Origin of the sequence: Alteromonas australica (assembly GCF_000730385.1) — a bacterium.
Taxonomy (GTDB): Bacteria; Pseudomonadota; Gammaproteobacteria; order Enterobacterales; family Alteromonadaceae; genus Alteromonas; species Alteromonas australica.
Map to the genome: position 1 here is coordinate 2,822,526 of NZ_CP008849.1, position 922,746 is coordinate 3,745,271.

Genomic DNA, 922,746 nt, shown 5'->3' on the forward strand with positions numbered 1-922,746 from the left:
AAGCACATTAAAGGCGCCAACGAGGCGATTGCTCGCTATCGAGAAGCCTGCTGCCAACGGGCAGCTGAAATGCAGCTTGATGGTGTTATTTGTGGCCACATCCACCACCCAGAAAGCAGTATGGAAAAGGGAATTCACTACATTAACGATGGTGACTGGGTTGAAAATTGTAGTGCCCTTGGCGAAGACATGGAGGGGAACTTATCACTTATTTATTATTTAGAAGAAATGGAAAGCACAAATAACGTCACCCCTATCAAGGCAAAAGCCTCTACCTCGAAAGCAGCATAACTCATCTGAATAGAGGCACACCGAATGTAGTGTGCCTTCCCTTCAATGCGAAAAAGCAATGCCGAAATACCAATGTCAAATAAGTGACATCAAACTGTGTGAAAAACGTCACATTGCCCTGTTAAAGTTCGCCAAAAACCGAGAATGACTATGTTTACTGTTGATGAAGTACTAAATAAACACTACCCTCAGGTGGCAAATAATCCGTTATTATTCAAGTCGCTGTCTTTTGTATTGCGACATTTACTCCATGAGCGAGAAATTACGGAGTTTGGTGAAACCTACCCGCACTATGAAGATATTGATTTTGTAGAGCAAGTGCTTGAATACTTCAATATCAGTTATTCTACCCGCGACGTTGAAAAAGAGCGTATTCCTACCGAAGGACGGGTTGTCATTATCGCGAACCATCCCATAGGCTCGCTGGATGCATTGGCGCTGATTAAACTGGTTAGCGAAGTTAGGCACGATTTAAAAGTGGTGGCTAACCAAATGCTTATGGCCATCGAGCCCCTGCACGATATGTTGCTTCCCGTTAATAACATGCAAGGCGGCACGCCAAAACAACACTTATCTGCCATTCAATCTCACCTAAAATCAGAAGGTGCTGTACTGATTTTCCCTGCTGGGGAAGTTTCCCGCTTACGCCCACAAGGCGTAAGAGATACACGCTGGCACTCTGGTTTTCTGCGCATGGCACGACAAGCGAAGTCCCCTATCCTTCCCGTGTATATTGATGCCAAAAATAGTCCGCTATTTTATGGTGTGTCTATGGTGTACAAACCGCTGGCCACCGCATTGCTAGTAAAAGAAATGTTTAAACAGCGCAAAAAACACCTTCCTATGCGTATTGGTGAACTCATCCCGTTTGAGTCATATCAGCAAACCACTATTTCGCTTAAAGATCAGGTAAAACTATTTAAACGCCACTTGTATCGTATAGGCAGCAATAAAAAGGGCATATTTGACACCCAGGCCCCCGTCGCCACGCCAGAAGACAGAAAGGAACTTTCACGGGCGATAAAACAGTGTGAGCACCTTGGTCAAACAACCGATGGTAAGTCTATCTACTTGTACCAACACAAAAATTGTTCTCCCATCATGCGAGAGATTGGTCGCCTGCGTGAAATTGCCTTTCGCGCCGTGGGCGAAGGTACCAATAAACGTCGCGACATCGACACCTACGATAGCCACTATTATCATTTGGTTTTGTGGGATGAAGTAGACTTAGAAATTGTTGGCGCTTATCGATTTGGCGATGCTCAATTGCTTACCCAAGAAGATCACCCCACAGGCTTATACTCTGCCACCCTCTTTGACTACAAAGAGGGTAACGACGCTCTGTTTGAGCAAGGGCTAGAGCTAGGACGAAGCTTTGTGCAACCTCGCTATTGGGGTAAACGCAGTTTAGACTATCTGTGGTTTGGTATTGGCGCATTTCTCAATCAATACCCTAAATATCGCTACCTATTCGGGGCAGTGTCACTCAGTAATGCCTACCCGCAACCGGCGAAGGATCTTATTGTTCAGTTTTACTCCACTTACTTTCCAGCCAAGTTCGGTCATGCAGAATGCAAACGCCCTTACCAAATGTCTCAGGAAATCATCCATACCTTTACTGGCAATGACTACAAAGCTGAGTTTACGCAACTTAAGCACTTGCTCGCTAATATGGGGGTTAATGTTCCTACCTTATACAAACAATACAGTGAAGTATGCAAAGACGGAGGCGTGGCTTTCTTAGGCTTTAACGTTGACCCAGATTTCAATGACTGTATTGATGGTTTAGTGGTGGTAGATTTAGAGACCTTAACCACCAAAAAGCGTAAACGCTATTTGGGCGACGTAAACTTAAAACAATCGGCCTAACCGCGGAGACGGTAATGCTTGTTCATCAAAAGAGCGCCTATCTATGTGATAGGCGTTTTTTTATAGGTCAATATTCTATCTAATGGTGCCGGCCTACCCTCAAGCGGCCTCGGAAAATTAGCGCTGGCGGCGAATTTATACCGTTAAACTCAATAGCACATCAGTGTAGATGTCTTCTAAGGTGACTAAGTCCGATAAGTGAATATGTTCATTAATTTGGTGAATAGTGTCATTAGGCACGCCGACTTCTACCACTTGTGTTTGCTCGCTGGCAAAGAAGCGCCCGTCGGACGTGCCACCAGAGGTGCTTACCACAGGGTAACGCCCGGTGGCGTTACGAACCGCTCGCTCAACGAGGTTAATTAGACAAGCGCCGCCTTTGCTCTGCGTCGTGATATAAGGTTCACAAGGGCGAGACCAGGTTAACGTGGCATTAGCGTCTACACTTTTTACCAATTGTGTTAATAAATCGCTTAAGGTTTGTTCGTTATATTGCCACGAGTAGCGAACATTAAACTCAATGCGCGCTACACCAGGAACTAAATTATCAGTAAATTTACCGCTGTCGATATGCGTCACTTGTAGGCTGGTTCCCGGAAAGTCCGCACTGCCTTCATCAAAGGCGTAACGGGTTAAGGTATTTACCACTGTCGCGGCGATGTGAAGAGCGTTAACGCTGCTTTTCGGATAAGCCACGTGGCCTTGTTTGCCATGAATGGTAATCGCCCCAGACAACGAGCCTCTGCGTCCTACTTTAATGGTATCACCCGTATGCTGGGTGGCCGTTGGTTCGCCAACTAAACACATATCCAGGGTAACCTGCTGCTCTTTGAGATAGGATGCTATCCACTTAGAGCCGTACTCAGCCTCGCCTTCTTCGTCGCTAGTAATAAGCCACCAATAGCTAATTTCACCTTGGTTGAGATAAGCTATTGCTCTTTCGGTGGCCGCCAACATAGCAGAAAGCCCCGTCTTCATATCCGCTGCTCCTCGACCGTACAGCTTATTCTCACTGATAACGGGAGAAAAAGGTGGTGACTGCCATTTTGCTAGAGGACCGGGTGGCACAACATCAGTATGCCCTGAGAAAGCAAAGTGCAAAGGGCCGTGTCCCCAACGGGCAATAAGGTTTGTGACGCCGTTAACCTTATGCTTAGTGCATGAAAAACCAAGCTTTTGAAGGCGATAAATGAGGTAACTTTGGCAACCCGCGTCTTTGGGTGTTATCGACTCGCGCGCCATAAGAACTTCTGCAAAATGTATACTTCTGGCCTCTTTAGCATGATGCGGTGCGGCTTGATTCATAATAACATTCAGTATTCAGATGACTTTGCTATATTAGACAAAGGGAAGATGACAGCGACATAACAGAAATGAGACAAGCCAATGACAAGCTTTGTGTCATCAAGGAAGTCCTTTTTATCTTTAAGAAGCGTAGTACTATAAGACGTACTCGCAATGATGGAGCTAATCTGTGTTAAAAATATTTGTCCTTATACCCATTTTACTTTCGTTACTCTGGTTGGGTTACCTTAAAGCTAACCATTATTCGGTGTCACAGGGTAAACAGGGCTTTATGTATATTTTGGTTTTATCTGCGGTCATTGCATTGTTTTATACCCTTATGTTGTTTCTTACACACTAAAAAGCCAGCCTAAATAAAAAAGCCCTCAATTTATTGGATAGTCCAACTATTGAGGGCTTTTTATTTAGGCTGGCTTTAAATATATGCGCACGTCACGCAGTTAATACGGCCTGTTATAGCGACGGGGAGATGGTGACATCCGCGTCGGCACGAAGCCCTTCTACAAATTGCTGGTAAACACGCTGACCATGCATAGCAGAGAGGCGTTGCTTCAATGTACTCGCCACACTCTCTTCTAACGCAGGTGCAGGATTAACATGAGTAAGTTCCACAATGGCTACGTCGCCACTTACCAGTGACACATAATCGTATTGACTACCTTCACCCAATGCCAATGTGAACACTTTATCCACAATAGCGCGATTTACTGTGCTGCCGGAACGAGCAATACCTTCTGCCGCTTCCCAGTTCAGTGATTTTTCAGCTAACGCGTCATCAATAGACTCGCCTTTTTGTAGCTGATTAACTCGCTCTCTCGCCCACGCTTGAGCAGCTTCTTGTGCTTTTTGGTCTTGAAGCGAAGCTACGATGCCTTCACGTACTTCCTCAAGCGATTGAGTACGTTGAGGTTCATGTTCAACCACTCTAACCACTACCACAGTTTCATCGTCAATTTCGATGATGTCACTATTTACACCCTCTTCAATAAGCTCTGAAGAAAATGCCGCTTCCAGTACTGCTGGGTGGTCTAAAGCTGTAGGCGCCATATTGCGGCTAAACAGCGCCGTTTCTTGCACTGTTGCATCAACGGCATTGGCCACATCTTCAAGCGTATCTGGTACTTCAAATGCAATTTCAGCCATTAGATTTTGATCTTCAAAATAGGCTTCCGTTGCTTTATCAAGTAATAACGACTCGCGAATATCGCTTTTTACATCTTCAAATGCTGTGGTGGTTGAAGGCTTTATGTCGGTTAGCTTTATAATATGAAAACCGAATTCGCTTTCTACCACGTCTGATACCTCACCGACGTTCTCAATAGCAAACGCAGCTTCATCAAACGCCGGATCCATAGCATCTTGCGTGATATAGTCTAAGTCACCACCGGCTTCTGCCGAAAAGGTGTCCTCAGAAGAGGTTTCAGCTAAGGTAGCAAAATCAGCCCCCGCTTTAATCTCAGCAAGTAATGCTTCAGCTTTTGCCCGGGCCGCTTCAGTGTCGTCGCCAAATTCAATAAGAATGTGCGAAACACGACGCTCTTCTTCCGTTTGGTAACCCGCTAAATTATTCTCGTAATAGCTGCGAACTTCATCATCATCTACAGATACGCGAGATTTCAGATCGTCAATAGATAACATCACATAAGCTAATTTAACCTGCTCTTCAGTATCGAAAGCGGCAATATTTGCGTTGTAGTACGCATTAATATCATCTTCGGTAACCTCAACACCCTCAGAGAATGAGGCTGAATCAATAACAAGATAGTTAGCGTCACGAGTTTGGCCTTGCAGCGTATTGGCTAACTCAACTTCACCTTCCAACGCAAATGCAGAGTTAGTCAAAGCAGCAGCCAATTGATTTTGTGTCATTTGCGTACGCAAGTAATCACGGAAATCCGCTACTTGAAAGCCATTTTGACGCAAAATGGTTTGGAATCGTTGATTGTCGAATTGACCACCAAATTGGAATTCCGGCATTTGTGTGATGGTTTCTTTAATTTGCTCATCACTGACTCTAAGCCCTAATGCTACCGCTTCTTGCTGAATAAGCTTTTCGGCAATTAAACGGTCAAGAACATTGCGCTTAAAGTCACTTAGGTACTGCTCACTTGAAAATAACTGGGCAATACTTTCACCAAATTGAGACTCCATTTGCGCGCGTTGATTTTGGTACGCTCGCTCTAATTCTTGTGCGGAAATCTCTTCGCCATTCACCGTTGCGACTGCGGTAGAACCTGATGAAGTCAGGTAGCTGCCTACGCCAGCAAAGACGAAACTTAATACGATGAGCGCAATAATGGCCATCGCCCAAGGGCCTTGAGAACCTTCTCTGATTCTTTCTAGCATGATTGTTCTTCAACTCCGTTGCTTACTACACTTACCAAGTACACAACCCTAAACGAATTACGCAATTACCTTGGCAAAATAAGCGCTGATTATAACCTAATACGTGGGAAGATAAATGGCCTAACATGAACTAATAACAATTAGATGGGAACAAGACGCATGCTTGTTGAAAGGACACTTAGCTTGCCTATGTAGTAGGCAGTGATATGACACTACAAATAAAAAAGGCGATGGACTAGCCATCGCCTTTTCAATAATATTTTTGCTTAGTTACAAGCGTCTTTCAGTGCTTTACCAGCTTTGAAAGAAGGAACTTTCGCTGCTGAAATCTGAATAGTCTCACCAGTTTGTGGGTTACGGCCACTGCGAGCTGAACGTTCGCGAACTGAGAAAGTACCAAAACCTACTAGTGCTACCTGATCGCCTTCTTTTAGCGCTGCAGTAACTGAGTCAGTGAATGCATCAAGAGCGCGGCCAGCGGCTGCTTTAGAAATGTCTGCACCAGCAGCGATTTGGTCGATTAGTTGAGACTTGTTCACAATTATGATCCCCTTCGATTGTTATTATACTGTTTGTCCAAAACGATTTGATTGAACGTTATAGCAAGCTTGATCTTTAAGTTCAAGCAATCTGTCACAAATAGTTAACTTTTGTTGAATCGCTGCAATCCCTTTTGTGGCAAGGCTTCAAGCGAATACAAACTAAAGGTAACACAACTTCTGCGACTTGAAAGCCCTAATTTGAAAAAAAATGGCGATTTACAAAGGTTATGCACATTTTTTAAACAAATATTAAAGAAAAATGGCTACACCCCTTTAAAATAAAGCGTTGCAGCCGGTTTTTTTTATGACTTAGTGACAACTTCAAATTTGTCTACTGGTTCTTGAAGTGCGATATCTAACACTTCATCTATCCACTTAACAGGATGAATACTTAAGTCTTTTTTCACATTTTCTGGAATTTCTTCCAAATCACGTTCATTGTCTTTCGGTATCACCACCGTTTTGATGCCACCACGATGTGCTGCCAGCAGTTTTTCTTTCAACCCACCAATGGCTAAAACCTCTCCACGCAGCGTTATTTCACCTGTCATGGCCACTTCGCATTTCACCGGGTTACCGGTCAATGTTGAAACGAGGGCGGTACACATAGCAATACCTGCACTAGGGCCATCTTTCGGTGTTGCCCCTTCTGGTACGTGCACATGGATATCACGTTTCTCGTAAAAATCGTCGTTAATGCGAAGTTTTTCAGCACGGCTTCGCACGACTGTCATGGCCGCCTGAATAGACTCTTGCATGACATCCCCCAGTGATCCCGTAGAAGTCATCTTGCCTTTACCGGGTACCGCGGTGGTTTCTATTGTTAGTAAGTCACCACCTACCTGAGTCCAAGCTAGGCCAGTAACTTGTCCAATTTGGTTATCTTTGTCAGCCTTACCATAATCAAAACGTTGTACGCCTAAGTAATCTTTTAAGTTGTCTTGGTTAACCACCACTTTGTCTTTACTTTTCGTCAGCAGGATATCCTTCACTGCTTTACGACAAACCTTAGACACTTCACGTTCTAAGCTTCGTACGCCCGCTTCACGGGTGTAGTAGCGTATCATACCAATTACAGCAGAATCGGTGATTTCCAACTCTTTTGCTTTTAAGCCATTACGCTCCATTTGCTTACCAATTAAATGATTCTTGGCAATATTGAGTTTTTCGTCCTCTGTGTAACCCGACAATCGAATCACTTCCATTCTATCTAGCAATGGCCCAGGGATATTCATGCTGTTAGACGTGGCAACAAACATGACATCAGACAAGTCATAGTCAACTTCAAGATAATGATCGCTGAAGCTGTTGTTTTGCTCAGGGTCAAGGACTTCCAATAGCGCTGACGCAGGATCACCACGCATATCTGAAGACATTTTGTCGATTTCATCTAACAAAAACAGTGGATTTTTTACGCCAACTTTTGCCATTTTCTGAATGAGCTTGCCAGGCAAAGAACCAATATATGTTCTTCTGTGTCCACGGATTTCCGCTTCATCACGTACGCCACCTAACGCCATACGAACGTATTTACGCCCGGTCGCTTTAGCCACTGACTGGCCAAGAGACGTCTTACCTACCCCTGGCGGCCCCACTAAACAAAGGATAGGACCTTTTAATTTTTTGACACGCTGCTGGACGGCAAGGTATTCAAGTATGCGCTCTTTAACTTTTTCGAGTCCGTAATGGTCTTCATTAAGCACGACTTCCGCCCGTGACAAATCTTTCTTCACTGGCGAACGCTTATTCCACGGCACATTGGTAAGCCACTCTATGTAGCTACGAAGCACCGTGGCTTCCGCCGACATAGGCGACATCATTTTAAGCTTTTGCAGTTCAGATTTCGCTTTATCTTCTGCCTCTTTCGGCATTTTAGCGTCAGCAATTTTCTTCGAGAGGGCTTCAAATTCGTCAGGCGCGTCATCCAGTTCGCCTAATTCTTTTTGAATGGCTTTCATTTGCTCATTCAAATAGTATTCGCGCTGACTTTTTTCCATCTGCTTTTTAACGCGAGTACGAATTTTCTTCTCGACTTGCAATAAATCTATCTCGCCTTCCATCAAGGCCATAAGATATTCTAGGCGCTCATTCACCCCTTTCATCTCTAGTACTTTCTGTTTTTCAGTCAGTTTTAGAGGCATGTGAGCCGCCATTGTATCGGCAAGGCGTGCAGCATCATCGATACCGTTTAGCGAGGTCAGTACCTCTGGTGGTATCTTTTTATTAAGTTTCACATAGCCTTCGAATTGAGATACGGCTGAACGAATGAGGACTTCCTGTTCGCTTTCATCGATGGCTTCGTCTTCAATTTTAGACACGGTGGCCACGAAATAAGGTTCGGACTGTTCATAACTTTCTACCTGACCACGAACACTGCCTTCTACAAGTACCTTTACCGTGCCGTCAGGTAGTTTTAGCAACTGAAGAATGGTCGCTATGGTACCTACGTTGTAAATATCTTCTGATTCAGGTTCATCTACACTCGCGTCTTTTTGCGCAGCAAGAAAGATTTGCTTGTCATTGTCCATTGCCGCTTCTAAACAGCGGATTGATTTCTCACGCCCAACAAATAAGGGTATGACCATATGTGGATAAACGACCACGTCCCGCAAGGCAAGTACAGGAATTTCAATGCGATTCTCACGCTCAACTGTCATACGTGTTCTCTATTAGTTTGCAATGTCGATTTATATGGGGATGCAAAGTCAAAGTTCAATTAAAACTTATTAAAGTGCATGTAATCCCACCCTTTTACTTAACCATTATCGATTTTAGACCGCATGGCAACACTTAGTTAGTAAATCTGGCAGAAAGGATAGCTAAATTAAGACTGATAGCTTAAATATCCACCAAATGAGGTTGCTAGGGTTAATTTGATTTTGCCACCTCTTACTTTTTTAAAAGACGAAAAGGGAAGCGTGAGTGGCCTTGGCTTTCGCCAAGATTCGATTTTTTTGAATGTTGAATGGGTGTGAGGAAAACAAAGATAAGAGGGGCTAACAACAAAAAGGCCCTTAACGGGCCTTTTCTAAAATGGCTTACTCAGAAGCCGCTTTCTTTTCGTTACTGTCATAAATAAGAATGGGCTTAGACTCGCCGCGTATTACGGTTTCATCAATAACCACCTTACTGACATCGTCCATTGAAGGCAGCTCGTACATAGTGTCGAGTAGAACGGCTTCAACAATAGAGCGAAGGCCTCGTGCACCGGTTTTACGCTGCATGGCTTTTTTCGCAATAGCATGTAGTGCGTCGTCGCGAAACTCTAGCTCTACCTCTTCCATATCGAAAAGGGCTGCGTATTGCTTTGTAATCGCATTTTTAGGTTCACGAAGAATCTGAATTAACGCATCTTCGTTCAACTCTTCAAGACTGGTTACTACCGGTAAACGCCCAATAAACTCGGGAATCAAGCCGTATTTAACCAAGTCTTCAGGTTCAACCTGTTTAAACAACTGACTAATTTCTTGCTTATTGTCGGTAGACTTCACTGATGCGCCAAAGCCAATGCCTGCGCCAGTTTGTGCTCGTTGCTCGATAACTTTATCAAGCCCTGCAAATGCACCACCGCAAATAAATAAGATTTTAGAGGTATCTACCTGAAGGAATTCCTGTTGAGGATGCTTGCGTCCACCTTGTGGAGGCACAGAGGCAACCGTTCCTTCAATAAGCTTAAGCAATGCTTGCTGTACACCTTCACCAGACACATCACGGGTAATAGATGGGTTGTCTGACTTACGAGAAATTTTGTCAATTTCATCAATGTATACAATACCGCGTTGCGCTTTTTCCACTTCATAGTCACATTTTTGCAGTAACTTTTGAATAATGTTTTCTACGTCTTCACCCACGTAACCGGCTTCAGTTAGCGTGGTGGCGTCTGCCATAGTGAAAGGAACGTCTAATAGCCGTGCTAGGGTTTCTGCCAGTAATGTTTTACCACTGCCTGTAGGGCCAATAAGCAAGATATTACTTTTGCCTAATTCAACCCCATCGTGCACGTCACCGTTACGTAAACGCTTATAGTGGTTATACACTGCTACCGACAATACCTTTTTGGCATGTTCTTGGCCAATAACGTAATCATCAAGGTGTGAATGAATTTCACTTGGTTTCGGTAAAGCATCCTGCTTTTGCTTTGGCGCGATTTCCTTGATTTCTTCGCGAATGATATCGTTACATAACTCTACACACTCGTCGCATATAAATACCGACGGGCCTGCAATTAATTTTCTTACTTCGTGTTGGCTTTTGCCACAAAACGAGCAGTACAGTAACTTGTTGTCACCATCACCGCTTTGTTTATCACTCATTACTTTTGCCTCTGCCTTGCCTGAACCTAAAACCAAAGTGTGCTATGCACATGTTCAGGACTACTATAACTATACTACTTAGTTGCGGCTGCGTCAGATCGATTTGTTAAAACCTGATCGATAAGGCCATACTCTTTAGCCTCAGTCGCACTTAGGAAGTTATCCCTATCAGTATCACGTGCTACTGTGTCGTAGTCTTGCCCTGTATGCTGAGCCATCAAGCGATTTAACTTCTCTTTAATAGACAAGATTTCTTTCGCATGAATTTCAAAATCTGATGCCTGGCCTTGGAACCCACCTAATGGCTGGTGAATCATTACGCGAGAATTAGGCAGACAGAAACGCTTGCCCTTCGCGCCTGCTGAAAGGAGGAATGCTCCCATGCTTGCAGCTTGCCCCATACACACGGTACTCACATCAGGCTTGATGAAGTTCATGGTGTCATAAATGGCCATTCCCGCGGTGACTGAACCACCAGGAGAGTTAATATAAAGGAAAATATCTTTCTCTGGATTTTCCGCTTCTAGGAATAACATTTGAGCCACAATCAGGTTTGCCATGTGGTCTTCAACTTGCCCTACTAAGAAAATAACGTTTTCTTTTAGCAGGCGAGAATAAATATCGTAAGAACGTTCCCCTTTGGAAGTTTGCTCTACTACCATAGGGACAAGTGCATTCATTGGATCGAACGGGGTATTAGTCATAGCTACCTTGATTATCTAGCGTTAAAAACAAAAATGCTCGGAAGGCTCCGAGCATTTAAGCAGTTGCTGATGGGTTAAGTCAATCAGACAGTAAAAAATTACGCCTGTTTGTTCATAACCTCGTCAAAAGCTTTTGTTACTTCGGTAACATTTGCTTGCTCAAGAACCCACTCAATAGCTTGCTCTTCAAGTGCAACGTTTTGCATTTGCTGCATAAGCTCTTGGTTGTTGTTGTAGTATTCTACCACTTCTTGTGGGTCTTCGTACGCTGAAGCAGCAGTTTCGATCATCTCGTTAACTTTCGCTTCATCAGCTTTAAGCTCGTTTTGCTTGATCACTTCACCAAGGATAAGGCCGATTGAAACACGACGCTTAGCATTGTCAGTGAAGAGTTCAGCTGGAAGCTCAGGAAGGTTTTGACCACCGCCTTGTTGGCTGAAACGCTGCTTCGCTTGTTCACGCAGAGCGTTAACTTCTTGGTCGATAAGCGCTTGAGGAATATCAAATTCGTTTGCTTCAACAAGTTTAGCGATAACGTCTTCTTTAACCTGCGCTTTTAACGTTTGGTTAAGTTCACGTTCCATGTTCTTACGAACTTCAGCTTTAAGCGCGTCTACACCGCCTTCTTCAACACCGAAAAGCTTGGCAAATTCTTCGTCTACTTTAGGTAGAGATTGGCCTTCCACTTTTTTCACGGTTGCTTGGAATACCGCTTCTTTACCTTTTAGGTTTTCAGCGTGATAATCTTCAGGGAAAGTCACTTCGATAGTCACTTCTTCACCCGCTTTCGCGCCAACCAACGGCTTTTCGAAACCAGGAATCATGCGGCCTTGACCCAGTTCTAGTGCGAAATCTTCAGCTTTACCACCTTCGAATTCTTCACCGTCAACCGTGCCTACGAAATCGATGATAACTTTGTCATCTTTTTTCGCTTTACGCTTAACTTCTTTCCAGCTAGCGTGCTGCTTTTGCAGGGTTTCCATCATGTTATCTAGATCTTCGTCAGTAATGTCTACTACTGGCTTTTCAATCTCGATATCGCTTACACCTTTCACTTCTACTTCAGGGTAAACTTCAAATGAGGCGACAAATTCAAGATCTTGTCCGTCTTCATCTTTCGTTAATTCAAACTTTGGCATGCCAGCAGGTTGAATTTTTTCCTGAACGATAGCTTGGTAGAAGTTTTGCTGCATTACGTCGCCAGCAACTTCTTGGCGAACCGCTTGGCCGAAACGTTTTTTAATTACGCTTACTGGAACTTTTCCTGGACGGAAGCCATTGATGCGTTGTGTTTTCGCCAACTGTTGTAGGCGTGACTTAACCGCTGAATCAACAGCGTCAGCTGGAACGCTGATAGTAAGACGGCGTTCTAAACCCTGGGTCGTCTCGACAGAAACTTGCATTATGTTACCTCAACTATACGCCTCTATAGGCGCTTGGTTCACAATCCCCTCTCCCGCTATGCCATCAATTTTGTGGCGGATCACATCGGGGTAGAGGTCGTTTTTGGCGTTTGTATTCCCAAAATTCAGCGCAGTATATCACTGCACTTCACTAACCTGAGACAAACGCACCGGTTAAAAAAAGACGCGGTAGTATACAGCCGCACTAAACAAGAGTCGAGAGGGAAACACAAGTTTGTAACACCCAATTGACCGAATAACAGACGATCGGTGCAAAATTCGTTGAAAACAAGGAGAAAAAAGGAAATTGACGAAAGAAGAATGGTCGGTGAGACAGGATTTGAACCTGCGACCCCTTGTACCCAAAACAAGTGCGCTACCAAGCTGCGCCACTCACCGACGAGGATCTTTTAAAAAGAACTGCTTTTAAATTAAAGCATAAAATATGGTGCGGAAGGAGAGACTTGAACTCTCACGCCGTGAAGCACTGGAACCTAAATCCAGCGTGTCTACCAATTCCACCACTTCCGCAAAAAAGTGGGGTGGACGATGGGACTTGAACCCACGACAACCGGAATCACAATCCGGGGCTCTACCAACTGAGCTACGCCCACCATAGAGGTGCTTGCAATAAACAGTATGTGAATTGTAGACATACTATTTTGAAAATTCTACCACGCTGTCAGGACCTACCTGACCCGCATGGCGCGCCCGGCAGGATTCGAACCTGCGACCCACGGCTTAGAAGGCCGTTGCTCTATCCAGCTGAGCTACGGGCGCTCGGCGAATCTTCGCTTGCAAAAGTGGTCGGTGAGACAGGATTTGAACCTGCGACCCCTTGTACCCAAAACAAGTGCGCTACCAAGCTGCGCCACTCACCGACTATTGTAGCGGCGTTTGAAGCGTTTTGCCTCTGTGCCGTTACGGGGTGCGAATATTACTGACTTGCCCCCACCTCGTCAAACACTTTTTTAAATAAAAATTCCAACCGCTCACAAAGCAGGCATTATCGTGTTTTTTTAATCAATTTGATGGCTATTTATACATTATAAGGTGAATTAAGGCCTTTACCCCGCCCTTGTATGGGTAGAACTCTGTTGCATGTTTATTTGCGCAAAACGAAAAATAAAAAGAAAAAGCGAAAAAGTCTTTGAAGGAAGGTAACTATTTTATGCTTGCTACTGGTCTAAATAAGCCTATATGTGAAACAATAATGACCACTTGTTGATCACTATAGAAAGTATATCCCTTTTATGACCGCTCACCTAATTGATGGCAAGCTAATTGCCAAACAAGTTCGCCAACATGTTTCTTCATATGTAGACTCTTTAATTGAGGCTAAAAAAAGACAACCTGGCCTTGCCGTTGTTTTAGTAGGAAGTGATGCAGCTTCTCAAGTTTATGTGTCTAACAAACGAAAGGCGTGTGAAGAAGTGGGGTTTGTTTCTCGCTCTTTTGATTTGCCTGCAGACACGTCAGAAGAAAAGTTACTTTCTATCGTTGATGATTTAAATGCTGACAATGAAATAGACGGTATATTGGTACAACTGCCCTTACCAGCGGGTTTAAACGCTGAAAAAGTCTTAGAGCGCATTCACCCGCATAAAGATGTAGACGGATTCCACCCTTACAATATTGGCCGACTCGCGCAAAGAATTCCCGCACTACGCCCCTGTACCCCAAAGGGGATCATGACAATGATAGAGGCGACGAAGAGACCGGTAAAAGGTTTAGACGCCGTTATCATAGGTGCCTCAAATATTGTGGGCCGTCCTATGAGTTTAGAGCTACTACTGGCGGGTTGCACCGTGACTACCTGCCATAAATTCACGCAAGACTTAAAAGCGCATGTCAATCGTGCCGACCTTCTTGTGGTGGCGGTAGGAAAGCCTAACTTCATTCCTGGAGAGTGGATTAAGCCTGGCGCAATTGTTATTGATGTAGGTATCAACCGTATGGGCGATGGCTCGTTAGTGGGTGACGTTGAGTTTGAGAAAGCCAAGGAACGAGCGGGATGGATTACACCAGTGCCTGGGGGCGTAGGCCCAATGACAGTGGCAAGTCTCATTGAAAACACGCTAGAAGCGTACGTAAAGTTCCATTCTTAATATTTCATGGAAAATCAACATTACATCTCGGCGACATTGCAATGGGTGGATGATATCGTCATCCACCACAACTTTTGTCCCTTTGCTCGCTATGCCCGCTATCCTGGCGGAATACATTGTGAAGTGACAGCCGCCACAGCCGATGCAGGGAGTGTCCTTGCGACATTGTTTGATGAATGTAGACGCCTCGACAATGACGCCAATATTGCGACGACGCTCCTAATACTGACAAACGAAGATGCAAAAGACTTTAATCGTTACCTTGATATTCTTGCGATAGCAGAAAAAATGTTGAGTGATTGGGGATATGCAGGCATTTATCAACTCGCCAGCTTTCATCCAGACTACCAATTTGAAGGTGAAGACAGTGCGTCACCCTCTCACTTTACCAACCGTTCTCCGTATCCGCTGCTTCATTTAATCCGCGAATCAGACATTTCGAAATATATGCAAAATGAAGAGGATGCGGAAAAGATTTACACTCATAATATGGAAAAGGCGCAGACGCTAGGTTGCCCTTATTTCAGAGATAAGTTGAAAGCGCTCAAAACGAATTAAAAAAGCCTGTCCAAATAGACAGGCCAAAAGATGGGTCCAGGGAAACCAAATACAGCGACCCAAACATCCGTATTTGGCTCAAGTTTAAATTTCACTGCAAACTTGAAGTTTTATCATACCTGAACTATGTGATTAAAATATTACATAATGTGGGGTTGAGCCAATAAATAATTAACAAAATGTTTCAGTGATAACACTTTATTACCCATGAATAACAACAATATACCTATCACTCCCATAGGTTTTATCACCAGCCCTTTTAAGCAGAAGTTCGCGATCCCACGACAACCTAATTTGGCGAAGGCAAAAGGGCATATCACCCTCACTGAACAATTTAACGACATACGTGTATTTAAAGGGTTAGAAGGCTTTAGCCATGTGTGGGTACTGTTTCAGTTTCACAAGAATAGTGATAAAGGTTGGAAGCCCACGGTAAAGGCACCACGATTAGGTGGCAATGAGACATTAGGGGTATTTGCTAGCCGCAGTACACATAGACCTAATGGGATTGGGATGTCTGTTTTAAAACGCGGAGGCTACTACAAACACAACGGCCTCGTGCAGTTAGAGGTAGAAGGGCTAGACTTACTGGATGGCACCCCTATCTTAGATATCAAGCCTTACCTTCCCTATGCGGACATATGTGAAAGCGCCACAGACAAGCTAGATGATTATGCCCCTATTCCCAATCGCCAAGTTGTGATTAGCGAGCAAGCAAGGGCAAGCCTAACTAAAGCGAGCATGACCCACAGCGATTTAGAGACACTGATTGTTTCTGTGCTACAGCAAGATCCGCGACCAGCGTACAAACACAAACTCGATGACGATCCGAAGGAATACCGTGTCATGCTGTATGCGTACGATATTTACTTTTATGTTCAGCAGGGAACACTGGTTGTCACACAATTGAAAGCGGTTTAAATCAACACGGTTGTAGCACAATTGCTATTTGTTAATTAGAATACGCCAGATCTACCCATTTATTATTTTTTATAGGAAAACTGCACCGAATGCGCACTAGTCAATATTTGCTTGCCACGCAGAAAGAAACCCCCGCCGATGCTGAGGTTATCAGCCACCAGCTAATGTTGCGTGCGGGCATGATAAGAAAGCTAGCCTCTGGTCTATATACTTGGTTACCCAGTGGCCTTCGCGTATTAAACAAAATTTCAAATATCGTGCGTGAAGAAATGAATAAAGCCGGCGCGATTGAAGTGTTGATGCCCGTGGTTCAGCCCGCTGACCTTTGGCAAGAATCTGGACGTTGGGACGAATATGGCCCTGAACTTTTACGTGTCAAAGACCGCCATCAGCGAGACTTTGTATTAGGCCCCACTCATGAAGAAGTCATTACTTCTTTGGTGCGCAATGAAATTAGCAGCTACAAGCAACTGCCGTTAAACCTATATCAAATTCAAACGAAATTTCGTGACGAAGTTCGCCCTCGTTTTGGCATCATGCGTGGTCGTGAGTTCACCATGAAAGATGCGTACAGCTTCCACTTAGAAGACAGCTGTTTAGAAAAAACGTATCAAATCATGTTTGAGGCGTACTGCAATATTTTCACCCGTTTAGGCCTAGATTTTAGAGCGGTCATTGCAGATTCAGGCTCTATTGGCGGCAACCACTCTCACGAATTTCATGTTTTAGCTGACTCAGGTGAAGATGCCATTGCCTTTGCCAGTGACAGTAACTATGCCGCCAATGTGGAAATGGCAGAAGCCATAGCACCTGAGAAGCAACACGCCTCCGGTTTAGCTGAAGAAGTCGTCAGCGTAGACTCCGCAGACCTAGAAACCGCATTAGCGTCACTCAATGTTGACGCAGCACAAGCCGTAAAAGTGATTGTGGTCAAAGGCGAATCAGAAGAGGGCGAGGCAGAACGCTGGGTAGCGTTAGTGCTGTCAGCGCAGCATACGCTGAACGACATTAAAGCGGAAAAAGTTGCCGGTATACAGGTACCTTTGGTGGTTGCTAGTGAAGAAAAAGCAACCGCTGTACTTGGTGTACACCCTACGTTTGCCGACCCGAGCGCACTGACGCTTCCTACTGTGGTAGATTTGAGTGCAGCTGCCCTTGCAGATTTCGTGTGTGGTGGTAACAGCGAGAACACCATGCGTAAAAACGCGAACTGGGTGGGTGAGCTTGAAACAGCAGATTTGAGAAATGTAGTTTCCGGCGACGCCTCACCTGACGGAAATGGTACACTGGAAATTAAACGTGGTATCGAAGTCGGTCATATTTTCCAGTTAGGCAGCAAATACTCAGAAGCCATGAATTGCGGTGTGTTAAGCGAAACAGGCAAACACCAAACCCTAACCATGGGTTGCTATGGTATTGGCGTTTCACGTATTGTGGCTGCGGCAATCGAGCAAAATCATGATAAGTTTGGTATTAAGTGGCCCGATCCTATCGCTCCCTTTAAGCTGGCGCTTATTCCAATGAATATGCACAAATCTCATCGCATCAAGGAAGCGGCTGAAGGCTTATATAAAACCTTGTTAGACATGGGCATAGAAGTGCTATTCGACGATAGAAAAGAGCGCCCAGGCGTCATGTTCAACGACATGGAACTTATCGGTATTCCTCACACAATTGTGATTGGTGAAAGAAACTTAGACAATCAACAGGTGGAATATAAAAATCGCCATACAGGTGAAAAACAACTGATTGATTTGTCGGCTGCGAGAGAATTTGTCGCCACCTTGTAAGCGACAATAAACTCGGCAGAAGGAGGATGCATGCGAGTCACTTTTTACGGCGTTAGAGGGTCTATTCCGACCCCTGGCGCAGCGTACATCAAGTACGGTGGAAATACCGCATGCGTTCACGTTGAGCTTAACGACGGCACCGATATCATATTAGACTCAGGCACGGGCATTCGTCTGTTAGGCAATAAGTTAAAAAACAAAACCTCCCCTATCCACCTATTATTAAGTCATAATCATTGGGACCATATACAGGGTTTTCCATTTTTCTCTCCGATATACCAGGCTAACCGCGATATCTTTATTTACCCTGGCCAAACATCACTTGCACAGCATGATCATATTTTGCAGCAAATGGAAGGCTCATTCTTTCCCGTGTCTCCTTGTGATTTACACGCGAATATCCAATTTAAAACATTTCCTGAAAATCAAATGTCATGGCAAATTGGCAATGCGAAAATAAAGCGGTTAAGGATGAACCACCCCGGAAAAGGCAGTGCCTATTGTCTTGAAGAAGACGGCGTGAAACTGGCGTATATTACCGACAATGAGCTCTATCCTCCCTATCAAAAAGAAACAAACTTTTTAGGTTTTGTGGATTTTGCGAAAGATGCAGATATGATAATTCATGATGCACAATACTTAGCCTCTGACATGCCAGATAAATCAGGTTGGGGGCATTCAGTGGCTGAAGAAGCGGTAAAACTGGCGCTTGCATGCCAAGCGAAGCATCTCGCTTTATATAGTCATGATCCAGATCGCACCGATAAAGATATAGATATGATTGTCGAACACTGTGAGCAGTACATTACCGTCACAGAATCTGCATTAGCTGTTTTTGCTTCTGCGGAAGGGCAAACCCTCATTTTTTAACGATAAAATTACGTCCACCACCACGGAGAAATAAGGTGTCAGTGTTAAAGTCCTTACTATATATGGCTGTGTTTACTTCATGCAGTCAGCACGTACATGCTCAAGAAAAACAGCAGAGTGAAGATAGCGACGAAAATGATATTGAAGTTATCGATATTATTAAGCGCGATGTGACTACGGAAAGCGCTTTAGACAATCGCATGGAAGGCGATAAAGAAGCGCTGGATAACTCCTTCGCCATGACCCAACACAGGCAAAATTATATTCTTCCCATAACTTACATCACTAACCCCAATTCGGCCGGCAATAGTGAATTAACGGAAGAAAATATTGATAAAAAAGAAGCTAAATTCCAGGTCAGCACTAAGTTCCCGTTGTATCTAGAAGAAGCCGGTTTCGACGGAGTTTACTTTGGTTTTACCCTCACATCATTTTGGCAATTGTACAACAGTGAAGTATCAAAGCCGTTTCGCGAAACCAACTACGAACCAGAAGTGTTTTGGCAAGAAACCGCTGATTACTCTGTTTTCGGCTACAAGTTTAATACCTTCCAAGTAGGTTTTAATCATATGTCAAACGGCCAAAGTGGCTTGCAATCACGCAGTTGGAACCGCCTGTTTGCCTCAATCGTGTTTAGTGATAACGATGATATCTATTACCTCAAGACGTGGTACCGTATTCCGGAAGACGAAAAAGACGACATTAATGATCCTACCGGAGATGACAACCCAGATATTCAAGACTACTACGGCAGAATAGAGCTTGGGTATGGCCGTAAAATTGGCGCATTTAAAATGATGGCATTGCTAAGAAATAACTTAGACTTTGACGAAAACCGAGGCAGCATTCAACTCGACTTTACCTATCCTATCTCTGATAGATACGAGCTGCTACTGCAATACTTTAACGGCTACGGCGACTCGTTAATTGACTATAATCGCTCTCAAGAGCGTATTGGTGTTGGATTCCAACTACTGTTCTTATAACACGCGCCTTATAAATAGTGGCGCGCAACCTTAGCGAGCAATGACACCCGCCGCTTTGTAAAGCTGCAGGTGTACATCCACCAGCGCTGCGATATCTCGCTGATAGCCGCCACCAATAACGGCGGCTATGGGCACACCACAGCCATCGGCGAAATCAAATACCCGCTTATCACGGGTGAGAACACCTTCTGTCGTGACATTCAACAAGCCTAAATCGTCATTGACATGAATGTCCACGCCAGCGTCGTAAATGATTGCATCAGGTTGAAATTGACGTAGAACTAAAGTGAGCGCCTCATCAAGGGTCGTTAAATATTCATCGTCACCTGCCCCTTTGAGCAAACCAATATCGATATTTGATTGCTGTTTTCGGTGAGGGAAGTTTTTTTCACCGTGGATAGACAACGTAAAGATATCGTTATCATTCTCTGCCAACTTAGCCGTACCGTCCCCTTGATGTACATCTAAATCAAGAATAAGTACATTATCAATATGTGACGCCTTTTGCATTGTCTTCGCCGCAAGGTACAAGTCGTTAAACAGGCAAAAACCCGAGCCATAATCTGCAAATGCATGATGATAGCCTCCCGTCAGGTTGAGGGCTTTGCCTTGTTCAATGGCAAGTTGTGCCGTTAAACAGGTACCTGCCACAGCGGTGTAGGTACGTTTAATCAATTGCTCAGACCATGGAAAGCCAATTCGACGCATCGCTTTTACATCTAATGTACCGCTAGATAGCGCCTTCACGTAATCCTGAGAATAATACTGATACAAGTCACGTTCTGATAGGGGGAGTGGCTGCGTAAAGCCCGATTCACTCACCCCTCGCTTCACCAGTTCATCTCTTATCCCCACGTATTTTTCTATTGGGAATCTGTGTCTATGAGGTAATTCGAGTTGACTATAAATGGGGTGAAACACCAATGGGATCATGCAGGGCGCCTAATAAAACTGTCTAACACTGACGAAAAAAGGCGTACTTACTATTTTGTAATACGCCTTGTTAAGATAGTGTCAAAGCCGTCTTATCGGGTCAAACTATTCACGACTTTTTCTACGTTAAATGACATACTCTTCATAGAGCGGGAAATATCATCACCTTGCGCCAACTGATGATACTTTTCTGATGATGTCACTACATTATTAATAATACTTTCCACTTGCTGCAATACGGCTTCCTGCTCATCGGCCGCTTCGTTCAGCGCCACAACAACACTGGCAGTTTCTTGAATGTCTTTCACTACTTCATTTAGGGTATCTAGCGCGATAGCCGCTTCTGCCGCATTATTGTCAGACAAGGTTTTACCCGTCGACATCGCAGACACAGCGCCTTTTGCTTCCGACTCAAAACTACTCAGAATATCATTAATTTCTTTGGTCGATTGCTGCGTCTTGGCAGCCAGTGCGCGTACTTCATCTGCAACCACGGCAAAACCTCTACCATGCTCTCCAGCTCGTGCTGCTTCAATCGCTGCGTTTAACGCTAATAAGTTGGTTTGATCAGCAATTTCATTAATCACATTAACCACTTTTAAAATATTGGTACTGCGATTTTGCAATTCAGAGACTATATCACTTGATTCCGTTACCGTTTCAGCCAATTGTTTAAAGCCTAAATTGGCTTTTTCAAATGTGGCATAGCAACTTGCCACATTTTTTTCTGAATTGTTTGTCGCCACTGCCACTTGATCGGTAATTGCCACCAAATTCTGAACAATCTCTTTGAGTTTATCAGTACTGCTGTCTAGAGACCGCGATGCCGAACGCTGGCCGTTGGCGCCTTCCATAATAGAGGCACTAACCTGACTAAGCGTACCAAAGGCCCGCTCCATTTCTTGTTCCGCATCTTGCAACTGTCTAACCGACTCTTTCAGCTTTGTCTGAAGCGAGCGGGCTGAATCGGCTAGCACGCCAAGTTCGTGGTAACTCGAATAAGAGAGGTCGTAATCATATTGACTGGCCGCTAAATTTGAAATACACCCTGCGACTTGCTTGATTGGCTTAATAACATGTTTACGAAGACAATATATGACGTAAGCCACGCTCAATATAGACAGTGACAACGCGGCCACCATGATTATCCATAAGATGCTTCGCGTGTTGCTTTTAAGGTCAGAGATAGCCGTAGCCGATTCTGAAGCGATATTTTGTGAAATACTGGTCAGTAACTTAGCAGGCGCTCTATCGATCCCTCTCACGTAGCTGTCACCAACTTTAGGATCGAACCCGGATTGTACGTAAGCCTCGTAACCCTCCCGGTACTTCTGCGCCATCACCTGATGGGCGCTTTGAAATTCTCTGATGTCCGCTTTGGCTTCGTTACTAATTATGTCGTTTAGCAACATACTTTCGAACGCACGTGTAATCTCCTGTTCTTTTTGCTTAAATCGCGACCAGTATTTTTCACGGTCGTCTTGGTTGTGCCCGCGTAACAGCACATTTTTCCATTCTTGAACTTGGGTTTTAAATGCACTGTGAATATGATTGACATCTCTTTCCGATTGCACCAGCGTGTTTTCTAACTCATCAAAGGCGTTCAAAAGAGAAAACGCCTTCATGATAGATGCACTATTTAACAAAACTAAAATCATCAAACTGGCAAGAACGGGGGTCATTACCAATCGACTTATGCTGGTGAAATTGAACACGACTTAACCTTTAGTATAAGAAGTAAAAAGGACGCGGCCATTAGATGATCGTTTTGTGACAGAAGGGTGACACTAAAGGTATTATTAAAAATACGTTTATATATACTTTTATACTCTTGCTATGCACAGGTTATTATAGCAGTGAAATCAGATACGCCCCTAACTCGCTATCGGAGCTTGTTTTACCTCTTAAGGGGGTTGTAATGGACTATTGCCAAGTTAAGTTAAGGTAAGAAAGCGCTAAATCGTCGGCCGAGCTCACGGGACTAAGATCACTAAAATACCAATTCAAATGCCTCATTGACTTACTAACTTGACGAGCAACAAACAAAAAGTCCGCAATTATGCGGACTTAAATATGATTGAGTGCCTGTTAATGCCAGAGCATTCTTAAAGGCGCATTATTCCCACTCAATGGTAGCTGGCGGCTTACCTGAAATATCGTAAACCACACGGCTAATACCGTCGATTTCATTGATGATTCGGTTAGAGACCTTGCCTAAGAAATCGTAAGGTAGGTGCGCCCAATGTGCAGTCATAAAATCAATGGTCTCGACGGCACGTAAGCTTACCACCCAATCGTATTTACGCGCATCGCCCATCACCCCAACAGAACGTACCGGTAAAAATACCGTAAATGCTTGGCTGACTTTCTGGTACAGGTCTGCCGCGTAAAGCTCTTCGATGAAGATAGCGTCGGCACGGCGAAGCAAATCGCAGTACTCTTTCTTAATTTCACCAAGAACGCGCACGCCTAAACCTGGTCCTGGGAAAGGATGACGGTATAGCATGTCATAAGGCAGGCCTAACTCAAGACCAATTTTACGCACTTCGTCTTTAAAAAGCTCACGAAGCGGTTCAACGAGGCCAAGTTCCATATCATCTGGAAGGCCGCCTACATTGTGGTGAGACTTGATCACATGCGCTTTACCCGTCGCCGAGCCAGCCGATTCAATCACATCAGGATAAATTGTACCTTGTGCTAACCACTTCGCATTTTCAAGTTTACCGGCTTCTTCATCGAATACACGCACAAACTCGTTGCCAATTGCCTTACGTTTAAGCTCAGGGTCTTCAATGCCTTTAAGGCGGTCGAGGAAGCGTTGTTCAGCGTCAATACGAATAATGTTTAAACCAAAGTGGTCACCAAACATCTCCATAACCTGGTCGGCTTCATTTAAACGCAATAGTCCGTTATCAACAAACACACAGGTTAGCTTTTTGCCGATGGCGCGGTGAAGCAACATTGCTGTCACTGATGAATCTACGCCACCAGACAGGCCCAAAATAACTTCGTCGTCGCCCACTTTTTCTTTAATGCGCTCAATCGCGTCTTCAATAATCGCCCCGGCAGTCCAAAGCTTCTCGCACTTACACACATCCATAACAAAATGGGTAAGTAGTCGCATGCCCTGACGAGTATGAGTAACTTCTGGGTGAAATTGTACGCCGTAAAATTGCTTTTCTTCATTGTACATAGCCGCATGTGGACACGAGGCGGTTTGTGCGATGGTGTCAAAGCCTTCAGGAATAGCTGACACTTTATCGCCATGACTCATCCAAACGTCAAGCAGTGCGGCCCCTGTTTCACTAACGGCATCTTCTATCTGATCCAATAGTGGACTGGGTTTAATGACTTCCACTTGAGCGTAACCAAATTCACGCTTGTCAGAACCTAATACGGCACCACCAAGTTGTTGCGCCATGGTTTGCATGCCATAGCAAATACCGAATACCGGCACGCCAGCTTCAAACACATACTCTGGAGCCCGTGGAGAGCCCTCTTCCGTCACTGATTCAGGGCCACCAGATAAGATAATGCCTTGAGGATTAAATTCACGAATTTGAGCTTCGGTGACATCCCAAGCCCATAGTTCACAGTAAACGCCAATTTCGCGAACGCGACGTGCTATTAACTGCGTGTATTGCGAGCCAAAATCCAAAATAAGTATGCGTTGGTCGTGGATATTTGTGGTCATTTTTCATTTTACCCGTTAAATAAAAGAACAAAGGCTGGTGAATAACCAGCCTCGCAGTCGTCGGTCGCCTTAACCTAAGCGGTAATTTGGCGCTTCTTTAGTAATACTTACATCATGGACGTGGCTTTCGCCCATGCCAGCAGACGTTACGCGAACAAATTGTGCTTTGGTATTGAGTTCTTCAATAGTGGCGCAACCTGTTAGTCCCATAGCTGAACGTAAACCACCCATTTGCTGGTGAATGATATTCGCAATTGGCCCCTTATACGCTACGCGGCCCTCAATACCTTCTGGTACCAGTTTTTCTGCATTATTAGATTCTTGGAAGTAGCGGTCTGATGAACCATGGCTTTGATTCATTGCCCCTAGCGAGCCCATTCCACGATACGATTTGTAGTAACGGCCTTGGAAAAGTTCTACCTCACCTGGCGACTCTTCCGTACCCGCCAACATGCTACCCACCATGACACAGCTTGCGCCGGCGGCAAGGGCTTTAGCAATATCACCTGAGAAACGAATACCACCATCGGCGATGACAGGAATATCAGTGCCTTTTAATGCTTCTACGGCATCTGATACCGCTGTAATTTGCGGCACACCACAGCCTGTCACAATACGTGTGGTACAAATTGAACCTGGGCCAATGCCCACTTTAACCGCATCTACACCAGCGTCGGCCAGCGCCTTCGCGCCGTCGCCGGTGGCCACATTTCCAGCGATAATTTGAACGTCAGGATAGTCCGCACGCACTTTTTTCACACGGTCAATCACCCCTTGGGAATGGCCGTGAGACGTATCAATAAGCAGTACGTCCACGCCAGCTTCTACCAACAACGCAATGCGCTCATCAGTACCTGGCCCCACACTGACCGCCGCGCCTACGCGAAGACGGCCTAGCGAATCCTTACATGCATTTGGCTTGTTTTCTGCTTTTTGGAAATCTTTAACCGTGATGAGGCCCGTTAGTTTAAACGCGTCGTCAACCACAAGAATTTTTTCGATACGATGTTCATGCATGAGATCTAGCACCACATCTGAACTGGCACCTTCTTTAACAGTGACCAAGTCTTCTTTACCCGTCATCACGTTACTAATAGGCAGTTCTAAACGCTTTTCGAAACGTAAATCTCGACCGGTGACGATACCAATGAGATTATTATCCTCATCGGTTACCGGGAAACCTGAATAACCTTTTTGTTTTGAAAGGGCGAGAACCTCGCCAATCGTCGCATCTTTAGTAACGGTAACGGGGTCTGAAACCACACCACTTTCGTACTTTTTAACTTCATGAACGTGTTTGGCTTGTTCTTCTGGCTTCATATTTTTGTGAATGAAACCAATACCACCCTCTTGGGCAAGTGCAATCGCTAAGCGGGCTTCAGAAACCGTGTCCATGGCAGCAGACACCATTGGAATATTTAACGTTACACCACGGGTAAGTCGGGTTTGTAAGTTAGCTGTATGTGGAAGGACGGTCGAGTGGCCAGGAACGAGCAACACGTCGTCAAAGGTCAGGGCTTCTTGGATGATACGTAGCATGCAACAACACCTATTCAGTTGAGGGTTAATTGCGGCGCAATTGTAGTGTTTTTTAGTTTTCAGGTAAACTCTATTTGTATTAAACCCTGTGATTTTTTTTATGTTTACAAATTCGCCATCTACCTCTCGACAAATTTTAACAGTCACCAAGCTAAATCGCTTAGCCCGAACCGTGCTAGAAGGCGAAATTGGCCTTATTTGGCTATCTGCTGAAATTTCTAATTTTGTTTGTGCCGCGTCAGGCCATTGGTACTTTACTCTGAAAGACAATAAAGCGCAGGTGAAGGCTGCGATGTTTAAAGGTGCTAATCGCAATGTACGCATGCGCCCCAAAGAAGGGGATAAAATTCTGGTGCGCGCCTCGGTTGGGCTTTATGAAGCACGAGGCGACTACCAATTAGTGGTAGAACACATGGAAAGTGATGGTGAAGGCGCGTTAAAACAAGCCTTTGAAGCACTTAAAGCGCGCCTTAATACAGAAGGCTTGTTTGCCACGCACCGCAAACAGCCTTTGCCTGAGGCTATCAATCGTATTGGTGTAATCACCTCCGCCAGTGGGGCTGCCTTGCACGATATATTAAGTGTATTGAAACGCCGAAGCCCCCAGACAGAGGTTATTGTTTACCCCTCTATGGTGCAAGGTGAAAGCGCACCTAGCCAACTCATTAACGCGTTAACCGTGGCTAATCAGCGCAATGAAGTGGACGTGATATTACTATCTAGGGGAGGCGGCGCTTTAGAAGACTTATGGTGTTTCAATGATGAAACCTTGGCCCGTCACATTGCCCAATCAACCTTGCCCGTAGTCAGTGCGGTGGGGCACGAAATCGACTTTACTATCGCTGATTTTGTTGCCGATGTTAGGGCTCCCACCCCTTCTGCAGCCGCTGAAATACTAAGCCAGGATACGCGAGCGCTATATCATGCAGTCACGCAAAATAGGCAGCGTCTTGTTCGTGCCATGCAAACACAGATTCAGCGTGCACAACAAGGATTAACATTACGCCAGCAAAAATTGCTTTCCGTGCATCCACAACGCCGTATTCAACATCAATGGCAATCTTTAGATAGACTGCAACTGAGGTTAAAGCATGCTATGGCCAACACGTTGTCTCATGTAGCCAAGACATTGGATGACAAAACGCAGAAGCTAGCTAAGCAGTCGCCGCTGCTACGAATAGAGCGAGGGCAGAACAAGTTAAACCAGTTAGACAAAGCCCTGACCAGCGCCATACGAAACCAGTTAAAAGACAAACAGCAGTTGCTAGGTGCCAAGGCCGGCCTACTTCACTCGGTTAGCCCTCTTTCGACACTTTCAAGGGGCTACAGCATTACATTGCACAATAATTCCGCAATCACCCAAGTCGCGAATGTAAAAAAGGACGATGTTATCTATACGCGAGTGACTGACGGGGAAATAACCAGTAAAGTAGTGGCTATCTCACGTCATAAGTAAGGCGCTTATTTGTCATTTTCATTTTCATGGTACCGCCGACGTCACTTCTTCATTTTGTCGGCGGCATTTTCATTGTGGTATTGTCTTTCTTCACACGCCCACGCCGACAGTACCCCTTCATCTGATATTTCTGTTTCCGTTTTTTCTACTTACCCGAGTGATCAACTGGCGACGTCGTGTAACGACATCAGCCCGCTTGGCGCTTGTATAGAAGACGGCATTTCTCCTGACCTCTTCATTAATATTATTAAGGAGAAAGGTTGGTTTAAAGCAGTGATGGCTTTCAATGAACATTACGATTACGAGCTACTTATTGCGCACATGAATACGCTGAGTGATAAGGGCCGTGTGGTGCACTTTTTAGAAATGACGTTATTGTGGCGGGGGATGGAAATTAACTCCACAAGTGTCGACACAGAGAGCCATCAAGATCACGATGGAAAAAGTAGCGACAGCAAAGAAGATATAGCTACGCGCCTACTTTCACGTTGGTATGCTAAAAGCGATGAAAACCACCTATTTACCACTGACTTCTTATATTCAGCGCTAGAAGCCAGTGATTACACAAGGTCGTTGAAGGTACCGCAAAAGCTTGGTGATTTTACGCGCTTTGACACTCAGCTTTACCCTGACCCATTTAAAGGCGCGGTTACCCGCTACATACACCCCACATTTGAAGATGCGTTAATTGATGTCACTGTGTATCCCTTAATAGCGAAAGCAAGCGCCAACAGAGATACCTTATTGCAACAAGCCCTTCATGATGATTGGAAAAAGGCCAGCGAAGTGGCTCACGCACGCGGCTTAAACTTAAGTAAAGACAAACCGTTAACCACATTTACTGCAAATCCTCGGGCCACAGGATGGCGGTTAGCAATGAAAGCGGAATCTCAAACCAGTGATACGATTTACGCCACAACCTATGTATTCACTCAGCACGATAAGATAATCAAAATATCAACCACCTTCCCCACTGCGCTTTCCGACCCAATTGCAAGAACGCTGATGGAAACTATTGAAGTCCCCACTCCCTCGCCCTTGATGGAACAAGTTAGGCAGCTATTAAATTAAAAAACCAGCAATGTTTCGCGTAAACGTTGCTGGTTTTTCATTGTTTGAGTGGTCGCCTTAGGGCTTACTTTTTATTATGGTACGACATGAGGCGCTTGCGCTTTCTTTGCTGCGCTAACGTAAGTTGGTTTTTCTTGCCCTCAAAGGGGTTGTGTCCTTCCCTAAACTCAATCTTAATTGGCGTGCCCATAATTTCTAATGACTTACGGAAATAGTTCATTAAAAAACGTTTGTACGAACTCGGTAGGTCATCCACTTGGTTTCCGTGAATAACAATAACAGGTGGGTTGTAGCCCCCCGCGTGAGCATACTTCATCTTCACCCTACGCCCTCGCACCAGCGGCGGCTGATGATCGTCCTGCGCCATCTCCATAATTTGCGTAAGGATAGAAGTATTAATGCGTTTGGTGGCACTTGCGTAGGCTTCTTGTACAGATTCAAACAAATTACCCACGCCGGAGCCATGAAGCGCTGAAATAAAATGTAGGCGAGCGAAGTCGATAAATCCTAAACGGCGATCGAGTTCACGTTTAATGTCGTCTTTAACATCGGTACTCAAGCCGTCCCATTTATTCACCGCCACCACTAAAGAGCGACCAGAATTAAGGACAAATCCAAGCAAGCTAAGATCTTGATCCGTAATACCTTCACGGGCGTCTATGACTAACAACACCACATTTGACTCTTCAATGGCTTGCAAGGTCTTTACGATAGAGAACTTTTCTACTGCCTCATTAATTTTCTTACGCTTTCGCACCCCCGCCGTATCAATAAGGATATATTCACGTTCATCCCTTTCCATAGGAATATAAACACTATCACGGGTGGTACCAGGTAAGTCATAAACCACCACTCGCTCTTCACCCAAAATACGGTTTGTGAGGGTAGATTTACCTACATTTGGCTTGCCGACTATGGCTAATTTGATGGGCAATGATTGAAGTTTTTCGCGCTGTGCTTCTGCGCCTAAGTCTTCCTCTTTAGGTGCTTCTACCACTTGCATATCAGGAAAGCTAGCGTCTAAAGGGGATAACGCCTCTTGTAGCAATTGACTAACACCACGGCCGTGGGCCGCAGCGATTTGCTTCACGTTACCTAAACCTAAGGCGTAAAATTCTGCACTTTCACTGTCGCCGTCAATACCGTCAACTTTGTTGGCAACCACAAATACTTGTTTGTTAATGCGTCTTAGGTGATCGGCAATGCCTTTATCGGCTGGTAGCAAGCCTGCTCTGGCGTCAACCAAGAACATAACAACATCGGCCTCTTCAATGGCTAACAAAGACTGTTGCGCCATTTCTGCGTCAATACCTTCCTCGTCACCTGTGATACCGCCGGTATCAACAACAATAAATTGCCGCTGTTCATATTTAGCTTGGCCGTATTTTCTATCGCGAGTTAAGCCAGGGTAATCAGCAACCAGGGCGTCGCGAGTATTGGTCAATCGGTTAAACAGGGTAGACTTGCCCACATTAGGGCGGCCCACCAAAGCAACTACGGGTAACATGTATCAGATCCTACAGGTCGTGAAAGCACAAACCGCAAGTAAGCTAAGCCTACTTGCGGTCACTCTATGAGAAATATTATACCTGTTTAGCGTCGATGCGTCAGCATCAATCAGGCATGGTAGATTTTAAGGCGTGGTAACGGCTGCCACTTCTCCATTACGGGTAACAGTAATGACGACATCGTCTACAACAATAGGCGCTGCGTAAATAGCATCGCCTTCGTCATCACCACCCACATCTAAGCGAGCAACAAGGTTGCCAGTCTCTTTATCTAACCAGTGCAAAAAGCCCCAGTTATCACCCACAACAACGAAGTCTTTAACGGCAGATGCGGCAGTTACAGAGCGTTTCTTTAAGCCGCTTTGTGACCATAATTCTACGCCATTTCGTCTATCTAACGCGTAAATATTTGAATTATTGTCAACAACGAATAAATTATTTCCATCAAGGGTAATGTTTCGGTAAGACGCATATTCACGCTTCCAAATGACACGCCCTGAGCGCAGTTCCACCGCCGCTAAGGTGCCGTTGTAAGAGATAGTATAGATAGTGCCACCGAATAATACCGGCGTCGTATCTATATCAACAATACGCTCTAGTTCCGTCGCGCCCGATGGCGTGGCGATCACGGTTTCCCAAGCCAATACACCTGTTTCTAACAGGTTAACCTGAATTTTACCCGTCGCTGTACCTACAATAGCCCCGCCATTTGCCGCTACCGGCCCAGAGATACCACGCAATGTCAGCGGCGGAGTATCGCCTTCATGACGCCACTTCTGCTCGCCAGTTCGCGTATCTAAGCCAAACATCACGCCTGCGCCAGTGTTGACAACCAAAATACCTTCGTCAGCTGAAGGTGCAGCAAGCACTTCTCCTGGAATAGTGGTTTCCCAGCGGGTTTCACCGGTTTCGGCATCTAGGGCGATAACATCCCCATTTTCTGTCCCCAGAAAAACCATTCTATCTGCAACAGAAATACCGCCAATACGTGCACTTTGGCCGCTTCGCCATAGTCTGGAAATAGAATCCCAGATGCCTTCACCATTGAATATAGCGAAGTCTCGTGCCCAAAGTTGGTCGCCCGTCTCGGGATTCAACGCCACAACACTGCCGTGACGATCTGCGACATACAAACTTTCATAGGCATAAACGGGGCGAAGACGAGAGAAGTAGTGATCGACTCCATCACCAATATCTTTGTCCCATTTAACTTGCGGTGTAAATTGAGATTGAATAGGTTTAAGACGACGAATCTCTAGCTCTTCTTCATCCGCAAACCAATCAGACACTGTAGAACAGCCAGAAAGCATAACAGATGCGGCAAGTGCCATCCCCATTACACGAACAAGACGACCCTTACGGCCACAGGTGTTGTGAAACAAATTGCGTACCTCTTTATTTTTATTTACCAGCTTACTGGCCCGCTGCAACCGCTAGGTTATCTAGCTTCATCTGCAATAGCGGATTATTGGCATTTTTCTCAAGTGCACTTGAATATGCTAAGCGTGCATCATCGAATTTACTTTGCTGTTGATATACATCACCTTTAAGTTCAGAAACTTCAGCAGAAAATGCCTCATTAGTAACATTGCCTAGCGTAGACAACGCCGCGTCCAGCTGGTTCATTTCAATTTGAACCCGTGTTAAACGTAACCCGGCTAATGCTTTAATTTCATCATTTTCTGCAAAAGTGACAACCCGATTCAAATGAGAAGCAGCGGCATCTAAATCACCTGCATCAACGGCTTGTTTGGCGGCGAGTAAGCTTGCGATACTGGCATAACCTGAGTCTTCATTTTCTTTAATAAAGGTCTCTATCTTAGCGTCGCTACCTTCTGTGCCAAAAGTTTCTACGGCTGCTTGATACGCCACAGAGGCTGATTCACGAGATTCGATTTGCGCGTCAGTAAACGCACGCCATCCCCACAAACCACCCAGACCTAAACCGGCGCCAACTAAAATAGCAATGCCGTGGTCTTTCCAAAATCGTTTAATGGCTTCTACTTGTTGTTCTTCAGTTGCAAATTGTTCCATTTTATCCTCTTATTATTTTGCTAGAAGGTCAGCAAGGGTGGCCGATAAATCATCAAAGGCAACCGTTTGTTGTTCTTGACCATCGCGTAAAGGTTTTACGCCTACTTGCCGCGCTTGCATTTCTTGCGACCCCAGCAATAGGGCTATTTGTGCGCCGGTTTTATCGGCACGCTTTAATTGTTTTTTGAAGTTGCCGCCGCCACAATGCATCATGACGCGCACGTGAGGTAAGGTGTCTCGTAAATGCTCGGCAACCTGCACGGCATAACCCTGAGCTTCGTCGCCCATAGCGGTTACATAAACATCAGCAGCACTGGTTTCCTGTGCATCTTCGTTTAGCGTAGTGAGCAATAAAACTAAGCGCTCAATACCCATGGCAAAACCTACCGCCGGCGTAGCTTTACCGCCTAACTGTTCAACCAAGCCGTCGTATCGGCCTCCCGCACACACCGTACCTTGAGCACCCAAACTTTCCGTTACCCATTCAAACACAGTACGATTGTAATAGTCGAGACCACGAACAAGCCGAGGGTTAACTTCAAAGTGGATACCCGCTTGTGTCAAGCGTTCACATAGCACGTCAAAATGCGCTTTTGACGCTTCATCAAGGTGATCGAGTAGCGAGGGAGCATCGGCAATAGCAGCTTGTACATCAGGATTTTTGCTATCAAGAACCCGTAAAGGATTCGTTTCTAAGCGTCGAAGAGACTCTTCATCAAGCTTATCAGCGCGGGCTTTTAAGTATTCAATCAAAGTATCACGGTACGCTTGTCGTGCTTCGTTTGAGCCAAGTGAATTCACTTGCAGTGTCACGTGCTTCTCAATACCGAACGCTTTCCAAAGTCGAGCGCTTAAGAGGATAACCTCTAAGTCAATATCAGGGCCATCGATGCCGTAGGTTTCTACGCCAAACTGATGAAACTGACGATAACGCCCTTTCTGTGGACGTTCGTGGCGAAACATGGGCCCCATATACCACAAGCGTTGTTGCTGATTGTACAGCAAGCCATGCTCATTACCGGCTCTAACGCAGCTGGCGGTACCTTCTGGACGCAGCGTTAAGCTATCACCGTTTCTGTCCTCAAAGGTATACATTTCCTTTTCGACAATATCGGTCACCTCGCCAATAGAGCGCTTAAATAAATCCGTGCTCTCTACTATGGGAGTACGAATTTCTTGATAGCCATAGTTGGCTACCACCTGACGGAGTACAGATTCTAATTTCTGCCATGTACCGGACACTTCCGGCAGGCAATCATTCATTCCGCGAATTGCCTGAATAGTCTTAGCCACGTGAATTTCTCATACTGCAAAATGGTGAAAAGCCCCGCATTATAGGGGCTTTGGTAGTAAACAACAATGCTACGAGCTTAGTCTTTTACTGATACCTGAATTTTATGCTCATCGCTAAGGCGTAAGGCTTTAGCCCGTATTTTCGCTTCAAGCTTATCAACCAGATCATCGTTAGGTAAACGTTCTTTCACCCGTTTACCGTCTTCATACAAGCCGCTCATGTTGCGAGCGCCGGTTAAACCCAAATCAGACACTTCCGCTTCCCCTGGCCCATTTACCACGCAACCGATGATTGAGACGTCCATAGGCGTAAGAATGTCTTCTAAACGTTGCTCAAGCGCATTAACGGTACCAATTACATCAAACTCTTGGCGAGAACAGCTGGGGCACGCGATAAAATTAATGCCTCGGGAACGGATACGCAGTGACTTTAAAATATCGAAGCCGACTTTAATTTCTTCTACAGGGTCTGCTGCCAGTGAAATTCGTATGGTATCGCCAATACCTTCAGCGAGTAACATGCCTAGACCCACCGAACTTTTCACTGCCCCAGCACGCTGGCCGCCTGCTTCGGTAATGCCTAAATGTAAAGGTTGGTCGATTTTCTGAGCTAACAAGCGATAGGCGCCCACGGCCAAAAAGACATCCGAGGCCTTAACACTTACTTTAAACTGGTCGAAATTGAGCTTATCAAGAATGTCTACGTGTCGCATAGCTGACTCGACAAGTGCTTCGGGTGTAGGCTCGCCGTATTTTTCTTGCAAGTCTTTTTCCAGTGAGCCGCCATTTACACCAATACGAATGGGGATATTTTTGTCTTTTGCGCAATCGACAACCGATTTCACCCGTTCCATGTTGCCAATATTGCCTGGGTTAATACGTAAACAATCTACGCCATACTCTGCCACTTTTAACGCAATTCGATAATCAAAATGAATATCGGCGACCAGCGGAACACTCACTTGTTGTTTAATGTGTTTGAATGCTTCGGCGGCTTCCATAGTAGGCACGGATACGCGAACAATCTCGCCCCCTACCGCAACAATGCGATTAATTTGTTCAACGGTAGCGGCCACGTCTGTAGTACGAGTATTCGTCATTGACTGGACGGCAATGGGCGCTCCATCACCAATAGGAACATTACCTACGTTAATACGCGTCGATTTTCTGCGTTTAATAGGGCTTTCTGCAAACATCTAAATACCTATAAAGGAAGCGTAAAACGAGCGGTTGTACCATTTTGATATGATGAAATATCTACCGGCTCGTTGTTAATTGATATACGTACATTATCCGGTGCACCAAGCGTAACTTCAACAGGAGGTACGCCTTGAATTTCCATAACTCGCCCTTTTTGCTTTACCCCGTAGGCGATGGCTTCACCTGTTGCATCTTTTATGTTTACCCAGCAATCATCCTCAAAGGTAAACGCCATTTGTATGGGGGCCGACGTTGGCACTGGCGACGTGTTCTGCTGTAAGGCAACAGTGCCATCTGCTCGGTTTGATACTAATGCCGTCAGATTATTCGACTCATCGATATTTGCACCGCTCACGCCACCGTTGTCTGGACTTACATTAGCAGGGGTGGCTTGCTCGATAAGTTGTGAATGACTATCGTTAATTGCACCTTGTGAAGAGGCTTCTGGATTGATTGAATTATCGACACTATCCACGGCTTGCCGAGCATTATCTTGCCGAGCATTCCCAGTACCCGCTTCGTCTGAGCTAGGCTCGCCGAGACGACCATTTGAACTTGAAACTGGTGTATTGCCAGCGTCCTCTTTAATACGCTCAACAACCGTGCGTTCTGCGGTACTATCTACCGTGTTCTCCACCGTATTTCCCGCCGTACCTTCATCGCTTGGTTGCTGATACCACCAAGCCACTACTCCACCAATAATAAGCAGCAGAATAAAGTAGGTCACCATCATCCAACGGTCATCGTGTGTCTGTTTTGCGACACGTTTGGAGAAGCTCTGCAATTTAGCCGGAGGCTCGGCTGTGACATGACGTTGTTCAAATGCGTTGATCACCGCCGCAGAATCTAAACCTAATTGCTTTGCATAATTCCGCACATAGCCTTTGGTAAACGTGATAGACGCATTGTCATCAAGACGATCTTCTTCTAAATCATTAATTTGATGGGCTTTTAAAAATAGTTTATCAGCCACTTGTTGTTGTGAAAGTCCTAACGCTTCACGACGTTCCCTTAACATTTGTCCAGGGCTTGGCGTAGTATTATTCTCTGGTTGCGAACTATTTTCTTCTGTCGCTTTTTCTTCTGACACCATTCGACTTCCTATTTTTCCTGCAATTGAGTGGGGACTAACCAAAGTTTCATACCGGCAAAAATTGCGCCAGGATCTTCAAGGTTGTTCCAGGTTTGCAGCGTAGCCACTTTAATATTGTGCATGAGCGAAATACGATATAGGTTTTCGCCCTGTTTTACTATATGGAATTGAGGTGTTTCTTTAGATACTTCACTGTTTTTACTTGTGCTTTTCTCATTGGCACTACTTTCTTCCGCCGGGGGTGATCCTTCCGAAGGATTCGCTTTTAGGCTTCGCATAATTTGAGGCTTTGAAGTGTTTATCTGCTGTTGAACACGTTCAGCTAACGCACTTTGCGGAAACTGCTCAAGCAGACGATTCCCATAGGCTAATGCCTTGCTTTCGTCACCTTGGGCTTTGGCCACTTCGTAAGACATCCAGAGTACATTAGGGGTTGTACCTGCAACTCTCTGGTAGGTAGATAAGGTACGCTTGGCGTTATCCCATTGTCTGTCTGCCACATAGAGTTCAGACAACAGTAAAAGGCTCTTTGGTCGCCCCGGTTGATGCTTTACCGCATCTTCCAAGTAAGCAATCGCATCATCAAGATTACCTTGACTTTGTGCGCACAGCGCAAGATTCTCGTAAGTTTCGGCTGCATTAGCGTAGTGTTTGCTATCAATGGCCTTTAGGAAATAACGTTTAGCTTCTGCATAACGACCATTTTGGCATTGAAATGCACCGTAGCTATTCATGATATCGCCGCTATTTGGCGACAATGAAATTGCCGTTTTATAGGCGGTTTCTGCTCGCTCATTATCGCCCACCAACTGATAGTAGTAGGCTAAAGCGTAGTGAACATCACCAGAATGGGGATCAAATTCCAGCGCTTTATCTAGGTTCTTTTTGGCTTGGGTGTAATTGTTATTTTTTAAATAGGTAAGACCAAGGGACATTCGCGTTTTCGCGGCTTCTTCACGATTGAAGTCGTCACCAACTCTATTTGCATCTGTACTACTGACACACCCGCACAACAACACAATGCTAAGTGATATAACGACTAGCCAACCTTTGCCCATAGTCTTACCCTAATATCTTAATGATTATTGGGCCATTTTTACCGAAATTGCTTCGCCCTTCATCTGTTTTTTCAACATTCTTTTCGTTCTATCAACAACATCACCCACTAATTGACCGCACGCAGCATCAATATCATCCCCACGCGTTTTACGCACTACAGTGGTAAGCCCATAATCCATAAGCACTTTTGAGAATCTATCAATACGTGAATTACTCGAACACGTATACGGCGACCCTGGATATGGGTTAAACGGAATAAGATTGATTTTACACGGCGTATCTTTCAGCACTTGCGCCAATTGGTGAGCTTGATCGGTACTGTCGTTGATATGAGAAAGCATAACATACTCTACCGTCACCTTGCCTTGGTTCGCTCTAGATTTGGCTAAATAGCGGCGAACACCTGCCAAGAATGTTTCAATGTTGTACTTCTTGTTGATAGGGACAATTTCGTTACGCAATTCATCATTGGGTGCGTGCAGTGAAATAGCAAGCGCGACGTCAATTTGATCGCCTAGCATATCCAAAGCTGGCACCACACCAGAGGTACTTAACGTTACCCGGCGTTTAGACAAGCCAAACCCAAAGTCGTCTAGCATAATGTCCATAGCAGGCACGACATTTTTAAGGTTAAGTAACGGCTCCCCCATGCCCATCATGACCACGTTGGTGATGGGACGTTTACTGGTATCTTTTGATAACCCTAAGAACGTGGCCACCCGCCATACTTGACCAATAATTTCGCTGACGCTGAGATTTCGGTTAAAACCCTGCTGCGCCGTAGAGCAGAAAGTACACTCTAACGCACAACCAACCTGTGACGATACACACAAGGTGGCGCGATCGGTTTCGGGGATCCAAACCGATTCCACTTCCTGTCCACCTTCTAGCGTAAGAGCGAACTTAATAGTGCCATCGCTCGCTTCCTGAAAGTAGGCTATTTCGGGCGCCTTAATTTCGCAATGTTCAATAAGCATGGCGCGAAGGTTTTTATTGAGGTTACTCATTTCCTCGAAATCGCTGATACCCTGCTGGTAAATCCATTTCATTACCTGATCGGCACGAAACGGTTTCTCGCCCATTTCCTTAAAGAAATTGCGCAAGCCTTCGCGATTTAGATTTAATAAGTTCGTTTTTGCCATGAATAAGATGACCCTTTTACCTTCGAGGGAAGCCCCTCTCACTGCTGAAATTGGAGTTAAAACGAGCGTCTTGCCTAGGCGTTAGACACTGTTTAAAAATTGCGCGAATTTTAACACATCTGATTAGTCAGAAAAAGTCGATTTAGCGCAGACTGGTGTTAAGTTTGGCAATGCGAGCACTGCAACACAGCATGAAACATACTAAGACGCTAAAAACAAAAAACGAGGCGCTAAGGCCTCGTTTTTTCTACCTGCGTATTCTTAGCGAGTACGTGGGCAGATTTCTTCTTCAGAGAAGAAGTAAGCAATTTCGCGTGCTGCTGACTCAGGTGCGTCAGAACCGTGAACTGCGTTTTCGTCGATTGACGCAGCGTAGTCTGAACGAAGTGTACCTGCAGCGGCATCAGCTGGGTTAGTTGCGCCCATGATTTCGCGGTTAGCTAGAACAGCGTTTTCGCCTTCTAGTACTTGAACCATAACTGGACCAGACGTCATGAAGTCAACAAGTGCGCCGAAGAAAGGACGCTCTTTGTGTTCTGCATAGAAGCCTTCTGCTTGCTCTTTGCTCATGTGGATCATCTTAGATGCCACGATGCGAAGACCTGCAGATTCGAAACGGTTGTAAATTGCACCGATTACGTTTTTAGCTACCGCATCAGGCTTGATAATCGAAAAAGTACGCTCAAGAGCCATGTTCTCTCTCCAAACAAATAGTGTATGTATCTTTAAATTTTGGCCGCGAATTATAGGCAATTAATTACGGCTTTACTAGAGCCTTTGTAAAAAGAGCTATAATCCTTTGAATTGTGGTGTAAAACTGCCATGAAAGCATAGCGCGAAGGGCATGACAATTTGATGACAGTCCTAGGTTTGTCGGCTCCTACGTTAAATTGACTAGCCGCTTAGCCAACCCAATGAGCAGACAGATTAGGCGTTTGCTTTTGCCAGTTGCTGTATTTTACCCACAATAGCGCGCAAGCCATTCCCCCGCGTTGGGGTAATATGACGCTCCAGATCTAACGCTTCAAAATACCCATCGATATCAAACGCGAGTATATCTGCTGGGGTTTTATCGTTGTAGGCCGCGAGCACGAGTGCTAATAAACCTTGAACGATAACCGCGTCGCTATCTACGTCGAAGGTAATTTTGTTACCGTCATAGGACTCAATTAGCCACACGCTGCTTTGACAACCTTTCACTAGGCGCTCGGGGCTTTTCGCGTCTTCGGGTAAACCTGGAATAGATTTGCCTAAGTCAATGATGTACTGATATCGCTGTTCCCAATCGTCGAAGAACGCTAAATCATCAATAATCTCTTCACTACTTGGTAATTGCATTTCTATTTCCGCTTTTTAAATCTGTAATAAGGTTAAACGACAAGGCGATAAACGATGGCTAGTGTGATTAGAAGAAAAGCCCAGCTTCAAGCTGCGCTTCTTCACTCATCATATCTCGTGACCATGCAGGGTCGAACACTAGCTCAACATTGACGTTTTTCACATGAGGCACCATGGCAACACGATACTCCACGTCACCGACCAGAACCGGCCCCATGCCACAACCCGGCGCGGTAAGCGTCATATCAATATTGACGTCACCGGATGCTTGATCAATATCGACTTTGTAGATAAGCCCCAATGAAACCAGGTTAATTGGAATCTCGGGGTCAAAAATGGTCTCTAAGGCATCCCACACTTGCTGTTCGCTAATGTTACCATCTTCTGGCGCATCAAAGGTTAACGTCATCGCTTTGCGACCGATAGCGCCAGCGTCAGTACCGTCAATGCGGTACATATTGCCGCGCCAGGTTACCGTGTAGTTACCACCGAGCTCTTGGGTGATATTCACAAACTCGCCTTCAGGGATAACAGTTGGGTTACCCGCTGGCACCAAACGCGCTTTACAATCGCGCTCGGTGGTCACCATTTTTTGTTTCATAAACGACTTAGTACTCTTTAATTCTACAACTGAAGTGCTTTTGCGTGGCAATTAACCTACGTTAAAACTCTCGCCACACCCACATTCATCAACAACATTAGGGTTGTTGTACTTGATAATGCCGTTTACGCCTTCCATAACATAGTCAATTTCTGTGTTACGCAATAAATCGGTTGCATCTGCGGCAACCGCGACATTAACAAGGGGAGAAATTTCAATAATTTCATCATCTGCTTGGGCGCTGTCAGCGAAATCAAGCACGTAAGCATAGCCCGTACAGCCGCTTACTTTTGTTGATAAACGAATTAACTGACCAGGCTTGTCTTTAAGCTTACTTTCGAAATGCTTAACGGCACTGTCAGTTAGCGTAATGAGTTTTGTACTAGGTACAAACGTTTCAACACTCATAATGCCTCCTTAGGCCAACATCATTTTTGCTTTTTTAAGCGCAGCAAATAAGCTGTCTACTTCTTCAAGCGTATTGTAAATTGAAAACGACGCACGAGCGGTACCCGGTATGCCGAATCGCTTCATCAGTGGTTGCGCACAGTTATCACCTGTGCGAATAGCCACGCCTTGTCTATCTAAAATAAAGCCCACATCGGCTGGATGCGCACCTTCAAGCAAAAAGCTTAACACCCCAACCTTGTTTGGTGCTGTACCAATAATACGCATCCCTTCAAAGGCTTCAGCCTGCTCAGTGGCATAGGCCAGCAGCTTTTGCTCATGTTCGTGTAATGCGTTTACATCAAGGGCGCAAAACCAGTCAACTGCCGCCCCCATTCCGATAGCGCCGGCGATATTTGGGGTACCGGCTTCCAAGCGGTTAGGTAAAGGGCCCCACGTGGCTTCGTGATAGGTGACATCCTTGATCATCTCGCCACCAACCTGCCATACCGGCCAGGTTTCTAGGACCTCTTTTTTACCCCACAAGCAGCCAATGCCTGTTGGGCCGAAAAGCTTATGCCCTGAAAATGAGTAAAAGTCGCAGCCGATGTCTTGTACGTCTACGCCGCCATGGGCTATACCCTGCGCGCCATCTACCAAAACCCAGGCCCCAACTGCTTTGGCTTTTTGCGTTAGCAGTTTAATTGGGTTTACCGTTCCCAAGGCGTTTGACACGTGCGGGAAGGCGACCATTTTGGTGTTGCTTGAAAGCAGTCTGTCAAAGGCTTCTACGTCAAGCTCGCCAGTATCGAAAATAGGTACAATGTTGAGCGTAGCGCCAGCACGACGACAGGCCTGTTGCCACGTAACCAAGTTTGCATGGTGCTCAAGCTCGGTGACCATCACTTCATCACCTTCACCGAGAAGCTGAGCTAGACCATTGGCTACGATGTTAATGGCCTCAGTGGTGCCCGACGTCCAAATAACTTCTTCGCGGGCGTTGGCATTAATGAAACTCGCGACGCTGCTACGTGCATTTTCATATCGACGGGTGGCTTCATCAGACAAGTGATGAGCACCGCGATGCACGTTCGCGTTCGTGCCCGTATAAAAGTCTACCAACGCGTCTATCACCGCTTGCGGTTTTTGCGTGGTCGCTGCGTTATCTAGGTAGACTAGCGGTTTGCCGTCTACCGTCTTTGATAAAATAGGAAACTGGGCACGAAGTGCTGCAACGTCTAGGCTCATTTCACCTCCATTTGGGCGAAGCGTTCACTTAACAGTGGCGCAAGCCATTCACGGATTGCCCCATTTGGTACATCGTTTATCAGCTCTTGAATGAAGCCGAAGTTAAGCATAACAAGAGCTTTACTACGCGGAATGCCACGAGTCAGCATGTAGTACAAGGCTTCTTCTTCAATTTCAGCTACGGTTGCACCATGGGCACACTTTACGTCATCTGCGTAAATTTCAAGCTCAGGCTTGGTATTAATTACGCCGCGGCGTGACAATAACAAGTTGCGGTTGTTCAGTTCAGCCAGCGTTTTCTGTGCGTCGCGGTGAATATGAATACGACCGTTAAACACAGCGCGCGCTTTATCACCCACAATACCGCGCGCATTTTCCTCGGTAGTACCGTTAGGCATAGCGTGCTCAATGGTAGAGTGCAGGTCGAACAACTCGCCTTCTGCCAACAAATAAACGGCATTCATTTTCGCGTCAGCAAATTCGCCCGCATGGTGAATGTCTACGTCTAAGCGCGACAGTTCGCTACCATAACCCACCATGGTGCTATTGAGCGTGGTGCGGTTATGTAGCTTGAAGTGGCTACCGCCTAGTTGCTTTGCTTTGCCAGTAAACATAGCGAAACGATAGTGCTCTAGATGAGCATCATCCGCCAAATCGTATTCAGCAAACGCCGTGGTTAAGCTTTCAGTATCACCAAAGCCTTGCTCGATAACAGTGGCGCTTGCGCCTTCTGCTACTTTTACTACCACGCGCGTGTGGGCATCTACATTTTGCGACGCCATGTTCACAATGCGCACTGGTGTGTCGATTTTCACGCCTGCTTCAACATTGATAAAAATACCATGTTGGCATAGCGCATCGTTCACCAAACCAAACATATGACGGCTAGGCTTAACTTTGCCATACACGCTGCTAATCGCTTGTTGCGTAGCAGCATCATCACTGTTTAGTGACGTAATACTCATGCCAGCTGGCACATCAAGGGTATTAACCTGTGTAACCAGCACGCCATCGACAAAAATAAGATCGATAGCATTTAAATTATCAATAGCCGGTACTGGCAAATTGTCAGCTTGAACGGCTTGCTTTGCTTCACGCTTTTCAATTGGCGTAAGCGGCGTAAAGCGCCAGCTTTCGTTTCTGCGCGCTGGCCAGCCGTCGGCTTTTAGTTGTGCTAAGGCCTGTTGACGCACGGGCGATAGATAATCGTCGCGCTGTGCTGTATCAATGACCTGTTCTAGCCATTGACTCATGCCTCGGCCTCCTCATACGCCTTACCTAGGAAAGCGTAACCACTCTTTTCAACTTCTAGTGCCAGTGAGGCATCACCACTTTTCACAATTTTACCGTCGGCAAGAATGTGTACAAAGTCAGGCTTGATGTAGTCGAGAAGACGCTGGTAGTGGGTAACAACAATGAAGCTACGCTCACCGTCGCGCTGGCTGTTTACGCCATCGGCAACCACTTGTAGTGCATCAACGTCAAGGCCTGAGTCTGATTCGTCCAGAATACAAAGCTTTGGCTCAAGCAAAATCATTTGCATGATTTCGTTACGCTTTTTCTCACCGCCGGAAAAACCTTCGTTAACGCCACGCTTTAAGAAATCCAGTGGAAGTTGAACTTGCTTACACGCGTCTTTCGCTTTTTTAAGGAACTCAGCTGCCGTCAGTGGCGCTTCGCCGCGTTCTTCACGCATGGCATTAACCGACTCTTTCATAAATTCCATGTTGCTTACGCCAGGAATTTCAACTGGGTACTGAAACGCTAAAAACAGGCCTTCTCGAGCGCGCTCTTCAACGTCAAGCTCAAGTAAGTCTTTACCGTTAAGCCTGGCTTCACCTTCACTCACTTCGTAGCCATCACGGCCAGATAGTACGTAACCTAGTGTACTTTTACCGGCACCGTTGGGGCCCATGATCGCGTGTACTTCACCAGGTTTAACTTCAAGGTTAAGACCTTTAATGATGTTTTTCTCTTCCACGCTGGCATGTAAATTCTTGATACTAAGCATTGATTACCCCACTGAACCTTCAAGACTAATTTCGAGCAGTTTGCCGGCTTCTACGGCAAATTCCATTGGTAGCTCTTTGAATACTTCTTTACAGAAACCGTTAACAATCATAGAAACGGCTTTCTCTGTGTCTAAGCCACGTTGCTGACACAAAAATAATTGTTCGTCGCTCACCTTCGATGTTGTCGCTTCGTGCTCAACAATGGCTGAAGGATTGCGGCTTTCGATATACGGGAATGTGTGTGCACCACACTTGTCGCCAATCAGCAGCGAGTCGCACTCGGTAAAGTTACGTGCACCGTCTGCCCGCGGGCCCATTTGGACCAAACCGCGATAGGCATTGTTACTATTCCCCGCTGATATACCTTTTGAAATGATGGTCGACTTGGTGTTTTTACCCACGTGAATCATCTTAGTACCGGTATCTGCCTGCTGACGGCCACGTGTTAGGGCTACTGAGTAGAACTCACCCACACTATTGTCGCCTTTAAGTACACAGCTTGGGTACTTCCACGTTACCGCAGAGCCCGTTTCAACCTGCGTCCAAGAGATTTTAGCGTTCGTGTGTGCAACACCGCGCTTGGTCACGAAGTTGTAAATACCGCCTTTACCGTTTTCATCGCCCGGGTACCAGTTTTGTACCGTCGAGTATTTGATTTGCGCATCGTCCATCGCAACCAGTTCAACCACAGCGGCGTGCAGCTGGTTTTCATCGCGCTGAGGTGCGGTACAGCCTTCTAGGTAGCTCACGTAGCTGCCTTCATCGGCAACAATAAGCGTACGTTCGAACTGACCGGTGTTCATTTCGTTAATACGGAAATAGGTTGATAGCTCCATAGGGCAGCGGGTGCCTTTTGGAATATAAACGAATGAACCGTCAGTAAATACTGCACTGTTTAGTGCCGCAAAGTAGTTGTCCGTGCGAGGAACCACAGAACCGATATATTTTTTCACAAGGTCTGGATACTTCTGAACCGCTTCAGAAATCGGGCAGAAAATTACCCCTGCGTCTTCCAACTTTTCGCGGAATGTCGTCACAACGGAAACCGAGTCGAATACCGCATCTACAGCTACACCCGCCAGCATTTCTTGCTCATGAAGCGGAATACCAAGCTTTTCGTAGGTACGCAGTAACTCTGGGTCCACCTCGTCTAGCGACTGAGGCTTGTCTTTCATACTCTTTGGTGCCGAGTAGTAAGAAATGGACTGATAGTCGATTTTTGGATAATCCACATGCGCCCAGTCTGGCTCTTCCATTTCAAGCCATGCACGATACGACTTCAAGCGCCATTCAAGCATCCATTCAGGCTCGTTTTTCATTGCTGATATGCGGCGGATAACCGACTCGTCCAGGCCGCTTTCAAACGTTTCTGACTCGATTTCTGAATAGAAACCTGCATCGTACTTTCTTTCTAACGCCTGTTCGATCTGTTCACTCATGTTGGGATCTCACTTGTTTGCCTGCATTTGCTGCCACTAAATTCGTTACTTAACTGGTAAATAAATCACCCCACGGTCTTGATGATTTATGTCGTTTCTCTAGGTTTGCACCATTTAAACGCTGCGATTATCGCCATTAAATTCAGTGCAAACTGCCAGTTACATTGAGGGCAGCCTAAAAATTTGGTGCGGTAGTATATAATACCCGACTATTTCACTCAAATATTCAGCCGTTTATTTCTAGCCGCAATAGTTTAAATTTCACTTACATGTAAAACGCGCGAAAAGCAGCACCTTATGCGCTTACTGCTTGACGTAATCGCGTTGTCACATCTGTGACTTTCTGTACCACGTAGTCAATGTCCTGTTGGGTCGTAAAACGCCCCACACTAAAGCGAATACCAGCATGAGCTAACTCGTTGCTTCTGCCGATAGCTTTTAGTACATAAGACGGTTCCAAACTTGCCGATGTACATGCCGAGCCTGAGGATACAGCGATATCGTTCAACCCCATCATTAAGCTTTCGCCATCTACACCCGCAAAACTGACATTTAATATGCCGGGAACACGTTGTGTTTCATGACCGTTTAAAAAAACGTCATCTAACTGCTTTAATCCATTCCATAACGACTCTCGAAGAACTTTAATACGTTCTCCCTCTGCAGCCATATTCTGGTTTGCAAGGGCGATAGCTTCTCCCATTCCCACAATTTGATGGGTTGCAAGGGTGCCGGAACGCATACCACGCTCGTGGCCACCACCATGGATTTGTGCCACCAGATTTATCTTCGGGCGACGACGCACATAAAGCGCTCCCATGCCTTTGGGGCCGTATATCTTGTGCGCGGAAATAGACAGTAAGTCGATAGGCAGCGCTGATAAATCGATGGCGATTTTCCCCACGCTTTGCGCACCATCCACGTGAAACAAGATGCCCTTTTCGCGACAAAGCGCGCCAATAGCTTGAATATCTTGAATAACCCCAAGTTCGTTGTTCACATGCATAACCGACACTAGGATGGTGTCGTCACGCAGTGCACTTTCAAGCTCTGCGACACTTATCAAACCGTCTTTTTGCACGTTTAAGTAGGTTACTTCAAACCCTTGGCCTTCAAGGAATTCACAGGTATCTAACACCGCTTTATGTTCGGTGTTTACCGTAATAATATGTTTGCCTTTGTTTTCTTTCCCTTGACCATAACCTTGCGCGACACCTTTAATAGCAAGGTTATTTGATTCTGTGGCACCAGACGTAAAAACGATTTCTCGAGGGTCACAGTTAAGCGCATCACTTATCTGGTTTCTTGCCACGTCTACGGCCTCTTCAGCCATCCAGCCAAAGCGGTAGCTGCGAGATGCTGGATTACCAAAGTTGCCATCTAACGTTAGGCACTTTGCCATTGCATCAGCCACTAACGGGTCGACAGGTGTCGTCGCTGCATAGTCGAGATAAATGGGCGTTGATAAAGCCATGTGTCTCTTAATACCTATCTATAATTGAATACTAACTTCAATGTCGTTGGTAATATTGCGCAAAGAGGCGTTATTGTCTTGACGCCCTGCTACTTCTTGTACGTCGCGCTTCGCCATTAGCTCACCAAGAGTGATTGAATTTAAAAATACAGAAATACGATCGCTTAAGTCTTGCCATAAACTGTGTGTAAGACAACGATCGCCGCCTTGGCAATCTGCCTGCCCTTGGCAACGCGTTGCATCAATAGATTCATCTACCGCACGTATTACCTCACCTATCGCGATTTCACTTGCCTGACGGCCTAGCAAATAACCACCACCTGGGCCGCGAACACTGTCTACTAGCTGTTCTTTGCGCAAACGTGAAAAAAGCTGCTCAAGGTAAGATAAAGAAATTTCTTGTCGTTCTGATATATCGGCAAGAGGCACTGGACCGCGCTTAGAATGCAAAGCCACATCAAGCATCGCGGTAACTGCATAGCGCCCTTTAGAAGTAAGTTTCATTGAATTCTCCCGCCGTTTTTTGATGCAGGAATTTTCACATACCTGACTAAAATGGTCAAGTATAAGACCCAGTAAATTAGTCAAGTATTATTGATTAAGTTAATCGTTTTCGCTGAACAAGCTAAATAGCTGGGTCAAAAGAGGAATGTGCCCTTTCCCTTTCTTGTCTTTCTGTCAGGTCAAACCCACTGTCTGCAAAGTCTTCAGCACTAATATTGTGAAGGTTATCAGTACATACATCGCCGCCCAGAGACTGAATAACTTTACACATTTCCTCTACTTTGGTGTCCATTTGATGCATGTGTTCAAGCATTATACCCATGGCGTTTGCCACTGGATCTGGGTTGTCAGGGGCAACCGCGTAAGCGTCGAAGCCATATTTCTCAGCAATTTTATCTCGGTTTGGGTTCACCGTTGTATTTTCACTTTGCTGTTTTGAAATAATAATTCGACCTGGGATGCCCACTGCGGTCGCACCGTCTGGAATGTCTTTCACGACCACAGAGTTAGACCCTACTTTGGCGTTTTCGCCAATAATGATAGGCCCCAAAACTTTCGCTCCTGCGCCCACCACTGCGCCTTTCTTAAGCGTTGGGTGACGCTTACCTGCTTTCCAGCTGGTTCCGCCCAGGGTCACGCCATGGTAAAGCGTAACATCATCGCCAATTTCGGCGGTTTCACCAATGACCACGCCCATGCCATGGTCAATAAATACCCGCCTACCCATTGTTGCACCTGGGTGGATTTCTATGCCCGTCAACCAGCGGCTAAAGGTTGATAATGTGCGCGCCAACCATTTCCACTCGGCTTTCCACAATTTGTGGCTAATACGGTGTAGCCACACCGCGTGGAGGCCTGGATAATTGGTTAGCACTTCAAACGTATTTCGCGCCGCAGGGTCGCGATGAAAAACCCCTTGAATATCATCTTTAATACGGGCAAACATGTGACTTACTCTTGCGATTCTTTTAGCGCATCTTCATTCATCGGCGCATCTACCCCGTCACTTTGACTTGGGCCTGTTGATTTAACTGATTTATCAATTGACGCTAAAATTCCGCGCAATATATTTAACTCTTGCGATTCTGGACGTGCGCGGTTAAACAAACGACGAAGCTTCGTCATCACCACACCAGGGTGACTTCTACGAATAAAAGACGTACTTTCCAACGTGGTTTCTAAATGCGTATAGAAACGCTCTAAATCTTCGTTTAATGGGTACTCTTCTTCTACGCTTGGGTAAATTTCGCGATTGAGATAGGCCATGCGGATTTCGTAGCACAGGGTTTGAACCGCTGCGGCTAGATTAAGCGAACTATATTCAGGGTTTGCCGGAATGCACATGTGAAAGTGACACTGCTGCAACTCTTCATTAGTTAAGCCACTATTTTCTCGGCCAAATACCAATGCCACAGGATATTTTTCTACTTCTTGGACGAGCTTTTCTCCGCAGTCGCGGGGACCCAGCATAGGCCATGAATGCGTGCGAGAACGGGCTGACGTGCCAACCACCAATCCGCAATCTTTTACGGCTTCTTCTAACGTATCCACAATTTTAGCGTTCGCGAGTACATCCCCTGCCCCTGCGGCTAGAGCGCTGGCTTGGCCATCAGGTTCATTCACCGGATTGACCAAATAGAGGCTACTGAGTCCCATGGTTTTCATGGCACGGGCGGTTGAACCAATGTTCCCCGTGTGGGATGTATTAACTAAAATGATGCGAATATTTTCTAACATGGGGGATGATACCTAATTACCGTTCTGCGTTCGCCAATGTAGCCTTGCTCTACCCTAGCGTCTTTATGCAATCTTATTGCTAAGATTGGTCGCGAGTGTACCATAGCGGCGTGATAGATGGCTATTCACCCTCTTGTTCTGGGAATTCATTTGCATCGCGCATAGATTCTGGTAGACTCCGCCCGTTTTCGAAAATAACTAGCTATTTTTTGTACAGCTTGGTTATTTCATTGATCTTTTACAATTGGTGGTTTATCTATGCATCCTATGCTGAATATTGCAGTGCGCGCTGCGCGTGCGGCTGGAACAGTTATTGTTCGCGGTTTTGAGAAATATAACGAAGTAGCAACAGAGTCTAAAGGCTTAAATGATTTTGTTACCCAAGTTGATAAAGAAGCAGAGCAAGCAATTATTGCTAAAATTCAGCAGTCCTTCCCAAATCACTGTTTTTTAGGTGAAGAATTTGGCGAAGTACTTGGCACAGAAACAGAATATCAGTGGATTATCGATCCACTAGATGGCACCACTAACTTTGTAAAAGGCATTCCTCACTTTGCGGTTTCAATCGCACTTCTTCATAAAGGTCGTTTAGACCAAGCCGTGGTATTTGACCCCATTCGCAGCGAACTATTCACCGCTAGTCGCGGTCAAGGTGCGCAGTTAAACGGCTACCGTATTCGCGCCTCTAAGCCGCGGGATTTGTCTGAAACGATTATTGCTACTGGCCTTCCTTTTAAAAATAAAGCCGCCTTTGGTGAGTACGCATTAAGCCTTAATAAAATCTTCCACGATGTAGGTGATATTCGCCGCGCCGGCAGTGCAGCGTTAGATTTAGCCTACGTGGCAGCAGGCCGCCATGACGGTTATTGGGAGCGTGGAATTAAGACCTGGGACATCGCAGCAGGCGAGCTTATTGTTCGCGAAGCGGGCGGCCTAGTTACCGACTTTAAAGGGAATAACGATCCGCTTCACAAAGGCGAAATTGTTGCCGGTAGCGCTAAGGTAGTTCAAGGCTTGGTCAAACACTTAAAATAAGTCATATAGACTAGGTCATGTCGTCTCTGGCTTTTGCCTTTGATGGTTTGCCTCAGCCCAGCACCACAACTCGGGCTAAATGAAAAGCACATGAAGGGACGAATTAAACCCATTCGTCCCTTTTTTAGCGCCCTGTGATGAGAACTCCCTCCCTTACCAAACCCAATAAAAACGACGTTATCCGAGCGCTATATCAAGCCGATAAGCTTAAACGCTAAAGGTAACGTTATTAATGCGATGGCGATTTGGGCCACCTTACCCGTTAGCCAATGGGATGCCTTTGCTTTCTTACCTAAAAGTGCGCCTGCGACATCACTGTATTTGCACAACAACAATAGTGCAACGCATATTAATGCGCTCAAAATGGCACATACCAGCATGGCCTTGTGCGCGGGCATTGCCCAATTCGTGATACCATAGCCAACAGCGATTATCACGCTTTGATGAATAACATACAAAGGAAAGACGTACGCGTTTGCCTTTGTCACAGCGGGGTGTGGCGTAACAAAAAGCATATTTGCCAATGCTAAAATAGCAAATAAGCTAATGACTTTAGCCAAGTAATACGACCATAAAGCGGTGTCTTTTATTAGCAGGTTGTCAGGATAGTAACGCCCTATCCCAAACCCCACTTCGTACAACAGGGTAAGTACAATGGCAAATACAACAAGGGCACTACGCTTGTCATTTAACCACCCCCAAAATTGTGCACGGCTACCAAAAAGATAACCCCAGACTAAACACGCTAAACCATAAAGGTCGCGCTTATCATCGCTGTCCTCTATTTGAGAAGCAAAAAGTGACAAAGAAACCAGTAGTACCAACCATGCACTGTTGAAGTTGCCCCATCGGCCGCGTATCCATGCAAGAGGCCGGTTAAAAATAACCAACAGTAACGTGAACCGCCAAAGAGAACGCAGAAACCACAGGTGGTTCACATCTACGTGATGCCAAATACCTGAACTAAAGCCCTCAAAATAGTCGTTTGCACCAAAATAAAACTGTATGAAAAATTGGCCTAACGATGTATCGATTGCGCCTTTTTGGGTCATTTCAACAAACAGCTGTATTGGGACAATGCCATAAACCCCGATTAATAGCGGAAGTAATATCGCATTACTTCTACGGGTTATTAAAAAATACACGCCGTATTTCTGCTGCATAACATACAGCGAGGTTCCCGCCACAAACCACAGCAACCCCATTCTCCATGGTGAACTTAACAGCATGATGTGTTGCAGCCAAAACCAATGGGTTTCTTGCTTAAAATGAAAATGCCACTCAGGTACCCAAATCATGCCCAAATGAAAAAAGAACAAAACAATAACGGCGAATACCCTAAGATAATCAAGCGCCACAATTCGAGAATTTTCTGAGTGTGCAAGTGTATGGTATTTTGTATTCATCGGGTCCCTTAATAAGATGAAGCGCGTTTGCCATTGTTGGCCACATAAGTGTGTAGAATCTATCAAGCAAGTTATTGAAAGTACGTTATAAAGTGACAAGCGGTGGAATTAAGTGACAGAAGGACAAATGTTCACATGATAAATAAAGCCAGGTTTCAAGCGCACCAAGGCGCGATATCTCTTTGCCTACTTGGCCTTTACTTCATCGTTAATGGGTTTATCAATAGCACCACGGTGTTGATGGAGGCCATGCGCACGCCCCCGTTACCTTTTGCGCAATGGGAGCCTTTTGTATGGGAATATACCAGTGCTTTTAGCAGCTTTTGCGTGGTGATGGCACTGGCTAACGTCCTAAACCGATATCCTTGGCGATGGGATCGCCCCACTTTTAGCATTGTGCTATACAGCGTCATGGGGCTCTGTTTTGCTGCCACCCATATTGTGTTGATGATTGCCAGTAGAGCGGTCATTTACGCATTGACTGGCAGTCACTACCAGTTCGCGACGTCTACAGAACAATGGTTCTTTGAACTCATTTATGAGATGCGCAAAGACCTGTGGTCTTTTGTGTTTTTCGTTGTCATGATTTGGTGTTATCGCTTTGTGGTGGCGCAATGGCTGGGGGACGCTAGAAAAATTGGGCTAAAACCCGCGTCATCGAAAGTAGACAATGCTACACATTCCATCGACGAGGAAGGCGTACATTGTGACGTACTACTCATTAAAAAGAACGGACGTGAATTTCTCATTAATAAGCAAGATATCAATTGGATGGTGTCTTCGGGGAATTATGTCAACCTGCATATTGGTGACAATGTCTACCCTATGCGTACAACACTAACCTCATTTTTAGATGAAAATGCTTACCTTCCCTTTGCACGGGTCCACCGTTCTTTTGCCGTTAATATGAATGATATTGAAAGCATGAAAGTCGCCGATAGCGGGGACGGCGTCATTAGGTTAAAAAACGGCCACACGGTCAAGATGTCGAGAAGATATAAACTGACTCTCGATAAATAACCCCATGTCGCAAATAAAAAAAGCCGCAACTCAGTGCGGCTTTCTACTTCATCAGTGTTATTCGGCGCGACACACCATTGCCTATTTACGGCATAGGATCTAAATCTGCACCTTCTTTTTCCACCTGCGGAGGCATCAGGTCTTCTTTACTGATACCCAAAGCAAGTGCAACTGAACTTGCAATGTAGATTGATGAATAAGTACCTACCACAACACCAAACAATAGTGCCGTCGCGAACCCATGTATTAGCGCACCGCCTTTGTAAAACAGCGCAACAAGCACAAGTACTGTGGTCAATGACGTAATAATGGTACGGTTTAACGTTTGAGTAAGCGAAGTATTGATGATGTCTACCGGCTCACCTTTTCGGATTTTGCGGAAGTTTTCACGAATACGGTCACACACAACAATGGTATCGTTAAGTGAATAACCTATCACCGCAAGTACCGCCGCCAACACAGTTAAATCGAACTCTATTTGCAATACAGAGAACAAGCCTAAAGTAAGAATAACATCGTGAGTTAGTGCAGATACGGACCCCAACGCAAAACGCCATTCGAATCGCATTGCCACGTAAACTAAGATACATAGCAGCGCCACTAACATCGCAAGACCACCTTGCTCAGTGAGTTCTTCGCCTACATTCGGCCCTACAAACTCAATTCTTCGCATATCCACTGCTGTACCGTCAGCACGTAAGGCTTCAAGTACTTGTTCGCCAATGGTAACGGCTTTCACACCATCTCTAGGCGAAATGCGAATAAGCACGTCTTGGCTGCTACCAAAGTTCTGCACAATGGCATCACCAAAATTGGCCTCGTTCAACTTTCCGCGAATATCACTTAAGTTTGCGGCGTCTTCATAGCCCACTTCAATTAGGGTCCCGCCCGTGAAATCAAGCCCCCAATTAAGGCTGTTCACGCCTAGAGAGACGAATGAACCAATGATAAGAAGAGTAGATAGCACCATCGCAGGAAAGCGAAGGCGCATAAAGTTGACGCTGTCGGATAGTTTTAATAATTGCATGTTACGCTCCTTAAATTGCCAACTTCTCAAGACGTTTCCCACCCCATACCGCATTAACAATAACGCGAGTCACTAAAATGGCGGTAAACATAGAGGTAGCGATACCTATCATAAGCGTAATCGAAAAGCCTTTAATAGGGCCGGTGCCCACAGCGAAAAGGATTAAACCCGCAATAAAGGTAGTTATATTTGCATCAAGAATAGTTGAAAACGCACTGTCGTACCCTTGATGGATAGCTTGTTGTGGACTTCGTCCATCACGTAATTCTTCTCGAATTCGCTCGAATATAAGTACATTCGCGTCGACGGCCATACCTACTGTCAAAACAATGCCAGCCATACCCGGCAAGGTAAGGGTCGCACCAGGGATCATCGACATAATGCCCACAATCATGACTAGGTTTGTCATCAGTGCGATGTTCGCTACCACACCAAACGCTTTGTAGTAAATAAGCATAAAGACAAGCACAGCTGCAAGGCCGTAAACAATCGCTTGCATACCCAATTCGATATTTTCCTTACCTAGGCTTGGACCCACCGTGCGTTCTTCAACAATTTGGATGGGAGCAATCAGAGCACCAGCACGCAAAAGTAATGCTAAATCACGCGCTTCTTTGGGTGAATCAAGGCCGGTAATTTGAAACTTACTGCCCAATTGGGCACGAATGGTGGCCACAGAAATAACCTGTTCATGTTTTTCAAATACCAATTTACCTTCGTCGTTTCGTTCATCGGTAGATTTGTATTCAATAAAAACTGTCGCCATGGGCTTGCCAATATTGCCACGGGTTGAACGGGACATTTTATTGCCGCCTTCAGAATCTAGCGATATGTTTACATTGGGTAGGCCATATTCATCCACACCGCTGTTAGCGTCAATGATGTGGCTACCTGTAAGCATAATGCGCTTTTCAAGCAACTGGGGAATTCCTTGTTGGTCTTCAATAATTTGAGAACCCGGAGGGACTCGGCCATTTAGCGCATCACGTATATCGTTTTTCTGATCCACCATCCGAAACTCTAGCGTGGCCGTAGCATTTAGAATTTCTTTCGCCCGCGCGGTGTCTTGAATACCGGGCAACTGCACAACAATTCGTTCCGCACCTTGTTTTTGCACCAGCGGTTCTGCTACACCTAATTGGTTCACACGGTTGCGAATAATCGTAATATTTTGCTTTACCGCATTTTCACGAATTTCTTGAAGCTTGGCTTCAGAGAACACTGCGCGAAGCACAAGATCGTCAACTTGCGTATAGGTTAGGTCACGATTTTGATTTCGAAGAAAGAATTCGGCTTTATCTAACGCTTCTTCATCACGGAAGGTAATGTCAACGTGGTTATCTTTTTGTGTGACCCCACGGTAACGAATACCTTCTTCACGAAGAGACGTTCTAAATCCACTTTCCGCATCTTCTAATGATTTTGTAATCACCTCAGACATATCAACTTCCATTAGGAAGTGAACACCACCACGTAGGTCTAGGCCTAGCTTCATTGGAGTGCCGCCTAATTCCTCTAACCATTCTGGCGTATCTGGGGCAAGGTTCATTGCGACAAAATAGTCATCACCTAGCGCAGACTCGAGCGCTTCTCTTGCAACCAATTGTGAATCAGAATCTGGTACGCGAACGAGAATCTGCTCATCAGCAAATTCAATGCGTTTTACTGAAATGTTTTTTTCCGCTAGGGTCGATTTTACCTGTTCAACCATAGATTCGGTGACCGTAGCGTCGCGGCCAGCAGAAATCTGAACCGCGTGATCTTCACCGTAAATATTAGGAAGCGCATACAGCGCGCACAAGCCGATAACGACTATGGCACATAGTACCTTCCACAGAGAGTTTTTGTTTAGCACTGGATATTCCTTTCGTGCCAGCACCGGGAAGCTTCCCGGCCCCGGCGTATCTCAATTACAGCGACTTCATTGTGCCTTTTGGTAACAACGCCGTTACCGATGACTTTTGAACAACAATGTTGTTAGTGTCGTTAAGGGCAATTTCGATAAAGTCTTTTTCCTCAGACACTTTGGTAATCTTACCCACAAGACCACCTTGAGTAAGCACCTCATCGCCCTTACCCAGTGAAGACACTAGGCTTTTATGCTCTTTTACACGCTTAGCTTGCGGGCGGTATAGAAGAAAGTAAAAAATTAAACCGAATACTGCCAACATGATTAGCATTTCCATGCCACCACCTTGTTGACCACCTGCTGATTGCGCATACGCGTTTGAAATGAATAGGCTCATAAATTTCCCCAATAATTATCGTTGTTATAGTGCCGGAACCGGCAACCCTTTTTGTTCATAAAATTCTTGTACAAACTGTTCAAGCGTGCCTGCATCAATGGCATCGCGAAGACCTTGCATTACACGCTGATAGTAACGAAGATTATGGATGGTATTTAATCGCGCACCCAATATCTCGTTACACTTGTCCAAATGATGTAGATAGGAGCGAGAATAGTTTTTACAAGTGTAACAGTCGCATTTTTCGTCCAAAGGAGACGTATCATTACGATGTTTTGCGTTACGTATTTTCACTATCCCTTCGGTTACGAACAGATGACCATTTCGCGCGTTACGCGTTGGCATAACGCAGTCGAACATATCAATACCGCGTCTTACCGACTCCACTAAATCCTCAGGCTTACCTACCCCCATAAGATAGCGTGGCTTGTCTTCTGGAATTTGCGGAGCAGTATGATCAATAATGCGGATCATGTCTTCTTTGGGTTCACCCACCGACAAACCACCAATGGCATAACCGTCAAACCCAATCGCTTCTAAGCCAGCAAGTGAAACGTCGCGTAACCCTTCATACATACCACCTTGGATGATACCAAACAAAGCAGCAGGATTATCGCCGTGGGCTTCTTTTGAACGCTTAGCCCAACGCAATGACATTTCCATGGAAACCCGCGCTTCCTGCTCTGTAGCAGGGTAAGGCGTACATTCGTCAAAAATCATCACGATGTCCGAACCTAAATCCCGCTGAACTTCCATTGATTTCTCAGGCGTAAGTAGAATTTTTTCACCATTAATAGGTGAGCGGAAGGTCACGCCTTCTTCAGTGATTTTGCGCAAATCACCCAAACTAAATACTTGGAAGCCGCCAGAATCAGTAAGAATAGGCTTATCCCAATTCATGAAGTCGTGTAAATCGCCGTGTTGGCGAATAATTCCCGTGCCTGGGCGAAGCATTAAGTGAAACGTATTTCCCAGACAGATATGAGCACCACTGTCATCTAATTCTTCTGGGGTCATCCCCTTAACGGTACCGTAAGTACCAACAGGCATAAACGCGGGGGTTTCAACAACACCACGTTCAAATACCAAACGACCGCGTCTTGCGCGACCATCGGTTTTTAACAACTCAAATTGCATGTGAAAGCATTCCCATTCTGATACGCCTTTTGGCGTGGTATAAATTGCGCCCTTGGCGCTGGGTATAAATATAAATTGGCGGCGATTATACCAGTAATTCCACTGAGATCATGCCCCGTATCTATGTTTCTCGCGAAGTCAGCGAATACTGGCCATACTTAGCACTTCTTAATAAACATACTATCGCCGTAACTGAAGAACCGATATTCCTGCTCAATGGCTTCTTGATAAGCCGACATCACATGCTCTTTTCCTGCAAATGCACTGATTAACATCATCAACGTAGACTCTGGCAGATGGAAATTTGTGAACATAGCATCAACCACTTTGAAGTTGAATCCAGGGTAAATAAAAATATCCGTATCTGCGTAAAATGGTGCAATCAGCTCGTCACCAGCGGCTTTCGCCGCCGACTCTAACGAACGAACAGACGTGGTGCCAACCGCAATTACCCGGTGACCTGCGGCTTTAGTTTCACGCACAGCATCTACCACTGAATCTGGAACTTCCGCGTATTCTGCATGCATTTTGTGTTCTAAAATGTTGTCCACTCTCACTGGCTGGAAAGTGCCAGCTCCAACATGCAAGGTTACAAATGCGAGCTTTACCCCCTTACGCGTTAGGGCAGCCAAAATGTCGTCATCAAAGTGAAGGCCTGCAGTAGGCGCCGCAACTGCGCCAGGCTTATCGTTGTAAACGGTTTGGTAACGTTCTTTATCCGAGGTTTCATCTGGCCGGTCAATATAAGGAGGTAGCGGCATGTGACCATGAGCTTCCAATAATTGCAGCACTGTTTCTTCATGGTTGAAAGTAAGCACAAACAAAGCCTCTTCTCGACCTTTAACGGTCACATTGACTTTGTCTTCTAGCGTCAGCTTAGTTCCCGGCTTAGGCGCTTTACTCGCGCGAACATGCGCAAGGGCGGTATGTTCATCGATGATACGCTCTACCAAGACTTCAACTTGCCCACCGGTTTCCTTCTTGCCCAATAACCGAGCAGGGATAACTCGAGTGTTATTAAAAACAAGCAGGTCACCTTCGTCCACAAGATCTAACATGTCAGTGAACATACTGTGGCTCACCTTCCCTGTTTTGCCATCCAGTTGCAGCAACCGGCTGGCAGAACGATTTTCAGTGGGGTATTTGGCGATGAGTTTTTCGGGAAGTGTAAAGCTAAATTCAGATAATTTCATAGTTGATCATTTCGTTATTACGTCTCAATTTACACCTGAGTGTGATTGATTAAGTTGCGCTAAGTTTCGTTTAGATTATACTTACGTCTAAGTTTTTCGCGAAAACATCCCCCTACCAAAGCCTTAGAAATCCTACCACTTAAGCTTTAAGTATTTTTTTTAATACCTACTTATCGCTTAAAATACGCACAATCAAAAAATAACGCTAGCGAGCATATGCTTAAACGATTAACATTTGCTCCAGATAGTGATGATGTTCTCCCATAACATTCCTTATCGTTCGTACCCGGCATTTGTCGGGTACTTTTTTATCCGCCCTATTCTACTCTTTTGATGCGTCAAGATCAGTTAAGATTTCTTCTAATAAGTTAGCATCCACAGGCCGAGCTTTTAGTACGTACAAAATTTGTACGAGCAAATCTGCCCCCATAATTCCTTTATTCACTTTATTCCTTAGGTTATCCGCACTTTGTTGTACGCCAATGTCGGCTAAACGTGCACTTAACCCCTGATATTTGACGCCACGTACCGACATTTCAGACTTTACTAGCCGCGCTACCGCTTCTCGCCACGCATTTTTTGCACTCAAGAAACACCCCATTTGTGATATATAATTTACAAAAACACACTTTTTTACACATTAAAAGCGTATTCGTTATTGACGATTATGGCAGATAGTGGCTACACTGCAAGTCAAGATTATTGGCGAATGCGAAAATACTGGTTACAGTAGCGTTCGACATTATCGCTTCAATTTGAAAGGAGAACTGTATGAGTTGGGATCTTGAAAGTATCGAGGCTCTATTTAAGGACCACGATGACTTTGTGGTTACACGTGAAGAAAACTGTTTGCTTATTGCAAATCAAGATGGCATCGATGCATGGCTAGCCATCAGCGGTGAGCAGATTTTGGTTGAAAGTTTGTTATTTGCCGCAGATGAAGTGAAAGACAAACCTGCATTGGATCACGAAATTTTGTCTAGCCATATGGTTTTCCCATTAACCACGGTGGGAATTTCAACCATAGGGACTGAAGAATACTACACGGCCTTTGGCGCATTAAGCGCACAGTCGAAAGCAGAAAGTATTGTGATTGAAGTAGAGACTCTGTTTCAAAATGTTGCATCGTTTTTAGATGCTTATGAAACTCACCTTAAATAAAATTTTCTTCTAAGGAGAAGCGAATGTCAGTGTGGAAAAAATTAGTAACGGCTGTTAAGGGTGGTGCAACTGAGGCAGCGCAGACAGTAGTAGATAGTCAAGCTATTCGAATTTTGGAACAAGAAATTCGTGAAGCGAAAGAGGAACTGCGCAAATCCGATCACGCACGCACGCAAATTTTAGCGAAATGCAAATTGTCTCAACAGAAAGTGGACAGCTTTGACTCATCCATTGCCGAGTACGAAACTCACGCCAGAAAGGCCATAGACTCGGATCGACAACTAGCATTAGACTGTGCTCAGAAAGTCGCAGAACTGAAAGAAGAGCGTGAGCAAGAGCAAGCGTATTTAGACCAGTTCAAGCAGTCCGAAAGACAACTTGCACAGAACATTCAACAGGCTAAAGCTAACCTACGTCGCCTTGAGCAACAAGTGGATATGGTTAAGGCCACAGAAAGCGTTCAAAAGGCACAAGTGGCGGTATCCTCCCGTCATATGGGGGCCAATAGCAAAATGAAAACGGCCACTGAATCTTTGTCTCGTATTCAGGAAAAGCAAAAAATGCGTAATGCAGAATTGCAAGCTGCAGAAGAGCTTGCCAGCGATGAATCGAGTAGCGATTTAGAAAAACGTTTATCTGAAGCTGGTATTAAAGGCGGAAAAAATTCAGCAGACGATGAGCTAGCCCGCATCTTGGGTAATTAAGGCAGAACGGGAGCAATTAGCTCCCGTTTTTCTTAACGTACGGACACCGCCTTCGGGCAAACTGAATAAAAACAAAAAAGGTGATGTCATCTATGACCTCATGGATAAAAGTACGCAGAATTATGCTGCAGTATTTTGCCGAGTCACGGTGGTACACTATTTTAGGTGCCACTGTTTTTTATGGAATTTCCAGCTATTGGCTTCTATATGCAGCCGGTGAAAACGACCTTATTGCCCGTGCTGACTTTATATATTGGTTAGCCGTCACAGCGTCAACGGTAGGCTATGGCGATCTCTCGCCTGTCAGTAGCGCCGGCAAGCTCATTGTGGCGTTTTACGTAATTCCGTTAGGTTTGAGTATTTTCGCCATGGTCATTGGCCGAATTGCTGCCTGGGTGTCTGAACAGTGGAGAAAAGGATTGATGGGTATGACGAGTTTACAATCGAATCAACATATTCTTGTTATTGGGTGGAATGAACAGCGCACCATGTTGTTGTTAAATTTATTGCTTCAAGAACGAGAAGCCATGAGTGTAAAACCGGACATTGTGTTGTGCGTTAAAGCGGACATTACCAATCCCATGCCCGGTGTGATTGAATTTGTAAAAGTCGATTCATTCAACAAAGATGAAGACATGGATAGAGCATGCGTAGCAACCGCCCAAACCATACTTGTCGATAATCCTCAAGATGACGTGACGATGACAACGGCTTTGTATTGTGCCAAACGTAATCCTGATGCCCATCAAGTCGCCTATTTCAATGACGACAGTTTGGTTAGCCTATTACAAGAGCATTGCCCTAAAGTGGAGTGCACGCCCAGTGTGGCAGTAGAAATGCTCGCAAAGGCTGCCTTTGACCCAGGTTCCAGTATGCTTCACCACGATTTACTTAGCGTGGATGAAGGGCAAGCACAATTTTCAGTAAAAATACCGCCAGATAGCCCCAATATTTCAGTCGCGAAGCTTTTTATCAATTTGAAAAAGCACCACGATGCCATATTTATAGGGTATGCACCAAAGGGGCAAGTAAAGGAAATGGTGGTGAACCCTCCCCTAGAAACTAATTTGTCCCCTAGCGATACCCTGTTCTATATTGCTGAACGGCGTATTTCGGCAATAAACTGGTCATCACTGAATGCCGAGTAAACCCATGTTAGGAGCACAAAATGTTCAGTAAACTGTTTAAGAAAAAGACTGAAGATAAACCTAAAACGCCTGAAGTTATGGGGTTGTATTTAGGCGGTTCCTTTGAGCTGGACAACCTAAAAATGTCCTTATTAGAACCGTCACTGGTCATTGAAAAATCAGCGCGCTCCCAACTTATTCAAGCGGTGGGTGAAGCGCCTCTCGATACAGGTGGAACCCTGCTACGTTTTTATACCGATGATGATGGCTTTTTGCAGGTAGTATTAGACGGAGGCATGACTGAAAACCATATTACCGACGTCAAACTTTGGCATTTTTACGAAACTAAAACCGTTGGTTCTCAGTCACAATGGGACAACTGTTTAGCATCATTAATTAGCCAACCTACCTATGAAATTGAAGGTTACACTTTTACTCGTGTTTGGGAAGCCGTAGGTAACGACTCCCCGCCCGTTGCGGTAACAGAAACGACCTACGAAGAGGACGGAGACATCAGTAAAACCGATCAGTTTATGATGCTCTACGAACGTGAGATTGAAAATGATAGAGTGGAGTCACTACTTGTCGTAGGCGAAGAGAAACAGGTGGGAAACAACCTAGATCGCTGCCTTGTCATCTCAACTGGCTTTGATATTCAACCCGCTGATATTACGATTAACGGTTAATAATAAAGGAAACACCATGGAAACAATCATGAACTCATTAGCTGGCCTAGATAATTTTGCGCTTTACTTCGGCTTGTCTATTGTTTTTCTCTTCGTGTTTAAGTTGGTCTATGCACTAGTTACCCCCCATGATGAATGGAAATTAGTGAAAGAAGAGAAAAATGTAGCTGCTGCTATAGGCTTTGCCGGCGCTATAGTGGGTTTTGCTATAGCGTTGGGAAGTGCTGCCTCAAACTCGGTAGCCATAATCGACTTTATCATTTGGGCTGTGGTGGCGATTATCGCGCAATCTCTCGCCTTTGCTTTGTTGCGATTTACATTTATGCCCAAAATTGCACAACGCATTAATGAAAATGAAGTATCTGCAGGCGTGATGCTTGCTGGTATGTCCATAGCGGTAGGCCTTTTAAACGCGGCCTGCATGACGTACTAAGGAGGCAACAATGAAAACGGGTTCCTCTAACAAAACAGATACACCACTAAAAGCACGTAAACGCAGTACAATTAACGTAGCGAAAATGCGTAAAGCGTTCACCCTAAAGCCGTTGGCAGTGGGGGTAGCCGGAGTATTTCTAAGTGCTTGCGCGGATGAACGTCAAGATGCCACTATTTATACGTCCATTGATGACTGTAAGCAAGATTACCCAAACGCCATAGAAAAGTGTGAAGCTGCCTACCAAACTGCGGTAGAAGAAGCACAACGCACCAGCCCCCGATTTAATACAGAGTATGACTGTGAGTACGAATTTGGCCCTAACCAATGTCGTACAGTCAATACCAATAATGGCAGTTTCTTTATGCCATTCATGGCCGGTTTTATGGTGAGTCAACTTTTATCACCCAACCGTTATTACTCTCAACCTCTTTATACGTCTTACTCGTATAACTCCCCTTTTCGCTCACGATGGATATCAGCCGACGGTTATGTGTTTGATGGCGATATTCGTAAACGCAATTACAAAGTACGTTCAGAAACGTTTAAACCTAAACCCACCGTTAATCGCACCATGAAGCGTGGTGGCTTTGGCAGTAGCGTTAGGGCGAAGTCTTCTTGGGGCAGTAGCGCTCGAAAAGGCAGTTGGGGCGGATAACACATGTTCCGTATGCCATGCCAAGCAAGAAAAAACTGGCAGCAGTTGGCCAACGAGTTCGGGTTTCACTTTCATACCATGTACGGAGAGCCGTACTGGGATGAAAGTGCTTACTATCAGTTTACACTTGAACAAATTGAAAATGACTTAGAAGACCCCACCGCAGAACTTCATCAAATGTGCTTGGCCGCCGTTGATAAAGTGGTGAATGATGAAAAATGGCTCAAGCTGTTTTGCATTCCCCAAGCCCATTGGAGTCTTGTTAAAACGAGTTGGGAGAATCGCGACCCCAGTTTATATTCTCGTCTTGACCTTGTGTATAACGGCAAAGGCCCAGCAAAATTTCTGGAAAATAATGCGGACACGCCCACCAGCTTATATGAGTCTGGCTTTTGGCAGTGGTTGTGGTTAGAGCAGCAGGTCAATGCCGGCGTTTTGCCGAGAAATGCAGACCAGTTCAATAGTTTGCAAGAGAAGTTAGTCCATAGATTGGTCGAGATTGGACAGCACTATGGTATTAATCAAATGCACTTCGCTTGTTGTAAAGATACTGTTGAAGACAGGGGCACTGTTCAGTATCTACAAGATTGCGCGACAGAAGCTGGCATAAAAAACGACTTTGTCTTTATTGAAGATGTCGGTATCGCCGATACTGGGGTGTTCACCGACTTAACGGACGCCCCCATTACCGATTGCTTCAAACTTTACCCTTGGGAATTTATGCTTCGGGAGGACTTTGGAGAATATTTGGATGACGCACAGGTAAATTGGATTGAGCCGCCTTGGAAATCGATTCTATCGAATAAGGCATTACTCGTTTTGCTTTGGGAAATGTTTCCTCACCACCCAAATTTACTCCCTGCCTACTTCGCCCAAGATGCGCGTAACAAAGTCACCCAAGGTAAGTGGATAAAGAAACCTATTTTTTCCAGAGAAGGGGCGAATATTTCTAGTATTGAACGTGGCCATGAATCTAATTTAAGCCCAGGCCCGTATGGAGAAGAAGGATTTGTAGTTCAGGCTTTAGCGCCGTTACCTGTATTTGATGGCAACCATACATTAATTGGAAGCTGGTTGGTTGATGATATGCCTGCGGGTATTTCTGTACGAGAAGACAGCTCTGCAATAACGCAAGACCTCTCTCGCTACCTGCCCCATGTCATTATATAAACTGACGTTAAGCTAGCCTGATGCAGTGTACCGCGTTGTAGAAAAGGACATGTTATGAAGCCACTATCAGTTCAACTTCGGGTTTTGCTCACCTTAGGCGCCCTGCTTATCCTCATTGAAGTTATCAACGTTTTTACTGCTAACGCGCTTAATCAATTTGGGGTAATTCCTCGCTCACTTTCCCATTTACCGTATATTTTTAGCGCGCCTTTCCTGCATGGCTCACCCTCTCACCTTATGGCAAACCTTATTCCCCTCTTGCTTTTTATGTGGCTAACCATGCAGTGGGGTACTCGTACCTTTGTGATAACCACCTTAAGTGCATTAATGGTAGGTGGTTTAGGTGTGTGGCTATTTGGCAGGGGTGCTATACATATTGGTGCCAGTGGCATGGTATATGGCTATTTTGGGTTCTTGGTATTGGCCGGTTTTAAAAGCAAAAAAATCAAATACCTCGTAATATCTGTTCTGGTCGCAGCACTTTACGGTGGCATGCTGGTAGGCATTCTTCCAACCTCTAAATTTATTTCTTTTGAATATCACTTATTTGGATTTATTGGCGGATTAATTGCCGCGTGGTACTGGGCACGATGAAGAGATAACGTATAATTGGCGCTAACGAAGAGTAATTAATAGACCCTATGACGACAGTACAAAATCAGCCCAAAAATCAGGGATTTTTTGGCAACCTCGCTTTCAACATTATCATTCCCGTTGTACTTATGAGCTACGCCAGTTCAGAAGACTACTTAGGCCCTGCTTGGAGTATTGTGGCAGCCCTTAGTTTTCCTATTGGCTATGGTCTCTGGGACTTAAAACAATCGGGGAAAATCAATGGCTTCTCTATATTAGGTATAGTGAGTGTGCTTCTCACCGGCGGCTTTAGCCTGCTAAAGCTACCTGCTGAATATATTGCTATAAAAGAAGCGGCCATTCCTGGCTTAATAGGCATTGCGGTATTGGTCACTCAGTATTCCGACAAACCTTTAGTCAAAATGCTAATTTTAAATGATCAAATCATTAATTGGCCGCACTTAAATCAAGTACTGGATGCTCAAGGAAAACAGGCTGTATTTAAACGAAAAGTCGCGGTAAGTTCATATATTGTCGCCAGTTCATTTTTTCTATCCTCAGCCCTTAACTATATTCTCGCCAAGGTTATTTTAGTCAGTGAACCAGGCACAACTGCCTATACAGAAGAGCTAGGTAGGATGACAGCATTGAGCTACCCTGTCATCGTTATACCCAGTATGGTTTTACTGATTGCCGCACTTTGGTACCTTTTTGCACAAATCAAAAAGATTACCGGTGAAGAGCTAGATAACTTTATTAATCAGTAAACCGACCAACCTATGCGCTTACTTAAAGACGTAAGCGCAGCGACACCTAGCAGAGAGTTTCCAACCTTGTTTAATGCTGGCGAAAAGACGCAAATGGAAAATTGCTGGGGAACCACAGCAATTATTCCTCCACCGACCCCACTTTTCCCCGGTAAGCCCACTTCGAAGGCGAAACTACCTGCTTCATCGTACATACCGCTTGTCGCCAAAAGTGCATTAACTTGGCGATTTTGATCTGCGGTTAACACCTGTTCGTCAGCACACACAGAATAGCCTTTATTAGCTAAGAAATTGGTTGCCCTTGCTAAATCTTCACAACTCATTTCTATAGCGCAATTATGAAAATAACTGTGCAATACATCATCAACGTCATTTTCAAAATTGCCGTAGGCCTTCATCAAGTAAGCCATAGCCGCATTTCTAGCTCTATGCTCGAACTCGGAATCCGCTACAGTTTTGTTGGCTACCACTTCACCGTTGCAGGCCAGCCGGCGTACGAAATCCCGCATACCTATATGCGGTGATGCAAAACGCGACTCGTTCATGTCGCTAATCACCAGCGCCCCCGCATTGATGAAAGGGTTTCGGGGAATGCCATTCTCATACTCTAGTTGAACCAATGAATTAAACGGTAGACCGGAAGGCTCGCGCCCCACACGCTCCCACATGGTTTCACCGTAGTGATTGATAGCTAAAACAAGGTTAAACACTTTCGATATGCTTTGAATTGAAAATGGCGTGCTTGCATCACCTATGGAGGTGACCTCGCCGTTTACATCACAAATAGCCAAACCAAATTGGTGCGGACTGACAGAGGCAAGGGCAGGAATATAATCTGCCACCTTCCCCTGCCCCAGCAAGGGCCTTATTTCGTCATATATGGCCTCAAGCAATTGCGCTATATTTGGCTGTTCACTTACTGACAACGCCAATCTTCCTTGAAGTTACACGTGTCGCTTTTATCATCTGAAGGGGTCATTTCAATGTTAGTTTGAATTCCAGAAGACAACACTGGACGTTTATCGATGAAAGAAAATATCTTTTTAGCGATATCTGTATTATCTATCTGCCCCATAAATGCGTTGTAACCCGCGCCAAAAGCAAACACCTCTACATCTACACCTGTGTGACCGGTGGATGTCCAGCCTGTATTGGTTTTATCATCAAGGAAAGACTTAATGGCGGTATATCGCTCACTTTCCTCTTGCTTAGCAACGTCATCAAAGTGCTTTTTCTCTTCGTCAGTCAACGCAAACCCTAGTGTCTTTTCTATATAAGCACCCGGCAGTGATTCTCCTGCAATGTCTTTAGCCATAGTGGAAGCGGAAGCATCCAACTTGTGCAAGAAACTGGGTGTCCAACGATAGTCTCCTCTCGCGCCTATTGTTAACCCGCCCGTGCTATGGTCGGCAGTTAAAACCACCAACGTATCAGGGTTTTCGCTTACATAGGCTTTAAGATATTCAATCGTTAACGCGAGGTCGTGCATTTCAGCCATGGCAGACGCGATATCATTGGCGTGCCCTGCCCAATCAACTTGACTTGCCTCTACCAATAAGAAAAAGCCTTTATCATTTTCTAATTGTCGTATGGCTTGTTTAGTGAGGTATTCAAGGCGATTTTTACGGCTATCGTCTAACACCCAAGGAAGAGCAACCGGCGCAAATAAGCCAATGACATTGCTTCCAGTGGGTACGCTCGCCAAACGGTTATAGCTATCTGCATATGCATATCCAGCATCTATGAATTGCGCCAGAACATCTCTGTCTTCTCGTTCAAAATAGCGGGTACCGCCACCTAACATTACGTCGGCAACAAACTCACCGTTTACTCTTACATCATAGAAATCATCGGCAATCGCATTATAATTTTTACGGCTTTCATTGTGAGCAATGTAAGAGGCAGGTGTGGCGTGTACGATTTGAGAGGTTACCGCCAGCCCAGTACGCATACCTTTTTGCTTGGCGTAATGCATCACTGACTGCACCGGTTGCTTATCCACATCGACGCCAATAGCCCCGTTATACGATTTAATGCCTGTTGCCAACGCCGTTGCGGCAGCGGCGGAATCAGTCACATAACCTGATACCTGTGCAGGATAAGTAGACGCATTTCCTACCAATAAATCATCAAAAACCACCGTTTCAACAATTGCTGTTTTACTATCATCAACGTAGTTTCGATACGCCGTGGTGTATGCTGGCCCCATTCCGTCAGCCACCACCATAATGATATTCTTAGGCCCATTAAATTCATTTTTCGTAGTCGAAACCGTATCGGTATCTGTTGAACTACATGCAGCCAAGGCGACAAGGGTTGCCCCGGCAACAAATGCGGAACGAAGGTTTCGTTTGATCATGTATAACTTCCCTGAAGTATTAAAAATATCACCGTAACCGTAGAAAAGAAGAACGGTGTGAAAATTTAAAATTATAATATTTGCTCATGACACTATGATGTAATTTCGCTAGAAGACGAAACTGTGTGCCGAGCAGAGTTTATCGAGGCGGTTAGTGTAAAACAGTAGAGGGATTAGCTCAAAACTTTGAGCGCATTTAATCCCTCTTGAAGAAATGAAGGGGTATTAGGTGTTATGAGACGTTAGGTATTCTCTCAGTCGTTGCTGTGCTACATCAACTAGCATGTCTGGTTGAAACTTGGAAATAAATCGATTGCATCCAACTTTCTCCACCATAGCATCGTTGAAGCTTCCACTAAGTGACGTATTTAGCGCAATGAAAAGGTCAGACATTCTCGGGTCGCTTCTCACCTCTGCGGTAAGGCGATAGCCGTCCATTTCTGGCATTTCCGCATCGGTGAACATAAGCAGAATTTCATCACTCGGACGTTTACCTTCATCGGCCCACTCTTTTAAAAGCGCTAAGGCCTGGGCCCCATTTTTGCGCTCTATAATGGATATACCAAGTTGCTCCAAGGTATCCCTGATTTGCTTTCTCGCGGTACTGGAATCATCGACAATCAACACTCTTTTATCGTTAAAGTGATTCACAATTTGGTCGTCTAATACCTCTTCTGAAATAGACGTATCGTAGTCAATAATTTCTGCTAAGACCTTTTCTACATCAATAATTTCAACAATTTCGTCCTTTCCGGACACAGATACCTGCGTGATAGCGGTAAGGTAATTGGTTTTTCCCATTCCAGACGGCGGAGGTTGAATGGTTTCCCAAGAAGTATTAACGATACTCATGACTTTACCAATGATAAAGCCCTGAACACTGCGGTTGTACTCGGTAATGATGACATTGTGCGCGTCTTCTCCAATGCTTCCCCCACGAAGCTTAATAGCTTGACGCAAATCGATAATAGGGATGGCACTACCTCGGTAGTTCATCACACCCTTTAGATTTTGGTGTGAACCAGGCATATTGTTGAACGTCGGGATCCCGATGACTTCTTTAATTTTAAACACGTTCATCGCAAAGATATGGCGGGTGCCTAGCTGAAACATAAGCAGCTCCAACCGGTTTTCACCTACCAACTTTGTCCGTTGATCAACTGAAGAAAGCACACTATTGTTCATTGTCGCTCACTTATTACACCATTTTAAACTTATCGCACAAATGCTTTAAGGTACCTCGCATTTGCGGGTAAGCCTATTACCCTTTGTGCTAATAAACTGCATAAAGAATAGACAAAGCCGCATTTTTTACGAATATCCTTTTCTCTCTTTCACTCCCAAATGCGGTTTCAAGACGCCAATTCTCGCACCGACCGCATAGCAACATTCACCAAATAAATGACCGCAATGCAAATTATATATTTCTATTATCTCAATCGGTTCTCTAGGATGAAATGGAACTTAAGGAAACGCCCTACTGCGTGACCCTAATAACCTAAAGAATTTTAATTATAGTCGGGAGAAACGCTCATGTCGCAATATCAACAAGACATTGATAACTTCGCTACCTTAAAAGCTGCTTCAAAAGGCACGTGGGAAGGTATTAATCCAGAGTATGCTGCACGAATGAAGGTGCAAAATCGTTTTAAGACCGGCTTAGACATTGCCCGCTACACAGCTAGCATCATGCGTAAAGATATGGCTGAATACGATGCAGATTCCTCTCAATATACGCAATCACTAGGTTGCTGGCACGGCTTTGTTGGGCAGCAAAAAATGCTGTCGGTTAAAAAACATCAAGGCACAACAAGCAAAAGCTACCTTTACCTTTCAGGCTGGATGGTTGCGGCACTTCGCTCAGAATTTGGCCCTTTACCAGACCAATCTATGCATGAAAAAACATCGGTATCTGCACTCATCGAGGAACTCTACACCTTCCTTCGCCAAGCAGATGCGAGAGAATTGGGTGACCTTTTCCATAAGCTCGACGATGCTAAGGCTAACGGCGGCGACGTGACAGCGATACAAGCCGAAATAGACAACTACGAAACACACGTTGTACCTATTATTGCCGATATTGACGCGGGTTTCGGTAACGAAGAAGCCACCTATTTACTGGCTAAGCAAATGATTGAAGCTGGCGCGTGCTGTATTCAAATAGAAAACCAAGTATCCGACGCAAAACAATGTGGTCACCAAGACGGTAAAGTGACTGTCCCACATGAAGACTTCTTAGCGAAAATTAATGCGGTTCGTTATGCCTTCTTAGAATTGGGTGTAGACGACGGTGTCATTGTGGCGAGAACGGATTCACTCGGTGCTGGTCTCACACAAAAAATCCCAGTATCTACCTCTGAAGGCGATCTTGCTGCACAGTACAACGCATTCTTGCAAACAACACCCGTTGCAGGTGCAGAGGATTTGAGTGAAGGCGACCTTGTGATTAAACAGGGTGGGCAATTAGTTAAGCCTGAACGTTTACCTAACGGTTTATTCCGCTTTAAAGAAAATACCGGCTTTGACCGCGTTGTACTTGACTGCGTTACGTCACTTCAGCACGGTGCAGACTTACTTTGGATTGAAACTGAAAAACCTCATGTCGGTCAAATTGCTGAAATGGTTAACGCAATTCGTGAACAAGTACCAAATGCTAAACTCGTTTACAACAACTCGCCTTCTTTCAACTGGACACTTAACTTCCGCCAACAAGTATTTGATGCATGGGTAGAAGAAGGTAAAGATGTATCTAGCTACGACCGTGATAAGTTGATGTCAGCCGATTATGATAGCACCGAGTTGGCTGTAGAAGCAGATGAAAGAATTAAGAGCTTCCAAGCTGATGCGGCTCGCGAAGCGGGTATCTTCCACCACCTTATCACCCTTCCAACTTACCACACCGCAGCACTATCAACGGATAATCTTGCGAAAGGTTACTTTGGTGAAGAAGGTATGTTGGCCTATGTTCGAGGCGTTCAACGTCAAGAAATTCGCCAAGGCCTAGCCTGTGTTAAGCACCAAGCAATGGCAGGCTCTGATCTAGGTGATACTCACAAAGAGTACTTCTCTGGCGAAGCTGCATTGAAAGCGTCAGGTGAAGATAACACCATGAACCAATTCGACGTTTAACAAAAGGTATCCCAACCTTTGTCACGGGCACCCCAAGGTGCCCGTTTTTTCATTCACTTCATTTATCGCTGTAATACATCTCCATGCTTAAGCTCAGTTAATTAGCACCAATTCAAAAACAAACAAATAGCCATACATTACATATACTTAAAAAATTAGCCATAGGTAAACCTAAGACCAAATGGTTATCTGACAAGCAAGTAAAAAGCCCGTATAATAGCCTTGTCTAATTGGGCTTATTGAGAGCATTACAACAATGAATATAGCAAAGGTCGACCTCAACCTATTAGTGTACTTAGATGTTTTACTTCGTGAAGGAAGCGTTACACGGGCAGCAAACCAATTAAGTATCACTCAACCGGCAATGAGTAATGGCCTTAAACGGCTAAGAGATCTGTTTAAAGATCCTCTACTTGTTCGAACCAGTGATGGTATGACGCCCACTAAGCGCGCTTTAGAACTGCAACCTGTTATACGAGATGTGCTAAGTCGTTTAGAGAGTTCCATACAGCCAGAAACCGATTTCGACCCTCTTACCAGTGATCGTACGTTTCGTATCATGACCAGTGATTATGCGGAAAGTACATTGCTACTTGAGTTGGTTGGCCGATTAGCCAACCTAGCCCCCAACATTACCCTAGACTTAATTACACCTAGTGATGTGACATTCCACGATGTGGAGCAGGGAAAAGTGGATATGGCCATCAACCGATTCGATGAACTCCCCCTTTCTTTTCACCAAAAAGTTATCTGGTATGACACGTTCAGTTGCGTCATGAGTTCCGATCATCCATTAGTGGAAAGGTGTGATTTGGAAAGCTACCTGAGCGCACAGCATATTTGGGTGAGCAAAACTGGATTTGGTGTAGGCGTGGGTATTGACCCTAACGAAGTACAAAAACTCGGATGGGTAGATGCAGAATTGACGAAAATCGGTAAACAACGGGCCATTAGAGTGTTCACCCGTCACTATCACGCGGCATTACAAATTGCCAAAACCCAAAAGCTTATTGCCACCTTGCCGAGTAAAGCTGCAAAATTGTTTAAAGACGACCCTGATGTAGTGGTAAAGGAACCTCCGTTTGATATCCCTCCTATAGCACTGAAAATGGCATGGAGCGCGTTGTTGCACCATGATGCAGGGCATATTTGGTTACGACGTCTTATTAGTGACGTTGCATCTGAAATGAATGGCAACTAGTTCATTCATGAAATTTATGGCAGAAATAGGAACCATAAATTAAAAAACTGCCTCTATACTCTCTACACTGGTAGCACAAAATAAGTATAGGGGTAGTTATGCAAAATTATATTACTTACGGACGCTTGCAGGTTGCTGAACAGCTAGATGCCTTCATCAACCAGCACGCACTCCCAGACACTGGCGTTTCACCTACGTCTTTTTGGCAAGGTGCCGAAAACCTGTTCGCCACATTCATACCTCAAAACCGCGCCCTACTAGAAAAGCGTGAACAGCTACAACACAAAATTGATGAATACCACAAAGCGGGAAATCCAGTTTCAGGCCAAGCCTACACACAGTTTTTAAAAGACATTGGCTACCTCGTAGAACAACCCGCAGACGTCAATGCTGACACTACAAACGTTGACGCTGAAATAGCGACCATGGCCGGCCCACAGCTTGTGGTGCCTATCAATAATGCCCGTTATGCGCTTAACGCCGTGAATGCTCGTTGGGGCAGCCTTTACGATGCCCTCTACGGTACTGACGTTATTAGCGATGAAGGTGGTGCTGAAGCCACAAAGGGATATAACCCAGTTCGCGGCGCTAAAGTGGTAGTGAAAGCAAAAGCGTATCTAGATGAAATGCTTCCTTTAACTCAGGGGAGTCACGCAGATGTCACTGCTTATACCATTAAACAGGGCGAATTATCTATCCAGTTAGGCAACAGCGAGAAATCTGCGTTAGCCACACCCTCTCAATGGCTGGGCTACCAAGGTGACGCCAATGCTCCCAACGCTCTGCTGTTTACACACAATGGTCTAAGGTTTGAGATTCAACTAGATGCTACACATCCAATCGGTAAAACCGACCCTGCTAACGTAAAAGATGTGGCAATAGAGGCGGCGCTTACAACAATTATGGATTGTGAGGACTCTGTGGCTGCGGTAGATGCTGAAGATAAAACGCTGGTGTACAGTAACTGGCTAGGCTTAATGAAAGGCACCCTAAGCATTGATATCAACAAGGGCGGCAAGACACTTACTCGTGCCATGCACGAAGATAGAATTTACCACAGCGCCCAACAAGGCCAAGAAGTTTGTGTCAGTGGCCGCAGCCTTATGTTTGTGCGAAATGTCGGTCACTTAATGACCAATGATGCCATGCTATTTGATGGCGATGAAGTGCCTGAAGGGATCATGGATGGGCTAATCACATCGCTTATCGCCAAACACGATTTGCTCGGCAATAGTGCATTTAAAAATAGCCGTGAAGGCAGCATCTATATTGTAAAGCCTAAAATGCATGGTCCAGAAGAAGTGGCGTTTTCTGACGCATTGTTTGAAGCCATTGAACCTATTATCGACGTGCCTAAAAACACACTGAAAATGGGTATTATGGATGAAGAACGCCGCACCAGCGTTAACCTTCAAGCTTGTATTGCTGCGGCGAAGTCTCGCGTCGTATTTATTAACACAGGTTTCTTGGATAGAACAGGTGATGAAATCCACACTTCCATGTTAGCCGGCGCATTTGCTGATAAAGCATCTTTGAAAGCTATGCCATGGATTAAAGCCTATGAAACTGCAAACGTAGCGGTAGGGCTTAGATGTGGGTTATCAGGTAGGGCGCAAATAGGAAAAGGAATGTGGCCCATTCCAGATGAAATGGCCAACATGATGAAGGCTAAAATTGGCCACCCTAAATCAGGTGCGAATACAGCGTGGGTTCCTTCACCAACAGCCGCTACCTTGCATGCTTTACACTATCACGAAGTTGATGTATTCGGCATTCAGCAAGGATTAGATATAGCATTTGACGGCGTAAGCGACATCTTACAAATTCCATTACTAGACAGTACTGAGCACCTAACATCAGACGTTATTCAAAGGGAATTAGATAACAATGTACAAGGTATTCTAGGCTACGTTGTGCGTTGGGTACATCAAGGGGTGGGCTGCTCAAAAGTGCCTGATATCAACAACGTTGGCTTAATGGAAGACAGAGCCACATTGCGCATTTCGTCGCAGCATATCGCAAATTGGCTAGAGCACGGCATAGTGACCGCAGAGCAAGTAAAAGACTCACTACGCAAAATGGCAGTATTGGTGGATGAGCAAAACGCCAATGATTCTGAGTATATTCCTATGGCGCCAGACCTTGAAAGCTCTATTGGTTTCTTAGCGGCAAGCGACTTGATCTTTGAGGGTAAAACACAGCCAAGTGGCTACACTGAACCCCTACTGCATGCCCGTCGACGTGAGATGAAGGCAAAACTAGCCAATTAAAAAATACGCAACTGGCTAGCAACGAAAAAACCGCATTATATTAAAGCGGTTTTTTATTTCTGTTCTTCTTTTAGAAATACGTGTTTACCAAACAACAACTTCGCAAGGCCACGATAGCTTTTCATGATAAGGTGATAAGTGAGAATATGGGGCGGCATTTTTTTCATATGGCCTCTTACTTCCCCTATCAATTGCAACATGCCCACGTCCCCACCCTTCAACAATGCATGCTTTGGCAAAACCAAGTGTGAAAGCAACTTAATTTCTAGGCCACTCAACCCTTTTTCCATCTGTGTTAAGCGTGCTGCTAACTCGTCAGGAACGGCGACACCATACTGCCTATTAAGAAAATAAATTGCTAACATTTGCTCTCTTTCAAAGCCATAGTTAGTGGCAATCGACAATACATCATTAAAAAAAGGCTGACTATCACCTGATGTAGCAAGCAGGTATAAGTCGGTCATGTCTCTAAAAGCGCTGCTCATATCTTCGTTAAAAAAAAGATGGATAGCACTGTGGTAAAACTTGGCGACATCTTTAAGCACAGTCACCCCATTCACCTTCTCTTGATACTCATCCACAAAGCCATTTATATCAAAGTGTATTCCAGTGACTGGAGGAATAAGATTATGGTGAATATCTAAAACCGTGCCTCGAGAGTGGTGGGTCATGGGGGGGATTTCATGTGCCCATTTGCGATAATACTGCTCATCGTAATCTTCTAGTTCCGCGCTAACCCAACCAAACATAGTGAGAAATGACTCCACGCTAGCTAACTGTTTTTGAGGAACAAGAATATCGATATCTGAATAACTCCGCCCCATGGAAGCCGGACTATTTGAAACTGCATATCCCGCCCCTTTCAAAAACACCACAAATGCAGATTGTTCAGATAATGATGTGGTAAGCGACAACGCTTCTTTGGCCGTAATGTTATTTTGTTTTGCACTCATACGGTAAGCGTTAATAAAGTGCCTTAGCGCCAGTTTGGGAATAATTGCCGTCATGTGGTGCCGTACAAGTAGAGCATAAAATCGAGCAAGCATATTCTCTGCACGCAAAATGAAGACTAAATCATTCCACTGCTTCAAAGACATGTGGCGCAATGCATCGGGCGATTTAAAAAACGTGATAATAGACGCTTTGCTTAAGTCCCCCTTGCTACAAGCTTCTTTGTCATTGCAATTTACACTACTCACCCTCTACCACCTCAGACAAAAACCTATTGACCTCAGCCATGTCATTATAGTGAATTTCAAAACACTGACTTGTTTCTGCAATATTTATGAGGGATGACACCCCGTCTTTACCTAAAATGCCATAGTTAAAGGCATTTTGCGTTAACCCTTGGAAACATCCCGCTTTATCAATTTTGTAAACATCCAAAAATGTGTCTTGGTTGTACTTAGGGAAAATCACGCCTACCACCTGTGCAGGTGTTGTCGAATGCTCTATTGAGTGCGGGTCTGGGCGCAAGTGGATAACATCTCCCTTGTGGGTATTGACCGCCACTTTAGAGAAAAATGCATCTGGAAACCAACGTTTAGCCAGATCAATACTGTGATTTTTTAAACAGATAGGCCGGACGAAAGGGGTAACGGTTGAGGAGTTAGGCGAGATTAGCGCCATTTCATCTGATAGTAAGCGCCAACCATTTCTAGACAAATAGGCCGCTAAGGTGCTTTTGCCTGAACCTGAAAGCGCAGGGCAAACAATGGCTTTATCGCCCTTGGCGAGCACCGCTGCGTGAATGATGACATAAGAAAATTCTTGGGAGGAAACAACCCAATTGAGTCCCCACTCTATTAAAGCATGGCCCTGCTGCACTGAAAAAGGCTTAAAGGGTTCTATTCCCTCAAACAGAAAACGGGCCTGAGGCTTCACCAACGCACGCATTCCTGTGGTATTACTCAATGAAACTTTGTAATCAATAAAACCGTGATAATGAGCAGGCTCTATTAGTCTAGAGCCATACAATGCGCGTAAGAATTCTGCCACATTCGTAAACTCGGTAGAAACCTCGAATGTGTAGGGGGCACAGGATAAAATAAAGCGGTACGTCACGAGGTAGCGAAGCCAAGGGCGGTGAGTTTATGCCTAACGTCGTCGTTAGATGTCATTATCCAACGTTCGCCACTAGGCTTATTTTGCTCGATTAGCTTGCAATGCTCACAAGCCACTAATAGAGATTCTTCTGTTACTGTATTGTAGAAAAGCACACCACTTTCGTCAGAAAAACAGTGCAGCACAATATTTTCATAAACTTTAAGTTGCACGACTAACTGAAGAACGACGCAGGATCATCAATGAAGCTTGCAAATTTTGGTGCCCAATGGCCAGGGTTCGAATACGACCAAGAAACTAACTCCCTGGCAAATTCGGTCGCGCTTGAATAGTTCACACCATCCACAATAGGAAAATAGATACCATTTTTTCCGTGTTCACTGGCGTTGAGATACAATGCAATCAGTAATCTATTATAATTTGTTGGGCCGACATATTTGTTTCTTTCAGGCTTCATTACTTTATAAATAGACTCGTTAAACGTGTACCAACTACCGTATTGATTTGACTGAGGATAATAGTCGTACGAATATCCTTTGTACGCCTTAACGCCGAAAACATCGTTGAAATCGCTGTAGTTACAATGAGAAGGCAACCTATATTTCCAGTAATCGTAACCTTCTAGATTCCAAGATTGCACACTGCTTCCGCCAGAGCCGTTTCCCGATGCCGCAGCAGAGGTGTTTACGCCAACGTTACCGTGATTACCTGCCCACACTCCTTTTAACGGAAGTGAAACCAACACACTACCAGCCATAGCTTTTTTAACAAAGGTACGACGTTCCTTTACGCTATTGCTTTGCGTTGTTTCTTGTTTCTTGGCATCCATCACTGCTGTACTCTACCTATTTCAAATTAACTTCTTACTTCGGCACTCATAGGCGTAGAAGAAAAACCACCATTATGCGTTTAAGCAAATACAAGGCCACAAAAACAAATCATTGATAAACAACAACTAAGTTTTTTCCCAGATTTGATTTGTAAAGAAAATAGACAATCTTCTCAATCTATTTTCAATTCATTGATATAGTAATCGAGTTGCGCTTTACCCGTAAAGATGACTTTAGTTTAACGTGGGCGAATAACCTAGAATGAGGCATGTGCGAAAAATGGACGTATTGAATGATGCTATTGTGAGTTTACTCACATCTCGCTTAGGAAATGAAGCGGAGATTTCCGTGCCAGATTCACCCATCGAGGGGACAGAGGGGTTTGAGCAGCCTGTGGTTTGCACAGTAACGGTAAAAAGCAGACGCGCCATTCAAACGTTAATTCATTTAGCCAACGAAGTGGCTAGTCGCGTAACTCGCTTTACGCTATACCCCATAAGCACGGGGCAAAATTGGGGATATGGTAGTGCCACGCCTAATTTTTCCGATAAGCCAGTGGTGTTATTGTCGCTCATTGAACTCAACGAAATTACCTATTTCGACCCTAATACAGGCTTATGTTCCATTGAGCCCGGCGTTACTCAGCAGCAACTTTTTACCTACCTTGAAGAAAATAATTACCCGTTTATGGTACCCGTCACAGGCGCCGGTCCATCATGCAGCATTTTGGCCAATGCCCTTGAGCGAGGCTATGGCATAACCCCTATTGCCGATCATTTTTCCGCCATCACTCGTGTTGAAGGCGTTTTACCCAACGGTGACTATTATACCTCCTCACTGAGCGCGATGGATAAAAGCGACGCCCAATTAGTCGATAAAGCCTTCAAGTGGAAGCATGGCCCCTATCTTGATGGACTCTTTACGCAATCCGGCAATATGGTGGTCACTGAGGTTTCGCTTAGCCTAGCACGACGCCCGGCAGGATTTGATTCCTTTTATTTGCGGTTTTATGGCGACGCCAGTTTTGAACGCGCCTATGAAAGTATTCAACAACTCTATTGTTGTTTGCATGGTGTGGTGGGCGGTATTAACTTAATGGATAAATCAAGAGTCAGTGCCATGGTAGCTGACAATCCCCAAGGTAGAGATAAACATGCCGTTATGTCAGAGAGCCAGAAAAACGCCCTTAGCGACGCCCATGATATACCCGAATGGACAGTGGTAGGAACGCTCTACGGCAGCAAAGGAATAGTGGAGGCTGCTAAAAAAGAAGTAAAGCGCACCGTTAAAGGGCTAGCAGATAAGTGCTTCTTCTCAAATTCCTTATTGATAAAAAGTGTAAAGCACGTTTGCAGCCTGCTACCCTCACACTATTTGACGCCGGTCCGTAAGCAGCTTGATAGTTTAACTGCCGCCACTGAAATCATGCTGGGGAAACCCAACCAAATTGCGCTTCCGCTAGCGTACTGGCGCAACCCGAGTTATACCGCTGAGGCAGGTAAAACTTTACACCCCGCAAAAGATAAATGTGGATTGCTATGGTATGCCCCGCTCATACCTGCAAACAAAGACGCCATGACTTCATTTATTGACATGGTGCGTAGTACAACGGTGAAATACAATATTGAACCGTTAATTACCTTTACTCATATGTCGGCACATAATATAGACAGTACTGTACCCATAATATTCGACCTGACTAACGAGAAAGCCAAAGCTGACGCACACGCCTGTTTAGATGCCCTGTTTGCAGAAGGGGTTAAACGAGGGTTCGTACCTTACCGGTTAAACATCAAACAGCAAAGGCAGTTAGACAAAAATGCAGTATGCTGGCAAACCGCAGGAAAAATCGCAAAAGCGCTGGATCCTAATGCTGTGCTAAGCCCTACGCGATACAATCCTCTTTCGTAAGCGGCCTAGTGGCAGCCATATCGGCTTAGAAAATACACTAGTTGCCGACCCTATGTAGTAACGCATGTACATGCTTAACAGGGATTGCATAACTAATGCCTGTAGGAGTACTAATGGCCGACTCCTTACCGCCTGTAATAAACACCTTGTTAATCACGCCAATCACTTCACCTGTTTTAGGCAAATAAAGTGGGCTGCCAGAATTACCCGGGTAAGCTGTAGCATCGAGTTGATAAACTAAGTCGGCGTTTTCCAGCCGCGCCAGCATATCCACCGTTAACTGACTGGAATTCGCATTGGGCAACGCATCAGGAGTCACCGCAGCAATATAGCCTCGATGGGTGGCTGCATAGAGGCCAAGCACTGCGCCTATTGGGTAGCCTGTTATTGCAATTTCGTGCCCTGCAGGCAAGATAGCTTGCGAACTTAAGGTTGCGGCTGGTAAGGCTTCATTTATTCGCAATAACGCTAAATCGTGTTTAATATCAACCGCCTCAATAGTGGCCTTTAGCGCGTTAACCTGCTTTCCTTTCCCATGCACGGCCACGTAATATTCCACCACGCTAGGATCCAAAACCTCGTCGACCACATGATGATTGGTAATAACCCATTTGCCATCGCCAACGACGAACCCTGTGCCACGAATTTGGTTACCAGCTTGCTTAAGTGGGCTGTAAATACCAATAGCAACCACGGTGGATGAGACTGATTCTACCACTTTGGGAAAAGAAGCCTCTTCAGCTTCAGCAAAGGAAACATGCGCCAAGAGGCTAAGTAACATGAAAAAACGCGCAGAGAATGATTTAAACACTAAGGCACCTATTTACGTGAGGAAGTAATACTCAGCTCAGTATAACCGATTATTAATTAAATTAAGCCTTTGCTAATATTGGTCGAAATTAGAACAAACTCTGATAGACTGAATGAGTATGTGATGAAACCAGTTAGAGTTTAAATAGCGCTATGGATGGAAAAGCGAATAAACCCGTGTTGGAACGTTTGAGTCACTTAGTCGGCACTAAAAACAAATTAGGCAAAGCGATTAAGGGATACAGTAAATACAGAGAAGCCAATCAGATTGCCACGCATTTTTCTGAGTATCTGTTGCCTGTTATTGCTTCGTCTCGCGCCCTAAAAGCACAGAGTTATAGCATTAGGCATAGCGTGTATTGTGAAGAGCTAAAGCTTGAAGCCACCCGCCCTAATAGGCAAGAAAGCGATGAATTTGACGCCTATTCTATTCCTTGCTTAATACGCCACGTATCATCAGATACCATAGCAGGTACAGTGCGTATGGTTAGGCCCACATTGGAATCAGAATTATTGCCCATTGAAAAATATTGTATGCATGCCATTACCAATGACGCCTTATTACCTACAAATTTTGAACGCTCGTCTATTTGTGAAATATCTCGGTTAGCCATTCCCGCTCACTTTAGAAGAAGAAGTATGGATCACTTTTCTGGTGCCGAAGTGGGTAAACTGAACCCCAGTACCTTTTCACAAACAGAGTTGCGCTGCTTCCCCTTCATAGCCGTGGGTTTATATCTCACCGCCACCGCGTTGATCATTCAAGAAGGCATTGAACATGTTTACGTGATGGTTGAGCCAAGGCTTGCAAAAAATATGCGCCTCGTAGGGATTAAATTTAAACAAATAGGCCCAGTTATTGATTACCACGGCCAGCGGGCCGCGCACCATGTTGATCTTAAGGCGTTAAAATATGGCCTGTCTGGCGGTTTCGCTGTTATGCGTGATGATATTGTGGCAAAGTTAGCGCAAGAGTATTAGTGAAGCTGGCGGCGCTCACTACTAGCGCCAACAATCGGGAATAATGTGTAGTCGAGCATGGATATCATAAAAAGTATTGTTGTTGCTTTAACTTCACCCCTCACCCTCGCTTTATTGTTTCTCACCATTGGTTGGATACTTGCATTTACTCGAGCGCGTAAAACCTCTCGTTTTTTCCGTTTTTCTGCCTTTATTTGGCTGGCACTTTGCTCTCAGACTTTTTTTGCCGATCTCATGCTATACCCCTTGGAGCATACGTTCAGAACCTCTGGCCAAAACATCTCTATTGATAAGAATAGCCATGGCGATGTCGAACAAAACTCAGCTAGCCCAGACTACATTCATGTTCTGGCTTGCTACTACAACACCTCGGGTAATATGACCGAAGTTAGTCGCTGGTCTGAATGTTCACTACAGCGCAACATTGAGGCCTACAGGCTTTATACCGCGTCGGCAGGAAAAGCAAAAATCATCGTGACAGGGGGCAACTTTCTGCGTGAAAAAGAAGTTGAATACGCACTCAAAGCCGTCGATTTTTTTGTCTCTCTTGGCGTTCCGCAAGAAGATCTCATTGCGCTTCCTAATGGGAAAAACACCTATGAAGAAGTAAAAGCAGTGATAGGGTTTTATCAACAAGGGGATGTTTGGGTGGTCTCTTCAGCAACGCACCTAACCCGGTTATCTATTTTGTATGAACCGCTGGGAGAAAACATTTGGTATCAACCTGTCGATTTTCACAGTAATGGCAACTTAACGCCCAGTGTAACTTTGCCCTCTTTGAGTGCCCTCACGAGTTGCCAGCACGCGTTTTATGAGTACTTCGCACTGGCGAAGCTCTATTTAATTCCTCAATAGCACTATTGTTTAATATGAGAAAAATGCATTCTATTTCCATCATCGCAAAACGTGTAAGCCCTGAAAGCCGAGAGGAGGCTCAGCAGATAATTTCCTCGCTGACCTACAAAAGTGACACTTCCGTTTTTCTTACAGATGATTGGCAACTGAGTTGGCTGGCGAGTTTACCTACACTCCCTGACATAGTACTTTTCTATACTGTGGGTAAACATCATGGTGACCCCGCGCCTGTGGGATATACCTTGTTGGGTACACGAGCAATAAAGCCTTACTTGCCTTTTCAGGTATCACTTGTTAACCAAAGCGGCCACACAAAATCAGACCAAGTATGGGTAGAATTCAACGATATCATCTGCCCGGATACGATGAAGCACGGCTGTATAAAAGCGCTAATCGCACTTGTTTTCAAACGGTATCGAAATTTACAGCTAACCGTGTCTATGTGTCATAAAACAGCGCCCTGGGAACAGGTGTGCCAGCAAAATAACATAACATACTCAACGCTAGTGACTCTGGCGTATCGACATAAGCTGCCAGGGGCAAAACAAGACATAGAGACGCATTTATATAACGCGCTCTCGGCCAACTCTCGCCAGCAAATGAGAAGAACTCAGCGCGCAATTACTTCCACCTTCGGTCACATCACGCTCACTGAAGCAAAACATAGTGAACAGCGTGACTACTTTTCGGCACTATCCCCTTTGCATATTTTGAAATGGAGCGGCACAGACGAGGGCAGTGGCTTTCAAAACCCCTATTTTGTTGCCCATCATACTCATCTGATATCACAATCTCCTGATAGGGTTGCGCTTATAAAAGTCACCGCAGGGAGCACATTACTAGGCTATGCCTACTATTTAAAAGATGAACGTAATATCTATTTTTATTGCGCGGGGGTAAACGAAGAAATTGCGACGAATAAAGTAAAACCAGGGCATGTTTTGCATTTTCTTGCCATGGCGCATTTTGCTGCACAGGGCTATGAGGCTTACGATTTTATGGCAGGTGACTTTCGGTACAAAAAAAGCCTTAGCAACGAAGGGTATACCATGGCAACCCTTACCCTGGTTAATCCATCTTGGTTGAGTAGACTGATTGATAAAAGTTGGAGCGGCATTAAGAAAGCGCTGCATGCTGTCACTAGAAAAGCGACTACTCCCCCCTAAACTTTATGACTTTCGCAGGGTTACCCACAGCAATGGCATTGGCGGGGATAGCATCAACAACCACTGAGCCAGCGGCGATAACACTGCCATCACCTATGTCAGCCATGATTAATGCACCGTTCCCCACCCAACAGTTGCTACCAATATCAACTTTCGTTAAGTGTCCACCTTGGTCTTTAATAGGCACATCGTTACGCTCGAAATTATGCTGCCCTTTGCCACTCATTACATGTACTCCACTGCCCAACAGGGTGTTAGCACCAATGCGACAAGAGCCTATGTTGCCTTGCGGCCCCACGTATACACCTTGCTCAATGGTACAATCGGTTTGGGACAGCAGAGTATTAAACCCAACCAGTGCATTAGGCGCACAGTGCGTAAGCGTAAAGCGGTAAAATGCCGACCTTAAATAGCAACCGATTTTGCCAGGGATCAGGGACAATCCCTGGCTGAAACTTGCGAGTAATTCATCTTTATTCCCCCCCAAAGCTAGCAAGTAAAAGAGCGCCACAATAGGCAGCATAAGACAAGCAAATAGCGTAAAAAAAGCAGTTTTTATTATCTTTTTCATAGTGATGCTAATGTATCCTCTAACGGCTTTAGTTGCTGTTCCCAACTATAGGCCTCTCGAATGGCAGTATAGCCTTGCTGCGCTTTTTGATTCGCACCCGCGGGGTTATTAACTACGTCAATACACGATGCAATAAACTCTTCATCAGTGTTGGCCAAGTACATTGTCTGCTCAGAGGCGAATGAGATCCCTTCTGCGCCCATCGAGGTGGTGATAATAGGCAGGGCGCACGCCGATGCTTGAAGGACTTTATTTTGCACGCCTCTCGCAATTCTAAAAGGGGCGACAAATGCCGTGGCTTTGTGAAAATAGGGTAAAATATCATCTACAAACCCTGTAACCTGAATGCTCTTGTCTTTCGCCAATGCTTTTATTTTTTCTGACGGGTTCATCCCCGCGATAGTGAAGGTAGCTTGCGGCATGTGTGTTTTAATCGCGGGCCAACAATGTTCGACAAACCAGCAAACAGCATCAATATTCGGTTTGTAATCCATAACCCCAGTAAAAAGAAAATTCTCGGCACTGTTTCGTTCTTCGGTATTCGCAGGGTAAAAACGCTTAAAATCTAAACCGTTACCCAAAACTTTAACGTCTTTGTGGTGGCAAACCTTATTATGGAAGAGCGTGACCTCTTCGTTTGCAATTAAGAAGGTTTGGACAAACTGTTGATTTGTCTTTATCTCTAGCGCCTTAATTTTCGCGCTTTCTCGACGGTAAACCCAAGACATGGGGAACGAGGCCATGGAAGCGTATTGCGCCCATTTATCAGAATCCACATCCATAAAATCCATCAACAAATGAGGGCTACCTTCACGGTCTGCACCAGAAAACACGTAGTAACTTAAGCTAGAAGCGGAAAAGAGCACGACATCTTCTTGCCCCTTGAGCAAGTCATTCACTTTTGCCTGCAAGCCTTTGCTGTAGAAAGCCCCCACACTGAGTGCCTGTCCACGGGCAAGCGACCAAAGGTAGCGTCGCCACTTAGCTTTCAATGGGTAGGTATGAACGTCAATGCCCAGAGTCTTGCTCAATGCCTTAGCGTTGGCGATATCTTGTTCATTGTCTTGCAGTGCATGAACCGTAACGCCATAGCCTAATTGCACTAACCGCGCAATTTGATGGTATGTCCTTAGTTTCTCCCCCTTGTTAGGCGGATAGGGAACGCGCTGCGCCACCACACTCATTTTCAGCATTTCGCTTTCCATGTTGACGTAAATTGAGAGTCTTGCAGGATAGTACGTTGAAGATATTCGAAGGTCAAAGCAACGGCATGCACTTTTATACTATTCAATTAGACTTCTCCTTGGCATACTAGGTTCATCAACGCTAATTTATCATGCGCCTTTCTGATTCATGGACGAGCTAATAGTTGTTATAAAGTCATGACGCAAAATGTTTTTTCTATCCAAGCTTCGTCTTTCGAAGGTTTCTCACGTACCTATTTTAAATTGGGTACACCTTGCCCCCAAGGCAAGTGGCAAGTGACCGATAGGCTGGAGGCGCTCGGCAATAATCAGGTCATGACGAACAGTGTCATCACCGTCAATCAATTATGGCCTGATGGCTCAATTAAATGGCTAAGCGTAGAGGGGCTATGCGACGCGGAGGTCCTAAGCGACAACAGGCCTTGTGTTGCAGTATCAATTGCCAAAAGTCATCGCCCCCCCATCAATCACGCCTTGCCAGTAAAAGAGGAAAGCGAACACCTTCACATTCAGTTGAAAAACGGTGATTGGGTGAACGTGCATGGCCAGCAATTAATGGCACTAACGTATTCCAGCAAACTGCACACCCAGTTTTATTCCCTAACGGCCAATGAAACATTAGACACCCACGTTAGCAATGTAGTCACCGACTACGAACTGCTTGATAACCCATTAGGTTATCAAGCAGTTCGTATTCAGCAATGCGCCACTTTAAATGAAGGCACTCACATAGAACTTGACGTGAATGCCCAGTACACGCTGTTTTTGGACGACGGAACGGTAAAAGGGAGCATTTCAATAACCAACCCAGCCGCCGCTAGCCACCCTCACGGCCAGTGGGATTTAGGTGACCCGAATTCCATTGACATTTTTGAGCTAGGTTTGTGTATAAAAGACTTCAACCAAGCGTCTTTGCTCATTAACGAACACACCTACTCCCTCGATGCCTGTGACCAATTATCGGTTTTCCAAGCATCAAGTGGAAAGCCACGGTGGAATAGCCCCAACCACGTAAATAGAGACAACAAAGTTCCATTACCGTTTTGCGGCTACCGCGTGCACAAAGATGGCCATCTCGTGGACGAAGGGCGGCAGTGCGTGCCAAGGGTGAACATGCAAGCATCCCCACACCAAACCCGCAGCATGTTAACGGTGAAAGACTTTTGGCAGAACTTTCCTTCGTCGATTGTGGCAACCCCCACCTCAATAGACATGAGCTTACTGGGCTCACGTTTTGCCGACCCCATTGAATTACAGCCTGGCGAACAAAAAACCCGAGACATTAGCCTTTGTCACACTCCCGTCAGTGATGCTGAAACTAGGCTAAATAAAGAATGGGTTGCCGCCAGCAAAGCAATCAGCTTTTTGCCTGATACAACCAACGAGTTTCATGATTTAATTCAATACGGTATTAGAGGCGACACATCATTTTTCCATAAACGGGAAGTCATTGATGAATTTGGTTGGCGTCATTTTGGCGAGTTATACGCTGATCACGAAACCGCGCTAAACAGCGACAACGATATTTTCGTTTCACATTACAACAATCAATACGATCCTATCTTTGGCATGCTGTGTCAGTGGATTTTAACCGGAGAGCGCGCATGGTTTACCCTCGCCGATGCCTTGGCGAAACATGTTGCTGATATTGACGTTTATCATACTGACAAGGACAAACCTGAATACAATGGTGGCTTATTTTGGCACACCGACCATTACGTACAAGCCTGTACCGCCACCCATAGAACCTATTCCAAACGACAACCCAGCCATGTCTATGAAGACCACGCCGGCGGGGGAGGACCTGGCGGCCAACATGGTTACACCAGTGGTTTGGCGCTACATTACTTACTGACTGGCCGCCCCACCTCTAAGAAAGCGGCCCTTTCAATTACACATTGGCTAACACATTACTACGAAGGTGATGGCACAATGGTTGGCGCCCTTCTCGCCTTGAAAAACAGCGGTTCTGCCGGGCTAAAATGCGTAAAGACCAATACCTACCCCCTTGATCGAGGAACAGGAAACTACCTTCACGCGTTATTTGACCGATTTGAACTTTTGGGCACGCAGTCCGAAATAGATAGTGCCGCACACGTGATACGTCACACGGTCTCCCCCCAGGATGACATTACCTCTAGGCATCTCGAGGATGTGGAAAATACTTGGTTCTATACGGTATTTCTTCAAGCAGTGTGCCGATTTATACAGATTAAGACACAACTCAACACCTTGGATAGTGACTACGACTACGCGGTAAAATCTTTGCAACATTACGCCCGTTGGATGCTAGATAACGAGTATGCCTATCTAGACAAACCCGAGATCCTCGAGTTTCCCAATCAAACGTGGAGTGGTCAGGATTTGAGAAAGCTTTGCGTACTGCATTTTGCAGCAAGCTTGTTACGCGAGAGTGACGCTAAAAGAGTCATGGAAAAAATACATCTATTAAAAGATACGATTTTAGCGCGACTGAAAAACCACCACGAAACCTCCACCACTCGCGTTTTGTGTTTAATGATGCAAAATGCACACTACGAGGCCTATAAAATAGAACCCAAACAAGCACGTAAGGTAACCCGTGACGAGCCAAACGAATCTGCCATAACACATAGGCAGCCTTATAGCGTAGTGAAGTACTTTGCTCGACATTTGCGACACTTTTCATTTCAACGTGAGCGACAACAATTTGTAAAACGCTTTGTGCAAACACAAAAGTGGTTGGGCAAACCATGAGTATCATCACCTCGTTTATTATTCCTCACAAAGGCCGTGAGGAAATGCTGATTCGAACGCTAGAGAGCATCGCCAATCAAACGGCCCCAGCCAACAGCTATGAAGTCATTGTCGTTAGTCAAAATTCAGATTGTTCGCAAACACTAAACGAATTGACTAAATCGATGCCTTTGCGGGTTATATACAATGACGCGGCAAATACCATTTCACACTCAAGAAATTTAGGGGCCAGTGCGGCAAAAGGAGAGTATTTCGCGTTTCTTGATGCAGATGTTGAATTAGCCAATGAGTGGCTTGACGTTATGCTTTGCACCCTTCAAGAAAAGAGTGCGGCTTTAGTCAGTGCGATGCAAATAGATAGTAGGGATGCACCGCCACTGGAAACAATACGCACTGCGTTGACTAACGCCGAACTCGATACTGATGTTAGCTTTTTGCCTGGGCGCAATCTCTTTTTGCACCGAAGTACCTTTTTCAAAGCCGGTCAATTTCCAGAGCACCTTATGACCTGTGAAGATTATTATTTTACTGATAAAGTAAACAATATCGGAAGGCTGTATTACACCTCAAATACACACTATATCCACCTTGGCGAAGATAAAGCCTTTGTTCCAATGTGGAAAAAAGAAGTATGGCGTGGTCAGAGTAATATTGCTTCACTAAAAGGCAGAAAAATCCCTATGAGGGAATGGCCCAGTTTTATTGCGCCATTCGCGGTAACGGGAGGGCTACTATTAGCCTGCCTAGCCTTAGTATTCACGCAATATGAAGCGGCGACTTTTTTATTTATCTGTATGCTGCTGGTTATGCTGCTATACACGGCTCGACTGAAAAAATTGACCGGAAAAAAAGTATCCATTGTTCATTGCGCCCTTTTTTATCTACTTTACTTCCCGGCTAGAGCCATAGGGACCGTATTAGGAGTAAGCGGCTCGGTATACACCAGTTCGCATAAATAACTTATGAAAGTATTACAGTTTATTTGTTCAACAGGTTTCTACGGCGCTGAGCGTTGGGTATTAGCGCTTGCCAAGCACTTGCCTCGCCATGTTACCAGTGAGTTAGTGGTAACCTTAGAACCCGGCACCGAAGAACTCGAACTCGTTAAACAGTTTGGTGCAATTGGCCATACTCACGCTATTCCCATGAAAGGCAGATTTGACCTTTCTGCAGTAAATAAGTTAGCCGCATTGATAAAAGCGCAAGACATTGACGTGATTCACACCCATGGGTACAAGTCGGATATTCTGGGTGTCATGGCAGCTAAAAAAGCAGGTATTCCCTGTGTGGTCACCCCACATGGGTTTGAAAATGCCGCCGACTTAAAACTGCGCTTGTTTATATGGATAGGCTGCCAATCTATGCGATTTGCAGACAAAGTGGTACCGCTGTCAAAGCAACTCATGCGTGACGTAGAAAAGTATAACGTCAGCAAAGACAGATTGGCCTACATTCAAAACGGTGTAGACTTGTCGGAAGTTGAAGCCGTGAGATTAACAAAATCCGGCGTTAAGCCCCAGAAAAAAACCATCGGCTTTGTTGGCCAAATGATAAGCCGAAAAAACATAACCGCTATCTTGGACTGCTTTAATGATTTGTACCAAAAACGCCAAGACATTGAGCTAGTCCTCTTAGGCGACGGCGAAGAACGCCCCTCTCTAGAGGAATATAGCAAAACACTGGCAAGTAAGGACAGTATTCAATTTTTAGGTTTCAGAAACGATAGGCTTCAGCTATTACGTGACTTTGACCTTTTTGTAATGACATCAACGCTAGAAGGTATTCCACGCTGTTTAATGGAAGCGTGTGCGATGGAAATTCCAGTGTCTGCGTATGATATTGCAGGTATTGACCAACTCATTACACACCAAGAATCTGGCTTGCTAGCGCCGCTACATGATAAAGAACAACTGCAAAAAGACTGGGAAACCCTGTTAAACGATAGCGAATATGCTGCAACATTGGCCCACAATGCTAAAGCCTTTGTAGAAGCAAATTTCTCGGCAAAAAGGATGGCCGATGAATACATGGTGTTATTTGAAGAATTGGTAAAAGAGAAAGTAGATGCCTAAACAGGATGTTTTATTTGTTTTAACAATAGACACGGAAGAAGAATGGCATTGGGACAATGACGATTTTCCCGATCGTGACTTCTCCTTAGAAAATGTGGAAAAGCTTCCCGCTTTTCAGGCCTTTTGTGAAACGTTAGGCATACGCCCCACCTACTTTGTTGACTATGCAGTGGCAAGCAACAATATAGGCAGCACTATTCTTCGAGAGTTCGTAGAGGACCGAAAAGCTGAAATCGGCGCCCATTTACACCCTTGGTGTAACCCGCCCTATTTTGGAAAGACCACCGAAGCAGAGTCCCATGTCATTAACCTTCCTCACGAGCAGGTGGTTGCCAAACTAGACGCGCTAAACACCCTGCTGTGGGAAAAATTCAGTATTAAACCAGAGTCGTTTAGAAGCGGGCGTTGGGGAATCAATGCAAAGACTTTACGTTTATTGGCGTCTAGAGGCTACAAGATTGACTCAAGCGTTTACCCTTTTTACAAAAATGACTATTTTAGCTGTATAGGGGCACCAGAAAAGCCCTACTGGCCTTCTTTTGAAAATGCCCTTGCCCCAGGACAGCAAAGACAGATTCTAGAGCTGCCAGTAACGGCTGGCTTTAACGTAAAAAATTATAACCTTGGTGAGCGCGTTCACAACGCACTGTCTAAGCCGCCATTCAACTGGCTAAAAGTGATAGGTGTGCTGTGGCACAGTAAGTTATTGAGAAAACTTTATTTAAGCCCAGAGCTAACCAAAACAGAAGATATGATTGCCCTGGTTGACCAAAGCTTGGAAAAGCAACAACCCGTTATTCATATGTATTTACACAGTTCCAGTTTAATTGATGGCGTGACAGGCCTATTAGAGGTAGACAATGCATGCTCACGCATATGCGAACGAATGAAACGTGTTGTTAATCATTTAAATACCCAAGCAAATGTGCGTTTTTGTACCATTTCAGAAGCGCGTATTATTTTAGCGAATCAACCTTCCCACAACGGTGTTGTGAGCATTGAAAAGGTATCGTCATAATGCAATCTGATGCACAACTTTCAACGGCTTCACTGAATGACAAGGCTGATTGGGATGCATATAGTTTGACCCATGAATCAACGACTGCCTATCACAAGTATGCTTGGCTAGAAGCCGTGGAGCATGCCTATGGCCACAAACCCCTTGGCGTTATTGCTAGGCACCCTAAAACTCAGAAAGTCGTTGGGCTGTTCCCCGCTGTGTTCATGAAAACGCCGTTTTGGGGCAAACAAATATGTGCGCTGCCTTATTGCGATGTGGGATACGGTATTGCCGATAATGCCGAGGTATTACAAGACATGCAGCACTTCCTGCACACTAAAATGGCAAACGCGGGATGTAGAAAGTTAGAGATACGACAAGCCGAATCAACACCCCCCGGGCAAGACATTCAAGCAGGCCATAAAGTGAGAATGCTACTATCCCTGCCCGAGTCGAGTGACACCTTAATGGCGTCTTTCAAATCAAAGTTAAGAAGCCAAATTCGAAAAGCCGAGAAAAATGGCCTTACGGTTACCCTTGGCAAAACGCCTGAATTACTCAAACACTTTTATCGCGTGTACGCAGTTAACATGCGCGACCTAGGCTCTCCTGTACACGCCTTAGGGTGGTTCGAGAGTGTCCTTGCCGCGTACGACGAAAATTGCATAGTGAGTGTCGTTTACAAGGGCGACATGCCCGTAGGTGCAGGCTTGGTCATAATCAATGGAAATAAAGCTTCTATTCCATGGGCATCAACATTGCGTGAATTCAACAAATTAGCACCAAACATGCTACTTTATTGGTCGTTACTCGCCCATTGTGCCGACTCAGGTATTGATACCTTTGATTTTGGGCGCTCTTCCTTCGAAGAAGGGACTTACAAATTTAAAAAGCAGTGGGGGGCAGTGCCTCAACCGCTGAATTGGCAATCCCTAGGGGCTGACAATAAAAAACTCGGCTCAGATACGTCTCCCTCTACCAGTAAATTTCGACCTTTGATGGAGAGTATTTGGAGAAAGCTTCCTTTAGAATTTACGATAAAAGCGGGCGCGTATGTTCGGCCTTATATCAGTTTATAGGGATTAATAAAGATGTGTGGCATTGCCGGATTTAGCCTATTTAATCATCAAGAAGGTGGACAAGCTTCGTTAACCTCAATGCACGAAGCTATTCATCACAGAGGTCCAGACGCTAGTGGTACCTACCTAGATGAACACATTGGCTTATGTCATCGACGGTTAAGCATTCTTGATTTGTCCGAAGCCGGCAATCAACCTATGTTTTCTGCTGACGGCAATCTCGTTATTGTATTCAATGGAGAGATTTACAATTTCCTTGAACTACGTGCAGAATTGGAAGCTGAGGGCGTTCAGTTTAAAAGTCATACTGATACTGAAGTTATTTTAGCACTCTATGCGCGAGAAGGTACTCAGTGTTTAGGCAAGCTTAACGGTATGTTCGCCTTTGCCATTTGGGATAAAACCAAGCAAGAACTTTTTATTGCCCGAGATAGGCTGGGCAAAAAACCTCTCTACTACTTTTCGCACAATGGCCGATTTGCCTTTGGCTCTGAGATTAAAGCTATATTGGCATTAGAAAACATTCCAAGAGAAATTCGCTTAGATGCCGTTTACGACTTCTTTGCTTACCAATATGTGCCGGACCCGAAAAGCATATTTAAGCACATTCATAAATTGCCCCCAGCCCATTACCTATTGCTAAACAAAGATGGCTTCACCCTTACAGAATATTGGGACTTAAGCTTTAAGAACACATCAAGGGATAGCGAAGAAACCCACAAAGCACAGCTGAAAGGCTTACTCGAAAAAGTCACTAAGCAGAGAATGGTAAGTGATGTTCCCCTCGGTGCATTCCTAAGTGGCGGCGTAGATAGCTCGGGTGTTGTCGCTATAATGGCACAAGCAAGCGAAACGCCTGTGAAAACCTGCACCATCGGCTTTGACAATAAAGACTTTAACGAAGCTGACTTCGCCCGCGAAATTGCTGAAAAATACAAAACAGAACACCATGAGTATACTGTTCATCAGAACGTTGCCGACAGACTAGAGCATATCGTCAGCTTTTTTGATGAGCCGTTTGCTGACCCATCACTCGTGCCGACTTTCTTTGTTTCAGAATTGGCGAGAAAGGCTGTCACTGTCGCTCTTGCCGGTGACGGTGGTGACGAAATGTTCGCAGGATACGAAAAGTACTCGGTTGACGACATCGAGAACAAACTTAGAAACAAGTTCCCCGAAGCGGTCCGAAAATCGATATTTCCAAGTCTAGGCAAATTTGCAGGGAAAATACCAGGCACAGTTGGCAAAAAAGCGAAGTCATTACTTACAAGCTTGTCTCACGACCCAGCAATGGGCTTTTATATCACTAACAGTATGATGACGGACGACATGTGGCAAAGCTTGGTAAAAACCGAGGTGACTGAACAGCTTGGTGATTACCACCCCAGTCAATATACGTTAGATATGTACAACAAAGCCGATGGCCCCGACCATTTGAGCAAAATTCTCTACACCGATATCAAAACCTACATGACGGGCGATATCCTTGTGAAAGTGGATCGAATGAGTATGGCTAATTCATTAGAAGTAAGGGCGCCTATTCTCGACTACCAAGTTGCAGAGTTTGCCGCCACCCTACCCTCTTCACAAAAATATCGGAATGGCGAGAAGAAGTACTTACTGAAAGAAGTGTTTAAACCTTTTATTCCTGACTCATTGTTATATAGAAAGAAAATGGGGTTCAGTACACCATTAGATGAGTGGTTTAGGGGGGAGCTAAAAGAGCTATTTGAATCCATTCTATCTAATGCTAGCTATGGCGTTTACGACATATTTGACCGAGATAGTGTCAACCAAGTCTGGCAACAGCATCAAAACGGGACCCACCAACACGGGACAGTGCTTTGGAGCATGCTCATGTACCAAATGTGGTACAACCGCTATGTAAACGTTGATAAAGAAAGAGGTTTGCAATGAAAGTGCTTCATATCACCTATGACATGAGGATAGGCGGCACCGAGATGGTGATAAAGAACCTCATTGAGAGTAATACTGATGATAGTATTGATATGTCGATATTTTGTATTGAGTCTCCCCTTGGACCTTGGGGGGAAGAGCTTAAAAAAGCAGGGATCTCCATCAGTGTGAAAGCACGTCAACCGGGTTTTGATCTTCTACTTATCAAAGCGATACGCAAGCATATAAAAGACAATCACATCGACATCGTTCATTGTCACCAATACACGCCCTGGGTGTACGGTGCAATTGCAACAGCCTTTACCAGTACAAAGGTTGTTTTCACTGAACACGGGCGCTTTTATCCAGATTCGAGCAGTTGGAAGCGAAAATTCGTCAACCCTATTTTATGTAAGTTAACTTCTGTCATTACTGCCATATCTAAAGCAACTAAAGACGCCCTAGTTACTTACGAATATATTCCCTTCGATAGTGTAGACGTTGTGTACAATGGCATTGAACCTTTGCGCCCTAACCAAGAAGAACTGCCACAGCTAAAGACTCAACTTGAACTACCTCAAGATGCATTAGTTTTTGGCACCGTTGCCAGACTAGATCCTATAAAAAACCAGAAAATGCTGATTACTGCATTTGCCGAAGTTAGCGCGATACTACCAAACGCCTATTTGTTAATAGTCGGAGATGGTGAGCTAATGGGCGAGCTAAATTCATTAGTGGCACAATTAGGTATTGCTGAAAAAGTCCTCTTCGCAGGATACAAGTTAGATCCTTCCAACTATCTGGCGATTATGGACGTATTTTTACTCCCATCGCTAAGTGAAGGTACATCGATTACATTACTAGAGGCCATGTCTATCGGAAAGCCATGTATTGTTACCAATGCAGGAGGAAACCCAGAAATTGTAGCTCATTTAGAGACGGGATTGGTGGTGACTAATGATAATGAACAAGAATTAAAAGATGCGATGATTTCCATTAGTCAATCAAACGACTTGTACGTCAAACTCTCAAATAACGCAAAGCCCAGATTTGATGAACATTTCCATGCAACAAAAATGTTCGACAGTTATTCTAAAATTTACCGTAGAACCTTGGAGTCATAGTGAAATTAGCGAACACTTTTATCAAAATTTGTGAGATGAAAAATGGGCGATAATAAAAATATACCTATTTTTTTATTAATGGGATTCCCAAGGTCTGGCACTACATGGTTTTCAAATTTAATAAATTCTAGTGAAAGCGTAATATACAGACATGAACTTATAGGAAGAAACCATGGCATGATGGGAGACAGGGTTTTCTCTAAACTAAAATATGCAAATGGTTTGAGTTCCTCTGATTATGAAGTCGTAGAGAATGTGATTAAAAAAGCGCATGTAGAAACGGACAAACCCCCATTTTTTAAGAAGAAATACGGGTTGAGAAAGTTTCCCAAAATTCAGTATTTTTTCTGGTCGCTCGCTAAAGTCTTTCCCCGCGCTTCTGGCTTCTACAACCGCCTTTATCGACTAGGCAACAATCACGATTGGAAAGTTTTAATTAAAGAAACACGATCACTTACGGACATGCGGTCCATGATCCTCGGCTTAGATCCGAACGCACTATTGTTTCTAGTGAGAAAGCCTCAAGCTACCATTCTTTCTCATATTAAGGGAGTGAAAAAGAAAAAAATGAGCCCCTTGCCTGATAAGGTCAAGAATAGACTACGGATAGAAGCTTCAAATAGCGATTACTTTAAAACACACTTAAGTCATAAGAAACTTGATGCCGAGTTAAGAGATATAGAGTATTACGCGATTAACTGGGCGCTGTATCACGAAAAAGCATTAGCATTAAAAACAGAATTTTCTTCTGCTTCGATTTATTTCTACGACGAAATCATGGAAAATCCTCGAAAAGAAATAGAACACATTTTTTCAAATCTACATCTTGAGATATGTGATGAAGTAGAAACTTACATCGCACAGAGTTCCGGACAAAAGTCTAACTATTTAAAAGATGCGGGCGACCAATACTATAGTGTTTATAGAGATAGCTCGTTTAATAAAGATTCTTGGAAGGACGAACTCACACAGAAAGAAATAGACCTTATTGATTCTTACTGTAGCACGATGTATGAAAAACTGAGTGAGCTAAAAGCACAAAGCTAATAACGATGTCAGTTAACTTCACTTGTGCTTCAGGAAATTTACTTCCGGTAACGACATTAGACGCTGTAACTCAGGCACTATCTAAATGCTTTTTAGTATGTAAATTGAATGTTGTGCTTTACGCTAAACGCATGGATTTCGACTAAAAAGTCAGTCTTGGACAACTCTTCTGAGTTGTCAACCAAGTCAGCTCTGCCCCCATTTCTTGATGATATTAGCCTATTAACATGGTTATTCTTAATTACCACATCTTGTGTTGGTGTAAACCGGTATTCAATAGCTCTTCTGTACGAATGTTCCATAAAGATATAGTTGTTTTCTACCAAGGTATTGGGGCTGTCTTCCAAGACTATTCCAGTATCCCCAAAAGGGTCTTGATTGTCTGAATGATAAATGAAGTTATTCCTGATAATGCCACCAAAATTTGAGAATTTGATGTACTTATTTTCATCCCCTTTGACGCGTTTTCTCATTCCAAAACCAATCGCTCTATCTGAGTCAATGATGATATTGTTTTCAACAACATTATTCTCGGTATTGTTCCATAAATGTATAGCATGCTCGGAAATACGATTTCTGGGGCTCGCAATATGCTTAAATACGTTCCCTCGGATCACCCAGTTTCTGATTCCGTGTGCATCTATACCACCAATGTAATAGTGGGGGCCAATTCCAGCACTGTATTCAAAAAGGCAATTCTCAACGATTCCCGAATCAGACTGAATATTGGGTTTGTTTCTTTTGTCATAGCTGACTTTTAGTAATTGTTCATAGCTATCCCTTATGGTGCAATTACGAATAATTGGAAAGTCTGCATTACGCTCAGAACGAATTTGAATAATATGGTTACCCGCATTTTGCATCGTGATACCATCAATGACCACGCCTGAACTTTTTATGTCTATCAAGTTCTCAACAGTTTTAGACCTTCTCATTCCCTTACCATTAAAAATCACCGAATTTTTATCAGCGACTTCAGATAGCAAGATGATATTTGGCTTATTAAATACTATTGTTTTGGTTAAATCATACGTCCCAGGAGCAACATATATCGCCACATTACCATCGGTGCGCTCCAGTACGTTAAGCAGTTGCTCAGGCGAATTGACATACTCTTTGTCGTAATTTTCGGGAACCGCAATCTGTAGTTGATTAACGATGAGATGTTCATGGGGATTAACACGCTTTTCTGCAGGTTGGTATGTGGATATATCAACATTGGACACAACATTAGAATTGGGGGTAGTAACGCCAGAAATAACGGCTTTAATATCCGATCTAAAAAAAAATCCAATAATAGCTAGTGCACCCAATCCAGCAGCAATACCTAGTCCTTGAGCAATTCCGATCAAAAACTTTTTAATGAATAATTTAAAAAAAGCCATAGATATTCGCTCTTCCTTGGACAAAAACGTTACATGTGAACTCAGTTGACTAGTTCTAAGACAGATAATTCAGCCTAACGGAAAGAGGCCTTGCTCTTTCTTGCCGATAAATGAAATAAATAACCAGCCAGCAATATAATCGCTATGGGAAATGGCCATTTAAGCCAATAGGCGACAATTTCAAAATAGTATTTTTTAGTAATAAAGTGCGACACCCCATCCCAACGTTTAAATGAATTATCATATATTTTGTTCATTGTTATGACATCACTATGTGGATAACCCGCATTTGCATAGGCCTCGCCAGCGATATCCGGTGTAGATTGTAGCGCTACAGGACTGAAATTGAGCGAAACGCCAAAATCCGGATCAAATGTTAACTCTTCACCGTTTTCAAACGTTGCGGTTAAAATTACATGACCTGGAAATGTAAGTAGTTGATTGGGGATTCCTTGCCTGTCTAATAGCTGGGACATAATCATAGAAGCATCGCCACAAATCCCAATACCTCTATTAAGGCTTTTTTCATAATTTGCGAAATGGTATCTTTCGTATTCCGGAATCCCCGAGAATCTACCCATAAAATATAGAAAGTAATTCTCCCATATTGGGACAAGTTGATTAAACTTCTTAGTATCATATCTGCGCCAATGAATATGCGCTAAGCCACTACCGATAACTTTCGTAATTCGCTCAGCATATTCTTTGTCTGTTTCCCCTTCGACCCGTTCAATAGCAGTAAACGTTTCCTCTCGCGTTAGTGTAATATCATTTTCAAACCGCAATTCATCATCAAAAAATACGGAAGGTCTCACATCCTTGAAAAGACCGTAAATATTCACGCTGAATAACCCTAAACCTAAGGTCATTAATACCACAGCGATATATGTGTAGGGGTTAGTTTTCATTTTTTTACTACCGATGCCTTTTCTTGGTTAGCGGTGTATCTCACGACGTAGATATTATAAGCACAGGCGATAAACAATACACACCAATACAATATTTCAGCTCTCATCCGATTCATAAACGTCATCGCCACAACAAAGGCCAGAAGCGCACATTGAAGCGCTATCACCTTAAAGTAATTGTCTACGTCAACGCGTTCTTTTAATGCTCTCTTGGTAATATTAGAGGTTCGGTAACAGGCATATAACATCATGATCAATGCGAACAGGCCTACATAGCCAATTTCTGTTAACGTTTCAAACCACGTGGAATGAACCGATCTTTTCCGGCTTTCTCCAGTGTCTACACCTTCTGGTATATACATAGGGGCAAACACGTTAAACCCTTGAAAGCCGTTACCAAAAGGATAGTCTTTAGTCATTTCCCACGCGGACTGCCAAAAAATAAATCGTGTCGCACCCGATTCTTGATCAACATTTTCAGTTGATTGGGTGGTCATTGTGTAAATACGTTCGATAAAAGCTTTGTCAACAATTACAGCAGCGCCAGTTAGCCCTGCCAACGTAATGACTACAGCTGCCGCTTTCTGATACTTTCTTTGAAAACTAGAGAAGTACATGTGCCACATAAAGAGACCGCAGCTCAAAGCAACCGCCAAGAAAGCACCCCGACTGTTAATCAAGACGATCCCATTAGCAATAAACGCGCCCGCTATGGCTATTAGTAGGCGAATTTTGTTATTACTCGCTGTCCAAAAATAATATAGACACAGTACCACACTAGGCGCAATCGCAGCAGCTAAGCCATTAGCATCTGGTGAATCAACCGTACCAATACCTTCAACTCGGCCGGCACCGTTTCTTCCTTTTTGCATCGCCATAAAGCTAATGTACCAAGCTCCATATATATAGCCGTACATCATAATATTAAGGTCTTTATCAGACTCGCACATCTTGAATGCGATGCTAATAATTACCATTAGCTTAAAGTAAAAGACCAGTGCTTGATTATGCCCAATGGGGAGCACTGCGTAAAAAGACGCTATGCCATAGAGCAGCAGAAGCACGTACATCCATCTAAACTGTGGTATTTGAAATAGACGGTTTTGGTTAAATTTGCCAAAAGACTTGAGAAATAGTAGTCCCATGACCACAACCACGATAAATGAATAAGGCAAGTTTGGTACAGATGACCCCCACCATCTATTTTGAGGATTGTAAAAATAGACTGCCTGATAAACCGCAAATATGAACATCGGAGAAGCTAAAATTGCGTAAAATATTCCGCCAGCATAGCTTCCTAAAAACAGTAAAATATTAATCATTTAAGGTCTTATTTATTCAATCTATCCAAATTACTCAATCTACTGCCCATTCTCATAAAAGGTAACTCAATATATTTGTACGAAAGATGAGCAACATACAAGCTTACGAATCCACCAAATGTAATGACCACGAAATAGCGCTGCACAGAATCAGTCACACTAAAGTAGATAAGTAACAAAACGGCGCACCCGATGAGTAAGTTGTGGTAAAGGTAGAGGCTGTAAGAATATTCACCCATTTTATATAGCTGACTGGTTAATATTCTCGGTAGTTTTACCTCTGCGAAAAGAATAGATGCCACAACTGATAGCGCTATGAGTCCTAACATTACCCAAATGTTTGAGATAACGGGCAGGTCTGGAATCTCAACAAACCCATTACTCACTATTGAAGCAGACACAAACAAAAAAACAAATGTGATGGTTCCGATATATTGGTTTAAACGCAATTCATATTTTCTATAAATAAACCCGAGAAAAACACCACCACAAAAGGTGAAGCCCAGCATAAAGACTCTTTGATCTTTAAATATACCTAAATCCAGCTTGAAAACCATGTATAAGGCTACGCCCATTAAAATTGGTGAAAGTGATTTCAGCTTAGGGATTAACAAGATCATAATGGGAAACAACAGGTAGTATTGGAACTCAACAGGTAGACTCCAATAGGCATTGTTGAACAAACCCGGCTGACCAGAAATATTGAAACTCAATGTTAAATAAGTTAGGAAATCAGTTGGAGTTGGTACCTGTAAGAATTGCCGCTCTATCCAATTGCCAGTAGCTACTCCATAGAATTCTCTAAATGCAAATGAAAATACAAAATAAACCAACAATGACAAAGCAAATGCTGGCCAAATTCTGAAGAAGCGTTTGATGTAAAAAGGAAAAACATTTAACTTAGACGCCCTACTTGTATGGCTTAGATAAAGTGTGGTACCGCTAAGAGTAAAGAACAAAAGCACGCCAAACGTGCCTAAATCGAAGACCTTTAGCCATATCCAATTTACGGGTTCATCTTTTGATAAGTAGGTATCTTGAGTCGCCCTCAGACTATGCGAAATCACGACGAGTAATGCAGCTATTCCTCTCAACCAAGTCAGAGGTTTAAAATGATGTTTTTCACTGCTCATCACATTACGTCTCTACTTCACAATGATGCTGAGGTAGCTGTCGCTTCAAATGTTCAATCCATAACTTATTACCAGAGGTATTTAAGTGCAAACCATCACCAACATGATAAATGGTAGACAACTCATTCCCATCATTAAGGAAAATATCATATTGCTTCACTAGTGAAACGTTGTCATATTTGTCAATTTCTTCTGCTAGCATTAAATTAAACGCCGAAATATCTCCAGCTATACGTTTCAATTTGGCGGACAGGCTGTTCACAGGCAACAACTCACCTACGATAACGCGAGGGTGATCCGAAAGTGAGGCGAGTAATAGAGAAAACTCACTTAACGTAGAGGCTAAGGATTGACCTCTTATAAGATCATTTATGCCCACACCTATAAAGATACAATCAGTGTTACTTGTGCTTTTATAATCACTCAATCGCGCTCGGACGTTACCCACAGTGTCAGTGCCGATTCCAAAATTAATGGCATCTTTTGAGATTTCTGATACTGCTAAGCCTTGAATCAAGCTGTCACCGATAAATAGCACTGTTCTGTGAGAGTATTGACGATCTAAACGTTTATAAAAAACATGCGTAGACTGCACGAAATAGCTTTGTGGAGACGGCATTTTTTTGGCATCTAAATACAGGAAACTGACGAAGAGAATGCCGGCGATCAATATTCCAATAAGGATATTTTTCATTGTCTATCCCATCGTTCCTTGCGTTCTTTTTGCTGCTTCCTAGCTCGCCACATCGCTTGTCTCCAGCGGTACTGGATTTGAATCTCTCCAATAATTTTCTGATGCCATTTAAAATAAAACAACTGAAGTTTAGATAATTTTACAGGCTGGCCAATTTTTTTATAACCCAGTTTTTCTAGCAAGTCGCCCGCAACATTTTCAACGACATCAATCTCAAATTGAGACAATTTAAACTTCCACTTCTCGGACAGTGTTTTATCCGGTTTTTTAAATGTATGAACATTTTCTCGCTGAACGTTGTAATAGCTGGCTTGCTTGTCGTATTCAAGCATTTCCGGGGCAAGTGAACATTCCAAAAACTGACAAACTTGTTCAAGTGTAGGTTTAAAGTTTGTAACGATATCTTCATAGCGTATAAACAAAAAGTTTTCAGGCATTTCAGACATAAATTCAAGCTGTTGCTCGACTTCGCGCTTCCATCGCTGTGCACCATAATAGGCGTTTGTACCTAGCCCCCATTTGTTCTCCATATAGGAGTTTGTTACACCGCGCCCATCGCGAACAATAATAATGAACTTAGACGCTGGTAGAAAATTGCGCAATACATCAATATATTCAGTTAATTGAGGATCTTTTAGCCCCCAAATTGGGGCGGCTTTCACCAAATTCGCTAACTCTGAACCATTCTCAATGTAAACCTGTTTTTCTATTCCCTTGATAACCGCTTCAGTTGACGAAGAGTCCTCAAAGACCTTGGGCAAATCAAGTTCGTTTTGAATAAATACTTCAGGGTGTGCTGATAGAATTCTGGTTAACAATGTTGTCCCAGAACGCTGCGTTCCCATGATAAATAAAGGCGATAACATCTTAAAAACTCTCTAGTTACTTTAGATTATTCATTGAGAAAGATTGCAACAAGGATGGAGAATACTTCATACCTTTGATGAATGGTTTAATCTTTGCTTTTGCGACTTTCCACCAATTATCTCGCCATCTATCACTTATGTTATCACCAGAGGCCAATACATAGCCTAAGATTGGAGCTCCAATCACAATATAAGGTGCTGCTGCCTCTTGTTCAAAAAAATTGCGTATTTGCATATGCGGATATCGCGCCCATGGAATAAAGCCAATAGACTCCAGCGTAGGCTTTGTAGGGATATCCAATAGCTCATCACACAATACAGAAGTTGACCCACAAAGCTGACTCATTTCTTGGCATGGTATTGCTCTACGTACGTCGTGGTATAAAAGGTAGCCCCCGTCGATTACAGCGCCAGACTTATCATCAACTAAATTGAGTACCGTTGAAACAAAATTTCTCGATAACAAATCGTCAGAATCTAAAGCATACCAGTGGGTAACACCACTGTTTACCAATGCACTCATAGCAAAAGCAATTTTTAAATTCTTATCTTGAATCAACTTATTGTGATTGAAGTCAGGTGCGTTTCGGTCCGGTGGCAAAAAATCAACTTTGACGACCTTCAATTTAGGAAATAAATCCTCAATTTCCTGGGGAATTTCGTGACCAGCAACGGCTACCACGAAACTATCGTTGTCTTGAGCATAAACCGATCTAAGCGTTGAAATAAGCGAGTTAACGGTTACTTTCCAACACTTAGAGATAGCTTTTGATTTTAGAGGTATAACAATGCCAAGCTTCAATTTTTCCATGCGAAATAGTAAACCTCTAAACGTTTAAATATTTTATTAAAAAAATGAAATCTGTTGAAAAATGAAAGATACATCACAACCAGATACATAAAATAACACGCCATGAATATGGCTACACTAAATATCACATGCAACGAAAAATAACTTTCAATAAAAAACATAGTTAATGTAGCAAACGACACTGAAGCCAAAATAGGGCTGACCGAAAGGAAAATACATTTAAAATCAATATTTGCAACGCGACAAGAAAACCCAATCGCTAGACATAGCGTGAAGAGACTAATTATGCTTCGAGCTAGCACAAAATCACTGAGTACTGGTTCAAAAGACAAAATAAGAAAAGTGATGACAGTGAGAAAAAAGCTCATTGAATCAATAATAAATATCGGTTTAGAAACACCTTTAGAAATAATAATGTTGCTGAAAAAGATCATCATCGAAAAAGAAAAAACAAAGAGTGACATCACTTGCATAAGCTCACCGGTGACCTCCCACCCATCACCTAACACTAATTGGACGAGAGGAACTGAAAACAGAGCTATACCAAAAGAAAGAGGAATGATTATAAACGCCAGTGCAAAAAGCGTGACACAGAATTTATCAATAAACTCATCATTTTTTTTGTGACCAACTTTTGAAAAAGCACTGATCAGCGGCTCCATAGCTGGGTTGATGACCTCTTGACTGGCCATCATTGACAAGTTTCTTGCAACGTGAAAAAAGCCCAATGACTCGACAGGAAATAGTTTAGAGATCCAAATTGCGTCAATTTGTCCTTTTACCGCAGAGACCATACTCTTGAGCATGATCCATTTTGAAAACGTCCACTGCTTTGCGACATTAGTAAAATCGAATTTTGGTCTATAACTACAGAAATAATATGTGCCTAGCATCATTATCACATTTGATAGCAAGTCTGCGATTATGAGTGCCCAATAGCTTTGATAAAAATACGCAATGGAGATACAAACAACTGTAGACGATAACTTTTGAATAATTCCAATATAAAATATTGATTTATAATTAAAACTTTTCTTCTGCAAATGGATCCCTGGGTTATTCAGGGATTTAACAATGAGGTTAAATGAAACGACAATAAAGGCAAGACGAATGCTTGGGTCACCGTAAAAGTGGGCTAAAAATTCTGAACATGCCACCAGTACAATAAAAAGGCTCCCCTTAATTAGGAAATCCAAACTCCAACTTGAATTCAAATCAACGTCATCAACTTTGTCTAGTTGCAGTATGTATTGGAGAGCACCTGTTGACGCTATTTTCTCAAATATGAAAAGAACAATTGTCAGGATAGCAGCCACACCAAAGTCATAAGGGTCTAGCAGTCTAGCGAGAACAATCAAACTGAACACAGAGAGAAATCGCTTGATTAAATTGAGTGCCGTAATAATCCCTGAGCTTTTTGCTATATCGAAGAAAATCATTGCGACTTGTTCCAACTCGACTGTATTAATTTCACTAACTTTTTTACCATCAAACTAAATACGATCGAACCGTAGCCGAAATAGCTTTTTCTCGTTTGAGACAGTGTTTGGTTTGCGAGATTTACGTATTGCTGTGCGATAGATTCTAGACTCCACATCTGCCTAGCCTTTGTGGATTGACTCGTTAGCATTTCATTTGTGAGAGGGAAGACAAAATCAGACATGGTGTAACAATCAAAGCCAAACTGGCGTATGTATTCAACCGCGTAATGCTCATCATTAACAAATACAGGAACGTCATTAGCGAGGTAAACTTGCACTTTGGTCGGGGGTTTTGTTGAGTGATAAAAACGATCAGATTTAAAGTCTACTGCGAATGCCGAACGCTCAAAGGCTGCTCTTTGACTAGACTCACTCCACTGCTCAAAGCAATAGTTACCGATGAAGACCTTATCTTCCGTCACGTCAACGTCGTACACGTTATGACCTACTTCCCCCTCTGCAACAACGGAGTGCAACGACTTTTTCAAATGGTCTAGATCAGTTAAAAACACATGCGGAATTTGTGACAGGACTGGATATTTACTCAAATTGCGCAAAAGGTCAGGAATATAATCTACAACGCCAAGCCACATGTATCTGTTTTGTGGCTCTTTACGTTCTACGAGATATTTAACATAGTGATCTACATTTGAAACGTTCTCTGAGTCTATGAAGCGCTTTAGCAAGTCATTATGGACCGCAATCCTGTCAAAGAGTTTCAGTAACAAGGATGCGTCGTTAATGTGTTTCTCTGACTTAAAAAAATCAACAGGTATGTAGATTTTTCTGCTCTTCCAATTATTTACAAAAAAAGACAGTGGTGGCATCTCTTTGATTATAAAAACAAGACCATCAAAACTTTTTGGAATTTCTTTAAAAGCTCTGAAATAAATAACATTATATTCATCCTTAAGCGTATCGAAGATATCCTTGGAAACCCAAGAAAAGCTTGGCTTATCTGACTCTGGACCCACATATATGCTTTTCAAAACTTTACTCGTTATAAGGAAATAAGGTATGTGTCGTTGATTTTTTCTTTGTATTAGGGTGTCCCATATAAAATAAGGCCTTTACAAATACCTCAAATACAAAAGAGATAGTCAACCTAGATTTATACGTTTTTAAGAACTGAATTAATCCCAATAAAGCGCCCAACTTTCGGTAAAAAATTGTCTGTAGTGTGAAATCCCATAACCGTTCTCGTACCCTAAACATAGAAATATATTGTGCACCACCGGCAGATACACCTGAAAGATCATGCTCTAATATACCTCCCACGTAATAACGATCAAAATTTATCGATTTAAGCCTGTAAAAAAGTGTCGTATCAACACCATATATATTAAATCTATGGTCAAAAACATCCCCAAACTTGCACTTTAATCGCCTTATCGTGTCCTCTTTAATCAATAAACCACTCAATATAGAAACGACTGAAAGTTCACTCAACTCACCGTTAAAGTCGCCAGCAACCTTATTGACTTTGGGATATCTACGCTGGTTCAATGAAACAATGCTGGGCAGAAAGACTTCTCTGTCGCCTTTCATAAAATCGTTAACAGATAAGACATATTCTTGAGTGACAAAGGTATCATCATCGAAATATATATTCGCGCATTCTTCATTCAGCATTGAGTTGTATACAAAGCTTAGAGGACTATTTGAAAGATTTTCACAAACAACAAAATTTTTGAATGTCTGCGAATCGATGAAAGCAGCGACCTCATCTCTAATTGATGAAGGACCATTGTTCCAAATACATACAGTTATTTCAGTATCAAAAAACGAATCTATATTGTCTAATAAACTATTTACTGTCTTTGACTGGCATATTGCCTTGTTGTACAAAACAATGACTATGTTCAGCTTCATTTAACTAGTTTTTTCTGTGGTAGAACAGCTAAAAGTAGCTTATTCAACTTTGCAGTTAATCGAACGCTTAGTTTATCAGGCCGATAAACTGCATGGGTTTTCTTAACGAAGTACTTCTGCTCTATTCTAGGATCGCTGATACCCAAATTATTCACTATTACGTTTGCAGTGCTGAGGCAGAATGTTAAAGAAAGTTGATCTCTCCTCGCATTGCCTAAATATTCTTTCCACCAAAGCTCCATAGCTCTCTTGAGGTCGCAAGAATGATGTCTGCGAAAAATAACACTTGCTTCATACAACGCATTGCCTTGGAATCCATTCGCTTTGTATCTCGCCATTTGGGGAATAACCCGCCAAAAGTAGTCTAATCCGAGTTCGAGACACTCGGAAGCCTCAGAATAAACATCATCACGTTTATAATGTTTATAAAGTGCAATATCTTTTGATGCTAAAGCGTTATCTATTACGTCTTTAAGGGCTGAAACTACCTGGATATTTCCATCTACGTACACGCTGCACTCGTACTGCGGAAACAAAAGATGAGGATGCATTTTTATGTATCGGTTTAAATCTTTATGACTTAGGCTGGATTCAGGCAGCTTCATCAAATTCCAACCTGGTGGTACTTCACCACTAAAAGCATTGTCGACGATTAATATATAGTCGACATCGCTTTCAGCTATATCAAGAGGAAGTAACTTGTCATAAGCACCAGTTATAACTGAGTACACTACATACGGCTTCATTTTACCCTCGTTACATGTGACAACGTAGAACAAATGTCCGAATCAACATTTATTGGTTCACTGTTAATATTATATTGTTTTCGTGATAACTCGCTTGTTCATACAGGCAGGCACTCAAACGGCTACTTGTATAAGTTCACTAATTTCCAAGTGTTCCAATTATTCAATTGAATACGTTGTCTTTAGGCTATTCTTTGTCGCGGCCATTTCCAACGTATGCAAGGCACCAGAAAAGTTTGATTTGCTATCAACCCCAAGTATTACTAGCTTTCCAGACGATGGTACACCTAATAAGACTAGCCATGTTTGGTATAACTTAGCTTCTAATTTACTGGTGAAAAGTCTGTCATTAATCTCGTACCAACTAGCATAATTGACATTACTTCCTGTAGGAGAAGTAATAGTGCGCACCTGCAACTGTTTTCCTAGTAGAGATAAAGAGCTGATTTCACTATTCAATAATGACCATCTTTGTTGCGTATATGGCTTATGTAAATCGGTAACAAGCTCGTTATCAATGCCACTAAACCAGGCTTCGTAGAGCACTGCGGTACAAGCGCCCTCTACTTCGAACATAGCCTTAGTGGTTTTATCAGGATTATTGAAGCTCGGAGTCAAGTTTATATCGTGTTGAAAACACTGCTCGAGGCCAATCGTTTCTTGATCAAAATCATTGGGTTTTAGGTTGCCCAAAGCAGATTGAATAAAAGTGGACCACAACGAAAAACTCACAAGCAATAGACTAATCGACAAAACTTTTAATTGATGAATAGACCAATGACCCGCACTAGTCGTCATTTGAGCACTCTCATCAGTCCCTACTTTGTCTCGAATAAGCTCTCCAATACCAAGAAGGCAAACAATAACAAACGCAAAGAAAAACCATCCATAGATCAAATGGTCAGCGCCCGCCGCATGCTCCATATTGGTGTAATAAGCAATCAGGATAATTCCATAAATGCGCACAATATTAGCGGCAACAGGGAACAAAAACGACAACAAAACAAAAAATATTTGTCTCTTGCGAGATTGCAAATTCAAGTATGTGTACAAGACCCCAATCACAATACTAGCGATAAAAAAGCTTACACCTGAACACGCTTCAGCGACCAAAAAACGACCTTGTGGAATTTCTAAATACAGCCCGTTACGATAAAGCGGTATACCAGTTACTCGTAATAATGCGACAGCGCCATCTGCTGCAATTTCTTGCAAATAAGGGATAAGCTGTTCCCCCACCGGTATGCTAAACAACATAAATAACAATGGAAACACGATAACCCTGGCAGCCTTATGCCCGATGGCTAACCATATCAATGCAGGAAGAAGTACAAACGTTGCTGTGTGCATAAATAGTTGGATATCACCCGCCACGCCCACAATGTACAAAAAGCAGCTTGGGAAAATCACGATTAGAGGAAGCAATGAAATGTTTTTTTCAACAGCGATTAAGCGTGCGCGTCGAAGGTATATTAAGTAAAGCGAGGCTGGAATTATGAAGAAACCGTGATTAAAAATGTCATTCGTCCACCAGACCTGAGCAGCAGAGAATAATCCTTGATGGCAAAACAACAGCCAAAGTAACAATATAATTCCGACAGAGACGTATTGCTTTTTGTACTGCTTAATCACGCATTCCCTCACTTTTGTTCTTTGACAATGTCGTAAGTTCGACTAATTGTCTGCCACTTATAATCTTTAAGTAACTTGACTATCTTTGTTTCCATTCGAGACAGATTAATGTAATGACGAAACTTGGACAGAAGCGAAGCGCCTTCAATGCGTGGCTGATCAGGATCTATCTCCCAAGGGTGGAAATAAAAATTATAAGGGTGAGGCTCTTCATTCATAAAACGCTGAATGCGCTTTTTAGATAGGCGATAAGGGTAAAGCCTAAAATAACCACCTCCACCTATACCGGTATTGGCGTTATTTTTACGTAGCGTTGGAATTGGAATTTCAATAATTCCCTCTGGCCTATCGTACTTAAACCTAGGCCATTCGGGCACGCCATATAAGTCGTGTTCTATAGGGTATGTACTTGATGAGTAGATAAAACCTTGCTCTTTAAGTACGTCGTAAACCCAGGTGTTTGTGTCATTCACTGAAAAACTGGGGGCGCGATAGCCAATGACTTTCACGCCGCCAATATCTTCCAAGATGGCTTTACTTTCTGCAACGTCACTAAACAGCTGTTCACGGGTCATCGTAGTCGCACGCTGATGCGCCAAGCCATGGCTAGCTAACTCATGACCTTCGCTAATCAAACGCTTAATTACATCAGGGCATCGCTGCGCTACCCAACCTAACGTAAAAAAGGTGGCTTTCACATCGTTCTCAGCAAATAAATCGAGCAACCGGTGGGTATTGTCCCCCACCCTCAGGCTAATGCTGTCCCAATCCTTTCTATCAATAACCCCTTCGAATGCTGAAACCTGAAAATAATCTTCTACATCCACTGTCATCGCATTTAGGCGATTGTCTAATTTCATAGCTTTTATCGCCCTTTTCCAAAAAGCACAATTTCAACAGTACGAATTAAAATTAAAATATCTAACAACAAGCTTTGGTGCTTGACGTAATATAAGTCAAACTTCAGTTTTTCCATAGAGTCTTCTACGCTAGCACCGTAGGGATAATTTAGTTGCGCCCACCCAGCTAAACCCGGTTTAACATTGTGTCTTTGGTTGTAATACGGTACTTCGCGCACGAGCTGCTCAACAAACTGCGGACGTTCTGGACGAGGTCCAATAAAGGCCATCTCACCTTTAAATATATTTAATAGCTGAGGTAGTTCATCGATACGGTACTTTCGAATGAAATGGCCAATTCGCGTGACTCTATCATCATCCTTGCTCGCCCATTTAGCGCCATCTTTCTCAGCGTCGGGACGCATACTCCTGAACTTGATAATTTTAAACAGTTGCCCATTCAACCCTACGCGCTCTTGCTTGTAAAACACCGAGGTGCCTGTACGCCACCCATCATCTAAGTATATAAAGAGAGCCGTAAACAGCATGAATGGCCACACAAATAACAAAATCAAAAATGCCAAAACGACATTCAAGGTATAGTCTAATGCATCTCTCAGGTAGTTCTGACTTTGAAAACCATTTGAGTAAATAACCCAGCTTGGATACATTAAGTTTACGACTATTTGGCCTGTTTCCCGTTCCATAAAGTCAAGCAATTCAGTGACTTCTATACCTCTAAGACGACAGTCAAATAACACTTCAACGGGCAAGGTGCCGCGACGCTGATCGCAAGCAATAACAATTTCTTCAATGTCGTTTTCAAGAATAAACCGCAAAAAGCTTTCATCGACTTTGGCATGGATTATCTTTTCTTTGCGTATACCATCTTCACGGTTATCACCAGGAATGGGGATGAATCCCACAAGCTCGAAACCAATTCTGTCCACATCTCGACGCATACGCTTTTCAATAATAGACGCACGTTCTCCGGCTCCAAGCACAACAATTCTTACTTTGCCTAAACCCAGTAATCCCAAGCGATGTGTAAAGTATCTAAAGATCACAAGGGTGATAATAATCGACCCTACAGCAGCAGGTAAGAAGTATGAATCCATGACCAGTTTGTCAAAGAAAGCACGACTTAAAATCTCGACCAAAAAGTAGCTAAGACCAGCACTAACAAATATTCTTCTTATGATACCCCTGAAAGTTTCTCGTAATTTGGCTTCATATAGCCCTACAGATAATGAGCAAATAAGAATGCTAACGGTCAGCATAGCCACATTAATCATTAACTTTTCTACTGAAACCTGAGCCGAAAGCCCAACTTGCGTTAAAATAAAATGTGAAATGTAACCCATATAAGCGATGAGTAACGCTTCAGTGAAAACTAATATATTCGAGCGTTTACTTTGATTGCGCTTGTTTAATGCCACCCCTGGCCCCCTAAAAACTGCAGCATGAATTCCATCATAATCGGAATTATTCTAATAGACTAGAATTGATGTTGGCATTATAGTGCTATTTGCCGTAGGGTAAATCAAGAAACCTTTAACTAACCACTTGAGTATAGGCCTCTATTTTTATGTTCCGTTTTAAAAAACCGGTTCATCTATACATTAGTATAATCGTTATACTTTTATCAGGATGCAGTAACACCTCTACTTTGCCACAGGCAACCACTCGCCCTTCTATGACAACCAATGTGAATGAGTATCAGTACTTGATTGGTCCTGGTGATTCACTCACTATTTTTGTTTGGCGAAACCCTGAAATTTCAGGCCAATTTATTGTTCGCCCTGATGGTAAGGTGACCACATCATTAGTTGAAGATATTGATGTAGCAGGCAAAACCCCCACCGATCTTGCCCGTCAAATAGAAGAACAGCTTTCAACTTACATCAATAATCCCCGTGTCACCGTAAGTGTCAATAACTTTACCGGCCCTCTAAGCGAACAGGTCAGAGTGATAGGTGAAGCTACCAACCCGAGCGCAGTGAATTATACTGAACATATGACGTTACTCGATTTGATGATTGCAGTCGGTGGGCTTACCGAGTTCGCTGATGGTAACAATGCTAAATTAGTGCGCGTGGTAGATGGTAAACAAACGACATACGAAGTTAACATAGATGATTTAATACGCGACGGCGACATTGCAGAAAATGTGGATATGTTGCCTGGCGATATCGTGATTATTCCAGAAGCCTGGTTCTAATCTAACGTATTTATGGAAAAGAATTAAATAATGCAGGATTTACAGCAAACGCTTGTACAAATACTCGATTACGTTAAAGGTATTTGGATAAAGAAGCGTTACGTCATGTTATTTTCATGGCTCATTTGCCCTATTGGTTTTATTTACGTTGCCACTTTGCCCGACCAGTATGCGTCAAGAGCACAGGTATTTGTAGACACTCGCTCGGTATTGCAGCCCTTATTGAGAGGGTTAGCCATACAAACAAACCCTGACCAAGAAATTCAGATGATGGCTAAAACACTGCTGAGTAGAAGTAATGTTGAGATTATCGCCCGTGAAAGTGACTTAGACATTGCAGCGCAAACCGAGGCGCAGTTTGAGGGCATTGTAAGCGAATTGGTGAATAGTATTAGATTGAGTTCCACTGGGCGCGATAACATTTACAATATTTCGTATGAAAACAAAGATGCCATCGTGGCACAAAAGGTGGTTAAAGAAACGTTAGATTTGTTTGTTGAAGGTGCACTAGGCAACAACAGGCGCGATACCGATACCGCGGGAAAGTTTCTTGAAGAGCAAATCGCTGAATACGAATCTCGATTATCGGAAGCAGAACAAAGAGTTGCTGACTTTAAGCGCCAATATAATGATATTTTGCCGTTATCGGGAACCTACTACGCACAACTCCAACGGCTGCAGGGAGAGTTAGAAGACACACAGCTGCAAATAAAACAAACTAAGCAGCAGATAGACTCCTTAAAGTCACAAATGGCGCAGAAGAAATCCTCTGATAGTTTTGGGGTCACTAACGCTAATGAACCTGTGCTGCGTACGCGCTATGACGATAGAATCAGAGGCTTAGAAGAGCAGCTTGACACCCTAAAATTGCGCTTTACGGATAAACACCCGGATGTCATTGAAACCAAAGCGTTACTCGAAAGTTTAGAAGCAGCACGTACCAAAGAGATTGATGCATTTCTCAATGAAAGCGATGAAGATGGTACGCAACCATTGAACGATTTAAACAGAGAAATTAAGTTAGAAGTCAGCCGATACCAAAGTAATTTAGCGGCGTTAGAAGTGAAAGAAACTGACGTTAAAGCCAAGATTGCTCGCTTAGAATCCAAGGTGGACCTTATTCCGCAAATTGAGGCTGAAAATACCGCGCTGAATCGCGACTATGCAATTACTAAAGGTAAATATGAAGAGTTGCTATCGCGCAAAGAAGCAGCGGATCTTTCTCGACGCGCAGAAGTTTCCTCTGAAGAATTACAGTTTAGAATTATAGAGCCGCCTTTAGTGCCCAAGCGACCTTCTGGCCCAAATCGGTTAATACTTTATACTGCTGTATTAATTATTGGCTTTGGTTCTGGTATCGGTGTGGCATTCTTAGTCAGTCAGTTAAACCCGATTTTAATTAGGCCGAAACAACTACTCCAGATAGCCGACTACCCTATTTGGGGAACAGTGACGCATTTAGACCTAAGTGAAATAAAACGTAAAAACAGAAATCGCTTACTGATATTCTTATTGTCATCAGGCTCCATCGTCGCCATGTATGCGGTTCTAGCAGCAGCCGAAATACTGAACATCCACCTCTTAGGAGGTTTATTGTAATGAAAAATACCATTGAAAAAGCGCTTGAAAAACAAAAAGCGCAATCCAAATCTGATCCCAATGAAAATGCCGCTTTGGACACTCGCGAAAAAGTAGAAACACCTGATACTGCACCGCAACAGATGGACGACAATCACAAAGAGAGAAACATTAAGGCGAAACAGGCACCGTCCGAAGAGCCGCTTGCAACAAAGAAAACGCCAACTCGTGCTGCCAAGCCGTTTCATATCGACTTTGAGCGCCTTGCGGAAAATGGCCACGTCACATTAGGCGGCGAGCGGAAACAAATTAACGAAGAGTACCGAGAAATTAAACGAAAGCTGTTAGCGAATGCGTTTGGGCCACTCTCGAAAACGCTGAAAAACCCTAACATTATTATGGTTACCAGCAGTCGTCCTTCAGAAGGTAAAACCTTTACGGCCACAAACCTTGCATTAAGTATTGCGTCTGAGCAAGACAAAACCGTGCTATTGATTGATGCGGATGTACTAAAGCCAAATGTACTTCGTACGCTAGAACTCAAACCTAGAAAAGGGTTAATGGAATACCTGACGGGTGACGTAGAAGATATTTCCGATGTGCTATATCACACCAATGTCGATAAACTAAAGCTTATTCCTGCGGGTAAATCCCATCACCTGTCTACTGAAATGCTTGCCAGCTACAAGATGCATGAGACCGTAGATGAATTCGCCAACAGATACCCTGACCGTATTGTTATTTTTGATACCCCACCTTTGATTGGAATTAACGAAAGTGCCATTTTGGCTAACTTTGCTGGTCAAGCGGTTGTTGTTGTTGAAGAAGGTAAAGCAAAAATAGCCGACATTAAACTTGCGGTTGAACGACTGAACCCAGAAATGGCCATCGGCTTTGTAGTAAATAAATCTGTTCACAATGATACAGACCACAGCGGCTATTATGGCTACTATTATGCCGAGAGAAGTGAATAACACCGTTAAAGGTAATCGCATTAAATACAGTCAACTAGCGATTACCTTCGCAGGACTATTTTCTTCTACGACGGCCTTGGCACAATCCGACTTAAAAATAACAGCGCAGAGTGAAGCGGAAGTTATTTATCAAGATGTGCAAACGGAAACAGACGGTAACCTTTCGCTTACCACAGTAAGTATAGTCCCTAGCCTGATAGCCACTTATTCATCAAGAACGTTTTCTGGGAACTGGTCGAGCACCGTCACCCACCTAGAACGAGAAAATGATACCAGCGGCGAAGAAGACACCTATGCTGAGTATCGCTATACAGCCCAGTGGCAACCTTTTGATGAATATTTACTCCTGCAAGCTAATGGCGCACTCAATTATCAAAATACATCGTCAAGCAGTTATTTGTTGACTGATTTTGTCACGAATTCTGAAGGACTTTCGAAAACCCGCACGAACACGCTGTCGGGAACGCTACAGTTCATCAACGGCGATTGGATCACTGCGCTTGGCTCAGCTGCTTACTCTGTTGTAGAGTCTGAGGAATCAAGTACAAATTCAACCGGATTGGATAATGACAGTACTAGCCTGACGGGGACGCTTGCTAACGGTGACCGCGCCAGACGCTTGTTTTGGACGCTTACAGGAAGCTATCAGGACACCAGCCGAAGCACCGCGTCATCAGGTGACTTCTTTACCCGCGAAGGCGAGTTTACCGCTGATGCTATGTTATTTAGTGACTGGGCACTTCGTGTGACGGCCTTTCATGAAGCGAATCAAATCAATAGTACTGACAACACTGACAGCGCAACACGACAATTTAATAGCTATGGCGCTGGCATAACCTATCGACAATCTGCAGAGCGCTACATTGCCCTCACCGCCAACAGAAGTGATTCGGATACCGATGAGAATGAAACTTATGTAGGGCTTGATATCGCATGGGCCCTAAGTAGCCGAACCAGCGTGGCAGGCTCATACGATAGGCGCTTCTACGGAGAGTCCGCAGCCGCTCAAATTTCCTATAATACCAAGTATTTTCGTTCTTCTTTTTCCTACAATGAAGATGTCACCACAACGTCCAGACTACTGACCGACAGTGAAAGCTTAGGCGTATTCGTATGTGCAAGTGACGCTACGAGTATTTCTGATTGTTTTCAGCCCAGTAGCTTAGCTTACGATTTAGGTGCAGGAGAGCAGTTTGTAGAGCTAACATCCCAAAATTTAGAATTTGACGACAGTGTCATCATATATAAAAGTGCCAATACACAGATAGGTTATCAATTTTCACGGCTAACATTAGGCCTAACGTGGCGTTATACAGAAAGTGAATACCTAGAAGAGGACAGGCTAAGACGCAACTATTCGGCGGGCACTGACTTTTCTTATGATATTGGCAGCTATACCAGCCTAACGGGAAGCATCACCTACGCGAATATTGAAGAACGAGGCACAAGCACCACGGCAGGAGTGAGTGAGAATATAAACAGCACGCTTGGACTGAGTCGCACGTTTGGCGAGCACCTCACCACTTCATTGAACTTGAGCTATCTCACCACCTCTGGCAATTTAAGCCAGGTTAGCTTATATGGAAATGATTACACTGACAGGCGTATTACGTTTTCTGTCTCCTATGAGTATGAATAAAGTGCATTCTGTCACTCAATAATACTCATAGCTGCTTTGAGGTAGCAGCCGTTATGTCACTATTCTCCCTGCTCACCTTTATCTGGCGCTTTATCCGAATCCTTAAGGCGAACATAGGTTTGGTATTTCTTTTTCAATAACTTATCCATGTACTGGGTTAGTTTCACTTTGTGAAGAACCGCATCGTCTAGCGCATCAATAAGCTCCACTAGCATGCCTTTGTAATACTCACTGTCTCTCACACGGTGCCCTTTAGGTGTAACAAGAGGGACTTGCTCATCTTCAGGCATACCCTGCTCGTTCATCTCATCTGGCTCAAACATTTCTTCACGAACTTCGTCTATCACGGCCTCAACGATAGATGCTGAAATCTGAGTCTCTTCTTCAAGAAAGCTGTACAAAAACACCCTATCCATAAAGGTGTTAATTTTTCGAGGGATGCCTAAGGTAAACCCTTGTATCAGTGAAAATGCCGCTTCATCAATGGGCGCTTGTCCGCGCCAACCCGCTTGATTGAGGCGAAAATTAATGTAGGAAATGGTTTCTTCTAGCGTGAGCGGTTTCAGGTGGCACGAAGCAACAATACGCTGCCTAAACTGCTCCATGTTAGACGCCCGTAAAATAGGTTGAAGCTCTTTCTGCCCCAGTAAAAAACTTTGCAGCAACGGCTTTCCGCTTTCTTGAAAGTTAGACAGCATCCTTAATTCTTCAATCGTTTCAAGAGGAAGGTTTTGTGCTTCATCAACAATTAACAAGGCTCGGCTATTTTTAGCGTGCAAGTTTTGCAAATACACCTCAAGCGCTTGTAAAACTTCCGCTTTATTACGCCCTTCAGTGGCAAGACCAAATTTAGCCGCCACTATTTTCACTAACTCTTCTGGGGATAATTTGGGGGTGACGATTTGAACAGCATGAATTTCATCTTCAATATCCGCTAACAGGCTATTTGCGATAGTCGTTTTGCCCGTACCAATATCACCGGTAATCACAATAAAGCCTTCTTTTTGCGATAAGCCATACTGTAAATAGGCCAGCGCTCTTTGGTGCCATTTACTGGCAAAGAAAAAACTGGGATCAGGCGTTAACTGAAAAGGCTTGGCTGATAGTCCGTAAAAGCTTTCGTACATGAAAATTTCCGTATGTTGAAACGATGAAGGTGAACCCACTATTGAACGGTCAGTTGGCCTAGGACTTTCCTAAGCCACTCGTTACTAGGACAGCTTATTTTTAGTGATACGTTCAATAATGCCTGTGGTTGAAACGCCGTCTTCAAAGGTAAGCACTTTGACTTCACCACCGTTTTCAATGACTTCCTTTCCACCGGCGATGTCTTCAATTTTATAGTCGCCGCCCTTAACTAAGATGTCCGGCAAAAGCCTGGCGATAAGACGCTGCGGCGTATCTTCTTCGAAAGGTACAACCCAGTCTACCGCACTCAAACCTGCAAGCACGGCCATTCTTCTATTCACATTATTAACCGGGCGTCCAGGGCCTTTTAATTCGGTAACGGAACGATCAGTATTTACCGCAACGATGAGTCTATCGCCTAGTTGAGCGGCTTCTTCCAGATAACTCACGTGCCCAGAGTGCAAAATATCGAAGCAGCCGTTGGTCATCACAATGCGTTCACCTCGACTTTTAGACGCGCGCATTGCTATCGCTAACTGCTCTTCAGACATCACACCACCATCTAAATGAACAGATTGTTCACCCACAGCAAGCGCCAATTCTGTGTTGGTCACAGTAGATGTGCCTAATTTCCCTACCACGACACTGGCAGCTAAGTTTGCCAATACGCAAGCTGCTTGCATGGGTAAGCGGCTCGCTAGCGCTACCGCTAGGGTAGACACCACAGTATCACCCGCGCCAGTGACGTCGTACACTTCCTTCGCTTTAGCCGGTAAGTGAAATTCATCTTCGCCGGTTTCAAATAGCGTCATGCCATCTTCAGAACGGGTAAGCAGTAGGCCATCTAAAGATAACGAAGCTTTTAATGATTGGGCACTTGCCACTAGCGATTGTTCATTATCTTGCTCGCCGACAACTGCATACAATTCGGCCACATTTGGCGTAATTAAGGTTGCATTCGCATATTTTTCAAAGTCGCTACCTTTGGGATCGACAATGACTTTTTTACCTTTTTGTTTTGCTGCGCGAATCAGTGATTGAGGGTCACTTAAACACCCTTTCGCATAGTCGGAAAGAATAACGATATCCACATCGTCTAGGGCTTGATTAAAGGTAGTGAGCAACGCGGATTTATCAACATCAGCAAAACTCTTTTCAAAATCTAAGCGTAACAGTTGCTGATTTCTACTCATCACCCTAAGTTTAGTAATGGTATCGCGCTCTGGAACCTCGAAAAACTCGCAGTTTATATCAAAAGAACTGAGTTTCTCTTTAAGGATACGGGCGTTTTCATCGTGACCACACATGCCTAAAAGGGTAACTTTCGCCCCTAATGTGGCGACGTTAACCGCCACATTGGCGGCGCCGCCCGGCCGGTCTTCCGACCCACTAACATTAACCACAGGCACAGGAGCCTCTGGAGAAATGCGACCCGTACCGCCACTCCAATAGCGATCGAGCATTAGGTCACCCACAATTAGCACCTTGGCTTGACTAAAATCTGGTAAAATCATTAATCAGACAACTTTATCGATGTGTTTCAAATTGCCTGAGAGTATAACAGCCCAGAACGGGAATACCCATAACCTGCCAGGTACTTGGTATCTTTATATTGTAGAAAATAGATTAGGTCACCTGTACACGGGGATCACCACCAACCCACAGCGCAGAATTAAACAACATAACGGTTTATTAGCAGGCGGCGCAAAGGCCTTAAAAGGCAAAGCCCCCATTGTGTATAAAGTGCTTTTTGAGATTGGCTGCAGAACTCGTGCAGCCCAGTTAGAATATGAAGTTAAACAGCTGAGTGGCGCACAGAAGCGTAAAATAGTGACCACTAAGGTACTCCACGATAGTCACTGCGTATTGCAGCAATTTCATGGGTAGCCGTTGTGCATGGTTTTGCTAGCAACCTCGGCTAGCCCCCTAATACACCATTAATGATCATGGCCGTGCCAATACTTAAGGTAAATCCTAAAGCAGCCACCCCCACATTGTGTTGCTGGTCTACCTCCTGTCGAAAGTTCATGCCAAACAAAATAACTTTTTTGCTAAACAGCACCAGCAAGTGAAGCGCAATGGCTAAAGAAACACTGACAATCAACCAACCGGTTACATTACTCACATACGCAGAAGGGTAATAAATAAGCACGTCCTTCGCCGCAGAAACAATCATCGCGGTACCAAGAAGATTGCCCGAATGTTCTATCGCCAGCGCTAATTGCCCTTTTCTTAACGCTCCTTGGAAAGAATCATTTTGGTTGTCTTTAGCGTAGCGCACTTCAAGTATCCTCGTCATTACAAGCAACATAGTAAGGACTACAAGGAACCCTGTAACTATGGCAATGATGGCATTCATATCTGTGCCGTCTACCCAAACCATAATGTTGTGCAATACAATGGCACTTGCCACCAAGCTTGCTGCATCTACTAACGCAATACTGACACTTCTATCCGCAATCATGGCGTGGGTATCTACTCTATTTAGCACCAGCTTGTCATGAGCAAATCGGCCAATTTTCACAAGCAAAATACCCACGCCGCCAAACAGCAACATACCTTCAACCGCCTGCCAATAGCCCTGCCCTATGTGCCGCCCTACCACTGCACTTAGCACTATACAAAGGGATAGCCAGCCGCCGGCAATACTGATCCCAAACGCAAAATTGTCTTTTACCCCAAGCTCTTCGGCCACAGAATTATCACGCATAGCGCCTGACAGCCATTTCATCACCAATAAAAGGACGAGTGCTATTCCCACATCAATGGCAAGGTATCCCCACAAATCTCTATTCAAAGGTACGAGCTTTACTAGCGTGTCCAAAGCGGTATCTCCTTTTTCTGGTCACATCACGTTATGGCTGGAGGCCGGCTGCGAAGTATGCCAGACTAATTCAGCTTACTAACTGTAATTATTAATTATGTTAATACTAATATTATTGATGCCAATATTATGCCAATAGACAACACAAATAGCATGAACCAAACGCAACTTGTGGAAAAATACTGGGAATCGTTAATCACCCACACCCCGAACAAAAATCGAATTTTAGCGAATGAAGCCGACATTAAACGGGTATTTTCTCGCTCGCCATTTGTTGCCGACGTGTGCGCAAAACACCCCGAGTGGCTAGTGGAATTGTTAGACTTTGCCGCGCCATCAATGCCGCAAAGCTACTATCATCAAAAAGTCAGTGAGTACGTTAGCCAAGCGAAAACCGAAGATGAGTTGGCTAAGGCATTAAGGCGTTGCAGACAATTTCACATGGCAGCAATTACGTTTTCAGACGTGCTGAACAGGCAGAGTATTGATGCGTCTCTGCTGCAAGTATCGTCGTTAGCAAACGCCCTTATCGAGCAGGGGTATACGTGGTTGTATTCATCGCTATGCAGCAAGCATGGCACACCAGTTGGTTCTCATGGGCCTATGCCTATGTACATATTGGGCATGGGAAAGTTAGGCGGTCACGAGCTTAACTTTTCATCCGATATCGACCTCATTTTCACTTACCCAGAAAAAGGGGAAACGCAAGGCGGGAAGAAATCGTTAGAGCACCAACAGTTCTTCACCCGACTTGCCCAAAAATTGATTCAGGCACTCAACAAAGTGACCGTTGATGGTCAGGTATATCGCGTAGATATGCGTTTACGTCCGTTTGGCGAATCTGGGCCCCTAGTGTTGCATTTTGATGCCATGGAAGACTACTACCAAGAACAAGGTCGCCATTGGGAGCGCTTTGCTATGGTAAAGGCCAGGGTTATTAACAGTGATGACTCTTCTTATGAAGCGACACTACAGGCCATTTTGACCCCCTTTACCTTTCGCCGCTATCTCGATTTCACCACCCTTGATGCGCTGCGCAACATGAAAAAACTCATCGCCACAGAAATCAGACGCAGAAAGCTAAACAACAATATTAAACTGGGTGCCGGCGGTATTCGCGAAGTCGAGTTTTTTGCCCAAAGTTTTCAGTTGATTCATGGTGGAAGGGAACCTTCTCTACAAAGTAAGTCATTACTTACTACACTCAAGGCCCTTGAGGAGAATGAAATCGTAGAAAATGAGGTGGTTGAAGCATTAAAGCAAGACTACCTGTTTCTTCGCAAGGTAGAACATACTTTACAACAATACCGTGACCAACAAACCCAGACCCTGCCAGAAGATGAAGATCAAAGACAGGCCCTTATAGAGGTGATGGGCTTTCCAAACTACGCGCAGTTTTTAACCCATCTTGACGCAGTTATGGCGAGAATTCACGGGCACTTTAACGAGCTTATTGAAGAATCTCAAGATGCCCATGACCCACAAGACAGCTTATTTTCTGCCTGCTGCGACGCATGGCAATTACAGATGGTAGAGCATGAGTTTTGTCAAACCTTTGCCTCTTATTTACCACCTGAAGATGCGTCAAGGGTGCAGCACTTGCTCTTGGATTTTAACCAAAATCAACGTCGCTATTTGCTAGGGCAACGGGGCGAAGATACGTTAAACAAACTGATTCCCGAAATTTTATACGTGCTTATCACCCATAACGCACAAGGTGTGCCTTACATACTCAAACGCGTGTTAGGCGTAATTTCAGCAATAACAGGCCGTACCACCTACTTGGATTTATTATTAGAAAACCCAGATGTGCTAAAACAATTAGTGCGTTTATGTGAACGAAGTGAGTGGGTTGCCAATGAAATAAAACGCTTTCCTTTGCTATTAGATGAGTTATTGACGCCTTTGTATCTTGAGCAGCAAGATACCGACATTGTGACAAGCAAAAACGATTACATCAGTGAACTAAGACAGTCTTTGCTGAGAGTAGAACCTGATGATGTAGAAGCCATGATGGATACCTGGCGACAGTTTAAGCTTTGCCAGCAATTGCGAATTGCAGCAAGTGACATCAGTGGCTCACTGCCTATTGCCAATGTAAGTGACAAGCTTACCGTGTTGGCTGAAGTAGTTTTAGAACAAGTGGTGCACGCCGCATGGCATCAAATATCTGAACGTTTTGGCGTACCCAATCACTTAACCGCAGACAATTCTGGTTTTGCCGTTGTAGCCTATGGAAAGCTTGGCGGATACGAATTAGGTTATGGTTCAGATTTGGATTTAGTGTTTCTACATAACGCGCCAAGAGAAGCCACCACCACTGGTGCTAAATCTATAGAAGCCCAACAGTTTTATATAAAGCTGGCTCAACGCATCATGCACCTACTTAATACGAAAACCTTGTTCGGACAATTGTATGAAACCGACCTGCGCCTTCGTCCTTCTGGAAACGCTGGTTTGCTTTGTTGCCATCTGGACGGTTTCAAACGCTATCAACAAGAAGAAGCATGGACTTGGGAGCATCAGGCATTAGTTAGAGCCCGTGGTGTATGCGGCGATAAAACCTTATTAACCCAATTTGCTGACGTAAGAGCAGAAATTCTTGGTCAACCGCGGGACAAAGCGGCGTTAAGAGACGAAGTGTGTAAAATGCGTACAAAAATGCGTCAACATCTTCTAAATGAAAAAGCGCAAAAGGTAGATTTAAAACAATGTGTGGGAGGCATAACTGACATTGAGTTTATGACCCAATACTGGGTATTAGCCAATGCCAGTACAATACCCAGTATAACACGCTACACTGACAATCTCCGCATTCTCAATGAAGCCGCCCAACATGGGGTTATTGACGACAAGCAGGCGAAAATGCTTCAGGATGCTTACCTTGCGTTACGCGAGCAATATCACCACTTAACGCTAGCCGATACCAAATACGCAGATCAAACGGATCAACTCGCTAAGCTACGGGAGCAGGTTACTGGTTACTGGACTGGCATTTTTAGCGAAATATGCAAATAACCTAACCTTGAACGACTTGGCAGTTTTCAATTAAAAATGGGGTCTCCCTGGCGGAGACCACCAAAGAACGTTGTTCAGGGCAAATATAGGCGGTTACTGTACCAGAGAAGCTGCTGTCGATAGCACTCGCTATCTTTGCTAGCGAACCTGCTACCGTGTTATCCAGTTGAAATTGGTACTTTATGACAAAGTCCTGCTCTAAATTCCAAATAAGCTGCATTCCCTCAGCTTGTGCATAAGAGGATATGGCTTCTCTTAAGGTAACCCCTTCTTTAAAGGTTCTAAATTTATGTTCCCCCGTCCATTTTTCATCCACAGGCTTAGCCTCGCTAGACATGCGTGCTAATTTTGTGTCGAGCTGTGGATCAACGCCGGCAATATCCAACACGAAATCCCCTTGCTCCTCTTTAAGCGGGTCGGTAGAGGACATCCGATATTCACGGTAAAAGTCACTTAAACCCTCGGATACTGTTTTGTCTTTCGTTTCCCCTTCCGGTAAAGGTGCATTTTCTTTACGTTGTTGCACATAAATCATTACGCCAGCAACGATAACCAGCACCACAGCCAGTGCAATCTGACGCGCCCAAAACATTGAGCTTGAGTAACTTTTTTGAGCCATTGGTAAGAGGTAAGCCTAATAAAATAAAAGAGAAAAGATAAACTAAACTTATACCAGTATAAGTCAGTTCTCAATACGGCCTCACCATAATTCATCCTAATGTCGCAGTATCTCTTCTCTCTCTTTCTCGTTGTTAGGCATCAATCATATAAAGAAGGCGATTCAGGCGTAGGACGCGTTTTAAACCTTTTATGCATCCACAAATAACTTTCAGGCTGCTCTTTTACTGCGCTATCCACATGGGTATTTAGTTCAGTAAGCGCAGAAATGTCATCCATGTCGCCTAGGTGTTCTAGAGGGGGATATATTTTAATTTTATAACCCCGCTTGGTGTATTGGGATGTGATCATCATAGGCACACTATTTGAGCGACGGATAAACATTAACGTGGCCGTGGTGGTCGCCGTTTCTTTAACCCCACCAAAAGGTACAAAAATACTCTGCTTACGACCGTAGTCTTGATCTGGAAGGTATAAACACAGTTCTTTTTCATCAAGTGCTTCAAGTAAGGCTTTGGCGTTACGCTTGTGAATCATGTATTTATTAGAGCGGTTTCTGCCGTGATACTGTAAGTAATCCATTAAAGGGTTATTGTGTTTACGGTAAAAGGCAATACTCGGGTGAAAATAGCCAATCCCACGACAAGCGAATTCCAAATTCATATTATGCAGTGCCATACCGAACACGCCCTTGCCTCTCTCCAAAGCAGCTTCAACATGTTCATAGCCTTCAATCTCGATAGCGCGTCTGACTCGCCACGATGGCCACCACCATCCCATGGCGGTTTCAAATAACGCCATACCGGTGCGTTTGATATTTTCTTTTACCAATGCGTCTATTTCGTGGTCGGTTAATGATGGGTCCCAAAGTTCAATGTTACGGCGGGCAACCTTGGCGCGCTTTGGCACAATGAGGGCAATTAGTTTGCCTATTCTTGCCCCTATAAATTGAATCACAGGTAACGGGAGCCAGGTAATAATATAAAGAAGCAAAACGCCTATCCATACACCCCAGTATTTGGGGCCTAAATAGGAGATCTTAAATGAAGGTGCTTTTATTGCCGCCGCCAACGTGTTTATTCCTTACTGCTGATTTGCGCGACATTGTACCAGAGGGAATGAGAGTAGAAAGGTCTGATGAGAGGAGTAAGGTAATTTCTCTCTCACCGAAAAGGGCTATTCAGTTTTAATACACCAATTAAGCGACTTCCTACTAATACTCCTTGTCTATTTGCATGAGCCGTTTTTCAAAAACCTCAAAATGCGCTTTCGAGTCATAATCGAAATGGTACTGATTATGAAAACCAAATTGCAGTTTAACGTTGGCATCTTCTACGAAAAGCGTGTAACCGTCTAAATCTGTATAAGCGGTTATTCCATTCAACTGGTAGTGTTCATCATTCTTCGAACCATGTTGACGAATTTTATCAAACACCTGTAATAAAAATTTACTATCAAGTTCGTTCTTCATTGTTGGTCCATTATTCTGTGACTGTGATGATTATTACCTAAACGCGGCCCATTTGGATTACTCATTCTAGTGACTTTCACCCGTATATTTGCCTCACGCTTTGTCACTTTCTGCCAATTCCCCCCCCAGCATAGAGATTAAATTTTGTACACAAAAGGGCTTTTTTGTTAGTTAAACGTAAAAATATTCGTGAATAATAATTCTAAGCAATTGAAAAATAGCCATTATTTACAAAATTTGATCTTTTTGAAATCTAATGTACTATTAACCCACAACAACTGGTCAGATGAGCGGATGAGTTAATATGAGTATCAGAACTAGCTTAAAGAAAGTACTACCCCCAATTTCAGTCACAGAACAAGAAGCATTAGATGCTGGTGATGTCTGGATTGAATCTTCTATTTATCAGGGTAAGCCTGACATGCAGGCGCTTCGCGATATCCCGCAGGCAAAACTGAGTGCAGAAGAGCAGGCATTTATGGACGGCCCAGTGTCAGAATTACTGGGTATGATTGATGATTTCGAGTTAAACAACGGCGATCACATTCCTCAAGACGTTTTAGACTTCTTGGGTAAAAACCGTTTCTTCTCTATGATCATTCCAAAGAAATTTGGTGGACTAGAATTCAGCCCGTACGCGAACTCAACCATTGTTGCCACGATTGCAGCAAAGAGTGGCGCTATTGCGGTTACTGTAATGGTACCTAACTCGTTAGGCCCTGGTGAGCTTCTAATGCACTATGGCACAAATGAACAGCAAGATTACTGGCTTCCGCGCCTTGCCGATGGTCGTGACATTCCATGTTTCGCATTAACCAGCCCAGAAGCGGGTTCAGACGCTGGTGCTATTCCTGACGCCGCTATCGTGACGAAAGGCGAGTACAACGGTGAAGAAGTACTTGGTCTGCGAGTAAGTTGGGACAAGCGTTATATCACGCTAGCACCAATTGCTACGGTACTTGGTTTAGCATTTAAAGTATTCGATCCAGAGCAACTTCTTGGCGACAAATTAGAGCTGGGTATCACCTGTGCCCTATTACCTAAGTCTCACCCTGGTGTTGAGCTTGGTAACCGTCACGACCCCATGGGCGTACGTTTTTACAACGGTACAACCCGTGGTCAAGACGTGTTCATCCCAATGGACTTTATCATTGGCGGTCAAAAGAACATCGGTCGTGGTTGGCAGATGCTAGTAAGCTGTCTTGGTGCAGGTCGTGGTATTTCACTTCCAGCGATGGGCGTTGCAACGGCACAGTCTGCGTTTAAAGGTACAGTTGAGTATTCATTCGTTCGTGAACAATTCGGTGTGCCGATTGGTCGCTTCGAAGGTATTCAAGAGAAGATGGCAGACATTGCTGGTAAGACATTCTTACTTGAAGCTATGCGTGTTTTAACTACAGAAGGCTTAGGCTTAGGCGTTAAACCATCGGTTGTTACCGCTATTGCTAAGTATCACATGACCGAACTTGGCCGTGATGTAATGAACTCGGCGATGGATATTCAAGCAGGTAAAGCAATTCAACGTGGCCCGCAAAATACCCTTGCAGGCGGATATGCTGCACTTCCTATTGCCATTACGGTTGAAGGTGCAAACATCCTTACTCGTAACCTCATGATTTTCGGTCAAGGTGCAATGCGTTGTCACCCTTACTTGAAAGACATGGTTGACCTTATTCACAGCAACGAAAGTTCTGCTGATAAAGAATTCAACAAGGTACTACGTAAAACGGTTGGCTTTAGTGTTAAGAATGCATTCCGTAGTTTTGGTAAAGGTTACTTACCTTTCCTACGCGGTTCAGAGTCTGCATTGCCTGAAGTACGTAAGTACGAAAAGCGTGTAAACAGCATCTCAGCTAAATTAGCACCACTTGCTGACTTATCACTTGCCGTACTTGGCGGTGACCTTAAGAAGGCAGAGTTACTTTCAGCCCGTCTGGGTGATGTAATGAGTTACCTTTACGGTGCAATGGCAGCGATTCGTTTTTACGAGCAGCGCATTGAAGATCGTAAACTTGCACTACCGTATTTCGAATACGCCATGCAGTGGTCATTACAACAAGCGGATCAGGCAATTGTTAACTTCATCAACAATTTCCCGAACACGCCGACTCGCGGCCTAATGCGCTTACTGACCAACACCTACTCAAACAGTGTTGCAGGTATTAGTGATGAACTAGTTCGTGAATTGTCTATGGCATCTATGCAAGACAACAGTGTGAAAGCGCAACTTACTCACTTAGTTCGCGTTAGCCCAGGTGATGGTAACGACATTAACGAACAAGCGTTTAAAGCGAAGCACGCGGTAGCGCACCTACTTGGCAAAGTGCAAAAAGCGCTGCGCAAAGAGCCGGTTGTACCTTTCATCTCTTTTGAACATGCCCTTAATAAGCTTCAAGAGAAAGGTGTTGTGAACGCGCAAGAAGCAGCGCAACTTCACGATTACAACGAAAAACGTAAACTGGCCGTTCGCGTTGACGAGTATACGTTCGACATGGAATTGCTGCCAGCGTCGCAAACGTTAAAGGCTGTTGACGGCGGGCAAAACGCCGCGTAACACCACGTTATATCTAAAAAGCCCCAACTGAGTTTGGGGCTTTTTTTTGCGCTGTTTTTCGTCGTGAAATACATTATGAATAAGATTGCAACATTTCTATAACGACAAAGCCACTGAATATACCTTACAAAAATAGACTTTTTTCTTGTCGTTTTCTACGCTAAAGCTATCCCGCTTTTAAAAGCGTTTCTCAAACAAGGATTTGTGTAGTGAACATGTTATTCAGGCGATATCTCATGTTGCCAGTTTCGTTCTCCGTTTTCTCTCTGTTTTTCGCGTTATTTAGTACCAATAGCTACGGGGCTCATGAGGATAAAAAATACATTATTGGCTATATTAATCACCCTCGTGTAAACGCATTCTATAAGCCGCTTATTCAGCGTGCCTATGAAGATATTGGCATTACGCCAATCTTTGAAGAAGTCGGTGGTGAACGGGGTTTAAGGTTACTCAATCAGGGTATGACGGATGCCGATGTTATTCGCTACGATGTCGCATCGCAACAAGACAATAATATACTCATTGTCGAACCCGCGTTATCTCACGGCGCTTCCTATTTACTATGTATGCGCAAGGTAAAATGCGATAAAAGTATTATCGATGATCCAAACAGTGCCATTGCAGCCACCACACGATTTTTCGATAACATGAAAGCTAAGCCGTCAGAACTTGCCGCCAACATATTTGAGTTTGATGATTTTCACCACGTCATTTCTTTATTGCTCAATGGACGATTTAACTATGCCATCTTACCTAGCGATAATTCTGAACATGAAGAATTTAAGCGCGCAGGCATTGAATATGTTCCCCTTGTTGAGCATGCGCTTGTTCACGTGATTCATAAGAAACACGAGCATCTACTTGATAAGCTATCCCAGGCTATTGCTAAACAACTCAATGAAGCCAAACCTTAACGCGTTCGCCTTAGATATAAAAACGCCCGCTAAATGCGGGCGTAACAACTTAATGTACGATGTTTTCTAACCGTTAATCAAACATGTACTTCATCGACAATACCGTGGTGCGTCCGTTGAGTGGGCGAGCACGGATATAGCTTCCCACTTCAGCCGACCCTTCTTCAGACTCAGTAATAATGAACTCATCAGTTGCATTGTTCACGTTTAATGACACTGAAAATTGGTCGTTAACCCAATAAGTGGCAAATAGATTAACCAGGTTGTAACCGTCTTGCTTCAGGTCATTGTTATCTTGCACGTAATATTCAGTCGAACCTTGTAATGACGCACCGACAGACCAGGTGTCAGTCACGTATTCAGGTGTAATGGTCCAAATCCAATCAGCTTGACGACGAGGCGTATTGCCCTCCAGTGTCGCATTATTTACGTCCTTACTAATTTCAGCATCTGTCCAGGTGAGGTTACCTGACACAACGATATTATCTGTTGCAGTCCAACGCCCTTCAAACTCAAGACCCGTCGCTTCATATTCACGCATAAAGGTCAGTCCACTGGTGACTTCTGCCTGAGTATCTTCTGTTACCGTATCAAATAAGGTTGCGTTAACCATCAGGTCTTTGGTGCCGTATTTGAAACCGACTTCTAGTTGCTTAGTCGTATCGTAGCCAGAGGTCGTGTCAGTTAAGCTTCCATCTGTGTTTAGCGTGCCACTAATTTGTAGCAATCTATCTGCGATAGCACGGCCACCTTTTGAGTAGCGCGCAAAGAAGGTTTGGGTGTCGCTCAATAGGTATGAGCCTCCTACAGAGTATGACGTGTTACTGGCATCGTAGTTTACAATCTGTGAACTGGCACCAGCGCGATTTAAGTTAATAACACCGCCGTATATGAAGCCACTGTTTGTCGCCGAGGCATCTTCAATTTGTTCAATCACGCCATTACCATTAATATCGTAATCAGCGTTCCCACCACAACAAGAGGATATTAATTCACCTGACGCCTCTGTTGTATCGTAGCGTACAGATGCATCAATAAGAATGTTATCAGACAGTTCAAATCCCACGTTCATGTAGGGTGCTTTGGTCACATAGTTTAAATCCCATTCCCATGATAGAAAGCTCGGCGATAACAAGCCATTTGAAACCAGTTCTACGCCATCACCATTGGTAATAGTGAGTAACTGCGAGTTACTGCCATCAAGGGTTTGAATAAAGGTTTGCCAGCTTGACCAGCTTGTTGCAATGTCTTGATTTGAGTAGTAGTAACCTACAGTGACATCAAAGCCATTATCAAATTCTTTGCGTAAACTAAAGTCATTGATCATGTTACCTAAGTCGTTAATGCGGGTATCAAATTGCAAGTTCGTAAAGGCTTCACCTGTATAAACTTCCCCTGCATCTGGCCCGTTAGCCAAGGTGACTGTCGTTGTGTCACAATTCAACGCATTACCATCACCATCAAGTGCAGAGCTACACAGTGAGGCGGCGAAATCTGAGACATCACCCGGCCCTTCTGGAAAAGTGTCGGTGAAGGGGGCTATAAAGCCACCCGAAATATCAGAGATTCTAAACTTATTCAGTAGGTAAAGATTTTCAGCAACCTCTAAATCCACCTCAACGCCGAACGAGCTTACTTTCGATTCAATACCATCGCGGACATCACGGTTTTCTGCATTGCCATAGGCATCAAAGGTTGAGATGTTGGTGTTGTACGCTGAATTCAATGACTGAGAGCTTGCGTCATATCCTGGCACAGCGCCGTATTCACCATCGCCTTTAACCAATACAGGCGAAGGCAAATAAGTAGAAACTTTGTCGTCTAAGTTTTTGTAGTAGAAACGTATATGACCATTATCTAGCATCTTAGTGATGTTAAATTTAACTTGGCCACCTTGATCGCCATTGTAGCCTGTTTCCCGAGGGCCTTCCCCATTGCGGGCAAAACCTGCAATGTGATAGTACAAGTCATCGCTAATCTCGCCACCGTAGCGAAAATCTAATCGAAACTCATCGTAATCAACACCAAAAGACGTCCCAATGGCACCGCCACCTAGCTCGCCGGTATTACTGATCATATTAATAACACCACCAGGGGAGTTACTCGCGAAGGTAGATGCAGACCCCCCGCGTATGGCTTCCACATTGGCTACTGACCAGTCATAACGTAAGAAGTTATCCGCGTTGCCAAAATTTATATCGCCGTACTCCAACACAGGCAAGCCATCTTCGTGGATTTGAAGAAACTTAGAACCGCCAGTGGCGAGTGGAATACCACGGATAGTAATATTGGCGTTACCGCCACCGCCAGAAGATTCAGCACGAATTCCCGGCAGTGCGCGAAACACTTCTGCCGTAGAACGAGGTGCAAGTTTAATAATGTCACTTTCGTCAAAGGCACTTACTGAGACGCTAGCTTCTTGCATTGTGGCACCTCCAGGAGCGGCAGTGACCACAATTTGTTCAAATTTTTCTTTATTCTTTTGTTCGACGTCAGCGTTATCTTGAGCAATTACTGAACTAGAAAACGCTGCGCATACGGCAAGAGTAATCAAACTTTTAGTGTGTTGTGTTTTCATATTTTTCTCCGGCAGTGTGTGAGCCGTTGTGTTAATAAGCATGGCACAGATTTTTTTAACAACCAACTTAATCGATTAAGAAGACGATAAAGAAGATATAGTATGCGCCAGCAATTGTAAACACCCTGTGAAGAAAAAAATTTCAATGGTCGCTTTACATACTATTTTTTAACAATAAAAAACAAAAAGACACGGGTTAATTTATAGACTAATAGATACTTGTTTGGCTGAAGGTTTTAGCGAAAATAGGCGTGCTAAAAAATGCGTGCTATTGTTTAATTAATCAGCTAGTTAAATTTTCGTCACGTCTCTTCTTTTCTTGGAATGATTAAGCATTGTGAAAAGCCCTAGTTCATATAGTCCTCCGGTTTCATCTCCCACCATTAGCGTCCAAATGCACCGTGATTTAGTGGATATGTTGGTAGGAAACATATTTACTGGCCTAGCCATGACCTTAATTGCCTTCTCAGGGCTAGTATTTGGCTTTCAAAATGAAGAAGGACACGATGTAAAAGTTCTACTTTGGGGCGTGATGGTTTGCCTCTCTGTATGTCGCTTAACCCATGGTATCTATTGGCACATAAAGCTAAAAGGCAGCCATTACAACCCTAAGTCGGTAGAGGCACTATTTGCTATAGGTTTATACCTCACGGGGGCGGTGTGGGCGGCTTACTCCTTAATGCTTTTTAATACCATGACCACTATTGAGCTCGCCTCCACTATGGTGGTTTTAGCTGCCATGGCCGGTGGCGCTGCGTCAGTATTAGCCCCAAATAAGTGGATAGTGACTTACTATTGCACAGCCTTGTTGCTTCCCATGTCGCTATGTGCACTTCTCGACAATGAGCGAAGTATTATTGTATTAGGTATATTAGGTGTGGTTTTTTGGGTGGGAATACTCACTAATTCATTAGGCACCCATCGATTTATTGTTAATACCGTTCGGCTAAGAGAGCACAATAACGACTTAATGGAACAGCTCGTTTCCGATCGACAGGAAACAGCAAAAGTTAATGAAATGTTGAGAGAAACGAATGCTCAACTCGATGACGCAAATGCAAATTTAGAACAGCAGGTTGAGAAAAGAACACAAGACATATTTCGCCTATCGAACCGCGACCCTCTCACCGACTTACTGAATAGAAACGGTTTTTTAAAACACCTAAACGCCCTTTTAGATACATCAAAAGCGCTAGGAAATAACCTGGCCATACTATTTATAGACTTAGATGGCTTTAAGCAGGTGAATGACAGCTTAGGTCACAAAGTTGGGGATATTGTCTTGGCTGAAATTGCTACCCGGCTTACCAAATATTGCGAAAAAGATCACCTTGCCCGATGGGGAGGCGATGAATTTGTTGTGGTGGTTCCTTATGCCACTGTTGATACCGCAGTGGCCGTGGCGCATGCCATGCGTAGTGGCGTTACCCTGCCTATCATTGCATCGGACAATCAAGTCACTTTAGACGCCACCATTGGCATAGCCATTTACCCCCAACACGGCAAAGACGCGCTTTCGTTAATTCAGCAAGCTGACTTAACAATGTACGATCAAAAGCGAAGCCAACGAGGCACCGTTGGTGTCTTTAGCGAAGTTTTACACGAGCAAATTAGGCAAGAACAATATCTGTGCGAACACTTACGCCATGCTATTGCCAGAAGCGAAATGTCGGTTCACTATCAACCCATCATGTGTTCACAACAACAACGCATTAGCTCTGTAGAAGCCCTGTTGAGATGGGAACACCAAGGCGAGCAAATTTCTCCCACTGATTTCATTCCCTTAGCCGAACGTAGCGGTTTAATTATAGATATAGGAACCTGGGTGCTCAACCGTGCCTGTATAGATGCCTCTCAGTGGAATTTTGAAAACTCAATTGCGGTTTCGGTCAACGTCTCTATCAATCAACTTATCGATGATACATTTATTTCTATATTGCAACGCGCACTCGACACCTCGTCGCTCTCCCCTTCTCTCTTGCACCTGGAAATCACTGAAAGTGTATTCGCAAAAAACGAAAAGGCCGTGGCAACTCAGTTGGCTGCCATAAAAGCGTTGGGGGTAAAGATTTCAATAGATGATTTTGGGACAGGGTATTCTTCATTGAGTCGTCTCGCGTCTATGCCTTGCGACTTTGTAAAAATTGATCGTTCATTTGTGCAGAATACCAGTGAAGGTAGTGATACTATTATGCGCGCTACTATGCTCATTGCCCAAGAATTTGGCTGTAAGACAATAGCGGAAGGCATAGAAACCAACACCCAAATGCTACATATAAAAAGCTTAGGTGTTAACTATTTCCAAGGTTTTTACTACGCAAAGCCTATGCAATCGAGCGATCTTATAACTTGGTATAACGAAAACTACTAATCTCCATGGCTCAACTTTATTTTTATTACTCTGCGATGAACGCAGGCAAATCTACTTCGCTACTTCAATCAGCATATAATTACCGCGAACGGGGTATGCACTCACTTATCTATACTGCATCCTTAGACGACAGATATGGGATTGGAAAAGTTACATCACGCATTGGCTTACAAGCAGATGCTAAGCTTTACAGCAAAGACGTCGACTTGTACGCCGCTATCAGTGAAGATCATAACAAACAAAAGCTAGATTGCGTGTTCATTGACGAAGCGCAATTTCTCACTAAACAACAGGTTCGTCAGCTAGTGGACGTGGTAGACGAGCTTAGAATTCCAGTGTTGGCCTACGGTCTACGTACCGATTTCCTAGGTGAAACCTTTGAAGGTAGCCACTATTTACTGGCTTGGGCTGATAAACTTTTTGAATTGAAAACCGTGTGTCACTGCGGTAGAAAAGCGAATTTTGTGGTGCGCTTAGATGAAAATGGAAAGGCGGTGACGGCTGGCGACCAAGTGCAAATTGGCGGTAATGACCGTTACGAGTCTATGTGTAGGCGCCACTTTAAAGCCCTAGTATGGCAATAGCGGGGCAATAACGCGACTTGCCATGCACGGGTACCCACGCTCGCTTTGCATGAGGAAATCTTCTTCAATTAGAAGGTTTCTCCCCGTTTTATTTCAAACGGCAGTATTTCGTCTTTATCGCGACTTTCCAATAACGCAGTGGCGGCCATTTCACCTTTTTTGTCACTCGCTTGGCAAACAGTAGTCAGATTGGGGCGTGTCCGTTCCGCCTCTTCGATACCATCAAAGCCGGTGATTTTTAGTTCTTCTGGTACCTTTATGCCCAGGGAAAGTGCGCTTTGTAACAGCTCAAGCGCAATAATATCACTCATGCACAACACCGTATTAGGCCGTGGGCTGCTATGTAATACTTCTTTGGCAGCCTGTTTTGCAAAGCTTCTGTCACTCTCTGGGATATGCCATATCCAATCATTTTCAATGATCAGCCCTTTTTCTTCAATGGCGCGAATATAGCCGTCTAAACGACGGTGTGATATTGAGGATTCAACTTCGATAAGTGGGCTGTCATAGATTCGACACGTGCTTGGAGAATCGATAAGGCGTAACCCTAAAATAGCAACATGATCATCATTGGCAATGGCTTGAGAGGCAACCTCGTAGGCGGCTTTTTCATTATCAATATTGATAGACGGCAAGCCATCAATATTGAAATCTACCGTTATGGCAGGCTTAGTTTGCCTAACCACTTCTTCCGCTAATTTGGGGTTTCTTGGTGCGCCGTAACAGATAAACCCATCAACAAAGTCAACCACATCTAGAATAGACTCAGAATCTCCCGCATACAGGAGTAAATGCTTGCCTTGCTGTTGCAAGACCCGAGAAACCCCTTTAATGAAGGTACTGGCCACAGGGTCACTCACCGTATAGGCAATGCTGTCTGCCAGAATAAGGGCAACAATATTAGAGCGACCTTTGCGTAGAATTTGCGCGGCTTTATTCGGGCCCGTATAGCCTATTTTTTCACATTCAGCGAGGATAGCTTCTCGTCGTGCCGCGGAGAGCTGATCAGGGCGATTAAACGCATTTGAAATCGTGGCGGTGGACACACCTAACTGCAAGGCCACATCTTTAAGGGTAAGCTTATTTTTGTTCATTAGTTTGCTTCTTAAACAAGAGGGCTAAGGTCTCATCAATAAGGTGAGACAACACTGCAATACACGCGTGCATTCTGGATGTTGAATATTGGCAAGTCATACTGGCCACCTGCCCTCTTAAACGATTAACACGAACGCTAACATAACCGATTAACACTATGATGTAAAAGCGCGCGAGTTGTCACCAAGCGTTATCACTAACGGGTTCCAAAGATTTTATCTCCAGCGTCACCTAGCCCAGGTAAAATATAGCCTTTCTCATTTAACCGCTCATCAATGGCTGCGGTAAATATCTCAATATCAGGATGGGCATCAATGACCGCTTTTATCCCTTCTGGAGCGGCGACCAAAAATAAACCCAGTATTTTGGTACACCCTTTCTTTTTCAACAAATCAATGGTCGCGATAAGTGTGCCACCTGTGGCCAACATGGGGTCGACAATAAGCGCGGTACGTTCATCAATATTCTTCACAACCTTATCAAAATAGGCAACAGGTTGAAGCGTCTCTTCATCACGATAAAGCCCCACCACACTAATCTTCGCATTAGGAATTAACTCCAATACGCCTTCAAGCATACCTAGACCCGCACGTAAAATAGGGACGACGGTAATTTTCTTACCTTTAATTTGTTTTACTTCTACTTCGTCACCTGACCAGCTTTTTATCACAGCACGCTCCGTAGGCAGCGTTCGGGTGGCTTCGTAAGTAAGCAAATTACCCACTTCCGAGGCTAATTCGCGAAAGTCTTTGCTGCTAATTTTCGCGTTTCTCATCAAACCCAATTTGTGTGCAATAAGCGGGTGAGTAATTTCATGAACGGCCATAATGCTTTCCTTTAAACTGTTTCTCTTATTCTAACCCGTTCAAGGATAATGACAAAATCAAGCTGACGTATTTCCGTCAACACTCACCGTGCCACCATCAGGCAAGGTTACCTCAACCTTTAAACTTCCCCCTACCGCCGCTAAATAGGCAGCTGCCCGGTGAAGCGGTACGTCTTGAATACGTTTAGACTCAAGTTTGCTTACACCCGATGCGGTAACGCAAAGCGCCAGCGCCACGACCTCTTGCTTGACTCTGTGCTGCTTTCTGATCTCGCCTAATGTTAATTCTCTCATTTTATTGCCATCCAATTTTGGGCATAAAAAAAGCCCAGATGTTTGTTAACTTCTGGGCTCTTACAAAACGTTTTTACTCTCAATGCCCAGAAGCGAATACTAGCCCCTGAACACTTAGCTTCAAGGCGCTATGCGTAGGTAAAATTATAAAAATAATTGTTTAAAACGTTTTGCATGATGAATTCTCTGTGACTTAGCGCAGGCTCAGTCCTGCTACTCGTGTCTTTAACCATACCAGTATTTTAGGTAATGACAACTGTTTTCCCATTGTCACTTTTCAACCAGTCTCAGTTAGGCTTTCTTTATCTTTCGCCCAAATCTCATCATTCTGTTGGTTAATTTACGTGAAACTTACACACCTAGCCGCAACTTTGGCTTAAATTACCGTTCATAAGTGCACCGATAATCACGATTAAAAAAACATGAAGAATGCTCTAACTACTTTATCGCTTACAGCAATGGCTGTGACTACACTGATCTCAGGCTGTGCGAGTAAACCGCCTATGCCTGAAATAGGTGAAACCTTTTTTGAAACAAAAATAAACCCTGATGGTACAAAGCTGTTCGCATTTAGCATTAGTACACCAAAACCTGAAGGAAGAGGGGCTGGCGGTAGAAAAGGTGGAGGCGGTGGTGGCCGTGGCGAAGGTCGTGGCCCACGTCCAGATGGCGAAGAAGGGCAATCGCGCGGTGGGTCAAACAATCGTCAAGAGCAGCAAATGGATATGCTTTACAACGCTCTCGATGAAAAACTTGCTGAAACTCGCTATTGTCGTGATGGGTACATTGAAATTGACACCCACGAGACTGAAGATCGCGTACATATTCTTGGAGAATGCAACGATGCTGCAAACGAACTAGACAGGTTGGACTTTCCTAACCCTTGATGGGAAAAAAGGAAGTGCCTATTTTCGCATGTTTTAGTTTGCCTAAAAATTGGGTAACCTCACGACTTCCCTCTTGAGGTGCCCAGTCAGCAAAGCCTTTGTCTTCGTTGGCATCATAGGGCCCTTGCTTAACTTCCATAAATATCACTGGCGCATCACATACAGTGGCATGCCATGTTAAAGGCGGTATTTGTAACCCACAACATTCTCCTCCCGCTTGCAAGGTAACACGCTTTGTTAGGCATCCGTCATCATCGAAAAACAGAATATCGATACTCCCTTCCAGCACCATGAAAAACTCCCATTTATGGGCTTGCGTATGCCTATGCGGGCGGACGTAGGAGTCAGGCATCATTGCTATAAACAAGCGTTGAACCACGTCATCGTAATGCTCATGAACGTTATAATTTGCGCGTCTTCGGGGGCTTAACTCGGCGTCTCTTTTAAGGGATGAAAAAACATCGCTGTCGAACAGTTTCACGTCTGCCATTGTGCTTCCTGTGCTTGGTTTTCCTAAACCTTTACCATATAACGCATCCTACTTTTATAGCAATAGGTGTGTGGAAGCTGATGCAGTACCCTAGCAGCAAAAAAAAAGGCGTGCTGTAAAATGCACGCCTTCAATAAAGGTAGGTCACGGGTTAAGGCTTTAAAAATTAAGCTTCGTTAGCCCGTCAGATAAAAGTGATTTTACCTGCTGCCCTTCTTCAGTATCAAGGTAGGCTTTAGCCCCTTCAACAATCTGCATAATTTGCTGAGTGTCTAAGCCTAAGGCGTCAAACTGTTTTTTAAGCTCATTGACGGACTGAAGCTGTTCACTGTAACTCGCGGCTTTGTCTAGCAATCCGCCTAACGCGCCAGAAGAGGTTACCTGGCTAACATCGGGAACCTGCTCTACTAGTTCATCAAGGCCAGGTAAGGACTGTGCGAGTTGCGTGAGTTGCTCTGCAGACAGATTGTTTTGCGCATAATTGAAAATTGATGCTAATCCACCCTCTGCTTGTGTTTCTGTGATACCTACGCTATCACTTACTGCCGCCACCATCGCCTGAATGCTTGGACCGTTCTCGGTTTGTTCAGAAATACCGAAAAAGTCTTTTACCGAATCTAACCAACCCTCTGCATGACTTTGTGGGGTGACAGCCAAGGCTGCTGTTAAGATAAGCGGTGATAAATATTTCATTGGTAAACTCCATTAATCATTATTGTAAGTAGCGCGTTCCGCTCAACCCCTGTGGGTGGAGATTGCACAGAAGAATAAAGCCAATAGCCTACCGGTAGTGAAAATTACTGCAATTAGGCAAAGGGCTATATTTAATTAGGACTTCAACAATAAGGCATAAAAAAAGCGCCTAAGAGGCGCTTTTTACATCGTAGAATTTCACCGGCATTAGAATAGTACCGGTAGCGAGAGACATGCCATATCCCGGCCCTTCGTTATCAATGACCGACCCCGGTAAATAGAAGCGCTTATTTGCATCTAAACCATATAGCGCTGCGTCCATTACTTGCCACTTATTATCGTGCCAAACCTCTGTCCAAGCATGGCCATAAGCGGTGACCCCTACTTCATCTTCAATGATCACCGTGCCGAACACCACGCGCCCCGGTTTGCCCAGTGCTCGCATTAATGCCGTGGTTAATACCGCAAATTCTGTACAATCTCCGCTTTTTTCGCGCGCCACTGTAGAGGCAAAATTAAACCCATGAATGTAGGTAGTATCATCAATATATTCACTGACGTACTTTTCCGCCTCTTCGACGGAAAATGGACCTGTATATTGGGTGGCAAAAGCAGCGGTAAACTGAGTCGTGCTATCTTCATCCAAATCAATCACGAAACTGGCTGAAGTATACTGTTTAATCACTTCGCCCTGATACTCTGGGCGCAATACCATCGTCAGAGTAAGGGCATCTTTAGCAACGTGCTGCACTTCTATGCCCGACCACTGCGTTAACGTTTGCGCAATTTTTTGCGCAGAGTTAGACGACAAAGTGAGACTAATTCGCTCCCCCAATGCCCCTTCATGATCTTCGCTTAACGAAATTGCCACGTTCGCAAAGGAGGGGTCACTTTGCCCATAGGTGGCAGTGGCAAAGCATGACAGCAACACCAAAGGCAAAACGTGTTTTCTACACGAAATCATAGGCTGGGTACGCCTTGCGTATAAATAGATTTCATAAAGATATTGATAGGCCCCTGCGCCATGACGCCGTGCTTAAAGATACCGTTATCTTCTGCATAGAAATCCAAAACCATTGGGCCCATATCAATCTTCATGTTGGCATCTTCGTTACCCGTCACTTTGCTCAAGGTAATTGAAATAGCCGACACTGGGTCAGCATCCGGTGTCCACATTTTAAATTGGGCGCTTTCTGCGTCACTTTTTATTAAATCCGCGGTTTCTAAATAACTACCAAAATCTGATAATAACCAGCCATCATAGGCTAAGTCTGCAGATACCGCCTTGCCTTGAATCTGCCCTTCTACATGCCACTTATCGTCAGCCACTGAAATTTCAAACTCTGAGGATAAAACGCCATTATCAATAGTGTACGTACTGCCGTTAATAAGCGAACCATCAGGACGACTCCATGAAATATCCGCCGAATCAGTACGGGAAACGGTATTGGCATCTACCGGCACCAACAACGCGGTTTCGCTTTCTATCATGACGTCGCCATCGGCATCCTTAGTATACTTTTCTACAGCGAAGCCCATAGGAATATCATTGATACGCATTTCATACACAGACTCGAAGAAGGGCGCATCGGCGGGCTCGCTGTTAAAGGTGTTTACAAATGAAGAAAAGACGTCGAAAAAGATGTCGCGGTAACCCAGTTCGTTGTGCACACAAATTTCTAAGGTGTCGTTGGTTTGCGCAGAATAGGCCTTAATCATTCCAGCTACCTTTTCTTCTCCTTCGCCTAAGTGGTAGAGAGTATCTAACTGCAAGTAAGGCGTATTGCCTATAACACCGGTATCAATGGCGTAGTTGAATTGTGCCGAACGGGTTTTTCCGTTTAATTCTGCGGCACCATTTAAGCTTAAATCAACAATAGCATGCAGCGAGTTTGCCGGGCCATCGTACTCGTTAAACACGTAGCACTCTACAGGCGTAGGCGTGCCAATATCAATATGGTAGTACCATGTACCTTCGCTTTCGTCTACTAACGAAATCTCACCTTTCACTTTGCCTTTGGCTGCAACGGACGCAAGGGAAAAGTCACTTTCTTTGGTGACGTCAATGCTTCTCGACATCGCTGTTTTAAACCATTCTGGAAAGGTTTCAATAGGGATAAAATCTTTTGCGAGGACAGACGTAGAGCTGCATGTTAAGGCTAGGGCAATAGAGGTAAATACAGGCGAAAGCTTCATAGCATATCTTCCTTGATTATAGTTATTGTTAAATCACGCTCTTGGGCGCAGGTTGTATGAATTAGGTTACGCAATTAACAAATACTTTTCCATTAAATTACGTAACTGGGTGTAACATTCCGCATCTATTACGACTAAAGACTAATTCATACAGGCGATGAAGCACTGGCTCAATATCACATTGGGCTTAACGCTTTTTCATTCTCTTGCTTTGCGCTTCTCGTTTTTCGTTACGTTTTTCTTTCCTTGCCCGCTTGTCAGGCGTTAACGACCCCTCTTTAAAGCGTTGTTTTCGTTTCGCTTTATCTGCCTCTTTTCTTGCAGCCGCTTCCGCTATTTCTATTTTTTCCTGTTCCACCATAGCGGGGGTTTCCAAGGTAATACGGCCGAGCTTTCCAGATTGCAATTCATTAAGCAGAACTTCACAGATTTTATGTAAGTTTACTCGCCCGCCAGCCATAATAGCGCCGCGTTTTCGTGCCGCTGCCTCTAAAAAGGCAAGTTCAGTGTCCGGCAAATCGTCCAATTTGTAAGTGGACTTCATGACCTCTGGGTAGGCTTTGATCAAGTAGTCAGCAGCAAAAAAACCAACATCATCGTATTCCATTGCCGTGTTCTTCACAGCCCCCGAAGAGGCAAGCCGATAAATAGAATGAGGGTTTTCTAGTTTTGGCCAGAGTACACCTGGGGTATCAAACAGAATAATTCCGTCCCCTAAATTTATTCGTTGCTGGCTTTTTGTTACCGCAGGCTCGTTACCGGTTTTAGCAATAATACGGTCGGCCAATATATTAATTAACGTTGACTTCCCAACATTGGGAATCCCCGTGATCATGGCTTTAATTGATTTGTGTTGCACATCTTTGTGAGCAAACATTGTTTTAATCATGCCCATAATCTGTTTACTGCTACCGGGTTTATCACTGGAAGTAGTGATGGTTTTCACGCCACGCTCTGCTTCTAGGTGTGCTTGCCATTGAGCCGTCATCTCTGGATCAGCCAGGTCAAATTTATTGAGAATTTTAATGCACGGCTTATCGCCCCGAATTTTTGCAATTTCCGGGTTTTCACTGGAATAAGGAATGCGTGCATCCAGCACTTCAATTAAAATATCAACTTGACTAAGAGACTCTTTAATCTCTTTAAGGGCTTTGTGCATATGCCCCGGAAACCATTGTAACGCCACGTTATTCACCTTTTTATTGGCGGCAGCGAGATCACGTCATGACATTTCTCGCCGCATTAAAATTTGGATTAAGCCGCTTATTGAGACAATTGATAAGCGCATATATTCACTGCGCTAGCTAGGTTTAATGAATCTATTTTACCACTGCCGGCAATGGTAAATGCACTAGCGTTAACTTCCACTAAGGTGTCTCTGGGCACGCCCCGCGCCTCGTTGCCAAACAAGTAACATTGGAATTCACTAAAATCAGGGTCGGATATCGCCTTGCCCTGCATATCTAAATACGCAAAGTGAGAAAACCTTTCTGATAAACTCAACAAAGGCACATCAAGTTCAATGGGGACATGAAAGATAGCCCCCATACTTGCCCTAACAACTTTTGAATTGAAAGGGTCCACGCTATTTGGACTAAGCAACAAGTTAAAATTGCCAAACCACGCTAGGGATCGCAATATTGTTCCTAAATTTCCTGGGTCTTGCACTTCGTGTAAGTAAACATACCTCCCCCCTGTCACTTCAATCTCTTGTGGCTTGGCCGGCATGGGGACACAAGCAATAATACCTTGCGGAGATTGAGTATCACTCAGTTGTGACATTTGCTTTTGGGTTACTTCGACGAGTTCAAAAGAGGGATTTAGCGCCTGTGCCCAAGATAGGTATTCAGCCGTGACATAAAGGGTGATATCACCCATTGACGACAAATTGGCTTTCACCAATTCAAGAACAAGGTGCTCCCCTTCTACCAAATAGTGTTTAAACTGATTTCGGTACTTTTTTTGGTGCAGCTTTTTTACGTCATCTAATTTCATGGTTACCACTTACGCATTCAATTGGCGGAGCATTTTAGTTACACGCTAGTGTGTTAACTGACACGTGCTAAAAGCGCGACACTTTACACTATAGCGTGTTAACTGTAATCGCATTTTACTGAAATCTGGCGTAGAAGAAACATGAGATGAAAAGGAAAAAAGGCCAGCACGTAAGGCTGACCTAAAAAGAAAGATTAATGCTCTCTATTGCGAACAGGTTACGCTGCCCTACTGATAGTCAGAATAGTGATACTCACCATTTAAGGTATTATTGATATTCTCAACGAATCCTTTTGCCTTCTCAATATCCTCAAACAGGAAGTTATAGTCGTTGTGCTCTGCATCTTCTTCGTCGGTAACGAAAACATGCACACCACCTTCACTAAGGGATAAGTATAACCTGCCCCCTAAATCTATACTGCCATCGTCGTTTTTGCTAAACGCATAGGTGGCGTCCACCTCGTCAAAACGGCTGTCGGTATAGATATTTACTTCACCATCAGCAAACTCAACGAAGGCCATACCCCACGTTCCGTCTTCTTGCACATCGACAAGTGCGAGTGGCGTGCCGGCAATGCTATCGAAAGAGGCGGCAGATGTTTTATCTCTAAGTAGCGCTTCATAATCATCGGCATCAGATGAGGCAAAAAACACAATTGCAGGTGCTTCATTAAACAGGTTCACGACGAAGTTATCGTTTCGGTAAAGCAGGGTTTCAACCGAGGTAGGTTTCCCTGTCGCGCCTTCATCGAATAACACACTGTTATCGGCACCTACGGCATATTCACCCTCAGCACTCCCTTTAATCGAAGACGCTGTTGCATAGGTTCCGTCAGCATTGAGGATAATGGTGAAACTTACATCGTCATACTCGGTTACCTCATTTTGCGCAACGCCGTAAAGCTCGGAGCCTATAAACGCTCTAGGGTCTATTAAGTCCAAATACGCTTTTGGCGGAGACATCGGAAGGTATTGATTATCAGGCAGTGGAACAGGTACAGGTCGCGCGATTTGTTTTGATATTCTTCGATTATCGAAGGTTAAGTAATCGAATACTCCGTCGAATCCATCACTGCCACTCGAGGTGTAAAAATCGAATTTGTGGGTATTGGTTACGTGGTATGCGTTCCCTTCCAAAGCGAACAAATTCCAATGGCGTTCATTGTAAAGGTAGCAGCCTGCATCGGAACCGAAACACCCTGGCCAACTATAATCTTCAAACCGATTGCGGGTAATGCTAAGTCCACCGTTATCCGTTACCTTCCATTCCCCATACATAACGAGCATCTCATCGACCGAAATAGCGCCGTCACCATTGTCGTCGGCCGTTTCAATGCTGTAGGCCTTTCCATTTGGCCATAATTCCCACCAAAACTCATTGATTGTTTCACCGTCGAAAGCGTATGTGTAAACACCGGGCACATTTGCAATGTCAAATTTAATGTTGCTGTCAACTTCGCTACCAGCATCCACTTTAAACGAGTTTACGGCGCCATCAGCAGATGTTCCCGATACTGCATATAACGTCACCCCTTCACTATTGGTTAACTGTAAATAGCGCAGCTCTGCCCCATCATCAAACGTAATAACCAGCTCATTCACCCCATCATCCACGGTGGAAGGTTGTGTAATCCAAGTGAACCCGGCGCGTTCTAGCTGAGTTTCTCCACTGCCCTGAGGTGAAAAGCTAAATATATCAGCCCCCCTATTGTAAGCGGTGATCGCGTCATCAGGAGAAGGGAACAAGATCCCTGGAACTGGCAGGGATAAAATGGTTTCACTGTCATTGTTTAGCGCAACCTCAGATACATTATCTACCGATATTGCCGTTATCTGTTTAACCGGGTCATTATTATGAAGCTCGTCGCTTAACTCACCATTTGGGTAATGGGTGGTATATACCGAGAAAAATTCAAGGGAAAGAATGCCTTCTTTGTCTGAAAGCAAGCGATACTGCAATTCATGGTAAATATACTCAACGGGCACATAATACTGTATACCATCGAGGACGATATTCGTGTTTGATGAAACAGTATAGTCGCCCTCGTTAAAGCGCAGTATCAGTTTGCCGTCGTCGTTGGTAAGGGTAGCCTCAACGTCCGTGTCGAAGGCAGTGAAACGCGCACTATTGTCATCGATAATCTGTACAAAACTACCTGGGTGTGTAATGAGGGGATTATGATAATCAGAGACATAAAAACTTATCGGGTCACTATCGCTACTCACTTCAATAAGATCAGGGTCGGCGACAATTTCCTGGTAGGCGTCTTCATATTCTTGAGTATTTTCGACAACCTCAAGGTACGCTGCCGCGACGTCTGTGTTTTGCGCTAAAGCCAATGTGTCTTCAATGCCTTCCGGCAGTGCTAAACTGCTATTCGCTGGCGCTTTATCTATGGCCACTTTAATTGCCGTCGCTAACGCAAACATTTCCTCTTGAGACACTCTTAGGTTAAGTGCTGCCAACATTTCATCATCAACAACAGGCTCTCCTAGGTTTTCGCGCAAAATAAGTGCTGAATTTGCCGTCGTTACATTGGTAACATTGACATCAAAGAGTTCATCTTTGGTGAGTAAGCCATTGTCGTTTGAAGCCTGATTTAACGCATCGGCGGTACCCAAAATCGACATCAACCTAGCGTGTGACTGGTCATCCTTACCTTGCGCCACAACAGAAATCATTTGCGCCCCATCATCGTCATCTAGACTTAATGAAATTACGTAATCACCTTGCCCATCTGCAGAGCTGGTAACCTCTTCGTCGCCGATGAAAAAAGTCACGGTAGCATCGACAATCGGTGAGTCGGTAACTCGCCCTGCAATCTCCAAATTTATTTGCTTTTGCGTCACCTCGACATTAACCGATTCGCTGACTGTCACGCCTTCATCGTCGGTGACACTCACGGAAAACGTGAGTGTTTCGTCTTGATCAACCGACGGTGCATCAAAGCTCAACGTTGCCGTGTCTGCATCGACTAAAGTCACTTCTGTACCTTGAGTTTGTTGCCAGCTATACGAAACCACGTCCCCATCATCTGAAGCTACAGCCGTTAAGGTTACGGCCTGCTTTTCTTCCACCACCTTGGCAGCCACGGAAACGCTTGGCGAGGCATTCACATGGGTAACAGTCACATTCACACTGTCAGCGCTAGTGTCTGCGTCATCGTCCGTTACCGTGAGTTCAAAAGTCAGTGTTTCAGAAGGGTTAACATCCGGCGCTGTGAAGCTCACTGTTGATGTATCTGCGCCTGTTAATTCAACGGTAGCACCTGCTACCTGGACCCAACGGTAAGTGACAACGTCACCGTCTTCATCCGTTACTGAACTGACAAGTGTCACCTCTGTGAGTTCATCTATGGTGATATCATCGCCCGCATCTACCACGGGGGCTTGGTTGGCAATTTCTTCTACAGGCTCTTTTTTGTCGTCATCGTTACAGCCACACAAGGCCACAAGAAGTGACGCAGCAATGACACTTTTTTTATATTTTTTTGAGACCAACATTCTACTTCCTTTCCGGTTAAATCAATTCAACGCTGACGAAATACCCATCGAAATCTGCACAAATAATAATCGCAACCTACCTTGCATTTCCTTCCTCAATTCGCGCAATCGCCTATTTTTTCTACCGAAAAAATCTTTTTGTTTTTTTTTGGAATACGCCGTTTAATTTTCTTACTACGTTGTGAGTGGACACTTCTGCATAGTGACGCCTTACCGGAATTTACGTAGTAAAAAGGCAAGATGGCATGCAAGGAAACAACACGCTTTTCTACCGTTCGTTTGCAGAAAAATTTGAGCAACAATTGAATTTGGAGATATCACGAAGGCAAAACCCTAAAGTATTCATTGTTTCGGACATTCGGGTTCAGGAGTTAGCAAAGAGACTCAACATGGATGTTTCTAATTTAAGAAGGCAATGCCAAAAACATTACCAAAAGTCGCCAAAAGCACTTATTGATATTTATAGAATCAGGAAAGCAAGAAAACTATTATCAAAGGGAATACGGCCCTCGGTAATTGCAGCTCAACTTGGGTTCTATGAGCACAAAACATTCTCTACGGTATTTAAAAGGCACGTTGGCATTGCGCCTAGCGAATTTATTAAAAGCCACTGCGCTTTTGATATTTAACGCGTCGGAAGGTATCCGATAAAGACTAGTGCGGATTAACCACCGTAAAGCGCTCTTCTGACACCGCCCAATATCCGGTGTTCGAAATGATAAGAATTTTATAGGCGTTACCTTGGCCATTAAATTGCGCTGGGTCGAGTGTATAGTTGCCGTTGTTTTCCACTCTATCACTAACCATGTACCAGCGACGCTTAACCACCGTGGGGTAATGAGCACCATTTCCACTACCGATATTATGCGGACTATCATGCAGGACATAAATCGCGACGGTATCTCCCTTGAGTATGTTGCTATTCCACTCAATGCTGTTGGCCTTCCCCACTTGGTACACCTCAAAAGCAAGGGGCCGATGCACGGCATCAACCAGTAAATTTTGGTTCATGAGCTGCTTAAGCCCATTGTTTTCTGTCAGGCCGGATTCTATGCCGAAGAACCCATCGCTTAATGCCCAATAACCTTTATCTGATACCGCCATTACCTTAAAGCCCTGAATACCGTTTGCAGACATAACAAGGGGGTCTATCCATTCACTTCCGTCATTTTCAATATTTGCCGCAAATCGGTGCCAGTGCGTTTTTTGCACATCATCCCACAGAGAAAAAGCTTCTGCGTCGTAGTGATGTCGGTGATTGATATACAATGATATTTGATCGCCTGGCAGTACCTGAGGCAGCCACTTAATCTCGTAAAGTTCGCCCATTTTCAGCATTTCAGCTTTCCCCGGTGCAGTTATACCTGTCACCCGTCGATTACTGAAAATGATGTTTTCTCCTACAAGCGTCTTCACACTTATACTGTCAAACGCAGGAAATAGGAGGCTCTCAGGATTTAATGCACTTGCAAGCGGGCGAAGGAAGTCCTGTTCTTCGTTGCCTTGGTTAAGGGAATTTAAAACTTCGGCCGCTTTTTCAGTATGTTGGATTTCTGCATATGCCGCCAATAACGCCAGCTTTGCTGCTCTTTTAGGGTTGCGCAATTTTTCACCATACTCTACGGCCCACTTAGTCAGTCCAGCCCTTAATGCTGTATGGATAATCAATCCGGCATTTTCTTCTGCCACAGCAAATTGCGTTAACCGATCAACGTCGCTGCTTGACACCTCTTGCGCTAAACCAGTCTTACTCGCTAGCAGTAGTAATTCAGCATAAAATTGAGCGCTGTAAGTCAGCTCATTGGGGCGGTTAAACCATAACTGGTAGTAGGTAACAACTTCGTTAAATTTATTGGTAAAGTAGCTAGCAGCGAGATGCTTCACGCGAATTCGTTCACACCTTGCACTTTTCTTTTCGCCACACTGTTTTACCGCCAAAGAGATATAAGACGCACTCTGAGCATATTGTTTGGTATACATGTGATAATTAAACTGTTGTTCAAGAACCGTTAGTAGCTGCTCATCAAACAGGGGCTGCAGACTGCTGTAGATGGTTTGCTGACGAATGAGTAGCATTTCCAGCATGATTTCGTCTTCAACGTCGCTGGCAACATAAGATAACCCAGCATATATTTCTGCTAGCTCGGGGTTTAAAGGATTAAACGCAGCCTCTGCATTCAACAAGGCCGCTTGTAGGGTACTTCGTCCTTCTTCTTTTAACGCTAGCGCCGCTTCCGCTTGCGCTTTTAAGGTAAGAAGCCAGGCTTTTTTATAAGAGGAATAGGTTGACCGATCGATACTGCTTAATGACGTGAGAAGAAATTCAGGATCGGTGGCTAACCAGTGTGACCACCTGACTTTATTTAAGTAGAAAGTTTGGTCGTCGGTTAAATGGCCAGGAAACTCACGCTCAATACGAGATAACTCATCTAATAAGGGTACGGTGTCATCAAGCTTTTTAGCAATATTCAGCGCTAAAAACTGACCATTAAAATTCGTCGCGTCAGTAGCGCGGTTATACGCTTCCCCCCATAGTTTAGCTTCTTCATACTCGCCTCGCTGATAAGCGGCTTTTGCCTGAATGTAGAACCCCTCAGGGGTTTGTTTTGGCAACTGAGAGATTACCTCTTGCGCTTGTTTTAAATACCCCAAATTAAGCAGGCTATTTGACAAAGTAGATAAAATTGATGCTTTACTCATTTCATCCACTACCTTCGACCCGTGGACCAATTTCACCCCTTCTTTAATAAAGTCAGCTGCGCTTAATGCACTACCTTTCGCCGACGTGGGTGTATTTGCCTGAAACAGCTCGTGATAAAAACTGAGAATTTGTTCATTCTTGTTTGCTTCAAACAGCAGTTTATTATTTTGTAGCCACAGAATACTTATCCCTGTAAGCAATACCAATGGGAGCGCGAGGGTTAAAAAGGCGGTAGTAGGCGAACGTTGAAACCACTTTTTCATTAAGTAACGTCGGGAACTGTTAAACCAGCGAAGGGGTTTATTTTCACGGTACGCATCTAGGGCATCTTTAAACTGCTCAGCACTTTTAAAGCGCGCTTGTGGCGTCGCGGTTGTGGCTTTTTCGATAATGGCAGCCACTTCCTTGTCTTGGGTGTCTGGGAATAAAAACGCCATCACCTTACCCAGCGAAAATACATCATCGGTAACATTGGCTTTCTGCCCGTTTCGCAATTGCGGGCTAGAAAAATCTGAACTGGCGGCTTTAAGGTACTGACTATCCGCATCATTGAGTGAAGAGGCTATGCCAAAATCAAGCAACTTGGGGCGATGACTGTCATCCAGTACAATATTTGAAGGCTTAATATCCGCGTGAACTATACGGTTTTGATGTGCTTCGGTGAGTGCGCTACACAGTTGAATAAGACAAGAAATCCTCGCCGACTTAGTCAGGTTTTCCTGGCCAAATTCACTGAGTGGTTTACCCTGAATGTACTCCATAACTATGTACGGAACACCGTCGTCTCTAACGTCAATATTGAACACTTTTGCAATATTCGGGTGGTTAAGATTCGCCAGAAACTGAGCTTCTCGTAATATAAAGTGCTCGCCCGCAATATTCGCAATAGACGAAAAAACAAACTTGATCGCTACGTGCTGGGTAATCGTACCGTCATTGCGCTCACCGAGATAAACGGAAGACATCCCTCCCTGCCCCAGCTTTTCTACTAATCTGTAGGGGCCGAATTGCTGCCCTTCCAGAGATTTTTCAATGTGATCATCAGAAAAAAACTCGGCTTGCCCACTAATGATAGACGTGAACCCACCTTTTTCTTGTACGGTGTAATGCGCATCAATTAAAGCGAGGGTCTCTTCAAACAAGGGCGTACCTTCTGCGCAAAAACGAGACACATTTTCACGCATACGTTCTTCATCAAGCGTAATTAAATGGGTAAATAACGAAAGCGCATCTGAAAACTGCATAAAAGCCTTTGAGCAAGTTTAGAAAGTCAATTTATGCGTGAGCACACTGAACTTTGAGAAAGGCTTTCGCCGCAGAGAGTTCGCTGTAAACCGTGGAGTTACTCAGGCTCATCTGAGTTTGTATTTGCTCCACTTCTTGTCCAAGATAAAAGTGGAGCAAGGCTATGCGATAGCATCTTTCATTGGCTTTTTCTAATGCGGTAAGGGCATTGTCAAATTCAACAAATAAGAAGGATTCAGTGGCGAGTTCAGGCAAGAGCACTTCAGACTGCAAGTCTGCTGTACGTTTTTTTGCTAGGCGCTTTTTCAATTCATCTTGAATCATCCAACGAACAAAAAGAGCGATATGGGTATAAAATTGTTGCCGACTGTCGAAAATCTCGTCTGGCGCGGTCAATTCTATGATGATGTCGTGAAGAATAGAGGTGGTATTAGGCAGTTTATCGGCGATATCCTTCTTACGTTGAACCCGCTTTACGCCGCGAATTTGTTTTTTAACAATATGTTTAAGATGGTAATACACCATGCTGCGCAACTGATTTGCACTATCAAGATCGTTGCTAACTACCCATTGGTTTAGTACCTCTGTGAAGTTATCTTGACCCCGAATGACCGAACCTACTTCCATGTTGCTTTCCTTTCTACATCTATACTGCTACGACACCATTGAGCCAAGCTCACTACACAACATCTTTACATTAGACCAAAACTTAGCAGATTTAAACAATATTAACAGTAACTTAAAAATAGATTGAGCGATTCCCCCGTGTATAGCGTGTGGTCAGCGAGGTGGCACCGACTATCACAAATTCAAACTAAACAGCATTATTAATAAAAAGTTGCCCTTACCCGCACTAACTCTCACACTAGGGTAAACCCATTAACCACAAAAATGATGTGAGTACGTTATGTCTTTCAATATGACTATTGATAATGAAATTGCACTTATTACTTTTGACGATGGCAAAGTCAATGCTGTAGGTTTCGGCCTTATTGACGCGTTTAATCAGGCACTCGATAGTGCGGAAGCAGACGCGAAGGCCGTGGTTATCTATGGCGGCGAGGGGAAATTTTGCGGCGGCTTCGATCTTTCAGTCATGAAAGGCGAGGACAAAGGCCAGCAACAGGCGTTGGTCAGCGCTGGGGCGGCTCTCGTTAAGCGGCTATACGCCTTTCCCAAGCCTGTTATTATGGCCGCCGAAGGCCATAGCATCGCCCTTGGCGCCATTTTTCTCATGGCTGCAGACTTACGCATTGGAAAAGATGGCGACACTAAATACGGTTTAAATGAAACGGCAATAGGTATGGTGCTGCCTAGTTTCGGCATGGAATTAGCCAAAGCGCGTCTCGCCAGTACTTCGCTAACCGAAGCATTACTATTTTCGCGTATTTATCAAGGTGAAGAAGCCGTGAAAGCGGGGTATCTCGATGCGGCAGTACCGCAGGATAACGTGCTAAACACTGCCATGAGTTATGCGGCTCAGTTAAAAATGCTTCCTTCTAGTGCATTTGCAGAATCTAAACGCCAATTAAGAAAAGAAACCTTAGAAAAAATGGGGGTCTAGGTTATACCTTCCCCCGTTAGCTAGGTTGCTATAGAAAACGAAAACAGAGGGCAGTTTGACAAACCGCCCTCTGTTTTCCAGCGCTAGTGGACTGGACCAGACACATCCTCAATATCAGATTTAAGCTTATTTCTCAGCCCTAACTCAAAACTTAGCTCTGCCAAAACGAACAATGGGCCTATGGCAAGCCCCATAATATCGTCCACAAAAGCAGGTTTTTTCCCCTCATAGTGGTGGCCGATAAATTGTAAAATCCACCCACCCACAAAAATGCCAATAGAAATACTCAGCCAAAGTGATGTTGTCATCATGGCAATCGGTTGCGCCAAATACACCATGGCAGCCGTAATAAGCGCCATTACCGCCCCCAGTCTTAGGTCAAGTTTGAGGTAAAAGGCATTGCCAATGAACCACACCACGACCGCCGGGCTAACCAAAAACTCACCAACAAATGGAAATACCCCTTGAGTATAAGGTCGACTCAATAAACAAAACACAGAAAATACAATGAGCGGAATGCCTATGTAATGCGTATAAATGTTTCGTTGATCCCTATGGTATTTTGCGTATTCAGATAAATGTTGCTCTAAGGTTTTCATTGTATTCACCCGCTATTAACAAATTATCTGTGAGCATACCGTGACAGGCATACATGAACTGTCAGCTTAACGACAATTCATATTCTGTTCACCCAGGCCAGCTATACTCAGTCTTTTCAACGCTCCTATGTCAGTAAATAAGGATTTTTTATGCGAAAGCACCTCATTTTGATAGCCCCTATCTTTGCCTTCTTTCTCGTATTATCAGGTGGTTGCTCGTCTACCCGTTCTCAGCAAACGACGTTGAAAACAAGCACAATGTTGCAAGGGCAATACACGGTGGAAGACGTAAATAAACGGGGAATTATCGACTATAGCCAGTTAACACTACGAGTAAATGGAAATCAGGTTTCAGGGAGTTCAGGCTGTAATCACTTTACGGGCAGTATAGAAAGCCAGGGGGACGCACTGCATATTTCGCAACTTGCCGTTACCCGCAAGCTGTGCCCAGAAGCCCTTATGCACCAAGAGCAACAATATATATCTTCCTTAGAGACAGTAAATACACTGTCTATTGATACGCCTTATATCCTATTGAAAAACAGTAACAACGACAATGTTCAAGTTAAACTACTAAAGACATCCCATGCATCTTCCCTCCAACCAAAGCGCCAAGACGCAAGCGCTGGCGTTACTCACCTATTCCAGTGTGAAGATATTGGCATGATATCAATGATGTTTGTGGGGCCGGAAACCATCACACTCACCACAGCAACAACAAGCCAGACACTCCACCGAGAGAGAAGCGCCTCTGGGGCAAAGTATCGTCATGGCGACATGGTTTTTTGGAACAAAGGTCAACAAGGTATTTATAGAGAGCAAGACCACACCTATCAGTGCGTAAGTGTTTAAAAACGCCAGGCCACGAACCGGCTTTGTTTTTGCCCCTGCCCCATGTTTAGTGTCTTAATTTCAGCAGCATTATAATAGTTCAGGCTGGTATTAATGGCCTTTAAATGAGCTGACTTTGACACTAAACAGGTAAACCACCCCACTTGGCTTTTCACCACAACGCTTTCTTTTATCATTGTTTGAATGAAGGCGAGCTCTCCCCCATCACACCATAATTCATTAGACTGCCCTTCAAAATTCAGCGGTGGCTTAGATGATAGACGGAGCCGGCCTTTATTATTGGCGCGTTTATTTTTATGTCGTGACAGGTTCGCTACTTTTTTCACACTGCCTTTATTCGCATCAGACGCAGATTTATGAAACGGTGGATTGCACATAGTAAACGAAAAATAGTCATCTTCATGGATGATACCTGAAAAGATGCATGCTTTATTCGGCTGATGCCGCACACTAAACAACGAAGAAAGCGGGGGATTGCGTTGAATGATAGTTTGGCAGTTCTCAATGGATTTTTTATCGATATCACTGCCAACAAATTGCCAACCAAACAGCTGACTTCCCAAAATAGGGTAAATGGCATTTGCACCAACGCCAATATCTAAACCTTTCACCTCACTACCAGATGCTCTTGGGGCTTTATTGGCGGCATCGGCCTGAAGTAAATCTGCAATGCCATGTAAATAATCAGCTCTACCTGGCACCGGTGGACATAGGTATCCAGCGGGAATATCCCAGTAAGTCATATTGTAATAGTAGGCAAGCAACGCAGTATTTAGCGCCTTAACGGCTGTAGGATTAGCAAAATCGATACTAGGCTGGCCACTTTTGGCTGGGGTGATGAATGCTTTAAGCGCGGGATGACGCTTACAAAGCTTATCCATCGGATATCCATTTTTATGGGCATTGTTCGGATGCATAGTCGCTTTTCAATACAAAGAATAAGTACACGAATGTCGTGCTTTAAAGGGAAAACGTGTGGCTCACTTCCATCTAGCTATTAAGTGATGAAGCACGGTGAACAGGATATCATATTGATAAACCTTACTCAGCTTTAGAACATGGTAAATAGGGTATAAGAGCAATGTCGTTGAATGTATCTAGGCAGACAGTGATAAATAACAGCGTGGGGATAAGAAGATGTTTAGCGCATAAGAGAATTGGGCTAAGTATCAGGCCCGCTCAGGGCGAGCAGGCCATGAAACTGTATACAAGTAGTTACTAATGAACTACGTAGCCAACCAGGCTAAGGTTATTCAGACAGGTTACGAACAACCACGTCTTGTGCAGTGTATTCACGTGCAAAATCTGCAATTTGCTTGTTATTACAGATGATGTTTTCACCTTCAAGGTTGTACTGAGCTAGCGCTTGACGTGCGCCAACTTTAATTGCTGCTAAGCATGCTTTAGATGCTACGTTTTCATTTTTAGCAACAAGAGCCACTGTTTTTGCATTGCTAGAAACTTCGTTGTTTCTGTACATGTGTGCAAATGTTCTTAGGCTTTCACCGTTACAACGCACTGTTGCGCTAAATGTTTCTGCATCGAATCCATTTTTTCTGATGAAGCGTAGCGCTGGACCGAAACCTTCAGTCGCCGCAGTTAAACAGGCTTGAGTTTCAATATTCGCGTTAACAGGCTTAAGTACCACATCTTTGGCAAAAGACGATACGCTGATAACAGAGAAGGTAAGAGCAAGTGCAAGAGTAGACAGTTTCATTTTGTATTCCTATTTCGTAACTAAATTAGATTTTCATCAAAGTACGGATACATTATGACCAAAAATTACAGAAAATAAAGCATTTTCTGTAATTTTATTACGAAAAATAGGAATTATACGTAAAGATCACGTCAAAACTGAAAGTCATTTACAAAAAGTTATAATTTACCTCAAACTTGTTACAAAAATGGCATTTCAGTTACCTCAATCCTTAGTATCCTCTGGGCTTTCGTGGCAAAGCGCTGCGTTAAATTCGAGGGAGCATTCTGATGAAAAACGAAAATGAGAGGGGAAAAAACCGTAGAAAAGGGAAATAAGCAGAAATTTCTAGCCCGCCAAAGGCGGGCATTTTGTTATTTTATTACAGAACAGAAGGATTGAACAAAGCGTCACTGCGCACATGCATCCCTTACAAAATTAAATCATGCATCCAGTTTAATGAAGGAAGTTGCAGCTCTGGTTGATAAAATAGTCGGTTTAGTCTGCCCAAGAGGTTCACTGGCCGACTGGGATCATGGGACTTCACTCTATGCTGGCTTTCCGTTTGTAAGAACTCCCACGGTTGTAAATTCAGTTCATCAATATGAGCTTGGCTTACACCTAGCGACGACAATGTAGAAAGTATGCGCTCGGTCTTGCTTTGCGTTATCGGTAAAATGGCATGGCTATAAAGGTCATTTAGGGGCGCCCCCACCGCTTCAAGTGTATGATATATGGCTGTCCAAACAGCATCATGATCGAACGTCCAGCCCCGTGGCGCATAATAACCTTCAACTTCCCATTCTAATTCTGCATTGCTGGCTGCCACAGAGCTTTCCACCTGAGGTGAATAGGATAAGTCAGGTTGGGCACCAATATTATATGCGTCCACACTCATCGCCACGCAAATGATAAGGTCGCCACAGGCGACTGAATTTCTATACAACGCCTCGAAAGCCGCGCGTTTTACCCCCATCCATCCGTGCACGCGTGAAGGCTGTTCAACAAAATGCCTCACATCGTTAGGCAAATCTTCGCCATAATTTTCTATTAACAAAGGAAGTGGATTTTGATCTGGCGCTTCGTCAGGCATCCAAACTTCGTATTCTTGCCTGTTGTCAGCTTTACCACGGCTTTTAATTCCGTAAGACAAATTAACAGGACGACAAATACTTCTGTCTTCATCTACTTTATGAAAATATTCAGATCGCATGCGTTTAATAAAAGGCGCATCTAAGCCGGCAAGCGCCGCCGTGGGATAGCGGTATCCAATTTCAGAATGCTTCACCATGCTCAATCCAGGAACATGCTCTACCAACTTTGATTTTACCCCCTCTAAAACATTCACTTTCGGTAAAACAATACTTCGTTCTGGCTCTATGGTCAGTCTCTGTCCGTCATCGGTCACAAACTTTGGTGTTTTATGAAATTCATACTGCGGGAAACCAAGCTCAGCAACGGCGGCATTACGGTAATGAGATAAATCGCTGAATAACGCGGCGTGGTTTCTTATATGTTTAAAAAGCGGGCGGTGTTCGTTCATGCTACTTCTTCCAAAATACGGCTAAAGGTACGGCCAAAGGAACGGCGTTTGGGGCTCATTTATTTGTGCTTGGTTCCAATTAGAATAACGTTTGAAAAATGAAAATCTTGTCACCAAACTACCCCGTTTTACATTCACCGTCTAGACGTAAAAACTTAAACCAAATATCTTCACCTACCTTATCGTAGGCTTTCACTATCTCGGTAAAGTCTCTACGCAACTGCTCATCAATAAGGGGCGCAGGAAGGAGAGGATCAAAAACAAGTTGACGTAAGGCTCTGTCGCCCACTAAATAACTGGCCTTTGCTGCGTCGTTTAAAGGCAACTTCGGCAATTGCGACAAAGACGTTTCTAACGCGGCTGCGCTTTCCCTGTAAGATTGTTCCAGTTGCGAGGTATTCCACAGTCGTTTCGCCTGCCCCTCATGTTCATCATCGAGTTGTGACAAGGCAAACACTAAGGCTGTTTTTTCTAACCCTATGCTATGCAGTTGGCTCCTCACCGCACTGACACCATTGCGGATATTATTGGGGCGTATGTATAAATCAGCTGAAAGTTGCTGCATGCCTACCAAGCTCAGCGCCCGTTCGCGAGCGCGAAAGGCTTTTCTGTCACTTTTTTTCAGTTCACTGGTATTCACACACACCCAATCGCCCTGCCATGAGCAAAGTAAAGACTCGGCTTCGCGCCAGTGATTCACTTGCTGTGCAAATGCAACACCTTCTGCGCCCAATGTATAGCACCCGCGCTGGGCTTTATTTAGCAAATTTGAGGCGACTAACCTATTCAGCGTCACCCGGATGTTGTTCTGTGAAATACCAAAAAGTGCGCCTGTTCTCACCGCACTTTGTACATCCATTCTCACCCCGTCTCTTGAACTAAATAGCTTAAGCAGCAAATGGCGGGGAACAGGCTTAGCGCTTTGAGGGGCGTGCGAGGGTGATGATAGGAATGGCATTGCGTTCACTAGGAAATTATTAAATAAAGATGTTTAAACACTGTACCCCAAAAGCAGAGCTCAACAAATGCAGAATTCTACCCCACCACCAATATTACACAATTTGACAATAATTACATTTGAGAGTAATAGTTGATTTATCCTATTTCACTCGAGATCGCCCCATGAGCTATTCTGACCGCTTCGATACCCACATTGTTGAAAACCAGCCCACCCCACCCACACCTTATAACCTATGGTCAGAAGACCCTATGCTATTGCATTGGACACAATGCAATAGCATAGGGGAAATGCCAGAGGTGCTGCATCATTATGGCCAACTGGCTGGGCACAGCTTGATGGATGACGGTGAACACGCCAATAAACATAAACCTGAGTTACACCTTTTCGATAGGTATGGCCGGCGAAGAGATGAAGTACATTTTCACCCGAGTTACCACCGCCTTATGGATAGTGCCATGAGCAAGGGTGTACATAACTATTCTTGGCAGCACAAGAATAAGGGAAGTGCCCATATCGTGCGAGCCGCATTGCTCTTCATGCATTGCCAAGCAGACGCGGGTACTACCTGCCCCCTCACCATGACCCATGCCGCTGTACCTGCATTAAAGCAAGGAAAACATCTACCACCTTACTGGTTGGAAAAGTTAGTACATGGCCAATACGACCCTCGTGACATACCGGCGATGGATAAAGCGGGTGTCACCATAGGTATGGGAATGACAGAAAAACAAGGGGGGTCTGATGTGAGACGCAACACGACAAAAGCTATCCCAAATGACGATGGAAGCTATTCCATTATTGGCCATAAGTTTTTCTTTTCAGCTCCCATGTGCGATGCGCACCTTATTTTGGCTCAAACGGAAGGCGGTTTGAGTTGCTTTTTGTTACCACGAATTTTAGAAAATGGGCAACGCAATCATGTGCGTATTCAGCGATTAAAAGACAAACTGGGGGACTGGAGTAATGCCTCATCGGAAGTTGAATTTACCGGTGCGACTGGCTTTCTGATAGGTGAAGAGGGGCGTGGTGTGCCGGTGATTATCGACATGGTGTCGTTAACACGACTAGATTGTATGATTGGCTCCTCTGCGCTAATGCGCCAAGGTTTGGTCCAAGCTGTCCATCACGTGAGTGAGCGAGAAGCGTTTGGAAAGCGGCTTATTGAGCAGCCCCTTATGAAAAACGTGATTGCCGATTTAACTTTAGAGTGTGCTAGCCATGTTGCCTTAACCATGCGTGTAGCCAAAGCCGTAGATGCCGCCGAAAATGACAATACTGAAGCCGCGTTCGCCCGCATAGCCACTGCCATTGGCAAGTACTGGATATGTAAACGCACAGCCACCTTCATTAACGAAGCACAAGAATGTTTAGGTGGTATAGGTTATGTTGAAGAAAACATACTTCCCCGCTTATATCGTCAAGCGCCTCTTAATTCCATTTGGGAGGGCAGCGGCAATGTTCAGTGCCTAGACGTATTGCGCGCCATTGCGAAAGACCCTCAATCTAAACACGCGCTTTTTCAGGAATTAACGCATGCTCGCGGGAAAAACCGCCATTACGACAACTTTGTTGTAGAGCTAACACTAGCGTTCAACCAACATGAAGACATAGAGGTTAGAAGTCGTTTACTTACTGAAAAAACGGCGCTTGCCCTTCAAGCTGCTCAGTTGCTAAAACATGGTGAAGGTGTTTTAGCGGACGCCTTTTGCGAAAGCAGGCTATCGCATCAGCATGGAATGGCGTTTGGTACGTTACCTGCCCATGTTCCCTTTGATGACATCATCGCCACCGGCTTGGTTACGCCTCGCCAATAGAGATTCTTTTAAGGAGTGCCCATGTAAACACACTTTACATTTAACCCCGCGCATTCAATAAGGGCTTGGGGTAAACTAGGCTATTTGCCCCTTAAATGACCATAGGATTATAAATGAACGTTAAAGTGCTTTCCTTCATTGCCATTGCCAGCCTACCTTTGAGCGCGCCGGCGTCAGCAAATGATACGTTAAACCAACTGAAAGGCTTACTTGGCAACCAGACAACCGCTGAAGCCGCCACATCTACCGACAGTACCGTAGATTTAAGTCGCCTTGTTAGTCTTATTTCAGACAATCTTGACGTCTCAGAAACCCAATCTGAAGGCGGGATTGCGTCGGTAATGAATTACGTACAAGGAAATTTATCAAGCACGGATTACACCCAACTGGCTAGCAATATACCAGGCATAGATTCATTGTTAGATAATGTGCCTAGCTTAAGTGACACGTCCACAGCAAGTTCAAGCTCATCGTTGACCGGCTTACTCAATAAAGCCTCCGAATATAGCGACACGCTAAAATCAGTGAACGATCTTAAACAACAATTCGAAGCGTTAGGCTTATCTACCGACATGATCAGCAGCTTTGTAACCCAAATATCCAGCTACTTAAATTCGAATGCCAGCGAAGAAACCCAATCTTTATTTACGTCAGGCCTAGATAATTTACTAACAGCGCTTTAATCTAGAGTGAAGGGCTGCACACATTACATCTTAGTGCTGCAGCTCTCTTCACGCCCATCACTTGGCAACAACTCAACCTTCACAGATAGTACATTTATGTCTTTTAAAAATGCTCAGCTTGCGTTTAGTCGTCAACCTAAATGGTTTCGAATTACTTCTTACTTAGCAACCGCCTATCTGTGTTACGCCATTATTCTAGGCGCTGTCATACCTGCTGTGCTAAAAGCAAAACTGCCTAACGTGGCTGCAGACGTGTTAGGCAGACAGGTTGAACTTAACGACGTTAGTATTAATCCGTTTTTACTCAACGCCGAGCTTTCCCAATTCACAATCTTCGAACAAAATGGAAAAACGCCCTTTTTCACGGTAGAAAGTTTTGCCCTTGATGTTGCCTTTTTACGCTCGCTTATTACGCTGACGCCGACCCTAGAATCGATAGACATTAATGCCCCTTATGTTCACCTTGCACGGTTAGACAACCGCGCCGACAAAGCCAACACGCAGTTGAATATCAGCGATATTCTTACAACACTGGCGGCATCAAATGCTCAGAGCAACGAGGTCACAGACGAGGAAAGTGTGGGCGACATTCCCCATCTAAGGATTGCAAAATTTCAGTTGCAGCAGGGACATGCATTATTTACTGACCAAATCACGGGCGCAAAACTTGACTACCCACAGCTAGAATTAGTGCTTAATGATATCGATACACGTGCAACGATAGCCACTGAATCTCAAACGCAACAAGACAATCGATATGCCTTTGATATCACTACTGCGGAACAGGGTCATGTGTCGATGCGGGGTGATTTTCAACTTGCGCCGCTTGTCGCCACCACGCAAATATCCTTGTCGAATATTGCCTTAGCCCCCTTATGGCCGCTTTCCGACAATGCCATTTCAGCCAAACTGGATCAAGGTACCCTAAACCTTGACTTTATCGCCAAATTTGAAGCCCTCACAGACACCTTTGCGTTTCATTTAAACGAAGGTGAATTAAGCCTTAATGACATTGTTTTTTCTTACCAAGACGAAGCGCTGGTTAACCTTCCGGTTTTAAAGCTTGAAAATATGCGTATCAACAGCCTTATCCAACAGGTAGACATTGAACATATTGGCATTGAAGGGTTAACCGTAAAGGGCGTATATGACGATAAAGGGCTCAATTTACAGCGGCTATTTTCACCTCATTTAGCTCCCACCAACGATGATAGTGCACAGCAGAATAGCCCTTCTGCAGCTACCTCAGACTCTTCCGACGATACCGCCTCTGATTGGCGAGTAGAGTTATCAACCTTTTCTTTCATACAAGGGAGTCTTCAACTTCAAGAGCGTCAATTTAACGACAATACCTTTTGGCACCTTAGCCAATTATCATTAGAAACGGGGCCCGTTTCTTCAACACTCGCCAATCCTATCGATTACTCTTTTTACACCGCTGTTTCAGCAAGCAATAGCGCAGAAGGTGCTAGTAGTGAAAGAACAAAAGGCACCTTTAGTAGTGTAGGTAGTGTCGACGCCACCACGCAATCCGTGAAAGGATGTGCAGAACTCCATCATTTTGAGTTAGACCAATTCCAACAATACGCAGAAAGATATGCACGCATCACCATTGAAGATGGCGCATTTTCGTCCACGCTCGCTTTTAAGGCCAGCGCTGACGGCCAGATAGACCTTCACGCCAACGCTGATATTAGGTCACTGAATGTACTCGATAACACGCAATCTCCTTTATTGAAATGGCAGTCATTGTCATTATCTGACATTCACTATAGCGCCAAAGAAAACGGGTTAACCATTAACGATGTTATTTTCGACAGCCCCTACGCTCGCATGGTTATTGATGAAAATAAAGCCACGAATATCAGTGCATTGCTTGTTCCGCAAACCACGCATTCTGCAAATGAAAATGCGATAACTAAAGCGCAAGCGCCCACGACACAAAACAAGGACGCAATGGCCATAATGGTCAACCATGTAGGCATTAAGGAAGGTAGTGCTTACTTTGCTGACCATTCTTTAACGCCACGTTTTGCCTCAAAAATAGACAGGTTAAATGGTTACGTCGATAACTTAGATTCACGCAGTGATAGCGCAGCAAACGTCAATATAGAAGGTAAAATTGATGGCTATGCACCGGTGCAACTAAAAGGGCAGATTAACCCACTAAAAGAAGATATCTTTCTAGACCTTCTATTCTCTGTAGATGGCGCTGAGCTAACCTCTGTCAACCCCTACTCTGGCACCTATATGGGGCACTACATAGATAAAGGGCTCTTATCACTTGATGTAGAATACACCCTTAACCACAATCAACTCCAAGGGAATAACCATGTGGTGATTGACCAGCTCACGCTAGGGCAAAAATCCGATTCAGATCAAGCCCTAAGTCTCCCGTTAGGACTGGCCATCGCACTTCTAGAAGATAGCCAAGGCGTGATTGACTTAGGACTAGAAGTATCGGGAGATTTAGACAGTCCCACATTTGGCTTTGGCTCAATTATTCTCAACGCCCTTGGCAACTTGATCACTAAAGCGGTAACCGCTCCATTTAGCTTATTAGCTAATTTGGTGGGCAGCGACGAGGAACTCGACCACATTGCCTTTGCTCCGGGCAGTTCTAACATTAGCGAGCAAGGTGAAGACACCTTAGATACGCTTACTAAAGCACTAAAATCGCGGCCTCGATTGAGGGTGAATATCGAAGGTACTGTCGATGCGGTTAGCGACGCCACTGCGCTAGCAGAATCTATGGTTAAACAAGCTATATTAGCACGTACGAATCTGTCGACTCTGCCAGCGGATTTAACCGCCAGCTCGGTACCGCTTAGCGGCGAAATTACAGATGCACTCACTGCGCTATACAGCGAAACATTCAATAGTGACATTCAACAGGAACGTCAACATATCTTGTCTACATTACAACAAGAAAAAGCTCAAGAGGAGGGGAATGAAGCAGCCCTCCCTTATATACCTAGCGAGGAAAGCGTGCAACGAGTGTTGAATATCACCATGTATAACACACTAAGAAATAAAGTGACGATTACCGAGGCTGAACTTGCGAACCTTGCGGAGTCACGGGCAAAGGCGGTGAAAGGTTACTTGGTGAATACTGGCGGCCTGGAAACGACACGGGTGTTTTTACTGAACAGCCAACATCATTTGCAAAGCGAATACAGTGGCGTGGAATTAACGCTTGAGGCCAATTAAAATAAAGCGATAACGTTCAACAAACAGTTAAACAAGGGCGTTGCTTAGCAACGCCCTTACGAGGCTAAGCCTTCTTTAAATGTGGGGCGCAAGTGTCTGCGACTTTACTGGCATCAAATATTTCAATCCAGTAACCATCAGGATCTTTGATAAACGCGATGCCTTTCATGCTGCCATCATTCAACCCTTTTTGAAACGGCACACCCATTTCGCTAAAGCGTTCACATGCCGCTTCTGCGTCAGGTACATGAAAACCAATATGACCAAAGCCTTTTGGTTCGCTATTACCACTATGGTAATCAACGGTATCTGCACTATCACCCCAATTGTGAGTAAGCTCCAACATGGCTGGACGAGCGAAAGTTTGCTCGGTGCGCTTTTCAATGTTTGCACTAATATCGGAAAAGTCTTCACCTGCCGCTAGAAAGTATAAACTAAATTGCATTTCCTCAAAATCGAGGCGCTTTAGTAATGTCATGCCCATTACCCGGGTATAAAAATCGAGAGAACGCTTTGGTTCAGCAATACGCAGCATGGTTTGATTAAACACAAACCCTTTTGTAGCCTCATCTTTTTCTTCACACAAACCTTCGGCTTGGTCAAAATGCCGGCTCATTACATACTCCTTATTTTATCGCTAGTCACGTTATGGAAAATGAGTTTCGAAAGAAAACCCGTTGAATTACACTTTCCCCCATACGGAATTCGATGGCGAATCGGTCTTTTTCGGCGCCGTATTTTCTTTTTTACGCGCTGTCCCTTCGTTTTTACCTTGTGCTGTACGCTGTGATTTCGTGGCAGGAGAGTGAGATGCTACAACGCTTGATGTGCTTGCCCCTTTTCCACCGCTTCGATACTTTTTCACCATTCCCTGTAGCAAGTTACGAACAACTTGGTCACCAGCAGGTTTGTAGTTTCGATGGTCTGGCTTTCGAAATAAGGCCGAGAGTTCACTTTTGCTCATTCGAAATTGAGCCAAATTTAAAATGGCAATAATGTCTTCATCTTTATAACGCATTGCAATTCGAATTTTGCGTAACAAATCGTTGTTACTCAACCTTGCATTAGCGGCCAGCTCTCCGGGCTTCTGCCCTTCTTGCTTTCCTCTATTTTTAATAATTAAACCATCGAGAAATAGGGTAATAATTTTATCCCTGCAGGGTAAATATCCTTCTTCTTCCTCTTTTTTCATGATGGCATGGAGGTACGCCATGTCCATGTCATAATCAGCCAACTTAAAAATACTGATGGCGGCGGTGTCATTTATTGCAAGTGCGTATCGAAGACGACGTAACACATCGTTATGGAGCATTGGTGAAAGCCTTTATTAACTGGGGGTGCATACCGTAAGGGTAATCCGTCTATTTTACCGCAGATTGCGCTTTCTCGCTACGTACACGCCATCACGCGAGTAAAATCTTCGCAAAGTAGCTAAACCAATCTCCTTTTCCTCCCGTACGCAGCTATGAACCCACATGCCTACCGTCAGCCCCGCTAAGATAGATTTAAGGCGTATGACGCAGTGGAAGGCTGACTACATGGAAAAGGATTGCATTATGTCTATAGATACGGGACCAACCGTCACAATTAATGGTACGCCCTATGCGCTACCTACCGACCCTCGCACTACCTTGCTTGATTTTCTTCATCAAAACCTTGCTTTATTCGGCACCAAAAAAGGCTGCGATCATGGACAATGTGGCGCATGTACCGTATTAGTTGATGATGAAAGGATTAACGCTTGTTTGGTCTTTGCCTTTCAACTTACAGGCAAGTCGATAACCACCATTGAAGGTATAGCCAAGAATGATGAACTTCACCCGCTACAACGGGCGTTTGTAAACCGTGACGCATTTCAATGTGGCTATTGCACGTCGGGGCAAATTTGCTCATCAGTTGCGCTGCAAAAAGAGTTAGCCGACAACGCGCCGAGCGCCGTTACCTTTAGTGAAGACTATAGCCCGCGAGAAGACATTAGCGAACGCATGAGCGGTAATTTATGCCGGTGTGGTGCCTACCCCAATATTGTTGATGCGATAGAAGACGTTATCGCTTTGGAGCCACAATAATGCTGCCATTTACGTTAACTCATCTACACAACACATCAGAGCTAGACAGCAACTCTGGGGCAAAAAACTCTCGTTTTATCGCTGGGGGCACTAACCTTATCGATTTAATGAAATTACAGGTTGAAACGCCCTCTACGCTGGTGAACTTAAGTGACTGGCAAGACGAAACACGCATTGTTGAACATGACGAGCATTTCCGCATAGGCGCAATGGTCACCAATACTCAGCTGGCCAACTTTGCCAGCACCACCCCAGGCCTATCTTTACTGTCGCAAGCACTATTGAGTGGCGCCACCGTTCAGCTTAGAAACCGTGCGACCACAGCTGGAAACCTTTTGCAACGCACCCGTTGTTACTACTTTTACGATACGGCAAAACCGTGCAATAAGCGTGAACCAGGCACAGGTTGTACCGCCGTGAATAGTGAAAATAGAATACACGCTATTTTTGGCACCAGCGATAAGTGCATTGCCACCCACCCCTCAGACATGGCCGTCGCCATGATAGCGCTGGGCGCTAAGCTCGCACTTGTTGCTCCAAATGGCGAAAAAAGAACCCTTCCATTACGCCACTTCTACTGTACGCCGGGGAACACACCCCATATTGAAAATAACTTAAAAGAAGGCGAGCTGATCACCGCGGTTATTCTGCCCAAGCAAGCGGTTGGTTCTCAGTATTACCATAAGGTGCGTGATCGTTCATCGTATGCTTTCGCGTTAGTGTCAGTAGCCGCAGGCCTGGTGATGAAAGACAACAAAGTTAGCGCCCTCACATTAGGATTCGGCGGCGTTGGTACGGTGCCTTGGTATCCAGAAACAACGATTAATGCTTTGGTGGGGACGGAACTCACAGACGCCAATATTGAAAAAGCACTGGACGCTGAACTCGCGTCTGCGCAAGTTTACGGCAGTAACAACTTTAAGCCACCGCTTTTACGCAACACCTTACACAAAGTATTACGTGCCCTCGCCCAGCATCAACGCACCTACCCTCAGCACGAAGGAGCTCTATATGAAAACTAATCATTCCGCTAATTCTATAGGCGATCCTATCAATCGAGTTGATGGTGTATTAAAGGTAACAGGGCAAGCGCGTTACGCCGCTGAACACACTCACGCTATGCCACAAACGCCCCTTGTCGGCTTCTTAGTAGCTTCCACATCTGCGGTGGGTGAAATTACTCATTTAGACACCTCAAAAGCAGAAAAAGCTGAAGGCGTACAAGCTGTGTTAACCCACACAAACGCCGGCCCCCTAAAAGCGTTCAGTCAACCCGATGATGAAGGCCGATTCACCCAAAGCCGTGCGGTGCTTAAGGATTCCCATATTCGCCATTACGGCATGCCTGTGGCGCTAGTGCTTGCTCACACTTTAGAACAAGCGAGATATGCAGCAAGCCTGGTAGCATTCAATATTGATGCACAACCTGCTCAGTTGTTACTGGCGCCAGACCAAGCAACTGAGGTGCCTGAATCACTAGACGGTGGATTTGAGCCCGATGTGGAAAGTGGTGTTGCGCCAACACAAAGCGCGACAGATATTAATGTCGATATGCAATACACCACGCCATCACAAATTTCTGCAGCAATGGAACCTCACGCCACCATTGCCCACTTTGATGGAGATAAATTAACGGTTTACCCCAGCGTACAAATTGTTGCCTCAGCAGTACAAGCGCTGGCAACCACCCTAGAAATGGACGAAGACAACATTCATGTAAAAAGCCCCTTTATCGGCGGCGGCTTTGGTTCTAAATTAGGTTTACACTACGATGCGATACTAGCTTGCATCGGTGCGCGGTATCTTAAGCGCCCGGTGAAAGTAGCACTTAGCCGGCGCCATGTATTCTATAATACACCACACCGTGGTCATAGCTTTCAGCGCATGCAGTTAAGCTGCAATAATCAAGGATACCTCACTAGCATTGCCCATCACAGTGCAATGCCAAAAGCGAAAGGATATACCTTCGCAGAAGCCACTGGGGCGGGCGCAAGAGTTACCTACCATGCGAACTACATTAATAGCACTCACAGGGTAAAAAGCGCAGATACTCCGCTTATCGATTCTACCCGCTCACCGGGAGATGCCATTGGGTCATTAGCGTTCGAATCCGCCATCGACGAATTGGCGCACAAGGCTAACATTGACCCACTAACATTTCGCTTAAATAATATGCCAAAAGTGCACCCTGTCAATGGCAGTCGATTTACCAGTCACAAACTTGAAAGCTGCCTACAACGCGGAGCTGATATTTTCGGGTGGCAACAGAAGAGCAACGCCAAACCAGGGAAAGTCATAGGCCATGGCGTAGCGAGTGCCATGAGAATGAATGTGCTAGTTCAAAGCTCAGCCAATGTTGCTATTGATGAAAACGGTATGATTACCGTCACAACAGATATGACCGACATAGGCACGGGAACTTATACTATTTTGGCGCAAATAGCCGCAGACGCTTTTAACACCTCAGTAGACAATGTCACCGTCAATCTCGGCGATAGTCAGTCACCAGCCTCTTGCGGTTCTGGCGGCTCTTTCGGCGCGGCAAGTACCGGTTCCGCCGTACTTAAAGCCTGTGAGGCAGTCAAGTCTTCACTTTTATCCCTGTTGCCAGAAGATTATCGAGATGCCCAGTTATTGGTGACCGATAAGGGCCTTTGTGTAAGGCAATCGAATTCGGAAAAAATACAGGAAACTCCGCTTATTAGCCTTATTGATAGCACAAAGTTTCCTATCAGCGAACTTGGGGCTGTAAGTGATGAAGATACCAGCGATGATGAGCAATATTCTTGCGGTGCGCATTTTGTTGAAGTGGAGGTAGACACCCTCACCGCAGAAGTACGCTTAAAGCGACAGTACGGCATGTTCTCGGCAGGAAGAATACTGAATGAAAAAACCGCCAAATCCCAAATTAAAGGCGGCATGGTATGGGGCGCCGGTTACGCGCTTACTGAAGCCATTCATCATCATACCGATTCCGCCAGCTTTGTTAACCCTGACTTTGGCGAATACCACATTGCGGTAAATAGAGACATTGCTGAGGTCACAGTAGACTTTATCGACTCACCCGACTTTGAAGCATCACCGGTAGGCGCTAAGGGCATTGGAGAGCTGGGTATTACAGGAGCAGGTGCCGCTATTGCAAATGCTATTTTCGATGCCACTGGCGTGCGTGTACGAGACTTCCCAATAACGTTGGATAAAGTGCTTGAAGGGCTAAATAAGAAGGCGTCTTAACGACGCCTTTTTGGAATGGGGCGTGACATCACATAACTCGTGTGTCTAGTGTAGTGATTACACCACCTCAACCACATCTTCTTTAGGTAAGCGAGCTTTCGGCAAACCATAGTTCCAGTCTTGCTCTTGGTCTGGATAGCCCATGGCAACAGCCACTTCGCAAATATGACCGTCTAGCTCCTTGCTGAACAACTCACCAATGAGATCCGCGTCCACGCCTTCCATCGGCGTGGAAGCAATGCCTAATCGGGCAAGTGTATGCAATAAGTTACCTAATGCTAAGTACACTTGTGCTTTTGTCCAACTTCCATTGTTACCTTGTTCATCTGTGTTTGCTTCGGCAAATGCATAGGCCCCCATAAAAGAGTCACGCATTGACTCTGGCAAATGGCCAGAGGCAACCTCTGCATCAACACGCTTGACAAACTTGTCTTTGGTAAAGGCAGGGTCATAAGCAAGCAACACGGTGTGTGACGCTTCTTTCGCGTGCAATTGGTTAAACTGATGCTTATTAGCAAACGTATCGTGAAGGCGCTGTTTTGCTTCATCACTTTCTACGATGACAAACTTCCAAGGTTGAGAGTTTATTGATGACGCTGATAGGCGTAAGGCTTCAGTAATAATCGCCATATCTTCGGCTGAAATACGTTTGTTACTGTCGTACTTTTTTGCTGTGTAACGGGTATGTAAATCACTAATAATCTGATGAGACACAATGAACTCCTATTGATGAGTGTAACTGCGAAATGTGCGAAGAAGTGTAAAGCCAAGGTCGGTTATTGATAAGCCCCAAAGCCTTTGAATGAGTTTACATATTTTTTTGATAATAACGGCTTGAGTTAAAAGATTAGATACCCCACAACTATAAATCCAACATCTTAATGAGGAAAAATAAGAGGCAGGCTTACCCAATTCGCGCTATTCTTGTCCCCTACCTAAGCAAATATATGGGCAGCAATGACAGCGCCACAGTCGCTATCAATTCAACAAAACCTGACTATTCGCTTATTGCGGGTGCTCAGATATAACAAAGCTCGAATTGAACGAGCCATTACGCTCATGCCCAAAGCACATCAACCGCTGTTCAATGTGCTCCCTTTTTTATTGCATGTTAATCATCCTGACTTACCTGGTTACGTGGATGGGGACGCTATTCCCATGGGTATCAACAATTACACCTTTCGTGAAGATATAGCCTCTGCACTCATTACCTGCTTTCCTGAACAGCGTCACCTCTTTACCAACATTAAAGAAATTTGGCCACGACAGAGGTCTATTGAAGCGCTTATATTAATGGGAAGTATTGGCACAATTGCGCAAACAGAGCATTCAGATTTTGATTACTGGGTATGTGTGAATGGGCAAGATTTTTCTGAGGCGCAACTCGAGAAATTACAGCAAAAGCTAACCCTAATAGAACAATGGGCGGAGCATGAATACAAGGTTGAAGTGCATTTTTTCTTGTCGCAAATTGACCACGTACGGCAAAACAACTTTGGCATAGCCGACGGTGAAAGCGCCGGTTCAGCGCAAGCAATATTCTTAAAAGCGGAATTTTATAACACCAATATCGTGGTGGCGGGAAAAGCGCCTTTTTGGTGGCTTACCCCTGAAAAAGCCACCCACAAACAATATCAAGGCTTGTATAGCACCTTGGAAAAAGGGGGCTCGCCAGACATTAACTGGTTTATGGATTTAGGCCACATCGACCGGTTAGACGCAAGTGAGCTTTTTGGTGCCACTATCTGGCAGCTAAGTAAAGCCATGGATTCACCATTTAAGTCTTTGCTTAAGATAGCTAAATTAGAAGTTTACCTTGCGAATATTGAACTCGGTCAGCCCTTGTGTAACGTACTTAAAAAGCATGTTCATAGGGGGGCTGAAGCGCCAGGAAGTGTGGCCATCATCGACCCTTACGGGTTAATGTTCGATCAGCTCATTAGCCACTACAAAAGTCAGGGGCAGAAAGAAGACGTTTTGCTTTTACAGCAGTGCTTTTACCTAAAATGTGGTGCTAAGCTTAGCGAACCCTTACCGCAAGGACAAAAGCCCAACTTTAAACGCAAGATAATAACGGCCTACGCGAAAGCCTGGGGATGGACCCGTTCAGATCTTCATTATTTGGATAATCAACATAGTTGGAGTTTCCATCAAAAGCTACAGTTCAGCCGCCAGATTCACCGTTTTTTACTAAAGTGTTATCGCCGCATTTCTGCCCAACTGACGCCAGAGCAACAAGTAATGGACGTCAAAGACATGACAGTATTAGGCCGCAGACTTAGTACTTTTTACAGTAAAAAGGCCAACAAAATAGATTTCCTCAGACGCGCATTCGACGCCGAGTCCTATTGTGATCGTGTGACGGTTTCCCTAAAACAACGCAAAAATGGGGAACAAATTTGGCGAGTTTATGCCGGAGATCAGTTAAGCAAAAGTGGTATTGTGGATGAAGATCAGAAAATATCTCAAGCTGACAATGCAATTTCTTTAATCGCCTGGTGTGTATCTAGCCGTATTATTGATAGTCGCACTCAGGTGCTTTTAGATTACAACTCAGGTGAAATTAGCGAATTAGACCTCAATGATTTGCTGAAGCATTTGTGTAAGCATTTTCCCCCCGTCAAGGTATCGGCACTTACCCGCAATCAATTACTGGCACCAGAGCGCATTATTAGCTGCATGGTTATTGTCAATTTCCCCACACTTAGACAAAAGGCGAATGTTGAAGATATCTCTATGATCTATAGTACATCTTGGGGTGAAACTTTTGTGTGTCATGGTGAAGAAAGCCTCGATGCCTTATGGTTAGACATGCAAGATATAAACAACCCAGCGGCCTGCTTTGTGTATATCCCAAGAGGGAATCAACACTCGCGCATCCATGGAGAGTTCATCGAAAACCATGCTATGTCGTTTACTTTATTGCAGTAGTACACAGTTTTTCGCTCATTATTGCGCTATTTTTGTAGTAAAGGTGACCTTATGGTCTTTATTGCAGATTGCTGTCATCGTGAAATGGATATCTTTTAAGACAATTGAGGTTTGATGCAAAATCGGTTACGTGATTCGTTATTCGTGCTTTCTGTTACAGTCTTTGCCAATGCTAAGGCGGTAAGTGCGCTCCCTGCCCCTTCGGGTTCTCTCTCTGCTATCTCGGCAGAAAGCGCATTGTCTTTGTCTGACGTTCAGCAAGAGGACGTTGAAAATTGGTTAGCCTCTGCAGACGGCTATTACGATACTAAGCAATTCTCCCTGGCCATTTCAGCTTATCTACACGCAGCATCTATCCTTGCCCAATCGAGTAAAAAAACCGATCAACGTTTGCTTGGTACTACCTATACCAATGTTGCACAGTCTTATAAGCGCCTAAAAGAAAGAACAGAAACCGTCGTCTACTATCGAAAAGCACTGGCTATCTTCACTGCATTAAACGACAAGAAATATATGGCTCGCACCCTCAATACGTTAGCGGAGGCGGAGCGTTATATTAACGAACTTGAAAAAGCACTCCAATGCTCTATGTTGAGCTTGCGTATTCACAGCGAAATTGATGATCCTGAAGGGGAAGCGAAGGCGTTCATGGGCGCAGCCATCATATACCGGCACATAGGTCGCTATGATGCATCACTTGAACATGCGTACAAGGCGTATCAGTATTTCAAACGTGTTAACGCGCCAAACCGTATTGCGAAAGCAGCCAATGAAATGGGCCTGGTTTACACCAGACTGATGCAATTCGACAACGCTGAGCGCTTTTATCTCACCACCATAGGGTTGCCCAAAGATAAATTAGAACCCAGAACACTGGCCACAGCCTTACGAGAAATGGGCGTTTCAAAATGGCACAGTTCCGATTATTCAACGGCGTTGAATTTTGCCCAACGTGCTTATGATATTTACAAGGCTGAAAATGAAGTAGAAAAGCTGTCATTGACGACGCGCATTATTGCAGATATATACCGTGACAGTGGGCAGCCGAAACTCGCTAAAGCCCGTTATGAAGAATCACTTAACTATGCAGAAGCATCGGGCAATAAGTTAAATCAAACCAAGTCACTTGTGCATCTTGGTGAATTGTTGATAAACCAATCGGCAGCCTCGGCCGTGCCCTTACTGTTAAGAGCCCAACAATTAGCAGCAGAAATTAACGACACCGCCTACTTACTTTACAGCTATCGTGCACTTAGAAAAGCAGACAAAAAGCGAGGCAACATTGCTGGCTCGCTGGCGTATGCTGAAAAAGAAATTCAAATGCTCACGATCTTAAAAGATGAAGAAATCGCCAAGCAAATGGCGCTGTCTAACGCCTCTTTGTATTCCCGAACCCTTGAGATGGAACTTAACGATCTGCGAGAAGACGCGAAGCTATCACAGCTAGAATTAGACAAGAAAAGTGATGAAGTTGAAATTGCGAACCAGAGAAAAACCATTGCCGAGCTTGAATTAACCAAGAACAAATACGCAAGTTTAGCGCTGGCACTTATGCTTGCGGTGTGTTTATTGTTTAGTGCCTTTATTTTTCGCAGCTTTAGCGCTGCAAAGAAGCGCAATGCTGAGCTTGATAAACTGGCCACCCAAGACCCGTTGACCCGTTGCTATAATAGACGCTATTTATTCGATTACCTTAACGAAGACTTTGCCAATCCTCCCTTGGCTGAAAATTACAGCCTAATCATGGTGGATATTGACCACTTTAAGGCAATTAACGACACGTATGGCCATACCGCCGGTGACAAGGTACTGGAAGAGATTGCCGCTATTTTAACCCACACCGTTGATGACACGGGTATTGTTACGCGCTACGGCGGTGAAGAATTTTGTATTGTTTTACCCACATCAACCATTAACAGTGCAATTGATATTGCTCATACTATCAAAAACAAAGTAAGCACATACAAACATGACGACATAGAGGTGACGTGTAGTATTGGCGTTTCATCAATGGCGTTTACCGCTAACACGCCATCGGAACTTATTGAACAGGCTGATACTGCGCTATTTCATTCCAAGCACAAAGGTCGGAATTCTGTTACCAGTTGGAACGAAATAGCCCCATAAAGATTATTGCTGCGATTCTCGCTCAACCACATTCACGGCACGTTCAAACACGATGTTAGCCATGGCGGTTGCTTTCCCGCCAACCACATTAGCAAGCCCCCATGTCTCACCGCCTGTGGTATTGGTAAATTGCACCACTACGGTATCTATATCTGCATAGTATCTTGCTTTACTGTGATAGCCAGGTAACCAACCATCATGTTCTAAAGGATAGAGCCGTTCATAAAGCTGTTGCTCACTGGGAGATAGTAACGCCCCTTTGTTTAGCGCCCTTATGAACGTAGCGACATCGCCTGCGCTAGCAATCATAGACCCACCGGGTGCCACGAAGTTTAATGACTTGAGATCATCTTGGTAGCCATACCAATAACCACTCGCCACGGCGTCATTATCTACTTCAGATAAAGAATAGTAGGTATCGGAAAGTGAAAGCGGGGCAAGAATATGCTGTTGAATAAAACGGCTATGATGATACCCAAGCGCTCGATCCATAATTTCACCCAGCAGCAGGTAGTTGGTATTGGAATAGCGATAATCTTCACCTGGTGAGAACAACGGCGGCTTATTGGCAACCAAGGCAAAATAATCACTGGCCTGCGAGGCTGGCTCAAACCAATGATGCCCTTGTTGATTAACAAAATCTGGAATACCACTTGTGTGCTGCACCAACATGCTGAGAGTAATACTATCCGCATTGTTGATAATCTGACTTCGTTGAGGCAATAAGGTGGCTAATGTATCATCGAGAGAGAGGCTTTGATTATCCACTAATTTAACAATGCTTACTGCCATAAACATTTTGCTAATGCTGGCGATTTTGAACAAAGTATCAGCCTGTAAGGATGAGCCAGCCATTTTATTATTGACGCCTGCGCTATAAATACTTGGTGGCTTATCGCTTGTTTCAACGTACAGCAAGATGCCATCAATATCAGCGTTTATACCTTCTTCTAATGCTTTTTCTATGGTGTTAGGTTGAGGGGAAAGCCATAGCGGCAGAAGATCAAGAGGCGCTATTATCACCCCAATGGCAATACCAATTAGAGGCATGATCAGTGTGAGGTATTTTTTCCGCTTTTTTTTGTCCATATGCAGCATCTTGTGTTGTTTATTAAAGCACCTAAATTGACTTCACGTCTAACATACAAGCAAACATCACCACGTGCATGCGCTAATACGTAAGAAATTGTAAGCGCAAAGGATTGGTAAAAATGCGGGAACTGGGTATGCTAAATTTTATCGCGAATCGCTAAGGATCTCACAGTGTTCAAATGTTCTCCTAAATGTCTTACTTTTCTGCCTCTATTTGCTTTCAGTGTGGTTTTAACGGGGTGTCAAAATTCGACACCTTATTTCAAAACCGCTGGCGAACCAATCAAAGTGAAAGGCAGCCATTCCTCCAGAATGCTAACCGCTAATCAGCTTATAAACGCATTGGAACTAGAAGGCCATGTAGAAGGTGGTTATTTTAAGCAAACATTTAAGGCCGATCATCGCCCCATGTTATCCACCAGTCATGGTGACAGGGTGACGATGACATCTATCTATTATTTGCTTACAGGCGAATCTCCCATTGGCCATTTTCATATGAACCAGTCAGACATCATGCATTATTTTCATATGGGTGACCCCATTACCTATTATTTGATAAACGAGGACGGTAGCCTAGAAACCCATATTTTAGGGCCTGACCCAACTCAAGGTCACAAACTGCAAATGGTGGTAAAAGGGGGAACTTGGAAAGCATCGGTGATTCCACAAAAAGGGCTCTATGGATACGGGCTCATCGGTGAAGCGGTTGCGCCGGGGTTTGAATACACAGATATGCAGTTAGGGAAAAGAAGTGCCATGTTGTCAGCGTTTCCACAGCATGCCGACGTAATCAAAAAGCTCACCCGCTAATGACCAATAACTGTCCTTTGATACAGCTGTTTTCCTTTTCATTTCAGGTTAATTTTGGTGTCCCAATTAGGGGGAAAACATAAGGAATGTAAAATGAAACAACTGATGTTAAACGACATTGAACGAGTCTCGGGCGGATGTGCTGAACACTGCTGGGGAGACTTTAGTTTGGCTGGACTTGGCGCATCTTTGCTCGCCGGCGCTATTAGCGGCCTTAGAGGCGGCCCGGCGGCTATAGGCTTAGGCGCACTTTCCGGTGGCCTAGGTTACGCAGGTAGCACAATAGGTGACAAAATGTCTGAAAGAACGACGAATGTAGGTTCTTCCACGCCGTCTCTTTCTCATTAAAATAACGAAATAGGTTGAGGAGCTTTCGCTCCTTTCCTAAACAAAGGATTTTTTTCATGCCGAATATTAAAGCTGTTTTAAGTTATGTCATTTACGCGCTATCTATCATTTTCCTAAGCATTGCCTTTATTCGCGCTATTAAAGCGAACTGGGAAATGGGAGAGTTGGCTGAAATAAGCATGATCATCGCGGTAATATTGCTTGTGGGTTTTGTGTGCACGCAAATCGCCATTAAGTTAAAGGTATTTCGTAAAGAATAATTAGCCCAACCTAAAAAGCGATCCCTTTCACTGGGTCACTTCGTTTAAACACATTATTCATTACGACATTAGCGCTCGATGCAAATTAATCATCCAACATTCACGGTATTCAAACATGCCGCCTATACGATTCTTTTTTGTGTTGCGCTAGCTGGCTGTGCCAGCAACAAACCTGAAATTAATATAAGTGAGTCGCAGAACTTTGCCGCTCTCAATACGTTTTATGTAACGCCCCCATTAAATGCTATCAACGAAGTGATAGAAAATCAGGTGGCTAACGCCATTACCCGCACTCTGCAATCGAAAGGGTTAACGCCGTCATCAGAAGAGGACGCAGACATTATTGTTGGCTTTTTCCCTTCTACCGCATCAAAAGAAAATGGCACACGAGTAAATTTAGGGCTAGGCACGGGCATTTTTGGCCGCTCTGGTGGCTTATCTTTAGGCAGTATTTTTAGCCTACCCGTGGGCGAACAGGTCACCCAATATCAAAACTTACAAATTGATATGGTGCACAACAACGAATTTATATACAGCGCTGCAGGCAGTGCTGAATTAGAGTCTAAAGACAGCATCAGCGTGCAGCAAAAGCTTGAGCAACTGGTGGAGGCGCTACTTGCAACCTACCCGGCGAAGGGCTAAACCACCCCACCGTTTGCTCTTATGGTTTGACCGTTGACCCAAGCACCCTGCTCGCTGGCTAAAAATGCGACCACAGAGGCAATATCACTAGGCTGTCCTAAACGTTCCATTGGGCTCATATTGGCCAGTTTTGTCACCATTTCTTCAGACTTGTCCTGCAAGAACAATTCGGTTTCAGTTGGACCAGGTGCCACCGCGTTAACGGTAATTTGCTTACCCCGCATCTCTTTTGCGAGGATCCCAGTCATTACTTCCACTGCCGCTTTTGTAGCGGCATAAACAGCATAACGCTCCAGTTTTAGCCCTATTACACTGGATGACAGATTAATGACTCGCCCGCCTGAGGATAGGTGTACCGATGCTTCTCTTAGGGTATTGATCGTACCTTTTAAATTCACGTTTAGTTGAGCGTCGATGTCCTCATCTTTGGCATCACTTAAAGCGTTAAGTTTCATCACTCCTGCATTATTGATCAACACATCAATACTACCCAGAGATGCCTTTACATCAGCAAACATTCTATTTACCTGCTTTGCATTGCTAACATCTACCTGATAGGCCTGAGCTTGCCCCCCTGCAGCCTTTATTTCTTCCACAACTTTATCTGCGGCTCCAGCGCTATTGGCGTAATTCACCACCGTGTAAAATCCTTCTGATGCAAGACGCTTAGCTATTTCTGCCCCAATGCCACGAGACGCTCCCGTTACTAGTGCTACTTTCGTTTTTTGTGTCATTAAATGCTCCTTAAAAGGGTGATGAACATTGATACAGGCCACTCTATCATTTAGCATCGAGCTAACAATTACGTAAATATTGACTTCATTATTCAGGATTTAAGAATAATAATGGATAGAATAGAGGCTATGCGGGTGTATACTCGCGTATTTGAACGACGGAGCTTTAAACTAGCGTCCCTCGACTTGAATATTCCAGCGTCCACCGTAACTGAGGTGATTAAGGCGATGGAGAAACGTTTAGGCGTGGTGCTGTTAGAAAGAACAACTCGACGTGTTTCCCCCACCATTGATGGAGAAACCTTCTACCACAGATGTATAAGCATAATTAATGACGTGGAAGAAGCGGAGCACGGTTTTTCTACCTCCACTCCCCAAGGATTATTGCGGGTAGATACCCATGGCACGATTGCTAGGCATTTCCTACTACCCCAAATTCACACCTTCACTGAAAAGTACCCAGACATTAAGTTGTTCATAAGTGAAAGCGATGCGCTAAGGGATATTGTAAGCGAAGGTATAGATTGTGTGTTAAGGGTCGGTCGACTCGCCGACGAGCATTTGGTTGCCAAGCCTCTTTGCCAACTCGAAGAAGTGACCGTAGCTTCGCCCAGCTACCTAAAAAAAGCAGGTTTGCCTTGTTGTATTGACGATCTGCATACACACAAAATGATCGGATTCTATGCCTCAGATCAGAGTGCCCCTATGCCCTTAGAATTTTGTGAAGATAATGGCACTATAAGAGAGTTGAGCATACCCAGATCGATATCTGTAAATTCAGCAGAGTCGTTAGTTGCTCTAGCATTGCAAGGTATGGGCATTGTACAAGTGCCTCGTTATCATATCGAAGCCCATCTAAAGGAAGGAAGGTTAGTCACTCTTTTGACTCATGTCCCCCCATCCCCTTCCCCCCTTACATTGTTGTACCCACAAAACAGGAAATACAGCGCCCGTGTAAACGTATTTATTGAGTGGCTCGAAAGTATCATCTAGCCTGCTTTTATTGGCTGAATACAATAAATGTTATATTATAACATTTATTACTTAAGTGACTATCAGATAATTAGATGATTGCAGCCGTTCCCACGAACATTATTACTGGCTTTTTAGGCGTAGGTAAAACTTCAACCATTTTAGATTTACTGGCGCAAAAGCCAAAACACGAACGCTGGGCTATTTTAATTAATGAATTTGGTGAGGTAGGTATTGATGGCAGTCTGGTGCAAGGCTTTCTTAAAGAAGATCAGCAGGTATTTATAAAAGAAGTTCCAGGGGGATGTATGTGTTGTGCGGCAGGTCTACCCATGCAGATAGCGCTCAACCAATTATTGGCAAGAGCCAAACCCCATAGATTACTCATTGAACCCACAGGCCTGGGCCACCCTATTGAGGTACTAGAAACGTTAGATCAACCTCATTACCGTGATGTACTTCATATACAAAAGACTATTACGCTCATTGATGCCCGCAAGCTAAGTGATCCTCGCTACACGAATCACGCCACTTTCAATCAACAAATTGACATTGCCGATATTGTCGTTGGCAATAAACAAGACTTATATCAAGAAAGTGATCATCAGGCGCTTTTAGACTACCTTTCTACACGCAATCACGCACATTTGCCGGTCATTTTTACCGATAATGGCCGTTTAAATATCGATAGGCTTTCTGGAGCATCTGACCAACTCAATATGGTTAAGAATCGACGCAAACATGATCATTCACACGATGACGCTCATGGGTACCCTCAGCTAGCTGACAATGTAGCACTGCCTGAAAATGGTAGGTTGTCGGTTAAAAATCAGGGAGAAGGGTTCGAATCAATCGGCTGGCGTTTTTCCCCAGTAAATGTGTTTAGTCGTCAGGCGATAATTACTTGGATAAAATCAATCAGAGCAACACGACTGAAAGCAGTGGTTATCACTAGCGAGGGTATATTTGGCTATAACCTCGCCGATGACAAGCTTACCGAAAAAGAACTGAACGATACGTTAGAAAGCAGAATAGAACTAATTCATAACCAACTCGATGAGCAATGGGACCAACAGCTTCTTGATTGTTTGGATGATACCTTTTCTTAAGCACTAAAATTGTTTTCTAACTCCTGACCGGGAACGTGAAGCAAGCCTGAAACGTTCTCGGCGAAGCGTGTATTTTAGCGTAAATGGCTGTTGAAAAATGCAAGGGTACGCTGCCATGCTAATTCAGCATCTTTCGGGCTATAGCGGCTAGTTGAGTCGTTATGAAACCCATGCTGAGCCTGTGCATAAACATGGGCTGAGTATTCTGCACCATTGTCCTTCAAAACCTTTTCATATTCTGGCCACGTCGCGTTCACACGCTTGTCCTTTTCACCGAAGTGCAGCAAAAGAGGCCCTTTAACCCGAGCCTGCAACTCACCCTTTGCCGGTGTGCCATAAAAAGGCACTGCGGCGCTAATGACGTCTGGCAATGTGGCAGCAAGAAAATTACTGATGTATCCACCAAAACAAAATCCCACCACACCCAGTTTATTTGTGGTTTGATCATGAGAATGAAGCCAACGAGCAGCAGCTATAAAGTCATTTTCAATTTTTTGTTTGTCTAAGCTTCGCTGCATTGCTCGGCCATCATCATCATTACCTGGATAGCCGCCAAGTGGAAATAAAGCATCGGGGGCAAAGGCAATAAAACCTTGAGAAGCTAATCGGCGAGCAACATCTTTTATGTAAGGGTTCAAACCTCTATTTTCATGCACAACAAGTACGGCAGGCGCTTTTTGGTCTGCACTAAGGGAGCTGGGTATCACCAAATACCCTCCCCCTGTACCATGGCCTTCTGGCGACGCAAATTCTTCATAGGTCGCCTTAATAGCAGGGTCGTTAAACGACACCTGCTCGGCTTTAGCATAATCAGGGAGAAGGGCGTTTCCAATGACCCCAACAGACAATCCCGCAATGGAAAGCGACGCAATACGCGTTAAAAAGGTTCGCCTATCGATATCACCATGGGCGTATTCGTCGTACCAATCAAAGGCCTCTTGAGGAATGGGAATGCGAGACTCTGCTGCTTCATTTTTTGCTTTCGTCATAATCAACCTGCGTTTTATTTTGGGGTAGGGTTACATTCTCAACGATTGCCACAAGGGGCAACCCAACAAACGGCTATACCAGCAATTTAACACTACCTATAAAACGCGCAGATAATCAATTAAACAAGATGAAACGCCCCCTTTTTCTTAAGGGCGCGCACCTTAACGAGCCTATTTAAACGACTTTAATCGTTAAGTTCTACAACCAAATAGCGCACACTGCCATTTACTGGTTGGGGTAAAAAGAACAAACCTTCATAGGTAAAATACTGAATACCATTTATTTTCACCGGCTTTGCCTGGCTAGGTAAATCACTGTAAAACTGGCCTGAAACATACGTTGTGTGACGCCGAGGGGCGCTTACTTTTGGTTCATCCACCACAATGTAATTGTCACCGGATTTATAGTAATAAACCCCTTCGGCCACGTAATAAGTTTCACCATCGATCACTATTACGTCAGGTTTAGGAGGAAGGGTATGCACTCTTATCCCCAGTGGCGGGCGAACAACGTGAAAAGCCCCCTCCATTTTTCGATAATAAACCCCGTCATGATAACGGTAAGTGGCACCGTGAAAATGAATATCTCTCGCGTCACGCGGAACCTCGGCTGGCTTGTGGCCTACTTCATATTTGGGCCGGCTAATGACATTTGCCACCAATGCCCCTATACCAATACCCACGGCAACCGCAGCCACGCCGCCACCATGCCCACTAACTCTGACATGCCCACCCCGCGGAGAATGAGCACATCCAGCCATTAAGGTGACACACAGGGCCGATACCGATAATAATCGTAAATTCATAATAATTTCCTTGCCAAAAATTGAAAGCTCACATCGAAATAAAACAAATTAGACGATTGAATGTGATAGTGACTTTGAGTCATCCGCGAAGAAAAAATTCGTCAAGAATACGGAAAAGTAGGTATAAGTTTCGTAAATTTACTGAATAAAAACGAGAGAATAGCAGTGATTTGAATAAACGACTGAAAAACGCCCCACGTACTTCAGTACGGAGGCGTTCTTTTTTAGAATAACATTTTTACTGTTAAAGCAGTGAAGATAGCGAAAAGGCGGTGGTTTCTTCCGCGCTCACCATACGAATAACGGCATCAAAATCGGCAAAGTCTACTGCCAATTGTGCTGACGCCTCGCCATTTATCCAAACAAGCTCAAGTAGATTGTGCGTATAAGAAACACGAAATTCACCGTCAAAGGCTGATGAATCATTTCTTAGTTTTATCAACGTCATCAACCCTTGCACCACTGGCTTTTCAAAGGCTTCGTCTACATCGCTACTGGATAGGTAGGGACGATTAATATCTCGACCAACATTGGTTCTAGCGAGTAATGACATGTCATTTGCCGCAGCGAGCAATCCGCCATAATACACCTGAGGTATACCTGGGCTAAAGAACTGGATAGCTCTGGCTACTAGATATTCAAGATCGTTCTGCCCCAAGGCATCATAGTAGGTGCAATTAACTTGATACAAATCCACATTGTTAGCGGCTGCGCCGGTAGCCTTTCTCGACTCCCCTTGCGAATTAATGTGAATTTGCTCAACTAAATTGTTTATTTCGTCGTTGTTTAACAAACCCGGCTTATCGCCACTTGCCCCGACATCAACTATACCTATGCCATCGTGAGTATCTAGCACAGTGAAACAATTGCGTGGGGAAATGGATAACCAATGCGCTAGCGCACTCGCATCTTTAGTAAATAACGTATGCAGCACTAATGGTGGTAGCGCAAAGTCATAAACACTGTCGCAACGTGCGGCAATATCAATTTGTGTTTGGTAGTGACTATGTATTTCAACCAAACATTGCATTCCCATGCCTCTGGCACGAGTGCTAAGCGACTCGATAAATTCGAAGGTTTCTTCTAACATAAAGCAATTCGATCCGGCGCGCTTAATGGCATAACCCGCAGCATCTAAGCGGATTAAATCTACATTGCTTTGCGTGAACGAAGTAAGAATAGAAGAAAGATACGCTTTGCCTAAATCTGACTCTACGTCTATATCAATTTGGTTAGATGTAAACGTTGTCCAAAAGGGCACCATCTCTTTTCCGGCTACTTCATAGTCGCTGAAAAACGGAGTGGGGCGAGGTCTAAAAACTTGCGCGATCTGCGCCGCGGTTTCAGCGTCATCATCACTGGTAAAAACATCTTGTTTAGTCAGGAAAAGCGGCCAAAACTCTGACTCACGCCCATGAGCTAGCACGTCTTTAAACTGAGCGCTTTGTGCCGACATGTGATTGACGATGAGATCGGCCATAATATTTTTTGACTCGCCTATCGACTTAATGTGATTCCAATCGCCTAAACGCTCATCCACAATGGTGTGATCAATAGGGTCAAAACCAGCATCTTCGCCGTCGTAAGGATAGTAAAACGGCAGAATGTGAACACCCGTAAATAGGCCACTAAGCTTACCGTTAAGAAGGCCGTTAAGGCTTTCTATATTGCCATCACCTAACCTATCGGCATAGGTGATTAATTGAACGCCGTTGCGTATAGACATGAAAATTTCTCCAAAATACGGTAAACGTGGCGCCTTTAGGCTTTTAAGAAACGCCGTATCTTTACCTTTACCAACACAAACTTAATCGATTAAGTTTGCGGGAGTAAAATAGCAATCATCAGTTCAAATGTAAATAACTTGTTTTAACTCTTCCTTAGCTACCCTTTAAAATTTCATTGGTCACTGAAGAAAATTCATGAAAGAAAACGATCAGTCGATACACTCTTCATCATGCAAGTCTATAATGCTACAGAACTTTATTACTCAACACCCCACAAGGATGTTTTATGATATTAATTTTTGGCGTGGTCAATCAATATGGCGTACTTTCCCATTTCAGCGAAGGTATTAAGCACGACCTTGAGACAATGGGAGAAACCTGTTTAGTCCTTCCCGTTGATGATGGCGTAACCGCAGCTAAATTATTGAACCAAATATCGAAGAAAGACGTTAAGTTTAGTCTATGTATTAATGGGTCTGGCCTCGATACCGCATTAACGTTCGGAAAAGCCTATGCGCTTGCCGTCGACCACCCTCTTCTTATCTTGCCTCACCTCCAGCAATACAAAGGTTTCGAGCTTCTATGCGTTGCAAAAGAACATACCGCGTTCGCTCAGCTTCTTAATATTCCCGCACGCGACTTCTTTCATGCCGTCTCTAGGGCAGATATCGCCTCAGCCGAGTCATTAAATGAAGCAAAATCGGGGGAGATTTTATTTCCTGCAAGCCATATCAATAAAGATAACGCACAGAAAAAGCTACAGGAAATTGGCGTGTGGGACCAGTTGAAGCCAGTGGTTACCGCCGTGGGAAGCATCAATGAATTTTTAATGGCGATAGGGGTGTTACCCAATGGCAACCAGCCTGCAAGAGCACAGCTCAATGAAGCTATTTACAAAATAACCTGCGAAGCTGATTTATACATACGTGCACTCGCTCGAGAGAGAATTCTTGCATCTTACACCGAAAAAAATATCGTTTTAGATGTTTATGGTAGAAATGTAAAACAATACCAGCAAGCTTACCCATTCCACCGTTATCATGACGAAGTACCGTACAAAGACATGCTTGAAAAAATGGCTAACGCCAGCTTTGTGGTTCATAACTCACCAGGGTTCGAATTCGCGCTACACGAGCGAATGGTTTACCCGCTAGCTAAAGGCACGCCGATTTTGTTTGACGCCAATGTTAACCAACGTCAAATGCTGAAAGGTTTACCTGCGGTTTATCCAAGTAATAAGGTGCAAACTGACGTGCCTCTCGAGCACCGAAAGTCAACGGTGAACGAAATTGAGAAAAACCATACGTGGGCAGCAAGATTAGCAGCACTGCTTAATTAACGAGTGAGCAAGTGGTACTTGAATACTGAAAATAATCATTCAGGGGCACGAGCGCGCCCCTGCTTAGTCTTTTAGTTACGCAACCAATTCGGTAATTTTAGCCACAAAGGCTGAGATATCATCAGGGTTGCGACTGGTCACCAATTTTCCATCAGTCACCACTTCTTTGTCAGCCCATTTTGCACCAGCATTTATCAGGTCGGTTTTAATACTGGGAAAAGACGTCACTTCACAGCCATCAATGAGAGCCGATTCGGCAAGCAGCCAAGGGCCATGACAAATTGCCGCCACAGCTTTCACTTTAGATTCATCATGGGCCTGCTTAATAAAAGCCACCGCCTCATCGTTGGCACGAAGTAAGTCGGGGTTAATTTGGCCGCCAGGCAAAATTAAGGCATCGTAATCGCTGGGGCTCACATCGGTGACTTGCGCATCAACCTTCACGCTGTCTCCCCAGTTGTCTTCATCCCATGACTGAATGGTGTCTTTCTGGTCGATTGAGACTATGTCAATTTGCGCCCCTTTTTCCATTAACATGTCTTTAGGCTGGATGAGTTCAATTTGTTCAAATCCATCGGTGGCCAAAATAGCGATTTTCTTTCCAAAAAGGTTTTGATTGTCACTCATGTAAAAATACTCCTCTCATGGTTAGTGCAACGAGTACCTTGATATAAAGGCTGGCATCGTTTCAGTAACATTAACGAAGCAATTTTCACTCCTAAAGAAAAACTATCACAACCAACTGATTAAAATACAAAAAACCAGAAATACACCTAGAGAGTGATATACACTGAGTGAAGAAACGAGTCTGTAATGAAAGAATTACACCCTGCACACCGAAAAATTTGGCGTACTCGACAAGGCATAAATGAAAGCAGGGATAAAAACAGAAAACGCAGGGCGGCTAAATTTTAGCTTTTTCTGAGAAAAATTTAAACGGTCTTTACATTTGCTTAGTAGCGACATTTCCTTGCTTTCATTATCATTCCCTACCTCTTTTCAAGGTTCATATTGTATGCCACTCACTTCGCGCTTCATCGCCACTGAGGGCTACAGTAATTTTTGTAAACTAAGGACATAACACAATGGGAAACCTACGATGCCTTTGCGTATTTGTAGCATTGCTATTTTCTTGTACCGTCAACGCTCATCACGGAAGTAGCGGTCAATTTGATACCAACGCTACCGTAGAACTCAGCGGGAAAATCACGCGTATTAGGCTGGTTAACCCCCATGCCTATGTCTATTTTGACGCCGTAGATACCAACGGAACTGTCACCAATATGCGTTGTGAACTGCAATCAGGTTCTTTGCTTAAACGCAGAGGCTGGACAGCCGACCTATTCAAAACTGGCAGCGAAATTTCCATCAAAGGGTCGCCAGATAGAACCGACCCTACCACCTGCTATATGAAAGAAATTACGTTTGAAAATGGTATGACTGCCACGCGCAACAGTGAGTTTGACGACGACGGCCACATCAGTACAACCCTCGACATGCAAGAAGAAGCAATAAACGAGGATCATCATGACGACGATCACGCAGAATTCCACGACACCCATGAAGATGAAGAGAGTGAAAAAATACGTAGCTTAGTGCGCGAAGATGGTTCACCTAACTTTGCCGGCAATTGGGCTATGGTTCGAAAAGCGGGCGCACCTCCAGGCGCAGGGGGCGAAATGGCAGAACTCACCCAAGCTGGTAAGGCCGCCATTGCCGGCGCTAGCTCTGCGGATAACCCTCGCTTTCAATGTGAACCCACTAATATCATTATGGATTGGTGGTTCGATTTAATGGTGAATAAAATTGAGCAGTCGAGTAGCCAGATGACCTTAAGCTATGGCTTCATGAGCCTGAAGCGAACCATTTACCTCGATGGTACGCGAATGCCTAGTGACTATCAGCGCAACAGAGCCGGGTTTTCTACCGGAAAGTGGGAAGGCGATACCTTAGTGGTAACCACTACCGGTTTTGACGAGGGTTGGATTATGGCGCCGTTGGGGGGAAACCCAGGTGGCATGCCCCCTGGCGGTAAAGGCGAGCGGGGAGAAAAAGGTGAGCGCCCCCCTCGCCCTGATAATGCTGGCGGCCCCCCTCCAGGTACGAAAGGTGAACGCCCTAAAGGCAGACGTGGGCCTCCCTCACCCGCCAAAAACAGCACCGAAATGACCATTGTCGAGCGTTTCTCTTTAAACGCCGACGGAACGGTTTTGAAACGTGAATATACTATTACCGACCCTCTCTATCTTAAGTCGCCTATGACAGGATCGGACGAAGTTACGCTCACCCACGACAAGTTTACGGCTTACGAGTGTGAAGATCTTACGGCAGAGCGCGGTTCAGACAGTCTAGGCGGCATAGGTGTCACGCGAGCGACCTCACCCTCAATCAACATGAATAACCATGAAAATGCATTTCTTTACTGGCTAGAAGACTCCAGCGTGGGCATGGCGATATCGAGTACGCAATGGGGTTACCCCATTGTACTATCGCTGCATGCCATAGGAATGGCCACCATGGTAGGTGTAGCCTTGATGATATGCCTAAGAGCACTAGGTTTTGCGTCTTCTATTGCACTTTCTTCACTCGCCCCATACTGGCATGTGGCATTAATCGGTTTTGCTATCAATCTACTGTCGGGTACCGCCCTCTTCTTTGGAAATGCGTCTGAGCTATTTTACAACTGGGCATTTAGAAGCAAGATTCTCCTGGTAGCACTGGGAATAGCGCTAACGTGGCAATTGGTCAACAAAGCGATAATGCAGACACCTTCTGTTTCATCGTCGCACAAGCCCCTTGCCGTTGTAACGTTATTGAGTTGGGTTCTAGCCATTGTGGCAGGCCGTCTCATCGGCTATTTATCCTAAGGAGTTTTAGACAATGAACACATGCCTTTCGTGGATTATAGACGCACTGAATAATAGCCAACTGAACCATTTTGTGATGGACAATGCGGTGGTGTTCCCCACCCTAGAAATGCTGCACTTTCTCGGGCTAAGTTTACTTTTTGGGGCGCTACTCATCGTGGATTTGAGACTCGTCGGTATAGCTAAACAATTGCCGTTAGAAAAAGTAGAGGCGTTTCTTCGCTTTGCGCTTATTGGTTTTGCCATCAACCTTATTTCAGGTGCGTTGTTTGTGGCGGGCGATCCAGACCGGTACTTGGTTAATCTCGCATTTGGGCTAAAAATGCTAATGATTGTCTTTGCTGGCCTTAACACCCTTTATTTTTTACTGCGAGTTAAACCTAAATTGCACTTCAATTCCCATGGGCAACCCCCAAGTTCAGAAGCCCAAGTGGTGGCCTGGCTTTCGTTAGCGCTATGGTCAAGCGTGATTATTTTAGGCCGCTTTATCCCCTACGTAGAAACCCCATAGCGGGTAATACTGGCTATAAAGGCGTATTCCCTAATGCGCCTTTTAGCCACTCTGCCGCTTTCCCTAAGCGATGTTCAGTAGACCAAATTAAATCCACCCCTACCATCCACTCGGTAAAGGGGTAAGACGTTAAATGAAGTTCCACTAACTCTCCTTTAACTTTGCTATCACTCAGTACTTGCTTAGGTACTGTAGCCCACCCTAAACCACTACTTAGCATATGTATCAAATTAAGGTAGCTTTCCATTCGCCATTGTCGAGGTCCACTCAAATACTCACTGGTGGGAAGCACATTTTGTAACGGGCTATACACTAAATTTCTGTACTGGCTCAACTGCTCAAAGGTGACTTCCTCGAATTTAGCTAACGGATGATCTTTATGCACCACATTAGCAAATACAACATAGCCGAGCCGTTTGAAAATAATATGTGCAGGATAGTTTTCGCCGGCACACATAATGCCTAACCCCGCATTTTTTTGCTCAACGAGATTTTGTACGTAGGAAGATGAAGGGTGTAGTAAATTTAAGTCAACAAAAGGAAACTGGTGAGCAAATTCATTTAAATTTGACGCCAATAGCGCAAAAGGGATGGTGTCATCTATGGCTAATGTGACCTCATTTTCTAATTCAGCAGCCAATCCATAAGCGCGATTTTCCATAGATGCACATTGCTGCAAGATAGCTTCAGCATCCCGCAATAGGCTTTTACCGTTATGGGTTAGCACAGGGTATCGCCCAGTTCGGTCGAATAACGTCACCCCCAGGTCAGTTTCTAAATTTGCAACCGCAATACTCAGCGCAGATTGAGATTTTTTCAATTTTCGAGCCGCCGCAGAAAATGATCGCTCACTGGCTACTTCGTAAAACGCGTTTAACTGTTCTATAGAAAGTCTCAACTTTCTCTCCGACCTATTAATTTTTTCAATAGGTCCCATTTTGCATAATTGTACTAGCGGCGTAAATTATTCTTCAACTTGCGCTGCAAAACAGTGAAGTTAATTCGCTAGCCCTCTGTACTTCTCTGTAATGGAAAACCAAAAACCATGGACAGCACAATAAATAGAAAAAGTCGTGTTCACCCCGTAGATGAAAAATTAGCGCTTTGGCCAACCTTTGTTATGGGGCTACAGCATGTTTTAGTGATGTATTCAGCCTGTATTATTGTTCCACTCATTCTTGGCGCCGCACTGGATTTACCGAAAGATAAGCTATCACTTATTATCAACGCCGATTTGTTTGCAGCCGGACTTGCCACACTTGTCCAATGTTTCGGCAACCGTTTTTTTGGCATTCGCCTGCCTATTATGATGGGCGTTACTTTTACCGCCGTAGCCCCCATGATAGCCATTGGCGTTAATCCCGATTTAGGTATTACTGGTATTTTCGGGGCGATTATTGCCTCGGGTTTAATTGGAATTGCCTGCGCCCCACTTATGGGAAAATTACTTCGCTTTTTCCCGCCCGTGGTAACAGGTTCAGTGCTTTTGGTCATTGGTCTTAGCTTAATGAAAGTGGGCATAGAATGGGCAGCAGGCGGCGAACCAAGATTGCCAGATGGCAGCCCTAACCCTGATTTTGGTAAGCCCATATACCTTGCTATTAGCTTTTTTCAGCTTGCCCTTATTCTACTTATTAACCGCTATGCAAAAGGATTAATAGCCAACACGTCAATTCTCATTGCTATGATTTGCGGTTTTATTTGTGCAACCGCACTGGGTGACGTTTCACTAAAAGGGCTTGATGAAGCAGCGTGGTTTGGCATGATTAAACCTTTTAGTTTCGGCCTGCCTACCTTCGATACTTGGGCCATTGTGTCTATGAGCCTCGTCATGCTGGTGACCATGGTTGAATCCACCGGCATGTTTTTAGCGTTAGGCAAAATGGTAGATCAAGAGATTGACGAAAAGCGATTAGTTCGGGGTCTAAGATCAGACGGGCTTGGTACCTTACTCGGCGGCATATTCAATGCTTTTCCTTACACCTCGTTTTCTCAAAACATTGGCCTCGTTGCCATTAGCGGCGTAACGAGTAGATATGTGGCCGCCTCCGGGGCGTTCATTCTGATTTTACTTGGGTGCTTCCCTAAAATGGCGTTTATTATTGCGTCGCTTCCGCTCTATGCGTTGGGTGCTGCCGCCATGGTGATGTTCGGCACCGTGGCGTTAATGGGCGTTCAAATTCTATCTAACGTGAATTTTTCCCATCACCGTTCGAATATTCTTATTGTTTCTTCCAGTGTTGGCATTGGCCTCATCCCTACCATTGCGCCTCACTTTTTCCAGCACATGCCAGCTTGGAGCAAAATGATAACCGATAGCGGCATTATTCTTTGCGTCATCACTGCGGTGTTGTTGAACGCACTGCTTAACTCAAATTCACATCACTCCCCTCAGGCAACAAAATGAAAAAAAGTACAATTTATATAGCCGACTATATTCTCCCCATGGACGATGATAATACCTTAATTGAAAACGGAGGCATTCTAGTTGAAGACGGCATAATTAAGTCCATTGATGCCTCAGAAGAGTTAACCGTAACTTTTCCTCATGCAGAGGTTGTATACCTTGAGAATCAACTCCTAATGCCGGGTTTAATTAATACGCATTGCCACTCTGGCATGCTGCGAGGAACGGCGGAAGGCTTGCCTGTTTGGGATTGGTTACAACAGTATATTGACCCTATGCACCGTGTGCTATTGCCTGAAGACGCATCGTTATCTTCATGGTTATGCTATGCAGAAGCTTTATTGTCTGGCACCACTTGCATAGTGGATATGTGGCGATACATGCATGGCAGCGCCGAAGCTGCAGAGCAACTAGGCATTCGCGCGTGTTTAGTGCCGTATGTCGCCGAACACCCCGACCACAACTATTTTGAAACGTTAGATACCAATGAACAGTTAATCAATCAATGGCATGAAAAAGGTGATGGTCGCATTCAAGTTTGGGTGGGGTTAGAACATTTGTTTTACGCAGAGCCACACGCATTAACCCGAATAGCGGCAATGTGTAACGACTACAACGTAGGGTTTCACACTCACAGCAATGAAAGTCAATTTGACGTAGAACAAACGTTAGCGCGCTATCAGTGCCGCCCTTTACACGCGTTAGAGCGACAAGGTTTGCTAGAAGCTCCCAAGGTGTTACTTGCCCATTGCGTATGGGTGGATGAAAGTGAAATATCCCTTATGGCGCACCGAAACATCGGCGTTGCGCACAACCCTATCAGTAATATGAAGCTCGCGTCTGGCGCTGCCCCCGTGGTTGAGATGCTAAAAGCCGGTATTGCCGTAGGGTTAGGCACTGACGGTGAAAAAGAAAACAATAACCTAGATATGTTTGAAGAGATGAAAACTGCGTCGCTGTTGGCGAAGTTTGTCAAACTTGATGCCGCCACCTTGGATGCTTGGGATGTGTGCAAAATGGCCACTATTAATGGCGCAAAAGCCTTAGGGCTAGCGCAAACCACAGGCTCACTAGAAGTAGGTAAATCAGCAGATATGATCAGTATTAACCTGAACACCCCAAGAATGACGCCTCTCATTGCCTCAGGCCCCTTAATGAATATTCACCACAATTTGGTTCATGCCGTACAAGGGCAAGACGTGAACATGACCATGGTGGCGGGAAAGGTACTGGTTAAAAACGGAAAGCTGCTAGAACACGATATCCAAACCTTGATTGAGCAAGTCAATCTTGCCGCCCCCGCGCTCTTTGCTCGCAGAAATGCGTGGATGAAAACGTCAGGGGGAAGTAAAAACGCGCTGAATAAGTAGTGTTTATTAGCATGAAAAGGTGTTGGGTAGTGCAGCGTGACCTAACACCTTACTGCAACCCTTTGGCCTCAACCCATGCCCGCTGCCTAACCTCCATCATGCGCATTTCTTTTGAAAGCATGTTGCGGTTGGTTTGCATGAATATCCAAAGCTTGGTGGCTACCTGTGCGTTAAAACTCACTATGAGTAATACCCCCCAAAATACTTGGTCTGCACCTGGCGCGGTGAAAAACTGATAGCCACAGTAAAATAGCACTATGCTCAGTGCTATCGCTATAGCATAGCCTAGCTTCATCAAGCCAGAAAAGCGACTGTCAAACCCCAGTTTTAGGTAATCGGTTAAACCTTCACCTAGCATGCTGTCTAGCTCCTGCGACTGCTGTTTTAGGTAGCGCTTAATCTCATCGTCTGAATTAGTCGTCATGGCTTTACTCCGTATCTGAAATGCGTTTTTTTAATAAGGTGCGTGCGCGGTGTAATCGCGACTTAACCGTGCCTAGTGGTATTCCTGCCACTAGGCTTATCTCTTTAATATTTAAATCGTTAAGGTAAAACAGCTCTGCCACATCTCGTTCTTTCGCCGGTAGTGTAAATAAATGCCTTAAGGGTGAAAGGGGCTCGCTGAAGACCAGCTCTATGGTTTTTTCAGGGATATTTTCGTCTAGTAATACTTCATTGCGTGATGCTCTATACCAGTCGATTATTTCCCACCGCAGCGCTTTGTATAACCAGCTTTTAAACAGCGATACGTCGTTCAATCGCGTTACTCGTTTGGCAATTTTGGCCCATACATTTTGAACAAGATCGTCTGCCACCATACTGTCTTTAACCCGCATTAATGCGTATTTTCGCATGGCAACATGAAAATGCTGATAGAGTTTGCCAAGCGCAGCCCTATCGCCAAATTGAAGTTCTATCACCAGTAACTCTATGTCTGCATTTGTCATTAATTTACAACAGTCTCAAATACTTCTATTAGAAAGGTAACCAAAAGCAATAGGAGTGTTATGAACATTGAGCGCCCTCTTCTTTTTATATAATGACGGGTCAAATGCACTTCGGGTTCGGACTTTTTAATTGCTGCCCACCATTTCATACCTCCTCCTAAGCCATACAAGCACTTTTGCATATCAACGATTAATTTTTAGCCTTAATGAGAGAAATTTCCTTTTCTTAGCACTCACTCTTAGCAAGCAATAGAACAACGATGAAAGCAACCATTAAATAGGCTGTACCTACCATTAATAAGGAGATGTCATGGCTAATCCACATGATTACAATGCGCAAGTCAATCGTACTCTTAAAAGCCTCAGTACCAGAGTGAAAGCGGCAGATGTCGCGAAAAGCCGAGCCGACGCAGCGTTAGCTGCTTCCGGCGGTGAGTCTATCCATAACACCAATGGTGACGAGTTACTCATTTGCAAAGCAATGAATTTCACCAAAGGGTTATCACACCACGGCAACACAGGGTTAGTGGCTAATACTGATGACTACGCAGCCTTGGTGAAGGCTATTGACTCTGGCGACCCAGCAGATTTCAAAGCCATCAATGTGGGCGACCCGGGGCAATACAAATGGCGAGCTTGGGAAAGTGCTTCAGCCGGTTTAACTTTCGATTTACAAGGCCCAGACAGCCATGCTGTAACCATGTGCCCTCCTCCGGGGTTATCTAATAAAAAAGCGATTTTAACAGGCGAAATGGCCGAGGTTTACGCGCAAGCTTTATTGCGAGATGTACATTTCGCGGCCTTCTCTATGCCTAAAGAGAGCTTTTTATCTTTTGTTGGCGAGCATTCTCGGCATTACCGTTCGTTAAAAAGAGAGCAGCAAAACGCTGACAGCATTGTTTCTATGCTTAATCAATTTTCCTTTGAAAATCGAGCTGCTGCTGCGCCTTTCACATTAACAACCGCATTTAGGGGGATGACTCATGGGGATGTTGATGGCCCTTACCTTTCGCAGTTTTTGCTAAGTGGTGATACCGGTTTAAACCACAAAAACGACACTAGCCCAGAGCATGATGCTAGCGACGGTAAAATTCGCTACGGCGCACAAGTAATCGATCAGCGTGTTCGGCAAGCCAGCGAGGAAAATTATCTTACCGACTGGGACGAATGGCTTCATGTTCAAAATGGAGGAGACACCGGAAGCTTAGAGCATTACAAAGGAAACAATAGGCGATTTATCACTACCCCAAGAGACCTAGCCACCTTCGTGCATTACGACGCACTTTACCAAGCCTACTTGAATGCCTGTATTTTACTGTTGAATATCAAAGCGCCTTTGAGTGAAGGAATTCCTTATACCCAAAGTGACGAACAAGACAGACAGCAGGGCTTTGCCCTTTACGGTGGCCCACACATACTCACCTTAGTGACAGAGGTGGCAACCCGTGCACTTAAAGCCGTTCGATATCAAAAATTTAATGTACACCGGCGCTTACGCCCCGAAGCACTGGCTGCGCGTATTGAAAAAGCCGATATATTACCCGACGAAGTAAAGCCGCAATTTACGGCTATGCGGAGTGAAATAGACAACGCTGGGCTTGCAGAAAAATTACAGCACGCCTCAGGCAATTTGCTGTTACCTATGGCCTTTGCGGAAGGGTCACCCATGCACCCTTCTTATGGTGCTGGCCACGCTACCGTAGCGGGTGCATGTGTCACCATGCTAAAAGCGTTTTTCAATGGTGCAAACTATCTCCATGTTTCAAAAAACGGGGAAAGCATTAGCGTGGATGACCAAAGTTACCAAAGTGATTACGCTTTTGTGCCCTCCCCTGATGGAAAACGTTTAAGGGTTGTGGAAGTGAGTCGTTCGCTCACCTTAGAAGGCGAGCTCAACAAGCTGGCCGCTAACATTTCAATTGGACGCGATTGGGCAGGCGTGCATTACTACAGTGACTATCGCGAGTCACTATTAATGGGTGAGGAAATTGCGATGGGCATTTTACAGGAGCAAACACTCACCCATAATGCAAAAGAAAACCTGGTATTTAAATTTAATCAATTCACAGGCACAGAAGTGGAAATTAAGAACGGCGAAATTAAACCTACCTAGGGTGCTTTATTGTTAGTCCCTTAAATTTAGGGTTTGTATTGCTGTGTCTTTACTCGCGCGTTCAACCGTTTCGATAATCATTGATATCACGGCTTCCAGTTGCTCTGTTAGCTTCACATTCGCAGCCTGTGAAGTGATGGAGAGTGAAGGTCGTCGATTTCTAAAGACTCGGTCGAGCGCGCGGTAAAAGGCGCGCCTTCCATTTAAATTGGCAAAGCTACCCGCATTCCTTGCGCGATAGAAATCATAAACCAAGGTGATAGCGTCTTGGGATAGTACCTCATCATATTGCGGCCCGCTCAGGGTATACCCCAAACGAGCAACAATATCGCCAATCGTTGATTGGGTTAATGTGTTAACCACACTTTCAGGCCATTCTTTTACTAAATAACGATGGTGAATAATCTGTTTTAGGTGCTCATCGGTAAACGATGAGTAATCTGGTGCGTTAAGAATATTCTTATCCCAAACGTTCAAGTTATGAGCTCGACGGAACTGCCTCTCTTTTGCGTAAATGGGAAACCAGCGGGTAAACTGTGGCACATTTTTCACTACTTTCGTTTCTATTAGCGCCTCTCCAGAAGGGTCCAGTTTCAGCACTGTATAGCCAGGTTGGTAAGCCGCAAGTGACGGTACCTGCACATTTAATAAACCCTGGGGTTGTATGCGACTTATATCAAACAGATGCATATGCCCCCCGAAATGCAACTTAAGCCCTGTATTGGCAAGTATTGCAGTGGTTTTTGCTGTAGGTAAACGGGATAGCTGCATAGTGTTTTGCCCAAACACCCTCGCCATTGCGCTTGCTTGATCATCATAGAAATCGGCCATGGGAAAGTGGCTAAAACTCACTAAAAGTTTGTTTTCTCGCTTGGCACGCTGTACAAGATTCGCTATCCATTCAATAAGTTGGGGTTTATATTCTCGCAATGCGTTATAACCGGCATTGCTAGACCCCTTAAACTTTCCCATTCCACTGCCGCTTTCTGGAATATAAACATTGGCATCTATGGCTAATAGCCAAAGCCCTTCGGTGGGTTCCACCAGGTAACTCATATCAGGCATGGCGATGCAGTTGACATTATCATCGCACCATTGCCATGCCCGTTTAGCTAAATCGGCAGTACCAAAAGGCGTTTCATACAAAATGTCACTACTGTGAGGTTGAAACCCATGGGCGGCCAGCGCGTTGGCAATTTCTTTGTATCCCCACTCTTTGACGCCATCGCTACAATGAACAGCCTTGCCACTGATGCAGTCTTTGTGAAGTGGGCTAACAACACGAATCTCATTCCCTTCAGCCGCTAAAAAGTTGGCCTTTCCCCCAGGCCTAGTAAACGGACGAACAGGGTCGTGATTACCATTAATGGCAAAAAAGCGCATTCCGTATTTTTCGGTATATTCATTGAGAATGGCGTTTAAGGCCTCGATATTGGATGGTTGACCATCATCTGAGAAGTCACCTGGCAGGGCGACAAGTTGAATACCTTGTTCAGCAATATCCTCTAACGCGGTACGCAACACCACACTATTTTCATTAAATAACCGAGTAGAATGAAGCTGTGCTTGCATACTACGTAACAATACGGGTTGTTTCGTCGCGGGATCCTTAGGCAAGAGCGCACTAGGGATCCCTTTAGCCGCAGCCACTGGCGCATGCAAATGAATATCGGCGATAAAAGCAATTTGCTGTTTTTTTTCTAGCGCCTTGGCGTGCGCATTAGCCAAGGGCAATAAGCAGGCTCCCCAAAGCAGAAAGATAAATAAAAGACGGGGAAATACGGCGCTAACCACTGTGTACCGCTGGCGATTTTTCATTCTTTTCTCGTTTAATCCTTGCCTAATACAAAATTACAACATCACACAAAGAAGACACCGTTCACCGCGAAACGGGGACAAATAAAATAAATTTTTTCCTAAATAAATCAGCAGGTTTATGACACTTTTATTAAATTTATCATTACCGCAACTTTTCTCGTCCCCGTTTTAAATCTCACTCACTCTACCTTCAAAAATACTGCTTATAAGTGAGTTTATGCGTTTCGTGTCTTTTGTATTCGGGTGCTGTCTTATCTTAAGTGCTAAGGCGGCTTCTCTTAATGAATATCAGGTTATTGGATCCCACAATAGCTACAAAAAACCATTACCTGTTTCGCTTTTGGCGTTTTTAGATAAACGTGCCCCTGGTATGTGGACAAAGCTCAACTACAGCCACCCATCGCTTACCGAGCAACTTGATATGGGGTTGCGACAGCTTGAAATCGATGTGGTAAACGACCCCCAAGGCGGGCAATACCACGCTCCTGAAACAGAGTTACTGTTAAACGACACCTGGTTCAATGATCAGCAGCGAGAACACCTGGCACAACCCGGTTTTAAGGTTATGCATATCCCTCATTTGGATATGCAAACTCACTGCGTTCTCTTTAGCACCTGTTTGACGCGTCTTGTGACTTGGTCCAATGCGCACCCTAATCATTTCCCCATCACCATTTTAGTGAACGCGAAAGAAACCCAGCCTGACTTTATCTCTCGACCTTCACCAGCGCCCTTTTCAGCACAAGCCTATAAGCGCCTAGATGACGAAATAGCGCAGTTACTTAAACATAAACTGGTTACGCCCGACGAGATTCGCGGTGAATTTAACTCCCTCAAGCGGGCAGTGCTAACGCAAGGTTGGCCACAACTAGACAGCCTGCGCGGTAAGTTTTTATTTATCTTCGACGCCAACACCCACCAGCGCGCGCAATACGTGAAACACGCCCCCTCACTGAAAGGACGCAGCATGTTTATCTCGGTGCCTGAGGAGTGGGACGAAGCGGCTATTTTTATCCGCAACAACCCCCGCAACCAACTAGACGATATTCGGGCTTTGGTGGCGCAAGGTTTTTTAGTGCGCACCCGTGCAGATGCCAACCTAAGTGCCACCACTGACGACATGGCATTACAAAAGCAAGCGGCATTCGCCAGTGGTGCACAGTTTATTTCTACCGATTTTTACGCAGGCGCTTTGCTGTCAAGGCAAAGGGGTCATGTGGTCTCTTTTGAGTCACCCCCCTTCGTACGAAGTCATCCTTTTTTAAACAATAACGTCAATTAACACGCAATAAGGAACACACATGCAACACACATTCAAAAAAGCCCTGATCGCCGTTGCGGTCACCTCGTCATTCGCCTCGCTGCCACAGGTGTCTTTAGCACAAGAAGCTGATGACGACATGATTGAGCAAATTGTGGTCAGTGGCTTTAGAAGCTCTTTGATTAAAGCGAAAGATTTGAAAAAAGATGCGTTAGGATCTCAAGACTCCATTCTTGCAGAAGATATCGCTGACTTTCCTAGTCTCAACCTAGCCGAATCTATTCAGCGTATTCCTGGTGTCACCATTACTCGAGAAGCCGGTGAAGGTAGACAAATTTCACTACGAGGCCTAAACGCAGATTTTACCCAGGTACAACTTAACGGAATGGAAGCCTTAGGTACGTCGTCTTCAGCCATGGACAGTCGTGGCACCACTAACCGCTCTCGTTCTTTTGATTTTAATATATTTGCTTCTGAACTCTTTAATCAAATTGATGTTAAAAAGAGTTATTCCGCCGAAATGGATGAAGGCGGTATTGGTGGCACTGTGAAACTTTATACCGCAAAACCCTTCGACTACGATGGCATGAAAGCGGTGGTGAGCGCGCAAGCGGGTGACAACTCACTCACAGAAGACACCAGCCCTCGATTAGCCGCATTGGTATCAAATACGTGGGGCGACTTCGGCGCACTTTTCTCATTAGCTTATAGTAAACGAGACACCGCTGAGCAAGGCTATAACACCTATCGCTGGCGCCCAAGAGATGCGCAAGGCTCTGACATATCAGCCCTTTCAGCTGCCGACCAAGATGCTGTTAACAGTGGGGAATTACGATTCTCTCGCGGCAGCCGCTATTCCCAATTTAACAGCGAACAAACCCGTGTTGGGGCTACCGTGGCGTTGCAATATCGCCCAAGCGCCAATCTTTCGTTTGGCCTAGACGCCCTTTACGGCACGTTAGATAGTGATCGAGGTGAGTTTCACCTCCAAAGCCGAGGCTCAAGCTCTACAGCTTTAGGGTGTACGGGCGCCGATTACGAGGGTGCGCGTTATTACTGCTCTAGCCTAACCGACATTGAGTTTAACGCTAACAACGAAGTGATTTACTCGGCGTGGGAAAACACCGCGCTGCACTCGGAAAGCCGCGATCAAAGCGCCACTACCGATATCTCTCAGATGGTATTTAACGCCGATTGGACAGTCACAGAGGCGCTTTCTGTCTCTGGCCTACTCGGTTATATGAAGAGTGAGTACGAAAGTAATAGTGCCAAAGTGTATTTAGAGTCATTTGCTGACATGACAATAGACTACCGCGAAGACCGTTTTTACGGCACTAACAGCTACGTAAACGGCTTTGATCCTACCGATATTGACGAATACCGCTTCCACGAAATTGATTTAGCCGAAGACAAGGTGGATAACAGTTTCGCTATCGCGAAGCTCGATAGCGACTACTTACTTTCTGACACCAGCACCTTAAAGTTTGGGGTGTCTATTAAAGACTTCGAGCATAGTAATAACTCTGAACAGATTGGCAATGCGTTACGAAGCGAATGGCAAAGTGGCGAAATAAGCGACGTCATTAACCCTGAGTTAGTTTACGTTAATAATGTGCATGAAAAACAAAGCTGGTTAAGCACAGACGTCACCGGTGTTTTAACTACCTTTAATGTAGACAGAAACCTTTCGTACTCTGACCAACCCGACGAAGTCACAGAACAAACTACAGCCCTGTACATCACCTACGAAAAAGACTTCTTACTTGAAAACTCGGAAGTACGAACCAGTTTTGGTTTGCGCTATTTTGATACCGACATTGAGTCTAGCGGCTTAGTGAACGGCACTGAATATGTCACCGTAGAACGCCAGTACGACGACATACTGCCTACCTTCAACCTAGCCTGGTATGCAACAGAAAAACTGGTGTTGCGAGCTAGCGCGGGTAAAAACGTTACGCGCCCTACATTAGGCAGCCTGTCAGTGTCTGGTACTGTGAATACCGACCCGTTATTTGGTTCTAGCGGCTTAAACATTAATGCGGGTAATCCCGGCTTGCAACCGTTTGAAACCCTCAATATGGAAGTCAGTGCAGAGTATTATTTTGACGAAGTGGGATACGCGTCTGTAACCTATTTCCAAAAAGACATTGATAACTTTATTGCCACCACCATCGTGCCGGTTGCTTATGGTGATACCGGTTATCCTCTCGACCTTATCGAAGGTATGGTCGATGAAGATGGCAATCCACAAACCGCCAATACCCTGTATACGTTCTCCCAACCGCAAAATCTTGATGACAGCGACTTTTCTGGCTGGGAGCTCGCATTTCAGCGTGATTTCGATTTCTTACCTGCCCCGTTTAACAATATGGGCGCCATCGTAAACTACACCTACGCTGAAGGTGAATCCCTTCACAATGTGCTGGTTGATGGTGAAAGTACTGAAGTTTATCGCCCGTTTTATGGGCTGTCAGAAAACACGTACAACGCAACCCTATACTATGAAACAAGTCATTGGGGTATGCGTGTATCCTTGGCACACCGTGATGATTACCTTACTCAGGTAGAAACCTCTAGTTCTGATCAAGATGAAGCCGGTTTTCATGGCACAACGTATTGGGACTTTTCAGCCTTTTATGATGTCAGTGAGAAAATCAAACTCTCCTTTGAAGGGATTAACTTAAGTGATGAGCGTGAAGAACAGTACAGTGACTCTGACGACCGTTTATATAACACCACGGTAAGCGGCAGAACCTTCTACCTTGGGGTAACTTACGAGTTCTAAGGGATGAGTGAATCAGTGACCAACTACCCTTAGGTAGTTGGTCATAATCGATAAGACAATGAAAGCGTATAGTTTCTGCCACTTACCGTGGTGTTGTAGGGCCGATGATTTGAATTGGAATATTGAATTTCGCGCTCGTTGGTTAAGTTGGTCGCTTCTATACGCCATTCCCAGTGATCGTCCATTTGATAAGCGAAAACCGCGTCTAGATACAAACTTGGTTCAAAGCCCGTTTCGTCTTCATCAGTTAATGTGTTGCTATCTACCCGGGCAATATAACTATCACGATAGGTGGCAGACACCCTTAGACTCAATGCGTATCCTTCTAGATATCCCGTTACATTGGCAAGCCAAGGCGATAGATACGGTAGGGCTTTTCGCTCTAATGCTTCACCCGTGTTTTCGTTGTAGTAGCGCACGTCTCCTTGGGTGTAGCTGGCATTAATCACTAGGCCTAAATGATAAGGTGAAGCTAGCGGCAACATCTCTGCCACCGGCATTTCCCATTGCAAGGTGCCTTCAATACCGTAAATAAATGCCTCTTCTGCATTTTGCGGTGTCACTTTACCCCTAATCGTGTCAGGGTCAATATCAGCAATAATAAACTGCTCATACGCCGATAACGAATCTATATTTAACGCTGCGCGCTGACTCACCACAATATCATCGATTAATTTGGCAAACACATTGGTAGACACTCTATTGACACCCGCAAGGTATCGCTCAACACTTAAATCGATGTTGTAAGCCGTAAAGGGCGATAAATTCTCATTAGGTGAATACAGCATTTGCGTGAGAGGGTTATAAACCACCTGCGACGTTAAGGTATCTAACTGTGGATAACCTACTGACTGACTGACGCTTAACCTATACACACTTTCATGAAGACGCAAATTAGCAGCTACATGAGGCAGCCAAATAAAGTTATTCATCGTGTAGCTACGTTTGATGTCATCTTGAACCACCTGTACGTGAGTTTCATCAAGCTCACTTCGAATGCCGGCTAGGAAAGTCCAACGGTTTGACTGCCACTGATGTTGAACAAACGCCGACGTGCGTATTTCCTTCACGGTGTTGTCTTCTTGGCGGTCAATTTCAAAAGAGGAAGCGAGTGCTTGCGCTGATGTAGAAACATCAAACGCCTCAAATGCAGCGCGCGGGCGCAATGCGAGCCAAGACACTTTAGGGTGCGCTGAAAACCCATAGCTTGCGTTTAACGGTACCTCCACAGCAGTCGTTTTCCATTCTTCCTTCAGCATATCCTGAATGTCTAGGTAGTTGGTTTTACTTTCAAAGTGGACTCTGTCCATTCCCATCTGCCACACACTATGGCTGCTTGGTTGATATTCAAGCGTATACTTCCCATACACAAAATGAGAGCTTGACCCATACTGCTCAGCATCAAGCTCATTCATTTGCCAAAAACCTCCCTGAGTGAGGTCGTCGGCATAGCGAATATCAGCAAAATAGTAATCTTGAGTGTAATCTAATGTGACATCACTTTCGCCGCGCATGTAGGCGCGTATGCTGGTTGGCATGTCATAACTGGCCTGCTGAACACCAAAAACTCCCAGGCCACGCCATGTATTGGATAAGGCGTTTTCGGAATTAACCACCCATTGCTCAAACCGAGTAGCAACCTGCTGATATCGATTTTCGGTACCTACCCTCGCGTTTTCGAATTTGCCAAACACGACTTCGTTTTGCTCATTTACCTCTAGCGCTGTCACAAGGGTTTTATCTTCAATGATAGGGGTAGAATTAAACCCTCTCGGATAGAGATGATTTTCTTGCCGTGTGCTGGCTAATTTTCCATATATCCAATCGAGGGTAATGTGGCTTTGGGTATCTTTGTATTCCAGTGCTGCCCCCGCCCCCAACCTGCGCATATCACTGCGCCAAACTGAATAGCGGTTTCCTCGGGGGATCCAAAGTGTCTGCGCTTCCCAGGCTGCGGCTATGTCATCGTCTAGCAATGAAATATCCGCACCATCAGGGGGGATTTGTCGCCACCTAAAGGTATTCGCGCCCTGCTCTTGAGAGTTTCTAGCGCCGTAGGAAATGGAAAATAGTCCGCCCCAGTTTCCTTTCGTGGCAGACACCACCGCAGAAGAGCGCGATGACACCCCATTGGCGTACTGATTTGCTCCCACCTGTTGAGTGAAGGTGGCATGAACACCGGGCGTTGCAAACGGTCGCGCCGTACTCAACGCGGCCACCCCAGCCATTCCACCACTTGGAAGTGTGGGAGAATAGCTTTTTAATACTTGTATTTGATTGAATAAATCAGAGGTAAACAGGTTTAAATCGAAAGAACGATCTCTATCTCGTTGGGTTCGACTATCCATGGGGGAGTCATTATTAGCAAGTACGGGCATGCCGTTTAACGTAACAAGGGTAAAGTCTGGATTAAGCCCTCGCAGAATAATTTGTCGGCCCTCGCCAGCTTCACGGGTAATAGACATGCCCGAGATACGCTGCAAAGACTCTGCTAAATTCCTGTCAGGATAAGCAGCAATGTCTTGTGCGGCAATCACATCGGAAATTGCCTTGCTTTCTCGTTTGCCTTTTCGAGATAGGTTTAAGGACCCCCGAATACCCTTCACCCTAACCTCTTCTATCGCCGTTGCTTCAACAGCAGGTTTCGCCTTAATGACAATGCCCTGATCGTTGATAATATAGGTAAGCGGGGTGGCCTTTAAAAGGTAAGCTAAGGCTTCATGCAGCCCGTAATTACCGTTAAGTGAAACCGTATCAGAATGGCTGAGTAACTTGGGGTTGGCGACATAGGCGTAGGCAAAACGTTCGGCAACATGCTGTAAGGCTTTGTCTAAGGTTACCTCCTGAATATGAAGGTACTGCGGCACATTATCGTGATTAACGTTGGCAATGGCTTCGCTATTTGCCAATGAAAGGGCAAATAAACCCGCTCGCCACCCTAAATGCTTAAGTGCCATGTATGCACCTAATCAGTGAGAGTAAGCGTATAGCTAGTTTGGCGTTCTTGTAATTGCAATTCGTCTATGGAAGCCAGTAGCTTAAGTGCACGTTTCGGATTGTTCAGTGGAAAGCGACCTGATACCGCATAGTGTTCATCACCGGTATACGAAATGGGCTTTTTCAGGTATCGATTTAATGTTGCCACAATATCTTTAATCGGCTTACCTTCAGCTTCAAGCCATCCAGTGCGCCACGTGGGCAGTTGTCGGTTATTGACGTGGGTCTCTTGTATGACGCGCCCATTTTCAAGAACCACCCCATCCCCTTTGTACAAAGTTAATCGTTTATCTGCAGCCACGTTAACAGTACCGTCGTAAACCTGAATATCGGTTTTACTGCCTAAGCGCTCTACGTCAAATGCGGTGCCAACTACTGTAATAACCACATCCCCGGCCTCGACTTCAAATGGACGATGAGGGGCATGGGCAACATCAAAGTAAGCTTGGCCTTGTTGTAACCTTACCGCCCTTTTGTCTGCCGTGTGTGACACTACCAATGCAGTGTCTGCGCCTAAATAAACAATGGAGCCATCGTTGAGTACCGTAGAGCGTAGTTCACCTATTTGCGTGGTGACGTCTTCCTGTTGCCATTGATTAACGGGTACCTGATTAACTAGGCCATCGCCCGGTGATAATGATTCAGATGGCTGCCATACATTTGTGGTAATAAAGATTGCGGCCACCAGCAAGGACGCCGCACTGGCATAAAGCCAACTAGATAGGTGAGGAAAGCGACTTACATTAGCCTTGCATTGTAATGACGTGGGCGTTTGCGCTAAACGGCTGGCCGCTCGGTGCTCCGCGAGAAGCGCTTGCCCTTTGGCAACAATTTCAGGTTGCCCCATGATGCGAGATACCCGCTCAAACGCCCTTTTGTTTTGCTCAATTTCCAGCCATTCGGTGAACGCGCGGTGTTCCGCTTCACAAAGAGAGTCAAAGCGGTCAACCCAATCAGCGGCCTCTTCTAAAACAGATGCATTGGGGGAGGATTGATTAGTATAAGCGTTCATTAATGGCGTACGTCTCTTCGGCTACTTGGGTGTTAGTGGTCTTTCGACCAGCCCGCTTCTTCAAGCTTTACGGTGAGTTCTACCATAGCACGAGTAAGGTGTTTTTTTACCGCCTCTAGGCTTATATCAAGCTTCTCTGCAATTTCGTCCCGCGATAACCCGTCTATTCTCCGTAGTAAAAATACCTGTCTACGCAGCGGCGCCATCGCAGACAAAATGCGCTCTACTTCGTCTAATTTTTGCTGATTCAAATAAGCAACGTCAGGAGACTCATCCGCAGATTGCAGCTCAAGCGTTTGAATATCGTCGGCCTGAGGGATTGATTTACGCTGAAAATCATACAGCACCGACTTCGACACCGTAATCATGTAAGCAAGCGGTGAGTCCAGTTCAGATAAACATTTACTTTTACGGGTGCGTAACACCGTTTCTTGAAAAATGTCATCAACCTGAGCACTGTCAAAGGTTAAGCTTCGAATAAATGCCCGCAAGGATGTCCAAAGCACATTGGCCTCTGAACGTGATAGGCCGTGCCAATTTAAATCATCTGAAGGCTTCATTTTTATTATTGAATGCATTGGCGTAGAGTCTTTTCAGTGTACCTTTGCTATATGACAAATTCATTTCACTCAGAGGTTCCCCCCATCATCGGAATAAACATAGAGAGGGGCAACCGGTTTCATCTTTATTGACGCAAAAAGGCGTCAATGGGGGACAATAAACACTATGAAGGTTTTTTGACGCTTAAATGACATCCCGAACACCTTAGCTCACTTGTTCACATCAGTAGTAATCTTTCATACGCTAAACCTAGTATCTACATTAGATATTAGGAACAACCTTATTACCATGAAGCAAAAGCATATCAGTAAGGCGCAATCGGCCATGGAAATGTCGTTGCGCAGTTGGTGGTCAATCAGCAAACGTATTGTGACAAATGTGCAAAAGCACAATATCCCTCTTATATCAGCAGGCGTCGCATTTTATTGTTTGCTCGCTATCTTCCCATTATTGGGGGCAACCATTGCCCTATACGGACTAGTGGTGTCGGCTGATGAGTTACAAAAGCACATGGCACTGATAGTGGATGTGGTGCCTAGAGACAGCAGATACATCATTGAAGAACAGTTAACCAACCTGACGGAAAAAACAAATTCAGCGCTAGGCTGGAGCTTCTTACTCACATTATTATTGTCGTTGTGGAGCAGCAGCAAAGGCGCGAATGCCCTTATTAAAGCCTGCAATATCACCTATAACGAAACCAATGCGCGGGGCTTTTTTAAAGGGCTACTTGCCCGATTAACGGGAACCTTATGCGTCATAGCCACCGTTATTATTGCCCTTGCAACCATTACCATATTACCTGAATTAATCAGTTGGTTATCAAACAACACAGTAAGCACTAAACAAGCCGCATGGGTATCGTGGCCTACCATGTTGATATTTTTTAACTTAGGGTTATCGGCGTTGTATCGGTATGCCCCTCACCGTCGCTCAGCACAATGGCGATGGGTCACCCCAGGCTCTCTATTTGCCACAATATTATGGGTAATAGCCTCCTATGGGTTTTCAATTTACCTGAATGAATTTTCTTCCTACAATAAAACCTACGGCTCTGTTGGCGGTATCATCGTGCTGCTAATGTGGCTCTATTTAAGTGCCTATATCATACTGATTGGCGCTGAAGTCAATTCATCCATTGAATTACAAACTACCGCCGACAGTACAGTGGGGGAAGATAAGCCTATGGGGCATAGAAATGCCGTCGTTGCCGACAACACCCCAGCTGATTTACGCGATACTTAGCCACCTAAATCAGTTTTGCGCTTAGTGCTTTTAGTACGGCGCGGGTTCGGTCTCGGGTGTTTAGTTTTGATAAAATATTCGAAACATGGTTTTTCACTGTGCCCTCTGCTAAAAACACCGTTTCTGCAATTTCTTTGTTCGAATAGCCTCCTGCAATTAGCTTTAAAATGTCTAATTCGCGCCCACTTAATGGCTCGATATCGGGGTCGGCGAAGGTGCTTAGCTGGTCGTGACTCAGCTGATTTAAAAGAACGGGCTCGGCCAGCATTCCGCCGTTAAACACGATATTAATAGCACTCTCAAGCTTTTCGGCATCCACATCTTTTAGTAAGAAACCATTCGCCCCAGCGTGCATAGCTTGGGTAAAAAGGGCTGGATCATCAAACGTAGTTAAAATAATCACTTTTGTGTCGTTGCCTGCGTCTCGCAATTCACTGAGCGCTTCAATGCCACTTTTTAACGGCATTCGAATATCCATCAACACTACATCGATGGGCTGCGCCGCTATTTTTTGCAGTGCATCTTCACCGTTATCAGCTTGCCAACACACGTTTATATCCGCACATAACGTTAATAAGCTTGCTATACCTTGGCGCACCAAAATTTGATCATCGGCAATGGCGACATTAATCATAGTGTTGCTCCTTGTAGGGCAAGCTTACACTGACTTTCCATTGGTTCTCGTCCTTTTTAATTGTCACCTTCCCGCCCAATTCGGTGGCGCGCTCCTGCATGTTTTGCAACCCCGAACCTTGCCGAGGTTGAGTGCGCGCCTTATAAGGGTTAGTCACGTCAAGTAATATGGTATCGGGGAGCTTGGTGAGTGAAATAGCCAGGCGCTTCTCACTGCCGTAGCGCAATGCATTGCTCACCGCTTCTTGGCAAATTCGCAACAAGACCTCTGCATGGTGCACAGATAATAAAGGCGCAGCTAGCCGCTGATTAAAGGTAGCATTGACATGGGGTAAATGGGCAAACAAACTATCGATGGCGGCATTTAAATCTAATTGTGCCGATTGTTTGTTTTGCCTGACCACGGCACGGATATCATTAAGCAAATCTTTTGCAATCTGTTTTGTTTCATCTATCCCCCTTTGCTGAGGCTCAGGCACGGTTTTGCTTAAATATTCTAAATTAAGCAGTAGGCCGGTGAGTTGATGGCCACAAATATCATGTAAATCTCGACTTAATTTAAGGCGCTCGGCCTGCCGTGAGGTTTGCTCTAACAATGATCGCGTGGATACCAGTTCCGCATTCGCTTGCTCTAACGCCACCCTCGCATTGCTTTCACGTACTGCAATATGCGCCACCGACAGTGCAAAACACTGGAATGCCAAATTCAAGGTTATTGCAATTAGGGATGCGTTAACCCCCCGCTCCCACATTAAAAGAAAAGTCGCGAGGCACAGCCCATCAATCAGCACCAATACAGCGATAGATTGCCTCTGTGACAGAAAAAAAGGCAATTGACCTGCAAATACAACCAATAGAATTAATGCATCAGAGGTTCGAGAGGTCATGAAGACAAAAACAAACCCGATGAGTTGAAGCAAAATAAAACCGCTGGCCAACCATGTTCGTTGCTTAGCTTTAGTTAAAAAATTAATCGCCAAAAAGCCAGCGAGAAAAAAACCGAACCCCGCGAAATAAAACTCATTTGCCAATAAAAATGAAGCTCTTACTTGCGTAATCATGAGTACTGCAAACCAAGCGAGAACGCCAGCGATGAGTAACGTTATTTGCTTATCTTCCTTAGGCATAGTTTTTTTCTTTATTGAACGTAACGGCAGAATACAAGGCCCACTTTGCCTACTCAGGTGCCAAAAGTCATGTTTTTTGTCGCCATGACTTTTGGCACATGTCACGTTTATGTCTGCTGTATAAAGTTGCTATTAACTTAACAGGAGACAAAACATGAAAACTCACCTTACCGCACTCACCCTATTCACTATGATGACGCCTTTTTCAGAAGCAGCCGATGTGACAGTAAATTTTGCTGGAGTAAATACCCTCTCGGGTCAGCTTTACCTGGCGGTGTATGCATCGGAAGAAGACATGAAATCTCGCAAGGCCATTCAAAGTCAAATTATTACGGTCCACAACGCTGATCAAAAAGCGGTATTGGCTGATTTACCTAGCGGCCACTATGGTGTGATGGTGTTTCAAGATTTAGATGGCAACCGCGATTTAAACACGAACCTAATTGGCATTCCAACGGAACCCTACGGGTTTAGTACCAACCCTAGAGTGATGGGGCCTCCGTCCTTTTCCGACATTCAATTTGATGTCGCCACCACCCCCGTACACCTCACAATAAATATGGAATAACCAAGATGAACCGTCGAGACTTTGTTAAAGCACTTGGTGTTGCTGGTTGCAGTACCCTAGCCCCCTCTTTCAGCCTCCATGCGTTTGCTGAGCAGCGGCCTTCATTCAATGAAGCGTTCAACCAACAACTACAGCAACACCCTATATTGCGAGGCTGGGAAGGACTTACCCAAGATATTTCCCCTCGCCATTTCTCGTGGGAAGGTAAACTCCCCGAGGAACTTAGAGGAAAAAGCCTTTATAGGAATGGGCCTGCCCGCGTGGTGTTAGGTGGCGAACGCTACACACATTGGTTTGATGGCGACGGGTTCGTTCACCGCTATGCCTTCGACGCTAAAGGTGTTACCCATTCGGGAAAATTCGTTCGCACGCAAAAGTTTGTTGAAGAAACAAAAGCCAACCGCTTCTTATATAACGGGGCTGGATCTATCGTCCCGAATTCAAAATTGTCTAAAAACGCCGAAGCGGTAAACACAGCAAACATTGCACTGTTGCCGGTGAACAATGAACTATGGGCATTATGGGAGGCGGCGATGCCCTATAAGCTGAACCCGAATAGCCTAGTCACCGAGGGACAAGTATCGCTTGAATCGGCATTAGATGGCATGCCCTTTTCAGCTCACCCTCATGCCGATAGCACAGGTAACCTTTGGAATTTTGGCGACCTCTCGTTTTTTGGCCATGCAAAACTGATGATTTATCAGCTTACGCCCCAGGGAAAATTGTCGCGATACGCCATGGTAGATGCGCCCAAAAGCTATGTTCACGACTTCGCGGTCACCGACAATTATTTAGTGTTCTACTTCCCGCCCATCCAAAAAGGCAGAGGAGAGACATTAATTAGCAGCATGAATTGGCAGGGTCACCAGCAAGGCGAAATATTAGTGGTAGACAAAAACACCCTTACCCCGGTATTGCGAGTGCCTTTTGACGCTGGGTTCGTCTTCCATTTTGGCAATGCTTGGCAAGAAGGCAACACGCTTACCGTGAATGCCTGTTGGTATCACAACGCCGATATTATGCTTAATGACGTAAAAATGGTTAGTGACGGGACAATAGGTAAACACGATAGAAGCACAGCGGCGCAAATACGCATCAATTTAAGTAAAAAGACCGCGTACTTGGATAATAGCACTACGCCTATGGAATTTGTGCAATTCGATAACCGCTTTACCGGCAAGGCGACACAACTGCAATTTGGCGTTCACGCGTCTAAACATGTTACCCATGGCGAGTATAACAGTATCGCAAGTGTGAACACCCAAACAGGGCATATTGACAGTTATAGCTTTGGCAATAATGTTATTACCGAAGAACCCCTTTTTGTGCCTGTGAGCAGTAAGCCAAGTGAAGGCTACTTAGTCAATACAGGGTTAGATTTCGTGTCAGGCAATACTTACTGCTACGTATTCAATGCACAACATATTGCGGACGGCCCTGTTGCCCAAGTTAAGTTAGATAGCTACATGCCATTAGGTTTTCATGGTGCCATCATATGACAACGTAAAGACACTTTAATGTAGATGATTTTATTTGAATTTGATGTACAATCCCCAAAACACAAATGCAAATAGTTTTCATTTACAAAAATATTACGTTAGCAGGAGCTTCATGAAATATTCAACACTTGCCATAGCGGTAATCGGTGGTTTAGGCGCTTCGTTCTCAGCGGTAGCTGAAAAACAAACCGACGGAGAAAACGTCGAAAAAATTGAGGTTACAGGGCGCGCGCAGCAGTTCTACTTAGACAGTAATACTCGAGTAGGGACGAAAACTGATGCGGATATTATGGAAATTCCCCTGTCTGTTCAGGTGCTAACCCATCAGCTCATTGCAGACCAAGCCGCTCGTGATATCACAGATTTGTACCGCTCTATTGCAGGTGTTAGTGAGTTTAGTTACTCAGGGGTTACCTTTCGAGGTTTCAGAGACGACGCCAATGTGTTTTACGATGGCGTACGCGGCGACCCTTTCTCAGGATTTTCGGTCCCCCAATTATTTAATGTAGAGCGTGTTGAAGTACTGAAAGGCCCTGCGGCTGCCCTTTACGGTGGTGGCGAACCCGGCGGAATGATTAACTATGTGAGTCGTCAGCCGTCTTTCAATGAAGAAAAGAACATCACGGTTACGGGCGGAAACTTTTCGCTATTAGGTGCGTCTACTGAATTAACGGGTGCAGTAACAGACACCATGGCGTATCGTTTCGGCGCATTTTACGAAGCACAAGACAGTTTCCGCAACAATGCTGACTCAGAAAACATTGAATTTGCAGGTGGCGCATTATTTGCCCTTGGTGACAATACACAGCTGACCACCACCTATGATTATATTGTTCAAAACTTGGGTGGCAACCGCTTACGCGGGGTACCCGTGGATGACGATGGTAACTTCTTAGTTGACCCTAGCTACAACGCGAATGAAAAAGGCGATTACCAAGACTTAGAAGCCCTGGTTTTACAAGCCAATCTACAACACAACTTTAATGATAATTTTACCTTCAACGGCACATTGAGATATTTAGATAACGAACGCGATCAGGCATATCATGAGTCCCGTAGTTGGGTTGATGTGAACGGTGATGGGGTGGCCGACATTAATGATGAAACCATTCAGCGAGAATACCGCAAGCAATACCGCGCAAATGAAGAACTCAGTTTAACCCTCGATTTTGTGTACGACACCACCCTACTTGGCCTTGACCACCAGCTATTGTTTGGTGGAGATTGGCACAATGTAGAAACGCAATACGATTACTTGCGCGCCCGCTACGAAGCTGACGGTGTAGGTAATTTAAATATCTTTGATTTAAATTATGGTGAAACCGATCCTAGCACTTACAATCTTACCGATTTAGATCGTGACGGTTTAAAACGTGACAGAGCCAGTATTTACGTTCAAGATAAAATTGCATTTTCGCCTGAGTGGGCCCTAATGGTAGGGGCGCGATTCGATTACTTTGATGAACAAAGTATGGATACAGACACGGAATATAACGACAAGGATATTACGCCTCGAGCGGGATTAATTTATACCCCAACGCAAGAAACCACGGTTTACCTCAATTATTCTGAGAGCTTTAACCCTGTAGACTCCTCTGATTACGAAGACGCTGGGGTAACCCCGCTTGACCCAGAAACAGGCAACCAGGTGGAATTAGGCCTGAAACAGTCATGGTTAAATGGCAGCATTATGACCACTGTCGCCGTTTATCAAATTGAAAAAGAAAACCTTGTTATCAGTAACCCTGACTATATTGAAGGGGAAAATGACGATGTTGAGCCTGCATTAATTAATTTCGGTTTAGTCGAAAGCAGCGGGGCTGAATTCACTCTTGTGGGTGACGTGTCCGACAATATTAGTATTACTGCCAACTATGCCTACAACGACACCCTTGTAAAAGAAGGCAGTACCAGCAATACCTACGATGGAACCCGCTTCGCCAATGCGCCTCGTCATCAGGCAGGATTTTGGGCGCGGTATAACCTTGAATCTATCGACTCTTCTTTTGCCATGGGCGTAGACTATGTGAGTGAACAAATAAGCTTAGATGGGCAGCGAGTGAAACCCTATACCATTTTTGATGCTAGCTGGACCACGCAATGGAATGCCATGTTGTTAAGCATTAACGTGAAAAATCTGTTCGATAAAGAATACGCAGTGAGCGGTTTTAGTGAGCGCAATGGTCACTTCCCTGGAGAGCCACGAGAAGTTGTTGTGCAGGTAAGTTACGATTTCTAATTCCCCATGAGCAAACAACACTGGTACAAATGGCACAGCTGGGCGGGGTTTCCGCTAGCTGTGCTTTGTTGCTTCGTCATGCTATCTGGCACCCTCGCGGTGATGTCTCACGAACTCGATTGGTTAACTAACCCCGCCATTCGCACCCAGCCTCATCAAGCCGAACCGTTTAATTGGTCAGAATACTATCGCGAAGTACAAAGCGTCTCCCACGGCGATAAAATTTATCAGTTATCGGCACCTCTACATGAGGGATTCGCCGCCGAGGCCATCCTCTATGACGCAAAAAATCAGCGTTACCGCGTATACGTTGACCCCAATGACTACCAATATACCGGCAATGGGGCGTGGTTTAATTGGCAAACAACGTTAAGGCGAATACACCGCCATTTGATGATGCCATTAAACCTCGGCTTAACCATTGTCTCGGCATTAGCGTTTCCCTTACTGTTTAGCCTAGTCTCAGGCTTAATACTGCATCCACAATGGTGGCGAGGGCTTTGGCGCGCTCCCCGGCGCGCCAATAAACGGGTATTTTGGGGTGACATTCATCGCTTAACCGGCCTATGGACAAGTGGCTTATTGCTCATTATTAGTGTTACTGGAGTTTGGTATTTTGTGGAAAAATATGGCTTGGGTGCAAATTACCCGATAAATGGAAAGCCAAAAAGCGAGCTAGCCATGAAGACCCACGTTAGTGTTCAACCACAGGTGCTCGACACCGCGCTGGACACTGTTGCTCGTTTACGCCCCGCATTCCAAATAAAGTCGATTTACTTACCCATTAAAGCGGGGCAACCCATTAGGGTAGACGGCCAAGAAAACCAAATTCTAGTGCGAGATCGTGCAAACAACCTCATATTCGACCCCCTATCAGGGGCGCTACTTTCTCAACGTCATGCCGAGGATCTTTCAGCCCACGTAAGAATATCAGAAGCTGCCGACCCACTTCACTTTGGCACTTGGGGAGGTTACTGGAGTAAAACCCTCTACTTCATGTTTGGCTTACTCATGAGCAGTTTATCTATTACCGGCACTATTATTTATGCACACCGCACGTTTAAATGGCGAAAAGGGCAAACGCCACCACTGAGAAACGTCCTCTATCGTGGGGCAATGAACACGAAAGCTGGGGCGTTGATATCGTTGACGTTAATAACAATATGTTTAGTGCTTACCACCTTAGCCCTTTCTAACCGCTAGCTTAAAAGCCATAATTGTGCATGCTAATTTCCCGTGAAAATGCTTCTGCTACGTAACCTTTCTGCGCAGCAGTAAACACCTCTTGATAGGGCCTTCGATCAACGCGATAGTCGCCTTTCGCGCGGACCGTCAGCCCGTTATTAAAGGGGAGAGAAAGGGTTTTGCAGACCTGTGCGAATTGGTGATCTAGGTTCTCGTAGTTTAAAACTCTATCTACCATGATGTTACCCTTCTGATCGCAGTACTTAGGGTAATTCAAACACAAATTACCCCGTTTAAAATACTGATCTAACGTCATTTCAGGATAGCGACGACTTTTAACCATATAATAATGAGACAGGGTTTTATCCCACGGGTTTCTGTCGACACAAAACTTATAGTAACTATTCCAAATGTGCTTAGGCACACGATGACTTATCGTTAATGCAGATGCATGATTACGAAACTTTTTTCTTTTTACCCAATGCCACATAATCGTCGATTTCTCGCACAATGAAGATCTCGCCAGTTCAGGAAAGAGATTCCAATATCCTTTGTATCCGCGAGGCGTATGAGGTGAAACCGCAGGGTAAATAGGTGTCAGCACATCGTTTTCGTCGCAAAACTGCGATAAGAATACCTCTATGCTTGTGCCCGCCGTTTTTTTTGTTTTGATAAAGATAAATTTGTGCTTATGAGAAATAATCACTGTTTTCAGGTACTCTGTCATCAATAACCTTACGTACCCTAGTGACTGTTATTTAATGCGTAAGTTGATGGCTTTAGCGGTAATTTACAGTTGCTGTAGATATCCTGACGCTATTTAACGTTCACTGCCATTTTGCCCTTATCCACCCCATATTGGCTTGGTATGATTGCACTGTCATGCAGAAGAATAGTCGTTAGAAAGATTGGGGTTATTTTTTACTGTCTACTTTTTACTTATGGAGTTAACTGTGTCGTACACGCGTTTGGAAGAATTAGTCGCACACCTTTCTGAAGCCCCCAATACTATAGCGTTTGGTGATGTGATTTCCCTTATTGATAATACGTTTTTCTTTACCCCCACAGCATTTGAAAACGGTGTCATAAAGAACCAGGAAAACCAAAATAATGGTTCATGTAAGCTATTGGCATTAGGCCAATATCTTGACCTTTCAAATGAGCAAACTCTGGCGTTGTTTGGTAGCTTTTACCGAGACGATGTGCTCAACCACCCAGAAGGGGACGACCACGGAAACATTAGAAATTTCATGCAAACAGGGCATGCTGGTGTCACGTTCGAACAGTTCCCATTAGTATTAAAGGGTTAACCACCCACTTCATCATTTAATTATTTCGCCTTTCCATTTCTCCTTCGTTAAGTGCGTGTCCGCTCCAGCGAACACGCCTCAAACCGCCGCGTTCAATATTTAAACAAAAAGCTTGCACAAATGGATTACACATGTAATCTTAAATAAAGACTACACTTGTAATTCATTAAGATGCAGATTAAACACAATGACTCATTCAGTAGATAAACCCGATATTTCTAATGCCGAATTTGACGTGCTCGACGCCCTTTGGGAAGACAGCCCAGCCACATCGGCAGACGTGATTGCTAGGTTAAACAAACACAAAGATTGGCACGAAAAAACCGTAAAAACCTTACTGGGGCGGCTAGTAAAAAAAGGGGTGTTACGATTCGAAAAGCAGCAACGTCAGTACTTGTATTACCCTCTTATTGCGCGGGATGAGTATACAAAAAAAGAAGCAAACAGCTTCATTGGTCGCTTGTTCAAAGGGAAAGTAGCACCTTTAGTGGCAGGCTTTGCTAACCAAAATGCGTTATCTCAGCAAGATGTTGATGAACTTAAAGCACTTATCGAACAGTGGGAACAGAACAATGATTGATTGGATAATAGCGCAGCAAGGCGTACTGTCTATTGCCCTTGCCCTTCTCATCGCAAACGAGCGACTCGCCGCGGTGAAGCTTAACCCAATGTTCACCTATAGATTATGGGCGCTAGTGCCGCTTGTACTGATATTGAACAACTTACCTTCGGATGTGGTGGCTTTAGCCAGCAACACGATTAGCCGTTATGTGGTGGGGATGAACACAGAAGTCACCGTCCCACCTTCTACTGTGTATTTTTCTGTATGGGTATTGGGCGTTTGCAGCATCGTTTTGTACGTTGGCTTGCATCATTTCACTTTATGGCAATCCATAGATAAACAAGAGAAAGCATTCCCAAACACGCATTTTTCCCGTAAAGCGAATACCCCAATGCTATTTGGCTTTATAGCCCCCAAAATACTTTTGCCTTATTCATTCCACTCTACATTCACAGACTCACAGCAAGCCCTCGTTTTAGAACATGAAAATATGCATCTACGGCACCTAGATCACGTGTGGAATGCATTGGCATTGGTATTGGCCACCGTATTTTGGTTTAACCCCCTTGTGTGGATAGCGCTTAAGTCGTTTCGTTTAAACCAGGAATTGGCCTGCGACTTCAACGTGCTAAAACTAAAATCAGACAACGATAAACTCAATTATGCGAAAGCATTGGTTCAATGTGCAGAGCATAGTGCTACACCCTTAACGCTGTATCCTACTTTTGGAGAAAAAACGACAATGATTAAACGTATAAATGCAATTAAAACCCCTAGCAAGGGAAATAAAATGCTGGCCATGGCGATAACGTCCGTGGCAATACTAATGGCGGCGAATACGGCATTGGCCAACATGCCATCACAACCGGTAGAGTCAAACAAAGCGCAAATAAATAGTGCTGCTCCTATCAAACGTGTAGAACCTATTTACCCTAAAAAAGCCATTAAGGAGAACCTAGAAGGGTTTGTCGTGTTCAAATTCGACATTTCAGAGAAAGGAGCGGCCGACAAAATCGTGGTGGTAAAGTCCTCACCTAAAGGCGTGTTCGATAAAAATGCGTTAAAAGCGTTTAAGCAGTGGGAGTTCAAACCAGCCACAAAAGGGGGTAAGCCAATAAGACAAAAAGGGTTACTCGTTCAGCTTGATTTTAAGCTAGCCCCTGAGCCTATTACTACAAAAAACACCCTGCCTCCCATGTAGCGTCGAATACATCACAGGCATCAGAATACTAAAAGGAGCTTACGCTCCTTTTAGTGTTTTGTGATTGAGAGGCAGCACACCACTGTAACTGCTACATTTCCGCTTTTAGCACCTTCGCGACAGATAGCACTAATTCAGCAGAAGGGCGTACCTTGTAATCTGGATTAACATAGCTAAACAGCACTTGCCCTTTTGTATTGAGCATAAAAATAGCTGGGGCAGGCAAAACTTCACGGCCTGCTTCATCTTTTGCTAGTTTAATGCCGTAGGTTTGATATTTTTCAGACGTTGATTCATCCACATAAAACCCCACACCGAATTCACGAATGGTGGCTAGCTTTTCATCGGAAAGAAGCGTAACCAAAAACTCAGTTTCAAGCTTTTGTTCTTGAAGCCGTTCTGGTGTTTCGGGCGAAATAGCGAGAATTTGAAAGCCCAGGTTAACGAGTTCTTTTTCAATATCTTTTAACTGCGCCAGTTGGCGGCTGCAATAGGGACACCATCCCCCGCGATAAAAAAGCACAATAGTCGGCTTTTGTAAGGTTAAGGCTTGTAAGCTAACCGGCGTACCATCGGCCATTTTTAACGTCGTTTTAGGCGCAAACTGACCGTTCAGCAATGGAGTCACTGCGTTCGCAGATTCTGCAATCCCACCTCTTTCAAAAGCTAACGCCTGATTTGCACCCAATATAGCGCTAAGCACCACCACAGCTATAACAATAAAATTTCTCACATATGTCTCCCTATTTATTTTTTCGCGCGTATTGCGCTACCTACTACTAGACCGACAGGTAAAAAGAAAACTTTCAAGTCGCCAAGCTATGCTCGATAGAGCTAAAACTAAAGTTCATTGGTGAAAATACGCTAACGCACCTACGCTATAAAGAAGTGCTAAAGCAGACATGCTTTAGGTTGTCACCGTTTCTATGTAAGTGAGCTTCACATGCGAATAAAATCAATCATGGTTTTTATGCTAGCAGTGACGTTTGCCCACCACGATGCTGCAAAAGGAAATGCTCACCACCACTGGCAAACCTCACCACACCATCTATCAGCTTTAATTGGCACCACCTATACAAAAGAGTGCGGCAACGCCTTCACCCTTGGCCTTGATTACGAATACCGTTTAAACAACTTTTTAGGCGTAGGCGTAGTGGCCGAATATGCAGCTGATGACCTCGACGCCTACACCTATTTGCTCGTTGCAGACCTTCACGTAACCCACAACTTTATCATTCAAGTAGGCCCCGGCGTAGAATTTCACGGCAGCCACAAAATGGAAGTAGGAAGGCTAGGTATGCTGTATGAATTCGAGTGGGCTGGCTTTACGGTATCACCCCAACTGCATTACGATTACCACAGAAATCACAAAAGTGCAGTGGTGGCGGGCTTGGCGATAGGTATTTCATTTTAACGCCAAAGAGAAGAAATCAGAGGTAAATACCCTAAACCAAAAAAAATATTGGCGGAAAGCATCAGCCGAATGCCGCTTACCTGTTGTCTAAATTTTCTTTAAAGGTAAGCACCAATGTTTTGAATATTTCTTGATCCTCTACACTTACATTTTTTAGCATATCGGAAAACACGCGCTCTTCTATTTGAATAAACACGGCAAGGGCGCGCTCGCCACTTGTGGTAAGCGAAATAATTTGACTACGCTTATCGGTGTCACATTGCACTTTTCGTACTAAGTCGTTTTCCGACAACTCTTTGATTAAGCGATTTATTTGAGCTTTGTCTCTGCCTAAATATGCCGCCAATTTTTGCCCTGTACACCCTTCTAATTGATCAATAATTTTCAGCGTTTTGAGCTGCATAGGCGGCAACATTAACGATGTATTTTTGATTTCTAATAAAATCGCATTGCGTATTGTGTTAAGCAGGTTAAATAAGGCGTCGTTAAATTTCATTGGGGAAACCGTGGCATTAGTTGACATTGTCAACCCCTTTTCGCTTTTTTAATAGATGACGTGCGATACCGCTTTTCATAAACGCCAGATTTAGCGTTCGTTAATGGCGATTTCACACTTTATTTAGCCCCGAACTGTCCCAGGATACAATTCCATTTACGAACGTAAAAATATCGTAAAGCGCTGATAAATTTGTAGATTTACCAACCGAATTGTGCGCATTATATACACCGTGCTTTTTGATATATAAATACTCTACTGATTGTGCACGCCGGTGAACTGACTCGTTCACGTTAAAATTGTCCTTACAATAACTAAATGGAATTAGTTTATGAAAGCATTTAAATCTTGTTTAACTACTTGCCTCGTTTTTTTCTTTTTATCCCCTGTTTGTCGCGCTGACCTCATCGATTCTAAACTTGCCCTCGTCATTGATGTGTCAGCCAGTGTTAGTGATAGCGATTACCAATTTCAAATACAGGCTTTTGAAACCGCATTTAATCACCCCACAGTTTTAGCGAATATTGATGCCTTAAATGAAGGTATTTTGGTAGAGGTATTCTTTTTTTCATCAAGTGCGGTTAGCGCGGATATCGATATGCTTTTAACCTCTGCCGCAGATGCCGCCGTATTTAGTACAATGATAGGCGCGTTAACTCGCCCCTTCAGCGAAGGCACCTCTCCAGCTGATGGCATGATCTTGGCCAGTGATTGGTTGCTGGACAGTACCGTTTGGGAAAGCCCAAGTTTGTTGGCACTGGTAGTAGGCGATGGCTATGGGTCGTACCATAATGACGGTGCCGCACGTGATGCCGCTCAGGCGAACGGCGTCACCATTAATGGGCTGGCAGTGGATGACCCAGGGTACTTCATTGATGCTTGCTTACCCGGCGGCTACTATTTTGAAAATATTATTACTGCGGATGGCCAATGCTATCAAGCAAACAGCTACGCCGATTTTGAACAAGCCTTAACCCTTGCACTCATTGATGCCACAGAAACGCCCCGTTTAGTTGCGGCGCCACGCCCACTCGCGATTTTCGCATTTTCCTTTTTACTTTTCACATGCATACGCTCAGTCTTGTTTCGCTGCTTATCAGTAAAATACGCTTAGCGATGGGTAAAACGAAAACGTGGCGGCGCCATGCATTATTTCCTTTTCATTTTAAAATGATTAATAGCACATGGACGCCAATACATACTGGCGAGACAATAAATGTTTTTTTCGTTCACGTAGACCTAACGAATCCCCTGCTTTAAAAATAGCCATAAGCGCTTATTTGCGTGGGAATTTTGAGGGCGAAAGGCTGTATTAGCTGCTAAAATAGCCCGCAAAAAAGCAACCGAGAAGACCATGGCGCTTAAAGCAACTATTTTCAAAGCAGACATATCGATAACCGATATGGACCGCAATTACTATAACGATCATAACCTGACTATTGCTCGCCACCCGTCTGAAAACGATGAACGCATGATGCTGCGCATCATTGCCTTTATTGTTAACGCCCACGAGCACCTTCAGTTTACCAAAGGTTTGTCTGATGACGATGTACCAGATCTCTGGCAAAAAAACTTTAGTGACGAAATAGAGTTATGGATAGAATTAGGGCAACCTTCAGAGCAACGTATTAAAAAGGGCTGTAATCAAAGCCAGCATATGATGATTTATGCTTATGCCGACAACAGTTTTGAGGCATGGTGGAAAAAAGAGCAAAACAAATTGCACACAAGAAAAAACTTATCGGTATTCACCTTGCCTGAATCATTAGCCGGTACGCTCGCTAATGCGGTTCAGCGTTCTATGCAAATTCAGGTAACTATTCAAGATGGGCAAATGTGGTTGACTATTGAGGGTACTGAAGTGACTGAAAGCGTTGAAATCGCCATACAGAAGCACATGTAATGAAAAAGCTTTCTGCGGTTCAACGTAAACAACAAACCCTGATATTTGACATTGCCAATAGGTTAGAAGAGCAAGCCCGAGAAGAGATTCCAGGTATAGTTCAATGTTGGTTCGACGTACAATATCACCAGTTTCCAGGTTCGTTGCTGTTGCGTTTTCAGTTCGACAGTGAAGATGCCATGCGTTCAGCAGAGCCTGAATTGAAAGTGTGGCAAAAACGCCTGAGTGCAGCGCTGCTTAAAAAAGGCGTAGTGCTAAAAGACATGCGCAGACACTTAGTGTTTACTACTGAAGGGCCAGAGGGATAACCCCAATCGCCCTTTATTCAGAATAACACAAGTGCTGTTCTACTAGCCTTGCTTGTTAAGCATTACAACACTTGCGGTTGGTTGTGCCGCTAACACTGCAGAAGGGAGGGCGCGACAAGTGCAAAAAGACATCGTAAATTGGGGAATTATTTCAACTGCTCGCATAGCAAATACCTTTGCACAGGACGTAAGGCATTGCACTAATTCCAAGTTATACGCGGTAGCATCTAGAAATATTAAAGATGCTAAACATTTTGCCCACAACCACCAAATACCCCATGCGTATGGGAGTTATACGTCGATGCTAGAAGATCCCAACATTGACGCTGTCTACATTGCCACTCCCCATACCCTTCATTGCGAAAATGCAATACAAGCAATGGAGGCCGGCAAACATGTTTTATGTGAAAAACCTGCCACCACATCATTGCCTTTATTAGAGCACATGATTGCCGAAGCTCGCACTCAAGATCGCTTCTTTATGGAAGCCATGTGGACCTATTTTTTACCTGCCATTCTAAAATCTAAAGCATGGGTAGAATCGGGGGAAATTGGTGAACTATTGCATATAAAAGCCAGCTTTGGCTTCCCTGTTCACTATGAGCCAAAATCTAGGGAGTATGCAAAAGAGCTTGGGGGTGGATGCCTTTTAGACATGGGTATATACCCTATCGCCCTAGATGCGCTTTTCAATATTAGCGAGCCAACAACGGAGTTCGTTAGTCATCATTTAGCCCCCAATGGGGTGGAAGACGATGTAACTTGGATTTACCAACGGGGACAGGTTACATCAACGCTTCATACCAGTTTTAGAAGCCGGCTTAATAATGATGCCTGGCTCATTGGTAGTAAAGGCACCATTAGAATTCCTGATTTTTGGAGTGCAAAAGAATGCTTTCTTTACGACGGGAATTCGCTTGTTGAACACTTTGCTGACGCCCGTGAGGGTAGCGGCTTTGAATTTGAAATAAGTCACGCGAGTGACAAAATTCTTAAAGGTGAAAAAGAGTCTTCTATTGTAAGCCACATGATTTCGCGCCAACTCATAAAAAGGCTAAGTGATATTAGATTAAATATAGAAGCTAATAAAAGACAAACGAAAAATTAAGCGACGCTCCCTTGAAGCGTTAGTGGAAAACCTTCGAGCTTCCTCTAAGTAAGCGTGGGAATATCGGCAAAGTGACTAGTCTAATTTGGACTGCAAATAGATTACTCACAGCCTGCCAATATCACCGAATTTGCTGTTATTGTAAGCGGCGCTACACGCAGCAACGTGTTGATCCCCAAAATATTACTTCCCTTGGGGATCACCGCTACCTCCACAGGCCCTACCTCGCAATGATCACCAATGCGAATTGAACTGAGTTGGTACTGAGCCACCTTTAGTATTTTACCATTCGCCAGTCTGGCTGCAGAGGTTCTAATGGCAATACGTTTTTTTCTGTGGGTAAGCGCATCAAAGGTTTCTTGATTTAGGGTGAGCAAGCTTGACCCCGTATCGAGTAAGAATTTTGCTTTTACTCTCGATTCGAGGGTTGCCTCCAGATACAAGGTTCCCCCACCACTTTGCGCGAGGGGGATCTGTTGTTCAATGGCAAATGCGGCGTTAATGAAAACTAGCATCATGCTGATTAAGCTAAACCGAAGAATCTTCACTGCAGAGGCACCAAGCTATTAGAGTCTAAAAACACAGCAAATTGGACACCAAGGCGTTAATCCCTTGATTTCAATAGCGTCCCCACCTTTCCTCACTACGCAAAAGCACCAATAATGCGCAACAAAAATCAAAACGCACCAAATTCAGGCAAAAAAATAGAATCACCCCCTCTTTTTATCATCATTTGATAAGATAAAACCGAACATCCCAAAAAACTGATAGCTTATGACTATCATGAATCATCATTGTTTTAAAAATTATCATTAATACAATATGAAAAGGTACTAATTTGGTGCAAAAAGAGGATTCAGCATGAAATTACGCTATATTTTGGGCACACTACTGATAACTGCCACCCTGCCTCTAGCAGCGCAGGCTGAACAAGTTTCTCATCGAGAGATGGTTGATGTTCAACTGGTCGATTTTTCTGGTAAGCCACCTTTTAAACGTAGAACGGTAAGTGTTCCCGTGAGTGATGTTGCTCAACTGGAAACACTAGGCCAAGAAGCCATTGAATACGTTGAAGTTAAAGAAGTCGTGATGCGTGGCAAACCGCCGTACCGCAGAAAAGTCACTATGATGCCGGTATATGACGTCGCCCAGTTTGAAGTATTGGAAGCGCAAAATACTTCGCAAAAACGGGGGACGCGCCCTCCTTTCAAACGTTTTTAAGCCATCATTTATTACCAACATTGGCTGTTCACTATTGCATGAGTGAACGGCCTCTTAGTAAAAAAACGACCTCTTCCCCACCGCCTTAACTTCTGTTTACACTTTAACCAACATTTAAGCTAGACTGGAAACGTCGAATGTTGGCAATCCGGCCTTGGTAACTTGAATGAGCAGATTGCGAATAATTGAAAACCACACTTTTACTGGCTTATACACTTGCCCCTAATTAGGCAAAAGGAGTTTCACAATGAAAACTAAAGCAATGGCGTTAGCCCTATTATTATCTGTAGTGGGTTGTTCTGAGAGTAACGAAGACGCAAAAACAGACATGAAAAAAGAAATGGAAAAGGCTGGTGAAGCAACCGCTGAAACCTATGAAGGCGCAAAAGAAAAAACGGCAGACGCATGGGATGATACTAAAAATGCCACATCAGATGCTTATGAAGATGGTAAAGAAATGACCTCTGATGCCTATGAAGATGGCAAAGATATGGCCTCTGATGCCTATGAAGATGGCAAAGATATGGCCTCTGATGCCTATGACAAAACCGCGGAAAAAACCGGTGAATGGAAAGACGCAGCAGCCCAAAAAGCCCACGAAGCCTGTGTGGCAATGAAAGAAAAGATGGGCGGCGACGTCAGTGAGTGTGACGATTAAGCGTTGCGTGGTAGCGGCTGGTTAAGTCCCTGCAAAACTGCACAGTAAGCCCAAATGGGGTCAGAGTACTTTTTAATTTACTCTGACCCCATTATTTGTTTTGAAAATCTGTGATTTCTCCCTTACGCTATTCTGCAATTACGTGACGTAAAACGAGACTAAAAATGCAACCTCACGATCACTCACCACTTAACGATTTCATCGAATACCCTGAAGAACATATGCTTGCTCGAAGCACTGACTTTTTAAAAGCCATGCAGCGCCGTCATAGTATTCGTCATTTCAGTGATAAACCGGTAGATAAAGCCATTATTGAAAACTGTATTTTAACCGCAGGCACCGCACCTAGCGGCGCCAACCACCAGCCTTGGCATTTTTCTGCCATTCACTCTGCGAGTATAAAAAAGCAAATTCGCGAACAAGCGGAAGCCCACGAACGGGGGTTTTATGATGGGCGCGCTGGACAGCAGTGGTTAAACGACCTAAAACCTTTAGGCACTGATGCCAGCAAACCTTATCTCGAAACTGCCCCATGGCTAATAGCGGTATTCAGCCAAAAATTTGGGGAAACAGATACAGGAGAAAGAAGTCAAAACTACTATGTCCATGAATCTGTTGGCATTGCAGTGGGTATGCTTATCACCTCGTTGCACAACGCAGGCTTAGCAACCTTAACGCATACTCCGAAACCGATGAACTTTTTAACTGACGTTTGCCAACGCCCGAGTAATGAGAGAGCCTACATGCTAATTGTGGCCGGTTATCCTGCTAAAGATGCCACCCTTCCCACCCATGCTAAGCAAAAGAAATCACTCAGCGAAATAGCCAGTTTCCTCTAACAAACTAAAAATGGGGTCAGAGTACTTTTTGAACGCGCTATTACGGTTCAATTCATGGAGTTAAAGCTCGACCCTCAAAAGTGTTAAGCCGCCCCCTTTCCCATTCCTTTTTAAGGGTATGGGAAATGTACTCTGACCCCATTATTTCTTTACCCTTTGTTTGGCACAATTAAGTATTTTTCGCCTGTCTTTTTGGCATTGTAAAGGGCTACATTTTCAGGCTGCAGCGCTTCTTCAAGACTAAGTTCCTTGGTGTAAGAAGAGGCAAATGTGGTGTTTATTTCTGCAGCTACTTTTTGGTAAAGCTCACCCACCCGCTTTTTATCAAGCTTGCCCAAAAAGCGCATTAGCAGCCAACCTCCGATACCCCAGGTCATGCCATACGCACGATTTAAAATGGTGGGAGAAAAGTCTAAACCACCGTAAATATACACCTGTTTATTGCTATCAGAGCCGTACGTATTAAAACCCTTGGCATCTTTACTGCCAGATGCTTCCATCATCGTGAGAATATCGCTAACAAGCTCGCCACCGCCGATGGCGTCAAAAGCTAACGTTGCACCTGTTTTATCAATGGCTTGGTAAAGTTCAGCTTTAAAATTCTCACTGCTAGAATCAAGCACAATTTTGGCGCCAATTTCTTTAAGCATATCCACCTGCTTTTGGCTGCGCACAATGTTCACTAACTCCACACCCTCATCTAAGCAAATCTTATTCAGCATTTGGCCTAAGTTAGACGCTGCGGCGGTATGTACTAATGCTTTGTGACCTTCCATTCGCATGGTCTCTACCATACCAAGTGCTGTTAGTGGATTAACAAATGAAGACGCTGCTTGCTGAGCAGTAGTACCTTCCCTATGCGGCAAACAAACTTGCACGGGAACACATGCGTATTCGGTGTAAGCTGCTCCCGTAAGAATAGATACGGTTTTTCCCATCAACGCTTGCGCTTCTGAGCTGTCGCCAGCGGCAACTACGGTTCCAGCACCTTCATTGCCGATAGGTAACGTTTGATCAAGACGTGATTTAATACGAGCTAGCAATGGCTTATGAACTGGCGCAATAAGCGCACCCTTATCAGCGTTAAACGACGCCTTATCTAAACTAGCGGGGCCAAACATTGGCCACATATCAGAAGGATTAATCGGTGAGGCCTCCATACGAACAATAACTTCGTGGGGCTTAGGCTCTGGTACATCAACCTCTTTAAGAGATACTTGCAACTCGCCTTCTGAGGTAATAAGCGTAAAAAGTTGTTTTGATTTATTCATATCGGTGTTTCCCGCCCTAGTGATAAAACGCTAAATATATTCTTAAGCTAACACGACACCACTATCAGCAATATTTATATTGCGAATATATATGAGTTCCAATGATTTATAATTAAGGCGCTGAGTTAATGGGGTCAGAGTACTTTTCTCACGAGCGTACGCGGCATCTTTTTCTTCCAGCTCTTTCTCACTGTCTATTAGACCAGTTTTAGCGGGTACAGGGTTGTAGATAGTTTTTAAATTGCCCATCTTAGTAAAAAGAAAACTCAAAAAGTAACTCATAAAGGTATGGCTCGTAAACATCGACTAGGCCCCGCTGGCTTTGCACAGCATGTCATTCAACGAGGAAATAATCGCTCTATATGCTTTGCCGATGAAACCGACTACATTGCATACGCCCATTGGTTAAAGAAGTTTTCGCTGCAATTTGACGTAGCTATTCACGCATGGGTTTTAATGACTAATCATGTGCATTTACTTTGCACGCCTAACTCAGATAATCGTGGTGTCAGCGCGATGATGCAATCATTAGGGCGAATGTATGTAAGGTACTTCAACCATAAGTACAACCGCACCGGCACGTTATGGGAAGGGAGATTTAATTCTAGCTTGGTGAGCAGTGAAGAATATCTGCTTGCGGTTTACCGGTACATTGAACTTAACCCCGTGAGAGCCAATATGGTTTTATCACCAGCAGAATATAAATGGTCAAGCTATCGGATAAATGCATTGGGTATTAAATCAATGCTATGCAGCCCGCACCCTGTTTACTTATCATTGGGGAAAACTGACTTTCGGCGATTAAAAGCTTACCGAACTCTGTTCAAAAACGACGTACCGCAATCGGTCATAGATAAAATTCAAACCAGCTCACGAAAAGAGTTAGCTTTAGGAAGTAAAAAATTCAAACACCACATAGAACAGCTAACTGGCAGTACATTAAAAAATGAAACACTCGGCCGACCCGCTAGCAATAATAGAATAGCTAAAACTTAAATATTCAGGTGCTCAATAATGTACTCTGACCCCATTATTTTTATTCAAACATTGAGAGGAAAGCGTGTAACGATGACATCACCCCATTCACAATTGCTTCAAAATTTATTCGGTTTTACTGCTTTCCGACAAGGCCAACAAGAGGTTGTTGAAGGCCTACTCAACGCACGTTCTACACTAGCGATATTTCCCACTGGCTCTGGAAAGTCGTTGTGCTATCAATATGTTGCTACCCAGCTCCCCCACTTAACTTTGGTCATTTCACCTTTATTGGCCTTGATGAAAGACCAGCTTTCGTTTTTACACAGCAAAGGTATTGCAGCGGCCAGCATCGATTCAACTTTAACTGCTGAGCAAAATAAGCAAGTGATGAATGACGTGCGTTCTGGGCGCTGCAAAATTTTAATGGTGTCGGTAGAACGCTTTAAAAACGAGCGTTTTAGACAGTTTATAGAATCGGTTCAAGTGAGCATGTTAGTGGTAGACGAAGCACACTGCATTTCTGAATGGGGCCACAACTTTCGACCCGACTATTTAAAGCTACCGGCCTATCAAAAAGAACTGAACATTCCCTTAGTATTATTGCTAACGGCTACTGCCACGCAAAAAGTAAAGTTAGATATGGCCAGCCGTTTTAATATTGCTCAAGAAAATATTATCCAAACAGGGTTTTATAGACCTAACCTCAATTTAAATGTGTTACCTGTAGCAGGTATCAATAGAAACAAAGTATTGCTAGAAGAATTACAACGACAGCAAGGCGCGGGTATTGTGTATGTCACCCTTCAAAACACCGCGCAAGAAGTTGCGCAATACCTACAACAGAATGGGTACGCCGCACAAGCTTACCACGCAGGTCTACACAATGATGTTAGGCAAAGTATTCAGCAAGATTTTATGGAAAATAGGCTGCAAGTTGTTGTGGCTACCATCGCGTTTGGTATGGGCATAGACAAGTCTGACATTCGCTTTGTTATACATTACGATTTGCCAAAGTCTATCGAGAACTACAGCCAAGAAATCGGTCGAGGCGGGCGAGATGGAGGAACAGCCAACTGCACAGTGCTGGCAAACTTAGACGGTTTGGTGACCATTGAAAATTTTGTGTATGGCGACACACCCGATAAAAGCGCCATTCGGCGGGTGATAGATGATATTTCAGCGCAAGCGCCTGTGCACTTACAAGCTGCTAATATCAAATCTCCCCCTACCCCAACAAGTAGCAGCGTTTACCAGTGGGAAACGCAAATTAACAGCTTATCGAGTATAAGCAACATTCGGCAGTTACCCTTAAAAACTTTATTGGTACAGTTAGAGTTAGCCAACGTTATTCGCCCCCTGTACGCCTACTTTGCCGAATATAAATTCCGTTTCAATACGGAGCAAGTAGACATCCTTAATTTATTTTCTAAAGAACGAAGAGAATTCTTAGAAGCAGTTTTTACTCATTCAAATATGAAAAAAGTATGGGGAGTAGTAAATTTCGATAGCATCTACGCACAATATGGGGCGGAGCGCTCGAGAGTTGTGGCTGCACTAGAGTATTTACACGAGCATAATCATATTGAGCTAGCGTCTCGCTTAATTACCGATGTGTACAGTGTTGACTATTCACTACTTCAACAAAGTGAATTAGCCGACAAATTGGCGCGCTATTTTGCTGAAAATGAACAAAAAGAGGTTGAGCGAATTGCCGCGCTAGTTCAGTTTTTTGAACAAGATAGTTGTTTAAATTTCAACTTATCAGCCTATTTCGATGATAACCAAGCGCCACGTAAATGCGGCCATTGCAGCGTTTGCGAAGGCAAAGTCGCAAAACTTAGCTATTCAAGCCCCATACCAACACCAGAGAGAGAACAAGTATCTGCAGCAATGGCAGCACTAAGAGCACACCTAGAGGGAAAATTTAATGACCCAATCACGATATCCATCTATTGCCGATTTTTAACCGCCATGACCATGCCTCTCTTTACTCGATTGAAAGTGAAGCAAGTTAAGGGCTACGGAAGTTGTGAACACTGCCGTTATGCAGATGTGAAGCAACTAGTTAGCGAGCTAATCTAGAAATAATGGAGTCAGAGTACTTTTTAATTTACTCTGACCCCATTTTTTGCCCTCATTTTTGGCGTGCCATCAATTCCCTTCTAAGGCACTTAAGATGAGTTGTGCACTTTCTTCAGGTGCATCAAGCCATGGCAAGTGACTGGCATTTTTTATTACATGAACCGTGGCATTATTCATTTTCGATGCTAAATATTCAGCATTTTCTATCGTATCCCAAACATCTTTATCACCAACAATAAAGGTCACGTGATGGGGCAGGTTAAACAATGTATTTTGAATAAGAAACGCCTCATTGAACCCGCCAAACTCCACGCAGTTTTCAAGCAGTGAATTAAATGAGCGAGCACTTCCGGGAATAAGTTGAGCATTCACATCATTTTGCCAATAGATATCAGGTAATTGCTCTGGTTTATGCACCAGCATCATGCCGTGAAAATCCTTACTTCCCTTTATTGTCGGCTCGCCAATTAGCTTTAACAGTATTTTATTAACGGCCGGTAGGCCCATCATTACGACTTGGGGAGGGATGGTTTCGGTGCCGCCAGCAGGGTGCCCAATCAGCACCAGCTTTTTTACTCGTTGGGGGTAGATGCCTGCAAAATTCACACTGAATAATCCACCCATGGAATGCCCTACTATATGTGCACTATCTAATTTTAGAGCATCCATAAAAGAACGGATGAACGCAGCGCCGTGTTTAGTTAGGTCCACTTCACCATAGATAAAATTATCAGTTAATCCACTTCCAGGGCGATCCAAAACATATATGTGATAGGACTTAGCGAGTTCATCCATAATGGTATACCACTGAGATGCATAACCGCCTCCTCCGTGGATCAAAATTAGAGGTTCGCCCTCCCCCATTTCGTAATAGTGGACACGCTTAACAGGTCCTTGGGTATTTACAAAATGAGATTGAGGGTCAATGCCAATTTCTTCAAATAATGCATGGCTAGTTTGTATGTAGGCAGCGGTGCTGGTTTCAGTGAATTTTTTGTCTAATGTTAGCCCCCATACAATAAGAATGAGTATCGCTCCCAACACTAGCAAAAGTATTTTAATCCATAGTTTCATGTTAGCTCCTAGCAATTTAGATAAGCCATAAAAAGGCACAGCGTATTTTCAAGGAATTAATGTTCTCACTAATCTACCCTCATTAATGTACTCTCATTAAAGTACTCTGACCCCATTATTTATGGCCCGACATTTTAATACCAGTGAAGCAACTTCATTAGGAATGTTGTTCTTCAATACATTCGAAGGTAACTGTAAAACAAAGGTAAACCTAGCTAATGGTAGTGGGATTTTAAATATCAGCAAAGGCGATACAACACTTTGTATGCTGCTCTTTAGATCACTCAATTCAAGAGCCTTTTAAAGTACTCTGACCCCATTTCTCACTTTAATGAAGTAATATCTTGCCCCGAATGATAGTATCTTATTGTCTTATCGACATTAAGCGGTTGTTATTAAAAGGATAAAGGCTGTCAGGAATGAACATATTAATACTGGGAACATCCAATTCTATTTTGAAAAATGGTTATGTTAGTGGCTTGAAAAGAGCACTCCCTAATGCGTCATGGACCAGCTTATCTTCAGGTGCTTCACCAGGCATACAGTTTTCTAAATATGCCAAGATGGACTTCACTAGCTATGATTTAGTGGTGCTGGATTCTGTACCAAATGATGAACAATATGCATTACAAACGCCGGGTTACTCTTATAGCAATCAAAATAAGCGTATTCTGCTTGAAGTCGTTTCAACCATCTCCTCGCAAACCAAACTAATTGTTCTAGGAATTGCGATTCGCGATTTCTTTGCAAAGCCATCCGCTATTTATACTGACAGAGAAAACCTTGCCAATAACATGGGCGCTCAGTTTATCGATTTTTCATCGCTGCTTAAGGTTTATCAATATTTATATGACGACGTGTATTCGAATCACCCCGCACACCCTAAAGATGAAATATCAAATAAAATAGGTTATTACCTAGGTGTGGCTATTAGTCATCACTATGATCACATAACAAACGGAGCTGAGTGTGTAGATTACAGTAAGAACTTTGAGATAGTTTCAACCCATCTTAATGAAGGCGAAATAAGAAACTATAAAAATTCATTAACTGAAGCACAATATCTGGAGTGTGAAAAAGGCCACACTGTGTCGATATCCACACAAAAGAAGTTAATTGGCTTTTTTGTAAACGGGTTTCAAACAAATACGTTCATTCAACTTACGGCCGACAACGGTGCAGTTCTCACCGTTCCGTTACTCTATAAACGAATGGAAAAGGGTTTTCTCAACCTATTTGCTCCCTTAGCGACATTTCAAACAATTAAAACGTTAACGGTGGTTGATCAATATGAGGGGGTTCTTCAATTTAAGCCAAGAATGACAACAGGAAAAAGAGATATCCACACGCCAAAATTGCAATTAGGCAGCTTTATTCATTGGGACAGTGAAGACGAAAGCAACTTAACCGCATATAACAAAGTGAGTAACTCCAATCATTTAGTGCTAAGTGATACTGTAAAAAACAGCGTTACAGATGAAGTATTGAAGGCTATACAGGCTTCATACACACAAAGTTCCGGATTGACCAAAATACGATACTTTTTCAAATTACTCCGTTTTAAACACCGGTTTAAGGTCACTTCACTGAAATAATGGGGTCAGAGTACTTTTTAATTAACTCTGACCCCATTATTCTCAACTTGTCGGCATAGTAAATAGTTGAAATCTATTTTATAGTGAATCTCAGATTAAGCGTGGTTATTGGTTAAGGAAATAATGGACACCGCCAAAAAAGGACAGTTGATTGTTGTGGGCACAGGGATTAGTGTGGCAGGGCAAATGACATTAGCTGCAAAAAGCCACATCGAAAACGCTGACATCGTCTTCATGGGTATCATGAATAAAGTTGGCGAACATGCTGTCAAAAACCTCAATCCTAACAGTATTTCATTGGATGACCTCTACCAAGAGGGTAAATCACGTGCTGTCACTTATGACCAAATGGCCGACCGTATTGTGCAGGCTGTATCTGATGGACACAAAGTATGCGTGGCATTCTATGGCCACCCCGGCGTTTTCGTCACTCCTTCTCACGAGGCTATTCGCAGGGTAAGAGAGCTTGGTCTTAACGCTCAAATGCTGCCGGGCGTGTCAGCGGAAGATTGTTTAATTGCTGACTTAGGCATAGACCCATCGCGCTTTGGCTGTCAGTCTTATGAAGCCACGCAATTTTTGTTTCGCGATTACCGCATCGACCCTTATATGACGCAAATCATATGGCAAATAGGCTTAGCGGGAGAAGCATCGTTAAGCGTGCTAGATGCCACGCACAATCAGCCAGGACTTGTGATGTTGGCAGATATCCTGCGCGAGCATTACCCCGACAATCATGAGCTTATTATCTACGAAGCGGCAACCTTGCCTATCTGCGAGCCCAAAATTCAAAAGATTCTGCTTAGCGAGTTAACGCTCGCCAAACTTACATTGATTTCCACTCTGGTTGTTCCGTCGCTAGGCTTGCCAGAGTACCGACAGGACCGTTTAGCCAAGTTAGGTTTAACGGAACAACAAGTGATTAATTATAGAAACCCAAGCATAAACTAACAGGAAATAAAAATGGCAAAATCGATAGTAGACTTCTTAGTAGAATTAGACACAAACAGTAAATTGATGGAAGCGTATAAAAAAGATCCCGTAGGAATTGCTGCCGACTATGGCCTATCGGATGAAGAACTAAAACTGATTGAAAACAAAGATTGGGACGAAGTAGCAAAACGCTTTGACGATACAAGTAAAGCCATTCGTGTTGTTAACTATTAGTTGAAACACTGCAGTCAATGATGCGATGTATCTGCCGTAACATAAATGCCATCTTTTTTCTGGTGGCATTGCCCCTGCTCGCCTTTCAGGCGCTAGCAGATACCGCTTCCTATCCCCTCAGTTTACTAGACGGGCTAAGAGATCGAATTCGCGAAAACGACTCCTCGGTTGACGACACACTTTCAAAGTTAGAAGACTTCTTTGTCAACAACACCAACGACTTTGAACAGGCGCGCTATTTAAACCTAAAATCCTACCACCACATTCTAAAACAGAATTACCTGGCAGGTTACGAACTCCTTCTAGAGGCTCGTGAGTTTGCAAATGCCAGCAATAACATACTGGCTCTAGCCGAATCCTATCGATTAGAAGGATTAATTTTAGATTTCTCTGGCGAGCACGCGAATGCGTTAGAAGCATTAAACCGCTCTTTGGAACTATACAATAAAGTGCAAAGTTCGAGGGTATTGCTGGTATACAGTGGTATGGGGAATGTCTACATGTCGCTGAAAGACTATGAACAAATGTTGACGTTCGGACAGCAATACCTGTCTACCGCCCAACGTTTTCATAGCCGTCAAGATGAAGGTATTGCGTATTTTTTCCAGGGATACACACAAAAGAGGTTGGGAAACTACCAAGAAGCCAAAGTTAACTTATTACTTGCCGACAACCTGTTAAGCGAGGTTCAGTATCCCTTTATGGGCATTGTTTATAGTGCCATGGCAGACCTTCACATTGCTCAGGGCAATTTAAACGAGGCATTGAAAAAGCTAAATCAAGCAGCCGAAGTAGATCGTCAAGTTGGCTTTCGGTACAACGAAGGCACTTACCTACTTCAACTAGCCGAGATATATAGGCAGAGAGGTGAGAACGAACTCGCCATTGCGGAACTAGAAGCCGGGCTAAATAAAACGGCTATTCAAAACGACAAAGTCGTACTTTTAGACCTGCTAGAACAGTTGATTACTCTCTATGAAGCGGCAGATAATTATCGCATGGCACTCAACTATGCAAAGCAATATAGAGAAGTGTATACACAAAGTTTCAACGAACAACAGTCAAGACTGCTGGCATTGAATCGCGTACGTCTAGCGATATCCGAAAAAGAAGAAACGATAGAGTTGCTGGAAAAAGACAACCAGCTAAAAGAGCAGCGCAATCTCATTCAACAAAAGCAAAACACTTTCCAGCTGTATTTTATCGGATGCGTTATTTTGTCTTTGGTATTAGTTATTGGCCTTTTAATGCGCACCAGGCAACAGCGTAAAGCGCTGGATAATCTTACGCAAGATTTGCAAAAAGCCACCAAAGCTAAGTCTGACTTTCTTGCTCGTATGAGCCATGAAATACGTACGCCATTAAATGCTATTATCGGTCTTACCAAGCTTTCACAGCGTGCTGCAGAAAATCAAGAGCAGCAAACCAACCTTATACAAATAGAAGGGGCATCGCAAACGCTCCTCGCCATCATCAAAGATATTCTAGACTTTTCAAAAATCGAAGCCGGAAAGTTAGATATAGAGTCGACCCAATTTAATTTAGATGCCTTGGTGAATCAGACCATTCGTCTTCATTTAGCCCGCGCGGATGAAAAGCACATAGAGCTCATTCAACACATTGCCAGAGATGTGCCGCATAACTTAGTTGGCGACCCCCTGCGAATTCAACAAGTATTAAGTAATTTGCTAAGTAACGCGTTAAAGTTTACGGAAGATGGGCTAGTTTCCGTGAGCGTGAGATGTACAAAAGAAGAACAAAATATTCAGCTTGAATTTGAAGTCAAAGACACGGGAATAGGCTTGAGTAGTAAACAAAAAGCCAAACTGTTCAAGCCCTTTAACCAAGGTGACGAGTCTATCTCACGTCGCTTCGGTGGTACCGGCTTGGGGCTGGCAATTTGTAAGCAGCTCACCACTTTAATGGGTGGAGACATCTGGGTAGAAAGCCAACTAGGAAAAGGCGCAAGTTTTCATTTCACGGTTAATGTGAAGCAAGATCCTGCGCAGCAGATTGTCTCACCATCTATGCAACTGTCAGCGCTTAAGGTGCTGATTGCTGATGACATCAGTATGTCTCGCGAAGCTATTACCGAAGCCTTATCCATGGCGAATATTCACGCCGACAAAGCCACCGGCGGTAAAGAAGCGGTGACGAGAGTGCGTGAGGCCGTCACCAGTAACCACCCCTATGATGTTCTTATATTAGACTGGAATATGCCCGATATAGATGGTTTGGAAGTGGCTGCCATCATTAACCAGGAGTTTCCAAATAAACAGCCAAAGGTGATTATGCTTTATGCCTTTGAGTCGCCACATATGCGTGAACAAGCGAACCAACTAGGCATTCACACCTTTATTAAAAAGCCTTTTGGTAGCAGCGACTTAGTCAACAAGCTTCAAGAGCTCTGCCTTACGGTGAAGAGTAATGTAAAAGCAGCAGACACTATTCAGGTACCCGATCTCACTGGCATAAAAATTCTATTTGCCGAAGATAACGCACTGAATCAGAAGGTAGCACTGGGTTTGTTAACCGATACTCATGCTACCATTAGCGTTGTCAATAATGGGTTAGAGGCGTTAAAGGCGCTACGCGAAGATAGCACATTCGATGTGGTATTGATGGATATTCAGATGCCCATCATGGATGGTTTAACCGCAGCAAAACGCATTCGCGAAGAATTGAAACTCACTCTTCCAATTATTGCGATGACCGCCCACGCTATGCAGCAAGATATAGATAAGAGCCATGCGGCAGGAATGGATGGGCATATCAATAAGCCTGTGGACCCAAATCGATTTTTCGATGTGCTCGTTGAAGTGCTAAACGATCAAAAGTTACATTCAATACCCAGCAACGAAGCGCCATTAGGTTTAGCCTCTTCTGATGCGTTTGTGCCTAATTCCCTTAGCTTTATTGATAAAAAGCAAGCGATGCAGGCATTGCTAAATGATGAATCCCTGTATACAGAATTGACTAACGACTTTGTAGCACTCGGCCCCGAATTACATGCGCTTCGCACTGCCATTGACGAAAAAGATTTCTCGTCAATATTAAGGATTGCACATATTTACACTACAGCGCTTAAATACATCGGGGCTTATGGGTTAGCTGAGCTTGCGAGGTCAATAGAGTTAACCATCCAACAAAACGAACAAGACAAGGTTGAAGGCTTTTTCGTGCAGTTAAATCTATTACATAGCGAGCTCACTAAAATGAACGCAAAATTCGAGCAACAAAGATAGCACTAAACTCATCACCCCACACAAGCAACAAAGCCTAAAGCGTTAGCCTTCCATTAGAGATAAGCCCCCAAATAACCCCCGCAAAGCCACTGCCAATACCCAGCACTAAACATGCATAATTCAACACCTTCATAGAACCAGTGGTTTTCCTTTTTGCTTTACCACTTTCATTGAATTCTGCATTTTCGTGAAGAAAAGCCATGTTTCTTATCATCAACACGAATAAACCAAAAGCAAATATGGTGTAAGTCACCACCGGCGCCACCCAATCAAGAGTGAGTTCATATGCGGCGGTAATAACCAGCCCCCAAAGTAAAACCCAGGCTATAAGTTCGTTTCGATAGCGCTTCATAGTGCGTTTGCTGTCTTTGTTAGGCAAGTTTGACAGCGCCGTCTTCGACGACCACATGATTACCAATACGGCCATAAATGCACCGATGAGCGACCCGCCCAATATACTTAACGCTTTCAACCAGAAACTGCTTCCCGCTTTGCTTCCCGCCGATACCGACGTTAGGCTGCCTGATACCATAGCAGCGGCAACAGGCCCGCTTGGGGTGATTAACCCCAGCACCACAGCGCTAAAACCAATACTGGGGGCTGTACTGTAAATAGCACTACCTACGTGCTTTAGCATCTCACTTTTCAAAGCAACCCGCGCACGTGAGAGCTTTTTTCGTACGGAGGATTCAGTGAGGTTCAGCAATTGTGCCACCTGTTTGCTGGATTGCTCTTCACGGTAGTAAAGCAGTACTATTTCTCTACTCTCCTCAGAAAGCTGGTCGATAAATTGTGCAACTAGACGCTTGTGTTGTTCTTGACTAAGTTTTTCATATTGCACGTCGTTGGCAGTCGCCATTTGCGCTAACAGTAAAGTGGCTTCATCGGAATCTACGCGGGCGTTAACTCTGTTGTCTCTAAGGAAATTCAACGCCGCATATCGCGTGGTTTGCCTGAGCCAAGGCAAGAAACTTTCCGGCTTTTTCAATTGCTTCAAATTTTGCCATACACTTACGAACACTTGCTGAGCTATTTCTTCGCTATCATCCACATCTTTCACAATTGCTAGCGCAATGGTACTTACCAAATTCTGTGAACGACGAATAATACGCTCGTAGGCTTGCTGATCGCCCTGTTGAGCCAAGATAATGTCGGCACTCTCGGCGTGTGCTATCTGAGCATTCAACATCCCTATTTCTCCAAAAATGAGCGAATTTGATTCACTAACCATGTCGGTTGGTCGTACATAATGAAATGCCGCGCTTCTGTGTTCATAACCACTTTAGCATTCTTTACATCAACAAATTGTTGTTCATATAAATACTGTGCGTGCTGGTATTGAGCATCATCACTAAAGCCTCCCGATGCGCCCAACATGAGTATAGGGGTTTGGCTGTGTTTAAGAGGCTGCCTGAGATCTCTTGTCATGACTTCATACATGGCATTTCCAGCCGTTGGCGGGTGAGAGTCTTTTGCCATTTCGATGATGCGAGCTTGATCATCAGGCGCTGTGGCTTGAATAAAAATACCGCGTTTTGTTTGCTCTGCCAATTGGTCAGGCTTCATTGCACTAAACATAGCCTTAAATGCTTGGGCTTGCGGCTCAAGTTGGCTTACTTCAGTATCGTTACTACGCGTAAAAACAGGCCCAATAAATGGCAAGCCATCTATTGATACCACTTTCCCAATTATCTCTTCATGCTCTGCAGCAAGGGTTAACGCTATTAACCCTCCCATGCTATGCCCAACGACATGAGGCTTGCTTAGCTTGTTGACTGCAATATAATCGCGAAGCTCCTTTATTAACGTGTCGAAATTAAATTCCCCGTTTTGAGGCGTGCCCCCAAAGCCTTTTATCGCAACAATATGAACATCAAACTGCGAATTAAAATGTTCTGTAATCCCCTCGTAAACCGACGCGTTCGACATCAAACCAGGGATAAAGATAATCGCTTTTTTATTCGTATTACTTGCGTGCTGTTCAACAATAGCAGTGCCTAGATTTGTAATACGCTCATCACTGGGAGTGATCATAGTTTTGGCTTGTAACGCAGTTGGTATTACCACGCCTAAAATTAGCATAAACACAGCAAATTTCTGCCAAAACCCAGTGGACTGAACCAAAGTAGTTCTCTTTAGACCCTGTAATAGCCATTTGCTCACATGTAAGACCCGTTTCATATTCGTATTCCTCTCGTTTATAAAAATGGACAGCAAATCATTTGCTGGACATATAACTAAGAAACACGCCACGAGAAAAGTGTGACAACATTTTTGCTGGTAAGTAGTAAAAGGTATCCGTAATACATGGGGAGTGAATAAAAAATGGGGTCAGAGTACTTTATTCACTCCTTTGCATTTTTACGAAGCGCTTAACAGAGCCTAGGAAAATGAGGGCAGAGTTTATAGCTTTATAAAGTACTCTGACCCCATTATTTGTGGTTACTGGTTAAGAGTAAACTCGAGGGTAATCTTGGTATCAAGCAGTTGCGAAACAGGGCAGTTCTCTTTGGCTTCTTGCGCTATATTGTCAAACTCGTCTTCGCTAATGCCCTCAACGCTGGCGTCTAAGGTAAGTGCCGACTGACTAATTTCATAACCGTCGTCATTTTTATCTAAGCTTATTCTTGCTGTGGTGTTTAGTTCACCATCGTCGTAGCCCGCTTCTGACAATGCGAAGGACAATGCCATGGTAAAGCAGCTCGCATGTGCCGCGCCAATGAGCTCTTCAGGGTTAGTTCCTTTCCCTTCTTTAAATCGCGTATTAAATCCGTAAGGCTGATTAGCTAATGCGCCGGTTTCTGTAGAAATACTACCTTTTCCCTCTTTACCTAAAGGCTTATAGGTTGCGCTGCCTGATTTAACTATGCTCATCAATTATCTCCTTGCGTTTTTCGTCCAAACCCTAGATACGGTTTGTATATTAAAAACATATCGATGCAAGTGCTTTGCCGACCTTAAACCTTAGCTAAAGGCCTTATTTTATAAAGGCTACAGACATTTCCCCCTCCCCATTACCAGTATCTATATATAGGTGGTACGTGTAGCCTACATAGTCAATTGAAAATTTTACGCGCAATCACCCGAAAACCATTGAAAGCTATTTCAACTTAATCCGTTCTGTATGAGTAAGCCGTATTTTCTAATTAAACGTTACTCTTATAGGTTAATAATGAAATTTATTTTATCTGCATTGTTGTTAAGCGCCCTGCTTGTTGCGCCTGTGGCCAACGCTGACGAGGCTGTTTTAGCGGGTGGGTGCTTCTGGTGTATGGAATCAGACTTTGAAAAATTAGATGGCGTCACCCGTGTTATTTCGGGGTTCACTGGCGGTACTACGCCAAACCCTACTTACAATGGAGATCACAAAGGGCACTATGAAGCGGTAAAAATCACTTATGACGAAAGCAAAGTATCTTACCGACAAATACTCGATCACTATTGGGTGAACATAGACCCTTTCGACGCCCGCGGTCAATTTTGTGATAAAGGCCCAAGCTATTTAAGCGCAATATTTGTGGCCAACGACCAAGAACGAGCAATTGCCGAGGAAACCAAAAATGCCATACAGGCACAATTTCCTAAACAAACCGTGGTAACACCAATACTAAACGCATCCACTTTCTACCCGATTAAGGGTGATGAAATTGGCCACCAAGACTTCTACAAAAAAAGCCCCGTGCGCTACAAATTATACCGCTGGAACTGTGGGCGCGATAAACGCTTAGAAGAAATTTGGGGAGATAAAGCGACTGGCAAATCTTAGCCAGAAAAAATGGGGTCAGAGTACTTTTCGCCAAAGTGCGTCATGAAAAATGTACTCTGACCCCATTTTTTTAGCTTTTTATAGCCGTGATTTAACGGCGGTGATTAGCGCTTGTTTAACCACAGGTTTAACGATATGCCCTTGCATGCCAGCATCTATACAACGTTTTTTATCCGCTTCCATCGCATTGGCAGTCATGGCCAAAATAGGAATATTGTCCCACATTGCGTTTTCACGAATATGCTCGGTAGCCTCTATGCCCCCCATAATCGGCATCTGCATATCCATCAATATCAAATGAGGTTTAAATCCGCTGGACAAAAGCTCTAAGCACTCTTGCCCATTTTCAGCGAACTTAACAATGGCACCCGCCCCCTTCAACATAGAGCCTGCCACTTGCTGGTTAATTGGATTATCTTCAACCACTAGAATAAGGGTTTTAGCCAACAGCTTTTCATCGCCCTCTATTGACACACTCTCCATAAGGCTAGTAGAGGATGAGTTACAAGAAATTACCGTATCGTAGAGCGTAGACGGCGTAAATGGCTTATAAAGCAGATCATCAAATAGAACAAGAGAGTGATCATCAAACCCTTCTCTGTTATGAGAAACAATCACTAAGTGCGTTGCTTCTTTTTGCTCTCGTTGCCAAGACGCCAGCGCATCTTTGTTAATCACATCTAAAATAGCTTCATCAATTAAAATGACTCGGGGCAAACTTTTAGCTGTTTTGTGCGACGCTAATTCTTCAACACTCGTAGCCACGTATGAGGGCCACCCAAGCACTGAACATTGGCGCTTAATACCTGTTTCGACATTCACATTTTGGGTAAATATAATGGCTTGATAAGACACTACATCCTGCTCATTAGCGTCTTCTTCTTGCGCCTTAGAGGCTTTTTTCAGTACAACGTTAAAGTGGAATTTGCTGCCTTTGCCTTTTTGGCTAACCACACCAATTTTTCCATCCATCATTTCAACCAACTGTTTGGCTATACTGAGCCCCAGCCCAGTGCCACCAAACTTGCTATTGGTATCTCTACTCGCTTGCGTAAATGCACCAAATACTTGGCTAGCTTGCTCTTCAGTCATACCAATGCCGGTATCTTGAACCTCAAAGCCCAGCTGAACCGTCTCATCATTTTCCGCGAGTAAATCAACGCTTAAGTTTACTTCCCCTCGCGATGTAAACTTTATTGCATTGCTAATCAAGTTGCTGATAATTTGATTCAGCCTGACGGAGTCCCCCACTGCATGTTTAGGGCATTTAGGGTCGACATCAATCCACAACTCTATATGTTTACCGTATGCAGCACGGCTCATCATTTTTCCAACCTGATTGAGCAAACTGTCTAACCGAAACGGCGCCTCAACCATATCTAGCTTTCCGGCTTCTATCTTTGAAAAGTCGAGCACATCATCAATAATTCTACTTAGCAAAGAAAAACTCGTGATGGCTTGTTCAATGTTGTCGTTTATTTTTTTGTAATTACGCTCGCCTTGTGTAATTTGTAGTAAGCCGTAAACACCATTCATCGGTGTGCGGATTTCATGAGACATTCTTGCCAGAAAGTCGGCCTTGGCCTTCTCAGCATTTGTGGCTTTATTCTTTGCCTTTATTGCTAGCTCTTTTTCCAAGTTCAACTGCCTAAGCAGCCTAATTAACAAATACGCTAAGCCAATTAAAAACAACGCCGCCAACACAAACCCAAGCGTAATAAAGTGTTTCGTTCGTTGCATGTATGCCACGACATCAGTGGGCTTTTCCATCACTAGCCAGTAATAAGCGTCTTCAATATCCGTATCTTTTGTATTGCTGTTACTAATCGGAATGATTCCATCGGTATACTTGGATGAAAAATGCGCTTCTGGGGCTTGGTTTTCATTGCCATTAAAGCGACTTTCAAAGCCAGGAAACTGCATGCTAACTTGGTTCTCGGGCCTATCTAGCAACCAACCCCATGCAGTATCGTTAGGCGCTGCGAGAAAGAAGCCATCGGGGTTAATTAGCCAATGCGCATTTTGCTTTTGAAGGCTGTCTAAGCGGATAAACACCTGACGAAGGTCAAAGTTGAGCACAATTAAACCCGCGACTTCCCCATTCACACGATACTTGGCTACACTTCTAATCGTGGGGCGGTAAGGAAGTTCTACAACACCCCGCTCTTTGTTTAAATCTAAGGGCGAAATATAAAAGTCTTTTGGCGACTCCACCGCTTCAATAAAATAATACCGATCAGCTTTGTTTTGCAAGTCTTGCGTGTCTCGCCAAATAAGGGCATCAGAGGATTTTTCTGCGCGTAATTGTTCTTGCCCATCTAAGGTAATATAACGAATTTGCTGCAAATTAGGGTAAACATTAAAAAGCGCCGACCAATGAGATGTAAGATAGCTTTTCGCTTTCTCTTCAACTAGTGCGTCGGTTATTAGCGTGCTTTGGCTTTCTTGAATAGCAATTGAACGCGCATCCAAAACGACGTTGTTAATTTGGTTTTGGAAATCCTTACGCAACACATCGAATTGTTGGTCGATTGCGTCGTTACTGAACCGCTTAGTTTCAATCCATAAAATGTTGGCTAATACAGCCAAAATACAGATAAAAATGGCGCAGAAAACAGCAATAACAAGATCGGACTTTGATACTTTTTTGAACACTATGCATCCTTTCGGTTTAACGCAACGACCACACTACGTAGACCAAAGTATAATACCTAACTTACATCTTGCCGTGAATGTATATTTATTTTGTGCAAAAGAAACAAGGATTAGCGAATGTAAGGCAACAAAAAAGGGGTCAGAGTACTTTTTAAAGTAAATTAAAGTACTCTGACCCCATTATTTTTTACTTGGCGAGGTTTAAAGTTGGATAACGTTATCGCCGCTGTCTCTGTCGATCATTTTCACGAATGGATCAACGCCCACATATGCAGGCCTTTCTTCTACCGTAACGGTAATGGTGTTTTCCCCATTCGTTAGCTTGTGCTTTTGGTTGTAAAGCACTTTAGTGTCACCAGATACATCCTCAGGATCACCGCTAAACAGCGCAATATCAATGTACTCATCTACTTCGCGTTCTGTCTCGCGACCATCGCCTTCTGCTTCAAATTTTGCCGCTGAAACTGTCATGGTGACTTGAATTTTGCCCTCGTTGGTTTCGTCAGTTTCGGCGGATAGCATCTTCAGGTCGTACAGCGTAATGCGTTCAAACAAATCTGCAATAAACTGCTGCTCTTCTTCTGTGGCCTGTGTGTTTAGAGCAGCCTGAAGATCTAACGTAGTTGGATACGGAGCATCACTGAACTTGTAGTCTTCTAAGAAGTTTTTAAGCGCGGTGTTAACCCGCTCTTCACCTAAACGGTCGAGGATTGCCATCATGACAACAGAGCCTTTGCGATAGTGAATGTACTGCTGATTTTCACTTCGCATAAACGGCATTTCCTCAATCAGTTCACTGCCGCGACCACGCAGATACCGGTCGAGTTCGTATTTGAGGAAACGACGCATTTTCTCTTCACCAAAGCGTTCACGTAGCACCATAATGGCACTGTACTGAGACAGGCTTTCAACGATAATTGATTGGCCCTGTACATTTGCCGCGCCCACCTGATGCCCCCACCATTGGTGAGCAACTTCGTGCGCCGTAACATAGTACACGTAGTCGATATCCTCTGGGTCGCGCAGGTCCGCAATAAACCCTATTTCCTCAGAGTACGGCACAGTATTAGCAAAGCTCTGTGCAAATGAGCGATAGCCTGGAAACTCAATAATCCGCATCTGTCGGTGCTGATAAGGGCCAAACGCGTGAGTGAAATAATCAAGTGAATCTTTCACACTTTTTACCATCACATCCACGTTCCAGTTGTGTTCAGGGTGGTAATACACCTCGATATTCACGCCATTGTGAACGTCCTTTTTAACGTTGTGACGGGCTGAAAGGTAAGAAAAGAAATTTACGATGGGTGCATCCATTTTATAATGGAAATAGCGACGCCCATTGTCTTGCCATTCTTTTTGCAAATAGCCTGGGGCGATAGCTATTTGGTCGCTACTGGTAGACACGGTGGTTTCAAAGTCGATAAAGGTGACGCCCTTACCAAAGCCACTTTCGCGGTAACGAGAGGTATCTTCCAGTTTATTTGCACGAGGGCGCTGTGGTAAATCACGTTTACGTCGCTCGTGTCGGTCTGTTATCAGGTATTGTGCATTAAATCCGAAAGAAGGAAACAACGAGGCGTTATCAATGAAAGTCCCATTTTCAGCTACCTGAAGGTCGAAATTGCCGTCTTTAAAACCCTTGCTTTCACGCAGTACCGTTAACGTACCATTTCGCGTTTCACCTGGTTGTAATGGTTCATCGAACGACAACCAGGCCGCACGAAGGTTGTCGAACCGCTCGGTAATTTTCGCCCCCGTAACTTCCATATCCCATTGTGTGGTGAATCGCGGTACGGAAATTAAAGTGCGTGAAATCGGCGCATCGAATGGGTTGCTAACGGTAAAGTCAGCTGATGCCTCAATACGACGCGCGGTTGGATAAATGTCTACGCTCGCATTAATGCGAGTGACCACTGGAATGGCGTCATCCTCAAATTGTACGAATTGGCGTTCGTATTCATGTTGCACCTCGAAGGTTTCATCCTGTGTAAGGAAAGTATTCACTACCTTGGTGTTGTAATGAATATAGCCGCCCGTAAGTACAAATACGATAAGGCTAGCAGCCAGCAGTGTCTTTCCAGAGGTGCCCAACTGATAGCTCAATAGCTTGAATCGGTGTTTTAGCGAAACCTCTGGGCCACGCTGCCACATGGCATAGCCAATAGTGAAAAGCGCAAGCGATAGCGCGCTCCAATACAGCATGTACCAAGCGAACGGCCCTAGGAACCAGCCCCAGCCATTTAAGTCGGAATACAATACCTGGGGGGCGTCGCTGAAGCTCCACATATTGTGCTCAAGCCCAAGTTCAGCAAACACCAAGCTAATAATAAAATAAGCAACGAACAGTAACATGCCCACAAACTTATTCGGGCTTAATACCTGAATAAAAAATGCCAGCACAGCCAGTAAGGCCCAAGGAACCCAAGACACAAAATAGACGCCAATCAGATAAGTACCAAAATCAAAATTGAAATAACCTTGAGTGGCCTGGAAAATCACCGTAAAGATAATGCCAATGGCATACAATAAAGCGGTTACAGCCCACATCGCAAGTAGCTTAGACACCCAAAATACAAGGTTAAATGCTGGGGTCGCATCGACGATATCGCCCATACCTGAACCACGCTCGCGCCACACTATTTCACCGCTGTAGTAGGTGATAACAATAAGCATCATCAGCCCGTAGCTGTCACGAATGAACTCCACCATCTTGTAAGTTAACGGCCAATCAGGTGTACCGTAAATACCGCCTATGGGCACAAAGAAAACCGCAGTAAGGTTAAACAAAGTGAATATCATCAGTACAAGAAGGGCTGGGCTAAACATCACCTGGCGCATTTCAAAGCCAATACGCGCTAGCAACTTACCAAATTGACTGCCACTGTGTGCTTTTATGGTGAGGTTCAGCGTTGAAGGCGGGGGAACTTGAGAGGCTTTGGATGGCTTCTCGTTACGGGCTTTTTGCTGCCAATGCATGTGATAAATACTGCCGACTGTGGCCAATATCAGTGCGCCTATACCTAGCCAGATAAGACGATTATGTAACAACACTCCTTCCAGCGACACAACTGCGGTGTTCTTATCAAATACCGTCCAATATCGGGTTATCTCTGCATACGTGCGCAGACCAAATGGGTCAAGCAATGCGCCAATGGTACGGTATTCAGGCTCAGACGTTACCACTCCGCTAATAAGGTAAAAAATAAAAATACCCATGGCGACCAGATACGCCGCCATCATAGAACGCAGGCGCTGGGCAATGGCATAAAAAATCATACCTAGTGCCAGCATACTGGGCACGGAGAAGTAGAAAAAGGTTGTTAGATAGAAGCTTAAGTGTGTTGGTCCTATTCGCTCTTGATCTACCCACGGCATTAAAGAGCCCAATAATATAGCGATGGGAACCATGGCAAACACACTGATGCTTATCAAATAAGCGCCTATGAAACGGCCCAAATGGTAAGACAACGGCGTTATGGGGCGGGTATAGACCAGTTCCCCCATATTGCTTGAGTGATTTCGTGTGGCTGTGCCTGAAACAAAGTTCACCAAGAGGAATAACGCAAAAATCCCCATGATGAGCGTGGTTTGTGTAATAGCAAACGAGCCGTTATAAAGCACATTACCGCCACCACCAATACGCACATTGTCGGTGGTTGTGGCCATAAAGGGAAGTAAGAAAAACGCCAACATAGTGACGTAAAACGAAGGTTGGCGAAGGTAATAACGCCACTCAAAAGTTAGGCTATTTAGAAACATCTTTGGTCTCCTTACGCAGCAGTCGCAGCGCGGCTGTTATGCAGCGTAGAGAAATAGACGTCTTCAAGGTTAGCGGGCGCCTGTTCAAAGCCTTCAGGCGAAGTGTCTGCCATCACGTGTATAACGTGCTTACCGGCAATGAGGCGAGCAGAGATAATGTTAAGGTGCTGCTCAAGCTCTCGATACTCGTCTTGGCTAACCTGTTTGCGCCAGATACGCCCAGTCAGCTCATGGGTCAAACTGATGGGATTACCTTCCAGTAATATTTTACCCTGCCCTAACACCGCCATTTTCGGGCAAAGCTCTGACACGTCGTCAACAATATGGGTAGAAAGTATGATGACTTTCTCTTCACCCAGGCTAACCAGCAAATTATGGAACCGGTTTCGCTCTTCAGGGTCGAGTCCTGCCGTTGGTTCATCAACGATAATAAGATCAGGGTCGCCCAATAACGCCTGAGCAATACCAAAACGTTGACGCATACCTCCAGAATACCCGCTCACGGCTTTATCTCTGTGTTGCCATAAGTTTGTGTGAACCAATAGGCTTTCTACTGCGTCTTTGCGCTCCGAACTATTATTGATCCCTTTTAGCACCGCTAGGTGATCAAGTAACTTTTCAGCACTAATGCGCGGATAAACACCGAAATCCTGTGGCAAATAACCTAGGCGCTGCCGCAACCCGTTGGGATCTGCCAATACATCAATGTCATCAAACTGAATAGTGCCGGTATCGGGCGTTTGCAAAGTCGCAATAGTTCTCATCAATGACGATTTGCCGGCGCCGTTTGGGCCAAGTAGCCCAAACATTCCCTTGGGAATTGACAAGTTTATTCCGTTCAGGGCTTTAACCCCATTTGGATAGGTTTTGGTAAGGCCGCTTATATTGAGCATGATCATTCCATGGTTTTTTATTATTGAAATTCCAACCTACCCACTATTTTTTGTATTGTTAATATGAAAGTTGTAACAAAGTGCAAAATTTGTTCAACACTTTGCAAATGGAAGCAAGTCAAAAATCGCTAACGTAGACTTCAATACATTGAAAAATAAAGAAAATCACAAAACCAGCTATTTTAATGGAATTGAGCGCAAAAAAGGGGTCAGAGTACTTTTTGCAAAATCGTAATGTACTCTGACCCCATTTCTTTGTTTTTACTCAAGTAGGACCAGCAAAGACTCTTTCTCTTTAACAGAGATATTCTCTGACTGAATTTTAAGTTTGAGTACCTCTAGTGCTGCCTCTCTCGACAATTCAACATCCTGTGTCAGAAGAGCCTGCTCTCCCATACGCCCTTTAGTAGCAACGGTCACTTGTTCGGGGTATAAACTTCGTAACATCATATTTTTTTGTTTGGTACTGGCAATGGAAGAATAAAACGAATTCGCAAATAGCTTATCCTTTTCAGATAAAGTAGCGTGCACTTCTGCGTAACAGTGACTCTTCTCTCCTTGCTTATAATACTCCGTAGGGAACGGGTACAACATAATCGAATTTTCATCAAACGGCGATGTTTGTACGTCGTCTAAATACATCGTTTTAATGTTGGCAATTGCTTCATCTCTGCTCCAATGAAAAGGCGGAGATTCAAGTTTCTCGTAAATTTTCTCTAAATCATATTCTTGCTCGCAAGCACTATTTTCCCCTTGGTGCTCATGGACCAACCCTAAAGCATGTCCAAATTCATGTAGCACCCAATGCGTAAAAACGCCATCGCCGGAAGGCTTCGACTTTGAAAATCCACCAAGTATCATTGTTGGATTGTGCGCTGCAACTTTCCGTATACCTAGTTGACCTCGATAGGTTGAAAGAGAACTGCCACTAAACGAGATCCGTATATTTTCACCAGGGTATTCGCCCTTGCAATCCTGTGGTTTTCGTCGCGGCCCGAAATCAAACAAGTCCTCTTTGATTGCCTTTGACCATTGCTCTGCTGCCTTTTTAACTCGAACTCGATCGCCCTTGTCGCCATCCAAAAAGCAAACGGTCAAAGGTACATCAGACAACGCCCACTTTGCAGCCACATCTAACACGTATTTATAGTTATTTGCATCATCAACATCTTTCTCCCACAGCGCTTCCAGCGATTGGTAATTTGAAATACTCAATTGAAAAGGCTTTTCAATTATCAAATCTTCGTTAGTTTGGCTTAGGCAAATTGAAGATAAGCAAATAAATGAAAGATACGGTAACGCGTTCCACCTACTCATTGGTGGCTACACAAAGTAGTAGGATCCAACTCTTTCAATGCTTCGCAGGCCTTCCTAGCTTGGAGCTCAGCTAAGCGCTGGTGGTCTTCAGATTCGCCAGACGCATCGACGATGGCAACTTTCGTTGTTTGATAAGCAATCTGAGCATCGAGAAGCTTCTTTGCTACCTCATCTTTATCTTCCGGAACAAGCTTCGCCACCGCCGCTGTTGACAGTGTCTCTTTGGCTTCACCCAGTATTGCGGCCACTAACTTTGCTCCATCACTAGGTTTATTTGTTTGTATATTGGAAGCTTTCAATTTAATGGGAGAGTAGTGCGTTATTTTATTCTCTGCGTTTAAGTGATGCTGGCTAATAAAAGATAACAGCGACTCTTTTGACATCCCCACTGTCCGAATCCACCCAGACTCTTTGCCCTTTTTAAATTTTAAGGGAGCGTAGAATAAGCCTGGTTTTACCGTACCAAAATTAAACGCTGCAGACGCCAATACAACTGAATCTGGAGTCGAACCAGGGCCAACGAGTTCATAACTGTAAACCAATTCTGTTGAGTTTTTGTTGGTAAGTAGATTCTTAATATCAAGATACTGACTAACAAACTTAAATGCAGACGCATCTTTGGAGAACTCTAATTTACTCTCAAAAATAGAGTAAACCTCACTAACAAAGATCTCATTATCCTTCAGCCTTTGATGAACTTCGTTGTCACGCGTGTCTATATTGGCAAGAGTAACTTGTGACGAGGTATTGTCTAATTCATCAAGTAAACCGCTTTCCAACGCTTCGTCTTCAAAAACGCCAGTGATACTAGTAATACACTTAAAGTCACTATTCCATTTTGGATATTTATCCTCTTTGTCATAGGTGTATAAGTAAAATTCAGTAGTGCTTACCTTTTGTACTTTCTTCACTTTGGTCAGAGATTCAGTAACTTGATCGATAAACCAGTTAACCGCTACTGGAATGAGTGTGGCAGCAACAACGGCGCCTATTCCCTTATCCATAGCGCTATTATTGGAAGTAACCAAACACTGATTGCTAATATAAGTTCTCGTTTCTACAACGGTTAAATCTTGTCGTTTTCCCGTTGCACTGCATGAAATAATCGCAGTAGAGAACATTAAGGTGGCTAACAATTTATTATTAAAAGTAGTTTTCATCATCCTTTCCCATATATTGTTGTTTACTTATAAATTAAAAAACAAAAGGGGGACAGCACCGTTTAACATAATTGTACTCGGTCCCTAGTTTGATATATGTGCTTCGGACTACAGTAAGGCTTTTCACTTCTAGAAAGCCATACAGCTAGTATCCTATAGCCTCAGAACCATAAAAACCCAATCCATTCTAACTTGTGCGAGTAGTGCTCCAGTGCTGGTCATTGCATCATTTATATAGCCGCAATAATGCTCACATGAACTAACTTCAGCTTCACTTAATCTAAAACCATCGCACTTTAATCTCAAGCCTTGAAAGTATTGGTTTGTTTACCCGTCTCGATATTGGTTGTGAAAGAATGAAGCAGTTTCTCTCACCAACTTTTCAAAATAGTTTAAATTTCCAATGCTGGAGCGTAAAAAAGGGGTCAGAGTACTTTTTGCAAAATCGTAATGTACTCTGACCCCATTTCTTTTTAGAACTTCAGCCGAATGCTTAAGTGAGATGTATTTTTAGAAAGCTTGTGGTGAATAGTTAGGCTAGGGATAAAATAGTGACACAAAAATTTCCAACAACACGTATTATGACGCCAATTTTAATGTGTCGTGGGCTTTCCTCTTATGTCATTTAGCGCTTTAGGCCTATGTGCCGAACTTTTGAACACTGTTGCTGAAAAAGGCTATACCTCCGCTACCCCTATTCAAAAGGAAGCTATTCCAGCCATATTAAGCCAGCGAGATGTCATTGCGATTGCGCAAACAGGCACCGGAAAAACGGCCAGCTTTTCCTTACCTATTTTGCATTTATTGGCTTCCACGCAAAGACCGCAAGCTCACGGTATAAGGGCGCTAATTATTGTTCCAACTCGGGAGCTTGCAGCGCAGGTTGCCGATAACGTTGATAAATACAGTCAAAACGTGAATGTTCGCTCAACGGCCGTATTTGGTGGTGTACGTATCGAGCCCCAAAAGTTTGCGTTGGAAAAAGGTGTCGACATCCTCATTGCAACACCTGGGCGCTTGGTCGATTTATATGAGCAAGGTGCAATTAACTTCGAGAATCTCGAAATACTCGTGCTAGACGAAGCCGATCGCATGTTGGACTTGGGTTTCATCGACCATATTCATCACATACAAAGTCTGTTACCAGAAAAACGTCAGACGCTGCTATTTTCGGCTACTTTTTCAAAAGAAATAAAAGCACTCACCACCGCGATGCTACGCAACCCCATGACAATTGAATTAGCCACAGCGCAGGATCGCATCGACAACATCACACAAATTTTGCACCCGGTGGACAAGGAGCGAAAACACGAACTACTGATTCAACTGCTTGAAAACCATGATTGGTCTCAAATATTGGTATTCACACGTACCAAACGCGGTGCAGATACATTAAGAAATGATCTTGAAGCAATAGGGATTACTGCAGAATCTATTCACGCCAATAGAACGCAACATGCGCGTACATTGGCATTGAATGGCTTTAGAAGTGGCAGTATAAAAGTGTTGATTGGCACAGACTTAGCCGCCAGAGGCATCGACATTCAACAATTACCATGTGTGATTAATATCGACCTACCCTATGTACCCGAAGACTATATTCACAGAATAGGTCGTACAGGCCGCGCGTCTTCTAAGGGGTTAGCTATCTCACTATTTAGCGATGATGAAGCGAAACAATTGAGGGCTATAGAACGCTTTCTTGGTCGACAATTTAAGAAGACGTTTATTGCTGGCTTTACGCCAAAGCCGATGCCAAAGCCGCCCGTTGTTGAAAAGGAAGATGACTTATACGGAAATTTCGAAGCCGACGATAAAACAAAGCGCAAAGGCAAATCGAAAGGACGTAGAAAACGCCGCTAATAAGATACGCTTAAACAATGGGGTCAGAGTACTTTTTGAAATAGGCGAATGTACTCTGACCCCATTTATTTCATTTACACCGCGATTAAAACTAAGCTACTAGCATTCAGCTTTTAGAGCTCACCTGAATCTTGCGAAGCATACTCATTTTTCATAAGCCACGCGTATGCACTGGTAAAAGCAGTCTCTTGAAATTGCTTTAAGCCTGTCTCTGAAAAGGGTACAGCGATTGGGTTTCTGCGTAACGACTCTTTAATATCTGTTGGGCTCATAACAACAACGTTTAACCCTTCAATTAATTCAATAGCCGCCTCTAGTTTGAAACCAATGGCACTGCCCGCAAACTTACCTTTGCTTTGACGCTGGCGGATTATTACCGCATCAATTTTATAGTCGGCTACGAGTTTAGCAAAAGTACTTTGAAAGCTTTTTAGCCCTTTGGCACTGGTATCGGCTAGCGTTAATCGGCGTACACGGCAGTCGGGAAGGTGGAACATACCGTCAACAAGCGATAACAAACTCACAACGGCTTCGTTACCTTTTAAATCTACACCACAAACTTTCATATTCATTCCTATTTACATTTATCGTCCATTATAACCTGTTTCGCTGATGATACTTATTAATAGGTATTTTTCTTTACTTAGTCATTGGAAAAAATGGGGTCAGAGTACATTTTGAAAAAATGAAATGTACTCTGACCCCATTAATTTTTGCGGGGTATGCTAGAGTTTGTCCTACGATAAAATCGAAACCAAAGTTTGCGATTGCACACTCTACGCTTTATCGCACCGCGCTATGTGCAGCCTTACATCAAGCAATTTGCATGCGATAAAAGCAATTTAGCGCTTCGGGTGAATCGGGTTCACCTTTCTATCCTCTACCAATTCTTCTAATGCCACACCGGGGTCTTCTTCCCCTGCCACGGATGTATCATAGGGGCTAGCCGCTTCGGCTTGCTCATGTGAAACAGGGCTGATGTTTTTGGTGCGTATGTCACCGGGCTCGCCCCTACTTTTTTGATTCTTATCTTTTAAACCACGCATTAATTCCTCCAGATAGGGAACAAACTCCAAAGCGAGTGCTATCAATAATACGGTAACTAAATACCATGTGGGTAAAGGGTCCTCTTTCAGTTCTAACGCGAAGTCGGGAGACATATTGCCAACACCAAAAAGTGCTATGAAATGTTCCCAATGTCGCCCCACCACCAGTACTAAGGCAAGCAGCGGGATCATTTCTAAAAAACTATGAACATGCTGTTCGATTGGCCCAACATGGCGCTTGGTTACAGCATAGGATACATCCCACATTGCCGTAGCCTCATGCACAAAAAAAAGCAGAATACTGATAGCGATAATTAAGCTGTTGACTTCAAAAATCAGTACCATAAAAAGCGGAATGCCCACTTCGGCGAACATAAGTAAATGGATAAGGGATTCTTTTGCACCGCTAGTGCCGGAAATATTGCTTCGCTTATGACAATACCAGTCAACAATGCCCGCCAGAAACCAGATGGGTATGATGAAATACATCAGGATAATGAGTGTAGGGTCGTCCATAGAAACCAGCCTCTCCTCATAAACATGGCTTACATCACATAACGTGAGCGAAGGAATATGAGGTTATAAACGGGCAACTGACCAAAACAGATTAGCACTTCATTAAAACTTTTTAACCTTTGCGTAGTGAGATTGTAAGAAGCGGCGCTTTGAAGCAAAAATAGACTATGCGCCTAACTCGATAGTAGTTGGACTACCCTGCTTGATAAGTAAGCGCTGGTCTTAATGGTAGGTCCAAACAGGTTACGAACGGTAAGCAGGGTCGATTCTATCTAATTTACGCAACATTGCCTGCCAGATAAGATCAACACTTTGCGCCATATAGCGCGGGTTGGAAGCCTGTTGGGCAACATGCTCACAAATATGATCAGCGGGGATAAGTAGTTTCCCGCCTGTTTGCATCATTTCCACCTGAATTTCGCAGGCTTTATTGAGGTAATACATGCGATAGAAGGCCTCGGCAACAGTACGGCCAACGGTTAATAACCCGTGGTTGCGTAGAATCATGCTGTTTTTGTCGCCCATGGCGGCCACGATTGCTTCGCGTTCATCGCATTCCAAAGGAATGCCCTGATAGTCGTAATAGGCCACACGATTAAAGAACTCCATACTGGTTTGATTAAGCGGCAGTAGGCCTTCGGCCAGCCCCGATACCGCCATACCCGCCATAGTATGTGTGTGCATTACACAGTGGGCGTCGTGCCGGGCCATATGCAATGCGCTGTGAATAGTAAAGCCCGCTGGATTAACAGAAGCCGGGCTGTTATCGGCGTTTTCTCCCTGTACATCCACCATGACCAAGTTCGACGCACAAACTTCCTCTGGCAATAAACCGTAACTGTTGAGCAAAAAACGGTTTGCTTCATCGGGCATACGAGCGGAAATATGCGTAAAAATCATATCGCTCCAGCCTTCTAAATCCATCAGCCTATAAGCGGCAGCCAGGTCTTTTCGTAATTCTTGTTCAGCATCGATATCTGCCATCTAAGGGCCCCTAAACTTTGAGAAGTTGGTCAGTACACGCGTTTATGAGACCACATGCAATGACTGATGAAAATACGAAGAATGTTATGTAGAGCATTTAAACGAGACATATTTTTCAAACAAACGAATAAAAACAAGGTAAGTGCGGCTGAAAAAAGTACTCTGACCCCATTTTCAAATACTCTTTTAGTACTGCGTTAGTATTCGCTCAGAATTTAACAATAAATTGAATACGTAGCAGAAATTACACTGAAGACTTTAATTTAAAAGCTTATAGCGCTCTTGCTGTTAAAGAGCACTAGTGGCAATGAAAATTTTTAGAATAATAATGAATTTCCTCCTAGCTTTGGGGGTACCTGTTTTACTTACCGAAGGGAAAGCACATGCGTCGATGTTTTATAGTTGTTTTTTTAACCATGCTACTTGACAGTTTTACCCACGCTCAGGAGATAGAACGAGACTATTATGATAGTGGTCACCTCAAGTTCGAAGGCATATACGTAGAGAATGAAGACGATATTATAGCGAACTACAGAAGTTATTTTAAAACGGCTGATTTAGAAACTCGCTTGGTCACAGTTCCAGGTAAGCAAGGATTACAAAACTTCACAATTGTGGATTACGTTGCCCCAGGCTTATTGTCGACGAAACATACTATGGCAAACGGAAAGCTTGTAGGTGACTTCGTATTTAACGATTATTTTGAAAACGGCGAATTGCAGACACGAATAAAAGGTTCGTCAACGTTGCCACAATTGACTTACAAGGAATATTACAGCAACCGAAAAATTAAAGCTGAAAGTACAATAGAGTTCAATAACGAAGTAAAGCAGCTAGATTACATAATGCGTGACGCCAGTGACTTTACCGAAGAATACATTCAGCAAAACACATCAGGTACTTTAGTTAGCTATCACCCAAATGGGAATGTCGCCTATAAAGGCGCCGTTGTTGACGGTGAGGAAGACGGAGAAATTCTATACCTAACACCCAATAATGACATCATAAAAAAGTACACGATTAAGAATGGAGAAGAGTCAGGTCCAGGCGAGGTAAACACGTTTTACAGCAATGGCCAACTAAAAACGCACACAGAAACCTACAACGGCTTAAAAAGTGGCCTTTATGTTAGGTTTTACGAAGATAGTCAAATAGCAGAGCGAGGATATTACTCTCAGGAAGACTTCGATGGCAACGGTCTTGAAAGTTTTAAGAAGGGTATTTGGAGGAACTACGAATATCATTCAAATGGAAATTTGGCCGAAGAGGTTACTTACGTAAATCAACTCAAGTCTGGTAAATATCAAAAGCTTGATGAACACGGTCGAATTTTAGAAGCCGGTAAGTATTTAGCGGGTGAAATGCACGGAGTTTGGCAGCTATATGACGACCGCAAAGCGCATTTTCTTTTACGCGCGGCAATATCTCTTAAAGGTAGGCCCATCACACTGTATCAAGATTTGCACTGCAACAAGACTAAAGAGCAACCAGCCACACACAAAGCATTCTTAAAGACATTGCACACCATGTTTCCTTCAAATTATCGCCCTATAGTCGTCGCCCCATTATCGTCACCGACGCAGGGTATAAATCGCCTTGGTTCAGAGAAGTACTAGCACTAGGGTGGGATATTGTTGGGCGTATCCGCAAGCCACATTTTTACTCCCTTGATAGAGGAAATACGTGGCAATGTATTCGTCATCTTTACGGACAAGCAACCTGTCGACCGAAGCGTTTTGATAACAGCCAAATAGTAAGGAGTAACCGCTTTACCTGCACGCTAGTTCTGTTTAAACAGAAAACGAAAGGACGACATGCTTCAAATCCAGATGTTACACGCAAAGCCTCAAAGCGCTCAAAAGTGCATGCGCAAGGCGCGAAAGACCCGTGGCTATTAGCCACATTACTGACGTCCCACCGAAGCTTATCGAAACAAGTTGTAGCCATTTACAGGCAACGAATGCTAATTGAAGAGGGGTTTAGAGACATGAAAAGCACCAAGTTCGGGCTTGGCTATGAACAGAATAAAAGCGTGAAAAAGCAGCGTCTAACAATACTGATATTACTGACTACGTTAGCGTTACTTGTGGCTATACTACTGGGTATGGTGCTCGTCTCTTCAAACAAACATCGTCGATTCCAAGCCAATACCGAAAAAAGAAACGTCCTCTCATTCTACTACCTCGGTCTCAGAGCTATCTCTTGTCGAATACGGTTTACCATGCGACAGTGGGAAGCTGCACTTAAATGGTACAGCTCCATAGTAGACGCTGCCTGGGCCGCAGGCACATGGAATTAAATTCGTGGGGATCCCTCAGACTCTCACCCCATTATTTATTCGCTGCGCAGAGACTGCAAATTTAGCTTTTGTTTCGTATTTAACTGTCCCACTTATGGGACAAAATCCCAAAACCGCGAGTCCCACTATCGCAACAACGCGCTTATCCCTCATTAACAAATCTCATAACCAAATGAATATTAACAGTAATTCATTTGGCACGACCCTTGCCCTAATTTAGCAACATGATTTCTTTCAATGTTAACTAGAGCTCCCTATGGATATTGTTATCAATAAAAAGACAGGCATTAATCAAAAGCTGAAATGGGCACTACTGGGTATAGCGCTTTTATCAGTAACATTAACTTACGCATGGGCGTCGCTTTCCACTTCTAGCCACAGTGTGAATAGTGACCGACTTCTCACCGATAACGTAAGTCGCGGTAATTTCTTGATTACTGTCCGTGGCATGGGTGTTTTAGCCCCTAAAGATGTGCGTTGGTTAGCCACCAACGTGGCTGGCAAGGTAGAACGTATACTTGTTAAGCCCGGTGCATTAGTTAAAAAAGGCGATGTTATCATGGTGCTAAGCAACCCAGAGTTAGCTCAGCGGCTAGAAGAAACCCGTTGGGAGCTGGATGAACTGAAAGCACAAATGCAAGCCGAAAAAGTGTCGCTAGAGTCTGAATTATTAGACCAAGAGTCGGCGGTACTCAATGAAAAACTGAACTTCGAAAGCACAAAACTTACCTTCGAGGCACAACATAAGTTACTTAGCCAAGGTTTTAACGCCGTTTCGCAAATAGACCATGAAAACATCAAAATCCAAATGGCACAAAACAAACGCCGCTGGGAGCTTGAACAAGCCCGATTAGTCAAGCAAAAGGAAAGAGTAGCCGCACAATTAATGGCTAATGAAGCACGTGTTAAGCGTATAGAAAAAACGCTAAATAGAGTCAATGAACAGGTCAAAAACCTGACAGTTATTGCCAGTATTGATGCTCTAGTTCAAGAAATGCCAATCGAATTGGGGCAACAAGTGAATGCGGGAAGTAACCTTGCGCGCCTTGCCAAACGGGATGAGTTTATTGCAGAGATTCGCATTCCGGAAAATCAAATTCAAAACATCGTTATTGGTCAAAGTGTGGTTATCGATACGCGTACCAGTGAAATTGAAGGCGTGGTGCATCGCATTGACCCTTCTGTTGAAAATGGTGTGGTTCAAGTCGATATCGATTTGATAGGTCAAGCTCCAAAGGAAGCCCGTCCAGAGCTTACAGTTGAAGGCGTCATTGAAATTGCTCGTATGACTGAAGCACTATTTGTCAAACGCCCTATGTTTGCCAAAAGCCATGAAAAGGGATTCGTGTATGTCTTAGAGGTTGAAGGAAATACCGCAACTAAACAACAAGTAGAATTTGGTAAATCCTCGACCAGTCACATCGAAATCATCAGCGGTTTAAATGAAGGACAACAAATCATTGTGTCAGACGTGTCGTCTTACGAACAACATCAACAAATCAATATTAACTAAAATGGGGATGCAATTATGTCAGCAAACGAACTCGTAAACTTAACTAACATAACAAAGGTGTTCGCCACCGACGACATCGAAACACATGCGTTAAACGAAATTAACTTAAAGATTGACCAAGGTGAATACATCTCCATCACGGGGCCTTCAGGTTGCGGCAAATCAACGCTGCTATCGCTCTTGGGTCTGTTAGACGTGGCGTCAGCTGGTCAATATTCACTGGCTGGTCACAATGTTGAAACCCTCGACAAAGACGAGCGTGCCCGTATTCGGAATAAAGAAATCGGTTTTATATTTCAAGCATTTAATTTGATTAGCGACATGACAGTTGCTGAAAATGTAGAGTTACCGCTTACTTACCGCAAAGATCTCACAGCCAAAATGCGCAAAGATTGGGTCACTGATGCCCTTGCCCACGTCGATATGTCTCATCGAGCCAATCATTACCCTTCGCAATTATCTGGCGGTCAACAACAACGTGTTGCGGTTGCGCGTGCCATTTCAGGAAAGCCCTCCATTATTCTGGCTGACGAACCAACGGGTAATTTAGATTCGAAAAATGCGCAGGCTGTAATGACGTTGATTGACCAGTTACATAAAAATGGCACCACCGTCTGTATGGTAACCCACGATCCACACTCTGCCTCTCGCGCTCAACGCACTATAGAAGTATTCGATGGTCAGATTGTATCTGATCAAATGGTCAATGAGCCTGCAGCAATAATTGCTTAATCTGTGAAGAGGAATTAATTATGTCACTCTCACTCGATATAAAATATGCGGCCAGACTGCTGGCTAAAAAACCAAAGTTTACTGCGTTAATCATTAGTATTGTCGCAATTGGTTTGGGTTTAACCTTGTACGCTTACTCTCTGTTAAACAGTCTCCTATTTACCCCAATTACCTTTAACGATGGTAAAGCGGTGTATGCGGTGGAATCTATGTACGACCATACGCACTTATCCCGCCGTCCTGCGATGGCGTACGACCTGTTCAATTTACAACAAGATACGTCGATATTTTCTGAAATGGGATTTTATAATGAAGGTACCACGTTTGTAGGGGGCACTGATGCGGGGCTTCGTAAATACAACGCAAGCTACGTTAGCTATACCTTGTTTAGCTTTACTGGCGTCACTCCAATCATGGGACGGGGCATTGAAGAATCCGATCACTTTGAAGGGGCTGAGCAAGTAGTTGTATTGGGCTACGGAATTTGGCAAGGGTACTTCAACGGTGACCCCAATATTGTTGGCAAAATTGTGCCCATAGACGGCGCAGAACCTGCGCGTGTCGTGGGCGTCATGCCAGAGGGATTCGCTTTCCCCAGCATTGCCGAAATTTGGCAGCCTCTCCCGTACAACACCATTAAACCGACAGAACGTGGAATGTATTTTGTCAACGCCTTTGCTAAGCTGGCAGACGGCGTCACGTTGGAGCAAGCGCGGGCAGCGCTAGATGCAAGATCCTTAGAAATTAAAAAAGAAGTGGGTGAGCAGTACGCGTGGCTCATTCGTGATAATGACAAATACCTTTCTATCGAACCATTTAAAAAGGCGGCACTAACGCAGTATTACGGTATGTTTATGGCGCTACTTATTGTGGTATTCCTTATATTACTGCTAGCGTGCATCAACGTAGGTAACCTATTACTTACCAGTGTTAACGAACGAGTTAAAGAAGTGGCAATTCGCATTGCCTTAGGTGTGCCGCAAAAGCGTTTAGTATTGCAAATGCTTTGGGAAAGTATCTTCGTGTGCGTAACAGGCGGTATTCTGGCTATATTGTTAGCGGGCTGGGGACTTGATGTAACCAATGCTGTATTCCAAAATGCGTATGAAATTGACAATCTAAAACCCTATTGGTGGTACGCATCGCTAGATACTAAATCTCTTACTATTTTAGTTGTGGCGATCGTATCTATGATTGTGATTACCGGTTTCATCCCAGCATGGCGCTCATTAAATGGAGACTTTAACGCCGTACTTCGAGACGGTACCCGCGGAGCATTGGGGAAAGGTGCTGCTCGCGCCACAAAGGCACTGGTCATCTCAGAGATTTTACTCTCTTGTGTGGTGCTTATTATGGCGACCGTACTTCTAGTATCTAGCTATGGTGCGGGTGTAGCGGATTACGGTGTACAAACTGAAAATCGTCTCACTGCGCAAATTCAAATATCCCCATCAGACTACCCCATTCGTCAAGGCACAGAGTTCGAATATACCGACCGACTGGCTCGTTCACAGTTTTATTTTGACCTAGAAGAAGAGCTTCGAGCCCAGCCGAATGTGCTGGGTACAGTATTGATGACACAATTACCAGGGACAGGTGGAGGCACCAGTTTTTTTGAAATTGAAGGGCGGGAAAACCCTGTGATTAGCGAAAACCCTTACAGCAACAATGAAGGGGCAACTAAAAACGGCTGGTCAACGTTAGGCATGGAAATTATCGAAGGTCGAGATTTCGACTATCGAGATGCCGCCAAAGAAGCAAACAGTATGATTATTAATGAGTCCATTGCACGCGACTTCTTCCCAAATGAAAGCCCAATTGGTCAGCGCGTTCGTAGGCCCGACCGTCGAGATGCCGGCTGGGCTACCATTGTTGGCGTAGTGTCTGATACATATCACGGCACCTATATGGATTTCTCAAGTGCCTCTTACAATAGCTATCATCCTATTGATAACTGGGGGCCTTTTAGAATGCAAATTGCCATTCATTACTCCGGTACCGCAGCGCAAGCGCGTGAAACCTTAGCCAATGCAATTAACGCAGTGAACCCCAATGTGGGCCTGTATCACGTACAAAGTTACGACGCCTTAATTAAAAAGCCGCTACTACTTATTGAAGCTGTGAGTGAAATTTTCCTGCTATGTGGACTGGTAGCCGCGTTTCTAGCAGCATCTGGCATCTACGCAGTGGCAGCTAACAGTATACAACAACGTACTCAGGAAATTGGAGTGCGTCGCGCACTCGGTAGCACCGACCGCCGTATTGTTAAGCTATTCATGGGGCAAGCAAGCTGGCAACTGCTGATAGGTATATCCATTGGCATTGGCGTTGCCTTATGGCTGCTAAGCCTCATGTCACAAACCCTGATTTTCAGTAACACCAGCTACATTTTAGGTATGCTGGTTATGCCTACGTTAATTATTGCTATGGTACTCACTGCAACTTACCTCCCCACTAAAAAGGTGATTGAGATGGAGCCCAGTGACGCACTTCATCACAACTAGCATAATGGGCATTGAGCGTAAGTTCGATGCCCTGCCTTTTTTATGTCACTATAACGCCCTACTAACCCAAAAACCGAATTCAGACAATATTGCATGAACGGACACACGATACTGGTTGCCGATGACGATACCAGCGTTATCGCAGCACTCAAATTAATGTTACAAACCCACCAGTTTGATGTGGTAGCGGTCACCACCCCTCAGGCATTGTTAGCGCAAATTAACAAACAAGAGTTTGCCGCCGCCCTCATTGATTTGAATTACCAGAAGGATACTACGTCGGGTAAAGAAGGTTTGTCGCTGATTGAACAAATTAGAAAACTAGATGAGCATTTACCTATCATCGCCATGACTGGCTACAGTAGTATTGAGATTGCGGTAGAGGCGATGAAACTTGGCGCAGCGGATTTTATCCAAAAGCCTTGGTCTAACGAGCGCTTACTGCACACATTGCGCACCCAAATAAAACTAAATCACGTACGTCATGAAGGCGATAAACTAGCGCAAGAAAACGCATTACTTAAGCAACAAATGGATACTGAACGCACCGATATTATTGCGCAATCTCAAACCATGAAGGACCTCATCGCGCAACTCGATAAACTTGCAAAGAGTGATATGAGTATCCTTTTTACCGGCGAAAATGGTTCAGGCAAAAGTTTGTTGGCTGATTACGTGCACAAGCGTTCCTCGCGGGCAAGCAGTGTATTCATTGCAGTAAACATGGGCGCTATTTCTGAGACTTTATTTGAAAGTGAAATGTTTGGGCATGTTAAAGGAGCATTTACCGATGCCAGCTCTAATCGCATTGGTCGCTTTGAACTAGCGCAGTCGGGCACCATTTTTTTAGACGAAATTGCCAACATAGGGGCATCGCAACAGGCAAAGTTATTACGTGTATTAGAAGAACGTCAATTTGAACGTGTAGGTAGCAGTAAAACCCAAAGTATTGATGTTCGATTGATCTCCGCTACCAATGCGGATCTTGAAGCCTTAGTGGCATTGAAGACCTTTAGGCGAGATCTTCTCTATCGCCTCAATACCATTACCATTCACGTACCTGCATTACGCCAGCGCGTAGATGATATTTTGCCGTTAGCCAATCAGTACATTAAACATTTCGCCAAAAAATATCGCCTTCCAATCAAACAAATAAGCTCGCATGCTCAGCAAAAATTGCTTAACTATAGCTGGCCAGGAAATGTTCGTGAGTTAGGCCATGTTATTGAGAGGGCAATGTTTTTGAGTACGAACACGGTTGTTGATATAGATGATTTTGCTTTAAAATACGAACACACATCCGTCGCTGACGTACAACCCGAGTGGATGACCCAAAGCCTCGATGAACTAGAAAAGCAAATCATCCAACAGCGCTTAGAACAATTCGAGCACAACCCACAGAAAACTGCAGAATCGCTTGGGTTAAGTCGCAGCGCATATTATCGTAGGTTAGAGAAGTATCAACTGAACTAATCACCTCATGCTCAAAAATTTTCAGCACGCCAAAACAGCCTTTGAAGACAAACTTGTACGTATTGCTCTTAAAGGCTTTATGTTGCCAACAATAGCTGCTTTAGTCATGCTGTTTTACGCCGATGTATCTATTTACTTCAAATTATTGCTCTTAATACTCATATTTACGATTATCTTCATCACGCTATTGAGTATTCGCCAGACTGTGACTTTCCAGTTGCGCACTTCAACTAATTTAGTGGAAGCAATGACATCTGGCGACTATGGCATGCGCGCTAACAACAAAGACGTGAAAGGGGCATTGGCTGATTTTAACGAGCTACTAAATACCCTTGCATCTCGTTTATCTGAACAGAGTCTAATTACGCGAGAGAAACAAATTCTACTAAGTAAAATTACCGATCAAATCGATGTGGCAGTAGTAGCAGTTAACGATCAGCGCCATATCACCCTTATGAACCCAGCTGCCGAGCGACTTTTTAAACAACGCTTCGAAGATCGTCAAGGCTGGCCGATTACATCTCTTGGTTTGCAAAATCTTGTTGCGGCAACTCAGCAGGAAAATCTTAATAAAGTGAGTGAACTGGAAATTGGAGATAACAAGCGAAAAATGTACGTGAGAACCGATACTTTTTTTGAACTTGGCATTCCTCACTACCTTATATTCATCACCGACATCCAACATATTTTACGTGACGAAGAACGTATGGCGTGGCAGCGTTTATTACGTGTACTTAGCCACGAAATTAATAACTCTCTTACGCCAATTGCTTCAATTGCCGAAACTCTGCATCAGTTAGTAAAAACACAGGAAGACGACCCAGAAGTCGGTTCGCCACAGCTTTCAGAAAGTATGAAAGAAGGGTTGTCTGTTATTTCCGAACGCGCACATGCCCTAAATCTGTTTATTCAGGATTATCAGCAACTCACACGAGTTCCCCCTCCTACCAAAAGCGTTTTTAAGTTAACGCCCCTTGTACAGCAAATTTGCCAATTGTTTGATAGCTGTCACATCTCTATACCTGAACAAGATGTGTCACTATATGCCGACCGCGATCAGCTACAACAAGTACTTATCAACGTATTTAAAAATGCCAATGAGGCTAATATTTCTGCAGGGAATACCGCCTCCCCTATTCACGTAAATTGGGTAACCAGCGATACAACCCTCACGATTCATGTTACCGATAAAGGCCAAGGTATTCATAATACGGAAAATTTATTTGTGCCTTTTTACACGACTAAGCAACACGGCAGTGGCATAGGGTTGATATTGTGTCGCCAAATCATTCTCAATCACGGCGGTGAATTTACCCTTGCGAATGCACCCCAGGCTGGGGCTAGAGCATCCATTCAGTTGCCGTTGATCAGTTAAAAAGCAGCGTCTCACCATATTGATATTGCTGGCAACATTGGCGTCACTGGTTGCTGTTTTATTGGCTATGGTACTCGTTATTGATGGTTTGGTGCGCTGATTTCTCAGCTTCCATGCGCTCACGATTTGGTAGGTGATTTTGAATGACCTGTTCGTGACACGTATCATAGCTGGCCTTAGATTGGGCCCAACAAGCTTCTCCACCGTTATCTAAACAATACTCCAATTTGGTTACTGCAAGTTTATTACAACGGATGAACTCGTCAGCTGTAGCCGAAGCAAAAGCGACTTTACTGACAAGTAAACTAATCATGGTGAGTAACATAACTTTCAAATTTTTTGCTCCGAGCAATCAACTCGATAAAAGTGATTAGAAATTCCACACTATAATAAGGCCTTCTAGCAAACCTTCATTCCATTTAAGGTTTAATCTATAAAATCTGAGTATGAGTTGACTGCTTCTTGAGGGGAAAGTCTTTGCCAGAGCTGATTGTCATAGTCATCACGAATCGTAAAAGCTTCTCCGCACATCTCATACGACATTGCCATAACATCTCGGTGTTGACAAGCGTGATACAAAGTTTGGATATTAGGTTCACTCGTCACATTCTCGCATGAGTATTGATATTGTTGCTCAATTTCATCAATCTCTACTTCTAAACGCAAAATAGCTGGCCGCGCTAGCGCACGCATAGCTCTTCCCACCTCACTTTTGTCATGTTCGTAGCGTCGAAATTCTTTCACCGCATTATTGTAATTATCTATTTCTCTATTACGAGAAGCGTAGATTTCACCGCATCTTCTGATTGTGTTTGCTACGTCATAATCAATCTTTTCATTCCATTTTTGTTCGTGACGCTCCCTCGCTTTTTGTTCTATATCTTCGTCAATCGACGCCATGCTTGTAGTCGAAAATAACAAACTCGCTAGCGTGAAAAGTGTAAACATTGCATGTTTTATAAAAGTACTTTTTAGGTAAGCAACGTTACCCAATGTTGATATTTTTCTATGCACCATCTTTTCCTTTTTCTTTATTCTGTAATTTGCTAACTTCATCCGCTTTCGCTTTTGGGTACAATTTGTACTTTCGCGTTAGTAGACATTTCCATTTAAGGCAATGGAATGACGTATGAAACTGAATAAGCCACTGCTCAACAGTTTACTCACCCACTTTGAGTATTAGTATCATTTTCGTGCAAGTTCGTCACTTGTTAAGCGCGAATTCTGCGAAATTGCAGCCTTTATTGAACATATTGTTAACGCGATAGACGAAGGGCGCGTTTGATTTAAAAAAGCTTTAAAGCGTGACTAATTTAAACCCAGTTATTTGTTTATTCATGTGCAGCCCCGCGTTTCGCGGGCCTTTTTATTGGTAACCCCATTGATTCCTCGTTATATGACTTTTACTTCGTTAAAAAGCTAGTGTGCTGCGCGAACTTTCCCTATACTTTTTGTAAATCGTTTAAAAAAGGAACAGGGAATGTATCGATTTGGCATTGTAGGCGCAGGCATGATTGCGGACTTTCATGCTCAGGCCATTAACGCTATACCCAATGCAGAGCTAACAGGGATTTATTCACGTTCAATCGATAAAGCGAATGCGTTTGCACAAAAACACAACTGCACACCTTTCGACGATTATACCGCTTTTATCAACTCTCCCAATATTGATATTGTGACTATTTGTACTCCGTCAGGGTTCCACTTAGAGCCTATATCCGCCGCTGCAAAGGCAGGAAAACACATTATTTGCGAAAAGCCCCTTGAAGTGACTGCCGAACGAGTGGATGAAATGATAGCGGCATGCACAGAAAATAATGTGATGTTAGCGGGCATTTTCCCTCGGCGGTTTAATGTCTCATCGCAGCTACTTAAAAAGGCGTTACAGCAAGGTAGATTTGGCAAAATTGCCATGGCCGACGCCTATATTAAATGGTGGCGAACGCAAGAATACTATGAAAGCGGCGCATGGCGTGGCACTTGGAAACTGGATGGCGGTGGCGCATTAACTAACCAGTCAATCCATACCATCGATTTATTACTCTATGTGATGGGTGACGTAAAATCCGTTCGGGCTGAAACAAGGCTTGTGGCTCATAAGGGAATAGAAGTAGAAGATGTGGGTATTGCCATGCTGGAGTTTGAAAATGGCGCGCTGGGTGTCATTCAGGGTTCAACGGCGTGTTGGTCTAAAAGCGGACATCCAGCAGAAATACAAATCACCGGCTCTCAGGGATCGGTATTCATGAGCGATGATAAATTCCGAGTGTGGGAGTTTGCTAATGAAACTGCGCATGACGATGAAATTAGGCAACAATATGGCCTTAACGAAAACGAAGCTGGAGCAGGCGCAGCCGACCCTTCAGCCATTGATTTTGTTTGGCATCAGAGAAACTTTGAAGACGTTTTACATGCCCTTGAAAACCATACGCAGCCACTGGTCGACGGTTTCGAAGGGCGCCGCTCTATTGCCTTACTTAACGCAATTTATCGATCGGCGGCCAAAGGTGGGGAAAAAGAATTTGTTTAAACTGCCCACTAATTAAAGCCAGTTATGGGGTCAGAGTAAAACCCGCATGGTAGGCATACGAATCGGTACTGCTATAGAAATAAGAATGAGCCGTTGAGGGGGGAATGTGCAGCGTGAATGAGATCTGTGTCGCACAGTCTGCCTTTCATCTTTTTCAAATAAGATTAATTGACCGAATATTAGTAGGAGCGTACGCTGGTACGTTCACGTGTAATGGAATACAAAAAATGACATCAACCAAGATCTTCGCCTCTTTAACACTCTCACTTTGCTTTGCATCTTTACTGGGCTGCGCAGAACCCGAAAACTTACCCGCCTCCCCCTCCCCTGCTGAAGAATCAAAAGAAGCCAACCTTTTGAAAACCGGGCTAACTGAACGCATTCGAATTGAAGGGCAAGAGGTTGATTACCAATCTTTAGAGCAAAGACAAGCGCATTACGATGTGCCCGGTGTGTCTGTCGCGTTTATGAGAAACGGGCAATTAGCTTGGACCATGCAAAGCGGCGTTAAAGATTTAACCACTGGATTGGTTGTTGATGAAAACACGGTGTTTCAAGCAGGCAGTATTTCTAAACCCGCATTTGCCTCGGTATTAATGAAATACCGCCAAGATAACCCTATTGATTTAGATACCGACGTAAATAACTTGCTTACCAGCTGGCAATTGCCCGAACACGAATGGACTGGGCAAGAGGTTGTTTCATTACGCAGATTATTAAGCCACACGGCTGGCACCACCGTACACGGCTTCCCTGGTTACGCAGCTGGTGAGCCAGTACCTACTTTGCAGCAAGTGTTAGAAGGTGCATTTCCAGCCAATACCGACGCCGTTGTTGTTGATATTAAGCCCAGTACGCAAATGCGTTATTCAGGTGGCGGCACTACGCTTGCTCAACTTACCTTGCAGGACGTAGCTAACGAGCCCCTGCCAGTTATGTCACAACGGCTTTTATTTACACCTTTAGACATGACGCGCTCTGGCTTCGAACAGCCCATATCGAAAAACCTATCAAACAATATGGCTACGCCATACGACGGTGACGGTGCACCAGTAGAAGGTGGCGCGCATACTTACGCTACGCTTGCAGCAGCAGGCATGTGGAGCACGCCATCAGACATGTTGAAAATGGCAAGCGGCGTTCGTAGCGCGTATTTGGGGCAAAAAACAGATTGGATATCGCAAGCTACTGCACGAGAAATGTTAACCAACAATACGCCAACCAATGAAGCACCTAATGTTGGTATTGGCTTTTTTATCAACATGGATGAAGACGGTAAAACTCTGGGCTTTGGTCACGGCGGCGCAGATGCTGGATTTATGTCGCAGCTATACCTTGAGTTAGATACCGGCAATGGCTACGCCATCATGACTAATGGCAACAATGGCATGCAGTTAATAAGCGAGCTAGAAATACGTTTAAAAGAAGCGTTAGATGTAGGCTACTCGGAAGCTGAGGTTAAGAAGTTAGTACCCATAAGCCAAAAGGAACTAACTAAATATATTGGAACCTATGTGGTGACTACCCCTGTTAATGTTGATGTGGTGCTAGAAAAAACAAGCAATGGCTTTGTGCTTAACGCCTTACCCTACGTTGAAAATGAAGAATATTTTCATGAGGGAAGCGGGCGATTCTTTGCCAAGAATGGTAGTAGTGTTCGTTTTGAAGACGATGCTGAAGGCGTGCTGGCTAAGACGCTTGTTATGGATGGGAATATTCGGGGTGTTAGGGAATAGTCAGCGGTAAAGCTAAGCGTTTCCGAAGTGAGATGCCCTTTTACCGCATCGGTGTAAATAAGGTAATTCACTTTCGCCAGATTGCGGCGAATATTCCCGCGCAGTTATAGGAATTTTTGTTCTTTTCATCGCTGAAACTCTTTAATGAGGTCGAGTTTAAAGGTATTGAAATCCAGTTCGGGAAAGCTATAAATACGATTCGATAATGGCATTTTGATCGGGGACAGCTCGATATCTTTTTTAATGAAGCCTGGATCATATTCAAATGACCCAAGTCCCTTTTCAGTGTCAAAACTCACTGCACCAACAACATCGTGTTGGTATGTTATTGTAATGGCTTCCATTACCATTCTGGTGTTTCCTCATCTTTGTTACTGCGCTGGCCAGAGGCTCTCTGCCTTTTCTTTCCTTGCAGTTTGGCCAGCTGTAAGGGAGAAATTTCTTGTTTAGGAAGAAATAGATCAATCTGCTGCGTGAGGTCTAATGCCATTAATATAGCAATCATGATGTTGAGCTGAACTTTTCCCTTTTCTGCATTTAAAACCGTTTTGCGAGCAATGCCAGCAAGCTCCGCAACTTCAGATTGTGTTAAGTTTCGATTTAGTCGAGCTTGCTTCAATCTGTCGCCGATCTCTTCTGCTAATGCTGTAGCTGTCACACCTTTCACTATAAAGTGCACTTTTGGTTACGTTAAGTGCCTTTTAACCTATTAGAGTAACCATTTTAGGGCTTTATGTGATCTTTAGGACACATCATTCATAACAGATGAAAGCGATAATCGCAGGTGAGCATAAACATTTCTGCATAATGGGAAGCAAGCTTTTGTCCCATTCAATTACATCGAAATCGTTATAATTAAAATTCGCTGATGGCACAACTCGGAAGTTTAAAACCTACCCCCTAAAGGTCTACTCCTTTGCTTTTTGAGCCAGTGACTCTCTGGGGCTGAAACGTACGTATTTCGGACCTTCACCTTCGTGCTCAACTGACAATCGGAACAGTTAAAGTTATTTTGCTTCGTTTTTCTTTACTTTACTGATCTAACAGCTAGAATTCTCAGACTAAAAAACACAAGGAATTGTTGCAGTGCGTTTTACCTTATTGTTCTGCCTTGCTTTTTTCGCCTTTTGTGATGCGTTCGCTAGCCCTATATTCGATAAAATACCTGACGAAATTGATCTGAACGCAAAGTACATTTTCTACTCTCATGGCTACATTGTTGAAGGCGAGGATCCGACGCCTGTTCATCCGGGTTGGGGCATGTATGACTATCCGGCGATACTAGAAAAACTGACTGGTTTTGGTGCTGTGGTCATCTCCGAGCATCGAAAAGCAAAAAGTAGCCCCACCACACATGCTGAGAAATTGAAGAACCAAGTAAGCACGCTTTTAGAAATGGGAGTTCCTCAACGCAATATCACTTTGATAGGGTTTTCACGTGGTGGCTACATTACTGCTTTGGCGTCAAATGCCATTCAAAAAACTGATATTAATTACGTGCTCCTTGCTGCTTGCACTACGAGCATGAGTCGAGATGAAGATATTGTGTTAACTGGTCATGTATTGTCTATTCACGAAAGCTCAGACTCTGTCGGTTCTTGTGATGAAGTCATCAAGCGAAATCCAAAGGCAGTAAGTTCATTCAAGGAAATCGAGATTTTTACGGGGTTGGAGCACGGCGCTTTTTATCGCCCCACTGAGGCTTGGATATCGCCCATTAAGTCATGGCTTGAGACACATGTTTCATCTGTGCCATATAGTCCGCAAAGAAGCTCTATAATCCAGCTAGAGGAATCGGCTACCGGACGAATTTATCCGACATATGTGCAACTGCCGCGTTCTTATAGCACTTCGCCTAGCAAACACTACCCTGTTATCTACACGACCGATGCTCCATATAGCTTCCCCACACTTGTTGGAGCCACTCGAAATCCAATGTATTCGGGGGTTATGGAAGAGGCAATCATTGTCAGTGTTTCATATTCAACTGACTCAAGAGGCATTCAAAGCCGAGTAAGAGATTATACGCCCATAAAAGCTGATAGTTGGAAGATGGAAACAGGGAATGCGGATTCCCACATAGAATTCTTGAAGTCTGATATCTTTCCTTTCATTGAATCGAAATACAGAGCTGACGCGAACAGTCGCATATTTATAGGCCATTCATTGGGGGGACTATTCGGCGCGTACATTTTATTTAAATCCCCAGATATATTTTCTTCCTACATTCTAGCTAGCCCGTCAGTTTGGTTTAATGATAACTATTTGCTGAAATTAGCTCCGCAAAAAACACCTGCAAACACAAAAGTCTATTTATCTGTCGGTTTTCTAGAAACTCCTGAGTTTGGTGAGAGAGAAGATATGGTCCAAGGGAGTAACATGCTTGCAGAAAAAATTTCAAAGCAATCAGATGGTAACGTTCAAATGAAGTTTGTCGTTGTCGATGGTGCTTCGCATGCAACTGTTTTTCCGACCATTGCAATTCAAGGTTTAGACTGGATACTTGGAAAAGGTAAGCGACAATAAACGTCAGCTAATCCGACATTGCAGACATAAGGATTTTTCTTATGATAACCGGCTTAGTGCCAGTTCCAGACGCAGAGCATCTCAGGATTGACTGATCACATTGGGTGGTAAGCTGACGCTCGCTACTTTAGACATGAGCGCACATTTTGAGCGGATTGTGGCCGGTGATAGCGATGAAATTTGCTGTCTTACTGCTAGTAAAAATAGCTCAGGCGCAAATCAATGACTTTTTACTTTCCAATATTATTACCACTGCCAAAGCGTCAGTAAGTTTGAATATTGATAGGCGAAGTTGTACATTGAAATATCAAATCACCTCAAAAAGTTAGGGAAAGCATGAATCTACTAGGGAGTTTCTCATTTTGCTTACTGTTATTGTTTTATTGTTCAAGTTCGATACTAGCGCAAGAGCTTACTTTAAAAGAGCATGTGTTAAATTCAAAAATACTCAATGAAGAACAAAAAATAAGTGTGTACCTTCCTGAAGAGTATAAAAAAGATTCCAATCATAGATACCCTGTCCTATATGCTTTGGACGGCAAGTATTACAAAAAAACGGTTAGCGCGGTCATCGCACATTTTTATAGTGAATGGCTAATTCCTGAAACTATTGTTGTCACTATTGATAATGAAAACCGTATTAGAGACTATACTCCTAGCCCACACCCAACTGCTGATGTACCTAGCGGTAAAGCTGATGCTTTCTTAGATTACATGGAAAAGGAACTCATTCCCTTTGTGGACTCGAATTATCAGACTTCTGAATTTAGAATTTTGGAAGGTCACTCCTTGGGTGGTTTATTTTCGTTATATACTGTTCAAGCGCGTCCTGAGCTATTTACAGCACACTATGCTTTCAGCCCATCTCTTCACTGGGGAGATAATAAGACTGTTGAAAAAATAATTGAATACCTTGCATCACGTAAGTCTTTAGAGCAATTCATATATATGAACTTAGGAGATGAAATTGTTGAAAGTGAGTATGAACCAGAAAACACAATGGCATCTTCTTTTTTAAAGTTGCAAACTTTTTTCAAAGAAAATAGTGTTTCAGGATTAAGAGTTAAAAGTGAAGTTTTCGCCACCCTGCCTCATGTTGCAACAAATATGACCGGGTTGGTAAATGCGACCAACGAACTTTATAGAAACTGGGTTTTACCTTTCAAAGCAATGGAGAAAGGGCCTGAGGCAATTTCTGAACATTATGAAAAGCTATCAGCTGACCTTTATTACGAAATTAAACCACGCATGGGGCCAATCAATTTCGCTGCCGACTATGTGACAAATGGTATCCACTCTCCCCGGAAAGGTATGAAGCTATTAGAGTATAACGCTGAGTTATATCCAGATTCTGCATGGGTTAACTTTAATTTAGCCAAGGGTCACAAGCAACGTGAAGACTTGGTACTAGCAAAAAAATACGGAACAAAAGCTTTAAAGCTAATAGCCCAAGATGACGAAGAGTTGAAATCTTCAATTGTAAATTTTCTTGAGACGCTATAACTTTTAAATTGATATCTTTGCAGTTGAAAGCCCGACATTGATATCAGCCTGAGAGAACGCAAAGGGACATCAAGTAATGCTGGAAAGCTTAATTGATAAGCCTCAGCTCGATTTAGCTGCTTTTTAGTGTTTGTGGTTACGGCCATGATTGAAGACTTTTGGCACAAAGTTATGTCTAAGACAGTGAGTAATGACCGTCCGCTTTCCACCCTGAGCAGATCGACAACCCATACAAGCTGTATGTGCATAATTCAATCAAAACAGTCTGACTTCATAAATTTGCTAATGACGGCTATAGGTTGTTTGCTGCCACTTATCTAAACATCATCCAGTGTCTGCCAACGGCCGATTAAAGTCTGTCAGCCTCAGTTTCACAACTGCCAGTAAATGACCGCAATTTGTCTGAAGCAGACTTTGAAGACTCCATTGATGAAGGCCTGCTTTGCATTTAATAGGCGTTTAAACACTAGACCTTAAAAGACACAAAAAAGGCGAACCAACAGGTTCGCCTTTCTAATCAACTAAGCACTAACAGCAATGCTGCTAGAACACCAACCTATTCCTCAACATAACTCTCAATGCTAGGGCAAGAACAGATCAGGTTACGGTCACCATAAACATCATCAATGCGGTTAACCGTTGGCCAGAATTTATTTCTGTGTACTTCTGGTGCTGGGTACGCCGCTAACATGCGGTCGTAGCTACGGTTCCAGTCGCTGTCACAGATGTCAGCTAGCGTGTGTGGTGCGTTGTGTAGCGGGTTGTCTGTGGCATCCCACTCGCCGCTTTCTACTTTCGCAATTTCTTGGCGAATGCTAACCATGGCGTTAATGAAACGGTCTAGTTCGTACTTCGCTTCCGACTCTGTAGGCTCAATCATAAGCGTACCCGCTACTGGGAAGCTCATGGTTGGGGCGTGGAAGCCGTAGTCGTTAAGGCGTTTTGCAATATCTAGCTCGGTAACGCCGCTTGCTTCTTTAAGCGGGCGAAGATCAATAATACATTCGTGTGCTACGCGGCCATTGTTACCTTTATAAAGCACGGGGAAGTGCCCTTCTAGCTGCTTAGCTACATAGTTGGCATTTAGAATTGCTACTTCAGTGGCTTTGCGTAAACCAGCGCTGCCCATCATTTTAATGTACATGTAGCTAATAGGCAGAATAGACGCACTGCCCCATGGCGCGGCTGAAACGGCGCCGCAGTTTTTGCCAGCGGTTTCAATATTCACCACAGTATGGTTTGGTAGGAACGGTGCTAGGTGCGATTTAACACCAATGGGCCCCATACCTGGGCCACCACCACCGTGTGGAATACAGAAGGTTTTGTGTAAGTTAAGGTGCGATACATCCGAACCAATGAAGCCCGGTGATGTAATGCCCACCTGCGCGTTCATGTTCGCACCGTCCATGTACACCTGGCCGCCGTATTGGTGAACAATGTCACACATTTCACGTACGGTTTCTTCGTACACGCCGTGGGTAGACGGGTATGTGATCATGGCGCACGATAGGTTGTCGCCCACTTCTTCTGCTTTTTTGCGAAGGTCGTCAAGGTCTACGTTACCGTTAGCATCACAAGCCACTACTACCACTTTTAGGCTAACCATTTGTGCAGACGCAGGGTTGGTACCGTGGGCTGAGCTTGGAATTAGGCACACGTTTCTGTGCCCTTCGCCGCGGCTTTCATGGTAACGCTGAATAGCCAATAGGCCTGCGTATTCACCTTGTGCACCTGAGTTAGGCTGCATTGAAAGGTTGTCGTAGCCTGTTACGTTAATGAGCCACTCAGCCAACTCGGCAATCATTTTTTGATAGCCTTCGGCTTGGTTTAGTGGTGCAAACGGGTGAAGCTGGCCGAATTCAGCCCAAGTTACTGGGATCATCTCAGCCGTTGCGTTTAGCTTCATGGTGCACGAACCCAATGAAATCATTGAGTGGTTTAGTGCCAAGTCTTTGTTTTCAAGGCTTTTGATGTAACGAAGCATCTCTGTTTCAGAGTGATACTTGTTAAACACTTCATGGGTTAAAATGTCGCTGGTACGAACTAGCGTGTCAGGAATAGACTTAACGCCTTGTGTGGTTACGCTAGCGTCTAAGTCTTCAACCGTTAGGCCGTGCTCTTCACCTAGAAGCACATCGAATAGTGCAATAATGTCTTCACGGGTGGTGGTTTCATCTAACGACACACCTACCGCGCCTTCAAGGTCGGCACGTAAATTTAAGCCCTGTTCGTAAGCCTTGTTTAGTACCGCTTCTTTATTGTCAACCATAATGGTTAAGGTGTCGAAGTAGGTGCTATGTTTAAGTGCTAGCCCTTTTTGGGTTAATCCTGTCGCCAAAATGTCGGCAAAGCGGTGAATACGCTCGGCGATTGTTTTTAAGCCTTGTGGGCCGTGGTAAACGGCATAGAAGCTTGCCATGTTGGCAAGTAATACCTGCGCGGTACAAATGTTCGAGTTGGCTTTTTCACGGCGAATGTGTTGTTCACGGGTTTGTAGCGCCATGCGAAGTGCTGGGCGTCCGCGGGTGTCTTTACTTACCCCAATAATACGCCCTGGTAGTGAGCGCTTGTAGCTGTCGCGTGTAGCAAAGAATGCGGCGTGCGGGCCACCGTAGCCCATAGGTACACCAAAGCGCTGTGCACTACCAAGTGCAACGTCTGCACCTAGCTCGCCTGGCGACTTAAGCATTACCAAGCTCATAAGGTCAGCGGCTACTGCCACAATCCCTTTTTTCGCTTGTACCGCAGCAATGATGTCGCTGATGTCCTTTACTTCGCCTGTAGAAGTTGGGTATTGAAGTAGCGCACCAAAAATATCGTGCTCAGCTGCTTCTTCTGCTTCACCTTTAATGATTTCAAAACCGAACATTTCAGCGCGGGTTTCTACCACGTCTACGGTTTGTGGGTGAACATCATTGGCAATAAAGAACGCATTCGCTTTTTTGTTCTTAGATACACGCTTAGCAAGGCCCATAGCTTCTGCGGCCGCAGTACCTTCATCAAGCAACGATGCTGATGCTAGCTCTAGGCCAGTTAAGTCGATAGTTACCTGTTGGAAGTTAAGGATAGCTTCCAAACGACCTTGGGCAATTTCTGGCTGATAGGGCGTGTACGCGGTATACCAACCTGGGTTTTCTAGCACGTTGCGAAGAATAACGTTGGGTACGTGGGTATCGTAGTAACCCATACCAATGAAAGAACGGTTGATTTTGTTCTTTTGTGCAACAGCTTTAAGTTCATTTAATGCTTCAACTTCTGTCGCCCCTTCACCACATTTTAATGGCTCTGGTAGCGCAATACCTGCCGGTACGGTTTGCTCAATTAAATCGTCTAATGAGCTTGCACCAATGGCAGACAGCATTTCTTCAATTTCACCTTTTCCCGGGCCAATATGACGGCGGATAAAGGTATCTTTTTGCTCTAGTTGAGCCAATGTTGGGGAAGTATTCGACATAACGTTGTTAAGCACTCGTAATGGTTGCCGCAAGGGCGCGTTAAATCTTAAATTTAAAAAGGGGCGCTATACATAGGCCCCTTTTTCAAAATGTACTACATGAAAATGGCGTAACGAATTACTCTTCGTCTATGCTGTTTTCGTAGCCTTCTGCGTCAAGTAGGCCTTCTACTTCTGCCGCATCGTCAGCTTTAATTTTGAATAACCAGCCGTCACCATAGGGGTCAGAGTTAACCAGCTCTGGTGAGTCTTCTAGGTCTTCATTAACTTCAACAATTTCACCTGAAATAGGTGCATAAACGTCAGACGCCGCTTTTACCGATTCAGCAACACAAATATCGTCGCCAGTACTTACGGCATCGCCAACGTCTGGCAGCTCTACAAATACCATGTCGCCAAGTAGGCCTTGAGCGTGCTCAGAAATACCTACAGTGAAAACACCGTCACCATCTGGGCGTACCCATTCGTGCGTGGAGGCATAGCGTAAATCAGTTGGGATGTTGCTCATAATCGTTCCTGTTAATCTTTGTAAACTTAAGAAGTTATTTTATAAAACACTTTTTCCATTGCGAACAAAGGAGGGCTTAACCACTTTTACTGTAACCCACTTTTTGCGCATTTCCACTTCTACTGTTTCACCAACATCACGTGGTACTCGTGCCATGGCAATTGAGTGACCTAGTGTTGGCGAGAAAGTACCTGATGTGATAACGCCTTCGCCGCTTTCTGTTTTCACTTTAAGGCCATGACGAAGCACGCCTTTTTCAGTCATCACCAAGCCAACTAGCTTGTCGGTACCTGCTTCGCGCTGTGCTTCTAGTGCTTTACGCCCTACGAAATCGCGATCGGCCGGCTCCCAGGTAATTGTCCAGCCCATGTTGGCGGCTAGTGGCGATACGGTTTCATCCATATCTTGGCCGTATAAGTTCATGCCCGCTTCTAAACGCAGCGTGTCACGTGCACCTAATCCGCAAGGCTGTACTCCAGCATCTAATAAGCCTTGCCAGAAGCTTGCGGCTTGCTCAGTAGGCACCATAATTTCGTAGCCTGCTTCACCGGTATAACCTGTGGTAGCAATGAACAAGTCTTCCGCTTGTACGCCAAAGAATGGCTTCATGCCTGCTACCGCTTCTTTTTGCGCTGCGCTGAACAAGGTGGCTGCTTTTTCTTTTGCGTTAGGGCCTTGTACGGCAATCATGGCGAACTCAGGGCGTTCGGTAATGGTTACGTCAAACCCTTCGGCTTTGCTCATTAACCAGTTCATGTCTTTTTCGCGGGTTGCTGAATTAACCACTAGGCGGTAGTTGGATTCGTCGAAGTGGTAAACAATAAGGTCGTCTACTACACCGCCTTCTTCATTCAGCATGCCGCTGTACAGCGCTTTGCCTTTGTCTTTTAACTTCGCTACGTCGTTTGCAAGTAGATACTGAAGATAGGCTTTCGCTTGCGCGCCCTTTGCATCAACAATGGTCATGTGAGACACATCGAACATACCCGCGTCTTTGCGCACCGCGTGATGCTCTTCAATTTGTGAACCATAGTTAATGGGCATATCCCAGCCGAAGAAATCGACCATTTTCGCGCCAGCTTCTAGGTGCTTGGCGTGTAAGGCGGTAGTGTTAGACATTCCACTTACTCTTTTTGAATTGAAAGGTAGAAAACGAGATTGAGTATAGTGAGCTAGCGTTTATGCAACAAATTGGAAATTTTTATCAATACATTTGAAAAACAAATGTATTGGCACAGCTGGATTAGGTATGCAAATGTAAAAAGCCCCGTACTTAGATAGTAACGGGGCTGTCAGTATGAGTGAATAGACGCGTTTTTATTATCGCGGTATGGTTTCCATCAGCGCTTGCGCATCTTCGATTGGTGTTTCAGGGGTATATTGCACTGGAATATCAGATCGTTTTATCCAATCACGCTCCCAGTTTATCAGCGCTTCCTGTAGCGCAGCATCGTCAAACGGTGTTTGAGTTTCCTGTGCAATGCGGTACGCGGATAAGTACATTTTCCAGCGTGGTAGATAGTAGTCTTTGTACATACCCTGCCACGCTTTAGATGCATAATCTTTCAGCTTTGGCCCTCCCCATTGCGTTACTTGCAGCCGCGCATTATTTACGTAATAAGCAGACTCTTGCGCAGTCTCACCATAAGCTGCGGCGTCACTTAACCACGTGTGCAGGCTTTCTTGATGAAACCCTAGCAAGTTGTCTAATTTAGTGATGGCAACGTCAATTGAGGCCATAAGTTCGTCGCCACGTTCAAAGTCTTTTGATGAATACGCGTTAACCACCTCTTGCAGCATAAGGTCAACATGTGAAGATACTGCATGCTTCACAAAATCGACAATATCGTACTGATATAGGTACGCATTATCCATCAACGGTGCCAGCTCAATTAGCTGTGAAATACCATCGTCTAACGCCATTAAATTGCCCGGATGCCCATCAAAATTTACAATGTCGATTGTTGGGCGCTTAAACAGCAAGTACGCGCCAGCTGAGCCTTCCCACCAGCGGCTTTTCCAATAGCTAACAGAAAATACCCCGTTAATCAGCTCTTCCCATGCTGCGATAAGTTCAGGTGAAGTCTTTCCGTAGCGCGCTTTAGTATAATTTGCTAGCCACTCTTTCATATCGGGCTTGGCGTTCCAAGGCAAATCGAACAGAAATTCATAGGCCACAGAATTGTTATGGATCCCTTCGGGAAATACACCAAAACCGGTCAACGCGCCTTTTTTAATAGAGCTTGTCACCACGTCCAGCTGCTCAACATAGTCTGCAAAATCAGCGTATACAGGGTCAGAACCACCATAATTGTGAATGAAGCCAAATACCCACGGCTTGCCTTTAAAGCCTTCTGTTCGCTGCCACACGTGGTATCTATCATTGCCGATGTCGTGGATCATTGCTTTTTGATCAGGAACATCTTTTAAGAAAGCTTCAATAGACGCGAGGTCCCAGAACTCTTCGTCTGCACCAAACATCCATCCTTGCATTACCCATACAGCATCAGGTGCAACCTGCGCGATAGATTCATAGATGCGTTTTCCATAAGATGCTAGCTCAGCGTGTCGGTTCTCTTCAGAAACCGGCGGTAGCATTTCGTTAAATGCGTCAGATAGGTAATATTTTTGCTCACCGTAAATCTCGGTATAAAGCTCAATAAATCGCTTAGCTACCGTCTTAAAAAGCGGGTCAGCAGGGTCTAACCAATAGGTAGCATTTTCAAATCCAGTCCAGCGTGGCATTTCATAAACCTTGGCGTCGGGAAAACGCTCAACAAACGCTTTAGGTACATAGCCACTAAACGCAGGTACAACGGGCTGCATACCCAACGCTTTCATGCGCTTGAGGATTTGTTTTTGCAGTTGATGTTTTTTGTTTATCCAACTTTGCGGCAGAGGCCCCTCGTGCCCTTCGATATTCCCCATGCGTTGCCATGGCGTGAATGCTGGGCCAGAAAAGTAATCGGCTAGTTCTTTATCGGTAACGTCGAAATCCTTCCATAATGCTTGCCATACAAATTCTTGCCCTTCCATGGCTACAGGATTGTTTACTCCGTGAAGCGCCATCCAGTCTATTTCTTTCTCCCAACGCTCCCAGCCCCACCAAGGTGTTGTATAGCCGTAAGCACAAACATTCAGGTAAGTGCGTTGCTCAAATGGGGTTGTTGTTTTTGCACCATCAAAGTCTTCAAACACATCAGGGAACGCAACGCGCTTTCCTTCCCAACTTACTGACAAAGCGCCCTGTTCTCGCAAGTATTGATAAGCGCCATACGCTAGTGCGGTATGACTATTTGCCAGCACTTCTGCTTGTCCATCAATGACGTTTACTTCAAACCATTCTGGCTCATCATCAGCCACTTTAATTGTTGATATATTTTTTACTTGTCCTTGCGTAACTCGCTCTAACACAGCGCTTACCGCTGGTTCTGCTTGTTTAGGGGCAACGTCTGAAACGTCTTGCTGCTTGTCGCAGCCAACTAATACAGCAGATAAGCTTAGGCATAAGGCGCTTATCGAGAGTGACCACGTTTTTTTCATTACTTAATATCCTGATAAATCGTAGAAAAAATGCTGCGGTTACCCGCAGCACCTTTGACTTAAAATGAGTACACCGCACTCAAATAGTAGCTAGAACCTATAATACTTGTTGTCTGCCAAACCGGCTTTTCTTCCGTGAAATAGGCTTCTTCGTTGTTACCATTGAGATTTAGTGCACCAAAACGAAGATTAAGAGCTTCAGTAACGTTATAGCTCAATAGAATATCAACTTGATTTCTACCATCGACTACCCTTCCCTCGCGAGCAAAAAACGCATCGGTATTATCTTGGACGTAAGGGCTTCGATTATTTACAGCGACCCGTGCACTGAAGGTGTCGTTTTCCCAATATCCAATGAAATTCCACGTTTCTTCTGAAGAATTGGTTAGCACGAAGTCTTCACTGTCTTCTGCATCAATGAAGGTATAGTTTGCCGAGAAACCGAAACCATCGATAGGTAACAATGCGTCAAGGCTCTGGTTCCAACCTAGCTCATACCCTTTGATAGTCGTACCGCTATCATCGTTGTAGGTGCTGGTGATTTCATAGATGTTACCTTGCGTGTCCACGCAGTCTTCCGGCGTTCCACTTAGGGCAACATCACTGTAGCTATCAGGGCAAACAAACTCAGAAACCGACCCATTCTTAATTTCTTTCCAGAAAAGAGTAAGTGCTACGCTATCCCCTTCGCCGTAATACCATTCTATCCCTAAGTCGGCTTGATCAGCTGTCAACGCTTTCATGTTAGGCTGGCCAAGGTCTACGGTGTAGGTTCGCGTACCGAAAGAGTTGTTTACTGACGTTTCCGAGGCCGCTATTTGTGTGCGAGATGTCAATAGTGGACGAACTAATACTTTAGCGGCAGCAAATCGCGCTTGTACTTCATCTGTCAATTCAAGCACAAGGTTTACACTCGGTAAAAAATTGTTGTAATCGTAGTCGAATGCCGTTTCGCCAATCACTAAACTGATTTCAGAGTTAGTCGGGTCATCCTCTCCGGTCAAATAGGTATTAATCGTTCTATCGGTAGTTTCATAACGACCACCAATATTTCCTCTCAACGTCATTTCACCTACGTAACTTTCAAAATCAACTTTTCCGTAAACCGATAGAATATCTCGCTCTATCGAATATGAAGATTGAGCAGCGAATAAAGTGGGAACCGTTACCCCCTCAGCTACAAGCGCATCTCGGTAGGCCTGAATATCAGGTGCCACCCAGCCATGCTCTATAGACATTTGGTTGTCTAAGAAATCAGTGACCATATAGTTAAAGTCACTCATTAACGGAAGGTCGCTTGGGTCAGCTTCACCAATGGCAAACCTGTCAGTACGAAAAACTTCTCTGTTGAATTCTTCTTTACGGAATTTTCCTCCAAAAGCAAAACCAGTAAAGAAGTCGCCTTCAAGCGAGCGAATTGCATCAAATTGAAGCGCGCTTTCAGAAGAATCCATATATCGAGTTGCACCATTCGGGTACTCGTTTCTTGGCATATCAGCAGGGTATAAAGAAGGGTCGGTTAGATCCTCATCCACATTAAACACAACGTTATTGCGGTCTGATATATCCATGTTCGCAGACACTGTAGTCGCTAAGATTACCGCCTCTTCTGCGTGTACAGCCTCACCTTTTGTGTAGTGAGCGATACCGAATAAAGTCCAATTATCTGTCTCGTACTTCGTTTCAAGCGTAAATGCTTTACTCGTAGCTTGTTTGTCTTCAGCTTGTCGGTTATTTTCAAGTGTAAAGTCTTCAATACGTACTTGATTGTATACGCCATTTACTGGTTCGCCGAGTAGCGTGATATCGTCGCGATCGAACAAGAAAACCTGCTGGTTCAAATCTTGTACCGTGTCGTCATCGGCATAAATTGCCGTAAACGTTGTTTCGAAATTATCGCTAGGACGCCACTGTAATGCGCCGTTCATCAGATAGCGTTTGGTTTCGCGATCAATACGGCGGTAACGTGGACGGCGAGGGATATCATTGCCGTCATCGTCGCTAAACCATCTCCCCATCCAAAAGTTATCTACCCTATCGTCAAGTTCTTGATAACCTGCGTTCAAAAATAAACCTACTGTGTCATCAACAAATTGATCGATATAGGTAATATTACCTTTAGGAGTTACATCATCGGTTGGTGAAAATTCCGAATATTGTCCCTTAACGGAAGCAACCACTTTACGCTCACTGTAAGATAGAGGCTTCGTGGTGTCGATATTAATGGTACCTGACAAACCGCCAGTATCCATGTCCGCACTGGGAGATTTAATTACCGAGATACTTGAAGCAAGTTCAGACTGAATAATGTCGTAACGAAAGCCACCAGTAAAATCCGCACTTGCCATAGTTTGGCCATTCACCGTCGTTCTGGCATATTGCGAGCCTAAACCGCGAACACTGATTGTAGACCCCCTACCATTGATATTTGATATCTGTACTCCAGGGATTCGTTGGATTGCTTCTGCAATATTCTCGGTAGGAAACTTGCCGATATCTTCTGATGTAATAATGTCTGCAACTTTCGTTTCATCGCGCTTTAGTGCCGCAGCTTGGACCAAACTGGAACGATAAGTCACGTCAATGCGTTCAACTTCAGTGCTATTAGCATCTGGAGCAGCTTGAGCGAAAACTAGCGTGGGAGAGCTAAGAACTCCTACGATAGCACTGGCGAGTAACGTTTTCTTTGGGCGAGCGTTATTCATGATGTGGTTCCCATTTTCTTTGTAGTGGTTGTTGTTCAGCTCCAGGCAACCAGCTGATTAGTTAAATTTCTTATTATTTGCGGTGATTTTTTCATCACCTGCCATTGACGCTATCAACCAATGTCAACGTTGTCAACAAAAAATAAAAACTAAATATGGTTAAATTGAGTAAAAAGAAAGTTGAAACTACGGCAGGATAAAAACGCTAAACTGCGCTTTCAAGCGAATATCTACAAGCCGATTCTCTTATCACAACATCAAGAGAAAATCCTTTTGAATCAACAGCATGAATGTCATTAGATTTCATCATTTCGATAACCATTGCTGCAGCGGTTGCTGCAATATCAAAGTTGGGCTGGTCAATCGTGGTAAGGTGAGGCCACGTTTGCATGGCGAAAGGACTGTTTTCGAATCCGACAATCGAAATGTCTTCTGGAACTTTAAGATTATTAAGACGTGCCATGAATACAGCACCCGCGGCAATTTCATCATTACATGCAAAAATAGCGGTAGGTCGTTTGGACATGGCAAGCACTTGTTTGGCCATTTCCATACCAGATTCAAAGGTAAACTCCCCATCAATGATAAAATTCTTATCGAAGGGGAAATTTGCGATTTCGTGAGCCTTTTTAAAACCTTTTACTCGCCCTAAACTAGACTCATGCGAGGCATGAAAACCAAGAAAAGCAATATCTCTATGGCCTAACTCCAGCAAATATTGCGTTATCTTGAATCCCGCATCTATGTCGTCTATGTGTAAAACTGGGGCGAGTTTATCAGGCGGTTGCTCACCAGATAAGATCCTCACAACTTTCGCATCCCTACTGAGTAAAAACGTAACAAGCTCTTTATTTTCCGATAATGGCGGGGTGAGAATAATTCCGCCAATCTGATTTGAACCAATCATAGCCGCCAACTCATTTCCTACGTCATCAGAGTGAGAATCGGTGGGGTGAATGACTAATTCAAAGCCTTTTTTCCTGCATTCAGAAATAATTCCGTTTTGCATTTCAATCACATAATGGCTGTTGGGATTGTCATAAACAAACGCAAGAGAAAATGGTGCTTTACGCATAACCCTTGCTGTATGGTTTGGCTGGTAGTTCAATTGTTTTATTGACTCAAGCACTTTTTTCTTTACCGATTCACTTACATTTGGCTCTTGGTTAACCACTCGCGAAACCGTTTTAAACGATACTCCCGCTAGTTTCGCGACATCCTTAATAGTTGGTTTTTTCATGAAATTCTTTTTCGGTGAGAGGTATTGAGTGCTAGAAAGAATAAAGTGAACCCCACCTTTAAGCAAATTTCCTAGTCTTCGTAAACCAATGAGTAGCAAATAGAATTTCACTATTGTTCAAAAAACAGTATTGACAACGTTGACAACAATTAAAGAAAAGGGTTAATGTTAAAGAACTGATCATAAAAAAAGCAACAAACATGAAATCAAACACGACATCTGCACGACTTTTGTCTCTCGATGTATTTCGCGGGCTCACCATAATCGCAATGATTGTGGTAAACAGTCCGAATACTTACGGTGAACTCTCGCACGCACACTGGGTAGGCATTAACTTCGCCGATTTAGTGTTTCCTTTTTTCATTCTCATTGTGGGTGTAGCGATAAGCTTGGGGTTCAAGAATATTGATTCATCTTCACCACAATTGCCCAGTATTTTGAAAAAAGTGTGGCGAAGAGGCTTTACACTCATTGGACTTGGGCTCATTGTTAATTTGTTCTACACCCACTTCGAACAAATAAGATTACTGGGGGTGTTACAACGGATTGGTATTGTTTACCTTGTTTGCTGTTATTTGGCAATTTACTGCAAACCAAAGACCGTGGTTAAAGTGGGCATGAGTATTTTGCTTCTGTACTGGATATTTATCCTGCTGGTTCCCGCTCCAGGCCTCCCTAGCGGCCACCTTGCTCGTGGAGAGAATATTATAAATTGGTTCGATCAATTTGTACCAGGTATGTTATGGCGTGGCACTTGGGATCCTGAAGGACTGCTCAGTACTTTTCCTGCCATTGTTACCGGTATTATGGGTATGCTCATTGGCCAGATTATAGTTAAAGGCAAGAACGACTTACCTACCACGGTGATGAATTTATTTGTATTCGGCTTTGTTACTTTTTCTCTAGGATGTATTTGGAGCCTAGGTTTTCCTTTCATCAAACAGGCGTGGACCAGCTCATTTGTATTAGCCACCGGCGGCATGGCTGCCATGATATTGGCCTGTATGATGTGGTACACCGATGTCAAAGGTTTCAGAAGCGGCACTCAAATAGCCACCATCTTTGGGGCCAACGCGATCACCGCGTACATCCTGCACGTAATCATAGAAAAACTTCTTGATTGGGAGGTAGCTGGTGTATCTATACACAACAGCTATACCGTATTGATGACCAATATGGGAGCAAGTGATTTTATAAGTGCAACGCTGTGGGTCATTCTGTTTCTCTGCGTATGCTTTATCCCTGTATATGCCCTTTATCGCAAACAAATTTTCATAAAGATTTAAGGTGGAACCTGTGACTCGGAATTACTATGTCGGCATTGACGGCGGTGGCACTAAATGCAAAGCGCGACTTGAAAATGCACAAGGCGAATTGCTGGGCGAAGGATTGTCAGGTCCATGCAACCCTGCTCAATCAGCAGAAACCGCGTTCGCTTCAATAATTGAAGCTACGACACTGGCACTAGAGGCTGCCTCATTGCCAGCAACAAAAATGAGCGACCTTAATGTTTGTATGGGTCTTGCCGGTGTAAACGTTGCGCGTTATCGAGAAACTGCACAACGTTGGATCTTTCCATTTAAGCACACACATATAACGACCGATCTACACATTGCTTGTTTAGGTGCTCATGCAGGTCAAGATGGTGCAATTATAATAACCGGTACCGGTAGTTCAGCACTTGCAAGTGTAGGTGAGAATTTATCCAGCATCGGTGGCCACGGCTTCCCCTTAGGCGATAAAGCGGGGGGCGCATGGCTTGGCCTGCGGGCGTTGCAATACACCCTTGAAGCACTCGATGCATTGGTGCCTACATCTCGACTCGTCAAAGATATGTGCGAAGCTCTGGGTACAGACGAACCTCAAGCAATAGTCGGTAAATCGCTGCATTACAAGTCGAGTGATTTCGGTAAGTTTGCGCCAATTGTTGTGAAGTGTGCTAACGACAATGAACCCGTTTCTCTTAGTATTGTGAACGAAGGAAAGCAATACCTTACTGGTGTTATTTCTCAACTAGAGAAACTCGGCGCTAAACGCATTTCAATGATTGGTGGCATATCTTCGCAATGGGCTAAGTGGCTACCTGACAATATTCAACAACGTTTACAGCCCGCGAAGTGCTCACCTGAATTTGGTGCAATTTCATTAGTAAAACATCTGGTAAAGGAGAGTTGATATGGCTTATGTGACCAAAATGGCGTCTGAAGCTGCAGAAACGCCACAAGTACTGAAACGACAACTGGATAACAATAGCCATATTTATAACAAACTATCTGAAGAGATAGAAAAGCATGACCCAGAATTTGTGTATATTATTGGCCGCGGCACCTCAGATCATGCCGGCGTGTTTGGAAAATACCTGATTGAAACCGAAATGGGTCTGCCTGTTGCTTCTGCCGCGCCATCGGTAAACAGCGTTTTCGGTAAATCGCTTCGATTAAATAGAGCGCTGGTTTTTATCATTTCTCAATCTGGTAGAAGCCCAGATATACTCGCGCAAGCCAAAATGGCAAAAGAGAAAGGTGCGCTGTGTGTTGCGCTGGTAAATGATGAGTCATCACCAGTTAAAGATATCGTAGATATATTTATACCACTTTGTGCCGGGCCAGAAATTGCCGTTGCCGCAACTAAAAGCTATCTGGCGACCTTGTATGCACTTTTAAGCATTGTTGCAAACTTCACTAAACGTAGCGACCTTCACGAAGCTTTACTTGCCTTACCTACACAATTAGAGTCGGTAATAGCGTCCTCCTTTGTACTTACTGCAGAGCACCTAGCTCCGCTTGAACGATGCGTTGTACTAGGCCGCGCTTTTGGTTACGCCATATCCAGAGAAATAGCGCTTAAAATGAAGGAAGTCTGTGGAATACAGGCTGAGGCTTTCAGTAGTGCTGAATTCCTTCACGGGCCCATATCCCTTCTAAACCGCAAAACCGCGGTTATCGATGCCCATATTCCTGACGCATCAAGTAGCGTGCATAAGTCACAAATTGAAGAAGTGATCCGCAGAGGAGCCCAAGTTTTCCCTTTAATTGAGGTGCCATTGGATGTACATCCTCTCACATCGGCGCTCATCGTTATGCAACGCTTTTACTTAGATATTGAAAAAGCTGCGCGCGAGATGAATATGGATCCAGACAGCCCTATCGGGCTTAAAAAAGTGACGGAAACCCTCTAGCAATGAAATCTTACTTTGCCAAACACCTGTTTGACGGCTTTTCATTTCATTCAAACGTGCGTTTTGAAGTGAGTAACAACCGAGTGACCGCTTTCAGCTCGGACAGTGAAGATGATAGCAATGCTGAGGTCATCCATGAGCTAGTCATACCCGCCATGGTAGATGTTCAGGTAAACGGTGGAGGCGGCGTTCAGTTTAACGAAACGCCTACACTGTGTACGCTTCAGCAAATGGCAGAAGCCTTCTTAAAAGTGGGTACGGGCAGCTTAATGCCAACCATTATCACTGACGACATCGACGTTATGAATAAAGGCGCTGATGCTATAGCTTTAGGTCACAAATGGGATCCAGGTGCTATCCCGGGTGTCCACTTCGAAGGGCCTCATCTCAGCGTAACCAAGAAGGGCATGCATAGTTCAAAGCACATCCGTACACTTAGCGACAAAGAATTGGCCTTATTTACTCGAAATGATCTTGGTAAAGTCATTGTCACGCTAGCACCAGAAGCGGTCTCACCCTTAGATATTGAGACCCTAACCAATGCAGGCGTAATTGTGTCTATAGGCCACACGAACGCCACTTCCCAAGACTGCTTTGCCGCTTTTGACGCAGGGGCTACCGGTGCTACACATCTTTTCAATGCCATGTCACCGTTTACCAGCAGAGAACCTGGTGTGGTTGGGGCCTCACTTTATAGAGACGACGTCTACTGCGGGTTAATTGTTGACCATCATCACGTTCATCTTGTGTCAGCAAAGCTAGCGATAAAGCTTAAAGGTGATGAACGCTTGATGCTGGTAACAGATGCTATGGCACCGGCAGCGAGTGACGTCGACCACTTTGTGTATCAAGGCGTTAAAGTCATGCGTAAAAATGATGCATTACGTCTTAACGACGGTACCTTGGCGGGTTCACTTTTAACCATGGAAAAAGCCATACAGCATACGCATTTCGACCTAAGCGTTGACCTGCTCGCCACGCTTCGAATGGCAACGTCTACCCCCGCTGCGTTCATTAATTGCGAAGAGAATATTGGAACGCTGCGCACAGGTGCTATCGCTAATTTCTTAACGTTGAGTAAGGAGCTAAAAGTGACTCGCTGTTGGCGCAACGGCGAGCTTGTTTGTTGAGTAAGCACCCGAAATGAAAAGCCTGTTGTTTTATAAATAACAAGCAAGACGTACTTTGAAAAATTAAACATTATGTAAGCAAGACAATACAGCGAAATAAAAACATTATAAGAAGGAAACGTGATGCAAACTGCAGTTAAGCCCCCCCCGTCAACAATGCTCCCCATGGTGATAATAGGCACATTGTTTTTCGTTTTTGGTTTTATCACATGGTTGAATGGAGCACTCATCCCCTTCTTGCAAATTGTTTGCAATTTGAACGGAGCAGAGGCACTGCTAATCGCGTTTAGTTTTTATATCGCGTATGTTGTTATGGCGCTTCCTATGTCATTCGTGCTTAATAAGTTGGGCTATAAAAATGCCATGACTTTTGGGCTTTTATTGATTGCTGCAGGTTGCTGTTTATTTGTTCCTGCCGCTAAAACGCAAACATTCATATTGTTTATCACAGCTCAATTCGTTGTCGGTTCTGGGTTAACTATCTTACAAACTGCATCGAACCCGTATTTGGTAAAAATTGGGCCGTCAGAAAGTGCGGCCGCAAGAATATCAATTATGGGACTCCTGAATAAAGGGGCAGGTTGGCTCGCACCTATGGTGTTTATTGCTCTTGTGCTCGGAGACTTATCAGGTATCACCGAACAAAGTATTGCTGCCCTGCCAGAAGCTGAACGTAGTGCACAAATACAACAGTTAGCGCAAAGTCTTATCATGCCCTACTTAGGCATGGCCGCAGCGTTAGTATTGCTTGCAATAGCGCTAAGTTTTTCAGGCTTGCCTGAACTCGATCTGGATGTGGAGGATAAAAAACTCGCAGAACGCGAAAAAAGCAAAGGCTCGGTATTACAATTCCCTCAACTCGTATTAGGTGTGATTGCGCTTTTTTGTTATGTGGGTGTTGAGGTTATTGCAGGGGATACTATTGGCCTAGCGGGCTCACAATTAGGCGTGCCCGGAGCACTTGGTCTTACTTCCTATACCATGTTTTTTATGGTTGTCGGGTATAGCCTAGGTTTAGTACTAGTGCCGAGAGTCTGCACACAGCACCAATTACTCACTCTTTCTTCGGTTTTGGGTATTGCTCTGTCCATCGGTATACCTTTCACTAACGCTGAAAGTCATTTCTTTGCGAGTGTTTTATGGGGCTGGACTGGTATTACAACGCTACCAGACCCTATCACCTTTATCGCACTATTGGGTCTTGCTAACGCCATTGTTTGGCCTGCTGTTTGGCCTTTAGCATTAGAAGGGCTAGGTAAATTCACCGCGCGCGGTTCTGCACTTTTGATAATGGGCATAGCCGGAGGAGCAATTATTCCGTTACTCTTCGGGTTTGCGGCTGATCACTTTGGCGTTTTAAATGCTTACTGGACAACGATACCTTGCTATGCATTTATTCTTTTTTACGCTCTGAAGGGGTGGCGCCTAAGAGAATGGTGATTTAGGCGACGAGGTTGTGGGTTTACCATACGCTTAAGTGTTATTCTTTAAAGACGTGTTTAATACCGGTGATGTCGGACCCCATATTCAACAATGAAACAGCTTTCTTTAGATACCTTGCGCACCTTTGTTAGCGTTATTGAGCTTGGAGGCTACGCCAAAGCGGGCGACTTTTTAGGTCGCTCTCAACCCGCTATTAGCTTGCAAATTAAAAAGCTTGAGTCGCAATTAGACCGAAAGCTATTTACCAAAGTAGGTCAGCGCCATGTTCCTAGTGCCGACGGTAATTGGCTTTACCCAAAAGCCAAAGAATTGCTAGAGCTTAACGACAATATCTTTAAAAGCCTAACACCTGCCCCATTAAGTGGCCGCTTACGGTTAGGCATACCTAACGAATTTGCCTCTACCCTTTTGCCGGGCTTAATTGGGGAGTTTTCAAAACGTTACCCCGATGTATCACTTGAGGTCACGTCGGCGTTAAGCCGCGATCTACTTCACCCCAGTCAGCGCAATCATTTCGATTTAATATTGGCGCTGGTAAACCCCAGTGAAGATACGGAAGGGGAAGTGGTACTTGAAGATGAAGTGGTATGGGTAGGTGATGCTAGCCACACACTAGTGGGTAACAATATTCCCTTGGTACTGGCCCCTGATGGCTGTATGTACAGAAGCCGGGTTATTGAGCAATTAAAGCAGCAAACCTATGCGTGGAAAATTACTTACACGAACGCCGATTTAGGGGGCTTGGTGGCCGCTATTCAGCAAGGGCTGGGCATTACCGCCCTCGCCCGCTCTAGTTTGCCGCTAAACCTATCGCCCCTTAACCACCCCAAACTCCCTAAATTAGGCAGGGTGAATATCTGCCTATTTAACCAAGACACTCAACACCCGGTTATCAGTAAAACGCTGGCTGAGTTTTTTAAAGCGAGGCTTACCGAATAGCCACTAGGGCAACTCAGCCAGCCCATATATTATGCTTGCAGTGGCATAAGCTTGCCCAACGGGCTAGCTAAACTGTCTGGTGGAGACGTAAAGTAAACAGGCGCTTTGTCGGTCATGTACAGGCAATCTTCTAACCGCACGCCGAACTCACCCGGAATATATAACCCGGGTTCGTTAGAAAAACACATGCCTTTGTTAAGTGGCGTGGTTTCACCCCTTACGAAGTTCACGCTTTCGTGCCCTTCCATACCTATACCATGGCCGGTTCTGTGGCTTAACCCAGGTAAGGCATAATTTTTGTCATACCCTTTACTTGCGTAGTATTGGCGAACCGCGTCGTCAACACCACCGGCAGGTGCGCCCACTTTAGCGGCGGCAAAAGCAACATTTTGGCCCTCGCGTACGGTATTCCACACGTCTTCCACTTTTTGCGACGCTTTGCCAAATACCAAGGTGCGGCTTATATCACTTTGATACCCGTGTACACTGCATCCGCTATCAAGCAAAATAACAGAGCCTTCTTGAATAACTTGTTTCGCATTGGTGCCGTGGGGGTACGCACTGGCGTCATTAAATAACGCTAAACACCAGGTGCCACTGCCGCCTAATTTTCGTTGCGCCGCATTCATTAAGCCTTTTACATCAGCTTGGCTCATGCCTTCTTTAAGCTGGCTGAACACATACTCATAGGCGCGCAGCGTTACTTCATTTGCTTTATGCATTAGGGTTAATTCGGCGGCGGTTTTGTACATTCTACAGCCTAGGGTTACAGGCTCAGCGGGCACAATGTTCATATTGGGCAATGCGTTTGCGATCCCCGTAACCACAAAGTAGCGTACGCTACTTTCAAAACCAATGTTACCGCTTGTTATACCGCGAGATTTTAATATTGCCGATACTACCTCAAACGGGCTTTCGTGCTCTTGCCATACCCGCACATCGTCGCCCACCTTTAAGCTTTCTAGCACGCTGGGCTTTTCAAAAAACGGGGTTACCACGGCAATGTCGCCTTTTTGAGGAATCACTAACGCAGTTAAGCGTTCGCTGCGCCACCACTGTATTCCTGAAAAGTAGTCCATGGCTGCGCCGGGTTCAATTAACAGGGCAGCCATGTTGTACTGCTTCATAAGTTGCTGCGCCTTTTCGATACGCGCCTTTCGCTCTGCAACAGAAATAGGGTTTACCGAGCCTGTTATATTGCTTAAAGATTCAGTCACATTTTTACCTGAATCACTGCCAGCGGCCATGCCAGCCAATGGCGTCAACGCCAGACTTGCGCCGGTAAACTTCAAAAAATCACGTTTATTCATGGTTGTTCCCTGTCGTTTTTCATTTATCGTTTTTATAAGTGCTTAAGCCCACATCACCATAGTAGCGGCTACGCCAATAAGCAGAAGGCCAATAATCTCACGTTTCGACACTTTATCGTTTAACCAAAAATGTGCCAGCAGCAAGGTAAGCAATACCTCTATTTGACCGAGTGTTTTTACATAGGCTACATGCTGTAGCGCCATAGCGGTGAACCAACACACAGAGCCCAAACAACTGACGGTACTAATCACCAGAACGGTATGAACATTGGCTAGCATTTGTTTAAGTATGTTGGGTTTACGAATGAAAATGTAGAGGCTAAGGCCTGCGGCTTGAATGCTTACCACCCAAAGTAGCACCCAGGCTGCCGCCTGTTTAAGCGGCAAAGCTAATAAGTGCGAGGCTTCACGAACAAAGAGCGACGTAAGCGCAAAACACGCGCCGCTGGCCAAACCAATACACAAGGTTTTTGTGCTTAAGCTACGGGTTGCACCCTGTTGAACGCTTTTACCTGCACTTAATACAAATACCGCCACGCCCCCCAGTACAATCCCTAACCAGCCGATAACACTCAAATAGCTGCCAAAAAACAAAGTCCCTAAAATGCCCGCCACTAAGGCTTCACTTTTTGCCAAGCCTGCACCTATGGCAAAGTTACGCTGCTTAAAAAGCATGACCATAAACGATGTGGCGGCAATTTGGAGAAGCGCTGCAAGTATCACCACCAGTACGAAAGAAAGGGAAAACTGAGGCAGTTCTAGCCAGGCTGGCTGAACATTAGCGTGGCTGTCAAAAGATGGTTGAGATAAATAGGAAAGCAACAGCAGGTACGCTAATGCAATAGGGGGCGCAAATAAAAAGCGCGACAAGGTTACACCTAAGGTGTCTACCTTATCGCTAAGTTTACTTTGCAGGGCATTGCGTCCGGTTTGGAGAAAAACTGCACCTAAGGTAAATAGCACCCAACTCACTTAGCGTTCCTTCTCTATGTCTTCACTTGTAGGTTGCAAAGAGGGCTTACGTCGTTTCCCGCAAGCCCGTTAAAGCCCCATAGCATGCGCTACGAAGGCCTGCTTTACCGTAGTGAGTTTGTCGGTGGCGGCTAGCCCAACTCCACGAATAAGTTTCTTCACAGGGTCGTTACCGTCGAATAAAAACTTAAACCCGTCCATAGCCGCTATCATTTTCACCGCTTCGGTTTTGCGCGCTCGCTCGTAGGGGCGCAAATAACGATGTTGCGCAATGTCTTTTTGACGGTTTAATGATGCAGAGAGTGTGTCGGCTAAGGCCAATGCGTCTTGCATGCCTAAATTGGCGCCCTGCCCCGCCAGTGGATGAATGGTGTGTGCGGCGTCGCCCACTAACACCACCCCATCTTTCGCCCAGCTTCGCGCGTAACGCATGGTTAACGGAAAAGTATGGCGCGAGGTCTGTAAGCTAACGTTTCCCAAGGCAGCGTCGCTCGCCACAGTTAGGGCGTGACAGAAATCGTCATCGTTGCATTGTTGCAGCTTACTTGCAGCATCCGGTGTCTGCGACCAAACAATTGAACAAACATGCGGGTTAGCCATAGGCAAAAGTGCTAGCGGCCCTGTTGGCGTAAAGGCTTGGCGCGCAACATTATTGTGTGGATGCTCGGTTTGAATATTGGCCACAATGGCCGTGTGTTCGTAATCACGAAAGGTAATGGGAAAGTTGGCCTGCTTTCGCACAGAGGAGTTAGCGCCGTCTGCGCCTACTAACAACCTACAACTGATGGCGTCATTATTATCTAGCATAAGCATGCTTTGCGACGGCCCCACTAACATGCGTTCAATACTTTGAGTCACTATCGTCACGTTCGCTTGTTGCATTACGCTTTCTGCCAGACCGTTCACTAACGCGGCATTTTCCGCAATCACGCCTAAGCTGTCGTTACCCATGTCGTCGCAATTAAAATGTATATCACCAAAACTGTCTTTATCCCACACATGCATTGCCTTGTATGGGTTAACTCTGTCTTGTTGAACAAACTGCCAAACACCGAGTGAATCCAAAGCCTCAATATTGGCCTGATTAATGGCGCTTACTCTGGGGCTTGGTGTGTCTAACAACGGCACAACGAGAGGGTGTTTGTTTATCACAGCAATACTACATGGGGCATCTTTTAGTGCTGCGGCTAATGTTAAGCCAACTATTCCACCACCAATTATTGCTATATCAACATGTTGCATAAAAGCTCTCTCATTGTGTTATTTGTTTTTGCCAATAATAACGGCTTGCTCGCATTAGCTAGCGTGCTTGGTTTTTACTGAAGGCGCAAAACCTGTGGTTTGTTTTACAAAGCGGCGCTTTAAACTTGGTACAATATTTAACGTTAACAACGCGGCATTTCTTGCCAATACTAATGGGAAATAGGTATTTGAAAATGTGCGCACTAGGGTATCGGTAAGCGCTATGGTATTTTCACGATCCCGCTGGCGGTTTTGCCCATATTCACGTAATAGCGAATAGTCGCCTGGATCCTTGCACTGGGTTAGGTGCCCCACTAAGGTGACAATATCTCGTAGCGCCAGGTTAAACCCCTGCCCTGCAATAGGGTGTAGGGTTTGCGCGGCATTCCCCACCACCACGGTGCGGTGGGAATAAAGGCTGTCTGTCACGCGCAACGAAAGCGGGTAACTCACGCGATCGCTGATGGCATTAATGACACCTTGCCTGAATCCAAAGTCTTGTTGAAGCTGGGCCAAAAACTGCTTATCAGATAACGAAAGCAATGCCTTGGCTTTATCTGGGCTGACTGTCCATACCACTGAAAATCCATTCCCCTTGGCCGTTTCACCGTTAATACTGCTGTCGAAGGGTAAAAACGCTAACGGCCCGTTGGGGGTAAAACGTTCGTAAGCTTTGTTATTATGTGGCAGTTGGGTATGTACATTGGCCACCACGGCCACTTGGTTGTAAGGGGTTTGCGTTCGGCTAATTCCCACTTGTTCAATGAGTGAAGATTGCCCCCCGTCGGCCATTATCACCAGTTTGGCTTGCCAACACTCGCCAGAATCCAATGTCACCTGCGCATCATTGGCAGTTCGCTCAATGGCAAACACGCTAGCGGGTGCAATATGGGTAATGCCTTCACTGGTAGTGTGCTGTTCAACTAACGACGCTAATGCCGATAGCGACACCACTTGCCCAAATGCATCTAAATTGAAGTCGTTACAGTGCAGCTGAGTCATGCCCAGCCACCCTTTATCGCTAACTTCAATGTGCTCTATTTTACCGGGGTTTTGCTGAGCTAAGTCGTGCAGTGGCACGCCCATCGCGGTTAATTCATTGACGGTGCGCTTTGCCAGGGCAATAACTCGCTTATCTTCACGAGGATGAATACCGTCGGTTTGTGCGCTATCTTGGGCATCAACCAATACCACCGAGAAACCGGTAAGTTGGCTAAGCCCCTTGGCCAACACAGTACCTACAATACCGCCACCCACTATCACTATGTCAGTTTGATTCACCTGCTATGCGCCCTTCATTAATGCTTCTATGGCGTCCACCGTTTTGGGTACATCGGCAGTAAGTACATCAACACCGGTAGCGGTTACCACCACGTTGTCTTCAATTCTTACCCCAATACCTTTGTATTGTTCATCTACATCTAGGTGGCTGCCGATATAAATACCCGGTTCTATGGTCAATACCATGCCGGGTTTCAAGGGTCTGTCTTGGCCATCAATTTTGTAGTCGCCCACATCATGTACGTCTAACCCCAAGAAATGACCCACACCATGCATATAAAACTGTCGCCAGGTTTCTTGCTGAAGGTTTTCTGCAATAGTGCCGCCAAGCAATCCTAGCGACACCAAGCCTTCTGTTATTACCTCGGCACTTTGTTGCATGGCTTCGCCTAGGGTGCTGCCTGGCCCCAGCGTGGTTAGTACTGCTTCCTGTGCTTTTAGCACCCATTCATAAATGTCTCTTTGGGGTTTGCTAAATGTCCCGTTGGCAGGAAAAGTGCGCGTAATATCTGCAGCATAGCCTTGGTATTCACACCCCGCATCCACCAGTACCAGGTCGCCGTCTTTAATTTGCGCGCTGTTTTCGGTGTAATGCAAGATACATCCGTTTTCCCCACTTCCCACTATGGTGCTATAAGCTGGGGTGCGTGCACCTTGCATGGCAAAACTATGGTGCAGCTCCGCTTCTAGGTGATATTCATAGCAGCCAGGCTTTACAAATTGCATGGCACGTTTATGTGCCGCAGCAGATATTCGACCTGCCGTTTTCATCACTGCCACTTCGCATGCCGACTTAAATACACGCATTTCATGCAACATGGGCCGGGTGTCATGCATGCTATAAGGCGCGAGTGACGCTTTAGGCGCCTCACGCAATGCTTGTAATGCATCAAGCACAAGTGCATCGGCTTGTTTATTTTCGCCCAATGCAAAATAAAGGTTGTCGTGACCTAGCAATGTTTCAAGTAATGCTTCGTTTAATTCAGACAACTCAAACGCTTCATCTAAGCTAAATACCGATAACGCTGCCTCTGCACCTACCCGTCGCCCTTGCCATACTTCAGCGTCGGGATCTTTATCTTGCACCACCATCGCACGGTAGCTTTCGCCATAGCGTGGGTGATTTGATAGCAGAAGCCATGCCTCTGGTTCGTGAAATCCAGTGAGATACCAAAAGTCGCTATTTTGGCGAAACACATATTCGGTATCTCGACTGCGAGTTACCACTGATGCCGCGGGCACTAAGCACACGCTATTAGGTAAGCACTGAGCTAATAACCTATCTTGGCGAGCAATAAACTCTTGCGCACTAATCATATTATTGGCCTTATCACGCTACGTTAATGGTCTTGGGTTGGTATTTAATGTACGGATGGCTTTTCTTGTTGATCATCTAAAAGCGACTGTCCTAATTCGCTGTAGCACAAAATGGCCGATATTTTTACGTATTCCATGACTTCGAATAAGGCCTTTTCAGACTCTTCATCAGCGTCCATGGGTTCTTCCATACGCGAAATATCGGCAAAGTCTTCAAGTGCTTCTTTAACGTCTTCAGAACACTGCATTAAGTCTTGTTGGTGCAAACCAAACCCTAACATAAACCCTTGAACCCAATTAATTAACGCAGTACCTCGGTCGTTAATAGGCGTTTGATCGTCAGGTACCATTAATTGCAAAGCAAATTCTGGCTCTAGAAGCTGCTGGCATACCTGATTGAATAAGCTAGTCAGCAAATATTCTGTTGCGTCGTTAAACTTGTCGCCTTGGTTAATCGTTTCACTTAGCGCCGTTAACCAGTTGCGATCGGTCAGTGACATACCGCCACACAACATGCCCACGAGTATGCCGTGCACTTCAGCGCCATCCACAATAATACCGTGCTGTGACAATTTATTGCTTACGCTGTCATAATCGAGCTGTTTTTCCACAAATACTGTTCCTTTTTCGGTGATACTTCATACTAGCAAATTCATGCTTTAAAACCTACTTTTAGCAAATTGGTTAATGTGTATTCGAACGTGTAGTAAATAAAGGGTTTAGGGTGGTAAGGCTGATGTAATTGCTCTATGATCCCCGACACAGGATAAGGATTTCCCCACGTAACAGTACAATGATTGAGCTTCGTTCAATTGCGTGTATAATTGCTGACCATCTGGTCAAGAAACTTACCTTTCTTGCTTAGCAGTGATGAATAACTTCGCAAAGGTTTGAAAGGCGTCTTAGTGATCCACTTCACGAAGTACCGCGTTTGATATACCCTGTTGCGTTACACAACAACAATGTCTCCTGGGATGTACGCCAGTTCATTCATGTCCCTGGCCGATGCTTTAAAACTAGGAAGTTGAAACGATGGCTATTGTGCAAGCTCGGCGCGTATCGAGAAGCCTACGGCTATTGTGATTCTTCCGCCCTGAACTTTTCGGTTCACGGGCGAACGATGAACAGCGGCATTCTGGGAGACGCCCTCTTTCGACGGAAGAAGAAATGGCAATTATAAATTTTGGCTCTATTAATATCGATCATGTTTATCAGGTAGATCATTTTGTTCAACCTGGTGAAACCTTGGCTTCTACCCACTACCAACAGCTTCTAGGTGGTAAAGGCGCCAATCAATCTATTGCCCTTGCACAAGCTGGTGCTGATGTATGCCATGTTGGCAGCATTCACGAAAATGACGCGGCATTTAAACAAGCGCTAATTAAAAAAGGCGTTGATTGTCGTGGCGTTAAGTGTTCTGAAACCCCATCTGGCCATGCCATTATTCAAGTTACGCCAAGTGGCGAAAACGCGATAGTGTTGTTTGGCGGTGCTAATCAAACCATTACCGCAAAAACTGTCATGCAGGCGCTTGATGGCACTAAGCCGTCTGACTGGGTTTTAACACAAAATGAAACCAGCAGTATTGACCAAGTATTGCGTCAGGCAAAAGAAAAGCAGTTAAAAGTTGCCTTTAACCCTGCCCCTATGAGCGAATCAGTAAAATCGCTTCCACTTGAATGTATCGATTTACTTATTGTGAACGAAACGGAAGCGGCCGCCCTTACTGAAAAAGATTCACTCGATGATATTGTGGCGGTGTTTAAAGAGCAGTGGTCAGAGTGCGAAGTTATCATTACACTAGGCAAAGCCGGTGTCATGATGCTAAAAAATAACGACTGCATTAAAGTCGACGCATTTTTAGTAGACGCAGTTGATACCACGGCAGCGGGCGACACCTTTATCGGTTATTTCTTGTCGGCTTACAGCAATCACACTGACGCAAAGCGCGCGCTTATTCGTGGCTGCGCGGCATCAGCTATTGCCGTAACGAGAGAAGGCGCAGCTCAAAGTATTCCCACTCAAAAAGAAGTGGATCGTTTTTTAGCAAAACACAGCTAATTGCAGAACGCACAGAGTATTTTTAATGGCACATAAAATCATTTTAGACACGGATCCTGGCATTGATGATGCCATGGCTATCTTTTTCGCGTTTCAATCACCCGATATCGACGTACTGGGTTTAACTACGGTTTATGGTAACGTGCCTGTGACGATGGCAGCCCAAAACGCGCTAACCCTTTGTGAGTTTGCAGGTAAAGATATTCCTGTAACAAAAGGCGTTGGCATGCCTTGGGTAGGTCCAGAATCTACTTATGCGCACTTCGTACATGGTGATTACGGTTTCGGTCATATGAAACCTGAAGCCCCTAAGGGCGAGCTTGACCCTCGTAGTGCAGCACAGTTTATTGTAGATACCGCACGCAAGTACCCAGGCGAAGTCACTATCGTGGCTATTGGCCCTTTAGGTAATCTAGCGCTAGCACTTCGCTTAGAGCCTGACTTACCTAAATTAGTGAAAGGTGTAAGCATTATGGGTGGCGCAGCATTTGTTCGTGGTAATGTCACGCCGGTGGCTGAAGCCAACATTTGGAATGATGCCCACGCTGCAGAAATTGTGTTTGGTGCCGATTGGAACTTAACCATGTTTGGTTTAGACGTCACCAATGATGTGCCATTTAAGCCATCATTCGTTGACGTTCTTGCTGAGAAAAACCCTAAACTAGGTGGTTTTGTTCAGGAAAGCGCGCAGTTCTATATGGATTTCTATTCTCAGAACCGCGAAGATCGTGTGTGTTTCTTCCACGATGCCTTCCCTATCGCTCACTTACGTCACCCAGAGCTCTTTGAGTTAACTGAAGGTCACGTCCGTGTAGGTACAGGCCCTCTAGACCGCGGTCAAACCGTGGTTGCGCCTTTAGGTACTACGCCAAGTCCGCTGTGGACTGAAGCAAATACCATTAAGGTTGCCACCAAAGTTGACCACGCTAAGTTGGAACAATTGTTTGTTGATACTTACGCGTTGTAGTGCATGAAAAAAGGTGGCAATAGGCCACCTTTTTTATTCATTTAATTCCCATTGTCGAATGGCCTTTTATGCAGCGCTCTGAATTACGAAAGCAACTAAGGCTAGCGCGTCAGCAGCTAACACGCGCTCAGCAAGACAAGGCCGCAGAAGCTGTGCTTCAGCGCTTGTGTGACCTTCCACTATTATCCCACGCTACCTACGCAGCCTGTTATTTACCCAACGATGGGGAAGTTTCGCTTACCCCGTTTATTAAGCATTGTTGGCAGAGCAAAGCCACCTCTCACCCTATGCGATGCAACACCACCTTGCCTGTGCTTCATCCAGTGTGTAAGGGCCATCTGTTGTTTCTTGGCTATGATGCGCAAACTCACATGGTGAAAAACACCTTTGCCATTCCCGAGCCTGAACTGGCGTGCCAAAATATTGTTCCTATGCGACACCATAGCGTTATTTTTATGCCGCTGGTGGGCTTTGACAGTCAAGGTAACCGATTGGGCATGGGCGGCGGCTTTTACGATAGAACCCTTGCCTCGGTGCGCGAAGCACACACCCGTCCAGCCCTTGTCGGTATTGCCCACGACTGTCAACACGTTGATAGGTTACCTGTACAATCTTGGGATGTTCCCCTTGATGCAATTGTTACTCCTACGCAAACCATTACCTTCAATCAGAAATAAAACCTGCAATTGCTAAATTGAGCCATAGGTGAAAAGGTGGCTTTTTGTTAGACTCTAACAAAACCCACTGGAGAGTAACGATGGATCAAAACGCAAAAAAACTGGCCGTAGCTAAAGCCGCTATTGAATACGTTGAAAACGACAGCATTGTGGGCGTAGGTACAGGTTCTACCGTGAACTTTTTTATCGACGAGCTTGGTAAAATTAAGCATAAAATTGAAGGTGCCGTGTCTAGCTCTGAAGCATCTACTGAAAGGCTGAAGGCACTTGGCATTGAGGTATTTGAACTCAATGAAGTCAGCCAGCTTTCAGTATACATCGACGGTGCGGACGAAGTGACCGAGCACAAACATATGATTAAAGGCGGTGGCGCAGCGCTGACGCGCGAAAAAATAGTCGCCGGCGCAGCAACTACCTTTGTTTGCATTGTCGATGAGAGCAAACGGGTACCCGTGTTAGGCAAATTTCCACTACCGGTGGAAGTTATCCCGATGGCACGCTCATTTGTAGCCAGAGAGTTAGTTAAGCTGGGCGGAGACCCTGAGTACCGCCAAGGCGTGGTCACTGACAACGGGAATGTCATACTTGACGTGCACAACTTAGAAATACTGAATCCTCGTGAGTTAGAACAAGCCATTAATAACATTCCAGGCGTTGTTACAAACGGTATATTTGCCTTACGGGGCGCAGACATTGTACTTTCTGCCACCAACACTGGGGTAGATACCTTTAAGTAAAATTCTTCTTTTAAGTTAGCCCATTTTCTGTTAACTTCCGTTTAGACGTCTAGATGGCCTTTTGAGAGCGAAAGGTGGAGTGTGCATCGGTAGATGGAATGCCCACCTTTCGCTCTGTAAATACTAATTTTTTAAGAGATAGCGAATCCATGAGCAAAGTTTCACTAGAGAAGGATAAGATCCGAATATTGTTGTTAGAGGGAGTTCACAAAAGTGCGCTGGAAACCCTAGAGAATAACGGTTATACGAATATTGAGTATCTCAAAACCTCTCTGCCCGAAGACGAGCTAATTGAGAAAATTAAAGATGCTCACTTTGTTGGAATTCGATCTCGTACACAAATTACTGAAAAAGTGGTGGATGCAGCGAAGAAATTGGTTGCCGTTGGCTGCTTCTGTATTGGTACAAACCAAGTAGACCTAGAAGCCACGCAACGTCGTGGTATCCCTGTCTTTAACGCCCCTTTTTCTAACACGCGTTCTGTCGCCGAATTAGTGCTGGGGCAAATCATTCTGCTACTTCGCCAAGTGCCAAGCAAAAACGCGAAAGCACACCGTGGTGAGTGGGAAAAAACTGCCGACGGTTCATACGAAGCCCGTGGTAAAACCCTGGGGATTATTGGTTACGGTCATATCGGTACGCAGCTTAGCATTCTGGCAGAGCACCTTGGTATGCGCGTGCAGTTTTTTGATATTGAAGACAAACTAGTATTAGGTAACTCTACGCAAGTTAAGTCGCTAGAAAAGCTGTTAAACACCGCTGATGTTATTTCTTTGCATGTACCTGAAACCCCGCAGACACAGAATATGTTTGGCGCTAAAGAATTTGCACAAATGAAGAAAGGTAGCATATTCATTAATGCTTCTCGCGGAACAGTGGTAGACATAGACGCGCTGGCAGACGCGCTTGAAAGCGGCCAATTAAACGGCGCAGCCATTGACGTATTCCCTGTTGAGCCAAAATCGAATAAAGAAGAGTTTCAATCTCCTCTACGTAAATTCGATAACTGTATTCTTACTCCTCATGTGGGCGGAAGCACCCAAGAAGCGCAAGAAAACATTGGTATTGAAGTGGCCGGAAAACTGGCGAAGTACAGCGACAATGGCTCTACCCTGTCTGCGGTGAACTTCCCTGAGGTATCATTACCTGAGCATATCTCACGTTCTCGCTTGCTGCACATTCACAGAAACCAGCCAGGTATTCTTACTCAAATTAACCAAGCGTTTGCGGAAAAAGGCATTAACATTGAAGCCCAGTATCTACAAACGACTGCAGAAATTGGTTATGTGGTGGTTGATGTTCAACAAGACCGAGCTTACGACGCCTTAGCCCAGCTGCAGCAAATTGACGGCACAATTAAAACCCGCATTTTGCACTAAGCAAAAAGCCGACTAATTAGGCATAAAAAAACGCTGCAATGTGCAGCGTTTTTTTTTGCTTTTTGCCTGCGCTTAGGTGTTAGAACCTAGCTTTATCTCGCAGGGTTTAAAAGAAGTTATACACTAAGCTAACCGCTGTTTCAGTATCTAGCTTTTCTACATCGTCTTCTACGTCGGTGTTGTGATCAAGTTTGAACGACAAACGCATAGACAAGTTGCCACTAATGGTGGCGGTAAGTGCTGATTCAGCACGCGACTTGGTGTTTTCAGACCCTACTTCTGTACTTACCGTTTGGGTAAATTTAGCTGTGTCTGAAATTTTCCACGTATAAGCACTTGATGCACGAACAATGGCACTGCTTTGGTCTTCACCGTCTTGTGTTTCAGCCCATGAATAACCAGGACCAATTGAGTACTCAAGCGTGTGGCGCTGGTTTTCTAGCACCTTTTGGTTCCAACCCGCTGCGAGGGTTGCTTGGTAATCAAAGTTACTTAAACGGTCGTCTTCGTATGAAGCAAATCCGAACAAACGGTTATCAGGGTTTTCTAGCTTGTAATTGCCCTGTGCAGAACCGTAGAACTTTTGTGCTGATGTGTACTCTTCTTCTGTACCATCGTCATTATCTACCGTTTCTTCTTTATACAAACCTTCGATTGCGTAATCGTTGCTCCATTTCTCAAGCTCTTGGTGAGCAGTAATGCCTGCACTGATTGAGGTAGTCTTGGTGTTACCTGTTGTAGAGATAAAGCCGAGCTCGCCGTCCATTGTGAAAGGCTTTATTTCGTCTTGCGCAAAGGCTGCTGAAGAAGCTGATAAGGCGATAAGTGTTGCAAGAAGCTGTTTATTCATTGGCAATCCTAGTGGTTTACTATCCTTTACCGTAGCAGGCCAGTGAACTGTTACACACGGGCTGTACGGCGCAAATTTACTGCGGGCAATAGTACCTACCTCACATTCTCAGTCAATGAAGGTTAGCCTAAAAAATCGCCAAAAAACGCAATATTTACACTAAAAGATAAGATAAATCGGGCTGTTTTAAAAAAACTGGTATACCAACGCCACCGATGTCTCGGTGCTTAACGGGTCAATATCTTCTGCCGTGTCACTTTCGTGACTTAAAATAAACGACAATTTCATCGCAAGTGAGCCAAAGACATTGGCCGACAACGACGTTTCAGAGCGAGATTTGGTATTTTCAGCGCCCGCTTCTGTGCTTAAAAACTGACGAAGCTTGGCCCCTGAATTCCAATGATATTTATATTCGGCGGAGGCGCGAACAATCACCCCGTCGTTCACCGAGTCGGTGGTTTCTTCTTCAGGTTCAACAAATGCGTAGCCAGGCCCAATGCTGTACCTGAACTCACTTTCTTCGTCACGCCATAAGCGTTGCGACCAACCCGCCGCCAATGAGGCTCGTTGATCGTAGCCATTGAAGTCATCATCTTCATAGTCGCCGTACATGAAAAGGCGACGGCCGGGTATGTTGAGTTTGTAATCGAACTGAGCACTGCCATAAAGACGCTTTGCGGTCACTTCTCTTTCGCCTGAATCAACGGTACTTTCTTTGTACAGCATTTCGGCAAAATACAAGCTGCTCCAGTTTTCTGTTTCGTGATCGGCATTGACGCCCGCTTTAACGCTGGCAGCAGAAGTATTTCCCGTATTCACCAATACCCCAAGCTCTCCATCTAACGAAAAGCGGGGAATTTCATCATCGGTATCTGGCGTAAAATCGGCATGATATAGCGTTTGAATGAGGTCTCTATCGGTGGCCAAGGCACCAAAAGAAACACTCATCAGCGTGAAAAACAACCAGCCACGGGAAAACGTATTAAGCATAATTTAAATTAGGTTTAGTCTATTTAATTGGTTTTGTTTACTGAGCGGGGTCAATAAACACCTTATTATGCCCTTCCGTGGGAGGCGCTACATTCGCTGCACGCAGCTTTTAGCTAAGTTTGTACCTTATTGCTTAGTGTATCAACATTGCAACTTTTGTGGTTTCAATATCCGCAAAAGTGATCGCATTTGAAATAGCATCCATATCGGCACTTACACTATTGGCTATTTCTTTAGAGAAAAGTTCAATTTCACCGTAACATTCTTTATTGTGCTGCATGGCGGTAATGCGTGAGGCCAATGCTAAAATGCCGATGTCAGTGTCTGCATCCTGTTTGGTAGGGTCGTTTGCGTTCATTACAGGGTAGTAAAGCACAAGCGGCAACTTCCAATTTTCCAATATAGTACCGCTACATTCTGAAAAGGTAAATCCGAAGTGTCTGATTTGCCTTACATAGGGCAGTTCACAAACCTTATCATCTTGGTAAACCTTATAAAGATCTGAAGAATGTTTAGCTACAACTAATTCACTCAAGTTCTGCAAAATCCCCATGACAAAGAATCGTTCGCTGCCGCGAATGCCAAGGTGACGTGCAAGGCATTTAGCCACCATGCCGCAATATACAGCTTGATACCAATGCTTATCTAAATCGATATGAGGGGTATTGAAAGACTTGAATGCAGAGTTAGCGGTTTCTGCAACCACCAGATTGTACAACGCTTCGCCACCAATCACGCTTATGGCTTTAGAAATTGACTCTACCTGCGAGGGAAAACGGAACAAGGCACTGTTGGCAAGCCTTAACACTTTGGCAGTTAAGGATGGATCTACACTGATTAGCGCACCTAAATCCTCCGCGCTAGAACGCGGGTCGTCTAATACGGCTCTAATACGAATACAAACCTCAGGCAAAGCAAAGGATTTAGCTGCCAAGGCCACGTACTTATTTAACGTCATGAATAGACCTACTTAATTTCTAATAATCAACTACAGAGGCTACCGTGAGTACCCGGCTTATCTGCTATTAGGTTGAGCCTGTATCGTCGGATCCGTCGAACATACCTAGCTGCTCACCCACTCCACTGGCGTTTTGCTGCTCTTTGTCTTTACGTCGCGCCCGCGCGTAGGCCGCCGCTTTTCGTTTATGGCACGCAGAGATAATTTTCCTACGGGTACCATCGTCAATTTTTAGCCAATACAAGCGTTCTTCACGACTACGAAAACAGCCTTTACAAAATCCTCGGGGGCCTGATTCACACACACCAATGCACGGGCTAGGGATAGCAAAAAACTCGAGTTGTTGCCCTTGATTTGAATGATCCGTCATCGTTCATTAGTGCCGTAATGAATGTGCTTAGGGACAATTAAACCCCAGGTCACGTATTTGTGCCAGTAGACATTAGCCGCAGCTGTACTCTATATGGTGGATTTACCGGTAAATATCAACTCTGTATCTATACACGGGTATAAACCATCGGTGTGTCATGACCATTTCCCACGTAGGCGCTGGCGCATTGTAGATAGCAAAAACATAGGCCAAACAAAAAAAGGCCACTCAATTGAGTGGCCTAAAAATGCCCCTTAAGAGGGCAACGCTTGGGTAGACGGGAGAGTTAACCTTTGCGTTTTAGCAAGTAGTAGAAGACCGGTGTAAGAATTAAGCCAAAGAAGGTCACACCTATCATGCCGGAGAATACGGCAACCCCCATGGCTTGACGCATTTCCGCCCCCGCTCCGGTTGAGAGAACCATTGGCAATACCCCCATAATAAAGGCAATAGAGGTCATCAAAATAGGGCGTAAACGCAAGCGACTGGCTTCTTTAATCGCCGACAGAGCATCCATACCACTGTCTTGTAGCTCTTTGGCAAATTCCACAATAAGAATGGCGTTTTTGGTGGCAAGCCCAACCAATACAATCAGCCCTATTTGGGTAAAGATATTGTTATCGCCGCCATAAATTTGCACACCAATAAGGGCACTTAACAGAGTCATAGGTACAATAAGAATAATGGCCAATGGCAAGCGTAGGCTTTCATACTGCGCCGCTAACACCAAGAACACCAACAGCACCACCAATGGGAAAACAAAGGCTGAGGCATTACCCGCCAGTATTTGCTGGTAGGTTAGTTCGGTCCATTCGTAGGTCATACCCAGTGGTAGGGTTTCTGCCAAAATTTCTTCAATGGCCGCTTTGGCTTGGTCAGAGGAATAGCCCGCTGCTGGCGCGCCATTCACTTCCGCCGTCACATACCCGTTGTAGTGCATAACACGGTCTGGGCCGGCGCTGTGCTCAACATTTAAAAATGAGCCTAAGGGGATCATCTCGCCTTGTGAATTACGCACTTTAAATTGCGTAATATCGCCAATTTCCTGTCGATATTGCGCATCGGCCTGCACGTTCACCTGGTATGTTCTGCCAAATAAGTTGAAGTCGTTGACATACAACGAACCTAGGTACGCCTGCATAGTAGTAAACAAGGTGTCTATATTTACTCCTTGGCTTACCGCTTTTTCGCGGTCTACGTCTACATCAAGCTGAGGCACCGCCACGGTAAAGCTGGTGAACGACCCGGTTAAGGCTGGGTGTGCCCACGCTTTGCCAATCACTTCCTGAGTGACCCGCTCTAGTTCTTGAAAGCCAAGATTACCTCTGTCTTCAATTTGCAGTCTAAAGCCGCCAATAGTCCCTAGCCCCATCACTGGCGGAGGCGGAAATATAGCCACGTAAGCCCCTTTGATTGCGCCAAACTGCTGATTTAGCTTTGCTGCAATGGCCCCTGCTGATAACTCGGGTGACTGGCGTTCATTAAAGGGTTTAAGTGGCGTAAACAAAATACCTGAGCTTGGACTGTTAGTGAAACCGTTGATATTAAGCCCGGGAAACGCCACGGCGTCAGACACACCGGGGTGCGCCATGGCAATCCGTGACATTTCACGAATGACCTCTTCGGTTCTGTCTAAGCTTGCCGCATTGGGTAACTGTGCAAACGCCACCAAATATTGCTTGTCTTGCCCTGGCACATAACCGGTGGGCGTAGACGCAAATTGGTTATAGGTAAGCGCAATTAAACCTGCATACAACACCAATACAATACCGCTTTTACGAATTAACCCACCCACAGCGCCGGTGTATTTTTTTGAGCCTCGCTCGAATACGCGGTTAAACGGGGCAAACACGAAACGGCCAAACACTTTGTCCATGCCACGGGTTAACCAATCATTGGCTTTACCATGAGGCTTAAGCAATAGCGCAGACAGTGCCGGGCTAAGGGTTAACGAGTTAATCGCAGATATGACTGTGGATATAGTGATAGTAAGGGCAAACTGCTTATAGAATTGCCCGGTTAAGCCACTCATAAATGCAGTAGGAATAAATACCGCGGCAAGCACTAAAGTTGTGGCAATAATAGGGCCAGTCACCTCTTTCATGGCTTGCACGGTGGCATCAAAAGGAGACTTACCCTCTGCAATATTTCGCTCTACGTTTTCCACCACCACAATAGCGTCATCTACCACAATACCTATTGCCAACACCAAACCAAACAATGATAAAGCGTTAAGTGAAAAGCCCATAAGTTGCATGAACGCAAAGGTCCCCACTAATGAAATAGGCACTGCAACAAGGGGAATGATAGACGCACGCCAGGTTTGTAAGAACAGCACTACCACTAATACAACCAGCAATACGGCTTCCAGCAAGGTGTCGACTACGGCTTCAATAGAGCCTCGAACAAACACCGTGGGGTCGTAAACAATGTCGTACTCCAAACCATCGGGAAACATTGTCGACAGCTCAGCCATACGGGCGCGCACGTCATCAGAAATTTGAATAGCATTTGAACCCGGCGCTTGAAATATAGGTAAAGCCGCGGCCGGTTTATTATTTAACAGCGAGCGCAATGAATAGTTGTCTGCCCCTAACTCCACACGGGCCACGTCCTTAAGACGGGTTATTTCCCCATTTTCGCCGGTTTTGACAATAATATTTTCAAACTCGGTTTCATCTTTTAATCGCCCGCGAACGTTAATCAGTAACTGAAATTCGCTTTTACCCGTGGGTTGAGAGCCCAAGCTTCCTGCTGCCGCCTGCTGGTTTTGATCGGCAATAGCTGCGGCCACATCGCCAGGATTTAGTTGTAGCGCGGCAAGTTTATTCGGGTCTAGCCACACACGCATGCTGAACTCACCGGCGCCAAACATACGCACCTGCCCTACTCCGTTAATACGAGCCAGCTCGTCTTTTACAAACTGATCAGCATAGTTAGACAAATACAGCATGTCGTAACGGTTATCTGGCGAGGTTAAATGCACCACCATGGTTAAATCTGGTGATGATTTTTCGGTAACAACCCCTAAGCGCTGTACCTCTTCGGGCAAGCGGGGCGTGGCGCGGTTCACACGGTTTTGAACGAGCGTAGTGGCATCATCAGGATCGGTGCCGATAGCAAAGGTGATAGTAAGGGTCATGGTGCCATCGCTGGTTGCCTGCGACGACATATACAGCATATCTTCAACACCGTTAATTTCTTGCTCTAACGGCGTTGCAACAGTAGCTGCGATAACTTCTGGGTTGGCACCAGGGTAACTTGCCGTCACGACAACGGTGGGCGGTACCACTTCAGGGTATTCTGTAATAGGCAATTGCCACACCGCAATGGCCCCGCCGATGAAAATAAGCAACGACAGCACACCCGCAAATATCGGGCGGCTAATGAAGAATTGCGAAATGTTCATTACTTAAGACCTGCCGTAACCGTAGGCGCTGACACTGAACCACCAGCAAGCACATCATCAAACTGCGCCATGTTTTGTGTCAGCTCGGTGGCATTATCCACACGAGACTGCCAATTAGACAAATTAGCCAAAGCGTCTTCATCACCCATAGGCACTTCGTTTGCTGCCACCAACGCACCAGGGCGAACACGCTGCAAGCCGTCCACAACAATGCTGTCGTTAGCGTTTAAGCCACGTTTAATAATACGCATGCTACCCACTTTATCGCCTAATGTTACTGGGCGGTATTCCACTTTATTTTCTTCATTTACTACAAGGACAAACTTGTTGTTTAAATCTGTACCTATGGCTTTTTCTTTAATAAGAATGCCTTGCTCCTGGGTGTCGCCTGCCAGTTTAAGGTGGGCAAACAAACCGGGGATTAAACGACCCTCGTCATTGTTAAATACGGCGCGCACGCGAAGCGTGCCTGTACTGCTATTCACTTGATTGTCGATAAAATCAATTTGCCCCCAGTGATGATAGTCAGACTCATTTGCCAAACGCATAGCAACAGGCTGCTCACTAACGGCCGTTGACGCCTTATTAGTAGAAGATAGGTAGTTAAGATACGTTTGTTCATCTATGTCGAAGTACGCGTAAAGACGATCTGTTGACACGATACGCGTTAACTCGGTTTGCCCTGCCGTGACGAAGTTACCTTCGGTTATATTCGCGCGAGAAATACGCCCTGAAATTGGCGCTTCAACACGGGCAAAACCACGGTTTAAACGCGCTACGTCAAGCTCCGCTTGGGTTTGATTTAAACTGGCTAACGCCTGATTCTTTTCTGCTAAACGGGCATCTAGCACTTCTTCAGACACCGCTTGGGTTTTGCGAAGTTTGAAGGCGCGATTATAGTTCTGCTCAGCAAGTTGAACGCGGCTTTTCGCTTCTTCAAGTTGCGCAGTTAAACGAGAAACTTCAGCCTTAAACGTACGGTTATCAATAAGGAACAAGGTTTGACCTTGTTCAACATATTCACCTTCATCAAAAGCCACAAAATCGATATAGCCGGACACGCGAGGACGCAACGCAACAATATGTGGAGACTCTAAACGACCTGTAAAGTTATCCCATTCGGTTAACCGCTGAGATACCACTTTTGCCACATCAACAGGCACACCAGTATTTGCCTGCATGGTCTGAGCTGGCCCTTTTTCATCGCCGCCACATGCAGCGACCAGCAAAGTAAGGCTTACCATTGCCAATAAACGGGTAAAAGTTTTCATTGCAAGATACTCTTAAAAATTGAACTAAAGTTTGATGCCGTGCATTATGCACACCCTCAAACAATAAAAATAATTATCTTTTAATATGCAACACATCACATGATGTTATATATTAGGAAGCAGATTTATTGATGAAGTTATGAACAACTCACCGTTCGTGGTATCAATGCGTTACGTCCACGCCCCGTTTTGACCAAAGGAGACGAAGATGCGTCCACATGATTTAAATTTACTCATGATATTTGATGCCATCATGACAGAAGGTGCGATTACGCGCGCTGCCGATAGACTGTCGATGACACAGCCTGCTGTATCTAATGCCCTTTCGCGCATGCGTACAGCATGGAACGATGAGCTGTTTGTGAAGGACGGTCGCGGTATTCAACCCACCTCCTTTGCTAAAAACCTGTGGAGCCAAATTCAAGGTCCCTTAGGTGAGCTTGAAGTGGCCGTCAACCCTACCGACTTCAACCCTGCTACCGCTAAACGTACCTTTCGTATTGCCGCCACCGACAGTATCGTTTCTATTGTGTGGGGACCCCTTCGTAAAGTGATTGAAAACGAAGCACCGGGTATCAACATCCACGCTATTCCCAACTACGATATGGAAAGCCATAAAATTCTCAAAGATGCTGAAGCCGAGCTTACGTTTTCAAAATATCTTGAACCTGGCTCAGTCATTCGCGCAGAACACGTGCTCGACCCAAGCTGGGTGGTGGTAATGCGCCCCGATCACCCGCTGGCAAAATCGCAACTCACATTAGAAGACTTTGTGGCTGCCGATCACTTATTGGTGTCGGTTACCGGTGATGTGACTGGTCCTACCGATCAAGTGCTTGCAAACCTTGGTTTAAAGCGCCGCGTGGCCATGTCGGTTAATCAATTCTATAACGCCACACCACTACTGAGGGAAAGCGATCTCATTTGCGTGGCGCCTTCTCTTGTCTTGGAAAGAGAAATATTTTCCGGCGAATTAGCGGTGTTTGAAACGCCCATTGAAATCGTCAGCTCTCCCCTTTCTGTTATGTGGCATAAACGTCAAGATCAAGATGCAGGCTTGCAGTGGTTGCGTGGCTTAGTGGTGAAATTTATTCGGGAACGCGCTCAACGCCATGAAATGCTGCTTTCCCAGTGTTGCCGAAAAGCCTATTGCGCAGATACGGTTAAACGCTTTATGGACCAGCGTAATATGGACTGTAGCGAATTTTCGCCAGCCCACTTAAACGTGCCAAGTAACGATGAAATCAGCAAGGTAAAAGCATAGGTTCAGCTGCTGATTTCAACGTTATTATTAGCGCAGTATAGGGTTTCTACCAATTATACATAGTGCCATCTTCAAGTCGGTTCACAGGTAAGTAAGCTGGCTTATAGGGATACTTGGCCGCTAACGACTCATCAATATCTACACCATGTCCGGGCTTTTCACCCACCTTCATAACCCCCTCTTCGAAACGATAGTCATGGGGGAATACAGCGTCGGTTTCTTCGGTATGACGCATGTATTCTTGAATACCAAAATTAGGAACCCAGGTATCAAAATGTACCGCAGCTCCCATGGTAATTGGACTTAAGTCGGTAGCACCATGGAATCCAGTGCGAACATGGTAAAGCTCGGCTAAATGCGCAATTCTGCGCAAGTGTGAAATTCCGCCAGCGTGTACAATTGTAGTGCGAATGTAGTCGATTAATTGTTCACTAATAAGCTGTTGGCAGTCATGAATAGAGGAGAATACCTCCCCAACGGCAATTGGGGTAGTGGTATGTTGTCGGAATAACCTAAACCCTTCTTGCAGTTCAGCGGGAACGGCGTCTTCTAGCCAAAACAACTTGTAAGGTTCTAGAGACTTACCTAATTGAGCCGCCTCTAGTGGTGTGCAACGGTGATGGGCATCGTGTAACAAATGGTGATCGTACCCATAGGTATCACGCAATGTCTCAAATAATTTAGGGACACTGTTTAGGTACTTAGTGGTAGACCAAATATTTTCCGACGGTAAATTAGCGTCAGCGGGTTCATAAAACAGTTTATCCTTGGAAACACCATACGTGCTACTAAGGCCAGGAACACCTGTTTGCGCACGAATGGCTTTATAACCCATATCAATATACCTGCCCACTTCCTCGACGGTTTCTTCAATGGTGTTGCCATTTGCATGGCCATAGACCATTACCCCATCACGGCTGCGGCCGCCGAGTAATTGATACAATGGCATATTAGCGGCTTTCGCTTTGATGTCCCATAGTGCGACGTCAATTGCCGCGATGGCTGTCATTCCAACAGGCCCTCTGCGCCAGTACGCTCCTCTATAGAAGTACTGCCAAATATCCTCTATACGGCTAGCATCTTTGCCTAACAAACAAGGTATTAAATGATCTTCAAGGTAACTAACAACCGCGAGTTCACGACCATTTAACGTAGCATCACCAATTCCATAAATCCCTTCATCGGTAACAATTTTTAACGTCACAAAGTTACGACTGGGGCAAGTAACAATCACTTTTGCTTCAATTATTTTCATACGAGTACCTTTAAGCATTAACGTACACCAATCTAGGGGAGAGTAACTTGAAGTTACTAAGGGAAACCTTTAAATTGGTCTGGACTATTAACTCTAGAGTATAATCGGCTTGACCAATTTACAAGATCAATTTTCATCCGTTGACAATACAGGTGCTAAACGTCTGTATTTGCAAATTGCGGACAAACTCGCTCAACTTATCAGTGATGGAATAATAAAACCTGGCGAACGCTTGCCAGCAGAGCGTGAATTAGCCAGCCGCTATGATGTGAGCAGACAAACCGTACGCGAGGCATTAATTGCATTAGAAGTGTCAGGCATTGTCGCAATACGCCCTAGTTCTGGCATTTACGTATTAAAGAAATCAACCCTAAGCCCCGCCCTAATTACCGAAGATGCCCCTGGCCCTTTAGAAATTATGGAAGCGAGACGGCTACTAGAAGGGCAAGCGTGCGAAATGGCGGCTTCACGTATCAGCAACGAGGAACTACGTAAGCTTCAAGCTTATATCGAACAAATGTCGGTGTTAGTTGGTAAGCAAGATTTAACCGGGGCAGAACAGTTTGATGGTAGGTTTCACCGGTTAATTGCGCACGCAACACGAAACAGTGCTATTTACACTATGGTTGATTGGCTGTGGACCTTGCGAGATTCATCTGAAATTAGTCGTCTCTTTGCTGAAAAAATGCGAAGACATGGCGCCAACCCCAACATTGAAGCCCATCAGGCTATATACGAAAATTTATGTAGGCGCGACGGAGATGGAGCAAGGCAAGCAATGGAAAGCCATCTCAAACACGTAGAAGACATGTTTATAATTATGATTGGAGACGCTTAATTTGGACGGTCCAATTTGACATTGGTCTGCAATATTGATATTTCTGTGCGTCCAGATTTTGATAACGCAGAGCATTGTCATGAAAAAAAATTTTAAATGTATGGTGGCTTTATTGGCCGTTACATTGTCGTTGTGTTGGCAAACACCGTCTTTCGCCAACCAGCAACCCGTCGATTTGGTTTATCCTTTTGCCGATACGGCAAACAGTCGCTGGTTTTTCTTTGACTCTGCATCGTTACCTTTTGGTATGGTTAACTTAAACCCTGATACAGAAACGGGCGGCGCATGGGGAAGCGGTTATCGCTACAATTCCAGCGAAGTAAAAGGTTTTAGCCATGTTCACGCGTGGCAGCTTGCAGGCTTGTCAGTTATGCCCGTATCAACCAAGCTCCCCATTACACAATTAAAATCGGACTACTATTCTGCGTTCAATCACAATGATGAAATTGTAAAACCTGGGTTTCATCAGCTACAGTTATCCCGCTATAACATCGATGTAAAATTAACGGCCACAACACGGGTGGGATTTCATAGTTATCAATTCGCTAACAGCGAAAACCAGCAGGTTTTGTTTAATTTAGGTGGGCAACTGGGCCCTAGTCATCTTGGCCATGCTGAAGCGCATAAGGTTTCGCAGACGTCTATTAATGGCTATATAACGAATTTACCCACTTACCGTCGATCCCGTCCAACCAAAGTCTTTTTTCACGTTGAATTCAGCCGTCCTATTGAGGATATGGATAGTTGGCGCGGCGAGCACCATTTTGAAAAAGTAGATTTTATTAATGGCATAGACGCAGGCCTACTGGTCAATATATCACCGTCAAAACAACCGCTGCTAATGAAAGTAGGGATATCCTACGTGTCAGAAGAAAATGCAAAATCGAACATTGATATTGAACTCCCACACTGGGAATTCGATAAAGTGAAAGAAGACGCTTTTGCAATTTGGAATCAACAGCTGAGTAAAATTTCGGTGTCTGGTGGAACCCGCCAGCAGCAGCGCAGGTTCTACACTGATCTTTGGCACGCATTACAGGGGCGACGCATCATTTCTGATGCCAATGGTCAGTATATGGATCAAACTTCTAGTACCCCCAGAGTGAAACAGATACCGCTTTTAGACAGTGGAGAGCCCCTGTTTAATCACTACAATTCAGACTCTTTCTGGGGAGCTCAATGGACAATATCAACGTTGTGGCCACTTGCTTATCCAAAAATTGCTTCAGAAATGACAAATAGCTTACTCAACTATTACAAAGACGGCGGTATGATTGCACGTGGTCCATCAGGCGGAAATTACACCTATGTGATGACTGGCGCGTCTTCCACCCCTTTTATCGTGTCAAATTATATGAAAGGCATTCAAGACTTTGATGTTGAACTTGCCTATGAAGGACTCAAGAAGAACCACAGCACTGCTGGCATGATGGCAAAAGCGGGTTACGAGCATTACACCAATACTGGCGGCGGCATGCGCTTTTATGAGAATGATGGCTATGTTCCATTCCCACTTCCTACAGGCGAAAGTATGTATGGTAATCACAAACGTGGCCCAGGAATGACGCTGGAATACGCTTTCCAGGATCATGCTCTAGCACAATTAGCCGGTGCACTAGGCTATAACGACGACTATGATATGTACGCTAAGCGCTCAAAAAATTACCGTCACGTATTCGATGCAAGTAGCGGTTATATGAGACCAAGAAATCCAGATGGTTCGTGGCAAACCCCTTTCGATCCATTTCAATATGAAAATGGATTCGTTGAATCTAACCCAGCACAAGGTACGTGGAATGTGGCGCATGACATTGATGGCCTCGCGTCCTTAATGGGCGGAAAAACAACGCTGATTGAAAGGCTCGACAACGCCTTTAACGAGGCTGAAAAGCAAGGATTTACTGCAGGTAACGCACATGCAGATGAAGCGAAAGACGAGTATAGAAGAATTCCTATTAACTATGGTAATCAACCAAGTATGCAAACCGCATTCATTTTTAGCGCGGCTGGCGCACCTTGGAAGACCCAATATTGGTCGCGAAAAGTCGTCAATAAAGTCTACTCTGATTTGTCACCACAGCGTGGTTACAGTGGTGACGAAGACCAAGGACTAATGGGTAGCTTGGCCGTACTGATGAAAATTGGACTTTTCCAGCTTACCGGGGGGGTAGAAAAGGATCCTATTTATTATATTGGTAGCCCTCTTTTTGACACTATTACCATTACGTTGGATGACCACTATTACACCGGAAAAACCTTTACTATTCGAACGCGTAACAACAGTGCAGACAATGTATATGTCAGCGCCATAACACTGAACGGCAAGCCATTGACTCGCACCTATCTGCTCCACAGTGAAATAGTTAACGGTGGAACACTTGTTCTAGATATGTCTGACCGACCCAATAAGCAGCTTCATTAAATGTCGAAATCTTGTCTGTTATTCGATAATGACGGTACGTTGGTAGACAGTGAGTATCTTTGTAATTTAGGTATTGCCCACGCGTTTCTTGAACTCGACGTAACACTAGATGCAGATGACTTGGTAAAACACTATCGCGGTATGAAACTGTCTGAAATAATGGCATCTATTTCACGGCAGTATTCTGTAGAATTGCCTGACGATTTTATCTCGTCTTATCGTAAGCGTGTTGCGTCTTTGTTCGATAAGCACTTAACACCTATTGAAGGTGTCGTTTACGCACTTGACCACCTCCATCATCGAAAAGCCGTAGTATCTAATGGCCCACGGCAGAAAATTGAGCATGCCCTAAATGTTTGCCAACTTCGCGGTTACTTTAACGACAACATTTTTAGTGCCTACGACATAGGCTACTACAAACCCAATCCTCAGATATACCTTGATGTGGCCGCTATGATGAAGGTATCGCCTAATCAATGTGTGGTTATTGAAGACAGTAAAGTGGGCGCAGAGGCGGGCAGCCGCGCTGGGATTACTACCCTGTTTTATAATCGCTACAATGAAACGCTTTCATTACCCCACGTGACCAGCTTTAACGACATGAAACAATTGCCTAAAATGATTGCTAACGTAAGTTAGTATTCACTTACCATCATTCACACTGTTAAGCAAAAAAACCAGTCAGGAGAAACTGACTGGCTTTTAATAGATGATAAATGCCCGGGTTTTACTTCATAGTAGGCATCGTAAAGTGATTGATGTTTTGCTGACCTTTGGGCCAACGTGCCGTCACCGTTTTCATTTTAGTGTAAAAACGAACGCCATCTGGCCCGTGCATATTTAGTGGGCCAAAAATAGATCTTTTCCAACCACCAAAGCTATGGAACGCCATTGGCACTGGTATAGGCACATTAACGCCTACCATACCCACCTGCACTTTGTGATAGTAAGCGTGGGCTGCTTCACCATTTGCAGTGAAAATAGAGGTGCCATTACCATACTCATGACGGTTAACCAGTGCTAGCGCTTCTTCAAAACTACTCACTCGAACAACGCTGAGTACTGGCCCAAATATTTCTTCATTATAAATACGCATTTTAGGGGTCACGTTATCAAACAGTGTCGGCCCCACAAAATAGCCTTTTTCGCATCCAGACACGCGATAGTTTCGGCCATCAGCAACTAGTGTGGCCCCTTCTTCCACACCATCTGAGATATACTCTTGCACCTTAGCGGCGTGTTCCCGGCTGATTAGCGGCCCCATATGAGGTTCGTCACCTTCACCTAAACCCGGGCCTACTCGCATTTGCGCTATTTCTTGCTGCAATTTTGCAATTAATGCATCTGCGGCTTCGTCACCCACACACACAGCAACTGAAATTGCCATACAGCGCTCGCCGGCTGAACCATACGCCGCGCCCATCAGTGCACCGCTAACCAACTCAAGATCGGCATCGGGCATTACAACCAAGTGATTTTTTGCGCCACCTAATGCTTGTACTCGCTTACCGTGCTGATTTCCCACATTGTAAACATATTCAGCAATGGGGGTTGAGCCGACAAAGCTAATAGCATCAACATCTTCATTTGTAATTAGTACGTCGACCGATGTTTTGTCACCGTTGACGACATTGAATACGCCATCGGGTAAACCGGCCTCGGTAAGTAATTCGGCAATTCTTAATATAGTACTGGGGTCTTTTTCTGACGGCTTCATGACAAACGTATTTCCGCAGGCAATCGCTACAGGAAACATCCAAAGTGGTACCATCGCAGGAAAATTAAAAGGGGAAATGCCGGCACAAACACCTACAGGCTGCATTAGACTAAAACTGTCTACGCCTCGCCCCACATTCATCGACTGCTCACCTTTGAGTAAATGTGGAATGCCGCAGGCAAATTCCACCACCTCGATACCCCGCGTTAACTCACCTTGAGCATCAGAGAACACTTTGCCGTGCTCTTTGGTAATTAAGGTAGCAAGTTCATCTTTGTGCGTTTCTAACAACGCCTTAAACTTGAACATAACTCGGGCTCTGTTTAGCGGAGTTACTTCACTCCATGTCACAAACGCCTGCTTAGCGGCAGTAATGGCCGCTTGGGTTTCTTCAACTGTAGATAGGCTTACTTTTCTGATTACCTCACCTGTGGCCGGATCGTAAACTGAATTATCGCGATCACTTGTGCTGTCGACCCGCTCACCATTTATATAATTACCTAACGTTTGCATATCTCTACCTTTTAAACCTAGATCCTGAAGAATTAGTACGGTTGTTTAACTTGCTGCTGTGTATAGTTTTCATGCGCATCAGCAACAGCTTTTCTTTTAGACGTTTGGGGTATTGCGACATCCCACCAACTGCCATTGACGGTGCTGATATGTGGGTCTGTATTAATCGCGATTAACGTGCTGGTGGTATTACTCTTAGCTTTGGTTAACGCTGCTTCTAATTCACCTAATGAGTGAACATGTTCGGCATTCGCGCCCATTGAACGAGCATGTTGAGCGAAATCAATTTGCATCAACTCAGGCGCACCTTCACAATCGTCCAATAAATTGTTGAACGGTGCATTGCCCGTTCCTTGCTGCAATCGGTGGATACAACCAAAACCTCGGTTGTCTAACAAAATGACGATAATCTTTTGCTTAAGCATCACAGATGTTGCTAATTCGGCATTAAGCATCATGTATGAGCCATCACCAACCACCACTATGACGTCATTGTTTGGCTTGGCTAATTTAACGCCTAAACCGCCCGCTATTTCATACCCCATGCAAGAAAAACCATACTCTACGTGATAACTACCGGGTCCTTCTGCTCGCCATAGTTTGTGAAGTTCGCCGGGTAATCCACCTGCTGCACACACAATCGTATCGCCAGCATTTGAACCGCGCTTTACCGCCCCTAATACTTGCGCATCGGATGGTAAACCTTCGGTGTCTGAAGTCACATCTTCATAATGTTGCTGCCACTTTATATTGAGTACTTGGGCTTTTTCCAACCATGTTGTTGGCGCCGACCATTGCGCTAGCGCGCTATGCAGCTGTGTTAACGTTTGCGTCGCATCACCTACCAAAGACACCGCATCGTGTTTATTGGCATCGAAAGCCCCTATGTTTAATTGAAGTAACACTGTATTGTCGCGGTTCCAAAGGGTTCGAGATGACGTGGTGAAATCTTGTAGCCGAGTGCCTATCGCAATAATTAAATCTGCTTCAGCGGCAATTTTATTTGCAGCTTCACTTCCTGTCACACCTACCCCACCCAATGCACAAGGATGTTGCCAAGATAGGCAGCCTTTACCCGCTTGGGTTTCTGCAACCGGAATCTGATGAGTTTCAGCAAATTCTGATAGGGCTGCTGCTGCGCCAGAATACAGCACTCCACCACCGGCAATAATTAACGGCTTTTGCGATTTCTTTATCGCAGACACGGCTTGTTCAACTTCAAAAAGCTCAGCCAAAGGCTGACGAATTCTATGCACTCTTTTAGTGAACAATGAGACTGGGTAATCGAATGCCTCTGCCTGAACATCTTGCGGAAATGCCAAAGTAACGGGCCCACAATTCACCGGGTCGAGCAGTGTTTGCATGGCCACCGGTAAACTATTAATAAGCTGTTCGGGTCGATTAATACGATCGAAATAGCGACTTACCGGTTTAAAACAATCATTCACTGAAATATTCGGGTCACTGAAGTGCTCAATTTGTTGTAAAACAGGATCAGGTTTACGGTTCGCAAAGTTGTCGCCCGGCACAAATAACACCGGTAAGCGATTTGCGTGAGCAAGCCCAGCGGCGGTCACCATATTGGTTGCGCCGGGCCCAATTGATGACGTACACATCATCATTCTTCGACGGTTATTAGCTTTTGCATACGCAATTGCGGCATGCGCCATGCCTTGTTCGTTATGCGCTCGGTATGTTGGAAAAGTCGCTTTGTTGTCGTGTAGTGCTTCACCTAGGCCAGCCACGTTCCCATGACCAAAAATAGCAAAGGCTCCGGCAAATATAGGGAACTCTTCGTGATCAATTACAATGTACTGCTGTGTAAGAAATGCCAACATTGCTTGCGCAGCAGTGTATCTAATGGTCTTCATCTAAATATCCTTACGCGTGTTCCATGCTGAGACTAAAGTAAGATAGTTTTCAGCTACCACCTTCATCAGCACCTCGTCATCGATTTTTCCCGCCAACCAGTCTTTGCTGGGTGCGGAAAATATAGAGCGGCCTACTGCAAAGCCTTTACATAGCGGATATTTAGCACTATTAGAAAACCCTTCTATAAGTGCATCAATTGGCGCATCTAAACCTAAAAGAATAATGCCTCTACAATGTGGCGAACGCTTATTCACCAGGTCACTAATGCACTTCCATGCGGCAGGCGAAGGGGGAGGCAGCTTCCACCAATCGGGCCTTACATTGAGGTCGTAAATCATTTCCATTGCCCTTACGACAGACGTATCGTCAGCGGGAATATCACTAGGCGGAATTATTTCTAGTAGCAGTTCATGACCACTTTGACAACACGCGGCATAAAGCTCTTCAATCTGCTTAGATTGTGCTTCCCACATGGCAGCGTCGTCATCTGGATGCATAAACACTAAACATTTAACGATATGCTCCTGTGGCCAACTGACCAAGCGAGAGCCTATAGAACGCCCGCCTTCTAGCTCGATAGGACGGGAACCCGGCACTTCCACTGGACGCCCCACCCACCAGCGTTTTCCGGTAACAGCGTTCAATGCATCTTGACCGAAGGTATCATCTATCAAAACCCCCACTTGATTATTACCTTGTACGCCAGTCTGCTCTAACGCCTGTAAAATAAGCGCTTTTAGGGTTCTTATTTTTGACAAATCGGCACCCGCTTCATTTGCCATTTCGACAAATTGTTTACGATGGTCGAATGCTAAAATACACAAGTCTTGCCACTGCGAAGTTTGACGCGTGGTAACCCTATGTAAATAGTTAAGCTCTGGATGAATATCGGGGCGCTCAATGGAATGTTGATTGGCAATGTAATAGTCAAGCTCGTCAGCCGAAGGAATGGCGGGGGCACAACCATGGCGAGATACCACAAGTGCACCAGCGGCGTTGCCGTAGGCACATGCTTTTTTAAACCCTTCTTCACGCAACCATCCTCGCAAGAAACCAGACATGAAAGCGTCGCCCGCACCAAGCACATTAAGGACATCAACCCTCACCCCTGGTGCAAAAAAAGCATCATCAATGTGGGGGGGAATGGCGTCATCGAAAATAGAACATCCTTTCTCGCCGCGCTTTAGCACGATGGTGGCGTCAGTAAGTTGCCTCACGTTTTGAAGTGCTGCTAATGTATCTGTCACACCACCAGCAATATGTATTTCTTCTTCCGTACCAACAATTAAATCGCACAGTGGAATAATAGACTGTAAATGCTCAGAAACGCTGCTATTGGAGACAAATCTATTGTCGCCTTCACCTGGGCGGGTTAACCCCCAAAGCACCGGTCGGTAGTCAACATCCAAAATAACTTTAGTATTGTTTTTTCGTGCATATTCAATTGCTTTACGAGCAACAGCGTCAACATGGGGAGTTGAAAAATGTGTTCCGGTAATCAATAAAGCCTTTGCTGATGCAATATACTGCTCATCAAAATCACTGATATCTACTGCCATATCGGCGCAATCAGCACGATAAAATAGTAACGGAAATTCTTCCTTACTTTTTATTGATAAAATGGCCAACGCTGTGAGACGCTGTTTATCGGTAACAACGTGGCTTGTGTCTACGCCAACTCGGTCTAATTCTTCACGAATGAATTGCCCAAACTGCTCATCGCCTACACGGGTAAGCATAGAAGATTTCAATCCTAAGCGGGCTGCACCAAAGCAAATATTGCACGAAGAACCACCCAGAGATTTTGCAAACGTAGAGATATCTTGAAGGCGGTTACCGATTTGCTGTCCGTACAGATCCACAGACGCTCTACCTAGGCAGATCAGATCTAATGTTTTAGCATCTTGCATTGATACAGGTACTCTCAATTGATTGGATAATTAACTTTCTAAAAACAAAATAGAACAAATATTCCAATTTATCAACACTGGAATATTTATTCCTTACATGCTAAATTTAGAACACCTAGTATGAAATTATGATGACACCATCAAACCAATGGCAGAAGATCAGTTAACGTTAGAACACCGAATCGAACAGGAATTTGCTTCGTTGAGCAATCGGCTTCAGCAAGTTGCTCGGTTTATCTTAGATAATCCTAATAGTATTGCCTTTGGGACTGCGGCGAGTATCGCAGAAGCTGCGGGGGTACATGGTTCTACGCTAGTTCGATTCGCCCATGCGTTCGATTTCGAAGGTTTTAGCGACATGCAGCAGGTCTTCAAACATAAGCTCATTTCTTCCACTCCTACCTATGAATCTCGAGTGCAATCGGTATTAGATGCGCCAGAAACCCATGATGACCAGTGTGGGCTGAGTTGGCTTAAAAAAATTACAGCGGCAAACGAGGCTGCACAAAAAAGTGCGTTAGATAAGATTGACCCTGAAGCCTTAAACTTAGCCATAGTAGAACTACAAAAGGCAAGTATTATTCATGTACAAGGGGTAAGACGTGCGTTCCCAATTGCGAGTTACTTCAGCTATGTTCTTGGAAATTTAGGTTATCGAGCACACCTTCTCGACAGTGTGGGGCAAATGGACAGAGCCCAATGTGGATTAATGACAAAAGACGACGCGTTATTTGCTATTAGTTTCGCACCTTATGCCCCTGAAACAATCGAAACGGTCACTCAAGCCAAATCAAAAGGCGTAAAAATAATTGCCTTAACCGATAGTGTATTAAGCCCTATGGTAGAAATTGCTGATGTATGCATAAAAGTTAAAGAAGCGGAGATCCACTCATTTCGTTCGCTTAATAGCAGCTTTAATATTATTCAAGCATTAATGCTTGGTCTTATTCACCACCCATCTCAAACCTGATAGGAATTGGCATGTCTCATTTACATATACGCCCTAAAGAAGCAGGCGCAGACAAACGTATTATTAATATAACCCCTGAATCGGCGAACTGGCAGTTTGTTGGTTTTGAGGTGGTGATGCTTGAAGCTGATGATACCCTGGTGGTCAACACCCAAAATACTGAGCTTTGTGCAGTTATTATCTCTGGAGTCGCAGACGTTACGACACAAGAGCAATTGTTTAGTAATATCGGCCATAGAGCTTCAGCATTTGATGGTATAGCCCCTTACGCCGTTTATGCTCCGCCAAAACAGGAATTGACGATAAACGCGCTAACCTCATTAGAGGTAGCCCTTTGCCGTGCCCCCGCAAAGGGCCTTTACCCTGTAAAGCTTATTACGCCTCAAGATTGTGTTACGATGACAAGGGGAAGTGGCACTAATTTACGTCACATTCGCAATATAATGATGGACAATGTAGATGCAGAACGTTTACTGATCACTGAAGTCATTACCCCCAGTGGTCATTGGTCAAGCTATCCACCTCATAAACATGACACCGACGCAATACCACAAGAGAGTGCATTAGAAGAAACGTATTATCACAAGCTTAACCCTAAACAAGGCTTTGCTTTTCAACGGGTTTATACCGACGATAGAAGCATTGATGAAACCATTAGTGTAGAGCATAACAGCGTAGTTACCGTTCCTAAAGGGTATCACCCAGTCGGAACTCCGCATGGATACGAGCTGTATTATTTAAACGTAATGGCGGGTCCAAAAAGAGAATGGATCTTTCACAATGATCCCGATCACGCTTGGATTGTTAACCCGTAAACAAAGTGGTTGATTCTCGAATAACAAGGTCACAATGAAAGGTCTCATTGCTCTCGCTGATATTCACACTACTATTAGCGCCAGCATGCTTGTGCTTTAAACGGCCAATTAAAAACGTAGCTGCGCGATACCCAATGCTGGTTAGTGGGTGGCGCATAGTAGTAATATTAGGCCATACTTTTGTTACGATGGGCGTATCATCGATACTGGCTATTGAAAGCTGCTTAGGTACGCTAATCCCGCGACTTTGCGCTGTATACAATACACCAACGGCCATCTCGTCATTCGATGCAAATATTGCCGATGGTGGAGTGTTTCTGTTGAGTAACACGGAAGCGGCATCTACACCTGACTGATACGTGTAGTAGCCCTGGACAATAAGTGACTCATCCACTTTTAAGTTTGCGTCTGCAAACGCCATTCTATAGCCTTGCTCACAACGCTGACTGGTGTACTGGTCTGGATGGCCTAAAATAAAGCCTATATCGCGATGCTTTAAGTGCAACAGGTAACTTGTCATATCGTAGGCCGCTTTTACAGCGTCCATATCAACAAAATCCCCTCGCGTTTTGTCTTTAGCTCCTATTTGAACGTAACTGATATTTTTGCGATCTAACATATCCAATAACTCAGATTTATCGCTCAAGGGAGGAGCTAGAATAAGACCATCTGCCAAGGTATTATCAATAAATGATTCTATCTCTTCAACCAGTGTGGGGGAGCGATAGCTGCAGTCATATAAAAACACCCCCATTTGCTCTTCTCTACAGCCTTTCATAATTCCCTTCTGTAAGTTCATTATGTAGCCAGGACTGGGGTTATCTGCTAGCAACGCGATAAAAAACGAACGGTTCTTAGCTAAGGCCATTCCTAATGGATTACGTTTGAAGCCGAGATGATCAATAGCCTCCTGCACTTTTTGACGCGTTTCATCTTTAACGTTCGCTTCTTTATTAATAACGCGAGACACCGTTTTTTTTGAAACTCCAGCATGTAGAGCTACATCCTTTATAGTAACCGAACGCATAAGTTTTAAGTTATATTCCTATTTTAATTTCGAGCTATATCGCTAAAGCCTAAACATTAACGACAATGACGTTTCGATTGAGAGTTATTTACCCTTACGATTAAACGAAAATGAAAGTACCGCTGATAAGCATTGTTACCTTACTTCAATTTTACACAAGGCTAAAGTGTGCACCTCGACTATATTTCATTGTCCCCTCACGAAACACCGATGACCGTTTCACTTTACCCTTGCGCCAACCGTGTTTTACGTACCTATCTAACTGGCCACACCATATTGAATAACACAGCGTTTGTAAGACGCAAAGCAGAACCTACTGGCACCGCTTTATTATTGCACTATATTTGACACCGGTGTCAAATATCTTTATAACACACACATATCGTTAAATTTACTGTTTACTGACTTTCCTACTTTTTCAAAGTGAAAGCCAATGAACCAATAAATAAAAGTTTTGGAGACTCTATGGCCAGCACGTTAACTATGCACCCTGACCGCCTCTTTTCATCGAATAAGATCGAGCGAGATATCGCAAGAAATCTATACCAACACGTTGAAAAATTGCCAATAGTTAGTCCTCATGGACACACTGATCCTGCTTGGTTTGCTGAGAACAAAAACTTTTCAAACCCTACAGAATTACTCATTCACCCCGACCATTATGTGTTTAGAATGCTGTATAGCCAGGGGGTTGATTTAGACCAATTGGGCATTCCTAGAAAAGATGGCAGCCATGCCAACGCCGACCCCGAAAAAGCTTGGCAAATTTTCGCCGATCACTATCACCTATTTCAAGGCACGCCTTCACGGATATGGTTAGACTATGTATTTGTGAATACTTTCAATATTACCGAAAAACTAAACAGTAGCACAGCTTCGCACTACTATCAGGTCATTAACGATGCCCTTCAAACAGAAGCTTTCAAACCAAGAAGCTTATTCGATCGTTATAATATTGAAGTCATTGCCACAACAGAATGTGCGACTGATAACCTTAAACACCACCAGAAAATAAAAAACAGTGATTGGTCAGGCAAGGTTATTACCGCTTTTAGACCCGATGCAGTGGTAGATCCTGAGCATGAAAAATTCAATGCCAAATTAGTTCAACTCAGCGAATTAACTAATTTAGATTGTCAAGAGTATTCACAGTATTTGGATGCACTTCGCCAACGCCGTCTATTTTTCAAGGAGATGGGCGCTACATCAACGGATCATGGTCACCCAACTGCTGCAACAGCCAATCTAAGCGATGAACAAGCAAGCGTACTATTTCAAAAAGTACAAGACACCCCAACCGCTAGCGATGCCGAGCTTTTCCGCGCCCACATGTTAGTGAAAATGGCAGAGATGTCATTGGATGACGGACTCGTTATGCAGATACATCCTGGCTCTCATCGAAATCATAACCAGCAACTCTTTGCACACTATGGGAGAGATAAAGGGGCGGACATTCCAGCCAACACAGAGTATGTCAATGCGTTAAAACCACTTCTTAGCAAATTCGGTAACAACACTGATCTGAGTATCATTCTGTTTACTCTTGATGAAACAGTGTACAGCCGTGAGTTAGCACCATTAGCTGGCCACTACCCAAGTTTAAAGCTGGGCCCGGCATGGTGGTTCCATGATAGTCCAGAAGGTATGATGCGCTTTAGGCGCTCAGTAACCGAAACGGCGGGGTTTTATAACACGGTAGGCTTTAACGACGACACCCGTGCGTTTTTGTCTATTCCAGCAAGACATGATGTTGCGCGACGCATGGACTGCACCTATTTAGCTGAATTGGTTGCACGACACATGTTAGATGAATCAGAAGCCGTGACATTGGCCAAAGATTTAGCCTACAACCTAGCGAAGGAAGCATACAAACTGTGAGGGAAACAATGGCTACGAACAGACTTAACGACGCACTACTCACCACGCTAGATATAGCTAACTATCGTAGTAAAAATGCCCCGATTAGTATTGTGCATTTAGGTATTGGTGCCTTCCATCGCGCACACCAAGCCTGGTATACCGACAATGTAAACCTAACGAGCAAGAGCGCTCCATGGTATATCGCGGGGGTATCTTTGCGTAGCGCCAGTGTCCGCGAACAACTTGCCCCACAAGATGGGCTTTATCACGTTATTGAGTCGGACAAAAACGGAAAATCTGCAACGCTTATACAAGCAGTAAAGCAACTACTTGTCGCCCCAGAAAACCCTGAAGCTGTACTTACTTTAATGACGAAGCCTGACACTAAAATTGTCTCGTTAACCGTAACAGAGAAAGGATATTGCCACGACCCCGCGACCAATAAACTAGACTTCAGCAATCCAAGTATTGTGCATGATTTAGAAAACCTAGATAAGCCTAAATCGGCAATAGGCTTTATTGCATCAAGCTTGCAGAAAAGATTCACTTCTCATGGACAAGGGCTCACAGTGTTGTGCTGCGATAACTTACCGCAAAATGGGACAACGTTAAAAGGTTTGATTTGCGAATTTGCTGAACAACTGAATCCCAATTTAGTAGCATGGATAAAGCTTCATGTTTCGTTTCCAAATAGCATGGTAGATAGAATTGTACCTGCTACTACCCCCCAGGATATTGAAGACTTTCAGCAAGACGGTATCCAGGATTTGGGCCTAGTGAAATCAGAACGGTTTAGCCAATGGGTGATTGAAGATAACTTTGTGGCCGGTCGACCAGCGTGGGAAGACGTTGGTGTTACCCTTGTTGAAGATGTGGAACCTTTTGAAAACGCTAAGTTGAGATTACTTAACGGTGCTCATTCTGCTTTAGCATACATTGGCTTCCTTAGCGGCTATCAGTACGTGCATGAAGTCATGGCTGATGAGTATTTAACAAAGTACTTAAAGCATGTGATGCACAATGAGATCATGCCTACATTATCCGCCCCACCCGGCTTAGATTTAACGCAGTACATCAATGATCTATTGGAAAGATTTCGCAACCCCGTGCTACATCACAGTACGTATCAAATCGCGATGGATGGCTCACAAAAACTGCCTCAACGCCTTCTTAATACCGTTATTGATAGGATTGCAAGCCAGGAGTCAATTGAAGGCTTGAGCTTTGCAATAGCAAGTTGGCTGCGCTATACCATGGCATTTGATCAAAAAGGCGACACCATTGAAGTACAAGATCCTTTAGCCGACACGCTGCTAATTATTCGCCAACAACATTGGGATCATATTGATGAATTAATTCGCCAATATCTTGATGTCAGTAGCGTGTTCCCAGCAAGCCTATCGCAATCCGATATTTTCAGTCAGCGCGTCACGTATTGGTTAAGTTATATTTTGGCGAATGGCGTGCAAACCGCACTACAAAGCCTGCTACTGGAAGTACAAGATTACAGTATCAAACCGTTAGGAGCGCTATCATGATTAATGTTACCGTTTGGAACGAATGTCGGCATGAAAAAGAAGATGAAGACGTTCAAGAAGTATACCCAGAAACCATTGGTGGCTGTATCGTTGACGCGCTTAAACCCTTTGGTTTTAATTTAACGTTGTCCACGTTAGATGATCCTCATCAAGGTTGGCCTGATGAGCTGATCGAAAAAACTGACGTGGCCATTTGGTGGGGCCACCGGTATCACGATGAGCTCGATGACGCCATTATTGATAAACTACAAGCCCGTGTGCTCGCCGGAATGGGGTTAATTGTTTTGCACAGTGGTCACCACAGCAAGATATTCAAACGCTTAATGGGAACAAGTTGTAACTTGAGTTGGCGAGAAGCCGATGGCGGAGAACGTGAACGGGTTTGGTGTTTGAAGCCCTCTCACCCAATCGCCTTTAATATTCCACCTCAAGTGGAGCTACCGCAATCGGAAATGTACGGTGAGCCTTTTGATATTCCTGAGCCCGATGAATTGGTTTTCACCTCATGGTATCAAGGGGGTGAGATACTAAGAAGTGGCTGCACATTTCAACGTGGAAGAGGGCGTATATTCTTTTTCTCGCCAGGCCATGAAACGTTCCCCATTTACCGAAACCCAACCATTACTCAGATTTTAGCCAATGCGGTCGCTTGGGCACAGCAACCCCACGAAAGTGGCTGGACAATGCAAAATTGGGGGCGCCCAGTTCCGTTAGAAACAGGAGCCCCGAAGCAAACTTACTTCAAGAAGCCACGTAAATTAATGATTGCCGAAAAAACCGAAAAGAAAAATAGCCAGCGCTAACGCTGGCTTATACCTTATTAGGTTAATCAACAGTAACCATTGCACCTTGCTGGGATGCAGAAAGCTTGATTGCATCCCACAGCTTTGCCATCGCTAAACCTTGGCGCACATCTGAAGGGTTATCAATTTCACCCGTTATGGTTTGCTGGAAAACGTTCATTAGGTTATTCGCAGACTCCTGCTCCTTTCTAACCACTTTGCCATCACTGTCCTCTATTTCCATCCAGCGTCCCCAGGCGCAAACTCTCACCACGTAATCGGTAAAGTAACATTCAATGCGTGAAGTACAACGAATGCTGTTACCGCAGGCATGCAAATTGAACAAAGTCCCATTTTCAAGTTCACCGCTTACCGTGGTAACAATGTCTACCGGATAATCAAGATTGCGCATACTTGCCGTTACGTTGGTTAGCGGGCTATTGGCTAACATTGAGACGGTATTCATCATATGCGCGCCAGTGTCAAACATAAAGCCCCCTCCTGAAACAGCAGGAATTTGCTTCCAATGGCCAGCGTATGTGGTGGCCCAGTTTTCCCATATAGACGCTGTAATACTCACCAACTCTCCATATGTATTAGCCAAAATATCTTGTTTTAGCTGCTGTACTAGAGGCGAAAGCCCGCCTTGATAAGCAACCACTAAGGCCTTACCTGAAGACTCTTGTGCCGCGATGAGTCGATTCGCTTCATCTACGCTGGTTACCATTGGTTTTTCCAATAACACATCCAGACCAAGTGTAAGCGCCATCTCAGCTTGTTCAGCATGACTAGCATGGGGAGTGCAAATATAAACAGCATCTAGATTGTCACTCTGACTTTGTAACAAGGTCTCCCAACTTGAGAAGCACGCAGGCTGAGGTTGGCCTTGCTGATCGGCGATACTTTTGACCAACGTCATGGCATCTTCGTTTGGATCCATTACTGCATCTATTGACACATCAGAACGTGAAATCCACGTTTCAATGTACTGAGAGGCTTTTTTACCACAACCAATTACCGCTAACTTAAGCGCCATCTATTATCTCCTTGAATTTCTCATCACCAAGCTAGCCGTTATTGGCTAATGCGTTATAACCTTACCGGATTTAACGTGTTGGCTTTCGGTTAAATTTAACAAACTTTGTTATATTAAATTTTATCTTGACACCGGTGTCAATATTCGTGATATTAAAAATGTAAATTATATGTAATGCAGGCAAATAATATTGTTATGATTTTGACGAACAATGTAATTAAATTAGCACTCTTTATTCTCAGTTCAGGGGTTACGCGCGATGAAAGGTAGTTTTGCACATCGTGTCGCTATTATTGTTTTTAGTTGTTTTATGTGCGATTGCGCAATGGTTCAAGCTTCACAAAAAAGTCATCCCACCAAACCAACTCTCGTAATTGCCGAACATAGATCAGCCAGGCTAAACGCGCTCTATCAGTTAAAAGAGGGACTTGAAGCGCGCCTAGAAATCAACTTGAAAATTGTAGAATATCCAGCTCCAGCACAAGATTATTTCACCAAACTCGTTACTGAGCTACGAGCAGGAAACGCCCCAGACATTTTTTCTATCCCCCGCGATGTGCAACTAGACGATTTAGCCGCAGCTGGGTATTTAGCCGATTTAACGACGGCGATGCACAACTGGGATGGCTATTCACAATTACCCAAGCTGGTCAGTTCGCTGGCAAAAGGGAGTTTCGACAATCGCACCTATGCCGTGCCTTCCATTGTAGCGATTGAACAACTTTATTATCGTCATGATTTACTTGAGGCTGCCGGTATAGACACTACCCAACCGAAAAGCTGGCAAGAATTACTTCACCGCGCGCGTACGATTAAACAGGTAACCGGTCAATTCCCTCTATTGTTTCCAGCAGGTTTAACGTGGGGAATGGGTTCCTATACCGAAGGGCTACGCTACCTGTTGGCTGGCTTTTCAGATTACCGCTTGATAAACCAACAGGGGCAATACCAACTTAACGACAGCGCTGTCCTTGAGGCCTTTAGTTTCTATCAAACGCTGGTACAAGAAGAACTGCTTCCCGTGACTCCGCTGCTCAACCCAGAACCTTGGGTTATTCCCAAGTACGAAATGTTTCCCAAAGGGGAGCTTATGATCACAACCTGTGGTACTTGGTGCCGGGTTTTCGATTGGGGAGCCAGTAGTCGTAATCCTATTAAGAACGTGGAACAGGCAGTAGGCAATTGGAAAATACCCACAGCCGATGGCTCGCCACCTTTCGTGCTGGCATCTATGGTTTATGCTTGGGCCGTTAATGCAAAAAGCCGCCAGCTCGACATGGCAACAGAGCTAGCACTTGCGCTAGGGTCGGTTGATGTAGCGCTCACCTACGCGAGAAACTTAGGTAATGTTCCCGCCCGCATGGATGCACGAGAGCACGCAGATTTTCATCAGCTAGGTGCTTTAATGGAAGCACATGCTCAACTACCAGAGGCCCGCGCTTTGCGCTCCACCGTAGGAGCGAATGCAGTAATGGCTGGGGTAGCAAGGTCAACAGAAGCAGTTTTAATTGGTCGAGAAGATGCAAAAGGAGCGCAACAATTATTGAAAGCGTACGTGGCAAGTGTGTTGGGTGACAACGCGGTAAGTGAGGATTAGGTATGGCAATGAGTTTCGAATCAAAAAGGCAATTGGGCTATCGCATTATGATGGCTCCCGCGCTACTCCTAATGGGTGCATTTATTGTTTTTCCTGCTTTTTACGCGTTTTCGTTAAGCTTAACCAATGATGCACTTCTTGGCTTTGCAGCAAAAGAGTCATCGTTTGTGGGGCTTCGAAATTTCAGCCGCTTATTTAGCGACCCACTATTTTGGAACTCGCTCAAAGTTACACTTATCTTTGTAATAGGTTCTGCGGTTATTGGGCAATTTGTATTGGGCTTTGCGTCGGCCATCTGTCTTCAGCGCCCTGTAAAATACAAATCTATTTTTAATGCCATCATATGCCTACCTAATGCGGTGCCAGAAATGGTCGTAGGCTTTTTATGGATATCTATGTTTGCCAGTGGTGAATATGGCACGTTAAACCGTATCGTAACTTCTTTTGGCATTGAGCCGCAGCAGTGGCTTTATAGCTTTCCTTTGTTTTCAATTATTATCGTGAACACATGGCGAGGTATAGCCTTTTCGATGATCTTGTTAACCTCAGGTTTGGCATCTATTCCTAAAGATATTTACGAAGCGGCCAAAGTGGATGGCGCCTCAGACAGACAAATTTTCACCCGTATTACGTTACCGCTTATGATGCCGACCATATTTCTCTACATGTTTATCTCTACGGTAACCACTTTTGCAATATTCGGGCTTGTCTACACCCTCAGCCGAGGGGGACCTGCAAATAGCACCGAAATATTGGGTATCTATATTTACAATCAGTCATTCACTTCTTTTCAACTAGGCTATGGCGCAGCGGTAGCCGTGGTGAGTTTGGTGGTATCTATGATTCTAGGTGCAGTCTACGTGCGCGCATTGAAGGTAGAAGTATAGTATGAAAACTGGAGTGACTATTATGACTCACACACACAGCCTGCCAGAGAGTGCTTCAAATCGAAAAGCCTACATGACACTTATCATGATTTCGTTTTTCTGTTTAATTCCTTTCTTTTGGGTGTTACTTGCCGCTTTCGACCCGAATGCAACGCAATTTCTCGCGATCCCTAAGGACGTTACCGTCGCCCATTTTTGGAACCTGTTTGCTAATGAAAGTGGCCTGCGTTGGATTGTTAACTCGGTGCTGATTGTTGGGTTGGCCACGCTACTTACCTTAATATTCGCCGGCTTTGGTGGCTATGCGTTATCTCGAACAAAAGCCTGGTGGAAACGCCCTTTGCTATACGCCATTATTCTCGTTCGAATAGTGCCACCTCCGGCGCTCATCGTTCCTGTTTACAAGGTTATGCTAGCGTTAAATGACATGGTAAACAGCGTTATTATCTCGATTACCGATAACGTTGAACACCAGTTAGTATTGAGTCGAATTTTTTCTTTTGTTGATGGCTATCTAGGACTGATACTCATCCATACAGCCATGCAGCTGCCACTGGCTATTTGGATAATGAAAACATTTTTTGACGCTATCCCTAAAGATTACGAAGAAGCCGCTGCACTTGATGGTGCCAGCCAAATTCAGACGGTACGTCATGTACTTATCCCACTTGCACTCCCAGGATTCGCCGCCGCTGGCTTATTTGCATTTATTAATGCATGGGGAGATTTTCTGATGCCATTAATGTTTACGTCTTCTCCAGAACTGCAAACGTTACCACTGGGTATGTTTAGAGCCTTTCTGCGGGTTGATGCCATTGATTATGGCTTTCTTACCGCCCTTGCGGTTATTTACACACTCCCCGCTGTTATTGCATTTTCGTTTGCCAGAAAGTTTCTAACACAAACTTTTTCTGGCGGTGTAAAAGGATAGAAAGGTTACCAACATGTCACAAATTGAATTGATCAATATAAAAAAGCAATTTGAAAATACTGAAATTGTAAAAGGTGTGGATATTCACATTGAGAAAGGTGAATTCGCGGTCATTGTAGGCCCCAGCGGGTGTGGCAAGTCTACCCTACTGCGGATGATTGCTGGCCTTGAAGATATCTCTAGCGGAGAATTAAAAATTGGGGGACAGGTTGTTAACCATGTATCACCTGATAAACGCGGTATCGCCATGGTATTTCAATCTTATGCCCTATACCCACACATGACGGTAGCAGAAAATATTGGGTTTGCCCTTAGTCTTCAAAAAGTGGACAAGCAGGAAATTAAACAACGCGTGAAAGAAGCGGCAGAAATGCTAGAACTTACTGCGCTACTTAAACGCAAACCGGCTGAACTCTCTGGTGGTCAACGACAAAGGGTTGCCATCGGCCGTGCAATTGTAAAACGCCCGCAACTCATATTGTTTGATGAACCGTTATCTAACCTAGATGCCAAGCTTAGAGTTCAAATGCGCGCTGAACTTATGCGATTACATAGGGAATTCGGATCAACGGTGATTTACGTTACACATGACCAAGTAGAAGCCATGACTATGGCACAAAAAATCATTGTGTTGAATCAAGGAAAAGTAGCACAAGTCGGCAAACCTATGGCTCTGTACAAGCAGCCTGACAATCAATTTGTGGCACAATTTATCGGCATTCCTAAGATGAACTTGCTACCGGGGGCAATAAAAGATAATCGCTTCTTGGGAGAGTGTAATCAAGATGTCTCCTTAACCCAAACTTATCACAATGCCACTCTGGTGAATTTAGGTATTCGACCAGAGCATGTCAATATTGATCATCAGGGTAACGAATGGAACGTTATTCTAGTGGAACGTTTAGGCGTAGAAACATTCATCCATGTTAAAGCAAATAACGCGCAACAAGTGGTTGTGAGGCTAGAAGGAAATACCGACGTTGCAGAAGGTCAAAGGGTTGGATTGATAATAAATCCCGAAGTATGCTTTTTGTTTGACGAGAACGGCGAACGAATACACCCCAAGCTAGACGTTTTAAATGTTGTACAAAACTCAGCGTAAATGGTTCTACCTAGTAACACAATATCAGGCCTTAGTGCGACGCTAAGGCCACTTCATGTGAAGAGTTAACATAACGTTCAATTACCCAGACTTTTCAAACCGCCCCCTACTTTTAATGGCTTGCCCCCGGTATCATTAACCTTCAAAAAGTCGCCTCCCCGTACAAAAAATTAACAAAAAACAAGCCAAACAGGCGAATAAACACACACAAAAAGCCGAAATTTCAGACAAAAAAGAAAAAGCGGATTAAAAAACACACAAAAGTTAACAATGGAATAAAAAATAGTAAAAATTTTGATTACTTGTTGACACCGGTGTCATTGATCCTATAAATTCATGTTAGTTAATTGTTAATCAGGGGACGACCATGAATAAAAAAGTAAAAACCGCAATAGCTTTGGGTGTAATTACTGCCCTATCTACAACATATGCTATACCTGTCATCGCCCAAGAATCGGCTGATGACACGCTAGAAATAATTGAAGTAAAAGGATTTCGTGGCGCAGTAATAAAAGCCAAGGACTTAAAACGCGAATCATTAGTTGCACAAGATTCAATTGTTGCAGAAGACATCGCTGATTTTCCCGACTTAAACCTAGCTGATTCATTACAGCGTGTTCCCGGGATAGCAATTACCCGTGAAGGTGGAGAAGGACGACAAATATCACTTCGCGGAATGGGCCCTCAATTCACGCGGGTTGAAGTTAACGGTATGGAAGCCTTAGGTTCGTCTTCATCTCCTATGGACAGCCGGGGCGCAGTTACCCGCTCAAGGGCTTTTGACTTTAACATTTTCGCATCTGAATTATTTAACCAAATTGATGTTAAGAAATCGTATTCTGCCGAAATCGAAGAAGGCGGTATCGGTGGTACTGTTAATTTGAAAACGGCCAAGCCTTTTGATTTCAGCGGCCCTAAAGGGGTGGTTGGTGTACAAGGTGGCACAAATACTAATACTGACAATTTTGACAATCGCTTTGTAGGCATGGTGTCTAATACGTGGGATAAGTTTGGCGCTCTGGCCTCTATTGCTTATAGTACAAGGAAGTCTAGCGAGCACGGCTACAACACTTATAGATGGCGTAAAAAAAGCACTTCAGACTATAGTGATAGCATCGACTCAGGCACTGCTGCATTGCTTGAAAGCGGCGATTTATGGTTTTCTAGAGGTAACCGCTACTCTGTCTGGAATAACGAACAAGAACGCTTAGGTATTACTGCCTCTTTGCAGTACCGTCCATCAGATGACGTAGACTTAAGCCTAGACTTCATGCGAGGCGAACTGAACAATACCTTAGATGAGCACCATATATCTACTGGCGGCTCAAGTAGTACCGCATTAGGTCGCGTGGAAGAGCTTGAATATATTGATAATAACGGTGATAAAGAAGTGGTATTCGCCCGTTATTCTGATACCACTGTACGAACAGAGTCGCGTGAAGATTATAATGAGTCAATCTTTACTCAGGTTACGTTCAATGCAGATTGGGTCATTTCAGATGCATTATCGGTAGAAGCACAAATAGGCACAAGTTCCTCTGAATACAATCAACCTAAGGTTAATAAAGCTAACCTTATGCGCGAAGGAAGCGGCATCACCACAGATTTCACCCAAGACCGTTTTTATGGCGTAAATACCTATGATTTCGATCCTACATCGACTGACGGTTGGTTAGTTAAAGACTTGTACTTCCAAGAAGACTACATGAATACCGACTACGATAATGCCAAAGTTGATTTTAGGTACTTAGTTGGTGATTCTGGCACAATCAGTTTTGGCGCAAACTATAAAAAATTCACTAACTCCGGTGAACGCAGACGTGATTCAGGCTATGTGCAAAGCAAAGATACTCCACTTAATACTGGCGTAAATACTATTTCTTCTGATATCACTGAAGTCTATTCTGATCACCCAGATCAAAGTTGGTTACAACTAGACATGGATGCAGTTAAAGCGTTTTACGGCTTATCTGATCTCTCGTTAGGAGACGATACTGTTGTAGAGACCTATGCCTTCGAAGTGCAAGAAGAAACCCAAGCACTTTACGGCTTATATAGCTGGGATAGCATACTGGGTGATTCGACCTTTAGAGGAAGTATAGGCTTGCGCTACTACAACACAGAACTGACTTCTAGCGGTGTTTCTAATGGTGAAGACATTACCATGGTTCGCGACTACTCAGGCGTACTGCCTACCCTGAATGTGGTGTATGAGGTAAGCGAAGATGTACTGCTGCGCTTTAGTGCAAGTAAAAATCTAACTCGTCCCTCTTTAGGCGCGCTTTCGGTCTCAGCGAGTGTATCGCAAGCTACCTTGGCAGAAGGTGACATTGGTTCAGTATCAATAGGTAACCCTGATTTAGAACCGTATTCATCAGTCAACATTGATACCTCTATTGAATCTTATTTTGAAGGCGTTGGTTACCTTTCTGCTGCGGTATTCTTCAAAGATATTGAAGATTTTATAGTCACGGAAACAGCAGCTGAAACCAAAACCCTTGCAGAATTGTCGTTGCCTGAATCTTTGTTGCCAAACGGAGGCACTTCGGACACTCAATTTAATGTAACCACACCGCAGAATGCCGACGCATCCACTATTAAAGGTTTTGAGTTATCTTTCCAACGTGATTTCGATTTCTTGCCCGAACCTTTCCACAATATGGGGATGATTGCTAACTACACTTGGGCAGATGGCACAAGTAAGTACCGCAATGTACAAGGTAGCGGGGAAGATCAAGTTAAGGCATTCCAAGGGCTATCAAAAAGTAGCTACAACCTAACTGTCTATTATGAAACAGATACATGGGGCGCTCGCATTGCTGCAGCCTACCGTGACCGTTACATTAGTCGCGTTGAGTCTGGCCTTGGCGACGAAGACGAACGTGGATTCCATGAAACCACTTATGTCGATTTCTCGGCTTTCTATCAGCTCAGTGAAGCACTTAAGCTGAACATTGAAGGTATTAACTTAACCAATCAACAAGAAGTTCAGTATAGTGACTCCAGTGATCGTCAATACAACACCACGACGAGCGGAAGAACCTATATGGCAGGTGTAACTTATAAGTTTTAATCTGTTACTTATTGTCAAAGGCGCCTGAATTTTCTGGCGCCTTTTTTATTACTACATATATTGTAACGTTGACGTTTTTATTTTGGTCATAATTTTAGGAGCCTGTAATGCGCTACCCAGCATTGTACTCAGTGATTTTATCTTTCCCGCTTTTAGCGTCATGCAAAAGTACTGTTGACCAGCCCCAAAGTAATATCCCGCCGAGCTCCACTCAGCAGGCAACAACACCAGAGTGGCTAGCAGGTGATCACCATATCCATGGTAAATATAGTGCTAGATGGGATTGGAGTACCACCCCACCTACGCCTATTTTACGAGGAGATGCACAGTACGCCACCGCCATTTACGCGCAAATGGCAAAACATCACAATCTTAGTTGGATGGTTACCACAGATCATGGTGGCCCTGCTCATAGTAAGGTAAATTTACATCAAGCCTATCCAGAGCTTGTTGCATCGCGCGAGGCCACACCTGAAGTATTGCAGTTTTACGGAATGGAATTTGACACACCAGGAGCACGCCACTGTAGTTTAATCATTCCACATACTGCGAATGAAGCTGAACAACTTTTTCGTATAGAAAAAAACTTTAATCGACGTGAGGTTGAACCCAATTCCGTCCCCAGAGACACCAATGCCTTTATGTTAAAAGCGCTAAAGTCCATGCAAGCCGAGAAAGATAAACCGCTTTTAATTGTAAACCACCCTGCTCGTTTAGCAGACAAGCTCGCTAGCTTCAAAAAGGTCACCCCCGAGAAACTAAAAGGTTGGCAAGATGCCGCACCTGATGTAGTGATAGGGATGGAGGGTGCGCCAGGACACCAGGCCAACGCGCTGAACCCTAATGGCTCAATAAAGAAATCTGGAAAGCGTGGCGGCTACGATCATTTCCCTACTATGGGTGGCTTCGATCAGATGACCGCTATTGTAGGTGGTGTATGGGATCGTATGCTCAGTGAAGGTAGGCATTGGTGGATAACCGCAGCATCCGATAGCCATATGCATTACACAGAAGGGCGAACAGACTTTTGGCCGGGTGAATATTCAAAAACCTATGTTTTTGCTAACAAACAATACGCCGATATTATGCAAGCAATGCGCGACGGAAAAATATTTGTTACCACTGGCGATCTAATAGATTCATTGTCAGTTGAAGTGAAAAGTAACGCCAATCTGACTGCCAATATAGGAGAGACAATCGCCATTACGTCGGGTGGCGATGCCACAGTAAGAATACGATTTCATGACCCTGACAATCACAATTTTGGCCGTCAGAACCCAAAGGTCGAACGTGTGGATGTGATTATTGGAAACGTAACGAGTGGCGATGAACCTGATGTAGCGCCGGTGGTTCATCGTTTTACACCCGATAAGTGGAGGGTAGATGGACAATATGGGGTTATCGAAATATCACTTAACGATATTCAACAAGGGCATTACATTCGTGTTAGAGGCACCAACAATGCAGATGAACTTGAACCTGAAATAGACCCGCCAGGTGAAGATCCTTGGTCTGACTTATGGTTTTACAGTAACCCTGTATTTATTATTTTAAATTAGCCCTATCGGCCTGCCAACATACTCACTATCGTATGTTGGCAGAGCCACTTATTATTTTTGCATGGTCGACAACGAAGGGGGGAACTTACCCTTTCCCCAGTCAGATGGCTTAGATGCCATTTTTAATTTCAGCTCTCCTCCTTTTATTACATCTTCATGCGCTATCCAAGTGTTATTAAATGGCTTGCCGTTCAAGCTGGCAGAAACAATGTACCGATTCTTTTTACTAAGCTTATCGGCGACCACTTTAAAGGTGTTCCCCCCTTCAAGATGCAAGGTAGCCGACTTCACTTGTGGCGTGTTAATTAAATAATATGGCTGTCCCGCATTGGGAAATAGGCCAATCATGTGAAAGGCCAGCCAAGATGACATGGCGCCCGAGTCGTCGTTACCCGGCAAACCGTCTCGCGCGCTGGTGTAATGTTCTTGGATGATTTTATTAATTCTGTCAGAGCTTAAATGTGGCTTCCCTAACCAATGATAAAGCGTTGGTGTTAAAAACGAAGGTTCATTGGCTACATTGTAATAGTTGTGTTCAAAGAATGTGTTTAAGCGAGCTTCAAATGCACCGCTACCGCCACTCTTCTCTATCACTTGTGCAATATCATGAGGTACATAGAATGAGTATTCCCATGAACTAGCTTCGTAGAAAAAACCACACCACCAGCACACACAATTTGGCCAGTCTTGCGCAAGCGGCGTGTACTCAATGTTCTGCGCTATACCATCTTTGATAGTACAAGGAACTTCATCTACCCACTTTCCATCAGCATCTTTAGGCATAATGAAACCACGAGCGCCGTCGTGCTCGGTATCACGCCATAAGTTTTGCCAATTATTTGATTGATCAATAAACCGGTAATATTCCCCCATGCGATGCAAACCTTTTGCAACGGTGGCTAACGCAAAGTCGTTGTATGCGTATTCTAGGGTGCGATTTCCCGCGCGCACGTAATCGGTAGATACATAACCTAAATGGTTGTAATCCTCTAAGCCCCCTCGCCCTTCTTTCTCGCTATTTCCACCAGGAGAAACTGTGGCATTTTTTATCATCGCTTTAAGGGCTTGGTGGTAATTAACGCCGCTTAAATTTTTAGCGTAAGCATCTGCAATGACCACATCAGCGTTTGAACCGCCTTGAGTGCGACCATTTGTATTACCGCTGCGCCCTTCAGGTAAATAACCATCGTAGCGATAGATATTTAACATGCCATTGATAATATCAGCTTGGCGCTCTGGAGCAATTAAGGTGATGAGAGGTGAAGATGTACGAAAGGTATCCCAAATGGCGTAGAAGTCGTCATAGTAAGGTGTTGCCGTCCAAAGCGGGTTTTCACCGGAACGATCTACCGGCATCAACATCGTATGATATAACCCTGTATAGAACATGACGCGCTGTTCTCGGCTTGCTGATTTATCTAATTCGATTTGCGCAATTAACCGTTCCCACTTTTGTTCACTTTGCTCTCGTACCAGATTAAAGTTCCAATGCGGTATTTGACCTCGAAGATTCTCAGCTGCCTTGGCTTCGCTAATAAATGAAATGCCTATTTTCAGCTTAACTGTTTTACTTTTATGGTCGCTAAACCGGCAAACTACGCCCGTTTTATCACCCGAGTCATATTGACTCTTTATAGACGGATAAAGGGTGTCACCCTTGAACGTGCTAAAACTATCACAGGGTTGATTAACCTGGGCATGATAATACACCGTGTATGCATTACCATTATTCCAACCGCCGCGAATTCGACTATAGCCTCGAATTTCAGTTGGCGAAATGACTTCTACCTGAGAACCAACAAATTGCTGTGCTTCCCTTGCATCAGGAACGGCTTTTTCACCTAGAAAAAATCCACCGTCTATTTTAATCGCATTGTTGCGATTATCACGAAACGTGTATTGATGAAATGCGGCTCTATCGGCGGTGGCTAGCTCTGCTTTTATTCCCCACTTAACCAAATCAGTCGCATAGTAACCTACGCTGGTATGCTCATTGGCACGTAAACTCGTTTGCGCAACCGACTCGAAATCTCCTGAATACGGCATAATAGAAATATTACCGTACTTAGGTCCGCCACCTGTACCGCTGACGTGTATTTGACTAAAGCCAACGAGGGGTTTGGTTAAATCTGGGTCGTAACCACTATTACTGTGAGTGCCAATATCTGGCCCTGGCTTCACCATGCCAAATGGGTTACTGGGGCCAACGAACACGTTCCCCAAACCTTCTGAACCAATGAAGGGGTCGATATATTCATGGTAGTTGTCCTTAGCGAAACTCATCGAACAACAAAGCAATATTGAAAGAAATAAAGTAGATTTCAGCAAATTGAGCATTAATGTGACCTTTAAGCGCAAACTAATTGTGGAACTAGCCGCTATTAACGAAATTTTAACGAGTATTTTTTACCACGTCTTTGACACCGGTGTCAAACCTAGCATATAGTAGTTAACAGTCGACACGTTGGCCTCAGTAAATTTGTTAACGCTCGACTAGTCACTTTAATTGGACAAACCAATAAAACCTGAATTCCTATAGCTTTTGTAAACCCGAAAATGTTTACCACTCAACGATAAAGCCATAATAAATAGACTTATACTGGTGAAAAAAAATGTTATATGAAAGTAAACATTGCGTTTCTGTACGAGCAAATGATACCTTTTACAAATCGGCTTGACCAATAAAATAGCATTAACAACTATTTTCAGCCATGCTTTAGCAATAACGCCAACATCATCCTGTTGTGCTGTTATTTTAGACACGGTTTATAGGTAATAATATGACCCCTCAACACATAGACAATTTTTACTCGCGCGCGTTCTTACTCAACCACAGTGAAAAAATACTGGATTTTTACACGCCTCGGGTGATTGACCCTCAAGGAGGATATTTTCAAAATTATTTTGATGATGGAGAAATATTCGACCCTACATACAAACAGCTGGTGAGTAGTACACGAATTATTGTCAATTTTGCAAGGGCGAGCCAAGTCTTTAATAAACCCAATTATGCCGACATTGCACTGCACGGATTAGATTTTTTAGAGCAAGCGCATTGGCATGAAGAAACACAGTCGTATGCGTGGACCATTCGCAATCAACAAGCCGAAGACATGACCCAACAAGCTTATGGATACGCATTTGTTTTGTTAGCTTATGCCGCTATTCAAAAAGCGGGTCTTAAAGAAGTGACGTCAAACATTGATGCTGTTTTCCAATTACTTGAACGTCGCTTTTGGCAACAAGATTATGGTTTATACGCCGATGAGCTCAGTGTCGATGACCTATTAAGTGACTATCGCGGACAAAACGCGAATATGCATATCTGTGAAGCCATGATTTCGGCTTATGAAGCAACTAATGACGAAAAGTATCTCAATCGGGCTTATCTAATTGCTCAGAACATTACGCAGCGCCAAGCTGCGCTGTCTGATGGGCTGATATGGGAACATTACACAACGCACTTCGATATAGATTGGGAATACAATAAACACGACCCCAAAAACCTTTATCGACCTTGGGGATTTCAACCAGGCCACCAAACTGAGTGGAGTAAGTTACTGCTAGCCTTACACCAACATATAGAAGAGCCGAAACTACTTGAACGTGCCAAAACCCTATTTGAGCGAGCTTTCTCTTTATCTTGGGACCACCAATATGGAGGACTAGTCTACGGGTTCGATTCTGACGGTAAATGGTGTGACGATGATAAATATTTTTGGGTGCAAGCAGAAAGCTTTGCGGCTGCCGCTATCTTATTTAGTGAAACCGATAACCACGAATTTTTAAGTGCGTACCAACAACTATGGCAATACAGTTGGACGAACATGGTCGACCATAAGTATGGTGCGTGGTTTAGGGTTCTCACCCGTGAAAATATCGCCTATTCAAAAGAAAAAAGTAGTGCTGGCGCCAAGTGCGATTATCATACATTGGGTGCCTGTTTCGACGTACTCGCCCATATGCCACCTACCACAGAAGGGCTATAAATATGCATATTTCGACTTCTGGTACTGAACGCCAACCCTCCCCCGCGGCCTTTAATGCCCGATTTGCATTAATGGTAATGACATCACTCTTTTTCATATGGGGCTTTATTACTGCACTAAATGATATTTTGCTACCTTACTTAAAAAATGCATTTTCGTTAACGTATTTTCAGGCTGGATTGGTTCAATTTTGCTTCTTTGGCGCTTATTTCATTGTGTCACCATTCGCAGGCCGCTTCCTCGAAAAAATTGGTTATAAAAAAGGCATAGTGGTGGGCCTTTTAACTATTGCTAGCGGATGTGTTCTATTTTATCCCGCTGCCGAGATATCCATGTACCCACTCTTTCTATTTGCCTTATTTGTTCTGGCATCAGGGGTAACCATGCTACAGGTTTCTGCTAACCCTTATGTTGCTGTTCTCGGCCCAGAAAGCACAGCAGCGAGTCGACTCAACTTAGCGCAAGCTATTAATTCAGTTGGACATACTGCAGGCCCCATGTTTGGTGCATTGCTTATTTTGGCTGCAACCAGTGAGGCAGGTTCGGCAAAATCAGTACAAACACCCTACCTTATTATTGCAGGGGCGTTAGTGATAGTTGCGTTATTGTTTCTAAAAATGAAGCTCCCAAACATTAGTGAACATGTTGAAAAAGATCAGGCATCCCCCCCTTTCTCGTTGTTTGCGCACAAACATCTGTATTTAGGTGTATTGGCGATTTTCCTTTACGTAGGTGCAGAGGTGTCCATCGGCAGTTATTTGGTAAACCTATTTATGCAGCTCGGTATCGACAACATGAATGAAGTCACCGCAGGTAAGATGGTCTCGTATTATTGGGGCGCCGCCATGGTAGGACGGTTCATAGGAGCAGCCATCCTCAACTTCATCAAAGCGACAACCCTCTTGGCCATTAACGCTGTACTTGCTATTAGCATGATAGTTATCGCGGTAAATATGGAAGGAAGTCTTGCTATGTGGTCTATATTAGCAGTGGGCTTTTTCAATTCAATTATGTTTCCCACCATTTTCACATTGGCAATTCGGGGCCTAGGAGAATATACCGGGCGAGGTTCTGGTTATTTATGCCAAGGTATTGTCGGCGGTGCAATTTTGCCTTTGTTGCAAGGTTTTGCAGCAGATGCCATGGGGTTACAGATGAGCTTTTTAATTCCGGCTATTAGCTACCTATATATTGCTTGGTATGCAGTAAAAGGAAGCAAAATTAATTAGCTTAGGTCAATCCACATTACTCTTTAAATCTTAGTCAAAAACGCCGAAAGAGGATTCTAACCATGGTTACCCTTACATCTCGACGACATTTTATGAAAACCACCCTATCGGGTGTGATTGCTGCTTCGTTATTCTCGGGAACTCTGCAAGCGAAAATGCTTGAACGTTACTACGAACAATTTAGCACTTCGCGACAACCGAGCAACCGGGTTTCACCGAGTATAGGCAAGCGAATAAGCGTAAAAAAATACGGCGCTACGGGCAATGGTAAATCACTCGACACTAAGGCTATTCAATCTACTATCGACGCTATCAGCGAAAGTGGCGATATAGGCACGGTTTGGCTTCCTGCTGGAGTATATTTAAGCGGCACCCTTCACCTAGCGAGCAATGTTAACTTAGAAATTGACGAAAATGCCATATTGCTTGGCAGTACGAATATACGTGACTACGAAGATGCGAACGGCAAAGTTCACGCGTTAATAGAAGCTAATGACTGTCACAATATTGCGATTTTTGGAAAGGGCACTATTAATGGCCAGGGGCGTCAACTAGGGCTCAATATAAACCGCTTGCATCATGCAAAAGAGCGTATTGAAAGCGATTTTAATGAAAGAAGAAACCGTTCTCGCCATCGCCCCAGCGTGCTAGCGGTTCATCACTGCAATACTGTCAAAGTTTACGACATCACTATTGAGAATGGCGCATTTTGGGTTCAACATTATGCAGCTTGTCAAAACCTACATATCGACAATATCGTGGTACAAAGCGATACATTTTGGAATAATGACGGCATTGATATAAACGATTGTGAAAATGTTCGTATTACTGGCTGCTTTGTAAACGCTGCCGATGATGCTATTTGCCTAAAATCTACGACCAAAGGCGATATACATAATGACAACATATATATTGGCAAATGCGTGCTACGATCCAGTTCCAACGGAATTAAGTTCGGTACCGAAAGCCAGAACGGTTTTACCAATGTAGAAATAGAAAATATTACTGTATTCGATACGTACCGAAGTGCAATTGCATTGGAAACGGTGGACGGAGCAAAACTGGAAAACGTCACAATTAATAATATTAATGCCCAGAACGTAGGTTGTGCTATTTTCATTCGCTTAGGACAACGTAACCGGGATGTACCTACAAACACACCTCTTGGCAGCATTAAAAATATCAGCATCACCAATGTAAATGCGCATATTAGCTTTGGGCGCGCAGATATTAATTATGACTTGCGTGGTCCTGGTCTAAACACGTTCTTCAACCCTATCCCAGCCTCAATAACAGGCCTTCCCGATGCATTGGTGGAAAATGTTACACTTGAGCACATTTCTATTAGCTATCCGGGAAGAGCTAACAAGGGCTTGGCATATCGGCCATACGATCAATTATTTTTGGTTCCCCAAGAACGCGATGCCTATCCGGAATACACCATGTTTGGAGAACTACCAAGCTGGGGATTGTTTGTCAGGCATGTGAAGGGCATTACGCTTAACGATGTTTCATTAGCCGCACGAGAGCACGATTTTAGACCTGCTTTGGTATTTGATGATGTAAACGGCATTAATCTTTCAGACGTAACGTTACACGCTGTTAACGATACGCACTTAGTATTGCACAATACTAAAAATGTTAACGTCGATGCCTTGGTCGCGACAAACAACAACCAGAAGCTAGCACCTATTTCGCGTTCTGCATGGCATCAATCAAAAGACTAGCGCCTAAAATTAACGCCTAACTGCTTGACCATTTGGTTGAGCAATTCCTACCGCTTAGCTCCCTTTGAGGCTAACCACTGTAACCCCTCTTTTTCATCAGCACAAAAGAAGTAATCGATTTCCGCAGCTATATAAACCCGTTCAAACTGGCTGCGAACCAGCGCTGGAATATCAGCGTTTGTCACCACTAAAGCACAAGCTGACATACCATAGATTTTGCGAAGTTTAATTGAGTCTATTAGGGTAGCTTCTGCCGCTGGGGTTAAAATACCCGTACCTTGAACAAATCCTAAAAAGCCCCATTGTTGCCCTCTAAGGCTCAACGCAATCTCTTTAACATCGTCGTGATATTGCTTCAAAATCGCTTCGTTAACGACGCCTCGACCGTCTACTCGCAGCACGCTCCCGATCAGCTCAATATCATATTCGGCATGTTTGGTTTCTGCATGAGAGGTATTCTTGCCAAGCGTATGAATATTGTTCGGGACCATAATGTCTCATTTAAAACTAACCGCAAATGACCTGCTCTAATATTAGGCGCTACTTTTACATTGCGCCAAGTTAGTGCTATTAAAAACAAAGTCCATTAGTAGTAAATAGTCAAAAGCGACGCTAAACATAAAAAACCCGCCATTTGGCGGGTTTCTGCGTTAGCGACTAAGCTAACTTACTTCTTTTTCTTTGCCTTAGGGTTAGGCAAATCGGTAATACTACCTTCAAAGATTTCAGACGCTAAGCCGATAGACTCGTTAAGTGTTGGGTGAGCGTGAATAGTTAATGCAACATCTTCTGCATCAGCACCCATCTCAATAGCTAGGCCAATTTCACCGAGCATTTCGCCCGCGTTGGTACCTACCATTGCACCACCAATAACGCGGCCAGTTTCTTTTTCGAAGATCATCTTGGTCATACCGTTAGTTGCATCAGAGGCAATCGCACGGCCTGAAGCAGCCCAAGGGAAAGTTGCAGTTTCATAGCTTACGCCCTGCTCTTTCGCTTCTTTTTCCGTTAAACCCACCCAAGCGACTTCTGGCTCAGTATAGGCAACTGAAGGAATAGCACGTGGGTCGAAGTAGTGCTTCTGCCCAGCAATAACTTCTGCTGCAACATGGCCTTCATGCACCGCTTTGTGTGCAAGCATTGGCTGACCAACAAGGTCACCGATTGCAAAGATGTGGTCAACGTTAGTACGCATTTGCTTATCAACATTGATAAAGCCACGCTCGTCAACGTTTACGCCAGCAGTATCAGCACCAACTAGCTTGCCATTTGGCTTACGACCAACAGCAACCAATACTTTATCGTAACGAACGGGTTCAGCAGGCGCTTTTTTGCCTTCAAAGGTCACATACAAGCCATCATCTTTTGCTTCAACCGCAGTTACTTTGGTTTCTAGCATGATGTTAAACTTGTCTTTGTAGTCTTTCATGAATACTTTCATGATGTCTTTGTCAGCTGCTGGGATTAGCTGGTCTAAGAACTCTACTACATCAATTTTTGAGCCTAGTGCTTCGTACACTGTGCCCATTTCTAGACCGATGATACCACCGCCTAGTACTAGCATTTTCTCTGGAATGTCTTTCATTTCCAAAGCGCCAGTTGAATCAATTACACGGTCATCTTCAGGGATGAACGGAAGGCTTACTGGCTCAGAACCCGCAGCAATAATCGCTTTTTCAAAAGTAATCGTAGTAACGTCGTCACCATCTTTTACTTCTAGGGTATTAGCGCCTGTGAACTTGCCGTAACCTTTAACGTGTTTGGTTTTACGCATTTTTGACATGCCGCCAAGACCGTTAGTTAGTTGGCTAACAACGCTGTCTTTGTATTCGCGGATTTTGTCTAAGTCGATGGTAGGCTCGCCGAAAGTCACACCGTGGCTTGCAAGGTGCTTTGCTTCTTTCATTACTTTAGCAACGTGAAGAAGGGCTTTTGAAGGAATACAGCCTACATTTAGACAAACACCACCTAGGGTGTCACGAGAGTCTACGATAACTGTTTCAATACCTAAGTCAGCTGCACGGAAAGCTGCTGAATAACCGCCAGGGCCGCCGCCCAGTACCACCAATTGCGTTTTTATTTCGCTCATTGTGAACCTCAATCCTGTTCTTGTAGGGTCATGCTATTACTTTTGTGTAATAGCATAACCTAAATGCCGCCAAATGGGCTGATAAAATCGTCGAAAATGTTACTGATATTGTAAACTTTTTCGACCTTTTACTTAAAGTATGATTCTGCGTAAGTCAGTTAGGTTTGCAGCCACCTCGGTAGAGAATCTTGCACCTACCGCACCATCGATTACTCGGTGGTCGTAAGACAGGCTTAGCGGCACCATTAAGCGCGGCTCGAACTCTTTACCATTCCACTTAGGCTTCATCTCAGACTTAGACACACCTAATATGGCGACTTCTGGTGCATTTACAATAGGCGTAAACGCCGTACCGCCGATACCACCTAGGCTAGAGATAGTAAATGTACCGCCCTGCATGTCTGCAGCTTTAAGTTTACCTTCGCGGGCTTTCTTGGACGTTTCGATAAGCTCGCGAGAAAGTTCTTCAATACCTTTCTTATTCACATCGCGAATAACAGGAACAACAAGGCCTCCCGGTGTTTCTACCGCAATACCAATGTTGATGAACTTCTTAATGATTAAACTCTCGCCATCATCAGACAGTGAAGAGTTAAACACTTCGTACTTCTCTAGCGCTTTAGCGACTGCCTTCATAACGAAAACAAGTGGTGTGATCTTAAGACCAGACTTAATTTTCGCGTGGTAAGCATTTTGCTCTTTACGGAAGTCTTCAACGTCTGTGATATCGGCTTCGTCGAACTGGGTAACGTGGGGAATAGTCGCCCAGTTACGGTGTAAGAACGGACCAGAGATTTTCTGAATGCGCGAAAGTTTCTGCTCTTCAATTTCACCAAACTTGCTGTGATCAACAGGTTTAACCGGCACAATTTGAAGTACGTTGTCACCCGCAGGGGCATTACCTGACGCGGCAGCAGTTTTAGGCTTAGCCAGTTCCGCTTTCACATAGGCTTGAACGTCTTCTTTCAAAATACGGTTTTTAGGGCCTGAGCCTTTAACCTGAGTTAGGTCTACGCCGAACTCACGGGCAACACGTCGTACCGAAGGTGACGCGTGAGCTTTACCTGTACTTTTCGCTTCTGGCGCTGGAGGCACAGGAGAGCGACTCGCAGACGCCTCTTGCTTAGGCGCTTCTTTCTTAGGCGCTTCTTTCTTAGGCGCTTCAGCTGGCTTTTCCGCAGGTTTTTCAGACGCTGGTGCCGGTGCCTCACCGCCACTGGTTTCAAGCTTAACAACCAAAGTGCCTTGCTTAACCTTATCGCCTGCTTTAATAAAGACTTCTTTGATAGTACCCGCGTGAGTAGAAGGCACATCCATAGTGGCTTTATCGGTCTCTAGCGTAATAAGGCCGTCTTCTTTTTCAACGGTATCGCCTGGCGAAACCAACACATCGATAACATCAACTTCGCCGTCTTCACCAATATCAGGTACGGCAACTTCGATGGTTTCACTGCTTGAAGATGCACTTGCTTGAGGCGCACTTTCTTCTTTTGCAGGGGCTTCTTGTTGAGCTGGCGCTGCTTCGCTTTCGCTTGAACCGCCTTCACCCGCTATTTCTAGCTTAATGACCACCGTGCCTTCTTTGACTTTATCGCCATTACTGATAAGCACTTCTTTCACTGTACCCGCGTGAGTTGAAGGTACGTCCATGGTAGCTTTATCAGTTTCAAGGGTAATAAGACCATCTTCTTTTTCGATGGTATCGCCAACAGAAACCAACACGTCGATAACGTCAACTTCGTCATCTGAACCAATATCAGGTACAGCGACTTCAATCACTTCGCTGGAGCCAGAAGCAGCAGGCGCTGCGTCTGACTTGCTTTCTTCTTTAGGGGCTTCTTGAGCAGGAGCTTCTTGCTTCGGCGCTTCTTGCGCATCATCAGAAGCAGTGTCTTCTGATGCACTTTCACCGCCAGCGGCCTTCATCTCACCAATCACATCGCCTTCTTTAATCTTATCGCCGACAGCGACAGACAAGCTTACGATTTCACCTTCAAACGGTGCCGGGATGTCCATCGACGCTTTGTCACTTTCTACAGTAACAACGCCTTCGTCTGCCTCAATGGTGTCGCCTACGGCAACACATAGCTCGATAACTTCAACTTCGTCACCGCCTACATCGGGTACGATAATCTTTTGAATATCTGACATATGTAAAATACCTTCTTTGGCTACGCGTAAAGTGGGTTAAGTTTTTCAGCGTTAATATCAAAACGCTTAATCGCTTCTGCTACCACTTTCTTCTCAACGTCACCACGTTGAGCCAATTCGTAAAGTGATGCAACCACAATGTATGACGCATTAACTTCAAAGTGCGTACGCAAGTTTTCGCGGCTATCGCTTCGACCGAAACCATCTGTACCTAGGCAGCGGTATTCAGTATCGATAAACGCACGTACTTGATCTGAGTAGTTCTTCACATAGTCAGTGGCAGAAATTGCAGGGCCTGCATCTTTCGTAATAACCTGACCAATGTAAGGGACTTTTTGCTCAGCTTCTGGGTTAAGCATGTTGTAACGTGCTACGTCTTGACCTTCACGGGCTAGCTCGTTGAACGAGGTTACCGAGTACACGTCAGACGATACGTTGTAGTCTTCACACAGAATTTGTGCCGCTTTACGCACTTCGTTCAAGATAGTACCTGAACCCATTAGCTGAACGTTAAGCGTAGACTTGTCGTTTTCAACACGCTCTAGCTTATAGATACCTTTAATGATTTGCTCAGCAATATCGTCACCTTCTGGCATTGCCGGGTGCTGATAGTTCTCGTTCATCAGCGTTAGGTAGTAGAACACGTTCTCGTTGTTACCGTACATACGACGCAGACCGTCTTGAACGATAACCGCGACTTCGTAACCGTACGTTGGATCGTAAGTAATACAGTTAGGAATAAGGTTCGCCTGAACATGTGAGTGGCCGTCTTGGTGCTGTAGACCTTCACCGTTAAGTGTGGTTCTACCTGCAGTTGCACCTAGTAGGAAACCGCGTGCTTGGCTATCGCCTGCTGCCCATGCAAGGTCACCAACACGTTGGAAACCAAACATTGAGTAGTAAATATAGAACGGAATAGTGGTGGCGTTACAGGTTGAGTAAGACGTACCCGACGCCACCCATGATGCCATTGCACCTAATTCGTTAATACCTTCTTGCAGTACCTGACCTTTCTTGTCTTCACGGTAGTAAGCCACTTGGTCTGCATCTTGAGGCACGTATTTTTGGCCTTCGTTAGCATAAATACCTACCTGACGGAACAAGCCTTCCATACCGAAGGTACGGGCTTCATCAGGAATAATTGGCACAATGCGCTTACCAATTTTCTTGTCTTTCAATAGCGCGTTAAGTACACGTACGAAGGTCATGGTTGACGATACTTGACGGTCGCCTGAACCTTTCAAGATAGCATCGAAGGCGCTTAGCTCTGGAATTTCAAGCTGTTCTTCAGCCTGCTCGCGGCGAGAAGGCAGGTAACCACCGAGTGCTTCACGACGTGCACGAAGATATTTCATTTCTTCGCTGTCTTCGTCAAATTTGAAGTAAGGTAGTTCTTCAATCTTCTCATCGGCGATTGGAATGTTGAAACGGTCGCGGAACTGCTTGATAGAGTCAACGTCCATTTTCTTCACGTTGTGCGCCACGTTTTGCGCTTCACCCGATGCACCAAGGCCAAAACCTTTAACGGTTTTAGCAAGAATTACCGTTGGGCGACCTTTCGTATCAATGGCTTTTTGGTATGCCGCAAATACTTTAACTGGGTCGTGACCACCACGGTTTAGGCGCCAGATGTCATCGTCAGACATGTTGGCTACAAGTGCCGCGGTTTCAGGGTACTTGTTGAAGAAGTTTTCACGGGTGTACTTGCCGCCTTTGGCTTTACAGTTTTGGTATTCACCGTCTACGGTTTCACCCATAAGCTGGATTAGCTTGCCAGATTTATCGCGGGCAAGCAGTTCATCCCAGTAACTCCCCCAAATGACTTTCACGACTTCCCAGCCTGCGCCGCGGAACGTGCCTTCAAGTTCTTGGATAATTTTGCCGTTACCACGTACCGGGCCGTCAAGGCGCTGTAAGTTACAGTTGATAACAAACGTTAGGTTGTCTAGGCCTTCGCGAGACGCAAGACCAATTGCACCCAAGCTTTCTGGCTCATCACACTCACCGTCGCCCATGTAGCAGTATACGCGCTGACCTGAACAGTCTTTAATGCCACGGTTGGTTAGGTACTTAAGGAAGCGGGCTGTGTAGATAGCTTGAAGTGGCCCTAAGCCCATAGATACTGTTGGGAACTGCCAGTAATCTTTCATCAAGTGAGGGTGTGGGTATGAAGATAAACCTTCCCCTGCGCACTCTTGACGGAAGTTATTTAACTGCTCTTCAGTTAAGTTGCCTTCCATGTATGAACGGGCGTAAATACCTGGAGAAATATGGCCTTGAGCGAAAATAAAGTCGCCGCCTTGGTTTTCATTAGGCGCTTTGAAGAAATGGTTGAAACCTACATCGTAAAGCATAGCCGATGATGCGAAGCTACCAATGTGGCCACCAAGCTCTAGGTCTTTTTTCGATGCACGCAATACAATCATTAATGCGTTCCAACGAATTGCCGCACGGATGCGCGCTTCGATGGTCAAGTCGCCAGGCATGTTTGGCTCTTGCGCTGCAGGGATAGTATTGATGTAGGCAGTGGTTGCGTCATACGGTAGATGCGCTCCGCTGCGACGTGCTTTATCAATAAGTTTTTCGAGTAAATAATGGGCGCGTTCTACGCCTTCCTCTTCTAAAACCGACTCAAGCGCATCAATCCACTCTTTAGTTTCTTGAGGATCTACATCTTGGTGCATCATATCAGACATGGTGCCATCCTATTTTTTGCTTATATAGAAAATCCTCCCTTAGCATTGCCCCTAAACTTAAAAGCGCTAAAAGAAGGAAAACTAAATTACGTTGTACTCACAGTGACCCAATCTGGCTCACCTGCTTTTGCATTGGCACAGGTTTTCACCTGACCGGCCGCTGCGAATGAATAGCTATCCAAACCTTTATCATTTAACGGTGGCTGAATAACTAAATTTCTAATCGACGTAACGCACGCTGTACGCGAGTATCACGCTGATTAATGGTTAATAGCGTTTTTTCAATAAACGCCAAATGCGTATTACATGCCTGACGCGCAGATTCAGGGTCACGTGCTGCAATTGCTTCTACAATTTCGCGACGCTGCTTAGCAATGTCTTCCACCGCTTCAGGGTGCGCTGCCAGCATGTCAAAATTTCGTTCAATGTTGTCTACCAGCATACTTTGCATGGTACTCATTACGTGTAATAGCACCATATTGTGTGATGCTCGTGCCATAATGATATAAAACTGCCCTAAGGCTTCAGCCTGAGCCCGCTTACTTTCACTGGCTTTAGGCGTTGGCAGTTCATTAAGCGCTTGCTTTAGCGCTTCGTAATCTTCTGGCTGGCCACGTAGCGCCGCGTAGTATGCCGCCATACCTTCAAGGGCATGACGAAACTCAAGTAAATCGAATTGGGTTTCAGGGCGTTGGCTCACAAGGTCCATCAATGGGTCTTTCATCGCCGCGTTCAGGTTGCGGTTTACGAAGGTACCGCCACCTTGTTTACGCTCGACAAGCCCACGGGCCTGTAAATTGCCAATGGCTTCTCTTAATGAAGGACGAGACACGTCAAATTCTAGCGCTAACTCTCTTTCTGGTGGCAACTTTTGCCCTGCCAATAATGTACCGTCAAGTATCATAGACTCGAGTTGCTCGGTAATCACATCAGAGAGTTTTTTTCGCTGCTGACGCATGCGTTGTATCTATCCTTCTTATTGTACGCGCTGAATATTACTCTGATGAATGTAAAAAATAATCGGGGTTAATTTAAACATTCATCAAATTGGTAATACCATTTTACCTATACAGTTTAAGGCAGATCGATTTCGAGGTAAATACTCTCAAGCATAGCAAACCTAATGCAGTTTGCTTGGTGTTAAGCTTTATTGTTGAATTTGTTAAGAAAAGTTATCGAACTACAACTGGTCTGATGAGGTTAGCAACTGCGGAAAGTGTGCTAAAGCAACTGATCTACAAATGGTTTCTTTGCAGACCAGTGCTGACGTTTTCAGTAAATGTAAAAAATAGTGGTTATGCGAGGCTACCCACGAGTGTCAAAGAAGCGGTCACCACCAGCAAGAAAACAACATTACGTTTTGCTAATTTTACTAACACCTTGGGTTCAATTGCTGCATTTTCGCTCTGCTGTGCATATTCTTCCGGCGAAAGTGTTTCTGCTTTTGCGGAAATCTGAGTTAAAACATCGTAAGCGGGTACGTCGAATTTAATGGCGAACTTAATCCACTCGGGTAGTGCTCGCGAAAAGTGCCCCATCATTAACATACCAAAAGCGGTAATTCTTACTGGGATAAAATCTAACGCAAACATAAGCCGTCCAGCGCCATCTTTTAATGGATGATCAGCGTTACACAAGGCTTCGGTAGCACTTCGGCTTAAACAGTAAAATAACGCGCCAGGTGCGCCGAAACCAATGAACCACAGCATAACCGCCGCATAGTGCTGATAATTCAACCATGTAAGATGTTGGCCAAAACTTTTCCCCTCACCTTTTGCTGTGCCATCGCTCTGCGCTGTGCTAGCGCAGTGACCAAGCTGATCGGTATACATGCTACAGGCTTGCAAGTCGTTGCGCTCTGCGGCATTTAAAAAGCGCTTATAAATAGCGCGTAACGTAGGGCAGCCAATACAAACAAAAAGCACGATACTTTGTTCTATAAAGGTAAAGAAGGCTCCTAATACCCAATATTCAATTAACCCCAATACCACTGGCGGTAGAAGCAAAGCGGCATACAAAGAAATAGGCGCGGTATTGTCAGACAGCCACTGGGTTTTCTCTAGCCAAGCTCGATACTGAGCAGCATACCTTTCGATATGCCAATTCGCGTCTTTACTCACCACACGCTCTAGGCTCAATACTAATAGCAAAGTCATTAAAATCATGAGATTACGCGCTTCCTTTTTAAATAAATGAAAGTGTTAGGGCTCAACAGTAAAAAGGCTTTGTCGAAACCTTGGCCAATCGAATTCGTATCCTGGGTCGGTTTTTCGCCCTGGTGCAATATCATTATGACCCACAATACGCCCGATAGTGATCCGAGGATAGCGCAGAATGATAAATTTAGAGAGGTTCTCTAGCGCTAAGTACTGAGCGTCTGTGTAAGGCAAGGTATCAGTTCCCTCAAGTTCGATACCAATAGAATAATCGTTACAGCGCTGTCGCCCCTGAAATGATGAAATGCCCGCATGCCAAGCCCGCGCATCAAAAGGCACGAATTGCTCAATCACGCCTGTTCGGTAGATAACGCAGTGCGCCGACACACGGATGTGAGCAATCTCTTTAAAAAAGGGGTGAGCATGGGGGTTTAACTGACCGGTGAATAAATCTCGAATACCAGAAGTGGCGAACTCGCCAGGAGGAAGAGAAATATTATGAATGACCAATAAGCTCACATCATCGGCGTTGGGTCGCGCATCGTAGTGTGTGCTTTTAATTTGCGTGGCGTTGTCGTATAGCACCATTATGTTTGATTTTTCGTGCAATCGTCTACATTCTCTAAAGTGTGACATTGCCTTGCTTGCGAAATCAAGGAAAGCCAAGAACAAAACCAAAATAACAGAGTAGTTAATAACATGAACAACGAACACCAGGATACCCGTTCAGCGGGTAAGTGGATGGTAGCCCTTGCATGGATTTGCGGCCTTGGCCTTCTGGTCTTTGTTTTTTCGGATTTACTGGAAAAACAAGTTAACCCAAATACCGAACCAGCCTCTCAACGGATTGGCACTCAGACAGAAGTTCGCTTAAAGCAAAATAGGCAAGGACACTATGTTACTAGCGGCTACATCAATGGCGAAGAAGTTGTATTTTTAGTAGATACTGGGGCTACGGACGTCGCCGTGCCTGCGCACCTTGCGTCGAAATTACAATTGCAGGCGGGCCGAGAAGGACTGGCAAGCACGGCCAATGGCGTGGTACGGGTGGCCGAATCTCGAATTAACACCTTGCGTATTGGCGACATTGTTGTGCATAACGTTAAGGCCAATTTAAACCCAGGTATGCAAGACGACCATATTCTTTTAGGCATGAGTGTTTTAAAGCAATTAGAGTTTACTCAGCGCGGAGAATGGTTAATATTGCGTACCCTTTGAAAAATGACTGCGATGAAGATGACATCACCCGATATACAGGCAATTCGCGAACAGGTTTCGCAAGCGCTTATTGAAGATTTAGGCGGCGAGTTAAACGCCGCGAATGATATTACCGCTAACCTTATTGATGCTGACACTCAAGCCACCGCAACAATTATTACCAGAGAACCCTGTGTGGTGTGTGGCGTCGCGTGGGTAAACCAAGCTTTTGCCCTTGTCGACCCTAATGTGTCTGTCACTTGGCATGTGAATGACGGCGACAAGGTGGATGGCGATACAGTACTTGTTAGCTTATCTGGGTCGGCGCGCGCCATTTTAACGGCAGAGCGTACGGCGCTCAATTTTCTCCAAACCTTGTCAGGCACTGCGACCACCACCGCGTTTTATGCACACATACTCAGTGATAGCGAAACGAAGATCCTCGACACGCGAAAAACCCTGCCTGGACTACGTATGGCGCAAAAATACGCTGTGCGCTGCGGCGGCGGACAAAATCACCGAATAGGGCTTTTTGACGCATTTTTGATAAAAGAAAATCACATTTTTTCTTGCGGAGGTATTCGCCCTGCCATTCAACGTGCTAAGGCGATGATGCCAGGCGCGCCAGTTGAAGTTGAAGTGGAGTCAATAGACGAACTAAAACTGGCCTTAGAGGCTGGCGCTGACATTATTATGTTAGATAATTTCACTAACGAACAGATCCAAGAGTCAGTAGCGCTCACGAATAAGCGCAGTAAACTGGAAGTGTCTGGAAACATTACCGATGAACGACTTGCTTCGTTAAGTAAATTGGGTGTGGATTACATTTCTTCTGGCGCATTAACCAAACATGTTCAAGCCATAGATCTTTCGCTTCGAATTAATATAGATAGCGATAAATAATTCCATCCTAATTGAGGGAGTTCTCTCCCTCGCTCTTTACTTATCAGCGCCAGTTAACACACACGTATTGTTCGCCATAACTTTTGTAACTACAAGATTATTATACAAAAGATTAAATGCATCATAGGTGCTGGGCGCTAGCTGTGCGATAACCTGCGAAAGCAACACACCGGTATAATTTCCGATACTTGTCAGTTAGAAATTGAAATCTATACTGAGTATCAAGTACCGGGGTCGTCATTCACGTCTCGGGTATAAATGTTAATTTGAACACGACTTTACTATTGCGTGACACACAGCTCCCGGAGAACAAATATGAAAAACATGAATGCGTCAAATCAAAAAGGTTTCACTCTAATCGAACTTATGATTGTGGTTGCTATTATCGGTATTCTTGCCGCTATTGCTCTGCCTTCATATTTAAACTACACAGAGAAAGCCAGCTTCACTGAAGTGACTAACTCAACCGCAGCAGCGAAAACAGCGGTAGAGATTTGCGCACAAACCACCGGTGCCTTGGCCAACTGTGACGGCGGCTCAAACGGTGTTCCATCTGATATTGATAACTCGTCTGATACTAGCCTTGTTGGCCTAACTACCGCTAACGGCGTTATCACAGCGACCGCTTCTGGTGATTCAGGTATCGAAGATGATTCAGGTAACGCAGCAACTTACGTGCTAACGCCGACTTTGGCAAATGGCCGTGTAACTTGGGCTGCAGCATGTACCCCAGCCACACTATGTTAAGTTGTCGCGCTTAGTGTGTAGAAAGGCCCAGCAATGTCTGGGCTTTTTTGTCTTTCCACATTGCATTTTCACACAGCGCAATATTGATTTTCTTTTTGGCGGAGTAGGTATTTAATGGCGAAGGCAGCAACCACCTATACTTGGCAAGGCAAAGATCGCCGAGGTAACAGCAGAAAAGGCGAAATTTCTGCTATTAGCCTTGCCGAAGCTAAAAACCTTTTGCGACGCCAGGGCATTTCTGCCAATAAAGTGAAAAAGCTGGCTACACCGCTATTTGGCAGAGGCGCACAAAAGATAGTAGCTGCCGATATTTCTGTGATGTCGCGGCAAATTGCCACCATGTTAGGGGCCGGTGTTACCCTAATTCAATCATTAGACATGATAGCGCAAGGCCATGCTAAAGCGTCTATGCGTAAGCTGCTTCACGAAATATCTAACGAAGTTAAATCGGGAAACCCTTTGTCTGGCGCGTTACGTAAACACCCTGATTATTTCGATGATCTATACTGTGATTTGGTTTACACAGGGGAGCAATCGGGTGCCCTTGAAACCATTTACGACCGTATAGCCACTTATAAAGAAAAGGCCGAAGCCCTTAAATCAAAAATAAAAAAAGCCATGCTTTACCCCATCGCGGTGGTAGTGGTTGCATTTGTGGTAACCACCATTCTTTTAATATTTGTGGTGCCACAATTTGAAGATATTTTCAGTAGCTTTGGTGCAGAGTTGCCTGCCTTTACCCAATTCGTATTAGCCATTTCCCGTTTTGTGCAAGATTATGGATTCGTGATGGCCATTGCTGCGGTAGGCGCAGGCATGCTATTTGTGCGTGCCCATAAAAAAAGCCAATCCCTAAGAGACAATGTAGATAAGGCCATTCTCAAAGCCCCCGTAGTGGGCGAAATACTGAAAAAGGCCAGCATTGCGCGTTTTACCCGAACCTTGGCCACCACCTTTTCTGCTGGTGTTCCACTGATTGGCGCATTAGAGTCTGCCGCAGGCGCTTCAGGTAATGCGGTATTTCGCGATGCCATTTTATTTATGCGCAAAGAGGTAGCGGGCGGCATGCAGATGCATACTGCCATGCGCGCCACCAATGTATTCCCCGATATGGTGACGCAAATGGTGGCGATTGGCGAGGAGTCTGGCGCGGTAGATAGCATGCTTAGCAAAATAGCCACTATTTATGAGGCTGAAGTCGACGATATGGTTGATGGACTAACAAGTTTACTTGAGCCTATTATTATGGCGGTGCTGGGTGTCGTTATTGGGGGCTTAATTGTGGCCATGTACCTGCCTATATTTGAAATGGGTAATGTAGTGTGAACCATTAGGCTGTTACCCCGGTCAGATGAATTGAAAATTCGGTTGCGCTGCATTAGCTTTCTTTGCCATCATAATTAAAAATAAAGAGATTTGTATTCTATGGAAGCGCTTATTTCACTAAGCCAGCTTTATCCCCCTTTCTTTTATGGCCTTGTTTTTCTCGTCAGTTTGATGGTGGGAAGCTTTTTGAATGTGGTGATTCATCGCCTGCCTATCATGATGGAAAATAGCTGGAAGCACGAATATAGCGCTTATTTTACGAATGAAAACATCCCCCAAAACGACGCTTCTGGCCCCTTCAATTTAGTTAAGCCTGATAGCACCTGCCCTGCCTGCGGACATAAAATTCGCCCTTGGGAGAACATTCCCGTTATCAGTTATTTATGCTTGAAAGGAAAATGTGCATCGTGCAAAACCCCTATTTCGTTGCGCTATCCCTTTGTTGAGTTATTCACTGCCCTCACCTGTACATTCGCGGCTTTTTATTTCGGCCCTTCTCCTCAAGCGCTTTGGGCAATGGTATTGACTTACTTTTTGGTGGCCATGCTATTTATTGACCTAGATAAAATGCTGCTACCGGATCAGCTCACACTGCCCTTGCTATGGTTAGGGTTACTCTTGAGTACACACTCTGTCTTTGTTGATATGCAATCAGCCATTTGGGGCGCAGCCATTGGCTACGTGAGTTTGTGGTTAGTGTATTGGATGTTTAAAATTGCCACTGGAAAAGAAGGTATGGGCTATGGCGATTTTAAGCTACTGGCAGCGCTGGGCGCCTTTGTAGGCTGGCAAGGCTTACCTATCATTATTTTACTTTCTTCTTTAGTGGGCGCCATTGCCGGTGTGGCAATTATGATGTTCCAAAACAAAGGTAAGTCGGTGGCGATTCCATTTGGCCCTTACTTAGCCGTTGCAGGGTGGATAACTTTGCTGTTTAAATCACACATTACTCAAGCCTACTTAGATTGGATATTAGGTTGATGACAAAGCATGTAATCGGGTTAACTGGCGGTATTGGCAGCGGAAAATCAGCGGCTACAGAGGCCTTTAAATCATTGGGCATTAGTATCGTTGATGCTGATGAAGTAGCCCGCGATGTCGTCGCGGTGGGTAGCGAAGGCTTACGGCATATTGTTGCCCGCTTCGGCAGAGGTATATTGCTTGAAGATGGTCAATTAAACCGTCCAGCGTTAAGAGAAAGAGTGTTTAGTCATGAAGGTGACAAACACTGGCTAAACCAACTCTTACATCCGCTAATTCGCGCAAAAATGCTGGCTGATATCGGTGCCGCTCCCAGCGCTTATTGTATTTTGTCTGTGCCCTTGTTGATAGAAAACAACATGGAAAACCTGTGTGATAGAGTGATTGTGGTTGATTGCCCTGAATCGCTACAACTTAGCAGAGCTTTACAGCGTGATGGCAGTTCACGGGAAACCATTGAAAGTATTATGGCGTCTCAGGCCAGTCGCAGTGAGCGTCTTGAAAAGGCGGATGATGTAATTAATAACACCGGCTCATTGGATGAGTTGCACAAACAAGTCGCCTTATTGCATCAGCAGTATGTTAAACATTTTAACTTAAGTGCTTAATAAAGCATCACCGGCAACTTTTTTGCTCAAAAAGTGTCAAAATCCTCAATTGTATGCCTCACTGTACTTGGCTTAGCGCTATTCATGCATTAGGCTTTAATGCTAAGTAATTGTGTTCCAAGGATATCCATGAGCGAAGCTGTATTCGAATTTCCATTAAAGGAGAAAGTGCGAAACTACCTACGGGTAGAGCAGCTTCTTGGCCAACTAAAAAGTAGCGCTTCCTCCGAAAGCCCCCAACTTCAAACGGTGTTTTTTGAACAGCTGTTTGAACTACTCGATTTGATTGAGCGGCTTGATTTGCGGTCGGACATGAGCAAAGACTTAGATGCCCATGAAAAAAACCTGGTTTACTGGTCGCAACATCCTAAAATTGACAGTGCTGCGTTAGAGCAGGCTCTAAAAACCATTGTCACCTTAAAGCAAAAACTGAAAACCGAACGCCGCTTTGGTAGTGCGCTTAAAGAAGATAAGTTTCTCAATGCTATTCGACAACGGTTTGCTATTCCTGGCGGCGCCTGTAGCTTCGATTTACCCAATTTGTATTTTTGGCTGCAGCAACCGCTTGCTGAACGCCAAGCAGAAATTAATGGCTGGTTGCAAACCTTAAGCTTGTTAGACGATACCTTAGCCGTCAGTTTGTCATTTATTCGCGAGCGGGGGCAGTTTCAAACGGTGGTGGCGCAAGGCGGCTTTTATCAAGGCGTAGCAGAAGACAAAAACGAGTTAATTCGGATTCGTTGTAAAGTAGACGAAGGCTATTACCCCACCTTAAGCGGAAATAAATACCGCTATGCCTTACGCTTCTTACTGTTTTCTCCTAATGAAGGGCAAACCGCTTCAGTAGAAACAGACATATCGTTTAGACTCGCTGCCTGTTAAACTTCCCCCATTATTTAGCGTTAACTGGAGACCATGATGGAAGTCACTTGTCCAATATGTTCTAAATCGGTGCCATGGGGCCCACAAAGTGAGTATCGTCCTTTTTGCAGTAAAAAGTGCCAGCTTATCGACCTTGGCGAATGGGCCTCGGAAGAACGTACTATTCCCGCAAAACCTGCAGAAAATGAAACGCCTCAAGATATCGATGTGGAAGATATTGAAGCCATGCTTGCTGAGCAGTCAGAAGATTTTTTTAAGCATTAATTAGAGCTATGGCTAATGGAAAGATTCACGTGTACATGTATCACTCTTTCAAGATTGCTTAACGCGTTCTAAATAAAAATAGCAGACCACATAGAAGTGGCCTGCTGTTTCATTACCCGTTCTACTGTCGAATAAACCTCTGAAGATCACTCACTGATAGTGGCACGTCTCGTGCGTAAATACCCACCGGGCGCTGATTGAGGTCATAGAGCCTGAAACTGAGTGCTCTAAATTCGTTTATATACAAAGTCCCTATACCTGCCTCAGGATCTAACCAAACATCTAGATTTACCCCCTCAGTTAGATTCATAGGTACCGCCACTTGTGCATCTAAATTACCCGCGTCCACGTCTTCTCCCTCACTAACAGCGGGTAAGTCAGCTGCTCTAAATTGATCAGCAAGCAAGTAAGGCAATGCGGAATCCGAACCGTCATCAGGGTGCTGATCAATAAACCTTATCACCGCAGTTTGTCCTATAAGCTCACTGACATCCCATGTAACCCAATCCATGACAAACTTATCGTCAGCGGATTTTTCAGCATCTCTACCAGATTGGCTTCTCACAACTTCACCATTTACCACCAACACGACTGCTGTCGCATTAGCACTGTCGAAAGGATTCGACCCACCGCCAATGAGAAAATTAATATAGGGTTTGCTAATTTCAAATGAAGGGCTTTCAGCGGATCCCGTGGCGTTATAACCAATCCAGCCAAGGGAAGTGCCGTCTTCATCAAATCCATCTCCAAAACTGGAGAACACGCGTTCGCCAACATTGTTCGCAATATCGCCGCCCCACCAGCCTCCATCTAGCTTCAAAAAATCGCCGCTTACGTTCGTGAACTCATGTGCAGTAAGGGTGTTGTATTGCGCACAACAAAATTCGAAACCCGATACATTCTGTTCAGGTTCATTCTCGCGAGAGAAAAGCGGCTCGCCCGCTAGCGCAGGTGTGGGCGTGACGCTTGCGCCGCCGGTAGGTGGGGTATCACCGAAGTAAAAAGAGGCTTGATTGCTATTGGTATCCAGTTCAAGCCTCGCAACCTGTTCTCCTTCAACCTCGGTAGGAAAGTAGATACCAAATCTGCCAGTCGCGTTTTCACTGGTAACCGACAGCGATAGGCGATTTTTGTCGCCGCGCTTTTCCAGTGTAATAGCAGATGATGCCATCATAGTAATAGGCGACTCGCCAGAAACTGAACCCTGTTGGCTTTGAAAGGTAGTATCAATAGCGCTAGCGAATTCGGTTTTATACTTCTGCGGAATGTGCACAGCCAACTCTCCCGATGTTGTGGTATCGAGTTGGTGAATGGCCAGATCGCCACCAAAGGTCCCTACACCAGCATTAGTTCTGCCTATCTTATGTGGCACCCATCCAAACAATAACGTTGACTCTTCTGAAGCGGCTGTGCGTCCAGCATAATAAAATTTGCCATCAAGGGAAGTGAAGTTTGCCAGTTGCCAACCCTCGCCGTTTTGTCGAAGATACTTAATATCCCGTTCTCCGTCATTCTGATCGGAAAATAGCATGTATTGCGCGTCACCAAAATCTACCCAATCCGGCACTTCTAAATTAAGAGGAGCATCCATAACAAAGAGGGGTTCCTGAGGTAACCAGGTGGTAAGATTTTCCGAAACATAAAGCCCTATAGCCGCTTGACCGTTATAACGGGTAGTAATCAACATCCAATAATTATTGGTTTCTTTATTCCAAAATACTTTAGGATCTCGAAAATCAAAGTCGCTATAGCCGTTGCTTCCAGTAAACGTATCTTCAGGTATTTTGGTAAATTCAGTTAGCGTGCCGTCTGTGGCGGTCGCATGCATTACCGCTTCAACAGGGTTAAAGTCTGCATTATGACCGGTAAAGAAGATATGTGTCTGACCTTCTGCATCTTCTATGACGCTTCCGGAGCCGGTCCATTGGTCTTGTGTATTCGTATCACCGGTGGCTTCAAGAACTCTTTGTGGGAAGCTCCCCCTTTGCAGGTCACTGGTTTTGGTGAGATACCAGTCGTGGAACGCCGTATCAATTAAGTAATAAAGATAAAACTCGCCATCATGATAATAGGGGTTCGGATCTGCCATGACTAAAGGCAAAGGAATATCATGGCCATCAGGCACACTCACCACTTCAGCGTTATTGGGCGTCGCAGCCGGATGCTCTGCTAAGCGAATTTCATCAAGCATAATAAAGCCAAGTCCATTCTCTTGTCCCCCCTCGTGATAGTCGATAACTTCCAACACTGCGGTTTTTCCCTTTAATGCACTTACATCCCATGTGTGCCAATCTAGCTGTGACTCTTCTCCATTTCCCACGGCATGACGAACAACTTTGCCATTTACGCGCAATACCACCGCCGTAGCATTATCTGACGCAAAATCTTGAGTACCACCGCCCACCAAAAAGTTTAAAAAGTTGTGGCTAAGGGTAAAAGGGGGAGAACTTAGCGTTCCTGTCGCCTCGTCGCCAATCCAACCCAGCGACGTGCCATCTGCACTAAAACCGTCGCCACGACTTGTGAAAATTCGCTCACCTTGGTGATTGCTTATATCTGCAGCCCACCAGCCGCCGTCGAGCTTATCTAAATCACCTGTAGCTCTAAAGTCGTGGTTGGCATAGGTATTAAATTGTCCGCAACAAAACTCAAACCCAGCAATATGTTGTCCCTGGTCAGAAACACGAGTAAAAGCAGGTATGCCATCCGATTCTGGTTCAATTGACGCACTTGCTGTTATCTGCAAGTGACTAGTTTCGTCAGGCATTGCAGCAGCTTCGCCTGCATGCCGTATCTCGTCGACAAGTAAGTAAGGCAGAGCAGTATCTGAGTTATCTTCCGGATGGTTGTCTATGAAGCGAATTTTTGCTGTCATTCCAGCATAATTAGTGACGTCCCACGTTACCCACCGCATACTCATCGCCGTGTCATCTCCGCTGGCCTGCAATACGACTTCATCATCAACAACCAATACCAATGCTGTCGTATTTGGCTCTGTAAAGCCGTTGCTTCCCCCACCAATGAGAAAGTTGATATAACGTTCTGTTATTTCAAAAGCAGGGCTGTCCATCATACCAACAGCGCTAAACCCTACCCAACCTAAGCTTTCGTCTTCATTGTCAAAGCCATCCCCGAAGCTAGAAAACACGCGCTCTCCTACTACGCCCGCCACATCTGCGCCCCACCATCCACCATCAAGCTTGGCAAAATCTCCTGTGACGTCTTCAAAACCGTGCTCTGCGTAGGTGTTGTATTGGCCACAACAAAACTCGAACCCAGATAAAGTTTGATCACTATTTTCAGGGTTATTAAACAGAGGAAAGCCTGCACTTTCAGGATTTTCGGTCAGAGTAATATCTTCTTCTTGCTCTTCATCGACGGGCTCGCTGCCCTCTCCAATAACATCAGAAGGACTTTGCCCCTCTTGCAAAACAATCAATTCTGCTTCGATTTTATTTTTGTGTGTATCATCGTCTGAGCACGCCATAAGGGAGGCGCTCACCAATAAAAAGATGACCGAAAGCCGTCCCCGTAGAGGAGATGGATGTGAAGTGTTCATAGTTATCCTCCATAGCATCTAAATGCGCTATGTTGTAATTTTTTAATTGAGTATGCCGAAAAAACACGACCAGTTTTCGACACGCTTTACTGGGAAACCCAAATTAAACAACGTTGTCTTTTAATAAGATTAGAGTTATACAAACACAAATACAACATTTATTTTACATTTTTGATATGAAAGTAATTATCGCGTACTCGGGCGGGCTTATGGCAAAATTTGGTAAAAGTGTGTAGCTTTAGGCAATTAAATGAAGTACGTAAATTAGGAATCATATGGAATGGTTACAATAAAGGACGTGGCTGCGCACGCGGGTGTGGCGTTTAAAACTGTATCAAGGGTTGTGAACAATGACCCTACCGTCAAGCCTAAAAACAGAGAAAAGGTACTTAAAGCCATTGAGGAGCTTGGCTACCGCCCAAACCGAGCCGCCCAAATGACACGTCGCAAAAAGTCTGGCGTAATTGGATTTATCGCCGACGAACTATTGCGTGTACCTTATACTTTTGATCTTATTCGAGGCGCGCAGGATCTCGCTTGGAAACACAATAAAGAATTGATGGTGCTGAACGTAAACGTCAATAAATACAGTGTAGAAGGCGCAGTCAATCATCTTTTTGAGCATCGCGTTGAAGGCATAATTTATGCGGCTATGTATCATCGTGAAGTTTCTCTTCCCTTGCAATTTAAAGAAGTACCGACAGTGTTAGCAAACTGTTATGACAGCTATGGAAGGTATCCTTCTATTGTTCCCGACGAAAAAGAGGCGGCCAGAGAAATCACGGCAAGTCTTATAGGTAAAGGCTATAAGCGTATTGCATTCTTAAACCTGAATGAGAATATCATTGCTGCAAAACTGCGCAAAGAAGGCGTAGAACAAGCCTTTAGCAACGCCAATATAAACCTTGATAACCTCCTAGTAGAATCCGTTATTTTCGGAGAAGAGAATAATGAACGTTCTGTCACCCGCAGTAGGGTAGAAAATATTATTAAGAACTTTAAGCCCGATGCAATACTCTGTGGGCAAGATCCTATGGCTGTTGAGGTTTATTTTGTCGTTCAGGCGTTAGGATTAAAAGTAGGTAAAGATATCGGCGTCGGCAGTTTCGATGACTGGGATATCATTCCTACCCTATTGCAACCAGAGTTAACAACCATGGCACTCCCCCACTACGAAATGGGCCAATGGGCATTCAACTGCCTACTTGAGGAGCGCACCGAGCCGGTGAAAGAAACTGCACGGTTTACCCTTAATAGCCGCCAGTCGTTCTAGCTGCTACATCATTTTTCGGTTTGTTGTTTTCTAATATCCAAAACGAAAAGATAAGATTAGCCGTCACTACTGTACCAAGCAGTAAATAAGTGTCGGCAAATCCAAGATCATCGTAAAGTTCACCAATTACTGACGATAACAGTGTGGTAACAACTTGGGTGAATACATGAAACCCAATCAGGTAAATCGTTGCAGAGAGCCGAGTATCAAAGTTAACCGCAATGTATTTAAAAATCGCCACTAGCAAAATAGGCAATTCTAGGGCATGAAGTAATTTGACCAACGAAATAGAAACAGGGTCTGCAACAACGCCCGAAGCCAGCATACGAAGGGCCATGATTGCGCCGCTTAGCAATAGTCCATTCTTTGGCCCTATTTTGTTAACGATAAACGGAGCGATAAACATCATTCCAGCTTCGATAAACACCTGCAGTGAATTTAAGTATCCATAAAATCTATTGCCTTCTTCAGGGGTTGGAAAAAGCGAAGAAAAATAAATAGGAAACTGCTGATCATATATTTGATAGAGACAAGAAACCCCCATCACGTAGAGGCTTAAACGCCAAAATCGGCTCTGACTAAAGAGCGAAAGCACATCGCTCACTCCCACTTTTTTCTTTTTTGTGCGTGGCGTTTTCGTAGACGCTGGCAGCCAGAATAGGCAGAGAATGAAGCCGACTCCCGTGGCACTCGCTAAAACAAAGTTAAGCTTAGGATTAATGTTAAATGTTACACCAGCCACAAAAGTAGCACATGCCCAGCCCAGCGAGCCCCATAGCCTCGCCTTGCCAAATTCGACATCATGTTGACGACCCAGACGCTCTATATAAGCCTCAAGTGTGCCTACTGCAGCACCAAAGGTGAGCGCATTATATAGTGCGCCGACGATAGCGCCCACTATGAAGAAAGACGTTAACAGGGGTTGGTAAATCAGAATAAAGAAAGGGCCAACGCCAGCCATTAATAGTCCCAGCATAAATAATAGCTGTTTGCCCGTTCCCAACCGGTCCTGCAAAATACCGTAAACGGGCATTATTATAAGAGCCGCTAACGCATTGGTGGCGAATACTACACCTGTTTCTTTTCCGGTTAACGCCAGTGTTTGGTTTAACCATAGAGGAAACAACGAGTAACAAAACGACCAGGTCAGAAAGAACGAAAAAAATGTTATCGCTGATGACCAATACGCCGAATTTAGCTGACACTTCATAATAATACCCTAAGCCTAAATGACGCTATTTAGCCGACCATATAGATCCTAATCGCTCTACAGAAACCTGCTTAAGAGGTTGGCTATCGGTCTTGACGCTCATCGTATCGTACACTGATGCCGGAAATATTAACGATGTCATAACGGTGGTACCATCATCGATAAATAACTCGAGTGAAGACCTGTCAATCACAATCGAAACCGAGTATTGCGTATTAATCGTCGTTAAAGTGCCCTCTTGTACGCTGCTAAACTGCTCATTAAACCCAACCTTTCCTGACTGGCTGCGATCTAAGGAAACCACCGACCTTTTGTGATCAATTTCAATATCTACGAACTCTCCTTGATCATTTTCAAAACCCACTAACACAGGTGATGCCAGTTCAGCGTCAACCTTAAAAGAATAACGTAAAGCTGACATTCTTCCTGAGCTATCCAGCGAGGATAAGTTTATAGTTTCACCTGGCGCCAGTGACGTGGCTTGCTCAGTGGCTTCAACAAGTGAATCAAGTTCTTCGACTAATTGGCTTTGAACTCGCAGTCCTTTCGGGGTGTTTAATAACTTTAACGCTCTCGGTAACGTCATGGCACTACGCCATTTATTTGTCGGTACCTCGTTGGCGTATAACCAATTACTCATCCACCCCATGAAAACATGCCGTCTTTCATTACTGTTAGGTGTATTGAAGAACGTCACGCCCGCATAATTATCGGTGCCGTGATCTAGCCAAATGGCGGGCTCTAATCGATTTTCGGCAGGCTCGTTAGCAAACACAATATCATCAATATAGGTATGCCCCCAGCTTCCTGCCTCTTTATCGATAATTCTCAACAATGCAGGTTCACCCATCCATTCACTGACATCCCAACTTGCATGATGAAGTGTTTCACGATTAAGCCCAGTTTCCGACTTTACTACTTCGCCATCGACAACAAGTTGAATACCCACTTTGTCGGGGTGATGGCCGCCGCCAATTCTGAAGTTTATAAACTTCTCTGTAATCGTAAATAACTGAGAAGTCAGTGAACCGGTGGCACGGTCTTCATCAGCAAAGCTATTGATTAAACTGACACCTGTATACCCTGTAGGTGGAGGCTGGTTGGTATGACCGCCATTGGTTGGCGCAGAAGAAAAAGCGCTGCCTTCGGCACGCCACTGATTCACACCATTTTCAAAATCATCAAATACCTTACCGGTAGGAAATTTTGCTACCGTAGGCGCAAGTTCCGTTTCCCAGTCGGCGTCCAATACAAAGGTTTTACCGTCAAAATCTCCAACAAAATATTGTGTTGCCGAGCCACCATTCGGGCCGCCAGGCGAGATACTCACCAGCAGTACATAACGAGACTCATTGGTCCCTTCAACTGGCATAAGTAATAATTCTGGGCACTCCCACACGCCGCCATGACTGCCTATCTCTTCGCCAAATGTACTCTCTAAAGACCAATCAATAAGGTTATCGGAACTATAAAAACCAATATGGTCTTTTTGTGCTAGCGCCATCACCCACTTTTGTGTGGGTTCGTGCCACATGACTTTAGGGTCGCGAAAGTCTTTAATACCAGGATTTTCAATCACCGGGTTACCTGTGTATTTTTGCCAGGTTTGACCTTTGTCCAAACTATACGCCAATGCTTGGGTCTGATAGTCGATGCGGCCCTGCTTTTCCATTTCTGCATTGTGATAGGTATACAGCGCGACTATGGGAGGGTTGTTATCACTTCCCAGCCCACTAGAATTATTCCAATCTACCACGGCACTTCCTGAGAATATTGTACCCTGCTCATCTGGATAAAGTGCGATTGGGCGCTCTTCCCAATGCACTAGGTCCTTGCTGACGGCATGCCCCCAGTGCATAGGCCCCCACACTGACGCGTCTGGGTTATGTTGAAAAAATAAATGATACTCACCGTCCAAGTAGAACATGCCGTTGGGATCATTCATCCATTTTTCATTAGGGGAAAAATGAATTTGCGGGCGATAATCTTCGTTACGATCTGCCTCGATAGCAGAGGTCGGACTAACGGGGAGTGGACTAGTTTGATTCATGGAACATCCAACAAGAGCTGTAGAAATAATAAGACTTAACACTGACTTCATAAAAAAGTGCCTCTATTTTGATAACGCTGCGGAAACATCTTCGAGGGTTCTCCCTTTCGTCTCCGGCATCAAAAAGCGAACGAAAAGTAGTTGTAAGAACATAGCAAAGGTGAAGAATCCGAAGACCTGGGGAGCGGAGAAACTGGCCAAGACTTGTGGCATTATTAAGGTAATTAATGCAGCAAAAACCCAATGGGTGCCGCTTCCTAAAGATTGGCCTTTGGAGCGCACTGAATTAGGGAAAATTTCTGCGATGAAAACCCAAATAACAGCCCCTTGACCAATGGCATGTGCCGCGATGAAGACAAACACGGCACCCACCACCACTGTACCTCCCATTTGGCTACTAAAGGCCCAAGTCACTGTGGCGAGTGAGAGCAAATAACCGAATGAGCCTATATACATCAGTGATTTACGGCCTATACGGTCAATCAAGCTGACACCAAGCATAGTAAAGATTAGATTAACTAGCCCAACCCCTGCCGTAGAAAGTAGCGCTGCACTGCCGTCCAGCCCAGCCATGTCGAACACACGCGGTGCATAGTAGATAATAAAATTAATACCTGAGAGTTGATTAAAGGCCGCAAGTAAAAATGCCAATACCACTGGAAAACGGTATTCTGGTTTAAATAATGACTCTTTACTTTGGCTGCTGCTATCACGCTTAACAGCATTAATCGTTTGCTCAATATCTTCACTTTGCAACTCGAGAAACACCCGCCTTGCTTCTGTTTCATCGTTGCGGTGTAAAAGCAACCAACGCGGGCTTTCCGGTGCCTTAAGCACCATCAAAAAGTAAACCAGAGCAGGTAACGCTTCTACGCCTAGCATCATGCGCCAGTCTTCAACTATGACGCCAGATAGTAGATAATTGGAAAGGAACGCGACCAATATGCCAAATACAATTTGAAATTGGTAAGTTGCTACCAAACGACCTCTTATTTTCGCCGGCGCAATCTCTGAAATATAAGCAGGTACAGCGATGGAGGACACCCCTACTCCCACACCTCCAATAAACCTTAAAATGGCAAACGTATAAGGGTCTTGAGCCAACGCTGAGCCTAGCGCAGAGAGTAAATAAAGCACGCCAATAAGCACTAGCGTTTTTTTGCGGCCCAAGCGGTCACAAGGCCAATTCCCCATTAACGCGCCTAATACTGTTCCCCACAGCGCTGAAGACATAACAAAGAGACCGTGAAAGAGCGGTGGCGTCTCCCACAATGCCTGAATGGACTGGTCGGCCCCAGAAATCACCGCTGTATCAAAACCGAACAGGAACCCGGCGATAGCAACAGTGAAAGACCAATAAACTATTTTATTCATGATGTGTAAGTTACCTATTGGACACTCTCGAAACGCCGGGCTTAGTAGCCCGGGTTCTGTACATAGATACCGCCGCTCAAATTAATCTGTTGATTAGGAATAGGCAGGTATTCGTGTTTATTTTTGGTAAATGCAGCATCTTCTAGATAAGGCTTTCTGCCGCGCTCGGTTGTGAGGTACTCATCAATGGTTTCTTTTGCCACGCCCCATCGAACTAAGTCGAAGAAGCGATGCCCCTCTAAACCTAATTCAACCCGTCGTTCCCAGCGCAATGCTTGGCGAGCTTCAGTTTTATTAGCGAAAGTGTCGTAGGTACCAATACGGTACATACTCGCCTCATTAAGTCTGCCAGTACTTGCCGCGGCACGTGCTCTTAGACGATTAATGATAGGGGTAGCTTCTTCCCAGCGATCAAGTTCTATAAGCGCTTCAGCTTTCCACAGTAATACATCGGCATAGCGAACAAGCACGGTGTTTAATGAAAAAATAGGGAAGGGCCCATTTTCTCCTCGACAATCACAGTCAGGGTGTTCTAAGTCTTTCATGCCAGTGTAGTTACCGTATATTCCTGGTGCTCGCGCCCAGCTATCGCCACCGTGAATAAGATCAGGGTCATACTTAAACGGCTTTCCTTCCATGGCGACTGTATGATCAAGGCGAGGGTCAACATAGTCATTTGCTACGTTATACACACTCTCGTTAAAGTTAGAGAAGCGGGGCAGTCCCGAGTTGTCTGTCTTAAATGCATTCACAAAATTTTCAGTGGGAACATGAAAACCGCAGCAACCAAATCCTCCTGACATTGGAGCATTCAACGCACTAGACCAGGCTCCTCGCCCATCTGGACTGCCATCATTTAATGAACGTTGGATTGCAAAAACAGACTCGCGACCATTCTCAAATTCAGCGAGAAAATTTTCAGCATAATCATCATACAGCCCATACTCTCCGCTAGCCTCAATTTCATCAACCAAACTCACTACTTCTTCCAGTTTTTGTTGATTGATATTAACGACATTATGTAACTCATCTTGCTCGTACGCTTGATATAGCAAAGTCTTCGCTAAATAGGCTTTTGCAGAGAGCGACGAGGCACGCCCAACGTCTTGTTGAACAGCGGGAAGGTTATTAGAAGCGAAGCGAAAATCCGCCGCTATCTTATCCCATAACTGCTGATCAGTAAGGTCACGGTTGGTGGTAGCTAATATCTCTTCCTGTGTCATCGTCTCATCAATCCACGGAATATGCTTATGATGAATTTTCAGGTCGAAATAAAAAACAGCTCTGAGAAAGCGTAACTCTGCAGACTTTTCGTCAGCAGTGGCAAGCTCGTCAGCGGGCGTATCTTGAATAACGTTAAGTGCCGAATTAGCCCGTGAAATACCCGTGTAGTTTCGTGTCCACTTTTTGTTATTCAGGTCAATCAAATCCGGTGGGAAAGACTCCATGTCAGGCACGAGTGGCTCATACATGGATAATGCATGATAGGCAAAAATGTCTGACGGACCGTTACCGCCTTTATGCGCATCTCCTGCACGCAGGTTCCCCGTGGGCCAAAGATAATTAGGCGCGGTGTAGTGGTCGTTTCCAAGGTATGAATAGGTAGCGATGACCAAAGCGTCAATATTTTCAGTGGTTGCCACTTGATCTTCTGTCAAAACAGCTTGAGGTTCACTATCCAACTCTCCACTGCCACCGCAGGAAGCAACCGACAGAGCCACAAGACTACTAGTTAAAAATTTGCTTATACGATTCATGATATTAAATCCATTATCCTGTTAGCTTAAAAAGAAAATTCCAGTCCGAAAGTAATTCGGCGCGGGACAGGAAATACTTCGTTGGGGGTTTCGGGATCTTCACTTAAGGTTCCATCTGGGGTGATGGTCAAAAGATTCTGAGCCTGTAAATAGATGCGTGCATCGTTAAGACCCATGCGCTCGATAAAGTCCAGTGTTGGTGTGTAACCTACACTGATATTACGCAGCTTGAGATACGTTCCTTCTTCCCAGAAAAAGCTGGATTGACGGCCTTCGCCATTGTTGTCAATAAGGGTTAATGCAGGTACATCACTGTTAGCGTTTTCTGGCGTCCAAGCATCGAGGGTGCGCGCGCCATAGTTTGAGCCAATGTTCAATGATGTGAAATCGGTAAACAGTCTCCAGTTATTACGAATTTGCCCGCCTTTCACTCCTTGCCAGAACATATTGAAGTCCCAAGCTTTATATTTAAACGTAAAGTTCATGCCATAAATAAAGTCGGGGTCAGTGTCTGCGAAGAAGTCTTGATCGTTCTCATCAATTACGCCATTTCCGTCGAGATCCTGCCAGCGGATACGTCCTGGTGCAGCGCCAGATTGTACTGCGTGTTCTTCAACTTCTTCTTGGCTTTGGAAGATACCGTCAGCGACATATCCGTACACCGAGTTAATGGAGCGACCTAAAATTGTTTTGTCTTGCCCATTCCCTCCAAAAGAGTTCACCACATCTTCTGGTAGCGCTGTAACCGTGTTTTCCGTAGATGAAATATTAAAGTTGATATCTACCAGCAATTCGTCTTCCAGTAAGCCAGTTTCAATCCACTTCTCATAGCCCAATACCAGCTCTACACCCGCATTTTCTATCGTGCCGCCATTAACCCACTTTTGCGCGCCTTCACCCAGTGTTGCTATAGGCTGGGTTAACGTAAGAATGTCGCGGGTTTCTTTTTCATACCAATCGAAGCTCCCGTAAACAGTGTTGCGGAAAAGTTCAAAATCGACACCCAAGTTTATTTGAGTTGAGGTTTCCCATTTAAGGTCAGCATTACCGGTTTGAGCTCGTACAAAACCAGACGGCAATGTACCGCTATTCGAGCCGGTTATGTCGTAGGCTGTACCTTCATCTTGTTCGTTCGTGAAAAGTGACTGGGTGGCGTAACGTGGTACATACGTCGTCACGGTGGCATTGGTGGGTATTTCTTGATTACCGGTTTCTCCCCAGCTCCCCCTAAGTTTCAGCGTGTCAATGAATTCAACGTCGAAAAAGTCTTCGTTACTCACTACCCAACCAAAAGAAGCCGCCGGGAAATTACCGTACTCGTTAGCATCACCAAACCGTGAGGAGCCGTCACGACGAATAGTAAATGAGGCTAAATAGCGGTTATCGTAGTTATAATCTACGCGAGCAAATTGAGAATCGAGTGACCAGGTTTCTCCCTCACCCTCAACACGTACATCTGACGTCGCTTGAGATAGATAGGCAAACGAACGGTCATCAGAAGCGAAACCCGATCCAATCCCTCTGAACAACTCTCGTTCGTAGTTAATTTGCTCAACACCTGCGAGGAAGTTGAACTTGTGTAAATCATTAACTACCCACTTATATGTCGCCGTAGCGCCGGTAATAATGCTTTGATTCCAATTATCTTCTACTGTTAAACGATCTCCGCTACTTAGCGAGCCTGCGGTAAATGCACGCGTAAAATTACGAAAATAGAATTGGCTGTAATCGAGACCCACGTTCCCTCTTAGGGTTAAATCTTCAATGGGCGAGTATTCAACAAAAAAGTTAGCCATTACCTTATTGTAAGTATGGCCGTTGTCGCGGTTTTGCTCGATGATGCGGACAGGGTTGTCTCTATCAGTGATACCTGGGACTGGCCCACCCCAGCCACCAACATCATTGTAAACGGGGACGATAGACTGCTGTTCAATTGATAACCCTAGAATTTGTCCAGCTAAATCATTGATCAAGTTTGCTTTTTGATCAGTAATAAGAAACGTCTGGCCAACTTTTAGTTTGTCTTCGATGACATCATGCTCAGAATTAAACCTGAACGCCAATCGTTCAAACTTAGAGCCATCGACGATGCCTTCAGCGTCAAAATAGCCTAAAGAGGTATAGAATTGAGACACCTCATTACCGCCAGCTACAGAGAAATTCATGTCAGAGATTTTCGACGTTCTGGTCACTTCATCGAACCATTGTGTATCTGCCGGTCTTTGCACGTTTTCCGGATCGGTATAGGTAGGCAATATGACTGAGTATAGCTCTGGGTTTTCGAAGTCTTGATTCCAGTCAAAGGTGTATAAAGGGCTTGCTGAGTTTGGGTTCGAGCCATCATTTACCGCGGCTTGCCAAACAACCGCTCCACGCTCTAGCGTGTTTAGGGGATGGAGGTCATAGTCGTACTCTTCAATGCTTTGATTGAAACGAAAATTAAAGTCTAAACCCTTATGCCCTTTCTTCGTCGTGACAACAATGACACCATTTCCCGAGCGAGCCCCGTATATGCTGGCGGCAGCAGCGTCTCGTAACACCTGCACATCAGCAATATCGTTACTGTTAATCTCGTGTAAACCCGACTTGGTAGGTATACCATCGATAATATATAACGGGTCATTATTGCCCAATGGGCCTAAACCTTGTCCACGTATTCTCACTGTGGCGGTGGAGCTCGGGTTTCCCGTAGTGGTAATTTGAAGACCTGGCACCCTACCCTGCAAGTTTTGCATTATGTTACCAGCGGGTAAGTCGATAACATCCTCAATATCAACCGTGGCTATAGCACCAGTCAAATCTGTTTTCTCCACAGCACTGTAACCGTAGGAAATTTCTATTACTTCTACTTCTTTCGGCGTCTCCGCCTGTACTGCGTCAGACTCAGTTTCCTGTGCCTGTAACGACGTTGCCATTAGCATTAAAGCCAGAGGCGCTGGCGTAAAAGCCGCACGTAGCTGACGAGCTAATGGGTTCAATTTGTAGTCTTTCATATCGCGTCCCGATAGTTGAAGTGGTGTAATTCCAGCAAATAAACAACGTTGTCTTTTTATGTTATACGCGTTCTTAATTTATTATTCAACAAATAATTAACAAAAGAATTTACAATTCTGTTCCATCCAAACCTTTATCAAGTGAGTATTTTGCAAATAAAAGTACGCTTAATAATCTCTAAACTATGGACGGATAAGGTGGTTAAATGGAGCTTAATAGATACTAACGTTGTACATAGCAACGTGATTGAAAGGTCGTCATGCCTTATGGCAATTTCGTTTTAATAATGAGGTTAAACGTATTCTCGGATATCGCTGGGTAGTGTAATATCAGGGCTGCTTTTTAATACCTCTATTTTCAACTCAATGTAAAAAAGGAAGATGAATGTTTAATAAGATCGCGCTTGTTGGTGGTACCCATGGCAACGAAACCAGCGGTATTCAACTTATCCGAAATTGGCAAGCGTTCGGATTACCTTCGCGATTCAGTACATTAAACGTTTCTTTGAATATTGCCAATGAAGCCGCCCTTGAGGCCAATGTTCGCTTTGTTGAAGAAGATTTGAATCGCCAGTTCACCTTTGATGGTTTAGCGTCGTCTAATACGTCTAAAGAAGCTGTGCTGGCTAAAACACTTAACCAGAAATTTGGCCCAAAGGGCAATTCAGCAACGGACTTTGTTATTGATATCCACAACACAACCAGTGCGATGGACGCAACATTGATTCTGCTTGAAGCCGATGAGTTTCACACACAATTGGGGCGTTATGTTAAACAACATATGCCAGAAGCAAACATACTGGTTGAAGACGAGAAACCGTATTTAGAGCATGGTTACTTGTGCACAACTGGCAAAAAAGGTGTGATGATAGAGGTGGGTGGTCAGCCACAAGGTGTGTTACGTGAAGACGTATACTTACTCACGCAAACCATGGCAGAAGTGATTCTGGACTTCTGCGTGGCCTATAATCAAGGCGATATTAGCACCGATGCACTGCCCCCATGCGAAGCGTTTCGATTAGGTGAAAATATCTCTTTCCCGCTATCTGAAAAAGGCCAACGTACCGCAATGATTCATCACAGTTTTCAGGATTCAGATTTCGCCCCTTTGTTGCCTGGCATGCCTATGTTTCGAACCTTTGATGGCAAGGATATCAATTGGGAAGGTGATAAAGAGACTTACCCTCATTTCATTAATGAGGCGGCCTATCATAAGCTGGATGTGGCTTTTGCTACCGCAGAGCGATTCACGCTTTAACATGCCCGAACGTGAGGCACAAAAAAACGGTCTTCATGACCGTTTTTTATTGCTTCGAACTTTTCGCGGTTAATTGGCTTAAGCGTTAAGCCTCAAGCCCGTACAGGTTAGTTACTTTAACGCGTCGATAATGGCAACGTTCGCAGCGGGAAAGTCAGACGCATTTAGCGCACCTATTGCTACCCATTTGGCTTCCTGCCCTTCTTTGCCATAAGGCTCGCCGTCGAACAACTCAACCGTATGAACGTCAAGCTTTACCCGTTTATCGCCGTAATCGTGCTCGATAACGGTTAATGGCTGACTTTCACCCACGGTAATGCCTATCTCTTCTGCAAGCTCTCTGGCCAGCGCCTGAGTGACGGTTTCGTCACTCTCAACCTTTCCGCCTGGAAATTCCCATTTCCCACCTTGGTGAGCATGGTCTGGCCTACGAGTAATAAAGATATCGCTGCCGCGCGTAACAACGCCCACGGCAACATGCACTTGCTTCATTAGCTAAGCTTACCGTGGCATTGCTTGTACTTTTTGCCTGAACCGCATGGACAAGGGTCGTTACGGCCAACTTTAGGGCCATTACGCATTTCTGTGCGTACCTTGTCACTTTTCTCTTCAGGAGTGGCAGATGCTTCTTTGTGCTCAAAGTGCTTGGGCACATTGTCAGCTTGTCTGCGCTGCTCTTCTACTTTTTGTACATCTTCTTCTGCTTGAACTTTTACCCGTGAAAGTATGGTGATCACTTCCACTTTCAAGGCTTCTAACATTTGCGAAAATAATGCAAAAGACTCGCGCTTATATTCTTGTTTAGGGTTTTTCTGTGCGTAACCACGTAAGTGAATACCTTGACGTAGATGATCCATAGCAGCCAAATGTTCTTTCCAATGACTATCTAAGTTTTGCAACATCACCGCTTTTTCAAACTGACGCAGGACTTGTTCGCCTACCACATCTTCTTTTGCTTTATAAGCCTGTACCACTTCACTGTGTATACGCTCTCTTAGCTTCTCTTCGTATAGCTTGTCGTCGTTTTCCAACCACGTTTTGATTGGAAGATCTACAGCAAAGTCTGCTCTTAATCGCTCTTCTAAGCCATCCACGTCCCACATTTCTTCTAGTGATTGAGGAGGAACATATTCGTCTACCACACCGCTAATAACGTCTTCACGAATGGCTTCAATGGTTTCGCTAATATCACCTTCATCTAACAGTTCGTTACGCTGTTCGTAAATAACTTTTCGCTGGTCGTTCGCAACGTCATCGTATTCTAGTAGCTGTTTACGAATATCGAAGTTACGCCCTTCCACTTTGCGTTGCGCATTTTCGATAGCACGAGTTACCCATGGATGCTCAATGGCTTCACCACGCTCCATACCCAAACGCTTCATCATGTTGCCCATTTTTTCAGAGGCGAAGATACGCATTAAAGCGTCGTCTAGTGACAGGTAGAAACGGCTTGAACCAGGGTCGCCTTGACGACCTGAACGGCCTCGAAGCTGGTTATCAATACGACGAGACTCGTGTCGCTCTGTACCAATAATATGTAAACCACCAGATTCAAGTACTGCATCGTGGCGTTTCTTCCACTCAGTTTTTACTTTCTCTATTTGTGCTTCGGTTGGGTTTTCAATTTTTTCCAGTTCAGCCTGCCAGTTACCGCCTAGTACAATATCGGTACCACGACCTGCCATGTTAGTGGCAATAGTAACCGCACCGGGTTGACCCGCTTGCGCCACAATGTCGGCTTCCTGTTCGTGGAATTTGGCATTCAGTACTTTGTGTGGAATTTTTGATTTTTTCAGGATGCGCGAAAGCAATTCTGAGTTTTCAATCGATACCGTACCTACCAAGGTGGGTTGGCCGCGTTCCACACATGCCTTAATATCTTCAACAATGGCTTCGTATTTTTCTTCTGCCGTTAAGTAGATTAAGTCCGCTTTATCTTTACGCTGCATTGGCTTATTGGTTGGAATAACCACGGTTTCTAAGCCATAAATGTGCTGGAATTCAAAAGCTTCGGTATCGGCTGTACCTGTCATACCTGCCAGTTTGTTGTACAAACGGAAGTAGTTTTGGAAAGTAATAGACGCAAGGGTTTGGTTTTCGTTTTGTATACGAACCCCTTCTTTAGCTTCCACGGCTTGGTGCAACCCTTCAGACCAGCGGCGTCCTTCCATTGTTCGGCCGGTATGTTCATCGACAATGACGATCTGCTCGTCTTTAACAATGTAATCTACGTCTTTTGCATATAATTTATGGGCACGAAGTGCCGCATTGATGTGATGTAGAAGTGAGATATTTCCGGCTGCAAACAAAGACTCACCTTCAGGTAGTAAACCTTCTTTGTGTAAGATTTCTTCTACATGCAATTGGCCGCGCTCAGTAAGATGAATTTGCTTAGCCTTTAAGTCGATGGTGTAATCGCCATCGCCTTCTTGCCCTTCTTCATCTTCTTTTTCTTGCTGTACCAGCTGAGGAATAATGGTGTTAATGCGACGGTATAGCTCCGAACTGTCTTCTGCTTGTCCAGAAATAATAAGGGGCGTACGTGCTTCATCAATGAGGATGGAGTCAACTTCATCCACTACAGCGTAGTTTAATGGGCGCTGTACGCGGTCTTGCGGGCTAAACGCCATGTTGTCGCGTAGGTAGTCAAAACCAAACTCGTTGTTAGTGCCGTAGGTTACATCGGCTTGATAAGCATCGCGCTTCTGTTCTGGCGACATGCCTGGTACGTTACAACCCACACGCATGCCTAGGAAAGTAAATAGTTGGCTACTCCATTGGGCGTCACGGGTAGCTAGGTAATCGTTCACGGTAATAACATGAACACCTTTGCCTGAAAGCGCATTTAAATAAGTTGGCAACGTGGCGGTTAAGGTTTTACCTTCACCGGTACGCATTTCGGAGATTTTACCTTCGTGAAGAACTTGCCCACCTAGCATTTGCACGTCAAAATGACGCATGCCGTAAACACGCTTACTGGCTTCTCTAACCGTAGCGAAGGCTTCGTTTAAAATGTCGTCAAGGGTTTCACCCTTTTCAATACGACCCTTAAATTCTTCGGTTTTGGCTTTTAGCGCCTCATCAGAAAGCTTTTCATACTCTGCTTCCAGTGCATTGATGGCATCTACGTTTTTGCGTAATTTTTTTAATAGTCGGTCGTTTCGGCTACCGAATACTTTTCTAAGGATGCTTGAAAACATTAGCTTGTTTATTCCACTACTTGTCGAGACGCCGCACGGTATAGCACAGCTGAATTAATACGTTAATGGCAATACTGTATGCGTATTGCCATGCGATTTCTAGAGCGTAAGCGTATTTGCTTACTTACCTGGCTGCTACCTTTTATTTTTTATAAACAAAAGGCAGAGGATCGATTTGCTTACCGTTTCTTATTACTTCGTAGTGAACATGAACACCTGTAGAACGCCCCGTGTTTCCCATTTGAGCAATAGGCTGACCTTTCGTCACCACATCACCCACTGAAACCTTTAGCGTATCGTTATGTCCGTAACGGGATACATACCCATCACCGTGATCAATTTCGACTAAATGGCCATACCCAAAGCGTTCACCAGCCCAGGTGACAATACCCGAGGCCGTTGCAATCACGTTATCACCTGCCTTACCGGCAAAGTCTAAACCTTTGTGCAATGCTGGTTCGCCTGTAAAAGGGTCGGCGCGCATACCATAATAAGAAGACAACCATCCCGACTCTATCGGACGACCAGATAATTGGCTCTGATCGTGGATATGGTGTCCCCGCACCAAACTTTCAAGCATAGAAAGCTGCTGAGACTTTACATCAAGAGATTGCTGTAACTTTGCAATGTCATCAAGTAAAGGGTCACCTTGGAGGTTGTCCGGTATCGATACGGGTACAAATGCGTCCAGGTCAGTCGCAGTCATACCTAATTCTGTTGCGATTTGCTTTCCTTTCTCGTCAAGCATAGACGCTTGTGCAGAAAGTTCTGCAACCCGAGTAAGTAAAGCATTTAATTTGTTGGCTGTCTGTTGCTTAAGCGCATCAACGTCTTGCTGAGTGGCTTTCACTTCTGATTGAGCAAGGCGCACCCGCGCTATGTCTTCAGACACAGACTCTGTGGAACGGCTAGAGACAAGCATAAAAATAGAAGACAGCACTGTGGCACTGACGAGAGTGCGTACACTGATACTGTGCCGATATCGCTTATTTTTGCCTGTTAGAGTTATTGTTAGCTTCATACCACAAATAAGGAGGTTGTTTACGTTTGCAGGAAAAGTATTGCTTTAAGTAATCTAGGTTACTTTTCGCTTTAATCTTTGCTGCAAAACGAATTATTAATATTGTTATACAGCTACTGTACCATTAATTAGACTAAATGCTAACTGTAAAAAAGCCGCCTAGAGGCGGCTTCCTTGCATTTTCTTGTTTTTCTACTATGCCAGCACTGGTTGCGCGTAGCGAATGGGTGCTTTTTCTTGGGAGTCATAGGTGACGTATTCCCAACATTCTTTCTGCGCAAGCACAGCATTTAGTAGTTTGTTGTTCAGGCCGTGCCCGGTTTTATAAGCACGCAGCTCGCCAATTAAACTGTGACCGCCTAAGTACAAGTCACCAATGGCGTCGAGTATTTTATGCTTAAGGAATTCGTCATCGTAACGAAGCCCTTCTGGGTTAAGGACGCGGAACTCATCAAGTGCCACTGCATTTTCCATGCTGCCGCCTAACGCCAGATTATTTGCGTTCATATATTCTAGGTCACGCATAAACCCAAAGGTTCTAGCGCGACTGACTTCGTTCACATACGAACATGAATCGAAATCCATGGTCATATGTTGGCGTGTCTGGCTAATAACGGGATGGTCAAAGTCGATAGCAAAATCCACTCTGAAGCCATCATAAGGCACAAGCTCAGCCCATTTATCTCCGTCTTCAACACGCACCGGCTTAGTGATACGGATAAAACGTTTAGGTGCATTTAGCTCTTCAATTCCTGCTGATTGCAGCAAGAACACAAATGGGCTGGCACTACCATCCATAATAGGCAACTCATTGCTATCCACTTCAACAATAATATTGTCGATACCTAAACCTGCTAAAGCCGACGCCAAATGCTCAACGGTTTGAATTGTCACGCCGTCTTCATTATTCAAACAGGTACACAGCATGGTATTACCCACAGCGTTTGCACGCGATGGAATATCAACATGAGGTTCAAGGTCTACACGCCGAAACACGATTCCCGTGTTCGCAGGCGCAGGCCGGAGAGTCATTGTGACCTTTTCCCCTTTATGAAGCCCAATTCCGGTTTCTTGAACCGGGTGCTTGATTGTACGTTGTCTAATCATCTGCTTTAGCTTTTACCTATCAAAAAAAGCGGTCGCGAATTATAGTGAGTTACCACTCACTTGTCAAAAACGATGCAATTTGGCTACAAACGCTTCCAAAGTTTACAAGGTTTTGCCCCCGCACAGGATTGTGAAACCCACAACCATATGCACAGGTTCACTCTGCCTTTATATACTGCAAATATTATAAATTCAAAAACTTAGCCTAAAATTTAATAAAAATTTACAGTTGTTAGCCTGATTCGTTATCAGTTACGACAACTAAACAGACTAAAAATTCATTTTTTCATAGAAAAAATGAATTAGTCAGCTTGTTTACGCAAAAACGCTGGAATATCGAGATACTCTAAATCGTTATCCGGTTGCGCACTGTCTTCCGCTTTTAACGCTTGATTGCCTTCAGTGCCGCCCACCGCTGAACGTGGTTCTGCAGCGGTGCTGCTACCGTATTCTTTTGCCGGTGTAGTTAAACGAGAACCTTCAGAGCTCACAAGAGAGATGTCTGGTTTACGCTCAGCACCAATACCCGTAGCAACCACGGTCACGCGAAGTTCGTCAGTCATCTCCATATCGATAACTGTACCTACCACCACGGTGGCATTTTCAGACGCAAACGCTTTTACGGCATTACCGACCGTTTCAAATTCGTCGATGGCAAAATCTGGCCCTGCGGTGATATTCACTAAGATTCCACGCGCGCCTGATAAATCGATGTCTTCCAGTAGTGGGCTAGCAATCGCAGATTCGGCGGCTTCTTCAGCACGGTCTGGACCGCTCGCGGCGCCACTTCCCATCATTGCTTTACCCATTTCCGACATTACGGTACGTACGTCGGCAAAATCCACGTTAATTAAACCTGGACGCGTAATGAGCTCTGCAATACCTTGTACCGCGCCACGTAATACGTCATTTGCGGCACTAAAAGCTTGTAACAACGGCGTACCCGGGCCCATCACTTTAAGTAGCTTTTCGTTAGGGATAGTAATTAATGAATCAACGTTATTCGCTAATTCAACAATCCCCTGCTCTGCGAACGTGGTACGCTTTTTACCTTCAAATGGGAATGGCTTAGTGACAACGGCCACCGTTAAGATACCCATTTCACGTGCAATTTTTGCCACTTCTGGCGCTGCACCTGTTCCTGTACCACCGCCCATACCGGCTGTGATGAAAACCATGTCGGCACCATCTAAGGCTTGACGAATGGTTTCTCTGTCTTCTTGTGCTGCATCGCGACCAATATTAGGATCGGCACCTGCACCTAACCCTTTGGTTACGCTAGAACCAATTTGCAGTGTAACGTCAGCGCTTGAGCTGCGTAGTACCTGCGCATCGGTATTTACCGCGATGAATTCTACGCCTTCAATACTTTGTGAAACCATGTGTTCAACGGCATTACCACCACCGCCACCAACACCAATGACTTTTATTACGGCTTCTTCGCCGTGACTATCCATTAATTCGAACATACTTACTCTCCGGTTGTACGTCTTTTAACACTACACTAAAACATAGTCTATCGATTATCTGCATCCTGCATATCGTGATGTTTTAGCGTTAGCGCCCCCAAATAAATTAAAATTCGCCTTTAAACCAGCTTTGCACGCGATGAAATAAACTCTCACCGGTTTTCTGCTTACTGGACTTCTTATTATCTGATTGCACTTTGCCGTATTGCAGTAGCCCTACGACAGTGGCAAAACCTGCATCTTCAACGTATTCGGACAAGCCTTTTACGTTAATGGGTGTTCCTACCCTTACAGGCATCTGAAAGAGTTCCTCTGCAAACTCTACTGCGCCTTCCATTTTGGCGGTACCCCCGGTTAGCACAAGGCCGGCGGCAATTTGCTCTTCCAGTCCACTGGCACGAATTTCATCGTGAACCAGTTCAAACAGTTCTTGGTATCTTGGCTCAATCACTTCAGCAAGCGTATGTCGAGACATCACTCGAGCTGGGCGACCGCCTACACTTGGCACCTCAATACTGTCTTCCATGCTAACCATGTCTTTTAGCGCGCAAGCATAGTTAACCTTAATCTCTTCTGCGTTGCTAATTGGCGTTCTGAAGATTTTCGCTATGTCACTGGTAATTTGATTCCCTGCAACAGGGATAACCGCAGTGTGACGAATAGCGCCATCTGTGTAAATCACCATATCCATGGTGCCACCACCAATATCCACAACGCACACGCCAAGCTCACGTTCATCATCGGTGAGCACCGCGTAGCTCGATGCCAACGCTGAGAAAATTAATTGATCAGCGTTTAGCTCACATCGCTCAACGCATTTCACCATATTTTTCGCCATATCATCGGCACAGGTGATGATATGCGCATCGGCTTCCATTCGTACGCCTGACATGCCAATTGGGTTTTTAATTCCTTCTTGCACATCAATGGTAAACTCTTGAGGTAACACATGAAGTAATCTTCTTTCCGCTGCAATGGGCACACTTCGAGCGGCATGTATTACATTATCTACGTCTTCTTGTGTGACTTCTTGATTGTTAATGGGCACCATACCATTTTCATTCTGGCATTTTACGTGACGTCCCGAGATAGACATGAAAACTGAAGACACTCGGCAATCTGCCATTAACTCCATCTCGTTCACTGCACGTTGTACCGACTTAACCACCAAATTTAAGTCGTTAACGCCACCTTTATCCATGCCTTTTGCGGCATGGGTGCCTACGCCAACGATGCTGATTTGATCATCATCAAGCAATTCGCCCACCACAGCCTTTACTTGGCTGGTGCCGATATCTAAGCCTACAATCAAATTGCGTTCAGCAGGTTTTGACATGGTTTATTTAACTCTCTTCTTTTGTGGTGTTGTCACGTGGCGCTTTCCAACCCACGGCAACCCCAGTGTCATAGCGAAGGTCAACGTATTTCACTGCCTTCTCTTGTTGCGTCAATAACGGGTATACATCAATAAAACGCTGTAACCTGTCGATGAATTCTTGACGCCCTAAATTCAATTCAATGCCGTTTTTTAACTGAACCTGCCATGCAAATCGTTCACTCAACGATAGCTCTGCAATATCCATATTGGTGGTAGCCAATAACGCATGCATGGCGTTAAAGCCTTCCAGTGCGGTTTTTTCGCTACCGCCTGGCCCGTATAAACGGGGTAAAACCAGTGCTTTTCCTTCAGCGTTAAACGTATCGCCGTAAGGGTTAAGGAGCAAATCCTCGTTCCATTTTGCCACTGGCTGCTGCTCAACCAAATAAATCTTTAAGGTGTTTGGCCATTTCTTGCGAACAGACGCTCGATAAACCCAAGGCTGCGCTTCCACTAGCCTAAACACATCGTTTACATCAAGGGCAAAAAAGCTGCCCGGTTGCGCCTCTCGAATAAGGCGCTCTAGTTTGGTGATATCGATATATTGATAATCACCAGAAAAATCGATAACTTGCACTGGCATTTGCTGCTCATCTTGCAAATACTGATTGGCTTTAATCCCGCCAAATACCAATGCCGCAATAACAATACATAAAAAGGCAACGCCACCCCAAAGCGCGTGATTCGAACGGGTTTTGGCTGCGTTCTGTGTCACCCTGTTATGCTCCTGCCATGACAGTTACTTGTTCATCTTCCATGCTGGTTGCTAAAATCGCCATAACCAGCTCATCAAACGTTAATCCCGCCACTTTCGCGGCTTTGGGAACCAAACTTTTTTCTGTCATGCCGGGTACCGTGTTCGCTTCAAGCAAGTAAAACTGCCCTTGGCTGTCTTGCATGACATCGATACGCCCCCAGCCCGAACCTGAAATTCCGTCAAATGCACGGGTAGCTAATTCGGCTAACTGGGCTTCTTGATCTTGCGATAAACCACTTGGACAGAAATATTCCGTTGTGTCATCCTGGTATTTCGCAGCGTAATCGTAAAACGTATGAGGGGTGGACATGCGAATAGACGGCAACGCCTGCCCCTGTATCACAGAAACAGTAAACTCTGGGCCGTCAATGTATTCCTCTAACAGAACCTGATTGTCATATTTGAATGCGTTCTGAATCGCAATATCGAGTTGTTTAGCGCTTGTCACTCTTGCCATGCCAATACTCGACCCTTCTCTGGCCGGTTTTACCATGACTTCATTCCCCAATTTATCCATTATAGCGCCGCATGATCCAGCTTCAAAGTGCCTTTTATCAGCAATTTCATATTTTGCGGTGGGCAGCCCCAAGCTTTGCCAAACTTGCTTAGTATGGATTTTATCCATCGCCAGTGCTGAGCCTAATACACGGCTGCCGGTATAGGGCACATTTAGCAGTTGTAATGCCCCCTGCATAGAGCCATCTTCTCCCCCCCGACCGTGCAGCATAATGAGTACGCGGTCTATTTGTTGGGTGAGTAAATCTGTCAATGGTTGGGCGGCGGGGTCGAAGGCCACCGCGTTTACACCTTGGCGCAACAAGGCATTTAGCACAGCGGTACCCGAACTTAGCGACACTTCACGCTCTGCTGAGTCGCCTCCAAACATGACGGCAACTTTGCCAAATACATCAGCAGCGATGGCGTTTTTTAATGAAAAGCTAGTCACCGGTTACCTTCCTTTTGCAATTCGCTAGGTTCCATTTCACAGCGCGCGAGCTGTTTGGCAATTTGACCGATGTTACCTGCGCCCTGTGTCATCACAATATCCCCGTCTTGCAGCATATTGGCAAGGATGCTCGGCAACGCGCCTTTGTCGCCCACATACACAGGCTCAATTTGACCGCGCTGACGAATGGAACGGCATAAAGACTTGCTGTCGGCTCCTTCAATGGGCTGTTCGCTGGCGGCGTATACATCAAGCAGCAGCAAGGCATCGACGCTTGAAAGCACGTCGACAAAGTCTTCATACAAATCGCGAGTTCGAGTGAACCTGTGTGGTTGGTACACCATCATTAGCCGCCGATCAGGCCAATTAGCCCGCGCGGCAGCAATGGTCGCTTTTACTTCCGTTGGGTGGTGGCCGTAGTCATCCACCAAACAGACCTCGCCTTTTGAAGTCGCAAAGCTGCCTAGTTGTTCAAACCGTCGCCCTATACCACCGAAGCTTGCCAATGCCTTCACAATAGCATGGTCATCAATACCTTCGTCTGTAGCCACGGCGATGGCAGCTAATGCATTAAGTACGTTGTGGTTGCCGGTAAGGTTAAGGGTAATATCCAAAGGCGCTTTATCTGGCCGATGAACGGTAAAGTTCGCCTTACCAAATGACAAACTGATATTGTCAGCACGAACATCATTGTGTGCATTAAAACCATAGGTGGTGATGTTACGCCCAATACGGGGGATAATTTCCTGAATATTGGCGTCATCGCCGCAGACAATTGCATGACCATAAAAAGGTAAATTAGACAAAAACTCCACAAAGGTGTCTTTTACCTTTGAGAAATCTCCGCCATACGTGTCCATATGATCTGCTTCAATGTTAGTTACCACAGACACCATAGGCTGCAAATGGAGAAAAGACGCGTCGCTTTCGTCGGCTTCTGCAATAAGGTAACGGCTTTTACCTAACCTAGCGTTTGTTCCGGCACTGTTTAACAGGCCGCCAATGACAAATGTGGGGTCGTAGTCTGCTTCAGCAAAAATTGTGGAAATTAAGCTTGTTGTGGTGGTTTTGCCATGGGTTCCCGCTATCGCGATACCATGTCTAAAACGCATGAGCTCCGCCAACATTTCAGCACGACGAATAATAGGAATACGCTGTTCTCGTGCCACGATAATTTCTGGATTTTGCTCGTTAATCGCACTCGACACGACGATTACGTCCATGCCTTCTACGTTTTCAGCTCTGTGACCAATTTTCACCTCAGCACCTAGTTCTGCTAGACGCTGAGTCATTGGCCCTTCTTGAATGTCTGAACCCGCAATTTTATAGCCTTCGTTTAGTAGCACTTCAGCAATGCCACCCATTCCGGCGCCGCCAATTCCAATAAAAAAGATGTTGCTCACCCGACGCATTTGCGGGCTTTCAAATGGGGTTTTAAAAACCATTAGTCCCCTTCTCCCACCACTGCTTTGCAGTGGCTAACGACTTCTTCAGTAGCATGGGTGTTCGCGCGTTCTCGCGCCAATTCACCCGTTTTTATGCAATCGAGGGGGTGGGTAGTCCACTGCCTGATTGCCTGCCCTAAATTTTGTTTTAATACAGACTGTCCAATCATTACGGCTGCATTATGCTTTACCAATGATTGGGCATTCTTCGTTTGATGATCGTCTACTGCATGTGGCAAAGGGACGAATATCGCTGCGCGACCTGCCGCAGCAACTTCCGCAACAGTCAGTGCGCCAGCACGACATACAATAAAGTCAGCCCATGTGTAGGCATCGGCCATATCGTCAATGAAGTCACTGACCTCGGCGTTTACGTCCCATTGTTGATATAGCCCCTTAACAGTAGCTTGGTTTCCTTTTCCGCATTGATGGCGGATGGCTAAATGAGATACCCCTTTCACCGCTTCTGGTACGGTTTCATTTAGAATTTGTGCGCCTAAACTGCCGCCAACCACAAGTAAGTTTAACGGACGCGGTTCGCGATACTGTAACGGAGGTACAGCACTAATGGCTGCACGCACCGGATTACCTACAGTATGCAGCTTTTCGGTAGGCACTGAAAATTGGTCTTTAGCATCATCAAAGCCAAGCAGTACCCGAGTGGCTAGCTTAGCGAGTAGTTTATTGGTCATACCCGCAGCCGCATTTTGCTCATGAATAATGAGGGGAATTCCAAGGCTTTTCGCGGCCACACCGCCCGGCCCACTCGCATACCCACCAAAACCAATCACTAATTCAGGTTGAATGCGCTTGATTATGCGCCGTGCCGAAAACAAACTTTTGATAAGGGCAACGCCACCAGTTAACTTGGCTTTCAGACCTTTCCCTCTTATTCCTTTCACAGGAATAAAATGAATGGGGAAGCCATGTTTGGGCACCACGTCAGCTTCCATTCGTTCTGCTGTGCCTAACCATTCTACATGCCAACCGGAACGGGCTAATGCTTCTGCGACAGCAAGGCCAGGGAATACGTGACCACCGGTACCACCCGCCATAATGAGACAACGTCTATTCATTATCGGCCTCCTGCGCCACTCTCGCGAGTATGGCTTTAATACCTGCTTTACCTTCTTCTTCCGCGGTAGCAGGCTTTACCTTTTCAATTTTGGTGGCTGGCGTGGCGACCTCTTGTGTTTCGTTCACCTTGTCTGATGCGGTGGTTTTAGGTTTTGCTTTCACTTTATTGCGCTTTCGCTCATTGCGATCGAGCGCTTGTACACCTTCTACGCGAAGCTCGAAATCGATTCGTAATAAAATGGCCACAGCCACTGACATAATAATAAGTGACGAGCCCCCGTAACTAACCAACGGTAGCGTGAGCCCTTTAGTAGGCAAAATACCTGCACTTGCACCAATATTCACTGCGGTTTGAAAGCTAAACCAAATGCCAATACTGTAGGCCAGATAGCCCTCAAAAGGTCGCGACTTCTCTAGAGCTTTATTGCCAATTTGCAGTGCTTTAATCACCATGCACAAAATTAGACAAAGGACGGTTAGTACGCCAACAAAGCCTAACTCCTCTGCCAAAATTGCCATCACGAAATCGGTATGGGCTTCAGGCAAGAACTCTAACTTTTGTAGGCTGTTACCCAGCCCTTGGCCAAACCAATTCCCCCTGCCATAAGCCATTAACGACTGGGTAAGCTGGTAGCCTGCACCAAAAGGATCGGCCCAAGGGTCTAAGAATGACGTTACCCGTTTTAAGCGATATTCTTCAAATACAATCAGTGCAACCACCGCCATTAGCCCAGCAAACACCAAGGCAAAGAACTGCCATAATCGGGCGCCAGCTAAGAACAATAACCCGATAGTGGTCGCAAACATCACCACCACAGTGCCTAAGTCGGGCTGAATAAGCAGTAACATAGCTAACACGAAAAATACCGCTAATGGCTTGATGAAGCCTTTTAGGTTTTCCGTGACTTCTTCATACCGGCGTACCAAATAACCGGCTAAATAGGCGAAGAAAAATAGCTTGGCTGGCTCGGCCGCCTGAATCGTGATAGGCCCTAGTGCTAACCAACGGGTACTTCCGTTTACCGTACGGCCCACTAGCAATACCGCAACCAACAATCCAATAGCGGCCAACAATAAGTAGGGGTTGCTCATGCGCCAAAATCGCATGGGCACTTGTAATACTGTCATGGCGGCAATGAGCGCACCCACGATATAAATACCGTGACGAATAGCAAAATAAAATGGATTGTCATGCAACCTGTCTGCAACAGGCATAGACGCCGACGTCACGATAATAATACCAATGCTCATCAGTGCCAGTGCAATCAACATTAAACTGGTGTCGTAAGGCTGCTGCGTACGATTTTCATCGTGACGGGCGGCGAATAACTCGCTTAACTTTGTTGGCGCATTAGCCGTTGAGATAGGAGCATTACTCATGCTTGGCTCCTTTGTTTGACGGCCGAGGCAAAAACTTGCGCGCGGTGAATGTAGTTATCGAACATATCAAGGCTTGCACACGCCGGTGACAGTAACACCACATCGTTAGGCTTAGCATGGGAAAAAGCGTAATCTACGGCTTCGTCCATATCCTTTACTATCTGGGTTCGTTCAAACATGGCAGCAAACTGATGGGCGTCTTTGCCCATGGCGACAATATGGCTCACTTCGTTTTTTACAACATCAGCAAGCTGGTTAATATCGCCTCCTTTGGCATCGCCACCGGCAACAAGAATAATGTTACCTTCAGTCAAAGGTGCCAAACCTTGAAGCGCTGCAAGGGTTGCCCCTACGTTTGTGGCTTTAGAGTCATCAATCCAACGAACCCCATTGATGTTGGCAATTTCAACACAACGATGGGGCGCAGACTTAAAGGTGGTTACCGATTGCGCCGCGTCAATCAGATTAACATTCATGGTTGCCTGAAGGCCTTCACACAGTGCTAGGGAAGCCATCACATTGAGTACATTGTGAGTCCCTGCAAGCTGAATTTGGTTTGCATCAAGTAACGGTTCACCGTGCAAGGTAATGGCGTTATCTCTAAACCCAATGCCTTCTGATACATCAGACAACCCATAGTAGCTAAGTTTATTCACTGTGCTTTGAGGTGCGCAATGTTCTGTGTCACGCCACACTACAGCTGTGTTGCAGTGAAGAAATATACGCTGTTTAGCTTGCACGTAGTTTTCGAAGGTCTGGTGTCTATCTAAATGATCATCACTGATATTTAAAATAGTTGCCGCCTGCAGGGCTAAGCTTGAGGTTGTTTCAAGCTGAAAACTAGAGAGCTCTAACACAATAACATCATAGTCATTTGCTAATGTGTCTAGTACGGGTAAGCCCACATTGCCCGCAGCCACGGCCTTTAGCCCACAATGGTTGAGCATATGCGTCGTTAGCAAGGTCACGGTGGTTTTACCGTTTGAGCCGGTGATGCCAATAACGGGGGTTTCGTTTAACCGAGCAAATAGCTCTACGTCGCCAATGACTTCAACCCCAGCACGTTGCGCCAACTGCACCTGTTCAATTGCAGGAGACAGCCCAGGGCTTAAAACCAAGACGTCGACACCATCAAAATAGGCGGCGGTTAGGCTACCTAGTGTCACTTCTACGTCTATCTCGTTAGGTAATGAAACACTCGCGCGAGTATCAAAGGCTTTAACTTGCGCCCCTTGCTGCTGTAAAAAACGCACACACGCCTGCCCGGTGACACCTAGGCCACCGACAACATATGTTTGTGCACGCACGTTATAGCTCATTAAATACTCGTCTCTCTATCTAAGTTTAAGTGTGGCTAAGCCCACTAGCACTAAAATGATGGAAATGATCCAAAAGCGCACGATGACTCGCGGTTCAGGCCACCCTTTGAGTTCATAGTGGTGATGGATGGGCGCCATGCGAAAAATACGTTGTCCGCGAAGCTTGTATGAACCCACCTGCAAAATAACGGAGACGGTTTCCATAACAAACACGCCCCCCATGATAATCAGCACTATTTCTTGTCGAACTAACACCGCCAAAACGCCCAAGGTGCCTCCTAAGGCAAGGGAGCCAACATCGCCCATGAACACTTGGGCAGGATAGGTGTTAAACCATAGAAAGCCTAACCCGGCTCCCACGATGGCGGTACACACAATAACCAACTCACTAGTAAGGGGGATGTGAGGAATATTAAGGTAGTCGGCGAAATTTGCGTTGCCCGTCACATAGGAAAAAATGGCGAATGCCCCTGCCACTAAAATAGTGGGCACAATCGCCAAACCGTCTAAACCATCAGTAAGATTTACCGCGTTACTGGTGCCCACAATGGCAAAGTACGTAATGATGATAAAGAAGGCACCTAATTGCGGGAACACCTCTTTGAAAAATGGCACCAGTAAGGATGTTTCGGCACTTAGTGAAGCACTGCTATAAAGATAGAAGGCCACACCAATGGCCACCACCGACTGCCAAAAATACTTCCATCGAGCAATAAGACCTTTTGAGTCTTTTCGGATCACTTTGCGGTAATCATCAACAAAACCGATAATTCCATAAGACACCACGACAGTGAGTGTCACTAGCACGTAGCGGTTGGATAAATCAGCCCACATCAGAACACTGATGACAATTGCAGCAAGAATCAGTAGCCCACCCATTGTCGGTGTACCCGACTTTGACAAATGGCTCTGCGGCCCGTCGTCACGGATGGTTTGACCTATCTGCATACGCTGTAAATAGCGAATCATTTTAGGGCCAATTAAAATAGCGATAAGCAAGGCGGTTAGCGTGCTTAAAATAGCCCGTAACGTGAGGTATGAAAATACATTAAACCCTGCATCAAATTGTGTCAGCCAGTCGGCTAGCCAAATTAACATGCGATGCGCTCCCGACGGCGTTCAAGCTTTCCCAAAGGAGAGGCCTCGATCGCCTCTACCACGCGTTCCATGTGAGAACTGCGCGAACCTTTTACTAAAATTGAAATATTACGTTGCTGTTGCAACAAATCATTTTCTAAAGCAGACATAAGCTGCTCGACACTGGTGAAGTGGCCACCTGGCCCATCAAAAGCATCGCTTGCTGACTGGCTTAACACCCCCATGGTGTATAAATAGTCCACCCCCTGGCGCTGCGCATACTGACCCACTTGCTCATGATAATAGCGAGACTTTTCACCTAACTCTTTCATATCCCCCAACACCAAAACATTGATACCCGAGAAGGTGCTTAGTGTATCAATAGCTGCATTTACAGAGGCAACATTAGCGTTGTAGGTATCGTCTAGCAGACGAATTTGATCAGTGAGCGTTTTTACATTTAACCGTCCACTGACCTGCTGCATACTGAGCAAACCATCTCTTACATTTTCTAAGGTAGCACCAAGTTGCATAGTGAGTGCAGCTGCCACGAGGGCATTCCCCACATTATGCAAACCTGGGATTGTAAGCTGCACCGCCACATCACCTTCAGGTGAGCACAACATAAACTCTGCACATCCATCGAGCCCCAAGGTAATATCTTCGGCGCTGTAATCCGCTTCATTTTTTTGCTGTGGAGAAAAAGTGAGTACAGCAGTCCGCTTAAGCTTGCCTAACCAGAAGTCGGCAAATTGGCTATCTACGTTCACAATTGCGGTGCCGTCTTCGTCCAACCCTTTGAAAATTTCACTTTTCGCTCGGGCTACACCTAGCAAACTGCCAAAGCCTTCAAGGTGAGACGCCGCAGCGTTCACTATGGTGGCTACGTTGGGCTTAACCAGCTGCGTGGTATACGCAATTTCACCGAGGTGGTTTGCACCTAGTTCCATCACCGCATACTCGTGATCGTTTTCTAGGCGTAAAAGCGTGAGTGGCACACCAATATCGTTGTTGAAATTGCCTTGGGTGGCTAGCACCTTACCGCGACGAGAAAGAATCGCCGCGCACATTTCTTTTACTGTGGTTTTTCCGCTACTGCCAGTGATGGCAATCGTTTTGGGGGCAACCTGTTGCTTAACCGCCGCCCCTAATTGACCTAACGCTAGCTTTGTATCTTCCACATAAATAACAGGGATTGCTACGGACACTTTTTCGCTGGCGATAATCGCAGAAGCGCCCGCATTGGCTGCGGCTTCGGCGAAGTCGTGACCATTGAAATTCGCTCCTTTCAAAGCCAAATACACTGCCCCTTCAGTCAGCGCTCGCGTATCCGTACTTACCGCGGTAACGGTACTGTCGTCACCTTCTAAGGTGCCGTCAATTTGACTTGCTATCCACGACAGCGTTGTTGTTATCATTTGCTGTACTCCTGTTGCAGTCGCGCGACTACTGCACGTTCGTTATAGTCTGTCTGTTGTGTTCCAATAATTTGATAATCTTCATGCCCCTTGCCAGCCGCAATCACAATGTCTTCGGGGCTGGCGTTATCGAGGCAATACCTAATAGCCCGTTCTCTATCAGGTTCCGATATCGCAATGGCAGGGTTGCTCAACCCCGCCATAATGTCTTTTGCAATGTCTTCTGCTGCCTCACTTCGACTGTTATCCGTGGTAATAACCAGGAAATCTGCGCCGGACTCGGCGGCACTTGCCATTAGTGGGCGTTTACCTTTGTCTCTGTCTCCCCCGCAACCAAATACGCACCACACTTTTCCGTGGGTATGTGCGCGTGCGCTGGATAACACTTTCTCCAATGCATCTGGGGTATGGGCATAATCCACAATCACATTGGCGGCATGACTAAATTGAAAAACTTCCATTCGCCCTGCCACCGGAGAAATGCGGTTAACCGCCTGTATAACATCTTCGAAGCGCTCGTTTTCCGCCAGCAAACATGCCATGGCGCTTAACAAGTTAAACACGTTAAATGCGCCAAATAAGGGAATGTTTACTTGCGCTTGTCCCCACGAAGATTGCAACGTAAAACCACATCCCGCGTCATGGTAATTAACCTTTGTGGCGAAACAATGGCGATCCTGAGTTAGTTTCTGTAGTTCATGTTGCTGCGCAACTCCCACCCAAACGATGTCGATATCACTCGGCGCATTCGCGGCCCATCGTTGGCTTTCGGGGTCGTTGGCATTTAACACCAAGGTAGACAAACCAGGTTGAGTCATTAACAGGCGCTTAGCCCGTGCATACTCTTCCATGCTGCCGTGGTAGTCCAAATGATCTCGTGTAAGATTGGTAAAAACAGCGATGTCAGTATTCACTTGCGCTAGCCTACCCTGCACTAACGCGTGGGAACTTGCTTCAAATGCCGTATGGCGAACCTGACTTTGCACAAAGTCTGCCAACAAATACTGCACACGAATAGGGTCTGGCGTGGTGTTGGCCGCTGGCGTTGCCTGCCACTGTGTGTGAGTACCATCGTAAATACTACTGCCCAAGGTTCCTATACTGGCACTACGGGTTCCAAGTTCATCTTTTAGCTGCGTAAGCATTTGAACTGTAGAGGTTTTACCGTTAGTTCCCGTCACCGCCACTGTGGTCATTTTTGTGGCGGGATAATCATAAAATGCCGCAGCGAGGGCCGACAGCATTTTGGGCAATTCGTATAGGTAAATAATGACCGTATGGTCGCGCATTTCTAGCTGACCATGGCCACAACTGTCGTCAGTTTGCGCCAGTATGACTCGGGCGCCCAAGCTTATCGCTTGTGGAATAAAGTCACGGCCGTCACGCTGATGCCCTTTTAATGCCACAAATGCCAATCGGGTGTTCACTTCACGGCTATCCAGAGTAAGCCCTTCAATACGAATATCAGGCGCATCGACATTAAACTTGGCCAACAGGGCACGAATACTTTGGATAAAAGCGCTAACTACCACTTTCGCCTCCTTTCAGCCAGGGGCTAGACGTTACCTGTTTGTCATCGGGGGGAATATTCAGCATATGTAAGGCGCCGCCCATGATTGACGAAAACACAGGCGCTGCTGTGTCGCCCGCGTGATATAAATCACCGCCAGGTTCGTTAATTAAAACGATGGTGACAAGTCGAGGATCTGACACTGGCGCTATTCCAGCGAAAATATTCACGTATTCTTCGCCATAGCCCCCTGCCACGGCTTTTCTACTGGTACCTGTTTTACCGGCCACGCGATAGCCAGGAATAGCCGCTTTTTTCGCTGTGCCTCCCCGTTGCGTGACACTTTCCATCATATTCACAATGGCGCGGGCATTTTCTTCGCTAATTACACGCTCAGACTGTGGTTGCCAACCGGCTTGCTTAGGTGACTGAATAATATTAAGGGGTTGTTTTACCCCCCCATTCGCTAATGTGGCATATAGGCGTCCAAGTTGCGCGGTGGTAACGGAAATACCATAACCAAACGACAACGTCGCCAGTTCAAACTCAGACCAGCGACTGCGCTCATGAAAAATACCACTGCTTTCTCCGGCCATATTCAATCCGGTGTCAGACATCAGCCCCATGTTGTAATACGTATCAAGTAAGAAAGGTTTTGGCACTGACAGGGCAAGCTTTGAGGTCCCCATATTACTTGAGTGCTGGATAATTTCTTCTAGGGTTAGTTCGCCGTAATTCCGGGAGTCTTTCACTAAGCTGCCGCCCAAGCGCATCCACCCCGGATGAGTATCTACTGTGGAATCGGGGGTGACTTCTCCAAATTCTAGTGCCGTTAGAACCGCCAATGGCTTGAGGGAGGAACCCGGTTCAAACGCATCGGTAATGACGCGATTACGCATTCGGTGAGGTGAAATATCGCTTCGGTCGTTTGGGTTAAACGAGGGGGCGTTAACCATGGCAAGCACGTCACCGCTTTTGACATCAATAACAATGGCTGATGCTGAGCTAGACTGATAGTAAATCATGGCTTCTTTAATTTCTTTGTAAGCCAATGCCTGAATGCGCTGGTCGATGGTCAGTTGTAAGTTACCAGCCTCTTCTCCCGAGGTGGTTTCTAGAATTTCCACCTGACGGCCTTTCGCATCGCGACGAATTTTTCGTGAGCCAGGGGTACCTGTTAGCCACTCGTCGTACATGCGCTCCAACCCTTCAACACCGGTATCATCCACATCAGTGATGCCAATGAGCTGTGCAGATACTTCCCCAGTTGGATAGTATCTGCGGCTTTCGCGGCGTAAATAAATACCCGGAATATCAAGCTTATCGACATAGTCTGCCATCGCCGGAGACACTTGACGTTGTAGGTATACAAAACGACGTTTAGGGTTTGCAACCTTGTCTTGCAGTTTATCGACACTTTGCCCCAGTACATCCGCTAACGCTTGCCAGCGGCGAGGCTCATTAAACCCATCGTTTTCGTGAATCACTTTAGGGTCGGCGTAAATGGCACGAACCGGCACGCTTACCGCCAATTCAACTCCGTTACGATCGGTGACTATACCGCGATAGGTAGGCATGTTTCGGGTACGAAGTGTCCGGCTGTCGCCCTGTTGAATAAGCTCGTCCGGCTCAATCACTTGAATAAATGCAGCCCGAGCGGCTAACGCCACAAACACAGAAATGACCACTGCTAACACAACCACAAAACGCCAATGCACTAGGCTAGGCGCTACATTTTGCTTAGCGCCAGAGGCTTTTCTATTGCGTTTTACAGCCGATGTACTCATTTTAGCTTCACCACCACTTCGTCATCGGCGGTAGGTCGATACATGTCTAATTGCTTCTCTACCAAGGTTTCAATGCGGTTGTGTTCGGTAAGCGCGCGTTGTTCTAGTACCAAATTGCGCCACTCAACATCAAGTTGATCTTTCTCTTCCATCAGGTCTTCAAGGGCAATAACTTGCTGACGATTGTGGTGGCTACCTAAAATGACAGCCATAGCACTCACGATAACCGCTAAATACAACAAAACCCGCAACTTGTTGCGGGTCAAATCTGAGACGATAATGAGCAGTAAACTGAAGTTAGTATTGGCCTGCTCGGGCTTAGTGGTCGTCATAATTTTTCTGCCACCCTTAGCACCGAACTGCGAGAACGCACGTTGTTTTCTATTTCATATTGCGACGGCTTAATGGCTTTCCCAAGGGCTTTTAATACTTTGTCTTCATCAATTTCCGCTTGCGTGATGGGCAAATTATGAGGCACAACCTTACCTCTGCTTTGCTCTTTTATGAAACGCTTCACTAATCTATCTTCAAGGGAATGAAAGGAAATCACTGCCAGACGCCCTTCTTTCGCCAACACCTCTGTCGCTGCCTTTAGCCCCACACGTAACTGCTCTAACTCGGCATTAATGTAGATACGTATGCCCTGAAACGCGCGTGTAGCGGGGTGCTTGAACTTATCTTTTACCGGCACAGCTTCATCAATTATTTTGGCTAACTGTGCGGTGCGGGTTATTGGCGTCGTTACACGGGTATTAACGATGGCATGCGCAATACGTTTGCCAAACTTTTCTTCGCCAAACTCTTTAATCACTTGGGCAATATCTTGCTCTTCAGCCTTCGCTAGCCAATCGGCAGCACTTTCACCACGGGAGGTGTCCATGCGCATATCTAAAGGCCCATCTCGTAAAAAGCTGAACCCACGTTCGGCATCATCAAGTTGAGGTGACGATACACCCAAATCCATAAGCACACCGTCTATTTTTCCGGTGAGTCCCAACTTTTCAATTTCCATTGCCATATCACCAAACGGCGAATGGATAATAGAAAAACGGGGGTCAGACGAGAAACGTTTTGCCGCTTCAATGGCTTGTGGATCTCTGTCAAAGGCAATAAGTTGTCCTCTGTCACCCAATGTATTCAAAATATGATTCGAATGGCCACCACGCCCGAAGGTAGCGTCAATATAGATGCCGTCAGGCTTTATCGCTAGCGCCGTTATGCATTCTTCTAACAATACAGAAATATGTTTAAATTCGTTGGTGTGGCTCATAGCGAGAAGTCCTGTAAACGTTCGGTGAGTTCAAATTCGCCTTTGCGTTCGGTGTCTATGTCGTCTTCAATTTGTTGTGCCCATGTTTCGGCATCCCAAATTTCAAACTTGTTTAGCTGACCAACTAACATGACTTCTTTGGATAACTTTGCGTGATGACGGAGCGGGGTGGGGATAAGAATTCTTCCGCTCTTGTCCATTTCCCCTTCGGCAGCATGACCTAATAGCAAACGCTGCATGCGGCGCTCGGCTGGAATCATGCTAGAAAGCTTAATTAATTTAAGCTCTATCTCTTCCCATTCGGGAAGTGGGTAAAGCAGCAAGCAGCTTTGCTGATTATCGACTGTGCAGACCAGTTGTCCGTTACAATCATCCAGCAGCGACTGACGATAGCGTGTAGGTATCGCGAGTCTGCCTTTTGTGTCCAGATTGATTGCATTAGCGCCGCGGAACATTCCCCTAGCCTTTTATATTTTGCTCTTAGATTTCTTGTTTTTTGAGTACTGAACTGCAAAACGATGATTACTCGATCCACTATTTGCCACTTTTACCCACTGATTGACAGTTTAGGTACCAATGATCCCCACTGTCAAGGGAAAATACCGGTAGAGGCCACGTATTTACTGGCTTTACACTGTTTACTTATACAGTCTTTTGTGAAAGTGGCTGATTAGCCATAGGAAATAGCGTTGTACAACTAAAGTCTAAATAGACGAAAGAGTGAGAAAATCACTGAGGGCAAAAAGAAAAGCCCCACGTCGAAGTGAGGCTTTGGTATTGTCTTACCTAACGATGTAATAACACGTTAAGTCATCGATATTAAGCATCTGCCGCTTCTTCAGCGTCAGCTTTAACAACAGAAAGTTGCATGTTGCGAATTGGGTTGTCGGTGCCGTTCGACAATTCAACCAAACGGTTAAGCTGGCCGACAGACATCATTACCGCGTACATAGCGCCAAGCAAACCGGCTTTATGTAGCTCTACAACCTTCTCTTCTGGAAGCTCAAGTAATTTCTTCTCGTTGATGCTTAGCATGCCAGTCACATTACGTTGCTGACCACTTTGGTAAGTCAAACGAATTTGAATGGGATCAAGCAGATCAAGTTCAACTACCTGCTTAACAAAGCGCTGAGTCATCATTTCGCTGTTAGCAAGGTCTGCTAAGAACTTTTGACGATTTTCCAAAAATTCTGATGGCTCACCCGCTTCTGTGAACAACGGTTGCCCTTCTTCAGAAAGTAGTTCGCTGTTTTCATCAATGTAAACGCCTAGCTTGTCGCCGTCTGGGCGAACATCGAAAGGGTAACGTAGGATGTTCATAGGCACATGAGGCCCCTGCCAGCTTTCACCGGTAAGGAACAAGTTTTGATTTTGTTCCATACCTAGCATTGCTACTACGTGGTGACGCTTAGATTGAGGGTCTTCGATGAACACAAGAGGCATGGTTGCCGCCAGTTGCGCGAATTCGCGAATTGTTGCTGCAGCAAGGTGCGTATTTTTTGCAAATGCAAATGAGTTGCTTACCGCGACTTTCAAGTCTTTGTGTTTTTCTTTATCTAGCGGTACAAAATTAATAGCCATATTTCTTTCTCATACTTGTCTGTTGTGGCCCCGATTTAAAAACTGAGGATTGGTGGGTTACCACTTAAATTACGTTGGCCGCGCGGATGAACATATTGTCCCCCTTCTTCGGCGAGGCGCTTGGGAGTATTACCCATTCGCGCTGTGAAGTCACGCGTCATCACCATAACAAGTTTTAAATTTTTATTGCAATGTAAACTTAAAGTAAAACCATCCGAATGCTGAAAAAACGAACAAAAACGGCATGAGCACTTCGCTTCGCGGGTAAATTATTGCGATAAAAAGCGATGAACAACAAAAGAACCCTTTATAAACCATTGTGTGGCATGCGCAATTCACTTAGTCTTTTATGGCTTGTTGGTCTTTTGTGTTCACCCAACACAAAGGCAAATAAACGCCAGAATGACACCCTCCATGACGTGACTTTCTAGGCCTATGGAAAAAGACAAAAACACCAACAACTCACAACAACGACTATAAGGAATTCCACTATGAAGAGGCTTTCACCTCTACACCTTTGTGCTTTAGCTGTCTCTGCCATTGTCAGTGCACCCAGCTTTGCTGCTGATACACCTGACTATTCGGCGTCTGAACTCGCCAATAAGATTGCTCAAGAAACCATCATTGTGGATGGCCACATAGATGTTCCCTATCGGGTAAAAAATGCCTGGGTAGATGTGACTAAAGCCACTGAAGATGGCGATTTTGACTACCCTCGTGCGGTAAAAGGCGGCTTGAATGCGCCTTTTATGTCTATTTACGTACCTGCTAGCCTTGATAATTCACCAGAATCCACTCAACTGGCTCACTTACTTATCGATTCTGTCGAGGCTATTGTGGCGCGAGCGCCCGATAAGTTTGCAATTGCAAAAAGTACTGATGACGTTAAAAAACACTTTGAAGCAGGTTTAATTTCATTGCCTATGGGAATGGAAAACGGCTCACCGCTACAGGGTGACTTGGATAACTTGCGTGATTTTTATGAGCGAGGCATTCGCTACATCACCCTTGCGCACAGTCAATCTAACCACATTTCTGATTCCTCTTACGACCTTAGACGCCAGTGGAAAGGCTTGAGTCCTTTTGGTAAAAAGCTGGTAACAGAAATGAATAACATCGGGATCATGCTGGACATTTCCCATGTCTCCGACGATGCGTTTTATCAAGTGGTAGATATTACCAAGGTCCCCGTGATTGCGTCACACTCTTCTCTACGTAAATTTACGCCCGGCTTTGAACGCAACATGAACGACGACATGATTAAAGCCCTAGGTGAGAATGGCGGGGTGATAATGATTAACTTTGGCTCTAGCTTCGTCAGCAAAGAAGCGGGTCAATGGCGTAAAGGTCTCACGGCGGCTCGCAAAGCACTTATCGCAAAGGAAGGTGAAGACAGTCCTAAGCTAGAAAACTTTGAAAAAAGTTACCGAGAAAAAGTCCCCTACCCGTATTCAACACTGGATGAAGTGCTAGATCATATTGATCATGTGGTAGAACTCATAGGTATTGAACATGTGGGGATTGGGTCTGACTATGACGGTGTGGGCGACTCTTTGCCAATTGGCTTAAAAGACGTGGCCAGTTTCCCTAATCTCGTGCAAGGCTTGCTTGACAGAGGCTATAGCCGCAAGGATATTGAGAAAATACTCAGTGGAAATCTACTACGAGTGTGGGAACAGGTCGAGCAGTATGCGGCAACCCACGGGTAGGTATTTCAACTTTTTAAGTCATAAATGCTGATTAAAAAAGGCGCTAATCCCTATTGGGTTATAGCGCCTTTTTTGCATGAAGCCTATGACCGGCGAGCCCCTTCAACAAGGTAATAAACAACAGGAACAATGAAGAGTGTTACCAGTAAGGCGCTAATCATACCGCCCACTAGCGGCGCAGCAATGCGTTGCATCACCTCAGCCCCAGTACCTGTTGCATAAAGCACGGGCAACAAACCCACTATAATTGACATTGCCGTCATCATTACTGGCCTAACCCGCCTGGACGCGGCGGTTAGAATACGCTGCTTGAGATGCTGCTTATCTGCCACTATAGGGATGGTTTCACCCTCTGTGGTTGGCGACAGGTACACCAGCATGATGACAGCGGTTTCTACCGCGACGCCGGCCAGCGCGATAAAGCCCACGCTGACGGCGACCGAAAATTGAAAGTTCAGTAAATAAAGTAGCCATATCCCCCCTACCAGAGAAAGCGGTATTACACTTAACACAATGGCAATCTGGCTAACTTGTTTAAAACTTAAACCCAGTAATATAACAATAATGATGAAGGTAATAGGGATCACCACCATCATTTTTTGTTTAGCGCGTTCTAAGTATTCAAACTGCCCGCTCCAGGTTAATGCATAGCCTGGAGGCAGAGTAATTTCACGTTCAATATAGGCTTTTGCACCCGTGACATAGCCGCCTAAATCTGGCGATTGTGTATCCACCAGTACCCATCCATTTAGGCGCGAATTTTCACTTTTTATCGCCGCAGGTCCGTTTTCAATAGTTATCGTCGCCACCTCGGAAACCGGAATATGCAAGCCTGATTGCGTAATAATAGGAATATTACCCATGGCTTCTGGCTGGTGTCGATAAGCCTCTTCCAGACGCATGCTAATGGCATAGCGCTCTCGCCCTTCATAGGTTTCTCCTATTGCTACACCTCCCACGCCAATGGATAGCACCTCATGGATATCTGCCACGTTAATGCCGTAACGCGCCGCCTTTTCTCGGTTAATATCGATATTCACATAGCGGCCCCCCACCACCCGCTCAAAATAGGCAGATTCAGTGTTAGGGAAGCGCGACATTAAGGCTTCTATTTGCTCCCCTATTTCTTCAATGCCTTGTAATTCAGGCCCTGAAATCTTAATGCCCACAGGGGTTTTAATGCCCGTAGCTAACATATCAATACGCGTTTTGATGGGCATCACCCAAGCATTCGTTACGCCGGGTAATTGAATACGCGCGTCTAGCGTTTCAACAATATCTTCCATGGTCATGCCATCTCGCCATTGTGACTTTGGCTTAAGCTCAATAAATGACTCCATCATGGTAAGCGGAGCAGGGTCTGTGGCTGTTTCGGCCCTTCCCACTTTACCAAATACCTGGGCAACTTCAGGGACAGTGGCAATAAGCTTATCGGTTTGCTGCAGTAATTCGCGCGCCTTGCCGACGGAAATACCGGGGTCGGTACTCGGCATATACATTAAGCTTCCTTCGTTAAGCGTAGGCATAAATTCACTGCCCATTTTATTAAGGGGCCACACCACGGAAATCAGCAATACTAGCGCAATAAAAAGCGTTTTTTTGGGGTGGTTTAATACCTGTGTTAGCAATGGCAAGTAGGCTTTAAGCAAACCTCGGTGAACAGGATTATGCGACTCACTGCGAATATGCCCTCTAACGAAGTACCCAGACAGCACTGGCACTAAGGTAATCGCTAGGGCGGCAGCAGCAGCCATTGCATAAGTTTTTGTGTAGGCCAAGGGCGAGAAAAGTCTCCCTTCTTGTGCTTCAAGGGCAAATATGGGCACAAAAGACACCGTAATAATAAGCAATGAGAAAAACAACGCTGGCCCCACTTCGCTGGCTGATGCGATGACGAGAGACCAGCGTTTTTCGTTGGTTAAAGGCGCGCCCTGGGTGCGTAATTCTTCCTGCTCAATGTGCTTGTGCAGGTTCTCCACCATGACAATAGCACCATCCACCATTGCACCAATCGCAATAGCAATGCCTCCAAGAGACATAATATTGGCATTCAGCCCCTGTAGTTTCATAAGGATGAAAGCGCAAAGTATGCCCACCGGCAACGAGATAATCGCCACCAGTGAGGAGCGTAGATGAAACAAAAAAACCATGCACACCACACCCACCACAATGAGCTCTTCAATGAGCTTGCTCCACAGTGTATTTACGGCGTCACCAATAAGTGTAGAACGATCGTACACAGGTATAATACGCACGCCGTCTGGCAATCCGTCTGCCAAGGCTGCCAGTTTCTGTTTCACCCGGGTAATAGTGGCTTGGGCATTTTCGCCATAGCGCATAACAATAATGCCCCCCACCACTTCACCTTTGCCGTTGAGTTCCGCAATACCGCGACGCAGGGTTGGGCTCTCTACCACAGTGGCCACATCGCCCACCGTAAGCGGAACCCCTTGGTGAGTCACCCCAAGGGGTAATTGCTTTATTGAGGCTATATCTTGCAAGTATCCTGTGGCTGTCACCATGTACTCTGCTTCTGCCAATTCAACAACCGAAGCCCCACTCTCCTGATTTCCTCTTTCAACGGCGCGCTTAATATGAGACAGCGGTATATTATAGGCGCGCAGTTTAGGCACCGATATTTGCAGCTGATACTGCTTTACCATTCCGCCTAAACTGGCCACCTCAGACACACCACTCACGCTTTGCAATTCATATTTTAAAAACCAATCTTGAATTGCTCGTAAATCGGCCAAACTGTGGGTATTAGTTTCATCAAGTAACGCATAAAGGTATACCCAGCCTACCCCTGTGGCATCTGGCCCCAATGCAGGGCTAACCCCTTGTGGTAACTGGTCAGAAACCTGATTTAAATATTCTAAAACCCGGCTACGCGCCCAATAGATATCCGTGTCTTCATCAAAAATGATGTAAACATAAGAATCTTGAAAAAATGAAAAACCTCGCACCGTACGTGCACCGGGAACGGACATAAGCGCCGTGGTTAACGGATACGTAATTTGATCTTCAACGACCTGGGGAGACTGCCCCGGGTAACTGGTTTTTACGATGACTTGCACATCCGACAAATCGGGGATGGCATCAATTGGCGTGTGCTTCACTGCATACAATCCACTCAATGTTAGTGTGACCGCTGCGAGTAGCACCAATATTCTATGTTGAACAGACCAGCGAATTACAGCTTCAATCATGATGCATTCCCTCTTTCATACTGTGCTGCATCTCTTTTTTCATACTGTGCTGCATGGCTATCTTGCGAAGGGCTAAAATACGAAATTCATCCGCGGCAACAAAGGTAAATGCCACATCATCCCCCGGATGAAATTGCCCAAGGTCGATATGCGGCGATACCGTAAACTGCATGGTGGCAGCAGGGCGCTGCCACTTTTCAATCGCTTCTCGTGCAATGGTTATTTTCGCGCTATCCTCTGGATGCTCTGGAAAATGGAGGGCGACAACCTTACCCGTTACACTGGCTTGATTTTGAGGCGCAGACATTCGTGTAAAGTCTGCATTTTTGGACGACTCTGAATCGATAAGAAATTGCGCCGAGACCACCACTTGGTCACCTGGCAGCAAACCTTCACGAATTTCCACATGGGTATTATCTCGTTGACCGACTTTCACCTCAACCGATTTAAACTTGCCCTCACCTTGACGCAGCACCACACGGTTTTGATTTTGGGTACGAATTAACGCAGAGATAGGCACTGCTATCACAGGTAATGCCTCGGTTTGCGTTTGAATAGACACATCTACATACATATCAGGTTTCAAAACAGCCTGAGGATTATCGATATTGGCCCGTAATGAGAGTGTGCGGGTGGTGGGGTTTAATTCCGGATAGATGAAATCAATGTCACCTCGCCATTGTCGATTAGGGGCACCGTCGAAGGTCACGGTAATAGGCTGCCCCAACGCCACTTTTGCTATGTCTTTTTCAAACACATCTATCATCACCCATACAGATTCGATAGGCGCAATGCTAATCACTGCCGTACCTGGCTTCACAAAAAAGCCCTCGCGAATATTAAGATGCTCAACCACGCCCGACTTGGGGGCATAAAAAGTGACACTCTGCGAGACGGTTTTTGACTTTTCCAAAGATTCGATGAAGCTGGGAGCAAGGTGATAGTTGGCTAATCGGTTTCGCCCTGCTTGGATTAACGATTCATTGCCCGATGCCAAGGCCACTAAAAACTCCTCTTGCACACTAACAAGCTTTGGAGAGTAAAGGGTGTATACAGGCTGGCCCTTTTTTACCGATTCGCCTTTCGCCTTGATATACAGGTTTTCTACCCAGCCTTCGACCCGTGGATGCATATGTGTTAGCGCATTCTCATTAAAGGTGACTCGCCCTACTGTTTCTATCTTGGGGTTTAAACGGCGTACTTGCACTGGCTGGGTTTTCACCCCCATATTATGCTGCACCTGCGGCGTAATCCAAACGCTGTTATCTTGCGACTTGGTCGCGTTGTCCTTCGCATAAACGGGCACCAGATCCATACCCATAGGGGACTTACCTGGTTTATCTCGGCGGTAGCTGCTGTCCATAGGTGCCACCCAATATAAAGGTTCATCGTCACGGCTCACTGAGTGATTTTGATGATCGTCATGTGACATCAGCTGTGAAGACAACTGTGACCAATTAAAAGCGATGGCGCCTAGACAAAACCCCATCACAAGAATGAAAAAGAAAGTAAAAAATGATTTCATGTTGGGCTATTCCTTAACATCAGCGCGGTGAGCTAACTGGCCATTTGAGGGTGATGAGTGTTGGCGTGACAATTGACTTGTGCGTGCTACCTGAGATACAGCGCTATACGAGTCTGGCAAGAGATAAAACTGGCCGTGTTGGAAATACGTCGCCATCTCCGCGTTTATTTCATTGAGTTTTAGCTTGGCATCAATGGCTGCAATACCGGCAAGCAATACGTCTGCAATGTCTGCGGTGTCTTGTTCAAATCCTCGCAATGCGGTTTGTGCTAATGCTTCGGTGGTTGAAAGCATACGCTGGCGTATCAAATGGTGCCTTTTTACCGCAAATACCAATTGGTTTCGCACCTTCGCAAATTCAGCGGATAAACGCTTTATTTCAAGTCGCCTATCAATAGCAGCAGCGGATAGCTTATACGCTGCACTTTTGGCTTGAGCACGATGCCGTGTGGGCGTAAGCGAGGGAAGATCTACCCGTACCCCAATAGACAAAAAGTCGGCACGGTCGTGGCCCATATCATCATGATGCCGATAGCCGTAACTCGCCTCAACTGTCCATTTTGGTTTGCTTTGTTCCGTAGCGAACGCCAAGTCTTGTTGCGCGAGCGTTTCGTCAACGCTAAGCGCTTTAACGTGTGGGTGCTTCGCTATTAAGCCAGTAACATCAATATTCTCTGTTCGGTTAAGCCACTCTGACGCCTGACTGACAAGCATATTGGTGTTTTGTTCGGGCCACTTCGGATAAGAAGTAAACGGTATATTGAGCCATTCGTGAAGACGTGCATACGCAGAAGCTCGACGCTGCTCAACCTGTGCTAATTCTTCTTCAACTGCCACTAATTGGATCGATAAATCTAATACGCTTTGTTGACTGTCATCTTCACTGGCGCTGGCGAAAGAGGCTTCTTTGGCAGCAATCACTTGCTGCATTTTCTCTATTTTCTGTGTCAAAAGCGACAGTCGCCGCTGGGCAAAAAAGCCGTCGTACCAGGCGATAGAAGTCTGACGAATAACCCGAGCGTTTCGCAGCGCTCTAAGAACAAACTCTTTATCCGCGGCCACGTCGAAACGCTTCGCTGCTATCACTTTACTCTCTCCTCTGGGAAGCGATTGCTGTACGCCAACTTTGAATTGCGTCATTGCCTCTTGGGAGGCTGAAAAACTGTCTACAGGAACATTCTGAATAGACGTGGTCAACACCGGGTTATCCCACGTATCTGCAGCGTTACTTTCTTGGCGTAAACTCTGCTCTCTCGCTTGACTACCCTGCCGGTAAGGGTCGGAAGCGAGTGCAAGTTCCTGCACTTTTTCAAGGGACGGCACCTCATTTAGTGCCATTGGATCGGCATGACTGGCAAGGGCCACAAAGGCTAACATTGCCATATACCCATTCCCCCCTCGGTAAATGGGTCGAAGATGAAAACGATGCATATATACACCAACTTAATCAGAAAAAATCAAAACATTAGTAAGCACTTACTTACTAAATCAGCAAGAATTAGACTAAGTTAGCGTGTTTGGGGGGTCTGAATTGAGAGGACGTTGCGGCCACCGGCGTACCGGTAAGAAAGCCAAAATGCGTCGCGCTACTCAAGCTGACGTCGGGCAGCACTCGGGCGGGAATGTAGGCAATGGTTGAACCACAAAGACTCGGTGGGCACTGACAATCTTCACCACAGCAATCCGTGGAAATATTCCCGCTAGATGCATGAGAAGATGCACGACTGGTGTGGTTTGCCATCATTGGCTCATGCACCTGCTCAGACGTCACCTTGCTCTTTTTCATGGTACTGGCCTGCATCGACACAGGATCGCAATGCCCATTACTGTTCGCACTTTCACTTAACCCAGTGGACGTTTTAGTGCCAGTGAGTGCCATATTGGAAGACGCATGTGTGCGCTGCGGCAGAGACTGCCCCAGTATCAGTATAACCAGTATGAAAGTCACCCCCCATAGCCCGTGGCTATTTGGGGTGACTCGCTGAGTTAAAGTGTGCACACAACTCCAATAAAATGAATGAATACGTATTCGAGGTGGGCTATTTTACCCTAAAATTGTTGGGCGTAAACCCGCAACATCATCGCCATATTATCAAACAACGGGTTTGCTTTAGGAATAGCACAAGGCTCTCTCTCATCTACCCTATTAGCATTAAACTTCATTTGATGAAGTAAGGGCGTATTTACCACTAAATCTGCATGGCATAAATCGTAGGATTTATCGATGACGAAGAACGTATTTGGCCCCTTGCTGTTTTCCATGACAGACTCAACACCATGAATAGGCGTCGTCGCATCTGCTTGAGAATGGGCTGCAAACAACGGCACTTCAATTTGCTTACCTTGCTCAAACTGATCTCGCACTTGGTTAATGATGTCCATAAGCTCTAGGCCAGCAAACCCAGCTACATGTGGGTATTTGTATGGATTCGGCCCGTGGGTAACATAATTTCCGTCTATAATTTTGGCTACCCATTTAATGCCCCAAATACGGGACATACTCTCAGCATTTTCAGACAACGCCAGTGCGCCGGAAAATAGCATCAAGCCATCCACGCCTGTGTCAGTATCTAAATAGTGTTCAACCGCCAAGGCACCGCCGGTAGAAAAGCCACCTACAATGACAGTGTCAGCGACACTGTTAGCAAGATTAAGCACGTCGTCGATATGGGCTTGCCAACGCTCGGCCAAATCGCTGTCAGACATATCATCGCTCGCATCACGCAAACCATGGCCGGGGAGCAAAGGAACCAGTACGTCAAAACCTTCATCGTAAAGGATGTTGGCTATTTCACGCATGAAAAACGGAGAGTCGCTTAACCCGTGAATCAATACCGCCACCTTCTTGCTTGGCGTATCATGCTGTAAAACAAAAGGCGCATTCCCTTCACTTCTCAGTACTGCAGAACACACACTTTTACGGTTTAAACGGGTATTTTTACACGGCTGAGTGACACCCCACTCCTGCTTATACATTGCAGAGAACTCATCTAGAACCTGACTTGATGCTGCAATACACAAGGACGAAAATAGCATGAGGGTGGTGGCAACCACCACGTTATACGTTGCAAGCCTTTTGCGCACGAACGCTCTCCTAAACATAGTTGTTTGCACTCACCTATTACCACTTACCAACAAGTGTACCAATGAGCTTAAATGAATAAGGCCATGTTACCATGGCCTTCATTGGATGATTAACAACGAGAAAGTAAAAATCTAAGCAAAGTACGCTTCTAAATCGTCTGAACCACCGATGTGCTTTCCGCCAATAAAGACTTGAGGCACAGTTTCTCTTCCCGTTATTGCTGAAAGGCTTGTAAGCGACACACCTTTACCTAGGACAATCTCTTCGTAGTCGTACCCTTTTTCAGTCAAAAGCGTTTTTGCCTTTGAACAGAATGGACAGTTAGGTTTGGTGAAAAGTGACACGGGTGCTTTTGTCTCTTCATCCGGTGCAATATGCTTAAGCATAGTGTCAGCATCGGAAACCTCAAATGGGTCGCCAGGCACATCTGGCTCGATAAACATTTTATCAACTACGCCATTTTTCACTAACATGGAATAACGCCAGCTTCGTTTACCAAAACCTAAATCGGCTTTATCAACCAACATTCCCATACCGTCTGTGAATTGGCCATTTCCATCAGGAAGAAGGGTGATATTTTCCGCCTCTTGATCCGCACCCCATGCATTCATCACAAACGTATCATTAACTGAGACGCAAACAATTTCATCTACGCCATACTTCTTAAATACTTTTGCTAGCGCATTGTAACGAGGTAAATGCGTAGATGAGCAAGTAGGCGTAAAAGCACCGGGTAAGGAAAATACCACTACGGTTCTGTCTTTAAAAATGTCGTCACTGTGCTTGCTTACCCATACTTCACCCTCTCGCACCGGAAACGACACGGAAGGCACCGTTTGCCCTTCTTTATTTACAAAACGACTCTCTGACATAACGCTCTCTATATTCTTAGCTATTTGCGTTCAAGCATAGAGAATTCTGCAGGAAAATAACAGCGCTTCGTAGCCGATATCAAGGTAAAGGAGCGTGTTTTTCTGGGGATGGCGGGCGAACCCCACTTTTGCACTGTCTACCCCCTATCACGGGCCAGCGAATTTATACTTTGGTCTAAATACACATACCCTTCTGGCCGCTTTTACCCTTCACTTTCTTAGTTCGATTAGTCAATATTGGTGATGTGTAGTACGGGTTGCCACCACCAGATGTTAGGGTACGCAAACCGTAAGTTGCTAATAAATTGGCAAGATAAAGGTGGGCAAATCTCATGCTATTCCGCGCCCCTGTTGTGCAAATTAAGTGCTTAACGCTCAGTGTGCTATGCCTTTTTGTGCCTGCGGCCATGGGCAACCCCGCAACGGCTGATTCACGCCAATCCTCGCCTCAGAAAATTGAGCAAGTTTCAGTAGAGCAAGTCGCGCAATATGTCGCCAAACATGCCTATGAGCAAGCGGAACAACTCACGTTGCTGTCCATAGAAAAGGCCAAACAGGGAAACATCCGTTCCCCTTATACCTTCTTTCAATTAGGTACCATTCTTCAAAATGCCGACCGCTACCAATCGTCAAACCAGGCGCTTCGGCTGGCATTAGAGCAATATACTCAGTTGGGCGAGCTCAACATGGTATCTCGTACCCTATTAGCTCTTGGTACGTCTGAACATCACCTAGCGAAGTATGCTAGCGCATCTAACTACTTTCACAGGGCCAGGTCTATCGCAACCATGCAAGGCGATAGAGCGTTCGAAGCCGAAATACTCATGCAACTGGGTATTATGCAAAAAGAACAAGGAGAGATTGAGCAGGCACTGGCCACCTTAAAATCAGCCTTAGCACTATTTCGCCAGCAACAAATGTTACACCGTATTAGTGCGTGTTTAGCGAATATTGGGGATGTTTATCTTACGCTGTCTTATTTTTCTGATGCACGGCGCTATTACGAAGATGCCTTCGCCATGGCGCAAACGCTAGAGTCTACCGCCCTTCAAGGAGATATTACGGCGAAACTTGGCGCCGTAGAACTACGCGAAGGACAAACGTCCCGGGCCATCGACCTTTTCAACCAAGCATTATTGCTACTTCATCAAGACGGCGATACTGCCGCAACGTCTGAAACCAAGATGTTGTTAGGTGAAGCACTGGTAAAACATGGTGATACTCAAGCCGGCTTGACCTTGTTGAACAACAGCTATGGCTATGCATTACAAACAAATCGACACCCTTTAATTAAGCAAACCCGCCTTGCCCTTGCAAATGCCATGCTGGCGATTCAAGATTTTGATCAAGCGTTAAAGTATGCCCAAAATGGTACGCTTCATGCGCGGGAAGTAAGTGATATACGCAGCCAAATGGACTTTTTAACGCTGCAAGTTAACGCCTATGCAGCCAAGGGCGATTTTCGAAAAGCCTTAGATATCCAGTCAGTTTTGCAGTCCATCAGAGAAAAGATGCTGCAAAGTGAAAACCAAGCCGTGATAGGAAGATTACAGGCAGAAGTGGAGTTAGAGCGCCAATCCCAAGCCCTACAAATGCTAAAGAAAACCAAGGCCATGGAACTGGCTCAGGCAGAACATAGACACCTTGCCACCACACTAGCATGGAGCATTAGCTTAGCCGCTGTACTCACCTTATTTCTGATTTGGGGGCGGTTTAAACAGCGCCAGCAAAATATCGTATTACGGCGGGAAGTGCGCCAAGCCACCGTTGAATTAGAGAATAAAAACAGTGAGTTGGAGAACGCTTATAAAACCCTCGAGCAAGTGAGTTTAAGGGATACACTGACCGGTTTATATAATCGACACTACCTCGAGTCTCAACTACCCGCAGAAATAAAGCGTAGCCAATTTGCCATTCGCCAAAATAAAGAAGGCGTTAAAGCGAACCAAGACTTACTTTGCTTGCTTATTGATATCGACCACTTCAAACGTATTAACGATGATTTTGGTCATATCGCGGGAGACAAAGTATTGGTGAAGTTCAGTCAAATTTTGCGTGAAGTCTTTAGGCAAACCGACCTTATCATACGTTGGGGCGGCGAGGAGTTTCTGGTTGTATGCCGACAATCAAGCAAGCAAGAGCTTCCAGAATTAGCCGAACGTTGCCGAGCAGCTGTAGCAGAGGCCACTTTTGACGTGAACGCAGACATCCCCATTCAAGTGACATGCAGTATAGGGTTTAGTGTTTTGCCACCGCACCATAACACCCAATTTGATGAAAATTGGCAACAAACATTTGCCTTGGTAGATTACTGTTTATACGCCGCTAAATTAAGTGGAAGAAATGGCTGGGTGGGTGTTACCGACTCAAGTTCACAGCGGAAAGCCTCCCCTTCCTCATTACCCATTGATAAGAAGTTTAACTTTAGCCAATCAAAAATTGCCACTTCATTTAATAACATTGCCAGCATAACCTGGCCAGATGAGTGAAAGGAGCGTTAAATATGTATCGCAGCTGTTGTAGTTGTCAGGCCGTACAGTTAGAAATAGACGGTAGCAGCCTAAACGACCTTGATGTTGAAACCTTATCTTGTAGTGACGACAAGTCATTCATTTTAGAGGCTCACCGTGAAGAAATTGTTATTGATTGCGAACCGTCAGTGCTAGGGTCTATGCAATCGACTCCCGGCGTGAAGCAGTACTTTTGCAATCTATGCTCTACCCACCTATTTAGCGAAAACCCTCAAGGTAAAATTCAGTTGCAGGTAAACTTTTACGGGCATGACTTGTTATCAGAACACCATGGCCAATTTCACCTGCCCTAAACCAGCGTTAAGTGGGCCTTTGCCTCGCTGATCCTACACGCCCTTTTTTAAAGTGAGTTCGTTAACGTATTCAATCTAATACGTTGATTCTATTGCCAATATCCTAAAAACTGACTACGCGGTCAAATTTCGTTCACATTGTTGATTTAACATGCAACAGTACACATTCTGCGCTTTTGCAGTAACAACAATAGGGAACACAATGAAAAATAAAATAGCGACAGCGCTAAGCCTGTGCGCACTCCTACTTTCCGCACCTGTGTTATCTCAGGTAAGCAACGGCAATTTTGAGTCGTGGAGCAATGGCGTCCCTGACAATTGGACCACCATTGATTCTGGAATAAGCGTCACCCCGTCTTCCAGCCTTGTATACAATGGTAGCAGTGCTGCGGCGATTACCGTGAATACCGCCACTCAAGGCTCAACTGATTTTCGCCAAACCGTTAGTGTGACTAGCGGCCAAAGCTACACATTCAGTGTTTGGGTTTATCATACCGAAGGTGGCATTTCAGCGCGTCTGTATGTTGACGGATACCAAGGCTACTCTAACCCTAGTACTACGGGTCAGTGGCAACAAATAAGCCACACGATTACGCCCTCTTCCTCTAGTATAGAAGTAGGGCTGCGTTTCTACGATCAGTCTGGTTTTGATGGTTCAGAGGTGGTTTACGTAGATAGCTTTGAACCCACAGAGGCAGGAAGCGGAAGTGGCTCTACTACCTGTTCCACACACAGTGGAAACGTAGCGTTAACGACAGATAATTATGGCAGTGAAACTAGCTGGGAAATCACGAACAGTAGTAATCAATCACTGTATTCTGGTAGCGGATACACAAGTAATACGAGTTATAGCGAAGATATATGCTTAGATGACGGCGACTATACTTTCACTATTTCAGACTCCTATGGCGACGGTATTTGCTGTAGTTTTGGTTCGGGTAGTTATGCGATAACCTTTGATGGCGCCACCTACGCAAGCGGTGGTGACTTTGAAAGCGTAGAAGCGACCTCATTTACCCTAGGCGACTTAGGCAGCGGAAGCGGCACGAATGATCTATCAGACTACTATTCCAGTGCTGAAGGCCTAAGCGGCTTCGCACTAAAAACTGAGCTCTATAATATTATCAGTCACCACAGTACTCAAAGCTATTCTGCGCTATGGACCTTCTATCTTTCCTACGGCCTAGACAGTTTTTACGAAAATGACGGCACTATTATCGATATCTATTCGGAAAATCCGACAGGAACAGACCCTTATACTTTCACGCCATCAAGTGATCAATGTGGTAACTACAGTGGAGAAGGCGACTGCTACAACCGAGAGCACAGCTTTCCTCGCAGTTGGTTCGGTGGCGCTGTGTCACCTATGAATACCGACGTCCATCATATTTTTCCAACCGACGGTTATGTGAATGCACAGCGCAGCAGCTATCCTTATGGTGAGGTAAGCAGTGCTACTTATACGTCTGATAACGGATCTAAAGTAGGCTCAGCAACCAGTGGGCTTGGATATAGTGGCACCGTGTTTGAACCTATTGATGCCTTTAAAGGGGATATCGCCCGCGCTTACTTCTACATGGCCACTCGCTATGAAAATCAAATTTCTGGCTGGGAAACCCACAGTACCTACGGTGATGCTGTTCTCGATGGCACCAGTGATCAGGTATTCGAAGATTGGTTTTTAACCCTGTTGCTATCATGGCATACACAAGACCCAGTTAGCCAGAAAGAGATAGATAGGAATGACGCTGCCGAAAGCTTTCAGGGCAACCGCAACCCATTCATCGACTACCCGGAATTTGCCAGTGAGATTTGGAGCAACTAATTAATAACTCACTGTTTTATTGTGGGTGTATAGTAAAACACTAAAAGGCGGCTTAATCCGCCTTTTAGTTCATCAAGGTACCTTGATGAACTAAAAGGCTCACCCGACCGTTCTGCCCATTAGGTATTTGTTTTAAGATCTTCTAAGTTGTATTTGTCGAGCAAGGAATACAGCGTTGGGCGCGTTATCCCAAGTAACTCGGCGGTTTTAGACATATTACTATCTGACTTTTGATACGCCCGCCGAATAGCTCTACTTTCAGCAATTTCTCTCACTTCTCGCAAGTTCAACGTTTCAGGTTCGGCGTTACCACTAACAGGCATTAAACCTAAATCATCCGGCTGAATGACCGACCCTTCCGCCATAATAACCGCCGATTTCAGCTTGTTCTGCATCTCACGAATATTACCGGGCCATTTGTGGGCCAGCATGGCTTGAATCGCGGGTTCTGAAAAGCTCTTCGCCTTCGCATTGAATTCTTCCCGATACATTTTCAAGAAGGTTCGAGCAAGGAGTATGATGTCTTGATCTCTGTCACGAAGCGGTGGGATCAAGATAGGAATTTCCCCCACCCGATAATACAAATCTTCACGGAAGGTTTCGTCTGCCACCATAGCTTGTAAATCCCTGTGGGTGGCGCAGATAACCCGAATATCCACGGGGATTTCGGCGCGGCCACCCACCCGCTCAATGACACGCTCTTGTAAAAAGCGGAGCATTTTGGCCTGCAGACCAATGGGCATATCGCCAATCTCATCAAGAAAAAGCGTGCCCCCTTGTGCGGTTTCAATCTTTCCAAGGGTGGTTTTATTGGCCCCTGTAAATGCCCCTTTTTCGTACCCGAACAACTCACTCTCAAGTAAGTTTTCGGGAATGGACGCACAGTTTATTGCAACAAAAGGTTTATCCTTTCTAGGACTATGTTCATGAATACTGCGAGCAAATACTTCTTTACCTGTCCCACTTTCCCCTAATAACAAGGTACTTATATCGGTGGCCGCAATTTTTTCTGCCTTTTTCACCACGGTTTGAATGGCTTCGCTATTTCCCACAATACGGCTCATGCCGGTGCGGATTTTCGACAATATGCTATTTTCGTGCTCAAGTTTTGCTAAATTGAGTGCGCGATTAACCAGCAACTTGATGGTGTCTGAGTCTATGGGCTTTTGATAAAAATCATAAGCGCCAAAATTTACCGCTTTCAATGCATTTTCTTTTTCATTGTTCCCTGTCACTACGATAACTTTGGTTCGCGGCGCCAGCGACACTATATCTTGCAGTATGCGTAACCCTTCTGACGCGTTGGCGGGATCCGGTGGCAAGCCTAAATCTAAGGTGACCACTTTAGGTTCATAACGACGAACTTGCCTAATTGCAGAATCGTAATCATCAGCGAACACCACGTTGTAATCGGTAAGGCTCCACTTTAATTGTTTCTGAATACCTAAGTCGTCATCTACCACTAAAATGGTATCTGTCATGCGCATTATCCTATGTTACGTCGTCCATATACTGGCGCGTTTCACACGCCACGTTTTTGCTTAAACAAGAGGGAAAGCGAGGGTAAAACAACTGCCTTTCCCTGGTACGCTTTGTACCGTCAGTTTACCACCAATCGACTCCATGTAGGTTTTTGCATCATATGCACCTATACCCATCCCTGCATTGCCTTTGGTGGTATCGAAGGGCTTGAACAGCCTATTCTCGATAAAATCTGCATCCATGCCAATGCCAGTGTCTTCAATTAAGATTAATTGTTGATTATGCTGTGCGTTTCTCGTTAATACGATATCAATGGTGCCGCTATCGTCTGTGGCTTGCTGGGCATTGCTGATAATGTGGTAAAGCACATTCGCCACTTTTTCTTTGTCCACTGACACCTCACCTTCTTGCAGCTTATGCAAACTAGGTAAAGGCAAATTACCCGCACAGCGATTCTTCACAACCTCATCAACCACTTTTGATAACATGCATGCGGCATTCGCTTGTTGATTATCTTCTACACTTTTATCGGTCAACTGCTTCAGCATACGATCCATTCTAGCTTTAGTATGAGTGAGCGTGTCGAAGGTGTCTTCTATAAATTCTGGATTATGTTTATGTTGTTGTGCATTCGCTAAAATCAGGTCGACTTGGGCCAAAACATTTTTTAAGTCGTGTACCACGAAAGCTGACATGCGGTTGAAAGCGGCAAATTGCGCATTTTCTGCCACCGCTTCAGCGGCTTCATGGTGAAATATATACATACTAATTTGCTCGGTGACCGCCGTGAGATAATCACGCACTTCCCAGTTCAAGTGCACTTTTTCTTTTTCACCCGCTGCCAGTACGGCAAACCCCCAAATTTTATCGTTATCAAATAAGGGCAGGTAGAGTTGATAACCCCAGCCTTTTACCGACTCTCTGTCTAACTGCAACCCTTTATAATTAAAAGGTTTAACAATAAATTCGTTTAAATCGATAAACCAAGAATGAGACATGCTGTAATCAGTAAGTGTGCGCAAGATCTTCTTTTCTTGCCCATCTAACGGCAAAGGCTGCGATTCAGCCAGCAATTCAAAACCACCGTTTTTGCATTTATAGAGTTTTCCAGTGTCGTATTTAATGGCCTGTAAAATACCCTGTAACGCACTGTCGTAAACCGCACTTTTTGAGGTCATGGAAGAAGATAATATCTTGGTTAATTTAATCCACTCCACACGATAATCATATTGGTTTGCAAAGAAATGCTTGGTAATGAATACCTTTATTTTCGTTCTAAATGAATTCGACAAAAACACCGATGCCAATAACGCAAACGACATCACCACTAAGATGATTTGGATCGTTGCCCCCCAACTGCCACCGATATAATTAATGGCGTACCCAATGACCGCCATAATAAATAAGTACGCGCCAGCCACCAGCAAAAGCGAGCTATGAAGCACTACATCCCGGGAAATAAAGATGTCTACGCCCCAATGGCTTATTCGTCTTATCGCTACCACCAGAAATGGAATAAGTAAAAAATAAATATATCCCCGCGCCGCCAAATAACCTACTTCCACTTGATTGACCATAGTGGCATTGGCATACGTTACAAATTCAAAGAGGTGCGTGGCGCCCAAATACAGGACTAAAGGCTTGTATGCCCATTGATCGTTATCGGCTTGACGATACAAAACTTCAAGCAAAATGAGTATTTCTAGCGACAATACAATCAGCATGAGATAGCGCCAAGAGGCATCTATCCAAATGAGGTTGGGAATAATAAATGCAAATAAACCAGGCAGAACGATGAACATGGTGACAGGCCTCAACAAGACCTGCCTGATACTGGTAAAGTTATCTTGAATACAGCCCGCTAGAAACAGCAACCATGCTAATTGTTTCATCGCGTCAGCAGTGAGAAGCCAAGATAAACTGACGGGCCCAAACACGGTGGAAATCATGGTGGATGACCAAAACACCGTGGTGGCTGTGGCTAGCACCAATAAATGTTTGGCCACGCCAGGTTTACGCACCGTAAACAAAAGCAGCAACAATAAAAAATGCGCCAAACTGTTCAGGCCGTAGCCAATATCTGAAATCATCCGTTTCTTCGCCTGTTTATTTTTATTATTCAGCGACCATGGCTTGCGATAGGCTTACCTTACCGTTTTTGCACAACCAAAGAGCCGATGGAATATCCTGCCCCAAACGAGCACAAAATACCAACATCGCCTGCGTCTAAGTCTTGATGATAAAGTCCAAATGCAATCACCGACCCTGCTGAGGCAGTGTTGGCATACTCGTCAAGGACAATAGGTGCTTCTTCTTTACTTGCTTCACGCCCCAGTAGGCGCTTACAAATAAGTGTGTTCATATTGATATTAGCTTGGTGTAACCACCATCGACGCACATCGGCTGGCGTTAAGTTATGTCGAGACAAGTGTGACTCAATATGATCTGCCGCCATTGGACACACTTCTTTAAACACCTTTCTACCCGCTTGATGAAATAGTTTGTCTGGCCCGTAAGGGTCAACGTCTTCAGCCCGGGTCATATAGCCAAAATTAGAGCGTATATTGTTAGAAAACTTAGTCACCGCTTGCGTACTGAGTACATCAAATACGTGTTCACTGGTTGCCGTATCTGCCATTTCCATGACGGTGGCAGTGGCAACATCACCAAAAATAAAGTGACTGTCTCTATCCGTGTAATTAATTTGCGGAGAAACCAATTCAGGATTGATTACCAATACACATTTTGCATTGCCTGCACTTAACATTTCATAGGCACGGTGCATCCCAAAGGTGGCGGCAGAACATGCCACCAACATGTCGAAACCAAAACCTTCGATATTCAAGGCTTCTTGCACTTCAATGGCGATGGCGGGGTAAGCGCGCTGCGTATAGGCACAAGATACAATCACTGCGTCAACGTCTTGCGCTGACTTATTGGCAGAAGCCAAGGCGAGCTTAGCGGCCTCTACAGCAATTTCAGCTTGATGAGATAAAGCATCATCCTCGCGAGGGGCGATAAGAGGCTTCATTCGGGTGATGTCTAACGCCCCTTCTTTTTGATAAATGTAGCGACTTTTTATGCCTGACGCTTTCTCAATGAATTCTGCGCTTGAGTACGGCATGGCTTGACATTCACCCGCCGCTATCTTGTCAGCATTCTGGGCATTGAAGCTATCTACATAGGCATTGTAGCTGCTAACCAATTCTTCGTTTGTAATACTCTCTTTAGGGTGCCAAACACCCACGCCGCTTATTACGATCTGCTGAGACATAATTTTCTCTTCGTTAATCTATTATCTTATTACACTGGCACTATTGTCGCCTAGCGCCTCGTCAGTGCTCCCCCTGCCCACAAAATGATGACGAGTTTCATTCGGCTCAATCATCCATCTCGGTTCTCTCATCTTCTTGGTCAGTTCGTGTCCTAACAACCAAGACAAACCGATATGTATCGTGGGTGCTTCATGGGGCACGCTATGGGTACTTCACGATCTCTTATAGGGATAATAGCTTACCGCAATCCTTGCTCACTGTAACTATTCGCCCCTTCTAAACTGACGTATTTCCCTGCCAGTTAACGAATTTTGTTTCAGGGAGGTCAGTCCAATCCTGGTTAATTTTCTTGCAAGGGTTAGCCGGCATGCACACATTGTAGTAGCCGCCCCCCTAAACTCAACCTCGACTGACAACACAAGAATGCATGCGGCTATTGCCCTAGCTTATGGCCAACCCACACACAACGGAATCTTCAGGCACTTTAATAAAACGTTAATTAAAACCCAGCGTCAACGGTTAAAAATAGACCAAAGAAACAATTATTTTACAATTTACGCGGTTATTGACCCGCAATTGGTTGACAAATTGGAAAGATAGAAATACCGTTTAACTTAAGAATTGGTAATAACAAAGGCGCAAATTTACTCTTAGCGCCCTACACCGTTAAATTAATCGCAGGCGATCTGGCGCATGCGTATCAGTATTTGAGGATATAAATATGTCAAAACCCACTATCGGTTTCATCGGTCTAGGTCTTATGGGCGGCAATATGGTCGAGAACCTTCAAAATAAAGGTTACGAACTTACCGTTATGGACTTGAACGCCGATGCAGTTAAAGCCTGTGTAGATCGTGGCGCTAAATCAGCATCGTCAGGGAAAGAGCTAGCGGAAAACGCTGACATCGTTATGCTTTGTTTAACGACTTCAGCTATTGTTGAGTCGGTCATGTACGCTGAAGACGGTATTATGGCGGGCGTTAAAGAAGGTGCTGTAGTGGTTGATTTTGGCACCTCTATTCCGGCGTCTACGCGCAAAATTGGGGCTGACCTTGCTGCAAAGGGTGTGGGCATGATTGACGCACCACTAGGCAGAACGCCTGCTCATGCAAAAGATGGCCTATTAAACATCATGGCATCTGGCGACAAAGACACCTTTGAAAAAGTGAAGTCAGTACTAGAAGACCAAGGCGAGAACGTATTCCACCTAGGTGAACTGGGTGCTGGTCACACGACTAAATTAATTAATAACTTTATGGGCATGACTACCGTGTGTGCTATGTCTCAGGCATTTGCAGTCGCAGACCGTGCAGGTGTAGACCGCCAGCAATTGTTTGACATCATGTCAACAGGACCATCAAGCTCTCCTTTTATGCAATTCTGTAAGAACTACGCTGTCGACAACGTAAGTGACTTAGGCTTCTCAATCGCAAATGCGAATAAAGACCTGGGCTACTTCCTTAAGATGGTAGAAGATTTAGGCACAGAGTCTAAAATTGCCGAAGGCTCTTCAGCAAACCTGCAAGCAGCCTTTGATGCAGGTATGGGGAATGGCAATGTACCTGAAATTTTTGATTACTTTCTTACGTTAAACAAATAACAATAACGACTGTAATTACGGTGTGGAAAAGATAGCAACAAGGTCGTCGTTTTCTTTTCCACTGAATAAAACCCTATTTTAATGTTTACTCTACTTTTGGGTTTTATGGTAAGCGCTCAAACCTCTCTCTAAATAGATAATTTAATTTTTGATGGGTTTGATGCCTGCACTTAAGACTTTCCATAAAGCACCTTAGTAGCAAAATAGTAAACAGCCACATAGAGAAGTGATACCGTGAAGATAAAAGGTTTACGTTGGTGGGTTATTGCATTAATTGCCCTAGCTACAATTATCAATTACATCGACAGGCAGGCGCTGAGTGTACTATGGCCCGCCATCGTTGAAGACTTATTTCCCGACAAATCCGCTTTAGAACGTAAACAGATATATGCGAATATTTCTATTGTATTTGTCTTCTCTTATGCATTCGGTCAAGCCATCTTCGGAAAGATTTTTGACTGGGTGGGCACCCGAGTAGGTTTTGTTCTCTCCATTGGTGTTTGGTCTCTTGCTACCATTGCCCATGCTTTTGCTAAGGGCGTCGTTAGCTTCAGCATATTCCGTGGCATTTTAGGTATCGCAGAAGCCGGTAACTGGCCGGGCGCGACAAAGGGCAATGCAGAGTGGTTTCCAACCAAAGAGCGGGCACTCGCACAGGGCCTGTTTAACTCTGGTGCAGCCATTGGCGGTATCATTGCATTTCCAATTATTGCCTTCTTAACGCTACATTTTAGCTGGCAAATGGTCTTTATTATTGTTGGTGCAATCGGTTTATTGTGGTTACTTCCTTGGATCATTATCGTTAAAGCGCCACCTAGCATGCATTCGTGGATTACCGACGAAGAGCGTGAATACATTCTAACGGGTCAACGTCGCGTCAAAGAAAACGACGATGATGAGGAAGAAGAAGAATACAATCCTACCTCTGGTCAAATCCTGTCTCACAAGCAAAGCTGGGGTGTCATTATTGCTTCTGCAGCCATTGACCCTATCTGGTGGCTATTTGTGTTCTGGATCCCTATTTATTTGAACGAAGTGTACGGCATGAACGTGACCGAGATTGGTATTTACGGTTGGGTGCCTTACGTTGGTGCCATGCTAGGCGCATGGTTTGGCGGCTTGTTAGCGCAAAACCGAATTGCGGCGGGCTGGAACACAGACAAAACCCGGAAACTTGTGATTACACTTGGCTGTTTAATTATGCTACCGGCATTAATAGCCATGTCTAACCCAGGCGCACCAACGGTAGCAGTACTCATTATGGCTGTCATTCTTTTCGGATTCCAAACTGCCATTGGTAACGTGCAGACCTTACCAAGTGACTTATTTGGTAAAAAGGCGGTAGGTACCCTTTCAGGGTTCTCAGGTATGGCCGCAAAGCTAGGCGCTGTAGGTTTAACCTCACTGGTGCCTTATCTTACTGCCGACGGTAACTATACCCCTGCATTTGTGATTGGTGCGTCCCTTGCCATTATCGCCGTGGTGGCTATTTGGGTCTTCATTCCAAAAGTTGAACCCTTGAAGAAAAAAGCGTAATCACCTACTGATTTAATCACGAATAAGAAGCAGCTGATGTGGTCACACAACAGCTGCTTTTTTTATTTCTCACTTCCCCTGTAACCTTCTTACGCTATTCACTGACCACAGCATCACCACCACACTTAACAATTGGACACACCAAATATTAACTTTTGGTAATAACACAACAACACTCTTAACCGTAAGTTAAGTGTTATTTTTGTACTTAATGTTAAGAAAAAAATGTAAAACCAGTGGCAAATGTAAAATAATTGTGTTCTTATTAGCCCTAAGTCGATATTTTGGTAACAAAGATAATCGACATTGGTAATAACAAAAGCACCCTACAGGTAAGACTCTTACCTAGCACAAAAAACCTGGAGAATAACGCCATCATGAAGATTAAAGCATTTGCCCTGTGCGCTATTGCTGCAGCCATTACTGGATGTAGTTCGGATGTGGATAATAACAACAACCCTAATACACTGGGGTCTATATCACTTTCTGGTACACCAACATCAGGACAAACACTTTCCGCCTCGGTAAGCGATCCTGATGGCATCTCTGGTACTGTTAGCTATTACTGGTACGCAGATGATGCGGTCATCGAAGGTGAAAACGATTCTACCTTTGTGCTTACCGATGATTATATTGGTTCATCAATCACTGTTCAGGGGTCTTACACTGATGATGGTGGTATTAACGAATCACATATTAGTGATCCCACCGATGAAGTCTCTGCTATTGTTTTTGATGCTACCGTATCAATTAGTGGCGATGCACTCATAGGCTCAACGCTTACTGCCACCGTTGAAGACGATAACGGCATTGAGAATGCGACCATCATTTATACTTGGTATGCCGACGACGAAGAAATTGAAGGTGAAGTGCTTTCTACTCTTACGCTAGAAGAAGCACAATTTGGAAAAGTCATTACCGTGATGGCTACCTTCGAAGATGACCGTGGATTCAGCGAATCGCCAACATCGGCCGCCACCGACCCTGTTGCACGTACAAATTCAGAAGGCGCTATCACTATTCTAGGTACGCCCACTGTGGGCAACGAACTCACCACGACCATCGCTGACGAAGATGGTGCATCAGGCAGCATTGCTTACCAGTGGTACGCTGACGATACCGCCATTAACGGCGCAACATCCAGCAGTTATACGGTTGAATCTTCCCTTGTTGGCGCTGTCATTACGGTAACAGCAACTTACGTAGACGATAATGGTTTTGATGAAGAAATTACCTCACAAGCCACTATTCCTGTATCAGCACAAGCGGTAAACGAAGATGGCAGCATCGAAATTAGCGGTACTTCCCCCTACCTTGCAGATGCCACCCTCACTGCCGTTATCACCGACAATAACGGGTTTGATGAAGCGGATGTGACCTATACATGGTATGCAGATGGTGAAGCCATCGACGGCGCAACCGGTAGTACTTACACGCCGACGACTGATGCTGGCGCAATTATTTCAGTGAGTGCCGTTTATACCGACCAAGATGCGTTTCCTGAAACTGTTTCTACAGCCCTTGATTCCATTATTTATTCACAGGTCGTTTCTGATGCTGCAAGCTTAGTGAGTGCAGTAAACGGCGGCCTAGCCGATGGCGATGTCATTGGATTAGCCACGAACGTGTATACCGACTTAGACGCCATCATGCTAACCAGCGCGGTCACACTCACCGCTTTAGAAGATAATCAACCGGTCATTTCGGGCGAAACTTGTATTAATATCGCGAGTAGCGTTGATGGCGCGGCCATTCGCGGCCTTACGTTCCAGAATATTGATACAAAAGCCGATTCCTACTGTGAAGCTGAAGAAGAAGCGGTGATTTACTCGGAAGGCGATAATTTCGAGTTTACACAGAATACAATGGACGGTGACCAAGAGACACTGAATGAGGAAACGTATCATTGGTTAATGGTTAAAGGCTCAGGCGCACTTATTGAGCGCAACACCTTTACCAACCGAAACAACGCCGTTAACGGCTCGGTCATTAAACTTGCCTCATCAGGCTCAGACCATGTCATTCAGTACAACCTTTTTGAAAATGCAAACAACCCTAACTTTGATGAATCAAGCTTACTACTCCTTAACTTAGGTAGCACTACAGGTGCAGATGCCGCTGAGGAAGCTAACTTTGTCGTGCAGTATAACCGTATAGACAGCTTCGTCAGTGGTAGACGCCTAATGCGTGTTCAAACCTCTGGGGCAACAATTAAAGGCAACACCATTGTTAACGCCAACGGGGGTATTGCCTTGGAAGATGGTGGTTTCAACGTGGTTGAAGACAACATCATCATTCGCACTACCGATATCGCCAGTTCTGATGATAGACCTAGCGGTGTATTAGTCACGCCTTTAGGTCATACAGTGGTGAATAACTACATTGCGGGTATTCGCTCTGGCAACAAAGAAGCCGGTGGTATCGTGTTTACGGCGAACCCATTCTCACAAGCGGATGGTGGTGTCCCTAATGCAGGCAACCAGGCTGTGCTTGATGGCTCTGGTGATTTATCGCTAACGGTCACCAACAACACTGTGCTTAACTCGCTACAACCTATCGTATTTAGTACTGAAATTGGCAGTAAAGCGCCGGTAGACGACTGTGACGAACTCACCGCAGATAACGCCCCGTTACTTTATTCACTTACCAAAAACTTCTTTGATATTAGTTTTGACGCCAATCTTATTGCCAATGGCCTCGACGATGATGCTTCAAAACAAGGTTTGTATTTCGATTCAGAAGCCATTAGCAGCGACCATGCTTTTGAGTACGACTGTGACCTTATCGACCACGAAGCATCTCTATTCTCAAATAACTTTGGTTTCATGGATAGCTACGCATCCGGTGACGTTGAAGATGAGTCTTGGGTAGATATCCGCCAGCTTAACGGTAACGGTGACTTTGATTCTGACGGTGCACTAGACCAAGACCCTGCAGCGAATGGTAAAGAAGTGCCTGAATTCACCACTGCAGCTAACGGGCTTGTAGAAACAGATTCTTCTGGTGCTCAAGCAGTAGCAGGTGCAAAAGGACTTTACTACATAGAAGCAAGTGATGTTGGTGTCGGCTCTACTTGGGTAGCCACCAACGAATAATAAAGAATAACCCTACACATAAAAGTCACAAGGGCAAGCGATTGCCCTTTGTGCCACACAAAACACAACGGAGATATTGGAATGTCGTTGAAAAATAAACAACTACACACGCCAAGAAAGGAACTGTCGGTTTCCCAACAGTTTGCCCTTCACCCCACTGCGAAGTGGGTGAAAACGGCCATTTTCGCAGGACTAGCAAGCACTAGTGCATTCACACTGCAAGCCCAAGAAGCGCAAGTTACTGAAGAAGCTGATGAAGCTGTTGAGGTCATTGATGTTGTCGGTACACGCCGTACGATACAAGATCAGATTTCAATTAAACGCGAATCAACCACAGTGGTAGATGGCCTCTCTGCTGAAGATATTGGCGACTTACCTGCTTTATCAATTGGTGAAGCGTTAGAATCTATCACAGGGGCAGCCTCGCACCGTGAAAATGGTGGCGCCACTGAAATTACAATCCGTGGTTTAGGCCCCTTCTTAAGTGCCACACATATTAATGGACGAGAAGCCACCAATGGTAGTGGTGACCGCTCGGTAAACTTCTCACAATTCCCGTCGGAGTTGGTGAAAAAAGTCGCCATTTACAAAACCCAAGACGCTTCAATGATTGAAGGCGGTGTTGCCGGGGTAATTTCCCTTGAAACCGTTCAACCCCTTGATTACGGCAAGCAGCGCATCCAGGGTGAAATTAAGGGCAACTACAACCCTGATCAAACGAACGTTGAAAACTCATTAGAAAACGACCTAGGTTACCGTGGCACGGTAAGCTATGTGGACCAATTTGAATTCGATGATGGTTCTGCCTTCGGTATCTCGGTTGGCCTTCAGCGCCAGGATATTACACAGCCCGAAGCTGAATACAGAAGCTCTAGCCCTACAGGGTCATCACTATGGGCCTGTTTAAACGACCCCACTAACACCAATGAAGGTTTCTTCCGCAGCAGCGCTGGGGACTGTGAAGACCAGGTGAGCGGTAGCAGTAACCAAGGATACGACACGACTATTGATCCGGAAACTGGCGAAGCGGTAAGCGCAGGCTCCCCTTATGCTTGGACTGGCAGTAGCCGTAGCTATCGCCAGAACGAAACGTCAGACGAACGTGACGCGTTCTTCCTTGCTATGCAATACCAACCTAATGAGTCATGGGACATCAATATTGATACTCAATACTCTAAGCGTGTGCAAAGAGAAGCAAGACACGACCTTATCTTCCTTCAAAAGCGCGCTATTCCAGGTCTAACTGGGCCTACCCTAGTGACAAACTCAGTGGGCGGGATATTGCACTGGGAAGGCCAAGATCGTATTGAATCATCGGGGGAGCAGTTCTCTCGGGAAGAAATCTACAAAGGCATCGGTCTCAACATTGAACACTATGCCACTGATTTGTTAACACTGAAATTTGACGTAGCCTACTCAAATACTGAGCGTGAAGAACTACAAATTTCAAACAGGGCTCGCACCGCAGACCGTATCCCGTTCACGTGGGATATGGGGGATAACATTCCCCATTTCAGCATTACTGATTTTGATGTTACCGATATTACCAACTTCACTGATAGCCTGCGTACGCGATTAGATCGTGAAAACAGCCGTGAAAATGAAGTTATTTCCGCTAAATTCGACTTCCAATACATGCTAGGTAGTGATGTATTCACCAGTATTGAAGGTGGCTTGAGAGCCTCTGAACTTAGCTTCTTACAATATGGTGGGACACAAGGTAATGGTTCGCGTACTGAGTACACGTTAGATACGTCGAACACCGCAGCACTCGATGTACTTGAATCTTGTCAAATAGACTTCCCGGAAACAGACTTTCTATCCAGTGTTTCAGACGGAGACATCATTACCAACGTAGATAGCGACGGCAATGTAAACAGCAGTGGCACAGGTTCTTCTTGGGCGACCTACGACAACAACTGCTTTGCCCAAGCCGTGGCAGCGTCTAACGGTGGTGACTTCGCTTTCCCTGAAGTTGAATATGAGAACGCGGGCACCATCGACGTGACCGAAAAAACCTACGCTGCGTACCTAATGGCGAATTACGACACAGAAATGTGGGGTAAGTTTGTTCGCGGTAACTTTGGTGTGCGCGTGGTTGATACAGAAGTCACTGCGATTGGCTTTAGAAGTTCTTTTGATGTGGTTTATGACGACTTAGGCGTAGTGAGCTTAGTCACTGGCGATTCGCTAGAACGCATCGAAGGTGGTGGTGGTTACACTGAAGTACTGCCTAGCGTTAACTTTGTCATGGATTACAGCGATGACATCTTGCTACGTGCAGGTATTTATCGCGGTATGTCTCGTGCCGATCCAAGTGATCTAGGCTATAGCCGAACTTTCCAAACCGATGATGATTTAGCGCCAACGTCTCTGTCTGACTTGTTAGTGGGTGTTAACGGTTCAGGTAACCCAAATACTCAGCCGCTTATGTCATGGAACTATGATGCAGCGATTGAATGGTACCCTAACGAAGATTCCATTTTTGCATTTGGCGTTTACTACAAACGCTTCACCGGTGGCTTCCAACAACAAACCGAGCTCGAAACGTTTGTTATTGAAGGCGAAAGTTATTCACTGCCTATCACTAACTCAGTCACCACTGATGATGCAAGTAACCTGGTAGGTATTGAAACCTCTATCGCCTATCGCTGGGATTCTGGTATTGGTGTGAAGGTTGGTTATAACTATGCTGACACTGATTATGAGTTTGAAGATAGCTTGTATGGTGATACGTTCATTACTGACGTGGACGGCAATACCACTCAGTTAACCGACGGTATCATTCCACCAGCTTCTGTACCTGGTTTCTCTGAGCATGTATTTAGTGCGCAAGTTTATTACCAAATTGGCGACCTAGATACAGCCGTTATCTATAAGTATCGTAGTGATTACTTCCAACCTTATACCAGTAACGGAACGCGTTTACGTTATGTCGATGAGGTGGGTGTATGGGAAGCACGTGCATCGTATAAGATTAACGAGCATACTCGACTTAAAGTGTCTGCTATTAACCTCTTTAGCGCACCTAAGTCACAAGACTACTACGTGCAGGGCAACCTGGGCGAAGTTAATGACTATGGCCCACGTTTATTTGCTGGAATTACCGTGAAGTACTAAAGTTCACATTATGTCCTTAAAAAAAAGCCCCATCACTTTCCAGTGATGGGGCTTTTTTAATGCCAACTCATATAAAAAAGCGCCGATACAGTCGGCGCGTCATTTATGTCAATGAGCGGAAAAGTTTACAGTTCAGTAATCTGCCATACGGTAACAGTGCCGCTGACTTCATTTCCTACTAATAGCAATGGAACCCCTGTAGCACTATCATCAGCGCTGACAAATACTAGGCTTTCTGGTGCTAAGTCGCCAATGCCGTCGTCTGCATCTAGGCCTTCAGTCAGGTCACGGTTAATAATGTATTCTGAAAATTCAACATCGTAAGGGTTTGTCACATCGTAAACAAAAATACCTCCCATACGCTCGGTGCCAATGAACGCGTAAGTGCGATCACCCACGACACCCACTGTTAGTGCTTCTGGCTCAGGGCCTTTATTTTCAGAACGTGAATCACCTTCGTTTTCATCATCGCCATTATTGAATAATTCGCCATGAACTGATGCGGTGATGCGCTCAAAGTCGTCCCCCGAGTCGAACACCACCAAACCGTTTTGATCCCAAATAGTGAATGAGCGAGCACCGTAGGCATACGCCGCATCATATTCACCGTCACCATCCGCATCGCCCATGCCAATAGTGACACGTAAATCATCAGCTTCGCCATTGGCTTGCAAGGTGGCTAACTCTGAATTTGCTTCGGCGGTTAGATCTTCAACCTTCACTTCATCAAGGTAAGCAAGACAACCATCATCTTCATCAAACTCAAGGCCTCCTGCGGTTAAGCACGCATCTTCATCATCGGCGTCGAAGAAATACTCTCTCGCATCACCTTCATTTGCAGTAACGACAAACGTGGCGTCCTTCCAAGTATAATTAGCGATAGTATCTGGTTGGTATACACCGTATAGCCCCTCGTATTGACCAAAGCTTACCGAACCATCTTCTTGAATATCGATGTTCAAGCCAGACCAAGATTTAACACCTAAACCGACGATCTCAACAGACAAGTCTTCTAAATCGACAACCGCAATGCCGTTATTTTCTTGCAAGCTAACATAAGCTATGTCGTTGGTTGCCGTGATGTATTCTGGTTCAAGGTCTTGTGCCACTGTGGTTGCAATTTCAACACCGTTAATAGTACGACCACTTGGGTTCGGAAACATCATACCTTGAGATAACAATGTCTCTTGCTCATCGTTAAAATCGGTAAAACTAATCGTACTTGCTGACTCTTCGGGCTCGCCGCTGGCAAGAATGTTAATCACCGAAATAGACCCCTCTGGGTCAACCGTATAATCACTAGAAGGTTCGCCTTCGTTAGCAACAAGCACCTTGCCGCCATCTGGCGTAAAAGTAACCATATCAGGCAGTGCACCTACCTCTACTTGGTCTAAAAATACCGGTGATGAACTATCTAGCCCGTTATAGAAAAGCACATAGCCATTGTCTGTTTTTGTGTCCGCAGGTACCGCTACCGCCATTAAGTCACCGCTAATAGCGATACTTGTTAAGCTGCCTAAAGTGACGCCATCAACTTCTTCTGGCAAGGTAATGTCGGTCACTGTCAGGTTTGTAGTGCCAATAGGATCGTCCATGGCAGAAGTTGGAATATTGTCTGAACCTGCCGCAATAACAGCAATGGTATTGATGTCACCGTTTGTGGCGTAAATAGTTTGGGTATCGGCATGATACTGTACAATTTCTGCGGCAGTCTGATTGCCAAGATAAGCACGAGCAACCACATCTAGTGTAATACCGAGAGACGCATCTGTACCATCTGCACCGGATTCGCCCTGTTCACCTTGCTCGCCCTGAGCCCCTGTTTCTCCTTGTTCACCGTCGTCACCATCGAGGCCACAGCCAGTAAGGGCGGCAGACACGAGTAACGCTAACAAACCGTATTTAAATTTATTTTGAGCGGCCATTTTCTAATCCTTATTTATTATTTGATAGCGCCGTCTGCAATCAATAAGACTTACATTTGTACTTCCTGTAATTGAACAAATGTCACTCCAGCCCTAGAAATAGATTGCTCGGCGATGATATACGTCTTGTATAAATTAGAGCCAGTGTATGACAGTAATATTAATTTAGCAAAAGCCCTACTCAACAAATATAAACCGTTATTATCCATGACAATTTAACGCTCAATAAGACAGGTCTACCTCATCGCAATTAGAGGTATTCACCACTTCTGTGGTGACTTCCCCAGCAACTTTAACAAACACACATTGCCCTGGATATCCTTCAAAATTATCAAGAATAACCGTGACCATATCGCCATCAACAGCCTTTAAAGAGACTTCATAGCCCTGAAGGTCACCTTCGGCGATTGAAGTCGCTACTGAATATATCGCGGCCCCAAACAACGCCCCAACAAAGGCTTCATCTTCCGACCAACCTAACAACGCACCATCTAACGCTCCCCATAGCGCCGCTTCTTGTGCGTGAGATTCAAACTGTACTGGGGTGACATCATAGACACTGGCGTAAAACGTAGTGACAAACTGGTTTGCCGCGTGGTGAGGCACCCCAGACTGGCTAGCGCATCCGACTAAATACAGGCTGGTTAAGCATAAACTCGTTAATTTGAACGCGCGATATTGGGCACGGGTAAAGTTGTTCAATGGCAACATGTGTGTTTCCTCAATTTATCTTCGGTGAAGTTGCAAATTAAAGCAGGTAAACTGAACTGAGCCTTAACCAAAACCAAACGTTTGACGCCTACCCATGTGATCTAAATATCCCTAAAACACACTATCTGCTACTAATAGTCTTAAATAAATCTAAAATAACGCTTAAAGTAAGGGCGTAGTTGCCTTTTAACAAACACAAAGGAAGACATGATGAAATTGAGATTCAAGGTTACCCTCGCCGCCCTCGCACTAACCATAGGGGCATGCGCTACATCTCCCACAGGACGTAATCAAGTCTTGTTATTTTCAGAATCTCAACTAGCAGAAATGGGCGATCAAGCCTTTACCGGCATGAAGGAAGAGCTCAAAATTTCTAATAAAGCGGTACAAAATAGCTATGTTGAATGTGTTGCCAATGCGATTACTGCGCAAGTACCCAATACGGTATTTAGCGGGCAGTGGGAAGTCGTCGTATTTGACGACGAACAGGTGAATGCGTTTGCCCTGCCCGGTGGTAAAATTGGCGTGTATACCGGCCTATTAGCGGTAGCAGAAAATCAACACCAATTGGCGGCGGTTATCGGCCATGAGGTTGGCCATGTCATTGCCGAGCATGGTAATGAGCGTATGTCTCAATCTACGCTTATCAATGTTGGTTCACAAGCGATGGGGCAAATTCTTGCGGCCAATGAGGTGCCCCAATCTGGGCCCATTATGGCGGCAATAGGTTTAGGCGTGCAAGTGGGTGTTCAATTGCCTTTTAGCCGCACGCATGAGTCTGAAGCAGACATCATCGGTTTACAGCTAATGGCCCAGTCTGGTTTTGACCCTCGCCAGTCGGTTAACCTATGGGAAAATATGGACGCCGCAAGTAACGGAGAGCGGCCAATTGAACTGTTATCGACTCACCCAGCACCGCAAACACGTATAGAAGATTTAGAGGCGAACATGTCATCTGCTTATGCCAGTTATCAGTCAGCGCCTTACCGACCCAATTGTCGATAACACAAAGGGTCGATAACACAGAGTGTCGAAATTCAGATACAAAAACACCACCGTAAAGGTGGTGTTTTTTTAATGCAAGGGAAGTGTTACTCGCTTGCGTCTTTGTGAAGGTGTACATCCATTTGTGGGAATGGAATAGAAATACCTTCTTTATCAAAACGAAGTTTTACCGCTTCTGTAAAGTCAAACTTCACATCCCAGAAATCAGCCGATTGTACCCATGGACGAACCACGAAGTTCACACTGCTGTCAGCCAGTTCCGCAACGGCAATAGTCGGTGCAGGCTCTTGAAGAATTCGTGGATCGGCTTCCACCATTTCTTGTAATACTTGCTTCGCTTTCAGTAGATCAGCGTCATAACCAATTCCCACAACCATATCTACACGACGTGTTTCTTTTGCTGAGAAGTTGGTAATTGTACCGCTGTAAATAGCCCCATTTGGCACAATGATTTCTTTGTTGTCTGGGGTAGTCATTGTAGAGGTAAAGATACCAATTTTATTCACAGTACCCGCTGTACCGCCGGCTTCTACGAAATCACCGGATTTAAACGGTTTAAAGACAAGTAACATAACGCCAGCAGCGAAGTTTTTCAGCGAGTCTTGCAAAGACAAACCAATCGCTAAACCAGCCGCACCCAATATAGCAACCAACGAGGTCGTATCCACGCCTAGCTGATCTAACGAGGCCACGATGACGAAAAGCATCAAAATCGCACTTATTATGGCTTCTAAGAAATCAACCAACATCGCATCATATTTAGATTTCGCCATAACTCGGCGGAAAATAGAAAGGATAAACCCAACTACTATTCTACCAATGACATAAATAGCAATCGCCATGGCAATGTTAATACCCCATGGAATTGCGTATTCATTTATATAGCGTTCGATGTCGCTTGCTGAGAAAAGCGATAAATTATCTTCCATCATATTGTCCTTTTAGTTAGTTGCTAATTTCAAGCCGAATTAAACTAACAGGCTTTTTAGGTTAGGCCAATCGCTTTGCCCTAAAAAGGTTCATTTTTCCCCTAAAGTCTAATTAGAATGCCGCCTGCAGCGATAAAACTTTATCCTAAAGTTGAGTTGGTTTACGCCATCAACTTGGTAATATTTACTTAGAAATCAAACACTAAATGTTTATAAAATGTTAATAGCATCATCACTGATGTTTTTTATAAATTTGAAGTCAAAGTGAACCATTTATTCTTGTTTTTAGATAATAACCTTGGTTATTTCAACTATTTCATAGATTTAACGGGCTGTTAAATTAAAAAAGGATTCATTTATGTTTTTTCTCGTGATTGTTTATCTCGTTGTGTCAGTGATTTTTATTTACGCCTTACGTTCAGATTCCGGCGAAAACACAAAATATGCGCGTAAAAGCCACGTTAGAACCCTTAACACTGATGACAATAGCATCCCATCTATCTCGAACTCTAAAAGCCCTATAAGCCTTTCTTCTCGGTTTACGCTGGCCTAACATGCAGCGCATTGCCCTTAATATTCCCGTGTAGTGCTGTCAATTTTTTCGTCGCGGGTTATTCCCTTCCTTCTTTATCCTTTAACGCATTGCATGCCCCCTGCTCTCACACGTATTATATACCCCTATCTGATTTTTGATTGTTACGTATGCGCATACCAAGAGTTTATTACCCTCACCCTATTCCTTTGGAACAAGAGTTTCCATTAACTGATGACGCGGGTCACCACATAGCCACCGTCCTTCGATTGAAAGCGAATCGTCCCATTGTGCTTTTCAATGGAGATGGAAATGAATATAGCGCGCAAATTATCAGTGTTCAGCGTAAAAACGTGATTGTTGAAGCGGATGCGTGCTTGTCTTTGACTAAGGAGTCTCCCTTACCGATACATCTTGGCCAAGGGGTCTCCAAGGGCGACAGAATGGATACGGTTTTACAAAAAAGTGTGGAGTTGGGAGTGACTGAAATTACCCCTATCCTGACAGAGCGCTGTACCGTGAAATTAGATGCCGGGCGGTGGGAAAAAAAGCAACAGCAGTGGCAAAAAATTATGGTTGGTGCATGTGAACAAAGCGGAAGGAATGTGCTGCCTACGCTCAACCCTCCGGTAACTCTGTCTAACTGGCTAGCCGAGTCCACGTCTTCCACTCGTTTAGTATTAGCACCTGGCGCTACCTCTTCGTTAGCACGTCAACCTTACAACACCAAAGGTTACCGGTTACTCATCGGCCCAGAAGGTGGCTTATCAGAAACGGAAATACATCATGCGAACGAAAAGGGCTTTCTTTCTGTTAGTTTAGGGCCACGCATTCTTCGCACGGAAACCGCCGCCATAAGCAGTGTTTCCATCCTGCAAGCGCAACATGGCGACCTGTAATTGGTAGGTTAAAGCACATAAAAGGCGAGGTTTAGCGCGCACTATGTGAAACATTTTCCGCGCGGCGATAAATGCGAAAAAGCCGGGGCGCACGCTTGAAGAATGTTGTGACGCCCCAACATACATAAACAGATTCAGTAGGGTGAACTCCGGTTTCACCCTGCTTTCCTTCAATGATTAATGAATATGCGTAAGTGAGAAAATACATGCACTATACCGTTGGCGTGATTATGGATCCCATTGCGGCGATAAAGCCACACAAAGACACGAGTTTTGCGATGATGCTGGAAGCGCAGCGCCGTGGCGCCACTGTGTTGTATTTTGAACTTAAAGATTTGTATTTAGATAACGGTAAGCCCATGGGACGGGGCAAGCGAGTCACCGTGATTGATCGCGCCGAGGACTTCTACGCTATCGAGGATGAGCAAACGTTATGCTTAGGTGATGTGGACGTTTTACTTATGCGTAAAGATCCGCCTTTCGATGGTGAGTTTCTTTATGCAACTCAAATCTTATCATTAGCCCAAGATGCCGGCGCCTTGGTAGTGAATAATCCGCAAGCATTAAGAGATTACAACGAAAAGCTATTTACCTCTTACTTCCCTGAGCATATTCCACATACACTTGTTACCAATAATCCGACGCTGGTTCGTGAGTTTCATGCCACGCACAAAGATATTATCTGCAAACCCCTCGATGGTATGGGTGGTGCGTCTATCTTTCGCGTAAAGCCTGATGGGAATAATTTAGGGGTCATCATTGAAACCCTTACCCAATTGGGTCAGCGCTACATGATGGTACAAGAATACCTTCCGGAGATTAAAGACGGTGACAAGCGTGTGCTTATTGTGGACGGCGAAGTTATTCCTTACTGTCTTGCTAGGCTCCCCACCAAAGGGGAAACACGGGGCAACCTAGCGGCTGGTGGCACGGGACGCCCTCAACCAATTTCAGCATCAGATCGTGCGCTGGCAAATGCGATTTCTCCCACATTGAAAGCAAACAACATCATGTTTGTAGGCTTGGATGTGATTGGCAATAAAATTACCGAAATAAACATTACCAGCCCGACCTGCGTAAGAGAAATTGAAGGGCACTATAATATTAATATTATGGCAATGCTTTTTGATGCAATTGAAAAGCGACTGGCTAGTAATTAGGCCGTCATCCGTCAGTAAGAGGTACAAATGACTGAATTGAAAAGCTTACAAAACCACTTTCTCATCGCCATGCCAACGCTGGACGATCCGTACTTTTCTCGTTCTCTCACCTATATTTGTGAACATAACGATGAAGGAGCAATGGGTTTAGTTCTCAATCAGCCTTCCACAATGAACCTCAAACAATTACTTGAACAAACCGATAAAGCGCTTACCGTAAGCGATGATAAAGCAGAGCAAATTATTCTCGCCGGTGGCCCGGTGAGTCAAGAAAGAGGGTTTGTCCTTCATACTGAACAACCAGGCTGGGGTTCTAGTTTAACCCTTGCACCTGGCATTATGGTTACCACCTCCCGGGATATACTTACGGCTATTGGTAGCAATCAAGGCCCTGACGAAGCCCTCATCGCCTTGGGTTACGCAGGATGGACCGCAGGCCAGCTTGAACAAGAAATGCAAGAAAACGCATGGCTAACCATAGAAGCAGATGAAGAGATTCTGTTTAACACACCTATACACAAAAAGTGGCAAGCTGCGGTGAATAAACTTGGGGTCGATGTGTGGCAGTTAGCTCCCGGAGCTGGTCATGCCTGATATAGGTCAACGAACAGTACTGGCATTTGATTTTGGCACGAAAAGTATCGGTGTGGCTGTTGGGCAGGAAGTCACGGGCACAGCGTCCCCTCTTGCCGCATTAAAAGCGAGGGATGGTATCCCAGATTGGCAGCAGATTGCTGCGTTATATGAGGAATGGCAGCCACATTTAGTCGTGGTGGGTTTACCGCTAAATATGGACGGTAGCGAACAAGAAATGACGCAAAGGGCGAAGAAGTTTGCCAATCGGCTTCATGGGCGATTCAAAGTCGCGGTAGAAACCTGTGATGAGCGTTTAACCACCACTGATGCCAAATCAATGCTCTTCGAACTGGGCGGCTACAAAAAACTGACGAAAGACAAAATAGACAGTGTATCTGCCTGCGTTATATTTACCAGTTGGATTGAAAGTCAGTATTAGGGCGTATTAGTACTCATCTCACCACGCCCTACACCTCGTGTCTTTGATGTTCACATTGCCAGCAAAAATCGAAGGCAGCGCCGTTTTTTTCCTTACAGTTGCGACAAACCCACTCTTGCTCTTTATCCCCCGGTGACGAAACACTGTGTGCCATTAAAGCGTCCATCACCTGATTTGCTCTTGCCTGCCAGGTATCATCTATCAACCACAGTTCTGGCTGAGTATCTTGCCAAGGCAGTTCTCCCATTGCGCCACTGGCGTACTCATTTTTAATCATGTAAGGAATGGCAAGCGCATCTAATTCGCTTTTTAAAGATTGCATTAAAAACATGTCATCAGAGGAAAAGAGTTTAATCAAAATAGTACCCTGGTGTGGACAGTACCTTCATCATACCTTGTCCAACGCGACACACCTATTCTCATTAATCATCCATGTCGATTGAGACGTTAGATAGGGTGCCTAACGAAGCCCCTGTATTGGCATCAAGTTTAATCATTAGCCGCAGATCGTTCGGTGAATCCGCATGATGCAACGCTTGCTCCACATCAATTTTGCCTTCACGGTAAAGTGAATAGAGCGCCATATCAAAGCTTTGCATTCCCTGCTCTTTCCCTTTTTTCATTGCCTCTTTCAAACTACCGATTTCATTTCGTTGAATAAGATCTGTCACTAGCGGGGAATTCAGTAAAATTTCAATCGCTGCCACTCGTCCTTTCCCGTCGGTAGTAGGGACAAGTTGCTGCGCCACAATTGCACGGATATTCAAACTTAAATCAAACCTCAGTTTATCGTGCTGATCTTTAGGCGCAAGGTGCATAATGCGTTCTATGGCTTGATTGGCATTGTTTGCATGTAGCGTCGCTACGCACAAATGGCCGGTATCAGCAAAGGACATTGCGTATTCCATGGTTTCCATAGACCGAATCTCACCAATAAGAATGACATCGGGTGCTTGGCGCAATGAGCTTTTTAGCGCATCGTCGAAGGACTGTGTATCTATGCCCACTTCCCGTTGTGTGACCACGCAATTTTTGTGTTCGTGAACAAATTCAATGGGGTCTTCAATAGTGAGAATATGCCCGTGAGAGTGCTGATTTCGATGACCAATCAGTGCCGCCAGAGAGGTAGATTTACCTGTGCCTGTCCCGCCCACAAATAAAACCAGTCCACGTTTAGCCATAATGATGTCTTTTAACACTGGCGGCAGCCCCAAATCATCTGCTTGCGGGATGTCAGTGACAATACGACGAATGACCATTCCCGCTTGATCCCGCTGCCAGAACGCAGAACAACGAAATCGGCCTATGCCCTCTCGTACAATGGCAAAGTTGCATTCTTTAGTGGAATGGAACGCCGCTTTCTGGCTGTCATTCATAGCATCTTCAACCAGAGAAAGCGCGGAATGTTCTGTAGTGACCTGTTCACTCAATGGGGTTAACTTACCGTTAATTTTTGCGCTAACTGGAAACCCAGCAGTAATAAATAAGTCTGAAGCCTGTGCGCTAACCATTTTTTGTAGATATGTGTCTAACATGACTGCCCCCTAAAAATTCGCCAAGGCAGATTTGTCCATTAACTTGGCTGCAGCATCCTGCTGAGTAATCACACCCATTGCCACCAAGCGCTGTAAACATTGATCCATGGTTTGCATACCATGGGCTTGACCTGTTTGAATGACTGAGTACATTTGTGGCACCTTATCTTCCCGAATAAGGTTTCTAATCGCGGGGATCCCCACCATTATTTCATGAGCAGCAACCCTGCCCCCGCCCACTTTTTTAAGCAGAGTTTGCGAAATCACCGCACGCAAGGACTCCGATAACATTGAACGTACCATAGACTTTTCTTCTGCAGGAAATACATCAATGATACGGTCGATGGTCTTAGGGGCTGAGTTTGTATGTAAGGTTCCAAATACAAGGTGGCCGGTTTCAGCCGCCGATATTGCTAACCGTATGGTTTCTAAATCACGTAATTCACCTACCAATATTACATCAGGATCTTCACGTAACGCCGAGCGTAATGCATTGTTAAATGAGTGGGTGTCTCTGTGAACTTCTCGCTGATTTATCAGGCTTAACTTGTTTTCATGCACAAACTCAATGGGGTCTTCAATGGTTAAGATATGCTCTCTTTTTTGCGTATTTATATGATCAATCATGGCAGCCAGCGTGGTACTTTTACCCGAGCCTGTGGCGCCAGTTACAAGCACAATGCCTGTAGGTTGATTAATAATAGATTTGAAAATATCAGGGGCACCTAGCTCTTCCAAGGTCAACACTTTGCTTGGAATAGTGCGCAACACCGCGGCCGCACCTCTATTTTGTACAAACGCATTCACTCGAAATCGTGATAATCCTTGCACCTCAAAAGAAAAGTCTGTTTCAAGGTTTTCTTCGTATTCTTTTCTTTGCCTGTCATTCATGATCTCGTACACAAGCCCATGAACTTGCTTATGGTCGAGGGCGGGAACATTAAGCTTTCTCATTTCGCCATCTACCCGAATAATAGGGGGTAAACCTGCTGACAAGTGTAAATCTGAGGCGTTATTCTTAACACTGAAAGCCAAAAGTTCGGTAATATCCACAACCACTCCTTAACACCAAGGTGAACAATGCAAACAATAGCAGAACGACTGGAAACCGCACACGCGGAGATCGCAAGCGCGACTGCCAAATCTCATCGTCCTTCAAATTCGGTAAAATTGCTAGCCGTGAGTAAAACTAAACCAGTATCCGATATCATTGCAGCGTATGAAGCAGGACAACGTTTATTCGGCGAAAACTATGTTCAAGAAGGCGTAGACAAAGTACAAGAACTGTCCCACCTTAGCGATATAGAGTGGCACATGATAGGCCCCATTCAGTCGAATAAAACCAAAATAGTGGCTGAACACTTCCACTGGGTTCAGTCGGTAAGCCGGGAAAAAATAGCCCGTCGATTGAATGACCAGCGCCCAGCACACCTGCCTCCGTTAAACGTGTGTATACAGCTCAATATTGATGACGAACAAAGTAAATCAGGTATTAACAAAGAGGAATTTGGTTATTTAGCGCAACTTATCGAAGGTTTACCCCGCCTTGTATTGCGTGGGATTATGGCCATCCCCAAAGCTAATCCATCGACACAAGAGCAACAAGCAACCCTCAGCGCGTTAAAGGAAATATTTGACCAATACCATACATCATTGAGCAATTTTGATACCCTATCCGTAGGAATGAGCAATGATATGCAAGAAGCCATTTATCACGGCTCGACAATGGTGCGAATAGGGACGGCTATTTTTGGTCAACGGAACAACACTACCTCCTAAGATTTACAGGTAGTTACGCGACATTGAAGGCGTAAATACATCACCGCAAATACTGTTAATACAATCTCGACTCAAAAGGATATACATGCAACAGAAAAAATTGGCATTTATCGGCGCGGGCAATATGAGCCGCAGCATCATTAGTGGGTTAATTCAGTCAGGTTACGACAAATCACGCATTCTTGCGAGTAACCCATCTACGCCTAAATTGGACCAATTGAAGAGCGAATTTGGTATTCAAACTACGCAATCTAATGATGAAGCCTGCCAGTTCGCTGACGCTATTGTTCTTGCAGTTAAACCTCAAATCATGGGCGATATGTGCGCTGATTTACAACACAATAATGACTTGTCAGGTAAACTATTTCTCAGTATTGCAGCAGGGTTACCTGTGGCTAGATTACAAGCAATGCTGGGGGGAGACTATCCTGTTGTTAGGATCATGCCTAACACCCCAAGTTTACTCGGCAAAGGTATGTCGGGCATGTACGCTGATAGCACGGTTTGCGAAGACGACCGCACGTATGTTGACGACGTGATGAATAGCGTCGGCGAAACTGTGTGGGTTGAACAAGAAGAGGGAATTAACGGCGTTATTGCCGCGGCGGGCAGCAGCCCAGCCTACTTCTTCTTGTTTTTACAATGCATGCAAGAAGAAGCGATGGCAATGGGCTTCGACAAAGCACAATCGCGCCTGATGGTACAACAAGCCATGTTAGGGGCAGCGGAAATGGTTTGTCATAATCCTGATTTAGAATTAAGCGAGCTTCGGGCTCAGGTAACATCAAAAGGGGGCACCACAGCTGAGGCAGTGAATACCTTTATTGATGAAGGTTTAAAAGACATAGTTAGTAAATCTATGCGTGCGGCTGTAGCCCGCGCTGAAGAAATGGCAAAACAGCTTTAACGTTTGTAGGAATTAAGCACAATGAGCGCAACGGTTTTTCTGGTTGATACACTATTTTCTCTGTATTTAATGGTGGTTATTCTTCGGTTGTGGCTACAATTAGCCCGCGCCGACTTTTACAACCCAATGAGTCAATTTGTTGTGAAAGCGACACATCCCATAGTGGGGCCGTTACGCAGAATTGTGCCTTCCATTGGCCGCTTAGATACGGCAACACTCGTGCTCGCGATTGTGGTAGCGGCGTTAAAGCTTATTGCACTAGGTGCCATGGCTGGCGCTGGCTTAAACCCAGTAACCATCCTAATTTTAGCGGTTATCACCGTGGTGAAAGAGGCTCTGTCTTTGATGTTTTGGGTGCTATTGTTACGCGCCATATTAAGTTGGGTGTCTCAAGGGCAATCTCCTATTGATTATGTCCTACATCAGCTTACCGAGCCCTTTCTCGCCCCCATACGCAGGGTTATTCCGCCATTGGGTGGCTTAGACCTGTCGGTATTAATTGCCATTATTGCCTTGCAGTTTTTGCAACTTTTATTACAAGACACTTTTCGTCTTTATTAATTGATATTGAACAATAACCCAAAAGAGGTAATAGCCATGACAGCGTTAACCAAGCGCCTTTATCTTCTTGCCACCCTGTTTGCAGCCTTGGTAAGCAGTGATGCGTTGGGAGAACAAAAGCAAAAACTGGGTGACTGGGATGTACATTACATGGTGGTAAGTACGCCATTTTTAACCCCTGAAGTGGCGGCTAATTATGGCATCGTTAGAAGTAAATTTAATGCCCTGGTGAATATCTCTGTGCTGGATGCAAAGACAGGTGAAGCGCAACGGGTTTCTATGACTGGAGACGCAAGGAACCTCATAGGCAATAGCCGAAAACTCTCATTCAAAAAAGTGGAAGAAGGCGATGCGATTTACTACTTGGCCGTCTTGCCTTTTAGGGATCAAGAAACCTATCGGTTTACCATCGATGTTCAAAAAGGAAACGCGGCGCAAACACTAAAATTTCAGCAAAAAATGTACGTAGACGAATAAAAAACATCTCTTTATCTTTACGCTACGCGTAGAGTGGTAAATAATCGTTATAACTGGTCGGGCTAGTTGCTACTTCTTAACACAAGGTGTCACAACAGCCCGCAATGCATAATAACGAGAATGAGTACCGCCATGAATACGCCCTACCCCCACCTTCTAGCCCCTTTAGACCTTGGCTTCACCACCCTAAAAAATCGCACCTTAATGGGGTCTATGCATTTGGGGTTGGAGGAAGAAAAGGGCGGCTTTCAAAAGCTTGCAGCCTTTTATGCGGAACGCGCTAAAGGGGGTGTAGCACTCATCGTAACCGGCGGCATTAGCCCAAACTTATCTGGCTGGGTAGCGCCTTTTGCAGGCCGTATGACCAGTAAGCGACACGCGAAAAAACATAAGGTGATCACAGATGCCGTCCACGCTGAAGGGGGCAAAATATGTATGCAAATTTTGCATTCGGGTCGTTATGGATACCACCCTCTAGCGGTATCCGCATCGGCGGTAAAATCTCCTATCACGCCTTTTAAGCCGCGGGCGTTATCGTCTAATGCGGTAAAACGTACCATTAAAGATTACATAAAATGTGCAAGTTTAGCCCAGCAAGCCGGTTACGACGGCGTAGAGGTTATGGGTTCTGAAGGCTATTTAATCAATCAATTTTTTTGTAAACGCACCAACCACCGCGATGATGAATGGGGCGGTAGTTTAGAAAATCGCGCACGTATGGCCATTGAAATTGTGAAAGGCATTCGCGAAAAGGTGGGTGAAAACTTTATCATTATATACCGCCTCTCTATGTTGGATTTGGTAGAGGGCGGCGCCGAATGGGATGAAGTTGTTTATCTTGCAAAAGCCATAGAAAGTGCCGGTGCAACATTAATCAATACCGGCATTGGCTGGCATGAAGCGAGAGTCCCCACCATCTCGACGTCTGTCCCCCGCGCGGCCTTCACGTGGATAACACAACGGATGAAAAGCGAAGTGACCGTGCCCCTTGTGACCACGAACCGAATAAACACCCCTGAAGTGGCTGAAGCCGTGTTATCGGAGGGGCATGCCGATATGGTGTCTATGGCGCGTCCCTTCCTTGCCGATGCTCATTTCGTGGCAAAAGCCATGCGAAACGAATCTGCTCTTATTAATACCTGTATTGCCTGTAACCAAGCTTGCCTCGACCATGCTTTCGCACAAAAGCGTGCCAGTTGCTTGGTTAACCCTCAGGCCTGTTATGAAACCGAACTTACGTTTCTTCCTGTGGATACAAAAAAGAAAATTGCCGTGGTGGGTGCTGGTCCAGCCGGACTGGCTTTTTCTATGTATGCCGCCGATAGAGGTCACGAGGTTCATTTGTATGATAAGGCCGTCGAAATAGGCGGGCAATTTAACTATGCGAAACAAATTCCCGGTAAAGAGGAATTTTACGAAACCTTACGCTACTTTAAAAACCAGTTAGATAGAGCCGGCGTTAACTTGCACCTCGGGGTAGAAGCTAAGGCTGACACCTTTATAGATGCAGGCTTTGATGATGTGGTGCTAGCCACAGGAATAAAACCAAGACAACTGACCATTGAAGGCCACGACCACCCTAAAGTCATGGGGTATTTAGACGTGCTTCGCGATCATAAACAGGTAGGCGAGCAGGTTGCGGTTATAGGCGCAGGGGGAATAGGCTTCGATGTGGCAGAATTTCTTGTTGAGAATGAAAGCCTAACCACCAATAAAGACGCTTGGTTAAAACACTGGGGGATTGATAAAACTTACTCAAACCCTGGGGCCCTCGCTGAAAAAGACATTACCCCCTCACAGAGAAAGGTCTACCTACTACAACGAAGAACATCTAAGGTAGGTAAAAATTTAGGTAAAACCACCGGATGGATCCACAGGCAATCACTTAAGCACCATAATGTTCAAATGCTGAATGGCGTAGAATATAAACGAGTAGATGATGAAGGTTTACACATAGTGGTTAACGAAGAAGAGAAGTGCTTGCCGGTGGACAACATTATTGTTTGCGCGGGCCAAGAGCCTTTCAAACCCCTTCAGCAGCCGTTAGAAGAAGCAGGACTTCGCGTTCATATTATTGGTGGCGCAGACGTTGCGGCAGAATTAGATGCCAAGCGAGCTATTCGTCAGGGTGCTGAGTTCGCAGCCTCGATATAAGCAGCCGCAAAAGCGGTAGTGCTAAAGCAGCACGCCTTGCGCAACTAAAATTGGTCGAACATAAGGGTATTGCCGTCAGGGTCTTTTACTATGCAATGCCCCGGCCCACTATCGCCTTTTACTGGCACGTCAATGTCTACACCGTGAGCCGCTAATTTCTCTTGCACTGAACGAACATCGCTTGGATTAAAGGTGAGAATGTTCTCTTCAAACATACCTTCGAACAAGCCTATCATGGTCTGCCCGTTCTTCATTATTAGCCATTTTTCTTCTATTGAACCACAGGACGTCATCGCCTCGAAGCCTAACGCTTCATAAAATTCCTTCGATACTTCAATATTTTTAACCGCTAAACTTAATGAAAAAAGTCCTAAATCCACAGTGTTCTCCATGAACGTTGATGTGATGAGTCACCACTTTAAATAACTCACCAACGAAGATCACGGCCACTTATCGCAAAAATTAAGATAAACCGTTTTTGTTACCTTGCCGTTTTTTGCCACGAAAACGGTGAGAAAACAATCCCGTCCAAAAAAGCATCTCTAATACCATCGCGGCCAAAATAAAGACTAATGCGCCAGTAAAGAAACCTCGGGCATAACAATAAATAACGACAAGCGCAAAAACAAACAAAAGAATATATCGCCAATAAGACTTCACTGTCATTTACTCTGATGGCTATAGGAAGGATAAGTAGAAAAGAAGAGCGATGAACAGTCAAAACTATTTAAGTAACAAATCATTTCTCTCCCCTGTAATCTGGCGATGAACAGGGGAAAGAAATATCACTGAAAAGTGAATAGGCCTAGTGTTGCCATTCCTTTTTAAGCACAGTGGCTTCGCCACCTTCCACTTTCACCTCTTTACGAGACTCTTTGCCGTCGCTGTCCACCGCATAGAATTCGTAAACCGTTACCGGCGTACCGTGCTGTTTGCTTTCTATGATACGCTTGGGGGTAAAAGAAGAGTCATGACTTGTCAGTGCTGAAGCGACATTTCCCGGCAATTGCTCCCAAGTTAAGTCACGTTGCACTTCGACAACTTGCCATATGCCATCTGTTTCTAGCATATCAAACTCTATTTCGTCGCCATTCGGTAAGTGGCCTTCTACATCTAAGTAGGTTTTTCCGTGCTTAGATTCTTTTTCAGCTTCCTGCATGGCAAAATTTGGTTCAATGGCCATAATGGCTTGCAATGCACTTGGCGGTAATTCCTCTAAGTTTAACGAGACTTTATTATTTAGCGTGGCACCTATTTTAGGCTTTTCACCGTGGTTGGCTTTTGGCGGCGTACTTTCGCCCACGACCAGCCGCTTGAAGGTAACACTGGCATAATCGCCGTTAGCCTTATCTTCCGCCCAGTTTCCTGTACCTAAACATGCTGGATACCAGAACGCGGGATCGTCTTTGGTGCTACATTGGTTATAGGCTCCCGCTTTAAAATAATTCCAATCCAACGTATACCCATACGGATGATCATGGGGGTCTAATTTCCCGTGGGCATCCACTGCATTCGCCAAATTAATCTTGTATTCAACATCTTCTCGACCTTGGGCTTTAAACGTCAGGTACATAACGTCACCGTGAACGTTGACCACATAGCTTATCTCTTCACCCAACGCGATACCTTGCTCCCCCGGATCAGCAGGGTTTTTCCATAAATTACCCCAAACAGGATAAGCAATGTCTCTTCGATTGGGGTCAGATTTAGGGAGGTTGCGTTCGTAGGTCCAAAACACCGAGCCAGTTTCATGATTAGGCCATTTTTTATAGTAAATTTTCAGTGGCTCGTTACCCCAACCAAACCCTTTTACTTTCTTTTCCCACTTGGTTGCGTGGATTTGTCCAATCACCACAGAAAACGCCGGTGGCTTTTCTGGATATTTAGCACGAAGCGCCACGTGATTTACTTTTAACGTCGCCTCCATTTTTCCGCCCACACGAGCAAACCTATTGGCAATGGGGTTACTTGCCACTGTAAAACTATTTTTGGGCGATTGGGTTTTAATTTTTGTATTTGAACCACGCAACATGTGACGTAATTCACTGCGCGTATTTGTAGAGTTTTTGGTGGTAAGGGCTTTGTTGGGTGAAGTAAACACCATGCCACCCTCATCATCTAAATAGAAAAAGTCAGGATGAGAAAAGCGCTGAATGTCTTTCACCGAGATATTATCAGGTTTACCATCATTGTTTTCATCAGTGGGTAGGGTTATATACCATTCACTTAAATCAAATTTATCCGCGGGTACAGCACTGTTTTTTGCGCTCACCCCAGTTGATGCAAGCATAATGCACGCGAGCACACTGCTTCTCGCCATTAGGCGGTAATTAACACCCATATTAACCTCTATTGTTAGCATGTTTTCTTTTAATCTGCCTCACTGGTCACCCCATCAGGGAATAAACCTAGACATCAAAGCAGACCAAACAAATTGACCAATACATAAAAAATGTAATACCAATTTAACACCATAACATACCAATTACAAAATAGTTTCAAAAATATAACCCACCAAACATCTGTACAGATGCGACGCAATGCAGAGCATCACCTTAACGTAACACGCCCCGCGCAATTTCAGTTATTGTCATCTAATTCATGGCGTTTTCAGTACCTATTACTAACGCGAATAGACTTACTTTCCGCTGCGTTAAGTGTGGTGAAAATTGTCGCGGGTAAGCACAAGCGCTACTGCCCCCACAAACCTAGGAGATAATTATGTTTACAAGCTATCCCATGCTGGATGTCATACTAAAAGGCCTGCTGTTAACGGCGATGGGGATGGTTTGGGTCGTGGTGCTGGTACGTATAAACGGGTTACGTTCATTCTCCAAAATGACTAATTTCGATTTTGTCATGACTGTTGCGGTGGGGTCATTACTAGCAAGTGCCTCTCAAACCAATAACTGGGAGGCATTTTTACAAGCGATGATAGCGATGGCGACATTGTTTTTAGTGCAGTCGGTGACGGCTCGAATGCGCAGACAGTCAGACACAATTGAAGCTGTAATGCAGAACACGCCCGTTATATTAATGCGCAACGGTCAGATTATTGAAAGTGCACTGGCTGAAACTCGGGTGGCACGCAGCGATCTTATGGCCAAGTTACGAGAGGCCAATGTGTTGGACATTCAGCAAGTGAAAGCCGTGGTATTGGAAACAACCGGCGATATTTCAGTACTTCATGGACATCACTGCGCTGATGAAATACTCGAGGGGACAAGAAGTATCCCCTCCTAGCCCCCTAAAGCCAATTGAAAGTCGCCGTTAACGCTAGGCCAAACGACAATACGCCACAAAAAACAGGCAGTCCCAATGATTTGAATTTTCGCCACACCAAAATCGTCACCAGGGTACCTACTACCGTGGCAAACCAGCTAGACGCTGATGGTACCTTAGGGATAAGCGACGTTCCCAGCATTGCAGCTATCATCAATGGTCCAAGCACACTCAACCATGTGGGTAAACGTGCTTCGGTGTTGCTCGCTTTGTGTTTATTAAAGTGGCGTTGAGTCCATAGCAATGGTCCAACTCGTAACGCGTATGTCCCTATAGCGGCAAGGATAATAGCCACCCAAATATCAGTTTGCATGAAAGTGTTTCCTGCCAAAGTTGGACGTAAGAATAAAAAAGGTGAGTGCGCCGCAAAGCGCAGCCATGGGGATAGCCGCATTTTTTATTACCGTGAGCGCCATAAGTAACGCGGCGGTTATCGTTACCAGCAAGGTCAAACTCCAAGTTTTATTCGAAAATTTAGGCGCCAGTAATACAAGGAATAAGGCAGGAAGCGCAAACGGCATGACACTGTCTAGAACGGGCCATTTTTGTGCCAATGAATCTCCAGCAATACCTCCCAGTGCCGTGCCCGCAATCCAGCTTACCCATGCAACCAGGGAAACACCTTTAAACCAATCGACTTTTTCGGCGTCAGCCATTTGCGGCAGTCGTGTATGAGCAATAGCAAATATTTGGTCGGTAAGCCCATGCATAAGCAATGGCCAAGCCTTACTCTGTGTTAAATAGGGCACCAAATTAGGGGCATAAACAACGTGACGCACATTGACCAACATAGTCATACAAACAGCCAACCACAAAGGAGAGCCTGCGGCGACCATTGCCACCAATAAAAATTGTGATGCCCCTGCATAAATGAATACCGATATAAGCGTGGCTTCCAGGGTGGTAAACCCAGCTTGTACGGCGATAACGCCAAAGGATATTGCCACAGGAATGTAGCCCCCCAATAAGGGCAACCCATCTAAAACTCCCTGCTTCCAACCACTTCGCTGAGTGGAACTACTCATGACATTGCCTCTTTGTGGTAAACGATAGAAATAAGGCATGTAGCCCATTGCGTTTGTGTACTATAAATATGGGGTTGGTCAGCGTTAAATGAGAGGGTTTGCCCCGGTGTAAGCCGCGCTGTTTTACCGAGGTTTCCGACCTCGATCGCACCACTGATGACAGTAATACACTCTCGCGTACCCGTAGCATGGGATTCAGCTTCACGCAGCGTATGTGGCGCTATAGACATCCAGTAAGCATCAACATTAGGCTCTCCTTTGCCCTGCTCTATTAGCCTAACTTCAACACCATTTTCACCTACGCTTGCACTTAAAGGCTGAACAAGTTCACCAAAAGGAACATCAAGCTGCTTAGCTAGCCGCCAAATAGTATCGAGGGTGGGGTTACCTACTCCCTGCTCTAAACGAGAAAGGTTAGATTTAGCAATGCCTGCGCCGGCTGCCAACTGAGACAAAGACACGCCTTTATCCTGTCGCAACTTTTGCAAATGCCGGCCTAGGATGTTTAACGTCGATTGATTCACCGTGCCTACCTTCACATTTGTTCCATTTATTGAACGTTCTATATATAGAACAGGTGAAAGTCAAGCGAATACTCTCATCCAATGCTTTTTACAGGCGTTTGTCGTTAGCTATTTTGACGACAGAACAAAGGGAGAAAATGGTTGCCGTGAATGCGAATAGCAAACCTATATACACCATCATATTACTACTCGCACTTTGCACGATGAAATACGTAAGCGCTAACGACGCATTAGAAAAAGACAACAAGAAGGTAAGTGAAAATATAACTGAGTGATGAATACAAAGTGGTAGCGTTGCCAATACCACTTTCTTTTTTTTCAATAATGGGCTGAATATCCCTAAGAGTATGAGGGGCGCCGAGCCATACAGAAACAAGAAGCCCAATGTTTTCAATTCACTGGGTGTTACATGCAATCCCACCTTTGAAATCATCGCTATATTTTTAACGAAAACCCAAGCGACAAACGCCATACAGAGATACAACACGGTTAGGTACCCTTTCATTACGTTTCTGGACAACGCATAGGCATATACCTCTTTTCGTGATGTACGACTAAGGAGAAAGTTAAGGTAAAAACACTGCTTGTCGTGACTATAAATTGCCATATTCTTAACGCTTCCATTACCAGATTCCAGTTGCTAACTAGGTCACTCTTCACGTCACCCAATTCCATTTAAATGGAAATTAAGGATTATCGACACTGTCCTAAGTAACGGAATTTTTTAAGGGTATGAGTCAGACGTCAAAAGCTCAGCTGAACCTTAGTCGTTGGAAGATTGAGAAAAGAGAACGGAATGGGTGGCGAGCAGATGGGCTTATTGGCTTAATCGGCTGCGTTGAAAAAACGTAGGAGGGAAAAAAGGTTTACGTGAGTAAACCTTTTACCAACATCATACAATGCGTTAGCCCTGAAAACTAACTTTCCTGATTTCTTAGAAATACAAGCTCGGTAGAGGTGCTTTGCGCTTCGCTGAACTGGTAGCCATCAAGGTCGAAAGCTTTTAGGCCCTCAACGTCTTCTACACGATTTTCTAAAATATAGCGCGCCATCAACCCTCGGGCTTTCTTGGCAAAGAAGCTAATAATCTTGTACTGACCGTTTTTACAATCTTTAAAGGTTGGCGTGATAATCATGCCATCCAACGATGTCTTTTTCACTGCTTTGAAGTATTCGTTAGACGCAAGGTTAATAAGCACATTGTCGCCTTGGGCTTCCAACGCTTTGTTGAGTGCAAGCGTAATAGTGTCGTTCCAAAAAGCGTATAAGTCTTTACCAGCAGGATTAGCCAACTTAGTTCCCATCTCAAGGCGATATGCTTGCATTAAATCTAGTGGGCGCAATAACCCGTAAAGGCCTGATAAAATACGTAAATGGTTTTGTGCATAGGCTACCGCGTCAGTATCAAGGGAGTAAGCGTCTAACCCGGTGTACACGTCACCGTTAAACGCATACATTGCCTGACGAGCATTTTCAGGGGTAAATGGTGTGGAGAATTCAGCAAAACGGTTGGCGTTTAAGGTGGCTAACTTATCACTGATTTTCATTAACGAAGAGAGATCGGCTGGCGATAAGGTACGACAAACCTTCATTAATCGTTCCGTTTCATCAAGTAACGCCGGTTGCGTATATTCGCGGGTAGGCACTACAGACTCAAAATCTAAATTTTTCGCTGGGGAAACAACAACTAACATCTCGACTCCTTAATTATTTACACAGTTATTATACCATTGCCCATTGAAAAAAGTGCGAAAAGACATAGTAAAGCATGTAATCGTCTTAACAGAGAAATCCGATTAGCCGCGAATTGCGTCGCCTTAGCTATAAATTGTCACACGGGTTTGGTATAACTACACCTAAACGCATAAACGCTTCATCAGTTTATAAGCGGCAACACCCTACATACGCAAACGCGACCGTTTTATTCAACTTGCTCTTCTGGCGAGTTGTCCGAATTTTTAAATATTGATTAGAGAGAATTATGAGCAATCAGTTAGCTTCGTTACGTGACATCACTACCGTTGTTGCCGATACCGGTGATATCGATGCCATCAAAAAGTATCAGCCTGTCGATGCAACAACCAACCCGTCATTATTATTGAAAGCGGCAAGCTTGCCTCAGTACGCTAGCCTAATCGACGATGCAGTGGCATGGGCCAAATTGCAATCTAACGACAGCGAGCAACAACTTACCGACGCGGCAGACAAACTCTCTGTGGCTATCGGGAAAGAAATTTCATCGACGATACCTGGCCGTATTTCGACTGAAGTTGACGCCCGTTTGTCTTTCGACAAAGCCGCAACCATTGAAAAAGCAGAGCGCCTTGTTCAGTTATACGAAGATGCAGGCGTAGATAAGTCTCGAATCCTTATTAAAATGGCGTCTACGTGGGAAGGTATTCAAGCCGCAGAAGAACTTGAGAAGAAAGGTATCCAGTGTAATCTCACCCTATTATTTAGCTTTGCACAAGCTCGCGCCTGCGCAGAGGCGGGGGTTTTCCTCATTTCTCCTTTTGTGGGTCGTATTCTTGACTGGTATAAGAAATCTACCGGTAAAACAGAGTACGCTGCCCATGAAGATCCGGGCGTGGTGTCTGTCACCAGTATTTACAACTACTATAAAGAACACGGTTACAAAACGGTTGTAATGGGCGCAAGCTTTAGAAACATTGGCGAAATTCAGCAATTAGCGGGTTGTGATCGATTAACCATTAGCCCTGCCCTTCTTGAAGAACTGGCGAACGAACCAGGCGAACTTGAAGTAAAACTGGTGGACAAAGGGGCAAGTAAAACCCCTGGCGACCGACTCACCGAGTCTGAATTCCGATGGGCAATGAATGAAGATGCCATGGCCACAGAGAAGCTGTCTGAAGGAATACGCAACTTCGCCGCAGACCAAGTAAAACTAGAAGTACTACTTCGCGAAAAGCTAAGCGCATAGGGAGACATACATTCATGAGTGCACTCACTTCATTGCCAGAATGGACAAAACTATCTGAAATTGCTGCCTCAGTGAAAAACGCGCATATGCGTGATTGGTTCGCAGACGATCCGTCTCGTGCGGATAAAATGCAACTGGAAGCTTGTGGGCTGTTTTTAGATTATTCTAAGAACCGTGTTAATGACGATGCATTAAATGCACTGTTCGACCTTGCTCGCGCCTGTAAACTTGAGACGCTTCGCGATGCCATGTTTTCTGGTGAGCAAATTAATAGTACCGAAGGCCGCGCAGTTTTGCATACCGCGCTTAGGAATTTCTCCGACCGCGAAGTCGTGGTTGATGGTAAAGACGTGATGCCTGAAGTTCGCGCCACCTTAGAGAAAATAGAAGCCTTCACTGCCTCTGTTCATCGTGGCGAACACACAGGTTATACGGGCAAGCCGGTTAAAGACATAGTGGCAATTGGTATCGGTGGCTCTTTCCTAGGGCCTAAAATCATGACAGAAGCCTTAAAGCCCCACACGGTGGATTCGGTTAAGGTTCATTTTGTGGCAAACGTTGATGGCTGCCACATCCACGATGTTCTATCCCGTGTAGATTTCGAAGAAACCTTAGTGGTGATGTCTTCGAAGTCATTCTCGACCCAAGAAACGTTACAAAATACGCTTACTGCGAAAGAATGGTTCTTAAAATCGGGCGGTACGCAACAAGACATCGCTAAACATTTTGTGGCCGTATCTTCAAATGTCAAAGCAGCCACAGAATTCGGTATCGCGGAAGAAAACATCTTCCCCATGTGGGATTGGGTCGGCGGCCGATATTCACTTTGGTCAGCAATAGGCCTTCCTATTTCTCTTGCCTTAGGGTTTGAGAACTTTAAAGGATTGCTTGAGGGTGCATTTGAGATGGACACCCACTTTACACAAGCGCCCCTTGAAGAGAACATGCCTGTTTTACTGGCGCTATTAGGCATTTGGTATCGTAACTTCTTTGATGCGCAATCTCATGTCTTGCTGCCTTATTATCATTACCTACGTGGCCTTCCTGCGTATGTTCAACAGTTGGACATGGAAAGTAACGGTAAAGAAGTAACCCAAGACGGCGAGCAGGTTGATTACCCAACTGGGCCAATCATCTGGGGAAGTGAAGGAACAAATGGCCAGCACAGCTTCCATCAGCTTATTCACCAAGGTTCTGGAGTCATTCCAGCAGACTTTATGTTGCCGCTAAATGTACCGAATCAAGACGATACCCATCATGCCATGCTTGCCTCAAACTGTTTTGGACAAACACAGGCATTAATGCAGGGGAAAAGCTTTGAAGCCTGTTATGCCGACCTTGAGGACAAAGGGCTAGACGACGATGAACGCAGACGTCTAGCGGCGCATAAAACCATGCCTGGTAACAAGCCAAGTAACACATTTTTGTTCGATAGCCTTACGCCTAAAACACTTGGCGCGTTGGTTGCAATGTATGAACATAAGGTATTCGTTCAGGGCGTTATCTGGAACCTTAACTCATTCGACCAATGGGGCGTAGAGTTAGGAAAAGTACTTGGAAACCAGGTGCTTGCAGGCATTCAGGGTGAAGCAGAAAAAGAGAACTTCGACGCATCAACCCAACAATTGATTGCCCGTTTCAGAGCAGCGAATGCACCAAAGTAAGGAAACTAGTGTGAATTAACCATTCACCTTTGGTGCAATAAATAGACTGAATGGCCGGCTTATACCGGCCATTTTTGTTTCTCCCACGAGAATGCATTTTTCTCGTATCGCTTTTCGCTCGGCCCTTGAACGGTGGATACCCTGTCATCATACTGTCACATTTTGTTAATAAAAGGTAAATTTACCTGTTTTATTTTAGATGTGGCTGTGATACAAAAATATACAGAGGGAAATAAAAGCACTCTGTACTGTTGTAGTGGTATTAAAAGGAGATCCCAGTGGATAAGTCAGATCTATTTGCCATGTTAGACATTGAAGCAAGCCCAGCAAAAACAAAAAGCAAGAAACGCAAGTGGAGAGAAATAGAAGCGCTGCAAGATCGCTTTGCACTAGAAAAAGAGCTCGCAGAACTCGATTGTGGGTTCGAATATGAGCTAGAAACACTCGAAAGATAAAAAAAGGCCGCCTGCATGTACAGGCGGCCTTTTTACTTTCTGTCCAACGTATTTATACCTGCCACTGAATGGGTAATGCCCCGTGTTCAGTAAGGTACTGATTCGTTTGGCTAAAGTGTTTACAGCCGAAAAAGCCACGATGTGCTGAAAGTGGTGAAGGATGAGGCGCGTGCAAAACGTGGTGTTTTTCGCGGTCTATCTGTCTACCCTTTTTTTGTGCATGGCTGCCCCACAGCAAAAATACAACCTTTTGTTGCTGTTCGTTTACGGCTGCAATAACTGCATCGGTAAAAACTTCCCAGCCCCATTTAGCGTGGCTGTGCGCCTTGCCTTGCTCTACAGTCAGCACAGTATTCAGCAACAACACCCCCTGCTTTGCCCAGGACGTTAAATTTCCATGCTCTGGCACCGAGAAATGGGTAATGTCACTCTCAAGTTCTTTATAGATATTTTTAAGTGAAGGCGGCGTTTTTACCCCCTCTGGTACAGAAAAGCAAAGCCCGTGAGCTTGTTTGGGGCCGTGATAAGGGTCTTGCCCTAAAATCACCACCTTAACCTGATTTAGAGGGGTAAGTGTGAGCGCATTGAATTCCTGCCCCGCAGGCGGATAGATAGGCTTCCCCGCCCTCCGCTCAGCATTCACCTTATCCATAAGTGCAGAAAAATACGGTTTTTCTTTCTCTGCACTTAAGGCTTCAGCCCAATCCATCATGCTTTAAGCAAATCCATCATATGCTGTTTTAATGCCTCGTAGGAAGACGGTAAATCTATCGCTAAGCTATCTTCTCCGGCGACATCGGCAAGCTCTTGAGGAAGGCTTATGGGCGTACCCAGTACATTTTCCACCGTCTCACGGAACTTAGCCGGGTGCGCCGTTCCTAAGAACAAGCCAATTTCACCTTCTTCTAAATCATGACTCACGGCTCTGTAGGCAATGGCTGCGTGAGGCTCACTGGTATAACCCAGTTGTGATAGTTGACGCATGGCTAACTGCGTATATTCCTCATCGACCATTTCACCTTTTAGGCAAGCTTTATCAATGTAACCTTGCTCTACTAGCGCTTCAATTCGCGGCCAGTTGTTAGGTTGGCTAACATCCATTGCGTTGGACATGGTTGCCACAGTTTGCTTCGGCGCCCACTCGCCCGTTTTAAGGTAACGCGGCACGGTATCATTTAAGTTAGTTGCAGCAATAAAACGCTTAATAGGAAGGCCCATAGCCTTAGCAATCATACCCGCTGTTAAGTTACCAAAGTTTCCACTAGGTACTGATACCACTAGCTGGTCGCGTTTGTCTTTTGGCAACTGCGCCATGGCTTCGAAGTAATAGCACACTTGCGCAAGTAAACGACTAATATTAATAGAGTTGGCAGAATTCAGGTGCAGCCCTTCTCTTACGTCAACATCGTCAAATGCCGTTTTCACCAACGCCTGACAGGCATCAAAGTCAGATTCCACGGCAACAGTATGTATATTTCCACCTAAGGTGGTAAACAACTTTTCTTGCAGGGCACTGATTTTGCCTTTCGGGAATAGAATAACAACATTAATATTATCGATACCATGAAAGGCGTGAGCCACAGCCGCACCGGTATCACCAGAGGTTGCGGTTAATATGGTAATAGGCTTACCTTCGCTTATTCTCGATAGGGTTTGCGCCATAAAGCGGCCACCAAAATCTTTGAATGCCAGCGTAGGACCATGGAACAATTCAAGGGTATACACGTTGTCGGTCACTTGCGCAACGGGAGCGCCAAAGGCAAAAGCTTGAGTCACTATTTCTTCTAACTCGCCGTTGTTGAGTTCATCGCCAATCAGTGCACGTAACACCTTTATGCTTCTCTCAACAAATGGCATTTCCAGAAGGCCATCAATGTCATCAAGAGTAGGGATATTTGTTGGAAAATACAGCCCCTGTTGCTTACCTAAACCGCGCTTTACCGCCTCGGCGAAAGATGCTGTGTCCTGTGAATCTTTTAAGTTTACCAATTCCACGAATTATTACCTTTTTATCAAAGTGCCGGTGCGGTGTCGTTTTCGTTCAGTGGGCTTACCACTGTTCCTGCTTGAGGAATTTGACACACACGGCTGAAACCGTCTTCATTTTGAATATAATTTTCATCTAAATAGCGGGCGATGCGCTGCGCTTGTTGTTCACTACTGCACACGGCAAAAACCGTGGGCCCAGACCCAGATATGCCAAACGCAAGGGCACCTTCTCGCTCACTAAATGCTCTTGCATCGTCAAACCCCGGTAACAGTGATTTACGATAAGGTTCAGCTATCACGTCTTTCATTACCGACGCAGCCAGGTCAAACTCTCCTGCATGCAACGCATGAACAAATACCCCTAGCTGTCGGCCAAAGGTTAACGCGGTGCTCATTTCTACCTGCTTAGGCAAAATATCCCGCGCTGCGGCTGTTGAAACGCTAATACCAGAATAACAAATTGCATAATACCACGTTGGATTAAGGGGCAAAGACAGCGTGACAGGCTCTTGGGCACCCGTCATTAAGGTCATGCCACCTTGATAACAAGGTGCAACATTGTCGTAGTGAATACTGCCGCTAATTTGTCCTTCCAGCTCCCCCATCATGTGCAGAAGCGTGTCTTCATCGAAAGGGCAATCAAAATAACCATTTAGCGCGGCAAAAGCGGCCACTATAGAACTTGCACTCGAGCCCAAGCCACTGCCGATAGGCAAGTTTTTATGTAAGGTTAGCGCCACCGGCGTGGTCGCTTTACCGTGTTTTTCCATCGCTTGGCAAAAGAAGTGGTAACACTTAGTCACAATGTTATTGTCTGCGCCTGCGGGTAGCTTGTGAGCAAATGTGCCAACGGTGGTTAACGAAAATGACTCGGCAGCGGTAATATCCACCACGTCGCCTAATTGGCTGCCATCCACAGGCGCAAGTGCTGCGCCTAACACGTCAAACCCTAAACTGACATTGCCGATAGATGCGGGTGCATATGCACGTAATGCTTTCATTTCATATGCCTCTTTACTAATGCGCCATTTGCTTCCACGGCATGGTGCGTAAAATATCTGCAAACACGCCTGCCGCTGTCACTGTGCCACCCGCTCCATAACCGCGAATGACGTAAGGAATAGGGTTATAGTAATCACTGTTTATCGCCAACGCGTTTTCACCGTCTTTGACTTGTGAAAGTGGGTTACTCGCAGGCACAGCTTGAATGGTCACTTTGCATTTATCGCCTTCAATGCTGCCAATGTAACGCAGTACTTTGCCTTCTGCTTTTGCGCTTTCTACTCGTTCTTTGAAACCGTCGTCTAAGGCTGGAAGCTGCTGCATAAACTCATCAATAGAGCAGTCTTCAGCGAACCCCTCCGGTAACACCGATTCAATTTCAATATCCGAAAGCTCAAGAGATAGGTCTGCTTCTCGCGCCATGATAAGTAGCTTACGGGCAACATCCATGCCGCTCAGATCGTCTCTTGGGTCAGGCTCTGTAAAGCCATTTTCTTTGGCTGTAGCCGTGGCTTCAGACAACGTCATGCCTTCGTCTAGCTTGCCAAATACGTAAGAAAGGCTACCAGAAAGGATCCCTTCAAAACGGTGCAACACATCACCTGCACTAAACAGCTTTTGTAGATTATCGATTACCGGTAGTCCAGCCCCTACAGTGGTTTCATAAAGGTACTGGCGATTAGTCGATAAGGCCGTATTTCTCAGCTTACGGTAATACGCCATAGAGCTGGTGTTCGCCTTTTTGTTCGGTGTGACCACATGAAAACCGTTTTCCATCATAGCCACGTACTGCTCGGCGATGGCTTCATGGCTTGTACAATCAACAATAACGGGGTTAATCAAACTGTTGTCATTGGCAAACTGTTGCAGACGTTCAATAGAGAGGCCCTCGCTCGCGGCGGCAAGTGCAGGCTGCCAATCTTGTGAGAGGTCTATGCCTTGGCTGTTAAGCAGCAATTTACGGCTGTTGGCAATACCGTACACCCGCAACTGAATATTACGCTTTAATAACGCAGGTTGCTGCTTAGAAATTTGGCTTAATAGCTCGGTACCTACATTGCCACACCCTACGAGAAACACGTCAATGGTATGGCGGTCGGAGAAAAAATTCTGATGAATCACCTTCACCGCTTTTTTCGCACGCTTACTTTCAATCACGGTTGAAATTGAACGCTCTGATGACCCCTGCGCGATAGCCACGTTGTTAACCCGCGCTTGAGCAAGGGAGTTAAAAAATTTAGCAGCAAGTCCTTTGGTTTGACGCATACCATCACCCACAAGGGTAACAATCGCGAGATCTTGTCGTATTTCAATGGGATCAAGCAATTGGTTCTGAAGTTCCAACGCAAAGGCATCTTCCAGTAACTGGAGCGCTTTTGGCGCGTCTTTACTTTGAATACAGAAACTGATGGAATACTCAGAAGACGACTGGGTAATTAAGCTGATAGAGATATTGGCATTTGACATCACTTCAAATACACGGCTTGCCATTCCCACCATACCTTTAAGACCTGGGCCTGCTACATTGAACATGGTGACATCATCAAGTTGTGAAATGCCTTTAACCGATGTCCACTTTTCACTTTTTTCATTACTGATAAGCGTACCGGGTGCAGCCGGGTTCAATGTATTGCGGATCAAACAAGGAATATGATGTTGCGCAATGGGGCCAATGGTTTTTGGATGCAGCACTTTCGCACCAAAATAAGATAGCTCCATTGCTTCTTGATAGGTTAGCTTGTCAAGCAGTACTGCGCCTTCTACTTGATTAGGATCGGCGTTATAAACACCGTCAACATCTGTCCAAATCTCACAACAGCTGGCGTCTATACAGGCGGCTAATATTGCAGCTGAGTAGTCTGAGCCGTTTCTGCCTAACGTGACTTTCTCGCCGTCTTCATTGGCCGCGACGAAACCGGGCATAATGAGCAGCTCACTACCATCGTTAGGCACATCAGTAAATCTGGCCTTGCTGAGAGAAACATCGGCGATGCTGTCTAGATAATCGCCCTCAGCCAAAATATAAGATACAGGGTCAATAATGCGATTTTTAATATCCTTGGCAGACAATATTGCACTAAATAACGTGACAGAAATGTACTCACCAATACTTAATATGCCTGCCGACACATTATCGGGTGCAACACCTAACAGCTTAATACCCTCAAGGTGTTGCTTTAACACCCCTAAATGGGTGTCGATAAAGTCGATAACGTTTGCATATTCAAACCCCGTAAGCGTTTCGTTCAAGGCGCTTGCAATACCGGTAACGGTGCTGGTGAGCTTTTCAAAAAGGGGTTGGAAATCCTCACCTGCGGCTGCTTGCTCACACAAAAGCGATAGTGCATTCGTTACCCCTTTAGGGGCAGAGAGTACAACCGCAGCACCGTCGGTTTGGTGGGTGGCCGTGCTAATGTCCGTCACGCGCAAATAGCGCGGTGCGTCGGCAAGTGAAGAACCCCCAAACTTTAAGACTTTCATGTGCTGCTCCTATTATTTACGCCAAAGCTCTCTTTCTTAAACTAGGTTGGCGTGAGTAAAAAAAAGCCCGCTCTCTGTAAGGGCGGGCTTTCGTTGTCTTTTGCTTACTTGCACTAGCCAGCGACCGCCCTATTTAAGGTGGTAATCATAATGCTGGTGGTGCCCATAAGAAGAATCTTTTTCATAACGACAATTTGCCGTATAGACGTCTATCTGTCAACCGCAGTTTTCACCATACTGTATTGCACAAAGTGAAATATTTCCTGAAACTCGTTTCGAATTAAGCGATATTAGCTGACTTATCCGTCTTCGAGGTGTTGCCCCAAGTAATCCACCAGCACGCGAACTTTAGGTGCCATATGACGATTAGAAGGAAAAAGTGCCCATACGGCCTCTTTTTCGTCTCTATGATCTGCCAGCACTTCGATGAGCTTGCGTTTTTCAAGATCGTTGCGCACGTAAAAGCCAGGCAGTTGCACCAATCCCAACCCTTCTAAGGCGGCGTGACGAAGGGCGTTACCACTATTATATTTAATTCTCCCCTGGATTTTATGCACACGAGACTCCCCTTTCCAATGAAATCGCCAATAGGAGTGGGAGCCCACCAAACATGCATGGGCTTTTAAATCGTCCAACACTTTAGGTTCACCATGTTTACGAAGGTAGTCTTCACTCGCGCATACAAACAGCTGGCGTGTGGCTAATTTTTTCGCCACTAAGGAAGAATCTTCGAGGTGGCCAATTCGAATCGCCAAATCCAGCCCTTGCTCAATAATGTCCACGGTGTCGTTAGAAAATTTACACTCAATTGAAATATCCGTGTATTGCTTCAAAAAGCGATTAAGCAGGGGCGCAACGAATGCTTCTCCGAACGCCACTGGCACCGTCATTTTAATCAAACCACTGGGCACGCGTTGTAACTCCGTCACCATTAGCTCAGCGTCCTGGAGCGCAGCAAGTGCAGGAGCACATTGGGCGTAATACACCCTCCCCGCTTCAGTGAGCGACACATTGCGAGTAGAACGATTAAAAAGCTTTACGCCTAATTGCTTTTCTAAACTCGCGACTTTTCTGCTGACTTGCGCCACAGACGTGTCGAGTTTAATCGCCGCAGAAGTAAAACTGTTTAAATCAGCCACCGTGGTGAATTCTATTATTCCTTCCCAAACCATGCTGAATCTCTTTTTTATGCTCATCGTCTTTGCTTTTGACACTGCTGAATAGGCTAACTTAAGCGGCGACGATATTAAGGTTAAGGGTCATACCCGTATACTAGCCTATTATTTCAAATATGTAATAATGAATTACCTGTATTGTATTTATCAAATAGACCTCTACTTCTATACTTAAGCCCTAAGATTTATCTCCCCCTTCCCTCATTGGGAAGGCAACGATACAAGACGAATGTAGGAGTACGTAATGTCACTAGCACTCAAAGATGGTCAAACACATATTAAATCGAAAGCCGCAGTCGCATGGGGTCCAGGCGAACCATTAAAAATGGAAGAGCTGGATGTAGAGCTGCCTAAGAAAGGTGAAGTATTAGTTAGAATCATTGCCACTGGTGTGTGTCATACCGATGCATTCACTTTATCTGGCGAAGATCCTGAAGGGGTATTTCCTGCTGTACTCGGCCACGAAGGTGGCGGCATTGTAGAAATGGTTGGCGAAGGAGTTACTTCGGTTGAAGTCGGCGACCATGTCATTCCGTTATACACTGCGGAGTGTGGGGAATGTAAGTTTTGTACGTCGGGCAAAACCAATTTATGCCAAGCAGTACGTGAAACGCAAGGCAAAGGCCTCATGCCAGATGGCACCAGCCGCTTCTCAAAAGACGGTGAACCCATCTATCACTACATGGGCTGCTCTACGTTTTCCGAGTACACCGTATTGCCTGAGATTTCGTTGGCAAAAGTGAACAAATCTGCCCCACTTGAAGAAGTATGCTTGCTAGGTTGTGGTGTCACTACCGGTATGGGCGCAGTGCTAAACACAGCGAAAGTGCAAGAAGGTGACACGGTGGCTATTTTCGGCCTTGGCGGCATCGGCTTGTCAGCCATCATAGGTGCAAGAATGGCGGGCGCGTCGCGAATCATTGGTATTGATATTAATGAAAGCAAGTTTGAACTGGCCTCTCAATTAGGTGCGACAGATTTAGTTAACCCCAAAAACTATGACAAGCCTATTCAAGAAGTGATTGTTGAAATGACAGAGGGCGGTGTTGACTACTCTTTTGAGTGTATTGGCAACGTTAACGTTATGCGTTCTGCACTAGAGTGCTGCCACAAAGGATGGGGCGAATCTGTCATCATTGGCGTCGCTGGCGCTGGGCAAGAGATTTCTACCCGTCCATTTCAACTTGTCACGGGTCGTGTATGGCGTGGCTCTGCATTTGGCGGAGTAAAAGGACGCTCTGAACTACCTGGCATTGTTGAACGTTATCTAGACGGTGAGTTCGGATTACAAGAGTTCATCACACATACCATGGGCTTAGCTGAAATCAATGATGCCTTTGATTTAATGCACAAAGGTGAAAGCATTCGTTCAGTGGTACATATGAATAAATAGCCTTCACTTGGTCTTTCTAAAAGGGAGCATACTTTCACGGTACGCTCCCTTTTTCGTATAAAACACGCCCTTCACCACAGACTTTTAATTGAAACGCAGAGGCTTTTTGAACACGGAATGGCTGAGTATCAATTTCATGGCTTTTCATTTAAGCTTAAATTTCGAGCAAACAGAAGAAAGCTGCATCATGAAGAACGTCACAAGCCGTGTTGTCAATTTAACGCCCCTCCTTATCCTTTTTTTATGCAGTTTAGCCTTAACAAAAGCGAGTTCCGCTGCTTCGTACGTTAATGTTTTCGTAAACTTGCCTGCTTACTCGGCGCAAGACACAAGCAGCCCAGCCATGGATAATACTCCCACCACACTAGATTCACTCACTAACTTCCAAACAAACTCGAATACAATGCTAAGTTCGGGTCTACCATCACCTGCTCATTTACTGTTATTAAAGCAGGAAGGCGTGGTGCGGGTTATCGACCTTATTCCTGGAAACAGAAGTGAAGAAATCAGCATCGTTAATGAACTGGGGATGCAGTATCACAATATCCCCGTCGCCTGGACAAACCCACAAGTGAGTGACTTTTTAAACTACTCCGCGTATATGTCACTGCATCGCCCTGAGGAAGGTAAAGTACTCACCCACTGCAAGCTCAATTGGCGAGGTGCCGTCTTCACTTATTTGTATCGCATCACAGTATTATCGGAAGATGAAAAAACAGCGAAACAAGACCTACTTGCCATTTGGCAACCCAATTCAACGTGGTTTGCGTTTATGAATAAGGTTATCGAGCATCATAGCGCGGCCAATCAAACACGCATTGTCACCACGGTAGAACCCAATTTAGACGCCCAGAACCAATAGCCGCTCCTTTTTCATGGTCCATGATTAAACTCTTGCCATGTTCCTTGTTGACACATACGAATTTTCATATATGATTTAACACATATGAAATACTAGATATGTAACTTGTTCGTCAAAATACAGGTGCATAATCGTCTTTTGCATGTCGATAGGTGTAGCCATGAATACTGAAACCAACTGCAGTGCCCTTTCTCCGCTTTCATTTTTTAAATGTTTGTCAGAGGACACACGGTTAAAAACGCTACTTTTGCTTAGTGAGCACACGTCACTGTGTGTGTGCGATCTCACCACAGCACTGGACATAAGCCAGCCAAAAATATCGCGCCACCTCGCCGATCTCAGAAAATGTGGCCTTGTCCTCGACGAAAGGAAAGGCAAGTGGGTTTACTACCGTTTACACCCAGACCTTCCTGGCTGGGCGTCTGACGTAATCCACAATACGGCTAAACACAATGTTGAGTTCGTTGCTCAGGCACGAGCGAATTTGAAAACCGGAAACTGTTAAGCATTTACTTATCATCCATCGCTAATTCTAGGAGCGTACTTTTCGTGAAAATTTTATACATCTGTACTCACAACCGCTGTCGTAGCATTCTTTGTGAAGCCATTACCAACGGCAGTGATAGTCACAAGGGCAGTAGCAAGCTAGAGGCCAAGAGCGCTGGTAGTTCTCCTGTAGGTGAGGTACACCCTTTATCGTTAAAGTATCTCCGTGAACGCGGTTATAGCACTGATGGCCTAAAGAGCCAGTCATGGGATGAATTTGAAGATTACCAGGCAGATATTGTCGTGACAGTGTGTGACTCTGCCGCAGGCGAAGCCTGCCCCGTTTACTTTGGACAGTCACTCAAAGTGCATTGGGGACTGGAAGACCCATCTAAGCTAGAGGGCTCTGAAGAAGATAAAGCGGCCGCATTCAATAACACCATAGACATTATTGAAGGTCGTGTAGCCGCATTGGCACAAATTGCAGAGAAAGGGTTAAGCGGCGATGAACTCAAAGCGGCACTGGCCGACCTCGGAGCAAAGTAATGAGTGAAACACCGGTTCCTTCAACTAACTTAGATATGACCTTGATGCACAAACCAGAGATGGCTGACTTTGCCTCTCAGTTTTCTGAGAGCAAACCCAAAATCTTGTTGTTGTATGGGTCGCTTCGTGACCGTTCATATAGCCGTCTAGTGATTGAAGAATCAGCACGCCTTTTAGATTACTTTGGCGCTGAAGCGAAAATCTTCGATCCTCGTGGCCTTCCGCAACCGGATACAGAAGACGAAAACCACCCAAAAGTTAAAGAATTAAGAGAACTAATGATGTGGTCTGAAGGGCAAATCTGGTGCTCTCCAGAACGTCACGGCAGTATCACGGGAATCATGAAAAGTATCATTGATTGGGTGCCTCTAAGTTTGGGCGGCGTGCGTCCTACACAGGGAAAAACCCTTGCCCTTATGCAAGTGTGTGGCGGCTCTCAGTCATTTAATGCTGTTAATCAAATGCGAATTTTAGGCCGATGGATGCGTATGCTCACCATTCCTAACCAATCGTCGGTTGCCAAAGCATTTCTAGAATTTGATGACGATGGGCGAATGAAGCCATCACCCTACTACCACCGCATCGTAGATGTGGTCGAGGAGTTGGTTAAATTCACTCTGCTGACCCGTGACAACAAAGCTTTTCTTGTAGACCGCTACTCTGAGCGGGTGGAAAGTGCGGAAGAAGTCAGTAAACGCGTTAATCAGAAATCGCTTTAACAAGTTTAAAAGGATAAGAAAATGGGGTTCTTTGAACGTTACCTATCAGTATGGGTAGGTTTATGCATTATTGCAGGTGTGGCTTTAGGCAGCTTTTTTCCAAACGTGTTCGCCGGCATTGCAGCACTAGAATATGCGCATGTCAATCTCGTGGTGGCCGTACTCATTTGGTTAATGATTTACCCTATGATGATACAAATAGACTTCTCGTCTATTAAAGATGTCGGTAAAAAGCCGAAAGGCCTACTGCTTACATTGGTCATAAACTGGCTAATTAAACCCTTCACTATGGCGTTACTTGGCTGGTTATTCTTCAAGGGTATTTTTGCCGATTGGGTAGACCCCCAAACTGCGACGGAATACATTGCGGGGATGATTTTATTGGGCGTTGCACCTTGCACAGCCATGGTGTTTGTGTGGAGTCACCTGACTAAGGGCGATGCCAATTACACCCTTGTGCAGGTATCGATTAACGACTTAATCATGGTGGTGGCCTTTGCCCCTATTACCGGCTTGCTGCTGGGCGTAACCGATATTACGGTGCCATGGGACACCCTGCTTCTGTCGGTAGTATTGTATGTGGTTTTGCCCTTGGTGGCCGGCGTTATCACCCGTCAACGCATTGAGAAAAAGGGAAGTCAAGCCGTGTCGGCACTGATTGAGCGTTTCAAACCTTATTCCGTGCTTGGCTTGCTGGTTACCATTATCCTGTTGTTTGGATTTCAGGCTGAAACCATTTTGGCTCAACCACAAGATATTGTCTTAATTGCGATTCCTCTGCTTATACAAACCTACGGAATATTTGCTATTGCTTACTTTGCAGCAAAGCAACTCAAGCTGCCCCATAATGTGGCGGCGCCGGCGTGTATGATTGGTACTTCGAATTTCTTTGAGTTAGCGGTAGCCGTCGCCATTTCATTATTTGGTTTGCACAGTGGTGCTGCGTTAGCCACCGTAGTGGGTGTCCTTGTAGAAGTGCCTGTCATGCTATCTTTAGTATGGTTTGCAAATAGAACACGACACTGGTTCAACTAATACCTTCGTCCTAGTCAAAAAGGGCAATAAAAAAGGGCTAACGCAAGTTAGCCCTTTTTTTGTATTTAATGCTGGTCGTTATCCCCGTTAGCTAACCCACGAGGGTGCTAGGCAACAAAAAACCATATCGGGTGAGTAAATCTTCTAGCGGTTTGACTTGTAGCGGCTTACCGATAAAACCTAACGCGCCTAATTCCATCACACGTTTTTGCATAAAGGGCTGAATGTCGCCTGAAATGACGATGACGAAAGTTTCAATTTTTCTCGCTTTAATCTGCTCTAGCACTGCAATACCGTCTAATACTGGCATGGTTAAATCGAGTAAAACTAAATCTACCCGTTGATGGGCTAGCACCTCGAGTGCGTCCATACCATTTGAAGCTTCAAAAATATTTGCCGCTAACTCTGATGGTAAATTCCTACGGGCAATTTTTCTTGCTAACGCAGAATCGTCACAAATTAAAATGTTAAACCCCATGGGAGTACTCTTCTTTTATACCGGTAATTAATATAAACACCACTTGGCTATTCTGTAGAGTATATTAAACAAAAGTATAAAAAAATGCTTTCTGCGAATTTTTCTATCCCTTTTGTCTGGCGTTTACTGGTAATGTGCAAGAAATGCAGTCATTTAAAATAAAAATAACAGCGCTTATACACCTAAATTAAGGTTTCAATATGCAAGATTCACTGGTCGCTAAAAAAGTGGCTTACCTTATTTTGTCTCACTTCGATAAAAGCTATCGCTGGTTTACACGCATAACACGTGGAGCCCAAGAACGGTTTGAACAAGGGCAATGGCAAGAAACCCTTCACGCTTCAAAAGAACGCATCACTATATACGAACAAAGCTTATCAGATGCGGTTGCAGAGATTTACCACCTCATCGCCGTTCATAAAAAAGATGAGCAATTTTGGCAGGCGCTAAAAAAGGCTTTTGCCATACATCTTGAAGGCCACCCACAATTTGAGCTTGCAGAAACATTTTACAATTCAGTCATTGGGCGTTTGTTTAAACACCGCAAAATAGAAAACGCCATGATGTTTGTGCTGCCAAGTCGGTGCTTTTTACCAGGTCAAGACAGACATAAGGTGGTGCATAGCTTTGATACCACTACCACCGTGAATGAAATGTATACCTCTATTTTTAAAATTTACCGCTATAACATTCCATTTGAAGATTACCAAAGGGACATGGCGAATTTAGAGGCGGCGCTTAGACAACGGCTAACTACTGAGCAGCTGGCTTCGGTACATACCGTAGAAATACTAAAACCGACTTTTTTCCGAGGTAAGGCGGCCTATTTAATTGGGAAGATCTGCATGCCAGAGGAAAGCCTGCCTTTCGTTATTTCACTGCAGCGCAGTGATAAGCGCATGTTGTTCGTGGATGCCCTGTTAACAGACAGAAAAGACTTAAGCGTAATCTTTGGTTTTGCACGCAGTTATTTTATGGCCGACACTCAACACCCTGCGGAGGTCGCCGCTTTCCTTCAAGAATTGCTACCCAATAAGAAGCATTTCGAACTTTACATGGCCTTAGGCCATTATAAACATGGTAAGACCGTGTTCTATCGAAATTTCTTAGAGCATATGTCGTCCACCACCGATAAATTCGAAGCCGCGCCAGGAATACGCGGCTTGGTGATGATGGTTTTTCACCTTCCTTCCTATGGCGTCGTGTTTAAAATCATTAAAGATGAATTTGCAGAAAGTAAAAAAATCACCCGTGACCATGTGAAAGAATGCTACAAGCTAGTGAAAATGTCAGACCGCGTGGGGCGCATGGCCGATACTCATGAATACGTTAATTTTCGCTTCCCTTTAAACCGTATTGATCCAGCTTTAATTGAAGAATTGAAAGCCACCTGCGCATCGAGTTTAACCTTCACTGAAGACGAACTGATTATTAACCATCTCTACATTGAACGGAAAATGACGCCTTTAAATTTATATCTTCAGCAAGAAACCGATGAAGACAAAATAAAAAATGCGCTCAATGAGCTAGGCTTATGCATCAAGCAAATTGCCATGGCGAATATCTTCCCCGGTGACATGCTGCATAAAAATTTCGGCATCACCCGCCATGGCAGGGTGATCTTTTACGACTATGATGAAATTTGTTTAATGCATGAGCGCAATTTTAGAGACATACCAAAATCTGATGACCCCTACGCCCTTGATACGCTGTCAGTGGCACCCAATGATGTATTTCCAGAACAGTTTGAGCACTTTATTGTTGGAAAACGCAAGCTTAAAGACATTCTCAAGGCGTTGCATGGCGATTTGATGACTTCCGAATATTGGCGTGAGGTACAAAGAAAATGTGCTAAGGGCGACGTTCAACACTTCACGCCTTACAACGCTAACGTGCGCTTTACGCGTTGATTAGCCTAGGGGGGCAAAGTGATCGAATTGGGATGTTTGACCAGTATTAGTAGTAGATATATTTCCAACCTTATATACAAGAAGCTGCCATCATGAGAGTGTTACTAGTAGAAGATGATCCTAGAGTTTGCGCAGATATTGAAAAGGGATTGATCAGCGCGGGACATGAATGTGTGTCTGCCAATGACGGTAGTACAGGTTTAGCATTAGCGTTATCGACCAACGCCGATGTGATTATTTTAGATATTATGCTGCCATTGCTAGATGGATTTTCTGTTTTAGAGCAGCTTAGAAGCAAAAAAATAAACACCCCCGTTCTTTTACTAAGCGCGAAAAGTGAAGTGGACGACAAGGTGAAAGGGTTGCGTACAGGTGCCAATGATTACCTCACCAAACCTTTTGCATTTGAAGAGCTTTTGGCAAGAGCCGAAGGCTTAGGTGGTCGGGCACAAACGTCGCAAGACAAAACAACCATAAAGGTAGGCGATCTCACTCTCGACTTGGTTAACCGCAAAGTATTGCGCGGTGAAACTGAAATTGATTTGCAGTCGAAAGAGTTTCAATTGCTTGAATGTTTATTGCGGCACAAAGGAAAGGTGGTTACCCGTAGTATGTTGTTAGAACAAGTATGGAATTACCATTTCGACCCGCAAACGAATGTGATTGATGTACATATTAGTCGATTAAGACAGAAGGTAGATAAGGTGTTTAATGTACCGGTTATAGAAACCGTTCGCGGCACGGGCTACCGAATTTCGGATATGCTTGCGTGATTGCAATTGGTAACTTTACCCGAAGCTCTAGCTTTCGGGTGGGTGCCCTGCTTACGTCATTAGCCGTCGCAGCCATCATATTTATTGTTTACTTCTGGCGCATCGCCAGTAGCGATGTATTCCTTCGTGAAGCAAAAGCCGCGGTTAATGCTGAGGCGTACGCTTACGCCATGGTTTATGAATACCAAGGCGTAGAAGGCGTCGTTCGCGCCATGAGTGAACGAGGGCTTGCGCAGTGGTCTATCAGTGACGATACCATTGTCGCGTTGCAAGCATCTTCTGGTGAACTGTTAGGTGGCAATGTTACCTCTTGGCCGTACATTGAAAGCGTTCAAACCATGGGGAACGACGGGCAAGATGATACGCAAACAGCACTTATTACAGCCACGCCTATCATTAATGCCGCCAATCCCCCTCATTCATCGCCCTTACCCTTCACCCATAAGGTGCTATTTAAACGTATTCAACTTGGTGACAATCGCCTCTTTATTGGCCGTAATATTCATGATTTGTATAGCGCACAATGGTTAGGTAAAACCTTCAGTTGGGTAATTGTGGTGTTACTTAGCGTGCTTGGAATGATTAGCTTTGCTGTGGCTTCATACGTGGTTAAACGAATAAACCGCATGTCACAAACGGCAGATAACATCATCCGCACAGGCAGCTTACAAGAACGGCTCGAAATCGACAGCAACTGGGATGACTTGAGTCGGCTTTCCGTGGTGTTTAACCAAATGCTCGATACCATAGAAAACTCAGTGAACAACATAAAATCTGTGAGCGATAGTATTGCTCATGACTTGCGAACCCCTTTGGCGCGACTCAGAAATTCACTGCAAAAAATTGATGACCCCTCACTCAGAGATGACACCATTGCAGAAGCCGACAACTTACTGAATATGTTTAACAGTTTACTGCGTATTAGTGGTTTGGAGTCTGCCCGTAAGAAAGAAGGCTTTTGTATGGTTTCGTTGAAAGATATCACCGTGGACGTGATCGACTTGTATCACCCTTTTGCGGAGGAACACCACCTCAAGTTGATTGATCAGTTAACCGAAGTTTCCTTATTTGCCGACCCTAATCTGCTGTTTCAAGCCATTGCGAATGTACTCGATAACGCCGTAAAATACACGCCCTCAGGAGGCACGGTCACGGTACAGTTAACCTGCACGCCCTCACGTATTGCGTTATTAATTAATGATAATGGGCCGGGTGTGAAAGCGGATGATATCCCACACTTAGAACGGCGATTTTTCAGGGCGGATGACAGCCGTTCCACACAAGGAAATGGTCTGGGTCTTTCTCTTGTTTCAGCCATTGTAAGCATGCACGATGGCCATTTGTGGTTTATCCACGACCCTATGATGCAGGGTCATGGGCTGGGGGTCGTATTCAGCTTTCCCCGCTCTTCCGGTAGCTGAATAAGCGCTAAGGTTGCTTTTGCATAAAAATGGTCACTTCGGCCATCACCACGCCAAATTTTCTAATGTACGAGCGATTCATCATTGCGGTGTCGTCGAAGGCCCAGAACCAATCATCAAACGTGACTTCGTACTCGCTATCACCCACGGGCAAATCCATTTGGTAGTGGAAGTTAAACGCATTTCCAAAAGACGTCCCTAACGCTTCCCCTTTAATATCCCCTGCTCGGCCTGCATAGGTGCCATCACTTTGCTTTTCAATGACCCACGTGCGGCTAGAGGGCCCCTCGCCTACACCGTAAGTGAAGGTTTCATCTAATATGACGCCTGTGTTTGTGCGCTTACCCTCAATATCAACAATAAAGCGCTGCACCACTTCGCCAGAACGATTTTGTACAATGCCCCATGCAGTAACTTTACCGTCGAAAAAGCGTTCTAAATTAAACACTGGACGAATGTCTTCATAGTCGGCTCCGTCCACCGACACACTGCAACCACTCAACACACCCGCGCAAACAAGAATACCTGCGCCCAACATTATGATTATTTTATTCATATTAACCTCAATTATTGTTATTCAATAAGGCGTGTCTAAACTCAGGCTCTGAGGTTTTTTCTCCTAGCCAGATGTTAAAAAAGTGCCTGGTAAAATCTTCATCTTCAATGGTGCCGACTAGGCGGCCATTAAAATAAAAAGCCGAGTGTCTACTTTCTGTTGCTACCCCCGTCAAGGTGTCACCCTCGTCCACATCTGGAAAAATATCGTCCATTTGTGACATCCATTCATTGAGTTTTTCCTCATCACTAATGCCCTGTTGCCGCATTTCATCAATAGAGCGCTGAGCAATTTTTTTGCCCTTTAAATTGCGGACATAATCCAATTTAAGGGCGAAAGGTTTGTTGGGTGTCCACTTGCCTTCAGGCGCAAATAAAGTGGCGGTATAAACATCCCAGAAATAGTAAGTAAAGCGTTGAGAGCCCACGATTTCAGCTTGGGGCACGGCATTTGTTACCGTGGCGGGCACGTCTTCACGGGCGTTAACGCTCGGTACATGCAGCCAATTAAAGACCAACATTGTGCTTACCCAAACAGTTACCTGAAGTTTTTTCATGTCATGAGTCTCTTGTAATTTTGTCTTTTTTACGTGTATTGGTTTGATAGTTTGTTCTTACACCCAACCTAGTTATACTTCTCGCTGTAGCACATTGATCATTTTCAGCACGTGGAGACCATCATCATTTTGTCCGCTTTTCAGCCCCAATTGCCCTCCCCCCTTATCCCCTTTACCCCGCCTTGGGAAGGTGCTTCAAACGTCACTATGATGGTTAAACGCGATGACGCTATACACCCTGTGGTTTCTGGCAATAAGTGGCGAAAACTAAAATACACGATTGAAAATCTCCCACCTACGGTTGAAAGCATTGTGAGTTTCGGCGGAGGTTTTTCCAATCACCTGCATGCTCTCGGCTTTGTCTGTCATACGTTAGGCCTACCTTTTCATGCCATCGTCAGAGGCAACTATGAAGGGAATGAGTCGCCCATGTTAAATGACTTACTACACTGGCACGCAAACCTGCACTATGTGAATAAGGACACCTACCAAAAACGTCATGAAAAAAGGTATTTAGCCCAGTTGAATGCACAATTTCCTAACTGTCTTATTGTGCCTGAAGGCGGAAGTCAATCTGATGCGCTGTTTGGTCTATCGGAACTCATTGATGAAATAGACCATCCCTTCGATACCATTATCGCCCCTGTTGCTAGTGGCGCCACACTCGCAGGAATCGTCAAGGGACTTGCCCCTACTCAACACGCGCTGGGGATTGGTGTATTAAAAGGCGAAGGGTATTTGGAGTCTTTGGTGTCACAGTTTTTAGACCATGAAATGAATTGGCGCATTACCCATGACTTTCATTGCGGAGGCTACGCAAAGCAACCCCGGTATCTCAAGACATTTTGTGCGCAATTCAATACGAGTATGCCCTTTGCCATTGAGCCTGTTTATTCTGGCAAAGTGTTTTATGCGCTACAACAGTTATTACGGGAAGGGGCCTTTAGGAAGGGGGAGCGCATTGTGATTTTGCACACAGGAGGCTTGCAAGGCGCCCGACCCAAAGGCAACTGATCTTCTCCGCCTCTGCATTCGTTTAACCTAATATCAAGACTATTGATTAATATTTAAACGAATCATAACAGGGTATGATTATTTTGACGTTTATTGAAACGTCCTACTGTCAAAAAGGAGACAAATATGATTGAAGGGCCTGTCACACTGCCAACGCCACTAACCATATTAGTCTCTCGCGCGTTAAACTTGTGCGAGTTAATCTTGTTAAACAACCAAGCCTTCTATCCGTTTGCCGCCATCTACGAAAATGGCAAGGTAGGCTGCTTATTCACTGACGAAAACGAAGAGCGTACGAATGAAAGCCAACTGATAGAGCAATTGCAATGGCGAATTATCGACACCACCACAGATTCCAATAGCTATAGCATACTGGTTTACGCAGCCACCGTTCAAACGCGGAAGAACAAATCGATGGATGCTATCGCCATCAATACCGCCAGCCCAAACGATGAAGAAGGTTTGCTTCTTTACCCGTATTATCGTGTAGGCGAAAAGATCGTTATATCTCCCCCTATCAGCACAAAATCCGAATAAACCACCTCCGCAACCCAAGAGTTGGTTTTTGTTGTTATCACGATTAAAATTTTTATCTCTACCATTGCTGTCTTTGCTTGCCAATTTGGTTCGGTCTGCTAGCATTCAGCGCAAATTCATTACGCTTAATTAGGGAAACATTATTATGTCTCGCGTTCTCATTATTGGTGCTGGCGGTGTCGCCTCTGTTACTGTCAAAAAATGCGCCCGCTTACCTGCGCATTTCGACGAAATTTACTTAGCCAGCCGCACGGTATCTAAGTGTGAAGCTTTACAGAAAGAAGTGGGTGAAGATCGCGTAAAAGGCGTATTTGCGCTTGATGCTGACAATGCAAAAGAAGTGGAAGCGCTCATCAATGATGTTAAGCCTGACCTCGTTATCAATTTGGCATTGCCTTATCAAGACCTTCCCATTATGGATGCCTGTCTCGCCACTGGCACAGACTACCTTGATACCGCCAATTACGAACCCAAAGACGAAGCTAAATTTGAATACTCTTGGCAATGGGCGTATCAGGATAAGTTTAAAGACGCTGGTATTATGGCGCTGTTAGGCAGTGGCTTCGATCCTGGTGTGACGAACGTTTATACCGCGTATGCTGCAAAACATTATTTTGACGAAGTGCACTACCTTGATATTGTGGATTGCAACGGTGGTGATCACGGTCAGGCCTTTGCCACTAACTTCAACCCAGAAATCAACATCCGTGAAATTACCCAACGTGGTCGTTTTTGGGAAAATGGTGAATGGAAGGAAACCGACCCGCTCAGCGTTAGAGAAGATTTGGACTATCAAAATATCGGCGTACGTGCGTCTTATTTAATGTTCCATGAAGAGCTGGAATCTTTGGTGAAACATTTCCCAACATTGAAACGCGCGCGTTTTTGGATGACATTTGGTGATGCTTACCTAACACACCTTCGCGTGCTAGAAGGCGTAGGTATGACCAGCATCGAGCCGGTTGAATTTCAGGGCCAAAAAATCGTTCCTCTTGAATTCCTAAAAGCTGTGTTGCCTAACCCAGGCTCACTTGCTGAAGGTTACACAGGAATGACATGTATAGGCACCTACATTACCGGTATTAAAGACGGTAAAGAGAAAACCATCTTCATTTATAACAACTGCGATCATGCGAAGTGCAATGATGAAGTAGGTGCACAAGCGGTATCTTACACCACAGGTGTGCCTGCCATGATTGGAGCGGCGCTTATGCTCAATGGTACATGGAAGCAGCCAGGCGTTTGGAACATGGAGCAATTCGATCCAGACCCGTTCATGGAAATGCTTAACGAACATGGCTTGCCATGGCACGTCATTGAATGTGAAGAAAGCCCATTTAAAAAATAGGGTCACGCTTTAGTGGAGCAACCTAAGTTGACAGATTTAACAAATCGAACAGATATTCCTTCTCCTTGCTATGTTCTAGAAGAAGCCAAACTTATCAAGAATTTAACCTTGATGAAACGCGTCCAAGACGAATCTGGCGCGCGCATTATTTTAGCGCTCAAAGGGTTCTCTATGTGGTCGTGCTTCGACATTATCAAAGACTATTTGCAAGGCGCTACCGCAAGCTCGGTATGGGAAGCTAAGTTGGCCGCAGAAATGGGCAAAGAAGTTCATGCTTATTCACCCGCCTATAAAAAGGCAGATGCCGAAGCGTTAGCGGGGTTGGTTCATCATTTGTCGTTTAATAGTTTGTCTCAGTGGCAGCAGCATAAAGAGACGCTTGCGAATGTTTCTTTGGGTTTACGTATTAACCCGGAACATCAGGAAGCTGACACCCCTCTTTACGATCCAGCAGCGCCAGGTTCACGCTTAGGTATCCGCGCCATAGAGCTTGAGGGTGAAGACCTTTCGGAAATTGAAGGCTTTCACTGCCACAACTTGTGTGAGTGTGATTCTTTCGCCACCGAACGAACATTGCGAGCCATTGAGGCTCGCTTTGGCAAGTGGTTGCCCGAACTAAAGTGGCTAAACCTGGGTGGCGGGCATCTAATGACCAGTGAAGACTACGATGTTGTCCACCTCATTAACACCCTCAAAGACTTTAAGCAGCGTTACCCTAATTTGGATGTTATTTTAGAGCCGGGCTCCGCTGTGGCCTGGCAAACTGGCCCGCTTATTTCAGAAGTGGTAGATGTGGTGAACAATGATGGCGATATCGCTATTTTAGATATTTCTGCCACTGCCCATATGCCTGATGTGTTGGAAATGCCGTATCGGCCTACCGTGTTGCACGGAAGTTTTCCTGGCGAAAAAGCCTACGACGTCAAGTTAGGGGGTAACTCGTGTTTAGCTGGAGACGTCATCGATAGTTATTCTTTTGATGCGCCATTAAAACCCGGTCAGCGTGTTCAATTTGAAGACATGATGCACTACACCATGGTAAAAACCACTTTTTTCAATGGCGTAGAGCACCCAGCGATTGGCATATTGCGCGCTAATGGCGAGTTTGAGCTGGTAAGAGAATTCGATTATAGCGACTTCAAAGGTCGTTTATCGTAAATCATTAAACACCATGCTACTCATCTTGTGATGTGTAGCATGGTGCTAACAACGCTAAATAACGCCACGGCCGCTAACTGCTCCCTCACTGCCCACTTGGCCTTCGGCAATCACCGTATCATCCAGATAGAGTTTAAAGGCCGTTTTATTCGGGGCCGTTATATTGTATTTGAACCCGTATATTTCTTCTTCTCGCAAACGAACCGTGGTTTCTTTAGACGGAGAAATAAGATCGTATACACCTGTATCTGCAGTTTGGCTGAACACATCGACCAACCAATTGCCTTGGGCTATCTCAATTTTCAATATACTGTCTTTCATTGGTCTTCTCCTTTTTGCTGGCAAAGAAACTGATCATTACGATCCTAGTACCTTTGCCAACCCATTCAGGATCGCCAAATCATTCGCCATAAGGTATGAGTCACTCATAATGCCGCTTAATCTAAATCGTTGTGGGTCACTAACCATACTTGCCGTAATACAGTACCATTCGCGTTACTGCTTAGTGACAGCGCACTTAACGGCGGCAATTCGCAACTGCTTGGTATAGGCGGTTTGTAGGTATTAGCCACGGATACGTCTACCCACACGTCGCGTCCCACCGCTTTTCCAGTATATAAGGCCTTGTCCGCAAGCGTAATGGTTTCAAGCCAAGACCATTGATTCGGAAACGCTGGGCACAGTGGGAAGGGCACGCTCCCCAGGGTACAAGTAACATGAATAGGGTCGCCATTTTCAATGGGCACTGGCACAGAAGAGATGGAGTTTTGAATACTGGCCGCCATCGTCGCACTGCGCTCTCTAGAAGAATGCCGCACCACTAAAAGGAATTCCTCGCCACCCCAACGCACCACATAGTCATCTTCACGTGCCACATCGCTCAAGCGTTTTGCTACCTCTATAAGGATTTGATCGCCCACGTGATGACCATACACATCGTTCACCTTTTTAAAGTGATCGATATCAATAAGGAAAAACAGTATGTCACTGCCCTCAATGGCTGTGGCTGAGTGCGACTTTTCGTAATCCGCTATCGCCTTGTTACCATCTTTTTCCATTGCCGATTCAGTGAAGCGTCTGTTATACACTTGGGTGAGCGGGTCGGTATGACTTGCTTTAAGCAGAGCATCACTTTTCTCTTTCAATTTTTCAGAGGTGGCCTCTAAGCTTTCCGTTCTAAGCCTAACTTGCTCCAGCAAGTACGCTTCTCGCTGCTTTAATCGGCGAGTTCGCAAGGCAATAAGCAGAGCGATTGCACTGAGAGCAAGGACCACATAAACAAGTTTTGCCCACAACGTTTGATACCAATATGGTGAAACCACCACATTACTCGCCGTTGATGGAGACCATTGAGACCATAGCGTGGGTCTGTTCTGGACAATAAATTGATAGTCACCAGGAGGAATCTGGGTATAGCTTGCAATTCGATTATGCTGCTCAGAATAATTCCAGTCGTTCTCTAGTCCCTTCAACATGTAGCGATATTGTGACGTTGCGGCGTGAAAGTAATCTAAATTTGTAAAGTGAATGCGAAGCTTATTATCATTGGCGGGTACGTGTATTGGCGTACTTTCACTTTGGCCTAGCAGCGGGTGGCTCAATACGCGCTCTCCCACCTGCGTAGAGGCGAACACCACAGGGTGAATAGTGTCAGTTTCGTCAAATTTGTGGGTGTCGATGAGGGTAACGCCACCACTGCCACCCATGAGCAACATGCCATCGTCTCGTATCGCAGACGCGCCGCGATAATAGGGGGCAAACAAACGTTTATCTTTTCCCTGTATGGCTCTTGCATGGGACTGCCCTGCCTCGATAACACTGATCCCATCGCGGCTGCCTACCCAAATTCGCCCATAGCTATCTGCTTGAAGGCTTCTTACTACATTGTCGGTAAGCCCGTTTAAATGATTGAAATGAACCGCTGGGGCGCTAGGGTTGGCTAAATCGATGCCAATCAGCCCTTCGCCTTCGGTAGCCACCCATAGCTGGTTATTTCCATCAACTAAGAGATCTGAAATAAACCCAACTCTGACCTCTTTATTTTTCGTTTCAACGTGGGTAAGTTGTCGAATCAACCCACCTTGAATGTCTATCCAATTCAGCCCATTCCACGTGCCCACCACCAAGTTACCATTGCGCAACCTCACCAACGCAGAAATGCGTCTATCTGTTAACGTATCGGCAATGTGATTTTCATTACTTAACTCGCCTGTTTTCGACCTTGTGAATTTCCAAAGTCCATCGGTGCCACCAGCAAAAAAGGTTTTTTGATCAACAACTAACAACGTACCTGTATACGCGTTACTATCACGCACTTGCAAAGAAAGCTTAGATAACTCCCCTTCGTGATACTGGTAAATGCCCCAATTACTGCCTATTAATGCCCCTCGATGTGGTGTAATGGCGATGGCTTCAATCGCTCCTACCGGCAATGCATTTGGGTTTTCTACGGATTGCACAGGAATATGTTCGTTAATTCCCCTATCGGGGTGAGCAATATCCACCCCATTTTTGGCTAGCCCCAACCATACTTTGTTGGTTTCAGTGGCGATTGCTTTTACGTGCTGATCACTGATGCCGTTAACAGCGCCTATATCACCGTAAATACTCTTTATACTTTCTTGCTGAGGATTAAATAAGCTGGCGCCGTTGCTAGTCGCAATCCAGAGATAGCCCTTAGGAGAAACATAGATTTGCCATATTTCGTCATTAATCACACTTTCTGCGTACAATCGATTGTGTGTTATGCGCTTTACCTCACCTGAGTTAAGGGAATAACTAAGTATTCCTTGCCCAAAGGTGCCTATCCAAATCTGTGTTTCACTCACTTGGGCAATATCAAAAATCCATTCTCCGTTAAACAGAGGAAGCGACACTTTGGCAACACGACCATCAGAAGCTATGTGAAATAGCCCATCTCGTGGCGTGCCAAACCAAAGTTCACCGTTTGACACCAATCCGAGGGTGGAGATTCGCTGAGAGTGAGGCAGATGATGAGATAAGTCTACCGCTTTAAAGTCATTCGCATCGTGCGCTTTAACGTAAAGACCATCACTGGACGCAACCCAAGTTCGATTTTCTTCATCCACCACCATATCAAAAATACGCAGCTCGGCCGTTTTATTCGGGTTCACTAAAGAAAAGGTTTCCAGCGCAGACGTGTCGGTGTCTAGTCGGCTGATGCCGTTGCTATGCGTAAACCACACACTGTGTAATGAAGGCGAATAAATAGCATAAGAAATAGACGTGAGCGCGTTAGGAAGATGTAGGGAGTGAGCTTCACGTGAAAGCGGATTAAATTGCACCAGGCCAGATGAGGTAACTAACAAAAATTGGCGCTGGATATACGTCGAAATACTGTGCACAGACACGGTTTTTCCGTTTACCTTCACAGGCACGGCTGTGAAGGAACTGCCATCGTATCGGTACATTCCGTTTTGAGTGAGAAACCAACTAAAACCAAGAGCATCTTCTTCAATTGCGGTGATTTTCCCGAAAGGAAGCCCTTGCTGATGGCCAAAGTTAGTGAAGGTCTCATGGTGCCAAGACCACTGAGATTCAGCGCTGCCATAGCCTATGAAGCTAAAAAATAAAAAGGCAGCAAATACAATTGCTGATAAAGGCTTTGCAAAGTAGTACATAGGCAAAGAGCGACACGCCGCGTTGTTATTATAATTAATGGAGATAACAATGAATGCTATCGCCTTACCTATCGCTTAGCTACTCTTTTTTAATGCCAAGCCCCGCTTGGTAAAGCGCATTTTTCTTTAGTTGATAGTGTTCGGCCACTACCGCGGCAGCTTTTTTAAGGGGCATGTGTTCGCACAAACGCTCAAGTAACGCCATGGCTTCTGGAGGAATAGCGGTTAAATCCACCTGCGCGGGGGAAATCATGACCACAAACTCCCCTTTTTGATGCGCGGCATCCGCGTGTAAGTAGGCCATAACATCGTCGGCAGTGCCGCTGACGTAGGTTTCAAACGTTTTACTGATTTCTTTAGCGATAACAATATGCCTGTTCCCCAGCACCCTGGCGATATCGCTCACGGTTGACACGATTCGTCTAGGCGCTTCGTAAAACACACTTGTACACGTTCGCCCTTTAAGCTGAGACAACAGGTTATCTTTAGCTTGCGCTTTTACAGGTAAAAAACCTTCAAAAATAAATCTGTCGGTGGGCAGGCCAGAAGCGCTTAGCGCTGTAATGGCAGCACATGGGCCCGGCAACGCGATAACAGGAATTCCCTCTTCACGGCATTTCCTCACCAAGATAAAACCAGGATCGCTGATTAATGGTGTACCCGCATCACTGATTAACGCCACAGACTCACCGTCTTTTAATCTATGACAAAGCATCGCCGTGCGCTTATCTTCATTATGATCGTGAAGGGACAAGGTTCGTGTGGGTATGCTGAAGTGTTGTAACAATCTGGCACTATGACGGGTGTCTTCCGCCGCAATCCAATCAACACTGTTTAGAACCTCAATAGCGCGAGCGCTTATGTCGTCAAGGTTGCCTATGGGCGTTGGCACGATAAATAAAGTTGCAAAATCTGTCATAAAAACGGTCGAATTTTTTAAATATTAACGAAAGTGTACCACGCCATTAGGCCAGTTTATGATTGCAAACGTAGATTTTCATTGTGGTTAAGATAAACTTGCTGCTTAACGTAGTAAAAGGAATGGAACTGTGGGCACCATTGGACATCGTAATAAAGGTTTTATTTTCGCAACAGCAGCCAGCCTTTCGCTGCTGATGGGCTGTGGCAGCACGCCAAAACCGGTAGCAAAAACACCTGTAGTTACCCCCCCAAAACCCGTCGACGTCCAGGCGAATCAACCTGTTACTCCTGAACATAAGCTGCTTGAAGCGAAAAAAGTGTGGCAGGGTCAAAAAGATAAAGATGCACGGGACAGCCTATTGCTAGATGCAGCAGCGCTCTATATACAGCAAGAAGATACCTTACTTGCCCAGCAAGTGCTGATTGAATTAAGACAAGACGGCATAGCGCCCTCGCTTCACGATAGATATGCCTTGCTGCTTGCAAAGGCCTATATCAATAATCGTTCTGCTGACCCAGCCAAGTTGCATCATCTGCTTGAAGGTTTGAGCACTTCTACGTCGAAAAAAGCGGAAATTCAGACCACATTATTTGCCAAGCAAGGAATGTGGGCCGATGCTGCCAATGCACTCTTAAGAACAAATGCGTCTGCCGAGGTCAAGGTTGAACAGGTGTGGACGTGGGTTAAACAACTCGACGAAACGGCGCTCCAAAAAGCAGATAGGCAATTTCCAGCATTGCGCCCCTTTATCTCGTTGAGAAACTTAACCCATGAATATGCGCAATCCTCAGTTTCCTTACAAGAAGGGCTAAAAGCGTTTCAACGGACCTACCCTGGCCACATGTTAGCCACTCATTTGCCTAAAGATGTGATGCAAGCCCACGCCCTTAGCCAGCCAGACTTGCAAGAAATCGCCGTATTCCTGCCGTTAAGTGGGCGTTTAGCGTCAACCGGTGAAGCCGTGAAAGACGGTATTATGGCCGCCTATTATGAGCAATTAACCATTCAAGGCGAAAACAGCAATTTACCAGCATTACGTTTTATCGACACCCTGGGTAAATCGCCACAAGCGCTGGTTTCTGAGCTAGGAGAAGCCAAGTTTATTGTGGGCCCGTTATTGAAAGAAACCGTTGAATCACTGATTCCTGTTTTGCCTGCAAACGTTAACATGCTTGCCCTTAATAGAGTGGAGCCATCGCTAGCACCTTCTACTCAACCCCAGCTATCCCCATCGGACGTATCAGTAAACAGCAGTGCACAAGATGCCCCCCTGCATCAGGAAGTACGCTATTTTGGTTTAGCACCGGAGGATGAAGCTGAACAACTGGCAAATTTTATATTTAACAAAGGATTAAGAGCGCCCATTGTAGTTGCTGCACAAAGTAGTTTGTACGAGCGCATGCACGATGCGTTTAAAGATCGTTGGTTTGCCCTACATAAGCAGAAAGGTACCCGGGCACACGTGACTACGGTGACCTTCAACGACAGCAGCTCATTACGTGAAGGTATTACCCAAGCCCTGGATGTGGCGCAGAGTAATAAACGTATTAACCAGATTGAGTATATGGTTAATGAAGACGTCTATAACATGCCGCGCAGCCGACGAGACATTGACGCAATTATTGCCTTTGCATCGCCACAAGATACAGAACTGCTCAACCCTATAATCGAAGCCAGCTTGAATCCCTATGATGGAAAACAGGTTCCTGTCTATGCCACGTCACGCTCAATGGATTACGACAGTGGCAAAAATCAATGGCGAGATTTACAGAACGTGCGTTTTATAGATATGCCATGGATGATGCCAACACACCAGTGGCAGGCTTTGGCGGCTACCACTGACACGGTTTGGCCCAACCGAACCACCATGCAAAACCGATTATTCGCCTTTGGGTTCGACGCCTATAACTTGCTGCCTCAATTAGGCATGTTAACCGTGTTACCTTACTTGAAATACGAAGGCTTAACTGGTGAATTGCAAATAAACGACAGTGGTGAAGTGAAGCGCCAACTACCTCAAGCCGTAATCAACAACGAACGTGTACAGATGCTTATGGAGTAACATTTATGTCAACAGTGCAAGGGAATGCAGCAGAAGAACGCGCCGTCTCCTTTCTGGAGGAACAAGGCTTATCTTTGTGTTGTCGTAATTACCGAACCCGTAGAGGTGAACTGGATATTGTCATGCAGGACGGCGAGACCATTGTCTGTGTTGAAGTAAAGTACAGAAAATCTCGCCAGTTTGGTCAAGCTGTAGATTTTGTGACCGTTAAAAAATTACAACGGATTCAAGCTGCGTTTGCCTTCTATTTGTTAGATAATAACCTCAATCCAGCGTCTACCCCCCTGCGAATAGACGTTATCGCTATTGATGGAGATAACCTTCAATGGCTTAAAAACATCGGTTGAATTTTTTAAAGCGCGTGACATTCATTGCTAAGCGCTAATAGCATTACTCTAGTGTTGTAACGCACAGACAAAGCAGGTTCAGCCGTTTGCCTATTAAGAGAAGAAGTATGATTGAACAAATTAAAGCGAATTTCACAGAGAGTATTCAAACCAAAATTGCCGCCTCTGAAATCTTGCCTGAATCCATAGAGAAAGCAGCTTCTATGATGGTTGAAGCGCTTATTCGTGGAAATAAAATTTTAAGTTGTGGTAACGGCGGTTCTGCAGGAGATGCTCAACACTTCTCATCTGAAATGCTTAATCGTTACGAAAGAGATCGCCCAAGTTTACCGGCAATAGCGCTGAGTACTGACACGTCCACAATCACCTCAATTGCGAATGATTATAGCTATGACGAAATTTTTGCTAAGCAAGTTCGTGCGCTAGGTCAGCCTGGTGACATTCTACTGGCCATTTCTACCAGCGGAAACTCACGCAACGTCATTGCTGCCATGGAAGCGGCGCTATCTCGTGACATGACCATTGTCGCCCTTACGGGTAAAGACGGCGGAGAAATGGCAGGGTTCTTAAGCGAGCACGATGTGGAAATTCGTGTCCCTTCTAACCGTACTGCACGAATTCAAGAAGTCCATCTGTTGGTTATTCACAATTTATGTGAATGCATTGATGACAGTTTGTTCCCAGCCGATCACGGAGACGAATAAGGCCATAATGAAACAAAAGCACAGTAAACTATTCGGGCTTATTGCCGCTTTAATCGTGATGACCCAACTTCAAGGTTGTGTTGCCGCGATTGGTGCGGCGGGCGCCATGGCAGCAAAAGTTGCCAATGACAGACGCACGGTAGGCACGCAACTTGACGATCAAAATGCCAATCGTGCAGTGGCCTATCAATGGGCTAAAAGTGACGAGCTTAAGGCCAGAGCAAACCTGCAAGTTGACGTATATAACGGCGTTGCCCTACTTACTGGGCAAGCTCCCACTCAAGCACTCATCGATGAAGCGGTAAAACGTGCACAAGACGTCAGTTATATTAAGAAAATTCACAACCAAATTCGATTAGGTGAGCCTATTGGTGCTGGCACTCAGGCCAATGACATCTGGCTTGCCTCAAAAGTAAGAACCAAAATTATTGCTGACGAGCGCGTCCCCGCCTTGCAAATTAAAGTGATTGTCCAAGATTCAGAAGTATTTCTTATGGGCCGTTTATCCAACTTAGAAGCAACTACCGCGGTGGATATTGCGCGCAATGTTACCGGCGTAGCTCGTGTAGTACGTGCATTTGAGATTATTTAATCGAGAATTAGCAACGGCCCTTTTAGTTGCAGGGGCCTTGTTCATGGAAATTTTGGATGCGACCGTCATTACCACTGCGCTACCGGTTATTGCCGCCGATTTCGGTGTACCGGCTGCCCACCTTTCCATTGGTGTCTCTGCTTACCTCGTTGCTGTCACCCTCTTTATTCCGTTAAGCGGCTACGTTGCCGACAAGTTTGGTGCACGGACCATTTTTATTGCTGCAATAGGGGTATTTACCCTTGCATCCGTGCTTTGCGGGTTAAGCACTACCCTAGTAGAATTTACCTTATCGCGTATTCTGCAGGGCGTGGGTGGCGCCATGATGGTGCCCGTAGGGCGACTGGTCGTATTGCGTGACTTACCTAAAGAAAAACTGGTAAAAACCGTAGCGATTATTACTTGGCCTGCACTAAGTGCGCCGCTATTGGGGCCTGTGCTCGGCGGCTACATAGCCACGCATTTCAGCTGGCAGTGGATTTTCTACATGAATATTCCACTGGGTTTACTTGCTATTATCGCCTCGCTTTATTTACTAAAAAATACCAAAGGTGACGTAGGCAAATTTGATATTAAAGGCTTTTTGCTCACCGGCATTGGCTTTGCGCTTTTTATGGCAGGCATTGAGTTTCTTGCCAGCACCAGCGATAAACTGATGCAGTCGCTAAGCATTGTACTCGTTGGTTTAGTGCTGATGGCACTCGCAATACGGCACGTAAAGAAAGCCCCAACCCCATTGTTTTCATTTGACGCCATGCAGCACAAAACATTCAGGTTATCTGTGTATGGCGGCTCGGTAGTACGCATTGCGCTAGGCAGTGCGCCGTTTTTAGTCCCTCTTATGTTACAGCTTGGCTTGGGCTACTCTCCGGTGGAGGCTGGTTCGCTGTTACTGTGGCTTTTTGCTGGCAACTTGGCGATAAAGCCTGCAACCACGTGGATCATGAATACCTTCGGGTTTAAGCGTGTACTTGTGGTCAATGGCGTGCTCATCGCGCTTGGGTTTGTTGCGCTTGCTTTCGTCAACCACCAAACTTCTTTATTCACCATTGCCGCTATTTTATTTGCAAATGGCGTAACCCGATCAACGCACCTAACGCTGTTAAACACCATTGCTTTTGCTGATGTGCCCACTCATAAAATGCGCGACGCTAATACCTTAGGCGCTATACTAATGCAAATGAACCGAGGCCTAGGTATTACCCTCTCGGCACTGGCCATTGCGGCCGCCTCATTTTTATTAGGTCAAAGTGCCGATACCCCCACCCTCACAACGTTCACTATGGCAATGCTATTTATGAGCGTGCTGGCACTGGTGAGTATTACCGATAGCCTCATGCTTTCAAAAGAAGACGGCGTCTCTGTATTAAACAAACGTAAAGCGAAAAAAGCCCGTCAATCTTAAGGCAACAGTCTTTTCCTATGCAATTTTATGCCAATGAAAAAAATAAGCCGGTCATATGACCGGCTTATTAATGAGCAATAAAAAACAACTTGGTATTAGAATTCTGTTGAGAACCTTACACCAAACTCACTGGCGTCATTGCTAAGCACTTGAATAATGTAGTCACCGGTATTTAAGCGGGCATTATCATAACGCTCGTCAAAAATATTGCGGCCATAGAGTGCCACCGTGTATGCGTCATCTGCTGGCGTATATGCAATATCAACATTCACTAGCTCTCGACTATCTAGCTCAGTCTGACGGCTTGCCAGTGATGATGGCTCACCATACATGTCTGAACGATAAGAGTAGTCAGCACGTACGCGGATAGAGTCACCGCCTTCAAGATCGAAGGTGTAAGATGGCCCTATAGCAAGTGTTAGGTCTGGCGTTAAAGGCGCAACTGGCTTGTAGCCATCTTGCTCATCCACATCCACATCCATATAGCCAACACTCGCCATCATGCTAAAGTTACCGTAGTTAAAGGTAGTGTCTAGCTCAATACCACGAGAGGTTTGCGTAACAATTTGGTTATCGGTTTCAAACCCATTTTCTGTCACTTTACTCACCTGATACGGTAAGTCATCAAAGTCGGTATTGAATACTGCTACGCTGACGTCGAAATATTCATTTACACGACCTTTAATCCCGACTTCGTAGTTAACCGCAGTGATATTGTCTGAGGCAACGAAACATTCGATGTTACCAAACAAACAGTAAGGTCTCGCAGGATACTGACCAGACTGGTAGCCTGATTGAATTGTCGCGTAACCTGTCATGCCATTTTCAAAAGTATAATTAGAGGCAATTTCCCACGTAACTTCATCCCAGTTATCGCTTGAATAAACCGTACCTATTGCTTCTGAAACACTGGCTGACGCATCTTTCTCATCTTCGGTATAACGCAGGCCACCCGATAGGCTAAGCTCATCAGTCAAGTCTCGGCGTACATTCACATACACCGCTTTTGATGTTGTTTCCTGGTCAAGTTCCAATAAATTGGACCATGTATTGTAGCTAGAATCCTCGCCCTGACGATTTTTGCCTTCTTCATTAAAATAATACAAACCGGCAACAAAGTCGGTGTATTCATTGATGTAACCATTTAACTGAAGCTCTATAGAGGTTTGATCTGCTTCACCACGCTCAGGATAGTGATCCAGGCTATAAATAGTGCCATCGTCATCTAAACCCGCTTTATATTTTGAAGAACGGGTACTTGCAACTAACTTCAGCGTATAGTCGTCGTTCATGTCCCATTCTGTGGTAAGCGCTAAACCGCGAGCTTCGTTAGACACGCCGGTAACGGCTTCTTCACCGGTTGCGTTGTCGTAAATGTCGTAGCCTTCTGGCGTCACATCCGTATTACGCAGCGCAACACCTAACGGGTTATCCCCGCCGTAATAACGATCTGATTGCAATTCATCAATTAGCACAGTGTAAGGGCGCAGGCCACCGTCACCATTATTGCCATCGGCAGTCAGTACCATACGAAAGTCATTCGATGGTTCCCATTTAACGGATAAACGACCCGACACATCTTCGGTTTCGCCTACATCATACTCAGCGTCAGGCACATTAATAAACTCGCCTAGGCCATCACGTTTATTAAACGCCATATTCATATTGAAAGACAGCGTGTCTGTTAAACCATGATTAACAAACAAATCTGCTTTTACGCGGCCTCGCGTACCAAATTCAGTGTTGATTTTGGTTAAATCACCTTGATCTGGCTCTTTGGTAATAATGTTGATAGCACCACCAATAGAGTTACGTCCGTACAAAGTCCCCTGGGGGCCACGAAGCACTTCAATACGCTCTATATTATTTAAACTCCAGTTTTGGCCAACTTGGCGGCCTAGGTAAACGCCATCAACGTACACGCTTACACCTGGGTCTGTGGTGATAAGGTGGTCTTGCAGACCAATACCACGAATAAACGGGTTAACAGAAGAAGTATGACCGGCAGAAAAGCCTGTTACATTCAAGTTAGGTACAAATTTACCTACATCGGTAAGGTCGCTAATGCCTTGTTCAGCAAGTTTATCGCCATCAAATGCACTAATAGCAATGGGAACTTCATAGATAACTTGCGGGCGTTTAGTCGCAGTAACGGTAATAGCTTCAAACTTTTGTTCTTCAGCTGCGTCAGCGTCTTGAGCAATAACAGGGTTTGAGAAAACGGGAACGGTGAGGGCTACTGCTAGTGCCACAGGGGAGAGCCTACTGGCAAGTGTCTTAGACACATCAGTATTGGTGATCATGTATAACCTCTTTACGTGAGTGTTAGGTGTAAAATTATTGTATTTTTAGGCTGCTTCAGATTCTTCTATGGAACCTTAAAACCCAATAAACTCACGAATAGAACGCCACTACGACTAATGGCTTGCCGAACTGGCTAAGAGACTGACAAATACTCCATGTTCTTAAAGCTAAATATCACCACGTCCCTGCTTTATGAACAAAAATACCAGCCTTCGTCTACTCTTAAGTCATTATTGAGCCTGAAGACTGGAAAGCTATAATACTGACAAGGTACTAATTTGCCTAGATATTTATTACAGAACTGTCATATTTTGAACAAAAACCAGACTAATTGGTTAAAATATAAAGAAATTATTTTTAAAAAAACTTAACGGTAAAACAGTGCTTTTTTCTTAAATGATTACTTTTCAATCACTTCTATCAAGATTACCGTTCCTTTTCAAATCACGCAAATACCTAAGCGGAGCGACCCCGCCTCCAAATACTAGAAGCAACCGCAATAAAGAAGATTCGGCGAAATAGGCGGGATAGAAAAAAAGCACAATCAAGATAATGCAGGTTATCAAAGAGCAAACAATATCTATATTAATGCGTGTGATAAAATTGCCCATGTGTTACTCCCTACGCATAGCTCTAATTTGTCTGGTTGTTAAATGATTTGAAATTGGACCAGATTCACTAATGCTAACATTACCTTGAAAATCGTAATACTGACCCATACCCCATTGAGCTATTGCGGCCGCGAGAATGTTTCCGCCACTAGCTATGCCCACAAAAGTACTTACCATGATTTGTTGAGTCTCTCGGTCAAGTGATCCGCCACTAACGTTTATCATTTTGGTTGGCGTTAATATTTCCATGTGTTTCTCCTAATAGTGATATTGATAAAAAGCCCTTGTCGTAAATTATTAAATCGCTTTCAGCACGCAAATTAAACTGTACCTTTGGCGGTTTTTTACACTCCCTCTCCAACAATATGTCGACAATAAACATTTCATTTCCATTTTTTATTTCTTATTAGCCAAAATAACGATAATATTGTCGACAATTAGCGCAAGTGTTCTATTGGAATTCATCTCGTGATCAGTAAAGAAACTATTGTTACATCGGCTGATAAAACCTTTTTACAGTTAAGAACAGACATCGTAGAAGGGATTATTCCTGCCGGTAGTAAACTCAGTGAAACTGAATTGTCGACAAAGTACGCCGTTAGTCGCGCAGTCATTCGTGAGGCCATTAACCGTTTAACCAGTTGTCACCTTGTGGAACGTAAAGCTAACGTAGGTGCCCGTGTGGTTGCACTGTCACCTGAAGGCCTTATTCAGCTGTATCAAGTGCGCGAAGCGTTAGAGGGTATGGCCGCCCGCTTAGCCGCTCGCTATATGAGTGATGATGAAATTGCCGACATGCAAGCGCTGCTTGATAGCCATTTCGACAAAGTGAAAGACAGCCACAGCTATTATCAAGAAGCCGGTGATGTCGACTTTCACTACCGAATTGTCACTGGCAGCAAAAACGATCACCTTATTAGCGTGCTTATTGATGGGCTCTACCATTTAGTTCGTATGTACCGCGTACAGCTTGGTATGGCAGGACCACGGGTAAGTACGGCGTTTGATGAGCATAGACACATTGTTAACGCCATTGCCAATCGCGACGAAGAGTTAGCAGAAATGCTCATGCGTCGCCACATTCTTTATTCAAAAAATAATATCGAGAAGAAGCTCAACAATGACTAATACCCATAAGGCTTCTCCTTACCTTTTACACCTCTACCCTACTTTCAATTAAGCGAGTGATTATCATGAGTGCAGGAAAGAAATTCAGAACCGCGTTAGAGAATAACAAACCTCTTCAAATCGTAGGCACTATTAATGCCTACACGGCCATGATGGCGAAGGCCATTGGTCATCAAGCCATTTATCTTTCAGGTGGCGGCGTAGCTAACGCCTCGTATGGCTTGCCAGATTTAGGCATGACCTCGCTCAATGACGTGATTGCTGATGTTCAGCGCATCACCAGTGCGTGTGACCTACCGCTTATGGTGGATATCGACACAGGCTGGGGCGGAGCTTTTAACATCGCCAAAACCATCCGTGACATGGAAAAAGCAGGCGCAGCCGCTGTACATATGGAAGACCAAGTCGCACAAAAGCGCTGTGGTCACCGCCCTAATAAAGAAATTGTGAGTACAGCGGAAATGGTAGATCGCATTAAAGCCGCCGTTGATGCCAGAACCGACCCCGACTTTTTCATTATGGCGCGCACCGACGCATTCGCGCAAGAAGGCTTAGAAAAAGCCATTGAACGCGCAAAAGCCTACGTTGCAGCGGGCGCGGACGGTATTTTTGCAGAAGCAGTTCAAACTGAAGAACATTACCGTGCATTTGCAGAAGCCTTAGATGTACCGATTCTCGCCAATATCACTGAGTTCGGCAAAACCGAACTTTGGAATAAAGAAGAGTTGGGCGAATGGGGTGCTGATATGGTGCTTTACCCGCTAAGTGCGTTCCGCGCCATGAATAAAGCAGCAGAAATGGTGTACAAATCTATACTTGAAAATGGCGATCAAAAAGCGGTTGTCGACACCATGCAAACACGCATGGAGCTATACGATTACCTTGGCTACCACGAATACGAGCAAAAGCTAGATGCGCTATTTGCCGACGGCAAAAACTAAATAAATAAACGATTGCAGCTTGAAGTTGGCGAGCACGAGGATGCAGGGGTGAAGTACAGTTCCCTGCCCCTCTGAGGCATGGATGCCGAAGCGGAGCCCCCATGGATGGGTTTACGGCGTGGCAGGGAACTGTGCTTTGCTCCTGCAGCCAATGTGCCCGCCAACTTCAAGCGCCAAATGTCAAAGATATCACACTAAAAAGTACCTTACATATTATACAAGACCGGAGACAACAAGATGGCTAAACAGTTAAGTGGCGCGGGTTTACGCGGCCAAGTTGCAGGTAAAACAGCTTTATCAACGGTAGGTAAATCAGGTTCAGGTTTAACCTATCGCGGCTACGACGTGAAAGATTTAGCAGAAAAGTGTCAGTTTGAAGAAGTCGCTTATCTTATCTTAAAGGGTAACTTGCCAAATCAAGCTGAGCTTGATGACTATAAAACCAAACTTCGCGGTATGCGCGGTCTTCCTGACGCACTGAAAGACGTGCTTGAACGCATTCCTAAAAACGCCCACCCTATGGACGTGCTTCGCACTGGCTGTTCAATGCTAGGTAACCTTGAAATGGAAACTAGCTTTGATCAGCAGCAAGATGTGACGGATCGCATGTTAGCGTGCTTCCCAAGTATTATTTGTTACTGGTACCGCTTCTCACACGATGGTGTGCGCATTGATGTGGAAACCGATGACGACTCCATTGGCGGTCATTTCCTTCACATGCTTCACGGCGAAAAGCCAAGGGAGCTTCACGAACAAGTGATGCACGTGTCTCTCATTCTTTATGCCGAGCACGAGTTCAATGCGTCTACATTCACAGCCCGCGTATGTGCCTCTACCCTTTCTGATATGCATTCATGTGTAACCGGCGCGATTGGTTCTCTTCGTGGGCCACTTCACGGCGGTGCAAACGAAGCCGCAATGGAAATGATAGAAGGCTTCACGTCAGCCGATGACGCAGAAGAAAAAATGATGGGCATGCTAGAGCGCAAAGAGAAAATCATGGGCTTTGGTCATGCAATTTATTCCGAATGCGACCCGCGTAACGAAATTATTAAACAATGGTCTAAAAAGCTAGCGACCGATGTGGGCGATGAGGTGCTTTACCCTGTATCTGTGCGCTGTGAAGAAGTGATGTGGCGCGAGAAGAAACTATTTTGTAATGCAGACTTTTTCCACGCCTCTGCCTATAACTTCATGGGAATCCCTACGCCGCTGTTTACCCCAATATTCGTTATGTCTCGCCTTACAGGTTGGGCTGCACATGTAATGGAACAGCGCGCTGACAACCGTATTATTCGTCCATCGGCAGAATACACAGGCGAAGAATTGCGCCCTGTTCCTGCAATCAGCGAACGCTAAGAGAATAGGTGGTTTATGAATATTGATTACCGCAAACCGCTTCCTAACGCGGGTATCGATTTCTTCGATACCCGTGAAGCGGTTGATGCCATAGAACCAGGTGCATACGCCAAGCTGCCTTACACGTCACGTGTGTTGGCTGAAAACTTGGTGCGCAAATGCGACCCAGCCATGCTAAACGATTCACTTAAACAGCTTATTTACCGCAAGCGCGACTTGGACTTTCCGTGGTTTCCTGCTCGCGTAGTGTGTCACGATATCTTGGGTCAAACGGCACTGGTTGATTTAGCAGGTCTTCGGGATGCTATTGCAGCAAAAGGCGGCGATCCGGCGAAGGTGAACCCAGTAGTGCCAACGCAACTAATTGTGGATCACTCATTAGCTGTAGAGCACGCGGGCTTTGAAAAAGACGCCTTTGAAAAAAACCGCGCTATTGAAGACAGACGCAACGACGACCGTTTCCACTTTATCAACTGGACAAAAACCGCATTTAAAAACGTAGATGTTATTCCGCCCGGTAACGGCATTATGCACCAGATTAACTTGGAGCGTATGTCGCCGGTTATTCAAAACCGTGACGGCGTAGCCTTCCCCGACACTCTAGTAGGTACCGACAGCCACACGCCACACGTTGATGCACTCGGTGTTATTGCCGTGGGCGTTGGCGGCCTTGAAGCGGAAAGCGTGATGCTAGGCCGTGCTTCTTACCTGCGTTTGCCAGACATTGTAGGTGTTGAACTTACCGGCAAGCCACAGCCAGGTATTACGGCTACCGACATTGTATTAGCGCTGACTGAATTCTTACGTAAAGAGCGTGTGGTATCAGCTTATTTAGAATTCTATGGTGAAGGTGCATCCCACTTAACCCTTGGCGATCGGGCGACCATCTCTAACATGACACCAGAATATGGTGCCACTGCAGCCATGTTCTACATCGATCAGCAAACTATTGATTACTTGCGATTAACGGGTCGTGAAGAAAAGCAAATTGCGCTAGTGGAACAGTACGCTAAACACACTGGGCTTTGGGCCGATGACTTAGAAACCGCCGAGTACGAGCGGGTGCTTACATTCGACCTGTCTTCTGTTGGCCGTAATATGGCTGGCCCTTCTAACCCACACGCACGCTTACCTACCAGTGATTTGGAAAGCCGCGGTATTGCAGCGAAATGGGAAGAGGAAGACGGTAAAATGCCAGATGGCGCGGTGATTATCGCGGCTATCACTAGCTGTACTAATACGTCAAACCCGCGCAATGTTATTGCAGCAGGCCTACTTGCACGCAATGCCAACCAGCGCGGTTTAACCCGCAAACCTTGGGTGAAAAGCTCGCTGGCACCAGGCTCTAAAGCTGTTAAGTTATACCTTGAAGAAGCCAACTTAATGAGCGAGTTGGAAGACTTAGGTTTTGGGGTGGTGGCGTTTGCATGTACCACCTGTAACGGTATGAGTGGCGCGCTAGACCCTAAAATTCAGCAAGAAATTATCGACCGCGATTTATACGCCACGGCGGTATTGTCGGGCAATCGTAACTTCGATGGGCGTATTCACCCCTATGCGAAGCAAGCGTTTTTAGCATCACCCCCCTTGGTCGTTGCATATGCCATTGCCGGTACCATTCGCTTTGATATTGAAAAAGACGTGTTAGGCACCGATAAAGATGGCAACCCAGTAACGCTTAAAGATATCTGGCCAAGCGATGAAGAGATTGACGCTATTGTTACTCAATCTGTCAAGCCAGAGCATTTCAGAAAAGTGTACGAACCTATGTTCGACCTAAGTGTGGATTACGGTAAAGACATTAACCCGCTCTACGACTGGCGTGAAATGAGCACCTACATTCGCCGCCCGCCTTATTGGGAAGGCGCAATGGATGCCGAGCGCACAATGAAAGGTATGCGCCCGCTGGCCATTTTAGGTGACAACATCACCACCGATCACCTATCGCCTTCTAACGCCATTATGGCAAGCAGCGCTGCTGGGGAATACTTGGCAAAAATGGGGTTACCTGAGGAAGACTTCAACTCCTACGCCACCCACCGAGGCGATCACTTAACGGCGCAGCGCGCTACCCTTGCGAACCCCAAAGTGTTCAACGAAATGGTGCTGGAAAACGGCGAAATTAAGCAAGGTTCACTGGCCCGGGTTGAGCCCGAAGGCAAAGTCGTGCGCATGTGGGAAGCCATTGAAACCTATATGAACCGCAAACAGCCGCTGATCATTGTAGCGGGCGCTGATTACGGTCAGGGTTCATCCCGTGACTGGGCGGCCAAAGGCGTACGCCTTGCCGGTGTTGAAGTGATTGTGGCAGAAGGTTTCGAGCGTATTCACCGCACTAACCTTATTGGTATGGGCGTGTTGCCGCTTGAGTTTAAACCTGGCACAACCCGTAAAACCCTTGAGCTAGACGGTACAGAAACCTACGACGTAAGCGGAGAACCGTCGCCGGGCGCAACACTCACACTTGTCGTTAATCGCACCAACGGCGAGCAACTAGAAGTGCCCGTAACCTGTCGTTTAGATACAGGTGAAGAAGTCTCAATTTACAGCGCAGGCGGTGTACTACAACGCTTCGCCAAGGACTTCTTGGAAGCTGAAGCTAGCTGAATACGTAGAACGAACTTTTGGTGGGTGGAAGTCGTTTGTGATTTGCCCCCTTCCAGCCGCATGGATGCGGCTGGGGAGCGCACACGGACGTGTTCACCGCGAGTTTTAAATCACGAACAACCTTACTTCTCTCTAGATAAAATGGTTTTTTAATTTAAGAGGGCGTTGAGGCACCGTTGAAACCTTCGGGGCGCATGGACGCGCCCCGAGAGCCTACAGGGATGTATTTACGGCGTGTTTCAACGGTGCCTCAACGCTCTCATACCGAAGAAAGGGAAAAACATGACAAAGTATGCGCCACAACTTCGAGTACCGGCTACCTACATGCGTGGCGGTACCAGTAAAGGTGTGTTTTTTAACCTTATAGATTTGCCAGAAGCCGCACAAAAACCGGGGCCAGCCCGTGATGCGCTGCTTCTTCGGGTGATAGGTAGCCCAGACCCGTACGGTAAACAAACCGACGGTATGGGCGGTGCTACCTCTAGCACCAGTAAAACCGTGATTTTAAGTAAAAGCGAGCGTGAAGGATACGATGTAGACTACTTGTTTGGCCAAGTTGCCATCGACAAGCCTTTCGTAGATTGGAGCGGTAACTGCGGCAACTTAACCGCAGCCGTTGGCGCTTTTGCCATTAGCAATGGCCTGGTTGATGCCAGCAAAATTCCACAAAACGGTATTGCCACGGTAAATATTTGGCAGGCCAATATTAATAAAGCGATTATTGCTAACGTACCTATTACTGATGGCGACGTACAGGAAACTGGCGACTTTGAGCTTGATGGGGTGACCTTTCCTGCTGCAGAAGTCGAGGTTGCATTTGTGGACCCTGCCGATGGTGAGGGCGCGATATTCCCAACTGGACGTTTAGTCGACACCTTGGAAGTGCCGGGCGTGGGTAGCTTGCAGGCCACCATGATTAACGCAGGTATCCCTACTATTTTTATCAACGCTGAAGATATCGGTTACACAGGTACCGAACTGCAAGATGATATAAATAATGATGCCGAAGCACTTGGGAAATTTGAAGCTATTCGTGCACATGGCGCTGTGCAAATGGGTTTGATAAAAGATATTGGCGAAGCTGCAACGCGCCAACATACCCCCAAAGTGGCTTTTGTAGCACCGCCTAAAGGCTACAAAGCGTCTAGCGGCAAAGACATATTGGGCTCAGATATTGATGTACTCGTTCGCGCCCTGTCTATGGGTAAACTGCACCATGCGATGATGGGCACGGCAGCCGTTGCTATAGCTGCAGCAGCCGCTATTCCCGGCACGCTGGTTAATTTAGCGGCAGGTGGAGAAAACAGAGAGTCGGTTACCTTTGGCCATCCCTCTGGTACTTTACGGGTTGGCGCGAAAGCGACTTTTGATAATAACCAATGGCATATTCAACAAGCTGTCATGAGCCGAAGTGCACGAGTTTTAATGGAAGGCTGGGTACGTGTACCTCAAATTTAATGCTATATAAAAGGCAGGAATAACACGTAAGCACGCTGTTTATATAAGGAAAAGTATATTTAGACATAAGTATAAACTGTCGCCATAAGGGGGGCTTTTTTATTGTTAATTGGGTAGGATGCTCTGACAAATACACAGAGTAGTAGTCATGTATAAAGTTCTTGTTGTTGAAGACAGTTTAACCGTACGTAAAATTGTAAATAAGCTGATTGAGGATAATCCTCACTTTACCTGCGACCTATGCGAAAACTTATCTGAAGCACAACAAGCGCTGGAAAAAAGTCATGATTACCTGGTGGCCATTGTGGATTTAAACCTGCCGGATGCGCCGAATGGGGAGAGCGTAGAACTTGCACTTTCCCATAATGTCCCTACGGTGGTACTAACGGGTAATTTTGACGAATTTACACGTGCTCAATTGCTCGACCAAGGCGTATTAGATTACATAACTAAAGAGTCTCGCTACTCCTACCTACAAGTATTAAAGTTAGTTGATAGATTGCGTAAAAATCTATCTACCAAGGTACTTGTCGTCGAAGACTCTAAAACCAGTCGTAATCATATTTGCAGCTTACTGCGCAAATTTCATTTTCAGGTACATGAAGCCTCTGATGGTCTTGAAGCCCTGCAAGAGCTTGAACGTCATAGAGACATAAGAATGGTCATTGCCGATCACCGTATGCCTAATATGGATGGCTACGAGCTGATTAAAGCCATTCGACACGACCGTCGTTGGCAAGACTTGGTATTTATAGGCTTATCAGCCAATGGTGATAGTGTACTCACCTCTAAATTCATTAAAAGTGGCGCAAACGACTTTTTATCTAAGCCGTTTTATCACGAAGAGTTTTATTGCCGCGTGATGCAAAATTTAGAATCACAGGAAATGATTCAAACCATTAGAAATTCAGCGAATTTAGATCCGCTTACCCAGGTTTATAATCGTCGTTATTTAAATGAGCATGGTGAATCGCTTCTTAACCCTAAAACAGGACACGGCAAAGCCATAGTATCGATGATAGATGTCGACAACTTCAAAAGCGTTAATGATAACTTTGGCCACAAAACCGGCGATACCTTGCTAAAGGAATTTGCAACCCTACTCACTCACTTTTTTGCTGATGATCTCATAGTAAGATACGGTGGCGAAGAATTCACTGTCATTTCAGTGGGTGCGAGCAAATCCTTTTTTACGTCTTTATCAGAATTTATGGATGCAGTTCGCTCTACTCAGTTTACTCATCATAAATTAACGATCACTTGCAGTGTGGGAGTGTGTGCTGAACAGCAGTCAAACTTAGATGAACAGCTAGATATCGCTGATAGTCGTTTGTATTGCGCTAAACGGGCAGGAAAAAACCAAATTTTTGCCCGCGACATGCAACTCAAACATGGATAAATTAACCTAAATAGGCAGGTATAAACCAACATATTGCCACGAGTAATATAAAGTAACCTATCAATAGGAATGCAATACTGCGGGTTAAAACTGAATGGTGTTTTATCCGGTTGTTAGGTGTGGCGGTTGTCTTACTGAATGCCTTAGTGTGCCGCCTTGATAGCAAGAGCGCCATTACACTTGCCACGCAAAAACCAATCGCATTCCACCAGAACCAAAAAACAGTGGGCACAAAAAACGCTAGCATGATGTTAGTACCTACGCCTGCAACTAAACCAATATTGACATCTAAGCTTTGCACTCTTACACTCAATATCCCCAGTAAAAACACGGCCAGAACAGGGCCAAAAAATACCGAGCCGACTTTGTTTATCGCTTCAATCACCGTGGGCGCTATTGCACCTGCGTTCAGTGATAAAACTAATGTTATGACTCCCCACGCCACACCAATAATTCTTGCTATTCGTAGGTGACTGTTTTCATCTAAAGTATCCTTATTGAATCGGCTATAAAGCCGTTTGAAGTCCTCTACACTAACCGCGGTCAAAGAGTTTATAGCAGAGCTTAAAGAAGACATAGCAGCAGCAAGAATGGCCACCACTAACAAACCTATTACGCCATGGGGTAGATAATTAAGTATAAAGATTGGCATTAACCAGTCAGGGTTATCTGTAGGAATTTGTGCCAAAAATTCGGCGTCAGAAAAAGCTAAAGTCCCCACAATCAATCCAGATGCGCAGTACAATAAGGTAATAGGAAAACGAAAAATGCCGTTCGCAAACATCATTTTGCGTAGTTCTTTGTCACTTTTGGCAGACAGCGCCCTTTGTGCTTCGGATTGATCGCACCCGTAGTAAGAAGCATAAAGAATGATCCCGCCTAGTACCATAGGGAAAAAGCCGAAACTATCTCCGCTGAACCCCAAAGAAGAAAAATTAACTGCGGTAAGTCTGTCGCTGGGAACCAACTGTAAAAAGCGGTCAAAACCGCCAAGTTGAGTCATTCCCACATACGCACACACCAGCGTGCCTAATATGATGATGACCATTTGAACAGCATCCCCATACACCACCGCTTTCATCCCACCTTGCAGAGAATACAATAGGGTGACCACACCAATAAGAAGAACAGCTTGCCAAGGCGTGATCCCCATAGTGCCTTGAAGAATAATAGACAGTGCATAAATCATAATGCCGGTGGAAAACGCACGGCTAAATTGAAATACAGCACTGATGCACAAGCGGGTAGATACACTAAAGCGGTTTTCTAGATACGCATAGATACTCACAACGCCCGACTTGTACAAGGTAGGTAAAACCGTACCAAGGAGCAATAACATTGCAAGGGGAACAGCCAGTTCATAAGACAACCAAATTAGACCACCTCCTTCGCGAAAGCCCACAAAGGCCGGGGCCGATATAAAGCTTACCGCTGAGAGCTGAGTGGCCATGATAGAGAGCGTGAGGGGTTTCCACCCCAACTCTCGCCCACCGAGAAAGTAGTCTTGTTTAGACGATTGCTTGCGTAGTAGGAAGCCCAGTACAAGCATTCCTGTGAGATAAACAAAAATAACCGTATAATCAAGAATATCCATATAGTACCTGCGTTGGTGTGCATTTACACTACAATGACATAGTTACGAAAGACGTACCTAATGGTTTTATTTGTAACTCCCAATTACATCCAAGACTTACGGGTGGACTCCACCTCAAATAGCACCTTATCAGCTATCGATTGCACATACTTTTGAGGTAAAAACGGCACGGTTACCGAACCAGAAGCCATAACAAAAACAATGGAAGCCAGTTTTCGGCGCTTCATAAAAACACTTTGCTTGACGATAACCTGCTGCACTTTAAAGGGTTCAAAGCACAAGTAATCTATGCCAATACGACCTTGCCGCACATAAATATACTTCCCATCGTAGGCCATCCCCCAACGCCACCATTGCAAAGAGAGCATTGCTAATAACACCCCGCCCAGCACCAATGATGCCATCACAATATCCCATTCTGACGCAATAAAGCCGACGGCAAAAAGCCCGATTAGCGGCCAGCTCCATACCATTAACATCCAATGCACAATGAAACGTTTACTGATAGCGGTAAAATCATGTCGGTGGAGTTTACAGCCTGGCATCACCTCGACAGTAAGCGCAGCCACCTCATCTTCGGTGACAGAGGGCACAATTAACTTATTCGGCGACATTAGCTCTTGAACTTGCTTTCCTACCGTTGTGTTTTGCTCAAAATAGAGATTTACACGCTTAAGTATTTTGTCCAACCAATCTTGCTTGGCTTTAATCATTTGAATACGCGAAGCGCGCATACTGACTTCTTGTTTATTGAGAAGGCCACTTCTACGTATATATCTGTCATCAGATCGCGATAAGGTGTAACCATAAAAGGTGAATAAGGCCCCGCCTACACTTATTAGTGCGAGTACAGCCATTATCATCATCACGATAACCAAGGCATATAACCCAAATTGCCACCATGCAATTGCCTGTTCACCCACCAATTGATTTAACTGTAAGCCTTTTTCTGCCAGCCAAGACGACACCATTGTAATGGCGTCATCATAAAAAGGCGCAGCCACCCCCAGTAAAATCCATACTCTATTGTTAGTAATACCATGAATAACAATATCGCCGATGCTTCGGCGGTTAAGTACCACTTCATCAGCGTCAACATCATGAGATGGCAAGGTCGCGCCGTGATTTGACTGAGGTTCGGTAGCCGCTATTTCGGCGTTTTTGTGATGTACGAGAACGTGTCTTCGCAACGCATGGGCGTAATGAAGCGGCACCGCCACTATTCGAGCTTCTTCTCCTGCGCTCCCTGCGGTATCAAGAACCAACAGTGCGTATTTGAACGGACGATAGTAAAAAGGTAAATCTATTTTAACGTTTTGAATGCGCCAAAATGGCAAGTTGGTGTATTTTCGAGAAAAGACACCGCTTTGAATTTCGATATGTTGGTTGTGAACCCGAAAACGATACATTAAAAAGCTGGCCAAGCCGGAGACTGCCATGAGCAATACGAGTGCCGCCCCGCCCACGTAAAGATAATCTTTCATAGGGCCATCCGCTTGATTAAACGTCACGGCCAAAGCAGGCACAACATAAATGAGCCCTTTGGCCATTCCTTTTATATTACTCACCGTGAAATACATAATGGCTATGGTTGCTAACCTTTGCCAATGGCTACCCGTATCTACCTGTACTGAGCTATCGGGCGCGTCTTCCATCATGCGCTGCTCTTCTAACGAGGCCATTACTTTGCACTCACATCTTTATGATCAAGTATGAACTGGCGCAATTGCTCCGCTCTTTCTAGGGGTAAACCGGGTATCTCAAAAGTGTGATATTCGCCGCCGGCAGAGAACACCTGCAACGAGGCTAACTTTGCCAAGCGTATGATTGGTCCTCGCTTAATTTCAACGTGTTGAACCCGTAAAATGGGTTGGCAGGCTTGTTGTCGAAACACCAACCCTTTTTGCAAGCTTAAATCCTGCTCCCGCATACCATACTTAATTTTGACATCGGCAAAGACATGATACATGGCCCACAATATCGCCAGCACAGTAACGCCCATTAACGCGTAGGGGTAAAGGTGAGTTAATTGCTCTGGCACAGTAAAAAAGGGCTGAAACCGAACGGCAGTAAGGATCATTGCAATAATGATGCAGGTCCCTAATGCAACGCTCACATTAATAAGCCGGTATCGAGGCGAGATAGAAAGAAACTGAATATCGGTTAATGTAGGTAAAGCTTCGGGCACCAACACATTGTTGGAAAAGTCTTCTATTTTTGCTTCACTGTTCATGTTGGTCATGATTCCCTGTAAACCCCCATTCAAAAGCATGTCATGGGCAAACAAAAACGGGGTGAAATCTCACCCCTTTTATGGAACTTAATCGTCCACCCTTTGTTCATTTAACCAATCATGCAAAGCTTTCATGTCATGTTGAACCGCCATTTGCAGCTCTTCTACCCAGTCATGAACGTTCTCCCACCACGTAGGGTGGTCGCCTTGCTGTATTTGATTTGCTATTCGCTGAACACGGGCTAACCCCACAGAGCCTGCTGCCCCTTTAATTTTATGGGCTTGTGCACAGACTTCTGATTTTTCATCGGCACTTAAACTTAATTGCAGTATTTCCATGTATTCCGGCATTTTCTCTTGGAATACTTTCACGCTTGCGCGCACCATTTCATCCCCTATGGTATCAACTAACATCTGCAATAAGTCCATATCTAAAATGTTACTTAATATTTTGTTAGGCTCAGGGCGCGCGACTTCACCATCTATTTCTAACGGCGCTGGCGGCGCATGAAACAGCTCATTAAACACTTCAATGACCCGCGATTTTTTAATGGGTTTGGCAATAACATCGTCCATGCCATTTTCCAAATACTCATCGCGCTTTTTAATCACGTTGGCTGTTAATGCAACAATGGGCGTTTGCATGACCAAATCTTCTTCAATGAGTGTGCTCGCCACGTCAAAGCCGGTCATATCTGGCAATTGAATATCCAGTAAGATCAAATCGTACTGGGTTTCTCTTGCTTTATCGATGGCCTCTTGTCCTGTCATGGCAACATCCACCTTTTGCCCGAGCTTTTCTAGTAACGCTTTAGCTACCATGACATTCAGCTCTATATCTTCAACCAGCAGAATATTAAGGCCTGTGACTTGTAGCTGCGCCACTTGCATGGGGCGATTGGAAATTTGAACAGGCAACACTATTTCAAACCGTGTGCCTTTACCCACTGTGCTCGACACATGAATTTCACCGTTCATCAAATCTACCATTTGCTTGCAAATGGCCAGTCCGATACCGGTACCTGTTGCAGACTGGTGGTCTGGATGGTCGACCTGATAATACATAGCGAAAATTTTATCGATTTCCGTTTCAGGGATCCCTACGCCTGTGTCTTCAATTAAAAAGGTCACATAGGCTTTGTCGTTATCCGGTTTCGTGGATGAAACCGTTAAACTCACATACCCTTTTTGGGTAAACTTCACCGCGTTAAATAGGATATTCCAGAGAATTTGACGCAACCGAGTCCCATCAATCTCCACTAATCTCGGTAAAGGTTCGTGGAGGGTGGTTTTAAACTCAAGTTGTTTATCCCCAGCCAATAAGCGAATAATACTGCTTAATTCATCGGTAAAGTCTTTTAACGATATGGTTTTTAAACTCAGTTCGAGTTTATCCCTGTCTAATTTGTCCAGGTCGATAATATCGTTGAATATGTTCCCTAAGGTTATTGCACTGGCATAAATGGTACTCACCCAGTTAAATTGCTCTTCTGTAAGTTCAGTATCACGCAACATACGGCTCAAGCCCACGATACCGTTTAACGGTGTACGAAGTTCGTGACTAATGGTTGCAATAAAACGGGTTTTATCAGTACTGGCTTTGGCAGCGGCGTTTTCAGCCTGTTTGCGTTCAGTCATATCGCGACCAAATGACAATAAACCTAAACGGTTACCCTCTTTATCGAAAAAGGGCACACGCTTCATTTCAAAGTAACGTCGACGGCCGTCAGCAAACCTTAACCATAACTCTTCGGTAATACTGGCATTGGTTTCAAGTACCTCATGATCACTGGCAACAATTTGTCGCGCTAACTCTTCTTCATACACGTCTGTAGGCGTCAGTCCAAGTAACTCTTGTTCAGTTTTGCCTGTCATTAATTCCGCTATGCGGTTACAACCGGCAAATCGCCCCTCTTCATTTCGATAATAGATAAGGTCCGGTGACGCATCGATAATAGAACGTAATAAGGTAGACAAACGGCGAGCCTGAGCTTCTTGTTCAGACTTATCCTGAATTTCCCGCTCAAGGTCTTTAAACACAGACTCGCGCTCTTCTTGCGCTTGCTTGCGTTGCTCTATCTCGTGGTTGAGTTGGCGAATATTGCTTTGCAGCTCACGGTTAAGAAAAACATCTTCTTCACGTAAACGCTCTAATTGGCTTACCACTTCTTTTAAATTGGTGCGGGAGTTTTCCAGTTGCTTTATAAGCTCACTGAAGAAATAGAGTACCCAAGGTGCAGAAAGCATAGTGAGAATAACCGCGCTAATGAAATCATCGGGTTCTACATCACTGCCCATACTGACACGAATAACGTACGAGCCACCAAGGGTAAAGACTAAAGATAAAACAACGAAAAGGATGCTGAGTTTAAGCGTGCCAAACCGTTGTACAAACTGAGCAAACCTAATAGCCCAGGAATCATTGGGTGAGTCTGAATGCATGAACGTCTATTGTTAGGATTATATTCGCCCTATCCTATCAGGGTTTCTCTATTTCGGGAACGTATAGCCGCGTTAGGCTTATTTATTCCGCTTTAACCGTGGCCAAATATTGCTCACTTACCCAACCGGTAGTGGTGCGTTCAACCTTCGCCCATCCCTTTTTAACGTCAATAATTTCAACCTTGTCACCGGCTAGTAAAGGTAGCCCTTGCTTTTCATAGTGTGTACCAGGCCCGCTTCTTACATTTAACTTACTGGCCCTAACCACTGCCGGTTGCGGTACGTCGAAGGTGTTTATCTGAGTATTTGATTCTGCCACGTCAACGTGTGAGGGCTCGGCATCTCCCAACATGCGAGAACGCAGTTTATCTAACGGAAAAGCGGGGCCAGGATCGACCTTTCTATCAGGCGCTATCTCTTCATGCCCTACAATGCAGGTGATGCCGTATTGGCGACATAATAATTGGCACAAAGAAAACGTACGCATAATTTGCGCCTCGGTATATCGGTGCCAATATCGAGGGGCAGTTTGATTTCGATGTGTGCCTTTGAACACATCACTGCTTTCATAAACACCACCGAACCAGCTGGTATAAAAGCCTTCTCCATTTGGAGTAAGCTCACCTGCATTATCTAATTCAATGCCTAAAGAGTACTGGTTTAGGCTTGTGCGTCCTTGCCAACTGCTTTTCCCCGCATGCCAGCCAATTTTATTAAACGGCAGCATTTGGACAATTTCACCTTGCCGCCCTACCGCTAAATGCGCCGATACTTTGTTATTCGGGTTTGTCATCACATTTACTGACGATGACAAACTACTCCCGGCGGTAAAATGGATAACGATGGTATCGGGAAAACTGTCTTTGAAAGGACCAGACGTGTTAGGTGAAGGCGTGAAAGAAACATCACTCCCTGAAAGGCGATGTTTACTAATAATAAGGTTATCAGCAGAGGCATTATGTTGTAGCGTCGGCATGTTTTTTCCTTTAAACGTTTTTGCACCGACAACATGGATGTTCAGATAAAACTTTTACTCATTCCATTAAGCGCTTTACCACTGTATAATTTTCAATCAATATAGCAGTCAAAGGGTGAAGTTCAAAGTTTACGTTTCTAAATAAAAATACATGACCACCGCCTTGAGATACATAAAACTCGAAATTAAATGAATTTTTATTCATCACACCCAGCCAAATGCGAGTAATTATCATTACGATAACGAATTTTTATCTACGATTGTTACTGATAACATTTTTATTACAAATCGAATTTAATGTTTATAAGTTACTGTATTAGTTAATTTTATAATTATTTATATCAAATCTTTAAAAGGACATTCATTTTTACGTTTGATTTTAGTTTTCAATGTGGGTATTTTGTACGGCCCGCACAGCAATAATGCATAAAAATGCGGAATTCGACTGGAATCCTCTAATAATAAATAACGACAAGAAAGGCGCGTTAAGCGGGTAATACTGCCGGCTGCTAAAAGACGTCTGAACAATGTTGTGATACGCAAAACCTAGGCGCATCTACACGCAACGCATACCTTACCCAGTCAAAGGTTGAAGGAGTTAAGAGATGAGTTTATATAATCCCAACGATTCCCGGGATAACTGTGGGTTCGGCTTAATCGCCCATACTCATGGAGAAGCCAGTCACGAATTGGTTACCACTGCTATCCACGGCTTAGACCGTATGCAGCACAGAGGCGGTATTGCCGCCGATGGAAAAACCGGTGATGGCTGTGGCTTGTTGCTACAAAAACCGGATGCGTTCTTCCATGCAATCGCCGACGAAAATGGCTGGAAACTCAGCAAAAAGTACGGCGTGGGCATGATTTTCTTAAGTCAGGACCCAGTACTCGCGCAAACATCACGCGAAGTATTAAATGAAGAACTAGAAAAAGAAACCCTGAGTGTAGTCGGCTGGCGCGAAGTGCCTGTTGATCATTCTGTTCTGGGTGAATTGGCCGCGACCGGCGTTCCTCAAATTGAACAAGTGTTTGTGAATGCCCCTGCGGGTTGGCGCAAGCGTGATTTAGAGCGCCGCCTATATATGGTGCGTCGCCGTGTTGAGAAACGCCTAGAAACTGACCCCGACTTTTACGTTGCCTGTTTATCAGGGTTGGTGACTATTTATAAAGGCTTGGTAATGCCGAAAGACTTACCCGCCTTTTATCACGACTTAGCTGATGAACGTATGAAAAGCGCGATATGTGTTTTCCATCAACGTTTCTCAACGAATACACTGCCCCGTTGGCCACTCGCGCAACCCTTCCGTTTTCTTGCTCACAATGGTGAGATAAACACCATTAAGGGTAACCGAGATTGGGCAATGGCCCGTGCCGCTAAGTTTTCAACGCCGCTTATTCCCGATCTTAAAGACGCAGCTCCCTTCGTTAATACAGAAGGCTCTGACTCGTCTTCATTAGATAACATGTTGGAATTGTTCCTTGCGGGCGGTATGGACTTATTCCGTGCCATGCGCTTATTGGTGCCACCAGCGTATCAAAACAACAAAACCATGGACGACGACCTACGTGCATTTTATGAGTTTAACTCTATGCACATGGAACCCTGGGATGGCCCTGCCGGTATCGTTTTAACTAACGGCCGCCATGTAGCGTGTAACCTCGACCGAAACGGTTTACGTCCTGCGCGCTACGTTATCACTAAAAATGGCTTTATTACCCTCGCCTCTGAAATTGGCATCTGGGATTATGAGCAGTCTGATGTGATTGAAAAAGGTCGCGTGGGGCCAGGTGAAATGCTAGCGGTAGATACTTACACCGGCAAAATTTGGCGCTCAACGGAAATTGATGAAGACTTAAAAGCGCGCCACCCCTATAAAGAGTGGTTAGACAAGCATATTCGTCACCTTACGCCCATTGAACAGCTAGACGCGTCACAAATTGGCAAGCGTATGTTCAATGACGACACCATGTCGGTTTATCACAAGCTGTATAACTACAGCTATGAAGAAATTCAGCAAGTGATAAAAGTGTTGGCGAAAGATGGTCAAGAAGCCGTCGGCTCTATGGGTGATGACACACCTATGGCGGTAATGTCCTCCAAACAGCGAACGGTTTACGACTATTTCCGTCAACAGTTTGCTCAGGTGACTAACCCGCCTATCGACCCGCTGCGTGAAAATCACGTCATGTCGTTGGCTACTTGTATTGGCAGAGAACAAAACGTATTCAGTGAAACCTCAGGCTACGCTGACCGCGTATTGTTTGAGTCACCAATATTGTTATATACCGACCTTAAACAGCTTCGAGAATTCAATCCAGAGAATTACTACTCTGAAGTCATCGAACTGCAATACGCGCCGCAAGAAGGGTTGAAAAAAGCCATAGAGCGTATTTGTAATGAAGTTGAAATGCTGGTTAAGAACAAGCGCGCGGCGTTTGTTATTCTTTCAGACCGTAATATTAAACAAAATCGTTTAGTGATCCCGGCAGCGATGGCAGTAGGTGCCGTTCAGCGACGCTTAGTAGAGAAATCGCTACGTTGTGACGCCAACGTCGTGGTTGAAACCGCCAGTGCCCGCGATCCACACCATTTTGCTGTACTTATTGGTTTAGGTGCAACAGCGGTATATCCGTTCTTAGCTTATGAAACCATTGAGCAACTATGCGAAAAAGGTGAATTAGATATCTCACCAATGCAAGCCACATTGAATTACCGCAAAGGTATCAATAAAGGCTTGTATAAAATCATGTCGAAAATGGGTATCAGCACTGTTGCCAGTTACCGTAGCTCAAAGTTATTTGAAGCCGTCGGCGTAAATAATGAAGTGATGGAGCTGTGCTTTAAAGGTGTTACGTCACGTATTCAAGGTGCAGGGTTCGACGATTTTCACCAGGATATTATCAACCTTAACCGCGTAGCCTGGCTTAAACGTAAATCAGTGGGTCACGGTGGTCTGCTTAAATATGTACACGGCGGTGAGTACCATGCTTACAACCCAGACGTGGTAAGCACGCTACAAAAGGCCGTGGTTTCTGGTGAATATAGCGATTACCAGCAATATGCGAAGTTAGTGAATGAACGCTCTCCTGCGCATATCCGCGATTTGCTTGCGTTAAACCCAGATTGCGATGCGATTGATGTTAGTGAAGTTGAAGCGCCTGAGAATTTATTCCCTCGCTTCGATACCGCAGCCATGTCTATTGGGGCATTAAGCCCTGAAGCGCATGAAGCCTTAGCCATTGCGATGAACCGCTTGGGCGGTCAATCTAACTCTGGTGAAGGTGGCGAACACCCATCTCGTTTCGGTACTGAGAAAAACTCAAAAATTAAACAGGTGGCGTCTGGTCGCTTTGGTGTAACGCCGCATTACTTGGTTAATGCCAACGTTATTCAAATTAAAGTGGCGCAGGGTGCAAAACCGGGTGAAGGTGGTCAGCTGCCTGGTGATAAGGTTAACAAGTACATTGCACAACTTAGATTTTCTGTGCCTGGCGTGACCCTCATTTCACCACCGCCACATCACGATATTTACTCTATCGAAGATTTGGCTCAGTTGATTTTCGACCTTAAGCAGGTTAACCCCACCGCGCTTATCTCTGTGAAACTGGTTTCTGAACCGGGTGTAGGTACGATTGCCACCGGTGTAGCCAAAGCCTATGCCGATTTAATTACGGTATCTGGATATGATGGCGGTACGGGTGCAAGCCCACTTACTTCTGTGAAGTATGCCGGTAGCCCATTTGAACTTGGCCTGTCAGAAACGCAACAAGCGCTCATCGAAAATGGCTTACGCCATAAGGTGCGAGTACAAACTGACGGTGGCTTGAAAACAGGTTTAGACGTAGTAAAAGCCGGTATTTTAGGTGCTGAGAGCTTCGGTTTTGGTACTGGGCCGATGGTGGCACTGGGTTGTAAGTACCTACGTATTTGTCATCTCAATAACTGTGCGACTGGTGTAGCAACGCAAGATCAAAAACTTCGGGACGATCACTTCATTGGTCTACCTGAGATGGTCATGAATTACTTTAAATTTATTGCCCAAGAAGTACGTGAAATCATGGCTGCCATGGGCGTGAAGAAATTCGACGACCTTGTTGGTCGTACCGAACTTCTGAAAGTTATTGATGGCATTACGGCTAAACAGAATCGACTGGATTTGTCTCCCCTGTTAGCCCAGCCAAAAGCGGGTGAACATACACGCTTGTTCTGTTCGCAAACCACTAACGCGCCCGTTGATAAAGGCGAGTTAAACGCGCAAATGCTAAAAGATGCGCAAGATGCCGTGGTGAACAGCAAGTCGATAAACCTTAAGTATGCGGTTCGCAATACAGACCGCTCTGTGGGTGCATTGCTGTCTGGTGAAATTGCGAAACATCACGGTAATCACGACTTTGAAGACACCCCGATTAAGGTTGAATTGACCGGTACAGTGGGGCAAAGCTTCGGCGTTTGGAACGCTGGCGGTCTTCATATGCACCTTATTGGCGATGCCAATGACTACGTGGGTAAAGGTATGACAGGCGGTAAGCTTGTGATTAATCCGCCTAGAGGTGTTGAGTACAACGCACATGAAAGTTCAAGCATGGGTAACACCTGCTTGTACGGCGCTACTGGCGGGAAATTATTTGCTGCTGGTCGTGCAGGTGAACGTTTTGGGGTTCGTAACTCTGGTGCTATTGCCGTGGTTGAAGGTATTGGTGATAACGGTTGTGAATACATGACCGGTGGTATTGTTGCTGTACTAGGCCCTGTAGGCGTCAACTTTGGTGCGGGTATGACAGGTGGATTTGCTTATCTGATGGATGACAATGACGACCTTGATAATCGTGTGAATGCCGAATTGGTTGATGTCATGCCAGTCGAAGACAAAGCCATTTTGGTTGAGCACCTACGTGGCCTAATCAACCAGCATTATGAAGAAACCGGTAGCGATCACTCATTGTCGTTGCTAACCGATTTCGCCGCTACGCTTAAACGCTTTAAGCTTATTAAGCCAAAAACCAGTGATGTGAAAAATCTACTTGGCCACATCAGTCGTTCTAGCGCGGAATTGCGCATTCAGGCGCAATAGGAGGAGATAAAGTTTATGGCAAAGAATGTTTACCAGTTTGTCGATGTTGAACGTATCGATCCGCCTAAAAAGCCGATAATGGTGCGTAAACAAGAGTTCGCTGAAATTTACCAGCCGCTAAGCCAACCTCAAACAGAGGGTCAAGCTGACCGCTGTTTAGATTGCGGTAACCCTTATTGTGAGTGGAAATGCCCCGTTCACAATTACATTCCTCAATGGCTAAGTCTCGCCAATGAAGGACGTATTATAGAAGCGGCGGAATTGTCGCATAAGACCAATAGCTTGCCTGAAGTGTGTGGACGCGTATGTCCACAAGACAGGCTATGCGAAGGTGCTTGCACATTGAACGACGACTTTGGTGCGGTCACCATTGGGAGTATTGAAAAATACATTACCGATACCGCCTTTAAAATGGGCTGGCGCCCAGATATGTCTGATGTGGTGTGGACCGACAAGAAAGTGGCTATTGTAGGCGCAGGACCAGCAGGTCTTGCGTGTGCAGACATACTTGTTCGCAACGGTGTAAAACCGGTGGTTTACGACAAATACGAAGAAATTGGTGGGTTGCTCACTTTTGGTATTCCGTCGTTTAAGCTAGAAAAAGACGTTATCAAACTACGTCGTCAAATCTTTACTGAAATGGGTGTCGAGTTTGTTCTCAATACTGAGATTGGTAAAGATGTTGAATTCCAATCACTCCTTGACGATTACGACGCCGTTTTCCTTGGCATGGGTACCTATAAATCTATGCAAGGTGGTTTCGACAATGAACATGTTGAAGGTGTATTCGACGCGCTACCTTTTCTTATTGCTAACACGAATCGTGTTATGGGCTTAGAGAAAGACGAAGCTGATTATATCGATATGAAAGGCAAGCGAGTTGTTGTACTCGGCGGTGGTGATACCACCATGGACTGTGTACGTACATCTATTCGTCAAGGTGCCGATAAAGTTATCTGTGCCTACCGTCGTGACGAAGAAAGTATGCCCGGCTCACGTAAAGAGGTGGTGAATGCAAAAGAAGAAGGCGTGGAGTTTATGTTTAACTTACAGCCTTTGGATATTGCGGTTGATGAAAACGGAAAAGCGTGCGGCGTTAAGTTAGTGAAAACGGAAATGGGGCCACCGGATATTAACGGTCGTCGACGCCCTGTAGAAGTTGAAGGCTCAGAACATGTGCTTGAAGCTGACGCTGTGATCATTGCATTCGGTTTCCAACCGAGCCCTGCCCCTTGGTTTGCAGAGTTTGGCATTATGCTAGACGAAAAAGGCCGTGTTCGCGCGCCGTCTGCTGGCAAGTTTGCTTACCAAACGTCTAACCCGCAAATTTTTGCTGGTGGCGATATGGTACGAGGCAGTGATTTAGTGGTGACGGCGATTGATGAAGGCCGTAAAGCCGCTGAAGGTATTTTGGATTACATTGGCGTTTAACCGCGTTATTGGTCCACATGGCTCGTTGTAATTAGCCTATATAAAAGCTCGCTCCGGCGAGCTTTTTTGTGGGTATAAACAATAGAACATTCTCATCATCCATAAAAGTCGCTGTCAAAATTCCTTTGGTATTTGATAAGCCATTCAATGCCCAGTGTGAGTATTTCAAAGAGGCGTGATGGGGGATGAAAACCCCGTTCACAAATCGCTTAACCTCATACCCATTATGTTATGAACATACCTAGTGCCCCCATTTATCTTTTGCGCTTGTGTAGCGAGCCCACTATTATCGATTCAAAGAATCGATTATTGGTTAACAAGCATAATGACGAGCGGTTTACGTAAAAGCATCAATCTAGTTTTACTTAGCAGGCTAGTAGTGGCGAGCCACGCTCTAGCCGATACTATGACCACAAACGGTTCATTCAATGTACCTGTTACTCAGTCTTGCCCTACTTCCTTTTTTGACGTCTCGCTAATGACCGATGCCCGTCAGTGTCAGCAATTCGACGATAGCTTACCCGCTAGCTTAGTCTATTTCACAAAACGCTCCCCAGAACAGGTAATTACCTTCTATCAAAATACCTACCCGCAATGGGTTGTAACCCCCCCTGTTAACCATCGCACCATGCTTACCGCTGCAGATGATTCGGTTCGTATTGTGGTATCGCCAGACAGTTTGGGCACTCAAGTTGATGTGCTCATCATCCAACAGCCCTAGCCTAGCTGCGGTTAACACTTCAACATCTCTCTCCTCGTTCAATGTGGCACCGCCTTTGCAAATTCTTTCTCGAACCCCAAAGGTGTCAAAAAAAGCGTCATTTTTATGACGCACATTACACGTTGATATGCGAGGATTACGATGGAACTGGCAATTATTTTAATGATGTTACTTATTGTTGTGGCATTGGGCGCTATTAAACTGTCTGATGGCGGCGTTGCCTTCCCTTTTAGACGAAAGCCTCAACTTTTTACTCCCGTTGAGCACTCATTCTTAAACTTAATTGAACAAGCCATGGGACGAGAATTCAGAATTGTGTGTCGCGTTAAACTCAGCGACATTGTTTCTGTACGCCAATCGACGAATAAGAAAACGGCGAGCCAAGCGCTGTCCCGCGCATCATCTCGACAACTCGACTTTGTTTTAGTCGACAAGCACGACATGAGCCCAATACTGGCCATCGACTTGGTACATAACCAAGGTAAAGAGGGTTATAAAACTCAGCGTGACTGGTTTGTCTCTGGCGCACTTGATGCCGCTGGTGTGCCCCACGCAAGAATTAAAGTAAAATCTGGCTACAGTGTGGATGACATTCGAGAGTGTCTAGAAAACAAACTAATTCCTTATCGCCGTGTGCAACAAAAGCTTTCGCAAGTACCCACACACAATCCAGAGCCGACGAAACGCCCAACCCGTCCAATTCGTTCGAGTCGCGCTGCCGCTGCGTAATTTACACACTTTAGTATCCCTTAGTTTCCCCCTAGCCTTTGTTGCTCTCGCTTGTTACGGCGACAAAGGCTTTTTCCTACCAGTTAGGTCGCTTTCCTTATACAATTAGCGCATTCACGTGCAGTTATACGCATCATTATTATTTGGTTATTGGTAAAGTTATGAACAAAATTGGCATTTTAGGTGCAATGGATGAAGAAGTGGCGCTACTGAAAGCGTCGCTGTCAGAAGTAAAAGAAGTGCAATGGAAGCATCTAACCTTTTATCAAGGCATGTTACACGGGGTGGACGTTATCCTCGTAAAATGTGGTATAGGTAAAGTTGCATCAGCACTTGCCACTACCGTGCTTATCGAGCAATTCTCGCCGGATGCTATTGTTAATACCGGTTCTGCTGGCGGTTTCGATACGCAACTCAATATTGGCGATTTGGTCATTGGAGAAAACCTCATTCACCATGACGTCGATCTCACTCACTTTGGCTACTCATTGGGCCAATGTGCCGGCATGCCCGAAGACTATAAAAGCGATCCTAAACTCATTGAAGCCGCACAACATGCTGCCAATGATATATCAGGTATTCAGGTGACTAGTGGCCTTATTTGTACCGGTGATGCCTTTATCGGCAGTGACGAAGCCGTGGCGGCGCTGAGAACTAAGTTTCCAGCGATGAAAGCCGTCGAAATGGAAGGCGCAGCGATAGGTCAAACATGTTACATGCTCGACGTGCCATTTTTAGTCATTCGCTCTCTTTCAGATATCGCTGGAAAAACCTCATCAGTATCCTTTAAAGAATACCTAGAAACAGCGGCGAAAAACTCCGCAAAGTTGGTGATGGCCATGGTTAAAGCACTTGCCTAACTGATGGATGCCCTGTTAACTGATTCTGCCTACCAAAGCATACTGGTGCTTTGGTTGGCCGTATTGGTAGATGCATTATGGCGATGGCCGCTAAGTAGTCATCCACTTACGCTTATGCGCTATTTGGTTAAACAAATGGGCGCGAGGGTCTTACCCGGCAAAGAGTACCCCCCAAAGCAGCACTATATTTCCGGTTCTCTTGCGGCGGTAGTGTTGTTGGGCCCGCTCATTGTCTGCTTAGGCATGTTGGTATACATGGCTGAATACCCGGTATTTTTCGAGGTGGTTATCATGATGACTGTGCTCGACTTCGGTTACCAACGAAAACAATTTGGCAAAGTGCTTACCGTGGTAGGGAAAAACAAGAAAGTGTTAACCCGTGAAATATTATCCACCATTGTGGCACGGGATTGCGCGCGCTTAAGCGATGTGGGCGTGGCTAAAGCAGCCATAGAGAGTCTCTGGCTAAAGTTTTTATACTTATACTGCGGCGTGATTTTTTACTTTGTTCTTGCCGGTCCCGTGGCTGCGCTTACCTATCGATTGCTCTTGCTCACCTCGTGGCAATGGCATTATCGACACCCAGCAATGAAACATTTTGCCAAGCCGATTCGAACATTGATGCAGTGGTTAGTATTACCACCAGCACTGTGTGGAGCACTGGTTACGCTCACTGTTTCCCATCCCGTGAAAGGCCTACAGGCCGTAAAACATTGCCCCGTTGGCGACAAGACGTCTAGGCTATTAGCCCTGTTTGGGGCGGTCAATAATATACAACTTGGCGGGCCAGCTATTTATCACAACAAAACGTTCCGCTATCCCCGAGTAGGAAGCGCAGAGTTAGTGAAATATTCAGATATGATAAGAGCAAAACGAACTATCTTAAGTGCTATGTGGGTCGTGGTTTCTATATCATCACTTTTATTGTTATCAAAGACGCTTTAGACACAGCGTTGGTTACCCCATAGAGGACTTTATTATCCTTGTCCTCATACCGTCAAAAAAGGGTTACCATCTCTAGTAATTATCAATTTCAATCAGCCCTACGCCCCATTTTCATAGCGAGGGTAAATACGCTCAATTCCGTTCAAGTAGAAGGGTAAGAATTCAGATATTTAATGATGGAAAAGCGCCGAAATTCAAGAGCTAACGCAGCCTAAAAGCGCTCGCAAAATACACCTATTGCTGACCAACATCACTTCACTCCCGCAATCAATAAAGATTTATTCCAAATATGGAACAAACGGTTGATATATACAGATTATAACCGTGACATTATTTGAGTGCTTTTGCTTGAATGTTAAAGTTTTCACATCACATTAATTAAAGCTTTACATGACATAGAGAGAGCAATGCCTGCTTACAGCGCCTAGCGGGTAAACGTCATGTGGAAGCAGTCACCGCGCGCTTAAAACTAGCTGAATCGCCACCTGGAACTGCGATAAAAACCTAATAAAGGAAAACCCGATGAGAACTTCAACGTTTATTAAGGCTTTATTTTTGCCAATATTGCTCTTGAGTACTTCAACGATGGGCGAAGAAGTTAGCCCCCTCACCCCAGCAACGCTATTTATTGCAGGAGATTCTACTGCAGCAAGCTATATTAATGCTGATCATCAGGGATGGGGAGCACCGTTCATAGATTACTTTGACAGTAGCGAGGTGAAGGTTGACAACCGAGCTCGAGGTGGACGCAGTTCCCGTACTTTCATCAGCGAGGGCTTATGGCAGGCGCTTATAAATGATGTCAGCGCAGGCGATGTGGTTATTATTCAGTTTGGCCATAATGATGGCAGCCCTATTAACGATGACCGAAGAGCAAGAGGTACGCTACCTGGTATAGGTGATACCTATGTAGATATTGTCAATCAACTCACCGGAAAACAAGAGCGCGTGTTTACCTACGGCCACTACATTCGCCAGATGGTCGCTGAAGTCAAAGCCAAACAAGCTATCCCTATTCTCGCATCGCTAACCGTTCGTAATTTATGGCAAGCACATCGAATTGAACGTGGATCGGGAGAATACAATTTTTGGCTGTATCAATTAGCGTGGGAACTAGATACCCCTTTTATCGACTTAACCAACGCAGCGGCAGATGAATTAGAAAAAATAGGGAAGAGAGAAACGGCCAAATTGTACCCGAAAGATCACACTCACTTTCATAACGAAGGGGCAGACTTGCATGCCCGCTTAGTCGTTGCAGCACTTAAAGGCATGCGCCCCGCCCTAGATAAATCGCTTTACTCAGACAAAGGCAACGCCGTTGCCGCGTACGATTGGACATTTGTCCGATTGCCAGTTGTTAGCAACAAGAACCGCCGAAGTGTATTTATGGTGGGGGATTCCACCGTGCGTAATGGCAGAGGCGATGGCCGCAATGAACAATGGGGTTGGGGGGATTTCGTGGAGGGCTGGCTGGCTAACCCTTCTGTCAATATCGTTAATCGAGCGGTGGGCGGCTTGTCTAGCCGCACCTTTATTACGCAAGGACATTGGCAGCGCGCTCTTAATATGATGAAACCCGGAGATATTGTATTAATACAATTTGGCCATAATGACGCAGGAGAATTAAATGACAAAAGCCGCGCTCGGGGATCAATTAAAGGAATTGGTCCTGAGCAAAAGACCATAGATAACAGGCTCACAGGCCAACGTGAAACCGTATACTCCTATGGTGCTTACTTGCGCACCATGATTGGCGAAGCCCGTGCTCGCGGCGTGACACCGATTATATGCTCTCCTGTACCTCGCAAAGTCTGGCAAGAAGACCCTCGCCTTATCGCCAGAGCGACCCATAGCTACCCTCAATGGGCCGCTCACGTTGCGCGCCAAAGCCAGAGCACGTTTATTGATTTACATTCGCTAGTCGCGACGCGATACGAAGAATTAGGTATAGAAAACGTCAACGCTATGTTTGCTGATCCACATACCCATACCAGTAAGGAAGGTGCAATTGAAACAGCTAGGATTGTAGCGCAGCATCTCGCGCCTATGTTAGGGCTTGCAGTGCGGGAAAAATTCCCTATGGAGTCAAAATGAGAGTCAATAACATAGGTGTTCGTGCCCATGATTTTGGGCAAGGCGAGGTAGCAGAGATAGCACACCGCATTGCGCAATATCCAATTAAATGCGTGCAACTAGCACTCACTAAGTCATTTCCTTTTATACGAGCCGAACCGGGACAAATCAGTCCAGGTTTTGGCAATTACGTTCGCGACGCGTTTGCTCAATATAACATTACTATTGCAGTACTTGGATGCTACATAAACCCCATTCACCCAGATCCTGTAGAACGGGAACTCGCCTTGCAGCGCTTCGAAGAACACCTAATATTTGCCAGAGACTTTGGCTGCGCTATTGTGGGTACGGAAACTGGGTCTCGCAATGCTGATTGTACGTATCACCCAGATAATGCGTCACAGGCAGCCTTTGATGAGTTAGTGGTGAGTATAAAGCGCCTTACAAAAGTAGCTGAACGTCACGGCGTATTTGTGGGAATTGAAGGCGTAGCCCATCAGCACGTTATAAACAATTATCCTCGCATGACAGCACTATTAAATGCGGTGAACTCCCCAAATCTGAAAGTTATTTATGACCCTGTAAATTTCTATCCCAATAAGAGCAATATTGATCAACCTCAACTTATCGATGACGCCTTCAGTGCATTCGGTAATGCCATTGTGGCAATCCACTGTAAGGACTTTGTTAAAAAAGAACATCGTAAATCGGTGGACTTAGCATCAGGGACTGGCGATATGGATCATGCTTACTTGCTCAATGTACTCAAGCAAAAAAAACCACACATTCACGTGATATTAGAAAATACCGATGAAAAAAGTATCCAGGCAGTATTAGCGTATGTTTCCCATGCGGCACTGAACACCGAGTGCACGGGTGACATAACTGATTCGGGATCACGTGCTACCTAGGTGAATACGCCACAGGATAACATGAAATAGAAAGAAGGCGGTCATAACCAATTACACGGCGTTCGAAAGCGCGATAGATTCACTGGCAAGAAAGCGCACATCAAAATTTCTGATGAAATTAAAAACCTTAGGAAGTAATTAGTCCAAATATGAAATTTTATGATTACTCATGAATAAAAATGACCACTTTTGATGGAAATTGTATTGACTAGACCCCTGTTTAGTCACTAGCATGCAAATATGTAAACAAAATATTAATAATATGTTTACTAAAGTTGGTCGATGCCACTTTTTGATTACAAATGGGTTGAAGCCAGTTTTTGAATAAAAAACGAGGTCACAATGAAAAACGTCACACACACGATTGGATCATTACTTACTACGCGTAAATTAATTGCTAGTAGCATTTCTACTATTTTGCTTACAGGTGCTTGCTTTGCCTCTGCCCCCGTATTCGCTCAGGAAGAGATGACAGAAGAAGAAAAGAAAGCTAAAGAGGAAGTTACCGAAATCATCGAAGTCTATGGCATGCGTTCAAGTTTAAGAAGCGCTATCGATAGAAAAAAGGAAGCAGGCACAGCAACCGATTCTATTGTTGCTGAAGACATCAGTGAATTTCCGGATAAAAACATCGGCGAAGCTCTACAGCGTGTAACAGGTGTTCAATTAGGGCGTGAGTTTGGTGAAGGGACTGCAGTCAGTATTCGTGGTGTTGAACCACAGTTAGTGAATGTAGAGATAAATGGCGTTCAAGCTATTGGGGCCTCAGATCCCTTTGCAAGCTCAGGTCGCTCAGTCGATTTTGCCAGTATGTCCTCGGAGTTGGTCAAGGCATTGGATGTTATCAAAGGTTCTGAAGCCCGATTAACAGAAGGTGGTATTGGTGGAACCATTAAAGTTATTACTCGTAAGCCTAACGATTTTAAAGAAAATTTCTTACAAGTTAGTGCTGAAAACCAGTACAACGATTTAACTGAAATCCATAATCAAAAATACAATTTCACCGGTGTATACAAATTTGATAAAGATATTGGAGCAATGCTCAATGTTACCATGGGCGATAGAGCAACCGCTTTTCATGCATTAAGAAACACAGAGTGGGTAAGGCAAGCCGACTATGATGGCTCCGCTGAAAAGACCTTTGTCGATGAAAGCTATGCCGATATCAATGATGTAGCTAATTGCCCTGACTCTGCGTGTGAAGAACAGTGGTACGACTTTAGAGCCCGTATTCCACGTAACAGCGTGTGGTCTAGGGATGAAGATAGAATTAGCGCGAATGCTATGTTCCAGTATCGATTAAGTGAAGATTTATCTACCCACTTCGGCGTAACTTATACTGAGCGAGACTTCGTACAAGTCGATTCTAACCTTCAACTTGAAGTGCCAAGCGAAAGCCATTTATATGAAGACAGTTTTACTGTGGGTGAAAACCATAATGCATCTTCATTTCTTACAAGAGATGCCACTGTAGTAAATAGAAGCATCTATAACGATTGGAACCTAAAAACAGAAATTTATGATGCTGGGTTCGATTTTAATAATGGTGTTTTTGCCCTAGAGGGTGTACTTGGTTATACCAAACAAACGCAGAGCATTTATCAGATTGAATCTCGCGTGAATGCCAATCGAGTTGAAAATGTTTTAGTTGAATTCGCCGATAATGGTGCCCCCATTTACGATTTAAACACGGGCAACAACCGTGCAGATGCAACACAAGGCTTCGATGCCAACAGTGCCGATTCATATTGGTTCTATTCTCGAGTATATGACAAGCCAATTGCTCAAGAAAATGATCAACTATCAGCAAAACTTGATTATACCTATTACATGTCAGAAGGTTTCTTTGAAAAGTTTCGAGCAGGTGTACGCATAAGCTCTGAATATCAAGATCATGAGCAATTAGACCGTCGTATTACTCGTATTGCAGGAAATGAATACGGTGGCAATGAATGGTCATTAGATGACCAAGCCGGTCTCATCAACAATAATTCTTATACCATCGACAACTACTTTGGTAACTATGACCCTGGTGTACCGGTTATCGATAGCTGGTTAGCACTTGATCCTCTCGACTTCTACAATGGTTTCATGAACTATCATGCGGACAATATTTCTGACGCCGAAAAACAGTTTGCCCAAGCCTCTTTCTATGAAGTTGAGATGGACGCTCAAGCGATTTATTTTCAAGCGGACTTCATTTCCGAAATAGGCGATGTTCCTTACTGGGGTAATGCAGGTGTACGTTACGTTCGTACGCAAGTTGATACTACTGGTAACGCTATTGTTCAAGTTCAAGTCGATGTAGTGGAAGGGGATGCAGAGCAAGGCAATATGATTGACCCTGATCACCCAGAAGCGTTCAATGATCAAGCTACGCTATCAAATGACTATAGTGAAGTATTACCCAGCATTAACTTAAATTTTGGGTTAATACCTGATGAACTTATTCTTTACTTTGGTGCAGCGAAAGTGATGGCTCACCCTAAAGCGAAAGATTTAAACATTTCGGCCAGTTGTACATTACGCTTAGATACGCTTTCTGCCCAAGAGGGTCGACCGAATACGTGCTCGGCCGGTAACCCTCGCCTGAAACCATACGTAGCAAATCAGATGGACGTAGCGCTTAATTGGTATCCAAATGAAGATTCAATGCTTTCTGGAGCATATTTCGCTAAGAAAATGGACAGCTGGATATTAAATGCTATTGAAACCTACGACCAAGACTTTTTCGGCGACGGCAACCTCTATGATGTCAGACAAAAAGTAAATGGCAGCGGTGTATCAACACAGGGATTTGAAGTTGCAGGCTCCACCTTCTTCTCTATGCTCCCTGCACCATTCAACAATATGGGTGTAAACGCCAACTACACATATATGACATCTGAAGATGTTGGTCTGTTTAATCAGCTTACGGGAGAAGAGCTTGATTTCCCTTCTCAGTCGAAAAACAGTTACAACCTAACGTGGTTCTATGAAACGCCTCAGATGAGCGTGAAGTTCGCCTATAACTATAGAGATAGCTATCTGTTAGCACCAACAGACCGAGGCGGAAACCCAGTTTATGTAGACGATGCAGGCTTCCTTGATGCCAAAATAGTTTATCGTCCCCAGGACGGGTTCTTTAAAGACTTCAAGTTCCACTTTGATGTTCGTAATTTACTGAAAGAAGGCAATATATATGTGAATGGACCCGGCCGTATAAGTGACATACGCTACTCTGGTAGAGAGTTCTCTCTAGGCTTTACCTATAAGATGTAAGTGAAATAGTATAATGAGAAGGGGGCGACATGCTCCCTTTTTTTCATGGTTAAATAAGCCCCCTAAACAGGTTTAAAGCACCTAGAATGACATACATTCTTTCACGTATACCCTCAACACGGTAACGTCTCGCTGCGCGCTACTTTATTGCTCTATTACCAAATAGGATGCGGATAAACGCCAACTAACCTTGCTTGTGAGCTGCCAATTTTCCTCCCGCAATGCCCTCAGTTTGATGGCTGCGAGCTAAAGAGTGTTGACTATAAGATGAATAGATTTGATAACAATGCTCAGCCCATTGGGGCTAAGCATGAGTGGTTTACTGAAGGAACTGTAGTAAATACGGTGTTATGCCAACAATGATTTAACGTAGTCTTTAATAGAGTCATCCTGACCGTGATTAAATAAGCACTGTTGAAAACGCTCGCCTGAAACGGCAGCTTTCACCAATTCTTGATCCATCTTCTTAAGAGAATCCACATAGCTTTCAGGCGCTAGCGCGCTTTTTAATTCTGCTAGAATACCGGCATTTCTAACTTGTGGTTCTTTACGCTCAACTGGGTAGCCCGCACCGCGTTCCCCGGTAAGCGCTTTTTCAAAAATATAGCGTGCATTTAGCTCCGCTCCCCAACCAAAGCCTTTAGCGAAAGGTAGCGCTAGCGCGTTACCATTATTGACTTGGTTAAACAAAAACGCATCTGATGGGTCAATACAGTATCCACAGAACACGCCAGGATGGGCATTTAAAGACATCATTGCCCCTTGCCCCGTACCACATCCAGATATAACAAAGTCCACGGCTTTCGCATTAAGCAATATAGCCCCCATGATACCTAAGTGAACGTACGTAAGGTGATGATCAGCTTCACTGTTCATGCCTACGTTGAAAACATCATGCCCGAGAGCATCTGCTACGGACGTAAGTTCATTAAGAATAATAGGGTTTTTAGCCGCTTGGCTGTTTTCCATCATCAACGCTATTTTCATGAATACTCCTAACTTAAACTGAGATTAACACGTAAGATTTGCGTTACCTTATCACGATAGTGAAATAGCACTCACGCTGTAGCACCAACTAAAACAACTAAGTTTCAAATGTGAAATTTCACTATAGTTTTCGGCGGTTTTCAGTGGCGTTCTAAATAACGGAAATCAATACTACTGAGAAGGTGAAAGCGAAAAACTAGGCTGTGGCGGCTGATTGTAACCAACATTTTGCCACGCGATAGCCGTTCTATATTGTCTGTTGGCCATAAAGCTTGAACGCTTATATTGGGTAGGTAAAGTGGTAGAAAATAACCTTAGTGACCTGCTGTCTTTAGTCCGCCATATCACCTCTTCGCGCCAATCTCCGAGTATATCTGCGACCAATCCGGGAGTGGCTTTTGTACCGTTGTTGGAGGCTATGTCATATTCGCTCCCGTCCATTAGGGTCACGGTTTTCTCTTTTTCGTAATCCCACTTAGAGATGCGAGTATCATCTAATAGCTCACGCGTAAGGTCACCGTCCCACCATATCGCAAAATTCACTGAATCAGGTTTGGCAGACGTTATGACTTCACCGTTTGCAGCAATAAGGCCGCCTTTTGATGCCCAGCTTTCCATTCCTGCAAACCTTGGATCTATGTCCGCAGTAACACCTCGCCCTACGTCAGTATTGTCTCCTGGGTGGGACCAAATGATCTCTCCTGTTCCGGCATCATGAAGTTCAATTGCGTGTTGCGCACCTCTTTTTGTATAAGCGCTTGGCGTTTCATGCACCATAAATACTTCTAGGCCAGGTCGTTCAACAATGACATCCGCGAGATGTAACGCGTCACCGTGTCCGAGCGCCGTGCTATACAGCAGTTGACCGTCGTTATCTATTGTCGCGCCACCAAATATAATTTCATCATTTCCGTCCCCGTCTACATCGCCAACGCTCAAACTATGAGCGCCTTGCCCTGCACCAAGCGCGCTCTGGGAGTCTTTAGAGGAGTCAAATAGCCATTGCATAGAAATGCTTGTGCCTGTCCAATGAAACGCGGCAATCACTGCACGGGTGTAATACCCTCTCGTAAAAATCATACTGGGGGTTGCACCGTCGAGATAGGCAACACCCGCTAAAAAACGATCTACGCGATTACCATAGGCGTCCCCCCAAGCACTCACCTTTCCTCGCTCAGGAATATAATTAACTGTATCCAGCGCTTCACCCGTTAGACCGTCAAAAACCGTCAAATACTCAGCGCCATCCAATACATACCCCTTACTATTTCGATAATCGCGCGTAGCATCTCCTATCACATTTCCTCGGCCATCTACCGTTCCATCAGCGGTCTTCATCGCCACTTCGGCTCTACCATTATTGTCAAAATCGTAAGCAATAAACTGCGTATAATGTGCGCCCGAGCGAATATTCGTACCAAGATCAATACGCCATAACTTTTCGCCCGTCATGGTGTATGCATCTATATATGTTTTACCTGTAAACCCTGCTTGAGAATTATCTTTTGCATTGCTGGGGTACCATTTAACCAGTATCTCGTAACTGCCGTCTCCGGTTAAGTCGGCCACAGAAAGGTCGTTAGCACTATAGCTATACACTTCGTTATTCACTTCGGCATCTTCAGGCTTGTCTAATGGTATGTCTAAATAAAGCTCCTTCCAGGGTAAGGTTCCTGCTCCCATAGATGGAGACGGCCGTATGCCTTCGTCGGTGGATAGAAGAACATAATAGCTATCTGTAGGCTTGCCTTGCTTATCAACAAAAAACGTCGGTGCGTTAAATTCAAGCGTTGCTATTTTTTCGTGGTTGCGAAAGAGATTATAATGCCCTTGAGTGGCCGCTTCAGATTCGGCTCGCCAACTAAGTATAACGCTATTTGGGGTAGCAATTGCCACTAGACCTTGCGCCATTGAACCTGCTGAAACAGCAGGTGTGCGCCATTTTGATGTTGATGTATCCTTCATCATTTGGTAGCGGCATCCAAACACAACAAAATTTAAAATCACCACTGCCACTGCGATACGAAACAACACCTTTTTTTTCATCTTTATTCCTGTTCGACTATTTTAGCGTACTACGGTTAAATTCACTGTGTGAAGAAACGTTTGGAATTAACGGAAGCGAATATGATCGCGATTTAACTGGTCAATACTGCTACATCCCATCAGTCGCATGTCTCGCTCAATTTCAGCCACCATTAACGCCATAGCACGCTCTACCCCTTTTTCCCCAGCAGCCGCCAGAGCATAAAGATAATACCGGCCAAGACCGACGGCCTTTGCGCCAAGGGCTAAAGCTTTCAACACATGCGTCCCCCTTTGGATACCACTATCAAAAATCACGTCGATGTGCTCGCCTACCGCATCCACTATCTCAGCGAGTTGGTCAAACGAACTTCTTGAACCATCAAGTTGCCTACCACCGTGATTAGAAATAACAATGCCCGTACAGCCTATATCAACAGCACGCTTGGCATCCTCTACACTCATAATTCCTTTAAGACAAAATTGACCACCCCAAAACTTAACCATCTCAGCTACATCGTTCCAATTCATTGATGGGTCTAACATGTTGGTAAAATAGTCGCCTATCGAACTTGTTCCGCCTCCCATATTGATGTGTGCATCCAATTGAGGCAGAGAAAACTTTTCATGCGTGACATAATTGATGCCCCAAGCGGGCTTTGAGACAAATTGCCAAAGACCAGCAGCATTCAATTTAAACGGAATTGAAAACCCAGTACGTAGGTCGCGCTCTCGATTGCCCCCAGTTATGGAGTCAACGGTCAACATCATTACTTCAATGCCCGATGCTTTAGCCCGCTCCATCATTGCTTGGTTTAAGCCACGATCTTTGTGAAAGTAAAATTGATAAACTTGTGGTGTATTAAACTGCTTCGCTATTTCCTCCATACTCACAGTACCTAATGAAGATACCCCAAACATGGTGCCGTACTTTTCTGCTACCGACGCAACCGCCCTTTCCCCCTGATGATGAAAAAGCCGTTGAAGTGCTGTGGGTGAAAGATAGACGGGTAATTGCAGCTTCTGCCCCATTACCGTTACACTCAAATCAACGTCTTTTACGCCGGTGAGTACATTTGGCACCAAGTCACATTCATTGAAAGCACTGGAGTTACGTTTTAACGTGGTTTCATCGTCTGCGCCCCCATCAATGTAATTAAATATAGGGCCCGGTAACTTGTTTTGTGCCAGCTTTCTGAAATCGTGAAAGTTGTGGCAATGACTCAACTTCATAAGAACTCCGTCCTCAATAATCAGGAATAAGACGAAAGCAGCCCGCTTAAACGGGCTGAAAATTAACGATAAAACACACCTACGCTGATAACACTACTCGCCACCAACAGTGCATATATAAGTAAAAGACCCTTGTTACACGATTCCAGAGCCCGTTGCATTCGGATCTCGTGGGCGTTCTTTTGCCATATTCTCCCGGTAGTTAGATTTACGATAAACCGCCAGTGGATCTATTGCCGCCCCTTTTCGCAATCGAGCCATTGCTAAAATAGGAGACACATCTAAATTAAAGGCATTTTTTAGTTCAAGAGATGCCATCAATGCATCGTTTTCATCTTGATAGCCGTAGAGCTTTTCACGGTCGACAATGAGAGCCTTCACATACGAGCGCTGTACTTCAATTGCCGAGTTAATCAAGCTTTCAGCGGGATCGGTAACATTGTGCGACTGATCTAACATATAAGCCGGACCAAACGCTTCTTGCTGGCGATATTCAGCATCGACAAGCTCATTGAATATTAAGAACTGCTGGTATGGATGTAGCGAACCACTGTCTAGATCATCATCACCATATTTGCTGTCGTTAAAGTGAAAACCGCCCAGCTTTTTAAACTGAATAAGTCGGGAAACAATCATTTCTATATTGGTATTGGGCGCATGATGACCTAAATCCACCAGCGATTTGCACTTAGGCCCTAGCTGCATTGCGGCTAGAATATTTGAACCCCAATCTTGAATAATGGTTGAGTAGAACGCTGGCTCAAACATTTTGTGTTCAATATGCATTTCCCAATCATCAGGCAAGCCTTTATAGATTTCTTCCATGCTGGCTAAATAACGCTCAAATGCGCGTTGAAAGTGTTGCTGCCCCGGGTGGTTTGAGCCATCACCCACCCACACCGTCAGGCTTTTTGCACCTAGCTTTTGCCCATATTCAATACAGTCTAAATTGTGGGCAATAGCGAGTTCTCGAGAGGCTTTTTGAGTATTACTCAAACTTCCATATTTATAGGATGCAGTTTGGCCAGTTTGGTCTTGAAAAGTATTCGAGTTAACTGATACCCACTTTATGCCGTAAGCATCTGCTTTTTCTTTCAGCTCGCTAAAGTCTGACACTTTATCCCAAGGAAAATGCGGAGAAACACTGTCAGTACACCCAGAAAGTTCGTTTATTACCGCACAATCTTCGAGTTTTTCCCAAATGTTACGAGGTTCGCCCTCCCCTGGGAAGCGCGCAAATCTAGTACCCCCCGTCCCGGTTCCCCACGAAGGCACTGCGATTTGAAACTTACCGGCTGCCTGGGTAAGTAATTCTATATCCACATCACTACGCGCCAGCTTCTCTCCCAACGCCGCATAGTCTGCGTCCAAGTCGTTTTTCAACAAGTTGTTTTCTTGTTCTAGTAATACTTTATCTATTCTTCTTAACATGAAGTCGCTCCTAACGCAGAAATGCTTCGTGTAAACCGCCGTCCACACTAATAACTTGACCTGTAGTTTTACTCAACTGTCCCGAAACCAGTAAGTATGCCGCCTCAGCTTGGTCTTCAGGTGTAATGGGTTGTTTTGTTAAGGTTCGCTGAGCATAAAACTGAGCCAGTTTATTTCTCAATGACTCAGTGCTTTCGCTATCCGCAAATGCAATGTCGTACTTTGACAAAGATGAAATAACGCGGTCGCGAGGGAACATATTACTGCCTTGTACCACAGTCGCCGGTGCTAGCGCATTTACGTTGATCAATGGAGATAAGGTGACTGCGAGTTCTCGCATTAAGTGATTGGCTGCGGCTTTACTGGTGTCGTAGGCAAGCGAACCTTTTTTTGACACTGCGGCATTGACACTGGTAGTTAATACCATAGCACCTTTAAGACCCTGATTTTCCCATATTTTTTGAGCTTCCGAAGCAACAATATAGCCACCTTTAACATTGACCCCGAAACTAAGCTCGAACACCTTGTCATTTTTCGCTAAGTCGCTGCCCTCAGCAATGAACACACCAGCGGTAACAATAACTTTGTCTATACCACCGTAGGCTATAACAACGTCAGCCAGCATGGCTTCAACCGTTTCTCGACGTGTAATATCGACAGCCAATGCGATAGCAGGGCCACAGGCTGATATGCCACTCCCGGCAACGCCAATACCTTGGCCATAAATATCGGTAAGCTCTTTAGCGGTCGCTTTGGCGTTATCTAAATTCAGGTCAGCGCACACTACATGGGCTCCCTCCCTGGCAACACGGTGTGCCGTGGCTTTTCCTATACCATCACCGGCACCAATAACCACTACCACATCTCTTGCCAAGGTTTTTTCCGCTGGCATCCGTTGAAGTTTAGCTTCTTCTAACGCCCAATATTCAATATCAAATGCTTCTTGCGCTGGTAAAGCAGTATACTCTGAAATGGCCTCGGCACCGCGCATCACTTCGATAGCACAATTGTAAAACTCTGCCGTTACCCGTGACTCACTCTTATTTTTCCCCCACGCAACCATGCCTACCCCAGGAATAAGTATAACGGTGGGACTTGGGTCGCGCATGGCCGGAGAGTCATCTCGCTTACATTCATTGTAGTAAGCAGTGTAATCTTCGCGATACTTCTCAAGCCCTTGTTCAAATTTAACAATCAATGTATCGACATCATCCTGCTCGGGATTAAAATCAATATAGAGTGGTTTAATTTTTGTCCGTAGAAAATGATCAGGACACGATGTGCCTAGCTCTGCTAAGCGAGGAGCATCCACACTGTTGACAAAACGCAAGGTGGCCTCGTCGTTTTGTACTGTGCCAATAAACTTCACTTTGTTAGACAACATGCCACGCGCTATAGGTAAAAACTTAGTTAGCAACGCTTTACTGCTGTAACCATCTAATGATGAATACTTTTGACCGCCAAATGTCATTTCACCTTTATCGTGTTCTTCAATATAGCGCGCCGCTGTTTCAATCACCCAAAGTGAAGTTTCGTAACAGCTTTTACTTTCATTGGACCAATTGGTGTGACCATGCTGACCTAGAAGAATACCCCATATATCTGGGTTTTCGGCATAGGTATCTTCGCATAACTTAGCGGCCTCCCACCCGGGTCTCATCCAGGGTACGTAAGCTAATTTACCTCCCCAAATAACCTCGGTTAATGCTTCTTGATCTTTACACGATGCGACAGAAATAACTGCGTTTGGGTGCAAATGGTCCACATGTTTTTCACTAATCATTGAGTGCAACGGGGTATCAATTGATGAAGCTCGGGGGTTTAGGCAGAAGTTACAGTGCTTAAACATACCCACCATGCGATCCTCACCCGCCGACTTATAGCCTTTATCGACAAATGATTGATAGTTACTGTCTAGTGCATTGAGTTTGTCTTGATATAACGACGAAAAGTTTTCTTTCTTAGACGTTCTTAAGTCGCCTCCTGAGCCTTTGACCCAGAGGACTTCAACTTCTTCTCCAGTCAGTGGATCTTTCCCCATAAGTTTAGCCGAGGTGTTCCCACCACCCGTATTAGTAATACGTTGATCTTCGCCCAGTTTATTTGAGCGATAAACAAGGTTTTCTATGGGATCAAGTTTGTCTGCAACGTCGTCTTCCCATAAATACTTAACGAATTTGTAGTCTTCTGGCTTATAAGGCATTTAAGCGCGTCCTGTGAATGTAAATTACGAATTTTGAAAAAGTGGATAAGACATCCTTCACTAACGCTCAATATACATCCACAACAATCTATGTCAATCATTTTCAATCACAAATAAACATAAATGTTACATTTGAAACACAGAAAAATCACACAAGAGCAGACATTGTAAGAGAAAGAGATAGTGTAGCCCCTACTAGAGTGAAGGGGTTTTGAGAAGGTAAGCGGTATGAAAAATTAGAAGATGGGGCGTCAGCTTGTTAAACACTTCTGATTCGGTGACAACAGGCTGACAACATTAAGACTAGTCACAAGCCTGAACAACGATCACATTCACGCCTTTGTCTTTTAGCTTCTGTAAGGTAGCGGAGTCTGCATTACTATCAGTAATAACGGTGTCGACCTCTTCGATACCACAAAAAATGAGATTGCCTTTTACACCAATTTTGGAGCTATCTGCGAGAACTATGAGCTTCTCAGCACGTTTTCGGAGCTTTTGCTCAGCCAATATAAGCAGAGGGTCGCCCTCTACCACCCCAAACTCACTCACCCCCGGAGAGCCCATAAACATTTTACTACCCCGATAGTTCTGTGTAGTGTCGTTTTCGAAGGAGCTTAGTATGATGCTTTGTTTGCGGTATACCTCACCACCAGGTAGCGTGACTTGGTTCTGACTGTTTTCCAGTAACTCATGAGCAAGAACAAAGGAATTTGTTAATACATTCATGCGTCTATCCACGAGAAATTCAGACATCATGAAGGTTGAGCTACCGCCATTAATAATGATCGAATCACCATCTTCACACATTTCGGTAGCCGCTTTTGCGATCATACGCTTGGTGTTAGTATTCTTTTCCTTATCTACAAGGAAAGCACTTCCTGACAATCGAATATTTGATACAGCACGGCTTTCAATAACCTGCGCACCACCACGAATTTTCTCTAGCTTATTCTGCGCCGCCAGTTTATTAAGATCACGACGAATAGTGGCCTCTGACGCATTCAGTTGCATGCAAAGATCTCGTACACTGATGAAAGTCGCTTCATCGAGAATATCGAGAATCAATTGGTGGCGCTGTTTTTCGAGCATAGATTACCCTTGTCGTTAGGTCATTTTCATTAATATAGCCACAGTTACACTCAACATCAATCATATACAATTGAAAACGCACTAATTTGATTGATTTATGCGAGCTAACCACTGAGCTTTGTATTTTTCGATCTTATCAAAGTGAGACGGAGCACAATGTTCTACTGCTACGTTGTTGCCATCGTATTGTTCAAACTCTGTTAATGCAGATGCACCCAATACTGTTCCAGTATCATCGGCAGACAACCAGACAATTTGACGGGGGCGTAATTGTGCTAACAGTTCGCATAAGCGTTTATTTTTTAGGAATGCCCCCTCAATGTATATATCTCCCTGAGCATTTAAATCGTCTAACCGACGGTCTATCATCAATGCACAATATAAGGTGGCAATGGCTTGTGGAGAGAGAGGCTTATCTGGGCAATGCTGTCGCGGCGTTTTGCCTCCAAAAGGCCCGTTCCCGTGACTATAGTCAGGGGTAACCATCCAGTCATTGTCTATTGCTATTTGAATGTCTTGCGTGCTTGGCGACATAACAATGTTGCCTCCAAGAGCAGTACAGATTCGTTCGTACTCGCGTCCCCCCATAAAACGGGCACACGCCACTGGGTTCCCATAAACATCAACGTTCGACAAGGTATCTTTATGATCAGCTAAACTATCGAGGCGGCCATTCACTTGCATCAATATTGTCCACGTGCCTGAGGATATTACAGAGAAAGCCTTGTTTTTATTTAGTTTTAAGTACCTTAGTAAGCTGGCATTACTGTCATGTACACCCGTAAAAACCTTACAGGAAAGTGATAAACCCGTTTCTTTACAGACAGCGGCTCTTACTGTCCCCAAACAATCCCAAGCGTTTTTTACTGGGGGAAATAGATGCTGCCAGTTTTGCTGCGTGACTAAACGAGAATACTGTTTTAATACTGGCATCCATAAATCGGTGTGACACCCTAAAGAGGTCAGTTCAGTCGCTTTCTCTCCACATAAACGCCAAGCCCAATATTGCGGATACATTAGAATCGCTGTGGCCGAAGAAAATTTCTCGGGGTAGTTTTTTTGAAGCCAAAAAAGCTGTTTACCGAGGTTAAGGCCCGCTGGTAACGAAGGAGAAAAAGTCTCACTAAAACTTGGCCTGATGTCGCAATAATCAGATTCGCAGCTTTCTACCTTTTCATCTTCATAATCTAAGATAGGAAGTACCAAACCGGTTGGTTCGGATAAATTGGCGTCGTTTATGAGTGCTGCCGCTGCGCCATGGGTAGTTATGATTAATGCCTCTACTGAAGACGTTAAATTGCATGAGCGAAACGTTTCTGTAAGCCAAGACCAAATAGCAGTAACATCACACTGGCTGTACATACCGGTAATCGGCGAATTTTTACAACTAAAACTGGCTAATTCAGTATTGTCCGAAAGAAACAATAACTTAATATGTGTTTTACCTATATCCAGAACGGCTTTTCTCATGAATTTATACTTCCTTAGGGGTCTGGTTCCGTTAATGTAGATTGTCAGATGCAAGTCGTGGAAGAGGTAGTGGCAAGACTACATGGCATAACATGGCGGGGAATAATGGCGCCTGGGTGACGAATGATGGTGCCAGCTAATTGAGCAGCAAATTCAACCGCCTCTTTCACTGACATTTGCTTTGCTCGGCAGGCTAAATACCCTGCCGTAAACCCATCTCCGGCAGATGTAGTATCCACCACATGACTTACTTGTGTAACAGGCACCAAGGTATCTTCGTACTGTGTAATTACCCGTACTGGGTTAGCACCATCTTTTAACACTATTTCTTTCGGTGACATAGGTGAAAGATATGCCACAATTTGTTGCGACGAGGAATGGCCATATAGCGCGGCATGATCTTCCACCCCTGGAAAGACTATATCGCTAAGTGCATAGGCTTGGCGTGTCCAATCGGCTGCTTGCTCAATCCCTTCCCACAAGATTGGGCGGTAATTCGGATCAAAGGCAATGGTTGTGCCTTGGCGCTTATTCTCAATGAGGAAGTCTAAAAACATTTGCCGCTGCGTAGCAGAGAGTACGGCCATGGTAATACCAGAAAAATAGATCAAATCAACGTTTCGCAAGGAAACCTTGTGATTAATGACTAAGTTCATTAGATCTTTGGCGGCAGAGCTTTCTCGCCAATAGTGAAAGCGACGTTCACCTCGCGAATCTGTTTCAACCGCATAAAGTCCTGGCAAGCGATGACGATGAGCCAGCATCAGGGAGGTATCAACACCTTCATTTTCTGCAAATCGAGTAATACGCTGACTAAAGCTATCAGTGCCAATCGCGGTCAAGTAACTTACCTGACTGTCTTCAAGCACTCGTTTAAAATAAATGGCACTATTGAAGGTATCACCTGCAACATTTAAGGTAACGGCATCGCTCTGCGTCATAGGCAATTCCACCATCACCTCACCAATAAAAACACTGTTATGCATAGTTCTGCTCTTATAAAATGACTGCTATTTTCCGTAGATTGCGCTCGGTACTTACTTTGTCCTACCTAATTGATAAGTGTCTCTATAAATACCTCGGGCAGCTTCCTTTACCATGTCTGATACCTGTGTAATGTTTTCCTTTGGAAAAATGGCAGCAGGTGCGGTAATGCCAAGCGCGGCGACGACGGTGCCCATGCTATCTCTAACGGGAACAGCAACACAGCGTACGTCCTTGTTGTACTCTCTTTCATCAATGGCATACCCCATTGCGCTCACTCGCGATAGCTCTTTTTTAAGCATTTCGATATCAGTAATCGTAAGGTCAGTGTGCTTTTCCATCGGGTGCTCTTCCATGAGCAGATCCACATTGTCTGCATATAAAAACGCGAGAAAAACTTTGCCTGTGGCTGAACAATGAAGTTGCGCTTCACCGCCAGGGCGCTTAGACACCATCAATGGGCTCGGGCTGTCAAACACTTCAACAATCAGCGCCTTACCATGGTTAGGTACAGCAAGATGCGCTGTGTACCCTGTCTTTAGTGCTAGACGTTGTATATGAGGAATAGCAAAGTGCTGTAGCCTGTCTGAATGAATGACCTGCAACCCCAATTGTAAAAGGCTAGCACCACTAAAATAGAGCTTGCCCCGTTTCTCGAGCAGGTTTTCTGCGAGCAGGGTTTTGAGTAAACGGAACACTGTAGTCCTTGGAAGAGATAATGCCTCTTCTAAGGCCTGCATGCTCAATCCTTGCTCTTTGGTTGCCATTAACCGCAATATTTCACAGGCATGAACAACGCTGGGTATTGTGTAGCGCTCTGTCGTCATGATGATGATACTCTTTCATTGCATGAGGCATTCAACACCTCATTCTCTTCGTTACTAACGCGCCAAGAAGCCGCCATCAACGGCGAGAATGTGGCCATTAACGTAGGCACTAGCATCGCTCGCTAAAAACACAGCAGCACCTTGCAAATCTTCGGCCTCTCCCCATCGATTTGCAGGAATGCGTTTTAATATTTCACTGCTGCGCTCATTATCATCTTGTAGAGCTTGAGTGTTATCGGTGCGAATATAGCCTGGTGCGATCGCATTTACTTGAACGTTGTGCTGCCCCCATTCATTCGCCAATGCCTTTGTCAGACCCGCGATAGCATGCTTACTCGCGGTATAAGCGGGGACAGTGATGCCGCCGCTATAACTTAGCATTGATGCAATATTAATGATTTTTCCGCATTTACGAGCAATCATGGATTTACCAATAACCTGCGATAAAATAAAGGCGGAATCGATATTAACTTGCATTACATTTTTCCATTGCTCTAGCGGAAACTCAGTTGCTGGCGCGCGATAAATCGTGCCGCCATTATTGACTAAAATGTCGATACACCCTGTTATCGCTAATGCCTCTTTGGCAAGTGATTCTGTCGCCGCAGCGTCACTCAAATCTGCACTCAAAGCATATGCATCTTTACCCAATGCTTTTATTTTTTCTACGGTGTCATCACAACCACTCGCTCGGCTACTCGCACAAACAACGGTAGCTCCAGATTGTGCTAACCCTAGGGCAAGTGCCTGTCCAATGCCTCTGCTTGCCCCTGTAACAAGGGCAGTTTTGCCATTCAATTGAAAATTTAAAGCCATTATTCTGTTTTCCCTAATACTGAATTACGATTTTTGTCTAGGTCTGCCGACCTAATGTTTCTTTGCTGGCGCGACTTCTGCGGCGTAAACATGAACTGGGCCATGCATATTGGAACGAAAAACCACCCATTTACTATCGGGTGTAAAGGTAACATTGGGCTCTAACCTGTAATCATGATTTTCCATATTCACCAGCTTTTTTGCTTTTAGTACGGCAGGCTTAATTAACGCTGCAGCATCGGGAGCACTGATGCCTGCCACATCACGAACGGGCTCTGACTCAAAAAGGTATATCCACTTACCGTCTTTAGCACGAGCCACCATTTCATTGTCTCCGCCATCGCCAGCGAACATTGTACCGTTGGGCGCAATATTAAAATGAACAGACCACCAATCCCGCGGCAAGTGACGCCACACGCGCTCATTAGTTTTTATATCGATACTTGCCAGCCAAAACACTTCACCTCGTGGTGTTTGCAAGTCATAAAAAATTCGTTCTCCACTGGCATCAAAAAACTCATGCCCTGCTATTTCCATATTCATTGTGCGTGTGTGCATCTTTTTACGCTCACTACCATCTAAATTCATGGTCCATATACGATCAACTTTGTGCCACGGCCCTTCGTGACAAAACATGATTTTGTTCGGATCAGTAGGAGAAAACTGAATGTGATTTAGCCAGTCGGTGGCTTCATAAATCGTGCTTTGCTTCGCGGTTTGAATATCTACCACAAACATCTGCATGGGAATTCTTGCTTCTAATCGCTCGTTAATCCTCACCTCTTTAGCCTCTGCAAACGTTAGCGGTTTACCATCTTCTCCAACGGCTTCATAGCGTGCTTCAAACCTTGCATGCCTTGGGCCCGACTCTAATTGGTAGGCGCGCTCTGCAAAAGCTCCAATAAGCAATGTCTCGTCTGTATTTATTGAGTGAATTTTCCCTCTAGGTACAGTAGCAATATGCTGTACCTCACCACTATCAATATTGATAGCCAGTACTGTAGTAGGTTGTTGAAGTTCGTTTTTCGCTACCACCTTCCCGTCGCCAGCGCCGTCAATTTGAGTAACATATACATTGCGACTTTTGGGCCCCATAAATAACAGGCCTACATCGGGGTGTTCATATAGCCGACGAACCTCAAAGGTCTTCAAATCTACGGTTGCGATACCACGTGGGTTATCTACAGAGATAACCATTTTATCCCCCTGGGCACTGTACCCATTTTGATGGAAGTACAAGGAACGGGAGCCTGGCTCTTCAGACAACCGAACAACACGGTGGCCCGTCGTCTCATCTATCCATTCCTTAGGGATGGTATTGGCAACACTTGAGGTGGCGAATAATGCCAAAGTGAGTAGAAGGTAAGAAAACGCGTGATTACTTTTCATTGAATGCATCTCTCACTCCTGGTTTGATAACTGAAGGAGAAAAACGTCCTACGTTATTGCGTCCCCAGAGCTCGTCGTATTTAAAGCCTGAAAGGTCTTCTACTATGTGCTTGTTTTGTTCAGACGTTGGCGAAGTAGCGCCTGTTTTTAAGTGCGCTATTTCAGCCATTAAGACTTCATGGGTCTCTTTACTTAATTTAAAGAACGTAGATACGTAGAAGCCGAGCAATAAAACGATAATGGGCCCAACCGCTAGCATGATCACGATAGTGGAAATTGCTTGATCACTTTGCGCGTCTGCGCCTGAAATAAATCCCCCCATTTCCAGGATGATCCCCACCGACATGACCGCAAGTGCTTGTGTTGCTTTTCGGATAAAGGTCATCACACCAGCAAAACTTCCCTCACGACGCTGTGCAGTAACGATTTGGTCTACATCCGCCATGTAGTTGTACGTGTTCCAAGGAATATAATTAAGTGCTCCCCGGCCAAGACCAGCAATAATGACGCCGACGGCTAACCACAGCAGGTTGAATTCACCACTCATAACGTACATAAGCACCAACGCGACAATAGCGACGATATAAAGTGAGATAGCTACGCGATAGGTAGGCGCAGGACCAAACCTCATGACTAAAGGGATAGCCACTGCCACGGCGGCGAGCTGCGCAATGTAAGTCACTGCCATCATTTCAGATGCGATCACGACAGTACCGCCAATTGCGAATACGACAAAATAGGTGAACACGGCATTAAATACATCTTGGCTAATATAACCACCGAGATACATACCTAGATGTAAACGAAATGCTCGAATCTTCAGCGTAGAAGTGAGATTGGTATACAAGACTTTGAAGGTATCAGCCACGCTGCCTTTACGCTCTTGCGCTAAGGCATCTTCACTCACCCCAGTTTGTTCACGCTCCCATGTAAATAGCCATACAATGAAGACAACCACCATAAACAACGCGGCGAAGATAATTCCCATAATCAGAAAAGTAGATGCTGACTCTTTGCCTCCCACTGAGCTCACAATCCAACTTGGCAGAATCCCCGCTAATATCGCGGACATTTGCCCTGTAAGGATTCTTGCGCCAGCAAGCTTCGCTTTTTTCTTGTAGTCATCCGTCATTTCCGCTGCCAATGTCTCATAAGGAATGATGACAGCGGCGTAAATCAATTCGAAAAACACGTACGTCACTAAGTAGTACAAGTAATGTTGACCGCTAACCCACATTAACGCGAAGCTGGGAAGCAAAGGAATAGAGAACAATAAGAAGACTCGGCGGCGACCAAACCTACGTCCCAATCGAGTATTGCCCAATCCATCTGAAATGTGACCGATAAGGGGGCTCGCAACTGCATCTAGTATACGTGCAATGGCAAAAATACTAGCAGCTTCAACCGCAGATAAACCACAAAACGTAGTGTAGAAAAATAAAATCCAACCACTGATAACGGCCATCGACCCCGCACCGAGGATATCGTTTAAACCGTAAGCAATATAATTGACGGGCTTTAGTTCTCGTCTTGTCATTGTTCTATTCCCTTTTCCCGTATGGTTGTTGATTAGATGTAATTATTCATGTATTCAACAAGTGCCAATATGGCCATCGACTGCCCATAAGGCATAGACGTTAATGGAATATCTTTGTAGCCTTGCAGCGTATCGAATACAGGCGTGCCAAAGGAAACTTGCTGTAGCTCACCGGTTTCGTCGATGTGCTCAATCACCGCGTTAATCGCTTTTTCAGCACAAGGGAGATATTCTTTTCCGACATAACCTTTTCTCACCGCTTTCAAAATGCCGTAAGCAAATCCAGCAGCTGCAGATGCTTCTAAGTAAGAGTCAGGATCATCGAGCAAGGTGTGCCATAAGCCATCTTCGTGTTGAGTTTCAACAAGGGCTTTAATTTGAGCTTCTAATGTTTCAATTAAGAAAAGACGTAAACTATCTGTTTCGGGTAAGTCGAGTAACTCGATAAATTCAGGAATTGCTATAGTGACCCAACAATTGCCTCTCGCCCAACGGGCGTCGGCAAAGTTATGACGGCCGTCAAATGTCCACCCGTGGAACCACAAACCCGTTTTGCGATCGGTGAGGTATTTGGTGTGCAACATAAACTGACGCTTTGCTTCTTCAACATAATGAGGTCTGTCTAGTAACAAACCTATTTTAGCCAGCGGAAGTACACTCATCATCAAGGTATCGTCCCACAGATGCTGATGATTTTCGGCATTGAACACAATATGTTGTAAACCATCTTCTTCGGTGCGCGGCATGTCACGCATTACCCACTCTGCCCACACATCTAAGTAAGGAAGATAGCTACGATTTCCGGTACGCTCTTGCATGTAAGCTAGGGTAAGAAACGGAGACATTGTGTTGACGTTTTTCGTCGGCGTTCCTTCTGAAAATCGGTCAGCAAACCAATCTTCGATGATCGCTTGCGCCTTACTTTCACCCGTCATATCCCAGTACTTTAACAAGCCATATAAACCAATGCCGTGGGTCCACTCCCAGTCTCCCCACCCTTTAGTATCAATAACACGTCCGTCTTCTAGCTTAAGCAAGAACTCACCGGTTTCATCCGTGATATTGACAAGGTTGTCGATAAGTAAATCAATCTTTTTACGTACCGTTGAATAGGCGATGTCGTTAACGATAGCGGGCATAAACTTTCCTCTAATTAAACTATACGGGTTGAAAACAACCACCGTAAAAATCACTTTCAATCACAATACATCAATTCACATCAATTTAACATGATACACCATGAATAATTCACATATTCAGTTCACATATGAAACTTTTTTATCCGTATAAGAAAAAACGCCCGTGAATTGAGCGTTTTTGATGGTAGGAAAAACGAATGAGCGTTAGCGAGTTATAGCGCGTGTTTAATAAGTGCAAGGTTTTGAATTGCAGCAAGGCCCCATTGAGATGCATCGTTTGTCGAGAGCCATGCAGCTTCCTCTACCGCATTTAACGTTTGCGGCCCAGTGACACAATCAGTACCCGTATTTTTGCGTAGTGGATTGCTATTCATAAATTCACGCCATGCGCGCTTTGCCAAGCTAGCGTCATTCTCTTGAGCAGCCACGAATGCAGTAAGCCTAGAATGTGCCACGGTGAGGTTATTGCCCTTCATGCGCTTACCGAGCACCGCGACTTGTTCACTTGTGGGAGCACTATATAGGCGTCCATACTTCAACCAAGCTTGTTTGTATTCGGGGACATCAAGCAACTGCAGAAGCTCAGTTGATATTTCTATCAACCCGAAGACAGAGCTTAAATGTGAAAGAGACGGCCCAGTATCTTCATAGGGCACGAGTTGCTGGGTCTGGGTATTGTAACCAAATGCACCAGCAAAGAAGCCTTGGGGGTGGGAACCAATAACCCGCATAGCATTAACGAGCTTCTTTTTATACTGCTCATCACCGCTTCGCTCCCACGCCGTTAACCAATTAGCCGCTGTAGATCCCCAATCGGTGCCAACCCCCATCTTTGCAAGGCCTGGTATTGGATTTGTTTTATCGACCTTTCGGGTTGGATTTACTACAGCTAGTGCAGCATCGGCATTTGCCACTTCGTTAAGTACATCACCGGTGCGGTCATCACCCGTAATGTAATAATGAAAGCGACGATATGCAGCAGTACTGATACGCATTTGCTTTGCACTACAACCCCAATGTTGCACATTGTGACGAGTACCCAATCCCTTAAACCTACCTGCGTGATAAATATCAACATCTCGATTATGGCGTGTCATGCGCTCTGCTAAATGAAAGCTGGTGGGATCCCCACTGCGCAAAAATGAGTACCACAGCCATAAGTCGGGAGAAAGCTCTGAATTATCCCACGCATAACCCCCTATATCGTATCGCCATACATGACGATCGACATCATAGGTATGCATGATATCTCCGTAGTTCCAGAATCCATACCAATGTCGCTGGTCAACTTGTCCGGCATAGTACTGAACCTGCCATGCTAGTCGATCCTCTATCTGTTTGCGTGCAGGTGTTGAACGATCTGGTAAGCTCCACACGCCGCCAAATACTTTAGCTTCTAAGTAATCGCTAGGTGCTGCGACGAGCCTTGCAGGATGACGTACTTGCTCCGTCATATTTATCATCTCATCTCGAGAAGGTGTGCTTTGTTTAACGGACAAAGTGAACTCGGTAGTGCGGGCAATACCATAGGCATCGCCAAACCCAGGTTCGTAATCTTCGTAGATGATATTGAGGGCGTCGAGTTGCTCCTCATAGGTTTCTTGACCCATTCCGTCGTGGTAAAAACGAACATCCATAGCTGGCGCTTCCGGGGAGTAAAACCATATTGTGGCGTGAGAAATCGCTTCTCCTGCATCGCGTATATCGATTTGCACGGGGTGCAATTGCCAGAAGTCACGCATGCCAAAAGCAATACCACCACTACAACCGCCCAGGTAACCTACCCCACTTGAACGCTTCCCTTGATCTACACCAATCCAACCGTGACCGGCTTTGGTTCTCTTTTTGATTTCAAAGCCGTTAGCACCTATTTGCGTTAATGTAACATCGTTCCAAACTGGGATGTATTGCAAGCGACTACTTACACGCTCATCCCATTCACTTAAAGGAGGTGTTTTGCGTCCCGCGATCTGGGCATCTTTTACCGCTTGACCGGGGTCTCGCCTAAGACCCGTAATACCCTTTACCGCTTCTGCCCATAGCCCTTCTTCTTCGCCTACTAAACGCAGATGCCTGTCGTAAAGTGCATCGTTTTGCAGTACCGAGAAACGCAAACCTAAGCCTTGTATAAAGTCATTGTTTACATCGCCGTCAAAAACAAAAGAGTGAGTTATGTGTAGCGCGTCGCTGCCAGCGTACCCATACAGTCGTATTGTGAAGGGCAACCATTGTTTACTATTTTCTCTAGCATGAACCCCCTCAACTTTAATGACAGCACGCACAGGTCCGGTCTGCTCAACCGTAACGCTTTGTATTTTTGAAGAAAACTGAGTAGTAACAGCATCGAAATCAGGGGAGGACTTCACCAATCCGACAAGATGTGCGTTTTGCCCAACTAACTTGTTACCACGCATCAACTTACTAACAATATGCGTACCCTGTTTAGGAATTTCAAACTGCGCTATGCCTGTTGAAAGTGTCACCGCATTGGCGTTTTCACTTACCTTGACTGGTGTTTTGGGAATCTTTGGAGCTGATTTTATGATCTTTGCCGCGCGACCGACTTCTGCTGATGTGGGTATAGCATGAGCCGTCCACTTTATAGAACCATCAGGCCAAAATGCTGTTACCCATGTTTGCAGAGGAATCTGCTCGCCCTTTTCATTAACCAGCGAGAGTGGCTCACCTTTACGCAACGTCCCCTGTTTCCATGGATAACCAAAAGTCGTCCCTTTTAGTTCGCCGGGCTCATCACCGTCTAGCCAATTGAGAGCGCCTTTAATACGCTCTATTTTTTTTGATGATTGAAGAGGCATACCGCTAGCCGGCTTCGTTGATGCTGAACACGCTGTTAATGAAAATGGCACAGATGCTGCCACCCCAGAACGGATAATAAATTCTCGTCTATCCATGTGGACTCCGATAACGCTTAATGTTAATTACTTTTTAATCTTTGTTTAATTTTTATCACAAAAGAAATAAAATAACTAATTATGATTGAATTTGATTATTAATAATTGCACATTTAAACCTTCAGGGGAGAGATCACTGTGTCGAATACGTTTACTTTACTAGCCAAAGCTAGCTTATTTACACTCGTAGGGCTGTCATTGTCTGGCTGCCAAAAGGCACCTGATACCATGCCCCCTAACGCAGTCCCTGCACAAGTTACTCAACATATGCAGCTTATTTATGATAACCCCATGCAAAATGCCGAAGATATGACCGGCTGGCAAATGGAGGGGCCTGGACAGGTAAGCTTCGAAAACAATTGGATGCAAATGTGGTCACCTGATGAAGCCATGCATCACGTGTACTGGGCACCTATACGCTTTCCAGACAGCTTTGTCGCAAGTTGGCAAGCGCAAGCCCTTAATACCGAGGCTGGGTTAGTCATTGTTTTTTTTGCTGCAAAGGGCGTGAATGGCGAGTCTATATTCGACAGCCAGCTTCTACCTCGCAACGGTACATTCACTCAATATACCGAGGGTGACATTAAAAGTTATCATATTTCTTACTATGCAAACGCGGCGCACAACCCTGATCGTCAACACGCAAATTTGAGAAAAAACAATACATTCTCACTACTTCAAAAAGGAAAGGTGGGTATACCTGCTCACTCAACAAAGCCGCACACTATTACGTTAGTGAAGCAAAGTGCGCATATTCAACTGTTTATCAATGACGAAAAAGTGATTGATTATATAGACAACACCCCCGTTGTAGACAATGTCGACACGGGCAAACCTTTGGCCGACGGCTACATAGGTTTTAGACAGATGAAGTGGACTCAGTTTCAGTATAGAAATTTAAAAGTATGGGCGTACAAAAACTCGTAGCATCCACGAGGCCAGTGTCGTTACTTGCTTAACTTTCTCTACATTCGAACTCACGAAAAGTGATATTAGAACCTGTTGTTTTTTGTTGTACTTTTTGGCAGCGATCAACAGGCTCTAGTCTAAATGAAATACTCGCGTAAGCGGCTGAACAACCGGGCTATTATCGGCGTTGTGTTCCATAATATCGCCCATAAATTCCCACCACTTTTGCATGATTTCGTATTCGGGTAAGTTATCCATATCGTGAGTCGATTCCCGTTTTAACACTGCGAATAACTGCAAGGTGTCTGGGTGCAGAAATATTGAGTAGTCGTGGATACCCGCTTTTTTCAATAAAGCCACAAGTTCAGGCCAAATCTCATCGTGACGTTTTTTATATTCATCCTCAAAACCGGGCAGCAACTGCATTACAAACGCTATTTTTTCCATTTCAAATATCCTATTAGAGCTCACTGACAACGCACTTAGTCAGCCTTGATTTCGTTACCTGCAAACGATTATGCCGAGTCCCCCCCTGTGGCTCAAGGTTAAAATAAGGCGGCGCGCCTACATGTAGGGTTTGAGGTGATTATGCGTAAACGCGCCATAAAAAATATACAAATGACTCTTGCGTTCACTTTGACATCGACGATGGTTTTACTCTATTTAACCCGAAAACCTATGTAACACCGGTCGAACTTCACACACTAGCCCTTAACAATCAAATTCAATCATAAATATTCAAGCAATGTAAATACGAGGAAACATTAAAGTTCAAATGAGAAACATAGAACTCGACGGTTTGTGAACACATGAATAGTTCATAGGCCGTGAAAATCTAAAATATCCTCAGCCAGTTTCTGTAATGAATTTTCTTGAGAAGAATTTGCCGCGATGTGTTCAACTTCATGAATCAAGTTGGAGTGGAGCCAAGATGGCTCTACACTGTACATTGCTTGAATGGCCGCACGCCTTAATGCCAAATCAGGTTGCGATAAAAGTTTCTCTATTGCCGATACCAGACTTAATTGAGAACCGTACAGCGTAATACCAGCAATGGCTTGCACCTGGATATCCGGGTTTTGATATAATAATAATGTCTCCATATGCTGCGCTATCTCTTCTTTTTTGTGCGCCTGAGCGCTACGTAAATTTAGCAGTCTCGCGATATCAGCGATATGGGTAGGTTTCTCCATATGATAACTTTGCTCAATCAAGAGTGCTTCTACTTCTAAAGAGGTAGATGAAAAGTGGTGATTTTTTACGATATCAAGGGCCAAATCTACCGCTTGTGACGTACCTTCACGGAAAAGACTATTTAATACGGTGAGTCTTAGGCCTTCATCTTCGAGGGAGAGCGCATCAAGTAGAATTCTCTGCTCGGAATAATTCGCGTTTAATAGTTTATAAACCATAAACTCAGTAGGTGATGGATGAGTTCGGAGCAAAAACAAGAAATCCAGAAGTTTTGATCTATCTCCTCTAATCATGGCTTCGTAGCCAGCTTCTATATGACCTTTCTCATTATTCTCTAGACCCGAATTTTGCCATGACATTGAAGAAGACATAGTGCAATCGTTTTGTGCTCCGTCGCCATCATTTATTTTGTTCAGCAAAGGTTTGTCTTGATCGTGCGCCATATCTTCATACCATTTAGAGAAGACTAGACTGGTAACAACCACGCCAATTGCGACACCAAGTGCAATGTCATACCCCTTTTTCATTCGCTCACCTCACTACACGTCTTCCAACTCAATATCATTCCTGCTTTGGGTTTCAATTATGAATCAAATTGAAACTTAACAATCGATTATGACTAAGTTTGATTGATTAAATAAAAATTTAACATATATTTTACACTCCAACAACAGGACAGGAACGCTTTATGACTTCAAGAATCGCGAGAAAACAGGCTTTGTGGATATCCCCCATGGGTGCATTGGCAATTGCTCTGTCATTAGTGAGTGTGGCTGATGCAGCGGACACGACTCAAATACCAGATAAACCCACGTCGCCAATTAATTTGCTCGACAATGAAACCTATGATTTTGGTGGAAGAACTATTGACGGTGGCAACATTTCCGATAATGGCTTGTTTCGCTGCTTTAACCGGCGTGGCGTAACGATAAAAAACGTCACTGTAACTAACAGTCCCCGTTATGCCCTGCTCGCTAGAGGCTGCAGCAGTGTCACTATTGAGAATTTTAAGATGAAGAATATGGGGAGCAGCGTAGGTGGCATCAGATTCGATAAAGGCACAGAAAATAAGACCGTGACCTTGAACAGTATTGAAGCTGATAATGTTGGCGGGCATGCTGTAGAACTATGGGATACTAATGGTTTCACGATTGGTACGGTTAAAGCAAACAATACCGATGGCTGCGGATTACTTCTCAACCGAAGTCGAAACGGAACTGTGTCTAGGGTAGAAGGCGATGGAAACGATCAATATGGTGGTTATGCTACCTTCAGAGTCGCGAATAATAATGGCGGTAACATTCAAGTTGGTACAGTCAAATCGCGCAATTCAGGCCGGGGGTTCTTTAGTGTTAGTGGTTCCCACGGTACCACGGTTAACTATGTCGATATCGCCTCTAGTAACAAAGAAGGTATTTACATCCAAGACTCGTCTAACACGGTCGTAAGTAGTGGAAAGGTACGAGGAACCCCTAACTGCAGAATAAGGGGGGGCTCTGGCAACAGCATTAACGCAGATTGTGGTGGCAATATTGCAAACTGATCTAGGAAGCCTCAGAATTTCTACCTAATGTTCTTTAAAGAGGTATCCTGAGGCCATTTCCCCCTCTAGAAGAGTGAAGATAACGAGCGCATGTTCATACTTCTACACTACAAATTTAGGTCACAAAATGAACTAAAATGAGTACCACGGGGTATGAACAACCATGTGCACGATGCTATACTTAAGTCGAATTGAGTTTAATGGATCCTTCATGCGTTTTGTAATAGCTTTCTGCGTTGTTTTTGTTGCTGTTTCACTGTTTGTGTCACTTCAGTGCACTGCCAAAGCACGCGCACAACAAACATCAGTAGCCACCTCCCCTTTTCTTATGGAGAGGGTGAAGAATAACGATTGGATGCTTATTGACGTTCGTTCTCCAAAGGCCTTTGCAAACGGCCATATTCCAGGCGCAATCAACATGCCTCACGAGCGCATCAACGATTACCTAAGCGAACTGGAGCAACACAAAGGTAAACCCATTATCATCTATTGTCAGTCAGGCCAAAAAGCACATATTGCTATGAAGATGCTCGAAGAAATGGATTTTAGTGAGGTGATGCATTTTGAGGGCGACATGTTGGGCTGGAATGAAATAGGCGCAACGATAGATAGAATGTAAAGCCACTCTATGTGGCGATCCATTCTCTGTGATACACTTTTTTGATTCAGCCTAAAGTACCTTCCCTATGAAAATAGATATCGCAACACCAGCCATGTTGTTTCCGGCAATATCATTACTGTTGTTGGCGTACACCAATCGCTTTCTCACACTCGCCACCATTATTAGAAACTTTTCTAAAGAAGAAGCTGATGACAACACTCAAGCGCAAATTAAAAATCTTCGTTTACGAATACAGCTGATTAAGCGCATGCAGATAGCGGGTGTAGGAAGCTTTTTCTTGTGTGTAGTCTCTATGCTCGCTATTTACCTCACCTACCAGCAAGTTGGAAATTGGGTATTTGCAGCGAGTCTTGTGTCCTTATTGTATTCGTTATGGATGTCGGTAAGAGAAATTCTCATTTCCGTAGAAGCACTGGACGTTCATCTAGACGGTATTAAGAACGCACCTACTATGAAATCTCGAAAATAAATACTATTGCCTCAAAACAAAAATATAGGTTAGGTTAATCATTCCACACAAAAACGGAGCCTAACCATGTCCTACATAGACGGTTTTGTCGTAGCGGTACCCACTGAAAATAAACAAGCCTACCTTGAACACGCTAAGTTGGCAGGCAGTATCTTTAAAGAATACGGCGCACTTCAAATCATAGAAGCTTGGGGCGACGATGTACCAAGTGGAGAGATAACCTCCTTCCCCCTTGCAGTGAAGGCAAAAGATGATGAAACCGTTGTATTCTCCATTGCAATATGGCCCTCTAAAGAGGTGAGGGACTCTGGTTGGCAGAAAATTATGGATGACCCCAGAATGCAAGAGGGAGAAAACCCCATGCCATTCGACGGTAAACGATTAATTTATGGCGGCTTTGAGCCTTTGCTGACACTTTAGCGCTAGGCAAAAAAAACCGCTGAAAACATCAGCGGTTTTAGATAGTGCGATTTAACGTTTACGCTAGGGTAATACGCGCAAACTTGCGTTTACCCACCTGATACACGTTTTCACCTTTCTCAGCAATAACTAAACGGGTATCTTCTACTTTGTCGCCGTTAATTTTAACGGCACCTTGCTTAATCATGCGCATGGCATCTGACGTAGAACCCACTAGCTTAGCTTCTTTCAAAAGGTTACCAATAGCGATGCCTTCGTCACCTAACGCAATCTCTATTTCTGGCATATCATCGGGGATTGCATTTTTCTGGAAGCGCTGGATAAAGTCTTGATGCGCGCCTTCAGCAGCAGCTTCATCGTGGAAACGAGCAATAATTTCTTTCGCCAACAAAATTTTGATGTCTCGTGGGTTTTCACCTTGTTCCACACGCGTTTTAAGCTCAGCAATTTCTTCAAGCGGACGGAAGCTTAGCAAATCGTAGTAACGCCACATTAAATCATCGGAAATAGACATCACTTTACCAAACATCTCATTCGGTGCGTCTGTGATACCGATGTAGTTATTCAGTGATTTAGACATTTTCTGAACGCCATCTAGGCCTTCAAGGAGCGGTACCATCACAATAGATTGTTGGGTAATGCCTTGCTCTTTTTGAAGCTCACGTCCCATTAGCAGGTTAAATCGTTGATCAGTACCACCAAGTTCAACATCAGATTTCAGAGCCACTGAGTCCCACCCTTGCACTAGTGGGTAGAGAAACTCATGGATAGCAATAGGTTGGCCATTGTTGTAACGCTTTTTAAAGTCATCACGCTCAAGCATTCTCGCCACGGTTTGGCTAGCGGCCAACTTAATCATGCCAGCAGCACCTAACTCGTCCATCCACTCAGAGTTAAACCGAATCTCAGTTTTCTCTTTATCGAGGATTTTGAACACCTGATCTTGATAAGTTTTTGCGTTTTCTAATACCTGATCTTTACTTAGGGGCTTGCGTGTGACATTTTTACCTGTAGGATCGCCGATAAGACCAGTAAAGTCACCAATAAGAAAAACAACCTTGTGACCAAGTTGCTGGAATGTACGCAACTTGTTGATCAGAACAGTGTGACCAAGATGCAGATCAGGCGCAGTTGGATCAAAACCCGCTTTAATAGTTAAGGTTTTGCCGGATTTTAGTTTTTCGATTAAATCCTCTTCGGGGAGTATTTCATCTACACCCCGTTTAATCTCAGCTAGCGCTGTTTGCCAATCTTTCATTAGTTATTCACACTCTTTGATAACATTAATATAATTTTGGCCGCATTTTACGCGTACAACGGAACCATTGAAAGGTTTGCGCGTCAAAAAACGAATTACAAACTGTCATGTTGTTAAACCCAACAGCTTTACGGGCAACGCTGCGCATTGAATTGTCCTGATTTGAATGAATCAATCGCGAAGATAAGAGCTTTTGGGTGTAACAATTTGCGCTAACAATATAATGAGAAAAGTCACATTAATAGTGACGTATGTGAAACCGTGTAGTACACATAAAAATTCTCAGGTGGGCAGTAGTATGAGAAAGAAATTAGACGCCTCAAAGGCGCTGAATCTATTTAAAAAATTACCCAAGCAGCATAGAACAGGCATCGCCGTAGCGAGCTTATTTCTAGGCACGCTGATTCTTTTACCGTCAGAATCGGTAGAAGCCAGTCGTCATCAAGAAGCCTATATTCTTGATGCGGGTGTTCGCTATCCAGTAGAGCTTCATATCACCCCCTCTACCGATGTATTAACCGGTGAAGAAGAGTCTAGCTGGCAAACGTACAAAGTGAGAAGTGGCGACACCTTAGCTAAGCTTTTCAAACGTGCAGGCTTTACTTCTCGTGACGTGTATAACGTGACTCAAGCTGGCGAATTGACGAAAACTCTCGTGACCTTGTTGCCTGGTGATGAACTTTCCTTCAAAACGAATAAAGAAGGCGGGTTTGGCGAGTTAAAGTATAAGCTGTCTTCAACAGAGACCTTGTTTGTACGTCCAGACTCGTCAAAGGACAATGCGCCTTTGGTGGCTGAACTTGAAAAGCGAGATGTAGATATTCGATACAATTTTGCCCAAGGTGAAATTCACTCAAGTTTTTGGAACGCTGCCGTAACAGCCGGACTTACCAGCAACCAAATTATGAATCTTGCGGGTATATTCGGTTGGGATATCGACTTTGCCATGGAAATTCGTTCTGGCGATACCTTCAATGTGGTATTCGAAGAACAATACATTGATGGTGAGTTTGTCGGTTACGGCGATATCGTGGCCGCTGAATTTACCAACCAAGGTGAGCTTTTTAGTGCCATTTTGCATGAAGACGGCACCTACTATACCCCGGAAGGACGCAGTATGCGTAAGAGTTTCTTACGCGCACCGGTAAACTTCAGGTATGTGAGTTCTAACTTTACTAAAGCGCGTTTCCATCCAGTGCAAAAACGCTGGAAGGCACACCGTGGCACCGATTACGTTGCGGCAGTCGGCACGCCGGTTATGGCTGCCGGTGATGGTAAAGTCATTAAATCAGGCTACGATAAATACAATGGTCACCATGTGTTTGTTCAGCATGGGGAAAAGTACACCACCAAGTACCTGCATTTTAAGAAACGTGCGGTAAAAGTGGGCGACACGGTTAAGCAAGGGCAAACGGTTGGGTATTTGGGTAGCACGGGTATGGTGACTGGCGCGCACTTACACTATGAATTCTTAGTGGATGGTGTACACAGAAACCCGCGTACGGTGGAATTGCCCAAAGCGCAGCCTATTGCTAAAGAAGAGCGTGCAAGATTTATGGAAATTGTCGACGTTCGCCAACAGCAACTTAACAACAACAAGCGCATTATGCTTGCGATGAAGTAACCTTTGAATGGCTAAGTTCATTGGCCTTATGTCAGGTACCAGCATGGACGGCGTAGACGCCGTCCTTTGCGAAATATCTGAGCATGAATGTACAACGCTAGGCGCCTATTCTCTTCCCTACCCTGAGTCACTACTGCGTGCCCTACACGCCCTTTGCGTGCCCTCAACGGACGAAGTCAACACCCTTGCCATTGCCGATAGATGGGTAGCGGAAGTCTTTGCTCAGGCGGCTTTAGGACTTCTGAATAAGTATCAGGTTTCTGCAAAGACGATTTGCGCCATTGGTTCTCATGGCCAGACCCTTCGCCATTATCCAAATAGAGACATTCAATCGGCAGTATTTAAGCCGCAAGACATGCGTGGGTTCACTTGCCAAATTGGCGATCCAAGCACCATTGCTGCACTGACGAATATTAACGTGGTGGCCGACTTTCGCCGCAAAGATATTGCCCTTGGCGGGCAGGGTGCGCCTCTAGTGCCCGCCTACCATGCTGCGGTATTTTCTGACCCTGAAAAGTATCGCGCATTAGTGAATATTGGCGGCATCGCCAATATCACGGTTTTACCTCCCTGCCAGTCAACAAAACCGCCAAAGGGCTTCGATACTGGCCCAGGTAATACCCTCATGGATCATTGGATTAAACGGCACCAAAACCTGCCCTACGATGAGCATGGCAACTGGGCGCGGCAAGGCCAGGTGCATGCTGAGCTGTTAGCACGGCTGTTGGAAGATAAGTATTTTGCACTTTCCCCCCCTAAAAGTACGGGGCGTGAGTATTTTAATCCTGCATGGCTAGCCAACTACTTGTCACAATTTAATGCACCAGCAGACAAACGACAGCATCCCCGTCAGCAAGGAGACGCAAATACGTCCCCTTCCTCTATTCCCCCTCAAGATGTGCAAGCCACTTTGCTTTCACTGACCGCACAAACTATTGCTGATGATGTTGCTCGCGAACTTAACGAGTGTGGCGCCAATGACGAGAAAAGCGACGTCGTCATTTGCGGTGGAGGCGTATTTAATCTCGCCCTTATGCAACAGTTAAAAGACCGGCTTCCAGCCTATAGAGTTGTAACCAGCGAGGCGCTTGGCATACATCCTCAACACGTTGAAGGCGCCGCCTTTGCGTGGCTAGCCTATGCGTATATTCACGATATTCCCGGTAATATTCCCGCTGTCACTGGCGCATCTGCCGCAACGGTACTGGGCGGGTTATACAAATAACTACACAGGTATAGATAAATATACCTTTAGCACAAATAATCATTGTCTGCTTCCCCTTCACTAGGCTAAACTTTATACTAAAGTCGAATCTATCATCACCTTCCAAGCAGATTCGTCACTTCAGATTAAACGCAGTGCAAATAACACAACCTGTTTGACTTGTTTAATAAACGCATGAAAAAGGAGATTTCGCGTTGTCAGGAGAAAAGAAAACCGTTCTGGTTGTAGACGATACCCCGGAAAATATCGACCTACTATCAGCTGTACTTAGCCCTTATTTTAAAGTTAAAGCTGCCATGAACGGTGCCTTAGCGATTAAGATTGCGCAGGGTAAAAACAAACCCGATATTATTCTCCTTGACGTCATGATGCCCGACCTGGACGGCTATGAAGTTTGCCGCCGCCTAAAAAAGGATGTGTCTACCGCCGCAATTCCTGTCATTTTTGTCACCGCAAAAAGTGAAATTGAAGACGAGCAAAAGGGCTTCGATTTAGGCGCTGCCGACTATATCGCCAAACCAATAAGCCCGCCCATCGTCGTGTCGAGAGTTAAAGCTCAGATTGCACTTTACGATCAGGCGCGTCACCTTGAAGCACTTGTTGCACAGCGCACAGAAGACTTGCACCACACGCGTCTTGAGATTATTCGTCGCTTAGGCAAAGCTGCAGAATACAAAGATAACGAAACCGGCATGCACGTTATTCGCATGAGTTACTTCAGCAAATTCCTCGCTGAAAAATTAGATGTGTCTGAAGAATGGATAGACCTTCTTCATAACGCTGCCCCTATGCATGATGTGGGAAAAATAGGTATTCCTGATTCAATTTTGCTAAAGCCAGGCAGGCTTGATCCACAAGAGTGGGAGATCATGCAAAAACATGCGCAGTTCGGATGCGAAATTATCGGCGATAGTGACGAACCCTTGCTAAATATGGCTAGAGAAATCGCGCTTTATCACCATGAAAAATGGGATGGAAGTGGTTACCCTCAGGGTATAAAAGGAGAGGCTATTCCGCTTTCTGCACGAATTGTAGCGATTACCGATGTATTTGATGCGCTAACGAGTGAGCGCCCCTACAAAAAAGCGTGGAGCGAAGAACGCGCAATTGCACTGATAGAATCTGAAGCTGGTAAGCATTTCGACCCTACTCTTGTTCCCCTGTTTTTAGAATGTTTAGAAGAAATTAGGGAAATACAAACACGTTTCGGCGACGAGATATTTGCAGCGCACAAATAAGGTGTTCGTCATGCCCACCGACATTCACGCGAAGAAGAGCCCATGATGCGACATTTCCCCTATCGCGCTGGCAGTGCATATATCGTAAGAGCAATGATAGCCATGCTGCTATTTTGTTGCGCTTTGCTTCCCGTGTATGGTCAACAAAAAATTGAAAGCCTTTCTCTTCACGACGGCCTACTTAACCCCCAGGTTTACGATGTCGCTAAAGACGAGCAAGGCTTTATTTGGTTTGGGACTGCCGACGGTGTAAAGCGTTACGACGGCTACACATTCACCTCGTTTCGACACGATAAAAATACCCCTTCCTCGCTGTCAAATAACAGTGTTGGCGCCATGCTCATCGACAGCAAAAATAGGTTGTGGATAGGCACCTGGGGAGGGGGACTAAACCTCTATCAACGAAAAACGCAAAACTTTAAGCACTTCTTGCAAGATGAAGAAAACCCGTCGTCATTAGGTGGGAATAAAATCCAAGCTATTTTCGAATCGCGTTCAGGGCAAATTTGGATAGGCACCAATGGTGGGGGCTTAAACCTGTTTAACGACGTCGACAATACCTTTGTTAGATTTGAACATAACCCTAATGATAAAACCTCACTCGGTCACAACCGCGTTTGGAGTATTGCCGAGGATCCTAGCAATAATATCTGGGTTGGCACCTCTGATGGGCTGTATAGAAAATCCCGTTATACCACCCAATTTGAACGTTTTGGTGATACGCCTAATGGCCTAGATCACCCAGAAGTACGAGCGATTTATATTAATAAAAAAGGGTATATGTGGATAGCGACACGCAATAGTTTTGGCCGCTTTTATCCTAAATCTAATCGCTACGCTCCCATTGAGTTCCCTGCTGGAGCCATACCTAGCGTCACTAAAATTACCCCTTACGAAGATGCGCTGCTGCTTTCTACCTTTGCCGGTATTTTTAAATTCAATACCCGCAAAGCCACTTTCGAGCCCGCGGCTGAGAATGGTGATTGGGCATTGTTAGACAACCGCGACGTCCGGCAAGTTATGGTTGAATCCTCCGGTCTGCTGTGGGCGGCCACCCGCTACTCAGGGATAAAAAAAGTGTTTCTAAACCCACCTCGCTTCCAGGGTTGGACAAATATTCTAAGCAACCAAATGTTGTCGGGGTTGTTTTCGCAAATAATTTCTATGGCGCAAAAACCCAATGGAGAAATGTGGCTGGGTACAGGAAGAAGCTTGGTTAATTTCGACGGTATATCTAAATTTACCCCACAGATGTCACAAGAAAATTTAGACAGTTTGAATCGCCTTCGTATTGATAGCATGACCTACGATAACAACGAGGGGCTATACCTAGGCACCGACTTTGGTCTTTATTATTTAGCCACCTCTTCCAGTGATTTAGAAGAAATAGCCTTAGACTGGGCTGGCGGTTTAAACAACACGGTTGAATGGGTGGCGCACGACGCCGAGGGTTGGCTATGGTTGAATTTAGCCAAGTATCGCCATGTAGTGCGCTGGAAACCTAAAACGAACGAAGTGCAGCGTTACCTAGATGAAGTTGATGCGGAGTTCACTTTTATTGACAATCAAAATAACGCTTGGGTGGGCACCCAAGGAGAAGGCTTGTTTCAAATTGACCCATCAACGCAAGGGGTTATCAACTACAACGCCAATGACGATGCTAACACCTTAAGCAGCAACCATATCAATGCGGCTATGCAGGCAATTGACGATACTATTTGGTTCGCGACTAACCGCGGCTTAGAAAAATATACGCCGTCTACAAAGTCATTTGAAACCATCAGTTTAGATATTGATGGCGTAGGGTTCGCGGTACTGTCTTTGGTGCAAGACCGTCAAGGAATGCTGTGGCTAGCCACCTCGAAAGGCATCTATCGGCTAAACCCTAATACTCAGGAATTTCAGTATTTTACCACTAACGACGGTTTACACAGCAATACTTTCCTCCCCCGCTCCGCCTTGTTAGCCTCTGATGGTTTTATTTATTTTGGCAGTATTGATGGGCTTACCGGCTTTAACCCTAATGCCGTTAGTGCCAACGACGCAATTCCCCCGCTCGCCATTACTGGCGTTGAAATAGACGGCGAAGAAGTGTTTCCCGTACCCACGTCTTTGGTACTTCCTAACGACTATAAACAATTAACCATAACGTTTGCAGCTCTCGATTACCATGCGAGTGAAGATAACCAATATCGCACCCGCCTAGTCAACTACTATGATACGTGGAGTGACATAACCGATCGCTACACAGTGTCTTATGCGCGCATGCAACCTGACACTTACCTTTTTGAAGTGATTGGCAGTAATAACCATGGTACCTGGAACCTTAAACCGCAAACCTTAACACTGATTGTACCGCCCTTATGGTATCAAACACTGTGGTTCAAAATATTAGCCCCACTTAGCCTGTTACTGCTTATCTACGCTTTTTATAAAAACCGGCTTAACAAGCATTATGCAACCGAGAAATACCTCTCTGCCCAAGTAGAGCGAAGAACGCGAGATATATTTGTACTAGGCGATGTAGGGCGCGACCTCGCTGCCACTACGGATACAGAAAACATTGCGAAACTGCTGTTTCAGCAACTCGACCAAGCCCTTGAAGCGAATAGCTTTATGGTGGGCCTATATCACCCGCAATCCCATCAAGTGAGTTTTATTTTCACCATGGTTGACGGCCAACGTAGTCAACCGACATCCGTTGATACCAATCAATCTAATGACCCTGTCGCTTGGACAATCAATTGCAAGAGAGAGTTTATTGCACAAACAACAGAACAATGGGAGCAGGCCGGATTAGCGCCTTCGCAATGCTTTAATGGTGAACACACCCAATCGGCGGTATGCCAGCCGCTAATGGCAGGAAACACCTTGCTAGGGGTAGTCGCCATCTATGCAAACGCGCCAAACGCATTTGATACATCACAAGTAAATATTTTTCGCATTGCCTCAAGCTTTGCGTCTGTTGCCATATCAAACAGTTTGTCATTTAAAGAGTTAGCTGAAGCAGAACAACGATTAGAGCTGGCTATGACGGGCGCGAATGCCGGTACCTGGGAATGGGATCCTGCCAGCGATACCTTGATTACCAACGCGGTATGGGCCTCGATGCTTGGCTATACCAAGGATGAGCTAGCGTCTCGTTATGGTGCAGATACGAATATTCTTCCGTTTTTAATTCACCCTGATGATAAAGAAAAGTGCGAACTTGGCTTAAAAAGGCACCTGAGCAACGAAACACATGATTACCGCTGCGAGTATCGTATGCAATGTGCTGATGGTGCATACAAATGGGTGCTGAGCGTAGGCCGCGCAGTCAGAGAAAACAGCGACACTCACTCCCTTAAAATGTTTGGTATTCACCTTGATGTGAATACAGCCAAAGCCATGGAGACCGCGTTAAAAGAAGCGAAAGAAAAGGCAGAAAGCGCAACACAAGCTAAGTCAGATTTTCTTTCCAATATGTCCCATGAAATTCGCACGCCCATGAATGCTATCATAGGCATGAGCCACCTTGCCTTACAAACCCAATTGAATGCAAAGCAGCAAAACTATATTGAGAAAGTGCACCGTAGCGCCGAGTTACTGCTGGGAATTATCAACGACATCCTCGACTTTTCTAAAATTGAAGCGGGTCGTTTAGAAATTGAAGAAATTCCGTTTGAGCTAGACGACGTGCTCGAAAACATGGCAAACGCCATCGCTTTTAAGGCCGATGAAAAAGGGATAGAACTTTACTTCGACATAGACAATGACGTACCCAAAACCTTTATTGGAGATCCCTTAAGACTAGGCCAAATTCTACTAAATTTAGGAAATAATGCGGTTAAGTTCTCCAACGAAGAGGGGGAGATAGTTGTCGTGGTGAAATTACGCAACGAAAACCACTCACATTGTAGCCTTGAATTTTGCGTGTCGGACAACGGCATAGGCATGACGCCGGAACAAAAAGGGAAATTATTCCAATCCTTTAGCCAAGCAGATTCCTCTATTACACGAAAATATGGCGGCACTGGGCTTGGACTCGCAATATCAAAAGATCTTGTGGGGCTAATGGGCGGAGACATTTGGGTTGAGTCTGAAATAGATAAAGGCAGTCAATTCTTCTTTACCGTTAATTTAGGCTACAGAGAATCAGAAAGAACCAATATACAACATAGCGTAAAACCACACTTAAATATCCTGGTCGTTGACGACAGTGAAACCGCCAGAGAGGTATTGCATAGCCAACTCACAAGCTTTGGCATCCAACATAAAGTGGTTAGTAGCGGTCATGAAGCCATGACTTTGTTAGAACAACAACACATACAGCCCTTTGATTTAATTCTTATGGATTGGAAAATGCCACACATGGATGGGCTCGAAACCGTGGCTCAGATTCGTCAACACGCTTCAATTTGCTATCAGCCTAAAATTATCATGGTGACTGCATTCAACAGTAACGACATGGAAGAAGAAACCAAACACCTTGATATTGAGAATACGTTAACCAAGCCTGTTACCGCGTCCACGTTATTAGAGGCCATATCACGCAGTGTCGGGGTAAATAAGGTCGCTAAGACCAGGTTAAAAAGTGCCAATGACAATACCGCCTTTGCACACATTCTTGGCGGCCTACACCTACTTCTGGTTGAAGATAACGAGATGAACCAGGAATTAGCGTGTGAATTACTTGATGCCGTAGGTGTAAAAACAACGGTGGCTGAAAATGGTGAGGTAGCACTCACGCTACTGGAAAAACACAACGTTGACGGCGTGCTAATGGACTGCCAAATGCCTGTTATGGACGGCTATTCCGCCACTCGAGAAATTCGCAAAAAAGCAAAATATCAAACGCTGCCTATTATTGCCATGACAGCGAATGTGATGGCCGACGATATCGCCAAAGTTAGCGCCTGTGGCATGAATGCCCACATTGCAAAACCCATAAACGTGAGGGTGATGTACGAAACCCTTAGCCGTATTTTAGTGCCGTCAAAGATTCATGCTATTACTGAAAATAATGACCCCGAGCACGTTGAATTCCCTGTTAATTCTATTTCTGGCGTGGATCTTCAAAAAGGGCTTTTATCCGCCAATTACAATGTTGCACTTTATCAAAAGCACCTGCTGAAATTTGCCGAAAAATATCGGTATTTTGCGCACACGCTGAAGACATCGATAGAAGAACGTCGTTACAAAGATGTTACCCGTGAAATCCATACATTGAAGGGGTTAGCGGGCAGTATTGGGGCACAAACATTATACCAAGACACAGAGATTCTGGAACGTAAGTTAAATACCAATATCCACATCGAAGCTGATGAAGCCACAGCCACCATGCTAGAGAGTTTGCAACGTGTGGTTTCATCCATTGACGCTGTCGACGCGCAGCTCACTGCGACAGAGTCCCTGCAAAACGACAGCATTGATGTTGAAACATTTACCGCAAGATTACACCAACTGCTCGACTTACTTGACGATTATGACACTGAAGCAGTAGATGTGGTGGAAGAACTCAACAGAAATGCAAAAGGCCTGTCCTGCGAAGTTATCAGTGAGCTTGAGTGCATAGCAAAAGCACTGCGGCTGTACGACTTTGAAACTGCAACTACCCACGCTAACAAGCTTCTTAACATTGTGTAGTCACAGATCCCAGGCCCCCCTTGATGGTAGTTTTTTCAAGCCCCCTCAATATTCAATTTCACACTATGAAAGATATTTTTGCACTCACCTTCACCATTGAATCAATCCAAGAAGAAGCCATTTAAGTAATCACTACATGTTAAATAAAACCGCATATAAAGGATTACAAAATGACAGACTCTGCTCTTTTTCGCCCACTGACATGGGCCGATAACAGCCTTAACAATAGAATGGTTCTTGCACCTATGACCCGAGGCCGTGCTGGCAGCGATCGCATCCCTAATAAAATAATGGGGGATCACTACGTACAGCGAGCTGATGCAGGATTAATTATTACCGAAGCCACCGCAATTTCAAAAGAAGGAATAGGTTGGGTAGATTCACCGGGGATCTACACTGACAAAATGGTTGATGGCTGGCGTTCAGTGGTTGATCGCGTCCATGAAGTGGATGGCAAAATAGTGCTTCAGCTATGGCACACAGGCAGAGCATCACACAGTGACTTCCATGACGGTGCCCTTCCCCTTTCTGCTTCTGCTATTGCTATTCAAGGGGATGAGATTCATACCCCAAAAGGTAAAAAAGCGTACGAAGTGCCAAAAGCGATGTCGTACGATGATATTCAGCGCACGGTAAATGATTATAAAAAGGCCGCCGTCAATGCGAAAGCCGCAGGCTTCGACGGTATCGAAGTGCATGCTGCCAATGGCTACCTGATCAATCAGTTTTTGGACAGTCGTAGCAACCAACGTGATGACAAATACGGCGGGAACCTTGAAAATCGCTATCGTTTTTTACACGAGATTCTCGATGCCGTGTTCGATGTATGGCCTGCGGAAAACGTAGGGGTTCGCCTTTCTCCCAATGGCGTGTTTAACGATATGGGCGCCGACGACTTCAGAGAAACCTTCACCTACGTGGCTCAGCAGTTAAATAAGCGCAAGCTGGGTTACTTGCATGTCATGGACGGCCTCGCATTTGGCTTTCATGAGCGGGGGGAGCCTATGTCACTGGCAGAGTTTAGAGCGCTTTATGATGGTTTGTTGATAGGCAATTGTGGTTACACTAAGGCAGATGCCGAACAGCGTATTAATGATGGCGATGCAGACATGATTGCGTTTGGCCGCCCTTGGATCACCAATCCAGATTTACCCACCCGATTTAAACACGACTACCCATTGGCGGCATTTGATGACCCGTCTACTTGGTACGGTGGAAGTGAAGAAGGGTATACAGATTTTCCCACCTATCGCGAGAAAACGGGTAAAGACGCGATGACTTCTCTCACCTGATGTCAGGCTTAGGAAGATTAAGTGCGCTAACCGCTTTTTCATTGGCAGTTAGCGTATCTTCAATTCGTTAAACTGGTGTTCTAATTAATTAAAGTTCGATGTTTCGCTGGCTAAAACAGCCAGCTTTTCTAAACAAGACATCCATGCATATTGATGCTGATCTGTTTCATCTTGATTGGCAAAGCCACTTTGCATGACCACCAGTCTAACCTGACCATCATTCACCGCTTCAAAATGAACATCTACCGCTGTCATCACTGAGTCTTCCAAGTTATCTTCCCATGCCCAGGAAAATGCAAGCTTCTCGTTTGCTAACACGGTCACGTATTCGCCGGTCAAGGATACTTCTGTGCCATGGGGTTCTAGCATTTTAATGCGGTAACGGCCACCTTCTTTAAAATCACTCATAACCTGGGTTACGCTGCAATCGCCTGGAGCAAACCATTCTGATAAATATTCAGGCTCGTGAAAAGCTGCGTAGATAAACGGTAAGCTTCCGTCTAATGTGACATCTATAGTAAATTGATGCATGAAAACACCCTTAGTGCTGATACAACGAAAAAATCCCGAGCCTGTGAAACTAATAGGCTCGGGTGAAGGAGAACATCTTCATTGCTTTTATCGGCATGGTTAGGAAATAACTTAACCACACATTTGTTAGACTTTTTGTTATATCGCCAACGCTAAAAACAACAACTTGAAGTCAAAAATATAACGAGATATCCCATTGCGTTAAAGGACTGTGTCGTTAATCATCGTCATAACAAGAGGAAGGATAAGTTTACCGTGGAGTATTTAAACCAATGACACGTCCCTTTTTACCCGCTTTGCCTATCACCATTTTAAGCCAAAACGCTGACGCCATACGCACAGAACTCCATACTGCTATGAAGAAAAACAGCTGTTTAAAAGCAGGGCCAGAAGTGGTGATAAGACAAGCCACAGACACCCCTTCAAAGATTAATTGTGACGCCGTTGAGGTCATGATTGCCGACCCAGATTTAGCCGCACAAATTATTCCTGACTGCACAAATTTAACCTGGTGCCAGTCTACCTGGGCTGGGAACGCGCCTTTGCTTAACGGAGGCAAAACCGACTACACCTTGACCGCACTAAGAGGGGTATTTGGGCCGCTCATGCGTGAATATGTCTTTGCTTACCTTTTGCAACATGCCAGAAACCTCGACGGATTTGCTGAACAGCAAGCCGCTACGCCCCCTCGGTGGGAATCGGCTACACGCATGCCTTTGCGTGGGCAAACACTAGGGATAATAGGCGTGGGAGATATTGGCAAAGCGTTAATGCCGGTGGCACAAAGCTTTGGAATGACAGTGATTGGTGTCTCGCGAAGTGGTAACGCGGTTAAGGGGGTTGAACGCATGTATGCCACCGCAGAACTTCACCAGTTTGCCCAACAGGCAGATCATGTGGTTAATCTCATGCCTGACACGCCGGGCACCTATGGGCGACTAAACGAAGACTTTTTTGCCTGTTTAAAGCCTCACAGCATCTTTATTAATGCAGGCCGTGGAAACGCAGTAGATGACGAAGGGCTTCTTAGCAGCCTCGACAAGCACCATCTTGCCCATGCTGTGCTAGACGTATTTACACAAGAACCTTTGCCTAGCTCACACCCTTTTTGGCGCCATCCTAAGGTAACCGTTACCGCGCACACAGCAGCAGAGTCTCGCCCTGCTGATGTGGCGAGCGTGTTTCTCGACAATGCCACACGCTTTGCTCATGGTGACACATTGCTGTACCAATGTGATTTTGCAAAAGGATATTAAGCCTGTCTGGGTCACTAATCTCGTGGGTTAGTGGCCGTAATTTCAATTCGGTCTTGGTGTTTTTCATGAAATTCCAGTAACTGAGGATAGGCTTTCATGTCGTGTAATTCTCTAAACAACACCCAGTCAATCATAGTATAAAGGCATATTTCAGGGTAACTCCAGCCACTGAAGCCACCTTGACTTAACTGCTCAGAAAGGGTGGAAAGTACTGCTTCAATCCGCTCGTTTTGTAAGCTAAAGTATAATTTGTCTTGGGTTATATCTATATCAGAGCGCTTCAATAACATCAGCTGTACAAAAGAATCGTTAGCCGCGTCGATTAGTGTCAGCTGGTTTTCTTCTTCCCAACTCAGCCCGTCATGGTCTAACTTTTCTGCTAAATAGTTGTAAATGACACGAGAGTCGAAAATCATTTCGCCATCATCTTCTAAACAAGGCACTTTTAATGTGGGGTTGCGAGACGCTAAAAGCGCTCTATCTTCACCCGAAAAAATCTGCAAATTTAAGAATTCATGCTCTGTTGAAAATAAAACAATACGAATACGGCGAACATAAGGAGAAGTGGTTGAACCATAAAGTTTCATAAAATACGTCCATAAATTGAACTAGCTTAAGAAACCAGTGTAGCCAGATAAAATGAAGATTGGGAAATGATTTTTAACAAGAAGAAGACAGGCATACGGAATAATACGATGTATGCCTAGTTTTCATTTACTGTCGCTGACTACACGCTAAAGCTAGCGCCACATCCGCATGTGGTGGTGGCATTGGGGTTTTCAACCAAAAACCGTGACCCTTCTAACCCGTCAACGTAATCCACCACACCGCCAACTAAGTATTGTAAACTCATGGGGTCGACCACGAGTGTTACGCTATCCTTTTCGATAGTCATATCGCCGTCGTTAACTTTTTCATCAAATGTGAAGCCGTATTGAAAGCCCGAACATCCACCGCCAGTCACGTACACACGCAACTTTAGGTCGGGATTCTCTTCTTCTGTCACAAGGGCTTTAACCTTCGCTGCCGCTGCATCAGAAAACTCAATTGGCAACGCTGTTTCTACAGTCATACCCACCTCTTAATAAACCGAGTGCCTATGCACTTTTGCTTGAGCGCAATTATCTAATACTTGCGTACTGCTAGCAACTATTGGGGCAAAACTTAACGAATCAAGCTTAGTTTACGACATCAGCCAATACATTAACCCAGCTCCTACCATACTCCCTAGCATGAGCGCAGCAATTAACAGCGTCCACATGGGGGCAAATCGTACTTCTGTTTCAGCCTGAGAGCCTTGTGGCGGAATAACCTTTAAGTCAGCTTGTTCAATATTAAACACGGCGCACATCGCCATGACTGTTTCGGTCGACGCATTACCGGTCTTTTCAACCCGTTGCACTGTTCTTAAACTCACTGAACATAGGTCAGCGAACGCTTGTTGTGTCCATTGGTACTGCTGCCTAAGCGCTTTTACCCGAGACGCGTTAACTTCCACAATAAGCCCCTCCTAGGCTGGGGCAAACTGCATAAATAAGGCTAGCGCGGCACCACCTATCAGCAAGCCAAAGAGAAAGCCCACTCCAATAATCTTAATAAACGATTTAGCAGAGTCAAAAGCCGCCTTTTCCTGCTTGGCAATTAGCCTGTTGTTTTTGAAAAGACTGCATTCAAGTCGCCCGGTAAGAATATTGTCCATTTCAAAGGTCACCCTGTAGGCCTGCTCTGCGTGGGTAAAAGTGTGGCTACTTTTAACCTTGAACATTTCACGCTTATCCGAAACGGGATTATCATTGACGTATACCGTTTCCCGACCAGACCACATAGAACCATTGACGGCAATGTCTACGCCTTCATCGTTGAAGTAAAACCAATATCCCTCTCTAATACCAGATGTTGCCATTTTCGTTTTTTCGTTGCTTGTCGTATTTGTTGAGTGTGCCATAGTTTTTCCTTTTTCACCTCATCATCTTATTTATTCCCGTTGGCTAATTCATCGCCTCCACGGCCATTCCAACGCCTTTCACCTCACAGATTGCAGCAGACGCTTATTGAGATTGTGCGCTTGCCGCCAAACCGAGTGCCAAGGAATTTAAGCAAGACTTTGATGAGTACCGTGACGACAAACCACCGTCAGTGCTATAGTTTGGCGGTGTCACGTTTGATGACGCCCCTTATGACATCTTATGACACTACCTATTTTCAAAGAAGATTCGAGTTAGCGAGCGCTTACATACAAAAACCAGGCACCGTATTAATAATTGAAGACTACGCGAACCAACGTGAGGATTTTATGGAAGAACACGCCAAGTTATCTGCACCACCTCAGTTAGAGGAAACATTTCCCCCCTCACAATTTGAGCAAAAAGATGACTACAAGCGTGCTCTCAAAGAATGGCAACAAGCCCTTTTTCACGTTCAGCAAGCCTACTACCACCAAAACAAAAGGGCGCTGATTATTTTTGAAGGCTGGGATGCAGCGGGAAAAGGAGGGGCAATTCGCCGGGTAACGGAGCAGTTAGATCCTAGAGGGGTGCAAGTCTACCCTATCGCGAAGCCCACTTCCGAGGAAATGAATAAGCATTTTCTCTATCGTTTCTGGATGAAGATCCCCTCACCTGGCACATTTGCAATTTTAGATCGCTCCCATTATGGAAGGGTATTGGTTGAACGTATCGATAACCTTGCAACACAAAATGAATGGCAACGTGCTTACCACGAAATCAACGAGTTTGAAAAAACGTTAAGCGACGATGCGGTGCGTATAGTGAAAGTATTTATGCATATTTCAAAGGAAGAACAGCGACGTCGTTTTGAGGAGCGATTAAATAACCCTTATAAGCGCTGGAAGCTGACCAAAGAAGATTTGCATAATAGGGCGAAACGAGAGGAATATATTACCGCCATTAATCAAATGCTGGCTAAAACGCACACCCGCTTCGCACCATGGAAAGTGATAAATGGGGAGCATAAGTGGCAAGCACGGGTAGATACGTTAAAGTACATCACCTCAAAACTAAGTGAAGGGGTAGACATAGCACCGCCGCCATTAGATGCGTCTTTAATCAAAATGGCCGCCTCTCAATTAGATATTGATGAAACAGCCATTCGCTAACAGTGATTAACTGTCAGGCAGCGTCACATTAAGTTCTAACACGCTACAGTCGTCATTGTTATCAAGCTGTACTGAGACCTGGTCGTCAGCAATGGTGACGTATTTACGGATAACCTGAATGATTTCCTGTTGCATCATAGGAAGATAGTCTGGTTCCGTTCGCTTTTTACGCTCATGAGCGACAATGATTTGGAGTCGCTCTTTGGCCACTGCTGCGGTGCTTGGCTTTTGCTTCTTTTTGAGCAAATCGAAAATACCCATTACTTCCCTCCTAATAGACGCTTGAAGAATCCTTTTTTCTCAGCTTCAAGGAAACGATGTTCTACCGTTTCGCCTAATAGACGTTTAACTGCATCTGCATAGGCTTGACCAGCATTGGCTTCTTCATCAAGAATAACAGGTTGCCCTTGGTTCGAGGCTTTTAACACAGACTCGGATTCAGGGATAACCCCAAGTAAAGGTATCGCCAATATTTCCTCAACATCAGCCACACTTAGCATCTCTGCGCTTTCAACCCGAGTAGGATTATAACGGGTTAATAATAGATGCTCTTTCACCGCTTTGCCTTGTTCAGCGCGCATAGACTTGCTTTGCAAAATACCTAAAATACGATCTGAGTCCCTCACTGAGGAAACTTCTGGGTTAGTCACAACAATGGCTTCATCAGCAAAATAAAGTGCCATTTGTGCGCCCTGCTCGATACCTGCTGGGGAATCACAAATAATAAAATCGAAGTCTTCTTTTAGTTCGTCAAGCACCGCTTGAACACCATCGATGGTAAGCGCGTCTTTATCACGGGTTTGTGAAGCGGGTAAAATAAAGAGGTTGTCGGTTCGCTTATCTTTTATTAATGCTTGTTTTAGCGAAGCTTCTTTATTAATCACATTCACGAAGTCGTACACTACGCGACGTTCGCAGCCCATGATAAGATCTAGGTTTCTTAGACCAACATCAAAATCAATGACAACCGTTTTATGACCGCTAAGTGCAAGCCCAGTACTGATTGCTGCACTTGATGTGGTTTTACCCACACCTCCCTTTCCTGATGTCACTACAATTATTTTAGCCATTATTTATTCCTCGACGGCATCTTGTTGTCTCAAGCAATAGGCTCGATATGTAAGGATTCGTCTTCTAAGTAGATTTGAGCGGGTTGCTTCCAGCACGATGTTTTGACTTTGTCGTGCATAATAAATTGCCCCGCAATTGATATGAGTTCTGCATCTAACGACTGGCAGAATACCCGCGCTTGAGTATTCCCTTTCACCCCAGCTAGGGCTCTCCCTCTTAGCGTACCGTACACATGAATATTACCATCGGCTAAGACTTCTGCGCCTTCGCTAACCGCCGCGGTAATCACGAGATCACTGCCTTCCGCGTAAACTTGCTGGCCTGAACGCACAGGTCGATTAACCACTTTCGCGGGCTTAATAACTGGCACTGGTGCGATTTCTGGAGGCGAGGCAGGCTTGGGCGCTTCGTGGTTGGCGCCATCGGAGGCCGTTTTTGTGCTTGATGGTTTGAGCGTGCTTTCCGTAAACTTACTTTGGCTAACATCAGCCAAACCAAGGTCGTTAATCACCGACTTCAAATTCAGTGTGTTGCCACGCACTGCCATGGGCTGAAGCTCAAATTTACGGCATAGCGCCACCAGCAATTCTAGTTCGGTGGCAGACAAGGACGTATTTAGATGAAGAATAAGGGATGAACGAGTAAAAAATTGCGGCGCGCTCGCCACTTTTTGGGCAAGTTGCGATTCAAACCTGTCGGGGTCAAATTCGATAACCTCTAACACTATGCTAGTAAGCGTAGTGCCTTTCATTCGAAAGCACGTATCTGTCATTAACTATTCCTGAGTAATTTTTTGCGCACGCACCCATTTAAAGGGCTTTGGCGAGTATGCACTCTACCAAATTCCTCTTCAACGGCAATAGCCAAGTGCGTATCACCTCACTAAGCGCTCAATTAATAGGCAGTTAAATTTTAAACCCGTAATAAATAGCGAAAGCTAAGCAAGTTACACTAAATTCTGCGTACGCCAGCAACAGGTTTTGCTGCGACACACAAACCACATTTACTCGCTATTATCAGTTAGTTTTACTGGGTCTAACAGGGTAATGAGTTCTTCTTTTGGTATATCGGTCATTTCCAATGCCACATCTAGCACAGGACGCTTTTGTTTGTAAGCCGCCTTAGCAATTTCTGCCGCTTTGCTATAACCAATGATAGGATTAAGTGCGGTGACGAGTATGGGGTTTTTCTCAAGCGCCTGATCTAAATTTTCCTGATTCACACTAAAGCCTTTAATGGCTTTTTCCCCCAGTTGGGTGGCACTTGTAGTCATTAAATGAATGCTCGACAACAAATTGCTCGCAATCATAGGTAACATAACGTTTAACTCAAAATTACCCGACTGCCCACCAACTGAAATAGCGGAATCGTTACCCATCACCTGTGCGCTAGCCATCGCTACCGCTTCCGGAATAACGGGGTTTATCTTACCTGGCATAATGGACGATCCCGGTTGCAATGCAGGCAACGCTATTTCGCCTAACCCCGCTAAAGGACCGGAATTCATCCAGCGTAAATCGTTGGCAATTTTCATCAACGAAACGGCGGTAGATTTTACGCATCCCGACAAGGTAACAGCGTTGTCTTGCGCACTAATGAGGGAAAACACATTTTCTGCTTGTTTAAACGCAATCCCGGTCATATCAGACAGTTCCCGTGCCACTTCTTGGCCAAAATCTGGATGGGCATTAACACCTGTGCCCACCGCTGTTCCGCCTTGCGCCAATTGTTGAATTGAAGGGAGCACTGCATTGAGTGTTTGAATTTGCTGGCTGATTTGTGAGGACCAAGCCCGAAGACTTTGATCCATCCTCACTGGCATGGCGTCCATCAGATGGGTACGCCCTGTTTTACAAAAACAAGCAACTTCGTCGGCTTTTCCTTCAATGATACTCACCAACGCTTTAAGAGCAGGTAACAACCGTTGGCTGACTTCTAAAGCAGCACTGATATGTATTGTGGTGGGGATAACATCATTAGAACTTTGCCCACAGTTAACGTGATCGTTGGGGTGAATATCTTGCTGACTATCTCGCCGGGCAATATGGGCAATGACTTCGTTAGCATTCATGTTGGTACTGGTGCCTGACCCTGTTTGAAACACATCCACAGGAAAATGCTTCAAAATATCGTCTGCTAACAAGGTATCACACGCCTTAATAATGGCAGTCGCCTTACTTTCATCTAACGTGGCTAAGTTTAAATTGGCCTGTGCGGCGGCTTTTTTCTGTAGTATTAAAGCCTGAAGAAATGCCAGCGGCATGCGCTGCCCGCTAATAGGAAAGTTTTGAATGGCTCGTTGGGTTTGTGCGCCATAGAGTGCATCTTTAGGGACGTCTAGTTCGCCCATACTGTCTCGCTCAGTTCGCGTTGCTTTCATGGTTTATTTCCCTAACCGTTAACCTATAAGAAGTGTTGTTAGCCTTTCTATTAAAAGACTCACTAGCTTGTGAGTTTGTACTACGGAATATCACGCCTTGATCAATCCTTAAACCGCAGCGGCAAACGTAAACCACTATGGCGCCTCCCCCTATTCACGCCCACCCCATATCCAAAAGCCGGTGGACAGCATCTAGTATCAAACGACACAAGCTTAATGATAATCATTAGCATTAACAATGATCTCATAGTATGCTTGTTTCGTAACGTTAAACAAACCAAGTTCTCAATGCGATATTTCTTCGTTTGTAAAACCACCCATTTAAGGATTTTCGACCATGTTAAAACGTTTGTTATTTTGCGCTAGCACCTTACTCGTTTCACAATTTAGTCTGGCTGATGAGTGTTCAACCACTATCGAAAGTAATGATGCTATGCAGTACAACAAAAGTGAACTTGTTATTCCTGCCACCTGTGAAGACTTTACTGTCACCCTGAAACACACGGGAAACCTCCCTAAGCAGGCAATGGGCCATAACTGGGTAATGACCAAAGAGGCTGATGCACAGCCGGTGGCCACTGCAGGAATTAGCGCAGGAATGGAAAACAATTATGTTAAGCCTGACGATGAACGTGTTATTGCCGCCACTGATATTATTGGCGGCGGTGAATCAACCTCTACCACCTTTTCAGTGAAGGGGCTAAACAAATCTGACGCCTATCTTTTCTTCTGCTCTTTCCCAGGCCACATTGGCATTATGAAGGGCACAGTGACCTTTGAAAGTTAGTGTTTTTTATTGAGAAACGGCTAGCCGTTTCTCTTTTCCTCAAAAAGGCAATCCAGTGACATCAATGACCACGACCTCACGCACCCTGCTGTCAGTGATTAATCAGCACCCTTATTTGATAAACAAGCGGGTGATACTGCCCGTCATCTTGTCGGTATTACTGGGGTTAAGCGTGACTCGTGAAGTCACAATCGCGGTACTGTCAGACGCCTACTTTCAGGTTGCCGCATTCGTCTATGCTTCGTTAGCGCTTTACTACCTTGCTACGTTAAGAATATCGGCAGAAGCGATAAGCCGATTTATGAACCAACATCCAGTTTATGAAGTTGGGCTGGCTGCATGCCTTGGTGCCCTGCCCGGCTGCGGCGGTGCCATTATCGTCGTCACTCAATACACCAAGGGAGTCACTAGCTTTGGGGCGGTGGTGGCAGTATTAACAAGCACCATGGGGGACGCTGCATTTCTGCTTTTAGCGCAATCCCCCATTGACGGCTTAACCGTTATGGCAGTTGGCGTTGTGGTAGGAAGTCTTACGGGTTTAGTGGTCAACAAATTTCATAACTACAAACCCTCTGACACCCTAAAGGATACAGTTGTCTCCGAGACATCTCTATCAACTGAAAGTGAGGCGAACCTCAGCCTTGGTGATAACGTTAAGCGAGCATCGATTAAGTTTTGGATGGCGGTAGCCATACCTTCTTTAGCCATCGCCTTAGGCATTGCCCTTCAACTTCCCGTTCATCAATACCTCGGAATATCAGCAAAATCCCTTGGATATATAGGCGCAACACTCTGTTTTATTGGCATTTCACTCTGGGCATTTAGCGGCTCATCTACCGGTTACGCTTCCATCACAAAAGAGGAGGCTATTTCGCCCCCGGTAAGCTGGCAAGAAAAGTCAGCCCTTGATACCCAATTTGTGTTGGCTTGGGTAGTGGTTGCCTTTTTGCTTTTTGAACTGTCCATATTGTGGTTTGCTATCGATATTACCCAACTATTTCAAGGAATGGGCTTAGGCTTAGTGGCATTGGCCATTGTGATTGGTTTTCTTCCTGGTTGCGGGCCACAAATTCTCGTGACCACGTTATACCTCAATGGCGCCATTCCCTTTTCAGCCCAATTAGGCAATGCTATCAGTAACGATGGTGATGCGTTATTTCCTGCCATAGCGTTATCACCTAAGGCTGCCATGTTAGCAACGTTTTACTCGGCACTGCCCGCGTTTATTGTGGGTTATGGCTATTACTTTTTGTTCGAGTAGCTACTCTTCTTCCTGATTATTTAAGCCATTTTGCTGCGCCTCTTGCCACGGCACGCTTAGCGTATACTTCCCCTTTCGGGTTTTATACTGGTACACGGTTGTGGTTAGCACAATATCGCGGGGTTGCACGTTTTCTGGTAGTTGAATCACTTCATTCACCGCTTGAAAGTACTTAAATCGATAGGCAACCTTGCTTGGCATACTGCCTGTATTTGAGGAATTCAACGTCACTTCTTTACCTTCGCGGTCCCCTACAATTGCAATCGACAAATCGCCTCGAAGCACTCTTTTGGTTTTACTCTGTTGTAATAACACCATGCGAAGCTGATATTGACCCGCCACGTCGGTGGGGTGAATTTGTACCCCTTCCACTGAAAAACCGCCTTGTTCATTCTCTGGTGACATTACCCTTTCATAAAAAGCAATCTTTTCAATCAGTGCTACCTGCGAATTACGCTCTTTAGTTAGCGCAGCAAGAATGTTTTGCTTTTCTTCGCCTTCCAAGGCCAAGGCGATTTCTAACTGATTAACTTTCGTGGTGAGTTGGTTATTTTCCTCTAACAACAAGGCAATGGTATCTGCTTGTGCGAGAACTTTCTGACTATCTCCGGCATCGAGTTTTCTGGCAATCTTGTACCCTAGCGCAATCATTAGCAGCATAAGCAGCGCCATTAAAAGCGACCATTTGTGGTTGCCCAATCTTTGTTTTAATTCGTCTGTTGTCATGGTTATTTTTTGTTAATACTTAACTTGCGGGTGGATGCTGTAGTTAACATTATGAATTGCAAGTGTTTGTGGTAAGCTAATTATATCTCGACATTACATTAACATATCATGCGCCTGCAGGCTTTACGACAAGAAGTCGCTCACCCAAGAACGTCTGTCCAACTTTGCTTACTCGGTATCGTCGGAGGCGTGTGCGCGGCTTCACTGATCATTCTATTTCGATTGTGTGTGGAATGGCTGCAATCCACGGGGCTTACCACCTTACAAGGCTGGTTTAATAGTGACTGGCCAGCGTACTTACTTCTTCCCTTAGTCAGTGTGGGACTTATCTTGCTAATAGCCTATATTACTGGCTTTAAGCATTATCGAATGGGCATCCCTTTCGTCATCCACCGGGTGAAGTATTACTACGGCCATATTCCATTTAGAACCACAATTAACCAATTTTTCGGTGGTATGTTGGCGCTGGCTGGCGGTTTTGTTGTCGGCCGAGAGGGGCCCTCTGTTCACCTTGGCGCATCAGGCAGTAGCTTTCTCGGGCAATGGCTTCGCTTACCCTACAACAGCATTCGCATTTTAGCCGGTTGCGGCATTGCAGCGGGCATTTCAGCGTCGTTTAATACACCTTTCGCCGCCGTTATCTTTGTGATGGAAGTTGTTCTTCGGGAATATAAAATCCATATATTTGTTCCTGTGATGCTTGCCGCTGCCTGTGGCTCTGTACTTACTCGTATCGTCTTTGGCGAATTCAACGAACTGTCATTTTTGTCGTTTAATGCATTTAGCCAATGGATGTACCTTTACTTAGTGCTCCTTGGTGTTTTGCTAGGCATGTTAGCCACCTTGTTTAACCATCAACTCATGCGCGTAATGACATTTTTCAGACCCGTCTCTATGGTCTGGCGATTAGTGCTGGCCGCTTTGATAACGGGTACCGTTGGAACCTTGTTACCTGAGGCATTGGGCGCCAATTTTGTAGACGTCGAAAAGCTTTTCGACCGCGACCCAGGCACCTTATTATTGTGCGCGATTCTTGTGAGTAAAGTGATTCTCGCGGTATGTGCCATTGGCCTTGGTGTACCCGGCGGCATTATTGGCCCTGTTATGGTCATTGGCATGCTCGCTGGCGCAGTGCTTCTATTGCCTTTATCTTATTTTATCAACGTGCCCGAATTCACCAGCAGTTTCGCCCTTTTGGGCATAGCGGGCATGCTCACCGCGGTACTGCATGCTCCCTTAGCTGCCTTATCCGCGGTAATGGAACTGTCGTACAGCCCGCAAATTATATTACCAGCAATGCTGGTTATTGTGCCTGCGTACGTCACCGCAACACAATTTTTTGGCAATCGCTCTATCTTCATCCGTCAGCTTGATTACCAAAACTTACCCTATGCGATTTCATCCATTCGCGAGGCGTTGGAAAAAACTGGGGTGCTAGCGGCAATGAGCACTGACTATAAGCTGTTTGTTGACGCTCCTGAACAAGCGCTTGAAGAGTATTTGTCGAACAACCCGACAAACGTTGTGATTCAGCAATCAAAATTTGAAATAGATGTGCAGTATAAACTGGTCCAATACAATGTCAGCTTAGAGCATGATGCAAATGCGTTAAGCTATCACCAAATGGAAGGGTTAAACGCGCAAAGTACGCTTCATGAAGTGTATGAGCAATTGAAAAATACCCGTTCTGGCGCTGTTTATATTTACGACCAAGAGTTCAATGATATTATTGGCGTTATTACGTGGAATATCTTACAAAGCTTTTTACAGAAGGCACAGTACTAGTTTATGTATATTTTATGGTTTAAAGCACTTCACATCTTTTTTATGCTTGCTTGGATGGCTGGGCTGTTTTACTTACCGCGCCTGTTTGTTTACCACGCCAATGCAAAGTCGCAGGTGGTAAAAGACGAATTTAAGGTCATGGAAAGACGGCTATGGTATTTCGTGACACCCTTTGCGGTTCTGACCCTCGTCTTCGGCGTGGCACTTATTGTCAGTTACGGCGCCACGTGGTTTAAAATGTCTGGGTGGTTGCACATTAAACTGCTTTTTTTAGTTGCAATTTACAGCTATCACTTCTATCTATTTAAACTGATGAAACAGTTTGCACGTGATGAAAACAGGCATAGTGCTAAGTTTTATCGCATACTCAACGAAGCCCCCGTTTTACTCATTCTGGGTATTGTGTGTCTTGCGGTAGTTAAACCATTATAAACGCTGAGCGTGAGTGCAAAAATATCACGATTAATTCACACTAAGGATATGCGGTAATTGCAAACGTATGGGGACATATCATGGAAGATAGCAATCAACATTTGAAAACCTTATTACAAAACACGGATAACGCATTTAAGGCCCTTATGCGCGAGCCGGACTCCATAGCGCTGAACCAAGCCTACGATGACGCAAAGGCCGAACTAGATACCTATATGGTGTCACTTAAACATACTCTCTCTCAGCGCCAGGAACAGCAAAAGCATCATCGTGGCCGATAATGCGGGAAAACGATTTACGTCTTGGTTTGAGTAAAAGTTTCAAATTGGTTAGGCAACGCTGACGCCAATTCCCCTGCTAACGTCACATATTCATTTAGCATCGCCGGTAGCTGTTGCCACAATTGTGGAAGGTTTTCCTGCAACATCTTTTTCTGCACGTCATTTCTTTGGGCAAGCGCAAGCTCTACATTGGCAAGTGTAGAGAATAACTTTAAGCACCGCGCGAGGACCTTTTCAGGCGCTTCAGCTTGGGATGTTTGTTCATTAGGAGGCTGTTTTTCGTACCTATCCCACGCCTCTTGCCATACGCTTTCTAACTGCTGATGTGCATAGAGCAGCCCAGTTAACCATTGCGTCACTGTGGATTGTCGGATATCGATACCCGGTCTGAAATAGCAAGCAGAAGGAAGATTAGGGTTACTATCACGCATGGCCATGAGATGTGCGCGCAGCGTATTCATTAACACGTCAGCCAACGCATCCACATCTTGATCCACCATGACACTGGATGATTGCTTGATCAGCCATGGCATCCACGCCTCTGGCATAGGAATTTCAGGCGCCGCGGCTACCGCGAAAATCATACCATCCGCTTCATGCTTACTTGGCAGAACAGCGTGTAAATTTTGATTTTCATAAACCTGAGCTAACGCATCTATAGGCGCTGTATTCATACAAAACTTCCTTCCTAGGGTTGCAAATACCCTGTTGCCACCTGTACCCTTCGCGCCCCTTCTTTACGGGTGACCCAAACAGGTAATCATTAACGAAGTGAAGCACACGACAATAGGGTGAGGTAATGCTATTGCGTGTTCTTCTCCCTATTGTCATGATACCAAAACTTAACCAAGAGTCGTTGACATGGCAAAAGATAAATCTGGATATATCATCGCAGCTGCCTTTATTGGGCCTGGCACAGTGACCACGGCTAGCCTTGCCGGGGCAAACTTCGGTCTTCATTTAGTGTGGGCATTACTCTTTTCTGTTTTCGCCACCATAATGCTGCAAGATATGGCAGCGCGCTTAGGTGTCGCTACCCAAAAAGGGCTGGCTGATGCGATGAAAGATCAGATTGCTCACCCCACCCTAAAAATACTCTTAGTGGCGCTGATTGTTTCTGCTATTGGTATTGGTAATGCAGCTTATGAATCTGGCAATTTAACCGGTGCGGCTATAGGGCTTAACGCCTTTGCCAATTTAGGCACAGGCACCTGGGCCTTTATCCTAGGAATTTGCGCTGCGTTACTCTTATGGACCGGTCGCTACCAATGGATAGAATCTGTCTTGGTCGCTTTAGTATTCATCATGGCTGGCGTATTTTTTATTACGTTTATTGTGGCTAAACCAGACGTGGTCGCCATGGCGTCACAACTGCTTACCCCTAGGCTAGATAGCGATGTCATTACCACCGTACTTGCGTTAATTGGCACGACGATTGTGCCTTATAATTTGTTCTTGCATGCAAGTCTTGTGGCTAAGTCTAGCGCAGGCCTAGATAAAGATCAGGCTGTTAAGCGTTGCAGACGTCAGTCGGCACAGGCAATCAGTGTGGGTGGTTTAATTACCCTTATAGTGATGGCAACCGCGATGATGGCGTTTTTTAACCATGCTATCACCATGGACGCCGCTAATATGTCTGAGCAACTTAAGCCCGTATTAGGGGATAAAGCCCAATGGTTTTTTGCTCTAGGGTTATTTGCCGCCGGCTTAACCAGCGCCATAACCGCTCCCCTTGCCGCAGCCTATGCTGTGTGTGGTGCTTTAGGTATCTCTGATAACATGAAAGGAAAGGCGTTTCGTGCTGTTTGGTTAATCATTATCCTGGTGGGCGTAAGCGTTGCCATGATGGGCTTTAAACCCTTACCCGCCATTTTGTTTGCCCAAGCCACCAATGGATTACTGCTTCCTATCATCGCGCTGTTTCTATTAATGGTAATGAACAACAAAGAAGCTTTGGGTGAATATCGCAATTCCACACTGAGTAATATTGCTGGAGGATGCGTGGTTGCAACCGTGATAGGACTAGGTAGCTACAAAGTGCTGGGGCTGTTTTTCTAACTGTTTCGGCGGCGAGTCTAGGCTACATGAACGAACATGAACGCACCTTGCAAAATGCAGGTGCGTTCACTGATAGGATTACCGACTATTTATTGGCAAAGGCGCGCAAGAATATCCTCTAGCATTTGCTTACTGCAGCCGTAGTTTATGCGAAAGTGATCCGCTTGATGGAAATCTGCGCCCGGTGATGGCCCCACCCCTTTTTGCTCAGCCCAAGTAAGCACGTTATCCACCTTCAAGCCACTAGCGTCTACCCACGCTAAAAAGGTCGCATCAGGCTTTATCATGGATAACCCCTCAATGCTGTTAACGGCCTCAAATACGCGGTCACGATTTTCTTTCAAATATGCTAATTGCGCTTGATGCCAGTCATCACACTCAGTAAATGCCGCCTGTGTGGCAGCTAAACCTAACACGGTCACCCACGGCATAATACCCGCTGCAGCTTGCGTAAACTGACGACGTAACCCTGCGTCTGGAATAACCGCAAAGGACGTACCAAGCCCTGCCACGTTAAAGGTTTTACTGGCCGCCATCAGCGTAACGCTGTTATTTTCTAGTTCGCTTACTCGGCCTGCGGGGATATGTGTCTTGCCCGGCTCTAAAATAAGATCGCAATGAATTTCATCACTGCACAAGCGAACGTTATGTTGATTACAGATTGTTGCAATTCTATCAATCTCGTCTTGCGTCAATACAGAGCCCACAGGGTTCATCGGATTACATACGATAAACAACTTACATTTAGGATCGGCAGCGTGGCTTTCCAATGCTTCAAAATCAATGGTATAACGAGGTTTTTCTGAGTCGCTATTGTCTATTACCGTGCCAATATCCACTCGCTCCAAATCGTTAATTTTAGGCGCAGCTAATAGGGGTGGATAGTTAGGCGTTTGAATTAGCACCTTATCGCCAGGCTCACAATAGGCTTTGCATGCTACATTAAATGCGGGCACCACACCTGGGGTCCATACCAGCCATTCAGGCTTAATTTGCCAATCATGTTTGTCGGCAAGCCAGCGGACAACGGCATTCACCGCGTCTGTTTGTTGGGCAGGTAGAATATAGCCTAAGTTACCATGATCTACATGGCGTGAAATGGCATTTAATATGGGTTCAGCACAACGAAACTCCGTATCGGCGACCCATGCTGGGATAATATCCTTCCCGTTGTATTTCTGCCACTTGAATGAAAATGTCTCTTTGCGAGATGGGGTGTCGTCGAAGTTAAAAGTCACACTAGCGTCCTATTACCAATTTAATTAGCCCCTAGTGTAATAACTCAGGCGTAAGGAAACTAGCGCTGCTTATATCAATTCGAACTTTTTTATCCGTTCGTGACTTCCACCGCCTTGCTGGTTAATTCTTCCATATTGAGCGGCTTAGCCAGAAAACCATTCACCCCTAGCTTTCTGGCTTCCATGACAACGTTTTTGTTAGGGTCAGCGGTAATCAGCAAAAAGGGGATTTGTAAACGAGCCGCGTGACAGGTTTTTAGCAAGCTTAACCCATCGTACTCAGGCATGACCTGATCGCTAATGATTAAGTGCAAGGAGTCTGGGGTTTGCTGAAGCAAAAAATCACGGGCAATTTTACTTCTGCTAAACGGATAAACCGTCGCCCCTATTCGATTCTCGAGCGCATCGGTAATGAGATCGAGCGTAACAAGATCATCTTCTATAACTGCAATTGATAGCACGGATAACGCCCTTCTTGTGTGTATATTGGTGATGATAGAAGTAGAAATGGCCTTTGCCAACACTCCTTTGGTCGATATTTTTCGCCAGGATCAAAAAAGCCAACCTCAAGGTTGGCTTTTTAACGCGTAAAATGGTTTACGACTTAGGTGCGCGAGAAGCACGCTTACGTTCGTTTTCAGTAAGAAGCTTCTTACGAATACGAATAGACTCAGGCGTCACCTCGACTAGCTCGTCATCATCAATAAATTCAAGCGCTTGCTCGAGAGACATTTTGATTGGCGGCACAAGTGTTTGTGCTTCATCAGTACCCGATGCACGAACGTTAGTTAGCTGCTTACCTTTAAGCGCGTTAACCGTTAGGTCGTTGTCACGGCTATGAATACCAATCACCATACCTTCGTATACTTCTACACCATGGCCAATGAATAAACGACCACGTTCTTGAAGGTTAAACAATGCGTTAGTTAGGGCTTTACCGTTCGCATTCGCGATAAGAACACCATTCTTACGCTTACCAATAATACCGCCTTTGTACGGGCCGTAATGGTCGAATGTATGATAAAGCAAACCAGAACCTGACGTCATTGTCATGAATTCAGTTTGGAATCCGATTAGGCCACGGCTAGGAATAACGAAGTCAATACGTACACGACCTTTGCCATCTGGAGACATATCAGTCATTTCAGCTTTACGTAAACCAAGTTGTTCCATAATTGAACCTTGGTGCTGCTCTTCACAGTCGATGGTCAAGGTTTCATACGGCTCTTGCGTTTCGCCATTTTCTTCTTTCAAGATAACTTCTGGACGTGATACCGCAAGCTCGTAACCTTCACGACGCATATTCTCAATAAGAATACCTAAGTGAAGTTCGCCACGACCTGACACGCGGAACTTATCCGGATCGGCCATTTCTTCAACGCGTAATGCTACGTTGTGAACCAGTTCATCGTTCAAACGCTCTAGGATATTACGAGACGTAACGTACTTACCTTCTTTACCCGCAAACGGTGAAGTATTAACTTGGAAGGTCATGGTAACCGTTGGCTCATCTACCGAAAGAGGTGGAAGTGCTTCAACCGCATTGACATCACAAATCGTGTCAGAGATTTTCAGTTCGCCAAGACCTGTGATAGCAATGATATCACCCGCATTGGCCGCATCAACTTCGTGTCGCTCTAGACCAAGGTAACCATATACTAGGCCCACTTTTCCGTTACGTGTTTTACCGTCAGCAGTGACCACCGTGACTTGCTGGTTAGGCTTAACAGAACCACGGCTTACACGACCCACACCAATTACGCCTACATAAGAGTTGTAATCTAGTTGAGAAATCTGCATTTGGAAACCGCCGTTAACGTCTGCGTCAGGCGCAGCTACTTGGTCAACGATAGTTTGGAAAAGTGGTGTCATGTCATCGGTAGGCGCATCGGCATCCAATGACGCCCAGCCGTTTAACGCTGAAGCGTAAACAACTTGGAAATCTAGCTGTTCATCTGTAGCACCTAGGTTATCAAACAAGTCAAAAACTTGATCCATTACCCAGTCAGGGCGCGCGCCTGGCTTATCGATTTTGTTAATAACAACAATTGGCTTAAGACCTTGAGCAAACGCTTTTTGCGTAACAAAACGGGTTTGCGGCATTGGACCTTCTTGTGCGTCGACAAGAAGAAGTACAGAGTCAGCCATTGACATAACACGCTCTACTTCACCACCGAAATCGGCGTGTCCTGGAGTATCAACAATGTTGATACGGTAGTCATTCCAGTTAATTGCAGTGTTTTTCGCTAAGATGGTAATGCCGCGTTCTTTCTCGATGTCGTTCGAGTCCATCACGCGCTCTTCTTGCTCGCCTCGAGATTCAAGGGTGCCCGACTGTTGTAACAGTTTGTCAACCAATGTTGTTTTACCGTGGTCAACGTGGGCAATGATTGCGATGTTACGCAATTTACTAATATCAGTGGTATTCATGCTTAATAGAGCCTGTGTAAATCGATACATACCAAAATAGTATGCATTAGATTTGTTGCAAAAAATGCAGATAGAGAAATTTGCGCGGATTGTACAGAAAAACCACGACGTTTGCGCCTCTTTTTTTCGACAAACCGTAAATGTTTTTGAATGGCGTACTTTAAAACGTGTTAAAGAACGCATAAGGTAAAACGGTTAGCGAAAAAGATGCAGGTTTAAGTGGCAACCCTCGGCGACTTACTCTAGGCTAGCTGACAACAATAATTTTACATTGCACCCTTGCAGTGCCTTAATGCACCATTGAAGTGCAAAAATCTAATGACAGAAAGGACTTTATCGGCTGCGATGCCGTATAAATAGGAATAGCGATAAATGGCATGATAATCGCTTTCACTTTAGCACTGTTGGAATGAAGCTGATCATTCCGCATTTTTACATTAAACCTGGAGGACACGATGTCAGTAGATAAGGCATTAGAACTTATTAAAGAGAGTGAAGCGAAATTTGTAGATTTACGCTTTACTGATACTAAAGGTAAAGAACAACACGTATCAATCCCTGCTAGCCAAGTTGACGATGAATTCTTTGAAGAAGGCAAAATGTTCGACGGTTCTTCAATTGCAGGTTGGAAAGGCATCAACGAATCTGACATGGTTCTTCTTCCAGATGCAGACAGCTGCGTAGTTGACCCTTTTGCAGAAGAAACGCAAGTTAATATTCGTTGTGACATCGTAGAGCCTTCTACTATGGAAGGTTACGAACGTGACCCTCGTTCAGTTGCTCGTCGCGCAGAAGAGTATCTTAAGTCTACCGGTATCGGTGATACTGTATTCTTCGGTCCTGAGCCAGAATTTTTCTTATTCGATGATGTTAAATTCCACACTGACATGGCCGGTTCTTTCTACAAAATCGACTCTGCAGAAGCAAAGTGGAACTCTGGTGAAGAGTTTGAAGGCGGCAACATGGCTCACCGTCCAGGCGTAAAAGGTGGTTACTTCCCAGTACCTCCAGTAGATTCTGCCCACGACATTCGTGCTGCTATGTGTATGGTAATGGAAGAAATGGGCTTAGTTATTGAAGCGCATCACCACGAAGTGGCGACTGCGGGTCAAAACGAAATCGCTTGCGAATTCAACACCCTTGTTAAGAAAGCTGACGAAATTCAAATCTACAAGTACGTTGTTCACAACGTTGCTCACGCATACGGTCAAACAGCGACTTTCATGCCTAAGCCTCTTGTAGGTGATAATGGCTCTGGTATGCACTGCCACCAATCTATTGCTAAAGATGGTAAAAATATCTTTGCAGGTGACAAGTACGCCGGTCTTTCTGAAGAAGCACTTTACTACATTGGCGGTATCATTAAGCACGCTCGTGCTATCAATGCTTTCGCAAACGCATCAACTAACTCGTACAAGCGTCTTGTACCAGGGTTTGAAGCGCCAGTAATGCTTGCTTATTCTGCTCGTAACCGTTCTGCGTCAATCCGTATTCCATACGTAACTAGCGATAAAGCGCGTCGTATCGAAGTACGTTTCCCTGACCCAACAGCTAACCCGTACCTTGCATTTACTGCAATGCTTATGGCTGGTCTTGACGGAATTAAGAACAAGATCCACCCTGGCGATTCAATGGATAAAGATCTTTATGACCTTCCTCCAGAAGAAGCAGCAGAAATCCCAACTGTTGCAAGCTCGCTAGAAATGGCGCTTGAAGCACTAGATAACGATCGTGACTTCCTTAAGGAAGGCGGTGTAATGACAGACGACATGATTGATGCATACATTGATCTTAAGTCTGAAGAAGTGACTACCCTTAATATGTCAACTCACCCAGTTGAGTTTGACATGTACTACAGCGTATAAGCTGTTAGGTATTAAGTCTGATACAAAAGCCCGCAATTGCGGGCTTTTTTTATTGGCAAAGCTTTTCTATTATGTATTTATAATCGCGTGACTGAGTAACCCCGTGAACCGCGTATGTTTAGCAATCACTTTAAGCATTGCCTCGTTAGGCCTTGCAGCACAAGCAAGCCAGATAGTTCAGGCACAGCAAACTGTACCTGAAGAAAAAAGCATCTTCAAAGTGAAGCTTGCCGACGGCAGCTATGTGTTTACTGATAAACCTCAAGCGCAAGCAGAGCAAATAACATTTGCGAACCAAACCCAAAACCTGGTTCCTGCCGCTAACCTCACTTCTTCACCCAAATCTTTATCTTCTTCAGCGCCTCCCTCAACAGCAACGTACTCGGTAAAACTGCTTTCCCCTGCTGATGAAGAAACCATACGAAACAATGCAGGGAACATCACTATAGAGGCAACACAGCCTTCAAAGCCTTACGCACCTCGCTACCGTCTACTCTTAGATGGTAAAGAAAAAGCAACCAATACATCGGGCAAATTTGCGCTAAAAGGTGTCGACCGTGGTGCACATCAGTTCCAAGTTATTCTCATTGGTAATAAGGGCAAGACTCTTGCATCGTCTGAGGTAAGAACGCTGTATTTGCATCAAGCATCAGTGCTCATAAACAATAACTAGGGTTCAATTGTAGCGCAGCGCCCGCACCATAGCGGGTCATAGCGAATATGACAACCGTGTTACATTGCACGCTTATATTCCACTCGTGATACAATGCACCATTAAAGTGCAAGGAGACAAACTCGGATGCAATCTACCGAGTTAGAAACGCAACTTTTACTCAATAGCCTAAATACGGCATTAGTAATGGTTGATGAACAACTGAACATTGCCTTCGCCAATCATGCAGGTGAAGCCCTGTTTGAAACGGGGAAAAAGCAACTTATCGGTCACCCGTTAAGCGACTTTTTTATGCCAGGCTCTATAGAGACAACGCGCCTAAGAGCGGCTATGCGTAGAGGTGAAGATTTCACTGAAAATGAAATGCGCTTGACGTTCCGTGACGGCCGCAATGTCATGACTGACTTGACGGTGACAAACCTACAGATGGAGGACGGCCCCCATCTGTTATTTGAAGTTAAAAAAATTGACCAGCAAAAACGTATTTCCAGAGAAAACTTACAAAATGCACAACATTATGCAGCACGTGAGTTAATCAGGGGTTTAGCACACGAAATTAAAAACCCTTTAGGGGGCATTCGTGGTGCAGCGCAATTGTTAGAGAAAGAACTCAGCGAGGAACATAAAGAGTTTACTCGCATGATTATAGAACAGTCGGATCGGTTACGAAATTTGGTAGATAGGCTGTTAGGGCCTAATTCTTTACCTCGTTTCGAAGAGTGTAATGTGCATCAGTCGTTGGAAAAAGTGCGATCACTCATGCGTGTAGACTCCGACACACCGATTACTATTATTCGAGATTACGACCCAAGTATTCCCAATCTGCGCATCGACCCAGATATGATTCAGCAAGCCGTGCTGAATATTGTACGCAATAGTGTTCAGGCACTCACAGAGCACAAAACACCCAACCCGCAAATTAGGTTGGTAACCCGAATTGAAAGGCAGATGACCATTCAAACAAAACGTCATGCCTTAGTTGCGAAACTGCGTATTGTAGATAACGGGCCTGGGATCCCAACAGAAATTAAAGACACCCTGTTTTATCCCATGGTGAGCAGTAAACAAAATGGCAGCGGGCTTGGGCTTTCCATTTCTCAAACACTAATTAATCACCATGGCGGCAAGATAGATGTAGAAAGCCACCCTGGTCACACTGAATTTGTAATTTATATACCGATAGAGCGTAAGGAGATAGGCAATGACGAATGAATCTGTATGGATTGTCGATGATGACAGTTCAATTCGTTGGGTGCTTCAAAAAGCCTTACAGGCAGCAAATATTGGGTGCTTGAGCTTTGAAAACCCACAAGACCTCTTGCTACAGCTTCAAAGTGGTCAAGCGCCGGAAGTGATCATATCTGACATACGTATGCCACAAATGGACGGCATGACCTTGTTGAATGAAGTGCACGTGTCACACCCCATGTTGCCGGTCATTATCATGACCGCCCACTCTGATTTAGACAGCGCGGTTAATGCCTACCAAAAAGGGGCATTTGAGTACTTGCCTAAGCCTTTTGATATTGATGAAGCAGTAACTCTTACCCAGCGAGCCCTCGCCCATGCAAGAGAACAATCTAGAACTCAGCAAGCCGTGCCTGATGAATCGCAAACTGAAATTATTGGTGAAGCGCCAGCCATGCAGGAGGTGTTTCGCGCAATAGGTAGATTATCTCGCTCTTCCATTAGTGTCTTAATTAACGGCCAGTCTGGAACCGGTAAAGAGCTGGTCGCTCACGCATTGCACCGCCATAGCCCACGTTCAAGCAACCCTTTTATTGCGCTTAACATGGCCGCTATTCCTGCTGATTTAGTAGAGTCTGAGTTATTTGGTCATGAAAAGGGCGCGTTTACGGGCGCACAAACTACCCGCCAAGGCCGCTTTGAACAAGCTGATGGTGGCACCCTGTTTCTCGATGAAATCGGTGATATGCCTTTAGATGTGCAAACGCGATTGCTTCGGGTACTGGCCGACGGACAATTTTACCGCGTAGGTGGCCATCAGTCAGTGTCAGTGGACGTGCGCATTATTGCTGCCACCCACCAAAACCTTGAACAACGTGTCGCCGAAGGCAAGTTTAGGGAAGATCTCTTCCACCGCCTCAATGTTATTCGCGTGCACTTACCCTCATTATCAGAAAGGCGAGAAGATATTCCGTTACTCGCTCGACATTTTTTGCGTAGAGCCGCAAAAGAACTAGACGTTGAAGCGAAGTCGCTGAGTAAAGATGCTGAAAAACTCATGGCGCAATTGCCCTGGCCCGGTAACGTACGCCAGCTTGAGAATGTATGCCGTTGGCTAACCGTTATGGCCAGTGGCCAAGAAGTGCTGCCTAGCGATTTACCGCCTGAGATTCACTCTGAGAGCTCAATTGAGAAAGCCAGTTCCGCTGCCGGTGACTGGCCAGAACTGCTTGCCAGTTGGACTGACAAACAACTTAAAGACGGGCATTACAATATTTTAAATGATGCCATGTTAACCTTTGAAAAAATCATGCTAGAGCGCGCGCTTCAGCATACTCATGGCCATAAGCAAGATGCAGCCAAACGACTTGGCTGGGGCAGAAACACCCTGACACGTAAACTAAAAGAACTTGGAATAAGCTAGTTTTCCTCTGTCTTACGCAATGAAAGTGGGAAGTAAGCCCACTTTCATCTTTGCCTCGCGTCGCTCCTGTTCCACCCGCAACTTCTCAGCCCCCTTCTGGCTACGCCCCTTTGGTTAACAAGCTGGTCATGCCCTGATTAAAATGCCTGACCCACTTCATGCTAAATTGACCTTTTGCCGAACGGTTAATGGCAATAACAGCTTCTTTCTTCGACAACAAATTGTCTTCATTGTGAGCACGAGAATGCGTCATGGCATCATAGGTATCAATAATGGCAAGCAATTTTGCGCCTTCACAAATGCCTTCCTCTTTTAAACCAAGCGGGTAGCCTGTGCCGTCGGTGCGCTCATGATGCTGCATAACTATTTTTCGTGCCATGTCCCACTGGTCAAGGTGTTCTAATAATCGCGCACTCTTGTAGACGTGTGACCGCATTAAGTTGAATTCAATTTCACTTAGCGCGTCGCCCTTATGCAGTATTTTTAATGGCATAAAAGCCATACCAAAATCGTGTACATAGCTTGCTACCGCCAATTGATCTTCTTCTATGGGGTTACCCGCAATGTCGTTGATATACATAGCAAGCTTAGCAATTCTATCGCCTCTTCCTGCCCAGTAATTAGAACGCCTCTCAATGGTTTGCATTAAATCGCGAAAGAACAGCACATCTAGCTTCTTCTCGCTACTCATGTCTTTGGGAATGCCGGTGGTCGCCAGCGTGGGGGGTTTAATCTGAACCGTATCAGGGTCACCACCATCAGTGACCACGTCAAGTGCGGGGTTCAGCAGCAATACCGCTTCGGTAAGCAATTTCTCATGCTCAACAGTGTTGTCCGGCGAAATTCGGCTAATGGCTAACACCAATTGCTCGTGTAAGGTATTGTCATACTCAGCTTTGCCTTCTGCCATCACGGCCTCAACAAACGCTTTAACCCTGTCCATTGTTAGTAACACCAAGTCACTCATGGTGCTGGTGTACGATACCTGCCCTTTACGTAAGTAATCGAGTAAGTCTTCTACGTGTTGCAGAAGCGGGATCATAGGCGTGAAATTAACTAAACCTAAATCCCCTTTAATCGTATGTATAGAACGGAAAAGTGCACGTTGCAGTTCGTTGTCTTCGGGACGTAGTTCCAATTCAATGAGTGTTTGTTCACTGGATTCATAGAGCTCGTTTATTTCTTCCATTAAGTCGGAAAGGATGTCTTCTTCTAATTCATCAGGGACGAAAGTCTGCATGTAATAAATCCAGGTTTATGGAGATTGGCTATATCTTGTTTATTGTAAGCGGCTATTCGATTACTTGCCTCATACTAAAGGTGAGTATCTATCATAATTCGTGAAAAATGAATGCCGACTAAGGTGAACATTTTATATTTTTAGTGGAAAGCGGGTCTACACTCATCGGACAAGTGTACGCTGAAACTTACATTATACTGCGCGCGTCACCAGTATTTAGGAGTTGTTTTGATCGCTTTATTACGTGTTCCCCTGTTATTTTTAGCTTTTCTTCTTATTAATCTTGCACTGCTTGTTGTATGTATTTGTCGTCCATTTCACAAAGATAACGTTCATACCGCCGGCAAACTTTACTCCCTAATGGCGAAAATTATGGGGATTAAAATTGTCATCACCAAAGATGACAAGGTGAACGAAACAGAGCCCTACGTGTACATCGCTAACCACCAAAATAGTTATGACATCATTACCATTTGTAAAGCCGCCATGCCAGGTGTGGTGACCATTGGCAAAAAGAGTTTAAAGTGGATACCTATATTCGGTCAGATTTATTGGCTATCAGGCAATATTATGATCGACAGAAAAAACTCCGGTAGAGCAAGAAACACATTAGATATTGCTGCAAATCGGATCGCCAAAAAAAGCACGTCAGTATGGCTCTTTCCTGAAGGGACTCGTAGTTATGGACGGGGGATACTTCCTTTTAAACAAGGCGCATTTCGTTTAGCCAAAAGCACAAACGAACCGGTAGTGATGGTGACGGCCAGTAATCTGCACAATAAGATTAAATGGAACCGTTGGAATAATGGTATTGTGCTTATCGATATTTCAGCCCCTCAAGCATTGACCGACGAAAAAACCGTTAAAGAATGGATGCATTACTTTAATGGCGAAATGAAACAAAAGTTTGAAGCGCTTAATACTCGGGTCGATGAATTGGAAAAAAGCGAGTAAACTTGCGGAAAAATACGAGGCCTAAGTAATATGAACCAGTTTGACGAAAAAGAAGAATGGTACGCGTTCAATCAAGAAACCATTGATGCGCTACTTGAAGATGGTAGCCAAAAAGATGCGACCTATACCATCGAACATCACCTTGCTAGCAACGACTTCGATAAGCTTGAGAAAGCAGCCGTTGACTGCTTTAAAGCAGGCTTTGAAGTGACGGATGCTGAAGAGCTTATGCTGGATGACGGCGGCACTATTTTCTGTTTTGATGCCGTTGTAGAACGCGAACTTGAACGCGAAACACTAGATTCAGATTCTGATGCATTATTGAAGATTGCCGACAAGCACGACGTGCAATACGACGGCTGGGGCACTTACTTTATGCCACGAGGCGACGAGTCTTACGAAGGTGAGGGTGAGTTCTTAGACGATTAATTCTGTGGTTAGTTAAGGCTTGCTTCAGCTTTTATTCATGTATTTCTGCACACAATGGCCCTGTCATTGTTCATCAGGAAAGGATAAAAGCGATGAAAGCTCTAACACACACTTATAAAATGATAGCGGCGCTACTGATTGTTTGTGGCGCTTCCCTACCCATTGCTCATGCATCGCAAGATAATTCAGCGTCGACCGTCAAAGTATCTGTGTCTGAATTTCAGTTTGACACCCCTTATGTAGAGCAAGCCGCCTCTACCAGCGCAGATGCATCGAAACAAAGTGAAAAACACAAACAACGAACGGCGTTAGTCAGCACCAATAACCAATCATATTCGCCATCTTCTTATGTGTATACCAGTGAGTTTTGGATTTACGACAGCTGGGTGACCTTCGACCGCGATATCGATTACGATGGCTACTACTCAGGCTTTACCGTGGAGTTTGATGCCGACACCTACTTTTCAAGTGCCAGAGTGTATGCTGTGCTCTATTTAGGAAGAGATGGGCTTTATGATGCCATACACGTGAGTTCGGAATTCAATATATACGGCGAAGATGCTTCAGACAGCTTTGTGATAGAAAGCACCCTATTAAGTGGCTTTCCTCCCTCAGAATACGATGTACTCGTGGAAATCTATGATGCACACAGTGATGAATTACTCGCCTATAGCGATAGCTACGACGATGCAGACTTAGCTTACTTAAGCTTAGAAAGTGATAATCACGAATATATTTACGAAGATACTGTGGTCATTGTGGAAGAACACGGCGGTAGCACTGGTGTATTCAGCATTCTGGCCTTACTGCTTGCCACGCTTTACCTGAAAAGTAAAAAGTCTCGCACACTAAACTGAACCGGTAAAAATAAACTGTCCAAAAGCTGAACAATCATTGTTCAGCTTTTTGCATTTCTTCCACTATACTAAAGTAGCAACAGCACGCGTTTAACATCACCATACAAGCCGTACCTTATAAGAAACGCCGAGAAGTTAAATGCATATACACCTCCTAGTAAAAGAATAAAGAAGATTTCCTCGGTTAGGTAATCTTGTCATCAGGCTATGATATAGGTGTGCTTTTATGATGAGCTTAAAAAACGTTAACCTACTGCACTTACTCGATAACGCCCAAATTGGCGTGGTTATTCATACGTGGGATACCCAAGTTGTGTATGCCAACCCAGCGGCACTTTCTTTGCTTAATGTGACCCTAGAGCACATCAAAAAGTCTTCAGGATTAGATGAGCAATGGGAATTCATCGATAGGCAGAATCGACGGCTACACAAAGATGAATTCCCTGTAAATAAGGTGATTCGTTTGAATGCCGCTATCAACGAAGAAATCGTGGGGATCGTTTGCAGGCAAACTGGGCAGGTACGTTGGGCAAAAGTGAGTGCCTACCCCGAAACCTACTCAGATACAGAGCTTGGATTTGTGGTGGTTTACTTCACTGAAGTCACCGAACAACTCACCCATTTTTCTTTTGAAGATATCGTGAAAAATGCTCAGGACATGATCATTGTTACAGAAGCGCAAAATGTCACTGGGCCTTTATCGCCGAAGATTATCTATGTTAACGATGCAATATGCCGGGTAAGTGGCTATACACAAGACGAGCTTATTGGTGAAACGCCACGTATTTTTCAGGGCGCCCTTACAGATTCAACTGCAACGTTACGAATTCGAGAAGCGCTGCTGGCAAAAGAATCGGTGACTGAAACCTTACTTAACTATTCAAAAAACGGCACGCCATACTGGGTGGAAATGAACATTTTCCCATTGAAAAACCAACTCGGTGAGGTCACGCATTTTGCGTCGGTTGAGCGGGACGTTAGCACGACTAAATTTCATTCAGAGCAGCTTAATAGCCGCAACCAAGAATTGAAGTTGATAAAGCAAAACTTAGAAACACTCGTGACTGAGCAGACCCGAGAGTTGCGCAATGCTAACGTTAAGCTAGAAAAACTGGCCTATTTCGATGCCCTTACTGACATCCCCAATAGAAGAGCCTTTAACGACGCCTTAGACAAAGCCATTCATTTTGCCCATCGACAGGAATTTGGATTATTGGTAGGTATTGCCGACATAGACCACTTCAAACAGCTTAACGACACCTACGGTCACGGATTTGGTGATGACGTGTTAGTTATATTCGCTAACCTCCTAAAAACTTTTTTCAGACAAGAGGACGGTATCGGTCGACTGGGGGGCGAAGAATTTGGTTTCTGTATGGTGGTACCCAAGGAGCACGATGTAAACTGCGTAGTAGAGCGATTACGAGAAAAAGTAGAAGCGTTACCTTTACGTTATGCTGAGCTCAAAGAAAAGCAATTTACTGTCAGTGTGGGCGCTTACTGCGCGAAAATGTTACAGAACATGACAGCCCGTGAGCTACTGGATATGGCTGACAACGCGTTGTATACCGCAAAGCGTGGAGGCAGAAACCGGGTAGAAGTCATTACTCAAGTTCCCAGCAATACGAAGGCTTGCTGATAAAAATTACGCCCAATAACAAAGCATTAACAAAATAAGTTGGTAAGATAAGAAAAGGGTGCCAAAATTAGTCATAGAGTATCAATGCAGGATAATGTCTATGACAGGGAAATCACCGCATTCCATTTCCCCTACGCAAAATCGAAGAAGTTTTTTAAAGGGCTCGGCTGCATTTGGGGTAACCGCTGGCGTGACGCCATTTGCTATTGGTAAGCCACCCCCTACCATCAGAGTGCTAGGCACTCACGTTACCTTACAAGAAGAGATTCGCCAACAGGCCATGGCCGATTTAGGCATCAATATCGCGTTTCAACCGGGAGGTAGTGCCGCCGTATTGCAAAAAGCGTCAATGGCCCCCCATTCCTTTGATTTATATGAGCAGTGGTCGAACAGCATTAATGTACTATGGCGTTCGAAAGCCATCCAGCCGATTGAGAAAAAGAAGCTAACCTATTGGGAGGAAATAAACTCGCTAACGAAAACCGGAAAAATAACCCCCAACGCCCAAATGGGTGCCGGTGACGCGCCGCATAAAATTTTACACATCCAAGAGGATGGCAAACTGGGTGTGAACCATACCGACCACATTAGCTTTCTTCCCTATGTGCACAATGTGGATTCGTTTGGTTACAACCTTAACACTCTGCCAGAGGGCCTCAAAAGTCAGCCTGAAAGCTGGGGCTGGTTGTTAGATAGCCGAAACTCAGGAAAAGTCGCCATTGTGAATGACCCTACCATAGGGTTATTTGATTTAGCCCTAGCCGCTGAAGCAAAAGGCTACGTAACCTTCAATGATATTGGCGCCATGACCAAAATTGAATTAGACGACTTATTTACTGTGCTTATCGAGCTGTCTCAGTTAAATCACTTCAGCGGCTTTTGGACATCAGTGCCTGAATCTGTGCAGTTTATGCAGAGCAAGCGCGTTAATATTGAGAGCATGTTTTCCCCTGCGGTATCCGCCCTCAATAGCCAAAACCTTCCCGTGCGCTTTGCTGCCCCAAAAGAAGGTTATCGAGGCTGGCACGGAGTAATGTGTTTATCTTCAGCGGTGAATGGGCGAAACAAAGATGCAGCATACGACTATATGAACTGGTGGCTATCAGGTTGGCCTGGCGCATTTATCGCCCGGCAGGGCTATTATATTTCTAACCCGCAACGTTCTGCCGCTCACTTAAGCCAAGCCGAATGGGATTATTGGTATAAAGGGTTACCCGCCCAAGAGCCCCTGGCAGGAACTGATGGCCGAATTAGTGTACAAAAAGGGAGCCAACGTACAGGGGGAAGCTACGAAGATAGATTTAGTCATGTTGCAGTGTGGAATACGGTTATGCCAACCTATGAGTACAGTCTGCAAAAATGGTATGAATTCATTACCTCATAGATGCTACAGACAGCATCTGAAGATAATTAAAAATAATAGGCGTATAGCTACATATGCTCGCATCAATAAGAACACAGTTAGTGCTCGTTTTAATTGCATTGGTCACCCTACTGCTGCTGCAGAGCTATATTGCCAGGGAAAATCAAGCTGCTTTAATTAAAGGAATGACGGCAACCAGTACCGCCGTTGTGGATGTTGGCTTAGTCAAAGAATTGGAAAGAGACGTACTGGACTTACAGCGCAATGTGCTCATCTTTAAAGAAAATGCCAGCCAGTCTGCGGTGACCCGTTTTGAACGGCTCATGACCACCATTAATGAAAAATTAGACACACTATCTCAATCTCAAGTGTCACTGAATGCAGAAAACAATAACTTTGTACTCACACGTATGCGTGAACACCTTAGTGCGTATCAAGAAAACTTTAAGCAAGTGGTTGACGCACGTCGTCAACGTGACGATTTACTGGTGGATGGCACCCTCGCTGATATTGTGGTGATAGAAAGGGTCCTGGAAGAAGCCGAGTCGTCGGCGGCTTTTCCTACTCAACTTATTGAAGCCATTAAACGTCAGATTGGCGTAGCAGAAAACGCTGCCCTGCAATATATGATAAAGCCCGATATGCTGTTAATGACTCAGTTTAACAGTGCGATTGCAGCGGTGAGAGCGATGGCTATCCCCCAGGGTGACACTGAAAGCAAACTTATCTATCGGCTAGAAAAAGCCGAAGAGGACTTTTTTACGCTAACGCAAATTACCCAAGGAAATTTGTTTTTAGTTAACGTCGTGATGGCGGGCTCTGCCAACGAATTTTTATATCTTAGCGGTGAGTTAGCCAACCAGGTAACATCCCATACGAACTCGATTGCGCAAGAGACGTTTTCGGTGGCTGAAACCACGCAACGAAATGGGGAGTTATTTTCGCTTATTGCCGTTCTACTTGCCCTAGCAGGGGCAGTATTTACTGTACACAGGATACTTGGCCCTATTCGTTCTATCACCCAAGTGTTTAATAGGCTTTCTGAGGGCGATAAGGTTTCCAGCATTCCTGGCATCACCCGTAAAGATGAAATTGGTAATCTCGCGAAGGCTGCCAGCGTATTTAGTGGTAAAAACAAGCAAACTAAACGCTTGCTTGAAGAGGCGCAAGAACTCAATACCCGCTTGGAAACGTTAAACAAAGCACTGATTGAATCCAAGCAAAAAGCAGAACAAGCGACGGCATCAAAAAGCATGTTTTTGGCCAATATGAGTCATGAGATTCGCACGCCAATGAATGGCATAATAGGGTTGATTGAATTGGCACAACAGCACCAGATATCTGAAAAAGTGCGCGGATACTTAGATAAAGCGGCCTACTCCAGCCAAATACTAATGAGTGTGATCAACGATATTCTCGACTTCTCAAAAATTGAAGCCGGTAAGCTAAAAATTGAAGAAGTGAACTTTTCTCTCCACTCGCTATTCGACAACCTCATTGCGGTTATTGCCCTTCGTGCCAAGGAAAAAAACCTTTCTGTGCGGCTAGACGTTGCACCAGATTTGCCCCCTCATGTCATTGGTGACCCGCTGCGTATTGCGCAAATTCTTATGAATATCGGAAATAACGCGGTGAAGTTCACCGAGCAAGGAAGTATTACCATTAAATTTGACGGTAAGGTCGATAGCGCTAACGAGAAACTTAATTTAATTATGGAAATTCAAGACTCTGGTATCGGCATGACAAACGCACAACTAGGGCGAATTTTTAACCCGTTTACTCAAGCCGATGGGTCAACGAACAGAAAATTCGGTGGCACAGGCTTGGGGCTAGCCATTGTGAAACAACTCACCGATTTAATGGGGGGCAAACTGTCTGCCGCTTCCCAAGAAGGCAAAGGCAGTCAATTTATGGTGTCTATTCCCCTTCGCGTTTACCCTAATCAGGGGGGAATTTTAGCGGCTACCCCACAACTTCCTAAAAACAGCCTTTACCTAACCGGTGCACCATTACTTGCTGACACCTACCTTCAAACTTTGAGCCTAAGCCCAACACAAAGGCTGTCTATAGAAAAGGCAAAACAAGGTGAAGCATTAAGCCCCTATATGTTAGTGGACATTCCTAACTTTGCTGTATTTAGAGAAAACATAGGATGGCTAAAGGAGTTACAGGAAAATGGGAAACGAATTGGCCTTATTTCCGATACCATTGGCACTGCGCTACACAACAAATACAGCCATTTATGGAAAGGCCCGCTGCTAACCCACCCCTTTACCCCTCAGCAGTTTGAACAATTCATTCACTTCGTTCTCAGTGACAATAATACCCATGAACACAAACGCGCCCAAGACGACAACATCGATACCAAACTAGAAGGCCATTTACTTCTGGTAGAAGACAACAATATTAATCAAATTGTGACCGGCGAGATATTAACGGGGCTGGGCGTCACCTTTGATATTGCCGAAGATGGTAAACAGGCTGTGCAAAAGGTAGGCAACGCGCCACATTACGACGTGGTACTCATGGACGTTCAAATGCCCGTTATGGACGGTTTCGAAGCCACAAAAGCATTGCGGGAAAAAGGGTTCACTACTTTGCCCATCATAGGGCTGAGTGCGAATGCTATGAAGGAAGACAGGAAAAGTGCGATTGATATTGGCATGGACGATTACCTTACCAAACCCATCAAGCGAAAAGCGTTGATTGATATGTTAAAACGTTACCTATAAAAAAAGCTGCCAGAGGGCAGCTTTCTTTAACAATGCAGTGACTTACAACGCTTTGATAGTCTCGAACTGCTCTTTAAGCTTGGCAAGGGCTTTCTCACCCTCTTCTAGCTTACCCCGTTCTTTTTCAATAACCGCTTCTGGTGCATTACTTACGAACTTCTCATTACCCAATTTGCCACGAGTACGAGAAACATCTTTCTCGATTTTCTCCATGGCCTTAGTAATACGAGCAAGCTCTGCGTCTTTATCGATAAGCCCTGCCATTGGGATAAGAATTTCCATCTCGCCTACAAGCGCAGTGGCGCTGGCTGGTGCTTCTTCACCGTCTTTTAAGATAGTGACGGTTTCAAGCTTAGAAAGCTTATCGAGGAATGCTTTAGCCGCATCAAGACGACGGGCGTCTTCATCGCTTACGTTTTTAAGCAGCGCGTTAAGCGGTTTGTTTGGCGAGATATCCATTTCACCGCGGATATTACGAATACCCACGATAAACTTCTTCACCCACTCGATATCAGCAAGTACTTTGTCGTCTTGTTTTGCTGCATCAACCTCAGGGAATGCCTGAACCATAATGCTTGCACCTTCCTCCACCTTAAGTGCACTTAGTGGCACAACACGCTGCCAGATAGTGTCGGTGATAAATGGCATTAGCGGGTGCAACATGCGAAGCAGGCTTTCAAGTACGTTAATCAGCGTATGACGTGTACCGCGCTTTTCAGCGTCGGTGCTGGCATCGTTGCTAAGCACAGGCTTGGTCAACTCTAGATACCAGTCGCAGAATTGGTTCCAGGTAAACTCGTAAACCGTTTGCGCAGCAATATCGAAGCGATAGTCTTCAAGGGCTTTTTCAAACTCTACCAACGTTTGTTGAAACTTCGCCCAAATCCAGCGATCGGCCATGCTAAGCACCATCTCGCCGCCGTCACGACCAGTGTCGTGCTCTTCTGTGTTCATCAATACGAAACGCGATGCATTCCAAATTTTGTTACAGAAGTTGCGGTAGCCTTCAACGCGGGCCATATCAAAGTTGATATCGCGGCTGGTTGACGCCATAGCTGCAAAGGTAAAGCGAAGTGCGTCTGTACCGTAGGCCTGAATGCCGTCAGGGAACTGTTTACGGGTACGTTTAGCTATCTTTTCAGCCAGCTGAGGCTGCATCATGCCAGCGGTACGTTTAGTCACTAAAGACTCAATATCAATACCGTCAATCAAATCGATGGGGTCAAGCACGTTACCCTTCGACTTTGACATTTTATCGCCGTTCTCATCGCGGATAAGACCGGTAATATAGATATCTTTAAATGGAATTTTGCCGGTGAATTTCTTGGTCATCATGATCATTCTGGCAACCCAGAAGAAAATAATGTCAAAGCCAGTTACTAGCACTGACGACGGCACAAAGGTTTCAAGATCTGGCGTTTCTTCTGGCCAGCCCATGGTCGCGAACGGCCATAGTGCACTTGAGAACCAGGTATCAAGTACATCGTCGTCTTGTGAAAGGGTGACATCACTGCCAAGGCCGTGCTTTTCACGGACTTCTTCTTCCGTGCGACCAACAAAAACCTTACCGTTTTCGTCGTACCATGCTGGAATGCGGTGTCCCCACCACAGCTGACGTGAAATACACCAGTCTTGAATGTTGTGCATCCACTGGTAATAGGTTTTGTTCCAGTTTTCTGGTACAAAACGAATTTCGCCACTTTCTACCGCTTCAATAGCCGGCTTAGCAAGAGACTCAACCGCCACATACCACTGGTCAGTTAAGTATGGTTCGATAACCGCACCCGTTCTGTCGCCGCGTGGCACTTTAAGCTTGTGCGGCTCAATCTTAACCAACGAGCCTTGGGCGTCTAAATCAGCCACAATTTGTTTACGGGCGTCGAAACGATCTAAACCACGGTACGCTTCTGGCGCATCATCGTTAATTTTCGCATCGTCGGTAAGAATGTTGATCATAGGTAGGTTGTGACGCTTACCCATGTCGTAGTCATTGAAATCGTGAGCAGGCGTAATTTTCACGCAGCCTGTACCGAATTCTTGATCGACATAGTCATCAGCAATCACAGGAATTAAACGGCCAGTAATCGGCAGTTTGATTTCTTTGCCAATAAAGCCCTGATAACGCTCGTCATCTGGGTGTACAGCAACCGCTGTATCACCTAGCATGGTTTCAGGGCGTGTTGTCGCTACCACTAGCTCACCGCTACCGTCAGCTAACGGATAGCGCATGTGCCACATGTGGCCGTCTTCTTCTTCGTTTAATACTTCTAAGTCTGATACCGCCGTGTGAAGCACAGGGTCCCAGTTAACCAAACGCTTACCGCGATAAATAAGACCTTCTTCGTGCAGTTTCACGAAAACTTCAGTCACGGCTTTAGACAGATCTTCATCCATGGTGAACACTTCGCGAGACCAATCAGGCGACGTACCTAAACGGCGCATTTGACCGGTAATAGTACCGCCACTGTGCTCTTTCCATTCCCACACTTTTTTGATGAAGTCTTCACGACCTAAATCGTGGCGGGTCTTGCCTTCGGCGTTAAGTTGGCGCTCTACCACCATTTGGGTAGCAATACCGGCGTGGTCAGTGCCCACTTGCCATAGCGTATTATCGCCCTTCATGCGGTGATAACGGGTTAAGGCATCCATAATGGTTTGCTGGAAACCATGGCCCATGTGAAGACTACCGGTTACGTTTGGTGGCGGAAGCAAAATACAATATGGGTCGCCGCTACCTGAAGCTTTAAACAAACCCGCTTCTTCCCATGACTTATAGCATTGCTGCTCGATGGATTGCGGTTCAAAGGTTTTATCCATTACTTACTCTCAAATTTTACGCATAAACTGGAAGTACACTACGATGATGCAGATTGGAACTGCATACTACATCCGGCCTGCTGATAATTTTTATAGCGCACCCGCGCGGCTTGTTTTGCCTTTTCATCCACGGGTACAAAATCGATAATTTTTCGGTGATTGTTCGGTGACGGGATCATGCCTGACCCTACATTAACCACCATTTGACGCCTCGCTACCTGCTGCGGTTGCCAACATATTTCTACAGGTGTGCCAGATGGTGGCCCCTCCCCATACAAATTGTGTGGCACGAAACGATCTGCAGGCAGTTGCCAAAGCAACTCATCAACCTGCTCAGCTTGTGCTTTTGTATCGCAAAGCACGCTTATTTTTTGCTTATTGGCATAGGCATCGGCAATAAGCCTGCTGGCTTTTGCCGTTACACCATTGTCGCTATCGACAAGCTGATAAAACACGACTTGAGGCATCGTGTATTAGTCCTCTAGCTTAATGCCAGCACGGTTCATAATGAACTGTGAGAGCATAGGTACAGGACGACCTGTAGCCCCTTTGTTCTTGCCACTGCGCCAAGCTGTACCGGCAATATCAAGGTGCGCCCAGTTGTACTTTTTAGTGAAACGTGACAAGAAACAACCTGCTGTTATTGAACCGGCGGGACGTCCACCAAGGTTCGTCATATCAGCAAACGGGCTTTCTAGCTGTTCTTGATAGTCATCCCATAATGGCAAGCGCCATGCGCGGTCAGAGCTTTGTTCAGATGCATTTAATAACTCATGGGCAAGTGGGTTGTGCGTGCTCATTACCGCCGTGGCGTGGTGACCCAAAGCAATAATGGCCGCCCCCGTCAGGGTAGCAACGTCTACGACCAATTCTGGGTCGAAGCGTTCCACGTAAGTTAGCGCATCGCACAATACCAAACGGCCTTCTGCATCCGTATTAAGTACTTCAACGGTTTGACCCGACATGGTAGTTAGGATGTCACCTGGGCGATACGCTTTGCCGTCTGGCATGTTTTCACAGCCTGCTAGCACGCCAATAACGTTAATAGGCAGGTTAAGCGCCGCGATAGTATGCATGGTACCTAATACGCCTGCAGCGCCGCCCATGTCATATTTCATTTCGTCCATGGCTTCGCCTGGCTTAATTGAAATGCCGCCTGAATCGAAGGTTAAGCCTTTACCTACAAGCACAATTGGCGCTTGATCGGCTGGCCCACCACGATGATGCATAATGCTCATCATGCTTTCGTTTTCCGAACCCCGACCCACAGCCAAATAGGCCTGCATGCCCAATTCTGCCATTTGGGTTTCATCCACCACTTCTGCGGTTACGCTGTCATATTGACTCGCCAACGCTTGTGCTTGTTGCCACAAGTACGCTGGATTACAAATGTTCGGCGGCATGTTCGCCACGTCTTTGGTCACTTTGGCACCGCGAGCAACCGCCAGACCATGTTCCACTGCACGCTCGCCTACCGTGAGTTCGCGACGAGTAGGTACGTTAAATACGATTTTACGTAAGGGACGACGAGGCTCACCCTTTTTGGTTTTTAATTGCAAAAAGGTGTATAGAGAATCTTCGGTGGCTTCAACGGCTTGGCGCACCTTCCAGTATGTATCGCGCCCTTTAACGTGAAGTTCAGTTAAGAAGCAAACGGCTTCCATAGAGCCGGTTTCATTTAAGGTTTTAATCGTTTTGGCGATGATATTCTTGTATTGACGTTCATCGAGTTCACGTTCTTTACCACAACCGACAAGAAGCACACGCTCACTCAGTACATTGGGGACATTATGTAACAGCAACATCTGCCCGGCCTTACCTTCTAGGTCGCCACGACGCAATAAATTGCTAATGTACCCTTCACTGATTTCGTCTAGTTGTTCAGCCACCGCCGTTAGGCGACGCGGCTCGAAGACACCCACAACAATACAGGCACTGCGTTGTTTTTCAGGACTGCCACTTTTTACACTAAACTCCACGATATCACCTCGTTTTTCGTCGTTTATGGTTTGCACGATGACTAAAATCACGTAACGTTTCGCGCTGCTTTATGTTTTAATACGCAGCATAACCTTTTAGCTCGCTGCAATTCACGCTTAGCCACCTATCAAATATAGGTTGTATTTGCGTCAACACACCATGCAAACGGTTTCTGATTGCAGGCAAAACGTGTAAAAACGGAAGTTTAAACAAAATTGTGCTTTCTTTCACTAAAATTCATCATTTTCCGGAAGGGCTGAGATGCTGATATTCCGCTATTTACTTAAGGAAACGCTAAAATCTCAGTTAGCGATTTTCTTCATTTTAATGGCAATTTTTGTCACGTTAAGATTTGTGCGCGTACTAGGTGACGCCTCAGACGGAGATATACCTGCCGGCTTGGTACTCGGTTTCCTGGGTTTATATGCGCCCATACTCGCCTCCCTCGTTCTACCGATAAGCGCCTACTTAGGCATTATGCTGGCCCACGGTAGGCTTTATGTGGATAGCGAAATGACCGTAATGCGCGCATGTGGCATAAGCGAATGGTACATCACACGGGTGATGTTGTTTTTGTCTGTGCTTATCATGATAGTTACCGGTGCCATTACCCTGTATTTTGCACCTTTAGCTGCAGAAAACGAATACCAATTAAGGGAAAAGGCCCGTAACGAAGCCGGACTATCAGCGCTAATACCGGGGCGATTCCAGCAAACGGGCAACGAAAAAGCGGTCATATTTGTTCATGACATCGATACCGACGATGGCCTTAGACGGGTGTTTTTATCGCAAAACCAAGCAGATAACAATGACAAACAAGTGCGCGTGGTTTACGCCCAGACGGGACAAGTGGCTAATAATCCAGACGGAACCCGAAACCTTGTATTAAAAGAGGGTGTGCAATACGAGGGGGAACAGTCGGCAAAAGCGTACCGAAAAGTAGAGTTTGACGAATATCAAATCCAAATTGCCGATAAGCCCGCAGAAGAGGCGCGAAGAAAAGTCAGCGTGCTCCCCACCGCAGAGCTATGGCAAGACGACAGTATTGAAGCTAGGGCTGAGCTACAGTGGCGCATAGCAATTCCGTTATCTATCCCCTTTCTAGTACTCATTGCTGTGCCATTAAGCTCAGTAGACCCTCGACAAGGGCGTTTCGGAAAGATGTTTCCAGCTATCCTGCTCTATTTGGGGTATTTCCTATTGTTGTTAGCAAGTAGACGGGTGCTTGAAGACGGCAAAATGCCGCCACAACTTGGCCTGTGGTGGGTACATACCATCATGCTGATTATTGGAATAGCATTGATCGTTAGAGATAGGAAAACAGGTACACAGTTGCGAGCCTGGGTATTAGGAAAAAAATAATGTTTAAGATCCTCGATTTATACATTGCCCGCACGCTGTTAGGCACAGTGGCCGTCACCCTCTCGGTACTCATTGGTTTAAGTGCACTCATTAAGTTTGTAGAACAACTTAGAAAAGTAGGCGAAGGCGACTACGATATGATGGTGGCCTTCCTGTATGTATTGCTAAGTTTACCCCGAGATTTAGAACAGTTTTTCCCCATGGCAACGTTATTAGGCGGCCTTATTGGTATGGGGGTACTGGCTAGTAACAGTGAGCTTGTGGTGATGCAAGCGGCGGGCATGAGCCGTTGGAATATTATTAATTCGGCCATGAAGTCAGCCACCTTAATGATTTTGCTGGTGATGGCGGTAGGAGAATGGGTAACGCCCTTTAGTGAGTCGAAAGCCAAAGAAATACGAACCGAAGCCATTTCAGGGGGAAGCTTGTTTTCTTCTGATCAATTGGTTTGGGCGAAAGATGGCGAACACTTTGTCAGTATTGGGCAGGTTCTCAGCCGAGATTCATTACAAGATATTACCATTTTCGACTTCGACGACACCTTGGCTTTGGAAAGCATTACCTACGCCGCCGAAGGAAGCTTTGACGGTGATGGTTGGTGGCTTGAGGGTGTTGACGTAACGCGCTTCGGCGACAACCAAGTCACATTAGATAATCAAGCTCGTATCCGTTGGAACTCAACCCTTACCCCCGATAAGCTAGGCATTGTAGCGGTAAAACCAGAAGCGTTGTCTATTACAGGGCTAATTGACTATATCGCCTACCTTGATAACAATGACCAAGACCCTTCTCGCTACGAGCTAGCGTTATGGCGCAAGATACTTCAGCCCGTTTCAGTGGGAGTTATGCTGCTGATGGCCTTGTCGTTTATTTTCGGCCCGCTGCGTAGCGTCACCATGGGCGCTAGGGTGATTATGGGCGTATTAACCGGCTTTGGCTTTTTCATCTTAAACGAAGTATTTGGCCCTTTGAGTTTGGTGTATCAACTGCCACCTTATTTGGGCGCAATACTACCAAGCATGCTTTTTGCCGCAATTGCAGCACTGATGCTGCGAAAATAGCTAGTAGATTGAGGCGACAACGCTAGCTTCAATCGCTAGCGGTTACCAGCTTTTATGGTCGTTCGCTTCTTTGGTCAGTTTCAACACTTCGGTTTTCGCTAAGCGGTCTTGCAGCGATTGTTTGTGCTTAAAATCGAACAGTACTAACAATGTGCCCAAACCGCCCAACGATGCCACAAGGCGAATAAGCAAACGCGGCCAAGTCATTGGCTCTTCTACGGTGCTGTATATCCGTAAACGCCATGCTCGCATACCCAAGGTTTGCCCACCTCTTCGCCAAAACCATAAGAAAAACCCAGCTATCCACATCCCTACCCAAGTTTGAATAAGCAGTTTATAAGTCGACGAAGCCTGAATCAGGTCGGCAGGTTCAGCATAGCCTTGTAGGTCTAGCGCGCCGTTTTTCAGCATAACCACTAACGTGACTATCATCACCATCGCTGCGCACATGCCTACCGCAGTAGCCACTAGTGTGTCGTAAATCATGGCAAGCAGCCTGCGAAAAAAGCCGGCTCTCATACCCACAGGTGGGGCGTTTTCACCCTCGATGTTGTTGTTTATCGCTGTTTTTCTGCGGCCTGCAGAAGTGTGCCTATTTGATATTTTAGATGACGACTTGCTGTTTTTCACACTATTTCCGATTGAATAATCTCCTTGTTAAGTTTGACACAACAGCTAGGGAGTATAAACATTTACTCGCATTAAAAGAGAGACATAAAACACTAATTACTGGGAATAAAACTGTCATTAGCAGCATTTTTCAATATAATTGTATTGTTATGCGGTACAAAATCCCTGGTAAGTAAAGTTAGGAAAAACTATGTTAGAGGCAGGAAGTTCAAAGCAAGGTATACAGGTCATCTCACGGGCGGTAAAAGTGCTTCGCGCTTTAGAAGGTAAGCCAGACGGCTTAAGTTTAAGTGCTATTGCTAATGAAGTTGATTTACCTCGTTCAACAGTTCAGCGTATTGTAGGTGCACTCGCAACTGAGGGTTTTTTAATTTCAGCCAGTCCGACTTCACGAGTGCGCTTAGGGCCAAGTTTGGTGTCGTTAGGCTCTGCGGCAAAAGTCGATATAGACAGAGTGATCCTGCCCTACATGAAACGCCTCTCGAAAGAAATAGAGGAAACCGTGGATTTGTCGGTACAAGATGGCAATGCCATGATATTTATTGATCAAGTTATTGCCGACTCACAAAAACTTCGCGCCGTGTCTGGTGTGGGTGATGCATTCCCTATTCATTCTTGCGCAAATGGCAAAGCCATTCTAGCCAGTAAACCTGACAACGAAGTTGCCGCCATACTGGCTAATGCCAGCTTCACAAAACTAACCCCATACACCTTGTCTGAAGCGTCTTCTTTACAACTTGAAATTGAGAAAATACGCAAAAAAGGCGTGGCCTTTGATAGAGAAGAACATTGCGAGGGAGTGTGCGCAATAGGCATTGCCATTGAAGATCCATATGGCCGCAACATTGCTATCTCTATTCCCATTCCGTCGGTAAGATTTAACAGAAATAAACGGGAAATTTCAGATAAGCTCATTGAATACAAAGCCATTATTGAAAAAGCATTGGGCGCCAGCTTGCAATAATTTGAAGCACAATGGTTCACCGACACGGGATTATACAAAAGGGCACCACGTGTGCCCTTTAATTTACCCAAACCCTTGGCTTAAAAAGGGGTTAACCCCTATTATCTCAGTTCTACAAATAGTCTAGGTTATCGATTATTTTGCTGCGCTACCCAATAGGCAGCGCAATACAATACTAAGCCAAACAGAATAATACCGCCCATCCAAAGCTTTGTGACCATATCAACACTCATTTTTTCTCTCCTCGTTTGTTTATCATTGCGTGTATCACGATGAAAAACAAAGTGATGGAAGCAATGGTTACCAGTGATGTTAAAAACAACTCTGCCGCTAAGTTCATGGTACCTCCTAACCCGCGAATGCCATGGATTTAGGCTTCTTAGCAAATAACGCTGGGTGGCAATTTTTAGCCCCAATGTTCCCTAGTAGGGTAAACCCAAAGGCGACGATGGCCACAACGTGTGCGTTTTCGAGCATCGTTAGGCCTAAATAAGCTTTAAGTGGTGTAAAAGACCATAGCAAGTTAACAAGCCAACTAGACAACAACACCAACTTGGCTACCCCTACACTTCTTTTCCAAAATAACCCCGCCACAATGATAAAGAAGAAAGGCACTAACCAAGCAAACAGCCAAGTAATCGCTAAAATAACGTTAGGATGGAAAAATAACGTCATCAACGCAGCCACAAAGCCAATAGTGATAATGGTATAGCGAATGAGTTTTTTCTCTGACTCTGGAGTTAGCGCCGCTTTTAAGTGCAAGCCAACGATGTCTTTGGCGAAGATGGTAGCGGGCGCAAGGGCTGACATTGCAAAGGTAGATAACAAAGCACCTAAGAACCCTGCTTGCAGCAGCACCACTAACCAGGTAGGCAGCAAATTAATGATTAATGCCGCGCCAGCCAACTTTGGACCTAGTTGAGCAAACTCGGGAATGGTGGCTGCCGCAATACCCACCAGCACTGGGAATACACCGAATAGACCATTAATAGGTGCGGCTATCCACAATGAACGCTGTATGGTTTTTTCATCTTTGGCAGACATCGCAGCCTGCATGCCTTGTTGATTCACGGATTGAGAAAATACCACTGAAAATATGGCAGCGAGGGCAAAACTCACGAGCAAATCAGGTTTACTGAGAATAGACAACTTAAAGGCTTCATCACGGTTTTCATAATGTTGCACCACCCCTTCCCAACCATCAGGAAGTACATATGCGAGGTAAATACCCGCCGTAATGACCGCCACATACATCACCACCGCATTGACCAAATTCACCCACATGGTTTGCTTTATTCCGCCCATGCAAACATAGGCGGTACCAATGGCTGCCCCAATCACTGCGCTCCAGCCTAGTGGCCAGCCAGACATGGCGGAAATGCCAATACCCAGTGTTTGGGCTTCAAGCGTGACCAAACCAAACACCACCATAGCGGCAACGCAGGCGGTATAAATTCGTAATTTTTTGTTGTACAACTTACCGATAAGTTCAGGGATAGTGGCCGTGCCTGTTCGACGAATCCAGCGCCCTGTACCTAAGCAGATCACGCATAATAGTATGGTATGTGCGAAGCAAAACCAAAGCGCCACAGCCCCCAGAGAAAATGACATTTCCATTAGGCCGTAAACATGTGCAGACCCTAAATAGGTAATGGCAATCGTGACTGAGAACATGGCCACGCCCGCATTACGCCCACCTAGCGCCATATCCGTTACTTGCTGTTGTTGTGACGTCCGCCAGCTGAGATATTTGCCAATCCCACCGATGACGATAATATTGTACGCAAGCACCAGTACTAAAATGGTATTCATGGTGACCTCTTATTTCTCTTCTTATCAACTCAAGGTTATGACGTTAGCGCACCCATTACCCGGCAGTGCATCCACCATCAACATAAATAACTTGGCCGTTGATAAAGTTCGATGCGGAAGCTGACAACATCATCACTAACCCTACCATATCTTTCGTTTCAGCCACCCTTCCCATAGGAAGCCGAGCTAAAAAGGGCGCAATTCTATCTGGGTCTTCACAGATTTCTTGTGTTAACGGCGACTTGATTAATGTTGGCGCTATGGCGTTGATATTAATAGCAAAGCCTTCTTTTACACCTTTTATCGACCATTCTGTTGCTAACTGCTTCGTTAAATTATCTATGGCAGCTTTAGACGCCGCATAAGCGGTATAGCCATCAGGGTGACCACAAAAACCACGTACTGATGAAGTATTCACAATTTTGCCGTGTCCTTGCTTCATAAAATACTTACCGAACTCTTGGCAAGGTATCAGTGTCCCTGTCACATTGACCGACATAACATGTTCAAATTTATCCTCAGGCATTGCTTCTGCAGGTGCCCTAAACGCCATTCCGGCGTTATTAATCAACACGTCGATGTGCCCATACTTGCGATCAATTTCACCCACCAAGCGACTAATAGATGTTCGGTCTGTTACATCACTACTGTAAGCCACACAACTTCCCTCAGTGCCTTGCGTTGACGCCACCACCTCATCTAACGTGGATGAGTTGCGGGCGGTCACGATGACATGAGCACCGTGTAATGCAAAAGTGCGAGCATAAGCGGCACCTAACGTGCCATTACCACCAGTAATCACCACTACTTTGTCTTTCACATTGAATAAATTGAGAGCAAAATCATCACTCCAAGAATCTGTCATAGCCATGGGCTGTCCTCTACTCATTTTCACAGGTTAGTTGGTAACATCTTCACCAAATTAAGACGTTGAAAATGTCACCAACACAGTGGCAACGCGATTGGTATTGTTTTTCAGCTTGCGCCCTTCATTAGGGTATATCGCCACAGAGTCGCCTGCGTGTAATACCGTAGCGTGATTCTTTTCATCAATCACCGTTAGCTCGCCGTCAATGACGTAGTACGATTTTTCGAACTCTGCGCCAAAGGTGCCTGTTTGGTATTGCATGTTGGCGCCACCATTTGGTAGGAAATAACTCAACCCTTGCCAAAATTTGGTTAACCCTGTTTCTTCTTCGCCCTGTATTTTGAGGGCAACCATGTCGAAATGGGCCGGTGGGTTGTATGGTTTTATGTCTGAAAGTGAAACAATTTTCATTACCCTGTCCTTAAAAATCGACGTTATCTTTGCCTTTTAGCCCCAGCATAGAGCGGGTCTCTTCTGGTGTGGCTATCTCTAACGAGAACTCGGCCAGAACCCGCTTAATTTTTTCAACTTGTTGTGCGTTGCTCTGTGCCATTTGCCCCTTCCCAATGAACAAACTGTCTTCAAGACCTACACGAACATTGCCCCCCATTAAGGCGGTTTGTGTAGAAAACGGCATTTGGTTTTTCCCCGCCGCTAATACTGACCATTGATAGTCATCCCCAAATAAACGGTCGGCAGTACTTTTCATGTACATCAGGTTTTCTTCATCCGCCCCTATTCCACCTAAAATGCCAAAGATAGTTTGAATAAAGAACGGGGGCTTCACCAAACCTCGGTCTGCAAAGTGGGCCAGGTTGTAAAGATGTCCTACGTCGTAGCATTCGTGCTCAAACTTAGTGCCGTGCTCAGACATAATCGTCATGATTTTTTCAATGTCACGAAAGGTGTTTCTAAAGATGAAATCGTCACTATTTCGTACATAATCCTCTTCCCAACTGTGCTTCCACGTTTTATAACGCGAGGCCAAGGGAAACATTGCAAAGTTGATGCTGCCCATGTTAAGCGAGCACATTTCTGGTTTTACCTTCATTGCACACGCCAAACGCTCTTCCACAGACATGGTTGGACTACCGCCAGTAGTAAGATTAATCACCGCATCAGTGTGTTGTTTTATTTCGGGTAAAAACTGCATAAATACGTCTGGGTCGCCCGTAGGTTGGCCCGTATATGGGTCACGCGCATGCAGGTGGATAATGGACGCACCGGCATCGGCAGCCTTTACTGACTCGTTAGCAATTTGCTTGGGGGTAATAGGCAGCGCATCAGACATAGTGGGCGTATGCATAGCCCCGGTGACAGCGCACGTTATAATAACTTTTTTGTTCTTTTTCATTGCTCTATCCTCGCTGTTTGGTCACGTTCAATAGGTAAGTATTAAGATTTTCTCTCACCTTCTGGATACTGTTGTCATCCCAAGATAAAAACCCCTGCCCCGTTTTCACTCCGAGGGTATTTTTAGCCACTCGTTGCTGTAAAACCGGCGAAGGGGTTTTATCGGTATTTAAGCTTTGTAGAATGACGTTGTGTATATCGAGGGTGAGATCTAGCCCAATGAGGTCGGCATTTTCGATAGGGCCAAGTTGAGGCAGGCGCAGCCCAAAACTGTTCTTAACCACTACGTCCACATCCTCTGCTGTGCAAACGCCATCGTTGATGAGCGCGATGGCTTCGCGCCACAATGCGTGCTGCATTCGATTACCTACAAATCCTGGCACATCTTTTTTCACGTGGACCGGCTTCTTACCAACGAACGTGAGCAGCGCCATCATTTTTTTAATGACATCAGTGCTGCTTTTTTCACTTTCCACAACTTCGACTAACGGCACTAAATAAGGCGGGTTCCACCAGTGCGTACCAACCACTTGGTTTTGAAAATCCAATCCATCGAAAATATCCTTAATAGGGATTACCGACGTGTTACTGGCAACGATGGCTGTAGACTTAATAAGGGGCTGTATTTGCTGGAATACCTCTTGTTTTAAGGAAAGCTTCTCTGGTACCGCTTCTATAATGACGTCGGCATTCGCCACTGCGGCTTCGATATCACTGACCACACTGATATATTGGGTAGCAGAGATGTCGCCACCCATACTTTTAATGCCGTTGGTTATCTTAGATAGCGCTGTATCTCTCGCCTGTTCAAAGGGGTCAAATAAAAGCACCGACACCTTGTGGCTGGCAAATACCTGAGCTATACCGCAGCCCATCAAACCCGCCCCTAAAACAGCAACATTGGTTGACTCGAACATGGTGAAATCCTAAATAAAGTTAGTGGGAGGCGCTAACTTGCCGAACCTCCTTCAATGTTTTACTCGCTTTCGCCACTTTCTATTCGGAAAGAACCTGAACGGTCTATCATCGCTACAAGTCGGACAATACAACCATCACCGCCTTTCCAACGCCACGGAAAAGCCGCAATAGTACAGCGCTTGCCTGTCACTTTATCCAACTCGCCACCGACATTTTCAATGCCGCATATACCATTACTTAAAAGCGCACGGTGGCAAGGCTCCCAATCAGGGAAGTCATCGATAATTGCACGCCCACCAGAATGTTCTTTGTATTCTTGCTCTAAATGAGGAATCAGTGGACCAGGACCATGAGGCCCAATTGCCGTACCTAAAGGGTGGTCAAGCGCTTGCACGTCGATACCCACCATTTTTACTTTTTTCTTAGCTAGCCACTCGCCGGCTTCTTTATAAAGGCCGGGGCCATAATGATAATATTCAGAAGAGTCTGCGTAGGTGTGATGCCACCCTGTATTAATGATAACGATATCGCCTTCTTGAATAGCGGGGGTTGCATTCTCCAAGTCTTCGGCCGTAATCACTTCCCATTTTTTCTTCGGAATAGACACCACAACACCTTTCCCGAAGAAACGGGGGAGCGGCATTTGATCCATAAAAGGTGTGCCTTCAACTACATGAGCTGGCGCATCTATATGTGTACCCGAGTGCATAACCGTTGTAATACGCTGAGTAAGCACACCAGATTTAGACATACCATGCAGGCGTTCAATCTTTACGTCTTCAAAATATGGCCAGCAAGGCTGCCCTAATCCCCATTCATGACTAAGGTCATAAAACTCCAGACCCGTGTCGTTATTCACATTCTCTTCTTGAATCATGCTGTCCATGTCTTGCTTCGAAATTTTATGAACTCGCTTTATGTCATTAATCTTCATCTTGCTACCCATATTGTGATACATGTTAACCGCAATATGAAACTATCAACATAAAATGAACGTGTCAACAACATATTTTTTACATGAGAAAATATGAAAAATGATAATTAACGCAATAAATTCATGAATTTAATATTTAAACAATCAAAAAAAACCTTAACACCTGAAATGCAAATAACTTTTTATTTACATTTTTAACATATTCTATTGACAGGATGGGCGAATGAGTTGTAGCGTAATTATTGAACAATACAGGTGTATCACATTGTGGTAACAACAAAGGACAAAGTAATGTCTATAACAAACTTGGGGAAACCTGGTATGACGAAATTCAAGTGCAGCACACTCACACAGGCAATAATACTCAGTTGCTCAGCAGCGATATCCCACTCTGCGGTATCTCAAGAGCAAGTAGATGAACAGCAAAAAAGTAATGCTAAGTTGGAGGTTATAGAAGTTACCTCTCAAAAACGCACCCAAACGTTACAAGAAGTGCCTGCCACTATTACCGCTCTGCCCTCAGATGAAATAGAGAAATATGGCGTAGATGATCTCTTTGAAATTGCCGACTTAGTCCCTGGCATGGTGTTTTCTCGCGCACCTGACGACGGCTTAGCCCTAACCCTAAGAGGCTTAGGCACCCCAGCCAGAACGCAAAGCTTTGACCAGTCTGTTGCACTGTTTCAAGACGGCATGTTTGTAGGAAAAGGGCGCATGTATTCCGCCGCTTTTTTTGATGTTGAGCGCATTGAAGTGATAAAAGGAACCCAAAGCACCCTACTGGGAAAAAATACCAGCTTAGGTGCCATCAGTATTGTTAGTCGCAAGCCTACAGATGAATTTGAAGCCAGTATTAAAGGGGGCATTGAGGTCGCCAATGGAGGCTGGAATTTAGACGGTGCTATCAACCTACCCGTTAGTGATGATTTCAGTTTGAGAATAGCGGGACATGCAGCAGATCAAGACGGCTGGGTAGAAAATATTGCTACTGGTCGAGATGTACCGGAAGACAGCGACCGGGGGTTACGTATTACTGGCCTTTATACCCCATCGGATACACTCACTATTACAGGTGCGTACCAACATTCTACCGGTGAACGTATTGGTAACGCCTATCAGTATGTGGATAACGGTAATTATTTTACCGAAGACGTTATCGACATTATTGGTGAGGCGCAATTAGACGATACAAAAAACGCTTGGTGCGACGAGTGCAAATACAATGAAAGCTATCACGACACCACCGTAGACGCTTTCACCCTTACCATAGAAAAAGAAGTGGGTGAGTTAATGCTTACCTCGGTGACTTCTACGGCGAACTACGACATTCTTTTTTATGATGATTTTGATTTCGGCAGTGCGTTTGACGAAGTTACCTATGTGACAACCGGAGACGTTGAATACTACAGCACATACTTCAAACGTGTTGAAACCTATGATCAATTTTCACAAGAATTGAGACTGGCCTCAGAAGGCCGCGACGATTTCGACTTTATGACAGGTCTTTTCTACTTCAACAGTGATTGGGACTCTCTAGAAGAACAGTTCTTTAACACCCCCAATTTCCCCCCTGGAGATATAAGCGGTGAAATATTCAATGGTTCATTCGGCAACGACTTTAAGCAACAAACAGAAACGCTTTCTGTGTTTGCTCAATCGGATATATACCTTTCTGACGATCTTACTCTTGCGGTAGGTTTACGCTATACCGATGAAAGCAAAGATGTAGAGTTTGATCGCATTCAAGGTGACTTACAAACCCTATGGAACACCGTTATTAACCCACCTTTCGAGTCGGAGTTAGACTTTGAAGACAGCTTTTTAAACGGCAATGCTTCGTTAAGCTATAACTACGATCGCGATACTACGCTATATGCATCTTATGGCGTTGGAAGCAAAACCGGCGGCTTTGCTGAATCTGCTGAAGTCACTAGTGGCGACCCCTCATTAGATGTATCTGAAGGAGGGGCACGGGTGAAATCGGAAGAAGCTCATACGTATGAAGCAGGTGCAAAATTGGTGTTACTGGATCAAAGTGTGAACCTAAATGTCGCTATATTTTATACTGAAATTTTCGATTTTCAGGAAACCTCGTTTCTCGTTACCGACTCAAGCGCTGGCTTTTTAACCCAAAATGTGGATGTTGAATCCACAGGTTTTGAACTAGATTCCCTTTATCAAATTAACGATGATTGGCGTATATCTGCCGCCGTAACATACGCAGATAGTGTTCACAAAGACGACGGCTCAGACTTAGCACAAGCGCCAAAATGGACAGGCAACGTAGGCTATTCTTATATTACAGAACTAGGCGTTAAGGATTTGCTATTGCTAAGTTCAGGCACCCTTCGCTATCGTGACGATATGGTAAGCCAAATAAATGAAACCTACCCTTCGGATAGCCTCACTACGCTAGATTTCTCTATTGGCATTGAACCCTACGATGGGGTGTGGAACTTACGACTGTCAATTCAGAATATCACTAACGCCCGTTCAGCGGATTTCAGCAGCCCACCTGCCGCCCCGATTGGCGCCATACTTGGCGCGCCAACCGGCGATCAAGGCATTACCGCAGAAACGCTAAACCAACAACGTATGATTAATTTACAGTTTGCTTATAACTGGTTCTAATTAAGTTACCTTTAACCATAAAGGCCACATAAATCAGACAAAGGGGCGCATTAAAGCAATCGCCCCTTTTTTATTTGGGCAATCTTTAGTCAACCGACTACAGATAGATAAAAAAAGTGTTGTATGACGGCTCACTATCGCTATAATGCCCCACATCAGCGCTATGTTGATGCACAGATAAATGCCAGAGTGATGAAATTGGTAGACATGACGGATTCAAAATCCGTTGCTAGAAATAGCGTGCCGGTTCAAGTCCGGCCTCTGGTACCATCTCTTTAAATAGAGAGCAAACCGACCTTTGAGTCGGTTTTTTTGTGCCTAAATTTTTCGGTTATAAAAGTATTTTTAGGGCTATTTTTATAATCTTATATCCAGCCTAACACTCTAAGGAAATGGAATGGCTAACTGGGAGCTATTTTTCCTCAGTCCCTTATAGCGAGCTTTGATAAACCAAACTGACATTTGATAATGCGAAACGGATGCTTCACCTTTGCGCGGAAACGAATTTCTCTTCACCATGCAATAGGTTTTTCATCTGGTTCAGGTCATGCTCATTGGCGGCGGGAGTCATCAGCGTGTGAGTCATCATCACAACCACAATCCGACAGCCATTGATTAGCGGTTTTGAACAACTTGCGAGTCAGTTTGTGTTTACCAGTAACTGTCGGAAATTCATTATGGTGGCACGCTCTGGAATAACTTTATCCAGTGACAATTTTGCAAACTGGCGCATTGAGGCAATTTCATACAGTGCGTCTTCCATTGCTGCATGCAATGAATGCAGTACATGGTTTCTAATGAATAGGGACGCCGACCGTTGCCTGTTTTGGGATAGTGTGAGCTAATTATTTGCAGCTCATGCGGCCCATTACTGTAATTTTATTGCCCCAAAAATGCTGGGCGCTCCCTCAACCCAGCAGGCAAAAAAGTAGATTCTATTCAACGTCTATCTCACCCTCTTCTATCGCTACCTCTCGGCGAGCTTCTACATAGGTTTTAATCGCCCAAAGTGTTTCTTGATCTAATATTGGCTCAGATTGCCCTTCTGGAATACCACCTAATGCAGGCATGCCCTTTGATGACCCGAAGCGAAGTCGTTCCACAAACCATTCGTCATCTTCCATACTTTCTGGATCAAGCAAACGGAGGTCTGGGTTGATGCCACCTGATTGAGCATGAAGACCATGACAAACTGCGCAGTTATTTGAGTAGGCTGACTCACCAAATTCATAAACTTTTTTATGGGTTTCTTCATCTAAGTTACGATAAGGGTTTTGGAAAACCCAACCGTCTTCAGACTCATCACCACCGGTAATTTTTTGCATTTCAGAGCTATCTGCACCTTGTGGTGTCACGTTGCCATGTGCAGCTAATTTACCTATGCCTGCGGTCATAAAAAGCGTGATAAGTAATAGCGATACTTTCATTTTCATCATTCGTACATCCTAATAAGCTAATGATAAAATTATACTTAATGTGATATTTGGGGTAACTCTACTTTGGTTTTGAAAGGCTCCTCCTTTGGGAGGATAAAGGTTAATACTCAAATAAAAAAAGCCGATACCTAATTGGGCGTCGGCTTCTTTTGTGCTTTTAACTTGTTAGTTTTTAGCGACCTGTTCGTAGCGTTTCGGCAACTTAAATGTCCATACCGTCCCACCTTGATTTAGGTGCTTAATGCGCTTAGCCACTTCACCACCCCAAAGAGGTACTGCGCCGCCCCAGCCTGATAATACCGACACGTATTGTTCACCTTCCATCTCCCAGGTTACAGGCGATCCTACAATGCCTGAACCAGTTTGGAACTTATAAACCATCTCGCCGGTTTTATCGTCAAAGGCCATTAAGTAACCCTCAGGGTTCCCTGTCCAGACTAAACCGCCCCCCGTAGTCATTACTCCCCCCCACAGTGGCGCAAAGTTGTTATAACGCCACACTTCTTCACCCGTTTTGGGGTCAATGGCGCGAAGTACACCAATATAATCTTCGTTTACCGATTTAATCGTAAACCCTGCGCCTAAGTAAGCTGCGCCCTTCTTATACGAGGTCGTTTCGTTCCAAATATCCATTTCCCATTCATTTGAAGGAACGTAGAATAAACCCGTGTCTGGCGAATACGCCATCGGCATCCAGTTTTTACCACCTAAGAAGGCCGGCCGAGCCACTACCATAGCCCCTTTTTTGCCATCGTCAGACAAAGACGGATTGCCTGGACGGGTTTCTTCAATGTAAATAGGGCGACCATTCTTATCTAAGCCTTTTGCCCACGTTAGTTTGTCCACGAATGGAAAGCCTCGGATAAAGTCACCGTCTTCACGATTTAATACATAAAAGAAACCGTTTCTATCCGCTGTTGCAGCAGCTTTCACCGTTTTACCCGACTCTTGATAATCGAAAGAAATAAGTTCGTTTACACCATCGAAATCCCAACCATCATGAGGCGTAGTTTGAAAATGCCACACAATTTTGCCAGTTTTTGGATTGATAGCTAAACGAGACGACGAAAAATAGTTATCTCCAGGGCGAAGGTGGGAATTCCAAGGTGATGGGTTACCCGTACCAAAGAACAACAAGCCTGTGTCGGCATCATAAGTACCACCTAGCCAAGTTGCTGCGCCGCCTGTTTTCCAAAGATCTGCTGGCCATGTTTCACCCGGCGCGCCGCCAGAAATACCATTTTCGGTTTTTTTACCCTCTTTCCACATATATCCCATGTGGCCTTCAACAGTAGGTCTTACCCAAATTTGTTTACCGGTTTTTGCATCAAACGCATATACCTTGCCCACCACCCCAAACTCGCCACCCGAGTTTCCAGTGATGACCATTCCGTCAATAATGATGGGCGCGGCAGTAATGGAGTATCCCGCTTTGTAATCTTCTACTTTTTTCTTCCACACCGTTTTACCCGTGTCTTTATCAAGCGCTACTAACTTGGCATCTAGGGTGCCAAATATCACCAGATTGTCATACAAAGCGACCCCGCGATTAATGACGTCGCAGCATGGCATAATACCGTCGGGTAAACGCGCCTCGTACTGCCACAATTCCTCCCCTGTCATGGCATTTATCGCCCATACTCGTGAATAAGACCCGGTCACGTACATGACACCATCTTTTACCATGGGCTGAGATTCTTGACCACGTTGCTTTTCGCCGCCAAGTGAAAATGCCCAAACAGGGCGAATTTCTTCAATGGTATCTTTGTTAATAGCCGAAAGCGGGCTATAGCGCTGCGCGCGTAACCCCATACCGTAAGATACGATATCATCGGTTGTGGCTTGGTCGTTTTGTATATCTTTGTCGGTCACGTTAGCTTGAGCAGGAGCAATAGCACCAGCACAAACCAATAAAGCTAAGGCAATTCTTTTTAATGGTAGTTGTTTATTCATAACGTTTCCTAATTGCGTATTGGCCATGAATGGATCTGACATGCAGACTATTCGATAGATTTAGAATAGCGGTGCACAATGGCTATGCCTATGGAACGGCTGAGTGATTTGTCCCCTCCTTTAGTAGGAGGAATTGACAGGACATATGCCTGAAAAATCGACACGCTACGGGTTAATAGCGTAGTAAGCAGGCATTTCGTAAGTGGCATGATATTGACTAAAAATGTGCGCGATTTTTCCGCTTTGTACCATCTCGGTGATCACATCGCCCACCTCGTAAGCAAGAGTTCTATAGTCGTTATGAACGGCTATTCCCAAGTCCCACTTTTGCTTCCCAATTAAGGGGAATGCATTGTCAGCTAACTTAAATTTTTTGTTGTCGATAAACTGTGCTAAATAACTAATTTGAGTACGAAGCCCCATAACGGCGTCAATTTCACCTTGTTTCATAGCATCGATAGCAAGTTCATTACTGGCATACTGAGAGGTATTTTTCCGTAACCTACCGCCAAAGGCAGATGTAAGATAAAAATGAGGGATACTGTCGATTTCTGCACCAATTGAATGGTACTGAAACATTGCCATGGTCTCTACTTCAGGCAGTCGTTCCGTATTGTGAATAATTTGCCAGCTTTCTTGCTGGTAAGGCGCGAACATATGTACCAACTCGTTTGCCAATAGACCAATATCATCACGCTTTTGAGAAAACGTACGATCGTAAGGTGCTCGCATCATCAAATCCGCTTTTACTTTGTGGATGATGTGCCCTTTCCACAAAAAATTACGAAAATCGTCTTCAGTAGTTTCTCCTGGGGTCATCCAAGTGATGACTAACTCTACGTTTAACTTTACGGCAATTTCTTTCGCTATATCAACGTCTATTCCTTTTGCCACGCCCGCTTCGATATAGGAATAAGGGGGGTAATCATCATAAACCGCAATGTTAATTTTGTTACTTTCAATAATGTCATCGAACGAGAGGGCGTCCACTTCAATGCTGAATAAGTACAGTAAAAACAACGGGGAAAATAGGGTGATTCGAGATTGAGACACGAGTTGAAACTCTCTTAAAGCTAGATGCTTTAAATACTAATGCGCGGCTGAGTTTTCTCGAATGCTACTTTAGCGCCATAGCTTTCCTCCTTTAGGAGGATGTTATTCGGGAAAAATGCCATATACCCTTTTTGTATCGCGATTTACAAAAGGCACACTTTTGAAAAAAGTGTGAAAAAAGTGTGAAAAAAGCCACCCGCAGGTTAATGGATAAAACAAAAGTATGGGTTTCAATATCAACCATACTACTATGCGCATCAGCCGTGCACACCAACGTTCACGCTCAAACTAAGGGCCAATCTAACGCCCAACCTCACGCTACCAATATTGTCTACATTAACATGGCGCGCCCAGTACCGGCCGGCACTCCCTTGTATTTGGCTCGCCCGAATAACGAAGGGATTGCGGGCGCGAGTATTGGTATTGAAGACGCCAATATAACCGGAAGATTTTTGGGCTATTCGTTGTCACTTACGCACCTCAGTCCATTGGCTAGGCGCACGAATAATAACGCTGTTGCTGAGTCTTCAATCTTTGATTCAGCGACAACTGCCGCAATTGCACATGCGGCTGTGATACTCATCGACAGCCCAAATACTCAGTACCATTTAGTCACCAATGCGGTGGTGCGTATCAACCCCAATGCATTAGTGTTTAACGTCGCTAGTGGCAACGATGCATTTCGCCACATGCACTGTGAGTTTCAAGTGTTACACACCTACCCTAGCCATCAAATGAAGACCGATGCCCTTGGCCAATGGCTTCGTACTAAGCGCTTGAGTAATGTACTTACCGTGCACGGAGTCCATGAGAGTGACCAAGCCTATTTAAATGCATTTTTGCGTACAGCGAAGAAATTTAAACTCAATGTCGTTGAAACTAAAACGTGGCAGGCAAGCTTCGATTTACGCCGCTCAGCATTTTCTGAGATTCCCCTTTTTACCCGCACCCAGAAACCTTACGAAACCGTTTTTGCTGCCGACACGCAAGGGCAGTTTGCCTATAGCTTACCCTTTAATACTCACTATATTGTACCTGTAATAGGCTCTGCAGGATTGAAGCCCGTAGGATGGCATTATACCCATGAGCAATGGGGCGCAAGACAACTACAGAATCGTTTCCTAGCAAAATTTTCTCGTACTATGAATGAAGTCGACTTTGCCGCTTACGCGGCCATTATCGCCGTATCGACCGCCTTGCAAAAAACCAAGAACAATGGCGCTGATATCCAATCATCTCTAACGGGCACTCCGCTATTTAAGACATTAGTTGATGAGCAACTAAGTATTGCCGCATACAAAGGACGACCATTAACTTTTCGCGAAAGCACTCACCAACTGCGTCAACCCATTGCATTAGCACACGAAGAAGGTCTAGTGATCCATGCCCCCCTACCTGGCTTTTTGCACCAAATTGACGAACTAGACACCTTAGGTGACACCATGAAATCTTGTAAGGACTCATCATGATTGCTCGCTTTGTAGCCACAGGCTTTTGGTTAATCGGCTTTTGTGCTATCAGCCATACGATACACGCACTACCTCAAGCGTACGTAACCAATGAAAAAGACAATACCTTGTCAGTCATTGATATGAATACGTTTGAGATAACAGATACGCTTGATATAGGCGAACGACCAAGGGGCTTTATATTAAGTGCCGACCAATCTCACGCTTACATTTGCGCTTCAGATTCAGACCGTATTCAAATTATCAACTTAAACACGCATGAAATTGTGGGCGACCTGCCATCAGGTGAAGATCCTGAAACCATTGCTCTTCATCCCAACGGCACCACCATTTACACAGCGAATGAAGATGATGCACTACTTACCGTTATCGATATTCCCTCAAGTCAGGTGATTGCTCAGATAGATGTAGGGGTTGAACCTGAAGGCTTGGCTGTTAGCCACGATGGAAGCATGATGGTAGTCACATCAGAAACCACCAATATGGTGCACTGGATTAATACCAACACCCACGAAAATATTGCTAATAGCTTGGTAGATGCCCGCCCCCGAGACGCCCACTTTACTCACAACGACAAATATCTCTGGGTAAGCTCTGAAATTGGCGGCACTGTCACCATATTCGATACCCTGACTAAACAAAAAATGAGAACACTTTCTTTCGCCGTTAAAGGCGTGTATCGCGACAAAATACAACCCGTGGGTATTTTGCTGATGAAAGACTCCCCTTACGCGTTTGTCGCCCTTGGGCCTGCAAATCGTGTTGCCGTGGTGAATACCGACACGTTTGAAATAGAAAAGTACATTCTTGTAGGCAGACGAGTTTGGCAGTTAGCGTTCAATCAAGACCAATCACTATTACTTACGACCAACGGTGTTAGCGGCGATGTTTCGGTTATCAATACTGAAACATTTGGTGTTGAGAAAACGATTAAGGTGGGTCGTTACCCATGGGGAATTGCCGTTAAATGGAAATAGACATTCAAGGAGTGACTCACTCTTATGGCAAAGTAACAGCCCTTAGTGACGTATCACTTACCCTTAACTCGGGTTTCAATATTTTACTTGGCCCTAACGGCGCGGGTAAAAGTAGCTTATTCGCCCTGCTAACGGGGTTAGAACGGATTGGGCAGGGAAGCATCTATTTTAATGGCTGCACTATCGTGCAAAATCGAGCGTCAATTATGAAACGACTCGGGGTAGTATTTCAGCAAAACACCCTGGACATCGATCTTACTGTGAAGCAGAACTTATCTTACTTTGCCTCGCTTCATGGGTTGAATCCAATAGAATCGATTTCACGCATTCATACTTTATTGTCTGAACTTGATCTTAGTGATCGTCTCGACACCAAAGTGCGCAGTTTAAATGGCGGCCATAGACGTCGAGTTGAGCTTGCAAGGTGCCTTATCCATCAACCCACCGCCTTGTTGCTTGATGAACCCACGGTGGGGTTAGACGTAGCCTCGCGCAGGTTAATACATTCTGTAGTACACGATTTAGCCCTCAAGCAAGGTGTCACGGTTTTGTGGGCCACGCACTTATTTGAAGAAGTGTATTCCAAAGACCCGCTTTCCATCTTACTTAATGGTCAACTCATAGAGCATGACATATGTTCGGCTTTACTTGGAAAACATCACGTCGAGAATGTTAATCAACTTTGGGATGTACTTATTTATGCCAACTAACACCAATACATTCCGTAAATTGATACCAATCTCAGGGAACAAATGATGATGTACTGGCGCTGTTTTGTAGGTGTATTAAATCGTGAAATGCTGAAATTTTGGCAACAACGTTCGCGGCTATTAAGTGCATTGGTTCGCCCGCTGTTGTGGCTGTTTGTTTTCGCTGCGGGGTTTCGATCTGCGCTAGGGCTTTCTATGATCCCTCCCTACGATACTTACATTTTGTATGAAGAATATATTGTGCCCGGTTTAGCCGCCATGATTGTGCTGTTTAACAGTATGCAAAGTTCATTATCCATGGTTTACGACCGAGAAATGGGCAGTATGAAAGTACTGCTAATGAGTCCTGTTCCCCGCGCTTTTTTATTGTGTAGTAAATTGGTGGCCAACATGTTGGTTTCAGCAGTGCAGGTTTATTTGTTCTTTTGCTTTACCTTGCTCGTTGATGTGCAATTACCCCTTCTAGGTTACCTTTATGCTTTGCCTATTATTGCATTGTTATCAATTTTTCTTGGCGCATTAGGTTTATTACTCGCTAACTCCATTAAACAATTGGAAAACTTTGCTGGGATTATGAACTTCATTATTTTCCCTATGTTTTTCCTTTCAAGCGCGCTCTATCCCCTATGGAAAATGCGAGAAGCGAGTGAATGGCTGTATCAGATTTGTGCATTCAACCCCTTTACTAGTGGTGTAGAGCTGTTGCGATTTGGGTTGTATGAAAAGCTCGCTTTGAAAGAACTTATTATTGTTGCCCTGCTTTCCCTTGGAACCTTTACCTTGGCAGCAAGAAGCTTTAGGCCAACGCTCACAAAGAAAAACTCGTAAACAAAAGCGCGTTATTAATAACCCAAAAACCAAGGCGGCTCATGAATAGCGTAACATTGGCACTTCCAAGCGAATTACATGAAATAGATTCAGAATGCGTGCTGTGGCTTTGCGCACCAGCAGATATAAACGCCGCTATTAGTACGTTACCTGTTAGTTCTCAGGTATTTGTTAAGCAGGTATTAGATGATGAAGCGTTCACAGGCGCTGAAGGTCAATCTGTTCTACTCCATCGACCTGTGGGCTTGGCGGCCAAAAGATGGCTTATTTTTGGTGTAGGCGATTTAAAACATGATATCGCCCTTAGTTTTGATCATCATTCGGCAAACCATGGCACTCGTCAGCTGTTTGTTGAAGCGTTTAAACGAGCCCTTTCATCCCACTCATCAACTATCACTTTAGTGTTGCCATACCACTTCAGCCAACCGAGCGTTAATTCTGAACAAGTATTCGCTGGTAAAAACAAAAAGAAAACTACCGAAGAAATGCTAATCAGCCAATTATTGCGCGCTTTTTATTTTGGCTGTTACCAATTTAAAGGCTATAAATCTTCGCCCCACCTTTCATCAAAAGAAGAACCAGCATTAACCATATCTGCCCCACCAACCCAGCCTCTTCTCACTTGCCTAAAGTATGAAAATTCACTGGCCAATGGCATGCAACTCGCACGGGATTTATCCCATATGCCCGCTAATATTTGCACGCCAATGTACTTGGCAGAGCAAGCGACAAGACTGGCCAGTAATTTCTCTGCAATTACCTCCGAGATTATCAATCAGAGCGCGCTAGAAGCGCTTAGTATGAATGCTTATTTAGCGGTTAATCGCGCATCGGCGTTTCCTGCCTCCATGCCGGTAATTCATTACTCAGGCAGACGTGATGGAAATAACGAAGATGATAAAAATGCTCATCCCGTCGTGCTAATAGGCAAAGGCGTTACCTTTGATTCCGGTGGCGTCTCCCTGAAACGCGGCAGTGATATGCACCACATGATATACGACATGGCTGGGGCAGCTTGCGTACTAGGTGTAATTTCAGCGGCTGCCGAACTAGGCTTAAATATCAACATTATTGGCATTTTGGCCACCGCTGAAAACAGCATCGGCGGCAACGCATATCGGCCGGGCGATATCATTACGACCCACTCCAAACAAACGGTAGAGATAATAAGCACCGACGCCGAGGGGCGAATGCTAATATGTGATGCGTTGAGTTACAGCGAACAATTTTCACCCCAATCGATCATAGACATCGCCACACTAACCGGCGCTGCTATTACTGCGTTAGGGCATAAGTGCAGTAGTGTAATGAGTAATTCACGTCCCCTTGAACAGGCGCTGATTAAGGCTGGTGAAGAAAGTCAGGATCCAGTATGGCCATTTCCAATATGGCCTGAATACCAAGAAGCGATAGCCTCTTCTCATGCTGATATGGCCAATGCAGGAAAAAACTCCCCGGGCATGATTACTGCCGGCTGCTTTTTGTCTCGATTTTCACAAGGTTTTCCTTGGGCGCATCTAGATGTCGCTGGCACCGCGTTTAAGCACGGCACTGCTAATTCGGCAACCGGCCGTCCCATCCCTTTACTGTTAACCTACTTACAACACCTAGCGAGTTCCCGAAAATCATCATGATTCATGGTAATTCTCCTCCTTTAGAAGGATATCTGTTAACAGATAATCAACATATACTCATGTTGAACTCATCCAAAAGACAGAGGAAATGACGATGTGGACTAAACCTCAATACACTGAAATGCGCCTAGGTTTTGAAGTAACGCTATATATCAGCAACCGCTAAGCCAAAGCCTATTGTGATAAGTAATCAAAAGGCTGCATTTGCAGCCTTTTTAAATACCCAAGGAGTTGTTATGCAGGTATTGATTCTTGGCGCAGGCGCAGGTGGCGGATTTCCCCAGTGGAATTGCCATTGTGAAAATTGCAAAGGTGCGCGACTACACACAATCACCACAACCCCTCGAACGCAATCAAGCATTGCCGTTAGTGTAGATGGGAGTAAATGGGTATTAATTAATGCCTCTCCAGATTTACGAGAACAAATTAATAATCACCCACAGCTTTGGCCTGATGAGCATATTGCCCGAGGCACACGTATAGCCTCAATTGTGCTCACCGACAGTCAAATAGACCATACCACGGGCTTGCTTACCCTAAGAGAAGGGTTACCACTTCCTGTGTACTGTACCGATGTGGTGAAAGAAGATTTAACCACCACATTTCCTTTATTGACCGTGCTAAAGCACTGGCACGGCGGCCTTCAACAGCGCACCATTAGCACTAATTTTACCGATACCTTTGTGCCTGAGGGTGCAGATGAGCTAATTTTCCAGTCTGTGGTGCTAGAGTCAAACGCGCCCCCCTATTCAACGTATCGCGATAACATTGTGCCGGGTAACAATATCGGCCTTAAAATTACCGATACCCAGTCAGGACATATTCTTTTTTACGCGCCTGGGTGCATGCAAGCCAACGATACCGTGAAACAAGTCATGGCCGAAGCCGATTGTGTGCTTTTCGATGGCACCTTGTGGGTAAACGAAGAAATGATTGATCATGGCTTTAGCAAAAAGTTAGGCACTCAAATGGGCCATATGCCAGTGAACGGCGAAAATGGTGCCATTGCGTTACTCAACCGCTTTAAGGTTAAGCGTAAGGTACTGATACATATAAATAACACCAACCCAGTACTGAATGAAGACTCATCAGCCTTTCATGCTTTGCAAGAACAGAACATTGAGTTGGCTTACGATGGGATGCAAATAGAGGTGTAATATGACGGAATCTGCATGGACAAAAGTAGAATTTGAACAGCAATTGCGTGCCAAAGGCGCTTATTATCATATTCATCACCCTTTTCATAAACGTATGAACGCCGGACATTGTAGCAAAGAAGAAATACAAGGCTGGGTGGCAAACCGGCTTTATTATCAAATGGCTATTCCCGTTAAAGACGCCTCCATTTTAGCTAACTGTGAAGATCAAAAAGTAAGACGCACGTGGATTCAACGGCTTATCGACCATGATGGGCGTGAGGGAGATTCAACCCTTGGTGGCATAGAAGCATGGCTTCGATTAGGCGAAGCGGTTGGGCTTAATCGCCATGAACTGCTAGACGAATCTCATTTACTCCCAGGTGTTAAGTTTGCCGTAAATGCCTATGTGAATTTTGCGCGTCGCGCATCGTGGGAAGAAGCTGCCTGTTCATCACTGACCGAAATGTTCGCGCCAGAAATTCACCAGAGTCGTCTTGATACTTGGCCCACTCATTACACGTGGATAAACCAAGAAGGGTTTACCTATTTCCAAATGCGATTGGGACAGGCTCGCCGCGATGTAGAACACGGCCTTCAAATCACCCTCGACAACTTTGTCACCCGCGAACAGCAGGACCGTGCTTTGAATATTCTTCAGTTTAAGATTGATATCCTATGGAGTATTGCCGATGCCATTTGTTTCGCCTACGAATATGACAGAAAACCTTTTGATGGTATCGCCGACCAACGCATTTGCCATACAGGGAGATTCTAATGACAAGCACCACTAGCACTCTTTCAATGAACCCTTTATTTCGGCTTCAGTACGAAAAAGTACAAGATGGCTACGTACTGCTATTCCCCGAAGGAATGATTAAATTAAACCCGTCGGCATCAGAGATACTAAAACTTGTTGATGGCGGGCGAACTATTGATGAGATTACCAGTACACTTAAAGCAGCATTTCCCGATGCCCCAGCAGACTTAGACGATGATGTTCGCACCTTTCTACAGCATGCAGAAGATAAAAAATGGGTGATTTATGACTAGTCACTCATCACTAGATACAAAGGCAACGACACCACCTTTATGGTTACTTGCCGAGTTAACTTATCAGTGCCCACTGCATTGCCCCTATTGCTCCAACCCTGTCAATATGGAAGAAACCTTTAACGAACTCACAACCTCTCAATGGAAAAAGGTGTTTAAACAAGCCAGAGAAATGGGTGCTGTTCAGCTTGGATTTTCTGGCGGCGAACCCTTGTTACGAAAAGATCTGGAAGCGTTAGTGGCGTATGCCCGCGAGCTTGGGTTTTATACCAATCTGATCACCTCTGGCATTGGCATGACAGAAAAACGTATTGCCACATTAAAAGACGCTGGACTTGATCATATTCAACTTAGCTTTCAATCAGCGAATGCAGAAATTAACGACCTGATTGGCAATAAGCGTCACTCTTTTAAGCACAAGCTCAACATTGCTAAGTTAGTTAAAGCCTACGACTACCCCATGGTATTGAACTTCTGCATTACGGCGCAAAACATTCATGAAATTGAAGACGTGATGGCGCTAAGTACTGAACTTGATGCCGACTTTGTCGAGCTAGCCACCGTGCAATATTACGGTTGGGCGTATGAAAACCGAGAGCACTTACTACCCACACAAAACCAGCTAGAGGAAGCTGAACAAGCCATTAATCGTTATAGAGACCAGCAAGATGGAATAGGCCCAAAGTTCATGTTTGTCACTCCCGACTATTATGAAAGCCGCCCAAAAGCCTGTATGAATGGGTGGGGCACAACCTTTCTAACGATAACCCCAGATGGTAGCGCTCTTCCTTGTCACAGCGCTAAAATTCTTCCTCTAACCTTTCCCAATGTGAAAGACCATTCGATACAGCATATCTGGGAGCAGGATTTTAGTTTCAATCACTTTAGAGGCGATAATTGGATGCCCTCACCCTGTAAAACCTGTGACGAAAAAGACAAAGATTTTGGCGGATGTCGATGCCAAGCTTTTTTACTTACTGGCGATATGCATAAAACCGATCCCGTTTGCGATAAGTCACCCGACCATCACCTGATGAAAACCATAACCGATAAAGCAGGGCAACAGGCAAGCTCCACACTGAAATTTCGTACGGTGAAAAATGCTATTCCTGTAAAGATGATACAAGACGCCAGCGCGTAAATGTTCCGTGATGATTAGCATTCGGTATGTACCGTCGATCCCCCCCCCTGATATCAATGCAGGCAATGCAGAATCGCCATTAACTGGGGTATTCGCTGTTAATACCCCAGCACATGATCACTCTGGTGTATCTCATCTTGCTGAGCACATGTGTTTCCGTGGGTCAGCGCACTTCCCTGCCGATCACGAGCTATTCGTAGCGAATGCGTTGCTTCCATTATCCATTAACGCCAGTACTCATGCGGGTTATACATACTTTTATGTGCAATGCACAAATAAGGCGCTTTTCATCAGTGCTATCCAATTTATTTATAGCGGCATGGTGAATACCCATTACTCAAACGGTCAGTTTGAGGCAGAGCGAAGCGGCGTACTCGTAAGCGAACTCTCTCTACTGGAAAGCAATACTGACTATGCCAACAACATAGCAATACGTCGAAATGATACCAGCCCCATGGCCTATAAACATGCGGGAGGGTTTTCTGATTTAATGCAAAATATCGAATTTAACGACGTTATTGATTATAAAAGAAAGTGGTATAAAACTAACAACATTACCCTCTTAGTGAGTGGAAAAGACTGTGGGCTCGCTAACGTATGCAGACAGGCAATAGCTGAGGTCACTGATAGGCCTTGTGGTAATAGTCCGCAGGCTAAGACGGCAAGTACTAACGCGACGCTGACTGAAGTGCAAAGTAGCAACCTTAATACAAATACCATTATCAACCCAAGCGCATTTAGTGCTCATAATGAAACGTCAGAACGCTATGTATCGACATGGTGGGTACCTGAACATTTCACCAATGACTTGCTTACTTTTGAGCCTCAGATTCACACCAATTTTAACCAATTAGGCCGTTTTTATATTGACTGTGAGGTCAATCACAAAGGCATGATAGCCATTCGGTTTGTGCATAACGCAAACGCCAATCACCAGATGCAAGTGCACACAAATGAAAACCTGCAGTCTGTGTTAACAAGGCTAACGATAAAACCCAAACCTAGCTTGTTTAAAGACAGTAAACTGCCGGGAGGAGTACAAACACTGGTTATGTATTATCTACAAAATAATGCTCCTCACCATTCACGTTACCCTGCAAGCGCCTCAGCGGTAGGCGCCCGCTCATTGGCGTATTACCTTGCTAGCCCCCAAAAAAGCAGCACCATTTTTCATTTAAACAAGGAAACAAACATTTCCCCTAATACTTCAAGCACCCCTGATGTAAATGAACGTACTAGCGCGACACTTGCTTCCAATTTTTCCTCACTCACATCATTGGATAACTTACCCCCACTGCCTAGGTTGCTGCATAAGCTTGCCGCATTGGCACTGCAAGATCTCGAACAAAAATTTAAGCATGCTGACAAGCACTGGGTATATTACGTCGATAAGCCATTTCATTGTCATTTAAAGACTATGATAACAGAGGCTTCGTTTTGGCGCCCCCGAACAAATGGTGACTGCTATGCATTAGGCGTAGCGCGATTTAATGAGCATGTTTTTATTTACGCCGCGCAGGATAGCCAATTATCAACCCGCGCATGCTGGTGTAAATCAACGCTAACAAGTCACACGTAACTATCAATCTTACTTAATAAATTTAGGTGAAACGGGATTTTTATATACTACCAATTTACGACCTACCCCCCCTCTTTAGGAGGATATTTTTCGGGACATAGCTACACGATACTGATTGCATACTCGTTCATTGAAGAATCGGAATCATGATAGTAAAAAATACAACGCCTTTATCATATGCACTCATCGCTTCAAGCGTGTCTTTAGCGCTTTGCAATCATGCCTATGCCAATACTAAAACAGACAGTGGCCTAACCAATAATGATGTTGAAGTGATAGAGGTTCACGGCGCCACGTCACTGCAAACAGGCAGTGATGCGGCGCCAATTTTCGGCAGTGTTCAATCATTGTCTCAAAAGCAAATAGAAGAGAGTGTGAGTCGCTCGCTGCCAGAGCTCTTAAAAACTCAGTTTGCCAGCGTTAACCTAAATGATGCGCAAAACAACCCGTTTCAACCTGACTTGCAATACCGAGGCTTTACCGCATCTCCCTTGTTGGGGCTACCGCAGGGCATTTCGGTTTACCTTAATGGAGGAAGAATTAATGAGGCATTTGGCGATACAGTAAATTGGGATCTTATGCCACTTGATGCCATCGATACGGTTTCACTTTATTCAGGTTCCAATCCATTATTTGGGCAAAATACATTAGGGGGCGCACTGACGTTAAACACCAAAACAGGTTTCACCTTTGATGCCAATGAGATAGACGCCACGGTGGGACAATATGGCCAATCGGCAATCTCAATAGAAACTGGGGGCAATAATGGTAGTTGGGGTTACTACATTAATGCCAACCATTATGAAGAGGATGGATGGCGTGATTACTCACCATCAGAGGTGAATCAAGTATTTAGCTCGGTGTCGTATCAAGACAATAAGCGGCGAATAGATGTTAATTATTTATATGCCGATAGTGAGCTATTAGGGAATGGCGCTTCGCCAATTGAATTATTAGACATAGAAGGCCGTGAGGCTGTATATACCCACCCAGATCAAACCAACAATGAGCTACATCACTTCAGCGTTTCTGGCGATCTACAATTAAGCGATGCGCATCTAATCTCTTTCAATGCATTTTATCGCGACAATGAGACGACATCGATAAATGGCGATGACAGCGACTTTGGTGCCTGTCAGTTTAGCGATGGGCGCATTACCTTGTGTGAATTAGAAGATGATGATGATGATGACGAAAATGATAACGACGAGGATGAAGACGACGATGACGAGTTAGTCACCGTTGGAGACGACGCAGAAGCTGTTGCTTTCATCGGTTATGATGAGGATACGGCGTTGTCAGATATTTCGGAAGTCTCCCCCGAAGTGATTGACGGTACTTACAATACTGGAAAATCGGATACGCAAGCCTTTGGATTTTCGTCTCAACTTGCCAGTAACTATGAACTATTAGGTAAACCATCTGTGCTTGTTATTGGAGCAACATATAACAAGGGAGATATTAATTATGCCGCAGATACTACCTTTGGCATATTAGAGAATGAAACCGCAAATGACACCCGAACCGTCACTCCACTACAAGGCCTGCAATCGGCTGAAGATAGGGTTAGGCTCGATGTAGATACTACTGCGTGGTCATTACTCTTTGTAAATACCACCCATATTACTGATACGATTTCACTCAATATAGGCGGCCGTTTTAATCGCGATCATGTGCTTATGGAAGATTTGAGTGAAGACGGTGATGACTCACTTGATGGCAATCATAGGTTTACCCAATTTAATCCAGCAATAGGGCTAGACATCGCGCTCACCGAGCATTCGCTAATAAACCTTGCCTTTAGTCAATCGTCACGAACACCAAGCCCAGCAGAATTGAGTTGTGCAGACGAAGATGACCCTTGCCGCTTACCAAACGGATTTGTTGCCGATCCGCCCCTAGATCAGGTAGTCACACAAACCATCGAAGCAAATTATGCCGCAGCGTTTAACGATATAGAGCTGACGCTGAATATATATCGAAGCAAAAGCCAAGATGACATCATTTTTCAACAAGCAGGTTCGGTTGCCTCTAGAGGTTATTTTATTAATATTGACGCCACACGCAGACAAGGCATTGAATTCAGCATTAATTCGTTTTGGAAGCAGCTACACTACCGATTCAATTATAATTATCTCGACGCGACCTTTGAGTCTTCCTTTATCTCATTTAGCCCATTCAACCCGTTAGGTGCAAACCGGCAAGTAGAAGCGGGTGACACCATTCCTGGGCAGCCAAAGCATCATATCAAATTTTATCTCGACTACGCGCTTACTAACCAAGCCAGCTTGGGTGCAGAGATAATTTCAGCGTCTAGCCAATATTATCGTGGAGATGAAGCCAACGAAAATGACACCTTAGATAGCTATGTGGTGACCAATGTTTACGTAGATTACCAGTTTAACCACACTTTTAGTGCACAATTACGGATAAACAATTTGTTCGATACAGAATATGAAACCTTTGGCACGTACGGTGAAGCCGATGAAGTATTAGAAGATATTTATTCAGATGTTGAAAGTCCATTATTTGTCGGCCCTGCACAACCTCGTATGGTGAGTTTAAATGTGAAAGCGAAATTCTAATTAAAAAGAATTATAAATTAGGCGCTATGCGCCTAATTTTTCTTAGTCCTAAAGAAGGAGGTTAACAAGCCTTACGTCCAATGGTTCAAAAACCATATAAATCTATTATCAATTTTACTGAAACCCGAAAAATATTAGGGCACATGAGAAAATTAAAATTTTCTCATTATTAAAAAATAACCACTCACGCTGGGACAGTAAAATGAAAAATAAATCATTTGTTAAATCATATTTATCTATTGCCATTTTAAGCACGTTAAGTTTAAACAGTTATGCAGAAGAAGATCAATTTTCTTGGAATATTTCAGGTTGGATTAATGAAGGAATAACCTATTACGACGACGGTATAGGCAGCGATATAGCTCAGCTTTCAGATAATGGAACCACGCTTGGTAGTCGAATTACGCTCTCTGGTGATTACAACTTAGAAGAGCATGGTTTAAACGTAGGATTTGAAGTTATTATAGAGCCTCTTTCTGGTACACCAAACTATGGTGGAGGCGGTCACCAAACACCTCTTTTATTCGCAAACCAAGATAATTTAGACACCTTTAACGGTGGCGATATTGGTCTACTTGGTAGCAGCCTTCATATTGGTGGAGATTGGGGCAAAGTCACTATAGGACTGCAGAGTATGCCTACCGATAATATTGCTGTTCTAGCCGATCCATCAGGCACTATTTGGTCTGGTATTTCCCCATTATTTAGAGCCAATGGCTTCTTTATTCGTGGCATTGACGAAGGGTCTACAAACATCGCTTGGGGACAATTTTCCCAATGTTTAGCCACACCTGGACTCGGCATAGGCTTAGATTGTAATGGTATTTATCGAAACGGCGTGCGATATGACTTGCCTAAAATGGGCAATTTCAGTGTCGCCGTAGGTTACGCTAATGATGAAATTTACGATATCGCAGTTAAATACTCAGCAGAACATGCCGGATTAAAAACCAACTTACATGGCGGATATTCCGTTAATAAAGATGGTGGAACCAACGTAGGTGGAAACGGCTCTTCAACACTACAATTTCAAGCGGGTGTAATGCACCTTGAATCAGGCGTATTTGGTGTAGCCACGTACCAGATGGAAGAAACTGATGATGCTATTGTAGGTTCAGGCGACGACACTGATGCTTATTATTTTAAAGCGGGTATAAGAAAGCAGTACAACGCATTCGGTGACTCGGCGTTTTACGCAGAATACGCAAGCTACAATGACCAATATGGTATGGCTCACTTAGATGGCGTAGTAGGATCGGAACTTAACCAATGGGGTATAGCCGCAGAACAATACTTTGGCTCTCGCTTTTTAATCTATGCTAAATATGAAAATTTAAGCCTAAATGTAAGTGGTTCAGAAAGCGCAAGGTCAATATATAACAGCGCAGAAGATCTCACACTTATTCAGTTAGGCGGCACTATCTTCTTTTAAAGTGTAACCTAAAAAGGGAGCTTCGGTGCTCCCTGCACATACGATTTCTTTAGCTGCAAGCAGCTTTATAGGGTGAAAACCCATGATGAAAATCCTTGTAAAAATTCAAATATTCACTATTTTGCTTTTCTTCGTCACACCGTCATTTTCATCAAATACAATATTGTGGAGTGAGGATAAAAATACAATTATAAAAATAGTAGATATTAATTTAAAGGATAATAATAAAAATGCTCACCCTGCGATTGTAAAAGAACTGGATATATTACATTTTTATCCAGCATTAAGATAAGTTAAAGACAAGAAAAAACTGAGGATTTATTTACACAAAAACAGAAAAACAAACTCACCAAAAATATAAAGAAAGAAAAAATATACTTCGGTGGATTAAAAACGCAGACATACTTTATTGCTGATAGAGTGTTTTTTAAAAACGGATTGTTAAATCTCATTATCGTGAACATGATCGTTTAGCAAATAGCGCCTATGAGATGGCCTACGATCCCAGTAATCAAGGTCTTGTTGAATACGACTTTAACTAGGGTACTAGGCAAGTATCGAAATTCGTTTTTAATCAAAAGCTAAACTTCACCTTACCGAAGGTGACTATGGTGCCAAATAGAACTGATTGGGTAACCGCCAATCTAGACAATATACAGAAAGAAGAGCCCGTATTGCCTAAAGTAGTTAAAAGAGAATTAACATCAAATAAAAGTACGTTAATACAAAGGTTTAGAACCCTCTAAACATTGAAAAAAGAAGGGCTAATTACAGAAAAAGAATATCTACAAAAACGTAAACTACTTTTAAGGAATTTATAATACACTTTAAGGCTTTTTTATTATAAGGCTTCCGTCGTATTTACTTGCTCATATTGTAATTATTTTGTTAAAATGGATTTAACAAACATACCTGTAGATTATGCATTGTGTAAGTGCATTTGGGTACTTAATGAGCTAAGGGTAGTAATAGTATGCAAAGAATTCTTATCATAGACGACCACCCTATTTTCCGTCACGCCATGGTGACTATATTGGGTAAGAAATTTCCTGACTCTCAAACCCTTGAAGCCAACTCATTGCCTGAGGCGCTTGAGCTACTTGAGGCTGATGCCGCTTTCGACCTTGTAATGCTTGATTTAAATATGCCAGAAACCTGTGGGCTCAATGGCTTACTAGAAATTAGGAATCAACACCCTAATCTTCCTATTGTTATCATCTCTGCAGAAACTGAGAAACAAAACATTCTACAAACCATTTCTTACGGTGCAGTAGGCTTTATTTCTAAAAGCAGTAAAATAGAGGAAATCGCCACGTCGGTTGAGTCTATATTTGAAGGTAATGTGTGCCTGCCCTCTGAAATTTTACGTACATCGTCGGCCAGGAACCGAGTGAAAAAAGAAAACGCTATTTCCCTTGAACAAATTCGTTCATTAACCAGAAAAGAATTGGCCGTTTTGAAATACTTAACCCAAGGCTTAGCTAATAAAGTCATTGCTTACGAACTCAGTATTTCAGAAACAACCGTGAAATCCCACGTCTCATCAATATTAAAAAAGCTAGGTGCAAGCAACCGAGTGAAAGTAGTCGCCAGCGCCGCCAATATCGATTTTAATCAATACGTGTTTAATTAACGAGTCTAGCATTAATGAGGCTTTAATTATAAGGAACTAAGAGAAAGCCGATTTTAATGCTTGCTTTAACTTTGCTGAGTTAATCGGCTTATGCAGCAATTGTATACTGGTCCCTTCCAACTCGTTCGCAAGTACCTTAGAATGATTGGCCGTACATAGCATTATCGGCATGCTAGGCAGTGTTTGTTTAATATGCTTCGCAATCTCCAATCCGTTCTCTCCGTCATCTAAATGATAATCGACGATAAGTAGGTCGCAGTCATCAAAACAGTTATCCGTTACCGCCATACACTGCGCAAAACCGGAAAATGTAACCACCTCCACTCCCCAATTTTCGAATAGCGTTTGCATAGCAATCCTCATATTGGTGTCGTTGTCGATATGCCAAATTTGTTTATCTAGTAAACTTTCAGGTAAGCCGTCTTGTGGCGTGCCATTGAAAGCCGGCTCATGCTCAATGTCTTGGACTGAGGCAAGCGGCACCGATAAGGTAAAACAAGACCCAACCCCCTGCGCAGATGAAACACTAATATTATGTTCAAGTAGCCGGCTCATTTTATCAACAATATAAAGACCAAGCCCCAAACTATAGGAGTAATTAAAGTCATTTTCCAACCGACTAAACTCTTTGAATATAACGGTTTGATCGTCACTGCTAATTCCCACACCTTGATCGAAAATACTGATACGAAGATCGTTACCCACGGTCCTTGCGACAAAAAGAACCTTACCATTCGCCCCATACTTCATCGCATTACTGAGTAAATTACGCAGAATTCGAGACAATAAACTTAGGTCTGTAAAAACAATAGCATCTTGAAATTTATAGCGAAAATTAACCTGATAATCTTGGCTAATATGACTAAATTCCTCAGCTAGCTGTGCTAACAAAGGAAGTGCATTTTCTCGCTGTTTATCAGGCTGAACTACCCCTGCATCTAACTTCGAAGTCTCGATAAGCGTGCGTATTAAGCTATTTAAATCCGACAACGAGTTATCCAATGCACTGACTATTGGACTCGCTGAGGCCTGTACTTGATCGCGCAAAGATTCGTTGAACAAAATAGCGGCGCTCAAAGGTTGCATTAAATCGTGGCTAATAGCGGCTAAAAATTTACTCTTAGAATTCATCGCCTCTTGCAACGCAATATTCGCATGATTGAGTTCTCGGGTGCGCTTTTCTACATTTGATTCAAGCTGATCTTTCGCCGCTTGTAGCTGTTGCTTACTTCTTACTTGCTCTGACACATCAGTGGCTAATACAAAATGCCCTTCTATTTCATTCTTATCGTTAAAATGCGGCAAATATACTTTTTGCAAGAAGCCCGTTTCGCCCTGCGCGTTCATTTCCTCACTTTGAAAACTGACAATTTCTCCCCGATTGACACGTTCAACATAATGAATAAGGCGGGGATACACCTGCTTCAAGTGGCTTTGTTCCATCGCTACGCCATAAAGGGGCTCTTCACCTAGACCATACCAATCTCGATAACCTTTATTGGTGTATAAAAAGTGTTTATCTGTACCGATATAAGCAATAAGTGCGGGCACATTATCGGTGATCATGCGTATCCAACTTTCATTTTGCTTTAACGTTTCTGCATACTTATGTTGAGACGTTACATTAGTGAAAGTACAAAGGGTGTTGCCGTCAGGCAACATCGTAATTCGCCTATCGACGACTAAGTTTTCGTTGATAATTTGCGTTGTAGCGCCGCCTTGGTCAAGCTTTAGGCCACTCCAATCAGCGTGCATCTGTAAAGTGTAAATATTCTTACAATCAAACAAGGTGTACTTCGATACATTAGACTGGGTTAAAAACGTATTATTCCAAAACGCAACACCGCCATCTTTGTTGATAAGTAAAATACCAACGTCTACGTTATCAATAAGGCTCTGAAGTAATTTATTTTTTTCTTTAATAACTTGCTCATACCGATTCGATTCATCCAACTTCACTTCAGTAATATCATTAAATAAGATTACATTGCCACCTTCTTGCGTACGGCGTATGGACAATTGGTACCATCGGCTATTAGATAATTGATAGATAACCCTACCTTCTGAGTCAGGAGGTAGCACGCGGCGGATAACTCCCAAATGCTTCGCATGTTGAGTGATATCGTAATAATTGTCGCCAATTTTAGGCGTAATGGTAAGGTTGTCCCACACTGTGCCGAAGTGACGATTAAAATAGATTACCGCTCCCTTGCTATCAAGCAACACCATCGCTTGGTTAATGCTCTCAATAGCGTCATTTAGACGCTGTTTTAATTGATTAGTTTCTTGATGTGCGCGTGCTATTTCGGCATTCGATTTTTCTAATTTCTGCAAAACAACTTGTAGCGCTTCTGTTTTTTCGTTTACTTTTTCCGATAACTGAACTGCGTGTTCAAAGGCGCGATAGCTATGATGATCGAAGCCTCCTTCTTCAATGCGGTACATAAGCGCCGCATTAATTTTCTCCAGCTTCTCATTTTCGACCTTTTGGCGCATAAGCTCGCTACGAAGCGCTTCTAGTTCTGTATCATAGGCAAGCTGGGTAGATTCAGACACTTGATTTGAGTTAGTCCTTGGCAAAGTAAACCCCCGTGAAGGTTTGATTTAAGTGTACGGAATGTATATGTTCTCCGTAGGCGTTAAACCCTGCAACATGGTATTTTTTTTGTAGCCGCTGAATTTCTGCATCATTCCTATTTTGCTCAATTTCTATACGCCTTAAAAAGCAGTCACAAGCGTAGACAAATTCGGCTTCACCTAAATCACCACGTAGCGTTTCTAATTTTTGTTCCATGGCATCAATACAGTCACCAAGCTGCACAAAGGTAAGGATAATGCCAATATCAACCGCACAGTAAAACGTAATTGCATTAGTGGCTACATCTACTTTTTGAATAGAGCGAATAAAGTATTTCCCCCCGACCAGTACGGCTAGTGGGAACACTGAAAATACATCGGGCGTTAAATCAGAGGCTTTGAGGCCAAGTAAGCTAGCGTAATACTGCGCAGCAGGTTCGCCGTTAATCTCATAAACAGTGCGAGATTCTGGGTCTGCGTGGGTTACCACCAGCTTAGACACCGGCGAATTTATATGGTCAACTGAAAAAACAGAGAAAGGTTTGCTGGTTCCCACCAGCATTAACACTGCTGCATTCTGATGAAACGCACCGTCATAAAACACATAGGTCGCTTCTAATTTTAAATCGTCTCCTGCACTTCCCCCTAAATGAGGAATATTGCCAAACGCGGTAGCAAAAGTTTCAAGGAAATGCTCTTCATGACGGGTAAGCCCGTCTAAAACTGAAATAACAAAATGTTGATTGGTATCGTAACGCTTTTCTCTACTTTGTAAGGTATTACGCAGGCCGCTTGCAATATCATGGGCTTCGTTAAAATTAATTTCATCCAAGTTTGAGACTAATGCAGTGGCAATGGAAAAATCGCGCTTTAAAAAAGCGACGGCAATAAGGCGTTCGGTACAGTACCCGTTTTGGTTAAATTCCCCGGCACTGGTGCAGCCTACTGTAGGTACGTTGGCAAAAAGCGCGTTCATATTTAACGCCACATCATCTAGATTGAACGAAGTAGAGGTATGGAAAAGCACCAACTCTATTTCCTCAAGTGTGGTCTGTGACAATATTTCACTTACCACATCATGACATGCGTCTTCCGCCAGATACGTCATAGGCCCTGATTGACTAGCAGATTTACTCAGCGCGGACAGGATGGAAATTTTTGACACGTGTTGGCACCTTATTCTTTTTATATTTATCTATTTTACATAGGTTAGGATTATCTAACGTCACGACACATTCAAAACACTGCACACATTCAGCATAGTCAATACTGCCATCTTGTTCGATAGCATCCACGCCGCATTTCTTCTGCTTACAGAGTTGGCAAGGGTTACCACATTCTTCCCGGCGTTCTAATAACGTTATTAATGGAAAGCGCCCTAAAATAGCGAGTCCAGCACCTAGCGGGCAAAGATAGCGACAATACACTTTATGGATCTTTAAACTTAATCCTAATAATAAAAGTGCATAAAGCACAAACGGCCAATAGCGCACAAAATAGAGCGTGATTGAGGTTTTAAATGGTTCTATTTCAGCCAACTTTTCCGCCAACGTTAGCGAATAAAATGACGTTGCAAGCAAGCCAACAAGCACCACATACTTAATTTTTTGCGCATATTTATGATACGCTGGCTTTATTCGAATTTGCCTGATCTTTAAGTATTGTGCAACAACTGCCATAATTTCCTGAAGTGCCCCAAACGGGCATAACCAACCACAGTATAATCCTCGCCCCACTATGAATAACGACAAAAATACAAAACTCCACAATACAAAGATAACGGGATCGAGCAAATAAACTTCAATCGAAAAACCATCCACTAGGTCGAGTAACAAGGTATAGATATTGACGACCGACAGTTGCCCTTGTGCGTAAATGCCAATGAAGAACAATACAAACAACAGCGATGCTCCTCTAACCACACGAACCATGCGCGTCAGTTTCATCAGCTTTCTTTGGAAAGCGAACAGCAGTGATAGGATAAGTAGGTAAGCAAGCGTGATACTCAATTCTAGCCAACGGCTTTGCCACAACTGCTGCCAAAGTGGAACAGAAACGTGTGTTTTCGCTGCGGGGTTTTCCATAAACAGCGCATCGGGTAACAAAAACGAAAGGGTAAACAAATGCTCGTTTTGCTCAAAAAAACGCAGGCTATAGGGTAAGCTAATTGATATATCCATTTCTTGATCAAGAGACAGCCCCCCTTGTGACTTAATTTTTAGTACTTTTATCGTTTCGAATTCGGGCACTGGTTGAGAAAAGCGCGGATCATAAAAACTATAGAAATCTAAATCTCTTGCATCAATGGTAAATGCTGATTGCGCGAGGCGGAAAAATTCGGGAGCAGTTTGCGGGGTAAATTCATCGCTTAGAAACCGAAAGCCTTGGGTATTTATTACTAACAAGGCCACTTCACCTGGTTTCAGGCTTTCTTGCAGCCGAACGTACTCATCGGTACTTAACAGGTTTTTCCCGACAATAGGTAAGCTTAAAAAACCATAGTAATGCTCAGAAAATACGAATTCCTGAGGATTTGCGAATGTGTTGGCTGCTTCAATGACTTCACTGGGAAGCCCCGCAACCTCACTGCGGTATATTGTGTGTTTTTGAATGTAGCCACGTTCAATAAGTTGATCGAAAATTAGAGGTTCGAAAAAGTCGGGGTTAATGATCCGTTTGCTGGGCACCACAAAGCCATCTAGCTTGGCCCGCGCTACCGCTAACGCCGATGTCACGATAGTATCGTTAATGACCAATACAGAGACTGTCGCTTTAGTCACACCATCAAAATACGTCGCATTGTTACCAACATGACTCTTCCCGCCTACAACAAAGCGTTCTGTCACATTGTGGCTTTTATACTGTGCGATAAAATCTCTAAGTGACTGCTCCCCTAATCCATGCAGGAAAATAGGCTCGCTGTGCTTTTTAATGACAAGATCGGTAAAATTCCCCTGAATATCAAGTCCAATCAAAACGTTAACTGGTTTGCCAGAAAATCCGATAAAGCTAACGAAGTCCTTAGATTCAAAAACATAGCCAAGCAATTGCTGCAGTTGATAAACAGGTGTTACGTTAATGTCGGTGTGCGCTGCACCAATGCGAGTGGCGGTAGGAAAAAGACGATGTACCTCTTCGGGTATCTCTGTTGCGTCTGAACGCGCAAAGACAAAAGATACCGAAGTCATCATCAAACAACAAAATAGTAGCGCTTTCAGCATAATGAGATAAGGCAGCACATAGGTGCTGCCCTTCCACTCAATTAAAAGAAACCAAGAGGATTGATATCGTAGCTAACTAGAAGATTTTTGGTCTGCTGGTAGTGATCTAGCATCATTTTATGCGTTTCACGGCCGATACCTGACTTCTTATAGCCTCCGAATGCAGCATGGGCTGGATAAAGGTGATAGCAGTTAGTCCATACTCGACCCGCTTCAATAGCTCGGCCTACTCTAAAGGCAATGTTCGCGTCTCGACTCCAAAGCCCAGCGCCTAAACCAAAGCTAGTGTTATTGGCTATTTCAATCGCTTCCTCTTCGGTTTTAAATGTTTGTACCGCGATAACAGGGCCAAAAATCTCTTCTTGGAACACGCGCATTTGGTTGTGCCCTTTTAAAATAGTTGGCTGAATGTAGTACCCTTTATCTAATCCAGGAAGGCGCTCTTTCTCTCCCCCTGTAACAACTTCAGCTCCCTCTGATTTACCTATGTCGATATACTTAAGAATTTTATCGAACTGCTCGCTAGACGCCTGCGCTCCTACCATAGTCTCAGTATCTAGGGGGTTACCGCGCTTAATTTTGTTAATTTTTTCAATGACTTTATCCATGAATGCTTCGTAGATATCCTCGTGGATAACGGCGCGAGATGGGCAAGTACATACTTCGCCTTGGTTGAAGTAACCAAGTACTAAACCTTCTGCACATTTATCAATAAATTCAGGCTCATGATCCATAATGTCTGGGAAGAAGAGGTTCGGCGACTTACCGCCTAATTCAACGGTAGAAGGAATAAGATTTTCAGCCGCACAACGAAGAATGTGCTCGCCCACTGGGGTAGAGCCAGTAAACGCGATTTTGGCAATTCGTGTGCTAGTGGCAAGCGCTTGTCCTGCTTCAGCACCAAAGCCATTTACGATATTGAGTACGCCTGGCGGTAGCAAATCTTGAATGAGCTCAGCAAACACTAAAATAGACACTGGCGTTTGCTCTGCAGGTTTAAGCACAACTACGTTACCCGCAACAATAGCTGGTGCGAGCTTCCATGCAGCCATAAGTAATGGGAAATTCCATGGAATTATTTGCCCTACAACCCCATATGGTTCATGAAAATGATAAGCCACTGTGTTTTTATCGATTTCACCAATCGTGCCTTCTTGGCTGCGAATACATCCCGCATAATAACGGAAGTGGTCAGCAGCTAAAGGGACATCAGCGTTCAGTGTTTCTCGAACGGCTTTACCATTATCCCACGTTTCCGCCACAGCAAGCATTTCAAGGTTAGCTTCTATGCGATCGGCTATTTTTAATAATACATTTGAACGTTCGGCTACCGATGTATCGGCCCACCCTTTTTTGGCCGCATGAGCAGCATCAATAGCCAATTCAATGTCTTCTGCGGTTGAACGGGGAATTTGCGTTATGTCGCTGCCATCCACGGGGGACGTAGTAATAAAATATTCACCTTTAACAGGTGCAATCCACTCGCCGCCGATAAAATTACCATAGCTTTCTTTGAAACTGACTACTGAACCTTCACTTCCTGGATTTGCGTAAATCATAATGACACCTTCTTTGAATTCATAGCGCGTCAACACGCTGCTAGTTATCGTTTACTGTGTCATTTGATAATCGTACTTTTGTTGCCTATCTACCATAATGCGATAGGCCGATTTGGCTCCTACTTTAGGAGGGGAAGAGAAGTCTAAGCCTTGCCAAGATAGCCATATTTATTTGCTAATTCGGTAAATTCTGAGGGAGATGTTTTTAACTTTCTTTTAATAACCGTTAGTGCGTTTGATACAGTTTTTGTTGACAGTCCTAATTCCAGGGCGATATCAGGCCGAGTTTTACGCATGGCGGTTGCCATAAAAATTTCAAACTCTCGTTTGGTAAGTTTGGTAGCAATATCAACATCTGCATGTAACAGCTGATTAGCTAAATTGACAGCTAGTGAACGTTCGATATATTTTTGCCCCTTTGACACCACTTTAATTGCTGAGATAAGCGTGTCGGGGGGGCTACTTTTGCTAATATACCCCATCGCACCAGTTTGCATGGCGCGCTGCAGTATGGCGCAATCTTCAAACATGCTAAAAAATATTATCTTTAAGGAGGGCTGTTTTACTAAAAAGTCAGTAGCCAACAGCAAGCCATTTTCTTTCGCAAGGTTAATATCAAGCACTAGCGTATCGATAGAATGCACCTGCAATACGTGTTGTGTTTGGCCCCCATCAGCAGCTTCAAATACGGTACATTCAGGTAGCATGGCATTTAACAACGCTTTATAGCCTTCTCTTACAACCGCGTGATCATCAACCAATAGGATATTCATGCGACATTCGCCTGGCACGCATTATCAGTCTCTCGCCAATTAAGCGATAACTGAACATTAACCCCTCCTGCGTTAAGCGTTTTAACGGTACACATTGCGCCAATACATCTCGCTCGACTTTGCATCGATGACATACCAATATTTTCTACAGCATGCCCATCAAACCCCTTACCGTTGTCACGAATGTTTATATTAAGCCCCTGTTGGTCAGCGAGTATTTCTACCCATACCTTTGAAGCCTCTGCATGCTTTACTACATTGTTAATGGCCTCTTGAACAAAGCGATAAATATGAATATCTCGCTCATGGTTTTCAGCATATTTGTTCAACTTGATTGAGACTTGCCATGTGGTATCAGGTTGCGCGAGCTCTTGTTCGAATACTAGTTTTTCGAGGGATTGCTGTAACGAAACTCGGTCTAAGATCAATGGGTGGAGGTGTGCGGTTAGATGGCGAATGGCATCACTAATTTGTTGACTCATGGCTTGCACTTTATTGGCGGACAATTCCAATACACTAGGCTCTTTTGAATTCACCAATATATATGCATGGGCTTTTATGGTTGTGAGTAACTGGCCCACGTTGTCGTGCAATTCCCTAGCTAGGTAGCTTCTTTCTTGCTCTTGCAGTAATGCTAATTTTTTATCTATTTTAACCAACTGCTTTTCTTTATTTTGCAGCGAATATTGTAAACGTTGAAACTGCCCGATGACCCGCCTTACTTCCTTAATATCACTATCTTCGAATTTGTCAGTCGCTTTACCTTCGACAAGCTGTTGCAAAGCGTCTCCCAATTGATTTAACGGTTTTAGCCTTTGCGTTATGGCCACCTTAAGCGTAAACAGTAATAAACTTAACGTAGTAAAAAATAAACCTGCGACTAACCAAAACAGGTTCATATTCTGGGCTAACTCTGCATTATTTTGTGCTCTCACCACCAAATATTGATTTTCATGGATAGGAAGGTAGATTGGCTGATTATCGGAGTGAAAATTAGCTGAAGCCGATAGTCGACCAGTAAACTGTGTGACCGATAGATGCGGGCTTTGTTCAGCAACCGCTTTAATATCGGTCGTACTCATATTCGCTTTAAGCATTTCCTGCACTTGATTGAGTGCACTTGATGTTTCATCATTGATATTCTGACGAATTTGGAAGTATACCGAGCAGGAAAAAATGAGAAAACACACGATAAAGACTGCCACGATGGCACTGGATATTTTTTTGAATCCTGACATGGCAACACCATAAGCACATAATAGACATACTTATGCTAAACACTCCTCAATAACAAACACATCCTGCAATAGAGTTGTTTTATTCCTTCGAAAGGAGGAGAACATTAGCTTTAGATATTTCATTTTACACAAACATTCATCGCCCGATGATGTGACGGACCCTGCAGCAAGCCAAAGTCAGGCTTATCCCTCCGCAATACGTAAAATCTTTTGTTAAAATAAAAGTAACAAGAACGACTTCATTGATGCAGAGGCAATTTGCGAAGCGGTATCGCTACCTAATATGCGTTTTGTCAGCGTAAAGTCAGAAGAGGCACAAGTCATCTCAGCTATTCACAAAGCCAGGCATGGTTATATTAAAGACCGAACGGCTTGCATGTCCCGTGTTGGTGCGTTACTTCTCGAGCTTGGCATTGGCCTTCCGACGAGTCATAGTGTAATGAAGCAACTATTTTTGAATCATAAAAATAGACGCAATGTTTTCAAAATCCGTTGCTAGAAATAGCGTGCCGGTTCAAGTCCGGCCTCTGGTACCATTCTCTTTAAATAGAGAGCAAGCCGATCTTGAGTCGGTTTTTTTGTATCTGGAAAAGATCGTATCGGTACACCCGAGATCCCCTCATTTGAACTTCCCTGTCCGTATCTTAAATTATGAGCGAGTTTTTGAGCTTCTTGCTACAAGGCTTTGGACAATTCCTTCTAACGTACTCTGATTCACTAAAGCCACGAGCATGCGTGACCTCATTTTGCCCGTTTAATTGAAAAAACGTGTGCAAGCAAAGAGGGCTGGTTAATTCCTCCTATGGTGGGTCGTCGCTTTCAACTCAATTCACTGAATAATACGAAATTAATAGAAGGGTTCTAAAAACGAAAAACGTCAGTGGGTCTAAAACTGCCAAAAGGAAATATAAATGCGCCCTTCCTATCCTCGTATTGGTATCTTTTGGGTTTACCAACAAAAACTCATATCAAAATCTATACTATTATCCCAAGCCTCATATAGCAGTGTAGGAATTGCCGACTGCAGTTTCAGCCACATTGATGTTTGGGAATTAGAAAAAGTATACCTTCCTGAATATCCAAAGCTTTTTGACTCTGAATATCAGGCGTTACCTCGAGGGCGAATAGTATTTGATAAGAAAAATAGCAATTTTAGCATGTTCGCCGATAGAAAAATTGTAAGAAGTAAGCTCCATAGACGAATGGTCATTAACACTTTTTCTCTACAGACGCAGAAATGCATTTGGAGAACAGATCCTCACTATGTTGTTTTCAGTTAAGGGAATAGAATAAAGCTTTATCCCAGCAAAAGTGCGCTTAAGCGATATGTAATCTAAGGTCATTTTATAAAATGCTATAACGATGTTTATCCGGTTTGAAAACTAAGCATCAAACTTATAGCTCTACAAATGACTTACCAGTCAAAGAAATAACATCAGATAACGTGGAACAGCCTATAACATGGAAAATAATTTACTCGTCAATTTAAGGAAATACCGGCCCAGAGACAAATCCGATCCTTTAGAGAATTTTTTAACTGAAGCATTTGCTCACTTGTTGAAAAGCAGTGATGAAGTGATGTCAGCAGTTCTGGCAAAACTTAACGAAAAATCCAAACTTCCAAAGGCTTTTAATCCCAGTCGATATGAAGTTTCGACTCAAGAAAACTTCAATGGCAAGTTTCCCGATATGCTTGTTAAGTGGGACGATGTGACAATAGTCTTCGAGCACAAGGTCTATTCGGAACTTAGTGATTCTCAGCTAGCAAACTATAGAACTTTTGCCGAGCAACATTTTAACCACCATTACGTGGTGCTTATCACAGCGCGGGAGTATCAGCACAAACAAGACCCCGACTGCGCTATATGCTGGCATGATATTTATGGCCTATTAGACGATATAAAGCCTTTAAACAATACAACAACTGATTGGTATATGCAGTCATTCAAGAAGCTACTGCAGGCAGAAGGGTTAGGGAAAATAACCCCTATCAACCAGTTAGCCATTACCCACTACCTTGAAGCTAAAGCGTTGGAAGAACAAATGCGCTCCCTTCTTCGTTTAGCATCCCTTGACCATGTTGCTTGGCCGTTAGGCATTATACTGAAGCCCACAGTAAAAGATCGGCTTAATGCTGTCGAAAGTAGGATTGGCATCGAATTTTGCCAGCTTAGCAGCAACCAAAAACTTGACTGGAAACCCGGTATTTTTTGTGGTTTTTTAGCCGATAGTACCGATCATAAATATGAACACATCACTGGAAAGCACATGCATGTCGCATTAATTTTCGATTTTAATGAATCAGTTCATAACTCACTACCATCAATGCCTTATTTTGAAGAATTTCGACACGAGCTCTCGGATAAAATTGATGCGTTAAATGCATCAACCGTGGCAGACACAGTTCTCAATAGAACGTGGAAAGTTATCGATAATATGCGTTGCGACTACAAGGGTGACGTCAATTGGTACCACCCTTTTGCCGTGTTAATGCGTATGGATGCATTTTTTAATGAGGTACATAGTCCAAATGAACAGCTTACTGCCTTTGTTGACGCGATGAGTGCTTTACAACAGCTGTGTTTGTCTTGCCCAAGTTTCCAGCCATTTTTAACAGAGGCCTCTAAACAAGACAGTCATGTTTAAAGCCTGGCGAAATACAGCAGTATAGGTTTGATGTCGTTGCATTCTCTTTCCATTGAAGTAGCCTCACAAACCTATTAAAGTCGCTGCCTATTATTGATCCCTCCTCTTCAAAGGCCTCAACTGAATGAATATCGAAAGATTAGAAACCAAACAGCGTATGAGTCGTATAGTTAAACACAACGGCGTTATCTATTTGTGTGGACAGGTGTGTGCTGATGCAACAAAAGACATCACACACCAAACACAAACCATGTTAGACAAAGTTGATAGCCTGCTAATGCAAGCAGGCAGCGACAGAAAGCATATGCTCTCTGCCACTATCTATCTTAAAACTATGGATGACTTCGCTAAGATGAATGAGGTATGGGATAACTGGGTTCCCGAAGGTTTCGCACCAGCTCGGGCTTGTGTGACCGCAGATATGGCTCGCGACGCGTTGCTGGTAGAAATATCTGTAGTCGCTGCTGAAATAGCACAATAGCCCACCTACATCGTAAGATGATGGCATCACGAGGTGTGCGCATTGTGTACACCGGTTGTAGGTTCTACAATGGTTACGACCTTGTTGCGGCTTAATGTTATGCAAATCGACACTGCTTTTCTAAAGAGGCACCTTTTATGAAGTATTTACTTTCGCTTGCTCTTGCTTTTGCCCTTGTGGGTTGTGCAACGCTTTCGCAATTATCGGTGTACACTGTATCTAGCACCGAGCTAGAGCAGGTACTCGACGGCCAAATTAGCCAGCTGCAAAAGCAGACTTCACTTGCTGGTATTCCACTGACATTAGATGTTGAAGATATGACAGTGTCCATTGGCCCAGATGGCAGAGATGTGGTTCATCTAGGCGCTATTGCCACTGCCCGTGTTAGCGCGTTTGGTTTGAACTACCCTGCGAAGGTAAGCCTTGCTTTAGAAGGCACGCCATATTACGACAGCGAAAAAAAAGCCATTTTTGTACGCTCCCTGTCGCTACTTGATAGCACCATTGATGCTGGTGGATTTAAAGGCAATTTAGCGCCGGTAAGTGGCGAGCTGATGCAACTGATTAACGGCTTTTTGGCGACTAATCCTGTATATCGTTTAGACGCAACGAACAAAGCCATTAGCCTACTGTCAACAGTGCCATTGCAACTGACTGTTGAGCAAGGCCAACTCGCATTGCGACCCAAGCAGTAAGCTTTTATAAGCAGAGCTCCCCATTCAGCTTGCAACTATGAAATACAATTTCGAAGACAGTTTTCATCACAGAGTGACGCAATAGGAAGGTATAGTGACTGAACGAATTAAAACATTAGACGCATTCGCAAAGCACGTAAATTACTCTTTGCTAAATACACTCATGCCTGACCCAGAGTCAACGGGCGACGGTAACGATCACAACCCTCGCCAAGTGTTCTCAGGTCACTACGTGCCTGTTACACCTACGCCTTTAATGTCACCTGTCTACATTGCACATAGCGAAACCTTGTTTGCAGAATTAGGTTTAGACGACAGCTTGGCCACCACCACGGATTTCGCTGCATTATTTTCAGGTGATATGTCTGCGGTTCCCTCGCCTATGGTGCCTTATGGCTGGGCGACAGGTTACGCGCTATCAATTTACGGCACGGAATATACCCAGCAATGTCCATTTAGGACAGGTAATGGTTATGGAGATGGTCGCGCTATTTCTGTCGTTGAAGCGGTATTAAACGGCAAGCGTTGGGAAATGCAGCTGAAAGGGGCTGGCCGTACACCATATTGTCGCGGGGCTGACGGGCGAGCCGTGCTCCGCTCTAGTGTGCGCGAATTTTTAGTGCAAGAACATATGCACGCGCTGGGTATTCCCACTTCCCGCTCATTAAGCCTATTTATGTCAACGTCAGACACGGTAGATAGGCCTTGGTATCGCGAAGGCTCACACGCATACGAGCCAGAGGTAATGGTACAAAATCCCATCGCTATCTCCACCCGTGTGGCACCGTCATTTTTACGCGTGGGTCAGTTGGAACTCTTTGCCCGACGTGCGCGCTGTCATGAACATGACAACGCACACGACGAGTTAAAAGCCATTGTCATACATTTAATCGAGCGAGAGTATGCAGAAGAAATAGATACAACAGAGCCGTTTGATGTACAAGTTGTTAAGCTCGCCACGCTATTTCGTGACCGATTAACCTTCTTGGTGTCGCAATGGATACGCGTAGGGTATTGTCAGGGCAACTTTAACAGCGACAACTGTGCAGCTGGCGGATTTACCTTAGATTATGGGCCCTTTGGCTTTTGTGAATTTTTTGAAACCGATTATCAGCCATGGACTGGCGGCGGCCGTCACTTCTCGTTTTTAAATCAGCCACTAGCGGCACAAAAGAACTTTGATATGTTCTGTCGATCGTTAATGCCTTTATTTGCAGACGATAGTAAGCATCTCACTGCGCTTAATAGCATTAACGAGGGATTCTCTAATGTCATGGAGCGAGCCATGGCAAACATGTGGGCAAGCAAGCTAGGTTTAGCTGATTATGACCACGATTTACTGATGAAGTTACTGCAATTAATGGTACGTACTGGCGTAGATTATTCTCTGTTTTTCCGTGAGCTGTCGGCTTTACCCGATGATATGAGCAGTTTGACCAGAAGCTTTTATCACACGCCCAAAGACGAGGTAATGAAAGAATGGCAAAACTGGCTTCAAGCGTGGCGTCAAAGTATAGAAAAAAGCGTTAAGATTGAGGGGAGTTTAGCCAAAATATCGGAAACCATGCGCCAGGCCAACCCTAAGTTCATCTGGCGAGAATGGCTTATTGTGCCAGCATACAAAGCGGCTGAAAAAGGGGACTTTACCTTAATACACCGTTTACAAAAGATACTCACTGCCCCGTATGACGAGCAATCAAAAGAGGTAGAGGCCACGTATTACCAACGTCGCCCCATTGAGTTTTTCAGCGCTGGTGGGGTTGCGCACTATAGCTGCTCTTCGTAACTAAGATTTGCAACAGCCCAATTCATCGAATGAGAGTGGAAAACTAATAATTGTTGAACGCCTCACTAGTTGAGGCGTTTACTTTCAGGCGGGCCCAGATAACTCGGTTTTACGCCCTCCAAATGCCCTTTACATCATGTAAATTCAAGATTTGGGGCGGTTCGTCATCAATGGAAACAAAAATGCGCTCCTCAGTAGCAACCACACCAGCAGTTTGACTTGACTTTATCCAGTCTTGCTTAGCTTTTACCTGATACGCCAGAGCCGCCGCCCCTTTATTGAATACCTCAATGTAATATGCTTGATCACTTGCTGGGTCGAACTGAGGCAAGCGATAGTTATAGTGCCACTTCAGTCCATCGAACCTCCCCCCAAAAAATGATAAATGGTGCCATACTCGACACGCAACCCCAAACTTCCAATATCAAGGAATAAGAATTAGCCGCCACATTATTCAATAGATAAATACAGACAGTGGTTAATAATTAGACTAATGTAAGGCATATTCAGTGTTAACAGAGCAAACCTTTTCGGTTTGCTCTGTACTATTCAAATCTATAAAAACGCCATTAAGGCGTAAGGATAAGGCAATGATAAGGAATGATCCTATTCTAAAACCGCTCTTAGGGGCATTTATCATGGCAATATCCTTTGCCAGTCATGCAACGCAATTACTGCGCGAACCTACACTTCACAAAGACACGTTGGTATTCACCTATGCAAACGATCTGTGGAAGACCACGATTAAGGGCGGTAAAGCCACACGTTTAACCAGTTTTCAAGGCTCTGAATCACAACCCGTGATCTCTCCTGACGGCAAAATGCTTGCCTTTACCGGTGAGTATGAAGGCAATAAAGATGTCTACATTGTAAGTATTGATGGCGGACATGCTAAACAGCTCACATTCCACCCAGCCTCAGACGCTGTTGTTGGCTGGGCTCCTGATAGCCAAAGTGTGTTGTTCAGCTCTCCAAGGTACTCTGCCCCTCGCAATTCACAGCAGTTATATACTGTGTCGGTGGGAGGCGGAAACCCTCAGCAGTTACCCATGCGACGAGCCTCAGACGGTGCGTTTGACCCCAAGGGTGAAAACATGGTGTTTCGCCGAGCGGGGGTTTGGGATCGCGGCTGGCGCAATTATCGTGGCGGGCAAAACCAAGCGCTACGAATGATTAACTTAAGCAGTTTGGAAGAGCACGATCTTCCTTTTAATAACGACTTTGATGTGGATCCTGAATGGTCGAATAACGGTGATATTTACTTTCTCTCAAACCGTTCCAAAGTGACCAATGTATTTCGTTATGCCCCTTCAGCTAACGCGATAACACCGGTTACAGACTACAGCGAGTACGATGTCATGGGCTTTACGGTAGACGGTAGCAATGTGGTGTATGAATACCTTGGTGATTTATATTTGAAGCAGGAGCAACAAGCGGCGAAAAAACTGTCCATTGAAGTAATAGGAGACTTCTATTGGGCTCGTGATGCCCATGTTGACGCACATAAAAACATCACGGAATTTAATATATCTCCCTCGGGTAAAAGGGCTTTATTCTCTGCGCGTGGAGATGTCTTTTCTGTGCCTGTTGAACATGGCTCTGCCCGCGCATTAACCGACTCTTCAGGCGTACGAGAGCATTCTGCTGTATGGTCTTACGATGGCCAATATATTGCCTGGTTTTCAGATGCCTCAGGTGAATATGAACTGGTGATTGCCGATCAATATGAAACAAAAAGCAAAACGATTCCTTTAGCAGGTGAAGGCTTTTATCAAAAGTTAGTTTGGTCGCCAGATGGCAAACGGCTATCATTTACTGACTCAGCGCAACAACTATGGATAGCTAACCGAAGCAATGGTTCTACCAAAATTATAGATACCAATCGTCAGGTTCATCCAGAATGGGAGATGATGGCCGCTTGGTCTCCAGATAGCCGTTATATTGCCTATACAAAACAAAACGAAACCATGTTTCGTGAGCTTTATTTGTACTCTGTGCAAGAACGCACTCGCCATCAACTCACTCATGGTTTAGCAGAAGTCACATGGCCAACATGGAGTGATAACAGTAACACCTTATATTTTTTAGGTAGTGTTGACTACGGCCCACAAAGCCCATGGCTGGATATGTCGAGCTTAAGTTTTAAGGCCACCTATCAACTTTATTACGCCAACCTTTCGCCCACCCATGCCCCGCTATTTCCAATGCGTTCAGATGAAGAAGAGCCTACTCAGAAAAACGATAGCAACACCGACAATGAAGACGAACCGACCCAACCTTCTGTCTTCGTCGCCGAGGGCTTTGGTGATCGCATCACGCCAGTCACCAGTGAAAAAGGGCATTTCAGTCATTTGGCAGGAGGTAAAGGCGGGAATTTGTATTTTTTAAGTCAATTCAAAGATGATACTGGAGCTAGCCAAACCCACTTAATGAAGTTCGATGCCGAAGAGCGAACCATAGCAAAAATTGCCGATAAGGTAAGTGAATATCGCCTTAGTGCTGATAACAACGCAATCTTACTCAAAAGTAAAGAAAGCTATCGATTGATCAGTGCCATTACTGGCTCGGGAGATGACGATAAAGTCATTGCACTCGCTCTATCTAAACGGGTGAATTTCTTTGAAGAATGGCAACAGATTTTTCGCGAAGCTTGGCGCTATCAACGAGATTATTTGTATGTAGAGAACTTCCACGGAGCAGATTGGGATGCAGTATACGAGCAATACCAACCGCTCGTGGCATCCATTCGCCACCCGCTTGATTTAACGTATTTACTCGACACCTTAGGAGGCGAAGTCTCCATTGGGCATTCGTTTACTGCCAGTGGGGCTAAACCAGACATTGGTAAGCCCAACGTCGGCTTGTTAGGTATCGATTTTGAAATAACTAAGAAGGGCGTTAAATTACGCCATATTTATACAGGAGAGTCATTTTTCGCCGGCGCGAACTTACAGTCGCCGTTGGGCAAATATGCGCATCAAATTGACGAAAATGCTTACCTGATAGCGGTTAACGATACCCCTATCGACCCCCAAAAGAACCTCTATTCGCAATTTGAAGGCACCTTAGGACACGTGACGCGGATCACTATTGGTGATATTGATAATTCAGACAAGCGACAGGTATACCTCGTTAAACCCATTAACAACGAAAATGGCCTTCGCAAAAATCACTGGATTGAAAAAAACAGACAATATGTTGAGGCACAGTCTAACGGAAAATTAGCCTACGTGTGGATGCCAGACACCGCAGATGATGGGTACCATTCCTTCAACCGCTATTTCTTCCCTCAAGCTAAAAAACCAGGCGTCATCATTGATGAACGCTTCAATGGAGGCGGCTATATCGCCGATTATGTCATCAACATTTTACGCCGTGAATTAAATGGTTTCTTTAACAATCCCCTAGCACCCAGCAAGCCTTTAACAAGCCCAGCGAGCGGCGTTTGGGGCAGCAAAGTCATGCTAATAAATGAAATGTCGGGTTCCGGTGGCGACATGCTCCCCTACATGTTTAATTATTACGGACTGGGTAAATTAGTGGGCAAACGCACCTGGGGGGGACTGGTTGGCATTTGGGGCGTACCCGGTTTCATCGATGGCGGTTACATGACAGCACCACGCTCTGGTTTTTATGGCACCAATGGACAATGGCAAGTAGAAAACGAAGGGGTTATGCCTGATGTTAGCGTGGAGCAATGGACTAAGTTCACCAGTAAAGGATTGGATCCTCAGCTTGATAAAGCCATAGAGGTTGGTTTGGAAGAACTTAAAGGTTATACCTCCCCTATTAAGGCGCAGCCAAAAGACCCTGTTAGAGTACCTGTACCCCGTCAATAACTCACTGGAAAAAACTGGGCGCTGTTGCGCTCAGTTTGCCCGCGTAGGTAGCAACCCATTTAAAATAAAGGCACTGCCTCAACACTCATCACCGCTTGCCCTTCGTCCCCTTGCGTAAATACTCGTAAAGCCGTGTAAATACACGTAAACCCTCTTGACTATATAGTCGAACAAAGCCTCAAATAACACTTATTTTTCATTGCGTTACGTAAATTCCAATTTACACAAATGAAATATGTATGAAATAAAAATAGCCAACAATTGCGCTACCTCAGGCAACAATAATACGGCGTATTTAGCAGGTATTCGTACCCTGCTATGTACAAAAATCAACCTTTATTTATAAAGAGAAACACATGAACAAGAAAACTCAGTTCAGTCGCATTGCGATAGCTGTAGCTTTGTCTATTGGCGTGGCAACCACAGCGGTTGCAGCCACCGGTCAATCATCAGCCATGCGCGGTACCGTAGTAGGCCCTCAAGGTAACCCTGCTGCAGGCAGCTCTATCACTATTATTCATCAGCCTTCAGGTACGGTGAAAGAGGCCACCGTTAACGAAAATGGTGTATTCTCAGCACGCGGGTTGCGTGTGGGTGGCCCTTATATGATTGTGGTTGAGTCAGAAAAGTTCCAAAGTCGTATTATTGAGGATGTATACCTTGAGCTAAATGACACCTTCGAACTAGATGCAGCGCTTGAATCTGCGTCAGATATCGAACGCGTAACGGTGACAGGTAGCCGTGACTTTTTCTCCAATAATGGTTCAAACTCCGTGTTTGGAGAATCGGCTATCGAGAACATGCCAACCTTCAACCGTGATATTAAAGATATTGTCCGTTCTAACCCTTTGGCCGTGGTGAGTGCCGATGGCGAAGAGTTAAGCATTGCTGGCTCTAACCCCAAGTACAATACCTTTACCGTTGATGGCGTAGGCGTGAATGATACGTTTGGGCTACAAAGCAATGGTTACCCTACTTCCCGCCCTCCTGTTTCGTTAGATGCAATAAGCCAAGTTTCCGTAGAATTTACGCCGTTTAGCGCCCGTGCCGGTAAGTTTGGTGGCGGTAACGTTAACGTGGTGACTAAATCGGGGACTAACGACTTCCATGGCACTGTTTTTTATGAAGAAGTACCCTTTTCTGGTACGGCAAAAGACACCAAGCTCTACGACACAGAGTATGACGTAGACAACGAAGAGTCTTCTTATGGCTTTACATTAGGCGGCCCGCTCATTCAAGATAAGCTTTTCTTCTTTGGTTCATACGAAAAATGGGAAGAAGAAATTGATACTGGCTTTAATGAAGATTCTTACTCAGCAGATTTAGTTGCCGCAGCGCAAGACGTGATCTCGGCGCTGAGTGACACCTACGGCCTAGAAGATTCTATCGCTGGCGCACCTGAGGCCGACGAAGATGAAAAGTACCTTATCAAGCTAGATTGGAACATCAACAACAACCACCGCGCAGATTTTACCTATAGCTATCAGGAAAATACTTCTGCGCAAAATTATAATGACGATTCTGACACCATTCGCTTAACCTCGAATACATGGACGCTTGCGCAGAAAAATACCTACTACACCACCCACGTTTATTCAGACTGGTCAGATAATTTGCAGACAGAAGTCAGCCTGTCTTATAAAGAGTTTGAACAGGCTTCGCTTACTGCCTCAGATTGGGGTGAAATTAATGTCGACACGGCAACGGGCACTGACAGCGGTTATACTGTGGTGGCAGGCGTAGATGAAAATCGTCACGCCAACGTTTTAGAAAACGAGGTATGGAACTTTGCCGTTCATGCAACCTACCTTGCGGGCGACATCGAGTATAAATTTGGTACCGAAATTGAAAACACATGGAACTACAACCTTTACGGGCGTGATTCTTTGGGTACGTGGTATTTTGACGATACCGAAGACTTCGCTAACCAAGAAATTTCTTATTTTGAATATGCAAATGCCTATACCAACGATGTTGAAGATCTTGCCTACGATGTAGAAAGCACGGTTTACTCCTTTTACGGCGATGCCACGTACGAGTTATTCCCTGATTTTATGGTTACCGCAGGTTTGCGTTACGAGTACCTTACTGTAGAAGACTCACCGCAACTTAACGACAACTTTAACAATACCTATGGGTTCACCAACACAGAGAACCTGGACGGTTTTGATATTTTACTTCCTAGGGTTAGCTTCAATTGGGAAGTTAACGATGACTTAACCTTACGAGGTGGTGTTGGCCGCTTCTATGGCGGCATGCCCCTAGTGTGGATATCTAATGCCTACACCAATGACGGGGTTACCAACGACTCAGTAACCTTCTCCAGTTTAGACGCCGATTCGGTAGATTTCACCACTGTGCCAACTGAAGCGCAAAGTGCACTGGTTCAAGGCGCGGGTAGCACAAGCTCTATCGACCCTGATTTCGAGCTTCCATCTGATTGGCGCTATCAAATTGCGGCCGACTACACCTTTGACATTCCTACCTTGGGCGATAACTTTGCGTGGACCAATGAGCTAACCTATGTTGACAGACAAAATGCCGCCTACTGGGAAGACTTATCTCGAATCGATAATGGCAACAGCACGGTTGATGGTCGTATCATTTGGGATAACGTATACGATGGCACTGAGTATGAAGATAACTATGATATCCAGCTAACTAACTCAGACGACGGTGGGCGTAGCATTTTATTTACTAGTGCATTGGCGAAACAGTGGGATAACGGACTAAGCCTAAACGCGTCATATACCCACCAAGACATCACTGAGGTTAACCCAGGCACTAGCTCTACAGCAGAGTCAAACTATCAGTATGAAGTTACCGTTAACCGTAACGACCCATTAGTTGGCACGGCGTACTACGAAATTAAACACCGACTAGTTGTGAACCTTGGTTATACTCACCAATTCTTTGAGGGCTATAACACGAACTTCAATTTGTTCTTTGAACGCCGTTCAGGACAGCCATTCTCTTGGGTTCTTGGCTCTTATCAAGATGATGACTTAGGCGACCAGTCTGCGTTTGACGATTCCGATATTTACCTTCCTTATATTCCGTCAGGTGCAAACGACTCAGCTGTTGATTTTGAAAATGGCCTGAGTTACGACGAAATTATGGCCATTGCTGAAGCCGCTGGCGTGGCAGGTTCTGCAGGCGGGTATGTAGACAAATACTCATCGACTCAACCTTGGATTACCACCGTAGATTTAGCCATTTCACAAGAAATACCAGGCTTTGTTGAAGGTCATAAAGGGCGCATTTATCTCAACATTGATAACTTCGCTAATTTACTCAATGACGATTGGGGCAAGGTATACGAAATGAACTACCCTCAGCAAATCTTGTTCGATTACGACATTAACGAATTTGGGCAATACGTATATTCAGAAGCCTATGGCGGTACGGATACCAGTAACTACGACACCTTTGATGAAGAGCAATCTACTTGGAGAATCAAAGTGGGCGTGAAGTACACTTTCTAAGTATTAACCACCACTGATTGGTAATACCTGGCCAGCGCAATATCCGCTGGCCTTTTTTATTTTATACGCTTAACCCAAAGCGACAGGTAAGGTTTTACTGCTGCCATGTTCACACAACTCACCGTCAAAAAAAGTTGGCAAGCTATTTGAAAGTTCATCTATAAGAACTAAATGATTGTGCTTTTTATATGCACTGAACAACGAGAATTTGACACTATGCGCTTACCCACTAAGCAACTTATCAGCAAAATAGAAACCCTGTCTAACGACTTATCTCAAGACCAACTGTCCAACTTTCTTGATATTATCAACGCAATGACAGCATTGGTTGAAGAGGCCAGTGAGCTAGGCGACAGTCAAAATAAGGCCGCGCCTGCACCGAACATCAACCAAGATTCATTGGTACATTAACCTGCGCTTTTGTTGTGCTTTGCAGTGTGTCGTGCTGAAAGGTACGAACACTCAGCGTAAAAAGAAGCCTATTAAAACTGAATGGTTTCTGCCTTTTGGTGAGCCACAGTTAGCACGAAGGCGCCCCAATACCGTGGCGAACGAAAACGCGGGTTTCGCTTCATTTTTTGCTTTGCAATTTGTAACGCCCGTGACGCGTTGTGAGTGGTAGCCAAGCTAGCATAAAAATGTTCCATAAAGGTGGCGGTGGCTCTGTCTGGCACCTTCCACAAGGTGCCCAATACCGACCCCGCGCCTTGCGCTAGCATACCTCTCGATAAACTATTTTGTCCTTCGCTAAGCCATATTTCCCCCCGCAACGTGTCACATCCACTTAATACCACTAAATCTGCAGAAAATGGCCGACTCAGTAACTGGGTTAAAGAAACAAAACCGGGTAAATATCGGCGTGTTGCCGCATCAGATGTTACTAGGCCAACGATACCGGGATACTCAGGGTCATAAAAACCATGAGTGGCGATATGCAGTAACTTGGCATGGCCAAATTCATCAGACATCAAGACATCGCTGTTTGCTTGTGCGCCCAAAGCTGTGACGACCGAAGCATGAGAAAAGTGTTGTTGAATACTGCTTGCCTCCCGTTCCGAGAAGACCAAAGGTGGCATGGCCTTTCGCCAAGTAAGGGTAGCTTTATTTGAAATTCCGCTAGCAGGCGAATTAAATCTTGGATTAGCAAACACCGCGATATGTGACCCTTGCGTTGCGCTAGAGGGATCCGGATTGAAATAATCTAAAACAGAAAAAGCGCGTACCACTTCAAAATGGTCGATAACATGCGTGGCATTATCTGGCATCGGCAGCGCGGAAAACGCGATGGTATGCGTGAGATGATCGCTAACCAGTATCAGCTTGGAAATAGACTGCGACTTAAAATACTCTAAAGGAAGTAATTCATCTGCCTTTATCCACGTCACTACTCCTTCTTGCTGGTGTAATTTATCTCTCATAGTCTTGCCAATAGAAAACCGCCGCCACCCTTGTTTTGTACCAACAATAAGATGGGTGTGTTTAGGTAAATCTATTAACCTTACCAAGGCCTCATGCTGCTGTAGTTTATCTATTAGCCGTTCAAATTGATAAGCGTGGGTGCGGTCAACATCGAGGCTCACTTGACGACCATGAGCTCTCAACGCATCCCGTTTTTCTAGGCTGATATCAATTTGTGCCTGGGCCGCCAAATTCGACTCACCAACACTTAAAAGATTAACTTCCATTTCGGCGGTTGTATTGTTTTCTTCTAGTGCAATGTCTTGACCGTATTGAGAATAAAACTGTCTACTTTTACGAAGCATGCTACTTTGATAATTGTCCATGACTTCCAATACTTTTTGCGCGCTGGTATTGCTGTTATTCGCCAAGAGATATTCAACATAACTATCAATCAATAAGCGTACTTTATTTTTAAAGGTGGGCCCTAAACGATAAATACTTAAGGTATTTTCAACCTCATTTACCAGGCTAAGTGCAGCGGTAAAATTGTTTTCTACTGTGGCTTTTTGTGACTCAGTTAGCGGCTTAGCATGCTGTAAGAAAAGGGCGTTTTTCAGTTCGTAATATTCAATAAGATGCGGATGTTTAGGTTTGATATACGCCAATGCACTTTGCAAATACACCTCTGCCATTTCCACTTCTTGTATCGCAATGGCGCTTCTGGCCAACGTAAATAGCACATTCATTTTATGCCGTGTATCACTGAGTGCAGCCACTTGTTCAAATGCTAGCGCTGCCGCTTGTTTTGCTTTATTCGGTTGCTTTGTTTCAGCGTAAAAGGCTGAGCGTAAAGTATGATATTGGCTGCTCTCACGAAACGACGTAGGCGTGATAATAGGCTGGGCTTGGTTTAAGTAAGTGTCAGCTAACCCTGCATTACCTTGCGCTAAGGCAATATCTGCCAAGCCTAGTAAGGCCTCTGCGGTGTAGGCACCTCTTCCCATTTGTTTGTTAATATCTACCGAGTAGGAAAAATAACGCGCAGCAGCGGGTAAGTCGCCAAGCTCTATATAAGTACTCGCCAAGTTGTCGTGCTGAATGGTTAACGCTAAGGCGTCGTTACTCATGCGAGCCAGTTGTATCGACTGGCTGTAGGTGCGCTGGGCAGCAGCCAAATTACCCAATGCGCGATGTAAAACAGCCAGGTTGTTTAAATAGCTAGCAACGTGATTGTACTTTTCAAAGGCGCGACTAACTGCAATGGCGGTGTCTAATTCGTCAGCGGCGGCCACCAAATCGCCAGTAACCCGAAAATAGGTAGCGCGGGCATTATGTAATTCTGGCAATAATTCGTTTAACTGATGCGCTTCAATCAGGGATTTGGCATATTGAAGAAATTCCCATCCTTCATAAATGGTGTGCATGTCTGCACGTTCGTCACCTCGGAGAATGTCACTGAACCCTCGCATTAAATTGACATACGCCACGTCATAAGGCGGGGCTGATGACATCCCGCTTTGCGATTGCGTGTGTTTAAACCCACGGCTCGCCTCTTCAAAGTTCATCAGCCGGAAGTAAGCTTCTGCGGCAAACACAGGGTAGATACCACATTGGTCTGAGAAAGCACTGACTTGCGGTTGTTCACTAGGTGCAAGAATTTCCTCAAGCCTATTTTGTTCAAGAAGGTCATTCAGCATTTTCTTTTTTACCACACAGCTTGGCTGTTGATGAAATTTAGCCGCATCTTCTACCCAGTTTTCTTCTTGCCATTGGGTAACTTGGTTGATATCGGCCTTTAAAAGCCGTGTTTCATCCACGACTTCAACCCCCACATCGCTTGCTCGAAACAGTAATGGATATTGAGACTTTGCTACTAGCGAATAGGGCGTTGAAGAAGCGGGCAAGTATAGGTATTCAATTTGTGAAAGTAGAAAGGGGGCTGATAAGCGAATGCTTGGTTCCGTTGAATGATGAACAATAAACTCAATAGCCTCACCCGTATAGGAAATGCGAACAAATTGCCCCCCGAAAGCCGCACTCTCCGGCAGCGTAATATCATACTCTTCAGCCACAAGCCTAGGGCAAGAAAATACGGCGATAAACAGGATGGTTATCGCCGCTATTGCCTTTAAGGGTATGTACACTCGACTCACCCTTACTAGCCTCTCCAGGTATAGGAAGTCTTGGCGAAAGAAGGTGCACTCAAACCTTTATTATCCCCCGCATTTTCTGGTACTGGGTCAATTTTCCACAGTAACGTAGTTAAAAAGAGGTTGTAGGTTTGACTAAAATCTAAGGGGTCTGGCGCGTCCCTTGAAACTAGGGTGACATACATTTTTACGGCGCTAAAACCCGCTGGAGTGGCATGCCTTAAATCACTGAGGGAAATTTCTTCGCATTCCATGGTGTCGGGGAAGGTAGAGGTAGGCGAAAACTCTGCGATATCAAAAACTTCAATGGCCATATCGGCCCAACTTTTCCCGCCGAGCTCATTTGAATCAACAAAAATTTTAAGCTTATCGTTACCGAGTAGTTGTATTTTTTGTCGGTATGCAGATTTACCGTTCGCGGTTACCGCACGTGGGTGGTATTCGGCGAGTCGTTGATCAGCAGAGAAATCTACTGCATTCACGTAAGCGACCTCTTCCGGCCAGTTGTAATCAGACATAGTCATAATCCTTATTTAAGAAAGTGTATTAGCTCTAACATAGTGTGGGGAATAGATTCACGGGTTTGCTCAAGAAAACGTTGAAGGGGTGGCGCGTCTTGTAGAAACGCCATCATCGACTGGTTTTCTTTTAACGATCTATTCGCATAACAATGCAAAATTGAGCTTCTTACTACTTCTGCATTGATAATACTTCCTAGCTTTCCAAGTGCGTTGAACGGATTAGAAGAATGGCGAGATTCATGTAAAACATGAAGCCATAAAGGTAGCCTTCTCTGGGAGAAGTTTGCTAATAACACTTGGTATGCACGGTATAATTCCGCTTCTTCACCTATCTCTAATGGTGCCTGTCTAAATAAGTCAACATCTAGCGCTAACTGAGGAAAATATTGTTTTATATAGGAAAGCGTGGCGTCCCCGGATGCGAGTTTCAGGGTGTTTGCCGCGTTTAAATTAATCAACACGATGTTTCCCTCATCAGGAATATCACCTAGCCCCACATCAATGGACATATCTATGGAATTGGCCTTTTGAGACGTTTCAATGAAAAATAATGACCAATCAATTTGCTCGTTTTCTTGCAGCCCCGCGGAGGTGGACCTCCTAAGAATACGATCCATGGTGAAATTAACAGTTGGATCCTTTGAAAAGGTATAGTTATTTCTTACTAGGCTATGACCAAACCTAAATGCAGCAAGTGAAAACTCTATGGGAACCGATGACAAGGGAGCATTCAGCGCTAGAATATACTGCCGTGTTTTTTTAAAATACGCGTTGTATACCCGCTCATCTAAGAGGCGGCGTAAAAAGTCATTCACCACCACAATATGAAAAAGCGTGGTAACAATGTCTTTCGCCAAAACAATTTTGGCCACGGAATCTGTCACATTCGTTAGGCGCTTAACGATGCGATTATGCAGCAACTGAAGTTGCCGATGAAGCTGCACTATAATGCTATTCTCGTCATTTCGCGCTTCAGGAATTAATGCTTTATTGTGTGTCCTGATCACGTCAAACGGCTGTCCATTATGTTTAAAACACCCTTCATCATCAAAATAGCGTGCAAGCTCGTCGCTACTTAAATTGCCATACACACTGTCTAAATTAAGGGCCGGTGACACAGTTCGCCCTCGAGCACGAGGGTTGGTTTTGGGCACGATATCGTGAGATATAAATTGCCCGAGGTAAGTATATCCTGCTGGAATGGAGGAGGTAGCGGATGCCATACCTCGCAGCCTCGTTCCTTGATGAGTGAGCAGCCGCGACAATGTGGCTATTTGGGCGTTTGAGAGCAATGGCTCTTCACTGCACAGTGGGAACAACCGGTTAATATTAATGCATTCCATTGCTTTTTATCCTAGGGTGATCTCGCTACATTGAGTTCGTAAGTTAGCCGTGTCACTTGTTCGCCAAGGGCTTCTACCGCCACCTCATAATGCCCCTCTTGCAGCAATTCGGTATCAACAAGTAATACGGCTTGTCCATCGCTATCTGACTGGCTGCGTTGCCACGACTTAATAATATGATTGCCGTCACTGGCCAGGCTGGCAGAAAATGCGGTTTGAGAAGTTTTCCCCGTATCCAAAACTAAAATAAGCGTTTTATGCTCATTTTCTATCACCACCATATTGTTTGATGTCTCGCCCCTGACTGTTTCTAAGTAAGCTATTTGTGAGGTATCACCAACCTCGTTCACCGCGGTGAATAAAGGCATGACTAACAAAGAAAGCGCAAATACCCCAGCACCGCCACTAAGCAGCCCTGTAATAAACCACCAAAATGCGCGGTAGCGAGGTTCGCTCTTCGGTGATTCATCAAGCAACTTCATGCCTTTTGCTAATACAGCGTCTAGTTCAAGTTGCTCAACAAATTGAGGGTTTTCTAACAAATACAATTCAAACGCTTCTGTTTCTTGTGGCGTTAACTGCCCAGACGCGTATTTTTGCGCAATAGCATTTTCTTCAATATATTTCTTGTTCATACTGGATCTAACCATCAACCCCGGAAGAAGAAGTGGGTGGTTCCCACCGTTTATTTGCCCATTTAGATCTAGGCCTTTGTATCTCTGACATACTCACTAAGTGTTGCGTAGAACGTATATCTCTCACCTGTTGGTGAAAAAAAACGGTTGGAGAAGTGACATCGAAGACAGTAAAAGACAGCACAATTGAAAGAAACAGCCCAAGGCTGAATTTACTGCTGTCTATCCCAAACCGCATTTGTAATATTTGCTTCAATCGATTTCTTGCCCGATAAAGTACACGGTCAAAATGGGCGTCAGTGAGTTGCAACTCTTCGCATATCACTGTTTTAGCTTGCCCATATACAAAGAAACGATAAAGCAAATCGCGATCGCGCTTGGTAGGCAGTTCATCTAATACTTGGGCCACAACTGCGACAAGCTTCTCTTGGCAAAGCTTTTCAGCATGTTCAGGTTGAAGGTGTTCGAACAGGTGATCTACCTGATCGTTACTGTCGGTTTTTCTGCGAGCTTCTTTACGATAGTTCGCAATAAGTAAGTTTCCTGCCACATTTCGAATGAAACTGGCAATGGCGGCAGCATTTTCAATTTCCCCCTTTCTGGCTTTAGTGATGACAACCACAAACGCATCTTGCGCAATATCAGCAGCCAATTCTGCATCACTGGTTTGGCGGTTAACAATATAGTGTAACCCACGCCAATATTGGCTCACTAAGGCTTCTTCAGCTTGCTTGTCTCCATTGCGAATTCGCTCAAGCAATACATCGGGTGAAACCAGTGTTTCCCCTTGCGCTTTTGAAAACATTTTCGACCTTATTTTGAATGTTTTTTAATCGACACTTAACGTTAGCGTATCGAATGCCTTGAAGCAATTGGGTATTTTTCAAACAACCAAGATTACCCTTGTACAATTGCGGGTAAACGGGTGACTTTGTTAGCGTATGGAGGGTATGAAAATGCTGGGTTTTAATTCAAAGGAAGAAAACGCGGAATAGCGAGGCTTGAGGAAAGTAAAACTACAACACTGAATAAAAATAAGCAGCGCCATACGAGGGTGGCGCTGTTTTCAATAAGGCTGACTACGCATCTTCACTAGAACTTAAACGATGCGTGAACTGCTCTACGGCGTTAACCACTTCTTTTGCACCGTCTTGAATTTGTGCAATCACTTGCCCTGCTTCTTCAGCATACTTTAAGCCACCTTGGGCTTTTTCATCGCCTACATTAACCAGCTCTACTGCATCTGACGCCAGAGATTGGTTATGTTTAACTACGTTGATAATTTCTTCCGTAGCGTCTGTGGTGCGCGAGGCCAGCTGGCGTACTTCATCGGCCACCACGGCGAAGCCACGGCCTTGGTCGCCGGCTCTAGCGGCTTCTATCGCGGCATTCAGTGCTAGCAAATTTGTTTGCTCGGCAATTGCGCTAATGCTGCCAATAATGGTTGCGATTTGCTGAGATTGATCGTCAAGGGCATGAATACCCTCTTTGGCTTTGTCCATTTGTTCCGACAACGAAGACATCTCTCCAAGAAGCTCTTCAATCACTTCTTTACCACGGGACGCAATTTGATCGGTACTGTTTGAAGAACGGTAAGCAATTTCTGCGGCGTTTGAAACCGCCCTTTCTTGCTCTACCTGTTCGGTGATATTCGTTGCCAACTTAACCACTTTATACATTCTGCCGTGCGAATCGCATATGGGGTTATAAGTGGCTCCCAGCCAAACTTTATTCCCGTGTGCGTCTAAGCGTTCAAAACGCCCTGCCACAAACTCGCCACGGGCCAAACGATCCCAAAATCGCTTATATTCATCAGAATTAGCATACTCTTGCTCACAAAAAATACGGTGGTGCTGGCCCTTAATTTGTTCCAAGCTGTATTTAACGGTTTGCAAAAAGGCATCATTGGCATTTTGAATATGGCCGTGAAGGTCAAATTCTATGACCGCATTTGATTTATGAAGCGCCGCCACTAAATCTTCATGTTCTTTCGATTTAGAGATGGTACGAGTAAGATCATTGAGGTTGACGGAATACTTGACGATTTTGCCGTTAACGTCAAATACAGGCTGCACCACACCGCGTAGCCAAGCCTCTTCACCGTTATTGCGTAAAAACTCAATGGCACCAAAATAATGCGCTTTTTCATCAATACACTGTTTTAGCTTTCTATAGTGAAGTGTCTCTTTCGCAATTTCAGGAACAAACTCGAAAAAATTCCGCCCTTTAATTTGCGCCAGTGAATAGCCCAATTCTTGTTCAAACAAGTGGTTTACATCTTGTATATTTGCATGAGCATCGAGGTGGGCAAATATCATTTCTTCACGCAAACCCTCACGGATTTGTTTAAGCATATGAACTTCTTCACGTAGCTCAGCGTTTTCTTTTACAAGGTGTTTATTGAACATATGGCCTTCCTTGACGAAGTGAGTTAAACATTGTTAGGTGCGAGACACACTAATGTAATTAAGCTTATCGGCAACGCACAATACTACGTTAGGTTTAAAATTCTCACCTCGCAAGAAATCCACAAAAATTACCCCAAAATTTAATCTATGCTTGGGCTTTTGCACGCTGCGGCGGTAAATAGGACATCCGTTGAGCTGTTTAATGCTGTTTCTGCCGAGTCTTGAATAACCCCAAGAATAAACCCTGTTGCCACCACTTGCATGGCGATGTCGTTAGGAATATTAAACAAACTACAAGCAAGAGGAATCAGAAGTAGCGACCCGCCCGCCACACCAGAGCTTCCGCATGCCGATACCGCAGCCACTAGACTAAGCACCACCGCTGTAACAAAGTCGACCGGAATGTTTAGGGTATTAACTGCGGCTAGCGTCAGTACGGTTATGGTAATCGCCGCCCCGCCCATATTTATCGTTGCACCCAACGGAATAGAAACTGAATAAGTGTCTTCATTCAATTTTAGCCGTTCACACAACGCCATATTGACAGGAATATTGGCCGCAGAACTACGGGTAAAAAATGCAGTGATCCCACTTTCTTTTAAACAGGTGAAAACGAGGGGATAAGGATTACTACGTGTAGCAATAAATACGAGTAAGGGGTTGGTAACTAATGCAATAAACAGCATGGCACTGATGAGAACCAGTAGTAAATGAGAATAGTCTACAAGCGCCTCAACACCAGTGCTCGCGAGGGTATTTGCCACTAATCCGAATATTCCAAACGGCGCTAAACGAATGATTATATTGACCACTGACGTCACGCTATCTGCTAAGTTTAGCAACACATTCTTGGTGGTTTCAGATCCCTTGCCGAGACCAAACCCTATGGCTGCAGCCCAGGTTAAAATACCAATATAGTTGCCTTGTACTAACGCATTCACTGGGTTGTCCACCATGTTAAAAACCAAAGTGGTGAGCACCTCACTTATGCCTTCGGGTGCCACTTGTTTAACATTTGAAGTCAGTAGATTTAGCGTGCTGGGAAACATAAAACTGAAAACCACGGCCGTCACCGAGGCTATAAGTGTTCCAGCCATATACAGAAAAAGTACAGGTTTAATATAGGTTTGCTGCGACTTTTTGTGATTGGCAATAGAAGCCATCACCAACACAAACACTAAAAGAGGTGCTATGGCTTTCAAAGCTTTAACAAACAGCGTACCAACGACACTTGCTTTGGAGGCGAGTTCAGGAGAAATAAAGGCTAAAACCGCACCCAGCACTATGCCCACGACAATTTGTAAAACAATATTGCCGTTCATATACATGCGCAACAAGCTTGGTTTTTTAGGTAAAGACATACAACGTACTTCTGCTATAAAATTTTAGCGCTGCACCTTAATGCAAAGCGGCACAGATTTGAACTGGTTTATCTTCAACACCCCGTAAAATGCGGTAAAACAGGGTATGACGTTTTCTAAACGAGACAGGCATGGTTATTTAATTTCACATGAATCTATGCAATACGAGACAGGCATGGTTATTTAGTGCCTGTCTCGTTTAGTAGTAATGGTTACAAAAGTATATCGTTGTGTGGTGTTTAGGTATTCATGACCTAGCATCTATTGTACATAACGAATAAAAGCCCCGCGAGGGCGAGGCTTTGGATTCAAATTAAAATGACTGTTCCTATAGAAGAAAGGTCAAACACACATCCTTAGTTTGTTTCATATATATACTCAGCAACCTTGAAACCTTTTACTTCGTGACAACTTGTTACATTGAATTTCGAAGACAACTCATCTTCTACAAAACTCTTTAACATAACTAAACTTTGACCATCACTCTCAATACTGTAGTGAGATAGTAAGCTTCCCCATTCGCCAAACCTAACAAATAGAGTAAAGACACTACTGTCTATTTTATTACTATATACGATTGATGCTGGGTTACTATTATCAATCGATATATTATTGCGAGCTGAAAACTCCCTAAGGTCTTCCTTTAAACCATTTGTATGCGCTATATCCAATTTTATAAATACACAATAGTCGGATTTGATTTTTGTAATCTTTCTTGCATCATTAATCTTAGCGGCAATTCCTCCTGCTACAATTAACACAAGGAAAGTGACCAATACGATTTTTCTACTCATAATTTTTCCTAGTAATAGCTATACTTATAAACGAGGGGGATTAAATAAAATTTCGGTATTGATTCGATTCGATACGTCAGAATGCATTTTACCAAAAGCACCATAACCAATAGCCATATTCCAAAATTGATCTTTCCCAGTACCAACTCCTCTAGAATAAAACCAAACAGCTCCTTGTGACTCAAAAGTAGCATGGACAACCACCCCCGGATGGAACCAATGTCCACTAAGAGTAACATTCACCGAAAAATTACCAATAGCAAAATGATTAATCGGATTAATTCCAAGCAACGAAGTTTCTCCATTGCCGGGAGGTAAAATCTTGAAAGGTACGCCTTCAGAATCAACAATTCCCGCAACTGCACTTACAGTACAACTGCTCGAAATTAAGCAGCCAAATGATGGGCCTATTTCATATTGGTGATAGTTGGGATCACCTGTATCATAGCTATCTACAAATTTTTCGGTTAATTTTCTTCCTTTTTCTCGCCTCTTATCTTGTTCAGAATTTCCACTACAATTACCTGTTTGCTTACACCTTTTCCTCTCAAATTCCTGCCCAGTAGCCGTTCTCGACGCCATCCCAGTCGGATCAACATACTTAAACGGATTATTATTCGCATAAGCATATCGATTAAAGCTATGCACATCACGGAATCCAATGGGATCATTGGAGTAGAAACGCCCTATAACTGGATCATAGTATCGTGCCTGCATATAAGTAAGCCCAATACTTTTGTCATGCTTATGGCCGGTGTAACCTATTTCATCTTCACCTGAACTGGCATTCGTCTTCCCCCACTCTAGTCCGAAAGGGGCATAGCGCAATCGCTTGATAAGGCCACCGTCGCTGTTTGTCTTCCCAGCCGTTGTACCTAAAATGTCTGGGTGGATAAACGTTTGTTCGCCTGCCCCCTGATGGGCAATTAATTGGCTTCCCAAATAGTAGTTTTGTCTGTAAGCCCCATTTATCCTTTCATAGAGCAATTGACCTGAAAGCGAATACATTGAATAACGTGTGCCTTCACTATCCACCGCCTTAACCCTTTTGCCATGACCATCGTACACGTAGCTATTACCACTCGCACTTCGCATTTCATTAGCCAAGTTATACGTAAAACTATCAAAGCCGTTGTCTTCTACATTTCCTCTATCATCATAAGTAAATGTATAGGCTCTCATTCCAGATGTAGAATATAAACGTTCGTTCGCATCGTACGTGTAGTTAATCGTTCCCGCTATTGAATCGAACTTTTCTATATTGCCAAGGCTATCGTAATTTAGGTCGCCTATAAGTGAATTATTGCCGTTGCGAATATTGTCTAGCCTATCAAGGCCATCATATGTTAAACGCAGGTCATAGGTGTTTGATTGTTTATCGTCCCAAAACGTAATATTCCCATTTCCGTCATAGGAATATTGGTTGTAAACAATATTCCTAGTGCCGCAAAGACTTCTTTGAATATTGGGGTACCCTGACGTATAAAGCGTCTGAGTGTTGACACACCCATTTTTCAACGTAACCGATTTATATAATCCATTCGGATGGAAAGAGATGCTTGTTGCGAATACCCCCACGCGCTGCGGCTGCCCCAATGGGTTAGGTTGATACCATAAGCTTCCGCCACCTGGATACACCACATTTTTTCGATTTCCATGGTTGTCGTATAAGTAAGATATTGTCCAATCGAAACCATCAATTCTCAACCTTTCGCTTTCAACCAAATTTAAGTCGTTGTAGGTGTAGTTTTGAATCACATCACCATATTCTAACGATGTTAGGTTACTGTTTTTATCGTAAGTATAAACCTTGTCGTCAGTGCCATCTCCGTATGATACTTTGCGTATGTTTCCCAAGTTGTCGTAAGTGAATGTCGTTTTTTCAGCAGTTTCAACACTATTATCACAGCTAGTTTCTGACGCACTAACCAAGACAGGCATATCTAAAATCCCACTATTATGCCTGTCTCATTAAGTTTTTAGCGGTGCACAAACAAAAAAGGGTAAGCGTTAAAATCGCTTACCCTTTTTTAGTGGCTGTGCCGCCTACATTTGATAGTTTATGCTCAAGTATACGGCTCGGCCTAGTGTTTGATAGTTAAGAACCGTTTCGTACTCTTCGTCAAACACATTATGTAACTTCAATTTAACGGAAATAGCTTCAGTGAAGCGGTGATTGACGCTTACATCAACTAGTTGGTAGCTGTCTAATTCCACACCCGAGTCCATTCGATCCCCTTTGTATTCATAATTCAGCATTAGGTCGGTAGTATCAAAGCTTGCGGTAAATTGATAGCTAAACTGGTTCTTAGCGCGTCTCACTAAACGCGAACCCGTGGCGCCATCTACGGCATCTAAGTAGCCATAATTAAACGTGTGGTTTCCACCCAAACCAGAATAGTTCGCTGTAATATCAATACCACTGATATCCGCTTGCGATAAGTTTCTGGGTTGCCATACATTATCGGCATCAGGTGCCCACTCAATCAGGTTTTCAATATCTGTATTGTAGTAGCTCACCGTTAAGTCAAAGGCGTTTTTCACATAAGTGACATTCACTTCTTCAGTGTCAGAGGTTTCAGACAATAAATCTGGATTACCGCCATAGGGATAGTACAAGTCATTAAACGTAGGTGCTTTAAAGCCAGTACCTTTAGCCACTGACAGCTGAATTTCATCAGTGATTTGGTAACCCACACCTAGATTATAGGTGGTTTCACTGTCGATATTTTCAACGTCGTCGTACCTTACCGCCACCTCGGCAGTAACACCATTTTGCGAGAATAAACCATGACCAAAATACCCTTCAACACGACGCTCTGATTGCGTAAATGCAGTAGACGACACCATTTCCTCTTTGTACTGGTCGGTGCCAAGTACAAGGGTGAATGATTCATTGAAAATTGAGGTATTGGTGGCAGAGAGCTGATCGCTTTGCGTTTCGAATAGATCGCCGTCTTGTTTTGCACGATCGTTACCAAAACTGAGGTTTTTATCTTTGATTGCCCCTACAGACAGCGTGGCGGTGTTTTGAATATCAGACGCTGTCCACTGGTAATTGCCAGCTAATTGCCATTCACGATTTTCGTTTTCACTGGTATTAAGGTATGTGGAATCGAAGTCTACATCTTGTTTTGATGACTTAAACAACCAGTTCACTGACAACGCGTTGGTGACAGTTTGATTACCATTAACGGTAAAGCTTATATTCTCGTAGCCATCATCATCAGGCTCTGAAGTTTTAAGTACATCAAGTCCGTCGCTGCGCTCTTTGTTTATCGCAAACGTAGTGGCACCATTGCCGTGAGAAACACCGGTGCCAAGATAATATGACTGTGTGTTATTGGTCCCATATTTGGCATTTAAAGTTACGCTACCCGGCGCTTGTTCTCGCGTAATGATATTAATAACACCACCAATGGCATCTGATCCCCATACCGCAGCGCGTGGGCCTTTAACAATTTCAATACGCTCGATTAGCTCAGGCGACATGGTATTCCATGTTGCGCCACCACTGCTTGCTGTATTAACCCGTAAGCCATTTACTAATACCAGTGTTTGATCTGAACTTGCACCTCGGGTAAATACCGACGCCACTTGTCTGCGGCCACCATTTGTGGCGACATCAATGCCTGCATAACGAGAAAGTAGCTCGGGTACCGATTCCACTTGAGCAAGTTCAATGTCTGAACGCTCGATGACAACATGGGTGGCCAAGGTAGGTAGTTGAACGTTGGCCCCACGTGACGCGGTAACTGTGATTGTTTCTACGCCATCGTCAGCGCTAACCATCGATGATGTAGCCGCCGCTACCGCGAGCGCTAATGTAAGTCTTTTCACTTGTGTATTTCCTCAATCTTAAAAAAACAGACGATTGAAGGAGGGGAAAGAGAATGAAGTTAGTTAACTCACTACACGTGCAACGCCGTGCAATCCGATGCTCTAAGTCGACATTCCAATGAAGCCCTCCGCTTCATTCGTAATAGCTGTCATCTGTGAATAATATTTCAGGCCGGTGTCGGGCTAACGCGCTTGGCGTATTACCGTTGCGGGGGCAGCAGTGGAATAACAACAAACGTAAGCCATCATGACGTACAAGCACACTAATATTCATGAAGATTGTTTGATGGGAACCACATTTCCCGTTTAACCTAACCAGACACTTTTGCATGATGTGTCGTTAGGCACCTGTGACAGTGGCGTGAAAGATATCCACGCCGCCGGTTATTGTCAATCAATTACTTTGTGTTATACCTTTGCCGAGCCTGGTCTACAAACGCGCATAGTCGCTCAACTTCCTCTAGCATTCTTACTGTCATACGATGGGTTTTGTCGGCGTTGGGGTGAAAAATCAAATCATTTTTTGAAGCCAAGATATGGGGGTAAACAGACCAATCTAATGCGTCTGCGTTTTTTGCGCTATGGGGAGTAGGTTGAATGACAATTTGAGGGTTAATCGCCAAAACTTGCTCTAAACTGACTAAAGGATAATCTTCATGCAAGTGTGAAAACGGGTTGTTTACGCCACATACTTCGAGTTGTTGTTGAAGCCATGCTTTATTGGCAACCGTTCTAAGGGGGCGAGCCCATAGTTCGTAAAAGCCAGTAACCGGAGGCGCTGAGGCATATTCGAGTTTCAATGTATTTAACCGCTGAAGATATTGATTCGCCAAGCGTTGCGCGGTTTCCTGTTTGTTGACTAGCTTACCCAACATAATGAGTTCATCTGCAACGCTTTCCAGTGTGGTGGGGTTTGAATACACCACCGTTAAACCGTATTTCTTAAGGCGCGCCAAATCATCTTGCGGATTGCCTGTACGCCACGCAATAATGATGTCTGGCGATAGCTGTACAATGCGTTCGATTTGCAGCCGGGCATAGTTGCCCACGCGCGGTATCTGCTTGGCCGCCTCTGGATAATCTGAATGCTCCGACGTTGCAATAATGCTATTACCAGCACCAATGGCAAATAAAGATTCAACCACGTGAGGGGCGAGTGCCACAATGCGCAAGGGGGCTTTTTCCCCCTCATCGGCGCTAACCCCAACGCTAGCCATGACGAAAATAAACGATAGATAAAATAACTTCACCAATGTTGCCCTTTTATTGTTATGCACGCTGACGTATTGCCAAGAAAAAGAAAATACTGCCGATGGCCGAGGTGATAATGCCTATGGGTATTTCTTGGCCTGACAATAAGGTTCTGGCGAGAATATCTACACTTACCATAAAGGTGCCACCTAACAGCACGCATCCCATAATAAGTGTGCGGCTAGTTACCCCGAGCCAATTCCGTATAATATGAGGGATCATAAGCCCAACGAAACCAATGCCCCCACAGTAAGACACAATACATGCCGTGAGCGCCGCACAAATAGCAAGGCACAACATGCGGATAACGGTGACATTAACCCCCAACGACTTGGCGCTTTCATCACCAAGTAATAAAGCATCTAAATGACGACCGAAAAGCAGCAATACCGCAACACTTAACGCAACAATGGGTAACATTATCCACGCATACCATACCTCGGCACGCGCTAAGCTTCCCATTAACCAAAACACCACTTTGTTGGCCGCGAAGGGTTCAGCAATAAATAAAATAAAATGGGAGAACGCCCCCAACATAAAAGAAACAGCCACGCCTGCGAGTAACAAGTGTTCGGTTCGCCTGCCAAGGGCACTGGATACCAATACTTGTACTAACGCCACGGCAAACAATGCCCCCAAGAACGCGGCACCAGGCAGCGTAATTGAGAAGGCCGTGTCAGCGTCTACACCAATTAAGCCAAGCTGAGCCGCCACACTTTCGCTAAACAAAAGCGTGGCAATACTGGCTCCTAGCCCTGCGCCTGCAACCACACCAAACAAATAAGGGTCGGTAAGGCTATTGCGCGTCACATTTTGCAAGGTTGCACCGGCCACCGCTAAGCCTATCCCCACCAAAAAACCAACGGCAATGCGAGGCACACGAATTTGCCAAAAAATGAGGGATTCTGTCGGGTTATCACACTGCCCTAAAAGGCATTGCGTAATCTGATTTGGCGACAGTTCAGCCGCACCAAAAAACAGGGAGATGCCACAGGCACCGATAGCGGCGATAGACAATAACCACCACTTTAGGGTGATACTTAGTGGCGCTCGCCCCATCATTTTCCCCACCTGCTTAAATCTAGTACAGTTTTGCGACTGGGCGTAAATGAAACATGGGGTTTGCCATTTTGCGTTTTTACTTCACATGGAATGCTAAATACGCGGGTTAACAAATCAGCGTTTAATACGGGCTCTGGCTCGCCATAGGCGATCAAATCTCCCGAATTTAAAAGTGCTATTTTATCACAATACTGTGAGGCCAAATTCATATCATGTAAGCTCATGACAACGGTCACCCCAAGTTGTCTAGCTAAGTCGTGAAGCAGTTGCAAAACTTGATGTTGATAGTAGACATCCAGGTGGTTAACTGGCTCATCTAAAATAAGCAGAGGCGAGCCTTGCACCAACGCGCGAGCAATCAGCCCCCGTTGCTGTTCGCCACCCGAAAGACTGCTGTATTCCTGGTGTAGCTTTCCTTCAAGGCCAACTGCTTGAATGGCGTCTTCTACACGTTGCGAATCTGTTGCGGTTTCACGTGACAATAACGTTTTATGGGGGAGTAATCCCATTCTAACCACCTGCTTAAGGGTGACAGAAAACACCACATCGTTGAGTTGGTTTACCACTGCAATTTCACGCGCAAGTGCTTGAATACTGTAATCAGCAACCCCGTGCCCACACCAATTCACAACACCTTGATGGCGTTTTTGCCCAGCTATCACCTTAAGCAGGCTGGTTTTGCCGGCACCATTGGGCCCAAGCACACCTAAAACCTCTCCGCGCTCAACGCCGAAATTGATGTTTTTTAAAATAGCTTTATCACCGATAGACAGTGATACTTGATGAATACAAAGGGCGCTGTTGATAGACAATATTCCACCTGTTTGGGTGGCGAGAATGGGCAAGCAACTAACGTTAAATCGTGAGACTCAAATCCTATGTATCAGCACCATGCGCTGAATTTAGACTTGGCTAACATTCAAGGGGTAAGCAGGCTTGCTATCGTGTATTCCCGCACGCGTTAACAATATGGTGTAGAAGGCTGGTATCTGACTTGAATAGCACCGGGCTATCTTACAGTTGCGGGTACAGTTTTGGACTTTCACCAAATTCCCAATAGCGATGTGTTCGCAATAAACCTTCTGCACTCTATGGGCACGAATATAGCAGACACGAGATGTGTAAGGCTACGTTTGTTTAAATACAACTATAGTGCGGCTTTCCACGCTGATTCGGGAAGTAAGTACAGGCCATTCGCGCTGTTAGCCCCTTCCCCGACAATATGACCGATCCCTGCAGCCATTACCGCAAGGGTAACGTCAAAGGCGTTTAAACTGTCACCGTATCCGGCGGTTAAATTAAACATGGAGCCATCAGCCAATAAGAAAAGCGTTTTACCATTCAAGTTATAGGCATTCACATAAGGCATAGGTAGGCTATGACTGGCATTGTCTTTTAAATAAGGCACGTCGATTTCTTGTGCTACGTGACCCACGTTTAAAATAAAAGTACCGTCTTTCATGGTGTCTAAATGACAAGCATTTACTACACCGTATGCGCCTGTTGCAGTGGCGATAACATCTGCGTTTTTCACGGCTTCTGCTAAGTCGACGACAGGCCAGCCGTCATATTTTGCTTGTAGCCCACGAGCAGGGTCGAGTTCAGCCACTTGTACCTGAGCACCAAATGCCTTGGCAGATGCTGCTACGCCTTGCCCCACTAACCCATACCCAATAACCACTACCACTTTTTCATGTAACGTTAGGTGAGTGGTTTGGAAGAACGTTTGCCATGCACTTAGTCCCACCATATGTCTATTGTGCAGGCCCTCTTTAACCGGTAAATCATCCCAATTGAAAATAGGGTAATTGGGCGCCATTCCATTTAAGCGGTTAATTCCAGAGCCGGTAGCTTCTAAGCCAGCAACAATAGCGGGAACTGGCTTACCTTCACTCACGTTTTCATGTAGGCGGGTGGTTAAATCTGCGCCCATTTCACACAAGTGTGTGGGTTGCCACGCTAACGCTTTGTCAAAAGACTCCGACCACTGTGCGTTGGTCATATTGCGCCATGCATGTGCCACCGCGCCTTTATCAACAAGGTGAGCAACCACGTCATCTTGCACCGTGGTGGGGTTACATGTCGTCAGAAAAACCTCACAGCCCCGTGACAGCAAGCCTTCAACTAAGGGAGCCATTTTTAAATCTAAATGCATGTTACAGGCGAGTTTTACGCCTTTCAGATCAGGTAGAGAAGACACCGCAGTGCGGGTACGTGGCATATGCAAGCTTGCCCATGCAAGCTCGGCTTGAAAATCTTGATACATAAACTGTGCTACTCGAAAAAAGAAGAGTCTGCATAATACGTTACCTGTCTTACAAACCACAATAGCCCCATGAGTTTCATTCATCGGCGAGGAATTGGTTGGTCATCATTTACGTTATGCAGCATGCCCGGGCTAGAGCAATTCGCCCGGGCATGCATTCTTTATTGGTACACTACGTGTTTCGTGGTGTAGCCAGCATGATTAGATTGAATCTCTGGCGTATTTCTCATCGTGACATTTTCAATGAGGGTGAGCGGTTCTCCATTCGTGAGATATAAAGAAATAGGTGCACTATCCTCAATAACGGTTTCACTAATATGCAAATTCTGAACACCATGAAAATACATAGATGCTCCTGTTCTGTGGGTTTTCCCTTTACCAACATTGAATAGATAATTGTCCTCTACGGTGACCATAGGGCCAAAGGTACTTTCGTCAAACCCACCACGATACACTGTGACCACTTCTTCTTTGATGTTGGAAAACTCATTTCCTTTTAGCGTCAGATTCTCTACGCTGTAAACCCCAAGGTCGTCGGTTTCTTTATTCAAAGACAATATTGCACCGGTAATATTGTCCATTTGCGAATTCAAAATGCTGATGGAATCTGCGAATGTACCTGGGTGAGCTTTAAAGAAGTAAAAATAACCATTAATGTCTAAATCAGTCACTTTTACGTCTTCAACTGATAATGAATAGTTAATATTCATCGAATAGCGGCTAGTACGAATAATACTGTTACCTTTGTAGTCCGGCGACGCCGCACCATCAAACCATAGGTTTTGTATTTTTAATGCACCGCCGTTTTCAATCACTATAAAGCTAGGTTTTTCTGAACGCACTAATGGCTTTTCTCCTGACTTCGCTTTCAGGGTAATTGGGTGAGTAATATGAGCAAAACGCGTTAATAGGTATTCGCCACCGTTATCTAAAACCAATACATCGCCAGCCGCACTTTTGTCTAGCGCCTTAACAAGAGTATCAATACCCGGTGCTACGTGAATTTCTCTGCCACTGTCAAATGCGACCTGACTTTCTCTCTTTTCATAATAGGGCGCGCCTGTGTCTTGCTTTTCTACCGGTAGTTTAACCTCTCCAAAGCCAATTTCATCAAGCAAAGATTGTGCTGGCACCCACAAGCCTTGTTCATTTTGAGTCACTTCATAAGGCACGGTGGTAAAACCTGATTCAATAGGGTTACTCGCTTTTTCATTTAAAACATTCCCCTTAAAACTAATACCAGACACATCGTCAAACACCGTAATAGGGTTCAAGTTTTGCTTTCCTAGAATAATGTTGTTGTGCATTTGCGAACGAGAAGGAGGCGCAGAGCGTTCTTCATCGGCCCCAGCACCAAGTTGAATATAATCACTGTCAATCACCACATTGTTATCCATCTGTGATTCGATAACCGGGTCGTAACGGTTAGGTGGCGAGTTCGGCACACCATTCATAATGACCAAGGCGCCTCTAAAGCGACGACCTGTTAGGCCATAAAGGTAGTTATTGCTTACAGTTTGGTGTTCGTTAATGATGCGAATGCCGCCAGTATTTGGCTTGCGGTTGCCCAAGAAGTAGTTGTTTTCTACTCTTGTGTAGTGGCCGTGGCGCATAGTCAGTGTGCCTTGAGCTTCAAAAAACACATTCCCTATAAACGTATTGCCACTAGACTTGTTAGAAATAATTTCATGCTCGCCATTGGTTCTATCAAAATAATTGTACTGCACCAGAGTATTGGCGTATTCACGAGAGAAGTGGCTGGTGCCTATGCGAAGGGTTTCGCCGCCATTTGCCCCTAAAACTTGCCTAGGGCCGAAGTAGTTATATTCAATCACATGGTTGTTTTTCCTACTGCCTTCGCTATTCATTCGCACCGCCACGGTTACCCCCCGATTACGCTTATTGACGAACGTGTTGTGATCAATGCGATTGTGTTTGCCATAAATTGCCAACCACAAATCTGAAAGCTGACGCTCAGGATGGCTAAAGTTATCAATGACCACGTTAGTTAGCCGAGAATAACTGGCTAACGCTGTTGGCGATGTACGAAAAGCAATAACCTCCCCAGTAGGCGTGTAACCACGGGTAAACACTAAGCCATCTACCACTAAATATTCCCCCGACAAACTTAAATTAGAACGTCCAGTAATGACGACTTCTCCCGGGGTTTGCGCCGTTAACGTAATAGGCTTGTCTTCTGTACCCTTACCTTTAAAAATAAGTTCAACATCTTTCCATTCGCCGTTGGCTAACACAATCGTATCACCTGGTTTAGCGTGGGCTACCGCACGATTGAACTCGTCAATATTGGCCACCTGCTGCGCGAAAACCGTGGCATGGATGAGCAAAAGTACCAGCGTACTTATGCCCTTTATTAGTACTGTTCTTATTAACGTCATAGGTTACTTCCTTCTTTTACGCACACTAAAGTTGAGACACTCACACGCTAGTGATTCACCTGTTGAATATAGGAAACGGCTTGAGAAACCACGGCGTCGATCGGCGCGTCCACATCAATGTGCAGGCCATATGCAGGCATCTCTAAGGTAGCCAATTGATTTTCAAGTAAACGAGCATCAAAAAAATGCCCTTTTCTGTTGGATAGCCGTGACGAAAGAAGCGCGGCACTGCCCGTCAGTACAATCCATGTGACGGGGGTGGACAGTGTGCCACTAAGGCGTTCACGGTAACGTTCTTTTAACGCGGAGCATGCCAATACTGCCCCATCCTGCTTTTCTTGGTTTGACAGCAACTCGGCTAAACGTGCTAACCATGGCCAACGGTCGTCGTCGTTGAGAGCGTCACCCCGTTGCATTTTGTCGATATTTTTTTGCGGATGATAATCGTCAGCATCAAAAAAAGGGATCGCAAGCGCCGTGCTTAAAGCTTCACCTATCGTTGATTTTCCTGTGCCTGACACGCCGGCGACAACAACAATCATGTTGCCCTCCTTAGAGTTGTTCAATAATAGCGATAACGCCGTTGGCAGAAATCACTAATGCGAAGATTAAAGATAAACCAAGAAGTAGATTTAACAGTTTCCCCGGCGTATGGGACTTCATTCGTGCTGGGTTATTCATCACCACCAATATGCCAATAATCACCAAAGGTAAAACAAACACGTTGAATACCTGGGATAAAATTTGCCCTTTAATGGGGTTAAAGCCAAACACTGGAATGATAAGCGCCACAATACAAGCAACGCCCGTAATCGCTTTAAACTGACTAGATTTTGTATCTAACTTACCGGAGCGATAATCGGCAATAAGCAGTGGCGCTATTAACAAACAGGGAAAAACAGAAGACAAGCCGGCAGCCAAGGTACCGAAAAAGAAAACCGTTAATGCCGTTTTACCTGCAATAGGCTCAAGTGCATTGACCATGTCTAACACGTGGGTAATTTTTTTCCCTTCATGAAACAGCGCACCATGGGCTACCGCCATCACAGAAGCACTAATTACGAACACCAAACACGCTGCCACAATGGCATCTTTTTTCTGCTGTTTTTGGTTTTCCATGCCCCAGCCTTTACCTTGAATAAATAAAGGCCGAGACAGGAAAGTAGCGGCTGCCATGGTGGTGCCCACAAAGGCAGCAACCATCATTTTTCCGCCCTCTATATTAGGTATTGAGGGAACAAAGCCTGCGGCAACTTCTGCTGGCATGGGATGGACGACAAGCAGCGAAAATACGAATGAAATTCCCATACAGGATACAAACATCACAAGAATTTTTTCAAATAGCGAGTACTTACCTATTAGCATTATGGCGTACATAATGCTAATAACACTGACAGCAATGGCTAAAACCAACTCATATTTGTATTGATTGAGTGAAGGGGAATACAAAGCTAGCATTTCAAAAATGATATTGGATGAAATACCTAGTATCCCCATCAGTGAATTCCACTGCCCAAAGGTCACTCCAACTATGATAAGAATGGCGATTGGTTTTCCGAATTTCAGATGCTTTCTGAACGCGTAAAGGGCGGTTTCCCCAGTCACAATAGCGTAATTACCGTACGCATAAATGAGTGCCCCTGAAAATAAGCAGCTCAAAAAGAGTACCCAGAGCAGTGACATTCCGTAAGTACTGCCCGCCACAATCATTGATGTGACACTACCTGTGCCTATGGTGTACCCAATGGCAAAGAAGGCAGGGCCAAATGCCATGAGTTTTTTAAACATTGCTAACATATTGCTACCTCTGACAACTTACCGTAATTGTTTTTTTAGCTGTAAGTGTTTACGGTGTAGGCATTGTGAATAAAGAGCCAAGTGCCCTTACCACCACTACGCCATGTATACGCCACCGTTGATATCCAAGGTAGCACCAGTGATAAAGCCGTTATATTCAGAAGCGAGAAATGCCACAGCACGAGCCACATCCATTGGATTACCCGCCCGTTTAAGCGGGATCTCACCAATGGTTTTGTTAGCCGATTCATCGGTGGTATGCGTCGCATGAAATCGCGTCCCTAATATTAAACCTGGAGTAACGGCATTGACGCGAATCCCCATGGACGCTAATTCCGCGGCCAGTGAGCGAGTGAACGTGAGTACCGCGCCCTTACTGGTTGAATAAGCTAAAGAACCACCATGCCCGCCTTTTCGCCCCGCTAGCGAGGACAAGTTCACAATGGATGCCCCTTCATCACCCTGCTTCAACAAGGGCAACATAGCGCGAGTGACCATCATCATAGAGGTCACATTCACTGCCATCACACGTTCCCAAAAGGCATTATCGATATCATCAAGGGTATGGCGCTCTACGAGGTCGCCGGTATTGTTAATAAGAATATCTAACGTAGAGGTTAGGCTTTCCACATCTTCAGCAAACTTCGCAACTGTGCTTTCTTGGGTTAAATCAGCCTGAAGCGGAATAATTTCGCCCACGCCTGAAGCGCGCACCTCATCTTGCAGTTCTTTCACCGCGTCTTTCGAGCGAAAGTAATGCACAATCACTGTTGCGCCTTGAGCTGCAAGCTCCGACGAGATTGCGCCGCCAATACCGCTGGCGCCGCCCGTCACTAGAACCCTTTTCCCAGATAATGTATTCACACCGCCCCCCACATTCATTAACAATAGCGTAAATTCGTTTCCATATTAGCGGCAGCTAAAATTACCTTTATGGCTATAAAAGCTGAAAAAAGCGTTACCGCCAAACCATAGCTAAACCGTTTTAGCTTGCGTTTTAAATTAACATAGCAATGCACCATGTCAACGGTAAAATAACCAAATTTACAACTTTAGTTTACATTAGGTTAATAATAGCAAATCAAGATAAATATAAAATACACCAAAATTATCAATGACTTATACCATAAATAATAAAAACGATTTTTATTCTTCATTGATATTCTCTAGAGAGCCAACCACTATTCCAACCTACTCCCGTATCAGTAAACCTTCCCGAAAATAAAAAACAAATTAATTCAATAGCTTAATCAAACTCCGTGTTAAATAGGGTAAATTTAATGCAACTTTTGTCTACTTTTTGGTTGACGACAAACCCATTAAATGTAAGTTTATTGTTAATTTCCTGTGCCGCAGGATTTTTTTGAAAACGATACTAAACCGGTTTATCCCGGAAATAATTACAAGCATAAGCTTCACATGAAATTTTTAATTCGGCGTTTGTGAGGTATTTAGCTGACCAGCTTTTGGAGAAGCGAAATGAATAATAGATTATCCAAACTTACCCTAGCCATTTTATCTGCCAGTACGATGGGAGCAGCCTTTCCCTCTTTGGCTCAGGAGACACCAGAATCGGAGGCATCTGATGCAGTTGAAGTCATTGAAGTGAGGGGCATCGCCAGCAGTATTGCTGAGTCTGCGAGACTCAAGCGCTTCGACTCACGTATTGTCGATGCCATTGTGGCAGAAGATATAGGTAAGCTTCCGGATAACAACATTGCTGAAGCATTGCAAAGAATTACAGGGGTGTCGATCAGTAGAGATTTTGGCGTGGGTGAATCGGTAACCATTCGCGGTATCTCACAAAACCGCGTAGAGCTGAATGGTCGTTCTACCTCTGGTAGTGGCCGTGGCGGGATTAGTTTAGACGATTTCCCTTCCAGCTTCTTAAAAACCGTTGAAGTGGTAAAATCTCCAACACCAGAAATGATTGAAGGCGCACTGGGCGGCACTATCAATATGACCACGGTTAGGCCTTTAGAACTGTCTGAGCCTCTAGTGGCCATTACTCTTGACGGCGAGTACGCTGACAAAGCCGAAAACTGGGCCCCCATGTTTACCGGTGCAGCGGGCACTAATTGGGATTTAGGTGACGCAGGTACCTTTGGTGCATCTGTGGTTATGTCCTATCAAGATCGCACCCTTCGCCGTGACGAGTTTTTCAACTTAGTTACACCGACGGAATTAGATTTGGACGGTGATGGCAATAGCGATGCGGCAAATACGCCAAGCGGTAACTACTTAGTACGCAGTCAAAATACTGTGGAACAAAAAACAGAGCAGCGAGAGCGTACCGCTTTCGGGTTATCGCTACAATGGGCACCAAAAGACACCGACGCCTTCGTATATTTGGATATTAATGCCACTGATCTTGACGGTGGTCAAGAAGCCTACTCTGTATTAAATGACAGCAAAGATTATAGCGACCTTGTGCTAGATAATGCCTACGGTGATGCACAAGGACAACTGCATAACTTTGGCTCTGGTAGCGTATTTGTTCAACCTAAAACCTGGGCCGACTTCACTACCAATGAATCTATGTCGAACGCGTTGGGTGGTGAATGGTTTATCACCGACAAAATCAAATTGTCTGGTGAAGTGGCTTACACCAAAGCCGAAAGCTTGCGTACAAATTCTGAGTTTAACTTACGCCCCATTTCCCGTGAGCAGTACGAAGAAGACGGCACTATCACTGAACACCTATTCACGATAACGATGAACCAAGATGGCGATCAGGTACCCGGCATTACTTTTTCCGATCCTGATGCCCTGTTAGATCCCAACAACCTTGCAATTCGTCAGTTTACCCATCAAAGGTATTATGAAGATAACGAAGAAACAGCAATTCGTTTTGATATTGAATACATAGAACCCATCGCAGGCTGGGACTTCCTTTCAAAAATGAAAGCCGGTGTGCGCACGACGGACAGAGATTACGAACTTGACCGTTATGATTTGCGTAATAACGGCAGCGAACTTAAAAACCTTCAAACCAGTGTCTCATACGACGGGGTTATTCGCCCAACGTGGGTGGATGAGTTTGCTGAAGCCTATGGCGGATTTAAAGAAATTAATCACGATAATTCATTCGAACAGTCGGGTATCTCTGGTAGCAATGCCCTTACGCATTATTATGTCTACGACGGTGCCGAGTTGGCCTACAACATTGATGGAACCTATGATCGCGTAAAACAAATGCTTGCGGGCAGTAGCCATGAGCTTACCGGTTCGTTAGACGATAACATGGTTCGTAATACAGGTTCGTACGCCAAGATTAACGAGGAAACCCAAGCACTATATGCACAGTTTCATCTCGATTTTGACCAATTGACTGCCGTTGTAGGCGCCCGCTACGTCAAAACAGATCTCACCTCCGATACTTACGATCAAAGCGGCAACTACGACTATTCTGACTTTTTACCTAGCATAAACGCCACCTATACCGTAACCAACGACACAATATTGCGCTTTGCCGCCGCGAAGGTAATGCGTCGACCTGAATTTGGTGAGTTAAGCCCAGCTTTAAGTGTTGATAACTCGTTGGTTACCGGTACACAAGGTTCCTATCAGCTAGACCCCTATCGTATTACGCAATATGACATTTCCGCCGAACATTATTTCGGTGACGGTGGCATGGTATCTGCCGCCTTATTCTACAAAGATGTTGAGTCATTTACTGTCGCGAGCAGCTCATGTGTCGCAGACCCCAACACCGTTGAAGGTCAAAATGTGACCGAATACGTGAACGTGTGTTTACTGGATACTGCAGGTGTAAGTCAGTCGGATGTGAATTATGTGACGGGCGATCAAGACTTAGCTTATGTAGAGGCGCAACGTGATGCTGGACTAACCGGTATTGTTATTGATACTGACATTAACGGTGGCAGTGGTGAAGTTGCTGGTATTGAGCTTGCCTATCAACAACAGTTTAGCTTTTTACCGGGTATGTGGTCTGGCCTTGGAGTCAGCACAAACTATACCTACGCGGACAGCGAGCAACCAGATGGCAACCCGCTATTAGATATATCTAATCACACCTTTAACGGCCAAATATATTGGGAGAATGCCGGCTTCCAGATTCGTTTAGCCTACAACTGGCGCGATAAATACCTAGACACGCAGGATGAAAAACGTGTTCGTCCCGTGGGCGCACTGGCCACAGGTATCTACAACCGAACGAATCCAGATGAGGCCTATTTCGACCCAACATTAGGAAATAACTACCGTGATGCACGGGGCCAGTTTGATTTTTCAGCCAGCTACGATGTTAATGACAATATTACCTTGGTTGCGAATGCCGTTAATCTTACCGGTGAACCCATTACCCAGGTGACGGAGCTAGATAGCATTTGGCAGTATAGTGAATCTGACAGACGCTTTACTTTTGGTGTAAGAGCGCGCTGGTAAACTTTCGCACGTGTCTCGCTTTATCGCCGCAGCATGCTGCGGCGTTTTAACCTTAGTTTTCATATCCCTTCTACTTCTTAATTATTTTTAACTGGAGCTTCTTATGCGTAGCAGAGATTCACTGTGGCTAATTGCCGCCATGGCAGCTGCCTTGACAACAGGATGTAGCGAAAACAGCGCGCCTTCCTCAAGCCCTAAGCGCGATGCATCATCAAAAACCGCACCGGGTGAAGTGTTTGATTTATCGTCTTGGAATATTCTCTTACCGGTAGATTTAGATAAAGACGGTAAGGCAGATAGAGTAGACAATGAAGCCTTGTCGCACTATCAGTTGAATGAGTTTTTTTATTTAGACGATGAAAATAACATGGTATTTGCGGCAGCCAACAAAGCCTTTACCTCGCCAACATCCACCAATACACGTAGCGAATTACGGCAAGTCTATGTAGGCGAAAGTGGCGAGGTGCCCAGTCTTGACGACCCTCGCAATTATTTTGCTCTGGCCTCTCATCCAAATTCAGAAGATTTCGCCGCGTTAGGCGGACGCTTAACCGCAACATTGAAAGTTAACCATGTTTCAACGAATGCAAAGTACGGCGATAAGCCCCCCGCGTATTCTGTAGTGGTAGGCCAAATTCATGCGGCAAAGTTAGATGACATGAAAACAGAGACATCAGGCTTTGGATGGGGCAATGAGCCACTAAAAATTTACTACAAGAAGTATCCGGGCCATCAAACTGGGTCAGTGTTTTGGAACTATGAGCGCAACCTGCCTGAAGCCGCGCCTAACCGCATTGATATTGCCTATGGCGTATGGGGCAATGGATGGAAAAACGACGCCGATCCAGGCGTTAACGGTATAGCCTTAGGAGAAGAATTTAGCTACATTGTTAATGTGTATGGCGATACGATGTATTTAACCTTCAGCGCCCACAACCACCCCACCGTTAACCATCAAATTAATTTAGCCGATAACATTGATGCAAATGGGCGCGTTGATGGGCACGATGATCCGATTGGCTATAAAAACGATTGGCTGTTTTTTAAGGCTGGTGCGTATAACCAATGCAGTACAAAAGATGCCCCCACATTTCGTTATCCTGCGTGCCCAGGTACCGGTGATTGGGAAACTGACAAAGCCGATGGTAACTACACCAGCGTGACATTTTCACATTTGCAGTTAGGTCATGCCCATGTGGTGGAATAAGAGGGTCAGGGTAGTTAATTTACCAATAAAGCCCCGGATGTAAGAGATGAACCAATGAACAAAAATAAAGTTAGACTGATTGATGTGGCTACAAAAGCCGGCGTGTCAAAAAGCACTGCTTCGCAGTTCTTAAATGGCCGATTTGATTTTATGTCGCTAGATACCCGCTTGCGGTTACAAAAAACGGTAGAGGAATTAAATTATGTCCCTAACAATATTGCACGCAGCTTAAAAACAAACAAGACCCGCACCCTAGGGGTTATCGTTAGGGATATATCTAGCTATTACACTAGCCAAGCTATTCGTGGCATGGACGACTACTGTAAAAGTCATGGCTATGATCTCTTCATCTATAATTCTGATTTTGAACCTCAAACAGAAAAAAATGCCCTAACCACCCTGTGTCAACTCAACGTAGACGGTGTCATTATTGCTTCATGCGGTAACAATGCAAAGCTTATTGAAGACATTTCTAACAACACTGTTCCTGTGGTTCAGTTTCAGCTAGAACATGATGATTGCGATACAGGCATTGTGGTTGCCGATTACAAGCGCGCCTCTTTTCAAGCCACCGAATACTTAATCAAGCAGGGACACAAAAATATCTGTTTTGTAACCCAAAAATTTGAAAGTGTTAAGTCTCGCCAAGAAAAATATCAGGGCTTTGTGGACGCCCACCATAAATATGATCTTCCGGTAAACGACAATCTAATCCTACATTGGGATAGAACCCATGGCTTAGACACCTCGCCTGTCGATATATTACGTTCAGACCTTGCCCCTACCGCATTTTTCACGCAGCAAATCGCCATCACCGTGGACGTATTAAAGGCGCTAGAAAAAGCCAACATTGCGATACCTGAAGCGGTGTCACTACTAGGGTTTGAAGAAATACCGATGGCTGAATTTTTTCGGGTGCCTATCACAGTAGTGAAACAGCAGCCCTATGAAATTGGGAGTGAAGCCGCACGTATGCTTATGGACAAGCTTAGCAGTGGCAAATCGTTTAATACGCGTATGTTGGTACCCTGCGAGCTTGTATTACGGGAATCGTGTTGCCCACCAAAGCCTTAATAAGTGGGAATTAATAAGAAGGTTGTAGGAATATCAATATTCTAGAATAAATTTTGATACAGTGAATGTTATCCTTATTTTGACTGTTTAACCCATGCTCTCGTTTATCACCAGTACATTACTTCCTGTACTTATTTTGCTTTTTTTTGGTTGGTTTTTTTTCCGTATTCGCTGGCTAAACGAAGCCTTTATTGAGTCCGGCTCGAAGTTGGTTTTTAATGTCGCCCTGCCGGCCTTATTGTTTTTGTCGATAAGTCAGTCTGACTTTTCCCATGCTGCGAATTTCTCTCTCATTGCTATTGGCGTAGTCGGCACCCTCGTAATGTGCGTGCTACTCATGTTGCTCGCGCACTTTACTGTCAACCCTCAAAACGCTCGTGGCGTAGTGGTTCAAGGCGGTTTTCGAGCAAACATGGGAATTATCGGGTTAGCTTATTGTGCCAATACTTACGGCTCAGAAGGATTAGCAGCAGCCTCTGTTTACATGGGCTGCGTTACTATTTTATACAACGTGGTATCGGTATTCGTGCTTAACTTCTACCAAGTAGGCTTTAGTGCACCAATGGCGCAAATTAAGGGGATAACACGAAACCCATTAATTATTTCCATTGTGGCTGCGTTACCGTTTTCATATTACCAATGGGGGTTGCCCGAAGTCGTATTAAGAACCGGCGAGTACTTTGCTCAGCTCACCCTGCCACTTGCCCTTATTTGCACAGGTGCATCCTTGCAATTTCGTTCGTTTTCCAGCGACTGGTACAATATTGTGCTAGCGACAGTCAGTAAATGTGTTGTCTATCCCGCGTTTTTGGTGGGTAGTGCCTATTTATTTGGTTTTCGAGGAATGAGCTTAGGCATCATTCTTTTACTCTCTATTTCTCCTACGGCGGCAGCTAGCTATATCATGGTACGCAATTTAGGAGGCGACCATCGCCTTGCAGCCAGTATCATCGCTGTCAGCACCCTGGCGTCACTGCCTATTACTGCCCTAGGATTTGGACTGCTTGCGGCCTGGCAATTAGTCTAAAGCTTATTTTACCTTGCAGCTTACCTTCTTCACACGCGAAGGTAAGCCCTTAATTTTTTCTGTGTCTTGAGTGCTTACCTAACAAAACCAAAAACTTACCAATAAGAATAAATTGGACTAACCAATTAACTAAAATTTTAGGCTTTTTGGCAAAATTTTCATCCACATTGGTCAAAACAATCTGTTATTGTAGTCGTTACAAATCGATGCACTTTTATTAACAAGTTCCCTACCCTTGTTAATAATGTCTTGAAGTGCGGCTGGTTAATAAGGAACTTACAAAAATGAATTTAAAGAAATTAACGTTTAGCCTACTCACCATTGGGATGAGTTTATCTCCCCTAACCCTTCAAGCGAGCGAGCACCCAAACCTTATTCTTACTGAATCTGGCGTTGAGAGAATGCGAGAAAATGTGGGGCAGGTTCCCTTGTTTGATAAAAGCCTTGCGTCAGTAAAACAACAAGTGGACGCAGAAATAGCCATGGGTATCGATACGCCCATTCCTAAAGATTTTTCAGGGGGCTATACCCATCAGCGCCATAAACAGAATTTCTTTATCGCACAAAAAGCCGGGGTGCTGTATCAGATTTTAGGCGACGAAAAGTACGCCAAATATATTCGCGATATGTTGTTTCAATATGAGGCCATGTACAAAGACCTTCCTCTCCACCCGCAAGAGCGATCTTACGCTCGGGGAAAGCTTTTCTGGCAATGCTTAAACGACAGTAATTGGCTGGTATACATGAGCCAAGCTTATGACGCCATATACAACTACCTTTCGAAAGATGAGCGCCAGGCATTAGAGACCAATCTATTTCGCCCCTTTGCCGACTTTATCTCAATCGAGAACCCACAATTTTTTAACCGTGTACACAACCATAGTACTTGGGGTATTGCTGCCGTTGGTATGATTGGCCTAGTGATGAACGATGAAGAACTCATTCAGCGCGCATTATACGGTATTGATGATGACGGTTTAGAGGTGGGCGGCAAAGATAATGACGGTGGCACCATCAAAGTAGAAGGTCAGCGCAAAGGCTTTTTCGCCAACTTAGAAGAACCTTTCTCGCCTGATGGCTACTATACCGAAGGCCCTTATTATCAACGCTATGCCATGTACCCTTTTCTTATTTTTGCACTGGCTATGGAAAACAACCGCCCCGACTTAAAGGTTCTTCAACATAAAGACAACGTATTGCTTAAAGGTGTAGATGCGTTATTGAATCTATCTGATGCTGACGGCGAATTCTTTCCATTAAACGATGGACAAAAAGGCATGTCTTACTACAGTGCATCGTTAGTCACAGCGGTAGACTTAGCTTATTTCTATGGCAACAAAGACCCTCAACTTCTGAGTATTGTGGAAAAGCAAGGGCAAGTACTGCTGCAAGAGTCGGGATTAGCCGCAGCGATAGGTGTTCGTGATGGAAAAGCCAAACCATACCTAAAGGGTTCTGTGAATTTAAGCGACGGTATTAACGGTAAACAAGGCGGCATTGGCGTTTTACGTCATGGAAATGAAGATTTAACCTTAGTGTTTAAATACGCCGCGCAGGGGTTAAGCCACGGGCATTACGATAAACTGTCCTTCTCACTGTATGAAAAAGGTGAGGAAGTTCTGCAAGATTATGGCCTTGCCCGGTTTGTCAATATCGAGCAAAAAGGCGGCGGTAACTACTTAAAAGAAAATACCACCTGGGCAAAAACCACAATTGCTCACAATACATTATCTATCAATCAGCAAAAGCATTTTGGTGGCGTTTATGATGTAGCAAGTCAACATCACTCAGAATTATTCACCTTCGACGCGAACAAAGATAATGTGAAAGTAGTGAGTGCAACAGAAGAGAATGCCTACCCTGGTACTTTCATGCACCGCACCATGGCGGTTATCAAAGAGGAGAGCTTTGAGAAGCCGTACCTTTTAGACATTATGCGAGTGACGTCAGACAGCGAAAATCAGTACGACCTTCCATTTTACTATTTGGGACAAGTGATTGATAACAATTTCGACTACCAATCACCGACCAGTTTACATCCGCTAGGCGAAGAAAACGGTTATCAACATCTCTATGTTGAAGGCCAAGGTAGCGCAGTAGAAGGCAATACTAAATTTTCATGGTTAGGCGCAGGTAAGTATTATACCTTGACCATGCTTACCGATGCACAAGACGATATTTATTTAACACGCATTGGCGCGAACGACCCTGAATTTAACCTTCGTCGTGAAGCTGGCATTATGCTACGCAGGGAAAAAACCCAAGATACCGTGTTTGTTTCGGTAGTAGAGCCGCACGGTTCATACAGCCCAGTCAGCGAATCGTCAAAAAACTCTAAAAGCAGTATTGCTAAGCTGGAATTAGTACTCAATAGTGCTAAGTATACGGGCGTGTCTATTGTCGATGTAAAAGGTAAAACCCAGCTATTTATTATTGCCAATAGCGACAACAGTGACACCGCTGAGCATGCAGTTACAATAGACGGAGAGACCTACCGCTGGACAGGGCCTTACTTTTATCAGTAGAAGGTTCACGAGGATATAAACCTATCTCTCACGGTGTAATAGCGTGTGAAAGGAAATATGGGGCTAAGTACTCAAAACTCAGCCCTTTAGCCGTGCGCTTTTGAAACCCTTTCCAGTAAGTATGGCTGTCTTTAGCCATGCCCTTTTCATCCATAGCCCATACCCCTTCATTCGCGTGAGGAACTAGGTTTAAATAGTCTTGCATGCTTGTGTCTTCTTTCAGGTATTTACCTAACCATGCGGTCACAAAGTGCTGAGCGATATTATTCATTCTCACGTTATCCCATACAGCATCTATGTAATGACCACTTACGTTAAACCCAAGCGCATCATTAAAATAGAACGATTCCTCTGGTGCCGGCATTACTGCCCCCGCATTGTGATTTGCATTCTCGTAAGTCAGTAAAGCTCGCTCGGTATTCTGCATTCCTTGCCATATAGCGCGTACGCCATTTTCATAACCAGACACATCGTCCTGAGAACCCGCCACCAGCATCATGGGGACAGACACAGTAGAAAGGGTTTCAGGGCTAAACATATAATAGTTCATTCCCCACGGCGCAAAGGCGATCACCGTTTTAAGGCGGCTATCTACTGATGCATGATAGCCAGCTTGATGACGCTTCAACGTAGCAAAAGGTGCGCTCTGAGGGCTGTTAACCGCCATTTCAGTTACACTCGCTCCAGCGGTAATTAACGCGCCATATCCCCCCATGGAATAACCAATTAGCGCTGTATTATCTGCATTAACCAATTTGTACAAAAACGAATCAACGTCATTTGACAGTGCAGCAACTTTGTCTAACACAAATTGCTGATCTACCGGCCGGTTTACTAAGGTAGACGCAAAAGCGGCTTGGGTCCTATAGGTAGAATCAGTGTGATCAATAGACACAACTACGTAGCCCTTAGAGGCAATGTTTTCTGCTAAATGTGATAATAAGAAACGGTTGCCTGGATAACCATGAGATACCAGTACTAAAGGAAACGGCGTATCAGCCTCTATAGGTGAAGCGTCTCGCATCGCCTTTCCATGAAGCGCCACTTGTGTTTTGCCATCGCGAATAAACGCCTTCAATGCCGTTTCACCTTTGGCATTTTCGCTGGCGGGGTACCACACTTCTACGGTTAACGGTCTATCGTAAGTGGGCAGTGATGATGGTTTGGGTTTAGATGCATCTAATTGCAGCATATCTATTTGCTTTGGGTTAACAAGATGCAGCGTTTTTACCCCAATATCATATGTACCATAAGCGGCAAGCTCTGGCGCGTCAGGTCGTTGGGTATCGATGCGGTTTTCGGCAACACTCAAGGCTGAATAAGTTAACGTGGCTAATAATAGAATAGCGCTACGCCACCCTAAGTTCCGTTTTGTCAGTGCGAATTTCGAACCTCTTAGTGGATTAATTTGCATAAGATTTCTGTCCATTTTATTTGTGTGTAGGGTCGCATTTTCCACCTCTACTCTACTGTATAAATATGAACAGAAAAATACATAACCTATGTATTGCAGGATTGCTTTTGATGCTATTTTTCAAATAGCTGAGGCGCCAATAAAGGAAAATCTTTCCATTGTGAGATAACACGAAAATCGTAGCCTTGGTCAAATGCCGTTTTAGCTAAGTGACTGGCACCCATATACCTGATAACCTGCATGTTCGCAGCTAATGCGCCTTCAATTCCTGCCATAGAATCCTCAATGACCAAGCATTTTTCAGGCGACACCCGCATTTTTTGGGCTGCGAGTAAAAATATATCTGGCGCAGGTTTGCCGTTTTCCACTTCTTCACTGGTGGTGATCGTTCCCTCGAAGAGTGCTGACAAACCTGTAGTTTCCAGAGAGAAGCTAACTCGAGATGGACTACTGCTGGTTGCAATACATCGTTTTACATTCAGTGAATTTAACACTTGCTCAAGCCCATCCGTTGGCTTTAATTCCTCGGCGAATACCACCAGTAATGCAGCAAGATACTCATCTCGAAAATCATCCGCTAAGTAGACATTAAAATCAGTGACAATTTGCTGCTTGGCAGACGGGAAGCTTTTTCCCAAAAAGTGCTTATCGAAATATTCACCAGTTATCACCACACCTAAGTCAGCTAGCATTGAGACAAGCACTTTTTTGCACAATATTTCACTGTCGATAAGCACCCCGTCGCAATCAAAAATAACCAGTTCAATATGATTAAAATCTGGTTTATGTATGGTGCTTTCCATGTTTATTTCTCGCTGCTTTGTCTATCAATCTTTGGCAAACGGGCAGTGCCCAGTCAGTCATAACCCCCTTGAACACTGCCTCAAACAGACTCAACGGGGCGCTCACAGGATGAACGCCGCCAGTTAGGCTGCACTTTCCTCACCCCACGACAAAGAAGGAATAGTTACCCCATCTTTATCGAAGTGCATTATTTTTTCTTTTGCAGCAGTAAGTTGGATGGTATCACCGTAATTGACCGCACAGTCGCCACCGGCTTTTACGGTTAGCGTACCCACACCATCCACATTTACATGCAAAAAGGTTTCAGACCCCAAATGTTCAATAACACCCACTTTTCCTGACCACAAACCTTTCTCTTGAGTAATAACAAAGTGCTCTGGTCGAACGCCTAACGTGTGCGTATCTTCGTCAGCGTTGGGCTGCACATCAATGAAGTTCATTTTGGGAGACCCAATGAAACCTGCCACAAAGCGGTTTACTGGCTTTTGATATAGTTCAAGAGGGGTACCGACTTGCTCAATGATACCACCATTAAATACCGCAATTCTATCGGCCATGGTCATCGCTTCCACTTGATCGTGAGTTACATAAATCATGGTGGTGGCTAAGCGCTTATGAAGTTCTGATATCTCTAAGCGCATGTTGACACGTAATGACGCGTCTAAGTTGGAAAGAGGCTCATCGAATAAAAAGGCAGAAGGCTGGCGCACAATAGCGCGCCCAATCGCCACACGCTGTCGCTGTCCCCCAGACAACTGTCCCGGCTTTCTATCGAGATAGTCGGTTAGGTTCAGCATTTTGGCTGCCTGTGCTATTTTTTGTTCAATCGTGGCGGCATCAACCTTGGCTCGCTTAAGTGGAAATGCAATGTTATTGCGCACTGACATATGCGGATAAAGCGCATAGGACTGAAACACCATCGCCAAGCCACGTTTTGCCGGGGGCATGTGAGTCGCATCTTGGTTGTCGATTTCAATACGGCCACTGGTAGTGTCTTCAAGGCCAGCAATCATGCGAAGTAACGTTGATTTACCACAACCTGATGGCCCTACAAATACGATAAACTCGCCGTCACGGATGTGTAAATCAAGAGGCTTTATCACGTTGACATCGCCAAAACTTTTTGTCACTTGCTTTAAAGTAATACTTCCCATTAGAGGTTCTCCTACTTAACCGCGCCGAAGCTAAGTCCGCGCACTAATTGTTTTTGACTAAACCAACCAAGAATTAAGATAGGCACCACGGCCATCACTGATGCGGCTGATAATTTTGCGTAAAATAACCCTTCTGGGCTTGAGTAACTGGCAATAAATGCGGTTAACGGTGCGGCGTTGGCCGCGGTAAGAATGAGCGTCCAAAAAGCTTCATTCCACGCTAAAATCACATTTAGCAGTAATGTTGATGCAATCCCTGGTAGTGCTATAGGCAGCAATACATGAAAGATTTCTTCCTTAATTCCGGCACCATCCATACGCGCCGCTTCAAGAATTTCATGAGGAATCTCTCTAAAGTAGGTGTAAAGCATCCACACCATGATAGGCAGGTTGATGAGTGTCATCACAATCACCAGCCCCAACCGTGTATCAAGTAAGCCAAAGTCTCGAAAGAGAAGATAAATAGGTATAAGCACACCCACTGGCGGTAGCATCTTAGTCGACAGCATCCACATCAATAAATTCTTAGTTCGCTTAGTTTGAACAAACGCCATGGACCACGCTGCAGGAATGGCAATGAGTAACCCCAACAAACTCGCTCCTAAGGAGATAACCACCGAATTAAGGAAATGGTCAAAATAGGGGGAACGAGCTAACACTTGGCTGTAGTTTTCTAGTGTCCACTCAAACATGAACAGACTCGGCGACGCCGAAATGGCTTCTGACTCTGTTTTGAAGCTGGTGATCATGGTCCATAAAATAGGAAAGAAGATCATTCCACTGATGGTCCACGCTACCAAGGTGTAGATAATCTTGGATTTATTTATATTTCGAGTTGCCATCACTTAACCCTCCAAATTTTTACCAATTAAGCGCATTAAGAAAATGGCAACAATATTGGCAATAATCACAGCCACTATGCCCCCAGCGGAACCCCCACCCACATCAAATTGAAGAAGTGATTGGGTATAAATCAAATACGTAATATTTGTTGATGAGTAACCTGGCCCACCGCTGGTGGTCACCAGAATTTCTGCGAAAATTGATAGCAGGAATATGGTTTCAATTAAAATGACAGCGGTGACAGCTCGTGATAAGTGGGGCAATACGATATAAACGAATTTGCTAAAAGGGCCGGCACCATCTAAGTCTGCGGCGTCGAGTTGTTCACGATCCAGTGATTGAATCGCCGTTAGCAAAATCAGCGCCGCAAAGGGCAGCCACTGCCAAGACACAATAATAATAATCGACAACAATGGCAGTTCCGCAAAGAAGTCTATTGGGGTAAACCCTAAGAAGGTCGCTAAATGTGCGAATAAACCATTGACGGGATTCATGAACATGTTCTTCCATACTAACGCCGATACCGTCGGCATGACGAAAAACGGCGCAAGCACCATAATGCGAACGTAGTTTCTTCCCCAAATAGCTTGGTCGAGCAACACGGCTAACCCAATACCACCGCAAATCGTGATAACTAACACTCCCCCCACCAGCATAAGGGTATTAAAGAATGACTCTACAAAAGCGGGGTCTGTTAAAAAGAACTCGTAATTCAAGAAGCCGATAAATTCATTATCGCCTGGCATGAGTAGGTTGTAGTCTAAAAACGAGAAATACAATGTCATGCAAAGTGGAACAATCATCCATGCCAATAGCAAAGTGACCGATGGAAAAAGCATTATTTTGGCTAACGTACGAGACTGAGTTGTCGCCATTACTAGACCCCTTACAAGTCAGTGGTAGGTAAGTACTGCAGCACCTTACCCACCGGTTAACGTCTTATTATTTTGGGTAGCGCGCTTTACGCATTGCTCTTTCAACAAGGCGCTGAGAGCTTTGAAGTGCTTGGTCGACTGTCATACGACCGGTCAAGGCAGCACTAAATTGCTGTCCTACCGCGGTGCCTATACCTTGGAACTCAGGGATTGCAACAAACTGCACACCTACGTAAGGTACGGGATCAACCGTGGGATTTTTGGGATCCGCCGAATTGATTGAATCAAGAGTAATTTGAGCGAATGGGGCGGCGTTCATATAATCAGGATTGGCATACAATGATGCTCGCGTACCAGGAGGTACATTTGCCCAGCCTTTCTTTTCTGCAACAAGTGAGGCGTACTCTTTAGACGTGGCCCAGCTTATAAACTTCATTGCAGCGTCTGACTTTTTACTGCTAGAGGGAATAGCTAACGTCCAAGCCCATAGCCAGTTACCGCGTTTGCCAAGGCCGTTGTCAGGCGCTAACGCAAACCCTACTTTATCTGCAACTTCAGAGTCTTTTTGGTTGGTGACAAAACCACCTGCCACTGTGGCATCAATCCACATACCACACTTTCCCGTTTGGAACAGTGCTAGGTTTTCATTAAAACCATTAGCAGATGCCCCTGGAGGGCCATACTTGTCCATCACATCAACATAGTATTCTAGGGTGGCTTTCCACGCATCTGAATCGAACTGTGGTTTCCAGTTTTCATCAAACCAACGGGCACCAAATGAGTTAGACATTGACGTAAGCAGAGCAATGTTTTCACCCCACCCCGCCTTGCCACGTAAACAAATACCGTAAACGCCCGCGTCTTTATCTGTCATGGCCTCTGCCGCAGTACGGATAAACTCCCATGTCGGAGCTTTGGGCATTTTCAAACCCGCTTTTTCCATCAAATCGGTGCGGTACATGACCATAGAGCTCTCGCCGTAAAAGGGCGCAGCGTAAAGCTTGTTGTCAACCGAAAGTCCACTTCGAATAGCGGGCAGCAAATCGTCAACATCGTAAGATTCGCCCAATCCATTTAGCGCTTCTAACCACCCCTGCTTACTCCAAATAGGCACTTCATAAGTGCCTATCGTCATCACATCATATTGCCCACCTTTTGTGGCAACATCGGTGGTCACTCGTTGGCGAAGAATATTTTCTTCTAACGTTACCCACTTGAGGCTAATGTCAGGGTTTTGCTTTTCAAAATCACTACTCAGTTCCTTCATGGTGATCATGTCACCGTTATTAACGGTAGCGATGGTTATGGTTTCTGCATTCACCGTGGAACCTAATGACAAGGCGCCGGCTAACAGTAGAGAAAGTTTTTTCAACATAGGGTAATCCCCTTAAGGTTTTAAAGATGCAACTTCCCCCTCCCCGCCTGGTGTTGTGCATTCACCACCGATAACAGGGATAGAGGTTTGCGTCGTTTATGACTATTAGGTTTTGGTTGGTTTACCCGCATGAGTAGGCTGAACTGTCGCGCTCATACGGGCAATGCTACACACGCTACCGTGTTAGAATTTCACTGATATTTCTGACGTGATACCGTCAAAGCCGGCGCCTATTTGGCCGCCAGAGTTTGTCCCTTCTTCCTGATCAACATATTCTACTTTCCAAAGTGTTCTGTCGTTGATCCAATACCCTGCCGAAACTTGAAGCCGGGTTACCTCGTTGTCGCTTTGCTCGATAAGATCAGAGGTATTTTCAGCTTCAGCATAGCGTGCTGCGACATAGAGTTTTTCAGGAATAACATACTGCTGTGCTTCAATAACCCAATAATCAACAGAGGAATCGGCTTCAATCACTTGATTAGAATCAAATGTGGTACCAGTAGGATCTAGCACGCCGTCGGTCCCAAAATAGGTAATACCGGCGACGGCATTACCTTCGGTATCTGCAAAGGTATAATCGTCACTGGCTTTACCTAGCATGAGGATAACGCTGGTTTGGTCTGAAGGCTGGTATGCAAGGTTTAATTGCATAATAGATTGATTCAACCCAGGCAATGCACCTACGTGTGTATCCCGTTCACTGGAAGCTGAAGCCGAGAAGTTATAGTTTTCACCATCACCAAAGCGATAGTTCGTGGTGGTGACGCCATCTAAGCTTGCGAGGCCGTTTTCAAACACCAGTTGGTCGCCTTGGTTGGCTTGGAAGATGTTTAAGCCCGCTTTGAAACCACCTTGAAACTCCAACGTGCCCTGAATACGGTAGTTGTAGCCTCTATCTTCTTGGAACGCTTCGCCAAAGCTAGACGTTGTCATGTGACCGGCGACGTTGTAGGCGCGAAGTATGCCGCCGTCAAAGGTTTCTGTATAACTTAATTGAATGCCGTTTTCTGCCGTTGCATAGTCAGTGATACCATTACCAATTAACGCATTTCCTTGGTTGTCTGCACCATCTTGGAAACCTTTAAATTGAAACGGTGACGCGCCAATATTACCTGCACGTAAAATTAAACTGGCATTTTCTTTCTCATACCCCGTGAGCCCAAACATATCGAATTCAATACCAGCGAAATCTTGGTGAAAGGAGAAATCTCGATCACCATTGTTACCAAAATCATTAGGTTCTTCTGCGATATCGATGTCTGCCGTAATGTTTTCAGTAATTTTGAATTTAAACATCAAGTTCACGCGTAAACGACCGAAACCGTCGGATTGCGTTTCATCTTCTGGGCGGAACGCGCCGTCTTTGGCCTGAATAGCCTGGTAATTTTGCATGGCCAAAAAGTTTACCTGTACTCGGCCATCAAGGAACTCATTGGGTTCACTAGGCGGCACATACATAGGCTTCTCTTCACTTAACTCTTGCGCCATTGAAAGCGCTGGCGTCGTCACTGCAATAATTGCAGCAGCGAGCGCGCTTAATTTGCTGGCCGTTTTGGTAGAACAAGTTGTAGAAAGATGACGCTGGTTGATGTCTAGCATTGTGAACCCTCTCAAGACTAATTTTTAATTTTTATTCCGCAAAACTGAATATGAAATGGAACATGACACTCTTAGAGTGTCACATTCAACAAACAGGCTTTTACTTTTTTACACCTGCTCAACATGAGGGCATATGACCATTTTATTATTTTATCGTCAACAATTTTTTTAACAATTAATTATCATTTCCACCCATACGAGATAATTAACATTAAATTTCAGATAGTTACTTGCAGTAAAAATTGTATTAAAATTTTGTATAAAGATGAAATATGAGAAGGGAAAACTGAAAAAATCATTTTCAAATTGATAAGAATTTACATTTTATGAACACGGAAATTAGAGGGCATACACCCCAATAAAAGGCACCTGCTCAAACTAAACCAAAAAAATCGGGTGTAAATTGCGTTGCGCGGGTACGCGATACTCGTCTCAATGGCGAGCACGACAATCTCTCTTAAGGCAAGGCACAATAAGGCTTTCAACTGGGGAAGGTACGACGATAATAGCCACTGAAGTACCCGTACCTTTTGTTACATTTAAACGAAAGTTTAATTATGCGTTCCATTTTTGTAGAGGCATAATGGCCATTCAAATAAAAATAATCACAGAAACGGATTTCAACATGTTAAAAAAATCCCCATTGATTTGCCTTGCCTTTGCCGTCACTCTGAGTGCATGTGGCGGTGGTGGTACGTCAAGTACCGACCCCGTTATTGAACCTCCCCCTCCCACGGGTGCTGATTTTTCTGAGTCTCCTTACGATTATGCAGTGTCAGGTCTTGATACCATTGATAGCATGATTCAATTAGGTCACCTCACCAATAACTTAATCTCGCAACCTAAAGGTACGACGGTTGGGGTTAAACAAATTTGTCAAAACGGTGGGGAAGCCATTGCGGCTTACAGTTCGGACTCATTTGATTTAAACGATGGCGAAATTATCTCGTTTGAATTCAATGACTGTTTTCGTTTTGAACTCGATGGCGTGGTAAGTGGAACACTTCAAATAGAGATTGTTGGAGTAGACACAGACACGGGCGCAATGTCCTATATTGCAACGCTTAACAGTCTTGAAGCAGAAGACGATTATGGCTCCATTTATTTGGCCGGCATCTACAGCATACAAAGCAGTCAGACAAAAGAAGCATCGTCGTTTTCAATTTCCGTTTCAGATCCCTTGTCCATCTCACAAGATGGTGACCTTGAAATTCTGATTGATGATCTTGAAATTGGCCATGTCCGCGATTGGCTTACTGCTCAATACAGCGTAACAGGCTACGGTGAGTTTCTTGAATCAAACGCCATCGATGCATTCCAATTTCGTATTGATGAGCCTGTGACTGGCTATTTTTCTGAATACCCCAATGAAGGACAAGTCACACTGACTTCAGATGTTTCTACTGACCTTGTTATTACCGCAAATTTTGTTACCGATTCAGCGCTATTTAATGTCGCCTTCGCAGATGAAACCGGTTTAGTCGACTGGGCAAGTGCTGTGAGTGGCGCGATGTGGAGTGTGGATACTGCCATTCATTATTCTGGCTATGCCACCAACCACAGAGTGGATAACTTCAACTATTTAGGCGTGAACGCCATTGCACTAGACACGTCAAACTTTCCTATCAATGAAAGCGTTGAATTTTACTTTTCACGTCCGATTAGCACAATAAATGCCTACAATACGCAGTTTACTACCTTTTTGTCAGCCAACAACAATGTGGATCTTGCCTTTGAGGTGGTCGGTTCAAAAGTCATAATGACACCATTGAGCCCGCTATCGCCTGGGGAAGAATATACCTTCCACGGCTTTGAAGCATTTGATGAATTGGGACAGTCTATTGATACCGGGTACCTTAATGTTTTCGCGTCTACCGACGCACTAGCAGACATTGAGTCAACGATCCTTTTTGCTCAAAGAGACATTGAGTCATCGGTATCGGTATCTGCCATATTTGCAAACAGTGGGGCCATTGCAGAGGTCACATGGAGTGAGGTTTCAGACTATGGGGTGGTATTCTCTGATGAGAAGAGCGTTGAAATTTATCTCGACGTATCCTCAGTACCCGCCGATGTTAACGACGTTGTTATCATGGCCGAAGTTAAAAGTGACAATGGCCTTATCGCGTATGCATCAAAACGTATTTTAATTGCCCCTGAGTCAGAAAATATCCTTGGATTTGTTAGTGAAGAGGGTGACTGGGTAGGCGGTGGTGAGTCGGTAATTTACGGAACTAACGACGGCACATTCACCGCAGAAACGTATTCGAGTAACTCTATAAAACTACGATTCGACTCTTCTTATTACAGTGACTATTGGACACTGAATATTCAAGCGCCTGAAGGGAGTGATATTGAACAGGGAAGATATGACAATGCCACTCGCTGGCCTTTTCAAGCGTCACTGGTAGCAGGCTTTGATTTTTCCGGCAACCACAGAGGATGCAACACCTTAGCAAGTGACTTTGAGGTGCTTGAAATTGAATTTAGCAATGGCCAACTCACTAAGCTAGCGGTAGATTTCACCCAATATTGTGAAGGTAGACAGAGCCCTCCACTCACTGGGGTAGTGCGCTTTAACTCAAGCGTCGACATTTAGAAGACAATTTATCTAGGGCGTACGGTTACGTATGCCCTAGAAAATTACTGCTAACTACCTTTCTACACCTTCACCCTATCTTTTTTTTCACCTTTTTTCTCGCCAATAGTATACAAATTAGCATTTACACCTTGTGTTTTTCTTCATGGGTCGACTTATGCTAGCTAACATTTTTTCTCCTTTCACACGCGTTACTGTATGGGTTACTTTTACATTGGCCATAACATTGTCGGTATATGCATCGGCACAATCTGCCTCTCTACCAAGTTACGATAAGCGTTTAAGCACCCTTGCGTATCCCTTTGAAGTACAGTCATTTACTCTTGAGAGTCAAGGGCAACACCTCTCTATGGCATACATGTACTTGCCACCCAAGGCCAGTAAGCCCGTCGTTACTCTCATGCATGGCAAGAACTTTAATGGCGCGTATTGGGAACAAACTGCTGCTATGTTGCACGAGCAAGGTTTTGGGGTACTGATTCCTGACCAAATTGGTTTTGGAAAATCATCAAAACCCACTCACTATCAATACAGCTTTGCCACCTTAGCCCATAATACCCGCGCTTTACTCGACACGTTAAAGATAAACCGCAGCATCATAGTGGGTCACTCCATGGGCGGTATGCTAGCCACTCGTTTTGCACTTCTATATCCTAAACTCACAGAAAACTTAGTGCTGATTAACCCTATTGGACTCGAAAATTATCTGATTTATGAAACTTATACGGACATAGAAAATGTGTATCAAAGTGAGCTAAAGAAAACCCCCGAAATGATTAAACGTTATCAACAAAAAAATTACTACGATGGCAATTGGAACGAACAATACGCCAAGCATGCGGCATTTTTACAAGGTTGGATAGAAGGCCCGGATTGGGACACGTTAGCACGTGTTAATGCCTTAACTTACGATATGATTTTTACCCAGCCTGTGGTTGAAGAATTTACCCACCTTAACGTCCCCACCACGTTGATACTAGGTACACGAGATAGAACAGCACCAGGCCGTGCCAACAAAAGAGACGATGTTACGCGGGAGCTAGGCCGTTATGACAAACTAGGGGCAGAAATAACAGCGCGAAACCCAAGCATTCAAGTTATCGAACTGGAAGGACTTGGCCACCTGCCACAGATAGAAGACTTTTCCCGTTTCAAGCCCAATTTTATACGCGCACTATCGACAAAATAACAACTCATTTGACCCAGGTCATCAATAAAAAATAAAAACACAAACGAGAGGAAATAATGAAAACAATCACCAATAGGCTGTTGCTAATATTCGTATTAGTGACCAGCTTTAGTGCACTGGCAGCCGACAAAAAAAGCGACCCCCGCGCTGATTACATAAGAGCAAACTACACGAAATACGAGTACCAAATTCCTATGCGGGACGATGTGAAGTTATTTACCTCTGTGTATGTCCCCAACGACGATAGCAAAACCTACCCCATGATGTTTCAGCGTACACCTTATCGCGTTGCCCCTTACGGTGCGGATAAATACAAAACGCGCTTGGGGCCAAGTGAGGACTTTGAGAAGGAAGGTTTTATCTTTGTTTTTCAAGATGTTCGCGGTAAGTTCATGTCTGAGGGCGAATTTGTCAATATGCGTCCTCAAGATGCATACAAACGTGGTAATTCAGCCACAGACGATGCGACGGACACCTATGACAGCATTGAATGGCTAGTGAAAAATGTAGACAACAATAATGGTAATGTAGGGATGTGGGGGACTTCATACCCAGGCTATTACACGTCAGTAGGTGCAATAAACAGCCATCCTGCGTTAAAAGCCATTTCTCCTCAAGCCCCCATTGCCGACTGGTTTTTTGACGATTTCCATAGGAATGGCGCGTTTGTCACGCCCATGGCATTTATCTTCTTCGATACCTTCGATAAACAGCGAGATGGGCAATTTGCTTATTGGCCGAAAGGGATGGATCAAGTCACTCCTGATGGCTATCAGTTCTTCAAAGATTTAGGCCCGCTAACGAACGTTAATGAAGATTACTTTAACGGCGAGCGACCATTTTGGAACGAAATTATTGCGCACCCTAACTACGATGACTACTGGCAATCACGCGATCTATTGCAACACCTTTCGAAGACGAAACCAGCCACCCTGGTCGTGGGCGGATGGTACGATACAGAAGACCTTTATGGACCCTTGTATACTTACCAAACCATGTCGCAGAAAAATAGTCAATCACACATCAAATTGGTGATGGGCCCTTGGTCACATGGCCAATGGAACAGTACAAAAGGTGGCGCAAGTCTGGGTGAAGCAAACTTTGGCTTTGACACTAGTGCTTGGTTCCAAAAAGAGGTGTTATTACCCTTTTTCAAACAGCATTTAAAAGGCGAAGGTGAGGCTAACCTTGCCACTGCGACTATGTTCGAAACCGGCAGTAATCGTTGGAAGAAGTTCGATACCTGGCCACCTAAAGCGGGTAATGTACAAACGCTATACCTTGGCAACAATGAACAACTTCTCGATGAAAACACAAGCAAAGGGGCAAGTGAATACATCAGCGACCCCAACAAACCCGTTCCTCATTCAGCAAAAGTCAGTCGCGGTTGGGATAAACCTTATATGGTTGAAGACCAACGCTTTGCCGCAAGACGCCCTGATGTGCTTGTTTTTGAAACCGACGTGTTAGAAAACGATATGACCATTGCAGGTGCCATTGATTTAGATCTTTGGTTTTCTACCACACAAACGGCCGCTGACATTGTCGTAAAAGTGGTCGATGTTTTCCCCGGTAAAGATGACAATACCAATAAAGTGGATAAAGAAACCGGTAATCGACACGAGTTAGTTCGCTGGAGTGTCATTCGAGGTAGATTTCGCGAAAGCATGAGCGAACCCAAACCTTTCGTTGCCAATCAACCCACAAAAGTCACCTTCGACCTGTACGACATACTTCATACATTTAAACGTGGGCACAAGCTACAAATACAAATTCAAAGTAGTATGTTTCCCTTTATCGACATTAATCCACAACACTATGTAGACAATATTTTTGAAGCGAAAGAGTCTGACTATGTTAAAGCGATGCACACCATTTACCACAACAAGGACTACCCAAGTGCCATACGCTTTAAAACATTAGACAACTGATCACAATGCGCCACCAGAAGCGCTAGTTTTAGCGCTTCTGGCCCACACCTTTATGCCTGTATAAAGGTGTATTGCAAAACACAATAATACATAACAACAAGTACCAACAACGGAAAATACACATGAAAAAGAGCGCAATAGCCCTAAGCTGTGTCAGCGTATTTCTTTTTAGCTGCGCAGCACCTAAGTCGATAACGCAACCTGATAGTACAACGCCCCTAGCGCAAACGGTTAAGCCGAATGAGTTGTCTACGCCTTACACGCTAAAAACTGGCGGCGAGATATCAGAGCACCAAAAACATCTCACCGTAGACAAAGCATTGCTACGCTTTTCATTCGATTTCGACAAAGAAATCCTGTTTGGCGATACCACGCTCACACTGAATGCATCAAAGCCACAATCGACGTTTTCTGTTGATTTAGATACCCGATTTACCCTGCAAGATGTATGGCTAAATGGCGAGCGATTACCCAACGATCGTTATAGCAACAAATACGGGGAACTCATTGTCTCTTCATCTTCATTAGTCGCATTTCCGGCCACGTTACGCGTTGTGTATTCAGGTCATCCGAGAACACCTATACGCGCGCCCTGGGATGGGGGGGTTATGTGGGAGAAAACCGCTGAAGGGCAACCTTGGTTAGCCACGGCGGTGCAAGGCGAAGGCTGTGATCTGTTTTGGCCATGTATAGACCAACCCTTTGGCGAACCCAATGAGACAGAGCTTTACATTACGGTGCCGAAACCTTTGGTTGCCGCCACCAACGGTGTACTTATTAACACCCATGATGAAGGTGACAACCGCACCTATCACTGGCAAACAAAGTCTGTTCACAATACCTATGGCATTGCGTTAAATATTGCACCATACAAGCAAATGACTACGCAATTTACCAGCATTTACGGAAACACTTATCCGCTTACCTATTACTACTTACCGGAGAAGGAAGATAAAGCAAAAGCGCTATTTGACGAACTACCGGAAATGATAACCTTCTTTGAACGTATGATTGGCCCTTACCCTTTTGCGGATGAAAAAGTGGGCATTGTACAAACCCCACATTTAGGTATGGAGCACCAAACGATTAATGCCTACGGTAATCAATATCGAAAAGATGATGGGGGTTACGATTGGCTGATGCAACACGAATTTGCCCATGAATGGTTTGGCAATCAACTCACTAATGACAACTGGGATCATATGTGGCTTCATGAGGGTTTCGGAACCTATATGCAACCACTATACGCACAGTACCTTCACGGTAATGAGGCCTACTTTGTTAAACTCAATGCCCAGCGCAAAGGGTTAGCTAACGCCCACCCCATCGTCAGTAATACTTTGATGTCTGAAGAAGATGTCTACGAAAAAGGGCCTGCGGGTGATATTTATGCAAAAGGCGCTTGGGTCATTCATACCTTGCGAGGCGTTATGGGCGATGACGCCTTCTTTCGTTCCGTCACCGAGCTAGTCTACGGTAGAACCGACCCTAAACCTGGTAACTTCAAACCTATTTTTGCTAATACACAAGATTTCATCGATATTGTAAATAAACATAGCGAATCGAACTTAGACTGGTTTTTCGACGTGTATCTTTTCAGTGCGGCTCTGCCTGAATTAACAATGACTCGCCATAAAGACAGTGTCACATTTGCTTGGAAAACTGACAACAACCTTCCCTTCCCTATGCCACTTGAAGTGAGTATAAACGGAAAAATCACCGAGCTTGATATGCAAACAGCGTTTAGCCTGCCAGTGAGCCAATTCGACACAGTGATTGCAGATCCTAATAGCAAAGTATTGAGATACGAACAGCGATATGAAGACTATAAAGCTTGGATAAAAGAAAATAGTAATACCAAGAAGAAGTAACGCTATAGGCATGTCTCTTTTGGATAACACCTTGTTGGTGCTTTTTAACCCAAAGAGGCATGCCGCAGCCTTACCACCTTACTGTTAGCGAATGAGTGCAGATTTTTGAACGACACCATAACACTACGTCAGCTCGCAAAAAGCTATAAGAAAAAGTGTGCTTTAAAGCCGCTCTCAGTTGCTATCCCTCACGGGAAGTTTCTATTAAGCGGTAGAAATGGCGTAGGAAAAACCACGTTATTAAAGATACTAGCCGGCTTGGAAGAGCCCTCAGAAGGCACAATTGAAAGGCCGCCGTGGGCATCAAGCGCTGCTATTGCCTCTGATTGTATCGTTTACCCAGAAATATTAGCGATTCGTGAGCTTGCCGACTTATATGTCAAAGAAGGTAAACTTGATAAAAATGCCTTTGAACAGCGCATTAAGCATTTCAATCTAACGCCATATTTATCAACCTTAGTGGGAGAACTATCAACCGGTTCGCTTCAGAAGCTACGCTTATGTTTAGCTTTAGCAAGCAGTCACCCGTTGGTGCTACTCGACGAACCGTTAAATGGCTTAGACAACGAAAGCGTACTCGTTGCATTAGATGAAATAGCACAGGAACAAAGGCCCATGATCATTGTTGACCATGAAAAGCGTTGTGCCCCACATGTGAAAGGGAAAATTAAAATAGATGACGCAGGATCATGCACTATAACGCCATAGTTGCTCGTTTGTTTAAAGCGCACAAAATTGAAAACAGAGGGTTATATTCCGCTATTTCCATAGCAGTTATGCTAATTTCACCAGTAATATTGCTGTTTTTTCCTTTATTGGGATATTGGATATTAGCCATGCCCGTTACCGACATTCGATTCTGGTTAGGGCTGAGTCTACTGCTTGCTATCAGCAAAAGCATGTTGTCTTTTCATTCCGCCGTGGTGAAAGTAAAGTATATCAACTGGGGGATAGACTGTTATGGCAAGCATAAGTTTTACACGCTGTACTGTGTCAATCGACTTATTGCATGCACCCCGGTCTTCATTTTGCTCGCGATTGGATATGCTAAAGCCCCATTGACTCCCTCTAGTATAATAAGCGGTATCACGATAAGCCTTATTTTAGCCGGTTTTATTACCTTAGACAGCGTTTGGCGTTTAGCATCATCAACACCAGCGACGTCCTTCGCTTACTCATTCCAACTACGCTTTTTGCTAACGCCTCTTTTGCGGCTTTATTTAAGGTGGATACTGTTTTTATTCGCCCTTAGCGTGCAGATATACCTTATGGACTCGCAGCAGTCATTTTTATTCAACCTTGGCATTTTTACATTTATCGGTATGTTTACTTTTACCCTGCTATATACATGCAGCGCGTATTGTTTTAACTATGTAGAATCCCATCGCCTATTTTTAATGAGTCTTTCTGCTAGGTTTTATCAATCTTGCTGGCGCAATACTCGCGTTGTACTTTTCTTCATTTGGGCTATCGCGATCGCCTTACCTTGGTCAAGATTACTTCTTTTTTAACCCTCTTTCTTGTCATTTACCTCGTCTACCCCACCAACTGGTATTACCAATAAAGAGGTTGTAACAGGGTGTCATCTGCGCGACGCTTTTTCAGGGTGCCATATTCGATAAACTCAGTGTCATTCGCTAGCTTCCGTGACATTTTTACGCGTTTACTTAATGTGCAAGGGCAATAGGGCTAATCCATTCACGCTAACAAAGGCTTTTTTCGAATAAATCTCTTTTAAGCGCCTTCCATGTGCATTTTTTTGTACTTTTTCGTCACTTTTTGTTTAGAACCAACCCGTATCAACACTGGCCTGTCGATTAAATTAACAAAAAACCAAAAAATAATAGAACAAAATTTACACTTTATTGCCTTATCTGGTAGACCAATATATTTTAATGCTCTAATATTGGTAAACATTCATTGTCATACACATACAAAGAGAAACGAGTTATGTCTAAGAAAATTGCATTGGTTACAGGGGCTACTGGCGGAATTGGATTTCAAGTAGCAAAGCGTCTAGGTGAAGACGGCTATACTGTTGTATTAAACGGTATCGAAGATGACAAAGGCGCGGAACGCGTAGAAGAGCTAGCAGCACTGGGGATTGAAGCAGAATATTATGGCTTCGATGTTACTAACGACGAAGCGGTGACAGAAAACGTTAAAGCCATCGGCGAAAAATACGGTCAAATCGATGCGGTTATTAACAATGCGGGCGGTTTAGGTGGAAGAAGCCCAATGGAAGAGATGACCACTGAGTTTTACCGCTCGGTCATGGCACTCAACTTAGACAGCGCTTTCTTCGTTTCTCGTGCGGCCATTCCTTATCTTAAGAAAACCACTGGCGGCTCCATCGTTAACTACACATCGAATGCAGCTTGGAATGCGGGTGGCCCAGGTGCAGGTATCTACGGCGTATCAAAAGCAGCGGTTAATACGTTAACCCGTGCACTTGCTAAAGAACTTGCTCCTGCAGGTATTCGCGTGAATGCTGTATCTCCAGGCACTATCGATACGCCATTCCACGCGCAAATTAAAGCCACTAAGCCAGAAGTATTTGCGTCATGGAAAGACAGCATTCTGTTGGGCCGATTAGGTCAGCCGGAAGAAGTAGCCTCTGTTGTTTCTTTCTTAGTGAGTGAAGATGCGTCATTTATTACTGCAGAAACTGTTCAAATTGGTGGCGGCCAAGCTCTAGGGATTTAATTCCTATCTGTATTAACGAAAGAGCAAGGCCATGGGCGTTGCTCTTTCGCATTTGCCCTCCTTACCATCATAACCTTTTCAACCACGGGAAGGTGTTGAACATAGACATTTAGCGACACCCAGAGGCATGACATGTTGCAATTTCATACATTAACCGACGAAGAAGTTCGTCAGCTTTCAGACACGCTATTTAACGCTCGCACAACAGGCAAAGCGCTACCTGAGTTTCCGGGCAAACTCCCCGCCACACTAGAGCAAGCCTATGCGGTACAAGATCTTTCTATTGCAGCTTCTGACGATAACGTTGTGGGCTGGAAAGTCGGCATGGTTATTCCAGAGCTTCGTGAGCAAATGAAGTCTGAGCGCATAATGGGGCCAGTCTTTAAGAATGTGGCACACTTTATTGGGCATTCTCACGGTGATAATGAGTACATAGAACTGCCTGTCTATACCGATGGTTTTATTGCGGTTGAAGCTGAACTCATGATTGAGATTAACCGCGAGATCACGCCTGGCAGTATAGATACTTCTGCGGATCTATCTCATTTGATTCGTCACGTTTATACCGGTGTCGAAATAGCCAGTAGCCCAGTGAAGGACTTAAATGACTACGGCCCTACTGCGATAATTGCAGACTTTGGCAATAACCACGGCATGGTGGTAGGTGCGCCAATCGAGGATTGGCAATCAAAAATCGCGACCATTGAAACTAAGTGTTTCATCAATGATGAACTGATTAACTCCGCCCCTGCCAACAATGTATTAAATGGGCCAATGGCGGCATTTGCCTATCTTATAGACCAAGCAAGTAAACGTAATATCACGTTACCGAAGGGCACAATGGTGTGCTCGGGAGCGATTACCGGTGTTCACGAAACCTTAGTAGGCTCAACGTCCACGGTAGACTTTGGTGAGGCGGGTAAGATCAATATGAAGTTAGTGGCATTTTAAGCGACAAAACTTCTGATTAATATGAAGGGTGTGTAGTTATTGGCATGTGGTACAAGTGACCACTGCCAATAACAGTTAAAGACATGACTTTAAGTTATGATGCCGACGGGCGCGATGTGCCTTGCCTATTTCCTTCATGCCTTCTGCCTGAAGAAGCATTACCTGCCGCTTTTTGATGAGGACGACGACGAGACGAACGCGGTTGACCATTCCCTTGATTATTTCCTGCTGACGCAGCCCCTTGCTTAGGCTTTTTGGCTTTCTTCGGCTTTTTCGGTGCAGACAATGTCGTGTCTGGTACGTTAACCTGAGGTTCAAACCCATCCATGACTTCACGAGGTAACAGACGCTGTATTAAGGTTTCAATGTCTTTTAACTGCTGCAGTTCATCTGCACTCACGAAAGACCACGCTTGACCACTTGCTCCCGCTCGCCCTGTACGGCCTATACGGTGAACATAATCAGCTGCCGTGTTGGGTAAATCGAAGTTCACCACCACAGGTAGCTCACTGATATCAATTCCACGTGCTGCAATATCCGTGGCTACAAGTACGCCAATTTCACCGTTTTTAAACCCTGATAACGCTTTCGTTCTCGCGCCTTGGCTTTTATTTCCGTGTATGGCCGCGCTAGGAATACGAGCTTTAGAGAGCTTCTCGGCAATACGGTTAGCGCCATGCTTAGTTCGGCTAAACACTAGTACTTGCTTCCAGTTGTTTTGTTTTATTAAGCAAATAAGCGCGGTGGTTTTCTTTGCTTTATCAAGGGTAACTAAGCGTTGCTCAATTTTGTCTACCGTGGTGTTTGCCGGCGCGGTAGAAACCTTCACTGCGTCTACCGTAATCGTGTGAGCAAGTGTAGTGATCTCTGGAGAAAACGTAGCGGAGAACAATAAGGTCTGACGTTTTGCAGGTAACAATTTTAAGATACGTTTAATATCGTGGATAAAACCCATATCCAGCATACGGTCTGCTTCATCAAGCACTAACATTTCAAGTTGGTCAAACTTCACCGCATTTTGCTGAAACAAATCCAGTAAACGACCCGGTGTGGCAATCAGTACATCTACACCAGAGCGCAGTGCTTTCATTTGTGGGTTAATGCCTACCCCACCAAATACCACAGCCGTTTTTAGCGAAAGAAACGCATTAAATCCACGAACGTTATCTTCCACCTGCGCTGCTAATTCTCGGGTTGGCGTTAAGATTAGCGCTCTTACTCGATTGGATGAGGCAGGCTTACCTGATGATAGTTTATGTAACATAGGCAAGGAAAACCCTGCCGTTTTGCCAGTGCCAGTTTGCGCAGCGGCTAACACGTCTTTACCTTCAAGTACTAGCGGGATTGCTTGTTCCTGAATGGGAGACGGCGACGTGTAACCCTGTTTTTCAATAGCTTGTAAAAGCGGGGTTGACAGTCCCAACTCAGTAAATGACATATGATGACTCCTAAAAAATAAAATGCGCTATGAGATATAGCCTAGGGGCGCTGGAGAGCTATCAGTTTGTAGCAGGCTTAAAACGGTAAAGGTCACTATGTGAATCGCGTGAGGGACTGACAGAGAACTAACGGCTGAAGCGTTTATCAAATTTAAATAGTACCAACTTATTAGGCGCGCATACTACCACTGTTGCGCCCTTCAAGCCAGATTAATTTTTAATCAAACCTAGACTAAACCTATCCTCTAAGTCAGTTATCTACTGTATTCAACTGCGTATCATGAGTAGCGCTAATCAACACCCTAATGCAAAACCTAAGAGGAAATAACATGCAACCACTACTCCAAAATGATATTCAACGTACCTGCGGGGCAGCAATGAACGGCACTACAACTTTGACAACCCAGGCTAGCGCGTCTGTGCGTATCGATAACTCTATTTATAGTCACTCTCCAAGCCAGAGTGCATCGACTGTCGTTGTGGCGCACAGCTACGTTTCAGATAATGTTGCTTGGTCATTGAGAAAGTAACTCTGCCAACATGAGAAACAAAAAAGGGTGTTCACCGATAACCTAGGCGAACACCCCTTCTATGTACTATTTTTGTTTTACGCTTTTACTTTTGCGCAGGCATCAGTAATTTTTTGCCATTCCTGATTCACCACCCAATCAGTTTTAGCGACCCAAGTGCCGCCAATAGCGAAAACATTATTTAAGCTTAAATAGTCTTGGTAGTTGTCTTGAGATATACCGCCAGTTGGACAAAATTTGGTATCTTTGAATAGACCGCCTACTGCTTTGAGGAAGCCTGCACCGCCCGATAAGGCTGCAGGAAATAGCTTAAGTTCTCTAAAACCATGCTCTCTGGCTAATACAATATCAGCCACGGTAGACACGCCTGGTATCACTGGCTTACCGCATTGGGTCAGTTTACTCAGTAATTTCTCGGTGACCGCTGGTGTCACGATGAAATCGGCACCAGCTTCTAGCGCCACATTTAACGATGCTTCGTCAACAATGGTCCCCGCGCTTACAATCATTTCAGGCAACTCAGCCTTTATCGCAGACAGGGCTTTTGCTGATTGCTCTGAACGTAAAACAACTTCAACGGTTTTTAGTCCAGCAGCATGCATGGCCTTTGCAATAGCCACCCCATCATGTTCGTTGTCTACCTGAATAATTGGCAGCAAAACCTGCCCATCCATTAATGACGATACTGAATCCATATCACTTTTCTCTCAATGTGTTATCTGACTATTAAGCCAAATTTTGTACGAAATCTTGATAAGTGCCCGCTTCTACAATGGCACCACGATGTTGAATAACAAATGCAGCGCATTTAGACGCTTTCTGTACAGCGTCTTCTATCTCTACGCCGGCTAAACGTGCCCCTAAGTAAACACCATTAAACGCATCGCCAGCAGACGTGGTATCCACCACTTTCGTAGCTGGCGTGAGAGGGATAGTCATCCGGTTACCCTCGGCAATAACCGTAACGGGATCACTACCATTTTTTATGATAATTTCATCAAACGTAAACTGCTCTAAGTAACTAATGACTTCATCAATGGTTTCAAAACCATATAAAAAATTAAAATCTTCGAGTCCTGGCAAGACGACATCCGCCAGTTCAAAAGCCTTCGCATAAAGCGCTTTCGCTGCCTCATTATCACGCCACAGAGACGGTCGGTGGTTCATGTCAAAGACTAATTTTGTGCCCGATGCTTTAAGCTTACTTAGCAGCATCCAATATTGTGCTAAATCATCTTCATTCAAAATAGCGAGTGCAATGCCAGAGAACAACACCATATCCAATGCGGTCATAGACGCGATATCAGTCGCATCAAACATAGACATCATTCGTTTTGCGGCAGAATCTGAACGCCAGTAGATAAACGAACGCTCACCCTCGTCATCAGTGTATATTCTGTATAAACCAATATGCTTTTCAGTATCGCGTTTTAAGAAACGTGTACTGATATTTTCTTCTTCCACCCCCGCGACCATTTGGTCACTTAAAGGATCGCTTCCTACGGCACTAATATAAAACGTTTCATGTTGGTTAAACGTGCGCTTTAGATACACTGCAGAATTATACGTATCGCCTGCAAACCCTTCTGATAGCTGGCCATCAAGCTCTTTTAGCTCGGCCATGCATTCACCAATAAATCCCACTCTCATGTATGCGGACTCCGAAATGTCTTCACCTATGCCCATTTACTGGCCTAGGGATGTTAATACCTATTAATACGTTTACTTTTGAGCCAGAAAATCGACGATACGGGGCTCGGCTGTGTTATCGAATTTGTTACCACTTAAATGGTTTTGAGGCTCACCCACGGTCAATTCAATGGAAATAGGTGCCGAGTCCTCAAACAGGTTATTTGTAACGTTGGCAATTTGAACACCATGGAAAAATAGGCTGGCGTGACGTGAATTACGTTTACCTTTGCCTACATTATTGATGACGTTGTCGGTCACTGTCACTTGTGGGCCGAAGGTACTCTCATCTCTGCCACCACGATAAACCAATGCCAAAGCGCCTTCTATATTAGTGAAGCTGTTGTCACTCACGTGTAACATTTCCACGTTGTATATCCCTAAATCATCTTTTTCTTTATTAAACTTTAATACGTGACCGGAAATATTGGAAAATTGGCTATGGGTAATGGAGAACGATTTTGCAAAGCTTCGTGCCCCTGCAGCAAAAAAGTGGTAACTATGGTTAACGGTTAAATCCACAACCTTAGTGTTGTCCATTTCAAAACGGTAGTTAGTTCTAAGCCCCCACTTTTGCGTGCGAATAAGGGTATTCCCTGTAGCATCGGGGGCGTCTTCACCTGACAGTACTAACCCTGAAAGAGAAAGCGCGCCATTATCCTTAATTTCAAACAATGCTGAACGTTGGGGAAGCAGTTTGGCTTTATGAGGATGTTTTGCCTTAATCACTAACGCTTTATCAATATAAACAATTTTTTGCTCATTATAGACGCCATCATTGAGGAGTAGCACGTCACCGTCAGAGGCATTGGCAACTGAATCAAATAACGCGTTAGTGCCAGCGGACACTTCATGAACCTTGCCAGAACCAAAAGCGGTATCGTACGCTTTTTTGGTGTACCAGCTTGGGCCAACGTCATCTTTTGTTAGCGCTTTAACCGAATTAGATGCGCCGACGGTAACGCCATCAACAGTTACGTTATAACCCGTGTCAGCCGTTATGCTGTCGTCTACATTAAACCCTTCACTAATTTTCTTATCTACCGGGTAATTAGCTATATTATCGTTAAACGTGATACCGCTTATATCATCGAAAAAGCTAAAGGTAGTGTCTGCCTTATCGCTGATGACAAGGTTTTGTTCAAAGCGACTATCTATAGGCGCAGCGGAGCGCTCTTCATCAGCCCCTGCAGCCAGTTGAATGTGACTGACATCAATGAAGGTATTGTGATGCACATACGCATTTTTAACTTGGTGATAGCGGTTTATGGGCGAATTGGGAACACCATTCATAATGGTAAACCCGCTGCCAAAACGATAACCCGTTAGCGACTTAAATACATTGTTAGCCACTTCTTGGTCTTGGTTGATGATGCGCACACCGCCGGTATTCGCCACCCTGTTTCCTAGAAAAACATTTTCAAGAATCTTATTCCCATTGCCGTGGCGCAACGTTAACGTCCCTCTAGACTCAATAAAGGTATTGCCCTTGAGTGTATTGCTTCCTGACTTAACACTGATAATTTCAACTTCGCCATTACACTTATCAAACACGTTGTTTTCGACAAGGGTAAATGAATCTTCTAGTGAATAGTGGCTAGTACCAATCCGTAGCGTTTCCCCTCCATTAGAACCTAGCTCAGGGCGAAACCCAAAGTAGTTATTGTCAATGCGGTGGTGATTTTCAATACTCTCTTCGCTATTGAGGCGCACAGCGACGGTAACGCCTCGGTTTCGCTTACCAGCAAGATAGCTGTGGTCTAGGCGATTATGCTTGCCGTAAAGCGCTACCCAGTAGTCATTCTCAAAGCGGTCTGGCTTAGAGTAGTCTTCTATAACTAACTCTGTCACTCGAACATGATTAGCTAAACGGTTCTTATTAACCTGGTAATTGACCACGGCGCCGGAAGGAGAATAACCGTCTTTAAATACAAGACCAGAAACCACAAGGTGCTTTCCGCCTATAGCTAGGCTTGATTGACCCGATAAGATAACCTTACCTTTTTCCTCAACAGTCAATTCGATAGGCTCGTCGGCTGTGCCTTCTGCATCGAATACCATTTCGAAGTCTTCATAGACACCGTTTTTTAAGATAACGCGATCGCCTGGGGCTAAATCACTCACGGCTTTTTGATAAGCGCTTAAAGAATCAACCAAGAAATCCTCTGCAAGTGCCGGCTGCGCACTTAATACAACGGTTGAGCCAATCAAAAGCGTGAATCGTTTAAATACTGACATTCGTTCTACTCCCTGACAAAAAGCAAAAACATATGCAAAGCGCAGAACAAACTCGTCCGTATGCTGCGTACTTCACCCCGTACAGGGTGACTGAAAAACAAATATGTTTTATTGCCGTTATCAAATTGTTACTAACTCCAGAGGTTAAATCTAACCAATAAAGCCGCTAAAAACAACCAATTTATTTTACCAAATCAAATTAACCTATATTACCAATTGATAAATGTTAAAAAATTGCTACTATTGTGAATGGTTGTATCTACCTGCTTTTGCGCTTAGCGCTGTTTTCAGGATACAATCGTTATCTTAACAGTGTGTTTGGCATATGTAGAAAAAGGTAGAATTAATGAAAACCCGTCGGCTTTTTTGGAGTATTGTCGAGAAGCTTGAATCGCTTATCGATCAGGGTATATACCCCGTTGGCAGTCGATTGCCTGCGGAAAGAGAACTTGCGGAAACGTATCAAGTAAGCAGGCCTACCATCCGAGAAGCGATAATTGCGTTGGAAGTACGCGAGCGCGTGGAAGTAAAGACCGGCTCCGGCGTTTATGTGCTGCAACAGAAAAACAGCCAGAACAATTCTAAACCTATTAGTGCGTTTGAACTCACTCAAGCGAGAGCATTAGTGGAAGGCGAGGCTGCTGCGCTTGCGGCCTCAACAATCTCTCAAGAAGAACTGGCTGAACTGCATCAAACGTTGGTAGAAATGAAGACGCCCGAGAAAGCAGATGCTGCCGATCAACGTTTCCACCAAGTTATCTCTCAAGCTACCCGTAACAATGCCATTCTTATTTCAGTAGAAAATTTGTGGCAATTACGACGCACTGTTCCGCAAGTTGTTAGTGCCTACAGTGAAGTGTGCTCGCAAGGGAATGAGCAGCGCTTGAAAGAACACACCGCGATATATGATGCCATTGCGAATAAAGACCCAGCAGGTGCCCGGCGCGCTATGCATTATCATTTCAATCGCCTGATTAATGCGCTCTTTGATGCAAGCGAAGCAAAAGCACTTGAAGAAATTAAACGCAAAACCGATGAAACCCGCGATCTTTACTCAATCTCTCATTTAAGTCAGTAAATCTAAGCGACAACATCATCGTTGATGATTTTATGGCGCACAAAATAAAACAGGCTTCTTACGAAGCCTGTTACTTACTAGGGTACTCAGTGAGTTATGTTGTTTTTATTGACTTGAGTTCGTACTGCTTTCCCCGACCGAAGATAAAAAGTAACCTTGAAGGCTCTACTCTATACTTGCCACAAAGTCTTCAATCGGCTTGACCAATAAAGGCCCCACGACGGCCCGCACACACCTACGCCGCCGCAGGATAAACTTAAGCTAGACCTGACTTCCTCTGAAGGTTACACCTTAATGCTTGTGTGCCAGAGACCGTCTATTCTTTCCGTCTGCGTAAAATAAATGTAACCAAAATCCTGCCACCGGTCAACCATTTATTTTACCAATGATGACAATAACACATTACCAATACAAAAACTGGTCATTCCAATTTTGAGATATGTACGTTTTTTCCTATGGGCCCCCCCCTCACCTCTTACAGATAAAATGTGAATATTTCTTTACCTTGTATAATTTAAAGGTTAAAAAGCGGCCTAGTATTAATTATCCAACGTTGAGTGCCCAACGCCGGTATCTCTGGAGCTGACTGCTAATATGAATGTAGATAACCTTGTGATACATCTTGATGAAGCACTAGCCAACATTAAAGCTGCGATCTACACGGAAAGTTTTGCTATACAATTGCTTGTTTTAGCCGCTATCTACTTGGTGTCTTTCCTTGCTTCACGTCAGCTTAAGTACGCACTTAAGATTGAACGCCGGCCGCAGCTTAAAGGAACACATACGCTTTACGGATTAGCCCATAAAGCCAGTGACACCCTATTTCCAATCATCACTATTAGCGCTTTAAAGCTTACCTCAGTGCTTTCTGAGCAATATCAGTTTGACGCATGGTTACTTAACGTGGCCATTGTTGTAGCCGTTATGCTTTTTGTTAATTCATTGATTAGGATCTTTGTAGAAAATGCACTTTTTGCAGGCTTCATGCGTTACGTTGCCATGCCTGTCTTGTTTCTACATCTTGTGGGTGTGTTACCTGTCATTACCGATGCGCTACAAAGTATCTCTATTTCTATCGGTAACGTGAATATTTCAGCCTACGGCGTTACCAGAGTGTTCATTTTTGGCGGGTTGCTATTTTGGCTAGGCAGAGCGTCCAACACTGTGGGTCAAAACATCATCCGTAATCACAATACGTTAGACGGCTCAACTAAAGAGGTTTTTGCGAAGCTTTTTGAGGTGGCGCTTTTTTGCATTGTGTTTCTTCTACTACTAAACGTAATGGGGATAAACCTTACCGCCCTAGCGGTATTTGGTGGTGCATTAGGTGTAGGACTCGGGTTGGGGTTGCAGTCTATCGCGTCAAATTTTATCTCCGGTATTATCATTTTATTAGATAGATCTCTTACTGTAGGCGATTATGTGGAACTCGAAGATGGCCAAAAGGGTATCGTGCGTGAATTCAAAATGCGTTACGCCGTACTTGAAACCTTCGATGGCAAAGATATTCTCGTACCCAACGAAAAATTTATTAGTTCACTCCTCATAAACTGGACGCATAAAGACCCAAAACAACGTTATCGTATCGATTTTTCTGTGGCCTATAAAACCGATATTCGTGCCATGGTCGACATCATAAAAGACGCGGTGTCTCAACACCCGCAGGTGATCAGCGGTGATGCTGTGCCTTTTGAAGAACGCCCAGACTGTGAAATAGACAGTTTCGGCGACTCAGGCGTGAATATGTTCGTCGAGTTTTGGATTGAAGGGGTAGACGATGGGAAAAATCGCGTCGGGGGCGATTTGCTACTGACTGTGTTTGAAACACTAAAAGAACATGGTATTGAGATTCCCTTTCCGCAGCGAGAAGTACGTGTACTCAACGAGGGTCCTAGTATTAAAGAAACCACGCCGTAAGGGAAAGGTCTTGCTTGCGGCCTTTATCTTGGCGTCTCCCCGTGCTGAATGCGCCTTATAAATCTTGCCATACGCAATCAAAAACACCTAAATAGAGTTAAATAAGCCAAATTTTTCGCTTATTATATGCCTATTTGTATCAGCAAGAGATTTTAGGCATGACAAAGCAGCGTATTAAGCAAATAGTAGAAAGCCTTGCTCACCAAGAGGGTGTTTCGGAAACAGGCATTAAAGGGGTGCGTACTTTCAAGGTAACGTCCTCTATCCCTTGTTCTCCAGCAGTTTATGAGCCCACTATCATCGCCATTGTGAGTGGTCAAAAAGAAGCCATACTGGAAGGCAATAAATTGACTTACGACAGTCGCCAATACCTGTGCTGTTCCGTGTCGATGCCCGTTGAAGCAGGCACACCAAATGCGTCAGTAGAAAACCCGCTATTAGGTGTTTCAATTTCTCTAGATACTAAAGTCATGACCGAGTTGGCGCTAGAAATTGAAACCGCTTCCGGCCTAATTAAGTCCCCAAAACCTAGTGAACAACTCAGCAGTTTATCGTTAGCTGATTGGGACGATAATTTTTCCGAGGCACTTTTTCGGCTATTACAGTTAGGGGGCAAAAAATTAGATACCGCCATATTAGGCGAGGCTAGGCTGCGAGAACTTTACTATGCGGTATTAAAAGGTAAAAGCGGATTAGCCGTTAAACGTGCCTTCGGCATAGGCAACGAAATTGCGCGGTCTATCGATTATTTGGCTACTCATTTGAACGACAATGTCACCATTGATGAACTTGCTTCGCAGGTAGGTATGAGTCGTGCGGTTTTCCATCGTAAATTCAAACAAGCAACCTTGATGTCTCCCATTCAATTTATGAAGTCTATGCGATTGAATAACGCAGCAATGCAGATAGCATCAGGTAAGAATGTAAGTGAAGCAGCAATGTCTGTAGGCTACGTTAGTTCATCTCAGTTTAGCCGTGAATTCAAGCGGTTATATGGCCTTTCGCCAAAACAATGGACTCAGTCTAGGCCGCTCCCCGAGACGTTTCAACCCGACACTTATAAAGAGGCCAGTAAGCCAGCCTTTAATTAAGTGCAGGCCTAATTAGGGAAAGCATCAAAGCACGAGGTGCTTTACGTTAATAGCGGGCGCGGATGACATCCCATTGCCACTCGACGTCAGACAGGTTGATAAGGGCAAGAAATCGCGAGTAATTGTCTTGTCCCATGGCACTGGCCACGGTTTTTAGTTGTGACTTTGCTTTAACGGCTTTGACATGCAGTAAATCTAGCCGTTTATCCGCATTGCTTTCAAAGTTTGTATCACGTATGTCATTCACTTTCTGCATCGTCTGCCAGTAGGTTAATACGTAATCCACTAGGCGCAAATGGATGCTCACCATTCGCTTATTTTCAAATACCTGAGCAAATAAGGTAGGGGTTAGCCACTTTTTAAAACTAGATTCCGTTTCTTGCTGAACACTTTCTAACAGCAAGGCTAACACCTGCCGATATTCCCGTATCAGCTTTAAATGCACGTTGGTACTGCATTCGTTGGAAGAAAGCAAAGTTAAATCATCAACCAGCATTTCAAGGCTAACAAGGTGTCGCTGAATTTGGGCCATGGCTAAAACTAGTGTTCGCTATTTGGTGCAGAAAATTGCCGTAAACATAGCCACTTAGTGTACCCAAATTTTGAACTGCTTTCAGAATGGAATCCACGTTTTTTGAAAAAATAAAAAAGGGCGATTGATTATCGCCCTTTGAATTTATCAGTAGATTTCAACGCGTGCGTATCATTACCTACATATTTAATGGCTTGCCAAGATCATGACGCAAATCGAAACGATCGAGAGTCATCACCTTTGTCCACGCTTTTACGAAATCGTTGACAAACTTCTCTTTCCCGTTGCTGTAAGCATATACTTCGGCCACGGCTCTTAGTTCGCTGTTTGAGCCAAAGATAAGATCAACAGGTGTACCTGTGTATAGTACTTTACCTGTATTACGATCCATGGCTTGGTAAACGCCTGCATCATCGGTTTTCTGCCATTTCACACCCATATCTAGCAAGGTCACGAAAAAGTCATTCGATAAGGTACCTGGGTTTTCAGTGAACACCCCATGTGACGCACCGTCTGCATTCACATCGAGTACCCGTAGGCCACCAAGAAGTACCGTCATCTCAGGCACGGTAAGATAAAGTTGATCAGCTTTATCTATCAACATTTCCGTCGGTGTGCGATAGCTCTTTTCTGCATTGTAGTAATTTCTAAACGCATCAGCACTAGGCTCAAGCAATGAGAACGAGTTCACGTCAGTTTGTGCTTGTGTTGCATCGCCGCGACCCGGAACAAACGGAACCGTCACTTCAACGCCTGCATCTGCTGCCGCCTTTTCGATGGCCGCTGCGCCACCAAGAACAATGAGATCGGCCAACGATACCTGCTTTTTATTAAACATGCCTTCGTTGAAGTCGCTCTGAACTTCTTTCAGTTTAGCCACCACCATTTTAATGGTATCAGGCTCATTTACATCCCAACTAATCTGAGGCTCAAGGGCGATACGTGCACCGTTTGCGCCGCCTCTAAGATCTGACGCTCTAAAGCTAGACGCAGAAGCCCATGCGGTTTTCACCAATTGTTGTACCGTTAAACCAGTGTCCAGAATGGCCGCTTTCAATGCCTTGGCATCGTCTTTGTCAATCAGTGGGTAATCCACTTCAGGAACAGGATCTTGCCAAATAAAGTTTTCTTCTGGGATATCTGTGCCTAAGTATCTCTCTTTTGGCCCCATGTCTCTATGAGTAAGCTTGAACCAGGCCTTCGCAAAGGCTGTAGAGTACTCTTTGGGATCAGCAAGGAATCGTTCAGCGATAGCACGGTATTTAGGATCGTACTTTAAGGCAAGATCTGCTGTGGTCATCACAGGTGGATTGCGTTTACCTTCCACGTGCGCATCTGGAACTGACTTATGCAAAGATTCGTCGGTGGGTACCCATTGAATCGCGCCTGCTGGACTGCGTGTTTGTTTCCACTCAAAGCCAAGCAGGTTTTGTAAATACAAACTCGTCCACTTTGTGGGAAGTTGCGTCCAAGCGCCTTCTAGTCCACTAGTGACCGTGTCTTCTGAATGCCCTTTCCCGCATTTGTTTTTCCAACCTAAACCTTGCTCTTCAAGACCTGCACCACCAGGCTCTGCACCCAAACAATCTGAAGGTTTATGTGCGCCGTGCATTTTACCGAAGGTGTGACCACCAGCAATAAGCGCTACAGTTTCTTCATCGTTCATCGCCATACGTGAAAAGGCAATGCGGATGTTCTTAGCTGACCCCATAGGATCAGGCACCCCTTTTGGACCTTCAGGGTTAACGTAGATTAAGCCCATGTGGGTTGCGCCTAGCGGACGTTGCAATTTGCCATCACGCTCTTCACGGTCACTGGCTAACATCTCTACTTCTGGGCCCCAATACACCATATCAGGTTCCCAATCATCAGTTCTACCACCTGCGTAGCCGTAGGTGTCAAAGCCCATGTTTTCCATGCCCACTGTACCGGCAAGGATCATTAAGTCGCCCCATGAAATAGACTCACCATACTTTTGCTTTATTGGCCAAAGTAAGCGGCGGGCTTTATCTAAGCTTGCATTGTCAGGCCAGCTATTTAGTGGGTCGAATCGCATTTGACCACCATCACCGCCACCACGACCATCTAACGTTCGGTAGGTACCAGCACTATGCCAAGCAAGACGAATGAAAAAAGGACCGTAGTTTCCAAAATCTGCCGGCCACCAATCTTGCGATGTAGTAAGGAGTTCATTTACATCAGCTTTAACCGCGGCTAAATCTAACTTCGAGAATGCTTCTGCATAATCAAAGTCTTCGCCTAGTGGGTTTGAACGTGTGTCATGGTCTCGAAGTTGCGATAAATCCAACTGCTCAGGCCACCAAAATTTATTATTTTTAGGCTGAAATGGCACGCTAGTACCGCTACCTTTTGCGCCAGCAGGCTTACTGATTTGATCGTTGGCAATTGCCCCAGTCGCTGCAAGCGACAAGGCGATTAGGCCTGACAGCGTGGTTTTCTTAAACCTTTTTATCGTCATGGTCTTGTTCCCGTTTTTTCTCGTGTGTTAGCCCTCGTCAATGACGTAGGGAGCTTCTTTGTCGTGTCCACATTCTTTACGCCGACAACGCGTTAACAATTTGTTTACACCAAGCTCTTAAAAGATAGATAGCAAGACGAGAAATTTACAGTTGATAAAACAAATGGGCTTAATAGGAAATTTGAATTAGCCTTTAAAAATCGTTAAACATCAATAATTAAAGCTATTTTATGAGACCCTTAATGACACTGCAGGGTTAACTATAAAACACGTGTGTGAGCGTGAAGTCTTTACACTTGGTGAGTAAAGTTGTGTTGCTCAAAATACCGGCAACTTTACAAAACTGTTTATATACTCATCAAATCCCTTCTCGCTTTGAAAATATTACCCAATTTCTCCCCCGGTTTTGGTCATATTTACGCTGGCACACCTCTTGAACACCTCCCTATGAAAACTCAACAGCGAAAGCGGGGGAAATTCTTCTCTCATCATATCGTGAAACTTGAGTCGCCAAATTGCCGGTTAATCGGCACTTGGTGAAGGACAACGTTAAAGACAAGAGGAATCATTATGAAAAACACACTTACAGCTATTGCAAGTATTGCCGCATTAACTTCATTTGGCACATACGCCCAGTCTAGCGACTACCCTATGGATGACAGTGGGTTTTACGTCGGTGGCAACTATGGTTACCTAAAAGCCGAAGGTGAAGATGACTTCGACGACGATAAGGACGTATGGCAAGGACTACTTGGTTATAAGTTTAACGAATGGGTAGCACTAGAAGGTAGTTACATAGATTTCGGCGATTATGGCAGTGACCTTGCTGGCGCTGAAACCGACGGCTACACTGCTGCGGTAAAAGGGATCCTTCCTATTTCAGACCGTTTTTCTCTCTACGCAAAAGTGGGGCAACTTTGGTCTGAAACAGAGTACAACTTCGGTACTGCTACTGGCGACTACGACGACGAGAGCTTGTTTGTTGGGGCTGGTATCAGTTATGAAATCACACGTAATTTCCTCGTTAATGCAGAGTACACGGTGTACGACACGACGCTAGATGCAGATGAAGCTGTTGACGACATTGACGATACTGACTTTGAAACAGATTTAAAACAAGCCAGTTTAGGGATTGAATACCGTTTCTAATCATTATTCGCAGAAATAAACGTTATTTCTTTGAAGGCGGCACCTCTCACGGTGCCGTTTTTAACGTTGAATGTAAATTCGCCTATTGATAGTCATTTTATACGCTTTCACTTGTTACCCCGCTAAACGAATTAGGCTAGCATACCAATCATTACACCTTCGGCGACAACACTATGCTTTTACTTGCTTTAATATATCTCACGGCGGCGCTCGTGGCTGTGCCTCTGGCCAAAAGGTTAGGGTTAGGTTCTGTTCTAGGTTATTTAATAGCAGGTATCCTGATTGGGCCCTATGCCCTCTCATTAGTGGGTGACCAAACTGAAATTATGCATTTTGCTGAGTTTGGTGTCGTCATGATGCTGTTTTTGATAGGCCTTGAGCTGCAGCCATCACGATTATGGACACTTCGCCACTCCATCGTTGGGTTGGGAGGGCTTCAAGTTCTGCTCTCAACCGCCGCTATTTTCAGTGTAGCTTACTTCGCGCTGCAATTGGCTTGGCAAACCTCTCTCACCGTGGGGCTTATGCTCGCTCTTTCTTCCACGGCAATTGTGGTTCAGTCGCTAGAAGAAAAAGGCTGGCTTAGATTGGATGCTGGGCAAAACAGCTTCTCCGTGCTTTTATTCCAAGATATTGCTGTCATCCCTATTCTTGCTTTATTACCGTTACTTTCTTTTATGCCTGAAAGTGCCATAGAAAGTGAGCACTCACTTATTTCGAGCTGGTCTGCGTGGGAGAAAGTTGCCGTATCCGTTGCGGCCATTGCGGGAATTATCGTGGCGGGAAAATATGTATCTGCACCGATATTTCGATATATTGCACAAACTCATATGCGTGAAATTTTCACCGCGTTTGCATTGTTTCTTGTAATAGCCATTGCTTTACTGATGCAATCTATCGGTTTGTCGCCTGCACTAGGCACTTTCCTCGCCGGTGTCGTATTAGCTGAAAGCGAGTTTCGCCACGAGTTAGAAGCAGATATTGAGCCTTTTAAAGGATTGTTGCTCGGCTTGTTCTTTGTCACGGTGGGTGCGTCTATTAATTTTACGTTGTTGCTAGATAACAGCTTACTCATTGTCATGTTAGTGGTGGCGTTAATTGCCATTAAAGCATTAATTCTCTTCGCGCTAGGCACCTTATTTTCAATCAACAAACGACAACGTCTATTGTTTGCCATCGCCTTAGCCCAAGGTGGAGAGTTTGCCTTTGTTCTTTTATCCCTTTCTCGCCAATTGAGTATAGTCAGTGACAACGAAGCTAACCTAGTCACCTTGGTGGTAGCGCTATCTATGGTCATCACGCCGTTGCTACTCATGCTCTATGATTATGCGCAAAAGTACCGTAAAACAGACACTCCTGCTTTTGATGCGCCGAGTGAAATTGGGGAGTCGAAACATGTCATTATTGCTGGATATGGGCGCTTTGGACAGATTATTGGCCGCTTACTCAAGGCACAAGGGTATGAAGTGAGTGTGTTAGATCATAGTCCCACGCAAATCGACCTGCTCCGTAAGTTTGGTAATAAAGTGTATTACGGGGACGCCGCGAGAAAAGAGTTATTGGATGCAGCAGGCGCTCAACATGCACAGCTTCTTGTTATTGCCATCGATGATGTAGACAAGTCTATGGCAATTGTGGATTTAGCGAGAAAGCACTATCCCAATCTCAAGTTAGCGGTAAGAGCACGAGATAGACGCCACGCCTATCAACTCATAAGATTGAACGTCACAACATTCAACCGTGAATTGTTTGACTCTGCTATTGTACTTGCCGTTGAATCTCTCAAATTGCTCGGCAATGAAGATACGGATGCCGAAAGAGCGGGCAGGATGTTTAGGGAGCACGACATTGAATCAATGAAAATGCTTGCCGATGTATGGGGCGATGATAAGTCTTACGGAGTGGCAATTAAACAAAGAATGCAGGACCTCACGCAAGTGTTGGCGCAAGACTCTCAAGCGGGAGATAGATTTAATACCTGTAACAATAACGACAAGATCGAGAAAGCTGAGGTAAAAAATAACAGTAAAAGCGAATAAGCGGCCTGATAAAGGGCATTTTATTTCTGCAGATTTTAAGCATGAAAAGCCATACCTAAATATTGCATCGCATACGTCACCGTAAAGGAGTTAACTTTTTGCTGATTCATACTTAGGTATAATAATGGGGACTTAACTATTCGAGTAGGCAAAGTGCAAAGTCTCGTTTCCCTTTCATTTTTCATTGCTATCGCTGCGTGTACTGCCACTGGCAGCGCTTTAGCGACGAAGGCGAAACGTGGTAAATCGAAAGCTGATACACATGCTTCTTTGGCTTGTGCACTGATTGCGATAACGTTAATCCTACGTTGGACTACCACCGAGTTAGCATTGCCCACGGTGCTCATTCTCACTGGCTTTGTTTTTGGGCTATTAGGTTGCTACCAACTCTTCTTGAGTTTATCTGCGCTTCGACAAAAGAAGGATTCATTGAATACCTATGCGTGGTGGACGTTTGTAGGTGGCAGCATCGCAACCTGCCTCTGCTTCTATATTTCACCCAGTCTTACCGAAGCGCTTAATATGAGTATCGCTGCATGCATATTACTTCTTTGTGAAGGCACCCTTTACAATGAAAGGCTGGTCATTCGATCGCATGGATACGCTATGAAGAAGTTGTTATTCGCAAGCGCGTTTGTGCTATTTTTCCATGGGGTAGTGTCCGCTGCATTAACGCTAGCAGGAGAGTTCAGCGACATCCATCTTCTCCATCAAGTGAGTTTAATATTAATCGATGTCGCCACAATTGTATTGGCGTTTACCCTTTTCAATAACCCACTCGCCAGTGAAATTCGCGTGCCTTTAAACACACTGACACCTAGCTGTGATGGTTACTACTCTCGAGAGCAAATGATACAACTTTTTGAATCTTATCCTGCCTATTCTACTCATTCTGTTATTCTTGTAAGAATCAATGCTCTCGCTGATATTAAACAGGATCTGGGCGAAAGCTTTTACAAAAACAGTATTAAAAAGGTGGTTTCCAGCCTTAAGCAATACACCCGTGAGCAAGATACGATAGCGCGATTGTCAGACGATACTTTTGCCGCTGTGCTAAAGGGTGTGCCGGAAGAGGCCTCTTTAGCGATTGCTGACCGGTTCGCTAACGACCTCACTGCACACAACCTACAAACACATTCGAACACGCCGGTTTTTACCACTCACATTTGTGTGTTTGACTCTATTTCGGCTGCGCTAACTGCCACATCAGAATCCTCCACTGATAGGCCAGAAGGGAAAGGTAATTGCGCCCTGCAGCTGGCATATTAACCCCTTGCCTATATGGCGTTAACTTCCGAACTCCGTGAAAAAGTTACACAGACGGGCTAACTACATATCAAAGCCCATTCATCTATTCAGATATATATCAATAAGATAGAGCAGTTTAAAGCGTCACTCTAGTAGGAATGATTCCTGCACTTCTCCCTGTTATACAAAATGACATGGATTCGATGTCGGGAGAAAGATTGTGGCTAAAAATAATATATTCACCCCTGGTGAAAACTGTTGGGTCAGTAGCGAAGCACGCTATGTGACGCCGCTTATTGATTGCGCGAATTATTACAAGGCGCTTCATAATGCGATTTCCAAAGCCCAACACAGCATTTTTATTGTCGGCTGGGATATTGATAGCCGCATAAGGTTGCTAAGAGGTAAAGATGAAGAAAACGCAGAAGCACCAAGCGTAGTCAGTGATTTACTGGCCTGGAAAGCAGAACAAAATCCCGATATTAAAATATATTTATTGCGCTGGGATTCTTCCTTAGCATTTTTTGCGCAACGTGAAATGTGGGCCAAAGAAGTATGGGAAGAAAAGACACCCGATAATGTAGAAACCCAACTGGATGACACCATTCCTATGGGCGGTAGTCAGCACCAAAAAATAATTGTGGTGGATGACGAACTTGTATTCTCTGGCGGTATGGACATTTCAACCAATCGTTGGGATACCCGAGACCACCCCGTGCAGTCGGAAGAGCGTCAAGGCCCTGATGGCGAATATCCACCACTGCATGATGTACAAATGGTATCCAGTGGCCCTGTGGTAAAAGATTTCGCAACATTGGTGAGATGGCGCTGGGAGCGTGTTGCTGACAGCGAGCCTATCGCATTAAGAGAGGAAGCTGACACAGGTTTAACCGCGGCTAAACCTCGCACCTGGCCGGATGATTTTCCTCCAGAATTTGAAAATGTAAGCTGTGCATTGGCGCGTACTATCCCGTTTATGGATGAAGTTGAGCCCGCACAAGAAGTTCGCACGATGCTGCTTGATTTAATTAATCAGGCGGAGTCGTTTATATACATAGAAAACCAATTTACTACACGTCAGGAAATCGCTGAAGCGCTTAACAAACGGCTCAAGGCGTGCCCTAATTTGCATGTCATACTTGTAAGCTCCTATGAACCCAAAGGTAAATTTGAATGTGAGGCTTTTTGGGCCAGTCGAATCGAGTTTAAGGCTATTTTAGAGAAGGGTATTGACCCCAAACGTATTCGCCTCACCTACTCTTCTATTGAAGACATGCAGGGCCGAAAAGCCTACAAACGAATACATTCGAAAGTCATGACGGTTGATGATAAATATCTTGTTATAGGCTCGAGTAATCTAAGTAATCGCTCTATGACGTTAGATACAGAAATTGACGTTGTTTTGCATGGCAATAGTGAGCATAACCGACAGCAAATTTTACACGTACGAAACGATTTACTTGCAGAACATACCGGGCGAAAGCTGGAAGATATGCCAGCATTATTTGACACTGACTATCCAGTAGACGCGTTAATGCAAGGTCAGATTGCCCACGGTTATGTGCTTACTGAAGTGCGTGACGAAGTGTTTACCAATCATTCAGTGAAGAACGTATTCCGTTCACTGTCTGACCCAGAAGAACCGCTTATTTCCTTGCCTACTCTAGATGGGGCGGCGTTGCCGGCTCGTAACCCTCGCCGTCGCAGTATTATGATCATGCTAGGTATTGCCGTTATTGCCATTTTAGGCGGCCTAATGTTTTGGGCTAGTCAGTCTATTTCGTGGTTAAGTTCAGAGAGCATTAATGACTTTTTAGAAAAAAGTAGAGGCACCTATTTTGCTCTACCGACGGTACTGTTGGTGTACGTTGTGGGCGGCATTTTGTTTTTCCCTGTGACGGTATTATCTCTTGCAGTGGCGGCCATCTTCGGGCCTATATGGGGCCCTATCTACGGTATTATGGGCGCGCTATTGAGTTCGGCCATATTGTTCGGTATTGGCAAACTTTCAGGAAACGCTGGCCTACGAAAAATAGGCGGCCCAAAAGTGGAAGCAGTCGACGAGAAATTGAAAAAGAGCGGTATCGTGGGTGTTGCAGCCATTCGAATGCTACCTATTGCGCCATTTAGCTTAGTGAACTTAGTGGCGGGCATTTCTTCTATCGGTATTGTTCAATTTCTTATTGGAACCTTCTTAGGTATGTTCCCCCCCATGATAGCCAAAGGCTTAGTGGGCGACTCTATTACGCAAATTTTTAGAAACCCGTCTGCGACCTCTATCGGCTATCTTGTCGCGGGTATCGTTTTATGGGGGTTAATGATCTGGGGCTCGCAGAAATTTGCTCGCTATTACCAAGAGCGAAAACAGAAAACCGCCACGGATGAGAAAGAATGTGCCGCATAATTAGTTATAATATTCATAGCGGAATTGGGCGAGACAAGGTGCAAGACTACCGTCGAATTGGTCAATTCCTCGCGGAGTCAGGCGCTGACGTAGTGCTACTTCAAGAGATGGACACACGCCCTTCGGAACGGGCCATAGAGCGCGACATTCACGACATATGCGCTGGCAATGCTTTTAAACTGGTGCCGTCACCTGCGATTCAAGAAGCCAGCGGGTGGTATGGTAACGCCATACTCACTCGCTTCAATGTGCGTAAACAAGAGACCTTCGATGTCAGTCAGGAAGGGCGGCAACCTAGAAACGTGCAAATAGTAGAACTGCAAACAGAAAAAGGGCCTATCAGGGTAGTGAACACCCACAAAGGGTTAAAAAAACTAGAGCGCCGGTCTCAATTTGCCATGCTTCATGAGCACTTGGCCAATCGCTTAAAATCCGACCCTGTGCCCCTTGTGCTGGCGGGCGACTTTAACGAATGGCAATTCTTCACCCGCGCCTTTAGAGGCTTAGATAACTTACTAAACCAGCAAAAAGTAGGCGCAACCTTCCCTAGCCAGTTCCCTTTATTTTCTCTTGATAGGGTATGGACCAGCGACGATATTACGGTGATTAACTGTCGCAAGTTAAGGAGCAAAAGAACCCGCGTATTCTCCGACCACCTGCCCGTTCAGTTGGATATAAGGCTGCCCGATAAACTGGCACCCCGAGATTGAGCCTGCTGAGCGAAAGCAAGCAGACCACACCAGTGATGTTGCTTTTGCTCACTCGCCACCACCTGCTTAATGATAGACAGCATTCTTGCGGTAGCATCGTTAAGTGGCGCGGTTTTATTGGTAGCAGCGAGCACCAACCTTGGCATTTCCGGATCCACAATTTTTAATAACTTAACTAACCCTGATTCCTGCAAATGAAACACCGCCGACGTAGGCAAGATCATCACCCCCTCACCTTGCATAACTTGTCGCAATCCCGTCATCAACTGACCTGAATAGGCGCGATCGTGCTGTAAACTGACTCCAGTGAGGCGCTCATAGTGCGCAATGAGCCTACCTAAGGCGTCTTTTGTACTGGGTGATAAAAGCGGGAACTGACTAATTTCCCAAAACGAGATAGTGTCTCTTGAAAGCAAATGCTGATATTCATTGTTGGTGGCCGCGTTCGAAACAACGAGATGAAGTTCTTCGCGAATGAGAGGCTCTACCGTCATAAATTGCGGGTTAACTTCCTGCTCGTAAGTAAGCGCAATATCTACATTGCCTTCCTCCAGCCAACTCTTGACGGAATAAGAAGGGCCAGTACTAATATCCAAAGTAAGTTTGGGGTGTCGGGCTTTCACTTCTGCGATTAAAGGCATGGAAAGTACGTTCCCAATTGAAGGCAACATGGCAACTTTTACCACACAATCAATGCGATTAAAGATGCCATTGAGCTCATTTTTCGCTAGATTAAAATCATCAACCAACTTTATAGCGTGGTTCAAAAAGACTTGCCCCGCGGGGGTTAATACCACTCCTGAAAAACTGCGAGTAAGAAGTTGCCCTCCCATCTCTCGCTCTAAACTGGCGAGTTGTTGGCTAATCGCCGGTTGTGCAATGTCCAATTCCCTTGCTGCTGCAGCTATACTTCCTTTTTTTACCGTAGTGAGAAAATAGTGAAGCTGTTTAAAATTCAAAAGTGTCGCCCCATCAACAAGTTACAATAAATTAACACACAGTTCGTTTTTTAACGCTTTCGCAGCTATCAAAAATAACTACTTTGTTTCAGCAAGTTACAGCAACTTCTGTACCAGCAAACGAGGCATTTTAACTTTACACATGTTAGTTAATAATTAATTAGCTTAATTGATTTAAATTTTAACGATTAAAAATGAATATAATTTCTCTTTAAATACAAATAATTACAAACACCTTCAATATTTTCCTTATACCCCTATATATTCTTTTTTCTTCCGCCAAAGGCTAAGAGTTTTTAGCTTGTATATCGAACACAGGCGATCGCTAACAACAATAATAGTGTGCTTAATGCATCGAGGCGGTGCCTGTGCGTGCCATATGTGAGCAGAAGCAAACGTTATTTCTGCAGCAGACAACAAATTAAACACTGCATATTCTGGGAATACACATGAGAAAAACAAAAATTCAGCACGCTATTACAACTGCACTTTCCGGTATGTCGCTAGCGGCGCTAGCACTTACTGCTCCTCTCGCTCTTGCGCAAGAAGCTGAGACGGAAGCAGCGGAACCTGAAAATCTGGAAAAAATCGCGGTGGTGGGTGCACGTGGTGCTCCTCGTTCAGTCACCAGTTCACCAGTACCTGTAGATGTGCTTAGCGCGGAAGACATTGAAGCTGTAGCGTTTACAGATATGAACAACGTTTTGATGACACTCGTGCCCTCTTACGCTGTAAGTCGTCAGCCCATTTCAGACGGTGGTACGTTTATTCGTCCAGCCACACTTCGAGGCATGCCCACGGATAAAACCTTGGTGCTAGTAAACTCGAAGCGCAGACACAGAGCTGCTTTGGTTTCCATTGGTGGTTCGGGTACGCAAGGCCCTGATATTGCGACTATCCCTACAGCCGCTATTGCGAATGTTGAAGTGTTACGTGACGGCGCAGCTGCACAGTATGGTTCAGATGCCATTGCCGGTGTTATCAACTTTCAGTTAAAAGAGAACACAGAAGGCGGTTCTTTCACCGCTGATTACGGTAGCTATTTCGAAGGTGACGGCGACCAAATTACCATTACAGGTAATAAAGGTTTTGCCCTTGGCGAAGACGGTTTTTTAAGTATTTCTGCTGAATACTCAGACAGCGAAGCAACCTATCGTGGCGAGCAATACTGTGAATCTTGGTTCTGCGTTGATGAGCAATCAGATCAATACATTGCAGACGCCACTGCAATGGCCAATTCAGTGCATGGCTCAGATGTGGTTCAACCATGGGGACAACCGAATACCAGTGGTACGCGTATTTTTGTTAACGCAGGCTACGCGTTGACAGACGATGCTGAGCTTTATGCGTTTGGTAACTACTCAGAAAGTGAAGGTGATGGTTCATTCTACTACCGTTATCCAGGCAACGGTACCATCGAAGACCTGCGTTTAGAAGACGGCTCAATTTGGAGCCCATTAGAAATATACCCAGGCGGTTTTACGCCGCGCTTCTTCGGTGATGTGACTGACTATTCCTTAGTAGGTGGTATTAAAGGCATGTCTGGCGCATTGGGTTACGACATCAGTGGCCGCTACGGTTACAACGATATTTCTTACACGCTGTCAAATACCATTAACCCGTCAATGGGTAACGAATCACCGACTTCCTTTAAGCCTGGCGACCTAACGAACGAAGAAACCCAATTTCAAGCAGACTTTACCTATGATTTAGATGAGTATGTGTTTGCGTTTGGTCTAAGTTATTTAGATGAATCTTATGAAATTTCCGAAGGTGAAGAAGCGTCATATTTCGCAGGTGATTATGCCCAAGCTGATCCTTGGGGCTTCTGTAATGACGATTATACCACCACGGAAGCGGGTGCGGCGGTCATCGCCAACGGTTCAACACTCAATTGTGCAAACTACACAAGCAACGATTCCGATGAAGATGGTATTGAAGATGACGGATTTGAGGGTGTTGATGCGGTTTACACCATTGTTGGTGTAGGATCTAACGGCTTCCCTGGTTACTCTCCTGATTACTCTGGCTCGTATGAGCGTGATTCTTACGCTGTGTATACCGACATTTCTGGTGATATTACTGATTCATTATTCGCACAGGCAGCATTGCGTTATGAAGATTACTCAGATTTTGGTTCAGAGCTGGTTTATAAAGTAGCCGCCTTCTATCAAATTAACGATGATGTAGGTATTCGTTCTTCATATGGAACTGGCTTTAGAGCTCCAACACCAGGTCAGCAAGGGACCACAAACGTGTCCACTCGTTTGCCTAATGGGCAACCTGTAGCCACGGGGCTCTTCCCAGCTGGTGGTGAAGTGGCGCAAGCGCTTGGTGCTGAAGAACTGTTACCTGAGAAATCCACCAACTTTACCCTTGGTTTAACTGCCAACTATGGCGACTTAACCTTAACGGTGGATTACTACAACATTAAGTTGGAAGATAGACTCTACTCTGTATCAACCCGTGATGTTTCCACCACTGTGGTTACTGACCCTGATGCTGATGGCTATGATGCCTATCAAAACTACCTTGCATTATCTTCAGCGGGTGTATCTGGTGCTGAGTCTATTGGTGGCGTGTTCTTCTTCCAAAACGCGTTTGACACAGTTACCGAAGGTTTGGATGTAGTTGCGACTTATAAAATGGACAGCACCTATGGTACAACTATGATTACTGGGTCGGTTAACTACAATGATACCGACTTTGACTCAGATCCTAGTGAGTATTTAGATCCAGAGGACATTTTTGACTTTAAGAATGGCACACCTGAAATGCGCGGCGTTTTCTCTGTTACCCACAGTTACGATGTATGGTCTGCGGTAGCAAGGTTAAGCTACTACGGTGAATATGAAAATGTAGGTAGTGATGATGGTGACGTCATTAATGAAGACACTATTCAAACTTACGGTTCAGAATTTATGTTTGATATAGAAGGCTCTTATATGATTAATGAGAACCTCACTTTATCAGTGGGAGTGAGAAACCTGTTTGATAACTATCCAGATCCATCTTCTAATGGAGATGCATGTTGTGGACAAATCTACGACTCCGCTTCTGTTGTTGACTGGCAAGGTGGCTATTACTACACCCGTTTAGCCGCACGCTTCTAAGCGTTCAAAACAAACACCGGTGAAAGCCGGTGTTTGTTTATCAGCCCTAAAATTAGTAAAACTTAAAGGTTTATTTATGTTTTTAGCAGTATTCATTGGAGCAAACTTTTAATGGAAATAGAACTATTGTGGTTCGTGGTTACCCTTTGCTTAACAGGGGCTATTGCTGGTATCACGGCAGGTCTGTTTGGTAACGGTGGAGGGTTCGTCGTCGTTCCAGCATTGTTAGCGGTATTTCCGTTTTTCACCCCTCCTTCAGAAGAGTTAGTTAAAGTCGCTATAGGGACTTCCCTCGCTTCAATTGTAGTGTCAAGCGCACGATCTGTTATGGCACACCGCGCGAAAGGCGCAGTAGATTTTGACATTCTCCGCTCTTGGAGTGTATGGCTTGTGTTAGGTGTAATTGGCGGCGTCATTATTGCCAACAATACCAGTGCAAATGGCTTAACCGTCGTGTTTGCTGCAGGCGTACTTCTTTACTCGGTTTACTTTCTATTTCCAGAGCTTGTTGTTAGACCAGGTTTAGTGTTCTCTATGCCCAAAGGTATAGGAAAAGCAATTTTGGCATTTGTGCTCGGTGGTTTTTCTGCCCTATTGGGTATTGGTGGAGGAACACCCACTGTGATCACTATGGTGATGTGCCAGCGCACTATTCAACAGGCCGTCGCAACTGCGGCCGGCGTTGGCTTTCTAATAGGTTTACCAGGTGCGATTGGCTTTTTATTCATGAGCCACTCAGAAACAGCCACCCTACCTGTGGGCACTATTGGTTACATTAACATTCCTGCGCTTATAGCAATCAGTATCGGTTCAATTTTTACCGCCCCAATTGGTGCAAAAATGGCTCATAATTTTAGTGAAAAGAAACTAAAACGCCTGTTTGGCATTTATTTGGTCATTGTATCTAGCGCCATGTTTTATAAAGCAATGTAGTGTTTTAAACACAAACAATAAGGAAGAATCGACATGTCTTATAGTCGTTCGAGACGTTTATTTTTAGGTGGTACCGCTGCTGCTACTGCTGTAGGCGCAAGCGGTATTATTACATCCAGTGGCGTGAGTGCGGCGTCTACCATGCCAAAGGTAAACTTTGGCCCCAAAGCTGGAGTGGCAAAGCTAAATGCTAATGAAAACCCCTTTGGCCCGAGTCCTGCTGCCTTAAAGGCCATTTCAGAAGCCGCCGCACAAGGTGGAGCTTACTATGCCTACCCCGCAGCGATGACCTTGCTGGACATGATTGCCGAGCGTCATGGAATTACCCGAAAGAACATTTCCATGAGCGCAGGATCGAGTCCCATATTGTCTTACGCTGCAATAGCCGCAAGCAAAAAGGGACGAATTTTAGGGCCAGATCTGTTCTGGGATACCACATCAAAAGCGCCTGAAAAACAGGGAGCCCCAGAGATTGTTCGCATTCCCAATACAGCCGACTTGAGCATTGACCTTGATGCGATGTACGCCGCCATTGATGACTCCATATCCATGGTTCATATTTGTAACCCTAATAACCCAACAGGAAAAATTTTAGATCCTGACAAGCTTAGAGCGTTTTGTATAAAAGCCTCTAAGAAAACCCTAGTGTTAGTGGATGAAGCTTATAACGAAATTATTGACGATCCCCCTAAGCATTCTATGATCCCTCTGGTTAAGGCTGGCCATAACGTCATTGTTGCTCGTACGTTTTCTAAAATATACGGGTTAGCCGGGCTTCGTGTGGGATACTTGATTGCCTCTGAAGAGAATACGGCGTGGATCAATAACTATGGCATGGCTGGCTACACGTTAAACCAAACAGGCCTAGCGGCGGCCATCGCCAGTTACAACGACGATGCTTTTATTACCTTTTCAAAGGAAAAAATTGTTGAAGCAAAAGGCTTAGTGATGGATGCGCTTAAAGCCAATGGCCTCTCTGCACTTCCCTCAAGCACCAACTTCATTTTTGTCGATTTAGGTAAAGGCGACGCTGATCTTTTCCAAGCTGCGATGGCGGAAAAAGCGGTATTGATTCGCGGCACCTATCGCTCGTATACCAATTGGTCACGGGTAAGCATGGGTAAAATTCCAGATGTTAAGCGTTATATCGATGCCATTCCTTCTAGCTTAGAGGCTATGTACAAAAAACAAAACAGTTAACACATAGGTAGCGCCATACTTCCACTCTGGCGCTACTTCTTTTATTTCACCCTCTTTCCCAAAAAGTCTAATACGTATAAAAGTCACCTTTGTCATATACTCTAGTCATTGAAATACAATCTAACCGTAGGTGAGTCTTTTAGCGAGTTTGAAAGCACTTAGCTTGCGTGAATGGATTTATTGCACATACTCTATTAAAAGTGCTATCCGTAACGCCCATTGAGGAGGCTTTATATGGCGATACCTGTATTAGTAGCAGATGACTCAAAGTTGTCTAGGCGCAGTGTTATACGCTCGCTTCCTCCAGAATTAGAGTACGACATATCAGAAGCGACGAATGGTAAAGAGGCGATCGCGTTACTAGCGCAACAAACCTTTGACCTCATCCTGCTCGATTTAACCATGCCTGAAGTCGATGGCGTCGGCGTTTTGGAGTACCTTTCAGCGCAGGAAATTAAAACTAATGTCATTGTTATTAGTGCAGATTTTCAACCCGAAAAACAACGTATAGTTCTGTCACTCGGCGCAAAGCGTTTTATCCGCAAACCCCTCGATAAAGAAGAGCTTGCCATGACTATGTTTGAATTGGGGTACTTATGAGCATTGTATTACCACTTGACGAAGAACAGCGTGATGCCTTGCAAGAGCTACTGAATATCTCTATGGGTCAAGCGGCGAATTCACTGGCGCAATTAATTGAAACGAAAATAGACATTTCTATCCCCAAAATCACATCGGTCACGCCAACACAGCTTTACACTTTACTTTTTGAAACGCAAAATGCTTTTTACACTCGGCAATCGTTTTTAGGCGACGTTCATGGCGAAGTAATGTCAGTACTATCGCAATCGGGGTTAAATGAGGTGGCTAGTTTAATGGAGTATGATGCACCATTGAGCAAAGAGGATATCCAGGAAATTATTCTGGAGCTCTCAAATATCTTAGCCGGGGCATGTCTAGCGGGCCTTTCCGAGCAATTAGAGCTGTCCACAAACTTGAATATGCCAACCCTATTCTCTCCGCAAAAGGCAAATTTCGATGAGCTACAATGGCAGCACAGCCTTGTTATGGAGGTACAGTTCGCTATTGCCATTTCCTCTTTCTCCATGCGCGTTGTCTTTTGCTTAGACGATGAGTCACTCACTCGAATGAAAGCGACTCTCGACGAACTGCTTGCCTAATGTTTGAACAACTCGTGGGTAAATTACCTGTCGGGATCGCCGTGGTCGATGCGCAATTCCAGGTGATTTACCTTAACGATTTTTTTCTCGATAGGTTGCCCCACGAATGGCGAAACACCTATAAAAAAACGCCCGTTACCGACATTTTTACTGAACAGGGGAAGTTTTTAAAACGCCGACTCAAATCGGTATTTGTGCTGCGCCATCCTAGCTTCAGTTATTGGGAGCAGCGCCCCCATATTTTTCCTTTTAAAAGTAGCCGCCCTATAACGGGGGAAGAAACACAGATGTACCAGAATATGGAAATTCTGCCTATCAAAGACAAGGAGTCTGGCAATACCTATGCGTGTATCTTTCTACAAGACGTCACTGCACAAGCCAGTTACTTTCGAGCCCAACAAAAACTCTCTCATGCGTTAAAGCAAGAGCACGAGGCACAACGAAAATTAATTAAAAAACTCGACTCAGCACAAAGCCATCTTATCCAGGCTGAAAAAATGGCGTCTACAGGGCAACTGGCCGCAGGCATTGCCCATGAAATTAATAACCCTATTGGCTTCGTTAATGCCAATTTGGATACGCTTAGCCAATATGCGTCTCACCTTGTGGCTATATGTGACGGCGTTGAAACTCACCTTTTCGACATGGAAGGCGAACTAAAAGAGCAAATCAAAGCACTGTATAACAGTAATCGCTATGCCTTGCTTAAAGACGACATTCATGAATTACTCGTTGAATCTCAAGACGGCTTAACGCGAGTAAGAGATATTGTAGAGAACCTTAAACAATTTTCTTTAGACAACAAAGAAGGGATGCAGGTCATCGAATTAAAAGGGCTGCTAGAACAGCTCATTAAACTCATATCAACGCAATACGGTAAACCTCAATACAAATTGCAGTGTGATGCAGAACGTCTCCAGATTATTGGGGATCCCAGTATGATAAAACAGGCATTAATGAATATTGTGCTAAACGCGGCGCAAGCCATCGAAGAAAAGGGTTTCGTTAAAATAACCCTCTTAGAGCAGGAAGATACCGTAACAGTAAAAGTGCTTGATAGTGGAAAAGGCATTCCTCCCCAATTACACAAACGTATTTTTGAGCCCTTCTTTACCACTAAGCCTGAAGGCCAAGGCCAAGGGTTAGGGCTGTCAGTCGCGTACACTGCCATTGAAAAACATAAAGGAAAAATCACGGTAAGCAGTAAACAAGACAAAGGGACTGTCATTGACATTTGCTTGCCTAAATCTCAGCCTGACCTTATTGATGAGACTTAGCCGTTAACATAAAACCTCTCGACGCTATTCCTTTGCTTGAAATGCAACTTTCTATAGGGAATATTCTGCCTAAGGTATAATATTGTGCTTTGCAGGAAGTTTAAGGCGCTGAGGACAGTTTTACCCTTTCGCGGGCGCTTATCTTTATTCAGAGGCGCTATTCTCCATCTTCAATCTTAGGCATAAATGAATATAATTCACGCCAGTTAACCAACTACCGCTATTGATGGCATCGTGATAAAACAAGGTTACATACTAAGTCGCTCTACTATAAGCATTGGCAATCAAAGCTACGTTGAACTGTGGGTGGCCACCGAAGAAGGCGCAGTTTGCTTACATAGCGACCCTCAGTATCCAAGTTGTTTTATTGCTGCTTCTGAAAAAGCCAAGCTGACCACATTGGCTAGCCAAAATAACCTAGATATTCGCTATAGCGATGATGACTTTCGAACCTTAGAACAAACCCCCGTCATTACCGTGAAAACTGCCAATGAGTCCACCATGCATCAACTTAGGGGATTAGCTAAGGATCACGGAATAACCTTGTTTGAAGCAGATATTCGACTTGCCGATCGTTTTTTAATGGAAAGGTTTATTTATGGCGCACTTGAATTTTTCTGTCCTAGCAACATAGAACATAGCCATAAGGGTATACCAAACACAATTAAACAGGCCAAAGTGCGTGCGGGTCATTACACGCCGTCACTCACCTCAATCAGTTTAGATATTGAATGTGATGAGCATGAAAACTTATACAGTATTGCTATCGCATCTTCACAGTGTAACCAAGTCATTGTTGTGAGAGATCCTGCGCATCCAGCACGCTACATCACTGACAACTTGCCCTTTCAGATAGAGGAGGTTCATTCAGAATCAGCCTTGCTGACGAAAACCATGGGGACAATTAATGCTATCGACCCCGACATTATTATGGGCTGGAATATCAAGCAGTTTGATATGGCAGTTCTGTTTCGACGTGCGCAAAAAGCTAAGCTAACGTTCACCATTGGACGTAATAATAGCGCCTTATCTATTCGCCAGTGGGAAGGGCAGACATGGGTTGATTTACCGGGCAGAGCCGTTATAGATGGGATTGAAGCTTTAAAAACAATGACTTATCACTTCGATTCTTTTTCTTTGGATAATGTATCACGGCAACTTCTTGGCAAACAAAAGCTTATACAATCCGAAGATAAGCTAGCTGAAATAAAAAGGCTATACAAAGAAGATCCTATCGCGTTAGCCAAATACAATCACGAAGACTGCGTGTTGGTCAACAACATTGCCTCTCAAACAAAATACATTGATTTTTTAATTCTTAGGGGAACGTTAACTGGTTTAGATATTGGGAGGCCAGGTGGCTCTGTTGCTGCATTCCTAAACGTCTACCTACCCAAACTCCATCGTAAGGGCTACGTTAGCGGCGTTCGGCCAGAAAACGGAGGGCTCGCGAGTCCTGGCGGCTATGTTATGACGTCTCAGCCTGGTCTTTATGATGATGTGCTGGTGCTAGACTACAAGAGCCTATACCCCTCTATTATCAGAACCTTTAAAATCGATCCCTTAGGGTTAGCTGAAGGGTTAAAGCATCCAGAAACCGCTATTCCCGGTTTTAAAGGCGCCATGTTCAGCAAAGAGTCACACTTTCTCCCTGCTATTATTGATAATTTGTGGAAGCAAAGAGACGAAGCTAAAAAAGCAAAGGACGCGCCTCGCTCCCAAGCCATCAAAATATTAATGAACTCGTTTTATGGCGTATTAGGCAGTGGGGGTTGTCCCTTCTACGATCCACGACTAGCGAGTTCTATCACGCTAAGAGGCCATGAGATAATGCAAACCACGGCGAAGTGGATAGAAGAGCTAGGCTATGTGGTGATATACGGCGATACTGACTCAACCTTTGTACACATAGAGGGTAATACTGATTTAGGTACTCCTCAGCAAACCGGCGAAGCACTAGCCAAGGAAATAAACCAGCGGTGGCGTGAGAAGCTGAAGAAAGAAATGAACATCACGTGCTTTCTGGAAATTGAGTTTGAAACGCATTTTTCAAAATTTTTTATGCCCACTATTCGCGGTTCCGTACTGGGCAGTAAAAAACGCTATGCAGGGATCAAAGTAAACAGCTCATCGAAGGAAATTGTATTTAAGGGCCTTGAAAACGTCCGTTCTGATTGGACAGAGCTTGCTAAGCAATTTCAGTATGAGTTATATAGCCGCGTTTTTAACGATGAACCGGTTATTGGCTATATAAAAACGCTGATACAGCAAGTTCGTGAAGGGAAAATGGATGAACATTTAGTTTACTCGAAACGCCTTCGAAAGCCATTAAGTGAGTACGTGAAAGCTATGCCGCCTCATGTTAAAGCGGCAAAACATGCCGACAATCTTAATAAGCAACAAGGATTGCCCCTACGGTATCAAAACAATACCAGTGTATCCTATGTTATTACCCTCGCAGGGCCACAAACCTTGGAGCATGTGAGTGCGCAATACGATTACCAACACTATATCGATAAGCAGATTAGGCCTATCGCAGACAGCATTTTACCTTTAATCAACCTTAGCTTCGATAACATCACTGCCGACCAATTACCGCTATTTTCATAACCTCACGTAACATACCTGTGCGTGACGATCCCTGCCCCATGGTATGAAGATATTTCATTGCTTCGTATCGATTTAACAAAAATCTAACCCTCCTTGAACAAAAACTTTTTCAACTAAAATCGTAACATACTGTTTATTAAAATTTTTATATCTTGGCATAAAGCATGTATCAGTCATGGTGACGAAAAGTTTCGCTCATTGATTTAGCGAAATCATTCAATAAAGAAGGAGTTTATTATGAAAAAGCTTACATTATCTGTACTGATCGCGAGTGCTATGTCTCTACCGGCAATGGCGGGAGATCATGACCATAAAATTTCTACGCAATTTAGCGCATTAGATTCTGATGGCAACGGCGTACTAGATAAAGAAGAACTGAAAGATAGTCAATTAAAGGACATGCTATCTAAAGTCGATAGCGATGGCGATCACACTATTACCCGTGGAGAATTTGACGGGTTTGTAGATGAGCACCCTCGAAAGTTTAGCGATGACATTGTGGCTTCGGTAAAAACGAAAGGAACCACAGATGCGATGCTGACGAAATCAGTAAGCAAAAAAGTAGTCAGCCGAACTGACGGTGAAGTGATCAGTGAGAAGAATCGCGAGTTACGTACCGAAATGCATGCTACTGCGGATGTGAAGTTCGATAAAGTGGATAAAAACAATGATGGTGAACTTACCCTCAATGAATTAACGAAATCCGACGTTAAGGGTAATTTCGACAAAATGGACATGGACGAAAATAACCTCATTACGCGTATGGAGTACCGCAAATATTTTGATTCGATTGATCAATAATATTACCTGCAACAAACCAAGTACCTAAGGCCTCTTCACTGAGGCCTTTTTTATTGCTTTTATTAACGCTTAAAACCAAGCCGATAGATAGGACTGTGGGTTGAGTCTAATTTATAGGTTAAACACGTATTAATGTAAAACCTTTGTAAATGACTAAGATATGTACTACTGTGTATTTTGCTTGTTGTAAAATAAAGTTGTTAGCATGCCTAAAAACCCGTGGATGGTCGTTTCTCTATTACTCGCTTGTGTTAGCGTACAGGGCAATATTTACGCCGGTTCGTTTTCTATTACCATCAACGCTAGTGCAACCATAGACGCTACCACTGAGAGCCTTTTTTTATCAGCCGTAGACTTCTGGGAGTCTTCACTGCTTGGCACACAAGAAGACATTGATATCAATTTAGTCATTGATGCCTCCACGCCCACCATTGACGGTATTGGCAATGTGCTTGGCTCAGCCTCTAATCGTAGCGCCTCGTACCTAATTGATAATGGTCTATTTCTTTACGCTACATTGGGCTCCATGCGGTTCGACATTACTGATATTAGGGGGATGAATCAAACCTCCATTTACAACATAATTCTGCATGAGATGGCGCACGTCATTGGTTTTGGTACCTTGTGGAACTCAGACCGTTTTCGCATATCTGGCTTTCAAGATGTTTATGAAAATGGTTCCGGTGAATATACGGGTGAGTACGCCTTAGCTTTGTATCAAGAGATATATGACTCAAGTGCCACCTTTGTGCCTATAGAGTTAGACGGCGGCTCTGGTACCGCAAATTCGCACTGGGACGAAGGCTTTATCAATGATCCTAGTGAATTACTCACTGGCTATTTAGACCCCAATCCTTATGTCAGCGACATCAGCTTAGCCTCATTTGCCGACATCGGCTATGTTGTTCAGCTTTCGGATGGCCGTATTTTAGGTATTGTCTCAGCCCCAACGGGCTTTGTATTTCTGGCCTTTTTCATGGGAATTTCCCTGACCAGAGCACACATCAAAAGGCCCCGTGACTAACCTTTAATTCTTCTAAGGGCATTGGATACTCTACTTATCCCTACACCGCCCCATAGGGTGCTCCAGCGCGGGCTTCAGTGATATATAAAGAATGCAGTTTTATTGGAAACGATCTAGCTACTCAGTAGCCAATTCTTTGATATGAAGTACCATCCAGCCGTTGATATAAATATTGCGAGGTCGTCTAGCATCGTAAATGGCGCCTGTTGAAACCAACTCATCTACCTGACTTTTATTAAGGACTAGATTGTCTACACGATAATAGTTACGTAGTAATAGCGCCTTATCGAATTTCGCGTGCTGATTTGGCGAGACTGGTGTGGTATGAGCGATGTTCCCTACTTTAAATGTAAAAATGTCATCAGTAATGTTGAGCACCTTCATTGGAACATAGCGAAAACGAACATCAGAAGAAGGGTCAATAGCCCTATAATCTACATAGAAGAAGTCATTTTTCCGTGGATCTGCCAAAACTCTTTGCTTCTCATTATTTTCTATTAGCGCGTTACCCAAGAAAATAAATGCAATTAGCAAAAAGCATATAAGCTCTAAATGCTGTTTAAATACAGCCGTAATGGGTTCCAGTTGAAAGTTCCCACGAAAGTACGCTGGGTTATTATTGAATGGCAAAGATGACATACCCACCTCCTGATTGTTGAGTATTTTTTATACCATACCGTTTTATCCCTGAACTGTCTAAGATAATGGGGTCAGAGTAAATTTCGAATACCGTAAAAGTACTCTGACCCCATTATTTTTTCTTTTTATAAACGCCAGAAAGCAAAAAACCCGCCGTAAGGCGGGTTTTTCTAATAGGGACTTGGCAGTGTCCTACTCTCACATGGGGAAACCCCACACTACCATCGGCGCTAATACGTTTCACTTCTGAGTTCGGAATGGGATCAGGTGGTACCGTATCGCTATGGCTGCCAAGAAAAAACTGTTTAACAATTCGGGAAAGATAATATTAATTCAATCAGTGAGTAACTACTTTTTACTCTGTCTTGCTTTTAGCTTGTCTTTGCTTACAACGCCAACTTCTCACGAAGCCTTTTAGGCGTTGTATGGTTAAGCCTCTCGGGCAATTAGTACAGGTTAGCTTAACGCCTTACAACGCTTCCACACCCTGCCTATCAACGTCATCGTCTATAACAACCCTTCCAGACCTTAAAGGTCAGGGATGACTCATCTTTGGGCCGGCTTCCCGCTTAGATGCTTTCAGCGGTTATCCGTTCCGAACGTAGCTACCGGGCAATGCCATTGGCATGACAACCCGAACACCAGCGGTTCGTCCACTCCGGTCCTCTCGTACTAGGAGCAGCTCCCATCAATCATCCAACGCCCACACCAGATAGGGACCGAACTGTCTCACGACGTTCTAAACCCAGCTCGCGTACCACTTTAAATGGCGAACAGCCATACCCTTGGGACCGACTTCAGCCCCAGGATGTGATGAGCCGACATCGAGGTGCCAAACACCGCCGTCGATATGAACTCTTGGGCGGTATCAGCCTGTTATCCCCGGAGTACCTTTTATCCGTTGAGCGATGGCCCTTCCATACAGAACCACCGGATCACTAAGACCTACTTTCGTACCTGCTCGACGTGTCTGTCTCGCAGTCAAGCGCGCTTTTGCCTTTATACTCTGCGACCGATTTCCGACCGGTCTGAGCGCACCTTCGTACTCCTCCGTTACTCTTTAGGAGGAGACCGCCCCAGTCAAACTGCCCACCATACACTGTCCTCGATCCGGATCACGGACCAGAGTTAGAACCTCAAGCATGCCAGGGTGGTATTTCAAGGATGGCTCCACGCGAACTGGCGTCCACGCTTCAAAGCCTCCCACCTATCCTACACAAGCAGGCTCAAAGTCCAGTGTAAAGCTACAGTAAAGGTTCACGGGGTCTTTCCGTCTAGGTGCGGGTACACAGCATCTTCACTGCGATTTCAATTTCACTGAGTCTCGGGTGGAGACAGCGTGGCCATGGTTACACCATTCGTGCAGGTCGGAACTTACCCGACAAGGAATTTCGCTACCTTAGGACCGTTATAGTTACGGCCGCCGTTTACCGGGGCTTCGATCAAGAGCTTCGTCCGAGGACTAACCCCATCAATTAACCTTCCGGCACCGGGCAGGTGTCACACCCTATACGTCCTCTTACGAGTTTGCAGAGTGCTGTGTTTTTAATAAACAGTCCCAGCCACCTGGTCACTGCGGCCTCCATGTGCTTACGACGCGAAGTCTTCACACACAGAGGCGTACCTTCTCCCGAAGTTACGGTACAATTTTGCCGAGTTCCTTCACCCGAGTTCTCTCAAGCGCCTTAGTATTCTCTACCTGACCACCTGTGTCGGTTTGGGGTACGGTTCATATAATCATAAGTTTAGAAGCTTTTCCTGGAAGCAGGGCATCAACAACTTCACCACCTTAAAGGTGGCTCGTCTCGTGTCTCGACTTTAAGAACCCGGATTTACCTAAGTTCTCGGTCTACGCACTTTCACTTGGACAACCAACGCCAAGCTTGCCTAGCCTTCTCCGTCCCTCCATCACTGATTATATAAGTACGGAAATATTAATCCGTTTCCCATCGACTACGCATTAGATCGGAAGCTTAGGGGCCGACTTACCCTGCCCTGATTAGCATGGGACAGGAAACCTTGGTCTTCCGGCGTGGGAGTTTTTCACTCCATTATCGTTACTCATGTCAGCATTCGCACTTGTGATATGTCCAGCAAGCTTTACAACTCACCTTCATCCACTTACACAACGCTCCCCTACCCAGCAAGTAAACTTGCTGCCGCAGCTTCGGTATATTGCTTAGCCCCGTTACATCTTCCGCGCAGGCCGACTCGACTAGTGAGCTATTACGCTTTCTTTAAAGGGTGGCAGTGATACAGCCAACCTCCTAGCTGTCTGTGCCTTCCCACATCGTTTCCCACTTAGCAATATTTTGGGACCTTAGCTGGCGGTCTGGGTTGTTTCCCTCTCCACGACGGACGTTAGCACCCGCCGTGTGTCTCCCGGATAGTTCTCATTGGTATTCGGAGTTTGCAAAGGGTTGGTAAGTCGGGATGACCCCCTAGCCTTAACAGTGCTCTACCCCCAATGGAATTCGTCTGAGGCGCTACCTAAATAGCTTTCGAGGAGAACCAGCTATCTCCGAGCTTGATTAGCCTTTCACTCCGATCCACAAGTCATCCCCTACCTTTTCAACGGGAGTGGGTTCGGTCCTCCAGTCAGTGTTACCTAACCTTCAACCTGCTCATGGTAGATCCCCGGTTTCGGGTCTATACCCAGCGACTAGCGCCCTATTAAGACTCGCTTTCGCTACGCCTACCCTATACGGTTAAGCTTGCCACTGAATATAAGTCGCTGACCCATTATACAAAAGGTACGCAGTCACCCCGAAGGGCTCCCACTGCTTGTACGTATACGGTTTCAGGTTCTATTTCACTCCCCTCACAGGGGTTCTTTTCGCCTTTCCCTCACGGTACTGGTTCACTATCGGTCAGTCAGTAGTATTTAGCCTTGGAGGATGGTCCCCCCATGTTCAGACAAAGTTTCTCGTGCTCCGTCCTACTCGATTTCACTTCAAAGATCCTTTCGCGTACGGGGCTATCACCCACTATGGCCGCACTTTCCAGAGCGTTCCGCTAAAATCAATGAAGCTTAAGGGCTTTCCCCGTTCGCTCGCCGCTACTAGGGGAATCTCGTTTGATTTCTTTTCCTAAGGGTACTTAGATGTTTCAGTTCCCCTCGTTCGCCTCGTTACGCTATGTATTCACGTACACGATACCTAGGTAAACAGGTGGGTTTCCCCATTCGGACATCTGTGGCTCAAATGCATTTTGTCGGCTCACCACAGCTTTTCGCAGACTTACACGTCCTTCATCGCCTCTAACTGCCAAGGCATCCACCGTATACGCTTCGTCACTTAATCCTTCACCCTAGCCGGCGATCAAACTCTTCAATTAAATATATCGAAATATGAATCGTCGTTGTGACACTCTTAACGAGTGCCCACACAGATTGTCTTGTCTAAATTGTTAAAGAACTAAGTAGCTTCGCTACTTTCCACTAGAAGCCGTTGCTTCTTAGTGACTCACCCTGCTCGAGTGAGGTGCGCATTTTACATCGCTTATTTTCGATGTCAACCTTGTTTTTAAACTTTTTAATTGTTTGAAAACTTGGTTTCGCACTTGATTCCTCGATTGCTTCGTTTTGCTTGCGCCTTGGTAAGGAGGTGATCCAACCCCAGGTTCCCCTAGGGTTACCTTGTTACGACTTCACCCCAGTCATGAAACACAAAGTGGTAATCGTCCTCCCGAAGGTTAGACTAACTACTTCTTTTGCATCCCACTCCCATGGTGTGACGGGCGGTGTGTACAAGGCCCGGGAACGTATTCACCGCAGTATTCTGACCTGCGATTACTAGCGATTCCGACTTCATGGAGTCGAGTTGCAGACTCCAATCCGGACTACGACATTCTTTAAGGGGTCCGCTCCACATCACTGTCTCGCTTCCCTCTGTAAATGCCATTGTAGCACGTGTGTAGCCCTACACGTAAGGGCCATGATGACTTGACGTCGTCCCCACCTTCCTCCGGTTTGTCACCGGCAGTCTCCTTAGAGTGCCCAACTTAAGGCTGGCAACTAAGGACAAGGGTTGCGCTCGTTGCGGGACTTAACCCAACATCTCACGACACGAGCTGACGACAGCCATGCAGCACCTGTGTCTGAGTTCCCGAAGGCACCAATCTATCTCTAGAAAGTTCTCAGCATGTCAAGTGTAGGTAAGGTTCTTCGCGTTGCATCGAATTAAACCACATGCTCCACCGCTTGTGCGGGCCCCCGTCAATTCATTTGAGTTTTAACCTTGCGGCCGTACTCCCCAGGCGGTCTACTTAGCGCGTTAGCTTCGCTACTCACGACTTAAAGTCACAAACAGCTAGTAGACAGCGTTTACGGTGTGGACTACCAGGGTATCTAATCCTGTTCGCTACCCACACTTTCGCACATGAGCGTCAGTCTTTGGCCAGGGAGTCGCCTTCGCCACTGATGTTCCTCCAGATATCTACGCATTTCACCGCTACACCTGGAATTCCACTCCCCTCTCCAAGACTCTAGTCTGCCAGTTCTAAATGACTATCCCAGGTTGAGCCCGGGGCTTTCACATCTAGCTTAACAAACCGCCTGCGTGCGCTTTACGCCCAGTAATTCCGATTAACGCTCGCACCCTCCGTATTACCGCGGCTGCTGGCACGGAGTTAGCCGGTGCTTCTTCTGTTGTTAACGTCACGGCTAGCAGGTATTAACTACTAACTTTTCCTCACAACTGAAAGTGCTTTACAACCCGAAGGCCTTCTTCACACACGCGGCATGGCTGCATCAGGGTTTCCCCCATTGTGCAATATTCCCCACTGCTGCCTCCCGTAGGAGTCTGGACCGTGTCTCAGTTCCAGTGTGGCTGATCTTCCTCTCAGAACAGCTAGAGATCGTTGCCTTGGTAAGCCATTACCTTACCAACTAGCTAATCTCACTTGGGCCTCTCTTTGCGCCGGAGCCTAAGCCCCGTTTGGTCCGTAGACATTATGCGGTATTAGCAGTCGTTTCCAACTGTTATCCCCCTCGCAAAGGCAAGTTCCCAAGCATTACTCACCCGTCCGCCACTCGTCATCTTCTAGCAAGCTAGAAATGTTACCGTTCGACTTGCATGTGTTAGGCCTGCCGCCAGCGTTCAATCTGAGCCATGATCAAACTCTTCAATTAAATATATTTAAGCCCCCTCAGAACGTGGAGCGCATTATAGATAGCTAGACATAAAGATCAATACTTAAATGAGATTTTTTTGCTTTTTAGATCATTTACGCACTCAAACGTCTATTTTTACAGCATTCCTTACCTTTCCATACGCCTTTAGACTACTTTTTTCACATTCTGTTGTTCAAATTGTTACAAATGAGTAAACTATGACCAGCCTCCAATATGATAATAAACACTAGAAAGGTAGGTATATGAAAGTAGGCTTTATTCAATGCACTGTAATTAGTGCAATTTTTGCAATAGCAGGTTATTTGTTATTTTCTTCTGCTAGTTTTAATACTCACATTCCACTTACGGTGTCAGGCTCTCTGTTACTCAGTGGAATACTTACTCCTTGGCTGGCGTCGCTTCTTAACTCTACGCCCTCTTCTTCATCGGAATCTTCTAATAGTGCAATCACTGAAACGTTATATGTGGGTAACTTACCCTATCGTGCCAATGAATCTGCAGTAAAAGAATACTTCGGAAGTTTTACCGATGTTCAATCTGTGCGTTTAATGAAGGATCGCAAAACAGGGAAAAGAAAAGGGTATGGGTTCATTGAGGTTCTGACTGATGACATTGAGACAGTAATCAATAAAACCAATGATTCTATTTTTCAGGAACGTACTCTTAAGGTACGACCGGCGAAAGATAAAGTTGAACATGCGTAAAATAAAAAACCTGGGCTAGCCCAGGTTTTTTTTATTCTTCTGTTTGTTGCGGTACTGCGTTAAGTAACTGCTGATTAAACGAGTGGAACCGGTTAATCGCTGTCACTAAATCAGGTACTTGCACATCTTCCATTTCGTTAATGATCCCAGCGATCAATGAATTATAGTCTTCGCCTGATTCTAACGTATTTGTGGCGTTTTCAAATGCACTCATCATTTTCTCAAGATATTGAGAAATGGGACTAACAATGCTTCCGTACTGATTTTCTACTTCACCGTTTTCACTGTAGTGCTGAATATTCTCGTAGGCCTTAACCACTTCAGCCTGTGTGGTTCGGTTAAGTTGCAATGCGTAACCGACGAGTTCCTTATCATCGAACCCCAAGGTTAGGGCTTGTTCAAATGCTTTGTCTACATCACCATTGTAAAAAGTATCAGCGAGATCCTGTGTTTGCTCCACCAAGTCAGCAATGGCGGTAAGCTCTTCTTCGTCTAACTCCCCTTTTAAAGAAAAGCTAATTCCATTACTTTCGAAGTACTGATAACGCTCTACCTGCTGCGAAGATGAACCTTGGTTATCTTCGTTGCTGGTGTCGGCATCCTGGTTATTCTCACTCGCACTGTAAAATGACGACGCACTAAATTGCTTTACGGATTCAAAACGTAGTTGAACTTCGTCACCATCTTTTGTGCGAATTAACAAACTTCCCGATTTGGCGTCGGACATATTTAATGCATTTAGCTCGCTCGCATTCACACCGGGATTAAAAATATCTGTCTCTAACTCATTTATACCGGTATCGATCAGGTCTCTGCTGCGTGTAATGCCTTCTTCAATTTCATCGTTCATAAAACCGGCAAGATCTTTTTCTGCCATCGCAAAGCCTTTACTCACCCCTTCTCGCGCTTGCGAAAATAGGTTGTTAAGCTTTTCATCATTCGCGCCACCCTCAGCTGCACCACGAATAACACCACCAACAAAATTAAGTACATTCTTTGCCACTTTTTCAAAATCGAATAGGCTCGTTTTCCCACTCTCTTCTGACGATTGACTGTCCTGTGGGCGCTTTCCATCAATGCTCACATTTTGGTTCAAAGCGCCGCTAACGACCTTTAAACCAATGGTGGTCTGAGAGCTATTCACCGTCACTGTGGCTGCCTGTTGCTTTGCAAATTCAGCGGCTTGTTGTAACCCCTCTTTCTGAAGCTGCTGCTTAATAGCATCATTGGGGTGAACAGCTGCCTTTTCATCGGCTTTTTGGTCGCCCATAAAAGCCTTAACTTGACTGACGTTCATAATTAGATCCTCACTATCCTCATTAGTGGTTATCGGCAGCAAATGCACTTTGTTTAATTTTAGTACTAAAAAACTTTCCTCACACGTGCTTTACTCGTTGCACATATAATAGAAGTCACTACAATTCGCCCACTTTGTTTTATCTGCTAATCACTAAATGGAGAGCCCAATGACAGTACCTGGCCATCAAGAATATCAAACACAACTGGATGAAAAGGTATCAAGACTAACGCAGTTGCTTTCTCCTTTTAGTGCTCCCGCTCCTAGCGTGTTCGCATCAGCCCCTGTTCATTATAGAATGCGAGCAGAGTTTCGCGTATGGCATGAAGGTGACGATCTCTATCACATCATGTTTAATCAAGAGACCAAAGAAAAATACCGCGTTGACCAATTTGCTCCCGCATCTAAAACAATCAACGACGCCATGACAGCGCTACTCGAAAAAGTAAAGCCGTCTGACGTTTTGCGCAAAAAGCTTTTTCAAATAGATTACCTTTCCGCTCTTTCTGGTGAATTAGTCATCAGTCTTTTGTATCACCGACAGCTAGACGATGCGTGGGAAGCCGAAGCCACTAAGCTACGGGAAGCGTTGCAGTTACAATTTCCCGCAGTCAATATTATTGGCCGTGCCCGTAAACAGAAAAGGGTAATAGGCGGCGATTTCGTAATAGAACGTTTACCTGTGAATAGTCATACCTTTGTCTTTAAGCATATAGAGAACAGCTTCACGCAACCAAATGCAGATGTGAACTGTAAAATGATTGAATGGGCATTAAACTGTGTGGCTCCTCTGAAAGGTGACTTATTGGAAATGTATTGTGGTGCGGGAAACTTCTCAATCCCTCTCGCGCTTCACTTTGATAATGTCATTGGAACAGAAATTGCCAAGCCTTCGGTACAAGCTGCACAGTACAACATTGAAAAAAACAACTTGGACAACGTTAAAATAGTTAGGCTTGCGGCGGAAGAATTTACTGAAGCGATGAAAGGTGAGCGTACGTTTAGCCGCCTTGAAGGGATTGACCTATCTGCCTACAACTTCACTACCGTGTTGGTCGACCCTCCAAGAGCAGGCTTAGATCTAGATTCTCTTAAAATGATCCAAGATTACGAAAATATTATCTACATCTCCTGCAACCCTGAAACCTTGGCAGAAAATTTAACCCACCTTTGCGAAACACACGATATCGCGGAATCAGCGTTATTCGACCAGTTTCCTTTTACGCATCATATTGAGGCTGGCGTGTTATTAACCAGGAAGGGGTAAATAGCGCTGATGGTGCTAATAGACTAGCAATACGCTTTATTTAAACGACTGAGTTGTTGCGCCCATTTGTACAAAACGCAACTGGGCCTTAACTCTTTCACCAATTTCTAATCGTAGTTTTGTGTCGGCCTCTAGCGCTTCGGCACCTGCACTAAATACCAGCCTAACCATGGCGTCAGCTTGTAATTGTGCAATACGGTATTCGACACCCTGCCGCTCAATAATATAATCGGTGAGCTCTTCCACGAAATGTTGAATCTCTCTAAACACCGCCAGCCGATAAGCGCTTGACGTACCGGTATGCTCCCTCAACAACAAACGAAAAACATTTTTGTTAGCGGCAATGAATTCCATAAAGGTTTCAACTGACGTGTTAATGACGCCTCCACCCGACGCAATGCGTCGCCTAGCCTGACGCATAAGCTGACGTAAAGCTAAACCCGCTTCGTCAACCAGCGTTAAACCCAGCTCATCCATATCCTTAAAATGACGATAAAATGAGGTAGGTGCAATACCTGCTTCTCTCGCCACTTCACGCAAACTAATGGCGGATAAACTGCGATTTTCATCCAACAGCGAAAATGCGGCGTGAATAATGTTTTGGCGAGTTTTTAACTTTTGTTCTTGACGACTCACGGAAGCCCCAATTAATTAGAGAGACATAGTTTAACGCAACTTAACGCCTAAGTAGAGCCGAAATTAGGCGATTAAATTGGCGAAATTTCCTTATCTAACAGGCTACTGATGAGCATTTGCTCAAATTTAGCCCCATTAACGCTTCGCGTAAACTACACTTAGAGTTTACAGATGTCAGCAGAACTTATAAGGGTTTTACTTGCCTGACATTGAATAAAACGATAAATTGGCGCACAGTTGTAAGCTGAGTTGTAAATCATGAATAAACCACCCCTTATCTTAACCAATGTATTGGTATTTCTCATTACCGGTGCAATTGCGTGCATTGGTGTACCTGTATGGATTGCACACCACGGAATTGATTGGGCAGAAATTGGTACTGCTATTTTCTTGTTCTATTTCACGGGAATGTCGATTACCGCGGGATATCACCGTCTTTGGTCTCACAAAACCTATGATGCAAATATTGTTGTTAGAATAATATTAGCAATCGGGGGCGCTATGGCGCTTCAAAATAGTATCTTGCATTGGTCTTCCGATCACCGCGTGCATCATCGTCATGTGGATGACAATGATAATGACCCTTATTCAGCGAAAAAAGGCCTATGGTTTGCGCATATAGGTTGGATGCTTCGCGAATATCAAGCCAAACGTTACGACGATTATGGTAACTGTAAAGACTTGCAAAAAGACAAAGTCGTGATGTGGCAGCACAATTATTATTTGCCTATTGTATTAGCCGCAAACTTCGGCATAACCGCCTTATTAGGTTGGTTAAACGGTGATGTATTGGGCATGGTACTTATTGCAGGTGTACTTCGATTAGTATTAGTGCATCACGTGACTTTCTTTATCAACTCCCTTGCGCATTTCTGGGGAAGTCAGCCGTATACGGATAAAAATTCAGCCCGTGATAACGGCGTTTTAGCGTTCTTCACCTTTGGTGAGGGTTATCACAACTATCATCACATTTTTGAGTACGATTACCGAAACGGTATTCGTTGGTATCAATTCGATCCTACAAAGTGGTTAATTAGAGGACTTTCTTACTTAGGGCTTACCCATAATTTACGTAAGGTGCCTGAAGAAAGAATAGAAAAAGCACGGGCTGCAATGCAATTGCAACGAGCCAGTGAAAAAGCCTCGCTATTACCAAATGCTGAAGAGGTAATGCATACAATTCAAGCTGAATATGATTTGTTGATGCAAAAAATGTCAGACTATTATGCAACTAAAAAACGTTTAATGCGGCTTAAGCAGAAAACCATTAAACGCAGTATTGAGGGGCTCGAACTTACCTATAAATATAAAGAGCTTAAGCATGCGTTCGCGTTGCAGAAACAGAAGTGGCTGCACCTGCAAAGCCTTTCGTTGCAACCCGTGTAGCTATTTTCCCCATCATTCTATTACTTCGTCTTTTAAGGAGCCCATGTAAAGTGATTTATATGGGCTTTTTTGTTTATTTGGCATTTGCGACTAGAGTTGAAATTACAAAGCGGGTAACGTAGTCCACACTAGGTAGTGTTTATTTACAGTTAGTTAGACGATTTTAAGAATAGGAAGCAGCTATGGCGGCAAAGCAGAAAAAGGCGACAACCCCCTCTTCATTTCATTACGATGCCATTGTAATAGGAACAGGTCCTGGCGGTGAAGGCGTAGCTATGCAGCTAGCAAAAGCCGGCAAAAAGGTTGCCGTGGTTGAACGATACGAAGCCGTTGGCGGCGGGTGCACACATTGGGGTACTATTCCTTCTAAAGCGTTACGTCATTCCGTCAGCCGGCTCATCGAATACAATAGCTCTCCTTTATTTGCTGACAACCACCTTAGCCGTAGTCTTACCTTTTCAGAAATCATGCATCACGCCAGCGGTGTAGTAAAAAGTCAGACTCGACTTCGCGCCTCATTTTACGATAGAAACAGGGTAACCTTATTTCATGGTGAAGCAAGTTTCGTTGATGCTCATACCCTTGAAATAACGCGTCAAGATGGCTCAAAAGATACCGTTACAGCGGCGCAGATCGCCATTGCCACAGGCTCTCGCCCTTATACGCCTAGCGATATTGACTTTACACACCCTAGAATATACAACTCAGACACCATCTTATCCTTAGATCACGATCCTAAGTCCATCATCATTTATGGTGCAGGGGTCATTGGTTCTGAGTATGCCAGTATTTTTAGAGGTCTGGGTGTGAAGGTTGATTTGGTGAACATGCGTGATCGCTTACTTTCTTTCCTTGATACAGAGATATCTGATGCCCTAAGCTACCACTTGTGGAACAACGGTGTGCTTATCCGTCACAATGAAACGTACAAGTCGGTTGAAGCTACTGACGATTCAGTAATATTAAATTTAGAATCCGGTAAACGTATGCGAGCCGATTGCTTATTGTTTGCAAACGGAAGAACCGGTAACACCGACACGTTGGGATTACAAAATATAGGTTTAAAAGCCGATGGGCGTGGTCAGCTCAGAGTTAATGAAAACTACCAAACTGAAGTAGACAATGTGTATGCAGTTGGTGATGTCATTGGCTATCCAAGCTTGGCTTCCGCCGCCTATAATCAAGGTCGCTTTGCAGCAGAAGCCATGTTAGAAGGCAAAACTCACGCCGAGCTTGTGGCTGACATCCCTACCGGTATTTATACCATCCCCGAAATCAGTTCTGTGGGAAAAACGGAACAAGAGCTCACTGCCGCTAAAATTCCATATGAAGTAGGCCGCGCTCAATTTAAGCACTTGGCAAGAGCGCAAATTGCCTCAACGCAAGTAGGCAGTTTAAAAATTCTCTTCCATAGAGAGACGAAGGAAGTGCTGGGTATCCACTGCTTCGGAGAGCGTGCTTCCGAAATTGTTCATATCGGACAGGCGATTATGCAACAAACCGGGGAAGGAAATACCATTGATTACTTTGTGAATACCACTTTCAACTACCCTACAATGGCTGAAGCATATCGAGTGGCTGCGATTAACGGATTAAATCGGATATTCTAAAAAGAGAAATTTTAGAGGAAAAAAAACCGACACTAGGTGTCGGTTTTTTATTGAGATTAGTTTCGGTTCGCTGCTAATGTATTTTGCGCTGAAAGCGCTTCTCTATGAGCTACGATATCGATGTGCATCTTCTCTTGGTCAAATGTCATAGTGGCAATAGCATAGTCTCCAAGACTTTCGCTTGCTACATTTACCATTTTTTGTTGTGCATCACGGAAACGAATGTTGCTGCTAATTTTGTCAGCCATACATTGGTTATTCATTTCGAACGATTTAGCGTCCATACAATCGAAAAGCTGATTGTCATCAGATCCCGCATGCGCAATACCAAAAGTGGATAATAAGGCTAATCCTAGTACTACTTTACGCATGGTTTTTCTCCTGTGTTACAGTTCATCACTGTTAATTGTTACTATAATGTATATACATAAATTAGTCAATGTGGATCATAGTAATATGACAAAAGTATGACAGCGGAGTAATTTTTCAACGTGACTCAAAAAAATTTAGATTCTCTTGTTCAGCAAGCAGCAAACTGTACTTTATGTAAGCCCTATTTGCCTCACCCGCCACGTCCCATCTTTTCGTTAGGACACTCCAAGCTTGTGTTGATTGGTCAAGCGCCTGGCCTAATGGCACACAATACTCACCAAGCCTTTAACGATAATAGCGGCAAGCGTTTAAGAGGCTGGTTAAACATGTCAGAAGAAGAATTTTACAACCCCAGTGTGATATCCATTATGCCCATGGGGTTTTGCTTTCCAGGATACAAGAACGGAGCCGATGCTCCTCCTCGTCCAGAGTGTGCTCCTACCTGGCACAAAACCCTATTAGAAGAGATTCAACCTAGCACAATTTTGTTGGTGGGAAGGTATGCTCAGCAATACTATCTTCCTCAATTTAAAACCCTTACAGACGCATTAAATAACGCTAATTTTGAAGAAGGGATTATTCCCCTCCCCCACCCATCTGGGCGAAACAACCGTTGGCTAGCAAAGAATGCGTGGTTTGAAAGCCAATATCTACCCAAGGTGGTCAGGCACCTCAACGCGCTCAAGCATTAATTTTTGGCGTGTTGCAGGAAATCAAGTAGCTCTTCAAAAGGCATAGGTTTAGCGTACAGATAGCCTTGTGCTTCATCACAGCCCAGCTTAATCATATAGCTGGCCTGTTCTCGGGTTTCTACGCCTTCAGCAATGGTTAATAGCCCAAGCTTGTTTCCTAAGGTAACAATCGTCTCCGCCAAAACAGCACTTTGTCCTGGCTGGATATCCTTCACAAACGAACGATCTACTTTAAGCCGGTCTAAAGGTAACTTTTGCAGGTAGCTCATAGAAGAAAAGCCCGTACCGAAGTCATCGATGGCAATCGCTACGCCGTGCGCCTTCAGCGTACTAAGCGCATCAATAACAATTTGCGGTTCGTCCATCACGACACTTTCTGTAATTTCTAGTTCAAGGAAACTAGGATCGCAATTTGATGCCTTTAGCGCATCTTTGACTTTGTCGACAAAATATCTATCTCGAAACTGCGGAATAGAGATATTTACGGCTACCCGCAAATTGTCAAACCCTGACTCGTTTAAACTTTTCAATCGTCGACATGACTCTTCCAGTACCCACTGGCCAATATCGACAATGAGTCCCGAATATTCAGCTAAGGGAATAAAGACGGCAGGTGAAATATAGCCATTATTGCCATCAGGCCAACGCAACAAACCTTCCATACCGACGACTTTTTCACTGAGCAAGTCAACTTGAGGCTGGAACCATAGCTCAAGTTTTCTTTCCATAAAATCACTACGCAAGCGACGAATCATGTCTAATCGCCAAGTGGTTTGGTCTTCAATATCTTTGGCGTAGTATTCGTAGTTGTCAGAAAGGTTCTTTTTAGCGCGGTTAAGGGCAATATTGGTGCGTTTTAATATTTCGATGCCCACATTCGGTTTGTCATCTAATTGACAAAAACCAATGGTCACGCTGACGGGTAAAGTATGATCACTCACCTTGAAGGAAGATTGAAACAAGGTTTTGATTGTGTCTGGGTTAACCTCTTTTGCTGGCCCAATCAGCCCAAACACATCGGCCCCAATTCGCCCTCGTCTCACCTTTTCGCTAAAGTTATCCTGAAAACGCTCACTAATAGCCCTTAGCAAATCATTCCCTGCTTCTTGCCCTAAGCCATCATTAATATCAGAAAAATGATTCACATCAACAAGCGCCACGGCGTAGTCTGTTCCGGCATACAAATGCGGTTTATCCAGCATGTTAATAAATTCATTTCGGTTAGGCAGGCGGGTCAACCAGTCTCTAAAAGCCGCATTTCTAAGTTCGTGAAATAAGTTTACGTTTTCATACCCTACAGAAATGCTCGATAGAAACACTTCTAATAGATTCTTATCTAACTCATGAATTTGACGCGCCATGTGAACATAAACAGCGGCTTCAAACCCGGCACGGTTGATGTAGAGCACCGATGAGTCTGCTTCGAAAATATGCTGTTTCAGTCGCAAACAGCGATTGATTTGCTCAACAATATTTTTATTCTTAACGTTATCGATATGTTCATTAATTAATGGCGCATATTCGCCAGCCGCCCCTAACACATAAACGCCATTGTCGTCTTTATCAAGCACGGCGCCGGCTCGTGCACACAGTAAACCATCGGCTTCTAAACCGATAAGCGAACTAATTTGCGTCACTACCCCTTCGCAGAATCCTTTCACCGAATGCTCTTCAAACAAGTTAGACGATGAAGAGATAATTTTCTCTAACCCCAATCGATTTTGATTAATGGTCATTATCTGTTGGTAAGAACGTAACGATGAGATAACGGTAGTGAGAAGCTTGCCGCGAGTGAGTTCGGTTTTTGTTTTATAATCGTTAATGTCGTAAAGCTTAATGACTTCTTCTTCGGGCGCATACCCGGGCTGGCCGGTACGTAAGATAATACGCGGCTCAAAGAGCTCCATTTCCTCTCTTATGTATTTCACTACATGAAAGCCGGCGTCGTCAGTTTCCATGACAACGTCAAGAAGGATAATAGCAATACTTTTGCCATAGTCTTGCAGTAACTGCTTGGCTTCGTTACCAGAATAAGCATGAAGAAAGTTTAGCTTTCTATCATTGACGATGAGATCTGATAATGCGAGTCGCGTGACGGTATGTATCTCTTCGTCATCATCGACTATCAATATATTCCATTGTTTATAAACCTGAGGCTCTAGGCCACTGGCGTCATCGTCATCTAAAAAGATTAATTCGTCGTTATCGTAATCCGTTGCCGACATAACTGCTCTAACCCTCACTACCATTATATACCGCTGCGATTTTGCGGAATCTGCGCTGTATCACACCCATTGATTAATCATATCTAGGGTGCAATAGTGTCTACCTTAGTTTTCGCTATTAGGCTTTATCACTGTAAAATATGAAAATTACCCCAGATCCTTATGCCTCACAGGTTACAAAACCCGAAAATAGCAAAACGTCTGAGCCAACGGGTGAAAAAGAAAAAACGGCTAAGCCGACTCATCACTCTGCCAACGTCAGCCCTGTACGTCGTAAAATTTTGTCCTGGTTCTCTCGCGTAGGTATTTCACCATCTATGTCTACGCTCGATCCAAAGCGTGAAAAACAGGCGCTAGAACGAAGAAAACAAATATTAGAAATACAAAAGGCAGCAAATTTACAGGCCGTTTTAAATATAGCACTAAATGTGGCGATTACCGAATCTCAAAGCGATAGTCTTGACCCTGATTGGTTTTTTGCTTTTAGTTCTATGGCAGAAGAGATATATAGCCAGCCCATGCAAGAATTATGGGGTAGAATTTTTGCCGTGGAAGTGAGTAAGCCCGGAAGCTTTTCGTTACGCAGTTTGCAACTGTTGAAATCGCTGACCCATCGCGACGCGCAAATATTCAGTAAGGCCGTGAGTATGGCTTGCCGACGTCAGCACGACAATGTTCCACGTATTTTAGTTGGCTATCATAAACGTAGAGGCGTATTGTCGTTTCTTGGTCCCTCAGCCCCTCAACAAATTAATCTCGCAAAAATGGGACTTTCCTACCCTGACCTTTTGGCGCTTCAAGATATGAAATTGTTGTATGCTAGCGAAATAGAAAGCGGGGAATATGAACAAGGCCAGCAAATATTTTGGCGATGTGGCAATGAAAGCTTTACCTTAGAAGCCAATCGTTCTGGGGTAGCGTTGGTGTATTATAAGTTCACTGCGGTGGGCAGTGAACTTGCGAAGCTTGTATCTAGAAAGGAAAACTCTGCCTACTTACCGGCACTTAAAGAGCGACTGAGCAACGTCTTTATTGTTACCGAATAAACCGTCGCTCTCGTATGCTTACTAAGGCGAAGAAACCGCTAAATTCCATCACCAAATTCATGTAAGCCACACTCTCTTTTTAATCCGAAAAAGCGGGTATCTTGCTCATTCATGCCTTCTTGTAAAGACTGCGTTGTGTGCCAATCGCCAATAGACACGTAGCCTTGTTCCCAAAGTGGATGATACGGTAAGTTGTGCTCTTTTAAGTAATAATGTAAATCCTTATTACTCCAATCAATGATGGGATAAAGCTTAAACTGACTACCCACTTTTTGAAGTACCGGAAGCTTGCCTCGTGTGTCGGATTGGCTTCGACGTAACCCCGCGAACCAGGTTCCAGCTTTCAATTCGCCTAGCGCACGCTGCATAGGTTCAACCTTGTTCATCTGGTTGTACTTCTCTATGCCCTCTATACCTTTTTCCCACAATCGACCAAATCGAGCTTCCTGCCAAGCTGCAGATAGCTTGGCACGGTACACATGTAAATTTAAGTCTAACTTCTCGGTAAGCTCATCAATAAAGCCATAGGTTTCAGGAAACAAATAGCCCGTGTCGGTTAACACCACAGGTATATTGGGTTGAGCTTGCGTCAACATATGCAACATAACAGCAGACTGTGCACCAAAGCTGGAAGAAACAATGTGATTAGCCGGTAGGTTTTCCAGCGCCCAAGCTACACGAGCTTGAGCATCCATTGCTTCTAATGCTTCGTTAATATCAGCAAGCGCTTCTTTACTAATATCGAGGGTCAACGGCGTAATGTCGCTAAGTGTTGAATTAGTCATAAAAGTCTCGTGCGGAATCTACAACAGGCGCGATGATGTCTTTGCGAATAACAAAATCACCAAATGCCTCGTTTTCATTGCGCTCTTTTGCCCACTGTCCAATTAACGAGTCAAGCTCATTCATGATTTCTTGCTCGCTGATATTCTCACGGTACATTTTTGGAATACGGGTACCTTCTCGGTTTCCACCAATATGGAAGTTGTATTTACCCGGCCCTTTACCGACAAGCCCTACTTCAGCCAACATGGCGCGACCACAGCCGTTAGGACACCCTGTAACCCTGAAGATGATACTGTCCTGCGCCAAACCATGCTTATTCAGAATGCCTTCAAGCTCGGTCACCGCATCGGGTAAATAGCGCTCAGCTTCGGCCATTGCCAATGGGCATGTGGGTAATGCAACACAAGCCATTGAATCTAGGCGTTGATTGGAAATTTCCGGCGCAATTAAACCGTGCTCTTTCGCTAAGGCTTCAATTTGCGCTTTATTTTCTGGCGCGACACCAGCAATGATAAGGTTTTGATTCGCCGTTAAACGAAAATCACCTTTGTGTATTTTAGCAATCTCGGCACAGCCTGTTTTTAAGGTCTTGCCTGGATAATCGAGAATACGCCCATTTTCAATAAAGACGGTTAAATGGAATTTACCGTCAATACCTTCAACCCATCCAAAGCGATCTCCACGTTCGGTAAACTCGTAAGGGCGGCTCTCAGCAAACGTCACGCCTGCACGCTTTTCAACTTCAGCCTTAAAGTTATCTACGCCCACTCGTTCTAGCGTATATTTGGTCTTCGCATTCTTACGGTTTACGCGGTTACCCCAATCTCGTTGGGTAGTCACTACGGCTTCAGCTACCGCAAGGGTATCTTTTAGTGAAATAAACCCAAAATCTGACGCTTTGCGAGGAAAGGTAGATTGGTCGCCGTGGGTCATCGCTAAGCCACCACCCACTAATACATTAAAACCAATTAACTTGCCCGCTTCTGCAATGGCCACAAAGTTCAGATCGTTTGCATGCACATCTACGTCGTTTTGTGGCGGAATAACCACCGTCGTTTTAAACTTACGAGGTAGATAGTTATCACCCAATATCGGCTCTACAGGCTTCTCAGTGGTCTCTACTTTTTCACCGTCAAGCCAGATCTCTGCGTAGGCACGGGTTTTAGGGAGTAAATGTTCACTGATTTTTTTCGCCCATTCATAGGCTTCCACATGCAGTTCAGACTCAACGGGATTCGACGTACACAACACATTTCGGTTAACGTCGCCGGCGGTTGCTATCGAGTCAATGCCCACCTTGTTGAGTGTTTGGTGCATTAATTTAATTTTCGGCTTAAGCACACCGTGAAACTGAAAAGTTTGTCGGGTAGTTAAGCGAATACTGCCATAAATGGTTTGCTCTTCAGCAAATTTATCAATAGCAAGCCATTGCTCGGGCAAAATAATACCGCCAGGCAAACGAGCACGAAGCATCACATTGTGCAGTGGCTCTAATTTTTGCTTGCTACGCTCTGCACGAATATCGCGGTCGTCTTGTTGATACATACCGTGGAATCGAATTAGCTGGAAATTATCAGCCGTAAAACCACCAGTGAGATCGTCTTTAAGATCTGCCTCAATAGTGCCTCGTAAATTGTTACTTTCGCGCTTTAAGCGTTCGTTGTCAGCAAGTTTGCCCTCAACGATAAAGGGAGATTTTTCATTGCTCATTAATAGACGTCCTTCTGATAACGTTTTGCTTTGCGTAACTCGACGATATAGGCTTTCGCGTCAGCTTCTGACTTATTGCCGTGCTCTTGTACAATGCTAATAAGCGCATTTTCAACATCTTTAGCCATATGCGTTGCATCACCACACACATAAAAATGAGCGCCTTGTTCAAGCCATTCATATACCGCTTTACCCTGCTCAAGTAATCGGTGCTGTACGTAGATCTTTTCTTCTTGATCACGTGAAAATGCGAGGGTGATTTTGTCAAGCAAACCGTCTTTAACATAACCTTGCCACTCTACTTGATACAGGAAGTCTTGAGTAAAGTTGGGGTTACCAAAAAATAACCAATTTTTGCCTTCCGCGCCTTGAGCATCACGCTCTTGCATAAATGAACGGAAAGGAGCAATACCGGTTCCTGGACCCACCATAATGACAGGTGTATTAGGATCTTCAGGCAGGCGGAAGTTATTGTTGGGTTCAATAAACACATCCACTTCGCCGTTTTCTTCTAAATATTCACACAAGAAGCCTGACGCTCCGCCTTGATGGCGATGGCCAAACGCTTCGTAATCCACATGGGCAACGGTAAGATGAACCTCTTCTTCAACTTCGCTTTGACTAGAAGCAATAGAATACAATCTTGGCGTAAGTGGGCGTAAGGCCTCTACTAAGCTTTGTTCTGATATTTTTCCAGGGTGCTCTCGCACAATATCGATAATTTGGCGCTGCGCCATATACGTACGTAACTGCGCTTTATCTTCCATTAACGTGGCTAACGACGTTGATCCTGTGGCCGCTTGGTACGCTTTTACAAAAGTAGGATAACTCAGTGTTAATTCCAACTTGTGGGTTAACGCTTCTCGCAAGCGCATTTTTTCATCGCCCACCGTCACCTCTGCGTCACTATCAAGAGACAGCACACTAATGAATTCGTCTACCAGTTTTGGTGCATTCTTAAACCATACACCCAGTGCATCACCGGCTTGATATTGAATGCCTGAACCTTCAAGGCTAATTTCGATATGTCGAATATCTTTAACAGAGTCTCGCCCTGTTATTTTCTGCGAATCAAGAAGCGTAGCTGTGTAAGGCGCTTTTTTCGAGTATGTTTGTGCTGGAGCTCCTTGAACGGCAGCGCCAGTCTGGGCGGCAACAGCCGCTGGAGGAGCGGCAGTAAAATCCTCTTTTAACGCTTCAATGAGTTTAGAAATCCAAGCTTCGGCTTGTGCTTCATAATCAACGTCAAGATCTGCTCGTTCAACCAGCGCCTTTGCACCAAGTTTGCCTAAGCGTTCGTCAAAATCTTTGCCTGTTTGGCAGAAAAATTCGTAGCTGCTATCACCTAAGCCTAGAACCGCATATTTGGTGTTAGGCAGTTTGGGGGCTTTTTTGCCGCTGACAAACTCATGCAGTTCGATGGCGTCATCTGGCGCATCACCTTCACCATGCGTGCTCACAAAAAGCGCCACGTGAGTTTCTGATTTCAACTGGCGGGGTTTGTAGTCTGCCATGCTAACCAGCTTGCTGTTATAGCCAGCTTCTTCAGCTTTCGCCTGAAACTGCTGCGCTAACCCTTTAGCATTTCCGGTTTGAGAGCCATACAAAATCGTTAACGTCGCCGCTGGCGCAGCGCTTTCTGGTGCAGTGATCGCAGGCGCAACGGCTGAACCTTGCGCCGCAGCCATACCAGCTGCATATCCACTCACCCAGGTTAATTGATCGCGATTTAAACCACTTATTGCTTGGGTTATCGCATTCCACTGCTGCTCATTTAAGATGGCACCAGGGACAGATTGTTGATTCGGTTTCTGAGACATAATTCACTAGCCTTAATTTGATGGCATAAGGCTAACGACTTTATTCAAGAAGAGAAAAGAATAAATGAAACTTTTTTATTACCTAAAGTGATTAAGAAATAAAAAAGCACCTTTTAATAACAAAAGGTGCTTTAGAAAAAGGCTTAAATTTAGAAAGGTGACGCCCTAAAAATGCAGCTCTAGGCCAGCAAATACGCCGTCAAACTCCATATCAGCATAGATATCATCTAAATCTTCAATATCCACAGTGACATTTCGGTAACCCACTTGCACTGTCATATCAATGGCAATACTTTCAATAAAAGAATAGGTGACGGCTACCTGATAATCGCTAAGCTCGTGATCATCAAACGACAAATAGCTGCCTTCTGCGTACGCCGCTAGCCCAGTAAACGGCAAGCCTACTTGAACCTTCGAGTACACCATGGGCACTACGCCCGTAAAGTCACCCGAACTTTGAGTATCACTATCGGTATCTTCAACAAAGAAAGCGCCATCAATGTATTTCGCATTTAGTCCTACATCAAAGCTAATGAGGTCATTGTCGAAAAGTTCGTAGTAAAGAATAAGATCCGTGGCATCAAGCTCTATCACTGTATCTACTTCACTGTTTGCCGTATACAGCTCACCATCAAAGGTGAAGTTAGCATCTAATGTTGTAGTACCGTTATTGTCTAAAGTCGTGTGGCCCACTTTAATATTAGGGACTAGGGGAAGAGGATGTTCAAATGCAATATACAAAGACGTATTTGTTTCATCGCTAAAGTTAAAGTCGGCCGTTGATGAACTGTCGGCAAAGCCACCTGATGTATCTGTTTGCCACGCCTGCGCACCAGCGTAAACACCCGCGATAGTGTCAGCTTGCGAATTGACCGAGAACAGCGCACAGCCTAGAGCGGCTGCGAAAAGACCCTTTTTCATGGATTATCCTTGATTTAATAGTTCTGAAAGTTCGATTAAAGCGGCATTTGCACGAGAAATATAGTTTGCCATTACTAACGAGTGATTAGCTAACATACCAAAACCACTGCCATTTAGAATCATAGGGCTATACACGGTTTGTTGTGTGGCTTCCAATTCGCGAATAATTTGTTGAAGGCTGACTAATGCATTCTTATCTTCAAGAACGTCAGCAAACTCAATTTCAGCTGCTTTTAAAAAGTGTAGCAAAGCCCACGTGGCACCGCGCGCTTCATAGAAATTATTGTCTAATTTCCACCAGCTTGTTTTCATCACACGTTGCTGCCCATTGTAGGTAGACTGTTTAGCTTTCGCTTCACCCGCCAAATCGGTGTTCAGTCTAGCAGAACCTACGCTTGCACTTAAGCGCTGTGAATAGCTACCTAACCGTTTTTCCACTTGTTTTAACCATTCTCGTAAGTTATCGGCCCGAGTATAGAACTGGCTGTCCCCGTTTTGTGGGTCGGCTAAGGCATCGCGGTATTGTTTTAAAAGCGTAATTCCATCGCGATAACTGGATTCAGAAGAAGGAAACATCCAACTTCTGTGATCCATATTGAATTTAGGGTGGGCTTTCGTTAAATAAGGGTTTTCAATTGATTGAGATTGGGAGCGGCTGAAATCTTTTCGCATGGAAAGGGCAAGGTCGCGGATCATTTCTAATACACCAAACTCAAACGAAGGCATATTGTCTAAGAACACACCGGGAGGTATAACATCGTTAGACAGGTAACCGCCGGGTTTATCTAACAGTGTTTCAGACACTTCAATCATTGTTGATGTAAGGGTATATCCAGCAATATTTGCGGGGTTGGCCACCGATGTTTGTTGCGCTACACGTTTATTAACATCATAAGTAGCAGGGGCAAAGCTCCAGTACCATCCAATTAACCAGAACAACAAAAACACAGCCACAACAATTAGGGCAATCCATTTTGAGTTTATTGATTGTCTCATGCTTATGCCAACCTTCCTTTTCAAAATACATAAAGCCGGTGAAAACCGGCGTTATGCTAAAATTTACGTTACTACAGAAATACTAAATCTTTATGACGCTGGGTGCTATAACACCATTTTTTCACTCATGAATACAACTTAAAACAGTTTATGGTGACTATAAAGGTTGATTAATTCTTGAGTTTGGCCGTTTTTTGTCTTTAAAGGCGTAAATGAGTAGCGCCAGAACAATAATAGGCCAGAATGCGCCCACGCCCAATGCAAGTAACGCTAAGAACGCAGCGCCTATGGTTAAAAACAAGGTGCCGATGACACTAACAGCGACTACAAACCCCACTACCACAATGACTACACCAACGGTTGTCAGTAACGCCATTGCTTCCCACATGTCTAATGACTCGTTGGCCATATTTAAGTGAATGCCAAGAAAATCATGCATCACACTTCCTAAGCAGTTAACAATGACAATGGCTATAACCAATGCAATTAAGAAGTTTTTCATTAGGCTATCCTAGGTAAAAGCACCACGGCAGCGAAGTATGCAACTAACGCAATGAAAGGCACGAAGATTAACGCCGCAGCCGCCGCTACTCGCACCCATAATGTATCTACATCTAAATAGCGAGCGACACCAGCACAAACACCGGATATCACCGCAGCGTCTAAATCTCTGTAAATTCGTTTTTCAGTAGGCATTTTCATCATATTCTCCACTATTTTTACCTAGGTTATATAGGCTGCTGCCACGCAGCCGTTTTGCTTTTGCCATTTGCTAATAACTAGGCAACTTTGCTTTTTTTCAACTCAGCCAACTCATTTTCAATTGTTTCATCACGCTCTAAATCGGCAAACTCTTCGTTCAAGGACACTGTCTTTTCAGGTAGGTCATAGGCTTCAACTTGCGCCTCTAAATGATCGATACGCTGCTCATAGTGCTCAAATCTCATCATTGCATCATCGATTTTCGTGCTGTTTTGCGACGTCTTTACTTTTAAGCGTGCAGAGACGGTTTGCTTGCGCGTAATGAGTGCTTTTTGTTTCTGCTTCGCTTCACGCATTTTTTCATTAAGTCGTGCCGTATCTATTTGAAGCTTTTCAATACTCTCTGACAGCTGCGTTAACTGCTCGTTTATCGCTGCCGCTTTATCGACATATTTATGCTTTTCAACAAGCGCGGCTTTCGCTAACGACTCTTTATCGTTGTCCATGGCAAGTTGTGCTTTACGCTGCCAATTATTCACCTCTTTGTTCACTGCAAGCAGTTGACGATTTAAGGTTTTTTGTTCAGCAATGAATCGCGCTGCATCACTTCTCACTTCCACGAGTGTTTCTTCCATTTCCTGAATAATCATGCGAATAATTTTTTCAGGATCTTCCGCTTTATCTAGCATTGCATTTAAGTTTGCTTGAACGATGTCGTTTATGCGTGAAAACATACCCATTGTGATTCTCCGTTACGTTAGTGATGTCCACTTAGGCCCTTATAACACTGCAAGACCATGGTAGAGATTGTCATTTTCATCTTGAGCACTGAAACGTGCGCTTGTTAATAAAGTACAATCAATAGACATGCCAAAACCTCAACCCCTTGAATTTTAATAACTTTATTAAAAGTGGTCGTCTAATCCTCCTTGCACAATTAGGAAAAAACTCAGATTTGGCGAATTTGACAAAATCGTTAGTTAATTTGACCAATCTTGAAGGTGCGCTAGCAGCGTCAGCAAAACTAGGTTCCATGAGACCAGACATAAAAAAACGGCACCTTTTAGGGTGCCGTTTCTTGAACAATGGGGTATGTTTAGTTTATTTCTTTTTCGCTACTTTCTTGAGCGCTACTTTCTTGAGGGCTCACCGAGGCAATGTCCATAATTTCAACATCGCCACCCGTGCTTGCTTCATCATCCAAATCAAAATGATAGGTCACATTGGCAATGGACTGACTAACGCCATTTTGAATTTCTACGGTTGACGCACTTAATGCTTGTCCCACCAAATTGGTAAGTAGCGATTCTAAGACTGACTCTTGTGCACTTGCTGTTGAAGTAAACAAAGTAGCGGCGAATAGAGTAGCTGTAACTAGTGAAGTTTTCATAATTTCCCTCGATTTAAATCACTGCAACAGCACTTTGCTATTGCTTTGATTTAACTATTGCGAGAGCTGTGCCACTTCAAAAATAAATCGCAAGGTATTGAAAAATAGACAAATAATAAAAGATCATTTGAAAAACCGAAGTGTTCAAATAATCGCCTAGATTAAAGTTTAGTCAATTTCACCATCCAATTGGCGTTTTTCACCAACCTCTAGGCATTGGCTTTTGCTTTGTTGTATAAATCAATCTCCCGTTGGGCATTTTCAACTTCTGCTAACCCATTCATCAGCAAGTTGGGATCTGGGTTTTTACCTGTGCCGTTCTGACTTAAGTATCGACGCCAAATACGCCCGCCCGCTTGGCCTTGGAATAAGCCAAGCATATGACGCGCTGCATGCCAAGGTTTAAAATAAGGATCTTCTTGTCTTTCAATGTATTGCTGCATCTGCATGACAACCTCTCGGCGTGAAATGCCATGTGCACTTTCATCCCCCATTATTGTGCTATCGACATTTGCCAGAATATAGGGGTTTGCATAAACTTCACGTCCCATCATGACACCATCAACATTCAATAAATGCGTATTCACATCATCTAGGGTTTTAATTCCCCCATTAATGCTAATAGATAGGTCGGGGCGTGTTTTTTTCAAATTATAAACACGGGGGTAATTTAGTGGCGGTACCTCACGATTTTCCTTGGGGCTTAACCCTTGAAGCCACGCTTTTCTTGCATGCACAATAAACGTTTTACAGCCTGCATCAGCAACAATATCAATGAAGCGAGCAAAGTCTTCATCTTCATCCATGTCATCAATACCAATTCGACATTTTACGGTTACAGGAATATCAACAGCAGACTGCATGGCTTTAACGCAGCTTGCTACCACGTCTGGCTGCGCCATTAAACAGGCGCCAAAGCTGCCATTCTTAACTCTGTCGCTTGGGCAACCCACATTAATGTTTACTTCATCATAACCGCGCTCTTGAGATAATTCTGCGCACTTGGCCATATCAGAAGGATCGCTTCCCCCAAGCTGCACTGCGACGGGGTGCTCTTCTGTATTAAAGCCTAAATAATCACCCTTCCCATAGATAATCGCCCCTGTGGTCACCATTTCGGTATACAAAAGCGTATGCTTGGACAACAAGCGTAAGAAGTAACGACAATGGCGATCTGTCCAATCCAGCATAGGTGCCACAGAGAGTTTTCTATTGAAAGAGATGTCAGACATAGACATTAAAACCTTGATTAATATGTAAAAAAGTAAATCTCATCGCATTTTTACCGATTTCAAAATTAGTGACATTTCCGTGGTATTCCAGCGATTTTTCCTTTTCAGGAACGCAATAGGAATACAAAAAATATGGCGTTTTACTCAATCAACAAGCGGCTTCGCGGAGAACGAACCGCATATTCTACTTCTGTAAAGCAGAAAAACAAAGGCAAGATAGTTTCTCCACGTCTAAAACATTCACTTCACATTCATTGGCACTGAACTGGGCACGTAGGCTGATAACGCAACTAGTGGCCGATGAAATAAACCTGATTGCGGGCGACACAGAATTGACCATTTTTCGTCTCGGCATCCGCCATAGCATTCCGGCAATGCATCTATACAGCAACATTCGGCTCGTTTTCCTGTTCTACCGTTTGAGATATTTTCTTGGCGATATTGCGGGAAAACTTAGCACAAGTGTCTAGCCCCGGAATATTTAAAAACCAAGGGGTGAGAAAGGCAGAACCGATATAAATGTTGGTCTCTTTTTCATTAATATACAGCTTGTGATGCGGGGATACGCTGAGAGATTCAGCGGATGTGTCTACCACTAGGCCGTTGTAAGTGCGTTTGAGTAACTGAGCCAAGCGTACCACCCCCTTATCTGCCGGTTCAGCCCCTCTTGCATCAATAAGACAATGGTGAGCACTTTTTTGTGCGCTGGATGCCTGTTTCTCACACTCGGTGGTCACAGTCAGCACACCGGCTTCATGCAGTGCCAATATGCGTTCAATACTCTCTCTCGGTACGGCTGCGGTGCACGCGGCCAAAAGTGCATGTAGGGTTCCCTTTTTCTTTGCATAATCTTGCGCTAGCGCAGGCGTAGATTGAATAACGTTGATGGCTGCCACCACTGCCGCTGGCCAGTGCGAGTCCACGTTATTGTGCGTATTGGCTAATAACTCTAGCGTGAGTTTTGCAAAAGCATCACATTGCCCCCTTCTTCCAGCGAGAAATGTCAGCACCTCTTCAAAGTTAAATGCGTTCACCTGATGGAAGATATCAGGGAAGTAGCGCGCCAATAAGGGTAAAAACAAAAACGTGTTGAATTCATCTAGGTCCCGCAAGCCTTTGATAGAATGAGAGGTTAGCCAGTTGTAGAACAAGGTTGTATTTTTTGAGGGGTACCACACCCATGGGAAATGACCTGTTCTTGACATCATAGTCATTTGAACGGGCGCTTCACAAGAGTAAGTTAACCCTTTAGTGCAACGCGCAAAATGCCCGCGGTACTGTGCTATACCCACCGCAGTATCAATAGCAGATAAAGACATGCCCATTATCACGAATCGTTGATATACCGGCTTTACGTAAGCCTTGATGGGATACGGCTTTACATAGCCGTTTGAGGGCCTTCGCTCACAAAAACTTGAACCCACATTCACAACAATGTGTGTAAATCCCTGATAAGGTTTACCTTTCCCGACCAAAGTCATTCTTACGTCATCATCACGGGTGTCTTCGATAATGCCGGTAACCGCTGTATTGCGATACATGTACACCAATACGCCGTGCTGTCGTAAAACGCCAAGAATGTAGTCAAACGCATCAGCAAAGTACTCTCCAATGATTTTGCGAGTGAGTACCTGCCCTTGAACCTGATAAGGCATATAAAATTTGCTTTCATACCATTGCTCGAAGCCCAATATAAGCGGCGGTATTTCGTCATAACCTATGTTCGACAACAAATTAGGTTCACACATGGGGGTGTCGTAGGGGTTACCTACGCCGACGGTACTTTTTACCTCAAAAATACTGATACGTGCCGGGCACCGCGTCATCTGAGTAAAACTATTCAGTAGGTATAACGTGCTAGGTCCTGCACCGATAAGTGCCAAGTGTTGCGCTCTATTCAATTCCATTGAGGGTTCTCTAACCTAAGGGGCTATCATTTCTAAAGAGTAACCTCGCTAGAGGATCAGCTATGCACCAAGAACATTTAAGCCCTTCTGGCCATGAGTCGATTTCGCCCAAAAGCCCACGTTATGAAAAAAGTACGTAGAATTATCCTTATAGCTTATTCCCATACTGTGCGAATAGGGCTATTGTTATAGCTATACTGAAATGTGCATCGATAAATAATAATAACTAGAAAGCGCTTTCTCATTACTCACTTTTGAGTTTCGAAGCCATAAGTACACGAAATGGAGAAATTGTATGGCAAACACTCCCGCTAAGGGCGCAAAGGATACCCAGGAAACCACTTCCCCAACGGACGAACTTTCCCAATTACGAGAAATCATTTTTGGTCAGACTAACCGAGAAATTCGTGCCGACTTGGCCAACTTAGAAGCCAAGGTAAGTGACAACTTTAGCAAGCTCAATAATCAACTCGACAAGCAATTCAATGACATGAAGAAGCTTATCGATTCGCAGATCGCTGAACTGTCTAGCCGCCTAGATAGCGCAAACGATGGTCACGCGAATGTACAAAGCCAATTGCAATCTACGACCGACAAACTCAAGTCAGAATTAGAAATTGCGGAAACCGCGGCTAAGAATGACAACGATGCACTAGAAGCACATGTTGTCAAAGAACTAGACGCATTAGATACCTTGTTCAGCCAGCGTCACAAAGAATTACTAGAACGTTTGCAACAGGTAACCAGTGAGCTATCGGAAACGAAGACGGATAGAAAAACGCTGGCAAACTTGCTATCAACAATGGCCACAAATTTAACCAGTGATCATTAGTTTTAAATGAGCAATCAGCAACAAAGCCCAGACGCTCAAGACAACTCTCTGGATAAAATCAGGCAGTTAATTGTTGGCCGCGACGATAAATACGTGAAAGACGTAGTGAGTCGAGACGCTAAGGTCATTGTGACTGATGTGGTATCCGAAGCGCTGCATGAACGGGAAAACGCTGATGGCTCTGTAAACAAAGTACTCGTGCCCCTAGTCGAGAAGTCCCTACACCGTTCCATTGAAGCAAACAGTGAAAAAATTGTCGGCACCCTCTACCCATTAGTGGGAACGCTGGTCAGAAAAGCAGTTTCATCATTCCTGGTCGACTTTGTCGAGCGCACAAATGCGCTTATCGAGAATAGCTTCAGCCCTAAAAGTGTGTCCTGGCGCTTTAAAGCATGGCAGTCAGGCGTTAAGTATGCTGACTTTGTGGCGTCTCAGGTTTATCAATACCAAGTTCAACAGCTGTTTGTTATCCACCGGGAAACCGGCACATTGCTTCATACAATGTCTACAGACCCTGACAGAAGCAAAGATGCAGACCTTATTTCTTCTATGCTTGTGGCGATTAACGACTTTGTTGCCGATGCTTTTCAACCTACCGGGAATGAGGCCGAAAATGAGTTGGGCGAAATTAAAACAGGTGATTTTACACTGCTGATAAAAATTGGTCCTCAGGCCATTTTGGTCGCCGCAGTTGTGGGAAGTGTGCCGCCTGAAATTCGCAGCAAGTTACAACAAACTTTAGAAGAATTTCACCAATTCTATCAAAAGCCGTTACTGGAATATGAAGGCGACAATTCCGCATTCGAAGGGTGTGAAACCTTACTAAATGACTGTTTAATCAGTCAAAAGAAAGAGAGCGAAGGGGGCAAGAAAAAGCACCTAGTCGGCGCATTGGTACTGGGTGCTGTACTGATAATATTGATGTTCTTAGCCTTTTTGCGAATTGAACTTTCTATTTTACAAAATACAATACGTTCACTTACTCCCCCTGCGGGCATTGTTATTACAGACACTGCGATTGAAAACGGAAAAGTGCAGGTTCGCATGCTGCGTGACCCCAGTATTTTAACCGCGCCACAGTGGTTAGAAAATGAGGGTATCGCGTTGAATGACGTTGTCTTGTATGAGGAGCCGTTTGTATCGTTGCAAGCATCGGTAGTTGAAGAGAAGCTAAACCGGCTTCTTTCAGTCTACCCTGCCGTTACATCTCGTATTGATGAGAAAAACAACCTTAAGTTTAGTGGCAATTTGCCGCTGGGCGCGCTAACCCAATTTACCCGTGAACTTAATGCTATCCCTGGCATATTGCAGCTAAAGCCTGACTTGAGCGGAATAAGTATTACGGCTGGGCAAGCTATGAGTAATAAAGCGCTTAAAGAAGCGCTAATGGCAGAGCTAGCAGCGCAAGTATCTGCAGTGAAGATTGATTTTGCAACGAATCAACAAGCACTTGCTCCTTCACAAACGCAAACATTAGAGGACTTAACCCTTTTGTTAAAGCAGTTGCAGGATGTAGCACAACAACTTAATCTAACTTTTGCCGTGTTTGTCATGGGCGCGAGCGACAATTCTGGCACGCCAACGCGAAATCTTGAGCTCAGTCGTGCGAGAGCTAAAAATGTATCGGAAGCATTAAAAAATATGGGTATAAATGAAGATGTCCTTTTCCCCATTGGTTTAGGGCAAGTTTCTTTACAAGAGGCGTCGATGGGAAGGACTGTTTTTATCAACGTATTGGTATCCCAACGTTCATCTAATGAAGGTGAGACGCCGTGATCCAGAAAAAAGTATGTATTTTAGGCCCTACTGGTGTCGGTAAAACTAGCTTAGTTAAGCAGTTTGTAGAAGGCATTTTTTCTGATAAGTACAAAACCACCATTGGCGTTAAAATTGATAAAAAGCAAGTCAATAAAGATGGGCTTGGCGTACAACTTCTTATCTGGGATTTAGAGGGCATTGATAGATACTGTGGATTTAATCCTCGCTACTTAAGAGGCGCAACGGCTTACATTGTGGTGGTTGACCAAACGCGCTCGCAATCATTGCTAGAGGGTATGGAGATTCTTGCCATGGCGCAGGAACATTACCCTGATATTCCCGCCTTCTTTGTCGTCAATAAAGCAGACTTACCTTCAAGCTGGCATTGGAGCGAAGAAGAAGTAGCAACGTATGCGTCAAAGTTTAAGTCGATGACAAAAACCAGCGCAAAAACCGGTGAGAATGTGGAAGATTTGTTTAGCACCATCGCCTTTTGGTCGGAGTAACACATGGATATCCACTTACTAAATGCACTTGGTATTACAGACTGCGCTATTTTTAAACGCTGCCAGTCATCCCAGTTAACATGTCTTACACCTGACGTTAGATGGATGCGCCATATCGTCACACTTACCGAAGAAAATGCATTTGATATTTCCTCTAGTCACTCTATTTTTCTCGATGATTTTCTTGTAGATGCCGACACTATTTGGCAAGGCGAAAGTGTGTTTACATTGTCTTCAGGCTTTTGGACTGAAGATATTGAAGGAGAAACCTTACGTTTAGAAGCGCTGGCCATCAATAACGGAGCTGGCAAACATTATCTTGTGGTCAAGAATGTAGCAGAGCAGTTTGATGAGAAGCAAAAAACGCTGCAAGCCGCTCGCGAACTCTTATTAAGCCACCATGAAATTGTGGGACGGCATGAATACATTCGCCAGCGTCTCGACAGCGAATTGCACAAAAACGCTGAATACGAAGCGCTCGTGCCACCTATTAAACAAACGATACATCATCTCGATACCGGCGTAGTGATACTTAATCAACACGGTGAAACTGTGTTAGACAACCGTTCAGCGCGTCAACTTCTTCAATGCAATACGCAACACAATACCGCGCTAAGGCTGACGCACTTAATGGATGACGTAAAAGTGCCAGATAGCTTCCTGCCAACCTTGGTGGAAAAGCGAAGTGCGTGGCAGGGCGAATTGTATTGGAAGTATTCAGACGATTATCAAGTTTGGCTTCAAGTGACCATTCACCCTGTTATTCATAACCAAACGCTGACGCATTGGGTGTATTTGCTCACTGACATTAGCCATATACACAGTAAAGAAGAAAGTGTTCTTAGTGCCTCGGGGATGGATTCTCTCACCAAAATTGCAAACAGAAATTATTTTAATAGCTATGTGCGAAAGCTCGTGCGCGAAGATGTGAGCTTCACGCAGTTTTTATTCGACATTCGTGAATTTAAAAAGATTAATGAAAAGTTAGGTTATCACTCTGGCGATGAAATACTCAGAGCCTTCGCTGGCCGTCTGCAAAGCGCTGTGGGTAATAGTGGCTTTATTGCACGGATTGGCAGTAATGAATTTGCCGTGGTGAAAAGGGATGACACCTTTAAAGGGATACCCCCCAGGGATTACGCCAAACACATAAAGTCTATCCTAGTAAAAACCTACACTGCCCTGCAGGGTGCAGAGTCCAATTTGGGCGTCAATATTGGTATCGCGAACTTCCCTGAACATGGCGATAACGCTGAAACCCTCATGCAGCATGCAGATGTTGCGCTGCAAATAGCGAAATATCAGGGTAAAAATGTGGTGCTGGTATACAGCGCTGAACTGCACAAACAGCATCAAGACATGTCCGAAATGGAGCAGCAATTTCGGGAAGCCATCGAAAAGAACCATTTATCTCTGCATGTACAGCCTATTGTTGATTTAAAAACCGGTGATATTGTTAAATGTGAAGCGCTGGCTAGATGGAAGAAAGCTGATGGAAGCTTTGTGTCCCCTGAAGTCTTTATACCTCTTGCAGAAAGAACCGATTTAATCTTTCCCTTTGGTGAATGGCTTATTGCCGAAGCTTGTAGCGCCATTGAAAAACTCAAAGCGGCTAGCCTCGATATTCGTTTAGCCATCAATATATCTGGTAGGCAAGTGGCCGATTTGGCGTTACTTAAGCAAATTCAAACAGCCCTTAAAAACAGATATATCGATCCTAACAATCTTTCTATAGAACTTACCGAAAGCGTTTTTATTGATAGTTTGGATACTGTCTCTATTTTACTGAATGAATTGCGCTCAATGGGAATTACCATTTCCATTGACGATTTCGGAACGGGTTTCTGCTCTTTGGTATACCTTAAAAAGCTTCCTATTGATGAGCTAAAAATCGATCGGTCTTTTGTGAGTGAACTTGAAAACAATACTGATGACCAAGCCATTATTCAGGCAATACTCGGCCTTGCTGACAATCTAAATATTAATATTATTGCCGAAGGCATCGAAAACGCGGCCCAGCAGAATTTCCTACTGGCGCATAATTGTGCCTTCGGACAAGGTTACCTCTTTGAACGCCCTCAATCAGTTGAGAGTTTCATCGATAAAATTAATAAATAACTTCACGATGAAACGCCGCGAAAACATAAGGTATCGGTTACCGACACCTTATGAGGCGTTGAGCGCTTAAATAAGCCCTAAATGCCCAGCGTGAAATGCTAGGTGCTCATCAATGAATGACGCGATAAAGAAATAGCTGTGATCGTAACCTTCGTGCATATTTAGCGTTAGCTGTGTATTCGTTTTCTGGGCGGCATGCACAAGAGATTGCGGCTTTAGCTGCTCAGCGAGAAACTCATCTTTACTGCCCTGCTCTACAAGCAATGGTATCGAATGGGTGGCCCCTGCTAATAATTTCGCAGTGTCGTACTTTTCCCACTCAGATTCATCACTGCCTAAATAATTCCCCAACGCTTTTTGTCCCCATGGACAATCACTTGGGTTAGAAATAGGACTAAAAGCAGAAACAGAAACATACCGATTCGGGTTTCGTAGGCCAATCACTAATGCACCATGCCCCCCCATTGAATGGCCACTAATGGCTCGCTCTTTAGTCACCGGCAAATTGGCCTCCACAAGCTGTGGTAGCTCTTCTGTGACATAACTGTACATTTGGTAGTGAGTATTCCAAGGGGCTTGTGTCGCATCAACATAGAAGCCTGCGCCAAGGCCAAAGTCATACGCCCCATTGTCGTCGTCAGGGATATTATCTCCCCGTGGACTGGTATCAGGAGCGACAATGGCCATACCTAATTCTGAGGCCAACTTCATTGCTCCCGCTTTCTGCATGAAGTTTTGATCGGTACAGGTTAATCCAGATAGCCAATACAATACAGGCACCGGCTTATCTGCTGATGCAAACGGAGGGAGATATACCGCAAAAGTCATCTTGCATTGCGTCGTACTTGCTTCATGTTCGTAGCGCAAATGACGTCCACCAAATGCACGATTTTCACTAATTAGCTCCATTTTTGCTCCTTTAATCTATTAAATAGGGAAAAATTCACCGAAAGCCGCTCAAACAGTAAAGGGTCTATCGGATTTTAAATCAAGTTCGTTTACACTAAGCGCCTAATAATTGAGGTAAGTACGATGTTAAAAAGCCTGATGCATCACACAATTGGCACAATTTCCGTTATTTTTTACTTTTTAAATACTGTTTTATGGGCCACACCAATATTAATACTGTCAGTATTTAAGCTCATTCCTATTCGTTTTTGGCGGCGCTTTATTTCATACCTATTAGACGCCTGCGCCACGGCTTGGATAGGCGTAAATAACGTTAATCAACGGATCAGCAGTCGCACTACATGGCGCGTGGATGGGCTAGAAAAGCTCACGAAGAACGATTGGTACCTGGTGATTGCCAATCATCAATCATGGGTGGATATCTTGGTTCTTCAGCGTGTTTTCAACCGTAGAATTCCGTTTTTAAAGTTTTTCCTTAAAAAAGAGCTCATTTACGTGCCTATTTTAGGTCTAGCGTGGTGGGCATTGGATTTCCCATTCATGCGCCGATACTCCAAATCATTCTTGGCTAAAAACCCTCACCTGAAGGGTAAAGACATGGAAACCACTCGAAAAGCCTGTGAAAAGTTTCGTACTAAGCCTGTAAGTATCATGAATTTCGTCGAAGGCACCCGTTTTACTCAAGCCAAGCACGATAGACAAGCCTCTCCATTTAAACATCTTTTGAAGCCCAAAGCCGGCGGGGCCGCCTTTGTGTTATCTGCCATGGGCGATCAATTACACAAACTGATTGATGTGACGATTGATTACCCAGGTGGCGTGCCTTCATTTTGGGATTTTGTTTCAGGAAAAGTTAACGACATTCGAGTGAATATTAAAGTGACACCGATAAAAGATATTTTAGAAGGTGGCTATTTTAATGCCGATTATTTCGATGACCCTCAGGTAAGAAGCCGATTCCAAGGTTGGTTAAACGGTAAGTGGTCAGAGAAAGATGCTTTACTTGAATCTCTTAATGCAACGCAGAAGCCCTTATGATACGTGTAGTTCTCGCTCCATTTATTTTTGTTTTTCACACCTTTCTACAGATAACCAACCTCGCTTTTTGGGGAATGCTCATCATTATTTTGGGCTTGGTTAAGCTTGTCATGCCAAACGGAAAGATAAAAACGTTTTGGAATAAGATCATGCATGCGTGTATGTTTGCGTTCGGCAGAATTAGCGTGTTGATGATTCGTTTATTTAATAATGTACGGATTGAAAACCAAATACATGGTGAGTTAGCCAAAAATAGCTGGTATCTCATTATTGCGAACCACTTAAGCTACCTCGACATCATTTTATTGATTGAATTTGCCACTTATCGCATTCCAGCCCCGAAGTTTTTTCTTAAAAAAGAATTGATTTGGCTACCTTTCGTTGGTTTGGGTGCTTGGGCGTTGGACATGCCATTTATGCATAGGTACACCAAAGCTTATCTGGCTAAGTATCCCGAACGAAAGGGTAAAGACTTAGCCACCACCAAAGCGTACTGTGAAAAGTTTCGTACCATGCCAACCACCGTGATCAATTTCGTTGAGGGTACGCGCTTTACCCCTGATAAGCACAAGCTTAAGCAAAGTCCTTATCAGCATTTGCTTCCCCCAAAGGCCGGCGGTGTTTCTTTTACGCTTGCTGCAATGGGTGAACTTTTTACCAATGTGCTCGACATATCACTATTGTACCCAGAAAACAGGCGTCACCCCATGATGGCCATGCTAAGCGGTCAAATGACTAAAATCATTATTGACGTAAAAGTGACCCCTGTGCCAGAACTTCAACAGAGCTCATCGCGCAGTGAAGCTGAATTTAGAAGCTATTTTCAACATTGGCTCAATACCCTTTGGCAAGAAAAAGACACGCGTATTAACACATTACTGGAGCGATAGTTATGGAAGTTAGTTCGTCATTACGCGACGCATTCGTCCATTTGGTGAAAGATATCTTTCCCTCATTGACGACACAAGACCCGCTGTATAATGCCCTTGCGCTAGGGGCAATACTCACGGTTGCGCTTCTACTTTATATTGTGGCTCGATTAGTCGTGAGGCCGCAAATTGCTAACTGGGTGTATCGTACCAACAACCTTTGGGACAATGCGCTTCAAGAGCACGGCTTCTTTCGCCGCCTTATGCACTTGGTTCCTGCACTCTTTATATTCCTCATTACGCCCGTACTGATAGACTCCGAATCGGTATTGCATGGGCTAATGATAAAAAGTGCACAGCTTTACATGCTATACAGTGGTTTGCTGGGAGTATTTGCCCTGCTAAGCACGGTAGAAGATGTATATAACGCATCTGCCCTATCGAAACGAGCCCCTATTACTGGTTTCATCCAAGTGACAAAACTAGGGTTTGCCATCCTCACCATTTTGCTGAGTATTTCACTCATTGTAGACAGAAGTCCCCTATTGCTCGTGTCGGGATTAACCGCCATTGCCGCTGTTTTACTCTTGATTTTTCGCGACACCATTTTGGGCTTTGTAGCGGGCATTCAGATTGCCGCCAACCGCATGTTTAATACCGGCGATTGGATCACCATGCAAAAGTACGAAGTCGATGGGGAAATTCAGGAAATAGGGCTAACTAACGTCAAGGTGCAAAACTGGGATAAGACAATCTCTACGCTTCCTACTTACAGTTTAACCACCGAAGCGGTAAAAAACTGGCGAGGTATGCAAGAATCTGGCGGCCGTCGTATAAAGCGGGCAGTGTACATCGATATTCACTCAATCAAATTGTGTGATAGCGACATGCTAGATAGGTTCTCTAAAGTACGCTATATCAGTGAGTATATTGAGACCAAAACCAATGAATTACGCGCCTACCACCGAGACTACTCTATTGATGAGTCTGACTTACTGAACAGCCGCCGGTTGACAAACATTGGTACGTTTCGCGCCTATTTAGAAGCCTACTTGCGCAAGCACCCAAGAGTGAATCAAGAGCTCACCCTTATGGTAAGGCAGCTTCCCCCTAATGAATTAGGTTTGCCCCTAGAATTGTATTGTTTTAGCAATCGCAAAGAGTGGGTGGAGTATGAAAAAATTCAGGCCGACATATTTGATCACGTGATGGCGATGTTGGATATTTTCGATCTTAAAGCGTACCAGAGGGATGGACACCTTGCGCATCTCGCGCTTGCTTCCTCAAACCCTAACGCTGCACCAAACTCCAGTGACGCTGAATAGGCGGCACAAAAAAACCGGCATCATGCCGGTTTTTTTCGTTTTAGGCTGGCATTACGCGAGTGCGTAACCCATCACTAAACACACAATTAAACCTGAAACACCGAAAAAGCCGTATTCGATTTTTTCTTTCATCGCGTTTGCGCCAGTTTCAGTTGTCATAAAACTCATGATGATACTGCTAAGCCCCAGAGCGAAGGCCATAACGGCAATACCAAATAACACTGCGTTAATCCAATCGGTCATTACTTTACCCCTTAATTCTTCTGGCGTTATTATGCACGAATTCCAATAACTTGAACATGCTTCATCAAGGAATATTTTATCTATCAGACAAAGGTTTTGGGCTTACTTTGATCGTGGTCAAATTAACTAAAAACTCCGCATTGTCACTAACTGTTTGTATTTTCACCTTAATGAGAAATTGAAAACAAAAACTAAGCTACTGATAATTAATGACTTTAAATAATGGCATTGAGGTTGCTATCTAACCGTAAAGCGCTTTAACGGCGCCACCAGCTTAAATGACACAAGGACAATTCAAATGAAAACCTCTGCACTAGCCTCTCTTTCTTTATTAAGCGTGATGGTTATGTCCCCTGCGCTTGCCCACAATAACGAGTGCGATATTGAATTAAGTGGCCATATTCAATATCAACCCGGTTTTCTTACCGTGGAAATGGAAGACGGCGGAACCCTAACCATTGATGCCGCACATACGCTCACGATTAACCATGAGCCAATCTCCTTGAATAGCGAACAGCAAAAGTGGGTTGGCCAATACTACGACAATATTGATATGGCCATCCCTATGACCTTGTCTATTGCTTCAGAAGGTCTCGACCTTGCTAACGTTGCCGTTACTGAAGTGTTTGGAGAATTACTTGGTGAAGATAATGGGTTAACGCAAGATTTTGGCGAGCTATTTACCTCTCTAGAGGAAAAGCTAGCGCACTCGTTTTACGACGAGAACGGCACCATTTATATCGACTCCACTAAATTCGATGAGCCAGGTTGGTTTGATGAAAGTTGGGAAGCAGAATTTGAATCGCAAATCGAATCGTTGGTCTCTGAATCGATGGGACGCCTACTCATCGCCATTGGTACGCAAATGCTGTGGGACGGCGGCGATATGAGTGAATTTGAAGCTAAAATGGAACGCTTTGGCGAGTCATTAGAGCATCGTATGGAAGCACAAGCGGATGCACTTGAAGAAAAAGCAGATGCCCTTTGTGACGTTCTTGAAGAAGCCGACTATGCAGAGACAAAAATGCAAAAATCTATACCTGGGCTTAGCGAATTAAACCTGTTGGATATGGATAGTCATTCTATGAAAATGTGAAAAGTGTCCTAACGCATATCCCTTATTCGACATCAATGCTATGTTACTGTCCTTGTAGAAAAGGGGGACAGTATGTCGAATAAGGTGATAATTTGTGGTTATGGATGGCTTGGAGGCTATCTGGCTAATGCGTTGGAAACTAGGTCGCTAATAGCAACAACGCGAGATAAAACTAAAGCGCGTACCATACAGGAAAACGGGATAACCCCAGTGTTGTATACCTTGGGTGATGACAGTGCAGCCCTCGCCTCACATTTTCACCGCGCCACCTTAGTACTCAACATCCCCCCTGGGCGAAAAAAGCCAGAGCTATCAGAATTCACCCAGCAGATGAAAGCCCTTATTGATAAGGCTGTTAAAGCGCAAATTACTCATATTGTCTTTATCAGTACTACGTCAGTGTACGGCGATGCCAACAATGGCGTCATTGATGAAACTTCCACACCCCAGCCAGAGACAGCGTCCGCTGTAGCACATGTGGCCATTGAACAACATCTTCTCTTTCACGCCACCCACAATCACTGTAAGGTAAATATTGTTAGGTTGGCTGGCCTTACTGGCCCAGATCGTCATCCTATAAATAGTTTACGTGGCAAAACCTTACAGGCAGGGAATAAGCCCGTAAACTTAGTGCATGTTCATGATGTGGTTGCCGCCCTTACCTCCATGATTGCGCAAGTCCCCACGCAAAAGGTGTTTCATTTATGTAGCCTCTCTCATCCAAAACGTGGGGAATATTATACTCACGCGGCTCACCAGCGTAATGTGGAGGCACCCGAGTTTTCTGACACTGAGCTTCCGTTGCACGGCAAACAAATTGATGCAAGTCAAAGCTGGCAAGCCCTGGGCATAACACCTGAATACGCCCATCCAAATCAAATGATTTAAACAAAAACGCCCTCAGGTGAGACACCTGAGGGCGTTTTTTCACTACTGGATAAGGTTAAGCGTTATCCAAATAGACTCACGTCAAAATATTTTACTGCTACCGTATTGATGAAAATAACCAACAGAATAGCGGGGATAAAGGTTTTTAAGGAAATATCCACGTACTTCTCAAACCAGCCCCCTTTATAGCCATTGCTGCCCTCTGCCAGAGAGGCGTTGAAGTTTGCACTTTTCCAACGATAGATAACAAAAATACAAATCAGTAAGCCATTTAACGGCAGTATGGTTTCGTAGAATACATCAATGATGACATCAAAAAACGACTTATCTGCGCCAGCATAATGGGTAAAAGCGGTTAACGCGTCTACCTTGCCAAACGACAAGGAAGCTAGCACAGCTAAAGCAATCATAATGCTACCTAAAGACGCCAATGCCCATTTTCTACTGACGCCTTTTTCGTCCATTAAGGCAGCAACAGGCACTTCAAAAATGGAAACCAACGACGTTATAGCCGCGAAAAATACAAGTAAAAAGAACAAGCTAGCAACAATAGATGCGCCTACGTAGCCGACAGATTCTTGTAACGCCAAAAAGATATTAGGTAGATAAGTGAAAATCATACCTACAGAAGACTCACTTAATTCTTCTGGGTTAGTTTCTGGGTTAAACGAGAAAATAGCAGGAAGAATCATTAACCCTGCGGTAAACGCCACGGCCGTATCGGTAAGCGCAACCAATTTAGCCGAAGTAGGTACATCTGCTCGTTTATCAATATAGCTTCCATAGGTAATTAAGATACCCATGCCCAGCGATAGTGAGAAGAAGGCTTGTGACAAAGCACCATTCACCACAGACGCAGTAAGCTTAGAAAAGTCAGGTACAATATAAAACTCGACCCCCGCCATGGCATTCTCACGGGTAAGCACAAAAACCACCAACCCTAGCAGCATAACGAATAACGCGGGCATTAATAGCTTAGCCGCTTTTTCAATGCCTTCTTTCACGCCGCCTTGCAAAATGAGATACACCACCCCAACGACCACTGCCATATAGGCAAATATAGCTTCAGAATTAATGAATAGTCCAAAGGTATCGGGATTAGCAAGTGTTGCTAAATTACCGGTCACTGTTTCAAACAAATAACCGAAAATCCACACCGTAATAACCATATAGAACACAGCTATCATGAAAGGCGTGGCAATGGCTAACCACCCAGCGACTTTCCATTTTGATGATTGTTGACTAATGGCACTGTATGCACCTAAAGGGTCTTTTTTCGCGTGCCGCCCGACCGACATTTCGGCAAGCATAACGGGTAAGCAAATAGCAAAAACAAAGATGGCATACATAAGTAAAAATGCGCCCCCCCCATTTTTTGCTGCACCTACTGGGAAACCCACTAAATTACCAATACCCACAGCAGAGCCTGCTGCGGCTAAAATAAAACCTATGCGCGATCCGAACTGTTCTCTGGCCCCGCTCATATCCCTTCCTCTTGTTGAGTTATTGTTATATTACCGGGATGGCGATTTAAACATGTCTACGTTTGTGGCGTTGACTACACGGCTTAATGACGGCTTAACGTTTTGCAGTCACTTGAAAGCTCAACACCATTCCCATTAGCGCATGGTAACAGCAGTGTCACAAAAAGTCTTGAGTCTGAGAGGAATTGAAGTCACTAAACCCGTCACTACCAAGGTACAGGCGTGCCGTCCCAAGCGATAAAGTGACAAGGTTGGGTTCTGTCTAAACGCGATAGGTGCAGCAGCAACTGGCGCGCTGTGAATTCTGCAGTAAAAAGTTTATTCGCTTTAACGTTTCGTTGGAAAGGCTGTGACAGTGCCGTGTCGACTGTGCCTGGATGATAACTCACAAGTAGAGGTTGTTTTAGCCGCCGAGCATATTCTACCGATGCGGTTTTAAGCAACATATTAAGGGCCGCTTTAGATGCTCGGTAACCATACCAGCCTCCGAGCTGATTATCGGCAATACTGCCTACTCGAGCGCTAAGCGCGACAACGCTAGGTTGTTCTTTAGCCAGCACATTCACAAGGTATTTTAACCACAAGGCAGGAATAATACTGTTCACCGTAAAATACTGACCTAACGCCTCATGAGAGACATCTTCTAATCGCTTTTCAGGATGTAGGTTGTTCGATTCATCATGTAAAACGCCAGTAGCAACAATAGCCATTTTGATGGTCACACCACGAGCGTTCAATGTGTTTACAAAAGAAGATATCTGCGCTTCAGAATATTCCGCAAGGGTATGCACCTCCACTGAGCTCCCCCATGGGGGTGAGTCAATGGTTTGCCGAGAGACGGCAATCACATGTTCTCCGGCCTGTGACAGCGCAGACACTAACGCACCGCCAATGCCGCCGGATGCACCAACAACCAATAGACTATTTTTCATTTGGCTCTCCGGGAATACATCTAGCACACTGTCGCTTTTTGCCGGTTAGAAGATAAGAAATGGTATAGCGATGTTTCGCGAACTTGATATAACACCAATCCGCAATCACTTTGACACCAGGCCAACGCAGCGGTGCATACACCCACCCCATGCCAACAGCCTTCCAAGCCTGATGTGTAACATCAAGACCGGTAATGATTCGTCCATCAGGAAGTTGCCCATGAATCCTTGCATTCAGTGCGTGCCAGTCTAAGTGTGGGTAAGTCTGCGCAAAAGACGGAGATTGAATGTCGACTAAGGTCAGCTTGTTGTGCTTATCACGTTTACGTAAATGACGCATTTCAGCGTGACATAATGGGCAATATCCATCGTAAAAAATTATCAACTGCGTCAACCTCTGGTGAGATGTGTTGTTCTTAATAAAGCGGCGTGGGTAACGGCTTTTAGGTGTTTAAAAGGGTTATACGTGAAAAAAACTTGCTTGGATGACTTGAGATCCTCACTTTCCACACCCACACTGAAGGCTATAAATAATATGAGGTTTCCCTAATGGCAAATTTACAAGTCGCTACCCTTGCGGGCGGTTGTTTCTGGTGTATAGAATCTGCATTTAATACCGTTGAAGGCGTAGTAAAGGCTTTATCGGGTTATGCCGGTGGCGAAAAAAATGATCCTACGTACGAAGAGGTTTGTTCAGGAAATACTGGGCACGCGGAAGTGGTACAGGTGACTTTTGATGCTGACATCATCAGTTACAGAGAAATATTAGAAATATTTTTTGCACTGCATGACCCTACGCAGTTAAACCGCCAAGGTAACGATATTGGCACCCAATACCGTAGCGAAGTGTTTTATCATGACGAGGCGCAAAAAGCAGAAGCCTTGGCCATTATTGATGAAATCGTTAACGAAGAGATTTGGCCAAACCCCATGGTTACTAAGGTAACGGAAATTAATAACTACTACGAAGCTGAAACTTACCATCAGGATTATTTTAAAAATAATCCGCAAAACCAATACTGCTCAATGGTGGTTGCACCTAAGCTCGCCAAGTTTAAAAAGACGTTTGCAAGCCGTCTACGTAAAGACTAACTGTCCCATACCTAGTGCGCTGTGCTGCAGGCTGCATTACCCTTTAGGTAAGCAGCCTGACAACTCATTAATGAAACCACGCGTCTTTTAAAGGCAAAGAAAATAATAAAGGCGCATAAGCCTGATAAGCCGCACTTTCTCCATCACAAGTAATATTCTTCAAGTAGTTCTTTTTCCACGGGTCGTTAACAAGCCATAGGGTATTATCTATTACCGCAAGGCCTTCAATAGATGCGTTGTCCATGGTGTAGGGTTCACAGGCATTTGTGGTGTCTACCACAAATGAAAGCGGCACCCGTTTAGTGTCAACATTATTGTCGGTATCGATAATCCACAGTTCATCATCATTTCTCGCTGCCGCTAACAAAAATGTGTCAGTGCTTTGAGGCGGAGTATAAAGAGTTAAGCCATTAATCGGATGAGCGCCTGATGCAAAACTAGGTAAGGTCAGGCTGGGCTCTTCTAGTGCGGCAAAGCCAGTGTGCGTCCAAAACTCATCATCAATAACAAGGCTAAAAATGCGTGGTTGACCTGCCTTGTCTTTTTCTAACGCCAGATACAAGGTACCGCTATCATCCATTGCCATGCCTTCAATACCATCGTTGGGGAAATTACCCACTTCCATTGATAAGGCATATTGCAATGGGCGTACATGGGTCATTTCTACTTTACCGCTATCGTCTCGCTCAAGTCTAACTAACAAGGTAGGGTAATCGGTGGACCCTGTGTCTTCATACTTTTTCTCACATCGACTGGAAAAAGTCCCTGTACGTGTGGCGTCTTCCGTCACTGTGTACAACACATTTGGGTTTCTTGGGTCTACTGCTAGCGCTTCTAAATCTGGCGCATTCGTCAGGTAGGCATTAAAGCAACTGCGTTTTACCCGTGAAGACAAACTAAAGCTATTGCTAGACCCGGTTAACGTTGCTGAATCTGGCGCGATAAAATGTAATTTGCGCTGTTGCGCTTCTAATGCACTGCCATCGGAAATTGACACTAATTGACCTTGAAACGCAATTAAGCCAGACGTTTGTGGGTCAGCCATAACCTGATCATTCTCATCCAAAATCCACTTACCGTGAGAAACGATGCTTTCACTTTCCTGCTGTACGATGATGGGTGGCTTACTTTCACTACAAGCAAACAAAGACAGGCTAATAAAAAGAGAAACAACTAATCGTTTATACATAAATGGGAGTCCCGTGAAAAATTTGTAACCGAGTATATCTGGCATACCGTTTAATTCCAAAAAAGAGTAAGGTAAAGCAATGCGTTAACATCAATGTGACAGGAGTTAGTTATTTCTATTCATTCTTTACCTGCGGTCATTGCTGGGCCAATTGTAAGACGTGTTTCAGAAAATGCGTGTCACATATGGTTAGTGACCCAAGACGCACCAAGCATCACCCTGTCGTTATCGCAACAACAAAACACGATAACAGGGCAAACTCAGTGTGAATATGTTCAAGTTGGCACGCACGCCTTTATCACCTTACTCTCGTTTTCCAGTGAAGAAGCTTTTATCTCGGGTTGCCCCGTGCATTACGCGCTACATTTTCACGATGAAGCCTTACAAGCTAAGTGGCAGAAAGAATGCCAGGCATTGCTGTACCCTAGACAACAGCATTTGAATTTCGTTTATACAAAAACACCCACCAGCATACTTCATGGCTCTTGTCGTAAACCCCATTACGATGGAAGTGATGCGCTGGCGCAAGTGGACACCCTTATCGCCAACAGCTTTGACAACGAGAGAGAGCGGCCTGATTTGCTGCTTATGACTGGCGATCAAATCTATGCTGATGACGTAGCCGGCCCAATGTTGCAAGCCATTCATCAAGTTATAGCATTGCTAGGTATTACAGAGGAAGAACTTGAAGGCGCGCAGATTTCTCATTCCAGCGAATTAGCCTCGCATCCCCATTGTTTCTACGAACGAGAACAGCTTCTGCCACAAATTGCCACTAACACGGCGCTATCTTCGCTTTTTTTCGGCGCCAAGAAAAAACCCATTTTTACCTCAGTGAATGCACAAAACCACCTCATTAGCTGTGCGGAAGTTATGGCGATGTATCTATTAGTTTGGTCACCCCTTTTATGGGCGCGTATCAAAATAAGTGACGTCGGAATTAGCCCAGCGCATTTAGCTGTATTTAAAAAAGAACAGCAAATTTTAGAGGGCTTTGTCGCCACCTTACCCCAGGTAAGACGAGCAATGGCTCACACCCCGGTTTACATGATTTTTGACGATCACGATGTCACTGACGACTGGAACCTAACCCGGGGTTGGGAACAAGAAGTGTATAACAACCCTTTTTCTAAACGCATGGTGGGTAATGCCCTCATTGGTTACTTGTTATGTCAGGGTTGGGGCAATTTGCCCGGCGCCTATACGCACCTGATTAAGCAAGCTAAACAGCATTTTGCAACCCAAAGTATTACTTCCCAAAACGCGCTTATCGATGCACTTCTTGACTTTGAGCATTGGGATTACACCGTAGACACCACGCCACCGGTTGCCGTCATGGATACCCGCACTCAACGTTGGCGCTCGGAATCAAGTATGAATAAACCCTCCGGATTAATGGATTGGGAAGCCCTGTGTGAATTTCAACACGGTATTATTGGAAAAGAAGCCGTCATTGTAGTGTCAGCCGCCCCCATTTACGGTGTGAAATTCATTGAGGCAATTCAAAAAGTGTTCACCTTTTTTGGTAAAGCGCTTACCGTTGATGCAGAAAACTGGATGGCACATAAAGGCACTGCCAACGTTATACTTAACATTTTTCGTCATTATAAAACCCCGCCTGAATTCATTATTTTGTCCGGCGACGTACACTACTCCTTTGTTTATGATGTACGGCTACGCTTTAGGCGCAATAGCCCTCACATTACTCAGTTCACCTGCAGTGGATTGAAAAACGCCTTCCCCGAGGGGCTTATCCGCTGGCTAGACCGTTTAAATCGCATGTTTTACGGCTCTTCCTCGTTACTTAACTTATTTACTCGCCGTCGCAATATGTCGGTAAAAGCACGAGCCCCCTCACAAGGCAGCGGAGAACTCTACAATGGTTGTGCCATTGGCATACTTAAATTGTCAGATAAACATCAAGAAGTCATCTGCAAGGCTTTGTTGAGCAGTGGGAAAGAGGTAGAATTCCCCCCCATTAAAGACGATTAGTTAGCGACAACGAGGTACGTCATGAGTGATAAAGCATTGTCCATTGGTATTTTTTACGGCTCAACCACATGCTACACCGAAATGGCAGCAGAAAAGATCCAAGCCCAGTTAAATGCTTTATTCGACGATGATCTGGTTGAAATGCATAACATCAAAGACGTTAACCTATCAAAAACACGCGAATTCGATGTGGTATTATTTGGTATCTCGACCTGGGATTTTGGTGAACTTCAAGAAGATTGGGAGTCACATTGGGACGACGTTTATCGCCTCGATTTATCTGGAAAAATCATCGCCCTGTTTGGCTTGGGTGACCAGCTAGGCTATGGTGATTGGTTCCAAGACGCACTAGGTATGCTGCACGATGCCATTGCTCCTATGGATTGTCGCATTATTGGATACTGGCCTAATCAAGGCTACGAATTCGCAGAGTCTAAAGCCCTGACAGAAGACAAAAGCCAATTTGTTGGCTTATCGCTTGATGACGAAAACCAATATGACCAATCTGAGCAGCGCATTGCCGATTGGTGTGAACAGTTACTTCTAGAACTTGCGGATTAATATTGAACCAAGGCAGATTACACCAAGGGTTTTATCGTAACGGCCCTAGTCACCGAGACGGCGCAGACGTTAGCTTTCAAGACATTCGTAAGTTATTTAACTTTTCCACGATTACCGTGGGCCGCTGGGTGACCCGTGAAGAGCAACAAATAGCAGCCAATCTGTTCTTTGACGCTTTATACGACTTAGCCGCAATACTGAATGTAAATGAACAAGTCATTTCACTGAACGGATCTTTGTCGCTTGCCTTTGGCAGTGGCGGGCAAAAAAACAGTAGCGCACACTATAATAGCGCTAAACGTCAATTGGCACTGGCAAAAAATGCGGGAGCAGGCGCTTTAGCTCACGAGTGGTTTCATGCCTTTGATCACTATATTGCCCCGCGGATGTTTACCGGTATAGGATCCGGCGACTTTGCATCACACGCCTGGCTTGATAACGCAGATCTTATTGATCACCCCCTAAATAGACGGTTAAGCAATTGTTTCTCCAAGTTATTTTTAGATCAAAATAAGCCAAATGACTATTTTGTTCGATCAGTAGAGGCTGATCGCGCGTTAAAAATGTATTATTATGCTATGCCTCAAGAGATGGCGGCTCGCGCTTTTGAGGCCTGCGTGCAAGATCACGAGATTAAAAACGCGTTTCTTGTGCAAGGAACAAAAAAATCAACGGAAGCTAGACTTGGCATTTATCCTCATGGTAATTTGCGTATAGTGTTGAACGAAGCACTAATGTTGTATTTTTACCAATTAGGTGTGGCCATTTCACGCAAACAAACCTAGTTTGTTGTTTTATTACCGTGAAACTGAGCAATTTTCCAGCAACAAGTGTTAATGAGCCTGCTGATTTTTACAAAACCCTGTTTATTTTTGTAACAACCAGTATACTAAAGCGCTCGAACGTAACAGAAGAAAGAAGACGAGATGAAAAGAAAAAAGCATACCTCGACTGAAGACGAGGCTCAGATTGATATGACCCCCATGTTGGACATCGTGTTCATCATGTTGATTTTCTTCATCGTAACGACCTCGTTCGTGAAAGAAAAAGGGTTAGATGTAAATCGTCCAGAAGATAACCAAGCTAAAAACGACAAGCCTTCAAAAGCGTTGTCTATTCGTATTACTGCCGATGGCACAATTATGATGGGCGGACGTGAGGTAGATGTTCGTCGTGTTGTAGCAAATACGCAAACGTATCTTGCTGAAAACAACACCGATTCTGCGGCTATTCAAGCAGACGAAGATACCGAGCACGGTACCGTGGTTGAAGTTATGAACCAAGTTAAAATAGCAGGTATCGAAAAAGTATCTGTGCTAGTGAAAAAGAGCTAGCCACTTACTCATATCTCTCATAAAAAGCTGCCTTAGGGCGGCTTTTTTCGTATGGGGGTTTATACCAAAGTATCTCTTGTTTACTAGTTTGATTTTTGGTCAGATCGTACTATTCGGTGTGTCTGGAAATCCATGTTGAAAACGGTTCCAGGCTCAGATGTCACTGGAGCCAAAAATGAGAAATACCCTATACGCCGCACTGGTGAGTGTCGCCACTTTAAGTGCCCCACCGCAAGACAAATCCCACCCGCGACCTTGTTGCTTCGTACACGATACTTCATTGGCCGGCATTCAACACCGCCTTAAGTAGTGGTGTTGCTACGCAATTTCGTCACAATACTGATTAAATTACTGATGTTGAAAAGCGTGCCGAATATACTTCCCACTGAAATGGCGTAAATGAGGCCAAGGAATTCCGCCAGTAAAAAGTACTTTCTGATGGTGACTGTGTCTCGAATGACAATTGACCCTACCGTAAAAATCAGCGACGAAGCATAGGCAACTAAGATTATTGCCCCATGATTCAAGTAAAACCATTCATATAACAGGAAGGCGATATTCGCGAAAACGAAAAACACCAAGATATACGTACTTCTATTTTTTAGCGCTATGAGGTTTCTAATGCTCGCCAAGCCTGTTCCAACACTTGCAGCCATTGCACCGAGTAAATAGAAATGAACACTGAGTGCGGCTAAAGCAATAGCAGAAATAAGTAGGTACCTATCAACATGGTTTTGACGGTATCCAATAAAATTAAGTACCAGTGCAATAGCACCAAACGCTTCGGCAATAATCATCATTAAGCTGTTCTCATTTTACGTGATACCTAGAAAGACAAGTAGAACCCTTGGCACAAGGATTTGAACTGGGGGGTATACTGATTGTTAGCCTGACGAATAACTAACGTTTCTCTGCGAATATCTACCTGGCTATCATTTTTACTAAACATATACCCATTTACATAGGGCGAAGAGGTTTCACTATGCTGAACCTGCATAATACGCTGGGCAAAAAGGTGGTGCCTTGCGCCAGTTTCAACAATGTCAGTTTCACTTTCAGAGGGATAAAGGCAATAAAATCGCCCTTCAGGGCTTAGCAATTCAGCGACCCTTGAAAATAGTGATGCTGGCGAAAGGTGGCTAAATTGACGTGCCACCTGCCTATTAACGGCTTGAGTTTGATACGCCTGTGTTGGCGCTGCGGGCGTTTCAAAATACGGGGGGTTACTCACAATCAGGTCGAAACGAGACGCTATGGCGGCATTAATGTCTCCGCAAATCACATCAATCTTGTTTGGCCATGGACCGTTCTTGACGTTTTCTTGTGCTTGCATAGCGGAATCTTCGTCAATATCAATAGCCATGATATGAGCACGGTCAGCACTTTTTTGCGCCAGCATTAACGCCAAAATGCCCGTGCCTGTGCCAATATCCAACATGGTTTGTGCCTGGCCTACCTCGACCCAACTCCCCAATATCATACTGTCAGTACTGACTTTCATGGCGCACTTATCTTGTTGCACCGCAAACTGCTTACATCTAAACACTGTCACTACACTCGAATAGTTTGCTTGCGAGCATCGAACCCACCCCTTTGTTATTCATATTTCATTGTCTGCTGTTCAATGACCCTTTCACCGACAGGACGGTCTCATTGCCACGCCTGTAACGCCACCATATTGTGGGCGACATCCTCGGGTTTTACTGGGCGATATTTTTTTAGCGCCCCCTGCAAAACATGTTGCCAAATAGGCGCGGTTTTTTGGGCAATATCTTCAAGAAAGCGACTGTCTTCTCGTGCGCCTAGCAGTAGCGATGGCCTAACTGCCGAGGCATTGGGCAGTTGCGACATCCCCATAATGGCATTTTCTAGCTCGCCCTTTACCCGCAAATAAAAATGACGACTTTTAGCATCGGCGCCCACAGAAGAAATCCACACAAAGCTATTCGCCCGTTGAGCGCGTGTCAGTTGCGCAGCAATATGAACATATTCAAAATCTACTTTTCTAAAAGCCGACTTGGAGCCTGCCGCTTTGAGTGTGGTGCCTAAACAGCAATACACATGATTGACGCTAAAATAACCCTGGTAGTCTTGCAGCATCTCAAAGTCGATAACCACTGGCCGCAATTTATTGTGCGGGTCGTGAAAAGCCGACGCGCTTAAAGGCCTTCTCACTAAACAGGTGACTTCGCTGTAGCGATGATCGTGCAACAATAAATTGACTAATCTTTGACCGACCAAACCTGTCGCCCCCAGCACCATTGCAGATTTCATGCTTCCTACCTTGTATCATGTAATAGTTTCTCTACAATCAAACCTTCGACAGATAAAATATGCAGATAAAAATGAAAAAAGCCCTTTTTATTGGAGCCGCTATGCTCTCTACTGTTTTACATGCAGAAACGCTCACTATTGAGCGCATTTTCTCTTCTCCATCGCTAGACGGTAACGCCCCTCGTGCACTAAAAGTATCGCCTGACGGCGAGCGTGTGACCTTTTTAAAAGGTAAAGCATCAGACTACGAGCGCCTCGACTTATGGGAATACCATATCGATAGTGGCGAAACTCGCATGCTGTTTAATTCTAACGATTTACAAAGTGGCGAAGAGATCCTCTCTGATGAGGAAAAAGCCCGCCGCGAACGTATGCGTTTATCCGGAAGCGGTATTGTCAGTTATCAATGGTCTGACGATGGTACTGCGCTACTGTTTCCGCTAGGTGGTGATGTTTATTACCACAAACTCGGCGAAAAGGGCGCAAAGCAACTGCTTGATACAGATGCCTTTGAAACCGACATTAAGTTATCGCCTAAAGGCAATTATATCTCGTTCATTCGCGATCAAAACCTTTATGTAAAAAACATTAAATCTGGCGAAGAAAAAGCCATTACCACAGAAGGTGGTGGCAACATTAAATTCGGTATGGCCGAATTTGTCGCGCAAGAAGAAATGGGCAGAATGACCGGTTATTGGTGGTCACCAGACGAAACCTACATTGCATTTACTAAAGTAGATGAAACCCCGGTAGATGTGATTACTCGTTCTGAAATTTACGCAGACGACATCAAGCTTATTCAACAAAAGTACCCTAAGGCGGGTACCCCAAACGTACTCATCGAACTGGCGATTCAAAACCTGCAGAGTAATGAACGTACCTGGGTTGATTTAGGTGAAGACAAGGATATCTATTTAGCACGTGGAAAATGGATGCCAAATAGCACAACCTTTACCTACCAATGGCAAACCCGTGATCAACAAACCCTTGAACTGCGTGCCTTTGATGTTGCCGACAAATCCCAACGTGTATTACTCACTGAAACCAGTGACACCTGGGTTAACTTACATGATGACCTTTATTTCCTAAAAGACACGTCACAGTTTATTTGGGCCTCAGAGAAAGACGGCTTTAAGCACTTATACCTGTATGACAACAAAGGTAATCTGGTTAAGCAATTGACGAAAGGGGATTGGGTTGTTGATAGCGTAAAAGCCATTGACACCAAGTCGCAGCGCCTATTTTTCTCTGGGCGCAAAGATACACCGCTTGAGAGCCATGTTTATAGCGTCCCTCTTACCGGTGGCGACATTGAACGCGTCACAGAACTTGGTGCCTATCACAGTGCCACGTTCAGTAAAGACGCTTCTATTTTTATCGATCGCTTTTCTACCATTAACTCTCCCCCTCAGGTGAGCTTAAATGACGCAACAGGTAAGCGCATTACCTGGCTCGAAGAGAATCGCGTTGAAAAAGGCCACCCGCTTTATGCCTATAAAGAGAGCTGGACAGCCCCTGAATTTGGTGAAATCACCACAGAAGACGGTGCTACGCTGCAATATCGTTTGTTCAAACCTGAAAGTGCCATTCAACACCCTCAGAAAAAGCATCCCGTTATTGTGTATCTGTATGGCGGCCCTCACGCGCAAGTGGTCACCAACAGTTGGGCCGGTAACCGTGGGTTGTTGATGCAGCATTGGGTAGATAAAGGCTATGTTGTCTTTACCTTAGATAACCGTGGTTCAAATTATCGTGGTAAAGGTTTTGAAGATCCTATTTATAAGAAAATGGGATTTATCGAAGTAGAAGACCAAGTGGCTGGCGTGAAGTTTTTACGTACCCTTCCCTTTGTTGACGCTGAACGTGTGGGTGTTCATGGCCATAGCTATGGCGGCTACATGACATTAATGAGCATGTTCAAAGCGGGTGATTACTTTGCGGCAGGTGTATCGGGGGCGCCAGTGACCGATTGGCGTTTATATGATACCCATTACACAGAACGCTATATGGGCAACCCAAAAACCGATGATGAGGCATACACGGCATCGTCTGTAATCCCCTATGCAAAAGACCTGAAAGGCGACTTGCTGATTTATCATGGAATGGCTGATGACAATGTATTGTTTACCCACTCCACAATGCTTTACAAGCACTTACAAGACATGGCTATACCTTTTGAAACCATGGATTATGTAGGTAAGAAGCACAGCATTCGAGGCAAACAAACCGGTATACATCTTTACAAGACGATTACCAACTTCTTCGATCGCAACCTGCAACCGTCGAAATAGCTATAGGGTGACCTGCTAGGTAACTTGGCGTTTCATCAAAAAAGGGCGATGTATGTTTACATCGCCCTTTTTTCATTCACTTTTCTGTTCACACTTACGCAAATAATTGGGTAGCCAGATTACGCTGAACCTCTTGTGCCGATGAAGCGCTAAGTTCAATTTCAATCGCATCCGCTTTGCCTGAAAGCCAAATTTTCAGCTCTGCATCGGTATCGAAATGGCCGGCGGTTTCTACCACAAATTGCGTAATCGACTTGTAGGGTATGGAATGGTAATTAACCTTACGTCCAGTTAAGCCCTGCTTGTCGATTAAGATTAAACGCTTGTTCGTAAACACGCTTAAATCCCGTACCAGCTTAAAGGCTGCCGTGACAGATTCATTGGCCGCTAAAATCGGCATAAGCTCTTCATTCACCGCTTCTGCGCTGGTTTCACTGGCGTTACCCAATAAGGTATCAAAAAGTCCCATTACTCACTCCTATACAGACGCTAATTTAACGCGCCATTGAACACGGTGCGCCAAAGGCTTTGGCTTGTCTAGCGCAAACCCTTGGCCGAAGTCTACTCGAAGCTCTTTGAGTACATCGGAGGTTGCACTGTCTACCACAAATTCAGCAACAGTTTGCTTGCCCATGCTATGCGCAATATTATTAATCGCGGTTACTGTAGCATGATCAATAGGATCGTGAGCAATATTTCTCACAAAGGAACCGTCAATTTTAACGTAGTCTACATCAAGGTTTTTCAGGTAAGTAAACGACGACATACCGGCTCCAAAGTCGTCCAACGCAAAGCTGCATCCCAACTCTCTTAGTGTCGAAATGAAATGCTTGGCAGCGTTTAAATTAGTCACAGCTGTGGTTTCAGTGATTTCAAAACAGATTTTTTCTGCCGGAATACAGGTGCTTTGCATACGCTGGGTTATTTTAAGCAATGTCATTTCATCGCCCAGGGTAATGCCCGATAGGTTAATGGCGACTTTACCTAATTTGTCCACATGGGCAGGGTTTGACTCCAACACCTTAAGCGTATTATCCACAACCCACATGTCCACCTTGTTCATTAGCCCGTGGCGCTCGGCTAACGGAATAAATAGTCCAGGACTGATTAAGCTGCCATCGCTACCCGTTAAACGTAGGAGGATTTCATAATGCTCAAGCTGCCCAGTTATTTTCGTGAAGGTGTCTGATAACGGCATAATGGCTTGGCTATACAACTCAAATCCATCATATTGAAGCGCCCTGTGCAGAGTATGAAGCACATCGTTTTCGTGCTTGTTTAAACATGCTTGTTCATCGCTAGCATGAAAAATAAAGTATCGGTTTCGCCCTAAATGCTTGGCTCGATAACAGGCATTATCTGCCGCCTTAATAAGCTCTGCGGCACTGGTGGATTTCGCCCCTATTTCAATCACGCCGATACTAGCGCCGACAAAAAACAATTTGTCATCATACACAAACCGGTAACTAGACACCGCCAGCAACAGCTTGTCTAATTTCGCCTTCACACTGTCGATGGTTTGGCCGCGATAAATAATACAAAATTCATCGCCACCAATGCGGGCCAGCAAGTCGCTTTCATCAACGTGTTGTTTAAAAATACCTGATACTTCTTTTAGCAGTTTATCTCCTGCGGGGTGGCCACAACTATCGTTAACCAGCTTAAAACGGTCCATATCAATAAAACACATAACACTGGTATTTGTGACGCTATCTGCCTGCGCATAAAGTGGCGTCACTTTACTGTCTGCAGGTAACAACTCTTTCTCGTCGCCAATTTCCTCGATAAGCAACCTAAGTTGATTATCAAAGGCATAGCGGTTCATTAACCCCGTTAGCTGATCGTGATTTGCCTGAAATATCACTTCAGCTTGAAGCGCCTGTTCTTTGGTTACATCTCTTGCTATCCCCTCAACGGCAATAAGCTGACCATCGTCATCTAAAATGGGGGTATCGGAAAATTCGAGCACATGCTCTTCGCCTTGCGCACCGGCATAGTTAACAAGATAAGGTTCAGGTTTTTCGCCACGCATGATGGTTTTACGGATACTCAAGGTTTCATCAGGCACTTGCTTTACGAGGCGAACTTCGTTGGTACAAAAATGACTAGGACTAAAACCTAATATCGTTTCTATTCCAGCACTGACATAAATAAACTTATGATCGCGGGTTTTGGTATACACGAAATGTCGGTGCATCCCATCGACTAGACGCTTGTAACGTTCTTCACTTTGCTTTAGTTCTTGTTGCGCTTTAAACCTCTCGGTTACATCCCGAACCGTTAAGGCAATGTTATTCCCCGCTTTCACTACTTGGATTTTAATCCAGTCTGGCGCAACTTTATCGGTGGTGATTGCAGCGTAACTCTCATAGGGTGTACCGGTCTCAGCCACCTCATCTACCTTTTGGCAACTGTCTTCTAAACCCAGATAGACAAGCTGCGCCTTAAGGCTCATTTTACTGAGTTTTTCAAAGGCGCCTCGAAACAAAAATCGACTGTAGCGGTTAGCTTCTACCAAGCGGTAGTTATTTCCTTCCGGCTGGTAAATTAACATCGCATCCAATGCCGCTTCACTTGCGGTAAGGTAGCGCTGCTGGCTAAGAGAAAGGTGCACCGCACCTTTGAGTTGTTTGTGAAATATCCAGCTGGCGAGTGCAGCCATGAATATACCAATAATCGTTACCAGTTTTCCTGGTTGATAGGCATTAACCTGCGATTGCATCGATAGCGAAAACTGACGATCAATAAAGGGGAATGCCTCGGTACTCACTATGGTGCCGTCTTCTATTAGCTGACCGCTGGAAAACAACACATCTTCGTCACTGATTAAATCGAAGTTAAACTGAGGGCCAACCAGCTCACCTAGCATGACACCAAGGATGGTTTGAACATCGAATCCAGCCACAATGTAGCCATGCTCAGGCTCTTGCGGGCTAATCGCTCTGCCCACTAAAATGTGATGATGATGCGTACTTGGCGAATAAATAAGCGTACTGGAAAATTGCTCTGAAAGTACTGGGATGGTCAAACCTGTTGCCGCCAAAGGCTGGCCGATTAACGCCGTTGAAAGCCGAGTTTTAGAACCAGCTTCTGGTGTCGCGACCCATTCAATCACCCCTTCGTCGTTAGCGAAGGTCAACGAGCTAAACCCCCGTTGCATGCCCATCAGCGAAACCGCTTGCGCATTAAACCAATCCACTTGGTTTGGTTCAAAGGTTGGCCAAGTTCGCATGAGATTAACCATGGCCTGAATACGTTCGTTCGAAAAGACCTCTAAGCTTATTTTTACTTGCTCAGCCACCGACTGCGCTTTAGAAATCCGTGCGCTACTTTCATCCCTCTCTAGATACACGCCAGCTAATGCAAAAAAAATAGCTAATAGTACAAATAGGATTACCGGTAAGGCATATACGCGGTGGCTGATTCTTTTGTGCATGACGACTTCTCCCAGTCAATGAGAGGCAAGACTAAAGTATAAATATGAATAAATTATGAATTTTCGTCGCCATCAATCGGTGCTAGGGTATAAATACAAAACGTCTAACTACCTATATACAATGACAGAAAACACACCTTCAGTAGAATTTGCTGACGTCGAGGCGGCTGCCGCCCGCATTCAGGCGCATGTTAAGCACACTCCCCTTCTTGAGTCTCACTTACTCAATAGTTGGATGGGGCATCGTATTTTGTTTAAAGCAGAATGCTTACAGACCGTAGGCGCATTTAAGCTTCGCGGAGCCATTAATGTTCTGGCAAAATTAAAAGAGCAAGACCAACTCCCCCATGCGGTAGTGGCGAACAGTTCTGGTAATCACGCTCAAGCGGTGGCCTATGCCGCTACCCTATTTGGCATTAAAGCCACTATTTTCGCCAGTGAAACCATTTCCCCCGTGAAAGCGGCAGCTACCCAAAGTTATGGGGCAGAGCTGAAGCTTTACCCCACACGATTAGAAGCCGACGCTGCCGTGGCCCACGCAGCAGAAGATCCCGACACCTTGTGGGTCCCTCCTTTTAATCACCCCGACATTATTGCAGGGCAAGGCACCGCAGCCCTTGAAGCGCTCAACGAAATAGACCACCTTGATGCGGTATTTGCCCCCTGTGGTGGCGGAGGCTTGCTATCTGGTACTTTAATTGCCACCCAAGCTCTGCACCCCAACGCGGGGGTTTATGGCGCCGAACCTGCCGCGGCAAACGATGCATCTATGTCTTTACAACGAGGGGAAATTGTGGCGTTAGAACATCCTCCGCAAACCCTAGCAGATGGTGCTGCCACACCGAGCGTAGGCGATATTACTTTCGGTTTTCTACAGCAATTAACTGACTTTTATGAAGTAGATGAGTTACAAATTGCTTATTGGACACAATGGCTGCAACACTTGTTAAAACTCCATGTGGAACCCACCTGCGCGATGTCTATGGCCGCAGTGGCCTCTTGGGCTGCGAATACAGAGCCGGGTAAAACTGCATTGGTGATGTTGTCGGGTGGAAACATCAGTCAAGCCACCATGAGTAAAATTTGGGAACGTGACTTTTTACTTCAGCCACCTATATTAACCCTGGACGATAACGAAGAAGAATGATGAAAACGACATTTTTTACCCCCTTAGTTGCGCGCTTAACCATTGCGGCGTCGCTATTTTGCTTAGCCGACGGCCACGCTGCCACCCTGGTCAATAACGTTAAGGGCTACACCCTTGATGAAGCTGGCAAGCGCATAAGCTTTACCAATATGGTTATAGAAGAAGGCAAGGTGCTGGCGCTGGATGTTCAGCCCGATAATCATCATATCGACGAGGTTATCGACGGTGAAGGGAAAGTGATGTTGCCAGGCCTCATTGATGCCCATGGCCATTTGCTAGGGTTAGGCGCAAACCTTTTGGAAGTGAATTTGCGCGACAGCAAAAGTGCAAAGCATGCAGCCAGCATGGTGGCAGATTATGCCTTTGCCAATACCACACAGGATTGGATAACTGGGCGAGGTTGGAATCAGGAATTATGGTCGGATAGAGCCTTTCCTCGCGCCCAAGACTTAGACAACGTCGTGTCAGATCGCCCCGTATTTCTTACGCGAGTTGATGGCCACGCTGCATGGGTAAACAGCAAAGCAATGGCACTTGCTGGCATTACCAAAGACACGCCGTCCCCTGTGGGTGGTGAAATTCTTAAAGACTCAGACGGCAATCCCACTGGTGTGTTTATTGATAATGCAGCAGCATTGATTGAAGCTTATTTACCGTCAGCGAGCAGTGAAATATACGAACAGCAACTTCATGCTGCAGGTGAGCACTTACTTGCCAATGGAGTTACCGCAATGCACGATGCTGGCGTAAACAGAGAAGTTTATGACTTCTATTTAAAAGAGGCGGTTGAGGGAGATTTACCGGTACGCATATACGCCATGATCAGTGCGACGGACCCTGATCTTAAAACGCTACTGGCAAACGGGCCAATACGAGACAAAGAGGACTTTTTGTCTATTCGCTCAGTGAAGGCCTATGGCGATGGCGCGCTAGGCAGTCGCGGAGCAGCATTGCTTTCGCCCTATTCTGATGCGCCTCATCAGCATGGCCTGTTGCTCACCCAACCACAAGACATGGCCCCCTTATTTACCACAGTGATTGGTGCTGGGTTTCAATTGAATTACCACGCTATTGGCGACAAAGCGAATCATGTTGCGCTTAATGAATTTGAAAAAACATTTGCTGCTATTGGCGGTAGTGAATTACGTAACCGAATAGAACATGCGCAAGTTATCGCGCCTGAAGATCTTGCTCGTTTTGCCGAGTTAGACGTGTTGCCATCGATGCAACCTACCCACGCCACCAGTGATAAAAATATGGCGGAAGATCGCATTGGTAAAGACAGGATGAAAGGCGCGTATGCGTGGCAAACTTTACTTGAATCAGGCATTCCTTTGCCATTAGGCTCAGATTTTCCTGTCGAACTGGCAAACCCATTTTATGGTTTGCACGCTGCGGTAACCCGTCAAGACAGAGACAATCAACCGGTGAAAGGCTGGTATGCACACGAAGCGCTTACTATTGAGCAAGCCTTTAAAGGCTTTACATTAGATGCCGCTTACGCGGGACATATGGAAGATACGCTTGGCACACTTACGCCGGGCAAATGGGCTGACTTTATACTGGTTGATCAGGACATCTTTAACATTGATGAAAAAGACATTTGGAAAACCCAAGTGCAGGCGACTTACATAGCTGGCAAAAACGTCTATTCGAAATAGCCGTTGTTGGGAGGAAACGCTTTGGAAATTGTAGTTATACCGGTTACGCCATTTGCTCAAAACTGCTCGCTTATTTGGGACGCAGGTAGTAAACGGGGGGCATTTGTTGACCCCGGCGGAGATATACAGAAACTCATCTCTGCGGCGTCGGATCATCAGGTCACTATTGAAAAAATCATTCTTACCCACGGTCACTTAGACCATGTAGGTGGCACCGTCGAACTGGCTAAACATTACGATGTGCCGATAATAGGGCCACATCTGGGGGACAAGTTTTGGCTAGATGCCCTTATGCAGCAAAGCCAAATGTTTGGCTTTCCCCCTGCCACGCCCTTTGTGCCTAACCAATGGTTGAATGACAAAGATACCATTTCAGTTGGCGAGCTAACGCTTGAGGTGCTGCACTGTCCGGGACATACCCCTGGCCATGTGGTTCTGGTGGAGCGAACGAGTAACAAGGTTATTGTAGGTGATGTGATTTTTGCAGGCTCGATTGGGCGCACTGATTTCCCTCAGGGAAATCATCAACAGCTAATCGATTCAATAAACGCGAATATTTTAACGCTGCCTGACGATATGGTGATTTATCCTGGTCATGGCCCTACTACCACGGTAGCAAAAGAAAAAGCCAGCAACCCTTATGTTGCGGGGCAATGGGGTTAAGTGCTAATAGAAGTGCCAATAGAATAGCTTTCCTGCCCATTAAAAAAGGCGAGTGATCCACTCGCCTCTTACTATTCCCATTACCTATTGGTAGGCACCGCTGGCGTAATGAAGTTCATAGCTGTGACTATAAATTTCTAGAATGTTGCCAAACGGGTCTTCCATGTAAATCATGCGGTAAGGCTTCTCGCCAGGGTAGTAATAACGCGGTGCTTTCATGCGTTTCTTACCACCCGCTTCTACAATCTTTTCTGCCAAGCCTTCAACATCTGGGTCTTGAACACAGAAATGGAACACGCCAGTTTTCCAGTATTCGAAGTTATTTTCAGGGTTTTCCTGATTTTTAAACTCGAAGACTTCTACACCTACACGGTCGCCCGTTGAAAGGTGAGCAATACGGAACTTATCCCAACCTGCACCAAATACGTCGGTACACATCTCGCCAATGGCGGAATCATCTTCAACAATCTCAGTGGGCTTCATAATTAAGTACCAGCCTAGTACTTCAGTGTAAAATTTAACTGCGGCATCAAGGTCTGGAACCGAAATACCAATGTGCGAAAACGTACGTGGATAAGGGGTGTTAACTGCTTCAGTCATCTTTATCTCCTCGATGTAAAGTATGCACGTATAGTAACTAGACAAAGCAAATACTAGAAATTATGATTAATTCTCAAATCCATAATTTAAATTTATACCATGCTAAATCCACAGTGGCTTGATACGTTCAAAGTGCTAGTAGAAACGGGGAATTTTACCCGTACCGCAGAACAACGATTTATGACGCAGCCCGGTGTGAGCCAACACATAAAAAAATTGGAAGAAGCCTGTGGCTGTGAGTTAGTCATTCGCCTAGGTAAAGGTGTAGAGCTAACTGAACAAGGGCAACGGGTTTACGACTATGCGCAAAGCTTGAGTAAGCATGAACAGGCACTCATAGAAAGCTTAAAGTTTGATGCGCCCTACGAAGGACAGTGTGTAATTGGTTGCTCGGGTGCGTTGGCTCAGCGTTTGTACCCTGTACTTGTTGATTTACAGGTTGCCCATCCGAGTTTGAGTATACATCTAGAAGTTGCGCCAAACCGAACCATACTCAATAGCATCCACGCATCTACTCTAGAATTAGGCATCGTCACGCAACAACCGGATGAAGAAATGTTTTCGTCTGAAAAGATCGGTAGCGAATCTTTGGGGCTTATATTACCCAAAGGTGCCCTTGGTAATTTAAGTACCAATAGTTCTGATAATAATACTGCAAGTAGCGAAGAGAAAGACATTGCCGATATCTTGCTATCGCTTGGGTTGATTAACCACCCCGACGCCATGCACTATCTAAAACTTTACTTTAGCCACTCGGGCGAGCAAGCCCTAATGCAATTAGATCCTAATCGGTTGCCAAAGCGTGGTTACATTAATCAACTGTCTCAAATTTTATTGCCCGTAAGCAAAGGGCTGGGCTTTACCGTACTGCCCATTAAAGTGCTTGATAGCTTTGCCAACGCCACTAAAAGTTTAACAATATACCCTGCCACAAACGATGTTGCCGAACCACTTTACTTTGTGAAAACACCCCACCGTTCGTTGCCACTACGCTATCAAAAAATTCAGTCGTTGATTGTAGAGACCCTTAACGTATAGTCGCTCTACGTTTGAACAATCGCAGCAACGTTGCATTGACTAAAATTGATAGCTCAATTGCACATAACCGAAGCGCGTGGTGGAGGTAGGCAAACCCTCTTGCGACCGAACTGATTCAAGGTAATCTCCCGCGAACAATAGCGAGAAACCTGCATCGAACATCCATGTTTTATCCTCTGTCCAAAAACGGATACGGGAATCGACTGTGTGGCCAATATCATCACCGCTTTGGCCAGACGAATCTTGGTATTTACCGATAACAAAGCTATCGGTGTTTGACGATAAGGTGGCCGCTGAATAATGAACCCTTACATCCCAGTTAGCATGGGGGCGAAGTTCAACACGAAACCCTGTCGCAGTTAGGTTTGCAGGTGTTAACGGCCCATGAATAGAAGTATTGTTTAAGTCGGTGCGCCTGCCGCCAAATAGCCGTTCGAACTGACCATAGCGGTTATCATTAGGGTTATCATCACCACTGGTGTAGTAGTGCTGAAAGGCTAAGTTTGGGTTTAGCCAGTGATTAAAGGTGTAACCCACACGAAACAATAACATGTTCGCGCTCACGGCCAAATCTTCGTTGTCTATCACGTCACTGCTGCTATGCCGGCTGCCTTGTCGATGGGCAGCTTCTATATCGAGGTTCCATTGCTGAGGTTTGTGTTTACGAAAAATCCGAAAACCCGAGGTGAGATAGTGACGATTCGGGGTTGGGGTATGATGCCGGTCTTGTTCATCGAAGCCGTATACAAATGCTTCCGTCCATAAATTTGAAACGAGTGAAGGTAGTGTATCTGCGTGTCGATAATGAAGACCCCATATGCGTCGCCCCCATTGCTCTTTATCTGCTTGCCAATGATTAGATAGTACCTCATCTTTGTCATCGACCAATCGTGCAATCGGCACCACATAAAAGGCATGAAGTTCATTACTACTGTCGGTGGTCGTCTGGGAATAAATACCTGTGTAGCTTTTAATGACATTGGCGTAGCTTACCCGCTCTATTTGCCGCTTCGATCCAATAGACACCGTTTGCCTTCCTACAGTGAGCGTATGCCGGGAGTGGGTTTGAGGTTGCACATAGCTAAGCAGACTAGGCAGCCCCGAAAAAGCAACATAAGCCTGCAGTACATCAGCGGTATTCACGAAGCTGCTAGACAAGGGGGTACTGTCATCTCCCCAATAACTGCGACTGTCTTGAATTTCTACGCCTATCGTGATGTTTTCATAACGGTACTTCCCATGGAGTAGAGTGCGAAAAAGTAGTACCTCGTCGCTCCCTTCCTCGCCAGCCCTAAATTGGCCGTCTAGGTTTTCGTATCTGCCTCTAATTTCACCTTCAACAGTAAACCCTTGGGCATGAGCGGTAAGTGACATGACCACGCATAGCGAGGTAATAAAAAGCACTGCAAAGAGCACGTTATTCATAAAGCCGGAACACTTATTCATACCCATCCAAGTATCATCGAAAAATCATAGAACTGCGGAGCATTGACGTATGCCCCGGCAAGTCACATATGAAATTTGTAATATATGGATATTCAGATATGTAAGGATAGAAGTCAATTACAGTACGGTGACAATTACGTGACAGTTATGACTTTCGACTGATACTTCACATTCTTTGAATAAAGTGTTGATCGGAGTCTTCGCAACCATAGTCATTACATGCCGATGCGGTGTAGTAGTAAGTGGTACCCACCGCCACATCGGTATCTTCATAGCTGCGCGATGCTCCACTGTATACTTGTGAACCTTTGGTGCTACTGGCAGTAGAACGGTATAGTGCGTAATAGCTCACTTCGCCCGTGGCCTCGCGCCAGCTTGCTGTAATACTTGTGTCAGTGGTGCCTAAGTTTACCCCGCCATCGAGCACAGGCGCTTGCCCCTTAATCTCAATATAGTGTTGGTCTGAGTCGGCGCAACCATAGTCATTACATGCCGATGCGGTGTAGTAGTAAGTGGTACCCACCGCCACATCGGTATCTTCATAGCTGCGATCGTCACCACTGTACATCTGTGAACCTTTGGTGCCACTGGCAGTAGAACGGTACAGCGCGTAATAGCTCACTTCGCCCGTGGCCTCGCGCCAGCTTGCTGTAATACTTGTGTCAGTGGTGCCTAAGTTTACCCCGCCATCGAGCACAGGCGCTTGGCCCTTAATTTCAATATAGTGTTGGTCTGAGTCGGCGCAACCGTAGTCATTACATGCCGATGCGGTGTAGTAGTAAGTGGTACCCACCGCCACATCGGTATCTTCATAGCTGCGCGATGCTCCACTGTATACTTGTGAACCTTTGGTGCCACTGGCAGTAGAACGGTACAGGCGTAATAGCTCACTTCGCCCGTGGCCTCGCGCCAGCTTGCTGTAATACTTGTGTCAGTGGTGCCTAAGTTTACCCCGCCATCGAGCACAGGCGCAGTAGCACGCGCCATCGATGACTGTTCTGTATCACTGCAACCGTGCTCATTGCATGCAGATACTATGTAATAATAAGTACTGCCGTTAACTACCGATTTATCTAGAAACGTCACACTATTACTATCGGCAATTTTGCTCCCTTTGCTGCCTTCCTCGGTGGAGCGATAAATTTCATAGGTGCTTACCTCGCCTGACGCTTCTTTCCATGTCACTCGAATGCCATCGCTTTCGTGATTTAGTGAAAGTGCCTTCAATATACTGGGGCGTTTATCACCCACTTCGATAGAAACGGCATGCTGCACCTCGTAGGTATCTGAGTGACTTAACAGGGTAACAGTAAGCGCATGCTCTCCCCTTGAAGTAATCGCCACGTCGGTTTGCCACACGGTGTTACCATGCGATGAGCGCAGTGGAATGACATTAAACTCCGGGTGTTCTACTAATACAGCGGTAGCCGGATAAGCCGTCTCTACCGTCAACGAAAAGCTTTCGCCAGGCGCAACGTTTTCTGGCAAATCGATGTCAACACCCTCGTTTTCATCGCTATACAACTTGTAGTCAATCCATGCTTTTACGCCATTAGAATAATAAACTGGGGCACCATTAGCCTGAATAAACCACTTAGCGGTGTGCATCGTCCCATCATTCCCTTCGCCGTTGTAAAGTGGCAAGTGAATGTCTAATGTTTCATTCGCTGGCCACGTTGACACTGGTTGGATGGCGTGGGTATCAGAAAGGGCGCTGTGTGTAGAAAGCGGGTCGAGAACGAATTCAATGTTCTCTAAGCTTCTTCCCGAAAGATTGACCAAACGCCACTGCTTGTCGTAGCTTTCGGTGAAGGCAATAGCCGAACCGTTAACTGGCTTATCAGCGCGATAATCAAACGAAACTAAGTTACGCCTTGCCGCAAGCACGTCTATTTCTACATCAATAGTAACGGAATTATTGCTGCTATCGGTTACAGTTAACGGTAATGTAAGTTGGGTAAGTGCGTCCACTTCACGACTGGTTACCTTTACTATCCCATCAAAATTATCTTCTATATCAACATTATCTGCACTTCCCCATGTATAAAAGTAAGGGCTTATACCACCGGTAACAATTGGCTCAATAAATAGCACTGAGTTTGACGGCATACTGTAACGTTCAACCACAACATTTAGGGTCGCATTTGCCGGCTCGCGGGCGATAAGAGTTTGTGTGCGTTGTGCAAATAACGTGTTGCTATCCATGTGCAACGCGGTGGCTGTAACCGAAGTATAGACGCCCTCAGGCGTGATTTTGGCTGAACGATTATCGAGTACTGCTACCGTGGCATTTTCTGCTTCCCACGTCACCTGATAGTCATCGTAATCATCAACTGTATCTCCCCCTATGCCGAAATGCGCTTTTACGTATATATCTCCTTCATGAAAACGGGTTTCCGCAATGATCAGATCCTGCTTACCCAGAGAGTCTCTCACCCTCTGTCCGTCAAAACCGTCATATACGACTAGATGCTTTGACTGCCCAAACCCTTGTACTTGGTAGTTCACATTGGCCTTAACCAGAAACGGCTTTTCAACAATCGTAAGCTTATCAGCCTTAACTTCTGCGCTATAACATGCCTGTTTATTGTTCACACTGTTTTTGGCTAACAAATTAGTATGGGAGTCAATGTTAGTGACAAAGGCAGTGTTATCTAGACCAATCACATCAATAGTAGTGAGTTGCACGGATATAGGGTGTAGCCCACTATTTTGAAGGTTTAAACATACCGAAAGCACACCTTCACTGCCTTCTGAATTTGGCGTAAATGCAACGGATTCTATTTCCGCAGTCAGTAGCCTAGACGCATAAAGATCAATAGCCTCAAGACTCACACCAGTGACATTATTATCATTGTCGTATACGTAAAACCGTTGCAACTGACTGGCCGATTTTAGCTTGCTAATTTCTGTATCAAACTGTTGCCTTAATGTGGTGTAAGCCGTTACCGCTGCCGTTAATTGTTTGTTTGAGAGTGAATCAGCGTAATGGGTATCTTCATGGAAGGCTAAATGTGCCTCCTGAAGTAGAAAAGACAATCGTTGCTCTGCAGGCATAGCATAGTACGCCGCCTCAATATCAAGGTAAGCGAGTATTCCTCTCAAGGGTAGATGGCTTTGCAACTCTAATAGAGCATAAGCGGTATCGAGTACCACATACTGCTTACTCGCTCGACTTAACTGCGTCATGTAGTAGCCACTGCCCACAAGAGAAGCCACGTTTTTATATGCCACACTACTTACAGAAAACGCACAGTCGATAACCTTACCTTTGGTGATCTTACAGTCGTTATAAATGGTAGTAAGGTCGCTCGCGAGCTGACCCATGTCATCGACAATTGCGCTCACTACAGGATCTGACTCAAGGATAATAAGTGCAAGTTGATCCGACAGATGCTCTGCACTATTTCCCAGCATATCTAACGCACATGCTCTCAGTTTTTCATCGAGGCTATCTTTGCTCGGAAAGGCGGTTTTATTAATACAATCTATAAGGTTATCCGCTAGGTAATCGACAGCTGTTTTTCCTCCATCTGGAAGGCCTGATTGTACTTTATCGGCACCCGATTCAATGGTAATGGAAACTAACTCTTTTAGTGCCATACCCATAATACTCTCTTTGTCGATCAAGCCTTTTAGCGCTAACTTTAGCCCTTCCGCATATTTCAGCTGATCCTCGACATGCGCCTTCCAACCGCTTTGTGCGATATCAAAACCTTCTATGTTTTCAGAAAACTTCACCGATAATCCCGCGCGCAGTTGCATAAACATACTGGAGTAAACATAGCGCTCTATCCGATGATTAATATTGCTCTTGTGCGTTTGAGCAATACCAATGACGTCTGAAAAACGGCTTGTGTTAATGCTATAGTCGCCGTTGAGATATTGCATATAACGAGAAAATAACCCTATGCTCGTTAGGCTGGTAATATGTGCTTGCTGATAAAGGACATCTAGTTCGTTGATACCGCTTCCTGCGCTAAAGCGCGCAGCGACGAGTTTCCAATAGGTACTGGAGTCTTCATCCAAAGTATCGAGATTAACTTCGGTAGTATCACTGCTTTGATAGACAGTTTGGAAATATTGAGAGCTCTGCAAGTCTTGTGATGACACAGTAATACCATTAGTGGGATTACCATCGCTATCGAGCGTCGCGAGAAAATGATTCACAAGCAGCGGATTAGAAAACTCAAAAGAAGAAATGGTGGGTCTAGCGCTAAGTTGCCCTAATGTTACTGATTCATGATAAAAAGTGATGGTGTCACCTTCTTCATAGCTGAACTCGCCCACTTCAGTCGTGACACCGGTTAACCCACTTGAGGTTCGATAGCCTATTCCAGTAACATTTTCAAAGACCCCAGTAAGTATTGTTGGAGGAGGAGGCTCTGGGGTTTCAGGTTCTGGGGTTTCAGGTTCTGGGGTTTCAGGTTCTGGGGTTTCAGGTTCTGGCGTTTCAGGCTCTGGGGTTTCAGGCTCTGGGGTTTCAGGCTCTGGGGTTTCAGGCTCTGGGGTTTCGGGTTCTGGGGTTTCGGGTTCTGGGGTTTCGGGTTCTGGGGTTTCGGGTTCTGGGGTTTCGGGTTCTGGGATTTCAGGCTCTGGCGTTTCGGGTTCTGGCGTTTCAGGTATGGACGCTATAGGCTCAGGAGACTGACTATCGTCTTCGCCTCCAGAACAACCTACCAACGAAATACTCATAAGGGCTAACACTAACAAACGGGTCAACGTCATTGCTGAGGCTCCTATCATGGAATGGCGGACACAAAATAAACATCATCTAAGTTCATCCCTGACAGCATTACGCCCAGCACTGCTACATAAATTAAATCTGATACATGTTAATACCATGTTTGGCAGCGCCCCTATGTGTTTGAAAATAACATGAGAGGCCATCTGAATCCTTCCCTGAATCGCGCACATTTAGGGAAGCTTAAAACCAGACAGGGGGGGACTAGTTAGTGTTAGATTCTGCATTACCATCGTGAAGTGAAGGGTCGGGAGCACTCATTGCTTCCTCTTGTTTATGTTCGGGAACATCCACTTTACCGCTGGCAATTACCTCGCCTTGCTGCCATAGCTTCCATTCACCACGCTCGTAAATATCCCATTGTTCGTCATGGGTAAGTGGCGCAGTGGCAATGATACTCACCACATCGTTGGGTGTGGTCTCAGCGGCAAAATCTATTTCTACTTCCACGTCGCTCAGGCAGGCTGGGCCAAATGGGGCACGGCGGGTAATGCTCGCCATTTTGGTGCTACAAAATGAAAACAACCAGTCGCCATTGCTTAATAAGCAATTGAATACACCCTGCTCTGCGTAACTTTTAGCAATGGCCACTAACGCATCGGCCAATTGTTGCGGCATGGCATCCCGGGGTAAACGCTGACGCACCTGATTCATTAAGTCGCAGAACATGGCTTCGCTGTCGGTATCACCAACGGCCTCGTACATGCCTTCTTGTGGAACAAAATTAGGCAGCTGCCCATTGTGGGCAAACACCCAATACTTGCCCCACATTTCACGGGTAAATGGGTGCGTATTAGCAAGGTTAATATTGCCCACATTGGCTTGGCGAATATGACATATCGCCGTTCTACTTTTAATGGGTAGGTGAGAAACAAACTCTGCAATTTTAGAGGTTGCACAGGGTTCAGGATCGTGGAATAAACGAACCCCTTTACCTTCGTAAAAAGCCATTCCCCAGCCGTCTTTATGCGGGCCTGTTTCGCCACCACGACGGGTTAAGCCAGTAAAGCTAAAACATAAATCAGTTGGTGTATTGGCGCTCATGCCAAGTAATTCACACACAATAAACTCTTTCATCATTGAACCTATCGCAAGCATAAACAAGCAACTTCTGCGTTTCAATGCGCAATTGATGGGAAACGATCGGTTAAGCAATACTAAAAACACTTAAGAATATTATTCACATACAAATAACAATCATTTTTATTTACATTAATGCATTGTGAGCCTATTCTAATTCGGTTTTTCATAAGGCGTTTTAATCAACCCAATAAGGAGTACGCCCATGATAGCCTTGGGAATAGGCTTAATGATGTGCGTTGTTGCCAGTGCCATCTTTTATCTTGGTTGCCCTAATCAGCAATGGCTTCCCTCACGTTTTTACAAAGCGAAGACGGGTGCCTTACTTAGCGGGCTTTTCGCGCTTGCATCCACATGGATATTTACCTTTGTTTTTTCTGTTCCCGCAGCCATTTACACTGTCATCACCTTGTGCATGCTCTCATTAAGCTTATTACCCTTAATACATCGTTTCGAAAAGCCCCAAACGGCGCTCAAAGGCGCGGGCTCCTCACTAAAACGAAGTGACAGTTACCTGGTGCACATGCCACATTGGTGGCTAAAAAGCATTGGCGCTGTCGTGGTCGGTTTACCTCTAGGCCTATTCACCAGTGGGCTGGTGAGCTTTGCTTTCCTTGGTAACACGCCCTTAGACGTAAAGTCACAATTTATGATGTGGTGGATAACGCCAATTTGGCTGTTACTCATCGCCCTTATTTATTTTACCCACCGGCCACGACGTACCTTATTCGTACTTTCCATTGTGGTGGTTATTGAATATGGCTTACTGCAGGTTATCCGCTAACTTATGAAATTAGAAAACTACAAAAATTACCAAAACATCCATATTTGGACTGGGATTTTATCTGGCTTACTGCTTTATATTTGCTTTGTTGCTGGTGCCTTTACCATGTTCAAAGCGCCGTTGAATACGTGGGCACTTCATCAAGAGCACACGCTTCCCCCGATTGCTGAAACGCAATACGACACCCTAATAAAAAAGGTACTGCAAGCGCATCCGGAAGCCTCAGCGCAATTGTCGGTTTACTTGCCCAATGCCATGCCAAAGCACGCACCGGTGCAATGGGTTATTGAAGATGAAGACACCCACCAGCATACCTATTGGCAAGCATCGTTAGATAACGACGGGGCACTCATCAGTCGTAGTACCTCGCTAAGCGAAATAGGCGACTTTCTTGACCACTTACACCGAACCGCAGGTATTCCGGGCGGCGATGAGCATGACGCTGTAGGAATCTATGTCATGGGTATTGTTTGCGTATTGTATTTTGTCGCCATTGTGTCAGGCTTGGTCATTTTTCTCCCTACCTGGGTTAAAGATTTGTTTGCATTACGTAAGAATAAAAAAGGCAAACGCTTCTGGGTAGACTTCCACAATATATTGGGCATTTCTGCCTTGCCCTTTCATATTATCATTGCCGTTACCACCTTTGTTTTCGCTTATCACGATATATTGTATGGGGGCCTGCAAACTGCGGTGTATCAAGACAAGCCCATGTTTAACCGACCGGCGCCTATCGAGGCAGACAGAGGCATTGAGAATTTGCTCTCAATATCTGTGCTAGAAGATAAGATCACCGCCACAGAGCCTGATTTTAAGTTAACCGAACTTAACTTTTCCGGGTTAGGCACCCCACGCGCACGGTTGATTATGGGTGGAGAGCTTGTAGGAGAAATTATACGGGGACCCTATTATGCCTACTGGGTGACCGACCCCTACACTGCCTCAGCGGGATACACTGCTATGCTTCCTTCAGTTTCAGGCATACCTGGCAAAGTGGTAAACAGTTTCTTTACGCTGCATTTTGGCGGTTTTGGTGGAAGCTTTATTCATTGGATTTATTTTGCGATGGGACTAAGCGGATGCTTATTGTTTTTAAGTGGAAACATTATTTGGATAGAGTCTCGCCGTAAGAAAATGTCCACGAGTCAGGCAGTCAAACAGCCTGCCTCTGTACGCATTTTAGCGCGATTGACCGTAGGCGTGTGCGCGGGTACATTTATCGGCATTGGCCTGTCGGTTATAGCCGCCAAACAAGCCTCCTACTCCCAAAATGACATTCAGTTTTATCAGCATCTAGCCTACTACGTAGGGTTTATCTTTGCGGTGGTTTACAGTTTTTGCGTCACGCCTATTCGTGCCGCCATCCATAGCTTATACCTCTTGGTTTTACTTGCACTTGGCTGCATTGCCATAAGCTGCGTGTATTGGCAAACCAGCCTTTCCCATACCATAGACGCAGGGGTAAGCATCGTTGCCACGTGTTTAGCAGTGTTGTTTGCAATTTGTGCACGCCGGTTAGTGAAAAAACAGCCACACATTCCCTATGATGGTGTATGGCAGTAACTTTCTCTACCGGTAAAGCCTAGTTTACGTTGCGAGGGCTTGCCGGCCGGTATGGCGCATCAATACCGGCATAGGCTGGCCCGAATACCGACAAACCACGTGGCGTAGTGAATTCTGTAGGCGCTGGTAAAATAATCACCGCCACCGATTGCCCCTTATGATAATGAGGGTTAGTAACAGGTAGCCCAGTTTCAGTATCGATAACACAAATTAAGTCCGGAATGGTAACGTCTAGTTCACCGTCGAAATAGGCCACAAGGTTTTCATTTTTGACCGCAAGGGTATAACAGTGGTGGGCAAACTTGCCTGTGCCTGATATTTTCACGTCCCCCACCGTAAAGCCAGCTTGCGTATCAAAAGAAAAATGCTCGATATCGCCACGGAAACTCACAAAACCGTTCCCCATTAGCGCTATGCTTGAGGCTACATCCCGTCCCTTTTGTTGCGCTTGTCTTGCGGTAACACCTAGTTTCCATGCTTTGCTCAAGGTGCCCTCAATGACGGCGTGCTTGATATCTTTTACCTTCATGGCATGGTCGATACAAGCAATATCGTTCGCACTTTCCTGACATAAGGCTCGCATAAGTTGCTCGGCACGTAAGTCATCTTTTACATGTTCAACAATGAAGACTTCATCGAAGGTGTTTGCAGCCACAATAGGCGCTGCAGGTAGGTTGTTGAGATAGTATGTAGAATGGGTGATTTCAGGCACTGCACGCCCCGCGGGATCAGCATCAATCACCACGCCGCCATTTAGCGCGGCAGTATAAAAAGCGACAGCCGTATTCGAACCGCCCATTTCACAGCAAAGGGTGCCATAAAATGTGGTGTTTAAATGCTGTTCTAAACGAGAATAAGCCGCACAAATAGCAGGCGCTTCACTTTGCGGCAATCGTTGGTACTTTGGATGTCGCTTTTCGCTTAAATCTAACGCACCCAGTAAATACGGGGTACATACCATGGCGTCGTCAGGGGCCTCCTGCAAACTGACTAGTGTAACCGGCAAGCCTTTATGATAAACGTCTTCTAACAACGCGAGACCTTCGCTCATTTCTCCGCCCCCGCCTGTGCCTAAAATGGTACAACCAAGCAATAAATCCTGCATATCGGCCAATGACAGCTGTTTCATATTGACTCCTTAGGAACAAACAAGCGGGTGTGAACTTTCGCTAACACGAGATAACTTAAAAAAGACACCACTAAGGCATCGATGGCATGAATGGGGGTAATGGTAAATGTGATATAGCCACTGTATATGCTAAATGCCACGCCCAGCCCCCAGGCAAGCAAGGCAACAACATTGAACGAAGGAATGGGTTCTTCTTGGCAATACAAGGCAGACCGCCTAAGTATAAAAAAGTCAGCACAATATATGGCCGCTACAGGGGTAAAAAGAATAGATAGGGAGAACAAAAAGTCGGAGAAGTTATCCAGCAGGTTCAGGGATGATGCCACAACACCTAATATCCCCAACCCTATTATTAGCACATGCTGCTTGGTGGAATTCCCCACCGCGGCGGTGCCTAAAGCCGCACTGTATAGGTTAAGCACATTGGTTAGCCAGCTGGAGCAAAGCAATAAAAGCAACGCGGCTAACCCCAGACCCACCTTTACCATAAGAGTTAATATATCTGCGGTTAAGAACACATTAGCAGCCAAGGATGCAGCGATGTACACAAAGCTACTTAACACAAAAAACGGAAGGAAAGATGCAATAACCGCATCATGCTTTTTACGACAAAAACGCGTTAAGTCAGGCATGAGAACAATAGACACAATGAAACTACCCACCACCGCCGAAACCGCGGTACCGAAGCTCATTGAAGGCACCGGCGCGGTTAAATGCTCCATGGCAATAACGCTTTTAGCGAGTAAGAGCGCTGTCACTATTGCCATTACGGGAACCAGATATGCCGCTAGGCGTTCTATACGGTGGAAGCCATATAGGGTCGTCATAACGATGACAACGCTTCCGCCCCATTCAATAGCGGTATTGTTGAGCGTTATATTCATGTAATCCGTTAAAAGCGCATTGGTGGCGTATGCGAAGAGGTCGAGATTGACGCCATACCAACCCAGTAGCGACAACACGAAACAAAAGGACACTATTTTTGCGCCCCATATACCGAAGACGAATTTCAGCGTTAGGTACGAGGTAAATCGATTGCTACGCCCAACGATGGCAGTACAGCTGCCTAGTAGGGCTAATATGAGCCCGCCCACTAAAAAGGCAGCGACGCTCTTGTAAAAACCTAGCGCTTGGCCTATCTCAATGCCGGTTATTAACCCCGGAACGGCGAAGGCCAGTGACCCGTTCACCATCCCTACCGCCCAACCATGGGTTTGTTCGCTGTCAGGCACGGGCTCCAATGCGTAATCGTTTTTATGCTGCATAGATTCTTTTGTCACCCTTTTGCTTCCTTTTGCCCAATGAATACCGCATTGCTGTAAGCTTCATCTTAGTGTGCAGCATTCATGCAAAATAATATTTTGTTCTTTTGCTTAATAAGCGAATCAAATTACTGCATTTTCATTGCTTTCCACCTCAATTCATTCCATCACTGCCATGGCAGGTCAATCTAAATGGGGCGCACCTGCCATTATCTTTGGTATGCTATGAAAAATATAATTTCTTAACGACATCACCATGAAGAAGATTATTCGCCTTGATAGCTACAATAAGAAGATATTGGCCATTTTGCATTTGCAAGCCGACTTAACGAACGTGGAACTCGCGGGGCGCGTAAATTTGTCTCCTAGTGCTTGTTTTCAACGAGTAAAAGCATTGAAAGAGGCAGGATACTTTCGCACGTTTCATGCCGACGTAAACTTAGAGGCCATGTGCGAACACATATTTGCCTATGTAGATTTTACCCTGCACGACAACAGCGCGGTCAGCAAGCGGCAATTTTTAGCAGCCATTAATGCGATTCCACAATTTATGGACTGCATGCAAGTTACCGGTAACGTAGACTACGTATCATTCAGTTGCTTTGCTGATATAGCTGCGCTAAACAAAGCGTGCGACTCACTGAGTGAGCAAGGTGCGCTAGGGATAAAGCGTATTGAAACCCGAATTATCCTTGCCCGAGAGAAGTTCTTCTTAGGTTATCCCTTAGCCCACTTAAAGTGGCTAGAGCAGGCTGAGATAGATAGCTAACCAACAAAATTATTTGGATTTTACAGGTTTACTTAACAGTGTATGAATTTACTTGACTATGAGATATTGAGATGTATATATTTAAATTGCATCTGGACGCGACAACATTTAAAAAGGAAAATTTTATGAATGTATCCCCCCCCTCAATTCAAAATTAGCTAAGAAGCTTATTATAGGAAGCTTAATGGCCTCCGCATCATTTTTTACTTTTGCTGCATGTTATGAGACCAACCAATGCGACTCGCAAGGGCGTTGTGTAAAAGTCATCATTTGTATTTCTGACCCTCAGCCCCCGCCATTTGATTATTAAAACTCACGAAAGTGTTAATCTCTTTCAATATTAAGCAGTGATTGAAAGCGTTTTATGAGAGGTGCGTACAGATGCAAAATATCATAGAAACCAAGTCTGATTATTTCCGAACCAAAAGAAGTAGAATATTTTGGATAACGCTTCTACTTTCCTTGCTCACCCTCACCGTAATAGGTTTCACCTTCATTAACAATAACATGGTTCCTGACACCCAATTAACAGTGTCGGTAGCTGAGCAACCCGCTCAAGCAAGAGGTAATGGAAAAGTATTTGCGCCAGAACGCTATGTACTTTCATCCACAGAAAGTGGGTTTATCGAGCAGGTATATGTTAGCCAAGGTTACAGAGTGCAAGTTGGTGAACCTTTGATAAAAATTGCCAACCCTGAACTCTTTAGAGAGTTTAAAGAAGTGCAGTTTGAAGCCGATGACATTTTTGCGTCAGTCGCTTATGAGCAAAGTCAGCTAGCACTAGAGTTAGACGCGATAGCTTCCGACTTGGCCAAAGCGCGCTCTGAGTTAAAAGGTCAACGCCTAGAGGTAGATGCGAACCAAAAGCTAAGAGAATACGGCATTATATCCGCGGTCAAGTTCGAGCAACTGAAGTTAAAAGTAGAACGAGCAGAAATGGACGTTTCAAATTTATTGCAGCGCTACAATGCCTACAAGAAGGGGTACGCAAGCCAAAACGCAGCATTGCAAGCTAAACGAAAAGCAGCCGAAGAAAAAGTTGCTTATTTTAAATCCCGTATTGATGCGCTCACCATTACGTCTCCCATTGATGGTGTCGTAAAAGAACTTGAATTGGCACAAGGTGAAGCCATTTCGGTGGGAAACAGAGTACTTGAAATCGTTAATGACAAAGCACTTGCAGCTGACATTGCTATTCCACAATACTTGGGGTTTAAAATAGATCTTAATGCCGTGGCAACCATAAAGTCACCTAACGGTGAAGTGGAAGGCACGGTAGACTTTGTTGACCCTATCGTTAGGGATGGCGCTGTCATGGTCAGGGTAAAGTTGCCACAAGATCTACCCTCGTGGATGAGCATGGGGCAATCTATTGAAGCCGCTATCACGACCTCATCTATCACGCATATTGCTTTTGTCAACAAACCAAAAGAATACTCCCATTCGGAACAATGGAGAGTGTATCGACTGGTTAATGGCGAAAGAGTCAGCACAGACATTACCATTATAAGTGCAGACCAAGACAACCTCTTTCTCACGCCAGGTTTAAACCACGGGGAGCAGATAGTACTTGTGCCCAATACGACATCGTCGACTTTCTTTGATTAAACGAGGGGATAATGAGCGAAATAATACGCTTTGAGGAAGTGAATTACTGCTACCAGAACACCACGCAATTAGCATTGAATAACGTGTCTTTCTCTTTGATGGAGGGCGACTATACGGCAATTGTAGGCACTTCAGGTTCTGGGAAAAGTACACTGATGTCGATTATCGGCCTGATTAACTCGCCTTCAAGTGGGCACTACTATCTATTTGATACCAACGTGGCGCAGATTACTGAGCGGTCAAAAGCGAAACTCAAAAACCAAGAAATTGGCCTCATTTTCCAAAACTTTAATTTATTGGGACATTTAAGTGTTTTCCATAATGTGTGCTTGCCACTAACCTACGATGCAAACACACCACGAAAATTGTACAGAGAAAAGGCACTTAACGCCCTACGTCAGGTAGATATGGAAGATTACATCGACCGTTATCCTAACCAGCTATCTGGCGGACAACAGCAACGCATTGCCATTGCCAGAGCTATTGTTAATGAGCCCTCTTTGCTACTCGCCGACGAGCCGACGGGAAATTTAGACAGTCATAATGCACAAGTGGTGTTTTCTATTCTTGAAAAACTAAATGCAGAAGGGCGAACCATCTGTTTGATAACCCATGATGAAAATTTTGCCTTAAAAGCAAAGCGCCAACTTGTTATACGAGATGGCATGTTAGTGACACAAAAGCAGGACGCTTCGCATGTTCTTCCGCACAGTTAAGTTAAATTTAGATTTAACGCTGAATTGGTGGCTGCAAAATAAGCGCAGCGTCTCTTTTTGGTTGTCGTTAATACTCCTTGCGCTTCCTCTCACGTTTTTCATCCAAGCATCTATCATTAAACAAGCTTACCAAACCCCTACTTATTTAGGTGTAGATGAGCTAAACGGCGTGCAACAAGTGCGTTATTTGTATGAGCAAACCGACACGCCGCTCCCTTACTATCTTGCTGAAGAAAAGGTACCCGGATATCGCTACAACGTTATGTACGAGAAAAGTCAGTGGTTAAAAGTTAATTTACCTGCCCCCACAGACGTACAAGCGAGTTTTGTATCGGGAAGCTATCTTGAGTTGGGCATAAAGCCGTTAAAAGGCCACCTGACTAACCTAGAGTACCCTTCACCGGACAGTAACTTACATGTCGCCATAAGCTATCGTTTTTGGCGTGACCAAATGCAGCAAAAGCCTGTCATTGGCCGCACACTTACCATTAATGAACACACAGCGACCATCGATGCCATTATGCCTGAAAACTTCTTAGGCTTTAGGCAGCAAGATAGGGCAGACATTATTGTACCTTTTGCGTTTTTACCCAAGTTAACCAGTTCAAACTTAAGCAGCCTTAGCCCCGACGTCATGTCTTATTTAGTCAGTAACACCAGCTTTTCTGATGATGACATGACACAGTTTAGCCAATATTTTAGCGAAAGCTTGCTCATGTTCGATGGGGAAAAGCTTAAACTTTCTGACGCATTCGGAGTCAGTTTTTCCGCCTACAAAAAAATTCAAGCTCGCTTATTTCGGCTCATCCAACTGTTCTCAATTTTATTTGTATTTAGCTTCATCGCTTTTTTAAGCTATGTTCTAAATAACAATGAAGCTAGGCAAAACGAAGTTACTTTACGCCAGCATTTAGGTGCCAGAAACGCCCACATAAAATGGCAATTTGCATTGGAAACCAGCCTTTCCTTTGCACTCTTACTTTTGTTCGTTCTTCTTTTGTTGCCTGCAACTGGAAAGCTGGTTACCTTTGTCATCCCCGAGACAGTTGCATTTAATCACCTTAGTTGGAGCCTTGTATTAAAAATATGCGCAGCTGTATTTGTTTTGTTAACCGCGCTATCAATATTACTTTTTGCCGTTCAAGCTACGTTCCTTGGCAACACACTGGGGAGAGGGGCAACAGCCTCCGTGGCGCAAAAATTTCAAACCTTTGTTATCCTTAGTATTATGGTAGGCCTCAGTGCGCTTAGCCTGGCCAAAGCCGTTGAGGTACTGCAAAAGCAATATGCGTACTTCCATATTGAGCGCGGTTACAACCCTGAAGGCTTGTATATTGTGCACTTTGATCGCCCAAGATTTGGCGACACTTTTTACACTAACAATCTGCCACAGCTCTTTTTAAATGGCCTTGACCAACAACCAGAAATTTCAGGCTCTGCGCTAACCAATATGCCATTTATGTTAGGCAATACGTCTTACACAAATTTGTATACACCTTCAATGCAGCCATTAGGAGGCGGCAACAACCCTCAAGTACTTTCTGCATCAGTATCACCTGATTTTTTCAACCTTGCTGATATTCAATTAATCAAAGGTAGCCAACTACACTGGGGAAGCTTCAAGGATGTTGTAATAAACGAACAGCTCTACCAAAGTATTTTCAACGGCAAGGACCTAGCAGGCCTTCATTTGGTAGGGTTTACCACCGAGGGAGAGAAGTTTACATTAAATGTGGTTGGTGTGGTCGCCAACGTCCACTTTCAAAGCAAAGATAACAAGGTCCCGCCCTTGGTCTATAGAATCACGCCCACGCTAACGGGGTTTGAGAGCTTGCTGATAAGAAGTGATGCAAGTGCAAGTAACATTTTAAATGCTGTTGAAAACGGCCTACAGCAGATAGACACATCACTTTCCAACCCCAAACTCCTGCGTATTTCAGACTTAATCGATAAACAAGAAGCCCCACAGTTAGCCCTCATTAGTCTATCTTTGTTAGTCACCGTCGTGTTGTTGGTGACGACGACCGTTTTCTCTATTAATAGCATTCAATTGATATTGAAAAAATCACGTCGAGAGATTGCGTTACGGCTAAACCTTGGCGCATTGCCCCACCACGTGGCTTCATCAAACACTCTCACTTATATGGCTGTCAGTACCCCCATTGTAGCGATAATGATCGCTATCACTCTGCTACGCTGGCCAGACTTATACGCCAATATGGCGCAGGCGGTTTTCGTATGTTTGTGCTTTATCAGTGTTTCTCTCTTTGCTGTATTAGCCCTGCTATTAAAAGGCACTCACTCAATTAAGCGTAACGCTTGGCTATCATTAACTTAGGACTATCAACATGAAATTTTATTTTTACTTTATACTTATAGTCACCGGTATTCATTCCACGTTTTCCTACGCTGAGGAGTTTGTCACCCGTTTTCCTGGTGAAGAAATGAACGCCTCTGGGCTAGGTAACTTTTCACCCGTTCACTATGTGTTTAATGACGCAGGCGAATTAATATTTAAAGAAAAGGGACTGGCAAAAAATATTGTGAAGTACCTTGAAAAGCGACCGCCGATAGAAGACTCAAAAGAAGAAAAAGAAATGCTTACCCCCTTTATGCCAGAGGGGTATCAATACACAAGTGCTGAATACACCATTGTTTTGGTTCGCTTTGGTAATTACGATGCATGCGCGCCTTGTCGGCAACACGAACAACGTATTAAGAAAATTCATGACACTCTTATCGACAAACAGATAAATTTTGTACAAGTTGTGTTCGAATCGAAAAAGGGTTCAACTATTATGGTTTCAGACAGTGAATTTAATGGCCTTATGGAGGACGGTAACGAATAATATGCTAAAGTTGCGGTAACAATTTACTGTGGACAATGTCTATGTCAGAACAGCAACCAAACAACCCATTACACGGGCTTACCTTAGAAAAAATAGTGACTCAATTACACGACTATTACGGGTGGGAAGGCTTGTACTATAGAATAAAAATAAACTGTTTTAATAACGACCCTTCTATCAAATCATCGCTGAAGTTTCTTCGCAAAACCCAATGGGCAAGAGACAAAGTAGAGCAGCTTTATATACAGACGTTCAGTAATAATGCTTCTAATGTTGACTCCTAGTTACAACCATTTAAATATAAATAATGAAACCAGTGGCCACAGAAAAACAAAGCTTGTTTGCGCCACTTTTGACGTTAGACAAATAAACCAATTACGAGTACGAGAAAAAGCCCAATAAACCCTATTAGGGTTGCCATACACGTCCAAGACACAAACGTGTCTTTCACGGAAATATCAAAATAACGGTTTACGATCCAAAACCCCGTATCGTTCACGTGAGACATGGCCGTAGCCCCCGCCGCAATCGCAATGGTCATTAGGGCGAGTACTGAGGGTGAAAACGCCAACTCCTGCACGACAGGACCCATTAAACCTGCCGCCGTTAACATGGCCACCGTAGCCGAGCCTTGAATAATTCTTACCGAAATTGCGATGAGAAACCCCGCAGCCAAGGGTGGAAGCGGCGACAATGCGACAACATCGGCAAAGGCCTGTCCCGCTCCAGAGTCGATGAGCACTTGTTTAAACATGCCACCCGCGCCTGTTACCAGAATGACTAAGGCAACCGGCTCTAATCCTCTAGAAGCAATGTTTCTAATTTGTTCCCTTGATAGGCCTTGTTTCTTCCCTAGCACTTTAAAGCAGGCAATGGTTGCAATAGTAAGCGCAATGAAGGGATGACCAATAAATAGCAACGCCTCTTTCAAGACACCTTCGGAAAGCGTGAACTTTGCCAACGTACCCACCAGAATAGCCACGAGCGGAAATGTCAGTAGCGCCGCAACTGAACGAAAGCTGGGGAGCGCTTGTGGCTTTTTATGTGAAGCTTCAATGATATGGCTTGGAACCGGTACGTGCAGGCGTTTTGCTAAAAATGTCGCGTAAATTGGGCCGGCTAAACAGGCACAAGGAACACCAACGACAAAGCCGAACAAAATGACTAAGCCAATATCCGCCCCTAAAATTGACGCCACCGCGACAGGCCCAGGTGTTGGAGGAATAAAGGCGTGAGTAACAGCGAGTCCAGCGGTGAGTGGGATGCCATAATAAATAAGCGACTTTCCTGATTTCTTTGCTAACGAGTAAATAAGAGGCATTAATATGATAAGCCCCACTTCAAAGAAAACGGGTATAGCAACAAGAAACCCCGTTAGCACAACCGCCCACTGGCTATTCTTATCACCAAATTTATTGTTGATAGTTTGCGAAAGCCTATCAATGCCGCCGGATTCTTCTAAGAACTGCCCGAACATAGCGCCAAGACCAACAATGGTCGCTACAAATCCCAGCGTATTGCCCATACCTGATTGCATTGAAGCCAGCACGTCGGCCCCTCGCATTCCCGTACCAAGGCCGACAAATGCCGCTGCCACGAGGATCGCGATAAAAGCATGCACTTTTCTCACTACAACTAAATAGGTGAGAAGTACAATGCTGCAAATAGCGACAAAAAGAAGGGAGAAGGTATCGGTCATATGTGCTCTCTGGTACCTGTTAGTGACAATGTCATCATGTTGACCCTGCCATAATGTGGGAATTGCTCACTATCTTTAAGAGCTAAGTTGATAAGCCCCGTCGATGTTAAATAGTTATTAACTCAAGAAAACTTTTTAGTAACATTATTATAATCACCCCTTGAACGCAACCGGTTTCCAAACTAATATTCATCAATAAAATGGAGACAAAATGACTCACTCCTGATCTACTCCTGAACTGTAATGTGAGAAATAAATTTATGACCCACCGCCATGTATTTTTCGTTTCGGGAGTTTCAGGGACGGGAAAATCGACACTGAGCCAGCATTTAGCCGAACGTTTTGACATGCCTTTCGAGGAAGGAGATCGTTACCACAGCGAGGCCAACGTAGAAAAAATGTCTTCCGGTATACCACTGCAAGATGCCGACAGATGGGAATGGTTAGTTACGTTGAACATGATTGCCAAGCAACACATTCTCGCCGACCGGAACGTGGTTATAAGCTGTTCAGCGCTTCGCTCAGCCTATCGTGACGTGCTGACTAAAGACATCGCTTCCCACTGCCACTTTATTTATCTTCATGCTTCACAGTCCGTGCTAAGTGAGCGATTAAAACAACGGGAGCATTTTTTTAACGGTGATGCTATGCTCGAGAGTCAGTTTGCAGCCTTAGAGCTTCCTTCTAAAGAAAACGCATTCATTATTGATGTGACGCAGTCGCTCGAGTGTGTATCTAAACAAGCGGAAGACTTTATTCGCCCTTTGGTATCGATGTAAGACCCGCGACATTAACACTCCTGCCCGCGCGGGTTATCGAAACTAGCAGAACGTTAAAAGATTAAAGAATGAATAAGGTAAAAAAGTCACGCACGAAGATATCAGACGTAGCCAATCACCTTGGGGTCCACAAAACTACTGTTTCCCGTGCGCTTAATAACGCCAGTGGCGTCTCAAAATCACTCGCCAATAAGATTAAAAAGGCTGCTCGAGAGCTAAACTATATTCCGAACCGCGCCGCTCAATCGCTCTGCTCCGACAATAATAGAACCATTGCGTTATTGCTTCCGTCTTTTGGCAACAATGTGTTTAACGATGTGATGTTAGGCGTGAAGGCCGTTGCCGATAAATCAAATTATGCACTTATGATTGGTGATTCGACCTATACCGAGCTTGGGGAAGAGCGCACTGTCGAGTCTTATATTCAGCAGAACGTGAGTGGCTTCATTCTTACATCGACGCGTCATACTGCAGAAACGCGAAAAATGCTGTTAGCCACAGGGACACCTGTCGCCGAAATAATGGATATTTCTAGCGAGCCTTTTGATATTAACTATGGGGTTAATAACGCATTAGCAGCACAATCCATGACCCAACATCTCATCGACAAAGGGCGCCGCAATATTGCTTTTTGCTCATTGTTTTTAGATTGGCGAGCAATATTGCGAAAACAGGGGTGGGAATCCGCGCTTAACAGTGCAGGGCTATCTGCCGAGCGATATCTCTCCTCTAGAGCTGATGCCTCATTTCAAGCTGGCGCAGAGCTGCTCGCAGAAACGTTACATAAATGGCCCGATACTGATGCGCTATTTTTTGTGAGTGATGAGCTTGCTGCCGGCGCGGTAATGGAATGCAATAGGCGAGGTATCAAGCCCGGCAAGGATATCGATATCTGCGGTTTCAACAACCTGAGTTTTTCACGTTCAATTTACCCTGCCCTAACAACAGTTTCAGTCCCACGCCGTGAAATGGCGGAAATGGCAACCGAATCATTGATAGCGCTAATTGAAGGCGAAGACGTTGAACAAGCGAGCCAAGTTTTACCCTTTGAGCTTAAAATACGGGAAACCGCTTAGTAGACATCTGGCAGATTCGGCACTTAGAATCGGTGCACTTTAATCTGGTGCCCAAAGACCCAGTGATAGTGCCATTTTAAGTAAATGGCAGGGCAGTAAAGAAGACTCCCCTGCCCATTTATTCAATATTAAAAGCAGCGTTGTTTTTAAGCATCGGTATAGAGTGTAGTTATCCACTTCTCTTCGGTAATAAAATTCCAGCTCCAATCTGCCCATTTTTCCTCAAGGCCTAGGGCTTTGACTTCATCGAGGGTTTTACCTTCCTGTTTTAGCGCTTTAACATAGTTGAAAGTCTCGTCTATCATTGCGAGAAAACGCTTATATTCCGCTTTATAGCTAAGTTTACCGTGGCCAGGGATAATAACGGTGTCATCGTCAATTTTTTTAAGTAATTGCGTTACCGATTCCATGTAGCCTTCTACATTACCGCCGGCACCTTGGTCGATGTAAGGAAACATGCCGTTGAAAAACAAATCACCGGTATGCATTACATTAGGCTGTTCAAACCACACTACGCTATCACCGTCGGTATGCCCAACTTCTAAGTGCATAACGTGAAGGGTTTCGCCATTAAAGTGTATTTTAATGCCGTCTTCATAGGTGATAGCAGGCAAAGCTTCGGGCTTCACTTTTTCATCATTAGCCAAACGAATTCGCACATTCTCGTGCGCTAAAATAGTGGCGCCTTTGTGGCTGTGAAAAAACGCATTGGAGCCAGTATGATCGCCATGATAATGGGTATTGATCACATACTTAGGCGCATTATTTCCCAACTGGCCTAGTTGCGCGGCAATTTTTTCTGCCAGTGGCGCAAACTGATCATCAATAATCAATATACCATCGTCGCCTGCCGATACTCCAATGTTGCCGCCCATTCCCGTTAACATGTGCACCGAGCCTTTAATCGCTGTGGCTTTCACTTCTACATCAGCAAATTGGTCTTGCGCTACTGCTGTGTTAACGGCTGAGAATGCAAATGGGACAATGGCGAACAACGCAGCCATGACCATGTTTTTAGAACGTGGGACAGTGTTCATTATTATTTCCTTGTGTAGGGCTTGTTTGAATCAAGACCAGTTTCACTATGGGTTAATTTCACTATTAGATCATTTTTTCATCATCAGGTATTGCGCCCACATATTCAAAGCGAAGTTGGGCAATACCGTCTTGTTCTACTGTATCAAAGAACATTTCTAGAGGGCGAACCCATAACGCCTTTTCCCCATAACAAGGTCGATACACAACCAGCTTAGTTTCATCTTCTGAATGGGTAGCCACTTCATACACGTCATACAAGCTGCCTTTGTAGTGCTTGTAACGACCGGGGGTTTTAAGTTGTTTGGTATTCATATTATCCCTTGAAAGGAAGCGCTTTAAAAATAACAAGTATACGTGTAACACAGCCTAATTAAACGTCTTCGAAAGGCAAAATAAGCTGCTGGGTGCTTTGGTTGACTGCTAGCCCTATGTGCAAGCCTACCAAACGAATGCCTCGGCCTTTTGCGCGCTCAAAGGCCTCTTCCATTAGGGTATGGAAATAATTTTCATCCAACGCCCCATAACGATGTTCAACCGTGGTTAGCTGGAAGTCATTGAACTTAAGCTTCACGCCCTGCGTGCGAATGCGTACCGGTTTGCCCGTTCGCTTTTTGTGATTATCCATTCGCTCTTGAAGCTTTTCAAACAAGTGGGGCAAGAAGTCGATGCACTGCTCGAAGGTATGTATGTCTTCATTTAACGTGCGCTCCACGCCGATAGACTTGCGCTCACGTGATACCGACAGTTCACGCTCGTCTATGCCGTGAGCACGTTCCCACAACACGCTACCGAATTTTCCAAGCTCTTTTTGAATGCGCTCGAAAGGGTATTGCCTAACGTCATTGCAAGTATTCAACCCCATGCGCTGCAGCTTTTGCATGGTGACTTTGCCCACGCCCGGAATTTTTTTGAGGGGCATTTCTCGTACGTATGTGTCTAGCTTATCTGGCGTGATCACGCAGATGCCGTCGGGTTTGTTTTCGTCACTGGCCACTTTTGCCACAAACTTGCAGGGGGCCACGCCGGCGGAAGCAGTAAGACCTAATTCGTTTTGAATACGCGCGCGTATCTCTTCGGCAATTAACGTAGCACTGCCCCCACAAAACTCACTGTTGGTAACATCTAGGTAAGCTTCGTCTAATGATAAGGGCTCAATAAGGTCAGTATAGTCAGCAAAAATCTTACGTATTTTTTGCGACTCAGCGGCATACACCTCCATGCGCCCTTTCACTAAAGTAAGATTGGGGCACAACTTTAACGCATACGCGGTAGCCATGGCCGAACGTACACCAAATTTGCGGGCGGGATAATTACAGGTAGAGATAACCCCACGACGGTCGGCACTGCCACCAATGGCAATGGGAATATCACGCAAGGCAGGGTTGTCGCGCATTTCAACTGCGGCGTAAAAACAATCCATGTCGACGTGGATAATTTTTCGCATTGTCCGCCTTCATTCTTTAGCTTTAAACGTAAAACTGTACAAAAAGACAGTATATTACTAATAACGTTGAATTACACTATCTCCTTGTGGACTCTAGATAGAATTAAACGCTCACACACATAATTAACGTCTTTATGAAAAGTACAAATAATGCAAATTAAACGCTAATTAGCGCTCAATTAAATTAAGGCATAATTGAGAGTGTAAAACGATTGAGCTATATTGTAAGTAACTTACATACAGAATTTATCAAATGGCTCGAACAATCACATTTCAACCAAGTAAATAAGCACGTTATCGTTTTTAGAAAGTTCAAACATGGTATGAGAATTAGTAGGGTCCTTCATCAATCAATGGACATTATTCGGCAGCTTCAATAAGCCTCAACATTAAAGAACTTATAGATATACTCACCAACAAAAAGCGCTGTCGATGAGTATCAAACAGCGCTTTTAGATCTTAAGCCAACGAAAGGCGAAGCATTACAAAATTTGGTTTTGCTTCCACTCGTTTAGCTTTTTCTGGCGGGCTTCTTCTTTTTCCATACGCGACTTTTTGCGGTCACACGGTTCTGGACAGTCGCAGGCTTTTTCAATCCCTAGCGCACCTAGGCCACCACAACTACCAGAAATAGATTTTCTTTGAACTAGGTAGCCCACAGCCATGGCTAATACCATCACTAAAAAGAAACCAAAGGCAAGAATAAATGTAGACATCGCTACCCCCTAATTATGAACTGTAACCAGTTTATCAAATTCTGGTGATGCATACTCTTCAAATCCGTCTTCGGTACGACGAATTAGGAATACCGCAAGTTGTTCTTGCTCGGCAACCGCAATCGCCTCTTCCCACCCCATCACATTAAATGCGGTAGCCAAACCATCTGACGTCATTGAAGAAGGATGAACAACGGTTACCGACACCAAGTTGTGAGAGATGGGTTTTCCCGTAGTAGGGTCAATTAAATGTGAATAACGTACGCCATCTTCTTCGTAGTAGTTACGATAGTCTCCTGATGTAGCCACCGCATTTTCACCAATAGACACCACTTTTTGCACCGCGCGTTCAGTAGTGACCGGCTTTTCAATAGCAATAAGCCACTCGCTGCCGTCGCCACGTTCTCCTTTCACGCGCATTTCACCACCTATTTCTACCAAGTAATTTTCAATGCCACGTTTTTCCAGTATCTCTGCCACTTCGTCAACGCCAAAACCTTTAGCAATGGTAGACAAATCCACATATAACATGGGGTGGCTCTTCTTAAGACCCGTTGGTGTAGTAGAAAGTTTCTGATAACCCACGTAATCTCTAATTTCGTCGATTTCCCCTTGGCTTGGTACTTTCTCTGGTCGTTTGGTTGGGCCAAAACCCCACACGTTCACCAATGGCCCTACAGTAACATCAAGTACACCGCCACTTAAATTCGCCAAGCGCAGCGCTTCATTAATAACAAATAGGGTGTCCGGTGATACCTCAAAATTATCGGTATAACGATACTGATTAAAACGCGATAATTCCGATGTTGGGTCGTAAGTAGACATCATCTTATTTACTTCAACAAGACGGGCATCAATTTCAGCCTGTAACCCCTCCACAGGCGCTTCATCTACAAGATATTTGACATTGTAGGTGGTTCCCATGGTTTGCCCTTGTAGGTGCACCACAGGCTGACCTTTTTCACTGCAACTTGCTAGGAATAAAATACCTATTGCAAAAAAGGCGAGAAAAATTCTAATTGCAAAACGGATCACGTTATTATCCTTACTTCTCTTTGCACAAAGTTATATGTCTATTATCTAAGCTGGACATTTTACTTCAACAAAAAAGGGGCTTGCGCCCCTTTTAATATGCTTAATAACTGTTTTAGCTTGGTAGATTAACCACCGAAGTCATCTAGCATGATGTTTTCGTCTTCAACACCCAAATCTTTCAGCATGTTGATAACGGCCGCGTTCATCATAGGTGGTCCACACATGTAGAACTCACAGTCTTCTGGTGCAGGGTGATCTTTCAAGTAGTTCTCTAGAAGTACTTGGTGAATGAACCCTGTGTAGCCTTCCCAGTTGTCCTCCGGTTGAGGATCTGACAGGGCTACATGCCACTCAAAGTTATCGTTTTCTGCTGCTAACTCGTCGAAATCTTCTGTATAGAACATTTCACGAAGTGAACGTGCACCGTACCAGAAGCTCATCTTACGGTTAGACTTTAAGCGACGAAGCTGATCGAAAATGTGTGAACGCATTGGGGCCATACCTGCACCACCACCTACGAAGACCATTTCATTTTCAGTTTCTTTCGCGAAGAATTCACCGAATGGACCAGAGATCGTCGCTTTGTCACCTTCTTTCAGGCTCCAAATGTACGATGACATTTTACCAGCAGGTAGGCTTAGGTTATTAGGTGGCGGCGTAGCAATACGCACGTTCAACATAATAATGCCTTCTTCTTCTGGGTAGTTTGCCATTGAGTAAGCACGAATGGTTTCTTCGTCTACTTTAGACTCGATGTCGAAGAAGCCGAAACGCTCCCAATCGCCACGATACTCTTCTGGAATTTCGAAGTCTTTGTACTTAACGTGGTGCGCTGGCGCTTCAATTTGAATGTAACCACCGGCACGGAAAGGTACGCTTTCACCGTTAGGAATTTTAAGCTTAAGCTCTTTGATGAAAGTCGCTTTGTTATCGTTAGAGATAACTTCACAATCCCATTTCTTAACACCAAATACCGACTCTTCAAGTTCGATTTCCATGTCTTGCTTAATCGCAACCTGACATGAAAGACGGCAACCTTCGCGCGCTTCACCTTTCGTGATGTGGTCGAGTTCAGTAGGTAGAATTTCACCACCACCTGAGTGTACGTCGACACGACACTGGCCACATGAGCCACCGCCACCACATGCAGATGATACGAAGTAACCTGCGTCAGCCAGTGCACCAAGAAGCTTACCGCCCGGTGCAGTTTTAATTGCCTTGTCTGGGTCACCGTTAATAGTGATGGTTACATCACCACTTGGTACCAACTTAGACTTGGCAAACATGATGATAAATACTAGCGCCAATACAATGGCAATGAACATGCCGACGCCAAGAAATATTTCTACGTTATTCATTTATATGCTCCCGAGCTCTATTACAGCTGAATACCAGTGAATGACTGGAAGCCGAGCGCCATAAGGCCAGCGATCATGAATACAGAACCCAGACCACGAACGCCATCAGGCATATCAGCATACTTCAGCTTTTCACGTACTGCCGCTAGCAACACAATGGCTAGTGCCCAGCCCATACCACTACCTATGCCGTAAACAATGCTTTCGGTAAAGTTGTATTCACGCTGAACCGCGAATGCTACACCACCAAAAATCGCACAGTTAACGGTAATAAGCGGAAGGAAGATACCTAGTGCGTTATATAACGCAGGGAAGAACTTATCTAAGCTCATCTCTAGGATCTGTACCAATGCCGCGATAACACCGATAAACGTTAGGAAGTTAAGGAAGCTAAGGTCAGCTTCAGGGAAACCTGCCCATGCTAATGCGCCTGGAGCAAGAATGTTGACATAAATAACTTGGTTAACCGGTACAGAAATACCCAATACCACGATAACGGCAACACCAAGACCCATAGCAGTCTTTACTTTCTTAGATACCGCTAGGAAGGTACACATACCCAAGAAAAGTGACAACGCCATGTTCTCAACAAAAATTGAGCGAACAAATAATGATAAATAATGTTCCACGACTTACTCCTTAGGCTCTACTTGTTCTGGACGGATTGTACGGATGAACCACACCATACCGCCAATTAAGAAGAATGAGCTGAAAGGTAGGATTAGCAAACCGTTACCTTGATACCAACCACCGTTTTGAACTAATGGTAGGATTTCGAAACCTAAAATAGTACCGAAACCAAATAGCTCTTTAATTGTACCAATAACAATTAGAATGAAAGAGTAACCCAAGCCGTTACCAATACCATCAAGGAAGCTCATCAAAGGTGGGCTCTTCATGGCGTAGGCTTCTGCACGACCCATTACAATACAGTTGGTAATAATCAGACCAACGAACACCGAAAGCTGCTTCGATATTTCATACGAATACGCTTTTAGAATTTGGTCAACAACAATTACCAAAGACGCAATAATGGTCATCTGGATAATAATTCGCACACTAGAAGGAATCTGGTTACGAATAAGTGAAATAAACAAGTTTGAGAACGCTACAACGCTAGTCAGCGCAAGCGACATTACCAAGGCTGTTTCCAGCTTAGTGGTAATTGCCAGTGCTGAACAAATACCCAATACCTGAAGGGCGATAGGGTTGTTGTCCAGGATTGGCCCAAAGAGGGCCTTTTTCATTTCTTTAGTATCTGCCATGAGACTTCCCTTATGAACGCCATGCTTGGTTCTTCAGGAACTGGCCGAAGCCTTGCTCACCTACCCAATAACGAATGGTGTTTTCAACACCGTTACTGGTTAGGGTAGCACCTGAAAGCGCATCGATAGTGTGAGGATTGCTTGGGTTAGCATTTTTCACTACGCGAATAGCCACTTCGCCATTCTCGTAAAGCTCTTTGCCGTCCCATTTGTCCTGCCAAGCAGGGTTTTGCACTTCACCACCTAATCCTGGCGTTTCTTTTTGCTGATAGTAAATAAGCTCGCGAACCGTTTGGCCGTCTGCGTCTACCGCTAAGAAACCGTACATAAGGTCCCAAAGACCGCTACCGTGTACAGGAAGGATGATACGAGAAACATCTCCTGCATCGTCACGTACTAAGTAAACACTCGCCACATTTGGACGACGTTGGAAGCCTACATTACTGCTGGTTACCTTAGTGCTGTACTCTGTTTCTTTGGCCGCTTTATACATATCGTAATCTGGCTTAGGTGCGTCGACAAACGTACCTTCATCAAGATTAACGTAGCGCTGTTCTACTCGCTCGCTGTACGTGCTTTCGATGACGCTATTGCTCATGCCTACTTCGTATAGGCCTGCTGCATTAAGAATATTGCTCTTTTTATCAAGAGCTGCGTTTGTTTGCTGCAATGAGCGAAGGCCAACAGCCGCGCCAGAAACAACAATTGAACAAACTAAACATACGGCAACAACTACGCCGATAGTTTTGCCTAAAGATTCTTTCTTAGCCGACACGTGCTACCCTCCGCTTGATATTGCTTTGTGCGACAAAATAGTCGAACAGTGGCGCCCACAAGTTAGCAAATAGTATTGCTAGCATCACACCTTCCGGGAAGGCAGGGTTTAGGACGCGGATTAGTACCGTCATGAAACCAATGAAGATACCGTAAGCCCACTTACCTTGGTTGGTGAATGACGCTGACACTGGGTCTGTCGCCATAAAGAACATACCAAAAGCAAGACCACCCACAACAAAGTGCCAATGCGCAGGCATTGCAAACATGGGGTTAGTGTCACTACCAATGAGGTTTAGCAGTGTTGCGAAGAAAGCGACACCAATGGCCACGCCTGCAACAATGCGCCAACTTGCTATACGCATGTACATGATGAACAAGCCACCAAGGATAATAGCAAGGGTAGATACCTCACCTGCTGAGCCCGCGATGGTACCGATAAAGCTGTCCATCCACTGCGTCATATCAGCGTAGTCTAGGTTGCCCCAAGCAGCTTGGCTAAGAGACGTTGCACCCGAGTAACCATCTGCCGCTACCCATACTTGGTCACCCGAAATTTGTGCAGGGTAAGCAAAGTATAAGAACGCACGACCAGACAGTGCTGGGTTAAGGAAGTTACGACCTGTTCCACCGAAGACTTCTTTCGCAATAACCACACCGAAGGTAATACCTAGTGCTACTTGCCATAGAGGAATAGTGGCGGGAAGGGTGAGTGCAAAAAGTACCGATGTTACGAAGAAACCTTCGTTTACTTCATGCTTACGCACAGAAGCGAATAGGACTTCCCAGAAACCACCCACCGCAAACGTGACTGCGTAGATAGGTAACCAGAAACAAGCACCGTAAAAGAATAGGCCTAGCATGCCCGCATTGGTTAAGTCACCGCCTAATGCAGTGAAAAGACCGGCTTGCCATGTGTCAGGTAGTGTACCTGCACCCATGGTAATCGCGTCTTGCGCTTGAAGACCAATGTTGTACATACCAAAGAACATCGCTGGGAATGTTGCCATCCATACCATGATCATGATGCGTTTAAGGTCAATGCTGTCACGCACGTGCGTGTTCGCTTTGTTTACCTTACCTGGCGTATAAAAAATGGTCGCCGCCGCTTCGTAAAGCGCGTACCACTTTTCATGCTTACCACCCGGCTCAAAATCCGGCTCAATTTTTTCTAAATACGCTTTTAAACCCATGACTTAACCCTCTTTCTCTATCGTGGTCAAACAGTCGCGTAAAATAGGACCATAGTTGTATTTGCCAGGGCATACGTAGGTACACAGTGCCAAATCTTCTTCGTCCAACTCTAAACAACCCAACGTCTGAGCACCGTCAGTATCACCAGAAATCAGGTCCCTAAGCAGAAGCGTAGGAATGATATCTAGGGGCATAACGCGTTCGTAATTACCAATTGGAACCATAGAGCGTTCGGAACCATTGGTTGTTGTTGTCATATCGAATTTCTTGCTACCACTTAGATGACCTAAGTAAGCACGAGTCACTGAGTGTTGGTTCGAACCAGGCATGATCCAACCGAACAATTTTTTCTCGCGACCTTCTTTTAATAATGAAACTTGGGTGTGGAAACGACCTAGGAAGCCATGAACGCCCTGGGCTGTTGTACCGTTAAGTACAGAACCAGATACAACACGTACGTCACCTTCTACACACTCGTTGGCAGTAAGCTCGGTTAGGTCTGCACCTAAAACCGTGCGCACTAAGCGTGGGTTAGTTGCCGCTGGACCCGCTAGCGAAATAACACGACGGTTATCTAACTCACCGGTCGTGAGCAAAGCACCAATCGCCATAACGTCTTGGTAATTAACATGCCAAACCGTTTTGTTCATGCCAGCTGCATCTAGGAAGTGAATGTGCGTACCTGGTAGGCCCGCAGGGTGTGGACCGCCAAATTCTTCTACATCAACTGCCGCGTCGCCGGTTGCTACCGATGAACCCGCTGCCTTACATACGTAAGTTTTGCCACCACTCAATTGCGTTAACGCTTTAAGACCATTTACAAAATCGTCTTGGCGCTCAGCAATGATAACAGCAGGGTCTGCCGCTAATGGATTGGTATCCATTGCTGTCACAAAAATTGAACTTGGAACAGAATCTAGCGCTGGAGATTTGCTAAATGGACGCGTACGGAACGCAGTCCACATGCCAGACTCTACAAGGATTGACTGAAGTTGCTCGCGTGTTGCACTCGCAATCTGGTCAGCTGCAATTTTGTCAAACGCAACAGCATCACTGCCACTGGTTTTGACTACTACAGACTGAAGAACACGTTTTGCACCACGGTTAACCTCTACCACTTCACCCGCAGTCGGGGCAGTGAATTTAACGCCAGGGTTCTTTTTGTCTTCAAAAAGCACCTGACCTTTCTTCACTACATCGCCAACTTGGACGTGCATGGTAGGGCGCATACCCACATATTCTTCTCCCAGAACGGCAACGCGCGTTGCAGAAGATGCATCAGCAATCTCCTGCTTGGGCGCTCCCTCAATTGGGAGGTCGAGACCTTTCTTGATTTTTATCATATGTAATCGCACTACTCTAATAGAAATACCCTTTTGCATGACCGCAAGAATCCTCGCCTGCTAGCATGCAAAAGCGTACTTTTAACAGATGTACTACACCTTTTTATATTTATAAGATTGATGGTGCCAAAATTCGTTATTACAGCCAGCCTGTTATGAAACTGTAAAAGTTAGCACCTAAGTTAGCGACGCACTTCGCTGTTCTTTTTATGATCAACAGTTAAAAAATTGCACGTAATAATTATTGTTTTTTCAGCGCATTAATCACTATTGTTGAGTAGAAGACGAACAGCCCCCTACTTAATTTCGGGATTTTAGCATTAACATTAGGCTTTGTGCCACGCAAATCACAGATAAAGCCAAATTTTTCTACAATTTAATGTAAATCTGAGAGGATTTAATTGTCGCAAAAGTCATAAAAAAGCCGTCACAAAGACGGCTTGACATAATCTCATTATTTTTTTGTCAGTTTTAACTACCAACTCACCATAGGGTCTAGATCTTGTTCGTAGTCAACACCGTCTATATCAAAGCCAAATAACTTCAAAAACTCATGATGATAGCCTTCGTAATCACTTAGCTCATGGAAATTTTCTTGCGTAACCTGATCCCACAACACTTTAATTTTAGCTTGCGTGGCATCATTGGTTTCTTTTCCATCCATGCGATAACGATTGGCCTCGTCAAGGGTGGCTGAGTTGCCAAACAGACACTGGCTAAACAGCCCATATATCTGCTCGATACACCCCTCGTGGGTACCCTCTTCTTTCATCACTTTATAAATAAGCGAGATGTAAAGTGGCATAACAGGAATGGCTGAACTGGCTTGGGTCACTAGTGCCTTTAATGAACTCACATTCGCTTGAACCAATAAATCGCTATTTTTACCAATAATAGCGGCAGCAGCACGATCGAGATCTTCTTTCGCTTTGCCTATGGTAGCTTGGCCATAAATAGGCCATGTAAGTTCCTTACCAATGTAGGTATAGGCCGTTGTTTTGCAGCCTTCTGCTAAAACACCAGCATCCCTTAGGAAATCCATCCAACGTTCCCAGTCTTCTCCACCCATCACTTTAATGGTGTTGAGAATTTCGTCGTCGTTGGCAGGTTCAAGTGACACTTCATGCACTTTATCTTTGTCAGTGTCATAGGTTTTTGTTGTGTACGCTTGGCCTACTGGTTTAAGTGTCGACTTGTAAGTAACACCCGTTTCGGGGTCGGTTCTGCGTGGCGATGCTAAGCTATAAATGACCAAGTCAACCTTGCCCATGTCGGCTTTTATTTTCTCGATTGCTTGATGTTTAATTTCATCTGAAAACGCATCACCGTTAATGGTCTGAGCATAGACGCCTTCGGCTTTGGCTTGGTCGTGAAAAGCCGCTGTATTATACCAACCCGCTGTGCCGGTTTTGCGTTCTGTTGGCGCTTTTTCAAAACACACACCTAAGGTGTTAGCACCGTAACCAAACGCCGAGGTAATACGCGACGCCAAACCATAGCCAGTAGAACTACCGACAACCAAGACATTTTTAGGACCTGCGCCTAAGTCACCCTTTGATTTAACGTAAGCAATTTGTTCTTCAACCGATTTTGCACACCCCACTGGATGAGCGTTAGTACATATGAAGCCTCTCACTTTAGGCTTGATTACCATAATAATTTTCCTTATTTAGCGTGGCACTATTGTAATGCTCATGCCGGTGATAACAACTCGGAGCAGATGGGTTGAGATGAATTGCATTAGCATAACGCAAACGCACACCCAATGAATATGCTTTATCGGTAACTAAAAAAGAAAAAAGGAAGGAAGTGAAAAGTGCGTAATACAAAAGGGAAAGAAGAGAAAAGCACAGCGCTATGCCTGTGCTTTTCAGTTCTGAACTAGCCTAAGATGTCGAGAAGCTCAACATCAAAAATTAGTGTGCTGTAAGGCGCGATAGCTGCACCAGCACCTTGCTCGCCATAGGCAAGTTCATGGGGAACGTATAAACGGTACTTAGCACCGACTTCCATAAGTTGAAGCGCTTCAGTCCAACCTTTAATCACACCGCCTACAGGGAATTCTGCAGGTTGACCACGCTCGTAAGAGCTGTCAAAGGTAGTACCATCGATTAGGGTACCATGATAATGAACACGCACAGTACTCGCTGGAACTGGCTTCTCACCGTCACCTTTAGCAACGACTTCATACTGAAGACCAGATTCTGTCACAGTAATGCCGTCACGCTTAGCGTTTTCTTCCAGGAATTTAGCCCCTTCTTCAATCACCGCTTTGCTCGCTTCTTCTTTTTCAGCTTGCATACGCTTATGAATTTCACCAAACGCGTCACGAAGGGTATCGTTGTCAACTTGTGGTGCTTGCCCACCAAATGCGTCTTTTAATCCTGCTACCACTGCGTCTATAGCAAGGCCTTCGAAAGGATTTGATTGCAATTGTTGACCCATTTGAAAACCAATGCCGTAACTTGCTTGGGTTTCTACTGTATTGAATGTATCAGTCACAAGAACTCCTGAAAGTAAATTACAAATGCAGTGCAAATTTTAAACAACCCGCGCATCACGGTTTTGTTTCTGCATTTTCCGGTGCAAGAGTGTATCACACCCTAATTTATCTTGCTTTGCGCAATGTTAAAGAGGGGGCAAAACTATCAAAATGTTGTAAATTATAACTTAAAGAGGTTAGACAAGTTGTAAAGGAAACAGTATGGTTATCGCCATATAATTGGGAGGAAAGCATGCAAACACACTACGATGCTGAACTAAAAGATACCGTTCGCTACCTTGGAAAAACCCTTGGTGAAACCATCAAAAACCAATTGGGAGATGAGTGGTTAAATCGAATTGAAAAGATTCGAAAAGATGGCCGCGCATCCTATCAAGGTGACGCTGCGTGCAGCGAAGAACTGAAAGAAACTTTCAAAACCATGACCGACAGCGACTTATTAACTGTGGGTCGCGCTTTCGCGCAGTTCTTAAACTTGGGCAACATTGCTGAGCAGGAATATAATGCAGCAATGAATGTTGATGCCTCTATCGACACGCTTTTCGAGCACTTAGATAAAGCGGAACTTACTAAGGATAAAGTACAAGAAGCTGTCGGGAAACTGAACATCGACTTAGTGTTGACGGCTCACCCCACCGAAGTGACTCGCCGCACACTCATTCATAAGCACAAGGAATTGGCTAACTGCTTACAAGCGGTTCATCAAGAATCGCTTAGCGATGTTGAGCGTAAAAAAGTTGAAACCCGAATTGCCGATTTAATCGCGCAGGCTTGGCATACAGAAGAAATCCGTTCGGTTCGCCCTACCCCGGTAGACGAAGCCCGCTGGGGTTTCTCTGTTATAGAAAACTCTTTATGGGAAGCGGTTCCTGACTTCATGCGCGAGTTAGATAGCCGCTTAAATGAAGACTACCAGATTTCACTGCCGCTAGATTCTTCACCCGTGCAGTTCAGTTCTTGGATGGGTGGTGACCGCGACGGTAATCCATTTGTTACTTCAAAAGTGACCGAGCAAGTATTGCTGCTAGCAAGAAAGCGCGCGGCTAAACTATTCGCGATTGACCTTGATCGTTTGCAAGTTGAACTTTCAATGTACGATTGCAACGATGAACTACGCGCCAAAGTAGGCGATGCAAACGAACCCTACCGCGCCCTGTTACGACCGTTGGTCAGCAAGTTTGTGACTACCCGTGATGGTATTAGCGATTACCTTGCAGGTAAAAACCCAGATACTTCGAACTGGGTTGAGAGCGACGATGAACTAATCGAACCTTTGATGCTTTGCTACCAGTCATTACTTGATTGCGGTATGCAAGTGGTCGCCAATGGCCTATTGTTAGACACTATCCGTCGCGCACGCGTATTTGGTATTCACCTTCTACGTCTTGACGTACGCCAAGACTCAGAGCGTCACGCCGACGTTTTCAGTGAACTAACCCGTTACCTCGGACTTGGCGACTACGCCCAGTGGAGCGAGGCTGACAAGCAAGCCTTCTTACTTCGCGAACTAGGCTCAAAACGTCCGCTATTCCCTGCACAATGGGAAGCGTCTGACGATGTCAAAGAAGTGCTTGATACCTGTAAAGTCATTGCCAAGCACAGTAAACACGGTTTTGGTATTTACATTATCTCAATGGCCAGTGAGCCATCTGATGTCATGGCGGTTCAACTTCTTCTTCAAGAAAGCGGTGTAGATTGGCCAATGCCAGTAGCACCATTGTTTGAAACCCTGGACGATTTAAACAACTCGCCTGACGTCATGCGTAAGCTACTGTCTATTGACTGGTATCGCGGTTACGTGAAGGGTCGCCAGTTCGTCATGATTGGTTACTCTGACTCAGCGAAAGATGCCGGTGCGCTAGCCGCTGGTTGGGCCCAATATCAGTCGCAAGAAGCCCTTGTTGCTATTGCCGAAGAATATGATGTGTCTCTGACTTTGTTCCATGGGCGTGGTGGTACTATTGGTCGTGGTGGCTTGCCTGCACACGCGGCAATTTACTCACAGCCTCCTGGCTCACTAGAAGGCGGTTTCCGCGTAACAGAACAGGGCGAAACCATTCGCTATAAGTTCGGTATGCCAAAACTGGCGAAGCGAAGCCTAGGCATCTATGCCAGTGCCATTATTGAAGCCATGTTATTCCCGCCTCCGGCGCCAAAAGAAGAATGGCGTGAGCTTATCACTACTATGGCAGCACAAGGTCGAGACAATTACCGCGCTACCGTGCGTCACGATGAAGAATTTGTGCCTTACTTCCGCGTCGCAACGCCAGAGCAAGAGTTAGGTAAACTGCCATTGGGTAGTCGTCCTGCGAAGCGTAAGCCGCAAGGCGGTATTGAAAGCCTACGTGCTATTCCATGGATTTTCGCTTGGGCACAAACCCGCCTAGTACTTCCTAGTTGGTTAGGGGTGATGCGCGCTATTGATAGCGTTAAAACACCAGAAAACGAGAAAGTGGTCAACGAGATGTTCAGCGAATGGCCGTTCTATCGTTCGCGCCTTTCTATGCTAGACATGGTGTTCCATAAAGCCGATCCGCGCATCAGTGAAGCCTATGATGAGCGTTTAGTGCCAAAAGAACTTAAGCACTTCGGTGAAGCGCTGCGTAGCGAGCTTAAAGAAAGTATTTCATCGCTGCTGGCAATCACTGGCGAAGACGACATAATGAAAAACGACCCGCAGGGGAAAGAGTCGATGGAGATACGTGCAGCGTACCTTCAACCACTCCACTACCTGCAAATCGAACTTCTAGATCGTATCCGTAAAGCCGGTGACGATGCACAGAACACCAGTCTAGAACGCGCCATGATGGTTACCATTGCCGGTATCGCCATTGGTATGCGAAACACAGGCTAGTACGTGATACTTACCAATAAGGCATTGTCTTAAGTGCCTTGGAGAATGAAAAAGCCCGCTTCAATTGAAGCGGGCTTTTTATTTAAAGCGCTGTATATAGCGGGTTTTAATAGCTATTAACAGGTTAAATCAAAACGGTCGGCGTTCATGACTTTTGTCCATGCCGCCACAAAGTCTTTCACAAACTTCTCTTTGCTCTCATCTTGCGCGTATAGCTCAGCGTAAGCGCGCAGCACAGAGTTTGAACCAAACACTAGGTCGAAGCGCGTTGCAGTATAAACTTCATCACCAGATGCTCTATCAACAATAGCATAGCTATTTTTACCCGTCGGCTTCCAGGTGTACTTCATATCAGTAAGATTAACGAAGAAATCCGTGGTGAGTGCGCCAACGCTATCGGTAAACTCACCATGTTTGGTACCGTCAAAGTTAGTACCTAGCATACGCATACCGCCCACAAGCACCGTCATTTCTTTTGCCGTTAAGCCCAATAGTTGTGCTTTATCAAGCATCATCTCTTCAGGTTTAACCACATAGTCCTTTTGCAGATAATTTCTGAAACCGTCTGCTAATGGTTCTAGAGGTGCAAAAGACTCGGCGTCCGTCATTTCATCGGTGGCGTCTCCGCGACCTGCCGCAAACGGCACACTTTCACTAAAGCCCGCTGCTTTAATCGCTTTTTCAATACCCACATTACCTGCAAGTACAATAGTATCCGCCAAGCTAGCGCCTGCTTGTTCAGCAAGGGGCGCCAACACTTCCAATACCTTGTTTAAACGCGCAGGCTCATTGCCTTCCCAGTCTTTTTGCGGCGCTAAACGAATACGCGCACCATTAGCACCACCCCGTAGGTCTGAACCACGGAACGTGCGAGCACTGTCCCAGGCAGTGGCAACCATTTCACCTATGCTCAAACCAGAGTCCGCAATTTTTGCTTTTAACGCATCCACGTCATAAGACGTACTGCCAGCTGGCACAGGATCTTGCCAAATCAGTGTTTCTTCCGGTACATCTGGGCCTATGTAACGTACTTTAGGGCCAAGGTCACGGTGAGTTAACTTAAACCACGCACGGGCAAATACTTCACTGAAGTACTCATGATCGTTGTAAAACTTCTCAGAAATTTTGCGATATTCCGGATCCATCTTCATCGCCATATCAGCATCAGTCATGATAGGGTTATAGCGCTTTGATGGGTCTTCTACATCAACAGGCTTATCTTCTTCCTTAATGTTGATTGGCTCCCACTGCTCAGCACCGGCTGGCGACTTTTTCAATTCCCAATCGTAATTAAGCAACAAATGAAAATAACCGTTATCCCATTGAGTAGGATGGGTCGTCCATGCCCCTTCAATACCACTTGATACCGTATCGCGGCCAATGCTGCGGCTTTCATGGTTCATCCAGCCAAGACCCGCTTCTTCAATACCCGCACCTTCTGGATCGGGCCCTAATGCTTCCGCACTGCCGTTACCGTGACATTTACCTACTGTGTGACCACCAGCGGCTAACGCAACGGTTTCTTCATCATTCATGGCCATACGTGCAAAGGTTTCGCGTACATGGGCTGCCGTTTTAAGCGGGTCTGGTTTACCGTTAACGCCTTCAGGGTTTACGTAGATAAGCCCCATTTGAACCGCGGCCAGCGGATTTTCCATGGTGTTAGCTTCTTCAACGTCTTCATAACGCTCATCACTGGGTGCTAACCACTCTTTCTCTGCGCCCCAGTAAACGTCTTTCTCTGGGTGCCAGATATCTTCACGACCAAAGGCGAAACCATAGGTTTTAAGGCCCATACTTTCATAGGCAATTGTACCCGCAAGAACAAATAAATCCGCCCAGCTCAGTTTATTGCCATACTTCTTTTTAATAGGCCAAAGTAAGCGACGGGCTTTATCTAAGTTAACGTTGTCTGGCCAAGAGTTAAGCGGCGCAAAACGCTGGTTGCCGGTAGATGCACCACCTCTACCATCGGCAATGCGATAAGAACCAGCCGCGTGCCACGACATACGAATCATCAAACCACCATAGTGACCCCAGTCCGCTGGCCACCAAGGCTGCGAGTCGGTCATTAGGTCTGTAACGTCTTTTTTCAGTGCCTGAAAATCTAATTTTTTGACTTCTTCACGGTAATCGAAGTCTTCACCCATAGGGTTAGTCTTGGTATCGTGCTGATGCAGAATGTCTAAGTTTAAGGCTTCAGGCCACCAGTCCATGACTGTTGTGCCTGTGGCAGTCATACCACCATGCATGACCGGGCATTTTTTTACCGAATCATTGACATCACCTAACTTTGCATTGCTCATATTACTTCCTCTTACTTAATGCCTGTTTTTATTAATAAGAATATTCACTACAACGAAAAGATACGCATTCCTTTAACCCTACAGCTTGATATAAATGCGTTCCAAAAGCGTAGACTATAGTACGGCATTTACCAGTAAAAGAGCACAAACTCAAACAAAAGGCATTTGCTCAAACATGTATTAATGAGGGGAAGATGAATATGGTTTAAATAAAAGGATAACTGGCGCTTGTTAAGCGCCACGATGTTGTTTAACGGGAAGACCCACATAAACGAGCAGAACAAAGGTATTGAAGAAAGGGATCATACCCAATATGAACGCCGTAAGCTTAGAGCGGCTTTTCTCCTTAGCTAAGGCCATAATCCCTATTAAAACAATAAAATGAACAATGGGTAACACCAACATATACATTGGCAATTCCCCACTTCTTAACATGTCAGTCATAGCACGTCCTTTTTAAACTTATGTCATTCCAATCAGTTAAGTAAGAGTACCTCCTTCCCCCCCCCAAAAAAAGACCAAACACTAATAAAGGACAATACAGGAAAGCTGATAGCTGGATACGTAAGGTCGTAACAGACTGTCTTTTTTCTAAAATAACTTTAGTGACTGATTTATTGAGGTGTTTTGAATTGGAACGACCTTGATAAGTAGGCTTTAACTTTTCCAAGAGCCCGCGCAGGGATGCGGTGGCGAAGCCGACATGGATGTAACAAAAAAGGCTGGATACGTAAGGTCGTAACAGGCTTTCTACTCTCTAGAGTAATGAGGTCCGATAAGATAGCATGTTGGTGTAAAGACTGGGAAGGTAATTAAAATGTAGGCTCTCCACCGCATGGATGCGGTGGCGAAGCCTACATGGACGTATTCACGGCGGGCCTACGTTTTGATTGCCTTTTCAGGCTAACCCGCCAAGGGCACTATTAGCCGTTTACGAAGTCAACGCCTAGCTTGATGTCGCCGCGTAGGCCTTCAAGCATGTCGTTTTTCGCTTTTTCTTCGAATGCGCTTAGCTCGCCGTAAGGCAAGATTTCTTCAACACCGTTTGCGCCTAAGCGAACTGGGTGTGCGAAGAATGCTGCGTCGTCGCTGTCGTCAGTTTGTACATAAGTGTACTCAACTACATTCTCGCCCTGCATTGCAGATACAAGAGACAAACAGAAACGTGCCGCTGCTTGACCCATAGATAGGGTTGCAGAGCCGCCGCCCGCTTTCGCTTCAACCACTTCAGTACCCGCGTTTTGGATACGCGTTGTTAGGCTAGACACTTCTTCGTCTGTGAACTCAACGCCTTCAACTTGTGAAAGAAGCGGAAGGATTGTAGTCCCAGAGTGACCACCGATTACCGGTACGTGCACAGAAGATACGTCTACACCTTTAAGCTCAGCAACAAAGGTTTCAGCGCGGATAACATCAAGCGTTGTTACACCAAAAAGTTTGTTTTTGTTGTAAACGCCTTTTGCTTTTAGCGTTTCAGCAGCAATTGCAACAGTTGTGTTAACAGGGTTAGTGATGATGCCAACACACGCATCAGGGCAGTTATCAGCGACACCTTCAATAAGGTTTTTAACAATGCCGGCGTTGATGTTGAACAGATCTGAACGATCCATACCTGGCTTACGAGGCATACCTGCTGGAATAAGAACAACGTCTGCTCCAGTTAGTGCACCAGCTAGGTCATCTTTACCGTGACCGGTTACTTTTACCGCAGTGGGGATGTGGCTCAAATCAACGGCTACACCAGGAACAACTGGCGCTACGTCGTAAAGCGCTAAATCTGAACCTGCTGGCAATTGCGTTTTTAACAACAAAGACAGCGCCTGACCAATACCACCGGCAGCACCTAACACGGCTACTTTCATACCATTTCTCCTATGGGATTACTTCACGTATTTAAACGGAACGTCACACTAATGCAACGCGGGGGAAAACTCAATCATCGGATCGTCTTATTACTGAGTTTTAAGACGATTTCACACCGATATTCATTATCATGCATGGTTATGCAAACAAATTGCGTAAAGTGTACCTGTGGGGCACAATATATGCTAATAAAAATTAGATTTAAAATTATCCTAACGACGCAAAAAGGACATTATGGCTAACGTAAAGCAAGAACAATTAATAAAAGCCTTCAAAGAGATTTTAAAAGCGGAAAGTTACGGTTCGCAAGGCGACATTGTTGAAGCACTAAAAGCACAAGGCTTCGATAATATAAGCCAATCTAAAATATCTCGTATGCTCAGTAAGTTTGGCGCTGTTCGTACCCGAAATGCGCGCGGCGACATGGTGTATTGTTTGCCCCCAGAGTTAGGCATGCCAACGGCAAAAAGCCCGCTTAAACAGTTGGTATTAGATATTGTGCACAATAATGTGATGGTCATTATTCGAACCAGTCCAGGAGCTGCACAACTCATCGCCCGTCTACTTGACTCACTCAGTAAAAAAGATGGGGTATTAGGCACCATAGCCGGTGACGACACTATTTTTATTGCACCCGCAGATGTCACTCAAATAGAAGAACTAAGACAACGTGTTGAAGATTTATTTGAAAATGTATAATGCGTTTAAATTTAATTTAAACGGAATGTATAAATTAAATTTAAATCAAAAAAAGCCGCTAATAAATATTAGCGGCAAAGGAACTTGTACCAGGGAGATACAAATTTTCTAACACACGACTAAAATGTAACATAGCCATCTACAAGTTTTCTGCAAACGCGCGTAAAGTTCACGCAAAGAGATTTTCCCATCAAGAAAACACTTCATACACCTCGAAATAGTAAGCATGCACTTACCTTTCAGATCAACTAAGTTAAAGAGTTTGACGAGCGAAAAATATACTGCTGTTCCCGTAAACTTTGTAAGAATTTAGAAAATATGGAAAGTAATGTGTAATAAACATTAGTGACCAATTGCCAAACACCTCGACCAAGTGCTTAATTCTCTCGACAAATCACATCTGTCGAAAAATAAAACTAATAAGAGCAACGCTAATTTAATTGGCAGCAAGTTGTTCAAAAGGGGAATTAAAATGTTCGATATTAAAAAGCTTAGTTTAGGCGTCAGAAAAGGTCTATTAATTGCGGGGTCTGCAAGTCTGCTTACTATGCCGCAGGTTAGCGCACAAACGGTTGAAGACAACGAAGAAACCGAGCCAACAGAAAGAATTCAGGTAACGGGTTCACGTATTAAGCGAGTGGATTTAGAAGCGGTTTCACCGGTAACTGTTATCACCGCCGAGTCTATCGAGCTATCAGGTGATACTACGGTTGCAGACGTCTTAAGAAATAGCTCCATAAACACCTTTGGCTCTTTTAGAGGTCAGTCGGGTTATGGCAGCGGTGCATCAGCGTCAAGTGAAGTGAACTTACGTGGTCTAGGGGCTGGCGCCACCTTAGTATTGATGGATGGGCGACGTTTACCGGGCCTAGGATACGACGGTGGTTCATCATCGGACATGTCGATGATACCTATGAGCATTGTAGAGCGCATTGAAATTCTACGGGACGGTGCATCAGCAATTTACGGGTCTGACGCGGTTGCAGGTGTAATCAACATCATTACCAAAAGTGAATTTGATGGTGTTGAACTTGGCTATACCTTCGAAGATCCGGGAGTAGATGGCGGTAACAGCAACCAATTTAACATGGCAGCCGGTGTCACGAACGACAAAGGCAGCATCGTGTTTATTGCAGAGCACGCGAATACCCAAGAAGTGACCGATGTGGCAGTAAATGGTGAGTATGCTGGCACTAGCTATTCAACATATAGCCCTGTAGCCAACTTTTTAGCGTCAGGCAGTTCTACTCTACAGTTTAACGAAGAGCTGTGCGGTGAAGTAGATGATACGGTAAACGTGGGCGACCGTTGCGGTTACTATTACGGTAACTCAACATGGCTGTATGGCGCATCAGAGAAAAACTCTCTTTTGACCAAAATTGAATACGATATTTCCGATAACTTACATTTTGTAAGCCGCTTTTCAGCACTTCAAACCTCTACCGACACACGCTACGCTGCCACCCCAGTGTCTACTTCAACATTAACCATTGATGCAGACAATGCCATGAATCCCTATGATGAAGATGGTAGCATTTATTTCCGTACCACAAGCCTAGGCACCCGCGATACCACCACAGAAAAAACCACCTTTGAAGCAGTTGCGGGTTTAGAGGGTTATGTAGAGCTTGGCAGTAGTGAATGGGATTGGCAGGTTTATTATCAGCGAACCAACGCTAAAGAAGAAGTGTTTAACTATAACCTGGTTAACGATACCGTCGTACAAGACCTTATTGATTCTGAAGAATTGGACCTATTCAATGTTCAAGGGCTTAGCGTAGAAGATTGGGAAACTTATAATGCCGAACTTCTTGCTACGGCAGATCACACAGGTACCTATCAGTCTACACAGCAACGTGACATTATTGATGCCAGTATTTCAGGCGAAATATACTCTAATGAGCATATTAGCATTAGTGCTGTCTTCGGGGCTGAGTACTCTTACTTAGACTTTGAGCAAATTTCAGACCCAGAGTCTGGATTAGGTATCATTTCTGGTGGCTCTGGTGGCGACGACGTTTACGCAAGCCGTGAACGCCAATCGTATTACACTGAGTTAGCCGTTACCCTACCCTATGAAGTGGAACTGTCTGCTGCACTGCGTTACGACGGTTACGAGTTAGAAGGTGATACTGGCGAAGACATCTCAACCGCAGAGTTCTCTGACACAGTGCCAAAACTCGGCGTTTCATGGCGTCCAACAGAAGACTTATTGCTTCGTGCAAGCTGGGGTGAAGCATTTAGAACCCCTACCATGAGCGAAATGTTTGCCACTATTTCCTATGGTTTCCCGTCTGCCTACGACACTTACTACTGTGATACCTTAGGATATGCGGAATCAGATACAAGTTACTGTTCAACCACACAGCAACATCTGACTTACTACGGTGGCAACCCAGACCTTGAACCTGAAAACTCTGAATCATTAACCTTTGGTGTGGTTTATGATGCTACGGATAACTTGTCACTTGAGCTGTCATACTATCAGTACGACTACGAGAACAAAATTGAGTCTATCGATGTTGACGACTTAATTGCCGTAGATACCGACGGGACATCGTCTAACATTGAGCGCAATAGTTCAGGCCAAATTGTGTCTATCACGTCGGGCTACATCAACTATGCACAAGTCACCACTAGCGGGTTAGATTTTACAGCCAACTATAACCTACCCACTTCTATCGGGGATTTCGGTGTTAACCTAGAATATTCTCACGTATTTAGTTATGAGGAAGAAGGTATTGACTATGCAGGAGAGCTTTTCTTCCCAGATAACCGCGGTAATATTACGCTAGACTGGAACGACGGTGACAAATGGACAGCGTCATGGCGTACGCTATTCATTGGTTCTCACGGTGATGAATACTACACCTACTATGAATTCGCAGATAACTACTTTAAACACAATGTCACCGTATCCTATCAAGTGAATGACAACGTGAAAGTAAGTGCAGGTGTGAACAACTTAACGGACGAGCTTGTTGAATTCGATCCAGGTGAATGGCGTGGCTACGACGATGCCTTGTATGATCCACTAGGCCGTACCTTGAATTTCAAAGTACAAGCGAGTTTCTAAAGCCTCGGAATCTATGGTAAAAAAACAAGGCCGCCAGTATGGGCGGCCTTTTCTTTGCCCGAACTAACTTAACTCAATTTAGCTAGTTTAATAGCGCGATCAATGCATCCGCCGCTGGGCGTGAAGATGGCGGGTTCTGTCCGGTAACAAGCAAGCCATCGGTACACACTTTCACTGCGAAATTATCCGCTTTTTCGAACTTACCACCGCTTTTCACCAGTTCATCTTCCACCAAATAAGGCACAACATCGGTTAACCCCATGGCCTCTTCTTCGCTGTTCGTGAAGCCAGTGACTGATTTACCCTTCACTAGCAACTCACCATCCGCGGCTTTTACGTCTTTAAGTACAATAGGTGCGTGGCATACGGCACCAACCGGCTTGCCCGACGCAATGGTGTCCTCAATCAGTTTAATTGAGTGCGCATTGTCAGAAAGATCCCATAAGGGGCCGTGACCGCCCGGATAAAATACCGCATCAAATTCTTCGGCTCTCACATCTTCCAATGGAATCGTTGCCGCCATTGCACTACGCGCTAGTTCATCTTTCGTGTATCGAATAGCATCGTCGGTCATGGCGTCATCTTCTAAACTATTAGGGTCTATTGGTACCTGCCCCCCCATAGGCGACGCCAAGGTAATCGAGTAACCTGCGTCCTTAAAGGCATAATAGGGTGAAGCGAACTCTTCAAGCCACATTCCCGTTTTTTTTCCAGTATCACCCATCAACTCATGAGATGTCATAACCATCAACATCGACTTAGACATATGAACTCCTTAGTTCTGTATGAACAATTTCAGTATGTGTTGTTTCGTGAAGGGATAGAAATAGGATCAGTATAAGTACGAGGATGCGACGAGAAACTAACGAACTAAGGTAAACAGCAGACGAAAAAAAGCGCCACCCCCATAAAGGAAAGTGGCGCCTAACACTACAAATGGTTTAAATCATTTGATTAGAAGCGGTAGTTAACACCTACACGCATTTCCCAAAGTGACGCATCACCCTGGCGTGGCGTAGCATTGGTAGAACCAATAGTAACTGTGTTGAATGATGCTTCTTCAAGAATACCCCAATCATCGTTCAGCATGTTTGTGAAGTTATCAATCACAAATGATACTTGTGCAGTATGGTCTGCGTGGAACGCTGGAATATCTTGACGAACAGCAATATCTACCTTCGCCCACCAAGGGCTAGATTCTTCGTTACGCTCTGTACCCATAGGAAGTACACTTCCGCTATCCAAGTACGGAGTGAAACCAAAGATACCGTTGCCATCGTCTTTTGAGTAAACAAGACTGTAAGGACGTCCAGATTGCGCAACAGCAAAGGCAGAGAAAGTAGTATCTAAGCCATCAAAGAACGACGTGGTGTAGCGTAAATCCAATGTTAAGCGGTGTTCAATATTCCAATCAGAAAGTGAAGACACTTCTTCATTTGGATTAGTGAACGCTCTGTATTGGTAGTTTGAAAACGCTACTGAGCTTGTCATTGGCTGTACATCTTCAGCGTGGCTGTAGTTATAACCAGTCACAACAGAGATACCGTTGTCCCATGATTTATTCATGGTCGCAGTCAATGAGTAAGACGTTGATGTTTCGTCAGAGTTAGTTAGTTCAAGTGAACCGTAACCGTTTCTGTCGTAATCAATGTAACCATCGTCAGTGAAACCTACTTCTTCAATGCCTAAGTACTTAATCATGGCTTGATCTTGAGTAACACTTACTAATAAATCAAGATTGAATACGTAGTCTTCTTCGTTGATATGCGTCATACCCGCAGAGATTTTCCACTCACTAGGCATTTCGAAATCTGGGTCTAGGTTGTTACTTTCAAAGTTACTACCTGTAGCAGCCGACATAGCTTCGTCTAAGTCACCTGGAACCGAGTAACCAGGACCTGCTGTTACGCCGTCTTCGGTGTTAACCCAAGTGATGCTGCCATCAAACAAGTCAGCATAAGTGTTGTCTACTTCACCGCCAGTCACGTTGGTGTTCTGGTAGTTGTTTGTCATCCAAACGTTAGGGTTACCGCCTGAGAACAAGCCGATACCACCACGAAGCTCTGTATCATCGCTAAGGGTATAGTTAAGACCAATACGTGGCTGAAGTAAGCTAATGCCATCAAGGTTAGCGGTGTTGCTGTAGTTGTTTTGTGCTAAGAACTCAGCATTTTCTACAGGCTTGTCAGACGTTGTGATCCAGTCGTAACGTAAACCAGCAACCACTTTCAAATCGTCTGTTAGGTAGAACTCATCTTGCGCGTAAGTTGAGTGTGAAGTGTAACCCCACTCAGCTGCACGGTCATTCAGGTCACCAGAGTATGCATAGCCGTATTCGATTTCTGCATTTGTACCTGCAACAAAGTCTTCTAGGCTTTCAAACAAGATACTGGTTTCAGCATGCTGAACGAAAAGGTTATAAATTTCTAGCTTATCGCTTTCGTAACCAAAGGTTAACGTGTGACCATTATCGAAGTAATAGTTACCACGAAGCATGATGCTGGTAGCATCCCAATCTAGGTCGTTTGCTTGACGGCTATCGTCAGAACCTAAATAAACCGTTAAGTCATCATCATCGCTTTCTGTGTCGTTACCAAGCTCAATTTTGATTTCACCAAAATCATTTCCGCCTGGAGTGCCGTCACCGTACATAGAACGTTGAAGGTTATCTAGTTTAGTACGTGAAATACGAATTTCAGTCGAGAACTTATCAGTCCAGTCAGAGTAAAGTACACCAACAAATGATTCTAGTTCTGCGCCGCGCTCGTACAAGTGGCTAGACAACTCAAATTCATCAGAATCACCATCAGATTCCGCGAAGTTGTTACCATCGTTATAATTGTATGTTAGAGCAAAACGGTGGCTGTCATTGATGTTCCAGTCTAACTTAACAAGCAGTTTTTCATCTTCGTTTGGCATGCTAAGCGGCGTGGTGCCAGCATCGAAGTTATAAAGAGACTGAGAAACTGACTGAATTTGCGCTAATTGCTCTTGCGAAATGGCAACTTCATTGATTGCACCTGTGCCAATTGCACCACGGTCAAAGGTGTTTGCGCCTTCAAGTTTCTCATAAGCAGCGAAGATGAATAACGTGTCTTCAATTAGTGGAGCACCCACACTAAAGCCATAACGCTTTTCAGTATAAGAACCTAGGTTAACATCATCACCTTCAAGTGAATCACCGCGTAGGCTGTCGCTACCGTAATCATAGAACGCAGTACCGTGTACTTCGTTAGTACCCGTTTTACTTACTGCACTGATGTTACACGCTGAGAAGCCACCGTAAATAACGTCAAAAGGTGCGATTTCAACAGAAACACCTTCAATGGCGTCGTAAGAGAAAGGCATTCTTTCAGTAGGGTAGCCATTTGAGTTAAGACCAAAAAGGTCGTTCATGCGTACGCCGTCAACAGTCAAGCTGTTGAAACGTGGGCTTTTACCAACACATTGAATACCGCCTGAGCCACCTTCGTCAACATAGATACGTGGGTCGATACGTACGATGTCGGTGATGTCACGGTTGATTGCCGGTGCCTGTTCAAGGGTTGAAAGGTCGAAGCTGGCAGATGGGCCTACTTGACCGAATGAAAGGCTGCTAACTTGAGATGCAGTAACAACGATGTTTTCGTAGTCAGCGGCGTTTTCTAAAGAACGCTCGATAGATGCTGACTCACCTAGTTCTAGGTATACGTCGCTGATTGTTTGATCGGCGTATTCATCAGAATCGATTTCGATAGTGTATGGACCACCAACGCGAAGACCACGAAGGCTGAAAGTACCACCATTATTAACGGTAACTGTTTTTACTGCACCTGTAGGTAAGTGAGTGACTTTGATTACCGTGCCTACTGCTGGGCTGCCGTTTGGTGCAAGTATCTGACCGTTAAGTTCAGAAGAGGTAACCTGCGCCATGGCGGTTGTAGATAGACCAACCGACAAAGCAACAGCCGCCGCGATGCGGCTCAACTTAGCTGATGTTTTCATGTGTGTTTCCCTTTTTTGTTTAAATTTCTTTTATTGGGGTAGAGAGAAAATACTTTCTACTACCACCTCTGATATATGAAAAAACGTTTGAGATTGCTAACTCGTAAATCGCATGAATTGTCATTGACCTTCATGTCAAATTTATTACAAAACTTACAATTTTAATTATTTGGCTAGCGCTTGTGTCCCCTTGCCTTCCTCAGCCTAACTTGACCAAGTGGTCAAGTTGTTTTACTTATTATAATTATCAAGCATTTATTATTTTTCTGGATTCTATTCTTGGCACATTGAGCACTAATAAACAGCGTTTAACCAAATTCAGGTTAACTTATATAATTCCATTGATAATCATACACATAGATGATTAAAATAAATTTACCTATTGCATTAAATAACCTTAGCTGATGAAATCACTATACAAATCATTAATTCATTTGGTCTTTTTTTTGGCAAAAGTCAGAATTGTTGCTACCGGAAGGTGGATATTATTCGTTATTGCTGCATTTATTTGCAGCAGTGCGGGCTATTTTTCTAATGTAAATAATTTTCCAGAAGTTCCCCCACTTACTGGCCAAACTTTGTCCTGCGCCACTGAACTGCAGGGGAATAAAGACGTTTTCTCGGTTTATGTTACCGACCATGGTATTGCACAAATGGCCCTCGATCGCTTGTGTAGTAATAAAATCATTAAAAGGCAGTATGGCGAGGTTCGCATTGTTATAGGACAAAGCGACTACGATACCTTTCGATACATTAACCACGGTGTGGTGGATTTAGCGTTAATTAAGAAAAATGTGGTTGAAGCCTTTGGTGCCGATGAGATATATGGCTTAACACGCATTGCTGCGCATCCAAATTATAGTGCTTATTTTATATCGCTACGGGAAAAGCCCGTACTCGATAAAGAGTACTTATTGGGCAAACGCTTTGGTCTATTGGATTACCCAAGCAGCCGGTCTGGCCACATCGTGCCTAAAACGGTGATGCAGGAACTTGGATTAAGTGCCAATAATGTTGATATCAATTACTACAGTTCGCACAAAGAATTAAGACGCGCATTATTAGCCGGTGAAGTTGATATCATTTCATCTTACTGGGCCGTAGAAGACAATGAGTCATTGTCAAAGAATTACGCCATGCCCCTTCAAGAAACAGTGAGTGGTATGCAATGGTTTCTAAAAATGCAAACCAAAAACACAGACCTCTTTTGCGCCATGCAAAAGGTTGTGAAAGATATCTCTGACTCTCACCCCCGTCCATATTACAAGACATTAATTCTGGAAGAGGGATGCGCAACCCATGAATGATGAAAAATATAAATTTAACGCCAGAGTGGCCATTTCCGCACTGATCATTTTCGCCACCCTACAATCCATTAGTGCTGTTTTTCAACTCATGGGGGCTCATGGCAGCCGACACCATGCATTAGATAACCTAGAGCGCCGTGTAGTGCTAGATAGCGCTTTTCTCGACATTGGAAATGCAACCCTATTAACGCCCGTTAACAGTTACGCCGTAAAAAAATACCTGAAAGAAATAAATGGTTATCTCGCAAAAACAAACTACCCTGCGCGAGTAAAGTCTATTCAAGCCGTCTCACAAGATTCTTTTTCTCAAGCATTTAGCGTAGAAGAAGAAGTACTGTTGACCAACGCTGAACAAGAAATATCTGTTACTTTTGCCTCAATGCCTTTGTATAGCCAATTGTCATTCAGTGTTTGGAGCTTCTTCTTAGCGTTATTGGTTGCGCCTTTGTATGCAGTAAAACAGTCAAAAGTGAAGGTTCCAGTGGAAAGTGAAGCCATCACGCTTCCCCCGCAACCCAAATTAGTGATTAATTTAAGAGATAAAACCTTGGGTAACGGCGTGAACGGCACCACGGTAGTACTGCAAAACAAACCTTTGTGTTTCTATACCGCCTTAATTAAATACTGCGCTATGAATCCCGAACAAGCTTTACCCCCCCACAAAGATGTGCCTGGCGATTTAATTATATTGGCCAATAAAACCTTCGGCAGATTAATTGAGTTGGGTCATACCAAACGCAAGCGCCCCGACTTCAATGCCAACTTAGATAAGACCCTTAGTGAAATTCGTGCGGCATTAGACGAGGTATTTAACGGCTATAGCGTAGAAAAAGAACGCTATTATCCGCCCCGCGCGCAGGGTGAAGGGTCGCGCTCCAAACAACATTCCTACGCATTAACCCAATTATCATTAGAAGATGTGGAAATTATTGGAAACTAACTATTTTTTGACCATTTGTAAAATATTTGAAACCAAAGGCTAGTCTCTCGCAATGCCTTGAAAATACATGGAAGTTCGGGCTTTGAGCTAGCAAAGACCGATCCAAAATCTCGATAATCGTGAATATGGCATTGATTCATGAGGGCTAAACGCGTATCTTTGCACCAATAAAATCAGCTTTATAGTATTATGCAATCGCCTTTAATTATTGCCATTTCTGGAGCTTCGGGTTCTGGAAAGTCGTTATTTACGCAAAATTTATTTAACGGTTTTGAAGCTCAAGGCCGTCCTGTTCAAGTGTTGCGCGAAGATCATTATTATCGCGCACAAGATCACTTGCCCATGGAAGCTAGGGAAAAAAATAACTACGACCATCCTAACGCGTTTGAGCATGAGCTATTAAAAGCCCATCTTCAGGCGTTGCGAGAAGGTCAACCTATAGACTATCCGCATTATTGCTTTAAAACGCATACGCGATTACCTGAAACGGAACGTTTAAACCCCGCACCCGTGATTATTTTAGAAGGGATCATGCTGCTTGCGCGTTCAGACTTACTTCCGTTGTATGACGTAAAAATCTTTGTAGATACGCCTCTTGATATCTGCCTCATGCGCAGAATGATGCGTGATATAAAAGAAAGAGGAAGAACCATAGACTCCGTTGCTAAGCAATATGAGGAAACGGTTAAACCCATGTATCACCAATTCATCGAGCCCAGTCGTTTTACTGCTGATGTAGTAGTAACACAAGGCGGAAAAAATCAAATAGCGCTAGATGTTATCAAGTCACACATCCAGCAGGCGCTTCTCTAAAGGATTGAAAGTATGGTAGGTTTATTGGGCGTAGCCGTCCTTTTAGGCATTGCATTTGCTATGTCGTCAGCAAAACGCAGTATTAATTGGCGTACGGTTGGTGGCGCGTTTGCGATTCAAGCGTCTGTAGGGGCTTTCGTCCTTTATTCTGAGCCAGGCAAACAAGTGTTGCTTTCAATGACACGCTTTGTAGCCAATATTATTGCCTACAGTCAAGAAGGTATCAACTTCTTGTTTGGCCCTATCGGTGATAAATCTATCGCCTTTATCTTTGCCTTCAACGTGCTTCCGGTTATTGTTTTTTTCTCATCACTGATTGCAGTGCTATACCACCTAAAAGTAATGGGCTTAATCATTAAGGTCATTGGAGGAGCACTACAAAAGTTGTTGAAAACAAGCCAGCCAGAGTCAATGTCGTCGGCTGCCAACATTTTTGTGGGGCAAACCGAAGCTCCCTTAGTGGTTCGCCCCTTTATACCTCACATGACAACCTCTGAGTTGTTTGCGGTCATGGTGGGTGGTTTGGCTTCCATTGCCGGTTCAGTGATGGCAGGTTATGCGGGCATGGGCGTAGAACTAAAATATCTACTTGCAGCCAGCTTTATGGCCGCGCCAGGCGGCTTGCTCATGGCGAAAATCATCTTGCCAGAAACCAGCAAACCTAACGAAGAACTAAAAGAAATAGATGCCGAAGATACCGGCTACGCCAATGTTTTTGATGCCGCTGCTAGCGGAGCGGCATCAGGTATGACACTTGCCCTCAATGTAGGTGCCATGCTTCTCGCTTTCATAGCACTTATTGCCATGTTCAACGGCCTTATTGGTTGGTCTGCGGCATTATTTGGCTATGAAAATGTCACCTTTGAAGGGATCCTGGGTTATGTACTTCAACCACTTGCATGGGCAATCGGCGTTCCATGGGAAGAAGCACAACTTGCGGGCAGCTTTATTGGACAAAAAATGGTGGTTAACGAATTCGTTGCATACCTCAATTTTTTAGAAAACCAATCACAGCTATCTGAAGCATCTCAGGCCATTATCACCTTTGCACTTTGTGGTTTTGCAAACTTCTCTTCTATCGCTATTTTGATGGGTGGAATAGGCGCTATGGCACCTACTCGCCGAAAAGAAATTGCGCGCTTAGGCATGAAGGCAGTTATTGCAGCGACACTCTCAAACTTGATGAGTGCAGCACTCGCTGGCTTCTACCTATCGCTCGGTTAAATAGAGAGAAAAATAGACTAATCAGTCAACTTTTACTACATTATTTAACTTTAGATTAGGGCGATTGATTTAAATCAATCACCCTAGCTTTTTTGGCGGCCCGTCTACCTTTATAATGCCGCAATCAAAATTTACGGGATAAAAGTTATGCAATTAGTAGCTGTAGATTACAAAGCGCCAAATGCTCAGGAAGAATTTGTACAGTCTCTTCGCGAAACCGGCTTTGGTGTACTAAAAAATCACCCCATTCAACAATCTCTTGTTCAGGGTATCTATGACAACTGGCAAGGGTTCTTCGACAGTGAAGAAAAGAATGACTACCTCTATAACAAAGGTAAGCAGGACGGATTTTTTCCTCAAAGTGTGTCAGAAGTAGCAAAAGGCTTTACTAAGAAAGACATCAAAGAGTATTTCCATTATTACCCTTGGGGTCAATGTCCTGAGTCTTTGCGCCCTCAGCTTTCTCAGTACTATGAAGAAGCTAATACCTTAGCGTCAGAATTACTGAGCTGGATTGAATCACACTCGCCAGAAGACGTCAGCAAGCACTACAGTCAGCCACTAGGCGACATGATCAAAGATTCTGATCAAACCTTGCTTCGTGTACTTCACTACCCACCACTCAGTGGTGATGAAGAAGTTGATGCGATTCGTGCTGCAGCCCATGAAGATATTAATTTAATTACTATTTTACCGGCATCGAATGAACCTGGGCTTCAGGTGCAGGCGAAAGATGGAAGCTGGTTAGACGTACCGTGCGACTTTGGCAATCTCATCGTCAATATTGGCGATATGCTGCAAGAAGCCTCTGGCCACTATTTCCCGTCTACCACCCACCGAGTGGTAAATCCCGATGGCGCAGACATGACGAAGTCTCGCATTTCGCTACCACTGTTTCTACACCCACGCCCAGATGTCGTTCTGTCTGAGCGTCATACCGCAGGCAGCTACCTGCAAGAGCGTTTAAGAGAGCTAGGGGTAATCTAACCCCCTATAAAGCTAGCTTTAATGCTAACTCACAGCGAAAGCCATGGAACTTCCATGGCTTTTTACGTTTCGTTATTCGCTAAAGAAGACAGTTTACTTGTATACCTGTGCTCGTCTTGTTCATTAGGTGCCAGTAGAACAGCGCGCTTTAGAAAGCGTTCGGCACTTGAGATATCGCCAAGGGCGTAATACACTTTAGACATCCCAAACACCACTTCGTGCCTCGTATTGTCTAACCTTAGTGCCCGTTGGTAAAACGTAAGTGCTTCCTCATATCGACCTTCTTCAAGCGCTTGCTCCCCTAGAATGAAATGATAGAAAGGGTTACTTTTACGGCGAAAATCCACCATGACCTTAATCTCATCCGCTCTATCCATTTCACCTTTGTGTCGATGCAATATGGCTAAGTTTTCCCATGCGGTTAGGTTATTCTCATTTAAGTTGAGCGCGTAATCATAGCTTTGTTGGGCATAATCAAATTCACCAACCATACGATACAAGACGCCCAAATTTACCCAACTTTGCTCTAACTCGGGCGCGAGGACCGCTGCCGCTCTAAAGTAACTGTATGCCCGAGTGTAGCTATTTGCTATCAATGCATCAGCGCCTTTGTTGTTGTAAAACATGGCGAGGATACGCTTTTTCGTCACGTTAATGCGGGGAAAGTGATTTCGTAGCATTTGTGGGTCAAAATCTACGTCAGCAAAAGACGGCCCTATATTCATAACGGTGGGATCTTTCGATATGCCAACACGAAGGTTGATATGCCCGTTCAGAAAACTAAAACCCTCTCTACGGGTCCAGTACTCAGGTATATCAACTTCATAAAATTTTGCTTCAAAACCGGCATGCTGAGCCATGGCGTAGGTCATAATAGAGAGAGACAAACAATTCGCTGCGCGATTATTAAATGTGGTATCAGCAGTAGAATTAGCATTGTTACGATATAGCAACCCCATTTCTGAATGATCGAAAATCGCTGATACTAATTTCTTCACGCTTTTATGATGGGCACTTCCACCGGAAATAATAGTGGCGCGGTCTACAAAGGCCTTGGCCTCTGGGCTCAGGTAGAAAACCTCTTCCTCAGTTTCTACCGGAAACGCTTCATAGCTTGTAAATAATTCATCATGCAGTGCAGGATACGGACTTTGCACAACCGGCTTAGAGGTTGATGCACAGCCTGTTACAACGCATACCCATAGGAGTGCTAAACACAGACGTTTCATTTGATGCCCTTACTTCCCGTCGCTATAACTTTAGTATAGTTCAAGATACCCATTTTAACAATTTATTAACACAACAATAAAGATCGATGACTTTAGCTGGGCTTCACACTTCGAAACGCTTATTTGCCTAAGGTAAACCAGCCTATTGCGTGGGTGTGAATGAGCCGATTAAACGCGTGCTCTTTAGTGAGCCCCATCTCGTGCTGTTGTGCAAAACAAAGCTCAAGGGTGGCAAGGGCATCATCGAGTGCGTTGTGAGCGGGCGCTTTTGGTAAACCTGCGCGGGCGCGACAGCGGCTAAGAGATACACCGCGCTGTGGAACAAGGGTATGTCGTTTCTCTAGAAGGTACAGTGCCAACTTTAACGTATCAAAATAGACCACTTCTATTTTTGGTAAACGGTAGCGAACAAATATTTTGTTTAACACCGCTAAATCTAACATGGCATTGTGAAAAACAAGCACATGATTCAGCATGGCTGAACGAAGGGCTTCAACCACGTCGTTAAGACCTTCGCCCTTATTCAGTAGATCAGGCGTAAGTCCGTGTATAATTGGGCTTTGCCCTAACTGTGCGTCACTTTTGATTAGGCGATAGTAACTGGAGTCTAGTATCACCGAGTTTGCTTTACCCGCTACCCAGCCTATTGACGTTATCTCAGCGTCTTCCACTTGCAGCGAGGTGAGTTCTAAATCTACAGCCAGTAAATCTAAATTCGCACTGGCTATGTTGAGTAAGTGCAAATCGTTGCCACATAGCTTTCGCCACAATAAATTTAACGACCACACTACCCCATACCACCAGAGAATTTCATGACCATGGCTTGTTTAGCTCTTTCAATGGCTTTTAACGACGCTTTTAATTGATGTTTTTCGATAGAAGACAATGAACCTATAGACACACAGCTGTCAGTCGCTTTATTGTCTAATTGATGTCGCCACCGTAAGCGATTTAAAAATAGCCAAATATCACGTAAATTGTCGGCATCTTTTTTAGCAAGTCCAGCCTGTTGAGGTAAAGCAGTTAAGCGCGCTAAGGTAGAAGGTACCTGCACACCACCCGCTAGGGCATATACCCGCGCAATATTATTCACCAGCGCGATGGCCTTCACTTTAATATCAATGGTGTCTTTACGCTGCGTATCTTTTTCGTAAACGAATTTTTGAAATACCGACAAAGGTACAGCGATATCGTTAGTATGCCTGGCAAGAGCAGCTAGGAATGCAGATTGTTTCAATAGGGGTTGTCGCGCCTGTTGCAACTGGCGAAACAAATCAATATCTCCTGCTGCACAACGCACATCTAAAAAGATATTAAAGTGCATAATGGCGCTTTTAGTGGGTGAAGCTATCCATTGCTTGGCTTCGTCAATGGCCTTATCTAACGGTAAACGAAGCGCGTCATTACTCGCCATGATATTACCATTGCATAGCTTTATGCCGCATTTTGCCAGGCCTTGGCACACGTAACTCGCCATATCCCGAAAGTATTCAGCCTGTGTTTGATTGGGGGATTTAGCGAGTAAAAGGCCATTATCCTGATCCGATCCTAGGGTTTGATCTTCCCGCGCTTGCGATCCATACACTAACCACGCAAACATCATCGGAGCTTTCCCGTGGGCCTGTTGAAAAAACGTAATTAGCTTTCGCGTCATAATGTCGGTGGCCTGCGAAAGTACCTTTCCCGCAATATCAAAATCTCCCATCCGTTTGGCGTGTGAAGACAAATAATGAGGGAGTTGCCAAGACAGTCGCGTCAACGCATACAAGCTATCGGCTTTGGAAAGCGCGCCCATAATAAACAATACATTGCCTTTTTGCTGACGCACGATATCGGTAGCGGTAATCATGCCTATAGGGGCGTTTGTCTGCTTATTAATAATAGGTAAATGATGAATGTTCTTCTCCGTCATTAATGCTAATGCATCGAACACGGTTTTTTGGTGAGTAATTTGTACCGGCGCTTTGGTCATAATCTCACTCACACTGAGACGACTATCATGTCCTTTTGCCACTACTCTATTGCGCAAATCACGATCGGTGACAATCCCAACCAGGGTTTCTTGCTGTGTAATAAGCAATGAAGACACGCTGTGCTTAAGCATTAACACGGCGGCGTCCTGAATAGACGTGGTTTCATCAGTGCTAATGGGCAATTTTTCTAAAACATCACCAAGTGGTTTGTATAACCACATAGAACTTGATGACAACGCAGCTTGGTTCTGCAAATCGTTCCGCTGTAACCCTTGAAAAAAACCAAGAACATGGGGGTTGTCGAAGAGCGCCGCTACCCGCAAAGCGGCAAACTTAAAAACTAAACCCGGACTTTCTACCACGATGTCTATTGGGTAGGTTTGGCGGTCTAATAAACCGTGAATACCAAAGTAGTCTCCGTCGCTAACATGCCGCTTCGGCTCAAAGCTGTCTTTCACCGTATATTGACCGCTTTGAATAAGGTATAAAGCGGCAGACGTCGCTTTAACGTCTGCCGCTTTTTCTTGAGTGAGGTAAATGAGTTCGGCGCCAATAAGCAAACTATCTCGCGCCGCCTCATCTAAGCTGTCAAAGGGAGCCGATGTTGCAAGAAAATCTGAAACTTGCTGTGCAATAGTCGACATCCCTTTTTTCTCCTACTAGGTTAATGAGCCGATGCTTCACCAGAGCCTTTAGGGAAGCGAATGCTTTCCACTAACTCCTGAATTTCTTGTGGCGCATCATCTGTGGCTTTAAATACCGCAAAGGCCACCAAGAAATTCACCATCATACCCAAAGTACCAATACCTTCTGGCGAAATACCAAACCACCAGTTTTCAGGGGTATTCGCAGCAGGGTTGATAAACTTAAAGTAAATGATGTAAGCCGCAGTGAAGGCAATACCTGACACCATACCTGCAATCGCGCCCTTGTCATTCATTCGCTTACTGAATATGCCCATAATAATTGCTGGGAAGAAGCTGGACGCTGCTAAGCCGAAGGCGAAGGCGACCACCTGCGCCACAAACCCTGGGGGATTAATCCCGAAGTAACCCGCAATAACAATGGCGACCCCCGCTGCCAGTCTTGCATAAAATAGCTCAGCTTTATCGGTAATATTCGGCGCAAAGTTTCGTTTCAATAAGTCATGAGACACCGACGTGGAAATAACCAACAGTAACCCCGCTGATGTAGACAACGCGGCGGCAACCCCACCGGCAGCCACTAAGGCGATAACCCAAGCAGGCAGATTAGCAATTTCTGGGTTCGCCAGCACCATGATGTCCCGATCGACCTTCATTTCATTACGCTCATCACCCGAGTAGAACATAACACCATCACCGTTTTTATCGTTAAACTCGATAAGCCCCGTTTGTTCCCAGTTTTTAATCCAGCTGGGGGCTTCGGCATAACTGGTACCGGTGAGTTCTGGCCCGTTAATGGTTTCAATCATATTCACTCTGGCGAAGGCTGCCAAAGAAGGTGCTGTGGTATAAAGTATGGCAATAAACGCCAGTGCATAGCCTGCAGATTTACGGGCGTCACGAACTCTAGGCACAGTAAAAAAGCGCACAATGACGTGAGGAAGCCCTGCAGTGCCTACCATAAGCGCGAAGGTAATAAAGAAGACATCAATCGTACTTTTGGTGCCCGAGGTGTATTCATGAAACCCTAACTCGGTAGACAAGTTATCGAGTTTCTGCAGCAAGTGCATCCCCGAACCATCGGCCAAGGTGGCACCAAAGCCGGTTTGAGGAAGAATGTGTCCTGTCACCATAATAGAAATGAATACCGCAGGAACAATATAGGCAAATATCATTACGCAATATTGCGCTACCTGAGTATAGGTAATGCCTTTCATGCCGCCTAATACGGTGTAGAAAAACACGATAACCATACCAATAACAACGCCGGCAACAATGTCCACTTCTAAGAAGCGACTGAAAACCACGCCTACGCCACGCATTTGGCCTGCCACATAAGTGAAGCACACAAATATCGCGCAGAATACTGCCACGGTTCTGGCTGTTTGTGAGTAGTAGCGGTCACCTATGAAATCAGGTACAGTAAATTTACCAAACTTACGTAGGTAGGGGGCTAAACATAGGGCAAGCAATACATATCCGCCTGTCCACCCCATAAGGTAAACGGCGCCGTCATAACCCATAAAGGAAATGAGGCCGGCCATTGAAATAAATGACGCAGCTGACATCCAGTCTGCCGCCGTGGCCATACCGTTCATCACTGGGGGAACACCGCCACCCGCTACATAAAAGTCGTTTGTTGAACCCGCGCGAGCCCAAATGGCAATGGCGATATAAAGCGCAAAAGACGCGCCCACTATGATAAAGGTGAGAGTTTGAACGTCCATCGTATTACTCCTCGTCTACGCCGTAACGCTTGTCCATAGCATTCATCTTTGCCATATAAACAAAGATAAGCGCGACAAATACGTAAATTGAGCCTTGCTGTGCGAACCAAAAGCCCAGTTTAAAGCCAAAAAATTGGATGTTATTTAATGCGTCGACAAATAAAATGCCAGCACCAAATGACACGACAAACCATACAACCAAAAGCTTGGCAAGGAGACCTAGGTTCTCCTTCCAATAGGCTTTTTGATCGCCATCGTTTCTAAATGCCATTGTTCCGTCCTCATGTCAGGTTAATTAATTGTTTGTATTTTTACATTCCACTAACGCTCGGCTTTGTTAACGTTATTACTGCTTTGAAAAGTTGTAGAGCAATCCCTTTCCAAAACAGTAAAAGTCAAGCATTTAGGAGCTTGCAATATACTCTAGACCTGACGGAAAGAATTCCAAATGAGACCATGGTCGTAGGTAGACCATGGTCGATACAGGTATAATTGGCGCATAAATAACGAACACTTGTGAAATTTAAGTTAATAGGATAAGTATGACATTTGGTTGGGTAACACTTGCTGTTTTATATTTGTTTCTGCTGTTTTCCCTCGCCAGTTGGGGAGACAAGAACTCTCCTACAGCCCGCGCACTCACCTCGCATCCGGCCATTTATTCTCTTGCCTTAGGCATCTATTGCACGGCGTGGACATTTTTCGGCATGGTGGGGCAGGCAAGTCGTGATACCTGGATATATCTTCCTATTATGCTGGGCCCCATATTGGTGTATGTACTGGGTTATCGATTTATCTACAAGTTAACCTTGGTCAGTAAGAAACAGCATATCACCACCATCTCCGACTTTATCGCTTCCCGCTACGGTAAGCGCCAAACGGTTGCCTTGTTAGTCACGCTTATCGCCCTATTGGCAACCATTCCGTATATTGCGTTGCAGTTAAAAGCTATTGGCTCTACATTTCAACTGCTTACCCAGCAACCCAACTCACACGTCATTATTATTGCGGCTACCACTTTTATTGCTGTTTTCGCCATCTATTTTGGCACTAAGCAAACTGATGTAACCGAATATAGACGCGGCTTAATGCTGGCTATTGCCTTTGAATCTACGATCAAGTTGCTGGCGCTTATTTTGGTGGCGTTGGTGGGCTACAGTGCGTGGAAGCAATCTGCCACCGGCCCGCTTTTTGAAAGTTTCATTAACGAAGCCGCACTTTCAAAGTTCAGTTCATTTACCTTTATCGCGCAAACCATCATGGCAGCCGCGGCCATCGTTTGCTTACCCCGGCAGTTCCACGTAGCCATTATTGACAACTTGAGCCTGAGCCACTTAAAAACCGCCCGTTGGTTGTTCCCTCTGTATCTCACGATTATTTCGGCGATTATTCCCATTATTGCCATTGCCGGAAAAACGGTATTTGCAGGCAGTCAGGTAGAGCCCGATTCTTACGTTTTATCATTAGCCATGTTTTCAGAATCGGCGTTGCTTCAAGTGATTGTATTTATTGGTGGCTTATCGGCCGCTACCGCGATGATTATCGTCGCCACACTGACACTGAGTACCATGCTAACCAATGATGTCATATTGCCTAGATACCTGGCTTTTCGAGAGTCACAAGACGAAAAGCGGGATTATTCGAAGCAAATTCGCCTTATTCGGCGTGTGGTGATTGGACTTATTTTGCTTTTGGCCTACCTGTACCATCAACAAATGACGTCCAGCCGCTCACTTCACTCTATTGGTCTTATTGCCTTTTCCTTAGTGATCCAGCTTATGCCAGCTATTGTTGGCGGTTTGTACTGGAAGCGCGCCCACGCACATGGCGTATATGCTGGCCTCATGGTGGGCTTAGTCATCTGGGTACTGTGGCTAGTGTTACCTATTGTTAGCGACCAAGTGTCGCGCCTAGAGCAAAACCATCTTATTAGCCAAGGGGCCATGTTAAGCCTTGCGGCGAATACCGTGATGTACATATTATTTTCATGGTTAGCTCCCCAGCGATTGGTAGACAGAATTCAGGCGGAAGCGTTTGTCTCTCCTGCTATCGTTAAAAGCAATCTCACGAGTAAACACTCTACAAATATAACGGTATCAGACCTCATCACTCTCCTCTCTACGTTTATGGGGGAAGGACGATGCGCGCAATTGCTTGACCAGTATCAACAGCTAAATCATTGCGAATTGCCCAAAGAAGAACCGCCTACGCAAGATTTTCTCGCCTTTTGTGAACGGGCGCTGGGAGGTGTGATTGGCGCCTCTAGCGCCAAGGTGTTACTTGATAGCGTATTGCGCGGTAAAAAAATGGACTTTACTGAAGTCATCAACTTCTTTGACGACACCACGCAAGCGATGCAGTTTAATATGACCGCGCTTTTGACGTCCCTTGAGAATATGGATCAAGGCATTAGCGTGGTGGACAAACACCTAAATCTGGTGGCTTGGAACAAGCGTTATGCGGCGTTATTCACCTACCCGGAAGATTTGTTAGTGGTGGGAGCGCCCATTGAAAAGCTCATTCGCTTTAACGCGGCTCAAGGTGAATTTGGCACACTGGATGTAGACAAAGAAGTTGAGAAACGTTTAGAGCATTTACGTTCGGGCACTTCCCACCGATTTACCCGTCAACGTAAAGACGGCCGCGTGATTGAAATGGTGGGTAACCCCTTACCCGGTGGCGGTTTTGTAACCAGCTTTAACGACATTACCGGGCACATTGAAATTCAACAAGCGCTAGAAGAATCTAATATTGATTTGGAAGCGCGTATTAAAAAACGTACTGAAGAAGTTCATTCAATTAACGCCGAACTTAGATTAGAAATAGAGCGTCGCTCTGAAGCTGAAAAAGAACTTATTCGCGCACGTAAAGCGGCTGAAGACGCCAATGCCAGTAAAACCCGGTTTTTAGCCCTAGCCAGCCACGACGTATTGCAACCATTAAATGCAGCAAAGCTTTATATCACGGCCCTGCAGGAGCAAGAACTGCCGACACAAGTGAGTAGTATCATAGACAAACTCAATCATAGTGTGACGTCCAGCGAGGCGCTTATTGGTACCTTGTTAGATATTGCACGGTTAGACCAAGGGGAAATGAAACCCGACATTGAAGATGTAGATTTACGCGCACTTCTTACCCCACTCATTGATGAAATGCGCATGCGTGCGTTAGAAAAAGGCTTGAAACTGTGCGTACGGATACAAGCGGTAAGGGTAAAGGCAGATAAAACTTTCCTATATAGAATCACTCAAAACCTACTCTCCAATGCAGTGAAGTACACTCAACAAGGCAAAGTCCTTTTTATTGCAAGAAAACAAAAAGGTAAGGTGACAATAGGGGTTTACGATACTGGTATAGGTATTTCAAACGACAAAATAGACACTATTTTCAATGATTTTTTTCGCACTAACCAAAGTAGTGAGCATGGGTTGGGGTTGGGCTTAGGCATAGTGCGTCGCTTAGGCGAACAAATGAATAGCCAGATTCGGGTAACGTCATCGCTAGGAAAAGGCAGTGTATTTAAATTCGCCCTGCCCTATGCCGGCGAAAAGCAAATTCAAGCCGCTTTCGTTAAGGCCAAAAATACCACCTTTAGTGGCTTACGTATCCTATGTGTGGATGACCAAAAGGAAAACTTAGACGCAATGCAAACGCTGCTTGAGAAGTGGGGCATTTCGGTGTCATTGGCCAACACGTGGCAAGATGCCATGTCTATCAGTGCGTCTGTGTCGCCGCACATTTTGCTCATGGATTATCAATTAAGTCATAAAAAAGAAGAGAATGGCTTAGCACTAATTGAAGCCATACGCACAGCACAAAATGTCGTACTGCCTGCGGCGCTAATTACCGCGACCCACGATGAAGACTTGGTGACTCGCTGTAAGGAACAAGGCGTTAACTACCTAGCTAAGCCATTGAAACCTGCAAAATTGCGCGCCCTTCTTCAAAGTATGACGCGCTTTATTCGCGATGCCAGCTAGCGCAATTTACACCTTAGTGGGCTTTTTCCGTCCATTTGCTGTGGGGAGCGCTGAGTCGGTGTCGGCTTCTGTGCTTTTTAGCCCAACTTTGCCCATGGTTCCCCATGCTTGTTTGGGGTTAATCAATACAGGACGCGTCAAAATTAAATTATTCGGGTACATTAAGGTTTCCCGCTCAGTGGTCAGCAAGCGAGTACTAAAAGGCCCCACATCAGCGATGTAGCCTTCAATATAATTGTCACCGTCAAGAATACGGACAAAATTACCTCTTCTATACGCCACATTGGTAAGCAAGATAAAGTAGGCGGTAATGTTGCTTAACAATGACCAACTGGCAAACAGTGCGACGCCCGTTACGGTCAATATAGAGGTTGATAGCACCAGCAAGCCAGAAAAATCAATGCCCCATGCCAGTAGCAGTAAAGATAGGGATAAAGTTGCCACCAGCACTCTTGCAGCAAAAACCCCCTTGATAGCACTGGTCGACTTTAATTTTGTTTTCTCAATGTTGGTTTCAAGTTTAGGTAAAAGTTTACGCGAAACACTGAGGTAAAAAACCAGTACCACTAGGCTCCAGATAAGATTGCTTTGATACTCAATAACCCAATTGACCCCGCCTTGCCACCATGCCATTTGCTTTTCCCTACTCCAGGTACTTGTCGTTCGTTGTACTAAGATAAACTACCCTAGCCTTGGTTTAAACAGTAAAACCAAAGCGGCGCATACTACGCTTAAGCTTGCTGACCTTCATTCAATTATTAAAATCGAAACCACAATAATTTTTCATAGGACAGACCCGCTCCGCTCCATTACTATGCGCGCAAATTAGGTGGCTAAATTTCATCCTAACACCTAAGCTAGCTATCACTAGCGCTACCCTTTATCTCGATATAAACAAACTTTTAAGGTAATAACACCATGCGCATTGCGATTTTGTCTCGTAACCCTCGCCTTTATTCTACATCGCGTCTTGTAGAAGCGGGTATTGCAAAAGGCCACGAAGTGGATGTGATTGACACCATGCACTGCTACATGGACATCACCAGTGCAAGACCTTCTGTTCGTTATAAGGGGAAGAAACTGCCCCACTATGATGCCGTAATCCCACGTATTGGGGCTTCAGTGACATTCTATGGCACCTCTGTTGTTCGCCAATTTGAAATGATGGGAACGTACAGCCTAAATGAGTCAGTGGCCATTAGCCGCTCTCGAGATAAACTGCGTTCGTTACAATTGCTATCTCGCAAAGGTATTGGCATGCCTCGTACAGGCTTTGCTCATCACCCCGACAAAATAGACGATGTCATTAAAACCGTAGGCGGCGCTCCGGTAGTGATTAAGCTATTAGAAGGCACCCAAGGCATCGGCGTTGTACTTGCAGATACCCACAAAGCCGCAGAATCTATTATTGAGGCTTTTATGGGGCTTAACGCCAGCATATTGGTGCAAGAATTTATTAAAGAAGCGGGCGGGTGTGATATTCGTTGTTTCGTTGTGGGAGGAAAAGTAGTGGCCGCAATGAAGCGACAGGCCGCACCTGGAGAGTTTCGTTCAAACTTGCATCGAGGCGGCCAAGCCAGCTTAGTTCGACTAAGCCCAGCAGAACGAAAAACAGCGGTAGACGCGGCTAAAACGATGGGGCTAAACTGCTGTGGTGTAGATATTCTGCGTTCAAACAATGGCCCTGTTGTCATGGAAGTCAACTCATCGCCTGGCCTTGAGGGCATTGAAAAAGCCACCAACAAAGATGTGGCTGGCATGATTATCGATTTTATTGAAAAAAGTGCTGAACCATTTAAAACAAAAACAAGAGGTAAAGGCTAAGTGACCACGGATACATTAGTGATTGGGGGGCAATCTATTGCTCCTGGCGAAACCGTTAAAATTGATTTGGAAATGCCACCGCTATATACCGCCACCAACATGAGCATTCCTGTATACGTTAAACGTGGAAAACGCCCTGGCCCAGTGATGTTTGTCAGTGCCGCAATACACGGTGACGAATTAAACGGCATTGAAATTGTGGGCAGGCTTATTCGTTCTAGCGCGATTACTCGGTTACGCGGTACTTTAATTGCCGTGCCCATGGTTAATGTATACGGTGTACTTAATCAGTCACGCTATTTACCCGACAGACGAGACTTAAACCGTAGTTTTCCCGGCAGTAAAAAAGGCTCCTTAGCCGGTCGTTTAGCGAACCTGTTCTTTAAAGAGGTAGTCAGTAAATGCGACGTAGGCATAGACCTGCACACAGGGGCAATTCACCGTAGTAATTTACCTCAGATTCGCGCCGACTTAGACGACCCAGACGTACTAGAGATGGCTAAGGCGTTTGGCGTACCCGTGTTGCTGAATGCAGAGTTACGAGATGGATCCCTTAGAGAAGCGGCCAGCGAAGCCGGCGTTAAAATTTTACTTTACGAGGCTGGGCAAGCCCTTAGGTATGACGAGTTTTCCATTCGTGCGGGATTTAAAGGCATTATCAATACCATGCGGCATTTAGGCATGCTAAATAAAAGCCGTAGTAAAGGGCACAATATTAAGCGCTTTATTGCGCGTCAAAGCGGTTGGGTGCGCGCGGCGGAAAGTGGCTTTGTTACCCATCTGGCGCAATTGGGCGATCATGTGAATAAAGGCGACAAACTGGCTAATATTGCCGACCCTTTTGGTACCTTTTTAAGTAGTATTGAAAGTCCAGCGGAAGGCGTGGTCATTGGAAAACAAAATATTCCGTTAACTCAAGAAGGTGAAGCCGTGTATCACATTGCGTATTTCTCGCAACCTGATAGCGTGGCTGAACATGTGGAACGGCTTCAGGATAACTTACTTCCAACCGAACAAAACATGGTTGAATGAGAATACCTTAATGACGCAAAAGAAAATTGTAGGTGCAGTAGAATGGTGCGATTTACCCGCACTGTTCATTACTGACCTGAACGTAAGAGTGGATACTGGTGCGGCCACTTCCTCTCTGCATGTTGATAATATCGAAGAGATAGAGGTGGATGAAGAGCTTTGGATTAGTTTTGATATTCACCCTGATATTTACAACGTCGATAAAGTGGTGAGAAGTAAAGCCAAAGTAGAAGGCCAAAAACGAGTAAAAAGCTCGACGGCTACCCGTGAAAAGCGTTACGTTATAGTCACCCCTATTATTATGGATGGTGTGGAATGGGAAATTCAGCTCACACTCACTGACAGGTCAGAAATGACCTATATGATGTTGTTAGGCAGAGAGGCCATGAGTGGTCGCTTCATCGTTGACCCTGAACATGATTTTTTACTCACCAGCAAAGACTAAAGGCAAAGGTAATGTTTATACGTAGCCTGCTCGTTTCTGTATTAAGCGCAACGCTAATCACTGCCACCAGTGCCGTGATTGGGAACTTAGCGTTTGCCACTACAATAAAAGAACCCGCAGTAGAGGCAGCCTCAAACTTACCCCATAGCGTTTTACGTTTACCCAATGTTCACCCAGGTAGAGACCCGATATACGCCTATGCGAAGCAGGTGCTTACTATGGCACTCGATGCAACAGCAGATGAATACGGGACCTTCGAGCTTATTGTGAGCGAACAGGAAGTCGCACAAGAGCGGCAATTACGAAGCTTAGAACACAGTATGTTGGATGTGACCTGGAGCGTCACGTCTATTGAAAGAGAAAAACAACATAAAGCGATTAGAATTCCACTGATGGGCGGCTTATTCGGTATGCGTACCTTATTTATCCGCGCAAACGATACGCGCTTTAATGAACCCTTAAGCCTGGCAGCGTTAAAAACGATGCGGGCAGTTCAAGGCTACGATTGGCCAGATACTCGCATTTTTCGCCACAACAATATACCCGTACTGGAAACCACCTATCGCGCCTCGTTTAGAATTGTTGCTGAAGGCTTTGCTGATATGTTTCCACGTAGCGTGCTGGAAATACAAAATGAATGGGATAACCTTTCTCCTGACGATAATTTGGCCATCGAGCCTCACCTTGTCATTCATTATGATAGCCCTATGTTCTTTTTTGTCAGTTCAGATAGAGAAGATTTAGCCACCCGCATAGCCAAGGGGTTACTCATACTTTTAGAAACAGGCGAATTACAGCAAAGTCTCTATGCCTTAGAGGTATACAAGCAAAGCTTGGCATTATTGGAAAATAGGCAACGTATTGAACTTGAAAACCCATTATTAAGTGAACAAAGCCGTCAAGCACTCGCCACCTACCTTCCTTATTTTACCGGCACACCTAAGCCATAGTGCCTCTGTCAGCATTCATTAAGAGAAGGTGAAGCGCGCTTCTGCGTCAGGGCAATATGATACCCTGCAACGGTTTTACTTAGGTGGTTCCAATTCTAACTGAGAGGCAATCAACACGGCTTGAGTTCGGTTGTTAATACCCAGCTTCTTAAAAATTGCCGTCACATGTGCTTTCACTGTGGCTTCTGCGATATCTAAATTGTATCCAATTTGTTTGTTTAACAAGCCATCACGCATATAGCATAAAACCTTATACTGCGACGGTGTGAGTGAGGCAACATTATCGGCAAGCTGAGAAAAGGCTTCATCAACTTCTTCAACACTGTCACTTAGCCCTTCAGGCAACCAAACGTCGCCATCTAAAATGGCTTGCACTGCCTCTGCTATATTGCCAGAGCTGGTGGTTTTAGGGATAAAGCCCAGCGCTCCAGCACTGATGATTTTAGATATGATAGTGCTATCCTCTGTACCTGACACTACGGCCACGGGCACATGAGGGAAAAGCTTACGAATATGCAATAAGCCAAACAAATCGTTGCTGCCGGGCATATGCAGGTCGAGAAGGAGTAAGTCGATATCCTCCTGCTTAAGAATATCGACCGTGGTGGTTAAGTCTCCCGCCTCTTTAAGAGTCAGTGCGGGCAAGGACAATGATAACGCCCCTTTCAGGGCATCCCGATACAGCGGATGATCATCGGCGATTAACAACGTTATCATTGCATTTCCTTTGTTTTCTATTTATTCAGCCTCTCTTCAATAAGTGTATCAACAACCGAGGGATCGGCCAATGTCGATGTATCACCTAATTGCTCGTGCTCATTAGCTGCAATCTTACGCAAGATACGACGCATAATTTTTCCTGAACGCGTTTTCGGCAGCCCACGAGACCACTGAATCATATCAGGTGTGGCAATAGGGCTAAGTTCCTGCCTTACCCACGCTTTCAATTCTTTGGTTAATGCGTCATCGGCCTCTACACCTTCGTTTGGTGTTACATAAACGTAGATGCCCTGCCCTTTAATGTCATGGGGGAAGCCCACAACTGCGGCTTCGGCCACCTTAGGATGTGCCACCAGCGCACTTTCAATTTCAGCAGTTCCAAGACGGTGCCCAGACACATTTAACACGTCATCAACGCGGCCGGTGATCCAAAAGAAATCATCCTCATCCCTGCGTGCTCCATCTCCGGTGAAGTAAACACCTTCATACGCGCTAAAGTAGGTATTAATAAAGCGTTGATGGTCTCCATATACCGTGCGCGCTTGGCCCGGCCAACTGTCTTTAATCACCAAGTTGCCCTCAGCTACGCCGTCTAGTTCTCGGCCATCAGCGTCAAACAAGGCCGGCTGAATACCAAAGAAAGGGCGCGTGGCTGAACCTGGTTTAAGGGGAGTCGCCCCCGGAAGCGGAAGAATCATGTGACCACCGGTTTCTGTTTGCCACCAGGTATCGATAATAGGGCAACGACCCTCACCAATGACCCGGTGATACCATTCCCACGCTTCTGGGTTAATAGGTTCGCCCACGGTGCCTAACAGTTTAAGTGACGATAAATCACAGCCTTCGGCAGGTAGGTCGCCATGTGCCATTAACGCACGAATTGCCGTGGGTGCGGTGTAAAGGCTGTTGACTTTATACTTTTCCACAACTTGCGCTATGCGCTTAACATCGGGATAGGTAGGTACACCTTCAAAGAAAACTTGGCTGGCACAATTAACCATTGGGCCATAAACCATGTAGCTATGGCCGGTTACCCAACCAACGTCAGCGGTACACCAGTAAATATCATTCTCTTTGTAATCAAAGGCATATTTAAACGTCATGGCACTGTAAAGTAAATAACCGCCCGTGGTATGCACCACCCCTTTCGGCGTGCCAGTAGAGCCCGAAGTGTAAAGAATAAAGAGGGGATCTTCTGCGTTCATCACTTCGGGTTCGCACTGGGCTGAGCAACCTTCAACGGCATCTTGCCACCACACGTCATAATCTGGGTTCCAGCTAACATCACCACCCGTAAGCTTATGCACTACCACATGGCTAATTGACGGGCATGCGCCATCAGCTAAGGCTTTATCAACGTTCGCTTTTAATGGAATACTACGCCCTGCTCGACGGCCTTCATCTGCGGTGATCACGACTTTTGCCGAACTGTCGTTAATACGATCGGCAATAGCATTTGGAGAAAAGCCGCCAAAGATAACAGAGTGCACCGCGCCAATGCGGGCACAGGCTAACATTGCATAAGCGGCCTCTGGCACCATAGGCATGTAAATGGCCACTCTATCGCCCTTTGTAACACCCATGTCTTTTAGGGCATTGGCAAGCTTACACACTTCATAATGCACTTCTTGGTAGGTCACATCTAAGCTGTCGCTTGGTTCGTCGCCTTCCCAGTGAAAGGCCACCTTTTTTGCGTTGTCGGCTAAGTGTCTGTCGATGCAATTATAACTCGCGTTCAACTGCCCATCTTCAAACCACTTAATAGAAACGTCGTCTTTACCAAAATGCGTATTCTTAATGGTTTCTGGCGTTTTGTACCACTCCAACATGCTGGCACTCTCTGCCCAAAACGCTTCAGGCTCTTCGACAGAGCGCGTGTACATCTCAGCATAGGCTTCAGCAGTAAGGTGTGTGGATGCCTTAATGGCTTCTGGAACAGGATACGTCTTGCTGGCAGTCATTCAATTGCCTCCAATTATCAATAAGGTAAATTCACGAATATAATGGCTACACACTCTAGTCATTCGACAACAAAGAAAAATGAGACTTTGGTCTTAGCAATACCATACAAAGGAGATCATACTATAGTCTTATGCGACTATTGGCCTATTCACATCTGCGAATAGGTTGTCAAAATCAACCTTGTTAACGTTGCATTTACATACATTTAACCACACTTCTGGAAATAATATGATGAAAGCTACAATAAAAAATTCGGCGATAGCAGTCAGTCTTTGCCTTAGTGCGGGAGTCGCAAGCGCTGCCACAGTAGGAGACACTCAAGTTAAATTTACCGGTTATGTCAAAGCCGACGCCATGATAAGCAACTACTCTGAGGGCTCCTTGGCCTCAGGCAGTATTGGCCGAGACTTCTACATACCGTCACTCACCCCGGTTTCCGGTGGTGACGAAGGCACGCAACTTGATGCGCACATTAAGCAATCCCGCTTTCGTTTTACCACAAATACTCCCGTTGATGATGAGAACAGTATTACTGGGGTACTAGAACTCGACTTCATCGTCACTAGCGGCGGTGATGAAAGAATAAGTAACTCCTATGTCCCCCGAATCCGCCATGCCTTCATCAAATATCAAAACTGGCTTATTGGTCAAACTTGGACCACGTTCATGGACGTGGGTTCGCTACCAGAATCTCTTGATTTCATTGGGACGACTGACGGTATTACATTTGGTCGTCAAGTGATGGTGAGGTACACCAGTGGCGGGCTTCAAATTGCGTTAGAGAACCCTGAAACCACAGTGACTCCCAACGGTGGGGGAAGCCGAATTGTGGCTGACGATAATGCCGTACCGGATCTCATTGCAGCCTATACTGTTAAACAAGACTGGGGCTACGTAAAGCTGGCCGGGCTTGTGCGACAGTTATCCTATGATGATGGCGCAGATATTGATGCTGACGAGACCAGCATGGGTGTGGCGGTGTCAGGAAAATACATGCTAAACAATGGCGATGATATTCGCTTTATGTTTAATACTGGCTCTGGGTTGGGCCGCTATTCTGCATTAAATGCATCAAATGGCGCTGTTATTACGCCTGACGGTGATTTAGAAGCTATCGACTCGACAGGATATGCCATTGCTTACCGTCACGTATGGAACGAAAAAACCCGCAGCAGCATTATGTTTTCTGCGTATGAAGCAGATAACGACATTGAGTTAACGGGTGACAGCGTTACAGACAGCACCTATAGCACTCGGGTTAACCTATTGTATTCGCCTACGAAAGTGCTCACCTTTGGGGCTGAATATGCGTATGCACATAGAGAAGTAGAATCTGGGCTAGAAGGCGATATGAACCGCATTCAAGTCTCTGCAAAATATGCGTTTTAAGCGCTATACCACAGGGTCGTAAAACACGTAACAAGGCGCGTCAGTGAATGGCGCGCCTTGGCTTTATTTACACTGACGCAAAAATAATACCTAACGGCATACAGAAAAATAACCCACCGATATAGGCCACGCCATAAAGCTTAGTGTCTGCCACCATAACGGAGAGTTTATATGACAGATCTAATGGGATGTTTCTTAGCATTGGCAGACCATAAATGAGGGTGACCCCTATCACATTGTAGAGCAAATGCACGATGGCAATTTGCAGTGCAAACCCCGCATTAACGCCCACCACACCTAGTGCAGCAATAAGCGCTGTAATACAAGTACCCACATTAGCACCTAGGGTAAACGGATAAATATCTTTCGCTTTTAAAATGCCACTGCCAACCAGAGGAACCACCAACGAAGTTGTTGTTGAGGAAGATTGAACTAGCACTGTCATTAGCGCCCCGGAGGTTATGCCTGAAAGCGGCCCTTTACCAATACTTCTATGCAGAATCTCTTTCGCTTTACCCACCATCAGCGATTTCATGATCCGACCCATGTAAGTAATAGAGAGCACAATAAGGCCAATACCAATAAGGATCTTAAACACGCCAGGATACACGGAAGGTAAGGCACTCAACATTCCAGATACCACGTCAAGAGCCGGTTGGGTGATGGCTTTTATGGGGTTGAATCCATCCATTCCCGATGTACTCCCCGTATCGAGTAGCGCCACAATGGCACCTGACAGGTATTCGAGAACGCCAAAAGCCATTTCTAATGGTAGAAAGATAAGCACCGACATCACATTGAAGAAGTCGTGAATAGTGGCGGCATTGAAGGCGCGCTGAAATTCATCCTTACGTGCTACATGGCCTAAGCTCACCAGAGTATTGGTAATACTGGTACCAATATTGGCCCCCATCATCATTGGGATGGCTATAGTAATGGGCAAACCACCCGCGACCATGCCCACAATAATTGATGTTACTGTGCTTGATGACTGGATCAGTGCCGTGGCAACCATCCCGATGATTAGCCCCATAATAGGGTTGGAGGCAAATGAAAATAACTCTTTGGCGTGATCGCCGGTAGCCACTTTGAAGCCGCTGCCAATCATGCTTACCGCAACCAACATCACATAAACTAACGCAGCAAGAAGTAACCATCGCATCCAGTTGCGTTGAGGGGACTCTGATTCAAGAGTAAAGGGCGTTTCAGTTACTGACATAATTTTTATAGTGTATCGAGTAGATTAGAACTCATACTATGACGAAGTTATGACAGATAAATGAACGCCCAAAAGCAATTAAAAACCCGCTGGATATTGGCGTATGATGTTAGAGATTTCATCTAATACCGGCGCTTCTAAATGAAGTGAAAAGGCATTGATATTTTCACTCAACTGCGCCTCTGACGTAGCACCAATAATGGTAGAAGTAACACCATCAACTTGCTTACACCAGGCCAGTGCGAGTTGTGCCGGCGTGATACCGACATCTTGTGCTAATTTTACATACCGCGCGGTGGCCTCTTGCGCCTGGGGTTTATTTCTAAACAGCCCTTGGCGCTGCGGCAATGTCCATCGCGATCCAGCTGGGCGCGCTTCATTTTGATACTTACCACTTAGCATTCCTGTTGCTAAAGGCGACCAAGGTAAATACGCAATGTCTTCGATAGCGCACATTTCAATAAGATAGGGCCAGTCTTTTTGATGCAACAAACTAAATTCGTTTTGAATAGACACGGGTTTAGGCACAGACATCTCATGGCACAGCATAAGAAAAGTATGAATCCCCCAAGGTGTATCGTCTGATAACCCCCAATGTCTAATTTTACCTGCGTCCAAAGCCGCTTTGATCCCACGCAAAATATCGCGCATGCCTTCAACTTCTTGCTCTCGGTTAATGCAACTTGGCGTAAGTCGGTTGGGCCAATGCTTACCAAAATGTGGTGTGCTTCTGTTTGGCCAATGCAATTGATACACATCGATGTAGTCTGTTTTCAGCCGAGCCAAAGAGGCGTCTAGCGCGGTTGCAATGCCTGTGCGTGTAATTGGACCGCCATTACGGATATAGGTAAACCCACTGCCGACTATTTTGGTCATCACAACAAGTTCACTGCGCTTGTCACTATGACGAGAAAGCCAGTTCCCTAAAATACGCTCTGTGTCGCCATAGGTATCGCTGTTAGGTGGCACGGGGTACATTTCCGCCGTGTCGATAACATTCACACCCCGTTCTAACGCCAAAGCGAGCTGAGCATCCGCATCACTTTGCGTATTTTGTATGCCCCAGGTCATGGTACCTAAACACACATCAGACACTTTCAGGCCGCTACTGCCTAATACATGGTATTGCATTCTACTTCCTATTATTTCTTTGCACTGGCTTTGGTTTGCTGGGCAAGCTCGGCTTCCACACTTGCTAGCCGGTCTTCAATACTTTTACGCGATTCCACCATCTCATTGGCTAATTCTGCCAAGGATTTGAATTCAGCAAACCCTAACTTTCTGGTATCAATTTTTTGATATTGTCGCTTACAGCGATAAAAGAACATAACGAAGTTAGCAAAAGCGCGATGAAATGTCGCAAAACTCTTGATAAGCACCAGTATTAATACGATAGAAGTCATGACAGCAATGCTTATGCTGTACACCTTTACTCTGTTTTCTTGTTCTGTAATAAGGGGCTGTAGTGCTTTATCAATGTTGCCCAATCGCGACTCCACATTGTGAGCTTCAGCGCGAAACGTACCCTGTAAGCCCTCATTGTGGGAAAGCCCTAAATCTTGATAATGAGACACCAATGTCGTCACCGCGAGTTGATACGCCACAATACGCTGACGTAGCGGTTCATTACCATTATCTATTCTGCTTTTAAGATAACCTACCAGTTGTAATGCGTGAGTAGCGTGGAATTGGTCTTTCGTTAATTGAAAATCACGCAACGCTAAACGAGCCGCATCAAGTTGCACTAACGCCTCGGAGCCAAGCGCAAAGTAAGGGTCGTTGAGCAGGCTTTCTTCTAGCTCGTGAAGATGGCCTAATAATCCGCTGTTATAGGTTAACCCTATTTCTGTTTGCAGATTGACAACACGTCGAAACAGCTGTTGATATTCATTTAGTGCTTCAGCCAGGTCGCCACCTAAGTCGTTCGACACCTGGTACTGGGCAAATAAAGGGCTAAGGGTATTTAACTTTTCGCTGAACGTTTCTGCACGGCCATTAAACTGATGAAAGTAGCTTTCTTGGTGCCTTAATAGAAAATCTTTCTCATGGCGACGCATTTGCAGTAAATCTTGTCCCATCCTCAACAGTAAATCCCGCTGTTGATTTAGGTTAATGAGGCGCTGGGTAAAATAATGTTGGCTTGCCACCAACATGCCCATTCCAATAACGCAAATAAGCGTCATCAGAACTAACCTAGACTTTATAGAATCAAATTTCATACTGAAACACACTCCACGAGATACCTAAAAAATAAGCCTTTTTAATCTGTAATCAAAAAGGCTTATTTCAATTTTAGTGTGTTGTTATGACTTTCGTATGTCAGTGCGAGAAATAGCGACTAATGGATGAGTTACTCACCGTCTTTTAGCGCTTTCGCTAAAGCGTAGTTACCTTGAGATAGCGCGATATCGGCAACCGTGTTACCGGCTTTGTCTTTATGGTGGGTATCTGCACCTTTGTCAATCAAGGTATGGATGATTTCTTGCCTATCGAACAAGCTAGCAAACATAAGTGCCGTTTGGCCTTGCTCGTTTTCTTCGTCAATGTTGCAATCTGCAAATACCAGTTGCTTAGCAACCGAAACATGACCTTTGAATATTGCGCCCATCAGGGCCGTGTTGCCGCGATTGTCCTCTTGGCAAGGATTCGCCTTAGCAGTATTAATTAAATAATCAACGGTATCAGTATGCCCGTGATATGCGGCTAAAATAAGGGCCGTGTAGCCTTTTTCATCTGCAACGTTAGCATCTAACCCGGCATCGTAAAATGCCTCAAGCATAGCCTGGTTGCCTTCTCGAGCCGCATCAAAATAGCGCGCTTTTAAAGACGCCAAGTCGGTATTTGCTTGGCTAGCAAATGTGACAATTAAAAACGAAAAAACAATCAACGACTTTTTAAATAATGACATCATCTTTAATTACCTTTTTAACTCGCTAACGCATGGGTGAAATGTGTAGCTTGGGTTAAGAAAGGGGCGCACTCAAAAGAGCACGCCCATTATTATAGGAAGATAAGCGTATTACTGCATGAGTGCGGTTAGGCTTTCAGCAACTTTCTTCGCTTTCGCTGCACGAGCAGCTTGCTCTTCCATCAGGTCTTTCGCAGCCTGACGTACTTTAGACATAGGTGCTTTCGCTAGCTTAGCAACGCCCTTACCATAGTCTTTATCAGCGTTGTACATAAATGCACTGATGATGACGCGAATTTCTTCTTCTGGTACTGATGCTAACGCACCGCCAAGGTTGTTGATTAGGTTCTTACGACCTTGCTTATCAAGGTTGCGATAGAACTCACCTGCTTGTTTGAAGTTTTGCTCCTTATAGAAAGGAATTTGTTGTGTCATACCTGCAAGCGGCTTGCTTGAGTAACGGTATGCTGGGTCTTCATTCAAGTCTAAGCGACGGCTAGGCTGGTAGTTAACATCACGGTTCGTTGATGTTGTACGAAGCTGGCCATGTTGCTCGTGGTTGTTGATTTCAACATTTTTAGGCGCATTTACAGGAATGCGATACGCATTCACACCTAATCGATAGCGCTGTGTATCAGCATACGAGAACAGACGACCTTGCAGCATTCTGTCTTCTGACGGCTCAATACCCGGAATTAAGTTGCTTGGTGCAAAGGCGGCTTGTTCAGTTTCCTCAAAGAAGTTATCTGGTACACGGTTAAGCACTAAGCGACCAATTTTCTTTGCAGGTACAAGCGACTCAGGCCAAATTTTAGTGGTATCAAGTGGGTTAAAGTCGAAGTCATCTAACTGCTCCGGCTCTAGCTCTTGTAAGTATAAATCCCAAGAAGCTGTTTCACCTTTCTCACCTATACGGGTATACACGTCAGTGGTGTGTGGCTGGAAGTCCATACCTTGCATCTTCATTGCTTCTTCAGCGGTGAAGTTTTTAATTGGCTGGTTCGCTTTCCACGTGAATTTCACGTACTTGTAATTCCCTTCGTCATCGACAAATTTAAACGCGTGCACACCTGAACCATCCATATTGAGATAGCTTGCTGGCGTGCCGTAATCAGAGAAAAGCATCGTTAACGTATGCGTAGACTCTGGTACGTGTGAGAAAAAGTCGAAGATACGCTTAGCATCTTGCTTGTTCGTTACCGGAGAAGGTTTAAATGCGTGAACCATATCTGGAAATTTAATCGCATCGCGAATAAAGAACACAGGGAAGTTGTTACCTACCAAGTCCCAGTTACCTTGCTCAGTGTAAAACTTAACGGCGAAACCACGAGGGTCGCGCAAGGTTTCAGGGGAAAGGTGGCCGTGTACGACAGACGAAAAGCGTACAAATACTTCCGTTTTCTTACCTTCACCTTGGAAAGGCGCAGCAACGGTGTCGTCAGATAAGTCAACATAGTTTTCATAGTAACCGTGAATACCAACACCACGTGCGTGAACCACACGCTCTGGAATACGCTCACGGTCGAACGCTGCAAGCTTCTCAATTAAATGAGAATCTTGTAGCAATACAGGACCCCAAGGACCCGCTGTTTGAGAGTTTTGGTTATCGCCTACTGGCGCACCGTTTTGGCGAGTAAGCGTGTCGGCGCCCACTCCCATTGATAACATACCGGCTGTAACACAGCCTAAAATGACTTTAGACAAGGTGGTTTTCATTATGCAGCTCCTGACTGACTAGCTAGACTATTGACTTCACTACTAATAGTTCTTTTCACTTCAACGCATACTTGGTCGCCATAGTAATTGTTCGCGTAGTTGCATTGAGTTTGATTCGGAATAAACGATGAACGGGGCGTATTCGTCATTGTTAGTTTTTTTAAAATTGTGCTCATTTCGCTCTCCTTGATAAGATGCGAGCATTATTCATAATTCAGAAAAACTATTAAAACGACTTAATATGATTAAGTTGATTGAATTTATCGATAGTAAAGATGCTAGATTTCAGCAAAGAGTTGTGTATTTACGTTGGTTAAACGACAAGATAAGTGAGTACCTTTTATGAGTACTCACTGTAATTTGATGGGAGGGGTGCGAATAGCAAGCGAAGCAAAGCCGATTAAGATTTTAACCAAGGACCTTTTATTACTAGCGTTCTTGAAGGTGAGTAAGTATTTACAAATAGCGTTTCTCCGTCGGGAGAAAAACACGCGCCGGCAAGTTCAGTTTGCGCATGTAGGCGGGCAAAATTGTAAACTTCCCCGGTAGGCGTAACGCCACGAAGGTGATTATCCACAATATCGGTATATTGATCTTCACAGACCAATAAATGGCCATTTGGACATACCGTTAAATTATCACCAAAGTTATAAAGGTTTTTGTCTTGGCTTTCTAAGAACAATTGCAGTTTGTCTTGTGTGCCATCTTCTGAGGGCACCAAACGCATTACTTGGCCTAGCTGTTTGGCGCCGCCATTAGTGCAGCAAAAGTAAAGCTCATCTTCCCCCCAATGTATCCCTTCGCCGCGGGCAAATACGGCCGCGCCTTTCTTATAACCTTGTATTCGTAAATCATTATTGGGGCTTTCGGGGTTATCCAGCGCCACCCACTCCACATCAAACCACTGTGACAGAGGCATCGTTGTAGCATTCCAATTACGGGTATCAAATTTAGGCTTCCCTTTTACCACCAAGGCTTCCAATAGACCGCCATTCGCCAGGTTCCCGTATTCATTCGGAACAAAGCGATATAGCAAACTATCGCCCGTATCCTCAGTTAAATAGACAATACCCGTAGCAGGGTCTACACAGGCCGCTTCATGATTAAAACGCCCCATGGCTTTAAGAGGTTTTGCTTCTACCATACTGGTTGCACTGGCAGGCACCTCAAAAATATAACCATGATCTTTCTGTACAACCCCATTAGGCCGGTCTACCGACTCTTCACAGGTTAACCAAGTGCCCCATGGCGTAATACCACCCGAGCAGTTCCGTACAGTCCCCGACAAGCTAATAAATTCACGTTCAACCAATTGCGTTTTCGTGTTGTACAAAAGGGTCGTCGTGCCACCTGGTAAAGCCACGCCACTTGCGTAGCTATCGTAGGCTAAGTCACTTTTATGCTGCTGTATCGATTCAGGCTGAGCGCTAATGTGCTTTGGATGTAACTCATGATTACGAATAAGGGCAACAGTGTCGTTAGACACCGGCAGACAGCCCATACCATCGGCCCTATCTGGCACATGCATACCATCAGCCATTTCATCCCCTAAGGATGAAATAACGGTATAGCTAAAACCTTTCGGCAAGTCGAGAAGTTTAGCCGAGTCGGACACCAAAGCGCCGTACCCCTCGCTAATTGGCATAGACGCCATATTTAACTTCTTCCCGAAGGCACTGGTCGCCAAGCCACCAAATGCCATAGAACCCACTATAAATTGACGCCGCGTAATCATACTTAACTCGCATATCGAAGACGAAATAAAAAAGGAAGAGCCTACCCTTCAATTGTTACAATATAACAACACAGCCAGCAGCGATCTACAAGAAGCCTAAACAGTAGATAAGGTAAATTAATGCTAAAGAGGGACGAGTTCACGGCGTGTTACTCCCCCTCAAACTTTTTACTATGCAGTTTAAGGAGGGGGTGAAGCCCCAACAAAAACTCATCGCAGCAGGGATGCTGATTGATGCCGCCATGGAAGGCTTTACGGCGTGCTCCCCTCTTCCATAATGTTTCGTTTTACGCAGAGTAAAGGGAGTGAGTGCTGTGCCCTCTGAAACCCCACACCGCAGGGACGCGGTGTCGGAGCTGCCATATAATAGAAGCGATGGGCCCACGGCGTGTTTCTTACTCACCGCACAGGTTCAATAGATGTAAAAGGGGGCGCGTGTTCAATCTAGAACTCTCAGCTGCATGGAAGCAGCTGCGAAGTCGCCATGATGGCTTTACGGCGTGCTCCCCTCTTCCATAATATTTCGTTTTACGCAGAGTAAAGGGAGTGAGTGCTGTGCCCTCTAAAACCCTACACCGCAGGGAAGCGGTGTCGGAGCCCCCATGGATGGGTTTACGGCGTGTTTCGGAGGGCATACACTCACGAACTAAATCGCAGGCATAAAAAAAGCGCACCTAAGTGCGCTTTTTGGCTTGTGTTGCTAAGTCTAGATTAGTCTAGGATCTTAGATACAACACCAGCACCTACTGTACGACCACCTTCACGGATTGCGAAACGAAGACCTTCTTCCATCGCAATCGGAGCAATTAGCTCAACTTTAAATTTAAGGTTGTCACCAGGCATTACCATTTCTACGCCTTCTGGAAGCTCTACAGCACCAGTTACGTCAGTTGTACGGAAGTAGAACTGTGGACGGTAACCTTTGAAGAATGGAGTATGACGACCACCTTCATCTTTAGACAGTACGTATACTTCTGCTTCGAAGTTAACGTGTGGCGTGATTGAACCAGGCTTAGCTAGTACTTGACCACGTTCAACTTCGTCACGCTTAGTACCACGTAGAAGAACACCAACGTTCTCACCAGCACGGCCTTCGTCAAGAAGCTTACGGAACATCTCAACACCAGTACAAGTCGTCTTAGTTGTATCTTTGATACCAACGATTTCTACTTCTTCACCTACTTTAACGATACCTTGCTCAACACGACCTGTTACAACAGTACCACGGCCTGAGATTGAGAAAACATCTTCAATTGGAAGAATGAACGGCTTGTCGATTGCACGCTCTGGCTCTGGGATGTATGAATCAAGCGCTTCACCAAGCTCGATGATTTTCTTTTCCCATTCTGCGTCGCCTTCAAGGGCTTTAAGCGCAGAACCTTGGATAACTGGAAGGTCATCACCAGGGAATTCGTATTCGTTAAGAAGTTCACGAACTTCCATTTCTACTAGCTCTAGAAGCTCTTCATCATCAACCATGTCACATTTGTTCATGAATACGATGATGTAAGGAATACCAACCTGACGACCAAGTAGGATGTGCTCACGAGTCTGAGGCATAGGGCCATCAGTCGCAGCGACTACTAGGATACCACCGTCCATCTGAGCAGCACCGGTGATCATGTTTTTAACGTAATCAGCGTGTCCTGGGCAGTCTACGTGAGCGTAGTGACGAGTAGGACTCTACACATTCAATTCGTTCTTGCTTTGAGTCCATCAAAACCCTTTCTTACTTCAGGAGGCTTGCTGTTTTGCTTGGCAGTGTCCTACTCTCACATGGGGAAACCCCACACTACCATCGGCGCTAATACGTTTCACTTCTGAGTTCGGAATGGGATCAGGTGGTACCGTATCGCTATGGCTGCCAAGCAAAAAACCCGCCATAAGGCGGGTTTTTCTAATAGGGATAGGCGTTGTATGGTTAAGCCTCTCGGGCAATTAGTACAGGTTAGCTTAACGCCTTACAACGCTTCCACACCCTGCCTATCAACGTCATCGTCTATAACAACCCTTCCAGACCTTAAAGGTCAGGGATGACTCATCTTTGGGCCGGCTTCCCGCTTAGATGCTTTCAGCGGTTATCCGTTCCGAACGTAGCTACCGGGCAATGCCATTGGCATGACAACCCGAACACCAGCGGTTCGTCCACTCCGGTCCTCTCGTACTAGGAGCAGCTCCCATCAATCATCCAACGCCCACACCAGATAGGGACCGAACTGTCTCACGACGTTCTAAACCCAGCTCGCGTACCACTTTAAATGGCGAACAGCCATACCCTTGGGACCGACTTCAGCCCCAGGATGTGATGAGCCGACATCGAGGTGCCAAACACCGCCGTCGATATGAACTCTTGGGCGGTATCAGCCTGTTATCCCCGGAGTACCTTTTATCCGTTGAGCGATGGCCCTTCCATACAGAACCACCGGATCACTAAGACCTACTTTCGTACCTGCTCGACGTGTCTGTCTCGCAGTCAAGCGCGCTTTTGCCTTTATACTCTGCGACCGATTTCCGACCGGTCTGAGCGCACCTTCGTACTCCTCCGTTACTCTTTAGGAGGAGACCGCCCCAGTCAAACTGCCCACCATACACTGTCCTCGATCCGGATCACGGACCAGAGTTAGAACCTCAAGCATGCCAGGGTGGTATTTCAAGGATGGCTCCACGCGAACTGGCGTCCACGCTTCAAAGCCTCCCACCTATCCTACACAAGCAGGCTCAAAGTCCAGTGTAAAGCTACAGTAAAGGTTCACGGGGTCTTTCCGTCTAGGTGCGGGTACACAGCATCTTCACTGCGATTTCAATTTCACTGAGTCTCGGGTGGAGACAGCGTGGCCATGGTTACACCATTCGTGCAGGTCGGAACTTACCCGACAAGGAATTTCGCTACCTTAGGACCGTTATAGTTACGGCCGCCGTTTACCGGGGCTTCGATCAAGAGCTTCGTCCGAGGACTAACCCCATCAATTAACCTTCCGGCACCGGGCAGGTGTCACACCCTATACGTCCTCTTACGAGTTTGCAGAGTGCTGTGTTTTTAATAAACAGTCCCAGCCACCTGGTCACTGCGGCCTCCATGTGCTTACGACGCGAAGTCTTCACACACAGAGGCGTACCTTCTCCCGAAGTTACGGTACAATTTTGCCGAGTTCCTTCACCCGAGTTCTCTCAAGCGCCTTAGTATTCTCTACCTGACCACCTGTGTCGGTTTGGGGTACGGTTCATATAATCATAAGTTTAGAAGCTTTTCCTGGAAGCAGGGCATCAACAACTTCACCACCTTAAAGGTGGCTCGTCTCGTGTCTCGACTTTAAGAACCCGGATTTACCTAAGTTCTCGGTCTACGCACTTTCACTTGGACAACCAACGCCAAGCTTGCCTAGCCTTCTCCGTCCCTCCATCACTGATTATATAAGTACGGAAATATTAATCCGTTTCCCATCGACTACGCATTAGATCGGAAGCTTAGGGGCCGACTTACCCTGCCCTGATTAGCATGGGACAGGAAACCTTGGTCTTCCGGCGTGGGAGTTTTTCACTCCATTATCGTTACTCATGTCAGCATTCGCACTTGTGATATGTCCAGCAAGCTTTACAACTCACCTTCATCCACTTACACAACGCTCCCCTACCCAGCAAGTAAACTTGCTGCCGCAGCTTCGGTATATTGCTTAGCCCCGTTACATCTTCCGCGCAGGCCGACTCGACTAGTGAGCTATTACGCTTTCTTTAAAGGGTGGCAGTGATACAGCCAACCTCCTAGCTGTCTGTGCCTTCCCACATCGTTTCCCACTTAGCAATATTTTGGGACCTTAGCTGGCGGTCTGGGTTGTTTCCCTCTCCACGACGGACGTTAGCACCCGCCGTGTGTCTCCCGGATAGTTCTCATTGGTATTCGGAGTTTGCAAAGGGTTGGTAAGTCGGGATGACCCCCTAGCCTTAACAGTGCTCTACCCCCAATGGAATTCGTCTGAGGCGCTACCTAAATAGCTTTCGAGGAGAACCAGCTATCTCCGAGCTTGATTAGCCTTTCACTCCGATCCACAAGTCATCCCCTACCTTTTCAACGGGAGTGGGTTCGGTCCTCCAGTCAGTGTTACCTAACCTTCAACCTGCTCATGGTAGATCCCCGGTTTCGGGTCTATACCCAGCGACTAGCGCCCTATTAAGACTCGCTTTCGCTACGCCTACCCTATACGGTTAAGCTTGCCACTGAATATAAGTCGCTGACCCATTATACAAAAGGTACGCAGTCACCCCGAAGGGCTCCCACTGCTTGTACGTATACGGTTTCAGGTTCTATTTCACTCCCCTCACAGGGGTTCTTTTCGCCTTTCCCTCACGGTACTGGTTCACTATCGGTCAGTCAGTAGTATTTAGCCTTGGAGGATGGTCCCCCCATGTTCAGACAAAGTTTCTCGTGCTCCGTCCTACTCGATTTCACTTCAAAGATCCTTTCGCGTACGGGGCTATCACCCACTATGGCCGCACTTTCCAGAGCGTTCCGCTAAAATCAATGAAGCTTAAGGGCTTTCCCCGTTCGCTCGCCGCTACTAGGGGAATCTCGTTTGATTTCTTTTCCTAAGGGTACTTAGATGTTTCAGTTCCCCTCGTTCGCCTCGTTACGCTATGTATTCACGTACACGATACCTAGGTAAACAGGTGGGTTTCCCCATTCGGACATCTGTGGCTCAAATGCATTTTGTCGGCTCACCACAGCTTTTCGCAGACTTACACGTCCTTCATCGCCTCTAACTGCCAAGGCATCCACCGTATACGCTTCGTCACTTAAAAATATGAATCGTCGTTGTGACACTCTTAACGAGTGCCCACACAGATTGTCTTGTCTAAATTGTTAAAGAACGTTGCGACTTCGTCGCAATTCACTAGAAGCCATTGCTTCTTAGTGGCTCACCCTGTTCGAGTGAGGTGCGCATTATACGCTGGAAGTTTTTGTTGTCAACACTTTTTGAAAATTTATTTTCTGAAGCGTTTCTTCTAAACTCCCGTCTTTACTGGCCGATAAAGCAAGTAGAGACTAACTTCAGAAGGTTGGCTGTTTTGCTTTTCCCCCGAAGCGGATGCGCATTGTAGAGATCTATAACTAAAGGTCAACCCTAATACGTGAAAAAGTTGATAAAAGTGAACTACACGGTTACTTTCTAGTCAGATGTGATAATTAGTAGACAATATGGACTAATTACTAATAGGATGGGTGGTTAATTCCTATAAAGTAATAGTCGTATAAAAGTATTTATATTGTGGCTACGCAATAATTATAAGGTGGTTTCCTTGGTAAGGAGGTGATCCAACCCCAGGTTCCCCTAGGGTTACCTTGTTACGACTTCACCCCAGTCATGAAACACAAAGTGGTAATCGTCCTCCCGAAGGTTAGACTAACTACTTCTTTTGCATCCCACTCCCATGGTGTGACGGGCGGTGTGTACAAGGCCCGGGAACGTATTCACCGCAGTATTCTGACCTGCGATTACTAGCGATTCCGACTTCATGGAGTCGAGTTGCAGACTCCAATCCGGACTACGACATTCTTTAAGGGGTCCGCTCCACATCACTGTCTCGCTTCCCTCTGTAAATGCCATTGTAGCACGTGTGTAGCCCTACACGTAAGGGCCATGATGACTTGACGTCGTCCCCACCTTCCTCCGGTTTGTCACCGGCAGTCTCCTTAGAGTGCCCAACTTAAGGCTGGCAACTAAGGACAAGGGTTGCGCTCGTTGCGGGACTTAACCCAACATCTCACGACACGAGCTGACGACAGCCATGCAGCACCTGTGTCTGAGTTCCCGAAGGCACCAATCTATCTCTAGAAAGTTCTCAGCATGTCAAGTGTAGGTAAGGTTCTTCGCGTTGCATCGAATTAAACCACATGCTCCACCGCTTGTGCGGGCCCCCGTCAATTCATTTGAGTTTTAACCTTGCGGCCGTACTCCCCAGGCGGTCTACTTAGCGCGTTAGCTTCGCTACTCACGACTTAAAGTCACAAACAGCTAGTAGACAGCGTTTACGGTGTGGACTCCAGGGTATCTAATCCTGTTCGCTACCCACACTTTCGCACATGAGCGTCAGTCTTTGGCCAGGGAGTCGCCTTCGCCACTGATGTTCCTCCAGATATCTACGCATTTCACCGCTACACCTGGAATTCCACTCCCCTCTCCAAGACTCTAGTCTGCCAGTTCTAAATGACTATCCCAGGTTGAGCCCGGGGCTTTCACATCTAGCTTAACAAACCGCCTGCGTGCGCTTTACGCCCAGTAATTCCGATTAACGCTCGCACCCTCCGTATTACCGCGGCTGCTGGCACGGAGTTAGCCGGTGCTTCTTCTGTTGTTAACGTCACGGCTAGCAGGTATTAACTACTAACTTTTCCTCACAACTGAAAGTGCTTTACAACCCGAAGGCCTTCTTCACACACGCGGCATGGCTGCATCAGGGTTTCCCCCATTGTGCAATATTCCCCACTGCTGCCTCCCGTAGGAGTCTGGACCGTGTCTCAGTTCCAGTGTGGCTGATCTTCCTCTCAGAACAGCTAGAGATCGTTGCCTTGGTAAGCCATTACCTTACCAACTAGCTAATCTCACTTGGGCCTCTCTTTGCGCCGGAGCCTAAGCCCCGTTTGGTCCGTAGACATTATGCGGTATTAGCAGTCGTTTCCAACTGTTATCCCCCTCGCAAAGGCAAGTTCCCAAGCATTACTCACCCGTCCGCCACTCGTCATCTTCTAGCAAGCTAGAAATGTTACCGTTCGACTTGCATGTGTTAGGCCTGCCGCCAGCGTTCAATCTGAGCCATGATCAAACTCTTCAATTAAATATATCGATTACCATACAACGCCTAAAAGGCTTCGTGAGAAGTTGGCGTTGTAAGCAAAGACAAGCTAAAAGCAAGACAGAGTAAAAAGTAGTTACTCACTGATTGAATTAATATTATCTTTCCCGAAATGTTTCGTATTAATAAACAGCTTTCGCTTTGTGCGCTAGCGCTTACCCTAAGCGCAAACGTATTTGCACAAACCGCGAATGCAGAAACTGCTTCACCAAAGGATTCAGAATTAGAAACGTCATCTCAAGCTAAACGAAATAATGACATCCAACTATCGTTTTTAAGACGACAAGTGGATCAGAATATGTCGGTAGGCAGAGCAATTAGCTCTATTGCTGGTCATTACCCACAGGAAGTGGTTTCTGTTGTGGATTTAGCATTAGATTATTATCCCGACAAATACCGCGAGATCATTTTCGCTGCAATTTCTGCCCAACCTTCGTCTACTGAAGAGATTGTTAAGCTCGCGATAGAAAAAGAAGTAAGTTCTTGCCCTAACATTGTTCAGCTAGCTATTAAGGCCGAGCCTACGTACGTCGACTTTGTTGTACAAGCTGCGGCAGTGGCTACACCTGACGAGTTAGACGAAATAGTACGGGTAGCCGTACTCACCCAGCCTGATGCGGCAGATAGCATTGTGCAAACTTTGTCTCGAGAACATCCCAACAAGCTAGTTGAAATAATGACAACTGCCATCAATACTGTTCCTTTTGTAGGTGAGTATGTCGTAGATGCATTATTAGCGGTCTTCCCTAACCGCGCACAAACGGTAGTAGAAACTGCAGTACGAGAGTCGGTTGAACAGCGTGAACAGGTCATGAAAATCCTTAGTACTGCTCAACATGCTGGTGTTGATAACGCGAAGTTAAAAGGTTACGCACTTGCCGCTGGCCTAAGTGAAGACGATTTTAATAGCGCGATTACGATTAGATAGCCATTCCGCGTAGTCAATAAGACAACGCGGTTATTCGGCGGTACTTGCATATAAAGGCAATGCCGCGGCAACATTATAGAGTGTTAACTCTGCCTTGAGTAAATCGACTCTCGCTTCAATTTCTTTCATTTGGGCTTTTATTTCTGCTGAAGTTCTTGCATTTAGCACGAACATATCACTATCACCTTCATTGAATCGCTGGCGTTCCATACTCGATAACTCCCTCGCTAACTCTGCATTTTCTTCCTGCAGCTTCACAACACGTTTGGCTTGTTGCCAATATGTATAGGCTTGCTCGAATGACTGAACTAATCTTTGTTGCAATGCATCTATCTTAAACGCCAATTCCCTATTCTTGCTCTGTGCTTTAGTCACCTCCGCCTTAGCCTGGCGGTTGCCTAAAGGGTAAGAGAACGACAAGCCAACTTTACTTTCGGTATCATCAAGGGTGGTAGATCCCCCTCCGAAGTCTTGGGCGATAGAGGCTTTAACATCTAACTTGGGCAACAAAGCATTGTTAGCTAATCGCACTTTATTCTGATTTTGTGACTGTGCCAAACGCATGCTTTTCAACGTAGGGTGCGCTAATAGCTGACTACGTAAAGTGTTTACCTGTGCTTCTCCCACCCAAAATGGCCATTCAATATCGTTAGGGGCTAGGGTGGCGTGGCGTAAATCAATAATGTTGCCGTTACTATCTCGCAGATAGTAGGACAACGCGTGCGCATAACCATCTCTCTTTTGTTTTAGCTTTTCTACCAATAAGGTTTGTTGCAGTACATTTGCCCTAAATTCTGTTAGCGCTATTTGTGCTAAGTCGCCCTGTTTTACCCGCGTCGCAATGGCATTTTCACGCTCAGAAACTGTGGCGAGTAATGACTCTAACGCTTGTACCTGGAGCGCACTTTCATACCATATAAGGTAGTCACTTAACCCTTTATAAATAAACGAATTAAGTAATTCGTTCGCTTCAGCTTGCCAGGCTTGAAAATCTAATCTCGCATTCTCAACCCCCATTCTACGTTTATCGGTGTCTCTTCCTTTTAGTAAAGAAAACGCTATGCCTATACTGGCTTCGCCTGCGGATAACGTTTCATACTCTTGTTCGTAAACGGGGAAATCGCCATTGGTAATACGATATTCAGTGAAGACTGAAGCGTTGTAATCCTCGATGGGCTTAACCACTCGCTGCTGTAACGATGTGCCGTGATAATACCCTGTAACCCTCGAAAAACTGTTTTGCTCTACAAAAGGGTCAAACGCACTTTGTGCAATATCGAGATTTGCGCCCGCTTGCACACTCCCCTCTTTTATTGCCCGAGTATAAGGATGGTGATGCTGCATAGAGGAAATTAAAGCTTTTACCGTGGGCGCATTTACTGCGACTTTCCTTTGGGGGGAAGTATCATGGGTATCTCCACCCGCGTACAAAGGTGCTGCGCCTACCACAGCAATGCCCAAGAGGATAAGCGTTGTTCTAACCAAAAGCCTTACCACGTGGTTGACGCCTTATCAGAAGAAGTCTCTGAGGTTTGTTGCGGTGGGAAGTTATTCAGTTGTCGCCATAGCTCATAACCTAACTTCACTTCTTCTAGTAATATCCACGCTTTTACCCTGCTACCTAAGCGAGCAGAGCTTTCTTGTGGCCACGGTACGTCATTTTCGTCTTCCTTAATCCATACTTGAAATGTTCCGCTTGCATTGGCCATGGGCTCAACATAAACCACTTCACCGCCAAAGGTACCTATTGCACTGCCGGGCCACCCACTAAACTGAAAGACTGGCCAACCTTCAAACTGTAATCTTGCTTTCGCGCCAGGCTTTACCAAAGGAGCATCTAAACCTGAAATGGTTATGCGCACACTCCGTTGCGCATTAGAAGGGATAAACTGCCCTAATACCTGACCTGCGGACACATAGGTAGACACTCCACCAGAAAACAGTCGCACTATGGTGCCGTCTACTGGCGCAACCTTTGTTTGCGTGGCTTGCCGCGATAAGCTCATACTGACTTCATTAATATCCGAAAGTGAAGACGCCGCTTTCGCTTTTAATTCCTGAAGTTTTATTTGCGCCTGCTCTACGTCTTTTCGTGACACTAGCCCCTGCGCCTGAAGCGAAATTTGCCTCGCCAAGTTATTTTGTGCATTCGCCACTGCAATTTCATTGGCTTGGTGACGCTGATTCGCTGCGTTAAGCTGAGACTGAAGCTTGTCTAGTCGTTCAGCGTCAACATCAATAAGCGTAACAATGGGATCGCCAGCTTTCACTTGCATGCCTTCTCGTACATGCCACGTTTTTATTTGCCCTCCCACCAGCGCACTAATTGCTTGAATACGATCTTTTGGGTCGAGCGAATCTACCGCGCCGGTGCCATAGGCAGTTTGGATCCACGGGGTGAAATACAATATTAAGCCAGCGGCTAACACCATAAACACAATAAGCCCGCAAACCACACGGTGTAACTTAGGAATGACCAAGGTAGATAAAGACGTCACATTGTATAAAAAGCGTTTTTCTGCACTATTCATTGTGTGCCCCTCCCTCTTCACTGCTATTTACAAGCTCGGTGACATCATCGTGCAAGTGAATCGCGCCGGTGAACATGCCACTTTCGGGGGTATTGGTAAAATACAACACAGTGCATTTTAAATTGTCGAGATGCGCTAACAAGCGCAGGCGAAGCGCTTTAGGAATCGCATCAAAGTGCTGGTTAATAATAAGGACTTTAGGTTGTGCAATCAGTACCCCCGCCAGTTTCAACAAGAGAAACTCTAATGGCTGTAAAGGCGCGCCTAATACGGAAATATGCTCAGATAACCCATGTGGTAATGCATCCACAACCGGTAATAATTCGACGGCAGCCAACACCTGGCGCATTTCAGAGATGCTCACACTGGGGCTAGCTAAGCGTAAATACTCTTCTATAGTACATTCCACTATTAGCGAGCGGTCTAGAATTGTAATGGCTTGGCGAAGTTCATAAGTATCGTAATCGAACAGACTGAGATCGCCGAGTAAGATTTCCCCTTTGCTGGGTTTATCGTACCGCTTCATTAATGCAGTAAGTTGCTTTTGCACCCAGCTTTTATCCGTGGTGATGAAATACTTCCCCCCTGCTTTAAGCGTGGTATCGATAAAACAGCTGTCGGTGCCATGTTCCAACACTAAGTTGTTAAACACCAACTGCGAAGAACGGGGCACACGATTGGCATCTTCATTAACATCTTCTTGAGGAATAATGAGTGCTGAGCCAATTTTGTCTGCAGCCCCGTACAACTCGTAATATAACTTAAGATATTGAGTAAAGCGGGAAAGGCCAAAAAGCACTGCCGACATGATCAGTTCTGCAGCCACTAACTGTCCGATAGATAACTGACCTTGAACCACCAGTACACCACCAATGCCCAACAAAGAAGCACTGGCTAACGCATACAGCAGTAAAAACATCACCACTTGGGCAAATGTGTAATGGAAATGGTTTTTATGGTTGTGAATGTAATTATTGATATAGCTATTTGTATTTCGCCCTGCATATTCCACATGGTCGGCAGACTTGAAGAACTCGTGGGCTGCAGCAATGTCGTTGAGCCATTTTGCCGATTCGTACTTTGCTTGAGAAAGCTCAATGGCCGTGCGTTTCGCCCCTGCGCCCCAAATTTTCCATATAGCGTACATCACCAAAATAAGGACAAGATTAAACACGAATAGCGCAGGGTGATAAAACGAGACGAGGGTAAAGCCCACCAGCATTTGAAGAACAAGTGCAAAGCCGTCGACCATCAATGAAGGAATATTTTTCTGGAGGGTCATAATATCAAAATACCGCTGAGTCACATTGGTGTTTTGACGCCCTTCAAAATAGCTATGAGGGGCCATAATAGTACGCAGACTCAGTGCCGCCGTGAGCCTTGCATACACTTTGCGTTCGTAGAATTCCATAATTCGCATACGCAATGCGCTGAATACACCAGAAATAAACAAAGTTAAAAAGAGCACCGTGGCAAGGATAATAACCGCGCGGGTTGAACCAATGTTCGCAATACTGTTGATGAGCGTTTGCACGGCGATAGGTACCGCCAGTGTCATTAAACTAATGGCAACACCATAGGCAATAGCAACCCAGAAGAAGTCTGACTCAGGTTTTAACAGCTTGAATAACGTTTTGCGTGTGGCACGTAAATCGATCGCTTTTCCCATATACCCTTCTAATTTCCGTTTTTATGCTATTACAGTACGTAATTGTACTAAGCTGTAATACTGTAATGCATGATCTACCAAGATTAAATCTGTTATATTCTTAGAATAACATCGAAAATACCGAAGTTCTTAAATCCTAATTTAAACACTATGCATCACTTAAATTACCATCACCTTTATTACTTTTTTCTTGTTGCACGAGAAGGAAGTATAGCCAAAGCGGCTTCACTACTTCACGTTACGCCACAAACGGTGAGTGGGCAACTGTCTACGTTTGAAAATCAACTTGGCTACTGTTTATTTGATCGCGTAAATAAGCGGTTACACCTAAACACGAAAGGCAAAGTGGTGTTTCAGCATGCCAGTGAGATATTCAATAAAGGCAATCAACTGGCGGAAATATTAAACAGCCATGAGGACGTGAGTTCAAAAGAGTTTGTGATAGGCATCACTAACGGCATTCCCAAAGTGCTCTTCTACGACTTTGTGCATCACACCATGCGAGAACACGCCAATGTTAAATACATTATTAAGGAAGATAGCTTCGACGGTTTACTTAAAGAGTTAGCAATAAATGCCATTGATTTCATTGTGGCCGACCGAGGGATTGCACCCGGAACCCAAATTAATGCCAGCAGTTTCTTTTTAGGCGAAAGCGCGATGAGCTTTTTTGCAAAACACCCACTTCACCCACACCAGCACTTTCCCCAATGTTTAAACGAGATGCCTCTTCTCATGCAAGGCCATACGTCAGGTATTCGGCATGCGCTGACTAGCTGGCTTGAGACCGAACAGCTCTATCCTAAAATAGTGGCTGAATTTGATGATACGGCGTTGTTAAAGCTTTTTGGAAGTGAAGATTTTGGTGTGTTTTGCGCGCCTTCTGCCATAGCAGAACATGTTGAGGCGCAATATGATGTGCATTGTATTGGTAACGCCCCGTCGTTAAACGAACGTTATTACGCTATTACCGGAAAAAGCCGCGCCGATTACACCATAAGTAAAGCGATTGTGGAAAAAGCACGGCAAATTTTAAATGTATAAAGAAGCAACTACGCTTATTGTGACCCATTAGCCTGTTGAACATTAAGCAGTAACGACAGTAGTCGTTTTTCTTCAGGCGACATAGACTGCTCTACTTTTTTCATATTTGCTTTGTAGGTTTTCAGCACATTGGGGTCGTTGGCAATGGCGTTGTCTAGCAAGGTTTCATATTTGGATAGCAGTGCCGACGTTTTTTCTGCATTTTCCATAGTGGCTACGTGGCCTGAATACATAAAATAAAGTGCTACCACGAACCCCAGCAATACCGGGATATTTACCTCAAATGAAAACCATGATTTTTTGTTATCTTCAGACATTTACTCGTCCCCCATTAACGACAACTTTATTTTAATTCTTTCTAATGTTTTTAAGCTTTCAGCCAATTGCTGTTCTTGTTGTTGGCTAAAATACGCCGATGCACTTGCCACCAATACCAGTAAAATAATGGGCAGCGTTTTTTCGCTTAACTGACGAAACGCCCAAGTTTTCAATTTACTCATCATATTTCAATCCAACAATCTTCTATTTTTTCGTAATTGACTTGATTACTTAGCAGGGCATTGGCTAAGTCTGTTGACGTCAGCGTAGGCATAACGAAACATTGGTACTTCGCTCCCGCTGTCGCTTGATACAGTAAAATGTTTGCTTTACCTTTTTTCACTTGGCTTTCTAGTAGTTTTCTAAGGCGGGTATTACCTTCTATCACGCCGGGCAACACCGCTTCTAATTTTTCAATCAGCGTAGAGCGAAATGCTCGGCCGTTAGCAATTTCAACCCAATACTCTGGAGAATCGTAGTTAGAAATATAATCCAGCGTGAGTGCGAGGGGATCATGATTTAGGATAAAGGCTTGCTCGGCTAAAAAGCCTAAATCTGTAGAGGCAAGAAAATTGGGGATAGCCACCGACTTTACCTCATTGCCTGCCATTTCAATGCCCATGTAAGCCGCAATGCTGTTATCAGGCTTAATTAAAGATACGTTGGCGTTAAAACCATCACGCTCACTAAACCCAAAAACATGACTCGGTAGAAAGCTAAATACGGTGTTGAATGCATCGTCATAATACCGAAGGCTGGTTACCGCTGTAGATTCCACCACCTCTCCCTTTTCATTCTTTTGAAAATGAAACAAAGGCGCGGCAACCAACTGCTTGGCTGGATTATGTCGGTAAGCGGTAAATACGCCATTTTCTAAATCTAGCGCCACGCCAAATAGCTTCATCTTTACACGACTGACAGGGTCATCTTTATGAAACTCTTCTGAAAAATTGGCCATCATGGCAGAGTATGAATGGCTATCAGTAACGCTTTTTACCGTGGGCACCACAAGTACTATCGTCATCACACCAATAAGAAATACAGCGTAAAACTTAGGATAGCCCTTAAACAGTTGCACTATAAATTTAATGGCAAGGGCGAAGACGGCAATGAAACTCAACAAAATACTGGTTTGCGGCACAATAGATAACTTAACCGCATCAACACCGATTTGATACAAGCCACCGCCTTTAGAGAAAGCTGCCTCAGCGGCTGTACTGGATAACATGCGGATAAACGAAATATTGTCTTGCGACTTCAACCAACGTTGCAAATAGGCACTTTCCGATTCACCCGGCGTGAAGTTGGTTAAATAGAAGCGCCCCATTATGCTTCTTGCTTTCTTTTCAACGATGGGAAGCAGTGAGAAATCGTATTGGCCCATAGTCGAATTTTGAACTTTAAACTGAGACCCTTGCAAGTATTCGGGCCAAACTTTGTCTACCTGGCTTTGATATTTTTGAGTAACCGCCCTGAAGATGGCACTGGTGTTCTGCAATTGCCAATGCTCAGCCAAAGCCACGCCACGCTCAGCCAAATATAAGCGCGCATGCTCACTCCCACCAGGAGACAGCAACCATTGCTCGTACTCTTCAATATCTTCGTCCACATGATATACATACCTAAGGGCGTTTTTTCGCCCTTTACGCAAAATAGAACGAACTCGCTCCTCAGTGCCGTAAAGGGTAAACAATATATCGTCGGGCGTGACATACATCATGGGAATATCGAGCTCATTTAGCCAGTTTGCGTGGCGAACTTTCACGTTGTCTTTACACACCTGAGATTTGCAATCGTCACGGTACTGATCTTTAAACTGGCGATGCGCGTCTTGAATACTGTCGTTACTGGCATACTGCTTGATGTCGTTATAGGTTTCATCTATGCCAGTCACATATCGCTTCCAGCTATTTTCTAAATAAAGGTATATGGCATCCACATGAGCGGCGGTTTCCGCCTCAAGGGTATCAATATCGTTTAATGCACTGAGGGCTTGTTGGCGCTTTTTTTGCGCATTCATGTATAAACGAAGTTCGCTTTGGTATAGCGCATCAAACTCACGAAGCCTGGGCAACCCTTCTTTGGCGAATTGGGATTTTTGCCTGTTACTTAATAGGGTGTCGGCCATGGCCTCGACATTACGTTCAATTAAGGCATTAAACCCTGTTGAGGAGAAAGCCAATGAAGGCAGCAACGCTATCACCAAATCACGACGGGCTTCATCACTGGCAATGGCATTAAACTCGTCGAACCTGTCAATTTCTACCAAATCGTTTAGATAAGCTTCTCGATAAGCAATTGCCCGTACAGCACTTAACTTTGCGTCACTAGAAGTTGCGTGCGCCCAGCCATCCACAAACAGTCTTAATGAGGGCACCAATGCCACCCAAAGCAGTAAAAAGGCAAGGCCTTTCACCACCAAGCTTTGCTTACCCGGCAACGATGAAGCCTGCTCTTTTTTCCAAAAAAGCAATTTTTGAACAGGCACAAAAGAGACAATGGCCAGTGAAAGACCAAAGCCAGAGAGCATACGGCCAAACAACTCTAAACGCGCAGCATGATGATGTTTATCGCCAAACAAATCTTCTAGCGGTAGCGAATACACATCCACCAGCAGTAAATTAAAACTCAGCTCTAAACCAAAATAAATAAAGAAAAAAGCCAGTAAAAGTATGGCTTTAGCGTTGCGCACTACCATCCAAACACCACCTTTTCATCCTGCATAACTGAATCGGCATCACGTTTTCTTGCTGCGCAGCGTGCAAGTACATCTTGGGTCGCATTCTTTTCTAGGCACTTGTCTTTGTTTTTTTCCGAAAGGGTATATGCCTTGTTCTCCCCCAACCAATTTAGGTATTTTCCTTGTGCAATAAGCTTGTGCTGAACAGGCAGTTGATTAAAGTCGGCATCAGCTGGCAATCCCAACACCAACTCTTCATCACTAAAGCGCTTTTTGGCTAACAAGTTAAGCTTGGGCTGTGATACGAAAGTGCCTTTTGCATTACATGCCTTGTTGAAGTTACTTTCTAAAATGACGTTTTTTAACTGTAGTGTATTATCGGAAGCGCTACTGCCTGAATAACTATAAATAAGGTCGACATCATTTTGCTGAGGCGTTGAGGCAATAAACGACGCGCCTTCAATGGCCGCTGGCGCATCAAAATACAAACGACTCGAAGACAGTGCGCTTTGCTTAATGAGCTTATGATAACGGCTGTTCGCTACGATAACCGCTGGCATAGTCATGCCATACTCAACAAATATTTCGGTTAAATCTTCTAGCGCATCTTCATCTAAGTTGCCGCTTAGGCGCACGTACAATTCGTACTGACGCAGCGCTTCAAGGTTATCTTCAATGGCATCTTCTGCGCTTATCGATTTAATAGTACTGGTACGGCTGCGAGAATTCGTTAACTCCCAGTCGCCATCGTTATAGGAAAGCACTAAATAAGCGCCGGAAAAGAGATCTTTACCGTTTAAAAATAGCCCTGACATATTGGCCGGCGTAACACTGTACAGTAAAGATGCTTTACAGCGCCCACTGCGGTATGGCAACACATGGAACCCTGTGGTCGCTGTGAGATTTCGCTCTCTAAGCGCACTTAACATAGATTCGCTAACATGCTGAGTGTCTGCGTGAGCAGGGAGTGAACTATAAGTGTTAGCAGGTTTGTAGTAGGTTTCAGGTTCTGTGGGGCTAACACCGCAAGCTGCAAGGGACAGTAAAGACACAACCAAAGCCAAACGCGTGCGCGCTTTATGCATAAAGTCCATTTTAACATTCCAAGGTAATACGTACTTCACATGCTAACTCGCCACCTTTGTTAAACAGGCTTTTTTAGCTGCATGCCGTTTTATTTTATTCTGAGGGTAAAGATAATCAGTAAAGGTTTAATTTTCAAACTTTTTATTCGTTAAGTAATTCTATACAAACAAAAAACCGAGCGCTAAGCTCGGTTTTTATACTCTTTAGTGATGACGGTGCTTAGTCAGCCCCAAATAAATCGCGGCTATATACCTTATCAATCACATCTTCAATATCAGGAAGTACTCGGTTAGCTACAATCACGTCAGAGATTTTCTTAAACTCTTCTAAATCGTTAACTACCCGTGAACGGAAAAACTCGTCTTCTTCGAGAACCGGCTCGTACACTACAACTTCAATACCCTTCGCTTTAATGCGCTTCATAATGCCTTGAATAGCACTAGCACGGAAGTTATCCGACCCTGACTTCATAATTAAGCGATACACACCCACAATTTTAGGGTTACGGCTAACGATAGAATCGGCAATAAAATCTTTACGGGTACGGTTAGCATCTACGATAGCCTGAATCATATTGTTAGGCACTTCACTGTAGTTAGCTAAAAGCTGCTTGGTATCTTTAGGCAGGCAATACCCCCCATAGCCAAAGCTAGGATTGTTGTAGTGACTGCCAATACGAGGGTCTAGCCCTACGCCTTCAATAATTTGCTTTGTATCTAACCCATTACGCTCTGCGTAGCTGTCTAACTCGTTAAAGTAGGCCACTCGCATCGCCAAATACGTGTTAGCGAATAACTTAATGGCTTCGGCTTCAGTACTGTCGGTGAACAAAACATTAATGTCTTCTTTTATCGCACCTTGCTGAAGCAATTTGGCAAACACTTCTGCACGCTCACTTTTCTCCCCAATAACAATACGGCTAGGGTAAAGGTTGTCGTACAAGGCTTTGCCTTCGCGTAAGAACTCAGGCGAAAAAATAATATTTTCTGAACCATGACGCGCTTTGGCTTCTTTTGTGAAACCCACTGGTACCGTTGATTTAATGATCATCACCGCATTGGGGTTAATGCTCATTACGGTTTTAATGACCGCGTCGACACTGCCAGTATTAAAGTAATTAGTTTGTGGGTCGTAATCGGTTGGAGTAGCAATGACTACATAGTCAGCGTCTTTGTATGCAATTTCAGCATCAAGTGTTGCTTCTAGGTTAAGCGCTTTAGTCGTTAGGTATTCAGAAATCTCTTTGTCTTCAATTGGCGATTTCTTATTATTTAGCATGTCGACTTTTTCTGCTACCAAGTCTACTGCTTTGACTTCATTGTGTTGCGCAAGTAGCACAGCATTTGAAAGCCCCACATAACCTGTACCTGCTACGGCTATTTTAAGCTTTGGCAATGCACTCTCCATTTAAATATTCTCCAATTAATACAAATTTAAAAACCATTTGCGTAGGTTAACTTTTAAGCGTAATTAAACTTACCCAACACTCTTGAATACGGCAATCGTTATAGATTTCATTCTAATGTTTAACGTATTGTATTTCAGCTTACTGACTTCTTAAACTATTATTATTCAACCACGCTCTTTCATTAACTCTTCTTTTGTTTTTATAGAAAAATTTTCACGTTTAAGCGTTAAATTTGGGCTGTAGGCAGGATCCCTTTCAATAATATGTGACCATGTAGTTTTCAAATAAGCAAGTTCTTTATTAAATCTTGCCGCCTTCTCAGGTGAAATATCTAACCCTCTACTTACTGACTCATGGTGAAACAATTCGGCCTCAGCACAATATACGTTTCTCACTCCTAACGCCTGCACCCGTAAACAGAAGTCTACATCGTTAAATGCTACCGCTAAATCTTCATTAAGACCATTTACTGTATTAAAGTGTGTTTTTTTAACAACTAAACAAGCTGCTGTTACCGCACTGTAATTTGACGTTGCATTAATTCTATTAAGATACCCCGTGTGAAGCCGAGGAAAGTTCTTGTGAGCATGCCCCGCTCCACCACCGTAACCTAGAACAACACCAGCATGTTGAATACGCGTATCTGAGTAAATTAATTTTGCACCAACGCAACCTACATTTTCGCGCTGAGCATGTCCTACCATATAAGTTAGCCATTCTGGCGCAATAACTTCTATGTCATTATTTATTAGCGCAACAAGGCTTCCCTTTGCGTGTTCAACACCAAAATTATTAATTGCAGAATAATTGAACGGCTGCGGATATTTGAGCACCCTAACGTCTGGTAACTTATCCAATTCTTCAAAATATGAAATACTTTCGGGATCATCAGAGGCATTGTCGATCAAAATGATTTCATAGTTACTGTAACTGGTTTTGTTTCTAATAGATTCGATACATGCTTGCACTAGCGCTTTGCCATTCTTAGTAGGAATGATAAGACTAACTAAAGGGTTTGTGTTTTCCCACAATAGCTTGTTTAGTTTGAACGCACCATCACAAGTAACCTGTACGCAAGCCTGATGGCTTACCTCTTTTTTTACCAGCGCTAACTCTTCTAGTATTTCACTTTCTTCTCTACAAACGTGTATAAGCGGAAGTGGGATGTGATACACGCTTAAATTCGAATGTATTGTTGCAAGCTTTGCTAATAACTGTGCTGCTGATTTAGTCTCAAATAGAAAGTCATGTTTAAGCAATGAAGTATCAAACATAACACCTGATTGAACATAGGCAGTAGAAAAGTGTAAATCGGGATTCCAATCAGGGAAAAACTTCGGCTTACTTCGAGTACCGGTTGAATCAATCTCATCGGTATCACAATAAATAACCCCCACATCTCGATTAGCGATGGCACTTAAAAAGTGCTCTACTGCATGCGGCGCTAACGCGCTTCCACTGGCTAAAAACAAAACTGGTACAGTGCTATCGAAGTGTTCGTCTTCTAATAATTGCGCAAAGCCAGACGAATGATTAGAAAGCACGAAATATTTCGTGGCTCCTGCGTTTTTAACGCTTTCAATCGTATGTTCAACTTGTCCAGCGCCAAATATAACGGCTTGCCATAATCGAGCCTTTTTTTCACTAACCAGAACATCACGTTTAAAACTCAACCACTGCGTGTAAAGAGCTTGGGTTTGCTTTGTTGTGGGGGCATCGAAAAACAACCCTGCCTTTCTTACCGATGTAACATAAAAAGTTGTGAGCTTTTCACTGCGCTTTAGCCTGCTTTTCATCGAGCTAGGTATTAATTGGAGTGCAGCTCTAACTGAGCGCATAAGTATTTTTTTCATTGACGGAGTAATCGCGAGTAAAATAAAAAAACCGTTTTTATTCAAAACGGTTTTTTAGTGTATCACACCATAGATTTATCTGTTTAGGGTTAGGTTACTAGTTTCCCGTACCTAAACGCTCGCCTTGGTAACTTCCATCAAGAACCGCTTTCCACCAGCCTTCGTTATTTAAATACCATTCAACGGTTTTGCGAATTCCACTTTCGAAGGTTTCTTGGGGCTTCCATCCAAGTTCCCGTTCTATCTTGCTTGCATCAATAGCATAGCGCATATCGTGGCCAGGACGATCTTGTACGTAAGTAATTTGCTCAGCATACTTGCCTTCTTTAGGCTTAACGTCATCTAAAATAGCGCAAATAGTTTGCACCACCTCAATATTTTGTTTTTCGTTGTGCCCACCAATGTTGTAGGTTTCGCCAATTTCACCGTTTAGCGCAACCACAACTAAAGCGCGGGCATGGTCTTCCACATACAACCAATCTCGAATTTGGTTACCTTTGCCATATACCGGAAGAAGCTTACCGGCTAACGCATTTAGAATAACCAGCGGAATTAACTTTTCTGGGAAATGGTACGGGCCGTAATTGTTAGAACAATTAGTTACAAGCGTGGGCAACTTGTACGTGCGAAGCCACGAACGAACTAGCTGATCTGAACTGGCTTTACTGGCTGAATAAGGGGAACTTGGCGCATACGGTGTTGTTTCCGTGAACAACGGCAACTCAGTACCCGGCTCTACTTCATCGGGATGAGGAAGGTCGCCGTATACTTCATCGGTAGAAATATGATGAAATTTAAAGGCGGCTTTCTTTTCGCCTTCAAGTGCAGACCAATAGGCTCTTGCTTGTTCAAGCAAGGTGTAAGTACCCACTACGTTGGTTTGAATGAATTCACCTGGGCCATCAATTGAACGGTCTACATGAGATTCCGCGGCCAAATGCATAATAATATCGGGCTGATGGGTATTAAACACGCGCTTCACTTCGTCAGCATCGCAAATATCCACTTGCTCAAAGCTGTAACGTTCGCTGCTTGAAACCGACGTTAGTGACTCCAAATTGCCCGCGTAGGTTAGCTTATCTAGGTTGACGACTGTGTGGTCGGTATCGTTAATTAAATGGCGTACCACCGCTGAGCCAATAAACCCTGCGCCACCTGTGACTAAAATTGTTTTACTCATGTTTTATTTACCAAACTTGAATTTGTGTGTTGCGGCTTATTGCGCCGCTTTAAGCTCGTCCATCATGGCCGACAACTGTTTGCGCCAATGGGTTGGGTTGCATGTTGCAAACGCTTCTCTTGCTGACGTTTTATCTAGCACACTGTAGTGAGGGCGTTTAGCCGGAGTTGGGTATTGGCTACTTGGAATAGGCAATACAGGAATTGCACTGTCTAAAAAGCCTTTTTCGAGCCCTAGCTCTTGAATGGCGAGTGCAAAGTCGTACCAACTGGCCACGCCTTCATCGGTCCAGTGATACACACCTACTGTTTTGTTTTGGGCGGCACTAACACACGCGTCGGCCAACCCTTTCGCCCAGGTTGGCGTACCAATTTGGTCGTCTATCACGGTAAGCTGAGGTTTATCTGCCATTAACTTAAGCATGGTTTTTACAAAGTTATTACCATGAGCGGAGTACACCCACGCGGTACGAATTAAGCAACTTGCTTCAGGCAATATGTCGAGTAACGCCTTTTCGCCATCCGCTTTGGTTTTGCCATACACGCCTTGTGGCTCTATGGGGTCGTTAGGTAGGTACGGTGAGCCCTTATGACCATTGAAGACATAGTCGGTAGACACATGAACCAAAAACGCGCCGGCTTGCTTGCAGTACTTGGCTAAGTTTTCAACCGCAGCGGCGTTAATAGCATGGCATAAGGCTTGGTCTTCTTCCGCTTTATCTACCGCTGTGTAGGCAGCTGCATTGATGATGACATCAGGTGCTAATTGAGCCAGCGTTTCTGATAGCACATCTAATTTGGTGATATCCGTATCTTCTGGCCCAAGACAAATCGTATCTTCACCCAGAATACGCACTAGTTCGTAAGACAACTGCCCTGCATTACCAATAACGACAATTTTCATTGTTATTCCTTTAATCCCTGCTTATTAAATCGTTGGCGCATCGACAAAGGCCAAACCCGCTTCGTCTTTGCCAGATAGAGAAGGCTTTTCACCCTTCACTAACGGCCAGTCGATATTCAAAGTAGGGTCATCATACTTTACTGATATCTCAGACTCAGGGTGGTAATAGTCGGTACACTTATACACGAACTCAGCCGATTCACTGGTAACGTAGAAACCATGGGCAAAACCCGCTGGCACCCAAAGTTGGCGCTTGTTTTCAGCAGACAAGGTAACCCCTACCCATTTTCCATAGGTAGATGAATCTTTACGCATATCTACGGCTACATCGTAAACTTCACCGCTAACCACGCGAACTAGCTTACCTTGTGTTTGTTGTAACTGATAATGCAGCCCACGCAGAATACCTTGACGCGACTTAGAGTGGTTGTCTTGTACAAAGTCTACCTCTGCGCATTCCTGTTTAAACCAATCTGTACGAAAGGTTTCTAGAAAAAAACCACGCTCGTCGCCGAACACTTTCGGTTCAATAATTTTTACGTCTGGGATATCTGTTTTAATGACTTGCATGTGCGTTCCATATATTCACATAAGCAAGAAGGTGGCTACTGCCACCTTCTTGCTTATCTTTATCTATTTAATTTTTCACTCTATCGCTGATTACTTTTAGCAAATAATCGCCGTACCCACTTTTCTTAAGGGGGGCAGCAAGCTTTTCAAGTTGGTGAGCATCAATGTAGCCCATTCGATAGGCCACTTCTTCAGGGCAGCACACCTTCAAGCCTTGACGCTTCTCAATGGCCGCAACAAAATTGGCTGCGTCTAATAAAGAGTCGAGTGTACCCGTATCTAACCAAGCAGAACCACGCCCCATTAACTCCACCTTCAAACTACCATCTTCCAAATACAAGTTGTTAAGGTCGGTTATTTCAAGCTCACCACGGTGAGACGGCTTTACTTCTTTTGCAAAGTCAACCACACGATTATCGTAATAGTACAAACCGGTTACCGCGTAGTTTGACTTCGGCACGGCAGGCTTTTCTTCAATAGAAAGCGCCTTCCATTCGTCATCAAATTCTACTACTCCATAGCGTTCTGGGTCGTTCACGTGATAACCAAATACCGTGGCACCATGTTCTTGTTTATATGCGTTTTGGAGTGAAAGTTTTAAATCATGTCCGTAATAAATATTATCACCTAGAACAAGAGAGCAACTATCGTTTCCAATGAACTGTTCGCCAATCAGGAACGCTTGCGCCAAACCATCGGGTGAAGGTTGAACAGCATACTGAATATTCATCCCTAATGCAGAGCCGTCGCCAATAAGGTCGATAAAACGTTGCTGTTCATCTGGGGTGGTTATAATAAGTACATCACGGATACCCGACATCATTAAAGTGGTAAGCGGATAAAAAATCATCGGCTTATCATAAACCGGCATTAATTGTTTACTAACTACTTTCGTCAGCGGGTGCAAACGCGTGCCTGTGCCACCAGCCAAGATAATTCCCTTTCTACTCATTGCCTTTCTCGTGTTAGCTTAACTTATTGGGTGATTCCTTTATCGTACCAATTTTTCACAAATAATCAGTGATAAATTTGTATTCATTCTTAATCAATACTTTGTTTTTTTCATAGCTCACAGCGTTCTCTATTTCCGGCGCACCATATTCTTCATAATTGGCGGGAAATTGCTTTCCTAACAATTCCCCTAGCCTTTCTAGTTCACTCGGATACTTATGAATAGACCCAATAAAGGCAAATTTATCAATACCTTTAGGGGTAAGGAAGGCTTGATAAGTATTTTTTATTGAGGAAAACTGATCTACCTTCATGAATTCGTCAAACAGATCTTCTAGCGTTGAGAGTCCATTCTGTTTCGCCAACGCGAGAAGCTGACAATGTAAATGATAGGGCTGCTGAAAGTTTAAGGTATGATTGAAGTGCAACCATAGCCTTTCAATGGGATCGCGAACCCAGCAAATATGCACTGCATTCGGAAAAATCTTTAGCTGGTTTTCGTGGAATGGAAAGTGCCCGTGCACAATACGGGTACCACTAGGCAACCAAATACTTTGACCATTTTTTAGCGCTTTCGCCTCTGGGGCTGAATAAGCATTGAATAAATCAGACCCTCGATACACTTTTGAAAGCGCCAATGCAAACGCTTTACCTGAAGTATTGGGAATATGATGTGAGACCACTTCTACACTTGGGTAAACATCTCTAGAAGGTGAATTCGCCCAGCGTTTCTGTACCTTCTGCCCTGCATGAACGGCCGTCGTTTTTTGTCGTTCAAAAGAGTTTCTTAAAGCCTCGGAAACTACAGAGGTAATCCCTCCGCCATTCTCCGAAAGCTTCGCTTTAACCTTTAATGCTAAAGGTAGGTGTGCGTACAAAAGCTGCATTTTTGCTTTATCCAACCAGGACCTAGCTTTTGCATGGTTGTCTTGGTAAAAACGTAATATTAACTGGGCATTTTCTTTGCTTTCAGTAATAAAGCCTTTAATCAGTGCAGACATCCGCTGCCTATCTATATATTGCACCCTGATTGGATCTTGTTCTATACCTCTACACTCACGAATAAACCTGTCGCTATCAGCTACTTGATGCTGTTTAAAGAAATTTTCTAATTCTTCGAGATAACCCGCTTTTAACCAGTTAAACGTGTCCCTATTTATAAAGGAATAAGGGGGGGCATTGCTTCCTTGTGCTTGCAAATAAATGTCTAGTTTTTCTTGTAAAGGACCTAGCTCATATTGATTAAGCCAACGTTTAAACTCGACTCCATCGGCTGAATAACGTGGGTTTATTTTGCGGGAGTCAACAAACAGCGTGGCATTATCCGAAAGTGGTATCTGCGCCAGAAAGTCAGATACGATGTTGTTATTTTTAAACACAGTTTTACTGTATGGCCGAAGAATAAAACGTTGAATGCCAAATGACTCTATATGCCTTGATAGAAACTTTATGGAGTCTGCGCGAGGAGTTTGAGGAGATTTAAATATAACCACCCTTTTATGCCTTTTCACCGCCTGATTATAGTTGGACTCTAATAGTTCTAATTCAAATCGAATATAAGCGATAAACTTTGCACCTGGAACATGCTCGGCAAGCTCATTAACCCTTTTAAAAAAAAACTCGGATGACAACAGAACGGTATTCGCCCCTTGTTCTTCTGCGTCTCCAATGAGTTTTTGGAGTTTTTTTGTATTAAGCGTTAAGTGGTTATTTTCCTCACCTATACTGTAGATGCTTTGAAGATTTCCAGGGCTTATTCCGTTTGCATCCACATCGTGTGCCGGATAGTAGATATTGTGCTTTAACAATTCATCTCTGTGCGTTTCACACCAATACTGAATTGCTGAAGTGCCCGTTTTAGGTGGGCCTATATGAAAAATGAATTGCATTTTAATGGGGGATCCCTAGGAAGTAACCCGAACTTTATCAACGCTTTGGTTTTTAATCAGGTGAATTATGTGGTTGCTCAATCTTTTGTTAAACATGTCACGACTAAATAACGCTTTCGCTCTCAAAGCTGCTTCCTGCTGGATCATCTCTCTCAATTTTAAATTGTTTAACAGGCGCTCTAAGGTAGCAACAACCGCAATATTATCTTTATATTCCACCAAACAACCAGACTCTTCGTTTAACAACTCGCCTAAAGCTCCCCACTCATAAGCTACCACAACTCGCCCCATAGACATGGCTTCTGCAACAGTACGTCCAAAAGACTCTTTGAAATTAGACAGCGCTAAAACAACATCATGCTTGGCCAATGCTCTAGAGGGGTCGGCTATATAGCCAGCAAACTTAATATTACTACACCCGAATTTCTCGGATGCTTTCTTAACATCAATCGTTGAAGGCCCATATAATGTGAATTGGATTTTAGGGTTGTGTTTGCATAATTTTGCTATTTCGAAAAAGTCGTAAACCCCCTTTTTCTTAACATTGCTACTTATCATGCAAACTTTTAATACTTCAGGATCAGGCGCTTTAGATGAGTGGCCATAATTATCAATACAATTGTAAATAACTTTCGTCTGTTGAGGGGCTGCTAACCACTTAGATGTCTCGTTTGAGTTGGCTATATAGAAATCTGCACTCTCGCACACGCGACGCCTTGATTGTTCTGGCGTTTCCTCAAGAATATTAGTTAAATCTACGTCAAACTCTACCAATTCTCTTACGTGCACAACACTTAAAATTTTGGCTGCCTTCGCTGCAAGGAAGGGTTCTAGCAACATGATAGTATTCACATAAACACAATCAACTTTATCTGAAACGAAACGGCGCTTTAGATACGTCACAATCTCACTGTATACCGCCCTATTTCTTTTCATCCAAGGCAAGGGAATAAAGACTATGGAATCTGAGTATTTTAATAACTCTTCGATATACTGCTGGTTTGTGCATGCTGGAAGAAAAATCGTAAGATTAATATTTGCACTGCTATTTAGTGCTTTCGCCATATCTAGCAAGCTTCTTTCTGCACCAAAGATATGAGTAGAAACCGAATGCCCGAATAACGCCACATTTACACTGTTTTCTTTTGGGGCCTTTTTGCTTCCGGTGATTTCCACAGGCGAACTAAAATTCCAGTTAGACACTAACGCATGATATGTAGGGGAGTCGTTCGAGCTTAAGTTGAACTTATACCTGTAAGCATCTGGGCAAAACAAGGGCGAAGGATATCGCCCCTCTGTTTCTCCAGTTTCCCAGAAATGTTCATGTAGCCCCTTACCCAACATTTTCACGTCTGAATACAGGCTTAAGTACCACTTTTCATTTAATGCATCACTCCAGCGCGCAAATTGTCTCGCGTTGCATTCATCTTCTTCTTTTAACATTATTGGAGGGACTGGAAACGGACGAGATTTTAATTTGCTAGGCGTAACTAATTTGACAGCTTTTTTATGCCAAGCTCTAGCAAAGTCCATATATTGTTTTCTCACTCCGCCGTACTGTGTAACCGTATGCGTTAGCTTGTTTTGCGTGAGTGATGAGAAATGGGTGCGACCAAACGACATCGGCACATCAGGCAAAATCTCTTTAATCGAATGAGGACCAAACTTATTCCTTAGCCGTTCGTAAAACTCGGTATCGGCATTCACAGTTACTTCGTCCCACCCTCCTAATATCGACCAGACCTCACGTTTCACCATCAGTGAAGATATATTTCTGTGCACCCAAGAGCGACCGGTTCTGATAGCGGAGAAATTCAGGTTCTCATCACACCTAACCCAATGTGATACTGTGCCTTTTACCTTGCGCCCAAATAATAATGGTAGAACTTGCTTTTCAATTTTTTGAGGGTGAGCATAATCATCGGCATCCATTACCGTTAGATATTCTCCCGTAGAGGCTTTCATACCTATATTTCTAGACGTATATGCGCCTAAATTTTTAGTGTTATTTATCAAACGTATTGTTGGTTCATTACGACAAATAGATTCAACTACTGCCTGAGTGTTGTCTGACGAATAATCATTAATGACAATAATTTCAACATTTTTCCATGTTTGTTGACGCAATGAAGACAAACAAGTAGTAATGCTATTCTCAGCGTTAAAAGCTGGAACAATAATAGATACCTTATTCGACGAAAAATACTGAGCTAGCTGACTAACGATAGAGGGCTTAGGATTCTGCGAACATAAAGCATCAAAAGGGGGGATAGTGTTTCTTTTCGAGAGAATGGTAAGCCCGTTTGATTTGTACACTTCGTTAAGCGCTTGCAGAGGACGTTGGTCGCCAAAAGCCATTTCTTCTGCCAATTTTTTCGAAGTACTTTCTGGCCAATCAGAATCAGCTAGCAAATTTTTTGCTTCTAGGAGTTGACCGCTTTGAAAATAGCAATCAAACCTTAAAAGGTATAGCTCCTCAAGGCAGAATAATGATGTCGCTGTTGGAAGCTTTTTCCATATCTCATTGGCATGGTAGGTTGCTCTGGCTGTATTCTTAGAAAAAAGATAAAAGGAAACGAGCACTCTGTTGGCATAAACTGCGTTTATATTGCTTTCTATAGCATAACTTTCGAGCTCAGCAAGCTTAGGTTCTGCAGTGAATGCATTTGCCCATAATTCACGCTCTAGCGCCAGGGCGGGCAGATTACAGGGAATCCGCCCCTCTTTTCTTCCATATTTTTCGAAATGAATGAGCGGGTCTACACCCGCTTCTGCAACGTCTGGGTACGTTTTAAGGTACCATTCAACATCAAAATATTTTACATTCATTTCAAAGCTTCAGTAAAAATTAGCACAAACTTTAAGTGACATTGATAAGAGAATCACTCAATTCACTTATGTTTGTAATCACAATATCTTTTTCATTAACGTCGTTGATAAACTCTACAACATGCTCACTCAATATTTCGCTCTCACTGCGCTTTGAGACAAAGACACGGCGACCTGACACTTCTGCAAGCTGCTCTGGAACAAATTTCAGTAAATTGGGATTCAAAAAGACTACGTTGGTCGTTTCCACTTCCATGCCAAACACGCAAACCTCGGCATTTTTGAAATGCAATAACTCAAAGAACCTATCGCATAACGGCCTATAAATCTTTCCATATTCCGGGACATGATATAGTAATACACTTTGACCAGACTCAATTAAGGTATTTATAAGTTCAAACTCGCTGTCTTTAAAGCGCTTATCGCTAAAGTCAGAAATGAAAATACAGTCGCCTTTGGTATTGTTATCTCCGCGAATAATCATAGATCGAGGTGCAGGAAACGCTCTTGTGTCATCTCCTTCGGTTTTAAGTTCGTCATTATTATTCTTATGCCACCACTGACAACCACTTCTATAAATATGACGCAATCCGTTATGCATGGTTTTAATATGGGTAGCTTTATTTCGAGTAAGTGAAGCCTCATCATCTAACGCGAATGCCATAGGCACTTCTTTATGAATGCGCTTAAACGCCCACTTACCGTATTTAGCTTGAACGCGCCAAATAAATTCCGTATCACCGCCCGCAATAACAGTATCCCATGGGCCCAACTCTTCAAGAACTTGACGCCTGAACATAAATGAAGAATGAGACCAATGTATTAATCTTGGGTTTAATCGCCAATTATGCTGGAACTGTAAGTCGTCGGTTGCACGTATCCAAAAGGTGGAAACACCCATCACCTTTGGCCAAGAGTCCAAATAAGCAATTTGGGCTTCTATTTTTTGTGGGTGAGACCAATCATCACCATCATGAGTGGTAAGAAAATCTCCCTTAGCAATCTTGAGGCCAGCATTTCTCGCACGGTAAGCACCACCATTTTGTGGTTGTTGCACTAACTTTACTCTACTGTCTTGCAGAGATAGCCTTCTTACCAATTCGGGCGTATCATCCGTACTGCAATCATCCACGACAATAATTTCTAAATTTTTCCAGCTTTGATTAAGTAACGACTGAATAGCAATTTCTAAACGCTCACCCGCGTTAAACGTTGGAATGATGACACTAACCAATCGCTCATCTCCTACTGCTGGGGCAGTAGCGTAAAGAGCCTTAAAGCTAATTGAACTTTGTTCATCGTCAAATTCAATAGGGGCAAAGCCATTTCGCTCAAATGCATCGTTTATCCACATTAAGCGGTCTGCAGGGTCTGTATAAAGGTTCGAGAGTGATAGCAGCGCATCCGCATCGTTAGGGTTGCTTTCTAGATATTCAAACAGATGAAGTTTGGCCCTTTCAATTTCGCCGAGTTTCATTAAACAAAATGAATGCATAAGCACTGCGGTTTTATCCAAGTGATAATCAGTGCTCAACTCTCGCACTAGCTTAGATATTGATAACGCCTTTTCAAAGTCTTCAACGAAATAGTACCAACGTGCCGCATGCCATGCAGCGAAAAAGCGCAAATCAAGGTCGGCGCCGGTGTTTTGATATATTGCCTCTAATTCTTGAAGCGCCGGAGCAGAATAGCCCCCCCACAAATTTTCAACTACGCCATTTTTTATCTTATCAATTTGTTTTTCCAACGCTGTGGCAAATTGATTGGGGTTAGGCTTACGACCTTCCCTTCTACCATACAATATATAATGAACGAGAGGGTTTATCCCTTCCTCTTTAATGTCTTCATACTGGTTAATATACCAATTGGTATTGAACCACTTAGAAGGGTTAAAGCCCATTGAGGCACCTTCTGTTATAAAGTGCCTTATAGGCTTTTTAACTGCCATCTCACTTTGGCTGGAATACGTTGATGTGTAAAAATCCACATCAAATTTACCACTTTCTTTAATCAGCGACTCAAGCTTATTAAGCTGCCTATGCTGACTGTATTTTTGCTTTATCGATCCTACGAGTGTATCTAATCTCATTATCTACATCACAATTTTATTTATTGACAATAATAACAACTTCACCGACATGACTCTAGAGACGAGTTTACGCCTGATAAATTTATAGCACATCAATCGGCTGCTCTAACTTTTCTTGAAAGGGCTTAGTTTCATCTAGAAAGAGTTGATCGACCATTATTTTTAGATGCTCAGGCGGCGACGATATATATTTAACGTTATCAATTACGCGCTGAGGTGGAAACATCTCTTCAGAGGCTGTTAATCCAACTGCTTGATAAAATTCCTGTAACGGAAAGTCACGCATAAAACTGCGTTGTTCCTGAGCGCTTTCCCATAGTGAGGCGTAGTTATTCCCAAAAGCGTGATGAATTTGCGCTTTGTTTTTTGCTAACCAATCAACAAACTGTTTATTTACCGTTCTATCATGTATGTATCTATTTGAGTAGTTTTTCAATATAATTTGCGGCACAGAAAGGCTTTTCCTAACTGCTTCCGCTTCAAATTTTGCTAAAATTTGATACCCCATACCTTCAAAAAAGCTCTGAACAAAATTTGGCGTTTTTATCAAATTCTCATAAATCATTACAATTGTTGTACCAAATACCTCCTGATATCGAAGATAGTTCTCTGTATATTTAAGGTGAAACTTAGTTTTGGCCCATTCGGATATTTTTGGCAAAGGATCGGCTGGCTTTGAAACGTTTTCTTTGTAAAGTGATTCAATGAAGCTATCAGGACGACGAAAGACCAAGACAGGAATGACGTCAAATTCACTGAATATCTCCTTTATTTTTACTAGGTAGGCCATTCTAGGGTGCATTGTTTGTGATTTTAACAAGTGGCGAAAAATTGACTCTGCACTAAAAAATAAGTCGCATCCTTTCTCTAAGCACTTTTTTTTCCATATTTCGACTAATCTCTCACATTCTTCTAATGTCAATTGGGAAGGCTTTCCTGCTAACGAATGCGTAAACTGCATGTGCCCGTTTATTTTCATTTCGGCAAATGGTGAGTAGTCAGGATAATGTAGTCCGTTATTCTCAAGTACCTCTCTATTAGCCTTTGCCCACTTTTGAATGGCGGATGTTCCCGTTTTATGCATACCCGCATGCAAATACAACCTTGGTTTCATTTTGCCTCTAATTCCTTTTTGTTCCTCGCAAACACAATAATTTGTTTGTACTCAGTTAAACTTGCCAAATCTTATGACATGTTGAACGTTGCGAATAATAGCGGATAATAGTACTAAAGACTAATAAGCATTACTTTGAAGCTGATCCAGTTCTCATATCTGGTTTATCCAACGTTACCGCTAATTTAGGTCTCTGCTCCATCTTCTACATTGTTGCTCGACATGCATTGCTATACCCTATATTCATAAAGCCTAAAGGGTCTAAGCTACTTTTATGTACTAAAGTAAAAATATACGTTACTAATTTTAACGGCTGAATTATGAAAACGATCTTATCGACTGTATTGCTCACTTTTTTCTTCCTCATTTTCGTATTGCCCATCACGTCATACGCAAAAAACACAGTTAATCCATCAATACTAAATACGCATATAGAATTAGAGCGATTGCGCTTTGTGAATCAAACTCAAGATGGTTCGGTAAAACGAGCTTTACGTCAGCTTTATTCTTCGCAGTATGCAGATATTGAACGCCCATATAAAGCATTGGAAGTAGTTGAAATAGCTGCAAGAGAAAGCACTCCTCACGAAGAACAATTCAAAGGAGATGCACACTCGGCAAGAGCGTATGCACTGATGTGGCGCATTACTCAGGAGAAAGCCTACAGAGAGAAGGCTTTAGAAATAATTAAAGGCTGGGCCTTCACCTTCAAAGATTTTAAGGTTATTAAGGGGTACCGACCCCAGAAGTATTTAGAAAGCGCTTGGGTAATACCTATATGGATATCCGCGTTAGATATGTTGAATAGAAACGCTGAAGGTTGGTCGGCGACTGACGAAAAGCAATTTGAAAGTTTTATTACTAAGTTACATAGATATTCCCGTAAGGCTCATCGAGACAATAACTGGGGAACATCAGCAATGTTAGCTGACATTTCATATGCTGTTTATATGCAAGATGACCAACTCTATTATCAGCAGCTTAAAAAGTTTCGCTACTATTTGGCTAAACTTACAAATCCGAATGGTACATTAAATGCCGATTACTTATCTGACCCCTGGCACCCTCAATATACTATCATAGGTCTACTTCATACTGCTGAAGTAGCCGATAATCAGGGAGATCGCCTTTTTAACATCACCTTCCCGAACGAAAAAGTACCAAGACTACAAAAAGTCCTTGCGCATTTTACGTCACTTTTCACTGGTGAATTAGAAAACCCTAAGGGTTTGAAAAAGGGCAATTACAAAGGGGCCCATAACAATAAACAAGGTTATCAAATAGCTTTTAATGCATATTCAAAAGGTAAATTTGAGCAGCCTTGGGTGAAGCAGTTAGTAGATAGCTGGAATCCTAGCAATACATCGCCATTGTTTATGATGTGGGATAGAATTACCCATGCTCCAGAAATTGTTGGAAGTAACATGCTAAACAACGAAAAGCTTGTTATAGATAATTAGTGCTTATAGTGATAAATTGCCCCCCGACTAACTGGCCAGTGCAACTTCTCAGGGTCAAATTTTTATTTAGATAGCTAAACCACTGTATTTAAGTAAGTAGGAAAATATGTCTATATACTCTCTTCACGAGAAAGGTCTTCTTGACGTAAAAGAAACAGGGAACGCGACAGTTTCACCCGATTTAACTTTGGCATTTGCATTTGACCGTGGCTATGCAGAATGCTTCAAAGTCATGCTAGCTAGCATGGCAGAGCATGGCGTACTGTGTAGAAATCCTATTGTAATCTATACGGATGATGAGCAGCTAGCGAACGACCCAATAGTGGCCATGGCAGCAGATAGAATTAGTGTTCTCGCTGGTGACAGAAAAAGCATGTTATACACCCTTGCAAAGGATAATGTTAAACGGCCTGAAAGAGCCAATTGGAATAGAGGCACTTTTCTAAAATGGTGTATTTTCGAAAAACAAGAGACGAGTAAGTTACTTTTCCTTGACGTGGATATGCTGACACTAGGCTCGCTTAAGGGTTTATTAGATGCATACCCAAACACTCCTCTCGTCACCTGCCCACAGTTTCAGCAGTCTATTCGCACTGAAAATACAGACGCACAACTGAAAAGCATGCTTGAAGGTAACTTTGATAATAAACATAAAAATAGAATTAACTCCGGCGTAATGCTTGTGAATTCAGAATTACTAAACCATGAGTTTTTTAATGAAATTACACAATTTGCTTCTGAGAGAATATCAATACATGAGCAAGGCCTTTTAAGCGAATACTTTACTAAAAATAGAAATATGCTTGGCATGGCCTCGTCGCGTTACAACTATCAAGATAGCTACCTTCGCATGGCTAGCGAAAGCGTATATACAGATATTCTTGCAAATATATCAGTTATTCATTATGCAGGAAGCGTTAAGCCCTGGATGGATACTTCAAAGCCCGTAGAAACTATGCCGAGCATCAGCATTTGGCAGCACTACAAAAAGCTTGCCTCGAACGTTTTATGATTGAAAGAAATATCTAATGAGGTTGGGTATTAAATAGGTTAGAAACTTTATAAAAATAGAAGGAGAACTCTACGAAAATTTTTTTGTAGAGTTCAGTAACGCAGCATTTTCGGCGATCAAAACCAATAGATTAGAAGTAAAGTTAAAAGTACATGGTGTTCTTCAAATGCATAAACAAAACGTTCAAAGAACTCGGTTGAAGATAACCGTCAATTTCGCTTGATAATTAGCGACTGCGACAAAATCGCTTGATGTTAACAGCTGAGAAAATTCTAACTCTAACCTAATCTGACAGCTGCACCTAAAAAAAGGAAACTGTCAGATCAAGTCTAAGCTTGCACATCTTAGGTGATTTTAAGTATAGAATTCTTAACAAATTCATAGAACCTATCTTCACTGCCAATCCGCACCGTATCCGCTTCTGCTTCGGTAAGAGCAAGCTCATCAATTCCCAAATGCTTAGAAATAGCTTGAACTTCTATATTGCGATTTTCTGATGTAAGAGCTTCATAGCTAACATCTAATGTAACTATATTCAGACTTTCAATTTTCTTGTCTATAAAGGCCTTTTGATCTCTTAAATCATTGCATACCTTTTCAACTTCGAGTTCTGTCGTAAGTGAGATTAGCTCTTCGGAAGTCAGTCTTTTACGCTCTTTTGTAGCTTGCTCATTAGAGTGAGCGTGCCAAAAATTAGACTTCCTAGCCCTCAATATTGAAGTAACTTGAGCCGCTTCATCCTCTCTTTTCAGATAGATGAACTTAAAATCACCGGAATTCATTTTCGCTAAAAGATCATATTCCAAATCTTGAACGAAATGTGAAATTAACTTGGTGCCAAAAATATAACCGTTATCATGTTCTACAGCGCCGAAGTATCTTAGAAAATCTAGAACTTCATCAGGATCTGCACCGAACAATTCATAGTTATTCAATAGGGTTGCACTAGCCTGCCTAAAATGCTCTCTAGGCTTCCCTAAGCCGCCATTTGCCAACATACTAGAAAGCATGGTTGAACCAGATCTAGGTGTCGTCAAGATTGCATAGTTTAAAAAATTTGAACTATCTAGTGCTTCTTTAGCTTGGTCTAAACACTCTAAATATTGATGAAACTTTCTAGATTTAGAGAGAAGATAAGCCCAGACAGAAGAGTTATTACAACTAATCGACCGATCAATCGTTAGACTAAACTCTAAGTCGCTGTTGCGTACAAGACGAGCCGAATTTTTTGAAGAGGAAAAAGGCCAAAAAGGTGCGTAATCAATTTCACTGTCTTCATAACTGCGGCTCATCGCATTAAAGAAGTAATCATCAATATATGCTAGTAGCTTTTTATTTAGGGATAAAAATTTAGGTACATAAAGTTCGTTAAATAATTGAGTTAATTCATCCTTAGTAACTTTAACTTCATGATAAGTAGACGTGCTATTATCTATTAGTTCATGAGCACCTTTTCTAATATTATTAAATGCTGCATGGTGCATCATTGGACTGGCATAGTACAAATTGTATTTCGATTCTGTGTAGCCATAATCAGAAGACTTTGTAACACTCGCTATATATCCATCCCACCTATCAAAAAGCAACTGTGGAGTGCCATCTGCGCAAACTGACTCAACATAATAATCTGAGACCTCCTTCAAAAATTCTGCCGTATCTTCGCCCAAAAAGTGAGGGAACATACCCATTTTCTTGAAAATATTTCCCTTTGCACTTAAATTGAGCTTCGAGGGTGGTCTTTTAGAAAACCAGAGAGTAACAATTGGAACTTTGATTTTACTATATAACCGTCTTATTGACTCATGGTAATTTTCTACAGTCTCACCAACAAGGTTTTCGAATGCTTCTTCTCCGTTAGCCTCTAAGTATTCTTCGTATAATTTATGAGCAGGCCTAAGGGAATTAGTGCCTTTTTTAACGAGTTTCTCGAAAGTAAACAAATCTCCTGAATGTTGGAATTCTGAGTTTGCTACACTTCGACCGGAAAAAACACTTACAATACAGAACTTTGTAGAATTAATTTTATCGATGATCTCAGAAAATTCATCAAGTAAATAGGTAGATGCTGAGCTACCTTGCAGTGAAAAATTAATACAATTAAGATTAGTTTCTCGAGCTAAAAGATCTCCAAACGTATCGTTCGTGTGACAACCTAAAGAAAATGCAGGACCGATGACACTAAAACTGTTGTTTAATTCTTCTGTGTTGCTTAATAGGTCGATGTCTAAGTCTCGAAAATATACAAAATCCCCATTCTTTAAACGGAAACCTTGCATATTATAGTCATTGAAATCGAGATCTCTTTGTTGGTATTGAATATTTAAACGCGACACTCTTCTTTCCTTCTAAGCGACAGTTCTATAGATTTAAATTTGTTACTAGGTTATCCCAAGACAACTTTCTATTAAGTTCGGAAAAACTAGATTCATTGTGAAAGGTAGATCTCTCTGATTCAGTAAGGTATGAATACATAATGTCATAGAGCTCGTCATAATCCGAGAATAGCGTACCAACTTCATCAGAAATTATCTCTGGAAGTACACCTACATCAGGAGCGATAACCGGACAATTTAATGAAAGGCTTAGCATCGCTGCCCCGCTAGTGAGCACTTTTCTATAAGGCAAAACACATACGTTAGCAGCACTAAAATAGTACTTAACCATGTCATCAGGAACAAACCCTTCGTAGAAAGTAACATTGCCTTTTACTAGTCTTTCTCTTAATACATCATCAAAGCTATCATCTAATATACGGCCAGCTATTAATAGGTGCGCGTTCGGATGGTTTGCTGAAAGTTTCTCAAAACTATTTAAAAGCTCATCAACTCCCTTGTAGCCTTTAATATTACCAAAGAATAGAAAGACGTAGGCATTTAGTGGAATTCCTAAACGTTTGCGAGCAGAGGCTTTTATTACCGGGCTACCATAAAAATCGCCATAGCTTCCGTGAGGAATAATTGTGATTTTACTAGCATCTAAATCCAATTCTTCTACTAAGATATTTTTAGCCGCTTCACCATGAGCAATAGCAATATCGACATGTTTAATAAATTTCTTTCTAGCGGCTATTTCTGAATCAACATGTTCACTATCATGTGAAATTATATTATGAGCTGTATAAATTATTTCGTAGCCTAACTTCTTGGCATAATCTACGGTATCTAAAAACTCTCGTTCTCCACCAGACTGAGAAAAGTCCATGAAGACATGAAGCCAATGTAAATGTATATATCTGAACTTATCTTTATTTTCTTCTAAATGCTTTCTGCAAAAGGCTTCTTTTGTAAAACCACTGATGTTTATATTGCATTGTTTAGAGACAGCTTGATAAAACAATTTTTGATATGGATTATTTTTTGTCCAACAGGGAAAGAACATTATACCGAGGTTATCTCCTGGAAAGTTTATTTTTTCCTCTGTTATCTTTTGAAATTCTTTCTCTAATGCTTCATTCTTTTTTTGCTCAAGGAAGAGCTTAGCTGATGTTAGACTACCATCCCTCATGGCAATGAATTCTTTATATAGCCACCACTTTTTATTAGCAATACAAAAATCTTTGAATTCCTGATCTCCGACTCTATGGAAACTATCTTTCACCTTCTCAAAAAACGAATCGAAATAGTCCTCACCAATAAGCTTCAACGTATACATCAAAGAACTAACCATCTTGATGTCAATAAGTCTTTTGTAATGTAAATCTACATTTTGAAGTTGCGCCCAATCTAGTACCGCACGAAATGCCTCGAACTCAAACTCACAAGAAGAGTTTTTCCTATGTGCTACCGTTACAGATGAAGTACTCTCCCTCCGGTAGTAATATCCTAGATAATCCCTTATAAAGCTTACGTTAACCGCAAAATAATAGGCCTTAAAAATAAATGGAACGTCAACAGCAGCTTTCGTTTCGCCCAATCTAATATCTAAATCCTTTATAAATTTTGTTCTAAACACTTTATCCCAAATCATAAAGCTGTCGTGAAACTTATATTGGTCAGATGAACGATCCGTAAAATCAAACTCCTTATAAATTCTTTCTTGTATCTCACCGGTTTGCATAACATTGTAGAATCCACCAGAAAAGACAATATCCGAAGAATCTTCGTAAGCTTTATTCAAAAGCTTTTCATAAAAGTCTGGCTCAATCCAATCATCACTATCCACAAACCCAATAAAATCTCCAGCCGCTATTGAAATTGCTTGATTTCTAGGGGTGCCTGGATTTCCTGAAGGAATTTTATTTTTAATTACTCTAATTCGGCTATCTAATTTAGAGAATGAATCTATGATATCACTCGAATCATCATTAGAACCATCATCAACTAAAATTAATTCAAAATTCTTGAAACTTTGATTTAAGATACTTTGTAAACAACGTTCCAAATATTTTCCACTATTATAAATAGGGACTATAATTGACAAGTTAACTTTTTGACATTCTGATACATCAGATTTGTTCACTTCAGATTTAACAATTTCTAGGTAATCATTGCTATTTTTTGCAAGTTTTTCATGAAGGAAACGGTAAGCCTCTTTTTCTCCCCCAAACTCTTTTAAACAAAGATACATGTTTATCTGTGCTATATCTCTGAGGAGCTCATTAGTTTCACTTTTTTTATAAAGTTCAAAGGCTTCAGAGAAGCTACCCTGAATAAATTTTTCGTTTGCCAGTTCGAACTGATGAGTTAACGACATAATAACTAAACTTCCATTTTAACTTTTATTTCTTATCTAATAAATACATGCCAAGACTTCTTCCTTCATGGATACCGAATCTTAGGTAGTGTATAAGTGGATTCATTCCATCCATCTTAACATCATTGTTAGACATTAAATATGCATTTGTATCGAATTCACAACTTGGATTTTTGCCAACTTTAGCTCCTTTTGTTAAATAATGTAACGCAGGGTCAATTATTGAATCATTGTTATCCATAGAATTCTCCCTATACCATCTAGGGTCAAATAGCTCAGAACTATAAAGAAGGGTAACATCATCTTCTAAAGTATAATAAGATGTAAAGTTTGAAAATTTATATTTAGATCCCTTAAACATTTTATCCAAATAACTTTTGAACTTCCTCATACTATAGATTTTGGATATAAAGGCCTTAAGGTAGTAATTCTCCTTTGAAACCTCATTAAATGAATCTAGTACTTTTTCGTTATCAAACTTCAATTTTGCATTACTAAATTTCAGTTTTTCTTTCAAAAGAGAAACTTCATCTAACTTTTTCTTTGTTGACTTTATTATTTCTTTGTACTCGTTAGATGATGATAGTATTTCTAATCGAAATTTTTCTGCTTCAATTTCTTTCTCTTCAGTAAGCTTAATTATAGTAGAGTCGTAGTTTTCTTTTAAATCAGATATTTCTTTTCCATGCTTATTTACAATAGCTTCGACTTCATCAGAATGTTTTGATTTTAACAATTCTATAGAATCTTCATGATTCTTATTTAAGAGTTTTATCTTTCTCTCTAAATCGGTTACTTGTAAGTTATTCTTGTTACCTATCTCTTTGATACTTAATTCTAGTTGATTTATTCTTGATCTGAGATAGTTTACTTTTTTCTGAATTTTTTTTAGTAAGAAAGAAATATCTAAATCTATTTTATTCGACAGGTTTAGCAACCTCGAATCGAACTTTGTCCTGTTCAAAATAGATTCTAAAGAGCTTTTAACAACAACTCTTGTGTTACTTTCATTTATTACTTTTTCAGAGAGCTTTTTTTGCGTTAATAAAAGCAATGATTTAACTATTTTTATATTTACTAATTCACCATCAGAATTAGAAGTTTGAGAACAAGAGCTATTGATCTTTGTGCCTTCATCTCGTAAAGACTTCGCGCCGATAGAACCATTGGATGTATCATCTTTATTTTTCTTTTCGTAGCTTAGTAGTTCAATTTTACATTGATATAGTTCTTTTTGTGTTTTGAGTAAAATAAGATTACTCAATTCATTATTACAAGTGTCAAATTTCATAGTTGTTTATTCGTTATTCAGAATTTTTGAAAATAAATACAATGTATCTATATTATATTTTCTTCATAACCCGCCCATACCTATCAGAAAAACGTACAATATCGTCTTCACCTAGATAGGCACCTGATTGTACTTCAATAAGCTCTAGTGGAATCTTGCCAGGGTTTTCTAGCGCGTGAACCGCACCGATGGGAATGTAAACCGATTCGTTTTCGGTAACTAACTTCGTTTCTTCATCGATTGTTACGTTGGCACTACCCGATACCACAATCCAATGCTCTGCGCGGTGGTGATGCATTTGAACCGAAAGCTTTTCACCTGGTTTTACGGTAATACGCTTAACTTGGAAGCGAGCACCACTGTCAATGGAGTCGTAACTGCCCCACGGGCGGAACACTTCACGGTGGAATTCAAACTCAGGGCGATGTTCAGCTTTAAGCTTATTTACTACCTTTTTAATGCTTTGTGCGTCATCTTTGTGGGCTACCATTACCGCGTCTTTGGTTTCTACTACAATAACGTCTTCTAGCCCAATTACAGACACTAAACGCTGTTCTGCGTTTACATAACTGTTCTTGGTATTTTCTAAGATAGTATCGCCTACGCAAACGTTGCCGCTATCATCTTTTGCCGAGGTTTCCCATAACGATGTCCAACTACCTACATCGCTCCATTGTGCATCTAGGGGCACCATGGCTGCACTGTCGGTTTTTTCCATTACAGCGTAATCAATGGAATCGTCGGGGCAGGTAGCAAAAATATCGTGGTCAACGCGAATAAAATCTAAATCAGGGGTTTCTGTATCGATGGCACGCTTACATACATCTAGCATTTCTGGGTTGTATTTTTCTAACTCGTCTAAGTAGCGACTAGCTTTAAACATAAACATGCCGCTATTCCAGTAATAGCTTCCAGATTCAACGTATTCTTTCGCTGTTTGTAATTCAGGTTTTTCAACAAATTCTGCAACTTCAAACCCGCCTTCTAGGCCACTGCCAGCTTTAATATAACCATAACCGGTGTGGGGCTGGTCTGGCACTATACCGAAGGTAACAAGCTTACCTTGCTTGGCAAGTACTTCTGCTTTTGTAATGGCGGTATGAAATGCAGGCTCATCTTTAATAAGGTGATCGGCCGCCAATACGAGAAGAATTGGGTCCTCACCGTTAATGGTGGCATGCAAGGCAGCTAACGCAATGGCCGGTGCCGTGTTACGCCCTACTGGCTCCAACAATATACCGCCGTGATGTATGTCTTTTTGTCTTAGTTGTTCTGCAACTAAAAAACGGTGGGCATCGTTACAGATAAAGATAGGGCTTGCAGCGTCGGTACCTTTTAACCGTGAAATGGTATCTTGCAGCATGGTGCTGTCAGACGTTAGCGATAAAAACTGCTTAGGAAGTGCGGCACGCGACTTTGGCCATAGGCGGCTTCCGGTGCCGCCGGCTAGTACTACTGGTTTCATAAAAATCCTTGGTTTTTTCATCTTCTCTTTGTGGAAGATATTTACATACCCTTTGGGTAAGTATATTCACAACTATAGCTGAATGAAACCGCTTAATTCAGGTTTTATAGGGGTTTCCAGGCTTTTTTGGCTATTTACATGCACTGAGCACTATTTGAGCAAATCGAAAATTTAGTATAACGTTGAAGTTGAAGGATTATTAATTAGGTACCTTACACGATGTTTATATATAAAAGACTTGCCTTGCTGGTTTTTACTGGCGTTTTAATGTCATTAGGTGGCTGTGCCACCTTAAATTACCCCTCCCCCATGCTAGAAACTGAAACATTTGAAAAGCTAATTAGCATTAAGCCTGTCGCGCCGAAAGAAAAAATATATCGCCAGTACGTTAGAAATGGCTTTTACTTTCAGTTTGAACGCATGGACGAAAACAATGTGATTTATGGCTGGTATACCT

The 922,746-nt window shown here is 44.6% G+C and carries 734 protein-coding genes, 6 tRNA genes, 6 rRNA genes, 1 other RNA gene, 5 pseudogenes and 2 riboswitches (2 of these 754 running past the window's edge); of the genes and pseudogenes, 344 read left to right on the top strand and 408 right to left on the bottom strand.

The features are described from left to right. A protein-coding gene (locus tag EP13_RS12500; RefSeq protein WP_044057582.1) for a UDP-2,3-diacylglucosamine diphosphatase crosses the window boundary here: on the top strand, positions 1-291 show its final stretch. The gene continues 510 nt to the left of window position 1, outside the view; the window shows 291 of its 801 coding nt (coding positions 511-801); its start codon lies off the left edge, out of view; it ends in the stop codon at positions 289-291. A gap of 150 nt (positions 292-441) precedes the next feature. Continuing rightward, on the top strand, positions 442-2,160 hold the full coding sequence (locus EP13_RS12505) for a GNAT family N-acyltransferase (RefSeq protein ID WP_044057583.1): 1,719 nt from the start codon (positions 442-444) through the stop codon (positions 2,158-2,160). Between the two features lie 135 nt (positions 2,161-2,295). Here EP13_RS12505 and dapE read toward each other — a convergent pair whose 3' ends face one another. The 12 genes from dapE to EP13_RS12570 form a co-directional block, all read right to left on the bottom strand. Further along, a complete protein-coding gene (gene dapE, locus EP13_RS12510; protein WP_044057584.1) occupies positions 2,296-3,465 on the bottom strand; it encodes a succinyl-diaminopimelate desuccinylase in 1,170 nt (389 codons plus the stop codon). Positions 3,466-3,918: 453 nt separating this feature from the next. After that, positions 3,919-5,811 (bottom strand): SurA N-terminal domain-containing protein, encoded by a 1,893-nt coding sequence (locus EP13_RS12520; protein ID WP_044057586.1) that lies wholly within the window; start codon positions 5,809-5,811, stop codon positions 3,919-3,921. A 266-nt stretch (positions 5,812-6,077) separates the two neighbouring features. Continuing rightward, a complete protein-coding gene (gene hupB / locus EP13_RS12525; protein ID WP_044057587.1) occupies positions 6,078-6,350 on the bottom strand; it encodes a nucleoid-associated protein HU-beta in 273 nt (90 codons plus the stop codon). Between the two features lie 305 nt (positions 6,351-6,655). Then, a complete protein-coding gene (gene lon, locus EP13_RS12530) occupies positions 6,656-9,010 on the bottom strand; it encodes an endopeptidase La (RefSeq protein ID WP_044057588.1) in 2,355 nt (784 codons plus the stop codon). 381 nt (positions 9,011-9,391) lie between these two features. After that, positions 9,392-10,666: an ATP-dependent protease ATP-binding subunit ClpX gene (gene clpX, locus EP13_RS12535; RefSeq protein WP_044057589.1), complete on the bottom strand. Its 1,275-nt coding sequence runs from the start codon at positions 10,664-10,666 to the stop codon at positions 9,392-9,394. A gap of 74 nt (positions 10,667-10,740) precedes the next feature. Next, positions 10,741-11,370, bottom strand: a complete 630-nt coding sequence (gene clpP, locus EP13_RS12540; RefSeq protein ID WP_044057590.1) for an ATP-dependent Clp endopeptidase proteolytic subunit ClpP — start codon at positions 11,368-11,370, stop codon at positions 10,741-10,743. 98 nt (positions 11,371-11,468) lie between these two features. Next, positions 11,469-12,773 (bottom strand): trigger factor, encoded by a 1,305-nt coding sequence (gene tig / locus EP13_RS12545; RefSeq protein WP_044057591.1) that lies wholly within the window; start codon positions 12,771-12,773, stop codon positions 11,469-11,471. 322 nt (positions 12,774-13,095) lie between these two features. Further along, positions 13,096-13,172, bottom strand: a tRNA-Pro gene (locus tag EP13_RS12550). 47 nt (positions 13,173-13,219) lie between these two features. Further along, positions 13,220-13,304 (bottom strand) — tRNA-Leu (locus tag EP13_RS12555). A gap of 7 nt (positions 13,305-13,311) precedes the next feature. Next, positions 13,312-13,387, bottom strand: a tRNA-His gene (locus EP13_RS12560). 89 nt (positions 13,388-13,476) lie between these two features. Then, positions 13,477-13,553, bottom strand: a tRNA-Arg gene (locus tag EP13_RS12565). Positions 13,554-13,577: 24 nt separating this feature from the next. Further along, positions 13,578-13,654 (bottom strand) — tRNA-Pro (locus EP13_RS12570). A 372-nt stretch (positions 13,655-14,026) separates the two neighbouring features. On the opposite strand from EP13_RS12570, the gene folD reads away from it, so the two are divergent. From folD to EP13_RS12600, 6 genes are all read left to right on the top strand, one after another. Next, complete coding sequence (gene folD / locus EP13_RS12575) at positions 14,027-14,881, top strand: bifunctional methylenetetrahydrofolate dehydrogenase/methenyltetrahydrofolate cyclohydrolase FolD (protein ID WP_044057592.1); 855 nt, start codon at positions 14,027-14,029, stop codon at positions 14,879-14,881. Positions 14,882-14,887: 6 nt separating this feature from the next. Next, a complete protein-coding gene (locus EP13_RS12580; RefSeq protein ID WP_044057593.1) occupies positions 14,888-15,439 on the top strand; it encodes a DUF1415 domain-containing protein in 552 nt (183 codons plus the stop codon). A gap of 207 nt (positions 15,440-15,646) precedes the next feature. Then, on the top strand, positions 15,647-16,360 hold the full coding sequence (gene tsaA, locus EP13_RS12585) for a tRNA (N6-threonylcarbamoyladenosine(37)-N6)-methyltransferase TrmO (protein ID WP_052364389.1): 714 nt from the start codon (positions 15,647-15,649) through the stop codon (positions 16,358-16,360). Between the two features lie 89 nt (positions 16,361-16,449). Then, positions 16,450-18,150, top strand: coding sequence for a proline--tRNA ligase (locus tag EP13_RS12590; RefSeq protein WP_044057594.1), 1,701 nt, complete (start codon positions 16,450-16,452; stop codon positions 18,148-18,150). A gap of 30 nt (positions 18,151-18,180) precedes the next feature. Further along, the gene (locus EP13_RS12595) at positions 18,181-19,020 is read left to right on the top strand and encodes an MBL fold metallo-hydrolase (protein WP_044057595.1); all 840 of its coding nucleotides are present in this window, start codon (positions 18,181-18,183) and stop codon (positions 19,018-19,020) included. Between the two features lie 35 nt (positions 19,021-19,055). Next, positions 19,056-20,006 (top strand): phospholipase A, encoded by a 951-nt coding sequence (locus EP13_RS12600; RefSeq protein ID WP_044057596.1) that lies wholly within the window; start codon positions 19,056-19,058, stop codon positions 20,004-20,006. Positions 20,007-20,036: 30 nt separating this feature from the next. Here the strand turns inward: EP13_RS12600 and EP13_RS12605 are convergent, their stop codons facing one another. From EP13_RS12605 to guaB, 4 genes are all read right to left on the bottom strand, one after another. Next, positions 20,037-20,939: a histone deacetylase family protein gene (locus EP13_RS12605; protein WP_044057597.1), complete on the bottom strand. Its 903-nt coding sequence runs from the start codon at positions 20,937-20,939 to the stop codon at positions 20,037-20,039. Positions 20,940-21,031: 92 nt separating this feature from the next. After that, a complete protein-coding gene (locus EP13_RS12610; RefSeq protein ID WP_044057598.1) occupies positions 21,032-22,654 on the bottom strand; it encodes a methyl-accepting chemotaxis protein in 1,623 nt (540 codons plus the stop codon). Between the two features lie 401 nt (positions 22,655-23,055). Continuing rightward, positions 23,056-24,633 (bottom strand): glutamine-hydrolyzing GMP synthase, encoded by a 1,578-nt coding sequence (gene guaA / locus EP13_RS12615; protein ID WP_044057599.1) that lies wholly within the window; start codon positions 24,631-24,633, stop codon positions 23,056-23,058. Between the two features lie 69 nt (positions 24,634-24,702). Further along, entirely contained in the window at positions 24,703-26,172 is a 1,470-nt protein-coding gene (gene guaB / locus EP13_RS12620) for an IMP dehydrogenase (protein ID WP_044057600.1), read from the bottom strand. A gap of 100 nt (positions 26,173-26,272) precedes the next feature. On the opposite strand from guaB, the gene xseA reads away from it, so the two are divergent. After that, a complete protein-coding gene (gene xseA, locus EP13_RS12625; protein ID WP_044057601.1) occupies positions 26,273-27,628 on the top strand; it encodes an exodeoxyribonuclease VII large subunit in 1,356 nt (451 codons plus the stop codon). Between the two features lie 9 nt (positions 27,629-27,637). Beyond that, positions 27,638-28,699, top strand: a complete 1,062-nt coding sequence (locus EP13_RS12630; RefSeq protein WP_052364390.1) for a hypothetical protein — start codon at positions 27,638-27,640, stop codon at positions 28,697-28,699. 64 nt (positions 28,700-28,763) lie between these two features. Here EP13_RS12630 and der read toward each other — a convergent pair whose 3' ends face one another. From der to trmJ, 20 genes are all read right to left on the bottom strand, one after another. Next, complete coding sequence (der, locus tag EP13_RS12635; protein ID WP_044057602.1) at positions 28,764-30,206, bottom strand: ribosome biogenesis GTPase Der; 1,443 nt, start codon at positions 30,204-30,206, stop codon at positions 28,764-28,766. Between the two features lie 126 nt (positions 30,207-30,332). Beyond that, positions 30,333-31,589, bottom strand: a complete 1,257-nt coding sequence (bamB, locus tag EP13_RS12640) for an outer membrane protein assembly factor BamB (RefSeq protein ID WP_081869500.1) — start codon at positions 31,587-31,589, stop codon at positions 30,333-30,335. 31 nt (positions 31,590-31,620) lie between these two features. Next, positions 31,621-32,241 carry a YfgM family protein gene (locus EP13_RS12645; RefSeq protein ID WP_044057604.1) on the bottom strand — a complete coding sequence of 207 codons (621 nt, stop codon included), beginning with the start codon at positions 32,239-32,241 and terminating at the stop codon, positions 31,621-31,623. Between the two features lie 12 nt (positions 32,242-32,253). Beyond that, the gene (gene hisS, locus EP13_RS12650) at positions 32,254-33,534 is read right to left on the bottom strand and encodes a histidine--tRNA ligase (RefSeq protein ID WP_081869501.1); all 1,281 of its coding nucleotides are present in this window, start codon (positions 33,532-33,534) and stop codon (positions 32,254-32,256) included. Positions 33,535-33,611: 77 nt separating this feature from the next. Beyond that, a complete protein-coding gene (ispG, locus tag EP13_RS12655; protein WP_044057606.1) occupies positions 33,612-34,730 on the bottom strand; it encodes a flavodoxin-dependent (E)-4-hydroxy-3-methylbut-2-enyl-diphosphate synthase in 1,119 nt (372 codons plus the stop codon). Between the two features lie 8 nt (positions 34,731-34,738). Continuing rightward, positions 34,739-35,827, bottom strand: a complete 1,089-nt coding sequence (locus EP13_RS12660) for a RodZ domain-containing protein (RefSeq protein ID WP_044057607.1) — start codon at positions 35,825-35,827, stop codon at positions 34,739-34,741. 8 nt (positions 35,828-35,835) lie between these two features. Continuing rightward, complete coding sequence (gene pilW, locus EP13_RS12665; RefSeq protein ID WP_044057608.1) at positions 35,836-36,885, bottom strand: type IV pilus biogenesis/stability protein PilW; 1,050 nt, start codon at positions 36,883-36,885, stop codon at positions 35,836-35,838. 24 nt (positions 36,886-36,909) lie between these two features. After that, a complete protein-coding gene (locus EP13_RS12670) occupies positions 36,910-38,028 on the bottom strand; it encodes a bifunctional tRNA (adenosine(37)-C2)-methyltransferase TrmG/ribosomal RNA large subunit methyltransferase RlmN (RefSeq protein WP_044057609.1) in 1,119 nt (372 codons plus the stop codon). Between the two features lie 261 nt (positions 38,029-38,289). After that, on the bottom strand, positions 38,290-38,721 hold the full coding sequence (gene ndk / locus EP13_RS12675; RefSeq protein ID WP_012519000.1) for a nucleoside-diphosphate kinase: 432 nt from the start codon (positions 38,719-38,721) through the stop codon (positions 38,290-38,292). A 234-nt stretch (positions 38,722-38,955) separates the two neighbouring features. Continuing rightward, complete coding sequence (locus tag EP13_RS12680) at positions 38,956-39,366, bottom strand: SufE family protein (RefSeq protein WP_044057610.1); 411 nt, start codon at positions 39,364-39,366, stop codon at positions 38,956-38,958. Positions 39,367-39,433: 67 nt separating this feature from the next. Then, on the bottom strand, positions 39,434-39,967 hold the full coding sequence (gene sufT / locus EP13_RS12685; protein WP_044057611.1) for a putative Fe-S cluster assembly protein SufT: 534 nt from the start codon (positions 39,965-39,967) through the stop codon (positions 39,434-39,436). A gap of 51 nt (positions 39,968-40,018) precedes the next feature. Further along, positions 40,019-40,375: a HesB/IscA family protein gene (locus tag EP13_RS12690; protein WP_012519003.1), complete on the bottom strand. Its 357-nt coding sequence runs from the start codon at positions 40,373-40,375 to the stop codon at positions 40,019-40,021. Positions 40,376-40,384: 9 nt separating this feature from the next. Then, positions 40,385-41,602: an aminotransferase class V-fold PLP-dependent enzyme gene (locus EP13_RS12695; protein WP_044057612.1), complete on the bottom strand. Its 1,218-nt coding sequence runs from the start codon at positions 41,600-41,602 to the stop codon at positions 40,385-40,387. Then, complete coding sequence (gene sufD, locus EP13_RS12700) at positions 41,599-42,855, bottom strand: Fe-S cluster assembly protein SufD (protein ID WP_024016622.1); 1,257 nt, start codon at positions 42,853-42,855, stop codon at positions 41,599-41,601. Before sufD ends, EP13_RS12695 begins: the two co-directional genes overlap by 4 nt. After that, positions 42,852-43,613: a Fe-S cluster assembly ATPase SufC gene (gene sufC, locus EP13_RS12705; protein WP_044057613.1), complete on the bottom strand. Its 762-nt coding sequence runs from the start codon at positions 43,611-43,613 to the stop codon at positions 42,852-42,854. Before sufC ends, sufD begins: the two co-directional genes overlap by 4 nt. A gap of 3 nt (positions 43,614-43,616) precedes the next feature. Next, the gene (sufB, locus tag EP13_RS12710) at positions 43,617-45,053 is read right to left on the bottom strand and encodes a Fe-S cluster assembly protein SufB (protein WP_012519007.1); all 1,437 of its coding nucleotides are present in this window, start codon (positions 45,051-45,053) and stop codon (positions 43,617-43,619) included. A gap of 295 nt (positions 45,054-45,348) precedes the next feature. Further along, positions 45,349-46,527, bottom strand: a complete 1,179-nt coding sequence (locus tag EP13_RS12715) for an IscS subfamily cysteine desulfurase (RefSeq protein ID WP_044057614.1) — start codon at positions 46,525-46,527, stop codon at positions 45,349-45,351. Between the two features lie 18 nt (positions 46,528-46,545). Beyond that, on the bottom strand, positions 46,546-47,031 hold the full coding sequence (gene iscR / locus EP13_RS12720; RefSeq protein WP_044057615.1) for a Fe-S cluster assembly transcriptional regulator IscR: 486 nt from the start codon (positions 47,029-47,031) through the stop codon (positions 46,546-46,548). Positions 47,032-47,152: 121 nt separating this feature from the next. After that, on the bottom strand, positions 47,153-47,977 hold the full coding sequence (gene cysE, locus EP13_RS12725; RefSeq protein WP_044057616.1) for a serine O-acetyltransferase: 825 nt from the start codon (positions 47,975-47,977) through the stop codon (positions 47,153-47,155). Between the two features lie 5 nt (positions 47,978-47,982). Then, positions 47,983-48,768, bottom strand: coding sequence for a tRNA (cytosine(32)/uridine(32)-2'-O)-methyltransferase TrmJ (trmJ, locus tag EP13_RS12730; RefSeq protein ID WP_044057617.1), 786 nt, complete (start codon positions 48,766-48,768; stop codon positions 47,983-47,985). Between the two features lie 258 nt (positions 48,769-49,026). On the opposite strand from trmJ, the gene suhB reads away from it, so the two are divergent. Next, a complete protein-coding gene (gene suhB / locus EP13_RS12735) occupies positions 49,027-49,803 on the top strand; it encodes an inositol-1-monophosphatase (RefSeq protein ID WP_044057618.1) in 777 nt (258 codons plus the stop codon). Positions 49,804-49,991: 188 nt separating this feature from the next. Here suhB and EP13_RS12740 read toward each other — a convergent pair whose 3' ends face one another. Continuing rightward, positions 49,992-51,209, bottom strand: a complete 1,218-nt coding sequence (locus EP13_RS12740; RefSeq protein WP_044057619.1) for an acyltransferase family protein — start codon at positions 51,207-51,209, stop codon at positions 49,992-49,994. 135 nt (positions 51,210-51,344) lie between these two features. On the opposite strand from EP13_RS12740, the gene EP13_RS12745 reads away from it, so the two are divergent. Continuing rightward, complete coding sequence (locus tag EP13_RS12745; protein WP_044057620.1) at positions 51,345-52,229, top strand: LytTR family DNA-binding domain-containing protein; 885 nt, start codon at positions 51,345-51,347, stop codon at positions 52,227-52,229. A gap of 85 nt (positions 52,230-52,314) precedes the next feature. On the opposite strand, the gene secF is transcribed toward EP13_RS12745, so the two are convergent. The 6 genes from secF to EP13_RS12775 all read right to left on the bottom strand — a co-directional run bounded on the left by secF (position 52,315) and on the right by EP13_RS12775 (position 58,367). Further along, positions 52,315-53,256 (bottom strand): protein translocase subunit SecF, encoded by a 942-nt coding sequence (secF, locus tag EP13_RS12750; protein ID WP_044057621.1) that lies wholly within the window; start codon positions 53,254-53,256, stop codon positions 52,315-52,317. Positions 53,257-53,266: 10 nt separating this feature from the next. Further along, a complete protein-coding gene (gene secD, locus EP13_RS12755; protein WP_044057622.1) occupies positions 53,267-55,111 on the bottom strand; it encodes a protein translocase subunit SecD in 1,845 nt (614 codons plus the stop codon). A 55-nt stretch (positions 55,112-55,166) separates the two neighbouring features. Next, positions 55,167-55,502, bottom strand: coding sequence for a preprotein translocase subunit YajC (gene yajC / locus EP13_RS12760; RefSeq protein ID WP_044057623.1), 336 nt, complete (start codon positions 55,500-55,502; stop codon positions 55,167-55,169). Between the two features lie 24 nt (positions 55,503-55,526). Beyond that, positions 55,527-56,639 carry a tRNA guanosine(34) transglycosylase Tgt gene (gene tgt / locus EP13_RS12765; protein WP_044057624.1) on the bottom strand — a complete coding sequence of 371 codons (1,113 nt, stop codon included), beginning with the start codon at positions 56,637-56,639 and terminating at the stop codon, positions 55,527-55,529. Between the two features lie 158 nt (positions 56,640-56,797). Continuing rightward, on the bottom strand, positions 56,798-57,832 hold the full coding sequence (gene queA, locus EP13_RS12770) for a tRNA preQ1(34) S-adenosylmethionine ribosyltransferase-isomerase QueA (protein WP_044057625.1): 1,035 nt from the start codon (positions 57,830-57,832) through the stop codon (positions 56,798-56,800). Between the two features lie 322 nt (positions 57,833-58,154). After that, a complete protein-coding gene (locus EP13_RS12775; protein ID WP_231401314.1) occupies positions 58,155-58,367 on the bottom strand; it encodes a DUF6471 domain-containing protein in 213 nt (70 codons plus the stop codon). 236 nt (positions 58,368-58,603) lie between these two features. On the opposite strand from EP13_RS12775, the gene EP13_RS12780 reads away from it, so the two are divergent. The 9 genes from EP13_RS12780 to EP13_RS12820 all read left to right on the top strand — a co-directional run bounded on the left by EP13_RS12780 (position 58,604) and on the right by EP13_RS12820 (position 65,111). After that, complete coding sequence (locus EP13_RS12780; protein WP_044057627.1) at positions 58,604-58,993, top strand: DUF2170 family protein; 390 nt, start codon at positions 58,604-58,606, stop codon at positions 58,991-58,993. A 23-nt stretch (positions 58,994-59,016) separates the two neighbouring features. Continuing rightward, positions 59,017-59,697, top strand: a complete 681-nt coding sequence (locus EP13_RS12785) for a PspA/IM30 family protein (protein ID WP_044057628.1) — start codon at positions 59,017-59,019, stop codon at positions 59,695-59,697. Between the two features lie 92 nt (positions 59,698-59,789). Beyond that, positions 59,790-60,845, top strand: coding sequence for a potassium channel family protein (locus tag EP13_RS12790; protein ID WP_197035930.1), 1,056 nt, complete (start codon positions 59,790-59,792; stop codon positions 60,843-60,845). A gap of 20 nt (positions 60,846-60,865) precedes the next feature. Next, a complete protein-coding gene (locus EP13_RS12795) occupies positions 60,866-61,510 on the top strand; it encodes a YjfK family protein (RefSeq protein ID WP_044057629.1) in 645 nt (214 codons plus the stop codon). Positions 61,511-61,526: 16 nt separating this feature from the next. After that, the gene (locus tag EP13_RS12800) at positions 61,527-61,943 is read left to right on the top strand and encodes a DUF350 domain-containing protein (protein WP_044057630.1); all 417 of its coding nucleotides are present in this window, start codon (positions 61,527-61,529) and stop codon (positions 61,941-61,943) included. A gap of 10 nt (positions 61,944-61,953) precedes the next feature. Continuing rightward, the gene (locus tag EP13_RS12805; RefSeq protein ID WP_052364391.1) at positions 61,954-62,601 is read left to right on the top strand and encodes a DUF1190 family protein; all 648 of its coding nucleotides are present in this window, start codon (positions 61,954-61,956) and stop codon (positions 62,599-62,601) included. Between the two features lie 3 nt (positions 62,602-62,604). Then, the gene (locus EP13_RS12810) at positions 62,605-63,771 is read left to right on the top strand and encodes a glutathionylspermidine synthase family protein (RefSeq protein ID WP_044057631.1); all 1,167 of its coding nucleotides are present in this window, start codon (positions 62,605-62,607) and stop codon (positions 63,769-63,771) included. A gap of 54 nt (positions 63,772-63,825) precedes the next feature. Further along, positions 63,826-64,365, top strand: a complete 540-nt coding sequence (locus EP13_RS12815; protein ID WP_044057632.1) for a rhomboid family intramembrane serine protease — start codon at positions 63,826-63,828, stop codon at positions 64,363-64,365. A gap of 47 nt (positions 64,366-64,412) precedes the next feature. Next, complete coding sequence (locus EP13_RS12820; RefSeq protein ID WP_044057633.1) at positions 64,413-65,111, top strand: VC0807 family protein; 699 nt, start codon at positions 64,413-64,415, stop codon at positions 65,109-65,111. Here the strand turns inward: EP13_RS12820 and glsB are convergent. The 3 genes from glsB to EP13_RS12835 form a co-directional block, all read right to left on the bottom strand. Continuing rightward, positions 65,105-66,037, bottom strand: coding sequence for a glutaminase B (gene glsB, locus EP13_RS12825; protein WP_375277366.1), 933 nt, complete (start codon positions 66,035-66,037; stop codon positions 65,105-65,107). The genes EP13_RS12820 and glsB overlap by 7 nt on opposite strands. Beyond that, the gene (locus tag EP13_RS12830; protein WP_044057634.1) at positions 66,028-67,470 is read right to left on the bottom strand and encodes an alkaline phosphatase; all 1,443 of its coding nucleotides are present in this window, start codon (positions 67,468-67,470) and stop codon (positions 66,028-66,030) included. The genes glsB and EP13_RS12830 overlap by 10 nt, the downstream gene beginning before the upstream one ends. Before the next feature lie 225 nt (positions 67,471-67,695). After that, positions 67,696-68,655, bottom strand: a complete 960-nt coding sequence (locus EP13_RS12835) for a chemotaxis protein CheV (RefSeq protein WP_044057635.1) — start codon at positions 68,653-68,655, stop codon at positions 67,696-67,698. A 348-nt stretch (positions 68,656-69,003) separates the two neighbouring features. Between EP13_RS12835 and EP13_RS12840 the strand changes: the two genes are divergently transcribed. The 3 genes from EP13_RS12840 (at position 69,004) to EP13_RS12850 (ending at position 74,070) form a co-directional block, all read left to right on the top strand. Next, positions 69,004-70,599 (top strand): isocitrate lyase, encoded by a 1,596-nt coding sequence (locus EP13_RS12840; protein ID WP_044057636.1) that lies wholly within the window; start codon positions 69,004-69,006, stop codon positions 70,597-70,599. Between the two features lie 256 nt (positions 70,600-70,855). Further along, a complete protein-coding gene (locus EP13_RS12845) occupies positions 70,856-71,800 on the top strand; it encodes a LysR family transcriptional regulator (RefSeq protein WP_044057637.1) in 945 nt (314 codons plus the stop codon). A gap of 98 nt (positions 71,801-71,898) precedes the next feature. Continuing rightward, a complete protein-coding gene (locus EP13_RS12850) occupies positions 71,899-74,070 on the top strand; it encodes a malate synthase G (RefSeq protein WP_044057638.1) in 2,172 nt (723 codons plus the stop codon). 53 nt (positions 74,071-74,123) lie between these two features. On the opposite strand, the gene EP13_RS12855 is transcribed toward EP13_RS12850, so the two are convergent. The 4 genes from EP13_RS12855 to EP13_RS12870 are packed head-to-tail and all read right to left on the bottom strand — an operon-like array spanning position 74,124 to position 76,966. Beyond that, on the bottom strand, positions 74,124-75,269 hold the full coding sequence (locus EP13_RS12855; protein ID WP_052364392.1) for a nucleotidyltransferase family protein: 1,146 nt from the start codon (positions 75,267-75,269) through the stop codon (positions 74,124-74,126). After that, entirely contained in the window at positions 75,262-76,134 is an 873-nt protein-coding gene (locus tag EP13_RS12860; protein WP_044057639.1) for an HprK-related kinase A, read from the bottom strand. Before EP13_RS12860 ends, EP13_RS12855 begins: the two co-directional genes overlap by 8 nt. Further along, on the bottom strand, positions 76,131-76,346 hold the full coding sequence (locus tag EP13_RS12865) for a hypothetical protein (protein WP_044057640.1): 216 nt from the start codon (positions 76,344-76,346) through the stop codon (positions 76,131-76,133). Before EP13_RS12865 ends, EP13_RS12860 begins: the two co-directional genes overlap by 4 nt. Positions 76,347-76,348: 2 nt before the next feature. After that, positions 76,349-76,966: a hypothetical protein gene (locus EP13_RS12870; protein ID WP_196898755.1), complete on the bottom strand. Its 618-nt coding sequence runs from the start codon at positions 76,964-76,966 to the stop codon at positions 76,349-76,351. Between the two features lie 277 nt (positions 76,967-77,243). Here EP13_RS12870 and EP13_RS12875 point away from each other — a divergent pair, with 277 nt between their 5' ends. Beyond that, the gene (locus EP13_RS12875) at positions 77,244-78,875 is read left to right on the top strand and encodes an FAD-binding protein (protein WP_044057642.1); all 1,632 of its coding nucleotides are present in this window, start codon (positions 77,244-77,246) and stop codon (positions 78,873-78,875) included. Positions 78,876-78,912: 37 nt separating this feature from the next. Here the strand turns inward: EP13_RS12875 and EP13_RS12880 are convergent, their stop codons facing one another. Next, positions 78,913-79,686, bottom strand: coding sequence for a S1 family peptidase (locus EP13_RS12880; RefSeq protein WP_231497865.1), 774 nt, complete (start codon positions 79,684-79,686; stop codon positions 78,913-78,915). A gap of 152 nt (positions 79,687-79,838) precedes the next feature. Here EP13_RS12880 and EP13_RS12885 point away from each other — a divergent pair, with 152 nt between their 5' ends. From EP13_RS12885 to EP13_RS12895, 3 genes are read left to right on the top strand one after another with little or no spacing between them, the layout of a single operon-like run. Next, complete coding sequence (locus EP13_RS12885; protein ID WP_044057643.1) at positions 79,839-80,666, top strand: PEP-CTERM/exosortase system-associated acyltransferase; 828 nt, start codon at positions 79,839-79,841, stop codon at positions 80,664-80,666. Positions 80,667-80,723: 57 nt separating this feature from the next. Continuing rightward, positions 80,724-81,521, top strand: coding sequence for a YdcF family protein (locus EP13_RS12890; RefSeq protein WP_044057644.1), 798 nt, complete (start codon positions 80,724-80,726; stop codon positions 81,519-81,521). A gap of 14 nt (positions 81,522-81,535) precedes the next feature. Next, positions 81,536-82,687 (top strand): GNAT family N-acetyltransferase, encoded by a 1,152-nt coding sequence (locus tag EP13_RS12895; RefSeq protein WP_081869502.1) that lies wholly within the window; start codon positions 81,536-81,538, stop codon positions 82,685-82,687. Here the strand turns inward: EP13_RS12895 and EP13_RS12900 are convergent. Continuing rightward, a complete protein-coding gene (locus EP13_RS12900; protein ID WP_044057646.1) occupies positions 82,674-83,258 on the bottom strand; it encodes an acyltransferase in 585 nt (194 codons plus the stop codon). The two genes, EP13_RS12895 and EP13_RS12900, sit on opposite strands and share 14 nt — an antisense overlap. After that, a complete protein-coding gene (locus EP13_RS12905) occupies positions 83,255-84,451 on the bottom strand; it encodes a TIGR03087 family PEP-CTERM/XrtA system glycosyltransferase (protein ID WP_081869503.1) in 1,197 nt (398 codons plus the stop codon). Before EP13_RS12905 ends, EP13_RS12900 begins: the two co-directional genes overlap by 4 nt. A 189-nt stretch (positions 84,452-84,640) precedes the next feature. Here EP13_RS12905 and EP13_RS12910 point away from each other — a divergent pair, with 189 nt between their 5' ends. The 8 genes from EP13_RS12910 to EP13_RS12945 are packed head-to-tail and all read left to right on the top strand — an operon-like array spanning position 84,641 to position 95,417. Further along, positions 84,641-87,199: a hypothetical protein gene (locus tag EP13_RS12910; RefSeq protein ID WP_044057647.1), complete on the top strand. Its 2,559-nt coding sequence runs from the start codon at positions 84,641-84,643 to the stop codon at positions 87,197-87,199. Continuing rightward, positions 87,196-88,158 carry a glycosyltransferase gene (locus EP13_RS12915; RefSeq protein WP_081869504.1) on the top strand — a complete coding sequence of 321 codons (963 nt, stop codon included), beginning with the start codon at positions 87,196-87,198 and terminating at the stop codon, positions 88,156-88,158. The genes EP13_RS12910 and EP13_RS12915 overlap by 4 nt, the downstream gene beginning before the upstream one ends. Before the next feature lie 3 nt (positions 88,159-88,161). Beyond that, positions 88,162-89,271, top strand: a complete 1,110-nt coding sequence (locus tag EP13_RS12920; protein ID WP_044057648.1) for a glycosyltransferase — start codon at positions 88,162-88,164, stop codon at positions 89,269-89,271. Further along, positions 89,264-90,289: a polysaccharide deacetylase family protein gene (locus EP13_RS12925; RefSeq protein WP_044057649.1), complete on the top strand. Its 1,026-nt coding sequence runs from the start codon at positions 89,264-89,266 to the stop codon at positions 90,287-90,289. The genes EP13_RS12920 and EP13_RS12925 overlap by 8 nt, the downstream gene beginning before the upstream one ends. After that, a complete protein-coding gene (locus EP13_RS12930; protein ID WP_052364394.1) occupies positions 90,289-91,350 on the top strand; it encodes a GNAT family N-acetyltransferase in 1,062 nt (353 codons plus the stop codon). The genes EP13_RS12925 and EP13_RS12930 overlap by 1 nt, the downstream gene beginning before the upstream one ends. 12 nt (positions 91,351-91,362) lie before the next feature. Then, complete coding sequence (gene asnB, locus EP13_RS12935; protein WP_044057650.1) at positions 91,363-93,267, top strand: asparagine synthase (glutamine-hydrolyzing); 1,905 nt, start codon at positions 91,363-91,365, stop codon at positions 93,265-93,267. After that, entirely contained in the window at positions 93,264-94,370 is a 1,107-nt protein-coding gene (locus EP13_RS12940) for a glycosyltransferase (protein ID WP_044057651.1), read from the top strand. The genes asnB and EP13_RS12940 overlap by 4 nt, the downstream gene beginning before the upstream one ends. Before the next feature lie 42 nt (positions 94,371-94,412). Beyond that, on the top strand, positions 94,413-95,417 hold the full coding sequence (locus EP13_RS12945; protein WP_081869505.1) for a sulfotransferase domain-containing protein: 1,005 nt from the start codon (positions 94,413-94,415) through the stop codon (positions 95,415-95,417). A gap of 92 nt (positions 95,418-95,509) precedes the next feature. On the opposite strand, the gene EP13_RS12950 is transcribed toward EP13_RS12945, so the two are convergent. The 14 genes from EP13_RS12950 to EP13_RS13015 form a co-directional block, all read right to left on the bottom strand. Then, positions 95,510-96,802: a right-handed parallel beta-helix repeat-containing protein gene (locus EP13_RS12950; RefSeq protein WP_052364395.1), complete on the bottom strand. Its 1,293-nt coding sequence runs from the start codon at positions 96,800-96,802 to the stop codon at positions 95,510-95,512. A gap of 74 nt (positions 96,803-96,876) precedes the next feature. Beyond that, a complete protein-coding gene (locus EP13_RS12955) occupies positions 96,877-97,710 on the bottom strand; it encodes a hypothetical protein (protein ID WP_052364396.1) in 834 nt (277 codons plus the stop codon). Continuing rightward, positions 97,707-99,032, bottom strand: coding sequence for an O-antigen ligase family protein (locus tag EP13_RS12960; RefSeq protein ID WP_044057653.1), 1,326 nt, complete (start codon positions 99,030-99,032; stop codon positions 97,707-97,709). The genes EP13_RS12955 and EP13_RS12960 overlap by 4 nt, the downstream gene beginning before the upstream one ends. 8 nt (positions 99,033-99,040) lie before the next feature. Then, entirely contained in the window at positions 99,041-100,165 is a 1,125-nt protein-coding gene (locus tag EP13_RS12965; RefSeq protein WP_231497959.1) for an acyltransferase family protein, read from the bottom strand. A gap of 4 nt (positions 100,166-100,169) precedes the next feature. Beyond that, complete coding sequence (locus EP13_RS12970) at positions 100,170-100,859, bottom strand: GDSL-type esterase/lipase family protein (protein WP_044057655.1); 690 nt, start codon at positions 100,857-100,859, stop codon at positions 100,170-100,172. Continuing rightward, positions 100,856-101,725 (bottom strand): sulfotransferase family protein, encoded by an 870-nt coding sequence (locus tag EP13_RS12975; protein ID WP_044057656.1) that lies wholly within the window; start codon positions 101,723-101,725, stop codon positions 100,856-100,858. Before EP13_RS12975 ends, EP13_RS12970 begins: the two co-directional genes overlap by 4 nt. Before the next feature lie 16 nt (positions 101,726-101,741). Further along, positions 101,742-102,536, bottom strand: a complete 795-nt coding sequence (locus EP13_RS12980) for a hypothetical protein (protein ID WP_044057657.1) — start codon at positions 102,534-102,536, stop codon at positions 101,742-101,744. Next, positions 102,524-103,975 carry an oligosaccharide flippase family protein gene (locus tag EP13_RS12985; protein ID WP_044057658.1) on the bottom strand — a complete coding sequence of 484 codons (1,452 nt, stop codon included), beginning with the start codon at positions 103,973-103,975 and terminating at the stop codon, positions 102,524-102,526. The genes EP13_RS12980 and EP13_RS12985 overlap by 13 nt, the downstream gene beginning before the upstream one ends. Beyond that, positions 103,972-105,006 carry a hypothetical protein gene (locus EP13_RS12990; protein ID WP_156026756.1) on the bottom strand — a complete coding sequence of 345 codons (1,035 nt, stop codon included), beginning with the start codon at positions 105,004-105,006 and terminating at the stop codon, positions 103,972-103,974. The genes EP13_RS12985 and EP13_RS12990 overlap by 4 nt, the downstream gene beginning before the upstream one ends. Before the next feature lie 4 nt (positions 105,007-105,010). Continuing rightward, a complete protein-coding gene (locus EP13_RS12995) occupies positions 105,011-105,889 on the bottom strand; it encodes a glycosyltransferase family 2 protein (RefSeq protein WP_044057660.1) in 879 nt (292 codons plus the stop codon). Beyond that, on the bottom strand, positions 105,886-106,635 hold the full coding sequence (locus tag EP13_RS13000; protein WP_044057661.1) for a glycosyltransferase domain-containing protein: 750 nt from the start codon (positions 106,633-106,635) through the stop codon (positions 105,886-105,888). Before EP13_RS13000 ends, EP13_RS12995 begins: the two co-directional genes overlap by 4 nt. Before the next feature lie 159 nt (positions 106,636-106,794). After that, positions 106,795-108,267, bottom strand: a complete 1,473-nt coding sequence (gene xrtA, locus EP13_RS13005) for an exosortase A (protein ID WP_196898712.1) — start codon at positions 108,265-108,267, stop codon at positions 106,795-106,797. Between the two features lie 8 nt (positions 108,268-108,275). Then, positions 108,276-109,127 carry an XrtA system polysaccharide deacetylase gene (locus tag EP13_RS13010; RefSeq protein WP_044057662.1) on the bottom strand — a complete coding sequence of 284 codons (852 nt, stop codon included), beginning with the start codon at positions 109,125-109,127 and terminating at the stop codon, positions 108,276-108,278. A gap of 5 nt (positions 109,128-109,132) precedes the next feature. Next, positions 109,133-110,545 carry a TIGR03013 family XrtA/PEP-CTERM system glycosyltransferase gene (locus tag EP13_RS13015; RefSeq protein WP_044057663.1) on the bottom strand — a complete coding sequence of 471 codons (1,413 nt, stop codon included), beginning with the start codon at positions 110,543-110,545 and terminating at the stop codon, positions 109,133-109,135. A gap of 149 nt (positions 110,546-110,694) precedes the next feature. Between EP13_RS13015 and EP13_RS13020 the strand changes: the two genes are divergently transcribed. The 4 genes from EP13_RS13020 to EP13_RS13035 are packed head-to-tail and all read left to right on the top strand — an operon-like array spanning position 110,695 to position 115,518. After that, positions 110,695-111,327: an XrtA/PEP-CTERM system exopolysaccharide export protein gene (locus EP13_RS13020; protein ID WP_044448113.1), complete on the top strand. Its 633-nt coding sequence runs from the start codon at positions 110,695-110,697 to the stop codon at positions 111,325-111,327. A 30-nt stretch (positions 111,328-111,357) separates the two neighbouring features. Then, a complete protein-coding gene (locus EP13_RS13025; RefSeq protein WP_044057664.1) occupies positions 111,358-112,926 on the top strand; it encodes an XrtA system polysaccharide chain length determinant in 1,569 nt (522 codons plus the stop codon). Beyond that, positions 112,926-113,879 (top strand): XrtA-associated tyrosine autokinase, encoded by a 954-nt coding sequence (locus tag EP13_RS13030; protein ID WP_044057665.1) that lies wholly within the window; start codon positions 112,926-112,928, stop codon positions 113,877-113,879. The genes EP13_RS13025 and EP13_RS13030 overlap by 1 nt, the downstream gene beginning before the upstream one ends. Next, positions 113,824-115,518, top strand: a complete 1,695-nt coding sequence (locus EP13_RS13035; RefSeq protein WP_231497866.1) for a TIGR03016 family PEP-CTERM system-associated outer membrane protein — start codon at positions 113,824-113,826, stop codon at positions 115,516-115,518. Before EP13_RS13030 ends, EP13_RS13035 begins: the two co-directional genes overlap by 56 nt. Positions 115,519-115,577: 59 nt before the next feature. Here the strand turns inward: EP13_RS13035 and EP13_RS13040 are convergent, their stop codons facing one another. Together EP13_RS13040 and hldE are read right to left on the bottom strand one after the other, a co-directional pair. Further along, a complete protein-coding gene (locus tag EP13_RS13040) occupies positions 115,578-116,645 on the bottom strand; it encodes an XrtA/PEP-CTERM system-associated ATPase (protein ID WP_044057667.1) in 1,068 nt (355 codons plus the stop codon). An 84-nt stretch (positions 116,646-116,729) separates the two neighbouring features. Then, a complete protein-coding gene (gene hldE, locus EP13_RS13045) occupies positions 116,730-118,160 on the bottom strand; it encodes a bifunctional D-glycero-beta-D-manno-heptose-7-phosphate kinase/D-glycero-beta-D-manno-heptose 1-phosphate adenylyltransferase HldE (protein ID WP_044057668.1) in 1,431 nt (476 codons plus the stop codon). 31 nt (positions 118,161-118,191) lie between these two features. Here hldE and EP13_RS13050 point away from each other — a divergent pair, with 31 nt between their 5' ends. Next, a complete protein-coding gene (locus EP13_RS13050; RefSeq protein ID WP_044449664.1) occupies positions 118,192-118,533 on the top strand; it encodes a GIY-YIG nuclease family protein in 342 nt (113 codons plus the stop codon). 31 nt (positions 118,534-118,564) lie between these two features. Here the strand turns inward: EP13_RS13050 and EP13_RS13055 are convergent, their stop codons facing one another. Further along, complete coding sequence (locus EP13_RS13055; RefSeq protein WP_044057669.1) at positions 118,565-119,470, bottom strand: DUF350 domain-containing protein; 906 nt, start codon at positions 119,468-119,470, stop codon at positions 118,565-118,567. Positions 119,471-119,599: 129 nt separating this feature from the next. Here EP13_RS13055 and glnE point away from each other — a divergent pair, with 129 nt between their 5' ends. Then, positions 119,600-122,488 carry a bifunctional [glutamate--ammonia ligase]-adenylyl-L-tyrosine phosphorylase/[glutamate--ammonia-ligase] adenylyltransferase gene (glnE, locus tag EP13_RS13060; RefSeq protein WP_044057670.1) on the top strand — a complete coding sequence of 963 codons (2,889 nt, stop codon included), beginning with the start codon at positions 119,600-119,602 and terminating at the stop codon, positions 122,486-122,488. Between the two features lies 1 nt (position 122,489). Here the strand turns inward: glnE and EP13_RS13065 are convergent, their stop codons facing one another. From EP13_RS13065 to EP13_RS13075, 3 genes are all read right to left on the bottom strand, one after another. Beyond that, positions 122,490-123,107 (bottom strand): TcpQ domain-containing protein, encoded by a 618-nt coding sequence (locus EP13_RS13065; protein WP_044057671.1) that lies wholly within the window; start codon positions 123,105-123,107, stop codon positions 122,490-122,492. Positions 123,108-123,247: 140 nt separating this feature from the next. After that, positions 123,248-124,177, bottom strand: a complete 930-nt coding sequence (lpxL, locus tag EP13_RS13070) for an LpxL/LpxP family Kdo(2)-lipid IV(A) lauroyl/palmitoleoyl acyltransferase (protein ID WP_044057672.1) — start codon at positions 124,175-124,177, stop codon at positions 123,248-123,250. Between the two features lie 142 nt (positions 124,178-124,319). Next, a complete protein-coding gene (locus tag EP13_RS13075) occupies positions 124,320-124,577 on the bottom strand; it encodes a DUF3081 domain-containing protein (RefSeq protein ID WP_044057673.1) in 258 nt (85 codons plus the stop codon). 304 nt (positions 124,578-124,881) lie between these two features. On the opposite strand from EP13_RS13075, the gene EP13_RS13080 reads away from it, so the two are divergent. After that, positions 124,882-127,131: an acyl-CoA dehydrogenase gene (locus tag EP13_RS13080; protein WP_044057674.1), complete on the top strand. Its 2,250-nt coding sequence runs from the start codon at positions 124,882-124,884 to the stop codon at positions 127,129-127,131. 236 nt (positions 127,132-127,367) lie between these two features. After that, positions 127,368-128,045 (top strand): hypothetical protein, encoded by a 678-nt coding sequence (locus EP13_RS13085; RefSeq protein ID WP_231497867.1) that lies wholly within the window; start codon positions 127,368-127,370, stop codon positions 128,043-128,045. 73 nt (positions 128,046-128,118) lie between these two features. Here the strand turns inward: EP13_RS13085 and EP13_RS13090 are convergent, their stop codons facing one another. After that, entirely contained in the window at positions 128,119-130,623 is a 2,505-nt protein-coding gene (locus EP13_RS13090; protein WP_044057676.1) for a TonB-dependent receptor, read from the bottom strand. A 394-nt stretch (positions 130,624-131,017) separates the two neighbouring features. Here EP13_RS13090 and EP13_RS13095 point away from each other — a divergent pair, with 394 nt between their 5' ends. Then, the gene (locus EP13_RS13095) at positions 131,018-132,994 is read left to right on the top strand and encodes a putative bifunctional diguanylate cyclase/phosphodiesterase (protein WP_052364398.1); all 1,977 of its coding nucleotides are present in this window, start codon (positions 131,018-131,020) and stop codon (positions 132,992-132,994) included. Between the two features lie 5 nt (positions 132,995-132,999). Then, positions 133,000-133,578, top strand: a complete 579-nt coding sequence (locus EP13_RS13100; RefSeq protein ID WP_044057677.1) for a thymidine kinase — start codon at positions 133,000-133,002, stop codon at positions 133,576-133,578. Positions 133,579-133,646: 68 nt separating this feature from the next. Here the strand turns inward: EP13_RS13100 and EP13_RS13105 are convergent, their stop codons facing one another. The 3 genes from EP13_RS13105 to EP13_RS13115 form a co-directional block, all read right to left on the bottom strand. Further along, positions 133,647-134,672, bottom strand: coding sequence for a LacI family DNA-binding transcriptional regulator (locus EP13_RS13105; protein WP_044057678.1), 1,026 nt, complete (start codon positions 134,670-134,672; stop codon positions 133,647-133,649). A 197-nt stretch (positions 134,673-134,869) separates the two neighbouring features. Next, positions 134,870-135,499, bottom strand: coding sequence for a uracil phosphoribosyltransferase (upp, locus tag EP13_RS13110; RefSeq protein ID WP_044057679.1), 630 nt, complete (start codon positions 135,497-135,499; stop codon positions 134,870-134,872). 57 nt (positions 135,500-135,556) lie between these two features. Then, positions 135,557-135,793 (bottom strand): XRE family transcriptional regulator, encoded by a 237-nt coding sequence (locus EP13_RS13115; RefSeq protein WP_044057680.1) that lies wholly within the window; start codon positions 135,791-135,793, stop codon positions 135,557-135,559. A 464-nt stretch (positions 135,794-136,257) separates the two neighbouring features. Here EP13_RS13115 and EP13_RS13120 point away from each other — a divergent pair, with 464 nt between their 5' ends. Next, positions 136,258-136,680: a hypothetical protein gene (locus tag EP13_RS13120; protein ID WP_231497868.1), complete on the top strand. Its 423-nt coding sequence runs from the start codon at positions 136,258-136,260 to the stop codon at positions 136,678-136,680. Here the strand turns inward: EP13_RS13120 and EP13_RS13125 are convergent. From EP13_RS13125 to EP13_RS13155, 7 genes are all read right to left on the bottom strand, one after another. Beyond that, positions 136,670-137,170 (bottom strand): WbuC family cupin fold metalloprotein, encoded by a 501-nt coding sequence (locus EP13_RS13125; protein WP_044057681.1) that lies wholly within the window; start codon positions 137,168-137,170, stop codon positions 136,670-136,672. The genes EP13_RS13120 and EP13_RS13125 overlap by 11 nt on opposite strands. A 159-nt stretch (positions 137,171-137,329) precedes the next feature. After that, complete coding sequence (locus tag EP13_RS13130; RefSeq protein WP_044057682.1) at positions 137,330-137,863, bottom strand: DUF2780 domain-containing protein; 534 nt, start codon at positions 137,861-137,863, stop codon at positions 137,330-137,332. A 169-nt stretch (positions 137,864-138,032) separates the two neighbouring features. Beyond that, a complete protein-coding gene (locus EP13_RS13135; protein ID WP_044057683.1) occupies positions 138,033-138,827 on the bottom strand; it encodes a transglutaminase domain-containing protein in 795 nt (264 codons plus the stop codon). Then, positions 138,824-140,059 (bottom strand): hypothetical protein, encoded by a 1,236-nt coding sequence (locus EP13_RS13140; RefSeq protein WP_044057684.1) that lies wholly within the window; start codon positions 140,057-140,059, stop codon positions 138,824-138,826. Before EP13_RS13140 ends, EP13_RS13135 begins: the two co-directional genes overlap by 4 nt. A 187-nt stretch (positions 140,060-140,246) precedes the next feature. After that, on the bottom strand, positions 140,247-141,245 hold the full coding sequence (ylqF, locus tag EP13_RS13145) for a ribosome biogenesis GTPase YlqF (protein WP_044057685.1): 999 nt from the start codon (positions 141,243-141,245) through the stop codon (positions 140,247-140,249). 77 nt (positions 141,246-141,322) lie between these two features. After that, positions 141,323-142,054 carry a TrmH family RNA methyltransferase gene (locus EP13_RS13150; RefSeq protein ID WP_044057686.1) on the bottom strand — a complete coding sequence of 244 codons (732 nt, stop codon included), beginning with the start codon at positions 142,052-142,054 and terminating at the stop codon, positions 141,323-141,325. A 228-nt stretch (positions 142,055-142,282) separates the two neighbouring features. Continuing rightward, the gene (locus EP13_RS13155; RefSeq protein ID WP_044057687.1) at positions 142,283-145,558 is read right to left on the bottom strand and encodes a PKD domain-containing protein; all 3,276 of its coding nucleotides are present in this window, start codon (positions 145,556-145,558) and stop codon (positions 142,283-142,285) included. A gap of 245 nt (positions 145,559-145,803) precedes the next feature. On the opposite strand from EP13_RS13155, the gene EP13_RS13160 reads away from it, so the two are divergent. Continuing rightward, positions 145,804-146,187 (top strand): helix-turn-helix transcriptional regulator, encoded by a 384-nt coding sequence (locus tag EP13_RS13160; protein WP_044057688.1) that lies wholly within the window; start codon positions 145,804-145,806, stop codon positions 146,185-146,187. 25 nt (positions 146,188-146,212) lie between these two features. Here the strand turns inward: EP13_RS13160 and EP13_RS18915 are convergent, their stop codons facing one another. Beyond that, entirely contained in the window at positions 146,213-149,503 is a 3,291-nt protein-coding gene (locus EP13_RS18915; protein ID WP_052364399.1) for a serine/threonine-protein kinase, read from the bottom strand. Between the two features lie 31 nt (positions 149,504-149,534). Next, complete coding sequence (locus EP13_RS13170; RefSeq protein WP_044057689.1) at positions 149,535-150,131, bottom strand: ECF-type sigma factor; 597 nt, start codon at positions 150,129-150,131, stop codon at positions 149,535-149,537. A 280-nt stretch (positions 150,132-150,411) separates the two neighbouring features. On the opposite strand from EP13_RS13170, the gene EP13_RS13175 reads away from it, so the two are divergent. After that, on the top strand, positions 150,412-151,068 hold the full coding sequence (locus tag EP13_RS13175) for a crotonase/enoyl-CoA hydratase family protein (RefSeq protein WP_044057690.1): 657 nt from the start codon (positions 150,412-150,414) through the stop codon (positions 151,066-151,068). An 83-nt stretch (positions 151,069-151,151) separates the two neighbouring features. On the opposite strand, the gene EP13_RS13180 is transcribed toward EP13_RS13175, so the two are convergent. Further along, positions 151,152-151,667, bottom strand: a complete 516-nt coding sequence (locus EP13_RS13180; RefSeq protein ID WP_044057691.1) for an Mpo1 family 2-hydroxy fatty acid dioxygenase — start codon at positions 151,665-151,667, stop codon at positions 151,152-151,154. Between the two features lie 150 nt (positions 151,668-151,817). Between EP13_RS13180 and EP13_RS18920 the strand changes: the two genes are divergently transcribed. Next, positions 151,818-152,519 (top strand): META domain-containing protein, encoded by a 702-nt coding sequence (locus EP13_RS18920; protein WP_052364400.1) that lies wholly within the window; start codon positions 151,818-151,820, stop codon positions 152,517-152,519. On the opposite strand, the gene rlmF is transcribed toward EP13_RS18920, so the two are convergent. The 4 genes from rlmF to EP13_RS13205 form a co-directional block, all read right to left on the bottom strand. After that, positions 152,516-153,436, bottom strand: a complete 921-nt coding sequence (rlmF, locus tag EP13_RS13190) for a 23S rRNA (adenine(1618)-N(6))-methyltransferase RlmF (RefSeq protein ID WP_044057692.1) — start codon at positions 153,434-153,436, stop codon at positions 152,516-152,518. The two genes, EP13_RS18920 and rlmF, sit on opposite strands and share 4 nt — an antisense overlap. A gap of 332 nt (positions 153,437-153,768) precedes the next feature. Then, a complete protein-coding gene (locus tag EP13_RS13195) occupies positions 153,769-154,236 on the bottom strand; it encodes a hypothetical protein (protein ID WP_044057693.1) in 468 nt (155 codons plus the stop codon). 409 nt (positions 154,237-154,645) lie between these two features. Continuing rightward, a complete protein-coding gene (locus EP13_RS13200) occupies positions 154,646-155,758 on the bottom strand; it encodes a hypothetical protein (RefSeq protein WP_044057694.1) in 1,113 nt (370 codons plus the stop codon). Positions 155,759-155,876: 118 nt separating this feature from the next. Further along, a complete protein-coding gene (locus EP13_RS13205) occupies positions 155,877-156,617 on the bottom strand; it encodes a PaaX family transcriptional regulator C-terminal domain-containing protein (protein WP_044057695.1) in 741 nt (246 codons plus the stop codon). A gap of 263 nt (positions 156,618-156,880) precedes the next feature. Here EP13_RS13205 and EP13_RS13210 point away from each other — a divergent pair, with 263 nt between their 5' ends. The 3 genes from EP13_RS13210 (at position 156,881) to EP13_RS13220 (ending at position 162,426) form a co-directional block, all read left to right on the top strand. Further along, positions 156,881-158,533: an isovaleryl-CoA dehydrogenase gene (locus EP13_RS13210; RefSeq protein WP_044057696.1), complete on the top strand. Its 1,653-nt coding sequence runs from the start codon at positions 156,881-156,883 to the stop codon at positions 158,531-158,533. 113 nt (positions 158,534-158,646) lie between these two features. Next, entirely contained in the window at positions 158,647-159,216 is a 570-nt protein-coding gene (locus tag EP13_RS13215; RefSeq protein ID WP_044057697.1) for a DUF2780 domain-containing protein, read from the top strand. Positions 159,217-159,312: 96 nt separating this feature from the next. After that, a complete protein-coding gene (locus EP13_RS13220) occupies positions 159,313-162,426 on the top strand; it encodes a DUF748 domain-containing protein (RefSeq protein ID WP_044057698.1) in 3,114 nt (1,037 codons plus the stop codon). A gap of 64 nt (positions 162,427-162,490) precedes the next feature. On the opposite strand, the gene gloA is transcribed toward EP13_RS13220, so the two are convergent. After that, the gene (gene gloA, locus EP13_RS13225; protein ID WP_044057699.1) at positions 162,491-163,042 is read right to left on the bottom strand and encodes a lactoylglutathione lyase; all 552 of its coding nucleotides are present in this window, start codon (positions 163,040-163,042) and stop codon (positions 162,491-162,493) included. Between the two features lie 66 nt (positions 163,043-163,108). Then, entirely contained in the window at positions 163,109-163,738 is a 630-nt protein-coding gene (locus tag EP13_RS13230; protein WP_044057700.1) for a YehS family protein, read from the bottom strand. 244 nt (positions 163,739-163,982) lie between these two features. Between EP13_RS13230 and EP13_RS13235 the strand changes: the two genes are divergently transcribed. The 3 genes from EP13_RS13235 to EP13_RS13245 are packed head-to-tail and all read left to right on the top strand — an operon-like array spanning position 163,983 to position 167,729. Continuing rightward, positions 163,983-164,495, top strand: coding sequence for a (2Fe-2S)-binding protein (locus tag EP13_RS13235; RefSeq protein WP_044058984.1), 513 nt, complete (start codon positions 163,983-163,985; stop codon positions 164,493-164,495). Then, positions 164,495-165,517 (top strand): FAD binding domain-containing protein, encoded by a 1,023-nt coding sequence (locus tag EP13_RS13240; protein ID WP_044057701.1) that lies wholly within the window; start codon positions 164,495-164,497, stop codon positions 165,515-165,517. The genes EP13_RS13235 and EP13_RS13240 overlap by 1 nt, the downstream gene beginning before the upstream one ends. Next, a complete protein-coding gene (locus EP13_RS13245) occupies positions 165,507-167,729 on the top strand; it encodes a xanthine dehydrogenase family protein molybdopterin-binding subunit (RefSeq protein WP_044057702.1) in 2,223 nt (740 codons plus the stop codon). Before EP13_RS13240 ends, EP13_RS13245 begins: the two co-directional genes overlap by 11 nt. Before the next feature lie 57 nt (positions 167,730-167,786). Here EP13_RS13245 and EP13_RS13250 read toward each other — a convergent pair whose 3' ends face one another. Further along, complete coding sequence (locus EP13_RS13250) at positions 167,787-168,443, bottom strand: NAD(P)H-dependent oxidoreductase (RefSeq protein WP_044057703.1); 657 nt, start codon at positions 168,441-168,443, stop codon at positions 167,787-167,789. 243 nt (positions 168,444-168,686) lie between these two features. Between EP13_RS13250 and EP13_RS13255 the strand changes: the two genes are divergently transcribed. Both EP13_RS13255 and EP13_RS13260 read left to right on the top strand, forming a co-directional pair. After that, complete coding sequence (locus tag EP13_RS13255; protein ID WP_044057704.1) at positions 168,687-170,660, top strand: class I adenylate cyclase; 1,974 nt, start codon at positions 168,687-168,689, stop codon at positions 170,658-170,660. Positions 170,661-170,774: 114 nt separating this feature from the next. Then, a complete protein-coding gene (locus EP13_RS13260) occupies positions 170,775-172,787 on the top strand; it encodes a GGDEF domain-containing protein (protein WP_052364402.1) in 2,013 nt (670 codons plus the stop codon). 3 nt (positions 172,788-172,790) lie between these two features. Here the strand turns inward: EP13_RS13260 and EP13_RS13265 are convergent, their stop codons facing one another. Continuing rightward, the gene (locus tag EP13_RS13265; protein WP_044057705.1) at positions 172,791-173,876 is read right to left on the bottom strand and encodes a serine hydrolase domain-containing protein; all 1,086 of its coding nucleotides are present in this window, start codon (positions 173,874-173,876) and stop codon (positions 172,791-172,793) included. Between the two features lie 324 nt (positions 173,877-174,200). Between EP13_RS13265 and EP13_RS13270 the strand changes: the two are divergent. The 4 genes and pseudogenes from EP13_RS13270 to EP13_RS13285 all read left to right on the top strand — a co-directional run. Next, a pseudogene (locus EP13_RS13270) lies at positions 174,201-174,689 on the top strand (cupin domain-containing protein); the annotation flags it as partial. Between the two features lie 93 nt (positions 174,690-174,782). After that, complete coding sequence (locus EP13_RS13275) at positions 174,783-175,037, top strand: hypothetical protein (protein WP_044057707.1); 255 nt, start codon at positions 174,783-174,785, stop codon at positions 175,035-175,037. Between the two features lie 56 nt (positions 175,038-175,093). Beyond that, positions 175,094-175,297: a hypothetical protein gene (locus tag EP13_RS13280; protein WP_044057708.1), complete on the top strand. Its 204-nt coding sequence runs from the start codon at positions 175,094-175,096 to the stop codon at positions 175,295-175,297. A gap of 78 nt (positions 175,298-175,375) precedes the next feature. Continuing rightward, positions 175,376-175,939, top strand: a complete 564-nt coding sequence (locus tag EP13_RS13285) for a DUF4136 domain-containing protein (RefSeq protein WP_052364403.1) — start codon at positions 175,376-175,378, stop codon at positions 175,937-175,939. Here the strand turns inward: EP13_RS13285 and EP13_RS13290 are convergent. After that, entirely contained in the window at positions 175,936-176,673 is a 738-nt protein-coding gene (locus EP13_RS13290; RefSeq protein ID WP_044057709.1) for an SDR family oxidoreductase, read from the bottom strand. The two genes, EP13_RS13285 and EP13_RS13290, sit on opposite strands and share 4 nt — an antisense overlap. Positions 176,674-176,784: 111 nt before the next feature. Between EP13_RS13290 and EP13_RS13295 the strand changes: the two genes are divergently transcribed. Both EP13_RS13295 and EP13_RS13300 read left to right on the top strand, forming a co-directional pair. After that, positions 176,785-177,666, top strand: coding sequence for a LysR family transcriptional regulator (locus tag EP13_RS13295; protein WP_044057710.1), 882 nt, complete (start codon positions 176,785-176,787; stop codon positions 177,664-177,666). A 74-nt stretch (positions 177,667-177,740) separates the two neighbouring features. Beyond that, positions 177,741-178,754 (top strand): CobW family GTP-binding protein, encoded by a 1,014-nt coding sequence (locus EP13_RS13300; protein ID WP_044057711.1) that lies wholly within the window; start codon positions 177,741-177,743, stop codon positions 178,752-178,754. A 74-nt stretch (positions 178,755-178,828) separates the two neighbouring features. On the opposite strand, the gene EP13_RS13305 is transcribed toward EP13_RS13300, so the two are convergent. The 3 genes from EP13_RS13305 to gtfA all read right to left on the bottom strand — a co-directional run bounded on the left by EP13_RS13305 (position 178,829) and on the right by gtfA (position 182,275). Beyond that, positions 178,829-179,743 (bottom strand): dienelactone hydrolase family protein, encoded by a 915-nt coding sequence (locus tag EP13_RS13305; RefSeq protein ID WP_052364404.1) that lies wholly within the window; start codon positions 179,741-179,743, stop codon positions 178,829-178,831. Between the two features lie 185 nt (positions 179,744-179,928). Beyond that, entirely contained in the window at positions 179,929-180,549 is a 621-nt protein-coding gene (locus EP13_RS13310) for a DUF6515 family protein (RefSeq protein WP_052364405.1), read from the bottom strand. 244 nt (positions 180,550-180,793) lie between these two features. After that, entirely contained in the window at positions 180,794-182,275 is a 1,482-nt protein-coding gene (gene gtfA / locus EP13_RS13315) for a sucrose phosphorylase (RefSeq protein WP_044057712.1), read from the bottom strand. Between the two features lie 287 nt (positions 182,276-182,562). On the opposite strand from gtfA, the gene EP13_RS13320 reads away from it, so the two are divergent. Further along, positions 182,563-183,615: a hypothetical protein gene (locus EP13_RS13320; RefSeq protein WP_044057713.1), complete on the top strand. Its 1,053-nt coding sequence runs from the start codon at positions 182,563-182,565 to the stop codon at positions 183,613-183,615. 75 nt (positions 183,616-183,690) lie between these two features. Here the strand turns inward: EP13_RS13320 and EP13_RS13325 are convergent, their stop codons facing one another. Beyond that, complete coding sequence (locus EP13_RS13325) at positions 183,691-184,242, bottom strand: DJ-1/PfpI/YhbO family deglycase/protease (RefSeq protein ID WP_044057714.1); 552 nt, start codon at positions 184,240-184,242, stop codon at positions 183,691-183,693. A gap of 458 nt (positions 184,243-184,700) precedes the next feature. Here EP13_RS13325 and EP13_RS13330 point away from each other — a divergent pair, with 458 nt between their 5' ends. Together EP13_RS13330 and EP13_RS13335 are read left to right on the top strand one after the other, a co-directional pair. Further along, complete coding sequence (locus tag EP13_RS13330; protein WP_044057715.1) at positions 184,701-186,482, top strand: DUF6152 family protein; 1,782 nt, start codon at positions 184,701-184,703, stop codon at positions 186,480-186,482. 13 nt (positions 186,483-186,495) lie between these two features. Beyond that, a complete protein-coding gene (locus EP13_RS13335; RefSeq protein WP_044057716.1) occupies positions 186,496-186,993 on the top strand; it encodes a DUF6644 family protein in 498 nt (165 codons plus the stop codon). A gap of 13 nt (positions 186,994-187,006) precedes the next feature. Here EP13_RS13335 and EP13_RS13340 read toward each other — a convergent pair whose 3' ends face one another. After that, positions 187,007-187,891, bottom strand: a complete 885-nt coding sequence (locus EP13_RS13340) for a LysR family transcriptional regulator (protein WP_044057717.1) — start codon at positions 187,889-187,891, stop codon at positions 187,007-187,009. A gap of 147 nt (positions 187,892-188,038) precedes the next feature. Here EP13_RS13340 and EP13_RS13345 point away from each other — a divergent pair, with 147 nt between their 5' ends. Continuing rightward, on the top strand, positions 188,039-189,400 hold the full coding sequence (locus EP13_RS13345; protein ID WP_044057718.1) for a nucleobase:cation symporter-2 family protein: 1,362 nt from the start codon (positions 188,039-188,041) through the stop codon (positions 189,398-189,400). Next, the gene (locus EP13_RS13350) at positions 189,397-190,770 is read left to right on the top strand and encodes an amidohydrolase family protein (RefSeq protein WP_044057719.1); all 1,374 of its coding nucleotides are present in this window, start codon (positions 189,397-189,399) and stop codon (positions 190,768-190,770) included. Before EP13_RS13345 ends, EP13_RS13350 begins: the two co-directional genes overlap by 4 nt. Positions 190,771-190,819: 49 nt before the next feature. On the opposite strand, the gene EP13_RS13355 is transcribed toward EP13_RS13350, so the two are convergent. Together EP13_RS13355 and EP13_RS13360 are read right to left on the bottom strand one after the other, a co-directional pair. After that, entirely contained in the window at positions 190,820-191,194 is a 375-nt protein-coding gene (locus EP13_RS13355) for a DUF6768 family protein (RefSeq protein WP_044057720.1), read from the bottom strand. A gap of 4 nt (positions 191,195-191,198) precedes the next feature. Beyond that, positions 191,199-191,717, bottom strand: a complete 519-nt coding sequence (locus tag EP13_RS13360; RefSeq protein ID WP_044057721.1) for an RNA polymerase sigma factor — start codon at positions 191,715-191,717, stop codon at positions 191,199-191,201. 310 nt (positions 191,718-192,027) lie between these two features. Here EP13_RS13360 and EP13_RS13365 point away from each other — a divergent pair, with 310 nt between their 5' ends. Continuing rightward, positions 192,028-193,830, top strand: a complete 1,803-nt coding sequence (locus EP13_RS13365; RefSeq protein WP_052364406.1) for a vanadium-dependent haloperoxidase — start codon at positions 192,028-192,030, stop codon at positions 193,828-193,830. 12 nt (positions 193,831-193,842) lie between these two features. Here EP13_RS13365 and EP13_RS13370 read toward each other — a convergent pair whose 3' ends face one another. Beyond that, on the bottom strand, positions 193,843-195,648 hold the full coding sequence (locus tag EP13_RS13370) for a metallophosphoesterase family protein (protein ID WP_052364407.1): 1,806 nt from the start codon (positions 195,646-195,648) through the stop codon (positions 193,843-193,845). Between the two features lie 217 nt (positions 195,649-195,865). Here EP13_RS13370 and EP13_RS13375 point away from each other — a divergent pair, with 217 nt between their 5' ends. Then, positions 195,866-196,930: a Ca2+-dependent phosphoinositide-specific phospholipase C gene (locus EP13_RS13375; RefSeq protein ID WP_052364408.1), complete on the top strand. Its 1,065-nt coding sequence runs from the start codon at positions 195,866-195,868 to the stop codon at positions 196,928-196,930. Positions 196,931-196,949: 19 nt separating this feature from the next. Next, positions 196,950-199,694, top strand: coding sequence for a TonB-dependent receptor (locus tag EP13_RS13380; protein ID WP_044057722.1), 2,745 nt, complete (start codon positions 196,950-196,952; stop codon positions 199,692-199,694). Between the two features lie 41 nt (positions 199,695-199,735). Here the strand turns inward: EP13_RS13380 and EP13_RS13385 are convergent, their stop codons facing one another. The 3 genes from EP13_RS13385 to EP13_RS13395 are packed head-to-tail and all read right to left on the bottom strand — an operon-like array spanning position 199,736 to position 204,263. Continuing rightward, a complete protein-coding gene (locus EP13_RS13385) occupies positions 199,736-202,651 on the bottom strand; it encodes a TonB-dependent receptor (protein ID WP_044057723.1) in 2,916 nt (971 codons plus the stop codon). Between the two features lie 8 nt (positions 202,652-202,659). Beyond that, positions 202,660-203,703 (bottom strand): FecR family protein, encoded by a 1,044-nt coding sequence (locus EP13_RS18925; RefSeq protein ID WP_052364409.1) that lies wholly within the window; start codon positions 203,701-203,703, stop codon positions 202,660-202,662. Positions 203,704-203,735: 32 nt separating this feature from the next. Beyond that, positions 203,736-204,263 (bottom strand): RNA polymerase sigma factor, encoded by a 528-nt coding sequence (locus EP13_RS13395; RefSeq protein WP_044058993.1) that lies wholly within the window; start codon positions 204,261-204,263, stop codon positions 203,736-203,738. Between the two features lie 289 nt (positions 204,264-204,552). Here EP13_RS13395 and EP13_RS13400 point away from each other — a divergent pair, with 289 nt between their 5' ends. Next, positions 204,553-205,509, top strand: a complete 957-nt coding sequence (locus EP13_RS13400) for a YihY/virulence factor BrkB family protein (RefSeq protein ID WP_044057724.1) — start codon at positions 204,553-204,555, stop codon at positions 205,507-205,509. Between the two features lie 4 nt (positions 205,510-205,513). On the opposite strand, the gene EP13_RS13405 is transcribed toward EP13_RS13400, so the two are convergent. Further along, a complete protein-coding gene (locus EP13_RS13405; RefSeq protein ID WP_044057725.1) occupies positions 205,514-206,143 on the bottom strand; it encodes a response regulator in 630 nt (209 codons plus the stop codon). Next, positions 206,136-207,269 carry a sensor histidine kinase gene (locus EP13_RS13410; protein ID WP_044057726.1) on the bottom strand — a complete coding sequence of 378 codons (1,134 nt, stop codon included), beginning with the start codon at positions 207,267-207,269 and terminating at the stop codon, positions 206,136-206,138. The genes EP13_RS13405 and EP13_RS13410 overlap by 8 nt, the downstream gene beginning before the upstream one ends. A 154-nt stretch (positions 207,270-207,423) precedes the next feature. Here EP13_RS13410 and EP13_RS13415 point away from each other — a divergent pair, with 154 nt between their 5' ends. From EP13_RS13415 to EP13_RS13430, 4 genes are all read left to right on the top strand, one after another. Beyond that, complete coding sequence (locus EP13_RS13415) at positions 207,424-207,837, top strand: DUF2141 domain-containing protein (protein WP_052364411.1); 414 nt, start codon at positions 207,424-207,426, stop codon at positions 207,835-207,837. A 5-nt stretch (positions 207,838-207,842) separates the two neighbouring features. Further along, complete coding sequence (locus EP13_RS13420; protein ID WP_044057727.1) at positions 207,843-209,336, top strand: carotenoid oxygenase family protein; 1,494 nt, start codon at positions 207,843-207,845, stop codon at positions 209,334-209,336. A 112-nt stretch (positions 209,337-209,448) separates the two neighbouring features. Further along, the gene (locus EP13_RS13425; protein WP_044057728.1) at positions 209,449-211,575 is read left to right on the top strand and encodes a TonB-dependent siderophore receptor; all 2,127 of its coding nucleotides are present in this window, start codon (positions 209,449-209,451) and stop codon (positions 211,573-211,575) included. A gap of 6 nt (positions 211,576-211,581) precedes the next feature. After that, a complete protein-coding gene (locus EP13_RS13430; RefSeq protein WP_052364412.1) occupies positions 211,582-212,778 on the top strand; it encodes a PepSY-associated TM helix domain-containing protein in 1,197 nt (398 codons plus the stop codon). A gap of 1 nt (position 212,779) precedes the next feature. Here the strand turns inward: EP13_RS13430 and EP13_RS13435 are convergent, their stop codons facing one another. Further along, entirely contained in the window at positions 212,780-213,487 is a 708-nt protein-coding gene (locus EP13_RS13435; protein WP_052364413.1) for a sulfotransferase family 2 domain-containing protein, read from the bottom strand. A 226-nt stretch (positions 213,488-213,713) separates the two neighbouring features. On the opposite strand from EP13_RS13435, the gene EP13_RS13440 reads away from it, so the two are divergent. The 3 genes from EP13_RS13440 (at position 213,714) to EP13_RS13450 (ending at position 215,833) form a co-directional block, all read left to right on the top strand. Further along, positions 213,714-214,070, top strand: a complete 357-nt coding sequence (locus EP13_RS13440) for a HopJ type III effector protein (RefSeq protein WP_197035931.1) — start codon at positions 213,714-213,716, stop codon at positions 214,068-214,070. 187 nt (positions 214,071-214,257) lie between these two features. Then, positions 214,258-214,650: a BlaI/MecI/CopY family transcriptional regulator gene (locus tag EP13_RS13445; RefSeq protein ID WP_044057730.1), complete on the top strand. Its 393-nt coding sequence runs from the start codon at positions 214,258-214,260 to the stop codon at positions 214,648-214,650. Further along, positions 214,643-215,833 (top strand): M56 family metallopeptidase, encoded by a 1,191-nt coding sequence (locus EP13_RS13450; RefSeq protein ID WP_044057731.1) that lies wholly within the window; start codon positions 214,643-214,645, stop codon positions 215,831-215,833. The genes EP13_RS13445 and EP13_RS13450 overlap by 8 nt, the downstream gene beginning before the upstream one ends. A gap of 91 nt (positions 215,834-215,924) precedes the next feature. Here EP13_RS13450 and EP13_RS13455 read toward each other — a convergent pair whose 3' ends face one another. Continuing rightward, the gene (locus EP13_RS13455; protein WP_044057732.1) at positions 215,925-216,566 is read right to left on the bottom strand and encodes a peroxiredoxin-like family protein; all 642 of its coding nucleotides are present in this window, start codon (positions 216,564-216,566) and stop codon (positions 215,925-215,927) included. 210 nt (positions 216,567-216,776) lie between these two features. On the opposite strand from EP13_RS13455, the gene EP13_RS13460 reads away from it, so the two are divergent. Then, entirely contained in the window at positions 216,777-217,247 is a 471-nt protein-coding gene (locus tag EP13_RS13460) for a hypothetical protein (protein WP_044057733.1), read from the top strand. A 76-nt stretch (positions 217,248-217,323) separates the two neighbouring features. Here the strand turns inward: EP13_RS13460 and EP13_RS13465 are convergent, their stop codons facing one another. Then, a complete protein-coding gene (locus tag EP13_RS13465; protein ID WP_044057734.1) occupies positions 217,324-217,770 on the bottom strand; it encodes a MarR family winged helix-turn-helix transcriptional regulator in 447 nt (148 codons plus the stop codon). Between the two features lie 304 nt (positions 217,771-218,074). Between EP13_RS13465 and EP13_RS13470 the strand changes: the two genes are divergently transcribed. From EP13_RS13470 to EP13_RS13485, 4 genes are all read left to right on the top strand, one after another. After that, on the top strand, positions 218,075-218,857 hold the full coding sequence (locus EP13_RS13470; protein ID WP_044057735.1) for a DUF1194 domain-containing protein: 783 nt from the start codon (positions 218,075-218,077) through the stop codon (positions 218,855-218,857). 240 nt (positions 218,858-219,097) lie between these two features. After that, entirely contained in the window at positions 219,098-219,646 is a 549-nt protein-coding gene (locus EP13_RS13475) for a YaeQ family protein (protein WP_044057736.1), read from the top strand. Then, complete coding sequence (locus tag EP13_RS13480; RefSeq protein ID WP_044057737.1) at positions 219,646-219,954, top strand: hypothetical protein; 309 nt, start codon at positions 219,646-219,648, stop codon at positions 219,952-219,954. Before EP13_RS13475 ends, EP13_RS13480 begins: the two co-directional genes overlap by 1 nt. A gap of 118 nt (positions 219,955-220,072) precedes the next feature. Next, a complete protein-coding gene (locus EP13_RS13485; protein ID WP_044058997.1) occupies positions 220,073-221,062 on the top strand; it encodes a Gfo/Idh/MocA family protein in 990 nt (329 codons plus the stop codon). Between the two features lie 101 nt (positions 221,063-221,163). Here EP13_RS13485 and EP13_RS13490 read toward each other — a convergent pair whose 3' ends face one another. Further along, positions 221,164-221,610 carry a retropepsin-like aspartic protease gene (locus EP13_RS13490; protein WP_044057738.1) on the bottom strand — a complete coding sequence of 149 codons (447 nt, stop codon included), beginning with the start codon at positions 221,608-221,610 and terminating at the stop codon, positions 221,164-221,166. A 313-nt stretch (positions 221,611-221,923) separates the two neighbouring features. On the opposite strand from EP13_RS13490, the gene EP13_RS13495 reads away from it, so the two are divergent. The 3 genes from EP13_RS13495 (at position 221,924) to EP13_RS13505 (ending at position 223,780) form a co-directional block, all read left to right on the top strand. Then, positions 221,924-222,283 (top strand): hypothetical protein, encoded by a 360-nt coding sequence (locus tag EP13_RS13495; RefSeq protein WP_044057739.1) that lies wholly within the window; start codon positions 221,924-221,926, stop codon positions 222,281-222,283. 247 nt (positions 222,284-222,530) lie between these two features. Then, the gene (locus tag EP13_RS13500; RefSeq protein WP_044057740.1) at positions 222,531-222,941 is read left to right on the top strand and encodes a hypothetical protein; all 411 of its coding nucleotides are present in this window, start codon (positions 222,531-222,533) and stop codon (positions 222,939-222,941) included. Between the two features lie 164 nt (positions 222,942-223,105). Then, a complete protein-coding gene (locus EP13_RS13505; RefSeq protein WP_044057741.1) occupies positions 223,106-223,780 on the top strand; it encodes a nitroreductase family protein in 675 nt (224 codons plus the stop codon). A 149-nt stretch (positions 223,781-223,929) separates the two neighbouring features. Here the strand turns inward: EP13_RS13505 and EP13_RS13510 are convergent, their stop codons facing one another. Next, positions 223,930-225,051, bottom strand: a complete 1,122-nt coding sequence (locus tag EP13_RS13510; RefSeq protein ID WP_044057742.1) for a zinc-binding dehydrogenase — start codon at positions 225,049-225,051, stop codon at positions 223,930-223,932. Between the two features lie 288 nt (positions 225,052-225,339). On the opposite strand from EP13_RS13510, the gene EP13_RS13520 reads away from it, so the two are divergent. Beyond that, entirely contained in the window at positions 225,340-226,047 is a 708-nt protein-coding gene (locus EP13_RS13520) for a transposase (RefSeq protein ID WP_044057744.1), read from the top strand. Between the two features lie 72 nt (positions 226,048-226,119). Beyond that, complete coding sequence (locus EP13_RS13525) at positions 226,120-228,111, top strand: RecQ family ATP-dependent DNA helicase (RefSeq protein WP_044058998.1); 1,992 nt, start codon at positions 226,120-226,122, stop codon at positions 228,109-228,111. A 69-nt stretch (positions 228,112-228,180) separates the two neighbouring features. Here EP13_RS13525 and EP13_RS13530 read toward each other — a convergent pair whose 3' ends face one another. Next, on the bottom strand, positions 228,181-229,185 hold the full coding sequence (locus EP13_RS13530) for an alpha/beta fold hydrolase (protein ID WP_044057745.1): 1,005 nt from the start codon (positions 229,183-229,185) through the stop codon (positions 228,181-228,183). Between the two features lie 419 nt (positions 229,186-229,604). Here EP13_RS13530 and EP13_RS13535 point away from each other — a divergent pair, with 419 nt between their 5' ends. From EP13_RS13535 to EP13_RS13550, 4 genes are all read left to right on the top strand, one after another. Beyond that, the gene (locus EP13_RS13535; protein WP_044057746.1) at positions 229,605-230,780 is read left to right on the top strand and encodes a hypothetical protein; all 1,176 of its coding nucleotides are present in this window, start codon (positions 229,605-229,607) and stop codon (positions 230,778-230,780) included. A gap of 123 nt (positions 230,781-230,903) precedes the next feature. After that, entirely contained in the window at positions 230,904-231,731 is an 828-nt protein-coding gene (locus tag EP13_RS13540; RefSeq protein WP_044057747.1) for an SAM-dependent methyltransferase, read from the top strand. A 12-nt stretch (positions 231,732-231,743) separates the two neighbouring features. Then, positions 231,744-231,947 carry a hypothetical protein gene (locus EP13_RS13545; RefSeq protein ID WP_044057748.1) on the top strand — a complete coding sequence of 68 codons (204 nt, stop codon included), beginning with the start codon at positions 231,744-231,746 and terminating at the stop codon, positions 231,945-231,947. A 17-nt stretch (positions 231,948-231,964) separates the two neighbouring features. Beyond that, positions 231,965-235,192 carry a response regulator gene (locus EP13_RS13550; protein WP_044057749.1) on the top strand — a complete coding sequence of 1,076 codons (3,228 nt, stop codon included), beginning with the start codon at positions 231,965-231,967 and terminating at the stop codon, positions 235,190-235,192. Between the two features lie 34 nt (positions 235,193-235,226). Here EP13_RS13550 and EP13_RS13555 read toward each other — a convergent pair whose 3' ends face one another. The 3 genes from EP13_RS13555 to EP13_RS13565 form a co-directional block, all read right to left on the bottom strand. Beyond that, the gene (locus EP13_RS13555; protein WP_052364415.1) at positions 235,227-236,381 is read right to left on the bottom strand and encodes an RNA polymerase sigma factor; all 1,155 of its coding nucleotides are present in this window, start codon (positions 236,379-236,381) and stop codon (positions 235,227-235,229) included. Positions 236,382-236,383: 2 nt separating this feature from the next. Further along, the gene (locus EP13_RS13560; protein ID WP_081869508.1) at positions 236,384-237,373 is read right to left on the bottom strand and encodes an alpha/beta fold hydrolase; all 990 of its coding nucleotides are present in this window, start codon (positions 237,371-237,373) and stop codon (positions 236,384-236,386) included. A 261-nt stretch (positions 237,374-237,634) separates the two neighbouring features. After that, positions 237,635-238,066: an OsmC family protein gene (locus EP13_RS13565; RefSeq protein ID WP_044057750.1), complete on the bottom strand. Its 432-nt coding sequence runs from the start codon at positions 238,064-238,066 to the stop codon at positions 237,635-237,637. Positions 238,067-238,364: 298 nt separating this feature from the next. Between EP13_RS13565 and msrA (EP13_RS13570) the strand changes: the two genes are divergently transcribed. Continuing rightward, positions 238,365-238,958, top strand: coding sequence for a peptide-methionine (S)-S-oxide reductase MsrA (msrA, locus tag EP13_RS13570; protein WP_044057751.1), 594 nt, complete (start codon positions 238,365-238,367; stop codon positions 238,956-238,958). 78 nt (positions 238,959-239,036) lie between these two features. Here msrA (EP13_RS13570) and EP13_RS18930 read toward each other — a convergent pair whose 3' ends face one another. The 5 genes from EP13_RS18930 to EP13_RS13595 form a co-directional block, all read right to left on the bottom strand. After that, positions 239,037-241,613, bottom strand: coding sequence for a hybrid sensor histidine kinase/response regulator (locus EP13_RS18930; protein WP_052364417.1), 2,577 nt, complete (start codon positions 241,611-241,613; stop codon positions 239,037-239,039). Positions 241,614-241,814: 201 nt separating this feature from the next. Further along, positions 241,815-245,372 carry an ABC transporter permease/M1 family aminopeptidase gene (locus EP13_RS13580; protein ID WP_044057752.1) on the bottom strand — a complete coding sequence of 1,186 codons (3,558 nt, stop codon included), beginning with the start codon at positions 245,370-245,372 and terminating at the stop codon, positions 241,815-241,817. Positions 245,373-245,383: 11 nt separating this feature from the next. Then, positions 245,384-246,265 (bottom strand): ABC transporter ATP-binding protein, encoded by an 882-nt coding sequence (locus EP13_RS13585; protein WP_044057753.1) that lies wholly within the window; start codon positions 246,263-246,265, stop codon positions 245,384-245,386. Positions 246,266-246,526: 261 nt separating this feature from the next. Beyond that, complete coding sequence (locus EP13_RS18935; protein ID WP_052364418.1) at positions 246,527-247,582, bottom strand: zinc metalloprotease; 1,056 nt, start codon at positions 247,580-247,582, stop codon at positions 246,527-246,529. Continuing rightward, the gene (locus EP13_RS13595; RefSeq protein WP_156026758.1) at positions 247,579-248,745 is read right to left on the bottom strand and encodes a hypothetical protein; all 1,167 of its coding nucleotides are present in this window, start codon (positions 248,743-248,745) and stop codon (positions 247,579-247,581) included. Before EP13_RS13595 ends, EP13_RS18935 begins: the two co-directional genes overlap by 4 nt. Before the next feature lie 615 nt (positions 248,746-249,360). On the opposite strand from EP13_RS13595, the gene EP13_RS13600 reads away from it, so the two are divergent. Next, positions 249,361-250,605 (top strand): DEAD/DEAH box helicase, encoded by a 1,245-nt coding sequence (locus EP13_RS13600; RefSeq protein ID WP_044057755.1) that lies wholly within the window; start codon positions 249,361-249,363, stop codon positions 250,603-250,605. A gap of 113 nt (positions 250,606-250,718) precedes the next feature. Here EP13_RS13600 and EP13_RS13605 read toward each other — a convergent pair whose 3' ends face one another. The 3 genes from EP13_RS13605 to EP13_RS13615 form a co-directional block, all read right to left on the bottom strand. Next, positions 250,719-251,171, bottom strand: a complete 453-nt coding sequence (locus EP13_RS13605) for a DUF3010 family protein (RefSeq protein ID WP_044057756.1) — start codon at positions 251,169-251,171, stop codon at positions 250,719-250,721. 276 nt (positions 251,172-251,447) lie between these two features. Further along, positions 251,448-252,167 carry a hypothetical protein gene (locus tag EP13_RS13610; protein WP_044057757.1) on the bottom strand — a complete coding sequence of 240 codons (720 nt, stop codon included), beginning with the start codon at positions 252,165-252,167 and terminating at the stop codon, positions 251,448-251,450. 243 nt (positions 252,168-252,410) lie between these two features. Continuing rightward, the gene (locus EP13_RS13615; RefSeq protein WP_044057758.1) at positions 252,411-253,151 is read right to left on the bottom strand and encodes a class II aldolase/adducin family protein; all 741 of its coding nucleotides are present in this window, start codon (positions 253,149-253,151) and stop codon (positions 252,411-252,413) included. Positions 253,152-253,534: 383 nt separating this feature from the next. On the opposite strand from EP13_RS13615, the gene EP13_RS19265 reads away from it, so the two are divergent. The 7 genes from EP13_RS19265 (at position 253,535) to EP13_RS13650 (ending at position 263,047) form a co-directional block, all read left to right on the top strand. Next, a complete protein-coding gene (locus EP13_RS19265; RefSeq protein ID WP_044057759.1) occupies positions 253,535-254,767 on the top strand; it encodes a toxin-antitoxin system YwqK family antitoxin in 1,233 nt (410 codons plus the stop codon). Continuing rightward, positions 254,668-255,450, top strand: coding sequence for an IS4 family transposase (locus EP13_RS19120; protein ID WP_332309696.1), 783 nt, complete (start codon positions 254,668-254,670; stop codon positions 255,448-255,450). Before EP13_RS19265 ends, EP13_RS19120 begins: the two co-directional genes overlap by 100 nt. Before the next feature lie 256 nt (positions 255,451-255,706). After that, positions 255,707-256,963, top strand: a complete 1,257-nt coding sequence (locus tag EP13_RS13630; protein WP_044057760.1) for an efflux RND transporter periplasmic adaptor subunit — start codon at positions 255,707-255,709, stop codon at positions 256,961-256,963. A gap of 15 nt (positions 256,964-256,978) precedes the next feature. Beyond that, the gene (locus tag EP13_RS13635) at positions 256,979-257,695 is read left to right on the top strand and encodes an ABC transporter ATP-binding protein (RefSeq protein WP_044057761.1); all 717 of its coding nucleotides are present in this window, start codon (positions 256,979-256,981) and stop codon (positions 257,693-257,695) included. A gap of 20 nt (positions 257,696-257,715) precedes the next feature. Continuing rightward, positions 257,716-260,199 carry an FtsX-like permease family protein gene (locus EP13_RS13640; RefSeq protein ID WP_044057762.1) on the top strand — a complete coding sequence of 828 codons (2,484 nt, stop codon included), beginning with the start codon at positions 257,716-257,718 and terminating at the stop codon, positions 260,197-260,199. Positions 260,200-260,292: 93 nt separating this feature from the next. Then, positions 260,293-261,672, top strand: a complete 1,380-nt coding sequence (locus EP13_RS13645) for a sigma-54-dependent transcriptional regulator (protein ID WP_044057763.1) — start codon at positions 260,293-260,295, stop codon at positions 261,670-261,672. A gap of 7 nt (positions 261,673-261,679) precedes the next feature. Further along, entirely contained in the window at positions 261,680-263,047 is a 1,368-nt protein-coding gene (locus tag EP13_RS13650) for a sensor histidine kinase (protein ID WP_044057764.1), read from the top strand. Between the two features lie 58 nt (positions 263,048-263,105). On the opposite strand, the gene EP13_RS13655 is transcribed toward EP13_RS13650, so the two are convergent. Beyond that, complete coding sequence (locus EP13_RS13655) at positions 263,106-263,381, bottom strand: hypothetical protein (protein ID WP_156026759.1); 276 nt, start codon at positions 263,379-263,381, stop codon at positions 263,106-263,108. 92 nt (positions 263,382-263,473) lie between these two features. Then, positions 263,474-264,103: a hypothetical protein gene (locus EP13_RS13660; RefSeq protein ID WP_044057766.1), complete on the bottom strand. Its 630-nt coding sequence runs from the start codon at positions 264,101-264,103 to the stop codon at positions 263,474-263,476. Positions 264,104-264,527: 424 nt separating this feature from the next. Here EP13_RS13660 and EP13_RS13665 point away from each other — a divergent pair, with 424 nt between their 5' ends. Together EP13_RS13665 and EP13_RS13670 are read left to right on the top strand one after the other, a co-directional pair. Continuing rightward, positions 264,528-265,577, top strand: a complete 1,050-nt coding sequence (locus EP13_RS13665) for a Gfo/Idh/MocA family protein (protein WP_044057767.1) — start codon at positions 264,528-264,530, stop codon at positions 265,575-265,577. A gap of 227 nt (positions 265,578-265,804) precedes the next feature. After that, positions 265,805-267,313 carry a serine hydrolase domain-containing protein gene (locus tag EP13_RS13670; protein WP_044057768.1) on the top strand — a complete coding sequence of 503 codons (1,509 nt, stop codon included), beginning with the start codon at positions 265,805-265,807 and terminating at the stop codon, positions 267,311-267,313. Between the two features lie 125 nt (positions 267,314-267,438). On the opposite strand, the gene EP13_RS13675 is transcribed toward EP13_RS13670, so the two are convergent. Both EP13_RS13675 and EP13_RS13680 read right to left on the bottom strand, forming a co-directional pair. Then, positions 267,439-267,663: a HipA N-terminal domain-containing protein gene (locus EP13_RS13675; protein ID WP_052364419.1), complete on the bottom strand. Its 225-nt coding sequence runs from the start codon at positions 267,661-267,663 to the stop codon at positions 267,439-267,441. After that, positions 267,657-267,980, bottom strand: coding sequence for a helix-turn-helix transcriptional regulator (locus EP13_RS13680; protein ID WP_044057769.1), 324 nt, complete (start codon positions 267,978-267,980; stop codon positions 267,657-267,659). Before EP13_RS13680 ends, EP13_RS13675 begins: the two co-directional genes overlap by 7 nt. Before the next feature lie 419 nt (positions 267,981-268,399). Between EP13_RS13680 and EP13_RS13685 the strand changes: the two genes are divergently transcribed. Further along, entirely contained in the window at positions 268,400-269,839 is a 1,440-nt protein-coding gene (locus EP13_RS13685) for an alpha/beta hydrolase (RefSeq protein ID WP_044057770.1), read from the top strand. A 336-nt stretch (positions 269,840-270,175) separates the two neighbouring features. Then, on the top strand, positions 270,176-271,342 hold the full coding sequence (locus EP13_RS13690) for an alpha/beta hydrolase (protein WP_044057771.1): 1,167 nt from the start codon (positions 270,176-270,178) through the stop codon (positions 271,340-271,342). A 556-nt stretch (positions 271,343-271,898) separates the two neighbouring features. Here EP13_RS13690 and gcvP read toward each other — a convergent pair. The 6 genes from gcvP to EP13_RS13720 all read right to left on the bottom strand — a co-directional run bounded on the left by gcvP (position 271,899) and on the right by EP13_RS13720 (position 282,792). After that, positions 271,899-274,796: an aminomethyl-transferring glycine dehydrogenase gene (gene gcvP, locus EP13_RS13695; protein WP_044057772.1), complete on the bottom strand. Its 2,898-nt coding sequence runs from the start codon at positions 274,794-274,796 to the stop codon at positions 271,899-271,901. Between the two features lie 118 nt (positions 274,797-274,914). Next, positions 274,915-275,304, bottom strand: a complete 390-nt coding sequence (gene gcvH, locus EP13_RS13700) for a glycine cleavage system protein GcvH (protein WP_044057773.1) — start codon at positions 275,302-275,304, stop codon at positions 274,915-274,917. A 39-nt stretch (positions 275,305-275,343) separates the two neighbouring features. Next, entirely contained in the window at positions 275,344-276,423 is a 1,080-nt protein-coding gene (gcvT, locus tag EP13_RS13705) for a glycine cleavage system aminomethyltransferase GcvT (protein ID WP_044057774.1), read from the bottom strand. Between the two features lie 201 nt (positions 276,424-276,624). Continuing rightward, entirely contained in the window at positions 276,625-278,847 is a 2,223-nt protein-coding gene (locus tag EP13_RS13710) for an alpha-N-acetylglucosaminidase (protein ID WP_081869509.1), read from the bottom strand. A 59-nt stretch (positions 278,848-278,906) separates the two neighbouring features. Further along, on the bottom strand, positions 278,907-281,552 hold the full coding sequence (locus EP13_RS13715; RefSeq protein WP_044057775.1) for a TonB-dependent receptor: 2,646 nt from the start codon (positions 281,550-281,552) through the stop codon (positions 278,907-278,909). Positions 281,553-281,757: 205 nt separating this feature from the next. Next, the gene (locus EP13_RS13720) at positions 281,758-282,792 is read right to left on the bottom strand and encodes a LacI family DNA-binding transcriptional regulator (RefSeq protein WP_044057776.1); all 1,035 of its coding nucleotides are present in this window, start codon (positions 282,790-282,792) and stop codon (positions 281,758-281,760) included. A 200-nt stretch (positions 282,793-282,992) separates the two neighbouring features. Between EP13_RS13720 and EP13_RS13725 the strand changes: the two genes are divergently transcribed. From EP13_RS13725 to EP13_RS13750, 6 genes are all read left to right on the top strand, one after another. Beyond that, positions 282,993-284,078 (top strand): acyltransferase family protein, encoded by a 1,086-nt coding sequence (locus EP13_RS13725; protein ID WP_044057777.1) that lies wholly within the window; start codon positions 282,993-282,995, stop codon positions 284,076-284,078. A 10-nt stretch (positions 284,079-284,088) separates the two neighbouring features. Continuing rightward, positions 284,089-284,967, top strand: coding sequence for a BadF/BadG/BcrA/BcrD ATPase family protein (locus EP13_RS13730; RefSeq protein WP_044059006.1), 879 nt, complete (start codon positions 284,089-284,091; stop codon positions 284,965-284,967). Position 284,968: 1 nt separating this feature from the next. Then, on the top strand, positions 284,969-285,970 hold the full coding sequence (gene nagB-II, locus EP13_RS13735; protein WP_044057778.1) for a glucosamine-6-phosphate deaminase NagB-II: 1,002 nt from the start codon (positions 284,969-284,971) through the stop codon (positions 285,968-285,970). Between the two features lie 2 nt (positions 285,971-285,972). Beyond that, a complete protein-coding gene (nagA, locus tag EP13_RS13740) occupies positions 285,973-287,100 on the top strand; it encodes an N-acetylglucosamine-6-phosphate deacetylase (protein ID WP_044057779.1) in 1,128 nt (375 codons plus the stop codon). A 123-nt stretch (positions 287,101-287,223) separates the two neighbouring features. Next, complete coding sequence (locus EP13_RS13745; protein ID WP_044057780.1) at positions 287,224-288,540, top strand: sugar MFS transporter; 1,317 nt, start codon at positions 287,224-287,226, stop codon at positions 288,538-288,540. A 93-nt stretch (positions 288,541-288,633) separates the two neighbouring features. After that, positions 288,634-289,482 (top strand): LysR family transcriptional regulator, encoded by an 849-nt coding sequence (locus EP13_RS13750; protein WP_044057781.1) that lies wholly within the window; start codon positions 288,634-288,636, stop codon positions 289,480-289,482. 29 nt (positions 289,483-289,511) lie between these two features. Here EP13_RS13750 and EP13_RS13755 read toward each other — a convergent pair whose 3' ends face one another. From EP13_RS13755 to EP13_RS13780, 6 genes are all read right to left on the bottom strand, one after another. Further along, positions 289,512-290,792 carry a M24 family metallopeptidase gene (locus EP13_RS13755; RefSeq protein ID WP_044057782.1) on the bottom strand — a complete coding sequence of 427 codons (1,281 nt, stop codon included), beginning with the start codon at positions 290,790-290,792 and terminating at the stop codon, positions 289,512-289,514. 42 nt (positions 290,793-290,834) lie between these two features. Beyond that, on the bottom strand, positions 290,835-291,764 hold the full coding sequence (locus tag EP13_RS13760; protein ID WP_044057783.1) for an EamA family transporter: 930 nt from the start codon (positions 291,762-291,764) through the stop codon (positions 290,835-290,837). A 69-nt stretch (positions 291,765-291,833) separates the two neighbouring features. Continuing rightward, positions 291,834-293,006 carry an FAD-dependent monooxygenase gene (locus EP13_RS13765; protein ID WP_044057784.1) on the bottom strand — a complete coding sequence of 391 codons (1,173 nt, stop codon included), beginning with the start codon at positions 293,004-293,006 and terminating at the stop codon, positions 291,834-291,836. Between the two features lie 54 nt (positions 293,007-293,060). Beyond that, positions 293,061-294,287 carry a 2-octaprenyl-6-methoxyphenyl hydroxylase gene (gene ubiH / locus EP13_RS13770; protein WP_044057785.1) on the bottom strand — a complete coding sequence of 409 codons (1,227 nt, stop codon included), beginning with the start codon at positions 294,285-294,287 and terminating at the stop codon, positions 293,061-293,063. Between the two features lie 3 nt (positions 294,288-294,290). Beyond that, positions 294,291-295,604 carry a Xaa-Pro aminopeptidase gene (gene pepP / locus EP13_RS13775; protein WP_044057786.1) on the bottom strand — a complete coding sequence of 438 codons (1,314 nt, stop codon included), beginning with the start codon at positions 295,602-295,604 and terminating at the stop codon, positions 294,291-294,293. 44 nt (positions 295,605-295,648) lie between these two features. Further along, positions 295,649-296,215: a UPF0149 family protein gene (locus EP13_RS13780; protein ID WP_044057787.1), complete on the bottom strand. Its 567-nt coding sequence runs from the start codon at positions 296,213-296,215 to the stop codon at positions 295,649-295,651. A 352-nt stretch (positions 296,216-296,567) separates the two neighbouring features. Between EP13_RS13780 and ssrS the strand changes: the two genes are divergently transcribed. The 6 genes from ssrS (at position 296,568) to serA (ending at position 301,425) form a co-directional block, all read left to right on the top strand. After that, positions 296,568-296,750, top strand: a non-coding RNA gene (gene ssrS, locus EP13_RS19125) — 6S RNA. A gap of 21 nt (positions 296,751-296,771) precedes the next feature. Next, entirely contained in the window at positions 296,772-297,665 is an 894-nt protein-coding gene (locus tag EP13_RS13785) for a ribokinase (protein WP_044057788.1), read from the top strand. A 25-nt stretch (positions 297,666-297,690) separates the two neighbouring features. Beyond that, complete coding sequence (locus tag EP13_RS13790; protein ID WP_044057789.1) at positions 297,691-298,632, top strand: nucleoside hydrolase; 942 nt, start codon at positions 297,691-297,693, stop codon at positions 298,630-298,632. Between the two features lie 68 nt (positions 298,633-298,700). Continuing rightward, the gene (locus EP13_RS13795) at positions 298,701-299,309 is read left to right on the top strand and encodes a 5-formyltetrahydrofolate cyclo-ligase (RefSeq protein ID WP_044057790.1); all 609 of its coding nucleotides are present in this window, start codon (positions 298,701-298,703) and stop codon (positions 299,307-299,309) included. 80 nt (positions 299,310-299,389) lie between these two features. Further along, positions 299,390-300,046, top strand: a complete 657-nt coding sequence (rpiA, locus tag EP13_RS13800; RefSeq protein WP_044057791.1) for a ribose-5-phosphate isomerase RpiA — start codon at positions 299,390-299,392, stop codon at positions 300,044-300,046. Positions 300,047-300,195: 149 nt separating this feature from the next. Continuing rightward, positions 300,196-301,425 (top strand): phosphoglycerate dehydrogenase, encoded by a 1,230-nt coding sequence (serA, locus tag EP13_RS13805; RefSeq protein ID WP_044059007.1) that lies wholly within the window; start codon positions 300,196-300,198, stop codon positions 301,423-301,425. 106 nt (positions 301,426-301,531) lie between these two features. Here the strand turns inward: serA and EP13_RS13810 are convergent, their stop codons facing one another. From EP13_RS13810 to EP13_RS13835, 6 genes are all read right to left on the bottom strand, one after another. Next, positions 301,532-302,275: a DUF481 domain-containing protein gene (locus EP13_RS13810; RefSeq protein WP_044057792.1), complete on the bottom strand. Its 744-nt coding sequence runs from the start codon at positions 302,273-302,275 to the stop codon at positions 301,532-301,534. A gap of 186 nt (positions 302,276-302,461) precedes the next feature. Continuing rightward, on the bottom strand, positions 302,462-303,265 hold the full coding sequence (locus EP13_RS13815; protein ID WP_081869510.1) for a DUF481 domain-containing protein: 804 nt from the start codon (positions 303,263-303,265) through the stop codon (positions 302,462-302,464). Positions 303,266-303,398: 133 nt separating this feature from the next. Next, positions 303,399-304,223 (bottom strand): HDOD domain-containing protein, encoded by an 825-nt coding sequence (locus EP13_RS13820; protein ID WP_044057793.1) that lies wholly within the window; start codon positions 304,221-304,223, stop codon positions 303,399-303,401. Between the two features lie 67 nt (positions 304,224-304,290). Next, the gene (locus tag EP13_RS13825; RefSeq protein WP_044057794.1) at positions 304,291-304,593 is read right to left on the bottom strand and encodes a DUF1289 domain-containing protein; all 303 of its coding nucleotides are present in this window, start codon (positions 304,591-304,593) and stop codon (positions 304,291-304,293) included. Between the two features lie 286 nt (positions 304,594-304,879). After that, positions 304,880-308,002, bottom strand: coding sequence for an efflux RND transporter permease subunit (locus EP13_RS13830; protein ID WP_044057795.1), 3,123 nt, complete (start codon positions 308,000-308,002; stop codon positions 304,880-304,882). Then, positions 308,002-309,273 (bottom strand): efflux RND transporter periplasmic adaptor subunit, encoded by a 1,272-nt coding sequence (locus tag EP13_RS13835; protein ID WP_044057796.1) that lies wholly within the window; start codon positions 309,271-309,273, stop codon positions 308,002-308,004. Before EP13_RS13835 ends, EP13_RS13830 begins: the two co-directional genes overlap by 1 nt. A 208-nt stretch (positions 309,274-309,481) precedes the next feature. Between EP13_RS13835 and EP13_RS13840 the strand changes: the two genes are divergently transcribed. After that, complete coding sequence (locus EP13_RS13840) at positions 309,482-310,537, top strand: LysR family transcriptional regulator (RefSeq protein WP_044057797.1); 1,056 nt, start codon at positions 309,482-309,484, stop codon at positions 310,535-310,537. A 46-nt stretch (positions 310,538-310,583) separates the two neighbouring features. Here EP13_RS13840 and manD read toward each other — a convergent pair whose 3' ends face one another. Further along, positions 310,584-311,792 (bottom strand): D-mannonate dehydratase ManD, encoded by a 1,209-nt coding sequence (gene manD, locus EP13_RS13845; protein ID WP_044057798.1) that lies wholly within the window; start codon positions 311,790-311,792, stop codon positions 310,584-310,586. A gap of 109 nt (positions 311,793-311,901) precedes the next feature. Between manD and EP13_RS13850 the strand changes: the two genes are divergently transcribed. The 3 genes from EP13_RS13850 (at position 311,902) to EP13_RS13860 (ending at position 315,691) form a co-directional block, all read left to right on the top strand. Beyond that, positions 311,902-312,630, top strand: a complete 729-nt coding sequence (locus EP13_RS13850) for a FadR/GntR family transcriptional regulator (RefSeq protein WP_052364421.1) — start codon at positions 311,902-311,904, stop codon at positions 312,628-312,630. A 79-nt stretch (positions 312,631-312,709) separates the two neighbouring features. After that, positions 312,710-315,052 (top strand): GH92 family glycosyl hydrolase, encoded by a 2,343-nt coding sequence (locus EP13_RS13855; RefSeq protein WP_044057799.1) that lies wholly within the window; start codon positions 312,710-312,712, stop codon positions 315,050-315,052. Beyond that, the gene (locus tag EP13_RS13860; protein WP_044057800.1) at positions 315,053-315,691 is read left to right on the top strand and encodes an HAD-IA family hydrolase; all 639 of its coding nucleotides are present in this window, start codon (positions 315,053-315,055) and stop codon (positions 315,689-315,691) included. A gap of 88 nt (positions 315,692-315,779) precedes the next feature. On the opposite strand, the gene EP13_RS13865 is transcribed toward EP13_RS13860, so the two are convergent. Genes EP13_RS13865 through EP13_RS13875 form a run of 3 tightly spaced genes read right to left on the bottom strand, consistent with a single transcriptional unit; the run spans position 315,780 to position 321,064 of the window. Then, positions 315,780-317,282 carry a CoA-acylating methylmalonate-semialdehyde dehydrogenase gene (locus EP13_RS13865; RefSeq protein WP_044057801.1) on the bottom strand — a complete coding sequence of 501 codons (1,503 nt, stop codon included), beginning with the start codon at positions 317,280-317,282 and terminating at the stop codon, positions 315,780-315,782. Between the two features lie 32 nt (positions 317,283-317,314). Then, on the bottom strand, positions 317,315-319,153 hold the full coding sequence (gene iolD / locus EP13_RS13870) for a 3D-(3,5/4)-trihydroxycyclohexane-1,2-dione acylhydrolase (decyclizing) (protein WP_044057802.1): 1,839 nt from the start codon (positions 319,151-319,153) through the stop codon (positions 317,315-317,317). After that, positions 319,154-321,064, bottom strand: coding sequence for a bifunctional 5-dehydro-2-deoxygluconokinase/5-dehydro-2-deoxyphosphogluconate aldolase (locus tag EP13_RS13875; protein ID WP_044057803.1), 1,911 nt, complete (start codon positions 321,062-321,064; stop codon positions 319,154-319,156). It lies immediately after the preceding gene. Positions 321,065-321,212: 148 nt separating this feature from the next. Here EP13_RS13875 and EP13_RS13880 point away from each other — a divergent pair, with 148 nt between their 5' ends. Both EP13_RS13880 and iolB read left to right on the top strand, forming a co-directional pair. Next, positions 321,213-322,034 (top strand): MurR/RpiR family transcriptional regulator, encoded by an 822-nt coding sequence (locus tag EP13_RS13880; RefSeq protein WP_044057804.1) that lies wholly within the window; start codon positions 321,213-321,215, stop codon positions 322,032-322,034. 11 nt (positions 322,035-322,045) lie between these two features. After that, the gene (gene iolB, locus EP13_RS13885) at positions 322,046-322,849 is read left to right on the top strand and encodes a 5-deoxy-glucuronate isomerase (RefSeq protein ID WP_044057805.1); all 804 of its coding nucleotides are present in this window, start codon (positions 322,046-322,048) and stop codon (positions 322,847-322,849) included. On the opposite strand, the gene EP13_RS13890 is transcribed toward iolB, so the two are convergent. Then, positions 322,839-323,876 (bottom strand): LacI family DNA-binding transcriptional regulator, encoded by a 1,038-nt coding sequence (locus EP13_RS13890; RefSeq protein WP_044057806.1) that lies wholly within the window; start codon positions 323,874-323,876, stop codon positions 322,839-322,841. The genes iolB and EP13_RS13890 overlap by 11 nt on opposite strands. Positions 323,877-324,341: 465 nt before the next feature. On the opposite strand from EP13_RS13890, the gene uxaC reads away from it, so the two are divergent. From uxaC to EP13_RS13905, 3 genes are read left to right on the top strand one after another with little or no spacing between them, the layout of a single operon-like run. Continuing rightward, complete coding sequence (gene uxaC / locus EP13_RS13895; RefSeq protein WP_044057807.1) at positions 324,342-325,754, top strand: glucuronate isomerase; 1,413 nt, start codon at positions 324,342-324,344, stop codon at positions 325,752-325,754. 8 nt (positions 325,755-325,762) lie between these two features. Next, positions 325,763-327,274: a mannitol dehydrogenase family protein gene (locus tag EP13_RS13900; RefSeq protein WP_052364422.1), complete on the top strand. Its 1,512-nt coding sequence runs from the start codon at positions 325,763-325,765 to the stop codon at positions 327,272-327,274. Then, entirely contained in the window at positions 327,271-328,077 is an 807-nt protein-coding gene (locus EP13_RS13905; RefSeq protein ID WP_197035932.1) for a ThuA domain-containing protein, read from the top strand. Before EP13_RS13900 ends, EP13_RS13905 begins: the two co-directional genes overlap by 4 nt. A 22-nt stretch (positions 328,078-328,099) precedes the next feature. Here the strand turns inward: EP13_RS13905 and EP13_RS13910 are convergent, their stop codons facing one another. Continuing rightward, the gene (locus EP13_RS13910; protein WP_044057808.1) at positions 328,100-329,092 is read right to left on the bottom strand and encodes a Gfo/Idh/MocA family protein; all 993 of its coding nucleotides are present in this window, start codon (positions 329,090-329,092) and stop codon (positions 328,100-328,102) included. A 325-nt stretch (positions 329,093-329,417) separates the two neighbouring features. Here EP13_RS13910 and EP13_RS13915 point away from each other — a divergent pair, with 325 nt between their 5' ends. The 6 genes from EP13_RS13915 (at position 329,418) to EP13_RS13940 (ending at position 338,241) form a co-directional block, all read left to right on the top strand. Continuing rightward, positions 329,418-330,689 (top strand): ABC transporter substrate-binding protein, encoded by a 1,272-nt coding sequence (locus EP13_RS13915; protein WP_197035933.1) that lies wholly within the window; start codon positions 329,418-329,420, stop codon positions 330,687-330,689. A gap of 2 nt (positions 330,690-330,691) precedes the next feature. After that, positions 330,692-331,576, top strand: a complete 885-nt coding sequence (locus tag EP13_RS13920) for a carbohydrate ABC transporter permease (protein WP_044057809.1) — start codon at positions 330,692-330,694, stop codon at positions 331,574-331,576. A gap of 22 nt (positions 331,577-331,598) precedes the next feature. Continuing rightward, on the top strand, positions 331,599-332,507 hold the full coding sequence (locus tag EP13_RS13925) for a carbohydrate ABC transporter permease (RefSeq protein ID WP_197035934.1): 909 nt from the start codon (positions 331,599-331,601) through the stop codon (positions 332,505-332,507). Between the two features lie 13 nt (positions 332,508-332,520). Then, complete coding sequence (locus EP13_RS13930) at positions 332,521-333,609, top strand: ABC transporter ATP-binding protein (RefSeq protein WP_044057810.1); 1,089 nt, start codon at positions 332,521-332,523, stop codon at positions 333,607-333,609. Between the two features lie 367 nt (positions 333,610-333,976). Then, positions 333,977-336,682 (top strand): TonB-dependent receptor, encoded by a 2,706-nt coding sequence (locus EP13_RS13935; protein WP_044057811.1) that lies wholly within the window; start codon positions 333,977-333,979, stop codon positions 336,680-336,682. A gap of 107 nt (positions 336,683-336,789) precedes the next feature. Further along, positions 336,790-338,241 (top strand): CehA/McbA family metallohydrolase domain-containing protein, encoded by a 1,452-nt coding sequence (locus tag EP13_RS13940; RefSeq protein WP_044057812.1) that lies wholly within the window; start codon positions 336,790-336,792, stop codon positions 338,239-338,241. Between the two features lie 51 nt (positions 338,242-338,292). On the opposite strand, the gene EP13_RS13945 is transcribed toward EP13_RS13940, so the two are convergent. Next, the gene (locus EP13_RS13945) at positions 338,293-340,578 is read right to left on the bottom strand and encodes a GH92 family glycosyl hydrolase (protein WP_044057813.1); all 2,286 of its coding nucleotides are present in this window, start codon (positions 340,576-340,578) and stop codon (positions 338,293-338,295) included. Between the two features lie 443 nt (positions 340,579-341,021). Here EP13_RS13945 and EP13_RS13950 point away from each other — a divergent pair, with 443 nt between their 5' ends. The 3 genes from EP13_RS13950 (at position 341,022) to EP13_RS13960 (ending at position 345,186) form a co-directional block, all read left to right on the top strand. Then, positions 341,022-342,230, top strand: coding sequence for an AGE family epimerase/isomerase (locus EP13_RS13950; protein WP_044057814.1), 1,209 nt, complete (start codon positions 341,022-341,024; stop codon positions 342,228-342,230). Between the two features lie 2 nt (positions 342,231-342,232). Then, positions 342,233-343,459: a sugar MFS transporter gene (locus EP13_RS13955; RefSeq protein WP_052364424.1), complete on the top strand. Its 1,227-nt coding sequence runs from the start codon at positions 342,233-342,235 to the stop codon at positions 343,457-343,459. A gap of 62 nt (positions 343,460-343,521) precedes the next feature. Next, positions 343,522-345,186 (top strand): glycoside hydrolase family 28 protein, encoded by a 1,665-nt coding sequence (locus EP13_RS13960; protein ID WP_052364425.1) that lies wholly within the window; start codon positions 343,522-343,524, stop codon positions 345,184-345,186. A 47-nt stretch (positions 345,187-345,233) separates the two neighbouring features. On the opposite strand, the gene EP13_RS19340 is transcribed toward EP13_RS13960, so the two are convergent. From EP13_RS19340 to ampD, 7 genes are all read right to left on the bottom strand, one after another. Further along, positions 345,234-345,677, bottom strand: a complete 444-nt coding sequence (locus EP13_RS19340) for a hypothetical protein (protein ID WP_231497871.1) — start codon at positions 345,675-345,677, stop codon at positions 345,234-345,236. Between the two features lie 176 nt (positions 345,678-345,853). Continuing rightward, positions 345,854-347,275 carry a dihydrolipoyl dehydrogenase gene (gene lpdA / locus EP13_RS13975; protein WP_044057815.1) on the bottom strand — a complete coding sequence of 474 codons (1,422 nt, stop codon included), beginning with the start codon at positions 347,273-347,275 and terminating at the stop codon, positions 345,854-345,856. Between the two features lie 132 nt (positions 347,276-347,407). Continuing rightward, the gene (gene aceF, locus EP13_RS13980; RefSeq protein WP_044057816.1) at positions 347,408-349,426 is read right to left on the bottom strand and encodes a pyruvate dehydrogenase complex dihydrolipoyllysine-residue acetyltransferase; all 2,019 of its coding nucleotides are present in this window, start codon (positions 349,424-349,426) and stop codon (positions 347,408-347,410) included. A 20-nt stretch (positions 349,427-349,446) separates the two neighbouring features. Next, positions 349,447-352,122, bottom strand: a complete 2,676-nt coding sequence (gene aceE, locus EP13_RS13985) for a pyruvate dehydrogenase (acetyl-transferring), homodimeric type (RefSeq protein WP_044057817.1) — start codon at positions 352,120-352,122, stop codon at positions 349,447-349,449. Between the two features lie 211 nt (positions 352,123-352,333). Continuing rightward, positions 352,334-353,080: a pyruvate dehydrogenase complex transcriptional repressor PdhR gene (gene pdhR / locus EP13_RS13990; RefSeq protein WP_044057818.1), complete on the bottom strand. Its 747-nt coding sequence runs from the start codon at positions 353,078-353,080 to the stop codon at positions 352,334-352,336. A 337-nt stretch (positions 353,081-353,417) separates the two neighbouring features. After that, a complete protein-coding gene (gene ampE, locus EP13_RS13995; protein WP_044057819.1) occupies positions 353,418-354,287 on the bottom strand; it encodes a beta-lactamase regulator AmpE in 870 nt (289 codons plus the stop codon). Between the two features lie 36 nt (positions 354,288-354,323). Continuing rightward, complete coding sequence (gene ampD, locus EP13_RS14000) at positions 354,324-354,866, bottom strand: 1,6-anhydro-N-acetylmuramyl-L-alanine amidase AmpD (RefSeq protein ID WP_044057820.1); 543 nt, start codon at positions 354,864-354,866, stop codon at positions 354,324-354,326. A gap of 111 nt (positions 354,867-354,977) precedes the next feature. Between ampD and EP13_RS14005 the strand changes: the two genes are divergently transcribed. The 8 genes from EP13_RS14005 to yacG all read left to right on the top strand — a co-directional run bounded on the left by EP13_RS14005 (position 354,978) and on the right by yacG (position 361,186). After that, positions 354,978-355,496, top strand: a complete 519-nt coding sequence (locus tag EP13_RS14005; protein WP_044057821.1) for a retropepsin-like aspartic protease family protein — start codon at positions 354,978-354,980, stop codon at positions 355,494-355,496. 18 nt (positions 355,497-355,514) lie between these two features. Further along, positions 355,515-356,378: a carboxylating nicotinate-nucleotide diphosphorylase gene (gene nadC, locus EP13_RS14010; protein ID WP_044057822.1), complete on the top strand. Its 864-nt coding sequence runs from the start codon at positions 355,515-355,517 to the stop codon at positions 356,376-356,378. Between the two features lie 315 nt (positions 356,379-356,693). Continuing rightward, complete coding sequence (locus tag EP13_RS14015; protein WP_044057823.1) at positions 356,694-357,125, top strand: pilin; 432 nt, start codon at positions 356,694-356,696, stop codon at positions 357,123-357,125. A 114-nt stretch (positions 357,126-357,239) separates the two neighbouring features. Further along, positions 357,240-358,451 carry a type II secretion system F family protein gene (locus EP13_RS14020; RefSeq protein WP_044057824.1) on the top strand — a complete coding sequence of 404 codons (1,212 nt, stop codon included), beginning with the start codon at positions 357,240-357,242 and terminating at the stop codon, positions 358,449-358,451. Positions 358,452-358,550: 99 nt separating this feature from the next. Next, positions 358,551-359,432, top strand: a complete 882-nt coding sequence (locus EP13_RS14025; protein ID WP_044057825.1) for a prepilin peptidase — start codon at positions 358,551-358,553, stop codon at positions 359,430-359,432. Further along, positions 359,432-360,040: a dephospho-CoA kinase gene (gene coaE / locus EP13_RS14030; RefSeq protein WP_044057826.1), complete on the top strand. Its 609-nt coding sequence runs from the start codon at positions 359,432-359,434 to the stop codon at positions 360,038-360,040. The genes EP13_RS14025 and coaE overlap by 1 nt, the downstream gene beginning before the upstream one ends. Positions 360,041-360,169: 129 nt before the next feature. Then, a complete protein-coding gene (gene zapD / locus EP13_RS14035) occupies positions 360,170-360,922 on the top strand; it encodes a cell division protein ZapD (protein ID WP_044057827.1) in 753 nt (250 codons plus the stop codon). Between the two features lie 36 nt (positions 360,923-360,958). Beyond that, positions 360,959-361,186 (top strand): DNA gyrase inhibitor YacG, encoded by a 228-nt coding sequence (gene yacG, locus EP13_RS14040; protein ID WP_044057828.1) that lies wholly within the window; start codon positions 360,959-360,961, stop codon positions 361,184-361,186. 121 nt (positions 361,187-361,307) lie between these two features. On the opposite strand, the gene EP13_RS14045 is transcribed toward yacG, so the two are convergent. Next, positions 361,308-364,745, bottom strand: coding sequence for a glycoside hydrolase family protein (locus EP13_RS14045; protein WP_231497872.1), 3,438 nt, complete (start codon positions 364,743-364,745; stop codon positions 361,308-361,310). 280 nt (positions 364,746-365,025) lie between these two features. Between EP13_RS14045 and EP13_RS14050 the strand changes: the two genes are divergently transcribed. Further along, positions 365,026-366,018, top strand: a complete 993-nt coding sequence (locus EP13_RS14050; RefSeq protein WP_044057830.1) for a LacI family DNA-binding transcriptional regulator — start codon at positions 365,026-365,028, stop codon at positions 366,016-366,018. On the opposite strand, the gene EP13_RS14055 is transcribed toward EP13_RS14050, so the two are convergent. The 5 genes from EP13_RS14055 to EP13_RS14075 all read right to left on the bottom strand — a co-directional run bounded on the left by EP13_RS14055 (position 365,996) and on the right by EP13_RS14075 (position 375,402). Then, positions 365,996-367,228: an oligosaccharide MFS transporter gene (locus EP13_RS14055; protein WP_044057831.1), complete on the bottom strand. Its 1,233-nt coding sequence runs from the start codon at positions 367,226-367,228 to the stop codon at positions 365,996-365,998. The genes EP13_RS14050 and EP13_RS14055 overlap by 23 nt on opposite strands. A gap of 25 nt (positions 367,229-367,253) precedes the next feature. Further along, on the bottom strand, positions 367,254-369,278 hold the full coding sequence (locus EP13_RS14060; RefSeq protein WP_052364426.1) for a glycoside hydrolase family 32 protein: 2,025 nt from the start codon (positions 369,276-369,278) through the stop codon (positions 367,254-367,256). A gap of 63 nt (positions 369,279-369,341) precedes the next feature. Further along, entirely contained in the window at positions 369,342-370,652 is a 1,311-nt protein-coding gene (locus EP13_RS14065) for a sugar porter family MFS transporter (protein ID WP_044057833.1), read from the bottom strand. 41 nt (positions 370,653-370,693) lie between these two features. Next, a complete protein-coding gene (locus EP13_RS14070; protein WP_044057834.1) occupies positions 370,694-372,409 on the bottom strand; it encodes a RagB/SusD family nutrient uptake outer membrane protein in 1,716 nt (571 codons plus the stop codon). Between the two features lie 26 nt (positions 372,410-372,435). Continuing rightward, complete coding sequence (locus EP13_RS14075; RefSeq protein ID WP_044057835.1) at positions 372,436-375,402, bottom strand: SusC/RagA family TonB-linked outer membrane protein; 2,967 nt, start codon at positions 375,400-375,402, stop codon at positions 372,436-372,438. Positions 375,403-375,787: 385 nt separating this feature from the next. On the opposite strand from EP13_RS14075, the gene EP13_RS14080 reads away from it, so the two are divergent. Continuing rightward, a complete protein-coding gene (locus tag EP13_RS14080; protein ID WP_044057836.1) occupies positions 375,788-376,660 on the top strand; it encodes an aspartoacylase in 873 nt (290 codons plus the stop codon). A 111-nt stretch (positions 376,661-376,771) separates the two neighbouring features. On the opposite strand, the gene mutT is transcribed toward EP13_RS14080, so the two are convergent. From mutT to EP13_RS14180, 20 genes are all read right to left on the bottom strand, one after another. After that, positions 376,772-377,152: an 8-oxo-dGTP diphosphatase MutT gene (mutT, locus tag EP13_RS14085; protein WP_044057837.1), complete on the bottom strand. Its 381-nt coding sequence runs from the start codon at positions 377,150-377,152 to the stop codon at positions 376,772-376,774. After that, positions 377,152-379,860, bottom strand: a complete 2,709-nt coding sequence (gene secA, locus EP13_RS14090) for a preprotein translocase subunit SecA (protein WP_044057838.1) — start codon at positions 379,858-379,860, stop codon at positions 377,152-377,154. Before secA ends, mutT begins: the two co-directional genes overlap by 1 nt. A 142-nt stretch (positions 379,861-380,002) precedes the next feature. Further along, positions 380,003-380,881 carry a M23 family metallopeptidase gene (locus EP13_RS14095; RefSeq protein WP_044057839.1) on the bottom strand — a complete coding sequence of 293 codons (879 nt, stop codon included), beginning with the start codon at positions 380,879-380,881 and terminating at the stop codon, positions 380,003-380,005. A gap of 195 nt (positions 380,882-381,076) precedes the next feature. Continuing rightward, complete coding sequence (lpxC, locus tag EP13_RS14100; RefSeq protein ID WP_044057840.1) at positions 381,077-381,988, bottom strand: UDP-3-O-acyl-N-acetylglucosamine deacetylase; 912 nt, start codon at positions 381,986-381,988, stop codon at positions 381,077-381,079. 302 nt (positions 381,989-382,290) lie between these two features. Then, positions 382,291-383,457 carry a cell division protein FtsZ gene (ftsZ, locus tag EP13_RS14105; protein WP_044057841.1) on the bottom strand — a complete coding sequence of 389 codons (1,167 nt, stop codon included), beginning with the start codon at positions 383,455-383,457 and terminating at the stop codon, positions 382,291-382,293. 106 nt (positions 383,458-383,563) lie between these two features. Next, positions 383,564-384,793 carry a cell division protein FtsA gene (gene ftsA / locus EP13_RS14110; RefSeq protein WP_044057842.1) on the bottom strand — a complete coding sequence of 410 codons (1,230 nt, stop codon included), beginning with the start codon at positions 384,791-384,793 and terminating at the stop codon, positions 383,564-383,566. Between the two features lie 7 nt (positions 384,794-384,800). Continuing rightward, positions 384,801-385,550: a cell division protein FtsQ/DivIB gene (locus EP13_RS14115; protein ID WP_044057843.1), complete on the bottom strand. Its 750-nt coding sequence runs from the start codon at positions 385,548-385,550 to the stop codon at positions 384,801-384,803. 4 nt (positions 385,551-385,554) lie between these two features. After that, positions 385,555-386,538, bottom strand: coding sequence for a D-alanine--D-alanine ligase (locus tag EP13_RS14120; protein ID WP_052364427.1), 984 nt, complete (start codon positions 386,536-386,538; stop codon positions 385,555-385,557). Beyond that, the gene (gene murC, locus EP13_RS14125; RefSeq protein WP_044057844.1) at positions 386,535-387,983 is read right to left on the bottom strand and encodes a UDP-N-acetylmuramate--L-alanine ligase; all 1,449 of its coding nucleotides are present in this window, start codon (positions 387,981-387,983) and stop codon (positions 386,535-386,537) included. Before murC ends, EP13_RS14120 begins: the two co-directional genes overlap by 4 nt. Further along, positions 387,983-389,059: an undecaprenyldiphospho-muramoylpentapeptide beta-N-acetylglucosaminyltransferase gene (gene murG / locus EP13_RS14130; protein ID WP_044057845.1), complete on the bottom strand. Its 1,077-nt coding sequence runs from the start codon at positions 389,057-389,059 to the stop codon at positions 387,983-387,985. The genes murC and murG overlap by 1 nt, the downstream gene beginning before the upstream one ends. Then, positions 389,052-390,440 carry a cell division protein FtsW gene (gene ftsW / locus EP13_RS14135; RefSeq protein WP_044057846.1) on the bottom strand — a complete coding sequence of 463 codons (1,389 nt, stop codon included), beginning with the start codon at positions 390,438-390,440 and terminating at the stop codon, positions 389,052-389,054. The genes murG and ftsW overlap by 8 nt, the downstream gene beginning before the upstream one ends. Continuing rightward, positions 390,437-391,759 carry a UDP-N-acetylmuramoyl-L-alanine--D-glutamate ligase gene (gene murD, locus EP13_RS14140; protein WP_044057847.1) on the bottom strand — a complete coding sequence of 441 codons (1,323 nt, stop codon included), beginning with the start codon at positions 391,757-391,759 and terminating at the stop codon, positions 390,437-390,439. The genes ftsW and murD overlap by 4 nt, the downstream gene beginning before the upstream one ends. 15 nt (positions 391,760-391,774) lie before the next feature. Beyond that, on the bottom strand, positions 391,775-392,857 hold the full coding sequence (gene mraY / locus EP13_RS14145; RefSeq protein WP_044057848.1) for a phospho-N-acetylmuramoyl-pentapeptide-transferase: 1,083 nt from the start codon (positions 392,855-392,857) through the stop codon (positions 391,775-391,777). Then, positions 392,851-394,254 carry a UDP-N-acetylmuramoyl-tripeptide--D-alanyl-D-alanine ligase gene (locus EP13_RS14150; RefSeq protein ID WP_044057849.1) on the bottom strand — a complete coding sequence of 468 codons (1,404 nt, stop codon included), beginning with the start codon at positions 394,252-394,254 and terminating at the stop codon, positions 392,851-392,853. Before EP13_RS14150 ends, mraY begins: the two co-directional genes overlap by 7 nt. Beyond that, the gene (locus tag EP13_RS14155; RefSeq protein WP_044057850.1) at positions 394,251-395,786 is read right to left on the bottom strand and encodes a UDP-N-acetylmuramoyl-L-alanyl-D-glutamate--2,6-diaminopimelate ligase; all 1,536 of its coding nucleotides are present in this window, start codon (positions 395,784-395,786) and stop codon (positions 394,251-394,253) included. The genes EP13_RS14150 and EP13_RS14155 overlap by 4 nt, the downstream gene beginning before the upstream one ends. Further along, a complete protein-coding gene (locus EP13_RS14160; RefSeq protein WP_044057851.1) occupies positions 395,776-397,551 on the bottom strand; it encodes a penicillin-binding transpeptidase domain-containing protein in 1,776 nt (591 codons plus the stop codon). The genes EP13_RS14155 and EP13_RS14160 overlap by 11 nt, the downstream gene beginning before the upstream one ends. Then, on the bottom strand, positions 397,548-397,883 hold the full coding sequence (gene ftsL, locus EP13_RS14165; protein WP_044057852.1) for a cell division protein FtsL: 336 nt from the start codon (positions 397,881-397,883) through the stop codon (positions 397,548-397,550). The genes EP13_RS14160 and ftsL overlap by 4 nt, the downstream gene beginning before the upstream one ends. Continuing rightward, positions 397,880-398,821, bottom strand: a complete 942-nt coding sequence (rsmH, locus tag EP13_RS14170) for a 16S rRNA (cytosine(1402)-N(4))-methyltransferase RsmH (protein WP_044057853.1) — start codon at positions 398,819-398,821, stop codon at positions 397,880-397,882. Before rsmH ends, ftsL begins: the two co-directional genes overlap by 4 nt. Further along, entirely contained in the window at positions 398,818-399,276 is a 459-nt protein-coding gene (gene mraZ, locus EP13_RS14175; RefSeq protein WP_044057854.1) for a division/cell wall cluster transcriptional repressor MraZ, read from the bottom strand. Before mraZ ends, rsmH begins: the two co-directional genes overlap by 4 nt. Before the next feature lie 364 nt (positions 399,277-399,640). Then, entirely contained in the window at positions 399,641-400,402 is a 762-nt protein-coding gene (locus tag EP13_RS14180) for a SapC family protein (RefSeq protein WP_044057855.1), read from the bottom strand. A 491-nt stretch (positions 400,403-400,893) separates the two neighbouring features. On the opposite strand from EP13_RS14180, the gene EP13_RS14185 reads away from it, so the two are divergent. Further along, positions 400,894-402,111 carry a dipeptidase gene (locus tag EP13_RS14185; RefSeq protein WP_044057856.1) on the top strand — a complete coding sequence of 406 codons (1,218 nt, stop codon included), beginning with the start codon at positions 400,894-400,896 and terminating at the stop codon, positions 402,109-402,111. An 83-nt stretch (positions 402,112-402,194) separates the two neighbouring features. Here EP13_RS14185 and EP13_RS14190 read toward each other — a convergent pair whose 3' ends face one another. The 6 genes from EP13_RS14190 to EP13_RS14215 form a co-directional block, all read right to left on the bottom strand. Continuing rightward, the gene (locus tag EP13_RS14190) at positions 402,195-405,320 is read right to left on the bottom strand and encodes an efflux RND transporter permease subunit (RefSeq protein WP_044057857.1); all 3,126 of its coding nucleotides are present in this window, start codon (positions 405,318-405,320) and stop codon (positions 402,195-402,197) included. Next, a complete protein-coding gene (locus EP13_RS14195) occupies positions 405,313-406,845 on the bottom strand; it encodes an efflux RND transporter periplasmic adaptor subunit (protein WP_044057858.1) in 1,533 nt (510 codons plus the stop codon). Before EP13_RS14195 ends, EP13_RS14190 begins: the two co-directional genes overlap by 8 nt. A 6-nt stretch (positions 406,846-406,851) precedes the next feature. Further along, on the bottom strand, positions 406,852-408,276 hold the full coding sequence (locus EP13_RS14200; RefSeq protein ID WP_081869511.1) for a TolC family protein: 1,425 nt from the start codon (positions 408,274-408,276) through the stop codon (positions 406,852-406,854). 67 nt (positions 408,277-408,343) lie between these two features. Beyond that, a complete protein-coding gene (locus tag EP13_RS14205; protein WP_156026761.1) occupies positions 408,344-408,844 on the bottom strand; it encodes a hypothetical protein in 501 nt (166 codons plus the stop codon). 50 nt (positions 408,845-408,894) lie between these two features. Continuing rightward, a complete protein-coding gene (locus EP13_RS14210; protein ID WP_408605298.1) occupies positions 408,895-409,929 on the bottom strand; it encodes an alpha/beta hydrolase in 1,035 nt (344 codons plus the stop codon). A gap of 132 nt (positions 409,930-410,061) precedes the next feature. Continuing rightward, a complete protein-coding gene (locus EP13_RS14215; protein WP_044057862.1) occupies positions 410,062-410,802 on the bottom strand; it encodes a glutathione peroxidase in 741 nt (246 codons plus the stop codon). Between the two features lie 332 nt (positions 410,803-411,134). Between EP13_RS14215 and EP13_RS14220 the strand changes: the two genes are divergently transcribed. The 3 genes from EP13_RS14220 (at position 411,135) to EP13_RS14230 (ending at position 415,451) form a co-directional block, all read left to right on the top strand. Then, positions 411,135-413,291, top strand: coding sequence for a diguanylate cyclase (locus EP13_RS14220; protein WP_052364428.1), 2,157 nt, complete (start codon positions 411,135-411,137; stop codon positions 413,289-413,291). A 14-nt stretch (positions 413,292-413,305) separates the two neighbouring features. Then, positions 413,306-413,626, top strand: coding sequence for a GFA family protein (locus EP13_RS14225; protein ID WP_044057863.1), 321 nt, complete (start codon positions 413,306-413,308; stop codon positions 413,624-413,626). Between the two features lie 202 nt (positions 413,627-413,828). After that, positions 413,829-415,451 carry an endonuclease gene (locus EP13_RS14230; RefSeq protein WP_044057864.1) on the top strand — a complete coding sequence of 541 codons (1,623 nt, stop codon included), beginning with the start codon at positions 413,829-413,831 and terminating at the stop codon, positions 415,449-415,451. 119 nt (positions 415,452-415,570) lie between these two features. On the opposite strand, the gene prsR is transcribed toward EP13_RS14230, so the two are convergent. The 3 genes from prsR to EP13_RS14245 are packed head-to-tail and all read right to left on the bottom strand — an operon-like array spanning position 415,571 to position 420,207. Beyond that, on the bottom strand, positions 415,571-416,932 hold the full coding sequence (gene prsR, locus EP13_RS14235) for a PEP-CTERM-box response regulator transcription factor (protein WP_044057865.1): 1,362 nt from the start codon (positions 416,930-416,932) through the stop codon (positions 415,571-415,573). A gap of 60 nt (positions 416,933-416,992) precedes the next feature. After that, complete coding sequence (gene prsK, locus EP13_RS14240; protein ID WP_044057866.1) at positions 416,993-419,023, bottom strand: XrtA/PEP-CTERM system histidine kinase PrsK; 2,031 nt, start codon at positions 419,021-419,023, stop codon at positions 416,993-416,995. 59 nt (positions 419,024-419,082) lie between these two features. Beyond that, the gene (locus EP13_RS14245; RefSeq protein ID WP_044057867.1) at positions 419,083-420,207 is read right to left on the bottom strand and encodes a beta-ketoacyl-ACP synthase III; all 1,125 of its coding nucleotides are present in this window, start codon (positions 420,205-420,207) and stop codon (positions 419,083-419,085) included. A gap of 722 nt (positions 420,208-420,929) precedes the next feature. Here EP13_RS14245 and EP13_RS14250 point away from each other — a divergent pair. The 4 genes from EP13_RS14250 (at position 420,930) to EP13_RS14265 (ending at position 429,559) form a co-directional block, all read left to right on the top strand. Next, positions 420,930-421,808: an NAD(P)-dependent oxidoreductase gene (locus EP13_RS14250; protein ID WP_044057868.1), complete on the top strand. Its 879-nt coding sequence runs from the start codon at positions 420,930-420,932 to the stop codon at positions 421,806-421,808. 234 nt (positions 421,809-422,042) lie between these two features. Next, positions 422,043-423,344: an MFS transporter gene (locus EP13_RS14255; RefSeq protein ID WP_044057869.1), complete on the top strand. Its 1,302-nt coding sequence runs from the start codon at positions 422,043-422,045 to the stop codon at positions 423,342-423,344. A 377-nt stretch (positions 423,345-423,721) separates the two neighbouring features. After that, positions 423,722-426,439: a chondroitinase-B domain-containing protein gene (locus tag EP13_RS14260; RefSeq protein WP_044057870.1), complete on the top strand. Its 2,718-nt coding sequence runs from the start codon at positions 423,722-423,724 to the stop codon at positions 426,437-426,439. Between the two features lie 81 nt (positions 426,440-426,520). After that, positions 426,521-429,559, top strand: a complete 3,039-nt coding sequence (locus EP13_RS14265; protein WP_044057871.1) for a TonB-dependent receptor — start codon at positions 426,521-426,523, stop codon at positions 429,557-429,559. Between the two features lie 125 nt (positions 429,560-429,684). Here the strand turns inward: EP13_RS14265 and EP13_RS14270 are convergent, their stop codons facing one another. Next, positions 429,685-431,484 carry a choice-of-anchor I family protein gene (locus tag EP13_RS14270; protein ID WP_044057872.1) on the bottom strand — a complete coding sequence of 600 codons (1,800 nt, stop codon included), beginning with the start codon at positions 431,482-431,484 and terminating at the stop codon, positions 429,685-429,687. 222 nt (positions 431,485-431,706) lie between these two features. Continuing rightward, on the bottom strand, positions 431,707-432,195 hold the full coding sequence (locus tag EP13_RS14275) for a hypothetical protein (protein ID WP_044057873.1): 489 nt from the start codon (positions 432,193-432,195) through the stop codon (positions 431,707-431,709). Positions 432,196-432,405: 210 nt separating this feature from the next. Here EP13_RS14275 and EP13_RS14280 point away from each other — a divergent pair, with 210 nt between their 5' ends. Then, complete coding sequence (locus EP13_RS14280; protein WP_044057874.1) at positions 432,406-433,200, top strand: M48 family metallopeptidase; 795 nt, start codon at positions 432,406-432,408, stop codon at positions 433,198-433,200. Positions 433,201-433,286: 86 nt separating this feature from the next. On the opposite strand, the gene EP13_RS14285 is transcribed toward EP13_RS14280, so the two are convergent. Then, the gene (locus EP13_RS14285; RefSeq protein ID WP_044057875.1) at positions 433,287-434,129 is read right to left on the bottom strand and encodes a mechanosensitive ion channel family protein; all 843 of its coding nucleotides are present in this window, start codon (positions 434,127-434,129) and stop codon (positions 433,287-433,289) included. A 358-nt stretch (positions 434,130-434,487) separates the two neighbouring features. Here EP13_RS14285 and EP13_RS14290 point away from each other — a divergent pair, with 358 nt between their 5' ends. From EP13_RS14290 to ruvX, 5 genes are all read left to right on the top strand, one after another. Continuing rightward, positions 434,488-434,682, top strand: coding sequence for a hypothetical protein (locus EP13_RS14290; protein ID WP_044057876.1), 195 nt, complete (start codon positions 434,488-434,490; stop codon positions 434,680-434,682). Between the two features lie 149 nt (positions 434,683-434,831). After that, the gene (locus EP13_RS14295) at positions 434,832-435,560 is read left to right on the top strand and encodes a 16S rRNA (uracil(1498)-N(3))-methyltransferase (RefSeq protein ID WP_044057877.1); all 729 of its coding nucleotides are present in this window, start codon (positions 434,832-434,834) and stop codon (positions 435,558-435,560) included. 206 nt (positions 435,561-435,766) lie between these two features. Beyond that, positions 435,767-436,720, top strand: coding sequence for a glutathione synthase (gene gshB, locus EP13_RS14300; protein ID WP_044057878.1), 954 nt, complete (start codon positions 435,767-435,769; stop codon positions 436,718-436,720). Between the two features lie 27 nt (positions 436,721-436,747). After that, on the top strand, positions 436,748-437,314 hold the full coding sequence (locus EP13_RS14305; RefSeq protein ID WP_081869512.1) for a YqgE/AlgH family protein: 567 nt from the start codon (positions 436,748-436,750) through the stop codon (positions 437,312-437,314). Then, the gene (gene ruvX, locus EP13_RS14310; RefSeq protein ID WP_044057879.1) at positions 437,307-437,735 is read left to right on the top strand and encodes a Holliday junction resolvase RuvX; all 429 of its coding nucleotides are present in this window, start codon (positions 437,307-437,309) and stop codon (positions 437,733-437,735) included. Before EP13_RS14305 ends, ruvX begins: the two co-directional genes overlap by 8 nt. 28 nt (positions 437,736-437,763) lie before the next feature. On the opposite strand, the gene EP13_RS14315 is transcribed toward ruvX, so the two are convergent. The 3 genes from EP13_RS14315 to EP13_RS14325 all read right to left on the bottom strand — a co-directional run bounded on the left by EP13_RS14315 (position 437,764) and on the right by EP13_RS14325 (position 440,323). After that, positions 437,764-438,093, bottom strand: a complete 330-nt coding sequence (locus EP13_RS14315) for a putative signal transducing protein (RefSeq protein WP_044057880.1) — start codon at positions 438,091-438,093, stop codon at positions 437,764-437,766. Between the two features lie 64 nt (positions 438,094-438,157). Further along, a complete protein-coding gene (locus EP13_RS14320) occupies positions 438,158-439,270 on the bottom strand; it encodes a PilT/PilU family type 4a pilus ATPase (RefSeq protein ID WP_044057881.1) in 1,113 nt (370 codons plus the stop codon). Between the two features lie 9 nt (positions 439,271-439,279). Beyond that, on the bottom strand, positions 439,280-440,323 hold the full coding sequence (locus EP13_RS14325; RefSeq protein ID WP_044057882.1) for a type IV pilus twitching motility protein PilT: 1,044 nt from the start codon (positions 440,321-440,323) through the stop codon (positions 439,280-439,282). A gap of 27 nt (positions 440,324-440,350) precedes the next feature. On the opposite strand from EP13_RS14325, the gene EP13_RS14330 reads away from it, so the two are divergent. The 5 genes from EP13_RS14330 to EP13_RS14350 all read left to right on the top strand — a co-directional run bounded on the left by EP13_RS14330 (position 440,351) and on the right by EP13_RS14350 (position 445,148). Beyond that, positions 440,351-441,049, top strand: coding sequence for a YggS family pyridoxal phosphate-dependent enzyme (locus EP13_RS14330; protein ID WP_044057883.1), 699 nt, complete (start codon positions 440,351-440,353; stop codon positions 441,047-441,049). Positions 441,050-441,134: 85 nt separating this feature from the next. Beyond that, positions 441,135-441,956, top strand: a complete 822-nt coding sequence (proC, locus tag EP13_RS14335) for a pyrroline-5-carboxylate reductase (RefSeq protein WP_044057884.1) — start codon at positions 441,135-441,137, stop codon at positions 441,954-441,956. Between the two features lie 21 nt (positions 441,957-441,977). Further along, positions 441,978-442,517, top strand: coding sequence for a YggT family protein (locus EP13_RS14340; RefSeq protein WP_044057885.1), 540 nt, complete (start codon positions 441,978-441,980; stop codon positions 442,515-442,517). Between the two features lie 36 nt (positions 442,518-442,553). Further along, positions 442,554-442,994: a DUF4426 domain-containing protein gene (locus EP13_RS14345; RefSeq protein WP_044057886.1), complete on the top strand. Its 441-nt coding sequence runs from the start codon at positions 442,554-442,556 to the stop codon at positions 442,992-442,994. Between the two features lie 132 nt (positions 442,995-443,126). After that, complete coding sequence (locus EP13_RS14350) at positions 443,127-445,148, top strand: NADPH-dependent 2,4-dienoyl-CoA reductase (protein ID WP_231497873.1); 2,022 nt, start codon at positions 443,127-443,129, stop codon at positions 445,146-445,148. A gap of 44 nt (positions 445,149-445,192) precedes the next feature. Here the strand turns inward: EP13_RS14350 and EP13_RS14355 are convergent, their stop codons facing one another. The 3 genes and pseudogenes from EP13_RS14355 to EP13_RS14365 form a co-directional block, all read right to left on the bottom strand. Further along, positions 445,193-445,528 (bottom strand): VOC family protein, encoded by a 336-nt coding sequence (locus EP13_RS14355; RefSeq protein WP_044057888.1) that lies wholly within the window; start codon positions 445,526-445,528, stop codon positions 445,193-445,195. An 82-nt stretch (positions 445,529-445,610) separates the two neighbouring features. After that, positions 445,611-445,814: a hypothetical protein gene (locus EP13_RS14360; protein ID WP_044057889.1), complete on the bottom strand. Its 204-nt coding sequence runs from the start codon at positions 445,812-445,814 to the stop codon at positions 445,611-445,613. Between the two features lie 616 nt (positions 445,815-446,430). Next, a pseudogene (locus EP13_RS14365) lies at positions 446,431-447,489 on the bottom strand (polysaccharide lyase family 7 protein); the annotation flags it as partial. A 380-nt stretch (positions 447,490-447,869) separates the two neighbouring features. Here EP13_RS14365 and EP13_RS14370 point away from each other — a divergent pair. Further along, positions 447,870-448,391 carry a DUF421 domain-containing protein gene (locus tag EP13_RS14370; protein WP_044057891.1) on the top strand — a complete coding sequence of 174 codons (522 nt, stop codon included), beginning with the start codon at positions 447,870-447,872 and terminating at the stop codon, positions 448,389-448,391. Positions 448,392-448,395: 4 nt separating this feature from the next. On the opposite strand, the gene EP13_RS14375 is transcribed toward EP13_RS14370, so the two are convergent. The 5 genes from EP13_RS14375 to yaaA all read right to left on the bottom strand — a co-directional run bounded on the left by EP13_RS14375 (position 448,396) and on the right by yaaA (position 451,673). Next, complete coding sequence (locus EP13_RS14375) at positions 448,396-448,743, bottom strand: AzlD domain-containing protein (RefSeq protein ID WP_044057892.1); 348 nt, start codon at positions 448,741-448,743, stop codon at positions 448,396-448,398. Then, positions 448,733-449,455: an AzlC family ABC transporter permease gene (locus EP13_RS14380; RefSeq protein WP_044057893.1), complete on the bottom strand. Its 723-nt coding sequence runs from the start codon at positions 449,453-449,455 to the stop codon at positions 448,733-448,735. Before EP13_RS14380 ends, EP13_RS14375 begins: the two co-directional genes overlap by 11 nt. Next, positions 449,452-449,994 (bottom strand): helix-turn-helix domain-containing protein, encoded by a 543-nt coding sequence (locus tag EP13_RS14385; protein ID WP_231497874.1) that lies wholly within the window; start codon positions 449,992-449,994, stop codon positions 449,452-449,454. Before EP13_RS14385 ends, EP13_RS14380 begins: the two co-directional genes overlap by 4 nt. A gap of 73 nt (positions 449,995-450,067) precedes the next feature. After that, the gene (locus EP13_RS14390; RefSeq protein WP_044057894.1) at positions 450,068-450,586 is read right to left on the bottom strand and encodes a hypothetical protein; all 519 of its coding nucleotides are present in this window, start codon (positions 450,584-450,586) and stop codon (positions 450,068-450,070) included. Positions 450,587-450,896: 310 nt separating this feature from the next. Then, positions 450,897-451,673 (bottom strand): peroxide stress protein YaaA, encoded by a 777-nt coding sequence (yaaA, locus tag EP13_RS14395; protein ID WP_044057895.1) that lies wholly within the window; start codon positions 451,671-451,673, stop codon positions 450,897-450,899. Between the two features lie 287 nt (positions 451,674-451,960). Here yaaA and tal point away from each other — a divergent pair, with 287 nt between their 5' ends. The 3 genes from tal to EP13_RS19130 all read left to right on the top strand — a co-directional run bounded on the left by tal (position 451,961) and on the right by EP13_RS19130 (position 455,039). After that, positions 451,961-452,920, top strand: coding sequence for a transaldolase (gene tal / locus EP13_RS14400; protein ID WP_044057896.1), 960 nt, complete (start codon positions 451,961-451,963; stop codon positions 452,918-452,920). Positions 452,921-452,934: 14 nt separating this feature from the next. Then, the gene (gene pgi, locus EP13_RS14405) at positions 452,935-454,584 is read left to right on the top strand and encodes a glucose-6-phosphate isomerase (RefSeq protein WP_044057897.1); all 1,650 of its coding nucleotides are present in this window, start codon (positions 452,935-452,937) and stop codon (positions 454,582-454,584) included. A 278-nt stretch (positions 454,585-454,862) separates the two neighbouring features. Continuing rightward, a complete protein-coding gene (locus EP13_RS19130; RefSeq protein WP_081869513.1) occupies positions 454,863-455,039 on the top strand; it encodes a DUF3545 family protein in 177 nt (58 codons plus the stop codon). A gap of 52 nt (positions 455,040-455,091) precedes the next feature. Here EP13_RS19130 and ung read toward each other — a convergent pair whose 3' ends face one another. The 5 genes from ung to EP13_RS14430 all read right to left on the bottom strand — a co-directional run bounded on the left by ung (position 455,092) and on the right by EP13_RS14430 (position 461,683). After that, complete coding sequence (ung, locus tag EP13_RS14410; protein ID WP_044057898.1) at positions 455,092-455,751, bottom strand: uracil-DNA glycosylase; 660 nt, start codon at positions 455,749-455,751, stop codon at positions 455,092-455,094. Then, the gene (gene thrC / locus EP13_RS14415) at positions 455,748-457,034 is read right to left on the bottom strand and encodes a threonine synthase (RefSeq protein WP_044057899.1); all 1,287 of its coding nucleotides are present in this window, start codon (positions 457,032-457,034) and stop codon (positions 455,748-455,750) included. Before thrC ends, ung begins: the two co-directional genes overlap by 4 nt. A gap of 17 nt (positions 457,035-457,051) precedes the next feature. Next, entirely contained in the window at positions 457,052-458,029 is a 978-nt protein-coding gene (gene thrB / locus EP13_RS14420) for a homoserine kinase (RefSeq protein WP_044057900.1), read from the bottom strand. A gap of 16 nt (positions 458,030-458,045) precedes the next feature. Next, positions 458,046-460,511 carry a bifunctional aspartate kinase/homoserine dehydrogenase I gene (gene thrA, locus EP13_RS14425; RefSeq protein WP_044057901.1) on the bottom strand — a complete coding sequence of 822 codons (2,466 nt, stop codon included), beginning with the start codon at positions 460,509-460,511 and terminating at the stop codon, positions 458,046-458,048. 299 nt (positions 460,512-460,810) lie between these two features. Beyond that, on the bottom strand, positions 460,811-461,683 hold the full coding sequence (locus EP13_RS14430; RefSeq protein ID WP_044057902.1) for a LysR family transcriptional regulator: 873 nt from the start codon (positions 461,681-461,683) through the stop codon (positions 460,811-460,813). Between the two features lie 247 nt (positions 461,684-461,930). Here EP13_RS14430 and EP13_RS14435 point away from each other — a divergent pair, with 247 nt between their 5' ends. From EP13_RS14435 to arsB, 6 genes are all read left to right on the top strand, one after another. Then, entirely contained in the window at positions 461,931-463,079 is a 1,149-nt protein-coding gene (locus tag EP13_RS14435; protein WP_044057903.1) for an S-(hydroxymethyl)glutathione dehydrogenase/class III alcohol dehydrogenase, read from the top strand. Between the two features lie 343 nt (positions 463,080-463,422). After that, the gene (locus tag EP13_RS14440) at positions 463,423-463,941 is read left to right on the top strand and encodes a protein tyrosine phosphatase family protein (RefSeq protein ID WP_197035935.1); all 519 of its coding nucleotides are present in this window, start codon (positions 463,423-463,425) and stop codon (positions 463,939-463,941) included. Between the two features lie 160 nt (positions 463,942-464,101). Next, positions 464,102-464,446 carry a metalloregulator ArsR/SmtB family transcription factor gene (locus EP13_RS14445; protein WP_044057904.1) on the top strand — a complete coding sequence of 115 codons (345 nt, stop codon included), beginning with the start codon at positions 464,102-464,104 and terminating at the stop codon, positions 464,444-464,446. A 44-nt stretch (positions 464,447-464,490) separates the two neighbouring features. Further along, positions 464,491-464,973, top strand: a complete 483-nt coding sequence (locus tag EP13_RS14450; RefSeq protein ID WP_044057905.1) for an arsenate reductase ArsC — start codon at positions 464,491-464,493, stop codon at positions 464,971-464,973. After that, complete coding sequence (arsH, locus tag EP13_RS14455) at positions 464,973-465,692, top strand: arsenical resistance protein ArsH (protein ID WP_044057906.1); 720 nt, start codon at positions 464,973-464,975, stop codon at positions 465,690-465,692. Before EP13_RS14450 ends, arsH begins: the two co-directional genes overlap by 1 nt. Before the next feature lie 21 nt (positions 465,693-465,713). After that, positions 465,714-466,727 carry an ACR3 family arsenite efflux transporter gene (gene arsB, locus EP13_RS14460; protein ID WP_044057907.1) on the top strand — a complete coding sequence of 338 codons (1,014 nt, stop codon included), beginning with the start codon at positions 465,714-465,716 and terminating at the stop codon, positions 466,725-466,727. Positions 466,728-466,818: 91 nt separating this feature from the next. Here the strand turns inward: arsB and EP13_RS14465 are convergent, their stop codons facing one another. Beyond that, complete coding sequence (locus EP13_RS14465) at positions 466,819-467,205, bottom strand: response regulator (protein WP_044057908.1); 387 nt, start codon at positions 467,203-467,205, stop codon at positions 466,819-466,821. A gap of 200 nt (positions 467,206-467,405) precedes the next feature. Here EP13_RS14465 and aceK point away from each other — a divergent pair, with 200 nt between their 5' ends. The 3 genes from aceK (at position 467,406) to EP13_RS14480 (ending at position 471,309) form a co-directional block, all read left to right on the top strand. Continuing rightward, positions 467,406-469,115 (top strand): bifunctional isocitrate dehydrogenase kinase/phosphatase, encoded by a 1,710-nt coding sequence (aceK, locus tag EP13_RS14470; protein ID WP_044057909.1) that lies wholly within the window; start codon positions 467,406-467,408, stop codon positions 469,113-469,115. Between the two features lie 92 nt (positions 469,116-469,207). After that, the gene (locus EP13_RS14475; protein WP_044057910.1) at positions 469,208-469,888 is read left to right on the top strand and encodes a response regulator transcription factor; all 681 of its coding nucleotides are present in this window, start codon (positions 469,208-469,210) and stop codon (positions 469,886-469,888) included. Then, complete coding sequence (locus EP13_RS14480) at positions 469,885-471,309, top strand: sensor histidine kinase (RefSeq protein ID WP_044057911.1); 1,425 nt, start codon at positions 469,885-469,887, stop codon at positions 471,307-471,309. Before EP13_RS14475 ends, EP13_RS14480 begins: the two co-directional genes overlap by 4 nt. A gap of 7 nt (positions 471,310-471,316) precedes the next feature. Here the strand turns inward: EP13_RS14480 and EP13_RS14485 are convergent, their stop codons facing one another. Both EP13_RS14485 and EP13_RS14490 read right to left on the bottom strand, forming a co-directional pair. Beyond that, the gene (locus tag EP13_RS14485; protein ID WP_044057912.1) at positions 471,317-471,865 is read right to left on the bottom strand and encodes a DUF3833 domain-containing protein; all 549 of its coding nucleotides are present in this window, start codon (positions 471,863-471,865) and stop codon (positions 471,317-471,319) included. Positions 471,866-471,872: 7 nt separating this feature from the next. Next, positions 471,873-472,421 carry a chalcone isomerase family protein gene (locus tag EP13_RS14490; RefSeq protein WP_231497875.1) on the bottom strand — a complete coding sequence of 183 codons (549 nt, stop codon included), beginning with the start codon at positions 472,419-472,421 and terminating at the stop codon, positions 471,873-471,875. Positions 472,422-472,541: 120 nt separating this feature from the next. Between EP13_RS14490 and EP13_RS14495 the strand changes: the two genes are divergently transcribed. The 4 genes from EP13_RS14495 (at position 472,542) to nspC (ending at position 476,478) form a co-directional block, all read left to right on the top strand. After that, complete coding sequence (locus tag EP13_RS14495; protein ID WP_044059024.1) at positions 472,542-473,435, top strand: 1-aminocyclopropane-1-carboxylate deaminase/D-cysteine desulfhydrase; 894 nt, start codon at positions 472,542-472,544, stop codon at positions 473,433-473,435. A 126-nt stretch (positions 473,436-473,561) separates the two neighbouring features. Then, complete coding sequence (locus tag EP13_RS14500; RefSeq protein ID WP_044057913.1) at positions 473,562-473,972, top strand: hypothetical protein; 411 nt, start codon at positions 473,562-473,564, stop codon at positions 473,970-473,972. Positions 473,973-474,117: 145 nt separating this feature from the next. Then, on the top strand, positions 474,118-475,320 hold the full coding sequence (locus tag EP13_RS14505) for a saccharopine dehydrogenase family protein (RefSeq protein ID WP_044057914.1): 1,203 nt from the start codon (positions 474,118-474,120) through the stop codon (positions 475,318-475,320). A 27-nt stretch (positions 475,321-475,347) separates the two neighbouring features. Then, positions 475,348-476,478 carry a carboxynorspermidine decarboxylase gene (nspC, locus tag EP13_RS14510; protein WP_044059025.1) on the top strand — a complete coding sequence of 377 codons (1,131 nt, stop codon included), beginning with the start codon at positions 475,348-475,350 and terminating at the stop codon, positions 476,476-476,478. Positions 476,479-476,532: 54 nt separating this feature from the next. On the opposite strand, the gene EP13_RS14515 is transcribed toward nspC, so the two are convergent. The 3 genes from EP13_RS14515 to rsmI form a co-directional block, all read right to left on the bottom strand. Continuing rightward, positions 476,533-476,799 (bottom strand): hypothetical protein, encoded by a 267-nt coding sequence (locus tag EP13_RS14515; RefSeq protein WP_044057915.1) that lies wholly within the window; start codon positions 476,797-476,799, stop codon positions 476,533-476,535. 116 nt (positions 476,800-476,915) lie between these two features. Continuing rightward, entirely contained in the window at positions 476,916-480,119 is a 3,204-nt protein-coding gene (locus EP13_RS14520) for a ligand-binding sensor domain-containing protein (protein WP_044057916.1), read from the bottom strand. Between the two features lie 79 nt (positions 480,120-480,198). Next, positions 480,199-481,038, bottom strand: coding sequence for a 16S rRNA (cytidine(1402)-2'-O)-methyltransferase (rsmI, locus tag EP13_RS14525; RefSeq protein ID WP_044057917.1), 840 nt, complete (start codon positions 481,036-481,038; stop codon positions 480,199-480,201). A 130-nt stretch (positions 481,039-481,168) separates the two neighbouring features. Between rsmI and EP13_RS14530 the strand changes: the two genes are divergently transcribed. The 5 genes from EP13_RS14530 to EP13_RS14550 all read left to right on the top strand — a co-directional run bounded on the left by EP13_RS14530 (position 481,169) and on the right by EP13_RS14550 (position 486,151). Next, positions 481,169-483,103 (top strand): penicillin-binding protein activator, encoded by a 1,935-nt coding sequence (locus EP13_RS14530; RefSeq protein ID WP_052364429.1) that lies wholly within the window; start codon positions 481,169-481,171, stop codon positions 483,101-483,103. Positions 483,104-483,108: 5 nt separating this feature from the next. Further along, complete coding sequence (locus EP13_RS14535) at positions 483,109-483,450, top strand: YraN family protein (protein WP_044057918.1); 342 nt, start codon at positions 483,109-483,111, stop codon at positions 483,448-483,450. A gap of 107 nt (positions 483,451-483,557) precedes the next feature. Continuing rightward, entirely contained in the window at positions 483,558-484,154 is a 597-nt protein-coding gene (locus tag EP13_RS14540) for a phosphoheptose isomerase (RefSeq protein ID WP_044057919.1), read from the top strand. Positions 484,155-484,161: 7 nt separating this feature from the next. After that, positions 484,162-484,746, top strand: a complete 585-nt coding sequence (locus EP13_RS14545; RefSeq protein WP_044057920.1) for a BON domain-containing protein — start codon at positions 484,162-484,164, stop codon at positions 484,744-484,746. 43 nt (positions 484,747-484,789) lie between these two features. Continuing rightward, on the top strand, positions 484,790-486,151 hold the full coding sequence (locus tag EP13_RS14550; RefSeq protein ID WP_052364430.1) for an MFS transporter: 1,362 nt from the start codon (positions 484,790-484,792) through the stop codon (positions 486,149-486,151). A 95-nt stretch (positions 486,152-486,246) separates the two neighbouring features. On the opposite strand, the gene EP13_RS14555 is transcribed toward EP13_RS14550, so the two are convergent. Together EP13_RS14555 and EP13_RS14560 are read right to left on the bottom strand one after the other, a co-directional pair. After that, positions 486,247-488,454: a TonB-dependent receptor gene (locus tag EP13_RS14555; RefSeq protein ID WP_044057921.1), complete on the bottom strand. Its 2,208-nt coding sequence runs from the start codon at positions 488,452-488,454 to the stop codon at positions 486,247-486,249. Between the two features lie 615 nt (positions 488,455-489,069). Beyond that, entirely contained in the window at positions 489,070-489,315 is a 246-nt protein-coding gene (locus EP13_RS14560) for a hypothetical protein (protein ID WP_044057922.1), read from the bottom strand. Positions 489,316-489,534: 219 nt separating this feature from the next. On the opposite strand from EP13_RS14560, the gene EP13_RS14565 reads away from it, so the two are divergent. From EP13_RS14565 to EP13_RS14590, 6 genes are all read left to right on the top strand, one after another. Beyond that, the gene (locus EP13_RS14565) at positions 489,535-490,194 is read left to right on the top strand and encodes a GntR family transcriptional regulator (protein WP_231401255.1); all 660 of its coding nucleotides are present in this window, start codon (positions 489,535-489,537) and stop codon (positions 490,192-490,194) included. 65 nt (positions 490,195-490,259) lie between these two features. Next, positions 490,260-491,135, top strand: coding sequence for a methylisocitrate lyase (gene prpB, locus EP13_RS14570; RefSeq protein WP_044057924.1), 876 nt, complete (start codon positions 490,260-490,262; stop codon positions 491,133-491,135). 237 nt (positions 491,136-491,372) lie between these two features. Further along, positions 491,373-492,494 (top strand): bifunctional 2-methylcitrate synthase/citrate synthase, encoded by a 1,122-nt coding sequence (gene prpC / locus EP13_RS14575; protein ID WP_044057925.1) that lies wholly within the window; start codon positions 491,373-491,375, stop codon positions 492,492-492,494. Between the two features lie 15 nt (positions 492,495-492,509). Continuing rightward, positions 492,510-495,101, top strand: a complete 2,592-nt coding sequence (acnD, locus tag EP13_RS14580) for a Fe/S-dependent 2-methylisocitrate dehydratase AcnD (RefSeq protein ID WP_044057926.1) — start codon at positions 492,510-492,512, stop codon at positions 495,099-495,101. Between the two features lie 282 nt (positions 495,102-495,383). Further along, positions 495,384-496,559 carry a 2-methylaconitate cis-trans isomerase PrpF gene (prpF, locus tag EP13_RS14585; RefSeq protein ID WP_044057927.1) on the top strand — a complete coding sequence of 392 codons (1,176 nt, stop codon included), beginning with the start codon at positions 495,384-495,386 and terminating at the stop codon, positions 496,557-496,559. Between the two features lie 148 nt (positions 496,560-496,707). Continuing rightward, the gene (locus EP13_RS14590; protein WP_044057928.1) at positions 496,708-497,958 is read left to right on the top strand and encodes a diguanylate cyclase; all 1,251 of its coding nucleotides are present in this window, start codon (positions 496,708-496,710) and stop codon (positions 497,956-497,958) included. Position 497,959: 1 nt separating this feature from the next. Here the strand turns inward: EP13_RS14590 and EP13_RS14595 are convergent, their stop codons facing one another. From EP13_RS14595 to EP13_RS14615, 5 genes are all read right to left on the bottom strand, one after another. Further along, positions 497,960-499,552, bottom strand: a complete 1,593-nt coding sequence (locus EP13_RS14595) for a sodium:solute symporter family transporter (RefSeq protein ID WP_044057929.1) — start codon at positions 499,550-499,552, stop codon at positions 497,960-497,962. An 83-nt stretch (positions 499,553-499,635) separates the two neighbouring features. Next, entirely contained in the window at positions 499,636-501,234 is a 1,599-nt protein-coding gene (locus EP13_RS14600; RefSeq protein WP_052364431.1) for a PH domain-containing protein, read from the bottom strand. After that, on the bottom strand, positions 501,234-501,794 hold the full coding sequence (locus EP13_RS14605; protein WP_332309673.1) for a PH domain-containing protein: 561 nt from the start codon (positions 501,792-501,794) through the stop codon (positions 501,234-501,236). Before EP13_RS14605 ends, EP13_RS14600 begins: the two co-directional genes overlap by 1 nt. Positions 501,795-501,872: 78 nt before the next feature. Further along, the gene (gene arcB / locus EP13_RS14610; protein ID WP_044057930.1) at positions 501,873-504,227 is read right to left on the bottom strand and encodes an aerobic respiration two-component sensor histidine kinase ArcB; all 2,355 of its coding nucleotides are present in this window, start codon (positions 504,225-504,227) and stop codon (positions 501,873-501,875) included. Between the two features lie 82 nt (positions 504,228-504,309). After that, a complete protein-coding gene (locus tag EP13_RS14615) occupies positions 504,310-505,203 on the bottom strand; it encodes an N-acetylmuramoyl-L-alanine amidase (protein ID WP_044057931.1) in 894 nt (297 codons plus the stop codon). A 605-nt stretch (positions 505,204-505,808) separates the two neighbouring features. Here EP13_RS14615 and gltB point away from each other — a divergent pair. The 9 genes from gltB (at position 505,809) to EP13_RS14660 (ending at position 521,209) form a co-directional block, all read left to right on the top strand. Then, positions 505,809-510,275, top strand: coding sequence for a glutamate synthase large subunit (gene gltB, locus EP13_RS14620; RefSeq protein WP_044057932.1), 4,467 nt, complete (start codon positions 505,809-505,811; stop codon positions 510,273-510,275). Positions 510,276-510,290: 15 nt separating this feature from the next. Further along, a complete protein-coding gene (locus EP13_RS14625) occupies positions 510,291-511,706 on the top strand; it encodes an FAD-dependent oxidoreductase (protein ID WP_044057933.1) in 1,416 nt (471 codons plus the stop codon). 379 nt (positions 511,707-512,085) lie between these two features. Further along, positions 512,086-512,427, top strand: a complete 342-nt coding sequence (locus EP13_RS14630; RefSeq protein ID WP_156026763.1) for a hypothetical protein — start codon at positions 512,086-512,088, stop codon at positions 512,425-512,427. Between the two features lie 141 nt (positions 512,428-512,568). Continuing rightward, positions 512,569-513,156 (top strand): DUF2726 domain-containing protein, encoded by a 588-nt coding sequence (locus EP13_RS14635; RefSeq protein ID WP_044057934.1) that lies wholly within the window; start codon positions 512,569-512,571, stop codon positions 513,154-513,156. A 161-nt stretch (positions 513,157-513,317) separates the two neighbouring features. Beyond that, positions 513,318-514,016, top strand: coding sequence for a 5'-methylthioadenosine/adenosylhomocysteine nucleosidase (locus EP13_RS14640; protein WP_044057935.1), 699 nt, complete (start codon positions 513,318-513,320; stop codon positions 514,014-514,016). Positions 514,017-514,019: 3 nt separating this feature from the next. Next, positions 514,020-514,961, top strand: a complete 942-nt coding sequence (locus EP13_RS14645) for a cobalamin biosynthesis protein CobD/CbiB (protein ID WP_044057936.1) — start codon at positions 514,020-514,022, stop codon at positions 514,959-514,961. Between the two features lie 522 nt (positions 514,962-515,483). Continuing rightward, entirely contained in the window at positions 515,484-517,058 is a 1,575-nt protein-coding gene (locus tag EP13_RS14650) for a rhamnogalacturonan acetylesterase (protein WP_052364433.1), read from the top strand. Next, the gene (locus EP13_RS14655; protein ID WP_052364434.1) at positions 517,055-517,948 is read left to right on the top strand and encodes a sugar phosphate isomerase/epimerase family protein; all 894 of its coding nucleotides are present in this window, start codon (positions 517,055-517,057) and stop codon (positions 517,946-517,948) included. Before EP13_RS14650 ends, EP13_RS14655 begins: the two co-directional genes overlap by 4 nt. A gap of 342 nt (positions 517,949-518,290) precedes the next feature. Continuing rightward, the gene (locus tag EP13_RS14660; protein ID WP_044057937.1) at positions 518,291-521,209 is read left to right on the top strand and encodes a TonB-dependent receptor; all 2,919 of its coding nucleotides are present in this window, start codon (positions 518,291-518,293) and stop codon (positions 521,207-521,209) included. Between the two features lie 348 nt (positions 521,210-521,557). On the opposite strand, the gene EP13_RS14665 is transcribed toward EP13_RS14660, so the two are convergent. The 14 genes from EP13_RS14665 to EP13_RS14730 all read right to left on the bottom strand — a co-directional run bounded on the left by EP13_RS14665 (position 521,558) and on the right by EP13_RS14730 (position 541,251). Continuing rightward, positions 521,558-522,196, bottom strand: coding sequence for an RpiB/LacA/LacB family sugar-phosphate isomerase (locus tag EP13_RS14665; protein WP_044057938.1), 639 nt, complete (start codon positions 522,194-522,196; stop codon positions 521,558-521,560). Positions 522,197-522,367: 171 nt separating this feature from the next. Further along, positions 522,368-524,242, bottom strand: a complete 1,875-nt coding sequence (locus tag EP13_RS14670) for a rhamnogalacturonan lyase (RefSeq protein WP_044057939.1) — start codon at positions 524,240-524,242, stop codon at positions 522,368-522,370. A gap of 66 nt (positions 524,243-524,308) precedes the next feature. After that, on the bottom strand, positions 524,309-525,454 hold the full coding sequence (locus EP13_RS14675) for an alpha-hydroxy acid oxidase (RefSeq protein WP_044057940.1): 1,146 nt from the start codon (positions 525,452-525,454) through the stop codon (positions 524,309-524,311). A gap of 135 nt (positions 525,455-525,589) precedes the next feature. After that, a complete protein-coding gene (gene rhaI, locus EP13_RS14680; protein WP_044057941.1) occupies positions 525,590-526,885 on the bottom strand; it encodes an L-rhamnose catabolism isomerase in 1,296 nt (431 codons plus the stop codon). Positions 526,886-526,895: 10 nt separating this feature from the next. Then, positions 526,896-529,088: a bifunctional rhamnulose-1-phosphate aldolase/short-chain dehydrogenase gene (locus EP13_RS14685; RefSeq protein WP_044057942.1), complete on the bottom strand. Its 2,193-nt coding sequence runs from the start codon at positions 529,086-529,088 to the stop codon at positions 526,896-526,898. Positions 529,089-529,391: 303 nt separating this feature from the next. Continuing rightward, complete coding sequence (locus EP13_RS14690; RefSeq protein ID WP_044057943.1) at positions 529,392-530,177, bottom strand: DeoR/GlpR family DNA-binding transcription regulator; 786 nt, start codon at positions 530,175-530,177, stop codon at positions 529,392-529,394. A gap of 81 nt (positions 530,178-530,258) precedes the next feature. Beyond that, positions 530,259-531,647: an FGGY-family carbohydrate kinase gene (locus EP13_RS14695; protein WP_044057944.1), complete on the bottom strand. Its 1,389-nt coding sequence runs from the start codon at positions 531,645-531,647 to the stop codon at positions 530,259-530,261. A gap of 44 nt (positions 531,648-531,691) precedes the next feature. After that, positions 531,692-532,633 (bottom strand): sugar kinase, encoded by a 942-nt coding sequence (locus EP13_RS14700; protein ID WP_044057945.1) that lies wholly within the window; start codon positions 532,631-532,633, stop codon positions 531,692-531,694. A 51-nt stretch (positions 532,634-532,684) separates the two neighbouring features. Then, entirely contained in the window at positions 532,685-533,458 is a 774-nt protein-coding gene (locus tag EP13_RS14705) for an IclR family transcriptional regulator (RefSeq protein ID WP_052364435.1), read from the bottom strand. A 54-nt stretch (positions 533,459-533,512) separates the two neighbouring features. After that, on the bottom strand, positions 533,513-534,274 hold the full coding sequence (gene kduD / locus EP13_RS14710) for a 2-dehydro-3-deoxy-D-gluconate 5-dehydrogenase KduD (protein WP_044057946.1): 762 nt from the start codon (positions 534,272-534,274) through the stop codon (positions 533,513-533,515). A gap of 51 nt (positions 534,275-534,325) precedes the next feature. Beyond that, a complete protein-coding gene (locus tag EP13_RS14715; RefSeq protein ID WP_197035936.1) occupies positions 534,326-535,672 on the bottom strand; it encodes an oligogalacturonate lyase family protein in 1,347 nt (448 codons plus the stop codon). Continuing rightward, complete coding sequence (locus EP13_RS14720; RefSeq protein WP_044057947.1) at positions 535,653-537,200, bottom strand: MFS transporter; 1,548 nt, start codon at positions 537,198-537,200, stop codon at positions 535,653-535,655. Before EP13_RS14720 ends, EP13_RS14715 begins: the two co-directional genes overlap by 20 nt. 32 nt (positions 537,201-537,232) lie before the next feature. Continuing rightward, a complete protein-coding gene (gene bglB, locus EP13_RS14725; protein WP_044057948.1) occupies positions 537,233-538,339 on the bottom strand; it encodes a beta-galactosidase BglB in 1,107 nt (368 codons plus the stop codon). 212 nt (positions 538,340-538,551) lie between these two features. Further along, positions 538,552-541,251 carry an exo-rhamnogalacturonan lyase family protein gene (locus EP13_RS14730; RefSeq protein WP_044057949.1) on the bottom strand — a complete coding sequence of 900 codons (2,700 nt, stop codon included), beginning with the start codon at positions 541,249-541,251 and terminating at the stop codon, positions 538,552-538,554. A 138-nt stretch (positions 541,252-541,389) separates the two neighbouring features. Between EP13_RS14730 and EP13_RS14735 the strand changes: the two genes are divergently transcribed. After that, the gene (locus EP13_RS14735; RefSeq protein ID WP_052364436.1) at positions 541,390-542,178 is read left to right on the top strand and encodes a DUF1961 family protein; all 789 of its coding nucleotides are present in this window, start codon (positions 541,390-541,392) and stop codon (positions 542,176-542,178) included. Positions 542,179-542,292: 114 nt separating this feature from the next. Here EP13_RS14735 and rhaM read toward each other — a convergent pair whose 3' ends face one another. Beyond that, on the bottom strand, positions 542,293-542,607 hold the full coding sequence (gene rhaM, locus EP13_RS14740) for an L-rhamnose mutarotase (RefSeq protein WP_044057950.1): 315 nt from the start codon (positions 542,605-542,607) through the stop codon (positions 542,293-542,295). 371 nt (positions 542,608-542,978) lie between these two features. Further along, entirely contained in the window at positions 542,979-543,881 is a 903-nt protein-coding gene (locus EP13_RS14745) for a hypothetical protein (protein WP_044057951.1), read from the bottom strand. Positions 543,882-544,042: 161 nt separating this feature from the next. On the opposite strand from EP13_RS14745, the gene EP13_RS14750 reads away from it, so the two are divergent. From EP13_RS14750 to EP13_RS14765, 4 genes are all read left to right on the top strand, one after another. Next, complete coding sequence (locus EP13_RS14750) at positions 544,043-544,897, top strand: right-handed parallel beta-helix repeat-containing protein (RefSeq protein ID WP_081869514.1); 855 nt, start codon at positions 544,043-544,045, stop codon at positions 544,895-544,897. A gap of 211 nt (positions 544,898-545,108) precedes the next feature. After that, positions 545,109-545,516: a rhodanese-like domain-containing protein gene (locus EP13_RS14755; protein ID WP_044057953.1), complete on the top strand. Its 408-nt coding sequence runs from the start codon at positions 545,109-545,111 to the stop codon at positions 545,514-545,516. 67 nt (positions 545,517-545,583) lie between these two features. After that, positions 545,584-545,988 (top strand): DUF2721 domain-containing protein, encoded by a 405-nt coding sequence (locus EP13_RS14760; RefSeq protein WP_044057954.1) that lies wholly within the window; start codon positions 545,584-545,586, stop codon positions 545,986-545,988. 66 nt (positions 545,989-546,054) lie between these two features. Further along, on the top strand, positions 546,055-546,408 hold the full coding sequence (locus EP13_RS14765) for a DUF1428 domain-containing protein (protein ID WP_044057955.1): 354 nt from the start codon (positions 546,055-546,057) through the stop codon (positions 546,406-546,408). Positions 546,409-546,466: 58 nt separating this feature from the next. Here EP13_RS14765 and tyrS read toward each other — a convergent pair whose 3' ends face one another. Next, a complete protein-coding gene (tyrS, locus tag EP13_RS14770; protein WP_044057956.1) occupies positions 546,467-547,666 on the bottom strand; it encodes a tyrosine--tRNA ligase in 1,200 nt (399 codons plus the stop codon). Between the two features lie 298 nt (positions 547,667-547,964). On the opposite strand from tyrS, the gene EP13_RS14775 reads away from it, so the two are divergent. From EP13_RS14775 to EP13_RS14795, 5 genes are all read left to right on the top strand, one after another. Beyond that, on the top strand, positions 547,965-549,290 hold the full coding sequence (locus EP13_RS14775; RefSeq protein ID WP_044448466.1) for an OapA family protein: 1,326 nt from the start codon (positions 547,965-547,967) through the stop codon (positions 549,288-549,290). Between the two features lie 7 nt (positions 549,291-549,297). Next, a complete protein-coding gene (locus tag EP13_RS14780) occupies positions 549,298-550,515 on the top strand; it encodes an anhydro-N-acetylmuramic acid kinase (protein WP_044057957.1) in 1,218 nt (405 codons plus the stop codon). Between the two features lie 194 nt (positions 550,516-550,709). Continuing rightward, entirely contained in the window at positions 550,710-551,753 is a 1,044-nt protein-coding gene (locus tag EP13_RS14785; RefSeq protein ID WP_044057958.1) for a response regulator, read from the top strand. Positions 551,754-551,795: 42 nt separating this feature from the next. Continuing rightward, on the top strand, positions 551,796-557,378 hold the full coding sequence (locus tag EP13_RS18940; RefSeq protein WP_081869515.1) for a response regulator: 5,583 nt from the start codon (positions 551,796-551,798) through the stop codon (positions 557,376-557,378). A gap of 170 nt (positions 557,379-557,548) precedes the next feature. Further along, positions 557,549-558,670, top strand: coding sequence for an alkene reductase (locus EP13_RS14795; RefSeq protein WP_044057959.1), 1,122 nt, complete (start codon positions 557,549-557,551; stop codon positions 558,668-558,670). A gap of 84 nt (positions 558,671-558,754) precedes the next feature. Here EP13_RS14795 and EP13_RS14800 read toward each other — a convergent pair whose 3' ends face one another. Next, positions 558,755-559,201 (bottom strand): SRPBCC family protein, encoded by a 447-nt coding sequence (locus EP13_RS14800; RefSeq protein ID WP_044057960.1) that lies wholly within the window; start codon positions 559,199-559,201, stop codon positions 558,755-558,757. A gap of 272 nt (positions 559,202-559,473) precedes the next feature. Here EP13_RS14800 and EP13_RS14805 point away from each other — a divergent pair, with 272 nt between their 5' ends. After that, complete coding sequence (locus EP13_RS14805) at positions 559,474-560,457, top strand: D-2-hydroxyacid dehydrogenase (RefSeq protein ID WP_044057961.1); 984 nt, start codon at positions 559,474-559,476, stop codon at positions 560,455-560,457. Between the two features lie 14 nt (positions 560,458-560,471). Here EP13_RS14805 and EP13_RS14810 read toward each other — a convergent pair whose 3' ends face one another. The 4 genes from EP13_RS14810 to EP13_RS14825 form a co-directional block, all read right to left on the bottom strand. Beyond that, a complete protein-coding gene (locus tag EP13_RS14810) occupies positions 560,472-561,044 on the bottom strand; it encodes a glutathione S-transferase family protein (RefSeq protein WP_044057962.1) in 573 nt (190 codons plus the stop codon). 140 nt (positions 561,045-561,184) lie between these two features. Next, positions 561,185-561,529, bottom strand: coding sequence for an iron-sulfur cluster insertion protein ErpA (erpA, locus tag EP13_RS14815; protein WP_044057963.1), 345 nt, complete (start codon positions 561,527-561,529; stop codon positions 561,185-561,187). Positions 561,530-561,640: 111 nt separating this feature from the next. Beyond that, complete coding sequence (locus EP13_RS14820) at positions 561,641-561,955, bottom strand: helix-turn-helix transcriptional regulator (RefSeq protein WP_044057964.1); 315 nt, start codon at positions 561,953-561,955, stop codon at positions 561,641-561,643. A gap of 12 nt (positions 561,956-561,967) precedes the next feature. Beyond that, on the bottom strand, positions 561,968-562,402 hold the full coding sequence (locus EP13_RS14825) for a hypothetical protein (protein ID WP_052364438.1): 435 nt from the start codon (positions 562,400-562,402) through the stop codon (positions 561,968-561,970). Between the two features lie 348 nt (positions 562,403-562,750). On the opposite strand from EP13_RS14825, the gene EP13_RS14830 reads away from it, so the two are divergent. Further along, positions 562,751-563,572 carry a polyphosphate kinase 2 family protein gene (locus EP13_RS14830; protein WP_044059039.1) on the top strand — a complete coding sequence of 274 codons (822 nt, stop codon included), beginning with the start codon at positions 562,751-562,753 and terminating at the stop codon, positions 563,570-563,572. 6 nt (positions 563,573-563,578) lie between these two features. Here the strand turns inward: EP13_RS14830 and minE are convergent, their stop codons facing one another. From minE to EP13_RS14850, 4 genes are all read right to left on the bottom strand, one after another. Continuing rightward, positions 563,579-563,833: a cell division topological specificity factor MinE gene (gene minE, locus EP13_RS14835; RefSeq protein ID WP_044057965.1), complete on the bottom strand. Its 255-nt coding sequence runs from the start codon at positions 563,831-563,833 to the stop codon at positions 563,579-563,581. Beyond that, positions 563,833-564,642 carry a septum site-determining protein MinD gene (minD, locus tag EP13_RS14840; protein ID WP_044057966.1) on the bottom strand — a complete coding sequence of 270 codons (810 nt, stop codon included), beginning with the start codon at positions 564,640-564,642 and terminating at the stop codon, positions 563,833-563,835. Before minD ends, minE begins: the two co-directional genes overlap by 1 nt. Before the next feature lie 29 nt (positions 564,643-564,671). Beyond that, the gene (gene minC / locus EP13_RS14845; protein WP_044057967.1) at positions 564,672-565,415 is read right to left on the bottom strand and encodes a septum site-determining protein MinC; all 744 of its coding nucleotides are present in this window, start codon (positions 565,413-565,415) and stop codon (positions 564,672-564,674) included. Between the two features lie 231 nt (positions 565,416-565,646). Further along, a complete protein-coding gene (locus EP13_RS14850) occupies positions 565,647-567,023 on the bottom strand; it encodes a class II fumarate hydratase (protein ID WP_044057968.1) in 1,377 nt (458 codons plus the stop codon). 337 nt (positions 567,024-567,360) lie between these two features. Here EP13_RS14850 and azu point away from each other — a divergent pair, with 337 nt between their 5' ends. Both azu and EP13_RS14860 read left to right on the top strand, forming a co-directional pair. Next, positions 567,361-567,810, top strand: a complete 450-nt coding sequence (azu, locus tag EP13_RS14855) for an azurin (protein ID WP_044057969.1) — start codon at positions 567,361-567,363, stop codon at positions 567,808-567,810. A gap of 64 nt (positions 567,811-567,874) precedes the next feature. After that, positions 567,875-569,071 (top strand): putative manganese transporter, encoded by a 1,197-nt coding sequence (locus EP13_RS14860; protein WP_044057970.1) that lies wholly within the window; start codon positions 567,875-567,877, stop codon positions 569,069-569,071. On the opposite strand, the gene EP13_RS14865 is transcribed toward EP13_RS14860, so the two are convergent. Continuing rightward, a complete protein-coding gene (locus EP13_RS14865; RefSeq protein WP_044057971.1) occupies positions 569,072-569,797 on the bottom strand; it encodes a DUF6776 family protein in 726 nt (241 codons plus the stop codon). A 108-nt stretch (positions 569,798-569,905) separates the two neighbouring features. Between EP13_RS14865 and EP13_RS14870 the strand changes: the two genes are divergently transcribed. The 3 genes from EP13_RS14870 (at position 569,906) to EP13_RS14880 (ending at position 572,295) form a co-directional block, all read left to right on the top strand. Next, a complete protein-coding gene (locus EP13_RS14870) occupies positions 569,906-571,582 on the top strand; it encodes a chloride channel protein (protein ID WP_044057972.1) in 1,677 nt (558 codons plus the stop codon). Positions 571,583-571,585: 3 nt separating this feature from the next. Next, complete coding sequence (gene hemJ / locus EP13_RS14875) at positions 571,586-572,014, top strand: protoporphyrinogen oxidase HemJ (protein WP_044057973.1); 429 nt, start codon at positions 571,586-571,588, stop codon at positions 572,012-572,014. Positions 572,015-572,094: 80 nt separating this feature from the next. Further along, positions 572,095-572,295: a hypothetical protein gene (locus EP13_RS14880; RefSeq protein WP_044057974.1), complete on the top strand. Its 201-nt coding sequence runs from the start codon at positions 572,095-572,097 to the stop codon at positions 572,293-572,295. A gap of 14 nt (positions 572,296-572,309) precedes the next feature. Here the strand turns inward: EP13_RS14880 and EP13_RS14885 are convergent, their stop codons facing one another. After that, positions 572,310-572,969 (bottom strand): UPF0149 family protein, encoded by a 660-nt coding sequence (locus tag EP13_RS14885; protein WP_044057975.1) that lies wholly within the window; start codon positions 572,967-572,969, stop codon positions 572,310-572,312. 187 nt (positions 572,970-573,156) lie between these two features. Here EP13_RS14885 and EP13_RS14890 point away from each other — a divergent pair, with 187 nt between their 5' ends. After that, on the top strand, positions 573,157-574,353 hold the full coding sequence (locus tag EP13_RS14890) for an Nramp family divalent metal transporter (RefSeq protein ID WP_044057976.1): 1,197 nt from the start codon (positions 573,157-573,159) through the stop codon (positions 574,351-574,353). A gap of 89 nt (positions 574,354-574,442) precedes the next feature. Here the strand turns inward: EP13_RS14890 and EP13_RS14895 are convergent, their stop codons facing one another. From EP13_RS14895 to typA, 3 genes are all read right to left on the bottom strand, one after another. Further along, positions 574,443-575,591: a MalY/PatB family protein gene (locus tag EP13_RS14895; RefSeq protein WP_044057977.1), complete on the bottom strand. Its 1,149-nt coding sequence runs from the start codon at positions 575,589-575,591 to the stop codon at positions 574,443-574,445. An 89-nt stretch (positions 575,592-575,680) separates the two neighbouring features. Continuing rightward, entirely contained in the window at positions 575,681-576,052 is a 372-nt protein-coding gene (locus tag EP13_RS14900; protein ID WP_044057978.1) for a response regulator, read from the bottom strand. Between the two features lie 136 nt (positions 576,053-576,188). Next, entirely contained in the window at positions 576,189-578,021 is a 1,833-nt protein-coding gene (typA, locus tag EP13_RS14905; protein ID WP_044057979.1) for a translational GTPase TypA, read from the bottom strand. A 455-nt stretch (positions 578,022-578,476) separates the two neighbouring features. Here typA and glnA point away from each other — a divergent pair, with 455 nt between their 5' ends. From glnA to glnG, 4 genes are all read left to right on the top strand, one after another. Beyond that, positions 578,477-579,886 (top strand): glutamate--ammonia ligase, encoded by a 1,410-nt coding sequence (glnA, locus tag EP13_RS14910; protein WP_044057980.1) that lies wholly within the window; start codon positions 578,477-578,479, stop codon positions 579,884-579,886. A 103-nt stretch (positions 579,887-579,989) separates the two neighbouring features. Next, complete coding sequence (locus EP13_RS14915) at positions 579,990-580,559, top strand: hypothetical protein (protein WP_052364439.1); 570 nt, start codon at positions 579,990-579,992, stop codon at positions 580,557-580,559. 126 nt (positions 580,560-580,685) lie between these two features. Beyond that, positions 580,686-581,771, top strand: coding sequence for a nitrogen regulation protein NR(II) (glnL, locus tag EP13_RS14920; protein ID WP_044057981.1), 1,086 nt, complete (start codon positions 580,686-580,688; stop codon positions 581,769-581,771). After that, positions 581,761-583,170, top strand: coding sequence for a nitrogen regulation protein NR(I) (gene glnG, locus EP13_RS14925; RefSeq protein WP_044057982.1), 1,410 nt, complete (start codon positions 581,761-581,763; stop codon positions 583,168-583,170). The genes glnL and glnG overlap by 11 nt, the downstream gene beginning before the upstream one ends. Positions 583,171-583,270: 100 nt before the next feature. Here glnG and EP13_RS14930 read toward each other — a convergent pair whose 3' ends face one another. Beyond that, positions 583,271-584,410, bottom strand: coding sequence for an HD-GYP domain-containing protein (locus tag EP13_RS14930; protein WP_044057983.1), 1,140 nt, complete (start codon positions 584,408-584,410; stop codon positions 583,271-583,273). Between the two features lie 228 nt (positions 584,411-584,638). Here EP13_RS14930 and EP13_RS14935 point away from each other — a divergent pair, with 228 nt between their 5' ends. The 6 genes from EP13_RS14935 to EP13_RS14960 all read left to right on the top strand — a co-directional run bounded on the left by EP13_RS14935 (position 584,639) and on the right by EP13_RS14960 (position 592,384). Continuing rightward, on the top strand, positions 584,639-585,364 hold the full coding sequence (locus tag EP13_RS14935; RefSeq protein WP_044057984.1) for a 1-acylglycerol-3-phosphate O-acyltransferase: 726 nt from the start codon (positions 584,639-584,641) through the stop codon (positions 585,362-585,364). A 30-nt stretch (positions 585,365-585,394) separates the two neighbouring features. Continuing rightward, the gene (gene rraB / locus EP13_RS14940; RefSeq protein ID WP_044057985.1) at positions 585,395-585,793 is read left to right on the top strand and encodes a ribonuclease E inhibitor RraB; all 399 of its coding nucleotides are present in this window, start codon (positions 585,395-585,397) and stop codon (positions 585,791-585,793) included. Between the two features lie 92 nt (positions 585,794-585,885). Beyond that, positions 585,886-586,650 (top strand): choice-of-anchor H family protein, encoded by a 765-nt coding sequence (locus EP13_RS14945; protein ID WP_044057986.1) that lies wholly within the window; start codon positions 585,886-585,888, stop codon positions 586,648-586,650. A gap of 226 nt (positions 586,651-586,876) precedes the next feature. Next, on the top strand, positions 586,877-588,289 hold the full coding sequence (locus EP13_RS14950; protein ID WP_231497876.1) for a sensor domain-containing diguanylate cyclase: 1,413 nt from the start codon (positions 586,877-586,879) through the stop codon (positions 588,287-588,289). Positions 588,290-588,389: 100 nt separating this feature from the next. After that, complete coding sequence (locus EP13_RS14955; protein ID WP_044057987.1) at positions 588,390-589,673, top strand: ABC transporter substrate-binding protein; 1,284 nt, start codon at positions 588,390-588,392, stop codon at positions 589,671-589,673. 53 nt (positions 589,674-589,726) lie between these two features. Next, the gene (locus EP13_RS14960) at positions 589,727-592,384 is read left to right on the top strand and encodes an ATP-binding protein (protein ID WP_044057988.1); all 2,658 of its coding nucleotides are present in this window, start codon (positions 589,727-589,729) and stop codon (positions 592,382-592,384) included. A 42-nt stretch (positions 592,385-592,426) separates the two neighbouring features. Here EP13_RS14960 and EP13_RS14965 read toward each other — a convergent pair whose 3' ends face one another. From EP13_RS14965 to pepA, 3 genes are read right to left on the bottom strand one after another with little or no spacing between them, the layout of a single operon-like run. Further along, the gene (locus EP13_RS14965; protein ID WP_044057989.1) at positions 592,427-595,201 is read right to left on the bottom strand and encodes a valine--tRNA ligase; all 2,775 of its coding nucleotides are present in this window, start codon (positions 595,199-595,201) and stop codon (positions 592,427-592,429) included. A gap of 38 nt (positions 595,202-595,239) precedes the next feature. Further along, on the bottom strand, positions 595,240-595,668 hold the full coding sequence (locus EP13_RS14970; RefSeq protein ID WP_044057990.1) for a DNA polymerase III subunit chi: 429 nt from the start codon (positions 595,666-595,668) through the stop codon (positions 595,240-595,242). A gap of 6 nt (positions 595,669-595,674) precedes the next feature. Next, positions 595,675-597,180, bottom strand: coding sequence for a leucyl aminopeptidase (pepA, locus tag EP13_RS14975; RefSeq protein WP_044059042.1), 1,506 nt, complete (start codon positions 597,178-597,180; stop codon positions 595,675-595,677). Positions 597,181-597,442: 262 nt separating this feature from the next. Here pepA and lptF point away from each other — a divergent pair, with 262 nt between their 5' ends. Further along, entirely contained in the window at positions 597,443-598,543 is a 1,101-nt protein-coding gene (gene lptF / locus EP13_RS14980) for an LPS export ABC transporter permease LptF (protein WP_044057991.1), read from the top strand. Then, entirely contained in the window at positions 598,543-599,604 is a 1,062-nt protein-coding gene (gene lptG, locus EP13_RS14985; protein ID WP_044057992.1) for an LPS export ABC transporter permease LptG, read from the top strand. Before lptF ends, lptG begins: the two co-directional genes overlap by 1 nt. A gap of 42 nt (positions 599,605-599,646) precedes the next feature. Here lptG and EP13_RS14990 read toward each other — a convergent pair whose 3' ends face one another. Beyond that, positions 599,647-600,123 carry an RDD family protein gene (locus EP13_RS14990; RefSeq protein ID WP_044059043.1) on the bottom strand — a complete coding sequence of 159 codons (477 nt, stop codon included), beginning with the start codon at positions 600,121-600,123 and terminating at the stop codon, positions 599,647-599,649. 301 nt (positions 600,124-600,424) lie between these two features. Between EP13_RS14990 and EP13_RS14995 the strand changes: the two genes are divergently transcribed. After that, positions 600,425-601,198 carry an IclR family transcriptional regulator gene (locus EP13_RS14995; protein WP_044057993.1) on the top strand — a complete coding sequence of 258 codons (774 nt, stop codon included), beginning with the start codon at positions 600,425-600,427 and terminating at the stop codon, positions 601,196-601,198. 348 nt (positions 601,199-601,546) lie between these two features. Here the strand turns inward: EP13_RS14995 and EP13_RS15000 are convergent, their stop codons facing one another. The 6 genes from EP13_RS15000 to EP13_RS15025 are packed head-to-tail and all read right to left on the bottom strand — an operon-like array spanning position 601,547 to position 607,083. Further along, the gene (locus EP13_RS15000) at positions 601,547-603,010 is read right to left on the bottom strand and encodes a sodium:solute symporter family protein (protein WP_052364440.1); all 1,464 of its coding nucleotides are present in this window, start codon (positions 603,008-603,010) and stop codon (positions 601,547-601,549) included. A 55-nt stretch (positions 603,011-603,065) separates the two neighbouring features. Beyond that, a complete protein-coding gene (locus EP13_RS15005; RefSeq protein ID WP_052364441.1) occupies positions 603,066-603,881 on the bottom strand; it encodes an SDR family NAD(P)-dependent oxidoreductase in 816 nt (271 codons plus the stop codon). A gap of 51 nt (positions 603,882-603,932) precedes the next feature. Then, positions 603,933-604,289, bottom strand: coding sequence for a cupin domain-containing protein (locus EP13_RS15010; RefSeq protein ID WP_044057994.1), 357 nt, complete (start codon positions 604,287-604,289; stop codon positions 603,933-603,935). Between the two features lie 10 nt (positions 604,290-604,299). Then, positions 604,300-605,232 (bottom strand): BKACE family enzyme, encoded by a 933-nt coding sequence (locus tag EP13_RS15015; RefSeq protein WP_044057995.1) that lies wholly within the window; start codon positions 605,230-605,232, stop codon positions 604,300-604,302. Positions 605,233-605,236: 4 nt separating this feature from the next. Beyond that, positions 605,237-606,148: a 3-hydroxyacyl-CoA dehydrogenase family protein gene (locus tag EP13_RS15020; protein WP_044057996.1), complete on the bottom strand. Its 912-nt coding sequence runs from the start codon at positions 606,146-606,148 to the stop codon at positions 605,237-605,239. 59 nt (positions 606,149-606,207) lie between these two features. After that, positions 606,208-607,083 carry a cyclase family protein gene (locus EP13_RS15025; RefSeq protein WP_044057997.1) on the bottom strand — a complete coding sequence of 292 codons (876 nt, stop codon included), beginning with the start codon at positions 607,081-607,083 and terminating at the stop codon, positions 606,208-606,210. Positions 607,084-607,404: 321 nt separating this feature from the next. Here EP13_RS15025 and EP13_RS15030 point away from each other — a divergent pair, with 321 nt between their 5' ends. After that, positions 607,405-609,714: a TonB-dependent receptor gene (locus EP13_RS15030; protein WP_044059046.1), complete on the top strand. Its 2,310-nt coding sequence runs from the start codon at positions 607,405-607,407 to the stop codon at positions 609,712-609,714. A 183-nt stretch (positions 609,715-609,897) separates the two neighbouring features. Continuing rightward, a tRNA-Leu gene (locus EP13_RS15035) sits at positions 609,898-609,984 on the top strand. Positions 609,985-610,098: 114 nt separating this feature from the next. Here the strand turns inward: EP13_RS15035 and EP13_RS19135 are convergent. The 4 genes and pseudogenes from EP13_RS19135 to EP13_RS15055 form a co-directional block, all read right to left on the bottom strand. Continuing rightward, positions 610,099-610,569, bottom strand: a pseudogene (locus EP13_RS19135) (transposase); the annotation flags it as partial. Between the two features lie 80 nt (positions 610,570-610,649). After that, positions 610,650-611,150, bottom strand: a complete 501-nt coding sequence (gene pedF / locus EP13_RS15045) for a cytochrome c-550 PedF (protein WP_231497877.1) — start codon at positions 611,148-611,150, stop codon at positions 610,650-610,652. Between the two features lie 165 nt (positions 611,151-611,315). Further along, positions 611,316-613,103, bottom strand: coding sequence for a PQQ-dependent methanol/ethanol family dehydrogenase (locus tag EP13_RS15050; RefSeq protein ID WP_044057998.1), 1,788 nt, complete (start codon positions 613,101-613,103; stop codon positions 611,316-611,318). A 165-nt stretch (positions 613,104-613,268) separates the two neighbouring features. After that, entirely contained in the window at positions 613,269-614,141 is an 873-nt protein-coding gene (locus EP13_RS15055; RefSeq protein WP_197035964.1) for a substrate-binding periplasmic protein, read from the bottom strand. 197 nt (positions 614,142-614,338) lie between these two features. On the opposite strand from EP13_RS15055, the gene EP13_RS15060 reads away from it, so the two are divergent. The 15 genes from EP13_RS15060 (at position 614,339) to EP13_RS15125 (ending at position 630,333) form a co-directional block, all read left to right on the top strand. Next, complete coding sequence (locus EP13_RS15060; protein WP_231497878.1) at positions 614,339-615,625, top strand: type 1 periplasmic-binding domain-containing protein; 1,287 nt, start codon at positions 614,339-614,341, stop codon at positions 615,623-615,625. After that, positions 615,622-616,602: a PQQ-dependent catabolism-associated beta-propeller protein gene (locus tag EP13_RS15065; protein WP_044058000.1), complete on the top strand. Its 981-nt coding sequence runs from the start codon at positions 615,622-615,624 to the stop codon at positions 616,600-616,602. The genes EP13_RS15060 and EP13_RS15065 overlap by 4 nt, the downstream gene beginning before the upstream one ends. Further along, complete coding sequence (locus EP13_RS15070) at positions 616,593-617,312, top strand: ATP-binding cassette domain-containing protein (protein ID WP_044058001.1); 720 nt, start codon at positions 616,593-616,595, stop codon at positions 617,310-617,312. Before EP13_RS15065 ends, EP13_RS15070 begins: the two co-directional genes overlap by 10 nt. A 48-nt stretch (positions 617,313-617,360) precedes the next feature. Continuing rightward, positions 617,361-618,140: an ABC transporter permease gene (locus EP13_RS15075; RefSeq protein ID WP_044059049.1), complete on the top strand. Its 780-nt coding sequence runs from the start codon at positions 617,361-617,363 to the stop codon at positions 618,138-618,140. Positions 618,141-618,181: 41 nt separating this feature from the next. Continuing rightward, complete coding sequence (locus EP13_RS15080) at positions 618,182-619,774, top strand: leucyl aminopeptidase (RefSeq protein ID WP_052364442.1); 1,593 nt, start codon at positions 618,182-618,184, stop codon at positions 619,772-619,774. Positions 619,775-619,868: 94 nt separating this feature from the next. Beyond that, a complete protein-coding gene (pqqA, locus tag EP13_RS19140) occupies positions 619,869-619,940 on the top strand; it encodes a pyrroloquinoline quinone precursor peptide PqqA (RefSeq protein ID WP_073324441.1) in 72 nt (23 codons plus the stop codon). A 70-nt stretch (positions 619,941-620,010) separates the two neighbouring features. After that, the gene (gene pqqB / locus EP13_RS15085; protein WP_044058002.1) at positions 620,011-620,931 is read left to right on the top strand and encodes a pyrroloquinoline quinone biosynthesis protein PqqB; all 921 of its coding nucleotides are present in this window, start codon (positions 620,011-620,013) and stop codon (positions 620,929-620,931) included. A gap of 1 nt (position 620,932) precedes the next feature. Next, on the top strand, positions 620,933-621,688 hold the full coding sequence (gene pqqC, locus EP13_RS15090) for a pyrroloquinoline-quinone synthase PqqC (protein WP_044058003.1): 756 nt from the start codon (positions 620,933-620,935) through the stop codon (positions 621,686-621,688). Further along, entirely contained in the window at positions 621,688-621,963 is a 276-nt protein-coding gene (gene pqqD, locus EP13_RS15095) for a pyrroloquinoline quinone biosynthesis peptide chaperone PqqD (RefSeq protein WP_044058004.1), read from the top strand. Before pqqC ends, pqqD begins: the two co-directional genes overlap by 1 nt. Further along, positions 621,956-623,104 carry a pyrroloquinoline quinone biosynthesis protein PqqE gene (gene pqqE, locus EP13_RS15100; RefSeq protein WP_044058005.1) on the top strand — a complete coding sequence of 383 codons (1,149 nt, stop codon included), beginning with the start codon at positions 621,956-621,958 and terminating at the stop codon, positions 623,102-623,104. Before pqqD ends, pqqE begins: the two co-directional genes overlap by 8 nt. 10 nt (positions 623,105-623,114) lie before the next feature. Then, positions 623,115-624,683, top strand: coding sequence for an insulinase family protein (locus tag EP13_RS15105; protein ID WP_044058006.1), 1,569 nt, complete (start codon positions 623,115-623,117; stop codon positions 624,681-624,683). Between the two features lie 146 nt (positions 624,684-624,829). Further along, positions 624,830-627,268 (top strand): TonB-dependent receptor, encoded by a 2,439-nt coding sequence (locus EP13_RS15110; RefSeq protein ID WP_081869517.1) that lies wholly within the window; start codon positions 624,830-624,832, stop codon positions 627,266-627,268. A 202-nt stretch (positions 627,269-627,470) separates the two neighbouring features. Then, positions 627,471-628,700, top strand: coding sequence for a porin (locus EP13_RS15115; RefSeq protein ID WP_044058007.1), 1,230 nt, complete (start codon positions 627,471-627,473; stop codon positions 628,698-628,700). A gap of 82 nt (positions 628,701-628,782) precedes the next feature. Further along, a complete protein-coding gene (locus tag EP13_RS15120) occupies positions 628,783-628,992 on the top strand; it encodes a hypothetical protein (protein WP_044058008.1) in 210 nt (69 codons plus the stop codon). A gap of 681 nt (positions 628,993-629,673) precedes the next feature. Then, complete coding sequence (locus EP13_RS15125) at positions 629,674-630,333, top strand: response regulator (protein WP_044058009.1); 660 nt, start codon at positions 629,674-629,676, stop codon at positions 630,331-630,333. 36 nt (positions 630,334-630,369) lie between these two features. Here the strand turns inward: EP13_RS15125 and EP13_RS15130 are convergent, their stop codons facing one another. The 6 genes from EP13_RS15130 to EP13_RS15155 form a co-directional block, all read right to left on the bottom strand. Further along, the gene (locus tag EP13_RS15130) at positions 630,370-632,829 is read right to left on the bottom strand and encodes a hybrid sensor histidine kinase/response regulator (RefSeq protein WP_052364549.1); all 2,460 of its coding nucleotides are present in this window, start codon (positions 632,827-632,829) and stop codon (positions 630,370-630,372) included. Between the two features lie 70 nt (positions 632,830-632,899). After that, the gene (nosP, locus tag EP13_RS15135) at positions 632,900-634,075 is read right to left on the bottom strand and encodes a nitric oxide-sensing protein NosP (RefSeq protein ID WP_044058011.1); all 1,176 of its coding nucleotides are present in this window, start codon (positions 634,073-634,075) and stop codon (positions 632,900-632,902) included. Further along, positions 634,041-636,131, bottom strand: coding sequence for a 4Fe-4S binding protein (locus tag EP13_RS15140; protein WP_044058012.1), 2,091 nt, complete (start codon positions 636,129-636,131; stop codon positions 634,041-634,043). Before EP13_RS15140 ends, nosP begins: the two co-directional genes overlap by 35 nt. 41 nt (positions 636,132-636,172) lie before the next feature. After that, on the bottom strand, positions 636,173-637,690 hold the full coding sequence (gene exaC, locus EP13_RS15145) for an acetaldehyde dehydrogenase ExaC (RefSeq protein ID WP_044058013.1): 1,518 nt from the start codon (positions 637,688-637,690) through the stop codon (positions 636,173-636,175). Positions 637,691-637,833: 143 nt separating this feature from the next. Continuing rightward, positions 637,834-638,463 carry a response regulator transcription factor gene (locus tag EP13_RS15150; RefSeq protein ID WP_044058014.1) on the bottom strand — a complete coding sequence of 210 codons (630 nt, stop codon included), beginning with the start codon at positions 638,461-638,463 and terminating at the stop codon, positions 637,834-637,836. Next, positions 638,460-639,701 (bottom strand): sensor histidine kinase, encoded by a 1,242-nt coding sequence (locus tag EP13_RS15155; protein WP_044058015.1) that lies wholly within the window; start codon positions 639,699-639,701, stop codon positions 638,460-638,462. Before EP13_RS15155 ends, EP13_RS15150 begins: the two co-directional genes overlap by 4 nt. Positions 639,702-639,874: 173 nt before the next feature. Here EP13_RS15155 and EP13_RS19345 point away from each other — a divergent pair. From EP13_RS19345 to EP13_RS15200, 8 genes and pseudogenes are all read left to right on the top strand, one after another. Then, positions 639,875-640,155 (top strand): annotated as a pseudogene (locus EP13_RS19345) (IS110 family transposase); the annotation flags it as partial. A 1,007-nt stretch (positions 640,156-641,162) separates the two neighbouring features. After that, complete coding sequence (locus tag EP13_RS15165; protein ID WP_044058017.1) at positions 641,163-642,347, top strand: PD-(D/E)XK nuclease family protein; 1,185 nt, start codon at positions 641,163-641,165, stop codon at positions 642,345-642,347. 124 nt (positions 642,348-642,471) lie between these two features. Further along, positions 642,472-642,828, top strand: a complete 357-nt coding sequence (locus tag EP13_RS15170; protein ID WP_044058018.1) for a RidA family protein — start codon at positions 642,472-642,474, stop codon at positions 642,826-642,828. 137 nt (positions 642,829-642,965) lie between these two features. Beyond that, on the top strand, positions 642,966-643,523 hold the full coding sequence (locus EP13_RS15175) for a DUF1439 domain-containing protein (RefSeq protein ID WP_044058019.1): 558 nt from the start codon (positions 642,966-642,968) through the stop codon (positions 643,521-643,523). Between the two features lie 94 nt (positions 643,524-643,617). Then, positions 643,618-645,309: a protein adenylyltransferase SelO gene (locus EP13_RS15180; protein WP_044058020.1), complete on the top strand. Its 1,692-nt coding sequence runs from the start codon at positions 643,618-643,620 to the stop codon at positions 645,307-645,309. 590 nt (positions 645,310-645,899) lie between these two features. Beyond that, complete coding sequence (locus EP13_RS15190) at positions 645,900-649,148, top strand: S41 family peptidase (RefSeq protein ID WP_044058022.1); 3,249 nt, start codon at positions 645,900-645,902, stop codon at positions 649,146-649,148. A 356-nt stretch (positions 649,149-649,504) separates the two neighbouring features. After that, positions 649,505-652,633, top strand: coding sequence for a TonB-dependent receptor (locus tag EP13_RS15195; protein ID WP_044058023.1), 3,129 nt, complete (start codon positions 649,505-649,507; stop codon positions 652,631-652,633). Positions 652,634-652,804: 171 nt separating this feature from the next. Continuing rightward, positions 652,805-653,044 carry a hypothetical protein gene (locus tag EP13_RS15200; protein ID WP_231401251.1) on the top strand — a complete coding sequence of 80 codons (240 nt, stop codon included), beginning with the start codon at positions 652,805-652,807 and terminating at the stop codon, positions 653,042-653,044. A gap of 71 nt (positions 653,045-653,115) precedes the next feature. On the opposite strand, the gene EP13_RS15205 is transcribed toward EP13_RS15200, so the two are convergent. The 18 genes from EP13_RS15205 to EP13_RS15290 all read right to left on the bottom strand — a co-directional run bounded on the left by EP13_RS15205 (position 653,116) and on the right by EP13_RS15290 (position 676,725). Beyond that, a complete protein-coding gene (locus EP13_RS15205) occupies positions 653,116-656,178 on the bottom strand; it encodes a CHAT domain-containing protein (protein ID WP_044058024.1) in 3,063 nt (1,020 codons plus the stop codon). 14 nt (positions 656,179-656,192) lie between these two features. Further along, positions 656,193-656,702 carry a hypothetical protein gene (locus tag EP13_RS15210; RefSeq protein ID WP_044058025.1) on the bottom strand — a complete coding sequence of 170 codons (510 nt, stop codon included), beginning with the start codon at positions 656,700-656,702 and terminating at the stop codon, positions 656,193-656,195. An 11-nt stretch (positions 656,703-656,713) separates the two neighbouring features. Then, positions 656,714-658,048, bottom strand: a complete 1,335-nt coding sequence (locus EP13_RS15215) for a peroxidase family protein (RefSeq protein ID WP_156026764.1) — start codon at positions 658,046-658,048, stop codon at positions 656,714-656,716. An 11-nt stretch (positions 658,049-658,059) separates the two neighbouring features. Continuing rightward, positions 658,060-658,683: a hypothetical protein gene (locus EP13_RS15220; protein WP_044058027.1), complete on the bottom strand. Its 624-nt coding sequence runs from the start codon at positions 658,681-658,683 to the stop codon at positions 658,060-658,062. Positions 658,684-658,690: 7 nt separating this feature from the next. Further along, positions 658,691-659,488, bottom strand: coding sequence for an RNA polymerase sigma factor (locus tag EP13_RS15225; RefSeq protein ID WP_044058028.1), 798 nt, complete (start codon positions 659,486-659,488; stop codon positions 658,691-658,693). A 274-nt stretch (positions 659,489-659,762) separates the two neighbouring features. After that, positions 659,763-661,091 (bottom strand): methyl-accepting chemotaxis protein, encoded by a 1,329-nt coding sequence (locus EP13_RS15230; RefSeq protein WP_044058029.1) that lies wholly within the window; start codon positions 661,089-661,091, stop codon positions 659,763-659,765. Between the two features lie 140 nt (positions 661,092-661,231). Continuing rightward, on the bottom strand, positions 661,232-662,452 hold the full coding sequence (gene sstT, locus EP13_RS15235) for a serine/threonine transporter SstT (protein WP_044058030.1): 1,221 nt from the start codon (positions 662,450-662,452) through the stop codon (positions 661,232-661,234). Between the two features lie 356 nt (positions 662,453-662,808). Further along, the gene (locus tag EP13_RS15240; RefSeq protein ID WP_044058031.1) at positions 662,809-663,246 is read right to left on the bottom strand and encodes a hypothetical protein; all 438 of its coding nucleotides are present in this window, start codon (positions 663,244-663,246) and stop codon (positions 662,809-662,811) included. Positions 663,247-663,270: 24 nt separating this feature from the next. Then, a complete protein-coding gene (locus tag EP13_RS15245; protein ID WP_044058032.1) occupies positions 663,271-665,187 on the bottom strand; it encodes an RHS repeat domain-containing protein in 1,917 nt (638 codons plus the stop codon). 105 nt (positions 665,188-665,292) lie between these two features. Continuing rightward, positions 665,293-667,086 (bottom strand): TonB-dependent receptor domain-containing protein, encoded by a 1,794-nt coding sequence (locus tag EP13_RS15250; protein ID WP_044058033.1) that lies wholly within the window; start codon positions 667,084-667,086, stop codon positions 665,293-665,295. A 153-nt stretch (positions 667,087-667,239) separates the two neighbouring features. Then, a riboswitch (cobalamin riboswitch) is annotated at positions 667,240-667,453 on the bottom strand. A gap of 31 nt (positions 667,454-667,484) precedes the next feature. Then, positions 667,485-668,336, bottom strand: a complete 852-nt coding sequence (locus EP13_RS15255) for a cobalamin-binding protein (RefSeq protein ID WP_332309674.1) — start codon at positions 668,334-668,336, stop codon at positions 667,485-667,487. Between the two features lie 19 nt (positions 668,337-668,355). Next, complete coding sequence (locus tag EP13_RS15260; RefSeq protein WP_156026829.1) at positions 668,356-669,375, bottom strand: FecCD family ABC transporter permease; 1,020 nt, start codon at positions 669,373-669,375, stop codon at positions 668,356-668,358. A 20-nt stretch (positions 669,376-669,395) separates the two neighbouring features. Continuing rightward, a complete protein-coding gene (locus EP13_RS15265) occupies positions 669,396-670,211 on the bottom strand; it encodes an ABC transporter ATP-binding protein (protein ID WP_044058034.1) in 816 nt (271 codons plus the stop codon). 151 nt (positions 670,212-670,362) lie between these two features. After that, positions 670,363-670,497: riboswitch (cobalamin riboswitch) on the bottom strand. A 49-nt stretch (positions 670,498-670,546) separates the two neighbouring features. After that, positions 670,547-671,665 (bottom strand): adenosylhomocysteinase, encoded by a 1,119-nt coding sequence (locus tag EP13_RS15270; protein ID WP_044058035.1) that lies wholly within the window; start codon positions 671,663-671,665, stop codon positions 670,547-670,549. Between the two features lie 161 nt (positions 671,666-671,826). After that, a complete protein-coding gene (locus EP13_RS15275; RefSeq protein WP_052364445.1) occupies positions 671,827-674,064 on the bottom strand; it encodes a polysaccharide lyase 6 family protein in 2,238 nt (745 codons plus the stop codon). A gap of 47 nt (positions 674,065-674,111) precedes the next feature. Then, complete coding sequence (locus EP13_RS15280) at positions 674,112-674,606, bottom strand: gluconokinase (RefSeq protein ID WP_044058036.1); 495 nt, start codon at positions 674,604-674,606, stop codon at positions 674,112-674,114. Positions 674,607-674,616: 10 nt separating this feature from the next. Continuing rightward, positions 674,617-675,861: an Nramp family divalent metal transporter gene (locus tag EP13_RS15285; protein WP_044058037.1), complete on the bottom strand. Its 1,245-nt coding sequence runs from the start codon at positions 675,859-675,861 to the stop codon at positions 674,617-674,619. A 96-nt stretch (positions 675,862-675,957) separates the two neighbouring features. Then, positions 675,958-676,725 carry an SDR family NAD(P)-dependent oxidoreductase gene (locus EP13_RS15290; RefSeq protein WP_156026765.1) on the bottom strand — a complete coding sequence of 256 codons (768 nt, stop codon included), beginning with the start codon at positions 676,723-676,725 and terminating at the stop codon, positions 675,958-675,960. 615 nt (positions 676,726-677,340) lie between these two features. On the opposite strand from EP13_RS15290, the gene EP13_RS15295 reads away from it, so the two are divergent. From EP13_RS15295 to EP13_RS15315, 5 genes are all read left to right on the top strand, one after another. Further along, positions 677,341-680,268, top strand: coding sequence for a TonB-dependent receptor (locus EP13_RS15295; RefSeq protein ID WP_044058039.1), 2,928 nt, complete (start codon positions 677,341-677,343; stop codon positions 680,266-680,268). A gap of 103 nt (positions 680,269-680,371) precedes the next feature. Beyond that, positions 680,372-681,475: a polysaccharide lyase family 7 protein gene (locus tag EP13_RS15300; protein WP_044058040.1), complete on the top strand. Its 1,104-nt coding sequence runs from the start codon at positions 680,372-680,374 to the stop codon at positions 681,473-681,475. Between the two features lie 54 nt (positions 681,476-681,529). Continuing rightward, a complete protein-coding gene (locus EP13_RS15305; RefSeq protein WP_044058041.1) occupies positions 681,530-682,549 on the top strand; it encodes a LacI family DNA-binding transcriptional regulator in 1,020 nt (339 codons plus the stop codon). 94 nt (positions 682,550-682,643) lie between these two features. Then, a complete protein-coding gene (locus EP13_RS15310; RefSeq protein WP_044058042.1) occupies positions 682,644-683,576 on the top strand; it encodes an AEC family transporter in 933 nt (310 codons plus the stop codon). Positions 683,577-683,860: 284 nt separating this feature from the next. Further along, on the top strand, positions 683,861-686,101 hold the full coding sequence (locus tag EP13_RS15315) for a heparinase II/III domain-containing protein (protein ID WP_044058043.1): 2,241 nt from the start codon (positions 683,861-683,863) through the stop codon (positions 686,099-686,101). Positions 686,102-686,129: 28 nt separating this feature from the next. Here the strand turns inward: EP13_RS15315 and EP13_RS15320 are convergent, their stop codons facing one another. The 7 genes from EP13_RS15320 to EP13_RS15350 all read right to left on the bottom strand — a co-directional run bounded on the left by EP13_RS15320 (position 686,130) and on the right by EP13_RS15350 (position 694,024). Then, positions 686,130-687,515 (bottom strand): alpha/beta hydrolase family protein, encoded by a 1,386-nt coding sequence (locus EP13_RS15320; RefSeq protein WP_081869518.1) that lies wholly within the window; start codon positions 687,513-687,515, stop codon positions 686,130-686,132. A 113-nt stretch (positions 687,516-687,628) separates the two neighbouring features. Further along, positions 687,629-688,318: an HAD family hydrolase gene (locus EP13_RS15325; RefSeq protein WP_044058044.1), complete on the bottom strand. Its 690-nt coding sequence runs from the start codon at positions 688,316-688,318 to the stop codon at positions 687,629-687,631. 123 nt (positions 688,319-688,441) lie between these two features. Next, the gene (locus EP13_RS15330) at positions 688,442-689,473 is read right to left on the bottom strand and encodes an ABC transporter ATP-binding protein (protein ID WP_044058045.1); all 1,032 of its coding nucleotides are present in this window, start codon (positions 689,471-689,473) and stop codon (positions 688,442-688,444) included. 11 nt (positions 689,474-689,484) lie between these two features. Then, complete coding sequence (locus tag EP13_RS15335; RefSeq protein ID WP_044059057.1) at positions 689,485-690,315, bottom strand: carbohydrate ABC transporter permease; 831 nt, start codon at positions 690,313-690,315, stop codon at positions 689,485-689,487. A gap of 3 nt (positions 690,316-690,318) precedes the next feature. Next, entirely contained in the window at positions 690,319-691,191 is an 873-nt protein-coding gene (locus EP13_RS15340; RefSeq protein ID WP_044058046.1) for a carbohydrate ABC transporter permease, read from the bottom strand. A 67-nt stretch (positions 691,192-691,258) separates the two neighbouring features. Then, entirely contained in the window at positions 691,259-692,566 is a 1,308-nt protein-coding gene (locus tag EP13_RS15345) for an ABC transporter substrate-binding protein (RefSeq protein WP_044058047.1), read from the bottom strand. Between the two features lie 183 nt (positions 692,567-692,749). Further along, positions 692,750-694,024 (bottom strand): hypothetical protein, encoded by a 1,275-nt coding sequence (locus EP13_RS15350; protein ID WP_081869586.1) that lies wholly within the window; start codon positions 694,022-694,024, stop codon positions 692,750-692,752. Between the two features lie 766 nt (positions 694,025-694,790). On the opposite strand from EP13_RS15350, the gene EP13_RS15355 reads away from it, so the two are divergent. The 8 genes from EP13_RS15355 (at position 694,791) to EP13_RS15395 (ending at position 705,412) form a co-directional block, all read left to right on the top strand. Further along, entirely contained in the window at positions 694,791-696,764 is a 1,974-nt protein-coding gene (locus tag EP13_RS15355; protein WP_156026766.1) for an Ig-like domain-containing protein, read from the top strand. A gap of 157 nt (positions 696,765-696,921) precedes the next feature. Next, the gene (locus EP13_RS15360) at positions 696,922-697,953 is read left to right on the top strand and encodes an alpha/beta fold hydrolase (protein WP_052364447.1); all 1,032 of its coding nucleotides are present in this window, start codon (positions 696,922-696,924) and stop codon (positions 697,951-697,953) included. Positions 697,954-698,009: 56 nt separating this feature from the next. Continuing rightward, the gene (locus tag EP13_RS15365) at positions 698,010-699,884 is read left to right on the top strand and encodes a CocE/NonD family hydrolase (RefSeq protein WP_044058049.1); all 1,875 of its coding nucleotides are present in this window, start codon (positions 698,010-698,012) and stop codon (positions 699,882-699,884) included. Positions 699,885-700,006: 122 nt separating this feature from the next. Then, positions 700,007-701,755 carry a M1 family metallopeptidase gene (locus tag EP13_RS15370; protein WP_044058050.1) on the top strand — a complete coding sequence of 583 codons (1,749 nt, stop codon included), beginning with the start codon at positions 700,007-700,009 and terminating at the stop codon, positions 701,753-701,755. 105 nt (positions 701,756-701,860) lie between these two features. Next, positions 701,861-702,463: an ATP-binding cassette domain-containing protein gene (locus EP13_RS15375; RefSeq protein WP_044058051.1), complete on the top strand. Its 603-nt coding sequence runs from the start codon at positions 701,861-701,863 to the stop codon at positions 702,461-702,463. Beyond that, positions 702,445-703,266, top strand: coding sequence for a hypothetical protein (locus EP13_RS15380; RefSeq protein WP_044058052.1), 822 nt, complete (start codon positions 702,445-702,447; stop codon positions 703,264-703,266). Before EP13_RS15375 ends, EP13_RS15380 begins: the two co-directional genes overlap by 19 nt. Before the next feature lie 439 nt (positions 703,267-703,705). Further along, positions 703,706-704,461, top strand: coding sequence for an SDR family NAD(P)-dependent oxidoreductase (locus EP13_RS15390; protein WP_044058054.1), 756 nt, complete (start codon positions 703,706-703,708; stop codon positions 704,459-704,461). Positions 704,462-704,593: 132 nt separating this feature from the next. Then, on the top strand, positions 704,594-705,412 hold the full coding sequence (locus tag EP13_RS15395; RefSeq protein ID WP_052364448.1) for a 2-keto-4-pentenoate hydratase: 819 nt from the start codon (positions 704,594-704,596) through the stop codon (positions 705,410-705,412). A gap of 94 nt (positions 705,413-705,506) precedes the next feature. Here the strand turns inward: EP13_RS15395 and EP13_RS15400 are convergent, their stop codons facing one another. Continuing rightward, on the bottom strand, positions 705,507-706,850 hold the full coding sequence (locus tag EP13_RS15400) for a DEAD/DEAH box helicase (RefSeq protein WP_044058055.1): 1,344 nt from the start codon (positions 706,848-706,850) through the stop codon (positions 705,507-705,509). 330 nt (positions 706,851-707,180) lie between these two features. Here EP13_RS15400 and EP13_RS19270 point away from each other — a divergent pair, with 330 nt between their 5' ends. Further along, positions 707,181-707,381, top strand: coding sequence for a hypothetical protein (locus EP13_RS19270; protein WP_156026767.1), 201 nt, complete (start codon positions 707,181-707,183; stop codon positions 707,379-707,381). A 77-nt stretch (positions 707,382-707,458) separates the two neighbouring features. Here the strand turns inward: EP13_RS19270 and eda are convergent, their stop codons facing one another. From eda to EP13_RS15415, 3 genes are all read right to left on the bottom strand, one after another. Then, complete coding sequence (gene eda, locus EP13_RS15405; RefSeq protein WP_044058056.1) at positions 707,459-708,076, bottom strand: bifunctional 4-hydroxy-2-oxoglutarate aldolase/2-dehydro-3-deoxy-phosphogluconate aldolase; 618 nt, start codon at positions 708,074-708,076, stop codon at positions 707,459-707,461. A gap of 31 nt (positions 708,077-708,107) precedes the next feature. Then, positions 708,108-709,031 (bottom strand): sugar kinase, encoded by a 924-nt coding sequence (locus EP13_RS15410; RefSeq protein WP_044059061.1) that lies wholly within the window; start codon positions 709,029-709,031, stop codon positions 708,108-708,110. 72 nt (positions 709,032-709,103) lie between these two features. Beyond that, the gene (locus EP13_RS15415; RefSeq protein WP_044059062.1) at positions 709,104-711,308 is read right to left on the bottom strand and encodes a polysaccharide lyase 6 family protein; all 2,205 of its coding nucleotides are present in this window, start codon (positions 711,306-711,308) and stop codon (positions 709,104-709,106) included. Positions 711,309-711,654: 346 nt separating this feature from the next. Between EP13_RS15415 and EP13_RS15420 the strand changes: the two genes are divergently transcribed. From EP13_RS15420 to EP13_RS15430, 3 genes are all read left to right on the top strand, one after another. Continuing rightward, positions 711,655-712,386, top strand: a complete 732-nt coding sequence (locus EP13_RS15420) for a FadR/GntR family transcriptional regulator (RefSeq protein WP_044058057.1) — start codon at positions 711,655-711,657, stop codon at positions 712,384-712,386. A gap of 594 nt (positions 712,387-712,980) precedes the next feature. After that, entirely contained in the window at positions 712,981-714,303 is a 1,323-nt protein-coding gene (locus tag EP13_RS15425) for a mechanosensitive ion channel family protein (RefSeq protein WP_044058058.1), read from the top strand. Positions 714,304-714,461: 158 nt separating this feature from the next. Then, positions 714,462-715,394: an AraC family transcriptional regulator gene (locus EP13_RS15430; protein WP_052364449.1), complete on the top strand. Its 933-nt coding sequence runs from the start codon at positions 714,462-714,464 to the stop codon at positions 715,392-715,394. Between the two features lie 46 nt (positions 715,395-715,440). On the opposite strand, the gene EP13_RS15435 is transcribed toward EP13_RS15430, so the two are convergent. Both EP13_RS15435 and katG (EP13_RS15440) read right to left on the bottom strand, forming a co-directional pair. After that, a complete protein-coding gene (locus EP13_RS15435) occupies positions 715,441-715,926 on the bottom strand; it encodes a hypothetical protein (RefSeq protein ID WP_044058059.1) in 486 nt (161 codons plus the stop codon). Between the two features lie 178 nt (positions 715,927-716,104). Beyond that, on the bottom strand, positions 716,105-718,405 hold the full coding sequence (katG, locus tag EP13_RS15440; protein ID WP_044058060.1) for a catalase/peroxidase HPI: 2,301 nt from the start codon (positions 718,403-718,405) through the stop codon (positions 716,105-716,107). 570 nt (positions 718,406-718,975) lie between these two features. Here katG (EP13_RS15440) and EP13_RS15445 point away from each other — a divergent pair. From EP13_RS15445 to EP13_RS15465, 5 genes are all read left to right on the top strand, one after another. After that, positions 718,976-719,554, top strand: a complete 579-nt coding sequence (locus tag EP13_RS15445; protein WP_044058061.1) for a porin family protein — start codon at positions 718,976-718,978, stop codon at positions 719,552-719,554. A 173-nt stretch (positions 719,555-719,727) separates the two neighbouring features. Then, a complete protein-coding gene (locus EP13_RS15450; RefSeq protein WP_044058062.1) occupies positions 719,728-721,593 on the top strand; it encodes a monovalent cation:proton antiporter-2 (CPA2) family protein in 1,866 nt (621 codons plus the stop codon). A gap of 153 nt (positions 721,594-721,746) precedes the next feature. After that, complete coding sequence (locus EP13_RS15455) at positions 721,747-722,862, top strand: diguanylate cyclase domain-containing protein (protein ID WP_044058063.1); 1,116 nt, start codon at positions 721,747-721,749, stop codon at positions 722,860-722,862. A gap of 196 nt (positions 722,863-723,058) precedes the next feature. Next, a complete protein-coding gene (locus tag EP13_RS15460; RefSeq protein WP_044058064.1) occupies positions 723,059-725,245 on the top strand; it encodes a VTT domain-containing protein in 2,187 nt (728 codons plus the stop codon). Further along, positions 725,233-725,955, top strand: coding sequence for an endonuclease/exonuclease/phosphatase family protein (locus EP13_RS15465; RefSeq protein ID WP_044058065.1), 723 nt, complete (start codon positions 725,233-725,235; stop codon positions 725,953-725,955). Before EP13_RS15460 ends, EP13_RS15465 begins: the two co-directional genes overlap by 13 nt. On the opposite strand, the gene EP13_RS15470 is transcribed toward EP13_RS15465, so the two are convergent. Continuing rightward, on the bottom strand, positions 725,910-726,914 hold the full coding sequence (locus EP13_RS15470) for a LysR family transcriptional regulator (protein ID WP_044058066.1): 1,005 nt from the start codon (positions 726,912-726,914) through the stop codon (positions 725,910-725,912). The genes EP13_RS15465 and EP13_RS15470 overlap by 46 nt on opposite strands. A 449-nt stretch (positions 726,915-727,363) precedes the next feature. Here EP13_RS15470 and EP13_RS15475 point away from each other — a divergent pair, with 449 nt between their 5' ends. From EP13_RS15475 to EP13_RS15515, 9 genes are all read left to right on the top strand, one after another. Beyond that, positions 727,364-730,027 (top strand): TonB-dependent receptor plug domain-containing protein, encoded by a 2,664-nt coding sequence (locus EP13_RS15475; protein WP_044058067.1) that lies wholly within the window; start codon positions 727,364-727,366, stop codon positions 730,025-730,027. Between the two features lie 111 nt (positions 730,028-730,138). Continuing rightward, positions 730,139-730,960 (top strand): sulfite exporter TauE/SafE family protein, encoded by an 822-nt coding sequence (locus EP13_RS15480; protein WP_044058068.1) that lies wholly within the window; start codon positions 730,139-730,141, stop codon positions 730,958-730,960. 33 nt (positions 730,961-730,993) lie between these two features. After that, a complete protein-coding gene (locus EP13_RS15485) occupies positions 730,994-732,160 on the top strand; it encodes a pyridoxal phosphate-dependent aminotransferase (protein ID WP_044058069.1) in 1,167 nt (388 codons plus the stop codon). Positions 732,161-732,394: 234 nt separating this feature from the next. Further along, positions 732,395-732,760, top strand: coding sequence for a response regulator (locus EP13_RS15490; RefSeq protein ID WP_044058070.1), 366 nt, complete (start codon positions 732,395-732,397; stop codon positions 732,758-732,760). Further along, positions 732,757-733,341: a chemotaxis protein CheX gene (locus EP13_RS15495; protein ID WP_044058071.1), complete on the top strand. Its 585-nt coding sequence runs from the start codon at positions 732,757-732,759 to the stop codon at positions 733,339-733,341. Before EP13_RS15490 ends, EP13_RS15495 begins: the two co-directional genes overlap by 4 nt. Next, a complete protein-coding gene (locus EP13_RS15500; RefSeq protein WP_044058072.1) occupies positions 733,341-734,618 on the top strand; it encodes a sensor histidine kinase in 1,278 nt (425 codons plus the stop codon). Before EP13_RS15495 ends, EP13_RS15500 begins: the two co-directional genes overlap by 1 nt. Positions 734,619-734,852: 234 nt before the next feature. Continuing rightward, complete coding sequence (locus EP13_RS15505) at positions 734,853-737,228, top strand: DNA polymerase II (RefSeq protein WP_044058073.1); 2,376 nt, start codon at positions 734,853-734,855, stop codon at positions 737,226-737,228. Between the two features lie 237 nt (positions 737,229-737,465). Next, positions 737,466-738,029: an EF-hand domain-containing protein gene (locus EP13_RS15510; RefSeq protein WP_044058074.1), complete on the top strand. Its 564-nt coding sequence runs from the start codon at positions 737,466-737,468 to the stop codon at positions 738,027-738,029. Positions 738,030-738,234: 205 nt separating this feature from the next. Then, positions 738,235-739,053: a leishmanolysin-related zinc metalloendopeptidase gene (locus EP13_RS15515; RefSeq protein WP_044058075.1), complete on the top strand. Its 819-nt coding sequence runs from the start codon at positions 738,235-738,237 to the stop codon at positions 739,051-739,053. Positions 739,054-739,170: 117 nt separating this feature from the next. On the opposite strand, the gene EP13_RS15520 is transcribed toward EP13_RS15515, so the two are convergent. The 4 genes from EP13_RS15520 to EP13_RS15535 all read right to left on the bottom strand — a co-directional run bounded on the left by EP13_RS15520 (position 739,171) and on the right by EP13_RS15535 (position 744,823). Then, positions 739,171-739,692, bottom strand: a complete 522-nt coding sequence (locus EP13_RS15520) for a hypothetical protein (protein ID WP_044058076.1) — start codon at positions 739,690-739,692, stop codon at positions 739,171-739,173. Between the two features lie 179 nt (positions 739,693-739,871). Further along, positions 739,872-739,987, bottom strand: a 5S ribosomal RNA gene (gene rrf, locus EP13_RS15525). Positions 739,988-740,117: 130 nt separating this feature from the next. Continuing rightward, positions 740,118-742,994, bottom strand: a 23S ribosomal RNA gene (locus EP13_RS15530). 296 nt (positions 742,995-743,290) lie between these two features. Then, positions 743,291-744,823, bottom strand: a 16S ribosomal RNA gene (locus EP13_RS15535). Together the 16S, 23S and 5S rRNA genes form the textbook arrangement of a ribosomal RNA operon. Before the next feature lie 245 nt (positions 744,824-745,068). Here EP13_RS15535 and EP13_RS15540 point away from each other — a divergent pair. Then, a complete protein-coding gene (locus tag EP13_RS15540) occupies positions 745,069-745,530 on the top strand; it encodes an RNA recognition motif domain-containing protein (protein WP_044058077.1) in 462 nt (153 codons plus the stop codon). A gap of 31 nt (positions 745,531-745,561) precedes the next feature. Here the strand turns inward: EP13_RS15540 and EP13_RS15545 are convergent, their stop codons facing one another. Then, a complete protein-coding gene (locus EP13_RS15545; protein ID WP_044058078.1) occupies positions 745,562-746,827 on the bottom strand; it encodes a DUF5610 domain-containing protein in 1,266 nt (421 codons plus the stop codon). Between the two features lie 169 nt (positions 746,828-746,996). On the opposite strand from EP13_RS15545, the gene trmA reads away from it, so the two are divergent. Continuing rightward, positions 746,997-748,094 (top strand): tRNA (uridine(54)-C5)-methyltransferase TrmA, encoded by a 1,098-nt coding sequence (gene trmA, locus EP13_RS15550; protein WP_156026768.1) that lies wholly within the window; start codon positions 746,997-746,999, stop codon positions 748,092-748,094. 36 nt (positions 748,095-748,130) lie between these two features. Here trmA and fabR read toward each other — a convergent pair whose 3' ends face one another. After that, entirely contained in the window at positions 748,131-748,730 is a 600-nt protein-coding gene (gene fabR, locus EP13_RS15555; protein WP_044058080.1) for an HTH-type transcriptional repressor FabR, read from the bottom strand. A gap of 258 nt (positions 748,731-748,988) precedes the next feature. Between fabR and EP13_RS15560 the strand changes: the two genes are divergently transcribed. Both EP13_RS15560 and sthA read left to right on the top strand, forming a co-directional pair. Continuing rightward, positions 748,989-750,116, top strand: coding sequence for an acyl-CoA desaturase (locus tag EP13_RS15560; protein WP_044058081.1), 1,128 nt, complete (start codon positions 748,989-748,991; stop codon positions 750,114-750,116). A 182-nt stretch (positions 750,117-750,298) separates the two neighbouring features. Then, complete coding sequence (gene sthA, locus EP13_RS15565) at positions 750,299-751,726, top strand: Si-specific NAD(P)(+) transhydrogenase (protein ID WP_044058082.1); 1,428 nt, start codon at positions 750,299-750,301, stop codon at positions 751,724-751,726. 56 nt (positions 751,727-751,782) lie between these two features. Here the strand turns inward: sthA and EP13_RS15570 are convergent, their stop codons facing one another. Further along, on the bottom strand, positions 751,783-752,097 hold the full coding sequence (locus EP13_RS15570; protein ID WP_044058083.1) for a hypothetical protein: 315 nt from the start codon (positions 752,095-752,097) through the stop codon (positions 751,783-751,785). Positions 752,098-752,217: 120 nt separating this feature from the next. On the opposite strand from EP13_RS15570, the gene EP13_RS15575 reads away from it, so the two are divergent. Further along, positions 752,218-752,790, top strand: coding sequence for a uracil-DNA glycosylase family protein (locus EP13_RS15575; RefSeq protein WP_044058084.1), 573 nt, complete (start codon positions 752,218-752,220; stop codon positions 752,788-752,790). Here the strand turns inward: EP13_RS15575 and EP13_RS15580 are convergent. Next, entirely contained in the window at positions 752,787-755,015 is a 2,229-nt protein-coding gene (locus EP13_RS15580; protein ID WP_044058085.1) for a bifunctional diguanylate cyclase/phosphodiesterase, read from the bottom strand. The genes EP13_RS15575 and EP13_RS15580 overlap by 4 nt on opposite strands. 140 nt (positions 755,016-755,155) lie before the next feature. Here EP13_RS15580 and EP13_RS15585 point away from each other — a divergent pair, with 140 nt between their 5' ends. Beyond that, positions 755,156-756,061: a TIGR03899 family protein gene (locus EP13_RS15585; protein ID WP_044058086.1), complete on the top strand. Its 906-nt coding sequence runs from the start codon at positions 755,156-755,158 to the stop codon at positions 756,059-756,061. 38 nt (positions 756,062-756,099) lie between these two features. Here EP13_RS15585 and EP13_RS15590 read toward each other — a convergent pair whose 3' ends face one another. The 11 genes from EP13_RS15590 to EP13_RS15645 form a co-directional block, all read right to left on the bottom strand. Further along, entirely contained in the window at positions 756,100-756,846 is a 747-nt protein-coding gene (locus tag EP13_RS15590) for a phosphoadenylyl-sulfate reductase (protein ID WP_044058087.1), read from the bottom strand. Then, positions 756,839-758,557, bottom strand: coding sequence for an assimilatory sulfite reductase (NADPH) hemoprotein subunit (cysI, locus tag EP13_RS15595; protein WP_044058088.1), 1,719 nt, complete (start codon positions 758,555-758,557; stop codon positions 756,839-756,841). Before cysI ends, EP13_RS15590 begins: the two co-directional genes overlap by 8 nt. Beyond that, positions 758,557-760,377, bottom strand: coding sequence for an assimilatory sulfite reductase (NADPH) flavoprotein subunit (locus EP13_RS15600; RefSeq protein ID WP_044058089.1), 1,821 nt, complete (start codon positions 760,375-760,377; stop codon positions 758,557-758,559). Before EP13_RS15600 ends, cysI begins: the two co-directional genes overlap by 1 nt. Positions 760,378-760,542: 165 nt before the next feature. After that, positions 760,543-761,298, bottom strand: a complete 756-nt coding sequence (locus EP13_RS15605; RefSeq protein ID WP_044058090.1) for a TIGR04219 family outer membrane beta-barrel protein — start codon at positions 761,296-761,298, stop codon at positions 760,543-760,545. Between the two features lie 3 nt (positions 761,299-761,301). Continuing rightward, complete coding sequence (locus tag EP13_RS15610) at positions 761,302-762,294, bottom strand: DUF2333 family protein (RefSeq protein WP_044058091.1); 993 nt, start codon at positions 762,292-762,294, stop codon at positions 761,302-761,304. Between the two features lie 157 nt (positions 762,295-762,451). Continuing rightward, positions 762,452-762,796, bottom strand: a complete 345-nt coding sequence (locus EP13_RS15615) for a hypothetical protein (RefSeq protein ID WP_044058092.1) — start codon at positions 762,794-762,796, stop codon at positions 762,452-762,454. Continuing rightward, on the bottom strand, positions 762,796-762,999 hold the full coding sequence (locus tag EP13_RS15620; RefSeq protein ID WP_044058093.1) for a PspC domain-containing protein: 204 nt from the start codon (positions 762,997-762,999) through the stop codon (positions 762,796-762,798). The genes EP13_RS15615 and EP13_RS15620 overlap by 1 nt, the downstream gene beginning before the upstream one ends. A gap of 74 nt (positions 763,000-763,073) precedes the next feature. Beyond that, on the bottom strand, positions 763,074-763,736 hold the full coding sequence (gene pspA, locus EP13_RS15625; protein WP_044058094.1) for a phage shock protein PspA: 663 nt from the start codon (positions 763,734-763,736) through the stop codon (positions 763,074-763,076). Between the two features lie 356 nt (positions 763,737-764,092). Next, a complete protein-coding gene (locus EP13_RS15635) occupies positions 764,093-764,386 on the bottom strand; it encodes a hypothetical protein (protein ID WP_044058096.1) in 294 nt (97 codons plus the stop codon). A 209-nt stretch (positions 764,387-764,595) separates the two neighbouring features. Then, a complete protein-coding gene (gene dusA, locus EP13_RS15640) occupies positions 764,596-765,624 on the bottom strand; it encodes a tRNA dihydrouridine(20/20a) synthase DusA (RefSeq protein WP_044058097.1) in 1,029 nt (342 codons plus the stop codon). A 374-nt stretch (positions 765,625-765,998) separates the two neighbouring features. Then, the gene (locus tag EP13_RS15645) at positions 765,999-767,525 is read right to left on the bottom strand and encodes an FAD/NAD(P)-binding protein (protein WP_044058098.1); all 1,527 of its coding nucleotides are present in this window, start codon (positions 767,523-767,525) and stop codon (positions 765,999-766,001) included. Between the two features lie 295 nt (positions 767,526-767,820). Here EP13_RS15645 and EP13_RS15650 point away from each other — a divergent pair, with 295 nt between their 5' ends. The 4 genes from EP13_RS15650 to EP13_RS15665 are packed head-to-tail and all read left to right on the top strand — an operon-like array spanning position 767,821 to position 772,739. Further along, positions 767,821-768,357: a hypothetical protein gene (locus EP13_RS15650; RefSeq protein WP_044058099.1), complete on the top strand. Its 537-nt coding sequence runs from the start codon at positions 767,821-767,823 to the stop codon at positions 768,355-768,357. Positions 768,358-768,363: 6 nt separating this feature from the next. Beyond that, positions 768,364-770,133 (top strand): OmpA family protein, encoded by a 1,770-nt coding sequence (locus EP13_RS15655; RefSeq protein ID WP_044058100.1) that lies wholly within the window; start codon positions 768,364-768,366, stop codon positions 770,131-770,133. Further along, the gene (locus EP13_RS15660; protein ID WP_044058101.1) at positions 770,130-770,621 is read left to right on the top strand and encodes a Rab family GTPase; all 492 of its coding nucleotides are present in this window, start codon (positions 770,130-770,132) and stop codon (positions 770,619-770,621) included. The genes EP13_RS15655 and EP13_RS15660 overlap by 4 nt, the downstream gene beginning before the upstream one ends. Before the next feature lie 3 nt (positions 770,622-770,624). Next, complete coding sequence (locus tag EP13_RS15665; RefSeq protein WP_044058102.1) at positions 770,625-772,739, top strand: putative bifunctional diguanylate cyclase/phosphodiesterase; 2,115 nt, start codon at positions 770,625-770,627, stop codon at positions 772,737-772,739. Positions 772,740-772,805: 66 nt separating this feature from the next. Here the strand turns inward: EP13_RS15665 and fghA are convergent, their stop codons facing one another. Beyond that, positions 772,806-773,648, bottom strand: a complete 843-nt coding sequence (fghA, locus tag EP13_RS15670) for an S-formylglutathione hydrolase (protein WP_044058103.1) — start codon at positions 773,646-773,648, stop codon at positions 772,806-772,808. A 123-nt stretch (positions 773,649-773,771) separates the two neighbouring features. On the opposite strand from fghA, the gene EP13_RS15675 reads away from it, so the two are divergent. The 3 genes from EP13_RS15675 to EP13_RS15685 are packed head-to-tail and all read left to right on the top strand — an operon-like array spanning position 773,772 to position 776,880. Continuing rightward, a complete protein-coding gene (locus EP13_RS15675) occupies positions 773,772-774,686 on the top strand; it encodes an acyltransferase (protein ID WP_044058104.1) in 915 nt (304 codons plus the stop codon). Next, positions 774,683-775,576, top strand: coding sequence for an acyltransferase (locus tag EP13_RS15680; RefSeq protein WP_044058105.1), 894 nt, complete (start codon positions 774,683-774,685; stop codon positions 775,574-775,576). Before EP13_RS15675 ends, EP13_RS15680 begins: the two co-directional genes overlap by 4 nt. A 2-nt stretch (positions 775,577-775,578) precedes the next feature. After that, entirely contained in the window at positions 775,579-776,880 is a 1,302-nt protein-coding gene (locus tag EP13_RS15685; protein WP_044058106.1) for a mechanosensitive ion channel family protein, read from the top strand. Positions 776,881-776,931: 51 nt separating this feature from the next. Here the strand turns inward: EP13_RS15685 and EP13_RS15690 are convergent, their stop codons facing one another. Next, a complete protein-coding gene (locus tag EP13_RS15690; protein ID WP_044058107.1) occupies positions 776,932-777,123 on the bottom strand; it encodes a hypothetical protein in 192 nt (63 codons plus the stop codon). A 298-nt stretch (positions 777,124-777,421) separates the two neighbouring features. Between EP13_RS15690 and EP13_RS15695 the strand changes: the two genes are divergently transcribed. Together EP13_RS15695 and EP13_RS15700 are read left to right on the top strand one after the other, a co-directional pair. Next, positions 777,422-778,219, top strand: a complete 798-nt coding sequence (locus EP13_RS15695) for a DUF2884 family protein (protein WP_044058108.1) — start codon at positions 777,422-777,424, stop codon at positions 778,217-778,219. 72 nt (positions 778,220-778,291) lie between these two features. Beyond that, complete coding sequence (locus EP13_RS15700) at positions 778,292-779,107, top strand: NAD-dependent epimerase/dehydratase family protein (RefSeq protein WP_044058109.1); 816 nt, start codon at positions 778,292-778,294, stop codon at positions 779,105-779,107. A 62-nt stretch (positions 779,108-779,169) separates the two neighbouring features. Here EP13_RS15700 and EP13_RS15705 read toward each other — a convergent pair whose 3' ends face one another. The 3 genes from EP13_RS15705 to EP13_RS15715 all read right to left on the bottom strand — a co-directional run bounded on the left by EP13_RS15705 (position 779,170) and on the right by EP13_RS15715 (position 781,908). Next, complete coding sequence (locus EP13_RS15705) at positions 779,170-780,591, bottom strand: sodium-dependent transporter (protein WP_044058110.1); 1,422 nt, start codon at positions 780,589-780,591, stop codon at positions 779,170-779,172. 206 nt (positions 780,592-780,797) lie between these two features. Continuing rightward, positions 780,798-781,523 (bottom strand): SDR family NAD(P)-dependent oxidoreductase, encoded by a 726-nt coding sequence (locus tag EP13_RS15710; protein WP_044058111.1) that lies wholly within the window; start codon positions 781,521-781,523, stop codon positions 780,798-780,800. Then, positions 781,513-781,908 carry a thiol-disulfide oxidoreductase DCC family protein gene (locus tag EP13_RS15715; protein ID WP_044059064.1) on the bottom strand — a complete coding sequence of 132 codons (396 nt, stop codon included), beginning with the start codon at positions 781,906-781,908 and terminating at the stop codon, positions 781,513-781,515. The genes EP13_RS15710 and EP13_RS15715 overlap by 11 nt, the downstream gene beginning before the upstream one ends. Before the next feature lie 164 nt (positions 781,909-782,072). Between EP13_RS15715 and msrA (EP13_RS15720) the strand changes: the two genes are divergently transcribed. Next, positions 782,073-782,615 carry a peptide-methionine (S)-S-oxide reductase MsrA gene (msrA, locus tag EP13_RS15720; RefSeq protein WP_044058112.1) on the top strand — a complete coding sequence of 181 codons (543 nt, stop codon included), beginning with the start codon at positions 782,073-782,075 and terminating at the stop codon, positions 782,613-782,615. Positions 782,616-782,682: 67 nt separating this feature from the next. Here msrA (EP13_RS15720) and EP13_RS15725 read toward each other — a convergent pair whose 3' ends face one another. Next, positions 782,683-783,804 carry a hypothetical protein gene (locus tag EP13_RS15725; RefSeq protein WP_044059065.1) on the bottom strand — a complete coding sequence of 374 codons (1,122 nt, stop codon included), beginning with the start codon at positions 783,802-783,804 and terminating at the stop codon, positions 782,683-782,685. A gap of 183 nt (positions 783,805-783,987) precedes the next feature. Here EP13_RS15725 and EP13_RS15730 point away from each other — a divergent pair, with 183 nt between their 5' ends. The 4 genes from EP13_RS15730 (at position 783,988) to EP13_RS15745 (ending at position 787,691) form a co-directional block, all read left to right on the top strand. Continuing rightward, complete coding sequence (locus EP13_RS15730) at positions 783,988-785,796, top strand: metallophosphoesterase family protein (RefSeq protein WP_231497963.1); 1,809 nt, start codon at positions 783,988-783,990, stop codon at positions 785,794-785,796. Between the two features lie 21 nt (positions 785,797-785,817). Beyond that, entirely contained in the window at positions 785,818-786,357 is a 540-nt protein-coding gene (gene fldB / locus EP13_RS15735) for a flavodoxin FldB (RefSeq protein ID WP_044058114.1), read from the top strand. After that, positions 786,357-787,142 (top strand): CLCA_X family protein, encoded by a 786-nt coding sequence (locus EP13_RS15740; protein WP_081869522.1) that lies wholly within the window; start codon positions 786,357-786,359, stop codon positions 787,140-787,142. The genes fldB and EP13_RS15740 overlap by 1 nt, the downstream gene beginning before the upstream one ends. A 141-nt stretch (positions 787,143-787,283) precedes the next feature. After that, positions 787,284-787,691 (top strand): ExbD/TolR family protein, encoded by a 408-nt coding sequence (locus tag EP13_RS15745; RefSeq protein WP_044058116.1) that lies wholly within the window; start codon positions 787,284-787,286, stop codon positions 787,689-787,691. Positions 787,692-787,993: 302 nt separating this feature from the next. On the opposite strand, the gene EP13_RS15750 is transcribed toward EP13_RS15745, so the two are convergent. The 3 genes from EP13_RS15750 to EP13_RS15760 form a co-directional block, all read right to left on the bottom strand. Next, positions 787,994-788,491 (bottom strand): YgjV family protein, encoded by a 498-nt coding sequence (locus EP13_RS15750; RefSeq protein ID WP_044058117.1) that lies wholly within the window; start codon positions 788,489-788,491, stop codon positions 787,994-787,996. Between the two features lie 26 nt (positions 788,492-788,517). Further along, positions 788,518-789,213 (bottom strand): tRNA1(Val) (adenine(37)-N6)-methyltransferase, encoded by a 696-nt coding sequence (locus EP13_RS15755; protein ID WP_052364450.1) that lies wholly within the window; start codon positions 789,211-789,213, stop codon positions 788,518-788,520. A gap of 128 nt (positions 789,214-789,341) precedes the next feature. Further along, the gene (locus tag EP13_RS15760) at positions 789,342-789,965 is read right to left on the bottom strand and encodes an NAD(P)H-binding protein (protein ID WP_044058118.1); all 624 of its coding nucleotides are present in this window, start codon (positions 789,963-789,965) and stop codon (positions 789,342-789,344) included. 71 nt (positions 789,966-790,036) lie between these two features. On the opposite strand from EP13_RS15760, the gene EP13_RS15765 reads away from it, so the two are divergent. Continuing rightward, positions 790,037-792,256: a S9 family peptidase gene (locus tag EP13_RS15765; protein WP_044059067.1), complete on the top strand. Its 2,220-nt coding sequence runs from the start codon at positions 790,037-790,039 to the stop codon at positions 792,254-792,256. A gap of 94 nt (positions 792,257-792,350) precedes the next feature. Here the strand turns inward: EP13_RS15765 and EP13_RS15770 are convergent, their stop codons facing one another. Continuing rightward, positions 792,351-792,725, bottom strand: coding sequence for a PH domain-containing protein (locus EP13_RS15770; protein WP_044058119.1), 375 nt, complete (start codon positions 792,723-792,725; stop codon positions 792,351-792,353). A 9-nt stretch (positions 792,726-792,734) separates the two neighbouring features. Continuing rightward, complete coding sequence (locus EP13_RS15775) at positions 792,735-795,692, bottom strand: sensor domain-containing protein (RefSeq protein ID WP_044058120.1); 2,958 nt, start codon at positions 795,690-795,692, stop codon at positions 792,735-792,737. 121 nt (positions 795,693-795,813) lie between these two features. On the opposite strand from EP13_RS15775, the gene EP13_RS15780 reads away from it, so the two are divergent. From EP13_RS15780 to EP13_RS15790, 3 genes are read left to right on the top strand one after another with little or no spacing between them, the layout of a single operon-like run. After that, positions 795,814-796,839 carry a serine/threonine dehydratase gene (locus EP13_RS15780; RefSeq protein ID WP_044059068.1) on the top strand — a complete coding sequence of 342 codons (1,026 nt, stop codon included), beginning with the start codon at positions 795,814-795,816 and terminating at the stop codon, positions 796,837-796,839. Beyond that, positions 796,836-798,500: an amidohydrolase gene (locus tag EP13_RS15785; protein ID WP_156026770.1), complete on the top strand. Its 1,665-nt coding sequence runs from the start codon at positions 796,836-796,838 to the stop codon at positions 798,498-798,500. Before EP13_RS15780 ends, EP13_RS15785 begins: the two co-directional genes overlap by 4 nt. A gap of 21 nt (positions 798,501-798,521) precedes the next feature. Then, positions 798,522-799,163, top strand: a complete 642-nt coding sequence (locus tag EP13_RS15790; protein WP_044058121.1) for an MBL fold metallo-hydrolase — start codon at positions 798,522-798,524, stop codon at positions 799,161-799,163. Between the two features lie 84 nt (positions 799,164-799,247). Here the strand turns inward: EP13_RS15790 and EP13_RS15795 are convergent, their stop codons facing one another. Next, positions 799,248-799,763: a lactoylglutathione lyase family protein gene (locus tag EP13_RS15795; protein WP_044058122.1), complete on the bottom strand. Its 516-nt coding sequence runs from the start codon at positions 799,761-799,763 to the stop codon at positions 799,248-799,250. A 99-nt stretch (positions 799,764-799,862) separates the two neighbouring features. Here EP13_RS15795 and EP13_RS15800 point away from each other — a divergent pair, with 99 nt between their 5' ends. After that, complete coding sequence (locus EP13_RS15800) at positions 799,863-800,801, top strand: LysR family transcriptional regulator (RefSeq protein WP_044058123.1); 939 nt, start codon at positions 799,863-799,865, stop codon at positions 800,799-800,801. Between the two features lie 39 nt (positions 800,802-800,840). Here the strand turns inward: EP13_RS15800 and EP13_RS15805 are convergent, their stop codons facing one another. From EP13_RS15805 to EP13_RS15820, 4 genes are all read right to left on the bottom strand, one after another. Continuing rightward, positions 800,841-802,247 (bottom strand): alginate export family protein, encoded by a 1,407-nt coding sequence (locus EP13_RS15805; RefSeq protein ID WP_197035937.1) that lies wholly within the window; start codon positions 802,245-802,247, stop codon positions 800,841-800,843. 166 nt (positions 802,248-802,413) lie between these two features. Further along, the gene (locus tag EP13_RS15810; RefSeq protein ID WP_044058124.1) at positions 802,414-802,944 is read right to left on the bottom strand and encodes a fibronectin type III domain-containing protein; all 531 of its coding nucleotides are present in this window, start codon (positions 802,942-802,944) and stop codon (positions 802,414-802,416) included. After that, complete coding sequence (locus EP13_RS19310) at positions 802,926-806,975, bottom strand: fibronectin type III domain-containing protein (protein WP_052364452.1); 4,050 nt, start codon at positions 806,973-806,975, stop codon at positions 802,926-802,928. Before EP13_RS19310 ends, EP13_RS15810 begins: the two co-directional genes overlap by 19 nt. A 220-nt stretch (positions 806,976-807,195) precedes the next feature. Then, positions 807,196-808,053 carry a class II glutamine amidotransferase gene (locus EP13_RS15820; RefSeq protein ID WP_044059072.1) on the bottom strand — a complete coding sequence of 286 codons (858 nt, stop codon included), beginning with the start codon at positions 808,051-808,053 and terminating at the stop codon, positions 807,196-807,198. A 223-nt stretch (positions 808,054-808,276) separates the two neighbouring features. Between EP13_RS15820 and EP13_RS15825 the strand changes: the two genes are divergently transcribed. After that, positions 808,277-808,855 carry a hypothetical protein gene (locus EP13_RS15825; protein WP_044058125.1) on the top strand — a complete coding sequence of 193 codons (579 nt, stop codon included), beginning with the start codon at positions 808,277-808,279 and terminating at the stop codon, positions 808,853-808,855. Between the two features lie 3 nt (positions 808,856-808,858). Beyond that, positions 808,859-810,418, top strand: a complete 1,560-nt coding sequence (locus EP13_RS15830; RefSeq protein ID WP_044058126.1) for a PepSY-associated TM helix domain-containing protein — start codon at positions 808,859-808,861, stop codon at positions 810,416-810,418. Between the two features lie 19 nt (positions 810,419-810,437). Here EP13_RS15830 and EP13_RS15835 read toward each other — a convergent pair whose 3' ends face one another. Further along, entirely contained in the window at positions 810,438-811,547 is a 1,110-nt protein-coding gene (locus EP13_RS15835) for a DUF917 domain-containing protein (RefSeq protein ID WP_044058127.1), read from the bottom strand. Further along, positions 811,544-812,827 (bottom strand): purine-cytosine permease family protein, encoded by a 1,284-nt coding sequence (locus EP13_RS15840; protein ID WP_052364453.1) that lies wholly within the window; start codon positions 812,825-812,827, stop codon positions 811,544-811,546. The genes EP13_RS15835 and EP13_RS15840 overlap by 4 nt, the downstream gene beginning before the upstream one ends. A gap of 238 nt (positions 812,828-813,065) precedes the next feature. On the opposite strand from EP13_RS15840, the gene EP13_RS15845 reads away from it, so the two are divergent. The 6 genes from EP13_RS15845 to EP13_RS15870 all read left to right on the top strand — a co-directional run bounded on the left by EP13_RS15845 (position 813,066) and on the right by EP13_RS15870 (position 819,035). Next, positions 813,066-813,578 (top strand): Lrp/AsnC family transcriptional regulator, encoded by a 513-nt coding sequence (locus EP13_RS15845; protein WP_044058128.1) that lies wholly within the window; start codon positions 813,066-813,068, stop codon positions 813,576-813,578. A 381-nt stretch (positions 813,579-813,959) separates the two neighbouring features. Further along, positions 813,960-815,186 (top strand): HlyD family secretion protein, encoded by a 1,227-nt coding sequence (locus tag EP13_RS15850; RefSeq protein WP_044058129.1) that lies wholly within the window; start codon positions 813,960-813,962, stop codon positions 815,184-815,186. A gap of 11 nt (positions 815,187-815,197) precedes the next feature. Next, complete coding sequence (locus EP13_RS15855; RefSeq protein ID WP_044058130.1) at positions 815,198-815,902, top strand: ABC transporter ATP-binding protein; 705 nt, start codon at positions 815,198-815,200, stop codon at positions 815,900-815,902. Then, entirely contained in the window at positions 815,883-818,240 is a 2,358-nt protein-coding gene (locus EP13_RS15860) for an ADOP family protein (protein ID WP_044058131.1), read from the top strand. Before EP13_RS15855 ends, EP13_RS15860 begins: the two co-directional genes overlap by 20 nt. Before the next feature lie 10 nt (positions 818,241-818,250). Then, positions 818,251-818,751, top strand: coding sequence for a hypothetical protein (locus EP13_RS15865; protein ID WP_044058132.1), 501 nt, complete (start codon positions 818,251-818,253; stop codon positions 818,749-818,751). A 41-nt stretch (positions 818,752-818,792) separates the two neighbouring features. After that, on the top strand, positions 818,793-819,035 hold the full coding sequence (locus EP13_RS15870; protein ID WP_044059074.1) for a VF530 family protein: 243 nt from the start codon (positions 818,793-818,795) through the stop codon (positions 819,033-819,035). A gap of 74 nt (positions 819,036-819,109) precedes the next feature. Here EP13_RS15870 and EP13_RS15875 read toward each other — a convergent pair whose 3' ends face one another. Then, positions 819,110-820,450, bottom strand: a complete 1,341-nt coding sequence (locus tag EP13_RS15875) for a GntP family permease (protein ID WP_044058133.1) — start codon at positions 820,448-820,450, stop codon at positions 819,110-819,112. A gap of 260 nt (positions 820,451-820,710) precedes the next feature. Between EP13_RS15875 and EP13_RS15880 the strand changes: the two genes are divergently transcribed. Together EP13_RS15880 and EP13_RS15885 are read left to right on the top strand one after the other, a co-directional pair. Continuing rightward, a complete protein-coding gene (locus EP13_RS15880; RefSeq protein WP_044058134.1) occupies positions 820,711-821,229 on the top strand; it encodes a gluconokinase in 519 nt (172 codons plus the stop codon). 68 nt (positions 821,230-821,297) lie between these two features. Beyond that, the gene (locus EP13_RS15885; RefSeq protein ID WP_044058135.1) at positions 821,298-822,305 is read left to right on the top strand and encodes a LacI family DNA-binding transcriptional regulator; all 1,008 of its coding nucleotides are present in this window, start codon (positions 821,298-821,300) and stop codon (positions 822,303-822,305) included. Between the two features lie 146 nt (positions 822,306-822,451). Here EP13_RS15885 and EP13_RS15890 read toward each other — a convergent pair whose 3' ends face one another. The 13 genes from EP13_RS15890 to EP13_RS15950 all read right to left on the bottom strand — a co-directional run bounded on the left by EP13_RS15890 (position 822,452) and on the right by EP13_RS15950 (position 834,974). Continuing rightward, positions 822,452-823,342, bottom strand: coding sequence for an MBL fold metallo-hydrolase (locus EP13_RS15890; RefSeq protein ID WP_044058136.1), 891 nt, complete (start codon positions 823,340-823,342; stop codon positions 822,452-822,454). A gap of 64 nt (positions 823,343-823,406) precedes the next feature. Further along, positions 823,407-823,655 carry a DUF1653 domain-containing protein gene (locus EP13_RS15895; RefSeq protein WP_044058137.1) on the bottom strand — a complete coding sequence of 83 codons (249 nt, stop codon included), beginning with the start codon at positions 823,653-823,655 and terminating at the stop codon, positions 823,407-823,409. A 58-nt stretch (positions 823,656-823,713) separates the two neighbouring features. After that, a complete protein-coding gene (gene dinB, locus EP13_RS15900) occupies positions 823,714-824,787 on the bottom strand; it encodes a DNA polymerase IV (RefSeq protein WP_044058138.1) in 1,074 nt (357 codons plus the stop codon). 482 nt (positions 824,788-825,269) lie between these two features. Next, positions 825,270-825,503, bottom strand: coding sequence for a (Na+)-NQR maturation NqrM (gene nqrM, locus EP13_RS15905; protein ID WP_044058139.1), 234 nt, complete (start codon positions 825,501-825,503; stop codon positions 825,270-825,272). Between the two features lie 9 nt (positions 825,504-825,512). Continuing rightward, positions 825,513-826,538: an FAD:protein FMN transferase gene (locus tag EP13_RS15910; protein ID WP_044058140.1), complete on the bottom strand. Its 1,026-nt coding sequence runs from the start codon at positions 826,536-826,538 to the stop codon at positions 825,513-825,515. A gap of 125 nt (positions 826,539-826,663) precedes the next feature. Then, entirely contained in the window at positions 826,664-827,896 is a 1,233-nt protein-coding gene (nqrF, locus tag EP13_RS15915; protein ID WP_044058141.1) for an NADH:ubiquinone reductase (Na(+)-transporting) subunit F, read from the bottom strand. A gap of 20 nt (positions 827,897-827,916) precedes the next feature. Continuing rightward, positions 827,917-828,525: an NADH:ubiquinone reductase (Na(+)-transporting) subunit E gene (gene nqrE / locus EP13_RS15920; protein ID WP_044058142.1), complete on the bottom strand. Its 609-nt coding sequence runs from the start codon at positions 828,523-828,525 to the stop codon at positions 827,917-827,919. Between the two features lie 3 nt (positions 828,526-828,528). Then, positions 828,529-829,161 carry an NADH:ubiquinone reductase (Na(+)-transporting) subunit D gene (locus EP13_RS15925; protein ID WP_044058143.1) on the bottom strand — a complete coding sequence of 211 codons (633 nt, stop codon included), beginning with the start codon at positions 829,159-829,161 and terminating at the stop codon, positions 828,529-828,531. A 10-nt stretch (positions 829,162-829,171) separates the two neighbouring features. Then, a complete protein-coding gene (locus tag EP13_RS15930; protein ID WP_044058144.1) occupies positions 829,172-829,936 on the bottom strand; it encodes a Na(+)-translocating NADH-quinone reductase subunit C in 765 nt (254 codons plus the stop codon). Beyond that, a complete protein-coding gene (locus EP13_RS15935; protein ID WP_044058145.1) occupies positions 829,926-831,128 on the bottom strand; it encodes an NADH:ubiquinone reductase (Na(+)-transporting) subunit B in 1,203 nt (400 codons plus the stop codon). The genes EP13_RS15930 and EP13_RS15935 overlap by 11 nt, the downstream gene beginning before the upstream one ends. A 3-nt stretch (positions 831,129-831,131) precedes the next feature. Next, the gene (locus tag EP13_RS15940; protein ID WP_044059075.1) at positions 831,132-832,472 is read right to left on the bottom strand and encodes a Na(+)-translocating NADH-quinone reductase subunit A; all 1,341 of its coding nucleotides are present in this window, start codon (positions 832,470-832,472) and stop codon (positions 831,132-831,134) included. 475 nt (positions 832,473-832,947) lie between these two features. Then, the gene (gene fabV, locus EP13_RS15945; protein WP_044058146.1) at positions 832,948-834,126 is read right to left on the bottom strand and encodes an enoyl-ACP reductase FabV; all 1,179 of its coding nucleotides are present in this window, start codon (positions 834,124-834,126) and stop codon (positions 832,948-832,950) included. 227 nt (positions 834,127-834,353) lie between these two features. Next, on the bottom strand, positions 834,354-834,974 hold the full coding sequence (locus EP13_RS15950) for an FKBP-type peptidyl-prolyl cis-trans isomerase (protein WP_044058147.1): 621 nt from the start codon (positions 834,972-834,974) through the stop codon (positions 834,354-834,356). 233 nt (positions 834,975-835,207) lie between these two features. Between EP13_RS15950 and ppc the strand changes: the two genes are divergently transcribed. Further along, the gene (ppc, locus tag EP13_RS15955; protein WP_044058148.1) at positions 835,208-837,829 is read left to right on the top strand and encodes a phosphoenolpyruvate carboxylase; all 2,622 of its coding nucleotides are present in this window, start codon (positions 835,208-835,210) and stop codon (positions 837,827-837,829) included. A 116-nt stretch (positions 837,830-837,945) separates the two neighbouring features. Here ppc and katG (EP13_RS15960) read toward each other — a convergent pair whose 3' ends face one another. From katG (EP13_RS15960) to mdh, 3 genes are all read right to left on the bottom strand, one after another. After that, positions 837,946-840,135, bottom strand: a complete 2,190-nt coding sequence (gene katG / locus EP13_RS15960) for a catalase/peroxidase HPI (RefSeq protein WP_044058149.1) — start codon at positions 840,133-840,135, stop codon at positions 837,946-837,948. A gap of 231 nt (positions 840,136-840,366) precedes the next feature. Further along, on the bottom strand, positions 840,367-840,579 hold the full coding sequence (locus EP13_RS15965; protein ID WP_044058150.1) for a hypothetical protein: 213 nt from the start codon (positions 840,577-840,579) through the stop codon (positions 840,367-840,369). A gap of 479 nt (positions 840,580-841,058) precedes the next feature. Further along, entirely contained in the window at positions 841,059-841,997 is a 939-nt protein-coding gene (gene mdh, locus EP13_RS15970) for a malate dehydrogenase (protein WP_044058151.1), read from the bottom strand. A 235-nt stretch (positions 841,998-842,232) separates the two neighbouring features. Here mdh and argR point away from each other — a divergent pair, with 235 nt between their 5' ends. Then, positions 842,233-842,697, top strand: a complete 465-nt coding sequence (argR, locus tag EP13_RS15975) for a transcriptional regulator ArgR (protein WP_044058152.1) — start codon at positions 842,233-842,235, stop codon at positions 842,695-842,697. Positions 842,698-843,169: 472 nt separating this feature from the next. After that, positions 843,170-845,773, top strand: a complete 2,604-nt coding sequence (locus EP13_RS15980) for a TonB-dependent receptor (protein ID WP_044058153.1) — start codon at positions 843,170-843,172, stop codon at positions 845,771-845,773. Positions 845,774-845,855: 82 nt separating this feature from the next. Here EP13_RS15980 and EP13_RS15985 read toward each other — a convergent pair whose 3' ends face one another. Then, positions 845,856-846,539: a type 1 glutamine amidotransferase domain-containing protein gene (locus tag EP13_RS15985; protein WP_044058154.1), complete on the bottom strand. Its 684-nt coding sequence runs from the start codon at positions 846,537-846,539 to the stop codon at positions 845,856-845,858. Positions 846,540-846,727: 188 nt separating this feature from the next. Beyond that, a complete protein-coding gene (locus EP13_RS15990) occupies positions 846,728-849,757 on the bottom strand; it encodes a TonB-dependent receptor (protein WP_044058155.1) in 3,030 nt (1,009 codons plus the stop codon). 446 nt (positions 849,758-850,203) lie between these two features. Between EP13_RS15990 and EP13_RS15995 the strand changes: the two genes are divergently transcribed. The 5 genes from EP13_RS15995 (at position 850,204) to EP13_RS16015 (ending at position 855,028) form a co-directional block, all read left to right on the top strand. After that, on the top strand, positions 850,204-851,064 hold the full coding sequence (locus tag EP13_RS15995) for an ABC transporter substrate-binding protein (protein ID WP_231497880.1): 861 nt from the start codon (positions 850,204-850,206) through the stop codon (positions 851,062-851,064). Continuing rightward, positions 851,057-852,004 carry a hypothetical protein gene (locus tag EP13_RS16000; RefSeq protein WP_044058157.1) on the top strand — a complete coding sequence of 316 codons (948 nt, stop codon included), beginning with the start codon at positions 851,057-851,059 and terminating at the stop codon, positions 852,002-852,004. Before EP13_RS15995 ends, EP13_RS16000 begins: the two co-directional genes overlap by 8 nt. 189 nt (positions 852,005-852,193) lie before the next feature. After that, the gene (udk, locus tag EP13_RS16005) at positions 852,194-852,817 is read left to right on the top strand and encodes a uridine kinase (protein WP_044058158.1); all 624 of its coding nucleotides are present in this window, start codon (positions 852,194-852,196) and stop codon (positions 852,815-852,817) included. A gap of 12 nt (positions 852,818-852,829) precedes the next feature. Further along, a complete protein-coding gene (locus EP13_RS16010; RefSeq protein WP_044058159.1) occupies positions 852,830-854,041 on the top strand; it encodes a NupC/NupG family nucleoside CNT transporter in 1,212 nt (403 codons plus the stop codon). Positions 854,042-854,188: 147 nt separating this feature from the next. Then, entirely contained in the window at positions 854,189-855,028 is an 840-nt protein-coding gene (locus tag EP13_RS16015; RefSeq protein ID WP_044058160.1) for an isopenicillin N synthase family dioxygenase, read from the top strand. Between the two features lie 62 nt (positions 855,029-855,090). Here EP13_RS16015 and EP13_RS16020 read toward each other — a convergent pair whose 3' ends face one another. The 5 genes from EP13_RS16020 to EP13_RS16040 all read right to left on the bottom strand — a co-directional run bounded on the left by EP13_RS16020 (position 855,091) and on the right by EP13_RS16040 (position 860,872). After that, positions 855,091-856,257, bottom strand: a complete 1,167-nt coding sequence (locus tag EP13_RS16020; protein ID WP_044058161.1) for a tetratricopeptide repeat protein — start codon at positions 856,255-856,257, stop codon at positions 855,091-855,093. 119 nt (positions 856,258-856,376) lie between these two features. Further along, on the bottom strand, positions 856,377-857,045 hold the full coding sequence (locus EP13_RS16025; protein WP_231401245.1) for a 3'-5' exonuclease: 669 nt from the start codon (positions 857,043-857,045) through the stop codon (positions 856,377-856,379). Continuing rightward, entirely contained in the window at positions 857,045-858,874 is a 1,830-nt protein-coding gene (locus EP13_RS16030; protein ID WP_044058162.1) for a DUF294 nucleotidyltransferase-like domain-containing protein, read from the bottom strand. Before EP13_RS16030 ends, EP13_RS16025 begins: the two co-directional genes overlap by 1 nt. Positions 858,875-858,894: 20 nt before the next feature. After that, positions 858,895-860,601, bottom strand: coding sequence for a sodium:solute symporter family protein (locus tag EP13_RS16035; protein ID WP_044058163.1), 1,707 nt, complete (start codon positions 860,599-860,601; stop codon positions 858,895-858,897). Positions 860,602-860,605: 4 nt separating this feature from the next. Then, complete coding sequence (locus EP13_RS16040) at positions 860,606-860,872, bottom strand: DUF4212 domain-containing protein (protein ID WP_044058164.1); 267 nt, start codon at positions 860,870-860,872, stop codon at positions 860,606-860,608. Between the two features lie 271 nt (positions 860,873-861,143). Between EP13_RS16040 and EP13_RS16045 the strand changes: the two genes are divergently transcribed. Further along, positions 861,144-864,581: a PAS domain-containing hybrid sensor histidine kinase/response regulator gene (locus EP13_RS16045; protein WP_044058165.1), complete on the top strand. Its 3,438-nt coding sequence runs from the start codon at positions 861,144-861,146 to the stop codon at positions 864,579-864,581. A 6-nt stretch (positions 864,582-864,587) separates the two neighbouring features. Here the strand turns inward: EP13_RS16045 and EP13_RS16050 are convergent, their stop codons facing one another. Continuing rightward, positions 864,588-865,214: a mechanosensitive ion channel family protein gene (locus EP13_RS16050; protein ID WP_044058166.1), complete on the bottom strand. Its 627-nt coding sequence runs from the start codon at positions 865,212-865,214 to the stop codon at positions 864,588-864,590. 285 nt (positions 865,215-865,499) lie between these two features. Here EP13_RS16050 and rimK point away from each other — a divergent pair, with 285 nt between their 5' ends. The 4 genes from rimK to EP13_RS16070 are packed head-to-tail and all read left to right on the top strand — an operon-like array spanning position 865,500 to position 868,832. Then, a complete protein-coding gene (gene rimK / locus EP13_RS16055) occupies positions 865,500-866,405 on the top strand; it encodes a 30S ribosomal protein S6--L-glutamate ligase (RefSeq protein ID WP_044058167.1) in 906 nt (301 codons plus the stop codon). Continuing rightward, complete coding sequence (locus EP13_RS16060; RefSeq protein ID WP_044058168.1) at positions 866,406-867,437, top strand: succinylglutamate desuccinylase/aspartoacylase family protein; 1,032 nt, start codon at positions 866,406-866,408, stop codon at positions 867,435-867,437. It begins immediately after the preceding gene. Positions 867,438-867,447: 10 nt separating this feature from the next. Beyond that, positions 867,448-867,882, top strand: a complete 435-nt coding sequence (locus tag EP13_RS16065; RefSeq protein ID WP_044058169.1) for an ATP-dependent zinc protease family protein — start codon at positions 867,448-867,450, stop codon at positions 867,880-867,882. An 11-nt stretch (positions 867,883-867,893) separates the two neighbouring features. Then, entirely contained in the window at positions 867,894-868,832 is a 939-nt protein-coding gene (locus tag EP13_RS16070) for a hypothetical protein (RefSeq protein ID WP_052364454.1), read from the top strand. Positions 868,833-868,907: 75 nt separating this feature from the next. On the opposite strand, the gene EP13_RS16075 is transcribed toward EP13_RS16070, so the two are convergent. Both EP13_RS16075 and acs read right to left on the bottom strand, forming a co-directional pair. Beyond that, positions 868,908-869,549, bottom strand: a complete 642-nt coding sequence (locus EP13_RS16075) for a response regulator (RefSeq protein WP_044058170.1) — start codon at positions 869,547-869,549, stop codon at positions 868,908-868,910. Positions 869,550-869,566: 17 nt separating this feature from the next. Then, on the bottom strand, positions 869,567-871,513 hold the full coding sequence (acs, locus tag EP13_RS16080) for an acetate--CoA ligase (RefSeq protein ID WP_044058171.1): 1,947 nt from the start codon (positions 871,511-871,513) through the stop codon (positions 869,567-869,569). 232 nt (positions 871,514-871,745) lie between these two features. Between acs and EP13_RS16085 the strand changes: the two genes are divergently transcribed. After that, positions 871,746-872,903, top strand: coding sequence for a DcaP family trimeric outer membrane transporter (locus EP13_RS16085; protein ID WP_044059078.1), 1,158 nt, complete (start codon positions 871,746-871,748; stop codon positions 872,901-872,903). Between the two features lie 67 nt (positions 872,904-872,970). On the opposite strand, the gene EP13_RS16090 is transcribed toward EP13_RS16085, so the two are convergent. From EP13_RS16090 to EP13_RS16135, 10 genes and pseudogenes are all read right to left on the bottom strand, one after another. Beyond that, positions 872,971-874,122, bottom strand: coding sequence for a Na/Pi symporter (locus tag EP13_RS16090; RefSeq protein WP_044058172.1), 1,152 nt, complete (start codon positions 874,120-874,122; stop codon positions 872,971-872,973). Positions 874,123-874,200: 78 nt separating this feature from the next. Next, positions 874,201-875,253 (bottom strand): aldo/keto reductase, encoded by a 1,053-nt coding sequence (locus tag EP13_RS16095; RefSeq protein WP_044058173.1) that lies wholly within the window; start codon positions 875,251-875,253, stop codon positions 874,201-874,203. Positions 875,254-875,264: 11 nt separating this feature from the next. Then, on the bottom strand, positions 875,265-876,341 hold the full coding sequence (locus tag EP13_RS16100) for a hypothetical protein (protein WP_044058174.1): 1,077 nt from the start codon (positions 876,339-876,341) through the stop codon (positions 875,265-875,267). 131 nt (positions 876,342-876,472) lie between these two features. Continuing rightward, on the bottom strand, positions 876,473-877,030 hold the full coding sequence (locus tag EP13_RS16105) for an ankyrin repeat domain-containing protein (protein ID WP_081869588.1): 558 nt from the start codon (positions 877,028-877,030) through the stop codon (positions 876,473-876,475). Positions 877,031-877,141: 111 nt separating this feature from the next. Further along, positions 877,142-878,746 (bottom strand): catalase, encoded by a 1,605-nt coding sequence (locus tag EP13_RS16110; RefSeq protein WP_044058176.1) that lies wholly within the window; start codon positions 878,744-878,746, stop codon positions 877,142-877,144. A 400-nt stretch (positions 878,747-879,146) separates the two neighbouring features. Further along, positions 879,147-880,481 (bottom strand): alkaline phosphatase PhoX, encoded by a 1,335-nt coding sequence (locus EP13_RS16115; RefSeq protein ID WP_044058177.1) that lies wholly within the window; start codon positions 880,479-880,481, stop codon positions 879,147-879,149. A 711-nt stretch (positions 880,482-881,192) separates the two neighbouring features. Further along, positions 881,193-882,164 (bottom strand): annotated as a pseudogene (gene tuf / locus EP13_RS16120) (elongation factor Tu); the annotation flags it as partial. A 70-nt stretch (positions 882,165-882,234) separates the two neighbouring features. Next, positions 882,235-882,350: ribosomal RNA gene (rrf, locus tag EP13_RS16125) — 5S ribosomal RNA — on the bottom strand. 48 nt (positions 882,351-882,398) lie between these two features. Further along, a 23S ribosomal RNA gene (locus EP13_RS16130) occupies positions 882,399-885,275 on the bottom strand. A 502-nt stretch (positions 885,276-885,777) separates the two neighbouring features. After that, positions 885,778-887,309: ribosomal RNA gene (locus tag EP13_RS16135) — 16S ribosomal RNA — on the bottom strand. 130 nt (positions 887,310-887,439) lie between these two features. Here EP13_RS16135 and EP13_RS16140 point away from each other — a divergent pair. Further along, positions 887,440-888,255 (top strand): hypothetical protein, encoded by an 816-nt coding sequence (locus EP13_RS16140; protein ID WP_044058178.1) that lies wholly within the window; start codon positions 887,440-887,442, stop codon positions 888,253-888,255. Positions 888,256-888,285: 30 nt separating this feature from the next. Here EP13_RS16140 and EP13_RS16145 read toward each other — a convergent pair whose 3' ends face one another. The 3 genes from EP13_RS16145 to EP13_RS16155 are packed head-to-tail and all read right to left on the bottom strand — an operon-like array spanning position 888,286 to position 892,455. Further along, positions 888,286-889,740 carry a TolC family protein gene (locus EP13_RS16145; protein ID WP_231497881.1) on the bottom strand — a complete coding sequence of 485 codons (1,455 nt, stop codon included), beginning with the start codon at positions 889,738-889,740 and terminating at the stop codon, positions 888,286-888,288. Between the two features lie 5 nt (positions 889,741-889,745). After that, entirely contained in the window at positions 889,746-890,786 is a 1,041-nt protein-coding gene (locus tag EP13_RS16150) for an efflux RND transporter periplasmic adaptor subunit (RefSeq protein ID WP_044058180.1), read from the bottom strand. Beyond that, positions 890,779-892,455, bottom strand: coding sequence for an ABC transporter transmembrane domain-containing protein (locus tag EP13_RS16155; RefSeq protein WP_044058181.1), 1,677 nt, complete (start codon positions 892,453-892,455; stop codon positions 890,779-890,781). Before EP13_RS16155 ends, EP13_RS16150 begins: the two co-directional genes overlap by 8 nt. A gap of 150 nt (positions 892,456-892,605) precedes the next feature. Here EP13_RS16155 and EP13_RS16160 point away from each other — a divergent pair, with 150 nt between their 5' ends. Further along, positions 892,606-893,499, top strand: a complete 894-nt coding sequence (locus tag EP13_RS16160) for a LysR family transcriptional regulator (RefSeq protein ID WP_044058182.1) — start codon at positions 892,606-892,608, stop codon at positions 893,497-893,499. Positions 893,500-893,513: 14 nt separating this feature from the next. Here EP13_RS16160 and EP13_RS16165 read toward each other — a convergent pair whose 3' ends face one another. From EP13_RS16165 to EP13_RS16230, 14 genes are all read right to left on the bottom strand, one after another. Beyond that, on the bottom strand, positions 893,514-893,816 hold the full coding sequence (locus EP13_RS16165) for a hypothetical protein (protein ID WP_044058183.1): 303 nt from the start codon (positions 893,814-893,816) through the stop codon (positions 893,514-893,516). Next, positions 893,817-894,002 (bottom strand): hypothetical protein, encoded by a 186-nt coding sequence (locus EP13_RS16170; protein ID WP_044058184.1) that lies wholly within the window; start codon positions 894,000-894,002, stop codon positions 893,817-893,819. Next, complete coding sequence (locus EP13_RS16175; protein ID WP_044058185.1) at positions 893,999-896,515, bottom strand: hypothetical protein; 2,517 nt, start codon at positions 896,513-896,515, stop codon at positions 893,999-894,001. Before EP13_RS16175 ends, EP13_RS16170 begins: the two co-directional genes overlap by 4 nt. Beyond that, the gene (locus EP13_RS16180) at positions 896,509-897,621 is read right to left on the bottom strand and encodes a hypothetical protein (RefSeq protein ID WP_156026773.1); all 1,113 of its coding nucleotides are present in this window, start codon (positions 897,619-897,621) and stop codon (positions 896,509-896,511) included. The genes EP13_RS16175 and EP13_RS16180 overlap by 7 nt, the downstream gene beginning before the upstream one ends. A gap of 181 nt (positions 897,622-897,802) precedes the next feature. Then, complete coding sequence (locus EP13_RS16185; protein WP_044058187.1) at positions 897,803-898,990, bottom strand: nucleotide sugar dehydrogenase; 1,188 nt, start codon at positions 898,988-898,990, stop codon at positions 897,803-897,805. Positions 898,991-899,155: 165 nt separating this feature from the next. Further along, the gene (locus EP13_RS16190; protein WP_231497882.1) at positions 899,156-900,829 is read right to left on the bottom strand and encodes a glycosyltransferase family 2 protein; all 1,674 of its coding nucleotides are present in this window, start codon (positions 900,827-900,829) and stop codon (positions 899,156-899,158) included. Between the two features lie 112 nt (positions 900,830-900,941). After that, positions 900,942-902,024: a dTDP-glucose 4,6-dehydratase gene (gene rfbB, locus EP13_RS16195; protein WP_044058188.1), complete on the bottom strand. Its 1,083-nt coding sequence runs from the start codon at positions 902,022-902,024 to the stop codon at positions 900,942-900,944. Between the two features lie 36 nt (positions 902,025-902,060). Then, positions 902,061-902,927 (bottom strand): dTDP-4-dehydrorhamnose reductase, encoded by an 867-nt coding sequence (rfbD, locus tag EP13_RS16200; protein ID WP_044058189.1) that lies wholly within the window; start codon positions 902,925-902,927, stop codon positions 902,061-902,063. A 24-nt stretch (positions 902,928-902,951) separates the two neighbouring features. Further along, the gene (gene rfbC, locus EP13_RS16205; protein WP_044058190.1) at positions 902,952-903,497 is read right to left on the bottom strand and encodes a dTDP-4-dehydrorhamnose 3,5-epimerase; all 546 of its coding nucleotides are present in this window, start codon (positions 903,495-903,497) and stop codon (positions 902,952-902,954) included. A gap of 67 nt (positions 903,498-903,564) precedes the next feature. Then, positions 903,565-904,449, bottom strand: coding sequence for a glucose-1-phosphate thymidylyltransferase RfbA (rfbA, locus tag EP13_RS16210; RefSeq protein ID WP_044058191.1), 885 nt, complete (start codon positions 904,447-904,449; stop codon positions 903,565-903,567). Between the two features lie 55 nt (positions 904,450-904,504). After that, the gene (locus EP13_RS16215) at positions 904,505-906,337 is read right to left on the bottom strand and encodes a hypothetical protein (protein ID WP_044058192.1); all 1,833 of its coding nucleotides are present in this window, start codon (positions 906,335-906,337) and stop codon (positions 904,505-904,507) included. Between the two features lie 15 nt (positions 906,338-906,352). Next, complete coding sequence (locus tag EP13_RS16220; protein WP_044058193.1) at positions 906,353-909,166, bottom strand: glycosyltransferase; 2,814 nt, start codon at positions 909,164-909,166, stop codon at positions 906,353-906,355. A 31-nt stretch (positions 909,167-909,197) separates the two neighbouring features. Then, positions 909,198-911,255 carry a glycosyltransferase family 2 protein gene (locus EP13_RS16225; protein ID WP_052364455.1) on the bottom strand — a complete coding sequence of 686 codons (2,058 nt, stop codon included), beginning with the start codon at positions 911,253-911,255 and terminating at the stop codon, positions 909,198-909,200. Between the two features lie 82 nt (positions 911,256-911,337). Continuing rightward, positions 911,338-912,369 carry a hypothetical protein gene (locus tag EP13_RS16230; protein ID WP_044058194.1) on the bottom strand — a complete coding sequence of 344 codons (1,032 nt, stop codon included), beginning with the start codon at positions 912,367-912,369 and terminating at the stop codon, positions 911,338-911,340. Positions 912,370-912,689: 320 nt separating this feature from the next. Here EP13_RS16230 and EP13_RS16235 point away from each other — a divergent pair, with 320 nt between their 5' ends. Continuing rightward, positions 912,690-913,829, top strand: a complete 1,140-nt coding sequence (locus EP13_RS16235) for an alginate lyase family protein (protein ID WP_044058195.1) — start codon at positions 912,690-912,692, stop codon at positions 913,827-913,829. A gap of 106 nt (positions 913,830-913,935) precedes the next feature. After that, the gene (locus tag EP13_RS16240) at positions 913,936-914,841 is read left to right on the top strand and encodes a glycosyltransferase (RefSeq protein WP_044058196.1); all 906 of its coding nucleotides are present in this window, start codon (positions 913,936-913,938) and stop codon (positions 914,839-914,841) included. Between the two features lie 344 nt (positions 914,842-915,185). Here EP13_RS16240 and EP13_RS16245 read toward each other — a convergent pair whose 3' ends face one another. Genes EP13_RS16245 through EP13_RS16260 form a run of 4 tightly spaced genes read right to left on the bottom strand, consistent with a single transcriptional unit; the run spans position 915,186 to position 922,289 of the window. After that, a complete protein-coding gene (locus EP13_RS16245; protein WP_044058197.1) occupies positions 915,186-917,174 on the bottom strand; it encodes a Stf0 family sulfotransferase in 1,989 nt (662 codons plus the stop codon). A 25-nt stretch (positions 917,175-917,199) separates the two neighbouring features. Further along, positions 917,200-919,533 carry a glycosyltransferase gene (locus EP13_RS16250; RefSeq protein ID WP_044058198.1) on the bottom strand — a complete coding sequence of 778 codons (2,334 nt, stop codon included), beginning with the start codon at positions 919,531-919,533 and terminating at the stop codon, positions 917,200-917,202. Between the two features lie 25 nt (positions 919,534-919,558). Next, positions 919,559-920,824, bottom strand: a complete 1,266-nt coding sequence (locus EP13_RS16255) for a hypothetical protein (protein WP_044058199.1) — start codon at positions 920,822-920,824, stop codon at positions 919,559-919,561. 52 nt (positions 920,825-920,876) lie between these two features. Further along, positions 920,877-922,289: a mannose-1-phosphate guanylyltransferase/mannose-6-phosphate isomerase gene (locus EP13_RS16260; protein WP_044058200.1), complete on the bottom strand. Its 1,413-nt coding sequence runs from the start codon at positions 922,287-922,289 to the stop codon at positions 920,877-920,879. Positions 922,290-922,508: 219 nt separating this feature from the next. Between EP13_RS16260 and EP13_RS16265 the strand changes: the two genes are divergently transcribed. Then, positions 922,509-922,746: the start of an SHOCT domain-containing protein gene (locus EP13_RS16265; RefSeq protein WP_044058201.1), read on the top strand. 497 nt of this gene lie beyond the right edge of the window; 238 of the gene's 735 nt are visible here — the first part of the coding sequence; its start codon is at positions 922,509-922,511; the stop codon falls past the right edge of the window.

What these genes read in the sequence shown, in the direction of transcription:
- EP13_RS13235 (WP_044058984.1), top strand. Translation starts at nt 163,983, where the DNA reads ATGTCTATAGATACGGGACCAACCGTCACAATTAATGGTACGCCCTAT.
- tgt (WP_044057624.1), bottom strand. Translation starts at nt 56,639, where the DNA reads ATGCAATTTGAGTTGTTAAAAACCGATGGTCGCGCAAGACGCGGTCGT.
- EP13_RS14960 (WP_044057988.1), top strand. Translation starts at nt 589,727, where the DNA reads ATGCTCGCATCAATAAGAACACAGTTAGTGCTCGTTTTAATTGCATTG.
- suhB (WP_044057618.1), top strand. Translation starts at nt 49,027, where the DNA reads ATGCATCCTATGCTGAATATTGCAGTGCGCGCTGCGCGTGCGGCTGGA.
- EP13_RS13505 (WP_044057741.1), top strand. Translation starts at nt 223,106, where the DNA reads ATGCAACCTCACGATCACTCACCACTTAACGATTTCATCGAATACCCT.
- EP13_RS13905 (WP_197035932.1), top strand. Translation starts at nt 327,271, where the DNA reads ATGATTAATGTTACCGTTTGGAACGAATGTCGGCATGAAAAAGAAGAT.
- queA (WP_044057625.1), bottom strand. Translation starts at nt 57,832, where the DNA reads ATGAAATTATCTGAATTTAGCTTTACACTTCCCGAAAAACTCATCGCC.
- EP13_RS15635 (WP_044058096.1), bottom strand. Translation starts at nt 764,386, where the DNA reads ATGAAAACTTCACTAGTTACAGCTACTCTATTCGCCGCTACTTTGTTT.
- EP13_RS14290 (WP_044057876.1), top strand. Translation starts at nt 434,488, where the DNA reads ATGTTTTTTCTCGTGATTGTTTATCTCGTTGTGTCAGTGATTTTTATT.
- EP13_RS13155 (WP_044057687.1), bottom strand. Translation starts at nt 145,558, where the DNA reads ATGTTGGTCTCAAAAAAATATAAAAAAAGTGTCATTGCTGCGTCACTT.
- EP13_RS15350 (WP_081869586.1), bottom strand. Translation starts at nt 694,024, where the DNA reads ATGTATGTGCCGCCTAGTGAACCCAATGAGTTCCTTGATGGCCGAGTA.
- sufC (WP_044057613.1), bottom strand. Translation starts at nt 43,613, where the DNA reads ATGCTTAGTATCAAGAATTTACATGCCAGCGTGGAAGAGAAAAACATC.
- EP13_RS14025 (WP_044057825.1), top strand. Translation starts at nt 358,551, where the DNA reads ATGGAAGCGCTTATTTCACTAAGCCAGCTTTATCCCCCTTTCTTTTAT.
- EP13_RS14965 (WP_044057989.1), bottom strand. Translation starts at nt 595,201, where the DNA reads ATGGATAAAACCTTTGAACCGCAATCCATCGAGCAGCAATGCTATAAG.
- EP13_RS14535 (WP_044057918.1), top strand. Translation starts at nt 483,109, where the DNA reads ATGTCAACAGTGCAAGGGAATGCAGCAGAAGAACGCGCCGTCTCCTTT.
- EP13_RS16015 (WP_044058160.1), top strand. Translation starts at nt 854,189, where the DNA reads ATGCAATTAGTAGCTGTAGATTACAAAGCGCCAAATGCTCAGGAAGAA.
- EP13_RS15845 (WP_044058128.1), top strand. Translation starts at nt 813,066, where the DNA reads ATGAAGAAGATTATTCGCCTTGATAGCTACAATAAGAAGATATTGGCC.
- EP13_RS15150 (WP_044058014.1), bottom strand. Translation starts at nt 638,463, where the DNA reads ATGAATATCCTATTGGTTGATGATCACGCGGTTGTAAGAGAAGGCTAT.
- nadC (WP_044057822.1), top strand. Translation starts at nt 355,515, where the DNA reads ATGACATCACCCGATATACAGGCAATTCGCGAACAGGTTTCGCAAGCG.
- pqqC (WP_044058003.1), top strand. Translation starts at nt 620,933, where the DNA reads ATGACGGAATCTGCATGGACAAAAGTAGAATTTGAACAGCAATTGCGT.
- EP13_RS13915 (WP_197035933.1), top strand. Translation starts at nt 329,418, where the DNA reads ATGGTTCAAGCTTCACAAAAAAGTCATCCCACCAAACCAACTCTCGTA.
- EP13_RS12820 (WP_044057633.1), top strand. Translation starts at nt 64,413, where the DNA reads ATGACGACAGTACAAAATCAGCCCAAAAATCAGGGATTTTTTGGCAAC.
- uxaC (WP_044057807.1), top strand. Translation starts at nt 324,342, where the DNA reads ATGGCCAGCACGTTAACTATGCACCCTGACCGCCTCTTTTCATCGAAT.
- EP13_RS15520 (WP_044058076.1), bottom strand. Translation starts at nt 739,692, where the DNA reads ATGTCATCTTTGCCATTCAATAATAACCCAGCGTACTTTCGTGGGAAC.
- EP13_RS15885 (WP_044058135.1), top strand. Translation starts at nt 821,298, where the DNA reads ATGAATAAGGTAAAAAAGTCACGCACGAAGATATCAGACGTAGCCAAT.
- EP13_RS12660 (WP_044057607.1), bottom strand. Translation starts at nt 35,827, where the DNA reads ATGGTGTCAGAAGAAAAAGCGACAGAAGAAAATAGTTCGCAACCAGAG.
- EP13_RS16050 (WP_044058166.1), bottom strand. Translation starts at nt 865,214, where the DNA reads ATGGCATGGTGGCAAGGCGGGGTCAATTGGGTTATTGAGTATCAAAGC.
- EP13_RS14870 (WP_044057972.1), top strand. Translation starts at nt 569,906, where the DNA reads ATGCGCCTGCAGGCTTTACGACAAGAAGTCGCTCACCCAAGAACGTCT.
- EP13_RS16155 (WP_044058181.1), bottom strand. Translation starts at nt 892,455, where the DNA reads ATGGGAAAAGCGATCGATTTACGTGCCACACGCAAAACGTTATTCAAG.
- EP13_RS13040 (WP_044057667.1), bottom strand. Translation starts at nt 116,645, where the DNA reads ATGTACGAAAGCTTTTACGGACTATCAGCCAAGCCTTTTCAGTTAACG.
- EP13_RS14015 (WP_044057823.1), top strand. Translation starts at nt 356,694, where the DNA reads ATGAAAAACATGAATGCGTCAAATCAAAAAGGTTTCACTCTAATCGAA.
- EP13_RS15190 (WP_044058022.1), top strand. Translation starts at nt 645,900, where the DNA reads ATGATAAGGAATGATCCTATTCTAAAACCGCTCTTAGGGGCATTTATC.
- bglB (WP_044057948.1), bottom strand. Translation starts at nt 538,339, where the DNA reads ATGCCCGCTATCGTTAACGACATCGCCTATTCAACGGTACGTAAAAAG.
- EP13_RS13030 (WP_044057665.1), top strand. Translation starts at nt 112,926, where the DNA reads ATGAAAAATACCATTGAAAAAGCGCTTGAAAAACAAAAAGCGCAATCC.
- EP13_RS12810 (WP_044057631.1), top strand. Translation starts at nt 62,605, where the DNA reads ATGTTCCGTATGCCATGCCAAGCAAGAAAAAACTGGCAGCAGTTGGCC.
- msrA (WP_044057751.1), top strand. Translation starts at nt 238,365, where the DNA reads ATGAAATTTATTTTATCTGCATTGTTGTTAAGCGCCCTGCTTGTTGCG.
- EP13_RS13000 (WP_044057661.1), bottom strand. Translation starts at nt 106,635, where the DNA reads ATGAAGCCGTATGTAGTGTACTCAGTTATAACTGGTGCTTATGACAAG.
- EP13_RS14330 (WP_044057883.1), top strand. Translation starts at nt 440,351, where the DNA reads ATGCAAACAATAGCAGAACGACTGGAAACCGCACACGCGGAGATCGCA.
- EP13_RS14345 (WP_044057886.1), top strand. Translation starts at nt 442,554, where the DNA reads ATGACAGCGTTAACCAAGCGCCTTTATCTTCTTGCCACCCTGTTTGCA.
- EP13_RS13445 (WP_044057730.1), top strand. Translation starts at nt 214,258, where the DNA reads ATGACTCATTCAGTAGATAAACCCGATATTTCTAATGCCGAATTTGAC.
- EP13_RS13255 (WP_044057704.1), top strand. Translation starts at nt 168,687, where the DNA reads ATGACAGCGCCACAGTCGCTATCAATTCAACAAAACCTGACTATTCGC.
- EP13_RS15155 (WP_044058015.1), bottom strand. Translation starts at nt 639,701, where the DNA reads ATGTCAGGATTCAAAAAAATATCCAGTGCCATCGTGGCAGTCTTTATC.
- EP13_RS16260 (WP_044058200.1), bottom strand. Translation starts at nt 922,289, where the DNA reads ATGAAACCAGTAGTACTAGCCGGCGGCACCGGAAGCCGCCTATGGCCA.
- erpA (WP_044057963.1), bottom strand. Translation starts at nt 561,529, where the DNA reads ATGACTGTAGAAACAGCGTTGCCAATTGAGTTTTCTGATGCAGCGGCA.
- rfbB (WP_044058188.1), bottom strand. Translation starts at nt 902,024, where the DNA reads ATGAGTAAAACAATTTTAGTCACAGGTGGCGCAGGGTTTATTGGCTCA.
- EP13_RS19265 (WP_044057759.1), top strand. Translation starts at nt 253,535, where the DNA reads ATGCGTCGATGTTTTATAGTTGTTTTTTTAACCATGCTACTTGACAGT.
- EP13_RS15105 (WP_044058006.1), top strand. Translation starts at nt 623,115, where the DNA reads ATGATTAGCATTCGGTATGTACCGTCGATCCCCCCCCCTGATATCAAT.
- kduD (WP_044057946.1), bottom strand. Translation starts at nt 534,274, where the DNA reads ATGGCTTTAAATTTTCAATTGAATGGCAAAACTGCCCTTGTTACAGGG.
- EP13_RS14995 (WP_044057993.1), top strand. Translation starts at nt 600,425, where the DNA reads ATGTTAGAGGCAGGAAGTTCAAAGCAAGGTATACAGGTCATCTCACGG.
- EP13_RS14700 (WP_044057945.1), bottom strand. Translation starts at nt 532,633, where the DNA reads ATGCATAACAGTGTTTTTATTGGTGAGGTGATGGTGGAATTGCCTATG.
- EP13_RS13925 (WP_197035934.1), top strand. Translation starts at nt 331,599, where the DNA reads ATGACTCACACACACAGCCTGCCAGAGAGTGCTTCAAATCGAAAAGCC.
- EP13_RS14765 (WP_044057955.1), top strand. Translation starts at nt 546,055, where the DNA reads ATGTCCTACATAGACGGTTTTGTCGTAGCGGTACCCACTGAAAATAAA.
- EP13_RS13675 (WP_052364419.1), bottom strand. Translation starts at nt 267,663, where the DNA reads ATGGTAATGGAAGCCATTACAATAACATACCAACACGATGTTGTTGGT.
- EP13_RS12975 (WP_044057656.1), bottom strand. Translation starts at nt 101,725, where the DNA reads ATGTTATCGCCTTTATTTATCATGGGAACGCAGCGTTCTGGGACAACA.
- EP13_RS13010 (WP_044057662.1), bottom strand. Translation starts at nt 109,127, where the DNA reads ATGAAATTAGACAATCGCCTAAATGCGATGACAGTGGATGTAGAAGAT.
- eda (WP_044058056.1), bottom strand. Translation starts at nt 708,076, where the DNA reads ATGGATTCAGTATCGTCATTAATGGATGGGCAGGTTTTGCTGCCAATT.
- EP13_RS15360 (WP_052364447.1), top strand. Translation starts at nt 696,922, where the DNA reads ATGCTAGCTAACATTTTTTCTCCTTTCACACGCGTTACTGTATGGGTT.
- EP13_RS13855 (WP_044057799.1), top strand. Translation starts at nt 312,710, where the DNA reads ATGAAAAAAAATTTTAAATGTATGGTGGCTTTATTGGCCGTTACATTG.
- EP13_RS14180 (WP_044057855.1), bottom strand. Translation starts at nt 400,402, where the DNA reads ATGGCTATTAATTTTGTACCGCTAGATAAAGAAAAACACAAAGACTTG.
- arsB (WP_044057907.1), top strand. Translation starts at nt 465,714, where the DNA reads ATGGGGTTCTTTGAACGTTACCTATCAGTATGGGTAGGTTTATGCATT.
- EP13_RS16230 (WP_044058194.1), bottom strand. Translation starts at nt 912,369, where the DNA reads ATGAAACCAAGGTTGTATTTGCATGCGGGTATGCATAAAACGGGAACA.
- EP13_RS15300 (WP_044058040.1), top strand. Translation starts at nt 680,372, where the DNA reads ATGCGTAGCAGAGATTCACTGTGGCTAATTGCCGCCATGGCAGCTGCC.
- EP13_RS14055 (WP_044057831.1), bottom strand. Translation starts at nt 367,228, where the DNA reads ATGAAGTGTCAGCTAAATTCGGCGTATTGGTCATCAGCGATAACATTT.
- EP13_RS15115 (WP_044058007.1), top strand. Translation starts at nt 627,471, where the DNA reads ATGAAAAATAAATCATTTGTTAAATCATATTTATCTATTGCCATTTTA.
- EP13_RS15560 (WP_044058081.1), top strand. Translation starts at nt 748,989, where the DNA reads ATGAATAAACCACCCCTTATCTTAACCAATGTATTGGTATTTCTCATT.
- EP13_RS14435 (WP_044057903.1), top strand. Translation starts at nt 461,931, where the DNA reads ATGTCACTAGCACTCAAAGATGGTCAAACACATATTAAATCGAAAGCC.
- msrA (WP_044058112.1), top strand. Translation starts at nt 782,073, where the DNA reads ATGGCAAATTTACAAGTCGCTACCCTTGCGGGCGGTTGTTTCTGGTGT.
- guaA (WP_044057599.1), bottom strand. Translation starts at nt 24,633, where the DNA reads ATGACCACAAATATCCACGACCAACGCATACTTATTTTGGATTTTGGC.
- EP13_RS15450 (WP_044058062.1), top strand. Translation starts at nt 719,728, where the DNA reads ATGCTTTTACTTGCTTTAATATATCTCACGGCGGCGCTCGTGGCTGTG.
- tsaA (WP_052364389.1), top strand. Translation starts at nt 15,647, where the DNA reads ATGAATAACAACAATATACCTATCACTCCCATAGGTTTTATCACCAGC.
- EP13_RS16070 (WP_052364454.1), top strand. Translation starts at nt 867,894, where the DNA reads ATGTTTATACGTAGCCTGCTCGTTTCTGTATTAAGCGCAACGCTAATC.
- EP13_RS13790 (WP_044057789.1), top strand. Translation starts at nt 297,691, where the DNA reads ATGGCACATAAAATCATTTTAGACACGGATCCTGGCATTGATGATGCC.
- EP13_RS14950 (WP_231497876.1), top strand. Translation starts at nt 586,877, where the DNA reads ATGATGAGCTTAAAAAACGTTAACCTACTGCACTTACTCGATAACGCC.
- EP13_RS14245 (WP_044057867.1), bottom strand. Translation starts at nt 420,207, where the DNA reads ATGTCTCAGCAGATCGTAATAAGCGGCGTGGGTGTTTGGCACCCTAAA.
- EP13_RS15335 (WP_044059057.1), bottom strand. Translation starts at nt 690,315, where the DNA reads ATGGCAACTCGAAATATAAATAAATCCAAGATTATCTACACCTTGGTA.
- EP13_RS14775 (WP_044448466.1), top strand. Translation starts at nt 547,965, where the DNA reads ATGAGAAAGAAATTAGACGCCTCAAAGGCGCTGAATCTATTTAAAAAA.
- EP13_RS13300 (WP_044057711.1), top strand. Translation starts at nt 177,741, where the DNA reads ATGATTGCAGCCGTTCCCACGAACATTATTACTGGCTTTTTAGGCGTA.
- iolB (WP_044057805.1), top strand. Translation starts at nt 322,046, where the DNA reads ATGTCTCATTTACATATACGCCCTAAAGAAGCAGGCGCAGACAAACGT.
- EP13_RS13290 (WP_044057709.1), bottom strand. Translation starts at nt 176,673, where the DNA reads ATGACACAAAAAACGAAAGTAGCACTAGTAACGGGAGCGTCTCGTGGC.
- EP13_RS15215 (WP_156026764.1), bottom strand. Translation starts at nt 658,048, where the DNA reads ATGGAATGCATTAATATTAACCGGTTGTTCCCACTGTGCAGTGAAGAG.
- EP13_RS16235 (WP_044058195.1), top strand. Translation starts at nt 912,690, where the DNA reads ATGAAAACGATCTTATCGACTGTATTGCTCACTTTTTTCTTCCTCATT.
- EP13_RS15935 (WP_044058145.1), bottom strand. Translation starts at nt 831,128, where the DNA reads ATGGGTTTAAAAGCGTATTTAGAAAAAATTGAGCCGGATTTTGAGCCG.
- EP13_RS13135 (WP_044057683.1), bottom strand. Translation starts at nt 138,827, where the DNA reads ATGATTTCGTGTAGAAAACACGTTTTGCCTTTGGTGTTGCTGTCATGC.
- EP13_RS14475 (WP_044057910.1), top strand. Translation starts at nt 469,208, where the DNA reads ATGAGAGTGTTACTAGTAGAAGATGATCCTAGAGTTTGCGCAGATATT.
- pepP (WP_044057786.1), bottom strand. Translation starts at nt 295,604, where the DNA reads ATGATTAGTGCGCAAGAGTTTATTGCTCGCCAAGATAGGTTATTAGCT.
- EP13_RS15170 (WP_044058018.1), top strand. Translation starts at nt 642,472, where the DNA reads ATGAATATCGAAAGATTAGAAACCAAACAGCGTATGAGTCGTATAGTT.
- EP13_RS15725 (WP_044059065.1), bottom strand. Translation starts at nt 783,804, where the DNA reads ATGTATAAACGATTAGTTGTTTCTCTTTTTATTAGCCTGTCTTTGTTT.
- EP13_RS13075 (WP_044057673.1), bottom strand. Translation starts at nt 124,577, where the DNA reads ATGAAGAACGAACTTGATAGTAAATTTTTATTACAGGTGTTTGATAAA.
- EP13_RS13200 (WP_044057694.1), bottom strand. Translation starts at nt 155,758, where the DNA reads ATGAACGAACACCGCCCGCTTTTTAAACATATAAGAAACCACGCCGCG.
- EP13_RS14715 (WP_197035936.1), bottom strand. Translation starts at nt 535,672, where the DNA reads ATGCATTCAATGAAAAGTAATCACGCGTTTTCTTACCTTCTACTCACT.
- EP13_RS13690 (WP_044057771.1), top strand. Translation starts at nt 270,176, where the DNA reads ATGAATCTACTAGGGAGTTTCTCATTTTGCTTACTGTTATTGTTTTAT.
- yajC (WP_044057623.1), bottom strand. Translation starts at nt 55,502, where the DNA reads ATGAGCCTATTCATTTCAAACGCGTATGCGCAATCAGCAGGTGGTCAA.
- EP13_RS13100 (WP_044057677.1), top strand. Translation starts at nt 133,000, where the DNA reads ATGGCTCAACTTTATTTTTATTACTCTGCGATGAACGCAGGCAAATCT.
- EP13_RS15125 (WP_044058009.1), top strand. Translation starts at nt 629,674, where the DNA reads ATGCAAAGAATTCTTATCATAGACGACCACCCTATTTTCCGTCACGCC.
- EP13_RS12595 (WP_044057595.1), top strand. Translation starts at nt 18,181, where the DNA reads ATGCGAGTCACTTTTTACGGCGTTAGAGGGTCTATTCCGACCCCTGGC.
- EP13_RS13465 (WP_044057734.1), bottom strand. Translation starts at nt 217,770, where the DNA reads ATGTCAACTAATGCCACGGTTTCCCCAATGAAATTTAACGACGCCTTA.
- EP13_RS12955 (WP_052364396.1), bottom strand. Translation starts at nt 97,710, where the DNA reads ATGAAAACTAACCCCTACACATATATCGCTGTGGTATTAATGACCTTA.
- EP13_RS16225 (WP_052364455.1), bottom strand. Translation starts at nt 911,255, where the DNA reads ATGAGATTAGATACACTCGTAGGATCGATAAAGCAAAAATACAGTCAG.
- EP13_RS13495 (WP_044057739.1), top strand. Translation starts at nt 221,924, where the DNA reads ATGAAATTACGCTATATTTTGGGCACACTACTGATAACTGCCACCCTG.
- EP13_RS14645 (WP_044057936.1), top strand. Translation starts at nt 514,020, where the DNA reads ATGGATGCCCTGTTAACTGATTCTGCCTACCAAAGCATACTGGTGCTT.
- EP13_RS15485 (WP_044058069.1), top strand. Translation starts at nt 730,994, where the DNA reads ATGTCTTATAGTCGTTCGAGACGTTTATTTTTAGGTGGTACCGCTGCT.
- EP13_RS16075 (WP_044058170.1), bottom strand. Translation starts at nt 869,549, where the DNA reads ATGATAACGTTGTTAATCGCCGATGATCATCCGCTGTATCGGGATGCC.
- EP13_RS14275 (WP_044057873.1), bottom strand. Translation starts at nt 432,195, where the DNA reads ATGTTGCCATTGAACAACTTTACCCGTGCCCAATATCGCGCGTTCAAA.
- EP13_RS14545 (WP_044057920.1), top strand. Translation starts at nt 484,162, where the DNA reads ATGAAACAAAAGCACAGTAAACTATTCGGGCTTATTGCCGCTTTAATC.
- EP13_RS13960 (WP_052364425.1), top strand. Translation starts at nt 343,522, where the DNA reads ATGGTTACCCTTACATCTCGACGACATTTTATGAAAACCACCCTATCG.
- EP13_RS14285 (WP_044057875.1), bottom strand. Translation starts at nt 434,129, where the DNA reads ATGGAAGATAATTTATCGCTTTTCTCAGCAAGCGACATCGAACGCTAT.
- EP13_RS14860 (WP_044057970.1), top strand. Translation starts at nt 567,875, where the DNA reads ATGACCACGACCTCACGCACCCTGCTGTCAGTGATTAATCAGCACCCT.
- EP13_RS14865 (WP_044057971.1), bottom strand. Translation starts at nt 569,797, where the DNA reads ATGACAACAGACGAATTAAAACAAAGATTGGGCAACCACAAATGGTCG.
- EP13_RS13580 (WP_044057752.1), bottom strand. Translation starts at nt 245,372, where the DNA reads ATGTTTCTAAATAGCCTAACTTTTGAGTGGCGTTATTACCTTCGCCAA.
- EP13_RS14605 (WP_332309673.1), bottom strand. Translation starts at nt 501,794, where the DNA reads ATGACCAACATGAACAGTGAAGCAAAAATAGAAGACTTTTCCAACAAT.
- EP13_RS12985 (WP_044057658.1), bottom strand. Translation starts at nt 103,975, where the DNA reads ATGATTTTCTTCGATATAGCAAAAAGCTCAGGGATTATTACGGCACTC.
- nagA (WP_044057779.1), top strand. Translation starts at nt 285,973, where the DNA reads ATGAAATCTTACTTTGCCAAACACCTGTTTGACGGCTTTTCATTTCAT.
- EP13_RS16250 (WP_044058198.1), bottom strand. Translation starts at nt 919,533, where the DNA reads ATGTCGTTAACTCATCAGTTCGAACTGGCAAACGAAAAATTTATTCAG.
- EP13_RS12840 (WP_044057636.1), top strand. Translation starts at nt 69,004, where the DNA reads ATGTCGCAATATCAACAAGACATTGATAACTTCGCTACCTTAAAAGCT.
- EP13_RS15370 (WP_044058050.1), top strand. Translation starts at nt 700,007, where the DNA reads ATGAAAAAGAGCGCAATAGCCCTAAGCTGTGTCAGCGTATTTCTTTTT.
- EP13_RS14595 (WP_044057929.1), bottom strand. Translation starts at nt 499,552, where the DNA reads ATGGATATTCTTGATTATACGGTTATTTTTGTTTATCTCACAGGAATG.
- EP13_RS12790 (WP_197035930.1), top strand. Translation starts at nt 59,790, where the DNA reads ATGACCTCATGGATAAAAGTACGCAGAATTATGCTGCAGTATTTTGCC.
- dusA (WP_044058097.1), bottom strand. Translation starts at nt 765,624, where the DNA reads ATGTCTATGTCTGACATCTCTTTCAATAGAAAACTCTCTGTGGCACCT.
- EP13_RS14675 (WP_044057940.1), bottom strand. Translation starts at nt 525,454, where the DNA reads ATGAAGTTGAGTCATTGCCACAACTTTCACGATTTCAGAAAGCTGGCA.
- EP13_RS12645 (WP_044057604.1), bottom strand. Translation starts at nt 32,241, where the DNA reads ATGGAACAATTTGCAACTGAAGAACAACAAGTAGAAGCCATTAAACGA.
- EP13_RS15005 (WP_052364441.1), bottom strand. Translation starts at nt 603,881, where the DNA reads ATGGCTATGACAGATTCTTGGAGTGATGATTTTGCTCTCAATTTATTC.
- EP13_RS13940 (WP_044057812.1), top strand. Translation starts at nt 336,790, where the DNA reads ATGCGCTACCCAGCATTGTACTCAGTGATTTTATCTTTCCCGCTTTTA.
- EP13_RS15315 (WP_044058043.1), top strand. Translation starts at nt 683,861, where the DNA reads ATGAATTTAAAGAAATTAACGTTTAGCCTACTCACCATTGGGATGAGT.
- EP13_RS18920 (WP_052364400.1), top strand. Translation starts at nt 151,818, where the DNA reads ATGCGAAAGCACCTCATTTTGATAGCCCCTATCTTTGCCTTCTTTCTC.
- EP13_RS13955 (WP_052364424.1), top strand. Translation starts at nt 342,233, where the DNA reads ATGCATATTTCGACTTCTGGTACTGAACGCCAACCCTCCCCCGCGGCC.
- EP13_RS15365 (WP_044058049.1), top strand. Translation starts at nt 698,010, where the DNA reads ATGAAAACAATCACCAATAGGCTGTTGCTAATATTCGTATTAGTGACC.
- minE (WP_044057965.1), bottom strand. Translation starts at nt 563,833, where the DNA reads ATGGGTATTTTCGATTTGCTCAAAAAGAAGCAAAAGCCAAGCACCGCA.
- EP13_RS14590 (WP_044057928.1), top strand. Translation starts at nt 496,708, where the DNA reads ATGTATAAAGTTCTTGTTGTTGAAGACAGTTTAACCGTACGTAAAATT.
- EP13_RS14930 (WP_044057983.1), bottom strand. Translation starts at nt 584,410, where the DNA reads ATGCAGACTTTCGTCCCTGATGAATTAGAAGAAGACATCCTTTCCGAC.
- EP13_RS13385 (WP_044057723.1), bottom strand. Translation starts at nt 202,651, where the DNA reads ATGGCACTTAAGCATTTAGGGTGGCGAGCGGGTTTATTTGCCCTTTCA.
- fghA (WP_044058103.1), bottom strand. Translation starts at nt 773,648, where the DNA reads ATGGAGCTAATTAGTGAAAATCGTGCATTTGGTGGACGTCATTTGCGC.
- fldB (WP_044058114.1), top strand. Translation starts at nt 785,818, where the DNA reads ATGAGTGATAAAGCATTGTCCATTGGTATTTTTTACGGCTCAACCACA.
- EP13_RS14990 (WP_044059043.1), bottom strand. Translation starts at nt 600,123, where the DNA reads ATGAGAGCCGGCTTTTTTCGCAGGCTGCTTGCCATGATTTACGACACA.
- murD (WP_044057847.1), bottom strand. Translation starts at nt 391,759, where the DNA reads ATGAGCTATAACGTGCGTGCACAAACATATGTTGTCGGTGGCCTAGGT.
- EP13_RS14320 (WP_044057881.1), bottom strand. Translation starts at nt 439,270, where the DNA reads ATGTTAGACACATATCTACAAAAAATGGTTAGCGCACAGGCTTCAGAC.
- EP13_RS12885 (WP_044057643.1), top strand. Translation starts at nt 79,839, where the DNA reads ATGGATGGAAAAGCGAATAAACCCGTGTTGGAACGTTTGAGTCACTTA.
- EP13_RS12890 (WP_044057644.1), top strand. Translation starts at nt 80,724, where the DNA reads ATGGATATCATAAAAAGTATTGTTGTTGCTTTAACTTCACCCCTCACC.
- thrB (WP_044057900.1), bottom strand. Translation starts at nt 458,029, where the DNA reads ATGAAAGCATTACGTGCATATGCACCCGCATCTATCGGCAATGTCAGT.
- EP13_RS12775 (WP_231401314.1), bottom strand. Translation starts at nt 58,367, where the DNA reads ATGTCGGTACGTGGCGTCAAATATCAGGGGTTAAGTGCACGTTTAGCC.
- EP13_RS13830 (WP_044057795.1), bottom strand. Translation starts at nt 308,002, where the DNA reads ATGAACATTTCGCAATTCTTCATTAGCCGCCCGATATTTGCGGGTGTG.
- yacG (WP_044057828.1), top strand. Translation starts at nt 360,959, where the DNA reads ATGGAAGTCACTTGTCCAATATGTTCTAAATCGGTGCCATGGGGCCCA.
- pqqE (WP_044058005.1), top strand. Translation starts at nt 621,956, where the DNA reads ATGACTAGTCACTCATCACTAGATACAAAGGCAACGACACCACCTTTA.
- EP13_RS13910 (WP_044057808.1), bottom strand. Translation starts at nt 329,092, where the DNA reads ATGGCGCTTAAGTTAGCGGTAATTGGTTGTGGTAAAAAAGCCTCTCAG.
- EP13_RS15680 (WP_044058105.1), top strand. Translation starts at nt 774,683, where the DNA reads ATGATACGTGTAGTTCTCGCTCCATTTATTTTTGTTTTTCACACCTTT.
- EP13_RS15850 (WP_044058129.1), top strand. Translation starts at nt 813,960, where the DNA reads ATGCAAAATATCATAGAAACCAAGTCTGATTATTTCCGAACCAAAAGA.
- proC (WP_044057884.1), top strand. Translation starts at nt 441,135, where the DNA reads ATGCAACAGAAAAAATTGGCATTTATCGGCGCGGGCAATATGAGCCGC.
- EP13_RS13430 (WP_052364412.1), top strand. Translation starts at nt 211,582, where the DNA reads ATGAGCAAACAACACTGGTACAAATGGCACAGCTGGGCGGGGTTTCCG.
- rsmH (WP_044057853.1), bottom strand. Translation starts at nt 398,821, where the DNA reads ATGAGCCACACCAACGAATTTAAACATATTTCTGTATTGTTAGAAGAA.
- EP13_RS14265 (WP_044057871.1), top strand. Translation starts at nt 426,521, where the DNA reads ATGTCGTTGAAAAATAAACAACTACACACGCCAAGAAAGGAACTGTCG.
- ndk (WP_012519000.1), bottom strand. Translation starts at nt 38,721, where the DNA reads ATGGCTCTTGAGCGTACTTTTTCGATTATCAAGCCTGATGCGGTAGCT.
- EP13_RS14690 (WP_044057943.1), bottom strand. Translation starts at nt 530,177, where the DNA reads ATGCTCGAAAAACAGCGCCACCAATTGATTCTCGATATTCTCGATGAA.
- aceE (WP_044057817.1), bottom strand. Translation starts at nt 352,122, where the DNA reads ATGTCTGATATGATGCACCAAGATGTAGATCCTCAAGAAACTAAAGAG.
- EP13_RS15330 (WP_044058045.1), bottom strand. Translation starts at nt 689,473, where the DNA reads ATGGGAAGTATTACTTTAAAGCAAGTGACAAAAAGTTTTGGCGATGTC.
- EP13_RS13350 (WP_044057719.1), top strand. Translation starts at nt 189,397, where the DNA reads ATGAAAAAAAGTACAATTTATATAGCCGACTATATTCTCCCCATGGAC.
- EP13_RS12785 (WP_044057628.1), top strand. Translation starts at nt 59,017, where the DNA reads ATGTCAGTGTGGAAAAAATTAGTAACGGCTGTTAAGGGTGGTGCAACT.
- EP13_RS15380 (WP_044058052.1), top strand. Translation starts at nt 702,445, where the DNA reads ATGCACTATAACGCCATAGTTGCTCGTTTGTTTAAAGCGCACAAAATT.
- EP13_RS13880 (WP_044057804.1), top strand. Translation starts at nt 321,213, where the DNA reads ATGGCAGAAGATCAGTTAACGTTAGAACACCGAATCGAACAGGAATTT.
- ung (WP_044057898.1), bottom strand. Translation starts at nt 455,751, where the DNA reads ATGATGGATTGGGCTGAAGCCTTAAGTGCAGAGAAAGAAAAACCGTAT.
- glnG (WP_044057982.1), top strand. Translation starts at nt 581,761, where the DNA reads ATGACGAATGAATCTGTATGGATTGTCGATGATGACAGTTCAATTCGT.
- EP13_RS14830 (WP_044059039.1), top strand. Translation starts at nt 562,751, where the DNA reads ATGGAAGAACACGCCAAGTTATCTGCACCACCTCAGTTAGAGGAAACA.
- EP13_RS12945 (WP_081869505.1), top strand. Translation starts at nt 94,413, where the DNA reads ATGGGCGATAATAAAAATATACCTATTTTTTTATTAATGGGATTCCCA.
- EP13_RS15700 (WP_044058109.1), top strand. Translation starts at nt 778,292, where the DNA reads ATGTCGAATAAGGTGATAATTTGTGGTTATGGATGGCTTGGAGGCTAT.
- EP13_RS13405 (WP_044057725.1), bottom strand. Translation starts at nt 206,143, where the DNA reads ATGATTAATGTCGCCATTGCCGATGATCAAATTTTGGTGCGCCAAGGT.
- EP13_RS14195 (WP_044057858.1), bottom strand. Translation starts at nt 406,845, where the DNA reads ATGAAATCATTTTTTACTTTCTTTTTCATTCTTGTGATGGGGTTTTGT.
- cysI (WP_044058088.1), bottom strand. Translation starts at nt 758,557, where the DNA reads ATGAGCAATGAAAAATCTCCCTTTATCGTTGAGGGCAAACTTGCTGAC.
- folD (WP_044057592.1), top strand. Translation starts at nt 14,027, where the DNA reads ATGACCGCTCACCTAATTGATGGCAAGCTAATTGCCAAACAAGTTCGC.
- EP13_RS13130 (WP_044057682.1), bottom strand. Translation starts at nt 137,863, where the DNA reads ATGAAATATTTATCACCGCTTATCTTAACAGCAGCCTTGGCTGTCACC.
- EP13_RS15645 (WP_044058098.1), bottom strand. Translation starts at nt 767,525, where the DNA reads ATGGAATTGAATAGAGCGCAACACTTGGCACTTATCGGTGCAGGACCT.
- EP13_RS15410 (WP_044059061.1), bottom strand. Translation starts at nt 709,031, where the DNA reads ATGAGAGTGGGATTTATTGGTGAATGCATGGCCGAGCTAAAAGAGCTT.
- EP13_RS15285 (WP_044058037.1), bottom strand. Translation starts at nt 675,861, where the DNA reads ATGTTAGCAATGTTTAAAAAACTCATGGCATTTGGCCCTGCCTTCTTT.
- EP13_RS15025 (WP_044057997.1), bottom strand. Translation starts at nt 607,083, where the DNA reads ATGAAGATTAATGACATAAAGCGAGTTCATAAAATTTCGAAGCAAGAC.
- EP13_RS13720 (WP_044057776.1), bottom strand. Translation starts at nt 282,792, where the DNA reads ATGAAAAAACCAACTATTAAGGATGTCGCGAAACTAGCGGGAGTATCG.
- EP13_RS15390 (WP_044058054.1), top strand. Translation starts at nt 703,706, where the DNA reads ATGTCTAAGAAAATTGCATTGGTTACAGGGGCTACTGGCGGAATTGGA.
- EP13_RS13635 (WP_044057761.1), top strand. Translation starts at nt 256,979, where the DNA reads ATGTCAGCAAACGAACTCGTAAACTTAACTAACATAACAAAGGTGTTC.
- EP13_RS13860 (WP_044057800.1), top strand. Translation starts at nt 315,053, where the DNA reads ATGTCGAAATCTTGTCTGTTATTCGATAATGACGGTACGTTGGTAGAC.
- EP13_RS14095 (WP_044057839.1), bottom strand. Translation starts at nt 380,881, where the DNA reads ATGAAGCTAACAATAACTCTAACAGGCAAAAATAAGCGATATCGGCAC.
- EP13_RS15220 (WP_044058027.1), bottom strand. Translation starts at nt 658,683, where the DNA reads ATGAACAAGAAATATATTGAAGAAAATGCTATTGCGCAAAAATACGCG.
- EP13_RS13470 (WP_044057735.1), top strand. Translation starts at nt 218,075, where the DNA reads ATGAAAGCATTTAAATCTTGTTTAACTACTTGCCTCGTTTTTTTCTTT.
- lon (WP_044057588.1), bottom strand. Translation starts at nt 9,010, where the DNA reads ATGACAGTTGAGCGTGAGAATCGCATTGAAATTCCTGTACTTGCCTTG.
- secA (WP_044057838.1), bottom strand. Translation starts at nt 379,860, where the DNA reads ATGTTTTCAAGCATCCTTAGAAAAGTATTCGGTAGCCGAAACGACCGA.
- EP13_RS13415 (WP_052364411.1), top strand. Translation starts at nt 207,424, where the DNA reads ATGAAAACTCACCTTACCGCACTCACCCTATTCACTATGATGACGCCT.
- EP13_RS14670 (WP_044057939.1), bottom strand. Translation starts at nt 524,242, where the DNA reads ATGAAAAAAAAGGTGTTGTTTCGTATCGCAGTGGCAGTGGTGATTTTA.
- EP13_RS12920 (WP_044057648.1), top strand. Translation starts at nt 88,162, where the DNA reads ATGAAAGTATTACAGTTTATTTGTTCAACAGGTTTCTACGGCGCTGAG.
- EP13_RS13280 (WP_044057708.1), top strand. Translation starts at nt 175,094, where the DNA reads ATGCCGAATATTAAAGCTGTTTTAAGTTATGTCATTTACGCGCTATCT.
- EP13_RS15340 (WP_044058046.1), bottom strand. Translation starts at nt 691,191, where the DNA reads ATGGCGACAACTCAGTCTCGTACGTTAGCCAAAATAATGCTTTTTCCA.
- EP13_RS15985 (WP_044058154.1), bottom strand. Translation starts at nt 846,539, where the DNA reads ATGTCTAAGTCGATGTTGATGGTTATGACATCTCATGAGTTGATGGGT.
- EP13_RS15870 (WP_044059074.1), top strand. Translation starts at nt 818,793, where the DNA reads ATGTCAGAACAGCAACCAAACAACCCATTACACGGGCTTACCTTAGAA.
- EP13_RS13610 (WP_044057757.1), bottom strand. Translation starts at nt 252,167, where the DNA reads ATGGACGACCCTACACTCATTATCCTGATGTATTTCATCATACCCATC.
- EP13_RS13755 (WP_044057782.1), bottom strand. Translation starts at nt 290,792, where the DNA reads ATGAATAAACGTGATTTTTTGAAGTTTACCGGCGCAAGTCTGGCGTTG.
- argR (WP_044058152.1), top strand. Translation starts at nt 842,233, where the DNA reads ATGGCTAACGTAAAGCAAGAACAATTAATAAAAGCCTTCAAAGAGATT.
- EP13_RS13930 (WP_044057810.1), top strand. Translation starts at nt 332,521, where the DNA reads ATGTCACAAATTGAATTGATCAATATAAAAAAGCAATTTGAAAATACT.
- EP13_RS13670 (WP_044057768.1), top strand. Translation starts at nt 265,805, where the DNA reads ATGACATCAACCAAGATCTTCGCCTCTTTAACACTCTCACTTTGCTTT.
- EP13_RS16065 (WP_044058169.1), top strand. Translation starts at nt 867,448, where the DNA reads ATGACGCAAAAGAAAATTGTAGGTGCAGTAGAATGGTGCGATTTACCC.
- rfbC (WP_044058190.1), bottom strand. Translation starts at nt 903,497, where the DNA reads ATGCAAGTCATTAAAACAGATATCCCAGACGTAAAAATTATTGAACCG.
- EP13_RS15480 (WP_044058068.1), top strand. Translation starts at nt 730,139, where the DNA reads ATGGAAATAGAACTATTGTGGTTCGTGGTTACCCTTTGCTTAACAGGG.
- EP13_RS13115 (WP_044057680.1), bottom strand. Translation starts at nt 135,793, where the DNA reads ATGAGAGAATTAACATTAGGCGAGATCAGAAAGCAGCACAGAGTCAAG.
- glnE (WP_044057670.1), top strand. Translation starts at nt 119,600, where the DNA reads ATGCCAATAGACAACACAAATAGCATGAACCAAACGCAACTTGTGGAA.
- EP13_RS18915 (WP_052364399.1), bottom strand. Translation starts at nt 149,503, where the DNA reads ATGCAGTTTTCAGATGCGCTTTCGTTATTTACCCATTTAATTACGCTT.
- EP13_RS14520 (WP_044057916.1), bottom strand. Translation starts at nt 480,119, where the DNA reads ATGTACTACTTTGCAAAGCCTTTATCAGCAATTGTATTTGCTGCCTTT.
- EP13_RS13085 (WP_231497867.1), top strand. Translation starts at nt 127,368, where the DNA reads ATGTTGCCAGTTTCGTTCTCCGTTTTCTCTCTGTTTTTCGCGTTATTT.
- EP13_RS12800 (WP_044057630.1), top strand. Translation starts at nt 61,527, where the DNA reads ATGGAAACAATCATGAACTCATTAGCTGGCCTAGATAATTTTGCGCTT.
- rfbD (WP_044058189.1), bottom strand. Translation starts at nt 902,927, where the DNA reads ATGAAAATTGTCGTTATTGGTAATGCAGGGCAGTTGTCTTACGAACTA.
- EP13_RS12815 (WP_044057632.1), top strand. Translation starts at nt 63,826, where the DNA reads ATGAAGCCACTATCAGTTCAACTTCGGGTTTTGCTCACCTTAGGCGCC.
- EP13_RS15420 (WP_044058057.1), top strand. Translation starts at nt 711,655, where the DNA reads ATGAAAACCCGTCGGCTTTTTTGGAGTATTGTCGAGAAGCTTGAATCG.
- EP13_RS13645 (WP_044057763.1), top strand. Translation starts at nt 260,293, where the DNA reads ATGAACGGACACACGATACTGGTTGCCGATGACGATACCAGCGTTATC.
- EP13_RS16140 (WP_044058178.1), top strand. Translation starts at nt 887,440, where the DNA reads ATGTTTCGTATTAATAAACAGCTTTCGCTTTGTGCGCTAGCGCTTACC.
- EP13_RS13530 (WP_044057745.1), bottom strand. Translation starts at nt 229,185, where the DNA reads ATGAAACTATGGATTAAAATACTTTTGCTAGTGTTGGGAGCGATACTC.
- EP13_RS16175 (WP_044058185.1), bottom strand. Translation starts at nt 896,515, where the DNA reads ATGGTAGTGCGCAACGCTAAAGCCATACTTTTACTGGCTTTTTTCTTT.
- EP13_RS15425 (WP_044058058.1), top strand. Translation starts at nt 712,981, where the DNA reads ATGAATGTAGATAACCTTGTGATACATCTTGATGAAGCACTAGCCAAC.
- EP13_RS13630 (WP_044057760.1), top strand. Translation starts at nt 255,707, where the DNA reads ATGGATATTGTTATCAATAAAAAGACAGGCATTAATCAAAAGCTGAAA.
- EP13_RS13325 (WP_044057714.1), bottom strand. Translation starts at nt 184,242, where the DNA reads ATGAGTGACAATCAAAACCTTTTTGGAAAGAAAATCGCTATTTTGGCC.
- EP13_RS15245 (WP_044058032.1), bottom strand. Translation starts at nt 665,187, where the DNA reads ATGCCTGTCTTGGTTAGTGCGTCAGAAACTAGCTGTGATAATAGTGTT.
- EP13_RS15880 (WP_044058134.1), top strand. Translation starts at nt 820,711, where the DNA reads ATGACCCACCGCCATGTATTTTTCGTTTCGGGAGTTTCAGGGACGGGA.
- EP13_RS14760 (WP_044057954.1), top strand. Translation starts at nt 545,584, where the DNA reads ATGAAAATAGATATCGCAACACCAGCCATGTTGTTTCCGGCAATATCA.
- prsR (WP_044057865.1), bottom strand. Translation starts at nt 416,932, where the DNA reads ATGACAGATACCATTTTAGTGGTAGATGACGACTTAGGTATTCAGAAA.
- EP13_RS15770 (WP_044058119.1), bottom strand. Translation starts at nt 792,725, where the DNA reads ATGGGACTTTTTGATACCTTATTGGGTAACGCCAGTGAAACCAGCGCA.
- EP13_RS15000 (WP_052364440.1), bottom strand. Translation starts at nt 603,010, where the DNA reads ATGAATACCATTTTAGTACTGGTGCTTGCGTACAATATTATCGTCATC.
- EP13_RS16035 (WP_044058163.1), bottom strand. Translation starts at nt 860,601, where the DNA reads ATGGACGTTCAAACTCTCACCTTTATCATAGTGGGCGCGTCTTTTGCG.
- EP13_RS14225 (WP_044057863.1), top strand. Translation starts at nt 413,306, where the DNA reads ATGTATCGCAGCTGTTGTAGTTGTCAGGCCGTACAGTTAGAAATAGAC.
- EP13_RS15795 (WP_044058122.1), bottom strand. Translation starts at nt 799,763, where the DNA reads ATGACTGAAGCAGTTAACACCCCTTATCCACGTACGTTTTCGCACATT.
- EP13_RS16105 (WP_081869588.1), bottom strand. Translation starts at nt 877,030, where the DNA reads ATGTCATTATTTAAAAAGTCGTTGATTGTTTTTTCGTTTTTAATTGTC.
- EP13_RS16165 (WP_044058183.1), bottom strand. Translation starts at nt 893,816, where the DNA reads ATGTCTGAAGATAACAAAAAATCATGGTTTTCATTTGAGGTAAATATC.
- EP13_RS13600 (WP_044057755.1), top strand. Translation starts at nt 249,361, where the DNA reads ATGTCATTTAGCGCTTTAGGCCTATGTGCCGAACTTTTGAACACTGTT.
- EP13_RS16220 (WP_044058193.1), bottom strand. Translation starts at nt 909,166, where the DNA reads ATGAATGTAAAATATTTTGATGTTGAATGGTACCTTAAAACGTACCCA.
- EP13_RS13375 (WP_052364408.1), top strand. Translation starts at nt 195,866, where the DNA reads ATGCGTTTCGTGTCTTTTGTATTCGGGTGCTGTCTTATCTTAAGTGCT.
- EP13_RS16255 (WP_044058199.1), bottom strand. Translation starts at nt 920,824, where the DNA reads ATGAAATTTGACACTTGTAATAATGAATTGAGTAATCTTATTTTACTC.
- coaE (WP_044057826.1), top strand. Translation starts at nt 359,432, where the DNA reads ATGACAAAGCATGTAATCGGGTTAACTGGCGGTATTGGCAGCGGAAAA.
- pdhR (WP_044057818.1), bottom strand. Translation starts at nt 353,080, where the DNA reads ATGCGTCAGCAGCGAAAAAAACTCTCTGATGTGATTACCGAGCAACTC.
- EP13_RS14430 (WP_044057902.1), bottom strand. Translation starts at nt 461,683, where the DNA reads ATGGTTTGGGAAGGAATAATAGAATTCACCACGGTGGCTGATTTAAAC.
- EP13_RS16100 (WP_044058174.1), bottom strand. Translation starts at nt 876,341, where the DNA reads ATGAAATTTGATTCTATAAAGTCTAGGTTAGTTCTGATGACGCTTATT.
- EP13_RS15435 (WP_044058059.1), bottom strand. Translation starts at nt 715,926, where the DNA reads ATGGCCCAAATTCAGCGACACCTTGTTAGCCTTGAAATGCTGGTTGAT.
- EP13_RS13585 (WP_044057753.1), bottom strand. Translation starts at nt 246,265, where the DNA reads ATGCTCAATATAAGCGGCCTTACCAAAACCTATCCAAATGGGGTTAAA.
- EP13_RS15395 (WP_052364448.1), top strand. Translation starts at nt 704,594, where the DNA reads ATGTTGCAATTTCATACATTAACCGACGAAGAAGTTCGTCAGCTTTCA.
- EP13_RS13275 (WP_044057707.1), top strand. Translation starts at nt 174,783, where the DNA reads ATGAAACAACTGATGTTAAACGACATTGAACGAGTCTCGGGCGGATGT.
- rpiA (WP_044057791.1), top strand. Translation starts at nt 299,390, where the DNA reads ATGGATCAAAACGCAAAAAAACTGGCCGTAGCTAAAGCCGCTATTGAA.
- rraB (WP_044057985.1), top strand. Translation starts at nt 585,395, where the DNA reads ATGAACCAGTTTGACGAAAAAGAAGAATGGTACGCGTTCAATCAAGAA.
- gshB (WP_044057878.1), top strand. Translation starts at nt 435,767, where the DNA reads ATGCACTATACCGTTGGCGTGATTATGGATCCCATTGCGGCGATAAAG.
- EP13_RS12780 (WP_044057627.1), top strand. Translation starts at nt 58,604, where the DNA reads ATGAGTTGGGATCTTGAAAGTATCGAGGCTCTATTTAAGGACCACGAT.
- hemJ (WP_044057973.1), top strand. Translation starts at nt 571,586, where the DNA reads ATGTATATTTTATGGTTTAAAGCACTTCACATCTTTTTTATGCTTGCT.
- EP13_RS12680 (WP_044057610.1), bottom strand. Translation starts at nt 39,366, where the DNA reads ATGCAATTACCAAGTAGTGAAGAGATTATTGATGATTTAGCGTTCTTC.
- EP13_RS13550 (WP_044057749.1), top strand. Translation starts at nt 231,965, where the DNA reads ATGATGCGATGTATCTGCCGTAACATAAATGCCATCTTTTTTCTGGTG.
- EP13_RS12795 (WP_044057629.1), top strand. Translation starts at nt 60,866, where the DNA reads ATGTTCAGTAAACTGTTTAAGAAAAAGACTGAAGATAAACCTAAAACG.
- yaaA (WP_044057895.1), bottom strand. Translation starts at nt 451,673, where the DNA reads ATGTTAGTTGTTGTTTCCCCAGCGAAAAATTTAGATTTTGAGTCTGTA.
- rhaI (WP_044057941.1), bottom strand. Translation starts at nt 526,885, where the DNA reads ATGTTAAGAAGAATAGATAAAGTATTACTAGAACAAGAAAACAACTTG.
- EP13_RS15120 (WP_044058008.1), top strand. Translation starts at nt 628,783, where the DNA reads ATGATGAAAATCCTTGTAAAAATTCAAATATTCACTATTTTGCTTTTC.
- udk (WP_044058158.1), top strand. Translation starts at nt 852,194, where the DNA reads ATGCAATCGCCTTTAATTATTGCCATTTCTGGAGCTTCGGGTTCTGGA.
- EP13_RS14060 (WP_052364426.1), bottom strand. Translation starts at nt 369,278, where the DNA reads ATGAATCAAACTAGTCCACTCCCCGTTAGTCCGACCTCTGCTATCGAG.
- EP13_RS15705 (WP_044058110.1), bottom strand. Translation starts at nt 780,591, where the DNA reads ATGAGCGGGGCCAGAGAACAGTTCGGATCGCGCATAGGTTTTATTTTA.
- EP13_RS15465 (WP_044058065.1), top strand. Translation starts at nt 725,233, where the DNA reads ATGTGCCGCATAATTAGTTATAATATTCATAGCGGAATTGGGCGAGAC.
- EP13_RS15690 (WP_044058107.1), bottom strand. Translation starts at nt 777,123, where the DNA reads ATGACCGATTGGATTAACGCAGTGTTATTTGGTATTGCCGTTATGGCC.
- ftsW (WP_044057846.1), bottom strand. Translation starts at nt 390,440, where the DNA reads ATGAGTAATGCTCCTATCTCAACGGCTAATGCGCCAACAAAGTTAAGC.
- EP13_RS16040 (WP_044058164.1), bottom strand. Translation starts at nt 860,872, where the DNA reads ATGGCATTTAGAAACGATGGCGATCAAAAAGCCTATTGGAAGGAGAAC.
- EP13_RS14350 (WP_231497873.1), top strand. Translation starts at nt 443,127, where the DNA reads ATGAATACGCCCTACCCCCACCTTCTAGCCCCTTTAGACCTTGGCTTC.
- EP13_RS14600 (WP_052364431.1), bottom strand. Translation starts at nt 501,234, where the DNA reads ATGGCCTCGTTAGAAGAGCAGCGCATGATGGAAGACGCGCCCGATAGC.
- EP13_RS15980 (WP_044058153.1), top strand. Translation starts at nt 843,170, where the DNA reads ATGTTCGATATTAAAAAGCTTAGTTTAGGCGTCAGAAAAGGTCTATTA.
- prpC (WP_044057925.1), top strand. Translation starts at nt 491,373, where the DNA reads ATGGCTAAACAGTTAAGTGGCGCGGGTTTACGCGGCCAAGTTGCAGGT.
- EP13_RS15515 (WP_044058075.1), top strand. Translation starts at nt 738,235, where the DNA reads ATGCCTAAAAACCCGTGGATGGTCGTTTCTCTATTACTCGCTTGTGTT.
- iolD (WP_044057802.1), bottom strand. Translation starts at nt 319,153, where the DNA reads ATGAAGACCATTAGATACACTGCTGCGCAAGCAATGTTGGCATTTCTT.
- ispG (WP_044057606.1), bottom strand. Translation starts at nt 34,730, where the DNA reads ATGTTTGCAGAAAGCCCTATTAAACGCAGAAAATCGACGCGTATTAAC.
- EP13_RS16045 (WP_044058165.1), top strand. Translation starts at nt 861,144, where the DNA reads ATGACATTTGGTTGGGTAACACTTGCTGTTTTATATTTGTTTCTGCTG.
- EP13_RS15760 (WP_044058118.1), bottom strand. Translation starts at nt 789,965, where the DNA reads ATGAAATCTGCAATGGTGCTGGGGGCGACAGGTTTGGTCGGTCAAAGA.
- EP13_RS13435 (WP_052364413.1), bottom strand. Translation starts at nt 213,487, where the DNA reads ATGACAGAGTACCTGAAAACAGTGATTATTTCTCATAAGCACAAATTT.
- EP13_RS13945 (WP_044057813.1), bottom strand. Translation starts at nt 340,578, where the DNA reads ATGCTCAATTTGCTGAAATCTACTTTATTTCTTTCAATATTGCTTTGT.
- EP13_RS13560 (WP_081869508.1), bottom strand. Translation starts at nt 237,373, where the DNA reads ATGAAACGGGTCTTACATGTGAGCAAATGGCTATTACAGGGTCTAAAG.
- EP13_RS12740 (WP_044057619.1), bottom strand. Translation starts at nt 51,209, where the DNA reads ATGAATACAAAATACCATACACTTGCACACTCAGAAAATTCTCGAATT.
- EP13_RS18935 (WP_052364418.1), bottom strand. Translation starts at nt 247,582, where the DNA reads ATGAGTAGGTGGAACGCGTTACCGTATCTTTCATTTATTTGCTTATCT.
- EP13_RS13425 (WP_044057728.1), top strand. Translation starts at nt 209,449, where the DNA reads ATGAAATATTCAACACTTGCCATAGCGGTAATCGGTGGTTTAGGCGCT.
- EP13_RS15685 (WP_044058106.1), top strand. Translation starts at nt 775,579, where the DNA reads ATGGAAGTTAGTTCGTCATTACGCGACGCATTCGTCCATTTGGTGAAA.
- EP13_RS15750 (WP_044058117.1), bottom strand. Translation starts at nt 788,491, where the DNA reads ATGATGATTATTGCCGAAGCGTTTGGTGCTATTGCACTGGTACTTAAT.
- typA (WP_044057979.1), bottom strand. Translation starts at nt 578,021, where the DNA reads ATGAATACCACTGATATTAGTAAATTGCGTAACATCGCAATCATTGCC.
- EP13_RS16030 (WP_044058162.1), bottom strand. Translation starts at nt 858,874, where the DNA reads ATGTCGACTATTGCACAGCAAGTTTCAGATTTTCTTGCAACATCGGCT.
- EP13_RS15345 (WP_044058047.1), bottom strand. Translation starts at nt 692,566, where the DNA reads ATGTTGAAAAAACTTTCTCTACTGTTAGCCGGCGCCTTGTCATTAGGT.
- EP13_RS13230 (WP_044057700.1), bottom strand. Translation starts at nt 163,738, where the DNA reads ATGCTCCATAACGATGTGTTACGTCGTCTTCGATACGCACTTGCAATA.
- EP13_RS15540 (WP_044058077.1), top strand. Translation starts at nt 745,069, where the DNA reads ATGAAAGTAGGCTTTATTCAATGCACTGTAATTAGTGCAATTTTTGCA.
- EP13_RS13265 (WP_044057705.1), bottom strand. Translation starts at nt 173,876, where the DNA reads ATGGACAAAAAAAAGCGGAAAAAATACCTCACACTGATCATGCCTCTA.
- EP13_RS15835 (WP_044058127.1), bottom strand. Translation starts at nt 811,547, where the DNA reads ATGAAACAGCTGTCATTGGCCGATATGCAGGATTTATTGCTTGGTTGT.
- EP13_RS15620 (WP_044058093.1), bottom strand. Translation starts at nt 762,999, where the DNA reads ATGATGAAAATGCCTACTGAAAAACGAATTTACAGAGATTTAGACGCT.
- EP13_RS12965 (WP_231497959.1), bottom strand. Translation starts at nt 100,165, where the DNA reads ATGAGCAGTGAAAAACATCATTTTAAACCTCTGACTTGGTTGAGAGGA.
- EP13_RS15430 (WP_052364449.1), top strand. Translation starts at nt 714,462, where the DNA reads ATGACAAAGCAGCGTATTAAGCAAATAGTAGAAAGCCTTGCTCACCAA.
- EP13_RS12590 (WP_044057594.1), top strand. Translation starts at nt 16,450, where the DNA reads ATGCGCACTAGTCAATATTTGCTTGCCACGCAGAAAGAAACCCCCGCC.
- EP13_RS14465 (WP_044057908.1), bottom strand. Translation starts at nt 467,205, where the DNA reads ATGGGGTTTAACATTTTAATTTGTGACGATTCTGCGTTAGCAAGAAAA.
- EP13_RS13900 (WP_052364422.1), top strand. Translation starts at nt 325,763, where the DNA reads ATGGCTACGAACAGACTTAACGACGCACTACTCACCACGCTAGATATA.
- EP13_RS14485 (WP_044057912.1), bottom strand. Translation starts at nt 471,865, where the DNA reads ATGAATAAAATAATCATAATGTTGGGCGCAGGTATTCTTGTTTGCGCG.
- EP13_RS13605 (WP_044057756.1), bottom strand. Translation starts at nt 251,171, where the DNA reads ATGAAAGTTTGTGGTGTAGATTTAAAAGGTAACGAAGCCGTTGTGAGT.
- thrA (WP_044057901.1), bottom strand. Translation starts at nt 460,511, where the DNA reads ATGAAAGTCTTAAAGTTTGGGGGTTCTTCACTTGCCGACGCACCGCGC.
- EP13_RS14655 (WP_052364434.1), top strand. Translation starts at nt 517,055, where the DNA reads ATGAGAGTCAATAACATAGGTGTTCGTGCCCATGATTTTGGGCAAGGC.
- EP13_RS13420 (WP_044057727.1), top strand. Translation starts at nt 207,843, where the DNA reads ATGAACCGTCGAGACTTTGTTAAAGCACTTGGTGTTGCTGGTTGCAGT.
- EP13_RS12980 (WP_044057657.1), bottom strand. Translation starts at nt 102,536, where the DNA reads ATGGAAAAATTGAAGCTTGGCATTGTTATACCTCTAAAATCAAAAGCT.
- EP13_RS14720 (WP_044057947.1), bottom strand. Translation starts at nt 537,200, where the DNA reads ATGACAAGACGAGAACTAAAGCCCGTCAATTATATTGCTTACGGTTTA.
- minC (WP_044057967.1), bottom strand. Translation starts at nt 565,415, where the DNA reads ATGACAGATACGTGCTTTCGAATGAAAGGCACTACGCTTACTAGCATA.
- EP13_RS12670 (WP_044057609.1), bottom strand. Translation starts at nt 38,028, where the DNA reads ATGGCAAAAACGAACTTATTAAATCTAAATCGCGAAGGCTTGCGCAAT.
- ftsZ (WP_044057841.1), bottom strand. Translation starts at nt 383,457, where the DNA reads ATGTTCGAATTAATGGATAGTCACGGCGAAGAAGCCGTAATAAAAGTC.
- EP13_RS15165 (WP_044058017.1), top strand. Translation starts at nt 641,163, where the DNA reads ATGGAAAATAATTTACTCGTCAATTTAAGGAAATACCGGCCCAGAGAC.
- EP13_RS13795 (WP_044057790.1), top strand. Translation starts at nt 298,701, where the DNA reads ATGCAGCGCTCTGAATTACGAAAGCAACTAAGGCTAGCGCGTCAGCAG.
- gcvT (WP_044057774.1), bottom strand. Translation starts at nt 276,423, where the DNA reads ATGTCTAACACTACCGCCTTACACGCCAAGCACCTAGAAGCTGGCGCG.
- gtfA (WP_044057712.1), bottom strand. Translation starts at nt 182,275, where the DNA reads ATGTCTATACGCAACGGCGTTCAATTAATCACCTATGCCGATAGGTTA.
- EP13_RS16000 (WP_044058157.1), top strand. Translation starts at nt 851,057, where the DNA reads ATGAATGATGAAAAATATAAATTTAACGCCAGAGTGGCCATTTCCGCA.
- EP13_RS14065 (WP_044057833.1), bottom strand. Translation starts at nt 370,652, where the DNA reads ATGAATAAAATAGTTTATTGGTCTTTCACTGTTGCTATCGCCGGGTTC.
- pspA (WP_044058094.1), bottom strand. Translation starts at nt 763,736, where the DNA reads ATGGGTATGTTTTCACGCATAAACGACATCGTTCAAGCAAACTTAAAT.
- EP13_RS14160 (WP_044057851.1), bottom strand. Translation starts at nt 397,551, where the DNA reads ATGAGTACATCGGCTGTAAAACGCAATAGAAAAGCCTCTGGCGCTAAG.
- EP13_RS14885 (WP_044057975.1), bottom strand. Translation starts at nt 572,969, where the DNA reads ATGAATACAGCGCCTATAGATGCGTTAGCTCAGGTTTATGAAAATCAA.
- pqqD (WP_044058004.1), top strand. Translation starts at nt 621,688, where the DNA reads ATGACAAGCACCACTAGCACTCTTTCAATGAACCCTTTATTTCGGCTT.
- lpxC (WP_044057840.1), bottom strand. Translation starts at nt 381,988, where the DNA reads ATGATTAGACAACGTACAATCAAGCACCCGGTTCAAGAAACCGGAATT.
- EP13_RS14500 (WP_044057913.1), top strand. Translation starts at nt 473,562, where the DNA reads ATGATTGAAGGGCCTGTCACACTGCCAACGCCACTAACCATATTAGTC.
- EP13_RS13545 (WP_044057748.1), top strand. Translation starts at nt 231,744, where the DNA reads ATGGCAAAATCGATAGTAGACTTCTTAGTAGAATTAGACACAAACAGT.
- zapD (WP_044057827.1), top strand. Translation starts at nt 360,170, where the DNA reads ATGAGCGAAGCTGTATTCGAATTTCCATTAAAGGAGAAAGTGCGAAAC.
- EP13_RS15070 (WP_044058001.1), top strand. Translation starts at nt 616,593, where the DNA reads ATGGAAATAGACATTCAAGGAGTGACTCACTCTTATGGCAAAGTAACA.
- EP13_RS15030 (WP_044059046.1), top strand. Translation starts at nt 607,405, where the DNA reads ATGACGAAATTCAAGTGCAGCACACTCACACAGGCAATAATACTCAGT.
- ruvX (WP_044057879.1), top strand. Translation starts at nt 437,307, where the DNA reads ATGCCTGATATAGGTCAACGAACAGTACTGGCATTTGATTTTGGCACG.
- EP13_RS15270 (WP_044058035.1), bottom strand. Translation starts at nt 671,665, where the DNA reads ATGTATCAAGATTTTCAAGCCGAGCTTGCATGGGCAAGCTTGCATATG.
- EP13_RS13195 (WP_044057693.1), bottom strand. Translation starts at nt 154,236, where the DNA reads ATGAAACTGTCTACTCTTGCACTTGCTCTTACCTTCTCTGTTATCAGC.
- EP13_RS14850 (WP_044057968.1), bottom strand. Translation starts at nt 567,023, where the DNA reads ATGAAAGCAACGCGAACTGAGCGAGACAGTATGGGCGAACTAGACGTC.
- EP13_RS15615 (WP_044058092.1), bottom strand. Translation starts at nt 762,796, where the DNA reads ATGAAAAACTTCTTAATTGCATTGGTTATAGCCATTGTCATTGTTAAC.
- EP13_RS14800 (WP_044057960.1), bottom strand. Translation starts at nt 559,201, where the DNA reads ATGCATCAATTTACTATAGATGTCACATTAGACGGAAGCTTACCGTTT.
- katG (WP_044058149.1), bottom strand. Translation starts at nt 840,135, where the DNA reads ATGAGCAATGCAAAGTTAGGTGATGTCAATGATTCGGTAAAAAAATGC.
- EP13_RS14295 (WP_044057877.1), top strand. Translation starts at nt 434,832, where the DNA reads ATGCGCATACCAAGAGTTTATTACCCTCACCCTATTCCTTTGGAACAA.
- EP13_RS13565 (WP_044057750.1), bottom strand. Translation starts at nt 238,066, where the DNA reads ATGAGCATAGTTAAATCAGGCAGCGCAACCTATAAGCCTTTAGGTAAA.
- mdh (WP_044058151.1), bottom strand. Translation starts at nt 841,997, where the DNA reads ATGAAAGTAGCCGTGTTAGGTGCTGCCGGTGGTATTGGTCAGGCGCTG.
- EP13_RS13725 (WP_044057777.1), top strand. Translation starts at nt 282,993, where the DNA reads ATGAAATCAAACACGACATCTGCACGACTTTTGTCTCTCGATGTATTT.
- clpP (WP_044057590.1), bottom strand. Translation starts at nt 11,370, where the DNA reads ATGACTAATACCCCGTTCGATCCAATGAATGCACTTGTCCCTATGGTA.
- EP13_RS13310 (WP_052364405.1), bottom strand. Translation starts at nt 180,549, where the DNA reads ATGAATTTACGATTATTATCGGTATCGGCCCTGTGTGTCACCTTAATG.
- EP13_RS12895 (WP_081869502.1), top strand. Translation starts at nt 81,536, where the DNA reads ATGAGAAAAATGCATTCTATTTCCATCATCGCAAAACGTGTAAGCCCT.
- EP13_RS14375 (WP_044057892.1), bottom strand. Translation starts at nt 448,743, where the DNA reads ATGCAAACTGATATTTGGGTGGCTATTATCCTTGCCGCTATAGGGACA.
- ftsL (WP_044057852.1), bottom strand. Translation starts at nt 397,883, where the DNA reads ATGACGACCACTAAGCCCGAGCAGGCCAATACTAACTTCAGTTTACTG.
- EP13_RS13140 (WP_044057684.1), bottom strand. Translation starts at nt 140,059, where the DNA reads ATGAAGCTTTCGCCTGTATTTACCTCTATTGCCCTAGCCTTAACATGC.
- EP13_RS14880 (WP_044057974.1), top strand. Translation starts at nt 572,095, where the DNA reads ATGGAAGATAGCAATCAACATTTGAAAACCTTATTACAAAACACGGAT.
- EP13_RS14260 (WP_044057870.1), top strand. Translation starts at nt 423,722, where the DNA reads ATGAAGATTAAAGCATTTGCCCTGTGCGCTATTGCTGCAGCCATTACT.
- EP13_RS13330 (WP_044057715.1), top strand. Translation starts at nt 184,701, where the DNA reads ATGGGAAACCTACGATGCCTTTGCGTATTTGTAGCATTGCTATTTTCT.
- EP13_RS14685 (WP_044057942.1), bottom strand. Translation starts at nt 529,088, where the DNA reads ATGCCTTATAAGCCAGAAGACTACAAATTCGTTAAGTATTTATGGGAA.
- tig (WP_044057591.1), bottom strand. Translation starts at nt 12,773, where the DNA reads ATGCAAGTTTCTGTCGAGACGACCCAGGGTTTAGAACGCCGTCTTACT.
- EP13_RS15780 (WP_044059068.1), top strand. Translation starts at nt 795,814, where the DNA reads ATGACAGAAAACACACCTTCAGTAGAATTTGCTGACGTCGAGGCGGCT.
- EP13_RS14200 (WP_081869511.1), bottom strand. Translation starts at nt 408,276, where the DNA reads ATGCATCGTTTTCATCTTCGACCCATTTACCGAGGGGGGAATGGGTAT.
- EP13_RS16190 (WP_231497882.1), bottom strand. Translation starts at nt 900,829, where the DNA reads ATGCGCTCAGTTAGAGCTGCACTCCAATTAATACCTAGCTCGATGAAA.
- EP13_RS12605 (WP_044057597.1), bottom strand. Translation starts at nt 20,939, where the DNA reads ATGATCCCATTGGTGTTTCACCCCATTTATAGTCAACTCGAATTACCT.
- EP13_RS13535 (WP_044057746.1), top strand. Translation starts at nt 229,605, where the DNA reads ATGAACATATTAATACTGGGAACATCCAATTCTATTTTGAAAAATGGT.
- EP13_RS14390 (WP_044057894.1), bottom strand. Translation starts at nt 450,586, where the DNA reads ATGGCAATTTATAGTCACGACAAGCAGTGTTTTTACCTTAACTTTCTC.
- EP13_RS15230 (WP_044058029.1), bottom strand. Translation starts at nt 661,091, where the DNA reads ATGTTCAATAAACACCTTGTAAAAGAAAACGCTGAGCTACGTGAAGAA.
- EP13_RS14755 (WP_044057953.1), top strand. Translation starts at nt 545,109, where the DNA reads ATGCGTTTTGTAATAGCTTTCTGCGTTGTTTTTGTTGCTGTTTCACTG.
- upp (WP_044057679.1), bottom strand. Translation starts at nt 135,499, where the DNA reads ATGGCCGTTCATGAAATTACTCACCCGCTTATTGCACACAAATTGGGT.
- EP13_RS13360 (WP_044057721.1), bottom strand. Translation starts at nt 191,717, where the DNA reads ATGACAAATGCAGACATAGAGTTACTGGTGATAGAACTTCAATTTGGC.
- EP13_RS15475 (WP_044058067.1), top strand. Translation starts at nt 727,364, where the DNA reads ATGAGAAAAACAAAAATTCAGCACGCTATTACAACTGCACTTTCCGGT.
- EP13_RS15610 (WP_044058091.1), bottom strand. Translation starts at nt 762,294, where the DNA reads ATGAGACAATCAATAAACTCAAAATGGATTGCCCTAATTGTTGTGGCT.
- rfbA (WP_044058191.1), bottom strand. Translation starts at nt 904,449, where the DNA reads ATGAGTAGAAAGGGAATTATCTTGGCTGGTGGCACAGGCACGCGTTTG.
- mraY (WP_044057848.1), bottom strand. Translation starts at nt 392,857, where the DNA reads ATGTTAATTTGGCTAGCCGACTGGCTGACACAATTTGATGCAGGGTTT.
- EP13_RS15585 (WP_044058086.1), top strand. Translation starts at nt 755,156, where the DNA reads ATGAAAATTACCCCAGATCCTTATGCCTCACAGGTTACAAAACCCGAA.
- EP13_RS13065 (WP_044057671.1), bottom strand. Translation starts at nt 123,107, where the DNA reads ATGGCTCAAAAAAGTTACTCAAGCTCAATGTTTTGGGCGCGTCAGATT.
- EP13_RS14005 (WP_044057821.1), top strand. Translation starts at nt 354,978, where the DNA reads ATGAACAACGAACACCAGGATACCCGTTCAGCGGGTAAGTGGATGGTA.
- EP13_RS15445 (WP_044058061.1), top strand. Translation starts at nt 718,976, where the DNA reads ATGAAAAACACACTTACAGCTATTGCAAGTATTGCCGCATTAACTTCA.
- EP13_RS15895 (WP_044058137.1), bottom strand. Translation starts at nt 823,655, where the DNA reads ATGAATACCAAACAACTTAAAACCCCCGGTCGTTACAAGCACTACAAA.
- EP13_RS14270 (WP_044057872.1), bottom strand. Translation starts at nt 431,484, where the DNA reads ATGGCCGCTCAAAATAAATTTAAATACGGTTTGTTAGCGTTACTCGTG.
- EP13_RS14650 (WP_052364433.1), top strand. Translation starts at nt 515,484, where the DNA reads ATGAGAACTTCAACGTTTATTAAGGCTTTATTTTTGCCAATATTGCTC.
- murC (WP_044057844.1), bottom strand. Translation starts at nt 387,983, where the DNA reads ATGGTTTTTAAAACCCCATTTGAAAGCCCGCAAATGCGTCGGGTGAGC.
- EP13_RS14020 (WP_044057824.1), top strand. Translation starts at nt 357,240, where the DNA reads ATGGCGAAGGCAGCAACCACCTATACTTGGCAAGGCAAAGATCGCCGA.
- EP13_RS14490 (WP_231497875.1), bottom strand. Translation starts at nt 472,421, where the DNA reads ATGAAAAAACTTCAGGTAACTGTTTGGGTAAGCACAATGTTGGTCTTT.
- EP13_RS12695 (WP_044057612.1), bottom strand. Translation starts at nt 41,602, where the DNA reads ATGAGCCTAGACGTTGCAGCACTTCGTGCCCAGTTTCCTATTTTATCA.
- EP13_RS14185 (WP_044057856.1), top strand. Translation starts at nt 400,894, where the DNA reads ATGAAGAGGCTTTCACCTCTACACCTTTGTGCTTTAGCTGTCTCTGCC.
- EP13_RS14955 (WP_044057987.1), top strand. Translation starts at nt 588,390, where the DNA reads ATGACAGGGAAATCACCGCATTCCATTTCCCCTACGCAAAATCGAAGA.
- guaB (WP_044057600.1), bottom strand. Translation starts at nt 26,172, where the DNA reads ATGCTACGTATCATCCAAGAAGCCCTGACCTTTGACGACGTGTTGCTC.
- EP13_RS16150 (WP_044058180.1), bottom strand. Translation starts at nt 890,786, where the DNA reads ATGAATAGTGCAGAAAAACGCTTTTTATACAATGTGACGTCTTTATCT.
- EP13_RS14555 (WP_044057921.1), bottom strand. Translation starts at nt 488,454, where the DNA reads ATGATCACCAATACTGATGTGTCTAAGACACTTGCCAGTAGGCTCTCC.
- murG (WP_044057845.1), bottom strand. Translation starts at nt 389,059, where the DNA reads ATGAATAGACGTTGTCTCATTATGGCGGGTGGTACCGGTGGTCACGTA.
- EP13_RS13750 (WP_044057781.1), top strand. Translation starts at nt 288,634, where the DNA reads ATGAAACAGCTTTCTTTAGATACCTTGCGCACCTTTGTTAGCGTTATT.
- EP13_RS15745 (WP_044058116.1), top strand. Translation starts at nt 787,284, where the DNA reads ATGAAAAGAAAAAAGCATACCTCGACTGAAGACGAGGCTCAGATTGAT.
- EP13_RS15800 (WP_044058123.1), top strand. Translation starts at nt 799,863, where the DNA reads ATGCTAAATCCACAGTGGCTTGATACGTTCAAAGTGCTAGTAGAAACG.
- EP13_RS13710 (WP_081869509.1), bottom strand. Translation starts at nt 278,847, where the DNA reads ATGAAAAAAACGTGGTCACTCTCGATAAGCGCCTTATGCCTAAGCTTA.
- EP13_RS14970 (WP_044057990.1), bottom strand. Translation starts at nt 595,668, where the DNA reads ATGCCTCAAGTCGTGTTTTATCAGCTTGTCGATAGCGACAATGGTGTA.
- EP13_RS13365 (WP_052364406.1), top strand. Translation starts at nt 192,028, where the DNA reads ATGGCTAATCCACATGATTACAATGCGCAAGTCAATCGTACTCTTAAA.
- EP13_RS12580 (WP_044057593.1), top strand. Translation starts at nt 14,888, where the DNA reads ATGGAAAATCAACATTACATCTCGGCGACATTGCAATGGGTGGATGAT.
- lpdA (WP_044057815.1), bottom strand. Translation starts at nt 347,275, where the DNA reads ATGAGCGAAATAAAAACGCAATTGGTGGTACTGGGCGGCGGCCCTGGC.
- EP13_RS13480 (WP_044057737.1), top strand. Translation starts at nt 219,646, where the DNA reads ATGAAAAAGCTTTCTGCGGTTCAACGTAAACAACAAACCCTGATATTT.
- EP13_RS14045 (WP_231497872.1), bottom strand. Translation starts at nt 364,745, where the DNA reads ATGAACACTTCACATCCATCTCCTCTACGGGGACGGCTTTCGGTCATC.
- EP13_RS14560 (WP_044057922.1), bottom strand. Translation starts at nt 489,315, where the DNA reads ATGGAAATATTAACGCCAACCAAAATGATAAACGTTAGTGGCGGATCA.
- aceK (WP_044057909.1), top strand. Translation starts at nt 467,406, where the DNA reads ATGCAAGATTCACTGGTCGCTAAAAAAGTGGCTTACCTTATTTTGTCT.
- EP13_RS13820 (WP_044057793.1), bottom strand. Translation starts at nt 304,223, where the DNA reads ATGACGTTAAATAAGTACGTGGCCTTGGCAGCTAAATCCTTTGCTTTG.
- EP13_RS15210 (WP_044058025.1), bottom strand. Translation starts at nt 656,702, where the DNA reads ATGTCTGATTACAACTGGCCGGAAGAGGTCGCTTACGTGAATGCAGTA.
- EP13_RS14360 (WP_044057889.1), bottom strand. Translation starts at nt 445,814, where the DNA reads ATGACAGTGAAGTCTTATTGGCGATATATTCTTTTGTTTGTTTTTGCG.
- EP13_RS15075 (WP_044059049.1), top strand. Translation starts at nt 617,361, where the DNA reads ATGTACTGGCGCTGTTTTGTAGGTGTATTAAATCGTGAAATGCTGAAA.
- EP13_RS15805 (WP_197035937.1), bottom strand. Translation starts at nt 802,247, where the DNA reads ATGAATAAGTGTTCCGGCTTTATGAATAACGTGCTCTTTGCAGTGCTT.
- EP13_RS14780 (WP_044057957.1), top strand. Translation starts at nt 549,298, where the DNA reads ATGGCTAAGTTCATTGGCCTTATGTCAGGTACCAGCATGGACGGCGTA.
- EP13_RS15940 (WP_044059075.1), bottom strand. Translation starts at nt 832,472, where the DNA reads ATGATAAAAATCAAGAAAGGTCTCGACCTCCCAATTGAGGGAGCGCCC.
- EP13_RS13125 (WP_044057681.1), bottom strand. Translation starts at nt 137,170, where the DNA reads ATGGCAGACGTGAAACTGTTCGACAGCGATGTTTTTTCATCCCTTAAA.
- EP13_RS13175 (WP_044057690.1), top strand. Translation starts at nt 150,412, where the DNA reads ATGTCTTTCAATATGACTATTGATAATGAAATTGCACTTATTACTTTT.
- EP13_RS15400 (WP_044058055.1), bottom strand. Translation starts at nt 706,850, where the DNA reads ATGTCATTTACTGAGTTGGGACTGTCAACCCCGCTTTTACAAGCTATT.
- EP13_RS15580 (WP_044058085.1), bottom strand. Translation starts at nt 755,015, where the DNA reads ATGTCGGCAACGGATTACGATAACGACGAATTAATCTTTTTAGATGAC.
- manD (WP_044057798.1), bottom strand. Translation starts at nt 311,792, where the DNA reads ATGAAAATAATTGAAGCAAAAGTGATTGTTACTTGCCCCAGTCGTAAC.
- EP13_RS12875 (WP_044057642.1), top strand. Translation starts at nt 77,244, where the DNA reads ATGGACGTATTGAATGATGCTATTGTGAGTTTACTCACATCTCGCTTA.
- EP13_RS13240 (WP_044057701.1), top strand. Translation starts at nt 164,495, where the DNA reads ATGCTGCCATTTACGTTAACTCATCTACACAACACATCAGAGCTAGAC.
- EP13_RS16160 (WP_044058182.1), top strand. Translation starts at nt 892,606, where the DNA reads ATGCATCACTTAAATTACCATCACCTTTATTACTTTTTTCTTGTTGCA.
- EP13_RS14075 (WP_044057835.1), bottom strand. Translation starts at nt 375,402, where the DNA reads ATGAAAGACTACAAATTGAACCCATTAGCTCGTCAGCTACGTGCGGCT.
- EP13_RS14215 (WP_044057862.1), bottom strand. Translation starts at nt 410,802, where the DNA reads ATGTCAGAGAGTCGTTTTGTAAATAAAGAAGGGCAAACGGTGCCTTCC.
- EP13_RS12835 (WP_044057635.1), bottom strand. Translation starts at nt 68,655, where the DNA reads ATGAACAATAGTGTGCTTTCTTCAGTTGATCAACGGACAAAGTTGGTA.
- EP13_RS14070 (WP_044057834.1), bottom strand. Translation starts at nt 372,409, where the DNA reads ATGAATCGTATAAGCAAATTTTTAACTAGTAGTCTTGTGGCTCTGTCG.
- EP13_RS16090 (WP_044058172.1), bottom strand. Translation starts at nt 874,122, where the DNA reads ATGTCAGTAACTGAAACGCCCTTTACTCTTGAATCAGAGTCCCCTCAA.
- katG (WP_044058060.1), bottom strand. Translation starts at nt 718,405, where the DNA reads ATGACGATAAAAAGGTTTAAGAAAACCACGCTGTCAGGCCTAATCGCC.
- EP13_RS13210 (WP_044057696.1), top strand. Translation starts at nt 156,881, where the DNA reads ATGAGCTATTCTGACCGCTTCGATACCCACATTGTTGAAAACCAGCCC.
- EP13_RS13080 (WP_044057674.1), top strand. Translation starts at nt 124,882, where the DNA reads ATGAGTATCAGAACTAGCTTAAAGAAAGTACTACCCCCAATTTCAGTC.
- EP13_RS13745 (WP_044057780.1), top strand. Translation starts at nt 287,224, where the DNA reads ATGCAAACTGCAGTTAAGCCCCCCCCGTCAACAATGCTCCCCATGGTG.
- EP13_RS13095 (WP_052364398.1), top strand. Translation starts at nt 131,018, where the DNA reads ATGCACCGTGATTTAGTGGATATGTTGGTAGGAAACATATTTACTGGC.
- clpX (WP_044057589.1), bottom strand. Translation starts at nt 10,666, where the DNA reads ATGAGTGATAAACAAAGCGGTGATGGTGACAACAAGTTACTGTACTGC.
- EP13_RS15965 (WP_044058150.1), bottom strand. Translation starts at nt 840,579, where the DNA reads ATGACTGACATGTTAAGAAGTGGGGAATTGCCAATGTATATGTTGGTG.
- EP13_RS15415 (WP_044059062.1), bottom strand. Translation starts at nt 711,308, where the DNA reads ATGTCAGTATTTAAACGATTCACGCTTTTGATTGGCTCAACCGTTGTA.
- EP13_RS13160 (WP_044057688.1), top strand. Translation starts at nt 145,804, where the DNA reads ATGCAAGGAAACAACACGCTTTTCTACCGTTCGTTTGCAGAAAAATTT.
- mraZ (WP_044057854.1), bottom strand. Translation starts at nt 399,276, where the DNA reads ATGTTCCGCGGCGCTAATGCAATCAATCTGGACACAAAAGGCAGACTC.
- sufB (WP_012519007.1), bottom strand. Translation starts at nt 45,053, where the DNA reads ATGAGTGAACAGATCGAACAGGCGTTAGAAAGAAAGTACGATGCAGGT.
- EP13_RS14695 (WP_044057944.1), bottom strand. Translation starts at nt 531,647, where the DNA reads ATGAGAAAAGCCGTTCTGGATATAGGTAAAACACATATTAAGTTATTG.
- EP13_RS13025 (WP_044057664.1), top strand. Translation starts at nt 111,358, where the DNA reads ATGCAGGATTTACAGCAAACGCTTGTACAAATACTCGATTACGTTAAA.
- EP13_RS13835 (WP_044057796.1), bottom strand. Translation starts at nt 309,273, where the DNA reads ATGAAAACTTTTACCCGTTTATTGGCAATGGTAAGCCTTACTTTGCTG.
- EP13_RS13475 (WP_044057736.1), top strand. Translation starts at nt 219,098, where the DNA reads ATGGCGCTTAAAGCAACTATTTTCAAAGCAGACATATCGATAACCGAT.
- EP13_RS12940 (WP_044057651.1), top strand. Translation starts at nt 93,264, where the DNA reads ATGAAAGTGCTTCATATCACCTATGACATGAGGATAGGCGGCACCGAG.
- EP13_RS13650 (WP_044057764.1), top strand. Translation starts at nt 261,680, where the DNA reads ATGCTCAAAAATTTTCAGCACGCCAAAACAGCCTTTGAAGACAAACTT.
- EP13_RS15015 (WP_044057995.1), bottom strand. Translation starts at nt 605,232, where the DNA reads ATGAAAAAGAACAAAAAAGTTATTATAACGTGCGCTGTCACCGGGGCT.
- cysE (WP_044057616.1), bottom strand. Translation starts at nt 47,977, where the DNA reads ATGTTTGCCCGTATTAAAGATGATATTCAAGGGGTTTTTCATCGCGAC.
- EP13_RS14730 (WP_044057949.1), bottom strand. Translation starts at nt 541,251, where the DNA reads ATGGATAGACGAGAATTTATTATCCGTTCTGGGGTGGCAGCATCTGTG.
- EP13_RS12900 (WP_044057646.1), bottom strand. Translation starts at nt 83,258, where the DNA reads ATGAAAAAGATAATAAAAACTGCTTTTTTTACGCTATTTGCTTGTCTT.
- prpF (WP_044057927.1), top strand. Translation starts at nt 495,384, where the DNA reads ATGACAAAGTATGCGCCACAACTTCGAGTACCGGCTACCTACATGCGT.
- EP13_RS12520 (WP_044057586.1), bottom strand. Translation starts at nt 5,811, where the DNA reads ATGCTAGAAAGAATCAGAGAAGGTTCTCAAGGCCCTTGGGCGATGGCC.
- EP13_RS13355 (WP_044057720.1), bottom strand. Translation starts at nt 191,194, where the DNA reads ATGACGACTAATTCAGACGATGAGATTAAGCGCTACCTAAAACAGCAG.
- EP13_RS14810 (WP_044057962.1), bottom strand. Translation starts at nt 561,044, where the DNA reads ATGAAACTTTATGGTTCAACCACTTCTCCTTATGTTCGCCGTATTCGT.
- EP13_RS15830 (WP_044058126.1), top strand. Translation starts at nt 808,859, where the DNA reads ATGAAATTAGAAAACTACAAAAATTACCAAAACATCCATATTTGGACT.
- sufT (WP_044057611.1), bottom strand. Translation starts at nt 39,967, where the DNA reads ATGAAACAAAAAATGGTGACCACCGAGCGCGATTGTAAAGCGCGTTTG.
- EP13_RS12745 (WP_044057620.1), top strand. Translation starts at nt 51,345, where the DNA reads ATGATAAATAAAGCCAGGTTTCAAGCGCACCAAGGCGCGATATCTCTT.
- trmJ (WP_044057617.1), bottom strand. Translation starts at nt 48,768, where the DNA reads ATGTTAGAAAATATTCGCATCATTTTAGTTAATACATCCCACACGGGG.
- sufD (WP_024016622.1), bottom strand. Translation starts at nt 42,855, where the DNA reads ATGAGTCAATGGCTAGAACAGGTCATTGATACAGCACAGCGCGACGAT.
- pgi (WP_044057897.1), top strand. Translation starts at nt 452,935, where the DNA reads ATGAGTGCACTCACTTCATTGCCAGAATGGACAAAACTATCTGAAATT.
- EP13_RS15890 (WP_044058136.1), bottom strand. Translation starts at nt 823,342, where the DNA reads ATGAACACTGTCCCACGTTCTAAAAACATGGTCATGGCTGCGTTGTTC.
- EP13_RS13865 (WP_044057801.1), bottom strand. Translation starts at nt 317,282, where the DNA reads ATGCAAACGTTAGGTAATTATATAAATGGTGAGCGGGTCGACAGCACA.
- EP13_RS13215 (WP_044057697.1), top strand. Translation starts at nt 158,647, where the DNA reads ATGAACGTTAAAGTGCTTTCCTTCATTGCCATTGCCAGCCTACCTTTG.
- nqrF (WP_044058141.1), bottom strand. Translation starts at nt 827,896, where the DNA reads ATGAATAACGTAGAAATATTTCTTGGCGTCGGCATGTTCATTGCCATT.
- EP13_RS15500 (WP_044058072.1), top strand. Translation starts at nt 733,341, where the DNA reads ATGTTTGAACAACTCGTGGGTAAATTACCTGTCGGGATCGCCGTGGTC.
- minD (WP_044057966.1), bottom strand. Translation starts at nt 564,642, where the DNA reads ATGGCTAAAATAATTGTAGTGACATCAGGAAAGGGAGGTGTGGGTAAA.
- EP13_RS12995 (WP_044057660.1), bottom strand. Translation starts at nt 105,889, where the DNA reads ATGAAGCTGAACATAGTCATTGTTTTGTACAACAAGGCAATATGCCAG.
- EP13_RS14745 (WP_044057951.1), bottom strand. Translation starts at nt 543,881, where the DNA reads ATGAAAAAGGGGTATGACATTGCACTTGGTGTCGCAATTGGCGTGGTT.
- rimK (WP_044058167.1), top strand. Translation starts at nt 865,500, where the DNA reads ATGCGCATTGCGATTTTGTCTCGTAACCCTCGCCTTTATTCTACATCG.
- EP13_RS15310 (WP_044058042.1), top strand. Translation starts at nt 682,644, where the DNA reads ATGCTCTCGTTTATCACCAGTACATTACTTCCTGTACTTATTTTGCTT.
- EP13_RS14370 (WP_044057891.1), top strand. Translation starts at nt 447,870, where the DNA reads ATGTTTACAAGCTATCCCATGCTGGATGTCATACTAAAAGGCCTGCTG.
- EP13_RS13295 (WP_044057710.1), top strand. Translation starts at nt 176,785, where the DNA reads ATGGATAGAATAGAGGCTATGCGGGTGTATACTCGCGTATTTGAACGA.
- EP13_RS12850 (WP_044057638.1), top strand. Translation starts at nt 71,899, where the DNA reads ATGCAAAATTATATTACTTACGGACGCTTGCAGGTTGCTGAACAGCTA.
- EP13_RS14660 (WP_044057937.1), top strand. Translation starts at nt 518,291, where the DNA reads ATGAAAAACGTCACACACACGATTGGATCATTACTTACTACGCGTAAA.
- EP13_RS15080 (WP_052364442.1), top strand. Translation starts at nt 618,182, where the DNA reads ATGAATAGCGTAACATTGGCACTTCCAAGCGAATTACATGAAATAGAT.
- nqrM (WP_044058139.1), bottom strand. Translation starts at nt 825,503, where the DNA reads ATGTCTACATTTATTCTTGCCTTTGGTTTCTTTTTAGTGATGGTATTA.
- EP13_RS15175 (WP_044058019.1), top strand. Translation starts at nt 642,966, where the DNA reads ATGAAGTATTTACTTTCGCTTGCTCTTGCTTTTGCCCTTGTGGGTTGT.
- EP13_RS13285 (WP_052364403.1), top strand. Translation starts at nt 175,376, where the DNA reads ATGCAAATTAATCATCCAACATTCACGGTATTCAAACATGCCGCCTAT.
- dapE (WP_044057584.1), bottom strand. Translation starts at nt 3,465, where the DNA reads ATGAATCAAGCCGCACCGCATCATGCTAAAGAGGCCAGAAGTATACAT.
- EP13_RS15775 (WP_044058120.1), bottom strand. Translation starts at nt 795,692, where the DNA reads ATGCACAAAAGAATCAGCCACCGCGTATATGCCTTACCGGTAATCCTA.
- rlmF (WP_044057692.1), bottom strand. Translation starts at nt 153,436, where the DNA reads ATGCATCCGAACAATGCCCATAAAAATGGATATCCGATGGATAAGCTT.
- EP13_RS13220 (WP_044057698.1), top strand. Translation starts at nt 159,313, where the DNA reads ATGTCTTTTAAAAATGCTCAGCTTGCGTTTAGTCGTCAACCTAAATGG.
- EP13_RS14640 (WP_044057935.1), top strand. Translation starts at nt 513,318, where the DNA reads ATGAACAAAATTGGCATTTTAGGTGCAATGGATGAAGAAGTGGCGCTA.
- EP13_RS14705 (WP_052364435.1), bottom strand. Translation starts at nt 533,458, where the DNA reads ATGACGACAGAGCGCTACACAATACCCAGCGTTGTTCATGCCTGTGAA.
- EP13_RS15110 (WP_081869517.1), top strand. Translation starts at nt 624,830, where the DNA reads ATGATAGTAAAAAATACAACGCCTTTATCATATGCACTCATCGCTTCA.
- EP13_RS15665 (WP_044058102.1), top strand. Translation starts at nt 770,625, where the DNA reads ATGGATATCCACTTACTAAATGCACTTGGTATTACAGACTGCGCTATT.
- EP13_RS16020 (WP_044058161.1), bottom strand. Translation starts at nt 856,257, where the DNA reads ATGAAACGTCTGTGTTTAGCACTCCTATGGGTATGCGTTGTAACAGGC.
- EP13_RS13510 (WP_044057742.1), bottom strand. Translation starts at nt 225,051, where the DNA reads ATGAATAAATCAAAACAACTTTTTACGCTTATTACCTCAGAAGGCGAG.
- EP13_RS14795 (WP_044057959.1), top strand. Translation starts at nt 557,549, where the DNA reads ATGACAGACTCTGCTCTTTTTCGCCCACTGACATGGGCCGATAACAGC.
- EP13_RS16085 (WP_044059078.1), top strand. Translation starts at nt 871,746, where the DNA reads ATGAAAGCTACAATAAAAAATTCGGCGATAGCAGTCAGTCTTTGCCTT.
- EP13_RS14080 (WP_044057836.1), top strand. Translation starts at nt 375,788, where the DNA reads ATGTTTAATAAGATCGCGCTTGTTGGTGGTACCCATGGCAACGAAACC.
- EP13_RS15140 (WP_044058012.1), bottom strand. Translation starts at nt 636,131, where the DNA reads ATGCTGAAAGCGCTACTATTTTGTTGTTTGATGATGACTTCGGTATCT.
- EP13_RS13320 (WP_044057713.1), top strand. Translation starts at nt 182,563, where the DNA reads ATGATATTAATTTTTGGCGTGGTCAATCAATATGGCGTACTTTCCCAT.
- EP13_RS12905 (WP_081869503.1), bottom strand. Translation starts at nt 84,451, where the DNA reads ATGCTGAAAATGAGTGTGGTGGCGCAGCGCGTTCCCTATCCGCCTAAC.
- lptG (WP_044057992.1), top strand. Translation starts at nt 598,543, where the DNA reads ATGTTTAAGATCCTCGATTTATACATTGCCCGCACGCTGTTAGGCACA.
- EP13_RS14220 (WP_052364428.1), top strand. Translation starts at nt 411,135, where the DNA reads ATGCTATTCCGCGCCCCTGTTGTGCAAATTAAGTGCTTAACGCTCAGT.
- EP13_RS12805 (WP_052364391.1), top strand. Translation starts at nt 61,954, where the DNA reads ATGAAAACGGGTTCCTCTAACAAAACAGATACACCACTAAAAGCACGT.
- trmA (WP_156026768.1), top strand. Translation starts at nt 746,997, where the DNA reads ATGACAGTACCTGGCCATCAAGAATATCAAACACAACTGGATGAAAAG.
- EP13_RS13170 (WP_044057689.1), bottom strand. Translation starts at nt 150,131, where the DNA reads ATGGAAGTAGGTTCGGTCATTCGGGGTCAAGATAACTTCACAGAGGTA.
- EP13_RS13400 (WP_044057724.1), top strand. Translation starts at nt 204,553, where the DNA reads ATGAAGCAAAAGCATATCAGTAAGGCGCAATCGGCCATGGAAATGTCG.
- EP13_RS14665 (WP_044057938.1), bottom strand. Translation starts at nt 522,196, where the DNA reads ATGAAAATAGCGTTGATGATGGAAAACAGCCAAGCGGCTAAAAACCCT.
- prpB (WP_044057924.1), top strand. Translation starts at nt 490,260, where the DNA reads ATGAGTGCAGGAAAGAAATTCAGAACCGCGTTAGAGAATAACAAACCT.
- EP13_RS12925 (WP_044057649.1), top strand. Translation starts at nt 89,264, where the DNA reads ATGCCTAAACAGGATGTTTTATTTGTTTTAACAATAGACACGGAAGAA.
- EP13_RS15865 (WP_044058132.1), top strand. Translation starts at nt 818,251, where the DNA reads ATGAAATTTTATTTTTACTTTATACTTATAGTCACCGGTATTCATTCC.
- dinB (WP_044058138.1), bottom strand. Translation starts at nt 824,787, where the DNA reads ATGCGAAAAATTATCCACGTCGACATGGATTGTTTTTACGCCGCAGTT.
- EP13_RS16170 (WP_044058184.1), bottom strand. Translation starts at nt 894,002, where the DNA reads ATGATGAGTAAATTGAAAACTTGGGCGTTTCGTCAGTTAAGCGAAAAA.
- EP13_RS15710 (WP_044058111.1), bottom strand. Translation starts at nt 781,523, where the DNA reads ATGAAAAATAGTCTATTGGTTGTTGGTGCATCCGGCGGCATTGGCGGT.
- EP13_RS15650 (WP_044058099.1), top strand. Translation starts at nt 767,821, where the DNA reads ATGGCAAACACTCCCGCTAAGGGCGCAAAGGATACCCAGGAAACCACT.
- EP13_RS12915 (WP_081869504.1), top strand. Translation starts at nt 87,196, where the DNA reads ATGAGTATCATCACCTCGTTTATTATTCCTCACAAAGGCCGTGAGGAA.
- EP13_RS16215 (WP_044058192.1), bottom strand. Translation starts at nt 906,337, where the DNA reads ATGCAATTCATTTTTCATATAGGCCCACCTAAAACGGGCACTTCAGCA.
- EP13_RS14945 (WP_044057986.1), top strand. Translation starts at nt 585,886, where the DNA reads ATGAAAGCTCTAACACACACTTATAAAATGATAGCGGCGCTACTGATT.
- EP13_RS15320 (WP_081869518.1), bottom strand. Translation starts at nt 687,515, where the DNA reads ATGCAAATTAATCCACTAAGAGGTTCGAAATTCGCACTGACAAAACGG.
- der (WP_044057602.1), bottom strand. Translation starts at nt 30,206, where the DNA reads ATGTTACCCGTAGTTGCTTTGGTGGGCCGCCCTAATGTGGGCAAGTCT.
- EP13_RS14825 (WP_052364438.1), bottom strand. Translation starts at nt 562,402, where the DNA reads ATGGCACACTCAACAAATACGACAAGCAACGAAAAAACGAAAATGGCA.
- nagB-II (WP_044057778.1), top strand. Translation starts at nt 284,969, where the DNA reads ATGGCTTATGTGACCAAAATGGCGTCTGAAGCTGCAGAAACGCCACAA.
- hldE (WP_044057668.1), bottom strand. Translation starts at nt 118,160, where the DNA reads ATGATTTTACCAGATTTTAGTCAAGCCAAGGTGCTAATTGTGGGTGAC.
- EP13_RS12960 (WP_044057653.1), bottom strand. Translation starts at nt 99,032, where the DNA reads ATGATTAATATTTTACTGTTTTTAGGAAGCTATGCTGGCGGAATATTT.
- EP13_RS13410 (WP_044057726.1), bottom strand. Translation starts at nt 207,269, where the DNA reads ATGCCTAAGGAAGATAAGCAAATAACGTTACTCATCGCTGGCGTTCTC.
- tal (WP_044057896.1), top strand. Translation starts at nt 451,961, where the DNA reads ATGAGCAATCAGTTAGCTTCGTTACGTGACATCACTACCGTTGTTGCC.
- EP13_RS13875 (WP_044057803.1), bottom strand. Translation starts at nt 321,064, where the DNA reads ATGCAAGATGCTAAAACATTAGATCTGATCTGCCTAGGTAGAGCGTCT.
- EP13_RS16010 (WP_044058159.1), top strand. Translation starts at nt 852,830, where the DNA reads ATGGTAGGTTTATTGGGCGTAGCCGTCCTTTTAGGCATTGCATTTGCT.
- EP13_RS13525 (WP_044058998.1), top strand. Translation starts at nt 226,120, where the DNA reads ATGACATCACCCCATTCACAATTGCTTCAAAATTTATTCGGTTTTACT.
- EP13_RS15785 (WP_156026770.1), top strand. Translation starts at nt 796,836, where the DNA reads ATGATGAAAACGACATTTTTTACCCCCTTAGTTGCGCGCTTAACCATT.
- EP13_RS13370 (WP_052364407.1), bottom strand. Translation starts at nt 195,648, where the DNA reads ATGAAAAATCGCCAGCGGTACACAGTGGTTAGCGCCGTATTTCCCCGT.
- gcvP (WP_044057772.1), bottom strand. Translation starts at nt 274,796, where the DNA reads ATGTCGAATACTTCCCCAACATTGGCTCAACTAGAGCAAAAAGATACC.
- EP13_RS15130 (WP_052364549.1), bottom strand. Translation starts at nt 632,829, where the DNA reads ATGCGCCAAAAGGTCGAAAATGAGAAGCTGGAGAAAATTAATGCGGCG.
- EP13_RS14380 (WP_044057893.1), bottom strand. Translation starts at nt 449,455, where the DNA reads ATGAGTAGTTCCACTCAGCGAAGTGGTTGGAAGCAGGGAGTTTTAGAT.
- EP13_RS13715 (WP_044057775.1), bottom strand. Translation starts at nt 281,552, where the DNA reads ATGAATAACGCTCGCCCAAAGAAAACGTTACTCGCCAGTGCTATCGTA.
- EP13_RS12930 (WP_052364394.1), top strand. Translation starts at nt 90,289, where the DNA reads ATGCAATCTGATGCACAACTTTCAACGGCTTCACTGAATGACAAGGCT.
- EP13_RS15855 (WP_044058130.1), top strand. Translation starts at nt 815,198, where the DNA reads ATGAGCGAAATAATACGCTTTGAGGAAGTGAATTACTGCTACCAGAAC.
- EP13_RS13335 (WP_044057716.1), top strand. Translation starts at nt 186,496, where the DNA reads ATGAACACATGCCTTTCGTGGATTATAGACGCACTGAATAATAGCCAA.
- EP13_RS13665 (WP_044057767.1), top strand. Translation starts at nt 264,528, where the DNA reads ATGTATCGATTTGGCATTGTAGGCGCAGGCATGATTGCGGACTTTCAT.
- EP13_RS15295 (WP_044058039.1), top strand. Translation starts at nt 677,341, where the DNA reads ATGAATAATAGATTATCCAAACTTACCCTAGCCATTTTATCTGCCAGT.
- tyrS (WP_044057956.1), bottom strand. Translation starts at nt 547,666, where the DNA reads ATGAAAGATTGGCAAACAGCGCTAGCTGAGATTAAACGGGGTGTAGAT.
- EP13_RS13785 (WP_044057788.1), top strand. Translation starts at nt 296,772, where the DNA reads ATGGCAATTATAAATTTTGGCTCTATTAATATCGATCATGTTTATCAG.
- ampD (WP_044057820.1), bottom strand. Translation starts at nt 354,866, where the DNA reads ATGGTGCTATACGACAACGCCACGCAAATTAAAAGCACACACTACGAT.
- sthA (WP_044058082.1), top strand. Translation starts at nt 750,299, where the DNA reads ATGGCGGCAAAGCAGAAAAAGGCGACAACCCCCTCTTCATTTCATTAC.
- lptF (WP_044057991.1), top strand. Translation starts at nt 597,443, where the DNA reads ATGCTGATATTCCGCTATTTACTTAAGGAAACGCTAAAATCTCAGTTA.
- EP13_RS13935 (WP_044057811.1), top strand. Translation starts at nt 333,977, where the DNA reads ATGAATAAAAAAGTAAAAACCGCAATAGCTTTGGGTGTAATTACTGCC.
- arcB (WP_044057930.1), bottom strand. Translation starts at nt 504,227, where the DNA reads ATGCATTCAGACTCACCCAATGATTCCTGGGCTATTAGGTTTGCTCAG.
- EP13_RS13260 (WP_052364402.1), top strand. Translation starts at nt 170,775, where the DNA reads ATGCAAAATCGGTTACGTGATTCGTTATTCGTGCTTTCTGTTACAGTC.
- ppc (WP_044058148.1), top strand. Translation starts at nt 835,208, where the DNA reads ATGCAAACACACTACGATGCTGAACTAAAAGATACCGTTCGCTACCTT.
- EP13_RS13890 (WP_044057806.1), bottom strand. Translation starts at nt 323,876, where the DNA reads ATGCGTTCGGTTACTATAAAGGATGTAGCTCTACATGCTGGAGTTTCA.
- EP13_RS13660 (WP_044057766.1), bottom strand. Translation starts at nt 264,103, where the DNA reads ATGAAGTTAGCAAATTACAGAATAAAGAAAAAGGAAAAGATGGTGCAT.
- EP13_RS13205 (WP_044057695.1), bottom strand. Translation starts at nt 156,617, where the DNA reads ATGGATGTACAAAGTGCGGTGAGAACAGGCGCACTTTTTGGTATTTCA.
- EP13_RS13815 (WP_081869510.1), bottom strand. Translation starts at nt 303,265, where the DNA reads ATGCTTAATACGTTTTCCCGTGGCTGGTTGTTTTTCACGCTGATGAGT.
- mutT (WP_044057837.1), bottom strand. Translation starts at nt 377,152, where the DNA reads ATGAAGCAAGTGCATGTTGCCGTGGGCGTTGTTACGCGCGGCAGCGAT.
- EP13_RS15655 (WP_044058100.1), top strand. Translation starts at nt 768,364, where the DNA reads ATGAGCAATCAGCAACAAAGCCCAGACGCTCAAGACAACTCTCTGGAT.
- EP13_RS14540 (WP_044057919.1), top strand. Translation starts at nt 483,558, where the DNA reads ATGATTGAACAAATTAAAGCGAATTTCACAGAGAGTATTCAAACCAAA.
- EP13_RS12715 (WP_044057614.1), bottom strand. Translation starts at nt 46,527, where the DNA reads ATGGCTTTATCAACGCCCATTTATCTCGACTATGCAGCGACGACACCT.
- EP13_RS14505 (WP_044057914.1), top strand. Translation starts at nt 474,118, where the DNA reads ATGTCTCGCGTTCTCATTATTGGTGCTGGCGGTGTCGCCTCTGTTACT.
- EP13_RS15495 (WP_044058071.1), top strand. Translation starts at nt 732,757, where the DNA reads ATGAGCATTGTATTACCACTTGACGAAGAACAGCGTGATGCCTTGCAA.
- ftsA (WP_044057842.1), bottom strand. Translation starts at nt 384,793, where the DNA reads ATGTCAAAACCTGCTGAACGCAATTTGATTGTAGGCTTAGATATCGGC.
- EP13_RS15195 (WP_044058023.1), top strand. Translation starts at nt 649,505, where the DNA reads ATGAACAAGAAAACTCAGTTCAGTCGCATTGCGATAGCTGTAGCTTTG.
- EP13_RS13450 (WP_044057731.1), top strand. Translation starts at nt 214,643, where the DNA reads ATGATTGATTGGATAATAGCGCAGCAAGGCGTACTGTCTATTGCCCTT.
- EP13_RS13520 (WP_044057744.1), top strand. Translation starts at nt 225,340, where the DNA reads ATGGCTCGTAAACATCGACTAGGCCCCGCTGGCTTTGCACAGCATGTC.
- EP13_RS15825 (WP_044058125.1), top strand. Translation starts at nt 808,277, where the DNA reads ATGATAGCCTTGGGAATAGGCTTAATGATGTGCGTTGTTGCCAGTGCC.
- EP13_RS15065 (WP_044058000.1), top strand. Translation starts at nt 615,622, where the DNA reads ATGATTGCTCGCTTTGTAGCCACAGGCTTTTGGTTAATCGGCTTTTGT.
- EP13_RS15510 (WP_044058074.1), top strand. Translation starts at nt 737,466, where the DNA reads ATGAAAAAGCTTACATTATCTGTACTGATCGCGAGTGCTATGTCTCTA.
- xseA (WP_044057601.1), top strand. Translation starts at nt 26,273, where the DNA reads ATGTTTACAAATTCGCCATCTACCTCTCGACAAATTTTAACAGTCACC.
- aceF (WP_044057816.1), bottom strand. Translation starts at nt 349,426, where the DNA reads ATGTCAGATATTCAAAAGATTATCGTACCCGATGTAGGCGGTGACGAA.
- EP13_RS13460 (WP_044057733.1), top strand. Translation starts at nt 216,777, where the DNA reads ATGCGAATAAAATCAATCATGGTTTTTATGCTAGCAGTGACGTTTGCC.
- EP13_RS12970 (WP_044057655.1), bottom strand. Translation starts at nt 100,859, where the DNA reads ATGAAAAATATCCTTATTGGAATATTGATCGCCGGCATTCTCTTCGTC.
- EP13_RS15050 (WP_044057998.1), bottom strand. Translation starts at nt 613,103, where the DNA reads ATGAATAAACAACTACCATTAAAAAGAATTGCCTTAGCTTTATTGGTT.
- EP13_RS16240 (WP_044058196.1), top strand. Translation starts at nt 913,936, where the DNA reads ATGTCTATATACTCTCTTCACGAGAAAGGTCTTCTTGACGTAAAAGAA.
- EP13_RS12505 (WP_044057583.1), top strand. Translation starts at nt 442, where the DNA reads ATGTTTACTGTTGATGAAGTACTAAATAAACACTACCCTCAGGTGGCA.
- EP13_RS14550 (WP_052364430.1), top strand. Translation starts at nt 484,790, where the DNA reads ATGGAAATTTTGGATGCGACCGTCATTACCACTGCGCTACCGGTTATT.
- EP13_RS12690 (WP_012519003.1), bottom strand. Translation starts at nt 40,375, where the DNA reads ATGAGTGTTGAAACGTTTGTACCTAGTACAAAACTCATTACGCTAACT.
- glnA (WP_044057980.1), top strand. Translation starts at nt 578,477, where the DNA reads ATGTCAGTAGATAAGGCATTAGAACTTATTAAAGAGAGTGAAGCGAAA.
- arsH (WP_044057906.1), top strand. Translation starts at nt 464,973, where the DNA reads ATGAGTGAAACACCGGTTCCTTCAACTAACTTAGATATGACCTTGATG.
- EP13_RS14230 (WP_044057864.1), top strand. Translation starts at nt 413,829, where the DNA reads ATGAAAAATAAAATAGCGACAGCGCTAAGCCTGTGCGCACTCCTACTT.
- EP13_RS14515 (WP_044057915.1), bottom strand. Translation starts at nt 476,799, where the DNA reads ATGAAAGACAGTATATTGAAAATTGAGATAGCCCAAGGCAATTGGTTG.
- EP13_RS15875 (WP_044058133.1), bottom strand. Translation starts at nt 820,450, where the DNA reads ATGACCGATACCTTCTCCCTTCTTTTTGTCGCTATTTGCAGCATTGTA.
- EP13_RS14615 (WP_044057931.1), bottom strand. Translation starts at nt 505,203, where the DNA reads ATGCCGACGCTACAACATAATGCCTCTGCTGATAACCTTATTATTAGT.
- EP13_RS13380 (WP_044057722.1), top strand. Translation starts at nt 196,950, where the DNA reads ATGCAACACACATTCAAAAAAGCCCTGATCGCCGTTGCGGTCACCTCG.
- EP13_RS18925 (WP_052364409.1), bottom strand. Translation starts at nt 203,703, where the DNA reads ATGAACGCTTATACTAATCAATCCTCCCCCAATGCATCTGTTTTAGAA.
- EP13_RS12950 (WP_052364395.1), bottom strand. Translation starts at nt 96,802, where the DNA reads ATGGCTTTTTTTAAATTATTCATTAAAAAGTTTTTGATCGGAATTGCT.
- glnL (WP_044057981.1), top strand. Translation starts at nt 580,686, where the DNA reads ATGCAATCTACCGAGTTAGAAACGCAACTTTTACTCAATAGCCTAAAT.
- acs (WP_044058171.1), bottom strand. Translation starts at nt 871,513, where the DNA reads ATGACTGCCAGCAAGACGTATCCTGTTCCAGAAGCCATTAAGGCATCC.
- EP13_RS13105 (WP_044057678.1), bottom strand. Translation starts at nt 134,672, where the DNA reads ATGAACAAAAATAAGCTTACCCTTAAAGATGTGGCCTTGCAGTTAGGT.
- EP13_RS13765 (WP_044057784.1), bottom strand. Translation starts at nt 293,006, where the DNA reads ATGCAACATGTTGATATAGCAATAATTGGTGGTGGAATAGTTGGCTTA.
- EP13_RS15325 (WP_044058044.1), bottom strand. Translation starts at nt 688,318, where the DNA reads ATGGAAAGCACCATACATAAACCAGATTTTAATCATATTGAACTGGTT.
- EP13_RS15545 (WP_044058078.1), bottom strand. Translation starts at nt 746,827, where the DNA reads ATGAACGTCAGTCAAGTTAAGGCTTTTATGGGCGACCAAAAAGCCGAT.
- EP13_RS19340 (WP_231497871.1), bottom strand. Translation starts at nt 345,677, where the DNA reads ATGGTCCCGAACAATATTCATACGCTTGGCAAGAATACCTCTCATGCA.
- sstT (WP_044058030.1), bottom strand. Translation starts at nt 662,452, where the DNA reads ATGTCTTTACCTAAAAAACCAAGCTTGTTGCGCATGTATATGAACGGC.
- EP13_RS13840 (WP_044057797.1), top strand. Translation starts at nt 309,482, where the DNA reads ATGCGTCCACATGATTTAAATTTACTCATGATATTTGATGCCATCATG.
- rhaM (WP_044057950.1), bottom strand. Translation starts at nt 542,607, where the DNA reads ATGGAAAAAATAGCGTTTGTAATGCAGTTGCTGCCCGGTTTTGAGGAT.
- EP13_RS15925 (WP_044058143.1), bottom strand. Translation starts at nt 829,161, where the DNA reads ATGGCAGATACTAAAGAAATGAAAAAGGCCCTCTTTGGGCCAATCCTG.
- EP13_RS15605 (WP_044058090.1), bottom strand. Translation starts at nt 761,298, where the DNA reads ATGAAAAAGGGTCTTTTCGCAGCCGCTCTAGGCTGTGCGCTGTTCTCG.
- EP13_RS13615 (WP_044057758.1), bottom strand. Translation starts at nt 253,151, where the DNA reads ATGGCAGATATCGATGCTGAACAAGAATTACGAAAAGACCTGGCTGCC.
- EP13_RS15275 (WP_052364445.1), bottom strand. Translation starts at nt 674,064, where the DNA reads ATGACGTTAATAAGAACAGTACTAATAAAGGGCATAAGTACGCTGGTA.
- EP13_RS13640 (WP_044057762.1), top strand. Translation starts at nt 257,716, where the DNA reads ATGTCACTCTCACTCGATATAAAATATGCGGCCAGACTGCTGGCTAAA.
- EP13_RS14445 (WP_044057904.1), top strand. Translation starts at nt 464,102, where the DNA reads ATGAATACTGAAACCAACTGCAGTGCCCTTTCTCCGCTTTCATTTTTT.
- EP13_RS14750 (WP_081869514.1), top strand. Translation starts at nt 544,043, where the DNA reads ATGACTTCAAGAATCGCGAGAAAACAGGCTTTGTGGATATCCCCCATG.
- EP13_RS15765 (WP_044059067.1), top strand. Translation starts at nt 790,037, where the DNA reads ATGAAAAAAGCCCTTTTTATTGGAGCCGCTATGCTCTCTACTGTTTTA.
- EP13_RS15675 (WP_044058104.1), top strand. Translation starts at nt 773,772, where the DNA reads ATGTTAAAAAGCCTGATGCATCACACAATTGGCACAATTTCCGTTATT.
- EP13_RS13950 (WP_044057814.1), top strand. Translation starts at nt 341,022, where the DNA reads ATGACCCCTCAACACATAGACAATTTTTACTCGCGCGCGTTCTTACTC.
- azu (WP_044057969.1), top strand. Translation starts at nt 567,361, where the DNA reads ATGTTAAAACGTTTGTTATTTTGCGCTAGCACCTTACTCGTTTCACAA.
- gcvH (WP_044057773.1), bottom strand. Translation starts at nt 275,304, where the DNA reads ATGAGCAACATCCCAACTGATTTACGCTATGCCTCCACGCACGAATGG.
- gloA (WP_044057699.1), bottom strand. Translation starts at nt 163,042, where the DNA reads ATGAGCCGGCATTTTGACCAAGCCGAAGGTTTGTGTGAAGAAAAAGAT.
- EP13_RS15010 (WP_044057994.1), bottom strand. Translation starts at nt 604,289, where the DNA reads ATGAAAATTGTTTCACTTTCAGACATAAAACCATACAACCCACCGGCC.
- EP13_RS13090 (WP_044057676.1), bottom strand. Translation starts at nt 130,623, where the DNA reads ATGAAAACACAACACACTAAAAGTTTGATTACTCTTGCCGTATGCGCA.
- serA (WP_044059007.1), top strand. Translation starts at nt 300,196, where the DNA reads ATGAGCAAAGTTTCACTAGAGAAGGATAAGATCCGAATATTGTTGTTA.
- EP13_RS13825 (WP_044057794.1), bottom strand. Translation starts at nt 304,593, where the DNA reads ATGACGGATCATTCAAATCAAGGGCAACAACTCGAGTTTTTTGCTATC.
- EP13_RS14050 (WP_044057830.1), top strand. Translation starts at nt 365,026, where the DNA reads ATGGTTACAATAAAGGACGTGGCTGCGCACGCGGGTGTGGCGTTTAAA.
- EP13_RS15020 (WP_044057996.1), bottom strand. Translation starts at nt 606,148, where the DNA reads ATGTTCGAGTCAACCAATGTTGCTGTTTTAGGGGCGGGTTTGATGGGC.
- EP13_RS15280 (WP_044058036.1), bottom strand. Translation starts at nt 674,606, where the DNA reads ATGATTGTTGTTGTCGCCGGCGTGTCAGGCACAGGAAAATCAACGATA.
- EP13_RS13245 (WP_044057702.1), top strand. Translation starts at nt 165,507, where the DNA reads ATGAAAACTAATCATTCCGCTAATTCTATAGGCGATCCTATCAATCGA.
- rsmI (WP_044057917.1), bottom strand. Translation starts at nt 481,038, where the DNA reads ATGACAGATTTTGCAACTTTATTTATCGTGCCAACGCCCATAGGCAAC.
- EP13_RS14250 (WP_044057868.1), top strand. Translation starts at nt 420,930, where the DNA reads ATGTCAAAACCCACTATCGGTTTCATCGGTCTAGGTCTTATGGGCGGC.
- EP13_RS15225 (WP_044058028.1), bottom strand. Translation starts at nt 659,488, where the DNA reads ATGTTTTCAAAAGCGCAAGGGGAAACACTGGTTTCACCCGATGTATTG.
- EP13_RS13345 (WP_044057718.1), top strand. Translation starts at nt 188,039, where the DNA reads ATGGACAGCACAATAAATAGAAAAAGTCGTGTTCACCCCGTAGATGAA.
- EP13_RS18940 (WP_081869515.1), top strand. Translation starts at nt 551,796, where the DNA reads ATGATGCGACATTTCCCCTATCGCGCTGGCAGTGCATATATCGTAAGA.
- EP13_RS16095 (WP_044058173.1), bottom strand. Translation starts at nt 875,253, where the DNA reads ATGCAATACCATGTATTAGGCAGTAGCGGCCTGAAAGTGTCTGATGTG.
- EP13_RS15860 (WP_044058131.1), top strand. Translation starts at nt 815,883, where the DNA reads ATGTTCTTCCGCACAGTTAAGTTAAATTTAGATTTAACGCTGAATTGG.
- EP13_RS13810 (WP_044057792.1), bottom strand. Translation starts at nt 302,275, where the DNA reads ATGAATAAACAGCTTCTTGCAACACTTATCGCCTTATCAGCTTCTTCA.
- EP13_RS19270 (WP_156026767.1), top strand. Translation starts at nt 707,181, where the DNA reads ATGCAACCACTACTCCAAAATGATATTCAACGTACCTGCGGGGCAGCA.
- EP13_RS16110 (WP_044058176.1), bottom strand. Translation starts at nt 878,746, where the DNA reads ATGAAAACCACCTTGTCTAAAGTCATTTTAGGCTGTGTTACAGCCGGT.
- EP13_RS15600 (WP_044058089.1), bottom strand. Translation starts at nt 760,377, where the DNA reads ATGTCTCAGAAACCGAATCAACAATCTGTCCCTGGTGCCATCTTAAAT.
- EP13_RS15570 (WP_044058083.1), bottom strand. Translation starts at nt 752,097, where the DNA reads ATGCGTAAAGTAGTACTAGGATTAGCCTTATTATCCACTTTTGGTATT.
- ampE (WP_044057819.1), bottom strand. Translation starts at nt 354,287, where the DNA reads ATGATTTTAATGACTTTGCTATTAGTATTGAGCCTAGAGCGTGTGGTG.
- EP13_RS15590 (WP_044058087.1), bottom strand. Translation starts at nt 756,846, where the DNA reads ATGACTAATTCAACACTTAGCGACATTACGCCGTTGACCCTCGATATT.
- EP13_RS13920 (WP_044057809.1), top strand. Translation starts at nt 330,692, where the DNA reads ATGGCAATGAGTTTCGAATCAAAAAGGCAATTGGGCTATCGCATTATG.
- EP13_RS13395 (WP_044058993.1), bottom strand. Translation starts at nt 204,263, where the DNA reads ATGAAGCCTTCAGATGATTTAAATTGGCACGGCCTATCACGTTCAGAG.
- EP13_RS15355 (WP_156026766.1), top strand. Translation starts at nt 694,791, where the DNA reads ATGTTAAAAAAATCCCCATTGATTTGCCTTGCCTTTGCCGTCACTCTG.
- EP13_RS12830 (WP_044057634.1), bottom strand. Translation starts at nt 67,470, where the DNA reads ATGATCAAACGAAACCTTCGTTCCGCATTTGTTGCCGGGGCAACCCTT.
- EP13_RS13180 (WP_044057691.1), bottom strand. Translation starts at nt 151,667, where the DNA reads ATGAAAACCTTAGAGCAACATTTATCTGAATACGCAAAATACCATAGG.
- acnD (WP_044057926.1), top strand. Translation starts at nt 492,510, where the DNA reads ATGAATATTGATTACCGCAAACCGCTTCCTAACGCGGGTATCGATTTC.
- secF (WP_044057621.1), bottom strand. Translation starts at nt 53,256, where the DNA reads ATGCAATTATTAAAACTATCCGACAGCGTCAACTTTATGCGCCTTCGC.
- EP13_RS14440 (WP_197035935.1), top strand. Translation starts at nt 463,423, where the DNA reads ATGGATAATACTCCCACCACACTAGATTCACTCACTAACTTCCAAACA.
- EP13_RS13595 (WP_156026758.1), bottom strand. Translation starts at nt 248,745, where the DNA reads ATGATGAAAACTACTTTTAATAATAAATTGTTAGCCACCTTAATGTTC.
- EP13_RS16185 (WP_044058187.1), bottom strand. Translation starts at nt 898,990, where the DNA reads ATGGAGAGTGCATTGCCAAAGCTTAAAATAGCCGTAGCAGGTACAGGT.
- EP13_RS14890 (WP_044057976.1), top strand. Translation starts at nt 573,157, where the DNA reads ATGGCAAAAGATAAATCTGGATATATCATCGCAGCTGCCTTTATTGGG.
- EP13_RS13555 (WP_052364415.1), bottom strand. Translation starts at nt 236,381, where the DNA reads ATGTTGAATGCTCAGATAGCACACGCCGAGAGTGCCGACATTATCTTG.
- pedF (WP_231497877.1), bottom strand. Translation starts at nt 611,150, where the DNA reads ATGATGAAAATGAAAGTATCGCTATTACTTATCACGCTTTTTATGACC.
- EP13_RS13035 (WP_231497866.1), top strand. Translation starts at nt 113,824, where the DNA reads ATGATACAGACCACAGCGGCTATTATGGCTACTATTATGCCGAGAGAA.
- gltB (WP_044057932.1), top strand. Translation starts at nt 505,809, where the DNA reads ATGAGTTTATATAATCCCAACGATTCCCGGGATAACTGTGGGTTCGGC.
- EP13_RS15305 (WP_044058041.1), top strand. Translation starts at nt 681,530, where the DNA reads ATGAACAAAAATAAAGTTAGACTGATTGATGTGGCTACAAAAGCCGGC.
- EP13_RS12910 (WP_044057647.1), top strand. Translation starts at nt 84,641, where the DNA reads ATGACGCAAAATGTTTTTTCTATCCAAGCTTCGTCTTTCGAAGGTTTC.
- asnB (WP_044057650.1), top strand. Translation starts at nt 91,363, where the DNA reads ATGTGTGGCATTGCCGGATTTAGCCTATTTAATCATCAAGAAGGTGGA.
- EP13_RS15240 (WP_044058031.1), bottom strand. Translation starts at nt 663,246, where the DNA reads ATGAGTAGAAAAATCGTATTGGTCACTTTCCTTGTGTTAATTGTAGCA.
- EP13_RS12845 (WP_044057637.1), top strand. Translation starts at nt 70,856, where the DNA reads ATGAATATAGCAAAGGTCGACCTCAACCTATTAGTGTACTTAGATGTT.
- EP13_RS16115 (WP_044058177.1), bottom strand. Translation starts at nt 880,481, where the DNA reads ATGATTACGCGGCGTCAATTTATAGTGGGTTCTATGGCATTTGGTGGC.
- EP13_RS14280 (WP_044057874.1), top strand. Translation starts at nt 432,406, where the DNA reads ATGAAATTGAGATTCAAGGTTACCCTCGCCGCCCTCGCACTAACCATA.
- iscR (WP_044057615.1), bottom strand. Translation starts at nt 47,031, where the DNA reads ATGAAACTTACTTCTAAAGGGCGCTATGCAGTTACCGCGATGCTTGAT.
- EP13_RS15695 (WP_044058108.1), top strand. Translation starts at nt 777,422, where the DNA reads ATGAAAACCTCTGCACTAGCCTCTCTTTCTTTATTAAGCGTGATGGTT.
- EP13_RS14805 (WP_044057961.1), top strand. Translation starts at nt 559,474, where the DNA reads ATGACACGTCCCTTTTTACCCGCTTTGCCTATCACCATTTTAAGCCAA.
- pilW (WP_044057608.1), bottom strand. Translation starts at nt 36,885, where the DNA reads ATGGGCAAAGGTTGGCTAGTCGTTATATCACTTAGCATTGTGTTGTTG.
- EP13_RS14190 (WP_044057857.1), bottom strand. Translation starts at nt 405,320, where the DNA reads ATGATTGAAGCTGTAATTCGCTGGTCTGTTCAACATAGAATATTGGTG.
- EP13_RS13500 (WP_044057740.1), top strand. Translation starts at nt 222,531, where the DNA reads ATGAAAACTAAAGCAATGGCGTTAGCCCTATTATTATCTGTAGTGGGT.
- EP13_RS15990 (WP_044058155.1), bottom strand. Translation starts at nt 849,757, where the DNA reads ATGAAAACATCAGCTAAGTTGAGCCGCATCGCGGCGGCTGTTGCTTTG.
- EP13_RS13020 (WP_044448113.1), top strand. Translation starts at nt 110,695, where the DNA reads ATGTTCCGTTTTAAAAAACCGGTTCATCTATACATTAGTATAATCGTT.
- EP13_RS14150 (WP_044057849.1), bottom strand. Translation starts at nt 394,254, where the DNA reads ATGATAACAACAACGCTGTCGTGGATAGCAAGTCAAATTGACGGCACC.
- EP13_RS14340 (WP_044057885.1), top strand. Translation starts at nt 441,978, where the DNA reads ATGAGCGCAACGGTTTTTCTGGTTGATACACTATTTTCTCTGTATTTA.
- EP13_RS14305 (WP_081869512.1), top strand. Translation starts at nt 436,748, where the DNA reads ATGACTGAATTGAAAAGCTTACAAAACCACTTTCTCATCGCCATGCCA.
- fabV (WP_044058146.1), bottom strand. Translation starts at nt 834,126, where the DNA reads ATGGTAATCAAGCCTAAAGTGAGAGGCTTCATATGTACTAACGCTCAT.
- EP13_RS19310 (WP_052364452.1), bottom strand. Translation starts at nt 806,975, where the DNA reads ATGACGTTGACCCGTTTGTTAGTGTTAGCCCTTATGAGTATTTCGTTG.
- pqqB (WP_044058002.1), top strand. Translation starts at nt 620,011, where the DNA reads ATGCAGGTATTGATTCTTGGCGCAGGCGCAGGTGGCGGATTTCCCCAG.
- EP13_RS13305 (WP_052364404.1), bottom strand. Translation starts at nt 179,743, where the DNA reads ATGACGAAAGCAAAAAATGAAGCAGCAGAGTCTCGCATTCCCATTCCT.
- EP13_RS15490 (WP_044058070.1), top strand. Translation starts at nt 732,395, where the DNA reads ATGGCGATACCTGTATTAGTAGCAGATGACTCAAAGTTGTCTAGGCGC.
- EP13_RS14635 (WP_044057934.1), top strand. Translation starts at nt 512,569, where the DNA reads ATGGAACTGGCAATTATTTTAATGATGTTACTTATTGTTGTGGCATTG.
- EP13_RS13150 (WP_044057686.1), bottom strand. Translation starts at nt 142,054, where the DNA reads ATGAAATTAGATGACGTAAAAAAGCTGCACCAAAAAAAGTACCGAAAT.
- prsK (WP_044057866.1), bottom strand. Translation starts at nt 419,023, where the DNA reads ATGATTTCAGATATTGGCTACGGCCTGAACAGTTTGGCGCATTTTTTA.
- EP13_RS14625 (WP_044057933.1), top strand. Translation starts at nt 510,291, where the DNA reads ATGGCAAAGAATGTTTACCAGTTTGTCGATGTTGAACGTATCGATCCG.
- EP13_RS15200 (WP_231401251.1), top strand. Translation starts at nt 652,805, where the DNA reads ATGATTGTGCTTTTTATATGCACTGAACAACGAGAATTTGACACTATG.
- exaC (WP_044058013.1), bottom strand. Translation starts at nt 637,690, where the DNA reads ATGATTTACGCAAATCCAGGAAGTGAAGGTTCAGTAGTCAGTTTCAAA.
- EP13_RS13540 (WP_044057747.1), top strand. Translation starts at nt 230,904, where the DNA reads ATGGACACCGCCAAAAAAGGACAGTTGATTGTTGTGGGCACAGGGATT.